This is a genomic window from Leisingera sp. M658, assembly GCF_025144145.1.
In the GTDB taxonomy this organism is placed as follows: domain Bacteria; phylum Pseudomonadota; class Alphaproteobacteria; order Rhodobacterales; family Rhodobacteraceae; genus Leisingera.
In genome coordinates, this window is the sequence record NZ_CP083546.1 from 1,946,792 (window position 1) to 2,857,032 (window position 910,241).

A 910,241-nucleotide genomic window follows, 5' to 3' on the forward strand; every position below is an offset into this window, starting at 1 on the left:
CGGCACCGCGTTGATGATGTCATCAGACAGCGAGGAGACAAAGGGGATCAGCATAATACCCATCACCAGCCCGGCAGTCAGCACCGAAGTGGCACCGGCCATCCACTCGACCCCCAAGAGGCCGCCCTTGCCAAATAAGTCCGCCAGTGCCGGACCAACGGTCAGCAGCGCAAACAGGCCGTAAACGATGGTCGGGATACCGGCGAGGATCTCCAGCAGCGGTTTGGCAAAGGCCCGTACAGTGCCGCTGGCGTATTCCGACAGATAGATGGCTGCAAACAGGCCAACCGGCACCGCCACCAAAAGGGCGATAAAGGAGATATAGAGCGTACCCCACAACAGCGGCAGGATCGACAGCTCACTGTCGCCGCGGAAGTTGGGCGCCCAGGTGGAGCCGAAGAAGAAGTCCGTCCAACTGTGCAGGCCAAAGAAGTTTTTGGTTTCAAACAGCATCGACAGAACGATGCCGATGGTAGTCAGGATCGCCAGCGAGGCGGCAAGGATCAGCAGCGCCAGAATGGCCCGCTCCACCACATTCCGGGCACGGAAGTCCTTGTGGCTGCGGCTGTAGGCCCAAGCGAAACCGCCAAAGGCCAGCAGCGCGACAACCACGGTCATGGCGGTCCGACCGGTGTGCGATAGGTTGCGGTAGGTTTGGGCCGCCGTCAGGACTTCGGGCTGCACGTCCGAGCCAAGGGCCACGCCGACCTCACCCAGCAGGGCACGCACGTTCTGTTCGCCACTGCTGATGTCGCGCGCCTGGCGGGCGGTCAACAGCCCCTGTTCTACTACACTGTCCAGCCCCTCGGCGACGCGGCGCACGTCGCTCATCACCAGGCCCAGGGTGGAGTTTTCCGGAACCGCTTCAGCCGGGATTGTGCCGGAGACACGGGTCTCGATGAACATCGGCTGCGCCAGAAGCCAGATGGCCAGCGCCGTGACGGCCGGGACAAAGGCGGCCATCGCAACATGGTAGCCGTAATATGACGGCAGCGAGTGCAGGTCCCTCACATCACCGTTTGCAGTGGCAATCGCGCGGCGGCGGCCGCCGTAAAAGCCAGCGGCAGACAGTGCGAGCAGGAGGGCAACAAGCCAGAAAGTGGGCATGAAAAGCTCCGGTTTGGCGGTGGCGTATTTGCTGCGGCAGCCCTGCCGCGGAAAGAAAGCGCCGGGGCGGATGGCTCCGCCCCGGCGGGGGTCAATCGCACACAGGGCGTCTTAGGAGTTGCCGCCCATCACGGCCTCGTTGGAAACAGATTCCTGAGTGTCCGCCAGTTCCGGGTCGGCAACCAGACCGTATTCGGCCAGCGGGCCGTCTTCGCCGGCAACTTCGTCAGCCACGAAGAATTCAGCATATTCCTTCAGGCCCGGGATCACGCCGATGTGCGCCTTCTTCACGTAGAAGAACAGCGGGCGGGAGACCGGATATTCGCCGGTTGCGATGCTTTCGGTCGAAGGCACGATGCCGGACATGGTGGCAACTTGCAGCTTGTCGGTGTTGTTCTCATAAAACGCCAGGCCAAAGACGCCGATACCGTCCTTGTTGCTTTCAATGCGGGCCAGGGTCTCGGTGTAGTCGCCGTCAATATCGACCGATTTGCCGTCGGTGCGCAGGGCGATACAGGCTTTCTCGGCTGCTTTCTTCTTGGCTTTGTCACTATCCCCTTCGGCGTGGGCCAGAAGGTGCTCAAACGCGCCGGTGGCTTCGCAGCCGGCCAGGATCACCTTATCCTCAAAGACTTCGCGGGTGCCGTGTTTGGTGCCCGGAACAAAGGCCTGGATGTCGACAGCCGGGAAGTTGGCGTTCACGTCGGCCCAGGTTGTGTTCGGGTTGTCGACCAGTTCGCCGTCGACCATGATCTTGTCGGACAGCGCCAGAAACCAGTCGGTAGGGGTGTACTCAAAAGAATTGGCGTTAATGTCCGAGGCAAAAACGATGCCGTCATAGCCGATACGGACTTCGATGATGCCGGTCACGCCGTTTTCGGCGCAGGCGGCGATTTCCTTGTCCTTGATCTTGCGCGACGCATTGGCGACGTCGATGGTGTTCTCGCCCACGCCTTCGCAGAACCGCTTGAGACCAGCGGAGGAGCCGCCGGATTCCACAACCGGGGTCGGGAAATCGAAGTTTTCGCCAAAGGCTTCTGCCACGATCGAAGCATAGGGCAGAACGGTCGACGAACCGGCAACCTGCACCTGGTCGCGGGCAGCTGCTGCGGTGGCGGATACGGCGGCGATAGCCAGGGTGGAAGCGGTCAGTTTCACAAAGGACATTTGTGTCTCCAAGAGTTTCTAAGTTCGATCACCCCGTCGATGATCTAGGCCCCTCGTAGAAGCCGCTGATGAGCCTTTTGTGACGGCAGTGTAACAGCTGCATGACAAACCGCGTTTCGGCGGCAAAAAATGTGACACGAAAGAAGAAAACCGCCGCCGGGTGTCCGGCGGCGGCTTGGATTCCTTGGCAGTATTTTCAGAAAGACGGCCTACTTGGGCAGGATCACTGTGAAAACAGACCCCTGGCCCAGATCGCTTTCCACCCGCAGCCGTCCACGGTGGCGGTTGATGATGTGTTTTACAATGGCCAGCCCCAGCCCGGTTCCGCCCATCTCACGCGAGCGGTGGCTGTCGGCGCGGTAGAACCGTTCTGTCAGGCGCGGCAGATGAACGGGGTCGATGCCCGGCCCGTTGTCGATCACTTGAACACGGGCTGCAGGCACACGCACCGACGGCTCCCGTTCTGTAAAGCTAAGCTCGACGCGGACCCGGTCGCCTCCGTACTTGACTGCGTTTTCAACCAGGTTGATGAACACCTGCTGCAGCTGATCCGGATCGCCAATGACCGTTGCACTGTCCTGCGGCGCCTTCAACTCCATTGAAACGCCGCGCGCCTCGGCGACCGGAGCGAGGGTTTTCAGCGTCGTAGCCAGATGGGCGGCCAGATCGACGCTCTGCTTGGGGCGCACCCGTTCTTCGCTTTCGACCCGGTTCAGCGACAGGAGGTCCCCGACCAGGCGGTTCATCCGGCTGGCTTCGCCCTCCATAATCGTCAGGAAACGGTCCCGGGCAGCGGAATCATCCTTGGCCGGGCCGCGCAGGGTTTCGATAAAGCCGATCAAAGCCGTCAGCGGCGTGCGCAGCTCATGGCTGACATTGGCCACAAAATCGCGGCGCATCTGGCTGGCTTGCTCACGCTCGGTAATGTCATCAAAACAAACCAGGGCCGCGCCGCCGCCAACAGCGCCAATGCCAGGGACATATCGCAGGGTGACCGTGTAAGCAGTGTCTTGGGCGCCGTCGTTGGACAGGTGCCGCGCGGTTCGCGATTCCTTGTCGTTCAGGCAGGCCTCGATGGCTGTGGCAACGCTGGGCTGGCGCAGGATGGTGGCGAAGTGGCGGCCCCTGATCCCCTGCCCCAGCAGCGCCTCGGCGCCGCTGTTCACAGCGATGAAACGTTCGGTCTGGTCCACCATCACGGCAGGCAGCGGGATCGCCGCCAGAAACCCGTCAATCTGATCGGTCGTCATCTGTACTCCGCGGTTACATACCCAGCCTGTCTAGCGCCGCTGTGTAAAGCTGATGTGGCAGCCGGCCCGATTACAGCGGTTTCAGCTCTGCCCGGAAGCGGCGCATGTTGTCCTGATAGAGCTGCGCACTTTGCGTGAGCTTTTCCGCCAACTCGGCGTCCACTTCACGCACCACCTTGCCCGGGCTTCCCATCACCAGCGAGTTGTCGGGGATTTCCTTGTTCTCGGTTATCAATGCCCCTGCCCCGATCAGGCAATTCCTGCCGATCTTTGCGCCGTTCAGGATGGTGGCGCCCATGCCAACCAGGGTATTTTCACCAATAGTGCAGCCGTGCAGCATCGCCTTGTGGCCGATGGTGCAGTTCCTGCCGATGGTCAGCGGATAGCCTGCATCAATATGCATCACCACGTTTTCCTGCACATTGGTGCCTTCGCAGATGCGTATTTCCTCGTGGTCGGCGCGAATGGTGACGCCGAACCAGACCGAAGCGCCCGCCTCCATCACCACCTTGCCGATCAGGTTGGCATCCGGGGCGACCCAGGTGTCTTCGTGAAGCTGCGGCTGGTTATCCCCGAGTGCATACAAGGTCATGACTGTTCCTCGAACTGGGTTTGCAGAGTGCGGACGTGGTCCTGCAGCCGGGGCTGCTGGATGCGGCGCATCCGCTCGGCCTCGACAATGGTTTTCAGCCGGGCCTCGGTCTCGTCCAGATCATCGTTGACCAGCACGTAATCATAATAGCCCCAGTGGCTGATCTCATCCCAGCTTTTCAACATTCGCTTGGAAATCACATCCTCGCTGTCCTGAGCACGGGTTTCCAGACGGCGGCGCAGCTCGGTGATCGAGGGCGGCAGGATAAAGATCGACAGCGCGTGTTTGCCCAGGTCTGAATTGCGGATCTGGATTTCACCCTGCCAATCGACGTCGAACAGCACGTCCTGACCGGATTCTATGGTGTCTTTCACCGGGCCTGCGGGGGAGCCGTAGAAGTTACCGAACACATGGGCGTGTTCCAGCATGCCGCCTTCGGCCACCTTCTGCCGGAAGTCGTCTTCGGAGGTGAAATAATACTCGCGGCCGTGCTCCTCACCCGGACGCGGGGCGCGGGTGGTGGCGGAGACCGAAAATTTGAGGCCCGGGTCCCAAGCCATCAGACGGCGGGCCAAAGTGGATTTACCGGCGCCCGAAGGCGATGAGAGGATGATCAAAAGGCCGCGGCGGTCCGCCATCTGGGCACTCCTTTTCTTATTCTATGTTCTGCACCTGCTCGCGCATCTGGTCGATCACGGTTTTCAGTTCAAGCCCGACCGCCGTCAAGGCGCTGTGCTGCGCTTTTGAACACAGCGTGTTGGCCTCGCGGTTGAACTCCTGCATCAGGAAGTCGAATTTACGGCCCACCGCGCCGCCCTTGGCCAGAAGATCGCGGGCAGCAGTCACATGGGCGCCAAGACGGTCGAGTTCTTCTGTCACATCCGCCTTGACCGCGATCAGGGCCAGCTCCTGGGCCACGCGGTCCGGATCAGCGCCATCGGCATTGTTCATGACGCGCGCCAGGTTGGTCTTAAGCGTCTCCGCCATTTTCAACTTGCGCTCTTCGGCACGCTCCCCGGCCCGGGCCGTCAGCGCGGCGACCTGCTCCAGCTGACTGTTAAGGATTTGGGCAAGTGCGGCCCCCTCGGCTTCGCGCATTTGCACGAATTCCGCCACAAGGGTTTCCAATTCCTTGCTGAGTGCCTTGACCAGCGGTGCCGGATCATCGTCCCCCGCGGACTGTTCCAGCACCCCCTTGAACGTGAGAACCTCGGCGGCTGAAGCCGGGCGGATCTCTACCCGGTTCTGCTTGGCAATGGATTGTGTCTCAGCCAGCGACTTGATCACCGATTGCAGAACGGCACTGTTGATCCGCATCTGCGCGGTGCCGTCTTCGCTGCGCGAAACACGCAGGGTGAGCGAGACATTGCCCCGTGCCAGGGCTTTAGCCAGGGCCGACCGGACATGATTTTCAAGGCCTTCCAGCCAATCCGGCACCCGCAGCCGCAGATCCAGCCCCTTGGCATTGACCGATCGGAGCTCCCAGCTCCAGCTGTGCTGATCAGAGCTGCCCTGCGCCGAGGCAAAGGCGGTCATGCTGCGGATGGTCATGGGGCAGGCCCTCTTTTCGCTGGTGATTGATCAGCTCTACTGTCTCAAAAGTATAGGGTGCAAGCGCAATCGCATAACCGCGGCGCGCCTATCGCGTTAACCATTGCTTAAAGAAGTAGTCCAAATTTGAATTAGATTGTGTCATCTTAACTTCAGGGTAACCAAGCCGGCCCTAAGAGTTAACGCAGCCATCGGTTGCCGCAACCAAAGGGAAGGCCGGGGTTGAAGGGGATGAAGATATGATTTTTGGCAGCCGCAGCGGAACCGAAGTGCCGACAGGTCAAGACAAGGTTGTTTCCATGAACCGCTTCCGCAAGGGCGGCTCGCAATCGCCGCTGCGCCAAGCGGAAGCCTATTGGACCGCGCTGCGCCGCGGCGATGATGTGCCCAGCCGCTCGCAGATTGATCCGCGCGGGCTGGAGAACATCCTGAGCAATACCTTCATTCTGGAACGGATCGCGCCTGGCATTGCCCGCTTCCGCCTTGCCGGAACGCTGGTGAACGAAATGGCAGGTATGGAAGTGCGCGGCATGCCGGTGACGGCGTTCTTTACCACCGAGGCCCGCAAACAGCTAAGCTCGGCCATGGAGCATATGTTCGAAACCCCCGCCATTATTGAGCTGGAGCTGCAAATCGAGGCGCCGCGCCAGCGCACACCGCGTGACGCCCGCATGCTGCTGCTGCCATTGCGCAGCGACCTGGGCGATATCAGCCGGGTTCTGGGGGTTCTGGTCGCGGATGAAGGGGCGGCCGCCACCTCGCAGCGTTTCTCGATCTCGTCGATCGAAATGCGTGCGGTCGGCAAAGCCCCTGGTGCTGCCGGGTTCAAAGCCAAACCGCGGGATTCAGCCGCAGACGAGGGCCGGGACGCAAACCAGCCTAATCCGGGTTTTGCAGAAACCCAGGCGCGGTTCAAACCTGAACGTTCAATTATGGACGAGGCCAAGGCGCTGCTGGAACGCAGCCGCGCAGGTAAACTTGGGGAACCGGCAGATACAACCGCGAAGGCGGCGGACCCGAACGAAGGTAAGCGCAAGCGGGCTTCGCATCTGCGTTTGATTGTGAGCCGCGACTGACATGCAGGCGCCGGAATACGGCCCCGCCGCTTAAGTATTTTCAATTCAAGTCCAAGGTCATAGCACTTGAAGCGACTGCGCCCCGAGGGAGAACCCTGGGGCGCCTTTTTTGCATGTGCAATGTTTCAAAAGGCCACGCGCCGTAACAGCGCACGGCCTGTCCAGGCCTCAGCCAGCCTGGCGGGTGCTTTGAGAGGCCCGCAGGGCAGACAGTTCCTCGGCCACCAGGAAGGCCAGTTCCAGCGACTGGCTGGCGTTGAGGCGCGGATCGCAGGCGGTGTGGTAGCGGTCGCTCAGATCCTCATCCGTCACCGCGCGGACGCCGCCGGTGCATTCGGTCACGTCCTGGCCGGTCATTTCGAAATGCACGCCGCCCGGAATAGTGCCTTCGGCCTTGTGAACACCGAAGAAGTCGCGCACTTCGCGCAGAACACTGTCGAAGGGACGGGTTTTGTAACCGGTGGAGGATTTGATGGTGTTGCCATGCATCGGGTCGCAGACCCAGGTGACATTGGCGCCCTCTTCCTTGACCGCCTTGACCAAGCGCGGCAGATGTTCACCGGCCTTGCCTGCGCCGAAGCGGGCGATCAGGGTCAGCTTGCCCTCTTCGTTCTCCGGGTTCAGGCGCGAAATCAGCACCTTCAGGTCTTCGGCGGTGGTGGTCGGGCCGCATTTCAGGCCGATCGGGTTCAGCACGCCGCGGCAGAACTCGACATGGGCGCCGTCTGGCTGGCGGGTGCGGTCGCCGATCCAGATCATGTGGCCGGAACCGGCCAGCCATTTGCCGGAGGTTGAATCAAGCCGGGTCAGCGCTTCCTCATATTCCAGCAGCAGCCCTTCGTGGCTGGTGTAGAAATCCACGGTCGAGAATTCGTGGGTGGTGTCGGCGGTTATGCCGGCGGCAGCCATGAAATCAATGGTGTCCTGAATACGGTTTGCGATCTCGCTGTATTTCTGGACTTCCTGCTCATCGGTAAAGCCCAGGGTCCAGGAATGCACCCGGCTCATATCGGCAAACCCGCCGGTAGAGAAAGCGCGCAGCAGGTTCAGCGTTGCAGCGGCCTGGGTATAGGCCTGCAGCATCTTCTGCGGGTTGGGAATGCGCGCGGCAGAGGTAAAGTCCAGCTCGTTGATGATGTCGCCGCGGTAGCTGGGCAGCTCAACGCCATCAATGATTTCGGTCGGCGCGCTGCGCGGCTTGGCAAACTGGCCGGCCATACGGCCCACTTTCACCACCGGCACCTTGGCGCCATAGGTCAGCACCATCGCCATCTGCAGCATCACCATAAAGGTGTCGCGGATCGCATCAGCGCTGAACTGGTCAAAGCTTTCGGCGCAATCGCCGCCCTGCAGCAGAAAGGCTTCGCCGCGCCCTGCAGCACCAATATGCTGTTTAAGGCGGCGCGCTTCGCCGGCAAAGACCAGCGGGGGGAATTTGGAAAGCTGAGCCTCGACAGCATTCAGCGCTGCCGCATCGGTATAGTCCGGCATTTGAACCCGCGGCTTGTTGCGCCAGTCCGTTTTTTGCCATTCGCTCATGACTTTATCTCCGCATCAGAGGTCTTTGGATTGTGTTGGGGGCTCTATACAAAATCCGCACCGGGGTGGCCAGTTTAGAATTGCGCCCACTTGACCCCGGGTCCAAGCTGTGAGCACGGTTTCCCGACCTGCCGCGGAGCGTGCTGCCGCGGCCCGAATTGTTTCTTGAAGGACGCTCGCCATGCAGACGCCACGCAAGCCTGCTGATTCTGGAGTTGACGCCGGCCAGCCAAAGCGGTTCGTTTTTGTGCTTCTCGATAAGTTCACGATGCTTTCCTATGCATCGGCTGTCGAATGCCTGCGGATTGCCAACCGGATGCATGGGAAGGACACCTATGCCTGGACGCTGATCGGTGAGGGCGGTGAAACGGTGACCTGTTCGGCCGGCACCACGTTCAATCTGGACGGCGATCTGAGCGACCTGCACCGCGATGATGTGGTCATGCTGTGCTCTGGTATTGATGTGCAGGACTCCACCACCAAAAAGCTCTTGGCCTGGCTGCGCCGCGAAGCCCGCAAGGGGCTGACCATCGGCGGTCTTTGCACCGCTTCTTACACATTGGCCAAGGCCGGTCTGCTGGACGGTAAGCGGGCAACCATCCACTGGGAAAACGCCGACAGCTTTGCCGAGGAGTTCGACGAGGTTGACCTGACCAAATCGGTCTTTGTGATTGATGGCAACCGGCTGTCCACTGCAGGCGGCACCTCGTCCATCGATCTGATGCTCAAGCTGATTGCCAATGACCATGGCGAGGAGCTGGCCAATGCGGTGGCGGACCAGCTGATCTATTCGTCCATCCGGACCGACCAGGATACCCAGCGGCTGTCGATCCCGACCCGCATCGGGGTGCGCCATCCGAAGCTGTCAATGGTGATCCAGATGATGGAAGCCAATATCGAAGAGCCGATCAGCCCGTCGGTTCTGGCGCAGGACGTCGGCATGTCCACCCGCCAGCTGGAGCGTCTGTTCCGCCGCTACCTGAACCGCTCGCCCAAGCGCTACTACATGGAAATCCGGCTGCAAAAGGCGCGCAACCTGCTGATGCAGACGGATATGAGCGTGATCAACGTGGCACTGGCCTGCGGCTTTGCCTCACCGTCGCATTTCTCCAAGTGCTACCGGGCGCATTACGACACCACCCCTTACCGCGAACGCGGCAGCAAGGCGGCAACGTACAAGGTGTGACCAACGCTGCCAGCCCGCTGGTCAGCGCGATAGCCTGTACACCGCGCCCTCGCTTTCCGAAGCAAACCAGATACTGCCGTCGGGCGCCTCCTGCAGGTCACGGATGCGCCCGGTTTCGCCGCTGCGCAGCTGCTCCGCTTCTATAAGGGGCGTTCCCGAAAGGCGGGAAATGTAGTCGAATTTCAGCGAGCCTACAAAGATATCTCCGCGCCACTGCGGCCACATCCGGCCGGAGTAAATCATCAAACCGGACGGTGCGATGGACGGATCCCAGTACCATTCCGGCTGCTCCATTCCTGGTTTCGCGGTGCCTTCGCCGATTTTGCCCCCCGAATAATGGCGCCCGTAAGAAATCACCGGCCAGCCGTAGTTGGCGCCCTTGCGGACCCGGTTCACCTCATCGCCGCCTTTGGCGCCGTGTTCCGCAACCCACAGGTTGCCCTGCAGATCCAGCGCCATGCCCTGCGGATTGCGGTGTCCGTAGGACCAGATTTCCGGCTGTGCACCTTGCGTGCCAGTGAACGGATTGCCGGCAGGAACCGAGCCGTCACGGTTGATCCGCACCACCGATCCCTGATGCAGCCGCAGATTTTGGGCACTGGGCCGGTCGCCGCGCTCGCCCAGCGAAGTGAACAGGCTGCCATCCCTCGCTTCCACCACGCGGGCGCCGAAATGCCGCCCGCCCAATGCACCCGGTGCAGCTTCGAACAGCACCCGGACGTCTGTCAGGCGGGTGTTGTCCGGGCTAAGCCGCCCAACAGCCAGCGCGGTGCCTGCACCGCGGCCCTGACGCCTGGCAAAGGTCAAGAAAACCTCGCGGCTTTGGGTGAAATCCCTTGGCACCATCACATCCAGCAGGCCGCCCTGCCCTTCGGCGGCCACGGGAGGCACCCCTTTGACATGTTGTTTGCGCCCCGCGCGGACATGAAGCAACTGCCCATCGCGTTCAGTTACCAGCAGGCTGCCGTCCGGCAGAAAATCAATTGCCCAAGGCACATCAAAGCCATCGGCCATCATCGTTACACTAAGATCTCCCTGACTGGACGGAAGCTTTTCTGCATAAGAAGCCGTGAAAACCGTCATCAGCGCGGCGGCTACCGTCAAAAGGCGTGAGTACTCCAGCATTGAGGTCTTTTCCTTCTGTTGATTCCCTTGTAAATCCACGCCCGCGCTGCATCCGGGGATCATATGGAGGTGCAGCATAAACCAAGCGGCCTGGGGAAAACTGTTCCGGTTCAATAGGACTTTTCTTTTGGAACCGGCTTGCCTAGGGTCCGATGTGAACATTTTTGTTCCAACAATGGGAGTTTTCAAATGAAGAAACTGCTGATGGCCACTGCGGCCGCTGCGCTGACGGCTGGCACCGCATATGCCGGCGGCCACGCCAAGGAAGTGAAGCTCGGCATCTTGTTCGGATTCACCGGCCCGATTGAATCGCTGACGCCGGCAATGGCCAGCGGCGCGGAACTGGCGATGGAAGAAGTCACCAAATCCGGCAAACTGCTGGACAGCGCGACCGTCAGCTCTGTTCGTGCTGACAACGGCTGTGTCGACAACGGCCTGGCTGTGGCCAACGCCGAGAAAATCATCTCAGAAGGCGTGAACGGCATTGTCGGCGGCGATTGCTCGGGCGTGACCGGTGCAGTTCTGCAAAACGTGGCCATCCCCAACGGCATGGTGATGATTTCCCCGTCCGCCAGCTCGCCCGGGCTGAGCACAATGGAAGACAACGGCCTGTTCTTCCGCACCACGCCTTCGGACGCGCGCCAGGGTGAGATCATGGCAGACGTGCTGAAAGAGCGCGGCGTCTCGTCGATCGCACTGACCTACACCAACAACGACTACGGCAAAGGTCTTGCGGATTCGATCCAATCCGCCTTCGAAGCCTCCGGCGGCGAAGTCACCATCGTTGCGGCCCACGAAGACGGCAAAGGCGATTATTCGGCTGAAGTCGGCGCGCTGGCCTCGGCTGGCGGCGACGTTCTGGTTGTTGCCGGTTACCTGGACCAAGGCGGTCTGGGCATCATCCAAGGCTCGCTGGACAGCGGCGCGTTTGACATGTTCGGCCTGCCCGACGGCATGATCGGCGATTCCCTGCCGCAAAATGTCGGCCCGGATCTCGATGGGTCTTTCGGCCAGATCGCAGGCTCGGACAGCGAAGGCTCCAAGGTTTTTGCTGAAATGGCCAAGGAAGCAGGCTTTGACGGCACGTCGGCTTATGCGCCGGAATCCTATGATGCTGCTGCGCTGTTCCTGCTGGCAATGCAGGCTGCCAATTCGACCAAACCGGCGGACTACATGGGCAAGATCCTTGATGTTGCCAATGGACCGGGCGAGCCGATCAACCCCGGCGAGCTGGGTAAGGCACTGGAAATCCTCGCCGCTGGCGGTGAGATCGATTATCAGGGCGCAACCGGCGTTGAGCTGATCGGCCCGGGTGAAAGCGCGGGTTCTTACCGCGAAGTCGAAGTCAAAGGCGGCAAAATCGAAACCGTCAAGTTCCGCTGATACGACCCTGAAAAGACACAGAAAATGATCAGCCCGGGTTCCGCCCGGGCTGTTCCAAATTTAAAACGCCGCAAAATCGCGGCAGGGGATGAAATGTCATGATCGTCGTCGAGGACTTGCATAAGCACTTCGGCGGGTTCCATGCGGTTGACGGCGCTTCGCTGGAAATCGCTAAGGGGTCCATAACCGGTTTGATCGGCCCGAACGGGGCCGGCAAGACCACTTTGTTCAATGTAATCGCGGGTGTTTTGCCGCCGACCTTTGGCCGTGTCACCATGGACGGTGAGGATATCACCGGCCTGCCCCCGCATGAGCTGTTCCACAAGGGCCTCTTGCGCACCTTCCAGATCGCGCATGAGTTCTCATCCATGACGTGCCGGGAAAACCTGATGATGGTGCCTGGCGCGCAATCAGGCGAAACCCTGTGGAACACATGGTTCGGCCGCAAGCGGATCGCCGACGAGGAACGCGCTCTGCGGGCCAAGGCGGATGAGGTGCTGGAATTCCTCACCATCAGCCATATCGCAGATCTGAAGGCAGGACAGGTATCCGGCGGCCAGAAGAAGCTGCTGGAGCTGGGCCGCACCATGATGGTGGATGCCAAAATCGTCTTTCTGGATGAGGTCGGCGCCGGCGTGAACCGGACCCTGCTGTATACCATTGCTGATGCGATCAAGCGTCTGAACGAGGAGCGCGGCTATACTTTTGTCGTCATTGAGCACGACATGGAATTCATCGGCCGCCTGTGCGATCCGGTGATCTGCATGGCTGAGGGGAAGAAACTGGCCGAAGGTACCTTGGACGAGATCAAAGCGAATGAGCAGGTGATCGAGGCCTATCTGGGCACTGGCCTGAAGAACAAAGACAAGCTGGAAAACACGTGATGGATTGCTTTGCTGCTTATTGGGGCTCTGCCCCCGCCGCTGCGCGGCTCCCCCGGAGTATTTTCAGAAAGATGAAAGGGGCAGCGAATGTCTGAACCATTTCTAATTGGTGATTGCATGACAGGCGGATACGGCAAGGGGCCGGATATCCTGCATGATTGCACCATCGCCGTGAACCCCGGCGAGATCGCCGTCATTGTTGGCCCGAACGGGGCCGGTAAATCCACCGCGATGAAGGCAGTGTTCGGGATGCTGAACGTGCATTCAGGGACTGTGCGGCTGGGCGGCGAGGATATCACCGCGCTGTCGCCGCAGGACCGGGTGGTCAAGGGCATGGGGTTTGTGCCCCAGACCAGCAACATCTTCACCTCGATGACGGTGGAGGAGAACCTGGAAATGGGTGCCTTTATCCGAACTGATGATTTTTCCGGGACCATTGAGCAAATCTATAGCCTGTTCCCGATCCTGCGCGACAAGCGTAGCCAGCCGGCGGGTGAGCTGTCCGGCGGCCAGCGCCAGCAGGTGGCAGTGGGCCGTGCGCTGATGACCAAACCCAAGGTCTTGATGCTGGACGAACCCACAGCGGGCGTGTCCCCCATCGTGATGGATGAGCTGTTCGACCGGATCATCGAGGTTGCCCGCACCGGGCTGCCGGTCCTGATGGTGGAGCAGAACGCCAAGCAAGCGCTTGAGATCGCGGACAAAGGTTATGTTCTGGTGCAGGGGCGCAATGCCTATTCCGGCACCGGCAAGGAGCTGCTGGCCGATCCCGAAGTGCGCAAGTCGTTCTTGGGGGGGTGAGGTATGAAGATCGCTATACCAATATACCTCGCGCTGTCTTCTGGTGTTTCAGCCGAGCCCTGTTTGCTTAAAGAAGTTTGTACAGCCGAAACTGTATGTGCAAACGAGAGCCTCAGCTTGGAATTTTCGGGACAACCGCCGAACAAAGTTGAAACAAATTTTGGAATTTTTGAAGTCGAGCACGTTTCCGAAGCTGGCCAAGTAATGGACAAGATCGACGTGTCTGGAGCCGAATGGACAATCAAGTCCCCGCAGAAAATGCTTACGGCGCGTACTGAAGACGAACACGCCAGCCAATCCCTGTTTTTAACAACAAACGATGAAAACAGATTTTCGGCAACACTGTGGACCCAGCCCCGGAAATACATCGACTACGTGAATGCAAGACGCGTATTCACCGGACCCTGCGAAAAGGTGTTCTAATGGACCTTCTCAACGCCCTCGTGGCGCTTACCAACTTTGTTTTTGTCCCCGGGCTCGCCTATGGCAGCCAGCTGGCGCTTGGCGCGCTAGGTGTAACGCTGATCTACGGGATCCTGCGGTTCTCGAACTTTGCCCATGGCGACACCATGGCGTTCGGTGCGATGGTGACGATCCTGATCACCTGGCTGTTTCAATCGATGGGGATCAGCTTTGGAGTGCTGCCAACCGCGCTGCTGGCCCTGCCTTTTGGCATCCTGGGGACCATTGGCCTCGCGCTTCTGACCGACCGGACCGTTTACCGGTTCTACCGCGAGCAGAAGGCAAAACCGGTGATCTTTGTCATGGTCTCGCTTGGTGTAATGTTCATGATGAACGGTATCGTTCGCTTCATCATCGGCCCTGGCGACCAGCGGTTTGCCGACGGCGAGCGTTTCATTATCAAGGCGCGCGCCTTCAAGCAGATGACCGGCCTGAACGAAGGCCTGGCGATCAAGACCACCCAAGGCATCACCGTGATCACCGCGATCATCGTTGTGGCGGCGCTGTTTTGGTTCCTGAACAAGACCCGCACCGGAAAATCCATGCGCGCCTATTCGGATAACGAGGATCTGGCGCTGCTGTCAGGTATCAACCCGGAGCGCGTGGTGATGTACACCTGGATGATCGTGGCGGCGCTGGCGACCATAGCAGGTGTGCTTTACGGTCTCGACAAGTCGTTCAAGCCCTTCACCTATTTCCAGCTGCTGCTGCCGATCTTTGCCTCGGCCATTGTTGGCGGCCTCGGCAGCCCGCTGGGCGCCATTGCGGGCGGGTTCATCATTGCCTTTTCCGAGGTGACGATCACCTATGCATGGAAAAAGGCTCTGACCTACGGGCTGCCGGACAGCCTGGCGCCTGACGGGCTGGTTCAGCTCCTCAGCACCGATTACAAATTCGCGGTCTCCTTTGCGATCCTGATTGTTGTCCTCCTGTTCAAGCCCACCGGCCTTTTCAAAGGGAAAGCGGTATGACCGACACTATGAAACATACCCTTCTTTTCGTCTTTGTCGGCGTGATGATCCTGGCTGAAGGCATGACCGACTTCCTGTTCTTCTCCGGCTCCTGGAACTCGGCGCTGGTGATCCTGAACATGGGGCTGATTTCAGCCATTATGGCGATCGGCGTGAACATCCAATGGGGCTTTGCAGGGCTGTTCAACGTCGGCATCATGGGTTTCACCGCGCTTGGCGGGCTGGCTGTGGTGCTGACCTCAACCCCAGTGATCCCTGCGGCCTGGTCCTCGGGCGGGGTCAGCATTTTGATGGCGCTGGTCATGGGCGCCATGACCGTGGTTGCCGGTGTGATGATCAGCAAATTCATGGCCCCCGGCAAACTGCGTGCGTTGGTGCTGGCTGGTATGATGATCGCGGGTTTCTTTGTCTACCGTGCGATCTTTGATCCGGCGGTTGGTGCGGTTGAGGCGATCAACCCGGCACTGCAAGGCAACATTGGCGGCTTGGGCCTGCCGGTGCTGCTGGCCTGGCCTGCGGGCGGACTGCTGGCTGCGGGTGCTGCCTGGCTCATTGGCAAGACCGCATTGGGCCTGCGTTCGGACTATCTGGCGATTGCCACGCTGGGCATCGCCGAGATCATCCTTGCCGTACTGAAGAACGAGGACTGGCTGTCGCGTGGCGTAAAAAACGTCGTCGGCCTGCCCCGTCCGCTGCCTTATGAAGTGGATCTGCAGAACGATCCGGGCTTTGTCGAGAGTGCCGCAGGGTTTGGTCTCGACCCAGTTCTGGCCTCGACCATCTACGTCAAGGCAGGCTATGCGCTGATGTTCACCGCGGTGCTGCTGGCGCTGCTGTGGATGGCGCAGATGGCGTTGAAAAGCCCCTGGGGCCGGATGATGCGCGCAATCCGCGACAACGAGACCGCGGCCGAGGCAATGGGCAAGAATGTGACCCGCCGCCATCTGCAGATCTTTGTGCTGGGCTCCGCGATCTGCGGCATTGCCGGTGCGATGATGACCACACTGGACAGCCAGCTGACACCGGGCACCTACAACCCGCTGCGTTTCACCTTCCTGATCTGGGTAATGGTGATTGTCGGCGGTTCCGGCAACAACTTTGGCGCGGTGCTGGGCGGCATGCTGATCTGGTTCTTCTGGATCAAAGTGGAGCCGATGGGCATTCTGCTGATGGAAGCTGTCACCTCCGGCATGGCCGAAGGCAGCGCTCTTAAGGCGCATCTGGTAGAGAGCGCCTCGCACATGCGGCTGTTCACGATGGGCTTGATACTGCTGCTTGTTCTCAGATTCAGCCCGCGCGGGCTGATTCCTGAAAAATAAAACAAGCGCCGCCCTGGAGGTCCGGGCGGCGCTTTTGGCTTCTTTCTGGTGGTAAATACCCCCGCCGGAGGCATGGGTTCGGCGTCAGCCGAACCCATTCTTACTCTCAGCGCCCTTTGAACAGGCTGCCGAGAATGCCGCGGACAATCCGGCGCCCGGTTGTGCCCTTCAGCTCCTTGATCACCGCTTCAGACATTGCCGAGGTGAAGCTGTCTTTCTTGCGGAAAACCTTTGCAGACGAGCGGCTGACCCTTGAACCGGAATACCGGCGGGCGGCGTTGAATTCCCGCGCCATCGGCTGGTGGGCCTCTTCTGCCGCAGCCTCGGATTCTTCCGCTTCCTCTGCCGCCGCCTCCGCTCGCTGTGCCAGGATTTCATAGGCCGACCGCCGGTCCAGCGGATTGTCGTATTTCCCCGCCATGTCCGAATTTTTCAGCATTTCCTCCCGCTCCTGAACCGTAAGCGGTCCAAGCCGGGTACCTGGCGGGCGGATCAGCGTGCGTTCAACCACGCCCGGCACGCCTTTTTTCTGCAGCATTGAGGTGACGGCTTCGCCGACGCCAACCTCACGGATAGCCTCTCCGGTGGAAAAACGCGGGTTCTCGCGGTAGGTTTCCGCCGCCAGTTTCAGGTTTCTGCGGTCCCTGGCGGTAAAAGCACGCAGCGCGTGCTGGATACGGTTGCCAAGCTGGCCGAGGATATCCTCCGGCACATCAGCCGGATTCTGGGTGACAAAATAGATCCCCACCCCTTTGGACCGGATCAGCCGCGCCACTTGTTCGACCTTGTCGACCAGCGCTTTCGGCGCATCCTCAAACAAGAGATGCGCCTCATCGAAAAAGAACACCAGGCGCGGTTTCTCAGGATCGCCCACCTCGGGCAGCTCTTCGAACAGCTCGCTCAGCAGCCACAGCAAAAAGGTTGAATAGAGCCCCGGCGCCGCCATCAGCTTGTCTGCGGCCAGAATGTTGACCACGCCCTTACCAGCGTCATCGCACCGCATCAGATCGCTGAGCGCCAATGCCGGCTCCCCGAACAGGCCGGCACCGCCCTGATTTTCCAGTACTAGCAGACGCCGCTGGATAGCACCGATTGAAGCCGGGGACACGTTGCCGTAGCGCAGGGACAGCTGCGTCCGGTTTTCTCCGATCCAGACCAACAGCGATTGCAGATCTTTCAAGTCCAGCAGCGGCAAGGCGTCTTCATCTGCCAGCCTGAACGCGATGTTTAAAATGCCTTCCTGCGCTTCGCTCAGCTCCAATAGCCGGGACAGCAGCAGCGGGCCCATTTCCGCAACAGTAGTTCGCACAGGATGGCCCTGTACACCGTACAGGTCCCAGAACGTCACCGGGCAGGCATGATAGCAGTAATCAGCAAACCCGATTTTTTCCGCGCGCGAGGTGAAGGCGTCATGCAGTTTGTGGCTTGGTGATCCAGGCTTTGCCAAGCCGGACAGATCCCCCTTCACATCCGCCAAAATCACCGGCACGCCGGCATTGGAAAACCCTTCAGCCAGGATTTGCAGAGTGACAGTCTTGCCTGTGCCGGTTGCCCCGGCGATCAGCCCATGCCGGTTGGCGTATTTCAGTGCCAGCCCCTGCGGCGTGCCATAACCTTCGCCGCCGCCGCCCAGAAAGATACTGTCTGCCATGCCCGTCCCCTGCCTGTCTTTTTCCCTGTGGATAACAATACAACGTTAACTTTTCAGTGCGATAGTCAATCTTGCCCGCCCCCGCAAATGCGGTTGCCGTGGCGGACATTTCCTCCCTGTCAGACTGGCCGTGCCTTGTGCACGGCCTCCTTTTTTCGACGGGACTGCCTGCAAAACAGGCAAATACCGCGGCGATCCGGACAGCCAGGGTTCCATTCCCCCTAAATTGAAGCCTGCGCGACTTTTTTTGAACTTGCATGTTGACCGATGGCCAGCCCTTTCGTAACGTCCTACGCAATAACTAAGTCGGCCAGTCCGACGGGGAGACACAACACGAAAAAGGGGGCCATCCGGTTCCCTTTTTTGTTCCGGTACAGTGACTTCCGGGCTTGAAACATTTTGCGCGGATTTCCCCGCAGATCATTTGTTATTGGCCTGACACCACCCGGCCGGCGTGGTAAACGCAAAACCAGCGTCTTTAGAAAAATGAGGCATTCATGTTGAAGTCCCTGACCCCGATCACGCTTGCCGCAGTGCTGGCCATGTCCGCCCCGCTGGCGGCACAGGAAACAGCCGCGGAAGAGACTGCGGGGGCGGAATCCGCTGAGCAGACAGAACAAACGGAATCAACCGCAGATCAGCTGCTGGACCTGGGCGAACCGGTCAGCGACGGCCCTCAGGCCGGCGAGCGCTACTCCAAGGAAACCCACGGCGATTGGGATCTGGCCTGCATCAAAACTGACAGCGGCACCGACCCCTGCTCGCTGTTGCAGGTGCTGGCAGGCCCACAAGGCAACCCGATTGCCGAAGTGTCGCTGTTCCGTATCGACCAGCAAGGCGGCCAGGCCGTTGCCGGGGCCACCGTCATCGTGCCGCTGGAAACCCTGCTGCCCGCGGCTCTGACGATCTCGATCGATGGCGCCCCGGCCAAACGCTACAACTATTCGTTTTGCAACCAGCTGGGCTGCGTTGCACAGATCGGCCTGACCCAGGGCGACATCGACGCCTTCCGGAAGGGCAAGGAAGCCGTTCTGTCGCTGCGTCCGGCGCCGGCACCGGATCAAGTGGTGCAGATGAAACTGTCGCTGAGCGGTTTCACTGCCGGCTTTGACGTTGTGGACGTGGTCAAGCAATAAGCCCGCTGGCATTGAAAACTGAAAACGCCGCGCGCCGTCGGGCCGCGGCGTTTTTCTTTGCTTGTTTCAGACCTTGCGCAGGGCCAGCACCGCGTTCAGCCCGCCAAAGGCAAAGGCGTTGGACAGGGCCACATCGACCTTGGCCTCGCGGGCCTCATTCGGCACCACATCCAGCGCGCATTCCGGATCGGGGTCTTCATAACCGATAGTCGGAGCGATCACCCCGTCGCGCAGCGCCATGATGCAGGCCAGCAACTCCACCGCACCGGTGCCGCCGATAAGATGGCCATGCATGGATTTGGTGGAGGAGATCATCAGCCTGTCCGCATGGGGGCCGAAAACATCCGCGACGGCAGCGCATTCAGTCTTGTCATTGGCGGCGGTGCCGGTGCCATGAGCGTTGATATATCCCACCTCAGACGCGTTGATACGGGCATCCTGCAATGCGCCAGAAATGGCACGGGCGGCGCCCTGCTTGCTGGGCATCACGATGTCGGAAGCGTCCGAGGACATGGCAAATCCGATGATTTCGCACAGAATTTCTGCATCGCGTGCCCTGGCGTGCTCATATTCTTCGAACACAAATATGCCTGCGCCCTCGCCCTGCACCATACCATTGCGGTTGGCGCTGAACGGGCGGCAGGCGTCCTTGGACATCACCCGCAGCCCTTCCCAGGCCTTGACTCCGCCAAAGCACAGCATGGATTCAGAGCCGCCGGTGATCATTGCCGGGCTCATACCCGAGCGCACCATCTGAAACGCCTGCGCCATCGCGTGATTGGAGGACGCACAGGCCGTGGACACGGTGAAACTGGGCCCCTTGAGGTTGAACTGCATAGACACATGCCCGGCTGCCGCATTGTTCATCAGCTTAGGCACCACAAAGGGGTGCACCCGGTTCTTGCCGTCCTCATAAACGCTGCGGTAGTTCTCATCCAGCGTTTGCATGCCGCCGCCGGAGTTGCCCAGAACCACGCCGGCCTTGGCGGACAGATCGCCATGGAACTCCAGGCCTGATTGCTCGATCGCCTCTTTGGCCGCAGTCAAGGTGAACTGGGTGAACCGGTCATAGAGGCTCATCTGCTGGCGGTTGAACCGCCCTTCTGCCTCAAATCCGCGGACCTGGCCGCCGATGCGGATTGCCAGGCGGTCCACATCGCGAAACTCCAATTCTCCAATGCCGCAACGGCCTTCGCGCATGGCCTCCAGTGTGGCGGGCACGGAATGTCCCAGGGCATTGATGGTTCCAGCCCCGGTGATGACGACGCGCTTCATTGGCTATCTTACGCTTTTTCCAAAATCAGCTTGTCGATGCCTTCGACGATAGCCGCAACATTGGAAATGTTAAAATCACTGTTTTCGGGTTCATTGGCATTGAAGGGAATCGAAACATCAAACTCCTCTTCAATGGCAAAGATGCTTTCCACCAGGCCCAGGCTGTCGATGCCCAGATCCTCCAACGTGCTGTCGAGGGTCACATCCGACGGCTCAAGAACTGCCTGTTCGGCAATAATTGCAATGACCTTGTCCTGCGTGCTCATGTGGAGATCCCCGACGTTGTGGCTGAGGCAGATGTAGTAATTCGGCCGTTACTTGAAAACAGCCTTTTTTAACAATTCGATGTCACGCATCAAACGCGGCAGGCGGCGTTGTGCTTTATACATCTCAGTGTGGGTCTCCATCTTGACGCTGGGATAGCCCATGATCACCCGGCCCGCAGGCACGTTCGACAGGATCTTGGTGCCGCCGCCAGCGATCACCCCGTCGCCGATGAAAATATTGTCGACTACACCGCATTGGCCGCCCAGCACCACGTTGTTGCCGACATCGACAGAACCGGAAATGCCGGTCTGGCCGCATAGCAGGCAATCATTCCCGACCCGGGTGTTGTGGCCCACATGCACCTGATTGTCGAGCTTGCTGCCATTGCCGATCACCGTGTCGCGGATGGTGCCGTTGTCCAAAGTGCAATTGGAGCCGATTTCCACGTCATCACCAATGGTGACGGCTCCCAAAGAGTGGATGCGGACCCAGGCCTGCGCCCTGGCCTCGCCCTGATCGCCCATGGTCTTGCGGGCGTTTTCAGCACCGGAAACTTCGGGGGTGACATAGGAAAATCCGTCGCCGCCGACGCGTGCGCCAGGCTGGGCACGGAAACGGGCGCCGATGGTTGCCCGGGCGCCGATCGAGACCATTTCGCGCAATTGAGCGTCTTCGCCAATCACAACATCTGTTCCGATATAGCAATGCGGACCGATGACCGAGCGGGCACCGATTTCGGCGCCGGCACCGATGACAGCCAGCGGCCCGACTGACACATCCTCACCCAGCTTGGCCGTAGGGTCGATCACTGCAGAGGGGTGAACACCGGCAGCAAACCCCTGCCCCCGGTCCAGAATCGCGGTTACGCCGGACATGGTCAGGCGCGGACGCGGAGCAAAAATAGCGGCCTTCAGACCAAATGACTGCCAGTCCGCCCCCTCCCACAGCACCGCGGCCTGCGCATTGCCAGCTTTAAGACCCTCGGCATATTTCGGCGCCATGGCCATGGCGATCTGATCTGCCTTTGCATCCTGCGGCTCCGCCGCGCCTGCAATTTGCAGGTCCAGGTCGCCCTGGGCTTCAATTCCCAGGGACTCAGCGATCTGGCGGATAGTGAACATGGCAGGCCCTTTCAGAATAATCCTGTGTGGGCCTGCTATTTACCCTTGAACGCCGGGCAGTACCACCCCTGCCCGTTCCAGTGCCGCCCAGATCTTGGCGTCGCGGCCATAGACATCGCGGCGGAACTCTGCGCGGCCTTTGCTGGACACAACGGCGGTCCGGTAGATGATATGCACCGGCACTTTCTGGTCCAGCGCCACCTTGGTTTCCTTGCCGCTGCTCAGGATGCGGTGGAAGAAATCTTTCGGGTTTTCGCTTTGCTTGGCCAGCAGCGCATAGGCGAATTCAAACGGTTGCGCCAGCCGGATACAGCCATGCGAGAATGCGCGCACTTCGCGGGCAAACAGGCTCTTTTGCGGGGTGTCGTGCAGATAGATGTTGTATTTGTTCGGGAACATGAATTTGACCAGCCCCAGCGCGTTGCGGCTGCTGGGGGGCTGCCGCATGGAGAACGGAAAGTTCCGCGCAGTATACTGTGAAAAATCAGCGGACCCTCGGTTCACCACCCGGCCGCGCCGATCGGTGATTTGGATATGGCCGACCGCATTAGGGTTGCTCTGCAGCTTTGGCAGATACTCCTTGGTGATGATCGAGCGCGGCACATACCAGCTCGGGTTTATCACCATATGCTCCATCTCGTCGGAGAATTCCGGGCTGCGGCGGTCATGCGTGTTCTTGCCGATTACCGAACGGGTTTCAAAGGTCACATCACCATTATCAACGATTTTGGCAGTGAAATCCGTCTGGTTGACCAGAATGTGCCGCTCACCCCGGTCCGGTGTCAGCCAGCGTTCACGCTCCATCGCGATGATTATGGACTTCAAACGGTTGGAGACAGGTTTGTTTACCTCGGCGATTGTGCCAGCGCCAGCCACGCCGTCGGTTTCCAATCCATGATCGGATTGGAAGCTTTGCACAGCTTGCTCCAGCGCGGCGTCATAGCTGCGTGCAGCGCTCCGCTGCAAATACCCCATCGCCATCAGACGGTTCCGCAGGGCAATGACAGCCGGGCCCTGATCACCAGGCTCCAGTTTCTTGGCGTTGACACCCGGCCCCCAGCCGCCCGCCGCAAGGATCTGCTCCAGCCGCAGTTTTTCGCGCATCAAACCGCGGTATTGCGGCGATTCCGGCACCAGGCTGCGCATGTAAGCATAAGGCTGCTGATCCCGGATGCCCTCCAGAAAGCCGGTCCCGTCAACCGTATGTTTCTTGCGCACCATGCCATCGTCGATCCGCGACGGCACCAGCAGGCCAGTCTGCAGGTCAGTCGCATAATCCACCAGTGCCTGGCTCAGCGCGGCCTCGATGGTGCCGATATCACGTGTGGTGCGCACGCCGCGCATTTGCTGCAGCAGCGCGCTGACCTCGGCTGAACGGTCCGGCAGCCCATGGGCATTGGTTTCGTTCAACGCCGCTAACAGGGCGGTTCGGCGCTGGCGCGACGCCTCATCCGTGCCTGTCCAAATCGCCTGATATCCGTTTTCTCGGTAGAATTTGGCCACGGCATCGCTGCCGGAGGCGGCTTCAGCCACTGCTTGGCGGAAAGCCGCCGAAATTTCAGCCTGCGCTGAACTGGAAACAGTCCCCGCGGTCAGGCCGCCCAAGGCCAGGGCAAAAAGCCCTGCTTTAATCCCCGGCAAAAAGTTTCCTGCGGATGCGCGCGTCATAATATCCGGTCCTTGAGCCGATTTTTGCTAATCTTAGCGGTGCCTATCTGAAATTCTGGTAAATGCCAGCCGGTGTTGTCCATTCACATTTGCGAAATGTTAACATTGATGCACCTATGCCGCGTCTAAGAAGCCCTGTTGCAACAGTCGCGGGGAAAAGTTCCATCGCCCTCCCCTTTTGCGCAAGAAATTGCCGAAAAACGGGCTATCCGTTCTAGTGCGGCAAACAAATGTTGGAACCAGATTCAGGCTGTGCCATACATGCCGCACGTTAACTAAGACAGTTGGCGAGCCCGTAACATCGGGCGATTAGGCAGGACTAGAAGCGTACGGGACGGCGCAGTGAAAATGGCGAAAACCACGGGCACGGGGATCTCCCGGCGTTCTCTTTTGGGTGTATTTGCTGCAACCGCAGTGGCAGCAGCCCCGACTTTTTCCAATGCAGCAGGCTTCTTGCGAGGCGGCGGTGATATCCGCCGGATCCGCATGTACTCTGGCCGCACTGGCGAACGGTTGGACATGGTCTACTGGATCGACGGCCAGTACATCAAAGACGCGGTCAGGGAAGTCAATCATTTCATGCGCGATTGGCGGACGGATCAGGTCAAGGACATGGACCTTCGCACAATTGATATCATGGCCGCCTCGCACAATCTGCTGGATGTGAATGAGCCCTTTATGCTGCTGTCCGGCTACCGCAGCCCGAAAACCAATGCAATGCTGCGCAGCCGCTCGCGCGGGGTGGCAAAGAACTCCCTGCATATGCGCGGCCAGGCTGCAGATCTGCGGCTGGCATCGCGGTCAGTGTCGCAAATGGCCAAGGCCGCCGAGGCCTGCCATGCCGGCGGCGTCGGTAAGTACCAGCGTTCGAATTTCGTGCATATGGATTGCGGTGTTGTCCGCACCTGGCGCGGCTGACCGCCATACCTTTGCAAGAATGCAAGCCTGCATAGCCTAGTGCGGGCTTTTTAGGTTTCAGAACACACGCCAGCCCGGAACGCCTCCAGCTTTGGCCATGAAATTGTAAACAGCCGGTTTTTCCCGTTGCAGAGGCTGCAAAGCACGGTTATACCCCGCTTTAACGACGCACCTGTAGCTCAGCTGGATAGAGCGCTGCCCTCCGAAGGCAGAGGCCAGAGGTTCGAATCCTCTCAGGTGCGCCAAATCTCCCTGAAATTCCACCTAGACCCGCCCATCCAGGCTGCCAGCACTTGTTTCGAATAATGTGCTGAAATGTTCATCATCCATGCCTCCTGTGCCTTACTCCTGAAAATCGCTAACTGCGCTGGATAGCTCAGCCGCCGCCGCGTAAAACGCGAGGCTGCGAAGATAGCCTGGCGCTTCTTCGCCAAACGCTTTCAACACCTCTTCAGCCGGTTGCATGAAATCCCCGGCAAGTTCCGGCGGAGCTGAAAGAAACCTGCTGGCCCAAGCTTCATCGTCCAGCTCACCCCCAAAGAGCGTTCGGATTTCTTGAACGATATCTTCAAATATCCCCGGTTCGGGTGTGTTCAGCGCCGCGTTGACCAATCTTCTAAGCTCTGTGCCGCGCTGGCCTTGCAGGGAATAATGCACCGCGGCAACTTGGCGCTTGTTCAGATGCAGCGGCAAATATCCCAGGGCGAGGTGTCCCTTTCCAGGCTTTGAAATCACGTTGAAACCGGCGTTTCGCCCATCAGCCGAAACTGTCACGGAATCTATGGGGAGAGCGCTAATGCCCGTAGCGGCTTCAAGAACCGATAAAAGTTCGGACTTTTCAATGGAGCCAGAGACCCCTGCATTTAGAGAGATGCCCGCGACCAGCACTTCCCGGCCTCTGAAAACCCTTGAGATTATCGCCCGCCCACGGAAATCATACGCCAGGACGTCAGCATACGGGCTGCATTCCGGATTGGCTTCAGGATAATACAATACGCTTTCTCCGGCAGACGGATCCATTTGGGTCAAGCGTTCGACGTCGAATTTGGCGAGTTTAGACATCGCAAAACGCCCAGCAGCGTCAATTGTTATGAGCCCCCCTGGCCCGGCGCCGCCTGATCCTCCGACAAGCAGTTCAGCGCTCATTGTCCCCAAGAACCCTGCCTCCTTACTGTCATGGGGACCTTTAATCGAAAGCGCAGGATAACATGTGTTTTTCTTATTGCTGCCGGCCCCCAGAATCCTTGTGCCTCTGTCTACATCAATCAGATCGCCAGGATAAATCGTATGAAGCTCTCTTGCAGGGAATGCCCCCAACGGCAGGAAGTAGAGCGCCTCCAACGCTCGGAACCGTGCTTGAACCTGTGTCACATCGGGAGAGGAATGCCCAAAACCGGGTAAAAATGCTGCGGCAACCAGACTCACCACCGCTGCATATTTTGTTACACGCATTAGAATACCCTCCGCTGTGCCTATAACCGGCAAGAGAGAAACTATGGCGTTGGCCCAGACTTTCTACCGCCAGTTCAGGATTTCTCAAAAATGCCTGCAGCCGTAGGTTATGTTCCAATTCAGCGGCTTTGCTTCCCCGCACGCTGACAACAGTGCCTCAAGCGCCCTCAGATGCCCCGTTGTTTGCACGGGTAAAATTTCACAGCTTTGGTCCCTACCGCCGAAGTGCCTGGCTAAAGGCCTCCAGCAGGGCTCTTTGCCGCGGCGATTTGCCAAGGCTTGGCGGCCAGGTCAGCCAATAGCCTTCAATTATAGCCAGTTCCGGCGCAGGCGCGCATTCCAATTGCCCCGTTTGCAAGAGATTTGCAGCCAAAGCTTTGGATCCCAAAACAACACCCATTCCCAACCGGGCAGCCCGCAAGGCATGCGCCATGGAATCTACAGACACTGGACCGGCATCAGGTTCCGTTTCGCCCGTCACTCTGGCCCACTCCGCCCAGCCCGGCCGTTCTCCGCGCAATTCTATGACCGGTAGCTGCCGCCACCCGGCCGCTTTTCCAGGTGCTGTCATTGGCTGCAGCACTTCATTTGCCAGCAAGACCCCGTCGCGCCCCTGCCAGCCTCCGCGTCCGTAGCGGATATGCAAAGCCCCGTCGGCCGCCTCGAACTCCAGTCGCTTAGGAACGGTTTCCGTAACCAGGCGCAGGTCCGGGTAAGTCTTTGAAAACAAGCTTAGCCGCGGCAGCAAAAGCATCTCCAGATGCGATGGCAATGCCGCAACCCTCAGCTCCCGGGCACTTTGGCCAAAGAGATTTTCGGTGCCTTGTTCCAGAGCGAGCAGAGTATCATGGATCAGCGGCAGGTAACTTTCGCCATCCACTGTCAGCGTCACACCGCGTGCTGAGCGAATAAACAACTGCCGCCCCAGCCAGGATTCCAGGTTTCGGATCCGCTGGCTGACCGCAGCCTGTGTGGCGCCGAATTCCTCCGCCGCAGCTGTGAAACTGCCAAGCCGACCAGCTGCTTCAAACACCTTCAGCCAGTCGAGCGGCGGCAAGCCCTGTTTGGTCGCTTTCTTAGGCATTAGAAAACCTAACCCTCAAACCCCGATTTCCGTCGTTCTCTTGATGTCTCAGCCTCGGTATTAGCGCAAGGGAGAACCAAGCCAACCGGAGAGATCCCATGCCCCGTTCCGTAACCGCTGACACATCCGGCAGTTTTCTGACTTTGACTTTTGAAGACGGCCAACAGAGCCGTTTTCACGCGATCTGGCTGCGCGACAATGCGCTGGATCCTGAAACCCGCGCACCGGGCAACGGCCAGCGCCTGATCACCATCGGCGACATACCCGCGGACACCAGGATCAGCACCGCATTGGTGGAAGACGGCGCCCTGACAGTGACCTTTGCTCCGGAAGGCAAGACTGTGACCTTCCCCGGAACATGGTTGAACTCACACGCCTATGACATTGACAAAGATACTAAGTTTGGCCGCGTTGCGCCGGGCATTCAGACCTGGAACAGCAGCCAGCCGGCGCCCGCCTTTGACTGGAACGACGTGCAGTCTGACCCCAAGGTCAAGCGCGACTGGCTGGATGCGATTGCCCGTCTCGGTTTTGCCAAGCTGGTGAACGGCCCCGTCAAGGAAGGCGCGCTGATTGACTGTGCAGAGATGTTCGGTTTTGTGCGTGAAACCAACTATGGACGCTTCTTTGAAGTCCGCACCGAGGTGAACCCGACCAACCTTGCTTATACCGGCCTGGGGCTGCAGGCGCATACCGATAACCCCTACCGCGATCCGGTGCCAAGCTTGCAGATCCTGTATTGCCTGGAAAATTCTGCTGAAGGCGGCGACAGCATCGTGGTGGACGGGTTCCGTGCGGCGGAACGGCTGCGCGAAGAAGACCCGGCAGGTTTTGCGCTGCTGGCCGGCTACCCGGCCCGGTTCGAATACAAAGGCTCCGACGGCGTGCATCTGCGCTCGTGCCGCCCGATGATTGAACTCGCGCCTGATGGCGAGATGATCGGCATGCGCTTCAACAACCGGTCGTCGGCGCCTTTTGTGGACGTGCCCTTTGAGAAGATGGAGGCCTATTACGCGGCCTACCGGCGGTTGGGCGAATTCATTGACGATCCGGACATGGGGGTATCCTTTAAGCTGGAGCCGGGAGAGAGCTTTATCGTCGACAACACCCGGGTGATGCATGCACGTCTGGGGTATTCCGGTTCCGGTTCGCGCTGGCTGCAGGGCTGCTACGCTGACAAGGATGGGCTGCTGTCGACCCTCAATGTACTGAACGCACAGATCGAGGGCTAAGTCATGAGCAAGCCGGAGTTCTCTATGCTGACCCAGGACAACATTGTCGCCTTCATCGGCGATATCTTTGACCGCCGCGGCGACGAGGAATACCTAGGCGAGCCGGTCACCATGACCGAGCATATGCTGCAAGGCGCCACCATTGCCGAAGCAAACGGTCAGCCGGAAGAGATTATCGTAGGAGCACTTCTCCACGATATCGGCCATTTCACCAGCGAGTTCGGCACTTTCTCCATGGATGACACCGAAGACCGGTTTCACGAAGAGGCCGGCGCCGAGGTGCTGGAACAGTTCTTCCCTTCTGTGATCACCGACTGCGTGCGGTACCATGTGGCGGCAAAGCGCTACCTCTGCGCCACCAAGCCCGAGTATTTCAAGCGTTTATCAGAGGCTTCCGTGCATTCGTTGAACCTGCAAGGCGGGCCGATGAATGCAGAAGAAGTGACCGAGATGGAGAAGAACCCAAACCTCAAGCAGATCATCGCCGTGCGCTATCTGGATGAGGCTGGTAAACGCGCGGACATGGAAACGCCTGATTACTGGCACTTTGCGCCGATGGTACAGCGAATGGTCGACAAACACATGAATGCTTGAACTTTCGCAAAGTGAAGCTGCCGGGACAAGTTGAAAACTCCCGTTTCCAGCTGCCTCAGTTCTGAAACACAAAACGGCGCCCGTAGGGCGCCGTTTTCGTGGGTCAGTGGCAGCTCGTCAGACAAACAACTCGTGTGCCAATTCCAGCGCGTCGATCAGCGTGTCGACTTCTTCCTTGGTGTTGTAAAGGCCAAAAGAGGCACGGCATGTGGCAGACACGCCCAAATGATCCATCAGCGGTCCGGCGCAATGATGGCCCGCACGCACCGCCACACCTTTTTTGTCGAGGATGGTAGAGACATCATGAGGATGTGCGGCACCCTCCATGGTGAAACTGAAAATCGCAGCTTTACCAACAGCTTGCCCCTGCACATTCACCCAATTCAGACCGGTCAGACGTTGCATTGCATAATCGCGCAGCCCGCCCTCGTGCCTGGCGATATTGTCCATGCCGAGATCCATCATGTATTCCAGCGCTACGCCAAAGCCGATGGTCTGAACGATGCCCGGCGTGCCGGCCTCGAACTTCATTGGAGGATCATTGTAGATGATCTGCTCCTTGGAAACTTCCTTGATCATGTCGCCGCCGCCGATGAACGGACGCATCTCAGCCATGCGTTCAGGCTTGATATATATCGCGCCCGAGCCGGAGGGGCCGTACAGCTTGTGACCGGTAATCGCGTAGAAGTCGCAACCGATGTCCTGCACGTCGACCGGCATGTGGACCGCCCCTTGCGAGCCATCAACCAGTACCGGCACACCCTTGGCATGGGCGCCTTTGGTGATGGCCTTCACGTCCACCACAGTGCCCAGCACGTTTGAGCATTGCGTGACTGCAACCAGTTTGGTCTTGGGGGTGATCGCGTCGATCACCTTTTGCGGATCCAGGCTGCCGTCATCTGCCACGTCGACCCATTTCAGCACCACGCCCTGGCGTTCACGCAGGAAGTGCCAGGGCACGATGTTTGCATGATGTTCCATAACCGACAGGATGATTTCATCCCCCGCTTCAAACCGCGGCATGGCCCAGCCATAGGCGACCAGATTGATGCCCTCGGTGGTGCCTGAATTCAGCACGATGGTGTTTTCATCCCCTGCATTCAGGAAGCGGGAGATAATACCGCGTACGGCTTCGTACTTCTCGGTCGCTAGATTAGAAAGGAAGTGCAAGCCTCGGTGAACGTTGGAATATTCCTCGGAATAGGCACGTGTTACCGCGTCAATCACCACCTGCGGCTTCTGGGCGGACGCACCGTTGTCGAGGTAGGTCAGCGGCTTGCCGTTCACCTCCCGCGCAAGGATCGGAAAGTCGGCACGGATTTTTTCCACGTCATACATTTTCGGGAAGTCCCAGATTGGCTGGGCCGATCAGACCCACGATAAACAGAAGGGCAAACACCAGGATCATGCTGGCCATCATGACAACCCCAAGCGACCGCCAGACAGAGCCGAACTTGTGCGCCGCATTGACGAAGTGCAAGAGGATAAAGAACACCATGATGTTCGCCGCTATATTCAGCAGGGCAGCCAGGGCCGGCATAACCAGCAGCATCGCAACAACAGCCGCGTTAAGGCCTGCTTGCAGCAATTGCAGCCAGGTCACCAGTGCAAGCAGCCCCGCCAGGTTTCCCTGACCGCCCAGCCATCGGCCGGTGGTTGCAAGCATGGCGATAAAGCTGATTTGCAGCAGCAGTATAACCGCAAAATAAGCGCCCGGCGCAAACCGCGGTATCAGAACCTCAGGCGGCAGCGGAAACAGCACTTGCTGTAACGTATAGACGCAAGTGTTCAGCACCACTGACAGCAGAAAGCCTGTCCATAGCGCCTCGCGCGGCCACTCCTGAGCCAGGACTTGATGCGCAGCATCCCGCGGCGATTTCACCGTCAGCAGGGCAAAGGCGGCCAGTGCGTTCATTACTTTGCCCAATACCCTTGGATCATGCCGGACACCCAGAACCACAGAAAGACCGCACACCACAGTGCCCCCACCAGGTTCAAGGCGGGACCAGACCCGATGAAACCGGCGACAAGCCCGTTCAGCAGAATCAGCGGGCTGGCTGCCAGAAAAGCCCAGAACAGCGCCAGCCGGGCGCAGTAGGCCTCGCCCTTTCCGCCTGCCGCGCGGGCAATCCAATGCGCGGCCAGGGCCAGCACGTACAGGACCAGCGGCGCGATGAACACGATGCCCAGCAATGACCCGCCCAGCAGCATATTCAGCTCCTGACCCGACAGATGCGCCTCGCGCGCCAGCCTCGGCATCTGCGCCACAAAGGTCAGCACACAGCCGCTGAGCAGGAAAATCAGCAGCCGGTCTTCGCGCACGCCCATGTCCAGAAGCCGCGCAAACACCTTGCGCGGCCCCTTATAGGTCGCCGGGATATCCGTGGTGACGGACATCAGCGGCGCCGGGCCAGCCAGCCTTCGAGGCGGGAAACGATGTCGGCCGCGATCTCCGCGTCCTCGATCTCTTCCACCGCTTCGGCCAGAAAGGCCAGCGTCATCAGATCGGTCGCCTCGGCATGGGGAACCCCGCGCGAGCGCAGGTAGAACAGGCCTTCCTCGTCGATCGCGCCAGAGGTGGAGCCATGCGAGCAGGCGACGTCATCAGCGTAGATTTCCAGTTCCGGCTTAGCCAGGAACTGGCTGTCGCCGTCCAGCAGCAAGGATTGGGAAATCTGATATCCGTCAGTCTTTTGCGCGCCTTCTTTAACCAGGATCTTGCCCTGAAAAACACCAGTGGCCCCGTTGCGCAGCACCTTCTTGAACACTTGACGGCTTTCGCAGTTCACCGCGTCATGGGTGATGAATACGGTGTCATCGTGGTGAAAGTCGCCATCGCCGACACAAGCGCCCGCAATATGCGCAACCGCATCGTCGCCGGTCAGCTCAATCACCGCCTCGTTGCGGGTCAGCACGCCGTTCACGGTCAGGGTGAACGATTTGAACACAGACTCGGTGCCAAGACGGGTGAACAGATGCGTTGCCGCGCGGCGCTCGTGGTCCCGGCCCTGCGCCCGCACCAGATGCAGCTTGCCGCCATCGGCAATGTCGATCTCCATGCATTTGTTAAAGCGCGAGGCCGCCGGGCCGTTTTCCAGGATCGTTACCTCGGCGCCAGTTTCCACGCGAACCACGTGATGCAGGATCGCGTCGGAACTCTCATCCGAGTGCACATAAGTGAAGTTGATCGGTTTGGAGACCTTGCCGGTCACCCGGATCGCCACGCCATCGGTGGCAAAAGCGGTGTTCAGCGCCGCCAGCGGGCGTTCCACCGGGGTTTGGCCACGTGCTTCAAGAACACCGTACAAATCCTTGGCCCAATGGATATCTTTGCAGCAGATATCCTCGATCCGGTCGATGGTCAAACCTTCCAGCGACAAATCATCCGAGGCTTCAGCGTCAAAAACGCCATCGACAAATACAATGTTCAGCCGCTCAAAAGCGCTGAACATCGGTGTTTCCTCCGCAGCGAAAACTGCGGCATTGAGAACCTCAGCCTTCACCAGAGTTTCGGGACGGGTGTATTTCCAGTACTCATCACGGCGGCTGGGCAGGCCCATAGTCTGGACCCGCGACAGCGCTGCCTGCCGGGCCGCCTTCAGGCAGCCGCTTTCCGGCAGGGTCAGCGCGGACAGCCGCGCCTCGGTTGCGCTTTGCTTTACTTCCGGCAGGGCCATTTACACCTCCTCTGCCAGGATGCCGGCATAGCCGTTGTTCTCAACTTCCAGCGCCAGCTCTGGGCCGCCGGTCTTGACGATACGGCCGCTTGCCAGAATGTGCACCACGTCCGGTTTGATGTGGTCCAGCAGGCGCTGATAGTGGGTGATCACCAGGAAGCCGCGGCCCTCGTCACGCAGCGCGTTCACGCCTTCGGCCACCAGCTTCATCGCGTCGACGTCAAGGCCGGAGTCGGTCTCGTCCAGGATGCAAAGCTTCGGCTCCAGCATCGCCATCTGCAGGATCTCGTTGCGCTTCTTCTCACCGCCGGAGAAGCCGACGTTGACCGGGCGCTTCAGCATGTCGGCGTCGATCTTCAGCGTCTTCGCCTTGGCGCGGATGATTTTCAGGAAGTCGGAGGCCGACAGCTCGTCCTCGCCACGGGCTTTGCGCTGTGCGTTCACCGCGGTGCGCAGGAAGGTCATGTTGCCCACACCAGGGATTTCCACCGGGTACTGGAACGCCAGGAACATGCCGGCTGCAGCGCGTTCTTCCGGCTCCATTTCCAGGATGTCTGCGCCTTCCAGCTCGGCAGAACCGTCGGTGACCTCATAACCGTCGCGGCCGGACAGCACATAAGACAGAGTGGATTTGCCCGAACCATTCGGCCCCATGATGGCGTGTACTTTGCCAGCTTCGACTTTCAGGTCGACGCCTTTCAGGATCTGCTTGTCTTCGTCTTCAAGTTTGACGTGCAGGTTTTTGATTTCGAGCATTTTTTCCTCGTCTCACATGTCTTGCGGGCATACAGCCCGCGATATTCCATGGCCCCAGCTGGAGCCGTTGCATTTTTATCCCAGCACCACTGCGGTGCCACTGGCCGAGACCATCAGCATGGATTGCCCGACCACTTCGTAATCCAGATCCACGCCGACAACGGCATTGGCGCCCTTGTCCCGTGCGCGGTCTTCCAGTTCGGCCAGTGCGGTTTCGCGGGCATCCTGCAGCTTGCTTTCATAAGCGCCGGAGCGGCCGCCGACGATGTCGGTGATCGAGGCAAAGACATCGCGCACCACATTGGCGCCCATGATCGCCTCGCCCACCACGATGCCTTTGTATTCGGCGATCTGATAGCCTTCGACGCTTGGTGTGGTTGTGATGATCATCTTGAAACTCCAGTGTTGATCCGCCGACCCGCTCGAATTGCCCCGGTCACAAGGCCAACCATCATGCCCAACGCGCCAAATCCACCATATCCAACGCAAAACATGATCCAAGCAGCGTCTGCGTCTTTTGGCTCAATCAGTGACATGACGCAGAACCCGCCGGAAACCCCAACTAGAAAAGCAAATAGTGCCCCAGTCTTCAGAATTCCTGCGTTACCTTTGTCAACATTGGCCCAGACACCAGGCGCAACATTCAGTCGTTCCATCTGACTTGCGTCGCCCCCGTTCTGCATAATTTACCCTACCGAGCCTTCCAGCGAGATCGCAACCAGCTGCTGTGCTTCCATGGCAAACTCCATCGGCAGCGCCTGCAAAACGTCCTTGCAGAAGCCGTTGACCACCAGGGCCACTGCCTCTTCCTCGTCCATGCCGCGCTGGCGGCAGTAGAACAGCTGATCGTCGTCCACCTTGGAAGTGGTCGCCTCATGCTCCACGCGCGAGGAGTTGTTCTTGACCTCGATATAGGGAACCGTGTGGGCGCCGCAGTTGCCGCCGATCAACAGCGAGTCGCACTGGGTGTAATTGCGGCTGTCCTTGGCTTTGGGGTGCATCGACACCAGGCCGCGATAGGTGTTTTGCGCCTTACCGGCGCTGATCCCCTTGGACACGATACGCGATTTGGTGTTTTTGCCAAGGTGCACCATCTTGGTGCCGGTATCGGCCTGCTGCATGTTGTTGGCGATGGCGATCGAGTAGAACTCGCCCTGGCTTTCATTGCCGCGCAGGATGCAGGAGGGGTATTTCCAGGTCACGGCGGAGCCGGTTTCCACCTGGGTCCACATCACCTTGGCGCGGTCGCCGCGGCAGTCGGCGCGTTTGGTCACAAAGTTGTAGATGCCGCCCTTGCCGTTTTCATCGCCCGGATACCAGTTCTGGACGGTGGAGTATTTCACCTCGGCGTCTTCTTCGATGATGATTTCCACCACCGCGGCGTGCAGCTGGGCGATATCGCGCGCCGGGGCTGTACAGCCTTCCAAGTAGCTGACATAGCTGCCTTTATCGGCGATGATCAGCGTGCGTTCGAACTGGCCGGTGTTTTCCGCATTGATGCGGAAATAGGTCGACAGTTCCATCGGGCAGCGTACGCCCGGCGGCACATAGACAAACGAGCCGTCCGAGAATACCGCCGAGTTCAGCGTGGCATAGAAGTTGTCAGAAACCGGAACCACGGTGCCGAGGTATTTTTTGACCAGCTCAGGATGCTCGCGGATGGCTTCGGAGATCGAGCAGAAGATGACGCCCGCTTCCTTCAGCTCTTTCTGGAAGGTGGTGCCGACGGACACGGAATCGAACACAGCGTCTACGGCGACCTTGCGGCCCTCGGCGGGCGCATTTTCTGCGCCCTCGACGCCGGCCAGAATCATCTGTTCTTTCAGCGGGATACCAAGCTTTTCATAGGTCGCCAGCAGCTTGGGATCGACCTCATCCAGAGACTTGGGCTTCACTTCCATCGACTTGGGGCGGGCATAATAATACTGATCCTGGAAATCGATTTCCGGATAATCCACCATCGCCCAGTCGGGTTCTTCCTTGGTCAGCCAGCGCTCATAGGCTTCCAGCCGCCAGTTCAGCATCCATTCCGGCTCTTCGTTCTTTTCCGAAATCAGCCGGACAATATCCGTGGTCAGCCCCTTGGGAGCGTATTCCATCTCGATATCGGTTTCCCAACCGTATTTGTAAGCACCGCCAACCTCGCGGACTGCGTCCACGGTTTCCTGGTCAACACCATCCTTGACTTGGGTCTGGTCCAAAGCGGCCATTTGTCTTCTCCTCATTCACGCCGCGTGGGCGCGATGTTTCTTTTCTTTTAACAGCCACGCATCGGCAAAGCGCAGCACGTCTTCTTCTGTTGTTTCCGGCCCCAGCGACACGCGGATTGCGCCTTGCGCCGTTGCCTCGTCATATCCCATTGCGGTCAGCACCGCGCTGGCGCGCACCTTGCCGCTGGAACAGGCGCTGCCCGCGCTGATGGCAAATCCCGCCAGATCCATCTGCATGACCTGGGTTTCGCCCTTCCAGCCCGGCGTCGCAAAACACAGGGTGTTCGGCAGCCGCCTCTGATCCTTCCCGACAAAAATAGTATGGCTTGCGCCAGACACAAGCGTCTTTTCTAGAATATTTCTAAGTTCTGCAACCCTGTCCCAGATACCATTTGCCAGATCTTTTGCCGCGGCTTCAGCTGCGGCGCCGAAACCCGCGATTCCAATGACATTTTCGGTGCCAGAGCGGCGTCCCATTTCCTGTCCGCCGCCCTTGATTTGAGCCGGCAGATCGGTGCCGCGCTTCATCACAACCGCGCCAATGCCCTTGGGGCCGCCCAGTTTATGCGCAGAAATCAGCGCCATTTGCGCGCCCAGCCAGTTGAACGCCACCGGCAATTTACCAAAAGCCTGGGTCGCATCAGTCACCGCCAGCCCGTCCGGAAAGTGCTGAACAATGCCAGTTTCGGAATTGGCCAATTGCACTGTGCAGGATGCTGGATCAGTAACCCTGACCGTCCCGTAGGCACTTACCTCAAGATCTTCCACCGTCCAAGCACGCACTGCATCATGTTCCACCGGGGCGCCATGCAGCCCGCGGCCCGCCAATGCCAGCGATGCGCCTTCCGTGGATCCAGAGGTGAACACGATATCCGCCCCATCAGCACCAAAAGCGGTTGCGACCTGCGCCCGTGCCTTCTCAACCAACGCCTTGGCAGCGCGGCCTTCGGCATGCACCGACGACGGGTTGCCGCAAATGTCCATTGCCTCAATCATTGCCGCCCGCGCCTCGGGGCGCAGGAGGGCGGTGGCATTATGGTCAAGATAAACGCGTGTCATAGAGTCATCTTTTTACGGATCGGTGCCGCCTCATACGCGGCCTTGCAGCATTTCGCAAAGCTTTCCCGCGAAATTTGTGCGGTATCCGTGCAGGGTCCGGAGAGACAAAGAAGGTGAAATCTTAGCACCTCATTCATCCACGACAGCAAACAGACTGGGCACCGCCGGGCATGGCGCCAGATCATTCTTGATCACATCCGACAGACGGGTTTGATGCAGAAACACATAGACATGCGCGCTCAACCCCTCCCACAGGCGGTTGGTCAGCGATTGCGCCCGGCTGCCGGACAGCGCGCCCGAGGCGCCTGCCCCTTTGTGCATCGCATCAACAGTTTCATCCACGGCAGACAGCACATCGACCACCCGGATCTCTGATGGCACCATCGCCAGGCGGTAGCCGCCGCCAGGGCCGCGCACCGACTCGACCAGTCCCGCACGGCGCAGCTTGACAAACAGCTGCTCCAGATACGGCAACGAGATATCCTGCCGCTTGGAGATGTCCCCCAGCGGCACCAATTTGCCCTGCGGCTGCAGCGCGATATCCGCCAGCGCGACCATTGCATAGCGCCCTTTGGTGGAAAGCTTCATATTTTATCCCTCAAAACCAGGGCGCGAGTGTGAAAACATTGACCTTCCCCGCGTCTGTGCGTATCTCAGCCTGACGGTGTATGGCGAGGCCAGCGCCCTTGATTAGAACTGTTCTAAGATGCCCGACGGAACCCGTCAAGTTTTCTGCCGGCAGTCGCGAGAACAAGAGTAGGATTTGAACCACCCATGCCCGAGGTCATCTTTCCTGGACCCGAAGGCCGCCTCGAAGGCCGCTATCACCCGCAAAAAGAAAAAGACGCCCCGATCGCCATCGTACTGCACCCGCATCCGCAGTTCGGCGGAACCATGAACAACAAGGTGGTCTACAACCTCCACTACGCGTTCTACAACATGGGCTTTACGGTTCTGCGGTTCAATTTCCGCGGTGTCGGCCGCAGCCAGGGCGAATACGACCAGGGCGTGGGCGAACTGTCGGATGCGGCCTCGGCGCTGGATTACCTGCAGTCTATGAACACCAATTCCAAGCATTGCTGGGTTGCGGGATTCTCGTTCGGCGCCTGGATCGGCATGCAGCTGCTGATGCGCCGCCCGGAGATTACTGGTTTCATCTCTGTTGCACCGCCGGCCAACATGTATGATTTTTCCTTCCTGGCGCCCTGCCCGTCCTCGGGCCTGATCATCAACGGCACATCCGACCGTGTGGCGCCGCCTGCAGATACCGCCAATTTGGTTGGCAAACTGCATGAGCAGAAGGGGATCACCATCACTCATAACGAGATCGAGGGTGCGGATCACTTCTTCCAGGAACCGCATATGGACACGATGATCGGCGATGTGTCGGATTACGTGAAGCGCCGCCTGACCGAGAACAGCCGCTGATGGGCACGATCGAAACGCTGGCGCAGAAACTGGCGGTCGATACGATCAAGGTACAGGAGGCCAGCGGCGAAGACCGGCTGTATGTGGAGGTGGGCCAAGTGCTTGGCGCCGCCTCCCAATCTTTGGAAGAAGCGTTTCTGACCGAAATGCGCGTGCGCCTGGCCGAGCGCAAGGCGCGGGAGTTCCTAAACCAGAAAGTCAGCGCAATTCAGGCGCAGCTTGACGCAAAGGGCGACGCATGAGTGACCGGCTGGACGCGCAGTTCGCATTCTTGCTGGAAGCAGACAAGCTTCGCCGCATTGACCGCCAAAACCTGATCATTGATTGCAGCCGACGCGAAAACTCGGCGGAACACAGCTGGCATCTGGCGCTTTATGCGCTGGTTATGGCGCCGTTTGCCGCGCCGGACGTGGAGATTTCCCGCGCGATCCGGATGCTGCTGCTGCATGATCTGGTCGAGATTGACGCCGGCGATCACCCGATCACGGATAAAGTCGATTGGAACGCAGTCGCACAGGCAGAGCAAGCCGCCGCCAAACGCCTGTTCGGCCTGCTGCCCGCGGACCAGGGCGCTGAATTCCTGGACCTGTGGCAGGAATTTGAGGCCGCGGCCAGCCCCGATGCGCGCTTTGCCAAACGGGTGGACCATTGCCAGCCGATTTTTCAGACGCTCTATGGCAGCAAACCTCTGGATTGGCATGTCGATGTGGTCCGGCAAAACCTGAACGGCGGGCGCGCAGCCGCGCTGCAGCAGGACTTCCCCGAGGCCTATCACCATGCGCAGGCCCTGCTGGATCACGGCACCGGTTTTGACTGCAGCCACCTGACGGCCCGCCTGCCATTTCTGAATGAAGCGGACAAGCTGAAGCTGATCACCCGCGCGTCCAAGCTGGGCGATGGATCACGCCACGAAAACTCGGCCGAGCACAGCTGGCACATCATGCTGTATGCTTGGGTGCTGGCAGAGCACAGCGCCGGCCCGCTTGAGGTCGACCGGGTGCTGCAAATGCTGCTGCTGCACGATCTGGTCGAAATCGATGCAGGCGATGCGCCGATCCACGGCGTGATTGACCCCGCAGCCCTCGCGGCGCTTGCGGCCAAGGAAGAAGCCGCCGCTGACCGCCTGTTTGGCATGCTGCCCCCGGACCAAGGCCTGCCTATGCGGGCTATTTGGGAGGAATTTGAGACAGCAGAAAGCCCTGACGCCGTGTTTGCAAAAGCCATCGACCGGGTACAGCCGGTTCTGCTTAACCTGCTGAACGGCGGCGGCAGCTGGGTTGATTATAACGTGAGCCTGCCACAGTTGGACGCCCGGGTTGGCGAAAAGGTCAACCGTGGTGCGCCCGGCGTCTGGCGTTATGTGCGGGCCAAGATTGAGCCCTGGTTCCGGGACGCTGGACGCCTGTAGCGGTGAACCGGCGGGGCACCAGACCCCGCCAGCCCTGCCTCACGCGAGAAACGGTTGAAACGGCTGCGTTTCAGCCCCGCTCGCAGTAAGCGTCAGGAATTCACCGGGTTGCAGCTCGTTCCATGCGTCACCTGTGTCCTCAAGCGGTTCTGATACAACCGCCCATCCGTTCAAACTGCGGCTCCAGCGGTAGTAGACCGATGGCGCAATACTGTCAGAGGAGTAGCGCGCCGCATAAAGCGTCTCTCCATCCGACATCGCTGCGGACAGGCGCATATGCGGGGTGCTGCCACGGGCGCGCGACAAAGCCTCCATGCAGCCCACCGCCCGCTCCAGCGCCGCTTTCGGATCTGTGTCCAAGCCTTCGCGCAGGGCCAGAAGAAACAGAACTTCGCTGTCAGTAGCCCCTTTGCGGTGCTCATACAGCTCATCAGGAATGCACATATCGGCATGGCGGCGGAAGGTCTCGAAACCGCCGACCTGCCCGTTGTGCATGAAACTCCACCTGCCGACCGCAAAGGGATGGCAATTGTTGCGGCTGGTAGCGGATCCGGTTGATGCCCGCACATGCGCCAGAAAAAGACCGGATTGAACCTGGCTCACCAGCGCACGCAGATTACAGTCCGACCAGGCCGGGTAGACATCCCGGTAGAGCCCCGGCTCGGTCCGCTGCCCGTACCAGGCAATGCCGAACCCGTCACCATTGGTTGCGGTCTTGCATTCAACCGCCTTCTGGCTTTGTGCAATCAGTGAATGCGCCGGGGTGGAAATGATGTCTTCCAAAAAGACCTTGGTACCGGTGTAGGCAGCCCAGCGGCACATATGTCGCTCCTTGTGATGAAGATCCGATCAGGATTTATTTTCCGATCTAATCGCTATAATTGGAATATTCATCTAAAACAGATTAGATTCTTAATACAGCGTATCTGCGCACAGTCATCTGTTCACTGCCGCGGCGGCCGAAAACAAGGCAAACAGTGACGCATTGGGACTTCCTGCACTGCATTGAATACGGTACCGGAGAAAGGAACACTGCTCCGCCGGAGGCCGGGCAAAACGCGTATACGGAGGCAGAGATGCCGGTTCACTATATCTACCTGATTATTGCGGTTGCAGCGGAAACCATTGGCACAACGGCCCTGCAGGCCAGTCAGCAGTTCAGCAAGCTTGGACCGTCGCTGATCGTTCTGGTCGCCTATGCGTTTTCCTTTTACATGATGGGGCTGACGCTCAAGTTCATGCCAGTGGGGATTGTTTATGCGATCTGGTCGGGTCTTGGCATCCTGCTGATAGCGGTTATTGCCTTCATTGTTTTTGGCCAGAAGCTGGATCTGCCAGCCGTGATCGGCATGGTGCTGATCATGTCCGGCATCATTATCATTCACCTGTTTTCCAAGTCTTCCGCCCACTGATCCGCATTTGCGGCTTCTTTGGACGGATTTCCTCTGGCCTTTGTGCGGGGTTCGGGCTATGCGCGGCCCAACTTCCTTACAAAGGCGAACGTCATGGACTTGCGCAACATTGCGATCATTGCTCACGTTGACCACGGCAAAACCACCCTGGTCGACGAGCTGCTGAAACAATCCGGCGCCTTCCGCGAAAATCAGGCTGTGGCGGAACGCGCCATGGACAGCAACGATCTGGAGCGCGAGCGCGGCATTACCATTTTTGCCAAGCCCACCTCGGTCGAGTGGAACGGCACCCGTATCAACATCGTCGACACCCCCGGCCACGCCGATTTCGGTGGCGAGGTTGAGCGGATCCTGTCGATGGTCGACGGCGTGGTGCTGCTGGTGGACGCCGCCGAAGGCCCGATGCCGCAGACCAAATTCGTGACCTCCAAGGCGCTGGCTCTGGGCCTGCGCCCGATTGTGGTTCTGAACAAAGTCGACAAGCCCGACGCCGAGCCCGACCGTGCCCTCGACGAATGCTTTGACCTGTTTGCATCGCTCGACGCCAACGAAGACCAGCTGGACTTCCCGCATATGTATGCCTCTGGCCGTAACGGCTGGGCTGATGCTGAACTGGACGGTCCCCGCAAGGATCTGCACGCGCTGTTCAATCTGATCGTGAACCACGTGCCCGAGCCGAAACAGATCAAACGCCAAGACGAAGATTTCCGGATGCTGGCCACCACATTGGGCAGCGACCCCTTTGTGGGCCGCCTGCTGACCGGCCGCGTCGAATCCGGCAAACTGAAGGTCGGCGCCACCGTGCAGGCCCTCACCCGCATTGGCCAAAAAATCGAACAGTTCCGCGTCACACGCATCCAGGCGTTCCGCGGCCTGGCACAGCAGGACATCGAGGAAGCCCAGGCAGGCGACATCGTTTCCCTCGCGGGTATGGCCAAGGCAACGGTGGCCGATACCATCTGCGCGCTGGCCGTGGATGACCCGCTGGACGCCCAGCCGATTGACCCGCCGACCATCACCGTGACCTTTGGCATCAACGACAGCCCGCTGGCCGGCCGTGACGGCAAGAAAGTCCAGTCGCGCGTCATCCGCGACCGCCTGATGAAAGAAGCCGAGTCCAACGTCGCCATCAAAATCGCCGACACCCCCGGCGGCGAAGCCTTTGAGGTTTCGGGCCGCGGTGAACTGCAGATGGGTGTTCTGATTGAGAACATGCGCCGCGAAGGGTTCGAGCTGTCGATCTCCCGCCCGCAAGTGATCATGAAGGAAGAAGACGGCAAGCGCATGGAGCCGGTCGAAGAAGCCACCATCGACGTGGATGACGAATATTCCGGCGCGGTGATTGAAAAACTGACCGGTGCCCGCAAAGGCGAGCTGGTCGAGATGAAGCCCGCAGGCGCAGGCAAGACCCGCATCATCGCGCATGTTCCCTCGCGCGGGCTGATCGGCTATCACGGCGAATTCCTGACCGACACCCGCGGCACCGGCGTTTTGAACCGTGTGTTCCACGGCTGGACCCAGCACAAAGGCGCGATCCCGGGCCGCCGCGCCGGTGTTCTGATCTCGATGGAGAACGGCACTTCGGTTGCCTTTGCACTGTGGAACCTGGAAGAGCGCGGCAAGATGATGATCGGCGCCCAGGCCGACGTCTACACCGGCATGATCATCGGTGAGCACTCCCGCGAGAACGATCTGGAAGTGAACCCGCTGAAGGGCAAGAAACTGACCAACGTGCGTGCCTCGGGCACCGATGACGCGGTGCGTCTGACCACCCCGGTGACACTGTCGCTGGAAGAGTCGATTGCCTACATCAACGACGACGAGCTGGTCGAGGTGACGCCGAACTCTGTGCGCCTGCGCAAGCGCTATCTTGACCCGCATGAGCGTAAGCGGATGGCCAAGGCCAACGCCTGATAGACATTAAAAAACGGCGGCAGAAATCTCTGCCGCCGTTTTTCATTCTGCCGAAGTCAGAGCTGTGACGCTGTCGCCCAAAGCCACCCTGCCCGGCTCCACCACTTCGGCATACCAGCCGCCATGGCCGCGCATCGCGTTATAGCCGCCGTGGCCCAGCACCTCTTCCATCCGCGAACAGGGCGGACAGGGGCCGGTAACCTGCAAAACAGCACTGCCTATCTGAAGCTTCGCTTTGCGCAATGCCGCAAGATTGATCCCGGAAATGACCAAGTTCCGGCGCAGCAGTTCCGGCTGCAAATTGTCCAGCCCGGCAAGGGCCGCAATCACCGGCAGATGCTCAGCCTGGATTAATGTAACGGCGCGTTTGCATTCTTTGGCATGATCGCCGCAAAGACCCGCTGCAGTTACATCCGCAGTTTCCACTGTCAGAATTTCTTCCCGCCGCGCAGGGCGCAGGCCGATCCACGCCACCCGGCCCTGGCCAGCATGGCGTTTCAGCATCTCCGCAAAAGCGGTGATCATTATTCGGAGGTTTCCACCACCATCAGTTCGCGCTCGGACGCGCCGCGTGCGTGGCTCAGCGCTTCCTGGTACTCCGCACTGTGATAGCACTCGACTGCGGCGTCGACACTTGGAAATTTGGCGACAACATTGCGCGGGCGCTCTTTGCCCTCCAACTGCACGAAACGTCCGCCTCGGGCGACGAAGGTGCCGCCGTGCTTGGCGATGGCCGGCCCCGCCAGTTCGGCATATTTGCCATAGGCATCAGCGTCGGTGACGGTCACATGTGCAATCCAAAGTGCGGGCATCGGAGCCTCCCAAGGTATGATCTTTCCGGCAGATTAGGCGATTTGCCGGAAAGACCAAGCATTTTTTTGACCAAATGGTCAGCCAGCCAGCACAGCCTCGGCTGCCTTGATCGCCTCGTCAGCGCCGGAGAAATCCTTGCCGCCGCCCTGGGCCATATCCGGACGGCCACCGCCGCCTTTGCCGCCCACAGCCGGAACAGCCGCCTTCAGCACGTCCACGGCTGAAATTTCGCCAGTCAGATCGTCGGTCACGCCCGCGGCCACAGCAACTTTGCCATCCTCCTCGGCAATCAGCAGGATCACACCAGAGCCGATGTTCTGCTTGTGCGCATCAATCAGGCCGCGGAGATCCTTGCCGGACACCCCTTTCAGGGCCTGGGCCAGGAATTTCTTGCCGTTGACGTCCTTGGCATCGGCGCCGTTTCCGGACCCGCCACCCATCGCAACCTGCTGCTTGAGATTCGAAATCTCGTTCTGCAACGCCTTGCGTTCGTCCATCATCGCCTTCAGACGGTCCATAACATCGCCAGGCTGCGCTTTCAGCGCAGTTGCAATCTCGGCCATCCGGCCTGTTTCGCGCTCCAGATGCTCAAACGCTGCGGCCCCCGTCAGCGCCTCTATCCGGCGCACACCAGCCGAAGACGCACTGTCGCCCAGGATTACAAAGGTGCCGATGTCGCCGGTCTGTTTCACATGGGTGCCGCCGCACAATTCGATGGAATATGTGTCGCCATCGTGGCCCTTGCCGGTTTCCGCCCGGCCCATGGAGACCACACGGACTTCATCGCCGTATTTCTCGCCGAACAGCGCCTGCGCGCCCAAGTCCCGCGCATCATCCGGGGTCATGATCCGGGTCGACACGGGCGTGTTTTGACGAATGAAATCATTCACTTCCGCGCCGACCTTCGTCAGCTCCACAGCGCTCATCGCCTTGTTGTGGCTGAAATCAAACCGCAGACGGTCCGCAGCATTCAGCGATCCCTTCTGAGCCACATGTTCACCCAGCGCATTGCGCAGCGCCTCATGCAGCAGATGCGTGGCCGAGTGGTTGGCCCGGATCCGGCTGCGGCGCGCGTGGTCGACTTCCATCGCGGCACCAAGGCCGACAGCAATTTCACCTTCGGTCACTTCGGCAATGTGCAGGAACAGCCCTTCCACCTTTTTGGTGTCGGTGATACGGGCCGCGCCGCCTTCGACGGTCAGCACACCGCTGTCGCCAACCTGGCCGCCGCTTTCACCGTAAAACGGCGTCTGGTTCAGGATGATCTGAACCGTTTCACCCTTGCCCGCCGATTGAACCTGCGCGCCATCTTTGACGATAGCGGCAACCTGGCCCTCGGCTTTTTCGGTCTCATAGCCCAGGAATTCGGTCGGTCCTGCAGCATCGAGAATGTCGAAGTAGACTTTCACATCCGCCGCTTCGCCCAGACCGATGCCACCAGCGCGGGATTTCTCCTTTTGCGCCTTCATCGCCGCATCGAAACCGTCAGTATCAACCTCGATCTCCTTGGCACGCAGCGCGTCCTGCGTCAGATCAAGCGGGAAACCGAATGTGTCGTACAATTTGAACGCAGTTTCACCGGGCAGGACATCGCCCTTGCCCAGATCGCCCGAGGCATCATCCAGCAGCTTCAGGCCGCGGTCCAGCGTCCTGAGGAAACGGGTTTCTTCCTGCTCAAAGGTCTCTTCGATCAGCGCCTGGCCCTGGCCAAGTTCCGGATAGGCCGCGCCCATCTTCTGCACCAGTGCCGGCACCAGTTTGTGCATCACCGGATCGGTGGCGCCCAGCAGCGACGCATGGCGCATCGCGCGGCGCATGATGCGGCGGAGAACATAGCCGCGGCCCTCATTCGACGGCAGCACGCCCTCAGCGATCAGGAAAGAACACGAGCGCAGGTGGTCCGCGATCACTCGGTGGTGCACGTTCTGATCCCCGAACGGATCGGAATTCGTGACATTTGCCGAAGCTTCAATCAGAGACTTGAACAGATCGGTTTCATAGTTGTCATGGGTGCCCTGCAGCAGCGCCGCAATCCGCTCCAACCCCATGCCGGTGTCGATCGACTGCATCTCCAGATCGACCATCGAGCCGTCAGCGAACTTCTCGTTCTGCATGAAAACGAGGTTCCAGATCTCAATAAACCGGTCGCCGTCTTCCTCAGGTGAACCCGGAGGACCGCCCCAGATGTGATCGCCGTGGTCATAGAAGATTTCGGTGCAGGGGCCGCAAGGGCCGGTATCGCCCATCTGCCAAAAGTTGTCGGAGGTTGCGATCCGGATGATCCGGTCCTCGGGCACCCCGATCTTTTTCCAGATTTCAAAGGCTTCATCGTCGGTATGATAGACGGTGGTGTAAAGCCGGTCCTTGGGAACGTCGAGCTCCTTGGTGATCAGCTCCCAGGCAAAGGGGATTGCCTCATGCTTGAAATAGTCGCCAAAGGAAAAGTTTCCGAGCATCTCGAAAAACGTGTGGTGGCGCGCGGTATAACCCACATTGTCGAGGTCATTGTGCTTGCCGCCGGCGCGCACGCACTTCTGCGAGGAGGTTGCGCGTTTGTAGTCGCGGGTCTCAACCCCGGTAAAACAGTTCTTGAACTGCACCATGCCTGAGTTGGTGAACATCAGGGTCGGGTCGTTGCGCGGCACCAGCGGGCTGGAGTCCACCACTTCGTGCCCCTGTTTGGCAAAGTAGTTCAGAAAGGTTGAGCGGATATCGTTGAGCGTCGGCATATGCAGGATCTCTTGCGGGCTTAAATAAGCGGTCCGGGCAGGTTTACCCCCCAGCCGGCGCACTGTCTACAGCGCGAAGCGGCGTCTCCCATGAAAAAGGGCGCAGCTTGCGCCACGCCCTCGCATTTCAAATATTTGATCAGATTACCCGGCGCTTAGGCCTCAAGGATATCGTCTGCGCCGCTTACATCCGGACGGTCGAACTCCAGCCCGTGCGAGGCGCGGATCTTGTCTTCGATGTCAAAGGCAATCGCCGCATTGTCCCGCAGGAAGGTTTTGGCGTTTTCACGCCCCTGCCCGATCCGCTCATCCCCATAGGAGAACCAGGCGCCGGATTTATTGACAACACCCGCTGCCACACCAAGGTCCAGCAATTCCCCCATTTTCGAGATGCCTTCGCCATACATGATGTCGAATTCCACCTGCTTGAACGGCGGCGCCACCTTGTTCTTTACCACTTTGACGCGGGTCGAATTGCCGACCACCTCGTCCCGGTCCTTGATCGCACCGATGCGGCGGATGTCCAGGCGGACGGAGGAGTAGAACTTCAGCGCGTTGCCGCCGGTGGTGGTTTCAGGGGAGCCGAACATAACGCCGATCTTCATGCGGATCTGGTTAATGAAGATCACCATGCATTTGGAGCGGCTGATTGAACCTGTCAGCTTGCGCATCGCCTGGCTCATCAGCCGGGCCTGCACGCCGACGCTGCTGTCACCCATATCGCCCTCAAGCTCGGACTTGGGGGTCAGCGCCGCCACCGAGTCGACGACGACCATGTTCACCGCACCGGAGCGTACCAGCGTATCGGTGATTTCAAGCGCCTGTTCACCGGTATCGGGCTGCGAAATCAGCAGCTCGTCCAGGTCGACGCCCAGCTTGGCCGCATATTGCGGATCCAGCGCGTGTTCCGCGTCTACAAAGGCGCAGACACCGCCCTTTTTCTGCTGTTCTGCAATGCAATGCAGCGTCAGTGTTGTCTTGCCCGAGCTTTCCGGGCCGTAGATTTCGATGATCCGCCCCATCGGCAGACCGCCGATCCCCAGCGCGATGTCCAGGCCCAGCGATCCGGTCGAGCTGGCCTCGATCTCCTGCAAGGCCGTGCCATCGCCAAGCTTCATGATAGAGCCCTTGCCGAACTGCCGCTCAATTTGCGCAAGCGCGCTGTCGAGCGCCTTTTGCTTGTCACCGCTTACTTTATTTTTCATGGTCAAAAGATCCGCCATAGTCCCTTGTCCCTTTCTATGTGTCACACACCGGGGCGTGCGGCAATCACTGCTTTGTTCACCTCTTGTTCCTTATGAGATCAAAAAGAGAACATTGCAACAGAAAACTCTGTGTACACACATCAAACCCGGGGTGTTAAAGAAAGATTGATGGTTAATCCGCAGCAAGAAATTTTACCGGGCAGTTAACGGAATGATGATATTTTTCAAAGAACGGCTGGCGCTACTCTCCGTTCCCAAGACCGGCACCACCGCCTTTCAGGCAGCTTTGCGCAACCGGGCAGATCTGGTGGTCTCCGACCCGCCGGAGCTGAAACATGCGCCGCTGTACCGCTACAACCGGTGGATCCGGCCGATGTTTGAGAAGGTCTGCGGTGCCGAACTGGAAGTCGCCGCAGTGATGCGGGAGCCGGTCAGCTGGCTGGGCAGCTGGTACAGGTACCGGCAGCGGCCGGCGCTGGATGGCAATCCGAATTCGACCAAGGATGTCAGCTTTGACGACTTCCTGCACGCCTATTGCAAAGGCAAACCGCCCGCCTTTGCCAATGTCGGCAGCCAAGCGAAATTCCTGGAGGCACAGCCAAATGGCTGCAAGGTCAGCCATCTGTTCCGCTATGAGGATCAGGACGCGTTGAAGCAGTTCCTGGAGCTTCGCCTGGACGTGGAAATCCGGCTGGAGCGCAAAAATGTCAGCCCTCAGGCAAGTCTGACACTAAGCCCGGAAGCCCAGAACCATGTCCGGCGAAAGCGTGCAGCGGAATTTGAACTTTACGATTCTATTCCAGTCCGTTGACCATAAAAAGCCGCCGGAACCGGCGGCTTTCACAGATCTGATTTTCTCAACCTTAATGCAGTTGCGCATGAACCGTTTCGGTCAACTGGTTGAGCGAGAACGGTTTCGGCAGGAACACCGAATTCGGCACATCCGGGTCAGCCTCGCCAAAGGCTCCTTCGGCATAACCTGAAACAAACACCACGCGGGTATCAGGGCGTTCTTTCAGCGCCTGGCGCACCCAGCTGGGCCCGTCCATGCCGGGCATCACCACATCAGTGACAAAGACATCCACGGTCAGGCCGGGATCTTCCAGCGTGCGCAGTGCGTCCTCGGCAGATTCGGCTTCCAGCACCGTATAGCCCCGCATCCGCAGTGCACGCGACGCAAAGGCCCGCACCGGAGCCTCATCCTCGACCAGCAGCACCACGCCCTCGCCGTGCTGGGCGGCAACAGCTTTCTCCGTGGTCTCGGCAGGTTTTTCAGCGGCAAGCTGGTCGGCCTGCTGTTTGTAGACCGGAAAGAACAGGGTGAACTGGGTGCCGTGTCCCTTGACCGAGTCAACAAAGATGTAGCCGCCGGTCTGCTTGATGATGCCATAGGCCGTGGACAGGCCCAAACCGGTTCCCTCGCCCGTGCGTTTGGTGGTGTAGAAGGGTTCAAACACCTTTTGCAGCTTGTCCGGAGCGATCCCTACACCTTCATCGGACACTTTCACGGTGACCCAATCGCCGGCCGGAACTGTGGCGCGGTTCCGCTCCAGCGGTTTATCCAGCGCGATCACTTCCGTCTCGACCCGGATCTCACCGCCCTGCGGCATCGCATCGCGCGCGTTCACCACCAGATTCATCAGCACTTGTTCCAGCTGCCGCTTATCAGCACGGATCGACTTCATCACCGGATCGTGGCTGAGGGTCAGAGTGACCTTTTCACCCACCAGCCGGTTCAGCAGATGGGTCAGGTCCGACAGCGTGTCCCGCACATCCAGGGTTTCCGGCTGCAGGGTCTGTTTGCGCGAAAACGCCAGCAGCTGGCTGACAAGCGAGGCCGCCCGGTTGGCGTTCTCGTGGATCTGGATCAGATCGCCATAGTCCTGGTCGCCCTGATCATGACGCAGCAACAGCAAATCGCAGTGGCCGGAAATCGCGGTCAGCAGATTGTTGAAGTCATGCGCAACGCCGCCCGCCAGCTGACCGATTGCCTGCATCTTCTGGCTTTGCACAAATTGCGCTTCCAGCGTCTTCAACTCGGTCGCATCATTCAGCACTGCGATCAGCATCGGAGTGCCCTCTTCCACCACCCGGGTGAGAGTCACCTGAACAAAGACTTCCTTGTCAGCGCGCGACAGGCGCAGGAATTCAGACTTGTTCGGTGCCAGCCCGTCGGCGGTATCGCGCAGCCAGTCTGACATCGGGCGGCCTAGCCCTTCCATCAGCTGGCCAAGTTTCAGATTGGCACAGCTTTCAACGCCTAGCAGGCGCAGGGCCATGCGGTTGCTGGTCAGAATTTCACCTGTAGGAGCAACCTTGAGGAACGGCACAGGCAGCGCTTCCAACCCGGCTTGGGCAGAGTCGAAACTGCCTTCGTCCACTTCCATCAGAAACAGTTCGCTGCGCCCCTGGGTGCGGTTCTTCTCGCTGACCAGCACCTGGACCGGGCCGGATTTGGTGCTGAGCGTATTGATCTGCCCGGGCATGACCGGCAGCGCAGGGAACAAACGGTCGGTGGATTTCACCCGTTCGCCGATCAGGCTGCGGGCTGCCTCGTTCATGAACAAAACAGCGCCAGTGCGGCCAACCGTGATCATCGGAACCGGCATCGTTTCCGCACCGCGCCCGTTGCCGCCGCGATCCAGGATATCCTCCACCCGCCACAGAAAGCTGCCGCCGTTCATCTGGTGAACCGCCAGCCGCACATGGCCGCGCCGGGTCACGATATCCTCGCGGGCGGCACCATCGACGCGGGCGCGGCTTTGCAACCGGTACAAAACAGCCGAAGGGTTAGCCAGAATCGACCGCAAAGTTCCTGCCAATGTGTCGCGGCTGCCGTCCTCGAACCGTTTTACAGCGGCCCCGTTGCAGGCATGGACCACTCCATCGCCGTCCGTGACAAAACTTGGCGTTGCATCTTTTTCGATAAAGCCGGTCAGCAGCTCCGCCGCCATCGACCGCGCATTCAGGCGCATCCGGGTTTGAATAACCATCAGCACCGCCACAGCCGCCAGTGTCAGCCCCACCATGACAAAACCGCGGCCCATCCAATCGGGCAGCGGCACCAGCCAGGGGCCTGACAGCAGCATCAGGGCCAGCAGCAGTGTCGCGGCCAGCCGGGCATGCTCGGGGGCGTAAACCCGCAGTTCCGGAACGGAAGTTTCTTGGCGACCGGACATTACGGCTCCATGGACAATGCAAAGTGACGCCATAACGCGGCGGTTTTGGTTAAAACCACGTTAAGAAACACAAAGGTTTCCCGGCGGAGACCCTAACAACCGCCCTTTGCGCGCGTCAACACAGCAACAAAGAAACCATCGGTGCCGTTTTGCACCTGCCAGCTTTGCTGCGCCGCCAGCGACCAGCCCTCGTTCTCTTGCAAAAACCTTTGAACTTGCTCAGAGTTTTCGCCATTCAGCACCGAGCAGGTGGCATAGGCCAGGGTCCCGCCAGGCGCTGTCAGGCCTGCCGCTGTGCGCAAGATATCTGCTTGGACCCGATGCAGGTCCTGCAGGTTTTCAGGCGTCAGCCGCCATTTACCTTCCGGTGCCCGCCGCCAGGACCCGGAACCGGAACAGGGGGCATCGCACAGCACCAGGTCAAACGGCCCGCTGCGCTCAAGGTCCGCCGTCAACAGCTGCTGCACCTGCACACCCGCCCGCGCCGCGCGTTCGGGCAGGTCTTTCATGCGTTTGGGATCGGCATCATGGGCAAACAGCCGGAGGTTCGCCTGCGCGGCCATGGCCAATGTTTTACCGCCGCCGCCGGCGCAGTAATCCAGCACCTTCATGCCATCTTGCAATGGCAACAGCGCGGTTACCGCCTGGCTCGCTGCGTCCTGCAATTCAACAAAACCGTCCTGGTACATTTTTGTGTTGCGCAGCTTGCGGGCGCCTTCGGTCACGTCCAGCGCCGTGGCGGCGGCCGGATGCGGCCGGGTGGCGATACCGTCGGCGTTCAGCGCCTCTTGCGCCTGCGCAAGCGTGCCGCGGGCAATGTTCACCCGCAAATGCACCGGCGCACGGCTGCGCAGAGCCAGCGCTGCGGCCTCTGCCTGATCCCCAAGGCTGCTGCTGAATTCAGGCCACAGCCAATCGGGAATATCCAGTGCCTCTGCCCCTTCCGGCGGGGAAGGCAGCTGACGTTCCGCCTCGGTCAAAGGTGCAGGCCCATACCCTTGTCCGCTAAAGACCTCGTCCGGGTCCTGTTCTGCTTCCCGCAGCGCGCCCAAAACCAGCCCCCGGCCGCTGCGCGCGCCGCCAAGGACTGCGTGCGACCGCTGGCATCGCACCGCTGTAAACACATGGTCACGCACCGCGGCCCGGTCTTTTGATCCGGCAAACCGGCTCCGCCGTCCCCAGGAGGTCAAAGCCTTTTCCGCAGGCTCGCCCTCCAGAATCCGGTCAATAACCTCAATGGCCGCCTGCAGGCGGGCGGCGGGGGTCATGCCCCTGCCTTTTGATTGCACGCGGCCTTCATCAGCTTATCCTGCCCGGTAGTTCGGGGCTTCACGGGTGATCTGCACGTCATGCACATGGCTTTCCTTCAACCCGGCGCCGGTGATGCGGACAAAATTGCAGTTCTTGCGCATCTCATCCACGGTCGCACAGCCGGTATAGCCCATTGCCGCACGCAGACCGCCGACCAATTGGTGAACCACCGGCCCGGCGCCGCCTTTGTAGGGGACCTGGCCTTCGATGCCTTCCGGCACCAGCTTGTCGCTGGCCGCGTCCTTCTGGAAATACCGGTCCGCCGAGCCGCGCGCCATCGCACCCATTGAGCCCATGCCGCGGTAGGATTTGAACGATCGGCCCTGATACAGGATCACCTCACCCGGGGATTCATCCGTGCCCGCGATCATCGAACCAACCATGGCGCAGGAAGCACCCGCCGCAATCGCCTTGGCGAAATCGCCCGAGAATTTAATACCGCCATCCGCGATCACCGGGATATCACCAGCAGCGTTTGCGCAATCCATGATCGCAGTCAGCTGCGGCACGCCGACACCGGCCACCATGCGGGTGGTGCAGATCGAGCCTGGACCAATGCCGACCTTGACTGCATCCGCGCCCGCATCAATCAGCGCGCGGGTGGCTTCAGCGGTGGCAACGTTGCCAGCAATCACCTGCACCGTGCCATACTGGGCCTTGATCCGCTTTACCGCGTCGATCACGCCTGCCGAATGGCCGTGGGCCGTATCCACAACAACGATATCAACACCTGCGTCGATCAGCGCCTCGGAGCGGGCAAAGCCGCTGTCGCCGACCGAGCTGGCGGCGGCAACCCGCAGGCGGCCCAGCTCATCCATGCAAGCGGTCGGATGCAGCACGGCCTGTTCGGTGTCTTTGAGGGTCAGCAGCCCGGTCAGCCTGCCATCCTTGTCGGAGACCAGCAGTTTTTCGATCCGGCGCGCCTTCATCAGCGATTTGGCTTCTTCCAGATCGGCCGGCTCCTGCAGCATCGCCAGATTGTCAGAGGTCATCATCACCGACACCGGCGTGCTGTCATCCGAGGCAAAGCGCATGTCGCGGTTGGTGACGATACCGACCACGCGGCCCGAACCATCCACCACCGGGAAGCCGGTCACCCGGTAGCGTTCCTGCAGCGCCTTGGCATCGGCCAGGGTCTGGTCTGCGGTCAGGGTAATGGGGTTATAAACGATTCCCGAAATAAAGCGTTTGACCCGGCGCACTTCGCGGGCCTGCTCTTCCACGTTCAGGTTCTTGTGGATCACCCCCATGCCGCCGGCCTGGGCCATGGCAATCGCCATGCGGGACTCGGTCACCGTGTCCATGGCCGAGCTTAGAAGCGGGATGTTCAGCGATACCGACTGCGTCACCCGGGTGCGCGTGTCAGCGGTATTGGGCAGCACGCTCGACGCGCCTGGCACCAGTAGAACATCATCAAAGGTGAGAGCCTCACGAATCTGCATTGGTCATCCTCATGCATAACCCCGTTTGGCGGTGACCCTATGGCACAGAACCTACTGGGGGGAAAGAGGCAGCAGGCAAGAATTCCTGCACTGCAGCAATCTCTTTCGGGCGGCTCTGATCTGGGTCAATGCGCGCAGGCCTGCTTGGCGTATCAGAAAACCTGCAGAAATGATGCAGGATATTGCCATGCCCGCCCCATTGGAAAACGTCACTGTTCTGGACTTCACCCATGTTCTGGCCGGTCCTTACTGTTCAATGATCCTGTCGGATCTTGGCGCCGATATCATTAAGGTGGAACGTCCCGGAACAGGCGACGACACCCGCACTTTCCCGCCGTTCAAGGAGGGCGAAAGCGCTTACTTCGCCACCATCAACCACGGCAAGAAAAGCATCGCACTGGATCTGAAGGCGCCCGAGGACCGCGTGGTTTTTGAGCGGCTGCTGGCGCAGGCCGACGTGCTTCTGGAGAACTACCGTCCCGGCGTGATGCAGCGGCTGGGCTACGGCTGGGAGGATCTGCACGCCAGATACCCGCGGCTGATCTATGGTGCCGTGTCGGGTTTTGGCCACTCCGGCCCCGATGCCCTGAAGCCTGCCTATGACATGGTGGTGCAGGCCCGCGGCGGGGTGATGTCAATCACCGGCGAAAAGGACCGCGATCCGGTGCGCGTCGGTGCCTCGATCGGCGATATCGTGGCGGGCATGTTTCTGGGGCACGGTGTCCTGGCGGCCCTTTTGGACGTGCAGAAAACCGGTCTGGGCCGGTTCATCGATGTTGCCATGCTGGACAGTCAATTGGCGCTGCTGGAGCACGCCATCGCCATCACATCGGTTACCGGACAAGCCCCGCAGCCCTCTGGCGCCCGGCACCCGTCGATCACTCCGTTCGAAACTTTTCACGCATCAGACGGGCTGTTTGTTATTGCTGCCGGCAATGACACGCTATTTGCCCGGCTCTGTGACGCGTTGGATTTACCGCTTGCCGAAGACCCGCGTTTTGCCACCAATCCGGCCCGGTGCGAAAATGCACGCCTTCTGAAACGCTTGATCGAGGCGGTGACACTAGGGGACACCAAAGACCACTGGATCGGGGTTCTGACCAGGGCCGGCATTCCCACAGGGCCGATCCAGACAGTGGATCAGGTCCTGAAGGACCCGCAGATCCTGGCCCGCAATATGGTCGTCGAGGTTCTAGGCAAAAACGGTCGATCCGCAAAATTGTCAGCAGGCAATCCGATCAAGATGAGCGGCATGCCGGACCCTGAAACCCGCGCCCCTGCCCCGCAGCTGGATGGCGACCGCGCAGAGATTCTGGCGTGGCTGAAAGAGGTTGAGGCACAAGCCGCCCTCTGACTGACGGCCCGCTAAAAACCGCATCCCAAAGTCACCAAATATGGGAAAATGGCGCCAGCAGACGGGAAAATGCCGCCCATTGCCTTTCGCCTGCCGCAAAAGCCCATATGCTCCGCCTAAATTGCGGAATGAGAAGGCTACAGGCATGACTGACGAACCCCTCGTTGTGTTTACCCCATCCGGCAAACGCGGGCGTTTCCCCGCGGGCACGCCGATCCTTACCGCCGCCCGGCAGCTTGGGGTCGACCTCGACTCGGTCTGCGGCGGCCGCGGGATCTGCTCGAAATGCCAGATCACCCCGTCCTACGGCGAGTTTTCCAAGCATGGTGTGACCGCCGAGGAAGGCGCGCTGAGCGAATGGAACAAGGTTGAACAGCGCTACAAGGACAAGCGCGGCCTGATCGACGGCCGCCGTCTGGGCTGTCAGGCCACCGTGCAGGGCGACATCGTGATCGACGTGCCGCCGGAAAGCCAGGTCCACCGCCAGGTGGTGCGCAAACGCGCCGAAGCCCGCGACATCACCATGAACCCCTCCACCCGCCTGTTCTATGTCGAGGTTGAAGAGCCCGACATGCACAAGCCAACAGGCGACATGGAACGGCTGATCGAGGCGCTGGATGCCCAATGGGACCTCAAGGGCGTCAAGACCGATCTGCATATCCTGCATGCGCTGCAGCCTGCCCTGCGCAAGGGTGGCTGGAAGGTGACAGTGGCCGTGCATCTGGGCGACGCAAGCCACCCGCCGAAAATCATGCATATCTGGCCAGGCTTCTACGAAGGCACTGTGTACGGCCTGGCGGTCGATCTCGGCTCCACCACCATTGCCGCGCATCTGTGCGACCTGAAAACCGGCGAGGTTGTCGCCTCCTCCGGCATCATGAATCCGCAGATCCGCTTTGGCGAAGACCTGATGAGCCGGGTCTCCTATTCGATGATGAACAAAGGCGGTGATCAGGAAATGACCCGCGCGGTGCGCGAAGGCATGAACGCGCTGTTCACTCAGATCGCGTCTGAGGCGGAGATTGACAAAGCACTGATTGTGGACGCGGTCTTTGTCTGCAACCCGGTGATGCACCACCTGTTCTTAGGGATAGACCCGTTTGAGCTGGGTCAGGCGCCGTTTGCGCTGGCAACCTCCAACTCCTTGGCCTTGCGCGCGATGGAACTGGATCTGAATATCCACCCCGCCGCCCGCGTCTATCTGCTGCCCTGCATTGCCGGCCACGTCGGTGCTGACGCCGCCGCGGTAGCGCTGTCCGAGGCACCTGACAAATCCGAAGATCTGGTGCTGGTCGTCGATGTCGGCACCAACGCCGAAATCCTGCTGGGTAACAAGGAAAAGGTCCTGGCCTGCTCCTCCCCCACCGGCCCCGCGTTCGAGGGCGCACAGATCTCCAGCGGCCAGCGCGCTGCTCCCGGTGCCATCGAACGCGTCGAGATCAACCCGGAAACCAAGGAACCGCGGTTCCGGGTGATCGGCTCGGAAATCTGGTCGGATGAGGACGGCTTTGCCGAGGCCATTGCCACTACCGGCATCACCGGCATCTGCGGCTCCGGCATTATCGAGGCGATAGCCGAAATGCGCATGGCCGGGGTGCTGGATCCCTCCGGCCTGATTGGCTCGGCAGAACAGACCGGCACGGCCCGCTGCATTCAGGACGGGCGCACCAACGCGTATATGCTTTGGGACAGCTCTGCCGAGGGCGGCCCGACCATTACGGTCACCAACCCGGACATCCGCGCGATCCAGATGGCCAAAGCGGCGCTTTATTCCGGTGCGCGCCTGCTGATGGACAAATTCGGCGTCGAAAATGTTGACCGGGTGGTTCTGGCCGGTGCTTTTGGCGCGCATATCTCAGCCAAACACGCGATGGTGCTGGGCATGATCCCCGACTGTGTGCTGGACAAGGTGACCTCGGCTGGCAACGCCGCCGGTACCGGTGCCCGCATTGCGCTGTTGAACACAGAAGCGCGCGGCGAGATCGAGGAAACCGTTCGCAATATCGAGAAAATCGAAACCGCCGTGGAGCCGCGCTTCCAGGAGCATTTCGTGAACGCATCAGCCATTCCAAACTCGGCCGAACCGTTCCCGATCCTTGGCACCGTGGTGACCCTGCCGCAGGTGAACTTCAACACCGGCGGCGGTGATGGAGAAGGCGCTGGCGGAGGCCGCCGCCGCCGCCGCCGCGGCTGATCTTTCCGCATAAAAATACGCTGCGGTGCCCTTGACCTCACTGGCGCCGCGGCATAATCCTTTGCTCAACGAGCGGGTATGGTGAAATGGTATCATGCGAGCTTCCCAAGCTTAAGGCGCGGGTTCGATTCCCGCTACCCGCTCCAAATCACCCAACACATTTTTCCTGACTTTCAATGTTATAACGGAATCTGCCCCTGCAATTCCGGTTGACGATACTGCATTAAAAGGGAAAATCCGGGCCACAAAGACTGCTTCCGGAGCGTGAGCCCCAGGTAATCCCGAAGTGTATTTCCACTGCCGTGAGGCGCCGCCCCTGCGCCCATCCGGAAACACATGATTGCCAGCATTCCGCCAGAAGCGGCTGCGAGCGGTCCGGTTATTGGCTGCAAGCGTCAGCACACCCAAGGGCAGGCAAATCAAAGGTTTGCAACGAACGCCCCGCCAGTCTTGACCTTCGCAGACGAAAATTCCCCGTAAAAGACGGACTCCTCGCCCTACCCTTAAATGGTCCCTTAACCAACAGGGGCAGCGGCCCGCAGGTATCGAGTGAATGTTTAATCAGCTTGGCGGGCCGCATCTTCAAACCGGCCTCACTTTAAACCGGCATTACTTTGCCACCTGAATACCGCGAGAGGGGTGCTTTCACTGCCATTATTCGTGCGGCGGCGAAGCGTTGAACACTTCCGCAGACAACCGGCATAGCATGCTTTGGAAGCTCAACCGTCAAAGAAACCGGATCATTTGCAAACGTTCAGAAATTTTACGGACAATAATGAACTGTTCCCGCTATTGTTGACAAAAACAACTGCAAGACACTACATTTTTAACGGTATCTCCCGCGTTGGGTGTTGTTGGTTCTTGGGGTAATTGGAGATGGTTCTGGTTTCGGGCTCTGCCTTTTATGGCAGGGCAATGTGTTTCCTGGAGATGCTAATCTACTGAAAACGGCCCTGTCCGGCACTGCATTGCCAGTGGCCGCACAGCAGTCGTCCGCCTGCCAGTTGTGATATCCGTTTCGCCTATCAGCCACGCCTTGCAGCGGCCGGGATGCTTTGACTGTTAGAGACCGCCAAAAAGGGGATCGCAGGACGGCTGCGGAATGCCTGGGGCGGTCCAGTTAACGCGCCGCTTACGGCAGCGCAGGCCAGCAGGGGGCAAAATGGCGACGATCAGCATCACGTCCGCAGACGCAATTGAAAGCATAGGATCCGGGTTCGGCGGCTTGGTAACCTTCACGGTCACGCTGTCCGAGGTTCCGGCCGACACGGTCACTGTCCAATACCGCACCATCGGAGGCAGTGCGGATGAAAGCATCGACTTCCCGAAAACATCCGGCACCATCACCTTTGCTCCGGGCGAAGATACCCAGACGGTCGAATTCCGTGTCAGGCATGATACCCTCAACGAGACTGACGAGGCCTTTGTTCTGGAGCTTTTCAACCCGGCCGGCGCATCCTTTGCGGGGCGGTCAGCCGTGCTGCGGCAAAGCGCTTTTGTACTGGACGATGACGGCGCGGGTCTGGACCGGGCGGTCTTTGTTTCCTCACCGGTTGTGGTGGAGGGAAATGGCGGCACCCAGAAAGCGGATTTCACCATCCGCCTGTCCGAACCGGCCGCCAGCAGCCTCACGCTGGACTACCGAACCAAGAACGGCAGTGCGATCGCAGGCGAGGATTACCTTGCCAAATCCGGCAGTGTCACCTTCCAGGCCGGGCAGATGGAAAAGACGGTCCGGATCGACCTGACTGGAGACACTGCCTTGGAACCGTCAGAGTTTTTTCATCTGATCGTTGGCCCGGATGCCAGCCTTGGCGGAACTGCATCGGGTCTTTCGGGCACGGCCACGATCCTGGACAACGACGGCGGCAGCGGTTTACCGGTCTTGTCGCTGACCTCAGCCAATGCAGTGGAAAGCATCGGTTCGGGGTTTGGCGGCACGGTTGTTTTCACGCTGATGCTGTCGCGGCCCGCCGAAGATGCGGTCGAGGTGAACTACAGGTCAATGGCGGGCGCTGCTGACGAGGATATCGACTACCCTGGGTTTGACGGCACTGTGACCTTTGCCCCCGGAGAGACGCTGAAAACCATCGAGGTCCGGGTTCACCATGACAGTCTCATAGAAACCGATGAGGATTTCGGCATCCAGCTGTTTGATCCAACCGGAGCCGCATTTGCGGGCGGCGCCAAGGTGCTGCACGCCTCGGCCTTCATTCTGGATGATGACGGCACCAATCTGGACCGGGCGCTGACTGTGTCCTCGCCCATAGTTGTAGAGAACAACAGCGGTACACGTTCGGTACTGTTCGAGGTGCAATTGTCGGATCCTGCGGCAACGCAGCTGGTGTTTGACTACGCAACCCGCGATGGCAGCGCGACTGCAGGGGAAGACTATACGGCTGCGTCGGGCAAATTGCGGTTTGCCCCTGGCCAGACCAAAACGGTAGTTGAAGTTGAGCTGACCGGCGATAAGGCAGTGGAACCAAGCGAGTTCTTTCATCTGTCGGTGTCCCCGGGCAACGGGCTCGGCACGTCGGCCAATGGGCTGACCGGCACCGCAACGATCCTGGACAATGATGGCGGCCGCGGCCAGCCGGTCATTTCGCTGGCCGCGGCCGACGCGGTGGAAAGCATCGGAGCCGGCTTTGGCGGAATCGTGGAGTTTACCGTGACCCTGTCCAAAGCCGCCGCTGACACGGTGACCGTCAACTACCGTTCGCGGGCGGGTTCCGCCGACGAGGCTATTGATTATCCGGGCTTTAATGGCACCTTGGATTTTGCGCCTGGCGAGACGTCCAAAACGGTTGAGGTCCGGGTCCGGCATGACAGCATTTCCGAGACCGATGAAAGTTTTGGCATCGAACTGTTTGATCCCGGCGGCGGTGTTTTCACCGGCAACTCCAAGGTGCTGCGCGCGGACGCCTTTATCCTGGATGACGATGGCGTCAATCTCGACCGGGCACTGATGGTCTCCTCTCCTGTCATTGCCGAGGGCAACGGCGGCGCCCGCACAGCCCTGCTCGAGGTGCAAATCTCGGAACCGTCCGTCAACAGGCTGGTCTATGAGTACAAAACCCGCGACGGCAGTGCTGCCGCAGGTGACGATTACGTGGCGCAAAGCGGCAAGCTGCGATTTGCGCCCGGCCAGACCAAAGCGGTCGTCGAGGTGGAACTGACCGGTGACAGGACAATCGAGCCGTCTGAGTTCTTCAGCCTGGTTGTGGAGCCGGCCGGCAGCCTTGGCAGCACCGTTAAGGGGCTGGTGGGCACGGCGGTTATTCTGGACGATGATGGCGGCGGCAAACGCCCGGTGCTATCGGTTTCGGCAACAGATGCCGTCGAAAGCATCGGGGCTGGTTTCGGCGGTACTGTGGTTTTCACCCTGACCTTGTCCAAACCTTCCTCCCAGGCAGTGACAGTGGATTACAATTCGGCAGCCGGATCAGCGACCGAAGGCGTCGACTACCCGGCATTTGCCGACACACTGATCTTTGCCCCTGGTGAAACCTCAAAGACCGTCGGTGTGCGGGTGCGGCATGATAGCGAAATCGAAAGCGACGAGAGTTTCGGCATTGAACTTTCCGGACTTGAGGACGCGGTTTTCGCAGGTGGCAGCCGGGTGCTGCACAGCGATGCCTTTATCCTCGACGATGATGGCGTAAATCTGGACCGCAGCATTCAGGTAACCGCGACCGAGGCTGAGGAGCCCTCTCAAGGCGGCCGGTTTGCAGTCTTTGAAGTGACCCTGTCCGACCCCTTCAGCAGCACTGAGAAAATCCGCTATACCACCAAGGACAACAAGGCCAAAGCCGGGCAAGATTACGTGGAAACCAAAGGGGCGTTAACCTTTGCGCCCGGCCAGACCAAGGCCGCGGTGAACGTGGAGCTGCTGCCAGATTACCTGGCCGAAGGGGCCGAGGCCTTCTCGCTGGTGCTGAAGCAAGGCAGCTTTCCAGCCGGATTGAACGTGACCAGCAGCATCACCGCCGCCAAGGCCCGGATCCTTGACGATGACATCAGGGGCACAGGCAGAAAGGACGAAATCGACGGAACTGGCGGGCCGGAGGGAATTTTTGGCCGCGGCGGATCCGACAAATTGAATGGCCGCGGCGGCGCTGACTGGCTGGACGGCGGCACAGGCAATGACACGCTGACCGGCGGCAGCGGCGGCGATACGCTGCTGGGCAAATCCGGGAACGACAGGTTGCATGGCGGTAAAGGCGGCGACAGTCTGACCGGGGGCAAAGGCGCTGATCATCTTACCGGCGGCAAGGGAGCGGATGTCTTTGTCTTTTACAGCGGAGATTCCGGTACCGGGCCAAACAAACGCGACACGGTCACCGATTTCAGTCGCAAGCAGGGCGATAAGGCCGATCTCAGCGAAATCGACGGCGACCGCGATGCACCCGGTGTTCAGGACCTGATGTGGATTGGCCGGGATGCGGAATTCTCAGGCGCTGGCGAAGTCAGCTTCGATACCGCCCGGTCGCTTTTGGAAATCAATCTGGACGGGGACCCGGCTGCTGAGATGCGAATTGATTTTGATGGCCTGGACGTATTCGGCGCGCGGGATCTGATATTCTGAGTGCGGCCCCATTGCCACCTGCCAGCGCGTGGTTCCGCAAAACTGTGCTAACCTGACGCGGTCCGCCTGTGCAGTGCGGGCGGACCGTTTTGAGAGGGAACCAGTATGAAACGTCATTGTTTAATTTCGGCACTGTTTTACGCCTTCAGCGCGGGCGGCGGAATTGCCGGCACGACCTGGGACCAGGCAGGCACTGGAACGGGTATCTCGACCAGTTCTGTAACTGAAATTGCCGACGGGCATATGGTGATGCAAATCAGCAGTTCTTATGACAATATGGAAATGGCAGATGCGGGCCATCCGATGAACGGTGCGTCAGGGCCGTGTTTCGGCGCGGTTGAGATCGCGTCCGGCAGCGTTGGCGGTGGCGGCATATGCGTCTTTACCAGCAGTACCGGCGATAAGGTTGTGCTGCATTGGACTGCTGAAGCAATGGATCCGTCCGGCGCCCTGACCGGCAGCTGGAAACTGACTGGCGGTACTGGGCACTGGTCTGATGCCGAGGGCGGCGGCGGCTTCTCGTCATTGACAGACCCGGAAACCGGGAAATTCGTCAATACCATCACCAGCAGCGTTACACTGCCCTGAATTAGCGGCGGGGCTTGACCTGCCCCGCCTAGCACTAACGCCTGTCTCAGGCCTTGGATTTGCGCACAAAGTCCATCAAGGCCCGGGTGGAACCGTCCTTGCCCGCGTCATCTTTCTTCCCTGCCAGCAGCGGCATCAGGGAATCTGCCAGTTCCTTGCCCAGTTCCACGCCCCATTGGTCAAAAGAGTTGATGCCTAGGATCACGCCTTCGGCAAACACCCGGTGTTCATAAAGCGCGATGATCTGGCCCAGCACATAGGGTGTCAGCTGCGGATAGATCAGCGTGGTCGAAGGCCGGTTGCCCGGAAAAACCCGGTGGCGGGCCTGGCGCTGCAGCTCGGCGCCTTCATACCCGGCAGCCCGCATCAGCGCGCAGGCCTCCTCCAGGCTGCGTCCGCGCATCAGCGCTTCGGACTGGGCCAGGCAGTTGACCACCAGCAACCGGTGATGCGGCTCCAGTTCCGGCTCATGCCCCTTGGCTGCAACCAGGAATTCTGCAGGCACGACTGACGTGCCCTGATGCAGCAGCTGATAAAATGCATGCTGCCCGTTGGTGCCAGGCTCGCCCCATACGACAGGCCCTGAGGGATACGGCAAAGGCGCGCCATCCATCGCAACAGACTTGCCGTTTGATTCCATCTCCAGCTGCTGCAGATAGGCCGGCAGGCGCCGCAGCCGTTGGTCGTACGGCAGCACGGCGCGGGTCGGATGGCCGCAGACCTGATTGTGCCAAATGCCAGTCAAAGCCAGCATCACCGGCATGTTCTGTTCCCAGGGGGCCGTGCGGAAATGGTCGTCCATCGCCTTGCCGCCAGCCAGGAATTCACGGAAGCGGTCCGGGCCGACCGCCAGCATCAGGCTCAGCCCGATCGGGCCCCACACCGAATAGCGCCCGCCGACCCAATCCTCAAACCCGAACACATGCTCCCGCGGAATGCCAAAGGCCGCGGTTTCCTCTTCGGATGTCGACAGCGCCAGGAATTGGCGCGCAGCTTCACCGCCGCCGGCCTCGACCCATCGCCGCGCGGTCGCGGCGTTGGTCATGGTTTCGACTGTGGTAAAAGTCTTGGAGGCAACGATCACCAAAGTTGTTTTAGGATCAATCCGTTGCAGGATGTCGTGAATATGCGCGCCGTCGACGTTGGACACAAAATGGCACCGCGGCCCGTTGTGATACGGTGCCAGCGCCAGCGCCGCCATAACCGGCCCAAGGTCAGACCCGCCGATGCCAATGTTCACCACATCGGTAAAGGGGCCGCCGGGGCCTGCCAGTTTGCCCGAGCGCACACGCCGTGCCAAACGCTCCATCCGCCCTAGCGTCGCGCGCAAGGGAGCACGGATATCCTCCCCCTCGACGAACAATTCAGGACCGCCGGGATCCCGCAGCGCTGTATGCAGCACCGCGCGCTGCTCGGTTTCATTGATCTCTTTGCCTTCAAACATGGCATCCCGCCGCCCGGCAACATTCTGCTGGCTGCACAATGCCGTCAGCGCCGCGCGCACTTCGGCGGTGATCTGCGTCTTGGAGTAGTCGAACAAAAGCGCTTCAAACCGTACGCTGAACGCGTCAGCGCGGTTCGGATCTTTTTCAAACAACCCGGAAATACTCTCGCCGCATTCCTGGGAACGCAGCAACTTCAAATCCTTGAACATATCAATCTTTCCTGAATTCAAGGCGCCCAATGCACGGTTACCTCGGACATTACGGCTTGGATTGGCGCGGTTTCCGGCGGCAATGCCAGCGCCTGTTCAAGCGCCCGGCGCTTGGCGTCCCCGAAAATCACCAAATGTTTGGCTATGGCGGCATCCAGCACCCGTGCTGTCAGGCTGATGCGCGCTTCGGGCTGGCTGTCAGGCCGCATGACAACAAGCGCAGGCGCATCCGCCGCCAAAGCATCTTCGATCCCATCAGCGCCAGGAAACAGCGAGGCCGTGTGCATGTCCTCGCCCATGCCCAAAAGCAGGACGGACAGCGGCAATTGCGGCACAACCAGGCTTTCCAATTCCGCCAGCACCTCTTCGGGCTGACGCTCCGGCACATGAAACGGCAGCAATTGCGCCGCAGCCGCCCGGTTTTGAAGCAGCCGTGCGCGGATCATGCCGGCATTGGAACGCGGGCTGTCTGCGGGGACCCAGCGTTCATCCGTGGCCATAACCTGCACCCGGTCCCACTCAATGTCGGCTGCGCACAGATCGTCAAAGATCATCCCCGGCGTGGTACCGCCCGCCACTGCAAAAGAAGCCGCATCATGTGTGAGAAGATGGGTTTTCAGATCGCCTGCAATTTCATTGGCGACTTCGATCGCCAGCATGTCCTGATCAGGGTATTCGTTGAATTTCATGGGTTTATCCCTCTCCATTCACGCCCGTCGCGGCGCATCAGTAAATCGGCATCGCCGGGTCCGGTGCTGCCGCTTTCATAGGGTTTAGGCACATCGCCCCGGGACTTCCAGCCCGCAATCAGCGGATCCGTCCAGGCCCAGGCCGCCTCGACCTCGTCGCCTCTCATAAACAACGTCTGGTTGCCGCGCACAACATCCATGATCAGCCGTTCATAGGCATCCGGCGGATCGCCGCCTTCAGGTCCCAGCGCCTCGGCAAAGCTCATGTCCAGCGGCACATCCACCAGCCGCATTCCGCCCTGCCCCGGTTCCTTGATTGTCACGCTCAAAGTGATGCCTTCGTTGGGTTGCAAGCGGATTTTCAGGTGGTTTGCATGGCGCCCGGCCTCCGCCCCGAAGATCGAATGCGGCGCGTCCTTGAACATCACGTTGATGACCGAAGACCGGTTCACCAGCCGCTTGCCGGTACGCAAGTAGAACGGCGTGCCCGCCCACCGCCAGTTGCTGATATGCGCCTTCAAGGCAACATAGCTTTCGGTGCTGCTGCGTGGATTGCTGACCAGCCCTCGGTACGAAGGATGCGGGTCTGACGGGTCCAGGCGCGCCTGATACTGGCCGCGCACGATGTGATGCGGCTCTACCGGGTCCAGCGCGCGGATCACTTTCAGCTTTTCATCACGCACCGCGTCCGGGTCGAATTTGGCCGGCGGCTCCATCGCGATCAGGCACAAGAGCTGCATCAGGTGGTTCTGCATCATGTCGCGCATCGCGCCGGCGCGCTCATAATACTCCTCGCGCCCCTCGACACCTACGGTCTCGGCCACGGTGATCTGGATGTGATCGACATACTGGCTGTTCCACAGCGGCTCAAACAGCATGTTGCCGAACCGGACCGCCATCAGGTTCTGCACCGTTTCCTTGCCCAGGTAATGGTCGATCCGGTAGATCTGGCCTTCATCGAAATGACCGGCGAGCGTCCGGTTCAGCTCCCGCGCCGTTACCAGGTCATGGCCAAAGGGTTTTTCCACCACGATCCGCGTATCCGCATTGGCCAGCCCATGGCTGTGCAGCCGTTCTGCCAGAGGGCCGAACAGACCCGGCCCCACCGAGAAGTAGAACATGCGGACAGGTACCTCATCGGCCGGCCGCAGCTTCAGGCTCAATTCCTGCCAGCCCTCTTCCCCCAGCGCATCCAGCGCAACATAGCTGATCCGCTCCAGAAACGCCTCCAACGCCCCGCCGCCGCAGGCCTTGGGCCCCGCATGCACACGCAGCGCTTCAGCAACGATTGTGCGGTATTCGGCACTGGATAGGCCAGTACGCGCAGCCCCGATGATCCGCTCAGCGCCTGTCAGCTGGCCTGCGCAATGACGACGGAACAACGCCGGCAGGATCTTACGCTGTGCAAGATCGCCAGTGCCGCCAAAAATCACCAGGTCAAACGGGTCGACCGGTATCACACGCGAAACCATTCTTGTTCTTCCTGTTCAAGCCGGTGCAGGCGCAGCACACCGCCGCTCACATCCCTGTCATGTGCCTGCCCGGCTGCTTTCAATTCCTGCACAGTATAAGGTAGCTTCCCGCGAAAGGAACTGCCCCAAAGGACATCCGCATGAAAGACCTGCAAAAACCCGTCGCGAACCTAGGCAAGTTTCAAGACGCCTTTGTGACGGCCAATGGTCAGCAACGCGCATCGGTGCCGCTCAGCAATCCCGAGACCCTTTGGTTCAACACCGGCACGCTGTGCAATATCGAATGCACAAACTGCTATATTCTGAGTTCCCCCGCAAATGACGCACTGGTCTATCTGACCGAGGACGAAGTGCAAAGTTATCTCAGCCAGATCGGGGAACGCAACTGGCCAATCCGCGAAATCGGATTTACCGGCGGCGAACCGTTCATGAATCCTGAGATGATCCCGATGGCCCGCGCAGCGCTAGAACGCGGGTTCGAGGTTCTGATCCTGACCAATGCCATGCGCCCGATGATGCGCAAGACGGTTAAGGCCGGATTGCTGGCCCTGCGGGAGGCGTTCGGAGACAAGATGACACTGCGCATTTCGGTCGATCATCACTGCGCCGCCCTGCACGACAAGGAGCGCGGCGCCGGCAGTTTTGCCAAAACCATCGAGGGCATGGAATGGCTGCGCGATAGCGGCGTTCGGATGGCCGTGGCCGGCCGCACCTTATGGGGTGAAAGCGAGACAGAATCGCGTGACGGATTTGCCGCCCTGTTTGCCGCGCATGGCTTTGCCATTGATGCGTATAACCCGGGTCAGACGGTTTTGTTTCCTGAAATGGACGAGACCGTCGAGGTGCCTGAAATCACCACTGCCTGCTGGGATATTTTGGGGAAATCCCCGGACAGCGTCATGTGCGCCTCGTCCCGCATGGTCATCAAACGCAAAGGCGCCAAGGCACCCGCTGTGCTGGCCTGCACGCTGCTGCCCTACGCGCCGGAATTCGAGATGGGTGAAACCCTGGCCGAGGCGGAACGCCCGGTGCAGCTGAACCACCCGCACTGCGCCAAGTTCTGCGTTCTGGGAGGCGCCAGCTGCTCGGCCTGACGCCTCCTCTCTTGGGCGGGGCTTAGTAATCCCAGTTGCCCACGGTGAAGTTGCCGGCTGTCAATTCGACATCCGATGTGAATTCCACCAGGACGTTGCTGCCGAAATAGAGCTTGTCCGCGCTGTTATCCATGAACAGCCGGTCTTCCTCTGCGGCCTCCCATTCGTCCCGGTCGAACAGGACGTCTGTATCTCTTGGGATCGCCCGGCTGGATTCCTGGCGATCGAACACAAAAACGTCTTTTGCAGCGGAAAAATCTTCAACAACTGCAACGGTCGAATAGGCATCCAATTCCACAAACAAACGGTCCCTGCCGCCGCCTGTCTTGATGGTGTCGGCTGCGTTCGCAAAGCTGCCGGTCAGGACATAGATATCATCGACCCGCCGCCGGCATTCAGACTTTCCGAATGCATGCCTTCCAGAACAACTGTATCAGCACCCCTGCCGGTGCAAACACATTAAAAAGCCAGCCGGTTCAGTGCAGCTGAAACTCTCCGACCACGTTGCGCCATTCTCCCGGACCAATCATCTTGCGGTGATTGAAACGGACAGAATGCAATGGGCCTTCGATTTCCCGCTGCCAGAATTCGATGAATTCGAACAGCCGCGGATGGTCCGGGGCAAGGTCGTACTCCTGCCACACAAAGGTATTCAGAACGTGGATGTAGTCGGGCATACAATAGGTGAACTCCGCCGTGGTCAGCCCGTAACCCTTCAGCATCAGCTCGGTTTCTGTGGTCTCCATTTACAGCCTCCAAAATTTGCCCCCTCATACTGATGCTAGGCTGCTATTGGTTAATTTCCCCAAAAACAGTGTGTTACCGCTGTGTGAACGGCCTGTTTTCCGCTTTCCTGGCTGTTTGCTTGCGCCCCATATACGGTATCTGATAGGGTGCAAACACAATATATAGAGCCAGAAGAAAGAGCGGGCAGCCAACGTGAGCGATACGCCGGAAACTCCTGAAAACATGGACGAAAACCTGCCGGAACGGCCCGCCTATGACGGCCCGACGGTATCCATTGAATCCGAAATGCGCACGTCCTACCTGGACTATGCCATGTCGGTCATCGTCAGCCGTGCCATCCCGGACCTGCGGGACGGGCTGAAACCGGTTCACCGGCGCATTCTCTATGCAATGCACGAATCCGGCAACACACATGACAAGTCTTACCGCAAATCGGCCCGCCCGGTTGGCGACGTGATGGGTAAGTACCACCCGCACGGTGACAGTGCGATTTATGACGCGCTGGTGCGGATGGCGCAGGACTTCTCAATGTCGCTGCCGCTTCTGGACGGCCAGGGCAACTTTGGCTCGATGGACGGCGATAACCCGGCCGCGATGCGTTACACCGAAGTGCGGATGGACAAACCGGCAGCCTTCCTGCTGTCTGACATCGACAAAGAAACCGTCGATTTCCAGGACAACTATGATGGCAAGGACCGCGAACCGACGGTTCTGCCGGCCCGGTTCCCGAATATGCTGGTCAATGGTGCCGGCGGTATTGCGGTCGGCATGGCCACCAACATCCCGCCGCACAACCTCGGCGAAGTGATTGATGCCACCCTGGCGCTGATCGACGATCCCGACCTGACCAGCGAACAGCTGATCGATTACGTGCCCGGCCCGGACTTTCCGACCGGCGGCGTGATGCTGGGCCGCTCCGGTGCCCGCAAGGCTTATCTTGAAGGCCGCGGCAGTGTGGTTATCCGTGCCAAGACCCGCACCGAGGAAATCAGGAAAGACCGCTATGCGATTGTTGTGGATGAGATTCCCTATCAGGTGAACAAGGCGGCAATGATCGAAAAGATCGCCGAGCAGGTGCGCGACAAAAAGATCGAAGGCGTCGCCCATGTGCAGGACGAATCCGATCGCAACGGCGTGCGTGTGGTGGTTGAGCTTAAGCGCGACGCAACTCCCGAAGTGGTGCTGAACCAGCTGTTCCGTTTCACGCCGATGCAGACCTATTTCGGCTGCAACATGCTGGCGCTGAACGGCGGCCGGCCGGAACAGCTGACGCTGCGCCGGTTCCTGACCTCCTTCATCGACTTCCGCGAAGACGTGGTGGCCCGGCGCACCGCGTATCTGCTGCGCAAGGCCCGTGAACGCAGCCACATCCTGTGCGGCCTGGCGGTTGCGGTCACCAATATCGACGAAATCGTCACCACCATCCGCCAGTCTGCTGATGCGGCGGAAGCGCGCGAAAAGCTGATGACCCGCCGTTGGCCGGCCCAGCCGATCCTGGAATACATCGCGCTGATTGATGATCCGACCCATACCGCCAATGACGACGGCACATATAACCTGTCGGAAACCCAGGCCCGCGCGATCCTTGAGCTGCGCCTGCAGCGCCTGACGCAGATCGGCGTGAAAGAGGTCACCGACGAGCTGGAAGAACTGGCCCGTAAGATCAAGGAATACCTTGAGATCCTGTCGTCGCGCGAGCGCATCATGGGCATCATCGCGGATGAGCTGCGCGAAGTGCGTAACAACTTCGCTGTGCCGCGCCGCACCGAAATCGTCGATTGGTCCGGCGACATGGAAGACGAAGACCTGATTGAGCGCGAGGACATGGTGGTGACCGTGACCTCCGGCGGCTATATCAAGCGTACTCCGCTCGCCGATTTCCGGTCGCAAAAGCGCGGCGGTAAAGGTGTATCGGGTATGCAAACCAAGGAAGAGGATGTGATCACCACCCTCTTTGTAGCCAATACCCATACCCAGCTGTTGTTCTTCACCACCGACGGCATGGTCTACAAGCTGAAGACCTGGCGCCTGCCGCAGTCCGGGCGCACCGGCAAGGGCAAGGCCATCGTCAACATCCTGCCGATCCCGACAGGGGTTTCGATTGCCGCCATCATGCCGGTCGATGTGCCGGATGATGAATGGGAAAACCTCCAGGTGGTCTTTGCCACCAGCGGCGGTGATACCCGCCGCAACCGGCTGTCGGATTTCACCAACGTCCGCCGCAACGGCAAGATCGCGATGAAACTGCCCGAGGACGGGTCCGTCCAGCTGGTGAATGTCCGTATCTGTTCGGAAGACGACGACGTGATGCTGTTCACCGACTCGGGCCGGGCGATCCGCTTCCGCTCTACCGATGTGCGGGTGTTCAACTCGCGCGAATCCACCGGGGTGCGCGGTATCCGCCTCAGCGGTGAGGACCGGGTGGTGTCGATGTCGGTAATCCGGCACTCAAAATACACTCCGGAACAGCGCACCGCCTACCTCAAGATGCGCCGCGCCATGGCCGGTTTGACCGACGATGCCGAGGCCTCGGATGAGGATGCGCCCGAGGATCCGAACTTCTCGACCGAGCTTTATGCGGAAATGTCGGCGGCGGAAAACCTGATCCTGACCATCACCACAGGTGGTTCGGGTAAGCTGTCCTCCTCGCATGACTATCCGGTGCGCGGACGCGGCGGCATGGGTGTGACGGCGATGGACAAGGCGATGCGCGGCGGCGAGATCGTGGCCTCCTTCCCAGTGGAAATGGATGACCAGATCATGCTGGCCACCTCCAAGGGCCAGTCGATCCGGGTGCCTGTGGATGGCATCTCCTTCCGGTCCCGCTCGGCCGGCGGTGTCCGGGTGTTCAACACCGGCAAAGGCGAAGAAGTGGTGTCCGTCGCCTGGATTGCCGAGAACGGTGATGAGGAAGACGGCGGCGGCGAAGAATAACCCCGCCGCTCAGCCTGAATGAAACAGCGCCGCCCCGGATTACCTGGGCGGCGCTTTTGTGTTTAACCGCTGCCTAATCTTTCTGTGACAGACTATCGCTTGAGTTGTTTGCACCAAGGGATCGCCCATGAACCTCTATCAATGCTCCATCGATCTGCATCACGAAGCCAAGGCGCTGAGCTTTGCCAGCGCGGTTGACCAATGGATGAGCTACCTGCAGGAACGCGGCGTGATCCTGGGCTGGCGGCTGCTGCGGCGCAAGCTGAACCTGGCCAGCGACAAATGCCGCGATTTCCTGCTGGAGATTGAGTTTAAGGACATGACCCAGCTGGATCAGGCCTTCAGGGTGCTGGGCGAACATGACGAGGAAGTCGAAAAGCTCTACTCCCATGTCACGGCCCTGATCGCCACGTCAGAGACCGGCCTCTACCGTCCCTTCCCGGATCCCGAGCGGGCGGAGCGCATGGCGCTGATCTGACGGTTTGCGATTCAGATCAGGGTTGGCGCCAGCACAAAGCTGGCAAAAATCAGATAGGCTACGGCTGTATGCATCAGTTATATCTCTGCTCTCATCCCCATGAGCATCCGAGAATACACCTAAAATGCGGCATTTCCGGGGCAGCGGATTTTCCGCTGCCCCGGAAATGCCTTAGCCGTGGTGCAAGGCCGATTCAGAGATCATAAAGCAAGCTGAACTTCTCTTCGAGATAGGCCAGCAGCGGTGTGTGGCTGGGCTCCATGCCGGATGCATGCACGATGGTATCGCGCGGGCTGCGCAACCCGCCGTGCTGTTGCAGGGTTTCTTTCAGCCAGCCGGTCGCACCCGTGGTGTCGCCCTCTGCCAACTGCATATCCAGCCCCGGAACATCCCGGCGCAACGCCTGATACAGGCAGCCGGCATAGACGTTGCCCAAGCTGTAGGTCGGAAAATACCCGAACAGGCCCACCGACCAATGCACGTCCTGCAAACAGCCGTTTGACGGCTTGTCGACAGCATAGCCAAAATCCGCCTCGAACCGGTCATTCCAGGCCGCCTCCAGATCCTTCACCGCCAGATCGCCGCTCATCAGTGCGCGCTCCAGGCCGAACCTCAGCATGATATGAAGGTTATATTGCAGCTCATCCGCTTCCGTCCGGATATAGCCCTTATGCACTGCGTTCACCGTGGCATAGAAGCTGTCCGCATCCGCAATACCGAAATCGCCAAACGCCGCTTTCATCTCTTCGAACAGCCAGCCGGTAAACGCCCGGCTGCGGCCGATCTGGTTTTCATAGATCCGGCTTTGGCTTTCATGCACGCCCATCGACACGCCGCTGCCCAGCGGGGTCAGCAGGTAGTCGCGGCTGATGTTCTGCTCATAGGCGCCGTGGCCGACCTCGTGAATGGTCGAATAAAAGCAGTTGAACGGATCGGCCTCACTGGTCCGGGTGGTGATCCGCACATCCAGCCCCGAGCCGGAGCTGAACGGATGCACTGCCTTATCAACCCGCCCGTGCGCCATGTCATAGCCGAAAGCTTTGGCGAGCTTCCGGGTAAGCTTCATCTGCGCCGCTTCGTCAAATGTGCCTGCCAATCCCTTGGGCGCGGGCTTCTCCAGCACCTTGGCGCGAAGTTCCACCAGGCCAGGACGCATAGCGTCAAAGATCTCCGCGATCCCTGCCCCGGTCATGCCGTGCTCATAATCCTCGACCATGGCGTCATAGACATCGCCGCCCGCGGCCAGCGCCAGACCTTCTTCGCGCTTGAGGGCGACCACTTCCTCCAGCACCGGCACAAATGCGGCAACATCCTCATCCGCCCGCGCTGCGGCCCATTTGCCCTGCGCCTCGGATGTCACCTGGGCGATCTTCTTGGCCAGATCAGCAGGCACTTTGACGGTCCGCTCATAGCTGCGGCGGATTTCACGCAGCTGGGCTTCCCCTGCCTCATTCGGCGCAACTGCCTGCTCCAGCCACTCCGCCACGCGCGGGTCGCTGCGGCGGGCATGCAGAACGGCTTCGATCGCGGCCATTTCCTCGCCCCGCTGCGGCGCGGCCCCGCGGGGCATCATGGTTTCCTGATCCCAGCCCAGACGGCCTGCAATCTGCCCCAACGCCTGGGTTTCGCGCTGGAAGGCCATCAGTTCGTCAAATGCGCTCATAATTCAATGATCCTTGATCGAGGTTGCAATGGGATAGGCAGACAGGAAGCGGGCGCGCAGGATCAGCACCCAGAGGCCGATTGCCACCAGCTGGTGGGTGATCGCGGCGTGCAGCGGTGCGGCATAGATCACAGTAATGATCCCCAGCAGCACCTGCACGGACAGCGCTGCAAAGACGGCGTTGAAAGCAAAACGGGTGCGCGTATGGGCAGAGCCACGCCCGCGCAGCCAGGCCACCACGCCAAAGGCAAACAGCAAATACCCCGCCACCCGGTGAATGAACTGCACCAACCCTGGATTTTCAAAGAAATTCTTCCACACGGGTTCAATCATGAAAGGCTGCGGCGGGATCACCTGCCCGCCCATTAGCGGCCAATCGGTATACGAGCGGCCTGCGTCTATTCCCGCCACCAGTGCGCCCAGCAGGATCTGCAGGAAGGCGAAGTGCATCAGACCGGTGGACAGGCTGAACAGCTTGGCCTCCTTGGCGCGGCGCGCCTGCATCAGCTCGCGCTCCTCGCGGCCCAGCATCAGCACGTACCACGTGATGAAGCCAAGGATCACGAACGCCAGCCCCAGATGCACCGCAAGACGGTAGGAGGCGACCGCCGTCATCCCCTCGCCCTGGGTGACGCCAGAGGCCACCATCCACCAGCCGATGGCGCCTTGAACACCGCCGAGAACACCGGGCAGCGCCAGCCGTCCTGCCCAGCCTGCCGGGATCTTGCGCGCGACCAGAAACCCAAGGAAGCCGAGCGCCCAGACCACGCCGATGAAACGGCCCAGCTGGCGGTGGCCCCATTCCCACCAGTAGATCGATTTGAAATCAGACAGTTCCATCCACTGGTTCTGAATGCGCCACTGGTCGATCTGCTGGTAATTGTCGAATTCGGCCTGCCATTCGGCTTCGGACATCGGCGGGATGGCACCGGTCACCGGGCGCCATTCGGTGATCGACAGGCCCGAGTCCGTGAGGCGCGTCAGCCCGCCAACCACGATCATTGCCACCACCAGGGCAAACAGCACCATCAGCCAGGCGCGGATGCCTTTGCGGGCGCCGCCGCGGCCGCGGTCGATCAGCCCCGGCTGCGCTGCGGGGGCGTCCGTCTTTTCGCCCTCAACCTCTTCGAAAATGCTGCGCTTGCTCATGCTTGCCTCTTTGTCTGTGGTGCCAAGCTAGGGGCGGGTTATCTAAAGGTCCAGAGCGGCCTACTCGCCGCCGCGCTCTTTCCAGCGGACCATCTGGCGCATGATGCCGTGCAGCATCTGCACGTCGGAACGGGTCATCCGCATCCGGGACCACAGGTTGCGCAGGTTGGTCTTCATGCTCTCGGCCTTTTCCGGCGGGAAGAAGAAGCCCGCCTGGTCCAGCCGGTCCTCGTAATGCTCCACCAGTTTCTCGACCTCAACACCGCTTGCCCATTCGCCCTTGCGGCCGAGGTCAGTGGTTTCATGCTCCACATCGGCGGACTGGCGCATCCATTCATAGCCAGTCAGCAGCACGCATTGGCCCAGGTTCAGCGAGGCATAAAGCGGGTTCACCGGCACCGAGATGATGGCGTTGGCCTTGGCAATATCCTCGTTCTCGAGACCCGCACGCTCAGGCCCGAACATCACCGCCACTTTTTCGCCCGCTGCGATCTTCTCAGCCGCGATCTGCATCGCGCGTTCGGGGCTGTAGACGGGTTTGGTCAATCCGCGCTGGCGGGCAGTCGTGGCGAATACATAAGTGCAATCGCCCAGCGCCTCGGGCACGTCGGCACAAAGCTGCGCCTCGTCCAGCAGGCGGCCGGCGCCCGAGGACATCGCCACCGCCTTGGGGTTCGGCCAGCCGTCGCGCGGTGCGACGATGCGCATCCGGTCAAGGCCGAAGTTCCACATTGCCCGCGCCGCGGCGCCGATATTCTCGCCCATCTGCGGGCGGACAAGGACAAAGGCGGGCTGGGGCGTATCGGTGGGCATCGTGTTCTCCGGCAAAATCGGCACTGCTGTACTGCCCGCACGGCGGCGGGGCAAGGTCCGGCGCGGTTTTGGACGGCATTTACCCGGGTTTCACTGCCGCAAATCCTTGCGTCCTGCCGGAAATCGGCTAAATACCTCCAATCGCCTGACACAATGGAGCACCGCTATGGGAAGCCCTGCAGAAGCACCTGAGCAGCCGCAGATCTACCTGATCTCCCCGCCGAGTTTCGAGCTGGGCAAGTTTCCCGGACAATTGGCACGGGTGCTGGACGAGGTTGACGTGGCCTGCGTGCGCTTGGATCTGGCCAGCCGCGACGAGGACACGCTGAGCCGTGCCGGTGACGCGCTGCGCGAGGTCACGATGGAACGCGACGTGGCTTTGGTGATCTCGGATCACCAGATCCTGGCCGAACGGCTGGGGCTGGACGGTGTGCATCTGACGGATGCGTCCAAATCGGTTCGTACCGCGCGCAAAGCGCTGGGGGCGGATGCCATTGTCGGCTGTTTCTGCGGAGCGTCCCAGCATGACGGTATGGTGGCGGGCGAGGCAGGCGTGGACTATGTAAGCTTTGGCCCCGTCGGAACTTCCGGTCTGGGCGACGGCGCCAAGGCCGAGGCCGATCTGTTCCAGTGGTGGTCCCAGATGATCGAAGTTCCGGTCGTGGCCGAGGGCGGCTTGACCGAAGACCTGATACGCAGCATTGCCCCCTGTACGGATTTCTTTGGCATTGGCGATGAAATCTGGCACGCAGAGGATCCGCTTGCCCAGATAAAGACCCTGATGCGGGCAATGGGCTGATCCATCAGCGGGCGTTTACAGAAACACCCGCTCGGCAAACCAGTATCCCCCTATCAGCGCGATTGTGACCGATGCCGGAATTGCCACCCGGCCGCGGTATTTCGGATGCCGTCCGAACCACAGGCGCACGCCGATGTAAGCCGCGGCAATCACCGCTAGCTGACCCAGCTCCACGCCGACGTTAAAACCGATCAGGGCGGGCAGGAACTGGCTGGACGGCAGGCCAAACGCGCCCAATACACTGGCAAAGCCCAGCCCGTGCAGCAGCCCGAAGCCAAAGATCACAAAGGTCCGCCAGCTGTGAAGCTTGCGGGCAAAGATGTTCTCGACCGCGACAAAGACAATCGACAGCGCAATCAGCGGCTCGACAATGGCAGCATTGACGCTGACCACCCCCAGCGCGCCCAGCGCCAGGGTGATTGTATGGGCCACGGTAAAGATACTTACTTGCAGCAGCAGCGGCTTTACCCGCGGGCTGAGAAAGAACAGCCCCAGAACAAACAGGATATGGTCCAGCCCTTTGGGCAGGATATGGGTAAAGCCAACGGGAATGTACTCCACAAAGGCCTCGACCGGCGTCTTGGCCGCACCGCCCTGGAGCGGGATGGACGGAGAAGTTTCTCCGCCCTGCAGGTAGCCAGTATAAGGCTCCTCCACCCCGTTCTGACGCAGCACCACCCCGCCGGACCCGGCAGGCCAGGCAATGCGCAGGCTGTCTGCGCCCGAAGGAATTTCACCAGTCAGTTCAAGAAAGGACGCCCGCGGCAGGCTTGCGTCGCCGGCCTCCGGAATGGAAATGCCAGAGACGCGCAGCTCTACCGGGCCGCCGGCCTGCAGGGAAAAGGTCTCTAGCCACTCCTCGGCAAAGAGCTGAACCATCGGTTCCAATTCCTGAGCCTCCAGCGCGCGCAGCTCGTCATAATCGGCAGCCTGTGCGGTCTCATTTGTGTCGGACAGCCCGTCCAGATTGATCCCGGCAACAAAGGCCTCAACGTTCAGACGCAGTTCCAGCGCAACCTGCCCGTCTTTCACCGTGAAATCGGCAATTACCGGCGTGACTTCATGGGCGCGGGCACTTCCAACGCCTATTGCAACCATACTGAACAGCAGCGCAAATAGGATCCGCAGCCAAGTCACACTGCGCCCGACAGCCAAGGACAATTTCATGCAATACCGCCTGTTCTGCTCAATTCTCTGCGCCGGGCTGACTTTGGGGGCCGCCCCGCTGTTATCCCACGAGTTTTGGATCGAGCCGGAAAAATATCAAGTGAATTCCGGTGCAACAGTGGTGGCCAGGCTGCGCAACGGGCAGGAATTCAACGGTGCCGAGCAACCCTATCTGGATCACCGGATCGCCCGGTTCGAGGTCATTAAAGGCGGATCAGCCGCTCCCTATGAGGGCCGGATGGGCGATATGCCTGCATTCTCAGCGGATAAGACCGACGATGGATTAACCGTGATCATCCACCAGACACAGCCGCAGACGCTGACCTATGACACATGGGAAGGTTTTCAGGCCTTCATTGACCACAAGGGGTTTACCGGCATCCCCGGCCAGCATAACGCACGCCGCCTGCCAGACGCGGGCTTTGCCGAGCAATACACCCGCTATGCCAAGGCTTTGGTGGCCATCGGCAGCGGTGAAGGGTCCGATCTGGACACCGGTATGGAGACCGAGATCATAGCCCTCGCCAATCCCTATACCGATGATCTGGCAGCGGGGTTTCCGGTTCAGGTTCTGTACCAGGGCAACCCGCGCCCGCAGGTGCAGGTCGAGGTCTTTGCTAAAGCCCCGGACGGCAGTGTCGCCATCAGCACCCGGCTGACAGATTCACAGGGGAAATCCGTCATCCCGGTGTTACCGGGGCATACCTATCTGCTGGACGCCGTGGTCCTGCGCCCTGCGCCGGAGGACAAAGATCACGTGTGGGAAAGCCTTTGGGCCGCGCTGACCTTTGCCGTGCCGCTACGCTGAAGCCGCTTGCAGAGGGCGGGTAAAGGCGGCAATAGGTCATTATGACACAAGCCTCTCATTCCCGGATACCTGCCATCCTGTGCATCGGATCGGTTCTGTGGGACATCATCGGCCGTTGCAGAACGGAAATGCAGCGCGGCTCGGACATGCCCGGGCGCATCACCCGGCTGCCCGGCGGTGTGGCCATGAACATCGCCATGACCCTGTCGCGTTTCGGGATGCAGCCCGCACTGCTGACGGCCGTGGGCCGCGACCCCGAAGGCGACGAGCTGATCCATGCCTGCAGCCACTTCGGCCTGATCACCGACCACATCTACCGCTCCGAGGATCTGCCCACCGACCGCTACATGGCTGTCGAGGGCGCCAACGGGCTGATCGCCGCCATTGCCGACGCCCACTCATTGGAGGCTGCAGGCGACAAGATTCTGCGCCCGCTGTCCGACGGCGCACTTGGCACCCCGGAGATCCCCTACACAGGTCAGGTTGCGCTGGATGGAAACCTTACATTGTCGCTGCTGGATGACATCGTCGCCAGCCCGGCCTTTGCCAAGGCAGACCTGCGGGTGGCGCCTGCCTCTCCGGGCAAGGCGGAACGGCTGCGCCCCTTCCTGACCCGCACCCGCGGCACGCTCTATGTGAACCTCGAAGAAGCCGGTATCCTGTGCCAGGCCGAATTCACCGACAGCGAAACAGCGGCACAGGCGATGCTGGACCGCGGCGCCGCGCGGGTGCTGGTCACCGATGGCGGCTCCTCTGCCACGGTGGCCGATGCCCAGGGCGCCATCACCCTTGTCCCGCCCCGTGTCACGGTTGCCCGCGTAACCGGCGCAGGAGATACCTTCATGGCCGCCCATATCGTTGCCGAGGCACGGGGCGAAGACCGCAAGACCGCTTTGGCCTCCGCCCTCAAGGCTGCGGCCACCTATGTTTCAGGAGAACCCCCGCTGTGATCGAGATCCGCACTTCCTCCGAAGTTCAGGCCGCCAAGGCCGCAGGACAGGCCATTGTTGCGCTGGAAAGCACTATCATCACCCACGGCATGCCCTACCCGCAAAACGTCGAAGTGGCCGCCCAGGTGGAGCAGGACATCCGTGATGCCGGCGCCGTGCCCGCCACCATGGCCGTTATAAAGGGCGTGCTGCATGTGGGGCTTGAACCCGATCAATTGCAGGCGCTTGGCCAGGCACAGGGTGTCGCCAAGATCTCCCGCGCCGACATGCCTGCTTGCATCGCTACAGGCGGCACCGGCGCCACCACGGTTGCGGCCACCATGATCGCCGCCCGTCTGGCCGGGATCAGTGTCTTTGCAACCGGCGGTATCGGCGGCGTCCACAAAGGCGCAGAATCCACATTCGATATCTCCGCCGACCTGATGGAACTGGCGCAAACCCCGGTGACGGTCGTGGCTGCAGGCGCCAAAGCCATTCTTGACGTGCCGAAAACGCTGGAAGTGCTGGAAACCCAGGGCGTGCCGGTCATCGCCTATGGCCAGGACAGCTTTCCGGCCTTTTGGTCGGCGCAGTCAGATCTGCAAGCACCGCTGCGCATGGATGATCCGGCGCAGATCGCCCGCGCCCATGCCACACGGCAGGCAATGGGGCTGCCCGGCGGCCAGCTGATCGCCAACCCGATCCCGGCAGACGCCGAAATCGCGGCAGAGGAACTGGCTCCGGTCATCACTCAGGCCCAATCGGAGGCGGATGAACAGGGCATCTCGGGCAAGGATGTCACCCCCTTCCTGCTGCGCCGCATCTTTGAGCTGACCGAAGGCCGTTCGCTTACCGCCAATATCGCATTGGTGCGCAACAACGCCCGGCTGGCGGCAAAGATCGCACAGGAACTGAACAAACTGGCACAATGACTTGATTTTCCGGGCGGATGCCATTGCTCCGCCCGCAATCAGTGCCTAGGTTCCACTCGAAATTTCCGCAAAGAAGCCACATGACCACGCCCTTCGACGAAGAACCTCACCGACGCCGCGGATTGTTTGCCAGCCTGCGCGCCTCCTTCTTTACCGGGATCGTCGTCATTGCGCCGGTGGGTCTGACCATCTGGCTCTTGTGGTCGGTGATGGGCTGGATCGACAGCGTGGTGCTGCCGCTGGTACCGCACACAGTCCGGCCCGAACAGTATATCGGGATCAACCTGCGCGGTGTCGGGCTGATCATCTTTCTGCTGTTCACAATCGTCGTCGGCTGGGTCGCCAAGGGCATCCTGGGCCGGTCGCTGATCAGCTTTGCCGAAAGCCTGGTGGAACGCATGCCGGTGGTCCGCACCGTTTATTCGGGCATCAAGCAGATTTCCGAAACCGTCTTTGCCCAGTCGGAACGCAGTTTTGAAAAGGCCTGCCTTGTCCAATACCCGCGCAAGGGAATCTGGGCGATCGGCTTCATTTCAACCAACGCCAAGGGTGAGATCGCCAAGAAGGTTGAAACCAGCGGCGGCCTGGTCAGTGTCTTTTTGCCGACCACACCAAATCCGACATCCGGTTTCCTGCTGTTCGTCCCCGAAGAAGATGTGATCGCGCTGGACATGTCGGTGGAGGATTCTGCCAAGCTGGTAATCTCGGCAGGCCTTGTCTACCCGAACCCGAAAGATCCTTCAAAACCGCTGGAAAACGGCAAGAAACCCGCGCTGAAAGAAAGCGCCTGACCTAGCTGAACATCGCCGGCAGATCCGTTGAAGAGCGCACGCCGATATTCTCACCGTCCTGTGCCAGGAAGTTCTCCGCCGCATCCCGCCCTGCCTGTTTCAGCCGCGCCAGGATCTGCGGCACCGGAAACAGCTTGGTGGTGACTGACAGCTGCGTCATCAGATCATCATCGGCAATCATGTGCACCCGAACCTGCTTCATCCGCCCAGCCTCAAGCGTGCCATCCTCCAGCAGCCGCTGCACAAAATTGATGGCGCGCAGCTCCCGCAGCAATGACGAGTTAAAGCTGATCTCATTCACCCGATTGCGGATCTGCTGCGGCGTTTTCGGAACCTCCTCGCGCTCCAGCGGATTGATGTTCACAATCACCACATCTCCCGGCAACTCTGCACGGAATAACGGAAACAGCGCCGGATTGCCGGTGAAACCGCCGTCCCAATAGGCCTCCATCCGGCCGGTCTCCGGATCCTCGATTTCCACCGCCTGGAACATGTCCGGCAGGCAGGCCGAGGCAAGAATGGCGTCAGTGCTGATCCCGGCGCCCTCAAAGACCCGGATCTTGCCCGTGCGCACACAGGTCGCGCAGACAAACAGGTCCGGCCCGGTTCCGGCGCAGACATCATCGAAACAGAACTGATCAACAACCTCCTGCAGCGGGTTCTTGTAAAAGGGGCCGTAGTGATAGGGAGAGATCATCTGGCTCATGGTTTCCAGCGGCGAGAATGGCATGGCAGCCTCCAATGCACCGGTCCAGGCCACCGCATCAAACCGGGTCAGCCAATGGGCAAAGCGCATGTCGCCCACCGCCCCCATCTGCGCCCACAAATTGTCCAGCGCCGCCTTGGCGCCGGCCCGTCCGCCCTGAACCATGCCGGACTTGAAGGCCGCGCCATTCAACGCCCCGGCCGAGGTGCCGGTGATCCCGGCCACCTCAACCCCTTCATCCTCCAGCAGCCGGTCCATCACACCCCAGGTAAACGCCCCATGCGCACCGCCGCCCTGCAGGGCCAGATTAATGCGTTTCACCAAAATACACCTGCCTATTTCACCTTTGTGAAAATACTCCGGGGGTGAATTGCCCCCTTGGGGCAAGAGGGGGTCGGCCCCCTCCCGCCGCTTCCACGTAACGCCTACAGTGCCGTCCAGCCGCCATCGACACTCAGTGTCGTGCCGGTAATCTGCGCCGCTGCGTCCGAACACAGGAACACCGTGGTGCCGCCCAGCTGTTCCACAGTGGCGAACTCCCGGCTTGGCTGGCGCTCCAGCATCACCTTCTTGATCACCTCTTCCCGGCCCATGCCGTATTTTTCCATAGTGTCGGGGATCTGCGCCTCCACCAGCGGCGTCAACACATAGCCAGGGCAGATTGCATTACAGGTGATCGGCTCCTCCGCGGTTTCCAGCGCCACCGTCTTGGTCATGCCCACCACCCCATGCTTGGCTGCCACATAGGCCGCCTTAAACGGCGAGGCCGTCAGCCCGTGCGCCGAGGCGATATTGACGATCCGCCCCCAGCCCGCCGCGCGCATTCCGGGCAAGGCGGCGGCCATGGTATGAAAGTTCGAATTCATGTTGATCGCAATGATCGCGTCCCACTTGTCCTGCGGGAAGGTATCGATCGGGGCCACATGCTGGATGCCTGCGTTGTTCACCAGAATATCGCAGGCACCGGCCTTCGCAATCAGCGCCCGGCAATCAGCCCCCTTGGACATATCAGCCTGAATGTACTGTGCCTTGACGCTGAATTCACGGGCGAGCTCAGCTGCCAGCGCGTGATCCTCTTCCCGGTCGGTGAACGAATTCAGCACCACATCGGCCCCGGCCCGCGCCAGTTCGCGTGCAACCCCCAGGCCAATACCTGAATTCGATCCGGTGATAACGGCGGTCTTCCCTTGCAAGGACATCGGCAACTTTCCCTCGGCTGAATGAAACTGACGCCACTGTGCCATGCTGCAGATGCAAAAGAAACGCGTAAGACAGCGGATCGCCCCTTGCAACGCAGGGGCATTTCCCGTCAGAGGCAGTGTGGAAACGTCCGAAAAAAAACGCCCGCACAAGGCGGGCGTTAGTTATTGAGGCAGGTTTCATACAGGCAAGAAACCTATCGAGCAGTGACCTCTTTATAAGCAATTTCCGGCTTTCGTCCAAGCTAAAAGTTTGAAAAGACGAAAAAGCGCACTTAGCGTGCAGAAGCAAGAAAATAAGGGCAGAGCGGGATTGTTGTGAAACTGCGAAAAGAAAATTTCCTGAATCCCGGTGCAGCACTGGCCGGAATCACCTTGGCTTTTGCTGCGAATTTTGCGCAGGCAGAATCAGGTCATGGCATAGCTATGTATGGGGCGCCTGCGCTGCCACCCGATTTTGTGTCTTTACCCTATGCCAACCCCGATGCGCCCAAAGGCGGCAAGGTGGTTTTCGGCAATACCGGCGGCTTTGACTCGCTGAACCCGTTCACCCTTAAGGGGACCGCGCCGTGGCAGCTGAGGTTCTGGGGATACGAGAGCCTGATGGGCCGCTCCTGGGATGAGCCGTTCACGCTTTACGGTCTTTTGGCCGAATCGATTGAGGTCCCCGAGGACCGCTCCTGGGTCGAATTCACCCTCCGTGAGGAAGCGCGATTCTCTGATGGCAGCCCGGTGACGGTGGAAGACGTGCTGTGGTCTTATGAAACCCTGGGCACCAAGGGCCACCCGCGCTATCGCGGTTTCTGGACCAAGGTGGAGCGGATTGAACAGACCGGACCGCGCAGCCTGCGCCTGACCTTCAATGCCAAAGACCGCGAGCTGGCGCTGATCGCCGGAATGCGTCCGATCCTAAAGAAGGCGCAATGGCAGGACAGGGAGTTCGGTGCCGATGACCTGCCCGGCGCCCCGATTGGCACCGGCGCTTATGTGGTCAAGAATTTCGAACCCGGCCGTTTCGTTACCCTGTCCAGAAACCCGGACTATTGGGGCAAAGACTTGCCCTTTCGGCGCGGTACCGGGAACTTTGACGAACTGCGGCTGGATTTCTTTGGCGATGCAACCGTGCTGTTTGAGGCCTTCAAGGCAGGCGAGCTGAGCGCGGTGCGCGAATTCAATGCGGACAAATGGGACAGCGTCTATAACTTCCCGGCCGTGACCCGCGGCGATGTGATCAAAAGCGAAATCCCGCATCAGCGCCCCTCCGGCATGACCGGGCTGGTGATGAACAGCCGCCGCGCCCCGCTGGATGACTGGCGGGTGCGCGAGGCGCTGCTGCTGGCGTTCAATTTCGAATACATCAACGGCACCGTGACCGGCGGCGTGCAACCGCGGATCACCTCTTACTTCTCGGGATCCGGGCTTGGCATGCTGCCCGGCGCAGCTGCCGGCCAGGTCCGCACACTGCTTGCCCCGTTTGCAGACACGCTGTTGCCCGGGACGCTGGAAGGCTACGCGCTGCCGCAAGGCGATGGCAGCAAGCGCAACCGCAGAAATCTGCGCAAGGCGATGAAACTGCTGGCCGATGCAGGATGGAGCGTCACAGACGGCGTGCTGCGCAAGAACAATGGTACGCCATTGGAATTCACCGTTCTGATCCGCCAAGGCGACGGCGAGATGAAGACCATCACTGAAATCTATGCGCGCGCACTGGAGCGGTTGGGCATATCCCTAACGGCGGAAACCGTCGATAATGCCCAGTATGTCGAACGCCAGAGCGCTTATGATTTCGATCTCACCCGTTACCGCCGGGAGTTGTCGCTAAGCCCCGGCAACGAACAGCGCTATTACTGGGGCAGCGAGGGCGTCAGCCAGCCCGGCAGCCGCAACCTGATGGGCATGGACAGCCCGGCTGCCGAAGCGATGATCGATGCCATGCTGACAGCAAAGGACCCTGAGGATTTCACCGCCGCCGTGCGGGCGCTGGACCGGGTTCTGACCGCGGGACGCTATGTCATTCCATTCTGGCGGTTCGATGCGGGGCGGATCGCCCATGTCAAGGAAATGCGGTTCCCGGAATACCTGCCGATCTATGGCGACCGGACCGGATTCATGCCGGATGTCTGGTGGTATCAATCAGACTGAGGCGCTGACCAGCGGCTGCCCATAGACGGGGCAGTTGACTTACGGCTTATAATTCCATATTTCCCGAAATATGGAATTAGACATCACAGATAAGCTCAGCGCCCTTGCACATCCGAACCGTCTGGCCCTGTTCCGCCTGTTGATGCGGCGCTATCCGGACGCTGTTCCAGCGGGCGAGATTGCCTCGGCGCTGGACTTCAAGCCCAACACGGCTTCTGCTTACCTGTCAGTCCTGAAACAGGCCGGGCTGATCAGCCAGCACCGGACCGGAACTTCGCTGATGTACACCGCCGATCTGCCTGGCTTGCGCGGTCTGTTTGATGACCTGCTGACAGGCTGCTGCCAGAACCGGCCCGATATCTGCAGCCCTTTCACGAATGAAGAAAGGGCCATGCCGACGGTTGAGCACCCGTTTAACGTTCTGTTCATCTGTACTGGCAATTCCGCCCGGTCGCTGCTTGCCGAGGCCATTTTAAACCAATCCGGCGAAGGCAAGTTTCGCGCCTATTCGGCTGGCACTCTGCCCTCGTCCGGTCCGCGCCCCGAGGTGGCGTCCCTGCTGTTGGCCAAGGGCTATGACACCAGCGCGCTGCATTCCAAGGATCTGGTCGAATTTTCAGCCCCGGATGCACCAAGCATGGATTTCATCTTCACCGTCTGCGACCACGCCGCCAATGAGGAATGCCCGGCCTGGCCCGGCCAGCCGATGAGCGCCCACTGGGGGATGGCAGATCCGGTCAAGGCGACAGGCACCGACGCCGAACGGCACCTGGCCTTTCAGCAGGCCTACGGGTTGCTGCGCAATCGGATCAAAGCCTTTGCGGCGCTGCCCTTTGAAACGCTCGACCGCCTGTCGCTTCAGCATCAGGTTGACGGCATCGGCCGCGTAAATTCTTCCGACTAACCCAATAGAACGGTCAAAACCCATGAACATTCTTGTCCTCTGCACGGGCAACTCCGCCCGCTCCATCCTGCTGGAGTCAATCTTCAACACCCTGGGCTCTGGCCGCATCCGTGCGTTTTCTGCAGGCTCCAACCCCACCGGCGAGGTGCATCCGCAATCGCTGGTACTGCTGGAGGAACTCGGCCACGATACCGCCGGCGCCCGCTCCAAAAGCTCGGACGAGTTTGCCGTTCAGGGCGCACCGGAAATGGACATGGTGATCACCGTCTGCGCCTCAGCCGCGGGCGAAACATGCCCGATCTGGCCCGGCGCGCCGGTCCGCGCCCATTGGGGCGCCGCAGATCCGGCTGCCGCGGACCAGCCCGAATGGGACACCGCCTTTCGCGCGGCTTATGCCACGCTGGAAAAGCGCGCCAAGGCGCTGCTCGATGTGCCGTTTGAAACCATGAACGCAACCGAGCTGACACAGCAGCTTAAGCGGATCGGAGAAATCCAATGACCGGGCAGAAACTTCTGGCCGAGGGGCTGGGCACAGCCATGCTGCTGGTCGGTGTTGTTGGCTCCGGGATCATGGCTGAAAACCTGGCCGGAGGAAACGTGGCCCTAGCCCTGCTGGCCAATGCTGTTGCCACCGGCTGCATGCTTTATGCGACCATCACTACCCTGGGTCCGATTTCAGGCGCCCACTTCAACCCGGCCGTGACCCTTGCCTTCGCCCTGCGCGGCGAACATGAATGGCGTGCGGTGACACCTTACGTTCTGGTGCAGATCGGAGGCGGAATCCTGGGGGTCTGGGCTTGCCACGCAATGTTTGATCTTGCAGTTTTGCAAAGCTCTGAGACTATGCACCGAACAGGAACAGCGCAGTGGTTTTCCGAAATCCTGGCCACGTTCGGCCTGTTGTTCGTGATTTTCGGCGGGCTGCGGTCGCGTCCCGATACAGTGCCTGCTCTGGTCGGAATCTACATCACCGGAGCCTACTGGTTCACCTCTTCGACCAGCTTTGCCAACCCGGCGGTGACTATTGCCCGCGGCTTCAGCGACACTTTTGCAGGCATCTATCCGGGGCATATCCCGATGTTCATTGTGATGCAGCTGATTGCGGTTGGAATCGGCCATCTGGTGCTGCCCCGGCTGTTCGCACCGGCCTAAGCGCTGGCAAAAAACCGCTTAACACGGCGGCCTTGGGCTGATGCCCCGGGGCCGACGTTACGCGACGGCAGAAAAAATGCTAGCATGAGGGTCCAACAACCATAATCAGTTTGTCAGGGAGGCCCCCCCAATGCCTGTACAGACAGCAGCTGCCAGCTGGATTGACAGGATGCCCCGCATCAAACAGCGCTTTCCGCATCTGAAAGCCAGCAACGCGCCGTCACTTGTCGATGACCGGGACAGATTTGTTGCCTATTTGGCCCGCACCCATCATCTCACGCTGAACGAAGCCAGGGAAGAAGTGGACGACTTCCTGTATATCGAAAGCCTGCTGAGAGAGCTGGACGGGCGGACGCACTAGCAGCGCAGCCGCCTTTTGAAGTCCAGGCCTCAAGCCAGCGACGTCACCCAAAGGATCATTGCGTCTTCGGGGCTGACAGATATGACATTATGCCCCATGGCTGCGTCGTAATAGGCGCTGTCACCGCGGCGCATTTCAATCGGCTCGTAGAATTCCGTGTAAAGCTTGACCACCCCGGTCAGCACATACAGAAACTCCTCGCCGTCATGGCGCACCCAGCCGTCAAACTCATCCAGCGACCGCGCCCGTACCCGCGCCCGGTAGGGCAGCATTTGCTTGCGCGACATACCGTCCGCCAGCAGCTCGTGCTCATATGTTGCGGTGGCATGGGCCGAACCGTCACCGGATTTGGTCACCGTCATCCGCCCGTTCACCTGGCCGCGCTGCGGCTGGGTAAACAGCTGCGGCACCGAGATCTGCAGGCCCACGGCCAGCTTCTTAAGCGCCTCGTAAGTCGGTGACATCTGACCGTTTTCGATCTTGGACAAGGTCGAACGCGCCAAACCGGCCTGATTGGCAGCATGTTCCAATGTCCAGTCCCGCGCCTTGCGCAGTTCGCGCACACGCGCACCCAGGTCCAATGGCTCTGCTGCGTCATCTCCGCCGTTTGCACGGGCGATGGTAATCAGGGACTTCGGGTCACGGCTTGTCATAGCCACTCTATAAGCCGCACCTGCGCAGCTTGCAACGCAGGACGGCGCGGGCTAGCCAATTGCCATGCTGTCCGTTTTTGATCAGGGGCCTTTTGCGCCCTGCCCTTCGCCTTTCAACCTCGCGGCCCATGTGCTGCGCCATGCCCATCGGCTGGCGGCCAAGACCGCACTGTCGGTTCTCGCAGGCGATGCCAGCGAAGACTGGAGCTATGCCCGGCTTGAAGCAGCGGTGCGCGGAACCGGAACAGGGCTGCTTAAAGCGGGATTGCAACCTGGAGATATTGTGCTGATGCGGCTGGGGAACACGGTTGAGTTTCCCATTGCCTATCTCGGCGCCATTGCCGCCGGATTGGTGCCGGTGCCGACCTCAGCCCAGCTTACAGCGCCGGAAACCGCCCGGATGATCGCGGATTTGCAACCGGCAGCAGTCCTGCGCGATCCCGAAGTCCCGTGCGCGAGTCACCCGCTTCAGATCAGCACCGCCGACTTGCTGGAAATGCACCGTCTGCCTCCCTGCAGCTACGCCCTTGGAGACCCGGACCGCCTCGCCTATGTGGTCTACACCTCCGGCACCAGCGGAAATCCGCGCGCCGTGGCCCACGCCCACCGGGCTGTTTGGGCGCGGCAGATGATGGTGGATGGCTGGTACGGGCTGACGCAGGATGACCGGCTGATGCATGCCGGTGCTTTCAACTGGACCTTCACGCTGGGCACCGGCCTGCTGGATCCTTGGGCGGCGGGTGCAACGGCGCTGATCCCGCAGCCCGGAACCCCGCCTCAGAACCTGCCCGCGCTGCTGCGCCGCCACCGCGCGACCCTCTTTGCGGCAGCCCCCGGCGTTTACCGGAAACTCCTGCAGTCCGGACCGCTTGAATTGCCGGATTTGCGGCATGGGCTTTGCGCTGGTGAAAAGCTCTCCCAGCATCTGCGCGCGGCCTGGGAGGCGGCAACAGGCCACAGATTGTTTGAGGCTTTCGGCATGTCGGAATGCTCAACCTTCATTTCGTCTTCGCCGTCCTGCCCCGCACAGGATGGGTCACTCGGGAAGCCGCAACCCGGACGCAGAACCGCCATTCTGGGCAGCGGCGGACCCGTTCCCATGGGGGAAGAAGGCACCATCGCCATCCACCGCTCGGACCCGGGGCTGATGATTGGCTATCTGAATGCGCCTGAAGAAACCGCCGCCCGCTATCAGGGGGATTGGTTCCTGACCGGTGATCAGGGCGCAATGTCGAAGGACGGACAGATCCGCTACCTGGGCCGCGCTGACGACATGATGAATGCGGGCGGCTACCGCGTGTCCCCGATCGAGGTTGAAACCGCTTTGGCGTCGCATCCCGGCATCACTCAGGCCGGCGCCGCAGCGGTAGAGGTGAAGCCTGAGACCTTCATCATCGCCGCCTTCTATACCGGTCCCGAAGAGGTGAACGCCGCAGAGCTGCAAGCCTTTGCATCCCAGCGCCTGGCCCGTTACAAGCAGCCCCGCGCTTATGTGTATCTTGACGCCCTGCCCGCAGGTGCCAATGGGAAGCTGCTGCGCCGCGCCCTGCCCGCCCTGTTCAAAGGATGACCCAAATGACCACTGTCAAACTCGACATCCTGTCGGACCCGATCTGCCCCTGGTGCTATATCGGCAAGACCCATCTGGACAAAGCGCTGGCCGAGGTTCCGGATCATCCCTTTGTCATTGAATGGCATCCGTTCCAGCTGAACCCCGACATGCCGCGCGAAGGCATGGACCGGCGCGACTACCTGGAACGCAAGTTCGGCGGCAAGGAGGGCGCGGTGAAAGCCTATGCGCCAGTGGTGGAGCACGCGGAAAAGGCCGGGCTGACCATCAATTTTGAGGCGATGACGCGCACGCCAAACACGCTGGATGCACACCGGCTGATCCATTGGGCCGGAATTGAAGGCAAGCAGACCGAGGTGGTGGATGCTTTGTTCCAAGCCTACTTTGTGGACGCCAAGGACATCGGCGACCACACAGTTCTGGCCGGCGTCGCACGCGAGGCCGGAATGGATGCAGATGTCGCCGCACGCCTGCTGCAAGGCGACAGCGACATTCAGGCCATCCAGGACCGCGACGCCCATTCCCGCAAGATGGGGGTACGTTCGGTGCCGACCTTCATTGTCGCCAGCCAGCACGCCGTGCCCGGTGCCCAGCCGCCGGAACTGTGGAAGCAGGTGATCGAAGACATTCAGCAGCAGCTGAAAGACGCAGAGGCCGAATAACCTCGCGGCAAATTGCTTAGCATCGCAACAATGCACAGTTTGCTGTGCAGCCGGGCGCTGGCCCGGTATGCGGATTCGTGATAGCGGAACCGGACAGCTCCCGGACCGGCCTTGTTCCCCGGAAACATCTGAAGAGCTGTTAGAGGTTTCAAATGTCACAACCCCAGGTTCACTCTCCGGCCCACGGCATGGCCAAGGCCGAATTCATTGCGCTGATCGCGATGATGTTTGCCACCATTGCGTTTTCCATCGACGCGATGCTGCCCGCCCTGCCCGAAATCGGCCAGGCACTTAGCCCGGATGACATTAACCGCGCCCAGCTGGTGCTGACTTCTTTTGTGCTGGGTATGGGCATCGGCACGTTTTTTACTGGCCCGCTGTCTGATGCCTTTGGCCGCAAGACTGTCATTGCCGGCGGTGTTGCGTTGTACATCGCAGCATCTGCCGTCGCCTGGAAGGCGCAATCGCTGGAGCTGCTGCTGGCCTCCCGCATTGTCATGGGGCTGGGTGCCGCCGGGCCGCGGGTTGTCGGCATTGCCATCGTGCGGGATTTGTACTCGGGCCGGGAAATGGCCCGGATGATGTCGATTGCTATGATGATCTTCACCCTGGTTCCCGCCTTTGCACCGATGCTGGGTGCGGGCATCATTGCCTTTTCCAGCTGGCGCAGCATCTTCCTGGCCTTTGCCATTTTCGCCATCCTCATCGTGATGTGGATGGGCCTGCGCTTGCCGGAAACCCTAGCAGTGGAGAACCGCCGCCCCTTCCGTCTGCCGCTGCTTTTGGGCGCGGTGAAGGAAATGTTCGCCCACCCGGCTGTGCGCCTGTCTATTCTGGTGCAGACCCTTTGCCTGGGCATGCTGTTCACCATGCTGACCATGGTGCAGCAGGTCTATGACGTGATCTTTGACCGCGCTGGCAGCTTCCCCTTCTGGTTTGGATTTGTGGCCTTGATGGCGGGTACTGCCAGTCTGCTGAATGCAGCAATCGTGGTCCGCGTTGGTATGCGCCGGATCGTGACATGGTCCTTGGCCGCCCAGGTCTGCATTTCCGCGATTATGCTGGTGCTCAGCGGTCAGGCGCTGCCGGAAACGCTGCTGTTCGGCCTGTTTGTCGCCTGGCAGACCAGCGTGTTCTTTCTGGCCGGCACCACGCTTGGCAATCTCAACGCGATCGCGATGGAGCCGATGGGCCATATTGCCGGCATGGCGGCCTCGGTCATCGGTGCGATCTCCACCGTTCTGGCCGCCGCGATTGCCGCACCTGTGGGCCTGCTGTTTGACGGCTCGCTGCTGCCGCTGGCTGCAGGGCTGCTGACAATGGCCGGCCTTGCGTTCCTGCTGATGCTGCAAATGGCACGGGCTGAGGCGCAATTGCCCGCAGAATAACTATCTTGTCCGGGTCAACACCTCTGCCTAACCTCTCCAAATACTTGGGGAGGTTTTTTCATGGGTTACGATTATGATCTCGGCAGCCATTCCTGTCAGGTAACGGCAGCTTCTCCAGAGGCGCAGATATGGTTCGACCGCGGCTTGATCTGGACCTATGGCTACAACCACGAGGAAGCCGTCAGGTGTTTCAAGCAGGCGCTAGGGTATGATCCCGGCTGCGCCATGGCCCATTGGGGCGTGGCCTATGCAACCGGCCCGAATTACAATCTGCCCTGGAACTTGCGGGACGGCAAAGGCCGTGCCGAAGATCTGGCACAGGTTTATGACGCCGCCCAATCCGCGCTGGCTTGTTTAGAGGGCTGCACCGAGGCCGAGCGGCAGCTGATCCTTGCCCTTCAGGCCCGCTACCCCCAGCGCGAGGCCGCCGGGGACATGCACGCTTGGGACTACGCTTTCGCAGACGCCATGCGCGCGGCCTTTGCCGCCTGCCCGGATCATCTGGACCTGCGCACGGTCTATGCCGAAAGCCTGCTGAACCTGACCCCTTGGAAAATGTGGGACTTGAAAACCGGCCTGCCTGCCGAAGGGGCCGCGACCTTGGAGGCGCAGGAGGTTCTGGAATGGGCAATGGAGAACGACCCCTGCGCGATGAGGCACCCCGGCCTGCTGCATCTATATGTGCATCTGATGGAGATGTCGCCAACGCCGGAAAAAGCCCTGAAGGCCGCAGATGTTTTGCGCACACTGGTGCCGGACGCAGGCCATCTGGTGCATATGCCGACCCATATCGACGTGCTGTGCGGTGACTACCACAACGTCGTGCATTGGAACCAAAAGGCGATTGAGGCCGACCTGAAATACTACCAGCGCGAGGGCGCCTTCAACATCTACACCGGCTACCGCCAACATAACTACCACTTCGTCATCTTCGGCGCGATGTTCCTGGGCCAGATCGAACCTGCGTTGCAGGCCAATCAGGGTATTCTGGACACGACCCCGCCGGAAATGCTGCTGGTAGAAAGCCCGCCTATCGCGGATTTCTTTGAAAGCTACATGGCAATGCACCCCCACATCCTGGTCCGTTTTGGCCGCTGGGATGAGGCCATGGCACTGCAGCTGCCTGAAGACACAGCGCTCTATTGCACCTTGACCGCCAACACCCATTACGCCCGCGCCATCGCATTTGCCGCAACTGGCCGCGTGTCAGAGGCCGAAGCGGAGGAGCAGCTGTTTCTGACTGCCAAGACGAACGTTCCGGAGAGCCGACTGCTGCACAACAACCGTGTGGTGGATCTGCTTGAAATCGCAACTGAAATGCTGCGCGGTGAGATTGAGTACCGCAAAGGGAACTACGACGCGGCTTTTGCCCATTTGCGCCGCTCAGCTGAATTGGACGATAACCTGCCTTACGATGAGCCCTGGGGCTGGATGCAGCCCAGCCGCCATGCGCTTGGGGCGCTGCTGTTTGAGCAGGGCCGCTCGGGAGAAGCCGAGGCGGTCTACCGTGCGGACCTGGGGTTGGATGGTACTCTGCCGCGCGCCTCGGTCCATCCGAACAATATCTGGAGCCTGAAAGGCCTGCATGATTGCCTGAAGGCCCGCGGCGAAACCGTTGAAATCCGGCACATAAAGCAGAAACTCGATATGGCGCTTGCCCGCGCCGACCAGGCGGTGGCTGCGTCCTGTTTCTGCGCACAGGCAGCAACGACGCCGGACAGCTGCTGCAGCTGAGCAAAATGTCTTCAAAGACATTTGCCAAGGAAATTCGAATTTCCTTGGCTCTGCGTGTCAAGCTTTCGCTTTTGCCTTGGCCTTTTTCTTCTCTGCCACGACTTTCTCTGCCAGGTCGCGGGCAATGGCAAAGGCGCCCTTGATCTTGTCGCTGTCTTTCTTCCAGTCCCGGCGCACAACGATTTTGTTGTCCTTGACCTTGGCCAGCCCATTCTGTCCCTGGATGAACTCCACCAGCCCCTGGGGCGAGGCGAATTTGTCATTGTGGAACTGAATTGTGGCGCCCTTCGGCCCGCCGTCCATCTTGGCAATGCCTGCGCGTTTGCACATTCCCTTGATCCGCACCACCAGCATCAGCGTGTTGACCTCTTTCGGCAGCTTGCCGAAACGGTCGATCAGCTCAGCCGCAAAACCTTCCAGCTCCACCTTGGTCGACAGCGACGACAGTCGGCGGTACAGTCCGAGACGCACATCCAGATCCGGCACGTAATCTTCCGGGATCAGCACCGGAACGCCCAGGTTGATCTGCGGCGCCCATTGCGCATCGGCGTCCGAGAGGCCCTCCATCTCACCCGCCTTGATCTTGGCAATCGCCTCCTCCAGCATCGACTGGTACAGTTCATACCCCACATCGCGCATCTGGCCGGATTGCTCATCGCCCAGCAGGTTGCCGGCACCGCGGAGATCAAGGTCTTGCGAGGCCAGGGTAAAGCCGGCGCCCAATGTGTCGAGCGAGCCCAGCACCCGCAGCCGTTTCTCTGCCGCCGGTGTCAGCCGCTGGCGCGGTTTGGTGGTGAGATAGGCATAGGCACGGGTTTTCGAACGCCCCACCCGGCCCCGGATCTGATAGAGCTGCGACAGGCCGAACATGTCGGCGCGGTGCACCACCATCGTGTTGGCGGTCGGAATGTCGAGGCCCGATTCCACAATCGTTGTTGCCAGCAGGACGTCATATTTACCGTCATAAAACGCGTTCATCCGGTCATCAAGTTCGCCCGCTGCCATCTGCCCATGCGCCACCACATAGGTGAGTTCGGGCAGCTGCGCCTGCAGGAACGCCTCGACATCCGGCAGGTCGGTGATCCGTGGCACCACATAGAAGCTTTGCCCGCCGCGGTAATGCTCGCGCAGCAGCGCCTCGCGGATAGTGACGGTGTCGAACTCGCTGACGTAGGTGCGGATTGCCAGACGGTCCACCGGCGGGGTGCCGATGATCGACAGGTCCCGCACACCGGTCAGCGACAGCTGCAGTGTGCGCGGGATCGGTGTGGCCGTCAGCGTCAGCACATGGATGTCACTGCGCAGCTGTTTCAGCCGTTCCTTGTGGCCCACGCCAAAGTGCTGTTCCTCGTCGATGATCAGCAGCCCGAGATTCTGGAACCTGATGTTCTTGGCCAGCACAGCGTGGGTGCCGACAACGATATCGACGGTCCCCTTGGCCAGCCCTTCACGGGTCTGGCTGGCCTCCTTGGTGCTAACAAAACGCGACAGCTGCCTGACCTGCAAAGGAAACCCGCGAAAACGCTCGGCAAAGGACGCCGCGTGCTGGCGCGCCAGCAGTGTGGTCGGTGCCACCACCGCCACCTGCAGGCCCGTCATCGCTGCGACAAAAGCCGCGCGCATTGCCACCTCGGTCTTGCCAAAGCCCACGTCGCCGCAGATCAGCCGGTCCATCGGCTGGCCTGAGTGCAGATCCTCCATCACGTCCTGGATGGCGCGCAGCTGGTCATCGGTCTCCTGATACGGGAAGCGGGCGGAAAATTCCTCCCAGGCATGCGGCGGCGGGTCCATCACCGGTGCCTTGCGCAGGGCGCGTTCGGCTGCAATGCGGATCAGCTTGTCCGCCATCTCGCGGATGCGTTCTTTGAGCTTGGCCTTCTTGGCTTGCCAAGCGCCGCCGCCCAGCCGGTCCAGCAGGCCTTCGTCATGGCCGTATTTGGACAGCAGTTCGATGTTTTCAACCGGCAGGTACAGTTTGGACGCTTCGGCATATTCCAGCAGAATGCATTCATGCGCGGCACCCGCGGCAGTCACCACTTCCAACCCCTTGTAGCGGCCGATGCCGTGGTCCACATGCACCACCAGATCACCAGGGCTGAGCGACTGGGTTTCGGTCAGGAAGTTCTCGGCCTTGCGGCGTTTCTTCGGTGCCCGGATCAGCCGGTCACCCAGCACATCCTGCTCCGAGATCACCGTCATGTCCGGCGCTTGGAACCCGTGTTCCAGCGCCCAGACCGCCAGATGCAGGCCGCTTTTGCCGATCCGCGTGCCATCCATCACCGGGATGGCTTCTGCAAGGCCTTCATCCTCAATCAGCCCGGTCAGGCGTTCGCGTGCGCCTTCGGAGTAAGAGGCAATAAGAACCGGCCCCTCTTGCATCCGCGCCTTAATATGGGATGCCAAAGCCCCGAAAAGACTGATGCTTTCCTGCTGCCGCTCGGGTGCGAAGTTGCGCCCGATCCGCCCGCCGGCGTCCACGGTGCCGGGACCCGAGGCCTGCGGCAGCGGATGCAGTTGCACCACACGATGCTCTGCCGATGCGGCCTCCCAAGCGGCATCATCCAGATACAGCAAACCCGGCGGCGTGGGTTTATAGACTGTATCAATCCGCCCCTTCTGCGCCATCGCGTGTTTGCGGGTTTCAAACTGGTCCTCGATGGTGTCCCAGCGCGCCAACCGTGCTGGTGTCACCTGATCATCCAGTGTCACCGTTGCCTGCGGCAGGTAGTCGAACAGGGTTTCCAGCTTTTCATGGAAGAACGGCAGCCAATGCTCGATCCCCTGATGCTTGCGCCCTGCACTCACTGCCTCGTACAGCGGATCATCCGTACCGGCGGCGCCGAATTCGATCCGGTAGTTCTGACGGAACCGGGTGATTGCCGCCTCGTCCAGGATCACTTCGGACACCGGCGCCAGCTCCACCACCTCCAGCTTCTCGGTGGTGCGCTGCGAGGCCGGATCGAACCGCCGTGCGCCATCCAGCACATCGCCGAACAGATCCAGCCGCACCGGGCCGCTTTCGCCCGGCGGGAAGATATCGATGATCCCGCCGCGCACCGCATAGTCGCCCGGCTCCATCACCGTCGGGCTTTGGGTGAAGCCCATACGCACCAGGAAGCTGCGCAGCGCGCCTTCGTCAATCCGGTGATCGACACGGGCGGTAAAGGCCGCCTCGCGCAGCACATCGCGCGCAGGCAGCCGCTGGCTGGCGGCATTCAATGTGGTCAGCAGCACAAACTGCTTGGGCATCTGATGCACCAGGGCCGCCAGCGTGGCCATCCGCGCAGCCGAGATATCGGCGTTCGGCGACACCCGGTCATAAGGCAGGCAATCCCAGCCCGGAAAGACAAACACCGGCATCTGCGGCGCAAAAAAGGCAAGTGCCGACCGCATTGCCTCCATCCGCTTGTCGTCACGCGCCACATGCAGAACCGGCGCGCCGGATTTCTGCACTTCCTTCAGGATCAGCCGGGCATCAAACCCTTCGGGCGCGCCGCCCATGGTGATTGCACGCTGTGCCATGCCTTATCCTTTCCGGGTGTCCTCAATCGGTCTCAGCCCGCCTGTTAAAATGCCCCGATGGTCAGGTTTTGATACATGCCCCAGAACGCGGTGACCACAATGGAGATGACCCCGACGACCTGCACATAGAGCCGGCAAAACGCCAATCTTTTGCGCAGCTCCCCGCCCGTGGCACCGTCCTGCGAGATCCGGCGCGCGGTTGAAAAGCTGATCAGCCCGACCACAGCCATTGGAAACACCAGCAGGAATACAGCCTGGGCAATCTCCAGCAGGAATACAAAGCCAAGCACAGCCAGCCCGGACATCACGAAACAGGACAGCGCCACCAGCCAGGGGCCTGAAACCTCGGAGATGTACAGCAGGCGGTTCACATTGACCCGGACCATATCCTCCAGATCGCGTTCCGCCTGGCCGCCATTTCGCTGCGCCCGCTGAACCATGTCATAGGGAACCCCCAGGATCCTATTGCTCGCCGTCGACCAGAGCACCGCCAGCGCAATCCAGTACCACAGGTTGGAGAATGACCGCAGCTCAATCATCTCATAGATAATATGAAGCAGATCCACGCCAGCCCCCCGCTTGTGCCCGCAGATCCTCGGGCTGGAATTTGTCAACCGGCCCTATATCAACCGGGAAGCGCGCACAGGCAAGCCCCGCCTGCTGCACAAGTTTTTTGGCGCGGCGATTGTGCCCCTTGTTCCCGGGGCCGCTTCCATGCCACCCATAGGCAAGCCAAATCGAGAGACCGCCATGAAGCCCACCGTTGCGCCCTTTCCCGCCGCCCGCCTGCGCCGTACCCGTGCCAGCCAGGCCATCCGTGACCTGGTCCGGGAGAACACCCTGACGCCGTCTGATTTCATCTGGCCGGTGTTTGTCCGTGAAGGGGAAGGCATCGAAGAACCGATTGCTTCGATGCCCGGTGTGGTGCGCCGCTCGGTGGACAGGATTGCCGAAGCCGCGGTTGAGGCGCAGGCGCTGGGGATCCCGGCGATCTGCCTTTTTCCCTACACCGATGCCTCGCTCAAGACCGAAGATTGCGCCGAGGCCTGGAACCCCGGAAACCTCACCAACCGCGCAATCCGCGCGATCAAGGATGCGGCGCCGGATATCGCAGTGATGACTGACGTGGCGCTGGACCCCTACAATATCAACGGCCACGACGGTTATGTGGTCGATGGCGAGATCGTCAATGACGCCACCGTCGAGGCGCTGGTCAAAATGACGCTCGCTCAGGCCGATGCCGGCGCCGACATCATCGGACCGTCCGACATGATGGACGGGCGGATCGGCGCGATGCGCAGCGCGCTGGAAAAGGCCGGCCACTACAATGTGGCGATCCTCTCCTATTCGGCCAAATACGCCTCTGGCTACTATGGGCCGTTCCGTGATGCGGTCGGCGCCTCGGGCGCGCTGAAGGGCGACAAGAAAACCTACCAGATGGATCCCGCCAACAGCGACGAAGCGCTGCGGCTGATTGAGCGCGATCTGATGGAGGGCGCCGACATGGTGATGGTCAAACCGGGGATTGCATACCTGGACATCTGCCACCGGGTGAAATCCACCTTTGGAGTGCCGACCTATGCCTATCAGGTCTCAGGCGAATACGCGATGATCCAGGCCGCGGCGCAAAACGGCTGGATCGACGGCGAAACGGTGATGATGGAAAGCCTGATGGCTTTCAAACGGGCGGGCTGCAACGGCATTCTGACCTATTTCGCACCCGCCGCGGCCCGGTTGCTGAACGGCTGACCCCGCCGAACGCGGCGGTTGCGGATCACCTCAGCGGGAAGCCGCCGCTGTCCAGATGGCAACGGATGACAGGCAGCGGTTTTCCGCGTATACATTTGCCCAGAGCCGGAGCATACCGGCCTTGGAGCAAATCATTACAGGCACCTGAGAAATGAGCAGTTTTTCCTCTTCCCGCATGACCCGCCGCGTCTTTGCCCTGACGGCCCTGGCCGGCGCCGGCGTCACCGCCGCATGCGGCAACGGCATAGGCAACAGCAATGGCGCGACCATCGACGCCCGCGTTGATAGCACGCTGAACCAAATGTACAGCCAGTACCCCAACACCCGCACCCTGGCCGATAAGGCAACCGGCATGCTGGTAATGCCGCTGGTCACAGAGGCGGGCTTTGTATTCGGCGGGGCCTATGGGCGCGGCGCCCTGCGGATCAACGGCGTGACCGTCGATTATTACGCCACTTACAAGGGCAATGCGGGTCTGCAGATCGGCGCCCAGCAGTATGCCCACGTGCTGTTCTTCATGACCGAAGGCGCCTTGGCCGGCTTCCGCCGCTCGTCCGGTTGGGCGGCAGGCGCAGATGTGGAATATGTGATCAAGGACGAAGGCAACGCGCTGAGTGCCGACACCAATACGCTGACGTCCCCGGTGCTTGCAGTGGTCTTTGCCCAGGCAGGCCTGCGCGTTGGTGCGACCTTGGAAGGCACCAAATACACCCGTATCATCCCCTAACTGATCCGGGACGCGGCCGTGGCTCACGGCCTTCGCTTCTTTCTGGTTAAAAATACCTCCGCCGGAGGCATGGCCTTTCCCGCTGGAAAGGCCATTTTCCTTACCCTCAGTCCAGTTTGCGCAGCCGTTTGAACAGCGACGAGGTATCCCAGCGCCCGCCGCCCATCTTTTGCACGTCCTTGTAGAACTGATCCACCAGAGCTGTGACCGGCAGGCTGGCGCCGGTTTCATCCGCTGCATCCAGGCAGATACCCAGATCCTTGCGCATCCAATCCACCGCAAAGCCATGCTCGAAATGATCGTCCAGCATGGTCTCGTAACGGTTGGCCATCTGCCAGCTGCCCGCCGCGCCCTGGCTGATCACTTCGACCACCGCGCGCCCGTCCAACCCGGCCTTCTCGGCAAAATGCAGTGCCTCGCTCAAGCCCTGCACCAGACCGGCAATCGCGATCTGGTTGCTCATCTTTGTCAGCTGCCCCGCGCCGGAGCCACCGATCCTGCGGCAGATTTTCGCGTAGGCATCAATCACCGGCTCAACCCGCGCATAGGCGCCTTCATCGCCGCCGCACATTACCGACAGCACCCCGTTTTCCGCCCCTGCCTGACCGCCGGAGATTGGTGCATCCACAAAGAACACGCCTTTCTCTTCAGCCGTGCCATGCAACTCGCGGGTCACGGTTTCCGACACCGTAGTGTGATCAACAAACACCGCGCCTTCGCGCATACCGGCAAAGGCCCCGTCCGCCCCCAGGCAGACCGAGCGCAGATCGTCGTCATTGCCAACACAGGCCATTACAAATTCCGCCCCCGCCGCAGCCGCCCGCGGTGTGGCGCCGAACTGGCCGCCATGCTCGGCGGCCCAGGCCTTTGCCTTGGCTTCGGTCCGGTTGTAGACGGTGACCTCATGGCCCGCAGCCTGCAGGTGCCCGGCCATCGGATAGCCCATGACGCCGAGCCCCAGAAACGCGATTTTTGCCATCTGCTTTTCCCTTGATCTGTCTTCGCTTATGTTGGCGCCAACCCTACCACCGCCGCCGCGGGGCGCAATCTGCCAAGCGGCTGGAAATGACAAAACCCAAGGGAAAACAACCGCTGATGGGACATCTTTTCCGCTGGCTTCTGCGCATAGCTGCCGGCCTGATTCTGCTGAGTGTTCTGGCCGCTGCGCTGGTCTATTACCTGGCTTCGCAGTCACTGCCTGAATACAACAAAGAGCTTTCCCTGCCCGGCCTTTCCTCGCCTGTCGAGATTGTCCGCGACAACGCCAATGTGCCGCATATCTTCGGAAGTTTCGGCGCCAGCGACGAGGATGTCTACTTTGGCCTCGGCTATGCCCATGCCCAGGACCGCCTGTGGCAGATGGCAGTGATGCGGCGCACCGCCAAAGGCCGCCTGTCGGAAATCTTCGGCACCCGAACGGTTGAGACCGACACATATCTGCGGCGTCTGGATATCTACCGTCTGGCGCAGGAGTCTGCGGCCGTGCAGTCGCCCGAGGCGATGACCGCGCTCAAGGCCTATGCCGCCGGCGTCAACGCCCGCCTTCAGGAGATCAATGAAGACGCGCTTGGCCGCGGTGCTCCGGAGATGTTCCTGTTCAACATGCCGGTTGCGCCCTGGCAGCCCGCCGACAGCATCGCAATCATGAAGCTAATGGCGCTGCAGCTGTCCGGCCACATGAAGGAAGAGATCCTGCGCGCCCGGACTTCGCTGGCACTGGATGATGCCGCCAGGATCAAGGACATCCTGCCGGATGCTCCGGGCAAAGGGCTGACTGCCCTGCCTGAATACGCAGCACTGGTTCCCGGTGTCCGGCAATTCGCCACTGCCATGCCCACAGAGGAAGACAGCCTGCTGTCTCCGGTTGCTCCGCGCGGGCTGGCCGGTGCCTCCAACGCCTGGGCCGCCGCCCCCAATCGTTCGGCGGCGGGCGGCACGCTATTGGCCAATGACCCGCACCTGGGCCTCAGCGCACCCGGCGTCTGGTATCTGGCACGGCTTGAACTGGGCACCGGCGGGGTGATCGGCGGCACCATCCCCGGCATCCCGGCGGTAATCACCGGACGCTCAGACGTTCTGGGATGGGGGGTGACCTCGTCTTATCTGGACGACCAGGACTTGTTTATCGAACGCCTCAACCCGGAAAATCCTCAGGAGTATCTGAGCGTTGAAGGGTACAAGGAATTCATCTCCCGCCCGTCGATCATCAAGATCAAGGACCAGGCGCCGGTTACTTTGACCCTGCGCTGGACAGACAACGGCCCGGTGCTGCCCGGTTCGATGTTCAAGCTGGCTGAAATCACGCCGCCCGGTCATGTGGTATCGCTCAGCTGGACTGTGCTCAGCCCCAAAGATACCTCAATGAGTGCTGCCATCGGCCTGATGCGCAGCACCACGGTCCAAGACGCAATCATAGCCGGAGAAGGCTTTGTCGCACCTTCGCAAAACCTGACTCTGGCGGATAAGGACGCAATTGCGCTCAAGACCGTCGGCGCCTTCCCGCTGCGCGACGCCGCACACCAAAGCAAGGGCCGGATGCCAAGCCAGGGCTGGCGCCCGGAGAACCGTTGGCAAGGCCGCGCGCCTTATGCAGAAAATCCTGAGTTCACCAGCCCCGCAGGCGGCATCCTCGGCAATACCAACAACAAGATCCTGGACCGCCCCTTCCCGAACCACGTCTCCTTTGACTGGGGGGATACCCAGCGCATCCACCGCTGGGAAAAACTGATGCAGAACCGCGAAGTGCATACCCGCGACAGCTTTATCGAGGCGCAGCTGGACACGGTCTCCTACACCGCCCGCACCCTTTTGCCGCTGATCGGAGCCGACCTGTGGTTCACCGGCGAAGCCGCCCCCGCCGGCACCCGCGAACGCCAGCGCCAGATTGCCCTGACCCTGCTGTCGGAGTGGAACGGTGAAATGAACGAGCATCTGCCGGAACCGCTGATCTATGCCGCCTGGCTGCGGGCGCTGCAGGCCCGGCTGATCACCGATGAGCTGGGTCCGGTGGCCAAGACCTTCCGCCATGTGGAACCGTTGTTCATTGAACGGGTCTACCGCGATGTGGACGGCGCCGCCGTCTGGTGCGACGTGCGCCAAAGCGCTCCGCAGGAAAGCTGCACCGGCATGGCCCGGCTGGCACTGGATGATGCGCTGATCTGGATCGAAGAACGCTATGGCACCGCGCTGGAATCGCTGCGCTGGGGCGATGCGCATCAAGCCACGCAGGACCACCCGGTGCTGGGCGAAGTGCCGCTGCTGCGTTACTTCGTGAACATCCGCCAATCCACCAGCGGCAGCGGCAACACCCTGCAGCGCGGCAAGAGTTCAGGTAAGGACCCGGATCCGTTCCAGAACACCCATTCTGCCGGCTACCGCGGGGTCTATGATTTTGCCGACCCCGACAGTTCCGTCTTTATCGTATCAACCGGCCAGTCCGGCCATCCGCTGTCGCGCTACTATGACGACATGGCCCAGCTCTGGCGGCGCGGCGAATACATCCCGATGTCATTGGATGAGGATCTGGCCCGCGCCGCAGCTGTCGGCATTACCCGGATCACCCCCCGCCAATAATAACGGGACAAAAAAAAGGGCGCTGCGGCGCCCTTTTTCTTTTACTCTTGACGCAAGGCTTCACAGCCTCTCGTACTTTGCCTTTTGCCGGTCGGTCCACAGCACGGTAATGTCGAAACCGGTTTCGGTCTGTTCTTCGCTTTGAACCAGGTCTTCCTTGAACAGCCAGGCGCGCTGTTTGCCCTCGGCAAACGTGAGATTCAACAGCTCCTCGTGCCGCACGCCCTGCAACTGCTCGGCGATATCTGCCAGCAACCCGTCCAGCCCCTCGCCCGTCAGGGCCGAGATCGCATGAATGCCGTCCTCACGTTCCGCACGCTGACGGCGGGCTTCGGCGTCGTCTTCAGGCAGCTGATCCAGCTTGTTCCAGACTTCGATCCGGGCGCGGTTTTCATCCACCCCCAATGAGGTCAGGATGGCCTCGACGTCTTTGGCCTGCTGTTCGCTTTCATCATGGCTGATGTCGCGCACATGCAGGATCACATCCGCCGCCAGAACCTCTTCCAGCGTCGCCCGGAATGATGCCACCAGTTCGGTCGGCAGATCCGAGATAAAGCCCACGGTGTCGGACAGGATCACCTCCGGCCCATCCGCAATCTGCACCCGGCGCATGGTCGGGTCCAGGGTGGCAAAGAGCATGTCTTTCGCCATCACCTCGGCCCCGGTCAGCCGGTTGAACAGGGTCGACTTGCCGGCGTTGGTATAGCCCACCAGCGCCACAATCGGATAGGGCACCTTGGCCCGCGAGGCGCGGTGCAGGGTCCGGGTCTTCACCACCTTGTCGAGCTGCCGGCGCAGGCGCACCAGCTGATCGTCAATAGCCCGGCGGTCGGCCTCGATCTGGGTTTCGCCGGGTCCGCCGACAAATCCCAATCCGCCGCGCTGGCGCTCCAGGTGGGTCCAGGCCCGCACCAGCCGCGTCCGTTGATAGCTGAGCGCCGCCATCTCGACCTGCAGCACACCTTCGCGGGTGGCGGCCCGGTCCGAGAAGATCTCAAGGATCAGGCCGGTCCGGTCGAGGATCTTGACCTTCCAGGCTTTTTCCAAGTTGCGCTGCTGCACCGGGGACACCGACCCGTCAATCAGGACCAGTTCCACCTCATTTGCTTTCAGGATGCCCGCCAGCTCTTCGATTTTGCCAGAGCCGAACAGCATCCCCGCATGCGCCTTGGGCAGGCGCACAACATTGGAGCCGATCACATCAAGATCGGGAAGGGCCGCTGCGAGCGCAACGGCCTCATCAAGCGCAGGTGCAGCCTGGCGGCGCCTGCTGTCGGATTTGATTTCCGGATGCAGCACCCAGGCACGGGTGCGCGTCCTTTCATGCTCCATCAATTGGAGTCTTCACCCTCATAGAGACTGATCGGCTGGGCCGGCATGATGGTCGAAATCGCGTGTTTGTAGACCAGCTGCGACTGTCCGTCGCGGCGCAGCAGCACGCAGAAATTGTCGAACCAGGTGATCACACCCTGCAGCTTGACCCCGTTGATCAGAAAGATTGTAACCGGAACCTTGGTTTTGCGAACGTGATTCAGGAAGGCATCCTGAAGATTCTGTCTGTCCGAAGCCATTTTTTATTATCTCGCCTTTGTTCTTGCCGCGCGCTGCGGACCAGCACGCACATTAAATTCAGTATGGACGGAGAAAATGTAAGTTTCCACCAGAAAAACACTTTTCACCCTCAAGGGCGGTCAGCTGCGCCAAAGGTTGGGTGACAACAGCGCGATGAAGGCCAGGGTCTCCAGCCGCCCGAGAACCATCGCAATGCACAGGATCAGTTTGGCAGGATCTGTCAGAAGGTTCAGTACAATCGGCGTACTGCTGGCCGTATCAGCCAGCGGGCCGGTTGTTGACAGCGCCGCTACCGCCAGCACCAGCGATTGTTCAAAATCCGTGCCGACTGCGGCAAGCGCAGTGCTGACCACAGCCAGCGACAGGGCGAACAGCATGAAGAACACCCAAGCTACAAACGCTCCGTTCTTCTGCAAGCGCTTGGCGCGATTGCCTTCGCTGCTGACCGAGCTGGGGTGAACCAGCCGCTCCATTTCGCGCAGACCATTCAGGTACAGCGCGTAGACCCGCAACAGCTTGACCCCGCCCGCAGTGGTCGCGACACCGCCGCCGAACACCGCCAGCCCCAGCAGGATCATGCCCGGTGTTTCCAGCCCCGACCAGGCCTGGGCGGCTTCCCAATGCGTACTTTCAAATCCGGTGGTCGACAGGAATGACAGCACCGTAAACAAGGTGCCCCAAAGAGCGTGCAGGGCTTGCGGCAGATCTTCACCGGCATCCACTTCATAGGCGGCCAGCCAGTGGCGCAGGAACAGCAGCAGCGGTACCCCGAAAACGATCAGCAGCCCGGTGCGGAATTCCGGATCCTTGTCCAGCCGCCCCTGCCCCGCGGTGACCGTGTCGCTGGAAAAAGTCAGCCGCGACAGCGCAAAGAACATGAACAGGAACATCACCATCTCGCCCGCCAGGCCGCTGGCGGCATTTTCCACCCCGCCGATGGCCGATATGCCCGAGGTCGCCATCACCGACATCGCATGGCTGAGACCTGCCAAGGCCTGTTCGCCTGTGATCATCAGCAACAGCCATAACACAAGGGTCAGCCCGGCATAAACCGGCGCCAGGGTGCGCGTCACCAGTACCAGCTGGCGGCGCGGGTCCGCCCTCTCCATATGCAGCGGGGCGGCTGTGCCGCCGCCGGGCTCGCCTTTGGCAGTGACCTCAAACCCGCCCAGGGACATCGGCGCCAGCACCGCCGAGGCGGCCACCCACATCAAAAGACCGCCCAGCCAGCCGACAATCGCCCGCCACAGATGCACGCTGGGCGGCAGCCGGCCCGGATCGCCCCAGACATCGGCGCCGGTGGTGGTGATGGCGCTGACCATATCGAAATAGGCATTCAAAAACCGGGTGCTGACCAGCGCATCCTGAACCGGCACCGCCAGGAACAGCGGCAGTACGGTGAACGTCGCCAGCAGTGACAGCAATTGTCCCGGCATCCCGTAGCGCGGCACCCGGTTGCCCATCGACAGGCCGATCAGCACCACCAGTATAAGCCCGGCAACGCCGGCATAGAAAAAACTGCGCGAGGTGTGATGATCGTCCAGCACCAGCGCATGAACGGCCGGCAGCCACATCGCCAGCGAAGCAATGCCCCAGATCAGCAGGAACAGCGGCAGGCGCAGCACGCCAATGGGAGCTTTGACCGGGCGGCGCATCCTAGAAATAGTCGATCGAAACCTGCAGCAGGCGCTCGACCTCAGGCACGTCCGCCGCCATGGCAAACAGCGCGATCACATCGCCCGCCTCGATCCGCATCTGACCGGAGGGGCGCAGCATCTCGCCGTTCTTCAGAACGCCGCCGACCAGAACGCCTTCGGGGAAGTCCGTCTCGCGGATCATCTGGCCGGCAATCGGCGAGGTCGACAAAACCTCAGCCTCGATCATTTCAGCCTCGGCATCACCCAACGAGTAGACCTGCCGCACCCGGCCATAGCGGATGTGGCGCAGGATCGAGCTGACGGTGGTGGAGCGCGGATTGATATAGGCGTCGATGCCCAGATGCGGCAGCAGCGGCACCAGGGTCGGGTCATTGATCAGCGCAATGGCCAGCGGACAGCCCTCGACCTTGGCGCGCACCGCGGCCAGAATGTTGGTCTTGTCGTCATCGGTCACCGCCAGCATCGCATCTGCTTTGTCGATACCCGCCTCGATCATCAGCGCCCGGTCCAGACCGTCGCCGTTCAGCACAATCGTGCGTTCCAGCGTTTCCGCCGCCCGTTCAGCACAAGCACGGTCGCGTTCGATCATCTTGGCCCGGATCCGTGTTGTGCTTGCCTCCAGCGCCTTGGCCACTTCCAGGCCGACGTTGCCGCCGCCGACCACAACCACCCGGTCCTGGCGGGTTTCCTGCTTGCCGAACACTTCGATGGTGCGGGGCACATCATCGGCGTGGCTGAACACATAGCAGCTGTCGCCGACAAACAGCTGGTCGCCCGGTTCCGGCGCAAACAAGCTGCCGTCGCGCCGCACCCCGACCACAATCGCGCGCAACGTCGAAAACAATTCGGTCAGCTGCCGCAACGGCGTATTCACCACCGGGCAATCGGCATCGATCTGGATCCCCAGAAGCTGCGCCTTGCCGCCCATAAAGGTCTCGGTGTCGAACGCTGCCGGCGCCGACAGCCGCTGCATCGCCGCCGCCGCCACCTCGCGCTCGGGGCTGATCACCACGTCGATCGGCAAATGTTCGCGCTGATAAAGGTCGGAATAGATCGCGGTCAAATAGCTTTTGGCCCGCAGGCGGGCAATCTTGCGCTGAACCTTGAAGACCGAATGCGCCACCTGGCAGGTCACCATGTTGACCTCGTCCGAATGGGTGGCCGCGATGATCATGTCGGCATCGCGCGCGCCGGCCCGGTCCAGCACATCCGGATAGGAGGCAAATCCATGGATCCCCTGCACGTCCAGCGTATCGGTTGCCCGCCGCACCAGTTCCGGGTTGCTGTCGACAACCGTCACATCATTGTGCTCGCCGGACAAGTGCCGGGCGATCTGCCAGCCAACCTGGCCCGCGCCGCAGATAATGACCTTCATTTGCGTGTCCCTTGGCGGAATTTCGGGCGGAGTTTCGCCCGACGTGAATGACAGAAGCCGCTTTCACGGTCAATTTAATTGTAACTTGCTCTGATTGCAGCCATTCTTTGCGTATGTGCAAGGATCGAACGATCATGGCGGCCTTGGTCCTGCTGCTTGGCACGGCGGCCTGCGGACCGCTTCCTGTTTACTACAGGCAGGGGGCAGAAGTTTCGCGCCTGCAAAGTGATGAGCTTGGCTGTGCGGCGCAATCGCTGCGGGATGCGCCCGTCGCCAATGAAATCCGCCAGCATCCCCCGGTTTTCCACCCCGGCCGCAAAGTCTGTTCCGGCGGCAGCTGTTACTACCGGCCCGGCTATTGGGTGGACGGCGGCATCTACACGGTGGATGTGAACAAACCCCTGCGCCTGCGGCTGGAGAAATCCTGCATGGCGGCCAAGGGCTACCAGCAGGTCGCGCTGAAACGCTGCACCCGGCGCAACCCGGCCGCAGTAGCCGGACCGCAACTGGCCCCGCTGAGCGAAGCCTCCTGTGCGCAACGCAACAAAGATGGCAGCGTCAGCATCCGCACCGGCGGCTAGGCGCACTCCCTTGCCGAAAATGCGCGGCAGGCTAACTTTGAATTGCGCCACCGGATCAGTTAGGCTGGTGCCGGATTGTTTGTTGATCAGTATTTTTAAGAGAAAGGTACCCGATGCGGATACATTTCCTGTTTGCCGCGCTGCCCCTTGCAGCTGTGACAGCCGCCTGCGAACCAGTGGCCCCGATTGCCCCGCCACCGACGGCGGCCCCAGCGCCGGCACCTGCAACTTACAGCGCGCCGGCAACGCGGCCGGCACCTGCAGCGGCGACCAGGGCCCCGGTGATCCCGGCAGAAGAAGCGCCTGAACCCGCCTATCAAGGCGGCGGCGGAGGTTCCGGCGGCGGCGGTGGTGGAGGAGGCAGTTGGTAATGTCTTTCGTGGCTTTCAGGGGCATTATTCGGGGCATATTCAAGTTATCTGCCCCTCCGGTCTTGGTGTGTGCTGCACTTCTTTCGGGCCAGGCTGCTTTGGCCGCCTACGAAACCCAGGAGAGCGGGACCGCAAGCGAGATCGCCATCGTCATTGGGATCCAGGACTATGACCATGTCTCTGACCTGACCAATACGCGGAACGATGCCGCCGCAGTTGCGGAGATGCTGAAGTCTTTCGGCTATTCGGTGTACGAAGGATATGACCTCGACAAACGCGGGTTCGAAGCCTTGCTGCGCCAGGCGGCTCTGAACATCCGTGAAGGCAGCCAGGTCTTCTTCTATTATGCAGGCCATGGCATTCAGCTGGGGCGGCGCAACTACCTGCTGACCAGCGACGCAGAGCTGAGCGGCATTAATGACCTGCCATTCCAATCTGTTACACTGGACCAGGTCTCTGCCATTCTGGGCGGCAAGGCCAGCAGCCAGATCCTGATGCTGGACTCCTGCCGGGACAACCCGGTTCCCCAGGCCAAACTCAACGCAGAAGTCGGGGCGCAGCTTTATGAGGCCCGTTCAGGGTTTGACGTCTTCAGGCCGCCACTCAATACCCTGGTGGCATTTTCGACCTCGCCAGGGGCAACTGCCCTGGACGGTGATCCAGGCGGCAACAGTCCGTACACAGCCTCTGTCATTCAGCATTTTCCCGCCCGCCCCGATGATGACGCGATGACGGTTCTCGCGGCGATCCGGGGCGACGTCTATGCCTCTACCGGCAATCAGCAGGTGCCTTGGGAAAGTTCAACTCTGATGCAGAAAATTTATCTGCGGCCGCCGGAACGGTCCATGAATGTAGCCGGAACGGAACCCGCCGCCATGCTGTCCAGCCTTGACCAGCTGCCAGCTGAGCTGTCGGTGAAAATCCCGCTGGGCCGGTCCCTGGAACTGGCGTCGGAAATCCAACCTTATATCGGCACGGGGACCACGGTGTCGATTGTTGAAACATCTTCGGCCGGTGTGACCTCGCTGCAGACCGGGACGGGATCCGGCCTTAGCCTCAATTACGCACCGCAACTGACCGAGCTCGCCGCCCGCAAGGATGGCGGTCAGGTGCGCAAAGACCGGATGGTGCTGCGCCTGGCCCAAGGCGAAGCGGTGCGCGACGTCACCCTGAACCTGGAAATGATTGCGCGGCAATGCGACCTGGAGGCCGGGGATCTTCTCGATCTTCAAGGCGTAGGTCTGTACCGTTATCCGAATGAGATCAACCTGGAAGCCGCGGAAACCGCCTGCCGGCAAGCCGCTGAGACGGCGCCGGAAATCGGCCGTTTCCATTACCAGCTGGGCCGTGCCGTTCTGGCTCAGGGCAGCCTGACCGGCGCGTTCTCCAATTTTCAGAAAGCTGCTGATCTGGGGCATGTCCGCGCCTACCACGCTCTGGCAAAGCTCTACACCAGCCCGAACATTGACCGCCAGGCAATCGCCATCCCCCTGGACCCGGAAAAGGCTGCCAGCCTTTGGGAAAAGGGCATCGCTGCGGGCGATCCTTTCGCCATGCATTCCCACGGCAAGCGGCTGTTGCACAGCACCCAGAACCCGCAAGACCGGGAGCGCGGCTTTGACCTGCTGAGCCGGGCAGTGGAGCTGGGGCATACCTATTCGATGAACGAACTGGGGGTCTTCTTTCTCTGGAGCGGCGCTGAACTGGCGCAGCCGGAGCGCGGTTTTTCCTACCTGCAGGCCTCTGCCGGGCGCGGCGATATCTATGGCACCGCCAACCTTGGCTATGTCTACCGCGATGGCGGCGCGGGTCAGGTGGTGGACAAAGAAAAAGCACGCGCGCTGTTTGCCGAGGCCGCACAGCTGGGCCATCCCCATGCCCCGGCTGAAATCGGCCGGATGATCATGGGCGGCGACCTGCCAGGCAGCGACGCAGCCGAAGCGCTGGAATGGTATGACATGGGGCTGTCGCGCGGCGACGCCTGGGGCGGCGCCAACGGTGCGTGGGTAGCCCTTAACAGGCTGCCGGACCGGATCCCCGCCCATGCTGCTGCTGCGCGGGCAGGCAAGGCGATGGCGCTGAATGATCCCGATGCTCGCGCCGCAGCGCGGGAATTGCTGACCGGGATGGCCGAAACAGACGTTGCCGCAGGCACCCAGTACATCCTGCGCCAGCTGGGGGCCGGGATTGCCATCGACGGCCAATTCGGCCCGTCCTCCCGCAAGCAACTGGGCAATTGGGCGCGCCAGGCAGGTTTGCCCGCAACCGTTCCCGGCGATGCCATCAGCCAGCTGCGACTGGCCGCGCAGGTCCATTTTGCGCTGAACCCGATCCGCCAGGACCTGTTCTGACCCTATGATGCAGCACCGCCCGCGCCCGGTGGTGCCGGGCGCAAAGGCGGCCTGATCAGGCCTGTTCTTCCTCAGCCTCCACATGCGCCACCCGGGCGCCTGCCTTGTTGGAGGTCACAACCCCCAGCGACTTCAGCTTGCGGTGCAGCGCAGACCGCTCCATGCCGACAAACGATGCCGTGCGGCTGATGTTGCCGCCAAAGCGATTGATCTGGGTCAGCAGGTATTCGCGCTCAAACGCCTCCCGCGCCTCACGCAGCGGCAATGTCGCCAGCGCGCCGGACAGGACCACCCGGCCCTCCTCCTGCGGCTTGTCTTCTTCGCGCGGCAAATCCTTAGCCTCGATCGGGCCGCTGCCATCACCTAGGATCAGCACCCGCTCCACCAGATTCTTAAGCTGGCGCACATTGCCCGGCCACAGCATGGTTTGCATCAGCGCCACCGCCTCTTCGGTCAGCACCCGCAGCGGCAGCCCCTGGGCTTCGTTGAACTGGGCAATGAAGTGGCCGGCCAGCAGCGGAATATCCTCGCGCCGGTCCGCCAGCGACGGCACCGCAACCGGCACCACATTCAGCCGGTGATACAGCTCTTGCCGGAAACCGCCTGCTTCGATTTCTGCATCCAGGTCCTTGTTGGTGGCGGAAACCACCCGCAGATCGACACGGATTTTGTCCGAACCGCCAACCCGCTGGAACTGCTGATCCACCAGCACACGCAGGATCTTGGATTGGGTGCCCAGCGGCATATCGGCAACTTCATCAAAGAACACCACACCGCCATGCGCCTGCTCCAGCAGGCCGGGTTCCACCCCGCGCTCCGAGGATTCGCGGCCGAACAGAACCTCTTCCATCCGGTCAGGTTCGATGCTGGCACAGTTCACCGTGATGAAGGGCGCGGAGGCCCGGTTTGAATTGGCATGGATATAACGCGCGGCAATCTCCTTGCCGCTGCCGGCCGGTCCGGTCAGCATTACCCTGCCGTTCGACTTGGTCACCTTGTCCAACTGGCTGATCAGCGTCCGGAACGACGCAGAGGTGCCGATCATTTCCGCAGGGCCTGTATCCCTGCGCTTGAGATCTGAATTTTCCCGGCGCAGGCGCGAGGTTTCCATGGCGCGGCGGATCACCACCATCAGCTGGTCGATGTTGAAGGGCTTCTCGATGAAATCATAGGCCCCCTGCTTGATCGCTGCGACAGCAATTTCGATGTTGCCGTGTCCGGAAATGATCACCACCGGAACTTCCGGATTGTCGCGCTTAACCGCCTTCAGGATATCGATACCGTCCATCTGGCTGTCCTTCAGCCAGATATCCAGAATCATCAGCGCCGGTTCGGCGTCTTCCAGACGGGCCATGCATTCGTCGGAATTGGCAGCCTTTCGGGTGGCATAGCCTTCATCCTCCAGAATGTCCGAGACCAGTTCCCGGATGTCGCGCTCGTCATCTACAATCAGAATGTCACTCATGTCAGACCTGCTTTCACTGTGCTCTTGTTTGGCGCCGCTGCCCGGTTTGCGGCGGGCAGACGGATTACCGCCATCGCGCCGTAATGCGCGTGTCCCTCGAATACCGGGGCATCTTCCAGCGTCAGCGTGCCCCCGTGCTCTTCGATGATTTTCTTAACGATCGGCAGCCCCAGCCCGGTGCCCGCATCCCGCGTGGTCACATAAGGCTCAAACAGCCGTGCCCGGTCTTCGGGCAAGCCGATGCCGTTGTCGGCAATACGGACTTCATAGAAATTGCCTGCCTTGACCGCCGCCACCCGGATCTCTGGCACCAGCCCCTGCGGGTTTTCCTTTATCTGCAGGCTTTCAATGGCTTCGCCTGCGTTTTTGATCAGATTGGTCAAGGCCTGGCCAATCATTGTAGCATCCAGATCCGAGGGCATGGCTGTCTCAGACAGCTCCGCCTTGATCCGGACACCGGGCTGGCCCTGCTGCTGCAGGATAACCGCATCCCGCAGCAGTTTGACCAGATCCTCTTCGCGCCGCTCCGGTTCCGGCATGCGGGCGAATTTCGAGAATTCATCGACGATCCTGCGCAGATCATTGGTCTGGCGCACAATCACATCGGTCATGGATTGCAGCTGATCGCTGTTCTCTTCGCCCAGTTTGGGCGCGAATTTGCGTTTGATCCGTTCCGCGCTCAGCTGGATCGGGGTCAGCGGGTTCTTGATCTCATGGGCAATCCGGCGCGCCACATCGCCCCAGGCCGCCATCCGCTGGGCGCTGACAAGGTCGGTCACATCATCAAACGCCACCACATAGCCTTCCAGCCGGCCCTGTTCCGACCGGCGCGGCGACATCCGCACCAGCAGGTTTTCCAGCCGGCCCTGACGCGTGACTTTGATTTCCTCCTGCACCACCTCGGCACTGGTTTCGATCAATTCCACAAACAGCGGCCCGAACTCCGGCACTGCAACGGATAAGGCCAGGGATTGCTGATCCTCCTGCCAGTCCAACAGCCGCTCAGCCGAGCGGTTCACAAATGTGACACGCCCGTCGGCATCCAGCCCGGCAACCCCGGACGTTACCGATGACAGCACCGAATCAAACAGGCGGCGGCGGCGTTCAATCTGGCGGGTATTGTCCAGAAGCCGCCCGTGCTGCACCTTAAGTTCGCGCGTCATCTGATTGAAATACTGACCCAATTGGGAAATTTCATCGCCGCCGTCGTCAATCGGCACCTGCACGTCCAAATTGCCAGAGCCAACCCGTTGCGCCGCTACCGTCAGCCGTCCGACCGGACGCGACAACCGCTCGGCAAACCACATCCCCAACCACATCGCCGCCAGGATCAGAATCACTGCAAAACCGATATAAAGCAGCGCAAATTCAAACAGCACCCTGCCGCGCTCGCTTTCCAGCTGCTGATACAGATGGGCTGTTTCCTGGGTGTCATCCAGAAGGTTCAGAAGCTCGCCGTCCACATCGCGGCTGATGTACAGGAACCGGTCGACAAACGCCTCCAGCCGCACCAGCGCGCGGAATTCACTGTTGCTCCAGTCCTCGATCAGCAGGAAACCGTCCGCACGGGCGGCACCGATCTGGCGGTTGTTCGGCTTCTCAAAATCGAATTCGTAAGACCGCTCGCCGCGCGCCCGGATCAGGCCGGCACTGTCGACAATATAAGCCTCGCGCAGCCCGCGCTGGATTTGCAGCTGGCCTTGCGACAGCACCAGACGAAGCTCTGCGTCATTGATGAAAAAACTACGGGAACGGCTGTTGTCCAGGTAACGCGCCAGTGCCCGGGCATCTTCGGTCAGGTCATTTTTCTGCTGTGTCTGATACGCGTCCGCCGCAGCCAGCGAGCTGCCGATCACCTGCCGCACCCGCTGGGAAAACCAGCCCTCCAGCCCGACATTCACCGTCAGCACAGCAAATACAGCCACGATGACTGTGGGGATCAGCGCCAGAAATCCAAAAGCGCCAATCAATCGCAGATGCAGGCGGGATCCAGCTGATTTAGAGCGCCGCGCCGCAAACAGCCGCACGATCTGCGCCATAACCAGCGCCGCGATGGCAAGGATATACACCAGGTCGGCCAGCAGAATCAGCCGCAGCGATCCGGACGACGCGCCCTGCCCCAACGGACCGATTATAAGGAATGTCGCCAGTGCCAGAACCGGCCCCAGCACCACCAGCCCGATGGTGCCGATATTGCGGGCCCGGCGGGTTCTCCGCCACCGGTCCAAGGCCGCAAAAGGCCCGTATGCTGCCCTCAGATGTGACTTATGCGCCACTGACTGCCCTCATCCTGATGTGCGACTCTTTGCAAGTCACCGCCATATCTCGTGGCCCTGCCTAGGAAATTCACAACAAGGCCACATTTCTGTGGCGATATTACATCAGTTTGCGGCGGCGTGTCACCTCAATATCCAGATCGGTGATCTTCTTTCGCAAAGTATTCCGGTTGATCCCCAGCAATTCGGCGCATTTCGCCTGGTTTCCGCCGGTTGCCGTCAGCGCGATTTCGATCAGCGGCGTCTCTACTTCACGCAGCAGCCGCATATAGAGACCCGGCGGCGGCAGCAAGTCGCCATGCAAATCGAAATAGCGCTGCAGATGGCGGGCCACGGACTCAGATAGCTTTTCATTGGCCAGACCTGCCACCGCAGGCTCCGGCCCGCTCTGCGGCCCCAGCACAGCGGCCGCATCGGACTCGCTGATTTCCTCATTGCGGGCCGTCAGTGCCAGCCGACGGACGGTGTTTTCCAGCTGGCGGACGTTGCCGGGCCAACCGAAATGGCGCAGCGCTTCGCGGGCGCCCTCGCTCAGCTCGCGGTGCGGCGCGCCTTCGTTCTCAGCCCGGATCAGGAAATGCTCGGCCAGCAGCGGAATATCCTCCACCCGTTCCCGCAGCGCCGGCACTTGCAGCGCGGTGCCGCAGATCCGGTAGTAGAGATCCTGGCGCAGCTCCCCGGCCTCCATCGCCGCGGCCAGGTCTTTCTGACTGGACGCGATGAAGCGCGGGGCATGGTCGCCCGGTGTGTCCATCATCCGCACCAGCCGGGCCTGCGCTTCTTCCGGCAGGTCCGCCAATTCATCAACCACCAGCGAGCCGCCCTTGGCCTGGGCCAGCAGCCGCGCCGGGCCTTCCAGGTCGATCAATGCCGCGGCATCAGCGTGGATAAAGGGCAAAGTCCGCCGGTCTGAAAAGTCATGAATAGCCTGCGCAATCAGGGATTTACCCGTGCCGCTTTCGCCAGTGATCAACAACGGCAGTTCCGTGTTCATCACTCTGGCGATCAGCCGGTACAGTGCCTGCATCACCTCGCTGCGGCCAATCAGCGGCAGCTCTTCCGGATGATCTGGCGCTTCGGTCTTTGCGGTGGCAGGCGCCACCCGCTTGGTCGCCAATGCTTTGGCCGTGCGCTTCATCAGCTCGGGCAGGTCAAAAGGTTTCGGCAGATAGTCGTAGGCTTCTGCTTCCTCCGCCTTGATTGCAGTCATGATGGTGTTCTGCGCCGAGATCACGATCACCGGCAGCCCGGGCCGGTCGGCCTGGATTTTGGGCAGCATCTCCAGCCCGTTCCCGTCCGGCATCATCACGTCTGAAATTACGGCATCGCCTTTCCCTTCGGCCACCCAGCGCATCAGCGTGGTCAGCGAAGAGGTCGCATGCACTTTGCAGCCCGCGCGCGTCAGCGCCTGGGTCAGTACGGTGCGGATGGTGCGGTCGTCATCTGCGACCAGAACGGTGCCGTCCATGGATCAGCTCTCCTGCGGTTTTGCGTCACGCGGCACGCGTGACAGCGACAGCCGGAACAGCGTGCGCCCGGGAACCGAGCTTACAGATATCCAGCCATTATGCTCCGAGAGGATCTTGCTCACCAACGCAAGCCCCAGCCCGGTGCCATTCTCCCGGCCCGATACAAACGGGTCGAATATGTCATCCTTGATCTTCTCCGGCAGCCCCGGCCCGTCGTCGCAGATTTCAATTTGCAGCGGCAGAAGCTTGCCTGTTCCATCACTGCGGCGCAGCCGGAAGGAATGCTCATAGAAAGTACGGATGGAAATATTTCCACCCTTATTATCAGCCGCTTCCGAGGCATTCTTAAGAAGGTTCAACACCACCTGCAGCAGCTGATCCGCATCCCCCCAGGCCATCGGCAGCGAGGGATCGTAGTTTTCCGTTATGGTCATGCGGGCACCAAACCCCAGAAGCGCCGACCGCCGCGCCCGGTCCAGCACATCATGCAGGTTCACCGGCTTGAAGGCCGGCCCGGTCAGGTTTCCGAACTGCTCCACCTGATCCAGAAGCTTCACGATCCGGCGGCTTTCGCTGACGATCAGGTCAGTCAGCTCCAAGTCTTCGGAACTCAGGTTCATACTCAATAGCTGGGCTGCGCCAGTGATCCCCGCCAGCGGGTTCTTGATCTCATGTGCCAGCATCTCCGCCATGCCGATGGCCGAGGCAGCGGCGGATTTGGCGGAATGGGTCTGTGTCATCCGCCCGGCAAGTTCGCGCGGGGTGACCATCAGCAGCATCACCCCGTCCTGCCCTTGCAAGGGCGCGATCTGCACCCCGCATTGCAGCGGCGCCCGGCTGCCCGAACCGACATCGATGTCATTCACGAACAGCGGCGTGCCCTGAACACGGGCGCGGGCAAAGGCTTCTTCAATCGGCGCGTCAATGGCCAGCGTGTCCCAAACGGGCTGCCCTGCCAGCGCCTTGCGTGAGGTATTCAGAAATCCCTCAGCCGCCGCATTCACATCGGCAATCCTGTCCCGGGAATCGATCAGGAACGCGGGCACTGGCAGCGAGGCCCAGAGGGCGGCACTGTCCATCATGCGGCGGCCTCCGGCTGTTGCACGCTCAGCGCCTCAGGCAGCAAGGCCAATACGTCCTGCGGGTTTTTCCCGGTCAGCACAGCGCGGCGCATGGCTGGTCCGGATCCAGCCTCATCCATGTACCAGCCCAGATGCTTGCGGGCGACACGCACCCCCAGATCCAGCCCGTAAAACTCCAGCATCGCCTTGTAATGCTCTGAAACCATATGGATCAACGCATCACCTTCCGGCACATCCGGTGCCGGCGCACCCCATAGCTCATGGGCCACCTGAGCAAGCAGCCAGGGCTTGCCTTCGGCGCCGCGCCCGATCATCACGCCGTCAGCACCGGACAATTCCAGCGCCCGGCGTGCGGTTGCAGTGTCCAAAATGTCGCCATTGGCCAGCAGCGGCACGCTGACTGCGTCCTTCACCGTCCGGATCGCCCTCCAATCCGCCGACCCCTTGTAGAACTGGCAGCGGGTGCGGCCATGAATCGTAATCATCTGCACGCCGGCTTCGCAGGCCCGCCGCCCCACATCCGGCGCGTTCAGGCAGTTGTCGTCCCAGCCCAGCCGGGTCTTCAGTGTGACCGGCACATCGACAGCCTCCACCACCGCCTCGATCAGTTTCAGCGCGTGATCCGGCGTTTTCAGCAGGGCTGAGCCTGAATAGCCATTGGTCACCTTCTTGGCCGGGCAGCCCATGTTGATGTCGATGATCCGCGCGCCCTGCCCGGCTACGTGTTTCGCGGCCTCGGAAATCCAGTATTCATCCCGTCCGGCCAGCTGCACTGCAGTATTTTCCACATCTGCGCTCAGCTCCGCCCGTTCGCGCACGCCGGGCTTGGCCTGTACCATCTCCTGGCTTGCCACCATCTCACTCACCATCAGCCCCGCTCCGAAAGAGCGGACCAGATCCCGGAACGGACGGTCGGTGATTCCAGCCATCGGCGCCAATGCAATCGGCGGAGACATGGAGGTGGTTCCAAGCGTGAAGGACAACTGCCTAATCCTTGTGCAACTGAGATGTTTTTATCCGAAGCCTTTGCTATGCAGCAATGAAACTGCGCTTTGCAAGGCACAGCAAATCACCACTTGCCTATTTTTCAGGCACATTCCGTGGGGTGATTGCCTATCCCTGCGCCACCTCATAAACAAATGCCGAACTTATCATGAGGCCCGCATGACCACCGCAGCCCTGATCGTCGCCGCCGGCCGCGGCACCCGTGCAGGCGGCGGCACGCCGAAACAATGGCGTCCGCTGAAAACCCGCCGGGTGATTGACTGGACCCTCGAAGCCTTTGAAAAAGCAGGCGTGGATCTCACGGTGCTTGTGCTGTCGCCCGATGACACCGCCGCTTGGGGCGAATTCTCCGGGCACCCCAGCTTGATCCTGGCCGAGGGTGGTGCCGAACGCGCAACCTCTGTCCTGAACGGGTTGAAGGCCCTGGAGACGCATGGCGTGGAGAAAGTGCTGATCCACGACGCCGCCCGGCCCTGTGTCAGCAGTGATCTGATCCAAAGCATTCTCGATGCCTTGGACGAGATCCCTGCAGCAGCCCCGGCTCTTGCTGTGACCGACGCGCTGTGGACTGGCGCCGAGAACACCGTCACGGGCACTCAGGACCGCAACGGCCTCTACGCCGCTCAAACCCCCCAGGGCTTCCGGTTTCAGAACATACTGGCCGCACATCTGTCCCATCCCGGCGGCGCGGCGGATGACGTTGAGGTTGCGCGCGCCGCAGGTCTTGACGTTGCAATCATTCCGGGCGAGCCGGACAATATCAAAATCACCCGCCCCGCGGATTTCACCAGGGCGGAACGCATTCTGGGAGCTGACATGGATATCAGGCTTGGCAATGGCTACGACGTGCACCGGTTCGGCCCCGGTGACAGCGTGATCCTCTGCGGTGTGGAAATCCCGCATGAGAAAACCCTGCAAGGCCACTCCGACGCCGATGTCGGGATGCACGCCGTCACCGATGCGATCTATGGCGCACTGGCGCGCGGCGACATCGGCCAGCATTTCCCGCCCTCCGATCCGCAGTGGAAGGGTGCTGCCAGCGAGATCTTCCTGCGCCATGCCGCCGATCTGGCGCGCGAGATGGGTTTCACCCTGTCGAACGTCGATTGCACCCTGGTCTGCGAATACCCCAAAGTCGGCCCCCACGCGGCCCGCATGCGTGAAGTCATGGCCCAAATCCTGGGTATCGAGGCTGACAGGGTTTCGATCAAAGCCACAACGTCCGAACGTCTCGGCTTTACCGGGCGCGGTGAGGGCATCGCCGCCATCGCCACCGCTGCGCTGGTGAAGGCATGACCCCAGCGCAAGCAATCGGCACCGTCTGCGGCGTTGGCTACATCCGCCCGGCCCCCGGCACCTGGGGATCGCTGGCCGCCCTGCCCTTGGCTTACGGCTTGCATCAGCTGGGCGGTTTCCCCCTGCTGGCCCTGGCGACCCTTGCCTGCATCCCGGCTGGCATCTGGGCGACCAAGATCATGACCGCCGGCAGCGACAACCACGACCCCTCGGAAATTGTGGTGGATGAGGTCGCAGGCCAGTGGATCGCGCTTTGGGCCATCTCCTATCCGGCCTGGGCGCATGGCATTCCTATCACCGCACTTTGGCCCGGCTGGATCAGCGCGTTCCTGCTGTTCCGCCTGTTCGACATCTGGAAACCGGGCCCCGTCGGCTGGGCAGATCGCCAGGAGGGCCCGTTTGGTGTTATGATGGATGATGTCATCGCCGGCATCATGGCCGCCATCGGCGTTGCCCTGCTGGCCGGCTTCTCGCACGGGGTACTGGGATTATGAGTGTGGATGTGGCAAAGCTGATCACCCAGGCAAAGGCGGCAGGTCTCACCATTGCCACCGCCGAAAGCTGCACCGGCGGCATGATTGCGGCGGCGCTTACGGATATTCCCGGCTCCTCCGCCGTGGTCGATCGCGGCTTTGTCACCTATTCCAACGACGCCAAGATGCAGATGCTGGGCGTAAAGACGGAAACTCTGGACGCCAAAGGGGCGGTCAGCGAGGACGTTGCGGCTGAGATGGCCGCAGGTGCGGTGACACAGGCAGGTGTTTCGCTCGCGGTCTCCGTCACTGGCATCGCCGGTCCCGGCGGATCAGAGTTCAAACCCGAGGGCCGCGTCTGTTTCGGCCTAGCCCGTGCCGGTCATCCTGCGGTCACTGAAACCGTGGACTTCGGCGCCATTGGCCGCGCCAATGTCCGAACCGCCGCCCGCGACCATGCACTGTCTTTGCTGATGCAGGCGGTTTCGTAAACCGGGTGCATTCCGGGCAGCGCCTGCAAAAGCCTGCCCAAAAAACCGGCACTTGCAAAAAAGCCGCCGAATTGTGCGGCTTGCGAACCTCTGCCGCTTTTTTTCGCGCAGGTTTTCCGCTTTCTCCTGACCTCACCGGTTTTTCAAGGGGAAGGAACACTCGGATGAACGGAGCGGATACCGCATGGATCATTGTGGCCACGGCCCTGGTCCTCTTCATGACATTGCCAGGGCTGGCCCTGTTTTATGGCGGCCTGGTACGTGCCCGCAATGTGCTCAGCGTCTTTATGCATTGCTACGCCATTGCCTGTTTGATGAGCGTTCTGTGGCTGGCATTCGGCTACACAATTGCCTTTGGCAGCAGCACCAGCGGCCTGTGGGGCGGGCTGGACAAAATTTTCCTGAACGGTGTCACCGCCGACAGCCTCTCCGGCACATTGCCCGAGGTTCTGTTTTTTGCCTTTCAGATGACATTTGCCATCATCACGCCCGCGCTGATCGTCGGCGCCTATGTGGAGCGGGTGGGCTTTGGCTTCGTCCTCGTATTCTCGGGACTTTGGATGCTTCTGTGCTATGCGCCGGTGGTGCATTGGATCTGGGGCGGCGGTTTCCTGGCCGATGGCGGTATCTTCGGCGTGACCGGCGTCAAGGACTTTGCCGGCGGCATCGTGGTGCATGAAACCGCAGGTATCGCAGCGCTGATCATCGCCTTCTACCTTGGCCCGCGTAAAAACCGCAGCATCCCGCCGCACAACCCCGGCTATGTAATGATTGGCGCTGCAATGCTGTGGGTCGGCTGGTTCGGCTTCAACGGCGGCTCGCAGCTGGCCGCTGACGGCGGGGCCGCAATGGCGCTGACCGTAACCCATCTTTCAGCCGCCACCGCCTCGCTCAGCTGGGCATTGTGGGAAAAGATCAAATACGGCAAGGCGTCGCTGGTAGGCCTGGTCACCGGTACCATTGCCGGGCTTGCCTCAATCACGCCGGCCTCCGGCTTTGTCGGCCCGGTGGAAGCGCTGATCATCGGGGCCGTTGCAGGTGTCCTGTGTCAGGAAATGGTCAATCTGGTACGCAACAAGATGCAGATCGACGACACGCTGGATGTGTTTGCCGTGCATGGCGTCGGCGGTATCTTTGGCACTATCATGATCGCCGTCTTCGGCGCCGGCACCTGGGCCGCACAGCTGGGCGGGCTGGCAATTGTCGGCGCCTTTACCGTGGTTGTGACCATCGTGCTGGTTAAAATCTCCGCTTTCATCACGTCTTTGCGCGTGGATCTTGAAAGCGAGACCAACGGCCTCGATCTTTCAGTTCATGGTGAGCGTGCGTACGACATGAACAGCTGACCCCGGCTATGACGCATGCCGCCACTCACGGCAGACGGTGCAATTTCCGCACCGGGCGGGTCCCTTCGGGGGCCCGTCTTGCGTTCTAAACCAGCGGTTTCAGCAGCCAGGCCTGTTCCAGCGCGTTGCAGCGTTCACCGATGCGGCCGTCAGCGGCACGTTCCTCAATCAGGGTGATCGCATGCCTCTCCCGATACAATGCTTGCACGGTTTCACCCGGCACCGAAAACGGCGGGCCTTCCATCAAGGGCTGATCATAGTCAAATCCGACCAGAAACTGCTGCGCACAGCCAGTGATGCGGTTGAGTTGCACAGCATATGCCTTGCGGTCCTCAGGCTTAACCGCAACCAGCGCCGCCCGGTCGTAAACCGCATCCACTGTGCCCAGATACTCTGCCGTCAGCGCAAAGAAGTCTCCCGCAAAAAGGGTCAGACCGCCCGCCTGGAAACGTATAAGGTCCCCTTGCCGGATCACCTCAGGCTCCAGACCCTGGCGGGCAAAAACCTCCTCAACAGCGCCCTGATTGAACTCAATCCCGGATACCTGCAGCCCTTGGCCGCACAGCCAGTCCAGGTCCAGTGCCTTACCGCAAAGCGGCACAAAAACCGACTGGCCCGCGTGCAAGCCCAGCTTTGGAAAATGCTGCTTCAGCAGGGTGTTGGGCGCGTCTTCGTGAAAGCCGATCCGGTTCTCGCGCCAGCGCGCCTGCCAAAAGTCCTGTTCCATCCCGGCGCAACCCTTCCTGATTGATATTGAGACCAGCCCCGATACAACTTCAAGCCCGCCTCAAGTCAATTCAGAAATGCCGGTCAAAGTTCGTGTCAGTTGTACAGCTCCGCCGCCCGGCGTTCAAAAGCGCGCACAATGCGCTGCATCGCTTCGTTGAAGACCACGCCGATGATGCCCTGCAGCACCGCGTTCTTGAATTCGAAATCAACAAAGAAAGACACATCGCAAGTGCCGTCCTCGCGCGGGGCAAAGGCCCAGTGGGACTTCATGTAGCGAAATGGGCCGTCCAGATATTCGGTATCGATCTTACGCTCACCCGGATACAGCGTCACCCGGCTGCCAAAGCGTTCACGGAACACCTTGAAGGAGATCACCAGATCCGCCTCTAACACCTCGGCCTCGCCGATCGGTGCGCGGCTGCGGATGCGGGCGGCGGAGCACCAAGGCAGGAATTTCGGGTATTGCGCAACGTCGGCAACCAGATTGTACATCTGCTGCGCCGAATAGGGCATCTGGCGGGTTTCCGAGTGTGTGGGCATCGGCCTGCTGATTTTCTGCTACAATTGTGCCGCGTCATGTCCTATGAACGCGCGGGAAATTCAAGGGGGCAGCCATGTCACAGCGTCCATATGTCATTGATGTGATGATCTCGGCCAAGGCCATTGCAGCACGGATCGAAGAGCTTTGTTCAGAAATTCATAGTGAATTCGCAGGCACCGACAAGCTGGTCGTGGTTGGCCTGTTGCGCGGCAGTTTCGTGTTCATCGCCGATCTGGTACGCGAGCTGGACCTGCCGATCGAGGTCGATTTCCTGGAGGCGTCCTCTTACGGCGACGCAATGGAAAGCAGCCGGGAAGTGCGCATTCTCAAAGACTTGCGCGGCGCCATTGAAGGGCGCGACGTGCTGGTCGTTGAAGACATCGTCGACACTGGCCACACGCTGAACCATGTCACCCACCTGCTGCAAAGCCGCAATCCGGCGCGGCTGAAATCCATTGCGCTATTGGACAAACCATCCCGCCGCGAGGTGGATTTCCGCTCGGATTGGGTGGGGTTTGAGATCCCGGACGAATTTGTCGTGGGCTATGGGATCGACTACGCGCAACGCAACCGGAACCTGCCGCATATTGGCAAAGTGCGGTTCACGGACGAGGGCTGATCCGCTTCCGGCCCGCCGCACCCCAAGAGTTTTGCATTCCTGCGGCCTGCAGGTTCATGGCGCCCGCATATGCAGCAAAGCCACAATCCGCAGAAAAACGCACCCGGCCAAGCTGCGCAAAGAAACCGGCGCCGGACCGCCGGTTTCCGCCCGCTTTCGGCGCTTTCCGGCGCAGCGGATTTGCCTTTTCCGTCAGCCTTGATCATCTGTGAGCCCAAAGCAGTGATCACAGGAAACCCGCAATGCAAAAGACCGCGATAGTGGCCGCAATTGCAGCAGCAAACCTCGCCCTTGCCCCCGCCGCGACCCTTGCCGGACCGAAAAAACAGGCGCCGGGCCACAACAACAGTGCCGCCTATCATGCGCCCGGCCAGGTGAAAAAACGCCAGGCAAGGCAAGGCCATATCCAGGGCGGCGACTGGATTTATGTAAAAGACTATGATCGCTGGGGCCTGAAACCGCCGCGCGACGGTCACCGGTACGTGCGTCAGAACGGCAAAATCTATGAGGTCGTGAAAGACACCCTTGCCATTATCGGCGCGGTTGCTGTTGTCGACGCGTTGCTGAAGTAACGCTCAGCCCAGCAGGTTTCTGACCGCCTGCAGGAGAATCCCGGCCCCGGCCGGGATCGCCGCATCCGTGAAATCGTAATCCGGATTGTGCAGCTGCGGCTGATCCGTGCCGGAGCCGAGCCAGAACATCGCCGCTTTCGCCTGTTTGCCGAACTGGCCGAAATCCTCGGACCAGCGCTGGGGCACGTCCTGCATCTGTGCCGGGCACCCCGCCGCTGCGGCAGCCGCACGCAGAACGGCAACCGCCTCGGGATGGTTGGTGCAAGCGTCAAAGACGTCATCAAATTCGATTGAAAATGTCAGCCCTTCCGCGGCGCAGGCCTGTTCCACATGCGCCGTTGCAGCAGCAATCAACTGCTCCATGCGGGCATCGGTGACGGTGCGCAGCGTGGCCCAAACCTCGCCATAGCCAGGCGCAATGCCAAAAGCGGCCTCGCCCAGCCGCGCGTGAGTCAGGGTGACCAGGGCAAACTCCGGCCCCAGTTCAGCGCCGCTGCCCAAATCCGCCAAGCCCGGCAGCAGCTGCGCTATGGCACCGGCGGGTGACACCCCGTCCTGCGGCGCGGCAGCGTGGGAGGTCTTGCCGGCCAGCTTGATCCGCATCCCGCGCGACGCGCAGTTGGCGGCACCGGAACACAAGGCAACCTGCCCCACCGGCAGGCCCGGCAGGTTGTGCAGCGAGAAAGCATAGTCCGGTGCAATCTGAGCGAAAGCCGGGTCGGCAATCATCGCCGCGGCGCCCTTGCCGGTTTCCTCGGCGGGCTGGAACAGCAGCACAACCCGGCCCCGTGCAGGGCGCTGTTCTGCCAGGTCCTCTGCCAGGGCGGCAACCATCGTCATATGGCCGTCATGGCCGCAGAGATGGCCGCGGCCCTGATGGGTGGAACGGTAGGGCTGATCCGAGAGTTCTTCGATCGGCAGGCCGTCAAGCTCGCAGCGGATCAGAACGGTGGGGCCGTCGGAAATGCCGTCAAAAACCGCGGCAACCCCGTGGCCGCCCAGCCCGGTCAGCAGCTGATCCGGTTCAAAATGGCGCAGGTAATCCGCCACCATGGCGGCGGTCTTTTCCTCGGCGCCCGACACTTCGGGGATTTGATGCAGTGCATGGCGTAAGGCGCGGAGCTGCGCCAGACGCTCGGGCGTCATGCAAGCCCCAGCTTTTTGTTGCGTGCTTCGCGCAGGCGGGCAAAATCATCACCGGCATGGTAGGATGAGCGCGTCAGCGGCGTTGCCGAGACCATCAGGAAGCCCTTGCCATAGGCGGCTTTCTCATAAGATTTGAATTCTTCCGGCGTCACGAAACGGTCCACCGCGTGGTGCTTGGGCGTCGGTTGCAGATACTGGCCGATGGTCAGGAAGTCGATGTCTGCAGCGCGCATGTCGTCCATCACCTGTTTCACCGCCTGTGCATCCTCGCCCAGGCCAACCATGATGCCGGATTTGGTGAACATCGACGGGTCCAGTTCCTTGACCCGCTGCAACAGCCGCAGCGAGTGGAAATAGCGGGCACCGGCGCGGACCTCCGGGTACAGGCCCGGCACGGTTTCCAGATTGTGGTTGAACACGTCCGGGCGGGCTTCCACGACTTTTTCCAGCACCGAGGGGTCGCATTTCAGGAAGTCAGGGGTGAGGATTTCGATGGTTGTATTCGGCGAGCGGTGGCGCACCGCCCGGATGGTCTGGGCAAAATGCTCGGCTCCGCCGTCCTCGATATCGTCGCGGTCCACCGAAGTGATGACAACGTGGTTCAGCCCCAGCTTTTGCACCGCATCCGCCACCCGGCCCGGTTCGAACACGTCCAGCGCCTCGGGCGGCTTGCCGGTCGCAATGTTGCAAAAAGAACAGGCCCGGGTGCAGACCTCGCCCATGATCATCATGGTGGCGTGGCCCTGGCTCCAGCATTCGCCGACGTTGGGGCAGCCGGCTTCTTCGCACACCGTGGTCAGCTTGTTGTCGCGCATGATTTTATGCGTTTCCGCATAGCCCTTGCCGCCCGGCGCCTTGACCCGGATCCAGCTTGGCTTTTTGGGCTGAGCGTTGTCGGGACGATGCGCCTTTTCAGGGTGGCGCTGCTCCGGGATCTTTAGGTCTCTCACGTGGGTTTCCCTTCCGGCCTTTGGCGTTCTGCGCAGGTTTAACATAGCTGAATTGGCTTGGCACGGGCATATCGTCAACCCTGCCCTGCAGCCTTATCATGGCTCAAACTTCGCAAATGCGCCGTTTTCCTTTGCCAAAGTGACGCTGGGGAACACATAATTCACGCGAAGCAAGAAGATTTCGCCGCAAATCATTCAGGGAGGGACGCATGGCCAAGGAGCTGGAAAAGTTCAAAGCAGAGCATAAAAAGCTGGCTGCAGGCACCAAGACATACACCACTGCTGAGGGCGACAAGCTCAAGAAACGGGTTGGGATTTCACTGGGCAATGCCTGGGAGGGCGAGGATTATTTCCGCGAAAGCCTGGCCAAAGCGCGCAAGGACGGGGTCGAGTCCAAGAAAATGGCGGACCTGCAGAAGAACAAGAATTTCAAGGACGGGCTGACCACCTGGAACAAGGCGGTGGATATCCATCAGGAAGAGCTGGATGCCATGCTGGGCTTTTGCGGCGACGCCAAGGCGCATCTGGCGAAGCTGGACAAGCTGCTGGCCGAGATCACCAAGGATCTGAAAAAGCGGTCCAAGACGTCAGCCTCGAAAAAAGACATCGAGGCGCTGCAGGGTGTGCTGACCAAGGAAGCTGCCGAAGTGAAGAAAGCGGTGCAGTATGAGGGCAAGCTGAACGCGGCCCAGAAATTCTATGCGGCGAATTTCCAGAAGAACGTGGCCAAGATTCTGAAGGAAAGCGACGACTCTCAGGACAAGAAGCTGGATGCAACCGAGCTGCCGCAGCTGCTGGTGGACCGGAACCTGAAGAAATACACCAACCGGGTCGGGGCGCTGGTAAAGGCAATCAATGCGCATTGCGTATCGGCCATCGAAAAGGCCGGGCAAGACCTGAAAGCAGCAGCGCCGGATCTGAAGGCCGCGGCGGCGAAATACAAAGACCTGAAGAAAATCAACGACCAGTACCAGACGGTGAAAAAGAAGTTTCCCGGCATAATCAACGATTCCAAGGACAAGAAGAAACTGCTGGCCACATTGAAGAAATTCAATGACCTTACCACAGCGGCCGAGCGTAAGCTGCGCGGCACCACAGTGACAATAAAGAAGGCAGCGGCCTGACCGGCAGCACCTCTCCTGATGGCATCAAAACCCGCGCCCGGTGTGCCGCCTTTTGGCTCCCGGATGGCGCATCTGCGGCGTCTTGTCCGGAACCTTCACAACTTGCTCACGGACTTGTTGATACCGGCTTAGAATCGTTTTAAGCCTGCCCGCCGAACGAACACCCACCTTCAGGAGCATTCCGAAATGAAAGCTGGCGTTAAGCTGCCCGACGTGACCTTCCACACCCGCGTCCGTGACGAAGCGGTCGAAGGCCCGAACCCCTTCCGCTGGGAAGACAAAACCACCGCTGATTATTTTGCAGGCAAGCGCGTTGTGCTGTTCTCGCTGCCCGGCGCCTTTACCCCCACCTGCTCGACCTACCAGCTGCCGGGCTTTGAAAACGGCTTTGCCGATTTCCAGGCCGAAGGCATCGACGCGATCTACTGCATGTCGGTGAACGACAGCTTTGTGATGAACAAATGGGCCGAAGCGCAGAACCTGGCAAACGTGGACGTGATCCCGGACGGCTCCGGCGAATTCACCCGCAAGATGGGCATGCTGGTCGCCAAGGACAACCTGGGCTTTGGCAACCGCTCCTGGCGCTATGCCGCTATCATCGACAACGGTGTTGTTGAAGCATGGTTCGAAGAGCCGGGCCTGTCCGACAACCACGGCGATGACCCCTATGGTGTCTCCTCGCCCGAGACCGTGCTGAAGCACCTGAAAGAAGCCAAGGCAGAAGTCGCCGCCTAAGGCGTTGCCAATTCAGGCAGTTTAACGGGTCCGCCAAATGCGGGCCCGTTTTCGTTTGCCGTGCTTGCGCGGTCAGCCGATCAGCTCAGCCTCCTGCGCGCTGGTCTCGCCGTAGTAATCTGCCAAATGCTGCAGGGCGATGCGCAGCACCACCTTGCCCGACCGGGCCGGCCAGCCCAGATTGCGTTCTGCTGTTTCCAGCCCTTCCAGATGGCAGCAACAGCGCAGAGCGATGTCGCTCAGCCCCATCCCCAGCGTCTGCAGCGCCTCTGTCATGCGCTTGCGCGCCGCAGCCCCGGCTTCCTGGCTGCTGCTGCGCAGCGCTTGGCTGCCGTTCGTAAAATACAGCTTCTCCTGCATCAGATGGCCGCTGATCTGGGCCAGCTCGAAATCCTCCCGCAGACGCTTGCCGGCGCTGATCATGCCCGGGGTCAAAAAGGAATTGCCATCTTTGTCCGACAGCCGGGCCAGCATCTCCAGCGGCGTTTCGGATCCGCCGTAGCGTGGCTTGCGGCCATAACTGGATTTGCCGTTGTCTTCGGGTGCCAGAAACGGCGTTTGGGCTTCGGCAAAGCCGCCCTCCAGACGGGCCCGCGCCCGGTTCTCCTGGTCGGCAATAATCCGGTTCAAGGCGCTGCGCCCTGATGGGGTGATGGCATACCGGCTGATCCGGCTCCGGCGGGCACAGGAAATCCAGCCAGTCAAAGCCAAAGCACCGGCCAGCGGGCGCGAAACGGCCACTTTCTGCCCGTCTGACTCGGCGCCTTCGCGCACGACCACCGCCATTTCCATGCCCTCAGCCGCAGCCAGAACCGCACCGCCGCGGCTCAGCAGGGTCAGGACACTGGCGGCCTCCTGCTCGAACCCGGCAGTCAATCCGCGCCCGGCCGGTTTGCCCGGGCTGGTGCCGGACTTGCTGGGTTTTCCGGACTGACCGGAAGATGTTTGGTAACGCCCGGCAAGGTAGGTCAGAACTTCGTCGATCAGCGGATCATCCCGCAGGGTCTCCACCCGCCTGACCTGCCGCAGGATGGTGGAAGGATGACACCCGGCCTTGCGGGCCAATTGCCGGATCGGGCGGCCTGCCTCTGTGTGCTGAAGGTAACGGCATGTCTCAAGCGGCACCCAGCCAGGCAGGGACGCGTGCGGTATGTTTTGCATATATCAAGCCCCGGTCGTCAGCCAGGCCAGCCTGTCAGCCGCAATCAATAGCGTCTGAGGCTTTTCCACGTACGCCTGACTGTAGTTGAACAAATGCGCGGATCAGGCCCCATTGTTTCCAGAGAAAACATAATCATCACAAAACGTACCGTTCGCCGGTAGCCCCCTCGCCGCAACACCACAATAGGTTGTGATATAGCAGATCCGGTACAGAGAATTGAAAGGAGAGGACCATGCAGGACGTATACACCCGGCTTACATTGCTCCGGCGCCCTCGGATTCTGGCAAGGGCTGCCCGGCTGGGGGCGCAGAACTATAGCCGGCAGCGGGATCTGCGCCGGATTCTAGGGTACGGGACCCTGCCCAAGCCGGCCGCGGCCGTAATGCAGCTCCTGGAGCTGGAAAGCGCGCAGGACACCGCACGCAAGGCAGGTGAAGCGGGATATTCGCTGATCCGGCATGTGGATGTGCTGATCGCGCTGGCGGGCGAAGCCGCTTTCCTGCGCAATACTGCGACCCGGCCAAAAACAGAAACGGCGGCCCCGCGGGACCGCCGTTCTGCTGCGGCAGAGGCGGCTGCCCCCTGCCCCTAAGCTGTAGCTGCGCGATTACATGAACGCGTCGGGCATCGAAGCTTTCTTTTCAGCCACATACTCGTCCAGAGCCATTTTGATGGCCGGGTCCAGTGCCGGCTGCTCGTAAGTGGCCAGCAGTTTCTCGACGCGGTTGGTCGCCAGCGCATAGGTGTCGCGCGCGCCTTCTTCTTCCCACTGTTCAAAGGGTTTGTAGTCGAGCAGTTCGGACTTCCAGAAGGCTGATTTGAAGTTCTCCTGGGTGTGGGCGCAGCCCAGATAGTGGCCGCCGGGTCCGACTTCGCGGATGGCGTCCATCGCCTGGGCGTTTTCGTCCACGGACACGCCTTTGGCCAGGCCGTGCAAAACGCCCAGCTGGTCGGCGTCCATCACGAACTTCTCAAAGTCGGCGACCAGGCCGCCTTCGAGCCAGCCGCAGGAGTGCAACTGGAAGTTCACACCCGACAGAAGACCCATGTTGAGCGAGTTCGCTGTCTCATAGGCTGCCTGCGCGTCGGGCAATTTGGAGCCGCAGAAAGAGCCGGCCGAACGGTAGGGCAGGTTCATGCGGCGGGCCAGCTGACCGGCGCCATAGGTGATGTGCGACGCTTCCGGGGTGCCGAAGGTCGGCGCGCCCGAGTTCATGTCGATCGAGGTCACCATGGCGCCGAAGATCACCGGCGCGCCTGCGCGGCACAGCTGGCTGTAGGCGACACCGGCCAGAACCTCGGCCAGAACCTGCGTGAGGGTGCCCGCAACCGACACCGGCGCCATGGCGCCGCCAACGATGAACGGCGAGATAATGCAGGCCTGATTGTTCTTGGCGTAGACTTCCAGCGAGCCCATCATCACATCGTCGAAAGTCATCGGCGAGTTGATGTTGGTGAGCGAGGTCATCACAGTGTTGTTCTGCACGAACTCCTTGCCGAACAGAATGCCGGCCATATCGACCGAGTCCTGCGCCCGGCTGGGTTCGGTAACCGAACCCATGAACGGTTTATCGCTGAGGGTCATATGCGCCATCAGCATGTCCAGGTGGCGCTTGTTCACCGGGATATCGGTGGGCTCGCAGACGGTGCCGCCCGAGTGATGCAGCCATTTGGACATATAGGCGAGCTTCACGAATTTGTTGAAGTCGTCCATGGTCGCGTAGCGGCGTCCACCAGCAGCGTCGCGCACAAACGGCGGGCCGTAGACCGGTGCCAGCACCATGTTGCGGCCGCCAATAACCACGGATTTCTCCGGGTTGCGGGCGTGCTGGGTGAACTCGGACGGAGCTGTTTCGCACAGCTTGCGGGCCAGTCCGCGGGGGATGCGCACGCGCTCACCGTTGACATCTGCACCGGCTTCGCGCCAGCGCTCCAGCGCCGCCGGGTTGTCAACGAAGTTGACGCCGACCTCTTCCAGGATGGTATCCGCGTTGTATTCGATGATCTCCAGCGCTTCCTCGTTCAGGATCTCGAAGTTCGGAATGTTGCGCTCGATGTACTTCGCGGTCTCGATCTTGACGCTGGTGCGTTCGGCGCGGCGGGCGGCGCCGCCGCCACCCCGTGCGCGACGGCGCGGTGCTGCTTCTGTCATGGTTTATCCTCACCACAGGCATTTCATTGCGATGGGTATTATAGCCACCTCACACCACGCCGCCGCAGGATTACGGCCATTCAAGTTGAAAAGCGACATTGGCGGGGCATTTTGCACCGTGGTTGTGAACTTTCGCATACCCTGGCCAGGTTCAGGACCGGTCTGCCGTGAAAATCGCGGCTGCGGGCTGGCGCAGGCTCAAACCCTCTTGCGGAAAAGGCTTTCCTGCCCTATGGCGCGTGCATGACAGAGACATCCCATGACCGCCTTCTCATCATCGACTTTGGCAGCCAGGTCACGCAGCTGATTGCACGCCGCCTGCGCGAGCTGAACGTCTATTGCGAAATCCACCCCTATCAGAATGTCACCATGGAGTTTGTGCGCGAGCTGGCGCCCAAAGCTGTGATCTTCTCGGGCGGGCCGGACAGTGTGACCCGCGAAGGGTCGCCGCGTGCGCCGCAGGAGATTTTCGACTATGGCGTGCCGATCCTGGGCATCTGCTATGGCCAGCAGGTGATGATGCACCAGCTGGGCGGCAAAGTGGAAAGCGGCCACGGCACCGCCGAATTCGGCCGCGCCTTTGTGACCCCCACCGTGGAGACACCGCCGCTGCTGGAAGGCTGGTTTGCCAATGACAGCGACCGCGAGCAGGTCTGGATGTCGCACGGCGACCACGTGAGCAAGATCGCACCGGGGTTTGAAGTCTACGGCACCTCTCCCAACGCGCCTTATGCCATCACCGCCGATGTCAGCCGCAATTTCTATGCGGTGCAGTTCCACCCCGAGGTGCATCACACCCCGAACGGCGCCAAGCTCTATGAAAATTTTGTGCGCCTGGCGGGCTTCAGCGGCGACTGGACCATGGGCGCCTACCGCGAACAGATGATCGAAAAGATCCGCGAACAGGTTGGCGACAAGCAGGTGATCTGCGGATTGTCCGGCGGTGTGGATTCCTCAGTTGCGGCGATCCTGATCCACGAAGCGATCGGCGACCAGCTGACCTGTGTGTTTGTCGACCACGGGCTGCTGCGCAAGAACGAGGCGGAAGAAGTCGTCGCCATGTTCCGCGACAACTACAACATCCAGCTGATCCACGCGGATGAGCAGGAGCTGTTCCTGGGTGAGCTGGACGGCCAAAGCGACCCGGAAACCAAACGCAAGATCATCGGCAAGCTGTTCATCGACGTGTTCCAGAAACACGCCAACACCATCGAAGGCGCCGAGTTCCTGGCACAGGGAACGCTGTACCCGGATGTGATTGAATCGGTGTCCTTCTCGGGCGGCCCGTCAGTCACCATCAAGTCGCACCACAACGTGGGCGGCCTGCCGGAGAAGATGGGGCTGAAACTGGTCGAACCCCTGCGCGAGCTGTTCAAGGACGAAGTCCGCGCATTGGGCCGCGAACTGGGCCTGCCCGCAAGCTTCATCGGCCGCCATCCGTTCCCCGGACCGGGCCTGGCGATCCGCTGCCCCGGTGAGATCACCCGTGAAAAGCTGGAGATCCTGCGCGAGGCCGATGCGGTCTATATCGACCAGATCCGCAAGCACGGTCTATATGACGATATCTGGCAGGCTTTTGTGGCAATCCTGCCGGTCCGCACCGTGGGCGTGATGGGCGACGGTCGCACCTATGATTTTGCCTGCGCCCTGCGCGCGGTGACCTCGGTCGATGGCATGACAGCCGATTACTACCCCTTCAGCCATGAATTCCTGGGCGAAACCGCCACAAGAATCATCAATGAGGTCAAGGGCATCAACCGCTGCACCTATGACATCACCTCGAAGCCGCCCGGCACCATTGAGTGGGAATGATCCGGCGGATCACAAAATTGGCCCAGTGGTTTGCTGCCGCTGGGCTTTTTACATTTTTGGCGGTGCTTTGCTGGACCTTCCTGTGGCCGGACAATGATCCAGCGGAATTGCCCGCAGCGAATGCAATCATCTGCCTGGGCGGCGGCATGTCCGCAGATGGCTCCCTGCACGCACCGACGCAAAAGCGGGTTGAGACCTGCGCCCGGCTTTACCACGCCGGGCGGGCACCGCTGGTGGTGTTCACCGGCGGGCGCGCGATTCCGGGCGGCCCGTCTGCGGGCGCGCAAATGGCGCATCTGGCGCAACAGTTCGGTGTGCCGCCAGACGCCATCCTGATCGAGCCTGAGTCGCAATCGACCCTGCAGAACGCGCTGTATTCCTTGCCGCTGCTGCCCCTATCGGAGAACCTGATCTTGGTGAGCGAGGCCTTTCACCTGCCCCGCTCCTGGGCGTCCTTCCGCTGGGCCGGAGCGCGCCGGCTGCAGCTTGCAGCATCTGAAAATGTGCGCCGGGATCCAGAAACCCGCTGGCCCAGCTTCAGTATTCTCTTGCGGGAAACCGCTGCGGTCTGGTTCAACCTGTTCAGGGCCGCCGCTTGGAGCGCTGCCTCCACCGTGGATTTGCAAAACGATGATTGGCTGCACTGATGACTGACAACGCCAAAGCCGCCCTTTGGATGATCGGCGCCATTGTCTCGTTTTCCGCCATGGCCATTGCGGGCCGCGAGGCCGGGCTGACCCTCGACACGTTCGAAGTCATGACCTACCGCAGCCTGGTCGGGGTGATCATCGTGTTGGCGCTGCTGACGGCGACGGGCAAATGGCATCAGGTCAGCCGGGCGCGGCTGGGCGTTCACGCTGTGCGCAATCTGTTCCATTTCACCGGCCAGAACCTGTGGTTCCTGGCGGTGACGCTGATCCCGCTGGCCCAGGTCTTTGCCTTGGAGTTCACCTCGCCGCTGTGGGTGATCATCCTGTCGCCGCTACTGCTGGGGGAAGTGCTGACCCGGCGCCGGATGCTGGCGGCGGCGATCGGCTTTGCCGGCATCCTGATCGTGGCCCGCCCCAGCCCGGACACCCTGAGCCTGGGGATCGGGGCCGCAGCCAGCTGCGCGATCTTCTTTGCCCTCACCGCGATCCTGACCAAACGGCTGACCCGGCACGAAACAACTGCCTCAATTCTGTTCTGGCTCACCGCCATGCAGCTGGTGATGGGCCTGCTGGCGGCAGGCTGGGACGGCGACATGGCGTTGCCGGACGCCACCACCCTGCCCTGGCTGGTGCTGATCGGCATTGCCGGGTTGACCGCGCATTTCTGCCTGACAACCGCGCTGTCGCTGGCGCCTGCCAGCGTGGTGGTGCCGGTGGATTTTGCCCGCCTGCCCGCCATCGCCATTCTGGGCATGGTGATCTATGGCGAAGCGCTGGATGCCTGGGTGCTGAGCGGTGCCGCTATCATCTGCATTGCAAATTACCTTAATATAGTTGCGAAGCGGTCCCCTGAAACCCTTGGGAATTGATCGAATCCGGCAAGTTGCCGTGCGGTTAATGTTGATTTGCGGAATTCGGCCCGATTACGTTCGCGTAAAGCGGCCCTTACAGGCCGCAATTCAGGGAGGAAAAATGAAACGCTATCTTGCAACGTCGGCGGCATTGGCGCTGGCATCTGGTTCTGCCATGGCAAGCGGTCTTGACCGCACCGGCCAGCCGATCGGCATCATCTTCGAAGAAGGCACCTACGCAGAGTTCTCATTCGCGACCACATCCGTGGATCTGTCGGGTAATGACCGCACATCGCTGAACCCGCTTGGCTCCGCTTCCGGAGATGTCGGCGACCGCTTCAACATGTTCGGCGCAGGCTACAAGCGGGACATCAACGACCAACTGTCCTTTGCCGTGATCTTCGACCAGCCTTGGGGTGTGGATGTGCTCTATCCGGCGGGCGGTTCTGCGCTTCTTGGCGGCACCAAGGCGCAGGCGGATGCAAATGCGGTGACCGCCCTTTTGCGCTACAAGTTCAACGAGCGTTTCAGCGCCCATGGCGGTATCCGGTACCAGGAGATCGACGGCGAAATCAATCTGAACGGTCTTGCCTACAGCGTCATTCCCGGCGGCACCTACAATGTCAAGGTAGACAAAGACGGCGCATTTGGCTGGGTAGCCGGCGTGGCCTATGAGATCCCAGAGATCGCCCTGCGCGCAGCGCTGACCTACAGCTCCGAGATCGAACACGATTTCGACCTGAACGAGAGCTTTGCCGGGAGCCCGGGCCTGAACACAACAACCTCAACCAAGACCAAGACCCCGCAATCGGTAAACCTGGACTTCCAGACCGGTATCGCCGCAGACACGCTGCTGTTTGGCGGCATCCGCTGGGCGGAACACAGCGTGACCGACCTGGTGCCCGGCCGTTTGGGCCGCGACCTGATCGATCTGGACGACTCCTTTACCTACACATTGGGGATTGGCCGCAAGTTCAACGAAAACTGGTCGGGGTCTTTGGCGCTGATCTATGCGGATGTGGACGGGGATGACCTGGTGTCGCCGCTGGCACCGACCCATGGCTATGAGGCGATCCGGCTTGGGGTGCAATACAAGCAAGACAAGATGACGATCTCGGCCGGCATCCGTTACACCCAGCTGGGTGACTCGGTCGCCTCCCCCGGCGGCAACCCTGTTACCAACTTTCAGGATAACGACGCGGTCAGTTTTGGCATGAAAATCGGCTACAACTTTTAAAGCGCCGCAAGACGGAAAATCTGACCCCGCCCGCATACTCCGGGCGGGGTTTTCGTTTGCCGCAAGATCCGGGTCGCCTGGCCGCGCCCGGCGGACTAGATGACCCGCATGAGCCCTCAAAAAACCATATCCCCCCGCGCCTGGGCCGAACTGATACTGCTCGGCGTGATCTGGGGCGGATCGTTTCTGTCGATCCGCATCGCCCTGGACGAAATCCCCGTTGTTACCCTTGTGCTGCATCGCTGCGGCTGGGCGGCGCTGTTCCTGTGGGGCGTGGTGCTGCTGATGCGGCTGCCAGTGCCAAAGGAGCCGCGTATCTGGGGCGCCTTTCTGGTGATGGGCCTTTTGAACAACATCATCCCCTTCGGCCTGATGACCTGGGGACAGCTGTATATTGAGACCGGCCTTACCTCGATCCTGAATGCGGCCACGGCCATTTTCGGCGTCATCGTCGCTGCGCTGGTGTTTGCCGACGAACGGCTGACAGCACGCAAGGCACTGGGAGTGGCGCTCGGGTTTCTCGGCGTGGCCACCGCCATCGGGCTGGAGCAATTTGCCAATTTCGACATCCGAAGCACCGCGCAATTGGCAGTTCTGGCCGGCACCGTGTCTTATGCCTTTGCCAGTGCCTGGGCGCGGCTGAAACTGTCCGGACTGCCGCCGCAGGTGGCGGCTGCCGGTATGCTGACCGGCTCCACCCTCTGCCTGCTGCCGGCAGCCTTGCTGGTTGACGGCCCGGTTTCGCTGAGCCTGGAAACCGGCACCTGGCTATCCATTGCCTATTTTTCGCTGATTGCCACTGCTGGCGCCTATCTGCTGTATTACCGGGTGCTAGCGTTGGCAGGCAGCGGCAACCTGATGCTGGTCACCCTGATCATTCCGCCGGTTGCCATCCTGCTGGGCGCCTGGTGGCTGGGAGAGGAGTTGAAACCGCAGGCCTACGCCGGTTTTGCCCTGCTGGCAGCCGGGCTTATGGTCCTGAACGGCAAACCGGTCCTGCGGCGCAAACGCACACGGAATTGACCAAGCCCCCGCAGGTGATTAGCAAGGCGTGAAACCTTCAGGGACTTGGGATCTCATGCTTTACACTTCTGCGCAGGACTGGCGCGATGCGCCGAACAAACGGGTGCTGTTCTTTGGCATGTCCGGGCTTGGCAAAACCTATGTCAGCAACATCCTGCGCGGCGCCGGCAGCTGGTTCCACTACTCAGTCGATTACCGTATCGGCACCCGCTATATGGGCGAATATATCGCCGACAACGCCAAGGCCGAGGCGATGAAAGTGCCGTTCCTGCGGGACCTTCTGCTGTCGGATTCCATCTTCATCGGCTCCAACATCACGTTTGAGAACCTGACCCCGGTTGCCTCCTATCTGGGCAAACCAGGTGATAAGGCCAAAGGCGGGCTGCCGATTGGCGAATACAAGCGCCGCCAGGAACAGTTCCGGGTCGCCGAAATCCGGGCGCTGCTGGATACGGAATACTTCGCGGGCCGCGCCCAGCAACTTTATGGCTACCCCAATTTCATCTGCGATACTGGCGGGTCGATCTGCGAATGGGTCGATGCCAATGACCCGAACGATCAGGTTCTGTCGGAACTCAGCAAACACACGCTGATGGTCTGGATCAAGGGCAGCGAGGCCCACACGGCAGAACTGGTGCGCCGGTTCGACCGCGCGCCCAAGCCGATGTCCTATCAGCCGGAGTTTCTGGACCGGGTCTGGCAAGAGTATCTTCAGGAAAATGGCGTAGCCGAAGGGGATGTGGACCCTGATACTTTCATCCGCTGGACCTATGCCCAGGCGCTGGCGCACCGCCAGCCGCGCTATCAGGCGATGGCGGACAATTGGGGCGTTACCGTCACCGCCGATCAGATCTCAGCCGTCAAGGATGAGGCGGGTTTCGAGGATTTGATCGCCTCTGCTCTTGAGGCCCGCGGCTAAGCCGCCTATCTGTCGAATTCCGCTATATCGCACAACCTTCCGCAAATCAGGACACTGACATGCCCATCAAGATGCCCGCAGACCTCCCCGCCTATGACGTTCTGACGAACGAAGGCGTGATGGTCATGTCGCCGGACCAGGCGGCGCGTCAGGACATCCGCCCCATCCGCATCGGCCTGCTGAACCTGATGCCCAAGAAGATCCAGACTGAAAACCAGTTTGCCCGGCTGATCGGAGCAACCCCGCTGCAGATCGATCTGAGCCTGATCCGGATGACCGAGCATCAGACCAGGAACACCGCGGCTGAGCATATGGCCGAATTTTACCACTCCTTCCAGGAAGTGAAGCACGAGAAGTTCGACGGCCTGATCATCACCGGCGCCCCGATTGAGCATCTCGACTTCCCCGAGGTGACCTATTGGGAGGAGATGCGCGAGGTGTTCGAATGGACCCAGACCAACGTGCATTCCACCTTTGGCGTCTGCTGGGGCGGCATGGCGATGATCAACCATTTCCACGGCGTGAAGAAACATATGCTGGATCACAAGGCGTTCGGCTGCTTCCGGCACCGGAACCTGGCGCCGGCTTCGCCCTATTTGCGCGGGTTTTCGGATGATTTTGTGATCCCGGTCAGCCGCTGGACCGAGATGAAGCAGACTGAAATCAGCGCGGCACCAGGGCTGAAGACGCTGCTGGGCAGTGACGAAGTCGGCCCCTGCCTGGTTGAGGACAAGGCGCACAACGCGCTCTATATCTTTAACCATTTTGAGTATGACAATGATACGCTGAAGCAGGAATACGACCGCGACGTGGCCAATGGCACCACGATCAACGTGCCGGGCAACTACTATCCGGACGATGATCCCAGCCAGCCGCCGCAAAACCGCTGGCGCAGCCACGCGCATCTTCTTTATGGCAATTGGATCAATGAGATCTACCAGACCACGCCTTATGAAATGGATCAGATCGGCCGCTAAGGTGCTGGTTTACGCAGGCCTTGCACTGGCGGCCGCCGCTGCGCTGACCAACTGGCAGGCGGGCCGCCGCGAGGCGGCGGCTGTCGCAAGCCACCCGCCATTGGGACAAACCCTGGTGGCGGGCAGCCACCGGGTGCATGTGGTAGAGATGGGCCGGCCCAAAGGCAGCGCGCCGGATCTGGTGCTGATCCACGGCTCCAGCGGCAGTACACGCGATATGACCTTCCGGCTGGCACCGGCTTTGGCAGAGGACTTCCGCATCCTGATATTCGACCGGCCCGGACTGGGGTATTCGGACCGCATCAATGGCACCGGGGCCACCATCCGCCAGCAGGCTGCCCTGCTGCGCCAGGCCGCGGCGCAAATGGGGGCGGACAGGCCGATTGTGCTGGGCCAAAGCTATGGCGGCGCGGTTGCGCTGGCCTGGGCGGTGGACCACCCGGACAGTATCTCGGCGCTAGTGACTGTGTCCGGCGTCGCCTATCCTTGGACCACGCCGCTGGACCCGCTGTACCGGGTCACCTCCTCGCGTGCTGGCAGTATGGTGGCGGTGCCCTTGCTGACCGCCTTTGTGCCGGACAATGCTGTGTCCCGATCGCTGCAGGAGGTCTTTGCGCCGCAAGCCGTGCCGGAAGGATATGCGGCCCATTTTGGCCCCGGCCTGTCGCTGCGGCGCACGTCCCTGCGCGCAAATGCCCGGCAACGGGCAAACCTGCTGCAGGAAGTGACCGAACTGTCGCCGCGCTATGGTGAAATCCCGGTTCCGGTGGAAGTTTTGCACGGCACTGCTGACGATCTGGTCAGCCCGGAGCTTCACGCCCAAGGCCTGGCCCGGAATGTGAAAGGCGCGCAGCTGACCCTGCTGGATGGTATCGGCCATATGCCGCAGCATTGTTAGGGGACACTTGATATTGCAGTAACCGGAAGAGGCCGGATGAAGCCGGAAGAACCCGGATGAGGCCATATAAAAAAGGGCTTTCAGGAAGGTTTGAACCTGTAATGGGGCTCGGGGCGTTTGTCCTTCAATACCCGGCAAAATGGCCGATATGGCGCCTGAAGGCAAATCTGGGACACTTCCCGTTGCAAACTCTCAAACACCCCTGAAAGGCCCGTAAAACAGGGTTTTAACGCAGGAGCGGCGGCGGGTAGGCTCCTGAAATCGAGTTCCCGAACTTGGAACTAGCCCTAAAAATTTCGGGACACTTCCAAGAACGGGATTATCGCTTCAAATACTTAGGGTTAAGCGCACAGCGGCGGGAAAACACCTTGCCCGAACTTGGAAACGAATTCTGCTGCTTCTCGCTCAACAGACCCTAAGACAATTTGGGTCACTTCGGAGGCACAGAAAGTGAAGCTAGGGCCTGCTTCATCTCAGCGACGATGCCAGAATACTCGGCAATGAGACCATCCAAATTTGCGACGCGCTTGTCAGTCACATCTTCAAGGTTCGAAGGGTCTGAACCGACATAGCTTCTTTGACCGTCCTGGTAGATCTGCTTTTCGTGCCGGAAGGTTTCTATACTCCTGGAAAACGTTTCGATGACCGACCTAATTCCATCCACGTTCAACTTAGAGCCGGACATCTCCACCTCAATCCGGTTTTGGTTCACGCGTTTTACTTTTACTGTCATTTGAGCCTCTATCTCAGTTGGTTTCTTGGCGTAGATTTCTACGCGCTCAACCTAGATAGGGATTTCCGCCGTCCATTCAATGCAAGCGGCACAACATGTTGATTTCCTGATGTAGATCACACAACATATGGGGCCGCTGGCCGCTAACCCTTGTCGACTGCGCGGCTTCTCCGCGTAACCAGGCGCCGCCGCAGTGCTGCCCGCTCTGCTATGGTATCTGAAAGAATGCGCCGTTTAAGGGCAATGCGAGCGTCCAAAACGCTAAGGCGCTGTTTTTCCTCATCATTTGCAAATTCACGCCATCCCTTGTCTACCTGTGACTGGTATACATCTGCTTTCGGCATTGGCATTTTCCCTTTGTTTTCAAGGAAACCCGTATACCAGTTACTGGTATACGGGGAGAAATGAGGCCCGCGATTGCCTTATACCGGCCGCTCTGGTAGGCATTCTGCAGCCTTAGGTTCCTTTTGACCAGGGCGCCGATTCCCTCAGCATTCCGACGCCCTGCCCCGCCACCATTTTATGGTGCTTTCGCACCATAAGCCGCTTTATGTTCACTCTGGCACCGCCCTTCGACGGCGCCATAAGCGCGGCTATGTTAGCATCGCGGGTGCGGTAGATCGCGAAACTGAACCAACATCATCTGTACCAGTTTCAAAATCCCACCGAAGAACACAAATTCGCCCATCCCGCTGGTCGGTAACCGGGCCAAACTGCCTAACGGCAAACCCCGCCCTGCGGAATGTCCGCAAGAAGATCGGGTTCATCAGTCCCAACATTGTTACGCCTCCTCGCGAGACGACATGACTGCGTGCCGCAGTAATCAATGCCACCAACACGCTATTCCTCATCCGCATCTCCACTGAAGGAGAAACTGCAAGACGGGAAGCCTCCCACACGCTGCTGGAAGCCAGTTCTTCTTGCATAATGTTTGCAGGCAAGTTTGGAATGTTCCCGCGATGCGCATCCAGGATCATGTATGTTGTGCCGCTATGCTCGCTGTCAGTTCGAAGCAACCGCAGGCAGCCCACCAACTTCCCGGCAGCAACGGCAGCAAGATGGACTGAGGCTGGTATGTCGTATTGATCGAACTCGCAACCGAAACTCTCGTGCAAGTTCCACCCCATAGATGAAATGAAGACTTCTCGCCGCAAGCGTAGGCAATCGGTGTACAGGTCCAGCCGGGTTTCAGGGTTAGTCAGGTCGATTAGGTGTGTCACAATCATCATTCAGAGCCGTTATTCATAATTCGTTATGATGATACCCAAGCTACTCACTAAATCATAGGAATGATCCCACTCCACTTCCTTATGGAGTATAGGGACAACGCTGCTCTGAAATTTGAAACGCCGAGCTTACTGCATATCACTTTCTTCCTCTGCGCGATTGCGGAGATCGACACTCTCAACTCGCTAGCAATTTGCTTATCCAACAAGCCCTCCTCGCACATTTCCATAAAGTCGACCTGACCGTCGGACAGGTTATCCACCCCCTCAAGCAGGACAGTCTTGTGCGCTGCCTGGCAAGCATGGTGCAAGGCCGGTGCAGCTCGCCCATCAAGGTCATGATTTACACCACCAAAGATCATTCTGTTGCCTCCAAAGGCTGATACGGAAATGAAGTTACTGTCAGCACCGAATTGCCGAGCCTCTTCAAACAGGGGCGAAGACATTTCCTCTTGAGAAAGAAGCTTCGACGCCGATCTGCCCCCGCACTGCTTTGTGAAGTGAAAGACCGGGTCAACCGCGTGAAACTTGTGATCAAAATATCTCTGATGCCATTCCGCACTGAAACTTGTTTCCGCTGATGTTGGCACCTCGCCGGGGGACAGGATCACAAATCCAAACCCCGAAAAACTTTCTTGCATAAAGTGCATCACTGTGAAAATAATCCCTCTAGAGACGTCATTTTCATAATCAAACGTGAAAAATCATAATATGTCAACAAAAATTCGGATTTCACGATGAGGTCGCCACGCGATGACTTAGTCGCAAAAATTGAGCGCCTCCCGAAGGAAGCGCTCTCGATGGTCATCATTGCTGTCTTGGATCTTGCTAGTCTTGATGAGACTCAAGGTGCTCCGCAAAACGAACCTCAAGCTCGCGAACTAGAGCCGGCAACACCTCATCTGGCAGATCGTTAATAAGCTGCCGCAGAACTGCTTTTGGATTACTCAGCGGATTATCGGTGTCCAGATCCGAGACTGAAGAAAGACCAAGCGCCTCTACCACCTTAACAATCGAGCGTTGGCTAAGCTCAGCGGTAGACCCGCTCGTGAACTTTGAAAGTGTATTTGGCGAGAGCTTAACAGAGTTCGCAACCCTCGTAGGGTTTGTTCCCTGGGCAGCCATCAAGATGCGAATGTTTCGCCGCCGCCGCTCCCAATCCACTTCAGTCATCACCAGTCTCCGTAGTCTGATCATGGTTATCATACTGCAGTATGATTTCCTCAACCTGTATTTTTTTGCAGGTGGTTCCCTAGTGTGATTTTTGGCATAATTTGATGTTGTAAATCATAATCAATTATGATTTACTGTCTCACAACATAACGTGAGGCAAAGATGATCAACGCACCCGAACAGCATATTGTTCCAGTCATCCCCTCCCCAGAGCAGTTTGCAGAGTGGGTGAGTGGGTCATTGGAACGTCTCAAAAAGCGGCCTAGCCACTACCTCTTGGAGGAAGGGGTGCCAGGTTCCAAAAACCGGGTCTCTAACTTCATCAAAAACCCTGAGTTTTTGCGGCTTCACTTAGCCTGTGAATTGCAGCGCCAAATCCTGACTGATGCAGTCCGATACGGCGTGAACCTAGACCCCATTAAAATACAACAACTTAGCTCAATCATCCGTTCTAATTGACCCGGAGCTATATTTTGATGCGCATTTTAATTTTGGCGGGCATTTCAAACCGCCTCTCCAACCTTTTCAGCCAGTCCCGCACGCCTGCTAGCAGCGGCCTGGCTCAACTTCCCGGCAGCCATGGGGATGCGCTGCCGGGGCCTTTTTATTCCCGCTTACCACTCGCCGGAACGGGTCCCAGCCTTGCCTCATTTCTGGCTGGCTGGGGCCAAAGAGCGCGCGAGTTGTGGCCCCGCCCGGCCGATCTGGCCGGTGATGCAATCGGCGCAGCCTGCGTGTTCGCCCTGCCCTTCCTGTTCTTGTTTGGAGCCTTTTTGAAATGAGCATTGAAACCTTGAAATTCCCCCACCCGCCGCATGAACGTGCAAAGGCCCTGATCGAAGCCGCAAAAAATTATGCGGCAGCGCGCGAGGAATATGAGGCCGCAGATCAAAATCTATGGAATGCGGATGGCTTAGCGCCATCAGAAGTAGACCGGATTGGAGATCGCTTCGACGAGGCTTTCGAACGCATGGCCGAACACCAAGAACGGGTGGCGGATCTGGTTGCTGACCTGACCAAAGACGGCTCATTGGCATCGGTCAGTGCGCTGCTGGGGCGGCGGCGGTCCGCCCAGCAGATCGGCTTCTATGACATTGATTCTGCGAGAGAGCTTGCGAAACACCGTAAAGCGCTGCGTGACAGGTGCCGGGAGGAGCGCTTACGGGCCCCTAAACAGACCTGGCGGAACATCGAACGGATCCTAATCCCCGGCTATCTGTTCAATCGGGTAATTCGAGCAGTAACACCTCCTCGGGTGTTGGCTGGTCCAAAAATAGTAAAGCTTCTCGAGCAACGACAGGAACGGCTTGCCGGAACGGAGTTTTCGCAGGGCTATCGAGCTTGGTGGAAAGAGACGCAGCTATGTCTAATGCGGTGGCTGCTTGAAGCGCCAGAAACCGCGCCTGAACCCACAGCAGAAATCCCTTTCCCAAGTCCAGCTTTGCAAGGGATCGCTCGCGATCTGTCGGACCTTCGGAAAGGAATGTTAGCGCAGGCTGATCGTTCTTCAGGAGATCCAAGTGGATCACCGGCCACTGCTGCTCAATCTTCGGCAGCATCTGCTGCCGCGTCTGCAGATCAAATAGATCCAGAAGCTCATTAGCATGGTCGCATGCTTCCCAGAAATAGCGGTCGAGACTGCTGTTGCCCAATGGTTTCTCCATCCTGAGGACCTGCAGGGCGACTGTACTGCCGCAAATCTGGGGCGCAACCCCGCCGGCCATGCTGCACAGAACGGCAGGCCATCCCTTGAAACCCCTGAATTCAATCAAAGTGGAGCATCCCCAATGACCCCTCCAAATTGGCAGAAAATTCAAACCCTTCCGGTTGCTGATATCCAAGTGGAAGAACGCCTGCGCACGGCCTCCCCCACGGCGGTTGCCAGCATTGTTTCGTCCATCCATGAGGTCGGCAGCATCCTGCAGCCGCTGCTGGTGCGCAGGGTCAAAGACGGCTACCGGCTGATGGATGGCCTGCACCGCCTGACCGCCGCCAAGGAAGCCGGGCTGGAAGAAGTGCCGGTCAAGGTCAGCGAATGCACCAACGACCAGGCCATCCGGATTGAGGTTGACGCCAATGTGGCCGGCGCCCCGCTGACACCGTTGGATATGGCCGTGTTTCTGGCCGCGCACAAAGAGCTGTATGAGCGGGAAAACCCCGAAGCCAGACGCGGCAGCGCGGGCGGGCGTACAAAGAACGATGTGCTAACTGACAAAATGTCAGTTAGCAGTTTTGCCGCCAACGCCGCCGAGGTGTTCGACAAGGGCGAACGCCAGATTTTCCGCCTGATCAGTGTCGGCGAAAAGCTGTCCAAGGATGAAATCACCCAACTGCGGGACGCACCGAACAAGGTGCGTTTCAAAGACTTGGAACACATCGCCAAATGCGGCGAACAGACAGACCGCAGCGCCATATGCGCGGCCCTGGGCAGCGGTGAGGCCAAATCCGCCAAAGAGGTGATGGCCCGCAAAAAGGCCCCCGGGGCGGCGGTGCAATCCACCACGGACCAGCAGGCCGCCAAGATCACCGACGCCTGGCTGCGCGGGTCCAAAGCTGCACGGACGCAATTTGCGGAGAAATTCCGCGATGAGCTGCTGGAGCTTCTGCAGGAGGCCGAAGACAGTGACACGCCCGCCTCTGAAGTTGTGATGTTTCAAGCCCGCGACCGGGAGGACGACTGATGGTCAGCGGCATCACACCCGAAAAGGAATGGTGGACGGCAGCGGAAATTGCCGAGGCAAAGCTGCCGGGATTGCCGGGCAGCGTGCGCGGAGTGAACGCTTTTGCAGAGCGCTGGGGCTGGAAAAACAACCCGGCAGCGTTGCAACGCAGGCCGGGGCGCGGTGGCGGGCTGCTGTTTCATTGGTCGGTGCTGCCGTCTGCCGCTCGTGAAAAACTGGCGATGCAGGAAGCCGCCGCGCCAGTAGAGCGCCCTGACCGGACTACCGCCTGGGTGACCTATGAAAAGCTGTCCCAGAAGGCCAAAGACGAGGCTGCGGCACGGCTGGATGCAATCCAGAAAGTTGAGCTGCTGCACGGCAGCGGCACGGCCCATGTTCAAGCCGTGGCAACCATTGCGGCTGAATTCAACGCCAGCCCGCGCACGATCTATAACTGGCTGGCGCTGATTGAGGGCATCCCGGCGGTGGATCAGCTTGCCTACCTGGCACCTCAGCCGCCTAAGAAACGCACCCGGAAAGAAGACCGTGCCAAATTCAAGCCGTTCATGGACTGGCTGAAGAGCGTTTTCCTGCAGTTTGAGGGGCCGACCTTTTCCCAATGCTACAGGAAGGCGAAGCTTAAAGCCGAAAAAGAAGGCTGGCCCTTCCCCATCCAGAAAACCGCCAAGCGGTGGGTAGATGCTGAGGTGCAGCGCACCACCCAGATTTATACTCGTGAAGGCCCGCGCGGGCTGATGCGCTGTTATCCGGCGCAGATCCGCGACCGCTCGTCTCTGACAGCAATGGAAGCTGTGAATGCCGACTGCCACAAGATCGACGTCTTTGTGGAATGGCCCGATGGCACCGTAAACCGCCCCCAAATCATCGCTTTTCAGGACCTTTACTCCAACAAAATCCTGTCCTGGCGGGTGGACCATGACCCTAACAAAGTCATGGTGATGGCGGCTTTTGGCGAGATGATCGACAACTGGCGCATTCCCAAGCGGTGCCTGTTCGACAACGGCCATGAATTCGCAAACAAGTGGATGACAGCGGGGGCGCCGACCCGGTTCCGGTTCAAGATCCGGGAGACCGATCCGGTGGGCGTGCTGCCGCTGCTGGGCATCCAAATGCACTGGGCTACCCCGGCGCACGGACAAGCTAAGCCGATTGAACGGGCCTTCCGGGATATTGCCAGCGACATTGCAAAAGACCCCCGCTTTGCAGGTGCCTATGTCGGCAACCGCCCCACTGCCAAGCCTGAAAACTACGGCAGCCGCGCTGTGAAACTGGCTGAATTTCTTGAAGTTCTGGCCGAAGGCATTGAAGAACACAATGCCCGCCCCGGCCGCCGGTCTGCCAACGCCAACGGAAGGTCCTTTGACGAGACCTTTGCAGACAGCTACGCCACGACCACGCTTCTGAAGGCGACCGAAGAACAGCGCAACCTTTGGCTTATGGGCCAGGACACCGGCAAGCTGCACAAGCACAACGGCAGTCTGAATTTCCACGGCAACGTCTATCACTGCGACTGGATGAGCCAGGAGGCCAACCGCAACATTGTTGTGCGCTTCGATCCTGAAGACCTGCACAGCGGCGTTCATATCTACAGTGCCGAAGGCGCGCACCTGGGCTTTGCCGAATGTCAGCAGAAAATCGGCTTCTTTGATCTTGAGGGTGCGCGCTCGACCGCGAAGCGGAACCGTCAGATCAAAAAGGCTGAAAAGAAACTCGCAGAGCTGCACCGCCCGCATACGCCGGAACAACTCGGGGCTGACCTGAACGGGATCCGCAAAGAAACAACCGCACTGATGGAAGCCAAGGTGGTGAAGCCCGTGTTTCCCAAGACCCCCAGGGTCTCAACCTTCAGGCAGCATTCGGACCCCAGCGCCGAGGCGGCCCAGGACGCCCTCATTCTGCAGATCGGCGCCAAACGGAAGAAACCCGAACCCTCCCCCAAACAGGAGACATTCAAGGTGGCCGCAACACGAGACGAACGGTTTGCCCAGGCGCAGGAAATCGAGCGCAGGCAGCAAAACGGCGCCCCGGTCGGGGAGCGCGAGGCCAGCTGGCTGAAAGGCTACCAGCAGCATTCGGAATACGAGGCGCTGGCAGCGCTGAAACAGGCATTCGGCGGCAATAACGCCGGGTAGATCACAAAAAAACCGCCGCCTGGATGGACCCCATGGCGACGGCATTGATTGACTAGGAGCGAGCATGACACAGACCTTGGAAATCGGCAATAGCGTACAGCCGTTGACCAACGTGGCGACAATGGCTGAGCTGGTAAAAGAGCTGCAGAACCGGACCTTTGGAATGCCGGGTTTGGGGGTGTTTTACGGCTACCCCGGATATGGCAAAACCTTTGGTGCCATCTTCTGCGCCTCTGCCTTTGACGTCATCCATATTTCCATGCAGGGCGATTGGACCAAAAAGACCTTTTTGGAGCGGCTGCTGAACGAGCTGGGCGTGGCGCCCAAGCGGGTGGTGCCCGATATGGTACTGCAGGCCTGCGAAGAACTGGCGCTGGATGGCCGCACGCTGATTGTCGATGAGGCCGACTATGCCTTCCGGCGCGGCGTGATTGAGCTGATCCGGGATTTGCACGATGGGTCGGAAACTCCGGTTGTCATGATCGGCATGGAAGAGTTCCCGCAGAAGCTCCGGAAATACGAACTCATTGACAGTCGGGTTATGTCCTGGGTCGCCGCGCAGCCGGCAACCTTGAAAGACGCGAGCCTTCTGGCAAGCGTTTATGCCGAGGGCGTGGACGTTGCCGAGGATCTTCTGGACGCCATTATGGAACGCAACACAGGCAACGTGCGGCGCATGGTGACCGATCTTGCCCAGGTCAAAGGCGAGGCAAACAAGCTTGGCCAGACCAGCATGACGCTGCAGGACTGGGGCGGCATCGAATTCCGGCGCAAAGACGCGCCCAGCCCGCGCCGGGGGTTGAAATGACCCAAGTCACCGCCCGCGATGCCGCTGAAACCGAGATCCTCGAATTCATCCAAACCCGGTTGCGGTTTACCCGGAAAGAACTGAACGAACACTGCAGCGCCAGCAATTGGAAGCAAGAGAACTTCCTGCGTGAGTTGACCCGCAGGGGCGTTGTCAGCAAATGCGAGAGCGTAGGGAAAAAGCGTTATTACACTGCTTTTGGGGCCGATCAGACTGCGGAGACAGTTGCTGAAGCCACCATGCAATCCCCAGTAAGCACGCTCGGCACCTCCCATCACGAACACAGCTCTGGAGAGGCTGACCGTCAACTAGAACGGTTGTTGAAAAAGATGCAAGACACCCCAAAAACCGAGATGGAATTCCTGCCTGTCAAACCGGAAACTCCGGAAGAGCAGCACATCTGGGACTACATTTCCGGACGCCCCTATTTCAGCAGATCCGATGTTGAAATGGCCTGTGCGTCAGAGATTATCCGCCGCCGGTTTCTGCGCCGCCTTCAAGACGCAGGCATTATGAGGGCGTGGGGAAGCAGCCAAGGGCGGACCCTATTTACGGTCAAAACTGCGGAGGAAGCACGCGAAATAGCCAAAGACAAAAGGGGTTCCTTGGAGGGCATCATCTGGACCGCCATCCGTCATCAAAAGCGCTTTAAGCCCCTGGACCTCTTTGCTGCACTGGCGCCTGCGAGACCGGAAATCACTCTGCAGCTTATCGTCGGTTACTGCCGGATGCTGCGCCTGTCGGGATACATTCGCGTGTCTGCTAGAACACGGAATTTGAATGCCGATACGCCTCTGTTTCTAATAAAAAACACTGGCCCGCTGCCGCCCCAAAAAAAGCGGATGACTGTGATTGTCGATGCCAACGATGACAGGATTATCTATGCACCAGGGGGGCGCCTGTGATGAGTGACCGCCTGATACTTGCCCAGGACGGCTGGGGCGAAGTTCTGCCCGATTGGGTGGAAGTCCTGGTGCGTGAATGCGACCAGTCTTCGCAGAACTCTGTTGCCGGTAAGCTTGGCCTCAGTGCCACAGTTGTCAGCCAGGCCATTCGCAACCGCTATGGCGGCTCGCTTGTCCGCATTGAAGCCGCCGTGCGCGACGTCTTCATGAGTGCCCCGGTCCTTTGCCCTGCCCTGAAAACCGAGATCCCCAGCGCTGCCTGCCTTGCACACCGCCGCCGCGCGGAAAAGTGGACACATTCCAGCCCGTTCCGGGTCCGGATGATACGCGCCTGCCGCGCCTGCTCGAAATTCAACAAGGAATCCGAAGAATGAACATCCGGCATCCGCTCAAGATCCGGATCGGGATTTTCCTGCGCCGCATTGCCGACCGCCTGGACCCGACAGGCGCCTAAACCCCGCGCAAACCCGCGCACCACCCAGCCAGAGGAGACAAGACCATGGCGACTAAACTGACCAAGAAAGACCTGATCCGCATCATTGCGGAAAACCAAGACCGCACCCAGGAAGATGTAAGCGCCACGCTTGAAGCCATTTTGGAACAGATCACCCAAGCGGCCAAGAACGGACAGGAAGTATCGCTGCACGGGTTTGGCAGCTTCACCCGCAAGGACCGCGCCGCCCGGCAGGGCCGCAATCCCAAGACCGGCGAAAGCCTGCAAATCGCGGCCTCCTCTGCCCTGAGCTTCAAAGCCCACAAAGCGGTGAAAGACCTTCTGAACGCCTGACCCGATGCGAAACCCGCCCGGTGCATCCGGGCGCGGTCACCAGGGCGTGGCGGTCCTGGTCTGATGAGCAGCTAAACTGAGAGAAATTTTCATGTCAGAACAGACCACCCAAACGCTCGCCGGAACAGTCTTTGAACCGGCACCAATGCCCGACCCGGTCATTACTGCAAACGGCAACGACTACATGATGGACGCGCGTGGCGACCTCAAACCCGTTGAAACCATCAAGGCCCAGTACAAGCTCGAAGACGAGCTGGTACGGGGGGAATTCGGCTTTGCCTTGGCCCTCTCCCAGCAGGTCGCCCGCTTCAAAGGCCACGGCTATGAAAACCTGGGCAACTTCGACGCTCTGCTGGATCAGAAGTACGGGGTGACAAAAGGCGGAACGAAAGGGAACAAAACCTACGCCACCTATGACGGGCTGTTCCAGATCAAGGTTCGTGTTCAGGATCGGCTTGATTTCGGGCCGGAAATGGCGTCCGCCAAGGCACTGTTTGATGAATGCTTGAACGAATGGTCTGAAGCCACGCGACCGGAGATGCGGGCCATTGTGACCAACGCTTTTGATACGGACAGGGAAGGCCAGATCAACCGGGCCAATGTGTTCATTCTTCTGAACACGGAAAGCGAGGACCCGCGCTGGCTTCGCGGGCAAGAGGCCATCCGGGACGCAATCCGGGTGATCGGCTCGGCCAGCTACCTGCAGTACCGTTTCCGCAAAAGCCACTCCGCCGGCTGGCAGACCGTTACTATCGACCTTGCAAAGGCAGAGGCGCCCGTATGAGCGCTTTACCCTTCTTTGACCCCCGCACCGCAATTGAGGTTTCCGGCGACGACAGCCCGGTTTCCGGCGGCGTGCGGGCGGTCCTGGAACGCGGCTATGCCATGCGGCTGAATTCCGGCCGCCTGGACGGCAAACTGCTGGCTGCCACGCCGCAGGAGCTGGAAGAGATTTCAGAGGCCCTGAGCCTGCCCCTGAGCGTCCTCCAAAACCGCAGCGCAGTGCTGGAGGCCACTTTGGCCCGCCAGTTCGCCGAGTAATCCAATTTGAGGAAAAACTGTATGCCAATTTCTGACGTACACGCACCCCACGAACCCGCGAAATTCGCCGACCTCAGCACCGCACCTGAAGGCAGCACAGTGCATTTGAAAGGCAGCGAATTCCTGTGGAGCGTTGAAATGCCCGTTAATCAGGCCCTTGCCATGGAAGCCGACGGCTTTGATGTGCATTGGCTTATGCCTTCTTCACAGCCTCCCAGCCGTGATCCGCGCACGGAGCGTAAAGCACTTTCAGTTGCATTGAATTACGGGGCTTACATCGCGCTGCCGTTTGCGTGGTGGTGGCCTGCTGAAGCCTTTGGCGCGTTCATGGCGGCGAGCCTGATAGGCCGCCATTTGGAAGCCAGCATCCTGCGCAAAGAGCGCGACGAAGCCCGTGCAGCAATCCGAAACCGGCAGCAGGAACCCTAACATGGCAATGACCGAAGACGAAATTCGCGATGCAGCCCGCCGCAGCTTTCGCGTCTACACGCAGAAACAACGCTGGGCTGGCCGTGTGCTGGGAAACGCGGTGGCGCTGCTGAAACAAGGGGCGGAAGTTTCCCGCATTTCCCCCGAACGCTTTGACGCCATCGTGCGGGAAGAAATGGCCGAAGCGCGGCAACGCATGGAAGCCGATGAAGCTGCAAGCCACCCGGTTGCGACCGTGTTGAGCGAGGCCTCCTGATGACCCGAGCGCTTCAGCAAAAGATCCACGTCGGCTGCCGTGAGCTGGGCCTCGACAGTGACGGCCGCCGCGATCTGCAGCTTGCCGTCACCGGCAAAGCCTCCATGAAAGACATGACCGAGGCCGATTTAAACAGTGTTTTAAAGCGCCTTAAATCGGATGGTTTCAAAGCCAGCAGCGGCGGTAAAAAGCACAAGCTGTCGTCCCGTGCCGACCTGCGCCTGGTGCACGTTCTGTGGCGTGAATTGGGCGCTGCCGGCGCACTGCGCGACCCCAGCCGCAAGGGTCTGAATAAGTTCATCCGCTCCCGGTTTGAAAAGACCTGGCAATCGGTTCCTGCCGACGTGGATATGCTGCGCCAGCATGAGCAGATCGACCAGGTTATTCAGGCCCTGAAAAGCTGGGGACAGCGGGCGGATATCGACTTTGCCTGGGAGGATCATCAGCGATGAAGAAGTTCCGCCACTCTGTGTCCGACAATGCCGTCCTGCGCCATCTGGAACGTGTGGAAGGCGTGAACATAAGTGCAGTGCGCCGCAAGATTGCCCGCATCGCAGATCTTCAGGCCGATCACCCTTTTGCAACAGGCGTTCTTTCCGGCGGGTTTTCGTACAAGATCCAGGACGGCGTTGTAACAACAGTCCTGCCTGCCCCTGGCCGCCGCAATAAGAGCAAGCGCAAAGCGCCAAAGGCCCGGATCAATGGCAAAGGATGAGCTGAGTTTTCCTAAGCCGCCTGCCCAGGTGGAACCTTATATGGAAGCCCTGGGGCTTGAGGACACCTTGCGTTTCCTTGAAGCCTTCGGCGGCGTTGAAACCTACATCGCCACCCATCCGACCGCCCGGTCCAAGGTTGTTGAGCTGATTGGCTACCCTAAGGCCCGGATGCTGGCAGCCATTGAAAACCGCTTGCAGCGCCGTGTTCCCCTGGTCAAGGAATGGCGCGCGGCAGTCTACCACTCTCAGGGCTTGCCAACCGTGCAAATTGCTCTCAAGCTTGGCGTGACCGACGTCAGCGTCCGCCGCTGGCTGCAGAAACCGGGTGTGCGGCGCAAGTCCGACCCGAACCAGCCTTCCCTGTTTCCCGGCGTATAGCGCCAACTGACCCGCACATAGGTGCGGGTGTATTGCCCCTCCCAGACCCGTCAATTTGAACCCCATTGAAATGGGGTTTTAAGGGGCCGGAAATGGGCATCCAATACGGCAAAGTCACTGGGGTAGATTTCAAGGAAGCGCGCTGGATTGGCCGCGAGATTGTACCCAGCCTGGTCCTTCTTCACGACACCGCCAGCCGGATCGAAAAGGGCAACGCCGCCCGCTACCTGCAGAGTAACGACGCCAAGGTGTCGGTCCAGTTTGTGATCGAGCGTGACGGGCACATCGAGCAGCAGGTCCCGGTCAACCGGAAAGCCAGCCACGCCGGAAAATCAGAGTATCATGGCCGCGAATGGTGCAATGGGTTCTCCATCGGCATCGAGCTGGTGAACCCCGGCCGCATGACGCGGGCATCGGAGCAATCCGCCCGCACCTGGTTCGGCCAGAAATTCAGCATTCTGGAATACGGCATTGAAGAAGCCGAAACGCCTCAGCACGGGCACGGCCTGTGGATGCCCTACACCGAGGCTCAAATCACAGCGCTGGTGGGCCTGCTGCAGACGCTGTTTTCGTCCATTCCGTCACTCGAAGACATTACCACGCATTGGTACGTCTCCCCCGGCCGCAAGGTGGACACCAACCCGCTTTTCCCGCTGGAGCATATCCGGTCGCTTATCCTTGGCCGTGCCGATCCGGCCGAGGCGGAACTGGGCGATGCGGAAACTCCCGCCGCCGCAGATGACTTTGTGATCATCAGCACACCCGGCGACACGCTCAATATGCGCCGCTGGCCCAGCTTCAATCCCAACGTGATCGCGCAGATCCCCGATGAAACCCGCGTGCCGGTTATCGCCTCTGTGACCGTCGCCGGGCGCGACTGGCTGAAGGTCTTCTATGGCGGTGCCGAGGGGTGGATTGTCGAAAGCTACGCCGATCCCGTCACCATTTCCAAACCCGGCTTCAAGGGGGCTGAGACATGAAGAACAAGGACAAGATCATCCGGTTTCTGGGCACTGTTGCGCCGACCGTCGCGGCGGCCCTTGGCGGGCCGATGGCCGGTGTGGCTGTTGATGCCCTGGCCACGCAATTCATGGGCCGCCAGGGCGCCTCCTCTGACGAGGTGGAACAGGCCATCTTAGGCGCGTCTGCCGCCGACCTGGCCAAACTGAAACAGGTGGACGCCGAATTTGCTGCCCAGCTTCAGGCCGCCGGCATCGAGCTGGAACGCATCGCCGCCGATGACCGCGCCAGCGCCCGCGCCCGCCAGGTCCAGACCAAGGACCGCACACCCGGCATTCTGGCTGCGGTGGTGATTGTCGGGTTCTTTGCCGTTCTGGCTTATGTGACCCTGAACGGTTTGCCCGTGGACAGCGGCCCAGTCCTGGCGCTGCTGATCGGCTCTCTGGCCACCGGGCTTAGCCAGGTGCTGAACTTCTATTTCGGCTCGTCGGTCGGGTCCAAGAACAAGGACGCGGTGATTGCCGGTATGAAAGGCGGTGCCGCGTGATCCGGGTTCTCGCCCTCACCGCCGCCACCGCCCTGGTACTGGCTGTCCGGCCTGATGCAGCCGCCGCGCAGTGTTTCAACCGCTACGACGAACTGGCTGCCATTCTGTTCGAGCATCACGGCGAAGCCCCGGCGGCTGAAATGCTCGCCAAGAACGGCAACGCCATCCATCTGTTCGTTTCTCCGGAAACCGGCACCTGGACGATATCGGCCACCGCGCCCGGCGGCGCGGCCTGCGTCCTTGGGCACGGCAGTGCGTTTCAGGCGATTGGCGCGGCTGCACCGGAACCGGCGGGGGAGCTGCACTGATGGAGTTCGACCCCACATTCACGTTCTCCAACCTCCTTACAACCGGCTCCTATGCCGTTGCGCTGGGGTGCGTGATCTATACTTGGTTTGCCACCCGCCGTTCAAACGTGGATGCCCGGTTTAAAATCGGCTCCGACCGCATGAATGACTTGGATAAGCGTATCCAAGCCGCAGAGCAAAAGCTCAGCACCATGCCCGAAAAAGACGACATTCATTCGCTTCAGCTCCTGCTGACCGAAATGGGCGGCGAACTGAAGGCAGTGCGGACGTCCATTCGGGCCATTGCGGAAAGCCAGACCCGGCTCGAACACATCTCATCGCGTCACGAAGATTACCTGCGGGAAAAAACATGAGCTACAACGACTTCAACCGCAAGCACCGCCGCCTGGCCATTCTGCGCCACCTGGAGGCCTGCACGGATTACACTTCCAACGCCTCAATCCTGACCGACGTTCTGGACCATGTGGGCGTGACCTCGACCCGGTCCCAAGTCATTACCGAACTGCAGTGGCTGAAGGAAAACGGCTTCATCACCACACAGGAGAACGGTGATTTTGTCGTCGCTACTGCCACCCTATCAGGGGCAGAGATCGCAACCGGTCGCTCCACCCACCCGGAAGTTCAGCGCCCCAGCCCGAAGGCTTAAGCGATGCCCCGCCCCCGTAAAATCAACATGGCCCCGGCTGAAGTGCGCGACTGGCTTAAGGAGGCGCTGAGGGACAGCGGCTGGAGCGGCTATGAGCGGATCACCGAAGATTTGAATGCCAAGCTGCAGGAAGAAGGCATAGAGCTGCAAATTGGCAAGTCAGCAGTTCATGAGTACGGCCAGGAATACCGCGAATTCGTCAAGTACCAGGAACAGGCCAGCCAATGGGCTGAAAGCTGGATGACGGATAACGGCCTGGAAGAAGAAGCCCAGCGGCACAACGTACTGTTTCAGATGCTGACCACGCTGGCGTTCAAGTTCATGCAGCAGGAAATGGGCAAGGAAAACGGCGAGATCGACCCGCGCGAGCTGCATTTCATCGGCAAGATGATGAAAGACGTAATGGCCAGCTCCGGCATCCGGGAAAAGCTGATGGATGATGAGCGCGGCCGCATTGCCCTGAAGGCCAAAGAAGAGGCCGCCGGCGATATGGCGAAAGCCGCAACCCAGCTCGGTATGACGGCTGAAACCGTCGAGGCGATCCGGGAGCAGATCCTGTTCGGGGGCAAGCGATGATTGCGCTTGGCGGTGCCTGCCCGTGAGCACCGAAACCGGACAAATCACCGATGAAGAATGGGAAAAGCTGCGCGCTGACAGTGCGCAGTCCTTTCCTGATATCATCGACACCAGCCAGGGCCTTCCGGCTGTGCTGCTGCCGTACCAGACCAAGCTCCTGCAGACGACGGCCATTTATCAGTTCACGGTCTGCGAGAAATCCCGCCGTATCGGGATGACCTGGGGCGTGGGCGCGGACGCCGTCTTAACCTCCGGCGCGTCTAAGCCAGCGGGCGGTATGGACACGCTCTACATCGGCTTCAATCTGGATATGGCGCGCGAGTTTATCGACACCTGCGCCATGTGGGCCAAGGCCTTCATGCCCGCCGCCACGGCAGTGCAGGATTTCCTGTTCAAGGATCAGAAAGAGGGCGAAGAAGACCGGCACATCAGCGCCTTCCGCATCCGCTTTGCCAGCGGCTTTGAAATCGTCGCGCTGACCAGCAAGCCGCGTTCGCTGCGCGGACGCCAGGGCTATGTGATCTTTGACGAGGCGGCTTTCCACGACGAGCTGGACGAAATGCTGAAGGCGGCAAACGCCCTCCTGATGTGGGGCGGCAAGGTCCTGGTCATTTCCACCCACGACGGGGACAGCAACCCGTTCAATGTTTTGGTGCGTCAGGTCAATTCCGGCGAGCGCGGCGACATTGCCAAGGTGGTGCGCGTCACCTTCAACGAGGCGGTGGACGCCGGGCTATATGAACGGATTGCCCTGGTCACGGGCAAGCCTGACACGCCGGAAGAAAAGCAGAAGTGGATAGACAGCATCCACGCCGTTTATGGCGATGACGCCGACGAAGAGCTGCACTGCATCCCGAAATCCGGTTCCGGCGCCTGGCTGGCCGCACCGCTGATTGAAGCCCGCATGACGGCTGACGCGCCGGTGCTGCGCCTGGAACTGCCGGACAACTACCTGCACCTGACGCCGCAGCACCAGTCCGAATACATGCGGCCGTTCATGCGCGAGTTGGACCGGGTTCTGAGCGGGCTTGACATGACGCCGCACTATGCGGCCGGGTTTGACTTTGCCAGGGTGGCGGATCTTTCGGTCCTGCCGCTTTTGATGCTCGAGCAGAACCTGCGCCGCCGTGAAGCTATGTCGCTGGAAATGCGCAATGTGCCAGGCAATGAGCAAAAGGCGATTGTCGGGGACGTTCTGGACGCTGTCTTATCCCGCCTCCTGGGGGCTGCCTTCGACGCCACCGGCATGGGTTGGACTGTGGCAGAAGACATGGGCCGCCGGTTCGGCCTCCGGGAAAGCGAAGAGACGCCCGGTCTGATCTGGGCAATCAAGTTCAGCCTGGAATGGTACCGGGTGAATATGCCGCCCCTTAAAACCGCCTTTGAAGACGACATGATTTCAATCGGTGCGGATGCGGATCATCTGACCGACCTGCGCGCCGTGAAGGAGATCCGTGGCATCCCCAAGGTGCCCGATGTCCGCGACAAGGAGCTGGCCAAAGGGAAGAAGGGCGTCAAGCGGCGCCACGGCGACTATGCCATCGGCCTGGCACTGGCGCATTTCGCGTCCCGGATGCGGTTCGTTGAGTTCGGCTACCGGTCCGCGGCGGCCCCGCAGAACACCACCGCACCATCCAGAACAGGCGCCGAGCGCCTGGCACGGAACAGAGCGGCAGATAATCCGAAAAACACGTGGAGCGGCCCGCTGGGCGCCCGGATCAAAGGGGGGTTTTGATGGCCCGGACAAAGAAAGAGCGCAAGCGGCTTAAAGCGCATCGTGCGCAGCAGCAGATAAAGGAGTTGCGGAAGGAACGGGTGAAAATGGCCGTGGTGCAGGCCGCAGCCTTCGCCGGTCAGGATCTTTCGACCCCGCGGCCGGGTTTCTTCAATTGGCTGTGGAGCAAACTCCGGGGGCGCGGCTGATGGCAAAATCTCCTGTGCTTGATCCCTATGGCCGTCCGGTTGACCGCAAGGCTCTGACCGAAGAAATCGCCGCCGCTTCTTTCGGCAGCGTGCGGTCCCCTGTGTCCGGATATCCCGGCGACGGGCTGGACCCGGTGCGGCTTGCCAATATCCTACGGGCTGCCGACCAGGGCGACCCGGTTCGCTACCTGGAACTGGCCGAAACCATTGAAGAGCGGGATCTGCATTATTTGGGTGTGGTCGGCACCCGCAAGCGGGCCGTCAGCCAGTTGCCTGCCACCGTGACAACGCGCGGGACAACAGCAGCAGAGAAGAAACACGCTGATGCCTTCCGTGACTGGCTGACCCGTGACGAGCTGCAGGGCGAGCTGTTTGATATTCTGGATGCTGTCGGCAAGGGTTATTCCTTTACCGAAATCATCTGGGAACATGCGGACGGAATGACTGTGCCGCAACGGCTGGAATGGCGGGACCCGCGCTGGTTCCGGTTCCAGCGCAAGGACCTGCGTACCCCGGTGATGCTGAATGAAGGCGGCCAGGAAGAACCCCTGCCCGCCTATAAGTTCATCTTTGCCCCGATCAAGGCCAAGTCCGGCCTCCCGGTGCGCGGCGGCCTGGCCCGGCCCGCTGCCTGGGCCTGGATGTTCAAGGCCTTCACCCAGCGGGACTGGGCGATTTTCACGCAAACCTATGGCCAGCCTATCCGGGTCGGGAAATACGGCCCCGGCACCTCTGAAGAGGAAAAGGACACGCTTTATCACGCGGTGGTCAATATCGCCGGGGATTGCGCCGCCATCATGCCGGACAGCATGATGATGGAATTTATTGAGGCGCAGAACATCAGCGGCTCTGTGGACCTTTACGAGCGGCGCGCCGACTGGCTGGACAAACAGACCTCAAAGGCGGTCCTGGGGCAGACCTCTACCACCGACGCGGTTACTGGCGGGCTTGGCTCCGGCAAAGAGCACCGGCAGGTTCAGGAAGATATTGAAACCGCCGACGCCGGTCTGCTGGCCGGTGTTCTCAACCAGATGCTGGTACGCCCGTTTGTTGATCTGAATTTCGGGCCGCAAAAGCGTTATCCCCAGTTGAAACTTGCCCGTCCTGAAGCCGAAGACCTGAAGGCCTGGACAGATGCAGCAACGCCCTGGGTCGAGGTGGGCCTTCAGGTTTCCGAAAAAGAAGTCCTGGCCAAGCTCGGGCTTTCCGCCCCCAAGAGCGGAGAGCGCATTCTGGGCAAACCGCCGGAAACTCCGCCTCAGCCGGGATTGCAACCGGGCGCAGGCAGCGGGAATACCCCTGAGAGCATTTTTAAAGGGGGGTTTAATACCCGGAACGGGAATTCAGGGGGCGATACCGCCCTGCAGGCCGAACAGCCCTCTACGGGCGATTTTTCGGGGGTGTCGCCAATTCCGGATCTGACCGCCCGCCTGGAGCTGGAGGCAGGCCCGGCGGTGGACGGGATGCTGGATCAGATTGAAGCCATGTTCGGGGCCGCGTCCAGCTTTGAGGAGTTCCGGGAAATCCTGCTGAACGCCTATTCCGATCTGGACGCGTCCGGGCTGACCGTTTCCCTGACCGATGCCATCACGGCGGCGGCGGCTGGCGGGCGGGCTGCTGCAGAGGATGAAGCCGGTGACTGATGCGCTGGCCGCCACTTTCCGCCGGCCATTCAAAGAGCAGGCCGCGGCCTTCCGGCTGCGGCTGGGGGATTTGGTTCCCACGGCGGCCTGGGATGACCTTGCAGGGGCGGCCCACGACCGATCCTTTGCCGTAGCCGGAGCCGCAAAGGCCGACTTGCTGGCAGATCTGGCCGCCGCTGTGGACAGGGCGATTGTGGAAGGCACCGGCTTTGAGGCGTTCAAAGACGATTTCAGGGCCATTGTACTCCGCCGCGGCTGGACCGGCTGGACCGGTGAAAGCAGCGAAAAAGGCCGGAACTGGCGGATGCGGACCATCTACCGCACCAATATGCGCACCAGCTATATGGCCGGACGCTGGGCGCAGCTCCGCGACGGCAATTTCCCCTTTCTTGTCTACCGGCACGGCGGATCTGCAGAACCGCGCCTGCAGCACCTGTCCTGGGACGGGCTTATCCTTCCCTCAAGCCACGGCTTCTGGCTGATTGCCTTCCCGCAGAACGGCTTTGGCTGCAGTTGCAATGTCTTTGGCGCCCGCTCAATTGCCGGGGCGGTCCGGCGCGGCGGCAAGCCCGGTGTAAAGCTCCGGGACGGCTGGGATGCCCCCATGGCCGAAACCGGGGCGCCCGCTGGTATAGATGAAGGCTGGGGCCAGGCGCCCGGCGCGTCTGTTGCCGACCTGGTGCAGGCCATGGCCAAGAAGACGGTAAACTGGCCCTACTCTATTGCCCGTGCGTATCTGGATGATTTCCCGGCAGTCCAGCAGGATGCACTGTCCAGCGCCTACCGCAATCTGCCGTCGCTGATGACCGACCTGCGCCGCTATGCCAAAGCTGTGCAGGAGGGCCGCGCGGTTCAACCGGTCCGGACCATGGGCCGCCTTACCCAGGCGCACCGGCAGCGGGTGAATGACCTGCTGGGCAGCGATCTGGAGAACTATCATTTCACGCTGGACGCACCTGCAGTGCGCCACATCCTTTCGGGACACGGCGCCGCCTCTGAAGCCCTGCGCGGCCAGATCCCGATCAGTGCGGAAACTTACGCGCTTCTGCCCCGCATTCTGAACCAGCCTGACGTCATCGAGGCGGCGGGCGAGACACGGGCCGGATTGCCAGTGGTCCGGTTTTCCCGCCGGATTGGCGGCGTCACATACACAGTGGCCATGGAGATCCGCGGCAAGAAGCGCCGGATGCTGGCAGTTCAATCCATGTGGGGAAGAAGAGCTTCCGATGGGTCCCCGGCCTGAACGCCCGAACACGGTTCCAGGTTATGAGCCTGGCGGCCTGATGCCCCCAACGAAAGCAGGTAGAATATAGCCATGACCGGACTTGTTTACAACACGGACACCCTGGACCCGATGCTGGAAGCGCTTCGGGATGCGCTGGATGACCCATCCGAGGCAATGGCGGACCTGGGCGAATACCTGATCAACTCCACCCAGGACCGGATGCTGAAGGGCGAAAACCCCGACGGCAGCCCTTTTGCCCCCCGCTCCCAAACGACAATCGACCGATACGCCAAACTGGGCCTCTCTTATGGCGCGCCGTTGAATCAATCAGGCGACATGCGGAACAGCCTCTTTTATGAGGCCAGCAAGGACGGGCTGGAATACGGCTCCAATGCCATCCAGGCCGCTGTCATGCAGTTTGGGGCTGCCAAAGGCGCCTTTGGCACCGCTTCAAACGGGTCTTCAATCCCTTGGGGCGGCATCCCTGCCCGCGAGTTCATCGGCCTTTCCGATGAGGACCAGGACAACATGGTGCTTGAGCTGGAAGAGTGGCTGGAAACGGCGGCAAACAGCCGGGGTTGACCTGGCACACCTGCCCCGCCAACCTGTCCCGAACCGCCCCCCGAACACATCCGTCCCATTGACCCGCACATAGGTGCGGGTATTTCGGCGCGCGCCCGCCTGCGACATTCGCTGGCATGGGAAACACGCATCAGACCACCATTTTAGCGCTTCAATCTGAACTCCCCAGCACAGCGGCTGCCGGGGCGCCAGATTGGGTGCATTTACTGCCCACCACGTCCGGCCTGGTGCAAACCAATGACCGCCGGGGGCCGTACAATGTAACCGACGCAGAGAAGATCATCGCCGCCAGCTTTGCCGGGACGGACAAGCTGGTGATTGACGAAAACCATGCCACTGACCTGGCCGCGCCGAAGGGGCTGCCTGCCCCGGCCCGCGGCTGGATCACCGAAATGCAAGCCCGCGAAGACGGTATCTGGGGCCGGGTTGAATGGACCGGCACTGGCCGCGCGCTTCTTGAGGACCGGGCCTTTTCTGGCCTGTCCCCGGTTGTGGGCCTGCCTGCGCCCGGCAGCCGCGAAATCGTGGCGATCCGCCGCGCGTCCCTGGTCAACCAGCCGAACCTGCTTGGGCTGACCGCTCTTAATCAACAGGAGAATGAAACCATGACGTTTCAGGAAACCCTCGCCAAGCTGCTGGGCCTTGCGTCCGATGCCAGCGAGGATGACATCACCAAAGCACTGAAGGCGCTGAAACCCGGCGAAAGCACCGCGCTTCAGTCCCAGATGGGCGAAATCGGCGTTGCTCTGGGCTGTGTTCAGGGGGCTGCCGCCGCCGACATTCTGGCCGCCGCCAAGGGCGCGGGCGCGGATGAAGGCAAGGATGCGCAGATCGTTGCTCTGCAATCCAGCATTTCAGCGTTGGAAGGGACAGTGGCCGTCTTGTCCGAAACGGTCACAACTGCCCAGGCCGCGACCCAAAAAACAGCGTCGGAACTGGTCATTGACCAGGCCATCCGCGAAATGCGTGTCGGGGTGCAGCCGAGCCGCGATGAATACATCGCCATGCATCAGGAAAACCCGGAGCGCACCGAGAAACTGATTGCCGGTCTCCCGAAACTGGATGCCACCGCAACCACCATCCTGCCGCCGGACACCAAAGACGGCGTGGTTTCCTTGCAGGCCGAAGAGGCAAACGTGGCCACTCTGCTGGGTTTGTCCCCGGAAGAGTTTCAAGGTGAAGGGGAGGCAAGCAAATGACCGCCTTGACCGATAACCGCAACACTCCGCAATCCCTGGGCGGCAACCGGGTCGGCAAGGCCGTTGGCGGCGTGCTGATCTTTGCCGGGGCGATTGTCATGCGCAATGCCGCCGGTCTGCTGACCAAAGGCCAAACGGCCAACGGGCTGGTCGCTGTCGGCCGGGCGGATGACCAGGTGGACAACCGTCTGGGCGCTGATGGCGATCTGGATGTGCCGTTCAATGCGGGCCTGTTCCGCTACGCCAATTCAGCCGGTGCTGATGAAATCACCGCCGCCGATATCGGCAGCCTCGCCTTTGTGGCGGATGACCAGACCGTCGCGAAAACAGACGGCGGCGGCACCCGGTCCCGTGCGGGCTTTATCGACAACGTGGACGCCCAGGGCGTCTGGGTCCGCTTCGACGAAGCGCTGACCAACGCAGGTTAAGGAACCCATCATGCTTATTACCACCGCAACGCTGAACGCGCTTCGCAAAGGCTTTAAAGCTCATTTTCAGGGCGGCGTCGGCCAGGAGAAAACGCTTTATCAGCGTATCGCAACCACCGTTCTGTCCACCGCTGGCGAAGAAACCTATGGCTGGCTCGGCGAAATGCCCGAGGTGCGCGAATGGATTGGCGACCGCCACGTCCATGGCCTGAAAGAACACGACTACGCCATCAAGAACAAAGACTTCGAACTGACGATCGGCGTCCAGCGGAACAAGATCAAAGACGACACCATCGGCGTGTACAAACCTGTCTTTGAAGGCTTTGGCCGCAAGGTCGCTGCGCATCCTGACAAGCTGGTGTTTGGCCTGCTGAAAGATGGCGCCAATCAGAAATGCTACGACGGGCAAAGCTTCTTCGACACCGATCACCCGGTTCTGGACGCTGAAGGCAACACCTATACGGTTTCCAACGACGGCGGCGGCGCTGGCACCCCCTGGTATCTGCTTTGCACCAGCGAAGTCATCAAGCCGATCATCTACCAGGAACGCGAAGCCTTTGACTTCGTGGCGCTGGACAACCCCACCGACGCGAATGTCTTCAAGAACAAGGAATTCCTGTACGGGACGGACGGGCGCTGCAATGTGGGCTTTGGCTTCTGGCAGACCGCCTTTGTCTCCCGGCAACCCCTGACGGCTGCCAACTATGAGGCCGCACGGGTCGCGGTGCAGTCCATGAAGGCGGACTACGGCGAGCCGCTGAACCTTTCTCCGGACGTGCTGATGGTTCCGCCCGCGCTGGAAGGCGCCGCCAACCGCCTGATGAAAAATGACCAGATCGACGGCTCGGACAACGAGTGGAAAGGCACCGCTGAGGTGCTGATGGTCTCCCGGCTGGCCTAAGGAGCAAATCCCATGAATGAACGTGAACAACTGTTTGCCCGTGCGAAAGAACTGGGCCTCTCCCCCGCGCCGAACACCGGCGATGACAAGCTGAAGGCCAAGATTGCCGAAGCTGAAGCCGAGGCGCAGGCAAAAGCCAAGGCTGAAGCAGAGGTCAAGGCAAGGGCCGAAGCGGAGGCGAAAGCCAAGGCGAAAGCCAAGGCGAAGGCAGAAGCGGAGGCCAATGCCGCCCCGGCCAGTGAAACCAGTAGTGCTTTGGCCGCCAGTCTTCAGACCCTTTCCGCAAAGGCGGTCCCCCCAGTGATCCAGGATGCGCAGAAGGAAAGCCTGGTTGTCGTCAAAGGCCCGGAACAAGGCCGCTGGCGCATCGGCAAGAAATTCACCCGCGAAGCGGTTGAAATCCCCCTCGCTGACCTGAGCGAGGAAGAACTGGCAGCGCTGGAAGCAGATCCGGAACTGATCGTTTCCTTTCGCTAAGCCACCCGGCAGCGCCTTACCGGCGCTGCCATCCCTTCCCCTTCTCCTGATCATTTGAGGGCACCATGGCCTACACCACTCTGGGCAAGCTGGCGAAACGGTACGGCGACAGCCTGCTGATTGAGCTGACAGACCGCGCAGACGAACCGACCGGCCAGATTGACGACACCGTGGTTGTCGGCGCCATCGAAGGCGCTGATGCGCTGATCGACGGCCATCTGCAGGGCCGCTACGTTCTGCCGCTGGCCGTGACCCCGCCGCTCATCGAGGAGCTGGCGGAAGCCATCGTTATCTACAAGCTGCACACCTACTCGCCCGAAGGCAAAATCAAGGACGAGTACAAGGACGCCAAAGAAACCCTGGACAAGATTTCCAGCGGCAGGATCCGCCTGCCCGTTGCCGGTGTTGAACCCGCCACCCAGCCCGGCAACGGCGTGCGCGTCACCGACCGGGAACGCCCGCTGACCGCCAAGAACCTGAAAGGGTTCATCTGATGCTGGATGCGATTGTCAGCCGCTTGAACGCCCAGGTGCCGGAGCTGTCCAACCGGGCAAAGCCAGTGGCTGACCTGGTCGAAATGATCCGGAGCAACCGCCTGCCGCAGAATGCCACCGCGACGGTCTCCCCCGCGGGCCTGAAAGGCGGCAAAGCCGAGGCGGGCACCGGGGTTTTCACCCAGCCGCTGGGCCGGGGCTATTCCGTGCTTCTGATCGTTCCCAGTCAATCCAAAACGGCCACCAAGGCTGTGGACGAAGTAGACCCGCTGATCATGAGCGTGGCCTCTGCCCTGGCGGGCTGGGCGCCTGAGGCTGGCCCCGGCGTGTTTCAGGTGGACCGCGGCCGCCTGCTGTCCATCACCGGGGGCCGCCTTCTCTATGAGCTGGTCTTTTCCATCAACACCGAACTGAGGGTCACATCATGAGCAAGCCCCCCCTGCCCCAATCCGGCGGCAGCTTTACCCGCCAGCCTGACGGCAAGCTGAAGCAGGTTGAAAAGCCCGCTGCAGATCCAAAGCCGAAGGCTCCGGCCAAACCCGCCCGCAAGGAAAAGGAGGCATAAATGGCCGCCCCGATCTACTGGCGCGACAAGCGCATCCTGTTCAAGCTGGAAAGCACCTACGGCGACGACGCCACCCCGACCGGCGGGGCCAATGCCATCCGAGGCTCTGATGTGACCTTCAAGCCGATGGAGGGCCAGGACCAGGACCGCGACCTGGAACAGCCCGGCATGAGTGCCAACGGCACCATCCCGACGGATATTCACGCCAAGCTGGCCTTGACTGTGGACCTCAGCGCGTCCGGCGTGGCGGGCACGCCCCCGGCCTGGGGGCCGCTGCTGCGTGCCTGCGCCGTTGCCGAAACCATCACCCCCGGCACCTCCGTTGAATACACCCCTATCGTGGACGGCCAGGAATCAGGAACCGTGCATATCAGCATCGGCGGCACCCGCTATGCCATGCTCGGCACCCGCGGCACTGCGGAGTTCATGCTTGATGCCCAAGCTACACCGAAAATCAAGTTCGACCTCACCGGGCTGTTCACGCAGCCCGCCGACACCGCCCCGCCCGCCGTGGATCTGGCGTCCTGGACCGAGCCGCTGCTGGTCAGCCACAACAACACCCCGGTGTTCACCATCGGCGGCACCAGCCTGGTCATGAAGACAGCCAAGCTGGCCCTGGGCAACAAGGTTGAACCGCGTTTCCTGGTCGGCTCCGAGCGGGTGCTGATCACCGATAAATCCGAGCTGTTTGAAACCACCGTGGAAGCCCAGCCGCTGGCCGGTTTCAATCCGTTCCAGATGGCCATGAACATGGTCCAGCCCGCCGTGGTTCTGACCCACGGCACCGAAGCCGGGAAGATCGCCACCCTCAACCTGCCCACCGCTCAGATGCAGCGGCCGGGGCTTTCGCAGTCGCAGGGCATCAAGGAATGGCCCCTGCGCCTGGTGCCCCGCGCCGCCGCCCTGAATAGCCAGTGGTCGCTGACCCTCACCTGATCCCAAAGGAGCAAACCCCAGTGTTCAATATCATCGAGCGCCCCACCTTTACCCGCACCGTGAAAGTCCGTGTTCCCAAAGATAACGGCGTCGACGAGCAGGACTTCAAAGCCACTTTCAACGCTATGGACGACGACGCATTCAACGGTCTCGGCATGATGGATATTGAAGGCACCAAAGAGTTCCTGCGCCAGGCTGTCGTGTCGCTGGATGACCTGACCGGGGCCGATGGCAAGCCCATTCCTTACAGCGAAGAAATCCGCGAGGCCGTTTTCAAGCTGGCTTATGCGCGGGTCGCGCTGATGGGGGCATTTCACAACGGAATGATGGGCGCTCTGCCGGGAAACTGATCTGGGCCGGGCGGGCGTGGGTGCAGGGCAAATTGTTCAGCAGCTCGCCCGCCCGGTGCGAGGAAGACGAAGACGCCGAAACCCTGGGCATTCCGAAAGAGCTGATGGCCGCAGGGCGGCCGGGCCGGACAGATCCGGAGGGCGTCTGGCGGCAAAACACGGTGGCGGTGGAAGCCTTTCTGGACGCCGCAACCCAGTTGAACCGGATCGCCCTGGCAGACGGCCGCAGCCGCATCACCGGATTGAACTACCCCGGCGCCCAGGCCGCCTGGGCATTCAGCGGCACCGAAATGACCCCGGACCTCTTTGCCAAGGTCCAGATGATTGAAAGCGGCGTTCTGGCCGAAAGCAGCGGAAACTGATCATGCCCTTCGTCCTCTCCGGAAAAGTCTTGATGGATGCCTCCCAGGGCATCCAGGAGCTGCAGGAGCTGAAGGGGGCAAAAGACGCTGCCGGGAAATCCGCCAAAGTCCTCAGCTTTGAGGAAGCCAAGGCCGCGCGGGAAATCAAACAGCTCGGCACCGCATCCGGCGCGGCCGCAATCCGAACACAAGCCCTCAGCGCAGCGGAAACTTCTGTTGCCAGAGACGCTGTCACTGTCGGCGCCAGCCACCAGCTTGCAGCGGGTCAGGTCGGCAACCTCACCGCCCAGTTCAACGATATTGGCGTCATGCTGGCTGCGGGCCAGAACCCGCTTCAGCTCGCCATTCAGCAAGGCACCCAAATCACCCAGGTGTTCGGCAACTCCGGGGCGGCGAATGCGGCAAACATGATGCGCCAGGCATTGGTGCGCATGATCAGCCCACTGAACCTGATCACCATCGGCGGCATTGCTGCGGGCGCAGCGATGATCCAGTGGATGACCGGTTCTGCCGAGGCCGCCGAAACTCTGGAAGACCGGATCGAAGCGGCCGGGGACGCCATCGAGGCGTTCAGTGACAAGTCGCAGAAGACCCGTCTCAGCGTTGCTGAAATGGTCGAGGAATTCGGCTCGGCCTCCCCCGAACTGCGCCTGGTGCTGGCAGATATGGCGGCCCTGGCTAAGCTCGACGCGCAAAAGGCAATTGACGCCACCGCCGAGAGTGTCCGCAACCTGGTTCTTGAAACCTCGTTTTTTGATGAACGCAATTCCCGTGGACTGGCCCGTGATTTCCTTGGCCTGAGTTCGATGCTGTCCACGCACCGGGAATTGAGCGACGTCTTTGCCCGCAATCTGGAACTGCTGGACAGCAGCGAAGACCCTGCCAAGCGGCTGGCCGCCGCGCTGGATGTGCGGGAAATGCTGCTGGAGGCTGCTGGCGGTCTGGACGGGCTGAACGCCAGCCAGCGGGAATTCTATGAAGGCCTGGCGGCTGTCATCCGCGATCTGGAAGTCTTCGCCGGTCGCGTCCAGGCGCCCTGGCAGGAGCTTCAGGCCACCGGCAGCGAGCTATGGCAGAACCTGCAGAATTCGGCCAAGGGTTATCTGGACGAGCGTCTGAAGATCGAGACCGCCGCCCGCAACACAATTGCCCAGCTTCAGACCGAAGAGGCTTTGCAGGAGGCCATCGCAACGCATGGCGACGGCAGCTTGCAGGCCGCGGAACTGCGCCTTCAGGCAGAGCGGCGCGCCTATCAGCAGCAGGTTGACGCGCAGGAGATTTCCGAGGAGCTGAAGGACGAGCTGATGGCGGCCTGGGATGCTGCCAACGGGGTGGCCGATGCCGATATGGCGGGCAATATCACCCTGGCCGCGGATGAAGCCCACCGCCTGAAAACCAATCTGCTGGAAGCCCAGGGCAACGAGATCATGGGCCGCATCCGCGCGAACCCGGATTTCAACGACCCGCGCGGCGAAGGCGCAGGCGCCGGAAACCCGGATTACATCTACCGCGACCAGGGCCTGCCGGACGTGGATCTGCCTTCGAACCCGCGGAAAAAGCGGGGCGGCGGTGCCGGTCAGCATGACTCTGAGCGAAAGGCCATTGAACGGCTGATCGCGCGGGAGCGGGAGCGGCTGGATATCCTGAAAGAAACCGACCCGGTTATGCAGGAAATGATCCGGCACCGGGACGTTTTGAAGGACGCCACCGACGCGGAACGCAAGGCGGTTGAAGCCATCATCCGCAAACGGCTGGAAGAAGAAAAGGCACTGGAGCAAACCAAAGAGGCCGGTGAATGGCTGAAGGCAACTGGCCAGGATCTGGGCGATGCGCTGACGTCCAGCGGCGACGCGGCCGCAGACGCCTGGGACCGCGTGAAAGAAGCAATCATCCGCGCGGCCGCTGAGGCCGTGTTCTTTGGCAACGGGCCTCTTGCCGAGCTTTTCAACATCGGCAGCGGCCTGTTTGGCGGCGGTGAAAGCACCGGCAGCGACGGCGGGAATATCATCCTGAATGCCTTGGGTTTCGCAGACGGCACTGTTGGCATGGTTTACGGCGATGGCGGCAACCGGGATGACAAAGTGCGGGCACGGCTGTCTGCTGGTGAAAGCGTCATCACCGCCAAGGCCACCCGCCGCTACCGCCCGATCCTGCAGGCGATGAATGACGGCGTGGAAATCCCCGGTTTTGCAAGCGGAATTGTTCCCGGCGCCGCCGCCAGTGCGCCCCCGTCGGCGGCGGCCGGGCAAACCCGCCCGACCATGACGGTCCGCCTTCTGCCCTCACCGATGTTCGAGGCGGTGGTGGAAGAACGCGCCTCGGAAATCAGCGTGGAAGTGGTCCGGGACTATGACCAAGGCCCCGCCCGCTCGACCGTGAAAGACACTCTTGAAGATCCATACAAGGTTTGATGATGGCACTGGCCTGGCCCCTCCCCCTCAGCGAGTTTTTTGACACATTGCCCATCGCCCGGATCACCTCCCGGCCGGGTGCCGCCAATACCACGTCGGAAACCCATGGCGGCGACGTGATCAAGCACCGGCTCGGCAGCCGCCTGTGGGGCGGGCGCATTGTCCTGGACAAGGACCACCACAGCGCCATTGCCGCCATCGAGGCGCGCCTGTCGCTGCTGGACGAACCCGGCGCATCCTTTCTGCTGTGGGACACCCGCCAGCCGCACCCGGCGGCCGACCCGGAAAAATTCATCCTTGGCGGCTCCGCACCCGTCATCGAGGCGCTGAACCCGAACAACCGCGAGCTGGATATTTCCGGCCTGCCTGCGGGCTACATCCTCAGCCGCGGCGACCTTCTGGGCTTCACCTACGGCGCCAATCCAACCCGCTACGCCTACCACCGCATTGCGACCGGCGCGGTGGCCTCTGGTGCCGGTGTTGCCGCAGACATTGAAGTCACCCCGTTCATCCGGCCGGGCGCTGCCCTTGGCGCCGCCGTCACGCTGGGCAACCCGGTTCTGAAGGCCACCCTCACCACCGCCCAGTACGGCGAGGGCCGTTCGGCTGTGACCGAAGGCGGCTCGTTCAACTGGCTGCAGACGCTGAGGTAACCATGAGCTATTCCGCACAGGCACAGCAGCAGCTCGCAGAACGCCGCGGCACCGACGCCCGCGTCCTTCTGTGGTTTCAGGCCAGGAACCGCACCACCGGCGCCCCGGAAACCCTGGGGTTCTGGACCGGCGATGATCATCAGGAATTCCTGATCGACGGCGAGATCCGCACCTACTACGGCGCGGGTGCCGTGATCGATGTGCCCCCGATCATTGCCGCGCCGGGGTTCCAGGTGCGGCAGTACCGGGTCAAGCTGCCGCCGATGCTGGACGAGGTGAAGCAGCTCCTGCAGCAGTATGACCCCCGCCACGCTGAAGTGCAGATCCATTCCGCTGTCTTCGACCTGGACACCGGCAACCTGATGCCCCCCGTTAAACGCATGTTTAAGGGCGTTTTAAACGAGGCGCCGGAGGAGCTGGGCGGCAAGGGCAGACCCAGTTTTACCCAGCTTGTCCTGGTGTCGCCCGCCCGCAAGCTGACCCAGGGCCTGCCCCTGAAACGCTCAAACTCTGAACTGCAGCGCCGCAACGCAGATGACCGGGGCCGCGAATACAGCGATGTGGCCGGTGAATGGCCCGTGCCATGGGGAACCTGATGCAGAACCGGGCGGAACTCCTGCTGGATTACCTAAGCGGCATCCGGGCTGCCAAGCGCGTGCTGAAGCCGTCGCAATTCGACTGCGCATTCTTTGCGGCAGGCTGGGTGAAGGCCTGCACGGGCGTTGATCCGGCCAGCGCCTGGCGCGGGAAATACCGCAGCCTTGATGAAGGCCGCGCCAAGCTGAAGGGCGCCGGCTACCGGGATCTGGACGACTTGGCCGCGGCCCATTTGGCGGAAATCGACGGCTGGGGCAGTTCCCGGCCGGGCGACATTGCCGCAATCAGCGAGGGCGGCCACACGGCGCTGGGGATCATCGGCGGTCCGCAAATCCATGTTCTGGGCCTCAAAGGGCTGGACTACCTGCACCTTGACCGGGCGGAACGGGTGTTCCGGCCATGAAGCTGCTGTCTTATGCCCTGCTGTTCCTGCTGGCGCTGAGCCAGCCCGCCGAGGCCGCCTCGGTCGGGGCTGTCCTGGTGGCACTTGGCACCGCCTTCAAGGCCTATGTTGCCGCCAATGCAATCGCTGCCTTTGCGCTGCGGACGCTGGTTTCCACCGGCATTTCGCTGCTGCTGAAGAAGTTCCAGCAGCGCAAGCAGCGCCGCCCCGGCATTCAGACCTCGGCGACCACGACCGGCGGGACAGATCCGCAAGGTTCTGTTGTTGGCCGCTTCGCCACGGCAGGCCATCTGGTCTATCAGAACAGCCATGGCGACAACCGCGTTTATCTGACCCATGTGATTGAGCTGGGCGACCTCCCCGGCGCCAGCCTGCGCCGCCTGATCATCGACGGCGAATACTCGGAGATCGGCACCGACTGGGACCCGAACGTCGGCTACCAGATCCTGAACAAAGTTGCGGATGACGGCTGGGGATACGGCTGGATCCGGTTTTATGACGGCAGCCAACTGGCGGCAGATCCGCGCCTGGTCGAACTCTATGGCGAAGACCCCGACCGGCCCTGGACCGAAGACCACATCCTGACCGGCCTTAACTATACGGTTCTGACCTTTTACCGCAGCGACAAGCAATATCCGAACGGCAGGCCGCAGGTCCGCTTTGAGCTGAACGGGCCGGGCTTTTATGATGTGCGCCAGGACAGCACCGCCGGGGGCAGCGGGCCTCAGCGCTGGGATGATCAATCGACCTGGCAGCCCACCGAAAACCTGATGGTCATGGCCTATACCGTCATGCGCGGCATTACCCTGCCCTGCGGTTCTGTCTGGGGCGGCGGCTTTCCGGCCGGGGACATGCCTTACACCGAATGGGCGGCCGCATTGGACGCCTGCGACCTGGGCGTGGGCAGCAACAACCGGCCGCAGTTCCGCGGCGGCATGGAGATCCGCTTTGAAGAACCGCCGGCCGATTTCCTTGAGGAGATCTTTGCCGCCGCAAATGCCGAGATTGTCGAGCTGGGCGGCTATTGGTATCCGCTGGTGGGATCGGTCGATACCTACGCGGCCGACCTGACCGAAGACGATCTGCTGGTCTCTGAAGGCTGGAAGCACGATCCCTTCCCCGGCCTGGAAAAAGCCTTCAACGCCGTCACAATCACCCATCCGTCCCCCAATGCGCTTTGGAACCCGTCCGCGCCGGTCACGCTGACCCGGCCGGAATGGGAAGCGGAAGACGGCGGCGAGCGTGTCTTCGATCTGAAGCTGCCGATGGTGTTCAACACCCCGCAAGCGCGCCAGATCGGCAATGCGCTGCTGAAGGAAAACCGCCGCTTCCGTACCCACCGGCTGCCGCTGCCGCCGGAGTATTCCAACCTGCGGCCTCTGCTGAAGACCCGTTTCACTTCTGGCTGGTACGGCTACAGCGGCAAGACCTTCACCATCACCGAGATGGCCTTTGACCTGCTGAAGCTGAATGTCTCTGTCAGCCTGCGGGAATGGGACCACAGTGATTTTGATCCGGACCTGGCCCTGGAAACCCCGGACCTGCCGCAGGTCACCGCGCCCATCGTCACCCAGGACGCCGGGGTGCCGGGCTTTGGCGTCTCCGGCATTGAGATCAAGGACGCAAACGGCGTTGTCCGCGGCGTGGGCATCCGGGCCGTCTGGACCCCTTCCCTTGCCTTCACAGCCGATGGCGTTTCTTTCCAGGTCCGGGTCAAGGACGGCGACGACGAGCGCTTCAGCGCCAGCACCTCCGATCTGGAGCTGGGCACCTTCCGCCTGGAGCCGATGCAGGGCGGCACCGAATACGAGACCCGCGGCAAGGCCATCTCAAAGACCAGGGACACCAAGTGGACCGCCTGGCTGCCGGTCACCACGCCCGCGTTCAAGCTGCAGCCGGACATGCTGGCCGAGGAGACCTGGCAGGCAATCACCGATGATGCCACTGCCGCCGCCGCCGCGCTGGATGACCAGCTTGTCCTGGACAAGATCGCGCCGCTGGAAGGCGCGGTGCAGCGGGATCTGGTAATCCGCGACGTGCAGAGCTTCCATGCCGCTGAAGCGCTGGGGGTGATTGGCGGCAAGGTGCTGTGGGCGCTGACCAAGCTGTCTGAAATCGACGGGCGGATGGCGGACGCCGGGATCTATCAGGACCCGGACACCGGCACGGTGCGGATCTATGGCGTGGTAGCGGAAGCGGAACGGATCAGCGAGGCGGAAATCCGGCTGTCCGCTGCTGAAGCCTCTATCACACTGTCGGCCACGCAAGCCTGGGTCAATCAGCAGATATCCAATGCGGTACTGGACCCGAGCCAGATCCCCGTCGTGGGCGACCTGCAGGTGCGGGTCAATCAGGTTGAGGCGGATCTGGACGCGGCGGAGGCGGCAATCGCCCTCAAGGCCACGCAAACCGAAGTGGACGGGATGGACGCCCGCCTGAGCTCGGCGGAAGTGGATATCGACGCTGCGCAAGAGGCCATCACCCTGAAGGTGGATCAGGCGGATTTTGACGCCGCCGAAAGCCGCCTGTCCTCGGCAGAGGTGCAGATCAGCACCCTGGACGGCCCGGCGATCACCCAGTCGGTGAGCGACGTGCGGACCCTGCATGATCAGATGGTGCTGCAGGATGTTGCCACCCTGGAGCAATTGCTGCTGGCTTATGAACAGCGCGAAGCCCTGAAAACCCAGATTGCCTATGCCACACAGGATATCCGGGCGCGGGTGGATGATGACCGCAGCGCAACAGCGGCCATCACTGCAAGCCTTGGTGTGGCGATTGAAAACAGCGTGGCGCTGATTGAATCGGAAAAACTGGTACGCGCCAACGGCGATGCGGCACTGGCCAGCAGCATTGATGCTTTGGAGGTCCGTCTGGATGGCGACATCGCTGCCCAGGCCTCCGCTTCCAGCGCGCTGACAACCCGTGTCAGCACCGCAGAAGGTGCGATCACCAGCCACAGTCAAAGCCTGATCAGCCTTGAAGCCCGCCTGGACGTCGCGGAAGGGGGTATTTCCGGCCAGGCCACGGCGCAATCGCAACTGGATGCGCGGGTCACAAGTGCAGAGGGCGTGATCACCAGCCACGGCCAGAGCCTCATCAGCCTGGACAGCCGTCTGGATGATGCCGAGGGCAATGCTGCCGGACAGGCCACAGCCCTCAGCCAGTTGGACACCCGTGTGACTGGTGCCGAAGGGAATGTGTCCAGCCAGGCCACGGCGATCACGCAATTGCAATCCGATGTTGGCGACAACAGCACCAGCATACAGCAGACCATGCAGACTGTGGACGGGGTGATGGGGGAGTACACCCTGCGCATCGACAATAACGGCCATGTGGCGGGCATGGTGGTGCGGTCTGAACTCGACGAGGACGACGCGCCGATTGCGCGGATTGCGTTTCAGGCTGACATGTTCGCAATTGTCTCGCCGGACGGGTCAAACGAAACTGTGCCGTTCACGCTCTACACTCAGGAACGCACGATCAATGGCCGTGTGTATCCGGCGGGTGCCTACATGGAAAATGCCTTCCTTGGGGCGGCATCCATCGGGCGCGCTGAAATCGCGGATGTGATCAAGAGCGACGATTACGCACAGGATGCCAACGGCATTCCGACCGCCGGAATAAAGATCAACTTTGACACCGGGCGGATCAAGGCGGCGGGGGTGGTTCTGTCCCGGCCCATGGTCCTGGCGCAGGGATCGTTCACGGTATCGGGGGCGGTTGGCAATGGCGCCCGCTGGGCCTTTGTGAATACCGGCATCCGGGTCGGCAAACTGGACGTCTGGCAGGCGCAGCGGTTTGCCCTGGCCGCTGCCGCATCGGTCACCACCACCGGCACCGCACCGGGCGGCATGGACCCCAACAACACATTCTGGACGCTCAATACATCGATCCAGCCCGGCGCGCGCTGGAATGGTTTCGGCGGCGCCAACCCCGATCCGGCAGCGTCTTGGAGCAAGGACCCTTCCGCCCTGGTGAACCCGCATTGGGCCAGCGGCAGCGATCAGCGGGTGTTCCTGGCAATCGATCTGGAGGCCCAGGGCGGCGTCTATTTCAACAACCCGAAAATCGAATGGACAGTGTTCCAGGTAACATAAGGAGAGCAGCCCTATGGCATGGCCAAAGGCAGGAACAGTCAGCGTTGTGAACGGCAGCGCAATCGTCACCGGCACCGGCACCAGCTTCTTTGGCAGCGCGCAGGCGGGATGGGGCTTTGTCGGCCCGGACGGGCGGGTTTATGAGGTGCTGGCGGTCAGCAGCGGCACGCTCCTGACAATCACCCCTGTGTACCAGGGCGCAACGGCGGCCGGGCAGATCTATGCGCTGTTCCCCACTATGTCGCTGGCGCATGATGTGGTGGCCAGCGTGCAGGCGCTGACCGGCACGTTTCAAGCCGTTGCGGACGGCCCCGGACAGGGCAAGTTCAGCACCGATGTGGTCAAGCTGGGTGATGAAGACACCGGCCTGGGCTGGCCATCCAGCAATGAGGTGGCGCTGAAAGCCGGGGGCGATTGGCAGCTCCGCCTCAAGGAAGGTGCTGCCAGCGGTGCGGCGGTGCAGTCCAGCGCGACGGATGCCACAGCAGACAAGCTGCTACTGACAAACGCCTTCGGTTGGGGCGATAAGGGCGCTCCGGTTCCGAATGACAACATTGATGACATCGCTACATCCGGATCCTACTTTCTGACCTCCGCGGTGTTGGGAAATTCCACCCTGCCAGCAGGCGAGGCGTTTTCTTCCGGCTCCTGCCTCCTTCAGTTCCAGTACAACGCCGACAACGCGGCGCAAATCCTGATCGCGCATTCCAGCGGCAAGATGTTCACGCGGATCAAGGACGGCGGAACTTGGCTCGATTGGATCAGCCTAATCCCCAAGCGTGGCAGCGGCCCCACTGGCGAGTGGGTGCGCTTCGCTGATGGGACGCAAATCTGCACTAAAGCCATCACTGCGGACAGTGGCGCTGACTCTGTTTGGGACTTCCCGGCAGCTTTCTCTACGACGACAAATCTTACCGTTCATGTCACTGCCCGGTCCTCTGCAAATGCCATCATTGGTGGCGCACGGGCGCCGTCTGCCTTGGCCGTTTCCTGGAACGCGCACGACACTGCGGGCGGGCGAACTGCAACGCCTTGCAGCCTCAGGGCCGAAGGCCGCTGGTATTAAAGGAGATCATCATGAAAGTAACCTGCATCTGTGTGGCCGGTCCTCCCGGCCAATCTGAAACCAGCGCCAGCGTGAGCGGCGATGTGATCACTGTGGACGGCGTGCCCTATGACCTTTCCGCCGTGCCTGACGGCGGCTTTGCCGAACCGGAAGGCGAAAACCATCCGTTCATAGGGCGCATCGAGCGGATCAATGGCGAGCTGCATGTTCAGCTGCGGTGGTTCTTTTTCGAGGCAACTGCAGAGCCGGACCAGCCTGTTGTCCCGCCGACGCTCACCGTCGCCAGCGGCCCGGTGCCTGACCCAATTGTTCGCAAACCCATGACCGGCGAGGCCAAAGCATGACGTTCTCCCTGAAAATCACCACGGCTGAGCAGGTCGCAGCAGTCGCCCGCGCGGCGCTCCTGTCCGATCTGGCCGGAACCCGGTGGCAAATCCAAAACGGCGGCATCACGCTGCCCAGCGGGTTCCACGCCCGCACCGACCGCACAACCCGCGAAGACCTCACTGAGGCGCTGTTTGCTCTGCAACTGGGCATCAAAAGCGAGCCGTTCTCCTGGAAGGCCCCAGATGGCTGGATCAAGCTGACACGTGCGGACCTGGAACAGATCACCGCTGCCGTCGCGGCCCATGTGCAGAGCTGCTTTGATGCGGAGGAAGCTGTGGAGACGCAGATCGCCGCACTCAGCGATGCAGATCTGGCCGGGTTTGCTGTGCGGGCTGCGTTTGATGCCGCCATGGCCGCCCCTGCGGCTGAAACCTGAAACAACCCGCCTCCCGGTAGCGGGAGGCCGGGGGGTGTACCATCACCCCCCAAACTCGGGGCCGAAGCTCTCACACCTTACCCCGCCGACCACACAACACTCTTGGCCGCTCCCTGTCCTCGAGGACCCGGCCTCTTTGGAGTGATTCCACTTGAAGCTGCAAGACCAGCGTTGCGGTGAATGCCGCAGATTGTTATTCAAAATTGAGCCTGGCGCCCTTAGCGGCACGCTCGCCATCAAGTGCCCAAGATGCAAGGCACATAATTCCCTGAGGCCGCAGAGCCCTTCACCAAAGCGCCCGGATCAATCCAATGAGCGCGATGGAAAGGAAGGGCAGAATGCCCACGTCATCCGAGATCAATCTACCCCCGCTGCCGCCCGGAACCCACGGGAAACCGAAAGGGAACCGCTATAAGCGCCAGTTCGGCGTTATTGTCCTGGTGCCGGACGAACCGGCCCAGAAAGCGCTTTTTGAGGAGCTGAAGGCCCAGGGGCGCAAATGCAAGGTGGTGAACACATGAGGCTCAGCATCCACCACAAATCCCCCATCCCAGAAACCTACCGCGCAGCCCGCGTGTCCAGCATGTTCAATGTGGAAGATGATGCAGACTTCCGCTTGGAACTGGACGCCGACCTGGGCGCCCGCCCCTGGCAGGTTGGCTTGATCATCGGGCCGTCCGGCTCCGGCAAGTCGTCCTTGGGCCGCAAGCTGTTCGGCCGGAACGCAGACGCCGCCCCTAAATGGCCCGGTAATGCGGCCGTCATTGATGCAATCTCCCCGGATAGCGAAATGGACCAGGTCACCGCCGCGCTCGCCGCTGTGGGCTTGGGCAGCGTGCCGAGCTGGCTGCGCCCATGGCGGCACCTTTCCAACGGGGAGCAGTTCCGTGCCAATCTGGCCCGCTTGCTGTGCGAGCGCCCCGCCCTGGCCGTCGTGGACGAGTTCACGTCGACCATCGACCGGCAGGTTGCCAGAATCGGGGCGGCTGCCTTCTCCAAAGCCTGGCGGCGGGGCGCCGGCCAATTCGTCGGCATTACCTGCCACGACGATGTGGCCAAGTGGCTGCAGCCGGATTGGGTGATTGATACCCGCAGTGCCGAGCTTAAATGGAGGCGTCTTCGACGGCCGCCAAGCATCGCAATGGACATTCACAAGACCGACGGTTCCTACTGGCCCCTGTTTGAGCCGCATCACTACTTGAAGATGCCCCGAATGGTCGCGGCGGACTATTACACCGGCTTTGTCGGCGGCGAACCCGTTGCGCATGTAGCTTTCAGCCCCCGGCCTGGTTTGGTCGAGGCCCGCGCCTGCCGCCTGGTCATTATGCCGGAATGGCAAGGCGCCGGGCTGGGGCTGCGGTTCCTGAATGAGGTCTGCGCCCTGTGGCGCCGAGGCGTGAACCGTTACGACCGCCCGATGCCCTCACTCTTTCACACGTCACACCCCGGGCTGGCCGCCGCTCTGCGCGCTCAGCCGCTTTGGGCACAGGTTTCCTCTGCCCTCGGCTGCGCCGCCTCAAAGAGCACCGGCAGTCTCAAAGGCCGCCTGGGCGGCCATTTCCGGGCAGTACAAGGATTTCGATATGTCGAAGAATGAACCGTTCCGCGTGGCCGTCATCGGATGTTCCTGGCTGGCGGCCGAGGTGCTGCGCCGTCTTGCAGGTGAAGGCTATGCGCTCGCATTGATTACCGAGCCGGAAGACACTCTGGCAAAGGCGGCGGCCGAGGACCTTGGCATCCCCTGCAAGGTAAAGGCCCGGCGCCTCCCTCTGCTGTCGGCCGACCTGCCCTGGCGGCCCGACTTGGTGGTGTCTGCGCATTCTTTCCGAATTGTACCTGCCTGGTTCATCGAATGGTCGCGGCTCGGCGCCATCGGCTACCACCCATCATTGCTGCCGGAGTACAAAGGGCGCCATGCGATCCGGGATAGCTTGGCCGATGGGCAACGCATAACCGGCGGGTCGGTCTACTGGCTCACACCTCAGACCGACAGCGGACCGGTAGTCACAGCGCATGGACAGCGGCTGCAGGAGGCCGTGCAGGTTCTTCCCGGTGAAACCGCTCTGCAGCTTTGGAAGCGGGCGCTGGCGCCTCTGGGGGCAAAATTGCTTCTGTCCGCTGTCGGGGCCGAATCCTTTGCAGGCCCTTTAACACCCCTTTAAACACCCCTTAAAACCCTCCGCCGCCCTGCGTTTTTTTACGTTTTGGGCGGCGGGTTGCCGGGTATTGCAACGGGAAGTGTCCCGTACTGCAACGGGAAGTGTCCCAAAATTCCGGCGTCAAATCGCGGAACAGGAGCAGAACCGGACTGGCTAAGCGCTGGTTTTGCGCCTAAAAATTAGGGAAATCGCAAAAATGAGTTGCTGCAACGGGAAGTGTCCCGCACTGCAACGCGAAGTGTCCCGCTACAAGCATGTGGCCACAGCAGAAGTGGCCGTAGCCGTGCGCCGGGCCGCCTCGCGCGCACAATTGCGTTAAAACGATTCACATTCCTTGCCTCTTGCCCATATAAAGGGTTGAGGACAGAAGGGTTTTTCACATGCCGCTGCCATTTGACGGGGCCATAAGCCACTATTACCAGACCGGCGCGCCGGAGGAGATCCGCAAGGCCATCAAAGGCGCGGATAAAGACGGGATCCTCAGCCCCAGCTACCCCTACCGGGAGCGGATGAAGCGCAAGGCCTACGAGGCGGAGCTGGAGGCGCTGCAGATCGAACTGGTCAAGCTGCAGTCCTGGGTCAAATCCAGCGGCGCCCGCATTGCCATTGTGTTCGAAGGCCGGGACGCGGCTGGCAAGGGCGGCACCATCAAGCGCTTTCGCGAGAACCTGAACCCGCGCGGTGCGCGGATCGTGGCGCTGTCCAAACCCTCCGAGGCCGAACAAAGCCAGTGGTATTTTCAGCGCTATGTCCAGCACCTGCCGTCGGGCGGCGAAATCGTGTTCTTTGACCGCAGCTGGTACAACCGCGGCGTAGTGGAAAAGGTGTTTGGTTTCTGCACGGACGCGCAGCGCGAGCGCTTCTTCCGCCAGGTTCCGGGGTTTGAACGCGCTCTGGCCGAGGATGGCGTGCATCTGTTCAAGTTCTGGCTGAACGTTGGCCGGGCAGAACAGCTGCGCCGGATTCTGTCGCGCGAGTCCGACCCGTTGAAACAGTGGAAACTCAGCCCGATTGACGTGAAGGGGCTGGAGAAATGGGACGGCTACAGCGCCGCCATTTCCGAAACCTTTGCACGCAGCCACAGTGCCGAGGCCCCCTGGACCATCATCCGATCAGATGACAAGCGGCGGGCGCGGCTGGCGGCGATGCGCAGCGTGCTGCACGCGCTTGACTATGACAGCAAGAACGCCGATGCGATTGGCGAATTGGACACTGGAATTTGCGGAGGCCCGGATATCTGGGATGCCTAAACGCGGTTATCATCATGGCAATCTGCGCCAGGCGCTGGTCGAAGCAGCCCTGCATCTGATTGAGGCCAAGGGCCCGACCGGGTTCACCCTGTCGGAGGCTGCCAAACAGGCCGGCGTGACCCCCGCCGCCGTCTACCGCCACTTCAAAGGGCGCGAGGATCTGATCGCCGAGGCCGGGCGGCAGGGCTATGCGATGTTTGCCGACCTGATGCAGCACGCCTATGACAAATACCAGCCCTCGGCGCTGGCGGCGTTTGAGGCCACGGGGCGCGCCTATCTTGCCTTTGCCCGCAAGCATCCGGGCCATTACATCGCCATGTTCGAAAGCGGCATTTCGGTGAACCGGACGCCGGAACTGGCTGATGCTGCTGCCCGGGCACGGGCGATCCTGGAACGCGCGGCGGCAGACCTCAGCCAGCATATCCCGGAAGACAAACGCCCGCCTGCTTCGATGTTCTCGGCCCATGTGCTGGCAATGAGCCACGGAGTGGTGGAGCTTTATGCACGGAACTCGCCCGGTGCCGCCTCGCCCTTCCCGCCCGAGGACCTGCTGGAAAGCGGTATCGGCATCTACTTGCGCGGACTGGGGCTGATTGCACCGGACGGTTAGAACCGGCTGCTGGGCTGCGGGGCGCGCAACTCGTCACCGACGTTGACAAGATGCACCTCACCGATGCCTTTGATATCTTCGGGGCCAATGTCGGTGACGCGGAACTCCTCGGACAGGGCTTCCTTCATCTCTTCCGGTGCGACGATTTTCATCGGGTTGGCAAAGACTTGCAGGCGCGAGGCCAGGTTCACCGCCGGGCCGAAGACGTCATAGACATATTTCTGAATGCCGACCACCGAACCGACGGCCGAGCCGGTGCCCAGCCCGATCCGCGCCTGCCATTTATGCTGATGGCTTTGGTTGCGCCGGTCCAGATAGCGCAGGAACCGGGTAGCGCAATGGGCCACGGCGGTGGCGTGATCCGGGGTAGGATCCGGCATCCCGGCAACCGCCAGATAAGCATCGCCAATGGTCTTGATCCGCTCGCAGCCGTATTGTTCGACGATGCGGTCAAAGGCGGTAAAGATATCGTTCAGCTCTCCCAAGGTCACCGTCGGATCGGTGCGGGAGGCGAAGTCCGTAAAGTTGACAAAATCCAGCATCACCACCGACACCTTAGGGTAAAGCTGAGGGGTCACCACGCCGAAGGTCTTGAACTCCTCATAGACCGAGCGCGGCATCAGGTTCAGCAGCAACCGCTCCACCCGCTCCTTCTCGCGCTCCAGCTCGCGGGTGTTGCGCTCCACCATGGCGGAATAGCTGTCGATCATGCTTTCCAGCTCGCGGATGCGGGTGATGTTCTGGCATTCCACTACCAACAGCGCCTCGTCCAGATGGTTGGCCTGGGAGATGTTGATGGCAAAGACCAGCGTCCGCCGCTTGCGTTTGATTTTCAGCTCCGCAGAATAGCGCAGCCCCTCATCGCACAGCGGGCCAAGATCCTGTGGCTGCAACCCTTCGATGGCATCCGTAAGGGCCGCATCCGGGCCGGGTGTGCCAAACCACTCGGCAAAGGGTTGATTGTGAAAGACAAACCCCAGATCGGAAGCGCGGACAACCGCGACACCGACGCCAACGGCGCGCAGCAGCTGCTCGTTGATGGCAGCAATGCTCATGCGGCGTCCCGTTGGACGATGACGTTGCGCTTGCTTTCAATTGCGGCAAGAGTGGCCCGCACGTCCGGTTCGGACAGCCCGTGCTGCTCCAGCGCGTCTTTCAGCAGCGCGCCCATTTCATCAAAATCATCATGGGTTATGGCCAGGGCCCGGTGCACCGCCTCCAGCCGCTCATCGCTGAAGGAAGCAGGCCCGCCCAGCAGCGAGGAAATGAACTTGGTCTGATGGTCGATCAGCCGCGCCATATCGACATCGGCGAAGTAGTCGCCGATCTGATCGGACTCAAGCGCCAACTCATAAAAGGTCATCACGACCCGGCTGATGGCGCTGAATCCGCCGTATTTCTCATAGATGGTTTGCGCCATGGCAGCGTTCCCCCAACAGGAAGCGGTCCGCCCATGTTACGGCATTTTTTGAAAAAAGTTAACGGTGCAGGAAATTTGCGCATTCCAAACACAAAAAGGGCCGCTCCAAGAACGGCCCTTTTGCAGTTCTGTTTCTGTGCAAGCTTAACGCTTGGAGAACTGGAAGCTCTTACGGGCTTTGGCCTTACCGTATTTCTTCCGTTCCACAACACGGCTGTCGCGGGTCAGGAAGCCAGCCGCTTTCAGCGCGCCGCGCAGAGCGGGATTATACAGCTGCAGCGCTTTGGAGACGCCGTGCTTGACCGCACCGGCCTGACCGGACAGGCCGCCGCCTTTAACGGTGGCGTAGACGTCGAATTCGCCTTCAACACCGGCAACCTGGAACGGCTGGCGCAGGATCATCTGCAGCACCGGACGGGCGAAGTATTTGTTGATTTCCAAACCGTTCACTTCGACCTTGCCGGAGCCCGGCTTGATCCAGACACGGGCAACAGCGTCTTTACGCTTGCCGGTGGCATAGGCGCGGCCCAGTTCATCGCGAACCGGCTCACGTGTGATGGTTTCTTCGGCCACTGCTTCCACACCGGTTGCAGCTGCGAGCTCTTCAAGAGTGTTGATCTGATCAGACATCTACATTAGCTCCGGGTGTTTTTCTTGTTCATGGATGCAACATCCAGAACTTCGGGGGCCTGTGCTTCATGCGGGTGCTCGGCACCGGCATAGACACGCAGATTGGTCATGATCTGACGGCTCAGACGGTTGCCCGGCAGCATGCGCTTGACCGCTTGGGTCACAACGCGCTCGGGGTGCTTGCCTTCCAGGATTTCCTGTTTGGTGCGCGATTTGATGCCGCCCGGGTGGCCAGTGTGCCAGTAGAAGTGCTCTTCGCGCTTCTTGCCGGTCATCTGCACCTTTTCGGCGTTGATGATGATCACGTTGTCGCCCATATCCATATGCGGAGTGAAGGACGCTTTGTGCTTACCACGCAGGCGCATGGCGACGATGGAAGCAAGACGGCCCAGAACAACGCCCTCGGCGTCGATCAGGATCCACTTCTTCTCGATGTCTGCCGGAGTAGCAGAGAAGGTTTTCATGGCAGGTCAATCCTGTTTGTCGTGACGGCAGATTCCCCGAAAGGAAACGCCTGAATGCGATGGAGGGGGTTTACGGCGATCACAAAGCAACGTCAACAGCGGCAATCAACAATAAACATAGCAAATTCAACATCTTACAAATTAGGTATGATAATACCCCAAAAAATCAAACGCTGATCTGCTCGGGCGGGTTGTCCAGCAGGGCGCGCAGGCGCAGCATCGCCTCCTCGAACCGCTTCAGCGGCACATGCGCGTTGATGGCGATGCGCACCGCATGCGGCGCGCGGCCGTCGCGCAAGGCAAATTCATCTGCCGAGCGGATCTGAACCCCGTTTGATTCTGCGGCGCGGGTGAAAGCGGCAGCGCGCCAGCCCGAGGGCAGCCGCAGCCAGACAAAGGGCACATCCGGATTCCAGGTCAGATCAAACCCGCCAAGCGCATTGACCGCGACCCGGACATAGCGGGCCATTTCCCCGCGCACCGCCGCCACCAGATCAGGCAGCCGCGGATCGCTGAGCAGGATCCGCACCAGGTCTGCCAGCGGCTGCGCCAGGCCGAAATACCCGTGTTCCGCCACCCGCCGCAGGTCCGTGGACCGGCCCTCGGGCGCCAGCGCAAAGCCAACGCGCAGGGCTGGTGTCAGGATCTTGGAGATCGAGGACACATGCCAGGCAAGCTCCGGCGCCAGCGACCGGTAGCTGGGTGCGCGCGACTCGCCCAGCCGGTAGCAGTCATCCTCGACGATCTGCACCCCATGGCGGCGGGCAATGCGGACAATCTCCTTGCGGCGCTCTAGCGGCGTGTGCAGCCCGGTCGGATTATGCACCTCTGGGCTGGTGCACAGCACCGTGGCGCCGGTCTTGCGGACCGCCAGTTCCATTGAATCCGGCCGGATGCCGTGTTCATCCATGGCAACCTCGACCACCTGCGCCCGCAGCAGTTCCGCGGCACGGCGGAACCCGGCGTAGGTCAGATCCTCAACCATGATCACCGGCTGCGGCCCTTCCAGGATCGCTTGCAGAACCACCATCAGCCCGTTCTGGCTGCCATGTGTCAGGACAATATCGTTTTCTGTGACCATGCCGACCGGCGACTGCCCCACCCAGGCCGCCGCCGCCTGGCGCACCGGCAGATAGGCGTCGCGGGTCGGATAATTCAGGAAATTGCGCGCCTCGCCTTCCGCCACCTTGTGCAGCGCCTCGCGCACCGCGGCCACCTGCCCCATATCGGCAATCCGCGGGCTGAACAGGCTGACATGGCCGGGATCGCGCGCTTCCAGCAAATGCAGCTCCCGCGACCATACGTCATCGGGCACCGGCTTTTTCTTTTCGGCTACAAAGGTGCCGCGCCCAACCTCGGCCTCCAGCACGCCTTCATCGGTCAGAATGCTGTAAGCGCGGGCTACGGTGCCGGGTGTAATGCTCAATTGATACGCAAGATCGCGCACTGGCGGCAGCTTTGTACCAATTTTCAAACTGCCCAATTCGACAGCAGACCGGATTGTATCTGCCACCTTTTTATACTTGGGACCTTTTGTCTCACTCAGGCTTTGCGGCCAAATTGTACCCATTACAATCCATCCTTGGACAACACTCTTACCCCTTTGTATCAAAACATCACGACAAATCAACAGGATTGTATCAACACAATACAGGAAGCCTCCCATGGTACAGCACACGCAAATGGCACACTCGAACATGTCCTATCTGATCAGCCGCCCGGGCCTGCCGGTGCTGGCGCAATGGGCCGTCCTCTTTGCTGTTCTGGTGACCAAGTGGAGCCTGCGCCGCCGCACAAGGACCCATCTGAAACACCTGAGCGCAGCACAGCTTAAGGACATCGGGCTGAGCCGCCAGGACGCCCATTATGAAGCCACTCTTCCGTTCTGGCGCCCATGATCCCCTGGGCAATAGAACAACCTGACGGCCGGGGTTCGCCCCGGCCCTTTTTTTTGCCCGTCCTCATGATCCGCAGGATGCAGGTCCTTGCGCGTTACCGGCTATGCAAAAATTAAAGGTTGATCGAATCTCCCCCCCGGCCTAAATGCCCCTCACTTTCGGTACCGATCCCAACCCCGGACCCTTATTCGGGGGGGCGCTAAGGAACCGGCTGGATTGCAATCTACTGGAACGAAGGGGAGTGTCATGAAAGACGCCAACCTCTTCCAACTGGGGATCGGTCTGGAGACAGGCGCCCATGAGGAAGATACCGCCCGCGGTGTAACAGCCGCGAATATCGACTCCGTTGTGGACTCGGACCGCGAAGACCATTTCATCCGCAAGGATGGCAAGGTGTTTGCTGGGACCCATCTGATCATCGAAGTAATGAAAGGCACCGGCCTGGACTGCGAAGCCCGCATCCAGAAAGCGTTTCGCGACTGCGTTGACGTTTGCGGCGCCACCCTGCTGCACATCCACACCCACAAGTTTTCGCCCCAGGGCGTCTCCGGCGTGGCCGTGCTGGCGGAAAGCCATATCTCGGTGCACACATGGCCTGAAATCGGCTATGGCGCCTTTGACGTCTTCATGTGCGGCGATGCCGAGCCGTGGAAAGCCGTCGACGTGCTGAAAGAGGCCTTCAACACTGACATGGTGGAAGTGCGCGAACTGCTGCGCGGAGAGGAACTGATCGCCAAAGAGGTTGCGGCATGAACAGTGCCAGCAAACCGGAGTGGGTGACGGAAAGCCTGCACGCACATTACGCCCAGGCCCTGCGCGTGGACGAAATGCTGTATGACAGCAACACCGAGCATCAGCGCCTGAAAGTGTTCCAGAACGGCCAATTCGGCCGCATCCTGACGCTTGACGACGTGGTGCAGACCACCGAAGGCGACAACTTCATCTACCACGAGATGCTGACCCATGTGCCGATCCTGGCGCATGGTGCCGCAAAACGCGTGCTGATCATCGGCGGCGGCGACGGCGGCATGGCCCGCGAGGCGCTGCGCCACACGTCGGTCGAACATGTCACCATGGTGGAGATCGACGGCGGCGTGGTGGATTTCTCGAAAGAATACCTGCCGATGCTGAGCGACGGCGCGTTTGATGATCCGCGCCTCAATCTGGTGATCAACGACGGTGCGCTCTTTATGAAAGAGAATACCGGAAAGTTCGATGTGATCATCGTCGATTCGACCGACCCGATCGGCCCCGGCGAAGTGCTGTTCACCGACACCTTCTATGGCCACGCGGCCCGTTCGCTGACCGAAGACGGCATCATCGTAACGCAAAACGGCGTGCCGTTCATGCAGGGTGACGAGCTGACCGGCACCCTGCGCGCCTTCCAGGCGCTGTTCGCCGATGCGTCCTGTTATCTGGCGTCAGTGCCGACCTATGCCGGCGGGCCGATGGCGTTCGGCTGGGGCAGCCACTCGGACAGGGCCCGCAACGTGAGCCTTGCGGATCTAGAGGCACGCTTTGCCGCCGCCGGGATCGAGACCGGATATTACAATCCGGAGATCCACAAGGCCGCCTTTGCCTTGCCGAACTACGTGAAGAAGCTGTTCCCCTAAAGAACATCCGGGACAGGGGGCTGCGGCCCCCTTGTTCTTTTCTGGAAAAGCAATTCCGCCCGCAGAGCGGGCATGCGTCGCGCATCCGGTGCTATGGCACTTTTCGGCCGCAAAAGCACCACTGGAGCATTTGCAAGACGGCCCCCGGCCCCTGAACGGTCCCTGCCCCAGCGTTGCGACCCAATTCCGGCCTTGGCCCCGCCGCCGCTTCTTGCTAGGCGCGGCGGAGCAGAAACCAGACGTGGCAGGCCCTATGAAGCGCGATCCCATTCTTGTTGTTGACCGCGACACCGGCGAGACCTTTGAAGAGGCCGTGCTCGGCGAGAAATGGATTCGCTGGGCCTATCAGAACGCCAGTGCCCGGCCCATCGAGAAACTGCTGTTTCGATCGCCCCTTATCAGCCGCCTGATGGGCATCTGGTTCAACTCGCGGTTCTCCAAGAGCAAGATCAAGGCGGTGATAGAAGACCTGTCGATCGACATGACCGAAGCTTCTGCCGACACTGAGAGTTTCTCCTGTTTCAATGAATTCTTTGTCCGCCATCTGAAACCCGAAGTGCGCCCCTTCAGCACCGCCACCAAGGACGTTGTCTCCCCTGCCGATGGCCGGGTGCTGGTGTTCCCGGAATTGGCCGGGGACATATTTGTGCCCGTCAAAGGCCACCCGATGTCCGTCCGCACCATGCTGCCGGGCATCGCCGATCGCTTCATCGGCGGCGCCCTGGCCATCGTGCGGCTGTGCCCGGCGGACTATCACAGATACCACTTTCCTGCCGCTGGCCGGATCAATGGCGCCCAGGACATTGCCGGCGCGCTGCATTCGGTGAACCCGATTGCGCTGGGGGCCGGGCCGGATGTGTTCGGCGAGAACAAACGCAGCTGGACCCTGATCGAGACCGAAACGCTGGGCACCTATTGTTTTGTCGAGGTCGGCGCCTTTGGTGTCGGCAGCATCGTCAACACCCGTACCGCTGGCGACGTGCAGAAGATGGACGAGAAGGGTTATTTCAAATTCGGCGGCTCCACCGTGGTGGTGGTGTTTGAGCCCGGCAAGGTCCGTTTCTCCGACGATCTGGTGGCAAACAGCGCCAAAGGCCGGGAGACGCTGGTGAAAGTCGGTCAGCCCTTTGCCACTGCGGTTAACGCTTAGGCGGGATCGAATATGTCATGCTGGCGCGCGCCACCGGCTCTGCCAGCCCCTCGGAATACATCAGCACATCGGCAACCGCCAAAACCCGGCCCAGCTTCAACAGCCGCGCCTCGGCGATAATATCCGCGCCGGCCACGGGTTTGCGCATGAAATCCAGCGAACAATTGGTGGTGACGGCCAGCGCCTCGCGCCCCAATCGCGACAGGAGCAGCGCATAGATCGCGCAATCGGCCAGCGCAAACATCGACGGGCCCGATACCGTGCCGCCGGGCCGCAAATGCCGCTCGGCTGTCAAAAGCCGCATCCGCAGGCCCTGCTCATCCATAGCGTCGATGGCGAAATCGTCTTTTACCTGCGGAAAAATCTCGTGCAGGTAATCCGTCAGACCTGCGACATCAAATGCCAGCGTCATGCTTTCCCTTTCCCCTATCCCTGCATAGAGTTGCCCCGAGAATTGCGAGGAGGGCAAGATGACAATTCTGGAACGTCACGACACGGGCGGCATTGCCCGGCTGAAGATGAACACGCCGGAAAAACTGAACGCCCTGTCGGACGAGATGCTGGCGGCCCTGCAGGCGCAGATCGACGCCCTGCGCGAAGACAGCAGTATCAAGGTGGTGATCCTGTCCGGCACCGGCAAAGGGTTCTGTGCGGGCCATGACATCAAACAGATGACCGCAGGCCGCGCCGCGGCGGACGGCGGCAAGGCTTACTTTCAAGACCTGTTTGCCCGCTGCACCAGCGTGATGACAGGGCTGCAGTCGCTGCCCCAGGTGGTGATTGCCCAGGTCCATGGTATCGCCACGGCAGCAGGCTGCCAGCTGGTTGCCTCTTGCGATCTGGCGGTGGCGGCAGAGGACACCAAATTCGGCGTCAATGGGGTGAACATCGGGTTGTTCTGCTCCACACCGATGGTGGCCCTGTCCCGCAATATCCCGCGCAAGCAGGCGTTTGAGCTGCTGACCACCGGCGAATTCATCAATGCCGCCCGCGCGGTGGACCTGGGTCTGGCCAACCGCGCCGTACCGCTGGAGGAGCTGGAGGACGAAACCGCCCGGCTGGCGGAAACCATCGCCGCGAAACTCGGCTCTGCTGTGAAAATCGGCAAACAGGCATTTTATGAGCAGCTGCAAATGCCGCTGGATCAGGCCTATGCCTATACCAGCGGAGTGATTGTCGAAAATCTGATGTACCGCGACACCATCGAAGGCATGGCCGCCTTTATCGAAAAACGCGCCCCCGACTGGCAGGAAAGCTGATGCGTCGGGAGGATTTTTCGGGAATTCCGGCCTGACCTCCGGAATTCTCCGAAAATTTTAGGCTTTGTTTACCAATCCGCACATATTGTTTCCTTAAGACGCCAGCCAAACGCCTTTCAATTCGGGCGGAAAGATGGCAAAGATTGGGCACGGTCGCTGATTAGTCACTGACCGGCACAATTTGGGCTGCTGCTGCGGAAGGGTCCCTCCAACCGGTTCTCTCTCACCGGTGACCATTCCCGCAGCGGCGGCCCCAAATTTCCCTCCCTCCCGGTCAGGTCACAATCAGCCAACAAATTCTGTGCGATTTGCGGCGGCTCTGCGGCGCGGGTTCGACCGCCAAGCCTGTTGCGCAACCCCTTCCCCTGCCCTATGTGGCGGGCATGACAGATCATTCGGCACAGACATTGCATATCGTGGGCGGCGGCATGGCCGGGTCCGAGGCTGCCTGGCAGGCGGCGAACATGGGCGTATCCGTGGTGATCCACGAAATGCGCCCCAAGGTTGAGACCTTTGCCCATCAGACCGGCAACCTGGGCGAGATGGTCTGTTCCAACTCCTTCCGCTCGGATGATGACGAACAGAACGCTGTAGGCCTGCTGCATTGGGAAATGCGCGCAGCAGGCGGGTTGATCATGGCCACAGCGGACAAACACCGTCTGCCCGCCGGCGGTGCGCTGGCGGTGGACCGCGATCCCTTTGCCGAAACTGTGACGGCTAAGCTGAAGGCGCATCCGAATGTGTCGGTCTCTTACGAAGAGATCACTGAACTGCCTGTGGACGGCCACTGGATCTTTGCCACCGGCCCGCTGACATCACCGGAACTGGGGCAGGCAATCCAGGCGGAAACCGGCGCCGAGGCACTGGCGTTTTTCGATGCCATCGCGCCGATTGTCTATGCGGAAAGCATCGACATGTCCCAGGCCTGGATGCAGTCGCGCTATGACAAGGGCGAGACCGAGGAAGAACGCACCGCCTACCTCAACTGCCCGATGGACAAGGACCAGTACGAAGCCTTTATCGACGCATTATTGTCAGCTGACAAAACTGAGTTTCACGAGGGCGAGACCGCCGGGTACTTCGACGGCTGCCTGCCGATTGAAGTGATGGCAGATCGCGGCCGCGAGACGCTGCGCTTTGGCCCCATGAAGCCGGTGGGTCTGACCAATCCGCATCAGCCTGACGTCAAGGCCCATGCGGTGGTGCAACTGCGCCGCGACAACGCGCTGGGGACGCTGTTCAACATCGTCGGTTTCCAGACCAAGATGAAATATGGTGCCCAGACAGACGTGTTCAAGATGATCCCCGGGCTGGAGAACGCCAGCTTTGCCCGCCTCGGCGGCATCCACCGCAACACGTTTTTGAACTCACCCACTCTGCTGGATGCGCAGATGCGGCTGAAATCCAAGCCCAACATCCGCTTTGCCGGCCAGATCACCGGCGTCGAGGGCTACGTGGAAAGTGCAGCAATGGGCCTGCTGGCAGGCCGGCTGGCTGCTGCGGAAATCCTTGGTCAGGACCTGCCAGAAGTTCCGCAGGACAGTGCCATGGGCGCGCTGATCCATCACATCACCGGCGGCGCCGAGGCCAAGACGTTTCAGCCGATGAACGTGAACTTCGGCCTGTTCCGTCCGGTTGATGGTCTGAAGGGCGGCCGCCGCGGCCGCAAGGACCGCTACAAGGCCTATACCGACCGCGCCAAGGATGTCTGGCAACAGTGGCTCAGCAACTTTTCCTAGACGGATTGCGGCTGCCGGGCCTAAACTTGCAGCATGAGCGAAAAGTTTCTGGACAAGGCCTACGACCTTGAAACACCGGAAGCGACCCTGGAGCACTACAACCAATGGGCCGCTTCCTACGACGCCGAGATCGCCGAGAACGGTTACGCCACACCGGGCCGTATCGCCGAAGCCTTGGCAAAGTTCCGGCCGGACATGAGTGTGCCTGTTCTCGATTTCGGCTGTGGCACCGGCCTGTCAGGCCTGGCCCTGCGGTTGCAAGGGTTTGACACCGTGGATGGTATGGAACCGTCTGACGAAATGCTCACCCAGGCCCGCAGCAAGGGCGTCTACCGCACATTGACACAGATTGATGTCATGGACAGCAAGCCGATCCCGCAAGGCGCCTACCGCCAGATCACCGGCTGCGGCGTTCTGGGCACTGGCGCAGCCCCGCCAGCGGTATTCGACATGATCCTGCATGCCTTGCCGCGCGGCGGGCTGTTTGCCTTTTCCTACAATGATCACGCGCTGGAAGACCGGGCCTATACCGGCAAACTCAATGAATGGCTGGACTGTTCGGCCGCCCGGCTGTTATTCCGGGAGCACGGCGACCACCTCCCTGGAATCAACTTGAAGTCCACCGTATATGTAATTGAAAAAGCGTGACATTCACCACCCGTTTTGCGCCATCTCCAACCGGACCGCTGCATCTGGGCCACGCCTATTCCGCCATCCTGGCGCATGATATGGCGATAGCGGAAGGCGGCAGCTTTCTGCTGCGTATCGAAGATATCGACCAATCCCGCGCGCGCCCCGAATGGGAGGCGCAGATCTATGAAGACCTCAGCTGGCTAGGACTGTCTTGGCAAGTCCCCGCTATACGTCAATCAGATCGCACCGAACTCTACAAAGGAGCCCTGTCGGCTTTAGCAGAAATGGATGTCCTGTTCCCTTGCTGGTGCAAACGCGCTGACATCGAAACGGCGGCCTCAGCCCCGCAAGAAGGCGTGCCACGCTTCGGCGCTGACGGGCTGGTCTACCCCGGCACATGCCGCTGGCGGAAAACCGCACATGCTGTTTCCAATGACGTTCTTCGCCTGAATATCGAAAAGGCGATGGAGTGCCCTCAGGTTCCGGAACAGCTTAGCTGGCATGAGACAGGCCAAGGGAGAAACGAAATTCGAACCTATCAGACCGCTTGCTTGCCGCAGGATGCAGGCGACGTCATTCTACGCAGGAAAGGGATGGACGCCTCCTATCACCTATCAGTGGTTTTGGACGACACCGATCAAAACGTCACGCACGTCGTGCGCGGCGCTGACTTAGAAGAGGCAACGCCGATCCACGCCTTACTGCAACGCCTGCTGGGCCTTCCCACGCCCATCTACCACCACCATCATCTGATCCGCGACGACCAGGGCAAACGCCTCGCCAAACGCGACGATGCCCGCGCCATCGCCAAATACCGCGCCGAAGGCGCCACCCCGCAGGACATCCGCGAGATGGTGGGCCTGCCGCTTCTTTCTGGCTGAAAATTCTCCCGCCGGAGGCACGGCCCGCCAGGGCCGTAGCCTCGTTCAGCCCATCGGCTTCATCAGCTCAATCTCTTCGCCACCGCGCACCGCAGTGTAAAAACAGGTCCGCCGGTTGGTATGGCAGGCCGCCCCGGTCTGACGCACCAGCGCCAGCAGGCAATCCCGGTCGCAATCCACCCGCAGGTCTATCAGTTCCTGCACGTGGCCCGAGGTTTCCCCCTTCACCCAAAATGCCTGGCGCGACCGCGACCAATAGGTCACGTTCCTGGTCTCCAGCGTGCGGACCACCGCATCGGCATTCATCCAGGCCATCATCAGAACTTCGCCCGAAGCCTCATCCTGCGCAATGCAAGGGATCAGCCCGGCATCATTGTACACCAGGCTGGCGGGATCAAAGGACGCGGCAATAGTCATGGATAAAAACCTTTTGCATCTGCTGTTCGGCTCCCTATGTATGGGGAAGAACCAAGCAGGGAAAGCCCGGGAAAGACATGGCTGGCGAAAGTGATCTGATCAAACTGTACTCCACCCGCATTCTGGCGCTGGCCGCGGATATCCCGCATCTCGACAGGCTTGAATCTCCCAGCGCCACAGTCAAGAAACGCTCGCCGCTTTGCGGTTCTGCCGTGACCGTCGATGTTTCTGTGGAAGACGGGAGAATCGCGGATTTCGGCCAGGACGTAAAGGCTTGCGCGCTGGGACAGGCCTCGGCGGCAGTGGTGGGTGCCCATGTCATCGGCCGCTCGCTGGAAGAGATTGAGACCGCCCGCGACCAGCTGAAGGCGATGCTGACCCAGAACGGCCCGGTGCCGGACGCGCCGTTTGACGGATTGGAAGTTCTGCAGCCTGCGCGCGAGTTTAAGAACCGCCACGCCTCGATCATGCTGGCGCTGGAGGCAACGCTGGAAGCCATGCAGACCGCCGCCAAGGAGCGCTGTGCCTGATGCGGCCTTTTGCGGCCCTGCAAAGGCAGCCCAAATAATCGCAACGCGACCTGCACCTGTGCAAATCATTTCGCTGTGTGATCACTCTCCCCTCAAATAAAAAGACCGCCGCGCATCCGGGCAGGATGGCGGCGGCAGTCATGCTCTGCTGTGCGGGACCCGGGTCGGCCAGGCTGGATATTGAGGCAATCCAAGTGGGGATCGGGACAGGCGGTTGATCCCTCGGGCAGTCCGGGACAGGAAAGGGCCGGCCCGGCACAGCAGATGCAATCAGGAATGGGAAAAGCGGATCAGAACAGCCCTGGAAGATGCAACGCCGCCACCAGCATCACCATCAGCGAGGCCGCGCCGATGGCGTCCTCCAGCAGGGTCGAATGGGCGTTCTGCATGGTGGTTTTGATCTGTGTAATCATGGCTCGGGCCTCCTCCGGTCAGTCTCTTCGCTCTCTGGCAAGTTTGTTGCCCCTTTGTTCTCATTTTCAAGAACGCCTGTAAAGAACTTTTTGAGAACATTTGCGAACGGACTGGAACACTGCCAGAGAACACGCCTTAAAATGCGGGCTAACCCACTGTAATCAAACGGATTGCCTGATCCTGCTTCATCAGCCACAGTAGAACACGCGCAGCCTTGCCGCGGGGGCTGTCCAGTTTGGGATCGGCGGCCAGCAGCGCCCGCGCGTCGCTTTGCGCCACCGCCATCAGCCCGGCCTGGCGTTCCAAATCGGCAATACGGAACCGCGGCAGGCCGGATTGCGCGGTGCCGATCATGTCGCCCGCGCCGCGCATCTGCAGATCGGTTTCCGAAATCCGAAAGCCGTCTTCGGTTTCGCGTAAGACTTCCAGCCGTTTGCGCCCGCCCTCGGTCAGCGGAGGCTGGTACATCAACAGGCAGGTTGACTGTGCACTGCCCCGTCCCACCCGGCCGCGCAGCTGGTGCAGCTGCGCAAGGCCGAAAATCTCGGCCCGCTCAATCACCATGATCGAAGCATTCGGCACGTTCACCCCCACCTCAATCACCGTGGTGGCCACCAGAACCTTGGTTCTGCCCTCCTGAAAGGCAGCCATGGCCGCATCTTTGTCCGCAGGCGGCATCTGGCCATGCACCAGCCCCACAGTGCCCTCACCCAGAATGGCCCGCAGATGCTTGAACCGTTCCTCCGCCGCTGTCAGGTCGCTCAGCTCAGACTCATCGACCAGCGGGCAAACCCAGTAGCACTGGCGTCCCTCACTGATTGCTTTGCGCAGATGATCAACCACTTCCTGCATCCGCTCGGTGCTGATCACGGCGGTCTTGACTGGCTTGCGCCCCGGCGGTTTCTCATCCAGTACCGAAACATCCATGTCGCCATACTGTGCCAGTGCCAATGAACGCGGGATCGGCGTGGCGGTCATCACCAGCACATCCGCGCCCTTGCCTTTTTCCGCAAGCTCCATCCGCTGGCGCACGCCAAAGCGGTGCTGTTCATCGACAATGGCCAGCCGCAAATCCCCGAATTCAACATCTTGCTGGAACACCGCATGGGTACCGACCAGAATGTGAATGTCACCGCGTTTCAGCGCCGCCAGTTTGGCCTTACGATCCGCCCCTTTGTCGCGCCCGGTAAGGATCTCAATCACCACACCTGCGTCCTCGGCCAGCGGTGCAAGCCCTTCCATATGCTGCTGCGCCAGAATACCCGTGGGGGCCATCATCACACCCTGCCCGCCTGCTTCAACAGCGACCAGCAAAGCCATGAAAGCAACCAAGGTTTTGCCGGAACCCACATCGCCCTGCAAAAGCCGGTTCATCCGTTTGTCCGTCGCCATATCCGCCGAAATTTCCGCGATTGCACGAGCCTGCGCATTTGTCGGCCGGTACGGCAATGCCTTCAACACCCGGGATTGCAGCCGCCCGGTGGCCTGGCTTTCAATGCCGCGAATTTTACGTTCGGTCTGGCGGGCCAGCGCCAGGGTCAGCTGATGGGCAAACAACTCGTCATACGCCAGCCGCGCCCGCGCCGGTGCCTGCGGGCCAAGGTCATCGGGGCCCTGCGGGGCATGCGCTGCATACAGCGCATCATGCCAAGCGGGCCAGTTTTCCCGAAGCATCTGCGCCGGGTCGATCCATTCTGCCAGCTCCGGCATCCGCGACAGCGCGCTTTGCGCCGCCTTATACATGGTCTTCTGGGTGACGCCGTGGGTCAGGCTGTAGACCGGTTCATACTCCGGGATCTCATGCGCTTCCTCAACCGGCAGCATGTGGTCCGGGTGCACCATCTGGGCCAGCCCGTCAAACAGCTCCAACTTGCCCGAGACCACCCGGCGCGCGCCCTCCGGCAGCTGAGCCTCCAGATAGCGGCTGCGGCCATGGAAGAACACAAGTTGGAATTCGGTTTCCGCATCCTCCACATGGATCCGGTAGGCACCGCCCCGGTTACGGGCCGGGCGGTGGCTGCCGATGGTCACCTCGACCGTCAGTGTTGCGGGCAGTTCCACCCCGCGGATGGTATCGCGCCGCCGCCGGTCCACCACCGAATAGGGTAGCGAAAACAACAGGTCACGCGGTGTCTCGACCTCTACCTGAGTAAGGGATTGCGCCGTTTTCGGGCCAACCCCTTGCAAGGTTTCGGCTCCGGCAAACAGCGGAAACAGGATTTCGGGACGTCCGCTCATGCCTCTGCAATCAGCTCCAGCCAGCTATCTTCGTCCATTATCCGGATGCCCAGATCAGCCGCCTTCTTGGCCTTGGACCCCGCGCCCGGTCCGGCCACCAGTATGTCGGTCTTTTTGGACACCGAGCCGGACACTTTGGCACCCAAAGCTTCGGCCCGCGCCTTGGCTTCGGCGCGGGTCATCTTTTCCAGCGTGCCGGTGAAGACCACGGTCTTGCCCGCCACCGGGCTGTCTGCTGCCGGTGCATCCGGCGGCACAATGGTCAGCTTGGCCACTAGCCGGTCAAAGGCCGCGCGTTCTTCGGGGTTGGCAAAGGCGTCTGACAGGGACAGGCCCAGCACTGCACCAATCCCATCCACACCGATAAGGTCCGCCCAAGCAGAGGCGGCTTCGGCTGGAACACCGCAAGCGATAATCGCCGCGTCGCGGGCGTCCTTGATGCGGGCACGGCGGCCTTCCTGCGAGGCTGCCAGGCGTTCGGCCTCCTCAGCCTCATCCGCTGCCCGGTGCGCCAGCGCGGCGGGTCGCGCGGCATCAACCGCCTCCGCCATCGCGTGCCAATCCCGGTAATGCAACGCCAGATCGCGGCCGGCAACTTCGCCCGCGTGGCGGATGCCCAGGGCAAAGATCAGTTTGGCCATCGGTATGGTGCGTTTTTCAGAAATCGCAGCAAACAGGTTATCCGCAGATTTTTCGCCCCACCCTTCGCGGTTCTTCAACTGCTGGAGCCCGGATCCATAATTTTCTTGCAAATCAAAGATATCAGCGGGTTCCTTCACCCACCCATCTGCATGAAACTGCTCCACCTGCTTGGCGCCCAGACCCTCAATGTCAAAGGCCGCGCGGGACACAAAATGCTTCAGCTTTTCCACTGCCTGCGCCGGGCAGATTAGGCCGCCGGAACAGCGTCGCACGGCGTCGCCTTCCTCGCGCACAGCCGGGCTGGCGCATTCCGGGCAAGTCTGCGGGAACTGATAGGGTGCGGCATCCGCAGGCCGCTTGGCCAGATCCACATCGGCCACTTTCGGAATCACATCGCCGGCCCGGTAAATTTGCACCCAATCACCGATGCGGATGTCTTTGCCCGCCCGGATCTCCGCGCCCTTAGAGTCGCGGCCCAGGATGTAGTCCTCGTTGTGCAGCGTCGCATTCGACACCACCACGCCGCCAACGGTCACAGGGGTTAGACGGGCAACCGGACTCAGCGCGCCGGTACGGCCGACTTGAATGTCGATGGCCTCCAGCCGGGTCCAAGCGAGTTCTGCCGGAAACTTGTGCGCGATCGCCCAGCGGGGCGTGGTCGAGCGGAAGCCCAGCCGCCCCTGCAGCGCCAGATCATTGACCTTATACACAACGCCATCAATGTCATAGCCAAGCGTTGCGCGCTGTTCTTCGATGCTGCGGTAGTGGCTGATCATCTCTTCAAGAGTTACGCACAACCGGGTCAGCGGGTTTGTTTGAAACCCCAGGGAGTGCAGCCGCGCAATTGCCTCCATCTGCGTTTCTGCCAGGGGTTCACTCAGCTCACCCCAGCTGTAGGCAAAGAACCGCAAAGGCCTGGCCCGGGTGATTTCCGCATCCAGCTGCCGCAGCGACCCTGCGGCGGCGTTGCGCGGATTGGCAAAAATCTTGCCGCCGCGTTCTTCGTGCCGGGCATTCAGCGCCTCGAAATCCGCGTGACTCATGTAGACTTCGCCGCGCACTTCCAGCACCTCCGGCGCGCCGTCCAGCTGCTGGGGAATGTCGGCAATGGTTCCGGCGTTGGCGGTCACATTTTCACCAATGCTGCCATCGCCGCGCGTTGCCGCCTGGATCAGAACGCCCTGTTCATAGCGCAATGACAGCGATAGCCCGTCGATCTTGGGTTCGGCGGTAAAAGACAATCCATCAAAAGGCGTGAGGCCCAGGTATTTGCGGATGCTGCGGTCGAAATCGGCAACGTCCTCATCCTCAAACGCGTTGCCCAGCGACAGCATCCGCACCGAATGGGTGATCTTGCCAAAGCCAGATGCCGCGGGCGCGCCAACAGCATCCAGCTGGGCCGCTGTTTCAGCCAGTTCAGGAAAGGCCTCTGCCAAGGTCCGGTAACGACGTTTCAGCGAATCATACTCGGCATCGCTGATCTCAGGCGCGTCGGCCTGATGATAGGCCAGATCCGCCGCCCGAAGGTTTTCTTCCAGTGCCAGAAATTCAGCCTGCGCGTCTTCAGCCGTCAGGTTTGCCACGTCTTTTTCTGTTTTCTCTGCCACGCGCGGTCCCTCTTCGTTCTTCCCTTTCGTGATAAGGTGCGGCGCCAGCCGCGTCCAGCGCATCCATCAGACCGTCAGCAACAAGCTGCAAAAAGCAAAAAGACCCGCCAACCGGCAGGTCCTTGCAACCGGCGGCACATGGTCATGTGCCGACCGGGTGATCATCCTTTCAGGCGCCGACAGCCAGCCGCTGGCCGCCTGACAGGTGGTCTTCCTGCGGATCACGCAGCACATAACCGCGGCCCCAGACAGTTTCGATGTAATTCTCGCCGCCTGTTGCATTGCTAAGCTTCTTACGCAACTTGCAGATGAAAACATCAATGATCTTCAGTTCCGGCTCATCCATGCCGCCATAAAGATGGTTCAGGAACATCTCCTTGGTCAACGTGGTGCCCTTGCGCAGCGACAGAAGCTCCAGCATCTGGTATTCCTTGCCGGTCAGATGCACCGCCTTGCCATCGGTCTCAACCGTTTTGGCATCCAGGTTGACCGCAATCTTGCCGGTCTTGATAATGGATTGCGAATGCCCCTTGGAACGGCGGATGATCGCATGGATCCGCGCCACCAGTTCCTCACGATGGAAAGGTTTGGTCAGATAGTCATCCGCGCCAAAGCCGAAGCCCTTGATCTTATTGTCGGTATCATCGGCACCGGACAGTATCAGAATCGGCGTTTCGATACGGGACATGCGCAGCTGGCGCAGGACCTCGTGGCCGTTCATATCGGGCAGCCCCAGATCCAGCAGGATCAGGTCGTAGTCGTAAAGTTTAGCCAGATCGATCCCTTCTTCCCCCAAATCCGTCGAGTAGACGTTCAGGTTGGCATGGGTCAGCATCAGTTCGATGCTTTTGGCCGTGGTCGGATCATCCTCAACCAGCAGAATGCGCATATTATTTTCTCCGCCTGTACACTGTTTCCCTCAGGTCGCGTTAACCTTGGTGGAAAAAAGTTAATGCCTCGTTACCATGATGGTTAATTTACAAATGCAACTCAAGGGCGGGCCTGTTTATTTTGCGTCAGAGCTGCGGAATTTCTTGAGACGCGTGGTTTTCAGGGCCTCTTCGCCATGGTCTGCAACCGCTGCAACCCAGCTTCGGAACTCTTCCTCGCTCAGCCCGTAACGTTGCATGGCCTCCTTCTGAGGCAGCAGCCCGTACAGAACACCGCGCACCACCGCAGCCTTGCGCGAGGCAACCCAGCGCCTGGTGGTTGTCGGCGGCAGATCCGCCCGGGTCATGATAGTGCCATCCGGCAGGGTGACGGCGCGCGGCCCGTCAACTTTCTTCAAAAACATCTTTCTTCCCTCGAAGATCTTTTTCGTTGAGGTCTGGCACAAGAATTTCCGATCAGGCTTAACGGCACGTGAACCACGGCCCTTGAGAGTCTGTAGGATTTTCCTATATTCTGCGGCGCCTGCCCCCTTGCCTTCAGGAGCTGCCCCATGGCGCTGGACCACGACTCAAACCTAAACTCGCTCGGCTTTGCCAAACCGCCCTCGGAAACCCGAGTGGTGGTGGCCATGTCAGGCGGCGTCGACAGCTCTGTTGTCGCTGCATACTTGGCCGATCAGGGCTATGACGTGGTCGGCGTGACGCTGCAGCTTTATGACCACGGCGCGGCGCTGGCCAAAAAAGGCGCCTGCTGTGCGGGCATCGATATCCACGACGCGCGGCGCGTGGCCGAGGAGCGCGGCTTCCCGCATTACGTCCTGGATTATGAGAACATTTTTAAGGATGCGGTGATTGACGAGTTCGCAGACAGCTATCTGGCCGGTGCAACCCCGGTACCTTGCATCCGCTGCAACGAGCGGGTGAAGTTCAAGGACCTGCTGGAAACCGCCAAGGATCTGGAGGCCGACTGCATGGCCACCGGCCATTACATCCAGCGTATGATGGGGGCAAACGGGGCAGAGCTGCACAGCGCCGAGGATGCAAACCGCGACCAGAGCTACTTCCTGTTCTCAACGACGCCGGAACAGCTGGATTACCTGCGCTTTCCGCTGGGCCATCTGCCCTCCAAGGACGCAACGCGCAAGATGGCGGCGCAGTACGGCCTGGCGGTAGCGGACAAGCCGGACAGTCAGGACATCTGTTTTGTGCCGGACGGAAACTATGCCGGGGTGATCGAAAAACTGCGCCCCGGTGCTGCGGAGCCGGGCGACATCGTTCATTCCGACGGCCGGGTGCTGGGCCGCCACGACGGGGTGCTGCATTACACCATCGGCCAGCGCCGCGGCCTGGGCATCGGCGGCCTCAGCGAACCGCTGTATGTGGTGAGGCTTGATGTGGACAAGAAACAGGTAGTTGTCGGCGCCAAGGAGCTGCTGGCCACCCGCACCATCCCGGTGCGCGAAATCAACTGGCTGGGCGACACGGCGTTCACCTCGCAGGATGAATGGCATGTGAAGGTCAGAGTCCGCTCCACCCGCCCCCCGCGCGAGGCGATCATCCGTCCTCTGAGCGAAACAACCGCCGAGGTCGAGCTGCTGACCCCGGAGGAAGGCGTCTCTCCCGGCCAGGCCTGCGTGTTCTACGCCAGCGAAGGCTCCCGCATCTTTGGCGGCGGCTGGATCTGGCGCGGCTACTGAGGCGCGCCATTGGGCGGTTGCGCCAGGTCAGGGAAACGCAGGTTTCCAGATCAAAATTGAGTCAACGCTAAGGGCGCATTTGCGCCCGAGCGGTTCCCGGCAAAACTAAATCCGCCGAGTCATCTTGCCAATCCGCACATGTTCTGCGCTGGCCGGGCGGCGCGCTCCGCGCGGGTGCGCAGCGCCCGCGCTACCAAAAGCCGCGCGACGGAGGCATCAGCCTCCGGCACGCTCCTGCCCTATCAGCTGGGTAAACGGTCCAGGACCGCGCGGGCGGCGCGCAGGCCAGGCTCTTCACCGCCCTTGCCAAGACGTTGCATGGTCACGTCCATGGCACCCAATTGCGCGCCAGGATCGGCTGAAACCGCAGCCAGCCGGGCAGCTATATTGTCCGGTGTGCACTCTGGCCCCAGGCATTCCGGCACCACGCGGGTATCGCTCACCAGGTTGACCAACGTCACAGTGTCGATCAGCGCCATGCGTTTCATGATCTGCCAGGTCAGCCATTGGAATTTGTAGGCAATCACCATCGGCGTGGCCGCGGCGGCCAGTTCCAGCGATACCGTGCCAGAGGCGGCCAGTGCCAGATCCGCTGCCGCAAAAGCGGCGCGTTTGTGGGCCTTGGCCGTGGCTGGCTCGAATTTGTTCGGGTCAATCAGGACGGTGCCCGCAGGCCAGCTCTGCAAGGTCTCCTGCACCAGCCCTGCAACCGGCGCGGCGGCAGGAACGACCACCTTATAGTCCGGGTGCGTCTCCAGGAACCGTTTTAAGGCAGCCCCGAAGTCCGGCGCCAGCCGCGATATCTCAGAGCGCCGCGAGCCTGGCAGCGCCAGCACAAAGGGCGCATTTCCCAGACCAAATTGCTGCCTGAACGCAGCAACCTCATCACGCGTGGCCTGCGGCTCGGCGACCACCGGGTGGCCGGCAAAGTCGCAGACCATCCCGGCCTTTTCCATAAGCGGCGGCTCAAACGGCAGCAGCGCCAGCACATGGTCGATGACCTCAGCCATTTTGCCTGCCCGTTTGGGCCGCCAGGCCCAAACCGAGGGCGCCACGTAATGAACTGTGCGGATATTGCTTTGCTCTTTGACCAGCCGCGCCACCCGCAGCGAGAAATCCGGGCTGTCGATAGTGATCAGCACATCCGGCTTGGTTTCCAGAACCGCATCGGCAGTTTCCCGGATCCGGCGTTTCAGATGGCGGTATTTGGGCAGCACCTCGGCCAGCCCCATCACCGACAGCTCATTCATCGGAAACCGTGAGACCAGCCCCTGCTCAGCCATCAGGGCGCCGCCAATGCCGTCGAAACTGACGTCCGGTTCCAGCTGCTTCAAACCCGCCATCAGCGCCCCGCCCAGCCGGTCGCCCGAAGGCTCTCCCGCCAGAATGAACACCCGCAGGCTCATCCCTTGCGCAGCCACAGGAACAAGCCCAGCCGGTCACAGGCCGAAATCACCGCCTCCTGATCCAGTACGATCACGCCGCCTGCTTCCAGTGCAATGCCGGACAATCCGGCCTTAGCCGCGGCTTCCACTGTCCCGGCACCAATGGTGGGGAGGTCAGCACGGCGGTCCTGTGCCGGTTTCGGCGCCTTGAACAGCAAACCGCCCTGCCCGTCCGGGCGGTGCAGCAGCGAGGCCAGCATCCAGTCGGTGCCAAAGATGTTCTCGACCGCAATGGCCTGCTGCTTGCGCACTGCACAGGACTGACCGATATCAGCCGCACACATGGCGGCGACAATTTCAGCGCCCCGTACAGCATCTGCCTTGTCCAGCTCGCCCGGCTGCACCTTGGTCGGCACGCCCTCTGCCATCAGCAGATCCGGCGCTACCTCATGCGCGGCGCGGACAGTGAACCCAGCCTGTTCGAAAATGCCAATGATCGCCCGCAAAGCCCCGTCATCGCCAGCAGCCAGCGCCGCCTGCAGCACCGGAACCAGCGGCATCGTCGCGGCATCGATGGCCGAAGGGTCGATATTGGGACGGCGCACCGCGCCCGCCATGCAGATCTCGGTCACTTCTGCGGCCTTCAAGCGTTCCAGAAAGGATCCCAGCTGTTCAAACCGGAAAGTCACTTCCGCATCCACCGCGTCCGGTTCGGACCCTGCCATCGCACAGATCAGCGGCCGGCCGCCAACACGGGATACAACTTCAGCCGGCAGTTCACCGGTGCCTGCAATCACTGCCAGCATGGTCTCAGCCCCCCGGTGTTAGGAAAGAGCGGTCGCTGCCGCCGGTGATGAAAGCGACGATCCGCTGCACGTATTCGCTGTCGCTCTCGTCCCCCAGCCGCTTGGCGCGCTCCTGAAAGGTGCCTTCGCCCTGGGCCAGCATCTGAAACGCCGCACGCAAAGCGGTGATGTCGCTGCGGGCGACGCCGCGGCGCTTGAGCCCGACCAGGTTCAACCCGTCCAGCTCGCCCCGTTGCGCCTGCACCAACCCGTAGGGGATCACATCATTGGTCACCATGGTGACTGCGCCGATGATGGCGCCGCGGCCAATGCGCACCCATTGATGGATGCCCGACAGGCCGCCGATGATCACGTCATCCTCCAGCACGCAATGGCCTGCCACCGCGGCAGAATTCACCACGATCACCCGGTCGCCGACCTGGGCATCATGGGCGATATGGCAGCCGGCCATGAACAGGCCGTCGTCGCCGATGCGGGTCACGCCGCCGCCGCCGTCGGTGCCGGCATTCACCGTCACATGCTCGCGGATGCGGTTGCGCTTGCCGATCACGGTCTTGCACTTCTCGCCCTTGAACTTCAGGTCCTGCGGGATCTCGCCCAGCACCGAAAAGGAGAAGACAACGGTTTCGTCGCCGATCTCGGTGTCGCCAGTGACCACCACATGGGATTTCAGAACAACCCGGTCCCCCAGCACAACATCAGGTCCAACCAGGCAGAACGGGCCGATCTCGCAGCCCTCGCCGATTTTGGCACCGTCTTCAATAATGGCGCTGGGGTGGATGCTGCTCATATCAGGTGCCCTCTACCTGGCGGTCTACCATCGCAGTGAATTCGGCTTCTGCGGCCACTTCACCGTCCACCGTGGCGCGCCCCAGGAACTTGAAGATCTTGCCGCCCGGTTTACCGCGCAGGGTTTCGACATGCATTTCCAGCACATCGCCGGGCACCACCTTGCGGCGGAATTTGCATTTGTCGATGTTCATGAAATAGATCAGCAGGTCGGTATCGACCATGTCCATGCCAACGCCAAGCATCACGCCTGCGGTCTGCGCCATCGCCTCGACGATGGTGACACCCGGCATGATCGGGGTACCAGGGAAATGGCCCTGGAAATGCGGCTCATTCATGGTGACATTCTTGATGCCGCGCGCCGATTTGTAGCTGTCGATATCAACCACCTTGTCGACCAGCAGGAACGGGTAGCGGTGCGGCAGGATCCGCTGGATCAGTTGAATGTCAGCATTTTGCAGCTCGGTGGTCATGCGTGGTTTCCCATTATCGTCAATTATGCTGCGCCGTCCCTAGCAAGCAGAGGGCACTTGGGCAAGTTCGCACACTCAGCGCTCACTCTCCTCATCTGCTGCGCCATCGCCAAGAACCTCGTCTATCCGGCCGATTGCCAGGCTGGTGATATCAGCGGCATTGGCGCTCAGAAAGACCGAAGCATGATCCAGAATCGCCCCAGCGCCGGACTCCCGCATGATCTGCTGCAGCACCGGCAGTGAGGCGGCGATGAATTCACGCCGGGCTTCCTCGCCCATCTGGTTGATTTCACGCAGCTTCTGGTCCTGGCGGCGCCGGGTTTCCTGCACCTTCTGATCAAAAGCATCCGCCAGGGCACGGAAGGCGTTCGGCGCCATGTCGCTGCGGCGTTCGGTCAGCTCCAGCTCCTCGGCGCGCAGTTCAGCCTCGATGCGGCGGTTTTCCGCGGTCAGCACCGCGCCCTCGGCCTCAATCTCGCGCTCCACCCGCTTGCCAAAGGCGCTTTCGGAAAACAGCCGGTCAGGCTGGATGGTGAGGATGCCGCTTTGCGGCAGCCCCAGCTGGAATTCCGCACCCGCATGGGGGGGGGGTGAAACCGGCTCCTGGGCCAGGGCCGGCACCGTCCCGGGCCCGGACAGCGCTATGGCAAGACCAAGCGCTGCCCAATAACTGGGCGCAGGCCGCCGCACCAGATCAGAACCGCGCCTGCAAAGTCAGGTCGAAACTCTGTTCCTGGTCAAAGTCCTCTTTCTGGAGGGCTTTGGAGAAGTTGAAGCGCAGCGGGCCGATCCCGGTGGTCCACAGCAGGGAAACGCCGACGACGTGGCGGAACGATCTGCTGCCTCCTACCACAGTTGCATTTCCGCCTGCGGGGAGGGATCTGTCCACGTTCTGCGTTCCCCAAAGGCTGCCAACATCATAGAACAGGGCGCCACGCATCCCCAGTTCCTCAGGCAAGCCCAGCGGGAATTCCGCATCAAAGCGGGCTACAGCATAATAGTTGCCGCCCAGGAAGTCATTGTAGTTTCCGTTAGGCGCGCCGCTGGACTGGTCCCGCGGACCGATACCGCCGGGTTCGAATCCGCGCATAACCGATGGGGTCAGAACGAACCGGTCGATCGAGCGGCTGGAACCGCTGCCTTCCCATTGGAACGCACCCGCCTCCAAGGTCGCACGGATCGTGACTTCCTCGTTCAGAATCTGTTTCTGCGCCACAATCTTGGTTGTGGTCTTGAAGTACTCAGAATCTCCGCCCAGGCCGGCATAGTCGGCCCCGATTTCAACCAGGAAGCCCGCAGTCGGATCCAGGCCGGTCAAACGGCTGTCATAGCGGTAGGTGAAACCGATGGCACTGGCCGAACGCTCACCCTGATTGATTTCGTTTTGAATAACCGGGCTCGCCAGGAAGGTGCTTGTGTCGTCATCCTCGCCATCAGTGAACAGCATCTCGTCCGCATCCCACGTATAGCGGACTTGCAGCGAGGTATCCTCACCGGTGCTGAACGTCAGTGCAGGCTGGAAGAAGATCCGTTTGGTGCGGTATTCCGAGAAGCTGGAGTCGGTTTCATTCAGCCCCAGGTCCAAATCGAACCGCAAATCCCGGCCCAAAAGGTAAGGCTCGGTAAAGCCCAGAACATAGGAATCCGATTCCGTCGCCGTGGCGACATTGAAAGACAGCCGCTGCCCGCGGCCCAGGAAGTTGTTCTCGGACAGACCGACGCTGACCCCGAAACCATCCGTGACAGAATATGCACCGCCAAGGTTCAGCGACCCGGTCGGCTGTTCCTCAACGTCAACATCAATAATCACCTGATCAGACGAGCTGCCCTCACGGGTTTCAACATCCGCGTTGGCAAAATAACCAAGCGCCCGGATACGCTCTGCACTGTTGCGGATGGACCGCGGATTGAAGGGGTCGCCTTCCACCGAGCGGAATTGCTGGCGGATCACCCGGTCCAGCGTGGTGGTATTGCCTTCGATATCGATGCGTTCGACAAACACCCGCGGACCGCGGCGCAATACGAACTCAATATCCAGGGTCAGATCCCGCTCATTGCGGGTGACCCGCGGCTCGACCCGCAGAAAATCGATCTCATTGCGGACAGCCTGCCCTTCCATCCGGTCGATTGCATTCTCGACCAATGTCGGGGAATAGACCACACCGGGCTTGATCTTCAGCGTGGAGCTGAACAGGTCGGCATCCGCTTCCGGCATTTCGCTGGTCACAGAGACATTGCCGAACCTGAATTGCTGGCCCTCGGTCACATCGACCACCAGGAAGACCGCATCCCGCTCGCGGGTGACTTCAGCGTTGGAGCTGTTGATCCTGAAATCCACGTAACCGCGAGACAGGTAAAAATCGCGCAGCACCTGCTTGTCGAATTCCAGCCGGTCCTCGATCAACGTGTCCGAGTTGATGAATGCGCGCAGAAATCCAGCCTGTTTGGTCTGCAGGATCCGGCGCAGACGGCGGTCGGAATAAACCCGGTTGCCGGTGAAAGAGACGCGCTCCACCTCGATGGTGTCGCCTTCGGAAATCTCGAACACCAGGTCGACGCGGTTGTTGTTGCGGCGGATAATCCGCGGGGTCACGCGCGAGGCCAGACGGCCTTGAACGCTGTACGCCTCGGCAATTGCGGCGGCGTCGCGCTCGGCCTGCGAGGGGCTGAACACCCGGCGCGGCGCAGATTCGATAATCTGGTCCAGGGAATCATCCTTGAGACGGCGGTTGCCCTCAAAGCTGATCTGATTGATGGTCGGAAATTCGGTGACTTTGATCACCAGCGTGTTGCCGCGCGGCACCAATTCCACTGTTTCAAATACGCCACTGTCAAGGATGCGCTGATAGGCGTCGTTCAACTCGCCTGCACTGACTGTCTGCCCCCGTTCGATCCCGGTGTAGGCAACAACAGTGGACGTCTGGATCCGCTGATTGCCCTCGACCTGAACCGTATTGAAGCGGAAGCTTTGCGCCTCGGCCGGCAGCGGAGACAATGCATAACCCAGCGCAACCGCCAGAGAAATAGCCGAAACTTTACGGTACAAGATGTTGATGCCCGACTTACGCTCACCACAGGACTTGCCTGCGACTTTCCCCCAAACCATTTTTCAAAACCCGATTATTATAGCAGCTTTGGGATGTGCGTACCGGGTTTGAAAGCGCTTGTCAAAACCAACAAAGCGCATTCTGGCAGCAACCGGCGCGGCGGGCTTGCGCGCCGGTTGCAGGAATCACAATGTGGCGAGCCAGGCGCCTGCGGTCAATGCGCCGAGGACGGCAAAACCCGTCAGCGCACGGTCCCAATTCAGCAGGACCAACAGGCCCAGGCCATGGTAAGATTGCGAGAGTGTCTGCATCATTCGTCCCCCAGTTATCGTCCACCAGTCCGCAAAGCACCTATCTGGCACAATCTGCGTATTGATAAAAAGTTAACGGGAGAATGTGGCAGCACTTGGGCGGCAAAATGGCCGCCCGAAGTCATCGTGTCGAGGCAGGCTTCTCAGCAGAACAAATCATTGCCAAGCGCAAACACCATCAGCGACAGCACAATGGCAATGCCAAGCGACATCAGCACCCGCACCGCCCGGTCACTGGGCGGACGGCCTGCCACGGCCTCGTAGGCGTAGAACATCAGATGGCCGCCATCCAGCGCAGGCACCGGGAACAGGTTCAGCAAGCCCACGGCCGTCGACAGCACCGCAATGAAGCGGATGAAGCTCTCGGCCCCCTGGCTGGCCATCGCGCCCGAAGTTTCGGCAATGCCGATCGGCCCGGACAGGTTGCAGGTGCTGATGGCGCCGGTGATCATATGCTTCAGCCCCGACAACGAGGTCTCCACCACAGCCCAAACCTGATAGGTTCCCGCCGCCAAAGAGGCGCCGAAGCCTGCGGATTCTGTTGCCGGTTCAAAGGCCAGGCCGCCAATAATGCCGATCCGCCAGCGGGTGGCAAAACCGCCATCCGGCTGCGGCTCGTCGGTGCGGCGCGGCGCTAGAGCCATTTCGACCTGCTGGCCGTCCCGCCAGACGTCCAGCACCAGCACTTTGCCGTCCGCGGCCTCAACGTGCGTCTTGAGCTGGTCAAAGGACACAACCGGCGCGCCATTCATCGCCAGGATCACGTCTTCCGGCTGCAATCCTGCATCTGCGGCTGCACTGCGCGGCACCACACCGCGCACATAGGGCGGATAAAGATACGGTCCGCTGACGCTGATTTCAGTACCGTCGCGGCGCACTTGATAGTCCAGCGGCTGCTCTTGCGGCAGGGCCTCGCGGAAGGCTTCCCAGGCATCGGGATCGGTATAGCTTGGCACCGCAATTCCGCCTGCTGCAATCAGCTCATCTCCCTGCTGCAGCCCGCTTTCGACCCCCGGCAGCGGCGCCAGCGCGCCAATGGTCAGCGGGTCGCGCATGATGCCTTGGGACATGGCAACTGCGGTAAAGATGATCGCCGACATCACAAAGTTGAACACCGGGCCTGCAGCCACCGTTGCGGTCCGGGCCCACAACGGTGCGCCATGCATGGTGCGGCGCAGGGCTGCCGGATCGTCCGCGGCGGCTTCCATAGCACCGGCATCCTTGCCCGAGGCTGCATCAGCATCACCAAGGAATTTCACATAGCCGCCAAACGGCAGCGCTGCGACCTGCCAGCGGGTGCCGTGTTTGTCCACCCGGCTCCACAGCACCGGGCCAAACCCCAGCGAGAACACCTCCGCGTGGATTCCCGACCAGCGGCCAACAATGTAGTGGCCGTATTCATGCACTGCCACAATCACCGACAAGGCGATGACAAAGCTGGCAATCGTATAAAGAAAACCGCCAAACTGCGGGACAAAAGCAAGTACGTCCAAAGATCTACCCTATGCGTTCTTCTGCGGCGCGTGCCGCCTGTTGCCGGGCGAGATGGTCGACCCGGGTCACGTTATCAAGTGTCATTGCGGCATCAATGAGGTCACGTTCCGCTGACATGCGCTCCAACGCGGTCTCGGTGACGGCCGCCATATCAGTGAACCGGATGCGGCCTGCGATGAAGTCATCCAGCGCCTGTTCCTTGGCGCCGTTGAAGGCTGCGCCCATCATGCCGCCACGGGCCATCACATCATAGGCCAGGTGCAGCGCCGGATAGCGGGCCGGGTCCGGTGCGCGGAAATTCAGTTGGCCGATGCGGGCCAGATCCAGCCGCTCCACCGGCAGTTCCTGGCGTTCCGGCCAATGCAGCGCGTATCCGATGGCGTGGCGCATGTCCGGCGCGCCCAGATGCGCCATCAGCGCACCGTCATTGAAGCCAACCAGCGCATGGACCAGCGATTCGGGATGCACCAGCACCTCGATCTGTTCAGGCCGGACACCGAAGTATTCCCGGGTTTCAATAACTTCCAGCGCTTTATTGAACATGGACGCGCTGTCGATGGTGATCCGCTGACCCATGTCCCAATTGGGATGCGAGGACGCCTGCGCCAGGCTTGCACCTGGCAGGTCCTCCAGCGGCCAGTCCCGGAATGCCCCGCCGGACGCGGTGATGATGATCCGCTCAACTGCACCGATGTCTTCGCCCGCCAGCCCCTGGAACACCGCCGAATGCTCGCTGTCCACCGGCAGCAGCCGGGCGCCGTGCGCCGCCGCTGTCTCCAGCAGCAACCGGCCGGCGCAAACCAGAGATTCCTTGTTGGCCAGCGCCAGTGTGGTGCCGTGTTTCAGCGCCTCCAACCCCGGAGCCAGACCAGCCGCGCCCACAATGGCCGACATGATCCAATCCGCGGGGCGCGCAGCAGCCTCAACCAGCGCCGCCTGCCCTGCTGCGGCCTCGACGCCGGTCCCTTCCAGCGCCGCGCGCAGATCCGGCAGGCGGTTGTCATAAGCAGTCACAGCAACATCAGCCCGCAGCGCAACAGCGTCTTCGGCCAGCCGCGCGATATTGGCGCCGCCGGTCAGCGCCACAACATCATAAGCGTCCGGCGCGCGGCGGATCAGATCAATGGTGTTCTGGCCAATCGAGCCCGTCGCGCCGAAAATCGAGACTTTCCGCATAGTTTTTCCTGTCTGGTTATCCCCAGAGGGCGGTCACGGCCAGGAACATCGCCGCAGCCCCCAGCATCCCGTCGAACCGGTCGAACAGCCCGCCATGGCCGGGAATCAGCCCGCTGGAATCCTTGACGCCCATCTTCCGCTTCAGTGCGCTTTCGGCCACGTCGCCCGCCTGGCTGGCCATCGACAGCAGCACCGACAGCACCACAATGCCATAGCCCAGCCCCATCTGCCCGGCAAAACCCGCGCCCACGACAGCAGCTGCCAGCCAGCCAGCCGCGGTGCCGCTCCAGGTTTTCTTGGGGCTGACACGCGGCCAAAACTTTGGCCCGCCGATCGCCTTGCCGGCAAAGTAGCCCGCGATATCAGTTGCCACCACAATGCCGATCAGCCACAGCATCCAGGCCACACCCATCTGGCCGCGCAGCCAGATAAAGCCGAAACCCGCCAGCAGAACCCACAAGGCAAAGCCGGTGAAATACTGCCGCCGTTCGCTGATCTGGCCGAACCCTGCCGCCACAGGGGCCGCCAAGACCGGCAGCACCCAAAGCACCGGCAGGAACGACGCCAGCAGTACGGCAACGGCAGAGATTGCACCAAGCTGCAGCGCAGTGCCGCTGCGCGCAGGCTGAAGCATCCGCACCAGTTCCCACACCATGCCGCCGCTGCACAGCGCAATCAGCACATCAAACACCAGCCCGCCGGCCCACACGGCATATCCGCCCGCGGCCACCATCACCACAGCAGACAAGGCCCGCGGCAGCAGGTCCGCCCAGCGGCCCTTGGCGGCACTCATGTTTTGACGGCCCCGAACCGGCGGTCGCGGCTGCCATAGCTATTGCAAAGCCTCGCCAGCTCTTCGCCGGAGAAATCCGGCCACAGCGTGTCGATGAACTCATATTCCGCATAGGCCGATTGCCACAGCAGAAAGTTCGAGATCCGCGCCTCGCCGCTGGTGCGGATCACCAGATCCGGATCCGGCAGCACATGGGTGTCCAGATACCGCGGCAGGGTTTCTTCATCGACTTTGGCGGGATCCAGCCGGCCATCCGCCACATCCTGCGCCAGCCGTTTGGTGGCGCGGGCAACCTCATCACGGCCGCCGTAGTTCAACGCGATGGTCAGCTGGGTGCCGTCGTTGCCTTCGGTCTTCTGTTCCAGCTTGTCCATCAGGTCGATCAGCTTGGCATCCAGCCGAACCCGGTCGCCGATAAAGCGCACCCGGACATCTTTTTCGGCCAAAGCGTTCATTTCCTTGGAAATGTAACGCCGGAACAGGCTCATCAGGCCTGCGACCTCGGTCTGGGTGCGTTTCCAGTTCTCGGTCGAAAAGGCAAAGATAGTCAGGTATTTCACGCCCAGACTTGGGCAGCACTCGACAACTTCACGCACCCGGCGCGCGCCGGCATGGTGGCCGAACAGCCGCGGCCGCCCGCGGGCCTGGGCCCAGCGGCCATTGCCGTCCATGATGATAGCCACATGACGCGGGCCGGAACGGACCGCCGGAGACTCTCCGGCGGCGCTCAATTGCGGATTTGCATCTCCTGGCATACTGCCGGTCAGACCTGCATAATTTCGGCTTGCTTGGTCTCAAGCGCCTCATCCACGGCCTTGATCATCTTGTCGGTCAGCTCCTGCACTTCGGCTTCCCAGAACTTCTGATCGTCTTCCGACATGCCGTCGGCCTTGGCCTTCTTGATCTGGTCCATGCCGTCGCGGCGCACGTTGCGGATCGATACCCGGCCATGCTCGGCATATTGCCCGGCAACTTTGGTCAGCTCGCGGCGGCGTTCCTCGTTCAGCTCCGGAATCGGCAGCATGATGATGGTGCCATTAAGCTGCGGGTTGATCCCCAGCCCGGATTCGCGGATTGCCTTTTCGACCTTGCCGACCAGGCCCTTATCCCAGACGTTGATGGTGACCATGCGCGGTTCGGGCACGTTCACGGTGCCGACCTGGTTGATCGGCGTCATCGAGCCATAGGCATCCACCATCACCGGCTCCAGCATCGAGCCAGAGGCCCGGCCGGTGCGCAAGGACGCGAATTCGGTCCGCAGGTTGGCCATGGCACCGTCCATACGGCGCTTCAGGTCGTCGGTATCCAGTTCAAAATCATCAGACATTCTGCTCTCTCCCCTTATCTGAGGCGGTCTTCCCTTGGCTCATAAGCCATTGGAAGGCTGATGTATAGCGATGTCGGCCAGGATTTGCCGCCGCCGGGATTGCATATTGCCCCTTGCCGGTCTCCCCTGTCATCCAGGAAATTTAGTCTGCATTCCGGTGATTTCACGGAATTGCCCTGCCTCGCCAAGGGATCTGCCCCGGCCAGACACAAAAAAACGCGGACTTCAAAGGGCCCGCGTCTTTCCTTAATCTCTGATCAGGGATTAGCCGTGAACCTTGGTATAGGTGCCTTTGCCGGCCAGGATGCCGCGGAAGCCGCCCGGCTCATCCAGCGGGAACACGATCAACGGCAGATTGTTGTCACGCGCCAGCGCAATGGCCGAGGCATCCATCACCTTCAGCCGTTTGGCAAAGACTTCGTCATAGCTGATCTCGTCATAACGGACGGCGTCGGCATGTTCTTTGGGGTCTTTGTCATAGACGCCATCAACCCCGTTCTTGCCCATAAAGATTGCCTCGCAGGCCATTTCATTGGCCCGCAGGGTGGCGGCGGTGTCGGTGGTAAAATACGGGTTGCCGGTGCCCGCCGCAAAGATGCAGACCCGCTTTTTCTCCAGGTGGCGCACAGCGCGGCGGCGGATATAGGGTTCGGCCACCTCATCCATGCGGATCGCCGAGATCACCCGGGTGAAAACCCCCAGTTCTTCCAGCGCCGACTGCATGCCAAGCGCGTTCATCACGGTTGCCAGCATCCCCATGTAATCAGCGGTGGTGCGTTCCATGCCCTGGGCGGACCCGGACAGACCGCGGAAGATATTGCCGCCGCCGATCACCATGCAAATCTCAACGCCCATCTCCTGCACCGATTTCACTTCGCGGGCGATGCGCTGCACGGTCGGCGGATGCAGGCCGAACCCCTGATCGCCCATCAATGCCTCGCCCGAAATTTTCAGCATGACGCGTTTATAGGCGGCGGCCGGATGCAGCTCCGGCTTGTCTTGCGGTTGAGGCATGTTGCGCTCCAGAAGATGTGAGGGTTAGTTTGCGCGCAAAATGAAGCAAATCGCCGCCGGTTTCAATCCGCGCAGCGCGCTTTCCGCACAGTTTTGCGGAACTGGACTTAAGAGACGGAACACGCCTGAATGAACCTGCCTGACATCAACCCGGATCTGCCTGTGCTGATTGCCGGCCCCACCGCTTCGGGAAAGTCCGCGCTGGCGCTGGAGATTGCCGCGCGGCAGGGCGGCATCATCGTCAATGCCGATGCCAGCCAGGTCTATGATTGCTGGCGGGTGATCACCGCCCGCCCTTCGGCTGAGGAAGAAGCGCAAGCGCCTCACGCGCTCTACGGGCACATGCCCTATGATGCGGATTATTCCGCCGGCCATTGGCTGCGCGAGGTGCTGGAGCTGCTGAAAGGGCCCGAACGGATGATCATCACCGGCGGCACTGGCCTTTACTTCACCGCCCTGACCGAAGGCATGGCAGACATTCCTACCACCCCGCCCGAGGTCCGCGCCAAAGGCGACAGCTTGCCCCTTGAGGCGCTGCTGGCAGAGCTGGACCCTAAGACCGCCTCCCGCATTGATCTGCAGAACCGGGCCAGGGTGCAGCGCGCCTGGGAAGTGCTGAAGGCCACCGGCCGCCCGCTGGCCGGCTGGCAGGATGACACCCCCGCCCCGGCGCTGCCGCTGTCCGGCTGCACTGCATTGGTGCTGAACTCAGAGAAATCCTGGCTGGAGGCCCGCATCCGCAAGCGCTTTGGCCAGATGCTGGATCAAGGCGCCATGGCTGAGATCGGCGCGATGCAGGACCGCTATGACCCCGCCCTGCCGTCCTGCAAGGCGATCGGGGTTCCGGAATTGATGGCCTACGGCCAGGGCCGGATTTCGCTGGCCGAGGCAGAAGAACGCGCGGCCATCGCCACCCGGCGGTTTGCCAAGCGTCAGCGCAGCTGGTTCCGCGCCCGCATGAAAGACTGGCAGCAGGTGGCCCTGGCCTGACCGCCGCCGCGCGGACAGCCAGCAGGCACAAACCCTAAAAATTTATACGTTTTCGGTGCCGGCCGGCGAAAACTTGCCAGAATCAGGGATTCATGCCCTGTTGCAGCAGATCGTATTTGTTCCTGCGCTTAAGATACCTGATGCCATTTGATCCGACCCTGTCCGGCGACATTCACGCCGCCCCCTTGTCCAGGCTTGCCCCCGATGGCGCCTGGCAGACCGGGTTGGCGCATACCCGCCGCGAACACCTGCTGATCTGGATCACCCGCGGACAGGGGCGCATCTGTGTCAATGGCGCACAGCGCGGCTTTGGCCCCTACAGCGCCATCTTCCTTCCGGCCGGCACGCTGTGGTCCGCCGAATTCACCCGCCAGTGCCTGGGACAGGTTCTGTCGGTATCCGGCCCGCTGCCGCTGCCGTTTCCGGAAACGCCGGTCCAGAAGCGGTTCGCCAGCCTTCAGGACCAGGCCAGGCTGACCGCCCTGTTCGAAGCCATCAGCCGCGAGCAGAACGCGCAGGAGCTGCTCTGGCACCGCTCCGTTCAGGCCCATTGCGAACTGGCCGCCATTGCCTTGCACCGGCAACCGGAGCCCGCCGGACGGACTGCCCGGCAGACCGCAGCGCAGCGCCTGTGCCAGGCCTACTGCCTCCGCATCGCCGAACTGCCCGGCACCCAGGCCGCCATGGCCGATCACGCGGCCGCACTGAAGGTCACGCCAACCCACCTGACGCGGGTCTGCAAGGCCGAGACCGGCAAGACCGCCGCAGCCCTGCTGACCGAGCGCCAGCTGCACGCCGCGCGCACGCTGCTGATCAGCTCTGAGCTGCCCATCCGCGACATCGCTGCTCATCTGGGGTTTGGCAGCGCCGCCTACTTTACCCGCTTCATCTCCCAGCACGCCGGTCAAACCCCCAGCGCAGTGCGCAAAGCCGCCCGCAAGAAGTCACAATAGTTTGATCCGCTTGCAGATTCTTGCATGTTTTCCAGCAAGTGCGGAATTCACCCCGGTTACTGGGCAGTTTTGAACAGTATTCAGTAGCATACCGTTTCAATTCGGGAAAACGACACCCCGAATGTCGTAATTTTACCTTCAAACGCCGAAACTGTGCATTGACGAAACGGCATATCTCTGCCCGAATACAGCCATGGGGAAACTTTAATCCAAAACGCTAAACAAAAACGCCCGGCACACCGCCGGGCCAAAATCCGTTTCGCAAGACAAATGACCAAACGGGATAACAGGGAGACCTAAATGACCAACGACACAATCAACGGAGCACCGGTACACTGGGCCGCCAAGATGCACGCCGGAGAAGTGCTGGATGGCAAGCTCGACCGCCGCGAGTTCCTGACCCGCGCCACCGCGCTTGGTGTGACCGCAACGGCTGCCTATGGCATGATCGGCATGGCCGCACCGGTACAAGCTGCTGAAGAGAAAAAGCAGGGCGGAACCCTGCGTATCCAGACCGAAGTCCGCCCGCTGAAGGATCCGCGCACATTTGACTGGTCGCAGATGGCCAACAAGACCCGCGGCACCATCGAATATCTGGTTGAATACAATAATGACGGCTCCTTTACCGGCATGCTGCTGGAAAGCTGGGAAGTCAACGAGGACGCAACCGTCTACACGCTGAACGTCCGCAAAGGCGTCAAGTGGAACAACGGCGACGACTTCACCGCCGAAGACGTGGCCCGCAACATTGCAGGCTGGTGCGACAAGTCGCTGGAAGGCAACTCGATGGCCGGCCGTTTTGCGACCCTGATCGACGCGGACTCCGGCCAGGCGATTGAAGGCGGCATCGAAGTGGTCGATAGCCACACCGTGAAGCTGAACCTGCCGAATTCCGACATTTCGCTGATCGCGGGCATGTCGGATTACCCGGCGGCGATTGTTCACGCGTCCTTCCAGACCAATGATTTCCTGTCCAACGTCGGCACCGGCCCTTTCCTGCTGACCGAACTGGAAGTGGGCGTGAAGTCGACCCTGGAGCGCAACGACAACCACACCTGGTGGGGCGAAGCGATTTACGGCAAGCCCGCTTTGGACCGTATCGAATACGTCGATTTCGGCACCGACCCGTCGTCCTGGCTGGCCGCGCTGGAATCCGACGAAGTCGACATGCTTTATGAATCGGTTGGTGAATTCATCGACGTGATGGACGGTCTCGGCTACAAGAAATCCGAAGTTGTCACCATGTCTTCGATTGTGATCCGCACCAACCAGCTGGCAGAAATCGACGGCAAGAAGCCCTATGCTGACAAACGCGTCCGCCAGGCGATCCAGATGGCTGTCGACAACTCCGTCTGTCTTGAACTGGGCTATGGCGGCCGCGGCGAGCCAGCCGAAAACCACCATGTCGGTCCGATCCATCCGGAATATGCCGAACTGCCGCCGCAGAAGGTTGATCCGGCCGGCGCCAAGGCGCTGATGGAAGAAGCCGGCATGATGGATTTCGAGCATGAAATCCTGTCGATTGACGACGACTGGCGCCGGAACACCACCGATGCCGTGGCCGCACAGCTGCGCGACGCAGGCTTCAAGGTCAAGCGGACCGTTTTGCCCGGCTCGACCTTTTGGAACGACTGGGTGAAGTACCCATTCTCCTCGACCAACTGGAACCACCGCCCGCTGGGTGTGCAAATCTGGGCCCTCGCCTATAAGTCCGGCGAAGCCTGGAACGAATTCGGTTGGGAAAACGCTGAATTCGACGCCCTGCTGGAAGAAGCTTTGTCGATCGCCGACGCCGACAAGCGCCGCGAGATCTCTGCCAAGGGCCAGGCGCTGATCCAGGAAGAAGGCGTTACCATCCAGCCTTACTGGCGTTCGTTGTACCGCCACATGCGCGAGGGCGTTGTCGGCGCGGATATGCACGTCGCCTTCGAGCACCATCACTACAAATGGGGCTGGGCTGCATAAGCAAAGCCCTAACAGGCTCCCGGCACCCGCACCGCCCCGGATGGGGCGGTGCTTTCCAGCTAAGATGATAAGAGACCCGCACCTGCAGCCGGGTCCGATCCGCCAGACTGACAGGGGACCCCATGGGACTTTTCATTCTCCGACGTTCAGGCGTGATGCTGCTGACGGCCTTGTGCCTGACGTTCATCGTGTTCTTCCTGACGAACCTTTACCCGAACCTTGAGAAACTCGCCAAGACCCAGGGCAACTTCCGCATGTCGGACGAAGCCGTGGCCAGTTGGCTGGACTCCAACGGCTATGGCGGCTCCATGGTCTCAAAATACGGCCAATGGCTGGGTGTGCTGCCCGGCTGGACCCAAGAAACCGAAGAGGGTTTCAAAGGCCGGTGCATGACTGGCACCGTTTCAGCCGAAGTTGCCGCCGAAGCCTCAACCTTTTGCGGTATTCTGCAGGGTGACTGGGGCTATTCCACCCGTTTTAAAGACGAAGTTTCTTCCATAGTGGCAGTGCGTTTGGGCAATACCGGCCGCCTGATGTTCTGGGTGCTGGTCCTGATGATCCCATCGGCACTGATCATCGGTGTCCTTGCGGGGATGCGCGAAGGATCGGTGACGGACCGAAGCCTGTCGACGGCCTCAATCCTGACGACGGCAACGCCGGAATACGTGTCCGGGGTGATCTTTATCGCTGTCTTCACATCTTCCACCGTCGGTCTGAAATGGTTCAAGGGCACCGCCACCTCGGCGATGGATAATCCGAATTTCGAAAACTTCTTCCTGCCGGTGCTGACCATCGCGCTGTACGGCATGGGCTACATCGCCCGGATGACCCGCGCCTCGATGACCGAGGTGATGACTGCGCAGTATATCCGCACCGCCCGCCTTAAGGGTGTTAGTTTTCACAACATCGTTCTGAAGCACGCGCTGCGAAATGCACTGATTGCGCCTTTCACCGTCATCATGCTGCAGTTCCCCTGGTTGCTGAACGGCGTGGTGATTGTCGAAACCCTGTTCAACTACAAGGGCTTCGGCTGGATCCTGGTGGAAGCCGCAGGCAATAACGACATCGAACTGCTGCTGGCCGTCTCTGTGGTCTCAGTTGTCGTGGTTCTTGTGACACAGCTGATCTCGGACATCGGCTATGTTTACCTGAACCCGCGTATCCGGATCTCTTAAGGAAGGCAGCAGAGAATGGAACCTCTTAGCGCAATTGAAATTGCAGGGCGTATTATCTACCAGCTGTCTCCGGTTTGGATTTCCCTGGTGATCCTCTACGCCTTCTCGATCGGCTTCAAACGGCGGCTTGGCCTTTACGGCAAGCTGTTTGACAGCCCCATCGGCATGATCGGCTTTGGTCTGGTGATGTTCTGGGTGTTCACCGGCGTCTACGGCGCCATGGACATGATCATCACCCACGACCCGCTGGCACAGCTTTCCGGCATGAAGAACAAGGTGCCTGGCACGCCGCTGCGCAGCCCTGAAGAAGGTCAGTATGAATGGTATCTGCTGGGCGGTGACAACCTGGCCCGAGATGTCTTCAGCCGTCTGGTCAAGGGCGCCTGGGAAGTCATCAAAATCGCCCCGATGGCCGCGGTCTTTGCCTTTATGGTGGGGATCACCCTGGGCCTGCCCGCGGGCTATTACGGCGGCCGCCTGGACACGATCCTGTCGTTTGCAGCCAACCTGATCCTGGCCTTCCCGGTGATCCTGCTGTTCTACCTGCTGGTGACCCCGGAAATCGTCGCCACCGGTGTTCCGAACTATATGGCCATCGTGCTGTTTGTGTTCCCGATCATCTTTGTCGGGGTGCTGCTGAACTCGCGCTACTACACCCGGCCCAAGCTGCGTAACTGGCTGCTGCCGGTTGTGCTGGGGACCATCATTTGGTTCTATCTGCAGCTGGTCTCCAATGGCGGTTACCTGATCAAAACACCGGAATACGCGATCTGGGGCCTGCCCCGGGCGATGGATATGTTCGACATTCCCGGCGGTATCCTGGTGGTGTTTGTCTCGGTGGTCTTCGTCAACTCGCCCACAGTGTACCGTATCGTGCGCGGCCTGACGCTGGACATCAAAACCCGCGACTATGTGGCCGCAGCGCAAACCCGCGGCGAAGGGCCCTGGTACATCATGCTGTGGGAGATCCTGCCCAACGCCCGCGGTCCGCTGATCGTCGATTTCTGCCTGCGCATCGGCTATACCACCATTCTGCTGGGCACCCTGGGTTTCTTTGGACTTGGCCTGCCGCCGGAAAGCCCGGACTGGGGATCGACCATCAATGACGGGCGCAAGCTGCTGTCGATCTACCTGCACCCGGCGCTGCCGCCTGCCTTTGCGCTGCTGACGCTGGTTCTTGGTCTGAACCTGCTGGCGGACGGGTTGCGCGAAGAAAGCCTTAAGGACTGATCCGGCTGGGGGACCGGCCCACCCGGTCCCCCGCAGAATTGGAGCCAGATGAAGGGGTCCTTTTCCCCTCCCGCTCCAACAGGGAGAATAAGAATATGAGCAAAATAGAAGAATACGACGGCCCGATCCTTGAGATTGACAAGCTGTCGATCTCCTTCTTCACCCGCCTGCGCGAAATTCCTGCGGTGATGGACTTTTCCGTAGCCGTGCAACCGGGTGAGGCTGTCGGGCTGGTCGGCGAGTCCGGCTGCGGCAAATCCACTGTGGCGCTAGGCGTCATGCAGGACCTGGGCAAGAACGGCCGCGTTGTCGGCGGAACTATCAAGTTCAAGGGCCGCGACCTTGCCGAGATGAGCACCGAAGAGCTGCGCGACATCCGCGGCAACGAGATCGCGATGATCTATCAGGAGCCGATGGCCTCGCTCAATCCGGCGATGAAAATCGGCAAGCAGCTGATGGAAGTGCCGATGATCCACGAGGGCGTCAGCGAGAAGGAAGCCTACAACCGGGCGATGGAAGTGGTGACCGACGTGCGCCTGCCCGACCCGGAGCGGATGCTGAACTCCTTCCCGCACCAGCTGTCGGGCGGCCAGCAGCAGCGGATCGTGATTGCGATGGCGCTGATGTCGAAACCGTCGCTGCTGATCCTGGATGAACCCACCACCGCGCTCGACGTGACGGTTGAGGCCGCTGTGGTTGAGCTGGTGAAGGATCTGGGTAAGAAATACGGCACCTCGATGCTGTTCATCTCACACAACCTCGGCCTGGTGCTGGAAACCTGTGACCGCCTGTGCGTGATGTATTCCGGCGAAGCGGTTGAGCGCGGCTCGATCGCGGATGTGTTTGATGAAATGCAGCATCCCTATACCCAGGCGCTGTTCCGCTCAATCCCGCTGCCGGGCGCCGACAAGAACTCGCGCCCGCTGGTGGCCATTCCCGGCAACTTCCCCCTGCCCCACGAACGCCCCAACGGTTGCAACTTCGGGCCGCGCTGCGACTATTTCGAACAAGGCCGCTGCGATCAGGATATGATTATCCCCATGTCGCCGGTGCATGGCAACGACCGCCATGAAACCCGCTGTCTGAAGTTCCAGGAAATCGACTGGAACGCCCCGATTACCTTGGCTGAGACGAAGGAAAAAACCGCGCCTGGCAAGGTTGTTCTCAAGATGGAAAACCTCAAGAAATACTATGAGGTCGCAGCCAACGCCCTGTTCGGCGGCGGCGAGAAGAAGGTGGTGAAGGCCAACGAAACGCTCAGCTTCGAGGCACGCGAGTCTGAGACATTGGCCATCGTCGGTGAATCCGGCTGCGGCAAATCCACCTTTGCCAAAGTGCTGATGGGCCTGGAAACCGCCACCGAAGGCCAAATCCTGCTGGACAATCAGAACATCGAACAGATCCCGATCGAGGAGCGCGACACCAGGACTGTCTCGGACGTGCAAATGGTTTTCCAGAACCCCTTCGACACGCTGAACCCGTCAATGTCGGTTGGCCGCCAGATCATACGGGCGCTGGAAATCTTCGGCATCGGCAACTCTGAAGCCGAGCGTAAAAAGCGGATGCTGGAGCTTTTGGACCTGGTAAAGCTGCCCCGCGCTTTTGCCGACCGGATGCCGCGGCAACTGTCAGGCGGCCAGAAGCAGCGCGTGGGCATCGCCCGCGCCTTTGCCGGCGGTGCACGTATTGTGGTGGCGGACGAACCCGTCTCGGCGTTGGATGTGTCGGTGCAGGCGGCGGTGACCGACCTCTTGATGGAGATCCAGCGCAAGGAGAAAACCACGCTGCTGTTCATCTCCCACGATTTGTCGATCGTGCGCTACCTCAGCGACCGGGTGATGGTGATGTATCTCGGCCATGTGGTGGAACTGGGCGACACCGATCAGGTGTTCTCGCCGCCCTACCACCCCTACACCGAGGCGCTGTTGTCGGCGGTGCCGATTGCCGACACCTCAATCGTGAAAGAGCACATCGTGCTGGAAGGCGACATCCCTTCGGCGATGAACCCGCCGCCGGGCTGCCCGTTCCAGACCCGTTGCCGCTGGAAGTCCGAAGTTCCAGGGGGCCTGTGCGATAAGGAAGTGCCGCCTGTGCGCCAGTTGGAAGACGGGCATCAGATCAAATGCCACCTCAGCGACGAGGTGCTGGAGCGCATGACACCGGTGATCAAGGTTGCGGCGGAGTAAGACGCGAGAGCCTCAGCAAGTGTCTTCATCCACAGCCTAAAAAAGCCGGGGTCGAATACCCCGGCTTTTTTTAGCTTCTGAGCTCCGCTGATAGAATTCAACCAGTGACTGGTTGATTCAGCTCATACAACAGGACCAGTTTCAAAGCGGCCAGTCAAAGCCGCGTTTTTGTCCCAGCGCTCCCAGTTTTCGATCCACTCCTGCCCGCCCAGTGCCTCAACAAGCGGTTGCAACTGCTTTTCAAAAGGTTTCCATTTGTTCAGGCCCTTAATGTTGATTTTCTCTCGTACTTGTAGAAGCGATGCGGTATTCACAACGCTCTTATTGCCTTCTGGTGCAAGACAGGCATCTTCCCAGCCCAGCCCGCATTGCTGGAGCAAAACCGGGATTTGGTTCTCGGGATCAGTGACAAGCGCCTCATAGGATTGGACCCGCATCTGCGTCCCAAGCTTGGACTGGTAGTCCAAGGCCGAGCGGTACACCTCGCGTGTCATGCAGCCAAGCCAGTCCAACCTGCAAGTGAATGCCATGACCTCCTGGAAGCAAATCGAGAAATTCGATAGCCCTACATCCAGCGGGTGCCGCGACAAGAAAACAAACTTGCAGCCTGGCAGGAGAACCTGAGCCAAGGCCATGTCCCGGCAATTCATGGGCATTTTGTCGATCAATACCGGGCCCTTGTTCTGCCCGTTCAGAGCCAACTGAAAGTACATCTTGCGAAAAACTTCAATCTCCTGCTCCTCTAAGCTGCCGGCCCAGGACCAAACATCTGTGCCTCTTCCGACCTCGGCCGTATACTTGCGAACCTCCCGCAATGTCCGGGACAGTGCCTTGCTTTCGCCAATTGTTTCAACGGCAGAATGCCGTTGCAGGATTGCCTCTGCCAACGTTGTGCCCGATCTCGGCATGCCGCACACAAATATCACTTTGGGACCGACTGGATCGCTCGTTTCCGACAGTGCAGGTTTGAACTGTTGGATTTGACCGTCGATGGCACTTTGCAGTGCTTCGGAATGGAACCGGGCGCCCAGTGATGCCTTCGAGCGTGCAAAACAGTTGAAGGCGACTGAATGCTTGCCGTGACGCTTTTCAATCAGCCCAATGGTGTTGTGGACCAGAGCCTGATCCATCGGTGGCAGAGTTTTTTCCTGCGCAAGTTTCTTGAGGCGCTTGTACTTTTGGCCATTTCGCGAAAACGGCTCCAGGCCGTTCAGAGCCGACAACGCCCGGATCAGATAGGGGTCCAGTTTCAAAGCCGTTTTAAAGTTACCGGCAGCAGCTTCGATGTTGCCCGCGGTTTGCTGCATTGCCGCCAGCTTTGCCCAACCTGCAGCTACATCGGGCCATTGCTTCACCATCACTTGGATCAGCGACAATGCCGTTTGCACGTCGCCTAGCTGGTAATAGCTCATCGCGGTACGATCGAGCGTTTTGATGTCAGGCAACCCCGCCTTGACACGCGGTATCAATACAGAAAGCGCCTGCTTGTAGTGCCCCTCCGCCAGAAAACTGTCAACGCGCTCAAGCCATGGTTCAGGCCGCATCTCCACCTCAGATCCGGGAGGTTTGCGCACATGTTGGTTCATCAGCCGCTCCTTGGTTCTGGCTTCAGCATGAACCTAAGGGAAAGTCGGTAAAGGAGCTGTAAACAACCTGTCAGCTCAGCAGCAGCACCACGATCATCAGCAGGTTCATCGACGCAAACTGCATCAGCCGCGGGGCCTCTTTCCCTTTGGCCGCAGCCAACAGGGCAGCCGTTACCGAAGCGGCCAGGCCAGCCAGCGCCAAGCCGCCGCCGATTGCACCCGCAAGGCCGGTTTCCGGTCCCCAAGAAGATCCGGCCAAAGACATGCCCTTGAGGCCGGTGCCGATCAGAATGCCAACTATGGCACCTGCCAGGCTCAGCACAGCACTGCGCGGCTGCCGGGGCAGACGGCTGGCCAGGACACTGTCGATCATCTGCCGTGTCGGAACCGCGCTCGGCTGCCAGTCAATCCGGTTGATCCGCTCATCAAAGCTGTTGGTATACAAGCTATTCCCTCCAGAACTTGAGGGCAGATTCATAAAAATTTAAGGCAAATGCGTGACGCTATCACGGAGTTAACGGGGCATTAAGGGAACTTACCCACAGGTTAATGAAACGGCGCGTCAGCTGCCCCAGATCTTCTTCACGTAGTTCTGGGTTTCCTTATAGGGCGGCACCCCGCCGTATTTCTTCACCGCGTCCGGACCGGCGTTATAGGCTGCCAGCGCCAGCCGCCAGGACCCGAATTTGCGGAACTGCCGCGCCAGATACCGCGCGCCGCCCTCCAGGTTCTGCTGCGGCACCGCAGGGTTGACCCCCAGCGCCCGTGCAGTGGCGGGCATCAGCTGTGCCAGGCCCAACGCGCCTTTGTGCGATTTGGCGTTCGGGTTCCAATTGCTTTCCTGCTGCACCAGGCGCAGGAACAGATCTTCGGGCACACCGTGCTGGCGCGCCGCGTCCCGCGCCAGCTGCAGATACTGGCCGCGGTACTTGCCGCTATAGGGCAGCGTGCCCGAAGCTGAAGGGATCTGATAGGTCTTGGGCTGCAGCCGGGTTGAGTTCTTGTACTGGGTCGCCGCACGGCCATCCAGCACCCTGGTGTGGGCGGAAAACAAATCCCGCCGGTTCTTGGTGCTTAATACATCGGCGGCGGCAGGTTGCCCTGCCCCGACCATGGCAATCACCAACCCCGCAACGGCTTTGCGCATTTCCGCTGTCCCAACACTGTCCCACTTTGCGCAAATATAACCAATGCAGAAGAAATTTAAAGCAACACCGGCGCAATCCGTCATCATTGCAGCGCAAACTCCTGCAAAATCATCCCCAGAGAGCTGCTTTCCTCACCTTGCACAGGTCTGTACTGTGCCAATCAAGCAGCCCGGACGGATTCGCGCCGGACCGGTGCTGGACAGGACATTCAGGAAAAAAAGGACGGAACCCTATGGCCGGCTCTCTTAATAAAGTCATGCTCATCGGCAATCTGGGCCGCGACCCGGAGGTGCGCAGCTTCCAGAACGGCGGCAAGGTGTGCAACCTGCGCATTGCCACCTCGGAAAACTGGAAGGACCGCAACACCGGTGAACGCCGCGAGCGGACCGAGTGGCACTCTGTGGCCATCTTCAGCGAAGGTCTTGTGCGCGTTGCAGAGCAGTATCTGCGCAAAGGCTCCAAGGTCTATATCGAAGGCCAGCTGCAGACCCGAAAATGGCAGGACCAAAGCGGCCAGGACCGGTATTCGACCGAAATCGTCCTGCAAGGCTTCGGCTCCACCCTGACCATGCTTGACGGCCGCGGTGAAGGCGGCGGCGGCCAAGACGGTGGTGGCGGCGGCGGTTATGGCGGCGGCAGCCAGGGCGGCTACGGCGGCGGTTATGACAGCGGCCAGCAAGGCGGTGGCAGCGGCGGCGGCAGCAATTTCGGCGGCGGCGCGTCCCATAACATCGATGACGACGAAATCCCGTTCTAACGGGCTATGCTCTGGGAATGTGAAGTTTCTCCACTTTAGAAACAAAAGCAAAGGGTTGGCATTTGCCAGCCCTTTCACGTTACGACACCGCTGTTTCGTATTTCCCTTTTCAAGGAGATGTGAACAATCACCGTGACGATCCGCAGTTTGATCTGAGCACTGGATCAACCATTCCCTTGCTTGCCGCACCAGATGGCAAGTCATTGATCGCGCCTACAGTCTACATCCCTGCCTCCGTGGACCTGCAGCGGTTTGATGCCGCGCCTTTGACAGCATCTACTGCAACAAAGGAAACTGATTATGGGGCTGAAACGGACGGACAAGTTCCGCCAGGATGCGGTGCCATTTGCACTGACCTGCGGGCTGCCGCACAGGCAGGTTGCTGATGATACGGGTGTTGGTATGCCGACGCTGAACATTGAGTATATGCAGCACCATTGGTTCTAGCGTGCATCCAGCATGAGATCGGGAAAGCACAGCAGTCGGGGCCCGGCAAGACACAAGGTCACGGACTTGCCGTCCTGCAATGAAACATTGAGGCAGCGGAAACTGTTATAGACTTGGTTTGATGGCGACATGATCAGGGTCCCGCCACCGTCCGGAAACCATCGCCAGCAGCTTTTCTGCGACGCCGCAACCCAGACTTGTCTAATCTTGAAGGTACTGCCCGGCCTGCCGTGGCGGCACTCCACGAGCTTCGTGGTAAGTTTGCCGCGGATGGCCAGACTGGACTGGCAGGTGCCCGGCTTCAGCACGCTGTGCAGCCGTCAAAGGACACTGAAAGTGAGCCCGCCATATTATGGCGGAAACAGGCCCTGAACCTTCTGCCCCTTCTCGGGCTTTGCTGCGCAACACCTTGTCAAACAACGCATAACACCGGATCAGGACATCGGGCGGGTTATGGTCATAAAGAGACTCAACGGAATGGCCGGGACGCCTCACGGTGTCTCGGCACTAATTTTCGTGCGGACAGAAGTGTTGCATCTCCAGGTGAGTAAAGCACGGCTGCACAATCAGGCAGAGACGATTTCCAGGAGAATGTGACAAGCCAGTTTAATCCCTGAAAACCGAACGAATTCAAAATGATACTCTCAACCGCACGGATCCGCTACCGAGACCGCCAACTGTCGGTCTGCCTGGTGCAAGGGCGCAAAATCACTCATGCCGCGCCATATGGGCCCTTCGCCGCCGCCTGCCAAGCCGAACTGCATCGGCGGCCCTGAGCGCCCGCCCTTACCCCGCCAAGGACGGCAGGTAGAGCACAATTCCCGGGAAGGCGACCAGCAGCGCAATTGTCACGGCGTCGGCAATGAAAAACGGGGTCACGCCCTTGAACACATCTTGCACCGACAGGTCATCGCGCACGCCGGCCACCACAAAGCAATTGAGGCCAATCGGCGGGGTAATCAGGCAGAATTCGGCCATTTTCACCACAAGGATGCCGAACCAGATCGCGCACATGGTGCCGCTCATGCCGAATGCGCTGTCTGCGGCCGCCACACTCTCGCCGCCGTTCAGCGCCATCACCGCCGGGTAGACCACCGGCAGCGTCAGCAGCAGCATCCCGATTGCATCCATGAACATGCCCAGAACCGCATAGGCCAGCAGGATGCAGATCAGGATCACCATCGGCGGCATTTCCAGCGCGGTGATCCAGTCCGAAAACGCCCCCGGCAGATCGGCAAAGCCAAGGAAGCGCACATAGATCAGCACCCCCCAGATGATGGTGAAGATCATCACCGTCAGCTTGGCTGTCTCCAGCAGTGCAGACTTCAGCTCGGCCCATTTCATGCCGTTGACCAGCGCCATGCAGAACACCACAAAGGCCCCCAGCGCGCCGCCCTCGGTTGGCGTACCCCAGGCGTCGCCGCCAAAGGGATTGTAGACAAAGCAGATGATGATCACGACGACAAAGATGATCGGCAGCGCGCCGGGCAGCGATTGAAACCGCTGCCGCCAGGTAAAGCCGCGCACCGGCGGGCCGACGTTTTTGAACACCAATGCAATGCCCACGATCAACGCCACATAGACAATTGCGCTGAAGGCACCGGGGATGAAGCCTGCCAGCAGCAGCTTGCCCACATCCTGCTCGACGATAATGGCATAGATCACCAGAATGGCCGAGGGCGGGATAAGCGACGCCAGCGTGCCCGCCGCCGCAACAACCCCTGCCGCAAATTGCTTGTTATAGCCGATTGCCAGCATTTCGGGGATGGCGATGCGGGCAAAGACGGCTGATGTGGCGACGGATGCTCCCGATACCGCGGCAAAGCCCGCGGTGGCAAACACCGTGGAGACCGCCAGCCCGCCCGGCAGCCAGGCGATCCAGCGTTTGGCTGCCTCGAACAAGGCGCTCGTCAGCCCCGCATAATAGGCCAGATAGCCGATCAGGATGAAGGTGGGGATCAGGCTCAGCGCCTGGCTGGAGACCTTGGAGTGCGGCACCTGGCCTGCGATCTTTACCGAGACGGTCAGAGCCTTGCCAAACCGCGCCGGGTCATAGCCGAACTTGGCCCAGAAGATCCAGGTCAGGCCGATAAGGCCCGCAAGACCGGCGGCAAAGGCCACCCGCATCCCCAGCACAACCATCGCCAGCAGGCCGCCCGTGACCCACAGGCCGATTTCAATCGGTTCCATCTGTCTTACCCCTGCCCGCTGCCATTGGTGTCATGGCCTGCCAATTGATCTGCCTCTGCCGCCGCTTGTTCCGCAGCACTTAGCACCAGCGGCACCGCCACGGGCGTTTCCAGCCCCAGTACCAGCGCCCGGCCATAGCCCCAGATCTGCAGTATCAGCCGCAGCCCCAGAACCGCAAAGGCCACCGGCGCCAGCAGTTTCGCAGGCCAGATCGGAATGCCGATGTCGATAGAGCTGTCACGGCTCCACCAGGGGGCGGCAAAATCAAAGGAACGCAGGAAATGCGACCAGCTGCCCCAGACCAGGGCCAGGATCAGCAGCAGGATCAGCAGAACCGAGATCAGCTCAAACAGCCACATGGCCCGGCCCCGCAGGGCACCGACAACAATGTCCATGCGGATGTGGCCGCCGTCGCGCTGCACATAGGCAATGCCCATAAAGGCAATCAGCGGCATGATCTGTTCGATCCAGTCCACATAGCCGGGCAGCGGCGCGTTCATCGCATTGCGTCCGCCAACCGAGACCACCGCCAGGATCATCAGTGAAAACACCGCGATGCCGCTCAAAAGCGCCAGCAGGCGCTCCGCTTTCACTAACCGCTGGTCCAGCCTGCTGATCAGGCTGCCGTCCTCCAGCACTGCTGCGCTGCCTGCCATGCCCGCCCCCGTCTTTTCGTGTCATCAAAGGCAAAAGGGGCCGGACCTGAGCAGCCCGGCCCCTTTTGTGTTACGTCAGGATCAGCTGCCCGAGCGGTGATCGCTGAGGGTCTTTTGCACCAGATCATAAAGCTCCTGCGCCGGAAGGCCCTGGGCGCTCATGTCCTCGATCCATTGGGCGCGGATCGGGTCGGCAGCCACTTTGCGGAACTCGGCCAGCTGGTCGTCGGAGATGGTGACTTTCTCGACGCCCTTTTCGGCCAGCACGCCGTCCCATTTCTCCAGCAGTGCCCCGTAGTTGGCAAGATAGTGGCCGATCGCCTCCTCGACCGAGCTGTCGAGCGCTTCGCGTTCAGCATCGCTGAGGGCGTCATAGGCATCGGTGTTGACCACCACAGGACAGTTCACGGTGCCGGGGTTCAGGTTTGCGGTCCACCAGTCAGCACGGTTAATGGTGCCAAAGGCCAGATGCGCGTGCTGGGCAAAGGCAACCGTGTCCACAACACCGGATTCCATCGCGTTATAGGCTTCGGTGGCTGTTACCGAGGTCGGCACCGCGCCAACAGCCGAGAACGCCTTGCCGATGCCACCGGTGGCGCGCACCCGCATATCCTTGAACTCTGCCAGCTCGTCACGCGGCTCGCCGGTGCCGACGATATTGTACTGCGGCATCGGCGAGGTCATCAGCAGCTTGGCATTCCAGCGCGCCAGATCCGCCTGCACCGCCGGATGCGCGTAGACCGCATTGGCCACGGCCACCTCTTCGTCCAGCGTGTTCACACCCAGAAACGGCAGTTCCAGCACGGTGATCGAGGGGTTCTTGTCACGGTGGTAGCCGGCACAGAACTGCGCCATCTCAAACGCGCCGATGGAGATGCCGTCGAGGTTCTCCTTGTTCTTGCTGAGCCCGCCATAGCTGATGTTCAGTGTAAACTCACCGCCGGTCTTTTCACTGACCAGCTCAGCCAGTTTTTCCACATGTTCGGTGAACGCCCGGCGTTTGCCCCACAGGGACACGTTCCACTCGGTGGCCGCAGCCTCGCCTGCCAATGCAATGCCCGCGGTTGCCGCCACGGCGGCGGTCAGAAATCTGTTCATGATGTAACTCTCCCGAATTGCGCCCCTTTTTAACCCGGCATCGGGCCGGCACGGTGCGCTTGCCTGTCAGGCTAGCGGCACACAGCCCCCCTGCCAAGCCCCCGGCGGGAAAGATGACGTGGCGACTCGCAGCGGGGTGAAATGGCGGTTCCCAGCTCAAGCCGGCACAATATGCCGCAGGTGCAAAGCCGCCGGAAGCTGCGGCAGTACGCCGCTGCCAAGCCGATAACGGGGATAGAAGCCGTAAACGGCCAATGGTGGAATTTACAGAAAAGCCTATGAAAACATGCGGTGGTATGCGTTTGCATGCGCTATCATTTACAAGAACCTCTAAAAGCTTGAAATTCGTTTACAGATAAACTCTTTGATATCGGTGTTTTATTCACAAATTTTCAATCTGCGGTATTATCTAGCCCCAGGAGGAAACGGTTTGACAGCCACGGCACAGCGTTGTCGTTTGTCTTGCCAATAAAATTTCTGGGAGGAAATCGAATGAACGCGTTGCACGCAGACGCTGTCTATCCGCCGTCCGACGAAACCGTTGCCCGGGCGCATGTGACTGCCGCCAAGTATCAAGAGATGTATGACGCCTCGCTAACTGACCCGGACGGGTTCTGGGGCGAACAGGGCAAGCGCATCGACTGGATCAAGCCTTTCACCCAGGTGAAAGATGTGAACTACAGCTTCGGCAACGTCTCGATCAACTGGTACGCCGACGGCACCCTGAACGTTTCTGCCAACTGTATCGACCGCCATCTGGAAACCCGCGGCGACCAGACCGCGATCATCTGGGAACCGGACAGCCCCGAAGAAGCGGCGCAGCATATCTCCTATAAGGAGCTGCACCGCCGCACCTGCCGGATGGCCAACATCCTGGAATCGATGGGCGTGCGCAAAGGCGACCGGGTGGTGATCTACCTGCCGATGATCCCCGAAGCAGCCTATGCGATGCTGGCCTGCGCCCGGATCGGCGCCATTCATTCGATTGTCTTTGCCGGTTTCTCCCCCGACGCACTGGCGGCCCGGATCAATGGCTGCGACGCCAAGGTTGTGATCACCGCCGACGAGGCCCCCCGCGGTGGCCGCAAGACGGCGCTGAAATCCAACGCCGACGCCGCGTTGCTGCACACCAAGGATACGGTGAAATGCCTGGTGGTCAAACGCACCGGAGGCCAGACCACCTGGGTCGATGGGCGCGACTTTGATTACAACGAGATGGCACTGGAAGCAGAGGATTACTGCGCGCCCGCCGAGATGAACGCCGAAGATCCGCTGTTCATCCTCTACACTTCCGGCTCCACCGGCCAGCCCAAGGGCGTTGTGCATACTTCCGGCGGCTACCTGGCCTATGCCGCCATGACCCATGAGATCACATTCGATTACCACGATGGCGACATCTACTGGTGCACCGCGGATGTGGGCTGGGTCACCGGCCACAGCTATATCGTCTATGGGCCGCTCGCGAATGGCGCCACCACGCTGATGTTCGAGGGCGTGCCGACCTACCCCGATGCCTCCCGCTTCTGGCAGGTCTGTGAAAAGCATAAAGTCAACCAGTTCTACACCGCCCCCACCGCCCTGCGGGCACTGATGGGCCAGGGCAACGAATGGGTTGAGAAATGCGATCTGAGCGATCTCAAGGTGCTGGGCACCGTGGGCGAGCCGATCAACCCGGAAGCTTGGAACTGGTACAATGAGGTCGTCGGCAAAGGCAAATGCCCGATCGTCGACACTTGGTGGCAGACTGAGACCGGCGGCCACCTGATGACGCCGCTGCCGGGTGCCCATGCGATGAAGCCAGGTGCCGCGATGAAGCCCTTCTTCGGCATCCAGCCGGTGGTCCTGGACCCGGCCAGCGGTGTCGAGATCACCGGCAACGGCGTTGAGGGCGTGCTGTGCATCAAAGACAGTTGGCCGGGCCAGATGCGCACCGTCTGGGGCGACCATGAACGGTTCGAGAAGACGTATTTCTCGGACTACAAGGGCTATTACTTCACCGGTGACGGCTGCCGCCGTGACGAGGACGGCGACTACTGGATCACCGGCCGCGTCGATGACGTGATCAACGTCTCCGGCCACCGCATGGGCACGGCTGAGGTCGAAAGCGCGCTGGTGGCCCATGCCGCCGTGGCCGAGGCCGCCGTGGTCGGCTATCCGCATGAGATCAAGGGCCAGGGCATCTATTGCTATGTGACCCTGATGAACGACCGCGAACCCTCGGATGAGCTGGTAAAGGAGCTGCGCACCTGGGTGCGGACCGAGATCGGGCCGATTGCCTCGCCGGATGTCATTCAATGGGCACCGGGCCTGCCGAAAACCCGTTCCGGCAAGATCATGCGCCGCATCCTGCGCAAGATTGCCGAGAATGACTTCGGCAGCCTGGGCGACACCTCGACCCTCGCCGATCCGTCGGTGGTCGATGACCTGATCCAAAACCGTGCGAACAAGGGGTGATTGACCTATGAATATGGCAGTATTGACCCGTCCCGCCGTTCTGATCCTGCTGGGCCCTCCGGGGGCCGGCAAGGGCACCCAGGCGCGGATGCTTGAAGAAAAATTCGGCTATGTGCAGCTGTCGACCGGCGACCTGCTGCGCGAAGCCGTTGCCGCGGGCACCCCGGCAGGCCTGGCCGCCAAGGCCGTGATGGAAGCAGGCCAGCTGGTCAGCGACGAGATTGTGATCAACATCCTGCGCGACCGTCTGACAGAACCTGATTGCACCAAGGGCGTTATCCTTGACGGCTTCCCCCGCACCACCGTGCAGGCTGCCGCACTGGACGAGCTGCTGGCGGAAACCCAGCAAAAGATCAACGCCGCGATCAGCCTTGAGGTGGACGACGCCGCCATGGTGACACGGATCTCGGGCCGCTACACCTGCGGCGGCTGCGGCGAGGGCTATCACGACAGCTTCAAGCAGCCCGCCGAGGCCGGGAAATGCGACAAATGCGGCAGCACAGAGATGAAACGCCGCGCCGACGACAACGCGGAAACCGTTGCCAGCCGGCTGGAGGCCTATCACGCGCAGACCGCGCCGCTGATTGACTACTACCGCGGCAAGGACGTGCTGCAGACAACAAATGCCATGGGCGATATCGCGGATATTGCCCGGGACATGGCGGCCATCGTGACCACGGCCACCGGCCAATAACCAAGAAACGGGGCCTGCCTGACCCGGCAGGACCCCGTCCCCGGACATTTGAATACCCGAAGGCACCGCCTTGGCGGACCAGAGGAGGCATGCCTGCACGCCGTGACCACGGCCGCAGGCAAACGGAGAGAGTCTGCCCGGCGCCGCGTGCGCAAAGCAGCTCAGGAGGAAGAAGGAGGAGCCGCTCATGGCGGACCAAACCACAAATGCGGCAAAAACCGCCGAGGCCGATAAAGGCTATTGGGCGGCGAACGTACGCATCATTCTTGTCAGCCTGGTGATCTGGGCTGTTGTTTCATTCGGCTTTGGCATTCTGCTGCGCCCTGCCCTGTCGGGCATCAGCGTCGGCGGCGCCGATCTTGGCTTCTGGTTCGCCCAGCAAGGTTCGATCCTGGTGTTCCTGGGGCTGATCTTTTTCTACGCGTTCCGGATGAACAAGCTGGACCGCGAATACGGCGTGGAGGAAGAATAAGATGGACCAGTTTACCATCAACCTGCTGTTTGTGGGCGCGTCCTTTGCGCTTTACATCGGCATCGCGATCTGGGCCCGCGCGGGCTCCACATCTGAATTCTATGCCGCCGGCCGGGGTGTTCACCCCGTCACCAACGGCATGGCAACCGCGGCTGACTGGATGTCGGCGGCGTCGTTCATCTCGATGGCGGGCCTCATCGCCTTCACCGGCTATGACAACTCCACCTTCCTGATGGGCTGGACCGGCGGCTACGTGCTGCTGGCGCTGCTGCTGGCGCCCTACCTGCGCAAGTTCGGCAAGTTCACCGTGTCCGAGTTCATCGGCGACCGGTTCTACTCCCCGACCGCGCGCGTTGTGGCGGTGATCTGCCTGATCGTCGCCTCGACCACTTACGTGATCGGCCAAATGACCGGCGTCGGCGTCGCCTTTGGCCGCTTCCTGGAGGTCTCCAACACCGCGGGCCTGCTGATCGGCGCTTGTGTGGTCTTCGCCTACGCCGTGTTCGGCGGCATGAAGGGCGTGACCTACACTCAAGTGGCCCAGTACGTCGTGCTGATCATGGCCTACACCATCCCGGCCATCTTCATCTCGCTGCAGCTGACCGGCAACCCGATCCCGGCCCTGGGCCTGTTCGGCGACCACGCCGCAAGCGGCGAGCCGCTGCTGGCCAAGCTGGACGCCATCGTGACCGAACTGGGATTCAACGAGTACACCGCGCATCACGCCGACACCTTCAACATGGTGCTGTTCACCCTGTCGCTGATGATCGGCACTGCGGGTCTGCCCCACGTGATCATGCGCTTCTTCACAGTCCCCAAAGTGGCTGATGCCCGCTGGTCGGCCGGCTGGGCGTTGGTGTTCATCGCGCTTCTGTACCTGACCGCTCCGGCAGTTGGCGCCATGGCCCGTCTGAACATCACCGAGATGATGTGGCCCAATGGCGGCATCGAAGGCGGTGCCGTGACAGTGCAGCAGATCGAAAACGATCCGCAGTACGACTGGATGGCCACCTGGCAGAAAACCGGCCTGCTGGCCTGGGAAGACAAGAACGGCGACGGTGCGATCCAGTACTACAACGACAAATCCGAAGAGCTGCAGGCAACTGCGGCGGCAAACGGCTGGGCCGGCAATGAGCTGACCAAGTTCAACCGCGACATCCTGGTTCTGGCCAACCCGGAAATCGCCAACCTGCCCAGCTGGGTGATCGGCCTGGTTGCTGCCGGCGGTCTTGCCGCTGCGCTGTCAACCGCTGCGGGCCTGCTGCTGGCAATCTCGTCTGCGGTGTCCCACGACCTGATCAAAGGCTCGATCAATCCGAACATCTCGGAAAAGAATGAGCTGCTGTCGGCCCGTATCGCCATGGGTGTGGCCATCGCGGTGGCCACCTATCTGGGCCTCAACCCTCCGGGCTTTGCCGCGCAGACCGTGGCGCTGGCCTTTGGCCTCGCAGCTGCCTCAATCTTCCCGGCGCTGATGATGGGCATCTTCACCAAGGTGAACAACAAAGGCGCCGTGGCCGGCATGCTGGCAGGTCTGGGTGTGACCCTGGTCTACATCTTCCTGCACAAAGGCTGGCTGTTCATCCCGGACACCAACTCCTTCACCGACGCAGACCCGCTGCTGGGCACCATCAAATCCACCTCCTTTGGTGCGGTTGGCGCGATGGTGAACTTTGCAGTCGCCTTCATCGTCTCGAAATCGACCGCGGCCATCCCCGCCGAGATCGAAGAGCTGGTGGAAAGCGTCCGCATCCCCCGCGGTGCCGGAGTTGCGCAGGACCACTGAACCTCCCCTGGGCGGGCTGCCCTGCGGCCCGCCTTTTTCCTCATGGTCCCGTCCGGTTCTTACTGGCGGGGCCATTTTTTTCCTGATTTCATGCAGGTATGCCCATGCCCCTATCTGACGCCGCCCTGCTCCGCTTTCTGACTTCGGTTCACCCTTATGATAGCCTGGAGCCTTCGCTGCTGCAGGATCTGGCCCTCCAGTTCCAACAGATCGAGGCCGCCGCAGGCGATCCCGTCTATGCGCTGAACCAAGAGCTGGAAGGGCTTTATCTGGTCCACACCGGCGAAGTCGAAGTGACGGATGAAAACCGTATTCCCGTCTCGATCCTCGGCCCGCGTAATTCATTCGGCGAGCGCGGGCTGACCCGCAGCGGCCGGGCGGTGACCTCAGCCCAGGCCACCACAGAGACGCTGCTGCTGTTGCTGCCCAAAGCAAAATTCCACGCCCTGATGGCAGATCAGCCGCAAGTCGCCAAATTTTTCGACCGCCGCCGCCCCGGCAGCCGCGAGACCAGCAACCTGGCCACCACCCGCGTCGAGGCCATCATGGCGCGCGAGCCGGTCACCTGCTCCAACGGTATTACCTGCCAAAGTGCGGCACAGCTGATGCGCGACCACTTCATCTCCTCGGTCTGCGTGGCCGACGGGGACAGGCTGCAAGGCATCCTCACCACGCGCGACCTGACCGGCAAGATCCTTGCCGCGGGCAAACCCATCTCCACCCCGGTCTGTAACGCGATGACCCCGGACCCGCTAACGCTGGCGCCCTCGGCGATCGGCTCGGACGTGCTGCATATGATGATGGAGCACGGCATCGGCCATGTCCCGGTGGTTGAGGCCGGAAAGCTGGTCGGGATCGTCACCCAGACCGACCTCACCCGGTTTCAGGCGGTCAGCTCAGGCGAGATGGTCTCAAGCATCGCCCGTGCCGGCAATGCCGAAGACATGGCCAAGGTCACCGCTGAAATCCCGCGGCTTCTGCTGCAACTGGTCGCAGGCGGCAACCGGCACGAGGTGGCGACCCGGCTGATCACCGACATCGCCGACACCGTGACCCGCCGCCTGCTGGCGCTGGCCGAAGACACGCTGGGGCCTCCGCCCGTCCCCTACCTGTGGCTGGCCTGCGGCTCACAGGGGCGGCGCGAGCAGACCGGGGTGTCGGATCAGGACAATTGCCTGATCCTGTCGGACGACATGACACCGGAGGATGAGAGCTATTTTGCGCAGCTCGCCGGATTTGTCTGCAATGGGCTGAACACCTGCGGCTATGTCTACTGCCCCGGCGAAATGATGGCGTCGAATGCGCGCTGGCGTCAGCCCATGCGCGTCTGGCACGACTATTTCCGCGGCTGGATCGCCAAGCCGGTTCCAGAGGCGCAGATGCTGGCCTCGGTGATGTTTGACCTGCGCCCCATCGGCGGCGAGGCTGCACTTTTCGAGGATCTGCAACAGGAGACCCTGAAGGCGGCCGGCGCCAATACGATCTTTACAGCACATATGATTTCGAACTCGCTGAAGCACACGCCGCCGCTGGGCCTGTTGCGCGGGCTGGCCACCATCCGCTCGGGCGAGCACCGAAACACCTTGGATATGAAACACAACGGCGTGGTGCCGGTGGTGGATCTGGGCCGGATCTATGCGCTGCAAGGCCGGCTGGACGCAGTCAACACCCGCGCCCGGCTGGAGGCGGCAGAGGCCGCAGGGGTTCTCAGCCCTTCCGGCGCGCGCGATCTGCTGGACGCTTACGACCTGATCGCCCAGACCCGTCTGGAACACCAGGCGGCACAAATCCGCAGCGGCCAGGCTCCGGACAACTATCTGGCGCCCTCGGATCTTTCGGATTTTGAGCGAAGTCATCTGCGGGACGCCTTTGTTGTGGTAAAGACTATGCAATCGGCAGTTGGGCACGGAAAGGGCATGCTAAGCTGACACCTGCGATTGGCGGAGAGTTCGGAAGCCTCCGCTTCCGGCGGCAAAACCGCCTGCCGGGCAGCGGGACGGGAGTATTTTGGAAAAGATGAAATGGACCGGGCATATCCCGGAGGAGAGCGGATGTTTCTGGAACTGATAGCAGTGATCTTTGCGGGCATTGCCGCGGCGGGCGTGGTGATGCTGCTGGGCAAAACCATGGGCGGGCGGCTGCCGCGCTGGCTGGCGCCGGTGGCGGCAGGGCTGGCAATGATCGCAGCCACCATTGCCTCGGAATACGGGTGGTACCCGCGCACGGCTGCGGCCCTGCCCGAGGGGCTGGTCATCGCGGACACGGTGGAAAACCAAAGCTTTTACCGGCCCTGGACCTATGCCGTGCCTTATGTCGACCGCTTTGCCGCATTGGATACCGCGACGATGAAAACCCATGCGGATCATCCGCAGATCTATCTTGGCGAACTGTACTTCTTTGGCCGCTGGGCTCCGGTCAGCAAACTGCCGGTCTGGCTGGACTGCGGCAGCGGCCGGCGGGCGCTGGCAGCAGGTGATGCGGGTTTTGCCGGCGGTCTTCCTGAAAACCTGGACTGGGTTGGCGGCGGCGGCGATGATCCGATCCTGGCAACTGCCTGCGGAGGGTAACGATGCTGTCACGCCTCAGCCTGCGTTTGCGGATTTTCCTGTTCTTCTGCCTGCTGGCGCTTGGCAGCATTTTTGTCACCGGCGGCGCATTGTGGCTTGGCTACAACCGGGCAGATCAACCTCAGCTGGCGGATGCCTTTGTTTTTTCAGGCCTGCTCAGCACATTCGCCATCCTTGGTCTCAGTGCTGCGGTCTGGCTGTTGTTTGACGAAAACGTCGCCAAGCCGATAGAGCGGCTGGCGGCGGGCATGCGCGCCCGCGCCCATGCCGGCGTGACCAAGGAACTGGACACCCGCGGCGCGCGGTACCTGGGCGATCTGGCAGCCGCCGCCGAGGGGCTGGCCGGGCAGCTGGGGGACTCGGCGCTGTCCGCGGCTGAGGCCATCGCCCGCGAAACCGAGCACCTGGAAGCCGAGAAGTCCCGCCTTGCGGCGCTGCTGACCGACATCCCCATTGCCACCGTCATGGCAAACCCCGCCCATCAGATCGTACTGTATGACGGTCAGGCCGCCGCGGTTCTGGCGCAGGAAGCTCCGCCGCGGCTGAACGCGCCGCTGTCCGATTATCTGAACCTCACCGGGCTGGAGGCCGCCTATGGCCGGCTGGTGCGCAGCGGGCTGGAGGTCAAGGCCGAAGTCAAAAGCGCCAGCGGCACCCAGGTGTTCGATTTGCGGCTGAAACCCTTGGGCGGCGCGCCGGGCTATATCATTCTGTTCGAAGGCAGCCATGCCGGTCTTGCGCCTGAAGACGCGCGGCCGCTGGTCTATGATTTTGCACTGCTGGAAACCGACCACGCCGAGCTGGACAGCCGCAAGCTCAGCAATCTCAGCTATGTTGTATTCGACACCGAAACCACCGGCCTCTTGCCGCACAAGGACGAGATCGTGCAGATCGGCGCCTTGCGCATGGTGCGGGGCCGGATCATCGCCAGCGAGGCTTTTGAGACCCTGGTCGATCCGGGCCGGCCGATCCCGGCGGCCTCGACCAAGGTGCATGGGGTCAGCGACGCCATGGTGCAGGGCGCGCCGGACATTGCCGAAGCTGCCCGTGCCTTTCACCGCTTTGCCTCGGACGCCGTGATCGTGGCTCATAATGCGCCGTTCGACATGGCCTTTCTGCACCGCCATGCCAAACGCACCGGCGTCAGCTGGGATCAGCCGGTTCTGGATACGGTACTGCTCAGCGCGGTGCTGTTCGGCGCCTCGCAGAACCACACGCTGGACGCGCTGTGCGAACGGCTGGACGTCACCATCCCGCCTGCTTTGCGCCACACGGCCATGGGCGATGCCCGCGCCACCGCTGAGGTGTTTTGCAAGATGCTGGCGATGCTTGAGGCCCGTGGTCTCAGCACCTTTGGCGCGGTGCTGGAACAGACCCGCAAACACGGGCGCCTCATTGAAGACATGAACTAGGTAGACAATCGCCCCTATGCGTGGCAGGTCACTGCCCGGAACGGATAAAAGGCGCGCGACATGGCCGAAACCAGCTTTATCCCCGGGCCCGAGACCGCCCGGGACTACCGCGATGCGCTCGGCTGCTTTGGCACCGGGGTGACCGTTGTCACCACCATGACAGCGCGCGGCCCCCTGGCCATTACCGTCAATAGCTTTACCTCCGTGTCGCTGGATCCGCCGCTGTTGCTGTGGTGCCCGGCCAAAGCGTCCCTGCGCCATGATGCTTTTGTTATGGCTGAGAATTTCGCCATTCACGTGATGGCAGAGGATCAACTGGGGCTGGCCAAGCATTTCGCGGCCCACGGCGAAGATTTCAGCGCCGCAGCATGGCAACTCAACGATCAGGGGGCGCCGGCGCTGGACGGGGTGATTGCCCGGTTTGATTGCCGCCGCTTTGCCGCCCATCTGGCGGGTGACCACACCATCATCATAGGCGAAGCGGCCAGCGTCACCACCCGCCCCGGCAAGGGGCTGATCTTCAAACGCGGCCAGTATGGCGGGTTCCTGGAGCAAAGCTGAGCAGCACAGTCTTAGGCCAGCCCCCCTAGCCCCGGGCTTGCCCCAAGGCCTGCACCGCTGCACTGGCGCTGCCCAGAACTGCAATCTCCTCCACCAATCCAGGGGTGCCTGCATCTTCCGCGCCTTGCCCCGCCAGCAGATGCGGCAGCACGGCAGACGCGGACAGATCCATACCCGGTTCCATGCTGAGCGCCCGCTGCGGACAGATCGAAATGCACAGGCCGCATTGAAAACACAAGGATTCCACAAAGCTCAGCGCGCCGCCGTCTTCCGTCAGGCTCAAGGCATCCGACGGGCAAACCCAGACACAGCTGCTGCACTGATTGCACAGGTCTTCATCCAAGCTGACGGAACCGTATGGCGCCTGTTCGGGCAAGGCGACATGGTCCGCACTGGGCGGCAAAAGCGCCGCGGCGCTGGCCCGCGCGGTGTCCCTGCGGCTGCCAACCGCCAATATGTCCGGTGCAACCGAGGGAAACGGGAAAATGCCTGCCGCCAGCCGCATTGCCAGGACTTCAGCCCCGTCAAACAGCAAAATCCGGCCCAGCCCGCCCAGCACCTGCACCAACTCCACCTCCTGCTGCTGATGCAGCCTGCCGGCAGAGCTGGCGCAGGCCTGCACATGAATGACATCGAAACCGCAGGCCAGGGCGTGCAGCAAATCAGTGTGCGTGATCTGCTGCAAGCAGCAGACCGAAACCGGTATCACGTCGCTCTGCCGGGACGCCGTCAGTTCCAGCCCCAGTGGTTCTACTTCGTATAGCAACAGAATTTGGACCCGCCCGGTCTCCAGCTTACGCTGGTGCGCCGCCTGGCATAGGTTCATCAGCGGCAGCTCGCAGCTTCTGCTGGCAACATCCAGCAACGCAGCCCGACCGTGTGCTGCGTACCGAGCGTGGCAGGCAGTGTCGTCTGGCTGAGGGCAAAGGCACAAGTATTGCGGCGGGTATCCGGATTGCTTTTGCCGATCAGGGATATGAACGCACATCTCTCCCATAAGGAGAGACTAACACAATAACAAACACCTCAGAGAGGTATTTTTAAATTGCCGTCGAATTGTTGAATTTTTAACAATATTGCGTGGAAACCAACCAGAAGATCCGCCGGACCCAGGTTCCGGCAAATCTCCAAATTCTAAGCCCTGTCTATTTCAGCGCCGCATCGGTGATGGCATGGGACCAGGCGCCTTCCGGGGTCTTGGTGATTACCGGATCCGAGCCGCCGCCCATCAGTGTTGACACTGTCCGTTCATAATCCGCCGGATCCAGCGCGCCGTTGCTGCCAGCGGTCAGCTTGGCAATCTCGCCCATCATCCGCTTCTGGTGGGTTTCGGTCTGCGCGCCCGAGGCATCGTTGTCCAGAACGATCCCTGCCGCCTCATCCGGATGCTCCTCAGCGTATTTCCAACCCTTCATCGAGGCCCGCACAAAACGTTCCATCTTGCCGGTGAACTCCGCATCGCTCAGGTTTTCTTCCAACACATACAGACCGTCTTCCAGCGTCGCCACGCCCTGATCCTCGTATTTAAACGTGATCAACTCATCGGCGCCGACCCCGGCATCAATGACCTGCCAGTATTCGTTATAGGTCATAGTCGAGATGCAGTCGGCCTGGCGCTGCAGCAGCGGATCAACGTTGAAGCCCTGCTTCAGGACTTCAACACCAGCCTCGCCCTTACCCTCGGTGGAAATGCCCAGCTGGCTCATCCAGCTCATGAAAGGGAACTCATTGCCAAAGAACCACACACCCAGGGTGCGATTGGCCAGATCGGCAGGCGCGGCAATGCCGGTGTCCTTCCAGCAGGTCAGCATCATGCCCGAGGATTTGAATGGCTGCGCAATGTTAACCAGCGGCAGGCCTTTTTCCCGTGCTGCCAGCGCCGCGGGCATCCATTCCACCGTCACATCCGCACCGCCGCCGGCAATCACCTGGGTCGGCGCAATATCCGGCCCGCCGGGCAGGATGGTGACATTCAGGTCCTCTTCTTCATAGAACCCCTTGTCCAGCGCCACGTAGTAGCCAGCGAACTGTGCCTGTGTCACCCATTTCAGCTGCAGCGTCACATCGTCAGCTGCCTGGGCAGCACCTGCCGCCCCCAGCGCCAGTGCCGCTGCTGTCATAATGTGCTTCATTGGTAAGTTCTCCCTATTGGTTTTTGATTTTACATGTTGTTGTTATTTTCTTTTCACTTTCCCGTATGTGCTGTGCCCGCTCAACCTCTTTGTGACGGGTGCCAGAAGGTAAAGCTCTTCTCAATCAGCGCCATCAGCCCGTAAAAGGCCGAGCCTGCGAGTGCAGCCACCACAATCTCGGCCCAGACCATGTCCAGCGCCAGTTGGCCGACACTGGTAGAGATGCGGAAGCCCATGCCGACGGTGGGCGAGCCAAAGAACTCCGCTACAATCGCGCCGATCAGAGCAAGCGTGGTGGAAATCTTCAAGCCATTGAACACAAAGGGCAGAGCCGCCGGCAGCCGCAGCTTGAAAAACGCCTGCCAGTAACTTGCCGCATAGGTCTGCATCAAGTCGCGCTGCATGGCAGAGGTCTCGCGCAGGCCCGCCACCGTATTCACCAGCATTGGAAAGAAAACCATGACCACCACGACAGCAGCCTTGGAGTGCCAGTCAAAGCCGAACCACATCACCAGGATCGGTGCGGTGCCGACAATCGGCAGCGCTGCAATGAAATTCCCCACCGGCAGCAGACCCCGGCGCAGAAAATCGCTGCGGTCCACCAGGATCGCGGTCAGAAACGCCGCGCCGCAGCCGATCACATAACCGCCAAGCGCGCCCTTCAGGATGGTCTGGGCAAAATCCGCCCACAGAATTGGGATGCTGGAGACAAAGCGCACCGCGATTACGGAGGGAGCCGGCAGGATCACCAAAGACACGTCCATCCCGCGTACCAGCAGCTCCCAGACCACCAGAACGGTGATGCCGAAGATCGCGGGCACCAACAGCTGCACAGCACGGGTTTTCGCGGCCGGACTGTTTGCCAGACGGCTGTTCAGCCACCACCCCAAACACCAGACCAGCACGGCTAGAACAACCATCACCATGACAGCACCCCCTTGTTCTTCTGGCCTGAAACATCCCGGGTGAGCCGCGCAGCGGCGAGGGCAGAGCACTCTGTCCATCGCTTGATCATGCGCTTACCCCCATGCGTTTCAGAACCATCCGCTCGATCAGCCCGAGCAATGCCACCAGCGCCGCTGCCAGGATCGCCGCTGCAAACAGCGCCGACCAGATCTGCACGGTCTGACCGTAGTAGCTGCCGGCCAGCAGCCGCGCACCAAGCCCTGCAACCGCGCCGGTCGGCAGCTCTCCCACGATGGCCCCCACCAGCGAGGCGGCAATGCCGATCTTCAGCGAGGCAAACAGATACGGCATCGAGGACGGCAGCCGCAGCTTCCAGAACCCCTGATTTGTATTGGCGTTATAGGTTTTCAAAAGGTCCAGCTGCATCCCATCCGGCGCCCGAAGGCCCTTCACCATGCCGACAACCACCGGGAAGAAGCTGAGGTAGGCCGAGATAACCGCCTTCGGGATAATCCCCTGCACCCCGATGGAATACAGCACCACAATGATCATCGGTGCCAGCGCGATGATAGGGATGGTCTGGCTGACAATCGCCCAGGGCATCACCGACATATCCATAACACGGGAATGCACGATCCCCACCGCCAGCAGAATGCCCAGCCCGGTGCCGATGGCAAAGCCCAGGAGGGTCGCGGAAAGCGTCACCTGCGCATGATAGATCAGGCTGCGTTTCGAGGTGATCTTCTTTTCCACCGTGGTCTGCCACAGCTCCACCGCCACCTGATGCGGGGCGGGCAAGCGCGGGCGCTGCTGCACCCAGGTTTCGCCAACGGCAAATGTGTTTTTCGCTACCAGCCCGATTTCACTCATGTACCGGCGCTCTTTGGCAGTCGCCGGCGTGACCACGGCCCCTGTCCGCTCTGCCTGATCAAGCACACCTTTGATATTCATCGGGACGCATGCCGCGTACCAGAAGGCGATGATGGCAGCGAGCACCGTAAAGACTGCAATAAAGCTCTTCATGCCCCGCCCCCGCACCGCATCAATTTTCTGCACAGAAAATTGACCGGAAAATTCGAATTTTCCGATGCCGCGAATGATGCGCCCGCCAGCGTACAAGCGATGTTCAGGGGCTGCATGTCCGGTGCCGCCGTATTTTGCTGGTTGATATCAGTCATCGCCATGACCCGCCCGCAGCCCTTCGCGCACCCGATGCGCAATTTCGATGAACTCCGGACTGTCTCGGATATCCAGAGGCCGTTCTTTCGGCAGAGTACTGTCGATCACGTCGTGGATACGGCCCGGCCGCGGCGACATCACCACGATCTTGGTCGACAGATACACCGCCTCCGGGATCGAGTGGGTGACAAAGCCGATGGTCTTGTTGGTCCGCGCCCAAAGCTTCAGCAGCTGTTCGTTCAAATGGTCGCGCACGATCTCGTCCAGCGCCCCGAACGGTTCATCCATCAGCAGGATATCAGCATCAAAAGCCAGCGCCCGCGCAATGCTGGCCCGCTGCTGCATCCCGCCCGACAGCTGCCAGGGAAACTTACCGCCAAACCCTGTTAATTCAACAAGCTCCAACACCTGATTAACGCGCTTTTCCTGCTCCGCCCTAGAATACCCCATGATCTCCAGCGGCAGTTTGATGTTCTTGGAGATGGTCCGCCACGGGTAAAGCCCCGCCGCTTGAAACACATAGCCATAGGCGCGGTTGCGGCGCGCCTCGTCCGGTGTCAAGCCATTAACGCTCAGGCTGCCGCCGGTGGGTGTCTCCAGTGCCGCGATGCAGCGCAAAAACGTCGTCTTGCCGCAGCCCGACGGCCCGATAAAGGAGACAAAATCCCCCCTGTTGATCTCCAGGCTGATGTCCTTCAGCGCGTGCACTGGACCGTCGTTTGTCTCAAACGTCAGATCCAGGTTCCGGGCCTCGATCACACATTCTGCGGGGGCTGGATCGGAAGCGGCGGCCTCGGGTCGGATTGCCTGGGTGGTCGGTTCCATATTCATATCTTCGCCTTGATTTCACACAGGAAAACGGGCCGCCGATACCGGCAGCCCGCTCCTGGATTTAAACACCTGTTGCCGGGATGCCGGTGCGTTCCACCGGGCGCGGCGCTGTTAGCTCTTTCCACGTGCTGAGCGCCTTGTTGACCGTTGTGTTCGCCTCCCGCGAGACAAACTTGCCGTGGCCCTCCTGGCACTTGATCTCGCCGTCGTGCACCGCCACATGGCCCCGGGTCAGGGTAAAGCGCGGCAGCCCCTTCACCTCATGTCCTTCAAACACATTGTAGTCGATCGAGGACTGCTGGCTGGCGGCAGAGATTGTCTTGATCTTTGTCGGATCCCAAACCACCAGGTCTGCATCGGCACCAACCAGAACCGCACCCTTTTTCGGATAGCAGTTCAATATCTTGGCGATGTTTGTTGACGTTACCGCAACAAATTCATTCGGGGTGATCCGGCCCGTTTCAACGCCATGGGTCCACAGCATCGGCATCCGGTCCTCCAGCCCGCCGGTGCCGTTCGGGATCTTGGTGAAATCCCCCACACCTGTCCGTTTCTGCTCAGTGGTAAAGGCGCAGTGGTCGGTCGCGACCACCGACAACGAACCAGACTGCAGACCGGCCCACAGGCTGTCCTGATGCTGTTTGTTTCGGAACGGCGGCGACATCACCCGGCGGGCAGCGTGGTCCCAGTCCTTGTTGAAGTATTCGCTCTCATCCAGCGTCAGATGCTGGATCAGCGGCTCGCCCCAAACCCGTTTGCCCTGCATCCGGGCGCGGCGGATGGCCTCGTGGCTGTCCTCGCAGGAAGTATGCACCACATAGAGCGGCACGCCGGCCATATCGGCGATCATAATAGCGCGGTTGGTCGCCTCGCCCTCTACCTGCGGCGGCCGGGAATAGGCATGTGCCTCGGGGCCAGTATTGCCTTCTGCCAGCAGCTTAGCGGACAGTTCTGCCACCACATCGCCGTTTTCGGCATGCACCATGGCAATGCCGCCCAGCTCTGCCAGCCGCTGGAACGAGGAATACAGCTCGTCATCATTCACCATCAGCGCGCCCTTATAGGCCATGAAGTGCTTGAAGGTGTTGATGCCACGCTCCTGGATCACCGTCTTGATGTCGTCAAAGACCTGCTCGCCCCACCAGGTCACCGCCATGTGGAATGAGTAGTCGCAATTGGCGCGGGTCGATTTGTTGTCCCAGCGCTTCAGCGCATCCAGCAGGCTCTCGCCTGGATTGGGCAGCGCAAAATCCACTACCATAGTGGTGCCGCCCGCCAGCCCGGCACGGGTGCCGCTTTCAAAATCATCCGTGCTGTAGGTGCCCATGAAAGGCATCTCCAGATGGGTATGCGGATCAATCCCGCCCGGCATCACATAACAGCCGGTGGCATCCAGCTCCTCGTCGCCTTTCTGGTTCGGGCCGATCTGCGTGATCACCCCGTTTTCAACCAGAACATCCGCCTTATAGGTCAGATCGGCGGTCACGACAGTGCCGTTCTTGATGACTTTACTCATGGCTATAACTCCCTGAATCGGGGCGTTTATTCACGCCTCCCGTTATTTCTTCCGCTGTCTGGTGCAGCTCTTTTCATCTTTTCCGGAAATACTCCGGGGGAAGCGGCCCAACGGGCCGCGGGGGCAGCGCCCCTATTCCACGATTTCCGCCGTCTCGACCACCGCATGGAACAGCACATTGCCGCCGGCCTCCGCCCAGTCCTTGCTGATCTCCTCGGCCTCGTTGTGGCTGAGACCATCAACGCAGGGACACATCACCATCGCGGTCGGTGCAACCCGGTTGATCCAGCAGGCATCGTGGCCCGCGCCGGAAATCAGATCCTGATGCGAATAGCCCAGCCGCTCTGCCGCACTGCGCACGGCAGTGACACAGCCCTCGTCAAAGGTAACGGGATCAAAGCCGCCCACCTTCTCGAACGCGATTTCAACGCCCATTGCCTCTGCAATCTGGGTGCCCTTCTCGTGCAGCTGGTTTTCCATATCGGTGATCACGTCCAGTTCCGGGCTGCGGAAATCGACGGTGAAAACCACCCTGCCCGGGATCACATTGCGCGAGTTCGGATAAACGTCGATATGACCCGCCGCCCCAACCGCATGAGGCGCGTGGCTCCAGGCAATTTCGTCCACGGTTTCCAGGATCCGCGCCATTGCCAGCCCCGCGTTGCGGCGCATCGGCATCGGGGTGGAGCCGGTATGCGCATCCTTGCCAGTCACCGTCACCTGGGTCCAGCTAAGACCCTGGCCGTGGGTCACCACACCGATGTCCTTGCCCTCAGCCTCCAGGATTGGCCCCTGTTCGATATGCAGCTCAAAGAAGGCGTGCATTTTACGCGCGCCCGTCTCTTCCTCGCCGCGCCAGCCGATGCGTTTCAGCTCATCCCCGAATTTCTTGCCCTCGGCATCTTCGCGGCCGTAAGCCCAATCCTGCGTATGGATTCCCGCAAAGACACCCGAAGACAGCATCGCGGGCGCATAGCGGGTGCCTTCCTCATTGGTGAAATTGGTCGCCACGATCGGATGCTTGGTCTTGATGTTCATATCGTTGAGCGAGCGGATCAGCTCCAGCCCGGCCAGCACCCCAAGCACGCCGTCATATTTACCGCCGGTGGGCTGGGTGTCCAGGTGCGAGCCCACATAGACCGGAAGCGCGTCCGGATCGGTGCCTTCCCTGCGGGCAAACATATTGCCCATCTGATCCAGCCCCATGGTGCAGCCGGCGTCTTCGCACCATTTCTGGAACAGGGCGCGGCCCTCGCCATCTTCGTCTGTCAGCGTCTGGCGGTTGTTACCGCCTGCGACGCCCGGGCCGATCTGGGCCATTTCCATCAGGCTGTCCCACAAACGGTCGCCATTGATCTTCAGATTCTGTCCAAGCGACGTCATCTCAGCTTCCTTCCCTGTGCGCCCGTCTTTGCAGGCTTCAATCGGCTTTGCGCCGTTTAGGTGGCTTTGAGTGCTGGCCGGTTCAGAGCGCCGGTTTTCGCGATTCCGGGCAATGATTTGACCAACTGGTCAAACTCACGCTATCACGGGTTCACTATCAGTCAAGAAATTGCCGCACAGCCCTTGAAAAAATCGGCTCTTTTGCCGGAAACAGGTGAAATTCCGCGCTTCAGCTGGCAGAAGGCGGCAGAAACAGACAGGGACGGACATGCCCGCAGACCGCGCGCCAACCCGAATTCAGAAAAAGAATCGCGCCGCCATCCTGGAGGCCGCGCTGGACGTGTTTTCCAGCCACGGATTCCGCGGCTCCACAGTAGACCAGATCGCTAAGGCTGCCGGCCTGTCAAAGCCGAACCTGCTTTACTACTTCCCCTCCAAGGAGGCGATCTTCAACGAACTGATGTCAGGCTTGCTGGATACCTGGCTCGACCCATTGCGGGCATTGGACCCGGAAGGCGAACCATTGGATGAAATCCTCGCCTATGTGCAGCGCAAACTGCAAATGAGCCGGGATTTTCCGCGCGAAAGCCGGCTGTATGCCAATGAGATTGTACAGGGAGCACCCCGGCTGCATGATGTGATCGCCAGCGACCTGAACGGGCTGGTGGAGGAAAAGGCACAGCTTTTGCAAGGCTGGATGGATGGCGGCCGGATCAACCGCGCGCATCCCAAACATTTGCTGTTTTCGATCTGGTCGCTGACCCAGCATTACGCGGATTTCGATGCCCAGGTACGCACATTGATGGGGGATGAAGACCCGTTCGATGCAGCGCCGCAATACCTGGAAACCTTGTACCGGCGGATGCTTACACCGCAAAGCTGACCCCTGACTGCCAAACGTGACAAAGCGCTCCCGCCCCCGCAGTAACCATCAGCCTTGCTGATGGTTACTGAACGGCGTTGGGCCCGGCACCGCGCCTTGCGCGGTGCCGGGCCCAACGGGAGGAGCGCCTCCGGAAGGAGGCCGACGACGGGCGGGAGAACACCCGGAGCCAGCCCTGGCGGCGGATTACTCCGCAGCCGTGGCTGCCGGGTTGTTCGGATGTGTTGTCCAATTGGCGTAATCGTCCGAGACCACTTCGCCGGTGCGCTCGTCAATCTGGCCCGCGGCCACTTCTTCCATGGTGATACAGCCCTCGACCGGGCAGACATTCACACAAAGATTGCAGGCGACGCATTCGTCGTCCTTCACCGTGAACACCCGGTCCTCGCTCATCGCAATCGCCTGATGCGAAGTGTCCTCGCAGGCTGCAAAACAGCGGCCGCAGCTGATGCAATCGTCCTGATTGATCTTGGCCTTGGCCACGAAATTCAGGTCCAGATACTGCCAGTCGGTCACATTTGGAACCGCCATGCCGATGAAATCCTGGGTAGAGGTGTACCCCTTTTCATCCATCCAGGTGGACAGGCCCGAGATCATTTCCTTCACCACATTGAAGCCATAGGTCATCGCGGCGGTGCAGACCTGCACGTTGCCGGCCCCCATCGCCATGAACTCAGCCGCGTCGCGCCAAGTGGTAACGCCGCCAATCGCCGAAATCGGCAGGTTGCGGGTTTGCGCATCGCGGGCAATCTCTGCCACCATATTCAGCGCAATAGGTTTCACCGCCGGGCCGCAATAGCCGCCATGGGTGCCCTTGCCGCCTATTGTCGGTTCCGGCGCCATGCTGTCGAGATCGACCGAGGTGATCGAATTGATGGTATTGATCAGGCTGACCGCATCGGCATTGCCCGCATTTGCCGCCCGCGCCGGCTGGCGGATGTCTGCGATATTCGGGGTCAGCTTTACGATCACCGGTTTGGAGTAGTATTTCTTGCACCACTCGGTGACCATCTGGATGTATTCCGGCACCTGCCCCACAGCTGAGCCCATGCCACGCTCGGCCATGCCATGCGGGCAGCCGAAGTTCAGCTCAATCCCGTCGGCACCGGTGGCCTCCACCAACGGCAGGATGTCTTTCCAGGCCTGTTCTTCGCACGGCACCATGATCGAGACGATGATGGCGCGGTCCGGATAGTCCTTCTTGACCCGGGTGATTTCCTCAAGGTTGGTCTGCAGGGGGCGGTCGGTGATCAGCTCGATGTTGTTCAACCCCAGCAGGCGGCGGTCGGCGCCCCAGATCGCGCCATAACGCGGGCCGTTCACATTGACCACCGGCGGGCCTTCGGCGCCCAGCGTCTTCCAGACCACACCGCCCCAGCCGGCCTCAAAGGCGCGGCGAACGTTGTATTCCTTGTCGGTTGGCGGCGCCGAGGCCAGCCAGAACGGGTTCGGGGATTTAATCCCCAGAAATTCTGTTGTCAGATCAGCCATTTGATCTCTCCTCTTCAGGCTAGCTTGGCGCAATCAACTTGCGCCGCACTGGCTCAGCCCATCAGGCTGGAGTGAATATCCATTGCAGCATCGCGGCCCTCGGCCACGGCAGTCACGGTGAGGTCCTCGCCCCCCGAGGCGCAGTCGCCCCCGGCCCAGACCCCGGCCATCGACGTGCGCCCGGTCTCCGAGACCTTGATCTTGCGGCCCTCAAGCTCCAGCGCGTCAGGCTGGCCTTCGAGTGTCTGGCCAATGGCCTTGAACACCTGATCGGCAACCAGACGCACGGTCTCGCCGGTGCCGGAAACCTTGCCACCGGCAACTGCAGTATACTCCAGTTCGATCTCAGCAGCAGCACCATTGCCAAGCACTGCCTTGGGCATGACATTGAACATCAGTTTCACGCCTTTGGAGGCGGCCAGATCCTGCTCGAACCGGCTGGCTCCCATGTCCTCACGCCCGCGGCGGTAGGCTATTGTGACGTTTTCAGCACCTAGCAGTTTCGATTGCACTGCGGCGTCCACCGCAGTCATGCCGCCGCCGATCACCACCACATTGCGGCCCACCGGCAGCGCAGTCAGGTCCTCCGCCTGGCGCAGCTCAGCAATGAATTCCACCGCGTCGCGCACGCCGTCCTTATCCTCACCGGGCGCACGCAGGGCATTGACCCCGGCCAGACCGATGGAAAGAAACACCGCGTCATAGCCGGACGCCAGCCCGTCCAGCGACAGATCCCCGCCCAGCTTCTTGCCGTAATCCATTGTAATACCGCCAATCTTCAGCAGCCAATCCACTTCACGCGCAGCAAATCCGTTGGTGGATTTATAGGCTGCAATGCCAAATTCATTGAGGCCGCCTGCCTTGGGTTTGGCATCATAAACCACCACGTCATGGCCAAGCATCGCCAGCCGGTGCGCCGCAGAGAGACCCGCCGGACCTGCCCCGACAACAGCGATTTTTTTGCCGGTTGCTTCGGCGCGGGTGAAAGGATGCACCCCCTTCTCCATCAGCGTGTCGGTGGCAAAGCGCTGCAGGCGGCCGATCTCGACCGGTTTGCCTTCGGCGGTTTCGCGTACGCAGACCTCTTCGCAAAGCGTCTCGGTCGGGCAGACCCGGGCGCACATGCCGCCAAGGATGTTCTGCTCCAGAATGGTCTTGGCCGCGCTTTCGGCATGGCCCGCCTGGATTTCCCGGATGAACTGGGGAATGTCGATGCTGGTCGGACAGGCCGTCATGCAAGGCGCGTCATAGCAGAAATAGCAGCGATCCGCCGCTACGGCTGCCTCATGCGCGTCATAGGCTGGGTGCAGGTCCGAGAAATTCTCAGCAATTCCAGCAGCGTCCAAACGCGCTGCCTGAATGCCGGATGCCTGATGGCTGGTCGCCATTGGGTGTCTCCCTGATTATTACATTCTTCTTGCCTATTAGACTGCCACAGTCTGATTTTTTATCAACTGGTAAAATTTTTACTTGGCGAAAAAAAATGCCGCCCCTGCAGGAACGGCATTCAAAGCTTTGATTTCAGGGCAAAAACGCGTTGCCGGCCTAGGCAGTCATTTGCGCAAGATGGCCGGTTTTCATCCAAACCTGTACACCTTCAGCGCCAGCCGTGGCCTCAAAACGGCAACCCGGCGGCAGCCGAAGCCAGTCCCAGCGCGTGAACGCTTCATCGTTTTCGCTAAAGCTGCCATGCACCACAAATACCTCCACGCCGCCAGCGGCATCCAGGCTGATCGCCTGCCCCGGCGCCCAGGTTTGCAAGGTCACCGTTTCAACACTGTCCTGGAACAGTTCTTGCTGCGCCGCATTGCCCGAGATCCGGGTTTTCACTTCGGTTCGGTCGGCTGGATCGAACTGGTGCAGTTTTACCAGGATCACCGCCCCTTCTGCCGCAGCAGGTGTGTGGCTGGTGGTCGGCGGGTTCCGGATGTAGGAGCCTTTGGGGAAATCCCCGTGTTCGTCCTGAAACACACCGTCCAGCACCAAAAATTCCTCGCCGCCGTCATGCACATGCGGTGCAAAGGCAGAGCCCGGTGCAAACCGGACGATGGTGGTGGCGCGGGCCACTTCTTCGCCAATGCGGTCCAGCATCTTGCGCTCGACCCCAGGCGCCGGGCTTGCCACCCAAGGTGTTTCATCGAAATGCACCGCGGCCCGTTTGGTGAAATCGGCGTTGATCCGCATGTCGCTCTCCCCTGGCTCTGCGCCTTGGAATGTGGCGTCCGGCACGGCCCATGGGAAGAGCGCTCACGAAACCGTGTGACGCATCGCGTCAAGCGGGCAGTACTGCCGTAGCTTCGATTTCCACTTTTGCCTCATCCTCGACCAGAGCGGAAACAACCACCATGGTCATGGCCGGAAAGTGATAGCCCATAATTGCGCGGTAGGCTTTTCCGACTTCTGCCTGATGGGCAAGATATTCGGCCTTGTCGGTCACAAACCATGTGAGCCGGGTGATATCCTGCGCGGACCCGCCTGCGGCTTCGACCACCTCCAGAATATTCTGCAGCGCCTGGCTCATCTGGCCGATGAAATCCTGCGCCTCGAACACCTGATCCGCGGTCCAGCCGATCTGGCCGCCGACAAACAGCAGCTTGCCCTCGGCCACCATACCGTTGGCATAACCTTTGGCGGGCTTCCACCCTTCGGGATGCACGCTGATGGCTGGCATGATGAGGCTCCTTTGCTGATGCGGCCTGCCAGCGACCATACCGTTGCCACGGTATTTATTTCAAGCTTAAAACTTATCACGCTGAAGCTCATCACCCGAGGGCCATTGGCCGCACGGGCAGACGCCCGCACAGCCAAGGTCCCATTTACAGCAGCACGCCGTAATCTTCCTGTGCAAACAGTGGGGCTGCCCCTGCATCAGCCTCATCCAGGCCGCCGACCAGGATGGTCACCGACGCCTCGGAAGTGCCGCCCTGCCCATCGGAGATCGTGTAGGTAAAGCTGTCTTCCAGCACCTCACCGTCAGAGAGCGATTGGATGCCGCCGGCAGCGGTCGGATCGTAAAACAGGGTATCCGTTTCCGCATCATAGGACACCACAGCACCGTATTCACTGGTACTGGCAGCAAGAGCAAAGGTCAGAGCATCTGCATCCGGATCGCTGTCATTGGCCAGCAGATCAAGCACTGCAATTTCAGCGACTTCATCTTCAAAACCATAAGGCAGCTCGACGGGGGAGCCATCGCCTTCGAACACAGTGTACTTTACCGAGTCACCACTATGGTTATCCCCCCAGGTGATGATGAACCGCCCGCCCTCAAGCGCCTCAATTTCGTAATAGCTTTGCGTACCCATGGTTTGCTGGTTGACCACGAATTCATCACCTTGCGGTTCGCCTTCCGAACTGAAAACCCGCGCCCAAACACCTGGATTCCTGGCCCATGCACCCGCTGCCGGATCGCCGTCTCCCGGTGCGCCCCAGACAAAAACGAAATTGCTATCATCAAGCCACGCAACTTTTGGAGGGTTGTTGCCGGGCCCGCCGGCCGCATCCTGATGCACCTGGAATTCATCGACCAGAACCTTTCCCTCCTGGTCGATGATTTTTGCAAAATAGGCAGTACTGCCGGAAACATCCGGGTCATAGAACTTCCAAACAACTAGCAACTGCCCGTCCGGCCCTTCCGTTATATCCGGGAAACTGTCCAGCTGGCCCGCGGGCTTCGTGACATCAAATTCAGCAGCAGCGGTGTTGCCGGTTTTGTCGAACAATTGAACCTTGATCGTATCTGAACCTCCGGAACGGTAATAAGGCTCATAGTCTGGCTGAGACCAAGCAACTGCATACCCGCCGCTTTCAAGAGCGATCACCGAAGGAACGCTGGGGGCGCCAATATCAGGTAGATTGTAAACAATCTCGTCCCCGATTTTTCTGCCGTTGTTGTCAAACAAAGCTATGCGGAAATCGGTCTCCTGAGCATAAGCCGTCCAAACTGCGACGAAGCCGCCGCCTTTCAGTGCGGTTATGTCTACATCTTTGACAGCTTCATCAGCGGCGTCATTGACCACCAATTCCTGAGTTACTGCGTTGCCTTCTTTGTCAAAAATACGGATCGGAAACTCACTTTTGGCATCATCGGCGTCGTAATTGCTGCGCCACCCGATCACAATATTGCCATCGCTAAGAACTGTGACTTCGGGATCGACCTGATAACTCTCAGTGAAACTGTTCACTAGGAACGTTTCAGCAATTACACTGCCGTCGGCATCATAGATTTTGGCCCAAATATCCGATCTTTCATCGGTTCCAATGGCCTTATGCGCCTGCCAGACAACAACATAGCCCCCGTCCTTCATCCCGGCCACGGTTGTCCCCCAAGGAAGAATGGCCCCTGCCCCTTGGACAGTCCATTCAGGCGAAGGAGTATAGCCGCCGAAAGGTTTCAGGCCGCCGTTCAGGTAGTCGTCACCTGCGACAGGCACATCATTTTCACCAGTGAGGGCCACGTTTACTGTGGCCTGAGAACGGTTCCCAAAGGCATCTATTACGTAGTAGGTGAAGCTGTCCTCGAAGACATCCCCCTCTTTCAGGCCTTGCAGCAGGTCCTCGGCGTTGTAGGTGACGATGCCGCCGTCGAAGTCCACCCGAAGACCGCCGGCGCTCACGTCATCGACGCGAACGCGGGAGGTACCGGCGAGCGATTCTCCGTCGTTCTCCAGCAGAGTTTCCAGCGATATTGCAAGCGGGCCTTCGCCTTCTGCCGTGATCTGATCATCCTGCAGTTGCAACCCGGCTGGCGCATTCAGATCTAGGAGAAGCCCGTCTTCTTCAAACAAAAGCGCCTCGACCCCAAGAAGCGTGTCAGTCCCCTGGTCCCCCTCGCTGCCCGCGCGCGACGTGATACACGCCTTGCCGCGGCCGCCGTTGTAGCGGCTCAGATCAAGGTCATAGTCCTGAAAGCTGCCGCTCAGCACCACGGTGTCATAACCACGGCCGGCGTTGATATAGTCATCGCCCGCGCCGCTGCTGATCCTGTCATCCCCGTTGCCGGTCTGGATCCGGTCATTGCCACCGCCGGTAGAAATTTCATTACTGCCGTTCCCGGTTTTGATGCTGTCGGCGCCGTCCCCGGTTTCAATTGCATTTTGCCCGTGCCCAACCTTGATCTTGTTGTTGCCGCCAAGTGACGTGATCGTGTTGTTGCCGTCACCAAGCTGGATTGCATCCTTGCCGGCACCAGTCTGAACTGTGTTGTTGCCGTGATCCGCTTTGACCGCATTGTCACCGCCGCCTGCGTCAATCATGTTATCGCCGTCACCGGCCCTGAGATTGTCCTTTCCGGTACCGGTTTCGACAATATTGCTGCCATCGCCCAGTTTGACGCGGTTGTTCCCGTCCCCTGCATGAATACGGTTGTTGCCGTCGCCAGCCTGGATAACATCGTTCAATCCAGCGGTAGTGATCTCGTTATCGCCGCCGCCAGCCTTGATCTGGGCGCTTCCATCCTGCACCTGCAAAACGTTGTTGCCATCGCCAGCCGAGATTTTGTTGGTGCCGCCAAGATCCGTGACAGAGTTGTCTCCATCCCCAAGCCGAATATCATCACGGCCGGATCCTGCCTGCACAGAGTTGCTGCCATCACCCAGCTTTATGCTGTTGTTCCCGCCGCCGGCTTGAACCTGATTGTCGCCGTCGCCGGCCTGGATGGCATCGTTCTGAGCTGCAGTGCTGATCTGGTTGTCACCGCTGCCGGCCTTGATCTGTGCGCTCCCGTCCAGCAGCTGGAAAACGTTATTGCCATCGCCGGCCGTGATTCTGTTCGCGCCCCCGGCAACGGTGATACTGTTGTTGCCTTCGCCGGTTTGGATCCTGTCTTTGCCGGCCCCTGTGGCAATCTGGTTATCCCCGTCGCCCGTGGTGACGGAGTTGTTGCCGGCCCCTGCATCAATAGTGTTGCTGCCATCGCCGGCAAGGATTTTGTCGTCGCCGCTGCCGGCCGAAATCTGCGAATTGCCGTCGCCGGTACTGATGCCGTTGCGACCGTCGCCGGCTGCTATCGCATTGGCGCCATCGCCAACCAGGATGCGGTCGCTTCCAGCACCCGCCGAGATCCGGTTGCTGCCATCCCCAGTGGTGATCCTGTTGCTCCCGTCACCAGCATCTATAGCATTGTCACCGTCCCCGACGATGATCTTGTCAGCATCCTTGCCGGTCTCAATTGAATTGTTGCCGTCGCCGGCCATGATCGTGTTTTTTCCATCCCCGGCGGAAATACGGCTGGTGCCGTCCTCAACAATAATCTTGTCGTGGCCGCTGCCAGCGGTGATCTTGTTAACGCTGTCCGACAGATCGCTTGCAGTAATTTTGTTGTTGCCGCTGCCGGCATTGATCACATTGCTGCCAGCCCCGACAATGGCGTCATTGCCGCTGCCTGTACCGATCCGGTTGCCGCCGTCGCCGGCATTGATCTTGTTCTTGCCGCCGCCTGCGTTGATCTCATTGGCGCCATCTCCAACGAGAATTTGATCGTTGCCATCAGCCGCTTCGATCTCGTTGTTGCCATCTCCGGCAAGGATTTTGTTGTCGCCGGCGCCCGCCAGAATAACGTAATGCTCGTCGTCTACCAGAATCCGGTCGCCCCCGCTGGTGCCGGTAATACTTTTTGCTGTTCATAATTCCACTCTGAAGCTACCCGGCTGTGACGCTATCCGGCCAGCCCTTTCGAGAGTGTTAAGGAAAAGTGTTCAATTCTATACAACCAAGGACTGCAAGCCGGCAATTGAAATGGCAAGTCTATCCAAAGATAGGATCGCCCGTGCTCAGATACTTGTCTTCTTAAAGATCGCTTCGGGAATGTTACGGATAATCAGCATGATCAGCTGCCAAACAGGCCGCACATACACAACATTCCGGCCTTTGGATGCGGCGGCGGTGATGGCTTTTGCCACCTCTTCAGGCTGAGCAGTCAGCTTGGCCGGCAAGTCCATGCCTTCGGTCATTTGCGTGGCGACAAACCCCGGCAGCACGGTGACAACATGAACGCCTTTGCGGGCCAGCCGGTTGCGAAGCCCGGATAGGAATGCGGTAAAGCCGGCCTTGGCCGACCCGTAGACGTAATTGGACGCTCTGCCGCGCTCGCCAGCGACTGAACTGATGCCAACCAGCGTGCCGGTTCCGCGCTGCTCAAAACGGTTGGCGAGGACCGTCAGAATGCTCGCCGGGCCCTCAAAATTACTCCGCAGCACCTGGGCTGCTTGATGGGGCGTCTGTTCGCTTTCCGCCTGATCGCCCATATACCCGACGGCGCAAACGGCTATGCCCGGCAGCTCAGGCAGTGCGTCGGCAAAAACCTCGTGATCTTCCAGCGCCAGCGCATCGAAATCATGCAGGCTCACCGGCACGCCATGGCGCAGTTCAAGATCCGTTTTTTCAGCCCCGAGCGTGTCCGCCCGGCGGGCGGCAAGCTGCACTGGATGCCCTTGTGCGGCAAAGGCATGGGCCACGGCCAGGCCGATGTCCGAACGGGCGCCAAGGATCAGAACTGGGGGTTTTGTCATAGCGAAAGCCTTTGCGATTGTGCGGACTGAAAGGACGGGTGCAGCCCGGAGGATTGCCGCATTCCGGTGAAGCCCGCAGCCCTGGGGTCCGCCGCGCGCAAGGTGTCCGCGCGCATCCGGCTGTCCTTGGCCAGGTAGAACCGGCCGCCATGGGCGATGGTGGTCCGGTCCAGTTCCTCCATCAGCGCCAGGCTGCGGCGATTGACAGGGAAATCCAGCGCCAGCGTGTAGCCTTCCATCGGGAAGGAGAACGGGCTGTCCTGCGGTCCCAGCCGCTTGAGCACCGCCAGAAAAGACCCCTGCCCGGCAGCCGAGATCGCCTGCAGCAGCCTGCGCAGGCCGGGCCGGGCGCTGTCGAGCGGCAGCACACATTGAAACTGGGCAAAGCCCTTGCGCCCGTAAATCCGGTTCCAGCCAAGCAATGCATCAAGCGGGAAAAAGTAGCGGTTCCAGTCGGTAATCAGCAACCCGGCCTTTCGGGCGCCTGCCCAGTAGTAGGCGGAATTGAAGGCCCGGACACTGAAGCGGTTCAACAGAAAGGAGGGAAACACCGGCGGCACCTGCCGGGTCTTTGCACTGGCGATGGCATAGGGGGTGGCCGCCTGTTGCGCGCTCAGGTCCTGCAACTCCGCATGTTCACCCAGCATAACCAGCGAGCGGCCCAGCGTGCTGCCTTCCGACAGGCAATCGATCCACGCCACCGAATAGGTTGCGCTGGCCGACCGCTCGAAGATTTCGATTGCGGCATCCAGATTTGCAGCCGGCTGTGTCTGCTGCCGGATCCAGGCCGACGGCACCGCCCGCAGTCTGATCGCGGCCCTGACAATGATCCCGGTGAGCCCCATGCCGCCAGCAGTCCAGCCGAACAATTCTCTGTTCTCCTGCGCCGAACAACGGCGCAGCATACCGTCCGGCCCCATGACATCCACCCAATCCAGGCAATTGCGGAAACTGCCCTCCTTATGGTGGTTCTTACCATGCACATCCGCCGCGATCGCTCCGCCAAGGGTCACAAACTTGGTGCCGGGCACCACTGCCGGAAACCAGCCGCGCGGCAGGAAGGCCGAGATGATATCGCCCAGCAACACCCCGCTTTCAGCAACCAATTGCCCGGTTCCGGCGTCAAACGAGATCATCCGGTTGAAATGCCGCATGTGCAATGTCGCCGGCAGGCCGATAGCGCTATCGCCATATGCACGGCCATTGCCGCGGGCAATGACCGAGGGGTGACCGGCGATCAGGGTTTGCAGCTCAGCCTCATTGCGGGGGGCCAGAAGCTGTGCCCGTGCCACCGGGTAGTTCCCCCAGCCTGACAGCATTGTCATTCCGTCCCCTTTGCGCCTTGAGTGAAAACGAAATGCCGGTCCAGCTGGTACTTAACCGTATAGCCTACCACCAGCCCAAGGACAGCCCCGGCCTCGCGCGCGGCATCAGTTCCCCAGGTGATCCAAAACAGCGTTTCCGTGATCCAGAACACCGCTGTGGTTGCGATACCCATCAAGGCATACAGCGAAAAGGTACGCCCCTGATGCTTGAGGCCGCTGTGCTGATCAAAGAAGATCCAGCGCTTATCCAGCAAGTATTTAACAACCAGCCCGGCCAAGGTGCCCGCTACCATGGCAGCGGTGAAATGCGCAGCACTTTCACCCAATTGCAGGACCGCGCGCTGGGTGGCGAGGTTGACCGCAGTGGCAACAACCGCAAAGGCTGTGTAGCGGACCAGAAGCTGCTGCAAGGTCATAGCGCGCCGCCCCAGACCGCAACAGCCAGTACAATCAGGCTAAACGGCAAAAACGCCAAGGTAGATTGCATCTGCATCACAGCGCCCGGCAGATACGCGGCCCGCCCCTGAAACAGCGCAATTGCCGAGGTGAACGGGCTGTTCCGATCCCGCCCGAAGACGGGCCAGGAGCTTTCATACAGGATATTGCTGCGCCGCAGAGTGCCATCCAATCCGACGGCAAGCATACCGGGCTGGCCGGTCATAAGCGATGAAACTGTCGTCAAATGAAATCAACCGAAAGATGCTTTTACTTCCGGTCCGATTTGTATCAGCACCATCACTTTTTGGCTAGGTGTCAAACTGCCCGCTGCCTGGCCCGCCTTGTCGGCCAGAACCTGCGGGGAATTTCAAACTGCACCGGATTAACCTATAAAGGCATAAAAACGTTGAGGACGGGCATGACAAATCAATCGAATCCATCCGCCAAGCCAGCCGCTCGCGCACCGGCCAGCGCTGCTCTGCCGCGTGAGACAGCGCTGTTTGCGCTGGCGGCAGGCGTCATCATCCTGGCCTCCAGGCTGCTGGCAGCCGGCCTGCTCGACATTCGCCCCGATCCCATTCACCTGGACGGTTCCTACCAGCATCTCCCGGCGCAGCAGCTGCATGACGGTTTGCTGGATGCCCTGCTCACCCTGCACTCCCAGCCTCCGTTCTGGAATTTCCTGCTGGGGATCGCCGCCAAGGCCTGCGGTGCACAAGACGCCTGCATGATCCAGCTGATCTGGAGCAGCCACCTGGTGCTAAGCGTCCTGACCGCCGTCTGCATGTTTGCGGCGCTGCGACTGCTGGCGCAATCGCGGCGCCTGGCCTGGCTGCTGCCGTTGACCTACATTCTGTCGCCGGCCGTGTTTTATTATGAGAATTTCCTCCTCTATGCCCATTTCACCTCAGCGTTTTTTACGCTGTCCTGCCTCTGTGCCCTGCTGTTTCTGAAATCTCAGAGGACGCTCTATTTCCTGCAATTCTGCGCCTGTCTGGCGGTGCTGTCATTGACCTGGACGCTGTTCCACCCGATCTACATCTTGCTGGTGGCCGGGCTGCTGCTGTTCAAGACCGCAGCGACCCCTGCCCGTTCGGCCATCCTGGTCCTGACATTGGCAGTCACGCTGCTGCCGTCGGTGAAGAACAAGGCGGTGTTCGGCATCTTCAGCTCCGGCAGCTGGCTTGGCCTCAATGCGTCGCAAACCGCGCCTGAGCCGATCGAAGGCTGCTCGTTCAAAACATTTGCCCAAGTCCACGGGCTGATCGGCCAGCATACCGGCACAGCGCTGAATGATCCGCGGATGATCCCCTATTCCAAGACCTGCCTGAAGAAATCTCTCGAGGTCATCGCTGCCAGCCCGGTGCAATATGCCGCCGGCGTCGTGGTGCGGGCTTCCACCAGCCTGTCGCTGTGGCCGAACGAATATTTTTACCCGCCGCTGAACTGGGACCGTTTCCCAAAGATCCCCGACACCAAGCGGGTGCTGACGGCCGAGAACAAGATCATAATCGACCCCAGCATTTCACGTTTCCTGACCCTGGCGCTGAACCTGTTCGCACTGATCGCCCTGGCGGAACTGGCCCGCCGGGATCAGGACCACACACGCCGGGCCTTCTTTCAGGTGATGCTGCTGTCGGTAGTGCTGTTCCTGGGCGTGGCCCATGCGGTGAACGGGCCGGAACAGGAGCGTATGAGATACACGCTGCACCCGTTGTTCTGGGGGCTTTATGCGGTGGTGTTCCAGGAGGCCGCCCGGCGCGCAGGGCGGCTGACCCGCCGCATCCGGGTGAAGACCCTGCCGGAAACCGGCAGCTCATAATAGGCCGGATGGGCCTGCATCAGCTGGCTGGTGCCGCAAGCGGGCAACCGCCTCCGGCACCAGCAGAAATTCACGCGGGACTGCGGTCCCGCCGGGCTTACATGCCCAAAGCTTCCTTATACATTTCCAGAACCGCTTCTTCTTCGTCGATGTCGTTCTGGTCGCGCTTGCGCAGCGCAATGATCTTACGCATGACTTTGGTGTCGTAGCCGCGTGCTTTGGCTTCGGCCATCACCTCTTTCTGCTGTTCGGCGATGGTCTTCTTTTCTTCGTCCAAACGCTCGAACCGTTCGATGAACTGGCGCAGTTCGCCAGCGGTCACACGGTAGTTTTCGCTTTTTTCGTCTTCGGTGATATCCATCTGCGGCTCCGTCGGCACATGCTGTCAATTGCTGTCGGAGCAAGGGGATAGCGCCCCGCCCGCTGCGCCGCAAGCAAGGAAAGCCGCAGGGCCGCTGTAAGCGGCAAAAACCGGCGCCCGTCCCCTCGCGGCTTGCACGCAAAGCCCGGATCGGCTAGGCGCGGCGCAGCGCGAAAACCGCAGGAGCACGCATATGTTCGAACTCATCGTCTGGGCCGGAGCCGCCTTGTCCATCGCCGGTCTGCTGGGCTTGGTCTGGTGCATTGTCCGCGTCGCGCGTGCGCGCCGCCAAAAACTGGACGACGAAGCCCTGCGCGCGGTCGTGCAATCAGTGCTGCCTTACAATCTGGGCGCCTTGCTGCTGTCAGTTCTGGGACTGATGCTGGTTATGACGGGCATTTTCCTGGGCTGAAGCCTGGGCCGCCCTGCCTGACAGACCGCCTAGACCGGCATATTGTCAAACATCTCCTCAACCGCTTCTTCGCACAGTGCGGCTTCCAAGCGGCGGAAGCGGCCCGGCACCGCAGCACCCGTCTTGCGCATGTAATCCAGCAACCGGATAAACTCAGGCCGCATGGCAAGCCGGGCAGTACCGGTCTCTCCAAGAATCCGGGTTTCCAGATTCTCGACGGTGTGCAGCAGGTCTTCTTGTGTCATTGGCAGTCCTCCCTGGATCATGATGGGGTTATGCTGGTATTTCACAACAGCTGCGTGAAAGCCCGCAAAAATTAGGCGCCCGACCGCCTATTTGTGAAATTTTGCCGGCCGGTTGACGGTTTTGCAGGCGTCACGCACGCCTGCCAAGCATACTGCAGCGCAACCTTACCCTGTCTTGACACAGGTCAACCGGCTGCGATGATTTCAACGGCACCATCGGTCTACGCACCGGCATCCTTGAAACACATTCTCTAATCGATATATGATTATCCAAACTCAAGGGAGAGCAACAGATGACCCCCGCCGTCAAGGCCTTCTTCGACGAAGCCACCAACACCGTTTCTTATGTGGTGGTTGAGCCTGAGGGCTCCGCCTGTGCCATTATCGACTCTGTTCTGGACTACGACCAGGCAGCGGGCCGCACCGGCACGGCATCAGCCGATGCCATCATCGCCTGGATCAAAAAAGAAGGCCTCCGGACAGAGTGGATCCTGGAAAGCCATGTGCATGCCGACCATCTGTCTGCCGCGCCCTACCTGCAAGAACAGCTGGGTGGCAAGATCGGCATCGGCGCCCAGATCACCGTGATCCAGGACACCTTTGGCAAAATCTTTAATGAAGGCACCGAATTTCAGCGCGACGGCAGCCAGTTCGACCGCCTGTACCGCGAGGGAGACGCCTTCATGATCGGCCAGATGCGCGGCGAGGTGCTGCACACACCGGGCCACACACCCGCTTGCCTGACCTATGTGATCGGGGATGCGGCCTTTGTCGGCGACACGCTGTTCATGCCGGATTTCGGCACCGCCCGCTGCGACTTTCCCGGCGGGTCTTCCACCGATTTATATAATTCGATCCAAAAGATCCTGGCGCTGCCCAGCAACACCCGTATCTTTGTCGGCCATGATTACAAGGCACCGGGCCGCGATGATTACGCATGGGAAACCACCGTAGGCGAACAAAGGGCGCTGAACGTGCATATCGGCGAAGGGCGCAGCATTGAGGAATTCACCCGAATGCGCGACGCCCGTGATGCGACACTGGGCATGCCGCGTCTGATCCTGCCGTCGCTGCAAGTAAACATGCGCGCAGGCCAGATGCCGGAACCGGATGATCAGGGCGATGTCTTTCTAAAGATCCCGATCAACAAGATCTGACCGAAGCAAGCGGAAGGCGATCATGGAAACGGATTGGATTTTGGGCTTGGCGGGCGGCATGCTGGTCGGGCTTGGCGGTGCCGTCTACCTTTTGGGCAACGGCCGCATCATGGGCGCCAGCGGCATTTTGGGCGGATTGCTGGATGGCAGCGGGCAGAGCACCGCAGGGGAAAGACTCGCCTTCATCACAGGTGTGATTGCCATGCCGTTGCTGATGGGCCTGCTGGCAGGCACACCGGAAACCCAAGTCACCAGCAGCGCCACCGTGCTGATCATTGCGGGATTGCTGGTTGGCCTTGGCACGCGGATGGCCAACGGCTGCACGTCCGGTCACGGGGTGTGCGGTGTTTCCCGGCTGTCCTTGCGTGGCATCGCCGCGGCGGCGGCATTCATGCTGGCAGGTATCCTGACGCTGGCAGTTCTGCGCCAGGTTATGGGAGTGATCTGATGCTTCGGATTCTTCTGGCGCTGATTGCAGGCAGCCTGTTTGGCGCCGGGCTAATGCTGTCAGGCATGACTGACACCGCCAAAGTACAAGGGTGGCTGGATGTTTTTGGCCGCTGGGATCCCACACTGGGCTTTGTTATGGGCGGTGCGCTGCTGCCGATGGCACTGGCCTGGCGGCTGGCAGAGGGACGCCAGCCTGCCGCTGGGGGCAGCTTCCCCGCCCTGCCGCGCGCCGGGCTGGACCGGCGGCTGATCCTTGGATCCATTCTGTTCGGCGCGGGATGGGGCCTGGCGGGGCTCTGCCCCGGTCCTGCAATGGCCTCGCTCAGCTATAACGGCTGGCAGGGCGCGCTGTTCCTGGCGGCAATGGCCTGCGGCATGATAGCCGCTCCCAGGCTCAGCCGGCATCTGGACCGGCGCGCCGCAAACGCGTAAAGACTCGGGATATGGATGCACGCGTTATTACCCCCCGCTATTCGGTCTCGCCGCAGATCTCGGCTGAGGACTTGCCCGCCATTGCCGACGCCGGCTTTAAAACGGTGATCTGCAACAGACCGGACGCGGAAGTCCCGCCCAGCCATCAGGCTGAGGCGATCCGCGCAGCCGCCGAAGCCGCCGGGCTGCGGTTCGAGGTTCTGCCGCTCACCCATCAGACCATGACACCCGAGAATGCAGCCCGCCAGCGGGAGCTGTATGAAGGCTGCGAAGGCCCGGTGCTGGCCTATTGCGCGTCCGGAACCCGCTGTTCGGTGGTCTGGGCGCTCAGCCAGGCCTGCGATATGTGCGCCGATGACATTCTGCTGAAAACCGCAGCCGCCGGCTATCAGCTGGACGGGTTGCGGCCAGCACTGGATTCCCTGGCGGGAAATTAACCCTGTGAAAACTCTGCCTGCGTCGAATGTTGCTGGCAGCAGCCAAACCTTTGGCCGACGCGGGAAACCCGGATCTGACCAATACTGATCACCCCAGGCCGGAACCCAATGCGTCAACCGGACCCGGCGCCTGCACTGATGAATGTGCAGGCTGCTAACCGTTTGGAATGGCTATAAGGGTTTGGCTGCCCGCGGCGCCCCCGGGATAAGCCCCTGGAGTCCGGGGCTGAGTGATGGCGGTTCGCAGCGCAAAGAACTTAATGAATCAGTTACTTCCTGGCAAGGCGCCGTCCAGCCCGGCCAATTGCGAGATTTCTGCCGCGGCATCCCCCGGGTCAAAATCCCCCAAGTCGACCGCGGGAAGATCAGGCAAGTCAGGCAGCCCGCCGTCCAGCCCATCCATGCCCAAAGCGCCATCGTCGCCGAGACCGGGCAAATCCATTGCGCCCATTCCACCCATTGCGTCATCCATGCCGCCCATGCCGCCCATGCCGCCGTCAACACCGCCGTCACCCAGCGCAGGAAACCCCTCGCCGTCCATACCAAGACCGCCGCCCAGACCCGGTGCCGCTTCCAATGCAGGCAGGCCCGTGTCGTCCATCGGGTCCTGCAGGCCCTGCGCGGCAATTCCCATATCGAGTGCCGGAGGTCCGCCGCCCATCATGTCGGCGCCTGCCCCGTCGGAGAACCCCATTCCTTCTGCCCCGGCATCGCCTGCCAGCCTGGCCCCGGACTGATTCAGCCGAACTGCACGCGCGCCGTTCATTTGGCCCAGGCGCCCCTGTGCAATCGACTGGCCGCCAATGGTCAGCAGGTCGGTTTCATACAGAAAGGCGGAATCCAGCGGCAGCGAATCGCCGACTTTGAGGCCGGTAAAATCCCTTAGGGGCACCCGCATCTTGCACAAAACAGCCGACAGCTCCGCCCGGATCGACCCCAGATTGCGGCCCAGAGATGGACCTTGCGCACCGCTTCCCTGACCGTCCTGCAGTTCTTCGGCAGTGGGTTCCGGAAGTATCAGCTTCATCACGCCCTGCATGGCGCCGCAGGCCAGATCCAGGTTCAACTCGATCACCCGGTAATCCTCAGCCTCCATGCCCAGCACCAGGCTGCGCACATTTTCAACCTGTGCGCCAAAGCGGTAACCGGTAAAGATTGCCTGATCCGCTTGGCCATCCAGCATCGCAAACACCTTGCCAAAGGTGCGTTCCAGAAACTCTGCCGTCATGGCTGCATCTGTCGGGGTATAGTGACGCTCGTCCGGTGCTTTGCCCATCACCGTGCCGATGGTCTGCTGCTGGATCAGCGCTGTCACCGTGGCTGCATCCATGCTGGCCGCACCCATTCTGCCATGCGGACAATCCAGCACCACCAGAAGATCCTTATCCGACAGCTGGTCCGCCAGATCCTCGGGAATGCGGTTGGATTGCCGGGCTGCCAAAACTGCCACCGGCAATCCGCACAAGTCCGCAGCTGCCCGCGCCACCGATCGGCGCAGTGCTTTCAGCGTCAAGGAACTGGTAAGCGCCCCAACACCTTCCTTTGTCGCTGCCAGCTTGCGTGCAAGCACACCCTGCTTGCCGCTGCCTGCCTCTGCTGCTTCTGTTTCAGACATAGGCTGTTTAACCTGCCCCTTGCACGTCCCGTTTCCCCGTTTTTACCCGAAAGGAGGTTAACAACTCCTGTACCTCAGGCCAGGTTACGCAGCCTTTTCGCCTGCTGCGGGTAAGGAAACCCGGAACGCACCGCCGCCGTGCCCTGGCAGATAGGAAACATTGCCGCCCAGCCGTTGCATAACTTCCCGGCAGATTGCCAAGCCAAGCCCTGCACCGCCTGCCCGCTCGGGGCTGACACGCGAAAATTTCTCAAAAATCATCTGTTGAAATTCTGCCGGCACGCCACTGCCGTTGTCAGTGAAGTCGATCTGCAGCCACCCGCTGGTTGCGGAGGCGGAAATGGACAGTTCCGGCTCGGCAGCATCGCAATACTTCTGGGCATTGGCGATCAAATTGATAAAGACCTGCGCCAGCCGGTCGAGGTCGGAGGATATGCGCAACCCTTCCGTTGCGGGATTGCGGCAGACCTTGAGCGGACGGTCTGATCCCGCCAGTGCGGCGGCCACCGCGTGGTCCAGCACGTCCGGCAGGGCGCCGGCCGACATGTTCAGGCTCACCTGACCGCTCTCCAGCACGCTGAGGTCCAGAAGATCGTTCAGCAGCCGGGTCAGCCGCAGCGTTTCGTCATGGATGATCCCGGCATAGTGGCGCTGATCCTGCGCGCTCAGCTGCCCGTCATCGCGCAGAATTTCCGAAAACGCCCGGATCGAGGTCATCGGCGTGCGCAGCTCATGGCTGACCTGGCTAAGGAAGGCGTCCTTCTGTTCGGAAATTTGCGTAAGTTTTTCGTTTGTTTCCCGCAACTTGCGGGCAGTCGCTGTTAGCTCTGCCGATTGCGTCTCCAAGCGGCTGGAATACTCCAGCATCTGGGCGGTTTCATCCGCAACTGCCAGCAAATCCGCAACAGAAACCGAGGAGCCGCCGGCGATCTGGCCAATCATCGCATGCGCTGCCGCCGCGCCGATGGAGGCGCTCAGCTCGCGCTCCAGCCGTTCCAGAAAGGCCGGTGTCGGCTCAGGCAGCGGGCCGCGGCCGCCCTGCCGCAGCCGCTCGCGCTGAAAGAACGCTTGTGCTTCTGCAGCACCCAGAATCCGCTGCGACATGATCATCAGATCTTCGCATTGCGCCACAGATCCGGTCCAGCCGCGCGGGCCGGCGGAATGGTCGAAGACATTGACGAATTGCGCGCCCTGCAGCCGCTCCAGCGGGCTGGGGAAGCTCATCAGAGACACCAGGCAGAACGCCAGCGCATTCAGACTCATCGACCACAAAACGGCGTGAACGGTCGGATCCATGGCTTCGATTCCGAACAGCGCCTCGGGACGCAGCCAGCTAAGGCCAAACAAGCCATCACGCAGGATATGCTCGGGCAACAACCCGCCGCCCAGGGCCGGCAGCAGCATGGTATAGAGCCAGATGGCAAACCCCACCGTAAGCCCGGCCAGTGCGCCACTGCGGGTGGCACCGCGCCAGAACAGCCCGCCAACCAGCGCCGGCAGAATTTGCGCCACCCCGGCAAAAGAGATGAGGCCGATGGCGGCCAGCGCCGCAGCGCCGCCGGACAGGTGGTAATAGAAATACCCCAGCGCCATGATCACCGCGATCGACACCCGGCGCGACAGCAGCACTACATCGCGCACATCGCCCGAAACCGAAGCCCGACGGTTCTGCAGCCGCAGCCAGACCGGCATCACGATGTGGTTCGATACCATTGTGGACAGCGCCATGGCGGCCACAATCACCATCGACGTTGCCGAGGAAAACCCGCCGAGAAAAGACAGGACTGCCAACCCCTGCTGCCCCTGCTGCAGCGGCACTGTCAGCACAAACATGTCCGGGTTGGCGCCTGCGGGAAGCAGTTCCAGCCCGACTGCGGCGATGGGGACCACAAACATCGAGATCAGCAGCAGATACAGCGGAAACGCCCATGAGGCGATGCGCAGGTGGCGTTCGTCCTCGTTCTCCACCACCATCACCTGGAACATCCGCGGCAGGCAAACAAAGGCCGCCGCGGCCAGAAAGGTAACGGTGGCCCAACGGCTGCCATCGACGTTCCACTGGCCGATTTGCGAGGCGTCAATTCTTTGCAGCGTCTCTCCCACGCCGCCGGCCACGCCCCAGACCACAAAAACCCCAACCGCCAGCAACGCCGCCAGTTTGACGATGGCCTCAAGCGCCACCGCGGTGACCACCCCGTGGTGACGCTCATTGGCGTTCAGGTTGCGGGTGCCGAACAGAATGGCAAAAACCGCCAGTCCTGCCGCTACCCAGAACACGGTGTAGGTTTCATTGTAGCTGCGCAGCGGATCCGCCTCGGCAAAAATGGCAAAGGACAGCGTGATGGATTGCAACTGCAGCGAAATATAGGGCGTGACGCCAATCACCGCGAGAATGGTCACGCCGGCCGCCAGCAGGTTCGACTTGCCATAGCGCGACGACAACAGGTCCGCGATGGATGTGATCCGCTGGCTGCGCCCGATCCGCACCAGTTTTCGCAGGCCCCACCACCATCCGATCATCACCAGCGAGGGACCAAGGTAGATCGTTACGAACTCCAGGCCTGAGCGCGCGGCATAGCCAACCGCGCCGTAAAAAGTCCAGGCAGTGCAATAGATTGACAGCGACAACGTGTAGATCAGCGGCGAACGCATCCAGGCGGCGCTTTTGCCGCGGGTTGCCATCCGGTCGGCCCAAAAGGCAATGAAAAACAGAAACGCCACATAGGCGAGACAGACAACCGCAAGCACATTCAGCGAGGCCATCAGCGGTCCTCCACCCCGTCCGGAGATCCTGCCCCGTCCGGCCCGCCGCCGGTCCAATGATCCGCCCAACGCTGCACGGCGAGGCTGAAGGCAAAACAGGCACCGATCAGGCCGGTCCAGACGGCGAAAATATAGATGATGGCCGACGACATACTGACACCATCGCGCGCCGCGGGATGGGTGGAGGCTTCGGGCCACAACAGCGGCAGCGCCAGCAGCAATGCGCCCAGAACCGGCAGCAGGCGGGCAATATCCATCAGCCTGCGGCGGCGGTAGGTCTGGCGTTCCGCGCGGGTGCCTGTTTGCTCTTCGGCGCCGCTCCCCTGTGTCATCCCTGTCCGGCCTGGGCGTGCAGGTCGCGCACCGCCGTCAGCACCTCGGCATTGGAGAAGGGCTTGGTCATAAACCGCGTCACCCCCGCCTTTTCCGCCATCTCGCGGTCGCGCATCTGGCCGCGGGCGGTCAGCATCAGCACCGGCAGTGCGCCCATGCCACCCTCGCTTCGCAGCTCGCGCACGATCTCCAGACCGCTTTTGCCCGGCAGCATAAGGTCCAGAATCACCAGATCGGGATTGGCATCGCGGATCACCTCCACCGCGGTGGCACCATCGGTATGCGCATCCACGCTCCAGCCGTCCCGTATCAGCAGAAACCGGATGGCCTCGGTGATATTCGGCTCGTCTTCGATCAGAACAACATGCCTGCCCATCAGCAGAATTTCCTCCCGGCGCCGACTGCCGGCCAGGCCGGTCCGCAGACGCATTCATTTTTGTGCAGATTAGCCCCGCGGCCGTGTCACTGTCAAAACTCTTCCTTCAGAATCGATGGCTCGCGCCGCGCCGGACAGCCCTGGCGCGGGCAGATCCGGCAACTGGCGCCAACCGGCTGCGGATCCCGTGCATCCTTGGCGCCGGGCAGGATCAGCATAACCGCCCTGTACATAGGATCAGCGCCAAAATCCTGCATCTCCTGCGGCCAGGCCACCGCCATACAGTCAAAAGCCGCCGCGTTGCGCCCCTGCTGCAGAACATTGCGCCGCACCGGGATATTCGGGTGCACAAGCGCAGTATACAGCGGCCACAGCGGGCAGGACGCCCCGAAACGCGGCATCGAAAACCCGGTCACAGGCTTGCGGAACAAAAGCGTGCCTGAGGCATCGCAGACCACCAGCCCGGCCTCCTGCCCCAGCACCTCCTCAGGCAGCGCCGCCAAACGGCGCAGCACGGCAGGGAGCCCGCATTTGAAGCGGCGCGCGATCGCCACCGGAGCAACCCCATCCGCCTGGATTTCCTGCTCCAGCGCCTGCAGCGGCATCGCCAAGGCATCCGCCCGGTATTGCGCCAAGGCAGCCTGTGCCAGGCTGCGGGCCGCCGGGCTTGTCAAAGCAGGGGCAGTCTGGACCAGCTGTCCGGGTTCAGCGGAACCATCCTCCAGTGCAGGAAAATGAAACCCGTTTTCCTGAAAGAAGACCTCGGCCTCCTCTTGCGGCATTCCGCGGCGGTCGTCGCTGGTGTCGCCCTCGTCCAGAAAATTCACCAGCGCCCGGCTGCTCTCGGACAGGCGCAGGGAATCTTCGTTAAGGTTCTTGTGAAAGCGGTCGCGCCATTCCGGCTCCAGCTCGCCGGTTTCCGCCAGGATCGACGCGGTGGAGCGGATCGCAGCAGCAGTCGACAGCACCTCATGCACCGAGGCCGCCAGATTGGGATCATGGGTCAGCCGGTCTGACAGGGTTTCCACCGTGCGTTCCAGCGTGGCAATGCGGCGGTGGCCGGCTGCCAGCACCTCGGCCCAGCCGGGAAACCGGCCGGCAAATTCATCGACCCGGTCCAGCTCGGCCACCGGAACCCCGCTGTCCGCCGCCGCCTCCCGCAGGGTAGAAATCAGGGCCGCCTCGGCCCCCTCGCTCAGCATCGACGGCTCCACCCCCAGCACCCCAGCGAGATCAACCAGAAGCTTACCGCCGATTCTGCGCCGGTTATGTTCGATCAGGTTGAGGTAGGAGGCCGAGATCCCCGCCTCCCGCGCCAATTCGGCCTGACGCATTCCCAGGATCAGCCTGCGTTCGCGGATCCGGCTGCCGGTCAGGGTATCGCGTGCCATTATGCGTGGCCTCCCAAAACACTGTCAATTCAACGGCTTTCTGCGTTGCAATATAATACAATTTACAGAACACAACTGAATACTGTTCAGTTATTTACAGAATTTTCAAGCAATAAAAGGGATTTATTGCCTGGCTTTACATAGCGCGCTCATACTGATTTTGCACGAAACGTGCTGGTGCTGCGCAGAAGTGAGGAGCTGCAAGGCACTAATCATATTAGGGAGGAATACATGTCTGAATTTGACGCATCGCGCCGCAGAGTCTTAAAGACCGGCGCAATCGCAGGCGCCGGTATGGCGCTGCCAACGATCTTTACCGCCTCTTCCGCTGCGGCTTTTACCAATGAACCGACCGGCGGCACCGTGACCCTGGGCTTCAATGTGCCCCAGACCGGCCCCTACGCTGATGAAGGCGCTGACGAGCTTCGCGCCTATGAGCTGGCGGTCGAGCATCTGAATGGCGGCGGCGACGGCGGCATGATGAACACCTTCAGCTCCAAGGCGCTGCAAGGGAACGGCATCCTGGGCAAGAAGGTGGAATATGTCACCGGCGACACCCAGACCAAATCCGATGCCGCCCGTGCCTCGGCCAAGTCGATGATCGAAAAAGACGGCGCGGTGATGATCACCGGCGGCTCGTCCTCGGGTGTTGCCATCGCCGTGCAGGGTCTCTGCCAGGAGGCGGGCGTGATCTTCATGGCCGGCCTGACGCATTCCAACGACACAACCGGCAAAGACAAGAAGGCCAACGGTTTCCGTCACTTCTTCAACGGCTATATGTCGGGCGCGGCGCTGGCACCGGTGCTGAAGAACCTCTATGGCACCGACCGCACCGCTTATCACCTGACCGCCGATTACACCTGGGGCTGGACCCAGGAAGAATCGATTGCAGCCGCAACCGAGGCCCTGGGCTGGAACACCGTGAACAAGGTGCGCACGCCGCTGGCCGCGACCGACTTTTCGTCCTACATCGCGCCGGTTCTGAACTCGGGCGCTGATGTGCTGGTGCTGAACCACTATGGCGGCAACATGGTGAACTCGCTGACCAATGCGGTGCAGTTCGGCCTGCGCGACAAGGTGGTGAACGGCAAGAACTTCGAGATCGTCGTGCCGCTCTACTCCCGCCTGATGGCCAAGGGTGCAGGCGCCAACGTGAAGGGCATCCACGGCTCGACCAACTGGCACTGGACGCTGCAGGACGAAGGCTCCAAAGCGTTCGTCAAATCCTTCGGCACCAAATACGGCTTCCCGCCGAGCCAGGCTGCCCATACCACCTACTGCCAGACGCTGCTTTACGCGGATGCGGTTGAGCGTGCGGGCACCTTCAACCCCTGCGGTGTTGCCGAAGCGCTGGAAGGCTTTGAATTCGACGGGCTGGGCAATGGCAAGACCCTGTACCGCGCCGAAGACCACCAGTGTTTCAAAGACGTTCTGGTGGTGCGCGGTAAGGAAAATCCGACCTCGGAATTCGACCTTCTGGAAGTGGTCGAGGTCACCCCGCGTGCACAGGTGGAATACGCACCGGACCACCCGATGTTTGCCGGCGGTCAACTGGGCTCCTGCAACCCGGGCGCCTGAAGCCCGCCACTGGCGCCGGAATTATGCAAAACTTCCGGCCCGGATTCCGTATCGGAATCCGGCTGCGCCGCATCGCGGGTCTTCCGGCATTGCCGGAAGACCCTTCCCTGACCTGACGAACGGTGGGACCCATGGACGCCATTCTCCTGCAAATCCTGAACGGGCTCGACAAAGGCTCGGCCTATGCGCTGATCGCGCTGGGATTGACACTTATCTTCGGCACGCTTGGCGTGGTGAACTTTGCCCATGGGGCCCTGTTCATGATCGGCGCCTTCTGCGCTGTCACCGTGCAACGTTTTCTGAACCTCAGCTTTGAGACCGTCGACGAGACCCAAACCGACTTTCTGGGCAACCCGCTGAAAGTGAAAACCCCCTACGTCGAGGCCTGGTTCGGCCCCGAGTTCGGCGGCTCCATCATCGACTGGGCGGTGCCGCTGGCGATCCTCTTTGCCATCCCGATCATGATCGGCGTCGGCTATGTGATGGAACGCGGTCTGATCAAGCATTTCTACAAGCGACCCCATGCGGACCAGATCCTGGTGACCTTCGGCCTTGCAATCGTGCTGCAGGAAGTCATCAAGTATTTCTACGGCGCCAACCCGATCCAGACCCCGGCCCCGGACGCGCTGAACGGCGTGATGAACCTGGGCGCTGTCATCGGCATGGACATCATCTATCCGGTCTGGCGCGTGGTCTATTTCTTTTTTGCAGTGCTGATCATCGGCGGCATCTTCAGCTTCCTGCAATTCACCACATTCGGCATGGTGGTGCGGGCCGGCATGGCCGACCGCGAGACCGTGGGCCTGCTGGGCATCAACATCGACCGCCGCTTCACCATTATGTTCGGCATCGCTGCCGCTGTCGCAGGGTTGGCCGGTGTGATGTACACGCCAATCAACTCGCCCAACTACCACATGGGCATGGATTTCCTGGTCCTCAGCTTTGTGGTGGTGGTTGTCGGCGGCATGGGATCGCTGCCCGGTGCGGTGCTGGCGGGTTTCCTGCTGGGTGTTCTTGAGAGCTTCGCCTCGATGAACGAGATCAAATCGCTGATCCCCGGCATCGACCAGATCATCATCTATGTGGTCGCAATCATCATTCTGCTGACCCGTCCACGGGGCCTGATGGGCCGCAAAGGCGTGATGGAGGACTAAGACATGTTCGGACTGGATAAAAAAGACACCTCTATGCTGATCATCGTCGCCTGCCTGACGTTGTTCGCCCCCTTCATCCTGAATCCCTTCCCCACCGGCAGCGCCATGGCGCAGTTCAACGCGGGCTATCCGGACCTGATGCAGCGCTTTGTGATCTTTGGGATCTTCGCCATCGGATTTAACATCCTGTTTGGCCTCACCGGCTATTTGTCATTCGGCCATGCCGCTTTCCTTGGCGCCGGCTCCTACTCAGCCGTCTGGATGTTCAAGCTGGTCGGCATGAACGTGATCCCGGCGATCCTGCTGTCGGTCATCGTTGCAGGCCTGTTCGCCTTGCTCATTGGTTTTGTCAGCTTGCGCCGCTCCGGCATATACTTCTCGATCCTGACGCTCGCCTTTGCCCAGATGTCCTTTAACCTTGCCTATTCGGTGCTGACACCGATCACCAATGGCGAGACCGGTCTGCAGCTGACACTGGAAGACCCGCGCATCCTGGGTGTCTCTGCCACCGCGGACGGCTCAATCCCGGTGACCAGCCTGTTCGGCCTGGAGATGCGTTCAACGTTTGAGCTGGCAGTCGGCCCCTGGGCCTTTCAGTTCAACGCGGGCTATTACCTGTGCGCGCTGATCCTGCTGGCGGCCTTCTACCTGTCGATCCGCATCTTCCGCTCGCCCTTTGGCATGATGCTGCGGGCGGTGAAATCGAACCAGCAGCGGATGAACTACACCGGCCTGAACACCCGGCCCTATACCCTGGCGGCCTTTGTGATCTCGGGCATGTATGCCGGTCTGGCTGGCGGCCTGATGGCCTCGATGGACCCCTTGGCAGGCGCTGAGCGGATGCAGTGGACAGCCTCGGGCGAGGTGGTGCTGATGACCATCCTCGGCGGTGCGGGCACGCTGATCGGCCCGGTGCTGGGCGCAGGCTTCATCAAGTACTTCGAGAACATCTTTTCCAAGATCAACGACAACGTGCTGCACAGCTGGTTCAGCTTTATGCCCGACGGGATGGAGGATGCCCTTGTCTTTCTGGTCCACCCCTTCATCGGCAAAGGCTGGCATCTGACCCTGGGTATCCTGTTCATGCTGGTGGTGATCTTCCTGCCCGGCGGCCTGGTTGAGGGCGGCCAGCGGATCAAGGGCTGGCTCAGCCGCCGCAAGGCCAAGGACAGCAATACGTCCGGCAAAACCAACCCCGCGGAATAAGGAGACAACACAATGGGTATCCTTGAAGTCAAAGACGTGGGGAAACGGTTCGGCGGCCTGCAAGCGCTGTCCGAGGTGAACCTCAGCGTGAAGGAAAACTCGGTCCATGCGATCATCGGACCAAACGGCGCGGGCAAATCCACCCTGCTGAACTGCCTGGTGGGCAAGCTGATCCCCGACACCGGATCCGTCATGTTCGACGGCCAGTCGGTGCTGGGGCGCGCGCCTTACGAGATCAACCAGATGGGTATTTCCCGCGTGTTCCAGACGCCTGAAATCTTTGGCGATCTGACGGTGCTGGAAAACATGATGATCCCCTGCTTTGCCAAACGGGACGGCGCGTTTGAGCTGAACGCCCTGTCTTCGGTGCTGAAACAGAAAGACATCCTGCAAAAGGCCGAGCATATGCTGGAAGAGATGAACATGGCGGACAAGCGGCACATGCATGCCGCCGCCATGTCCCGCGGCGACAAGCGGCGGCTGGAGATCGGCATGTGCCTCAGCCAGGAACCCCGGCTGCTGCTGCTGGATGAGCCGACCGCAGGCATGGCGCGGGCCGACACCAACAACACCATCGACCTGTTGAAACAGATCTCGGACCAGCGCGACATCACCATCGCCATCATCGAACACGACATGCATGTGGTGTTCAGCCTCGCCAACCGGATCACCGTCCTGGCCCAGGGCACGCCGCTGGTCGAGGACGACCCGCAAAATATCCGCGGCAACCCCAAGGTGCGCGAAGCGTACCTGGGCGAGTCGGCGTAAGGAGAAACCAACATGAATGTGAAACCCGACTTCTCCAGAAGCGCCAATGCGGCCACCACCGCGCCTGCCTTCCTGTCAGTCTGGGATGTCCACGCCTATTACGGTGAAAGCTACATCGTGCAGGGCATCAGCTTTAACGTCCACGAAGGCGAGATCCTGGCCTTGCTGGGCCGCAATGGTGCTGGCAAAACGTCTACCCTGCGCTCGATTGCCCGCACAGGGTCCCCCTTGGTGACCCGTGGTGAAATCTGGCTGGACCATAAACCGCTGCACAAGATGGAATCCTATGAGGCCGCATCCGTGGGCCTGGGCCTGGTGCCTGAGGACCGCCGCATCATCCCCGGCCTGACGGTTGAGGAAAACCTGCAGCTGGCGCAGATCGCGCCGCCCGTCGGCTGGTCGCTGGAGCGTCTGTACGATCTGTTCCCGCGCCTTGGTGAACGGCGCAAGCAGGAGGGCGTGACCCTCTCGGGCGGCGAGCAGCAGATGCTGGCGATTGCCCGCGCGCTTGCCCGCGACATCAAGGTGCTGCTGCTGGACGAACCCTACGAAGGCCTGGCCCCGGTAATCGTCGACGAGATTGAAAAGACCCTCATCCACATCAAGGAACAGGGCATGACGACAATCATTGTCGAACAGAACGCGGTCCGCGCCCTGGAACTGGCGGACCGTGCGGTGATCCTGGATACCGGCGGCATCGTCTTTGACGGAACCGCCGCAGAGGTTCTGGAAAACGAAGAGCTGCGTGCCGAATACCTGGCGATCTAAAACATCCTTTTGCGTCATGCCGAAACTGGCAGACTGAGGCCACCCCGACCGGGGCTGGCCTCTTTTTCAAGCCTTGCACCTTTTCCAAATCCACCCTGTTTTTCCTCTTGCCAAAAATATCCCGGGGTTTGGGGCAGAGCCCCAATCTACCTTTTAAAACGCTCCCGCAGCTCGGTTTTCAGCACCTTGCCATAGTTGTTCTTGGGCAGCGCTTCGATGCGCAGGTATGCCTTGGGGCGTTTGAACCGGGCGATCCGGCTGCTGCACAGGTCATCCAGCTCTGCATCCTGCGCATCCCCCACAACAAAGGCCACCACTTCCTCGCCCCAATCCGCATGGGGCCGGCCCACGACTGAGACCTCGCGCACTTCAGGGTGCAGCAATAAGACTTCCTCCACCTCGCGCGGATAGACGTTGGAACCGCCGGTGATGATCATGTCCTTGGAGCGGTCCTGCAGCGTCAGATAGCCGTCGGCGTCCAAAACCCCCATGTCGCCGGTCATCAGCCAGCCATTGACCAGTGTCTTGGCGGTGGCCTCCGGATTGTTCCAATACCCAGGCATCACTGCATCGCCGCGCACCATGATCTCTCCGTGGCTGCCAGCGGGCAGGAGTTCTCCCTCCGGCGTGCCGATCCGCACCTCAACCACGCTTTGCGCCCTGCCGACACTGGCCAGCCGCTCGCGCCAGCGCGGATGCGCGCGGTCCTGCACGGCATGACGCGGCAGCGCGGTGATCGCCATCGGGCATTCACCCTGGCCGTAGACCTGCACAAAGACCGGGCCGAAATGCTCCACTGCCTCCACAATGTCGGCGACATACATCGGCCCGCCGGCATAGACCACTGTGCGCAGCCCCTCGCCCTTGCGGCCCAGCCGCTTGGCTTCCGAAGTCATCCTTGTGACCATCGTGGGCGCTGCAAACATATGGACGCGCCCGAAATGCGCTGCCAGATCAAAGATCTCCGCCTCGTCAAATCCGCCCGACACCGGGCAGACATGCGCAGCCCCCGCGAGCACATGCTGAATTGCATAAATCCCCGCCCCATGGCTCATCGGTGCCGCATAAAGCGCCTGATCCCCGGCGCTGACCTGATCCACATCGGCGAAATAGGCGATTGCCATGGTCATCAGCATCCGGTGGGTGATCATCACCCCCTTGGGCCGCCCGGTGGTGCCAGAGGTATAGAACAGCCATGCCAGATCTTCAGGGGCACGGAAAACAGGCTCAGCCACAGGCTGCGCGTACAGGCAAGCGGCATAGTCTGAACCCGTGATGTCCACACAGCGCACAACTGCCTCTGTTCCCTCGACCGCCTCAGTCAGGCCCGGCGAGGTGAACACAAGCCCGGCACCCGAGTTTTGCAGGATATACTCCGCCTCCTTGCCGTGCAGCTTGGCATTGACCGGCACCGCCGCTGCCCCCGCATACCAAATGCCGTAAAGCGCGATCAGGTAGTCCGGGCAATTCTTCATGAAGATGCCAACCCGGTCCCCCGGCTGCACACCCTGCATCTGCAGCCAGCCCGCCACCGACGCCGCGCGGGCGTGAAAGCCTGCGTAGTCCGCAACCTGCTCCTGTCCCAGAAACAACGCAGGCCGCGCCGCCTCTGCCGCTGCCATGCGCTGCAACCACACTGCAATGTTCATCCGCTTTTCCCCTCCGGCTTGCCCGTCGGCGTGCATCGCGGCACGCAAACACCCCCTTCAATTCCGCAGAAAGGCCGGGGTAGAAGCACCATATGAGCGATCTTGCCTTTGACCATGCCCCTGTGGGCCTTGCCGTGCTGGAACGCCGCGTCATCACGCGGTGCAACCTGCAGTTTGCCTCCACCTTTGGCGGAACTCCCGGTGAATATACCGGCATGCCGATTTCAGGGCTGTACCCCAGCCAGGAGGATTTCAACCGTATCGGCACCCTGCTGCAACAGCCTGAGGCGCAAAGCGGCAGTTACAGCGACGAACGCATCATGCGCCGCCGCGCAGGCGCATTGTTCTGGTGCCGGGTGCGCGGCCGTTCAGTGACACCCGAGACGCCGTTTCAGACCGGCATCTGGTCCTTTGCCGATATATCCGAGGACCGCCCGGTGGTCTCGCTTACCCCGCGCGAGCGCGAAGTGGCGATCCTCACCTGCAAAGGGCTGTCGGCCAAAGAAATCGGCCAGCAGCTGGATCTGTCCTACCGCACAGTGGAAAGCCACCGGGCGCATCTGCTGCAAAAATTCGGCGCCCGCAAGCTGCCGGAACTGGTGGCCAAACTGACCGGCATGCCGCTGTAAGACAAAAAACAGTCCGGCAATTGCAAATCAGTTTATCTGCCTCCATGTTACAGCCCGGACCGACGGTGCTTTCCTTGCGGTAATCCTTGCCCTATAAGCGCCCTAATTTCCGGTCCGCCTGCCCTGGCGGGCCTGTCGGAATTGGCTGAGGAAAATATGACAAACAAATCTCACGAAGCTGACGTGGCATTCATCAAGGCGCTGGCGGAATTGCTGCGCGAAAACGATCTGACCGAACTGCAGGTAAAGCGGGACTACGGCGACGACGACAGCCTGAATGTGCGTGTCTCCCGCCAGACCGCCATGGCCGCACCGGTACAGGTTGCGATGCCCGCCGCCGCTGCTCCGGTTGCAGCAGCTGCCCCTGCCGCCGCCCCTGCCCCCGCTGCCGCCAGCGATGACCCGGCCAGCCATCCCGGCGCCGTGGCCTCGCCGATGGTCGGCACTGTCTATCTGCAGGCCGAGCCCGGTTCGCCCGCCTTTATCTCCGTGGGCAAGCAAGTCAACGAAGGCGACACTCTGCTGATCGTCGAAGCCATGAAGACCATGAACCACATTCCGGCGCCGAAATCGGGCACCGTGAAGCGCATTCTGGTTGAAGACGGCGCCGCCGTTGAATTCGGAACCCCCCTGGCCATCATCGAGTAAGGATCTGCAATGTTTGACAAGATCCTGATTGCCAACCGCGGCGAGATTGCCCTGCGCGTGATCCGTGCCTGCCGGGAAATGGGCATCAAATCGGTTGCGGTGCATTCCACCGCAGATGCCGACGCAATGCACGTGCGCATGGCCGATGAATCGGTCTGCATCGGGCCGCCGTCCAGTACCCAAAGCTACCTGTCGATCCCGGCCATCATCTCGGCGGCCGAAATCACCGGCGCCCAGGCGATTCACCCGGGCTATGGCTTCCTGTCGGAAAACGCCAACTTTGTGCAGATCATCGAAGACCACGGGCTGACCTTCATCGGCCCCTCGGCTGCGCATATCCGCATCATGGGCGACAAGATCACCGCCAAGGAAACCGCCCTGAACCTTGGCATTCCGGTTGTTCCGGGATCTGAGGGCGGCGTGCCCGACATCGCCGCGGCAAAAAAAGCCGCCGCAGACATGGGCTATCCGGTGATCATCAAGGCCACCGCCGGCGGCGGCGGCCGCGGCATGAAAGTGGCCTTGAACGAAAAAGAGCTGGCCAACGCCTTCTCGACTGCCCGTTCCGAAGCCAAGGCTGCCTTTGGCAATGACGAAGTTTATATGGAGAAGTACCTCCAGAAGCCGCGTCACATCGAAGTGCAGGTTTTTGGCGACGGCAAAGAGACCGGCATCCATCTGGCGGAACGCGACTGCTCGCTGCAGCGCCGCCACCAGAAGGTGTTCGAGGAGGCCCCCGGCCCCTGCATCACCCCGGAAGAGCGCGCCCGCATCGGCAAGATCTGCGCCGACGCAATTGGCAAGATGGGCTATTCCGGTGCTGGCACCGTGGAATTCCTCTATGAAGACGGCGAGTTCTATTTCATCGAAATGAACACTCGCCTGCAGGTGGAGCACCCGGTGACTGAGGCCATCTTTGGCGTCGATCTGGTGCGTGAGCAGATCAGGGTCGCCGAAGGGCTGCCGATGTCGTTCACTCAGGACGATCTGGAAATCAACGGCCACGCCATCGAGGTGCGGATCAACGCCGAAAAGCTGCCGAACTTTGCCCCCTGCCCGGGCAAGATCACCCAGTACCACGCCCCCGGCGGATTGGGTGTGCGGATGGATTCGGCGCTGTATGACGGCTACTCGATCCCGCCCTATTACGACTCGCTGATCGGCAAGCTGATCGTGCATGGCCGGGACCGGACCGAGGCGCTGGCCCGTCTGAACCGGGCATTGGGCGAGCTGATCATCGACGGCATCGACACCACCGTGCCGCTGTTCCATGCGCTGCTGCAGGAACAGGATATCCACACCGGCGACTACGGCATCCACTGGTTGGAACGCTGGCTGGAAGAAAACCAGCCCGGATAACTTCAGCGGGGCGCACCATTGGCTGCGCCCCGTTTTACATTTGCCTGCCTTTTCCCGTTATACTGGCCAGCACCATGAGCTTAACTGCGGACCTATTGCTGCACGCCTATTCTGCCGGTGTTTTTCCGATGGCCGAACACCGCGACGACCCCGAGATTTTCTGGGTCGATCCCAAGCGGCGTGGCATCCTGCCGCTGGATGGCTTCCGCATCTCCCGCTCGCTGGCCAAACGGATCCGCAATGGCGGCTTTGAGATCACCGTGAACCAGGATTTCGGCGGCGTCGTTGACGGTTGCGCCGACCGGGCGGAAACCTGGATCAACGGGGAAATCCGCGACCGCTACCTGGATCTGCACCTGATGGGCAACGCCCATTCGCTGGAGGTCTGGCAGGACGGTATTCTGGCCGGCGGCACCTATGGCGTCTCTCTGGGCGGCGCCTTTTTCGGCGAAAGCATGTTTTCGCGCCGCCGCGATGCCTCCAAAGTGGCACTGGCCTATCTGACGGACCGGCTGGTGCAGGCGGGCTACAGCCTGTGCGACACGCAATTCCTGACCACGCATCTTGCGTCGCTTGGCGGGATTGAAGTTACCCGCGCGCGTTACCGGGCCCTATTGCGCGAGGCCCTGAAAACGGATGCGGATTTTGCCCGGCCGGCTGTGCCCGCACCTCAGCTGCTGCTGCAGCGCATGACCCAGACATCATAGCGGTTGTGGTCCAGCGCGTTCAGCGCCGGACTGGACGCCACCATCCAGCCCTGGAAATGCGTCGCACCATCGTCGGGGTTCCGCACGGTCAGATAGGCATAGGCATCCCCGGTCGGGTTCTCTGCCGGAAAACGGCAGTCCGACACGGTCACCAGCAGGCCGAACATTTCCGAACTGCCGCCGATAGCCACTTCCGCATCCATGGTATGGCCGTTGACCTTGTCCAGCGCCCTTAGCACCGCAGCACTGCCCTGCGCCGCCGGCTGCTCCTGGCCCCAGGCCGGCAGGGCCAGCGCACAAGCCACGGCCGCCACCGTAAAGCGCATCAGGAATCGCCCTCGCCGCCGCCGGCGACAAATTTGACCAGCAGCGAAATCAGGCTGACCGCGCCCTGGGTGTCCTCGATCTCATCGCCTGCTTCAAAAGCAAAGGGCGAGCCTCCGGGCATGATCTCGACAAAGTTACCGCCCAGCAGCCCTTCGGAGGAGATCACCACCGCGCTGTCATCCGGGATTTCGATGCCCTCGTTGACAGAAAACATGGTATCTGCGCGGAAGGTTTCCGGGTTCAGGCCAACGCCGGTCACGGTACCGATCTTGACGCCGGCCAGCCGCACGTCGGTGCCGACACTGACCCCTTCCAGAGAACGGAAAGACGCGTTCAGGTCATAGGTCGCGCCGCCGCGCGACAGGCCGGCCGCTTGACCGGCATAGACGGCAAAAGCAACAGCAGCAGCCAGCACGACGCCGCCGGCAAAAACTTCGGTAGGATTGTGGGACATGAAATCAGCCTTCTGGCAGATGTTTTATTCGGGCACCCAGGCCTCATAATCGCGGCGTTCCTTGGGTTCGCCGCCTGCACGGATCGAACCCGCCGGCGCATAGGCCATCATGGTGCCGGTCAGGTTTTCCTGATGCGGCTTTTCCCAGGCCTTGTGCTTCAAGGGTTTCTCGCTGGGCAGCTCGTCAAAGGTGCGGTGCAGCCAGCCGTGCCAGTCCGGGCTGACGCGCGAGGCTTCAACCTCGCCGTTGAACATCACCCAGCGCTTGCTGTCATCGGCATTGCGGTAGAACACATTGCCCTGATCATCCTCGCCCACCTTGATGCCCTTGCGGGCGGTGAACATCCGGGTGTTCAGGGTGGCGCCGTTCCACCATGTCACAGCGCTCAGTAGAGTGTTCAGGATTCCCATCGGTGCCTCCGGATTTTTCCATTTCTGATATGGCCCAATTTCCCGCCAAGGTCCAGTGGCTTGCGCCCCTCTGGACGGGTCACGGCGGGAATTGGCAGTTTTGCCTGAGGCGCGTTTCCCGCGCCTGACAGGATCAGCCTGCCGCTGGGGCCAGCGCCGTCACTTCAATCTCAATGCGGAACTTGGGATCGATCAGGTTGCACTCGATCATTGTTGCCGCAGGCGGGTTGGCGCCAAAGACCTCAGCCAGAACCGGCCAGCAGGGTTCGAACTCCGCCGCATCCGGCAGGTAATAGTTCACCCGCACCGCATCGGCAAAGCCAGCGCCCGCCTTCTGCAAGGCACCGCCAATGGTTTCAAGCGCAGATTTGCACTGTGCCACCACATCATCGCCCTGCCCGACGGTGCCGGCCACATGCACGAAGCCGCCAGCCACAACAGTGCGGCAATAGCCGATCTTAGCCTCAAACTCACCGCCTGAAGAAATACGTTTGATCACTGCCCTGCTCCTTCCTCTTGCCCGAAATATCCCGGGGGCGCAGCGGCCTCCCGCTGCGGGGGCAGCGCCCCTATCAAACCCGCCCCCAAAAGCAAACGGCGCGGAAAGGACCGCGCCGTTTGTCTGAATCTCTATGAATTCACCCGGCCGATGCCGGCTCTTTCTCGGCATCCGCATGGATCATCAGCGGCTGCGCATCCGAGGTCACCGCCTCCTCATTGACAACCACCTTGGTCACGCTGTCCATACCCGGCAGATCGAACATGGTATCCAGCAGGATATCCTCCATGATCGACCGCAGCCCGCGGGCACCGGTCTTGCGTTCGATTGCTTTCTTGGCAATCGCACTCAGCGCCTCGTCGGTAAAGTCCAGTTCGGTGTCTTCCAGCTCGAACAGGCGCTGATATTGTTTGACCAGAGCGTTCTTGGGCTGGGTCAGAATGATAACCAGCGCGTCTTCGTCCAGATCTTCCAGCGTTGCCAGCACCGGCAGACGGCCGACAAATTCGGGGATCAGCCCGAATTTCAGCAGATCTTCCGGCTCCAGCTCCTGGAACACTTCGCCGACGCCGCGGTCATCGTTGTCGCGCACATCCGCGCCAAAGCCCATCGCAGACCCTTTGCCGCGGGCCGAGATGATCTTGTCCAGCCCGGCAAAAGCACCGCCGCAGATGAACAGGATATTGGTGGTGTCCACCTGCAGGAATTCCTGCTGCGGATGCTTGCGCCCGCCCTGCGGCGGCACCGAGGCAACGGTGCCTTCCATCAGCTTCAAAAGCGCCTGCTGCACGCCCTCGCCCGATACGTCGCGGGTGATCGAGGGGTTTTCCGACTTGCGGGTGATCTTGTCGACCTCGTCGATATAGACGATGCCGCGCTGCGCGCGCTCGACGTTGTATTCGGACGATTGCAGCAGCTTCAGGATGATATTCTCGACATCCTCGCCCACATAACCGGCCTCAGTCAGCGTGGTGGCGTCCGCCATGGTGAAAGGCACATCCAGGATCCGCGCCAGCGTCTGCGCCAGCAAGGTCTTGCCGCAGCCGGTGGGGCCGATCAGCAGGATGTTCGATTTCGCCAGTTCAATGTCCGACCCGGCCTTTTGGGCGTGGTTCAAACGTTTGTAGTGATTGTGCACCGCAACCGACAGCACCCGCTTGGCGGTGGCCTGGCCGATCACATAGTCATCCAGAACCTGGCAGATGTCCTTGGGCGTCGGCACGCCGTCGGTGGCCTTCAGCCCGGAAGCCTTGGTTTCTTCACGGATGATATCCATGCACAGTTCAACGCATTCATCGCAAATGAATACGGTGGGGCCTGCGATCAGCTTGCGCACTTCATGCTGGCTCTTGCCGCAGAAGCTGCAATAGAGGGTGTTTTTGCTGTCGCCGCCTGAATTCGTCGCCATGGTCTACCTTTCAGTCCGCCCGGTCCGCTGCTCCCGCACTGCGGGGCTACTCAACTTTCTGCCAGCTTAAGCGAGTGCTTAGGCCGCCACAATGTGAAAGTGCGCCCCATTTCAAACACGGGGCACACGGCTGTTCACAACGCCAGGCGTTACGCCTGCTCTTCGTCGCCTTTGGCGCGGTTTTCGACGATCTCATCGATCAGGCCGAACTCTTTGGCTTCTTCCGGCGCCATGAAATTGTCCCGCTCCAGCGCATCGACGATCTTGTCGTATTCCTGGCCGGTGTGCTTGACGTAGATCTCGTTCAGGCGCTTCTTCAGCTTCAGGGTTTCCTCGGCGTGGATCATGATATCGGTCGCCTGGCCCTGGAACCCGCCGGAGGGCTGGTGCACCATCACCCGGGAATTGGGCAGGCTGAACCGCATGCCTTTTTCGCCGGCGGTCAGCAGCAGCGACCCCATCGAGGCCGCCTGGCCGATCACCAGGGTCGAAACCTTGGGCTTGATGTACTGCATGGTGTCATAGATCGACAGGCCGCTCGTCACCACGCCGCCGGGGCTGTTGATGTACATGGAGATTTCCTTGGACGGGTTTTCCGCCTCAAGATGCAGCAGCTGCGCCACGATCAGTGAACTCATGCCGTCATGCACCGGACCATTCAGAAAGATGATCCGCTCCTTCAGCAGGCGGGAAAAAATGTCATAGGCCCGCTCGCCCCGGCTGGTCTGCTCCACCACCATCGGGACCAGGGTATTCATGTATGTTTCTCTGGGATCAATCATTTCGACCTGCCTGCGTTGTTTATGTCCGGCACCATACCCGACAGTGTGTTACCTGAGTCTTAGTATCGCCACTTTTGAGCTGCAAGGGGCGGCGGCCATTTTACGGTGCCGCAAAGCTGCATACCGTGTCGCAATCCGCTGGAACGCTGTCGCTATTCTCGGGCTGCGGCGCCCGGCAGCACCTTAGGAAACAAACTCAAGTCCGAATTCCACCCGGGGGGCCAAATCCCGGGTGCCGTGCTGGGGTTCCGCCATGGCTGATGACAGTTTCGTTCAGAAAGGCGCCGCCGCCAATCTCGCCGTTCCCTTTGAGGGCGAGCCGCAGGATTTTTATTTCCTGCTGCTGCCCAAGGCAACAATGCTGCCGGTGGCCGCCGCCATCGAACCTTTGCGCATTGCCAATCAGGTGACCGGCACCCGGCTGTACCGCTGGTACATCATGACCGAAGACGGCCAGCCGCTGCATTGCTCCAATGGCATGGTGATCACGCCGGACACACCGCTGCAGCCGCTGCCCTCGGATTCGCTGGGCTTTGTCTGCGCCGGCGTGGAGCCGCAAAATACGGCCAGCGAGATCACCCTGAACTGGCTGCGCCGCGAAAGCCGCTTTGGCCGCTCCATCGGCGGCATCTGCACTGGTGCCTTTGCCCTGGCCCAGGCCGGACTGATCAAGAACCACAAATTCACGCTGCACTGGGAAAACCAGCCGGGTTTCCTGGAAAGCTACCCGAACCTGGACCCCTCGCCCAACATCTTTGAAATCTCCGGCCCGCTGATGACCTGCGGCGGCGGCAATGCGGCCACCGACATGATGCTGCACCTGATCGAGGAGCGCCACGGCAAGCAGCTGGCGATCATTGTCGCCGACATGTGCCTGCATGTGCGCTCCGGCGGCCAGGCGGCGCCGCAGAAATCGAATTATGCGGTGGCCATCGGCAGCCGCAACCAGCGTCTGCTGAACGCGCTGCAGCTGATGCAGGAATCGATCGAGGAGCCGCTGTCGATCGGCGAACTTTGCGACCGGCTGGATATTTCCCGCCGCCAGCTGGAGCGGCTGTTCTCGCGCTACCTGAACCAAAGCCCGATGCATGTCTATTTCGACATGCGCCTCAGCCACGCCTTTGCGCTGATGAACGAAACCTCGATGAGCGTTACCGAAATTGCGCTCGCCTCGGGTTTCAATTCGGCCACGCATTTCTCACGCCAGTTCAAGCGCAAGTTCGGCGCCTCCCCGCATTTCTTCCGCAAAGGCTGGAGCTGATACCCGAACTCCGGCGGCCAGTCTTGCCCGGCCACCGGCCTGCGCTGCGGCTTTCTGCACCGCGCGGCTAGATTTCCCGGCTCAGCTATCTGCCGGCGGTCATCTCCCCTGGCCAGGAGTATGCAACCCCGCACCTTCTGGTCCGTTTGTGAGAGTTAGCGCAATACGCCTAAAATTTGCCGAATTCTCCCTATATCTGAAAAACACGCCTGGGGAGATTTAACTTCAGGGCAAAAACTCATAACAGGATTTACGCGGCGGCTCTCCTGCAACCAGGTTGCCGAAAAATTTCCAGGGCAAAGCCGCGCGCTAGGTCATTCAATGAACACAACTTTCGAAATCAGCACCACCGGGCGCAGAACAATGGCGCCACAGCACCATTTTTGGATTTTCGCATGACGCATTCTCCGCACCTTCATCTGCCGCATATACAGGAATTGGACACCGGCAGACTCCGGGCGTTCCGTATCTCTGCCGGTGTGGCGCTGCCGCTTATACTTGCCGTGTCCGCCGGAAATCTGCTGGATCCTATTGTCCGGTTTGACGATTACCCCGCTCTGCTGGCCAGGCCCGATGGGTTCTGGCCGAAGACCCTTCATGAAGGGCGCTGGTTGAATTACCTGTGGCATCTGCGCGGACTTGTAACACCGCCCTGGCTGAACTTCGCCCTGTTCCAGGTGCTGTGGGCGTTGACCGCAGCCGCCATTGCAGCCACGGCAACCAGAGACAATGACCGTACCTGGTTCACCATTGCCCTCACCCTCACCCTGCTGCCGGCCCCGCCTGTCTTTTTGATGGCAGGCTGGTCCAGCACCGTCATTCCGGGCTTTGCATTGCTGGCGCTCTACGGGTTTCTTGCGCTCACCCTGCGCCAAGCCACGCTGCGGCTGCTGCTGCCGCCGTTTACCCTGCTGGCCTTTACCGCCTACACAACTTTTCCGCTCATCCTGTTTGCGATCTGCCTGATCAGCACGCAGCAGCGCTCTATTCGTGACCTTGCGGGGCTGGTGGTTCTGTTCGGGCTCAGCTTTGCAGGTGCGGTGCTGGCGGTCTATGCGTTGAACTGGCAGGTGCATGGGGTGTTCGGCATCCCGCTGGCTCCGGCGCGCAGCCCGGACCCCGCGCTTGACCTGACCGGGTTCTGGTCCCATCTGCCGCAGCTGCGGGCGACGGTTTCAGTTCTCCTGGACAAGCTGAGCTTTCAGTCCGCCCCGGTTCTGCTGTTTCATGCCGGCATGCTGACAGCGGCCACTGCCGTGCTGTTGCGCCGGCAGCCGATGGAGACCCTGTACATCTGGGTTGCCTTATGGGCGGGCATGGCACTGATGACCCTTCAGGTGCTCAAGCTGGGAGTGACCATCCCGGCCCGCGCCTTCCATTTCACCTGGATCATCTATGCTGTGATGATAGTCAGGGCAGCACAGGAGCTGAGCCGCAAGCCTGGTTTGCCGGGCCGGCTGGCGCGCAATGCGGTGCTGCTGGTGGCCGCCAGTTATCTTGTGCAGACTGCCGTGCAATTCGCCCGCTTTCGCGACTGGCAAGTTGAAACCCGCGCAATGGCTGCTGCCATCGCAGTCAGCCCAAAGCCGGTATTTGTCACCGGAGACATTCTGAATTACCCCTCTGCCGCCAAAGCCGGCCTGCACATGTCCAGCAGTCTTGCAAACCGTCTTGAACTGCTGACTGGACGCGCCGTCATCCTTTGCCAGGCGGCACCGCAAACCTGCGCGGATCTGCCCGAAAGCCTGCGCCGGCCTGCCGCAGAACGAACACCGAAGGCCCGTCTTGAAGACATCACGGGTGCAATGGTCCTGGTGTTCCCGCCTCTCCCATAAGGGGCCCGGCTACTGGGCACATGCCCCTTGTGCAGCGAACACTAAAGAGAGGGGCGCCAGCCGCGCCCCTCTCTGCTGCAGCTCTTCAGGGCCGCGTTTACTGCGAATAGGATTGCAAATAGGCGATCACGGCTTCGATATCGCTCTCTTTCTTCAACCCGGCAAAGGACATCTTGGTGCCCTTCATGTATTTCTTCGGCTTGGCCAGAAAGGCCGCCAATTGCGTTTCATCCCACACAAGTCCGTCTTCAGCTGCGGTTTTCATTGCTTTGGAGTAGCGGAACCCTTCCGCATGGCCGGCCGGGGCGCCGATGATACCGTTCAGAACGGGTCCGGTCTTCGGCTTGGCACCGTCCCCGACCTGATGGCAGGCCTTGCACTTCTTAAAGGTCTTCTCGCCTTTGGCGACCAGTTCCGGATCCGGAATCGCAGCCACTTCAACGGGAGCCTCCGCTGGCTGTTGCGCAGCCGCTTCTTGTTCTGCCTCACCTGCGGCGCGCGGTTCGGCGCTGTCCTCATCCGGCGTCACATCCAGCACCATGGCCCGCATGGTGATCTCCACGCTCTCCTTGCAACTTTCCATGCAAGGTTCCGGGTTCCAGAAATGCGCCTCTGCCTCTTGCCGGTCATCCAGAATGAACCCGCCGGCATTCGGCAGCTTAACATCCGTGAAAGTCCCGTCCGAAAGCACAAACTCATCATCGACCAGATCATTGGAGTAAAGGATATAGGCCACGATGGCATAGACCTCATCCGCACTCAGCGACTGCGCATCGCCAAACGGCATCGACCGGTTCACATAGTCCCAGGTGGTCGACAGATACGGCCAGTAGCTGCCCACCGTCTTCAGCGGGTCGTCGTGATCCAGTGTATCCTGCCCGCCTGCCAGCTTGGGCCAGTTGCCGACGCCTTCGGCAAAATCACCATGACAGACGGCGCATTTCTCGGCAAAAACCTCCTCGCCGGTGAACACATCGCCCGATCCTGCGGGCAGGCCGGTGCCGTCGGGGGCAACGTCCAGGTCCCACGCCGCGATTTCCTCCGGCAGCGCCGGGCGGCCCAAGCCGAATTTCTCCGCATAGGCCGGTGCCGCACAGGCCGCCACAACTGCGGTTGCTGCCGCAAGCTTAGGAAACTTCAACATTTTCCGCCTCCCCGTTTGCCTTGACCCACCAGGTCTGAATGGCGTTGTTGTGATAGATCGAATTCAGCCCCCGCACTTCGCGCAACTGCGCCTTGGTGGGCTGCACATAGCCGCTGGAATCCCTGGCCCGGCTCTGCAACAGCATTTCCGACCCATCCCAGTTTGTGTCCAGATAGAACCGCGTCAGCGCCCTGTCGGTGCCGGGTGCAGCCAGCCGTGCCTCTGTCCAGGTCTTGCCGCCATCAACCGACACATCCACTCCGGTGATGGCGCCACGCCCCGACCAGGCCAGACCGGTGATCACCAGCGGTCCCGTGCCATGTTTGATCGGCGCTTGCGGGCTGGGGCTGGTGACAACGGATTTCGCGTCCATCTCCCAGGTCCATTTGCGGCTGACACCATTGGCCAGCGTATCAGTGTATTTTGAGGTCTCCTCGCGGCTTTCAATCGGCTGATCCGTCACCTCGATCCGGCGCAGCCATTTGATCCACATGTTGCCTTCCCAACCCGGCACCACCAGACGCACGGGATAGCCATGCTCCTTGCGCAGCGCTTCGCCATTGGCCTTGAAGGCCACCAGCACGTCGTCCATCGCCTTTTCCAACGGGATTGAGCGCCCGTTCGAGGATGCATCCGCCCCTTCGACATAAACCCATTTTCCTTCGGGGCTGACACCGGCCTCTTTCAGAAGCGTCCGCAGCGACACGCCGGAATACTCCATGTTGTGGATCATGCCATGGGTGAACTGCGCCCCGTTCAGCTGGGCGCCGGCCCACTCCATGCCGGAATTCGCCGCGCATTCGCAGAAATAGACGCGGTTCTCGCGCGGGAACCGCTCCAGATCCTCGTAGGTGAACACCAACGGCGTCTCGACCAGCCCGTTGATCATCAGCCGGTAGTCTTCCTTGCGCAGCTCAATCGCGCCCGAATGATGCCGCTCAAACGCGCAGCCCTGCGGCGTGATGGTCCCGTCCAGCGCGTGGATCGGCGTGAAATTGATCGAACTGATGGTGTCCGCCGTCAGCCACTCCACATTGCGGCGCACCACGTCGCTTTCAAACTGGACCGGCAGGCCATAGGGCGTCGCGTCCACGCCTTCACCCAGGCCGCTGGCCCAATCTTGCACCTCGGTAATCAGCGGATCCGGTGTTGCGGCCCTGGCAGCGCCTGCAGCCACCGCCCCGGCCCCGGCAGCCGCCGCCCCGGTCAGGAACTGGCGGCGCGAGGGCGCCAGGCTCTTGGCGTTATCACTCATCTGTCTTTGCCTCCTCACATAGATAAATTCACGTTCGTGAATTCAACTGCGCAAAATTTTTTACATATCCCTGCCTCAAGCAGGTTTTGTCAGCCCCGCCGGGGCGGGCGCCGTTTAAGCGCCCGCCACCTGCACGGAGGTATTCGGGTTCAGGCTCACGGTGCCGAGCTTGCGGATATGATCCTCGACCACATCCCAGATCATCGGACCCTCGGTGCCTTCATTTACGCTGGCCCAGCCGGCCACCACATAAGACTTTGCCGGATCAATTGCCTCGCCGGTCTTCAGCAAGGTCATCTCGCTGATCCGCTCGCCCTGCGGCTTGGTGATGTCGATCCGGTAGCCCATGCCGCCGATCCGCACCATGTCGCCGCCCTGCTGATAATAGGGGTCGGGGTTGAAGATGTTATCGGCCACATCCTCCAGAATCACCTTGATGAACTCGCCCGTCATCTCGGACCGGTACGCCGCGCCGTATGACATCGAGGTCACATTCCAGATATCCTCGCGGGTGATGTCGTCGCCCGGCACCAGCGACGGCCCCCAGCGCACACCGGGCGACATAGCGATATCCGCCTCCCGCTCGCTCAGCAGCGCGTCGCAGATCAGGTCATCCCAGGTGCCGTTGAAGTTGCCGCGGCGATACAGCAGCGTATCGGTCTTGCCGATCACCTCCTCCAGCTGCGCCTTATAGGGCGCGCGTTCGGCGTCAATCAGCTGCGCCACCATTGGGTCCGGCGCGATCACATCCGAGAACACCGGGATCAGTTTGTGCCGCAGCCCCATCAGCTGGCCGTCCCGCACATCCAGATCAACGCGGGAGACGAATTTGCCGTTCGACCCCGACGCAATGATATGGGTCCTGCCCACCAGCACCGGCTCGGGCAGCGCATCATGGGTGTGGCCCGACAGGATCACGTCGATGCCCTGCACCTTGCCCGCCATCTTCTTGTCGACGTCAAAACCGTTGTGGCTGAGGACCACCACCAGATCGGCACCGGCAGCGCGGACCTCATCCACCATGGCCTGCATGTTCTCGTCGCGGATGCCGAACGAATACTCCGGGAACATCCAGCCCGGGTTGGCAATCGGCATATAGGGGAAGGCCTGGCCGATCACCGCCACCTTGGCACCGCCGCGCTCAAAAAACTTGTAGGGTTTGAACAGCTCGGCCGGCTCGTCCCATTCCGCATCAAAGATGTTCTGGCCAAGGGCGGCAAAGGGCAGCCCCTCGACGATCTCGTTCACCCGCTCGGATCCCAGCGTGAACTCCCAGTGAAAGGTCATCGCATCCGGCTTCAGCGCATTCATCACATTGACCATGTCCTGACCTGCCGTGTGATGGCAGGTATAGGAGCCGTGCCAGGTGTCGCCGCCGTCGAACAACAGCGCATCGGGACGGTCGGCGCGAATCGCGTTGATGATGGTCGCCATCCGGTCCAGCCCGCCAACCCGGCCATAGCCCTGCGCCAGCGAGGCAAAATCGTCATAGGTCAGCGCATAGGCCGAAGGGCTGCCGTCCGCGATGCCATAGGCCTTGCGGAAATCGGCGCCGGTGATATGCGGCACATGCCCCTTGTTGGCGCCAACCCCCAGATTGACCGACGGCTCGCGGAAGTGGATCGGCTTCAATTGCCCATGAATATCGGTCACATGGATCAGGCTGATGTTGCCAAAACTGTCGAACTGCAACAGCTGGTCCTGCGTCAGCGACTGCTGCGCCGCCAGCCGCGCCCAATTGCCAAAGCCTGACGCCCCCACCATGGCCGATGCCGCCATGGAAACCTGCATAAAATCACGGCGCGAGATCATAAGTACCGGTATCCTGTGTGCCGCGCGATATATTCACGCGAATGAATGTTTAAAGTGAAATACGCCCCGCTCCTGGGTTCAGGAACGGGGCGCAAAGATCAGTTGCGGACGGAAGGCGCTTCGACCGACAGCCCGTTGCCGCGCGAGGCGACATACAGCTCCAGCGCGACAAATTCTGCCGAGCCGGGCTTGTAGGTCTCGGCGCGGGTGTCACGGATGCAGCCCTTGAAACGCGCATGCGCCGTGTTCAGCTTGGTGTTTTTCAAGCGGTACACCGGAAAGCCGTTGATCTGGCCCTGGCTCAGATGGTCGGCGCGGATCATGTTGCCATAGTTGTCTTCATGGCAATTGGCGCAGGACAGCTCCAGCTGGCCGGTGCGGGTGTAATACATCTCCTTGCCCTGCTCCCAGGTAGACTGGGCCGGGCCGTCGATGGCCACATTGACCGGCATGCCGCGCGACTGGACGGAAATCAGCGCTTCCATCGCCGCCATCTTGCCGCCGGAGTATTTCCACTTCTCGGCACCCATCTGGTTTTCGCGGCAATCGTTGATCTGCATGTTCAGAGTGCGGACCTCGCCGGCGGCCTCGTTCCACTTGGGATACACCGCGCGCACGCCGGCCATGCTGTCCTCCGCATCATCGTGGCAGGATGCGCAGGACTTGCCTTCGGACCCCTCGGCAGTGTTCCAAGTGTCGATCGCCTGATCGACAAAGATCATCGCCGGGTTTTCAAAGTCGTCCATCTGCAGCGACTGGGTTTCATCCTTGCGGAAGTGCCAGCCGGACATCACCTCATCGATCACATCCGCAATATGCGCGGGTGCGGCGGTCTTGGTGACCATCTCGATCTCTTCGTTGATCACCAGCGTGTCGTCGTCGGGGCCTGCGCTCGCGGCCATCGGCAGCGCCAGCACGGCGGCAATTGCTGTGATTGCCTTCTTGTTCATTCCCTGTCCTCCCTTGGGTGCCTGCCCTGCCCGGTTCACACCGGACAGGACGCGTGCCTGAAGATCCGGAACGGATCAGCCGATGGCGATATTCTTCTTGGTGTCGTAGACGGCGCCGTCGTCGTCATACCAGGTGAAGACAAATTCACCGGCTTCCGGCACGACAGCGTCGAATTCAAAATACGGGTTGGTCGAGATCGCAGGCTCCATCGCCACGTCCAGCACCATCGCACCGTTGAATTCGCAGGTGAAGCGGTTGATGATCGAGCGCGGGATCAGGTTGCCTTCCTTGTCCTTGCGCTGGCCGCTTTCCATTTTGTGGCTGATCAGGGTCTTGATAGTGACCGCCTCACCGGCGGCGGCTGTCTTCGGGACCTTGACGCGGGGTTTAACACCGGATGCCATGTCTTTAATTCTCCTTAAGAAGTCCGTTCAGGGTGCAAGCGGCCTCAGCCGCCACAGCCGCCGATGGTCACTTTGACGGTGGCGCTTGCCTTGGTGAATGTGCCGTCGGCCATCTTAGCAATCGCAACCACATCCTGGGTGCCCGCCAGACGGATCCGGGTCGAGGCCGATTGCGCCGCCGCACCGGGGCCGAAATTGAACGTCGCCACGCCCGGGGTCGGGTTGCCTGTGGCCAGCACCATAATCGCGGTGGCGCCTTCGGCCGCGACGGACACCGGAACGGTGTTGCCGTTTTCAGCGATTTCCGGCGCGGTCAGGGTTACGCCGCCCTCGGCGATATCCGCACCGCCGGTAAAGGCGGCAATCCGGTCATCCGCCGCCGCATTCACACGGAACGGCAGCACGGTTACCATGGCAGCGCCCAGGCCCATCGCCAGGGTCTCACGGCGTGAGAACTCCATCATATCTCTCCTTTGAATTCTCTAAAGGCGGCAGGGCACGCAAGGCCCCGCCCGCGCCTCACTCTTCCTTCAGTGTCGCAAGGAATGCGACCACATCTTCAATCTCCTGCGCCGTCAGGATCGGCGGCAGCGGCTCGGTCCCGGCATCGCCGGTATAGGCATCGCCCGGGCGGATAAAGCCATCGACCTTATAAAAGGCCGGCATCATGGTGCCCTCAAACGTCATCTTGGCGTTGGCCACCAGCCCGCGCAGCTCTTCTGCGGTCCAGCGATCGCCCGCGCCATCCAGCGACGGGCCGATTTCACCGTGGAACGGCACATCCGCCAGCGCGGTCAGCTGGTGGCAGGACACACAGTTGCCCTTGGATTTGGTGCCAACAACCAGCGCGCCATTGACGGCATCGCCGGCAACACCCGTCAGCGACGCGGCCACTTGGCCATCCTCGCCATACTGCACCGCTTTCGGAGCAACCTCCCCGGCCCAAACCGCACTTCCGGCCAGGCTCAGCACCAGTGTCAGAGATGTAAGCTTCATGTATCCTCCCAATGGCTGCCGCATCTGAGTGCGGTTGCTTAGCTGCTGCATACCGTAGGGCACGGCCGCCCTGCTACGCAACAACAAATTCATTATTGTGAATTTTTCCAAATTATGCGCCAGACACCTAGTCGGCAGACCCATTATTGCGCTCGCGAATCCGACGCGCGTGATACCGCTGGAAATCTTCCCCGTTATCAAGCGCATACCGCTTTTCGTTGACCCATGTAAACATGTCCAGCGTGGTGCCGCCGCCAAATGCGCCCGGCATCGTTGCAACCGCCGCTTCGGTGGCTGTGACGTTTTCGCCCACGTCCTCCGGCAGGAACAGAATCGTCGGCGTGAACAAGACGCCCCATTTGCGTGCCATGTCCTTTTCCGCCAGCGCCTCGCCGTCGAAATCAGTGACCTCCACATCCCCGTATAAGTTCAGCTGCACGACAAAAAAGTTCTCTTCAATGTACTGGCTGACCTCAGGACGGGGAAAGACCTCCTCATGCATCTTGGTGCAATAGATGCAGCCGCGCTGCTCAAAGATCAGCGCCAGCCGTTTGCCTTCGCCATTGGCCTCCTCCAGGTCTTCGCGCAGATCTTTGAAAGTGTCCCGCATCCAGGCTGTCTTGTGCAGCCCGTCATCGCCCAGCTCCGCCGCTGACAGGGGCGCGGCCAGCACCACCGCCATTAACACTTTCGCAATACTTCTCAGCATGTTGAACTCCTGACCTCATTTACCCAATCGAACCGAAACCCGGCATCCAGCGGATCATCGCCTCGGCAATCAGCCGCACCCCGCCGGTGGCGATCAGCGCCGCAAACAGCACCAGCATTGCGCCCATCCCCTTCTCCACCCAGCCAAAGGCGGTCCGGTGCCGCGCCACCCAGCCCAGGAACGGCTTGGCAAACAGCGCCGCCACCACAAAGGGCGCCGTCATGCCCAGCCCGTAAACCAGCAGCAGCACCCCGCCCCGCCAGATATCGCCCATACCTGAGGCGATCATCAGGATCGACGCCAGCGCCGGCCCCACACAGGGCGTCCAGCCAAAGCCGAATGCCAGCCCCATCAGATAGGCACCCAGCACGGTCGACGGCTCTGCAGAACTCTCCATCCGTGCCTCGCGGTACAGTAGCGGGATTTTCACCAACCCCAGAAAATGCAGCCCGAACAGCAGCAGCAAAGCCGCCGCGCCATAAGACAGCACCTCCAGATACTGCCCGAACAGCTGCCCTAGCGCCGTCGCCCCCATGCCCATCAGCATGAACACGGTGGTGACACCAGCGGCAAAACAGCAGGCAGATACCAGCAGCCGCCGCTGCGCCCCGGCAGCAATCGCCCCGTTCCCGCGCAGCTCGGCCATCGACAGCCCGCCCATGTAAGACAGGTAAAACGGCACCATCGGCAGAATACAGGGGGTGAAAAAGCTCAGCAATCCTGCGATCAAGGCGCCAAACAGGGATATTTCCAGCATCAAGTCCCCCAGTTGCCCCACAACAACGTTATCCGGGCCCGGCTTGTGTCATTCACATATTCGAATTATGTTGTTTCAATAGCAACCGTCAACAGATGGAATGACACACATGCGCCACCTTCGGCAACTGGCTGCAGCCGCAGCGGCGGTCTGCCTTGCCCTGCCCGCCTGGGCGGCTGAACTGGTGATGGTTGAACAGGCGGGCTGCGAATGGTGTGCCCGCTGGGACGAAGAAATCGCCCCGGTCTATCCGAAAACAGCCGAAGGCAAATTCGCACCCCTGCGCCGGGTCGACCTGCGTGCCCTGCCTGAGGATCTGCAAGTCGCCCGCAGGGTCATGTTCACGCCGACGTTCCTGATTGTTGAGGACGGAGAGGAACAGGCCCGGCTCGAAGGCTATCCCGGCGAAGATTTCTTTTGGCCTTTGCTGGCAGATTTGCTAACCGCCCATACAGGGTTTGTTGAAGATACGCACACTCAGGGCGGCAGCTGACCGACCCGGCGGGGTCAAGCAGAGGAGTGCGGCGTGCATGCGCCGCTCAGGAGATAACAGATGGCATTACCGCAATTTTCTGCCGACATCGAACCGGAAGAAATGGACAAGATGGTGGATAACGCCACCAAAGCCTCCAACTTCCTCAAGGCGATCAGCCACGAAGGCCGGCTGATGATCCTGTGCCACCTGGTCTCGGGCGAGAAATCCGTGACCGAACTGGAAGAGCTGCTGTCGGCCCGCCAGGCCGCCGTTTCGCAGCAATTGTCCCGCCTGCGGCTGGAAGGACTGGTCATTCCCCGCCGCGAGGGCAAAGCCATATTCTACCGCCTGGCCGACGACAAACCCCGCCGCATCCTGGAAGTGGTCTATGACCTTTTCTGCAAAGACGGCAGCTAAGGCCCGATTGAAATCCCCGCATGTTTGATTTCCTGACAGAACACCAGCTGGCCGCCTTTATCGGGCTGCTGGGCGGTGTTCTGCTGGGTCTTGCCGCGCGGCTGGGACGGTTTTGCACCCTGGGTGCAATCGAAGACCTGCTCTATGGCGGCTCCTCCCTGCGGATGCGGATGTGGGGCATTGCTATCGGCGTAGCTGTCACGTCCAGCTTTGCACTGATCGGCCTTGGGCTGGTCGATGCCGGCCAGTCCTTTTACCTGTCGATCCGCTGGATGCCCGCCGCCTCGATCCTAGGCGGGCTGATGTTCGGCTACGGCATGGCCCTCAGCGGCAACTGCGGCTACGGCGCCATCGCCCGTCTGGGCGGCGGCGACCTGCGCAGCTTTGTGATCGTGCTGGTGATGGGGGTCTCCACCTATGTCGTTCTGGTTGGCCCCCTCGCCCCGTTGCGCAACCTGTTTTTCACACAGCAGGACGTCACCACCGAAATCCCGCCGGGACTGGCCCATTACGCCGCCGCCTGGAGCGGTCTGCCGGTTGCCGCGGTCGGTATCGCTGCCGGCCTGCTGATCCTGCTGGCCACGCTTGCCAATGCGGAACTGCGCGCCGACAGGCAAGCACTGTTCTGGTCTGCCGTGGTTGGGCTGGCCGTCACCTCCGGCTGGGTCGGCACGACCTATGTCAACGCCGAAGGGTTCGACGCGCTGCCGGTTGTCTCGCATTCCTTTTCCGCCCCCTTGGGGGAGACGATCCTTTGGACCATGACCGGCAGTCTGCGCCCGCTGTCCTTTGCCGTCGGCTCCATTGCCGGGGTCTGGACCGGCGCCTTCGCCGGTTCGCTGATCAAGGGTCACTTCCGCTGGGAGGCTTGTGACGACCCGCGCGAGCTGCGCCGCCAGATTATCGGCGCCGCCATCATGGGCGCAGGTGCTGTGATCGCCATGGGCTGCACCGTCGGTCAAGGCCTCAGCGCATTCTCCCTTCTGGCGGTCTCGGCGCCCGTCACCATGCTGGCAATCTTTGCAGGTGCCGCAATCGGCCTGCGCCAGCTGATCGAAGGCTTCCGCCCGGCAGAATAAGCCGCTGCCCCCGCCGGGACTGGCGGGCAATTGCAGTCCGCTCCGCCGAATGTGATAGTTCGATTAACCCGCATCAACCTTTATGCAGCTGTTACACACCCGCCCATGATGATCCCGGTCCGTGTTTGGCCCTGCTGGCCGGCCGGCACCGATGGATGAGATTTTGGAGCCCGCCATGGACCGCAAGCAGATCATCGAAGACCCGCAAACCGGCAACAAGGGGGAAGCCTTTGAAGCCTTTGATGATATTCCCGCCAATCCGAACCTGACCCGCACCATCGGCGAAGTAATCGCCAGCCGTTATGGCCGCCGGGACATGCTGAAAGGCCTGCTGGGGGTCTCAGCCTCCACCGCCCTGTTCGGCGCCTCAGCCCTCACCGCGCCGCGCCAGGCTGATGCTGCCGGCACTGCTGCAAGCAGCCGCTATGCCTTTGACGAATTGGCCTGGGGCAACGACGGGACCCACCACGTGGCCAAAGGCTATGACGCAGATATCCTGCTGCGCTGGGGCGACCCGATCACGGCAGATGCGCCGGATTTCGACGTGTTGAACCAGACGGCCCAGGCCCAGTTGCAGCAGTTCGGCTACAACAACGACTATGTCGGCTTTACCCCGCTGAATACCGAAGGCACCCGCGGGCTGCTGTGCGTGAACCACGAATACACCAATGAAGAGGTGATGTTCCCCGCCCTTGGCCGCCAGGACAAAGCAGACTTTGCCGGCATGACACGCGCGCTGGTGGATATCGAAATGGCCGCACACGGCGGCTCGGTGGTCGAGATTACCCGCGGCACGGACGGCAAATGGGCGGTGGTCCGGGATGGCAGCAGGAACCGCCGCATCTCGCCGCTGAACACGGTGATGACCATCGACGGACCCGCTGCGGGCCATGCCCGGATGCAAACCAGCGCGGATCCCAGCGGGGCGCAGGTCATCGGCACATTGAACAATTGCGCCGGCGGCATGACCTCCTGGGGCACCTGGCTGATGGCCGAGGAAAACTTCCACGGCTATTTCTGGACGGACAGGCTGGACGCAGACGGCAAGCCGGACCTGTCGGATCAGCCCGAAGCGGCGCAGATGAAACGTTATGGCGTGCCGGGCCGCTGGTACGCCTGGGGCAAATACCACGACCGCTTCAACATCGACAAGGACCCCAATGAGGCCAACCGTTTCGGCTGGGTTGTTGAGGTCGATCCGCGAAACCCGGAGGCTGCACCGGTGAAGCACACCGCGCTTGGCCGCTTCCGCCATGAAGGCGCTGAAACCACCACCTCCACGGACGGGCATCTTGTGGTCTACATGGGTGATGATGCACGGTTTGACTATCAGTACAAATACGTCTCCAAGGGCGTTGTGTCGGACGACCCGGCGGCCAATTCAAAGCTGCTCAGCGACGGCACGCTGTATGCGGCGCGGTTTGACCCGGACGGCAGTGTTCACTGGCTGCCGCTGGTCCATGGCGAGGGCCCTTTGACGGCTGAAAACGGCTTTGCCAGCCAGGCTGACGTTCTGATCGATGCACGGCTGGCGGCGGATGCGCTGGGGGCCACGCCAATGGACCGCCCCGAGGATGCAGCCCCCCGCGGCGACGGCACTGCCTATATCATGCTGACCAACAACGCCCGCCGGAAGGCAGGCGAGACGGACGCAGCCAATCCGCGGGCAAAGTCGCGCTTCGGTCATATCATCGAAATCAAGGAAGACGGCGGCGACCATGCAGCGACCCGCGGCAGCTGGTCGATCCTGGTGAAATGCGGCGATCCGGGCATTGCCGCCGTCGGGGCCGAATGGAATCCGGAAACCTCTGACAACGGCTGGTTCGCTTCCCCCGACAACTGCGCCTTTGACGCCGAGGGCCGCCTGTGGGTCGCGACCGATCAGGGCAGCAAATGGGGCAAGACCGGCAAATCGGACGGGCTGTACGGGGTTGAGACCGAAGGGAGCCTGCGCGGTCACTCCAAACTGTTCTTCCGCTGCCCGGCGGGCGGCGAGCTGTGCGGCCCCTGTTTTGCACCGGACGGCGAGACACTGTTCCTGGCAGTGCAGCATCCCGGCACCGACGGCACCAAGGCGCTGACGGGGTTTGCGCGCGCATCGACTTTTGAAGACCCGGCTACCCGCTGGCCGGATTTCAACCCTCAAATGCCGCCGCGCCCCTCAGTGGTGGTGGTCACAAAACAGGGCGGCGGCAGAATCGCAGGATGATACCCGCACAGCTGTTATCAAGCGGAGCGCGCCCCAAACGGGGCACGCGCAGGTTTTTGCCCTAACGGGCGGATTGCCGCCTGATGCACGCAATTGTGAGCAACCAGCCCACCCGCGTGATTTAAAAAACCCGGTAAAGCCATTGGAGGGTCCCCATGTTTTTCAAACGCCTGACTGCCGCGCTCATTCTGGCAGCCTCTGCCGCATCCGCCGGAAACATTGCTGCACGCAACGGATGGGCAGTGCATGAGACGTCAAAGCCCTATGAGCAGCTGATCAAGGACGTCAAAGCCGCCGCCAAGGCCGAAGGCATGGGAGTGGTGACCCAGGCAGGCCCCACCAAGGCCGCTGCCGCCCGCGGCATCACCATCCCTGGGAACCGGGTGATCGGGTTGTTCAACAATGATTTCGCGGTGAAAATCCTGGCGCTGTCCACCGCCGCAATGATCGAAGCCCCCGTGCGCATCTATGTCACCGAGGAAGCCAACGGCAGTGCCACCCTCGCCTACAAGCTGCCCTCCCATGTCTTTGCGCCCTACACCGATGAGGGCGGTGCAGCGCTGAAAGCTCTGGCAGGCCAGCTTGATAATCGCTTTGCGCAGATCGCTGAAAAGGCTCGGCAATAGCCCCTTCCGCTTCTTTCTGGTTTAAATACCCGAAAGCGCATGAAATGCGCCGATTTCCGCTGCAACACGCCTCACACTGGCGTGAGAGGGCTTGCACGCGGGCATATCCTCGGCAATCTGACGGCAAATCAACGGATTGGACCGACAAGATGACAGAGATCCTGCGCACAGCTGACGTTCTGGCCCGGCGCCTGTATGAAGCGGGCTGCCGCCACGCCTTTGGCATGCCCGGCGGCGAAGTGCTGACGCTGGTGGATGCGCTGACACGCGCGGGCATCACGTTCCACCTGGCCAAGCATGAAAACTGCGCCGGTTTCATCGGCGAAGGGGTGCATCACGCTGACGGTGCACCGGTCATTCTGGTTGCCACCCTCGGCCCCGGCGCGCTGAACGGAATCAATGTGGTGGCCAATGCGCATCAGGACCGGGTGCCGATGCTGGTGCTGACCGGCTGCGTCGACGCAGCAGACGAGCAGAGTTATACCCATCAGGTGCTTGACCATCGCGCAGTGTTCACCCCGATCACCAAGGCAACGTTCCGTTTAGATGCCGAAGCTGCCGATCTGATCGCAGACAAGGCTGTTGCCATCGCAACCGAGGCTCGAAACGGCCCGGTGCATATTGATGTGCCGATCTCAGTGGCCGATGCGGCGGCCAGAGATCGCGGCCACCGCCGCGCGCCTGCAAGTGCGGCCGTGCCAAGCGGTGAAGCGCTGGCGCAGGCGCACTCCTGGCTGGAAGCGGCAGAACGCCCGCTGGCGGTGATCGGCCTCGATGCGCTGCAGGAAAACGCCGGCCCTGCAATCCGCGCCTTTGTGGAAAAACACCGGATACCGTTCATTACCAGTTACAAGGCCAAGGGGATCATTGCCGAAAACCATCCGCTCTGCCTTGGCGGCGCAGGCCTGTCGCCGCTGGCAGACACACATCTGTTGCCGCTGGTGCAGGAGGCCGATCTGGTCCTCTCCATCGGCTATGACCCGATTGAAATGCGCCCCGGCTGGCGCAATGCCTGGGACGTGAAACGCCAGAACGTGATCGACATCGCGCCGGAGGCCAACACCCATTACATGCACCAGGCCGGGCTGAACTTTCTGACCGCCATTGCGCCGACGCTAGAGGCCCTATCCGATGGCACCGTACCGCGCGAAACCTGGACGAACGGCCGCCCTGCCGCAGTAAAAACAGCCCTGGCCGACGCCTTCCCGCACGACGACGCATGGGGTCCGGCGGGCGTCATTGCAGAATGCCGCGCTACCTTGCCGCCGGAAACCCTTGCCACAGCCGACAGCGGTGCGCACCGGATCCTGCTGAGTCAGATGTGGCCATGCCATGAGCCGCGCGGGCTGATCCAGTCATCGGCGCTGTGCACCATGGGCTGTGCCGTGCCGATGGCAATCGGGCGCAAGCTGGCGCAGCCGGACCACCCCGTGGTCAGCTTCTCAGGCGATGCCGGTTTTCTGATGGTGGCGGGCGAGCTTTCCACCGCGGCGGAACTGGGCCTGGCGCCGATCTTTGTGGTCTTTGCCGATGCCAGCCTTGCGCTGATCGAACTCAAGCAGCGCCAGCGCCAGCTCGCCAACGGCGGGGTAGATTTTGCGGCGCATGACTTCGCTGCGATGGGCCGGGCCTTTGGCGGCAACGGGGTGACAGTAACCAGCCGCGCGGAACTGCGCGCCGCCCTGCAGGACGCGATGCAGGCAGACACATTCACCGTCATCTCGGCTGTGATCGACCGCGGAGGCTATGATGGCCGGATCTGATCTTCTTCCCCACGGCGCCCTCAAAGGGGTCAAGGTTCTGGATCTTTCCCGCATCCTGGCAGGCCCGACCTGTACCCAGCTGCTGGGCGACCTCGGCGCTACGGTGATCAAGGTGGAGAACCCCAAAACCGGCGGCGATGACACCCGCCAATGGGGTCCGCCCTATGTGGCCGATGCGGACGGAAACCGATCCGATCTCTCGGCCTATTTCATGGCCGCCAACCGCAACAAACGCTCGGTTGCCATTGATATCGCTGCAGAAGGCGGACAGCAGGCCATCCGCCGGCTGGCGGCAGAGGCCGATATCCTGATCGAGAATTTCAAACCCGGCGGGCTGGCAAAATACGGGCTGGATTACACCAGCCTCAAGGATGATTTTCCGGGCCTGATCTACTGTTCAATCTCCGGCTACGGCCAGACCGGCCCCAACAGCCACAAACCGGGCTACGACATCATGGCGCAGGGGTTCGGCGGCATCATGTCGCTGACCGGCGAACCTGACGGCCAGCCGATGAAAACCGGTGTTGGCATCGCAGACGTCATGTGCGGCATGTATGCCTGTATCGGCATCCTGTCGGCCCTGCACCACCGCGAAAAAACCGGCGAAGGGCAGCAGATCGACCTCGCCCTGGTCGATGCCCAGATCGCCTGGCTGATCAACGAGGGCACCGCCTATCTGAACACCGCGCAAACCCCCAAGCGCCGCGGCAATGAGCATCCCAGCATCATGCCTTATGGCGTCTATAAAACCTCGGACGGGCATGTGATCCTGGCGGTGGGCAACGACAGTCAGTTCCAACGCTTTATGGAATTCCTGAAACTGGAAGGCCTGGCAGAAGACCCGCGCTTTGCCACCAACCCGGCCCGGCTGCAGAACCGCGACGCGCTGAACGGGGTCCTGATCCCGTCGGTGCAGCGGTTCACCACGGAAGAGGTGCTGGCCGCGATGGAGGCCCGCAAGGTTCCCGCAGGACCGGTGCAGGATCTGCAGACGCTGTTTGCCACCGATCAGGTCGCGGCCCGCAATATGGCCATCAGCATGGACAGCGCGGCAGGCCCGGTCAAACTGCTGGGCAACCCGCTGAATTTTTCCCGCACGCCTGTAACATACCGGCACGCGCCCCCCGTTTGCGGTGAAGGAACAGAGGAGATTCTGGACGCCAGCGACCCCTTTGGGCCAAGCTAAGCACCGCCTTTCGCGGCGGCTTTCCGCCAAGTGTTACACTTTCCGGCAAATCACCGCCAAATCGGCGGTCATTTCGCCGCTCCTTAACCCTTTCGCTTGCAAAAATTTCCCCGGAAATCCTACACATCCGGCGAATTTGACTGTCAGGCACACACAGGCCATCACCAAACCGCGAGCGGGGTTCGCCCGGACCGATCCGATGAACTACTCTTTCATCAGGACACGGAACCCGCGCTTATTTTGAGAAAGATTGGACTCCTATGATGCATGATATTTTCGGCCAAGACAGCAGCCTGACCGATGCAGCGGCGCTGCGGGATTGGAATGCCGTGCAGATGGGCGTTCTGGCACATGCCGCAGTAACCGCCGATCACCTGGGCGCGGTGCTGAAATCGGCGCCGGAGTTTGCCCTGGCCCATGCGATCAAAGGATTGTCCCTATTGATGCTGGGCCGCCGGGAGCTGCTTCCCACAGCGCAGGAAGCCCTGCGCGATGCCAAAGCGCAGTACGAAGGTGCCCTGCCGCGGGAACGCAAATATGTCGATGCGCTGGAAAACTGGCTGGCAGGCCGCCCCAGCCAGGCCATCCGCCGGATGGAAGAGGTGCTGGACATCTTCCCGCAGGACACCTTGGCAATGAAGCTCAGCCACGGCATCCGCTTTATTCTTGGCGATCCTGATGGCATGCGGGCATCCGTTGAACGGGTGATGCCGGCCTATGCGCCCGACCACGCGGGCCGCGGTTATCTGTTGGGCTGCCACTCCTTTGCGCTGGAGGAAACCGGCGAGTTTGAACGCGCGGCCAATGCCGGCCGTCAAGCGCTGTGGATGGCGCCGGATGATGCCTGGGGCCTGCATGCGGTGGCGCATGTGCATGACATGACCGGCAATGCCAAATCAGGGCTGGAGTGGCTGCACGGCCGCGAAGAAGCCTGGGCGCACTGCAACAACTTCCGCTACCACGTCTGGTGGCACAAGGCGCTGATGCATTTGGACCTGGGCCAGATGGACGAAGCCCTTGCGCTGTATGACACCGAGGTGCGCAAGGACAAAACCGACGACTACCGCGACATCTCCAACGCGACGTCATTGCTGGTGCGGCTGGAACTGGAAGGCGTCGATGCCGGCAGCCGCTGGGAAGAGCTGTCGGAGCTTTGCGCCAACCGCACCGAGGACGGCAGCCTGATTTTCGCCGACCTGCATTACCTGCTGGCCCTCACCGGCCACCGCAAGGAAGACGCCCGCAAGCTGGTTCAGCGCATTCATGCCGACGCCAAACAAGGAGGGTCCGAAGCCTGCGCCCGCATGGGTGATCCCGGCTGCGCAGCCGCCGATGGGCTGGAAGCCTTTGGCGACGGCAATTACAAATCCGCCTTCAGCCATCTTGCGTCCGCCCGCGGCAGCATGCAGCTGGCCGGCGGCAGCCACGCGCAACGCGATGTTTTTGAACGCATTACCATAGACGCGGGAATCCGCTCAGGCCAGCTTGACGCGGTCGAGGCAATCCTGGATGACCGCCGTGCCAAGCGCGGCGGCGCCGAGGACAATTACGCGCTTGCCCGCCGCACCCTGATCGCCGAAGGCCGGAACGCTCCCGGTGCTGCAAGCGTTCCTGCCGAATAAGACTTTCAAGGACTAAAAAACACAAATGTCCAGCGTTGCGCCCTTCCCCGGGCCTCAGAACGATCCCGGTGTTGCCAACCGCGCAGCCCCCCCGCCGCAAGCGGCGCAGCCGCGTGTGCGCGACCCGCGGCTCGACTTCTACCGTGGCATTGCCATGTTCATCATCCTGGCCGCCCACATCCCGGGCAACCGCTGGACCGGCTGGATTCCGGCCCGTTTCGGGTTCTCGGACGCAACCGAGATCTTTGTGTTTTGCTCCGGCATGGCCTCGGCCATTGCCTTTGGCGGCTCTTTTGCCAAGCAAGGCTGGTGGCTGGGCACCGCCCGCGTCGCATTCCGCTGCTGGCAGGTGTTCTGGGCGCATATCGGCCTGTTTGTTTTCATTGCCGTCTCCATGGCTGCCATCGACCTCTATGGCGGGTTCGAGAAGAGCTATGTGAACTCTCTGAATCTCGGCCATTTCTTCAAGGATCCGATGACCCAGCTGGTGGGGCTGTTCACCCTCACCTATGTGCCGAATTACTTTGACATCCTGCCGATGTACCTGGTGGTGCTGATGCTGATGCCGCTGATGATGGGTCTGGAAAAGATCGGCCTTTGGGCCGTGGCTGCCGTATCACTGCTGATCTGGCTGACCGCCAACCCCTATATGATCGGTCTGGGTCCCGACGGTGTGTCACTGCCGGCGGAACCCTGGTCGGAACGCGAATGGTTCTTTAACCCGTTCGGCTGGCAGCTGCTGTTTTTCACCGGCTTTGCCTTTATGAAAGGCTGGCTGCCGAAGCCGCCGGTGTCCAAAGTGCTGGTCGTGCTGGCCGCCGCATTCCTGATCCTGTCAGCGCCTTATGGATCGTGGAAAGTCTTCACCTGGGTCAAGGCCGCCAGCCCCGAGCTGGCCGACCTGATCAAGCCAGGCCGCGATGCCATCGGCGAATGGCGCGAAAAAACAGACTTCGGCCTGCTGCGCTATGCCCATTTCCTGGCGCTGGCCTATCTGGGCTGGGTTGCTGCGGGCGAAGGCGGCAAACGGCTGATCGCCTCCGGCAGTTCCGCCGCAGCGCGGATCTGGGCGGTTCTGCTGCAGGTCATCACCAAAGTCGGCCAGCAATCGCTTGCGGTGTTTGTATTCTCAATGGCACTGGCGCGTTTCATCGGCTTTGCGCTTGACCAGACCGACCGCGCGGTTATGACCACGGCATTCGCCAATCTGTTTGGCTTTTTCCTAATCATTGGTTGCGCTTACGGCGCTGCCTGGTTCAAGTCCCAGCCATGGAGAGCCAAGAAATGAGCTCTTTCACCCGCCGTTCCTTTTTGGCCGCCGCACTTGGCAGCACAGCACTTGCCGCATTGCCGTCTGTGGCACGCGAGGCCATGCCCTTTACCCGCAACGTGGTGGTGGCCAAGGCCCGCGCGCTGGCCGCCAAACCCTTTGCCGATCGCCCGATGGTGCCGCAGGATTGGCTGGACCAGTCATATGACGACTATAAATCGCGCTGGTTCCGCACCAAGGACGCGCTGTGGGCGGGGACCGACCGCAGCTATAACGTCGATTTCTTCCTGCCCGGCCTTTATTTTCCGCGCGCCATTCAGGTGAACACGGTGGCGGACGGCATGGCTGAGCGGATCGGCTTTGACCTGTCCCTGTTCGACAAGAACGACAAGGCGCCGGATCTGACGACCGAGGGCGACCTGGGCTATTCCGGCCTGCGCCTGCGCACCGATCTGGATCACCCGGACAAAAAGACAGAATTCTGCGTCTTCCAGGGCGCCAGCTATTTCCGTGCCATCGGCACCGGCAACGCCTATGGGCTGTCGGCCCGCGGCCTGGCACTGAAAACTGCCGATCCCGAGGGTGAGGAATTCCCCGAATTCATCGAATTCTGGCTGGAGGCCCCTGCCCCCGGCCAACGCTCGATGGTGGTGCATGCGCTGATGGATTCGCCGTCCGTCACCGGCGCCTACCGGTTCACCATCACCCCCGGCAGTAGCGCGGTGATGGATGTGGAGGCGACGCTGTTCGCCCGCGAGGAGTTAAGCCACGCAGGCCTTGCGCCGCTCACCTCGATGTTTCTGTTCGACGCCACCAACCGCAACCGTTTCGACGATTTCCGCCCCGCAGTGCATGACAGCGACGGCCTCTTGGTGCTGAACGGCAATGGCGAGACCCTGTGGCGGCCGCTTGCCAATCCGACCCGTCTGCAGGTCTCGTCCTTTGTCGATGAAAACCCGCAGGGCTTTGGCCTGATGCAGCGCCCGCGCAGACTGTCGGAATTCAACGACCTGGAAGCCTTTTATCACAACCGCCCCTGCCTGTGGGTCGAACCCAAGGAAGACTGGGGCAAAGGCGCCGTGACTTTGGTTGAGATCCCGGCGGACAAGGAGATTTACGACAATATCGTCGCCTACTGGCGCCCGCGCGACCCCTATGCCGCCGGGTCCGAGGTGAACCTGAATTACCGTCTCACCTGGGGCGAAGAACCGGTGCTGTCGATGCCGCGGGTGATCGACACCGCCGAGGGTGCGCGGATCTTTGGCGGGCCGGGCCGGATCATGACCATTGATTTCGATGCCCACCCGCTTTTTGACGGCGGGCCGGACACTCTTGACGTCCACATCCACTCTCCCCATGTGGCGACCAGCGAAGGCGTGCTGCAGCACAACCCCGAAACCGGCGGTCTGCGGCTGGCCTTCTATTTTGACCCCGGTGAGCGGGATCACGTTGAACTTCGCGCCCAGCTCAGGAAAGACGGCGATGCCGCTTCCGAGGTCTGGCTTTACAGGTGGACCGCATGACTGCATGTGATCTGATGCCCCCGGAACAGCCCCTGGCGATGCCGGAACAGGATTTCAGCAAGGACTTCCACGATGCAGACGCGCCCGGCGATGCCGCGCCGCGGCAGGTGGCGTTGTGGCGGCTGCTGGCGTTTTCGCCGGCGATGCTGGCGACCGGTGTCTTGACCTGGGTAATGCGGGGCTGGTTCACCGCTGACGGGTTCTCAGTGCTGGAGCTGGTGCTGCTGGCGCTGATCGCCTTCAACTTCTTCTGGATCGCCTTTACCGTCTCGACCGTGCTCCTGGGTCTCTATGGCCTCTCGCGCCGGGAAAAGACCGTGGCCCGCGGCGCGGCGCGCCCGATGAAGGTGGCGCTCTTGATGCCGGTCTATAACGAGGTGCCCTGGTACGTGCTGGGCAACGCCCAGACCATGCTGCAGGAACTTCACGGACGCGGCGGCCAGCACGAATACGCGATGTTCATCCTCTCGGACACCCGCAACGACGCCATCGCCGCACAGGAGCGCGCCAGTGTCGAGGCGCTGCGCGGCATGCTGCCAGAAGGCACTGCGCTGTATTACCGCCGCCGCGCCGACAATGAGGGGCGCAAGGTCGGCAATATCTCTGACTGGGTGCGCCGCTGGGGCGCGGATTACGAGGCGATGCTGGTGCTGGACGCCGACAGCCTGATGACCGGCCGCGCCATTGCCCGGCTGGCCGATGCGCTGGCCCGCGATCCCAGCGCCGGCCTGATCCAAAGCTACCCGCAGCTTATTGGCGCGCAGTCAGTCTTTGGCCGCATGCAGCAGTTCGCCAACGGCGTCTATGGCCTCGCCCTGGCCGAAGGCCTGGCCCGGTGGGCCGGCCACGAGGGCAACTATTGGGGCCACAACGCGATCATCCGCACCCGCGCTTTTGCCGCCTGTGCCGGCTTGCCGCTGCTGCGCTCGCGCTTTGGCGGCGGTGACAAGCTGATCATGAGCCATGATTTTGTCGAGGCGGGCCTGTTGCGCCGCGCGGGCTGGTCTGTGCGTTTTCTGCCCCGCATCCGCGGATCATACGAGGAAACCCCAGCCACCCTGATCGACCACATCCTGCGCGACCGCCGCTGGTGCCAGGGCAACCTGCAACACCTGAACCTGCTGCACGCCAAAGGTTTCCGCGCCATCTCCCGCTTTCACCTGTTTGCCGGCGCGATCGGCTATCTGATGGCACCGGTGTGGTTTGCGCTGCTGGTGCTCTGGGCCGTCATCGGCCGCAGCGACGAGGCGTCTGTGATCAGCTACTTCAGCGAGGCCAACCCGTTCCGCCCCAGCTGGCCGGATATGTCGGAACCCAAACACGTGCTGGTGATCATCCTGATTTACGCGATGCTGCTGGCGCCCAAGATGCTGGCCGCAATGGCGCTGCCGCTGACCGGCAGCCGGTTCTCGGAATACGGCGGGCCGGTGCATTTCGCGCTGTCCTTTGTCTCCGAAGTGCTGCTGGCAATCCTCTATGCGCCGATCCTGATGGTGCAGCAGATGATCGCGGTGTTCCGTACTGCCTTGGGGCTGCAGCGCGGCTGGGAACCGCAGGCCCGCGACGGCGGCAGCTATTCATTGCGCACGCTGATCACCTGCCACGCGCTGGAAACCGTCAGCGGATTGGCGCTCTGGGCCGGGATCCTTAGCGGCACCGTTTCTCTGTGGCTGGCGCCGATTGGGCTCTCGCTGGTGCTGGCAGTGCCGCTGTCAGCCCTGTCCGGGGTGAAGACCGTGAACCGCATCCGCAACTGGATGGCCACGCGCGAGGAATTCACTGAACCTCAGATCACCCGTGCCGCCCGCGTTGCGCGGGCTGACCTGAAGGCCCTGCTGGAAGGCAGCACCGCCCGCAGCACCCCGGCGGAATAAGCCCGCACGTCAGCGGGGAACTCCCGCGACCGCAGGATCCCCGGCTGCGCCGGGACACCCTTGGCGGTTTTGGGCCTAGCGCCGCGCTGACGCGCGGCGCGGTTGCGCAAATACCCGCCGCTATCCTCAAAAATACCGGCCTCGCGGTGGCATGCAACAGCAGCGCGCCCACAGGGCGCGCTGCCTGGCCCAACGCTTTGATGGAAATCTTTGATTTCTGTCAAAGGGGCGGGAGTGCTCCGCTCGTTGCAGCCCCCCCAAGGTCAGCGCACCGCCGGTTCATCCTCGAACCAGTCTGCCATCCAGCCCGCCCAGCCCTTGGGCACCGTATGGCCGCCGTCAAACAACACCAGCTCGATTTCTGCCCCCGGCCCGCAATCCCAGCGGCGGCGCAACAAGTCGCCCTCGCCCCAGGCCTTGGACGGCGCGTGCGACGCGCAGCCATTCGCCTCGCGCCAGACCTCCAGCCCGGCAAAGACATCGCCCTGTTCCCAGCGCCCGCCGCCAAGGATCCGGCCCTCCAAGGGCACTACCTCGTCGCGCCAGCCGTGGGTTTGCAACAGACGCACCGGCCCCTCGCAGGTCTCAGGCTGCGGCCGCCAGAACGCACCGGACACCGGCGCATAAGCTGCAAAGGCCGCCGGATCACTGCAGGCCAGGTAATGCACCATGAAGGCGCCGGCGGAAAAACCTGCCAGTACCGTCTGTGCGGTGGAGGTGCCGAACCGTCCCGAGGCATCCGTCAGCACCGAGGCAAAAAACGCCCCCTCATCCCGGCCTTCGGTGAACGGCCCGAAGCCCCAGGACTGCGGACCGCTGCCGCCGCGCTTGCGCCCTTCCGGGGCAATCACCGCATAGCCGCGCGCTGTCAGCCCTTCGGACAGCGCCCTGTTGCGCATCACCTGCGCGCCGCTGCCGCCGTAGCCATGCAAAAACATCACCACCGGCGGCGGCGTGTTCGCATCAGCGGGCAGCGCGATGTGATAGGCGCCATCCGCAACCTCACACGCGCCGGCCTCTGAACCGCAGCCCGCAACAGCCGCGCCGCTCCACACCGCAGACAGCAGCGCTGCGGCTGCGCCTGTTTTCCAAGCCTGCATCATCCCTCCCATCGGGCCACCGGCAGGTTGGCGGCAATCCAGCCTGGTCCTGCACCGGACCCCAGCATGCCCTCGGGCACGTCAATCACATTGCTGAAACCCGCCTGCGCCAGGGCCAGCGTCAGCCGGGCCGACCGCACGCCGCGCGCACAAATCAGCGCCACAGGCAAAGCCGGGTCCGGCCCCGCCGCGGTTTGCAAGGCTGCGATAAAGTCGTCGCGCCGCATGTCGATCTGATGGCTGCCCACCGGCACCCCCGAGGCGCGCCATTCCTGCGGCGTGCGGATATCCACCAGGGTAATCTCCCCGGCCTGCGCCTGGGCAAAAGCCTCGGCCACGGTCAGCCGCGGGTGATCATGATCCGGGGGCTGCCTGCGCTGCCACCAGATCCCCGCACCAGCCGCCGCTGCAATACCGCCGAGCAGCGCCAGCCGGCGGGACACTCCGCGTTTACCTATGTTTTCCTGCGCCGCCATCCCGCCGATTTCCTTTCAATCCGACCGCCCGCTGACTGCCCGGCCCCGGGCCCTTGCTCCAAGACCTAGCAGGCCATGAGGCCGCAATCACCAGAAACAGGCCAATACCGCCGGTCAAGTTCTTGTTATTGGACGGACACTGCCCAATTATGGCCCTAACGAGCGTAAGATTCCCGTCTCTGGCTGCGTCATTATTACCGCATCCAGGCCGGCGGGGGTGGTTCTGGGCAAGAAAATTGCTTAGCACTGGTCGAAAAACGACGCGCCAACCCGACAGGAGACCTGCACGTGTCCCTATTCCTGATTGCGGCCCTGCCCTTTCTCGGAGCCGTCTTCCCAGCGCTTTTGATCCGCGCGGGACGCAATGCGGCAGCCTCAGCCGCCGGGCTTACCACCCTGCTCGCCTTCATCGGGCTGATGCTGCATATCCCGGCCGTGTTCCGGGGCGAAACCATTCATGCCTCTGCAAGCTGGCTGCCAGCCTTGGGCCTGAATGCCAATTTCTTCCTCGACGGGCTGGGCTTCCTGTTTGCGGCAATGATCCTGGGGATCGGCCTGCTGATCATCCTTTACGCCCGGTTCTACCTGTCGCGCGAAGATCCGATGGGCCAGTTCTACAGCTATCTCCTGTTGTTCCAAGGCGCCATGGTCGGCATCGTTCTATCCGACAACATCCTGCTTTTACTGGTGTTCTGGGAACTGACCTCGCTCAGCTCCTTCCTGCTGATCGGCTATTGGAAACACCTGCCCGAGGGTCGCCAGGGCGCGCGGATGGCGCTGACAGTGACCGGTTCCGGCGGGCTGGCGATGATCGCAGGCATGCTGATCCTGGGCCATATCGCCGGCTCTTATGACCTGAGCGTGATCCTGCAGAACAAGGACGCCATTCAAGCCTCGCCGCTGTATCTGCCTGCACTGATCCTGATCCTGCTGGGCGCCTTCACGAAATCGGCGCAGTTCCCGTTCCACTTCTGGCTGCCGCATGCGATGGCCGCGCCCACGCCCGTCTCGGCCTATCTGCACTCGGCCACCATGGTAAAGGCCGGGCTGTTCCTGATGGCCCGCATGTGGCCCGTCCTCGCCGGTACGCCCGAGTGGTTCTATATCGTTGCCACCACCGGCCTTGTCACCATGCTGCTGGGCGCGGTGATTGCTTTGTTCAAGGACGATCTCAAGGCGCTGCTGGCGTTTTCCACCGTCAGCCACCTGGGGCTGATCACCATGCTTTTGGGGTTCGGCACCAAGATTGCCGCAGTGGCCGCCATCTTTCACATCATCAACCACGCCACCTTCAAGGCCGCACTGTTCATGACCGCGGGCATTGTCGATCACGAGGCAGGCACCCGCGACATCAAACGGCTTGGCGGATTGCGGCATCTAATGCCGGTCACCTTTACCATAGGCATGGTCGCGGCGCTGTCGATGGCCGGCATCCCGCCCCTCAACGGCTTCCTGTCCAAGGAGATGATGCTGGAGGAAGCCGCCCATACCGTCTGGAACGGCTCGCATCTGGTGATCCCAGCGCTGGCCTCCGTGGCGGCGCTGTTCTCAGCCGCTTATTCCTTCCGCTTCATCGCGCATGTCTTCTTTGGCCCCAAGCGTGACGACTACCCCGGCCATCCGCATGACCCCAGCTCCGGCATGTGGGTTGGACCGGCCTTCCTGGTGGTACTTGTGGTGCTGATCGGCTTTGCGTCGGCCAAGATCGCAGGTCCGATGGTCGCCACTGCTGCAAGTGCCGTTATCGGCGGCGAGAAACTGCCCTATTACTCGCTCAAACTGTGGCACGGGCTGACCCCGGCGCTGTATATGTCGCTGTTTGCCGTGCTGGGCGGCGCGGTGCTGCTGGCGCTGCATAGACCGCTGGAGCGGATCTGGAACGCCCTGCCCCGCCCCGAAGCCAAGGTCATTTTCGACGCCCTGATCGACGCCTTTACCCGCCTGGGCCAAGGGGTGACCGAAGGGCTGCACAATGGCAACCTGACCCGCTATGCGGCAGTTATGGTCACCTTTACCGTTGCCATCGCCTATTACGCCTATCAGGGCGGCACCATGGGCGCGGCGACGCGTGAGCTGCAGGAACCGGGCCTGCTGCCCGTGCTCGGCTGGTTTGCCCTTGTGGTGGCGACGCTGTTCATCGTCGCCAAACACCGCAACCGCCTGCTGTCGTTGGTGCTGATTGGCGTTGTGGGGCTGGTGGTGTCAATGTCGTTCAATTACCTTTCGGCGCCTGATCTGGCGCTAACCCAGATCTCGGTCGAGGTGGTGACGATCATCCTGATGCTCCTGGCGCTGAACTTCATGCCCAAGGAAACCCCGGTTGAAACCCCGGCCCTGACCCGCATCCGCGATGGCGCGATATCTGTGGTTGCGGGCTTGGGTGCCGGCGGGCTGATCTATGCGCTTTTGATGCGCGATTTTGCCTTCCCGACGATTTCGGACTTCCACCTCGCCAATTCCTACAAGGGCGGCGGCGGCACCAATGTGGTGAACGTGATCCTGGTCGATTTCCGCGGCTATGACACCTTCGGCGAGATCATCGTGCTGGGCATTGCCGCCATGGTGATTTTTGCCCTGACCGAGGCCGTGCTGAACAGCCGTGTGCGCGCCCATCTTCTGAACCGCAAACCCGACCTGCCGCAGGCCGGCGACGCGCATCCGCTGATGATGGTGGTGGCAACGCGGGTGATGATGCCGCTGGCGCTGATGGTGGCTGCCTATATCTTCTTCCGCGGCCACAACCTGCCGGGCGGCGGCTTTATCGCCGGGCTGATCGCGGCGATTGCGATCATCATGCAATACATGGCCTCCGGCTTTGCCTGGGCGACCGAGCGGCAGCGCTACCCCTATCACGCCATCATCGGCTCCGGCGTGCTGATTGCCGCCGCCACCGGCATGGGCGCCTGGTTCAACGGCATGCCTTTCCTGACCAGCGATTTCGGCTATCTGCACTGGCCGCCGCTGGAGGAATTCGAATGGGCCACCGCCGCCCTGTTCGACCTTGGCGTCTTCCTCGCAGTTGTCGGCGCGGTTCTGCTGGCGCTGGAAAGCCTGTCGCGCTTTGCCTGGCAGCCAGGAATGAGCACCGAGCACGCGATGGACATCAACCCGGCACGCGACGAAGCGGCCAAGACCGGGACGGAGGGATAGATATGGAACTTCTCGTCGCTTCGGCCGTCGGCATTCTGACCGCGGCCGGCATCTACCTGATCCTGCGCCGCCGCAGCTTTCCGGTGATCCTGGGTCTGTCGCTGATCACCTATGCGGTCAACGTTTTCCTGTTCGCCACCGGGCGGCTGGCAACCGCCGCGCCGCCGATCCTCAACAAGTACGAAGAGGTCGCCTATACCGACCCGCTGCCGCAGGCGCTGGTGCTGACTGCCATCGTGATCTCCTTTGGCATGACCGCCGTGGTGGTGATGATTGCACTGGGGGCGTACCTGTCGTCCCGCGATGACAGCACTGCGATGCCGGTTGAAACCGAAGGCGCAGGAGACGACGCATGATCGACCACCTTCTGATTGCGCCGGTGGTGCTGCCTGCCCTTGTGGCGCCGTTCATCATCATGGCGGTGCGCCACCATCTGGACCTGCAGCGGATCTTCTCGCTGGCCAGCGTGGTGCTGCTGGCCGCCGTGTCGCTGACCCTGGCCGCCCAGGCCCTGGACGGCACCGTCAAGGTCTATGAGCTGGGAGACTGGCCCGCGCCCTTTGGCATTGTGCTGGTGCTGGACCGGCTGTCAGCAATGATGATCGTGCTGACCTCGCTCTTGGCCCTGCCGGTCCTGCTCTATGCCATCGGCTCCGGCTGGGACACCCGCGGCGCCAACTTCCACGCGCTGTTCCAGTTCCAGCTGATGGGCATCATGGGCGCCTTCCTGACCGGTGACGCCTTCAACCTGTTTGTCTTCTTCGAGGTGCTGCTGATCGCCTCCTATGGCCTGATGATCCATTCCGGCGGCACCCGGCGGTTTCAGGCAGGCGTGCAATATGTGGTGTTCAACCTCCTCGGCTCCACCCTGTTCCTGTTTGCGCTTGGCACGCTTTATTCTGTCACCGGCACCCTGAACATGGCCGACCTCGCCGTAAAGGTTGCACAGATCCCGGCTGAGGATACCGCCCTGCTGCGCGTTGGTGCTGTGATGCTCTTGCTGGTCTTTGCCATCAAAGCCTCGCTGCTGCCGCTGCATTTCTGGCTGCCCTCGGCCTATGCCAATGCGCCGATGCCGGTTGCGGCGCTGTTTGCCATCATGACCAAAGTCGGCGCCTATTCGATCCTGCGCATCTACACGCTGATCTTCGGCCCCGAGGTTCAGGCCACCGCCGGCCTGACCGAGGCCTGGCTGCTGCCCGCTGCCCTCTTGACCCTCGGCGCCGGCGCCATCGGCGTGCTTGGCTCCAAGAAACTCGGCCGGCTGGCGGCCTTTGGTGCCATCGCCTCGATGGGCACGCTGCTGATCGCCATTTCGCTGTTCACCCAGACCGCCGCCGCAGCGGCGCTCTACTATCTGGTGCATTCCACCCTCGCGGCAGCGCTGCTGTTCCTGGTTGCTGATCTGGTGATGGAGCGCCAAGGCCCGTGGATCCTGCCGCAGCTGCCGATGCCGCAGACCGGGCTGATCTCGGCCCTGTTCTTTGCCGCCGCCATCGCGCTTGCGGGGATGCCGCCGCTGTCCGGCTTCCTTGGTAAACTGCTGGTGCTGGACGCCACCCGCGGCGTTGATCTGGCGCCGTGGATCTGGGCCGTGATCCTGCTGGGGTCCCTGATCACCATCATCGGCATGGCCCGCGCAGGCTCGCTGCTGTTCTGGAAAGGCCACGGCCTGCCGCCTGAAGATGCAGACACCAGCGCCGAACCGCCCGTGGACACCCTGCCCGCCAGACCAGCGCAGCTGCCCTTTGTCGCCTGCTTCGGCCTGCTGGGCGGGCTCATTGCCCTTACCGTATTCGCAGGCCCCGCCACCCGCTATGCCGAGGCGACGGCAGCCCAGCTCTTTACGCCAACTGCCTATATCGAAACCGTGCTGGGGAGGACGGCAGAATGAAACTGATCCGGCGGCTGTTCCCTCACCCCCTGCTCACGCTTCTGCTGACGCTCACCTGGCTGCTGCTGGTCAATGGCTGGTCGCTGAATTCGCTGGTCTTTGGCCTGCTGCTGGGCGTGCTGATCCCGTTTGTGACCCAGCCCTACTGGCCCAACCGGCCCAAGCTGCGCCGCCCGCTGAAGATCGCGGAATACATCCTGGTGGTTCTGCTGGACATCGTACAGGCCAACATCATCGTTGCCCGCATCGTGCTGTTCAAACCCAATGCCGACCGCCGCCCCAACTGGATCACCGTCCCGCTGGACCTGAAAACGCCTGAGGCGATCACCGCCCTCGCAGGCACCATCACCATGACACCCGGCACCCTGTCGGCAGATGTCTCGGACGAGGGCCACGCCCTTCTGGTCCACTGCCTCGATGCCCCCAACCCCGACGCGGTGCGGGACGAAATCAAACAGCGCTACGAGCGCCGGCTGATGGAGATTTTCGAATGATCGAAAGCGCTGCCACCTTCGCCTTTGCCTGCTTTGCCCTGGCAATGCTGATGAATCTCTGGAAAGTCGTCACCGCCCCGGATGTGGCCGACCGCATCCTGGCGCTGGACACCATGTTCATCAACGCCATCGCGCTGATGGTGCTCTATGGCCTGGCGCTGGGGAGCGAGATTTTCTTTGAGGCCGCCATGATCATCGCCATGCTTGGCTTTGTCTCCACCGTGGCCTACGCGCGCTTTATCCTGCGCGGCAATATCATCGAGTGAGGAGGAAAGATGGAAACCCTGTTTGAATTCCTCGTTGCCGCCTTTCTGGTGATCGCCGGGGTCTTCGGTTTTGTCGGCTCTTTCGGGTTGCTGAAGCTCAACGATCCGATGTCGCGCCTGCACGCCCCGACCAAGGCCACTACCCTGGGCGTCGGCGGCGTGCTGCTGGCCTCAATGCTGCATGCCGCCGCGTTTGAGAAATACTTCTCGGTGCATGAACTGATGATCACCCTGTTCCTGTTCCTGACTGCGCCGATCACCGCCAATTTCATTGCCAAGGTGCATATCCACCGGCAAGAGAGCCGCGACACCATGCCCTCGGCGGGCGAGGATGACCATTGGGCCACCCATGACACGCCCGAGGACGAGGAACGCCGCCACCCGACCCACACCCCGCCCGCCGAAGACTGAACGCAGACCACTCAGGAAGGCCTGAACCGTGATGGACACCTCCCGCTTGCCGCTGACCCGCGATCTGGTGCTGGTCGGCGGCGGCCACACCCACGCGCTGGTGCTGCGCAAATGGGGCATGCGGCCGCTGCCCGGCGCCCGGCTCACCGTCATCAACCCCGGCCCCACTGCGCCCTATTCCGGCATGCTGCCGGGATTTGTGGCCGGACATTACGCGCGTGACGAACTGGACATCGACCTGGTGCGCCTCGGCCGTTTTGCAGGCGCCCGTGTGGTTCTGGGGGCCGCCGGGCATATCGATACCGCGGCCCGCCTGGTGCATGTGCCGGGCCGCCCGCCGATTGCCTATGACGTGGCCTCGATTGATGTCGGCATCACCTCTGCCATGCCGGACCTGCCGGGCTTTGCAGACCACGGGATCCCTGCCAAGCCGCTGGGACGTTTCGCCGCCCAATGGGACGCGTTCCGCGACGGTGACACCCCCGCCCATGTCGCCGTGATCGGCGGCGGCGTGGCGGGGGCAGAGCTGATCCTGGCGATGGCCTTTGCCCTCAGATCCCGTGGCCGGCTGGCGCAGGCAACCCTGATCGACAGCGACCAGGCCTTGCGCGCGATTGGCAAAAAGGCCCGCCAGACCCTCCGCCGCGCTCTGGTCGAACAGGGCGTCCGGCTGGAGGAGAACGCGAAAATCGCGCGCATCTGTGACGGCTATATCGTGCTGGAAGACGGGCGCGAGATCCTGTCGGACTTTACCACCGGCGCCGCCGGCGCCCGCCCCTACGGCTGGCTCGCAGACAGCGGCCTGGACCTGCAGGACGGCTTCATCCGGGTCAGTGATACCCTGCAAAGCTCCGCCGCCAACGTTTTTGCCGCCGGCGACTGCGCCCATATGGACTTTGCCCCGCGCCCCAAGGCGGGCGTTTACGCAGTGCGCCAGGCGCCGGTGCTGTACCACAACCTGCGCAGCACCCTGACCGGCGATCCATTGCGCAGGTACCGCCCGCAAAAAGACTACCTGAAACTCATCTCCATGGGCAGTAAGGAAGCCCTGGGCGAACGCTTCAGCACCACCCTGGCCGGCCCCTTGATGTGGTCCTGGAAAGACCGTATCGACCAGGCCTTTATGGAGAAGTTCCGCGACCTGCCCGCAATGGACGCGCCGCCCCTGCCGGCCGAACACACACTGGGCATGGAAGCCGCACTTGGCGACAAGCCCATGTGCGGCGGCTGCGGCGCCAAGGTCGGCCGCGACGCGCTGCTTGGCGCGCTCGCAGGTCTTGAGCCTGCGGGCCGCACAGACATCACCCCGCTGCCCGGCGACGACGCCGCACTTCTGACCACCGGCGGCGCCAGTCAGGTTATCAGCACCGACCATTTGCGCAGCTTCACCAGCGACCCGGTCCTGATGACCCGCATCGCTGCCGTCCATGCGCTTGGCGACATCTGGGCGATGGGGGCAGACCCGCAGGCCGCTACCGCCAACCTGATCCTGCCGCGGATGTCACCCGGCCTGCAGGCCCGGACCCTGCAGGAGATCATGGCTGCCGCCTCGGACGTCATGCAGCAGGCCGGCGCTGCCATAATCGGCGGCCATACCTCGCTGGGGGATGAGCTGACCATCGGGTTCACCGTCACCGGCCTCTGCCCCCGCCCTGCCATAACCCTGGCGGGTGCCAAACCGGGCGACGCGCTGATCCTGACCAAACCCATTGGCTCCGGCGTGCTGATGGCCGCGGAAATGGCCGGTTTGGCCAAGGGGGAATGGGTCGCCGCCGCACTGGTCCAGATGAGCCAGCCGCAGGGCAACGCCGCCCGCATCCTGCAGGACGCCCGCGCAATGACCGACGTGACCGGCTTTGGCCTTATTGGCCATCTGCTTGGTATCTGCGAGGCCTCAGGCGCGGGCGCAGAAATCTTCACCAGTAAGGTTCCCCTGATGCAGGGCGCTGCTGAACTGGCGGACCGCGGCATCCGCTCCTCGCTGTTTCCCGCCAATCAAGCCGCTGTACCGGAGCTGAAAACCACTGGCTGGCAGGACCTGTTGTTCGACCCTCAAACCGCGGGCGGCCTGCTGGCAGCGGTCGCCGCAGATCAGGCTGATGATTTGCTGAACCGGCTGCGCGCTGCCGGATACCCGGCTGCGCGCGCCGGCAAGGTAACGTCAAGCCCCGGCGCCATCACTCTCAGTGCCTAGCGGCGCCCGGCGCACAGGGGCCAGCCCCTCTTGGCCCTTCGGACCAATTCACCCCGGGGTAGTTTCAACCAGAAAGAAGCCCGGTTCCGGTGCTTCACCTTTGTGAAAATACTCCCGTCCCGCTGCCTGGCAGGCGGCTTTGCCGCCGGGAGCGGAGGCACGCTGCGCGCCAGCGCAGCGCCACGCCCAACGGGAGCGGGGCATCGCAGATGCACCGGCGACGGGCGGGAGAACTTCTGTCAGAGACCGGACATGAGCGCAGCCACCTGCGCCGCGGCGGCATCCAGGCCCGCGTCATCCAGCGCCTCTGCGTCGACAGTGGCGGCAACCTCTGCGCCGATTGCCGTGCGGGACTTGCGGTAGGCGGGGTCATAATGCTCGGCCATCAGCGCCTCGGTCAGCCCGGCTTTGTCGCCCTTGGCAATGCTGGTGAACCACCCATCAACAACCGCGCCTGAGCGGTACGCGCGCAAGGGGGCCAGTTTTTTGCGCAGGCCGTCCGCGTCTGACAGGATGTCGTCATAAGCCGCCACCAAATAGCGGCAGCGGGCTGCAACCGGCACCTGCAGGTCAATCCTTGGTGCCTGCTTCATTGCCGCCCAGATCGAAGGCGGAATGATCCGCTGGCCAACTTTGCTCGATTCCGCCTCCACCAGCACCGGGCGGCTGGGGTCCAGCCGCATCAAGGCGCCCGCCAGGGCGGATTCAAACCCCTTCTGCGACGGTTGCGGCGTCGGCATGTCCCCCAGAAGCGAACCGCGGTGATTGGCCAGCCCCTCCAGATCCAGCACCTGAACGCCCAGAGCACCGGCCCGCTTCAGCACCTCGGTCTTGGCCGATCCGGTATAGCCGTCCAGCGCCACCATCCGATGCGGCAATGCAGTCTGATACAGCGCTGTATTCACCAGACGGCGATAGGTCTGATAGCCGCCCTCCACCACCTCGGCGCGCCAGCCGATCTGTTGCAGCATCCAGGTGAAGGACCCCGACCGCTGACCGCCGCGCCAGCAATAGACCAGCGGTTTCCAGCCGCCCTCATGGTGGCTCAGATGCTGCTCGATGTGATTTGCGGCATTGCGAAACACCAGCGCCGCGCCCAGCTTGCGCGCTTTGAACGGGCTGTCCTGCACATAGATGGTGCCGACCTCGGCGCGTTCATCATTGTCCAGCACCGGCAGGCTGATTGCACCCGGCACATGGTCCTCGGCATATTCCGCCGGGCTGCGCACATCGATCACGGTGTCGAACCCGTGGGCATAGAAGTCTTGCAGGGAGGTGAATTTCAGCGCCATGGCTCATGCCTACCCCGCGCCTTCGGCAAGGAAAAGCCGCAAATGCCGCAGTTGCGGCAATAAAACTTGCACGTACTGCGCACAGGGCAGTATGGCAGTCAAGGTGAACAGACCCGCGGGCAGAAGGCCCGAACCAGCAAACCGGCACCAGCAAACCGGCCCTTACAGGCCGGCAAGGACCAGAAGGCCATGAATAGCGACCCTTTGGACATTCACACCCTGCCCGGCCACCTGATCCGGCGGCTGCATCAGATCTCGGTCGCCCAGTTCATGGAACGGATGGCCGAGGAGGGTGCCGACCTTACCCCGGTGCAATTCTCCGCCATGGCCGCGATCCACCGCCATCCCGGCATCGACCAGGCCTCGGTTGCCGGGCTCATCGCCTATGACCGGGCCACCCTGGGCAAGGTGGTGGACCGGCTGGTGGAGAAGGGGCTGGTGGCCCGCGGGATCTCCAAGGCAGACCGGCGGGCGCGCGAGGTCAGCCTGACCGGTGAAGGCGAAGCATTGCTGGAACGGATCCTGCCGGTTGTGCGGGCCGCGCAGCCCGGCATCCTGACGGGCCTTACCGATTCAGAACAGGAGATCTTTGTCGCCCTGCTGCAAAAGGCGGCCATTGCGGCCAATGGCCTGAGCCGCGCGCCGCAGCGCGACCTGCCGTCCCGCCAAGCAGCCGAATAACCTCATCAGATCAGGTGGCCGCGCGGGATATCCCCGTCCTCAAACGGCTCAATCAGCTCCGGCCCGCTGGCCCGGTTGGAATTCACCGCCGGATCCACCCGGTGGAAATCCAGAACGCCCGCCGCCCCCGGCTGCATCAGCCGCGCGGCGCCTGGCCCGTCCTCGCCCAGCCATCTGCCCCAGTCCTGCGGCTCCAGGATCAATGGCATCCGGTGGTGGATGGCCGACAGCGCCTCATTTGCCGCGGTGGTGACAATAGCGCAGGTCTTGACCGGATCCGCCGCGCCCCAGCTCTGCCAGATGGCGGCAAAGGCCAAGGGGGCTGCGTCGCTGCGACGGATGTACCAGGGCAGCCGGGCGCCATCCCCTGCTTTGGTCCATTCATAGAACCCCGTGGCCGGGATCAGACAGCGCCGCTCGCGGCAGGCGGCGGCAAATGCGGGTTTTTGCGCAATGGTTTCCGCGCGGGCATTGATCAGCAGCGGCCCGGCGGTCTCAGCCGTGTACCACTGCGGCAGGAATCCCCAGCGCATAGGCACCAGCTGGCGGTCCCCCTCCCCGGCCTGCACTGCATGCACCGTATTGGTGGGGCAGACATTAAAATCAGGCACATCCGGCAAAGTGTTCGCAGGCTGCGCCGCAAACAGCTGCGCCATTGCATCATTGGGCAGGGTTATGGCAAATCGTCCGCACATGCTGATTTTCTAACCCAGGACTGCCCCCGCGCAAAGTGCCTGCGCACACCCGGGAAGCAGCCGCCCTGACACAACGAGACGGATAGGCCACATGACACTTCAGAACGACCTCCAGGCAGCGTTCGGCTTTCTCAATCAGGGCAAGTTCAAACAGGCGCTGAAACAGTCCAAAGCCGGGATGAAACGGCACAAGACCCATCCGGATTTTCCCAACATCGCGGGCATCTCCCTGTCCGGGCTTGGCAAACACCGCGATGCGGTGCCGCATTTCAAGAAAGCGCTGGCCCTGGCGCCCGGCTTTCATGACGCCCGCAAGAACCTGGCGCAGACGCTTTTGTTCCTGCAGCAGGGCGGGACCGCAATGAAACTGCTGGACCGGGTGCTGGCGGATCTGCCCGCTGATCAGGGCGCGCTGTATCTGAAGGCACAGGCGCAGCTGGTGCAGAATGATCCCGAAGCGGCTATCGCCACGGCAAGCGATGCGCTCGCCCGCGATGGCAAACAACCGCGGATGCTGCGGCTGCGCGCCATGGCCTGGAAGAACCTTGGCGATGAAAAAGCAGCGCTGGAAGACTATCAGGCCACCCTGCGCCTGAACCCCGATGACGTGGACGCGCTGACCAATATCAGCCTGCCGCTGGCCCGGCTGATGCGGCAGGACGAGGCCACAGAAGCCGCGCAAAAGGCCGTTGCCCTGGCGCCCGAGAACCTGGAAGCGCGGCGGCGTCTGGCCAGCCAGCTGATCTCCAACGGCGCGCCTGAAGCCGCGCGCGGGCATTGCCTGGCGATTATGGATCTGGACCCCAAGGACAGCCAGGTGCTGGAAATGCTGGCCCGGCTCAACAGCCGTGAACAGAATGCAGAGCTGCTGCCGGTGGCGCAAAAGGCGCTGAAAGCAGCCGCGCCGCGCTCGCTGGACCGGGCCAACGCCAGCTTTGCCCTGGCGCGGATATCCGACCAAGGCGGCGACAAGGACGCCTTTGCCGCCCACAACGACGAGGCAAACGCCTGTATGGCGGCGCAGAACCCCTATGATTACGAGGACAGCGAACGCCAGTTCAGCCGCCTCATGGCTGCCTTCCCGGAGGCGATCACTCCCGCGGACACCGCCCCCGAAGGCCCGCGCCCGATTTATGTGGTGGGGATGCCGCGCTCCGGCACCACGCTGACGGAAACAGTGATCGGGTTGCACCCCGACGTGTTCCCGCTGGGCGAGCGTGGCGTGCCGGCCTTCCTGCTGCATCCCTATCTGGACAAGGATCAGGACTTCACGGCTGAGGCCGCCCGCAGTTTCGTGGCAGAGGACATCAGCCGCCTGCCCGCGATGCCCAAGGGCACCGCAGCCTATGTCGACAAAATGCCCGACAATTACCGGCTGCTGGGCCATCTGCTGACCGCCTACCCGGATGCACGGTTTGTTCATCTTTGCCGCGACCCGCGCGATGTGGCGCTGTCGATCTGGCGCGGCTATTTCTCCGGCAGCTCGCTCACTTATGCCTATGACCTCAAGGCCATGGCGCACCGGTTCAACCTCTATGGCCGGCTGATGCAGCACTGGCGCGGGGTGATGCCGGGGCGGATTTATGATCTGCGTTATGAAGATTTCGTTGCCGATATCGAGGGTGAAAGCCGCAAGCTGGCAGATTTTTGCGGGCTGAACTGGGTCGAGGATATGGCCCACCCGGAACGGCACGAGGGCCAGGTGCTGACACTGTCGAACACCCAAGTCCGGCAAACGGCCCACACGCGCTCAATCGGCAAGTGGGAGAAATACGCCGATGTACTGGCGCCGTTAATCGACGGGCTCAATCCGGAGATATGGCCTGAAATCAAAGGGTAACAGGGTCTACTTGGTGTAGGTCTTGCGCGCGATTTCCAGCCGCGCATCCATCATCGACATCTCTTTCAGGATCTCCTGCCGGCGGCTGCGGTCGCCGGCCTCGCGCAGCTCCGCCCGCAGGCGCTGCAGCTGGCGCGACAGGCTCACGAACTCCGGCACCCCGCCGCTTTCGCGCACCAGCCGGTTGACCAGCGCGTTTTCCGGATCGCCGCAGTCCGGCAGCGGCTTGCCCGCGCCTTGCAGATTGTCAAAGGCGCCGTCCTTTTCAGCGGCTTCAATGCGGGCGTTGATAAGGTCGATCAGCGGGTGGTCCATGACCCGCATTCTGCCATGCCCCCCAGCCACCCGCCAGCCCGTTTACGAACCGCCGGCAAAGGTTAACAATCTCCGAACATAATGCGGCAGCCTCCCTGCCTGAATGTTTCGCGCGCGAAACATTCAGGCCGCTTCGGACCTATATTTCCCTGTCTATTTCACCCGCGAAATCCGCCCGTCGGTATAGGGCGTATAAGGGCCCTGCGCCGCCAGATATTCTGCCAGCACATCGGCCACATCCGGGCCGAAATCATAGGCGTTCTTGTCGTCGCCCTCGAACATCGCATAACCGTCGCCGCCGTTGCGGACATAGTCATTGGTGACCACAAGGTATCTCTTTGCCGGATCAATCGGCACAAGGTCCCCGCCCTCGGCCACCATCACTTGCCTGATGCGGCCCTCGTTCGGCGCAGCTGAGGCGTCCCAGCTGAATGTAAGGCCTGCGACCTGCGGAAAGCGGCCCTTGACGTCCTCCACCTGGCTGACCCCGTTTTCCAGCGCTTGGATGAGGGTTCCGCCGCTGATCTCAAAGGTCGACAGCGTGTTTTGAAACGGCAGGATGGTCAGCACTTCGCCCATGGTGACGGCGCCTGCATCCAGGCTGGCGCGAATGCCGCCGGAGTTGGCAATGGCAATGGTCACGCCCTGATCCCGCACGTGGTCCAGCATCGCATCAGCCACCAGGTTGCCCATCGGACATTCCTGCACCCGGCACACGTCGCGGCTGCCTTCGACCGGCTCCGCGGTCTCCGCCACCACCTTGTTACGGATCTCATCCAGCGGCTGTGCCAGTTCGGCAATGCGGCCCAGGGTGGCCGAATCCTCGCTGACGGCGGCATCCATGATCAGCGGCTCGCCTTCCGCGCTGACCACAGTGCCGGCATCGTCAAATGTCACATTCAGCTCCCCCAGAAACTTGCCATAGGCATAGGCCTGCACGATCTGCACCCCGTTCACCACGGTCGGGTACGGGCCGGCAGCCTTCTCCGACACATTGGACAGGTAAGTGTTGCTATGGCCGCCGACGATCACATCCACCCCTGTGGTTTCCGCCGCCACCCGCTGATCGACGCCATAACCGGAGTGGCTAAGCACCACGATCTTGGTCACGCCTTCCGCGGTCAGCCTGTCCACCTCCGCCTGCACCGCCGCCACAGGATCGGAGAACTGCACGTGCTTGCCGGGGCTTGCCAGCTCATGCGTATCTTCGGGCGTCAGGCCGATAAGGCCGATCTTTTCGCCGCCGCGCTTGATCACTGTGGATTTTTTCAGCACATCCGCCAGCGCCGGTTCGCCCGAGAAATCCGCATTGGACATCAGAACCGGAAACCCCACCGCATCCATGAACCCGCGCAGCACCTCCGGACCGTCGTCGAACTCATGGTTGCCCACGGTCATCCCGTCATAGCCCAGCTGGTTCATGAACTCCGCCGCGGCTTTGCCTTTGTAATAGGTATAAAACAGTGAGCCCTGGAACTGGTCGCCGCCATCCACCAGAATAGAATTCTCCGCCCGCGCCCGCGCGTCGGCAATCGCTGTCACCAGCCGCGCGGTGCCGCCGAAACACTTGCCTTCGGCCTGGTCCTCCGCGTCGCAGGTGCTGTCGTATTTGTTGATCGGCTCGAACCGCGCGTGGAAGTCGTTGGTGTGCAGGATGGTCAGCTTGTACTCCGCCGCCGCCGCGCCGGCAGTCAGGGCCAGGGCTGCAACCGAAGTGAGAATGCGTGCAATCATGAGGAGCGCTCCTGTTGATCTGTTTTAGACAGAGCCTGCGCCCAAAGCCCGCGCCGGTCAAAGGGGAAAAGCCACGCCGCTGCCTCCCCTCGCGTCAGCTCTGCGCGGCTGCTGCCGTCAATCCCCCTTGATTCCGCTGCAATCGCAGGGCATCAGGCCGTCATGCTGATTTACAAGATTTTCCGGGCGGACGAATGGGCCGCACTGCAGGCGGCGGGCGAAACCACCGGCGCGCCGATTGATGTGGCGGACGGCTATGTCCATTTCTCCACCGCAACCCAGGCGGCGGAAACCGCGGCCAAGCATTTTGCCGGGGCCGAGGGGCTGACCCTCTTGGCCTGCGATGCGGTTGCAATGGGGGCTGATCTCAAGTGGGAAGTGTCCCGAGGCGGCGCCGAATTCCCGCATCTTTACCGCAATCTCCGCATGTCGGACGTGGTCTGGTCCAAGCCGCTGCCGCTGGCGGAGGGCTTGCACCAGTTCCCGGAGGAGATGGCATGAAGCTGACAGAGAAGCTGGCACTGGCTGCAATGCACAAGGTCGATCCGGAAACTGCGCATGGGCTGTCCGTGAAAGCGCTGACCATGGGCCTGGCCCCAGCGCCCGGCCCGGTAACTTCTGCCCGGCTCAAGACCACGCTGGCGGGCATTGAATTGCCGAACCCGGTGGGGCTGGCGGCAGGCTATGACAAAAACGCCGAGGCCCTGGCGCCATTGTCCAAATCCGGATTTGGTTTTATCGAGGTCGGCGCCACCACCCCGCGCGCCCAGCCCGGCAACCCCAAGCCGCGCCTGTTCCGCCTGACCGAAGACAAGGCGGCAATCAACCGCTTCGGCTTCAACAACGAGGGCATGGAGGCAATCGGCGCGCGTCTGGCGCAACGTCCCCGCGAGGCGGTGATCGGGCTGAACCTTGGCGCCAACAAGGACAGCGCGGACCGCGCGGCGGATTTTGCCAAGGTGCTGGCCCATTGCGGCGCACATCTGGACTTTGCGACGGTGAATGTATCGTCTCCCAACACCGAGAAACTGCGCGATCTGCAGGGCAAGGCGGCGTTGTCGGCGCTGCTGGCGGGCGTGATCGACACCCGTAACGGCCTCAGCCGCCGGGTGCCGGTGTTCCTGAAAATTGCCCCGGATCTGGACCGCGAAGGCATTGAGGACATCGCCGCCGTTGCCTTGGAGACCGGCATTGACGCGGTGATCGCCACCAACACCACCCTGTCGCGCGACGGTCTGCGAAGCGCCCACAAGGGCGAGGCCGGCGGTCTGTCCGGCGCACCTCTGTTTGAGAAATCCACCCGCGTTCTGGCGCAGTTGTCGGAACTGCTGGACGGCAAGGTGCCGCTGGTGGGTGTGGGCGGCATCAGCACGGCGGAGCAGGCCTATGCCAAGATCTGCGCTGGGGCGTCAGCGGTGCAGTTCTACACCGCGATGGTCTATGGCGGGTTGTCGCTGGCCGGAGACATCGCCCGCGGGCTGGACGCGCTGCTGGCGCGGGATGGCTTTGACAACGTCGCACAAGCGGTTGGAACCAAACGGAAGGATTGGCTGTGATTACTTATTGGCATTACCCGAAATGCTCAAAATCCCGCGCAGGGCTTGCGCTGATTGAGGAGAGCGGCGCGGATGTGCAGACGCGGGTGTATCTGGAAGATGCGCCCTCGGTTGCGGAGTTGAAGACGGTTCAGACCGCCCTTGGCACCCCGGCGATTGAGATGGTGCGGACCAATGAGAAGGTCTTTAAGGAGCTGGGCCTGACCAAGGACAGCACCGAGGAAGAGCTGCTGGCAGCGATGGCCGCGAACCCGATCCTGATCGAGCGCCCGATTGCGATCAAGGGCGGCAAGGCCGTGATCGGCCGCCCCACCGAGGCGATTGAAACGCTGCTGTAATCGGCTGCGGCGGGCCAATAGGCCCGCCTTGCACATTCAGGCGCCGACCTGCGCCTCCAGCCGCGGATAACGCAGACCCAGTGTGACGCCGCGGGCGATGTTCAGGACTATCAGCGCGGCCCATAGGCCGTGATTGCCAAAGGCTGGAACCAGCAGCAGCAGCGCCGCCACATAGATGGCCACCGATTGCAGCATCGCCCACCGCATGTCGCGGGTCCAGGTGGCCCCGATGTAGATGCCGTCAAACATCCAACTGGCAATTCCCAGAACCGGCATTGCCACGGCCCAGATCAGGAACACCCGCCCGGCTGCGCGCACATCCTCCGAAGTTGACATCAGGTCGATCAGCCAGGGGCCTCCGGCGGCAAAAGCCAGCCCCAGCAGGACTGCACCGCCAACGCCCCATTGAGACGTCACCACGGCAGCCCGGCGCACGCGCGCACGCGCCTTTGCACCAACAGCACCGCCCACCAGCGCCTCAGCCGAGAAGGCAAATCCATCCAGCGCAAAGGCGGTGATCTCGACAAATTGCAGCAGGATCTGATTGGCGGCCAGGTTCACATCGCCGATGCCCGAGCCGATGAACAGGAAAGTGGTGAAGGAGCCGGTCAGCAGCACCGAGCGCACCATGATGTCGCCGTTCACTTGCATCATCCGCTTCAGCCGCGCCGGGTCGAACACCCGCGCCCAGTCGCGCCATTGATCGCCGGCAAAGGCATCGCGGCACAGATACAGCCCCAGTGCCAGACCGGTCCATTCTGCAATCAGCGTGGCGATGGCGACGCCCTCCACACCCCAGCCGAGGCCCAGCACGAACCACAGGTCCAGCGCGATGTTCAGCCCGTTCATCCAGACCTGCAGCAGGAACACGCCGCGGGTGCGCTCCACCGCGATCAGCCAGCCGGTGACCGCATAAAGCGCGATGGTGGCAGGCGCGCCCCAGATGCGGATCTGCAGGTAGTCGCGGGCCAGGCCTTCGACCTCGGCACTGGCGGGGGCCAGCGCAAAGGCACCCCAGAACACGGCTCCTTGGGCAATGATGAAAACGGCACCGGCAGCAAAGGCCAGCAGCAAACCGCGCATCAGAAGGGCGCCGGTTTCACCCCAGTCCCCTGCCCCGCGGGCCTGTGCCGCCAATCCCGTTGTGCCCATGCGCAGGAAACCGAAGATCCAGTAAATCGTCGCCAGGATCACCGCGCCGATACCCACTGCGCCGATGGGGGCGGCCAGGCCCATCTGGCCGACCACGCCGGTGTCCACCGCGCCAAGGATCGGCACGGTGGCATTAGACAGCACAATCGGCAATGCGATCTTCAGCACCCGCTTATGGGTGATGTCTGTGTCCGCGCTGGTCATCACATCAGCCGTCGCCGTTCTGGTCCTGCGGCATCAGGAAATGGCCGGTGGCCTGGGCGAACAGCTTGTCCTTGTGATCCTGCCAGGCCTCAACATGCACCGAAGCATAGCGCCGCCCGGAGCGGTTCACGCGGGCGCGGGCATAGGCGTCGCGCGGCAGGCCCGAGCGCAGGTAGTCGACGGTAAAGTCGATGGTCTTAGGCTGGCGCGGCAGGTTGCCTTTGGCCATCTCAGCCGGGTCCAGATCACCGGATTCGATGCGCTGCCAGAGGTGCGACCAGTTAAGAGTGATCATCGCGGTGATTTCCAGGAAGGCCGCGGTCACCCCGCCGTGGATCGCAGGCAGGAAGGGATTGCCGATCAGCTTGTCGTCGAAATTCAGCTGCGCTGTCAGCTCATCCCCGCGGCGCTCAAAAGTCACGTTCAGGAAGCGGATGTAGGGCACCGAATCCACCAGCGCCGACAGGGCTGCATCGCGGCGCTGCTTGACCACCTGGATCGGTTCAGGACGGGGGCGGCTCAAAACTTCTTCTCCACGGTAAAGGCGCCCGCGGCTGTGGCGACGGGACGGTCCGTGTCTTCGTCCATTGCCACGGCGCGGACAAAGGCGACGCTGCGGGTGATCTGGTGGCAGGTGGCGCGGGTGGTGATCATCTGTCCCGGGGTGGCCGGGCGCATGTAGTCGATGCGCAAGTCAATCGTGGCGGTGCCGCCGGGGGCCGAAGGGTGGCTCATCACTGCGGCGCCGCAGCAGGTGTCCATCAGCGCCGACACCGCGCCGCCGTGAATGACGCCGGTTGCTGGATCGCCGATCAGCTTTTCATCATAGGCCATGCGGATTTCGGCAGTACCGTCGCCGATCTCAGTCAGCTTCATGCCCAATTGCTGGGCATGGGGGATCGCTTCGATGAACTGGCGCGCGAGGTCGGTCTTGTCGGCCATGGGGCTGTCCCTTTGGTTTGTCTGGTCCATCTTTGGCCCCGCCCCGGCGAAAGCGCAAGAGTGCCGCCGCGGAGGTTGCACTGTCCGCTGCAAGTGCATAGGTTCCCGGCAAGGGAGAAGACGGATGACCGACAACAGATTGTCATTCAAAGAAATGTGCGCCGAGTTCGAGGTTACGCCTCGGACGCTGCGCTACTATGAATACATCGAATTGCTGCAGCCGGACCGCGAAGGCCGGTCGCGTTTCTATGGCGCGCGGGAGCGGGCACGGATGAAGCTGATCCTGCGCGGGCGCAAGTTCGGCTTTCAGCTGGAAGAGATCCGCCAGTGGCTCATGATCTATGAAAAAGAGAGCAATGACGCCCAGAACCATGCGTTCATGGATATGGCAGACCGTCAGCTGGCGGAGCTGGAAAAGCAGCGTGAACAGATCAATGAGGCCATTGAAGAGCTGAGCGAGCTGCGCGAAAGCACCCGGGCGCTGCTGAAGTAAGCCGAACACCTGTTTTTGGAATTTGAACCCCGCCCCCCGTGGCGGGGTTTTCCTTTTTCAGATCTGGCAACCGGATTCGCCGGTTTCCAGGTCAGATGCGGTGTCAAAACCCGCCAGCACCCCTTCCGCCAGACTGCAACGTTACGTCATTTTATGTGCGTTTTACGAACTGGTAACAGCTCGCAAAGTGACGCAACGTACAACTTACGTAAACGTAAAGTCAGTCTTGATCGAAAAGCCGGATGCGCCCAGCTTGGTCCTGCACCAAGCCGTAAGAGTAACGATGATGACTGAAACAACCATGACCATCCGGGAGATGTGCGAGGCATATGATGTAACCCCCCGCACGCTCCGGTTCTACGAGGCCAAGGAACTGCTGTTCCCGATCCGCGACGGCCAGAAGCGGCTGTTCACCAAACGCGACCGCGCCCGGCTGAAGCTGATCCTGCGCGGCAAGCGGTTCGGGTTCAGCCTGGAAGAAATCCGCCAGCTGCTGGATCTGTACCATGCCGGTGACCAGCAGGTGACCCAGCTCACCAAGACCTATGAGGTCGGCCGCGAGCGGCTTGCCGATATGGAGCGCCAGCGCGAAGAGCTGACCGAAGCGATTGAGGACCTGAAAGACCAGCTGGCCTGGGGCGAAAAGATGATCGCCTCGATGCGGGCCAAGCAGGAGGCGGCTGAATAGGCCGCCGCCCCGCCCTATACCGCCGGCCTGCCCGGCACCGATCCTAAGCAACAAGACCCCTGAAGAGGACCGCAATGCCTTCTTATACAGCCCCCGCAAAAGACGCCCAGTTTATCCTGCATGACGTATTGAAGGTGTCCGGCAGCGGCATCCCCGGATACAGCGAACTGGAGCCGGATTTTACCGGCGCTGTGCTGGAAGAAGCCGGCAAGATCGCCAGCGCAGTGCTCCACCCGCTGAACGTGGTGGGCGACACTGAGGGCTGCCGGCTGGAAAACGGCGTCGTCTATACGCCCAAGGGCTTCAAAGACGCCTTTGAACAGGTCAAGGAAGGCGGTTGGACCGGGCTGGACATGCCGGAGGAGTTCGGCGGCCAGAACATGCCCTATGTGATGGGCACCGCAGTGGGGGAGTTTTTCTCTTCCGCAAATCAGGCATTCACCATGTATCAGGGCCTGACCCATGGCGCCGCTTCGGCTATTCTGGTGCATGGCACGGACGAACAGAAGGCCACCTATCTGCCCAATATGGTCAGCTGCCAGTGGACCGGCACCATGAACCTGACCGAACCGCATTGCGGCACCGATCTGGGCCTGATGCGCAGCAAGGCGGAACCGCAGGGCGACGGCAGTTTCAAGATCTCGGGGCAGAAGATCTTCATCTCCTCCGGCGATCACGACATGGCGGAAAACGTGGTCCATCTGGTGCTGGCCAAGATCCCCGGCGGCCCCGAGGGCATCAAGGGCGTCAGCCTGTTCATCGTGCCCAAGTTCCTGGTGAAAGAAGACGGCTCGCTGGGGGAGCGTAACGGAGTCTCGGTCGGCAAGATCGAAGAAAAGATGGGCATTCACGGCAATTCGACCTGTGTGATGGATTATGACGGCGCCACCGGCTGGCTTCTGGGCGAAGAGCATAAGGGCATGCGCGCCATGTTCACCATGATGAACGAGGCCCGTCTGGGGGTCGGCATGCAGGGTCTGGCGCAGGCCGAGGCCGCCTATCAGAACGCCGTAGACTACGCCAAGGACCGGCTGCAGGGCCGCGATGTGACCGGCGCCAAGAACCCGGACGGCCCGGCGGACCCGCTGATCGTGCACCCGGATATCCGCCGCTCGCTGATGGATCAGAAAAGCTTTGCCGAGGGCGCGCGCGCGTTCCTGCTGTGGGGTGCCACCCTGATCGACCAGGCGCACCGTGCGGACGACAAGGACGCAGACGGGCTGATCTCGCTGATGACGCCGGTGATCAAGGGCTTCCTGACCGATCAGGGCTATGACATGACCGTGCAGGCGCAGCAGATTTACGGCGGCCACGGCTACATCGAAGAATCAGGCATGTCGCAATACACCCGCGATGCCCGTATCGCGATGATCTACGAGGGTGCCAACGGCGTGCAGGCGCTGGACCTGGTGGGCCGCAAACTGGGCCAGCACGGCGGCAAATACGTCTTGGCGTTCTTTGATCTGGTAAAGACCTTCTGCCAGGAAAACAAAGATGTTTCAGAGGCTTTCACCAAGGACTTCATCAAACCCCTGCAAGCGGCATCCAAAGACCTGCAGGCGGCAGGCATGTATTTCATGCAAAACGGCATGAAGGATCCCAACCACGCGCTGGCGGGTTCTTACGACTTTATGCATCTGTTCGGACAGGTCTGCCTGGGCCTGATGTGGGCAAAGATGGGCAAGGCCGCGCAGGAAGCGCTTGACGCGGGGTCCTCTGACGCGGCGTTCTATGAGACGAAACTCGCAACCGGCCGGTACTATATGGCACGGCGGCTGCCCGCGACCAAACTGCACCTGGCCCGCATCGAAAGCGGTGCAGAAACAGTGATGGCGCTGAACGCAGACGCTTTCTGATGCCTTCCGGGCGCCCCTTCCGGGGCGTCTCCCCGGCTGGTGCTTTGACATGCAAAGGACCACATGATGCCAAAACGTTTCCGCCTGACCCGCCGCTTTCCGGTTGCAATGACCGAGGACGGCTATCGCAAGCTAAAGAAGTTTGCCCAGGAGGCGGGGCTGGATGAAGGCGAAGCGCTGTCATTCCTGTTCGAGAATTTCGACAGCGTGACGGACTTTGAAAACCTGAGCCACCGGCTGCGGCTGTTCAACGCCGAGCTGGAGGCGCGCAAAAGATAAGGCCCGCAAAGCGGCCAAAGGGAGAAAGATGACCGAGACGCGCTCCGCATGGATGACGGATGAGCATCAGATGCTCGCCGGAATGACGGCCCAGTTCATCACCAATGAATGGGCGCCCAAGTTCGAGACCTGGCGCAAGCAGGGCATGATGGACCGGGAGACCTGGAACCAGGCCGGGGACCTCGGCCTGCTCTGCCCCTCAATCCCCGAAGAATACGGCGGCGCCGGCGGCGATTTCGGCCATGAGGCGGTGATCCTGATGGAAGGCAGCCGCGCCAATCTGGCCAGCTGGGGCCAGGGCATCCATTCCGGCATCGTCGGCCACTATATCCTGGCCTATGGCACCGAAGAGCAGAAACAGCGCTGGCTGCCCAGGATGGTCAGCGGCGAACTGGTCGGCGCGCTGGCGATGACCGAACCCTCGACCGGATCAGATGTGCAGGCGATCAAGACCAAGGCGGTACGGGACGGAAATGCCTACCGGCTGTCGGGGCAGAAGACCTTTATCACCAACGGGCAGCACGCCAACCTGATCCTGGTCGCCGCCAAAACCGATCCCACAGCAGGTGCCAAGGGTGTTTCGCTGGTGGCGGTGGAAACCGACGGCGCAGCGGGCTTCAGCCGCGGCCGCAACCTCGACAAGATCGGCTGCCACGCGGCGGATACGTCCGAACTGTTCTTCAGCGATGTGGAGATCCCGCCGGAGAACATTCTGGGCGGTGCCGAGGGCCAGGGCTTTTATCAGATGATGAAGCAACTGCCGCAGGAACGGTTGATCATTGCCTGCGGCGCAGTGGGCGCCATGGAAGGTGCCGTGGACCGCACCATCGCTTATTGCAAGGAGCGCGAAGCCTTTGGCGGTCCGATCCTGCAGTTTCAGAACACCCGCTTCAAACTGGCGGAATGCCTGACCAAAGCCAAAGTGGCGCGCGCTTTTCTGGATGACTGCATTGCCGAGCATCTGGCGGGCAAGCTGACGGTTGAGAAGGCTGCGATGGCGAAATACTGGATCACCGATACCCAGGGCGAAGTGCTGGACGAATGCCTGCAGCTGCATGGCGGCTACGGCTATATGCAGGAATATGCGGTGGGTGAGATGTGGGCAGACGCCCGGGTGCAGCGGATTTATGGCGGCACCAATGAGATCATGAAGGAACTGATTTCAAGGGCGCTGTAGGCGCAGGGGCCGCGGCGGAGCGGCGGGTGGCTGATGATAGGACTTGAGTATTTGGGGAAAGATGAAGGCGAAAGAGTGCCCCTGCCCCCAAGGACAGCGCCAAATGGGCAGGGACGTCTTCAGCTTTCACGGCCATCGGCTCTCCAGCCTGTACCGCAGGTCCAAGATAGCAAACAGGAGGATGCGGCGGGTTAATGCTGCATCATCTTTCCAAAAATACTCCACGGGGGTGCGGGGGTGTGAAACCCCCGCTCCGCCAGCAGACACAGGGAACAGCAGATGACAATAAAACTGCATTGCTTCGGCGAAAGCGGTCATTCCTATAAGGCGGCACTGGCGCTGGAGCTGTCGGGCCTTGCCTGGGAACCGGTCTTTGTCGATTTCTTTAGCGGCGCGCACCGCACCGACGATTACCGCGGCCTGAACGTGATGGCCGAGGCGCCGGTTCTGGTGGACGGCGATGTGACGCTGAGCCAGTCCGGCGTGATCCAGCAGTATATCACCGACAAGACCGGCAAATTCGGCGGCGCGCCAGAAGACAAATACGAAGTGCTGCGCTGGATCCTGTGGGACAATCACAAAATGTCCAGCCAGGCAGGCATGACCCGCTTCCTGATCAACTTCCTGCCGGAAAAACACCGGCCGCCGGAAGTGATCGCTTTCATGCAGGGCCGCCTGAAAGCCGCATACGCCACATTGGAACACCATTTGAAGGGGCGCGAGTGGATTGCGGGAGAGGACCTTAGCAATGCCGACATCAGCTGCTGCAGTTACCTGTATTATCCCGAACCCTTCGGCTTTGACCGGACCGAGTGGCCCAATATCGACGCCTGGCTGACCCGCATCAGCGCGGTTCCAGGCTGGAAACACCCCTATGATTTGATGCCCGGCAACCCGTCGGACCGGGCGTGAGGAGAGCAAAATGACTGATGCATATATCTATGACGCCCTGCGGACCCCGCGCGGCAAGGGCCGCAAAGACGGCTCCTTGCATGAGGTGACCTCGGTCCGCCTGTCGGCCCTGACGCTGAACGCGATCAAGGAGCGCAACAACCTGGAAGGCCACGTGGTCGAGGACGTGATCTGGGGCAATGTCACCCAGGTAATGGAACAGGGCGGCTGCCTGGCGCGCTCGGCTGTTCTCGCCTCGGACTTGGACGAGCGTATTCCCGGCCTGGCGATCAACCGCTTCTGCGCCTCCGGCATGGAAGCCGTGAACCTGGCCGCCAACCAGGTGAAGGGCGGCGCGGGCGATGCCTATATCGCAGGGGGTGTTGAAATGATGGGCCGCGTGGCCATGGGCAGCGACGGCGCAGCAATTGCCGTGGACCCGAGCCTGGCGATGGACACCTATTTTGTGCCGCAGGGCATTTCCGCGGATATCATCGCAACTGAGTATGGCTTTACCCGTGATCAGGCCGATGCACTGGCGATGGAGAGCCAGCGCCGGGCCAAAGCCGCGTGGGACGATAACCGCTTTGCCAAATCGGTGATCACGGTGCGCGACCAGAACGGGCTGGCGATCCTGGATCACGACGAATACATGCGCCCCGGTACCGACATGCAGGCGCTGGGATCACTGAACCCGGCGTTCCAGATGATGGGCGAGCAGATGCCCGGTTTCGACAAAGTGGCGATGATGAAATACCCGCATCTGGAGCGGATCAACCATATCCACCATGCGGGCAACTCATCCGGTATTGTGGACGGCGCCGCGGCCTTGCTGATCGGCAACAAGGAATTCGGTGAGAAGCACGGGCTGAAACCGCGGGCCCGGATCAAGGCGACCGCCAAGATCGGCACTGACCCCACCATCATGCTGACCGGCCCGGTGCCGGTGACCGAGAAGATCCTGGCCGACAACGGCATGAAGATCAGCGATCTGGATCTGTTTGAGGTGAACGAAGCCTTTGCCTCCGTCGTGATGCGCTTCCAGCAGGCGTTTGATGTGGATCCGGAACTGGTCAACGTCAACGGCGGCTCCATCGCCATGGGCCACCCGCTGGGTGCGACCGGCGCGATCATCATCGGCACCCTGCTGGATGAGCTGGAGCGGCAGGACAAGGAAACCGGCCTCGCCACCCTGTGCATCGCATCGGGCATGGGTGCTGCCACCATCATCGAGCGCGTCTGATGCCGAAGCTGGACCTTTCCCAACTGCCCTGGCGCACCGGATCGGGCTATCCCGGTAAGCTGGCGGCCTCGACTGAAGGCCGCAGCGTGCAGCCCTTGGGCGACCCCGGCGGCCTCACCCAATACGGGGTCAACATCGTGCGGCTGGAGCCGGGCGCGGCCTCGTCATTGCGCCATTATCACATGCAGCAGGACGAGTTCCTGATGGTGACCGAGGGCACCTGCACCCTGATCGATGATCAGGGCGCGCATGAGATGCAGCCCGGCGACTGCGCCGCCTTCCCTGCAGGGGACGAGAACGGCCACCATCTGGTGAACCGTTCCGATAAACCCGCGGCGTTTCTGGTGGTGGGCACCCGCACCCCGACAGAGACCGGCTATTACAGCGATTTGGACATGATGGTGAAATTCGCAGGCGGCGAGTTCACATTCACCCGCAAGGACGGCAGCCCCCTGACGGCTGACCAGACCGGAGAAGACACATGAGCGATTTCAAATACAACGTGGACGCAGACGGCGTCGCAATCATTACCTGGGACGCGACCGGCAAGTCCATGAACGTCCTCACCCGCGAGGCCTTTGGCCTGGTGGAGGAATACGTGGACCGCGCCTTGGAAGACGAGGGTGTCAAGGGGATCGTGATCACCAGCGGCAAGAAGGATTTTGCCGGCGGCATGGATCTGAACGTGCTGGCGACCATCCGCGAAGAGTCTGGCGAAAACCCGGCGCAGGGGCTGTTCGATTTCACCATGGGCGGCCATCGGATCCTGCGCAAACTCGAACTTGCCGGCATGGACCCCAAGACCAAGAAGGGCGGCAAGCCGGTGGCCTGCGCCATCAACGGCACCTGTGCCGGCATCGGCACCGAAATTGCGCTGGCCTGCCACCACCGGGTGATGACCAGCAATCCCAAGGCCAAGATCGGCCTGCCGGAAATCATGATCGGCATCTTCCCCGGCGGCGGTGGCACCACGCGGTACTCCCGCATGGTGGGTGCCATGGCGGCAGCGCCTGTGCTGCTGGAAGGCAAGATGCTGGACCCGAAGAAGGCCAAGGGCGCGCAGCTGATCGACGCGGTTGCAGATGATGCGCTGGCCGCAGCCAGGGACTGGGTGCTGAATGCCAAACCTGCCGATCTGGTCAAACCCTGGGATGCCAAGGGTTACAAGATGCCCGGCGGCGCGCCGTATCACCCCGCTGGTTTCATGACCTTTGTTGGCGCCTCGGCGATGATCAACGGCAAGACCCAGGGCGCCTTCCCGGCGGCCCAGGCACTGCTGTCGTCGATCTATGAGGGCGCGCTGGTTGACTTCGACACCGCGCTGAAGATCGAAGCGCGCTGGTTCACCCATGTGCTGATGAACCCGTCGTCCTCGGCGATGATCCGCAGCCTGTTTCTGAACAAGCAGGCACTGGAAAAAGGTGCCGTGCGGCCCAAGGATGTACCGGATCAGTCGGTGAAAAAAATCGGCGTTCTGGGTGCTGGCATGATGGGCGCAGGCATCGCGCTGGTCTCGGCCCAGGCCGGCATGGAAGTGGTTCTGATCGACCGCGACCAGGAGGCTGCCGACAAGGGCAAGGCCTACTCCGCCGCCTATATGGACAAGGGCATCAAACGCGGCAAAGCGACCGAGGAAAAGAAAGAGGCGCTGCTGGCGCAGATCACCGCCACCCCGGATCTGGACGCGCTGAAAGGCTGCGACCTGATCATCGAAGCGGTGTTTGAGGATCCAGGCGTCAAGGCCGAGATGACCCAAAAGGTCGAAGCGATTATCCCCGAAGACTGCATCTTTGCCTCCAACACCTCGACCCTGCCGATCAGCGAGCTGGCCAAGGCATCGAGCCGGGCGGATCAGTTCATCGGCATCCACTTCTTCTCGCCGGTTGAGAAGATGTTCCTGGTGGAGATCATCAAGGGCAAGGAGACCGGCGACCGCGCGGTGGCCAAGGCGCTGGACTACGTGCGCCAGATCCGCAAGACGCCGATTGTGGTCAATGACGCGCGGTTCTTCTACGCCAACCGCTGCATCATCCCTTACATCAACGAAGGGGTGCGGATGATCGCCGAGGGTGTCAGCCCGGTGCTGATCGACAACGCTGCGCGCCAGCTGGGCTTTCCGGTGGGGCCGATCCAGCTGACCGATGAGACCTCAATTGATCTGGGCGCCAAGATTGCCCGCGCCACCAAAGCAGCGATGGGCGACGCCTATCCCGAAAGCCCGTCGGATGATCTGATTTTCTGGATGGAAGAACAGGGCCGCCTGGGCCGCAAGGCCAATGCCGGCTTCTTCGACTACGACGACAAGGGCAAACGGGTTGAGTACTGGAAAGGCCTGCAGGAGAAATACCCGCAGGCGCCCGAACAGCCCGAGCTGATCGAAGTGCAGGAACGGCTGATGTTTGCCCAGGTGCTGGAAGCGGTGCGCGCACTGGAGGAAGGTGTGCTGATGGACATCCGCGAAGGCGACGTGGGCGCGGTTCTGGCCTGGGGCTTTGCCCCTTGGTCCGGCGGCCCCCTCAGCTGGCTGGACATCATTGGCACGCCTTATGCAGCTGAACGCTGTGATCAGCTGACCGCGCAGTACGGCGAACGCTTTGCCTGCCCGGATCTGCTGCGCGACATGGCGAACAAGGGCCAAAGCTTCTATGGCCGTTTCGACCCGGAGAAATCCGCCGCCGCCTGACGGCAACGGAAAACACAAAACGGCCAGGGCATTCCCTGGCCGTTTTCATTGCTCCGAATGGAGTGCCGTCCGCTCAGTTCAGCGGTTGCTGATGCTGGGCTGCAGCCGGGGCTGCACCAGGCGCGTCCCAGCATTCTTCCCCGGCTATCATCGACAAGACCAGGCCGCGCGCCTCATCCGGCGGCAGCACACGGTAAGTGCCTTCTTCGGTAAAGATACGCCCGCACATCAAGTTGACCGGGGCGGCTGTGAAACCCAGCATTCCGGCTTCCAGGTAAATCACCTGATCCTGGGCAAACCGCGGCGTGACCAGCTCCAGCTGCGCGCCGGGATGCATCCGGCGGATACCCCGGTAGCCCTCCAGCGCGGCGGCGGGCACGACGGCAAAGGGGTCGCCCTGAACATCCTCCACCAGATCGCTCTCCAGCAGCACGCCCTGATCCGGCATCAGCCACAGCGGCACCCGGTTCATCAGCGCATCACGCGGCACCAGCAGCGGGCAGCGGGCCGGATCCAGATCGCCGTCGCCCGGAAGGATGGTTTCGCGCTGCAGTTCCACAACTGTTTGCATGCCATGATCAAATGTCAGCACCTTGTCGCCCGGCGTCAGCGCTTCAACCGGGCGCCAGCCCAGGTTCGAGGCCACGTGGGTGCCAGCCAGAAACCCGCCCTGCCCGACGAAAACCAGTGGAAAACCGCTGTTCAATGCCTGTCCCAGCGGGATTTGCGAACGTTTCAGAAGCCAATCCAGCATCCGGTTTCCTTTCCTGCGGCCCAGGCATTCCCAGGCTGGCCTCAACTCTCACGCCTTGGCAAATCCCCGTTGGCCGATCCGCCCCGGGGCCGCAAAAGCGCCTTTCCCGGTCACCTGGATAGAGGGGAATCATTAAAAGAGTATTCAAATTGCGCGATATCCTGCGCGCAGGCTTTTGCCACGGCCCCGGCTGCACGATCATCGTAATAGGCCCGCCAGTCCCGCTGCCGGCCGCTGTCGTTGACCCGCGGCAGGTCCAAGGAAAACCCGAGATGGCTGAACAGAGGCTGGGCGTCGTCGTGAAAATGCTCCAGCCGGATGTAAAGCCGGCACTGCTCTGCCCCGTCCGCGTGGCGCATGTATGAGGCCGCCGGGCTGCCGCGGAACGCGCTGATGATCTCCGGGTGCTGCACAAAGCCGCGGAACTCCAGATCTTGTGCCAGACGGATTGCCGGGTGGCTGAAGCTCTGCCCGCGCAGCCAATGGTAATAGCTCACCGCCCGGTCCCACGGGTTGCGCACCAGGGTAAAGGCAAACAGCGACCGCAGTGCCGGATCCGGCACCAGCCCTTCGATGTCAGCCAGCGTCGAGTGTTTCCACAGCCGCCCGCGTGTCTGCGCGTCCTTCAGACGGCGGCGGCGTTTCAGCGCTTTTGGGGTGTCCCCCAGCATCATGTCATTGGCCATGGCGCGCGCCTCCAACGCCAGGGCCAGCGCTGTTCCGCCGGTCTTGGGGATATGGATAAAGACGTATTTACGGCCCGGAGACAGGATCATGAGCCGACCCTAGGCCATTGATCCGCTGTTGGAAATGCTGATGTGCACGGGTCTGCAGACCGCCCTGCCCCGGTGAACGGCAGACCCAAAGCAACCCCGGCCCATTTCACCTTTGCGCAAATACTCCGGGGTGAATTGGCCCTTAGGGCCAAGAGGGGCAGCGCCCCTGCCCGGCTACCTTGAGCGCACCGCAATGGTGGTGCCAGCGGCAATGATCAGAGTAATCCCCAGCATCTGCCAGATGTTCAGCGCCTGGCCCCAATAGGCCCAGGCAACACCCGGCCCGACGATCATCACCGAATATTCAAACACCGCAACATAAGAGGCCTCGCCCAGTTGATAGGCCTTGGTGATCAGAAACACACCGCCCACCGCTGCGCAGCCCTGCAGCAGGATCAGGTGGGACATCTCCCACAGCGGCCAGATCCAGCCGCGGGTTATAAAACCGTCGGCGCCTGCTGGCACGGATTGCGGCCAGATTTCAAGCCCGGCCAGCAGCAGCGCCCCCAGCACGCCCTGGGCAAGCAGATAGATAAAAAGCATCGCCACAGTGCTTTCGCCCTGACAATAAAGACCAGTGGTCAGCGACCCGAGCGCATAGAACAGCCCGCCCGCAATCGGCACCAGAATCAACCAGTTGAACGACGCCGGATCTGGCTGCAGCACCAGCAGCACTCCGGCAAAGCCAATCAGAGCGGCACCGATCCGGACCCAGCCGATCCGCATCCTCAGGAACAGAACCGAGATAATCACAATGATGATCGGCGAAGTGAACAGCCCCGCCAGCGCCTGTGCGATCGGCATCAGCGCGACTGCGGCAAAGTAGAAAATCATTGCGACTGCCACCAGTACTGCCCGCAACAGCACCGCCCCCATCCGGCGCGGTGCCAGGCCGCCAAGCCCCGCCCGAGCCATCAGCCACAAAAAAGGCAGCGCTACAAAGGTTCGCAACAGATAGAATTGGCCCAGCCCGATCTGTTCGGCCATCAGCGGGACCGCATTGTCGGTAATGCCGATAATCAGCATGGCTGCCAGCATGGCGTGCGCGGCTGCCGTCTGGCTGCCGGTTTCTGCGGAAAGGGTCGCTGTTTGTTTCATACCCTTCCCATTGCCCGCAACTTTCCGCAATATCTGTTCTCTAAACGACACCAAAGTGATTCAGGGGAGGAAACTGATGGGGTGGATGGCGGATGAAACCGGTCTGGAGAAGACCGCCGCGAATTATGTGCCGCTGACACCGCTGTCGCATCTGCAGCGGGCGGCGCAGGTGTTTCCGGAGCATCTGGCGGTAAGCTATGGCAAGCACCGCAAAACTTATGCCGAATACCACGACCGCTGCAGCCGGCTGGCTTCGGGACTGGCCAATCTGGGGGTAAAGCCCGGCGACGTGGTGGCCACCTTGCTGCCGAATATCCCGGCCCAGGCCGAGGCGCATTTCGGCGTGCCCGCCTGCGGGGCGGTCTTGAACACCATCAACACCCGGTTGGACGTGGGTACGGTCTCCTATATTTTTGACCACGGCGAAGCCAAGGCAGTGCTCGTTGATCCGCAGTTCCTGGAACTGGCCGAAGCCGCCGTCGAGGAAATGGAAGGCCCGGCCCCGGTTTTGATCGAAGTGGCAGATGATCAGGCCACCTGGCACGCCACCGGCCGGCATATGGAATACGAGGCGCTGCTGGCGAGCGGCGACCCGGACTTCCAATGGATCATGCCTGGGGATGAATGGGAAAGCCTGGCGCTGAACTATACCTCCGGCACCACCGGGCGGCCCAAGGGTGTGGTTTACCACCACCGAGGCGCCTATCTGATGACCACCGGCACGGTGATCTCATGGCGGATGGTGCTGCATCCCGTCTACCTGACCATCGTGCCGCTGTTTCACTGCAACGGCTGGAATCACACCTGGATGATGCCGGTCGTGGGCGGCACCCTGGTCTGCTGCCGCGATGTCACAGCGCAGAACATCTATAACGCCATCCACTATGAGGGCGTCACTCATTTCGGCGGTGCGCCGATTGTGCTGAACATGCTGGTCAATGCGCTGGACGAAGAGCGCCGCACCTTTGACCACACGGTGGAGGTCTTCACCGCAGGCGCCCCGCCAGCGCCCGCAACCCTGTCCAAGATCGAGGATCTGGGCTTTAACATCACCCATGTTTACGGGCTGACCGAAACCTATGGCCATGTCACCGAATGCTACTGGAAGGCCGCCGAATGGGACGGGCTGGACAAGGCCGGCATTGCCGCCAAGAAATCCCGCCAGGGCGTCGCCATGCCGATGCTGGAGCCGGTGGTGGTGCGCGACAGCGACCACAACGTGCTGCCGATGGACGGCCAGAGCCAGGGCGAGATTGCCTTGCGCGGCAATGTGGTGATGAAGGGGTATCTGAAGAACCCGGAGGCCACGGCAGAGGCGTTCAAGGACGGCTATTTCAACTCCGGCGACCTGGCAGTGCAGCACCCCGACGGCTACATCCAGATCGCCGACCGGGCCAAGGACATCATCATCTCAGGCGGCGAGAACATCTCCTCGGTTGAAGTGGAGGGGGTGCTGATGGCGCATCCGGATGTGCTGCTGGCAGCGGTGGCCGCGATGCCGGACGACAAATGGGGTGAGGTTCCTTGCGCCTTTGTCGAGCTGAAAGCCGGCGCCAAGGAAGACGCGGCAGCACTGATCGCCTTCACCCGCGAGACGCTGGCGGGCTTCAAGGCGCCTAAGAAAGTGGTGTTCCTGGAGCTGCCGAAAACCTCCACCGGCAAGATCCAGAAGTTCGAACTGAGGAAAATCGCCAAGAACCTGTAATTTTTCACGGCGAAACAGCATCCGGGGGCAGCAAAGCAATTTGCTGCCCCTGTTTTATGTGATTATTCTGGCGGCAACGATAAGAACGGGGGCCGGGCTGGCTGCATGACGGCATTGAGGGAATTTGAGCGGCTGGAGGCTGCGGGCTTGTGGCGCGCGGACCGGGAGGCGCAGCGGCGGGATGTAATTATCTCGCTGGGCGATGCGACGCTGACCATCGCAAGCATGAATGACCTGCCGCTGGCCCATTGGTCGCTGGCAGCGGTCGAGCGCGCCAACCCCGGAGCGTTCCCGGCCCTGTTCCACCCCGATGGCGACCCCGGCGAGACGCTGGAGCTGGGTCAGGATGAAACCGCCATGCTGGAGGCAATTGCCCGGGTGCAGAACGCCATCGGCCGTTCCCGTGCGCGGCCCGGGCGGCTGCGGGCTGTCAGTATCCTGGGCACCTTTGCGCTGGTGCTGGCGCTGCTGGTTTTGTGGCTGCCTGGTGCTGTCACCCGGCATGCTGTCAGCGTGGTTCCTGACATTAAGCGCAAGGCCATCGGCCAAGCCTTGCTAGGCCGGATCGAGCGGGTCTCGGGGCCGGCCTGCGCGACGCCGGAAGCCGCTCCGATCCTGCGGGATCTGGCAGCGCGCACCGGGGTGCGGCAGCTGGCGGTGCTTCGCTCAGGCATTCCCGGCAGCCTGCATCTGCCTGGCGGCATCGTGCTGCTGAACCGGTCGTTTGTTGAGGATTTCGAGGATCCGGCAGTTGCGGCCGGCGCCATCCTGGCGGAACGTGCCCGGGCTGAGGCCAGCGACCCGATGTTCGAACTGCTGGAGGCCGGCGGTGTAATGGCCGCCTTCAAACTGCTGACCACGGGCGAGCTGGACCGCGCTGCCCTGGATGCCTATTCCGAGGCCACCCTGGCCAGTCCGCGCCCGGCACTGCCGGATCAGGTGCTGCTGGCCGAGTTCGCCCGCGCAGCGCTGCCCTCATCGCCTTATGCCTACGCGCTGGACATCACCGGCGAGACGGTGCTGGGGCTGATCGAGGCGGACCCGATGGCAGGCCGCGACCAGAAGCCGCTGCTGAATGACCGCGACTGGGTTCAACTGCAGAACATCTGCGGCTAGACGCCCGGTTTGGGGTCCCGGCGCAATACGGGCAGCGCAGTTGTTCATACAGAAACTGGAGCAGCTGCAGCACTAAAGACAAAGCCCGCCCCTGATGCTGTCAGGAACGGGCTGTTATGCGCACACTGGTGCATTCCGCCTTCGGGCCACAGGGGGTGCCAACCGTTTTTGCAGAGGCCGGGACAGGCACTGCCCCGCCCCTGCCCTGATGTTATTTACTGATCCGGGCGCCGGTGAAACCAGCATTGCGGGCCTTAGCCAGGGCTGCGGCGGCTTGGTCATCGGCTTGAAACGGGCCCGCCAGAACCACCTTGTAGGGCTGTCCCTTGCGGCTGACCGCGCCAAGGCGCACCGGCAGACCGGCAGCGGCAAGCCGCTGTGCTGCGGCCTTGGCCTGACCAGCGTCGGCATAGGTTGCGGCGCGAATATACCGCCGCGGTGCGGCCTGCTGCGGCACCGCCGCATCCGGTGCCGAGCGGGAGGACAGACGCAGTCCCGACGGCTGCGCTTCGGCCGGGCTGCGGCGCACATTGCGCGGCAGTGTCAGCGTGGCACGGTCCAATGGCAGCTGCACCAGGCGGCGCGGCACCCCATTGGTCCAGATCTGCGCCATCTGCGCGTCGCCCTCGGGCGTGCGCACGCCGCGCATCGCATTCAGGCGGCCATCCTCACGTTCCACTGTCAGATAGCCGGCCGGGGCCTGGGCAAAACCGGTCACCACTGCCGGACGCACGGTACGCACTGCACGCTGCGGGTTCAGCCGCCCGTCGGTCCAGACCGGGCGATAGCCTTCGGGCACCGTGAAACTGTTGCTGAGGCGGCGGTCCTGGTAGATGTGCGTCTGCACCACACGTGTATTCGGGGTGAGGCGCAGAGAGGACTGCGCGCCGCTGTCCTGCCCGCCGTAGGTCACCGGCGAAACAGTTTGCGGGCCGCAGCGCGCACCGGTGGCATTGGAGTACTGGCGGCTGATATCAGATAGCCCGGCGCAAGCACCGCTGCCTGCAGGCTGCACTGCTGCCGGAGCGGGCGCTGCCGGGGCTGGTGCCGGGGCCGGTGCTGGCTTGGGCGTCACACGCACGACCTTTTTGACTGCCGGTTTCGGCAATGGCGCCGGAGCGGCTGCAGGCCGGGCGCTGGTGGATTGCGGTGTGCGGCGCGGTTTGGCCGTGGTGACAACCCTGGGGGCCGCGGCGCCCGCATTCGATTGTGCCGGCTGCTGGCCCGGGTCAAGGGTGATCAGTTCCGGTGCCGGGGCTGCCTGCTGCGTCCGCGTGGCGCCCGCCAGCTTGGTTGGTGCATAGCCGCAGATCTGCTTGCGCGAGCGGGAAACCCGCGGCACCCAGGTGACATTGCCGTCAATGCCAGCACGGATGTAGACGCAGCCGCGGCTGTCCACATATTGCTTGCCCGTGTAGGAGGCAGGCGGAAATTCGGCGGGCGGGCTGGTTTCACGCAGGGTTTGCGCCTGTATACCTGCTGCCCCGGTTGTCCCCGCGATGATGGCCAGTGCAATAATTCTAGTTATTTTCATTCCTGAGCCCCACAAAATATGGCTGCAGGATGCCTGAATCCGGCCTGTGAGTAAAGATTCTGCGGCAACAATAAGGCCGCAAGGCGGCAATTTTTGCGCAAATTGGAACTTGTTTTCCTGCCGCGGACGGCAGCCGGGCAGTCCGGCCAAGGTGCTGAGGGCTGCCTTGGCCGGTTCCAATCAGATCATTTGGTGCCGAACATCCGGTCGCCGGCATCACCCAGACCGGGCAGAATGTAGCCCTTCTCGTTCAGCTGCCGGTCCAGCGAGGCGGTGACGATCGGCACATCCGGGTGCGCTTCCTTCATCCGCGCAACACCCTCGGGCGAGGCCAGCAGGCACAGGAAGCGGATGTTGTTGGCGCCGGCCTCCTTCAGCAGATCAATGGCCGCGGCAGAGCTGTTGCCGGTGGCCAGCATCGGGTCCACCGCGATCACCAGCCGGTCTTCCAGCGCTTCAGGCGCTTTGAAGTAATATTGCACCGGTTCCAGGGTTTCCTCGTCCCGGTAAAGGCCGACAAATCCGACACGGGCCGAGGGGATCAGCTCCAGCACCCCGTCCAGCATACCGTTGCCCGCGCGCAGGATCGACACCAGCGCCAGTTTCTTGCCGGCCAGGATCGGCGCGTCCATTTCCTCCATCGGGGTTTCGATGTTGGTTGTGGTCAGCTCCATTTCCCGGGTGATTTCATAGGCCAGGAGCTGGGTAATCTCGCGCAGCAGGCGGCGGAAGCCGGCCGTGGATGTGCCCTTGTCCCGCATCAGGGTCAGCTTGTGCTGCACAAGCGGGTGATCAACAACGGTCAGGTGGTCGGTCATGGGGCACTCCTATGGTCTGTTAGCGGCGGTTCTGTTTGCAGCGCTTTTACGGGCCTGGCCGCGGCTGGCAAGCGGGTTTTGACCATAAAGTCAAAGAAAGCTCTTGCCAGGCCCCTGGGCCGGGACGTTCAAATGGGCCGCAATAGAGGCGCCCACGTCGGCGAATTTGACCTGCCCGACTGGGCCGGCGTCAAGCCCTGCGACCAGAACCGGCACCTGTTCGCGGGTGTGGTCACTGCCGGGCCAGCTGGGATCATTGCCGTGATCAGCGGTGAGCACGAGCATGTCATCCGGTCGCAGCTTTGCCAGCAGCCGGCCCAGTTCCGCGTCGAACCACTCCAGCGCGCGGGCATAACCGGCGATGTCGCGGGTGTGGCCGTACATGCTGTCGAACTCAACAAAGTTGGCAAAGGTCAGACTGCCCTCCTCTGCCATCTCCACTGCATCAAGAAGATGCTGCATCAGCTTGGCATCAGAGCCTTTTTCCAATGTATCGATGCCGGACATAGAGAAGATATCACCGATCTTGCCGATGGCATGGACCTTGCCGCCGGCGTCCTGCACCCAGTTGGTCAGCACAGGTGCCGGCGGGGTGATCGCATAGTCGCGGCGATTGGTTGTGCGGATGAACCCGTCCTCTGCCGAGCCAAGGAAAGGCCGCGCAATTACCCGTCCCACCATCATCGCGTGCAGGCGCGGAGCGATGGATTTGCACAAGGCCAGCAGGCGGTCGAGGCCAAATGTTTCTTCGTGCGCCGCAATCTGGAAAACGCTGTCGGCAGAAGTGTAGCAGATCGGCTTGCCGGTCCGCATGTGTTCGGCGCCAAGATCGTTTAGGATCACCGTGCCGGAGGCGTGGCAATTGCCGAGGATGCCATCGGTGCCGGCCTGCTCCGCCACAAAGGCCGTCAGGTCTTCGGGGAAGGACGGCGCTTGATCAGAGAAGTAATGCCAGTCCCAGGGCACCGGCAGGCCCGCAAGTTCCCAATGGCCCGACGGCGTGTCCTTGCCGCGGCTGAGTTCGCGGGCACAGCCCCACAGGCCCTGCGGCTCTGCATTCAGCCCCGCAAACGGCACTGAGGACGCCAGCCGCATCGCTGCGCCTAGGCCAAGGCGCTCCATGTTGGGTACGTGCAGCGGGCCGCTTCTGCCCGCCTCGGCCTCACCTGCAGCACAGGCCTGGACGATATGGGCCAATGTGTTGGCGCCGAGATCCGGCAGATCGCCGTTGAAGAACGTCCCGGCGTCCGGCGCGCCGCCGATACCGGCGGAATCCATCACAATCAGGAAGGCACGGGGCATCAGGAGATCCTTTCGTGAACCAGCGGCGGCAGCGCATCCGGCGCATCGCCGATGGCAATGGCGGCCAGGAGAGAAGCCTCGGCCATATCTGCCGCATCATCGCTGGCCGCGTGAATGCGGGCCAGGATATCCCCTGCCCCGACCTGCTGTCCCAGGCGGGCAATGTCAGAGATGCCAACGCCGGGATGGATTTTGTCGCTCTCCACCATGCGGCCGCCGCCAAGCCTGACAACTGCCAGGCCCAGGGCTTCGCCGTTCATCGCGGAGACATAACCGGCGATTGGCGCTTTCACATCACGCACGACCTCTGCGCCCGGCAGATGATCCTGCCATTTGGCCGCGAAATCCGCAGGGCCGCCCATGGCGGCAATCATACGGGCAAACCGCTCAGCCGCGCGGCCATCGGCAAGGGTTGCGGTGATCTTTGCCGCGCCATCCCCTGCATCGGCAGCCAGCCCGGCATGGGCCAGCAGATCGCCGCCCAGAACCGCGGAAATCCCGGCCAGGGGGCCAGCCGCCTGCCCTGTCAGAACCCGCATCACCTCGGCCACCTCCAGCGCATTGCCCAGGGCAGGCGCCAGCGGCTGGTTCATGTCGGTGATCAGCGCCGAAGTGCGGCAACCGGCGGCATTGGCGGTATCGCAGAGGGATTGCGCCAGCGCACGGGCGTCATCGGCTGTTTTCATAAAGGCGCCGGAACCTATCTTGACGTCCAGCACCAGCGCATCCGGGCTGGCGGCGAGTTTTTTGGACAGGATCGAGGCGGTGATCAGGTCGAGGCTGTCCACCGTCGCGGTCACATCCCGGATCGCATAAAGCCGCTTATCCGCAGGTGCGATCCGCGCAGTGGCGCCGGCAATGGCGCAGCCCATGTCCTGCATCATGTGGCGCAAGTGGTCTTCGCTGACGCTGGTGGAAACACCGGGGATCGCTTCCAGCTTGTCGAGCGTGCCGCCGGTGTGGCCCAAGCCGCGGCCCGAAATCATCGGCACATAGGCGCCGCAAGCTGCCAGCGCAGGCGCCAGAAGCAGCGAGACACAGTCCCCCACCCCGCCGGTGGAGTGTTTGTCCAGAACCGGCCCGTCCAGATCCCACGCCAGCACATCACCGGTGTCGCGCATCGCCAGCGTCAGGGCGCGGCGGCCCTCAACGCTGAGGCCCTGCAGGCAGACCGCCATGGCAAAGGCCCCGGCCTGCGCGTCCGAGACCGCGCCATTGGCCAGCCCTTCGGCAAACCAGCGCAGTGCGTCCTCGCCCGGTGTTTCACCGCGCCGGAGCGTGGCATTGATGGCGCGGGCGTCCATCAGCTGCGCTCCATATGGTCCGCGTCAAAAGCGCCCGGCAGCAGATCGCCGATTGTGGTGTCCTTCTCAGCGCCGTCAGTGGTTGCCAGGGTCACTTTCACCTCGCCTGTGCCAAACTCCTTGAGCTTCTGACGGCAGCCGCCGCAGGGCGGGATCGGAGTGGGGCAGTCGGCAATCACATAGACCTCTGCCAGTTCTTTCTCGCCTGCGGCCACCATCGCAGCAATAGCCCCGGCCTCGGCGCAGGTGCCCTCCGGGTAGGCGACGTTTTCAACATTGCAGCCAACGTAAATCTGGCCGCTGGACGAGCGGATTGCGGCGCCAACCTTGAAATTGGAGTACGGCGCGTGGGCGTTTTCGCGGACGGCGGTTGCGGCGGCTTTGAGGCTCATGGGTGTTTCCCCGGTTTTTGATCATCTGGTCAGAATGCCGCAGCCTAGCTGATATGCCCCGCGGAGCGAAAGCCCTGCTGTGCTGTTCACGTGGTATCCCAGCATGAAGCTGAACAAGCAAAACCAATCCACGTTCAGCAGTTTCACGTCGTTTCAGGGGCCGGCCAGGCGGCGGGCCTTCGTAAAACCAACTAAGATCTTCAGTCAGAATACAGCGGGCGCCAAGGAAGTCTTTGGTTTTCTTGCAGCCCGCAAGACACCCGGCGGCTGGAAAAACCCGCAATCCGCAGATCATCCGCCGTTTGATTATGCCCGCTATCTTCGCCAAGGCTTTGGCAACGAGCATTATACCAGTGACCAGCTCCAGCCTGCGCAGGCAAAATCCGGCAACTATACGCCCCGATTTTATTCCCTTTTCATTTGCCGCCAATGGCGTCCGCAAGGCAGAGTTCATGCAAGAAACCGCCGCTTGCCAGCACGGGCGTTCATTTGCGTCAGTTTGGACTAGGTTTCCGGCAAGAAAAATGGTTTAACACTAAACAATACTGATCTTCAGGAGCGCCAGATGTCCGATTCACAGAACTTGCGCCAAGCCGCGCTCAACTATCACGAGTTTCCGCGGCCCGGTAAGCTGGAGATCCGCGCGACCAAACCGATGGCCAACGGGCGCGATCTGGCACGCGCCTATTCGCCCGGTGTGGCAGAGGCCTGCACCGAGATCAAAGCGGACGCCGCCAATGCGGCGCGCTATACCTCGCGCGGGAATCTGGTGGCGGTTGTGTCGAACGGTTCAGCGGTTCTGGGGCTGGGCAACATCGGCGCGCTGGCCTCGAAACCGGTGATGGAAGGCAAGGCGGTCCTGTTCAAGAACTTCGCGGGCATCGATTGTTTTGACATCGAAGTGAATGAGAGCGATCCGGAAAAGCTGGCGGATATCGTCTGCTCGCTGGAGCCGACGTTCGGCGCCATCAACCTCGAAGACATCAAGGCGCCGGACTGTTTTATCGTCGAGAAGATCTGCCGTGAGCGGATGGGCATTCCGGTGTTTCATGACGACCAGCATGGCACCGCAATTGTTGTGGGGGCGGCTGCCAAGAACGCCCTGCATGTGGCGGGCAAGTCGTTTGATGAGATCAAGATCGTCTCCACCGGCGGCGGCGCGGCGGGGATTGCCTGCCTCAACATGCTGGTGAAGCTAGGGGTGAAGCGCGAGAATATCTGGCTCTGCGACATTCACGGCCTGGTTTATGAAGGCCGCGAGGAGGACATGAACCCGCAGAAGGCGGCCTTTGCCCAGGCGTCGGACCTGCGCGCGCTGGACGAGGTGATGGACGGCGCGGATCTGTTCCTTGGCCTGTCCGGCCCCAATGTGCTGAAGCCCGAAATGGTGGCAAAGATGGCGGACCGACCGATCATCTTTGCGCTGGCGAACCCGACGCCCGAAATCATGCCGGAGGCGGCGCGCCAGGTGGCGCCGGAGGCGATCATTGCCACGGGCCGCAGCGATTTCCCCAATCAGGTCAACAACGTGCTGTGCTTTCCCTTCATCTTCCGCGGCGCGCTGGATGTCGGGGCAACCGAGATCAACGACCAGATGCAGATCGCCTGCGTTGACGGCATTGCCGAACTGGCCCGCGCCACAACCAGCGCTGAAGCCGCGGCTGCCTACAAAGGGGAGCAGCTGAATTTCGGCGCCGACTACCTGATCCCCAAACCGTTTGATCCGCGGCTGGTGGCGGTGGTGTCCTCGGCCGTGGCCAAGGCGGCAATGGACAGCGGCGTGGCGACCCGGCCGATTGAGGACATTGAGTCTTATAAGCAGAAGCTGAACCAGACAGTCTTTAAATCCGCCCTGCTGATGCGTCCGGTATTCGAGGCCGCCCGCGCCGCGGCCCGCCGGATTGTCTTTGCCGAGGGCGAAGACGATCGGGTGCTGCGCGCCGCCCAGGCGATCCTGGAAGAGACAACCGAGACCCCGATCCTGATCGGCCGCCCGGAAGTGATTGAGCGCCGCTGCGAACGGCTGGGGCTGGATGTGCGGCCGGGGCGCGATTTTCAGCTGGTGAACCCGGAAAACGACCCGCGCTATTACGATTACTGGAACAGCTATCACAAAGTGATGCAGCGGCGCGGGGTGACGCCGGATCTTGCCAAGGCGATCATGCGCACCAACACCACCGCAATTGGCGCCATCATGGTGCACAGGGGCGAGGCCGACAGCCTGATCTGCGGCACCTTTGGTGAATACCGCTGGCATATGAACTATGTTGAACAGGTTCTGGGCGGCAACAGTTATGCGCCGCACGGGGCGTTGTCGCTGATGATCCTGGAAGACGGGCCGCTGTTCATTGCCGACACCCATGTGCGGATCGAGCCGACGCCGGAACAGATTGCAGAAACCGTGATCGGCGCCGCCCGCCACGTGCGCCGCTTCGGCCTGGAGCCGAAGATCGCGCTGTGTTCGCAGTCGCAATTCGGCAATATCGCTTGCGACACCGGCAGCCGCCTGCGCGCCGCGCTGGAGATCCTGGACGAAAGCCATCGGGATTTTGCCTATGAGGGCGAGATGAACATCGACAGCGCGCTGGATCCCGAACTGCGCGAACGGATTTTCCCCAATTCGCGGCTGGAGGGCGCGGCCAATGTGCTGATCTTTGCCCATGCCGATGCGGCCTCAGGCGTGCGCAACATCCTGAAAATGCGGGCCGGCGGGCTGGAGGTCGGGCCGATCCTGATGGGCATGGGCAACCGTGCCCATATCGTTTCCCCTTCGATCACCGCGCGCGGGCTTTTGAATATGGCTGCCATTGCCGGCACCCCGGTGGCGCACTACGGTTAATCCTGCGGCTGGGAATTACCGCTGGCCGCCTATCCAGGGAAGCCAACAGCGAGGGACCAGCCATGAGAGGGCATTGCCACTGCGGCGCCGTGCATTGGGAGAGTGAGGCCGAGGCGGCCTGGAGCTGCTATTGCCACTGCGCCGATTGCCGCCGCAATTGCGCGGCACCTGTCACCGCATTTTTCGGACTGCCGCATGCGGCAGTCGCGTGGTCCGGTGCAGAGCCGCAGATCTACAACTCCTCTGACGGTGTCGAGCGGCTGTTCTGCGGCGCCTGCGGCACCCAGATGGCCTATCGCACAGCACGGGATGCGGTGAATATCCACATGTACACGGCGACTTTGGAATGCCCCGGGGAGATGCCGCCCAAGTTCCATGTCTTCCACTCCGACCATGTGAGCTGGCTGGAGCTGAAAGACAGGCTGCCCCGCTACGGCCGGAGCAGCGGCCAAGATCCGCGGTAGCCAGGCCGGGTCGGCGGCCGGACATAGTGTTCCCTGCGCCGCTAGGAGATCGCGGGGATTTCCCAGCGGCTTCTATGCAGGGAACCGGCCTGCGCTTAGCTGGCGTAACCGATGGTTTGCAACGCATCTTTGATTTCGTCCAGCACAGCCGGATCGTCAATTGTGGCAGGCATCTTCCACGGGGTGCCATCCGCAATGTTCACCATGGTACCGCGCAGGATCTTGCCGGAGCGGGTCTTGGGCAGCCGATCCACCACGACCGCCAGTTTGAAGGCGGCAACCGGGCCGATCTTCTCGCGCACCCGTTTGACGACCTCGGCCACCACCTCGCCATGATCGCGGCCGGCGCCGGCGTTCAGGCAGAGGAAGCCAACAGGCATCTGCCCCTTAAGGCTGTCCGCCACGCCGATCACGGCGCATTCGGCGACATCCGGGTGGCCCGCCAGCACTTCCTCCATGCCGCCGGTGGAGAGACGATGCCCCGCCACGTTGATCACATCATCGGTGCGCGCCATGATATAGAGATAGCCGTCCTCGTCCTTCATGCCGGCATCGCCGGTCTCGTAGTAGCCGGGAAAGGTTGTCAGGTAGCTTTTCTTGAACCGCTCTTCGGCGTTCCACAGCGTCGGCAAGGTCCCCGGCGGCAGCGGCAGCTTGACCGCAATTGCGCCCAGCTCGCCCGGTGCCACCGGGTTGCCGGCCTCGTCCAGAATGTCGACCTCATAGCCTGGCATCGGCACCGCAGGCGAGCCAAGCTTGGTCGGCAATTCTTCGATCCCCAGCGGGTTGGCGGCAATCGACCAGCCGGTTTCGGTCTGCCACCAATGGTCCACCACCGGAACCTTCAGCTGATCCTGCGCCCAGGTGATGGTGTCAGGGTCGGCGCGCTCGCCGGCCAGGTAAACCTGCTGCAGGCAGCTGAGGTCATACTTCTTGACGAATTCACCCTTGGGATCCTCGCGTTTCACTGCACGGAACGCAGTCGGCGCGGTGAAGAAGCTTTTGACCTTATGTTCCGAGATCACCCGCCAAAAGGTGCCGGCATCCGGGGTGCCCACCGGCTTGCCCTCAAACACGATGGTGGTGTTGCCGTGAATGAGCGGCCCGTAGCAGATATAGCTGTGGCCCACGACCCAGCCCACATCCGACGCCGCCCAGAACACATCGCCGGGATCGACGTTGTAGATATTCTTCATCGTCCAATTGAGCGCCACCAGTTGGCCCGCGGTGTGGCGGATCACGCCCTTGGGCTGGCCGGTGGTGCCGGAGGTGTAGAGGATATAGGAGGGGTGGTTGCCCTCGACGGGCACGCAGTCGGCGGGTTCCACACCGTATTGGAACCCGTGCCAGTTCACGTCGCGGCCCGGGATCAGATCCGCCACTTCCTGTTCGCGCTGGAAGATCACGCAGAATTCCGGCTTGTGCTCCGACAGGTCGATGGCGCCATCCAGCAGTGGCTTGTAATGCACGGTGCGGCCCGGCTCAATCCCGCAGGAGGCGGCGATGATCGCCTTGGGCTTGGCGTCGTCAATCCGCACGGCAAGTTCATTGGAGGCAAAGCCGCCGAACACCACCGAATGCACAGCGCCAATACGGGCGCAGGCCAGCATCGCCTCCAGCGCTTCAGGGATCATCGGCATGTAGATGATGACCCGGTCGCCTTTTTCGATTCCTTTCGCACGCAGCGCCCCGGCCAGCGTGGCGACCCGGTTGCGCAGCTCGACATAGGAGATTTCGCGCTTGGTATGGGTGACCGGGCTGTCATAGATGATCGCGGTCTGTTCACCGCGGCCCTGTTCCACATGGCGGTCAACAGCGTTGTAGCAGGTGTTCACCTTGGCATCGGAAAACCATTCATAAAGGCCATCGCCCTTTTCAAACAGCGCTTGTTTCGGGGCTTCGTCCCAGCTGATCGCCTGTGCGGCCTCCATCCAAAACCCTTCCGGGTCCCGTTTCCAACCGGCGTAAATGTCCTGATATCCCATGGTGTTCATCTCCTCCTGCTCTTTGCGTAGGCGAGAAAGCGGCAAACGGGCAAGTTTTGCTGCCCCTGCACGCGAGGTTAGTCACAGAATTTACACATTAGAGGCCAGGAAGCAGCCTGACTTTACAAAATTTACACATGGTTTGCGGTTTGCATCCAAACCACTTTGCAAACAGGTCTTTGCCGGAGAGTATTCAGGAAAGCCCCGCCAGAATTGCAAATCTGCAAACTTTTTCGCCAAGTATGGCGCCAGTGATCAGGGAATCACCCGCAGCGGCAAGACCCATGACAAAGAAAAGACATTCTGGCATTTGCCGCGCCGGCTCGCCGTGCACCGCTGATCCTTCCTTCCGCCAAGCATGATTTCGATCCGGCTTTGCCGCTTTCGACTGCGCTTATCGCGTCGCGCTGACAGACATACCTGACAGGTCCTGAACCTTGGTGGAGTTCGCGCAGAATTCCGGCCCTTTTCCGTCCGGTTTTCCTTGCAACTCAGCCCTGCCCTCCTAGGCTGCGACCAGGGAGGCTTGAGCATGACAAAACCGGATCTATGGCGCCTGAGTGCAACGGAACTGACAAAACGGACACGCACCGGAGATCTGAGCGCCGAAGATGCCGTGCAAGCCTCCATTGACCGGATGAATGCGGTGAACCCGGCGCTGAATGCCGTGGTTGAAGACCTGAGCGCCGAGGCACTGGAGCGCGCCCGCGCGCTTGACACGGCACGCGCAGGCGGTGCTGTTCCCGGCCCGCTGCATGGCGTGCCGGTCACCATCAAGATCAACGTGGATCAGAAGGGCCATGCCACCTCCAACGGCGTCCCGGCGCTGAAGGATTTGATAGCGCCTGCAGATGCACCGGTGGTGGAAAATCTGCAAAAGGCCGGGGCGGTGGTGATCGGGCGGACAAATACGCCGGAGTTTTCCTTCCGGGCTGACACCGACAACCCGCTGCATGGCCGCACCTATAACCCTTGGGGGCGGCATATCTCGCCCGGCGGATCCTCTGGCGGCGCAGGGGCTGCGGTGATGGCGGGGATTGGCGCATTGGCGCATGGCAACGACATAGGCGGATCCTTGCGCTTTCCAGCAGCCGCCAACGGCGCGGTAACAGTGAAACCCGGCCTGGGCCGGGTGCCGGCCTGGAACCCCAGCCAATCCGCCGAACGCGGGCTGCTGGCGCAGCTGATGTCAGTGCAAGGGCTGATTGCGCGCTCGGCAGAAGACCTGCATCTGTCGATGCCCTCCTTGATTGCCGCAGACCCGCGCGACCCCTTCCATGTGCCGGTGGCCTGGCGCGGTGAAGCGGTGAGCGGTCCGGTTAAGGTCGCATTCACCAAGAACACCCATGGCTATGACCTGCACCCCGAAGTCGAGGCCGCGCTGGATTTTGCCCACTCGGCGCTGACCGACGCAGGCTATCTGGTTGAGGACGCGGAACCGCCGAATGTGTTCGAGGCCGGGCGCAACGGTTACCGCGCACTGATGGGCGAGGTCTATGCGCTAATGAAGGATGACGTGGACGCGGCAGGCTCCCAGACCGTACGCGATATCTTTGCCGTCTATTTCCAGGAGTTCCCGCCCTTTGCTGGCGATGAGCTGCTGCGAATGATGGCCAAGCGCACCCATTACGCGCGGCAATGGTCCCTGTTCATGGAAGAATACCCGCTGGTTCTGTCGCCGTTCCTGCCGCAGCCCTTTTTCAAGCCGGACCGCGACACCGAAGGTGCCGAAGGCGTGCATGAGGTGCTCGGCTGCGCAGTTTATTCCTATGCGATGAACTTCCTCGGCCTGCCTGCCGCCTCGGTCCCCGCCCGGCTGGCGCAGCTGCCGAACGGGCCGCAGCCCATCAACGTGCAGATCGCCGCCCGCCGCTGGCGTGAGGATCTGGCAGTGGACGCCTGCGCCGCGATTGAAGCCCGTGCAGGCCGCATGTGCCTGCCGCTGTGGGACCAGATACAGGCCGGCGGAAGCGCCTGATTTCACAGTCAGCCGGTGAACGGCAGCATCAGCGGGTCCCAAAGGTTCAAATTGGAGATCACCCCGAAGCAGTCCGGATGGGCGCAATGGCGGGAGTATACATCTTCACGCACCGCCTGTTCACGCCGGTTTTGCCAGTTCATGCCAGTTTTGCGAATGGTCCCGGGGAACGGGTTGAACCGCCCCCGGGGAACTTCCATACCGAGATCACTCACTACAAACAGCGGTCGCCGCGCCGCGTTCAGCGAACCTGGCGTTCTGGCGCAGGTTTCGTGGGCATGACCGGCAGGAAACTAAATAAACAGGAACGTACAAAACACGCCGGTACGGCACTGTGGCATTCTGCCCTTGGGCAATCACCACCCACATCCGCCTGTGGGTAAACCATCGCATATAATCGTTACCGGGATGTTCACAAATCCGTGAACTCTTCGTTAAACGGTTACGTAAACTGCTCGGATATAAGTCTTTCTTCCAGGCCATGACCCGGGTCGAACAGGATTTTATGGCGTATTTGCGGATCGGTGCGGATCTCAACCCAATCAATATCGGCCACAGAATTCGAATCCGCGTCAGCCATCACCGGACGTTTACCGGCCTCCAGCACATCAAAGCGCACCATTGCGTTGCTGGGCAAAAGCGCTCCGCGCCAGCGCCGCGGCCGGAAAGCGGCAATCGCCGTCAGCGCCAGCACATCCGCCCCGATCGGCAGGATCGGCCCATGGGCAGAATAATTATAAGCAGTGGAGCCCGCAGGGGTGGAGACCAAGGCGCCATCGCAGACTAGTTCCTTCATCCGCACGCGCCCGTCCACGGATACTCTGAGCCGCGCCGCCTGCGGTCCTGCCCGCAGCAGAGACACTTCGTTGATGGCCAGCGCCTTATGCACCGCGCCGCGACGGTCCATTGCGGTCATCGACAGCGGATTGATGATTTCCTGCACCGCTTCTTCAAGCCGCTCGATCAGCCCGTCTTCGCGGTACTCATTCATCAGAAAGCCAACGGTGCCGCGGTTCATCCCGTACACCGGCGCCGGGTGATCCACCATCGCAAGCAATGTGCGCAGCATGAAACCGTCGCCGCCCAGAGCCACAACAATACCGGCTTCGGCGGGCGGCACATGCCCGTATCTGTTACGCAGAGTGCCCAGGGCCTGCTGCGCAATATCGGCCTCACTGGCCAGAAAGGCGATTCTCAAACTCATGAAATCTGTTTCCGGTGTTAGGCATCTGGTTCCGAAACAATCACAGCTTTCCGGCAAAGACCATAGTTGCCGTTCTGTCGCAGGGAAATGTCGCTTTACAGGCTTCCTGCGCAAGGAAGTTTCCGATAGGAAATCCCTCAATTCTGATCCTTACTCAACGGAGCCACCATGACTGAAGCGACCCGTGACCCCGGCTTTTTCACCCAACCCCTCTCCGAGCGCGACCCTGAGCTTTATGCGTCGATCACCGCCGAGCTGGGCCGCCAGCGCGACGAGATCGAGCTGATCGCCTCCGAGAACATCGTCTCGGCGGCGGTGATGGAAGCGCAAGGCTCTGTGCTGACCAATAAATACGCCGAAGGCTACCCGGGTCGCCGCTATTACGGCGGCTGCCAGTATGTCGACGTCGCAGAAAACCTGGCCATCGACCGCGCCAAGGAACTGTTCGGCTGCGAATTCGCCAACGTGCAGCCGAACTCCGGCAGCCAGGCGAACCAGGGCGTGTTCCAGGCGCTGATCCAGCCCGGCGACACCATCCTGGGCATGGATCTGGCCTCCGGCGGCCACCTGACCCATGGCGCGCGCCCAAACCAGTCCGGCAAGTGGTTCAACGCGGTGCATTACGGCGTGCGCGAAAGCGACAACCTGATCGACTACGACCAGATCCAGGCGCTGGCCACCGAGCATAGCCCCAAGCTGATCATCGCCGGCGGCTCCGCCATCCCGCGCCAGATCGACTTTGCCAGGTTCCGTGAAATCGCGGACAGCGTCGGCGCCTATTTCATGGTCGACATGGCCCATATCGCAGGCCTGATCGCCGCCGGTGAGCACCCCTCGCCGTTCCCGCATGCGCATGTGGCCACTACCACCACGCATAAAACCCTGCGCGGCCCCCGCGGCGGCATGATCGTGACCAATGACGAAGCGATTGCCAAGAAAGTGAACTCGGCGATCTTCCCCGGCATCCAGGGCGGTCCGCTGATGCATGTGATCGCAGGCAAGGCGGCGGCCTTTGGCGAGGCGCTGAAGCCGGAGTTCAAGACCTACCAAAAGCAGGTGCGCGCCAACGCCGCGGCGCTGGCGGACCAGCTGATCAAAGGCGGCCTGGACATCGTCACCGGCGGCACCGACACCCATGTGATGCTGGTCGACCTGCGCCCCAAAGGTGTGACCGGCAATATCGCCGACAAGGCGCTGGGCCGCGCCCATATCACCACCAACAAGAACGGCATCCCGTTCGACCCGGAAAAGCCCACCGTGACGAGCGGTTTGCGTCTGGGCACCCCCGCAGGCACCACCCGCGGCTTCGGCGAGGGCGAGTTCCGCCAGATCGCCGACCTGATCATCGAGGTGATCGACGGCCTGGCCGCCAACGGTGAAGACGGCAATGCCGATGTGGAAGCCGCGGTGCGCGCCAAGGTCGCAGATCTCTGCGCCAGGTTCCCGCTGTATCCGAACCTGTAAGAGACTGAAGAACATAAAAAACCAAACGCCGCGGCTCAAATACCGCGGCGTTTCTTATTGACGGCACTTCTGTCAGCCACCACTACTCCCCTTTCGCGTATGCAGTATGGGAGAGCCTGTGATGGACAATGGATGGCAGGCCTCTGCTGACGCCTGGATCACACTGATGGGGGTAAGCGGCGACTTCAGCCGGCAACATGTTCTGGATCACCCGATGCTGAACCGTGTGCGTCTCCGGCCAAGCCCGCGCATTCTCGACGTCGGGTGCGGCGAGGGCCGGTTTTGCCGGATGCTCGCGCCCTTCGCAGGAAACGTAACCGGGCTGGATCCGACAGATGCCCTCCTCCGGCATGCGGAAGACCTGTCTGATCAGAGGTTTGTAAAAGGTACTGCAGAAGCTCTGCCATTTGAAGACGCCAGTTTCGACATCGTCGTCAGCTATTTGACACTGATCGACATTCCAGACACGAAACGTGCAATTGCCGAGATGACGCGGGTGCTGGCGCCGGGAGGTCATCTGCTGATTGCCAACCTCAACAGCTGGATCACAGCCTCGCAGTCCAAAGGCGGAGGCTGGACACGTGATCAGGACGGCGCGGCGAATATGTGCATCGACCGCTATTTCGAGGAACACCACCATTGGGGCGAATGGAATGGGATGCGGATAAAGAACTGGCACCGGCCGCAGGCGTTCTACATGCAGGCATTGCTGAACGCAGGGCTGCAGCTGACCCATTTTGACGAACCCATGGCGACGGGCGGCGAGCGGGCGGACAGCTACAACCGGGCTCCCTATCTCTACCTGATGGAGTGGCAAAAGCCGGCTGGCTGAATACGGCGGCACGGCAAACGCCCGCCAATAGATGGCGGGCGCCGGGCCTGTTTCACTTAATGCGGATCAAAGATCCTGTTTCGCGTCCAGCAGCGCGTCTTCCAGCAGCTTTTCGTTGCGGGCATCTTCGATCTTGCGGATGCGGTCTTCACTGGAGCGATGATCGAACCGGTACTTCACCACGTTGATCAAGCTGAGCGTCAGCAAGAGCACGCCCATGCCCCAATAGCCTTTGGTGGCAAGCGGTACTTCGGTGGAAAGCCACAGGGACACCCCCAGCATCGCATAGGCGATGGCCACGCCGGCAACGTTCAGGAGGATAATCAGTTTATTGTCAGTGCTGTCGGTAAACATGTCTTTGCTCCAGTATTCAAAAATTGTTTGAGGTCACCCGGCGGTCCGGGAGGTGCCTGGGCTGTGCCCGGTCAGTCTTTAACTTTCAGCCGGTTCAGCACATCAGCAGCGGTGCTGCGGCTGCGGGGGCCGAAACCGGCGTCTGCCAGATCATCGGCGATGGTGCTGCTGTTCAGCTCTCCGTCGATTTCGCGCAGGATCTCGCCCTGCTCGAACGGGTCATCGCGCTGCAGGACCTGGCTGATCAGCGCCTCGGCCTCTTCGGCCGGGCTGTCACCGCCGGTGTGGCGGCGCAGGCGGCGCTGGATGTCCTGCTCGCGCCGCGTCGCACGGGCAGCTATGGCGCCCTGTTTCAGATCGGTGATGCGGCGGCTGGCGGTTTCCACCGACTGGCGCAGCTGCAGGATACGGGCTTCCAGCCGGTCCAGGGTCTGGCGGCGGACTGTCAGCTCATTCTCCATCTCGGCCACTGCCTGTGCCGCAGTTTGCGCCAGGTCCTCGCGCCCGCCTTCCAGCGCTTCACCGGCCCGGGCCATCAGGTCCCCTACGCGGGTTTGCAGGGTTTCGATCTGGCGCTGTTCGGCGCGCTGACGTTGGATCAGGCTGGCCAGGGTCAGCTTGGCCGCCTTCAGATTTCCTTCGGCCTCGCGGATCTTCTGGGTGATCAGCTCGATCGAATAGGTCTCCCGCAGCTGTTCTTCAGCCCGGGCATTGGCACCGGTGATCAGGGTCTTCAGAGTGGCGAACATCTCTTCCTCCATCTTGAACATCGTTCACAAGGGGAGTGATCGCACAATTTTGAACGCCGTTCAAGAATTATTTTGAACGATGTTCAAAAATTACTGTTTGCCGATTTGATTAAGAACCTGGGCTATCATCGTTTCGATCTGTTCCGGGGGCACCCCCGAGATACGCCGTTCCAGCCCCAAGAGCACAATGCCATGCACAGAGGAGAACAGCGCCCGCACCATCAGGCCGGTTTCCTCTGCGCCCATCCCCGGGAACAATTCCCCCACCGGGCGGGCGATATTGGCAAAGAGCCCCTCCAGCGCGTCCAGATACCAGCCGGGCACCGGCCCCTCTGCGGTCATCTGCAAATCAAACAGCGCCCGCCACAGGTTGGTGTTGCCGATGGCAAAATGCAGGTAGGCGTTGCTCATCAGGATCAGGCGGGCAGTAGGAGGTTCCGCACCGGCATCCGCCACCGATGCCCTGACCGCAGCGCCCAGCCTGCAGAAGGTGCGCCCGTTCACCGCCATGATAATGGCATTCAGATCGTCGAAAGCGTTATAGATTGCCCCCAGCGCACAGCCCGCATCCTGGGCCATGTCACGGGCACGCAGCGCCCCTGCCCCGTCGCGGGCAATGCGGATCTCTGCCGCTTCCACCAGTTTTTCCCGCAGCGCCGCCTTGCGCGCTTCCACCTTGCCTGCCATGGCACCCTGCCCCTTCTTGAACCGCGTTCAAAATACCGCAGGCAACAGCGGCGTAAAGCAGGAAATCAGATCAGGCCGCGCCAGCGCAAGACAACGACCAGCAGAATCAGCACCACCAGAAGGGAAAACGCCACACTGCCCAGTACCCCCAGCCAAAAGCCCTTGCGCCGGTCGGCCAGGTCGATTTTCTGCAAATGCGCCTTCACTTCGCGTGCGGCGCCGCGCAGCGGTTTCTCGTCCACCGTCGGCCGCAACTTGGGGTGCTCCAGCATCGGCAGCGCATCGGCAAGTTTCATGCCCTGCTTGTAGATCCGGCGCGGCAGGCGGCGGCGCGCCCGTTTCAATGCGGCGGCCAGATCGCCGGAGGCCTGTTCGCGCTCCTTCAGCAACGTGCGGATGTCTTCGATATCCTGGTCCAGGCTGGCGGCCATTCCGGCACTCTCCCTCAGCTGCTGTTCACCGCTACCCTAGCCTGCGCCTGCGGCTGTCTCAATGGGGGTGGCAAGCCTTTGCCTGCGCGGGTATCTAGAACTTATGCTGAACACGATCACACATGGCACTGCCACAAACAAAACCCCGCTGCTGATTGCCCATGGCCTTTATGGCTCGGCCCGGAACTGGGGTGTTATTGCCAAACGCCTGTCGGATGAGCGGCTGGTGGTTGCCGTTGATATGCGCAATCACGGCGACAGCCCGCGGACCAAAAGCCACAGCTATCCTGAACTGGCCGAAGACCTGGCCGAAGTGATTGCCGCGCAGGGCGGGCAAATGGATGTGATCGGACATTCAATGGGCGGCAAGGCGGCAATGACGCTGGCACTGAACCACCCTGATACGGTACGCCGCCTGGTAGTGGCGGACATTGCGCCGGTTGCCTATGGCCATACCCAGATCCAATACATTCACGCCATGCGCACAGTGGACCTGGAGACGGTCGAGCGCCGCCCGGAAGCCGCCGCGCAGCTGGCCAAGGCCGGAGTGGAGCCTGCGCTGCAGAGCTTTTTCACCCAATCGCTGGATATTGCGAACAAGCGCTGGAAACTGAACCTGGACACGCTGGCGGATCAGATGCCGGACATCATGTCCTTCCCTGAGACGGATGCCGCCTGGGAGGGGCCTGCGCTGTTCCTGTCCGGGTCTGAATCGGACTATGTGCTGCCCGAACACCGCGACGAGATCCGTGCGCGCTTTCCCCCCGCCCGCTTTGCCAAACTACCCGGTGCGGGCCATTGGCTGCACGCCGAAAAGCCGCGCGAGTTCGAAGCCGCCGCGCGGGTGTTCCTGAGCGCCTAGGCGCCGCGGGCGTAAAGCTGCTTGGCCACCAGCCAGGCAACCGGCACCCCCAGCACAGCCCCAATGGCCGCCGAGGCCAGGATGGCCGGAACATTGGTCATGCCTGCGACCAGAACCACAATGACGCCAATGCCCGCCAGGCTGCTGCCGATCAGCGAGTAAAGAATGGATGCAAGGCGCAACATGGGGTTTCTCCTATAACTGCCGAGTCTGTTTGAGTACTTGCATAGGGAGAGTGAGAATCTGCCGCCTTGATCAGGATCAGATTGCAAGCCAATCAAAAGGGCGGCCCCAATGGGGCGCCGGCGGCTTACTTTGCGGCGAAGCACTGGCCGGGGAGACGCGGGTCAGGCGATGTTCACAAAAACCCGGCCGCCCTCGACCTTTACCGGATAGGTCTTAAGATCAAGATGCACCGGCGCCGACAGCGCCTTGCCGGTGCAGATATCAAACCGGCCGCCATGCAGCGGGCATTCAATGACACAATCAATCACCAGCCCGTCCTCCAGACTCTGCTCTTCATGCGTGCACATCAGATCCGAGGCGAAGAACCCCTTTTCAGTGTTGTAGATCGCGTATGATTTACCTCCGTGCTGCCAGGCGATCAGGTCCTCCTCGTCGATGTCATCGGTGGCGCAGGCGTCTATCCATTGGCTCATGCTGTGGCTCCTGATTGGTGTTTTCCGGCATAACTCACATTGTCCGCTGCGCGACACGTTCCACCGGGCCGCCCCCGGTGATCATATGCGGCGCCTGGCGGATGCTGGCGGCCTTGGTCGGGCGGCCAAGCGAGCGGCGCAGCACCACCGACAGCACCTCAATATTGGTCTTGCAGAAGCCCGGATCCGGCTCTGGCAGCTGATCCTGCACCGCCTCGGCCAGTTTGGGCAGCGCGTGGAACGGCACCTGCGGATACAGATGATGTTCGACGTGGTTGTTCATCTTCATATAGAGGAATTCGGCCAGCCAGTTGCTGCGGAACGAGCGGGTGCTCTCCAGTATCGAAGGTGAATTCTCCTGCAGCTCCACGTGCTGGATCAGGGTGAACAGCAGCATGACGGGAGCACCCAGGATGCGCGGGATCACCAGGAACCAGACCACCCACCAGATACCAAAGAACGGCGCCGCGGCGATCAGCGCATAGATCATCAGCATAATGCGCGCGTTGCGGGTCATCCTGGCGAACTCGCCTTCCGGCGTGACCATCTTCATCGTATCAGTGTAGCGGCCCGCCGCCAGATGCACGAACACCTGCATGTGGAACCGCAACAGCGCAAAGCCGGTGATCTCGGCCAGCCAGCCGCCAAAACCCATCGGTGTATCGAATGGCATCTGGCTGTCCTTGCCCACCCACCAGGTATGGGTGTGGTGGTTGGTGTGGGTGTAGCGGCGGTGCAGCGGCTCCTCCATGTAAAGGAGCGAGGTCACCCACAGCACCGCCTCGTTCAGCCAGCGGCTGCGGAAGGCGGTGCCATGCGCGGTTTCATGGCTGAAGGAATAGGCCGGCACGGTCAGGAAGATGCCATGCAGCAGCATCGCAGGCCAGACCCAGAGTGTGCCGAGCGTTGCCCAGACCAGCGCGCCGGTGGCCGCCAGATAAGCAACCCATTGAGCGATATAGATCAGGCCGGGCCTGTCGCTGCGGGCAGCGATGGATTTCAGCGTTTTCTTGTCGAGCTTCACCCCGGAAGACGCGGCATTTGTGGGGATATAATCAGGCATCTGTAACCTTCCGGATGGCTGAAGTGATGTGTCAGACGGGTGCAGAAAACCTCCGGGCCGTCTGCTGACCACCCGTGGCTTCCGCACCTTCCAGGACTGCCTGCTCAGCTCGCGTAATTGGCGCCTTCGTCGTCGAGGATCGCCTTCAGCTCGGCTAGGTGGCGTTCGGCCTGGCTGGGATAATCCTCCAGCTCCTGCGCGGTCTTCTCGGCGATCTCGTCGCTCAGCACCCGCAGCTTCTGGCCGGTCTGCAGCGCCCGGATATAAGTCTCGGCGGCGCGCTCAAAGTAATAGAGACGGTTGAAAGTATCCGCGACATCGTCGCCGATGATCAGCACCCCGTGGTTGCCCATGATCATGGTCTTGACCTTGGGGTCGGTCAGCATCGACGCGCAGCGCGCGCCCTCGTCGTCAAACGCCAAGCCGCCAAAGCCGTTGTCTATCACATAGCGGTTGTAGAAGGTCGCTGTGTTCTGGTCGATCGGCGGCAGGGTGCTGTCGGCCAGGCAAGCCAGCACTGTGGCGTGGATCGAATGCACATGCATCACGCAGCGCGCATGGGGACACAGGCGATGGATCGAGCCGTGCAGCCCCCAGGCGGTCGGGTCCGGCGCATCGGGGCGCTCCATCGTCTTGGGGTCATTGGCGTCCAGCAGCAACAGGTCCGAGGCCTTGACCCGGGAAAAATGCACCTGGTTCGGGTTCATCAGGAACTGGCTGCCGTCCTCGTTCACCGCCAGGCTGAAGTGGTTGGCCACCGCCTCATGCATGTCCAGCTTGGCCGTCCAGCGGAACGCAGCAGCCATATCGACACGCTCCTGCCAATGGGTGAGGTTCGGGCTGAGATCCGCTTGCTTGTTCATTCTGACGCCTCCGAAACTGTTGATGCACAAGTGGTGCCAGCAGAATTGCCGGCTGACAAATGATTGATTCAGCGCTAATGCATTAATTGAATTAATGCATAGGTCGTACGTCCGTGTCTTCTCCTGTCTCGCCCTCTTCTTCGCTGCCCCCGCTCACCTGGCTGCGCGCATTTGAGGCCAGCGCGCGGCATCTGTCCTTCACCCGCGCCGCAGGCGAGCTGAACCTGACGCAATCGGCGATCAGCCAGCATGTGCGCAGCCTGGAGACTTTTCTGGGCCGCGAGCTGTTCATCCGCAAAACCCGCGCGCTGGAACTTTCCGAAGCCGGCGCCAATTACACGCCCATCGTGCGCGAGGCCTTTGACCTGATTGCAGCCGGAACGCAGGCTTTCACCGGCGGCGATCAGGGGCGGCACCTGGTTTTGCAGTGCAATATGGCCTTTTCGGTGTTCTGGCTGTCACCCCGCCTGCCCCGTCTGTACCAAAAGTTCCCCTGGCTGGTGCTGAACATCGTGACCCCGATCTGGGATCCCGAACGCCATGCCGCCAATGCAGGCACCGAGATCCGCTTTGGCCGCCCTGCCGACATGTCGGCCGCCGCCGTCCGGCTGACGCGGGACCGGTTCTACCCTGTCTGCGCGCCGGGCTATCAGGACGGCAAAGTTGATTTCGAGACCGGGACCCTGTTGGATTGCGGCGGTGTGACAGGCTCTTGGGGGGCGTGGTTCAAATCGCAAGGGCGCATGTTTGAACGCAATCACGAGATCAACCTGGCCTCCACCTACGTGATCGCCATGACGGCGGCGGTGAACGGCGCCGGTATCTCCATGTCGCACGACACGCTGGCCGGCGGGCTGCTGGAAAGCGGCCAATTGGTCAAACCCAGCGGGCATTCAGCGGAATTGCTGGAGAACTATTTCCTGATGCCGCCTCCCAGCCATGCCAGCACCCCGGCGTCGCGGGCGTTTCTGGAGTGGCTGGAGGGTGAACTGCCTCCTGTATAGCACCAACATGAGGCCCGCGCCTGACCTTCTGTAATGGGGGCAAAATCAAGACAAAATATTCATCTCAGTTAAAGGCCCAACCGCCCCAAACGTGCACAGATGGGGATTGTGAGGAACACAAGGAGAACACACGATACAGTGGCCATTCGCTGCGCGTTGTTCGAACTGGTGAAGAGCGGATGGAGTGGATGGCATCTGCACCGAACCGTCGCGCAATGCGGCATAGTGCAGATGTTTTCACCAGCTAGGAATGGAGCTCCGCCTTGGAAGTTACGACAATAGGATTGGATCTTGGAAAGGACGTTTTTCAAGTTCACGGTATCTCCGCTGACGGAACAGTTGTTTTCAATCGTTCGATCCGGCGCAAACAAATGCTCAATTTCTTTGAGGCGTTACAAAACTGTCTTGTTGGGATTGAGGCCTGCGGATCCGCACATCATTGGGCGCGTGAACTAACTGCGATCGGTCATGATGTGCGGCTAATGCCAGCGGTCTATGTGAAGCCGTATGTGAAGCGCGGAAAGACAGACGCCGTCGATGCGGAGGCAATCTGCGAGGCCGTCACACGACCGACCATGCGGTTTGTTGCTGTGAAGTCGAAAGAGCAACAGGCCCTGCTGACCATCCATCGGGTGCGACAGCTTATCGTCCGCCGAAAGACCCGGATGTTGAACGTAATCCGCGGTCTTCTTCGTGAGTTTGGCCATGTGATCGGGAACGGACCGGTTGCTGCGATGCGTTTCATTAAGACATTTCAGACGGACGGCTGCCTAGACATGCCTGATGTGGCCAAGAGCATGCTCAAAACACTCTGCGAACAGGTTGTTGCTCTCGATGAGCGGGTGACCTTTTATGACAAGCTGATTGAGTATCATTCCCGGATCGATGAGCGCGCCAAACGGGTTAGGAAAGTGCCAGGCGTTGGCCCCGTCACCGCTTCGGCCATTGTGGCCACCACCGGTGACGGTCGCCAATTCAAGAACGGACGTGAGTTTGCCGCCTGGCAGGGGCTGACACCCCTTAACAGATCGAGCGGTGGCAAAGAGCGTTTGGGGCGTATCAGCAAGAAAGGTGATCGCTATCTTCGACGATTGCTCGTGATCGGCATGACCTCTCAAGTACAGCGTGCACGTGGATACCCGGAACGTGTGCATCCATGGATCAAGCAGCTTCTTGGACGCAAACCCGTCCGCCTCGCAACGATTGCTATGGCGAACAAGGCGGCCAGGATCATCTGGGCGATCCGCACCAAAGATACGTACTACCGCCAATCAGCGGCATAGAAGGAGCCGAACAAAACCGAATTGCAAGACGAATGCCCCCTCTCGGCAGATTTGCCGTGCAAATCGCCTGCCGGGCAACGGATGGCACGTGCGGTCATCCGAAAACCTGAAATCCCGTGCTTTGTCCTGAACTCACAGGTTCGCGTCGCCGATTGGGAGCAGGTTTGCGGAACCCGTCAAGGCCAGCGGCAAGTATCGACGCCACGATCAAAGGCCGGACACAGGACTGTACTGACCAACCGCGCAATCAACGCATTCTTTCCTTGCAAAGCAGACGCCATCCACACAGGACAATCCGGACTTATGCAACTGCGGAGAATGCGCTTGCAGAAAACGCGAGAACTTCTTTGAACCTGCAACAGCAGCCTTTCTGCAATGCAGCGGGTTTCACCGAACAGGCCATCCAGTTCCGCAGCTTGGCTGCGTCTTCCATAACCTCAACTGGCTGCTGCCAGGCTCAACATTCGAGACGCAAGGTCTTGCAAGAGAATCGCACAATTTCTGGTACTCGAGCCCGAAGTGCAACGTTGCCGTTATTGAGATGCGGCAGACACAGCCAGCACATATAGAAATTAAATCGGCAAAGCGCCAATCGCATCCGCAGCTGCCACAATTTCCCGACTGAAGGAAACAAGAGGCAATTCCTGGAGAAGGCATCAGTTCTTGCCCGCAGCACATTCAGTGATTCCGGCTCGGTGCAGCCCTGAGGGATATCAGGCTTCCCGCCTCTGCTCTTCCCAGCGGCGGCATAACAGCAATCCTAGTGCTTCGTTTTTCTAGCGGCTGTCTCGCAGCCCTGTAGAATGAGACAGTTTTTCACGAACCGTCGACGAGCGCCTGAAAACGCTGTCAACGGTGTCGGCAGCGCGGCAGCCTTTTCTCTGACAAGGAGGAGAGGAATTATGCAGCCAGCAAAAGGCACCTTGGCGTGGATGTATGAAAAGATGGTGACAAGCCGTCGTTTCGAGAACGCCATCGAAAAGATCTATATGGAAGGCAAATCGCCTGTCTTCAACATGGCGGACGGCCCGATCCCGGGTGAGATGCACCTGTCGGACGGTCAGGAGCCCGTTGCCGTGGGGGTCTGCGCCCATCTAGAGGCCGGGGACGTGGTCACGGCCACGCACCGCCCGCATCATCAGGCGATTGCCAAGGGCGTAGACCTGAAGAAGATGGCTGCCGAGATTTTCGGCAAGGCAACCGGCCTGTCCGGCGGCCGCGGCGGCCATATGCATATCTTCGATGCCGAGGTGAACTTCGCCTGTTCCGGCATCATCGCGCAAGGCATGGGACCCGCCGCCGGCGCGGCGCTGTCGCGCCAGATCCAGGGCAAGCCGGGGGTTGCGGTTTCATTCATCGGTGAAGGCGCGGCAAACCAGGGCGCGTTTCACGAAGCGCTGAACCTGGCGGCGGTCTGGAAGCTGCCGATGGTGGTGGTGGTTGAGGATAACGCCTGGGGGATTTCGGTCTCCAAGGAAGCCTCCACCGCGATCAAGCGCAACTCGGACCGGGCGGCGGCGTATGGCATTCCCGGCCATTACATTCCCGGCAACGACCCCCGGAAGATCTACGAGGTGGCAGGCGAAGCCATCGCGCGGGCGCGCCGCGGCGAAGGCCCGACGCTGATCGAGGTCGAAACCTACCGGCTGGCGGGCCACTTCATGGGCGATGCCGAGGGCTACCGCCCCGATGGCGAGAAAGACGGGCTGTTCGCCAAGGACCCGATCCCGGTGATGCGCGCCCGGCTGCTGGCTGGCGGCAGCTTTACGGATGCCGAACTGGACGCGCTAGAAACCGGCGCCCAGGCGGCGGTGGATGAGGCGATCCGCTTTGCCCGTGGCAGCGCCGATCCGAAACCCGAAGACGCGCTGACAGCCGTTTTTGCCTGAAGGCTCTAGGGAGGAAAACACATGGAAAATGAACGGAAACTGACAATTGCACGGGCGATGGCCGAGGCCACTGCGCAGGAAATGCGTGATGACCCGAGCGTGTTCGTGATGGGTGAAGATATCGCTGAACTTGGCGGTGTCTTTGGCAACACCCGCGGCCTGCTGGAGGAATTCGGCAAGGAACGGGTCCGCGATACCCCGATTTCCGAGACCGGGTTCATCGGCGCCGCGGTGGGTGCGGCGCAGGATGGCATGAAGCCGGTGGTTGAGCTGATGTTTGTGGATTTCTTCGGCGTCTGCTTTGACGCGATCTACAACCTTATGGCCAAGAACACCTACTTCTCGGGCGGCAACGTCAACGTGCCGATGGTGCTGATGACCTCCACCGGCGGCGGCTATTCGGATGCGGGGCAGCATTCGCAGTGCCTTTACGGCAGCTTTGCGCATTTGCCCGGCATGAAGGTCGTGAGTCCCTCCAACGCCTATGACGCCAAAGGGCTGATGACGGCGGCAATCCGTGATCCGAACCCGGTGATTTACATGTATCACAAGGGACTGCAGGGCATGGGCTGGCTGGGCACCGAGGCGGGCGCAATTACCCATGTGCCGGAAGAAAGCTATGAAGTTGAGATCGGCAAGGCGGCTATTGCCCGCGAAGGGCGCGATGTGACCATCGTGTCAATTGCCCAGGGCGTGCATCACGGGCTGAAGGCCGCCGATGCGCTGGCCCAGCAAGGCATTAGCGCCGAAGTGGTCGATCTGCGCTCGCTGGTGCCATTGGATCGCGAAACGGTGCGCGCCAGCGTCGCCAAGACCGGGCGGCTGATTGTGGTCGATGAGGATTATCACAGCTACGGCGTCTCGGGTGAGATCATCGCCACGGTCACCGAGAGCAACATGGCAGACCTGAAGGCGCCGCCGCGGCGGATCGCCTATCCGGATGTGCCGATCCCCTTTGCTCGGGTGATGGAACAGCACTGCCTGCCCAATGCGGACAAAATCGCCGCAGCCGCCCGCGACCTTTGCGGGGCGCCGGTTCCGGCCTGAACGCACTCAAAATTCCTAGAAACAATCAGCTGCCCCGCGGTGCCGGGGCGGCGCCAAGAGGAGATTGCCAAGTGGCAAACGATATCATCATTCCATCCGGCTTGTGGGAGGGCGATGACGAATGCGTCATCACCGCCTGGCTGGCAAGTGACGGCGCACAAGTCACCCAGGGCGCGCTGATTGCCGAGATCATGACGGCCAAGGTCCAGTACGAAATCACCGCACCGGTAAGCGGCACCCTGAGCATCGCAAAGCAGCAGGACGAAGTTGCGGCCAAGGGCGACGTGATCGGGGCGGTCTCATGACCGTGCAGGCGGCAAGTCCTGCTGTGGTTCCCCTGCGCGGGGCACGCGGGATGATCGCTGACAAGATGTGCGCCTCGCTGCGCGACGCGGCGCAGCTGACCCACCATGCACGGGCAGACATGACTGCACTGCTGGCGGCCAAGGCGCATCTCAAGGAAGCGGGCACCGCGCTGTCGGTCGAAGACCTGCTGATAGGTGCGGTGGTCCGAACTCTGCGGCGCCATCCGGACATCAACGGCACCGTGCAGGACCGCGCTGTGCATCTGCCGGATGCCATTGATCTGGGGGTTGCCATCGCCCTGCCGGGCAACCTGCTGGCGGCACCCGCGATCTTCGGGGCGGAAAGCCTGGACCTTGAAGGCCTTCGGGCTGCGCGGCGGGATCTGGTGGCCCGCGCAAGGACAAACAAGTTGACAGTGCCGGAGATGACAGGCGGCACATTCACGGTCTCCAACCTCGGCCTCAGCCGGGTGGAGCAGTTCACGCCGATCCTGAATGCGCCGCAGATTGCCATTCTCGGCATCGGACGCACGGTCGAAACCGCGGTGCGCGACGGCGATGCCATCGCCTGGAAGCCTTATGCGGGCCTGTCGCTGACCTTTGACCACAGGGCCATTGACGGCGCCCCAGCGGCGAAGTTCCTGACGGATCTTTGCGAGGCGATCGAAGGTTTCGCGCCATGATCACCCCGCCGTTTTCCACCGCTGCAGACGGGATAGCTCGCGAAGCCACCCTATTGCAGAAGGGTAAGCCTGCGCTGATGCTGTGGCAGGCGGCAGAAACCGCACTGGTGGTTCCGGCTGCCGTAGCACGCAGGGATGGTATGCAACGCTCGATGGCCGAAGCAGCCGAACAGGGCTGGCCGGTCACCGTGCGCGGAAGCGGCGGCGGCATTGTTCCACAAGGACCATCTACCCTGAACCTTGCCATGGTGCTGCCCTGTGCGGCGGGTTTCACGGTGGAGGACGGCTACCGGATGATCTGCGGCGCGGTGACTGAGGCGCTGACCCGATTTGACATCACCGCAGAAACCGGCGCCTGCCCGGGCGCCTTCTGCGATGGCGCCTGGAACGTTCTTGCAGGCGGCCGCAAGCTGGCTGGCACCGCACAGCGCTGGCGCGCCGCGACGCGGGAGAGGGTTGTGCTGGCGCATGCCGCGATTCTCGTCCGGACGCCGCAGCCGGATCTGTGGCCGGTGCTTCGGCAGTTGCAGGCCGCCGCCTTTGCAGCAGAACCGCCCTTACGGACGGGTGCTCATATTGCCCTGGACGCGCTGTTACCCGGCAGCATGGGCCAATCAGCCTTTCCCGGCGCCCTGATCAGAGCCGCGGAGGACCGGCTGACTGCTCTGACGCGCCGCGAAAAACAAGCGGCCTGACCGCATCAACACCACTCACTGGGAGGAGAGTAACCATGACAATCAGATTCCACCGGCGCGGCAAGGAGAAGGGCGGCAGTGCCGCCATGAACCGCCGCATGTTCCTGATGACGACCACACTGGCCGGCGTCACCACCAATGCCATGCTCGGAAGCGCATCCTTTGCGTCATCAGCGGTGCTCGACGAGGCGCAGGGCGCCAGCCTGCTGCGGATGATCCAGGATATCTACCCGCATCCGGATGTGCTGCAGGTTTCACACTACGAGGCGATTGCTGCCACAGTGATGAAGAACGCCGAAGCGGATGCGGCGACCGCCAGTGGGCTGACTGATGGCCTGGCGCGGATCGACGCCAAGGCGCAGGAGCTGTTCGGCACCCCTTACACTGGCATCGAAGACCCGGACGCGCGTGAAGGCCTGCTGCGCCATTTTCAGGACGAGGGCTTCTTTCAGGGGGTCCGCTGGACCGCCTACTTTGGCATCTACGACAACAAGGAGGTCTGGCCGCTATTCGGCTACGAGGGCTCCTCAGTTGAGCACGGCGGCTACATCGACCGTGGGTTCTCCGACATCACCTTTGTTCCCGAGGGGCCGACCCTTGAGGAACGCATGGCCGACGTTCAGGCATAAGGGGAGGCTGACATGACAAAATTCGACCTCAACGACGACAATGTGGTTGTCATCATCGGCTCCGGCGCGGGCGGTGGCACCCTGGCAAACGAACTGGCCCAGAAGGGTGTCAAATCGGTTGTTCTGGAAGCTGGCAAGCGGTTTGACCTGAGCGATATCGAAAACGACGAATGGGCAATGTTCCAGAAAATCTCCTGGCTGGATAAACGCTATTCCGGCGGCGGCTGGCACGGGGCGGTGAACCACCCGACGCTGCCTGCCTGGATCGTCAAAGGCTATGGCGGCTCGACCATCCACTGGGCGGGCGTCGCCCTGCGGTTCAAGGATTTCGAGTTCAAGACCCGCAGCACCTATGGCGAAATCGACGGCGCCAATGTCGAAGACTGGCCGATCGACCTGGCGGAAATGACGCCCTGGTATGAAAAGGCCGAGCTGAAGATGGGCGTCACCGGCAGAACCACCGGCATGCCGCATCTTCCCTGGAACAACGGGTTCCGGGTGCTGGCCGAAGGCTGCCGCCGCACCGGGCGCAGCGATTACCGCTCGGGACCGATGGCGATCAACTCGGTTGAACGTGACGGCCGCCCGGCCTGCCAGCAGATCGGGTTCTGCATGCAGGGCTGCGCCATCGGCGCCAAGTGGTCGACGATGTACACCGAACTGCCCCGCGCCGAGGACACCGGCAACTGCGAGGTGCGCACCGATGCGATGGTGCTGCGGATCGAGCATGACGATGCAGGCAAGGTGAACGCGGTGGTTTATGCAGACAGCGAGGGCAACCAGCACCGCCAGAAGGCGCGTGTTGTCTGCGTCGCGGGCAATTCCATCGAAAGCCCGCGGATGCTGCTGAACTCGGCCTCCGCGATGTTCCCGGACGGCCTTGCCAATTCCTCCGGCCAGGTGGGCAAGAACTACATGAACCACACCACCGGCGGGGTCTACGCGGTGCTGCCGGAGAAGGTGCATATGCACCGCGGCACCTCGGTGGCCGGGATCGTCGGCGATGAGGTCTACCACGACGCTTCGCGCGGGTTCAGCGGCGGTTACTACCTTGAATTCCTATCGCTTGGCCTGCCGTTCATGGCCGCCTTCCTGGAACCGGGAAACACCGGCTGGGGCCGCAGCGTGGCAGGCGCGCTGGAAAACTACGACCGGATGTCAGGAGTCTGGGTGCTGGGCGAGGATCTGGCGCAGGAGCGAAACGCGATCACCCTGCACGGCAGCGAGACCGATCAGTACGGTCTGCCGGTGCCGGTCGTCTCCAAGACCCCGCATAACAACGACTACGAGATGACGGCACATATGTACGAGACCTCGGCGCAGATTTACGAGGCCGTCGGCGCCACTGATGTCTATGAGCTGCCCGCCTATCCGGCGACCCACAACATGGGCACCAACCGGATGCACGCCGATCCCGCCAAGGGCGTCGTCAATGCCTACGGGCAGACGCATGACATCGATAACCTGTTTGTCTCGGATGGCAGCCAGTTCACCTCCTCGGCGGCCTGCAACCCGACGCTGACCATCGTGGCGCTGGCCATCCGCCAGGCGGAATACATCGCACAGGAAATGAACGCGCAGAACATCTGACGCGGCACGTTTTCTCCCTGGCGGCCCATTCTTTCGAGGCGGGCTGCCCCTGCCGCTTCGGGAGTTTCTTATGCCCCCCCGAAGCGGCGACAAAACAGAAGGAAATCGACATGTTCGGAAAACTGAAAAGTATCACCCTTATGACCCTGCTGGGATTGAGCATACCGGCCGCGGCTGTGGCCCAGATGCCCGGCATGCGCGGCACGCAACATATCGGAATTACGGTGCCGGATGTTGACGAGGCGGTGGAATTCCTAGTCGACGTGCTGGGCTGTGAGTCATTCTTTTCGTTCGGTCCGTTCGGCCCGTTCGAGGATGACTGGATGACCAGGAATCTCAATGTCGACGCCAATGCCGTGATCGACATCATCACAATGGTGCGCTGTGGCAACGGCCCTGCACTCGAGGTGTTCAAATACGCTGCTCCGGATCAGAACAAGACCCCGCCGAAGAACAGCGACATCGGCGGCTATCATATCGCGCTCTATGTCGACGATATCAACACGGCGACGCAATACCTGCGCGACAACGGTGTTCAGGTCCTGGAGGCGCCCCACCCGCTGCCCGGAACGGAACTGGAAGGCCTGGAATGGGTGTATTTCCTGTCGCCTTGGGGCATGCAGATGGAAATTGTAAGCCATCCCGACGGCATCGCATTCGACCAAAGGGGCGATAGCCGTCTTTGGGACCCGCGTTCCTGAAAACCAGGAAATCACAACAATCCGGACCTCTGCAATCGACATCAGGGGTCCGGAAGATGGGGGAATTTGATATGACGGAGCCAAGATCTTCCGGGATCGTTCCATTCCGAAAAAGCCTGTTTATCGCCTTACTGTCGCTTGCCGTGCTTTTCTGCGGCCCTCAGGGTGCCCGTGCGCATTTCAGCAACGCTGATCCGCGCATCATCCATATCGCGGCGCAAGGCAATGATCGGGCGATGATCCTGATCCGCATGCCCGCGCCCCTGGCGCTCTTGCCCGATGACTGGCAAGGCAGAGACGAGGTTCGGCTTCCTCCTTTTGCTGCCGAAATGAACGGTGAGCCGGTTCTTGACACCGCTGCCATCGCAAAGTCAGACGAGGCGGTGAAACTGCGGCTGCGCGATGTTGTGACACTATGGGTCTCGGGGCAACGCCAGGAAACCCGGGTCGAGAAGTTCAGGTTCTGGGAAGACAGCGCACGTCCTTCTTTTGGCACCCTCAAGTCCGCGCTATCTGCCTATGAGGCTCCGTTTAGCAAAGACCGCGAGACACCGCTGCCTTACTTCGATCTCACGCTTGATGTTATGATCTCCGTACCCTCCGGCATCCTGGCGCAGGAAATACGCCTGGACTCCCAGCTTGGCCGGAATTTTCGTGTGATGGAGAGTCTCGGAACAGTGACGAAACTGCACCGGGAAACAGGCATCGAAACAAGGGCGACAATGGGCGTGCTGCAAGTGTCCTTTCCAGCCTTGCCGACGACAACCAAGATCCTGCTGGACACCGCCAAGTCGGGGGCCGAGCATATTTATCGCGGGCCCGATCACCTGGCCTTGATCACCCTGATCGCCATCGCGGCACAGCACTGGCGTCAGGCACTTTCCTGGGCCTCAGCCTTCACTGTCGGGCATATGATCACCCTCGTGGCCGGCCTTTACGGTTTTGCACCGTCAGCGTCCTGGTTCGTGCCGGTGGTCGAAACCGCGATCATCTTGTCGATCATCTACGCCTGCGCCGCTGTTTTCCTGCGGCAGGGCCGTGCGTTCGGCTGGGCAAGCCTTCTGATTGTCGGATTGTTTCATGGTTACGGTTTTGCCGCTTCGGCGTCCGAAGCGCTTTTCACGGGCCAGTTTGATCCTCTGGTTCTGATTTCTTTCGCGATAGGGTTGGAGCTATGTCAGTTTGCCATTTACGCAATGGCTCTGCCATTGATTGTGATTGCTGACCGTATCCCGCCCAAAATCCGAATCTCGTGGCGCAAAGCAGTAGTGCTTGGCATAATGGTCTTCGCAATTTCGGCGGCGATCTCGCGCCTGTCCGATACGGCCAGCGCTTTCGCCGTAGCGTGATTTCAGAAGGGTTGAAGACCTGTTCGCACCGGGTTCCTGATCGAAATCAAGGCACGCTGCTTTGCCGGGTTCCTGGGCGCACTTGGTTGATCGGGTGCAGGTCCAAGAAACTATTCCGGACGCTGCAGCCCTTCCGAGGCAATCCAGCGGTTGAGCGTTGCGCGGCTCTTGCCCAGCAGGCGCGCGGCCTTTGTCACGTTCCAGTTGGTGCTGTCCAACGCGTCCCGCAGCGACGCCCGCGTCAGCGCTTTGGAACTTTCCTCCCGCGGCGCCAGCAAGCGTGCCGGAAGGTCGGTCACGTTGATCCGCCTGCCGTTGCCGCAAATCACCGCCTCGCGCAGAACAGCCAGCATTTCCCGCCTGTTGCCTGGCCAATGGTAACCGGTCAGCACATCCAGGGCGTTTTCAGCGATCTCGATGGCAGTATCAAAACTCTCCGCGATGACATTGGCCAGCACCGTCTCGCAATCCCGCTCGGTAACCGGCGGCAGTTCAACAACTGACTGTGCCAGAAGATACAAGAGGTTCCTGGGAATGCCCTCGTCACTCTCAAGCTGCAGCCACGGTTTGCCCGCGGTGAACAGCACCACCGGAGGATGCGCCTTTGAGCCGCTGTCTGCCCGGCTGCTGTCAAGATAGCGTTCGAGGACTGCTTGCGCTTCTGCCGACAGAGTTTCGACATTCTTCAGGATCAATGTCGGAGCTATGTCGCAAACCGGGTAATCGCTGAGGAAGTCCAGGCTTTTCAGTGCCTCTGCGAGATCGGTTTCGGTGCCGCTATGGGCCGCATCTAGGGTGAGCGTCATTGGAGTGTCGAGGTTCTGGTCTTCCAAAAGCGCCCGGGCAAACCGTCCGGCCCCTGTGCCAGCCGCGCCGCAAATCAGCAATGGCACCCGGTGCGCCACCAGTTTGCGGGCCCGCTCCGCCAAGACCGGCAAGCCGCCGCCCTCCGCAATCAGCCGCCCCAGTGTGGCGTCCTTGTCGATCCGCGCAGGAAGGCGCGGCTTATCGGGGTGCAGCACCTTGCGCTTGGGCGGAACCACAGCCGGCCCGCGCAGGCTGATTTTAAGGTTTTTCAAATCGGAAATGTAACGCCCTGCAAGACCCTGGTGTTCGGTCGGCCGTGCGGCATCGCGCCAGAGCGGCAGGTGCGAGATGATGACACCGTCTTCATCGCAGGCCACCAGGGTTTCAAAGATGCGGTTCTGCTCCAAGTCCTGCGACAACACGCGCCCGGTGAGCTTGTCCGCGTGAAAATTGCGAAACAGGCGTGTTTGAAACTGACGGGAGGCTCGCCGCACGACCTGCTCGCACAAGGCGTGTTCCTCGGGACGCCGATGCAGAGATCCCACCAGCGTTATTGTTCCGATCAGGTTGTTCTGGGCATCGGTCAGCGGCGCTGAGCTGCAGCTGAGCTGGTGAAAGCAATCGTAAAAATGCTCGCCTCCGCGTACCGTCAGGACCCGGCCGGACTGCATCGCCATCGCGATCCCATTGGTGCCTGCAACACGCTCATCCCATACCGCCCCTCTGACAAGGCCGCTTCTTTGAAATTCCGCCTCCACCCCCTCGGGCGCATAGGATTCAATTACAATTCCGTCTGCATCAGTGATCAGCAAGCAATACCTAGAGCGGCTGGGCAGCAGAGCGGATTTGTCTACCTCTGCCGCCGCCCCGCCAGCCTGATCCAGAAACCTCTCATTGCGGTGGATGATTTCGTCGGCCTGCAGCCGCAGGATCGGGTTTCTGGTGCTTGACGTCAGGCTGTGCTTGGATTGGCTCCGCTCCCGTGAGGACCGGATCAGCTTGTCCACGGATGTCCTGTCCAAAAAAGCGGACATTTCTTGCACCTCCTGTTCTTCAGCCTTTCCGTTGCTTACCGATTGTCAGGCGAGTTTCGCTGAAATCATGCTCTGTGTCCAACCTGGTCAAACCCGAACGACAGTCAAAGCAAGCCTTCCAGCGCTTCCAAAGCCCGTCCACCGTAAACCACTGACGGCCCGCCGCCCATCTCGACCGCAACAGAGATCGCCTCGACCACCTCTTCCCGGCTGGCCCCATGCTTGAGCGCAGCGCGCAGGTGGAACAGGATGCAATCCTCGCAGCGGATAGCAATGGAGATCGAAAACGCCATCAATTCCTTGGTTTTGCTGCTCAGCGCCGCCTCAGCTGAAGCCGCTTTCACAAGCTGGCTGTAGGGTGACATGACCCCTGGTGCCGCTTTGAACAGCGCTCCTGCGCGCTTGTCGATTGCTGCGGCTTGGTCCTTGTAAGCTGTCGTCAATTTCCGGGTTCTCCGTCAAGTACTATGGGACGGCCGGTTCACGGATCTGCCCGCTGCCGGCTGCGTCTGTCTATTGCTGGGTGGCCGGGGAAAGTATTGCTGCATTCAACGTGCTTAGAAAGCGCTAGGGCCGAACTCTCTTTCGAGACGGAGAAATTGTCTCATCGAGCATGCAAATGAGACAGTTGCAGTCTGCTAGCTGCCTGCCTGCACGGATTTCAAAGGTTTTCGGGCTTTCCTGCCCAATTAGATGCTGCGTGGGTCCTGACCCTAAAACACTCCGGGCCACCACAGAGCGGCGATACGCCGAGAATCCTGTTTGCTGCCGCAGTGTCATTGGACGGAACCCGTCTAACCAAATAGGCAGAGTACTCCAGGATGATCACTATGTGCGGTATTTCCGCCTTTAGAACCGCTGTGCGATGCTCAATCAGTTGCAACGCCACAGACGGATCCGCCCTGCACTGCAGGAAAGACCGCTTTTCCTTCTGCAATGCGGAGGGAGAATCTCTGCGGCACAGCGCATCAGCGTGTTGCGTGCGCGCGCAGCATGATTTTGACAGCTCTGCTGTGGGCTCTCCGCCAGCTTTCGCCGCGTTTTACTCAAACGGCTGCTTCGCTGAATCGGCAAGGGCATTGAGCATTCAGATATTTGGTGTCTCCACGCTCAATGCCCTTGATATCGTCGCGCCAGGATGTTGGCCAAAGGTCCACGGTAGATATTGGCAGCCAGAAGAATACAGGATCCCCCTGTTCATCTGGCCGGAAATATCCCGGAGCGCGAGGCAGAGCCTCGCTGAACATCATGTTCAGAGGCCACCCCGGCCAAGCGGAATAAAATCCTCAGGCGAGAGCGGCCCGCGCGCCCAAGGCCGGAAACGCAAGCGGACAGCGGCCAGCAGCGCTTTGTCATCCGCCGGCGCTGTGAAGCCGGCCTTGCGGGCGGCCTTGCGGAAGTGATCAAACGTCCGGGTTTGCGGCCTCTCGCCGTTTCCGGCGTCTTCAGCCAATCCCTGGCGGGCCAGCCGGGCCCAGTCGAACCGCGGGCCGGGGTCGGCCTTGCGCCCCGGCGCCATGCAGGAATGGCCGATGACCCCGGCCGGAGCGATAGACCAGCGCTGCATGATACCCTGCATCAGATCTTCCAACGCTGCCATCTGCGGCGCGCTGAAGGGGTGATTGCCGCGATTATCCAGTTCGATGCCGATGGAGCGGGAGTTTATATCCGCCTGGCCGCACCACTCCCCTGCCCCGGCATGCCAGGCGCGGCCTGCCTCAGCCACCAGTTGCCAGAGGGTGCCGTCCGCTCCGATCAGGTAGTGGGCGGAAACCTCGGCAACCGGGTCGCAGAGCCGTTTCAGTGCGGCCTGTGCGCTTTTCATCGCGGTGTAATGCAACACAATCAGGGACGGCGTCAGACCGTCCCTGCGCGGCCCTGAATTCGGGCTGGGGTGCCAGATGGCGCCCGGATGATCAGGCCCGCACTGATCCGGCGCCATCAGTTCTGGACGGCCTGCCGGTACGGTGCCGGGTCCCAGCCGCAGGCAAAGCCGTCGCCGTCCGGATCCAGCGCCTTGCGGTCCCGCTGCGGGCCGCCTGCGTCGAGGAAGGCGGTCTGGGCCTGATCAGATGAGGCAAACTCGGCGCAGTTTCGCTTGCTGCGGGCCTGCAGGTTGATGCCCGCACGGCTGTAGAGGCGGGCACCCTTGGGGTTGCTGGTGCTCAGCGCGTAACGCACGATGTTGGGACTGGCAGTATCGGTCCGCTGCGGCACGGCAACCGGCTGCACCTGCTGGTATTGCGCCCGCTGGCGCTCCAGCCGGGCGGCATCGCTTTCGATCGACTGACGGGAGGAGACCGCCTGGAAGTCGTTCTCATCCGAAATACTGGCATTCCCGCCCGGCTGCGGCGCCGGGTTGGAGGGGCTGGCCTGCAGCGGCGCGATCCCGGAATTCGACTGTGAAGCAGCAAGGGCCGCAGCCGTTTCGCGGGCAATATCGGCATCGCTGCCAGCGGCCGGCACAGACGAGGAGAACGTGCCTGCCGCCGCAACCGACCCTGGGCTGCGCGGCGCCGGGCTTACCTGATAGGGTTCGGTCGAGACCCGTGCAGGCGGCACCAGCGGCGCCCCTGTAATTGTGGTGCCCGCTGCGGGCGGCGGTGCAAACGGATCGCCGTCAATGCCGACGTTTGCGGCACTGTCGGGGACCTGAGGGGAACAGGCAGCCATAACCAGAAGGCTGCCTGCAGCGGCGTAAGATGCGAATGCGCGCATGGGGTTACCTGTCAGTTCTGCTCAACTCATTGAGCTGAGCATTACCACCATTGCTGCGGCTTGGCTACAAAGCCGGCAGCATTCTCCAGCGCATAGGCAGTGTTCAGCAGATCGCCCTCATCCCAGGGCTTGCCGATCAGCTGCAGACCCAGCGGCAGGCCTTGGGCATCCAGCCCCGCGGGCACCGCAATCCCTGGCAGGCCTGCCAGGTTCACGGTGACGGTGAAGACGTCGTTCAGGTACATCTGCACCGGATCGGCATCCGTCATCTCACCCAGGCCAAAGGCCGCGGACGGGGTGGCCGGGGTCAGAATCGCATCGACGCCAGCGGCAAAGACGTCCTCGAAATCTTTCTTGATCAGAGTGCGGACGCGGCGGGCGCGGTTGTAATAGGCGTCATAGAAGCCTGCCGACAGCACATAGGTGCCAACCATCACCCGGCGCTGCACCTCGGGACCAAAACCTTCGGCGCGGGTCTTTTCGTACATCTCGGTGATGCCGTCGCCAGCCTCCAGCGCGGCGCGCTGGCCATAGCGGACACCGTCGTAGCGCGCCAGGTTCGAGGACGCTTCTGCCGGGGCAATCACATAATAGGCAGGCAGCGCGTATTTGGTATGCGGCAGCGAGATATCCACGATCTCGGCGCCTGCGGCCTTCAGCATGTCAGCACCATCGGACCACAGCTTTTCAATCTCGCCCGGCATGCCATCCATCCGGTATTCCTTGGGGATACCGATCTTCTTGCCCTTGATGTCGCCGGTCAGCATCGCCTCGAAATCCGGCACTGCCAGTTCGGCGCTGGTCGAATCCTTGGGGTCATAGCCGCACATGGCTTCCAGCATGATCGCCGCGTCGCGCACCGATTTGGTCATCGGCCCGGCCTGATCCAGCGAGGAGGCAAAGGCAACGATGCCCCAGCGCGAGCAGCGGCCATAGGTCGGCTTGATGCCGACAGTGCCGGTAAAGGCGGCAGGCTGGCGGATCGAGCCGCCGGTGTCGGTTCCGGTAGCCGCCAGGCAAAGGTCTGCTGCCACAGCCGAGGCCGAACCGCCGGAGGAGCCGCCGGGCGTCAGCTGGGCCTCGTCATTGCCGCGGCGCCAGGGGCTGACGGCATTGCCGTAAACCGAGGTCTCGTTGGACGATCCCATGGCGAATTCGTCCATGTTCAGCTTGCCCAGCATGACGGAACCGGCATCAGCCAGCTTTTGCGAGACAGTGGATTCGTATTCCGGCTTGAAGCCTTCCAGAATCCCCGAGGCCGCCTGCGACGGCACACCTTTGGTGCAGAACAGATCCTTGATGCCGACCGGCAGGCCGCACATGGAGGGGGCATTCCCCGCCTTGATACGTTCGTCTGCGGCCTTGGCGCGGTCCAGCGCAATCTCCGGGGTCTTGTGCACAAAGGCGTTCAGCGCAACTGCGGCGTCAATCGCCTTGAGGCAGGCTTCGGTCAGCTCAACAGAGGTGGTATCGCCCTTGCGCAGCGCGTCGCGGGCCTCTGCCAGGCCCAGTTTATTCAGATCGCTCATGTCTCTTACTCCACCACTTTGGGCACTGCGAAGAAGCCTTCGCGGGCATCGGGGGCGTTGGCCAGCACCTTGTCCTGCTGGCTGCCATCGGTGACTTCATCCACCCGGCGCTTGAGGCGCTGCGGGGTGACCGAGGTCATCGGCTCGACGCCGTCAACATCCACTTCGTTCAGCTGTTCGATGAAGCCCAGGATCGTGTTGAACTCGTCCGCCAGCGCCGGAAGTGCTGCGTCTTCAACCTTGATCCGGGCCAGTTTGGCCACCTTGGCGGCGGTGCTTTGGTCAATCGACATGGGAACCCTCATCTGGTGTTGGATAGGCATTTACCGCCGCACCGCCCCGCCTGCAAGCCTGCAAGGGTCCTTCGCTGCATCCTGGCCTGACCTGCCTGGCGGGCGGGCAAATTTTCCGCAGGCTTCAATTCCATTTCGCAGCAAGCCTGTTAGGCTTCGGCCAAAAGCCACGGGAGGAGATTTGAGATGAAGATTATTTGGCTGGGACACGGATCGTTCCGCATCGAAACAGGCGGCCAGGTGCTGCTGGTGGACCCTTGGCTCAGCGGCAATCCGGTTTTGCCGGAGGATCAGCATGACGCCGCCATTACAGGCGCCACCCATATCCTGCTGACCCATGTGCATTTCGACCATGTGGTGGATGTGCTGCCGCTGGCAAAACGGCTGGAGGTGCCGGTGATCGGGCAATACGACCTGATGGGGCTGTGGGGCGAGACTGAAGGGGTTGAGACCGTGGGCTTCAACAAAGGCGGCACGGTGGATCTGGGCGGGGTGAAGGTTGCGATGGTGCCCGCCTCGCACAGCTCAACCTTCAACACGCAGGACGGCTTGCGCACTGGCGGATCAGAGGTCGGTTACATGCTGATGGCAGAAGACAAGACAGTGTACCTGTCCGGCGACACTGCGATTATGGCCGACATGGACTGGATGGCGGATTACTACAAACCCGATATCGGTATCCTGTCCGCAGGCGGGCATTTCACCATGGACATGAAACAAACCGCCTATGCCGCCAAGCGCTATTTCCGCTTCAAGACGGTGATCCCCTGCCATTACAAAACCTTCCCAATCCTGGAGCAGGACGCATCGGATCTGATCGAGGGACTGCCAGGGGTCGAGGTCATTGAACCGGAGGTCATGAAAGCAATCGAGCTGTAACCGCTTTGGGTCGCACCGGGGCACTCCCGCCCGTTGCAGGATCCGCAGGGCGGACCCGCGCCCGTTGGGCCGGGCGCCGGGCCTGCGGCCCGGCGCAGTTGCGCTTCACTCAGACGTTTCCAGCCCTGGCGCGGTAAAGGTCTTTCTCGCCTCGGCCGCTTTCTCCCGGCAAATACAGCCGTTGGCGTGGTCGTTGATCAGACCCATCGCCTGCATAAAGGCAAAGGCAGTCGTCGGGCCGACAAATTTCCAGCCGCGTTTTTTCAGCGCCTTGGACAGGGCCACGGAATCGGGACTGGTTGAGGCGGTCTGCGGTTCCGGAAGATCTTCCGGTCTTGGCTCGAAACTCCAGAAAAACGCCGCAAGCGAGCCGGCCTCAGCCACCAGCTCCTGGGCGCGGGCAGCGTTGTTGATCACCGCTTCAATTTTACCCCGGTGGCGGATGATGCCCTTGTCCTGCAGCAGCCGCTCCACGTCCCGTTCGCCGAACTTGGCCATTTCGTTGAAGTCAAAGCCGGCAAAGGCGGCGCGGAAGTTCTCGCGCTTATCCAGAATGGTGCGCCAGCTGAGGCCGGACTGGAAGCTTTCCAGGCAGACCTTCTCAAACAGCCTTATGTCGTCGCCGACCGGATACCCCCATTCCTCGTCGTGGTAACGCAGAAAATCGGGCGCCGAGGCGCTCCAGGCGCAGCGGGGGTGGCCGTCGGCGGCGGTGATGGTGCCGCTCATTCCCCGCCCCGCAGGAAGTCAAGCCGGGGGTCCATCATTGTGGGTGCCACGCCGATGATTTCCGGTTCCACCACGCCGCCGGTCACAAAAGGATCCTGCGCGACGCGGGCGGCCAGTTCCTCTTCGCCTTCGCCCACGGCAAGGATCGCGCCGCCTTCGCCATCGGTCATGGACCCGGCAGCAAGGAACACCCCGTCCTCGAACCCCTGTTGCAGCCAGGCCTTGTGGCCTTCCAAAAACTCGGCAAGGCGATCCTTCTGCGCCGCAAATGAAAGCAAAATAAAATACATGCGTGTCTCCTGTGATGAAGGTTAGGCGGGGTGATCCCCTGGCAGCTGATCGCCGAGCCAATCCAGCATCAGCGCCACTTCTCTATTGATGAATTCCACGTCGCCAAACGCCTGCGCCAGCGTTGCCGCCCCCTGGCTGCGGGCCAGCAGGTGCATGGCCAGGGAGTCCGCCGCTTCGCCGCAGCCCGCCTGCTCAAACTGGCGGCACAGCCAATCGCGGAACAGGGTGAAAATGGCATTGGCCTGTTCCCGGGCGGCGTGGTCCAATTTGCCCAGTTCCGCCACCAGCGTGCCAACCGGGCAGCCGTAGAGGGTGATCTTGGCCTGATTGGCGATCAGGATGCGGATAAAGCAGGCAATCCGCTGCCCAGGGCTGCTGCCCTGGGCCTGCCAATCCTTCAGCATGGTGCAGGTCCTGGCCATGCGGCGCGCGATCACCGCTTCAAGGATCTCGTCCTTGGTCTTGAAATGATAGTAGAAATTTCCGCGCGAGATGCCAACTGCAGCGGCGATATCCGCGAATGACGTCGCCTCGAACCCGCGCTCATAGAACAGCTGATCGGCGGCTTCTGCAATCCGGTCTCTGGTTGTTTCCTGCGTCATCCAAACCTCTAGGACAATTGACCTACATCACAAATAGGACAAGTGACCTAATATTGCAATCACCAAAAGACGGGCGGAAAATTATCGTTATCTGCTTAGCGTTTGCCCGCGAAGAAGTCCTTGAGCAGTGCGCTGGCCTCGCCTTCAGCAATGCCGTCATAGACTTCAGGCGCGTGGTGCGCCTGCGGATGGGAGAACACACATGCGCCATGCGCCACACCGCCGGACTTGGGATCGGAGGCGCCATAGTAAACCCGGCGGATGCGGGCAGCGGCGATGGCGGCGGCACACATCGCGCAGGGCTCCAGCGTCACATATAGATCAAAGCCGGTCAGCCGTTCGCGGCCCAGCGCCGCGCAGGCCGCGCGGATGGTCAGGATCTCGGCATGGGCGGTTGGATCGTTCAGCTCGCGGGTTCGGTTGCCCGCCAGCGCCGCGACCTGTCCGTCCGGCGCGATCAGCACAGCGCCGACTGGCACCTCGCCGCGGTCTGCCGCGGCACGCGCCTGCTCCAGCGCCTTGTCCATATGCGATTTGAATGCCATGCCCCTTCCTGCCCGCGATTGCGCGCTTTCGCAAGGCGGCGGAATGCTCTATGGCACGCACATGAGCAAAGCACCCGCATCCCCCAAGGGCAAACCAAGCCCGAAACCCCAGCCCCGCAAAGCTGCAGCCGCCGCCCCTGCCGACGGCGCCCCTGTCGGCGGCGACCGCATCGCCAAGGTTTTGTCGCGCGCAGGCGTCGCCTCGCGCCGGGAGGCGGAACGGATGATCGCCGAAGGCCGCGTGTCGGTGAACGGCGAAAAGATCGACAGCCCGGCGCTGAACGTGACTGCCGCGGACCGGATCAGCGTCGATGGCAAGCCCCTGCCTGAGGCAGAGGCGCCGCGGATGTGGCTGTATTACAAGCCGATCGGCCTGGTCACCTCGAACAGCGACGAAAAGGGGCGCACGACGATCTTTGACGAGCTGCCCGAAGACATGCCGCGGGTGATGACGGTCGGGCGGCTTGATATCAACTCCGAAGGCCTGCTGCTGCTGACCAACGACGGCGGCATCAAACGCAAGCTGGAGCTGCCCTCGACCGGCTGGCTGCGCCGCTACCGGGTGCGGATCAATGGCCGCCCTAGGGACGAGGATTTTGCCCCGCTGCGCAAGGGTCTGGTGATCGAGGGCGAACGGTTTCAGCCGATGACCGTTGCTTTGGACCGCCAGCAAGGCGCCAATGCCTGGCTGACCGTGGGCCTGCGCGAGGGCAAGAACCGCGAGATCCGCCGCGCGATGGAGGATATCGGTTTCAACGTGAACCGGCTGCTGCGGATTTCATACGGTCCGTTCCAGCTGGGCGAGTTGAAACCCGGTGCAGTCGAGGAGCTGCGCTCGCGCGTCGTGCGCGACCAACTGGGGCTTGCTCCGGAAGAAGAACAGCCCCAAGCCCGCCCGGCCCGATCGCGCGGCGGCAAACCCGCAGGCAAGCCTGGCGGCAAACCGATGGGCAGACCAGCGGGCAAACCGGGTGGAAAGCCGGGTGGAAAGCCAATGGGCAAACCGGGTGGAAAACCCGGACAGAACGTGCAAGGAAAACCGGGCAAACCCTCCGGAAAACCGTCAGCCCCCCGCGGCGGCGGGGACGCTCAGCGCGGGGGCGGAAAGCGTCCGATCGGCAAGAATCCCCGCCGCTGAGCCATTTCCCGCAGACTTCCCCCTAGCAACGCCGCCAGCTATCCCCTAGATTTCCAATCAGTTAATCTTTGCTGGCCGTTCTGGGGGGACCTGCGTGCAGAAACTTGCCTATGCCGCCCTGTTGATCCTGATGCTTGGCCTCAGCACCGGCTGGATTGTAGGGGGCTGATCCCATGGCACAGCGTTACGGCGGCAAATACAGCCCCGATGGAAAACCCGCGCAGCAGCCCGCAAAGCCCGCGCAATCCTTTCGCAATGCGCAAGTAGATCCTGTTGGCATGCGCGCCAACCTGATGTTTGTGCCGCCCGCGATCCTGACGCTTTTGTCCTTGAATGACGGAGCAATAGGGCTGGCGTTGGGGCTGGCAGGCGCAGGCCTGTGGACCGGCGGCGCCTTCCTGCTGCGCGAAGGGCTGAAGGCCGAGGCCGCCTTTGCCGCCCGCAAGGTGGCCCGCAAACCCGCCCTCCCCCGCAAGATCCTGGCCGCCTTGCTGGCAGGCACAGGCGCGGCCCTGGCGGCCTGGAAGGCCGAACCCGGTATTCTGATTGCCGCCATCTATGGCGCCGCAACGGTTGGATTGCATTTTACCGCATTCGGGATCGACCCGCTGCAGGATAAAGGCGCCGAGGGCGTCGACGATTTCCAGCAATCCCGAGTGGCCCGCGCCGTGGACGAGGCCGAAGCGAATCTTACCGCCATGAAAGACGCCGCCCTGCGCGCCCGCGACCGCAAGGTTGAGGCGCGGGTGGAGCAGTTCCAATCTGTCGCCCGCGACCTGTTCCGCACGGTTGAGGAAGACCCGCGCGACCTGACTGCAGCGCGCAAGTATCTGACCGTTTATCTGCAGGGCGCCCGCGATGCGACGGTGAAATTCGCCGATATCTATGCCCGCAGCCAGGACGCCCAGGCCCGCACCGATTATCTGGCGCTGCTGGACGATCTGGAACAGAATTTTGCCGCGCGCACCCGCAAGATGCTGGTCGAGGATCGCGCGGATCTGAGTATTGAAATTGATGTGCTGCGCGACCGTTTGCAGCGTGAAGGGGTCCATCTGGACCAAAACTGATTAGCGAGGAAGCCGTTCATGTCCGAAGCCGTGCAACAGAAAGCCGCCCAAGCCGAGGCCCTGGTCAATGAGGTCACGGCGATCGAACTGCCCGAACCCGCCGCAGAGATCCAGCCGCTGGCGCAGGCCGACGCCCCCACCAGCGAGGCGATCCGGGTGCGGATGGATCAGATCGACATGGGCGACACCAATTCGATCATTCATTTCGGCTCGGCCGCGCAAAGCGAGCTGCAGACGATCAGCCAGGCGATGCTGGCCGATGTGCGCAACAAGGACGTGGGGCCTGCGGGCGATTCCTTACGCAATATCGTGACCGCCATCCGCGGCTTTTCAGTGTCCGAGCTGGATATCCGCCGTAAGCCGACGTTCTGGGAGCGGCTGCTGGGCAAGGCAGCCCCTTTTGCCAAATTCACCGCGCGGTATGAAACCGTGCAGGGGCAGATCGACAAGGTCACCGATGACCTGCTGGGACACGAGCACACCCTGCTGAAAGACATCAAATCTCTCGATATGCTCTACGAGAAAACGCTGAGCTTTTATGACGAGCTGGCGCTGTACATCGCCGCAGGCGAGGCCATGCTGGCCAAGCTCGACGCCGAAGATATCCCCGCCAAGGAAGCCGAAGTGCAGGCAGCACCCGAAGATGATCAGGTGATGAAGGCGCAGGAGCTGCGCGACCTGCGCGCCGCCCGCGACGATCTGGAACGCCGGGTGCATGACCTGAAACTGACCCGTCAGGTCACCATGCAATCGCTGCCCTCGATCCGGCTGGTGCAGGAGAACGACAAATCACTGGTGACCAAGATCAACTCGACCCTGGTGAACACCGTGCCCCTGTGGGAGACCCAGTTGGCCCAGGCGCTGACCATCCAGCGTTCGGCCCAAGCGGCAGCGGCGGTGCGCGATGCCAATGACCTGACCAACGAATTGCTGAAGTCCAACGCCGCCAATCTGCGCCAATCAAACGAGATGATCCGGCAGGAGATGGAGCGCGGCGTCTTTGACATCGAAGCGGTAAAGCAGGCCAACGCCGATCTGATTGGCACCATTCAGGACAGCCTGCGGATTGCTGACGAAGGCAAAGCCAAACGCGCCGCTGCCGAGGCCGATCTGCAGAAGATGGAAGCTGATCTGCGCGATACGCTGGCCTCTGCCAAGTCGCGCCGCGATGGGGTTGGCGATAACGCCGGCACCGCTGTGCCGACCTGAGCGGAGTGGCAGGCGTGCAGGCATTCAGATCCGTTTGGACAAGCGGGGCGGTAGTTGCCGGGCTGACCGCGCTGTCTGCCTGCCTGCCCTTCGACCAAGCAGAATCGCTGGTGCCGCAGGCCCGACCCGCAGTGCCTGAACCTGCGGTCTACAAACCCTCTTCCGACAGCGCCCAGCTGTCTTATTATTATAACGCCCTGCAACGCGACCTGCTGACCCGCGGGCTGCTGCGCACCGATGGCGGCGGCCCGGACACGCCCTATGATGCCGAGGACCTGGCTGAAAGTTTCGAGGCGCTGGCGTTTTATGACGAATACGGCGGATCGGGCATTTCCGGCGGCTTGGGCCGTTGGGCCGGGCCGGTCCGGATCGCTGCCGAATTCGGCCCCTCGGTGCCGGCGGCCCAGCGGGCGGCGGACAAGGACACAGTCACCGCCTATGCGGAACGGCTGGCCAGGATCACCAGGCACCCTGTAACAACAGTGGCCTCCCGGGCCAATTTTCACGTGATCTTTGCCAGCCTTGATGACAGCGCCTTTGTCGCTGAGCGCGTGCGCGAGCTGCTGCCTTCGATCAGCGCCAAAGACCTGTCGCTGCTGGCAGCCCCGCCCCGCAGTTTTTACTGCCTTGTGGTTGCCGGCGGGCCGCAAAGCGATCCACTGTCCTACACCCGCGGCGTGGCGCTGATCCGCGCCGAACACCCTGATCTGGTACGCAAAAGCTGCGTGCATGAGGAAGTCGCGCAAGGGCTCGGTCTCAGGAATGACAGCCCGCGGGCGCGGCCCTCGATCTTTAACGACGACGACGAATTTGCGCTGCTGACCAGCTTTGACGAAAAACTGCTGCAGATGCTGTATGATCCAAGACTGAAAACGGGGATGGGCGCCGGCGAGGCCCGTCCCGTGATCCGCATTCTCGCCCGCGAGGCGATGGGCCAGGAGCTGTAGGCCAGCAAAGAAAGAGGACCTGACAGATGGGTATTTTCGATTTTCTCAAAGGCGAATTCATTGACGTCATCCATTGGGTGGATGACACCCATGACACCATGGTCTGGCGGTTTGAGCGCGAAGGCCATGAGATTAAATACGGCGCCAAGCTGACGGTGCGCGAGGGCCAGGCGGCGGTATTTGTGCATGAGGGCCAGCTGGCGGATGTGTTCACACCCGGTCTTTACATGCTTGAGACCAACAACATGCCGGTGATGACAACGCTGCAACACTGGGACCACGCGTTCCAGTCGCCGTTTAAATCGGAAGTCTATTTTGTCGACACCACCCGGTTCAGCGATCTGAAATGGGGGACCAAGAACCCGATCATCTGCCGCGATCCGGAGTTCGGCCCGGTGCGGCTGCGGGCCTTTGGCAGCTATACCGTGCGCGTCGCTGACCCGGCCCGGTTCCTGACCGAGATCGTCGGCACCGATGGCGAATTCACCATGGACGAGATTTCCTATCAGATCCGCAACATCATCGTGCAGGAGTTCTCCCGCGTGGTCGCCGGCTCCGGTATTCCGGTACTGGACATGGCTGCCAATACCGCGGACCTGGGCAAGCTGGTGGCGGCTGAGATCTCTGGCACAATCGCCGAATACGGCCTGATGATCCCTGAGCTTTACATTGAAAACATCTCGCTGCCGCCCGCGGTGGAAGAGGCGATGGACAAGCGCACCCAGATGGGCGTTTTGGGTGATCTTGGCCGCTACACCCAGTTCTCCGCTGCCGAAGCAATGACCGCTGCAGCGCAAACCCCGAACAGCGGCATGGGTGCTGGCATGGGAATGGGCATGGGGTTCGCGATGGCCCAGCAGATGGGCAACCAGTTCGGCAACGGGGCAGCGGGTCAGCCCGCAGGCCCCTGGGGCGCCCGCCCTGCCCCCGCTGCAGCCGCACCGGCAGCGCCTGCCGCAGCCCCGCAGGCCGCACCTGTTGCCCCGCCCCCGCCGCCGGTCGAGCATGTCTGGCACATTGCAGCGGACGGACAGACCTCCGGCCCCTACTCAAAAGCAAGAATGGGACGGATGGCGCAGGACGGCACGCTGACGCGGGAAAGCCATGTCTGGACCCCGGGCCAGGATGGCTGGAAGCGGGCCGGCGACGTGATGGAACTGGCGCAGCTGTTCACCATCCTGCCGCCGCCTCCCCCGCCACCGCCACCTGCCGGATAACGCCGCGCCGGGGCAGCAACCCCCAAGCGGTTTGCTGCCCGCCCCATCCCCTGACCCCCTACCTGACAGGTTGCCGCACGTGACGATGCCCCCGCCGCCCGCTGAAACCATGCCCGCCGCCGAGGAAGAAACTCATCGCTTCCCTTGTGAACAATGCGGTGCGGACTACTCCTATGACCCGGCCGCGGGCACCCTGACCTGCGGCCACTGCGGGCATTCCGAAAGCATCCGCAGCGGGCCATGGAAAGGGACTGCGCTTCAGGAACTGGACTTTCGCACGGCCGCCGCAGACCGGCTGCCAGAGGCCGAAATCGAAGTGACCCGCGTTTCCACCTGCCCCAATTGCGCAGCACAGGTTGAGTTTGACCCCGACACCCATGCCAAGGAATGCCCGTTCTGCGCCACACCGGTGGTCACTGGAACCGGCGAAAGCAGGCATATCAAACCCAAGGGCGTGCTGCCCTTTGCAATACCCGAGCGCGCCGCGCATAAGGCAATGACCGACTGGCTGGGCGGCCTGTGGTTTGCGCCTAGCGGCCTGAGGGAATACGCCCGCAAGGGGCGGCGGATGCAGGGGATCTATGTGTCCTACTGGACCTATGACGCCCAGACCCGCAGCCGCTATTCCGGTCAGCGCGGCACGGTTTATTACGTGACCGAGACCTACCAGCAGGATGGTGAGACCAGGACCCGGAGGGTGTCCAAGGTGCGCTGGACGCCGGTGTCAGGCCGGGTGCAGCGGTTCTTTGACGATGTGCTGGTACTGGCCTCCAACAGCCTGCCCAAACGCTATACCGAGGCCTTGGAACCCTGGGATCTGTCTCAGCTGGAACCATACCAGCCGCAATACCTGGCGGGTTTCCGGGCCGAGGCTTACACCGTGGATCTGGAAACCGGTTTCGCCGAAGCGGGCCAAAAGATGGACCGGGTGATTGAGCGCGATGTGCGATTTGACATCGGCGGCGACCGCCAGCGGATCGGCAATATTGACACTCAGGTTTCAGAGGTGACCTTTAAACACATCCTGCTGCCGGTCTGGCTGGCGGCCTATAAATACCGCGGCAAGACCTATCGGTTTGTAATCAACGGGCAATCCGGGCGGGTGCAGGGCGAACGGCCCTATTCTGCGGTCAAAATCGCGGCCGCTGCGCTGGCCGCCGCCATCGTGATTGCCGCCATCGCCTATTTCGCCGGGCAGCAGTAAGGCCCGCCGGCCAGCGACAGGAGAGACCTGCATGACACCCGATCTGCCCAGCCTTGATGATCTGTTATTCACCCGCCACAGCTGCCGCGCTGCGCTGCAGGATTTCATGGGCTGGCGCGGCTGAACCGAAGCAAGGACAAGACAGATGCGGGCATTGATACAGCGGGTCAGCGAGGCCTCGGTCACTGTTGAGGGCACGGCCATCGGCGAAATCGGCCCCGGCTTGCTGATCCTGATCTGCGCCATGGAAGGCGACGGCGAGGCGCAGGCGGATCAGCTGGCGGCCAAAATATCCAAGCTCCGGATTTTCAAGGACACGGGCGGCAAGATGAACCGCTCGGTGCTGGATACCGGCGGCAGTGCGCTGGTGGTCAGCCAATTCACCCTGGCCGCCGACACCCGCCGCGGCAACCGTCCGGGGTTTTCCACTGCCGCTGCCCCTGCCGACGGCGAACGGCTGTACGAGTATTTTGCGGAGCAATTGTCCCGGCTAGGTTTGGAAATTGCAAAAGGACAGTTCGGAGCCGACATGAAGGTCCGGCTGCTGAATGACGGCCCGGTGACGGTCTGGATGGACACAGAACAGCTCTGATCCGGCGCCAACAGGCAGCCATCTGGCGTGCCGCAAACCGTTCTTAGGGATTGGCCCGGACGACCCCGCCTGCCGCTGCGGAAAAAGGTCAGGAATTGGTATTTTGCGGTGCGGAAGACGTTTTTGGACCTCAAAGCATCGATTCTTTCCGAATTCAAACCCGGCGGCGTACGCAATCGCGGCAGATTCATAAAAATTCCGTCATTCCGGAGCACAAAAATTTCTTGTCGCATTCCGGATGTTTTTTTGATTTACACGCGACATTACCACTGAAAACGGCACCTTACCTAAAAAAGACGACACCCCCTTATCCGGCCTCGCAAGTGCTCGTTCCCGCCCGCCAAGGGTTTGGCGAATAACGCTTGCGAGGTGGCAGTAAATGCGCAAATCTTGAACCACCAATCAAAAAACGGGTGCTTGCAGCACCGCAATCAATCGGGAGAAATCAATGAACAAGCATATGCAGTATCTGGCCAGTCAGGCCGTGGCAGGCAAACTGACGCGCCGTGACTTCCTGGGCAAGGCCGCCGCACTGGGCTTTACCGCTGTGTCCGCAAACCTGCTGCTGTCCGGCGCAGCCAAAGCCGCCGGCCCGCAAAAAGGCGGCACTTTGCGCCTTGGTTTGCAGGGTGGCTCCACCACCGACAGCCTGGACCCGGCGCTGGTTACCAACACGGTTGGCCTGATGGTCACCCGCCTGTGGGGTGAAACCCTGGTGGAACTGACCGAAGACGGCGGCATCGAAGGCAAACTGGCCGAAAGCTATGAAGCTTCTGCAGATGCACGCACCTGGACCTTCAAACTGCGGTCCGGCGTGACCTATTCCAACGGCCAGAACGTCACCACAGAAGACGTGGTCAAGACCATGGAGCGCCACAGCGGCGAAGACACCAAGTCCGGCGCCTTGGGCATCATGCGCGGCATCAAGGACGTGCGCGCAGACGGCGATACCGTTGTCTTTGAACTCGACAGCCCGAACGCCGACCTCCCCTATCTGCTGGCGGACTATCACCTGATCGTTCAGCCGGGCGGCGGCAATGACGATCCTGCGGCTGCCATCGGCACCGGCCCCTACATCATGAAGTCCGCCGATATGGGCGTGCGTTTTGTGGCCGAGAAGAACCCGAACTACTGGGGTGATCTGGGCAATGCCGAGACCGTTGAAATCATCGTTATCAACGATGACACCGCCCGCGTTGCAGCGCTGCAATCCGGCCAGGTGGATGTGATCGACCGGGTGCCCCCGCGCACCGCAAAACTGGTCGAGCGCGCGCCCAATATCACGGTCCATTCGACCTCGGCGGCCGGTCACTATGTGTTCATCATGCACACCAACACTGCACCGTTCGACAACTACGACCTGCGCATGGCGCTGAAGTACGGGATCAACCGCGAGGAAATGGTCGACAAGATCCTGAACGGCTATGGCACGGTGGGCAATGACAGCCCGATCAATGCGTCTTACCCGATGTACACCGAGCTGGAGCAGCGTCAGTTCGATCCGGACAAAGCGATGTTCCACATGAAGAAATCCGGCCATGACGGCTCGGTGCTGCTGCGCACCTCGGACAATTCGTTCCCCGGTGCACCGGATGCTTCCGCATTGTTCCAGCAATCCTGCCAAAGCGCCGGCATCAAGCTGGACGTCAAGCGTGAGCCGAACGACGGCTACTGGTCGGAAGTCTGGAACAATCAGCCCTTCTGCACCAGCTACTGGGGCGGCCGCCCGACCCAGGACCAGATGTTCACAACCGCCTACCTGTCGACCGCGGACTGGAACGACACCCGTTTCAACAACGAGCAGTTCGACCAGATGCTGGTTGCAGCCCGCGGTGAGCTGGACGTCGCCAAGCGCACCCAGATGTATGCAGACATGTCGACAATCCTGCGCGATCAGGGCGGCCTGATCTGCCCGATGTTCAACGATTTTGTCGAGGCAACCACCGACAAGGTTGACGGTTTCGTCGAAGGTGTCCCGGGCCAGGTTCTGATGAACGGCTATGCTGCCAGCAAGCTGTGGGTCAAAGCTTAAATGTCCCCGATTATAAAACTCCTGGCTCAGCGCATCGCGCTGAGCCTCCTTCTTTTGCTGCTTATCTCAGTGGTGATCTTCGCGGGCACGATCGTGCTGCCTGGCGATGTTGCCCAATCGATCCTGGGGCAATCAGCAACACCGGAGGCTCTTGCCAACCTGCGGGCCGAACTTGGGGTCAATGATCCGCCTGTGGGGCGCTATTTCGCCTGGCTGTTCGGCGCCATGCAGGGTGATCTCGGCACTGCGCTGACCAGTGGCCAAGACATCACCTCTGCACTGGCCGGTCGTTTCTGGAACACTATGTTCCTGGCATTCTGGGCTGCTGTGGTCGCAGTTCCGCTGGCGATTTTCCTGGGCCTGCTTGCCGTTCGGTTCAAAGACCGCTGGCCCGACAAACTGATTTCGGCCGTCACCCTGGCCTCGATCTCGATCCCCGAATTCCTGATCGGCTATGTGCTGATGTACGTGGTCGCAGTGAAACTGCGCTGGTTTCCGTCGGTCGCCATGATCAATGATGGCATGACCCTGTTTGAAAAGCTGAACGCCATCGCCCTGCCGATCACCGTGCTGACGCTGGTGGTTCTGGCGCATATGATGCGGATGACCCGTGCCGCAATCCTGAACGTGATGCAGTCGGCCTATATCGAAACCGCCGAACTGAAGGGCCTCAACGCCTTTCAAGTTATCTACCGCCACGCTTTTCCCAACGCGATTGCGCCGATCGTCAACGTCGTGATGCTGAACCTCGCCTATCTGGTTGTCGGCGTCGTGGTGATCGAGGTGGTGTTTGTCTACCCGGGCATGGGCCAGTATCTGGTGGATCACGTGTCCAAGCGTGACGTGCCTGTTGTGCAGGCCTGCGGCCTTATCTTTGCCGCCGTCTATATCGGCCTCAACATGATTGCCGATATCGTCGCCATCCTGAGCAACCCGCGCCTGAGGCATCCGAAATGAAGAACATCCCCATTTCCGCACTCATCGGGCTGTTCTTCACGGCCCTGTACTTTCTTGGCGCCATCTTTGCGCCGCTGCTGGCCCCCTTTGGCGTTGGCGAAATCGTCGGCGATGTGTGGGAGCCGTCCAGCGCTGAATACCTGCTGGGCACCGACAACATCGGCCGCGACCTTCTCAGCCGGATGATCTATGGCGGCCGCACCACCATCTTCATCGCCACCGCAGCAACCGTCTTGTCGTTCACCCTGGGGTCAATCCTCGGTTTCTTTGCCGCCGTTGCCGGCGGCTGGGTTGATCAGGCGCTGTCGCGCTTTGTCGATCTGGTGATGTCGATCCCGACGCTGATCTTTGCGCTGGTTGTCCTGTCGGTTGCGCCAGTGACCATTCCGATGCTGATCATCGTGATGGGCCTGCTGGACGCCACCCGCGTCTACCGTCTGGCCCGGGCCGTCGCAGTGGATATCGAGGTGATGGACTACGTCGAAGCAGCCCGTCTGCGCGGCGAGAAAACCGCCTGGATCATCTTCCGCGAAATCCTGCCCAACGCGTTGTCCCCTTTGATTGCCGAAATGGGCCTGCGGTTCATCTTTGCGGTTCTGTTTGTCTCCACCCTGTCCTTCCTGGGCCTGGGTGTGCAGCCGCCTGAGGCTGACTGGGGCGGCATCGTGAAGGAGAACAAGGAAGGCATCGTCTACGGCATCCCCGCAGCCCTGATCCCGGCCTTTGCCATCGCCACCCTGGCGATCTCGGTCAACCTTGTGGCTGACTGGGTGCTGAACCGGACAACCTCGCTGAAAGGAGGCCGCGGATGAGCGATACTCTGTTGAAAGTCCGCGACCTGAAGATCGGCGCGACTGTCTATCCGCCCGGGGAACGCCCCCGTGATATCGAGATCGTGCACGGGGTCAGCTTTGACCTCGCGCCCGGCAAGGTGCTGGGGCTGATTGGCGAATCCGGAGCAGGCAAATCCACCATCGGTCTGGCGTCCATGGCCTATGGCCGCGGCGGCGTGAAGATCACCGGCGGCGAGGTCTGGGTCAACGGCCGCGACGTGCTCAAGGGCAGCCACAAGGACATCCGCAAACTGCGCGGCGCCGAGGTGACCTATGTGTCGCAATCGGCAGCAGCTTCCTTCAACCCGGCCAAGAAGATCATGGACCAGGTGGTCGAGGCGGCAGTGGAGCAAAAGAAGTTCTCCCGCAAGGACGCCGAAGCCCGTGCGCGGGTGCTGTTTGCCAAACTGGGCCTGCCGGACCCGGACAATATCGGCGAGCGCTTCCCGCACCAGGTGTCGGGCGGCCAACTGCAGCGCTGCATGACCGCGCTGGCGCTGTGCCCGGAGCCGGATCTGGTGGTGTTCGACGAGCCGACAACGGCACTGGACGTGACCACCCAGATCGACGTGCTGATGGCGATTAAGGAAGCGATCCGCGACACCGGTGTTGCCGCGCTCTACATCACCCACGACCTGGCGGTTGTGGCGCAGGTGAGCGACGACATCATGGTGCTGAAGATGGGCAACACCGTGGAATACGGCAGTGTCGATCAGATCATCAACACCCCGCAGGAGGAGTACACCCAGGCGCTGGTCTCGGTCCGCTCCATCGAGCATGAGGAGAAAGCCCCGACGCCGGACCCTGTGCTGAGCGTGCGCAATATCACCGCGCGCTACAAAGGCACCCAGTTCGACGTGCTGCACAATGTGAATGTTGATCTTTATCCCGGCCAGACGCTGGCGGTTGTGGGCGAATCCGGTTCCGGCAAATCCACCCTGGCCCGCGTCATCACCGGGCTTCTTCCACCGCGCGAGGGTGAGATTGAATTTGCAGGCCGCACTCTTTCAGGCGACCTCAAAGGGCGCAGCCGCGAGGACCTGCGCGAGCTGCAGATGATCTATCAGATGGCGGATGTCGCGATGAACCCGCGCCAGACCGTCGGCACCATCATCGGCCGCCCGCTGGAGTTCTACTTTGGCATCCGCGGCGCGGAAAAGAAGAAGCGGATCATCGAACTGCTCGACGAGATCGAGCTGGGCGAAAAGTTCATGGACCGGTATCCGGCGGAATTGTCAGGCGGCCAGAAGCAGCGTGTCTGCATTGCCCGCTCGCTGGCGGCCAAGCCCAAGTTGATCATCTGCGACGAGGTCACCTCGGCGCTGGACCCGCTGGTGGCGGACGGCATCCTGAAGCTGCTTCTGGACCTGCAGAAGATCGAGGATGTCGCCTATCTGTTCATCACCCACGATCTGGCAACCGTGCGAGCCATCTCGGATAACATCGCGGTGATGTATCAGGGCAAGGTGCAGCGCTACGGCGGCAAGTCCAAAGTGCTGAGCCCGCCATTTGACGATTACACCGACCTGCTGCTGAGTTCCGTCCCCGAGATGAAGCTGGGCTGGCTTGAAGAGGTGATCGCCAACCGCAAAATGGAAAGCGCCGGCAACTGATCCCGTAATCTTTTGCGTCATCTTACGCCCCTGTCCGGTTCCGGGCGGGGGCTTTTTCTTTTCTGCCCCGGTTATTTTATGATAGCTTGACGGAACCGGGGAAATGCGGCGGGTCCAGCCGCAAATAAATGTTCTGTTTCTGAGTGCAGCTGTTTTTGCTTTGCAGGTCAACCTGAAGTCATCGGGCAGTTTTGTTTGACTGCAACAGGCTGGAGGGGCTGCTATGACAGATTGGGCCATTCACGGACAGGAAATCGGCAACTGCAATTGCAATCCGGGGTGCCCGTGCCAGTTCTCACAGCTGCCCACGGACGGCACCTGCGAAGCCATGCTGACCTACCGTATCGACAAGGGGCATTATGGCAGCGTCCAGCTGGACGGGCTTTATGCGGCGGTGATCTATAAGTGGCCCGGTGCCGTGCACGAGGGCAACGGCCAGATGCAGATGATCATCGACGAACGCGCCACCGCGGATCAGCGGGCCGCGCTAGAGGCGATCATGACAGGCGAAGACACCGATGAATTCGCCACCATGTTCTATGTGTTCAGCCTGACAAGCCCGACCAAGCACGAAACGCTGCATGCCGCGATCTCGTTGGACTACGATCGCGAAACCGGCACCGGGTCAGCCAAGGTTGGCGATTACGCCGAAACCAATGTGCAGCCGATCGCCAATATCGTTTCCGGGGATCCGCATTTCATCAGCATCGCGCTGCCGAAAGGCTTCGAATTCACCGAGGCCGCCATGGCCTGCGGTTCGACCGTGACACGCAATGCAGCGATCAGCCTGGACAAGAACAGCGGAACCCACGCCCATATCGCCGAATTGCATCTGACCGGCAGAGGCGTTGAGCGCGCGGCCTGAGACGGCCATGGCACCGGTGCTGCGCATAAAGGGAACAGCGGAACGGTTAGCGCGCCACGATCAGGCAGTGGTGCTGGGCGCCGTGGCCATGATCGTGCTGCTTAGCGTGCTTTACACTGTTTTCGGCGTTGGCATGACCATGACCGCAGTAGAAATGACACGGATGGCCGGACCGATTGGCGCACCGATGCAGATGGACGCGAACAATGCCTGGACGCCTGCCTATGCCGGGCTGACCTTCCTGATGTGGTGGATCATGATGGTCGCCATGATGACCCCCAGTGCCGCGCCTGTGCTGCTGCTTTACACGGCCATCAAAAGAGCCGGCTCCAGACCGCAGCAGGCACCGCTGCTGAGTTTGGCGTTTCTTGGCGGTTATCTGCTGGCTTGGGCCGTTTTTTCAATTATCGCCACCAGCTTGCAATGGTGGCTGGAATCGTGGGGCCTCTCTGATGGTCCCATGATGTCGCTCAGCAGCCGCGCGCTTGGCGGTGCGTTGTTGCTGGCGGCGGGCGCCTATCAGTTTACCCCCTACAAGCACGCCTGCCTATTTCATTGCCGGATGCCGGTACAATTTCTGACCGCGCATAACCGCACAGGTTTGGATGGTGCTGTACTGATGGGCGCCCATCACGGCGTTTTTTGCCTCGGCTGCTGCTGGGCGTTGATGCTGCTGCTGTTTGCCGGCGGCATCATGAACCTCTACTGGATTGCTGGGCTCGCGCTTTATGTGCTGGCGGAAAAGCATGTCCGCAACCCGCGCCTGTTTGCCAGCTCCACTGGCGGGCTCCTACTGCTTGCCGGCGTCTATGTCCTTGCCACCGCATTCTAAGCCCGGCCCGGCCCCTCCCCGGCAAAGCAAGGAAACTTCCCGCTGAAATGCCGGTTTCTGACCATCCTTTCGTTTTTTGAATGGCAATTCAAGAAACCGTCACGATGATACGGCACCAAGGTCTGCGCGAAAAAGGGATTCGGCGAATGGACAACAAACTCCTGCTCATCATTCTGGACGGTGTGCCGTGGCGCAACTTCCGCCGCCTGTTCGGCAACCTTGAAGGCTGGGTCGACAGCGGCGATGCCCGCGTCTGGAAACTGCGCGCTGTACTGCCGTCGATCTCGGCCAGCTGCTATGCCTCGATCCACACCGGTGTGGCGCCCGCCATCCATGGCTGCACCGGCAACGCCAATGTGTTCCGGCTGAAGGAAAAGGACGTATTCTCCCAGGTGCGCGAAACGGGCGGCGTGACGGGGGCTGTGGCGCACAGCTACTGGTCGTCCTTCTTCAACCGGCATCCGTTCGACTACGTGCGCGACATCGAATACGACGAACCCGAAAGCAAGACCATCAACCATGGCCGGTTTCATTCCATGACCGGCTACGGCAAAGATAATCAGATGACCCCGTCGGATGTCGATCTGTTCGGCACCCTGACCAACCTCTGCCTGCGATTTGGCCTGGACTACGGGATGCTGCACACCTGTACCCTGGACAGCATGGGCCACCGGTTCTTCCATGATTGCCAGGAAATGGACCACGCCTGTTTCGTGATGGACGAGATGCTGGCCCCATTCATCACCCGCTGGCGCGATCTGGGCTATGAGGTGATCGTCACCGCCGACCACGGCCAGGACGAGCGCGGCCACCATGGCGGCCGCGGCCCGCTGCAGCAGGAAACAGCACTGTATTACTTTGGTGATGCCGAAGGCCCCGATCATGACGCCGTGATCGACCAGCGCCAGCTGGCGCCGACCATCCTGAAACGTCTGGGCGCACCCGTTGCCGGCACCATGAAGGCAGAACCGTTCCTGAAGTAACGCGAATTCGGCGGTTTTGTGCTAGAATGGTCCTCAGCCGCTGTTTTTTTTCGTCAGGAACGATTGCCATGAAATCTTTTGCTGCTGCGCTGTGCCTGCTGGCGTCCCCGGTACTGGCCAGCGATGCCTGTCACGACCTGTGGTTCACCAGGAACGCAGTTATCGACCGGGCCGGGTATTGTTTCGGCTCGCCGCTGGGCCGGGCGGTGTTCAACAACGGCGATTGCATCGGCAAATCCGTATCCCTGCCGCCGCACGCCGGGCGGATGGTGGCTTTGGTCAAGGAGATGGAGGCGCGGTTCGGCTGCCGGGTGAACAACAAGCAGACCTATCTGGACCTGGACGATCTGTTCCTCAGGCACCAGCTGTGGGACCTGCCTGTGCGGGACGAGTTTGAAAGCGCCTGCCTGGGCTGGCTGGGTCCGGTGACCGGCCTGCGGGCGGGACACCGCCCGGATGCACCGCTGGTCGGTCTGATCGTTGCCGGGGATTATGTCAGCTATTCGCACATCCCGGTTGGCAGCTGGACCTATGTCACAACCTCCGGCCCGGACTGGCAGGCAACCAGCGGCGGTTGGCTGGATACATCGCTGGTTCAGGAGCAATGCCGCGAGGTTGCCGGCTAGGGCGCCTCGTCATCGTAGCTCCAGATCCCCTGCCCCAGCGCTTCGATCGCGACCGAGATCCGCTCAAAACTGTCCCGCGCCCGGCCCACGCTGTGGCGGGCGCGCAGATACCCGTGGATCAGGCCCGGCTCGTTGATCCAATGCGCCTTGCCGCCGGCCTCCTGAACGCGGTCGCTGTAATCACGGGAGTCATCGCGCACCGGGTCGCAATCAGCTGTCACCAGCACTGTCGGCGGCAGACCTGCAAAATCGCTGTCGGCAAGCGGTGTTAACAGCGGGTCATCTTTCGGCGCCGCGCCATCGGTTCGGATATCCATGTAAAACAGCACATCCTCGCGGGTCAGCATCGGCGCTTTGGCGTGTTCGATATAAGACCCCTGGTTCACATCGCCGCCAAAGGCGCCATAGATCAGCACCTGCCCCAGGATTGCCTCTGTCCGGCCCCGGGCATGGGCGGCAACCGCAGCGCACAGGTTCGCACCGGCGCTGTCACCGGTCAGGACAATGCCGGTGCCATAAGCGGCCTCCACCCATTCCAAAGCGGTCCAGGCGTCCTCGAAACTGGCCGGGTGCTTGTGCTCCGGCGCCAGGCGGTAGTCCACGGCCACTACCCGGTAACCGGTCTGGGCGCAGATCTCGGCGCAGACATCGTCATGGCTGTCGAGCCCGCCAACCACAAAACCGCCGCCATGGCAGAACAGCACTGTGCGGGTCGGATCGCCTGCGGTGTAGACCCGGACCGGCACCCCGTTAGCCGAGGTATCCGTGACCGAAACCACATCCGGACGCGGCACCCGGAACTCGCGTGCCATGGAGTCATAAATCAGGCGCTGCTCTTCAATGGACATCTCAACGGCGTCATCAGGGTAGTGCTCCCCGGTCTTCTGGATAAAGTCCCAGGTCTCTTCGTCGATCAGCCGTTCATAATCCATCCGCGAGCCTCCCTGCGTGTCTGTTTTCAGAGCCTAGGCAGAGATTCCCGCAAATGGAATGCCTGAATGAAAAAGCGCCCCTGAGGGCGCCTTTTATCTCACGTTTACAATCAGGTTCAGTCCGCCGCCGGCTCCCAGGGCCGGGTGAAGCTGGCCAGGACACCGGAAATTTCAGGCTCGGCACTGCCATTGGCCGCCACCTGGGCCACCAGACCGCGTTTTTTGTCATCGGTGACACTGACAACCCGCGCGGCCAGACCCGCCTTTTCCAGTGCGCCGTTGTAAACACGGGTGATCGCATGTTTGCGCAGATCCGGCTTGAACACCTTGCCCACGGCGGTTTTCGGCAGCTCGTCCAGCACCGTCATATGCTTGGGGATCGCCGCCCGCTCATGCACGTGGATCTTGCAGTACTCAAGCAGTTCCTCCTCGCTGACCGAGGCGCCGCCCACCAGCTCAACAAAGGCGCAAGGCAGCTCGCCCGAGTGGGCATCCGGCTGGCCGATAGCGCCGGCAAATGCCACCGCTTCATGGCCCAGCAGCGCCTCTTCAATCTCGGCCGGGTCGATGTTGTGGCCGCCCCGGATGATCAGATCTTTGGCACGGCCGGTGATCCACAGGTAGCCATCCCCGTCAATCCGCCCCAAGTCGCCGGTGCGCAGGTATTTGTCCTGATAGTAGAGGTCCACGTTCTTGTCGGTTTCGGTATAGGTATTGCCGGGGAACACGCCGGGGTTCGAGATGCAGATTTCCCCGACTTCATCGACTCCGCATTCCAGCGGGCCGTCGGAGGTCTGCTTGACGATCCGCACATCCGTATAGGGCAGCGGGATCCCAACCGAGCCAACCTTCTTTTCACCGCCCGGAGGGTTGCAGGACACCAGGCAGGTCGCCTCGGTCAGCCCGTAACCTTCGACAATGGTCACACCCGAAGCCGCCTCAAACCGCTTGAACAATTCCATCGGCATCGGGGCCGAGCCGGAAAACGCCGTTTTCACCGAGGAGATATCAGCGTCCACTTCCCGCTGCATCAGCGCCGAAACAGCGGTGGGCACGGTGATGATAAAGGTGATCTTCCAGCGTTCGATCAGCTTCCAGAAGTTGTCGAACACCCCCTCGCCCCGGTAACCTTGCGGTGTCGGGAACACTACATGCGCCCCCGAGGACACCGCCGCCATCATGATCACATGCACTGCAAAAACGTGGAACAGCGGCAGCGGGCACATGATGTTGTCTTCTTCGGTGAACAGCAGTGTGTCCCCCAGCCAGCCGTTATAGATCAGGCCTGAGTATTTATGCTGCGCCACCTTGGGCATTCCCGTGGTGCCGCCGGTGTGGAAATAGCAGGCAACCCGGTCGCCGTCGCTGTCGGCAAAATTCAGCGTGGCGGGATGTTTTGCCATCTCCTTGGAGAAATTCAGGTAATCCGCATGCGCCGCTTTGGCCTGATTATCCAGCTTGGGCCGGATCAGCGGCACGATCCAGGATTTCGGCGGCGTCAGGTAACGGTTCAGGTCCACTTCCAGAACCGTGTTCACCCCAGGCGCATGGCGCACCGCCTCAGCCACCTTCTGAGCCACGTCGGTCTTGGGGAAGGGCCGCAGGGTCACCACCACCTTGGCCTTGGTCTCGCGCAGGATCGAGGCGATCTGCTCTGGCTCCAAGAGCGGGTTGATCGGGTTCACGATCCCCGCCACAGCACCGCCGAGCATGGTCACCAGCGTCTCGTGGCAGTTGGGCAGCACATAGGCGACCACGTCCTGCTCTCCGATCCCCAGCGCGCGGAACATATTTGCCGCCTGGCTCACCTGATCCTTCAGCGTGCTCCAGGTCAGGGTTTCCGCCTTGTCCCGGGGGCCGGAAAAAATCTGATAGCTGACCGCGTTGCTGTTCGGGTACTTGCCCGCGGTTCGTGACAGCAGCCCATACAGCGTGGCCGGCAGATCCCGCGCCTCATACGGCATTTCGTTCTGCAGCGCGTCGCGGTCTGCGACTCCGGAAAATCCCATAAATCTCCTCCCCGTTCCCCCAATGAATGGGGTGTTCTGTTTGCGCCCAGACTATTGCAAACGCGCAATTGCGCAAGCACTGCAACAGGGTCACGCCAAGGCAGTTTGCGGCATGACGTGGCGCCATTTTGCTGCGATTTGCGGTTTTCCAAACAAAAACACCCCGGAACCAGTCCGGGGTGCAGAGTATTCTTCAGGAATTGGCGTTTACTCCGCTGCCAGCCCTTCGGTGAACTGCAGCTTGGCCAGGCGCGCATACAGCCCGCCTTGCGCCACCAGCTCATCATGGGTGCCGGTGGCCACAATCCGGCCCTGATCCATCACCACAATCCGGTCGGCCTTCTTCACCGTTGCCAGACGGTGCGCCACAATCAGTGTGGTGCGGCCTTGGCTCAGCTCGTCCACCGCGGCCTGCACAAGACGCTCGCTTTCGGCATCCAGCGCCGAGGTCGCCTCGTCCAGCAGCAGTACCGGCGCATCGCGCAGAATGGCACGGGCAATGGCAATCCGCTGTTTCTGGCCGCCCGACAGCATCACCCCGCGCTCGCCGACGAAGCTATCATAGCCTTCGGGCAGTTTCGAGATGAAGTCATGCGCGGCGGCGGCTTGGGCTGCAGCTTCGACCTCGGCATCCGAGGCTTCTGGCCGGCCGAACCGGATGTTCTCGCGGGCGGAGGCAGCAAAGATCACCGGATCCTGCGGCACCAGCGCGATGTGACGGCGGAATTCATCCCGCTGCAGCGCTGTCAGCGCTACACCATCCAGTTTCACCGCACCCTGGTTCGGGTCATAAAACCGCTGCAACAACTGAATGATGGTGGTCTTGCCCGCGCCGGACGGTCCGACAAATGCAACAGTCTCGCCCGGCTTTACCGCCAGCGACACCGCGTCCAGCGCCGAGACATCGGGGCGCGACGGATAGCGGAACGACACATTGTCGAACTGGATTTCGCCCTTGACCGGCGCGGGCAGCACCTGCGCCGCAGCCGGATCCAGCACGGTATCCTTGGCGTTCAACAGCTCAACCAACCGCTCGGTTGCGCCGGCAGCGCGCTGCAGCTCGCTCCAGATTTCCGACAGCGCTGCCACCGAGCCAGCCACCAGCACAGCATAGATCACAAACTGGATCAGGGAACCCTCTGACATGACACCTGCGCGCACATCATTGGCGCCCATCCACAGCACGCCGACAACACCAGAGAACACCAGAAAAATCACGATTACTGTCAGATAAGCACGCGTCTGGATCCGACGGCAGGAAACAGTATAGGCGGTCTCGGTCATCTCGCCGAATTTCAGGCGGCTGGCGGCCTCATGGGTAAAGGCCTGCACGGTCTGCACCGCCCCCAGCGCCTCACCCGCATTGCCTGAGGAGGCCGCGATCCAGTCCTGATTTTCCTTGCTGATCGCGCGCAGACGGCGGCCTAGCACCAGAATCGGGACAATAACGGCCGGCACAATCAGCAGCACCATCATCGTCAGCTTGGCCGAGGTCAGCAGCATCAGCACCATGCCGCCCAGGAAAATCAGCAGATTGCGCAACGCGATCGACACCGAGGACCCCAGCACCGACTGGATCAGCGTTGTATCAGTGGTGATCCGGCTCAGCACTTCGCCGGTCATGACCCGTTCATAAAACTCCGGACTCATGCCGATCACCCGGTCGAACACCGCCTTGCGGATATCGGCCACCACCCGTTCCCCCAGCCGGGTCACCAGCGCATAGCGCACACCGGTGCCAGCCGCGAGCAGCGCAGCAATTCCCAGCGCCGCGCCAAAATAGAGGTTCAGCAATTCGGAATCCGAGACCCGGAAATTATCCACCACCCGGCGCACTGCCAAAGGCAGCGTCAGCGACAGCCCTGCGGTCATCACCAGCGCGCAGGTCGCAGCAAGCATCAGCAGACGGTATGGCCGCATATACGGCCACAGCGCCGACAGTACGCCAATTTTACGGGAGCCTTCGCGCTCCTGTTCCGCATTCGGGGCCGCTTGTCTCCGCGCCATACCGGATCCTTCTGCACTTTGGGCTGGCGGGTATGAAACCCCGCGCATTCGCCAAGGTTCATGGCCCTGCAGGCTCCGCGCGTCAAGCGCTGAGCCGTTTCAAAAAGCACATGAAAGCGCGAACGTCCCGCGTCACGGTGTAACAGAATGGCAGCCGGGGGAAGATCTGGAGCGGGTAGCGGGAATCGAACCCGCACCTTAAGCTTGGAAGGCTCTTATGATACCATTTCACCATACCCGCTCAGAGTGTTTGCTGATTTAGGTGAAGCGCCCGGGAAGGTCAACCTCCTTGGTTTCGTTTCTCGACGCGCCGCAGAAAAAATCCATCCAAGACTTGCAGAGTTCCCGGCAAGCCCCCCAAATATAGGAACAATCCTGCCAGCTTCCGCAATTTCAACGATCCGGACCTCCGCCTTGAGAAAGATCACGCGCACCGCCGTTATAACCGCCCATGGCCAGCCTTCCGACCCTGCTCCGGCAGAGGCCGCCCTGGCCGGTCTTGCGGCAGAAGTTGCGACGCATCTGCCGGACTGGGATGTGCGCTCCGCCACCCTCGCCACGCCTGGGCGGCTGGAGCGCGAAATTGCCGAGAACGCCGTGGTCTATCCGTTTTTTATGTCGCAGGGATGGTTCACGGCCAAGGTTCTGCCGGACCGCCTTAAGGGCCGCAGCTACCGCATGGCACCGCCTTTCGGTCTGGATGCCGCCCTTCCCGCCCTCGCGGCCCAGGCCGTCCGCCAGACTGTCACAGACCAAAGCTGGCCGCTGGCAGAAACGCATCTTCTGCTTGCCGCGCACGGCTCTGCCCGCGGCCCCAAAGCGGCAGAGGCCGCAGACCATTTTGCCGCCCACCTGCGCCCCTTGCTGCCTGGCTGCACACTCTCGCCCGGCTATGTGGAACAATCCCCGCGGATTGAAACCGCCGCAACCGCATTATCTGTTCGCTCCATTTGCCTGCCTTTCTTTGCCCAGGCCGGCGATCATGTGAAACAGGACATCCCCCAAGCGCTCGAGGCTGCGGGGTTCAAGGGAATTCTGCTGCCCGTCGCTGGCGCGCTGCCCGGTATTCCAGCCCTGATCGCCGAAGCCATCCGCGCGGTTGCACCCGACCAAAGTGCGGGCAGCTGAGATTTTTCCTAGCCGGAAAGAAAAGCAGTTTTTGGCCCGGACAGAGGCAATACACCTCTTGCACAGGCTGCAAGCATGTGATTAATCACGCCCTACACCACGGCTGGCGAGTTGGCGGAGTGGTTACGCAGCGGATTGCAAATCCGTGTACACCGGTTCGATTCCGGTACTCGCCTCCATTTAAAAACAATCACTTAGATCACTCCTTGCCGTGTTTGAGGCCCCGCGTTTACAGGGGCGTTTACATTTTTGTGTCTTGAGACAGTGATTTTGCCCGATTGAGCTTGCGCAAAACCGCATCGCTTTCGTCCGGGCTAACCTGCGCATAGTGCTCGATAACCTGCGCCGCGTAGCGAACCGACCACCCCATCAGCACCGCAATCTGGCGCAAAGACAGATCGGCATTCAGCAATCTTGTCGCCGCCGTCCCGCGCGTATCAGACAAAGTCTTCTCTCTACCGTCGATCCAAGGGGGGATCTGAGCTTCGCGCCGCCACTTGGTGATCTGGTTCGATGCCCAACGGGCCGTCAAAGGCCTGCCAAGCTCTGACACCAGCAGCACCTCTTGGCCTTCCGGCGTCTCTGCGATCAATTTCTCAAGTGCCGATGTGGCCGGGATATATGCGATCTGGCCGCGCTTACTGGTCCTGAAGCGAAGGCGCTTGCCGTGCGGCGTGTCTTCGAATTGGTCCATTTTAACCTGAACCAGATCGGCCGCTCGCAAGCCGGTTTCGCATCCGGCGGTCAGGATCCTTTGAACCCACTTGGGAGCATGTTTGTTGAACTGGGCGATATCGCCGCTTGTCCAGATGATCTCTGTGCGGTTCGATTGGTAGAGCTTTTTGAGCTTGTGGCAGTGGTGCTCTTTCAGCTTTCCCTCTTCCACCGCCCAATTGAGGACGCGTGTGGCATGGGTGCCTGCCATGTCGTGTTGCTTGGGAGAATGAAGCCACTTCTTGCGCCAATTGTTGACCTCGCCTCGCGAGGCGCGCTCTTCGAACATTGCGACGGGATCTGCCCCAAATTCCTCGCGAAACAGTTCCAGCCACTTGCGGATATCAGCCTTTGAACGCTCAGCCTTGGGCAAGGACGCACTGGACAAAAAATCGTCGACCAAGTGAGTCGTCAGATATTCAGCCGGGCTCACGGGGGTGCCGCATTGTGAAAACGCATGGAAGAAATCGGGTTCTTTGGGGTTTGGGTCCGTCCCTTCCCAAAATTTTGGGCCACCCCGCCAAGCATAGAAATGGTAGCGTACACCGGACACAACCTTGCGCCGGACACGGTGGACGCCCTTGGGAAGGTTACTTCTGGGCACGGCGCGCTCTCCGCTGTGCAACGAGACTCGGTTGGGAAGTAGCTTCGCGTTCTGCCGCGCTGATGCCTTGAACAGCATCCAATCGCGCGCGAATGAGCTTCGGGTCATACCACCCGCGCCGCCCTGGTACCGGAGCGATACCCGTCCTACGGCAGAAGTCATAGAAGGACGCGCTCGGCTCAGTGTAGCCGAAGAGAAGCGCGAGCTCAGGGGTGGGAATCAGCTGAATATGGCTTGGGCTCATTTTTCAGCCCTCTCGTGACGCCGAATTCGTTGGCCAGATCTTCGATCTGCACCCCCTCGGCACGCTTGCGCACGATGGCGAGACGCTGGTTTTGCGTAAGTCGCTTGTGCCGTGGTGCGCGCGGTCGGCCCATGTGAAGTAATCACCCCTATTTCTTGCCAGCATCATACAGGCAGCCCAGTTATGGCACTTCGCCATAATTGATTCAATATTATAATATTGCATCAACTGCCTGTATTCCGTTTGGAGCAGCCGTAGGCTGCGACAGCCAGATACTTGCGCGGACACAGACCGGCGCTACACTGACGGCATTGTTTTTTGTTTTTTGAGGTTCGAAATGGGGCGCGGCGGTTATTCAGGTGGCAGCACAATTATTTACCCAGGGGGGCGTGGCTGGTCTTATGACCCGCTATCTTCGATGCCTGGAACCAAAGGCAAGAAGAGCAAAAAGAAGGCGAAAGCCAAGAAACCCAAAACCAAGCCAACAAGCGAAAACTTTCTCGAGTATTTTTCCCTTTCGTGTGCCTGCTGTAAAATTCTGGGATTGGATTGGCCTGGTATCGGCGACGACGAGCGTCGAGCCCCACTTTTGGACGCAAAGACCAAGGGCTACCACAAGCCTTTTCGTGACAAAGTTGGACGTCAAAGAAAGAAAGCAAATCGGATTCTTTTGTCCTATGCGGCTCAATGTGCAGCCTCGGACAAAAAAGGCGAAGAGCGACCCAATGTCCCAAAATCGATCAGGTTCGCGGCAGAGGTTAAAGGGTTTTCGTCGCGACTTGAGGGAAAAATCAAAGAGCGAAAGAACCCTCCGCATGATCCGGCCGATATCGACAGTTCGACCCAAACCGCGAAGTGAACGCGGTCGCCCGCGTCCACTGCTGCCTTGATCTCTTCCAAGGTCATCGCAACGCCTCCTCAAGGATTGCGAGAGCCCCAAGACAATCGTCGATATAGGGCTGCTCCTCACCCTCCAGATCGTTCAGCTCCAGCCGGTTCAACACCGCGTAAAGCGTGGCGCGCGCCTCGCGGGCTGCGCTTCGCAAGCTGACGGTGTCTTCCAGTCGCGCGGCTCCAAAATCATCGCTTTGAAAATCAGGGATCATTAGATTTCTCCCGCCTTGTGTTTCCAACGCGGGGCGATGTCCTTGAACGGCACGGTGAAAGGCGGCAGCGCGTCAAAGCCATTCGAGCTCTTGGCAACCTTCACCTTGACGCAATCATCCTTGACGCTGAGGATCTCGACACAGAACACGCCGCCCAAACCCGACGGAACAACGATTTCCTTGAGCTCATGCCGATGCTTCCCGCAATACACGCAGGTGCTATAAAGCCCGTCGATGATGTGACCGCCGGTCGTGCGATCACAGTCGCAGGTCCAGAATTTCGGGGGCTGATATTTGTGAGCCATTTGTGGCCTCCTTTTGGGTGCTGCGGTCGGGGTTTGGCTCGTGGCTCGGGGAAACGCTCCCCCGGAGCCTTTCCGGTTTCCTCCCCACTCCGCCGATGGGCTGCGCACCGGCTAATCTGATCTGACCGAATACGCATGTATTCGGCGGAACAGAGTGGGTGGGGGCACAGCCCGACCCACGGCCCAGGAGCGGCCAGTCAATGGGTCAAAGCCGCAACTGGTGCGGCCCGCAGCGCACCCCGCGCGAGGACACGGGTTGCAGGCTTTGACGACGCGCCTGCGCGGCGCTTGCCCATTGACGGGACACGACTGGGATGTTGGGCGGACCAATCAAGTTGAAAGAAGCCTGAAGGAGGTGAGCGGGCTGAAAGCCGGTCGATCCTCCGCACAGCCCGTTTCTCAGAGCGGCCCGTGCGAAGCAGCACGGGTCACAATTTCTCATTTCATCCCCCGAGGCCTGCGCCCCGCCACATGAGGCGGGGCGCAGGTGCTCAAAGCTCAACACCGGGCTTCAAGTTGCCGTCCGGGTCCAGCCACGAACGGGCCTCGGCGCAATCCAAGCAAATGCACGAACAACTGCCCTTCACGATGACCGGTGCCAGAAAAATCACCGGGTTTGACGCGCCGCATTTGCGGCACGTCATCGGGGGTAGGATTGCGGGGCCGCTCATGCTGCGGCCGCTTTCGATTGACCTGCGGCTGCTAGGACAAAATCGGCTGCCTTTTGCGCCTCGGACGCCGCGCGAAAAATCGCCCGTTTGTCTCCTTTGAGCGCTTTCAACCACCCTTCGACATAGGCGGCGCTTTGGTCGAATTCCGGCGCGACACCAATCTGAGCACCAAGGAAACAAGCGCCGATTTCCGCCACCAGCTCTTCAAAGGCATAGGCCTCACGGTTCGCAAATTTCTTGATCCGCTCAAGCCGCTTTTCACTACCTGTCCAGTGGATCACCTCATGGGCCAAGGTCCCATAATAGCCTGCCGCATAGTGAAACGTGGCAATTGGCGGCATGTGGATGTGGTCTTTGGCGGGGCTGTAGTAGGCGCGCGGGTCATCGCTGGTGAGAATCTCTGCCCCCGTCCGGCCGAAAAACGCCTCAAGCTCTAGGTCTTCCGCCGTCCCAAGGTCGCGCGGAGCCTCGGGCCGGACGTAGTACTCCTCCGGCAAACCTTCGATCTGATCCGCATTGAACACGCGGTATGCGCTCGCATAGGGCAGTTCTTCCTCAATGCCCAATTCGTTCTCTCGGGTGAACGTCCCGTATTTGACCACGGTCGAAGAAGTCTCTCCTTTGCGGACCTGACCGCCAAGCTCCTGCGCCTGTTTGTAGGTCATCCAGCGGCTGGACACATGGCCTTGCTTGGCCGCCATGACCCAGAGCATCAGGATATTAATCCCGCGATACTCCTCGCCGTTGTGCCGTGTCGGCAGGGCAATGCCGGACGCACTCCCGGTCCACGGCTTGCGCCATGGCGGTGTGCCCGCCTCGATCTCTGCAATAATGGTGTCGGTGACATGGGCATAAACATCAAACTTCGGTGCCATTTGTGGCCTCCTCGATCAAAGTGACGCGGGTGAGGCTTCACGCCCCCTTCCGCCGATGGGCTGCGCCTCGGCCACCTGATCTGACCGAATACGCATGTATTCGGCGGAACAGAGTGGGAGAGGGCAAAGCCCGACCCACGGCCCTGAACGGGGCTGTCAATCGGCCACATTTGCGAAGAAAATGTCTGCGCCAAAATCAGACGCCAATTTGCCGCGCGAGGAATGGCTCGCCTGCGAGACAGGGGAAATTGGTGGATTATTTTGGGGATGGCCCAAGGTTGACCGCCACGGTCAGGGATGTTGGGCGGACCAAACAAAAGGAATGATGTCTGGATCGGAATGAGCGGGCCAACGGCCCGTTGAGCCCCGGTTCAGTCTATTGGGAGATGTTGCCCGCGCGCTTTAGCGTGGGCTCAAAACAAGACGAACATCAGCTTGGCGTGTCGCAACGATCTGTTGCTGCACTTCTGATCGTCATTCAGCCTTGGCGATGATCCGAGAGACAATCCGTGTACATAGGTTGAATTTGGGCTGTGAACACAGGCCGTTACGCGATACGTTTACAAAAAACCGTTCGAATTCAGGGCAATCTTTTGAAAATCATCGACAACATTTCTGTCCTCTTGGGAGATGAACTGAAAGCAGGTTCCGAAGCCGGTGCGAAAATCCGGGTGGCGGCCAGTTGCTTCTCAATCTTTGCATACGAAGCACTGCGGAATGAATTGGAAAGCGTCAAAGAGCTCGAGTTCATCCTGACAGACCCGACGTTCATTCCGAACGAAGCTCTCGGGCGTTCGAGGAAAGAGAAACGAGAGTTCTTTATCCCGAAACAGCTCAGAGAAACTGCTCTGTACGGCACAGAATTTGAAATTCATCTTCGGAACAAATTGACCCAAAAGGCCATTGCAAAACAGTGCGCGGACTGGATCCGGAGGAAAGCCACCTTTAAATCCAACGCTACTGACGCCCCGATGCAGCAGTTCGCGACCATCGAAGCGCGCAAGGGAAACAAGGTTTTCTCGCCTATCAGTGGGTTTTCAGCCGTCGATTTGGGCTACCAGCCTGGCAACGCTGTTTCGAATTTCACGCATGCCTTCGAGGACGACCTTTCGGCAAAAACTTATCTTTCGTTGTTTGATCAGGTCTGGGCAAACCCCGCAAACGTTCAAGATGTGACGGATCAAGTCCTTCAGCACATTGAGGCCGTTTACCAGGAGAATTCGCCGCAAAGGATTTACTTCCTGATCCTGTACAACATCTTCAGGGAATTCCTTGAGGAGGTCGACGAGGATGTGCTGCCCAATGACCAAACGGGATACTTGGATAGCCTCGTCTGGAACAAGCTGTTCAACTATCAACGAGACGCTGCCACTGGGGTAATTAACAAGCTGGAAACCTATAACGGCTGCATCCTTGCGGACAGCGTCGGCTTGGGAAAGACTTTCACCGCGCTCGCGGTAGTCAAATATTATGAACTACGGAACAAATCTGTCCTGGTTCTCTGCCCCAAAAAGCTTGCTGACAATTGGCGCAACTACAACACGAACCTCAAGACAAACCTCTTTGCAGCCGACCGCTTCAACTATGATGTCCTCTGCCACACCGACCTCTCCAGAACATCGGGCGAGTCTTTGGGCATCCCGCTCGATCGGGTCAATTGGGGCAATTATGATCTAGTCGTCATCGATGAGTCCCACAACTTCCGAAACAACGACGTCTACAAAGATCGGGAAACTCGGTACCAGAAGCTGATGAACAAGGTCATCAGGTCCGGCGTGAAGACAAAAGTTCTGATGCTTTCCGCGACCCCCGTTAACAACAGGTTCACCGACCTACGCAACCAGCTCGCATTGGCATACGAGGGGCATTCGGACACGTTGAGCCGAAACCTGAAGACCAAATCCAGTGTTGAAGAGATTTTCCGGAAGGCTCAAACCGCCTTCAATACTTGGTCAGAGCTACCTCCAGCGGAACGCACGGCACAATCCATTCTCAGAGCGCTGGATCTTGATTTCTTTGAGCTCTTGGACTCGGTGACGATCGCACGTTCTCGCAAGCATATCGAGCAATTCTACGATACGGCCGACATCGGGCAATTCCCCGAGCGTAAAAAGCCCATTTCCCATCACCTCCCGATCACGTTCCGCGAGGATGTCGTGGGGTTCGACGAGATATATGGCGACTTATCCCTGCTAAAAATGGCTGTCTACGCGCCGGTGAACTACATCCAACCGAGCCGCCTTAGGAAATATGAGGAGCTCTACGACACCAAGACAGAAGGCTCCAAAGGCACGCTGCGCCAGGCCGATCGCGAGCGCAGCCTGCAAGCGCTGATGACGACGAACCTTCTGAAGCGCCTTGAAAGTTCTGTAGAGGCATTCCGTCTCACATTGGGTGCGCTCGACCGAAACATTGGCGCTATGCTGGAGGCCATCGACCGGTTCGAGGCGAGTGGCGGCAATGGCAGGATCGAAGATGTCTTCAATGACGTGGACAACTTGGATACCGACGATGATGACCTGTCGGGACTCGGCGAATTCACGATCGGCAAGAAGATCCAAATCGACCTCGCTGATATGGATATCCCGACGTGGAAAGCTGACTTGGGCGGCGACCGCGAGATCATCCATGGCCTATTGACCGAGATGGAAAAGGTTGGCGTCGAAGAGGACGCCAAACTTCAGCACCTGATTGACGTCATCAAGCAGAAGATGGCCGCCCCCATGAACCCAGGCAATCGCAAGGTTCTGATCTTCACCGCTTACGCAGACACCGCTGAATATCTTTATCGCCACGTCGCGCCCGCCCTTAATGGCACGATGGGGTCCGAGACAGGCATCGTCACGGGCTCAGGAAACCCTAAGACGACCTTGAAGCCTCACTACGACTTCCAGTCGGTTCTGACCCTTTTTGCCCCCAAGGCGAAAGAGAAGGCGCTGATCATGCCAGAGGTGCCAGATGAGCTGGACATCTTGATCGGAACTGACTGCATTTCAGAAGGGCAAAACCTTCAGGATTGCGACTACCTGATCAACTACGACATCCACTGGAACCCGGTCAGGATCGTTCAGCGGTTCGGCCGTGTGGATCGCATTGGATCGCCCAACTCTGCTATCCAGCTGGTCAACTACTGGCCCGACATCTCACTCGATGAATACATCAACCTAAAAGAACGCGTCGAAAACCGGATGCATATTGTCGATCTGACTGGCACCGGCGAAGATAACGTGCTGACGGCGAAAAGTAGTGACGTCGCCTACCGCAAGGACCAGTTGCAGCGCTTGCAGGAAGAGGTGATCGAGCTGGAGGATGTCAAAACCGGCGTTTCCATCACTGACCTAGGCCTGAACGACTTCCGCATGGATCTGCTGAACTACACCAAGGAACATGGCGATCTGGCGGGCCAACCCAAAGGCCTCCACGCCATCGTCCTGTCCAACCCCGCGAAAGGCCTGCAGCCCGGCGTGATCTTTGCTCTGCGCAACATCCACCCGGACGTGAACGTCAACCAACAGAACCGTCTGCACCCTTACTATCTGATCTATCTCGACAACGATGCGAACGTCATCGCGGACCACACCGAGGTGAAGCGCCTGCTCGACCTGATCCGCTCCAGCTGCAAGGGTCTGGACAAACCGATCAAGGCGCTCTGCGACGCCTTCAACGCGGAAACCAAAGACGGGCGCGAAATGGGCAAGTATTCCGAGCTGCTTAGTGACGCGATCAAATCCATGATCGAGGTGAAGGAAGAGCGCGACCTCGACAGCCTCTTTTCCGGCGGGCACACCACGGCGCTAACCCACACCATCGCCGGGCTCGATGATTTTGAACTGCTCGCCTTCATCGTCGTGAGGGACGCTGGATGACCGCGCTCTACGACTACCCCAAATCAACGCTCCTGAAACGCGTCGTGCCAAAGACACGGATCTATGACCGGGTTCAGGCCGCCACCGCGCTCAAGGACAAATTCGTCGCGCAGGTGGACCAGATCACATGGCGGGCCAAGCTGGCCCCGGAAACCATCAACCTGCCCGCCACCAAATCCGTGCCGGAAATACAGGTCTTCCGCGTCACGCTGAAAGCCGACGCGGCGCAAGACGATGTCCTCAAGGCCATCGATCGCGCCATCCCCTTTCCGATCCTGTTTGAACTGGAACAGGACGGCCAGATCCAAATCGCCGCCGCCCACAAACGCCCGTCTGAGGCGGACGCGGCAAAATGGGTGCTCTCGGACTATCTGCGCTCGGACTGGTTGCCGATCGATACGCCCCGCAGCCCATTGCCAGTGGCGCTGAACCTTGGCGTGCTTTATGAACAGATCCTGACGGCGCTTATGCCGATTGTGCCGCAAACGGCGGAATCCTTGAGCGCGCGGATGGACCGGACGCACGCGCTAAAAACCAAAGAGCGTGAGATCAGCCAGCTGAAATCCAAGTTGAAACGCGAGACGCAATTCAACATCAAAATGACACTGCACGGTCAGCTGCGTGAGGCGCAGGCAGACTTCGAGCATCTGAAAAAGCCGGAAAAGGCAGAGGGACGAGAATGAGTGACGAGATCGAAAAGCTGAAAATGCACAGCCCTGACCTGACGCAGGACAATATCGCCAAGATCCGCGCGCTCTTCCCCGGCTGCGTGACCGAGGCGGCGGGTGAGGATGGCAAGTTGCGCCTGGCGGTGGATTTTGACCAGCTGCGTCAGGAATTGTCGGACAGCATCGTCGAGGGGCCGCAGGAACGCTATCACCTGAACTGGCCGGGCAAGCGCGAGGCGCTGATCACCGCCAACGCCCCTATCGCCAAAACCCTGCGCCCCGCGCGCAATGAGTCCGTGGATTTCGACACCACCCAGAACCTGTTCATCGAAGGCGACAACCTTGAGGCGCTGAAGCTGCTGCAAGAGACCTATCTGGGTAAGGTTAAGATGATCTACATCGACCCGCCGTATAACACGGGGAAGGACTTCATCTACTCGGATAACTTTTCAGAGGGCTCAGACGCGTTTCTTACAAGGTCCAACCAAGTCGATGAAACCGGAAACCGATTGGTCGCAAACACGCTCTCAAACGGACGGTTTCACTCCGATTGGTTGTCCATGATGTACTCACGTCTGAAATTGGCCAGGAACCTGCTTGCCGATGATGGTGTAATTCTTGCATCGATCGACGATGCAGAAACCGCCAACCTCAAACGACTGCTGGATGAAGTTTTTGGGGAAGACAACTTCATCGATACAATTGCGGTTGAGATGTCGACCACTTCCGGCCCAAAAACGGTTAACGCCCAACAAGGTACAATCGTAAAAAACGTCGAGTTTGTGCATGTTTACAGAAGAACAGCTGAGTTTGACAAAAAACCACACACACCTCTTTTTGATGGCATCGACACCTACGACACGCACTATTCAGTGTGGCTGAACAATGATGGAACTCTGGGAACGCTATCCGAAAAGCTTCTTGCCGACGAAAAAGTAGGCGCCGACATTAAGCGTTTTGATCTGTTGCGCCGGAATGCCTTCAGCATCAACGATATAAACCAACTCTTGGCACTTTCCGAAGCTGCGAAAGAGTTTATCGACTCAAATCTAGAAAGCATCGCTCGTATCGACCGCCCGCCAGTTTCTGCGGGAGGGCAGACCCCGCCCATGGGTCGTTGGGAAAAGTTTGAGGCCGAACATCGTACTTACTATTTGACGACACTCCAAAATGGAACGCTTCAAGCGCTTATGCCGCTATCGCTGAACTTTAGAATGTCCGATGACTACAAACCTCGCTTCGGCAGGACGGTTATCCGTGGTGACCTTTGGAAAGGGTTTCATCAGGACATGGGGAACGTTGCGAAAGAAGGCTCAATGGCCTTTGCCAATGGGAAGAAACCGGTTCGATTGATTAAGCAACTAGTCAGATGGGCTAACAACTCCGATGGTGGCATTGTCATGGATTTTTTTGCAGGTTCGGGCACCACAGGACATGCCGTCATGCAAGCAAATGCAGAGGACGGACAAGCCCGAAAATTTGTGCTGGTTCAACTTGACGAGGAACCAGACCCAAAGTCTGAGGCTGCAAAAGCTGGGTTCAAGACAATCGCGGAAATATCTCGGGAGCGCCTTCGTCGTGCAGGCTCAAAGCTGCTCGAAGGCGAGTGTCACAGCGAATGGAACAAGGACGTAGGCTTTCGCTCGATCAAGATCGACAGCTCAAACATGGCCGATGTGTTCTACACGCCGGATCAGACCTCTCAGGCAGACCTGCTTTCGCGCGTGGACAATATCAAACCCGACCGCACGGCCGAGGACCTGTTGTTCCAAGTCCTGCTCGACTGGGGCGTTGACTTGACCCTGCCCATCCGCCGCGAGACGGTTCAGGGCAAGACCGTCTTCTTCGTCGACGACACCGCCCTGATGGCCTGTTTCGACGATGGCATCTCCGAAGACTTGGTCAAAGAGCTGGCAGGCCACGCCCCAATGCGGATCGTGTTCAAGGACACAGGCTTTGCCGACGACCAGACCAAGATCAACGTGCGCCAGATCTTCAAAGCCATGTCGCCCGAGACCGAAGTGAAGGCGATCTGACCCCATGAAGATCAAGTTCAAGTCGCAACCCTATCAGACAGCGGCGGTCGAGGCCGTGGTCGATTGTTTCGAAGGTCAGCCGAACACGGCGGCCCAAGTCTATCGGATCGATCCCGGTGTCCGCGCGCAAATGCGATCCGACGAAGACGGCTTTCGCAATGCCGATATCGCCATGCCTGCCAGCCAAGTGCTGGAAAACATCCGCAAGGTGCAACAGCTCCAGAACCTGCCCCTGTCCGAGAGCCTGAGCACCTTTGTCGATGACAAGGGCAAGCCCAAGAAGGCCAGCTATAAGGCGGGCGCGGCCATCAACCTCGACATCGAGATGGAGACCGGCACGGGCAAGACCTATTGCTATATCAAGTCCATCTTCGAGATGAACAAGCGCTATGGCTGGTCCAAGTTCATCATCATGGTCCCGTCAATTGCGATCCGCGAAGGCGTGGCCAAGTCGCTGGAGATGACGGCAGAGCATTTCGTCGAAAGCTACGGCAAGAAGGCGCGGTTCTTTATCTACAATTCCAAGCGGTTGCACGAGCTGGAGAGCTTTTCCTCGGACGCGGGCATCAACGTGATGGTGATCAACGTTCAGGCGTTCAACGCGAGCGGCGCTGACAACCGTCGTATCTATGAAGAGCTGGATGATTTCCAGTCGCGCCGCCCCATCGACGTGATTGCCAAGAACCGCCCCATCTTGATCCTCGACGAGCCGCAGAAAATGGAAGGGACGGCGACACAGAATGCCCTGCCCAAGTTCAACCCGCTGTTCATCCTGCGCTATTCCGCGACCCACAAGACGATCCATAACAAGGTGCATCGTCTGGATGCGATCGACGCATTCAGCCAGAAGCTGGTTAAGAAGATCGAAGTGCGCGGCATTCAGGCCAAGGGTCTGACGGGCACGAATGCGTATCTCTATCTGGAAGGCATCCAGATTTCCAAAAGCGATCCCGTTGCGCGGGTGGAGATGGAGGTCAAAACCAACTCGGGCATCAAGCGGGTGCTGCGGAAGGTTGAGAAAGGTCGCAATCTGTTTGATCTGTCCAAGGGGCTCGATCAGTATCGGGACTTTGTTGTTTCGGACATCGACGCACGCGTGGACGAGGTGCATTTCACCAACGGGGTCGTTCTGAAAGCTGGTGAAGCCAGTGGCGACATCACTGAACGTGACATCCGCCGCATTCAAATCCGAGAGACGATCGCGGCCCATCTCGAGCGCGAAAAGCAGCTGTTCGCCAAGGGCATCAAGGTGCTGTCCCTGTTCTTCATCGACGAGGTGGCAAGGTATCGGGACTACGACGCTGAGGACGAAAAAGGCGAATATGCCCGCATCTTCGAAGAGGAATACGAAGCCCTGAAAGCCGAATACCTTGGTGAATTGCCCCTCGAAGATGAGGCCTATCGCAAGCACCTGGATAGCATCGGCGTCGGTGCGACCCACAACGGCTATTTCTCGATCGACAAGAAGGGCAAGCTGGTTGATCCAAAGGTCAAAGCGCGTGGTGAGTTCGCTGGTTTGACGGATGACGTTTCGGCTTATGATCTGATCCTAAAGGACAAGGAACGCCTGCTTTCCTTCGAAGAGCCGACGCGGTTCATCTTCTCCCACTCCGCGTTGCGCGAGGGCTGGGATAACCCCAACGTGTTTGTGATGTGCATGCTCAAGCACAGTGACAACACCATATCGCGTCGCCAGGAAGTTGGCCGGGGTCTGCGCATTTCGGTCAACAAGAACGGCGACCGTATGGATCACGCAGCAACCGTGCATGACGTCAACGTCCTGACCGTGGTGGCTAGCGAAAGCTACAAAGACTTTGTTGGCGGCCTTCAGAAAGAAATCGCCGAAAACCTGTCGGAGCGCCCGCGCCAGGCGAACGCCGAGTACTTCGAAGGCAAGTCGATCACGGTCAACGGCAGTGAAACCACTGTGTCAAAGGACATGGCCAAACGCATCGAGCGGTATCTCGTCAAGAACGACTACATCGATAACAACGATGGCATCACGCAAGCGTATCATGAAGCGCGTGAGGCGGGCACGCTGGCTTCATTGCCCGATGAGCTCCTCGACCAACAGGAACAGATCCTGCAGCTGATCGATACCGTCTTTAACGGAAGCCAGCTCGAGAACATGATGGGCGATGGCCGCAAGCCCAAAGCGATCCCGCGAAACAAGAACTTCGAAAAGAAAGAGTTTCAGGAGCTTTGGCAGCGCATCAACCGGAAGGCAGTCTATCAGGTAGAATTTGACTCCCAGGATCTCATCAAGCGTTGCATCAATGCTTTGGACAGCAATCTGTTTGTCTCGCCTCTGCAATACGTCGTCACCGAAGGCAAACTTTCGGATGAGCTGACTGAGGCCCAACTTCGAACCGGAGCTGCGTTTAGACAATCGAGTATACGCAGTGAGGAAAGTAGCTCTGCCCACTCGCTCGTTTCATATGACGTCATCGGCAAACTTGCTGAAGGAGCGGATTTGACGCGTGGGACGATCGGGAAAATCCTGACCGGAATGAGCGCTGCGAAGTTCTCGACGTTCCAGGCCAACCCTGAACAATTCATCTCTGAGGCCTCACGCATAATCAAAGAGCAGAAGGCCACGACTGTCATCGAGCATCTGACCTATGATGCAACTGCCGACATATACGACACCGATATTTTCCCCGCGACCCAGAGTGGCACTGATCTGACGCAAGCCGTCGGGAAGTTGCGAAACCACATCTATGACTATGCGGTGGTCGACTCTGGGGTCGAACGCAAATTTGTCGAAGACCTGGATACAAGCGATGAAATCGTCGTCTACTCGAAGCTTCCGCAGGGGTTTCTCATCCCCACGCCTGTCGGAGACTACAACCCCGACTGGGCGATAGCTTTCAAAGAGCAATCGGTGCAACACATCTATTTTGTGGCGGAAACAAAGGGTTCCCAGCCGTCTCTCAAGTTCCGCGAGCTGGAGCGAGAGAAAATCAAATGCGCTAGGAAGTTTTTTGAGGAAATTGCGAACAGCGTCCCAAATGACCGGGTTAAGTATGATGTGGTATCAGACTTTTCTGAGCTCATGTCCGCAGTTCGGGGCAACTAGTGATGCTTTGGAGATAACCTTTGGTCGGTGTTGATTTGAACCAAAACTGTTTGTCCCACTTATCCCAGCGGCGCTTCGCTGACCTGATCCATTGCGAGCGCAACGATCTGCAATCGTTGTTGGCCAACCTTCCGAAATTGCACAAGCATAGAATTTAAACGGACGAAAGAATGAATAACCAGCCAAAGCCAGATTCGAAGACATACGATGACCTGATCTCGGACGTCAAAAAAGGCATCATCAAGGTGCCCAAGTTCCAACGGGATTTCGTCTGGGACTTGAAGGCAACCGCCAAGCTTCTGGATTCTATCCTCAAAGGTTATCCCATCGGGACCTTCATCCTTTGGGAAACGGATCAACGCATCAACGATATCAAAAACATTGGTGGCTTTGCCCTGCCTGAGACGCCCGTTGGGCGCAATGTTCAGTACGTCCTTGATGGGCAGCAACGCATTACCTCCCTCTTCGCGGCCTATCTTGGTGCGCAGATCAGAAAACCCACCGAGAAAAAGGTGACCGACTACAAAGACATTGTCGTGAACCTGGAAGAGAACCTCGAGGAGAAGGAGAAGGACATAGTCACCGTGAAAGACGAAGCGGAGGTTTTCATACCCCTGCATGACGTTCTGAACTTTGACTACCAGATGGGCAATGAACTGGAACAGCGTGGTTTTGAGAAAACACAAATCAATCAGATCAGTGCATATTCCAGCGCCTTTAAGACCTATGCCTTCTCAACGGTCACCCTTCGGCAGAACGATATCGAGTCCGCCATTGAGGTGTTTACTCGAATAAATACAGGGGGAAAGGTTCTCACGCTTTTCGAAATTATGTCGGCCAAGACCTACGATGAAGCCGCTGATTTCGACATGCAGGCCCGTTGGGAGAAGTTCCAGAAAAAACTTAATGACAGCAAATACGAGAACATTTCTCCCTCTGTTCTTCTGCAAATCCTGAGCCTTGTCATAAGCGAGTCGAAGGAGTGTAAGCGAAAGACGATCCTGGGCCTGGACAAGGCCGACATCATCGCAAGGTGGGATGATGTCATCTCTGCGATCGAGAAGACCATCGACCACTTCCGGACAGTTTTGCGGATACCTGTTTCCCAAATTTTACCCTATGACACTCTCATCGTGCCTTTTGCCTACTTCTTCTTGAAAACGGGCAAATCACCCAGCGGGCAGCAACGGAAATATCTGGAAGAGCTCTTCTGGCGTTCATCCTTGTCGCTGCGTTATTCGTCAGCAACTGAATCCAAGCTGGCGGCTGATATCAAGAAAGTTGATCTAATCATAGCAGGCCAGCGGCCAGCTTACCCGGAGTTCAAACTTTACATCAATTCAGCTCAAGATCTCCGTGAAACGGACTTCTCGACCGGGAACGCGATCTGCAAGTCGATCCTGTGCATTCTCGCATATCATGAACCGAAAGATTTCGACACAAACGGAAAGGTGCTTCTGGATAACTCCTATCTCAAAATCGCTAGCAGTAAGAACTACCACCATTTCTTTCCGAGAGCATTTGTCCGCAAGCATGGCAGCGATGCAGAGACCCCCTATGCCAACTCGATTGTGAACATCACTTTGGTCAGCGCCGAACTGAACAAGAAGCGGATCGGCGCAAAGGCCCCCTCGGTATATCTAGCAGATTTTGCAGATGAGAACTCAGAATTAAAGCATGCGCTGAGCAGCCATCTCATCGAGTTGGATGATGCCTCAGTTGTGCAAGACGATTTTACTGCATTCCTGAAGCATCGCTCAGAAGTTCTCTATGCCGAGATCTTGAAGCGCATAGAACCATCCGAAGCACCTGCGCAGATCGATCCCATCCATGAGATGATCCTCGAGGGCGAGGGCCAGCTGGTAGAGTTCAAGTCCACCCTGCGATACGACATGCGTACTGGCGAAGTGAACAAGAAGCTCGAGCACGTGGTCGCCAAGACAGTTGCGGCATTCATGAATTCTGACGGTGGAAGCCTCTTAATAGGTGTAGATGACCATGGGAATGCCATTGGCCTCGAACTCGACTGCGGCACACTTTCAAAGAAAGATCGGGACGGCTTTCAACTCCACATTGCTAATATCTTCGACAAGTACCTCGGCAAGGACGTTATGAAGCTCTGGAAGCTCAACTGGCCAACCTATGATGACAAGCAGATTTGTCATGTTGAAGTCACAAGGGCGAACAAACCCGTTTACGTGATTTCAGAAGGTAAGGAGGAGTTCTTCGTTCGCAAAGAAGGATCATCGCAGCCCCTTTCTCGTGCGGAAGAGCATGAATGGAACAAGGGACGCTTCTGAGAAAAGATCGTGAGCCTAGAGCAACGGGGAGCCAGGGCGGGCAACCCGCCCAGGCGCTCAGGTCATTCGGTGACCTGAGCGTCATCACGGCGCGGGAAGGCAACCATCTCGACATCGGGGAACATGCTGTGTTTCACGTTGATCGACGTGATGTTGCCGCTATCGTCGGTGTTGACGAAGAGGACGCCGCAGCGGTCCCAGAAGTTCTTGCCGTCTTTTTCGCCGGATTTGACGTTCAGTTTCAGAGTTTGAGTAGCCATTTTTTGATCCTCACTTTGAGTGTTTCGATGAACATGACCAAAGCTGGCACCAGGGGCTGTCAGCGAGAAACTTGCCTCGCGAGGAATGCGCTGGCGCAGGGGAATTTTCTTGTTGAAGCGGGGCTTGCCCCGCGTCTGCTACGGCTGCCCGCTTATGTTCAGCAGTCGGAAACACGGCACTGAGGATCTGGGTTTGGCACTCAGAATTTAACTGGTCTCGTCAACCTGCTCCAAAAGGGCGCAGGAACTTCAAAGATCGCAGCGGCCATTATTCTCGACATCTTACGCTGCAGCGTAATTTTTCTAGATTTGCGCTTCAGCGTAAATTTCACACTGGTGTGTTGCTTTGTCCTCGAGAGGCGACAGCTGCCCCAGTTTACGCTCGCGCCAGATCCGCTTCCTCGTGCTCGAAGGCTGTCGTCATCTCTTTGATTTCCCTCTCCGGAGCCCCCAGTGCACGGGCGACGTCACGCCAAGAAATGGTCGCTTCGGCCACCTCTGCGATGATGCGATCGGCCTCGGCGCGCTCCAGAAGATAGGATTCATGTTGCGCGCGGTGCAGGGCGATACTGGCATCCGGGTTGTCGTCATCAACGTAGCTCTTGAGCACGCGTGGTTGGTTCGGCACAGGGTTGATGTCGTAGGCCGGTGAGAGGTGCCATCCGCCACGCCCACGCAGAAATCCGTGATTGCGCATATGGTCATCAAGGTTCGTCACGAGAATGGAGAAGGCGACCCGCCGGTATAGCTCTTCGCGGTCTTGGTCAGGCGTCACGCTTTCTGAGGTGATAATATCGGCCAAGTCCAAATAGCTGTAGTTTTCGCCATCCTTGCCGCCCAGCATCGCCATGGCGGAGATGAATGGGATCCTGCCGTCGTCGTTCCGGTCAAACCGATGGGACAAGAAAACCGGCTTATCGCCAGCCATTTCAAGCGTGTGATCCGAGACCGTGATTCCGGCGCGCCTTGCGAGCTCCAGTGCAATGGCTTCCCAGCGTTCCACGCAATAAGTGTCCGTCTCTTTCGGGAACTTGGCGACAGAAAGACGGCCGTGTTGGTCGAGTATGCTGGCCTTCGGGCGAGCACCCCCGAGGGAACTTCCCGGAGCAAACAGCATTTTGAGGTCCTCAGCGGTCTCCTCCCCGCGCAAAACGCGCTGAGACGCATGAAGCAAATCCCCGAGGCTCACGAGCGCAGGCACGCCGATGCCTTCGCGCGCTTGAAAGTCGCCATCAACCTTGAAGCGCAGGGCACTCAAACGGGTCTCGTCATTTACGCCAAGCAGGTAGTCGGTTTCTTGCAGCGTCCTCGGACGTCGCCCCTCGGCCTCTGCCAGGCGCCCCTCAAAGCGCCGCATGACTGTTCTGCCCCAAGTATCAGGGGCAGAATCCCCAAGCGGTGCAAGCATGTCCTGCCCAGCCTCAGGCACGAATTGCCCTGCAACGAGAGGCATGTCCGGCGAAAGCCCGAAGGCATTTTTATCGGCAAGCCAGTCGTCATGATAGGTAAAGGACACCCGCTCTCGGCCGCGCCCCGCTGTGCGGTGGAGCATGCCGACCTGTTTCAACCCTTTCCAGTCGATCCAGACCTCAACCATTTTTCAGTCTCGCACGCTGCGGAAGGTCGTCCAGGGCCATTTGCTCTCCAACCGGGTCATCGATATTCCCCCAACCTTTCAAGAGACCGAGCGCCTGCAGTACTGCCACGTAAGTGCCGATCTTAACGGCTGGGTTTCCGCTTTCGATCTTGGCAATGGTCTGCCGCGTTGTGCCAGCGCGCTGCGCGACAATCTCAGCGGTCAATTTGCGGCGCAGTCGCGCAACACGAATGTTTTCCCCAAGTGTCACGAGCTCTTTACGTGCCGCTCTGGGTATTTTGATCGAAACAGCCATAATGATATCTCCAGGCGACACTAAGCCGATATACGTTACACTGAGAAAACATTAATGTCAATTTTCACCGCTTAACCTGACGATCCAACGCCCCTGCTCGCACCACGACTTATGTTATCTCATCATAACATTGAGAGCATTAAGGTTACCATTACGAAACATGCCCTGGTTACCTAACCGCACTCATCCAACGCGTCTGCTCGAACGAAACGATTGCGTTCCCTTCCCTCGAAAGTCATGCCCGCAGCCCCGCAGCACGAACCTGTTCGGGTGTCACCAGCTTTGACGCGATCAAGTACTCGATCTGGCGGTTCGTGATATGGCGGCACAGGGGGTGGCGCTCGTGGATCCACTCGGCGAGGCTAGCGCGTCCTTTGGCTTCGGCCTCTCGTGCTTTCTCGCGGTCCGCCTTTATCTGGGCAAGCCCCTTCTCCCAGCGTCGCATCTTGAACCAGTTGTCCGAGAAACAGACCTTGCTGCGCGTGTAGCCCTCGCTTTCCTTCGCGTAGGCTTTGACAGCCTGCTTCAGATCATCGGGCTTCACACCGGCCTCCAGGGCCGCAGCGATCAGGCGCAGACTCGTTCGCCGGTCTCGGATCCTGTCTTCGGGATAGGCCGCTAAGATCTTCTCAGCTTCAAGATCTTCAACCTCCGCCGCCGCCTCGCGCTTGCGCGTAGGTGGTTTATGGATGGTTTTAGGATGGTTTGGGGTCCACCGTGAACCCCGTACCCCGTTCACCGTGGACCCCGTACCGGGGTCAGGCTGGACGGGGTTCACAGTGACCCCCGTCTCGATGTCGGGCTCGGCCGTGGGTTCCAACGCGGCTACGCGCTCCAGAACGATGCGGTAAATGACGGTGTAGCCGTTCTTGCATTGCCGTCGCCCTGTCTCGATAAGAATGCCTTCGCGCAGGAAGTCGATGATGGTGCGCTTCACCGTGCTTTCGCTAAGCTCTGTGTGGCGCTGGATCGTTCCCTTTGAGCACCAGATGCCCGAGCCGTCATCGCTCGCCTTGTCGGCCAGGAACATGATGATCTGCTTGCGCGCGGCGCTGCCAAAACGGCGCTCGGCGCATTCATTTGCGATGCGCCAGCTCATGATCTCACCGCCAATTGGGTTGAGGTCAGACCGGAAATGCCGTAGGCATTGGGACGGAAATATTCTTCTATGCCGTTGAGGTGGGTGGCCGCCCCCTCAGCGGTTTTTCTTTGCCTTTTCGCCAGAGCGGGAGCCTGTGAAAAACCGTTTACTTGGGCCTCGCAACCTATTGAAAAGCGACCCTGAACGAAACAAGTCCGTTTACAATTTTTCCATTTAAAAACAATGAAAACTCCCGGATTGCAAATCCGTGTACACCGGTTCGATTCCGGTACTCGCCTCCAATAAAATCAATGACTTGCGTCATCCCACACCTCCTTCACTGCCATTTTGAAACAACCGTTGAAACTTTCACGTTTCGGCCTTGCTTCGTTCCATCTGATTTCTTGCCTCTTGAGCGCGCTTCGCGAGCTCCCTTTGCCGGATCGGCCCACCGTACTTTTTCAGCATCTCGACGCCTGACGGCTGCATGGCAGCCGCCGGCAGGATAAGCACTGGGAAATCCCTGGCAGCTAGGCTTTCAGCCTGAACCGCTGGATTTTTCCGGTGTCGGTCTTTGGCAGTGCCGAGGTAAACACCAATGAACGCGGATACTTGTAAGGCGCGATTTCCGCCTTGACGTAATCCTGCAGCAGCTTGACCATTTCATCCGACGGCGCCAGCTTATCGGCCAGCACCACATGCGCCTGCACAATCTCGCCCCGCTCCTCATCCGGGACCCCGATCACCGCGCATTCCACCACCGCTTCATGCGCAAGCAGGGCCGCCTCTACCTCAGGTCCTGCAATGTTGTACCCGGAGGAGACGATCATGTCATCGTTGCGGGCGGCAAAGTGCAGATACCCGGCGTCATCCCGGACAAAGCTGTCGCCGGTGATGTTCCAGCCGTCTTGCACGTACACAGCCTGCCGGTCATCGGCCAGGTAACGGCACCCTGTGGGTCCCCTGACTGCCAGCCGCCCGATCTCGCCGCGCGGGGCCTCGTTGCCGTTCTTATCCAGCACCCTCACCTGATAGCCGCCCACAGGCTTGCCGGTGCAAGCGGGCCGGTGATCGCTGAACCGGTTGGTGATGAAGATATGCAGCATCTCTGTCGCCCCGATCCCGTCCAGCATCGGCTTGCCGGTTTTCTGCATCCACTCGTCATAAACCGGCGCGGGCAGGGTCTCCCCGGCCGACACTGCCGCCCGCAGCGACGACAGATCCGCCCCCTCCTCCATCGCCCGCAGCATCACGCGGTAAGCAGTCGGCGCGGTGAAGCAAACCGTCGCCTTGTATTTCTCAATGATCTCAATGAGGTTCGGCGGCGAGGCATTTTCCAAGAGCGTCGCCGCAGCACCAAAGCGCAAAGGGAAGATCGCCAGCCCGCCCAGGCCGAATGTGAAAGCCAGCGGCGGCGAGCCGACGAACACATCCTCCGGCTGCACATCCAACACTTCGCGAGCATAGCCGTCAGCGATGATCAGCAGATCACGGTGGAAATGCATGGTTGCCTTGGGGGCGCCGGTGGTGCCCGAGGTGAAGCCCAGCAGGGCCACGTCATCACGCCCCGTTTGCACCGCCTCATAGGTCACGGGTTTTTCCAGTGCCAGCCGGTCCAGTTCAGCATCGTGATTGGACGTGCCGTCAAAGCCGACAACCGTTTTCAGGAATTCTGAATCCTTGGCGCAGGCGACCAACTCGTCCTTCAGCCTTGTGTCGCACAGCGCATGGGACACTTCGGCCTTGTCGACGATCTTGGCCAGCTCCCCCTTGCGCAGCATCGGCATGGTATTGACCACCACCGCGCCCGCCTTTGTCGCCGCCAGCCAGCAGGCCACCATCGCCGGGTTGTTGGCCGAGCGGATCAGCACCCGGTTGCCGGGTTTCACCCCCAGATCCTCGCTCAGCACATGCGCCAGCCGGTTGGTCCAGTCCGCCAGCTCCTTGTAGGTCCGGTAGCGGCCATTGCCGATCAGCGCAGTGCGGTCGCCGAACCCCTTTTCGACCATCGCATCGGTCAGCTCGACCGCGGCATTCAGGTGTTCCGGATAGTCAAACCCCTCCAGCAGAAACTCAGGCCATTGCTCCGCAGGCGGCAGGTTGTCCCGGGCAAAACTGTCTACATGCGCGGTTGGTCCCAACATATCACTCCCCTCCCTGAAAGGCACCCATCGCCTGGCGGGCGATCACCACCCGCTGCACGTCCGAGGCCCCCTCGTAGATCCGCAACGCCCGGATATCGCGGTACAGCTCCTCCACCTTCTGACCCCGGCGCACGCCGTCTCCTCCATGCAGCTGCACTGCCTTGTCGATCACAGATTGCGCCTGATCGGTGGAAAACAGCTTGGCCATCGCCGCCTCCCGCGTGACCCGCGCGGCGCCGGAATCCTTGGCCCAGGCGGCACGGTAAACCAGCAGCGCAGCGGCATCCACATCCAGAGCCATATCGGCAATGTGCCCCTGCACCATTTGCAGATCAAACAGCGGCGCGCCCTGCACCTGGCGCTGTGCCACCCGCGCCAGCGCTTCGTCCAGCGCCCGGCGGGCAAACCCCAGCGCCGCCGCCGCTACGGTGGAACGGAACACGTCCAGCACCGACATCGCAATCTTAAAGCCGGCACCCGGCTGGCCTAGCAATGCCGTTTTCGGAATCCGGCAGCCGGTGAACCGCAAGGTTGCCAGCGGATGCGGCGCGATGGTTTCCAGCCGCTCCGCCACCTCGAACCCAGACAGGCCCGCCGGCACGACAAAGGCACTCAGCCCCTTCGCCCCCGGCGCCTCGCCGGTGCGGGCAAACAGCGTGTAGACATCGGCAATCCCGCCGTTGGAGATCCAGGTCTTTTCACCGTTCAAAACGTAATGATTGCCATCCAGCGTCGCCGTCATGGTGGAATTGGCCACATCCGACCCCGACTGCGGCTCAGTCAGCGCAAAGGCCGATATCGCCTTGCCCGCCCGGGTCAGCGGCAGCCACTCCTGCTGCTGCGCTTCTGTCCCGAACAGCGAAATGGCGCCGGTCCCCAGCCCCTGCATGGCAAAGGCGAAATCCGCCAGCCCGTCATGGCGCGCCAGCGTCTCGCGGATCAGGCACAGGCTGCGCACGTCCAATTTCCCGCCGGCCATCGCACCGGAATGCTGCGTCCAGCCACCCGCACCCAAAGCTGCGACCAGCGCCCGGCAGGCCGCATCCGTGTCCGAATGATCAATACCCGTCAGATGCGCTCCGGCCCAGGCCTCCAGCTCCTCCGCCAGCGCCCGGTGCCGGTCCTCAAAGAACGGCCAATTCAAAAACGACTTGTCCGCCATGGCGCGGCTCTCCCTGTTTCACCTTTGTCCAAATACTCCCGCCGGAGGCTCCCGTACCCTCCTCCTGCACGAGGCCTTCGGCTCAAGCGGCTCAGTCGCCCTCGAACACCGGTTTTTCCCTATTCACAAAAGCATGGAACGCACGCTCAAAATCCGCCGTCTGCATGCAGATCGCCTGCGCCTGCGCTTCAGCCTCAATCGCCTGTTCGATCGACATCGACCATTCCTGTGCCAGCATGGTCTTGGTCATCATGTGGCCAAAGTTTGGACCTGCTGCGATCCGCGCCGCCCAGGCTTGTGCCTCCGCCTCCAGAGCGTCCGGCGCCACCAGCTTGTTGTGAAATCCCCAGGCGTGCCCCTCTTCGGCATTCATCGACCGCCCGGTGTACAGCAGCTCCGCCGCCCGCCCCTGGCCTATAATCCGCGGCAGGATCGCACAGGCGCCCATATCGCAGCCTGCAAGCCCGACACGGGTGAACAGAAATGCAGTTTTGGCCTCCGGCGTGGCAATCCGGATGTCCGAGGCCATGGCGATAATTGCCCCCGCGCCAACGCAAATCCCGTCAATCGCCGCAATCACCGGCTTGCCGCAGGTCACAATTGCTTTGACCAGATCGCCGGTCATCCGGGTGAAGGCCAACAGTTCCTTCATGCTCATCTTCGTCAGCGGCCCGATAATGTCATGCACATCGCCGCCCGAGCAGAAATTGCCGCCGTTGGAGGCAAAAACCACCGTCTTGACGCTGTCGTCATAGTGCAGATCCCGGAACCAGTTACGCAGCTCGGCGTAGCTGTCGAATGTCAGCGGGTTCTTCCGCTCGGGCCGGTCCAGCGAGACCGTGGCGACGCCATCCTCGATCCGGCACAGAAAGTGCTGCGGGTCCGTGTTCACCTTCATGCCTTGCCTCCCTCGTCCAGCCGCCGTGCCACCGCGTCCAGGCTTTCGGCAATTGCTTGCGCCTCATCCGTTGCCAGCCCGTCAAAGGCCGCATTGATCCAACCCTCATGCGCCTCTGCCTGGCGTGAGAACTCAGTCTGGCCCGCCGCCGTCAGCCGCACAAGATTGGCGCGCCGGTCGCCCTCGACCTTCTCGCGCTGCACATGGCCGTCCTCGACCAGACGTTCAACAATGCCGGTCACGTTGCCGTTCGACACTTTCAGAACACCTGACAACTCACTCATTTTCAGCCCTTTTTCATGCTGCATCAGCGCCGCCATCACATCAAACCGCGGCAGCGTGGTTGCGAAGTCCCGCCGCAGGTTTTCGCGCACCTCGCTCTCCACCGCCTTGGTGGCCTTCAGCACCTTCAGCCACAGCCGCAGCCGGTCTTTTGACGTTGTGCTCAAATCTCGCCTCCCGAAACGCTCATCGCGTGCCCGTTGATTGACGAAGCGTCATCTGACGCCAGGAACACTGCCGTTGCCGCCACTTCCGCAGGCGCGATCAGCCGCTGCATCGGGTTGCCGCCAACCACCATCTTAAGCGCCTTCTCCCGCGGAATGTCATGCCGGGCCATCAGCCCTGTGATTGCGCTCTCCGCCATTTCGGTATCAACAAACCCCGGGCAGATCGCATTGCAAGTGATGCCGCGCTTGGCCACGCTCTGCGCAACCGAGCGCACCAGTCCCAGCACCCCGTGTTTCGAGGCCGCATAGGCCGGGATATGCGCCCCGCCCTGCAAGGACGCGGTCGAGGCAATGGCAATCAGCCGCCCGCCCGGTTTCATGCCAGCCCGCAGCGCCGCCCGGAAGGTCAGGAAGGTGCCGGTCATGTTCACCGTCAGGGTGTGCTGCCAGTCTTCCAGCTCAACATCCTCGATCCGCGCGGCGATCCCGGTGCCCGCATTTGCCACAACCACGTCGTAAGCTGTGTCAAACAGCGTTTCGACCTGGGCCTCATCCGTGACGTCAGCAGGTCTGATTTCCAGATCCGTATCCGTCGCTGCCTGCTCCAGCGCGTCGCGCCGCCGCCCCGAAATTGTCACCTGACAATTCTGGGCTGCAAAGGCCTGCGCGATTGCCTTGCCGATGCCAGTGCCGCCGCCTGTTACCAGTACCCTGCGTGTCATGCCCGGATCACCTCCGCGTCACGGTCGGCCAGCCGCCAGGCCTGATCCCGGCCCGCCTGATACGGCAGCGGCCAGTCCCCGTGCCGGTCGCCGATCCGCGCCGCCTCGTGCAGGGTCCAATAGGGATCGGCCAGATGCGGCCGGCCTACACAGACCAGATCGGCCCGCCCCGCCATCAGGATCGAATTGGCATGGTCCGCCTCATAGATATTGCCGACCGCCATGGTGGCAATCCCGGCTTCGTTGCGGATGCGGTCGGAAAACGGCGTCTGGAACATGCGGCCATAGACCGGCTGCGCATCGGTCGAGGTCTGCCCGGCGGAGACATCAATGATATCCGCACCCGCCGCGGTGAACGCCTTGGCGATCTCCACCGCTTCTTCCGGAGTGACGCCATCGCCGCCCACCCAGTCATTTGCGGAGATCCTGACAGACATCGGCTTCGCCTCAGGCCAAACCGCGCGCATCGCCTGGAACACCTCCAGCGGGTAGCGCAGCCGGTTTGCCAGGCTTCCGCCGTACTCATCCGTCCGAATGTTCGATTTTGGCGATATGAACGAGGAAATAAGGTATCCATGCGCCGCATGAAGTTCGATCATGTCAAACCCTGCGCGCTCTGCCATCTGCGCCGATGCAACGAATTCCTCCCGGATTTGATCCATTTCCGCCCGCGTGATCTCCCGCGGTGCCGGGTTGTTTTCCGACCACGGAATGGGCGAGGCCGAAACCGTTTCCCAGTTTCCTTCCGGCAGCGGCGCGTCCATTTCCTCCCACCCTAGCTGGGTGGAGCCCTTGCGCCCAGAATGGCCGATCTGACAGCAGATCTTCGCGCCGGTCTCAGCATGCACAAAATCCGTCAGCCGTCTCCACGCCGCCTCATGCTCCGGCGCATACAGCCCCGGGCAGCCCAGCGAAATCCGGCCCTCAGCCGATACACAGGTCATTTCGGTATAGACCAGCCCGGCGCCGCCCTTGGCGCGCTCGCCGTAATGGATCAGGTGCCAGTCCGCCGGGCAGCCCTCCACTGCCTTGTACTGCGCCATGGGGGAAACCACGATGCGGTTCTGCAGTTCCATCCCGCGCAAGCGGTAGGGGGCAAACATCGGTGGCCGCACCGGCGCATCACCCGGCGCGCCGGCCTTGTCCTGGAACCACTTCTCGGCGCTTTGCAGCCAGTCCGCATCGCGCAGCCGCAGGTTCTCGTGGGAAATCCGCTGCGAACGGGTCAGCAGGGAATAGTTGAACTGCACCGGATCCATGTCCAGATAGCGCTCGACCTCTTCAAACCACTCCAAGGAGTTGCGTGCAGCTGATTGCAGCCGCAGCACATCCAGCCGCCGCTCCTCCTGGTACCGCTCAAAGGCGCGTTCCAGCGTCGGTTCGGTGCTCACCAGCTCAGCCAGTGCAATCGCGCTGTCAAAGGCCAGCCGCGATCCCGACCCGATGGAGAAATGCGCGGTGGCTGAGGCATCCCCCAGCAGAACCACATTCTCGTGGTGCCACTTTTCGCACAGCACCCGCGGGAAGTTGATCCACACCGCCGCCCCGCGCAAATGCGCCGCGTTCGACATCAGCCGCTGCCCGCCCAGATGATCCGCAAAGATCTCCTCGCAGGTGCGGACGGTCTCCTCCTTGCTCATGCCCTCAAAACCCCAGGCCTCCCAGGTCTCAGCTGAACATTCGACAATCACCGTCGCCGTGTCCGCGTCAAACTGGTAGGCGTGGATCCACATCCAGCCGTGTTTGGTCTTCTCAAAAACAAAGGTGAAGGCATCGTCGAATTTCTGATGGGTGCCCAGCCAGATGAACTTGCAGGGCCGCACGTCGATTTCCGGTTTAAAATGCTCCGCGAACTCATTGCGAACGCTGGAGTTCAGCCCGTCGCAGCCGACCACAAGATCATAGTCTGCTTGATATTCCGCAGCGGATTTGGCAAGGGTTTCAAATTGCAGGTCAACGCCCAGTTCGCGCGCCCGGTCCTGCAGCAGCAGCAGCATCTGCCTGCGGCCTATTCCGGCAAACCCATGCCCGCCTGACACCGTGCGGTTGCCGTTATGCACCACCGCGATATCGTCCCAATAGGCAAAGTGTTCACGGATCGCTTCGGCGCTCTGCGGGTCATTGGCGCTGAGATTCTCCAGCGCGTCATCCGACAGCACCACGCCCCAGCCAAAGGTATCATCAGGCTTGTTACGCTCAATCACCGTGACCTGTGCCTCGGGCTGGCGCAGCTTCATCGAGATCGCAAAGTAGAGGCCCGCAGGCCCTCCTCCCAAACAGGCGACTTTCATGATCATCCTTTCCCGCTCAGCGCACATCCTTGCAGATCAGGATAGGCAGGTCCGGGAAAACTTCAAGCATAAAGTTTTAAGCTTGAAGTAAATGGGTGCAAAGCTTTGGCGCAGCCCCTGCCGGGTCAGCTCAACTTTCCCATGAAATCATCAGCCAGCCCCAGGCGCGGCGCCCGTCAAAGTTCCCGCAGGTATTTCATCACTGCCGGGCGCACCGCCTGGTCGCCGCGGTGGCGCGCATCCGCGATGATCTTGCGCAGCTCGCCCAGATCGACCCGCAGCAGCAGTGACTTGACCGGTCCGATAGAGGCCGGGCGCATCGACAGCGTGCGGATGCCCATGGCGGCCAAGCACACGGCCTCAACCGGGCGGCCCGCGTCCTCGCCGCAAAAGCTGAGCGGCGTGCCAGAGATCGCGCAGCGTTCCACGATGCGCTCGATGAAGCTCAGGAAGCTCACATTCAGCGTATCATAGCGTTTACGCACCCGCTCATTCTCGCGGTCGGCGGCAAAGAAGAACTGCTTCAGGTCATTGCCGCCGATCGAGATAAAGGCCACCTCGTCAAAGAACTTCTGCGGCGCATAGGCCAGCGAGGGTGTTTCCAGCATCGCGCCGATCTCCAGCTCAGCCGGCAGCACGTGGCCCAGGATGCGCTCGCGTTCGATGGTCTTGTCCACCTCGGCCTTGGCTGCGCGGTATTCCTCGAACTGGGCGACAAAGGGAAACATGATCGACAGCGGCCGCCCTTCGGCCGAGCGCAGCAGCGCCTGCAACTGCATCCGCATGATGCCGGGCTTGTCCAGCCCCACCCGGATCGCCCGCCAGCCCAGCGCAGGGTTCGGCTCATCCGTCGGTTTCATATAGGGCAGAACCTTGTCGGAACCGATGTCCAAAGTGCGGAAAATCACCGGTTTGCCATGGGCCGCATCCAGCACCCGCTTGTACAAAGCAACCAGCTCCGAACGCTTTGGCATCTGATTGCGCACGAGGAATTGCAATTCCGTGCGAAACAGCCCCACACCTTCAGCACCAGAACTATCCAATGACGGCAGGTCCGCCATCAGCCCGGCATTCATCACCATATTGATGCGCTGGCCGTCGGTGGTGACCGCCGCCTTGCTGCGGATCGACGCATAGCGTTCCTGCGCCTTGGTATGCATCGCGATCTTGTCGCGAAAGGCCCCGACAACCGTGTCATCGGGCCGCAGATGCACCACGCCCTGATCGCCATCCACCATGATGTGGTCGCCGTTCAGCGCCTCGGTGGTGATCCGCTTGGCATTCACCACCAGCGGAATGGCCAGCGCGCGCGCGACAATAGCGGCGTGGGATCCGACCGAGCCTTCCTCCAGCACGATGCCCCGCAGGCCGCGGCCATACTCCAGCAGATCCCCCGGACCTATGTTGCGGGCGATCAGGATGGGGTTGTCCGGCAGCTCGGCACCGGTGTCTGCCCCCTGCCCGGTCAGAATCCGCAGCAGACGGTTTGAGAGATCATCCAGGTCGCTCAGCCGTTCGCGCAAGTAGGCGTCCTGCACCTGGCCCATCCGGGCGCGGGCCTGGGATTGCTCCTTTTCCACCGCGGCTTCGGCGCTCAGGCCACGGGCGATATCCTCTTCCATCCGCCGCATCCAGCCTTTGGAATTGGCAAACATACGGTAGGCTTCAAGAACCTGCAGCTGGTCTTTGTCGCCATTGCGGGAGACTTCCAGCATCTTGTCAACGCCGACCCGCAGTTCCTCGACCGCGCTGTTCATCCGCTCCAGCTCCCGCTGGGGATCATCGGCAATCGGATTGGTCACAATCACCCGCGGCTCATGCAGCCACACATTGCCCTCTGCCGCGCCTTCCTGGGCCGAGGTACCGTGGATCAGAACCGGCTGCTTGTGCAGTGGCGACAGGGCCGCGCCTTCGCCGACAAAGGCGCCCAGCTCGGTCATCTCCGCGATGACCATCGCCACCACTTCCAGCGCATAGACCGCATCGGCTGAAAACTCGCGCCCCTCCTTGGACTGGACCACCAAGACGCCAAGCATCTCGCCCAACCGCTGCACCGGCACCCCGAGGAAGGAGGAAAACCGCTCCTCCCCGGTTTCCGGCATATAGCGGAATCCCTTGGCATTGGGCGCATCCGGCGTGTTCACCACCTTGCCGTATCTTGCCACCCGGCCCACCAGGCCCTCGCCGATGCGCATCCGGGTCTGGTGCACAGATTCGGTGTTCAAGCCTTCGGTTGCACACAGCTCCAGCGTCTCGTCATCGCGGAACAGATAGACCGAACACACCTCGGTCCCCATGCTGTCGGCGATCAGATGAGTGATCTTGTCGAGCCGCGCCTGACCGGCATCGTCACCCGCCATCGCCTCGCGCAGGCGAACCAGAAGCTTCCTGCTTTCGGATTCCGTTGTATCAGCCATTGCCACCCTCTCCCGAGGTCACTTCCCCGCACGCTGCCGCTCTGATTGGTTCACCAGCACAAATACCACTCAAAGCAGTATCCCAGCGTTCTCTCCTCCCCCCACTTGTCCCATCCCAGGGGAAAAAGTCCAAGTGTTTTTGCAGCATTGCCCGCAATCAGAGCAGCCTGACACGGCATTGCGCAAAATACCGCCAGACACAGGCCAGACACAACAAAGGCGCCCGATCGGCGCCTTTGCAATTTACAGAAAATGGTTTTCCGGCCCGCGCCTAGCCGGCTTTTTCCAGCTCAAACGCGTCATGCAGTGCCTGTACGGCCAGCTCCATGTATTTGCGGTCGATCAGCACCGAGATCTTGATTTCCGAGGTTGTGATCACCTTGATGTTGACGCCCTCATCCGACAGCACCTTGAACATCTTGGCGGCCACGCCGGACTGCGAGCGCATACCGATACCAACCACAGAAACCTTGGCCACATCCTTGTCGGCCAAGAGTTCAGCATAGTTCAGCTCGCCCTTTTCCTTGATGGCCAGCAGCGCCTGTTCGGCACGCGCCACCTGGTCAGTCGGGCAGGAGAAGGTCATATCGGTGCGGCCCTCGTCCGAGATATCCTGCACAATCATGTCGACATTCACACCCGCATCGCTGAGGGTAGTGAATATGGTTGCCGCGATGCCGGGGCGGTCGGCCACCGACTGCACGGTCAGCTTGGCCTCGTCACGGGAATAGGCCACACCGGCCACAACATTGGATTCCATGATTTCCTCCTCGGCGCAGACCAGGGTACCGGCCTCGTCAGTTTGTTCCTCAAAGCTCGACAGCACGCGCAGCTTCACCTTATAGCGCATCGCCAGTTCAACCGAGCGGGTCTGCAGCACCTTGGCGCCCAGCGACGCCAGCTCCAGCATTTCCTCAAACGCGATCTTGTCCAGCTTGCGCGCCTTGTCGCAAATCCGCGGGTCGGTGGTATAAACGCCGTCCACGTCGGTATAAATATCACAGCGCTCGGCCTCAAACGCCGCCGCAAAGGCCACCGCGGTGGTGTCCGAACCGCCCCGGCCCAGCGTGGTGATGCGGCCTTCAGGGCTGATGCCCTGGAAACCGGCCACAACCGCCACTTTCATGCCTTCATCAAACTTGGCGCGGATGTTTTCCGGCGGGATCTCTTCGATCCGCGCCTGGCTGTGCGCCGAGGTGGTCAAAAGCGGCACTTGCCAGCCCTGCCAGCTGCGGGCGGGAACATCCATTTCCTGCAACGTCAGCGCCATAAGGCCGGCGGTCACATTCTCGCCCGAAGACACAATCGCATCATATTCACGCGCGTCATACAGCGGCGAGGTCTCATCAACCCAGCCGACCAGTTCGTTGGTCTTGCCGGACATCGCCGACACGATGACGATCACGTCATAGCCCTTGGCCACCTCAACACCGACGCGTTTGGCCGCGCGGCGGATGCGATCCAGGTTGGCGACGGACGTGCCGCCGAATTTCATCACAAGTACGGGCATATGGAGCGGGTCTCCCTGCGCTTGCGGGTTTCAGTCCCGTGCCTCATATGCGAGCGGTCTCTTAAGGGCAATAGCGGGCAGCCCCATCGGGCAAGGAAGCTGCGGTTCAGGCCGCCGTTTCAGCGCGGCAAACCGCCACAAGGTCCGGTTTGCGCAATTTCAGCCAATCCGCGGGGCGCTCAGCTGCGCCAAAAGCGGACAGTCAGCATCGCGTAGACCGCCATCAGCTCCAGCCGCCCGATCAGCATCGCCGCGCTCAGGATCCATTTTGCCGGATCATTGAGGGTGGAGAAATTGCCCGCCGGCCCGATGGTATCGCCCAAACCGGGGCCGATATTGGCCACTGCAGTCGCGGCACCGGACACTGCGGTCACAAAATCCAGGCCGGTCAGCGCCAGCGCCCAGGCGACAACGCCCAGCGTTACAACAAAGAACATGAAGAATGAGATAACCGAACTGAGCACCTCAGCGTCCACCGGACGCCCCTCGTAGCGGGTAAAGAACACCCCATGCGGCGACCGGATGCGCTGGATCTGCGTTCTGACCGAAGCCAGCAAAAGCTGGTAACGAAAGATCTTGACGGAACAGGCGGTCGAACCCGCACAACCGCCAATCAGCCCGGTGAAGAAGAAGATCATCACCAGAAAGCTGCCCCATTGCATGTAGTCCGCACTGGCATAACCGGTGCCGGACATGATCGAGGTGATGTTGAACAGGGCCGAGCGCAGCGCCTGTTCACCGCTGTGCGGATTGGCGTAATACAGAACCCCGGCTGCCACAGCGACCAGAATGCCCAGCGTCATCATGAAGCCGCGGATCTGGCTGTCCCGCAGCATCGGCGTGCCATGGCCGTTGATCAGCTGCACATAACGCACAAACGGCAGCGCCGCGAGGATCATGAAAATCGCCGCCGCATATTCCACCGGTCCCGCAAAGGCCCCGAAAGAGGTGTCGTAATTGGCAAACCCGCCGGTGGCGATGGTGGTCATGGAATGCACCAGCGCATCAAACGGCCCCATGCCCATCACCATGTAGACCAGCATGCAGGCCATGGTCAGCGACACGTAGATCAACGAGATCTGCTTGGCGATCGCCTGCGCGCGGGGCAGGATTTTACCAAAGGTGTCAAAGCTTTCCGATTTAAAGATCTGCATCCCGCCGACCCGCAGCTCGGGCAGGAACACCATCGCCACAACAATGATGCCGATACCGCCCAGCCATTGCAGGATGCCGCGCCACAACAGCAGTCCGCGCGGCAGGTCGTCCAGCCCCGAAATCACTGTTGATCCGGTGGTGGTCAACCCCGACATCGCCTCGAAAAACGCATCAACAAACCGCAGCTCGGTTGCCCCCAGCATCAGCGGAATCGCCCCGAACAGCGGCAGCGCCAGCCACACGGTGGTGGTCAGCAAAAAGGTCTGGCGGATGCTCAGCCCCTCCTTCACGCCATTGGCGCAGCTTAAGGCCAGCAGCCCGCCGACGAGAATGGTGAAGAGCGCACTTTCAAGAAACACATGCCATTCGCCACGGCCATCCAGCAGATCGACCAGCAGCGGGAACAGCATCATGGCTCCCAAAATGACGACCAAAAGGCCGATGACATATCCTACCGGGCGGAGATCCAACATGCGGGGCAGCGTTGGACCTGCGCACGGTAAGTGTCAAGCCTGCGCCGCTATTCCTTGCCCTCGCCGGCTTTTACAGCGTTGCGTGCGGGCATCTTGCGCGGTTTGGACGGCTTGCGCGGGCGTTTGCCTGGCGCCGCACTCTCTGATCGCGCCGGCTTAGCAGCCGGGGGCGCCGTTTCCGGTGCGGGCGCCTGCACAGCAAAGGACTTGGTCACTGCCGCCACTGCGGCGGACTGCGCAGGGTTCTGCTGCTTTTCAGGGCTGCCGCGGCGGGCAGCGGATCCGCGGAACACCGCAGATGGTTCGGAAACCGCTTCAGCGGCCGTTTTCCCTGTTGCGTGTGCCGTTGCCTGATTTGCCTTCGCCGCCACTGGTTCTGCAACTTCCAGCTTGGCAACTGCAGCCTCGGCCGGCACGGATTTACCAACAGCTGCCTTTGCTGCAGCAGCCCGCACGGCCGGTTTTTGGTCCGCGGCCTTGCGCTCTGCCGGTTTTGCGGCAACCGGCTTCTTTTTGGCGGCAGGTTTTTCTGCCGCTTTCCTGGCAGGCGGTTGCGTGGCTTGCACTGCGGGCGCAACTGAAGTGTCTTCTTTCGCAGGCGTTGACGGTTGGGCAGTCTGCGGCAGTGCAGTTTCCGGCCTTGCCCGCGGCGGCACCGCGAAGCCGAGGATTTTCCGCTGCAACTCAAACATGGAATGCGCGGCCCGCATCTGCTCCAGCGGCGCCGTAATCGCCGCTTCGGTCATCTGCCGCCACAGCTTCAGCTGCGTGCCTGCCGTATAACCTGCCCATTCATGCGCCAGGGCTGAGAATGCGCCGTGCTGGTGAAAACTGCTCATCAGATACTCCTTACTTCATGCACTGGTTTTACCCTGCCTGTTGGTGTTGCGGCCGGGCAAAAAAGGAGAGGTGCGGCACCGGAGCAGATCCGGGCCTGCAGCATCGGCAACCGGGTGTAAGATCCCTGCCCCATGCACAACGGCTCCCCTGAACACCTGGAGAATCCTCCAGGCTACAGCCCGGAGTTTACCATGTTTCGCTGCGCGGCAGCATAAAAAATGCGGCAGCGCAGAAATTACGGGAGGTCAGCAGTATGCCTGCCTTCAAATCGGGCACGCCGCCCGGCAGGCTAGCCTTGATGGATCAGGGTCGAGAACAGTTTCGGATCCAGGCTCATCGCTTTGAACAGCGGACCCTGGGTCAGCACACTGACCGCGTCATGGCTGTGCAGGCTTTCCTGATGGCTGGCCACCACCCGGAAATCACCGATTCGCGAATCGCCCTGCAGCGCCTCGCAAAACAAACGCGCCGCATCCTCGACAAAGATCGGGTTGGCAGCGTTCAGCTCGGCAAAGGCCTGTTCATCCTCGCGCTTGACCATCACCTGCGTCTCGGTCGGCACCGCCTGGCGGCACAGTTCGATCAGATCCTCGAACCACAGGCAGCCGCTCTCCGGCACCGACTGCAGCGAAATCCGCGCCACCGAGCGCTGCGAATGCGGCGTCGCCAGCTGGCCGCGCGACTGGCGGGCGTGCTCGGACAGCTCCAAGGAGCACGGGCAGGTCGAGGAATAGACATAGTCCATATGCATGATCTTTTCGCGCACGCCGTCATGGTCCACCAATTCCAGCGCAAAATCGTAATACTGATAGCCGCTGAGGCCGGACCGCAGGCTTTGAACCCGCGCAGGAAAGGAGAACCGCATCTGAATGCGCGCATCGGGGCTGTCCAGATCGCTCAGGTAATCATCCAGCGCCGCGGCCATCACTTCGAAACTGAAGGTGCGCTCGGCGTGTTTATAAAAGGTGCGCATGATCCGGGACATGTTGATGCCCTTCTTGCCGGCGTCCAAGCTGACGGTGCCGGTCACGCTGGTTTCCAGCGTCAGATCGCCGTCATCGCGGGTGTGGAACCGGATCGGCAGGCGGAAATTTGAAATCCCCACATGCTGGATCTGCTCCTGCGCACCGCGGATCAGGCTGGTCGGCCCGTTCTGCAGGTCGGGCAGCGTGGCGCGGTAGGCCTCGTCCGACGTGAAATCTTCGGGGTAGTGCCGCGACAGATCCGGGTAATTGCCCACCTCACGGCCGGGCAGCAGCCGCGCCACAGCAGGGTCCAGCTGGGCGATCTCGGTCTCGGTCACAGTGCCGGCCCAGGCCCGCAGCACATCCAGCGCGGCGGCAGCCGCCTTGCGGTCAGGCGCCTCTGCAGCATCGCAGTTGTGAATGTTCATCGGCGTTACCCCCAGTGATACGGCCCATATAGGGGCCGGCAGGCCACCCTCATATACTGTTAAGCGGCAGTTTTCAAAACGGATCCGCCAAATGCGGCAGAACCGGCGCCTTATCGGACGCCCAGCGCCCCCGCAAGCGCCCGCAATCGCCGTGAGCGCGACTTGTAATGCGCAGTCACCAGCACATAGGGGCGCGGCATCTCCAGCGCCGGGCCGGCCAGCCGGTGCAGCCTGCCCGCGCGGATTTCACCGCTCACCACCTGCTCGGGCAGCAGTGCAATACCCAGTCCCGCCTGCACCAGCGGCACGACTGACGGCACCGACTGCGCAATCACTGCTGCCACAGGGTTTTCGCGGGTAATTCCGTGCAGCTTAATATACTGCCGCCAGCCGGGGACCGAGGAAATCGTCTCTCCCCAGCTCACCTCCACCAGCGGCGCTGTCCGCATATCCGCCCCCGGATCAATGCCAACCGGCACCAGGCGGTCGGTGAACATTTCCTGTGTCCGGTAATCCGGATGTTCGCCGCCATAAGACAGCCGGGCATCAATGCCCTCAGCCTCAAGGTCGATACTGTCATCCTCGATCCGGAGACGTACAGGCACATCCGGACGCACGCCCGAAAAGATCTTCAGCCGTTCCGGCAGCCACAGCTGCCCCAGTGCAGGCGTCGCCGAAATCACCAGCGGACGGTACCCGCGGCCCTCGGTCAGCGCTTGGGTGAAACTGGCGATCTCTGCCAGGGACATAGCGGCTTTCTGGTAATAATCGCGCCCCGCATCGGTCAGCCGCACCTGGTTCGCACGGCGGATGAACAGCTTCAGCCCCAGCCAGTCCTCAAGGTTTTTCACCTGCATCGACACCGCCGCCGAACTCACTCCCAGCTCCGCGCCCGCAGCCGAAAAACTCCCGGTCCGGGCGGCGCATTCAAAAGCGCGAAGAGCATTCAGCGGCGGCAGTTTCATGGCTGCACAGTGCAAGATTTTCTTATGCTCGCCAAGATATTTTATAGTGGTCAGATCCCCGTCCAGCGCGCAGGCTTTGTGTAAGCAAAAGAACCCCAAGGAACATCCCATGCACGATATTCTTGATCTGGAGCGTTATCCGCTCGACCGCCCCGGCAGCCCCGGCTGGCAGGCCATGGTGGACCGCTGCCGCGCAGAACTGGCGCAGGACGGCATGTTCAGCCTGGACGGGCTGATGAAGCCGGAAGTGGCCCAAGGCGCCGCAGATGCGCTGCAGGGCAAGTTTAAGACCGAAAGCTTCCACCACAAGCGCAAACACAACATCTACTTCAAAGACACGGTTGAGGGGCTGGCGCCGGACCATCCGGCGCTCAAAAAAGTTGAGACGTCCAATTTCACCCTCTGCGCCGATCAGTTCCAGGGATCGCCAGTGCTGCGTCTGTATGACTGGCCGCCCTTTGCCGCGTTCATGGCTGCCACCATGGACAAAGAAAACCTCTATACTATGGACGACCCGCTGGCGCGGCTGAACATCATGTCCTATGGGGCCGATCAGGCGTTGAACTGGCATTTCGACCGGTCCGAGTTCACCACCACCATGCTGCTGCAATCCCCGGACGAGGGCGGTGAGTTCATCTACAGTCCCGAACTGCGCAGCGATGACGATCCGAATTATGAGGGCGTCGAGCGGCTGCTGGCGGGCGAAGATCCCAACATGCGCGCCATTACCCTGGCCCCCGGCACCCTCAACATCTTCCGCGGCAAAAACTCGCCCCACCGGGTGGGCACCGTCAAAGGGGCCAAGACGCGCGTAATCGCCGTCTTCACCTTCTACGAACGCCCCGGCGTGCGGTTCACCGACGCGGAAAACATTGGCTTTTACGGCCGTGCGTCGTGACCGAGTTGGCTGTTTTCAAGGACGAGCGCAAACGCGTCTTCCTCAATGCCGAAGGTGCGGACAAACCGCTGAAGTCCCCGCTGCCGCATTCGGTACTGGAACGCGCCCGCGCCTACCGCCTGCAGCGGCTGCGGGACGAGATGGCGCGTCAGGACGTGGCGGGGCTGCTGCTATATGATCCGGTCAACATCCGCTATGCCTTCGACTGTTCCAACATGTCGGTCTGGACCGCCCACAACCCGATCCGCTATGCGCTGATCCTGAACGGCGGCCCCGGCATCATGTTCGAATTCAAGGGCTGCGAGCATCTGAACAATGGCTTGCCCGGCATTGACGAGGTCAGGAACGCCATCGGCTGGATGTTCATGTGCGCCGGTGACAAGGCCGCGGACAGACTGTCCCCCTGGGCGGCGGAGATCGCGGATCTGATCAAGCAATACGGCGGCGGAAACCTGCGGCTGGGCGTCGACCGGATGGAGCCCGAGGGCGTGCATGCGCTGTCGGAACACGGCATTCAGGTGATCGACGGCGGCCAGATTACCGAGACCGCCCGCGCCATCAAATCGGCAGATGAGATCGAGCTGATGCGCTGGACCATCCGCGTCTGCGAGGCCGGCATGGCGCGGATTTACGAACATTCGGTGCCAGGTGTCACCGAACAGGAGCTGTGGGCACATCTGCATTTCGAGAACGCGCGCTCGGGCGGCGAATGGCTGGAAACCAAGCTCCTCACCTGCGGGCCCAACACCAACCCCTGGTACAAGGAATGCTCATCCCGCGAATGCCGCGAGGGAGAGATGATCTCATTCGATACAGACATGATCGGCCCCTATGGATATTGTGCGGATCTCTCCCGCAGCTGGACCTGCGGCTATGTGCCGATGAATGATACTCAGAAACATCTGTACACGGCGGCTCGGGAGCAGATCGATCACAACCTGGCTCTGCTGCAGCCGGGGCTGAGTTTTGCCGAGTTCAACGCCAAGAGCTGGCAGATCCCGGACGCATATCAACCCTACCGCTACTCATTGGCAGCCCATGGCGTCGGCATGGCTGACGAATGGCCGGTGGTGCCGCTGCATGTGGACTTTGACGGCGCCCACGGCGGGCAGTTCGAGGAAAACATGGTGATCTGCATTGAAAGCCTGATCGGCGAGAAGGGATCCGAGTCGGTCAAGCTGGAAACCCAGGTGCTGGTCACCGCAGACCGGCCGGTGCGGCTCGACACGTTTCCCTGGGAGATGTGAAAAAAGCGGGGGCGCTGCCCCCTCTTGAGCCTGCGGCTCAATTCACCCCCGGGATTATGTGTTCGATATTGCCTCAATCCAGCCTCTGTCAGATTGAAAGCGGCCGGCTTACTGGCTGGCCATCCGGTAATCGGGTGGCGGGCGGCCCTGAGGCAGACCCAAAGTCAGTGGTTTTACGGTCGTAAATATCCCGCCACCCGCCGCGCCATATGTCCGGCCAAGATCATGCGGATTGAGTAGAATCGTCTGGAACACGCGGCGGTCAAAACGGTGGCTTGTCCTTACAACGGTACGTTCGATCCATGCCGCGCCGGATGGAGGCGTTGGACAAACGGACTTCAGAGCCGGCCGCTGCCACGCCCATGTTTCGGCACAAGGCGGAACTAATGCTGCCTATCAAAGGCATTGGACCCAAAACCGCAGCCACGTGTCTGGCGAAACTGCCGGAATTGAGCTCTTTAACAAACGGCGAGGCCGCTGCTATCGTTGGGTTGGCGCCATATGCGAAAGAGTCCGGAACGTATCAGGGCCACCGCCATGTCTCGGGTGGTCGCAAGGATGTACAGGCAAGCCTTTGTGTGGCGGCGTTTTCAGCTCTGCGAAGCGACCCGCGGCTTCGGGGCAAGTTTAAGGCGCGTGGAAAACCATCGAAATTCATCCTTACCGCCATCATGTCCAAGCTCATTGCGATCATGAACACCGTTCTTAAAGAAGGGCAGATATCAACTCGCTACGGCGTAGCATCTTAGCAACTCCCGACATTTGCTGCGCCGCGCACCAAGTCACAGTCTGCGGGACGGGGACGAAACCGCTCACGCGGTCTTGGCGTTTGTGGCGGTTGGATCGCGCTGATTTGTACTGTGGATTTGGCGGGTAGGCGTGCCTGTCTGACGATTGGGACCTTCTCAATCTGATGACAGGAGGTTTCGATGTCAGACCAATATGTTCCCAAACTACGCCAGCGGTTTGCCGAAGACGTGCAGATCAAGGGGCTTCAGCCCAAAACACAGACGAAGTATCTGCGTGCGATGCCTGACTTCACGCGGTTTCCGGGGCGCGCGCCTGATAACGCAACGCCGGAGGAATTGCGCGCCTTTCAGCTGGGTATGCTCGGCGAACTGGATGCCGTTATCGGTCTGGATCGTATGTATCCGGTAAGGAACGGCTTTGAGCAGGTGTTCGAGGGGCTCCCAAGCTGTCTTGCGATCTGCCTTGTCCACGAGTTGGGTGATGGCGAACTTGCTGGTCCGGTCTCTCTCGTGACATTCGCGTTGCGAATGCACTGCCGGGCAGTGGATGGGGTATCGCTTGAACCGCTGCCGCTTTGGCTTGTCACCCGCGGCATCCGGCAAGCGCGAGATGCCATGCCGCTGAAGGCACCGATGCAGCGCCGGCCGCGTCAGATGCGGGATCGACGGCTGGAGAGTATAAAGGCAATCATCCAGCGGCAGTAGCGTATGCCGCCGGAATGCGGCGATCATTGCCTCCTCCGCTTCGGAGAGAACGGTTGAACGCGGCTCCTTCGGCCCGGTCCTAAAATCCTCCACCGTCGCATGCTTGCGCCACTTCGCAACGGTCTTGGGATTGATGTCCAGCTCCTTGCTCAGTGCCGCGATCGAAGCTTGTCCCTTTCGGGATCATGCTTCGCATAACCCTGCCGGGCAGCGGATCGCTGTATTGCTGCTCTGACGGCGTGCGTGCCCTCTCGGCAGATTTGCCATGCAAACCGCCTGCCAGGTGACAGTGCGTGGCGCTCCCGTGACGAACTTGTCCCATAGTGCTTCGTTCCATTCCAAAGAACAGATCCCACCATCAAACCATGGGATCAAACACCTAGGGCATGTTGAGCACCATATGGAGGACATTGGCCGACTGGAGTTCATTGTTGGCCCGTCTGGCAAGCGGCTGGAGCAATGCTTACAAGGGGCGCGTTGTTGCTGAAACGCTGGTTCCGGGTGTGACCATGAACGAGGTGGCTGAGCGGCACGATCTGCGTCCCAACCACCTATCGGCGTAGCGGGTGTCTGTAATAAAGGCAAAACTCCTGACCATCCCAATACAAAGCTTTAGCCGGTCGCCGCGGCGACCCCGGAGGGCAAAAAACGGCACCGCCCGCGGGCTTCTGGCGCAGAACATCCTGGGCAAGGGCTGAAAAACCCGCGATGCCTTTGCGCATGTCTGTGACGCCGCAGGCAAGACAACGACGTCGCTAAGCACGTGTCTTAGATCATTAGGAAACAATCAAGCAGGCAAAAGAAACCGGGCGCTTACCATGAAAGTGAACAAATGGGCTCAGTGCCCAATTTCTCCGCTTGCGGCGCATAGGTCGACTCATTGGACGCGAACGACAGCGCCGCAAAAGAGACGGCTGAAATTCAAAGGCTTAGCCCTTTTTGCTGATGACCGGTTCCGTCCCACTGCTATCGCGGTGCTTGCGGCGTTGGCATTAGGCAGCATTGAGCCTATTCCGTTGAAAAACCCGGCATTTCCGCGGCCCTGCGGCCTTCTACAACAAAGCGCGTTCTCCGCTCTTCATGCCGGACGCGGCGTTTGCGGCAGGGGTAGCAGCTTTGCGAGCTTTCTGAGGTTCTGGGCGGTGGCTGCGAGGTGGAATTCGTCGCGCGCGCCGCATGGGCCGCGCAATCGGAGCCGTCCCAAACCGAGGATGCGTTTCAGGTGGGCGAACAGCATCTCGACCTTCTTTCTGAGCTTGCAGGAGATCGCGTATTGCGTGGTTTGGGCGATGGCGCGGGCCACGTCGCGAGAGGGCTCAAAGATCGAGCGCGTCACTTTGCGCTGCGGCTCCTTGGGGCAGCACCGCGGCTTCAGGGCACAGGCCTCACAGTCTGGTTTGCGGGCCCGGTAGCGCAGGGTGCCGTCCTTATTGTCGCCCGATCTGGGTGTCGTGAACGCGCGCCGGTATTGCTTGAGCTCCTTGCCGCCAGGGCAGATGCAGGCGTCGTTCCCGGCATCCTAGGTGAAGCCGGCCCGTTCAAAGGTGCCGTCCTTGCGCCCGGACTTGTCCCCTCTCGGGACATTGCTGCGCAATGCCCTGCCGGGCAGTGGATCACCGGGATATGCGGGGCGATCCTGCGCTGCCGGTCCAGCCAATCGAGCATTTCGCCCGTGCCGTAAGCGGTATCGGCGATCAGGCGTTCAGGTTTCAGGTCGAAGGCATCGCTCACCCGATCCACCATTGTCCGCACGGCACCGGCCCCGGCTTGCCGGATCGAGCGGGTCGCCTCGACATCGAGGATCACGCCATTGCCGGTGTCGATCAGGTCGTTCGTGGAATAGGCAAAATAGGCGGGTCCACCCCGTGCGCCGGTCCATTGCGAGGCCGGATCGGAATGCGAGGTGAACTTCGGCTTTACCGGGCTGGCCGCGCCGAAGGCCGCATCGCCGAGCGTCGCCAGATCCTCCCTGACAGCGCGCGGCGCGTTCTCGGGGTTGATCTTCTCGGGGGCCCAGTCCGCTTGCGGCGACGAGTTCTGCCGGTTGGCATCGGCCTGGATCAGGCTGGCGTCCGCCGCAAAGCGCTGACCACTCGCCAATCCTTCCTTGATGCAGCGCGCGGCCACCGTCTCGAACAGATGCCGCAAGAGATCGCTATCGCGGAACCGGCCGTGCCGGTTCTTTGAGAAGGTCGAATGGCCGGGCACTGGGCCGGTCAGATCGAGGCGGCAGATCCAGCGATAGGCGAGGTTGAGATGCACCTCCTCGCAGAGCCGCCGCTCCGAGCGGATGCCCATCGTGTAACCGGCCAGGAGCATCCGGATCATCAGTTCCGGATCAACCGGCGGCCTGCCGGCCGAACTGTAGAAAGGAGCCAGGTGCCGCCGGATGCCAGACAGGTCGACGAACCGATCTATCGCCCGAAGCATGTGATCCTGCGGGACATGATCCTCGATCGGGAACTCATAGAACAGCGCGCCCTGCGCTTCCTGCCGTGGCCCCATCATTGCCACGCACCTCCGCTTGCCTCGCGGAAAGTGAATCAGCACTCAACACCCAAAACAACCCGGGTTTTTCAACAGAACAGGCCCTCAGCCGCCGTTGCTGCCGCGCCGGGGTGCCGCACTGGCATTGGGCAGCTCGAAGCCGAGGCTGTGTGGAAACTCCCTAGCATGGTAATCTCCAGACGGGCAGCGGGAGTTAATCTGGCAGGTTTTATCGAGGGCGTAGATCGGGATCAGACAACACTGCTTCCGGAACGGCTTGAAAATTGGATCTGCGGTGATCATCTGGTCCGTGTGGTCGATCTCTTCGTCGAGGAACTCGATCTGGCTGCGCTGGGTTTCAGCCGTCACGCTCCTGCACGAACCGGGCGGCCGGGGCATCATCCCGCCGTGCTTCTAAAGCTCTTCATCTATAGCTATCTGAATTACATCCCCTCTAGCCGCCGCCTTGAGCGGGAGGCCGGGCGCAACATCGAAGTGATGTGGCTGACCGGGCGCCTTGTGCCTGACCACAAGACCATCGCCGACTTCCGCCGCGACAACGGCGCCGCCGTTCGCCGGACCTGCGCTCAAATCCTGGAACTGTGCCGCCGTGCTGGTGTCCTCAAAGGGGCCTGCGTCGCCATTGCCGGAAGCAAGTTCTAGGCCGTCAATAACGGGGACCGGAACTTCACAAAGCGCAAGATTGCAAGCCGATTGGCCCATCTTGAGGCTGATGTCGAGCGCTACATCGACGAGATGGTCCGCATTGACCGGCAAGAAGCCGGAGAAGCCAGGGTGGAAAGGCTCGCGCATCTAGGTAAGCGCCATGGGCGGCTCCGGCAGGAAGTTAAACGCCTTAAGGCGATGGAGAAGGCTCTGGCGGATGCGCCAAATGGGCAGATTTCCCTGACCGACCCGGACGCGCGCCATGGCGACCAGCGCGCGTGGCAACGGCCATGTGGGCTACAACGTCCAAAGCGCGGTGATACCGGCACCCATCTGATCGTGGCGCACGAGGTAACCAACCAGGTTTTTGACCGCGATCAGCTGGCTCCCATGGCCAAGGTGGCGAAGACAGCGCTTGGGCAAAAGAAACTGCACGTCGTCGCAGACAACCAAGCCGTCCACTTACAAGATCAACGACGAAGCTGCTCGGGAACAAGGTCGGGACAGCTGATAAAGGCGAGTTTTCACACAGCCTCAGCCCAAAGCCGACATCGCAATTCGCATGCAAGAGTAGTAAAGAACCTTCAGAATACTGCGAAAGCAGGTTGGGGAAATTTGTTTCCGACGTCGGCACATTCCCTGTCTGCAGCTTGGTAGCACCGCTAAAGGGGTGCATACTTCTATGCCTGTTTTAGGGTTAAGGACTGCCATGAAGTGCCGACAAATGGCATTGGGCAATGCAGGCGGCAGCACTGGGCTGAGTTAATGTCGGATAGTCTTTCATCATGATACAAAGAGTTGGTTCCTTTCTTCTGGTTTCACCGGCATCCCTTGGATTCAATCTATTGATACTTTGGGCGTATCTCCACCTTGGGCCAGTCTCAGGCACGGTAGGGTTGCGGAGCTTTGCTGAGCTTTTGACAGGCGTATTGCGTCACGGATCGGTGCTCCATTTGGCTGTCAACGCTTTGATCATCGCCTTGGCGGGATGGCATGTAGAGCCTCGCCTCGGCCATATGGGCACTGTTTTATTAATGCTAGCATGCGCTGTGTTGGGGACAGGGGCGGAACTCGTCATTGTAGGACCCGGCTATGCGGGAGCCTCTGGTGTGGCCTATGGGCTTGGCAGCTGCGCTGCGCTTTCAGTGGCGTCCAAGAAACAGCGCCCTTGGTTTCTGCTTTGGGGCGCGGCACTGCTTGCAGCCGAGTTGCATTTCGCCGATGAAAGCCTCGCAATTTATTCCCACGCTGTTTCTGCCGCCCTGGGAGGGGTATTCTATATGTTCGAAAATCTCTTTGGCACCAAAGCACCCGCGCTGAAACCTATGGTACTCAACCATCTTTCCCGCGTGGTTGAAATCATTGCACAAACGGATGAAGACGACGCGGCAGAAGCCGAGGCCGCAATGCTCAGCCAAGGTGTCAGCAATATGTTCATTCTTAAACAGGGCAGCAGCATTCTTGGTGTGACTGGATATACTCCGGATACCGAAGCCGATGGCGTTGCATGGTTATCCTGGACTTATCTGGACCAGGACTGCGCCGGCCAGGGGCTGGGGCGGCAGATGATGTCAGACCTATTTCAGAAACTTACAGACAGACAGATGCGAAAGCTCTTCATTGAAACCAGTGACTACGCGGAAGACGGTGAACAGATCTATGCAGCCGCGCACCGTATGTATGAGGAGTTTGGTGCGGACCTGGAAGTAACGGTGCCGGATTACCATGAACCGGGAGAAGCCAAGATGATCTATGCGCTGGTCAACCATGATCAGGCCGCCCCACCCGCACCAGAGCTGAAGGTTTCCAATGGGATCCAGTTCACCGGGGCCGAAAAAGCTCCGGAAGGAGACAAGGTAGCTGGTCTAAACTGGCAGGAAACGGGTAAAGGCCTAGAGGGGGCAGAAGCCGTTCTGGCAGATGCTGCCGTCAATGGCGCACGCATGGCTGTGCTGGTGCTGCCGTCAGATCTTTCAACGGCAAATAGTGCAGCTCTTCGATCACAAGGGTTCAAACTTTGCGGCAGTCTGAAAGATTTTTACAGTTTGGGGTTGCAGCAGGATTGGTGGGTATGCTCATTGCACCCGAATGATAAAGACTGCCCCGAATTTCATACAGAGAATTGAATATGCTTGGAAAAGTTAAAACTATCGCATTTATTGGCATTGCCGGTTTTGTTGCCTACTCCATGTTCCTTGCCCCCCAAAGAGAGCAGACAGCGGACCTGGGCCAGGTCTTGGATCGCACCGAGTATGCGCTGATGAACTACGAAGCCTTCTTAGGTGAAAACAATGTTACCACGGCAGGCGATTCGCAGATCAAGGAATTTACTGAGTATCTGACAAACGTCATGAACTCCGAACCTCGGTTCTTTGATCAAACCCTTGGTCTTGAAACCCAGCAGGATGCCAAATTCCTGGGCTTTGCCGATGCAAACGAAAATGGCGTTCAGGACAGTGAAGAGGGTGACGTTTTCACCGTTGAAATCGACGAGGAAAACAAGCGCCTGATCGCCTCGGATGTGAGCGGAAACTCGACCGGCCTGCGGTTCTCCGGGACCGGATTCCTGGCCGGTGCGCTGATCGGCTCGCTGATCAGCCGCCAGCGGTCCGCCGGGGTGACAAAATCAAGCTTCAACAATCGCACAATCACCCCGCGGTCCAGCTACAAGGCACCTTCAAGCGCCCGCTCGGGCGGCCTGCGTGCCGGTAAGTAATCCGGATCGCGAACGCGAACGGCAGGCCTGGATGCGTTTCGGCGTTCGGGCCATTCTTCATTCTACCAAAAGAGGTCGCTATGACGGAGGCTTCCAGCCTGAACCGCTATCAGGATTTACCCCGGAAACAGGGCGCAATTCTTCTGGGTTCGATCCTTGTGGTAGCATTGTGCGGGATCGTCTATGAGCTGATTATTGGAACCGTTTCCAGCTATCTGCTTGGCAACTCAGTTTATCAGTTTTCGCTGACAATAGGGTTCTTCATGTTCGCCATGGGGGTTGGGTCTTATGCTTCACGTTTCATCAATGGGAACCTGATCCAGGCCTTTGTCCAGGTAGAGATTATTCTGGCTCTGGTTGGCGGGCTGTGCAGCATCTCCCTTTTCATGCTCTTTCCGATGGCACCCTGGTTTTATACAGTGGGAATGTTCACCTTCATCTCGGCTATCGGGTTTCTGGTCGGGCTTGAAATTCCTTTGCTGACCCGGGTTCTGTCGGAAGGCTCCACAGTCCGGGAGTCGATTTCAGGCGTACTGTCACTAGACTATCTTGGCGCGCTGTTCGGGTCAGTGATGTTTCCACTGCTGCTGCTGCCCTCCTTGGGACTGATTTCGTCATCTTTTGCAATCGGTCTGACCAATGCAGCAGTTGCCCTTCTGAACGTATTGTGGTTGCGCGACCATTTGGATGCTCCCCGGCGTATGATGGGCTATGTGCTGGCCACAGTGGCCTTGCTGTTCGGTCTGACTCTGTCTGCAGGCTGGATCACAGCTTTTGCCCAGGACCATCTCTATTTCGACCGCATCGTCTGGCGCAAACAATCACAGTATCAGACGCTGGTTGTGACAAACACCTGGAAGACAAACGATGTGCGCCTCTATATTGATGGGCATTTGCAATTTTCAGAGGCCGATGAATACCGCTATCACGAGGCCTTGGTGCATCCGGTGATGTCCTGGGGCAAACCGGCAAAAAACGTTCTGGTCCTGGGGGGGGGAGATGGGCTGGCGATTCGGGAAGTTCTAAAGCACCCAAGTGTTGAGCGCATTGACCTGGTGGATCTCGACCCTGCAATGACGGACTTGGGGAGAGACTTTGCACCGGTGGTCCGCTTGAACAATGGCAGCATGCAGGCCTCGCAGCTGCACGTGTACAATCAGGATGCCTTTCTTTTTGTGAAAGAAACGGACCAGCGGTACGACCGGATCATTATCGACTTCCCAGACCCCCACAACGAAGCTCTGTCCAAGCTCTATTCTGTGGAATTCTACGCTATGGTCGCTGCGATCCTGACCGAAGATGGTACACTTGTGACTCAAAGCAGCTCTCCGTTCTTTTCGCCGCACACCTATTGGACTGTTTCCGAGACCCTCAAAGAGATTTTTCCCGAAGTTGCGAATTACCAAATCCCGATTCCATCGTTTGGCATCTGGGGTTTCAATTTGGCCAGCCGCACTGAAAATCAACCGAAAACCCCCTTCCCTGAGGATCTAAGGTCTTTGAAAACCAAGGACTTCGAGGCAGCCAAGGTCTTCGCGAAGGATTTACTGCCCCAGCGCCCCGTTCAAGTGAATTCAATTTTTAGTCCAGTTATCTATCAGGAATACGCGCTCGACTTGGCGCAATAATGTTCCAACTGTTGAGTTTTGAACACGGATCCCATTTAGGCGCTTCAGACAACAGCTCGTGGCAAATGTATTTTCACCTTGCTTTTGCAAGTGTCATTTTGTGCATCTGTCTAACTTTGTTAAATCCGCTTTCTGCGCAGAGTGGACGTGACCTAGCCCCACTTGAGTGGTCCAAATTGAAAGTTAGTGCATGGTTGGCCTTTGGTCTATCAGGACGATGGCCTCTGGCGCAGGCGGGCGGTAGCCCAGAGCACTGTGGGGCCTTTTGGTGTTGTAGTGTTTTCTCCAGCTTTCGATAATGATCTGGGCCTCGCGTAGCGAATAGAAGATTTCACCATTCAGCAATTCATCTCGCATCCGCCCATTGAAGCTCTCGCAGTATCCGTTCTCCCAGGACGATCCAGGGTCGATGTATGCGGTTTTGGCCCCGACAGCTTTGATCCAGCCTCTGACGGCCTCAGCAATGAACTCAGGGCCATTGTCCGACCGAATGTATGCTGGTACGCCACGTAGGATAAACAGGTCCGTCAGTGCATCGATGACCTCGTTTGCATTCAGCTTTCGCTTCACCCGGATCGCAAGGCATTCCCGGCTGTGTTCGTCCAGGATGTTCAATGTCCTGAACGCCCTGCCATCATCTGTCCGGTGATGCACGAAGCCGTAGGACCAAACGTGATTGCGATACTCCGGCCGCAGCCGGACACATGATCCGTCGTTGAGCCAGAGCCGTCCCCTCCTGGGCTGCTTCATTGGAACCTTCAGCCCCTCCCGCCGCCATAAACGTTCGACACGTTTATCATTCACCCGCTGCCGGCAGGCGGTGTTTACACCGCCGAGAGGGGCCAGCCAGCGTCCCGCAGCAGGGCCGCAACCCGGCGGTAGCCGTATCGGCCGTATTGACGTGTCAGCTCGATCATATCGGCGACCAGGCGTTCCTCATCAGCACGCCCTTGAGGCAATTGCCGCTGTGTGGACCGGTGCTGGCCCAGAACGCGGCAAACGCGACGCTCGGAAACCTTCATTTGGCTGCGCACATGATCAATGCAGGACCGGCGGCGGGAGGGGCTCAGAAGTTTCCCTTTGCGGCCTCGGACAGGATCAATTTGTCCAGTGTCAGGTCCGAAACCGCCCGGCGAAGCCGCTCGTTTTCCTTCTGCAGCCGCTTTAGTTCTTTAAGCTGTTCCGTGCCCATTCCGCCGTAATTCTTCTTCCAGCGATAGTAGGTCTGTTCCGTAACGCCGATCTGACGGATCGCGTCTATGCGGGGCATGCCTTGCCCCATCAAGACTTCAACCTGCCGTAACTTCACGACAATCTCTTCAGGCTTGGGCCTCTTGGTCGCCATCTATGGTCCTCCGTTTCCTAATCATAGGGGCGGACCACTTCTTTGGGGGAGACTCACCTGCAAGATCCCGCGACCAGTGAATTCCCGTTTTGCTCCTTGCTGCGGCATGCACGAAGGTCCGGGTTCTCCCGCTGCAATGCGATAAAAAGAACAGCGCGGATGCGGCATTTTTCGCGCTGCGCGCGCGCAGCGTATTAATCAAATTCACAGTACGGGCTCGATCCGACCCACCGCTGCGCCGCGAACGCAGGTCCGCTCAGGATTGGCGAACGGCAAGAGCCGCCCGCCAAGGTGGTTCAAATGTCGATTTTCTCGGCAATGCTCAGCGCATCTTCGAGTTCGACGCCAAGGTACCCTACTGTGCTGTCTACCTTGGTGTGTCCGAGCAGAAGTTGAACCGTTCTTAGATTTCCGGTTTTGCGGTAAATCTCCGCTGCTTTGGTCCGGCGCAGCGAATGGGTGCCGTACCCGCTGGGTTCCAGCCCAATCGCGGCACCCGCCCCCCTCACAAGCCGGCCATATTGGCGCGTTGAGATATGCGGGCGGTCATGAAACCTGCTGGGAAACATGAAACGGCGGCCGAGCATCTCCGGTGACTTGATCCATGCGGCAATAGTATCCCGCGTGTTTTCAGAGAGTTCAAACTGAACGGGCCGCTTGGTCTTGCTCTGGATCACAGAGACGCGTTCGCGAACGCGATCATCCCTCACCAAGTCGGTGATAGCCAGTTTCACCAGATCGCACCCGCGAAGCTTGCTATCAATTGCCACTTTGAACAGGGCAAGATCGCGCAGGTTGCCCGCCAGTTCGAGCCGCGCGGATCGCCCAGACCCGTTTCGGCAACAGTGGTCGTTTCTGGCCGATGATTCGGCCCTTATTCCAGGCTCTTCGTTTCGGGGTGACAGCGGGAAGTTGGACTCTTGGCATAGTTTGCCCTCCAATCCTTCCGCCAAGCCCAGTCATCGGCAATGCGCTGACACCTGAATCTTAATGGCGGATTGAATGGCCGTTGTCCGATTGGGTGTTCTTTGGGAAAAGCCGCGGAAGCATTGGGCCGGTCTGAGCCCTTAGCAGTCATTCGCCATGCTTAGGATTTTCGCAGAAGCAGCATACATGCAAGACGCCCCTCCCGAGATCCATTCCACCAGTTCCGCCAATCTGCTTGCTGACCGCTGTAGTGGTATTTGCGACAATACAGCTGGAACCTTCGGTTCTGACCCGGAGCACGCACAGGCTGCCTCTACAGGCATCGCCACAACTTTCAGGAAAAACCTGCACAAGCTCCGTGTCCTACCACCCGGGTGGAATTGGCAGTGTATTCCGCTGAAGACGCGGACATGCGCTGACGTTGTTTCAGGTTGTTGAAATCTTTCAGGACTTTGGATTTTGCGTTGATCTGGCCAAATGTTACTCGCGATCAGGTGGAAAATTTGAGGTTTAGATTTCATGAGTCGCAAAATAGTCGTCGGAACAAACAACAACGATCGTTTGCTGCTTGGGGAGGAGAACTATGATATTTCTGCGCTCAACGGCAATAATTCCATTCTGGTTGGCGACGGGGATAACCGGATCGCAGCTGGTGACGGCAACAACCAAGTCGCGATCGGCGACGGCGATAACGACGTTGAGCTAGGGGGCGGCAAGAACCGGGTTACAGCAGGCGACGGCGCGAATTCGGTTTCCACAGGCGAAGGCCATGACACGATTGTGCTCGGCGATGGCGAGAATTTCATCAGAGTCGGCGCTGGCAACAACCGAATAGCCCTCGGGAGCGGCGACAATTTTGTTGAAGCAGGAGAAGGCAACGACAAGATTCAGGTCGGAGAGGGCTTCAATGTGATCCGCGCAGGCGGCGGCCGAAACAACATTACGGCCACTGGCGACACTGACATTCATACAGGCGATCAAGACGACAAGATTAAATTGGGCGAGGGTCACCACTTAGTCTCAGCCGGTGGCGGGAAAAACACAATCCAAACCGGCGACGCCACGGTGGATATCAAAACCGGGGATGGCGACGACAAAATTTCAGTCGGTGACGGAACCGGTACGATCTCAGCCGGGAACGGCAAAAACAAAATTTCGACCGGGGAAGGTTCTTTTCGAATTTCAACCGGTACGGGCAGTGATCAGATAAGGGCCGGCGATGGCGACGCTACGATTTCCGCGGGGGATGGCGACGACAGAATCTATACGGGCGATGGCAGTTTCACCATTACTGCTGAAGCGGGACGCAACCAGGTCCAGACCGGGGACGGCCAATTTAACATTACGTTAGGTAGCGGTTCCGACAAGGTTCAAATCGGTCAAGGTGAAGGGCAGATTCACGCAGGTGACGGTGACAACAGGGTGTCGGCCGGAGATGGCAGCTATGTGGTTCTAACCGGCAGCGGCAGAGACCAGATTACCTTGGGAGATGGGGATTACCACGTTACGTCGTCCGGCGGAAACAACCGGATCAAAGGCGGCTATGGGTATAACACGATTACCACAGGCGGCGGCGCAGACGACATACGGCTTGGAGAAGGTGACGCGGTCATCAATGCCGGAGACGGGAACAACAAGATTTCTGTCCAAGGCGGGTTTGCAGATATCACAGCAGGGGATGGCAACGATGCAATCTCTGTAGGCGATGGCTCCAGCATCATTGCTGCCGGCGCTGGCAAGAACCGCATTACTGCCGGAGACGGGGATTTGACCCTGACTGCCCTGGGCGGGGACGATTATATTCGCATGGGCGACGGGCGCAGCGAGATCTCTGCCGGAGATGGCAACAACCGGGTGACAGTTGGTGATGGGCAGCATCAGGTCACGGCGGGCGACGGTAACAACCGCATCGGCTCCGGTGACGGGTATATGTCCGTCACAGTGGGAGATGGCAACAACCAGATCAAATTGGGGGAAGGGGAAACCAGGATCACCGCCGGGGATGGCAACAACAAAATTTCCTTGGACGAAGGTGTCGGCTATGTCCAAGTGGGCAATGGCAACAACATTATCTCGGCAAGAGATGGCGAGTACTTGATCCAGACCGGCAATGGAAACAACAACGTTCGCCTGAACGAAGGTGTAGGCGCCGATAGCCGCATCACAACCGGTTCCGGCGCCGACAAAATATCAGTTGGGGATGGAGATAACTGGATCGATAGCGGCGGCGGCAACGACAGCATCCGTACCGGGGACGGCAATGCCCAGGTGCTGGCTGGCGCCGGCAACGATACAGTGCGAACCGGTGCTGGCGAAGACTGGGTGATTGGCGGCGCAGGCGATGACCGGCTGGACGGCGGCGCGGGCACCGATTGGGCTGCCTTCCGCGGCTCGGTCCGCGATTACCGCATCGAAGCGCTCAGCCGGTCCACGATCCAGGTGACATCCGCATCAGGTGAAGTGGCTGACATTGGCACCGACCAGCTTCGCAACTTTGAATACCTGTATTTCGAAGGGGACGGCTTCACCTTGGATCTCAGCGACCTGAGCGTCCTGGATACGCTTTACTCGGTGGACCTTCAGGACGACTCTGTCAGTGCCGACATCGAGGGGCCACTGGAAATTTCCCTGGCGGATCTGCTGGAGAATGATGCGTCTCTCGGCACAGGTGACGCGGATTTCTACATTGCGGGCACCAGCGCAGAAGGGCTTTCAATACAGTTTGACGGATCCACGATCACATACAACGATGCAGACGCCTTGCAGCATCTGGCCGAAGGGGAGGTCTTCACTGATAAATTCACCTATGAAGTGGTGGATGAAGAAGGCAATCATGACACCGCAACCGTTACGGTCACGGTGACGGGCGAAAACGATGGGCCAGAGGCGGAAGATGACCGTCTGGATGGCGGCCCGACCGGGCATGATGCCTATGAGGGCGGGGACGAGATTTCGCTGCTGGGAAATGGCCACAATTACATGGCCATGGGCGGTAAGACCGTTGCTCTCAAAGGCGGAGGGTATGCTGCCGCTTGGAGTACCCAAGATGATGGTGACGGCTTTGGGGTTTCTGTCCGGGTCTTTGATGAAAACGGCAACGAAGTAAGATCCCAGTTTCTTGCCCATGTCGTGACCGAACACTACCAAGGCCTGATTAGCCTGGTTGAATTGAAAGGCGGAGGGTTCGCGGTGACTTGGAGGACCGCTGTCGACGGTCCGGATGGCCTTGAGGTGCAAAACCGCATGCGCATCTTCAACGAAGATGGCTCAGCCCGCACAGGTGAAATCGAACTGCTTGAAGCGGATGCCTTTTTGGACAAGTCACTCCAGCATTCCGTCGGGCTGAGCAACGGCAATATCCTTGTGACCCTGGCGGGAAAGACCAATGATAGTGGCGGCTATGATCTAAGCGGGGTGATCTACTCGCCTCAAGGCCAACTGGTCAAAGGGCCCACTCTTTTGGTTGAAGACATCGTCTGGTACGACACCCTAGGTAAGCACGATGTCGCTGCTGATGACAATGGCGGTTTTGTCGTCACCTGGAACGTAAGAGAAAACACGTCATCTCATTCCAAGACCACACTCTATGCCAGCGTTTTTGATGAAAACGGAGAGGCGGCAGTATCTGAAATGGTGGTGGGGTCTCATACGACAAAACCCAATGGCAATGTCACCATGAACACGCCGTCCGTAGCAGTGAATGATGACGGATCCTTTGTCGTGACTTGGTATAAGGGAAGCGAAGGGTTAGGAACGGAGGCCAGCGTCCATGCGCAGGTTTTCAGCGCTGACGGCCGGGAATTGTCTGATGAAATCAAAATCGACGGGCAAGTCATCACCGTAAGTCCGCACCGGATTGCCAGTGGCGATGTAACCTGGCTGGAAGGCGATCAGTTCGTAGCGACCTGGTCGAACGTGGATAGCTCCAGGGTCGGCATCTATGCCCAGATTTTCAATGCCGACGGGACCGAAGCGACAGACCGCTTTCTGGTCAACCAGCAAGAGCACTTCGGCCAGCACGGGAGCCAGGTTACCCTGCTCAGCGACGGCAGGTTTATCGTCAGCTGGTTCAGCAACGCGAGCAGCGGCTTTAAGATTCAGGCCCGGATTTTTGAAGGCACCGGTGAAGAAGTGGAACTCCCCTTTACCAGCGAAGACAGTGCTGCGGTCATCGAAACGTCCGATTTACTGTGGAACGATGAAGATCCAGAGGGAGATGAGTTTCTCTTTACCCTGGACAGTGCTGTCAGCGAAAGCGGTGCCAGCCTGTCCTATGATTCAGACACGGGCCTGATCACCTATGACCCGACTGCTGCTGCTGATATCCAGGCATTGAAACAGGGGGATATTCTCGAGGACACTTTCACCTACACAATCTCTGACGGATCGGGAGGTTTTGATCAGGCCACTGTCACGGTGGTTGTCGGCGGGCTGGACGAAGTTTTCGGTTAACGCATTAACCATCGACCAAACTGGAACCGGTCGAAACCGGGCAGTTTGCCGGAATCGCTGCCGAAAGGCCTGTATTTCTGATTGATCTATTTCCGACCTTTGGGGAACGATCCTCGACCCCAAAGGCCAGAAATTTCAAGAGTGTCCGTCGTCATAAAAAATGGGACTTCAGAGCGGCTTGAGCATTGGAGGCTCTGGTTCGGTTGCGTGATTGATTATGCTGCCTGTTTCTGGTGTTGCAAGCGGCGCTGTCGGATCGTCAACTTCTTGATCTTCTCCCTTTCTCTCAGAATGGCTTTGTCCCTTCCGAAGTAGACGCCGGCGGGTGTGACGTTGCTCAGGCTCTCGTGGTAGCGCTGGTTGTTGCAGTAGTCGACAAAGGTCCCGATTTGGCGTTCGAGAGCACCGGGGAGATAGTAGTTTTCCAGCAGGACCCGGTTTTTCAAGGTCTGATGCCAGCGTTCAATCTTGCCCTCCCTTTTGCGGGTGGAATGGTGCTCCGCGCACATGGGTCATCTTTTGTTTTCCCAACCATTCAGCCAAATCGCCAGAGATGTAGCACGAGCCGCCGCCCATTGGGCTCGAACCAATGGCGCTTTCAATGGGCAGCTCGCTGAGCAGGCGCGGCTTGTGGCGTACGGCCGCCTGGTCGCAGCCCGATGCTGTCAAAGCCAGTTCAATCGTGTCTGTCACATCCTCGGCCCGCATGTTTGTGCAAAGTTTCCCCCTCTCATCGTTTGCTTTGCAAACGACTGCCGGGCAGCGGGACGATGATGTAGCGGCTGTAGTCGTCCAGGATCGTGCTCAGATACTACCAGCCCCAACCGATGATTTTGAAGTAGGTGAAGTCCGTCTGCCACATCTGGTTGATGGCCGTCGTCTTGTCTTTGAACTCGCCGGCAGCCTTGATCACCACATACTCGGGCGCGGTGATCAGATCAGCGGCCTTCAGAATGCGATAAGCGGATGATTCAGAGATCGAGCCATTGGAACGCCATTGGTCCGCGAGACAATGGGCGAGGATACCGCTTCTCATCGGTGTATTTGACCGCCAGCTCGCGTGTCGTCAGCGCTTCATGCTCCAACGCAAACTCGATCAGGTCATCCCGCCTGGCCTGTGGAATACGGTTCCAGACCGGCTTTGGGCGGGGCGAGTGATCTGCAAGGGCATCGAACCCGCCTTCAACGTAGCGGTCATATCCCATTGCCCGGCAGGCGATTTGCAACGCAAATCTGCCAAGAGGGGGCGGTAGAAAGTCGTGCGCGGAATGCCCAGCATGCCGAGGGTCATTCTGGTCGGCAGATGTGATCCCTCAACCGTGCGGATGATCTCCAGTTTCTCGGACGCCGGGTATCTCATTTCTCGAACTCCCCAGCCCCGGTCATGCTTTCTTTCAGCAAACGGTTTTCCAGGGTGAGGTCAGCCACGCAGTCCTTCAAAGCCAACGCCTCGGAGCGCAACTCCTTCACTTCAGATGATGTCGCCTGACGCGCCGTATCGCCAGAAAGCCGCCGTTTCCCGGCTTCCAGGAATTCTTTCGACCAACTGTAATACAGGCTTTCAGAGATGCCCTCGCGGCGGCTCAGCGCCGAAATGCTTTCCTCGCCACGCAGACCTGACAAAACAATGCGGATCTTCTCTTCCGCAGAATAGGTCTGGCGGGTTTTGCGGCGGATGTTTTTGACAAGCTTGTCAGCGCTGTCCTTCGATGTTCCGGGCTTCTTATTCATCTGCGCTCCTTGAAAGCTACGATGAACCAGAACCACTCTGGTGTTCAAATCCTCAAATCTGTCCCAAAGGTGCTGACGGCAGACATCAAGAGTTCGGGAGGTTGTTTTCGCACCTGCAGCGAATGACGGCTCTGTCCCGCGACCTGTGAATTTGGGAAATAAATCTCGCCGCGCTCAGCCTGAATGACTGGTTTTCACTCCGCGTGGCGGCGCGGATTTTTTCGCCTGCGCAGAAAATTCGGTACAGTATGCGCACGCAGCGTAAAATCGAGAGTTCCGGTAAGGGCTCGATTCAAACCACCGCTGCGGCGCGAACGTAGGTCCGGTCAGGATTGGCGAACGGCACGTGCCGCCCTCCAACATGGTTCAAATGTCGATTTGCTCGGCGATGCTCAGCGCATCTTCAAGTTCGACGCCAAGATATCTGACTGTGCTGTCAACCTTGGTATGTCCGAGCAGAAGTTGAACCGCTCTGAGATTTCCGGTTTTGCGTGGTCCTGACCCCAGTAATGTCCATTTGTTCGCTAATGGACATTATCCATCACTAACGACGGTCGTCAGTGCGGGCAGACCGGACGGTTACGTCAAGCGCACCAATGAGATGGGCACATCGGAATGACATCGAACCAGCATCATGCTGGCAGCCAGCGCGCTGACCACGGACCGAAGCATGTACCCGAAAGACCTCAACCGAAAGTCGCGGCAGAAATCAAGACGGGCTACAATAGGCCAGTGAGACTGCTTTGGTGGATCAATTTGCCTGCATAGATCGCTTGACTGGGACGTCCCCGTTACCGAATGAACCTAAGTTTTCCTTGCAGTCAGAAGGTACTTCAGCACCAAGGCATCACGCTTTTGAGCGAGTTTCGCCAGGGACGTGTTTTCGAGCGCGGCGTTTACCCCCGTTTCAAGAGTATCCACGGCATCCGGCGTTATACGCGGTGTGCCAAGATCATCCCACCAGCTTTGGAACGGGCCGCCAAGGTGCTTGCAGAAAGCCCGAATGCCTCCTTCACCGCCGCCCAGATGCAGCATAGCATTCGGCCCCATAGCCGCCCACCGCAAACCGGGGCCATAAGCGACAGCCTTGTCGATATCCTCAACGCTGGCAACGCCTTCCATAGCAAGATGAATGGTCTCTCGCCAGATGGCGGCCTGAAGCACGCCTGGATCCGTTTTGTCGTTGTCCATCAGCTCGACCAGAGGGATCAAGTGAGGAGGATTAAATGGATGCGCCAGAATGAACCGGCCCGGATCTGCAAACCCCGCCTGCATTTCCGATAGCTTCAAGCCAGAGGTCGAACTGCCGATAATTGCGCTATCCTTCAGGCAGGGTTCGATCCATCTGTAGAGATCGTGTTTGATCTCCAACCGCTCCGGCACACTTTCCTGGATAATATCGGCACCTGATACGGCATCAGCGGGATCATCCGTGAAACTGAGTCTCGAATCGTCACCTGCATCCACCCAACCAAGAGCTACGAGGGTTTCAGATGCACTCTGAACCGCACCGGGTTTGCCGGAGGCTTCAACTCCTGAGTAGGATGAAGCCACAATGAGCAAGACAACCAACAAGTATTCTCCTGAGGTCCGCGAGCGTGCGGTGCGCCTGGTGCTGGACAAGTGAGCCATTGAAGGCGCCATTGGTCCGTGCCCAATGGCAAACGGCCAGCACAGTTCCCGCTGGCAGGCAATCATGCCGGTCTCTGCGAAGATCGGCTGTTCGGCGCACAGGCTGAATGAGTGGGTGAAGAAGGCGGAAATCGACAGAGGCAAGCGGGCGGGTGTTCCAACTGATGTCGCCGGCAGTGCGGGTCGTTCGCGCAGCGGTCAAATGATCCGGGGGATCATTTGACCGCCCAAACGAAGGCGCTTGAGCGGGAGAACCGCGAGCTGCGCCAGGTGAACGAGATTCTCCGCAAGGCATCGGCGTTGACCTTGTCACCCGGACCAGTGGCGTTCCTACGGTCAGCTTTGCGATGGCGGAGCTCGGCCGCCGGTTGAAGGGATGGTGTCATTCATCCGCTGCCCGGCAGCGCATGCCAGCATGCGCGAGAGGGGACATGCATCGCGGTGAGCATGGGGTCGAGCCGATCTGCATTCGCCATTGTCCTCGGACCAATGGCGGACAAAAGCTCGCTCCGGGGCAAGCCGCACAAAACCACGGTGCCCGGCAAAAAGGCCCCGTGCCCGCTCTCGCACATGCTGCGCATGTGCTGCCGGGCAGTGGATGGACAAGGTAAACCGGCAATTCCGTGTCCCCGCGCCCAACATGCTCTGGGTCAGCGATTTCACCTATGTTGCCACCTGGAAAGGGTTCGCCTATGTCGCCGCTCGCCATTGGGCTCGAACCAATGGCGCCTTCAATGGCTCGCTTATCGATGCCTATGCCCGCAAGATCGTTGGCCCGCTCTCGGCAGATTTGGCTTTGCCAAATCGCCTGCCGGTCAATGGGTCGTGTCAGCACCTCGGCGCATGCCGGGTTCGTTCTCCCCTCTCGGCAGCATGCTTCGCATGCGCATGCCGGGCAATGGATGCTCTGGAGCAGGCTGTTCACGAGCGGCGGCCGACAAAGGCGATGGGGCTTGTTCATTACTCCGGCCGCCGTTCTCAGCGATGCTGGCATCGCCTGTCACGCAGTGGGTCAGCCAATACCTTTCGATCAAATACACAGAGCGGTTGGGAGAAGCTGGTATCGAACCCTCTGCGGGCAGCGTCGGAGACAGCCATGAGTTCAAGCAGATCCGCGCAGCGGATCAAATGATCCGGGGGATCATTTGAAGGCGCAGAACGCCCTGGCCGAGACGATCAACGGTTTGTTCAAAGCCGAGCTCAGTCACCGCCGCGGCCCTTGGCGCAACTTCGAAGACGTGGAATACGCAACGCTCGAATGGGTGGATTGGTTCAACAACCGCCGCCTGCTTGAACCCATTGGGAACATCCCGCCGGCAGAAGCAGAGGCCCATTTCTACGCCGCTCTGGAAACTGAGGACATTGCCGCGTAACTAACTGAAATCAGTCTCCGGCAAACCCGGTGCGGTTCATGGTCATCATTAGGTCATGTTGACAAATGGCGGAACCAAATGCGGATAGATGTGATATCAACGAAGCCGAGGTAGCTTTCAGCGGTTTTGTCGTATCGCGTGGCGACGCGGCGGGCATTTTTGAGTTTGTTGAAGCACCGTTCAACCATGTTTCTCAGCCTATTTAGCCCACGATCCACGCCGACCCGCATCTTCCGTGTCTTGCGCATTGGGATTTGGGTGAGAATACCGCGCTGGCTCATGGCTTTGCGAATGCGATCAGCGTCATAGCCCCGGTCAGCGAGCAGCCCCCGAGGTTCGGGGAGGTTGTCCGCTATCACAAGATCAAAACCCGGATAGTCCGATGTTTGCCCCGGTGTGATGCCTGTTCTCATTGGTAGCCCATGGGCGTTGACGCGGAGGTGGATCTTGGTCGTGAACCCGCCTCTTGAACGGCCAAAACCTTGTCTCGGAGTCCCCCTTTTGCGCCCGCCGCCTCCCTCTCGGGACATTGCCGGCGTAATGCCCTGCCGGGCAGTGGATGGTGGGCCCGAATAACAGTGCTGTCCACTGCCCGGCAGGCGGCTGTGCCGCCGAGAGGGAGCATTTGCAGTGCGTCTGGGACAGCTCCGCTTTGGTTCAATGCCTCAAGAATATCCTCCCAAAGACCCGCCAGTGTCCAACGCCGGAATTGCCGGTAAACGCTGGACCATTTGCCGGACTCTTCGGGCAAGTCCCGCCAGGGCGATCCGATGCGTGCGATCCAGAATATCCCATCTAAAACAAGGCGATGATTGGTCGGTTTGCGCCCATTTGGAGCGCGGGCAGCAAGAATGAAGTGTTCAAACAGCGACCATTCCTCGTCGCTCATCAGGTCTCGGGGCAAGCGGATCTCCATAGCAGATACCAGCTTGAATCACGGCAGAGCGCCAGTGTGAATCCATTTTGTCAACACGCCCTAGTCTGCAAACATTGTCATCCTTGGCCAGATCACGAATGCGCTTCTCCTGCCGCGCCAGTTGCTCGCGCAAAACAACTCTGGCCGACAGGATTGGCTCTACCGCTGTTTCCAGCATGACATTGCCTTCGGCAAGCTCGCGTACACGGGCTTCGTAATTACCCTTGCTGACAGTGCCGATCTTGAGGCCAAAGTTGCGAAGCAACCCACGAACGGACAGTTCAAGATTAATAATCCCGTGTTTGAGTTCCTTGCGCGAACTCAGCAAAGCCCGCATTTCCTGGGAAGAAACCGACTTGCAATGAACAGCTCGAAACCAGCCCATTTGCAACAACCGTGCAATCCCTTCCGCATCCCTCCGGCCGGTCTTGATCGGCATCGCCTTCAATGCGCCTTTGACCTGACGGGTTTCCATCAGGACAGCCGCGATACCAGCATCGGCTAAACCTATATGCAGCCACTGGGACAACGGCCCGGCTTCGAGGCCAATTCTTGATATGCCGTACTGCAAATTTTGGACAAAACGCACAAGAGCCTCCGGCTCGCTGGCTTCTGTTGCTTCAACTACAATCTTCCCATGTTCGGTGACGACGCAAATTGCGGTATTCGCCAGTGAGACATCCAATCCGATAAATACATTCATGTTATTGCCCTTCTATTCTCCGGAATTGGGGCGCGCGTAAATGCAAGACCCCGCAGACACGCGGTAGCGCATCAAGGGCAATGACACTCTGTCTCAAACCTATCAGACACCTCTGACGCCGGAGAACCATGCAACGCCCCATTACGGTATCTTGGGAGGGTGCGAAGGCGCCTTCGTCATGCTGAAAGCATGCCTCCGGCATGACGGGAAAGTCAGGTGCGGGCCGTGCCTCTGGCCCGGCCAAAAGACATTTTCAAGAATCTCCAACATCACCTGCAATAAGTGCGCTATCCGCCCGCCTCTTGCGCGATACCACCCGCAGCGCTATATGCGCCGCACCGGTCGCAGCCTACCCGGTCAACAAAACAAGGGTACAAACATGAAGACTATCGTTATCTGCTCGGGCGGGCTGGATTCCGTTTCGCTTGCCCATATGGTTGCTGATGAACATCAGCTGACCCGTCTTGTCTCCTTTGATTACGGCCAGCGCCACAAGAAGGAGCTCGACTATGCCGCCGCTGCCGCTGAGCGGCTTGGCGTGCCACATGACATCATCGACATGCGCGGTATCGGCGCAGCCCTTTCCGGCTCTGCCCTAACGGATGATATCGATGTGCCGGACGGCCATTACGAAGAAGAATCCATGAAGGTTACCGTGGTGCCGAACCGCAACGCCATCATGCTGACCATCGCCTATGGCATCGCTGCCGCCAATGGCGATGAGGCCGTGGCCACGGCAGTGCATGGCGGCGATCACTTCATCTATCCGGACTGCCGCCCGGCTTTCACCGAGGCCTTTGATGCGATGCAGCGCGCCGCTTTAGATGGCTATGCCGACGTGCGGCTCTACACGCCGTTTGTGCACCGCTCCAAGGCCGACATTGTCACCGCCGGTGCCAAGCACAATACCCCCTTTGCCGATACCTGGTCCTGCTACAAGGGCGGCGACAAGCACTGCGGGCGCTGCGGCACCTGCGTGGAGCGGCGCGAGGCATTTCATCTGGCGGACATCGCAGATCCGACGGACTACGCCGACCCCGATTTCTGGCAGCAGGCGATTGCCGCCAAGGACGGCGCCTGATGTTCCGGATCACCAAGGAGTTCCATTTCTCCGCCTCGCATCAGCTGACACATCTGCCGTCCGGCCATCAATGCGCCCGGCTGCATGGGCACAACTACGTGGTGGTGGTGGAACTTGCAGCCAAGGAGCTGAACGCGGATGGCTTTGTGCGCGACTATCATGAGCTGAAGCCGCTGAAAGAATACATCGACGGAACCTTTGACCACCGGCACTTGAACGATGTGCTGGAAGGCCATTCAACGGCTGAAAACATGGCCAAGCATTTCTATGACTGGTGCCATGCGCGCTGGCCGGAGGTTGCTGCCGTGAAGGTTTCCGAAACACCCAAAACCTGGGCGGAATACAGGCCGGAGTACCGGCCATGACCCTGCGCATCGCGGAAATTTTCGGCCCCACGATCCAGGGCGAAGGCGCATTGATTGGGGAGCCTACGGTGTTTGTCCGTGCCGGCGGCTGTGATTACCGCTGTTCCTGGTGCGACAGCATGCATGCGGTGGACAGCGCCAACCGCCACGACTGGGCGGTGATGGCGCCAGAGGAAGTCATGGGCGAGGTGCGCCGCCTGTCCGGCGGCAAGCCATTGACGGTGTCGATCTCGGGCGGCAATCCGGCGATCCAGGACTTCGCCCCGGTGATCGCCTACGGCAAGACCGAGGGCTACCGCTTTGCCTGCGAGACCCAAGGCTCTGTCAGCAAGCCGTGGTTTGGTGATCTTGACACTTTGGTGCTCAGCCCCAAGCCGCCGTCCAGCGGTGAAAGGGTGGATTGGAAAGCCTTCGACCTATGTCTTGAAGCCGCCAAGGGCTGCGGCCAGGCAGTAATGAAGATCGTGATCTTTGATGACAAGGATTACGCCTGGGCCAAGGCCGCCGCGGAGCGCCATCCCGAACTGCCATTGTATCTGCAGCCCGGCAATCCGGAAGTTGACCCGGCCCTGCCGGTCGATCTGAACCAAGCCACCGACCGGCTGTTGTGGCTGATTGAAAAAGTAACCGGCGACGGCTGGTTCACCCCCCGCGTCCTGCCCCAGCTGCATGTGCTGGTCTGGGGCAACAAACGCGGCGTCTGAACATAGGAACCCTGACATGTCTGACAGCATCTACAGCAATCTGAAACAGCTGGGCGGCGATACCGTGGTGCCGGCCAGCCCGGAACAGGCGGAACTGGAGCGGGTGCAGAACCCGCAGGCCGACACGGCCTATAACGTGCGCTTCACCGCGCCCGAGTTCACCTCGCTCTGCCCGATGACCGGCCAGCCGGATTTTGCCCATCTGGTGATCGACTACGTACCCGGTGAGTGGCTGGTGGAAAGCAAATCGCTAAAGCTTTTCCTGACCTCCTTCCGCAATCACGGCGCCTTTCACGAGGATTGCACGGTCTCCATCGCCCGCCGGCTGGCGGACTTCCTGCAGCCGCAATGGCTGCGCATCGGCGGCTACTGGTATCCGCGCGGCGGCATTCCGATTGATGTGTTCTGGCAAACCGGCCCGATGCCTGAGGGCGTCTGGATCCCCGACCAAGGCGTGCCCCCCTACCGCGGCCGCGGTTGACACAACCAAAAGCATCTTTGACACAGTTCAGCCCGGCAGCGCAGTTGCCGGGCTTTTGCTATTTAAAACAAGCGATACCCTTTCCCGGCCGCCGGATTACAAGCGGTGGAGAGTTCAGTGTGAATTTCAACAATTTACCGTAAAAGTAGTTAAGATTTTAGTGAACCTGCACTCTGAGGCGGCGTCAGGAGACGATCCGGGCTATCCGGATACATAATTTTTGTGACGGGGGACCTTTATGAACTTTCTGGATTTGGGCAAAACGCTTTCGGGGTATTTGAACGCGCTTTCGCAGGCCGGCCTTCAGGTCGAAATGTTCACGGATTTTGAGAAAGTGCCCGAGGCCGCCGCCGAAACCGGCCGCCGGTTCCAGATGCCGGGATTTGCCATCGAACGGGCTGACCACACCCGGAACTCAGCCTTTTGGCTGTTCCTGAAGGAGGGCGACACCTATGTCGGCGGTGCGGCCTCGATGCTGCAGGACCTGGGCCGCGAAACCCTGGCTGAGTTTCTGCTGCGCACCTCGCGGCATCAGTTTCCAAACGATGCAGGCGGCGGCGTTGAAAGCGTCGCAGAACCGCTGGCGCGGGAGGTCAGCGGCCGCCTGGCCTATATCGGCGAGCTGAACTTTCTGCCCGGCCACCGCGGCAGACGGGCGGAGCGGCTGGAGCCCTTCATGCGGATCTTTCAAATCCTAGCGATCCAGAAATGGGATGTGGACTGGATCTACGCCTTCATCCCCGATCGCCACATGCAAGCCCGGCTGGACCTGGTCTACGGCTTCAGCCGGGCAATTCCGCGGGCGCAGAAGTGGCGCGATCCGGAACCGGAAGTGCGCAGCAGCACCGAATGGTTTGTCGGCGCGTCCCGGCTGGAAATGGAGCACATGCTGCAAAGCGACTTAGCCAAATTTGATGTCCTGTGAGAAATTGGCCACCATCAGCTTGCCGTCCGGCAAATATACCGGGGCCAGAACCCGCCGGTACTGCCGGGTAAAGCGGCGCCCGTTCAGCAGGTTCACGTCGATCGACGGATGGGTGATCACCGGCTCGCCGCGGCTGATCGCCTCGCTGTGCGCCAGTACAAGGTCAGAATTGAGCCTGTCGCTGAACCCGTTCAGGGTGTTCCGCAGCTGCTCGCTGCTTGCCACCTCAAAGCAAATCGAGGCCAGGCTGGCCGGACCTGACTTGATCGGCTGAATGCGGTTCTTCTCCGCATCCGGCGGGCTGAACAAGTCCACCTGATGCTGCAGCTGGTCAAAGCCTTCCAGGCGGCCGCTGTTGGCAAACCACCAGTCCAGGAAGTCCTGCAGCGACACGTCGCAGCCGCGGTACTGGCGGGAGCGGGCAGCCGATTGCAACTGAGCATTGAGAATTTCAAATGCCTTGCGTCCAGCCTCCTCCGCCCGGCGGTCCGGCAGCAGCTCGAGACCAGCAGTGTCCGACGAGAAATAGTGAAACGACACCCCCAGCCCGCGCGCCAGCGCATCCAGCATGCTCCAGCCGATCTCACGCTCGTTCTTCAGCGCGCTGTTGAAAGTGCCATAGGGGATCCCGCATTTCAGCGCCGCCTGCCGGTTGGACAGGTTCATATCCGTCAAAAGCGCGGAGATCTTTTTGTGAATAAGCGCCATATGCGTAAGATCTTTCATATTTAGCGAAACATCTTGCATAAAACAACCGGCACGGCAATGCAGTGCCCGCGTTGATTTCGGCGGCGGCCTGGAAACCCGGCTCATGCCCTGGATGACCCAGCAGCCCGCAGAAAACCATTCCTGGCGGCCGCTGGAAACAGGCGAAGGGGTCAGGGTTGTCGCACCAACCCGAGATCTTGCCAAGGCCGTCCTTCCGGGCGCCATCCCGACCCGCTCCATCCCGCGGCACGGCGCGCCCGGCACCTTCCGGCTGAGTTCCGAGGGCGATGTGCATCAGGCGCAGTCGATCCTTGACATTCTGCCGACCTCCAAAAGCACGCTGGCCATGCTGCGTGACTACGGGTCCCATTTGCCTGCTGTGATCGACCAGCCGTTGAACGGCGGAACTCTGGTTGATGCCTTTCAGCCGGCGGCCGAGGCGCTGCCCCTTTGGGAATCGCGCATCAGCCTGGGCCGGGTGCAAGTTCCGGATGCCCGGCCGGGCTATGCGGAGCTGGAGCTGATCGTAAGCGGCGCCTGGAGAGCACCGGACTTTCAACTTGACGGCTGGAAGTTCCAGGGAAGGAGTTCGCCGGCCGACTGGCAGGGTGACCTGCAGCGATGGCTTCGAGGGTGGCCTGGAGGGAGGCGAAGGGTGCGACGCCGCTGATCTTCGCCGTGGCGATGAGCGAAGCGATGAGGCCCCAGGTGCGGCCGCCTTCGTCGTGACCGGCAAAAAGTGCGTACTTCCTCGTCAGAGCGATCGAGCGGATCAGGTTCTCGCACCACTGCCTGGCAGGCGATTGCGCAGCGATCTGCCGAGAGGGACATTGGAGCCGATCCCGACGCGGCCGTCGCGCAGGAAGGTCTGCAGCCCGCCCCACTGGCGGTGGATGCAGGTCGGCTTCTCTCCGAGGCGGGACTTTGAGGAGATCCGGCGGCGCTGGCTTTGCAGCCATTCTCAGAGACCGGCGGCCAGCGGCGCGGTGCGGTCCTGCCGGGCCGGCAGCCGCTGGCCAGAGCCCCTGCCGCGGATCTCACCTTCGATGCGGTAGAACTCTGCAATCCGGCGCAGCCCCACCTCTCGGACGAAGTCAGGATCGAGCCGGCGCCCGGCACTCCCGCAGCCCGGAATCCGTGCCAGCTGCGCCGCCAGCCAGGCCTCCAGCTCATCAAGCAAAGGCTTTGGTAGGGTTTGGCGCAGTTGAGCGCGATCCTGCGGCGGTAGCCCGCGGGCGTCCTTTTCTACGGCATATAGCTCAGCAATCCGGCGGATCGCCTCTTCGGCAACGGCCAGTCCTTGAGATTGGAAGACGTCAACAAACTTGCGCCAGATATGCGCCATGCAGGCAACTGAACCGCACCGGGTTTGCCGGAGACTGATTTCAGTTAGTTACGCGGCAATGTCCTCAGTTTCCAGAGCGGCGTAGAAATTGGCCTCTGCTTCTGCCGGCGGGATGTTCCCAATGGGTTCAAGCAGGCGGCGGTTGTTGAACCAATCCACCCATTCGAGCGTTGCGTATTCCACGTCTTCGAAGTTGCGCCAAGGGCCGCGGCGGTGAATGAGCTCGGCTTTGAACAAACCGTTGATCGTCTCGGCCAGGGCGTTCTGCGCCTTCAAATGATCCCCCGGATCATTTGATCCGCTGCGCGAACGACCCGCACTGCCGGCGGCATCAGTTGGAACACCCGCCCGCTTGCCGCTGTCGATTTCCGCCTTCTTCACCCACTCATTCAGCCTGTGCGCCGAACAGCCGATCTTCGCAGAGATCGGCATGATTGCCTGCCAGCGGGAACTGTGCTGGCCGTTTGCCATTGGGCTCGAACCAATGGCGCCTTCAATGGCTCACTTGTCCAGCACCAGGTGTTTAGTCCCGGTGTGTGGTGGTCTACTGATCTGTGACCATCACAAGGGTGCATTATGGGGCAAATTCTTCACGGGAGCGCCAAGACCACGCACGCCGTCCGAGCTCTCATACAGCGATCGAAAGCTTCGAACGCGGCGCTGAGCCGGGAACTGGGCATCAACGTCAAGACAGTCGCCAAGTGGCGCAAGCGCGACAGCGTTCAAGACGCCGCGATGGGACCGAAGCAGGCTCATTCCACGGTTCTCAGCATCGAAGAAGAAGCCGTCATCGTCGCCTTTCGACGCCACACGCTATTGCCGCTGGATGACTGCCTCTACGCACTGCAGCCGACCATCCCGCATCTGACCCGCTCGTCGTTGCATCGCTGCCTGCAGCGGCATGGCATCAGCCGTTTGCCTGAGGTTGAAGGTGACAAGCCGAAGAAGAAGTTTAAGCGTTATCCTATTGGGTACTTTCATCTCGACCTCGCGGAAGTTCGCACCGGCGAGGGCAAAACCAGGTTGTTTGTCGCAATAGATCGCACGTCGAAGTTTGCCTATGTCGAACTGCACGAGAAAGCAGGCAAGATGATCTCTGCCCAGTTCTTGCGCAATTTGATCGCGGCGGTGCCTTACAGGGTCCATACGGTTCTCACCGACAACGGCATCCAGTTTACCAATCGCAAGCAGGACACATCGGCGTTCCAGCACATCTTTGACCGCGTCTGCCGCGAGAATGAGATCGACCACCGCCTGACAAAGGTGAACCACCCCTGGACGAACGGCCAGGTCGAGCGCATGAACCGGACAATCAAAGAAGCGACGGTCAAGCGCTACCACTACGACACGCATTCTCAGCTTGAACGCCGTGCTTGCGGGCCTGCCACTCACCATCGCCAAGGAACTTGATCCCGGTGCTGTCCGTTGCCCGGCAGGGCATTGCATAGCAATGTCCCGAGAGGGGACGCAGGTTCAGCGGACCATCGGCGCGGCGATACGGGATCTGGACGGCCAGCGTTCTATGGGCTTACGCGGCCCCACTGGGGCCACGGTCCCATCTCACTCTGCCGGCGGCACAGTGTAGAGAAATCGGGAACGGGCCAGTCCAACCCCGCCAGGTGCAAAAGGCTGGCGACCATCCCGGCGGTCTGCCGGAGTGGCAACTTGAACAGAACCTTGATCGACAGGCAGAACTGGATCGCCGAGTTCGAGAAGACTGGTGGACGCCCCGGTCGCCCTTCATGCGGCGCGAGCCAGGTCATCTCTTTGTCCAACCGGATCAGAAGCGACCCGCGCTTCCTGAGCGCATCGTTGTAGCTGGACCAATTCGTCGTGCGGTAGCGGGCAGGTGCGGGCTTGCTCATCTAACCCGTCTAACCGCATGGATTCGTGATGTGAATCCTTAGCGGTCAGAGTTCTGCAACAATGCCACTCCAACCTAAATTACTAAAGTGCCTCGTCTAGATTGCGGCATTTAACTTTTGATGAATTCGGATCAGCAATGGCTATCCGTCCGCCTCTTAAAATGCGGACGTTGAGCAACAAGGTAAGTTGCAGAGTCGGGCGGCAAACTTGCATCCGCGGCGAAAGTCCGGTTGGTCCCGCCAGCCCCTACAACAGCCCTTTAAACACCCTTTAAAACCCTCTGCCGCCCGACGTTTTTTTACGTTTTGGGCGGCGGATTGCCGGGTATTGCAACGGGAAGTGTCCCGTACTGCAACGCGAAGTGTCCCAAAATTCCGGCGTCAAATCACGGAACCGGCGCAGATCCGGACTGGCTAAACCCCCGTTTCAGGCTTAAAAATCAGGGAAATCGCGAAAATGAGTTGCTGCAACGGGAAGTGTCCCGCACTGCAACGCGAAGTGTCCCGCTGTTAGGAGACACTTGATATTGCAGTAACCGGAAGAGGCCGGACAAAGCCGGAAGAACCCGGATGGAGCCATATAAAAAAGGGCATTCTGGAAGGTCTAAACCTGGAAAGTGGCTTGGGGCGTTTGTCCTTCAATACCCGGAAAAATGGCCCCTACAGCGCGCTCAGCAGATTTTGGGACACTTCCTGTTGCAAACTCTCTCCCCTGCCCCAGACCTTGTAGAATAAGGGAAAACAATCCCTCACAGGGGCGATAATGCCCCTTATGTTAACTTTCGGCCCGCCCTTTTGAGCTGCCGAACTTGGAACTAGGGTGCCGGTCTAGGTTATCGCTTCCCAGAATAAAATTCTCGTCATAAAATCAACAAGGTAAGTGAATTCCACACAAAACGGCAGCTCTCTGAACTTGGAACAGATTTCAGGAGAGCTACGGGACTTTCCTGCCGTTCGCTGCGGGTGCGATAGATTCGACGAAGAATGGCCGTCTCAGGCTCAACGGGCGAAAAGTGTGCATTTGCTGCAGGTGCAACGTAAGACCCGTTACTCTTGATACACGGTTAGGATGTCGCATCACGTAGCACTGATGAGTGCAGCTTGCACTATAGAGCCCCTGCATGCGATGGTCTGTTGCCTTTTAAAAGTTGCCGGGCCTCCGGGTCATATGTTGTCGCACATTCGCCTAAAACGGGTACAGGGTGCTTTCGTCAGGGTTGTCCATTGCCCCTTTTCGCATTATTACCACCACAGAGGTAGACAACACTTTTCAAACGGCTCACTCCAATGAATAACCAGAATTGCTTCCCTGACCTGTGCGAATTTTTAGTGAAGTATCAAAACTCTGACGACGACGAGGCCGTAAAAAGTTGTGTGGTAGACCTTCGAGTGGCTTCCGGTGAAGTTCCACTTGGTGACTACGAGTGCCTGATAGAGTTCACGCGTTTGTTCATCTCGGTAGATCATGAAGGCATGGATGTTGTTTCGGGTTCGCTATACGGCGACCCCAAAAGACCTAACGAAGTCAGTCGATCAAATCAGATCCAGGAAAAGCAAGAAGACAAAGGCCTCATCACTGGGGCTATGGAACTCACGAGAAAAGGCTTTACGGGGAGCGGCAAACTAGAGCGAGCACGCACCCAAGCAACCAACCGGGAGCTTACGCTTAAAGAAGAGGGAACAGACCTCCGTGTAAAGGCGCGGCCTAATCTAAGGTGGGAAGTTCGGGAGCCAAGTGGAGAGCCTTTGGACTCAACATTTCTTGCGGACGACAAACTTTTGGCTTTGACCAAAAAACCAGACGCCAATCGAAGCTATTCTTCTCTTGAACTCAAGGTGAAGCAACGTGACCTTCGCATTAGCCCCGTGCATGGAGACGCGCAAACCGAGAAACGATTTGCTGGCTTGACGACCACAAAAAAGAGGCTGTTAGATATTTTTATCGCCAAATCTCTTAGCAACGCCAGTTACTCAAATCAGCAATATCGGGGAGAAATTCTAATTTCTCGCTGCGAGTACAATCATGAAGAATGATGTGACAATTGAAGAGGTTTGGCCTGAGCAAGAAATATACAGCGCTTTGGAAATGTTGGAGGAAGGTGACCTAACCTTCACTGAGATGGCAGAGTGCCTCGATCTGCAACCTGAATGCGATTTCAAAGATAGCAACTTGACAAACACTGATTTTTCTTATTCCGACCTTCGAGGTTTCAACTTCAAAGGTGCTGATTTGAGAAATGCTTATGGAATGGATGTCCAGGTTGATCAAACGACAAACCTGAATGGTGCCCTTGTCGAGAACTCGATTTTTCAGAACTTAGTGGAAGAGCGCATCTTTTTCGAAGAAAACAATCGAGCTTCTCGGATCTATGAGGCGCTGAAGAAGGGCGACCCCTATGAGGTTTCAAGTTGGGTTTCTTCGCGCGGAGACCGTTTGGTATCGAAGAAGTTTAAGAACATTTCAGAGGAACAGGCCTCACTTCTATGCAAGAAGCTCATAGTAGACGACATTGACTTAACCAAAAGGACGACGTTGTTTTACTACCTCCATCGGTTTACAAATTCGACCTCAGACCTTCATAGGGTCGTTTCTGACTTTGTTGCATTCCATTTGGGGAATCCAGGCGTCATACTTTCCTTCGTCCGAGTTGCGGGCGACGTTCTTTCGAACGATGAGTTTGTTGCAAAGACTATTCTTTCGCTTTGCGATCACCGAGACATCGGCGTAAAGGAAGCTGCTTTCAGTGCGATAACCAAAACACCCTTATTTGCAAAGAATTATCGAAGAATAAGAAGCCTATTTTTTTCTGAAGCCAATACCCAGGTTCGAAAACAAATAATCCTGAAGACTGCGATTAAACTGGGAGCGCAATTCGTCCTCTCAATCAATACCGAAGGTCGCAGCGGTACAATAAGTGGCAGCCATGTGTTAGACTTCCACGAAATGCTGAGAGAAGAAACAACTCTGCAAGTTAGAGCGAGTCAGGGGAAGAGAGTGGCGATTCAAAGCGACCGAGAAATTGTCGAACGACAACAAGAAGTACTAGCTCAAGCTCCAGTGTTTTCTGTGCTTCTGGAGCGGCAAGGCTCAGACTGGATACAAGCTGCACTGAAACGGTCACATTCTCGCAGGTTGCAGAATCAGAGAGATGTCGCATCCAAGGTTCGCCACTCCTTTCGTTCCCATGGCCGCTACAAATAGCTTGCATACATCACCCTCACTGCATGGCTCTCAATCGTTTCAATGACTAGGGATCATAAAGGTGGGGATGTCCACAGCGTGCTGCGCATGCGAAAGCCAGCTTGTTAACTAATGGCTGAAGCGGGCTCTGAGCTACGCGAGCAGCTCTGAGCCCTAGGTTCACACAATAAGCGCGTCTATGTTGACTTTGCTGATGTCGCTCTGCCGATGATTAAACGGAAACGAATAGGATTTTCATGGAACCTTCCGACCACTCTGACGTGGAAGAACTGCACTACTACTGCTCAGCGGCAACCTTCCTTTCGTTAGTAAAGTCGAAAAAGCTATGGTTGACGGACCTGACCTTGTCCAATGACACTCAGGAAGGGAGGTACGCGGTAAAACAGTATCTGGACAGTTTCCTCCGCAAGCGAACAAAAGAAAGCCTCGTAAGGCGAAATGGCGCTCGGCTCGCACTCGACATCGCCCTGAAAGATCGATGTGCACTTGGTATGTGCTTTTCCGAAGACGACGATCTGCTCAGCCAATGGAGAGGCTATGCAGACAACGGCGCTGGGTTGTGCGTGACATTCTCTAGACCAGCGATAGAGGAAATTGTCGAAGGAAACATTGAAGGCCTGCCGGGTTTAAGCCTAGCTCCGGTTTCGTATGACCGGATCGAGAGAATGGATCTACCCTCACAAATCCATAGTGTATTTAAGGAACGGATTGACGGCTACTCAGAGAACGAGACAGGAGGTGGCAGCGTGTCCTGGGGACAATCAAAGGAGCAGAGAAAATCCGAGATTGGCGTGATTTCAAAACTGTATGAGTTTAAGAATCCGGCATTCAAAGAGGAAAGAGAATGGCGCTTGTATTGGGTCGGAGAGCACTCTGATGCTAGCGATTTAGACTACCGGGAAGCGAGCGGAATAATCTCCCCCAAGGTGGAGATCACGTACCCCAGCGCTTGCATCACTAGAGTCAGACTCGGGCCTAGGAACCCTACTCCCTCCAATGTCGTTCAAAGGATGATGAATCACTTTGGCTGCAATGCTCGTGTTCGAACATCGACTGCCAGTTTTACTACCCGGGGCAACTAGGTTCAGACACAGTAGGTTCAACCAATAAGGGCGCTTATGTTCACTCTGGCACCGCCTCCCGGCGGCGCCAGAGGGGCCGTTATGTTAACTTTGCAGCCGCTCTTTTGGCTTGCCGTTTTTGGGTTACGCCGCCCCTTTCAGTTCCTCACGCAACGCAGTAGCAGAACCCGGCGAAAGATAGCGGGCAGCTAGATATTGATTAACTCCTGGATCACACTCCATCCGAAAAGCGCGGTACTGCCGTCCGTCGTCCTCGCAATTGTAGCGGGCCGCCTCCCTGCGGATCTGGTACCCGAACCGCCGTAGCAGAGGCCCTAGCCCTGGCGGCGAAAGCGACATCAACTCGGATGCACCAAGCCCGAAGGCAGCCCTGCACAACCCGGCGACGACGAGTTTTGTCTCGATAGAGGGGTGCGCCTGATCTGCTCGGGTCTCGTCCATAACAAAGCGGGTGCATTCCCATGTCTGGTTCGTTTCCGGGTAGTCATTGAGCAGTCCGCCAGGGATACCAGGGATTTTGCCGTCTCTGGCGTCCTGCAGCATGTAGGTCCAAAACCCGTCACTGCCTGCGCAGGACGCTGCACGGGCGCCGGCGATCACGCGACCGCCCTGCGTAACGATAGAGTAGACTGCACCCGTTCGGTCATATTGATCCTGCTCAAAGTGGCCATCATGGATCAAACCCCAGCCAAGTTCGTCCACCAGCTTAAGTTTGCGCAGGGCCAGAAACCCTGAATAAGCCGATTCAAAGGCGTGGCGGTGTTCGAATGAAAAGACGTGTAACTGCATGGCGCTCTCCTAGTTGCAGCGCCATGTTCAAAGAGCCCATTTTGAATGGAATCCTTGGTCTTTAGATAAGCCCGAATTTTATCACTAGTGATATCAACTGCGCGGTGGAGGTAGCCTCAACTGCCTGCATAGCCCCTCTGCGGCGCTGGCGAACAGTTTCCAGCTTTACCCCGAGCCTTTCGGCAATTTCCTGATCTTTTAACCCCGCACACATCAGGCGAAGAACATCCTGCGCCTGCCGTGATATGGAATAGTGCCGGGTTTGTTCGTGATGCAGTGAGTAGAGGGTGTACAAGGCTGCCTTCGCGAGCCGCCGCTCAGCGTCGGTCCACTTGGGTCCGCTGCTGCTCACTATCGACACTTGCCCGTCAACATGAATTGAAAGGGTGTTTCCCTGTATTAGGCCGTGCCTGGCGGCGTCATCAAAGAACCTCTCGCTTTCTGGATAGCGCACCCTCAGTTCTTCCCAAGTAATAGAACCGGTTCCAGCGACCCCGAATTTTATTGTCGGGTCTAGGTCGAGGTATCTTTGCGCGACGTACCGCTCCTGCCATTCTCTCGAGTAGGTCGACTTTAAAAAAGCAATATTTGCACCGTCGAAGCCAACGCCCAGCGAAAAACCGCACTCAGAAATGTTATCCAGCGACCGTAAATGGACGCCCGCTATATCACTAATCATATTGGATGCACACGCTTAGTATGTAATGTGACACATGATTACCGCAATGCGTGAAGTATCACAAGTGATACTTCACCTCGATAGGCAACCAGATGAACGAAGACGGGATCACCGCCGAAACGCTGCAAAGGATTGTTCATGAAGTGGAGCAAGCAAACAAAGAAAAGCCGGGCGAAGGAACCCGGCTGTTCGAACAAGCAATGGATAGGATTAGATCAGCGCGGGCGCGCACTCTTGATGAGTCGGCTGACTAGCTCGGCATCATTTTCTGAGAGGTCCGCAGCCTTCTCAACCACGGACTGGCTCTCGGATGAAGGGTCATCAGAAAACAACCAAGCCATATCAATGTTTGCAACTTCGCATATTTTCATAAGCTTACCGACTGTCGGATTAAAGCGGCCTGACAGCACCCGGCTTACATACTCAGCTCCGCTATCGCTCTCCAACGAAACCTTATCATAGTCAAGGTTACGGTCATCCAGGGCTTGACGCAGGCGCTTCCTCCACGCCTCGACCCCCTCACTCTTTGAGTCTGAATTATTCTTGCCTGGTTTGCTCATGCGCGAACCTTACACGGAATTATTTGTCCAGCAAACGGAAATAAAAGTCCAGCAAACGGACTTTTAAGTTCACGCATCCAACAAAAAGGGATAAGCCGCCACCTTTTGCGATAACCTTAAGACCCTTTATGGCATGTTGCTGGTCTTTTAGGGTTGTTGCACTGGTCTTTTAAGGCTACCGTTTGATCTAACGGAGGACCCGATGGCACCAGAAACAATAATTCACCACTTGAGCGGACAGCAGTTCGCAGGGCTTCTCCGCAAAGAGCTTGACCAGATGAACCGGGGTTTCACCACGGTTTCTTGCGAAAGCTTTGCCAGGTCTTGCGGCCTCTCTGGGAAGCAAATTCGCAGACTGAAGGACGGACAGGTTCCCAACCCGAATACCCTGACTGTTAGGACGGTTCTGTACACCTTGGGGTATCGGGTAGCGAATGCAGGTGACGACGTCGTCCCACACCTTAAAGAAACAGGTAGTTACGACGAGGAAATGCACGGCCCCAAGCGAGTTCGTCGCAGTTTATCTGCTGATGATCTGCCCCCTCTCTCCGGCAGGAGGGAGGCAGGCCAGTGACCAGCATTCAGAAACAACACCCGTCCAGCCAGTCCCGCACGCCTGCTAGCAGCGGCCTGGCTCAACTTCCCGGCAGCCATGGGGATGCGCTGCCGGGGCCTTTTTATTCCCGCTTACCACTCGCCGGAACGGGTCCCAGCCTAGCCTCATTTCCGGCGGGCTGGGGCCAAGGCTTCCGTGTTGTGTGGCCAAGTCTTTCAGATCTTTCCGACGACTTAATTGGGGGCATCTGCGCCTTCGCCCTGCCCTTCCTGTTCTTGTTTGGAGCCTTTTTGAGATGACCGGCAACGATGTTTTTAAGAAGAAATCAGTTCCAGAACGGATCACTGAACTCCGGGCCGCTGCGGCTGATTATGCAGAGCAGCGCGAACGCCTAGTTATCGCTGCAAGCCGTCACAGGATGGCTCAGGCACGCCGCTGGAAAACGGTCGGCGAACGTGCCGCAGAAGTGGACGCAGCAGTTGAAGCCCTGGCCGAAACACAGCGCAGGGTGGCGGATCTAGTAGCCAGCCTGGCCGGTGACGGCGCCCTGGACGATTTCAACGACTTCCTGGCTAGCAAGCACTGATGCCCGGTGCGCAGATCCTGACGGGCAGTTTCAAACCCCGCCTGCGCGTTGAAACCGCCGGCCATGCCGCAAAGAACGGCAAGCCATCTATTGAAACCCCTGAATTCAATCAAAGTGGAGCATCCCCAATGACCCCTCCAAATTGGCAGAAAATTCAAACCCTTCCGGTTGCCGATATCCAAGTGGAAGAACGCCTGCGCACCGCCTCCCCCACAGCGGTTGCCAGCATTGTTTCGTCCATCCACGAGGTCGGCAGCATCCTGCAACCGCTGCTGGTGCGCAGGATCAAGGACGGCTACCGGCTGATGGACGGGTTGCACCGCCTGACCGCCGCCAAGCAAGCCGGGCTGGAAGAAGTGCCGGTCAAGGTCAGCGAATGCACCAACGACCAGGCCATCCGGATTGAGGTTGACGCCAATGTAGCCGGCGCCCCGCTGACACCGTTGGATATGGCCGTGTTTCTGGCCGCGCACAAAGAGCTGTATGAGCGGGAAAACCCCGAGACAGCGCAAGGCAAAGCTGGCGCGCATGGCCGCTGGGATGCAAACGACAAAATGTCGCTTGCATCATTTAGCGCCAATGCCGCCGAAACATTTGGAAAATCTCAGAAGACAATGCAGCGCCTGATCAGCGTCGGCGAAAAGCTGTCTAAGGACGAAATCGCCCAACTGCGGGACGCACCGAACAAGGTGCAATTCAAAGACCTGGAACACATCGCCAAATGCGGCGAACAGACAGACCGCAGTGCGATCTGCGCGGCTCTGGGCAGCGGTGAAGCGAAATCCGCCAAAGAGGTGCTGGCCCGCAAAAAGGCCCCCGGAGCGGCGGTGCAATCCACCACGGACCAGCAGGCCGCCAAGATCACCGACGCCTGGTTGCGCGGTTCCAAAGCTGCACGGACGCAGTTTGCGGAGAAATTCCGCGATGAGCTGCTGGAGCTTCTGCAGGACGCCGAAGACAGTGACACGCCCGCCTCTGAAGTTGTGATGTTTCAAGCCCACAACCGGGAGGCCGGTTGATGGACAGCGGCATCACACCCGAAAAGGAATGGTGGACGGCAGCGGAGCTTGCCGAGGCCAAGCTGCCGGGATTGCCAGGCAGCGTGCGCGGAGTGAACGCTTTTGCAGAGCGCTGGGGCTGGAAAAACAACCCGGCAGCGTTGCAACGCAGGCCGGGGCGCGGTGGCGGGCTGCTGTTTCATTGGTCGGTGCTGCCGTCTGCTGCCCGTGAAAAACTGGCGATGCAGGAAGCCGCCGCGCCAGTCGAGCGCCCTGACCGGACTACCGCCTGGGTGACCTATGAAAAGCTGTCCCAGAAGGCCAAAGACGAGGCTGCGGCACGGCTGGATGCAATCCAGAAAGTTGAGCTGCTGCATGGCAGCGGAACAACCCACGTTCAGGCTGTGGCAACAATTGCGGCTGAGTTCAACGCCAGCCCGCGCACGATCTATAACTGGCTGGCGCTGGTTGAGGGCATTCCGGCGGTGGATCAGCTTGCCTACCTGGCGCCTCAGCCGCCCAAGAAACGCACGCGGAAAGAAGATCGCGCCCAGTTCAAGCCGTTCATGGACTGGCTGAAAAGCGCCTTCCTGCAATTTGAGGGGCCGACGTTTTCCCAATGCTACAGGAAGGCGAAGCTTAAAGCCGAAAAAGAAGGCTGGCCCTTCCCCATCCAGAAAACCGCCAAGCGGTGGGTGGATGCTGAGGTGCAGCGCACCACCCAGATTTATACCCGTGAAGGCCCACGCGGGCTGATGCGCTGTTATCCGGCGCAGATCCGCGACCGGTCTTCGCTGACGGCGATGGAAGCCGTCAACGCCGACTGCCACAAGATCGACGTCTTTGTCGAATGGCCCGACGGCACCGTAAACCGCCCCCAAATCATCGCGTTTCAGGACCTTTACTCCAACAAGATCCTGTCCTGGCGGGTGGACCATGACCCCAACAAAGTCATGGTGATGGCGGCCTTTGGCGAAATGATCGACAACTGGCGCATTCCCAAGCGGTGCCTGTTCGACAACGGCCATGAGTTCGCAAACAAGTGGATGACGGCGGGCGCACCCACCCGGTTCCGGTTCAAGATCCGGGAGACAGATCCGGTTGGCGTTCTGCCGCTGCTGGGCATTCAAATGCACTGGGCTACCCCGGCGCACGGACAGGCTAAGCCGATTGAACGGGCCTTCCGGGACATTGCCAGCGACATTGCAAAAGACCCCCGCTTTGCGGGTGCCTATGTCGGCAACCGCCCGACCGCAAAACCGGAAAACTACGGCAGCCGCGCTGTGAAACTGGCAGAGTTTCTGGAAGTCCTGGCCGAAGGCATTGAAGAACACAATGCCCGCCCCGGCCGCCGCTCTGCCAACGCAAACGGCAGGTCTTTTGATGAGACGTTTGCAGACAGCTACGCCTCAACCACGCTTCTGAAGGCGACCGAAGAACAGCGCAATCTTTGGCTGATGGGCCAGGACACCGGCAAGCTGCACAAGCACAACGGCAGTCTGAACTTCCACGGCAACGTCTATCACTGCGACTGGATGAGCCAGGAAGCGGGCCGCAACATTGTTGTGCGCTTCGATCCTGAAGACCTGCACAGCGGCGTTCATATCTACAGTGCAGAAGGCGCGCACCTGGGCTTTGCCGAATGTCAGCAGAAAATCGGCTTCTTTGATCTTGAGGGCGCGCGCTCGACCGCGAAGCGGAACCGTCAAATCAAAAAGGCTGAAAAGAAACTCGCAGAGCTGCACCGGCCGCATACCCCGGAACAGCTCGGGGCCGATCTGAACGAAATCCGCAAGGAAACCACTGCGCTGATGGAAGCCAAGGTGGTGAAGCTGGCACCCGCGAAGCCCCCTAGGGTCTCAACCTTCAGGCAGCATTCGGACCCCAGCGCCGAGGCGGCCCAGGACGCCCTCATTCTGCAGATCGGCGACAAGCGGAAGAAACCCGAACCATCCCCCAAACAGGAGGCCTTCAAGGTGGCCGCAACAGCAGACGACCGGTTTACCCAGGCGCAGGAAATCGAGCGCAGGCAGCAAAACGGCGACCCGGTCGGAGAGCGCGAGGCAGGCTGGCTGAAGGGCTACCAAACCCATTCGGAATACGAGGCGCTGGCAGCGCTGAAACAGGCATTCGGCGGCAATAACGCCGGGTAGATCACAAAAAAACCGCCGCCTGGATGGACCCCATGGCGACGGCATTGATTGACTAGGAGCGAGCATGACACAGACCTTGGAAATCGGCAATAGCGTACAGCCGTTGACCAACGTGGCGACAATGGCAGCGCTGGTAACCGAGCTGCAGAACCGGACCTTTGGAATGCCGGGTTTGGGGGTGTTTTACGGCTACCCCGGATATGGCAAAACCTTCGGCGCCATCTTCTGCGCCTCTGCCTTTGACGTCATTCATATTTCCATGCAGGGCGATTGGACCAAAAAGACCTTTTTGGAGCGGCTGCTGAACGAGCTGGGTGTGGCGCCCAAGCGGGTGGTACCCGATATGGTTCTGCAGGCCTGCGAAGAACTGGCGCTGGATGGCCGCACACTGATTGTCGATGAAGCGGACTATGCCTTCCGGCGCGGCGTGATTGAGCTGATCCGGGATTTGCATGACGGCTCGGACACCCCGGTTGTCATGATCGGCATGGAAGAATTCCCGCAGATGCTCCGGAAATATGAACTCATTGACAGCCGGGTCATGTCCTGGGTCGCCGCGCAGCCGGCCACCCTGAAAGACGCGGGCCTGCTGGCAAGCGTTTATGCTGAAGGCATAGACGTTTCTGAGGATCTGCTGGACGCCATTCTGGACCGCAACACCGGCAACGTGCGGCGCATGGTGACCGATCTTGCCCAGGTTAAAGGCGAGGCAAACAAGCTTGGCCAGACCAGCATGACGCTGCAGGACTGGGGCGGCATTGAATTCCGCCGCAAGGACGCCCCCAGCCCGCGCAGGGGGCTGAAATGAGCCAAGCCGCAACCCGCAACGCCGCCGAAAAAGAGATCCTGGAATTCATCCAGACCCGCCTGCGGTTTACCCACCATGACGTTGCCACCTACTGCGAGGCTGGCGATTGGACACGGCAGAATTACCTGCGCGCCTTGCAGCGCCAGGGCGTTGTCACCGAATGCGGCAACGACGGCACCACCAAGTTTTTCACCGTTTGGGGTGTTGATGAAGCCAGGGAAATCATGGCGGCGGCAAACGGGCATGAACTGGACACAGCCTGGTCCCGCAACCGGCTGGACCATCTGCTGGGCAAGATGCGCGAGACCGGCGCGGATATTGAGCTGCCATCGGCCGAGCCGCGCAGCCTGGAAGAACAGCAAATCTGGAAATACATTTCCGAACGGCCTTATTTCACAAACGCGGATGTTGAAACCATCTGCGCATCGGAAACCATCCGGACGCGGTTTCTCAGCCGCCTGAAGCAGACCGGCGTCATGCGGGTCTGGGGCCGCAGCAAGGGCAAGGTGTTTTTCTCGGTGAAGTCGCCGGAAGAGGCCCGCGAAGATGCCAAAGACAAGCGCGGCACCAAAGAGGGCGCCGTCTGGACCGCAATCCGCCACCAGAAACGGTTCAGGCCGGTTGATATCTTTGCCGCGCTGGCACCGGCCCGCCCGGATATCCCCCAGCGGTTCATTGTGGAATACTGCCGGATTTTGCGCCGCGCCGGCTATCTGCGTACCGCCGCCCGAACCCGGAATTTGATGGCGGACACGCCGCTGTTCCTGATGAAGAACACCGGCCCGCTGCCGCCTCAGAAACGCAGCATGACCGTCATCATCGACAGCAACGACGACAAGATTGTCTATGCTCCGGGAGGGCGCCTGTGATGAGCGACCGTCTGATACTTGCCCAGGACGGCTGGGGCGATGTTCTGCCCGATTGGGTGGAGGTCCTGGTGCGCGAATGCGACCAGTCTTCGCAGAATTCCGTTGCCGTTAAGCTTGGCCTCAGCGCCACCGTTGTCAGCCAGGCCATGCGAAACCGCTATGGCGGCTCGCTTGTCCGTATTGAAGCCGCCGTGCGCGACGTCTTCATGAGTGCCCCGGTCCTTTGCCCCGCCCTGAAAACCGAGATCCCCAGTGCTGCCTGCCTGGCCCACCGCCGCCGTGCGGAAAAATGGACCCATTCCAGCCCGTTCCGGGTCCGGATGATACGCGCCTGCCGCGCCTGCCGGAAGTTCAACAAGGAACCCGAAGAATGAAAGCGCGGCTTCCCTTCAAAACCCGGCTTGGGATTTTCCTGCGCCGCATTGCCGACCGCCTGGACCCAACAGGCGCCTGACTTCCCCGCCCTCACTGAAAGCCTGCACTTATGACCGAACCGACACCTGAAACACCCCGCACCAGCCAGTTCAGTCCCGCCCCTATTCCTGATGGCCGGGTTGTCGCCAACGGCAACACTTATATGGCCAACGCCAAAGGCGGACTGGACCCAATTGAGACGGTAAACGCTCAAGATCTGCTGATGGATGAAACCGTCCGCAAGATCGTCAGCTATGCCCTGCCGCTGCAGGGGCAAATCGCCCGTTTCAAAGCTCACACCAACAGCGACATTGTCGCTCTGGAAGAGCTTCTGGCGCAGGAATACGGCGCCAAAATCGGCGGGAAAAAAGGCAATATGACCCTGCTGTCTCATGACGGCCTGTACAAGGTCACAGTGTCAGTTGCTGACAGGATCGACTTTGGCCCCGAACTGCAGATTGCTAAGCAACTGCTGGACGAATGCCTGAATGAATGGGCCGCTGATGCTGGCCCGGAACTCCGCTCCATCGTCACCCGCGCGTTCAACACCGACAAAACTGGCCAGATCAACCGCTCTGAAATCTTCATGCTGCTGCGCCAGGATATCGCCGACGAGCGCTGGCAGCAGGCAATGAAAGCCATCCGCATGGCGATGCGCGTAGTCGGCACGGCATCTTACACCCGCTGCTACCGCCGCATGAGCGTGGATGCCCCCTGGCAGTACATCGCCATCGATCTGGCCAAAGCCTAACCCCTCATATCAGGAACACATCCATGGCAATGACCGAAGACGAAATCCGTGATGCAGCCAGGCGCAGCTTCCGTGTTTACACGCAGAAACAACGCTGGGCTGGCCGTGTGCTGGGAAACGCGGTGGCGCTGCTGAAACAGGGAGCAGAGGTCTCCCGCATTTCCCCGGAACGCTTTGACGCCATCGTGCGGGAAGAAATGGCCGAAGCGCGGCAGCGCATGGAAGCCGACGAAGCTGCAAGCCACCCGGTTGCGGCCGTGTTGAGCGAGGCCTCCTGATGACCCGAGCGCTTCAGCAAAAGATCCACGTCGGCTGCCGTGAGCTGGGCCTGGACAGAGACGGCCGCCGCGATCTGCAGCTCGCCGTCACCGGCAAAGCCTCCATGAAAGACATGACCGAGGCCGATTTAAACAGTGTTTTAAAGCGCCTTAAATCGGATGGTTTCAAGGCCAGCAGCGGCGGCAAAAAACATAAATTGGCGCCCCGCGCCGACCTGCGCCTGATCCATGTTCTGTGGCGAGGCCTGGGAGCAGCCGGCGAACTGCGCGACCCCAGCCGCAAAGGCCTGAACAAGTTCATCCGCGCCCGGTTCGGAAACACCTGGCAGTCGGTTCCCGCTGACGTGGATATGCTGCGCCAGCATGATCAGATCGACCAGGTTATTCAGGCCCTGAAAAGCTGGGGCCAGCGGGCGGATATCGACTTCGCCTGGGAGGATCACCAGCGATGAAGAAACCAGGCCGCCCGCAAGTATCCGACCACGCTGTTCTGCGGTTTCTGGAACGCGTTATGGGCGTGAACGTCAACGCTGTCCGCCGCCGGATCGGCAAGGCCGTGACGCTTGGGGACGAGTTTCCGGACGCCACGGGCATCATTCACGGCGGCCATGTCTACAAGGTCCGCAACGGGGTGGTGACCACTGTAGTACCGATCCGGGGAAAACGAACCAACCCTAAGCCGCCAAAGGGCCGGGTAAATGGCAAAGGATGAGCTGAACTTTCCCAAGCCGCCTGCCCAGGTGGAACCCTATATGGAAGCCCTGGGGCTTGAGGACACCTTGCGTTTCCTTGAAGCCTTTGGCGGAATTGAAACCTATATCGCCACCCATCCGACCGCCCGGTCCAAGGTTGTTGAGCTGATCGGCTACCCGAAAGCCCGGATGCTGGCGGCAATTGAAAACCGCTTGCAGCGCCGTGTTCCCCTGGTCAAGGAATGGCGGGCGGCAGTCTACCACTCTCAGGGCTTGCCAACCGTGCAAATTGCTCTCAAGCTTGGCGTGACCGACGTCAGCGTCCGCCGCTGGCTGCAGAAACCGGGTGTGCGGCGCAAGTCCGACCCGAACCAGCCTTCCCTGTTTCCCGGCGTATAGCGCCAACTGACCCGCACATAGGTGCGGGTGTATTGCCCCTCCCCGACCCGTCAATTTGAACCCCATTGAAATGGGGTTTTAAGGGGCCGGAAATGGGCATCCAATACGGCAAAGTCACTGGGGTAGATTTCAAGGAAGCGCGCTGGATTGGCCGCGAGATTGTACCCAGCCTGGTCATTCTTCACGACACCGCCAGCCGGATCGAAAAGGGCAACGCCGCCCGCTACCTGCAGAATAACGACGCCAAGGTGTCGGTCCAGTTTGTGATCGAGCGTGACGGGCACATCGAGCAGCAGGTCCCGGTCAACCGGAAAGCCAGCCACGCCGGAAAATCAGAGTATCATGGCCGCGAATGGTGCAATGGGTTCTCCATCGGCATCGAGATGGTGAACCCCGGCCGCATGACGCGGGCATCGGAGCAATCCGCCCGCACCTGGTTCGGCCAGAAATTCAGCATTCTGGAATACGGCATTGAAGAAGCCGAAACGCCTCAGCACGGGCACGGCCTGTGGATGCCCTACACCGAGGAACAAATCACAGCGCTGGTGGGCCTGCTGCAGACGCTGTTTTCGTCCATTCCATCACTCGAAGACATTACCACGCATTGGTACGTCTCCCCCGGCCGCAAGGTGGACTCCAACCCGCTTTTCCCGCTGGAACATATCCGGTCGCTTATCCTTGGCCGCACCGATCCGGCCGAGGCGGAACTGGGCGATGCGGAAACCCCCGCCGCCGATGATTTTGTGATCATCAGCACACCCGGCGACACGCTCAATATGCGCCGCTGGCCCAGCTTCAACCCCAACGTGATCGCGCAAATCGCCGATGAAACCCGCGTGCCGGTCATCGCCTCTGTGACCGTCGGCGGGCGCGAATGGCTGAAGATCATTTTTGGCGGCATCGCGGGGTGGATCGTGAAGAGCTACGCAGCCCCCGTCACCTTTTCCCGCCCTGGTTTCCGAGGAGCTGAGACATGAAGAACAAAGCCAAAATCATCCGGTTTCTGGGCGCTGTTGCGCCGACCGTCGCGGCGGCCCTGGGCGGGCCGATGGCCGGGGTGGCTGTTGATGCCCTTGCCACGCAGTTCATGGGCCGCCAGGGCGCCTCCGCCGACGAGGTGGAACAGGCCATCCTGGGCGCGTCTGCCGCTGATCTGGCCAAGCTGAAACAGGTGGACGCCGAATTTGCTGCCCAGCTTCAGGCCGCCGGCATCGAGCTGGAACGCATCGCCGCCGATGACCGCGCCAGCGCCCGCGCCCGCCAGGTCCAGACCAAGGACCGCACACCCGGCATTCTGGCCGCGGTGGTGATTGTCGGGTTCTTCGCCGTTCTGGCCTATGTGACCCTGAACGGCTTGCCCGTAGACAGCGGCCCAGTTCTGGCGCTGCTGATCGGTTCGCTTGCCACCGGGCTTAGCCAGGTGCTGAACTTCTATTTCGGCTCGTCGGTCGGCTCCAAGAACAAGGATGCGGTGATCGCCGGTATGAAAGGCGGTGCCGCGTGATCAGGGTTCTCGCCCTCACCGCCGCCATAGCGCTGGGGCTGTTCGCCCAGCCTACTGCTGCGGCTGCACAGTGCTATGCCCGTTTCGATGAACTGGCCGCTGTTCTGTTCGAGCATCACGGCGAAGCCCCGGCGGCTGAAATGCTCGCCAAGAACGGCAACGCCATCCATCTGTTCGTTTCTCCGGACACCGGCGCCTGGACGATATCGGCCACCGCGCCAGGCGGCGCGGCCTGCGTCCTTGGGCACGGCAATGAGTTTCAGGCCATCGGCCTGGCGGAACCGGAACCGGCGGGGGAGCTTCACTGATGGAGTTCGACCCCACATTCACGTGGTCCAATGTTCTGGCCCTGGTGACATTTTCCGGTTCTTTGGGAACCGCAGTTTACGTCTGGATCAGCGGTCGCCGGACGAACGTTGACGAGCGTTTTAAGCAGGGTTCAGACAGGATGGACCGGCACGAAAACAGGCTGATTTCTGTTGAGCAATCCATCAAGTCGATGCCCACCCGCGAAGACGTTCACAAGATAGAACTCGCCATGGAGCGCATCAACGGAACCATGGGCCGGATGGAAGCGGTCCTGGAAGGAAATCAGCAAATCATGGGCCGCTTGGAAAACGTTGTGACCAGGCATGAAGACCATTTGCTGAACGGGAGCAACTGATGAACTACAACGAAACTCTGCGGGAACATGCCCGCATCGCAATTCTGCGCTTCATTGAGGATGCACCCGGCTACACATCGAATGTGTCGATGCTGGCCAGCCAACTGCCGCGCGTCGGTATCGCCTACACCCGCGACCAAACTGAAACCGAACTCGAATGGCTGCAGGAGCAAGGCCTGGCTCAAATCGAGCGGAACGGCAGTTTTGTAGTGGTCACCGCCACCACACGCGGTGTTGAAATTGCCCAAGGCATCGCCCGCCATCCGAAAATTCAGCGCCCCCGCCCTGGGAGCTGACACATGCCGCCTCCCAAGAAACTTGACCTTGTCCCGCTGGAGATCCGCCAACGGCTTGCCCTTGCGCTGCAGGAGCGGGGCTTTGGTGACATTCACGGCGTCACTGAGGATCTGAATTTCTGGCTGGATGAAAAAGGCCTGGAACTCCGCGTCGGAAAATCGGCGGTCGGGAATTTCTCTCAGCTCCTGAAAACCCAGCGCGATGCCTTCGCGATTGCAGAAACCCTGCTTGCGGACATGGATATTGAAGCCGAAAGCGGAATGCACCGGGCGCTGATGCAGATGATTGCTGCGGCGATGTTCCAGCTCATGCAAGCGGTGGCAGAAAAAGGCGACCAGATTGACGCCAAGAGCCTGGCCAACCTTGCCCGCACGCTGAAGGATCTGATGCACTCGGCCGGTCTGCGGGAGAAAATGCTGGAAGAAGAACGCCAGCGTGTCGCCAAGAAAGCCCGCGAAGAAGCGCAGGCCGAAATGGCCGGCCGCCTGGATGAAGCGGTTTCCGAGGCCGGGCTTTCGCCGGAACGGGCAGAGAATATCCGCAACCGCGTGCTGGGCCTGCGCACATGAAGCCCGAAGCTGATCTGGCCCCGCAGCAACCGATCCTGTCGCGCGATGCGGAAACACTTCCGGACGGGTTGCGCCTGGGTGCGGATCTGCCGGAGGACCTGGACCCGCTCGCCGACGGCATTCTGATGGAGCATCAGAAGACCTGGCTAGAGGATGGTAGCGATCTTAAAATCGCCGAAAAAGGCCGCCGCACCGGCATTACCTTTGCTGAGGCCCTGGACGACACGCTCACCGCCGCCAGCACCAAGGCCGCAGGCGGCGACAACGTGTTCTACATCGGGGACACCAAGGAAAAGGGCCGGGAGTTCATCGGCTATGTTGCGCATTTTGCCAAGGTAGTCGCGGGCGAGCTGGTCGATATTGAAGAACACCTGTTTGAGGACAAGAAAGAGGACGGCACCAGTAAGTTCATCACGGCTTACCGGGTCACCTTTGCCAGCGGCTACCGGGTTGAGGCGCTGTCTTCCAACCCCGCCAACATCCGGGGTTTGCAGGGTATCGTTGTTATTGACGAGGCGGCCTTCCACAAGGATGTGCGCGAAGTCATTGACGCGGTAAGCGCGATGCTGATCTGGGGCGGCAAGGTCCGGATTATCTCCACCCACAACGGCATTCTGAACCCGTTCAATGAGCTGATCCGCGAAGCCAGGGCCGGAAAGACCCCCTACCAGGTTCATCACATCCCGTTCGGCGATGCCGTTGAAAACGGGCTGTACCGCCGCGTCTGCCTGATGCGGGAGAAAGAGTGGAGCCAGGAAGGCCAGGACGCCTGGGAAAAGACAATCCGCACCGCCTACGGGTCCCGCACCGCTGCCATGCGCCAGGAACTGGACGCCATCCCGGCCGAGGCCGAAGGCGCCGCCCTAACCCGCGTCCAGATCGAAGCCTGTACCAAACAGGGCGTGCCTTATCACCACTGGAAACAGCCGGACGAGTTCAAGAACGCTCCGGATGAGGTCCGCAAGAAAACAGCTCTGGACTGGTGCGAAGAACACCTGAAGCCAGTGCTGGAAGGGCTGAACGAAAACGGCAAACATGTGATGGGCGAAGACTTTGCCCGCTCCGGCGACGCCACCGACATTGTCATTCAGGAAATCACCAGCAGCCTGGTCCGGGAAACCAAGCTGCTGGTGGAACTGCGCAACATCCCGTTCGATCAGCAGCGGGACATTCTCTATTACATCTGCGACCGGGTCCCGAATTTCATCAAAGGCGCGCTGGATAAAACCGGCAACGGCGCCTACCTGGCCGAAAAGGCCGCCCAGCGGTACGGCGAGCGGATCATTGAAGTGAGCTTCAGCCGTGAATGGTATTCGCGTGAAATGCCGCCTTACATTGAGGCATTCGTCGACAAGACTATTGTGCTGTGCGCCCACGAAGACGTGGTGCAGGACCACCAGTCCCTTCAGTACGTGAACGGTATCATTAAGGTGCCCGACAATTTCCGGATGAAGGGCACGGACGGGCTGGACCGGCACGGCGACAGCGCCGTGGCCAGCGCCCTGGCCTATTTCGCCAGCCGCCAGGATTATTCCGAAATCGCCTACCGCGGCGCCAATACACAACATGCAGACGGCAGCCTGGACAGCGATGGCGGCCACCCGTTTGGCACGCCCCAGGGCGTTGGCAAAGGGTGGTGGCGCCAGCCCCTGGGCGCAAAATTGAGAGGGGGGATTTGATGGCCCGCACCAAGAAAGAGCGCAAGCGGAGCAAAGCACGCCGCGCGCAACAGAAGGCCAAGCAGTGGAATAACGAGCGCGCAAAATTGGTTCAAGCAACCTTGCCGACCGCATCCGGCCGGGTGCGCGGCACCGGCTGGTTCGGCAATTTCCGGTTTTGGCTCTGGGGAGGCCGCTAATGGGCCGCAAACCAAAAGTTCTGGACCAATACGGACGTCCGGTGAAGCGCGCAGAGCTGACCCAGGAAGTCGCCGCCGCCACAGTTGGCGGCGCGCGTTCGCCGGTCTTTGGATATCCCGCTGATGGCTTGGACCCTGTTGTCCTGGCCAGCATCCTGCGGGCGGCGGATCACGGCGACCCGATCCGCTACATGGGCCTGGCGGAAACCATTGAAGAACGCGACCCGCATTACCTGGCCGTGCTGGGAACCCGCAAGCGGGCTGTCAGCCAGTTGGAAATCACGGTGGAACCCGGTGCCGACACGCCCGACGCAAAGAAGCACGCCGAACTGATCCGGGCCTGGCTGAAGCGGGACGAGCTGACCGAGGAAATCTTCAACATCCTGGATGCCGTGGGCAAAGGCTATTCATTCACGGAAATCATCTGGGACTACTCCGAAAGCCAGTATCAGCCGGAGCGCCTGGAATGGCGCGATCAGCGCTGGTTCCGGTTCGACCGCACAGATCTGCGCACTCCGCTCCTGCTGGATGACAAGGGCCGGGAAGTGCCCTTGTCTCCTTTCAAGTTCATCTTTGCCCCAATGCCGGCAAAGTCCGGTTTGTATCTCCGGTCCGGTCTGGCCCGGATTGCAAGCTGGTCCTGGATGTTCAAGGCCTACACTCAGCGGGACTGGTCAATATTCACCCAGACATTCGGCCAGCCGATCAGAATCGGAAAATACGCGCCTGGCACATCGGACGCCGAGAAAAACACGCTGTTCAGAGCTGTCGCTGATATCGCTGGCGACTGCGCCGCCATCATGCCGGCCAGTATGTCGGTGGATATTGTTGCGGCCCCGAATGTCGGCGCTTCGTCCGACCTTTACGAAAAGCGCGCCGACTGGCTGGACAAGCAAACGTCAAAGGCCGTCCTGGGGCAGACCTCGACCACCGATGCAGTTACCGGCGGGCTTGGGTCCGGCAAAGAGCACCGCGAAGTGCAGGAGGATATTGAACGCGCCGATGGCCGGATGCTGGCAGCGATCCTGAACCGCCAACTGGTGCGCCCTTTCATTGACCTGAACCACGGGCCGCAAAAGGTTTACCCGCGTCTGGTCATCGCACGCCCTGAGGCAGAGGATTTGAAAGCCTGGACCGATGCGACCGTGCCTTGGGTTGCTGCCGGACTGCAGGTTTCTCAGAAAGAGGTTCTGGACAAGCTGGGGCTGTCTGCACCGAAGGCGAAGGACGCGATACTGGGCAAACCGCCGGAAACTCCGCCCCAGCCGGGAATGCAACCGGGCGCAGGCAACGGGAATACCCCTGAGAGCATTTTTAAAGGGGGGTTTTATACCCGGAACGAGAATTCAGGGGGCGATACCGCCCTGCAGTCCGAACAGCCCTCTACGGGCGATTTTTCGGGGGTGTCGCCAATTCCGGATCTGACCGCCCGCCTGGAGCTGGAGGCAGGCCCGGCGGTGGACGGGATGCTGGATCAGATTGAAGCCATGTTCGGGGCCGCGTCCAGCTTTGAGGAGTTCCGGGAAATCCTGCTGAACGCCTATTCCGATCTGGACGCGTCCGGGCTGACCGTTTCCCTGACCGATGCCATCACGGCGGCGGCGGCTGGCGGGCGGGCTGCTGCTGAGGATGAAGCCGGTGACTGATGCGCTGGCCGCCACTTTCCGCCGGCCATTCAAAGAGCAGGCCGCGGCCTTCCGGCTGCGGCTGGGGGATTTGGTTCCCACGGCGGCCTGGGATGACCTTGCAGGGGCGGCCCACGACCGATCCTTTGCCGTAGCCGGGGCCGCAAAGGCCGACTTGCTGGCAGATCTGGCCGCCGCGGTGGATAAGGCGATTGTGGAAGGCACCGGCTTTGAGGCGTTCAAAGATGATTTTCGGGCCATCGTCGCCCGGCGCGGCTGGACCGGCTGGGCTGGTGAAGGCAGCGAAAAAGGCCGCAATTGGCGGATGCGGACCATCTACCGCACCAATATGGGCACCAGCTATATGGCCGGACGCTGGGCGCAGCTCCGCGACGGCAATTTCCCCTATCTTGTCTACCGGCACGGCGGATCTGCTGAACCGCGCCTGCAGCACCTGTCCTGGGACGGGCTTATCCTTCCCTCAAGCCACGGCTTCTGGCTGATTGCCTTCCCGCAGAACGGCTTTGGCTGCAGTTGCAACGTGTTTGGCGCCCGCTCAATTGCCGGGGCGATCCGGCGCGGCGGCAAGCCCGGTGTAAAGCTCCGGGACGGCTGGGATGCCCCCCTGGCAGAAACCGGGGCGCCTGCCGGCATAGATGAAGGCTGGGGCCAGGCACCCGGCGCGTCGGTTGCCGACCTGGTGCAGGCGATGGCCAAGAAGACGGTAAACTGGCCGTACTCCATTGCCCGTGCGTATCTGGATGATTTCCCGGCCGTCCAGCAGGATGCACTGTCCAGCGCCTACCGCAATCTGCCGTCGCTGATGACCGACCTGCGCCGCTATGCCAAAGCTGTGCAGGAGGGCCGCGCGGTTCAACCGGTCCGGACCATGGGCCGCCTCACCCAGGCGCAGCGGCAGCGGGTGAATGACCTGCTGGGCAGCGATCTGGAGAACTATCACTTCACGCTGGACGCGCCTGCAGTGCGTCACATCCTTTCGGGGCACGGCGCCGCCTCTGAAGCCCTGCGCGGCCAGATCCCGATCAGTGCGGAAACTTACGCCTTGCTGCCCCGCATTCTGAATCAGCCTGATGCCATCGAGGCGGCCGGGCAAACACGGGCCGGTTTGCCCGTGGTCCGGTTTTCCCGCCGGATTGGCGGCGTCACATACACAGTGGCCATGGAGATCCGCGGCAAGAAGCGCCGGATGCTGGCAGTTCAATCCATGTGGGGAAGAAGAGCTTCCGATGGGTCCCCGACCTGAACGCCCGAACACGGTTCCAGGTTATGAGCCTGGCGGTCTGATGCCCCCAACGAAAGCAGGTAGAATATAGCCATGAGCGGACTTGTTTACAACACGGACACCCTGGACCCGATGCTGGAAGCGCTCCGGGATGCGCTGGATGACCCCTCCGAGGCGATGGCGGATCTGGGCGAGTATCTGATCAGCTCCACTCAGGACCGGATGCTGAAAGGCGAAAACCCCGACGGCAGCCCCTTTGCGCCCCGGTCCCAGACGACAATCGACCGCTACGCCAAACTGGGCCTTTCTTATGGCGCGCCGTTGAATCAATCCGGAGACATGCGGAACAGCCTCTTTTATGAGGCCAGCAAGGACGGGCTGGAATACGGCTCCAATGCCATCCAGGCCGCTGTCATGCAGTTTGGGGCTGCCACAGGCGCCTTTGGCACCGCTTCAAACGGGTCTTCAATCCCTTGGGGCGGCATCCCTGCCCGCGAGTTCATCGGCCTTTCCGATGAGGACCAGGACAATATGGTGCTTGAGCTGGAAGAGTGGCTGGAAACGGCGGCAAACAGCCGGGGTTGACCTGGCATCCCTGCCCCGCCAACCTGTCCCGAACCGCCCCCCGAACACATCCGTCCCATTGACCCGCACATAGGTGCGGGTATTTCGGCGCGCCCCCGCCTGCGACATTCGCTGGCATGGGAAACACGTATCAGACCACCGCAATTGCGATCCAATCCGAACTCCCCAGCGCCGACGGCGCCGGGGTTCCGGATTGGGTGCATCTTCTGCCCACCAAGTCCGGCCTGGTGCAAACCAACGACAGCCGGGGGCCGTACCATGTAACCGACGCAGAAAAGATCATTGCAGCCAGCTTTGACGGAGTCAGCAAGCTGCCGATCGACGTCAATCATGCGACCGATCTTGCCGCCCCGAAGGGCCTTCCCGCCCCAGCCCGCGGCTGGATCACCAGGATGCAGGCCCGTGAAGACGGCATCTGGGGCCAGGTCGAATGGACCGGCAAGGGCCGTGAACTGCTCGAAGACCGCGCCTTTGCGGGCATTTCCCCGGTTGTCGCCCTGCTGCAACCGGCCGGGCGGGAAATCGTCGCCATCCCGCGGGCGTCCCTCGTCAATCAGCCAAATCTGCGCGGGCTGACCGCGCTTAACCAGGAGAGTGAAACCATGCCGTTCCGGGAAACCGTCGCCAAGCTGCTGGGCCTTGCGGCCGATGCCAGCGAGGAGGACATCACCAAAGCGCTGAAGGCACGGAAGCCCAGCGAGAAAAGCACCGAACTGCAATCCCAGCTTGGCCAGATCGGCATTGCCCTGGGCTGCGCAGAAGATGCGGGCGCTAAAGATATTCTGACTGCCGCCCAAAGCGCCAACGCCGACACCACCGGCAAGGAAGCTCAAATCATCGCCTTGCAGTCCTCATTGAAGGGGTTGTCGGATCAAGTCAGCACCCTGCAGGAAGGCAACAAGAAAACCGCCGCCACCACTTTTGTTGACGGCGCCATTGCCGACATGCGCATGGGCGTAAAGCCGCAGCGCGACACCTTCATCACCATGCACCAGGAAAACCCGGAACGCACCGAGGCGATGATCAATGGCTTTCCCAAGGTGGAAGGCGAGCTGCTGCCGGATACGCCCCCCGGCAGCGGCACCAGCCTGGCGCTGAATGCCACCGAACTGGCGGGCAAAGCCACCGCCTACCAACTGCAGCAGGCCAAGGCCGGTTTTGAAATCAGCATCACCGAAGCGGTGCACGCTGTGCAGGAGGGCAAAGCATGATCCCGACCTTCATCCGCGGCTATGAGGCCGCCGCCGCAATCACCGGCTACCGCATCGTCAAATTTGCCGATCCGGCAAACGGCCAGACCATTGCCCTGGCGGACGGCAGCACCGCGGCGTCCCTGGGCGTTTCAGACAGCATGGGTGCCCTTGCGGGCGGCATGTGCGACGTGCACCGCGCCGGTCTGGTTCCCGTGATCCTGGGCGGTCCCGTAAGTGCCGGTGACCCGCTCACCTCTGATGCCGACGCCGCCGCCGTCCTGGCCGTGGCCACCGCTTCCACCACCCTGCGCATTGTCGGCTTTGCCGATGAACCCGGCATCGCTGGCGACACCATCATGGCCTTCCTGGCCCCTGGCCTGCTGCACGAAGCCTGATTTCCTGAAAGGACCTGACCATGGCGCCTACCCGCCCGTTTCAATCTGACCCGATCCTGACCGCCATTGCGGTCGGCTACAAAAACCCGGAGGCCTCCCGCATCGCCGATGAGGTGATGCCCCGCCATACCGTGCCCGGCGAAAAGTTCAGCTGGACTGAATACCCGGTGGAAGAGGCGTTCAACACGCCCGATGCCCGTGTCAGCCGTAAAGGCCGGGTCAACCAGCTCGAATTCGGCGGCACTCAGCGCACGTCCGAAGTGGAAGACTACGGCCTGGACGCTCCCGTACCGATTTCCGATATTGACGCCGCTGCCGCTGCCCGTGCTGCAGGCGTGTCGAACTTCGACCCCGAAGGCCATGCGGTGGAAATGGTATCCGAGACCATTGAAAACATCCGGGAAGTCCGGGTGGCCCGTACCGTCCATAATGCTGACAACTATGCGGACGGCCGCAAAACCACCCTGGCAGGCAGCGACCAGTTTTCCGACTACGCCAATTCCGACCCGATTGGCATCATCAAAACCGGGCTTGAAAAAACGCTGATCATGCCCGCCAACACGATGGTGATGGGGCGCAAAGTTTGGACGGCACTGTCTTCGCACCCGAAACTCGTCAACGCCGTCAAAGGCAACCTGACCAGCGAAGGCATTGTGACCCGCCAGCAGTTCCTTGAGCTGTTTTCCGGTGAGGGCATCAAGCGGTTGCTGATTGGCGATGCCTATTTCAACGCCGCAAAACCGAACCAGCCCGCCAACCTGCAGCGTGCCTGGGGCAACAATATCTCCCTGCTGCACATCAACAAGATGGCCACGTCTCAGGGCGGCGGCATCACCTGGGGGTTCACCGCCGAGTTCGGCGGCAAGATCGCCGGGCGTATTGAGGACAAGGACATTGGCCTGCAGGGCGGCTACCGCATCCGGCGCGGCGAGCGGGTGAAAGAGGTGATCGTCGCAAAAGACGTCGGCTACTACATCCAGAACGCAGTGGCGGCATAAGGGGGCGGTCATGAGTGAACGCAAAGCCCTATTCACACGCGCCAAGGAGCTGAAGCTGGATCTTCCCGGCAACATCTCGAACGACAACCTGAAAGCAGCCATTGCGGCTGCTGAAGGGCGCGCCGGAGGCACCACTGCACCGCCAAAGGATGATGCAGAAAAGGTCAGCGCCCGTGTTCTCAGCGAGCTGAAATACAACGGCGAAACCTACGCCCCGGATACTGAGAACGACACGGTTGAACTGACCCCGGCAGAGTTCAAGACGCTCGAAGGCCTGAAGGTCGTTCAAGCGCTGGACAGCGAGTAAACCGGCAGCGCTCCTTTGGCGCTGCCATCCCTTCCCCTTCTCCTGATCCTTTGAGGGCACCATGGCCTACACCACTCTGGGCAAGCTGGCGAAACGGTACGGCGACAGCCTGCTGATTGAGCTGACAGACCGCGCAGACGAACCGACCGGCCAGGTTGACGACACCGTGGTTGTCGGCGCCATCGAAGGCGCTGATGCGCTGATCGACGGCCATCTGCAGGGCCGCTACGTTCTGCCGCTGGGTGTGACCCCGCCGCTCATCGAGGAGCTGGCGGAAGCCATCGTTATCTACAAGCTGCACACCTACTCGCCCGAAGGCAAAATCAAGGACGAGTACAAGGACGCCAAAGAGACCCTGGACAAGATTTCCAGCGGCAGGATCCGCCTGCCCGTTGCTGGCGTCGAACCCGCAACCCAGCCCGGCAATGGCGTGCGCGTCACCGACCGCGAACGCCCGCTGACCGCCAAGAACCTGAAAGGGTTCATCTGATGCTGGATGCGATTGTCAGCCGCTTGAACGATCAGGTTCCCGCACTTTCAAACCGGGCAAAGCCTGTTGCTGACCTGGTCGAAATGATCCGGAGCAACCGCCTGCCGCAGAATGCCACCGCGACGGTCTCCCCCGCGGGCCTGAAAGGCGGCAAAGCCGAGGCGGGCACCGGGGTTTTCACCCAGGCGCTGGCCCGTGCCTATTCCGTGCTGCTGATCGCCCCCAGCCAGTCCAAGACCGGCGCCAAAGCGCTGGAAGAGGTGGACCCGCTCATTACCAGCGTTGCCTCTGCCCTGGCGGGCTGGGCGCCGGAGGCTGGCCCCGGCGTGTTTCAGGTGGACCGCGGCCGCCTGCTGTCCATCACCGGGGGCCGCCTCCTTTATGAGCTGGTTTTTTCCATCAACACCGAACTGAGGGTCACATCATGAGTAAGCCTCCCCTGCCCCAATCCGGCGGCAGCTTCATCCGCCAGCCTGACGGCAAGCTGAAGCAGGTTGAAAAGCCCGCTGCAGATCCGAAGCCGAAGGCGCCCGCCCCGGCCAAACCCGCCCGCAAGGAAAAGGAGGCATAAATGGCCGCCCCGATCTACTGGCGCGACAAGCGCATCCTGTTCAAGCTGGAAAGCACCTATGGCGACGACGCCGCCCCGACCGGCGGCGCCAATGCCATCCGAGGCTTTGATGTGACCTTCAAGCCGATGGAGGGCCAGGATCAGGACCGCGACCTGGAACAGCCCGGCATGAGTGCCAACGGCACCATCCCGACGGATATTCACGCCAAGCTGACCTTGACCGTGGACCTCAGCGCGTCCGGCGTGGCGGGCACGCCCCCGGCCTGGGGGCCGCTGCTGCGCGCCTGCGCAGTGGCTGAAACCATCACCGCGGGCACCTCCGTTGTGTACAGCCCCATCGTTGACGGCCAGGAGGCCGGGACCGTGCATATCAGCATCGGCGGCACCCGCTATGTCATGCGCGGCACCCGCGGCACTGCGGAGTTCATGCTTGATGCCCAAGCTACGCCCAAGATCAAGTTCGACCTCACCGGCCTGTTCACGCTCCCCACAGACACTGCCCCTCCTGCGGTGGATCTGGCGTCCTGGACCGAGCCGACAATTGTCAGCCACAACAACACCCCTGAATTCACCATCGGCGGCACCAGCCTGGTCATGAAGACCGCCAAGCTGGCCCTGGGCAACAAGGTTGAACCGCGGTTCCTGGTAGGTGCCGAAGACATTCTGATCACCGACAAATCAGAACTGTTTGAAACCACAGTGAACGCCATGCCGCTGGCCGATTTCAATCCGTTCCAGATGGCAATGAACATGGACCAGCCCGCCGTGGTTCTGACCCACGGCACCGAGGCCGGGAAGATCGCCACCCTCAACCTGCCGACTGCCCAGATGCAGCGGCCGGGCCTGTCGCAGTCCCAGGGCATCAAGGAATGGCCTCTGCGCCTGGTGCCCCGCGCCGCCGCCCTGAACAGCCAGTGGTCGCTGACCCTCACCTGATCCCAAAGGAGCAAACCCCAGTGTTCAATATCATCGAACGGCCCACATTTACCCGCACCGTGAAAGTCCGTGTGCCCAAAGATGACGGCGTAGACGAGCAGGACTTCAAGGCCACTTTCAACGCCATGGACGATGACGCATTCAACGGTCTCGGCATGATGGATATTGAAGGCACCAAAGAGTTCCTGCGCCAGGCTGTCGTGTCGCTGGATGACCTGACCGGGGCCGATGGCAAGCCCATTCCTTACAGCGAGGAAATCCGCGAGGCCGTTTTCAAGCTGGCTTATGCGCGGGTCGCGCTGATGGGGGCATTTCACAACGGAATGATGGGCGCTCTGCCGGGAAACTGATCTGGGCCGGGCGGGCGTGGGTGCAGGGCAAATTGTTCAGCAGCTCGCCTGCCCGGTGCGAGGAAGACGAAGACGCCGAAACCCTGGGCATCCCGAAAGAGCTGATGGCTGCAGGGCGGCCGGGCCGGACAGATCCGGAGGGCGTCTGGCGGCAAAACGCGGAAGCGGTGGAAGCCTTTCTGGACGCCGCAACCCAGTTGAACCGGATCGCCCTGGCAGACGGCCGCAGCCGCATCACCGGATTGAACTACCCCGGCGCCCAGGCCGCCTGGGCATTCAGCGGCACCGAAATGACCCCGGACCTGTTTGCCAAGGTCCAGATGATTGAAAGCGGCGTTCTGGCCGAAAGCAGCGGAAACTGATCATGCCCTTCGTCCTCTCCGGAAAAGTCTTGATGGATGCCTCCCAGGGCATCCAGGAGCTGCAGGAGCTGAAGGGGGCAAAAGACGCTGCCGGGAAATCCGCCAAAGTCCTCAGTTTTGAGGAAGCCAAGGCCGCGCGGGAAATCAAACAGCTCGGCACCGCATCCGGCGCGGCCGCAAGCCGGACGCAAGCCCTCAGCGCTGCCGAGACAGCCGTTGCCAGAGACGCTGTCACTGTCGGCGCCAGCCACCAGCTTGCAGCGGGTCAGGTCGGCAACCTCACCGCCCAGTTCAACGATATTGGTGTCATGCTGGCTGCGGGCCAGAACCCGCTTCAGCTCGCCATTCAGCAAGGCACCCAAATCACCCAGGTGTTCGGCAACTCCGGGGCGGCGAATGCGGCAAACATGATGCGCCAGGCATTGGTGCGCATGATCAGCCCACTGAACCTGATCACCATCGGCGGCATTGCTGCGGGCGCAGCGATGATCCAGTGGATGACCGGTTCTGCCGAGGCCGCCGAAACTCTGGAAGACCGGATCGAAGCGGCCGGGGATGCCATCGAGGCGTTCAGCGACAAGTCGCAAAAGACCCGCCTCAGCGTTGCTGAAATGGTCGAGGAATTCGGCTCAGCCTCCCCCGAACTGCGCCTGGTGCTGGCCGATATGGCAGCCCTGGCTAAGCTCGACGCGCAAAAGGCAATTGATGCGACCGCCGAAAGCGTCCGTAACCTGGTTCTTGAAACCTCGTTTTTTGATGAACGCAATTCCCGTGGACTGGCCCGTGATTTCCTTGGCCTGAGTTCGATGCTGTCCACGCATCGGGAATTGAGCGATGTTTTTGCCCGTAATCTGGAACTGCTGGACAGCAGCGAAGATCCTGCAAAGCGGCTGGCCGCCGCGCTGGATGTGCGGGAAATGCTGCTGGAGGCTGCTGGCGGCCTGGACGGGCTGAACGCCAGCCAGCGGGAATTCTATGAAGGCCTGGCGGCTGTCATCCGCGATCTGGAAGTCTTCGCCGGTCGCGTCCAGGCGCCCTGGCAGGAGCTTCAGGCCACCGGCAGCGAGCTATGGCAGAACCTGCAAAATTCGGCCAAGGGTTATCTGGACGAGCGTCTTAAGATCGAGACCGCCGCCCGCAACACAATTGCCCAGCTTCAGACCGAAGAGGCTTTGCAGGAGGCCATCGCAACGCACGGCGATGGCAGTTTGCAGGCCGCAGAACTGCGTCTTCAGGCAGAGCGGCGCGCTTACCAGCAGCAGGTTGAGGCGCAGGAGATTTCCGAGGAGCTGAAGGCCGAGCTGATGGCGGCCTGGGATGCTGCCAACGGGGTGGCCGATGCCGATATGGCGGGCAATATCACCCTGGCCGCAGATGAAGCCCACCGCCTGAAAACCAATCTGCTGGAAGCCCAGGGCAACGAGATCATGGGCCGCATCCGCGCGAACCCGGATTTCAACGACCCGCGCGGCGAAGGCGCAGGGGCCGGCAACCCGGATTACATTTACCGCGATCAGGGCCTGCCGGACGTGGATCTGCCTTCGAACCCGCGGAAAAAGCGGGGCGGCGGCGCCGGTCAATCCGAGAAAGAACGCAAGGCTGTCGAACGGCTGATTGCGGCTGAAACCCGGCGGCTGGATATCCTGAAAGAAACCGACCCGGTTATGCAGGAAATGATCCGGCACCGGGATGTTCTGAAGGACGCCACCGATGCAGAACGCAAGGCGGTTGAAGCCATCATCCGCAAGCGGCTGGAAGAAGAAAAGGCGCTGGAGCAAACCAAAGAGGCCGGCGAATGGCTGAAGGCTACCGGCCAGGATCTGGGCGATGCGCTGACGTCCAGCGGCGACGCGGCCGCAGACGCCTGGGACCGCGTGAAAGAAGCAATCATCCGCGCCGCCGCTGAAGCCGTGTTCTTTGGCAAGGGGCCTCTTGCCGAGCTTTTCAACATCGGCAGCGGCCTGTTTGGCGGCGGTGAAAGCTCCGGCAGCGACGGCGGGAATATCATCCTGAATGCCTTGGGTTTCGCAGACGGCACTGTTGGCATGGTCCACGGCGATGGCGGCAACCGCGACGACAAAGTGTGGGCACGGCTGTCTGCCGGTGAAAGCGTCATCACCGCCAAGGCCACCCGCCGCTACCGCCCGATCCTGCAGGCGATGAATGACGGCGTGGAAATCCCCGGCTTTGCAAGCGGAATTGTTCCCGGCGCCGCCGCCAGTGCGCCCCCGTCGGCGGCGGCCGGGCAAACCCGCCCGGCCATGACAGTCCGCCTTCTGCCTTCACCGATGTTCGAGGCGGTGGTGGAAGAACGCGCCTCGGAAATCAGCGTGGAAGTGGTCCGGGACTATGACCAAGGCCCCGCCCGCTCGACCGTGAAAGACACTCTTGAAGATCCATACAAGGTTTGATGATGGCACTGGCCTGGCCCCTCCCCCTCAGCGAGTTTTTTGACACATTGCCCATCGCCCGGATCACCTCCCGGCCGGGTGCGGCCAATACCACGTCGGAAACCCACGGCGGCGACGTGATCAAGCACCGGCTCGGCAGCCGCCTGTGGGGCGGGCGCATTGTCCTGGACAAGGACCACCACAGCGCCATTGCCGCCATCGAGGCGCGCCTGTCGCTGCTGGACGAACCCGGCGCATCCTTTCTGCTGTGGGACACCCGCCAGCCGCACCCGGCAGCCGACCCGGAAAAATTCATCCTTGGCAGCTCCGCGCCCATCATCGAAGCGCTGAACCCGAACAACCGCGAGCTGGATATCTCCGGCCTGCCTGCGGGCTACATCCTCAGCCGCGGCGACTTGCTGGGCTTCACCTATGGCGCCAATCCAACCCGCTACGCCTACCACCGCATTGCGACCGGCGCGGTGGCCTCTGGTGCCGGTGTTGCCGCAGACATCGAGGTCACCCCGTTCATCCGGCCGGGCGCCGCCCTTGGCGCCGCCATCACGCTGGGCAACCCGGTTCTGAAGGCCACCCTCACCACCGCCCAGTACGGCGAGGGCCGTTCGGCTGTGACCGAAGGCGGCTCGTTCAACTGGCTGCAGACGCTGAGGTAACCATGAGCTATTCCGCACAAGCACAGCTTCAGCTCGCAGAACGCCGCGGCACCGACGCCCGAGTCCTTCTGTGGTTTCAGGCCAGGAACCGCACCACCGGCGCCCCGGAAACCCTGGGGTTCTGGACCGGCGATGATCATCAGGAATTCCTGATCGACGGCGAGATACGCACCTACTACGGCGCGGGTGCCGTGATCGATGTTCCGCCCATCATTGCCGCGCCTGGCTTTCAGGTGCGGCAGTACCGGGTCAAGCTGCCGCCGATGCTGGACGAGGTGAAACAGCTCCTGCAGCAGTATGATCCCCGCCACGCTGAAGTGCAGATCCATTCCGCTGTCTTCGACCTGGACACCGGCAACCTGATGCCCCCCGTTAAACGCATGTTTAAGGGCGTTTTAAACGAGGCGCCGGAGGAGCTGGGCGGCAAGGGCAGACCCAGTTTCACCCAGCTTGTTCTGGTGTCGCCCGCCCGCAAGCTGACCCAGGGCCTGCCCCTGAAACGTTCAAACGCCGAACTGCAGCGCCGCAACGCCGACGACCGGGGCCGCGAATACAGCGATGTGGCCGGTGAATGGCCGGTGCCATGGGGAACCTGATGCAGAACCGGGCGGAACTCCTGCTGGATTACCTAAGCGGCATCCGGACTGCCAAGCGCGTGCTGAAGCCGTCGCAATTCGACTGCGCGTTCTTTGCGGCAGGCTGGGTGAAAGCCTGCACGGGCGTTGATCCGGCCAGCGCCTGGCGCGGCAAATACCGCAGCCTGGACGAAGGCCGCGCCATGCTGAAGGGCGCCGGCTACCGGGATCTGGACGGCCTGGCCGCGGCCCATTTGGCGGAAATCGACGGCTGGGGCGGTTCCCGGCCGGGCGACATTGCGGCTGTCAGCGAGGGCGGCCACACCGCACTGGGGATCATCGGCGGCCCGCAGATCCATGTTCTGGGCCTCAAAGGGCTGGACTACCTGCACCTTGACCGGGCGGAACGGGTGTTCCGGCCATGAAGCTGCTGTCTTATGCCCTGCTGTTCCTGCTGGTGCTGTGCCAGCCCGCCGAGGCCGCCTCGGTCGGGGCTGTCCTGGTGGCACTTGGCACCGCCTTCAAGGCCTATGTTGCCGCCAATGCAATCGCGGCCTTTGCGCTGCGGACGCTGGTTTCCACCGGCATTTCGCTGCTGCTGAAGAAGTTCCAGCAGCGCAAGCAGCGCCGCCCCGGCATTCAGACCTCGGCGACCACGACCGGCGGGACAGATCCGCAAGGCTCGGTTGTTGGCCGCTTCGCCACGGCAGGCCATCTAGTCTATCAGAACAGCCATGGCGGCAACCGGGTTTATCTGACCCATGTGATTGAACTGGGCGACCTCCCCGGCGCCAGCCTGCGCCGCCTGATCATCGACGGCGAATACTCGGAGATCGGCACCGACTGGGACCCGAACGTCGGCTACCAGATCCTGAACAAAGTCGCGGATGACGGCTGGGGATACGGCTGGATCCGGTTTTATGACGGCAGCCAACTGGCGGCAGATCCGCGCCTGGTGGCGCTGTACGGCGCGGACCCGGACCGGCCCTGGACAAATGACCATATCCTGACCGGCCTTAACTATGCGGTTCTGACCTTCTACCGCAGCGACAAGCAGTATCCGAACGGCAGGCCGCAGGTCCGCTTTGAGCTGAACGGACCGGGCTTTTATGATGTGCGCCAGGACAGCACCGCCGGGGGCAACGGACCCCAGCGCTGGGAGGATCAAACCACCTGGCAGCCCACCGAAAACCTGATGGTCATGGCCTATACCGTCATGCGCGGCATTACCCTGCCCTGCGGTTCTGTCTGGGGCGGCGGCTTTCCGGCCGGGGACATGCCTTACACCGAATGGGCGGCCGCATTGGACGCCTGCGATCTGGGCGTGGGCAGCAACAACCGGCCTCAGTTCCGCGGCGGCATGGAGATCCGCTTTGAAGAACCGCCGGCCGATTTCCTTGAGGAGATCTTTGCCGCCGCAAATGCCGAGATTGTCGAGCTGGGCGGCTATTGGTATCCGCTGGTAGGATCTGTTGACACCTATGCGGCCGACCTGACCGAAGACGATCTGCTGGTTTCAGAAGGCTGGAAGCACGATCCCTTCCCCGGTCTGGAAAAAGCCTTCAACGCCGTCACAATCACCCATCCGTCCCCCAATGCGCTTTGGAACCCGTCCGCGCCGGTCACGCTGACCCGGCCGGAATGGGAAGCGGAAGACGGCGGCGAGCGTGTCTTCGATCTGAAGCTGCCGATGGTGTTCAACACCCCGCAAGCGCGCCAGATCGGCAATGCGCTGCTGAAGGAGAACCGCCGTTTCAGGACACACCGGCTGCCGCTGCCGCCGGAGTATTCCAACCTGCGGCCTCTGCTGAAGACCCGTTTCACTTCTGGCTGGTACGGCTACAGCGGCAAGACCTTCACCATCACCGAGATGGCCTATGACCTGCTGAAGCTGAATGTCTCTGTCAGCCTGCGGGAGTGGGACCACAGCGATTTTGATCCGGACCTGGCCCTGGAAACCCCGGACCTGCCGCAGGTCACCGCGCCCATCGTCACCCAGGACGCCGGGGTGCCGGGCTTTGGCGTCTCCGGCATCGGGATCAAGGACGCAAACGGCATTGTCCGCGGCGTTGGTATCCGCGCCGTCTGGACCCCTTCCCTTGCCTTCACGGCGGACGGCGTTTCTTTCCAGGTCCGGGTCAAGGACGGCGACGACGAGCGCTTCAGCGCCAGCACCGCCGATCTGGAGCTGGGCACCTTCCGCCTGGAACCGATGCAGGGCGGCACCGAATACGAGGCCCGCGCCAAGGCCATCTCAAAGACCAGGGACACCAAGTGGACCGCCTGGCTGCCGGTCACCACGCCCGCGTTCAAGCTGCAGCCGGACATGCTGGCCGAGGAGACCTGGCAGGCAATCACCGATGATGCCACTGCCGCCGCCGCCGCGCTGGATGACCAGCTTGTCCTGGACAAGATCGCGCCGCTGGAAGGCGCGGTGCAGCGTGATCTGGAAATCCGAGATGTGCAGAATTTCCATGCCGCCGAAGCGCTGGGGGTCATCGGGGACAAAGTGCTGTGGGCGCTGACCAGGCTGTCCGAAATAGACGGGCGCATGGCAGACGCCGGGATCTATCAGGACCCGGACACCGGCACGGTGCGGATCTATGGCGTGGTTGCGGAAGCGGAACGGATCAGCGAGGCGGAAATCCGGCTGTCCGCTGCAGAATCCCGCATTTCCCTGACTGCCACAGAGGCCTACGTCAACCAGCAGGTTTCTATTGCGCTGACAGATCCAAGCCAGTTCCCGGTGTTTGAAGGGCTGCAGGTGCGGGTCAATCAGGTTGAGGCGGATCTGGACGCGGCGGAGGCGGCAATCGCTCTGAAGGCCACGCAAACCGAAGTGGACGGGATGGACGCCCGTCTGAGTTCGGCGGAAGTGGATATCGACGCCGCACAAGAGGCCATCACCCTGAAGGTGGATCAGGCGGATTTTGACGCCGCCGAAAGCCGCCTGTCCTCGGCAGAGGTGCAGATCAGCACCCTGGACGGCCCGGCAATCACCCAGACGGTAAGCGACGTGCGGACCCTGCATGATCAGCTAGGCACTCAGGATGTTGCCACCCTGGAGCAATTGCTGCTGGCTTATGAACAGCGCGAAGCCCTGAAAACCCAGATTGCCTATGCCACTCAGGACATCCGGGCGCGGGTGGATGATGACCGCAGCGCAACGGCGGCCATCACGGCATCGCTGGGCGTGGCGATTGAAAACAGCGTGGCGCTGATTGAGTCGGAAAAGCTGGTGCGCGCAGATGCGACCTCTGCCCTGTCTCAGTCCTATGAGCAGTTGAGCGGACGGGTGGAAGGCGCTGAGGGCGACCTCACTCAGGTGAACAAAGTGGACGTGTCCAGCACCTCGGCGCTGGTGCAGTCCCACCTCAACCTGGAGGGCGCCGTCAACGATCCTGATACTGGGCTGGTGGCGGCTCGTGGGGAAATCACTCAGTTGAACACCGTGGATGTGTCCAGCACCTCGGCACTGGTGCAGGCGCACATGGGGCTAGCAAGCGAGTTCGAGGGTAAAAAGACCACCATCGAAACAACCGCCAACACTGTGGATGGCGTGATGGGGGAATACACCCTGCGCATCGACAACAACGGCCATGTGGCCGGCATGGTGGTGCGGTCTGATCTGGATAACGAGGGAGAACCCGCATCCGAGGTCGCGTTTCAGGCAGACAAGTTTGCAATTGTCTCTGCGGATGGCGTGCAGAAGCGCAGCCCCTTTGTGGTCTATACTGAAGACACGGTCGTTGGCGGCATTTTGGTGCCTGCGGGCGTCTACATGCGCAAGGCGGCGATCCGCGAAGGCTCAATCGGAAATGCCCAAATTGCGGGAAGTCTGAGTTCCCCTGATTATGCGGAGGACGCAAACGGGATCCCAACCGAAGGCGTGAAGATCGACTTCAAGAACAACGCGCTGAAAGTGGCCGGCGCAGTGTTTTCCCGGCCCATGGTCCTGGCGCAGGGGTCCTTCACGGCTCCGGGGCAAATCGGCAATGGCGCCCGCTGGGCCTTTGTGAATACCGGCATCCGGGTCGGCAAACTGGACGTCTGGCAGGCGCAGCGGTTTGCCCTGGCCGCTGCCGCTTCGGTCACCACCACCGGCACTGCACCGGGCGGCATGGACCCCAACAACACATTCTGGACCCTCAATACATCGATCCAGCCCGGCGCGCGCTGGAATGGCTTCGGCGGCGCCAACCCCGATCCGGCAGCGTCTTGGAGCAAGGACCCTTCCGCGCTGGTGGATCCGCATTGGGCCAGCGGCAGCGATCAGCGGGTGTTCCTGGCAATCGATCTGGAGGCCCAGGGCGGCGTCTATTTCAACAACCCGAAAATCGAATGGACAGTGTTCCAGGTAACATAAGGAGAGCAGCCCTATGGCATGGCCAAAGGCAGGAACAGTCAGCGTTGTGAACGGCAGCGCAATCGTCACCGGCACCGCCACCGGCTTCTTTGGCAGCGCGCAGGCGGGCTGGGGCTTTGTCGGCCCGGACGGGCGGGTATATGAGGTGCTGGCGGTCAGCAGCGGCACGGTTTTGACAATCACCCCCGCCTACCAGGGCGCCACGGCGGCCGGGCAGATCTATGCGCTGTTCCCCACTATGTCGCTGGCGCATGATGTGGTGGCCAGCGTGCAGGCGCTGACCGGCACGTTTCAAGCCGTTGCGGACGGCCCCGGACAGGGCAAGTTCAGCACCGATGTGGTCAAGCTGGGCGATGAAGACACCGGCCTGGGCTGGCCATCCAGCAATGAGGTGGCGCTGAAAGCCGGGGGCAATTGGCAGCTCCGCCTCAAGGAAGGTGCTGCCAGCGGCGCGGCGGTGCAGTCCAGCGCGACGGATGCCACAGCAGACAAGCTGCTACTGACAAACGCCTTCGGTTGGGGCGACAAGGGCGCCCCGGTCCCGAACGACAACATTGATGACATCGCTACATCCGGATCCTACTTTCTGACCTCCGCGGTGTTGGGAAATTCCACCCTGCCAGCAGGCGAGGCGTTTTCTTCCGGCTCCTGTCTCCTTCAGTTCCAGTACAACGCCGACAATGCGGCGCAAATCCTGATCGCGCATTCCAGCGGTAAGATGTTCACGCGGATCAAGGACGGCGGAGCTTGGCATGACTGGATCAGCCTAATCCCCAAGCGCGGCAGCGGCCCCACTGGCGAGTGGGTGCGCTTCGCTGATGGGACGCAGATCTGCACTAAAGCCATCACTGCGGACAGTGGCGCTGACTCTGTTTGGGACTTCCCGGCAGCTTTCTCTACGACGACAAATCTTACCGTTCATATCACTGCCCGGTCCTCTGCAAATGCCATCATTGGTGGCGCACGGGCGCCGTCTGTTTTGGCTGTGTCCTGGAACGCGCACGACACTGCGGGCGGGCGAACTGCAACGCCTTGCAGCCTCAGGGCCGAAGGCCGCTGGTATTAAAGGAGATCATCATGAAAGTAACCTGCATCTGTGTGGCCGGTCCTCCCGGCCAATCTGAAACCAGCGCCAATGTGAGCGGCGATGTGATCACTGTGGGCGGCGTGTCCTTTGATCTGTCCGATGTCCCCGATGGCGGCTTTGCCGAACCGGAAGGCGAAAACCATCCGTTCATAGGGCGCATCGAGCGGATCGATGGCGAGCTGCATGTTCAGGTGCGGTGGTTCTTTTTCGAGGCAACTGCAGAGCCGGACCAGTCTGTTGTCCCGCCGACGCTCACCGTCGCCAGCGGCCCGGTGCCTGACCCAATTGTTCGCAAACCCCAGACCGGCGAGGTTGCAGCATGACGTTCTCCCTGAAAATCACCACGGCTGAGCAGGTCGCGGCAGCCGCCCGCGCGGCGCTCCTGTCCGATCTGGCCGGAACCCGGTGGCAGATCCAAAACGGCGGCATCACGCTGCCCAGCGGATTCCACGCCCGCACCGACCGCACAACCCGCGAAGACCTCACTGAGGCGCTGTTTGCTCTGCAATTGGGCATCAAGAGCGAGCCGTTCTCCTGGAAGGCCCCCGATGGCTGGATCAAGCTGACGCGCGCCGACCTGGAGCAGATCACCGCTGCCGTCGCGGCCCATGTGCAGAGCTGTTTTGATGCGGAAGAAGCTGTGGAGGCGCAGATCGCCGCACTCAGCGATGCAGATCTGGCCGGGTTTGCTGTGCGGGCCGCATTTGATGCAGCCATGGCCGGCCCCGCTGCTGAAAGCTGAAACAAACCGCCTCCCGGAAACGGGAGGCCCGGGCCGGTTGCAGCCCCTTGCGGACCTTGACCATCCTGCGACCTTTAGTCAGCACGACTTGTCGCGTACCGCCCCAAGCGGTCACACGACAAGCTCTTCTCAATAGTAGCCTCAAGGTCACTACCTGCGCTAACCTTTGACTTCACCCACCGGCTTCATAACCAGATTTTTCAAAAGGAAATCACCTTTTAAAGCACCTCGGCAATCGGCACTCAGGCATTTAACGATATTATATCATTTTCGAGTTATCACATTTACCCCACAGGAGTTCGGCCCAGAAACCCTTGGAGTAAAGCTAATGTTTTTTAAGACAAAGAAGCCAAAAACAACTAAAAAAGACGACATGAATGCGATCATCGCCGGCATGGTCGATCGCACACAGGCGACTATTCAGTTTCACCCAGACGGAACGATCATTACTGCGAACCAGAACTTTCTGAACGCGTTAGGCTACAGCCTAGAAGAGATCCAGGCGCGGCACCATTCGATGTTTGTTTCACCTGATCTAGTCGCCACCGTTGAATACAAATCGTTCTGGTCAGACCTCGCGAATGGCAAGGTTTTCTCGGACCAGTTTCCCCGATTGACTAAATCTGGTGAGACAATCTGGATTCAGGCCACCTATGCCCCAGTTGAAGGTGAAGATGGCAAGGTGGAACGGGTTGTAAAAGTTGCTTCAGACATCACAGAACGCCGCCGCGGCCTTGAAGAAATCGGAGAGGGGCTTCAGGAATTGAGCAAAGGCAACCTGACGCACAGAGTGGCGATTTCTGATCTGCCGGACATTGGAACACTGGGAGAAACCTTCAATCATTCTCTGGAACAGCTTAGCACGTCTATATCGGCGGTGAAGCAAGTGTCATCGGCGGTTGGCCGCACTGCAGATGAGATTTCACAATCTGCCAATGATCTTTCGCAACGAACTGAAAGCCAGGCAGCGACCTTGGAAGAAACAGCTGCAGCAATCGAAGAACTGACTGCGACCGTGAAAGCATCTGCTGAGGGCGCTCGGACGGTCGAAGGCATTGTGGCTGAAGCTAAAACTTCTGCCGTGCAAAGCGGCGAAGTCGTGGGTAGTGCAATTGGCGCTATGGCGAAAATCGAAAGCTCTTCAGAGCAGATTTCGAAGATCATCGGTGTGATTGATGATATTGCCTTCCAGACCAATCTTCTGGCACTGAACGCTGGGGTTGAGGCAGCACGTGCCGGAGAGGCCGGACGCGGCTTTGCCGTCGTTGCTTCTGAAGTTCGGGCGCTTGCACAACGATCAGCTGACGCTGCTGGCGAAATCAAACAGTTGATAGGCGAGAGCAACCAACAAGTGATCACTGGCGTCGACCTTGTTGGGAAATCCGGCGAAGAACTGCAGCAGATTATTAAGAGCGTTGCCACTATCTCCGAACATATTCAGGAAATTGCCACCGGCGCTTCGGAGCAATCAACAGCGTTGCTGGAAATCAATCAGGGCGTATCACAGCTTGACCAGGTAACTCAGCAAAACGCAGCCATGGTGGAGCAAACTTCGGCGGCCAGCCAGATGTTATCGAATGATGCAGGCCAGCTGACTCAAGAAGTGTCCAAGTTCAGAGACGGATCTGAGGGCCGGGAACTGGTTTCTCGGCCTGGAAAGCCGGATCAATCCAACTCCTATCCGGAACCTGCATTCGAGCAGGAAGAGCTTCGTGTGGCCCAAGGATGGGATAACTTTTGAACAACGACAGTTGCAGTGAAGGTATCAAGTAAAACAACGGGCATCATAAAAGATGCCCGTTGTTTTTCCAGGCCGTGTCGGCAAGAGGGGTTCACATGAAGTTCGATAGGGTCGCAATCTGCGCATTGCCGCCACACGGTTCCGCCTGGGCTGCACCTGCTGCGAACGGCGGCAAGGTCCCGCCCAACCCGTAAAACACTCCCTTTAAGCGCCCTTAAAAACCCTCCGCCGCCCGGCGTTTTTTTACACTTTGGGCGGCGGAACTAGGCAGTTTGCAACGGGAAGTGTCCCGTACTGCAATGCGAAGTGTCCCAAAATCGCGGCGTCAAATCGCGGAACCGGCGCAGATCCGGACTGGCTAACCCCCCGTTTCAGGCATAAAAATCAGGGAAATCGCAAAAACGAGTTGCTGCAACGGGAAGTGTCCCGCACTGCAACGCGAAGTGTCCCGCTACAGTCCCGCTACATACACCGCTACAACCGCTACACCCGCTACACACATACGCCGGTTACGTCCCGCTTCACGCGAATGTAAAAAAGTTTCACATCCCCTCTTGAACCCTGCCCACTGGCTTCCGATATGCTATGATGTGAAAGAGATTTACATTCACTGCAACCAGGAGGACCCTGATGACGAGTTTCACCCCTACCGCCCCCCATGCACCCGTGCAGGGCTGGTTTTCCCGCAGCGAAGCTTGGCTGGACAGCAAGGGCAAAGGCGCCTGGATCGCCGCCATGGTCTTGGGCTTCGTGTTCTTCTGGCCAGTGGGCCTGGCCCTTCTCTTCTACATGATCTGGAGCAAACGCATGTTCAGCAAATCCTCCTGCCGCCACCGCAAGTCATGGGCGCGCCACGGGTATTCTGCAATGAAACCCTCGGGCAACAGTGCCTTTGATGCCTACAAGGCAGACACGCTGAACCGCCTGGAGCAGGAGCAGCATGACTTTGACGCCTTCCTGCAGCGCCTGCGCGAAGCCAAGGACAAAGCCGAATTTGACGAATTCATGGATGAGCGCGCGCAAGCCGCCGCCCACAGTGATGATCCGGAAGATGAAGCCGGCAACGGCGGCCCCAAGAGCCACTGATCTGCCCGGCCTGTAAAGGCTCCGGCTGCCCCGCCCCTTGACCGGGCGGGGAAACGGTTCGGCCCATCTCTGCCCCCTCACAGCTCCTGCAGCGCAAAGGACTTCTGCATATGACCGCCCTGCCCGACCCCGACTACCAGGCAGAATTTTATACATCCGTACCCGCCAAACGGCTGATCGCCTGGATCATCGACAGCATTCTGATCTTTGCTATCAGCGCCGCCGCAGTGGTGCTGACGGCCTTTACCGGGCTGCTGATCTGGCCGCTTCTGTATCTGGCTGCCGGGTTTGCCTACCGGACCGTGACCATTGCCAATGGCTCTGCCACCTGGGGCATGCGCTTTGCCGGGATTGAACTGCGCGACGGTTCCGGCCAGCGGCTCGACAGCGGCTTGGCCGCGTTGCACACCGCAGGCTACTCGCTGTCGCTGGCGCTGCCGGTCCTGCAGGTGATCTCGGTCATCCTGATGCTGACCTCCTCGCGCGGCCAAGGCCTGACTGACCACTTCCTCGGCACCGCAATGCTGAACCGCCGGGTGTAACGGACCCTGGCCTGTTCCGGAACACACAGGGGCAAGGCTTTGCTAAGCTGCTTTGCGTCCAACCAGGAGTGCCGGTTTTTTAGGACACATACGCCTGAAAACCTGCTTGACCCCGCACCCAAATCTTCAACATTTCAAGCGATCTCATGCATAAGCATCCAAGCCGCGTTAGATGGGCAGTTTGAACAAACGCATCTTGGAAACCTGGCCGTAAGGCATAGCCCGCAAACCAAACTTCTGGAATCTCTGCAAGGCCTGCAGATAGGGCAGAAATGGAGCGCCGGATGACACAGAAAGAACGGGCACGCCCGGATGCGGGCTTAAGGGTGCAAAGGCGCCGCGGTCTGCGCAAGTGCTCTTGCCGAAGCTTTCAGCGGCGCAACTCCTGACAGATATTGAACAATCGACCCTGTCTGCCCGTCTTCCAACGCAAGAGCCTGTTAAACCATTTTCCACAAGTCCACTTGGCGCACTGGAACCGCGTTGCTATCATCATGGGACAACGTTGCGAACCGTCCCGTCTGTCCTGTGAAACTGCTGAAGAGTTCTGATGCGCCATACCCTTCCTATTGCACCGCAGTTTTATGTGACGGCGCCGCAGCCCTGCCCATATCTGGAGGGCCGGATGGAACGCAAGCTGTTCACCGCGCTGCAGGGTGACGGGGTGGAGCAGCTGAACAACAGCCTTAGCCAACAGGGTTTCAGACGCTCGCAGAACGTGCTTTACCGGCCGTCTTGTTCGGAATGCTCCGCCTGCCTGTCGGCGCGGATTGATGTGGCGGCCTTTACCGCCACCCGCAGCCAGAAACGCACGCTTAAACGCAATGCGCATCTGGAACGGCGTGCAACCTCGCCCTGGGCAACCGAGGACCAGTTTTCGTTGTTCCGCAGCTATCTTGACAGCCGCCATGCCGATGGCGGTATGGCGGATATGGATGTCTTCGAATACGCCGCTATGATCGAGGAAACCCCGGTGCGCAGCCGGGTTGTGGAATATGCCGAGGCCGGCTCCAACAAGCTGACGGCGGTATCGCTGACCGACGTGCTGGAGGATGGGCTCAGCATGGTCTATTCCTTCTACGCCCCGGACCAGCCGCAGAATTCGCTGGGCACGTTTATGATCCTCGACCATATCGCCATCGCGCGCGAGGCCGGGCTGCCGTATGTCTACCTCGGCTACTGGGTGCCCGGCAGCCAGAAGATGAGCTACAAGGCCAAGTTCGCAGGCCTGGAAATTTATCACCGCAGCGAATGGAAAAAGATGTCCGACCCGTCTGAGTTCGAAGCCGCCGGCCATCCGCTGTCCACCGATCCGATTGCCGAACAGGTCGCCAATATTCAGCTGCCCGAACAGCCTATCCATCGAAGCCGCTGATGCAGCATATTCACGCCATTTCACTGGTGGTGCCGGATTACGACGCCGCAATTGCATTTTACTGCGGCCGGCTCGGCTGGCAGCTGGCCGAGGATATCGATCAGGGCCGCAAACGCTGGGTCCGTATCCTGCCGCCGGGCGCCAGCCAGGGCAGTCTGATCCTGGCCCGTGCCGAAGGACCTGAACAGAAGGCCGCCATCGGCAACCAGTTCGGCGGCCGCGTCGGATTGTTCCTGGCCTCAGATGACTTTGCCAGCGACCACGCGGCGATGCAGGCTCAGGGCGTCATATTTGAGGAACAGCCGCGCCATGAACCCTATGGCACCGTTGCGGTCTGGCGCGATCCTTTCGGCAATCGCTGGGACCTGATCCAGTTCGCCTGATACCGGCGCCGCTTCGTTTCATCTTTCAGCAAATACTCCGGGGTGAATGCGCCACAGGCGCTGAGAGGCAGCGCCCCTCCCTGTAAAAGCAAAGGGGCCCGCATGGGGCCCCTTTTCCGTTTTACTACTCCTGTTGCCCTGCTCAGTTCGGAATCAGCGCCGGCACGATGGTCACAATCGCTGGGAAGGCCCACAAGATGCCGATGCCCACCACCTGGATCAGCACAAAGGGCGCCACCCCGCGGTAGATATGGGCCGTTGTCACCTCCTTGGGCGCAACCCCGCGCAGATAGAACAGCGCAAAGCCGAAAGGCGGCGTCAGGAACGAGGTCTGCAGGTTCACCGCCACCATGATGGTCACCCATTTCGGATCAAACGAACCGCCATAGATCACCGGGCCTACAATGGGGATCACGATGTAGATGATCTCCAGGAAATCCAGCACGAAACCCAGGAAGAACAGCACCAGCATCACGATCAAAAAGACCGTCATCTCGTTGTCAAAGCTCTTCAGGAACTGCTGGATATAGTGTTCGCCGCCAAAGGAGATCACCACCAGATTGAGCAGCTGCGAGCCGATCAGGATGGTGAACACCATCGAAGTCACCTTGGCAGTCTCCCGCACAATCGGTGACAGCACGCCGGATTTGAACAGCACCCAGCAGCCGTAAAGCAGCCCGAAGAGCGCAAAAAGATAGGCGCCATAGGCCACAAAGAAGGCAATCCAGCTTTCCAGGGAAACGCCGCCCTGGTTCACCCGCAGGTCAAAATTCATGCCAACCAGGATGCACAGCATGACCGCAAAGGTGGACCAGATGATAATCTTGCCGGAACGGCCCTGATCCTGCAGCTTGCGGTAGGCCGCCAGCATGATGGCACCGCCTGCCCCCAGCGCCGCAGCGGGCGTCGGGTTGGTGATGCCGCCCAGGATCGACCCCAGCACCGCAACAATCAGCACCAGCGGCGGGAACACCACCCGGATCAGATCGTTTCCGGCGCAGCGCGCTGCGGCCTCGCGGCAGCCCCACAACGCCAGCAGCAGCGGCAGTGCAATCCACAGCACAGTGACACCGGCCGAGGTCGTGGGTGCAATTGCCACCAGATCCACCAGCGCAACCAGCAGCACGCCGATGGCGCCCAGGATCAGCGGCTTGGCATCGCGCGACGGCGCCACACCGCGGCCAAAGGCCAGCACCAGCCCCAGCAGGATCATGATCACCGAAATGCCGGTGCCGATCGGCGCGGCGGCGGCGATCTTGGCATCACGGGCGGCGATGATTTCATCCTCGCTCAGCCGTTCTGACAGGGTCACACCGCCAGCAGCCTCGATCGCCTCCTGTTCGGCCACAGCGGCGTCCCAATCCTCCTGCCCGTGCAGGTCGATCATCGCGGCCTTGCACTCGGCACCGACATTGGTGCGCAGGGAGGCTGTCTCGCCCGCGTCCGAGAATGTCGAAACGGTGATGTTCTGGCTGCCGATCACGTTGAAACTGCCCAGCAGGATGGCACCGCCAACCAAGGCCGCCGGAACCGCCAGGAACCAGGTCAGGCCTTCACTGCGGGTGATCACCTCGCCAGTGCCGGGTTCCATCGCCACGGCCGGGGCCTTATGCGGATTCAGCAGCGCATAGCCAAAGGCATAGGTGGCATAAAGCAGCGCCAGCAGGATACCCGGCAGCAGCGCCGCCTGGAACAAGGTGCCGACCGACACCACTGCAGGCTCGCCCAGATAGGTCAGCGCATCGGAACAGCCCGCCTCCATTGCGCGGGTTTCCTGCGCGGTGGAATACAGATCGCCCGCGAGCGTGCCCAGTAGAACAATCACGATGGACGGCGGGATGATCTGGCCCAGGGTGCCCGAGGCCGCAATCACGCCGGTTGCCAGTTCCGGCGAGTAGTTGTTGCGCAGCATGGTGGGCAGCGCCAAGAGCCCCATGGTCACCACGGTGGCGCCGACGATGCCGGTGGAGGCGGCAAGGAACGCGCCCACAACCACAATCGACACCGCCAGACCGCCGGGCAGCGGGCCAAAGACGCGCGCCATGGTGGTCAGGAGATCGTTGGCGATCTTGGAACGTTCCAGGGTGATACCCATCAGAACAAACATCAAAACCGCCAGCAGGGTTTCAATCGAAGCACCGGCCAGAACCCTCTCATTCATCCGGTTAACGATGAAGGAGACATTGCGGTCCAGCGCCACTTCCCAGCCTTGGGTGAACACAGGTTCCGCCAGTGTTGGCAGGTCCGGATATCGGAAGACCGAAACCTTATCCGGCCTGATACCGGAATTCACCAGATCGCGGTAGGCCTGCGACGAGGTGTCGATGGCCTGGTGGATCAGGATACCGGAGCTGTCCAGCGCCGCGATGATCCCAAAGGAGATGATCCCGGCGCCGCCGATGGCGAAGGCCACCGGAAAGCCGGATAGGATGCCCCCGAAGAGGCACATGAATACGATGAGCAGGCCGATTTCGACGCCATCAAGTCCAAATAACATGTTTCTGACGTCCCTTTAGTGCGTGCCTTCGTAGGCTTCTTCACCCTCTCCAAGGCTGTCCTTGTCGAGGTATTTGTTTTCGCTGCCCTGGCCTTCGACAAACTCGAGGTACGAGCGGTAAAAGAAAGCGATGGCGTGCAGGAATACGAGGCCCGCAAACAGCACCAGCAGGATCTTGAACAGGAAATAGGCATTGAACCCGTTGGGGCTGAAGCCGATGGTTTCCACATTCCAGCGCAGGGCGCGGGATTTCATCACCAACCGGTCCAGGCTGTCCGAGGCCGAGGGTTTCGGCACGATCAGGTGGCGCCACAGAAAGAACCAGCCGTACATCCAGGTCAGCACTGCCGTGGGCATCATGAACAAAAGCGAACCGAGCATGTCGACCACCCGCTTGGCGCGGAAACTGATGCCGGAATAGATCAGGTCCACCCGCACGTGGCCGCCCTGCACAAAGGTGTAGGTCACGCAAAGGCAGACCACCAAGGCATTGTAAAGCTTCAGTTCTTCAGCAAACCAGCTGATGTCCTGACTGAACGGAATACCAAAGCCAAAGCTGATGTCGGGCCGGGCAAACACGCGTTGCATGAAGACAATGATGATCTGTTGCAAGACCATCAAAAGGCCGGCCCAGGCAAAAAAGCGGCCCACGGTGTTGGCCAGCCCTTCCAGCCCGCGCACCATGCCCCACATGACATTGCGAAAGTACAGGCCGATAGCGGTCAGCACCAGGAAGGCGGTGAACACGACAAAGAAAAACTCGACCGAGCCGCCATAGTAGACAAAGCGCATGACCGAGGCTTTGTCGGACCAGTCAAGCCACAGCTGCGGATAGGTGACGGCATAGCCGAAATTGTAAAAGGCGCCGGCGATGTTCTGGATCAGCCAGACAAGCCCGCCCCAGATTGCGCCAAAGAAGGTGATGCCACTCTCTTCCTGCATATTTCCCCCGGGAAGATTGCTGCGAAGCTGCCGTTAGCGGGTTGGGCGCGCGGCGTCTGCCGGCCGTCCCGCAGTTTCAGCAACTGCATGTGGATCCCCCGCGCGGCGGCGGAGGATCCGATTGATGCCATTCAGGCAGATTAGCCCAGGACGCGATCGCGCTGAACGCGGTAGGCGCCTTCGGATTTGGTGATCCAGCCCGAGGAGGCCTTCATCGAAGTTTCGACGCTGCTGCGGATTTTTGCAAACAATTCGTCGCCCATGAACTCGTCCAGGGTGTCCTTGGTGGCGGACCCGAAGGCATCCCAGACGCTGTCCGGGAATTCCAGGGTTTTCACGCCGCCGGACTGCAGGCGCTGCAGCGCCGCACCGTTGTTGTTCATGAACTGCGCCAGGCTCCACTGATGGCCGGCGGCGGACGCCATTTCAATGACCTTCTGGTGCGCAGGCGACAGGCCTTCGAACACATCGCGGTTGGTGGCAACCGACAGTGCCGCGCCCGGCTCGTGGAAACCTGCGGTGTAGTAGGTCTTGGTGATTTCCTGGAAGCCGGCCTTCTCGTCCGCCCAGGGGCCGATCCACTCGGTGCCGTCGATCGCGCCGGAGGACAGCGCCTGATAGACTTCGGAACCGGGGATGTTCTGCACGGAGGCGCCCAGTTTGCCCAGCGCCTTGCCGCCCAGGCCCGGCATCCGGAATTTCAGGCCGTTGAAATCTTCGGGGCCTTTGATTTCCTTGTTGTACCAGCCGCCGGCCTGCGGGCCGGTGTTGCCGCCGATGAATGACTTGAGGCCGAAAATCTGGCCCAGCTCATCATGCAGCGCATGGCCTTCGCCATGGTAGTACCAGTTGGTCAGTTCCTGCGGGGTCATGCCAAAAGGCACGGCAGTAAAATAGGCGTAGCCCGGGTGCTGGCCGGTGAAATAATAGTCGGCACCATGGTACATGTCGGCCTGGCCTGCGGTCACGGCGTCGAACACTTCGAACGCGCCGACCAGTTCGCCTGCGGCTTTCACATCAACGGTCAGGTCGCCGCCGGACATGGCGGTGATGGCGTCGGCAACATATTGCGCGGAATCATGCACACCCGCCAGGCCGCGGCCCCAGGTGGTGACCATGGTCAGGGTGCGCTTGCCCTGGGCATAGGCCGGTGCAGCCAGCGTGCCGGCTGCGGCGGCAGTCCCGCCCAGCGCGGAAGTTCTCAAAAAAGAACGGCGATCCATTATTTATTCCTCCCATTTATTCTTCGGATTGCCCGGAAGGTCCCCCCCGGGCGGATCGGTTCGAGTGCGGCCAGCCTAGCGGCGATGAATTTTATGTGAATACCTAGTACTGCGTAGAACGGCACGTTTTTGAGGGCATTCGCTGAAAAGTTCCTGCATTCCCGGCGCGAATCCCCAAGGGGCCACTCCCGCCCTAAGAGCAAATACCTCCTGCCCATGTGATTCCTCTGGGCGGCTGCAAAATGATTCGGTACAAGAATCTGACCAATTCCGGGGACCTGCTGATGCGCCTGTTCCGATACCTGCTGCGCCCCACCTATGCGCAGAAGCTGTCGCTGTTGACGACCCTGCCCCTGATTGTGGCGGGCACTGCGATTGCTGTGCTGGTGGGTTATCAGTCGCGCAGCCTTGCCGAACGTGAAATTCAGGCGCTGGAACTGCAGCTGCTGGAGGCCAAGAAGGCCGAGCTGCGCAACTACGTGACCCAGGCGCGCAATGGCTTTGCCCATATCTACGGTCTGGCCGCCCCCGATGATGCCGAAGCCAAAGAGCGGGTCACCCAGATCCTGAGTGCGATGATCTACGGCAAGGACGGATTCTTTTTTGTCTATGACTACGACGGCACCAATCTGGTCAGTCCGCGGCAGACTGAGTTTATCAACCGCAACTGGACTGGGCTGACCGACAGCGCCGGGGTGCCGGTGGTGGATGAGTTCATCCGCCTGGCCCGGATCGGTGCAGGCTGGCACAGCTTCACCTGGGAGAAGCCCTCAACCGGGGAAGAGGCGCAGATGATCGCCTATGTGCTGGGGCTGCAGGATTGGCAGTGGGCGATCGGCACTGGCGTGTTCATCGACGATGTGCTGGCTTCGGTTGCCGCGTCGCGGGCCGAGGTTGAGGCCCGGGTGCAGCGCACATTCTTCTATATCGGCGGTATCACTCTGGTTTCTTTGGTGCTGGTCTTTGCCTCCGGCATGTTCCTGAACCTGCGCGAACGGCGGCTGGCGGATGCCAAGCTGAAGGAGCTGACCCAGCGGGTGTTCGACGCCCAGGAGGAGGAGCGCGGCCGGGTGGCGCGGGAGCTGCATGACGGTATCAGCCAGCTTTTGGTCGGGGTGCGATATGCGCTGGACAACACCCGGCGGCGGCTGTCCCGTGGTGACAGCGACGGTGCTGCGGCACCGTTGGAGAAAGGCGCCGATAACCTGCTGACTGCGATCACCGAGGTGCGCCGGATCAGCCGCGACCTGCGTCCCGCTGTGCTAGACGACCTGGGGCTGGGCCCAGCGCTGAAGGCGCTGACGGATGATTTTGCCGCCCGCACCGGCATTGAGACAGAGTTTTCCACTGTGGTGTTCCGCAACCGGCTGGATCAGGATGCCAAGATCGCACTGTACCGGATTGCGCAGGAAGCGCTGACCAATATCGAACGCCACGCCGAGGCCAGCAAAGTCAGCATCGACCTGCGCGGCCACACCAAAGGCGCCACTATGCGGATCACCGACAATGGCCGCGGATTGCCGCCGCGCGATGCGCGCAGCGGGCCGGGCATTGGCCTGCGCAATATGCAGGAACGGATTGAGCAGCTTGACGGGGCCTTGCGCATTCTGTCATCACGAGGCACCCAAAGCGGCACGGTGATCGAGGCAAGCCTGCCTCTGAGCCATCTGCTGCCGCCGGGTGAAGAGGGAACGCCCGTGCAATTGCCGTAGACCTGGGGAGGGTGCAGCGGCCTGCGGGGCCTCGTTAGCAATGGAAATCTGCCGTTGGGGGGATGATGGCTGATCCGGTGAAAGTTCTGATCGTGGATGACCACCCGATGGTCGCCGAGGGCATCCAGTCGATCCTGGAAAGCTATGATGACATCGAGGTCGTCGGCTCATTGACTGACGGGCGCGACGCGGTAGAGCAGATGGGCACTTTGGCGCCGGATGTGGTGCTGATGGATCTGAACATGCCCAATCTTGGCGGGCTGAGTGCGACCGAGATCATTCTGGAACAGCACCCCGGCACCCGTATCCTGATCCTGTCGATGCATGACAGCGCCGAATATATCTCCACCGCGCTCAGCCATGGCGCCATGGGATATGTGCTGAAGGATGTGCCCACAGAAGAAATCAAACAGGCCGTTGATGCGGTGATGAAGGGGCAGACCTATCTTTGCACCGGGGCCGCGGGTTCGCTGAAGCCCAAGGGTGGCGACAGCCGCGAGGCGCTCACGGGCCGTGAACAGACAATCCTGCTGGAGCTGGCACAGGGAAAGTCAAACAAAGAAGTCGCCCAAGCGCTTGATATCTCAGTCAGAACCGTTGAGACGCACCGCAAGAACATCAAGCGCAAGCTGGGCATTTCCTCCACCGCCGGCCTGACCCGATACGCGCTGGAGCATGGCGTGCTGCAGGGGACTGGCGCCGGGTTCTGATCCCCTCCCGCAATTTTGCCTTTGTGATGTGCCGCTCCTGCCCTAGCCTCCCGGGCCAGGGAGACGCGCTATGACGATGGACAAACCCCCGATCACACCTGAAACCCAGGCCAAATGGCAGCGGGTGGTGGACCTGGTGGCCGAGCTGACCGATGTGCCCGCCGCATTAATCATGGCGACGGTGGATCTGGACCACCGGGTCAAGGTCTCCAACTCCGCTGACAACAATCCCTATTACCCGGGCCGCAAGTACCACCTGAATGAAAAGCTCTATTGCTTCGGCGTGTTCGAGGCCGATGGCGAACTGGTGGTCGAGGACGCCCAGTGCGACCCCCGCTGGCAGGACAACGAAGACATGGAGCATGCCATGTCCTTCTACATCGGCTATCCGATCAAATGGCCCGATGGCGAGGTTTACGGCACCATCTGCGTGCTGGACACCCGCCGCAACAAACGGGCGCTGATGTTCCGCAAAGGCCTGCAGGAGTTCTGCCGGGTGGTCGAGGGCGATCTGGCGCTGCTGCTGGAAGTCGCCCAGCGCAAACAGGCCCAGGCCGAGCTGCGCGAGACCGTGCGGGCGCGTGAAGACACCATCAAACGCCGCACCACCGCGCTGGAGGATGCCAATACCGCGCTGCGCGTGCTGATCGACAATGTCGAGGCCTCGCGCCACGAGACCGAGCAGCAGATCGTGCAGCAGATCAAGGGGATGGTATTGCCCTATGTGGCCAAGCTGCGGCATCTGGATGCGGACCGAGAGCTGCAAAGCGCCTATTTGCAGATGGTCGAGGATAATCTCAAGAACATCACCTCAAGCCTGTCCTCCAAGCTGGCCGAGACACTGGAGCAGCTGACGCCAGCGGAGACCGAGATCATGCAGTTGATCATGATGGGCCGCACCACCAAGGAGATCGCGGCCACTTTGGGGCGGGAGACCAGCACCATAGACTTTCACCGCAATAACATCCGCCAGAAGCTGGGCCTCAGCCGGCGCGAGAACCTGCGCCAGCATCTGATCGCGCTGAATTCGGCCGAGTAGCCCGGTTACCTAAGGCTGCTGAGCAGCGCCTGCGACGGATCACCTGTTGCGGGCAATCCGCGGCTGGATTGAAAGCCGCTGATGGCGGCACGGCTTTTCGGTCCCAGCACACCGTCGGCGCCGCCGGTATCGAACCCTTTGGCCGTCAGGCGTTTTTGCAGCAGGATGCGGTCGTCCTTGGTCAGCCCGTATTTGTCCGGCGGGAAACTGGCGCGCAGCGGGCCGCCGCCTGCGATGCGGTCAGCCAGATGGCCCACCCCGATCGCATAGGAATCCGAGTTGTTGTAGCGCTTGATCGCATTGAAGTTTCCAGTGACCAGGAACTTCGGCCCGCCCGCCTGCGGCTGCAGGGTGCGGCCCGCAGGGGTGCCCGGCGCCCCGGCCTCGCCGCCCCATTTCTGCCCGCGGGTCCAGCCATTGCGCTGCAGATAGGCAGCGGTGGAGGCCAGCGAGTCACTGGGATCCTCGGACCAGATGTCGCGGCGTCCATCGCCGGTGAAATCAACTGCAAAGGCCTGATAAGATGTCGGGATGAATTGGGTATGCCCCATCGCGCCGGCCCAGCTGCCGGTCATCCGCGCAGGCGTGGTATCGCCGTTCTGCAGGATCTTCAGCGCTGCAATCAGCTGTTTTTCAAAGAACGCCCCGCGCCGCCCGTCATAGGCCAGCGTTGACGTGGCCGAGATCACCGGCACATTGCCGCGGCGCTCACCGTAAAAGCTCTCCAGCCCCCAGATTGCGCAGATGATTTCCGCATCAACGCCGTAAGCGCGCTCCAGCGCCCGCAAGGTGGACTGATGCCGGGCAAAGGCGGCGCGGCCCTTGGACAGGCGCTCGTCCGAAACGGCGATAGAGAGATAATCCTCCAGCGTGCGCTTGAATTCGGTCTGGTTGCGGTCGCGTTTTACAACGCCGGGCAGATAGCCCGCACCGCGGAACGCTGCGCGCAGGGTAGATTGGGAAATGCCGCGCGCTTCTGCCCGGGAGCGGAACGACGCCACCCAGGCGTCATAGCCCGTATTGGGCACGGGGCGAAGGTCCGCCGGCAGGCCGGGGCTGCCGCTGGAGCCGCTGACCGTCGGCACTGTGCTGCTGCAGGCGGTCAGCCCGAAAGCCGCAAGACCAAATCCAAAATGACGCCGTGTGATATCCATGCTGCTGCCCGTTCCGATGTTTGTTTTACAGCCCGGTTGCGCCGGACTTGTTTCCTGACAAGCTGCCAGAATCCGGAGATGGCGCCAAGGCCCGGTTTCCCCCCGCAGCAAAGACCCGCCACAGGCCCCCGGCCGCTTGTTATGGGGCTGCCCCCCATATTTACCCCATATTCTTTCGGGGCACCCCTGACCTCCAACCCTGTCTAGCCTGATTGCATCGCTGCACCAATGCGGCGGCCAGAAAACACCAGGGAGACAGAACCAATGGATGAGCAAAGCAAGAACCTCGATCCGGTGAGGCTGGACGGGCGCAAAGATGATCTGGCACCGGGGCTGTCGCGGCGCAGTTTCTTTGCGGCGGCGGGTGCCGCAGGTGTGGGCACTGCCGCCAGCCTGCTGGGCAGTACCAGCGCCCAGGCGCAATCCACCGATTGGCTGCAGCCCGGCAACAACAACCATGTGATCGACCTGCAGAACGCAGGGTCATTCACCGATGGCGAGGTCAAGATCGATTTCTACGGCCATTGCGCCTTCAAGATCACCTCACCCGGCGGCACCTCGATCCTGTTCGATCCGTGGCGGGATGATCCGTCGGGCGCGTGGGGGCTGTGGTTCAAGCAGAAATTCCCGGAGACACTGGTTGATATCACCATGTCCACCCACACCCATTTCGACCACGACGCCATTGACCGGCCGCAATCAACCATGGTGCTGGACCGGATGGTAGGCACATTCGAGTTCGCCGACATGAAGATCACCGGCTACGCCGACAAACACGCCTGCGTGGCGCCGGGCTGGTATCCGTGGACCGATGCGCTGGCTGAATTCGGGGTTGAGGCCTGCCCGCCCAATAACCCGGGCCATATGGATATGGTGACCTACGTGGTGGAAACCGGCGGCATCCGCACGCTGATCTGGGGCGACAACCGGCCTGACCCGGCAGACGGGTTCTGGGATGCCATTGGCCGGATTGACGTGCTGACCCTGCCAGTGGATGGCTCCGAACACATCCTGTCCTATGCCCAAGCCAATGCACTGGTTGAGCGGATCCAGCCCAAGGTGGTGATCCCAACCCACTACCTGTCCGAGACAACCACCTATACGCTGTCGACCCTGCAGCCAGCCGACACCTGGGTACAGGACCAGAAAAGCTTCAAGATACTGGAGAGTGCATCACTGTCGCTGGCCGCCGCGGATGTTCAGGGCATGGATAAGGAGTTCCTCTATTTCGGGCACAACGCGCTGACGGAGTAATCCTCGGCATTGCTGCAACAATGTTGTGCCCGGCTGGCCGGGTGCCCTCCCCCAGGGCGCCCGGCATCGGTCCTTTGCCTGATCACCTGGATAGAAACCGCCGCTGCGGGAAACCTGCCTGGGCAAGAATCCCCCAGATCATCTGCTCAAGATCCGGCGCGCCGATCTCCAGGCAATTGCGCCGGAAATACCAGGTCATGAACTGCGCATAGCCGCCGGTGCGGGCCAATGCGCGCTCCAGCGCGACGGCAAACTGCCCCGTCCGTGTGACAGTTTCCGCTATGTGGTGAAGATCCGAAGCGCCGTAAAGAATGGCCGGTGTCCGGTGCAGGAACCCTTCGAAGGCTTGCCCGTTCCCGCTCCTGCCGGTGGCGGGACCGCCGCTAATCCTTGAAATTCTGCTGCAGCTGCCCTTGGAAACGCTTGGCGTATTGGAACGGCACCATGTCTGTGCGGAACAGGCGGCTGCCAATCAAGCTCAAACTGCGGATCCCCTTGGGATCAAGGTGTCCTTGCCGCCAAAGGGTCAAGCAGCAATCAATCCCGCAACGCGTCGGCGCGCAGGCCTTCACGTTCGTAATGCCGCGGCAGCACCCGGCCATACAGCTGTTTGGTGCGCTCAACCCCGCCGCACATGCCTTCTTTTTCGACAAAGGAGAAGATACCGACATAGCGCCTGCGCGGACCCTCGACAGGAGCGACCCGGTGCAGTGAATAGCGGCCGCGGAAAATCTGCAGGTCGCCGGGTTGCAGCACCAGTTTGCGCACCAGCGGCGAGCCGCCCGCCAGCACCCGCGCCACGCCGTCATAATTCTCATCCGCGGGGGTGCGCAGCATCGGGGCATATTCGAAATCGCCGCCCGCCTCGCCGTTCTGGATCGCCAGTGTCACCGTGTAATTGTTGGTGTCGAAATGCCAAGGGAAGCCCTGCCCCTCCTCGACCATATTGATGATCACATCGGCCAGCGGATCGTCATAGCGGAAGAACCGGTCCTCTGGCTCCCCCAGGGCGGTGCGGATGAAGGGCATGAAACCGGAAAACTCATAAATGGCCCGCAGCGGGCTGTCCGCACCAAAGTTATCCGCCGGAATAAAGGCGTTGGAGCGGTCATAGAATTGGCGCACCGGGTGGCTCTGCGGCAGCGCGGTGTCGTCCTTGCTGAAATAAGCATTGGTACGGCTGAAGGATTTGTGGCCGTGCCCGGCCACCGCATCGGCCTCAGCTGCCAGTCTGGCAATTCCGTCCTGATGCACAAATCCCGGCAGCACCGCACAGCCATCCGCCCCCAGGTCGCGCTGCAGATCCGCAATCAGCCGCGCATAAGCTTCGGAGCCGGGCCGGTCGATCGGATACCGTCCCAAGTCGATCAGATCAGAAAGTTGAACCATTTTTGCATCCTTCCCTGTGTGCTCTTTTGAGTTGAGCTTGCCCGTGGAAAATCTGCTGATCTTGCAAAAACGGGACACCGGCGTGCCGGTTTTGAACGATTCCGCATCACCGCACCCCTCTGCCTTCGCGGAAATGTCGCTGCACCCCGGGGTTCAAGCAAGAAAATGTCCCCGCGCAGCGCTTTTTTGATACATTTGGCGGTTGACGCCCCTGTCCAGCGCCCATAATGTCGCCCGCAACGCAAAAAGGAGCCTGTGGCCGTGACCACCCTAGTCGTAATCGTAGGAACCAAGCGCATGGGCCGGTAACGGTAAACCATAATCGAACCCATGCGCCTCCGACTTGAAATCGGGGGCTTTTTTTATGCGTAACGGACGATGCCGCCAATTGGAGCAAAAAGCAGATGACACGTGAAATGACCGGCGCAAAGATGGTTGTCCAAGCCCTGAAGGATCAGGGTGTGGATGTAGTCTTCGGATACCCAGGCGGCGCCGTGCTGCCGATCTATGACGAGATCTTTCTGCAAAATGACATCCGCCACGTGCTGGTGCGCCACGAACAGGGCGCGGTGCACGCCGCCGAGGGCTATGCCCGCTCCACCGGCAAACCCGGCGTTGTGCTGGTGACCTCTGGTCCCGGTGCCACCAATGCGGTGACCGGCTTGACGGACGCCCTGCTTGATTCCATCCCGCTGGTGGTTCTCACCGGCCAGGTGCCGACCTTCATGATCGGCTCGGACGCCTTCCAGGAGGCTGATACCGTCGGCATCACCCGCCCTTGCACCAAGCACAACTGGCTGGTCAAGGACACTGATGCGCTGGCCGGCACCCTGCATGAGGCCTTTCATGTCGCTACCTCGGGCCGTCCGGGCCCGGTTCTGGTCGACATTCCCAAGGACGTGCAGTTTGCAAACGGTACCTATAACGGGCCGAAACCAGCCGCCTCCCATTACCAGCCGCAAGTCAAAGGCGACATGGAGGAGATCACCGAACTGGTCGCAGCCCTTGAGACCGCTAAACGCCCGGTGTTCTATACCGGCGGCGGCGTGATCAACTCCGGCAATGCCGCCAGCCAATTGCTGCGCGAGCTGATTGACGGCACCGGCATCCCGGTGACTTCAACCCTGATGGGGCTGGGCGCCTATCCGGCCTCAGGCAAAAACTGGCTGGGGATGCTGGGGATGCACGGGCTGTATGAGGCCAACATGGCGATGCACGGCTGCGACCTGATGATCAACATCGGCGCCCGCTTTGACGACCGCATTACCGGCAAGATCGACGCCTTCAGCCCGAAATCGAAGAAGGCGCATATCGATATCGATCCCTCCTCGATCAACAAGGTGATCCGGGTCGATATCCCGATCGTGGGCGATGTGGCGCATGTTCTGGAAGACATCCTGAAGGTCTGGAAGTCGCGCGGCCGCAAGGTGAACCGCGAGGCGCTGGCCAAATGGCACAAGCAGATCGACGAATGGCGCGCGGTGAACTGCCTGAACTTCAAGAACTCGGACAAGACCATCAAGCCGCAATATGCGCTGCAGCGCCTGGAAGAGCTGACCAAGGGCCATGACCGCTATATCACCACCGAGGTCGGTCAGCACCAGATGTGGGCGGCGCAATACCTGAATTTCGAGGATCCGAACCGCTGGATGACCTCGGGCGGGCTTGGCACCATGGGTTATGGTTTTCCGGCCTCGATCGGTGCCCAGATGGCGCATCCGGACGCGCTGGTGATCAACGTCGCGGGCGAAGCCTCCTGGCTGATGAACATGCAGGAGATGGGCACCGCGATGCAGTTCCGCCTGCCGGTGAAACAGTTCATCCTTAACAATGAACGTCTGGGCATGGTGCGCCAGTGGCAGGAACTGCTGCACGGCGAGCGCTACTCGCACAGCTGGTCGGAATCGCTGCCCGATTTTGTGAAACTCGCCGAGGCTTTCGGCGCCAAAGGTATCTGTGTCAGCGATCCCAAGGACCTGGATGATGCGATCATGGAAATGATTGAATACGACGGGCCGGTGATCTTTGATTGCCTGGTGGAAAAGCACGAGAACTGCTTCCCGATGATCCCGTCAGGCAAGGCGCATAATGAGATGCTGCTGGGCGAGGCCGATACGCAAGGCGTTATCCAGGCCGGCGGCGCAGTGCTGGTGTAACGCGGCAGCGCCGCAAATTTCTTCGAAGAAATTTGCCAGGAAAATTCGAATTTTCCTGGCAGCGACATACGAGAGAAAGGCACGACATGTCTGCCCTGCATATTAAAAAAGGCTCCACCCGCCATTCCGCCTACAACCTGCGCCCGACGTTTTCGGATGTGCAGGAACGGCACACAATTGCGGTTCTAGTGGAAAACGAACCCGGTGTTCTCGCCCGTGTCATCGGGCTGTTCTCGGGCCGCGGTTACAACATTGAAAGCCTGACCGTGGCCGAAGTGGATCATACCGGCCATCTATCGCGCATCACCATCGTCACCACCGGCACCCCGCAGGTGATTGAGCAGATCAAGGCCCAGCTGGGACGGATCGTTTCGGTGCGCGACGTGCATGACCTGACCGTCGAAGGCGTGGCCGTTGAGCGCGAGCTGGCGATCCTCAAGGTCGCCGGTGAAGGCGAAAAACGCGTCGAGGCGCTGCGGCTGGCGGATATCTTCCGCGCCAATGTGGTTGACAGCACGCTGAACAGTTTTGTTTTCGAGATCACCGGCGCGCCGGAAAAAATCGACGCCTTTGCCGATCTGATGCGCCCGCTTGGCCTGTCCGAGATTGCCCGTACCGGGGTCGCTGCGCTGCTGCGTGGAAATTGACCCTGCAGCCGGCCCGCGGACGGGCCGGCAGTATCAGCCCCGGCTTACATGAAGCGGCGCCGCAACGCGCCGCTTTTTCACAGATTGCTGCGGAAAGGGAACAACAGTTCCGTTTTCCGGCCCGGCACCCGCCGCTTCGGCGCCGCGGCCCGCTGCCGCACACAGCCGGTCCGCCAGGCCCGGGCTACCCTGTTCAAGCAATACCGCAAGATTTTCCGCAATCCTGCAATTGCCGCTCAAAGTTAATTCAAACTCAACCCAATCGCCTGGATTCAGTTCATGGAAGTCTTCACTTGCCTTTTTTGTGTAGAAAGCAAGGTCACCCTGATCATCGCACCAAATAACGGCTTTGTTCAGGGATTCATCACTCCATAAAATAACTCCAATCATACCAGTCCTCGCATTGCCGCATTCCAATTCTGGAACAATTGAGGTGACGCCAACATGGTAAAATACGCGCTGGACTATTGCATTTTGTGTCGGCTTGACTAGCCTTGTGACGTGAACTAGCAACAGCAATGACGTCAAACAGGATCAACGCTGCGCAGCCCTCAGCCAATTTCCCGCATAAGGCGTTGTCAGATAGTGCTAAAATACCGCAACCAACTACGCCATCAGAGGCAATGATGACCAGCCATACCCGATCCCCTGCCGACCTGAGGAACATGTTTGGCGCCAATTTGCGTCAATTGTCGCGGCAATATCCGTCGATTTCGGAACTGTCGCGGCAGCTGGGGATCAACCGGACCCAATTCAACCGGTACCTGTCCGGCGAAAGCTTTCCGCGCCCGGATGTGCTGGACCGCATCTGCCAGTTTTTCGAAGTGGATGCCCGCATTCTGCTCGACCCGGTGGAAAAACTGTCAAAAACCGGCCAGGTCATCAACGGCGCCTTTCTCACCGATTTCCTGGGCCGCGGCGTGCTGCAGCTGAGGGAAGAATTCTTCCCGTCCGGATTCTACCGCTTCACCCGCCGCAGTTTCATCAGTGACGACAAATTCGTCATTGGCCTGGTCTATGTCTTCCGCGATGCAGGCGTGACATACATAAAGGGCTTTGAAGCCAAGGAGGCGATGCGCAGCCAGGGCCTGCCCGACAGTCCCGGCGTCCGCGAATTCCGCGGCTACATCAGCGGCCACGAGGACGGTGTCGCCTTTGTCATCGCCCGCCGCAATGCAATGACCTATTCCTTCAACTACCTGGCCCGGGTGGCCTCGCTCGAGAACAACTTCTGGTCCGGTTACGTCGCCCGCACCGTCCGGGAAAACGAAACCGGCGAACGGGTGACGCGGATGGTCTATGAACATCTTGGCCGGGACGCCAAACAGGTGCTGGCCGCTGCCCGCAGCGCAGGGTTCGCCAATGAAGCAGAGCTGCTGCCCTTTCACCAGCGGCTGCTGCACACCGGCCAGCCTTTCTGCTGACCCTATTCAGCAGCAGCCTGGCGGTAGATGTGCCAGGTGGCGTGACCGAGCAGCGGCAGCACCAGAAACAGCCCCAGGAACCACGGCAGCAGCGCGGCAAAGGTTACGGCCGCAATCAGACCGGCCCAGATCATCATCACCAGAAAATTCTGCTGCACATATTGGAAACTCGTGATCATCGCGGTGACAAAATCCACCTCGCGGTCCAACAGCAGCGGCAGTGAAATCACCGTGATCATGTAAAGCAGCAACGCAAACAGCGCGCCGACGGCGGTGCCGACGGCCAGCATGGTAAGCCCGTTAACGGTCAGAAAAACCTCGGCTGAACTGGAGATATTGGTCATTGTTGCATGGCCCATGAACAGGGCGAAAATCATATGGCCAAGGAAAAACCAGAACAGGAACACCACAATGATGATGGCGCAGATAGACGGCAGCTGACGGCGGCTTTGCTGCAAAACCACACCCAGGATCCTGCCAACCGCTATCCCTCTGCCCTGCTCCAGGCGGTGCGAGACCTCATACAGGCCCACCGCTGCAAACGGACCGATCAGCGGAAAGCCGATCGCTGCAAGAACCAGCCAAAAAGTGGTGCCGGTCTGAACCGTGGTCCAGGCCATGGCCCAGCCTGCCAGCACATAAAAGCCCGCAAAAAACAGCCCGTAAACAGGTTTCGCCCGGAAGTCCGCCCAGCCCCGGCGCAGTGCCTCAAACAGCATCTGCGTCGAAATCGGCCGCAGCGGCGGCACCCCAAAGGGCTTTTCGGTGGTCATCGCGGTCTGTCCTCCCATTTGGTGTTTTTGCCAGCCTAGCCGCGATCCCGGTGTTAAAAAATGCCTTCCGGATACATATTATCAATTACCCTGCGGGATCAGCGCTCCGGCCTGGCCTGTCAGGCCCCACCCGGATCCCGTGCAAAGGAAAGACGGGCCTTACGGTCCGCCTTCTGTCCCGGAAAATTCAGTTTGCAGTCAGACAAACATGAAATCATCAGCGGTCAGGACAAGCCCGGCCTCGCCGTCCAGCCGGATGGTTCCGCCATCATGGGTGATCAGACGGTCGCCGCCGTCATCCTCGATAACGAGGCTGCCAAGGCCGCCGCTGTGCCCCCTGATTTGCAGGATATCGGTGCCATCCATGAAGTCCCTGACCAGATCATCGCCGCTGCCTGGTGCAAATACAAATGTGTCGGCGCCGCCGCCGCCCTTCAGCGTGTCATTGCCGCCGCCGCCGTTCAACGTGTCCGCGCCGCCGCCGCCGTTCAGCCTGTCCGCACCGCCGCCGCCGGTCAGCGTGTCACCGCCAGCCAGACCAAACAGCCGGTCATTGCCGCCCTTGCCGGCAAGCAGATTGGCCCCGCCATCCCCCGTCAGCCTGTCGCCCTTCGAGGTGCCGGTCAGGTTTTCGATGCTGGTTTCCTGAAAGAACCCGGCGCCCTCCGCATTCAAATCGCCGCCCGGCGCTCCCGGGTTCTGCCAGGCGCCACCCGAGTCGAGCGAGAACCGCACACCGGTTGCGAAATTCGAGAAATCAACAGTGTCTCTGCCGCCGCCGCCTTTGATGTTCAGTCCGAAACCGGGATCCGTCTCCGAGACTTTCACGACGTCCCTTCCTCCTCCCAGCCGAACCATGCCAGCGCCGCCCGAGCCGATTTCGACCATATCCTTGCCGTCGCCGGTTGAGATCAGCTCAACCCACTCCTTGCCGGTGCGGACACTGTCCTTGCCATCCCCGGTACGGACGATGCCAGCGCCATGTTTGCCAATCACCACGGTGTCGTCGCCGCCCGATGTGCTGACATATTCAACGCCCCCCTTGCGGACCACGACCTTGTCGTCACCTATGCCGGTTCGAACTGTGCCGGCCCAGCCGGTCCCGATGGTGATCACATCTCCCTTAGCCCGATCCGCATCGCTGCTGTCCAGCCCGGTTTGGATGTTGAACACAAAGGCATTGCCAGTGGTGACGATGTTTTCCTCGGCAAACAGAAAGATGGAGAACGTGCTGCCATCCTGATTGTTGCCCAGTTTGACCTCGTGCTTCTCCCCATCCCAGCCATTGATCTGGCGTATGCGGGTCGAGTCCAGTTCCACCACGGAATTGTACCCGACTTCCAGATAATCAATCCGGCGGCCTGCGCCGCTGTCCATATCAGTGATCGTCGTCAGGTTGTCCTCGGCGGCATTTCCAAACCGGACGATCTTGGCCGTCCAGTCCTCGCCGGTAAGATCAAGGTTCGACACAAGGCGGTTATCAGGGTCGCTCTCAAAGACATTGTAGGTGTTCAGAAACCGATTGTCCCAAGGGACGTCAGTTTGGCCTTCGCGCCGGGGGATCAAGGTTTCACCGTCAAAGGTCAGATTCAACTCTACCGTGGCCATGGCAAAGTCCTCCTCGTTAAATAGCTGAAATTGTTAAAACGGGGTTTCACTACCGGAAACAATGCCCGGAACCCCCAAGGTTTAGTGTATCATAAGTTGACAATAAAATGAACGCGCACGGAAAAAGAGCCTCGGGGCAGGCACCCTGAGGCTCTGTCATTCTGCGACCGGCGCGCCGTTTGCAGCGCGACGCTTGGTTAGTCCTCGCCCTGCGCCTCCGAGCGGCTTTTGCCGGCGACATTCATCGCCAGCGTTGCGCCCATAAACCCGTCCAGATCGCCATCCAGAACACCCTTGGTATCCGAGGTCTCGTGGCTGGTGCGCAGGTCCTTCACCATCTGATAGGGCTGCAGCACATAGGACCGGATCTGGTTGCCCCAGCCCGCATCGCCTTTGGCCTCGTGGGCGGCGTTGATCGCCTCGTTGCGGCGGTCCAGCTCCTGCTGATACAGGCGCGATTTCAGCGCCTTCATGGCGATGTCGCGGTTCTGGTGCTGCGATTTTTCCGAAGAGGTCACCACGATGCCGGTTGGGATGTGGGTGATCCGCACCGCCGAGTCTGTGGTGTTCACGTGCTGGCCGCCTGCGCCTGAGGACCGGTAGGTATCGACCCGGATATCAGAAGGGTTCACGTCGATCTCGATATTGTCGTCCACCACCGGATAAACCCAGACCGAGCTGAACGACGTGTGCCGCTTGGCCGCCGAGTCATAAGGCGAGATCCGCACCAGCCGGTGCACGCCGCTCTCGGATTTCAGCCAGCCATAGGCGTTGTGGCCGGAAATCTTGTAGGCGGCGGATTTGATGCCCGCCTCGTCGCCTGCGCTTTCGGATTGCAGCTCGACCTTGTAACCCTTTTTCTCGGCCCAGCGGACATACATCCGCGCCAGCATCGAGGCCCAGTCGCAGCTTTCGGTGCCGCCCGCGCCTGCATTGATTTCCAGGAAGGTGTCATTGGCATCGGCCTCGCCGTCCAGCAGCGCTTCCAGTTCCTTCTCGGCAGCCTTGTCCTTCAGCGCGCTCAGCGCGGCTTCGGCATCCTTGATGACTTCCTCATCCTCTTCCATCTCGCCCAGCTCGATCAGCTCGATATTGTCAGAGAGATCCTGTTTGATGCCCTTGTAAGTATTGATCGCATCCACCAGCGCCTGGCGTTCGCGCATCAGCTTCTGGGCCGCGTCGGGATCGTCCCACAGGTTCGGATCCTCAACCCGCGCGTTGAATTCCTCCAGGCGGAATTCAGCGGTTTCCCAATTCAACCGCTGGGCCAGCAGCTCCAGCGATTTCTCGATATCCGCCACGATGTTCTGGGTTTCCGCGCGCATGGGAGGTCCTTGCAATCTAAGATCAGGCTTGTGTGATAAACCACACTTGCGCCGCGGGCAAGCGGCCAGGCCCTGCCCCGGACCGCCAGCCGCTGCGGAAAAACCAACTAAAATGCCGCGCGTTTTCCAAAGCCGGAAATACGCGGAATTAACGCGGCCTGCTTGACTTTGGGATCTGGAACGCGCGAGCAGCCTGCCCGCTGCGAATTTGAGGAATTGGGACCATGCCCAGCGGGTATCTTGTCCAGCTTGGAGACGGATCGCTTGATCACGGCGATACGATCACGTCCACCTATTCCTCCTTTACCACGGACCAGAACCTGGGCGCCGGCAATTGGAGCTGGACCGGCTCGCACGGCGGCACGCCTTACACCAATGAAGTCGAAAGCGGCGTTTATTATCTCGGCGCTGACGGCAACGTTTATTTTGTGCCGGATCTGGGCCCGCCTGACACCTTCAGCTCGGCCAGCGCTGACAGTCCGCCCGCCTATACAGACACCGACGGCCCGGTCGAGGGCACCAGCGGCGCGGATAACATCGACAGCAGCTACACCGACGGCGATGGCGATCAGGTCGATAATGGCAGCGGCGGCGGCGCCTCGGGCAATCAGGACACGGTTGAGGCCGGCGCAGGCAATGATACCGTCAACGCCGGTGCAGACAACGACATGGTGTTCGGCGGTGACGGCGATGACAGCCTGGAAGGCGGCGCAGGCGATGACACGATCTATGGCGACAGCAGTTCTGAGGCCGGGCTGGCAGATTCCCAGGAAAGCATCGATGACTCCAACGTCACCGACACCAGCAGCGGCTTCACGGTCACGGCCAAGGACCTGTCGGGCACTGCCAATGCGGCCAATATCGACTATTACGATGGTGCATTTGGTGTTGCCGGGGCCATCTCTGACTCCGACAGCGGCGTTGACGCGCAGATTGGATATGACAAAGCATCAGGCATTTCCGAAGAGCTGATCGTCGACTTCGATCAGGATACAACCGACGCCAGCTTCACCTTCAAGCACTTGTTTACTGATGGCAACGGCGAAGAAGGCCATTGGGCGATCTATAAGGACGGCGTCCTGGTCGCCCAGGGGGATTTTACCGAAGATGTGGCCGGGACCGGTACAGGGACCGTCGACATCAACGGTTATGGCGCCTTTGACCAACTGGTCTTGTCGGCCAACCTGCAAACCGATGGCACCGACGGGTCCGACTACACGATCTCGAACATCACATTCACGGTGCCGCCGGAGGACCCCGCTGATGGTGATGACAGTATTTCCGGCGGCGGCGGCGATGATCTGATCTATGGCCAGGGGGGAAGCGACACAATCTCCGGCGGCGCGGGAAATGATACGCTTTACGGCGGCAGCGGCAACGACACGCTTTGGGCGGGAACCGGAGATGACCTTGTCTATGGCGGGGATGGCAACGACCTCTATGACACGGACGAGGGTAACGATACCTTCTATGGCGAAGGCGGGGACGACTGGGTTGCAGTTTGGGCAAATCCTGATGGCGAAACCCTGGTGGGCGGCGAAACCGATGAAACCTCCGGCGACATGCTGGAGCTCTATGGCGACGGCACCGGTATAAACATCACCTTCACGGGTGATGAAGCAGGCTCTTTCTCCGTCGGCGGGGATAGCGTCACTTTCTCGGAGTTCGAACGCTACTACCTGCATTCCGGTGACGATACGCTCAATGCGTCCATCGGAACCTCGGATATCTGGGTCAAAGGGGCCGCAGGCGACAACAGCCTGACCGGCGGCAGCGGCAGCGACACCCTTCTGGGTGAAGGCGGCAGTGATACACTGGAAGGCAACGCCGGAGCCGACTCCATCGACGGTGGTTCCGGTGATGACAGCCTGATCATCGGTGAGGGCGACACAGCCTCGGGCGGTGACGGCGACGATTATTTCACCATAGTCGACACCGGCGACAGCGGCAGCAACAATATGACCGTCACCGGTGGCAACACCGGGCAAACCACCGGCGACACGCTGGATTTCAACGGCCAGCTTGACAAGGGCACGCTGAACATAACCGACAATACCGGCGGCAGCCTGACCGGCACGGCTACACTGCTGGATGGCAGTGTGGTCAGCTTCTCGGGTATCGAGAACATAATCTGCTTCGCAGCCGGAACCAGAATTGCCACCACCGCAGGCCTGCGCGCCATCGAAACGCTGCATCCGTGCGATCAGGTGATCACCCGCGACAATGGTTTGCAACCGGTGCGCTGGATCAGTCAGTCGACGGTGCCTGCAACGGGCAACCTGGCCCCGGTGCGGATTCCGGCCGGGTGTTTCGGCGCTGAACGCGACCTGCTGGTGTCACCACAGCACCGGATGCTATTTTGCGGCGCTGCTTCAACTTTGCTGTTTGACGAAAACGAGGTTCTGGTCCCGGCGCTGCATCTGGTCAACGGCAGCACTGTCCGCCAGGAAACCGGCGGCACTGTCACCTATGTGCATCTCCTGTTCGACCAGCATGAAATCATCTATGCCGAAGGCGCGCCCTCGGAAAGCTTTCATCCCGGCGCCCAAGCGGTCTCAGCCCTGGACGATCCGGTGCGCGAGGAGCTGTTCCGGATCATGCCCGATCTGCGCTGGAGCACAGGAACCTATGGCGCCACCGCGCGCCAGGTTGCAGCACGTCACGAGGCAGCACTTCTGTTTCAATAAAGCCCGCCGGAACTGATGGTGCCAAAAGTCGCCTTGGGGCCCAGCACCGCAGTGCCGCCGCTGGAGGTGGTCACTTTGCGTCCCGATTCCTGCACCTCTTCGATCAACGGCAGGTTCGATCCCATCGCAAAGCCGCCATCATAGGTCAGGCCAAAGATCGGCTCGGCGCCGTCGCGGAAATATTCGGCCACCACATAGGCGCCTGACGCATTATCGGGCAGCCGTGCGCCGGTATAGCGGTCAATCTTGATGAAATGGCCGCCTTCCGGCACGTCGAACGGGCCGCCGCCGAACTTCTCGGTGGCCTTTTTCATGAACTGCTGGAACACCGGGCCGCACATGGTGCCGCCATAGGCGCCGCGGCCCATCGGGCGGGGCTGATCAAAGCCCATGTAGCAGCCGGCCACGATGTTGGAGGTGAAGCCGACAAACCAGACATCGCGGGAATCATTGGTGGTGCCGGTCTTGCCCGCAGTGGGCACCGGCAGGTTGATCACGCTCGACGCGGTGCCCCGGTCCACCACGCCCCGCATCATCGAGGTCAGCTGATAGGCGGTGATCGGGTCCATCACCTGTTCCCGGTCGGTGACAATCCGCGGCGCCTGGCCGGGGGCCAGATCGGGGTCTGCGCATTCGACACAGTCGCGGTCGTCATGCCGGTATATGGTGCGCCCGAATCGGTCCTGCACCCGGTCCACCAATGTCGGCTGCACCCGCTCGCCGCCGTTGGCAAACATCGCATAGGCCGCGACCATCTTGTACAGCGTGGTTTCCTCGGACCCGAGCGAATTGGCCAGGAAGGCGCCCATATTGTCATAAACGCCAAAACGTTCCGCATAGCCCGCGACAACGGGCATCCCAACCTCCTGCGCCAGGCGGATTGTCATCAGGTTCCGGCTCATCTCAATTCCCGTCCGCAGAGGCGTCGGGCCATAGAATTTGTTCGACGAGTTCTTGGGCCGCCACAGACCCTGCGGCGTGTTGATCTCGATCGGGGCGTCCACAACGATGGTTGCCGGGCTGTAGCCGCTGTCGAGTGCTGCCGCATAAACAAACGGCTTGAAGCTGGAGCCGGGCTGGCGCAGCGCCTGGGTCGCGCGGTTGAACACAGAATGCTGGTAGGAGAAACCGCCCTGCATTGCCAGAACCCGGCCGGTGTTCACGTCCATAGCGACAAAGCCGCCCTGCACTTCCGGCACCTGGCGCAGCGACCAGTGGCTGAACGTGCCGTCTTTTTCCTCGGCCCGGACCAGCACCACATCGCCGCGGGTGAAATTGGCGGCAAAGCTGCCTTGCATCCATTTGATGTCAGAGCGTGGCACCGTGCCCGTGCCCTCATTGTCTTCGACACCGACGGTCAGCGATTTATCACCAACCTCCAGCACCACGGCCGGATACCATTTGCCGCCCAATTCAATGTCCCGGGACACGTCGGCACTGGCCAGCGCGGCACGCCAGCCGGCCTCATCCGCAAGCTGCACCTCTTCCAGTGTCACGCCGGTGCCACGCCATTTCCCGCGCGAACGGTCGTACTTTTGCAAACCGCCGCGCATCGCCAGCGCCGCCTCGGCCTGCATTTCGTGGTCGATGGTGGCACGCACGGTAAAGCCGCCGGTGAAAAACTCACCCTCGCCAAAGTCCTGGGTCAGCTGGCGGCGGATTTCATCGGTAAAGTAGTCGCGCGGCGGCAGCGCGGTGCGGAAGCCCTCGAAATCGCCATTCTGCACCGAACGCAGCGGCTGCGCCACCTCGACGCCATAGACATCCCGCGAGATATAACCGTTCTCGCGCATCTCCCGCAGCACGTAGTTGCGGCGCGCCAGCAGCCGTTCCTTTTGCCGTACCGGGTGGTAATCCGACGGCGCCTTGGGCATTGCAGCCAGCGTTGCCGCCTCATGCGGGGCGAGTTCCCCCAGCGTTTTGTTGAAATAGGTCTGCGCCGCCGCCGTCACACCATAAGAGTTCTGGCCCAGGAAGATCTCGTTCAGATACAGCTCCAGGATCCGTTCTTTGTTAAGCGTCTCCTCCAGCCGGGTGGCGAGGATGATCTCCTTGATCTTGCGCTCGGCGCGGCGGTCGCCGGACAGCAGGAAGTTCTTCATCACCTGCTGGGTGATGGTTGAAGCGCCGCGCACATTCGCCCCGCGCGAGCGCACTGCCTCAATTGCTGCCGCAGCAATACCGCGGGCATCATAACCGCCGTGACTGTAAAAATTCTTATCCTCCGCCGAGATAAAGGCCTGTTTCACCAGATCCGGAATGTCCGCCGACGGCGTGAACAGGCGCCGCTCTTTGGCGAATTCGTCGATCATATGGCCTTCGCCGGAATAAATCCGGCTGATGGTCGGCGGCTGATACTGCGCCAGCGAATCGTGGCTTGGCAGATCGCGACCGTAGATCCAGAACACCGCGCCAATGGTCAGCGCCACCATCGCCACCCCAAGGGTGAGGGTGCTGAAGATGGAACCAAAGAAGGAGAGTATGAACCTAAGCACGGGTTTGGCCTTTCTCGCGAGGTGCCGCCTATATAGGTGCGGCAGTCCCCCGGGTCAAAACAGGAAACAGCGGATATATGCCAGAGAGATGGGAGAATTCTAGCACAATTCCCCGCGCTGTGCGGTGTCTTACGCAGCGGGAGCACCCAAGCCGTAGTCACAGAACTGGCATTGCTGCAGGGTCAGCCCGCCTGGGCTGTCCTCCAGCACCGTTAGCGCCGGGGCCTCGGCGGCGGGTCTGAAGCTGCTCCAATCCCAATCGGGGCACGGTGGCGGCGCTTGGTAAAGCACTGATTTTGCGGTGGTAAAGGGAATACCGCCTGCGGTGCCTGAACAGGGCCGGTGCACATGCCCCGCCATCAGATGCAGCACGTTGGGGTGACCGGCAAGCAACGCCAGCAGCGCGTCCCCGTTTCGCAGATTGTCCGGATCCAGCATCGGCAGCCCCAGCATCATCGGCGGGTGATGCATGGCCACGATGGCGGGCCGACCGTTCAGCGCGTCCAGCTCTGCCTTTAGCCAACCCATCCCCTCTGCGCAAAGAACGCCCGCCGCGGCGCCCGGAATCAGCGTATCCAGGCACAGCACAGAAAGATCCCCGAAATCGCACCGGTATTGGACAAAACCAGGCATTGCGGTTTCCGGCAACGGCAGCACCGCACGCAACGCAGCGCGGTCATCATGATTGCCGGTCATTGGCAGAACCCGCATCGGCAAGCCGTCAAGAACCCCCTTCAACGCCTTGTAATTCTGCATCGTTCCGGTTTCCACCAGGTCACCGGTGATCAGACAGGCGGCGGCATCTGAATGGTGCTTGGCAATAAAATCGACGGCAGCCTGCAGCCGCAAACGCGGGTCATGCCCCAGCACCAGCCCTTCAGCCTCGAAATGCGGATCCGACATCCAGATCAGCTTCATCGCAGCCCCCTATTGCCGCACCAGCGTGCGGCGGGCGTCGTCCTGGGCGCGCCAGGTGATCAGCCCGTTCAGAATACCGCGCGCAGCCTTGGCCCGCCAATCCGGATCCACCAGGTTTTGCAAGTCCCGCTTGCTGGACAAAAATCCGATCTCCACCAGAACCGAAGGAATATCAGCCGATTTCAGCACCGAAAACCCGGCCGAGCGCAGCGGCCGGTTGTTGATCGGCCGCCCCTGCCCCCGCAGCCCATCAATCAGCGCCGCCGCCAAGGCATCGCTGCGCGGCTGGGTTTCCTGCCGGGCCAGATCCAGCATCACAGCCGTCACCTTGTCGTCTGCTTCACTCAGGTCGGTGCCCGAAAGCAGATCACCGCGCAGGTGCCGCTCTGCCAGCTTAGCCGAGGCCACATCGGAGGCTTCTTTGGACAGAGTATACACGGTGGATCCATGCGCCCGGCCCTCGGAAATCGTGTCGGCATGCAGCGAGATAAACACATCCGCCCCGGCCTGATGCGCCATGGCGATGCGGCGTTCCAGCGAAACGAAATAGTCGTCGTCGCGGGTCATCTGCACGGTGAACTGGCCGGACCGCAGCAGCGCCTCGCCCAGCTCCCGCGCGAACTGCAGCATCAGGTGTTTTTCAATGACCACTTCGGTCTCCGCCCCTGGGTCGATGCCGCCGTGGCCCGGGTCCAGCATCACCAGGAGCGGTGCATTTTCATCGCGCGCGCCCTTGCCCGGCATGGTTTGCGGCGCAGGCAGATCCCAGCGCGGATCCTGCGGAGCGCCGGCACCGGCGGCAAATTCTTCCGCCGTGGCAGGCGCAAGCGATACTGCCAGCCGGGCGGCGGCGGTCACCTGGTCCAAGGTCATAGCTGCCGTGGAAACCTTCATCGGCTCTGCCAGCTGCAGAACCAAACGCGACCAGCCCGGCACATAGGTACCGAATTGCGCCCCGGTGATCTGCTCGCTCTGCAGCAAGGTCTCCGCCGTCAGCCCGGTCCAGTCGACTTCCTGGAAGTCCAGCACCAGCCTTGGCGGCTCCGCCAGGGTGAACAGCCGGTACGGCACCCCTTGGCTGAGGCCCAGAACCACCTCGGTGCCCCGCCCGGCATCGCGGACCCGGCTGGCGTCAGCATCAATGCGCGCCAGCCCGCTGAAGCCTTGCGCCCAGGCGCCGCCTGCCAGCAGCCAGATCAGCGTGATGAAGGAAAGCAGTCTGCCCATGCCTGAACCCCGGTTCTTGGTTTTCGGCGCAGACTAGGCAATTCCACCGGAATTGAAAATCCGCCTTCTGTGGTCAGCCGCGCGCGGCCATGAATTTCTCCAGCCGCGCCAGTCCTTCTTCGATATCCGCAGTGGAGCGTGCATAGGAGAACCGCAGCGTCGTGGCGCCACGAACAGGGTCAAAATCCAGCCCCGGCGTCACCGCAACGCCTGCCTTATCAAGGATTTCCGCGGCAAAGCTGCGGCTGTCCGCGGTCAGATCCGACACATCGGCATAGACATAAAACGCCCCGTCCGGCGGCGCGATTTTGGTGAAACCGGCCTTGGGCAGCCCGTCCAGCATCAGCTGGCGGTTCTTGGCGTAGACGGCCAGATTTTCGCGCAATTCATCTTCGCAATCCATCGCAGCAAGTGCCGCCACCTGACTGGCGTGCGGCGCGCAGATGAACATGTTCTGGGCAATGCGTTCGACCACCCGCACATGGTCTTCGGGCACCACCATCCAGCCAACCCGCCAGCCGGTCATCGAGAAGAACTTGGAGAAAGAATTGATGACGTAAGCCTCATCCGTCAGCTCCAGCGCGGTGACCGCCTTCGCCTCATACTCCAGCCCGTGATAGATCTCGTCGGAGATAAAACTGGCCCCCTCACCCCGCGCCGCATCGATCAGGGCGCCCATCGCGGAATGGTCCAGCATGGTGCCCGATGGGTTGGCGGGCGAGGCCACCATGAGGCCCGCCAGATCCTGCCCCTTCAAATCCGCGGCCACGGGTTGCAGCCGGTTTTCCGGGGCTGTCTGGATGTCCACCGGCGTCAGCCCCAGCGCCTTGAGGATCTGCCTGTAGGACGGATACCCCGGCGCGCCGATCCCGACCCTGTCGCCGCTGTCAAACAGAGCCGTGAAGCTCAGCAGAAAGGCGCCGGAGGAGCCCGGCGTCACGATCACCCGATCCGGATTCAGATCGACGTTATACCAGTCGCCGTACAGCCGCGCGATGCGCTGGCGCAATTCCGGCAGACCCAAAGCAACAGTATAACCCAAAGCATTGTTTTCCAGCGCATTCCCCAGCGCTTTCAAGGCACCGGAGGGTGCCCCCGTCGATGGCTGGCCCACCTCCATATGGATGATATGGCGGCCTGCTTCCTCGGCCTTGCGGGCGGCCTCCATCACGTCCATCACAATAAACGGATCAACGCTGGATCGGCTTGAGTTTCGCATTCTGATCTCCCATGGTGCGCGCATGAGTTTTGACCGTTTCTTCCGGCTGGCGTCAATCCCGGCTCTTGTGCTTTGCGCGCTGTTACAATTTGCAGCGGCAGCGCAGGCGGCGTCGATCTCGCTGCTGCGCGATCCGGATATCGAGCACGGGCTGAACCGACTGGCAGCACCGGTGCTGCGGGCCGCGGGGCTGAACGCAAACCGGGTCCGGATCCTGCTGGTCAACGATTCCGCCTTCAATGCCTTTGTCTTGGATTCGCGAACGATATTCGTGAATTACGGGCTGATCCTCAAGGTGACCTCCCCCGAGATGCTGCAGGCAGTGATCGCCCATGAAGCCGCCCATATCACCAATGGCCATCTGGCGCGGCGGATGCAGAACCTGCGCTCAGCCAGCAGCGCTGCAGGTCTAGGCGTGGCGCTTGCGGTTCTGGCTGCGGCGGCGGGTGCGGGCGACGCCGCGGGCGGCATTGCCATCGGCACGCAGAATTCCGCGCTGCGCGGGTTTCTATCCCATACCCGCGCCGAAGAAAGCTCGGCCGACCGTTCTGCTGCGGATTACCTCAACCGTGCCGGCATCAGCCCGCAGGGGCTGGTCGATCTGCACCGCGCCTTTGCCGGTCAGGAAGTGTTGAGTGCCGGCAGTCAGGACCCCTACACCCGCTCGCACCCGCTTAGCCGCGACCGTATCCGCGCCGCGCAGGCCTATCTCGCGGCGCATGGCGACAAGGGCCGGGCCAGTGCCGAGGCGCAATACTGGTTCGCCCGGGTGCGCGGCAAGCTGTCGGGGTTTACCCGCGCCCCGAAATGGACCCTGCGCCGGGTGCGCGAGGAACAGTACAAAGACGTGCGCCTGATGCGCGAAGCCGCCGCCTATCACCGGCAGCGAAATCTGAAGAAGGCCCTGAAGGCGGTAAATGGCGCGCTGGCGATCCGTCCCTCCGACCCTTTCTATCATGAATTGAAGGGACAGATCCTGATAGAGAACCGGCAATGGGGCGCCGCATTGGCGGCCTATGGCCAGGCGGTGAAACTGGCCCCCAAGGACCCGCTGATCCTTTCCGGTTACGGGCGTGCGCAGCTGGCCGCGGGCCAGCCGAAAGCGGCGCTGCAATCCATGGAACGCGCCCGCGCCATCGATTTCCGCAACCAGGTGCTGCTGCGTGACATGTCGCTGGCCTATGCCAAGACCGGACAGCGCGGCCTGGCCGCGCTGGTCACCGCCGAACGCTATGCCTTGCAAGGGCGTCTGGATGACGCCGGAATTCATGCCAAACGGGCCGTCGCCCAGCTGCCTGCAGGATCCGCCGCCGCGCGGCGGGCACAGGATGTGCTGACGGCCTATGAACAAGCTCAGAAAAGGAAAAGACGAAAATGAAACCTTTTACCCGCGCCGCCACGGCGGCAGCCACCGCCCTCGCGCTGCTGAGCACCCCGGCGCAGGCGCTGGACCTCAGCAATATGTCTGACGCCGAACGTGAGGCTTTTGGCGAACAGATCCGTGCCTATCTGCTGGAGAACCCCGAGCTGATCCTGGAAGCGGTTGATCTGCTGGAACAGCGCCAGCAGCAGGCCGAGGCTGTCCGCGATGACACGCTGGTCACAGACAATCTGGCAGAGCTGCAGAACGATGGCTATTCCTGGGTCGGCGGCAATCCGGACGGCGACATCACCCTGGTTGAATTCATGGACTACCGCTGCGGCTACTGCCGCCGGGCAGCCCCCGAGGTGGAAAAGCTGGTGAAAGGCGACGGCAATATCCGCCTGGTGATCAAGGAATTCCCGATCCTGGGCGAAGCCTCGGTGCTGTCGTCGCGCTTTGCCGTGGCATCCAAACTGGTGGCGGGGAATGACGCCTATAAGCAAGTGCATGATGCGCTGATTGAATTCGGCAGCGAGCCGAACGAGGTGGCTTTGCGCCGGATCGCGGACGGGCTGTCATTGGATGGCGATGCGATCTTTGCCAAGATGGACAGCGAAGAGGTGACGGCCGAGCTGCGCCAGACCCGCGCGCTGGCACAGAAGATGGCAATCTCCGGCACCCCGACCTTTGTGCTGGGCAATGAGCTGCTGCGCGGCTACCTGCCCGCCGACCAGATGGAGATCATAGTGGCTGAAATCCGCGACCAGCAGAGCTGACGCCTGACGCCGAACCGGCGGAACCGGGGCTCTGCCCGCCGCCATTGGGCTTGAACCAATGGCGCACCAATGGCAGCCCCGGAGTTTTTTTGCAAAGATGAAAAAGCGGGCAGCCTGAAGCAGGCCTGCGGGGTTATTCCGCAGCTTGGGCGGCCATTTCCGTTTCAATTTCCGAGGCCTTTTTCTCGACCTCTTCAACGATGTGGTCGACCATCTGTTCGTTGGACATCTTGTGGCTGGCCTTGCCCGCCAGATAGACCATGCCCGCACCCGCGCCGCCGCCGGTGAAGCCGACATCGGTCATCAGCGCCTCACCCGGGCCGTTCACCACGCAGCCGATGATCGAAAGGCTCATCGGGGTGTGGATATGGGCAAGCCGTTCTTCCAGCGCCTCCACCGTCTTGATCACGTTGAACCCTTGGCGCGCGCAACTGGGACAGGAGATGATATTGACGCCGCGGTGGCGCAGGCCGAGGGATTTGAGGATCTCAAAGCCGACTTTCACTTCCTCCACCGGATCGGCAGAAAGGCTCACGCGCAAAGTGTCGCCGATGCCCATCCACAGGAGCTGGCCCAGGCCGATCGCCGATTTGATGGTGCCGGAGACAAAGCCGCCCGCCTCGGTGATGCCAAGATGGATCGGCGCGTCGGTCGCCTCGGCCAACTGCTGGTATGCGGCGGCTGACATGAAGACATCCGATGCTTTCACCGAGATTTTGAATTCGTGAAAATCATGGTCTTGCAGGATGCGGATATGGTCGAGGCCGGACACTACCATCGCTTCCGGGCAGGGCTCGCCGTATTTATCCAGCAGGTGTTTTTCCAGCGACCCGGCATTCACCCCGATGCGGATTGAGCAATTGTGGTCTTTTGCGGCTTTGATCACCTCGGCCACGCGTTTTTCGTCGCCGATGTTGCCCGGGTTGATGCGCAGACAGGCGGCTCCCGCCTCGGCAGCCTCAATCCCGCGTTTGTAGTGGAAATGGATATCGGCCACGATCGGAACCGGGCTTTCGCGCACAATCTCCTTCAGCGCTTTTGAGGACGCCTCATCCGGGACCGAGACCCGGACCAGGTCAGCGCCTGCCTCAGCCGCGGCCTGGATCTGGGCAACGGTTCCCGCCACATCGGTGGTCAGCGTGTTGGTCATCGTCTGCACCGCAATCGGGGCGTCGCCGCCGACGGGCACATTGCCGACATGGATCTGGCGGCTTTTGCGGCGCTCGATATGGCGCCAGGGGCGGATGTGGTTGATCGACATGAGGAATGCGTCCCGGCTGGATCCTGTTAGCAGCTAGATACGTGCTGAGAGGCGGCGCTGCAATGGCAGCCCGCCTCTTGCGGCGGGATTCGCCGGGCACATTTGCGGCAACAGCTACTCGGCCGACTGGTCCGCCTGCAGCTCGGCTACCAATGTTGCCAGTGCTTCATTGCTGCCATCGGCCAGATCAGCCAGTGCAAACCGGTTGGTGATCGCATCCATCGACAGGTCGATATTCTTGGATACCTGGCCGCGTTCGCCGACCGGGCCGAAATGTTCGCCGTTCACCGCAAAATAGATTGCACTGCTTTCGCCGGTGCGCAGGCGCGGGGCATCTTCGGTCAAAGGCACTTCAAACCGCTGGCCTGCGTCCATGATGGTTTCCAGGATCACGCTGCCATCTGCCGCGGTGACCTGCACCCAGGACGGGCGCACCGCAACCATTTCAACGCCCGGCTTAACCTCGGCCACAACCTGCGGCACCAATTGCAGCGGCCCTCCGCCCTCATAGGGCAGGCTGGCTTCGGCAAAGGCCAGCGAGGGCACTTCGGGCGCCGCAAAGTTGCCCAGCGTGGCCGGATCCAGGGTCGAAATCGGTGCATCGCGCGCCACCAGCACAGGCACATCCAGAGCTTGCGGGCGGTAAAGCCGGTCCAGCGCCTCAGCTGCCGGATCCTGCGCGTCCCCGGCTGCATTCAAAACTGCGCTGTTCAGCGGGTCGAGATCAGCCAGCACCGCAGGGGTTTGATCCACTGGTGCGAACTGCACCTGCTGCACCTCTTTCAAGACAGCCCAGCCGCCATAACCGATGCCGCCGATCAGCGCTGCCAGCACCATCAGCGAGCCGACAGCCCGCGGTTCGATCTGGCTGAGGAAACTGCTGGGGGCGGGAATAAACGGTGTGTTGGGCGAGGCAAAAGCATCGCCGCCCAGCCCGGTGGATGTGACTGCCTGGGCGGCGCCGCCTTTGGTCCGGCTGGAAGCTTCGGCAGACATGCCATGGGCAACAGTAAATCCGCTTTCGGTGCAGAAATCCTGAAAAGCCTCTTCTGCGTCCATATTCAGATAGCGTGCATAGGAACGCACATACCCGGCGATAAAGCCGGGCGTGTCAAAGGCGGAAGGGTCTGAATTCTCGATTGCGGCGATGTAGGACGCCTTGATCCGCAACTCGCGCTGCACATCCAGCAACGACTTACCCATCGTTGCCCGCTCACCGCGCATTATGTCGCCGAGCTTCAACTCGAAATCGTCAAAACCCTTCGGCTCTGCCGTTCCGCCATGCTCTTCTTGCTTGCGCTGGGTGAAGCGCCCGATCATGCCTGCTGTCCCATTTTTGCCTGCCGCAATCTGTTCAGGGCGGTGAAAGAATCACATTTGCGACTCAGATCCGCTCATTGATTAGCAACAGCGTAACACACCGAAGGTAAATTTACACTGATCAGTATGTTACCCGGCAAGTTCGGCACGATTCAGCGCACAATGCGACCACAATGCGTCCATCGCCTGGACCAGCGCGTCGATTTCCTTGGGGCCGTGCACTGGCGACGGGGTAAAGCGCAAACGCTCGGTACCGCGCGGCACAGTCGGGTAATTGATCGGCTGCACGTAGATGCCATAGTCCTCCAGCAGATGGTCGGACAGCACTTTTGTGTGCACCGGGTTGCCGACAATCACCGGCACGATGTGGCTGCCATGATCAATGATCGGCAGGCCAAGACCCTTAAGCCGCAATTTCAGCACCTTGGCCTGGTCCTGATGCTTGTCGCGCAGATCCTGCGCGCCCTTCAGATAGGCAACCGAGGCCGCCGCCCCTGCCGCAACCGACGGCGCAAGCGAGGTGGTGAAGATGAAGCCCGGCGCATAAGAGCGGATCGCGTCGCACATCTTGGCCGAGGCTGCAATATAGCCGCCCATCACGCCGTAGGCCTTGGCAAGCGTGCCGTTGATGATGTCAATGCGGTGGGCCAGACGGTCGCGCTCTGCCACGCCGCCGCCGCGCGGGCCGTACATACCAACCGCGTGGACTTCGTCGATATAAGTGAGCGCGCCGAATTCATCGGCCAGATCGCAAAGGGCGTCAATCGGGCCGAAATCGCCATCCATCGAATAAATCGATTCAAAGGCGATCAGCTTGGGCGCCTTGGGGTCGTCCGCTTCCAGCAGTTCGCGCAGATGCGCCGCGTCATTGTGGCGGAAGATACGCTTGGCGCCGCCATTGCGGCGCACGCCCTCGATCATCGAGGCATGGTTCAGCGCATCGGAATAGATAATCAGCCCCGGGAACAGCTTGGGCAGAGTGCTCAGCGTGGCGTCATTGGCGATGTAAGCCGAGGTGAACAGCAGCGAGGCTTCCTTGCCATGCAGATCCGCCAGTTCGGCCTCCAGCTGCTTGTGATAAACCGTAGTGCCGGAAATGTTGCGGGTGCCGCCGGAGCCTGCGCCGGTCGAATCGATCGCATCATGCATCGCCTCCAGCACAACCGGATGCTGGCCCATGCCCAGATAGTCATTGCCGCACCAGACGGTGATGTCCTGTTCGCCGCCGTCCGGACGGGTCCAGACCGCATGCGGGAAATGGCCCTTCTTGCGCTCGATGTCGATAAAGGTCCGGTAGCGGCCCTCGTCGTGAAGGCTGGCAATCGCTGCATCCAGTTTCGCGGTATAGTCCACCGGCATCTCCATGGCTTCATGCGGCCCCAGGGGCACGCGGGCTGTGTAAAGGGCACGGCCTGTCGGCGATGCGGCCACATTCACGGTCCGGAATGATTACCGCAGGCACCCCTTTTGATCAACTGCATACGCGCCGCCCTAGGTGCGCAACATTGATGCAGGTCAAATAAAACTTAAACAGGGGCTGGGCAAGGACAGCTGCGGCCAACCTGTGGCCGTTTGCGTCGCATATGCCGCGTGTTCAGGCGTCACTATGCGCAGGATCGGAAACCTGCCGCCCTGGAAAAACAAGCGAAACCCCGCCCTTCCCCCACTGGCCCCTGTTCCGGACCGCTGTTAGGGTCCGCGTCAAATTGCCCGCAACCGGACACGCAGGAGAATGAAAGATGGCACTGAATGATGTTCTGGACCGGATCGACGCAGAGCTGGACGCCGCCACCGAACGGCTGATGGACCTGCTGCGGATCCAGTCGATTTCCACCGATCCCGCCTTTAAGGCGGACTGCGACAAGGCCGCCGACTGGCTGGTGGCCGATCTCAACGCCATCGGCATCAAGGCGGAAAAGCGCGAAACGCCGGGCCATCCGATGGTGGTCGGCCATGTGGGCGAGGAAAACACAGACGCGCCGCATGTGCTGTTCTACGGCCACTATGATGTGCAACCGGTCGACCCGCTGAACCTTTGGAACACCCCGCCGTTTGAACCGCAGCTGGAGGAAACCCCGAATGGCACCGTGATCCGCGGCCGCGGATCCTCGGATGACAAGGGCCAGCTGATGACCTTTGTCGAGGCCTGCCGCGCCTGGAAGGCCGTCAATGGCTCCCTGCCCTGCCGCATCACCTTTTTCTTTGAGGGCGAAGAAGAGTCCGGTTCCCCCTCGCTGATCCCCTTCATGGAGGCCAATGCCGAGGAGCTGAAGGCCGACCTCGCGCTGATCTGCGACACATCGATGGTGTCGCGCGGGGTGCCGTCGATCTCCTCGCAGCTGCGCGGCATGCTGAAGGACGAATTCACCATCGTCGGCCCGCGCATCGACCTGCATTCGGGCCACTACGGCGGCCCCGGCCTGAACCCGCTGCGCACACTCTCGGAAATTGTAGCCTCCTTTTATGACAGTGACACCGGGCGCGTGGCCGTCGAGGGTTTCTATGACGGCGCGCATGAGGTGCCCGAGGACCAGCTGCGCCAGTGGCAGAGCTGCGGTTTTGACGAATCCGAATACCTGAGCTCGGTCGGCTACTCGCAGCCGCACGGTGAAAAAGCCTATTCCACCCTGGAACAGCAATGGGCCCGCCCGACGCTCGAGGTGAACGGCCTCTGGGGCGGCTACAACGGGGCCGGCTCCAAAACCGTGATCCCGTCCGAGGCGCACTGCAAGATCACCTGCCGCCTGGTCGGCGACATGGACCCTGACGCGCTGCGCGACAAGATTCGCAAACACGTCGAGGACCGCCTGCCTGCGGACGCATCGGTGCGCTGGGACAACGACCTCGAAGGCTCCCGCGCCGCAGTGATGAACATCACCCGCCCCGAATTTGAGGCCGCCCGCGGCGCCCTGTCGGACGAATGGGAGCGCGAGGCCGTATTCTGCGGTATGGGCGGTTCGATCCCGATTGCCGGCTTCTTCAAGTCGATCCTGGACATGGACGCGATGCTGATCGGCTTTGCCAATGACGACGACGCCATCCACTCGCCGAATGAGAAATACGACCTGCAGAGCTTCCACAAGGGCATCCGCTCCTGGGCCCGTATCTTGGACGCCCTGTCGCGCAAGTAACCCCAGTTTCGGGCGGTGCATTTCGAAGCCCCGCCCGGATACTCCAATCCGGACACCGCGAAGCAAGCCGGACAACGGGAAGCAGGCATGAACTCTATCTTCAAGACGTGCGCAATACTTGCGGCAGTACTGGCACCGCTTCTCCCCGCTCCGCCCGGTGCCGCCCAGTGCCACCGGAGAAAAGGCTCGGCCAGGCCGGTAAGGCGGTTTTCGTTGGCGCTACCGGTTTCCTGGCACGCAAGGCCCGGCAATCGGGAGCAGCCGGCGCCGCAGCCTATTTTTTTAGCGGGAGGCGGGCCAAAGCGGTTCCAAAGTCCACCGATGACCGGCTGGCCCGGCTGTTTTCAGGCACAAACTGCGCGGTTTCCCTGGACCGCCGCCCCGGCCAAGCCAAGGCCTATGTCTTCACAACACCCGAGGACCTGGACGCCTGTCTGCCGCGGCAGTTTCTTCTCGTGGCCGGTCTGCTTCCTTTCGAAGGCGAAACACCAAGCGCCTTGAACCTCAACTTCAATTAGACCAAGGCAACCCTGGCGGACGTCGCATTTTTGCGGATCCTCTCCTACATCGGAAAAACGCCGCACCTTGCCCGGCTGGAACTGCAAACCGCTGCCAACCGGATGTTTGACCTCTGCGACTTCAGCACACGGCTGCAATTGCAGGCGACGCCGCACTCCCGCCCGTCATCAAGCCTCATGCGAGGCCTTCTTCCCGTTGGGTCTGGCGCCGCTTGCGCGGCGCGCGCCGTGCCTTGGCACGGCGCCAGGCCCAAGGCTTCCAGCGGAATCTATGATGCCGCCGGAAAGGCGCGGGAGCGCTCTGTTTCCGTCGGCTCCATGCAGAACGGGTGACACCGTGCAAAATTAGCGCTGCAAGCAACGCTAACGCCACTAGCAGGATGTTCCCTGGGCACGGATTGCGTTTCTACCCTTGTTTTCCTCGCGTCTCCCTATCGGCTTAACCGTTGGTTATCCGAACCATCCGATACTGCATGTGATTTCTGCCGCGACAGCGGACCACGATGGAGACAGCAGATGGCACAAAGCAGATTCAACCGCCCGCCCGGTTTCGAAGGCAACCAGACCGATCCGGAAGAAAGCTACCGCGCCGGCTATCAGCATGGCACCCGCGTGATGCTGCGGTATCTGGAAACCATCCCCAAGGCAGACCTGGAACGCCTCAAGAAATGGGTCGATTTCGAACTCACTGGCTGGCGCCACGACACCGGCGCGGACCCGAACCCTCCGGCCCTTTGATACCCCGGCCCCGACCGCTTGCACCTGATGCGCCAGTTCGCCAATGTGGCGCCATGACGGAAAAGAATATGACCGAAGGCCCGCAGCTGGCCGAGATCCTTACCCTGGAAACCAAGGTCTGGGAGGCGCTTGTCTCTGGCGACCCCGAGGCAGATGGCCGGATGCTGTCGGAGGACTTCCTAGGTGTCTATCCCAGCGGCTTTTCGGGCAAGGCAGGCCATTGCGATCAACTGAAGGACGGGCCGGTAATGGCGCAATTCCGGCTGAGTGATGCGCAGCTGCGCGTCATAACAGAACAGGCTGTACTGCTGTCCTACCGGGCGCGCTACCGTTCCTCAGGCAGCTCATGCTGGCAGGTCATGCTGATCTCCTCGCTTTGGGAAAAAAGCGCGTCAGGCTGGCTCAACACTTTCAGCCAGGACACTCCGGAAACAGCCGCATAACCACGGTACACTTTCGTTCATACCTGAAATTGAGAGAAAGTGGCGCGGTTGACGGGGCTCGAACCCGCGACCCCCGGCGTGACAGGCCGGTACTCTAACCAGCTGAGCTACAACCGCGCATTTGCCTTTCGGCGGCCGTCTCCGGCCAGTGTTCCCCTCCGGGGCGGACCCCGTAATGCCAGGGCGGCAGGCGAAAGTGGCGCGGTTGACGGGGCTCGAACCCGCGACCCCCGGCGTGACAGGCCGGTACTCTAACCAACTGAGCTACAACCGCATTTTCGCCTTTCGGCAGATTGTTTCCAATCCAGTTCCCCTCCGGGACGGATCCTGTTTTACCCCAGGATGAGGTGCAGCGGTGGCGCGGTTGACGGGGCTCGAACCCGCGACCCCCGGCGTGACAGGCCGGTACTCTAACCAACTGAGCTACAACCGCCCGCTGCACGTTCAGCATCGCTGCTGAATGTTGGGCTGTAATATTCCCACCCCTTAGAACCGTCAAGAAGTGTTTTGCCTTTTTCGGGACTTTCCCTCAAAAAAAAATCGCCCTCCCGGCAACCCCTTGAAACAGATGGAAAAAACCCAAAGACTACGCGCCTATCGGCATCTTAGCGCGGTCAATCTGCAAGGTGGGGATGGTGGGTCGTGAGAGGCTCGAACTCCCGACATCTTCGGTGTAAACGAAGCGCTCTACCAACTGAGCTAACGACCCGGTAAGCGGGGATTTAGACAATGCCGCCGGGCAGCGCAAGAGAAAAAACAAAGATTTTTCCACCCTGCCCGCCGGATCACTCCAAAACGGTTTCCATCCCGTTTTCCAGCACATAAACGCACCCCTGCCCGTTCGGGAGCGCCGCCATGCTGTCGCGGGGCAGGCCGCAGATGATACCGCGCATCACCTGCCCCAAAAGCCCATGCGCCACCACCACAGACGGCCCGGTCAGCGACAGCATGAAGTCCAGAATGCGGCCATGAAAGCTGGCATAGCCTTCGCCGCCGGGGGCCTCGCAGAACAGGTCCAGGTTCCGCGGATTGGCGCCATGGATCTGCGGGTAACGCTGCGCGACCTCCTGCAGCGTCATCCCCTGAAACACGCCCGCAAAGGCCTCTGCCAGGCGCGGGTCGGTCACAAATGGCGCCCCTCTCAACGCGATATCCGCCGTCTGCTGGGCACGGCCCAGCGGGGACGCATAGCAGGCCGGATTCTGCTCCAGCACCGGCGCCATCAGACCGGCCTGCCGGCGGGCATGTTCAATTCCCAGCGGTGTCAGCGGCGATTCCAGCTGGCCTTGAATGCGGTGCTCTGCATTCCACTCGGTCTGCCCGTGTCTCAGCAGCCAGATTTTCGGAAATTGCATCACATGCCCCCTGCCCGGTTCTATCGCCAAATTGGTAGCGGCAAGCCGGGGACAACGGAACCCCGCAAACAAGAAAAGGCGCTCAACCGGTACCGGGAGCGCCTTTTGAAAAGAATGGTGGGTGATAAGAGATTTGAACTCCTGACATCTTCGATGTGAACGAAGCGCTCTACCACTGAGCTAATCACCCGTGAGGCAGGCTTTTACCCGTCCGATGCGGCCTCTGCAAGAGGGTCATTGGAAGAATTTCCGGCTTCCCCGGAATTTTCTGCCGCCGCGCTTTTTGCGACCGCAGGCTGGCGCAGTTTGCATACGAACACTTTGCCATTGCTGCGTTCCTGGCTGCGGTTGATGCGCAGTTTCCCGAACGGCTTGAGGTTCAGTTCACGGCCTTCGGCCACGGCCTCGCCCAGCAACGCCAGAACCGCCTCCACCACCGGCTTTGCGTCTCTCTTTTTGACACCAGAGCGTTCGACTGCCAGCTCCACCAGTTCCTTCTTGTTCAGTTCCGGTGCGGCAACAATCGGTGAAGCGGCTGTTACAACCACGGGTTCTGGTGCAGCAGACGCTTCGGATGACGGGTTGGCTTCCGGCGCGTGCCGCTGCATCGGTGCGTTCACATCTTCAGGTTCGCCTGTCTCAGGTTTCACAGCAGCCGTCCTGGCGGTGGATGCCTTCAGCGTGCCTGCCTTGCGGACAGGTGGCTTGCCTTCGCCGGACTTGCGCCCGGATGTACTGCTTTTGCTGGTTGCTCTTGCCATTTGTGCCCCATGATCCTGTTACTTACCCTGCATCGGCTTCTCAGCTGCCCCGCGCTGTTGCGATTGGCAGCCAGGCGTGCGGGCCTGCTCTGTGCAGCCAGCCTAACACAGGCCCCCTCCGGCGTGAACCGGTTAGCAGGCCGGCAGGGCATCGCGCTGAATCATGGTGCGCAGGGTAAAACTGGACCGGGTGTTGCGAATGCCCGGCACCCGCATCAGACGGTCCTCCAGAAATCTGTCGAAATCCGGCAGATCCTCGGCCACCACCCGCAACAGGATATCGCGTGTGCCGGTCATTAAGTAGCACTCCATCACCTGATCGAACTGGCGCACCGCTTTTTCAAAGGCCTGCAGGGCGCCGGTTGACTGGCGCTCCAGCTCCACCGCCACAAAGATCGTGACCGGCAGCCCCATCTTGGTCTGATCCACTCGCGCGGAATAGCCGCTGATCACGCCGCTTTCCTCCAAATTGGCCACCCGGCGCGCGCAGGGCGTTGGCGATAGCCCGACCTTCTCTGACAATTCGGAAATCTTCAGCCGCCCATTGCGCTGAAGCGCGGCCACAATCTTGCGATCAATTGAGTCCATGGAGGTTTCCTCTAAGAAAGGCTTCTTCTACAGAGCATACCACCAAACGCCACCGTTCTGGCAGGTCTTTTTAGTGAAAACCGGCGCCCGCGCCCTAGTATCATCGGGAAAAGTTTTGGAGGAGCAATCCAGATGACAGTGACTGCCGTCGCATCGACCACCCATGAAGAGATCTACCGCGTCGAGGAGGCCTCTGCGGGGCTGCTTGGCTTCATCGCCATCCACTCCACCCGGCTGGGTCCCGCCGCCGGCGGATTGCGGATGCGCCCTTATGCCAGCGAAGAGGAAGCACTGACTGACGTTCAGCGGCTCAGCGAAGGCATGACCTACAAGAACGCCGCAGCAGGACTGACGCTGGGCGGCGGCAAGGCGGTGATCATCGGCGACCCTGCCCGGGACAAATCGCCGGAGCTGCTGCGCGCCTTTGCCCGTGCCATCGAAAGCCTGGACGGCCGCTACATCACTGCCGAAGACATGGGGATGAGCCCTTCCGACATGGGGGTTCTGGCAGAGGAAACCCGGTTTGTGGCAGGTCTTGCCGATGGCGAATATGCTAGCGGCGATCCCTCTCCGATCACCGCCCGCGGTATTTTCAACGCGATTTGCACCACGCGTGCCCACAAACACGGCAGCCGTGATCTGGGCGGCGTTACCGTCGCGGTGCAGGGCCTGGGCCATGTCGGCTGGTATCTTTGCCGGTTTCTGACCGAGGCCGGCGCCAAGCTGATTGTGACCGACATCGACGAGGCCCGTGTAGAACAGGCAATTGCCGAATTCGGCGCCAAAGCAGTGCCGCTGGACGGAATCTACGGTGTTGACGCAGACGTCTTTGCTCCCTGCGCCATCGGCGGCATCTTGAATGCCCGGACGATCCCGCAGCTGAAGGCGGACATCGTCGCAGGCGGCGCCAACAACCAGCTGGCGACCGCCGCTGACGCCGCAGGCCTGCACGCGCGCGGCATCCTTTATGCGCCTGATTTTGTGGCCAATGGCGGCGGCATCATCAACGTTGCAACCGAAATCCAGCGGATCAAGGACCGCAAAGGATTTGTTGCCGAGAAACTCAAAGCGCTGGACGAAACGATGGCTTCGATCCTGATCCAGGCTGAGACAGCAGATGTCAGCCCGGCCGAAATGGCCATTGCCACGGTACAGGCCAAAATGGCCGGTTCCAGCAAGGCGGCCTGACCGCCTTCCCAAGCGATACCGCGGGGCACTCCCGCACCCGCACGGAGCCCGGCCTGCGGCAGGTCTCCATGAGGGTTTTGGGCCCGGCGGCCTGCCCCACCGGGGCAGGCCGCACGCCGCACCCCAGGTGCGGCGCCCCGCCCAACCGCTGCTGAGGCGCATCAGCGCATCCCGCAGCGGGCAGGAGCCCTCCTCCCACGCCTGAGACCTGTCAGGGATAGACACACAGAAACCTGGAACCACGCCCCGGCAAGAAGGGCCGGAACGGAAGATGAAACTGAAAAAGGGCGGCCCCGCGGGACCGCCCTTTCCTTTCTTGCACCAGATCCAGGCCGTGATCAGTGGGCGGTAGCGCCCGCCCCGTCCTCTGAGCCTTTCAGAGCCGCTTTGGCTGCTGCGGCTTCCTCGGCTTCCTGGTCCCATTCGATGGGGTCCGGTTGGGACACCAGCGCGTGTTTCAGAACCTCGGACACATGGGACACGGGGATGATTTTCAGCCCTTCTTTCACATTGTCCGGAATTTCCGGCAGATCCTTTTCATTTTCCTGCGGGATCAGCACCGTCTTGATACCACCGCGCAGGGCTGCCAGCAGCTTCTCCTTGAGGCCGCCAATGGCGCTGGCATTGCCGCGCAGGGTGACTTCGCCCGTCATCGCAATGTCCTTGCGTACCGGAATGCCCGTCAGCACCGAGACAATCGCCGTAACCATCGCCAGGCCCGCACTTGGGCCGTCCTTTGGCGTCGCGCCGTCGGGCACGTGCACATGGATGTCCAGCTTGTCGAACTGCGGCGGCTTGACGCCGATCTGCGGGCTGATCGAGCGCACATAGCTCGACGCCGCCTCGATTGACTCCTTCATCACATCGCCCAGCTTGCCGGTGGTCTTCATCCGGCCCTTGCCCGGCAGCCGCAGCGCCTCGATACTCAGCAGCTCACCCCCGACGGACGTATAGGCGAGGCCAGTGACAACACCAACCTGATCTTCCATCTCAGCCAACCCATAGCGGAACTTCTTCACGCCCAGGAAATCATCCAGATTGTCCGCCGTGACAGTGACGCTGCCGGCCTCTTTCTTGATAATCTTGGTCAGCGATTTGCGCGCCACCTTGGCAATCTCGCGCTCCAGGTTCCGCACGCCTGCCTCGCGTGTGTAGGTCCGGATCATCTCGGTCACCGCGTCTTCGGTCAGCTCAAACTCCTTAGCCTTCAACCCGTGGTTCTTCACCTGCTTGGAAATCAGATGCTGCTTGGCGATCTCGCGCTTTTCGTCCTCGGTGTAGCCCGACAGCGGAATGATCTCCATCCGGTCCAGCAGCGGCCCCGGCATGTTGTAGCTGTTCGAAGTGGTCAGGAACATCACGTTCGAGAGGTCATATTCGACCTCCAGATAGTGATCCATAAAGGTGTTGTTCTGTTCCGGATCCAGCACCTCCAGCATCGCCGAGGCCGGGTCGCCGCGGAAATCCTGGCCCATCTTGTCGATTTCGTCGAGCAGGATCAGCGGGTTGGTGGTTTTCGCCTTCTTCAGCGCCTGGATGATCTTGCCGGGCATCGAGCCGATATAGGTCCGGCGGTGGCCGCGGATCTCGGACTCGTCGCGCACGCCGCCCAGCGAGATGCGGATGAACTCGCGCCCTGTCGCCTTGGCGACGGATTTGCCCAGCGAGGTCTTACCCACGCCCGGAGGGCCGACAAGGCACAGGATCGGCCCCTTCAGCTTGACCGAGCGCTGCTGCACCGCCAGATATTCAACGATCCGCTCCTTGACCTTCTCCAGGCCATAGTGATCCGCATCCAGGATCTCCTGCGCCTTGTTCAGGTCTTTCTTGACGCGGGACTTGTTGCCCCACGGGATCGACAGCATCCAGTCGAGATAGTTGCGCACAACCGTGGCTTCGGCCGACATCGGCGACATGTTCTTGAGCTTCTTCAGCTCGGCATCCGCCTTTTCGCGCGCCTCCTTCGACAGTTTGGTGGCGGCGATTTTTTCTTCCAGCTCGGCGATTTCGCCAGCGCCTTCCTCACCGTCGCCCAGCTCCTTCTGAATGGCCTTCATCTGCTCATTCAGATAATATTCGCGCTGGGTCTTCTCCATCTGGGATTTGACGCGGGTCTTGATCTTCTTCTCGACCTGCAGGACCGACATTTCGCCCTGCATCAGGCCATAGACCTTCTCCAGCCGTTCGCTGATGGACAGTGTTTCCAGCAGTTCCTGCTTGCGGTCGACCTCTATGCCCAGATGACCCGCAACCAGATCGGCCAGTTTGGCCGGCTCAGTGGTTTCACCGACGGCGGACAGGGCCTCCTCGGGGATGTTCTTGCGGACCTTGGCATAGCGCTCGAACTCGTCGCCCACGGTGCGCACCAGCGCCTCGGTGGTGGTGACATCGCCGGGCATTTCCGGCAGTTCCTCGGCCTTGGCCTCGAAGAAATTGTCGTTTTCGAGGAATTCGGTGATCTTTACACGCGCCTGCCCCTCGACCAGCACCTTGACGGTGCCGTCGGGCAGTTTCAGCAGCTGCAGCACATTGGCCAGCACGCCCACGGAATAGATGCTATCGGTTTCGGGATCGTCCTCGGACGGGTCGATCTGGCTGGACAGCAGGATCTGCTTGTCATCCGCCATCACCTCTTCCAAGGCGCGCACCGATTTTTCCCGGCCCACAAACAGCGGCACGATCATGTGGGGGAAGACCACGATGTCGCGCAGCGGCAGGACTGGGTAGGAGGAATTGAGTGGCTCTTGCATACTCGGTCCTTTGATTTGGCAAGACGGCCCGGCCCCGATCCCGGCAGCTTTGGCCCGTCTCCTCAATTGATGTCTTTATCTGGGGGGATGGTTAACACTTTTCAACCGCCCTGCCCCAAGGTTTGCAGCCACCTTGCCCGCACCGCACCCGGACCACAAGGGCGCAAATGGTGAAAGGGTGACCAAAGGCCTAACGGGCCCGCCGCAGCTGTAAGAGCTGCAGGGCACAGGCCGTTTAACAGCACATAGTTGCGCCCGGCCAGCCGTCATCCAGCAGCCATACGGGCGGGTTCCAACTGCTTGGCACAGGGTTCACATCCAGCACCTTGAACAACTGCACGCCGGCGCCTAAACTGCACGGCGAATACCGGAGATTGTATGACCTGAGTCATCCGGGCCCGCGGCATGCCGGCCCACACCAAACGCAAAAACCTTCAGACCTGCAGCCAGCGGGCCGGTTTTGTTTGGCCGCATTTGAATATACCACGCCCGCCAAACGGGCTCTCCGAGAGTTTTAAGACATGAACCGCAGAAAACTTCCCGGCTTTCTGAACACCCCCGTGCGTTCGCAGGTCTCTTCCGGCCTGAGCGAACTGGGTTTCAAACCCTTTTTTCAACACCAGATGGCAGATGCCGCCGACGGCGCCGCTCCGGCCCGCATCACCGCCATTCACCGCAGCCAGTTCGACCTCATCAGCGCTGACGGTCCCCTGACCTGCCCGGCCATTGATGGCGCCGCTGTCGGGGACTGGCTGCTCCTTGACCCAGAAACCGGGCACGGCACCGTCCTGCTGGAACGGGCCTCCTTGTTTAGACGGCGCGCGCCCGGCACCGGCCGCGAAACACAGCTGATTGCCGCCAACATTGACACGCTGTTTATCGTCACCTCCTGCAATCACGACTTCAACATCGCCCGGCTGGAACGCTTTCTGGCGCTGGCAAACGAAGCAAACACCACCCCGGTGATCATTCTGACCAAGGCCGACCTTGCAGATGATCCCGACAGTTACCGGACGCAGGCCCAATCCTTGCAGCCCGGCCTTGTTGCCGAAACCATCGACGCCACCAATCCTGCAGAGGTCAACCGCCTGCGTGCCTGGTGCGGGCTGGGGGAAACGGTGGCATTGGCCGGCTCCTCAGGTGTCGGCAAGTCCACTTTGGCCAACACCCTGGCCGGCGGCGGGCTGATGCAAACCGGCGCCATCCGCGAGGATGACAGCAAAGGCCGCCATACGACCTCGCACCGGCAAATGCTGCGGCTGCCCGGTGCCGGCTGGCTGATCGACACACCCGGCATGCGCGAATTGCAGATATCTGACGCGCAAGACGGTATTGATATGGTGTTTCAGGATCTTACCGATATCGCGGCACACTGCCGTTTCAGGGACTGCCAGCACGAAAGCGAACCGGGCTGCGCCATCCAAGCAGCCGCCAAAGCCGGCCAGCTTGACACCGACCGCATTGCGCGCTGGCAAAAGCTAAGATCCGAGGACGCCTTTAACGCGCAGTCTCCGTCGGAACGCCGCGCCGCCGGCAAAGCGCTTGGCAAGGTGATCAAACAGGCCAAACGCATCAAGCGCAAAAAGTAAGCCCCAAGGCCTAAACCCGCCCCTGGCGCAGCAGCGCCGGGGGTACCGGGGCGCCATTTACAGCGGCTCGATATCACCCTGCGCGCGGGTATCGTGAAAGTCCTTCTGCCAGACTTCAAAACTGCCGGCGGCAATCGCCTCCCGCATACCATGCATGATCTCCTGAAAATAATGCAGGTTGTGCCAGGTCAGCAGCATCCCCGAAATCATCTCGTTCGAGCGGAACACATGGTGCAGGTAAGCCCGCGAATAACTCGAACAGGCCGGGCAGCTGCAATGCTCATCCAAGGGCCGCGGATCGTCCTGATGGCGGGCGTTCTTGATATTCACCACGCCATAGCGGGTAAAGGCCTGTCCGGTGCGGCCCGACCGCGACGGCAGCACGCAGTCCATCATGTCAATGCCGCGCGCCACTGCGCCGACGATATCATCGGGCTTGCCCACGCCCATCAGATAGCGCGGCTTGTCTTGGGGCAGGAAACCGGGGGCGTAATCAAGGCAATCGAACATCGCCTCCTGCCCCTCGCCCACCGCAAGGCCGCCAACAGCATAGCCCTCAAATCCGATTTTCTTCAGCGCCTCAGCGCTTTCTTCGCGCAGGTCCTGTTCCAGCCCGCCCTGCATGATCCCGAACAGCGCATGGCCGGGCCGGTCGCCGAATGCCTCGCGCGACCGCTCGGCCCAGCGCATAGACAGGCGCATTGAGTCCGCAATCCGGTCACGGTCCGCAGGCAGCGCCGGGCATTCGTCAAAACACATCACAATGTCGGACCCCAGCAGCCGCTGGATCTCCATCGAGCGTTCCGGTGTCAGCTCATGCTTGGAGCCGTCGATATGGGATTTGAAGGTCACGCCCTTCTCGGTCAGCTTGCGCAAACCGGCCAGCGACATCACCTGAAACCCGCCCGAGTCCGTCAGAATGGGCCGCTCCCAGTTCATGAACTTGTGCAAGCCGCCCAGCCGGTCGATCCGCTCCGCTGTCGGGCGCAGCATCAGGTGGTATGTATTGCCCAGCAGGATATCGGCCCCGGTCGCGCGCACGCTTTCCGGCATCATCGCCTTGACGGTGGCGGCGGTGCCGACCGGCATGAAAGCAGGCGTGCGGATTTCACCGCGCGGCGTATTGATGACACCTGTGCGCGCCGTGCCGTCGGTTGCCTTCAGTTCAAAGTTGAAAAGCTCTGCCATCTTCTATTCCTGCCGTTACACTCAAACCGGCACACCGGTGATTCCCCTCTAATGCCAAGGAGCCAACTCCATGTCCACAGCCGACGCCGCACCGCAATTGAAACTCGGTTGGGAAGAATGGGTCAGCCTGCCCGACCTTGGTCTGCCCGCATTGCGGGTCAAGGTCGACACCGGCGCCCGCACCTCCTCGCTGCATGCCACCGGCATTGAAACCTTTGGCCCGGCAAGCGCCCCCAAGGTGCGCTTCATGGTGCATCCCATCCCCGGCCAGTACGATCTGGAAATCCCCTGCTCTGCCTTGATCAAGGACCGCCGCGAAGTGACGTCGTCAAACGGCGAAAGCGAAATGCGCTTTGTGATCGAAACCCCGATGGAGATCGCAGGCCAGTCCTGGCCGGTGGAGCTGACGCTGACCGACCGGCGCGGCATGGCGAAACACATGCTGCTGGGCCGCCAGGCGCTGACCGAAAACGTGACAGTGGTGCCGGGCGAACGCCTGTGCCAGCCGGAACTGGATTATTCGGTCTATTCCTCTTCCAGCATCCGCAAATCCGCCCCGAAACGCTCGCTGCGCATCGCCGTGCTCAGCCGCGAGGACAATTATTCCACCCGCCGCCTGGTGGAAGAGGGGGAAAACCGCGGCCACACGGTCGAGGTGATCAATACCACCCGCTGCTACATGGCGCTGAACGCGCTGGCGCCCGAGGTCCATTATGACGGCAAGCGCCTGCCCCGCTATGACGCGGTGATCCCGCGCATCGGCGCCTCGGTCACCCAATACGGCACCGCGCTGCTGCGCCAGTTCGAAACCGTGGGCACCTATTGCGTCAATGGCGCCGAAGGCATCACTGCCAGCCGCGACAAGCTGCACGCGCATCAGATTCTGGCGCGCCACAAGATCGGCATGCCCGCCACCGCCTTTGCTGCCTCGCCCAAGGACACCGGCAGCCTGATCCAGATTGTGGGCGGCGCGCCGCTGATCGTGAAACTGCTCGAAAGCACCCAGGGCAAGGGCGTGGTGCTGGCGGAAACCACAAAGGCCGCTGAAAGCGTGATCACCGCCTTCCGCGGGCTCAAGGCCAACTTTCTGGTGCAGCAGTTTGTCAAGGAAGCCGCAGGCGTGGATATCCGCTGTCTGGTGGTCGGCTCCAAGGTGGTCGCGGCGATGAAACGCTCCGGCGCCGAGGGCGACTTCCGCTCCAACCTGCACTTGGGCGGCAGCGCTGAAATCGTCCGCATCACCAAGGAGGAACGCTCCACCGCGGTCCGCGCCGCCCGTGCCTTTGGCCTCAACGTGGCGGGCGTGGATCTGTTGCGGTCGGAAACCGGCCCCAAGGTGCTGGAGGTGAATTCCTCCCCCGGGCTGGAAGGGATCGAGAAGACCTCCTCCAAAAACATCGCCGCGCTGATCTATGCCGAGATCGAAGACCGGGTCCGCCCGGCCCCGATGCGGCGGCTCAAACCCTCTGCCTCTTGAGGCGCAGTTTATCTTGACCTGCCGGGACGGGCGCAGGATCCTGCCCGCAGGCGTTTGAAACAGAAAGCATATTCATGAACGAAGACCTGATTCTGGACCTTCTCTCCAGCAACCTGCTGTACTTGCTGGGCGCGGTCCTGCTGATCATCGTGGTACTGAAGGGCGTGCGCATCGTGCCGCAGTCCGAGAAATACGTGATCGAACGGTTCGGCCGCCTGCATTCGGTGCTGGGGCCGGGCATTAACTTCATCGTGCCGTTCCTGGATGTGGCCCGCCACAAGATGTCAATCCTGGAGCGCCAGCTGCCCAACGCCACCCAGGACGCGATCACCAAGGACAACGTGCTGGTGCAGATCGACACTTCGGTGTTCTACCGCATCCTGGAGCCGGAAAAGACCGTCTACCGGATCCGCGACGTGGACGGCGCCATTGCCACCACCGTGGCCGGCATCGTGCGCGCCGAGATCGGCAAAATGGACCTGGACGAGGTGCAATCCAACCGCTCGCAGCTGATCGGGCAGATCCAGCATTCAGTCGAAAGCGCGGTAGACGACTGGGGCATCGAAGTCACCCGCGCCGAGATCCTGGACGTGAACTTGGATCAGGCCACCCGCGACGCGATGCTGCAGCAGCTGAATGCCGAACGCGCCCGCCGCGCCCAGGTGACCGAGGCCGAGGGCGCAAAACGCGCCGTCGAGCTGAACGCCGACGCCGAGCTTTATGCCGCCGAACAGACCGCCAAGGCCCGCCGCATCCAGGCCGAAGCCGAGGCCTATGCCACCGAAGTTGTCGCCAAGGCGATCCGCGAAAACGGTATCGAGGCAGCGCAGTACCAGGTCGCCCTGAAACAGGTGGAATCGCTGAACGCGCTCGGCAAGGGCGCGGGCAATCAGACCATCCTGGTCCCCGCCCACGCGCTTGAGGCCTTTGGCAACGCCTTCAACCTGCTGAAAGGGGGCAAATAATGGATATGCCGTTCTGGGACTTGTGGTGGGTCTGGGGCGCCGCGGCGCTGGTGCTGGCCATACTGGAAGTTCTGGTGCCCGGCTTTGTCTTTCTCGGCTTTGCCATCGGCGCCGCGGCCGTCAGCCTGCTGCTGCTGGCAGGCGCCGGTTTCGGCCTGCCGCCGCTATTGCTGATCTTTGCTGTGCTGTCGCTGGCGGCCTGGCTGGTGATGCGCCGCTTTTTTGCCCTGCCCAAGGGCCAGGTGAAGACCTTCAACCACGACATCAACGACTGACAACACCAACTGACAGCAGGCCGGGCTGCGCATCACAGCGGCCCGGCCCATGCGGTACGTGCCACATGCTACGGGCCATACGGCATAGCCCATGCGGCACGGCCCGCGTCAGAACCTGAAACCCACCCCCGCCAGCAGCCCGTGAGTCACCGCATCATGGCGGAAAAAGCTGTCCGTGCCGCGGATGCCGTCCTGATACTCCACCCCCAGCCCGCGGTACATCACATAGATCGAGGCGCGCTCCCAGCGGTCGTAAATCAGCCCGCCCATGGCCGACCAGCTTTGATCGGACCCGGCGCCGAAGCCGCCGATATCGCCCTCCAAGGACAGGCTGAACCGCGGCGACAGCCGCCGCTCCCAGCGCAGCCCCGCAATCGGATCGGTCCATGCGCCGCCGCGCCGCACCGCGCCGCCCGGCAGATAGGCCGTCACATCCACATCCCAGTGGCGCAGCCCGCCAAAGACCTCAAACCGGTCCCGCCCCTGCCCGAAACTATAGGTCACCACTGCCTCAGCCATATTCTGGTCATAGGCAGCAGCCACCGCACCGGCAAAGCTTTCCGCTGTCCGGTCCGAATCCATCACCGCATAGCGCAGCCGGAAACCGAAACGGCTGCTGTGCTGCCCCTCAAATGCCAGCATCCCGCCGGCCTGCAGCTGATCAAACACATCGCCCGCATCAATCGACAGACCGCCGCCTGCCTGCCCCAGCTCTGTTGTCCCCTCCACCGATGGTGCCAGCACAAAGGGCGTCAGCTGCCAGCGCCATGCCCCCTGTGCCCGGGCATCACCGGCCGTCCCGCCTACGGCCAGGCAGCTGCCCGCCAGCACAAGGGCAGCGGAATTCGCGCATCTGCGGGTCGTGGTTTTCCCTGGCATGGCCTCTCTCCGCTCCTGCCCGCACACAGCAGCTCCGTGGCCGGACAGCGGCGCACGGCCCGCATCCTTCGGGCAGCGTTTACAAAATCATCGTGGGGGAGCCACAATTTAGCGCGCTCACCCCATCAAATCAAATTTTCACGAACAGGCGGTTAACAGAACATTCCCGCTGCGGTGTGCGCCGCCTCTGGACGCCGGGCCGTACATTCCCTATATAAATCGTCGGAATATCAGACCGGGATCCCCATGACCAACCCTTCCGAACCGCTTGAAGGCGCACCGCTGATCGCGCCCTCCTCCGTCAGCCACCCGCTGTACGAGGCCGTGACCGACGCCTGCCGCTCTGTCTATGACCCGGAAATACCGGTGAACATCTACGAGCTGGGGCTGATCTACACGATCGACATCAATGACGAGAACGACGTCAGGATCATCATGACGCTGACCGCACCGGGCTGCCCGGTTGCGGGCGAGATGCCGGGCTGGCTTGTCGACGCCATCTCGCCGGTGCCGGGGGTGAAAACGGTTGACGTCGAACTCACCTGGGAGCCGCCCTGGGGCATGGAGATGATGTCCGACGAGGCCCGCCTGGAACTGGGCTTCATGTAAGCCCGCACAGCCTGTGCCCGGATCCGGCCCCTGCATCTGCGGGGGCCTTTTCATTTTCGGGCCCGCGCGTCTAATGTGCGGCAGCCCTAGACCCGGAGCCGCCCCATGCGCCTAGCCCTGCTGTCCGTTGCTTTACTGTCCGCGGCCCTCGTGCTGCTTCCTGCTCCCGGCACTGCGGAACCTCCGGCCCTCAGCTACGGCCCGCGCCCGGCCTATCTGATCAGCCAGCTGCCCGAAGGTGCGCTCAAGGACAGGCTGCAGGCCTGCGCAGGCCAGACCCCGGCGCGCACGGATTTCTCCATCGGCCACCGCGGCGCGCCGCTGATGTTTCCCGAACACACCGCCGAAGGCCACCGCGCCGCTGCCGCCATGGGGGCGGGCATTCTGGAATGCGACGTCACCTTCACCCGCGACCTGGAACTGGTCTGCCGCCATGCGCAGAACGATCTGCACCGGACCACGGACATCCTGACCTCGCCCCTGGCGGACCGCTGCATCCAGCCCTTCTCTCCGCATGCATTCAATTCCCCCGCCAGCGCCGAATGCCGCAGCTCCGATCTGACCCTGGACGAATTCCGCAGCCTGCGCCCGAAAATGGACAGCGCCAATCCCTTTGCAGCCACGCCGCGGGACTATCAGGGCGGCCTTCCCTCGTGGCGCAGCACGCTTTACGGCGGCAATGCCCAAACCCTGACACATGCCGAGTCGATCGGCCTGCTGCAAAGCCTCGGCGCCAAATTCATGCCCGAGCTGAAAGCCCCCGCAGTCCCGATGCCCTTTAACGGCTTCACGCAACAGGATTTCGCGCAGAAACTAATTGATGATTATGAATCCGCCGGCATCGCACCCGCCGACGTCTGGGTGCAAAGCTTCAGCCTGGACGATATCCTCTATTGGATCGAACACGAACCGGAGTTCGGCCGCCAGGCGGTGCTGCTCGACGGCAGCTACCGCCACGAGGGGTTTGATCACACCGATCCGGCAACATTCCCCTATGACTTCGCCACGCTGAAGGCCCAGGGCGTCAATTACCTGGCACCGCCCCTTTGGATGCTGGTGACCGTACAGGACGGCCGCATTATCCCCTCCGCCTATGCCATTGCCGCCAAATCCGCCGGGCTGCGGCTGATCACCTGGACGCTGGAACGCTCCGGCCCGCTGCAGGGCGGCGAATGGTATTTCCAGTCGCTCGCAGGTCTCAGCCGCGGCGACGGCATGTATTATCAGCTGCTGGACGTTTTGGCACAGGACGCAGGTGTCGAAGGCGTTTTTTCTGACTGGCCTGCCACCGTCACCTACTATGCAAATTGTATGGGACTGTGACACCATTGGCCTGTGATCGGCGGCAGCGCAGGTTTCAGGCCGCTCCCCGTTGAAAATCCGCATACAGAGTACATGTTACCTGCCTGCCTGGACGTTTGCGGGGTTGAGCCGCGGCAGCACCAGCCCTAGATAGGGACTAAGTGTAAGGAGAACCCCATGTTCGGCATTCCCGGCAAACAAGCTGTGACCATGACGCCCAAGGCAGCAGCGCAGATCGCCAGGCTGATGGCCAAGGACGGCCATGCCGGCCTGCGTATCGGCGTCAAGAAAGGCGGCTGTGCGGGCATGGAATACACCATGGAATACGTCAACGAGCCCTCTGCCAACGATGAAGTGGTGGAACAGGACGGCGCCCGCATCCTGATCGCGCCTATGGCGCAGATGTTCCTGTTCGGCACCGAAATCGACTATGAGGTGACGCTCTTGGAAAGCGGTTTCAAGTTCAACAACCCCAATGTCGCGGATGCCTGCGGCTGCGGCGAATCGATCAGCTTCAAGGAACTGCCCGGCGCCTGATCCGGTCCAGACGGGACGCAATCAGCGGGCGGGGTCTTCCCCGCCCTTTTTGTGGCCGGTCCCCGGCCAAGCGAATTGCGCCACTCCGCCGCTGGTGTTACCTGTCACGCCCACATAACGAGGATCGGAGGCATCCCCCATGCGGCGGAAACTGGCAGCAGGCAACTGGAAAATGAACGGCACCGGCGACAGCCTGGGTGAATTGGCAGCCCTGGCCGAAAGCCATACCGGCCCGGCTTCGGAGATCCTGATCTGCCCGCCGGCAACCCTGCTGTCGCGCGCGGCTGAAATCGCCAAAGGCAGCGCCGTCGCCATCGGCGGCCAGGACTGCCATGCAAACGCCTCCGGCGCCCACACCGGCGATCTTTCAGCTGGCATGCTGAAAGACGCCGGCGCCTCCGCCGTGATCCTCGGCCATTCCGAGCGCCGCGCCGACCACGGCGAAACTGACGCCCAGATCTGCGCCAAAGCCGAAGCCGCCCTAGCAGAAGGCCTCACTGCGGTGATCTGCATCGGTGAAACCCTGTCCGAGCGCGAAGGCGGCGACACGCTGAAGGTGGTTGGCACTCAGCTTGCAGGTTCCGTCCCGGCCTCTGCCACCGGCAAAAACACCGTTGTGGCATACGAACCGGTCTGGGCCATCGGCACCGGTAAAGTGCCGACGCTGGAGCAAATTTCCGAAGTGCACAACTTCCTGCGCGCCGAACTCACCGCCCGCTTCGGGGCCGGGACCGCAGAGACCATCCGCCTGCTCTACGGCGGCTCGGTCAAGCCATCGAACGCAAGTGAGATCTTTGCTGTCTCCAATGTCGATGGAGCACTTGTAGGCGGCGCCAGCCTCAAGGCCGCGGATTTCTCCCCGATCATCACCGCGCTTGAGGCCGCCTGAGCCAAGAAAATTCGAATTTTCTTGGCAAAATTCTTCGAAGAATTTTGCCGCAGAACGCAAAACGGCGCCCGAACATCCGGGCGCCGTTTTCTTTTCTGCAAAGCCTTACTTGGTTATGATCTCCGGCCCCATCACCGCATTTGGCAAAACAGTGGACAGCCAGGGGATATAGGTGATCATGATCAGGAAAACAAAGAGCACCGCGAGGAACGGCAGCGCCGCCCGCACCACCCCCATCATCGGCATCCCCGCCACGCCCGAGGTCACAAACAGGTTCAGGCCAACCGGAGGGGTAATCATGCCGATCTCCATGTTCACCACCATGATGATGCCCAGATGGATGGGATCAATGCCCAGCTCAATCGCAATCGGGAACACCAGCGGTGCAACGATGACCAGCAGGCCCGAAGGCTCCATGAACTGGCCGCCGATCAGCAGGATCACATTGACCACGATCAGGAACATCACCGGGCCAAAGCCTGCCGACAGCATTGCCGTTGCAATCTGCTGCGGCACCTGCTCATCGGTCAGCACATGTTTCAGGATCAGCGCATTGGCAATCACAAACAGCAGCGTCACGGTCAATTTGCCCGCCTCGAACAGCGTGTGCTTGGTATCGCTGTGCAGGAACGCAGTCAGCAGTGCATAAGGCTTCCGCAACAGCGGCGTCTTTGCCTTGCCCTCACCATTCGACAGCGGTCCCATGTCCTTGTAGACAAAGCTGGCGATAAAGAAGGCATATACCGCCGCCACCGCCGCCGCCTCGGTCGGAGTAAAGATGCCGCCATAGATGCCGCCCAGAATGATCACGATCAGGAACAACCCCCAGCCCGCATCCCGCGCCGACTCAAAGATCTCGCCCCAGCCCTTCCACTCGCCCTTGGGCAGGTTCTTGACCTTGGCCATCACATAGATGGTCACCATCAGCATCAGCCCGGCCATCAGTCCCGGAATGACACCGGCCAGGAACATCCGGCCGACGGAAACCTCAACCGCGGCTGCATAGACCACCATCACAATCGACGGCGGGATCAGGATGCCAAGCGTCCCTGCGTTACAGATCACGCCTGCCGCGAACTCCTTGGAGTAGCCCACCTCGCGCATGCCAGCGATCACAATGGAGCCGATGGCCACCACAGTTGCAGGCGACGACCCCGAAAGCGCTGCAAACAGCATGCATGCAAAGACGCCCGCAATAGCCAGCCCGCCCGGCAGATGGCCGACACAGGCAATCGAAAACCGGATGATCCGCCGCGCCACGCCGCCCGTGGTCATGAAGCTTGACGCCAGAATAAAGAACGGGATCGCCAGCAGGGTGAAATGCCCCTCAAAGGCTTCAAACAACGTGCCCGCGACGCTCGCCAGCGAACTGTCGGAGTAAATCAGCAGGAAAATCGTCGAGCTGAGACCCAGCGACACCGCAATCGGCACCCCGATCAGCAACAGGCCGATCACCATAGCAAAGAGAATTACCACTTCCATCAGTCATGCTCCCCGCGCTGCGCCCGCACGGCGTCCAGCTCATCTTCCACTTCATGGCTGGCGACCAGCCGGTCGACATCACCGCGCGCGATCTGGAACGTCGCCTGAACAAAGCGGAACACCAAAAGCAGCATCGACACCGGCAGCACCACATACGGCACCACTTTCGGCAGTTTCTCGTAGGAATCGCCGTAGTTGATCAGGTCCTCAAGAAACTTGAAGACCGCCACCATCGGCACATCCTGCACCTCGTAAAAACTTTGGCTGCGTGCCTTCATGTCAAACCCGGTCGGGAACCAGCGCCCCGAGGTCGGCGGCAGATCCGCAAACACCGCCCAATAGTCATATGCGCCTTTCAGCAGCAGCAACGAGAACACGATGCAGCAGGCGGCGGCAAACAAGCCCACCGCGCGGCGCGCGCCCGGCGCCAGCATGTTGACGATGGCATCAACGCCCAGATGCGCATGGGCTTTCACCGCATAAGACGCGCCCAAAAGCACCAGCCAGGCAAACAGGAACACGGTCAGCTCCAGTGCCCATAAAATGTTAGAATTAAACACAAACCGCGCGATGACATTGGCAAATGTTATTGCCGTCATCAGCCCCAGCAGGATCGCGATCAGGGTTTCTTCGAGTGCGTTGATAAGCCCGCTCGGGCCGGTTCTGGACCCCGCCATGGCTGCCTCCCAAATTTTGCGGAAAAGGGGTGCAGGCAGCGGATCCCCGCGCCGCCTGCAGTCAGGAGGCCCCGATGCGGGCCTCCCGGATACGGGCCTGACTTACAGGCCTGCGTTGATGGCTTGCGCCGCGTCGATCTTCTCCTGGCCGACGTCGCCTGCGAACTTCTCCCAGACCGGCTTCATCGCTTCGACCCAGGCCGCACGCTGCTCGGGCGTCAGCTCACGCACCACGCCGCCGGCATCGATGATCGCCTGACGGGCTTCACCGTTCACCTTGGTGGATTCAGCGTTGCGGGTCGCGGTCACCTCATTCAGGATGGTCAGGAATTGGTCGCGCACCGCCGGGTCCAGGCTGTCCAGCCAGTCAACGGAGGTCACCACCAGATAGTCCAGCGCGCCGTGGTTGGTCTCGGTCACACCGTCCTGCACCTCAAAAAACTTCTTGCCGTAGATGTTGGACCAGGTGTTTTCCTGCCCGTCCACAACCCCCTGCTGCAGCGCGCCGTAGACTTCCGAGAATGCCATCTTCTGTGGCGAGCCGCCGATAGCTTCCATCTGGGCGACCAGCACGTCCGAGGACTGCACCCGGAACTTCAGCCCATTGGCATCCGTGGGCTCGACCAGCGGTTTGTTCGCCGACATCTGCTTCATGCCGTTGTGCCAATAGGCCAGCCCCTGCAGACCGCGGCGCTGCATGGAATCCAGCATCTCCTGGCCGGTTTCGGACCCCTGGAACGCATCCACCGCGTCGATGTTCTTGAACATGAACGGCAGGTCGAACAGGCGGAACTGCTTGGTGAATTTCTCAAACTTCGACAATGACGGCGCGGCCAGCTGCACGTCGCCCTGCAGCATCGCTTCCAGCACCTTGTTGTCATTGTACAGCGTCGAGTTCGGATAGACCTCGATGCACATGGTGCCGTTCATTTCTTCGTTCACGCGGCTCTCCAGCAGCGACGCGGCAATCCCCTTGGGGTGCTTGTCGGTGTTGGTGACATGGCTGAACTTCACCACGATCTCGCCGTCGTCGCAGGCAGCACTTGCAGCGCCTGCGGTGACGGTCAGTGCCAGTGCGGTGGCGGCAGTGGTCAGGAATTTCATGGTCTTTTCCTCCCAGAAAAATCATCTCTGAATCCGATGTTGCATTCAGCGCATGGCTGAAGCCCGCCCAGAGCATCCCAAGTTGCGAGAATCCGCTCAAGAATTGATTCGGAACTCATAAGCCGTCAGTTTTTTCCGCATTCTGGCAATGGCTTACCGGCAATTCCAAGCGTGTTCAGGCTGCATCCGTCAAAAGCTGTGCGGAATCCCGCACAGGGTGCTTCCGGCTTTGTGCGGAAAACCGCACAAATGTTAGCACTGGACACAGCAAGCCGGGAATCACCTTTTTCCTCTTGCCGAAAATATCCCCGCCGGAGGCACCCCAGCCTGGCCCGGCACGCGCGCTTCGGGGTGTTGCGCCGCGGCCGCCCCCGCCGCACGCACCGCTTGCGCCTCCTTAACTCGGGCTTGCGATAGTCATTCCCGTCGCGACACCGGTGCGGTTTGACAACCCGCACCAACAGGAGACCACAGGGCCCCAAGACCACCTCTTCATCGGGTGCAGGGGCGTCCCGAACGAAGGCTTCAGCGGACATGGGCTTACCCCCGTCCTCCCTCCGCCCCCATGCCCCATTCCGGGGTTACCGGCGGCGCCGCCTCCTTGATACTCCGGCAGCAGTGCCGGACCATACCAATCGCAAGGCCCTGGCCCCAGCGCCCTCAGCGGCGGTAGTCCTCGGGCCGGATGCCATAGCGGGCCAGCTTGTCATAAAACGTCTTGCGCGGCAGCCTCAACGCTTCCGCGGCTGCAGCCGCGCGGCCATTGGCCCGGCCCAGCGCCGCAATCAGCAGCGAGCGCTCGACCTGCGCCATCTGCTCCGCCAGACCCAGCCCTGCTGCTGCGGCGGCCTCTTCCGGCATGCCCAGCACAAACCGCATTGCCGCCGACATCAAGGAGCGCGCATTGCCCGGCCAGTCCTGCGCCATCAGGGCTGCCAGATGGCCCTGCGAAATCTCCGGCACCTCGATCCCCGCCTGCTCTGCCGCCTGCGCCACGTAATGACGGAACAATACCGGAATATCACCGGGGCGTTCGGCCAGTGAGGGGATCCGCACCCGCATCACATCCAGCCGGTAAAACAGGTCCGGACTGAACCCGCCGGCCTGCACCTTATCCGCCAGACCAGCACTGGAGCCTGCAATGATCCGCACCGCGCTGCCCTGTTCCAATTGCGCCAGCAGCGCAAATTGCGCCGCTTCCGGCAGCGCCTGCAGCTCGTCCAGAAACAGCGAGCCGCCCGCCGCCTCCTGGCACAGCTCCGCCACCGTCTCTGCGGCCAGCCCTGCGGCGGGGCGTTTCACAAACGGCCCCTGCCCTGCAGGCGACATCAGGTGAATGACCTCCGCCACTTTGGAAATACCGCTGCCCGGCGCGCCGGTGACCAGCACCTCCGCCCCTGTCGGCGCCACCGCGCGCACCCGCTGGCGCATTTCCATGGCCTGGGGCGAGGTGCCGAACAACAGCCGCGCCGCCGGATCGCCGGTCTCCAGCTGATGCTTCAGCCGCCGGTTTTCCAGCACCAGCGCCCGCGTCTTTAGGGCGCGCTCCAGCACCGGCAGGAAATCGGCTGCGGCGCAGGGTTTTTCCAGGAAATCGAACGCCCCCTGCGACATCGCCTTCACCGCCATCGGAATGTCACCCTCGCCGGTCAGCAGCACCACCGGCAATTCTTCATCCATGCTGCGGGCATAGTCCAGCAGGTGAAACCCGTCCCGCCCCGGCATCCGGATGTCCGACACGATGATGCCGCCGAACACCGGAGCAATGTGATCCTTGGCCGCCACAAACGAGCCGCAGGCGACCACCTCCAGATCGTTCAGCTCCAAGGTCTGCGCCAGCGCCTCGCGCACCGCCGCGTCGTCATCCACCAGCAGCACCTTGCGGGTCATGCCGCGTCTCCCTTTTCAGAACCTTCGCGCCATGGCTCCAGTTCCACTGTGAACACCGCACCGCCGCCGGTATTGGCACCGCGGATGTTACCGCCAAAGCTTTGCACCAACCCGTATGAGATCGACAGCCCCAGCCCCATGCCTTCCGAACTGCCCACCGCCTTAGTGGAATAAAACGGCTCGAACATCTTTTCCGGCTCCTTGATGCCGGGGCCGCTGTCCTGCACCCGCACCTGCAGCCGCGGGCCGCGTTCGACAGAGATTGAGATCACCTTCTCCAATTGCCCTTGCATTGCATCCGCCGCGTTGTTGATCAGGTTCACAAACACCTGCGTCAGCCGCACCTCGCCGCCCCAGGCCGGCACCGGCGCCGCATAGGCCGCCTCATCCCAGCGCAGATCTATATGATCTGCTTTCAGCCGCGGCGCGGTCAGCTCCACTGCCGTTTTGATCACCTGCACCAGATCGACCTGTCCCATCGGCTCGCTTTCATTGCGGGCAAAGGCGCGCAAGTTCTTGATGATCCGCGCCATCCGCACCGCCATGTCGGCGATCCGGCCCAGGTTTTCGCCAGTGCGCTCCGCCTTGCCCCGCTCCAGAAAGGCGGCGCCGTTTTCGGCATATTGCTGGATCGCCATCAGCGGCTGGTTCAATTCATGGCTGATGCCCGCCGACATCTGCCCCAAAGCGGACAGTTTGCCCGCCTGCACCAGATCCTCCTGGGCGCGCTTCAGGGCGGCTTCGGCTTCCTCGCGCTCGCCCACCTCGCGGCGCAGCTGATCATTGGCCAGAGACAAAGCCTTGGTCCGTTTTTCCACCCGGCTTTCCAGCACCGCATTGGCCTCGGCCAGGGTGCGGCGGCGCTCCATCACGATGAACAACATGGCGCCCAGAGCCAGGCACACCGCCGCCAGCGCCGCCGCCTGCAAGGCTGCGATCCGCCGGGCAGGTGCCACATCCACCAGAATTTCGCCTGTCATCCCAATCAGCGGCAAATCCACCGAAAGATGCAGTGCGCGGCCGGGCAAATAGGGGCTGCCCTCAAGGCTCCAGATTTCATGCCCTCCATAGCGGTCCCTGCCAGTGACACGCGGGGTTTCCCCCGCCGCGCCGCGCTGCCAGAACAGCAATTCGGACCGGTTGGAAATGAACACCTCGCCGCTCATGCCGGTAAAGAATACCGCCGGCAGCGAGCCGCGCCAGGTCTGCTCCACGTCATTCACATCCGCTGCAACCACCAGCGCCCCGCGCACACCACCAGGCTGAAACACTGGCGCGGCATAGAAATACGACCGCCGCCCGCCCGGCTGCAATACCGCGTGGCCGGTGCCCATGGCCCCTTGCATGGCGCGGGTGAAATACGCCTGCCCCGAGACATCCGCGCCGGACACCCCTTCGGCCGCCGCCAGCACCCGGCCGTCCGCAGCGGCAAAAAACACATCCAGCGCCGCGGTTTTGTCCGCAACCGCGCGCAGCAGCTCCGCCGCCGCGTCCTGCGCCACGGGCGTGGACAGGTCCGCCAGTGCCGGGTGTTCGGCGGTCAGAACCGCCAGTTCCTGATAGACCTGCAGCTGGGTGCTGACCCGGTCCGACGCCAAGGCCAGATCCGCCGCACTGCGCTCAGCCAGGCTGTCCAGCGCCTGACGGTAGCCATAAGACCAGACCATCAGCGCCAATGCCGCCACGGCCAACAGGAACCCGGCAGGCAGGCTCCAGCGAAGGAATTGCTGTGTTTTCATTGCGGCACGTTATCAAAGCGGCCCTTGCATTGACCAGATGCAACGGCAACAACCGGTATATGAAGACTTTAATCCAATCCCCCACCGATCCGGCCTTTGTACAGGACCCCTACCCGTTCTACGCCGCCGCCCAGGTCCAGGGCCAGCTGCACCATTGGCAGGACTACGGCATGGTTGCCGCCTTTGGCCATTCCGCCGTGCATATGCTGCTGCGCGACCGCCGCTTCGGCCGCGAGATGCCGGAAGAGATGCAGACAGAAGGCCCCGCCCATCTCGCCCCTTTTCTGGCGGTTGAAGCGCACTCATTGCTGGACGCCGAGCCGCCCCGCCACACCCGCCTGCGCCGGCTGGTGCTGCGCGCCTTCACCTCGCGCGAGATCGCGGCGCTGGAACCGGATATCAAGGATCTGTGCCACCAGCTGATCGACGCTTTCCCGGACCAGCCCTTCGACCTGTTGGAGGCCTATTGCACCCAGGTGCCGGTGATCACCATCTGCCGCCTGCTGGGCGTGCCCGAGGACATGGCGCCGCAGTTGCTGGACTGGTCGCACAGGATGGTGGCGATGTATCAGGCGTCGCGCACCGAAGAGACCGAACACGCCGCCGCCAAGGCCTCGCAACAGTTCACGGAGTTTCTGCGCAGCTACATCGATGAGCGCCGCAACGATCCCCGCGACGACCTGATCACCCGGCTGATCGCGGCTGAAGAGGAAGGCGACAAGCTGTCAACGGACGAGCTGATCGGCACCTGCATCCTGTTGCTGAATGCAGGCCACGAGGCCACCGTGCACTCCCTGGGTAACGGTGTGAAAACCATGCTGCAGCAGGGCTGGGACGCGGCGTGGCTGGCGCCCGATGGCCTTGACGGGCTGGTGGAGGAGATCCTGCGCTATGACCCGCCGCTGCATATGTTCACCCGCTACGCCTATGAGGAGGCCGAGGTCTTCGGCCATACCTTCCAGCGCGGCGATCAGGTGGCCTTGCTGCTGGCCGCCGCCAATCGCGACCCGGCGGCACTGGACGACGCGGACCGCTTCGACCCGGCCCGCCCGCCCAAAGTGAACAAAAGCTTTGGCGGCGGCTTGCATTTCTGCGTCGGCGCCCCGCTGGCGCGGCTGGAAATGCAGATTGCCCTGCCGATCCTGTTCGACCGCTGCCCGGATCTGAAACTGGCGGCAGCACCGGAGTACTCGAATACCTACCACTTCCACGGGTTGACCCGGTTGCTGGTTACGGTCTGACTTGGAGCTCTGCCCCAAACGCATGTTTAACATGGGGCTCTGCCCCAAACGCACGCTTAATATGGGGCTCTGCCCCAAACCCCGGGGTGTTTTCGGACCAGAAAGAAGCAGACCATCTTCCCTGCTTCTTTCTGGCCTCCCTGCTTCTTTCTGGTCTTAAATACCCAAGTCCTTAGGGTTGCAGCGGCAGCATTGTTGTGGATTTGATCTCCTCCATCGACAACAGCGCCGTCACATTATGCACCCGCACCTCGGCAATCAGCGCCTGATAGAACACATCATAAGCGCGCGCATTTTGCACCCGGACCTTCAGGATATAGTCGATGTCGCCCGCAAGCCGGTGGGCCTCCTGCACCTCGGGGCGGTCGCGCAGCGCTTGCAGAAATTTGGCCTGCCAGTCCGCCTCATGCTCGGAGGTGCGGATGAGAACAAAGAAACAGGCCTCGAACCCCAGCGCCTCGGCATCCAGCAGCACCGTTTGCTGGCCGATCACACCAGCCTCCTTCAGCTTGCGGATGCGATTCCACACAGGAGTCTTGGAGGAGCCCACCTGACGGGCGATTTCGTCCAGCGACTGGCCAGCGTCGCGCTGCAGTTCAGCCAGAATTTTCCGGTCAGTGGCGTCGATCCGCACCGTCATTCCTGTTTTCTCCTATTGTGAGGACCAATCGGCCCAATGTCTCTTTTCGGTAAAGCCATTGTTCTTATTTCCGCAGGTATATAGCGCAATACCGGGAATATTTCCTATATCTAACCTCAAGTCAAACACACTGGAGAGGCCGCCAAGATGCCTGCACATAATATACCTGCCGCCAACGCCACCGCTTACACCCGCGGCAGCATGGCTTGTATGGTTGCGGGCCAGGTTGTCTTTGCAGGCTCCGGCCCCGGCGATGCGGACCTTTTGACCGTCAAAACCCTGTGCGCGCTGCAGGAGGCGGATGTCATTCTTTATGACCGTCTGGTCAGCGATGAGATCATGGCGCTGGCCGGCCCGCAAGCGGTGCTGGAAAATGTCGGCAAGGAAGGCTTTGGTGCGCAGGTCAGTCAGGACGAGATCAACGCGCGGCTGGTCGCCCATGCCCAGGCCGGTAAAAAGGTACTGCGGCTGAAGGCTGGCGACCCCACCATCTTTGCCCGCCTGGATGAAGAGCTGACTGCATGCGAAGAGGCTGGCATCGTCACGCAGATCATCCCCGGCATCACCGCTGCGTCGGCTGCCGTGGCCGGCATCGGCCAAAGCCTGACGCAGCGCGGGCGCAACACATCCGTGCGCTTCATCACCGGCCACGCGATGACCGGCTTTGCTGATCACGACTGGGCCGCCTTGGCGCGTCCGGGCGAGGTGGCCGCAGTGTACATGGGCAAGAAATCCGCCCGCTTCGTACAGGGCCGCCTGATCATGCACGGTGCGGACCGCGCCACGCCGGTGACCATTGTCGAGAACGCCTCGCGCCCTGAACAGCGGGTGCTGGAAACCAATCTGGACCGTCTGCCTGCCGACCTTGATGCGGCTGGCTTTGACGGCCCTGCCCTCACATTCCTGGGCCTCGCGCCGCGCAAAGCGGCCGCCGCCCTGAACGACCTCAAAACGGAGCTTGCATAATGGCCCGCGCCTTTACCCCCAAAGTCATCACCGCCAACGACTTGCTCGAAGGCGACGTGATCTATTTCACCGCTGACGACAGCTGGACCCGTGACATAGAACAGGCTGAGCTGATCACCGACGAGGCCGTCGCACCGTTGCGCCTGCTGGACGCGGAAAAGCAGAACATCCGCATCGTCGGCGCCTATCTGGCCGATGCCAAGGCTGGGCCGAACGGCCCCGAGCCGACCCACTTCCGCGAGGACTTCCGCCGCACCGGCCCCTCGAACTACTTCCATGGCAAGCAGGAGGCTGAAGCCAATGTATAAGTACAACGAGTTTGACGAAGCCTTCCTGGCGGAACGCAACGCCCAGTTCCGCGCCCAGGTCGAGCGCCGCATCGACGGCTCCCTCACCGAGGACGAATTCAAGCCGCTGCGCCTGATGAACGGCGTCTACCTGCAGCTGCACGCCTATATGCTGCGGGTCGCGGTGCCTTATGGCACCCTGAATTCCGCCCAGATGCGCACCCTGGCGCTGCTGGCGGAAAAGTGGGACAAGGGCTATGGCCATTTCACCACCCGCCAAAACATCCAGTACAACTGGCCGAAACTGCGCGACATTCCGGATATGCTGGACGCGCTGGGTGAGGCTGGTCTGCACGCTATCCAGACCTCGGGCAACACCATCCGCAACACCACCGCCGACCATTTCGCCGGTGCCGCCGCGGATGAGCTGACCGACCCCCGCCCCTATGCCGAGCTGATCCGCCAGTGGTCCACCGACCACCCGGAATTCCAGTTCCTGGGCCGCAAGTTCAAGATCGCCATCACCGGCAGCAGCAACGACCGCGCGGTGATCATGGCGCATGACGTGGGCCTGCAGGTGGTGGAACAGGACGGCAAGACCGGCTTCAGGGTCGTCGTCGGCGGGGGCCTCGGCCGCACCCCGATGATCGGCCAGGTACTGCGCGAATTCCTGCCGCAGGCAGACCTGCTGCCTTATCTGGAGTCGGTTCTGACCGTCTACAACGTGCTGGGACGGCGCGACAACAAGTACAAGGCGCGCATCAAGATCACTGTCTCTGAGAACGGCATCGACACCTACCGCGCGATGACCGAGGAGGCCTTTATGGCGATCCGCGGCCAGTACGACGGCACCGACCAGCAGCAGCTGGAAGAGATCAAGACGCATTTCCAGGCACCTGAGTTCCGCTCCGGTTCCACCGAAACGTTTGACACGGCTTACGCAAACGACCCGGTGTTCCGCGCCTGGGCCGACACCAATCTGGCCGAACACCGCAAGGGCGACCATGCCATCGTGACCATCTCGATCAAGGCGCACGGGGCAACCCCGGGCGACGCGACTGCCGAGCAGATGCGGGTAATGGCGGATCTGGGCGAGCAATACGCCTATAACGAGCTGCGCATCAGCCACCAGCAGAACGTGATTCTGCCGCATGTCCACAAGAACGACCTGCCGGCGATCCACGCCACGCTGAAGGCAAACGGCCTGGCCACTGCCAACATCGGCCTGATCTCGGACATCATCGCCTGCCCCGGCATGGATTACTGCGCGCTGGCAACCGCCCGCTCGATTCCCGTGGCGCAGGAGATTGCAAGCCGCTTTGACGATCTGAAGATGGAACACGATATCGGCCATCTGCAGATCAAGATCTCGGGCTGCATCAACGCCTGCGGCCACCATCATGTTGCCCATATCGGCATCCTGGGCTTGGACCGTGCAGGGGTGGAGAACTACCAGATCACCCTGGGCGGCGACGCGACTGAGACGGCGGCCATCGGCACCCGCACCGGTCCCGGCTTTGCCTATGACGAGATCGTGCCCGCAGTAGAGCGCATTGTTGAGGTCTACATGGCCCAGCGTGAGGGGCCTGAGGAAACCTTCCTTGAGACCTACCGCCGGATCGGCATGGAGCCGTTCAAGGCAGCGCTTTATCCCGAGGCCCAGAAAAAGGTCGCCTGATCTGATGTTCCACACAGCCGGAAACAAGCCCGCCGGGGAGCCTGTCAGCCCCCGGGACCGGGAGCTGGCCGCCAAGGCGGAGGCGCTGAATGCGCGCTTCCGCCACCATTCGGCCACCTCGGTGATGCAGGGCGCATTGAAGGACGCAGGGCATATCGCTCTGGTTTCCTCTTTCGGCGCGGAATCCGTGGTGCTGCTGCACATGGCCGCGATCATCGACCCGATGACGCCGGTTGTGTTCGTGGACACCGAACTGCTGTTCACCGAGACACTGATCTACCAGCAGGAGGTGAGCGAGCGGCTGGGCCTGCGCAATGTGCGCATCATCCGCGCCGACGACATCGCCGAAAAGGACCCCTATGGGGCCCTCAAGTTCAGCGACAAGGATGCTTGCTGCACCCTGCGCAAGACCGTGCCGCTGCAAAAGGCGCTGGCGGGCTATGACGGCTGGATTACGGGCCGCAAGCGGTTCCAGGCCGGCACCCGTGCCGCGCTGGAGTTCTTTGAGGTCGAAGACGGCCCAGGAGGATCAACCGGGCGGCTCAAGATCAACCCGCTGGCCCATTGGGCGCCCGAAGACGTGCGCGCCTATATGGATGAAAACCGCCTGCCCCGCCACCCGCTGGTGGCCAAGGGTTATCCGTCGATCGGCTGCGCGCCCTGCACCAGCCCGGTCAAGGAAGGCGAAGACCCGCGCGCCGGCCGGTGGCGCGGGGAAAACAAGGAAGAATGCGGCATCCACGTGGTGGACGGCCAAATGGTACGCACAGGAGCGTGAGTGAGATGACTGTTATCGTGACCGACACGGGCTTTGCCCGCGACGACTGGACCACCGGCTTTGAGGGCGCAGACGTGCTGGAGCTGGCCTCGGATGCCAATCTGAGCGAGGTGTCGCTGGACGGCGTGGCGCTGGTGCGGGTTGCCTTCCCCAGCTTTGCCGACGGCCGCGGCTTTACCCTGGCCCGCCAGCTGCGGCTGCGGGGCTATCAGGGCCGCCTGCGCGCCTTTGGCCATGTGATTGCCGATCAATACGCCATGGCCCGCCGCTCCGGCTTTGACGAGGTCGAACTGTCCGACGATCTGGCCGCCCGCCAGCCCGAGGACCAGTGGCTGGCCCGCGCCAACTGGAAAGACCACAGCTATCAGGCCCGCCTGCGCGGCAGCACCGCTGCCCGCTAAGCCAGCCCTCCCGAGCCTGGGAAAACCTTTGCCAGACCGGTTCCGTTGCGTCCTGCGCGGGGCCGGTTTCGCAAAACAAGGGGTTTTCCTGACCTGTATCAAAGACTAATCAGAGGTGCCGGCTACTCCCCCGGCAGTGGACCCGATGAATGAGATGACACCCGTGACCGACATTGCAACCAACGCCGCGCCTGAAAAGGCAAAGCCTGCCCTGCCCGATGCCCAGACCGTCACGCAAGTGAAGCACTGGACCGACAAGCTGTTCTCCTTCAAGGTGACCCGCCCGGCCTCGCTGCGGTTCCGCTCGGGCGAATTTGTGATGATCGGCCTGATGAACGATCCCGATCCCAAGACCGGCAAGGTGAAACCCCTGCTGCGCGCCTATTCCATCGCCTCGCCGTCCTGGGACGAGGAAATGGAGTTCTACTCGATCAAGGTCGAGGACGGCCCGCTGACCTCGCGCCTGCAGCACATCCAGCCGGGCGACGAGATCATCCTGCGCCCCAAACCCGTTGGCACCCTGGTGCATGACGCGCTGCTGCCCGGCAAGCGGATCTGGTTCTTTGCCACCGGCACCGGCTTTGCGCCCTTTGCGAGCCTTCTGCGCGAGCCGCAGACCTACGAGGATTACGACGAGGTGATCATCACCCACACCTGCCGCACCGCGGGTGAGCTGACCTATGGCCGTGAATTGATCGAAAGCCTGAAGGAAGACGAGCTGCTGAACGAGGTGATCGGCGAAGGCTTCTGGAAGAAGATCAAATATTACCCGACCACCACCCGCGAAGAGAGCCCGAAGATGGGCCGCATCACCGACCTGATGCGCTCGGGCGAGGCGTTTGCCGAACTTGGCGTGCCGCCACTGAACCCGGAAAGCGACCGCGCGATGATCTGCGGCAACCTGGCCTTCAACCTGGAGCTCAAGGATCTGTTCGAGAATACCTATGGGCTGGAAGAAGGCGCCAATTCGAAACCGGCGCATTTCGTGGTCGAAAAAGCCTTTCTCGACTGATCCCGCACCGGGGGCGCTGCCCGGATTTTGACACTGTTTTGACGGGAGGCTGCCGCCTCCCGTTTATCTTTTGTTGGGGATGATTCTGTATTCCGGTTGCTGAGATCCAGAACGGAGCAGCAAGAAATGCAGAACGAATTGACTTCGGGGCAGCCGCCCGTATTCCAGTCCGTCAGAACAGAGGCAGGCAAAGCCCGCGTCAAGGCAGCGGTTGCAGGGTTCCAGGCCCGTCCCGGCCAGGTGCAGCCGACGGTCCCCGAGCGGATTGCCGGCGTCAAGGCCCGCTATGATGCGCGCGCCATTACCCCAGGCGACATTGACGAGATGTTTGACGCGTTGGTGCAGGCCGGCCATCCGGTGACCTCGCCGATGCTGCTGCTGAATTCCATGGGCAAGCGGTTCCGCAGCCATCTGGCCACTATCACCGGCAGCGCCTACGACGGTGTCAAGCCGCTGGACCTGATTGGTATTGCCCAGCTGCAAATCCAGCGCGCCCGCAAACAAGGCGGCAACAGTGCCGGCTGGGAGACGTTCCTGGCCTTTCTGGCGCCGCAGCCGCAGCCCGGCGGCCAGGCCCCGCTGGACCATATGGCCCGTGTTGCGCAGCAAGCGCAGGCCCGCCCCCATTGATCCGCGGCAGTAAGTTCCGGCCGCAGACGTCCGGCGGCAGGCATGATGCCTGCCGCCGGTTGCGTTTCGTGCCTTACGGCCTGGCCTAGCTTACGGCCTGACTTAGCTTACGACCTGGCTCACTCGCTGCCTGCAGTGCTTTCGGTTTCCGCCGAACCGGATTGGTTCAGCAGTTCCTGTGCGGTGCCGGTTGCACTGTCCAGCGCCTCGGATGCGGCGTCCTGGGCGGCCTCAGCCGCGCCGGTGGCGGTCTCTGCCGTGCCGGTGGCAGCCTCGCCCGCCTGATCCACAGCAGAGCCTGCGGCATCCGCGGCGTCATCCGCAACGCCGGCGGCGGCATCGGTGGCAGCGTCTGTGGTGTCCTGGACGGTATCCGATGCAGCACCCGCCGTGCCCTGGGCTGCATCAACCGCATCCCCTGCCGCTTCTGCCGCCGCTTCTGCGGCTTCGCTTACGGTATCCTGCACCGCATCAACAGCTGCGCCGGCAGCTTCGGCACCGGATTCGATGGCACCCTCAACGGCGTCCGCCGCATCTTCCACCGCCTGCTCAGCCGGCGCCGTGCTGTTCTCGTCTGCCGCTTCCGGCGCTGTGCTGCTCTGTTCTTCTTGCACGGCCGGCGCCTCAGCAGGTGCCGGCTCCTGCGCGTTCTGGCCGTTCAGCAGCACATATCCGCCCACGGCAGCAGCCCCCAGCGCAATCAGGATCAATAACTGTTTCATAATACACTCCTTCCGTTAACCGGCTTGGCCGGTCTGGCCGCGCCATCCGCAGCATCTGCCTGCCAGATGGCGCGCGGCAGCGCAGCACTCAAGGGGGAAGTTTCCTAAGCCCGCATCACGGGCGGCCAGCTGCCGCCGGCCGGTCCCGCAACTGGCGGAACCCCGCCGCATTCCCACCGTTTCAGGATGCTGTCCCGCAGCGCCACGCTGCCGTCCGGCCAGGGTTTGCGCCTGTTTTCAGGGCCATTTGCAATATGCGGCCTTGAAATGCGGCTTTCCTGCCGCCATACCGCCTATAAGCCTTGAATCACATGCGCGGGGGCAGTAGCGTTCCCGCACTTTTTGCAATGACAGAAGGATCGCAGTCATAGCCCGCAGACCTCATAACGCGCCGCCGCAACGCGACACCGGCCCGCGCGTCAACGAAAAAATCCGTGCCTCCGAAATCCGCCTGATTGGCGCCGATGGCGATAACGCAGGGGTTGTGACCCCCGCCAGAGCCATGGAAATGGCCGCCGAGGCCGGATTGGATCTGGTTGAAATCTCGCCCAACGCCAACCCGCCCGTGTGCAAGATCATGGACTTTGGCAAGTTCAAATATGAACAGCAGAAACGCGAGAGCGAAGCCCGCAAGAAGCAAAAGATCATCGAGGTCAAAGAGGTCAAGTTCCGTCCCAACACGGACACTCATGACTATGATGTGAAAATGCGCAACGTCTACAAGTTCCTGGAGAACGGCGACAAGGTGAAAGTCACCCTGCGTTTCCGGGGCCGCGAGATGGCGCACCAGAACCTGGGCCGCGAGCTTTTGGAACGGGTTGCGGAAGATATCAAGGAATTGGGCAAGGTCGAAAACATGCCCAAGATGGAAGGCCGTCAAATGATCATGATGATCGGCCCGCTGCCGAACAAGTAATCCGGTCGCCTTCAAGACAGGTATCCAGCCCCGCAGTGCCGCTGCGGGGCTTTTCTTTTGCCAAAGCCATCGCAGTTAGCGCTGCCTTAACGCCTGCCCGGTAGAAGGGTCTTCATGGTCACTAAGGTGCAGGCATGAAAAGTTTATCCGACGTACAGAACACCGCTTTCATGGCCGTCGGCCCCAGCCGCATCGCCGCGCTGTCGCTGCTGGCCCTGGCCCAGGATCCGAAGGGCGCGGATGGCGGCAGCGCCACAGAGGTTCTGACCTTGTCGGTGCAGCGCATTGCGGCGGCTCATGCGATGCTCAGCAGCGGCCTGGACAGCCTGTTGCAGGAGTGCAGCTACAGTCTGCCCAAGGATCTGGAAGCCAAGCGCCAAGCCTGCCTGGACGTGCTCGGCCCCCTGCACAGCGCCACCTCCCGGCCCGAGGGCGGCCCGCTGGAGAATGTGCGCCGGATCCCGGACCTTGCGGGCCTCTGCCTTTACCGGCTGGAACCAGCTGTCTCCGGCTTTCTCAGCCAGATGGTCCAGACCTTATGCGACGCCCAGAAGAAGCGCGAGGAAGAGCGCGAGCAGAACATGCGCACAACCATCGCCAATGCCGAAGGGGTTGGCCGCAACATCAAGTTCATCTCCTTCAACGCCTCAATCGAGGCGGCGCGGATCGGCGATATGGGCAAGGGGTTTGCGGTTATCGCAACCGAAATCCGCGAATTGTCTGGCAAGACCCAGACCTTGCTGGAGGAAATCTCCGGCTACCTGCGGCACTAGCCGCCGCATTCGGCAGACACCGGCATCCCGGTGCCTGCTTTGTTCAAAACATTAAGCGGCCGCCGCCACGGCGCGTTTGGCCATCACCCCGACCAGATGGGCGCGATAGGCTTTGGAGCCATGCAGGTCCGCCATCATGCCGCCGGCATCCACGCTGAGTCCATCAAGCGCCCCCGGCGAAAAATCCGCATCCAGCGCGGCTTCGGCCTCATTCCAGCGGAATACGCCCTCCTCTGAGGCGCCGGTCACCGCCACCCGTACGCCCGCCGCATATTTCGCCGCAAACACCCCGACCAAGGCAAAGCGCGAGGCTGGCTGCAGGAACTTTTGATAACTGGCCTTCTGCGGCACCGGAAAGCGCACCGCGGTGATGATCTCACCCTCTTCCAAAGCGGTCTCAAACAGCCCGCGAAAATAGCCATCCGCGGTGATCTCGCGCCGGTTGGTCATAATCGTTGCACCGCTGCCCAGCGCCGCCGCCGGATAACAGGCTGCGGGGTCGTTGTTGGCCAATGAGCCGCCGATGGTGCCGCGGTTCCGGACTGCCGGATCGCCGATTTGGCCCGCCAATGCTGCCAATGCCGGATAGGCATCTGCCGCAGCTTCGGCCACCTCCGCATGGGTGGTGGCGCCGCCGATGCTCAGCATCCCGTCACCGCCGCTGATACCCTTCATCCCCTCTATGCCCGTCAGGCTCACCAGTTTCGACGGCATCGCCAGCCGCTGTTTCAGCGTCGGGATCAGCGTCTGCCCGCCGCCCAGCGCCTGCGCGTCCTCATCCGCCAGCGCCGCCACCGCTTCAGCTATGGTCGCGGGTTTTTCGAACTCGAATTCATACATCTTCGTTTCCTTTCTGAAAACCGGCCCTCCGGCTTTCATCTTTCCGAAAATACTCCGGGGGTATGGGGGCAGCGCCCCCATGAACCCTTACCCGTTCATCGCCGCCCAGACCCGGGCGGGCGACAGCGGCATGTCGATATGGGTCACATCCTTGCCTGCCGACTGCAGTGCATCGACCACCGCATTTACCACTGCTGGCGGCGATCCGATGGCCCCGGCCTCGCCGCACCCCTTCACGCCCAATGGATTGTGGGTGCAGGGCGTCTGGCAAGAATGATCAACCTGATAGAACGGCACATCATCGGCGCGCGGCATGGCGTAGTCCATGTAAGACGCCGACAGCAATTGCCCGTCTTCGTCATAGGCGGCGTTTTCCAACAGCGCCTGGCCGATGCCCTGCCCCAGCCCGCCATGGACCTGGCCGTCAACGATCATCGGATTGATGATATTGCCAAAATCATCGGCAGCCGCAAAGCGCTCGATGCTGACCTTTCCGGTGTCGGGATCCACCTCCACCTCGCAGGCATAGGCGCCGGCCGGATAGGTAAAGTTGGCCGGGTCGTAAAACGCGGTCTCCTCCAGTCCCGGCTCCAGCTCCTCCAGCGGGTAGTTATGGGGCACATAAGCGGTCAGGGTCACATCGCCCCAGGCCACCGATTTGTCAGTGCCCGCAACGGTGAACTGGCCGTCCTTCAGCTCAATATCGGCGTCAGACGCCTCCATCAGATGAGCGGCGATCTTCTTGGCCTTATTGATGATCTTCTCGGTTGCCCGCACCATGGCCGAACCGCAGACCGCAATCGAGCGCGACCCGTATGTGCCCATGCCAAACGGCACCCTGCCGGTGTCGCCATGCACGATGTCGATCATGCTTTCATCAATGCCGATCATGTCGGCCACCACCTGCGGAAAGGACGTCTCGTGCCCCTGCCCGTGGCTATGGGCGCCGACAAAAACGCTGATGGTGCCGGTGGCATTGACCCGCACTGTGGCTGCATCATAAAGACCAGCGCGTGCGCCCAGCATGCCCACAATGTTGGAGGGTGCAATGCCGCAAGCCTCAATATAGCAGTTGACGCCAAAGCCGCGCAGTTTGCCCTTGGCTTCGCTCGCCGCACGGCGGGCGGCAAAACCTGCCACATCGGCGACCTCCTCGAGCTTGTCCATGGTCGCCACGTAATCGCCGGTGTCATAGGTCAGCGCCACCGGGGTTTCATAGGGAAACTCGGTGATGAAGTTCTGACGGCGCAAGGCAATCGGGTCGGCGCCAAGCTCGCGCGCGGCCTTGTCGATGACACGCTCCAGCTGATAGGTCGCCTCGGGCCGCCCTGCACCGCGGTAGGCATCCACCGGCACCGTGTTGGTGAACACGGTCTTCACGTTCACCTGTACGATGGGCGTCTTGTAGTTACCCGCCATCAGGGTGCCGTGCAGATAGCTGGGCACCGAGGTGGAGAAGGTCGACAGATACGCCCCCATATTGGCCATTGTATTGGTGCGCAGCGCGGTGAAATTATTGTCCGCGTCCAGCGCCAATTCGATCTTGGACACGTGATCACGGCCATGCGCGTCAGAGATGAACGCTTCGGACCTTGTCGAGGTCCATTTCACCGCCCGCCCGCAGGCCTTGGCGGCATGGGTGCAAAAGGCTTCCTCGGCATAGTGGAAGATCTTGGAGCCAAAGCCGCCGCCCACATCAGGTGCCACCACCCGCACCTTGTGCTCGGGCAGGCCCAGCACAAAGGCGCACATCAGCAGGCGGATCACATGCGGGTTCTGGCTGGTGGTGTGCAGCGTGTAGTCATCGGTGCCGCGGCTGTATTCGCCGATGGCCACACGCGGCTCCATCGGGTTGGCGACCAGACGGTTGTTGACCAGCTCCAGCGTCGTCACATGGGCGGCGCTGTCAAAGGCCGCCTGCACCGCAGTATCGTCATCATTGCCGAACACCCAGTCATAACAGAGGTTTGAGGTCAGATCCTCATGCACCTTGGTGCTGCGGTCCGCCAATGCTCGGGCCATATTCACAACCGCAGGCTTGTCGCTGAGGTCCAGCTCAATGGCCTCTGCCGCGTCGCGGGCCTGCTCGACTGTGTCGGCGACCACTGCGGCGACGATCTCGCCCACGTGGCGGATGGTGCCGTCGGCGATGATCGGGTGGCGCGGCTCCTGCTGCGGGTTGCCGTGGCGGTCGGTTACGCCCCAGCCGCAGGGGATGCCGCCGACCTCGGCGAAATCAGCGCCGGTGAAGATCTTCACCACGCCGGGCATTGCCGCAGCCGTGCTGGTGCCGATCGAATTGATGGTTGCATGGGCCACATCCGCGCGCAGGAAATGCACATGGGCCTGGCCGTGCACGTTGATGTCGTCGGTATAGTTTCCGGCTCCTGTCAGGAACCGCACGTCCTCGCGCCGCTTGGGGCTGGCGCCGATGCCGCTGTCATTGTCCTTGGGCATGTCTGGATCTTCCTCCCTGGAGGGTGCTGCCGTGGCGCACCTCTTGGTAATCACTCCTTGTTCAACTCAGGCCGCTCCCTGTCGGCCTGGGGTCGTCATCTGTCACTCGGCGGCAATCGCCGAAACATCCTGCCCCGAGGCCGCCAGGATCGCCTTGACGATATTGTGGTAGCCGGTGCAGCGGCACAGGTTGCCCTCAAGGTAGTCGCGGATCTCTGCCTCGCTGGGCTTGGGGTTCTCTTTCAAGAGCGCTGCCGCCGACATCACCATGCCCGGCGTGCAAAAGCCGCATTGCAGCCCGTGGTGGTCCTGGAACGCCTGCTGGATCGTGTTCAGCGAGCCGTCGGCATTGGCCTGGCCTTCGATGGTGGCGACCTGCGCCCCCTCGGCCTCCAGCGCCAGCATGGTGCAGGCTTTCACCGCCTGGCCGTCCACATGCACGACGCAGGCGCCGCACTGGCTGGTGTCGCAGCCCACATGGGTGCCGGTGAGGCCCAGCTCCTCGCGCAGGAATGCGGACAGCAGCGTGCGCCCTTCCACATCGCCGCTGGCAGCCTTGCCGTTCACGGTCATTGAGACCTTGGCCATAGTACCCTCCCTTTAGCTTGTTTTTGTCTGGCTGGGGGGAGTTAACCACGGGCGGGGCCATCCGCGAAGTGTTTTCAGGGCGGTAACGGGGGTAAAATTCGCGTCAGACGGGCCTGCCTAGGGTTGTGACCTTGCGTCACAAATCACGTGCCGCAACGCCGCATTCAACCTTCTGCATCGCGGCGCGGCATCGGGCGGGTGGGAATCTCCTTCAGCAACCCGCCGACGCCCATCGCGGCGATATCGGCGGAGGTGACGGGCAGGCCGCAAACCACCCGCTCCAGCACCCAATCGGCGCCATTGAGCGCCGGAGAGCGCGCGCAGCCCGGCAGGCCAATGACAGGCCTGTCCCGAAAGCTGCCCAGAAACAGCAGGTTGCCGGGATCGACCGGCATACCGAACCGGGTGACGCTGCCACCCGCCTTGCGCAAAGCCTCAGGTGCGACATCGTGAGTGTCGGAGGTCGCCGAGCCGGTCAGCACCAGCAACAGCTGTCCCGGTGCCCGGGCGATGGCCTCTGCCAGCGCGTCCTCGCGGTGCGGTACCACAACGCGCGGCGACAGGGGGATGCCCATCCGGTGCAGGCGCCCGGCCATCGCGGCGCGGCCTTTGTCCGGCGGCGTCTCGTCACTCACCTGCGTTTCAATCAGCGTGGCAGAGGAGAACACCGGCGGCAGCACCCGGATCGCATCCCCTGCGCCGTCGCTGGCGCGGCGGATGGCGTCGGCGGCGACGCCATAGGAAATGATCTTGATCGTGGCCAGCATCCCGTCTGCGTCCGCCCGGTGATAATCCGGCACGGTGGCAACGGTGATCATCGGGTCCGCCGCGTTGACGGCCTCCAGCTTGGCCCGGTCCAGCCGCACCAAACCGGAGCGGTCGGCATAGAGGTTCACCCGGCCCGTACCTGCGCCGGAAATGCGCACACCCTGCGCCGAGGGGTCCGGTACCAGCGCATGTCCAAGCGTTGCTGCGGCGGCGTCCTCGTGCAGATCGGCTGGGTCGAGCCGGGCCACGGTTAGGGTTTCATGCCCCGCTGCGGCGAGATCTTGGAGGTCATCTGCAGTCAGCACCGTGCCCTTGGCCACCTTACGGCTGCCCCCCTGCAGCGAATGTGCGAGGATGGCGCCCTTGGCCTGTTGCAGCGGGACGGGTCCGAACCTCATGGCTGTTTGCCGCGCAGCACGGCGGTCATTTCGGCCAGGATGGACACGGCGATTTCCGCCGGGCCGGCGGCGCCGATATCAAGGCCGATAGGGCCGTGGATGCAGTTGATCTGCTTTGCGCTGAAGCCGGCGCCCTGCATCCGCGCCACCCGGGCGGCTTGTGTTTTCTTCGATCCCAACGCGCCGATGTAGAACACATCTGCCTTCAGGGCCGCTTGCAGCGCCGGATCGTCCAGTTTCGGATCATGCGTCAGCAGCACCAGCGCGGTGCGGCTGTCGAGACCGAGCTTTGCCACCGCCTCGTCCGGCCAATCATCCATCAGGGTCTCGCCGGGGAAGCGTTCCGGCGAGGCGAAGGCCGCGCGCGGGTCGATGATCACCACGTCATACCCCGCGATCCGCGCCATCGGCACCAAGGCTTGGGTAATGTGTACGGCCCCGACGCAGACCAGACGCAGCGGCGGGTTGTGAACGGCCACAAAGGTTTCGCCGTCTTCTTCCAGGCCAGAGCGGTCCAGGCGCATCCGGTCGGGGTATCCATCGCGGACCAGGCGGCGGGTGCCGGTGGCGAGGTTCACCTCATAGGCCGCGGGCGTGCGGTTAGCGCGGGCCTCTGCCAGTTCTTGCAGCAGGTCCATGGGCAGCGCAGTGCCGACCGGCTCCACCAGCACCTTGATGGTGCCACCGCAGGCGAGGCCCACGGCAAAGGCGTCCGCATCGCTGACGCCGAATTCCAGCAAACGGTGACGGCCGTCCTGCAGTGCGTCAAGTGCTTCGGCCACCACGGCGCCCTCGACGCAGCCGCCGGAGACGGAGCCTTCGATCTTGCCATCTCCCGAGACCACCAGCTGCGAACCGGCGCGGCGCGGCGCCGAGCCCCAGGTCTGCACCACAGTGGCCAGCGCCGCGCCTGAACCGGAACGGTGCCATTCCAGGGCTGTCTCAGGCGCGTTCTCAAACGGGTTTGTGGTCTGCATGCGGCGTCCTCCCCGCCGGTTTGCCCGGCTTTGAGCCTCAAAGGTCGGGGTTTGCAGCCTTGGTTTCAAGCGGGAAGTTGCGGCGTCCAAACAGAAAACGCCCGCCGGAACGGGCGGGCGCTTGGGGCTTGCTTGGGTGCGGTGGTTATTCCGCCGGCTGCAGTTCAGCCTTTTGCGGCACCAGCCGCTGCGGCAGGGCAAAGGCCAGTGCGATGAATCCAAGGCCCAGAAGGATGCCCAGCAGATCGCCAGGCAGCGCCATCAGCCCTTCGTATTTGGCGCCGGGAACTGCGCCCAATGTCACCTTGCCGCCCGCGAAATTGTCCAAAAGGCCGCTGGCCTTCCACGCCGGATAGGTCGCCATATAGGCCGCCGCGCCCAGCAGGCCCCCTGCGATAAAGAACAGCGCGTCCTTGCGGCCCGAAGCGGCGGCGACAACGCCGGTGCCGGGGCAATAGCCCGACAGCGCCCAGCCGGCACCCAGCATCAGCCCGCCGATGAAAACACCGGTATAGGCCGCCTTGACCGACATATGGCCGGCATCGACCAGCCCCGCCATCTGGCCGCCGAACATCAGCACCGAGCCGGTGCCGATTGCCAGCAGGATGGATTTGGCCAGGTCCAGATTGGTGAGGTTCAGCATCTTGCCGATAAAGCCGGGGTTCGACGCTCCGATCCGGTCCAGCACCGCACCAAAGGCAGCACCGGTCACAATTGCCAATAGAATGGTTGTCATGGCTCAGGCCTCCTTTTTGAACAGCAGTAGCGAGACGGGGATGGCAGCGGCAAAGGCTCCGGCAGCGAAGATATAGCCCGAGAGCGCGGTTTGCATCATGCCGGACATCATGTGCCCCGAGGTACAGCCGCCTGCGAGGCGCGCGCCGTACAGCACGATGAAGCCGCCCAGGAAAGCCGCGGCGTAGCGTTTCATCCGGCAGCCGCCGAAGTTGGCGCGCCAGAGCGCGGGGATTGTCCGCTCAGCCTGCGGGATGCCGCCGCGCAGACTGGCCGAAAGCAACCCGCCCAGCGCCATCGCCAGCACAAAGACAAAGCTGTAGTTCAGCGGGCTGACGACGGCCTTGGCGTATTTGCCGTCCGATTTTGCCAGATAGGCGTTGGTGGAGGTGGTGCCTTCGGCGGTTTCTGTCACCAGTCCGGGGAACACCGCATCTGCGATAATGCCGTCCAGGATCACAAATTGCGTTGAAACCCCGATGGGTTTGACCAGCAGCACCGCCAGAAAGAACACCAGCCCCAGCAAGAGGCCTCCGGCTTTCCAGTTGAGAGTCATGTCAGCTCCTTTCGCACGTTACATTCAGATTTCAGAATGCAACGTGGAAGCGGGGAGCGGATTGATCCAGATCAAGTGACATTCCATTTATGGAATTTGTTAACCGAGCATTGCCATCAGTCTGGCCTTCTCGCCCGCATCGGAGGGGCTGGAAATCACCTGTGCCAGATCCTGCAGCGAGGCGATGGAATGGCCCGCGCGAAAACTGTCGGTATAGGGCAGCATGGCGCGGATACCCTGGGCCTTTGGGGCAAAACCGTCCCAGCGCAACAAGGGGTTCAGCCAGATCAGGCGGCGCGACGACAGCTGCAGGCGCTGCATCTCACGGGCCAAAGCCTCCGGGTCGCCGCGGTCCAGCCCGTCGGTGATCAAAAGCACCACCGCCCCCTGCCCCATCACCCGCCGCGACCAGTCGCGGTTGAAGGCGTGCAGGCAGTCGCCGATCCGGGTGCCGCCCTCCCAGTCCTGCGCCTCTGATCCCGCTGCAGCCAGGGCCGCGTCCACGTCGCGCTGATGCAGATGGCGGGTGATATTCGTCAGCCGGGTGCCGAAAGTGAAGCCATGCACCCGCGCCCAGCCTTGCCCATTTGCATTGGCGGCGGCGTGCAGGAAATGCAGGATGATGCGGCTGTACTGGCTCATCGAGCCGGAGATATCGCAGAGCACCACCAGATTGGGCCAGCGGATGCGGCGCCTGACGCGGGCGATCTGCTGCAATTCGCCGCCCTGGCGGGCTGCATTGCGCAACGTGCGGCGCCAGTCGGGACGTGTCCCTTGCGGCGATGCCATCAGCCGCCGCGACTGGATCGGTGTCACCGGCAGGGTGAGCTGCGCAAGGATGCGTTTGGCGGCGGCGATCTCCGACGTGCTCATCTGTTCGAAATCGAGGGTTCTGAGCCGTTCTTCGGCTGACATGGTGAGGGTGGTGTCCACCTCGACCTCGGTGCCGTCCTCATCATTGTCCGGTGTCTCCGGCTGGTCCCGCATACCGTCCAGCAGCGCCTCTGCCGCGCGTTTTTCCGCCGGTTTTGCGGCGCGGTCCTCCTGCACGCCGCGGATCGCAGGCAGCATGGCGGCCATCATGTGTTCCAGATAGCGCGGGTCGCGCCAGAACAGGCGGAAGACCTGGGCGAAGACCGCCCGTTGCTCGGGCTTGGTCACGAAACAGGCGTGCAAGGCCCAGTAGAAATCCGTGCGGCTGGTGAAGCCCGCGGCGGCCACCGCCCGCACCGCACCCAGCACCCGGCCCGGCCCGGCCGGCAGCCCCGCCTTGCGCAGGGCGCGGGCGAAATGAGTGATGTTGCGGACCAGCTTGGGGTGGTCCGGCAGGGGGAGCGGCGGAGTGTCTGGCACTAGGGCAGCTCATGGGGGCTCTGCCCCCAAACCCCCGGAGTATTTCTGGAAAGATGAACCATCAGGCCGCATCCAGGCTTGCCCGGGCCTGATCCAGGATGCGTTTGGCCTCGGAGCCGTGCAGGCGGGCGATATCATCCTGGTATTTGAGGATTGCGCCCAGGGTGTCGGCGATCACCTCGGGGCTGAGGGCGATGACGTCGAGGGCCAGCAGGCAATTGGCCCAGTCGATTGTTTCCGCAACACCCGGTTTTTTGAACAGGTCTTCGGTGCGCAGGGATTGCACAAAGGCGACGATCTCGCGGCTGAGCTGCTCGCTGGCCTCGGGCGCGCGGGCGTTGAGGATTTCAATCTCGCGGGGGAAATCCGGGTAGTCGACCCAATGATAAAGACAGCGGCGTTTCAGCGCGTCATGCACTTCCCGTGTGCGGTTGGACGTGAGGATGACGATGGGCGGTTCCGGCGCCTGGATGGTGCCAAGCTCGGGGATGGTGACCTGGAAATCGCTGAGCGCCTCCAAGAGGAAAGCCTCAAACGGTTCATCGGTGCGGTCGAGTTCATCGATAAGCAGGACGGGGGCGCCGTTTTCATCCGGGCGCATCGCCTGCAACAGCGGCCGTTCTATGAGGTAGTCAGCCGAGAACAGTTCCGCCTGCAGGGCGGCGCGTTCGGCGCTGCCTGCGGCCTCGGCGGTGCGGATGGCGACCATCTGGGCAGCGAAGTTCCATTCATAGACGGCGCTGGCGGCGTCCAGCCCCTCGTAGCATTGCAGCCGGATCAGGCGGCGGCCCAGTGCGGCGGCAATGGCCTTGGCGATCTCGGTTTTGCCGGTGCCGGCCTCGCCCTCCAGAAACAGCGGGCGGCCCAGTTTCAGCGACAGGAACACCACAGTGGCCAGAGACCTGCCGCAGATATAGCCCTGCTCTGCCAGCATGTGCTGGACCTGACCGATGGATTGCGCCTGCTGCATGTTGTGCCTCCCCTTGCCCTGCCAACAGGCCATGCGGCGCGGCATCGGTCAAGCCGCGTGGTGCGGCGACGCTGCGGCGGCGGGGTTGCCGGGGGCGGTTGAATAACCGGGCCTGCCGGGTAAAACTGCCGCGGGAAGACCCTGCAGACGGCCAGGGCAAGAGGACAGGGACAGGAACGCCAGCCATGCACCGCGTTTTTCGCAAACACGCCGGCCCGAGCGGCCAGGATCAAAGGCGCTAGGGGATGCGGGTTCTGGCCGTCCTTTGCGTGCGCAATGAGGGCGCGTTTCTGCTGGAGTGGCTGGCCCATCACCGGGCTGCGGGCTTTACTGATTTCCTGGTGTTTTCAAACGATTGCCAGGACGGCACCGATCACATGCTGGACCGGTTGCAGGACATGGGGCAGCTGGTCCATGTCCGCAATGAAGGCCCGTATGACAAGGGCGGCATTCAATTCACCGCATTGAAGCAGGCCGACCGGCATCCGCTGATGAAGCAGGCCGATTGGGTGCTGGTGCTGGATATCGACGAGTTTGTCTGCATCAAGACCGGCGATGGAACCGTGGCGGATCTGCTGGCAGCACTGCCTGAGGCCGATGCGGTGACGCTGACCTGGCGGCTGTTCGGCAACGCAGGCGCCGTGCGGTATAAGGATGCGCCGGTGACCGCGCAATTCACCCGTTGCGCGCCGGAGGCCATTCACTGGCCATGGCGGGCGGTGATGTTCAAGACGCTGTACCGCAATGACGGCACCTACCGGAAATGCGGGGTTCACCGGCCCCGCGATATCCACAGCACGGCGCAGCTGGACAGCTTCCGCTGGTATGATTGCGAAGGCCGCGAACTGGGCAAGGCGTTCAAGACAAAACGGCTGTTTTCCAACTACGGCCAGCCCAACGGACGGCTGGCGCAGCTGAATCATTACCCGCTGGGGGCGATGGAGAGCTATGTGCTGAAGGCCGACCGCGGAAGGGTCAACCGGCAGGCGGAGCTGGGCATGGATTACTGGGTTGAGCGCAATTATTGCAGCGCCGAGGATACCTCAATCGTCCGTTACGGCACAGACTGCGCGGGTCTTCAGGCCGGGCTGATGGAGGATCCGGACCTGGCCCGGCTGCACCGCGGGGCTGTGGCCTGGCGCCATGCCCGGTTTGCCGGGCTGATGACACAGGAACCCTATCGGGCGCTGTTTGCGCGGCTGCTGATGACGCCCCCTGCCCGCCCGATAAGCCCGGCAGCCGCCGATCTGCTGCGCAGCTTTGCCATTCCGGACCAAGCCGCTCCGCAGCCCCCGGAGGACAGCAGCTGAGGCACAGCTGCCGGCTCAGGCAAAAGGCCGCCGAAAGAACCGCGCGCCGCCTCATTCAGGCATGGGTTTTTCCAATTTTGGCCTTAATTGTCACCTAAATGTAAATCCAAACAGCAGGCAGGACCCCTTTGGGGCAAAGAGGACAGCAGGCATGCAGGACGGACTTGAAAATCTGGATGAAGACCTTTCCGGGCTGAAGCCGGCCCAGTGGAAGGCCCGGATGGCGGCTTTGGCCGAAGAGCATGGCATGTTCCAGCCGCTTGGCGACAAGCATTTCGCCACATTCATCGACCAGGGCAACACGCTCTTGGTGACGTTTGAAACCATGCAGGGCATTCACAACCTGTCGGATCAGGCGCAGCCGCTGGGGTTTGACCTGGTGAAGAACCTGGGCTGGTCGCATATGTGCGTGGTCTCAGACGGCGATACCTGGTTCCGCGAAGGCCGTATCTATGGCTTTTTCGATCAGCTGATCGACGACGGTTTTTTCGACGAGTTCGACAAAGTGATCTTTTACGGCGCGGGCCCCTGCGGTTATGCGGCGGCGGCCTATTCGGTGGCCTCGCCGGGTGCGGTGGTGGTCGCGGTGCAGCCGCAGGCGACGCTGGACCCGCGGATGACCGAATGGGATGACCGGTTTGCCGATATGCGGCGCCTGTCCTTCACCGACCGCTATGGCTATGCGCCTGACATGCTGGACGCCGCTGATCAGGCCTATGTGATCTATGACCCGCGGGAACAGCTGGACGCCATGCATGCCGCGCTGTTTGCGCGCAAGAACGTGACCCGGCTCAGGGCTGCGCATCTGGGCGATGCGGTGCAGACCCGGCTGATCGAGATGGAGATGCTGTATCACATCCTGTCGCTGGCAGGCAGCCGCAAGCTGACCGGCGGCGCCTTTCACAAGCTGCTGCGCAGCCGCCGCAACAATTCTTTCTTCCTGCGCAATCTGCTGAAAAACCTGGAACGGCAGGACCGCCCGTTCCTGATGGCGCTGTTGTGCCGCAATGTGACCGAGCGGATGCGGGCCCCGAGGTTCCGCCGCCGCCTGCAGGAATTGCAAACCCGCGCCGAAGAAGGCGAGTTCATCTTTCCTGCCAAACCCTGAGCAGCGCCTGCCCCGGGCGCATTCAGCCGCTTCTTTTCTGCCCGCCTCTGTGCTAGGCGGGCGGCATGACCCAGACGCTGACCATCCCCCGCCCCGACGACTGGCACCTGCATCTGCGCGATGGCGCGATGCTGGAGGCCGTGCTGCCTGAAACCGCCCGCCATTTCGGCCGCGCAATCATCATGCCGAACCTGGTGCCGCCGGTGGTAACCGCTGGTCAGGCCGCCGCTTATCGCGACCGCATTCTGGCCGCGCTGCCCAATGGCATGGCGTTTGAGCCCTTGATGACGCTGTACCTGACCGAGGACACCGACCCCGCGGATGTTGCCGCGGCGCACGCCAGCGGGCTGGTCAAGGCGGTAAAGCTGTACCCGGCCGGCGCCACCACCAATTCGGCCTCGGGCGTCAGCGACTTCGACAAGGTGCGCGGCGTGCTGGAAAAGATGGCCGGGATCGGCCTGCCGCTGTGTGTGCATGGCGAAGTCACAGATGCGGACATCGACATTTTCGACCGCGAGGCCGTATTCATCGACCGGGTGCTGGACCCGATCCGCAAATCCACCCCCGGACTGCGCGTGGTGATGGAGCATATCACCACCAAGAACGGTGTGGACTATGTGAAATCCAACGCCGCAGATCTAGGGGCGACGATCACCACGCACCATCTGATCATCAATCGCAACCACATCCTGGTGGGCGGCATCAAGCCGCATTACTATTGCCTGCCGGTCGCCAAGCGCGAAGAGCACCGTCTGGCGTTGCGCGCTGCCGCCACCTCGGGCGATGCGCGGTTCTTTCTGGGCACCGATTCCGCGCCCCATACCGATCCGAACAAGGAAAGCGCCTGCGGCTGCGCCGGCTGTTTCACCGCCACCAACACCATGTCCCTTCTGGCGCATGTGTTTGAAGAGGAAGGCGCGCTGGACAAGCTGGCGGGCTTTGCCTCGGAAAACGGTCCGGCGTTTTACGGCCTGCCAGTGAGCGGCGAGATGCTGAGCTTAAGAAAATCGGACGCGGCTGTGGAATTTCCCGAAAAGATCGAAACCCGTGAGGGACCGGTGACGGTGTTTCAGCCGGGGTTTGATGTTTACTGGAAAGTCGCAAAATGACAGACCCGGCCCGCAAAGCAGGCTGCTGCGCGGGCCGGACCGGGCCATTTGCCAAAAACTGCGACTATAGCGCCATTACAACACCTGTTAACGAAACATGAACAATCTCCAGTCCGCCGCTTGCATTGCGACCGCAATCTAAAGACGCTCTCAGCCGATTTCAAAAGTTTGCCGCACAGGCAGACAGTTCAATGTAATGAGGCTGACAATGACGACATTTTCACTCCGCGGTATCCGGGTCGACTATTCTGGTGACGACATTGCAGCCGCAAGCGCCATTCAGGCCGAAGTGGTAGTGCCATCTGCATCAACCACATTCAGCTATACGATAACCGGCCACCAGGAAGACAATGTCGCTGAAATCAGCCTGACTGGCGGCATCCGGCAGCTGAGAATTGAAGGCAGGATTTACGACCATTCAACGGACGCGCCCGGGTATGAAACACTGATTACCAGCGTCACATGGTCCGGCGGCACCAGCATTGTACTGATTGTCGCTGAAGAGACCGGACCCAACTCGGACACCGATTACATCTTCCATTTGGACGGCCCTGCTTTCCCTGCAATCGGAACTTTGCAAGAGTGGATCAGTGTAAATGACTCTATCACCAGCCTTATGGATCCGACAGGCAGTTTTGCACCGGGCGCGGATATACCATGGTCCACATTCACCCATTCTACCGTCAGTGAAGAAGACACTTATGTCGGCACCTCCGGCAACGACACTTTGACCGGCACCGGAGCTGATGACTATTTCATCAGCTCCGAAGGCAATGACCGTTATAATGGTTCTGGAAGCAAATATGACCAGGTCACCTTCAATAATGACCCCGGCGGTGTCACCGCCAACCTGAAAACCGGTAAGGCAACAGACGGCTGGGGCGACACTGACACTTTGCGCAGCATAGAAATGCTGCGCGGCTCCGCCTTTGATGACGATCTGTCGGGAAATGGCAAACGTAACTTCTTTCGCGGACTGGCAGGCGATGACACGATCAACGGCCGCGGAGGCCGGGACGAGGTCCGTTACGACCGCGACGAACGCTATGGCGGCGAGGACGGCGCAACTGTCAACCTGTCCAAAGGCTTTGCCATTGACGGCTTTGGCGACCGTGACACGCTGAAAAGCATCGAAAACGCGCGCGGCACTGACAGCGGCGACAAGATTACCGGCAGCAGCACCGGCAACCGCATTATGGGACTGGGCGGCAATGACACCCTGTCCGGCAAGGGCGGAAATGACACGATTTTTGGCGGCGGCGGCAAGGACAGGATCAATGGTGACGGCGGCAACGATCTGCTGTCCGGCGAAGGCGGTGCTGACCGGTTCATTTTCAAAGGCACCTTCGGGAACGATACGGTATCTGATTTTTCCACCTCAGGCCGCAAGGAAAAGATCGACCTGTCTGATGTCACAACCATCAAGCATTTCCGCGATCTGAAGAACAACCATCTGTCCGAAAACGATGACGGCGATGCGGTGATCCGCGACAACCGCGGCAATACAATCACCCTGGAAGACATTGCGATTGCCGATCTGTCCGGCAACGATTTCCTGTTCTGAACCCGAACCGCAGGTGCCGGCCTGAAAAGTCAGCGGCGAAAGACACCAAAAAGGCCTGTGCTCCGGCACGGGCCTTTTGTTCACCATTCCAATCAGCCGGTGCTTCACACTTGAAAGACGAGCTGGCAAGTGTAGTTTCAACTTTGATTAAAATAAGTTCTTTTTGAGGTGAACACGTATGACGACCTATACGCTTTCAGGCTTCGGCGTCAGCAAATTTTCTTTGTTCGATCCTGCCGGGGGGGGATGGGTGCAGACCGGCCTGAAACTCAGATTGACGGTTCCGGATGGCGAAGGGTTTACGTTTTCGCCAACCCGGGTTCACGAAGACAAGGTTGATATCGAACCCGGTGATCACGTTTCCGGCCTGACGCGGACCCAAGGCGAGGCCGCTGACGGAACCCACTATGACACGCTGGACACAGGATATTCGCTGTCAGAAATTTCGTGGGACGGCGGCAAGACCGTGGTTCTGACAATACACAGCATGAGTGTTCACCAGGCTGTTTACGCGCTGAGCGGCGACCCGCCGCCGGAGATCGGCAGTTACAGCGACTACGCGGCCTTTGAAGGCTCGATCACGCAGCGGTCCCCTGTCACCACCTCCCTGCAGCCCGGTCAAGTCCTGGAGTGGGCCCTGGGCACGGTGGATGTTTCGCAACACGACAGGCTCATCGGAACCGGCCGGGATGATACGCTGAAGGGCGGTTCCGGGGCTGACACCATCAAAGGCGGCGCGGGCGACGACGTTGTGAAAGGCGGGTCCGGCAGCGACAAGCTGGCCGGAAATTCAGGCGATGACACGTTGTCCGGCCAAAGGGGGGATGACAGGCTGAACGGCGGCAGAAGCAGGGACAGCCTGGATGGCGGCTGGGGAGACGACGCGCTGAAAGGCGGCAAAGGCCGGGATACGCTGGATGGCGGTGCAGGGCACGATACCCTGCATGGCGGCTCCGGGCGGGACACGCTCGATGGCGGCTATGGCGATGATCTTTTGACCGGCGGATCAGGCGACGACACTTTTGTGTTTTTTGACGTGTTTGGCGACGACATCATTACCGACTTTAATGCCTCCAGCAGCGGTGAAAAGATTGACCTGAGCACGGTGTCCAGCATCACGGATATGACTGATCTGCTGGACAACCACATTCGCGAGGACGGCGAAAACGTCGTGATCGAGGACGCACACGGCAACACCATCACGCTGAAAGATGTGCAGCTGGCGGATCTGGACGAAACGGATTTCAATTTTGAATTGCTCGAATGGGAGCCTGTGCTCGTTTCAGCCAAGCAGCCCGCCGGCATCGACACCCCTACCCCCATTGTTGAAAGACTCTGGGCCTGCGAAGACTACCCAGCCCCGCTGGAATGGAACTTGGTCTGATCTGAACAACAGAGGGCAGCGTTGGCCTGCTGCCTTTCACCGGGGGTTCAAACCGGCGGCGTTCCGGTTTATGGACAGCCAAACCGCTGCCGCAAAGGATGCCTGCCGCCATGATCCCCTCGTCCTATCCGTCTCAAGAAGAAATCGCCCGCCTGTCGGCCCGGATGCTGCTGGAAATCGGCGCGGTGAACTTTAACACCGAAACACCTTATACGCTGGCGTCCGGCCTGCCCTCGCCCAGCTATATCGACTGCCGCAAGCTGATCTCCTTTCCGCGGATCCGCTCGACGCTGATGGATTTCATGACCGTGACCGTGATGCGCAATGCCGGGTTTGAGGCGTTTGACAATATCGCCGGCGGTGAGACTGCGGGCATTCCCTTTGCTGCCCTGGTCGCCGAACGCATGGCACTGCCAATGACCTATGTGCGCAAGAAGCCCAAGGGCTATGGCAAGAACGCCCGCATCGAGGGCGCGATGAGCGAAGGTGAACGGGTGCTGCTGGTCGAGGACCTGACCACCGATGGCGGATCGAAACTGTCGTTTGTCGATGCGATCCGCGAGACCGGAGCCAGCTGCGGCCACACCGCAGTGATTTTCTATTACGACATCTTCCCGGAAACCACCAAGACCCTGGGCGATCACGGGGTGGAACTGCACTATCTGTGCACCTGGTGGGATGTGCTGGCCGAAGCCCGCGCGCAAGGAGCGTTCAGCACCGAGACGCTCGATGAGGTGGAAACCTTCCTGAAGGATCCGCGCGCCTGGCAGGACGCGCATAAATCCGCTTAACGCCAGGGAAAGCGTTACGGGGCGGCCTGTGGACAAAGCCGCCTCGAATCATATTCTGCGCCAATAGATATGCAGATATAGAATTCTTCCCAGATCGCGCCACATCATATAGTCTGCATAGGGCAGGCATGCTGGCCTTTCCGGTAAACAGCCCACAGGCCCCGTGCGGATATCCACAAGGGATCCACAGAGATTCCCAGATAGGAGAAACGCCCTTGGCGCCCTATAAGGCGGGCTTAGTGACGAGAGCAGTGATGAACGAAATTACCCCTTTCGACGGCGATATGCCGCCTCCGGCCCCGATGCCGGAGCCTGCCGCACCGCAATCTGCGATGCCAGACAATGAACTGCCGCATTCGGTGGAGGCGGAACAGCAGCTCTTGGGTGCGATCCTGACCAACAACGAGGTCTATGACAAGATCGCGCTGATCATCGACTCGTCGCATTTCTATGATCCGGTGCATGCCCGGATCTATGAAGTGGCCGCAGCGCGGATTTCCAAGAACGCGCTGGCCTCGCCGGTGACGCTGAAGGCGTTTCTGGAAGACCACGAGGGGCTGAAGGAGCTGGGCGGCCCGGCCTATCTGGCCAAGCTTGCCGGCGCGTCGATCTCGGCCTTTGCGGTGCGGGATTACGCACAGATGATCTACGACCTGGCGATCCGGCGCGAGCTGATTGCCCTGGGCCACAGCATTGCAGAAAAGGCGCGCCGCGTTGACGTGGCATCAGAACCTAAAGAGCAGATCGTTGAAGCAGAACAATCGCTGTATCAGCTGGCCGAACAGGGCCAGACCGAAAGCGGTTTCAAGTCGTTCCTGAAAGCCGTCACAGAAGCGGTTAATGTGACCAACGAGGCGTATCAGCGGGGTGGCGGCATGGCCGGCATCTCGACGGGCCTGACGGACCTCGACAAACAACTTGGCGGCCTGCATCCCTCGGACCTTCTGATCCTCGCGGGCCGCCCCTCTATGGGGAAGACGTCGCTGGCGACCAACATCGCCTTTAACGTCGCCAAGGCCTATAAACGCGGGATAAAACCCGACGGTTCGGAGGGCGCGCTGGACGGCGGCGTGGTCGGCTTTTTCAGCCTTGAGATGAGCGCCGAGCAGCTGGCCGGGCGTATTCTGGCGGAAGCGTCTGAGATTTCATCGCACAAGATCCGCCAGGGTGACATGACCGAAGGCGAATTCCGCCGCTTTGTGCAGGCGGCCAAGGACCTGGAAAGCTGCCCGCTGTTCATTGACGACACACCGGCGATCCCGATTTCGCAGCTTGCCGCACGGGCGCGGCGTCTGAAGCGGACGCATGGGCTGGACCTTCTGGTGATCGACTATCTGCAGCTGTGCCGCGGCATGGCCGAAAACCGGGTGAACGAGATTGCCGAAATCTCGATGGGGATGAAGGCGATTGCCAAGGAATTGAACATCCCGGTGATCGCGCTGTCGCAGCTGTCGCGCCAGGTGGAAAACCGCGAAGACAAACGGCCGCAGCTGTCGGACCTGCGGGAATCCGGCTCGATCGAACAGGACGCCGACGTGGTGATGTTTGTGTTCCGCGAGGAATATTACAAAGAACGGGAAAAGCCCGGCGATCACGAGCTGGACAGGATGGAAGAGTGGAAGCAGGCGATGGAGAGCCTGCACGGCAAGGCGGATGTCATTGTCGGCAAACAGCGCCACGGTCCCATCGGCACCGTGACCCTGACATTTGAGGCGCAATTCACCCGCTTTGGCAACCTGGCCAAAGCCTGGCAGCAGGGGCAGGAAGACTACTGATCCCGGCCGGTTTGGGCCGGAGTCCGGTTTACCTATGCCAAGGACACGCCGATCACTTGACCGTCACCCCCTTGGCACCGGCCCCGTCCTGCCCCCCTGGACCGGGCTAATTTGTTCTGCGGCGGCGGAGCTCTGCCGCCATTCCGGTTTTTCCCACTTGACCTGCGGTCTCCCCATGTCATGAACACCGCATGAGCACGGCAAGATTGACAATCAACCTGGATGCGCTGGTCACCAACTGGCGGAATCTGGATGCGCTGACCACCTGCGAAACCGCAGCTGTGGTCAAGGCGAACGGCTATGGCCTGGATGCGGGCCGCGTCGGCAAGGCACTGGCCAAGGCGGGCGCGCGCAATTTCTTTGTGGCGGCAGCGGAAGAAGGCGGCGCGCTGCGGCGCGCACTTGGCCCCGGCCCCGGCATTTCGGTGTTTTCCGGCCATATGGCGGGCGACACCAAGCTGCTGAAGGATTTTCAGCTGACACCGATGCTGAACTCGCTGGACCAGATGCTGCGCCATTTCGAGGCGCTGCCGGGGCATCCGTTCGGGGTGCAGCTGGACAGCGGCATGAACCGGCTGGGAATGGAGCACAGCGAATGGGCCGCAGTGGCCGAGATCGCCCTGGGCCAGAATCCGGTGCTGCTGATGTCGCATCTGGCCTGCGCCGATGAGCCCGGCCACGCGATGAACGCGCAGCAGCTGCAGACCTTCCGCGATATGACCGACGGGCTGGAAATCCCCCGCTCGCTGGCCGCGACCGGCGGCATGCTGCTGGGGCCGGAATACCATTTCGACCTTTGCCGCCCCGGTATCGGGCTTTATGGCGGGCTGCCGTTCACGGACGCACTGCCGGTGGTGCAGCTGGACCTGCCGGTCATTCAGCTGCGCGATCTGAAACCGGGTGAGACTGCCGGTTACGGCAACAGCTGGACCGCCCAGCGTCCCAGCCGCATCGCCACCGTCGCCGCGGGCTATGCCGACGGTTTGCACCGGGCGATGGGCAATGGCGGCATCCAGGTCTTTGCAGGCCGCACCCCCTGCCCCGTGGTAGGCCGGGTCTCGATGGATCTGATCACTGTGGACGTGACCGACCTGGCTGAGGTGCCTGAGGCGCTGTCGATCCTCAATGAGCAGCAAACCGTGGATCGGCTGGCCGATGCGGCCGGCACCATCGGCTATGAGATCCTGACCTCTACCGGTCACCGCTATGCACGGACATATCAGGGATGAACCCGATTGCTTTTCTGGCCCGGCTGGGCCGCGCAGCCCTGGCCGGGCTGGCCGCTGTTGGCCGCGCAGCACTATTTGCGCTGCGGGCCTTCAGCCATATGGTCCGCCCGCCCTATTACCCGCGCGAGCTGCTGAATGCGCTGTTGAACATCGGCTGGCTGTCGCTGCCGGTTGTGGGCCTGACCGCGGTCTTCACCGGCGGCGCGCTGGCGCTGCAGATCTATGCCGGCGGCGCGCGCTTTAATGCCGAGGCGGTGGTGCCGCAAATCGTTGCCATCGGCATGGTGCGCGAGCTGGGCCCGGTGCTGGTCGGGCTGATGATCGCGGCGCGGGTGACCTCGTCGATTGCGGCGGAGATCGCCACCATGAAGGTGACCGAGCAGATCGACGCGCTGGTGACGCTGTCGACCCATCCGATGAAATACCTGGTGGCACCGCGGGTGCTGGCGGCCCTGATCACCGTGCCGGTGCTGGTCGGCGTCGGCGACATCATCGGGATCATGGGCGGCTATGCTGTGGCGGTGCAGAACCTCGGCTTCAATTCCGCGGCCTACCTGAAGAACACCGTAGATTTCCTGGAGCCGCTGGACATTATCTCGTCACTGGTCAAGGGCGCCGCCTTTGGCACCATCGCGGCGATGATGGGCTGCTATTACGGCATGCAATCGGGCCGCGGCGCACAGGGCGTGGGCCGCGCCACCAAAGGGTCCGTTGAATCCGCGGCGGTGCTGATCCTGGCCGCCAATTTTGTCCTGACAGGGGTGTTCTTCTCGCTATGATCCGGGCATGCGGAACACTCGCCTTAGCAGTCGTTCTGGCTGGCTGTGCCCAGCCGGAATACAGAATTGTGCGAGATAGTACTTTTAACTCAAAAGCTCCTGCAGGAGTGAACGACAGCCATCTCCAGTCCGTTGCTTTTGAAAAGCTGCGTGGTTTCACTACTTCTCAAGCCATATCCTTCCTAGTTAAAGATGGATTTAGCGGTACAGGCACAACTTGCACGTACGTAAATGAACACAAGCGCAGCACTGCGGAAATATGGTTTGGCATTATTCCGCCCGGAGAAAAAGTGCTCGATGACCGGTATTCCTCCAAAATCACATATCAAATCGAAGTTCTTAACGATCCCATTCAAAGCCTTGAAGATGTCAGCGCGGATTTTCGGTGGGAAACAGGAAAAGTGCCATGGCATCGCAGCTCCCGCCCCTCGGATTTTGAGGTGATCAATGATTAGAATGGAAAACGTCCGCAAATCCTTTGGCGACAATGCTGTGCTCAACGGCATGAACCTGGAAATCGCCAAGGGCAGCTCGATGGTGATCATCGGCGGGTCCGGCACTGGCAAATCCGTGGCGCTGAAAAGCGTGCTGGGGCTGATCACCCCGGACAGCGGTGAAATCTATGTCGATGGCAGGCCTGCAGGCCAGGGCGACCGCGACAAGTTTCTGGCGCGGTTCGGGATGCTGTTTCAGGGCGGTGCGCTGTTTGACTCGCTGCCGGTCTGGCAGAATGTCGCCTTTCGCCTGCTGCGCGGCGCGTTGAAGCGCCCGGCGGATGAGGCCCGCGAGATCGCCATCGAGAAACTGCGCCGGGTGGGTTTGAAATCAGACGTCGCCGACCGTCTGCCTGCTGAACTGTCGGGCGGCATGCAGAAACGTGTAGGCCTCGCCCGCGCGATTGCCGCCGAGCCGGAGATCATCTTTTTCGACGAGCCGACCACCGGCCTGGACCCGATCATGTCCGGCGTGATCAACGACCTGATCCGCGAGATCGTTGTCGAGATGGGCGCTACCGCGATGACCATCACCCACGACATGACCTCCGTCCGCGCCATCGCCGACAATGTGGCGATGCTGCATGCAGGCGTGATCCAGTGGACCGGACCGGTCAGCGAGATGGACCAGTCGGGTGACCCCTATATGGAGCAGTTCATCCACGGTCGTGCGGAAGGGCCGATTGAGGCGGTGCGGTGATAGGATCGTTACAAGGCTTAATCGCGCTCCTGCTGTTAGCTTCACCCTTTGTGGCTGCAGCGGTTACAATGTGGCTGGGTATGAAGCTGCAACGAGAGTCAGTTCATCAGAAAGCAGGAGTTTGGCTGGCAGTTCTGCCACCGATGACACTGCTGTGGTTCGCTTTGCTGTTCTTCATACTAGCAAGCGGTTCCGATCTAAGGCGATATTTGTCGTGGCACGTTCATTTCGTGACACTTGGCGCGTTTCTTGCTATCGAGTTTTTACTTCTGCGCGCATTCACGAACAGCACGTTTCGCCTGCATGCAGCTAGTGCGGCGGCGCTATGCGGTGTGGCAGGGTTTGCCATTTTTACAACGATCTTTCTCTGAGCTCTCGGTCTTGCAAGACACAAACAGCGCTCACTTTCTTTTTTATCCAAGACCTCCCTCTAACGGCATCCAACACGAGGCCAGTGCCTGTTCGCGGGCGGAAGCGTAGCGCCCGCCCAGGGGGGCGGACGGGCGCTGGCCGGGCCGCACGCGTCCCAGCCGGTGTAAGCCGCCGCTGTTTTCCCCCTTTCAATCACGGCTCAGAAGGCACAAGTCTTGGCGGAACCGCATAAAACGAGCCGCCATGACCCTCCGCCTCCTCACCCTGTCGCTGCTGATCCTTTACCCCGTCGCCTGGTTCGCGCCGCTGATGCGGGCGGGGCTGCTGCCGATCTTCGGCCTCAGCGAAATCTCGGTGCTTACGGGGCTGCAGTCCTTGTGGGGCAGTGATGCGGTGCTGGCGCTGATCGTGACATTTTTTGCGATCTTTGCGCCCTACCTCAAAACCATCGGGCTGGCGCTGGTGCAGTGGGATCTGCTGGACAGCAAGGTGCAGCCGGTCCTGCATGTGCTGGGCAAACTGGCAATGGCTGATGTTTTCCTCATCGCGCTTTACATCACGCTGGCCAAGGGGATCGGCCTTGCGACCATTGAGACCGCCTGGGGGTTGTACCTGTTCACGGCATGCATCCTGGCCTCGCTGGGGCTGGGGATGCTGACTGAACGCACTGCAAAGATTGGCAAAACACCGGACTGAAAGCTTGATCCGGCGCTGAACCGCTCCATTTCGTAGGGCCGAACACCTGTATCGCAGGGGTCCGGCATGCTGCGCCCGGTTGACGGGCGTCCCCCGCAGCCCCGCCGGCCCCGCATCTGTTGCATTGCTGCTGGAGGGGGACCTATGTCCGGCGTTCAATCGATCCTGTTCACTGCCCAGACCGCATTCATGCGGCTGACGTTCCTGCTGATCTGCTTTGGCGCGCTGGCGGCGCTGGCGGCCACCGGGCTGTCGGCCACGGGCATCTGGCCCTGGCTCAGCCTGCAGGCCGGGGTTGGCGCTGATATCTACCCGCAGGCCGGAATGGCGGCGCAGATCACCCTGACGGCGCTGGCGGTGATGCTGGCGTTTTTCCTGCCTGCCAACGGGCGTATCCTGGCGCTGGAAACCTCGCACCGGCGGTTCTCGCTGCAGATGGAGGACGTGCTGCAGGCCTATCAGCTGGCCCATGCCGCCGACCGTGCCGGGATCTTTACCCTGGCATCAGAATTCGACGCGGTGAAGGAGCGGCTTGCCTTTCTGCGGTCGCACCCCGATCTGGCCGGGCTGGAACCGCAGGTGCTGGAGGTGGCGTCGCAGATGAGCCAGGTCAGCCACGAGCTGGCAGAGACCTATTCCGACGCCAAAGTATCCCGGGCCCGGCTGTTTCTGCAGCAGCGCCAGGAGGAACTGGAGACCTTCAAGGCGCGGCTAGAGGATGCCCAGATCGTCATGCATGAGCTGCGCCAGTGGTCCCGCGATGTGGAGATCGAGGAAAGCATCGCCAAATCGCATCTGGGACGGCTGCGCGGCGAACTGTTCGAATTGCTGCCGGAACTGTCGGCGCAACTGCAAAGCCCGCCGGACGGGTCTGATCCGCATCCCGGCAGCGTCGTGCCGATCCAGCCGCCCCGCCGCGCGGACTGACGCGCTGCGCTGCTTGCGGAAGACGCGTCAAAGGGGCGCTGCCCCCGGCCCTTGGGAGCCTCCCCCGGGGTATTTTCAACCAGAAAGTAGCCCGCTTCTTCTGGCCCCCAATATCCCGGAGCGCGAGGCAGAGCCTCGCTTTTGCCGTGACAGCCCGCAGGAACCGCGCGTCAAGGTTCGCGGCCCTTGAACAAAACAGAAACATCTGCCACTGATCCGGCATGGCAAAAACATCTTTCTCCTGCTCGGCCTGCGGCGCGAGCTTCTCCAAATGGTCGGGCCGCTGCGAAGGCTGCGGCGAATGGAACACGATTTCCGAGGACAAGGGGCTGAGCTCCGGCCCCTCGAAAAAGTCACTGGGCGTCAAACGCGGGCGCACCATCCCGTTGAGTGATCTGGCCACACGCGAAACCCCGCCGCCGCGCGCCTGCTGCGGCGTGGGAGAACTGGACCGGGTGCTGGGCGGCGGCCTGGTGGCGGCCTCGGCCATCCTGGTCGGCGGTGATCCGGGCATCGGCAAATCCACCCTTTTGCTGCAAGCGGCGGCGCGGTTTGCCAAGGCCGGTGTCAAGACCATCTATGTCAGCGGCGAGGAAGCCAGCGCGCAGGTGCGGATGCGGGCGCAGCGGCTGGGGCTGACGGATGCGCCCGTGCAGCTGGCTGCCGAGACCAACCTGCGTGATATTCTGACGACGCTGGAAGCGGAGAAGCCGCAACTGGCTATCATTGACTCCATCCAGACCATGTGGTCCGACCATGTGGACAGTGCGCCGGGGTCGGTCAGCCAGGTGCGGGCTGCGGCGCACGAGCTGACCACCTTTGCCAAACGCAACGGAGTGTCGATCATCATGGTCGGCCATGTCACCAAGGACGGCCAGATCGCCGGCCCCCGCGTGGTTGAGCATATGGTCGACACGGTGCTCTATTTCGAGGGGGAGCGCGGCCATCAGTTCCGCATCCTGCGGGCGGTCAAGAACCGCTTTGGCCCGGCGGATGAGATCGGCGTGTTTGAGATGACCGGCGGCGGGCTGGCTGAGGTCATCAACCCCTCGGCCCTGTTTCTGTCCGAACGCGGCGAGCCGTCGCCCGGCTCAGTGGTGTTTGCCGGCATCGAGGGCACCCGGCCCGTTCTGGTCGAGATGCAGGCACTGATTGCGCCCTCGCCCCATTCGCAGCCGCGCCGCGCTGTTGTCGGTTGGGATTCATCGCGGCTGGCGATGATACTGGCCGTCCTCGAAGCGCGCTGCGGCATCCCGTTTGCAGGATTGGATGTCTATCTGAACGTGGCGGGCGGCATGAAGATCTCGGAACCTGCGGCGGACCTTGCGGTGGCCGCAGCGCTGCTGAGCGCACGGGAAGACGTGGCTTTACCCGCCGATACCGTGGTTTTCGGAGAAATTTCGCTATCCGGAGCCCTGCGTCCGGCTCCGCAGACCGAAAACCGGTTGAAAGAGGCGCAAAAACTTGGTTTCACGGCGGCGATTGCCCCTGGCGGCAGTAAAACTGTGTCCGTGAACGGTCTGAACTTGCGAAAGTCCAGCGATCTGGCCGGTTTTGTTGGCGAATTCTTCGGGGCCGGCTAAGGTCGCAAAAAATTTATCGCAGGCAAACGGGCGAGGGACATGGAAGGTTTCACAATCATCGACGGGGTCGTGGCCCTGGTCATCGTCGTATCGGCGTTGCTGGCCTATTCACGTGGCTTCGTGCGCGAAGCGATGGCCATCGCAGGCTGGATCGCCGCAGGCGTGCTCGCCTTTATCTTTGCGCCGCAGGTGGAACCGCTGATGGCGGAAATTCCGGTGATCGGCGAATTCATTGCCGACAGCTGCGAATTGTCGATCATCGCGGCCTTTGCCGCGGTGTTTGCATTGGCGCTGATCGTGGTCTCCTTCTTTACGCCGCTGTTTTCCACCCTGGTGCAGCGCTCGGCGCTTGGCGGGCTGGACCAGGGCGCGGGTTTCTTCTTTGGGGTGTTGCGCGGCATTCTTTTGGTGGCGATTGCCTTCTTCCTCTACAATGTGGTGATGACCGGGCAGAGCTTCACAATTGTTGACGAAAGCCGCTCGGCCGACGTGTTTGAGCGTTTGATCGGCAAGATTGAGGACCGCAACCCGGAGCAGGCATTGGGCTGGGTCACCGAGCAGTATGAAGCGCTGATCGGGTCCTGCGGTCAGTAATACCTAAGGATTACCACCTTAAGACAGACACGCGGGCGCCCCTTGGGCGCCCGTTTTGCTTTGATTTCAAAGCGTTCACACAGTTATCCACAAGCATCCGGGTTGGATGGTTAACGAGATAAATGGTGGTTAACGTCCTGTTAACCAAAAGGAATCACGTGCAGAGCGAGCAAAACCCGGGTCATCAAACTTGCGGTAAATCTTAACAAATCCTCAGCCTGCCCCGTCAAACAGTTAACAATCCCCCTGAAAAGGCGGCTTTTGTCCCGGAAAAATCGCGCCATCCCGAAATGGGACGCACGCCCGCCCCAATTTGGTCCCAATTCCGGGGCCTGATGGCTTCAACGGCAAAACGCCGGGCTAAGACGCTCAGAAGGGACGACACAATGCAGCTGGACCACACCACAGATTTTGCCGACTATCAGCCGGTTGATGTTCTGCTGCTGACCAATCCCCTGCCGCACACGCTGTCTGCGGCCCCTGCCAAGAGGCGCAACCGTATCCGCAGCGGCGGCTTTCTGCCCGCAACGCTGGTGGAGACTGAAGAAGGCTTTAGGCAGGCCCGCGACGTGAAGCCCGGCGACATGGTGTTCACCTTTGACGGCGGTGCTCAGGAAGTGAAAGCGGTCCGCCACGCAGTGCCGCGCCTGACCACATGCATGCATGTCCCGGCCGGCGCCCTGGGCAATGACACCGACCTGATGCTGCCCTCGGACCAGAAAGTGGCGCTGGAAATGGACACTGCCGAGCGCCTGTTCGGCCTGCCGGTGGTGGTCACCAAGCTGATTGCGCTGACCGGCTACAAAGGCATCACCGCAGTTGCGCCCGAGCGTCTGGGCCGCATCCATTTCGAGTTTGCAGAAGAAGAGCTGGTCTGGGCCGAAAGCGGCATGCTGCTGCCCGCAGGCGATGTTGCCGAAGAGTCCGCCTTTCACCAGCTGTCGCTTTCCGAGACCCGCAAGGTGCTGGCCAGCGACGAAGGCCGCGCTCTTGCCGAGACCGGCATGGGCAGCGAGGACGCCCGCCTGCCGTCGCCGCTGGACAACCTGCTGGACCGTATTCTGGCAGCCTGATCACCGGGGCCAAGCCCCCCAAGACATTCCCTCCCCCCTCGGGCCCGCCTTTGTGCGGGCCTTTTCTTTGCAGGATGCGGCCACCGGGCTGGAAGAACAGCATCCTGACCGCATCCCGCAATCAGCCGGCCATCGGCCGCATACCGCACAAAACCGGGAAAATGTTTCGCGCAGCAGCGTCATTTCGAAAAAAATTGCCCGGTATTTGGATGTGTGCCAGCATTAGCGCAGGCGCCGAGACGCATGACAGAACAAATGGCGCCCGTTTTCAGGGAGGATTTGACGATGAATTTGCGGCCTGACCCCACATTCCATGCCACCCCCAGGCTAGCCATGGAAGCCCCGGCCGAGACGCTGGCTTTTACCCTTATGCTCAGCCCCGATGGTTCGCAGCCTGACGGGCTAGCGGTTGTCGATGTGGATCCCAAATCGGACAGCTACGGCGACATCGTGCATCAGCTGATCATGCCCAACAAGGGCGACGAATTTCATCATTTCGGCTGGAACGCCTGTTCTTCTGCGCTGTCGCCGCTGACCGGGCACGCGTTTCTGGAGCGGCGGTATCTGATCATTCCCGGCATCCGCTCCAGCCGCATCTATGTGATCGACGTGAAGGAGCCGCGAGAGGCGAAGATCCACAAGATCATCGAACCCGAAGAGCTGTTTGCCAAAACCGGCTATTCCCGCCCGCACACCATTCATTGCGGGCCTGAGGGCATCTATGTCTCGACCCTGGGCGGCGGCGGCAAAGACGGCACCGACGGGCCGCCGGGCATTTTCATCATGGATTGCGAGACCTTCGACATTCTGGGCCGTTATGAAATGGACCGCGGCGCGCAGGACAAGCATTATGATTTCTGGTGGAACCTGCCGCGCGACTACATGGTAAGTTCCGAATGGGGCCTGCCACCGCAATTTGAAAACGGCATCGTGGCCGAGGATCTGCTGAGCAACAAATACGGCCATTCGATCCATTTCTGGAACCTGCGCGAGCGCAAGAACGTGCAGACCATTGATCTGGGCGAAAACCACCAGATGGCGCTGGAAATCCGGCCTGCGCATGATCCGTCCAAAGATTACGGCTTTTGCGGCGTGGTGGTGGATACCACTAACCTGCAAGGCGCGATTTTCACCTGGTGGCAAAAGGATGACGGCACGTTTGAGGCCAAGAAAACCATCACCATCGACCCGCGCCCCGAAAAACCCGAAAACCTGCCGCCGCTGCTGCAGGGGTTTGAGGCAGTGCCGCCATTGGTTACCGATATCGACCTGAGCCTGGACGACAAATACCTGTATGTGGCCTGCTGGGGGTTGGGGGAAATGCATCAGTATGATGTATCTGACCCGATGAATCCCAAGCTGGCCGGCAAGGTTGAACTGGGCGGTATTGCCCGCGGCGCCAAGCACCCGAACGGCAAGGATTTTGCCTATGGCCCGCAGATGGTTGAGATCAGCCGCGACGGCAAGCGGGTATATTGGACCAACTCGCTTTATTCCACCTGGGACGACCAGTTCTATCCTGATGACGAAGGCGGCCAGATGGTAATGGCCAACGTGGGCGACGGCGGCGGGCTGGAGCTGGACAAGGATTTCTATATCGACTTCCCCAAAGGCTACCGCAGTCATCAGATCCGGCTGGAGGGGGGCGACTGCTCTACCGACAGTTTCTGCTATCCTTCCGTCTGACGGGTGGCGGAAATTTCAACGGCGGCGGCCCTTTGGTGGGCCGTCGTTGCCTCGGGGCTTTATCACGGGGTGAACCCTGGCATGGGATGGCCGCTGGCGGTCTCCTCGGCGCTGATGGAGCGCCGCAAAACCAGTCTGTTCAAAGCCCTGCTGGCCCTGGCCTTTGGCCATTTGCTGGCGATGACTGCGATCCTGCTGCCGTTTTCGGCGCTGCTGTGGCTGACGGAATGGCATGTTGAAATCCGCATCGGTGCGGCCTGTTTGGTGATTGCGCTGGGGGGGTATCTGCTGATCAACCGCCGCCACCCCCGCTTTTTGGCGCGGGTGCCGCCGTCGCGGCTGGCGCTGTGGTCGTTTCTGGCAGCGATGGCGCATGGTGCGGGGCTAATGCTGGTGCCGGTCTATCTGGGCCTTTGCGGCCCGGATGAGGGCGCAGGCCACGCCGCCGCTTATACGCTGATGGGCCGCAATGCTGGTATCGCCGTCACCGTGGCCCTGGCCCATACGTTTGCCATGACCGCAGCCGGCGGCGCGCTGGCGCTTGGCGTCTATCACTGGCTGGGCCTTAAATTCCTGTCCAAGGGCTGGTTTAACCTGGATCTGGTCTGGGCACTGAGCCTTGTGCTGGTAGGGGTTGTTTCATTGCTGACGCTTCATTGATGCGTCAGCCGAGACCATCCTGCCCCGCCCCGTTGCCGCGGTGCGGCATCGGATTTGTGATCCTTTGATGACAGCCGCGGCGAAAGGCACTATGTGAGGGCCGGAACAGGAAACGGATTCGGAGCCACACCGCCTTGCCGCTGCTGCAGACGCTGCCCGCCTGCCCTTGTGGATCTGACCTGACGCGCATGGCGCCGGGCTTTGGAGACGCAATCGGCGCCTTGGCTCCGGCCGGTTTGCCGGTATGGCCGCTTGGCGCGGCTTGGTCAGCCGGATTGGCGCAAGCGACGCAAAATGCGCTAGACTGCCATCCGAGCCGCTTCCTTCAGCAACCGAACAGCAAAGCCTAAGTGGGATTGGAGCCAGCCAATGTGCGGGATTTTGGGGATCGCAAGCCGGGACACGGATGTCTTTGCGGAGATATATGACGGGCTGCTGATGCTGCAGCACCGCGGCCAGGACGCCTCGGGGATTGTGACCTACACCGGCGAGTTCTTTCGCGAGCGCAAGGAGAACGGCCTGGTCAAGGATGTGTTCGGCCCGCAAGATGCCGACACCCTGACCGGCAAGACCGGCATCGGCCATGTCCGCTATCCCACCGCGGGCTCGCTGAGTGCGGCCGAAGCACAGCCGTTCTTTGTGAACGCGCCTTATGGTATCTATCTGGTTCACAACGGCAATATCACCAATACTGCCGAACAGCGCGAGAAGGTGACCGGCAAATACAGCCGCCATCTGCGCACCACCTCAGATTCCGAAATCATGCTGAACGTGCTGGCCGACAAGGTGGCTGACGCGATCAAGGTCAACGGCAATGCCGAGCCGGTCCGCAACATCTTTGCCGGTGTGAAGATGACCATGGAGCGGATCCAGGGCGCCTATTCGGTGCTGTGCATGATCGCCGGCGTCGGCATGCTGGCGTTCCGCGACCCCAATGGCATCCGCCCGCTGTCCGTCGGCAGACGCCCGGCACAAAGCGGCGGCGAGGATTTCTGCTTTGCCTCTGAAGACGTGGCCTTCGGCATCAACGGCTTTGAAAAGATCCGCGACGTAAAGCCGGGCGAGGCCATTCTTGTTGATCTCGACGGCAACATGCACAGCTTCCAGGCGGTCGAGGGCAAGCTGACACCCTGCATCTTTGAATATGTCTATCTGGCGCGGCCTGATTCGATGATGGACGGTGTTTCCGTCTACAAGACCCAGCTGCGCATGGGCCAGGCGCTGGCCAAGCAGATCCAGGACGCGGGACTGGAAATCGACAGCATCATCCCGGTACCTGATTCGGCGCGCCCCGTGGCACTGGAAGTCGCCAACTCCACCGGCATCCGCTACCGCGAAGGGCTGGTGAAGAACCGTTATGTGGGCCGGACCTTTATCATGCCGGGCCAAGCGGAACGCCAGAAATCGGTGCGCCGCAAGCTGAACGCAATCCCGCTGGAGTTCAAGGGCCGCAACGTGCTGCTGATCGACGATTCCATTGTGCGCGGCAACACGATTAAAAAGATTGTGCAAATGTGCCGCGATGCGGGCGCCAAGAAAGTCTATATCGCCTCTGCCTCACCGCCGGTGAAATACCCGAACGTCTATGGCATCGACATGCCGACCAAGCACGAGCTGATTGCAAACGGCCTCAGCATCGACGAAATCCGCGAAGAGTTGGGCGCCGATGCGCTGTTTTATCAGAGGCTCGAAGACCTGATCTGGGCGGCGCAGGAAGGCAACCCGGACATCCAGGGCTTTGACTGCTCCTGCTTTGACGGCAATTATGTTACCGGGGTGACGGCTGAATACCTGGATGCACTGGAAGGCAGCAGCCGGGTCAGCGCCAAGATCCAGGACATGCCGGCCCCCGGCGCCTCCTGGAATGCCTCGAAACTGGCCGCCGGCTAAGGCTGGCGTCCCCGCGGTCCATGGGGGTTTGAACTTCCAGCCGCATCCGCGTATGAGGGCCGCCAACAGTGCATGGGGAGGCGCTGGCCGTGACGGCCCGCGCCTTTTCCTATGCTTCCAGATGAAAGGCCGCCTTTTGGACGCGCATCTTGCCCGCATGCTGAACTCTCCGCGCCAGTGCCGCTGCTGCGGCGCAACCTTTGCGCAATTGCTGAGCCTCAGCTGCGACCGGCCCGATATCTGTTCCGAGGACATGGAGGTGGAGGACAACTCTGCTGTGCTGGCCACCCGCGGCGACATCCTGACGGATGATTTCTGCCGCCTCGGCGAATTGCGTTTTATCCGCGCAGTGCTGGCAGTGCCATTGGCAAACAGCCGCGGCGAAGAGTTCATCCTGGGCACCTGGGCCAGCCTCAGCCGCGATGATTTCGACGCCTATCTCGACCTGTTTGAGATGCGCGAGACGGAAAAGCTGGGCGACCGCCCGGCCTGGCTGGCCAATGCAATCCCGCCCGACATGCCGGTGCCTGCGGGCTGCATGCTGGAGATGCGCCCCGGCGGTGAGTATCCTGAGCTGAGGGTCACCGAACAGAACCATCCGCTCTATCCGCTGCAAAAGGACGGTGCCGACCTGGAGGAGCTGCTGGAGCTGCTCTATGCCTATGGGCACGACCTGCCGTCGCTGGTGTATGACGCCTGAGCGGGCATTGCGGCACCGGGTCTCGCGGTCCCGTTGCAGCCGTCCGCGGCTTCCCGCCGATGCGGATGCCGCCGCGCCGGATGCGGCTTGATACGCAGCCTGCCGCAGCCCAGATACGTCCGGATTAATGAGGAACGGACGGTATGTCGAACACAGAGACTGAGGTCGGCACCTCTGCCAAAGTGGCAGGGCTTGCGACTCAGACCAATGCAATGAACCGCAGCAACCTGAGCCTGCTGGGGCTGTTCGGTCCAGAGGACAGTATGACTGCACTGATCCGGCTGCCGTCGGGCCGCACCCGCAAGGTGTCGCGCGGCAGCCGCCTGTCATCGGGCCAGGTGGTGGCAATAGACGCCAAGGGGCTGATCCTGAATTCCAAGGGCGAAAGCAAGCGACTTGCCATGCCTGGCGGCTAAAGCACCCCGGTTCCGCAGCACAAATTTCTTCGAAGAAATTTGCCAAGAATTTTCCAAAATTCTTGGCCCGGGCCGCCGCCCCTTGACCTGCCCGTGCGCGCGGCCCACAAGACGTGCCATGACAGATAAAATCGCTCTCATCACCGGCGCGTCGCGCGGCCTTGGCAACGCCCTGGCCGAAGCGCTTGCGCCCACCCATCACATTGTTGCCGTGGCCCGGACCACCGGCGCGCTGGAAGAGCTGGATGACCGCATCAAGGCCGCAGGCGGCTCTGCCACCCTGGCGCCGATGGACATCACCGTGCCCGAGGCGATGGCAACGCTCTGCCGTGGCATCCACGACCGCTGGGGCAAGCTGGACTTGTGGCTGCACACCGCGATCCACGCAACCGCGCTTTGCCCGGCGCCTTCTGTGGCCGCCAAGGACTGGACCAAGGCCGTGGCCATCAACGCCACTGCGACCTCGGTGCTGATCCCCTATGTCGCGCCGCTCTTGGGCCAATCGGGCCGCGCCGTGTTCTTTGATGACGCACGCGCGGGCGAGAAGTTTTATGGCACCTACGGCGCCACCAAGGCGGCGCAGATGGCGCTGGCCCGCAGCTGGCAGGCGGAAACCGGGCGCACCGGCCCGCAGGTGCGGATCCTGGAGCCGCAGCCGATGGCCACTGCCCTGCGCGCCCGTTTCCACCCGGGCGAGAACCGCGATGCACTGAGCCCGATCCAGGATGAGGCCGCGCGCCTGCTGCCGCAGATCCTGGCAGACTGACGCTGATTGTCAGCCCGCGCCGCGCGCCAGCGCGGCGCCCGGCCCAACGCCCGGGACGGCATCTTTGATGCAGGCCCAGGGGGCGGGAGCGCACCTGGCCGGCCTGTTGCCTCCCTGCCCCGCTTTGCGGCTGATCCCGCTTCACTCCGCGAAAACCTTGCCCCGTTCCGGCACAGGTCCTATTCAATCGAAAACCCGGTTGAACACGGCAGGCAGACCCCATGCGCATTCTGATCACCAATGACGACGGCATCAGCGCCGAAGGGCTGAAGGTCCTGGACGCCATCGCCCATGAGGTCGCAGGCCCGGACGGCGAAGTCTGGACCGTGGCCCCTGCGTTTGAACAATCCGGCGTCGGCCATTGCATCAGCTACACCCGGCCCACCATGCTCAGCCAGCTGGGCGAGCGCCGCTTTGCCGCCGAAGGCTCGCCTGCCGACTGCGTGCTGGCGGGCATTCATGTGGTGATGCAAGGCGAGAAACCCGATCTGGTGCTGTCCGGTGTGAACCGCGGCAACAACTCGGCTGAAAACGCGCTCTATTCCGGCACACTCGGCGGCGCCATGGAAGCCGCGCTGCAGGGCATCCCGGCGATGGCGCTGTCGCAGTATTACGGCCCTGCCAACCGCGAGACGAACAATCCGTTTGAGGCCGCCGCCGTGCATGGGGCCGGGCTGGTCAATAAGATCCTGGCCGCCCAGCCGCAGGACGGGCAGGATTACCGGCTGTTTTACAATATCAACTTCCCGCCGGTCCCGGCCGCAGAGGTGAAGGGTGCCCGTGTGGCCACCCAAGGGTTCCGCCGCGGCAGCCATTTTTCCGCGGAAGAACAGCTGTCGCCCACCGGACGCCGCTATCTGTGGATCCGCGGCGGCAACCAGCAGGTCGAGACCGCCGCCGGTTCGGACGCTGCGGTCAACCTCGACGGCTATATCTCTGTCACTCCGATGCGTGCCGACCTGACCGCGCGCGATGCACTGGATGCGCTGAAGGCAATTGAATGAGCGGCCCCGATCCCGAAACCAAGATGCAATTCCTGTTCTCTGTGCGCTCGCGCGGGGTGACGGAGCAGCGGGTGCTGGAAGCCATCGAAGCGATCGACCGCGGTATGTTTGTGCGCGGCATCTTCTCGGAACGCGCCTATGAGGACGTGCCGCTGCCGATTGCCTGCGGCCAGACCATCTCGCAGCCTTCTATCGTGGGCATGATGACCCAGGCGCTGCAGATCTCCCCGCGCGACACGGTGCTGGAGGTCGGCACCGGCTCCGGCTATCAGGCGGCGATCCTGTCAAAGCTGGCACGCCGGGTCTATACCATCGACCGCCACGCAAGGCTGGTGCGCGAGGCGCGGGCCGTGTTCGAGCAGCTGCAGCTTGCCAATGTGACCTCGCTGGTCGGCGACGGCAGCCACGGCCTGAGCGAACAGGCGCCGTTTGACCGGATCATCGTGACCGCCGCCGCCGAGGATCCGCCAAGCCCCCTGCTGGCGCAGCTCAAGACCGGCGGCATCATGGTTCTGCCGGTGGGGCAATCCGACCATGTGCAGACCCTGATCCGGGTGCGCAAAACCGAAGACGGGCTGGACTATGACGAACTGCGCCCGGTCCGTTTTGTGCCGCTGCTTGAGGGATTGGGCAAGGACACGTAAACTACCGGCGGATTTCAGCCGCCCCCCGGACGGCATGGGCTATAGTGATTGACGCGAGCGAACCCCCGCGAAAAAGGGGAAGCGTGTTTTGAGGAGAGCAAAATGACCCGGACCACCCCCACCCGGACCGCATTCCGCGGCCTGCCCCGTGCAAGGCTGCTGGCCGCATTGCCGCTGGCCGGGATGCTGACCGGGGTGCTGGCCGCCTGCCAGGGCCCCCTGGATTATGACCTGCGCGGCCAGTTGGGCGCCTTTAACACGGCAGGCGCGGCGCAGACTGCAACCGCGAACCGGCCTTCGCCGGATACCCGCGGCCTGATCTCCTACCCCTCTTATCAGGTGGCGGTGGCGCAGCGCGGCGATACGGTTTCGGACGTCGCTGCCCGCATCGGCCTGCCGCCCGCGGAAGTGGCCCGGTTCAACGGCATGGAAACCGGCGACAAGATGCGCCAGGGCGAAGTGCTGGCGCTGCCGCGCCGCGCGCCGGACAGCCTGCCTGGCAACGCCACTGCAGGGTCCGTCGATATTGCTACGCTGGCGGGCCAGGCCATTGACACCGCACCGCTGACCTCGCCCAACCCCGGTTCCGTCACCCCTACTGCAATCCAGCCGGTGCCCAAGCCGCAGCCGCCCAAGGTGCAGGCCGGCCCCGAGCCGGTGCGTCACAAGGTGAAACGCGGCGAGACCGCCTATACCATCTCAAGGCTCTATCAGGTGCCGGTGAAATCGCTGGCGGAATGGAACGGCCTGGGCAGCGATTTTGCGGTGCGCGAAGGCCAGTTCCTGTTGATCCCCTTGAAAGAAGAGCCCGCACCCCGGCCGGCCCCGGCCGCTGCTGCCGTGGCAGTCACCGAACCGGGGGCCGGTTCTGAAACGCCGGTGCCGCCAAGCGCCAGCCAGCCGCTGCCGGAAGAAAAAGTCGAGCCCGCCGCCGTCAAACCTGCGGCGGAAACCCTGCCCAAGCCGGAGCTGCCCAAACCCACCCGCGCCAGCAGTGCTGCCATGGCCTATCCGGTGCAGGGCAAGATCGTCAAAACCTACTCCAAGGGCCGGAATGACGGTATCGACATCGCTGCCGCTGCCGGTGCGCCGGTGAATGCCGCTGAGGCCGGCACTGTTGCTGCGATCACCAAGGATTCCAATAATGTGCCGATTGTGGTGATCCGCCACAGCCAGAAACTGCTGACGGTCTATCAGAACGTTGGCAATATCACCGTGAAGAAGGGCGAAAGCGTGGTTCGCGGCCAGCGCATCGCCTCGCTGCGCGGCGGCGACGATGCCTATGTGCATTTCGAAGTGCGCGACGGATTTGAAAGCATAGACCCGCTGAGATACTTGAACTGACGGCGGTAAGGATCTGCAAACAAACAAAAGCCCGGCACAATCGCCGGGCTTTTCTGGTTTCAGGCATTGCGAAGTCGTTGCGGCCTATCGCAGCGCCACCCCGTGCCGCCCGGCCAGATCGGTGAAGAACTGCCAGGCCACCCGGCCCGACCGCGCGCCGCGGGTCGCCTGCCATTCAATGGCCTCGGCACGCAACACGTCTGTGTCCGCCGTGACGCCGTAAGCCGCACAATAGCCCTCGATCATCGCCAGATACTCGTCCTGATCGCAAGGATGGAAGCCCAGCCACAGGCCGAAGCGGTCGGACAGAGAAACCTTCTCCTCAACCGCTTCCGACGGGTTGATGGCACTGGACCGTTCGTTTTCGATCATGTCCCGCGGCATCAGGTGGCGCCGGTTCGAGGTGGCGTAGAACACCACATTCTCGGGCCGCCCTTCGATACCGCCGTCCAGCACCGCCTTGAGGCTTTTGTAGTGCTGGTCGTCATGGCTGAATGACAGGTCGTCGCAAAACAGGATAAACCGGTTCTCCGAGCCGCGCAGATGGTTCAGCAGGCGCGCTACCGAGGGCAGATCCTCGCGCTGCAGCTCCACCAGTTTCAGCCCTGGATGATCCGCCGCCAGGGCGCCATGCACGGCCTTCACCAGGCTGGATTTCCCCATCCCCCGCGCGCCCCACAACAGCGCGTTGTTGGCGGCGGCCCCTTGGGCAAACCGGCGGGTGTTCTCCAGCAGCGTATCGCGGGAGCGGTTGATGCCGACCAGCAGATCCAGATCAACCCGGCTCACCTGTTCCACCGCTTCCAGCCGTTCTGGCCCCACATGCCAGACAAAGGCGCTGGCGGCGTTGAAATCGGGTGCCTCCAAAGGTGCGGGCGACATCCGCTCCAGCGCCTCGGCAATGCGGGTCAATGCGATCTGGTCCATGGGTGCCTCCGTCCGTCAGTTGCCGCATTTCAAAGCACGTTCAAGGCGGACCGGCAAGAGGCGAGAGACAGGCAGCGTGTCTGCAAGGGCAACAGGCCTAGGCCCTGCTTTTTCTGCGTGCGGCCATTCTGCGCCCGTCCCGAATGTTCATGCCCATCATCGTGAGGTTCAGCGCACCCGCCAATAGTTCAATGCCCTGCACAACGATGAATGCACCGTCAAAGTTTCCCGCACTTGCCCTTGCCTCCAGAAAGAAGGCCGCCGGCAGGAGAACCAGCAATCCATTTGCGGCAATAAAGGGCATGCGCTTCATCTTTGCACGGGCCGGGGCATCTTTGCGGCGGCGCCCGATCGCCATGCCTGAGCCCCCGGCAATGGCCATCGCCGGTATCAGGGCGAACATCCCCAAGAGGATTCTGGATTTGACCAGGGCAATGGTTTCCGGTGTTCCCAAAACCTCGCTGAGCACTGTGGACGTCCAGAACGTCAGAATGATCAGGAAGGCGGTTACACCTGCGGCTGCGTGGACTTTCTGTTTCATGGCAATCTGATCCCGGATCATTCAGGTGACACAGTGATTGGCGACAGCCAATTTTTTGAACAGATGCGGCTTGGCGATTGCGCTTTCCGGGTACTGTGCAATGCGGCGTTGGAATTCCGGGTGCATGAATGCCGCACGAAAGCTTTGCACGTCCTGCCAGACAGCATAGTTCACATAGGTCGCGCTGCCGGCGATCCCCTTGTGCATCTGTGTCGAAATGTACCCGGGCTGCGCCTTCATGAAATCAGCGTCATGCGCCCAAGCATCCAACAAGGCCTGCTCATCAGATGGGTCTATTGTGAACAGGTTCATCAGGACAACCGGGCCTTCTTCGGCGTCCATCTGTTCGAAAAGCGTGACGGCGCTGTCGAGTTCTGCAAGTTCAGGCATGTGGGTTCCTTTCACCAATATAGCATGCTATGTATCATTGCATAGCATGCTATTCAAGTGCAGATCTGGCACATGAAATTCGAAAAAGAAAACTCCGCCGGTTATCTGGTGAATCACACCGCCCGCCTGTTTGCCGCCGGCTTGCAGGAGCGTATCACTCCGCTTGGCATTACCATTGGGCAATTCCCCATTCTGCTGGAACTTTGGGTCAAGGACGGGGTGACCCAGCGCGAGCTGCTGCAGAAGCTGGCGCTGGAACAGGCGACCCTTGCCAACACACTGAACCGAATGGAAAGAGACGGGCTGATTGTCAGGAAGAAACACCCGTCAGACGCGCGGTCACAGCAAATCTGGCTGACCGCAAAAGGACAGGCCACACGGGAAAGCGCATATCAGGCTGCCAACGACCAGAACGAGCAATCCCTAGCTCCCCTATCAATCGAGGAGAGGAAACAGTTCATGGGGTTGATGCGCCGGATAATCAGCGCTGGAAACTGCGGATGACTGCCTACGCAGCGGCCGCCAAAGCCAGAGACCCGGCACCACAACTATCAATCAATGGTATGCAACCCAAGAAAGGCGCGCCCTCGCGGACGCGCCTTTCTGCTTCAAACCGTCTTTGGCCTACTTGTCCTTGCCGTCTTCAGCTTCGAATTCAGCCATCATCGGATCGTCGGGATGGGCGTCCATCTCGTCCTCATCGTCATAATACCCCTCGGCGCGCAGCTTGGCTTCACGCTTGGCCTCGACCCGGCGGACCAGGAGAATTGAGATCTCGTACAGCCCGTAAACCACCACAAACAGGATCACTTGGGTGATCACATCCGGCGGGGTCACCAGCGCGGCCAGCACCAGAATCGCCACCACCGCGTATTTGCGGACCGAGCCCAGGCCATCGGCGCTCACCAGCCCGGCCTTGCCCATCAGCGTCAGCAGAACCGGCAGCTGGAAGCACAGGCCAAAGGCCACGATGAATTTGATGGTCAGGTTCAGATACTCCTGCGCCGAGCCTTGGAACACCACGCTAAGGCCCTGGTTCACTTCCTCACCGGTGACAGCCTCGCCGCCGGTTCCGAATTGCTGGAATCCAAGGAAGAAGTCATAGGCCAGCGGTGTCACCACATAAAAGGCAAAACTGGCCCCCAGAATGAACATGAACGGCGAGGCGAGCATAAAGGGCAGGAACGCGCCCTTTTCATTCTTGTAGAGCCCGGGCGCCACAAACCGCCACATCTGGAATCCGATATAGGGAAACGCCAGGATAAAGCCGCCCAGGAAGGAAATCTTGATCGCGACAAAGAAACCCTCCTGCGGGCTGATGAAGATCAGCGCGCAGTCCTGGCCGCCTTCAGCCAGCACCTGGCACAAAGGCGCAGTGAGGAAGTTGAACACCGGCGTTGCCACGGTGAAACAGATCACCATGCCGACGATGAAAGCCGCAACCGAATGGATCAGCCGGTTGCGCAGCTCGGCCAGATGCTCGATCAGCGGCGCGGTTGAGTCGTCGATCTCATCCGTGTTGCTCATGATTTGGCCTCTTCTTCCGTTTTCGGTGCCGCAGGCTTCAGCGCCGCCTCGGCCTCTTCGGCCTTGGCCAGCGCCGCTTCCGCCTCGCGCGCCTTGCGCTCAGCTGCGGCACGCGCTGTGGACGCCTGGATCTTCTTGGCATCTTCCGCGCGCTCAGCGGCCAGCTTGCCGGTCTCGCTTTCGGGGTCGAATTTGGTCGGGTCGATCGATTTAGCCATTTCCTGCGCTGCCTGTTTCACCCCGTCCATGGCAGAGCCCATGGGGTTCGATGCAGCCTTCAGGCCCTTGGCCATATCGTTGACCCCGGCCTCATCCGCCGCGTCATGCATCGCCCGGCTGAATTCGCGCGCCATCCCCTTGGCCTTGCCCACGAACCGTCCCACATTTCGGAACAGCACCGGCAGGTCCTTGGGGCCGACCACGATCAGCGCGACCACGCCAATGACCAGCAGTTCGGTCCACCCAAGATCAAACATAGACGGTTATGCCTTGTCTTTTTCGGTCTCGGGCGTGACGTCTTTCGCTTCGGCGGCGGTATCTTCTTCCAGCTCCTTGCTGCCTTCGCTGATGCCCTTCTTGAACGAGGTGATGCCTTTGCCGACTTCGCCCATCAGCGAGGAAATCTTGCCGCGCCCGAACAGGACCAGAACCACGACAGCGATAAGCAGAATACCAGGCAGGCCGATGTTGTTGAGCATGAGAGTCTCTCCTTCTTGTTCCGGCGCCGATCAGCGGCGCCGGTGGAATTGTTCGCTACGGGTTTAGCGCGGGCTGCGCGTTGAGCGAAAGCAACTCTGCGCACGCAAGGCACCCGTAAACCTCGGATTCTGCGTTTTTTGCAGGCAGCCCGCATTCAACTGACAGGTATATGTCAGTTGTGGCCCGGTAAATCCAGCCCATCACAAACACCAAAGGAGAAACGTGATGAGCAAACATGTCGCCGAAATCGTGACTTTCAAACTGGCCGACGGCGTGAGTCCCGAGAAATTTGTCTCTCTCAGTCAGGCCAGCGAGGCTTTTGTACGGTCCCAGCCCGGCTTTCTGCACCGGCAGCTAAGCTGCGGCGAAGATGGGCACTGGACCGATTATGTCATCTGGAAGGACATGGAAACAGCGCATAGGGTGGCCGCCGAATTCCACAAGCAGGACTTCTGCGCCGATCTGATGAAGGCCATCGCGCCGGATAGCGCAAAAATGCGCCATGAAGAAGTGCTGTGGGATATGGCCGCCTGATCTGGCCCAAGCCGCGCCCGGCACCTGCGCCGGGCGCGGCCCTTGACCTCTCCCCCTTTCCCGCGCCAAGGGTGGTTCCCATGCGCCGCACCGACCGCCTTTTCGAAATCATCCAGATCCTGCGCGACGGGAAACTGCACCTTGCCCGGGACATTGCCGAACGGCTGGAGGTCTCGACCCGCACCATCTACCGCGATATGGACACGCTGACGGCCTCCGGCGTGCCGGTCGAGGGCGAACGCGGCGTCGGCTATATGGTGCGCGAGCAGATCAGCCTGCCGCCGCTGACGCTGACGCCGGAAGAATTGGAGGCGCTGAATCTCGGCATGGCAATCGTGGCCGAGGCCGCCGACCCGGACCTCAAATCCGCAGCCCAGTCACTGGCGGCCAAGGTGGATGCAGTGCTGCCGGAACAGACCATCGCCGAAGCCGACGCCTGGAAATTCGCGGTCTACCCCTTCTCGGACGCAGCACGCGCCCTTGCCCATATGCCGGCCCTGCGCGCCGCCATCAAAGCCCGCCAGAAACTGCAGCTCAGCTATCGCCGCATCGACGGCACTCTGACAGGCCGCAGGATCCGCCCTCTGCACATGGAATACTGGGGCCGGGTCTGGACCCTCACCGCCTGGTGCGAGACCCGCGGGGATTTCCGGGTGTTCCGGGTCGACCTGATCGAAGACGCCTCCGCCCTGCCCGAACTTTTCGTCGACGAACCCGGCAAACGCCTGCAGGACTACGACCCATACGGCTCCTGAGCCCCGGCATTCACCTTTGCAAAAATACTCCGGGGGAGGCCCGCAGGGCCGGGGGCAGCGCCCCCTATCCCAGCTCGAAACTGGTGACACCGTAGATCAGATCCGTTTCCAGCTGCGGCGCTGTACCGCGGTACATCCGGGCGGTCTCAAAAACCGGCGCCAGTCCCAGGGAGCGCGCCAGATCCACCGCTGCAGCATGGGGTTCCGGCACATCCAGAAATACCTCCTGCCCTTCCGGCAGTTCATGCAGCAGCCGCGCCAGCACCGCTTCTGCCGCCGGACGCGACGTGGCAACAAGCGGCCCGATCTTGCAGCCGCTGGCGCAGGGCCGCAGGGTGCCGAAAGCGGCAAGGCCGCCATGCTGATGCGCGGCGCAGGAAACATGCCCCTCAGCCCCCAGCCAATGCTGCCAGAACCCCCGGCGCGGCGCTGGGAAGACGCGGGCATCCAGTGCCTCCAGCTCTGCCCCCGGTTCTGTCAGCGGTGTCACCTCATATTCCTGCGAAACCGCCAGCCCGCCGGACAGCACCCCGCCAAAGCGGATATTGCGGTAAGCCAGTTCAAAGCCGGAGCGGCAGTAGTTCTCCTGCTGGTCCACCACGCCGTCCAGGCCAACAACCCGGCTCCCGGCGTGTTCCAGCGCCTTTTGCCACAAGGCATAGCCATACCCCTGCCCGCGATGCTGTGATGCAACAATGTAGAAACCGAGGAACGCAAACGCCTGCCCGTAGTTCACCACCGAGACGCAAGCAATTATCTGCCCGTCCAGGAAACCGCCCCAGAACCCTTCGGAATCAACCGCGCCGAAACAGGCCGCGTCCTGATGGCCGGGGTTCCAGCCTTCACGCGCGGCCCAGTCAACGGCGATCTGGATTTCCGCGCCGCTCAATGCCCTGATCCGATAGCTATCCTGCAACTGCACCTCCTGTCTAATTGGAGACAAAAATGCCCTTCAATTATCAGGCAGGAAAGACAAAACAGCGGTTGCGGCGCACCGTCAGCCACATCACCCGGCCTTTTTCCGGCAAGAACACATTGGGCACCGTGGCTCGCAGGATCGAGCCGTCGAACTCCATCCGGAACTCCACCAGGCTTTCACTGCCCAGGAACCGCGCCCGTTCCACCACCGCGCGCGCAGGCACCCCGTCGCTGGGGGTCGGCAGCGGCCCCTTGCCCGCCCGGTCAAAATCAATCCGCAGATGCTGCGGGCGGAACACGATCTCGACCGCGGTTCCATCCGGCACGCCGGGGGCCAGAAACTGGCCGAATGCGGTCTCGGCCAATGCCCCGCGCACTTCGGCCTTCAGCACATTCACATCGCTGAAGAACGCAACCGCGGCCTTGTCCACAGGGTGGGTATAGACGTTGTAGGGCGCGCCTTGCTGCACAATTTTCCCGCCGCGCATCAGCGCGATCTCGTCGGCCATGCGCATCGCCTCTTCCGGTTCATGGGTGACCAGCAGGACCGCGGTGTCTTCCTCTTTCAGCAGGCTCAGCGTCTCATCCCGGATGCCGTCGCGCAGACGGTTATCAAGCCCCGAGAACGGCTCATCCATCAGCATGATCCGTGGCCGCGGCGCAATCGCGCGGGCCAAAGCAACCCGCTGCTGTTCGCCACCCGACAGCTGGTGCGGATAGCCGTCAATGAAACGTTTCAGCGCCACCCGGTTCAAGAGTTCCTCAACCCGGGCGCGTTTCTCATCCTTGCTGCCCTTCAGGCCGAAACCGACATTGTCAGCGACGCTCAGGTGCGGGAACAGGGCGAAATCCTGGAACATCAGCCCGATTTCGCGCCGCTCCGGCGGCACCCGGAACACCGTGTCGCAGATCAGCCTGCCATCCACGTAAATCTCGCCGCTGTCCTGCATCTCCACCCCGGCGATCATCCGCAGCGTGGTGGATTTTCCGCAGCCCGAAGGCCCCAGCAGGCAGGTCACCTGCCCCGCCTGGATCTGCAGCGAAACGTCATCCACCACCGCGCGCCCCTCAAAGAAGCGCTTGATGCGGCGGATCTCCAGACGCGGCGGCGTTTGCGTGCTGATCAGGTCGGCGGGGGCAGTGTTCATGAGGCCTCGGGGCTGTTTTCCGCGCGAAACGCTGGGGTCACGCCGGGATAGCAACCCTGCCGCAAGGCCGCAAGCCGCTCTAGCAGCAGCCCTGCGCGGCACCGTCCTGTTCCAGCCCATTGAAAGGCGAATTGCCACCACAGCCCGCAAAAATCCCGTAGTGGGTATCAAACGAGCCGATGAAGTCGAAATGCGCCGCCAGACGGCTGCCCTGCAGCATCATCCAGGTATTGCCGCAGACAGGAAACACCTTGCCCGCCTCGATCACATGATGATCATCCAGCGCAAAGACATGCGGCGCGTGTTCGATGGTGCCTTTGTAGATCACCGCCTGGCCGTAATCCTCGCAGGCCGGTTCAAGTGCTGCCAGTTTGAATAACCGGTAGGTGGCCGAAAGGAACTTCAGCGGCTGAACACGTGTCTCCAGCGCCGGGTTCTCGATCGTCAGCAGCCGCGAGGTCACCATGCGCGGGTCCTTGAAACCTGATGCTTTGGCGATCGACAGAAAGTCGTTCCAATAAAGCGCGCCGGACAGGCACTCGCCGTACAGCACCTCATCCTCGGCCATCGTCTGCGGCACCCGGCGGTCGGCATAGACGTCCGAAAAATACATCTCGCCACCCTCTTTCAGCAGATGATGCGCGCCGCGCAGCACCGCGCCCTTGTCGGTGGCCAGGTTGATCACGCAGTTGGAGACGATGATATCAAACGAGCCCGGCTCCAGACCCAGTTCCTCCAGCTGTTCAATGTAGCCGTGGTGAAATTCGACGTTGGACTTGGCATAACCAAAGGCTTCGGCGTGATAATCCTGATGGCGGCGGGCGACGTCCAGCTGCGCCGGGGTCATATCGACGCCCACTACCTTGCCGCTCTCTCCGACAAGCGCCGACAAGGCATAGACATCGCGGCCCGCGCCGCAGCCCAGATCGAGGATCCGCGCGCCCTCCAGCGCTTCCGGCGCGATCAGCCCGCAGCCGTAGTAGCGGGTCAGCACCTCGTCATGGATCTTGGACAGCACCGCCTTCACATGGTCCGGCATGTCATCCGGCGTACAGCAAGCGTTGGTCTGCAGATCTTCGCTGCCCTGCAGCACCTCGCCGTAATAGGTCTGCACGTTTTCATGTTTCATCGCGACGCCTTTCCTGTGGTTCCGGACCACTGGGATAGCGGCGTGCAAGATAGGCGGCAATCCGGGCAGCGGGCGGCCTGACGCAACTGTGATGGAGCGTGGGCAGCGGGGCCGGCGCTGCCCGGCCTATCGACCGGGCGGAAGAAGAAGATTCAGCTTTCCGGCAGCAGCTCAAACGCGGCTCCGGCCCGTACTTTGCCGTTCACCATCAGCTCAATCCTGTGCGGGCCGGGCACCAGCTTAAAGGTGGTGGCATCGCCCTTCAGCTTATGCTTTTTGCCCAGCTCCAGCCTGCCGCCGGCGATCCTGGCCTGCTTCAGCTTGAAAACCTTGGCCGAGGTCTTTCCGCCAGGGCGCTGGAAATGCAGGATATAATCCACCAGAACCGGCGCGCCAGCCGCGCCTTCCAGCCGGCAGGTGAAATCCAAGGCCGCGCCGATACGCACCTTGTCCGGCACCTCAATCAGCGCTTCCAATGCCAGATCCGGGTCATAGCCCAGCATCGCCATCGCCCGCGGATGGCCCGCCTTGACCAGCCCGCGCAAGGCATGGGAGGTCATCCAGTCCAGTTCCTTGCGGTCCTGAATCCCTACGCCGTGCCAGCCCTGCAGCCGGTCCATCACCAGATCCGGATCTTTCTTGGCAATGTCGTTCAGATGGTTGGCGACTGACCGCGTGACATAGCGGGTGCTGTCGCCGTGCAGCTGGTCCAGCAGCGGCAGCGGGTCCGCCAGGTTCAGCCCAACTGCCTCGCCCCAGGGCAGGCGCGGCCGGGTGCCCTCGCTGACGAGGCGCCGTACATGATAGCTGGAATGGGTGGACCATTCCCCCAAACGCGCCAAAACCGCATCCGGCCAGCGGTTGAGAAACGGGCGGATCGCCCATTCCATGGAAAACCGCTGGGTGATCTCCTCCAGCAGGTCCAGCGACAGCCCGGGATGCGCCCCGGCACCTTTGGCCGCCACATACTCCCCCAGGGGCGCAAAGATGAAATCGCCGAAATCATCGTCGGTCTTGCCGGGGTCCAATGGCGGCGGCAGTGCTTTCAACAGGATCGGTGCAGCCTCGGGCAAAGCCTGTGGCAGATGATCCGCAAGCACTTGCGCAATCAGAACGATCCGCTGCTTCAGCTCCAGCTCCGGCAGTTTTGCCATCACCTGGGCTTCAAACGCCTCAGCATCAAATCCAGCCTCAGCCGCTGAAAAAAGGCCCGCCAGATAGCGGACCTTGTCGCGGTTGAACAGCTGGTCCTTCAGGGAAAAACCGCTGGCCATTTCTGCGTTCCTTACATCGTGGTGTTGGTAGCGCCGCCATCCAGAAGGATGTTCTGCCCGACCATGAAACCTGCGTGCTGCGAGCACATGAAGGCGCAGGTGGCGCCGAACTCAGCCCGGGTGCCATAGCGGCCCGCCGGAATTGTGGCGCAGCGTTGCACCTTGGCTTCTTCCGGTGTGATCCCCTGTGCCTGCGCCGCACCGCCATCCAGCGACACAGCGCGGTCCGTGGCATGGATGCCCGGCTGCAGATTGTTCATGATAACGCCCTGACCGGCCACTTGCCGCGCAGTGCCTGCAACATAGCCGGTAAGGCCCGCCCGCGCCGCGTTCGACAGACCCAGCACCGGGATTGGCGATTTGACCGAGACCGAGGTGATATTGACCACCCGGCCCCAGCCGCGGTCGATCATACCGGGCACCAGCGCCTTGATCAGCGCGATCGGGGTCAGCATGTTGGCGTCCAGCGCGCTGATAAAGTCCTCGCGGTCCCAGTCGGTCCACATGCCCGGTGGAGGGCCGCCCGCGTTGGTCACCAGAATGTCCACGCCGTCAGCCGCATCCAGCACCTTCTGCTGGCCCTCCAGCGTGGTCACATCCGCTGCGACGGTGACCACATCCACACCGTACTGATCGCGGACCGCCTGCGCTGACACCTCCAGCGCGTCGGCACCGCGGGCGTTCATTACCAGGTTCACACCGGCCTCTGCCAGCGCCTCGGCACAGCCCAGCCCCAGCCCTTTGCTGCTGGCACAGACCAGCGCGCGCTTGCCCGAAATACCCAGATCCATCGTCGTTCTCCCTCGGGAATCTTGTCCGTTTCGCGGAGCTTGCACCGCCTGCGCCCGGATGGCCAGCCCCGCGGCCGGCCGGACCGCAATCAGCCGGCAGCGTGAAACTGCCGGAAAATCCCCCCTTCTCACCCCCATTCTGCCACAATTTCACGGCAAATCTATTGGACGGCCCGGCCTGCGGGCCCACATATTGGAAGCGAACACCGGCCGAACATGGGACAGATTTTGACCGCCAGCCTCTCCTCCGTCCAGGCCTACCCGGCCGAGCGTTTCCGCGTCGAATACGGCGCCAACATGGGCGATCCCCTGGGCGTGCTCGAGGACCTAGTGCTGGACGACATCTACCTGCTGAACAACCCGGTGCCGCCGCAGCGGCTGGGCATCGCCACCCATCACGATGGCAGTTTCCGCATCGCCGGCGACACCGCCCTGGGCACCCCGGGTGCGGCGCTACATCTGGACTGCCTGCTGACACTGATGCCCGACAGCGGCCCCAACACCGAGATCCTGGTAATGGTCGAAGTGGACGGTGACGGGCTGATTGCCGGTATCTTTCTGGTGCCGCTGGCCCCTTTGCAGGCGCATATGCCCTACACGCTGGTCAAGGCCGGGCGCAAATCGGCCCGGCGCAAGCTGGCGCAATCCGCCTGCGTCTCCTTTACCCGCGGCACCCGCATCACGCTGGCCACCGGCGCACAGCGCCTGATCGAAGACATGCGCGCAGGCGACCGTGTCCTGACCCGGGACGACGGTATTCAGGAGGTGCGCTGGGTTGGCCAGTCCACCCTGCGCGCGGTTGGGGATCTGGCCCCGATCCTGATCCGCCAAGGCGCCTTGAACAACGCCAACGACCTGATTGTCAGCCCCGCCCACCGGCTAATGGTCTATCAGCGCAGCGACGAAATCGGCGCCGGCGCGCCGGAGGTCCTGGTCCGCGCCCGCGACCTGGTGAATGGCGGCACCGTGGTGGTGCTGGACGGCGGCTTTGCCGACTATTTCCAGATTCTGTTCGACCGTCATCACATCATCTATGCCGAGGGAATTGCGGCTGAGAGCACCTTTCTTGACCCGGTGACAAGCCCGGCTTTGCCGGACGATTTCTGGACCTTGCGCCCCGGCACCCTGCCTGCGCAGCACAAGCGCGGCGCCCATGGCCTGGACGTGAGCCGGTCACTGCTGGACCGCCCCGATGCAGTGGGACTGCTGAAGCGGGCCTCGCTGCGCTAGTTTTCTGCTTCCACGTGTTCGCCGGGCAACATAATCCCGGATTGGACTGCGCGGACAAACGCGCCACAACCTAAATGCGAATTTATCGTTCATTAAGGACTGTAAAGATAGAATGCGATGGACGCATAGCGGGCTGTGAGCACACCGATGAAGACGATTTCCCCTTTTCAGAAATGGCGCTTATTCTTCAGGAACAGCCACCTCTCGCTGATCCATGCACTGGTCATTGGCCTATCGCTGATGATGACCATCGGCGCCTGGCTCTACGCCGAAACGCAGACGCAAAACCGTGTCGAAAATGCCTTTAATGCAGCCCGCGATCAGGCCGTCGGCTTGATTGCAGCCCGCATGGAGAAATACGAAGAAGCCCTATGGGCCGGTGTATCAGCCATCCAATCCAATGATGGCGACATGAGCTATGAGCAGTGGAAAATATTCGCGCATTCCTTGCGGGTTGACGAAAGGTATCCGGGGATCAACGGGATCGGCGTCATTCACCATGTAGCCCCGTCCCAATTTGACAGCTACCTGCGGACCCGGCGGACGGAACGGCCGGGTTTTTCAGTCTATCCTGCGCATGACAACAGCATTCACTTGCCGATCTCGTTCATTGAGCCGGAGAATCTGAATGCAGCGGCCGTGGGACTGGACGTTGCCCACGAACTTAACCGGCGGGATGCCGCATTGGCCAGCCGCTCAAGTGGCGAAGCCAGGATTACCGGCCCCATTGTTCTTGTTCAGGACGAAAGCAGCACGCCGGGTTTCCTGTTTTACGCCCCCTTTTATTCCGGAGGAGACGCTGACAGCCAATCAGAGCGCGAGCAGCGCTTTGACGGCATGGTCTACGCGCCGTTCGTGGTGCGGAAACTGATGGCCGGCCTGCTGTCCAAAGAGCTGAGGAATGTGCGGTTCAGTATCAGCGACCAAGGAGAGCGGATCTATAATGAACATGACCCGGCAGATCCCCGGTTTGATCCCGCTCCCAAGTTTGCAGAGAAGGTGCTGCTGGAAATATACGGCCGAAAATGGACCATTGATATCCGCACCAATCTTGGGTTCCGCCAGGCAAACTCCTATTCTCAGCCGACTATTATACTGATTGCCGGCCTGGTGATCGAAGCCTTGGTCATTTCGCTTTTGTTTTTCATGAGCCGGTCAAACCAGCGTGCCCAGGCTTATGCGGAAAGGATTACAGCCAATCTGCAGCAGGAAACCGCGAAGCTGGCCAAGGCCAATGCGGAACTGGAACAGTTTGTCTACATCACCTCCCATGACTTAAAGACGCCGGTGCGCGGCATTAGCACGCTTACCGAGATGATCCAGGAAGATCTGGAAGACTATTTTCAATCTGCAAATGCAGACCCCGAGGTTGCTGCCAACCTGGCGCGGATCACTGAACGCGTGGGCCGGATGAACGATCTGACCCAAGGTGTGATGGAATTTTCGCGTATTGGAAAACATGAGGAAGCTGAACAGACACTCAACCTTGGCGAGGTGATTGAAACACTGAAGTCGGATTTCAGCCTTTCCGATGACCAGCTTGAGCGGGTGGGAGACGTCGAAACCATTGCCACGGATACCTTCAACTTCCGCCGTGTCCTGGAAAACCTTGTTGGCAATGCGGTCAAGTACCATCCCGCGCCGGACACCGCGAAGATATCCGTCAGCATTGTGGACGCAGCCGACCGGTATGACATATCCGTAAGGGACGATGGTGACGGTATTGCGCCGGAATTCCATACTAAAATTTTCGAAGTCTTTCAAACTCTGCGGCGGCCGAACCAGCCTGAGAGCACTGGCATTGGCTTGGCTATTGTGAAAAAAACGGTCGAACAGCATGGGTTTGGGGTTGAGTTGAAATCCGAGGTTGGACACGGCGCTGATTTCAGGTTTAGCTGGCCGAACAAAGGGGCTGCACACTCCTCCGCAAACCAAGAGAAAGCCGCCTGACGTGGAGAGCACGAAATGAATATCCTTTTGGTCGAGGACAATGACCTGGATGCGCTTATTCTGGAGCGCAATCTGAAGAAACTCTCCCCTGCTGCACAAATTGTCCGGGCATGCGATGGGCTGGAAGCGCTGGAAATCCTGACCACCGACAAGCTGCAGGACGTTCCACACCCTTTTTTCATTCTGCTGGACATCAACATGCCGCGCATGAACGGGCACGAATTCCTGGACGCCATGAGGGCAAAGGAAGATATTTCCAGCAACATCGTCTTCATGTTCACGACGTCCGAAAATCCGAAAGACATATCCCGGGCCTACGCCCGGAACGTGAGCGGCTACATTGTGAAGCCGATCTCTTCAGCCGGCACGCGGAAGGTATTGGGCGCGTTGCAGGATATGTGGGATATCTGCACACCTCCGATCTACTGCAGCGCCTAATCCGCACACACCGGCCCCAGGGCAAAACGGCTGAACATCTGAAGCGGTTGCCCGGTCTTTAGGCCAATCCTTGCCGTCACTGCCTCCAGTGGCTGTTGATACTGCCACAGCGAGCTGGCGCGCGCGCGGCATATCCTTAATGACCCAGGATGCGGACGCACAGTAGTGCCGCCCCTGAGATGCGCGGGATTGCGTTGGTGCAGCAAACCGTGCCGGCAAGCCCCGGCCCGGGAAACCTGCAGCAGGCTTTTGCGCGATTGCCGCCCCGTCTACCGCAGGATGCGCGCCAAAAGCTCAGCCTTGCGAAAGGGTTTGGACAGAAAATCGTTCATCCCCACGGCCATGCAAGCCTCCACGTCGCTAGGCTGCGCATTGGCTGTCAGCGCAATGATCGGGCATTCCGGCAGCGCGGCATCCTGCTCATACTGCCGGATTTTCCGGGTGGCCTCAAGCCCGCCCAGAACCGGCATCGACAGATCCATCAGGATCAGGTCGCAGCCAGCAGAGATATATGCCTCAAAGGCGAGCTGCCCGTTGGCCGCAAACAGCAGGTCTGCACCAGTAGGTTTCAACATCTTCCTGACGACCAGCTGGTTGGTCTTGTTGTCCTCGGCGACAAGGATCCTCATCCCCTTCAACGCCTCTGCCGGCAGCTCTGACGGGGTGTTTACCGCCTGAATATTCAACGCCAGTCTTTGATCCTGGACGCAGGAAACGCCGTCTTCTGGGCTGGCGGCGCCATCCTCTGCATCCGCCTGCCTTAAATCCAGATGGACCGTAAAGACCGCCCCCTGCCCCGGCACCGATGCCACGTCGATCCTGCCGCCCATCCGCTCAACCAGCGCACGGGTGATTGCCAATCCCAGGCCGGTGCCCTCTACCACCCTTGTGGTCTGGCGGTTGACCTGTTCGAACGCAGAAAAAATCTGTTCAATCTGCGACTGGTCGATCCCCGGGCCGGTGTCGCTTACAGAGATGCGCAGCGGATGTTTCGCAGCGCCAGGGTCATAGGAAACGCTGGCAGTCACCTGGCCGGTGCCGGTGAATTTGATCGCATTACCCAGCAGGTTCATCAGGATTTGCCGGATCTTGCTGGCGTCCCCGATAAATGCCCGCGGGACGTCAGCGGGATAATCGGTGCGAAGATCGAGCCCCTTATAGGCCGCCTTTGCCCACAGCAGGGTCCCCACATCCTGGACAAGGTCCAACAGGGAAAAGGGAGCATCCCGCAATGAGATTTTGTCCGCCTGAATTTTGGAAAAATCCAGAACATCGTTGATCACGCTCAGCAAGGCGGTGGCCGAATTGAAAATCGTGTCCGCGAACAAAGCCTGCTGGTCATCAAGTGCTGTTTCTTTCAGCAATTCACACATCCCGAGTATGCCGTTCATCGGGGTTCTGATTTCGTGGCTCATGTTGGCCAGAAACCGCTCTTTTGCCTGGCTTGCCTCCTCCGCCTTGTCGAGGGCCAGCCGGGTGAGCTCCAACGCCTCGTCCCGCTCACGCTCAGACGTGATATCAGTGGAGGAGCCGACGAGGTAGACCAGCCTGCCGTCATCATTGAAGACAGGCCGCAGCGTCGTGCTGAGGTATTTTGTTTTCTGAACAGCCGGAAGGACGATGTCGTAGGTGGCTTCCCTGCCTGCGGCTATGACGTCAAGGTGGTGGTTCAAGGCGCGGCGGCCAGTCGCCCCGCCATAAAGCTCAAGCGCGGTTTTGCCGGCGAAATCGTCAAATCCGAGCTTGGTGAATTCCTGCGCCTTTGTATTCATCGCCACATAGCGCGGCAGGCCGTCGCCCCCCACTTTCAGGACGATCACTGCAATTTCAACTGAGTCCAAAACTTCAAAATGATCGGAAAATTCATCTTGTTGCACGAGTTGTTCCTGCAGTGGCAAAGTTTTCAAATCCGGTTGCCCGCATTCATTCAAATAGACTTACAAGATATTCGTTAGCGAAACATAGGCAATCCGGAATTTGGATCTGTTCGTTGCCCCGTGACAGTCGGCAGCTTGCCCGGCGGCGGCCCCTGTTTTCCTTGCCACGCTTGCGGATTCTGGATACAGCCACCCCCATGTTGGACACCGCTTCGAACCACCCCGAACTGCCGCCCGAAATTGCCCGCCGCCGGACCTTTGCGATCATTTCGCACCCGGACGCCGGCAAGACCACGCTGACTGAAAAGTTCCTGCTGTACGGCGGTGCGATTCAGATGGCCGGGCAGGTGCGCGCCAAGGGTGAGGCGCGGCGCACGCGCTCGGACTTCATGCAGATGGAAAAGGACCGCGGAATCTCGGTCTCCGCCTCGGCAATGTCATTTGATTTCAGCGGCTTCCGCTTTAACCTGGTGGATACGCCCGGCCACTCGGACTTTTCCGAGGACACCTACCGCACGCTGACTGCGGTGGATGCGGCAGTGATGGTGATCGACGGCGCCAAAGGCGTGGAAAGCCAGACCCAAAAGCTGTTTGAAGTCTGCCGTCTGCGCGACCTTCCGATCCTGACTTTCTGTAACAAGATGGACCGCGAAAGCCGGGACACCTTTGAGATCATTGATGAGATCCAGCAGAACCTGGCGATTGACGTGACACCTGCCAGCTGGCCGATTGGCGTGGGCCGCGAATTTATCGGCTGTTATGACATGCTGCGCGACCGGCTGGAGCTGATGGACCGCGCCGACCGCAACAAGGTTGCAGAAAGCATTGAGATTAACGGCTTGGACGACCCAAGGCTGGCTGAACATGTGCCGGAACACCTGCTGGAACAGCTGTTGGAAGAGGTCGAGATGGCCCGCGAGCTGTTGCCCGCGCTGGACCCTCAATCGGTGCTGGAGGGGCATATGACCCCGATCTGGTTCGGCTCGGCGATCAACTCCTTCGGGGTGAAGGAGCTGATGGACGGTATCGGCGCCTATGGCCCCGAACCGCAGCCGCAATCCGCCCAGCCCCGCCAGGTGGCGCCGGAAGAGAAAAAGGTCGCGGGTTTCGTTTTCAAGGTGCAGGCCAATATGGACCCCAAGCACCGCGACCGGGTGGCCTTTGTCCGCATGGCGTCGGGTCATTTCAAACGCGGAATGAAACTGACCCATGTGCGCACCAAAAAACCGATGGCGATTTCCAACCCGGTGCTGTTCCTGGCCTCAGACCGCGAATTGGCGGAAGAAGCCTGGGCCGGCGATATCATCGGCATTCCGAACCACGGCCAGCTGCGTATCGGCGATACGCTGACCGAGGGCGAGGCGATCAGGGTGACCGGCATCCCATCGTTTGCACCGGAACTGCTGCAAGGTGTGCGGGCGGGCGATCCGATGAAGGCCAAGCATCTGGAAAAGGCACTGATGCAGTTTGCCGAAGAAGGGGCTGCCAAAGTATTCAAGCCCTCGATCGGCTCCGGCTTCATCGTTGGCGTTGTCGGCCAGTTGCAGTTCGAGGTTCTCGCCTCACGGATTGAGATGGAATACGGCCTGCCGGTGCGGTTTGAGGCCAGCCAGTTCACCTCGGCCCGCTGGGTCAACGGGGAGCGGGCAGCAGTGGACAAGTTCACCAACGCCAACAAGCAGCATATCGCCCATGATCACGACGGCGATGTCGTCTACCTTACGCGGCTGCAATGGGACATTGACCGGGTGGTGCGCGACTATCCGGACTTGAAACTGACCGCGACCAAGGAAATGATGGTCTGACAGAAACGCAGTATTTAGAAAAACAGCGCATTGAAACCCGTCATGGACCTGGATCAACAGAACTACCCTGGCGGTTTTTTTGCGCTGATGCGGCGGCTGGAGACGCGCGAGGCGCCTTTCGACGATCCGCTGTCGGTGCTGCCGCCCCCGGACGTTGATCTGAATGCACTTAAGGCAGCGTTGGTCTCCTGCGCACCTGACATGGACAGCATGCCGGAAAACCGCAGGCATGCGTTGCGCAAGCAGGCGATTTTACGCGCTGAGTTTGCTGGCCAGCCTGAAATTTGGGCGCTTCATGCAGTTTGCATTGCCATTCTGCGCAGGCGCGCCGCTCCGCCGCAGGCGCGGCAGTTGTTTCTGCGGATCTGGTCGGAACAGGGCGACGCGCTGGCCCGCGAACTGCCAGTGCGCTGGATGATATCGGCAGCGGCTACATTTGCCGATCATGGGGAAACCATAGACCAACGCTTGGGCGGACAGGGGCTGATGCTGCTGTTCGACCTGATCAAGCTTCACGACAGTGAGCGCCGTCAGAGCGGGCAGAAAAACAGCGTTGGCTTTCCCCGGACCCGCGGCGGTTCAAAGCCGGACGATCTGGGCTTTGGCTTGGAGCCCTATTCACTGCCAAGCGGGGATTTGGACAAGAACATGCTGGCCCGGCTGTGGCGCTATGCCGAGAATGACGCGGTTCTCCGGCCTTTGGGAACACGCATGCTGCAGATGGTCATGAATGATCCGCGCAGCATCTTCGCCCGGATCCAACGCTATAAGGACAGGCCCGCCTCTGATGAGCGGTGAGCAGATCAAATGGGGTGTCGTCAGCACCATCAAGGCAGACGCAGGCGATATCCTGACCTTTGCGGCCCATCACCTTGAGGCCGGGGCGCACAGACTGTTTCTGTATCTGGACGCCCCCTGCCCGGACGCTTTTCCGCATCTGAAAGCACACCCCAAGATCCGGGTCACCGAATGCAACGAGACCTACTGGCGGCGGATGGGCCGACGGCCGGTCAAGCACCAGGTACGGCAATCGGCAAACGCCAGCCGCGCCTACCAGCGTCAGGCCGGGGATGTGGACTGGCTGTTGCACTGCGACGTGGACGAATTCCTGTGGTCTGCAGGGTCTGTTGCCGCCCGGCTGGCGGCGCTGCCGTCTGACACCCGCTGTGCCCGGGTGCGCCCGGTTGAGGCCCTGGCGGGCGGCGGCGGCACGGCATTCAAAGGATATCTCCCGGTCGCTGACCAGGACACCCGCGCTGCGCGGCTGTACCCGCAGTTCGGCAAACATCTTAAGGGCGGTTTTCTAAGCCATGTCCAAGGCAAACTGTTTACCCGCACCGGCATCGACGGCCTGGAGATTCGGATTCACAATATTTTGCTGGACGGCGGCATGAATCCCGGCCAGGCCGAACTGGACGGCTTGGATCTGTGCCATTTTCATGCCGCGGACTGGCAAAGCTGGATCAGCCACTACCGGTACCGGCTGCAAAAAGGCTCTTACCGGGCCGGGCTTGCCCCTTCCCGGTCACGGGAGACCGGGGGAATCACCGCGCACGAGCTGCTCAGCACGATTGAAACGGATCACGGAGAGGCCGGCCTGCGCATCTTTTTTGACGAAGTTTGCGCCGACAGCCCTGACCTGCGGAACCGCCTGCAGGCTGAGGGGCTGCTAAAGATCCGAAATCTGGATTTGGACACAAAACGGCGGAAACACTTTCCCGAATTCGGCTGAATTGTCTCTCTGTTGCAAATGGGCGGGACAAAGGCACAGCAAAATCCGGCAATAATTGACGATCGCGCGGGATTTTGCTATGCCGCGACACGAGCCGGCAGCTGCCATCCCGCATGACCTTTGCGGAGCCGGCTGCAACACACACGCGCGGGCCAGGTCAGTGTCCGCAATGACGGATGCATATGACAAAATTCTCCGATCTGAACCTTAATCCCAAGGTCCTCAAAGCTGTTGAGGAAGCTGGATATGAAACCCCCACTCCAATCCAGGCCGGGGCGATTCCATCCGCACTGGAGGGACGCGACGTTCTGGGAATCGCCCAGACCGGCACCGGTAAGACTGCGTCTTTCACGCTGCCGATGATCACCCTTCTGGCGCGCGGCCGCGCCCGCGCCCGGATGCCGCGCAGCCTGGTGCTGTGCCCCACCCGCGAGCTAGCGGCCCAGGTGGCGGAAAACTTCGACACCTATGCCAAGCATGTAAAGCTCACCAAGGCGCTGCTGATCGGCGGGGTTTCATTCAAGGAACAGGACGCGCTGATCGACAAAGGCGTCGATGTCCTGATCGCTACCCCCGGCCGCCTGCTGGACCATTTTGAGCGCGGCAAGCTGCTGCTCACCGGTGTGCAGATCATGGTGGTGGACGAGGCCGACCGGATGCTCGACATGGGCTTTATCCCGGATATCGAGCGGATCTTCTCGCTGACGCCGTTCACCCGCCAGACGCTGTTCTTTTCGGCCACCATGGCGCCAGAGATCGAGCGGATCACCAACACATTCCTGTCAGGCCCCGCCCGGATCGAAGTGGCCCGCCAGGCCACTGCGTCGGAAACCATCGAACAGGCCGTCGTGCAGTTCAAAGCGTCCCGCCGCGACCGCGAAGCAACGGAAAAACGCCGGGTACTGCGCGCGCTGATTGATGGCGAGGGTGACAAGCTCACCAATGGCATCATCTTCTGCAACCGCAAAACGGATGTGGATATCGTAGCCAAATCGCTCAAGAAATACGGTTATGACGCAGCGCCGATCCATGGCGATCTGGATCAAAGCCAGCGGACCAAAACTTTGGACGGCTTCCGCGAAGGGGCCTTGCGCATCCTGGTGGCTTCGGATGTGGCCGCGCGCGGCCTTGATGTGCCCAGCGTCAGCCATGTGTTCAATTTCGATGTGCCCGGCCATGCCGAGGATTACGTCCACCGGATCGGCCGCACAGGGCGCGCCGGCCGCGAGGGCAAGGCCATCACCATCTGTATTCCGCGCGATGACAAGGCGTTGGATGCGGTGGAAAAGCTGCTTCAGAAAGAGATCCCGCGTCTGGACAACCCGGTGAAGCCGGAACCCAAGGCGGAAAAACCCGCGCGCGCTGCCAAGCCGGAAGCGGACACCCGCGCGGCCAAGCCGGAAGCGGAAGCCCGCGAGCCCCGCAAAGAGGCGTCCCGCAGCCCCCGCAAGGACGAAACGCCTGCGCAAAAGCCCGAACGCTCTTCGGGCCGCGGTAAATACGGTAAACGCGACGACAAATCCGTGGTCGGCATGGGCGACCATCTGCCCAGCTTCATCGCTCTCAGCTTTGCGGAACGCCGGGCCGGCTGACCGTCACTGCCAGGCATTTTTTTTGCAGGCCGCTCCTCCCCGGGGCGGCCTTTTTTTCATTGCGGCTGCAGAAGGGCGACCCACCATGCAGCTGCCGCATGGCGACCTTTGCACTTGCAGCATAACGGGTCTTCGATCTTGGGTGGCGTCAACCTGTGCAAACAGGCGTATTGCATCCGCAACACTGTAACGCGCCATTGAAATTGGGCCTCGCCATGAACACCACCGACACCAACACCCTGACCATTGCACAATTCCAGGCCATTGAAGCCCGCGCCCATGAGCTGCGCGCCGAGGCTTTTGCCAATGTGATGCGCCGCCTGTTCCGCGCTATGTTCAGCGCCCCGCGCAAGGTAGTTTCCTGCCCCAGCTGCGCCCGTCCGCTGCACGGCTGAGACGTCTCGCGGCTCTGCCGGTCCAGCACCCGAATTGACAACGCCGCGTGCCTAAAAAGGCCGCGGCGTTGTTGTTTCTTACACTGTTGTTCTGCGGCAGCGCCGCGGACCCGCCAGGGTACGCGGCGCCTGGCCCAACGGGGCCTGCTGCATTTTCAATGCGGCTTGGGCCGGGCGGGAGAACCGCCCTGCCCTCGCAGGTTCAGCGCATGCGGCTGACGACCACCGTCACCTCGGGTTTTTTGCCGATCTCGCTATGGGCGCTTTGGCGGGCAATGCGGCGCAGCTCCTGTTCCAGCTTGTCCTCATCGCGCAGCGTCTTGGCACCGGCGCGCATCAGGAACTGGTTCAGATCCGCTTCCATAATCTCGACCAGGGCGGCGTTGGAACTGCCGGTCTCAGACAAGCCCTTGACGTCGCACCAGGGCTCGCCCAGCGGCTCGTCCTGCTCGTCCAGCAGCACAGTCACCACCACATGGCCGTTCAGCGCCATGCGGATACGGTCGCGGACAACACCGTCCATCGCACCGTATTTGACAGATCCGTCCAGATAGGTGCGGCCGGTATCGACATAGCCGGCACTCTTGGGCGCGTCGCCGCTGAGGTCCATCATCATACCGTTGACCACAACCGCGCTGGCAATGCCCTTTGCCTCGCCCAGACGAGCGTGCTGGCGCAGATGGCGGTGCTCGCCGTGCATCGGCACCAGCATTCTGGGTTTCAGCAAGGTATGCATGGTTTCCAGATCCGGACCGTTGGCATGGCCGGACACATGGTAAAGGCCGGAACTGTCATCAACCACATCCACACCCATTTCAGAGAACTGGTTGATAATGCGGATCACGCCCTTTTCATTGCCCGGGATGGTCTTGGAGGAGAACAGGAAAGTGTCGCCCTCCTTCAGCTCCAGCCCGCGGTATTTGCCGCGCGCCAGCTGTGCAGAGGCCGCGCGGCGCTCGCCCTGGCTGCCGGTGGTGATCAGCATCAGATTGTCGCGCGGCACATTACTTGCGTCTTCAGGGCTGATCACCTTGGGGAAGTCCGTCAGAACACCGGTTTCCGTCGCAGCCTCGATCATCCGGCGCATCGCCCGGCCCAGCAGCACAATCGACCGCCCGGCCCGCACCCCGGCCTCGGCCAGGGTTTTCACCCGGGCCACGTTGGAGGCGAATGTGGTGGCGGCAACCATGCCCTTGGCTTCGGAAATCAACCGGGTGATCTCATCCGGCAGCTCTGATTCCGAACGGCCCGGATGGGTCGAGAACACATTGGTGGAATCGCAGACCAGCGCCTGGATGCCGTCCTTGGCGATCTCTGCCCACATCTCCGGATCGAAGGGTTCCCCGACCAGCGGATTGGAATCCAGCTTGAAGTCGCCGGTATGCACCACCCGGCCTGCCGGGCTGTCGATCACCAACCCGCCGCTTTCGGGGATTGAGTGGCTCATCGGGGCAACACCGATGGTGAAGGGACCAAGCTTGGTCACTTCGGGCCAGGCTTCAACCGTGTGCACGTTGGCCGGATCGTGACCCGCTTCCTCCATCTTGCGGCGCGCCAGGTTGGCGGTGAAGGCACGGGCGTAGACCGGCACATTCAGGCTGGAATACATATGCGCGATGGCGCCGATGTGGTCCTCGTGCCCGTGGGTGACGAAAATCCCTTCCAGCCGGTCTACCCGCTCTTTCAGCCAGGTCATGTCCGGCATGATCAGGTCGACGCCGGGGGTGGTGTCCATATCGGGGAAGGTCACGCCCAGGTCGACCAGGATCAGGCGTTCTTTGTTCTTTGGCCCGTAGCCGTAGACATAGGCATTCATGCCAATTTCACCCGCCCCGCCGAGGGGCAGATAGATCAATCTTTCACTGCTCATGCGTCAGTACCATTATCCTTGTTGTATTTATGAATGATCTGCAGCCCATGCATGGTGAGGTCATCCTCAAATGCGTCGAACAGATCAGCGGATTGCTGGAACAAAGGCGCCAGCCCGCCTGTCGAGATTACTTTCATCGCCACGCCGCGCTCGGTCTTGATCCGGGTGCAGATCTCGCGGACGAGGCCGACATAGCCCCAGAACACGCCGGACTGCATACAGGCGACGGTGTTGGTTCCGATGACATTTTCAGGTTTGGTGATGTCCACATGCGGCAAGGCGGCGGCAGCCTGGTGCAGGGCCTCAAGGCTCAGGTTCACGCCGGGCGCAATCACCCCGCCGACATAGGCGCCATCCTCGGCCACCACATCAAATGTTGTGGCGGTGCCAAAATCCACCACAATCAGATTGCCGCCATAAAGGTCAAAGCCGGATACCGTGTTGACCAGCCGGTCGGGGCCGACGGCGGTGCCTTCGTCCACCCGCACCGCGACGGGCAGCAGGCAACCAGGCTTGCCCACCACCAGGGGGCGCGTGCTGAAATAGCGGTCCGCCAAAACCCGCAGGTTGAACACCACCCGCGGCACGGTCGAGGAAATGATCATGTCGGTGATATCCGCCTCGATCCCCTGCAGCCGCATCAGTGTGTTGAGCCAGACATAGTATTGGTCGGCAGTGCGCTGCCAGTCGGTGGCGGTGCGCCACATGCCAACGAACTTCTCGCCGTCGTAGATTGAGAAGACGGTATTGGTATTGCCGCAGTCAACTGCCAGAAGCATTGCTGCCCTTTCCTAGAAATAGATGTCGGCCGCGGGAATGCTGACGCGGCCCTTGGCAGTGTTTAGGACAAGGTTGCCGTTGGCGTCCACTGTTTCAAAAGTGCCTTCGGTCTCGGAACTAGCGGTGCGGGCGGTGATCACCTCGCCCAGCTTGGCGGCGCGCGCCAGCCATGCGGTGCGAATCGGTTCAAAACCATAGGTGCTGAATTGTTGCTCATAGCGTGCAAAGGCGCCGGCCACTGCTTCCAGAAACTCCTCCGGCGAGACCTGAACGCCGGTTTCCGACAACAGCGACACTGGCCAGACCGCGCCGGGTTCCAGCCATTCCTTCATCGGGGTTTCAACCAGATTGACACCGATGCCGACAAACAGGTGGGTGACCCCCTGCCCGTTGCCAGCACTTTCCAGCAGGATCCCCGCCAGCTTGCCGCCTTTTAGCAGCACATCGTTGGGCCACTTCAGCGACAGGCCTTCAGTGCGGCCTGTCACGGCGACACAGGCGTCATAGACCGCCAGCGCCGCGACAAAGCTGCGCAGCGCTGCCTGATCCGGCGCGCCTTGGGGCCGCATCACCAGCGTGGCGGCGAAATTGCCCTTGGGGTCCTTCCAGTCGCGCCCGCGGCGGCCGCGCCCCTGGGTCTGGCGCAGCGCCAGGATCCATTCGGGGCCTGCCAGCTCACCGGCGATGCGGGCGGCCTCGTTCAGGGTGCTGTCGACCTCGGCAAGCACCCGTTTTCCATATTCAGCTGGCCAGCTCATCTGCATTCCTTAGAAAGTGCGAAAGGCCCGGTCACGCGACCGGGCCTTTTCAGCCTGCCTGAAAAGCAGATCAATTTACAAGGGTTGCCGCGGCAGCTGCCGCCGCGCCGTCAATGCCGAACTGGTAGACCACGCCCACCAGCATCAGCGCAGCAGAGGCCATCAGCGCCACGCCCAGAACCGGCGATCCCTTCGCTTCGACATCGTCATCGCCCGTGCCGAAGTACATGTAGAAGACGATGCGGATGTAGTAGAACGCACCGATCACCGAAGCCACGGCAGAGGCAATGACCAGCCCGATCAGCCCAGCATCAACACCCGCCTGCCAGACGCCCAGTTTGGCAAAGAAACCCAGCATTGGCGGCACCCCGGCCAGCGAGAACATCAGGATCAGCACCGCCAGCGCCTTGCCCGGCTCACGCGCGGCGAACTGATTCAGCGCCATGATATCGGTCACGGGCTTTCCGTCTTTCTCCAGCATCAGGATAAAGGAGAAGGTGCCGATGTTCATGGTGACGTAGATCGCCAGATAAACCAGCATCGCAGTGACGCCCTGTTCGGTGCCCGCTGCCAGACCGATCATCGCATAGCCCATATGGGCAATCGACGAAAAGGCCATCAGGCGTTTGATATCGCGCTGGCCGATGGCGGCAATGGCGCCGAGGAACATCGATAGCACCGACAGCACCACGATGATCTGCTGCCAGTCGGAGATTGCTCCGCCAAAGGCATCATGCAGGACGCGGGCAAACAGGCCCATCGCCGCAACCTTGGGCGCGGTGGCAAAGAAGGCCGTGACCGGAGTCGGCGCGCCCTCGTAGACGTCCGGGGTCCACATGTGGAAAGGCACCGCCGAGACCTTGAAGGCAAGCCCCGAGATCATGAAAACGAGGCCGAACAGCATGCCGATGGACATATGGCCCTGCTCTGCCACCTGGATGATGCCCGCGAACTGGGTGGTGCCGGCAAAGCCGTAGACCAGCGAGGCACCGTACAGCAGCAGCCCCGAGGACAGCGCACCCAGCACGAAGTACTTGAGGCCCGCCTCGGTCGACTTCACACTGTCGCGGCGCATTGCAGCGACGACATACAGCGACAGCGACTGCAGCTCCAGCCCCATGTAAAGGGACATCAGGTCGCCGGCTGAGACCATCATCATCATGCCAACAGCGCTGAGCGCCACCAGGATCGGGTATTCAAACCGCAGCATGCCGCGGCGCGCCATATAGTCCTGGCCGATCAGCAGCACTGCCGCCGCGCCCAAGAGCAGCGCCACTTTGGCAAAGCGGGCAAAGCCGTCGTTGATGAACATGCCGTTGAAGGCCGTCTGGGTGGTCGCCGGGCTGGCCGCGATCCAGAAAGCTACCGCCGCCAACAGCGCCGCGGTTGCCCAGACCAGCGGCACTGCCAGCTTGTCCTTGCCGGTGTAGACCGCGCCCAAGAGCGCGCCCATCGCGTAAAGCGCCAGAACGATCTCTGGCAGGATTACAGTAAGATCAGCTTGGATCATCTGCCTGATGCTCCCTTAATGCGAAGCAATCTGGGTGGCTGCCGAAGTGTCGGCAGCCGCCAGAGACTGGTTGAAGTTTGCAATCAGCGCCTCGGTCGAGGGGGCGATGACATCGGTGACCAGGGACGGGTAGACACCCAGAAGCAGGGTCATCACCACCAGCGGCGCAAAAACGAAACGCTCGCGTGCGGTCATGTCGCGGATGCCGGCCAGGCTGCCCTTGATCATGTCGCCAAAGACCACCCGGCGGTAGAGCCACAGCGCATATCCGGCCGAGAAGATCACCCCGGTTGCGGCCACTGCCGTCACCCAGGTGTTTTTCTGGAAGGCGCCCATCAGGGTCAGGAATTCACCGACAAAACCAGAGGTGCCCGGCAGGCCGACGTTGCCCATGGTGAAGAACATAAACACCAAAGCGTATGCCGGCATCCTGATCACCAAGCCGCCGTAGGCGCCGATGTCGCGGGTATGCATGCGGTCATAGATCACGCCGACACAAAGGAAGAGCGCGGCAGAGATGAAGCCGTGGCTCAGCATCTGAAAGATGGCGCCGTCGATGCCTTGCTGGTTAGCGGCAAAGATGCCCATGGTCACAAATCCCATGTGCGCGACTGACGAATAGGCGATCAGCTTTTTCATGTCCTCCTGCACCAGTGCCACCAGCGAGGTGTAGACAACTGCAATGGCTGACATCCACAGGACCACATCGGTCATCACATCCGCACCGACCGGGAACATCGGCAGGCTGAAGCGCAGGAAACCATAGCCGCCCATTTTCAGCAAGATCGCCGCCAGCACCACGGACCCTGCGGTCGGCGCCTGCACGTGCGCATCCGGCAGCCAGGTATGCACCGGCCACATCGGCATCTTCACCGCAAAGGAGGCAAAAAACGCCAGGAACATAAGCGTCTGGGCGCCGCCCACGACGTGAATGCCCAGCACATCAAAGGACGCAGCCGAGAAGCTGTGGGTCAGCAGGGTTTCGATATCGGTGGTGCCGGCGTCCACATACATGAACACCATCGCCACCAGCATCAGCACCGAGCCGAAGAAGGTGTAGAGGAAGAACTTGAAAGAGGCGTAGATCCGTTCCTTGCCGCCCCAGATGCCGATGATCAGGAACATCGGGATAAGGCCCGCCTCGAAGAACAGGTAGAACAGCACCAGGTCCAGCGCCATGAAGACGCCCAGCATCAGGGTCTCCAAGAGCAGGAAGGCGATCATGTATTCCTTCACACGGGTCGTGACCGACCAGCTGGCCAGAATGGTCAGCGGCATGATGAAGGTGGTCAGCATCACAAACAGCACCGAGATGCCGTCGACGCCCATCTTGTACTTCAGCCCCAGGATCCAGGCCCGGTCTTCCACAAACTGAAAGCCTGTGTTGGCGGGGTCGAACTCAAAATAGATGCCAAGGCTCACCAGGAAGGTGATCGTGGTGGCAAAGAGCGCAACAAACTTGGCATTGCGCTGTGCCGCCTTATCCTCGCCGCGCAGGAACAGGGCCAGAATGCCTGCAGCCAGCGCCGGGATGAAGGTGACAATAGAAAGGAGATTGTCCATCAGTGCGTTCCTCCGCCGATCGACATCCAGGTAACCAGGGCTGCGATGCCCAGCACCATCCAGAAGGCATAAGTGAAGATGTAACCGGACTGCGCCCGGCCCGCGAGGCGGGTAAAGAAGGGAACAACCCCCATTGCCAGACCGTTCAGGAAGCCGTCGATGGTGCCCCCGTCGCCGCGTTTCCACAGGAAGCGGCCAATGGCCAGCGCCGGTTTGACGAAGATCACGTTGTATATCTCGTCAAAGTACCATTTGTTCAACAGGAACAGGTAGAGCGGGCGTTGCTGAGCGGCCAGACGTGCCGGCAGCGACGGGTTCCAGATGTAGAACCACAGCGCCAGCACCAGACCTGCAACCATCGCCATGAACGGGGACAGCTTCACCCATTTCGGGGCCGCGTGGGCGTCCTCCAGGATGTGGTTGTCTTTGCCGATGTAGATACCGCCCTCACCCGGCTTGCCGGCAAACACATAGTGGTGCGCGCCTTCGGCTGCGGCTTCACCGTGCGCAGCCTCTTCGCCGTGGCCGTCAGAGTCACCATGCGCAGCGTCCTCGCCGTGGCCGGCGTCTTCGCCATGTACCGCGGCTGCGGCTTCCGCAACCGGAATGCCATAGAATTTGCCAACCTGATCAGCGTGGCCGAAAAAGCTACTGTACCAGATCATACCTGCAGTAACCGACCCCACCGCCAGCACGCCCAGCGGCACCAGCATGGTCCAGGGGCTTTCGTGCGCGTGATCGTGGGTGTGTTTGTCGCCGCGTGCCTCGCCATAGAAAGTCATGAACATCAGGCGCCAGGAATAGAAAGAGGTCATGAAGGCCGCGATCACCAGCGCCCAGAAACCGAACATCGATCCACCCGCATAAGCGCTTTCGATAATCGCATCCTTGGAGACAAAGCCGGCAAAGCCGATCCAGCCGCTAAGCGGGATACCAACACCGGTGATGGCAAGCGTGCCGATCATCATTGCGCGGAAGGTCCACGGGATCTTTTTGCGCAGGTTGCCATAATGGCGCATGTCCTGCTCGTGATGCATCGCGTGGATCACCGAACCGGCGCCCAGGAACAGCATCGCCTTGAAGAAGGCGTGGGTGAACAGGTGGAACATGGCAGCGGAATACATGCCGACGCCAGCGGCCACGAACATATAGCCCAGCTGCGAACAGGTCGAATAGGCGATCACGCGCTTGATGTCGTTCTGCACCAGCCCGACGGTTGCCGCAAAGAATGCCGTGGCTGCGCCCATCACGGTGATGAATGCAGTGGCTTCAGGCGCAAATTCCATCAGCGGCGACATCCGGCAGACCAGGAACACACCCGCGGTCACCATGGTTGCCGCGTGGATCAGCGCCGACACCGGGGTCGGGCCTTCCATCGCGTCCGGCAGCCAGGTGTGCAGGATCAGCTGCGCCGACTTGCCCATCGCGCCGACAAACAGCAGGAAAGCAATCAGGTTGGCAGCATTCCACTCGCTCCACAGGAACGACACTTGGGTTTCCGCCAGCGCCGGAGCGGCGGTAAAGACATCTGCAAGGTTGATGCTGTCGGTCAGGAAGAACAGCCCGAAGATCCCCAGCGCAAAACCGAAGTCACCGACGCGGTTGACGATAAACGCCTTCATCGCTGCCGCGTTGGCGGTGGGCTTGCGGTAGTAAAAGCCGATCAGCAAGTAGGAGGCGACGCCGACGCCTTCCCAGCCAAAAAACATCTGCACCAGATTGTCCGAGGTCACCAGCATCAGCATCGCAAAGGTGAAGAACGACAGATAGGCAAAGAAGCGCGGCTTGTAGCTTTCGCCCTCTTTCCACTGCGGGTCATGCGACATGTAGCCGAAGCTGTACAGATGCACGAGCGACGACACTGTGGTGATCACGATCAGCATGATCGCGGTCAGCCGGTCCAGCCGGATCGCCCAGGAGGTCGACAGCGAGCCGCTTTCGATCCAGCGGAAGATTTCGATGTTGTCGGTCACCCCGTCAAACGACAGGAAGGTGACCCAGCTGAGCAGCGCCGCCAGGAAAAGCAGCGATGTGGCCGTGACAGTGGCGGCTTTCTCGCCGATGAATTTCCAGCCGAAGCCGCAGATAAGGGCGCCCGCCAGCGGGGCAAAGAGAAGGATGGTTTCCATAAGTTCTTCAGCCCTTCATCACGTTGACGTCTTCGACGGCAATGGTGCCGCGGTTACGGAAGAAGCAGACCAGGATCGCCAGGCCTATGGCGGCCTCGGCGGCGGCCACGGTCAGCACAAACAGGGTAAAGACCTGCCCCACCAGATCGCCCAGGAAGCTGGAGAAAGCGACCAGATTGATGTTCACCGCCAGCAGCATCAGTTCGATGCTCATCAACAGGATGATCACGTTCTTGCGGTTCAGGAAGAGCCCGAAGATGCCGATGACGAACAGCGTCGCCGCGACGGTCAGATAATGTTCAAGTCCGATCATGTGCTCAAAGCCCCTGCCCCGGTTTCACGTCCTTAAGCTCCATTGCTACGGCCGGGTCGCGCATCATCTGGGCAACCACGTCCTGGCGCTTGACGTCGGTGCGGTGGCGCAGGGTCAGCACGATCGCGCCGATCATTGCCACCAGCAGGATCAGGCCAGACAATTGGAACAGAAGGAAATATTGATCATAGATGATGAGGCCCAGGGCCTCGGTGTTGTGGCGGTCGGCGGGCACTGGATTGGCTAGCAGCTCAGGCGCCTTATGCGCGGTTTCCCAGACGCCAAAGGCCATCACGAACTGCATCAGGATTACCAGGCCGATCAGCAGAGCCAGCGGCAGGTACCGCGCCATCTCCGCCTTCAGCGCGGCAAAGTCCACGTCCAGCATCATCACCACAAACAGGAACAGCACCGCAACAGCCCCCACATAGACGATGATCAGCAGCATGGCGACAAATTCCGCCCCCAGGAGCACAAACAGCCCGGCCGAAGAGATAAAGGCCAGGATCAGCCACAGCACCGAATGCACCGGCTGGCGGCTGATCACAGTGAACAGCCCGCCAGTGATGGCGCTGACGGCGAAGAGGTAGAAGGCAAAAACGCTCATGTCTCATCGTCCTTGTTGTCGTCCAGAACCGTCTGCGCCAGATCCAGCGCCCGGTTCATGGCCGGAATGCCGGCAAACACCGACATCTGTCCGATCGTTTCTACGATCTCTTGTTTCTTTGCCCCTGCCGCAAGAGCGTGGCGCACAGTCTGGCGCACCGCTGAATCTGCCTGCGCGCCCTGCATGGTGAGCCCGGCCAGCGTCAGCAGCAGCCGGGTCTTGGCATCCAGCCCGTCCTTGTTGACGGTGTTGCCGAACATCATTTCCATGACCTCTTTGGGCATGGTGGGCCACAGCGCCTCGAACTCCTTGAAAGCCTCGGAAGGCGAGAAATTCTCCAGCGCCGGATTGAAGGCCTTGGCCATCTCCTGCGCCTGGGTCTGCATCTGTTCCATCATGGCCTCAAACGGGTTGGGCGGCTGTTTGGTCATGTCCTGTCCTCCGTCCAAGAATTTTCAAAAATTCTTGGCAAAAGTTTTTGAAAACTTTTGCGCTGCTCTCTCATCGATACGGCGCATCGATTTCGAGGTTGCGGGCAATCTCGGCTTCCCAGCGTTCGCCGTTCGCCAGAAGTTTATCCTTGTCGTAGAACAGCTCCTCGCGGGTTTCTGTCGCGAATTCAAAGTTCGGGCCTTCGACAATGGCATCCACCGGGCAGGCTTCCTGGCAGAAACCGCAGTAAATGCATTTGGTCATGTCGATGTCATACCGCGTGGTGCGGCGGCTGCCATCCTCGCGCGGTTCCGCGTCGATGGTGATCGCTTGCGCCGGGCAGACCGCCTCGCACAGCTTGCAGGCAATGCAGCGTTCCTCACCGTTGGGATAGCGGCGCAGCGCGTGCTCACCGCGGAACCGCGGCGACAACGGACCCTTCTCGTGCGGGTAGTTCAGGGTGGCCTTGGGGGCAAAGAAATACTTCATCCCCAGTTTGAAGCCGACCCAGAAATCCTGCAGCAGGAAGTATTTGGCGGCGCGGGTATAGTCGATTTGGGTCATCTTTTAGATCCTTGCCACTGCCAACATACGTTTGTTCCACTCAGACAGCTCATCTGGAATTCCAAGCTGGTCTAAACCGGTGTCGAATGGGGTAGAACCGAGATGGTCACCAACGATGTCATCAAGAGCCTGCTCGGCAGAGTGGTAATAACCCAAGATTTCACCCTCGATTCTGACATCAAACCCACCGGCTGGCCGACCGACTATTTCGATCACGCCTTCCCGTGTCTCGTAGGAGTAAATGCTGACAGTAGGTTTCAACTCACCCTCCCACGGTCCAGCGGGCGAAGATGCCCCAGAACCAGTCGAATTTTGCAGCAAAGGACACGAAGACCACCCAGGCCAGCGAGAACGGCAGGAACACTTTCCAGCCCAGCCGCATCAGCTGGTCGTAGCGGTAGCGCGGGGTGATCGCCTTGACCATTGCGAAGAGGAAGAAGAAGAACGCCATCTTGGCGACCATCCACAGGACGCCGTCCGGCAAGCCTGGGATCGGCGACAGCCAGCCGCCGAAGAACAAGAGCGAGGTCAGCGCGCACATCAGGAAGATGGCGATGTATTCCCCGGCCATGAACAGCAGGAAGGGCGTGGCCGAGTATTCCACCTGATAGCCCGCGACCAGTTCCGATTCCGCTTCCGGCAGGTCGAACGGCGGGCGGTTGGTTTCTGCAAGCGCCGAGATAAAGAACAGAAACACCATCGGGAAATGCGGGATCCAATACCAGTTCAGAAGGCCCAGATCACCATCCTGCGCGCGCACGATATCGCCAAAGTTCATGCTTCCGGTGGAGATGATGATGCCGATGATGATCAGGCCCAGCGATACCTCGTAGGATATCATCTGTGCGGCAGAGCGCAGGCTGCCCAGGAACGGGTACTTCGAGTTCGACGCCCAGCCGCCCATGATCACGCCGTAAACCTCAAGACTGGAGACCGCGAAGACATAAAGAATGGCCACGTTGATGTCTGACAGCACCCAGCCGTCGTTGAACGGGATCACCGCCCAGGCGATCATCGCCAGCACAAATGACGTCAGCGGAGCCAGGATAAAGACCGGACGGTCGGCACCGGCCGGGATCACCACTTCCTTGACCACATATTTCAGCGCGTCGGCCACCGATTGAAGCAGGCCGAAGACGCCCACCACGTTCGGCCCCCGGCGCATCTGCACTGCGGCCCAGATCTTGCGGTCCCCGTAGACAAGGAACAGGAGCGAGATCATCACAAAGGCAACAACTGCAAGCACTTGCGCCAGGATCAGAACAGCGATGCCGCCTGGAGTGTTAAAGAAATCAGCCATAGGTCCTCACACCGTCGGTATTCCGTTTGCCGCGCAATCCGCAACCACGACTTCAGCGTCAATGGTGCGCAACCCGCGCGGCAGAGAGGGCGAAATCAGATAGACCGCATCAGCGGTCCGGCTGCCCCCTGCCTGTTTCATTGTTGTGCGCACATGGCGCGCAAACCCGTAATCCCGGATCAGCGCGTATTGCGCGGCGGCACATTCCGCATAGTTGTCGAGGTCTTCCTGCACGGTCGCACCGCGCATGGAGACGTGAAATTGGACCAGATCGCCCTCCAGCAGGCTGGTTTCCACCCCTTCATAGATCGGGGCGGGCCGCTCGCCTTCGCTGCCGGGCGCCATTGCGCAGGCGGCCAGCAGGAAGGGCGTTATGAGGGCAAAGCGGATCATTCAGCAGCCAGTTTCCCGGTTTCGCGGGCTTTCACACCCGCCGACAGTTCCGCCATCAGCTGCGAGGCGCGGGCAATCGGGTTGGTCAGGTAGAAGTCCTTGATCGCGGGCAGGAAGTCCGCCTTGCCAAGCTTGTCCAGCTCCAGCGCGTCGCCTGTTTTCTCAGCCACTTCGTCAATCCTGGCCAGATGCGGCACCTCAGCCACCAGCGCTTGGCGCAGCTGCGCCAGCGAGTCATAGCCCAGCTTGGCGTCAACTTCGGCGCTGAGGGCGCGCAGGATGGCCCAGTTTTCCTTGGCTTCACCCGGTGCGAACGCGGCACGCATCGCGAGCTGCGGACGGCCTTCGGTGTTTACGAACAACCCGTTTTCTTCGGTATAGGCAGCGCCCGGCAGGATCACGTCAGCGCGATGTGCGCCGCGGTCGCCATGGGAGCCCTGATAGATCACAAAGGCACCCCCGCTTTCAGAACTGTCGGTTTCGACCTCATCCGCGCCTAAGTTATAGATCACTTCGGCGCCGTCGATGGCTGCTTCCATGCCGCCTTCGGTGACGGCCCCCACATCCATTGCCCCCACACGGGACGCAGCGGTGTGAAGGATCAGCAGCTTGCCGTTGGTGCGTTCGGCCGCATGCATGGCGTGAGCCAGAACGGCAAGCCCGTCCGCTTCACGCAAAGCGCCGGCACCCACGACAATTACCGAAGGTTTTTCCAAGATGTCAGTGAATTCGTGCTTTTCCAGACCGGCAAGCGCGTCGCGCCCTGCCCCCATCTGGAACACGTCATAGGTCAGATCCGCCGGCTGGCCGATATTGCCGATCTTCGCACCATTCAGCCAGGCCTTGCGGATGCGTGCATTCAGCACCGGGGCTTCATCACGCGGGTTTGTGCCGACCAACAGAATGTATTCGGCGCTGTCGATATCTTCGATGGCCGCGGTGCCGGCATAACCCGCCCGGTTGCCAATGGGCAGGCGGGCGTTGTCGGTACGGCACTCAACCTTGCCGCCCAGACCTTCGACCAGCTGTTTCAGGGCAAAGGCGGCCTCAACCGGGGCCAGATCGCCGATCAGACCGGCAACTTTCTTGCCCTTCATGGCATTGGCTGCAGCAGTCAGCGCCTCGCCCCATGTGGCAGGCTTCAGCTTGCCATCGACACGCACATAAGGGCGGTCGAGACGCTGGCGGCGCAAGCCATCCCAGACAAAGCGGGTCTTGTCGCTGATCCATTCCTCGTTCACGCCGTCATGGTTGCGCGGCAGGATGCGCATCACTTCGCGGCCTTTGGTGTCAACGCGGATGTTCGATCCCAACGCGTCCATCACGTCGATGGTTTCGGTCTTGGTCAGTTCCCACGGACGGGCGGTGAAGGCATAAGGCTTCGACGTCAGCGCGCCGACCGGGCAAAGGTCGATGATATTGCCCTGCAGGTTCGATTGCAGCGTCTGGTTCAGGTAGGAAGTGATCTCTGCATCCTCGCCGCGCCCGGTCTGGCCCATCTGGGTAATGCCGGCCACTTCGGATGTAAAACGCACGCAGCGGGTGCAGCTGATGCAGCGGGTCATAGCGGTACCGACCAGCGGGCCAAGGTCCAGATCATCCACCGCGCGCTTGGCTTCCTTGAAGCGGCTGGCAGAGATGCCATAGGCCATCGCCTGGTCCTGCAGATCGCATTCGCCGCCCTGATCGCAGATCGGGCAGTCCAGCGGATGGTTGATCAGCATGAATTCCATCACGCCTTCGCGGGCTTTCTTGACCATCGGCGAGTTGGTTTTCACCTGCGGCGCCTGTCCTTCCGGCCCGGGGCGCAGATCGCGCACCTGCATCGCGCAGGACGCGGCCGGCTTCGGCGGGCCGCCGACAACTTCAACAAGGCACATGCGGCAGTTGCCCGCAATCGACAGGCGCTCGTGGTAGCAGAAGCGCGGGATCTCGACACCGGCCTCCTCACAAGCCTGGATCAGGGTCATCGCCCCTTCCACCTCGATCTCGGTTCCGTCAATGTTGATCTTGCGGAGGTCAGACATGGTCTATTTCGCCCTCAGTAACACGCCGATCGCGCTGTTCTTTTCGATTTCCGCGCGGCCATAGGCGCAGAAGGTTTCCGGTTGTTCGTAAAAGACGCCGTTTTGCGCCAGCAGGCGCTCGCCCTTAGCACGCATACGGGCCTTTTCAGCATCCGAGTCGATATAGGCCCGGATTTCCGTGTCCGTGTACCCCAGCTCATTCGCCCGCGCTTTGAGCCTGCGCAACTCGCCCAGACCCTTGAAGTAGCGCGGCGCAAGGCGGTCGCAGTGGTCCGAGACCTCCTTGGCCATGGCCACCGCAAACAGGGGGTCTTCGATTTCGGCGACATCGCGCAGCGACGGTTTGGCCAGTGCCGAAACCGGCAGGGCAACAAAGGCAGACAGGGCAACAGCAATCAGGGCACGCATGGCAAAGAACTCCTTCAGTTTGAAGCTCCCACTGCTCAATCGCGCGGCGCTGCTATTCAATAGCAGCCGGTCCGGGCGGCCCTGATATGCCGGAAATCCGCTCACGGTGTGCAGGTTCCCTGGAATACGGCCTTGCCGTCGGTCAGTGTCAGCTGCGTATCCTGATCGGCAGGGTCCACTACCCAATCGATTTTGGAGGAGCCATAGTTCACAACGCAATAGGTGGTCCCGGCGTGGGCCGCAGCCGCGCGCGCACCTGTGACAGAGCGGTCGGCGCCCTTGATTTCGATGGAGAAATCGGCGCGGTTCACCTTCTTGTCCAAAGGCTTGGCCTTGGCCTTGAAGGGGATGCCGTCATAAAGCTCGCGGTTCTTGTTGGTGGTTGAGGAACCGCAGGCCGTGACCAGCGCCGCAACTGCCAAACAGGCCACCGGCAGGGCCATCCGGTATGTCGTTAGAATGCTCAAAATACTGCCACCAAAGTCAAAATTGCCAGGCCGCCCATACAGGACCAGCCAATCACGTAGAAAATCGAGCGCAGCCCGCCATGCGGTTTGCCGCTGCCGCGCAGATGGATAAGGATCATGATCACCCGCGCCACCAGCACCAATGAGGCCAGCAGGTTCACCCAGAACGGCGCCGCACCCGCCAGTATCGCGGCCAAAGTCACCGCAAGGAAGGCCGGCAGGGTTTCGCAGCCATTCAAATAGGCCCGGTTCAGACGGTAAGCCTTTTCGGCATAGTCCTCCTGCGGCGTGGCGCCAGGCGCAAGGCCTGCCTTCTGCTTGGCCAGCGCCGAAAACGGCGACAGCGCCAGGATGATCAAGGTAAAGATCACCAGCGCGGCCAGAGCGTGGGAATATGCGTCGAAGGATTCCATTGGTTACTCCGCCGCCATCGCGCCCATGCGGCCCGATTTCTGAGCCTTGATACGGTCTTCGATTTCCTCGCGGAAGTTCTTGATCAGACCCTGGATCGGCCAGGCCGCCGCGTCGCCAAGGGCGCAGATGGTGTGGCCTTCGACCTGTTTGGTCACGTCCCACAGCATGTCGATCTCTTCCAGCTCGGCCTCGCCGCGTACCAGGCGGTCCATCACGCGCATCATCCAGCCGGTGCCCTCGCGGCACGGGGTGCACTGGCCGCAAGATTCGTGCTTGTAGAACTTGGCCAGGCGCCAGATTGCCTTGATAATGTCCGTCTGCTTGTCCATCACAATGACTGCCGCGGTGCCAAGGCCCGAGCCCAGCTCGCCGCGCAGGTAGTCGAAGTCCATGATCGCGTCGCGCATGTTCTCGCCGCGCACGCAAGGCACCGATGAGCCGCCGGGGATCACCGCCAGCAGATTGTCCCAGCCGCCGCGGATGCCGCCGCAGTGCTTTTCGATCAGTTCCTCGAAACCAATCGACATCGCCTCTTCAACCACACAGGGGTTTTTCACATGACCGGAGATCGCAAACAGCTTGGTGCCTGCGTTGTTCTGGCGCCCGAAGCCTGCGAACCAATCGGCACCGCGGCGCAGGATAGTCGGCACAACGGCAATGGATTCCACGTTGTTCACCGTGGTCGGACAGCCGTAAAGGCCCGCACCCGCCGGGAACGGCGGCTTCATCCGGGGCATGCCCTTCTTGCCTTCAAGGCTTTCAATCAGGGCGGTTTCCTCGCCGCAGATATAGGCCCCTGCCCCGTGGTGCAGGAAAACGTCAAAGTCCCAGCCAGAGCCGGCCGCGTTCCTGCCCAAGAGGCCCTGATCATAGCATTCGTCGATCGCGGCCTGCAGCGCCTCGCGCTCGCGGATGTATTCGCCGCGCAGGTAGATGTAGCAGGTATGCGCGTTCATCGCGAAGGACGCGATCAGTGCGCCCTCGATCAGCGTGTGCGGATCATGGCGCATAATCTCGCGGTCTTTGCACGTGCCAGGCTCGGATTCATCCGCGTTGATCACCAGAAAGGCCGGCCGGCCATCGCTTTCCTTGGGCATGAAGGACCATTTCAGGCCGGTCGGGAAACCCGCGCCGCCGCGGCCGCGCAGGCCGCTGTCTTTCATGGTCTGAATAATCCAGTCGCGGCCCTTCTCAACGATGCCGGCGGTGCCATCCCAATGGCCGCGCGCCTTGGCACCCGCAAGGTTACGTTCGTGCATCCCGTAAAGGTTGGTAAAGATCCGGTCCTGATCCTTCAGCATGTGTGCCTACCTTTGGTTTTCTTGTTCATTGGCCCGGCGCATGCGCCAGAGTTGAAATATGTTGACCAGGGCATAGATCATGCCTGCCAGCGCGGCGAAATCGAACAGCAAGGCATAACGCCCCGGCAGCCCCAGCATGGGGCCGATGAACAGCGACACGGCGATCCACAGCAAAATGGTTCCGGCAATCACCAATGCGATATGCCGGCCCTTCGCTGCGATGGCTTGGTCCTGTTCCTTGCTCATCTGTTCCCTATCGCCAAGGCACCGCCCCCTCGGGCCGATCCCGATTAGTCTTCTTTGTCGTCGTAGATGTGCTCTTCTTTGGCACGTCTGGCGAATTCAGTCTCGTCGCCCACCTGCAGCCGCTTGGCCTGCTCGATCCAGCCGTCCCGCTCGATCCGGCCCTTGAACTTGAGCCGTGCATCAACCCAGGCAACCTCGGCCTCGGTCCAGTCAGCAATCTGGTCGAAATGGAAGAACCCCAGCTCATTCAGGGTCTGCTCCAGCTTGGGGCCAACCCCTTTGAGCAGTTTCAGATCATCCGCCAGGCCGCCGCGGGCTTCCTTCAGGATTTCCGGCTGGGCTTCCTCGGGCTGGCTGTCCGCCCCAGGTTTTACCGCCGCGCCTTCCGGAGAGGAAGGCTCAGCCGCGTCCGATTTTTTGGGAGCCGCCTTGGCAGCTTCTTCTGCCTGTTTCGCGGCAGGTTTGGGCGCTTCCGGTGCTTTGGGCGGCGCATCTGCCGCGGCCCGGCCGGCAACAACGCCGTCCTTGCCGACCCAAGGGGTCAGCAGCGGCACTTCATCCCCCTGGATACGCTTGACACCGTCCTTGATGTCCATCGCCAGCTGCGCACTTGCATTGTACTGGGTCTTGCCGCTGTCAAAGTCAGTCAGCGAGGTGAGGCCCGATTTCGGCTCAGCTGCGTACCGCCCGTTCTGAGGGCCCGGCGTCACCATCTTGCCTGCGGCCAGATCGTCCAACAGCCGGGTAAAGCTCTCGACGGTAAGGTCCTCGTAATAGTCCTTGCCGATCTGGGCCATCGGCGCATTGGTGCAGGCGCCAAGGCATTCGACCTCTTCCCAGGAAAACTTGCCGTCCGCCGACAGGGTGTGCGGCTTTGCAGCTATTTTTTCCTTGCAGACCGCAACCAGGTCTTCGGCCCCGCAAATCATGCAGGACGTAGTGCCGCAGATCTGGATATTGGCAACAGACCCTGTGGGTTGCATCTGGAACATGAAGTAGAAAGAGGTGACTTCCAGCACCCGGATATAAGCCATGCCCAGCATATCGGCGATGGCCTCAATAGCGGGCTTGGTGACCCAGCCTTCCTGCTCCTGCGCGCGCCACAAGAGCGGAATAACCGCCGAGGCCTGGCGGCCCTCGGGGAATTTGGTGATCTGCGCCTCAGCCCAGGCCTGGTTGGCCGGGGTGAAGGCAAAGCTGTCGGGTTGTTCTGAATGCAGACGGCGAAGCATTAGATTTCTTCCAAGTTCTCTAGTGACTTGAGGCTTGGAGCGCCCCCAATTGTCAGGTTACGCATTCGTGCACCGCGAGCGATTTTTTGGAAACGATCCCATTCGTCTATGGATTCAAAAGCGATTTCCAGACGAAAGCCATCCTCACCGAACCGATGCAACTCAAACTCTTCACCGGTTTCTCGATCTCGAAATCTCTTTGTCACCGGTCAATCTCCCCGAACACGACGTCCATAGTGCCGATGATGGCGGCGACGTCCGCCAGCTGGTGGCCGCCGGCCACGTGGTCCATCGCCTGCAGGTGCAAGAAGCCCGGCGCGCGGATCTTGGAGCGGTAGGGTTTGTTGGACCCGTCCGCCACCAGATAGACGCCGAACTCGCCCTTGGGTGCCTCGACAGCGGCGTAAACCTCGCCTGCGGGGACGTGAAAGCCTTCGGTGTAAAGCTTGAAGTGGTGGATCAGGCTTTCCATCGAGGTCTTCATATCGCCGCGCTTGGGCGGGGACAGCTTGCCGCGGGCTATTACGTCGCCGGTGGCTTCGCGCAGTTTGACAATTGCCTGGCGGATGATCGAGGTCGATTGGCGCATCTCTTCCATCCGGCACAGGTAGCGGTCGTAGCAGTCGCCGTTCTTGCCGACGGGGATCTGGAACTCAAACTCGTCATAGCATTCATAGGGCTGCGCGCGGCGCAGGTCCCAAGCAAGGCCGGAGCCGCGCACCATAACGCCGGAGAAGCCGTATTGCTGGATCTCTTCCTCGGTCACCACGCCAATGTCGCAGTTGCGCTGCTTGAAGATGCGGTTTTCGGTCAAAAGGCCGTCGATGTCGTCCAGAACTTTGGGGAATTCCAGCGCCCAGAGGTCGATATCGTCCAGCAGATCGTCCGGAATGTCCTGATGCACGCCGCCAGGGCGGAAATAGGCCGCGTGCAAGCGCGCACCGCAGGCGCGCTCGTAGAACACCATCAGTTTCTCGCGTTCTTCAAAGCCCCACAGCGGCGGGGTCAGCGCGCCAACATCCATTGCCTGCGTGGTGACGTTCAGAAGGTGGTTCAGAACCCGGCCGATTTCCGAATAGAGCACCCGGATCAGCTGGCCGCGGCGGGGAACCTCGACACCGGTCAGTTTTTCGATGGCCAGGCACCAGGCATGTTCCTGGTTCATCGGCGCAACGTAATCAAGGCGGTCGAAATACGGCAGGTTCTGAAGGTAGGTGCGGCTTTCCATCAGCTTTTCGGTGCCGCGATGCAGCAGGCCGATATGCGGATCGCAGCGCTCGACAATCTCGCCGTCGAGTTCCAGCACCAGACGCAAAACTCCGTGTGCAGCAGGGTGCTGCGGGCCGAAGTTGATGTTGAAGTTGCGGATCTTCTGCTCGCCGCTCAGCGCATCCACGCTACCGTCGTCAAATTTGGAGCCGTCCATCATTTCGCCCCCCTATTTATTTTGGGCTGCGAAACTACACAAAATGTGTAGTCAGAGGTTTTTTTAAAAAAGGGAATAGCCGCGCTCAGCATCATTGCACAGCCCGTCAGCAAGTTTCCCATTTCGGCCAGAGGTTCAAACCACATCAGTTTGCGCCCTCCTTCTTCTCGTCACCCGGCAAGATGTATTCAGCACCTTCCCACGGGGACATGAAATCAAACTGGCGGTACTCCTGCACCAGCTTCACCGGCTCATAGACCACGCGCTTTTGCGCCTCGTCATAGCGTACTTCGGTATAGCCGGTGGTCGGGAAATCCTTGCGCAGCGGGTAGCCGCGGAAGCCATAGTCGGTCAGGATCCGGCGCAGGTCCGGGTGGCCGGAGAACAGGATGCCGAACATGTCGTAGACTTCCCGCTCGAACCAGTTGGCCGAAGGGTGCACATCGACGATCGAGGGCACCATTTCATCTTCGCGCACCGCAGCGCGCAGGCGGATACGCTGATTCCGGTACATCGACAGGAAGTGATAGACCACGTCGAACCGCTTGCCCCGTTCCGGGTAGTCCACCGCGGTGATATCCACCAGCGAGGAGAACTTGCAGTTCTGATCCGACTTCAGGAACTCCACCAGGCCGGCGATATTCGAGGGCGTCACGTCAATGTTCAGCTCACCAAAGGACACGTCCCAGGCGACAACGCAATCGGGGCGTTTGGCTTCGATCTGCGCGCCGAGTTCATTCAAGGCTTCAGTCATCTGCTCTCTCCCGCCTTAGCGAACAAGGGTGCCGGTGCGGCGGATCTTGCGCTGCAGCTGCATCAGGCCATACAGCAGCGCCTCAGCCGTCGGCGGGCAGCCCGGTACATAGACATCAACCGGCACAACCCGGTCACAGCCGCGCACCACGGAATAGCTGTAGTGATAATAGCCGCCGCCATTGGCGCAGGATCCCATCGAGATCACGTAACGCGGCTCTGGCATCTGATCGTAGACCTTGCGCAGGGCCGGCGCCATCTTGTTGGTGAGGGTGCCCGCAACGATCATCACGTCCGACTGGCGCGGCGAGGCGCGCGGTGCGATGCCAAAACGCTCGGCATCATAGCGCGGCATCGAGGTGTGCATCATTTCCACAGCACAGCAGGCCAGACCGAAGGTCATCCAGTGCAGCGAGCCGGTGCGCGCCCAATTGATGATGTCTTCTGCCGAGGTGAGCAGGAAACCCTTGTCCTGCAACTCAGCGTTCAGGGCCTGGGTGACAACTTCCTTGTCCACACCCGCGGTGTTGGCTCCGGTCATCACTGCCATTCCAGCGCCCCTTTCTTCCATTCATAGGCAAAGCCGATGGTCAGCACGCCCAGGAACACCATCATCGACCAGAAACCAGTGTCGCTGATGTCCTTGAAACCGACGGCCCAGGGAAACAGGAATGCGATTTCCAGGTCAAAAATGATGAAGAGAATCGACACCAGATAGAACCGGACGTCGAATTTCATACGGGCATCATCAAAGGCATTGAAGCCGCACTCATAGGCGCTGACCTTTTCCGGGTCCGGGTTGCGGACTGCCAGCACAACGGCTGCTAGGATAAGGACAATGCCCAACCCTGCCGCAACGGCCAGGAAAACCAGGATCGGCAGGTATTCCCTCAACATCTCTTCCAAGAGCAGCTCCTTTTCCCGGCGGTTTCCCGCGCGACGTCAATTGGCGTGTTGATTTGCCTCGTGCATACCCCCCCGCCCCCACAGCGTCAACTAAAGCAAGGTTAATCTACAAGGGTTTGTGACAGGAAAAAGCACAGCCGCAACATGCACGTAATTCCTTAGTTATTTCATAAGGAAAGCGGCCGCAGGGGAAACCGCGGCCGCCATCAAAACATGACTCATTTTTACCGGTATTTCAGCCTTGCCAGACAGGTTTGCGCTTTTCAAAGAATGCGCTGATGCCCTCGTGCGCCTCGTCGCCTTCCCAGCGCGCCACCAGCGCCTTGATTGTATGGTCAATCACAGCGTCATCAAGTTGCGGTCCCAAGTCGCGGGCCAGCTTTTTGGCGGCGGCGACGGCGCCGGGTGCGCAGTTCAGATAGGGTGCGACCTCCGCCTCGACTGCCTCCGCCAGCTGATCTGCGGGCACGGCTTTGGCCAGCAGCCCCAGCTCAACCGCCTCTGCCGCGCCGAACAGGCGGGCCGACATGAAGACACGCCGTGCTTTGGCTTCGCCCATACGGGCAATGACATAAGGGCCGATGGTGGCGGGAATCAGTCCCAGCCTGGTCTCGGTCAGCCCCATCTTCAGATGGTCCGCGCCGATGGCAACGTCACAGACCGAGGCCATTCCAACACCGCCGCCAAAGGCATTGCCTTGCACCGCGCCGATCACCGGCTTAGCCAGGGTGTTAAGAGCCATCAGCATCTCTGCCAGCACCCGCGCCTCACGGCCACGGGTTCCGGCGTCCGCATCCATCTGATCCCGCATCCAGCCCAGATCGCCGCCGGCGCAAAAACTCTTGCCTGCGCCGGTCAGCACCACGACACGAGCGGTCTCGTCTTCGTTCAGCCGCCGGGCCGCCAGAATCAATTCCTGCAGCATCTGACCGGACATGGCGTTGTGTTTGTCAGGGCGGTTCAGGGTAAGGGTGCAGACGCCACGGGCGTCAGTGTCCAGGGTGATTGTCTCAAACATCTTGCTTCTCCGCTGAATTCTATTGCAGGCCGCGCATCGAACGGGCCAGTGCCGCAGCCTTATCCAGCACATTACCGTCCAGCCCCGTGTCATAGCCCAACCCGGTCAGGCGCTTGTGCACCGCTTCCGTCGCCACGTTGCCCGCAGCCCCCGGTGCGTAAGGACAGCCGCCCAAACCGCCCACGGCAGCATCAAACACCCGCAGGCCCTGCGTTAGCGAGGCCTCGATATTGTCCAGTGCCCGGCCCGCGGTGTCGTGGTAGTGCCCCGCAAGCCTGGCCGCAGGAACCCGTGCGGTGACGGCGCTCAGCATCGCGGTGATCGCCTCCGGAGTACCCTGCCCGATGGTGTCGCCCAGCGAGATCTCATAGCAACCGAGGGCGTACAACCGTTCGGCCACCTCCGCTACTTTCTCCGGCGCTGTTGCCCCGTCATAAGGACAGTCGGTCACGCAGGACACATAGCCCCGCACCGGCAGCCTGTTCTCCTTGGCAGCCTCCAAGATGGGCAGAAAACGTGTGATGCTCTCCTCGATTGTGGCGTTGATATTGGCCTTGGAGAACCCTTCAGAGGCGGAGGCAAAGACCGCGATTTCATCCGCCTTGGCAGCTACAGCATCCTCGTAACCGCGCATATTGGGCGTCAGTGCTGCATACCGCACGCCGGGCGCGCGGGTGATGCCCGCCAGCACCTGGGCGCTGCCCGCCATCTGCGGCACCCATTTGGGCGACACAAAGCTCGCCACCTCAATCCGCGTAAATCCGGCGCGGCTCAGGCAGTTTGTCAACGCGACTTTCTCCGCCACGGGGATTTCACGCTTTTCATTCTGCAGCCCGTCGCGCGGACCGACTTCGAAAATTTCGACACGCTCAGCCATCGCCGGGCCTCCTGCTTCTTGCTGGTCTTAAATACCCAATTCCGGACAGCTGCCGCAGGCGCACGGTCAGCCGCCTTCCTCCTCCAGCCGCACCAGCGCCGCGCCAGCCTCGACCTGGTCGCCAGCGGCGGCAAGCACCTCAGCCACCACACCGTCGCGCGCGGCCAGCAGCGAATGCTCCATCTTCATCGCTTCCAGAATAGCCAGCCTGTCGCCCTCTGCCACCGGCTGGCCGGCTTTGGCAAATACAGCTTTGACCAGCCCCGGCATCGGCGCCTCAACCACATTGCTGTCGCCGCCTGCAGCCGCATCACGATCCAGCGGATCCACAACGGCAAATTCCAGGCCATAAGCGTCAAACACCGTGATCAGCGGGCCGGCCTGCGAGGTTACAGGCATCCGGCGCCCGTCAATGCGCCAATGGCCCTGGCTGCGCTCGGCCAGCACGGTTTCACCATTCACCGACCACAGCTGCCGGTCCGGCCCGTCCACCTGCACGTCAGCTGTGAACTCCTCCTCCAAATGGCTGAGCGTAACAGCGCGGTGCAGCGGCGCCCAAAGCGTGAAACCGGTCTCCGGCGCGGCGTCCACCAGGCCAAGTGCCACCATACCGGCGGCCGCTTTGTGGCGCAGCTCAGTCTTTGGCGCAGCCACCAATGCCTCCAGATCGCGGGCGATCAGGCCGGTGTCCACGTCGCCCCGCGCAAACCCTTCGTGCGCTGCCAGCGCGCCGAGGAAAGCAAGGTTGGTGACGGTGCCGCCCACCTGGGTTTCTTCCAGCGCACGGGCCAAACGGGACAGCGCCACCTTACGGGTGGAGCCATGCACGATCACCTTGGCAATCATCGGGTCATACCAGGGGCTGATGGCGTCGCCTGCCCGCACGCCGCTGTCGGCGCGGCATTCGGCCGGGAAAGACAAATGGGTCAGCGTGCCGGTGGCCGGAAGAAAGCCCTTAGGCACGTCTTCCGCATAAAGCCGCGCTTCAAACGCGTGTCCGGTGATCGTCAGATCTTCCTGCCGGGCAGGCAGGCGCTCACCTGAGGCGACCCGCAACTGCCACTCCACCAGATCGACACCGGTGATCAGTTCGGTCACCGGATGCTCCACCTGCAGGCGGGTGTTCATTTCCATGAACCAGAAGCCGTCGGTGCGCAGCCCGTCCGAGCCATCGACGATGAATTCGACGGTGCCTGCCCCCCTGTAACCGATCGCCTCAGCCGCGCGCACGCCGGCCCGCCCCATTGCTTGGCGCATCTCAGCCGTCATGCCCGGTGCGGGGGCCTCCTCGATCACTTTCTGGTGGCGGCGCTGCAGCGAACAGTCGCGTTCAAACAGGTGCACCGCATGGGTGCCATCGCCAAAGACCTGCACCTCGATATGACGCGGCTGCTGAATGTATTTCTCGATCAGCACATCCGGATTTCCGAAGGCCGTGGTGGCCTCACCCTGGGCGCTGTTCAGGGCATCAGCGAACTCCGCCGGCTTCTCGACCAGCCGCATCCCCTTGCCGCCGCCGCCGGCCACGGCTTTGATCAGCACCGGATACCCGATCTTGCCCGCTTCTTCCTGCAGGAAGCCCGCATCCTGATTGGCACCGTGATAGCCCGGCACCACCGGCACGCCGGCCTCTTCCATCAGCACCTTGGCGGCGTCTTTGAGGCCCATCTTTCGGATCGCGTCTGCGGACGGGCCGATGAAGGTGAGGCCCGCGGCCTCCACCGCCTCAACAAAGTCCGGGTTTTCCGACAGGAAGCCATAACCGGGGTGGATCGCCTGGGCGCCGGTCGCCTTGGCCACGCGGATAATTTCCGCACCGCGCAGATAGCTGTCCGCAGGCGCCGGGCCGCCGATATGCACGGCCTCATCCGCCAGCGACACATGTTTGGCGGCCGCATCGGCGTCTGAATAGACGGCCACTGTCCGCACTCCCATGGCGCGGGCACTTTCCATCACGCGGCAGGCAATCTCTCCGCGGTTGGCAATCAAAATCTTGTCAAACATGGGAGGTCCTCACATCCGGAACACGCCGAAGCGTGTGTCTTCAATCGGGGCATTCAGCGCGGCACTGAGCGACAGCGCCAGCACATCGCGGCTTTTGCGCGGGTCGATGATACCGTCGTCCCAGAGACGTGCAGAGGCATAAAGCGGGTGACTCTGCTCCTCGAACATCTCAATGGTGGGGCGTTTGAAGTCGGCTTCTTCCTCCGTGCTCCAGCTGCCGCCCTGGCGTTCGATGGCATCGCGCTTGACCGTTGCCAGCACGCCTGCCGCCTGCTCGCCGCCCATCACAGAGATGCGGGAGTTGGGCCAGGACCACAGGAACCGCGGCTGGTAAGCCCGGCCCGACATGCCGTAATTGCCCGCTCCAAAGGAGCCGCCGACCAGCATCGTTACCTTCGGCACATTGGTTGTGGCAACTGCCGTCACCATTTTGGCGCCGTGGCGGGCGATGCCCTCGTTCTCATATTTGCGGCCGACCATGAAACCGGTGATATTCTGCAGGAAAACCAGCGGGATCTTGCGCTGGCTGCACAGTTCCACAAAATGCGCGCCCTTCTGGGCGGCTTCCGAGAACAGCACACCGTTGTTGGCGATGATGCCTACAGGGCATCCTTTGACATGGGCAAAACCAGTGACAAGAGTTTCGCCGAAACGCGGTTTGAATTCGTCAAAGCGGGAACCATCGACCAGCCGCGCAATCACCTCGCGGATGTCGTAAGGCGTGCGCAGGTCACCTGGCACCACGCCGAGGATTTCCTCGGGGTCATAGGCGGGCTCCTCGGGGCTGGCCCAATTCACCGTCAACGGCTTGGTGATGTTCAAGGACTGCACCGCGCGCCGCGCCAGCGCCAGCGCGTGGGCATCGTCTTCGGCCAGGTAATCGGCCACGCCGGACAGGCGGGTGTGCACATCGCCACCGCCCAGATCTTCGGCGCTTACGACCTCGCCCGTCGCGGCCTTCACCAGCGGCGGGCCTGCGAGGAAAATGGTGCCCTGCTCCTTCACGATGATGGTGACGTCGGACATGGCCGGAACATAAGCGCCGCCTGCGGTGCAGGAGCCCATGACCACCGCAATCTGCGCAATGCCCTTGGCCGACATCCGTGCCTGATTGTAGAAGATACGCCCGAAGTGGTCGCGGTCGGGGAAGACCTCATCCTGTTGCGGCAGGTTGGCACCGCCGCTGTCCACCAGATAGATGCAGGGGAGACGGTTTTCCTCGGCAATCTCCTGCGCCCGCAGGTGTTTCTTCACCGTCATCGGGAAATAGGTGCCGCCCTTCACTGTGGCGTCATTGCAGACCACCATGACCTCTTGCCCGTGAACGCGGCCGATACCCGCCACAACCCCAGCACCGGGGGCGGCCCCGTCATACATGGCATGGGCCGCAGTGGCGCCGATCTCCAGAAACGGAGAGCCGGGGTCGAGCAGATTCGCCACGCGGCGGCGCGGCAGCATCTTGCCGCGGCCTTCGTGGCGGGCACGGGATTTCTCGCCGCCACCCATGCGCGCGGCCTCTGCCGCCTCGCTGATCTGCCCGAGCGCGTCCAGATGCGCCTCGCGGTTCTGTTTGAAGCCGTCCGAGGAGGGCATCGCCTTGGATGTGAGTTTCATTGCTCGTTGTCCTCCGGTTTAAGGGGATCAGCCCACCGGGCTAACCTGCGAGCCTCGACCCATCGAAGCCCCGCCTCTTTCACATGGCATCTGGTGAAGTTGCCGTCATACTCTTCCCGCGGCTTACAATCGCTTGTACCTGTAAGCTCACGAAGTCTGGATAACCTGTTTTGGTAGTTTGAGACTTCTAAGTCACTCTCGGTAGTTATCACATTCGGTAGCTCTGCAAGTAATTCGCCTACCCTCATGTTCAGGTGCCCAACAAAATCATTCCTGCAAGAAAGCCGCGTCTTAAAGGAGGGCGGATAGTAGCAGTGCTTAACTCCCCACTCAAAGCACTTGGTATCCATGTGCATTTGAGTGATTATGTGCCCTTTCGACAAAGCAGCACATCCGTCAAGCCAGGCAAGCGCATCAATGTAATGGGGGGGCACGCTCTGCGCACCCGCTGTTGATGCAAAGCACAATGTGGCCGTAATTACGCTGACTATCTTCACTCAGTTACCTCGCCCGCAGCCCGCGCCTTCAATTCCTTGCGGATCACCTTACCGGTCACCGTCATCGGCAGCTCCTGTAAAAATTCGACTTCGCGCGGATAGGAGTACTGCGCGAGTCGGCCCTTTACGTAATCCTGCAGTTCCTGCGCCGAAGCTTCCGCCCCCGGCTTCAGCACCACATAGGCTTTGACGATCTCAGTGCGCAGGCTGTCGGGCTTGCCGACCACGCCAACCGTCGCCACTGCCGGGTGGGTCATCAAGCAATCCTCGATCTCTGCCGGACCGATGCGGTAGCCGCCGGAGGTAATCACGTCATCCTCGCGGCCTACAAAGCGAAGATAATCCCTTTCCCAGATGCCTCGGTCGCCAGTCACCAGCCAGTCGCCGCGGAACTTGGCCGCGGTCTCCTCAGGCCGGTTCCAATATTCCAGCAGCATCGAGGCCGAGCCGCGGCGGATGGCGACGTCGCCCTCATCTTGCGTGGGATTGCCCGCCTCGTCGATCACCGTCAGCTCATGCCCCGGCACCGGTTTGCCAATGCAGCCCGGACGCGGGTCAAAATCCGCTGCGCAGGAGGAGGCAACCATGTTGCACTCGGTCTGGCCATAGAATTCATTAATCGTTATGCTCAGGTCCCGCCGGCCCCAGGCGAGCATCTCGGCGCCCAGGGGCTCTCCGCCGCTGGCAACCGAGCGCAAGGCCCGAAGCCCCTGCCCGGCTGCCTTGAGCATCCTGAGCGCGGTTGGAGGGAAGAAAATGTTGCGGACACCGGCCTGTTCGATCAGCGCTGCGCAGGCCTCGGGGGTGAACTTGTCCAGCCGTGCTGCCACCACCGGCACGCCCAGCGCCAAGCCCGGCATCAGAACGTCGAACAATCCGCCAATCCAGGCCCAGTCGGCAGGCGTCCACAGGCAGTCGCCCGGCTGGCCCAAGTGGTCATGGCTGATCGAAACGCCCGGCAGATGGCCGGTCAGCACCCGGTGGCCGTGCAGCGCGCCCTTGGGGCTGCCGGTGGTGCCGGAGGTGTATATCAGCACCGCGGGGGTTTCAGGTGCGGTATCGGCAAAAGCTACCGGCGGGCCGTCTATTCCGGCGGTGTCTGCCATCACCGCTTCGGCCAGATCGCCGAGCAGATCCGCGCCTTCCTGGTCTGTAAAGACAAAGCGCACACCAGCATCGCCAGCGCGGGAGGCCAGCGCGTTGCGTTTGAACAGCTTGAACAGCGGCACCGAGATGCCGCCCGCCTTCCAGATGGCCAGATGCGCTGCAGCACACCATGGCGACTGGCTCAGCAGCACGCCGACGCGGTCGCCCGGCTGGATGCGGGTCAGCAGGTAGCGAGCCAGGCCATCCACCATCCCTGACAGCGCGCCATAAGAAAAGCTGCGGCGCGCAGGGCCGGTCATATCGATCAGCGCCACAGCCTCAGCAGGATGCGACAGGCATTGGGCGGCCATGTTCAGCCGCTCCGGCAGGTTCCAGCTGCCATCGGCGCGCAGGCCAGGAATGTTACAAAAATCATGCATATTTAGACATTCCAGAAACGCATAGCTGATATGCATTTTTTCCCTGCGTTTTCAAAGGCAAAGAAAGTGTCTCTTTGATTCAGATCAGGGTTTTCACCCGCTTCCGGGTGCACCACGGCGGAGTAATCACAAGAAAAGGGACGCACCCCATGAAACGCATGGTTTCCGCTTTGGCATTGACCTCTGCCCTGGCCGCACTGGCCGACCCCGCGCTGGCCCAACAGCATGGCGACTGGACCGTTGGCGTCGGCATCGCCAACGTGAACCCGAAATCCGGCAACGGCACCCTTGCCGGTATGGCCGCTGATATCGACGACGGCACCGCGCTGTCGCTGACGGTTGAATACTTCTTCCGTGACAACTGGGGTGTCGAACTGCTGGCCGCTTCGCCGTTCGAGCATGATGTCACTTTGGCCGGCGCCGGCTATGCCGCCTCTGCCAAGCAGCTGCCGCCGACCATCTCGGTCAACTACCATTTCCCGACCCAGGGCAAGATCAAGCCGTTTGTCGGCCTGGGCCTGAACTACACCACTTTCTTTGAAGAAAGCTCGCCGCTTGGTGTGATCGAAATGGACGATAGTTTCGGCGTGGCGCTCAATGCCGGCGCGGACTGGCAGATCTCCGACCGCGGTGCGGTACGTTTCAATGTCCGCTACATCGACATCGAAAGCGACGTTACCCTGAACGGGGCCGCGATCGGCACCGCCGAGATCGACCCGGTTGTCCTGAACATTGCTTACGTGCACCGCTTCTGATCCTTTGCATCCCTATGCTGGCGGGCCAATGCGCGTCCGCCAGCGTCTGTTTCCGGCTTGCTATTCGCCGAGCCAGGCATCTTCCAGATAGAGCGCCTGCTCTCCGGTCAGCCGCATCAGGCAGCTGAGCGAGGCCGGGCCGCCGCCAGTGCCGCCGCCCCATTGCGACCTTTCGAATTCACAGGTGGCGTCGCGATAGCTGATCCAGGCCCGCTGCATGCTGCGGAGCGGTGGCGCTGTCTTTGGTGCGGCAGAACCAAGCTCCTCCATTTCGGCATCCAATTCTACCGCCTTGGCCCGCAAAGACTTGTAGGCGCGGTTCAGCCGCTGATCCCAGTAGCTTCGCTCGCCATCCAGGCATCCCATCATACCAACGGTGGTAGAGCCATCCGGCGCCGCCCCCATGCAGTGCTGTGCCGAGGTGCCCACGCAGCTGCGCTTTGTGTCCTGATTGACCGCTCCCGCGACGCAAGCATCCGTCGCACCAGAGGAGAATTGAACCTCCTGTGCCATGACGGACGTGCCTGCCATCAGCAGAGCAAACGGCAGAGCCGTTTTCATCACATGGTTCCCATCAGCTCGCGGCCGATCAGCATCCGGCGGATCTCAGAGGTGCCGGCACCGATCTCCATCAGCTTGGCATCGCGGAAAATACGGCCAACCGGGTTGTCGGACAGGTAACCGGCACCGCCAAAGGCCTGCACCGCCTGATGCGCCTGGGTCATCGCCACTTCGGACGCGTAAAGGCAGCAGGCCGCGGCGTCCTGACGTGTCACCGTGCCCTTGTCGCAGGACTTGGCCACCTCATAAACATAAGCCCGCGCCGAGTTCATCGCGGTGTACATATCGGCGATCTTGGCCTGCATCAGCTGGAAGTTCCCGATTGGCTGGCCGAACTGCTTGCGCTCGGCCATATAGGGCATCATTTCATCCATGCAGGAGGCCATGATACCGGTGCCGATACCGGCCAGCACCACACGCTCGTAGTCGAGGCCGGACATCAGCACACGCACGCCCTTACCCTCGTCGCCCAGGATGTTTTCAAACGGGACTTCGACGTCCTCGAACACCAGTTCCGCCGTGTTGGAGCCGCGCATGCCCAGTTTGTCGAAATGCTTGGAGGTGGAAAAGCCCTTCATCTCTTTTTCGATCAGGAAGGCCGTCATGCCTTTGGAACCGGCGTCAGGATCGGTTTTGGCATAGACCACCAGGGTGTCGGCATCCGGACCGTTGGTGATCCAGTATTTGTTGCCGTTCAGGCGGAAGTGATCGTTGCGCTTTTCCGCCCGCAGCGACATTGAAACGACGTCGGATCCCGCACCTGCTTCGGACATCGCCAGCGCGCCGACATGCTCACCCGAGATCAGCCGCGGCAGATACTTGGCCTTTTGCTCGGCGTTGCCGTTCAGCTTGATCTGATTGACGCAGAGATTGGAATGCGCGCCATAAGACAGCGAGACAGAGGCGCTGGCGCGGGCGATTTCCTCGACTGCAACGGTATGGGCCAGATAAGACATGCCGGCACCGCCGAACTCCTCCGGCACGGTGATCCCCAAAAGGCCAAGCTCGCCCATCTCTTTCCACAGCTCCGCAGGAAACGCGTTACTCTGGTCGATCTCCTGCGCCATCGGCCTGACACGGTCCTGCGCCCAGCGGTGAATTACGTCGCGCAGGGCATTCACGTCATCGCCAAGATCAAAAGTCATGCTTGCATTGAACATCCCGCGGGACCTCCCGGTTAGAGCCGATTATATGAACAGTTGTTCAATTCAATAGACGAGGCCTCGATTCGGGTCAATCATGTTCCGTGCCGGCGCCGCAAACAGCACCGGGCGGCCCCGCCAGGGACCGCCCGCAAATAGCCGCTTTGGATTGGATCAGCGGACCACGTAAACCACTGTGCGGTCGTCCGCCTCAACCAGCACAGGCAGGCCGTTCAGGTAGACATAGCGGTAATTGGTGTCCGGCACCTCGGTCAGCTGGACCTCTTCCGGGATCATGACACCTGTCACCACCTCACCCTGCACGTAAACCGGCTCGGTGGCGTTGCTGCGCACATAGGTCACCACCTTCTCGTCTGGCACCGCAGCCTCACCCGCGAGTGAGCCCGCAATGGCCCCTGCGACAATGCCTGCCGGGCCTGCAATCAGGCCGCCGGTGATGGCGCCGCCGACAGCACCCAGCGCAGCATCGTCTTCGCCGGTTTCAGTGCTGGTGTACGTGACGGTGTTGAATTTGACCGGGTTGTCCTTGGCAACAACCGGCACATACTTGTCGGCCAGAGTGGTGGTCAGGTATTCGCCGTAAGCCCAGCCGTCCGCGCCATCATATGCAACCTTGCACCAATTGCTTTCCTCAAGGCAGCCCTCAAGATCAACCGTGCCATCGGCAGAGATGACGCCAATGATCTCGTGCTGCGGCCCCGGGCCTGCGCGCAGGTTCAGGTCGGTCACAGCCTGCACTTGGGCGCAGGCCCAGACCGGTGCGGCCAGCAGGGCCAGAGCGGACGCGGTCAGGGCAGGAGCGGTCAGGGTGCGGTTGGACATGAACATTGTGTTCTCCTCGATATCATTTCTGTCTGAGGGCGCGTTTTTGCGCCGTTGTGCTGAGACAACGTCCGCTTGTTCAAAAAGGTTCCCCGGATCGTTTTGCCGATTGCGCGCGTTGGTTTAGCAGTAACCGGACAGACCGGCACAAATCAGATTGCGAGGATAAAAACTGATGAAACGATTGAACCGCGCCGCGGCAGCCCTGACCTGCCTGCTGAGCCTGCCCGCCGCAGCGGAGGAAGTCGGGGAGATCGGCGTCGACTGGGTGGGAAACGACATCATCATCGAGGCCATCGCCGACCCCAAGGTCAGCGGCGTAACCTGCCACATCGCTTATTTCGAACGGGGGCTGCTGGACCGCCTGTCCAACGGAAACTGGTTCGAGGATCCGTCCAACGCCTCAATCGCCTGCCGCCAGACCGGGCCGATCACCGTGGGTGACATCGACCGCGGCCGCGATGGCGAGGACGTGTTCCGCGCGTCCCGCTCCATCATCCTGAAATCGCTGCGGGTGAAGCGCATCTTCGACGAGGGCAACCAGACGCTGATCTATGCTGCCCACGCGGCAGAGCTGACCGATGGCTCGGCCAAGGTCTCGATCTCGACGGTGCCGCTCTATCAGGCCGACTGATAGACGGCAGAGACCTCGGCGCGGATAATGCGGGCGATTTGGGCGCAGTCTTCCAGACTGAATGTCAGCGGCACCCGCATGTCGATGATGCCGGCCAAAACCCGGTCACTCTGAGGCAGCCGCGGGGTGTCTGCATAGCGCCAGCTGTCATAGCGGGAGGTGAAGGCCACTGGTTCGGGCGTGCCGAACCACTTCAGTTCCACGCCGCGGGCAGCGCAGCGCCGCACCGCCTCCTGCACGGCCTCCTCGGACCAGTCCATCAGCAGGAACTGGATCGAAGAGCCGACATAGACCTCCTGCGTGGGGCGCCCGACCACGGTCAGGCCCGGCGTGCCGCGCAGGCCGTTCTCAACCGCGCGGTAGCGGTCATTCCAGCGCTGCACCTGGGTTTCCAGGTCACTCAGCTGCGGCCGCAGGATGGCGGCACGCAGGTTGTCCATCCGGCCCGAAATGTTGGGGGTCTCGTATTTCACCCGTTCGAACACTTCCGGTCCCGGCGCCGCCAGGTGGCGGCCATAAAGCATATAGGATCCTGACAGCATGATGGCACGGGCGGCGATCTCTTCATCATCTGTGATGAGCAGCCCGCCTTCGCCCGAGTTCACATGTTTGTAAGTCTGGCAGGAATAGCACCCCACTGCCCCGTGCTTGCCCGAGAGCACACCATTCCAGGACGCCCCCATGGTGTGGGCGCAGTCTTCAATCACGGTGATGCCGGCGGCGTTGCAGACCTCCATCAGACGGTCCATGTCGCACAGATGGCCGCGCATATGCGACAGCATCAGCACCCTGGCCTGATCCGCCTTTGCGGCCAGATCGTCGAGATCAATGGTCAGGTCTTCGGTGACTTCAACAAACACCGGCTCTGCCCCGACCGAAGCGATGGAACCCGGCACCGGTGCGAGTGTAAAGGCATTGGTCAGGACCTTATCGCCGGGCTTCACTCCGACCGCCCGCAGGGAGGTGGCCAGCGCATAACCGCCCGAAGCCACCGCCAGGCAGTATTTCGCGCCCATCTGTGCCGCGAATTCCTGTTCCAGCAGCGCAGTTTCCCCTGCCTCGCCCTCTGCCACGTTGTACCGGTGCAGCCGCCCGCTGCGCAGCACCGCAAGTGCTGCCTCGATGGCGTCTTCGGGGATGGGTTCCTGCTGGGTGAAAGACCCGGAAAAAATCTCGCTCATGCGGCGTTTGTGAGCCGCCGCCCGGCAGGGGTCAAGAGGGAAGCCATTTGGCCGAGTTTCCCGAAACTAAGTTGCGGGATCACGCAATCAACTGCTCCGCGATCTCCGGCAGGTCTTCGAACCGGTGCAGCAGCGCTTCAGGTTTGAGCGCTGCCATATCATCGCCCGACGGGCCGAAGGTCACCAGAACCGAGGGCACGCCCGCATTGGCAGATGTATTGCGGTCAGTGTCGCTGTCACCCACCAGCAAGGTGCGGGCCGGGTCACCGCCTGCCCGGCGCGCGGCTTCAAACAGCGGCTCAGGGTCAGGTTTGCGCACCGGCAGCGTATCTGCCCCCACCAGCGACCTAAACGCATCGCGCACGCCCAGGCTGCGCAGCAACTGTTCCGCCAGCCCCTCCGGCTTGTTGGTGCAGATACCGACGCCGAAGCCTGCGGTTTCCAGCGCCTCGACCGCCTCCATTGCACCGGGATAAAGCACCGTATGGTGATCAATCGCATCGCGATAGACGTCCAGAAACACCGGATAGAACTCTTCCACTACCGCCGGATCATACTGATCCACCCGCTTCAGCCCATGCGTCAGCATCATCCGGGCACCGCGCAGCGATACCGCCGCATCCTGCGGATAGCTCAGCACATCGCCCAGCCCCATCTGCCGGAAACAGGTATTGGCCGCCGCCAGCAGATCGCCGGAAGTATCCGCCAGCGTGCCGTCCAGATCGAAGATAACTGTTCGCATATCCTGCCCCTTCGGCGCATTTCCGCTGCCGCATGTTGCAGCCCGCAATCTTGTTTGATGGCGCTATCTCTTGCGCCCCGCCCCTTAGCGGATAAAACGGGAGTGATAAAAAGACAAAGAGAAAAGCGATTATGAGCATTGCCCTTGTCATCCTGGCGGCCGGAAAAGGCACCCGGATGAACTCCGACCTTCCGAAAGTGCTGCACCCGATCGCACAGGCGCCAATGCTGGAGCATGCGATGGCCGCTGGCCGCACGCTGGCGCCCGAGCGCACCATTATCGTGGCAGGGCACGGAGCGGATCAAGTCCGCAAGGCAGTGGCTGGTATCGACGAAGAGGCCGACGTTGTCCTGCAGGAAGAACAGCTTGGAACCGCCCATGCGGTGGACCAGGCCCGCACCGCGCTGACAGGGTTCGAGGGCGATGTGGTTGTGCTTTATGGCGACACGCCCTTTGTCAGCGCTGAGACGCTGGAACGCATGGTCGAAGCCCGCCAGCGTGCCGATCTGGTTGTGCTGGGGTTCGAGGCCGCCGATCCGGGCCGCTATGGCCGCCTGGTGATGGACGGCGACAGCCTGGAGCGGATTGTCGAGTTCAAGGATGCAAGTGAAACAGAGCGCGCTATCAGCTTCTGCAATTCCGGTCTGATGGCAGGCAAGGCCAGCGCGTTGTTCGACCTGATCGCCAAGGTCGGCAATGAAAACGCCTCGGGCGAATATTACCTGACTGACCTGGTGGAGCTGGCCCGCCGCGAAGACCTGAAAGTCACCGCCGTGTCCTGTGACGAGGCGGAGACGCTGGGCGTCAACTCCCGCACAGAACTGGCGCAGGCGGATGCGCTGTTTCAGGCGCGGGCACGGGCAGACCTGATGGAACTGGGCGTTACCCTGATGGCCCCGGAAACCGTTTACCTCGCCTTTGATACATTCATCGGGCGGGACACGGTGATTGAGCCCAACGTGGTCTTCGGCCCCGGCGTGACGGTGGAGAGCGGTGCGCTGATCCGGGCGTTTTCGCATCTGGAGGGCTGCCATGTCAGCCGCGGCGCCAAGGTTGGTCCCTATGCCCGCTTGCGCCCCGGCGCGGAACTGGCCGAGGACACTCACGTTGGCAACTTTGTCGAGATCAAGAACGCGGAAATCGCTGCAGGCGCCAAGGTCAATCACCTGAGCTATATCGGCGATGCTTCGGTCGGCAAGGAAACCAACATTGGCGCGGGCACAATTACCTGCAACTATGACGGGGTGATGAAGCACCGCACCGAGATCGGCGCGCGCGCCTTTATCGGGTCGAACACCATGCTGGTGGCGCCGGTTCGGGTCGGCAACGAGGCGATGACCGCCACCGGTGCTGTGATCACAAAGAATGTCGAAGACGGCGACCTGGCCCTTGCCCGCGCCGAACAGACCAACAAGCCGGGCCGGGCACGCAAGCTGATGGATATCCTGCGCGCCAAGAAAGCCCGCCTGCAGAAGGAAGCCAAGTGATGTGCGGAATTGTCGGCGTACTGGGCAATCACGAGGCCGCCCCGATCCTGGTCGAGGCGCTGAAGCGGCTTGAATACCGCGGCTATGACAGTGCCGGTATTGCCACCGTGAACAGGGGCGAGCTGCGGCGCCGCCGCGCGGTGGGCAAGCTGGTGAACCTCAGCGACCTATTGGTGCACGAGCCGCTGGCCGGCAAATCCGGCATCGGCCACACCCGCTGGGCCACCCATGGCGCGCCTTCTGTCAGCAATGCCCACCCGCACCGCGCGGGCGCCGTCGCAGTCGTGCACAATGGCATCATCGAGAACTACAAGGAGCTGCGGGCTGAGCTGCTGAACTGCGGAATGGAGTTCCGGACAGAGACCGACACCGAAACCGTCGCCCTGATGACGGAACGCCATTTGCAGGAAGGGCTGGCGCCGGTGGATGCCGCTTTCAAGACGCTGGACCAGCTGCAAGGCGCGTTTGCGCTCGCCTTTCTGTTTGATGGCGAGGAAGACCTGATCATTGCCGCCCGCAAGGGCTCGCCGCTGGCCATCGGTCATGGTGATGGCGAGATGTTCGTGGGCTCCGACGCCATCGCCCTGGCGCCGCTCACCGACCGGATCACCTATCTGGAGGAAGGCGACCGCGCCGTCGTCACCCGCGCAGGCGCAGAAATCCGCAATGCAGACGGCGCCTTGGTGAACCGGGCGACCAAGACCATCCAGATCGATTCTGCCCAGGTGGACAAAGCCGGCCACAAGCATTTCATGGCCAAGGAAATCGCCGAGCAGCCGCATGTGATTGCCGAGGCAATCCGCCACTATCTGCCGGTTGAGGAAGACGCCGTGCGCCTGCCCGGCGAAGTGGACTTCTCGCAGGTCGAACGGCTGACGATGGTGGCCTGCGGCACCGCCTATTACGCCTGTGTGACCGCCAAATACTGGTTTGAGCAGATCGCCCGGCTGCCGGTCGAAGTCGATATTGCGTCCGAGTTCCGCTACCGCGAACCGCCGATCCCCGGCAAGACGCTGGCGCTGTTTGTCTCCCAATCGGGCGAGACCGCCGACACTCTGGCCGCGCTGCGCTATTGCCAGGAAAAGGCCGACAAGATCCTGTCAGTGGTAAACGTGCCCGAAAGTTCCATCGCGCGGGAAAGCGATCTGGCACTGCCGATCTATGCCGGGCCGGAAATCGGCGTCGCCTCGACCAAGGCGTTTACCTGTCAGCTGACAGTGCTGCTGGCGCTGGCGCTGAAAGCCGCCTGCGACCGCGGCCATCTTTCGACTGACGAAATGGCAGACTACGCCACCGCGATCCGCGGCCTGCCTAATGTGATGTCCTCCGCGCTGGAGCAGAACGAGGCGATCCGCCAAGCCGCGCAGAAGGTCAGCGAAGCCCGCGACGTCTTGTTCCTGGGCCGCGGCCTAATGTTTCCGCTGGCGCTGGAAGGCGCGCTGAAGCTGAAGGAAATCAGCTACATCCACGCCGAAGCTTATGCCTCGGGCGAACTGAAGCACGGCCCCATTGCACTGATCGACAAACACATGCCGGTGGTGGTGCTGTCCCCCAAGGATTCGCTGTTCGACAAATCGGTCTCCAACATGCAGGAGGTGCTGGCGCGCAAGGGCAAGGTTCTGATGATCTCCGATCAGGACGGCATAGACGAGGCCGGAGACGATGTTTGGTGCGCGATCCGGATGCCACGCGTCAAAGAAGCGCTGTCGCCGATCCTCTATGCGATCCCGGCACAGTTGCTGGCCTATCACACCGCGGTCGCCAAGGGCACCGATGTGGACCAGCCGCGAAACCTCGCGAAATCCGTTACCGTGGAGTAGCAGCCGGTGGCCAAGCAATTCAACCGGATCAATGAGGGTCACGCGCGTTTCATCGCTGCGCAGCATATCTTCTTTTCCGGGACCGCTGCGGCGGAAGGCCGGGTAAACATCTCTCCCAAGGGCATGGACAGCCTGCGGGTGATGGACCCGAACCGGATCGTTTGGCGCAATCTCACCGGCAGCGGCAACGAGACTGCGGGGCATTTGCGCCAGATGAACCGGATGACGCTGATGTGGTGCAGCTTCGCGGCGCGGCCTCTGATACTGCGGGCTTATGGCTCGGCCCGCACCCTGCATCCCCGCGACCCGGAATTTGCGGAGCTCAACGCGCTGTTCCCAGCCAACCCAGGCCCGCGCCAGATCTATGACATGAACGTGGAAATGATGCAGACGTCCTGCGGCTACGCGGTGCCGTTCCTCGATTACGCCGGCGAACGGGACACATTGGACAGGGTGACCGAACCGTTGGGCCAAGACGGGCTGCATACATTCTGGGCAGAGCGCAACCTGACCACAATCGACGGGCAGCCGTCCAACATTTTCGGAGATATTGATGACGCTGGATGACGCTCTTGCCAGTTTGAAAGCGCAGGCAGAACCCGGCCGCGCCGCGCAGATGGCCGCCTATCACAAGCAAACCCGCGAAATACTGGGCGTGCCCAATCCGGCCACCAATGACCTGACCAAGACTTGGCGGCAAGCGCTCCCGCTCGAAGAACGGGTCAACCTGGCACGCGCACTGTGGGAGTCGGATATCTTCGAAGCCCGCATCGCCGCCGCCAAACTGCTGACCCAGGCGCGGATCAAGGAAGACGCAGCCGCATGGGACTTGATGCAATCCTGGGTGCCGGATTTTGACAGCTGGGCCATCGCAGATCACGCCTGCTCGGCCATTTCAAAACGCCTGCAAACCGCACCGGAACGGCTGGACACTGTGGAAGCCTGGACGCAGTCGGATCACATGTGGTCCCGCCGCGCGGCACTTGTCGCCACCCTGCCCTGGGCCAAGATGAACAATTTGAAGCCTGCTGACCAAGAACGGCGCGAACGTATTCTGGGCTGGGCGGCGGCTTATGTGCCGGACCGCAACTGGTTCATGCAAAAAGCCGTGGCCTGGTGGCTGCGCGACCTCAGCAAACATGACGCGGAGCGCACCCGCGCGTTTCTGGCCGAACATGGGACAGCCATGAAAGCCTTCGCCCGCAAGGAAGCGGCGAAATACCTGAAAGACAGCTAGCCCCCGCCCTATTCACGACCGGCCCGCCCGGCGCCAGCCGGGCAGCGCACGCCCCCGCCCCAAGAGGGCGGGCGCTTCCCCGCTCTCAAGCAGGATCAACCCGCGGGCAGCACCTGGACTTCGGCCAATTCAGTCAGCGGCAGCTGCAGTGCGCGCATGGCGCCGATCGACAGACGGCTGCCGCCGGACTCGGCCCCCGGGGCGGGCTTCAGCGTCAGCACCACCTGGGTGTTGCGGCTGGTGCGCACCAATGCCTGCTGTTCAGCAGCCACCAGCGGTGTTTCCATCCACAGTCCCGGCAGGGACGGATCGCCCAGCGAGGCCACCGTGGTTGCAGAGCCGCGGAACGACGGTGCATCGGACAAGGCGGGGCCCGCCTCGGCCACATCAACACCGGGGGCCGGCTGCAGCACCGGGTCTTGCGGCTCAGCTGCCGCCGGAGCCCCCTGGCCGCCAAGGATGGAAGAATTCAGCTGGATCCCGTTACAGGCAGCCAGCAGGGAAATCGAAGCAAGGGAAATGACTGTCATACGCATGAGGCGACCCTAGCTTTGCGCGAAACTCTTTGCCAGCGGTAAAAGCCGCCCCCCTCTTGCCGCGGGCGGTGCCCCGCTTTACCTAGGAGGCATGACAGCTCCGCTTATTGATCCCTTCGCCCGCGCAATCACTTATCTGCGTGTCTCGGTCACCGACCGCTGCGACTTCCGCTGCGTCTATTGCATGTCCGAGAATATGACCTTTTTGCCCAAGAAGGATCTGCTGACGCTGGAGGAGCTGGACCGGCTGTGTTCCACCTTCATCCGGCTCGGCGTTGAGAAGCTCAGGATCACCGGCGGTGAGCCGCTGGTCCGGCGCGGCATCATGACTTTCTTCCAGTCGATGAGCCGCCATCTGGACACCGGCGCCCTGAAGGAGCTGACGCTGACCACCAATGGCTCGCAGCTGTCGAAATACGCCGATGACCTTTATGCCGCCGGGGTGCGCCGGGTGAATATCTCGCTCGACACGCTGGACGAACAGAAATTCGCCGATGTCACCCGCTGGGGCCGCCTGCCGCAGGTGCTGAAAGGGATTGATGCCGCGCAGAAGGCAGGCCTCAAGGTCAAGCTCAACGCCGTGGCGCTGAAAGGCTTCAACGAAGAAGAACTGCCCGCGATCACCGCATGGTGCGCCGAACGCGGCCTCGACCTAACATGGATTGAGGTCATGCCGATGGGCGAGGACATCGGCGCCATGGAGCGCATCGGCCAGTATTGGTCGCTGAAAGACGTGCGTGCGGAATACGAAAACCACTATACCGTCACCGATCTGGCTGAGCGCACCGGCGGTCCGGCGCGATATGTGCGGCTGGAGGAAACCGGCCAGAAGATCGGCTTCATCACCCCGCTGTCCCATAACTTCTGCGAAAGCTGCAACCGGGTGCGGGTGACCTGCACCGGTGAAATTTACACCTGCCTGGGCCAAGAGGGCAAAGCTGACCTGCGCGCGCCCCTGCGCGCAAACGAGGAAGGCACCGGCGTCTTGGAGGCCGCGATCCGCGCCGCCATCGGCGACAAGCCCCGCGGCCATGACTTTGACTATTCCCGGCAGGAGGCCGGCGGCCAGATGTCCCGCCACATGAGCCACACCGGCGGCTGATCATGTCCAGTGACTCGCCCGCGCGGCCAACGCTGCTTTACTCCCTTTATTGCGGCGCCAGCGCGCTGATAGCACCCTTTGCCTGGCGCAAGGTGGCAGGCAAGCTGCGTGATTACGGCCTGCCGGAGGCGCGCGTGCGCGAACGCCTTGGCCACGCCTCCCTGCCCCGCCCCGCCGGGCAGCTGATCTGGTTCCACGCCGCCTCGGTCGGCGAGAGCCTGTCGGTGCTCACGCTCATCAAGCGGATGGGAGAACAGGCGCCGGACGCGGAATTTCTGATCACTTCCGGCACGCCAACGTCTGCCGAGCTGATTGCCAAACGGATGCCGCCGCGCTGCCGTCATCAGTTCCCGCCGCTGGACACAACCTCGGCGGTGGACCGGTTTCTGGCGCACTGGCGCCCCGATCTGGGGGTGTTTGTCGAAAGCGAACTGTGGCCGCAAATGCTGGTGCGGGCGCGCAAGGGCGGCTGCCCGCTGGTGCTGCTGAATGCGCGGCTGTCGGACCGGTCTGTGGAAGGCTGGAAGAAACGCCCGGAAACGGCGCGCTACATCCTGGGGCAATTCGATCTGCTGGTGACGCAAAATGCAAAAACCGCATCAAACCTGCAGGCGATGGGCGCCAACCCCAAGCGCGTCCGCCCCGGCAGCAACCTCAAGGCCGTCTCAGCGCCGCTGCCGGTCGACCGGGACAGCCTTGAAAAGCTGCGTAGAAACATCGGTGAACGCCCGGTCTGGATCGCGTCCTCGACCCACGAGGGCGAGGAAGAGACCGTGCTGGAGGCACATAAGGCGCTGCTGAAGAAGCACCCGGACCTCTGCCTGCTGCTTGCTCCCCGCCACCCCGAGCGCGGCGATGCGGCAGAAGCTCTGGTGAAGGGCGCAGGCCTGTCCTGCGCACGGCGCAGCAAGGGCGTCATGCCCGGGACTGCCACCCAGGTCTATCTGGCGGACACTCTGGGCGAGGTTGGCACCTGGTATGCCCTCAGCCCGCTGGTTTTCCTGGGCGGCTCCCTGCGTGAAATCGGCGGCCACAACCCGTTTGAGCCGATGCAGGCGGGCGCCACTGTGATCACCGGCACCGGACATTACAATTTCGCCGAAACCTATGCCGAACTGACCGCGCTTGGCGCCGCGGCTGAGGTGCGGTCCGCGGCAGAGTTGACCGATCAGGTTGCCACCTGGCTGGAACAGCCGCAGACCTTCCAGGCTGCCTGTGATGCCGCCCGGCAATTCATCTCCCGCCAGTCGGATCAATTGGACAAGACGGTGGACGCCCTGCTGGCGGTTCTGCCCCGCGATGGAGGCCATGATGGCAAAAACTGACGCCAATACGGTTGAGGTCATCGCGCCGAATTTCAAGCGCCGCCTGTCCGGCGTCACCTCTACCATCGTGCGGCTGGTGCCGCTTCAGCGCCAGCAAATCGCCATTGCCACCGCCGGCAGCGGCCTGCCCGGCGGCATGCCGCATCTGTCGGTGCTGCAGCTCTTGTTCATGAAACGCAACGGCCCGGCCGGCGCCCGCGTTTGGCACGCCCGGCGCAATGTCGAAATGCTCGGCGGGCTGGCGTTGAAATACCTGCTGGGCAAGCGGCTGAAACTGTTGTTCACCTCCGCTTCCCAGCGTCATCACTCCGGTTACACCAAGTGGCTGATTTCCAACATGGACCGGGTGATCGCAACTTCCGCCAAAGGAGCCGCCTATCTGCAGAACCCGGTGCAGGTGGTGCATCACGGGATCAATACCGAAGAATTTTCCCCGCCCGCTGACAAAGCCGCGTTGCGGCGTGAACTGTGCCTGCCTCAGGATGCAATCCTGATCGGTTGCTACGGCCGCATCCGGGCGCAGAAAGGCACGGACGTCTTTGTCGATGCCATGCTGGAGGTGATGAAAGCGCATCCCCAAGCGGTAGGCCTGGTCATGGGCCGCGCCACCGAAAAGCATGTGGCGTTTGAGAAGGAGCTGCGCGCCAAGGTAGAGGCCGCAGGTCTGTCCGGCCGCCTGCTGTTCCCGCCTGAGGTGCCGGTCTGGGAAGTTTCCCGCTGGTATCAGGCGCTGGATCTCTATGTGGCACCGCAACGCTGGGAGGGGTTTGGCCTGACCCCTTTGGAAGCCATGTCTTGCGGGGTGCCTGCAGTTGCCACCCGCGTTGGCGCCTTTGAAGAGCTGATCGCACCGGGTGAAACCGGCCTTCTGATCGACGCAGGCGAGACCCGGCAGATGGTGGAGGCGATCAATAAGGTGTTGTCCACCGAAGGACGGCTGGACGCCTGGTCAGAGGCGGCACGCAGGCACGCAATTACTAATTTCGCGCTGGAAAAGGAGGCCGGTACGCTGGTCGCGATCTACCGCGAGATGCTGGAGCATTAGCTTCTTCCTTTAACCCAAAGTATCTACCATCTGAGCTCACTCAATTCGCTGTCGCAACGATGGCAAAGCCGCCAAAGAGCCCAAGGACAAAGCCGCTGCGCGCGCGGAGGATCGAGGACATGCGCATTCGGGGCATAGGCGACAAGGCCCAGAAGGCCCATGTCCGAGCGATCAAGGATTTCGCCGCGTTCCTCGGGCGGTCGCCGGATACGGCCACGCCGGAGGACCTGCGCGCCTATCAACTGCACATGACGGGCACCGGGACACCCCCTCGGCCTTCAACGCGCGCATCATCGCGCTGCGGTTCTTCTTCGGCATGACCTGCAGGCGCGAGGAGATGAAGCGCTACCTGCAGTTCCGAACACAGCCGCGGAATTTGCCCGTGGTCTTCAGCGTCGAGGAGGTCTCGGGCATTCTTTTGGCTGCGCTGGGGCCGGGCCCGATGTGCCGGGCGGCACTCAGCATTTCCTAGGGCGCAGGGCTCAGGGCCGCCGAGGTTTGCAATCTCAAGATCGGCGACATCGACAGCGACCGGATGCTGATCCATGTCGAGCAGGGAAAGGACCGTAAAGTGATGCTGTCACCAGGATTGCTGAGCCTATTGCGAGACTATCGGCACGAAGCCAGACAGGAAGGCTGGCTGTTTCCCGGCAAGCCGAAGATCACCCCCCTCTCGCCGCGGCGGCTGAACCGGGCCTTCACGTTGGCGAAGACCATGGCTGAGGTCAGAAGCCCGCGACCCTGCATACCCTGCGGCGCAGCTTTGCCACGCATCTGCTAGAGGCCGATACGGACGTGCGGGTCATCCAAGTCCTGCTGGGCCACGCCAAGCTGACCTCTGCGGCGCAATACACGCATGTCGCCACCGAGACGATCCGCGACACGGTCAGCCCCTACGTGATGCTGGCAAAGCTGCAGGATCAGGCGGCTAACCTAAGTCTGGAGTGATAGACCCGGGCGTTGTCCCGCCCGAAACTGGAAATCGCTGACATCTTTCGCACCCATGGTCCCGCGTGGCAGCGGGCCAATGCGGGGCATGTAAGCCTGACCCAGCTCAAGGTGATGTCGGCAATTGAGACCTGCCTGACCGAAGCGCTCGGCGGGCATGTGGCCGGGTGCGCCAAATGCGGCCATCACCACATCGCCTGCAATTCCTGCAAGACACCGTTGCGCGGCAGGCGCATGCAAAACATGCTGCCGAGAGCGGGGCACTGCCCGAAGTGCCAGCGGCCGGCGGCGCGCGACTGGATGGAAGTCCGCGCTGAAGACCTGTTGCCCGTGGAGTATTTCCACGTGGTCTTCACCCTGCCAGCCGAGATTGCCCGGATTGCTTTCTGGAACGAGAAGGCGGTGTATGGGCTGCGGTTCAAGGCGTCGGCACAAACCGTGATGACCATAGCGGCAGACCCCAAACGGATGCGCGCGCGGGTGGGCAGAACCAGCGTGCTGCATACCTGGGGATCGGCGCTGACCCATCACTCCCACATCCACATGGTCGCGCCCCCTCTCGGCAGATTGCTGCGCAATCGCCTGCTGGGCAATGGGATGGCGGCCTGTCGCTGGACGGCGCGAGATGGGCTGCCTGCAAGCCCGTGGCCTTCCTGCACGTGCGGGGCCAGTCGCGCCTGTTCCGGTAGCTGTTTCTGGAGGGGCTGGTAGCGCTTCACCGCGCCGGGGAGCTGGCCTTCTTCGGCGACCTGGAACCGCTGGCGCAGGCCGGCACCTTCGCAGAGTGGCTGGACCCTTTACGCAAGGTCGAATGGGTCGTGTGTGGATGTCCCTGGTTTTGCAAGAAGTATCCAAAGGCTTGGGGTCGATCATTTGCGGTCGTGTGTCAGGCCTCAGATATGCGGCTTTTCTCACGCCGCGGGCCGGTATGGTTTGTTCGCGGACCGGGTCCAAGCCGTCTGCGCGGGCTCCTGGCGCCCCACCCATTGCCGGCTTTCCGATCGCGATTGCCGCCGGCTTCCATATCATTCAATGCACTTCTTGCGGAGGGCCGCGCCAGAACTGAGCGCTAAACCCTTTTCGTCATGCTATCGCTGGCATGTATTCTTCTCCCTTCGTCAGCATGGCCCAAATCTGACGCGCCATCTTGTTAGCCAGAGCGATAGCGGCAACCATTTCAGGTTTACGGTCCAATTTGTCCTGTAGCCATGGCGTGGCCCCGCGTTTGAAGCGCACAACACGTGCGACACAGCTCATCGCCCCGATAATCAGCAATCGCCGGATGTCACGCTGACCCATCTTTGACGTCTTTCCCAAGACCTGCTTGCCGCCGGAAGAGTATTGCCGCGGGATGAGACCCAGCCAAGCTGCAAAATCCCGGCCGCTTTTGAACGTCCCCATCGGTGGCGCCAAGGCCTCGATCGCCATTGCTCCAATCGGTCCGATGCCCGGCATGGACCGCAAAATGCGCGCATCGCGGCTCGCCGAGCCGATCTCTTTGATCTTCGTCATCACATCATCAATCTGCGCCGTGAGCGCTGCGATGCGGTCAATATGCATTCGGACCATATCCCGGGCAAGGTCAGGCAGTTCCGAACTTGGGGCTTAAATGCGCTCCGCCAATCTGGGCAGATTCGTGATGCCCTGTCCAACGATATACCGGACTCAGCGAGATGGCCTCTCAAGGCGTTGATCGCCCCGATGCGCTGCCCAATCAGCTGCTCGCGGGAGCGAAACAGCATTGTGTGAGCCTGGGTCTCAACCGATTTGACGGGAACGAAACGCATACTCGGTCGCTGAGCCGCCTCGACAATCGCTTCCGCATCCGCGGCATCATTCTTCTGCCGCTTCACGAAGGGTTTCACGTCGCTCGGGGCGATCAGCCGAACCTCATGGCCCAATTTGGTTATCTCGCGTGCCCAGTAATGCGAGGTCGCACATGCCTCAATGGCAAGGAGTCCATACATCTTTGAAACTGCGGGCGTGATAGTTTCCTTTGGAAAATCGCTGCGCCATCCGCAGCAGCCCCCGTGAACCTGAAAAACGTTCTTTGCCAGGTCAACGCCGATAATGGTAACTTCGTTCATGGGGGTTTGTCCGTCGCGGGTGAATGCAACATCACCAATTTGGCACAATGCGATGCCGTCTGAGGAGGGGACATCCACTCCATCATCCACGGCGAAAGCGCTTCGGAGGGCCCGAGGCGGTGCTGGCCTATCTTAGCCGGCACACCCACCGGGTGGCGGTCTCGAACCTTCGCCTTCCGCCGGAAGGACTACCGCATCAAGCACGGCGACCGGAAGAAGGTCATGCAGCTCGAAACCGGCGAGTTCATCCGCCGGTTCCTGACCCGCGTCCTGTCCGATGGGTTCCACCGCATCCGGCACTACGGACTGCTGGCCAGCGCGGCTTGCAAGGCCAACATCGCACGCATCCGTGACTTGCTTGGCCGCACGCCGATTGACCAAGCCCCCCGGAAACCCGTTGAGACCGTCCCGCTCTCGCACCGAGCCGGTCCCTTTGTGCCAATGACCAAAAGCGCTTATCAGGCGCGGGTGAAGGCCTATGCAGATGGGTCGCCAACTACGTTTCGGCTGTTCGCATCGCCCTTGGCGATCATCCAGGCCGCGCAGGTCAACGACTGGCCATCACAATTGCAATGGGCTTCAGCAAGCTATCCCTATCGTGCCGGCATCCGCGCCTCTGCTGTATCGGTGCTGGCAGCGAGGTCCGGATACCTTGCCAAGGTCAGCGGCGGTGAAACATGCGCGCAGTGATCAGACAGGCCGAGCACAACGAAGCCGTTCAGAGCACAGCTTTCATCACCGCCGGAAGCTTCGCAAACGAAAAGCCTCGAACAGACCTTGGCTCTTTGCTTTGAGAAGCTTCGTTACCACTGCGTCGGTGCCAGGGCCGGTGCCAGGTATGCGATCCCAAGGTTTGATGGTGTGATCCATTTGTTGAAACGAAAGGAAGCACTATGGGACAAGTTCGTCATGGCAGCGCCACGGTGACGCATGTGGTCCGAGCAGCAATACAGCGATCGCAAGCTTCGACCGCGGAGTTGAGCCGCGAGCTGGGCCCTTGCCTCGGCAAGTGAGTTGTACCGCAGGCTCATGAGGGGGCAAACAGCCCCCTCCCCGCATTATGCTTAAGCTGCCGGCATCCGCTGCTCGACAATCTCCGCCCACCAGCTGCAGCCGGCAGGGATCGCGTCATCGTTGAAGTTGTACTCTGGATGATGCACCATCGCAGTATCGCCGTTGCCCATCAGAATATAAGCGCCCGGGCGCTCTTCCAGCATGAAAGCGAAATCCTCGCCGCCCATCACCAGCGGCGCGTCTTCGCAGGAACCGGAAACACTGGCGGCCACCTTGGCGGCGAACTCAGTCTGCGCATCGTGATTCGCCATCACGGGGTATCCGCGATGATAGGTGACACCCGCGGTACCGCCAAAGGTCGCGGCGATGCCGGTGCAGATCTCGTTGATCCGCTTCTCCGCCAGATCGCGCATCTCCCCCGACATGGTGCGCACGGTGCCCTTGATCTGCACCTTCTGCGGGATCACGTTGAACGCTTTGGAGGACGTCTCAAACGAGGTCACAGAGACCACGATCTGATGCACCGGGTCGGCATTGCGCGAGGCAATGGTCTGCAGCGCCAGCACGGCCTGGGCTGCCAGAACGGTGGTATCCACGGTTTCATGCGGTTTGGCAGCATGGCCGCCGCGGCCCTCGAAAGTGATGTCGAACTGATCGGTGGCGGCGAAGAAGGATCCGGGGCGGATAGCGAAGGAGCCCAGCGGCTGGCCCGGCCAGTTGTGCAGGCCATAGACTTCCTGAATGCCCCAGCGGTCCATCAGCCCGTCATCGCACATCACCTTGGCGCCGCCGCCGCCTTCCTCAGCCGGTTGGAAGATCACCACCACGGTGCCATCAAAATTCCGTGTTTCGGACAGGTACTTGGCCGCGCCCAGAAGCATCGCGGTGTGGCCGTCATGGCCGCAGGCATGCATTGCGCCGGGGGTCTTGGAGGCATAATCCAGCCCGGTCTGCTCATGGATCGGCAGCGCATCCATATCGGCGCGCAACGCGATGACCTTGCCCAATGTATCCGCCTTACCCTTAATCACGCCCACCACGCCGGTGCGGCCGATGCCGGTCACCACTTCGTCGCAGCCGAACGCCTGCAGCTTTTCCGCCACCAGCGCGCTGGTACGGTGGGTTTCGAACAGGATTTCCGGGTTTTCGTGGATGTCACGGCGCCAGGCGGTGATTTCATCCTGCAGTTCGGCAAAGCGGTTCTTGACCGGCATTTCTCGCTCCTTTGGTTGTCTTTTCCCCGCAGCCTCAGGCCGCAGGCATTCTTCGTTCCACCAGCTCGGCAAACCAGCTGCATCCCAAGGGAATCGCTTCGTCGTCAAAGACATAGGCCGGGTGGTGGCACATCTGAGTGTCGCCGTTGCCGAGGAAGATATAGGCGCCGGGGCGCTGCTCCAGCATATAAGAGAAATCCTCGGATGGCATAATCGGCGGGGTCTCGGCATCGACCTTGGCAGAGACCGCCTGCGCCGCCTCCACTGCATGGGCGGTGCCGTTTTCATCATTGATGGTAACGGGATAGCCAGGAACCCATTCGACCTCGGCCTTGGCGCCAAAGGCCACTGCCGTGCTTTCGGCAACCCGGCGCACCCAATCCCCGGCCTGGGTGCGGTACTCCGGATCCAGGGTTCGGACGGTGCCTTGCAACTTGGCGGTATGGGCAATCACGTTTGACGCCGTGCTGTCGGTCTCAAACGTGCCGACGGTCAGCACCACGCGCTTTACCGGGTCGACGTTGCGCGAGACGATCGAATGCAGCGAGACCACGATCTGAGAGGCCACAAGCGTCGTATCAATCGCCTCATGCGGGGCGGCGGCGTGGCCGCCCTTGCCGGTGACGGTGATGATGAACTCATCCGAAGACGCCATCAGCGGACCGGGGCGGATGGCAAATTCACCCACCGGAAGGCCCGGCATATTGTGCAGGCCATAGACCTCCTGGATACCCCAGCGGTCCATCAGCCCGTCGTCGCACATTGCCTTGCCGCCTGCGCCGCCTTCTTCTGCAGGCTGGAAGATCAGCACTGCTTTGCCGTCAAAATTCCGTGTCTCTGCAAGATACTTAGCCGCCCCCAGCAGGATCGACGTGTGGCCGTCATGGCCGCAGGCATGCATCACGCCAGGTGTCTTCGAGGCGTAGCCCACTCCCGAGGCCTCAGGGATTGGCAGCGCGTCCATATCAGCGCGCAGGCCGATAGCGCGACCGGAGGTATTGGTCCTGCCCTCGATCACCGCCACCACCCCGGTCTTGCCCACGCCAGTGGTGATATCGGTGACGCCGAACTCCTTAAGCCGCTCCACCACAAAGGCGGCGGTCTCGTGCACCTCGTACATCAGTTCGGGGTTCTCGTGCAGGTGATGGCGCCAAGCGGTGATCTCCTGGTGCATCTCGGCAAAGCGGTTCTTGGCCGGCATTTTCCCCTCCCTTTTTTGTTTCAGGTTCCGTTGCGGCAGACTGTCCGCGAAAAAACTTAGCTTCGCAAGTATGCGGTCCCGCCGGGACGTGGCGGAACACGCCAGTGCCGGGGTGGCAAGCATGCACAATCTGTACCCCCCTCGTATACCTTCCGCACAAACCTGAACACAAAACGCCCGGTTTCAAGGCAGAGGAAAGTAACCGCTCAGCTTCTCCACCAGCTTGCGCATGAAGTCGTGACCCGCATTGAACTGGGCGACTGTGATAAACTCGTTGGGCTGATGCGCCTGCGCGATGTCGCCGGGGCCGCAGATCACCGCGGAATAACCCGCCTGCTGAAACTGGCCCGCTTCAGTGCCGTAGCTGACCACATGGGAGCCGTTGTCGCCGGTCACCCGGCGCGCCAGCGCCTCTGCCTCGCCGTTTTGTTCCGGAACCAGTCCGGGCACGTCGAAATGCTTGGAAACATCAATGCGGGCGTCCGGGTGGATGGCCTGCATCTCCGCCTCGACCTCGCGCACTTTGGCAATATAGGCGGCTTCCCAATCACCGGCGCTCTCCCCCGGCACCACCCGGAAATCCATCATGAAACGGCAGTCCTTGGCAGTGATGTTGTGGGCCGTGCCGCCCTCAATCATGCCGACGTGGCAGGTAGTCCAGGGCGGGGTGAACATCGCCTGCACCTGGCCCGGTTCCCTGGCCATGTTCGCGGCGTTTTGCTGATTGGCCCAGTCGATCAGCCGGGCGCCCTGCATAATGGCGCTGACGCCGGTGTGCATCAGCGACGAATGCACCTCAAAACCCACCAAATGAGTGTCATAACCTGTGCCGCCCTTGTGGCCGGTCACCGCCTTCATCATCGACGGTTCGCCGACAATCACCGCTGAACCTTTGGGCAACACGGACTGCATGGCCTCGATCATTGGCGGCGCGCCGGTACAGCCGATTTCCTCGTCAAAACTCAGCGCCAGTTGCAGCGGGCGCTTCACGCCTTGGGTCTGCGCCTCCACCAGCGCCCAGATCGCCAGCGCGTCATAGCCCTTCATATCACAGGTGCCGCGGCCGAAGTATTTGCCGTCCTTCTCCACCACTTCGAACGGATCGGTGTCCCAGGGCTGGCCGTCCACAGGCACCACATCGGTATGGCCCGAGAGCACCACGGCGCCCTCCTCCCAAGGACCAACATGGGCAAAGACGGCGGCCTTGTGCGATTGCTGGGGGTCCACCCAACGGTGGCTTTCAATACCGTGCGAGGACAGATATTCCTGCACCCAATCCACCAGCGGCAGGTTGGTGTCCCGGCTCACGGTCGGGAAGGAGACCAGCGCTTGCATGATCTCCAAAGGCGTCAATCTGGCAGCCATGTCTTCAGTATCCGCTGTCGGTGGTCAGCACGAAATGGCCGGGCTCCAGCTCCAGGTACTCCGACGGTTCCGGCTCATAGCCCACTTCGTGGATCGGCGAGGGGATCGGTTTGAAGTTCAGCTCTTTCTCCGATTTGCGCTGGCGCGGGTCGGCGATCGGCACAGCTTTCATCAGCGCCTGGGTATAGGCGTGCAGCGGATTCTCAAACACCCGCTCGCGCGGGCCGATTTCAACGATGCGGCCCAGATACATTACCCCGACCTGATGCGAGACGCGCTCCACCACCGCCATGTCGTGGCTGATGAACAGGAAGGACAGGCCCAGTTCCGCCTGCAGCTCCATCATCAGGTTCAGCACCTGCGCCTGCACCGACACATCCAACGCCGAGACCGCCTCGTCCGCGACGATCAGCTTGGGGTTCAGCGCCAGCGCCCGGGCGATGGCGATCCGCTGGCGCTGGCCGCCGGACATCTCGTGCGGGTAGCGGCGCATGAAACTGCGTGGCAAGTGGACACGGTCGAACAGGCTGGCTACCCGGTCGTGCAGTTCGGAACCGGAGGCGAGGCCATAGTTCCGGATCGGTTCCGCCACCTGGTCGATCAACTGCATCTGCGGGTTCAGCGAGGCAAAGGGATCCTGAAAGATCATCTGCATGTCCTGGCGCGCCTTGTGCATCTGGGAGGCGTTGAAACCCAGCACATCGCGGCCCTCAAACTCCACTTTGCCTGAATCCGGCTCCACCAGCCGCAGAATCGACCGCCCGGCCGAAGACTTACCGCAGCCGGACTCGCCGACCAGCGACAGGGTCTGGCCCTTGAACACCTTGAAAGAGACATCTTCTACTGCGTGCACATTAGAAATCGTGCGGCGAAACAGGCCGCCTTTGACCGGGAAACGGGTTGTCAGGTTCTGCACCTCCAGCAGCACCTCGTCCGTGCCCTTGATCGGTTCGATCTTCTGGCCTTCGACCCCCAGCAGCTTCATCGGCTCGGGGTATTTCTTGCCGCGCATCTCGCCGAGTTTTGGAACTGCGGCCAGCAGCGCCTTGGTGTAGTCGTGCTTGGGGTTCTCAAAGATCTCCTGAACCGTGCCTTCCTCAACCTTGTTGCCGCGGAACATGACAACGACGCGGTCGGCCATCTGGGCGACCACCGCCATGTCGTGGGTGATGAACATCACCGCCGTTCCGGTTTCGCGTTTCAGGCGATCCATCAGCGCCAGGATTTCGGCCTGGATAGTCACATCCAGCGCGGTTGTGGGTTCGTCGGCGATCAAAAGCCGCGGTTCGCAGGCCATCGCCATGGCAATCACCACGCGCTGACGCATGCCGCCGGACAGTTCGTGCGGGTATTGCTTCAGCCGCCGCTCCGGTTCGGGAATGCGAACCTGGCGCAACAGTTCCAGCGCGCGTTCCTCGGCCTGGGATTTGGACATGTTCTTGTGGATGCGCAGCCCCTCGGTCAGCTGGCGGCCCACTGTGAACACCGGGTTCAGCGCGGTCATCGGCTCCTGGAAGATCATGCCGATCTCGTTGCCTCGGATCTGCTTCATCATCTCCTGTTCGGTGCTGGCCAGATTTGTCTCGCCGCCTTCACGCCGGTTGAACAACAGCTCGCCGCCCGCGATCTCGCCACCGCCGAACTCCACCAGCCGCATCAGCGACAGCGAAGAGACCGACTTGCCCGACCCGGATTCGCCCACGATACAAACGGTTTCGCCCGGGCTGACATCAAAGGAGACATCTTCAACACCGATGACAGGGCCGTCCTTGGTCTGAAACTCCACACGCAGATTTTTTATGGACGCAATGGTGTTGTCCAGCATGACGGCTCCCCTGCCAGTAAATTTCCAAGGCGCCCGGTGATCGGGGCCTCAGCTTCCAGAGTAAACTCTACTTTGCACAAAAATGCTCATGCAAATAATGCATAGGGTGATCGAAATTGGAATTTGCAATTTCCAGTGAACTGGTCTTCGATACCCCTAGTGGCTGCCTGCAATGCACCCCGCGCCGGCCTGCCCGGCAAAATGTTAAGACTGCTTAGTTTCTTCGTTTTTTGGCTGCCTGCAGGCGCAAATGCTACAGTTCCGCAGCGATGCGGCAATCATCCGGGCCAAAGAGTCCGGCCAACAAATAAGACACGAAACGTGTCCGACAAGGAGAGTGTGATGAAACTCAAATCCCTATTGATGGGGGCTGTTGCCACGGCCTCCCTCGCGCCTGCGGCCTTTGCCGAGCGCGGGTCAGACGGCCAGGTCAACATCATCTATTGGCAGGCGCCGTCGATCCTGAACCCGTATCTGTCAAGCGGCACCAAGGACATCCAGTCTTCGTCGCTGGTGATTGAACCGCTGGCGCGCTACGACCCGCAGGGCAACATGATCCCCTATCTGGCGGTGGAAATTCCGACTGTGGACAATGGCGGCGTCAGCGAGGATCTGACATCTGTCACCTGGAAAATCGCGCCCGGCATGAAGTGGTCCGATGGCAGCGGTGTCACCGCGCATGACGTCAAGTTCACCGCAGACTACTGTATGCATCCTGAGGGCGGCTGCGCCCAGCTGACCAAATACGAAGGTGTCACCAATGTCGAAGCGCTGGATGATCTGACCGTCAAGGTCACTTTCGACAAGCCGACCCCCTTCCCTTACGGCCCGTTTGTGGGCGGCGAAGGCCCGATCCTGCAAAAGGCGCAGTTTGAAAACTGCACCGGTGCAAGGGCGCCGGAATGCACCGATGCCAACTTTGGCCCGATCGGCACCGGCCCGTTTGTGGTGGATGAGTTCAAGCCGAACGACGTGATCACCATGTCGGCTAACCAAAACTACCGCGACCCGGCCAAGCCGGCGTTCGCCAAGGTACTGTTCAAAGGCGGCGGCGATGCAACTGCTGCGGGGCGTGCCGTAATGGAAACCGGCGAGTTCGATTACGCCTGGAACCTGCAGCTGGCGCCGGAAGTGATCGCGCAGATGGAAGCGGGCGGCAAGGGCACACCGGTTGCAGGCTTCGGCTCGCTGGTGGAACGCATCATGCTGAACCAGACCGACCCGTCATCGAGCCTGCCCGAGGGCGAGCGCGCCACTGTCAAGCATCCGCACCCGTTCCTGAAGGACCCGGCTGTCTACAAGGCGATGTCAATGGCCATCGACCGTCCGCTGCTGGTGGAAATCGGCTATGGCAAGGCGGGCGCAGTCAGCTGCAACTGGGTGCCCGCACCTGCAGCCTTTGCCTCCGACACATTTGACTGCTCCACCCAGGACATCGAAGGCGCCAAGGCGATGCTGGAGGAAGCCGGCTACAAGGACACCAATGGCGACGGCGTGCGGGAAACCCCTGACGGCAAGCCGATGAAAATCCTGTATCAGACCTCGACCAACGCGGTGCGTCAGGACTTCCAGGCGCTGATCAAGGAATGGTGGAGCCAGATCGGCATCGAATCCGAGCTGCGCAACATCAACGCTTCGGTGTTCTTCGGCGGCGATCCGGGTTCGCCCGACACTTTCCAGAAGTTCTATGCCGACGTCGAAATGTATGCCAACAACTTTGACGGCACCGACCCGCAGGCCTACCTGGGCAACGGCCTGTGCGATCAGGCTCCGCGTCCGGACACGCAGTGGCAGGGCCAGAACATCTCGCGCTTCTGCAACGAGGAGTTCGACCAGCTGCACGCCGAGCTGAGCAAGACAGCCGGTCTGGAAGCGCGTGCCGAGATCGGCCGCCGCCTGAACGACATCATGGTTGAAAACGGCGGCATGATCCCGCTGGTGCACCGCGGCCGCCTGTCGGCGCATTCCAATACCCTGGGCGGTGTGAACCTGAACGTCTGGGACAGCGAGCTGTGGAACGCAGCTGACTGGTACCGCATCAAGTAAGCCCGGCTTGCTTTTCCGGGGCCCCGGCACATGCCGGGGCCTCTTGCCATCCGGAAGGGCAGCGCCGCGGCCCCCCGGCATGGCCTGGACGCGGGGCCTCTCCCCGCCTGTTCCGAATTCAATATAAGTTGCAAAGGCGCTTAGCAGATGCTGACCTTTACAATCCGGCGGCTGATCCTGGCAGTTCCCACACTGCTGTTCATCAGCCTCGTGATCTTCCTGCTCCTGGAGCTCGCCCCCGGCGATCCCATGGCGCAGGTTCCCCTGACCGTCCCCGCTGAAGTCAAAGAAAAGATGCGCCTGGCCCTGGGCCTGGGCGAGCCAATGCATATCCGGTTCTGGAAATGGCTGGTGCAGTTCTTTTGGATCGAGCCGCAGGTGCTGATCGACAACATCTTCGGCACTGGCCTGGCTGACGGCAAGCTCAGGGTAATTTCCTGGCAGACCCGTTCGCCGGTGATGGACATCGTGGTGCAGCGGATGCCGCAGACCCTGTGGGTGGTCGGCACCGCCTATGTCGTCGCCATCCTGATCGCGCTGCCGATCGGCATCTATTCCGCCTACCGCCAGTATAGCTGGTTCGACCAGCTGGGCACATTCGTGTCGATGGTGGGTTTCTCCGTGCCGCCGTTCTTCTCCGGTGTGCTGGTGATCGTGATCTTCTCGGTGCAGCTGGGCTGGTTCCCGTCGATCTATGACACCACCCATGTGGTCGACAGCTGGGACAGCTTTGTCTACCAGCTGAAGCAGATGATCATGCCGGTGATGGTGCTGGCGCTGCAGATCACTGCCCAGCTGAGCCGCTTTATGCGCGCGTCGATGCTGGACAACCTGAACCAGGATTATGTGCGTACCGCACGGGCCAAGGGCCTGAGTGAATATGTCGTGGTGATGGTGCATGTGCTGCGCAATTCGATGATCCCGGTGGTCACCGTGATCGCGCTGGGTATCCCGGCGATCTTTGGCGGCGCCATCATCACCGAGCAGGTGTTCAAGGTGAACGGCATCGGCCAGCTGCTGATCGGCGCCATTCAGGCCAACGACCTGCCCATGGTGCAGACGCTGACCTTTATCTTTGCGGTGCTGATCGTGCTGTTCAATCTGATCGCCGACGTGCTGTACGGCATTCTTGATCCGAGGATCCGCTATGACTGAGTTGAGCAATCCTGTCCCTTCGAAACCGCCGCGCAGCCAATGGCTGGACGTTTGGGACCAGTTCAAATCCCACCGTGGTGCGCTGATGGGCGGGGCCTTGTTCCTGTTCATCATCCTGGCGGTCTATCTCGGCCCCTACCTGTGGGACATTGAGGCCACCAAGATCGACATCCGCGCCCGCAACCAAGGCCCGACCTGGGCACATCCCTTTGGCACCGATCAGCTGGGCCGCGACATGCTGGCCCGGATGATGGCGGGTGGCGCGACCTCGGTTTCCGTCGGTCTGACCGCGATGCTGCTGGCGCTGTTCCTTGGGTCCTTCATCGGGGTGATGGCCGGCTTCTTCAAGAAACTGGACGGACCGCTGATGCGCCTTACCGACCTGTTCCTGGCGCTGCCGCTGCTGCCGCTTCTGCTGGTTATGATGCTGCTGTTCCGCGAGCCGCTGAACGCGGCGTTCGGGCCGGAACAAGGGATCTTCATCCTGATCGTCGTCTCCATCGGGGTGACCAGCTGGATGCCAACCGCGCGGATCGTGCGCGGCGACGTGCTGGCCCTGAAGGAGCGTGAGTTTGTGATGGCCGCCCGCTCCATTGGCACCACCAACAGCGGGCTGATCACCCGGCATATCCTGCCCAACGTATTGTCGCCGATCATGGTCTCGGCCACCTTAGGGATTGCCACTGCGATCATCACCGAGTCGTCGCTGTCCTTCCTCGGACTCGGCTTCCCGCCGGATTTTCCGACCTGGGGGCGGCTGCTGTTTGATGCCACCGACTATCTGCAGCAGCACCCTGAACGGGTGTTCTGGCCCGGCATGGCGATCTCTTTGACGGTGCTGAGCGTGAACTACCTCGGCGACGGGTTGCGCGACGCGCTGGACCCGCGGATCCGCGGGCGCTGAGGCGCAACACACGCATACATTCAAATAAAAACATACCTTCTGGCCGCTTTCCCCAAAGCGGCCAGTTTGTTTTGCTGGCGGCGGTTTCTTGAAATCCGATTTTCCCCCAAGCCGCATAAATTGGGAAAAGCGTCCCGGTCTGACACCGCGAGCACGCCCAGCACCGCTTGCCTATGCAGTGGATACCCGCCATTTCGGGAAAACGTTCCGAATCCGCAGCAGGAGAGCGCAATGTTCGAAACATTCGGCTTTGAAGACACCACAGCACGGGAGATTTCCGTCCTGTTCGCGTTGGCCATCGGCGTGCTGTTCGGCGCGCTGGCGCAGCTGACCCGTTTCTGCTTCCGCCGGGCCTTGGCTGGCGATGACCGGCGGCAGGCGGCAGGTATCTGGGCAATGGCTTTGGCGGTTGCGGTCCTTGGCACGCAAGCCGCCGTGGCGCAGGGCTGGATCAGCTTTGCGGACCACCGGTTGTTAACCGGAGATCTGCCGCTGCTGGCAATCGCCGCAGGCGGGCTGATGTTCGGAGGCGGCATGATCCTGACCCGCGGATGCGCGTCGCGGCTGGTAGTTCTGGCAGGCAGCGGCAATTTGCGGGCACTGCTGGTGATCGCAGTCTTTGCCGTTACGGCGCATGCCACGCTCAAGGGCGTTCTGGCGCCGCTTCGAACCGCGCTTGGTTCGGTGACGCTGCCCTTGGGGGAGCAGGTTTCGCTGGCCGCCCTGCCCGGCGGCCCGCTGTTGTGGAGCGCGATGATCGCCACTGCCGCGCTGGCGGTTGCGCTGCGTTCGGGAAATCGCTTGCTGACACTGGGCGGCGGCGCCTTGATCGGCTTGCTGGTGCCCCTGGCTTGGGTTGGCACCGGCTTTGTGCTGTTTGACGAATTCGACCCGATCGCAATGGAGAGCCTGTCGTTCACCTCTCCGGCTGCGGACACATTGTTCTTTGTGATCGCCTCCAGCTCCATTCCTGCCGGCTTTGGGCCGGGTCTGATCGGCGGTGTGCTGCTGGGCGCCCTGGCGGCGGCGCTGCTGAGCGGCAGCTTCCAATGGCAAAGCTTTGAAAGCCCGCGCCAAACAGGCCGCTATCTGACCGGCGCCGTGCTGATGGGAACCGGCGGAGTATTGGCAGGCGGTTGCACGGTGGGTGCGGGGCTGGCCGGCATCCCCACGCTCAGCATAGCCGCTGTGCTGGCGCTGGCCTTTATCGCGCTTGGCGGCATCGGCATGAATGCCCTGCTTAATGCAGCTTCTTCCGAATCCGCTGGATCCCCAGCCACACCAAACCAACAACCGGCAGAGTGACCGCCGCAATCAGCAGCTTCTTGTTCAGTCCGTAGCGTTCGGCAAGCGGCAGGAAGAAATCGGACACCAGCGAGACCGCGTAATAGCTGACCGCCACCACTGACAGTCCCTCGACCGTGTGCTGCAAACGCAGCGCGAGATCGGCGCGGCGGTCCATACTGGCAAGCAGCGCCTGATTCTGCGCCGAGCGTTCCACATCCACCCGGGTCCGCAGCAGCTCCCCTGCCCGGCGCGCACGGTTGGCCAGCGTCTCCAGCCGTTTCTCTGCCGATTTCACCGTGCGCATGGCCGGCTCAAACCGCCGCAGCATGAATTCAGCCAGCGTCTGAAAACCCTCGTGGCGGCCTTCGCGCAGCAGGCTGACGCGCTGATTGACCAAAGCCTCATAAGCCCCCGTTGCACCAAAGCGGAAGGCAGAGCGGGCGGCCATTGCCTCCAGTTCTGCGGACACTGTCAGCAGCTGTGACAGTGTCTGTTCGGCAGGCACGGTACCGCTGGTCATCTCCACCATCATCTCGCTGAGATGCGTATCCAGCGCACTGATGGTTGGTGTCAGGCCGCGGGCGCGGGAAAAGCCCAGCATCGCCATTGCCCGGTAGGTCTCGATCTCGCACAGCCGCTGCACAATCCGGCCGATGCGCTGGCTTCCGGTTCCCGCGCCCGGCAGCACGGCAAACCGCATGTGCCCGGCGGGATCAATGCGAAAGTCCCCAGCCACCACGGCGCTGTCATCCAGCACCGGCGACACCGCCAGGCTTTCCGGCACAAACCAGTCGTGCAGGGTTGCCTTCAGCCTGGCCGGAGCGGCGCGCGGCACCACCCGGATCAGTGCTGAGGTAATCCGCTGCCCCGGCGCCTGTGCCAGCCAGTCTTCGGGGAAGACATCAAAGTCCGCCGGATCAAAGGCCCGCGTGCTGACGCCGTCCCGGTAAACCGTGTAGCTGACGAATTCCGTATGCTGCTCCCATTTGACCATGTGGCGCCCGATCTGCGCCGTGTGATGCGTCGCCCCCGGCTGAGGATGCGCTGCGCCATGGCGGTCCAGAAGGTCCGTCAGATGCTGGACGTCCTGCTGCCTGTCGCGATGCTCGGCTTCCTGCGGCTGTTTTACCGCCAGGTAAACCACTGTGCAGGGGCTGGACATGGCCGGGAAGGGCCGTGCGTGCAGCTCATTGGTGAGCTGATAACGTAAAGGGTGGTCCTGGATCAGGGGCATTGGGGTCTCCCGGGCAATGCCGCGGACCATAAAGCCTGAGGAAATGTATGTAAAGAACGCTGTTATTTCAATATGTTATCTGAATGCCGTGGTATGCAGAAGCCATCACAGGGGGCTCTGCCCCCGGCCTGCGGCCTCCCCCGGAGTATTTTGGACCAGAAAGAAGCAGCTCAGAAAAAAGGCGCCCCGTTTGGAGCGCCTTTTACAGGTTATCTGTTCTCTTAGCTGATCATGGTCAGCAAATTATCCAGGCTTGCTTTTGCGTCGCCATAGAACATGCGGGTGTTTTCCTTGAAGAACAGCGGGTTTTCGATGCCGGAGTAGCCGGTGCCCTGGCCGCGTTTGGAGACAAAGACCTGTTTCGCCTTCCAGCACTCCAGCACCGGCATGCCGGCGATCGGCGAATTGGGATCCTCCTGCGCCGCCGGGTTGACGATGTCGTTGGAGCCGATGACGATGGCTACATCAGTCTCGGGGAAGTCCTCGTTGATCTCGTCCATTTCCAGAACGATGTCGTAAGGAACTTTCGCTTCGGCCAAGAGCACGTTCATGTGGCCCGGAAGGCGGCCTGCGACCGGGTGGATCGCAAAACGGACGGTCTTGCCTTTGGCGCGCAGACGGCGGGTCAGTTCAGCCACGTTCTGCTGCGCCTGCGCCACGGCCATGCCGTAGCCAGGAATGATCACCACAGAGTCGGCCTCGTCCAGCGCTGCCGCCACGCCGTCGGCGTCGATGGCGATCTGCTCGCCGTCGATCTCCATCGCCGGGCCCGCGGTGCCGCCGAAGCCGCCCAGGATCACACTGACAAACGAGCGGTTCATCGCCTTGCACATGATGTAGCTGAGGATCGCACCCGAAGAGCCCACCAGCGCGCCGACCACGATCAAGAGGTCATTGCCCAGCGAGAAGCCGATCGCCGCCGCCGCCCAGCCCGAGTAGCTGTTCAGCATCGAGACCACCACCGGCATGTCGGCGCCGCCGATGCCCATGATCAGGTGATAGCCGATGAACAGCGCCGCCAGGGTCATCAGGAACAGCGGGAAGAAGCCGCCCGTGTTGAAGTACCAGATCAGGCTGAGGAAGGAGATGCCTGCGGCGCCGGCGTTCAGCATATGGCCACCCGGCAGTTTGGTGGCCGCCGAGGTGAGCTTGCCCGCCAGCTTGCCAAAGGCGACAACCGAGCCGGTGAAGGTGATCGCGCCGATGAAGATGCCGAGGAACAGCTCAACCCGCAAAAAGGCGATCTCGGCCGGGGTTTTCTTGGCAATCAGCTTGGCAAAAGTTCCCAAGTCATCGGTGCTGGTGGCTGCTGCCACATTGCCGATCTCGAAGTGGGCGATAAAGCCGACAAACACCGCGGCCAGGCCGACCAGCGAGTGCATCGCCGCAACCAGCTGCGGCATCTCGGTCATCTGGACCTTCTTGGCGACATAGGTGCCGATGAGGCCGCCGCCGGCAATCAGCAGCAGCGACAGCAGCCACAGGCCGGAACCGGGGCCGATAATTGTGGCAAAAACTGCCAACCCCATGCCGGCAATGCCGTACCAGACCGCGCGTTTGGCGCTTTCCTGGTTGGAGAGGCCGCCCAAGGACAGGATGAAGAGAACAGCCGCAACAACATAGGCGGCGGTGGTGAAACCGTATTCCATAAGTCCGGCCTCTCCTTAAGATTTCTGGAACATGGCAAGCATGCGCCGGGTGACGAGGAAGCCGCCGAAGATGTTGATCCCGGCCATGAAGACCGAAAGCGCCGCCAGCAGGATCACCAGCCAGCTGCCGGATCCGATCTGCATCAGGGCACCGAGGATAATGATCGAGGAGATCGCGTTGGTCACCGCCATCAGCGGCGTGTGCAGGGAATGCGCAACGCCCCAGATCACCTGGAAACCCACGAAACAGGCCAGCGCAAAGACGATGAAATGCTGCATGAAGCTGACCGGCGCAAAGAGGCCGACCAGCAGCAAGAGCGCGCCGCCGCCTGCCAGCAGCGACACCTGGCTTTTGGTCTGCGCCTTGAAGGCCGCAACCTCCTGCGCGCGTTTTTCTTCCGGCGTCAGCTCCGGCACAACTTCCTTGGGCTTGGCCGCAATTGCCTGCACCTTCGGCGGTGGCGGCGGGAAGGTGATCTCGCCCGCAAAGGCCACGGTGGCGCCGCGGATCACGTCGTCCTCCATGTCGTGATTGACCTGGCCGTCCTTTTCCGGTGTCAGATCTGTCATCATATGGCGGATGTTGGTGGCATAGAGCGTCGAGGCCTGCGCCGCCATCCGGGAGGGGAAATCGGTGTAGCCGATGATGGTGACGCCATTGTCCGTCACGATCTTCTCGTCTGCCACCGTCAGCTTGCAGTTGCCGCCCTTTTCCGCCGCCAGATCGACAATAACCGAGCCGGGCTTCATCGCCGCGACCATATCCTCGGTCCACAGCTCCGGCGCTTCGCGGTTGGGGATCAGCGCGGTGGTGATGACGATGTCCACCTCCGGCGCCAGCTCGCGGAACTTGGCCAGCTGTGCTTCGCGGAATTCCGGCGAGGAGACTGAGGCGTAGCCGCCGGTGGCAGCGCCGTCCTGCTGGGCTTCCTCGAAATCGAGATAGACAAATTCGGCGCCCATGCTCTCGACCTGCTCGGCGACTTCCGGGCGCACGTCAAAGGCCAGGGTGATTGCGCCAAGCGAAGTTGAGGTGCCGATGGCTGCCAGACCGGCAACGCCAGCGCCGACCACCAGAACCTTGGCCGGGGGCACCTTGCCCGCCGCCGTAATCTGGCCGGTAAAGAAGCGGCCGAAGTTGTTGCCCGCTTCAATGACCGCGCGGTAGCCCGCGATATTCGCCATTGACGACAGCGCATCCATCTTCTGCGCGCGGGAGATCCGCGGCACCATTTCCATGGCGATCACATTGGCGCCCTTGGATTTGGCCAGCTCCATGCCCTCTTCGTTCCCAGCCGGGTTGAAGAAGGAGATCAGCGTCTTGCCCTTGGTCAGGCGCTTCAGCTCGGTTGCATCCGGCTGGCGCACCTTGGCGACGATATCGGATGCTTTCCACAGCGCCGCCGGTGTCTTGATGATCTCAACGCCCGCCGCCTCATAGACTGCGTCGGAAAAACCTGCAGCCGCACCGGCCCCGGCTTCGATCGCGCAATCGTAACCGAGTTTCTGCAGCTGCTTGGCAGAGTCCGGCGTCATACCGACCCGGTTCTCGCCCGCAAATGTTTCTTTTGGTGTCCCTATTTTCACCTTATGGGTCCCCCTCGTCTTGCCCGTGCCAGCAATGTCTAGGTACGGATCACAATGATTTTCTTTACTATGCGCAAGATTATTGCGCAAGGATTTTGCTGCATTGCCGCAAAGTCATGCTGCAATGCCGCGTTCCGATCAGATCCAGCGGCGCACCTTTTTCTCATAGCGGGCCCAGTCCGCCCGGAAGGTCCGGCGCAACCTGTCTTCTTCGGGAATGACAAACCGCTTTTCCAGCACCCACAGGAAAATGGGGATCAGCGGCAGCGTCAGCACTGCGTCAAACCACAACACAAGGCCCGCGAGGATCAGAACATCGCCCAGATAGATCGGGTTGCGGCTGCGGCTGAAAATCCCCGATTGCACCAGCCGGCTGGGCGTCTGGTGCGGAATGACTGTGGTTTTTTGCCGCCGCATCTCGGTGATGGCGAGCAAGGCCAGTAAAAGGCCGCCGCCCAGCAGAATACCACCCAGGAACCCGGCCCATGCCCCCCCGAAAGAAAGCCCGAATGCGGCATGAGCCGACTGCAGCCAGGCCGTCAGGACGAAGCCTGCCAGCCAGACGGGTGGCACATCCAGCCACCGCATCACGCCCTGCTCTTTTGCAGAATATGTCCTGAATTCATATGCATTTCGGGCAATCTTTCCTTATCCGGCTTGCTCGTCCAGACCAGTTCGGGCGGGACTATCAGAAAAGGACAAATTGCCCCCGATGCCGCAGAAACGACGAATCTGTTCCGGCTTGCGGCATGATCCTGCATAGTTTCGCCCGAAAGCCTACGTATATTTATGTGTACTGAAGCGGAGGGGCTTATTCCCATTCCATTTCCTCGAACACCCGGCCTGCATTTTTGGTAGCCAGCTCCTCGAATGTGTCCAACCTCTTCCATTGCTCCTGATCCACATAGTAGGCGCTGGCGAGGTCTCCGCCGTCCTCGATATGGGCGCCGACCTTGGCCCGCAGGTCCATCAGATAATCGAGGGTATAGCGGCGAAGCTGCGGCAAATTGGTCGGGTGGCCATGGCCCGGGATGACATAGGCGGGGTTGAGCGGTTCCAGCTTGTCCTGCCAGGTCTCAACCCAGCATTTGGTGCAGGTGTGCGGAAAGACCGGCAGCATCCGTTCGTGAAAGGCGATGTCGCCGGCGATCATCAGGTTCCACGCGGGAATCCAAACCTGGATGTCACCGGGATCATGCGCCGGGCCCAGGTGCAGAATTTGCATCTCCACCCCGCCAAGCGTGAGGCTATAGCGGTCCTCGAAAGCCAGATTGGCATGTTCAACACGGGTTTCCCCTGCCCGGTCCTTGTTGTAGCCGCGCATGCGCTGCAGGATCATGTCGCTGTTTTCCCGCGTTTCCGCAATTGCCTCGGCATGGGCCAGCACATCCACGCCCTGATCGCGCCAGTAACCATTGCCCAGCATGGCATGGCCCTGGCCGTTTTCATTGATCACCAGCACCACGGGCTGATCGGTCACATGCTTGATTTCCTGATGCAGCGCCTTGGCCAGCGCGTCCGAGGCGCCGGCATTCACCACCACCACGCCTTCGCCGGTCACGATGAAGGACAGGTTGTTGTTGTGGCCTGCATTCTCATAGGTCGGCGGGGCCGTGGCGCCGATGGCGGAGAACACATGCGGGATGACCTCCACCGGTTTGGAGTAGAGTTCGGACTGGGGGTATTGGTCGGCGATGTCTTCGCTTGCCTGCGCGGCAAAGGGCATCAGCAGGGCTGCGCAGGCAGCGGCGGCAAAGGCTTTCATTGGTATCTCCCTGAACGTTTTCCGCAACATTCACACATGTGAATATAACTGTAAACGCCAGACCCATGCGGCGTGACGGCACGGCGGGCTTGCCAGAGCGTTCTGCCCGGATAGGCTGTGCCGCAAAACAGGGAGGCCGGACGTTCATGACATTGACTGGCAAACACGCACTGGTGACCGGCGGCGGTACCGGGATCGGGCTGGCCATTGCCCAAGGGCTGGCAGCGCAAGGGGCCCAAGTCACCATCACCGGACGGCGGCAGGAGGTTCTGGAGGAAGCCGCAACGGAGAACCTGCATCCGCTGGCCATGGATGTGCGCAGCGAGGAGGACGTGGCAGCCAGGATTGCCGCCGCGGTTGAGGCGCGCGGCCCTATACAGATCTGCGTGGCCAATACCGGCGTTGCCGAGGGGGCGGCGCTGCACAAGACCACGATGGAGTTCTGGCGCAACATGATGGCGACCAACCTTGACGGTGCCTTTTTGACCATCCGCGAGTGTTTTCAGTCGATGCGGCAGACCGATTGGGGCCGGGTCATCACGGTGTCATCTATCGCCGGGTTGCGGGGACTGAAAGGCGCCGCCTGCTACACCGCCAGCAAACACGGGATGATCGGCCTCACCCGCGCGCTAAGCGAGGATTATCTGGGCACGCCCTTCACCTTCAACGCGCTATGCCCTGGATACGTGGACACGCCGATTGTCGAGCGCAACATCACATCAATCGCCCAGCGCGCCGGGATGAGCGCGGTGGAAGCGCTGGACGTGATGGTCAACGCCAACCGCCACAAGCGGTTGATCGAACCCGGCGAAGTCGCCGCCGCGGCGCTTTGGTTGTGCGGACCGGGGTCGGGATCCATCAATGGCCAGTGCATCGAGATTTCAGGAGGGCAGACCTGATGGACCGCAAGGAATTCAACAAATTCTGCGCCACCTTCCCCGCCGCTGAACATGTGGTCCAATGGGGGAATTCCGACGTCTGGAAAGCAGGCGGCAAGCTGTTTGCGGTCTGCGGCTGGGCCGATGGCAAGGATGCCTTCACCTTCAAGGCCGGCGACATCGCCTATGAGGTGCTGCAGGAACGTCCCGGCGTCCGTCCGGCACCCTATTTGGCATCACGCGGAATGAAGTGGTTACAGCATTTTGAAGCCCCCGGCCTGTCAGATGCAGAGCTGCAGGAACAGATCACCCTGTCCTACCAGATGGTCACAGCAGGATTGTCCAAACGCAAACGGGCTGAGTTCGGCATTCCCGATCCCCAGCCTGCCGCGGGTCAGGGCTGACGCAGGCAACCGGCCTCTGGACAGAAAGGAATGGATACGATAGCAAAACGCAAAGCTTTAAGCTTGAAATACCCACCTGACGCGAGGCCCCGATGACCGATTTTGCAGCGACCAAGGCGATGTTCGACTTGCCGGAAGGCATGATCTATCTGGATGGCAACTCGCTGGGTCCCCTGCCCCGCGCTGCCAAAGACCGTGTTGGCACGATGATGCAGGACGAATGGGGGCAGATGCTGATCACCGGCTGGAACAAGGCCGGCTGGATGGACAAACCCAAGGCGCTGGGAGACCGCATCGGGCGGCTGATCGGGGCGGAGCCGGGCCATGTGGTGATGGGCGACACGCTGTCGATCAAGGTCTATCAGGCCGTTGCCTCGGCACTGGAGCTGAACCCGGGCCGCAAGGTGGTGCTGTCGGATAACGGCAACTTCCCGACTGACCTCTATATGGCGGGCGGGCTGCTGAAATCGCTGGGACCCGACTATGAGCTGCGGGTGGTCGACCCGGAAGCAGTAGAGGAAAACATCACCGAAGAGATTGCGGTGCTGATGATCACCGAGGTTGATTACCGCACCGGCCGCAAGCACGACATGAAGGCGCTGACCGAAAAAGCCCATGCCAACGGCGTGCTGACGGTCTGGGATCTGGCCCACTCAGCCGGTGCTGTTCCCGTGGATCTGGCGGGTTGCCACGCCGATTTTGCGGTTGGCTGCAGCTACAAATACCTTAATGGCGGCCCCGGCGCGCCGGCCTTCATCTATGTCTCCCCGCGCCATGCAGAGACCGCCCGCCCGGCGCTGTCCGGCTGGCTGGGGCACGAAGCGCCTTTTGCCTTTGACCTCGATTACCGGCCCGGCAGCGGCATCGACCGGATGCGCGTCGGCACTCCGCCGATCCTGCAACTGACCGCGCTGGAGGCGGCAATGGATATCTGGGACATGGCGGACATGGAAACCGTGCGCGCCAAATCCATCGCGCTGTGCGATCTGTTCATCGCTGAGGTGGAAAAAACCTGCCCGCAGCTGGAACTGGCCTCGCCGCGTGATCCCGCCTTCCGCGGAAGCCAGGTGTCGTTCAAATTCACTTACGGCTATGCCGCCATGCAGGCGCTGATCGGCCGCGGCGTGATCGGCGATTTCCGCGCACCCGATATCATGCGCTTTGGCTTCACCCCGCTGTACATCGACGAAGGCGACGTGCGCGCCGCGGCCCAGATCATTGCCGATGTCATGAACAACGCCCTGTGGGACCGTGCCGAATACAAAGTGCGCAACGCGGTCACCTGATGCGAACCGCCCGCTCATACCATCTGCCGCTCTGCCGCCCGGCGGGCTGGGTCGCGCTGTGGCGACGGCTGGCCCAATGCGGCACCCTGAACCGGAGAAACCCTTCCTTTCCCTGAACCGTGATACACTTAGGAAAAGGAAAGACTCCGATGACAAAACCCTATGATCCCGCCGACGATGGTGCGCAGATGTCCTTTGACGGGCGTATGTCCTACGGTGACTACCTGTCGCTGGACATGCTGCTGAACGCGCAGAAAACATGGACCAATACCCATGACGAGATGCTGTTCATCATTCAGCACCAGACCTCGGAACTGTGGATGCGGCTGGCCATTCACGAACTGACCGCCGCCCGCGAACGGCTGCTGGGCGACAAGGCGCATCAGGCCTTCAAGATGCTGGCCCGTGTGGCGCGCATTTTTGAGCAGCTGAACTCTGCCTGGGACGTGCTGCGTACCATGACACCCTCGGACTACACCGCGTTCCGGGACGAGCTGGGCCAAAGCTCCGGCTTCCAGTCGCACCAGTACCGGCAGATCGAATTTATGCTGGGCAACCGCAACAAGGCGATGCTGCGCCCCCATTCGCATCGCCCGGACATCCTGGCGCTGCTGGAGGCAGAGCTGGCGCAGCCGTCGCTCTATGACGTGGCGCTGAAGGCGCTGGCGCGCAGCTTCCCGCTACCGGACGAAGTGCTGAACCGGGATCTGGCCGGGGCGTATGTGCCGCATGACGCCGTACAGGCTGCCTGGACCGAGGTCTACCGCGACACCGAAACACATTGGGAGCTGTATGAACTGGCCGAGAAGCTGGTGGATTTCGAGGATTATTTCCGCCGCTGGCGCTTCAACCATGTAACCACGGTGGAGCGCGTCATCGGTTTCAAGCGCGGCACCGGCGGCACCGGCGGCGTCAGCTATCTGAAACGGATGCTGGAAGTGGAATTGTTCCCGGAACTCTGGCACCTGCGCACCGAGCTTTGATGCGCGCGCGGGCCGGTGCATCCGGCCCGCCCGTCAGCGCGGCGCCAGCCCGGCCCCGAACAGCGCCGCCAGCTGGCGCACACCGGACTGATAGGCGGAATAATCATCGGCGGTATGCTTGATCCCCTTCAACGAGGCGCAGACCGTCCGGGCAATTTCAGCAGGGTCTCCGGTCAGCACTGCCCGCCCGGCCCTGGCTTCCGCCTCCAGCCATTCTGCGTACATCGCGCGCAGCGCGGCCTCGCCCTGGTCGATGACCTCTCCGGCAACGTTCTTGCTGGCCTCGAACAGCTCCATCCCATGCGGTGAGGCCATCATCGACTCAATCGCTTCACCGCCCTGGGCTTCAAACGCCGCCAGCAGGCGCTTGGCCAGGGTTCCTTTGGAGGCCAGCCCGGCCCGGACATTTTCCGCAGCATTGCCGTAATACCCAGCCACAAGCGCCCGGAAAATCGCCTCTTTGTTCTTGAAATGCAAGTACAGCGCCGGCCGCGACATGCCCGCACTCTTGGCAATGTCATCCATCGAAGTCTTGCGGAACCCATAGGTAGAGAACGCCGCCCATGCGGCGCCCAGGATTACCTGCTGTTTTGGATCAATGCCTGCCATGTTCATGTTTTTGCTTCTGACATTCTCTTTGAAAAATGTCAATTGACGACCTGACGAAATAAGTACACTTTGTCAGAGAACAGCAAGGGAGCCTCCGCCATGCCAACAGACCTGCGCATCAACGGAAAGACACATCAAGTGGACCTGCCGGATAACGTGCCCCTCCTGTGGGTTCTGCGCGATGAGGTTGGCCTCACCGGCACCAAATTCGGTTGCGGCGTCGCCGCCTGCGGCGCCTGCACCGTGCATATTGATGGCGCGGCGGTGCGCTCCTGCCAGGTAGCGCTGTCCGACGTTTGGGGTGAAGTGACAACGATCGAGGGCCTTGGTACGCCCGAAGCAATGGCGGCAATCCAGCAGGCCTGGGTTAAGCATCAGGTAGCGCAATGCGGCTATTGCCAGTCCGGCCAGATCATGCAGGCCGCCAGCCTTTTGGCGGAAAACCCGGCCCCATCAGACGCCGAGATTGACGAGGCGATGCAGGGCAACCTCTGCCGCTGCGGCACCTATCCGCGTATCCGGGCCGCGATCCATTCCGCCGCAAAACAGATGCAGGAGGCGTAATCCCATGGCCAGCATCGCAAAAATCGCCCGTCGGACTTTCCTCATCGGCTCTGCCGCTATCGTCGGAGGCGTTGCCTTTGGCGCCTATTACGTCAGCCGCCCTGCCCCTAACCCGCTGCAACCGGGCGACGGCGAAGCTGCACTGAACCCGTTTGTGCTGATTGATCAGAACGGCATCACCCTATTTGCCCCGCGCGCCGAAATGGGCCAGGGGGTGAAAACCAGCTGGGCGGCGCTGATCGCGGAAGAGCTGGATGTGGAGCTGGATCAGGTGCGGGTGCTGCACGGGCCTGCCGCCAAAGCCTATTACAACTCGGCCTTCATGGCGGATGCGCTGCCGGGCAAGGGTTATGATACCAGCAACTTCAAACATTCAATCGGCGAGGCCCTGGGGCATCTCGGCAAGGTGCTGAACCTGCATGGCACCGGCGGCTCCACCTCGATGAAGGACGGCTTCACGCGGATGCGTCAGGCCGGCGCAACAGCCCGCGAGACGCTGAAACAGGCGGCAGCGGACCGGCTGGGCCTCAGCCGCAGCCAGTTCTCCACCGCCAAGGGGGCGGTGATTGCACCGGATGGCACGCAGATCCTCTACAGCGATCTGGCCATGGAGGCCGCCAAGCTGGACCCAGTGGAGGCCGATCTGCGCCCGCGCAGCGACTGGCGGCTGGTCGGCAAATCCCAGCCCCGGATCGACATGGCGGAAAAATCCACCGGCACCGCCGAATTCGGCATCGACGTGCGGCTGCCGGGGATGAAGTTTGCCGCATTGCGCATGAACCCGCGCCAGGGCGGCGGCATGGCAGGCTTTGACGCCGCAGCGGCCATGTCCTTGCCCGGTGTGGAAAAGGTGATCAGCATGGGCACCGGCGTCGCAGTGGTGGCCAGCAATACATGGCTCGCCATGCAGGCGGTGGATGCCATCGAGGTAGACTGGGAAGACGCCCCCTATCCGCCGGAAACCGATCAGATCTTCGCCCGCATCGCCGCGGCCTTTGACGACGCTCCGAACTCGGTGCTGCGCGATGACGGCGATGCGGATCAGCTGCCCGCAGGCGCAACTGAACTGACGGCAGACTACCAGGTGCCCTACCTGGCCCATGCCACAATGGAGCCGATGAATGCCACCGCCCTGCTGGAGGATGGCAGGCTGACCGTCTGGTGCGGCAACCAGATGCCCACGTTCACCCAGTCGAAATGTGCGGCAGAGGCCGGGCTGGACGCCGAACAGGTGGACATCCGCACCACCTATCTGGGCGGCGGATTCGGGCGACGGGTCGAGTTCGACTATGCAGTGTTCGCCACCCGCATCGCCAAGGACATGCCCGGCGTGCCGGTGCAGCTGACGTGGAGCCGCGAAGAGGACATGCGGCACGACATGTACCGCCCCGGCGCCATGGCCCGGATGCGCGGCGCGGTAAAGGATGGCACGGCGGTGCTGATGGATGGCAAAGTTGCAGCGGCCTCGCCCGTCGAACAGGCGATGAAACGGCTGGCGGATTTCACGCCCGCAGGCCCGGACAAGGTGCATGTCGAGGGGTTCTTCAACTCCCCATACGCGATCCCGAATTACCGTATGGCCGGGCATGTTTCGGACGTGCAGATCCCGGTTGGCTTCTGGCGCTCGGTCGGCAACAGCTTCAACGCCTTTTTCGTCGAAAGCTTCATGGATGAGATGGCCCATGCGGCTGGGACCGACCCGCTGGAATTCCGCCTGGACCTTGCCCGCCGCGAATGGGCGCCTGCCGCCGGCGTGCTGGAGGCGGTCAGGGAGATGTCCGGCTGGACCGGCAAAACACCCGATGGCGTGGGACGCGGCGTTGCCCTGTGCTACAGCTTCGGCACGCCGGTGGCCGAGGTGATCGAGGTGGCGGAGGAAGACGGCAGCATCCGCATCGCCAAGGCCTGGATTGCCTGCGACATGGGCCAGGTGATCGACCCGGAAATCGTCAAGGCCCAAATGTTCGGCGGCATGGCATACGGGCTGTCGGCGGCCTGCTTTGGCGAGATCACCTTTGCCGATGGCGCCGCCGAACAGGGCAACTTCCCGGACTATGACGCCCTGCGCATGCACACGATGCCCAAGACCGAAGTGAAGGTGCTGGAAACCCAGGCCCATATGGGCGGCGCCGGCGAGCCCGGCACCCCGCCAGCGGCGCCGGCGCTGGCCAACGCGCTGTTCGACCTCACCGGCAAACGCGCGCGTCGCCTGCCTCTGATGCACGCGTTTGATCTGCTGGTCTGAAACGGTTTGCGGCCTGCCGCGCGGGGCGGGCCGCAGGCTCTTCGCCTAGTCCAGGATCTTGACCATCCGGTAGTTGTGAATTTTCACGCCGCCACGCTCAAATTCGCACCGCTTATCCAAGGCAAATCCCGCCCGTTCGAAAAAGCCGCGCGCCGCTTCGCTCGCCTCGGCATACAACAGCCCGATCCCCTGACGCAGCGCAGCCTCTTCCAATTTGCCGTAGAGCATCGCCGCAACGCCCTGCCCCGCCGCACGGGGGTGGCAGAACAGCATGTCGATATGGCCGTCTGCTTCAAGATCAATGAAAGCCACCGGCACATCTGCGTCATCCGCCGCCACCCAGACTGCCCGGCCATCAGACAGTTTCCGCAGGAAAGCTTCACTTGACGGCGCCTCCGGGCACCATGCGCGGATTTGCGCAGGCGAATAAAACCGGCTGGCAATTCCATGAACAGCGGATGCAAAAACATCCGCCAGCGCCGCTGCATCACCTGCTCTGAATTGCCTGATTCTGCAGGAAACTGGCCTGCCAGCGGTCTCAAGCCGCATATTAATTGCCATATTCGAACCTTTTACGCTGACCGCTGCAAACCAGCCTGCGCCCTGCCAGCCGCCCAGGCCCTGACCGCATCGCCGAACGCCTCGAACAGCGGGCGCGACACCGGATCGCTGGCCGCATCCCATTCCGGGTGCCACTGCACAGACATCGTAAACCCGGCTGCGTCCTTGATATAGACTGCTTCGGGTGTGCCATCGGGCGCCTGCCCGTCAATCACCACGCGGGTGCCCGGGCGTTTGATCCCCTGCCCGTGCAGCGTGTTGGTCATGACTTCTTCGGCCCCGAACAAGCGGTGGAACACTCCGCCGGAGCTGAATTTCACCGTGTGGCGCAGGGCAAATTTCTCTTCCAGCGTGCCATCCGGCGGCATCCGGTGGTTCATCCGCCCCGGCAGATCGCGGATTTCCGGGTGCAGCGTGCCGCCCATCGCAACATTGACCTCCTGAAAGCCGCGGCAGATGCCCAGAAACGGCTGGCCGCGGTCAACACAGGCGCGGATCAGCGGCAAAGTGATCGCATCACGCGCCCGGTCAAAGGCACCATGCGCTTCGGTCTCGGCCTCGCCGTATTCATGCGGGTGCACATTCGGGCGGCCGCCTGTCAGCAAGAAGCCGTCAAAACTCTCCAGCAACTCCTCAACCGTCACAAAACGGGGGTCCGAAGGGATCATCAGCGGCATGCAACCCGCCACTTCGGCGATCGCCTCGGAATTCATGGTTCCGCCCGCGTGAACAGGGTACTGATCGTTGATCAGGTAGGAATTTCCGATGATGCCAACTTTGGGTCGCGCCATATTCCGCTCTTCTTGTGCTGTATAAAGAAGAACCTATCCCCCTGCGGGCGCCACATCAACGGGGAGCACGGCGCAACAGGCTGTTCAGCCGCGCACAACGCTGCGGAATGTCCCTGCGAAGTCAGATCTCGCCCTGCAAACCCGCCGCCTCGATACCGGCCATGGCCGCGACGGCATCATTGTCCGAGCTGTCGCCGGTAACGCCAACCGCGCCGATCACAGTACCGTCCGTGCCGCGCACCAGCACCCCGCCCGGCACCGGCACCACCTGGCCGCCGTAAACGCCGTTCACCGCCGCCATGAAATAGGCCTGCGCCTCTGCCCGGGCCATCTGGGCGCTGCCGGCCATGCCCAGCATGACCGAGCCATAGGCCTTGCCATGGGCAATGGGGAACCGGCCCGGCGCGGCGCCGTCCTCGCGCTCGAACGCCTGCACATGGCCGCCCGCATCCAGCACCACCACCGACAGCGGCTTCAGCCCCATCTCAAGCCCTTTGCCCAAGGCCGCACGGATGATTGCGCGCGCCTGATCCAGTGAAATGTCAGCCATGGGTGTCTTTCCTTCCGTTCGCGTGACGTCACGGAACAGAAAAGGAGGCCAAAAGGCCCCCTTTGACTACCCCTCATTGAAGGGAAACTGTTTCATCCGGTCAGTTTGCCGCGGTCAGCTAGCAGCTTCCTGCGCCTTCAGCTCCAGCCGCCGGGCGTGCAGAACAGGCTCGGTATAGCCGGAAGGCTGCACCCGGCCCTTGAACACCAGATCGCAGGCCGCCTGGAAGGCGATGGTGTCGAACCCAGGCGCCATCGCGCGATAGGTGTTGTCGCCGCGGTTCTGCTCATCCACCACTTTGGCCATCTTGCGGAGGGAGCCCATCACCTCGTCTTCAGTGACAACACCATGATGCAGCCAATTGGTGATATGCTGGGCGGAAATCCGGCAGGTGGCACGGTCCTCCATCAGGCCGACGTCGTTGATGTCGGGCACCTTGGAGCATCCCACCCCCTGATCGACCCAGCGCACCACGTAGCCCAGGATGCCCTGCGCATTGTTTTCCACCTCACGCGCGATCTGGCGCGGTGTCCATTTGCGGTAAGTCGCCAGCGGGATTTCCAGGATGCCATCAACATGGGCGCGGCGGCCGCCGGCCATAAGCCGCTCCTGCACTGCGAACACATCCACCTTGTGGTAATGCAACGCATGCAGGGTCGCGGCGGTCGGGCTTGGCACCCAGGCACAGTTGGCGCCGGATTTCGGGTGTTCGATCTTCTGTTCCAGCATTGCCGCCATCATGTCGGGCATCGCCCACATGCCCTTGCCGATCTGCGCCTTGCCGCTCAGCCCGCACTCCAGGCCGATATCCACATTCAGGTTCTCATAGGCGCCGATCCAGCCCTTGCGTTTGATGAAATCTTTGCGCGAAAACGGCCCCGCCTCCATCGAGGTGTGGATCTCATCCCCAGTGCGGTCGAGGAAGCCGGTGTTGATAAACGCCACCCGGTGCTTGGCCGCACGGATGCATTCCTTGAGGTTCACCGAGGTGCGGCGCTCTTCGTCCATGATGCCGATCTTCACGGTGTGGCGCGGCAAGCCCAGAATATCCTCGACCTTGCCGAAGATCCGGTCAGTGAATGCCACTTCCTCCGGCCCGTGCATCTTGGGCTTTACCACATAGACCGAGCCATGGGCCGAGTTGCCGCCCTCGCGCTTCAGGTCGTGCTTGGCGATCATCACGGTGATCAGCGCATCCAGCAGCCCCTCGTAAGCCTCCTTGCCGTCCTGATCCAGCACCGCCGGGTTGGTCATCAGATGGCCGACATTGCGCACCCACAGCACCGCCCGGCCCTTTACGGACATCGCAGAGCCGTCCGGCGCAGTGAAACCGAAATCCGGGTTCAGACGGCGGATAATACTCTTGCCGCCCTTGTCCAGCTTCGCTTCCAGATCGCCCCGCATCAAGCCCAGCCAATTGGAGTAGGCCTGCACTTTATCCTCGGCATCAACGCAGGCGACCGAGTCCTCACAGTCCATGATCGCCGACATCGCGCTTTCCAGCCGCACATCCGCCAACCCGGCCTGATCCCGCGCGCCAATCGCATGGGCGCGGTCAAAGACCAGCTCAACATGCAGCCCGTTGTTGCGCAGCAGCACGGATTCAGGCGCCTTGGGGTTGCCGCGGTAGCCTGCAAACTTCTCCGGCTGCGCCAGCGGCAGGTCGTCAATCAGCAGCTGGCCGTCCTGCACATAATAGCGGCGCACATCGGCGTGGCTGGTGCCTGCAATCGGAAACGCCTCATCCAGGAACACCCGCGCCCGCGCCACAACCCGCGCACCGCGGCCCTTGTCATAGCCGCCCTTGGGCGCCGGGGTGCCCATCGCATCGGTACCATAAAACCCGTCATACAGGCTGCCCCAGCGAGCGTTGGCTGCATTCAGCGCATACCGTGCGTTGGTGATCGGCACCACCAGCTGCGGCCCCGGCACCGATGCAATCTCGGGATCCACATTCTGCGTTTCAATCTCAAAATCCCCGCCCTCGGGCAGCAGATAGCCGATCTCATTCAGGAACGTCTTATACCCTTCGTGGTCATGAGGCTTGTCCCGGTTGGCAATATGCCAGGCATCGATCTTGGCCTGCATCTCTTCCCGCCTGGCCAGCAGCGCGCGGTTTTCCGGGCCAAACCCGTTCACCAGCTCCGCCAGTCCCGCCCAGAACGCCTCGGCCTCGACCCCGGTGCCCGGCAGCGCCTGCTTTTCGATGAATTCCGCCAGCTCTGGCGCGACCTGAATTCCCTGCTTTTCGACCCGGCTCATGACTTGCTCCTTTGGGCGGTACACCACTGTATGCTGTCTCTTAATTAGGGGAGAAGTTTCCGATCGGCAACAAAACAGCCTACCTCTGAAACCGAACTCAATTTCTTGATTATCAAGAAAGTGCTGCGGATTTTTCCAGTTCGCCCTTCAGGCCCCCCAATCCGCTTGCAGTCACCTGCCTATCCTCTACACCTTAAAAGGACGCAGTGCCGAGGAGAGCGAGAATGGCCAAAGACACGCCCCAAACCTTCTACCTGAAAGATTACACCTCTTTTGGATACGACGTTGAAAGCGTTCACCTGACCTTCCGCCTGTCGCCGGAAACCACCCGGGTTCTCAGCAAAATCCGCTTTGCGCCCAAGCCAGACGCGGCGGACAAGACGTTCTTCCTGCACGGCGAGGAGCTGAAATTGATCTCCGCCAAAATCGATGGCCAGGAAGTGACGCCGGAACTGGTAGATGGCGGTCTGAAATGCGATGTGCCCAGCGCTCCCTTCACTTGGGAGGCTGAGGTGGAAATCAACCCGGCCGGCAATACCGCGCTGGAAGGGCTTTATATGTCGGGCGGCATGTATTGCACCCAGTGCGAGGCCCAGGGCTTCCGCAAGATTACCTATTACCCCGACCGCCCCGATGTGATGTCCACCTTCACCGTCCGGATTGAGGGCGATGAGCCGGTGATGCTTTCGAACGGCAACCCCATGGGCGCGGGCGAAGGCTGGGCTGAATGGCACGATCCCTGGCCGAAACCGGCCTATCTGTTTGCGCTGGTTGCGGGCGATCTGGTCAACCACCCCGGCCAATTCACCACCAAATCCGGCAAAGAGGTAGAGCTGAACATCTGGGTCCGTCCCGGCCCTGATGAGGGCAAGTGCGCCTTTGGCATGGAAGCACTGAAAAAGTCGATGACATGGGACGAGAACGTCTATGGGCTTGAGTACGACCTGGAGCTGTTCAACATCGTCGCCGTGGACGATTTCAACATGGGTGCGATGGAGAACAAAGGGTTGAACATTTTCAACTCCTCCTGCGTCCTGGCATCGCCGGAAACCTCCACAGATGCAAATTTCGAACGTATTGAGGCAATTATCGCGCATGAGTATTTTCACAATTGGACCGGGAACCGCATCACCTGCCGCGACTGGTTCCAACTGTGCCTGAAGGAAGGCCTGACCGTTTTCCGTGACGCTCAATTCACTTCCGACATGCGCTCTGAACCGGTCAAACGGATCGAGGATGTGATTACCCTGCGCGCCCGCCAATTCCCCGAGGATGGCGGCCCCCTTGCCCATCCGCCGCGCCCCGAGGAGTTCCAGGAGATCAACAACTTCTACACTGCCACCGTTTACGAGAAAGGCGCCGAGGTGATCGGCATGCTCAAGCGGCTGGTAGGGGATGAGAACTACTACAAGGCGCTGAAACTCTATTTTGAGCGCCACGACGGCCAGGCCTGCACCATCGAGGACTGGCTGCAGGTGTTCGAGGACGCCACCGGCCGCGACTTGCAGCAATTCAAACTGTGGTACAGTCTGGCAGGCACCCCGCGGGTGAAAGTGTCCGAGGATTACGCCGACGGCACCTATACCCTAACGTTTGAGCAATCGACGCCGCCGACGCCGGGCCAGCCGGACAAGGCACCGCGGGTGATCCCGATGGCGGTTGGCCTGTTGTCGCCCAATGGCGACGAGCTGCACGGCACTGAGATGCTGGAGCTGACGGAAGCCAAGCAAAGCTTCACCTTTGACGGCCTCGCCGCCAAACCGGTGCCCTCGATCCTGCGCGAGTTTTCCGCCCCGGTAATCCTGGAGCGTGAGAGCACCAATGCCGAACGCGCTTTCCTGCTGGCCCATGACACCGACCCGTTCAACCGCTGGGAGGCAGGCAACGCGCTGGCCAAGGAGGTCCGTTTGGCGATGGTGCTGGACGGTGCCGCGCCCGATGGCGCCTATCTGGATGCGCTGGAAAAACTGGTGCGCGATGACGATCAGGACCCGGCCTTCCGCGCCCTGGTACTGTCGCCGCCCAGCCAGGCCGACATCGCCCAGACCCTGTTTGAGCGCGGCTATACCCCCGATCCGCAGAAAATCCATGACGCGGCTGAGACCTTTACCCAAACTCTGGCGCAGCAGCTGGAAACCAGCCTGCCCCGGCTTTATGCCGCCACCACGGTCGAAGGCCCTTATGCGCCGGACGCCGATAGCGCCGGGAAACGTGCCCTGAACGGCCGTATCCTGTCGCTGCTCACCCGTCTGGACGGCGGCGAACAGGCCGCGCGCCAATACGCAGCTGCGGACAACATGACCCAGCAATACACCGCCCTCGCCGCGCTGATGAAGGCTGAAAAGGGCGATGCCCAATCTCAGGCCTTCTTTGATCAGTGGCAGGACGACCGGCTGGTGATGGACAAGTGGTTCGCGCTGCAGATCGCCTGCGCGGCACCACAGAAAACCGCAGCCACCGCAGCCGCCCTGACCAATCATGCACTGTTCGACATGAAGAACCCCAACCGTTTCCGCGCCGTCTTTGGCGCATTGGCGGGCAACCACGCGGGCTTCCATCACGCCAGCGGCGAGGCTTATGCCCTGCTGGCAGAGAACCTGATTGCATTGGACAAACTGAACCCGCAGACCACTGCCCGCATGTGCGCCGCCTTCCAGACCTGGAAACGCTATGACGCCGGCCGCCAGTCGCTGATCCGCGCCCGGATGAGCCGCATTGCCGGCGCGCCGGGTCTCAGCCGGGACACCAATGAGATGATCACCCGGATCCTGGATGCCTGAAACACCGGAAACACGCTCTCCGGCGGCGGATTACAGCTTCTCCCGCCGGGGCCGATCTCCCGCCGCAATGCTGGCAACGGGCGGCTGGGTGGCGGCGCTGCTGGTGTTATGGCTCTTGCTGGATGCGGCCGTTTGGCTGGTGATCCTGCTGGCCCTGCCGGTTTTTCCTGCGCTGCTGGACCTGATCCGCAACCCCCTGTCTGGCCTCATGTTTTCTGGAAACCAATTGGAATGGTTCACCGGAGGCCTGACCGGCAAGGCCGAGCTTGGAGAGATCGACCGCGTGCGTTTTGACACCCGGTGGGATTTCTCAGTCCGCGCCACACTGGTCCTGCGCAACGGCAAACGCATCCGCCTGCCGCAAGAGGCCACCCCGCCGCACGCCGAAGCGGACGCCGAATTCCAGGCCCGCGGCATCAGGACCGAACGCCATCATTTCACTGCGTTTTGACGGCGCTGGTCTTGAACTTGCGCATCAGCTGCCATCGCCGCTGCCGCCACCCGCGATTGTTCCCATTGAGGCGTTAACTTCCCCAGTGCCGCCATCTTTGCGCCCCAATGCCTGACGACATTGGGAGCAACGATAAGCTGCCACTCATCAGGAAGCGCAAATGCTCACAACCTCTCGACAGGCACGGGATTTTCTGTCCCGCATTTCAGGTCTGGTTTCCGACCGCTCCAAGCCTGCCGCCACTCCTGTTCCTGTTCCTGTTTCGTCCCCGGCTCCGGCAGAGGAAATGCTGAACCGCCGCCTGGAAGACAGCCTGTCGATCCCGGTCAGCCGCGAAAAGGGCGATCCGGATTGCATCCAGGCCCAGGACCGCGGCCAGTTTCTGGCCCGTCAAGAGCGCTGGGAGGAGCTGTCCCGGCAAATCGGTGAAGCGGATCAATCCCGCGCCGCCGCCCGTTGCGGGCTGCCGCTGGCCGACCTCATCGCTTATGGTGCCCGGGCTGATGTTGTAAACGCAACCGAACATGCACTGACGGAAAACCAGGATGCCTGCAGCCGCACATTGATCCGCGGCCTGATGGCGTTTGAAGCATTGCGGGCCGAGAACCGCCACGACCCCTATTTGACAGCGCTGGTCGCCCTTGCCCATATCGACATCGGCTGGGCCTGGCGCGGGACCGATGGGCAAACTGCAGCCCCGCAGGCGAACCAGCGCCGTTGCGCCGCCCATTTCGACCGCGCCGCGGCCTTGCTGGACCCAATTGCAAACGATTGCCAGGACAGCCCGTTCCTGAAGGCCGCACACTGCGCGCTGTTTGCCGGCCGCAATGCCGGGACGCTTCGGGTGGCGGATGAATTCGCCGCGCTGATCGATCTCGCTCCCGGCAACCACCGCCACATGCGCACACTCGGCACCCATATGCTGCCGCGCCGGTCCGGCTCCTATGCGGCACTCGAACTGGAGGCCCGCCGCACCGCCGCGCGCACGGCTGAAACCTGGGGGGCCGGCGGCTACGCCTGGGTCTATTTCGACGCCATTGCCATCGACGATCAGGCCTGCGCCCGTGTTGACTCCCGGCTCTTCCTCGACGGGCTGAAGGATATCGTCAATGCCAACCCCTCACAGGAGATGATCAACCTGCTGGCCGCCTATTGCACGGTTTCCCTGCGCAAGGGTCTGGGCCAGACTCTGCAAGCCGACCTGCCGCGGCTGAAGATTGCCGAGGCTGCAAACTGGCTGATCCGCGATCACCTGACGGAACTGCATCCGCTGGTCTGGGCGCATGCGGCCGAAGGCTTTGACAACAGTGCCCGCATCCGCTCTGTCAGCCGCTTTGCCGCCCGTGGCCATGCCGGTGCGCTTGCTGCCATCGCCGGGCAATTCCGCGAAGAGATCGAAGGCGGGCAACACATCGCCTTTACCGGCCGGGGCCTGCAAGTCAGCCCGGCGTAACTGGCCGGCATCACGGAAAAGGCGGGGCCATGGCCCCCTTTGCTAAGTTTTCTTGAAGGCATCCATCAGCGCCGCGCCCAGCGCGCCTGTGCCCTGCCCCTTGGCCGGGCTGCCCTTGGGGCTGGCAGAGGTTTTGCCTTTTGCGCCGACAGGCGTGCCACCCCGTCGCGGTCCCGCGCCCTTGGACGGACCGCGCGCGTTGCGGTCCTCCTTGGCCGAAGCACCGCCATCCTTGCGCATGGTCAGTCCAATCCGCTTGCGCGGCACATCGACCTCGGTGACCGTCACCTTGACCACCTGACCGGTCTTCACAACCTCATGCGGGTCCTTCACAAAGCGGTCCGCCAGCTGGCTGACATGCACCAGCCCGTCCTGATGCACGCCAATGTCAACAAAGGCGCCAAAGGCTGCCACATTTGTCACTGTGCCTTCCAGCACCATGCCCGGTTTCAGGTCGGTGATCTGCTCCACCCCGTCTTTGAAGGACGCCGTCACAAAAGAAGGACGCGGGTCGCGGCCCGGCTTCTCCAGCTCCTGCAAAATGTCCCGCACGGTGGGCAGACCAAATCTGTCGCTGACGAAATCCTCTGCCCGCAGCCCTTTCAAGGCGTTCTCATCACCCATGATCTGGCGGATATCGCGCCCGCAGGCCGCAACCACCTTGCGCGCCACATCATAGGCCTCAGGGTGGACCGAGGACGCATCCAGCGGTTCCTTGCCATCGCGGATGCGCAAGAAGCCCGCACATTGCTCAAACGCCTTGGGGCCGAGCCGCGCCACCTTCAGCAACTCCTTGCGGGACATGAACGCCCCATTCACATCGCGGTGCGCCACAATCGCCTCCGCCAAGCCGGGGCCAAGACCCGAAACATGCGCCAGCAGCGGCGCCGAGGCCATGTTGAGATCCACCCCGACCCCGTTCACCACATCCTCGATCACCGCCTCCAGCGATTTCGAAAGTTTGTGCTGGTCAACATCGTGCTGATACTGGCCCACGCCAATACTTTTGGGTTCGATCTTCACCAGCTCCGCCAGCGGATCCTGCAGGCGCCGCGCGATCGACACCGCGCCGCGCAAACTCACATCCAGATCCGGAAATTCCCGCGCTGCCAGTTCCGAGGCCGAATAAACCGAGGCCCCCGCCTCACTGACCACCACCTTGGTCGGCGCCTTTACCTTCGCGGGCAGATGGTTCAGCACCTCCGCCACCATCCGCTCGGTCTCACGGCTTGCGGTGCCGTTGCCGATGGCGATCAGCTCGACGCCATGCTCGGCGATCAGCTTGACGATGGACACTTGCGCGCCGCGCAGATCATTCTTCGGCTGAAACGGGTACAACGTTTCGGTGGCCACCAGTTTGCCCGTAGCATCAACCACCGCCGCCTTGACGCCGGTGCGGATGCCCGGGTCCAGCCCGAGGGTCGGCCGCGCACCGGCTGGCGCTGCAAACAGCAAATCCTTCAGGTTGCGCGCAAACACCTGAATGGCATCCTCCTGCGCCCGCCCCCGCAGATCGCCCATCAGTTCCAGCATCATCGACAGCGACAGCTTCACCCGCCAGGTCCAGCCCGCCACCTTGCGCAGCCAGATATCCCCCGGACCGTTGCCGCCCGCGCCCAGCTCCGCTGCGACCATGGCCTCGGCCCTGGCCGCGCCTTCCTCCGGCTCCGGCCCCACATCCAGCGTCAGCACACCTTCATTTGAGCCGCGCAGCATCGCCAGTGCCCGGTGTGACGGAACATCCGCCCAGCGCTCGGTGTGGGCAAAGTAGTCCGAAAACTTGGCGCCTTCCTGTTCCTTGCCTTCGATCACCTTGGCAGTCAGCACCGCCTCCCGCTGCAGGAACTCCCGCAACCGCCCCAGCAGATGCGCCTTTTCCGTCAGACGCTCTGTCAGAATGTCCCGCGCCCCGTTCAGCGCATCCTTCACCGTTGCCACCATCTCGGTCACATACCCGCCGGCCAGCTGTTCCGGGTCAGCATTCCGGTCCGCCAGAATAGCATCGGCCAGCGGCTCCAGCCCGTTTTCGCGCGCAATCATTGCCTTGGTGCGCCGCTTGGGCTTGTAGGGCAGATAGATATCCTCCAGCTGCGCCTTGGTCTCTGCCTTCGCGATCGAGGCCGCCAGGCCTTCAGTCAGCTTGTCCTGCCCCTTGATCGAGTCGAAGATCGCCGCCCGCCGCTTTTCCAGCTCGCGCAGATATTCCAGCCGTTCCGCCAAGGTGCGCAGCTGGGTATCATCCAGCCCGCCCGTCGCCTCTTTCCGGTAGCGCGCGACAAAGGGCACCGTTGCGCCCTCGTCCAGCAGCGAAACCGCGGCGTTCACCTGTTTCGATGCGGCGCCGATTTCTGCGGCGATAGTCTGGCTGATGCGGGCGGATGTGTCCAATGCGGCCTCCTGAAATTCTGCTCGGGCATCTTTCTTAGCCGCGCTGGCGGGCACCGCCAAGCGATTGTTTCGCCTCCGGCGGAGGGCCGCGCCCAAACCTGAGAGGCTTCGAATGCGCCCTCCCCTTTGCCAGAGGCAAACCTGCGGTTTGACGGGAGGGGCGGGCGCGGCCCGGTCTTTTAGCCCGCGCCAAGTGCCCATTGCCCTCTTGCTCCTTGCCCCGCACAAGCCTAGAACCCTTGCCAACATTGGACATTCGGATACGGCGGAAAACCATGCTCGACCTGACATATGAACTCCCCAAGCCCAAGGTGATCGCGGGCGCCAAGCATGACTGGGAACTGGTCATCGGCATGGAGGTGCACGCCCAGGTCAGCTCCAATTCCAAGCTGTTCTCCGGCGCCTCCACCAAGTTCGGCGCTGAGCCAAACTCCAACGTGGCCTTTGTGGACGCGGCGATGCCCGGCATGCTGCCGGTGATCAACGAATACTGCATTGAACAGGCGGTGCGCACCGGCCTGGGCCTGAAGGCCGGCATCAACCTGTGGTCGGCCTTTGACCGCAAGAATTACTTCTACCCCGACCTGCCGCAGGGCTACCAGATTTCCCAGCTCTACCACCCCATTGTGGGCGAGGGCGAAGTGCTGGTGGAACTGGGCGACGGCACCGCGCGCAACGTGCGGGTCGAGCGCATCCATATGGAACAGGACGCGGGCAAGTCGATCCACGACATGGACCCCAACATGTCCTTTGTCGACCTGAACCGGACCGGTGTCTGCCTGATGGAGATCGTCTCCCGCCCCGACATCCGCGGCCCCGAAGAAGCCGCCGCCTATATCGCCAAGCTGCGCCAGATCATGCAGTATCTGGGCACCTGTGACGGCAACATGCAGAACGGCAACCTGCGCGCCGACGTCAACGTATCGGTCTGCCTGCCGGGCCAGTATGAGAAATACCAGGAAACCCAGGATTTCGATCATCTCGGCACCCGCTGCGAGATCAAGAACATGAACTCCATGCGCTTCATCCAGCAGGCCATCGAAGTCGAGGCGCGCCGCCAGATCGCCATCATCGAGGCAGGCGGCAAAATCGACCAGGAAACCCGGCTCTATGATCCGGACAAGGGCGAAACCCGCTCTATGCGGTCCAAGGAAGAAGCGCATGACTACCGCTATTTCCCCGACCCCGACCTGCTGCCGCTGGAAATCGAACAAGCCTGGGTCGATGACATCGCCGCCAATCTGCCGGAACTGCCGGACGAGAAGAAGGCACGCTTTATCAAAGACTTCAGCCTATCGGATTATGACGCGTCGGTACTAACCGCCGAGGTCGAGGCCGCGGCCTACTTTGAAGAAACCGCCAATGGCCGCAACGGCAAGCTGGCGGCCAACTGGGTGATCAACGAATTGTTCGGCCGCCTCAAGAAAGAAGATCACGCCATCAGCGATTCGCCGGTTTCTCCGGCGCAGCTCGGCGGTATCATCGATCTGATTTCCTCGGACGCCATCTCCGGCAAGATCGCCAAGGACCTGTTCGAGATCGTCTACACGACAGGCGGCGACCCGGCGCAGATCGTTGAAGAGCGCGGCATGAAGCAGGTGACCGACACCGGCGCGATTGAAACCGCCCTGGACGAAATCATCGCCGCCAACCCCGCGCAGGTGGAAAAGGCCAAGGTGAACCCGAAACTGGCGGGTTGGTTTGTCGGCCAGGTGATGAAAGCCACTGGCGGCAAAGCCAACCCGGCTGCCGTGAACAAGCTGGTGGCACAGAAACTGGGCGGCTGATCCGTTCCGGACGCAGTTTTTAAATGGGGCGCCGCTGGCGCCCCTTTATTTTTGCCCCGAAGAGGTCTTAACAGAACCCACTGGGCGGCTTCACGACCTTCCGCTAGCACATCAAAGATTGCGTGCCGGCAGGCCGCCCCGCGTCATCAAGCCAATTACCTGTCTTGGCCCGCTCCAAATTGCTTGTTACAAGCCCTCAAGCAGGAAGAGTAAAGCAAATGCAAGCCTACGAATACAAAGTTGTCCCCGCCCCGGCCAAGGGCACCAAGGCGAAAGGGGTCAAGACCCCGGAGGCACGCTTTGCCAATTCGATCGAGAATCTGCTGAATGAAATGGCGGCCGGCGGCTGGGAATTCCAGCGCGCCGAACTGCTGCCAAGCGAGGAGCGGTCGGGCCTCACCGGCTCCACCACCAACTGGCGCAATGTGATGGTGTTCCGCCGGGCGCTGGCCGCGGAACAGCCGGCAGAATCACCCGCACCAGGCCGCAAGGAACCCGCTGCCCCCTCAGTCGAGTTCCGCCATTCCGAGCCGCACACACCACCGCTCACCGCGGCGGCCGGCGATCCGGAAGCGCCGCCGGAGGCAACCCAGGTGCCCGGTCCCGGCGCCGCCAGGATGCAGTCTGATGACGGTGTCGAGGAACTCAGCCCGGTTGCAGGCATGACTGCCGCGCTGAAGAAACGCGCCGAACAGAAAGGCGACGGGGAGAACTGATCCTCCCGCGCCCTGGTGCCTAGACCCCGATATCCAGCGCCAGCGCGTGAATGCGCGGCACGATACCTCCCAGCGCCTTATGCACCGCGCGGTGCTGCGCCACCCGGTTCATCCCCTCAAACGCGCCGGCGCGGATCATCACCGCAAAATGGCTCTCGCCCGAGCCATCGTCGCCGGCATGGCCTGCATGTTTATGGCTTTCGTTCACCACCTCCAGCGCGCTGGGGGCAAAGGCCGCCTGCAGCGCTGCTTCCATCTCTTTCTTCACGTTCATTTTCCGCTCATCCCCATAATTTTTTCGGCGCGCCCCCTTCTATCTGGCGCACCTTAGACTAAACTGCTGCCTCCGAGTCGAACAGATGCGTCTAGAAGGTGCGCCCCCATGAGCAAGTCCGATCCCTTTGGCTTTGATATGTCCATCCGCTCAGCCAAAAAGAAGAATCCGCGCGGACGCCGGGCCGCCACCGGCGCGTCCGAAACCTCCGTCCGCCAGTGCGACAAGGACGGTTGCGAAGAAGCCGGCAAGTTCCGCGCGCCCAAAGCGCCGGATGTGCTGGATGATTTCTACTGGTTCTGCCAGGAGCACGTGCGCGAATACAACAATGGCTGGAACTTCTTTGAAGGCACCACCGAGGCCGAGCTGAACGCGCAGCAGTCCAAGGACAAGGTCTGGGAGCGCGAGACCAAGCCGATAGGCGACCCCGAGGCCCGCGCCTGGGCCCGTCTCGGCATCGAGGACCCGCATCAGGTGCTTGGTGTCAACGCAACGCAGAACCCCGGCCGGGCTGCCAAGGCGGGCCGCCGCCTGCCGCCCACCGAGCGCCGCGCGATCGAGATCCTGGAAGCCAAGGACGACTGGACCAAGGCCGATATCCGCAAGTCCTATAAGAAGCTGATCAAGGTGCTGCACCCCGACATCAACGGCGGCGACCGCAGCCAGGAAGAGCAGCTGCAAGAAGTCATGTGGGCCTGGGACCAGATCAAGGACAGCAAAAGCTTTAAATAGGCAGCCGGAAAACGGATGCGCAAAGAGCGGCCTGGGGCCGCTCTTTTTTTGCCGAAGGCGGCCCCAAGCCGCGGCATGGCAGGCGCCAAGGGTCAGGCAGCTATCCTTTGGGTCAGGCGGCCGCGCTTTTGCGGCCGCCGCAGCGGGGTTTCTATCCTTCTGCAGGCAGGCGGAGCGGGCATTTCCTGCGTAAATTGATTTCACCAAATCCGCTTATGCCAGCAGCCTCAGCGGCACCCGCCCCAACAGGAGACAGCCAATGCACCGCCTCACACTCACCGCCCGGTTGACCGAAGGTTCCAGCCATCAGCAGATCGCCGAATTCATCAGCCGGAACCGCCCGGCCTTCCGCGATGCCGGCGCCACCGGCATGATGATCCGCAGCGGTGAACAGGTGCATTTCATCCTGGAAGGACCACAAGCCGCCTTGCAGAACACCGTCGGCCAAGCCAAATCCAGCCCGCTGTTCGCATCTGCCGGCGTCACCAGCACGATGCCAGCCAGCTGCCGCGCTTTCGACAAAATCTGCCTGGCCTATGCGAGGCCAGAAAACCTCGGCGACGGGATGCGGCGCGAAATCACCCTGCTGACCGGGCTGGAGTTCACCCCGCAGGCCCTGGCCGCCTGACGCCCTGCACCGGCCGGCCCGCGGCCCCTGTCACGGGAAACCGCCTCAGGCCAGGCTGCTATGGGCGGTCTTTCGCCGAAACGTTAAGATAGACTCTTTATTTCTTTGACGTGTGCTGCCACGACCGGCTACCCAAAGATGTGCCGGCCGCAGCCTACCCCCCAAAGCTCAGCAAGAGCCGGCAAAACGCGCCCCCCGCTGCCCGGCTGGGGGCGCTGTGCGTCAGATGGGGCACTGCCCGCCCGCCCTTTGCCCCAGTCCAGATCCGGAACAATCGCAGTCTCAGCTGGTTTCTGGCGTTACTTTCCCTTGCCCTTGCCCGCCAGATCAGGCACCAATCCCGCGAATTGACCCCTGACAGCAGGGATGAGGGATAAGGATCGACTGCGATGACCGACGGCTTTGTGGATATGGATGCGAAACCGACCGAAACAGTTTCGGTGCGCGATGTGTTCGGGATCGACACCGACATGACCGTCAAGGGCTTTGCCGAGACCTCGGACCGGGTGCCGGCAGTGGACCCCACCTACAAGTTTGATCCGGAAACCACGCTGGCGATCCTGGCAGGTTTCAGCCACAACCGCCGCGTGATGATCCAGGGCTACCACGGCACCGGTAAATCGACCCACATCGAACAGGTCGCGGCGCGCCTGAACTGGCCCTCTGTTCGGGTGAACCTCGACAGCCACATCTCCCGGATCGACCTCATTGGCAAGGACGCGATCAAGCTGCGCGACGGCAAACAGGTGACCGAATTCCACGAAGGCATCCTGCCCTGGGCGCTGCGCAACCCGGTTGCGATTGTGTTCGACGAATATGACGCGGGCCGCGCCGACGTGATGTTTGTGATCCAGCGGGTGCTGGAGCATGACGGCAAGCTGACCCTTTTGGACCAGAACGAGATCATCACTCCGAACCCGTTCTTCCGCCTGTTTGCCACCGCCAACACCGTTGGCCTGGGCGACACCACCGGGCTTTATCACGGCACCCAGCAGATCAACCAGGCCCAGATGGACCGCTGGTCGCTGGTCTCGACCCTGAACTACCTGAGCCATGATGCCGAAGCTGCAATCATCCTGTCCAAGGCGCCGCATTACAACACCGCCGAAGGCCGCAAGACCATCAGCCAGATGGTCACCGTTGCCGACCTCACCCGCACCGCCTTCATGAACGGCGATCTGTCGACCGTGATGTCGCCGCGGACCGTGATCAACTGGGCCCAGAACGTCGAGATCTTCCGCAACGTAGGCTATGCCTTCCGGCTGTCGTTCCTGAACAAATGCGACGAGCTGGAGCGCCAGACCGTGGCCGAGTTCTACCAGCGCTGCTTTGACGAAGAGCTGCCGGAAAGCGCCGCGAGCGTGAGCCTGGGGTGACGCCATTTTTCGTCACAGCAGCCATTTGGGTCGCGCTTGACGCAATCTGGTTGTTTGACAAAACTGGTTGGAAGAAGACTGCTCCGTCAGCTATGACGGGCAGTCACCACAGTCATTTGATACGGCTGCGTTGGGAATGCGCCCTTTTGTTCCTGACGGTGTCGATCTGGAGTGCGTTCAATGGCTAAGAAGCCCAACGACAACCCCGCCGATCCGTTCAAGAAGGCCCTGGCCGAAGCAACCAAGGTTATGGCCAACGACCCGGAACTGTCGGTCAGCTACACGGTGGACCCTTCGGGGCTGTCGGGCGATTCCATGCGGCTGCCGCAGGTCTCGCGCCGGATGAGCCGCGAGGAAGTGCTGCTGGCCCGCGGCACTGCCGATGCGCTGGCGCTGCGGCACAAATTCCACGACGATGCCACCCACGCCAAATATACCCCGCAGGGCGAAATGGCCCGCGATCTCTATGAGGCGATGGAAACCGCCCGCTGCGAGGCGATGGGCGCACGCCACATGCCCGGCACCGCCTCCAACATCGACGTGAAGATCCGCAATGAGTCGATCCGCCGCGGCTATGACCAGATGAAATCCTCCTCCGAGGCGCCGCTGGCCGCCTCGGCCGGCTATCTGATCCGCCATCTGGCCACTGGCCGCCCGCTGCCCGAAGGCGCCTCCAACATCATGGAGCTGTGGCGCGGCTTCATCGAATCCCAGGCCGGCGGCACGCTGGAAAACCTGGACGAGACGATTGCCGACCAGGCAGCATTCGCCAAACTGGCGCGGCAGGTGATTTCCGACCTCGGCTATGGCGACCAGCTTGGCGATGACCCGGATGAGCTGGACGACGACGCCAACGACGAGGCCGAGGATAACGCCGAAGAGCAGGACGATCCGGACAGCAGCGGCCAGGACGATAGCGAGGACGAGCAGGCCGACGCCAGCCCCGAGCAATCCCAGGAACAGCAGCAGGACGAGAGCCAGGCCCAGGTCTCAATGGACGAGATGGCGGATGATGAATTCGCCGAGGACACCGAAATGCCCGACGGCGAAGCGCCGCTGGAGCCGCCCGCCCCGCCGCCTGCGTCTGAGGCCGATCCGGACTACAAGGTGTTTCAGGACGCCAATGATGAGGAAATTGCCGCCGAAGATCTGGCGGAGCCTGCCGAACTGGAGCGCCTGCGCGCCTATCTCGACCAGCAGCTGGAGCCGCTGAAGGGCGCGGTGTCCCGCCTTGCCAACAAGCTGCAGCGCCGTCTGCAGGCCCAGCAGAACCGGTCATGGGAGTTTGACCTGGAAGAGGGCACACTGGATGCCGGCCGCCTGGCCCGTGTTGTCGCCAACCCGACCACGCCGCTCAGCTTCAAGCGCGAAAAAGATACTGAGTTCCGCGATACAGTGGTGACGCTGCTGCTGGACAACTCCGGCTCGATGCGCGGGCGTCCGATTTCAATCGCGGCAATCTGCGCCGATGTGCTGGCGCGCACGCTTGAACGCTGCAACGTTAAGGTCGAAGTCCTTGGCTTCACTACCCGCGCCTGGAAAGGCGGGCTGGCGCGCGAGGGCTGGCTGAACGAGGGCCGCCCGCAGCAGCCCGGGCGCCTTAACGATCTGCGCCACATCATCTACAAGGGCGCGGATGCGCCGATGCGCCGGACCCGCACCAATCTGGGGCTGATGATGAAAGAGGGCCTGCTGAAGGAAAACATCGACGGCGAGGCGCTGGAATGGGCGCACCGGCGGATGACGGCCCGGCAGGAAGCCCGCAAGATCCTGATGGTGATCTCCGACGGCGCGCCGGTGGATGATTCGACGCTGTCGGTGAACCCGGCGAACTATCTGGAAAAACACCTGCGCGACGTGATCGCCATGGTGGAGAAACGCAAACAGGTGGAGCTGCTGGCGATCGGCATCGGCCATGATGTGACCCGCTATTACGAACGCGCAGTCACGATCACCGATGTGGAACAGCTGGCCGGCGCGATGACCGAGCAGCTGGCCGCCCTGTTCGACAGCGACCCGCGCGCCCGCGCCCGGGTGATGGGCATCAAACGCGCCGGCTGACCTGCACCGCAACGGCAGGGGCGCCCTCCCGCCCCTTTGGCCTGCATCAAGATGCCGTCAAAAGTTTTGGGCCAAGCACCGGATGCCCAGGCATCCGGTGCTTGGCCCAACGGGGTGAAGGGCATTCCAAAATGCCCTGAGACCGGGCGGGAGCCCTCCGCTTGCCCTGTGCCGCAAGGTCTGCAGCAAACCCATGCTGTCAGGCTTGCCAGCAGCAAGGCGATTTGGGACAAGAAGGGGCGCGCCGCTGCTGCGCCTTTTCATTTGCGCTGCCAGGGCCATCCGCCCCAATCCGCCCCGCCTTTCAGCAGGAGAGATACCCATGTTCCAGACATTCGATGTGACCGCCCGCCCGGAACAGGGTCCGCCCCGGCTGGCGGCCCTGCGCAAGGAGCTGGCAGCCGAAGATCTGGATGGTTTCCTGGTGCCCCGTGCCGACGCCCATCAGGGCGAATATGTTGCGCCCCGCGATGACCGGCTTGCCTGGCTCACCGGTTTTACCGGCTCGGCTGGTTTCTGTGCAGCCCTCACAAACATTGCCGGTGTCTTCATTGACGGCCGTTACCGCACCCAGGTGAAGCGCCAGGTCGCCGCGGATTTCACCCCGGTGCCCTGGCCCGAAGTGCAGCTGGCCGGCTGGCTGAAGGCGCAGCTTCCCGAAGGCGGCAAGATCGGGTTTGACCCCTGGCTGCATGCCGCGGGCCAGATCACCGCGCTGACCCAGGACCTGAAGGGCAGCGGCATCACCCTGGCGCAATGCGAAAACCTGGTGGACCGGATCTGGCAGGACCAGCCCGCACCGCCGATGCAGCCTGTGGCCGCGCACCCTCTTGATTACGCAGGCGAAAGCGCTGCTGAGAAATGCACCCGTCTCGCCAAGGACCTGCACGGTGCAGGCCAGGCGGCGGCGGTGATCACCCTGCCCGACAGCATCATGTGGCTGCTGAACATCCGCGGCGCCGATGTGGCCCGCAACCCGGTGGCGCATGGCTTTGCCATCCTGCACAGCGACGCGCGGGTGGATCTGTTCATGGCCGTGGACAAGCTGGCAGGACTGCAGGATCATTTTGACAGCGCCGTCACCCTGCACCCGCCCGAAGCGTTCCTCAAAGCCGCAGCGGCGCTCAACGGCTCCGTCGCCGCAGACGCCGGCACCGTGCCGCAGATCGTGGCGGACGCCTTAGGCAGCCGGATGGTGCCCGCAGGCGATCCCTGCGCCCTGCCCAAAGCGCGCAAAAACGCAGCCGAGATTGCAGGCAGCGCCGCCGCCCATCTGCGCGATGGCGCGGCAATTGTTGAAATGCTGGCCTGGCTCGACGCGCAGCCCCCTGGCACCATCACCGAAATTGACGCGGTGACGAAACTGGAGGCCCTGCGCCGCGAAGACCAAGCTCTGCGCGACATCAGTTTCGAGACCATTGCAGGCACCGGAGAGAACGGCGCGGTGATGCACTACCGGGTGACCGAGGAAACCGACACGCGGCTGGAGGACGGGCATCTATTGGTGCTGGACAGCGGCGGCCAGTATCTCGACGGCACCACCGACATCACCCGCACCATCGCCATCGGCACCCCCGGAGCCGAGGAACGCGACGCCTATACCCGCGTGTTGCAGGGCATGATCGCCATGTCCCGCCTGCGCTGGCCTAAAGGGCTGGCAGGCCGCGATATCGAATGCATCGGCCGGATGCCGCTGTGGCTGGCAGGCCAGGATTTCAACCACGGCCTTGGCCATGGCGTCGGCGCCTACCTCAGCGTGCACGAAGGCCCGCAGCGGCTGGCCCGCACCAGCCACGTGCCGCTGGAACCCGGCATGATCCTGTCAAACGAGCCGGGGTATTACCGCGAAGGCGCCTTTGGCATCCGGATCGAGAACCTTCTGGTGGTTGAACAGGCCCCGGCCCTTGACACCAGCGACGCCGAGCGCGAGATGCTGTGCTGGCGCACGCTCACCTTTGCCCCCATTGACCGGCGGCTGGTGAACACAGCGATGCTGTCAGCCGCCGAGAAAGACTGGCTCGACAGCTATCACCAAGAGGTTTCGGCAAAGACCGGACCGCTGCTCAACCCCGCCGCAAAGGCGTGGCTTGATGCCGCAACCGCCCCCTTGTGACACTGAGGTGTTACATAGGCTGCTACATAGACTGAACCAACGACGACACGCACGAAGAGAATGGAAAAACACGCATGACCACTATCCGTATCCGCAAGGCCGAAGGCACCTGGACCGTCCGCTCCGGCGGCGCTGTACTGGGAGAAAGCTCTAATGCTTTGGAGCTGACAGAGGGCGATATGGATCCGGTCATCTATTTCCCGCGCGAAGACATCGCCATGGCCTTCCTGGACCGCACCAGCAAGACCGCCCAGTGCCAGCACAAGGGCGAGGCCAGCTATTTTTCGATCGCCAACAAGTCGTCTGTCACCGAAAACGCGGCGTGGAGCTATGAAGACCCAGAGGAAGCGGCGGCTGAAATCAAGGGCTGCCTGGCATTCGTGCTGAGCGATTCTGTCAAGGTTGAACAAGTCTAAGCCGGTTATCCGGGTTGCGGGGCCGTTTCACTGAACGCGCCGCACCCGGGCCGCAGGAGCAGAACGCCCCCTAAAAAATCCCCCACCGGTGCCCTGGCGCCGGTGTTTTACGTTTGCGGGGAACCCGTTCCCGCGGCCAGATGCCCGTTGCAGCAACAGCCGGCCCGGTTTCGCAACAGGAGCCGGAGCCGCTGGGGCAGCTATTGTGCTGCAAACACCGAGGTTCAGGCCAAAACGGCGCGGCTGAGGTTCAGCCTGGCTTCCTCCAGCGCCTCACCTGCGCCAAGAATGTCCGTTTCGCGGGCGCATTGGATCGCATAGTTGATCACTGCTTCCAGCGCTGCCCGTTCGTTTGCCCGTTCGTCTGCCTTGTTGTTCGCACCAGCCTCTTGCGAGCCGATTTCGAAATTGCGCATGATTCCCTACCGTTTGAGTAAGCTAAGCAATAATCCGCTTACAGTGTTGGTTCAGGCGCCATTGCAGGGCAATGGGGTTTTTAACTTTACCTTTACGTGTCACCGATATCGCACAGATTTGGGGACGGAATCTGTGTTTTTCCCCGTAACAGACGAGGGATGCACCGGTCGGGATGCGGTGATCAGAGACACAACAGCCCGGTCCCGCTTATCTGTGCTCCTCCGCTGCGGTTGCAGCCAAGGCACGGTTGTAGGCCTTTAACGCATCTACATGGTACAGCGCGCCGATGATTTCCTCCGTCCCGCCCTCCTCCATCATCACTGGAAGAAAGGCCGCTTCCGCCCGGTCGAACACCGGCATAGCAGCCTCCAGAGACGCGGAGGCGCGGATGCACAGCCCTTCCTCAACCAGCGCCTGGCAGTCCTCCAGCGGCGCACAGCGGCCGTCGCCCATCGGACGCATCACCGCACCGGCGCGGATCAGTGCCAGCAAATAGGCCTGCGGTCCGGCGGCGCAATGAATATTGCGCTTTTCAAGCTGGGTCAGGAAGAAAGAGCGGTCCACCAGCCGCGAGGCCAGTGCGGTGGACATCGACACCGACACCATCACCGCCAGGCCGATCTGCCAGTCGCCGGTCAGCTCAAACACAATCAAGGTGGTTGAAATCGGCGCCCCCAGCACTGCAGCGGCAACAGCGCCCATGCCGGCAAAGGCATAAAGGGTGTGGGTGCCTGACACATCCGGCAGCACCGCAGTTGCGATCAAGCCAAAGGCCAGGCCGGTCAGCGCGCCGATCATCAGCGACGGCGAAAACACCCCGCCGCCCATACGTCCGCCCATGGTGATCGCCACGGCGGCGGTTTTGACTGCGGTGAAAATCACCGCCTGCCCCAGCAGCAGCCCGCCGGTCAGCGCCAGCACGGTGGTTTCATAACCGACACCGATGATATGCGGATACCAGACAGCAATCACCCCCAGCATCGCGCCGGAGACCGCAGGCCGCAGCCAGCGCGGCAGATGCAGCCGCTCTTGCACAGTGTTGCCCACTTTGTCGGCAAAGAAGATCGCCCTCATCAGCGCCACCGCCACCAGGCCGCAAATCAGGCCCAGGATCAGAAAGGCCGGCAGCTCCACATAGAACTGCAGCGCACCGGGGGTGTTCAGGGTGAATTCGGTGACATCGCCGTACTCCAGCCGGTTGATCACTGTTCCGGCAACCGAGGCCACCACGATCGGCGCAAAGGCGTTGACCGAGAAATGCCGCAGCACCACCTCCATCGCAAACAGCGCACCAGCAATCGGCGCGTTGAAACTGGCAGAGACGCCCGCCGCCACAGCGCAACCGAGCAAATCGCGCCCGGTAATGCCATCAGCGTTGATCCGGTTGCTGACCCAGGTGGAGATCACCCCCGCCATATGCACCACCGGCCCTTCCCGGCCCGTGGATCCGCCAGTGGACAGCGTAATGAAAGACGCCAGCGCCGAGGCCAGCCCCTCTTTGTGCTCGACCCTGCCGTCATGCAGTGCGGCGCCTTCGATCACATCCGCAACCGAGCGCACCCGCCCGTCCGGCGTAAAACGGTCCAGGATCAGGCCGACCACCAGCCCGCCGCCGGCGGCAATGGCGACCAGCGCATACCAGGGAAGCTCTTGCGCATGGGAATGCAGATAATCAAGATCCGGCGCGCCATAGACCCAGGCCTGCAATGCCGAGATCCCCTTGCGGAAGAATAGCGCGGCAAAACCGGCAGCGACGCCGATCAGCAGGGCGATCAGCCAGAACTGGAACTGGCTGGGGCCGCGATGGCGCAGCACCCGCCAGATGTCTTTCAGGCCAGCCAGCCATTGCACAGAAATTGAGGAAAGCGATGAACGGATTTCTTCTACCATAACCTGTCAGCGGGTCTTTTCTTATTTAATAGCCTACAACTGTCATAAGCCAGTTAAAGAACCCTCACCCGCAACAGTTTTCCGGCCGCAGTAATCCGGCTGGTCACCCGGCCAGCAATGCACGGGCGGCAGCGCGGGCTTCTTCGGTGATAGTATCACCCGACACCATACGGGCAAGCTCATCCACCCGCGCAGTATCGGCCAGCGGCACCACCTGCGACAGGGTCATGCCGTCCACCACCTGTTTGCGCACCTGCCAGTGATGGCCGCCAAGCGCTGCCACTTGCGGCGAATGGGTCACCACCAGCACCTGGCCGCTGGCCGCCAGACTGCGCAGGCGGCGGCCCACGGCATCCGCAGTCGCACCGCCGACACCGCGGTCAATTTCATCGAAAATCAAGGTCTTGCTGACATCCTCGCCGCGCAGGCAGACCTTCAATGCCAGCAAAAACCGGCTGAGTTCCCCGCCCGAGGCGATCTTGTTCAAGGCCCCTGCCGGGGCGCCCGGATTGGTGGCAACGGTAAAGGCCACCGCGTCAATGCCCTCGGGCCCCGGTGCGCAGCTGGAAATGCGGGTTTCAAACACCGCCCGTTCCATCTTGAGCGGCGCCAGTTCCGCCATCACCGCCTGATCCAGCGCCGCAGCGCTTTCCCGGCGGGCGGCACTCAGTTGTTCTGCGGCTTGGGTATAGGCCGCCTCGGCGGCCTTCAATGCGGCCTCCTGATCGGCCAAGTCCTGATCGCCGGCATCCAGTGCCGCCAGCTTGCTGCGCAGGGTTTCGGCATAGCCGGCCAGCTCATCCGCCTGCACATCATGCTTGCGCGCCAGGCCGCGAATGGCAAAAAGCCGTTCTTCGCAGTCCTCCAGCTCACCCGGATTGAATTCCAGATAGCCCAGCACCCGCTCAACCCCGTCCTGGGCATCGCCCAGCTCGATCATCGCGCGGCTAAGGGCCGCCAGCGGTTCCTCCAGCCCGGTATCGCTTTCCTGGCTGGCAACACCCTCAAGCCAGCGCTGTGCTTCACCCAAGGCCCCCTCGGCACCGTCGCTCAGCAGGGAATGGGCGCGGGTGATGTCACCGCGGATGCGCTCTGCCGCCTGCATCTGACGGCGGCGGGTGTCCAATGCATCGTCTTCGCCCGGTTGCGGGTCCAGCTTGTCCAGCTCGCCCACCGCATGGCGCAGGAACTCCTCCTCGGCCCGCACCGCATCTAATGCCGCCCGCGTGGCCCCGACGGTCTTGCGCGCCTTGGCCGCGCCGGTCCAGGCCGCCCGCACCGCGGCCAGCAGCCCCTGCACATTGGCATATTGATCCAGCAGCGCCATATGCCCGCGCGGATTCAGCAGCCCCCGGTCGTCATGCTGGCCGTGCAGCTCCACCAGGGTTTCAGACAGCGCCCGCAGCACCTCGCCCGAGCAGCGCCGGTCGTTGACCCAAGCGGTCTTGCGCCCCTCCGCCGTGTTCACCCGGCGCAGGATCAGCGTTTCGCCGCCGGGCAGGCCGGCCTCTTCCAGAATGGCATGCGCCGGGTGGCCCTTGGCCAGGTCGAACTCGGCCAGAACCTCGCCCTGCGCGGCGCCCTGGCGCACCAGCTCGGCCCGGCCCCGCCAGCCCAGCACAAACCCCAGACTGTCCAGAAGAATGGATTTGCCGGCGCCGGTCTCGCCGGTCAGCACATTGAGACCGGGCTGAAAGTTCAGCTCCAGATGATCAATGATCAGGATATCCCGGATATCAAGCGCGCGCAGCATAGCCCCGCCTCCGTGCAGCAGCAGCCGTTACAACCACTGCCCTTTGACCGTCTGACGGTAGATCTGGCTCAGCCAGTTATTGCCGCGGTCCCGCATTTTAAGCCCGTTTGCAGTCAGCAGCTTATAGCTGCTGTCATACCATTCGGTGGACTGGAAGTTATGGCCCAGAATGGCACCCGCAGTCTGCGCCTCGTCGGTCAGGCCCAGCGACAAATACCCCTCAACCAGCCGGTGCAGCGCTTCGGCTGTGTGGCTGGTGGTCTGGAAATCCTCGACCACCACCCGGAACCGGTTGATGGCCGACGTGTAATGGCCCCGGCGCAGATAATAGCGGCCGATCTCCATTTCCTTGCCCGCCAGATGGTCAAAGGCCAGGTCGAATTTCAGGATCGCCGAGGTGGCATATTCGCTGTCGGGATAGACCTCGATCACCGTGCGCAGCGCCTGCAGCGCCTGGAAAGTCAGGCCCTGGTCGCGGCCGACTTCGTCGATCTGGTCATAATAGCTGAGGGCAAGCAGATACTGGGCATAAGCCGCATCTTCATCCGCCGGGTAGAAATCGATGAACCGCTGCGCGGCTGCGCGGCTGTTCTCGTAATCCTTGGTGCTGTGATAGGCAAAGGCCTGCATGATCACCGCCTGCTTGGCCCATTCAGAATAGGGGTACAGGCGTTCGATCTCGGAAAAGTAATAGGCCGCGTCCTTGGGCTGTTTCTGGGCCAGCTCAAACTCGCCGCGCCCATAGATCTGCTCGGGCGTGAAGGCTTCCAGCGACTCGCCTTTCTTGACCGCGCCGCCGTCTCCGCCGCAGCCCGCAAGGGCCGCCATCAGAAGGACCGCGCCGAGGGTTTTGGCTCCCGCCCTGATGCCGTTCATAGTGCCTAACCTCACCGTCTTTAACTTACGGGTGTCCGCCCCGGTTATGCCGTCTCTAGCACATTCAAATGGCGTGCAAAACGCCTTTCGCCACTTCCGCGTTCACATGGCAGAGAAAGCGGGCAATGGTCAAGTCCGCCCTGCTGTTCCTGCTCCCTTCTGCCGCCCTCAGCACAGGAAAAGACCCGGGACACTCACGCCCCGGGCCAGTCTGCCGCTCGTTCCTGGTTTTTTGCCTTATGCCACGCGCCGCTGTTCGGCCGGGATTTCCGACCAGATCAGACCCTGCCCCGGCAGCCGCGCGGTCATCGCTGCATCGCAGGCGACGGCCCGGACCGCGCCCGGCTCCGCAAACAGGGCACGCAGCAATGTGTTGGTCAGCGCATGCCCCGCGCGCTCGCCAACATACCGCCCCAAGATCGGCCCCCCAGCCAGTGCCAGATCCCCAAGGGCATCCAGCATCTTGTGGCGCACAGGCTCATCCGAATGACGCAGGCCTGCGCCGCTCTCAACCCGTTCTCCGTCAAACACAACGGCGTTTTCGCCCGGCACACCGCCCAGGGCGAGACCATTGGCCTGCATCGCTTCCACGTCTGCCTGACGGCAGAAGGTGCGGCTGTCGCACAGCTCGCGTGCAAAGCTGCCGTTGCGCATATCCAGAACCTTGCTCTGACGGCCGATGGCGGCCTCGGCAAAGTCGATATGGAATTCAATGCTCAGCCGGTCGCTGGGCAGCAGAGTGGCACGGGCGCCGTCCTTCTCCACCGTCACCGGCTTCAGTACTTCATATGCCATGATCGGCACGCCCAGCCGGCGTACGCCGTATTGCATGATGCCGCGCACAAACGGTGCCGAGGAGCCGTCAACGATCGGCACTTCCGGCCCGTCGATTTCGATCAGCGCGTTGTGCACGCCGCAACCGGCCAATGCGGCCATGATGTGTTCCACGGTGGAAACGCTGACGCCGGAGGTGTTGATCAGCCGGGTGCACAGCGGGCTGCGCTCAACCAGGTCCCAGAGCGCCGGAACCAGGGTGTTGCCCAATGCAATGTCGGTGCGCTTGAAGACGATGCCATGCCCTGCCGGAGCCGGGATCAGGACCATGCGTGCAGGCTGGCCGGAATGCAGGCCGGGCCCTTCAAATGCTACCGATGCTTTGAGCGTATTCTGCACGTTGCGCCTCGTTCCACTGTTTCCGGCCTCATGGGACCGTGTTGCGAACGAGAGTTAAGGTTTTGCAAAAAAACCTACAACTCAATCTTTGTAACGGATTGAAACATGGCTGTAACAGATAAGCAAAACACCGCTCAAAATCGCGCAATTGGCTGAAATGCAAAAATAAAAAGCCGCCCGAAGGCGGCTTTTGCAATCTGTTTTGTGATCCGTCAGTTTGCTTGGCGGCGCAGGAATGCGGGGATTTCGATGCGTTCCTGGTCCGGGTCATGCTGCTGCGCCTGCACCGGTTGCTGCTGGGCTGCGGCGGCCGGAGCCTGCATGGCCGGCTGCTGGCGTGCGGCCTGCGGCGGCTGTTTGCCTGCCGGAGCGTCGGCTGTGCCGGTCATCCGGTGGATCAGGGAATTCAGCCCAAAGCGGCGCTGCCCGTCGGGCTGCTGCTGTGCATTCTGCTGCTGTTGCTGCTGCGGTGCCGGTGCGGCCGGGGCCGCCGCCGCACGCGGCTGCTGGACCCGCTGCGCTGCCGCCTGCAGACGCTCCAGCGCTTGCGGCGACGGGGTGCCCGGAGCCGGTGCCCGCGGCGCCACAAAAGCATCGGGCTGCGGCTCGGCTGCTGTTGCCTGCGGACGGAATTCCGGAACCTGCGGCTGATAGGCCGGCGGCGGCAGGCCGTCGTTGTCCACCAGTTCCGGCTCTTCAAAAATGTCTTCAGCCTGCTCCTGCGCGGCGGCCTGCTGCGCGTTCATCTCTTCGAACAGCGAAGGCTCTTCCAACTGCGGGGCAGCTTCGGGTTGAACAGGCTCCGGGGCTGCGGCTGCAACTGCGGGCTGGGCAACCGGGGTTTCCAGCTCCAACGGCGCCGGACGGGTGTCTTCGACACTGACAGTCTGGCGCAGCGGTGCCGACATCGGACGGCGCGGCACCGGCATTTCGGTGTTCACATCCACCGCGTCGATACCGGTGGCAACAACGGAGACCCGCATCTTGCCTTCCATGCCGGTGTCCAGGGTCGAGCCGACAATGATGTTGGCATCCGGATCCACTTCCTCGCGGATACGGTTGGCGGCCTCGTCCAGTTCAAACAGGGTCAAATCGTGCGAGCCGGTGATGTTGATCAGCACGCCGCGCGCGCCGCGCAGGCTGATTTCGTCCAGCAGCGGGTTGGCAATCGCCTTTTCGGCAGCCTGGACCGCGCGGTCCTCGCCCTCGCCCTCGCCGGTGCCCATCATCGCCTTGCCCATCTCGTCCATCACCGCGCGGACGTCGGCAAAGTCAAGGTTGATCAGGCCCGGGCGCACCATCAGGTCAGTCACGCCTTTGACACCCTGATACAGCACATCATCCGCCATCGAGAACGCCTCGGTGAAAGTGGTCTTCTCGTTGGCCAGGCGGAACAAGTTCTGGTTCGGAATGATGATCAGCGTATCGACAACCTTCTGCAGGCTTTCGACACCTGCCTCAGCCTGGCGCATCCGCTTAAGGCCTTCGAACTGGAACGGCTTGGTGACAACGCCGACGGTCAGAACGCCCAGTTCCCGCGCAGCCTGCGCAATGATCGGCGCCGCACCGGTGCCGGTGCCGCCGCCCATGCCGGCAGTGATAAAGCACATATGCGCGCCGGCCAGATGGTCGACGATCTGCTCAATGCTTTCCTCAGCCGCAGCCGAGCCCACCTGCGGACGGGCGCCTGCGCCCAGTCCTTCGGTCACCTTCACACCCAGCTGGATGCGGCTCTTGGCCGAGGCCTGCTGCAGCGCCTGCGCGTCGGTGTTGGCCACGACGAATTCAACGCCGTCCAATTCCTTGGCAATCATGTTGTTGACGGCGTTGCCGCCGGCCCCGCCGACACCAAATACCGTGATCTTCGGCTTTAACTCTTCTTGCCCGGGCATCGAAAGATTCAACGTCATGCTCATACCGCCTGTGTTACCCGCCCTTCCCGCAAAGGGCTTTTTCCTGTGCTATTCACCATAATCCTACCGCGCAGAGGGAGTTTCGTCATCCCAAAAAGCACAATGTGCCACAAAATACGGCCTCATTCTGAGGTCTAAACCGCGGTATTTCGCCGTCCCTAGCAGATATGGGGGATCCAGCACAAGCCACACACAACACAGCTGCAGCCTCCGCAAAATCACTTCTGCAGAAGACATCTTTCCTGATACGTGGCTGGCCACTGCCCGGCCTGCTGAATCGCCGCGTTTGCCGCGGACGTTAAGAACAACCTAACGGGTCCTGCCGGCGCTGTCACGCCCTGTTTGACCCGTCTGGCAGAATTGAAAAGCGGCTTACCAGTTGTCCCGGAACCAGCGCACAGCACGGCCCAAAGTGCCCGCCGGATGACGGCTGGCGGGCATCTCGAAGTCCCACCATTCGTCCTGCGGATGGGCCGCAAACAGGCACAGCCCCACGGCTGAGGCAAAGCCCGGCCCGGTCGCCGATTGCGGCAGGCCGTGAACGCGCAAGGGCCGCCCCAGACGCACCTGCTGGCCCAGGATACGGCTGGCCAGCCCGTCCAGCCCCATGATCTGGCTGGAGCCGCCGGTCAGCACGATCTGCTGGCTGGGGAGATATTCGAAACCCGCCGCATCCAGCCGTGCCCGCACCTCTTCCAGGATTTCTTCGACGCGGGGCCGCATGATGCCGATCAGCTCGGCGCGGCTGACAGTGCGCCGGTCATGTTCCCAATCGCCGGTGTCACCGCCGATATCGATCATGTCGCGGTCGTCGGCTCCGGTGGCATGCACCCCGCCGCAAAAGGTCTTGATCCGCTCCGCGTTGGTCAGCGGCACCCCCAGCCCCATCGAAATGTCGCTGGTGATGTGATCGCCACCCAGACGCACCGCGTCGGCGTAGATCATATGCTTCTTCATAAAGACCGAGATCGAAGTGGAACCGCCGCCCATGTCGATACAGGCAGCACCCAGCTCCTGCTCGTCCTCGACCAGTGCCGAAAACCCCGAGGCATAGGCCGACGACGCAATCCCCGCCAGTTCCAGATCGCAGCGCTGGATGCAGCGCACCAGGTTTTGCACCGCGATGGCATCCACCGTCAGCATATGCATGTCGACCGCCAGCGTCTGCCCCATCTGACCGCGCGGATCCCCCAGGCCGGACCGGTTATCCAGCGCAAAGTTCACCGGCTGCGCATGTATCACCTCGCGGCCCGCGCCGTATTCCGGCACCTCGCAGGAGGCCAGCACCTGTGCCACCTCATGCTCCGAGACCACCTGCCCCTCAAGATCCAGCTTGGCATCCAGCCCGTATGAGCGCGGATTGGCGCCCGAGAAACAGGCGATCACGTGATCGACCCGCACCTCTGCCATCTTCTGTGCGGCCTGCACTGCGGTGCGGATGGCGCGTTCGGTTTCCTGCATGGCGTTGATTTCGCCGAACTGCACCCCGCGCGACCGCGTGGTTGCCGCCCCGATCACCCGGAACCCCGACTGCCCGGCCAAGGCGCCGATGGATCCGTCCTCGCTCAGCCGTCCGCTGCCGTCGAACCGCAGCACCAGGCAAGCGATTTTAGAGCTGCCCACGTCCAGAATGGCCACCACGCCGCGCTGCATCGCCTGGCGCCGCATCTGCCGCATCGCCCGCTGCGATTGATAGAGATCTGTCATGCTACTGCCCGCCCCCATTCAGCTGCCGGATCCGCCACCAGTTTTCCACTGAGTTTTCGGTCATACGCACGGTCGGGCGCCCAGCCAGGCGCATATCCACCGCTGCCACATCGCGTTCCAGCAAATCCTGCACTTCACTTACCGCCAGCACCCGCTCCAGCGCCCGCACCGGCTGCTCGGCCGGCAGCATGATCCGCTGCTTGCGGTCCAGCACCACGTCCCAGCGCCGCTCGCCCACCCGGACCAGCCCGCGCAGCCGCGGCCCCAGCGGCTTGGCCGCTGCAAACAGCCGCAGCGCCTGTGCCGCGTGTTGCCCGGCCCCCTTGCCCGCGATCAGCGGCAGGTCCGGGTGCAGGTTGCGGCGGCCCAGCTCGGCCACGTGAATGCCATTCTCATCCAGCAGCGCCAGCCCCTCGCGGCTGCGCCAGATCAGCGCCGGCGTGCGTTCCTCGACGTCCACCTGCAGGATGCCGCCGGGGCGGATCCGCACGCTTGCAGTCTTGACCGGGTCCAGCCCGGTGATCACATCGCGGATCTGCTCCAGATCCAGATCAAAGGAGCTGACGGGAAAATCCGCCGGCACCACCACGCGGATGTCCTGCGCCACGCTTAAGCCCGCCCCGTCCACCGCCATCACATTGACCATGAACTCGGGCCGCTCCTCGATTGCGGCGCGGGCATCGCTGACCAGCCCCTGCAGCGCGGCCCGGCGGCTCTCATCCGCCAGATAGGCGCTGCCGGCTGCAAAAATCAGGCAGAACGGCACCCCGACGCGCAGGCCGAACCGGATACCCGGCGTCAGCATCCAGCGTTGCAGCCGGTACTTCAGCCGCGACGGCGCCGGATCCGCCCGTCCCTCGCCGCCGCCGCCACTGCGGCGCAAGCGCCCCTTCAGCGGTTGCATGAGGCATCCTCCACCATCCAGGCGCAGAGTTCGCCGAAAGTCATGCCCAGATGTGCGGCCTGCTCTGGCACCAGCGAGGTCGGTGTCATACCGGGCTGGGTGTTGGTCTCCAACAGGATCAGCCCGCCGGCGCCGCGCGCCTCGTCCCAGCGGAAATCTGTGCGGCTCACACCGCGGCAGCCCAGCACCTCATGCGCCTTCAGCGCATATTCCAGGCACAGGTCATGGATTTCCCGCGGCAGATCCGCGGGCAGTACATGGCGTGATCCGCCCGGCTTGTATTTGGCGTCGTAATCATACCAGCCGTCGGTCAGGATATCGGTCACGGTCAGCGCCTTGTCCCCAACCACGGTGGTGGTCAGCTCGCGCCCCGGCGCGTAGGTTTCAACCATCACTTCGGCAGGCATCTGCTCCGACAGCTGCGGCGGGCCGTTGGCGGCTTCATGCACGATATAGATGCCGACGCTTGAGCCTTCATTATTGGGTTTCACCACATAGGGCGGCGCCATCACATGGCCCGCCATCACGTCGGCCTTTGCAAACAGCCCGCTTTCGACAACCGGCAGCCCGGCGGCGCGGTACACTTCCTTGGAGCGCTGCTTGTCCATTGCCAGCGCCGAGGCCAGCACCCCGGAATGGGTATAGGGCAGCCCCAGCCACTCCAGCACGCCCTGCACGCAGCCGTCCTCGCCCCAGCGCCCGTGCAACGCGTTGAACACCACATCCGGTTTGATATCCGCCAGACGCGCGTGCAGGTCCCGGCCTGCATCAATCTCAATAACCTCGAACCCCTCACCGCGCAAAGCAACCGTGCATTCACGGCCGCTGGACAGCGATACGTCGCGTTCGGCTGACGGGCCACCCATCAGCACCGCGACTTTCGGGAGTGTCCTGCTCGACTTACTCACCACGAAGCGCCTCAATACATGCGGGGCTTTGCGCCCCTGTTTCTTGGAGCCTGGAACAGGCCCGCATTATGTCTTTGCGCCGGTTAGATCCGGCTGATTTTTTGCGGGGCAGCCTGCCCCGGATTCTGCTGGGCATCCGCCCTGTATTCTGCCGGGCATCCGCCCCGGACTCTGCTGGGCATCCACCCTGTGCATCGGCATAGAATTGCCGCCTCTTCGGCACCCTACCGCCCAAAATCTTACCGGGGCGTTAATGATGCTTTTACCACGTTTATCAATTGCCGCTGCCCGCGCCCCTCCGGAGCTTTATGGTCACCTCTAGCTGCGGCAAGCGAAGCCTTTGTCAGCACTCGGGTTTTCCAGTTATTCGGACAGCTGTTCGGGAAGCGGATCACCAATCCGCATGATTTCCCACTCTAGCGTGATGCCGGAATCTTCGTAAACCTTTTTCCGCACATCTTCGCCCAGACCTTCCAAATCTGCGGCAGTTGCGCCACCCGTGTTGATAAGGAAGTTGGAATGTTTCCCGCTCATCTGCGCACCGCCGCGCCTTGCACCGCGCATGCCGGCGTTGTCGATCACCTTCCAGGCCTTCAGGTCATGCACGTCATCGGCGCGGCCCGTGGATGAAAACCCCGCCGGATTGCGGAAGGTAGAGCCGGCCGAACGGTCACGGGTCGGCTGGCTCTCATCGCGCTTTTGCAACTGTGCCTCCATCCGGGCATGCAAGTCCTCTGGATCGCCCTTGGGACCGCGCAAGGTGGCATGGACCAGCACCGCGCCCTCTGGGAAAGCGGTCTGGCGGTACTGGAAATCCAGCTCCTGCGCGGTAATCTCGCGGATCTCGCCCTCGCGGGTCACGATGGTGGCCGACACAAACACATCCGCAGTATAGCTGCCGTAACAGCCCGCGTTCATCCGCACCGCGCCGCCGATCGAACCGGGGATGGTGCGCAGGAAGGTCAGGTCAACACCTGCATCCGCCGCACGTTTTGCGACATGGGCATCCAGCGCCGCCGCACCGGCGGTGACGGTATCCCCGTCAACCGAAATCCCGTTAAAGCCGCGGCCCAGCCGGATCACCACCGCGCGCATGCCGCCATCGCGCACAATCAGGTTAGACCCCACCCCTATCGGGAACACCGGCACAGCCGGGTCCAGCCGGCGCAGGAATTCTGCCAAATCGTCTATATCCGCAGGCTGGAATAGATGGTCCGCCGGGCCGCCCACCCGCAGCCAGGTCAGCTCCGCCAGCGGTTTCTGCCAGGAAAGGCGCCCGCGAACCGCCGGAAGGATGATTTCAGTTTGCTCCGCCATCGTTTTTGCCGCCCCAGCTTCCAGCCAATAAACGCGCACAGTCCGTATACAAGATGGCCATCGAAATAAAGGGTGAACGCGGCGCCATGGTCATGATTTTCGTGAAACCGGTCCCAAGACAGCCAGATCAGCATAAGCCCCCAGAGCAACACCAAAGCTTGCGCCAGCCGGTACCACTTGAACCGGGCTAGATAATAGAAGCCAATCAGCCAAACGGCCCCAAAGGCCATCCAAATTGCAATTACAGCGGTCACTACCAACCTCCACGTCCGGCAACACGCACACCGGAGCAACAGCAGGAAACAAAAACAATCTTCCGTAGGTAGCACTTGCTGTGAAAACAATCCGTAAACGCGCGGTGATTTCCTGCCCGGTCAGCGGCTCAGCCTGCGCTTTACCCACCGCCCCAGATAGATCACCGGCCAGCGCAGTACCGACATGCCTGCCAGCAGCACCGCCAGCCCCCACCAGGGGCCGTTTTCATAGGTGACATAGCCAAGCAACGGAATGCCCAGTGCAATCAGCACATAGGCGCGCCGCCAGTGATTGTCGCGGCTGGGGATCATCGCCAGGATATTGGCGGTCAGCGCCCAGACGGCGGCAAGCGTCAGGGACAGCGTCATGCCGCGCGTCCCTGGAGGGCATCTTCTTCTGGCCGGAAGTATCCCGGGGGACGCCGCCGCAGGCGGCGGGGGGCAGCGCACCCTGCTGCCCTTGCTGCTCTCATTGCTCCAGCCGTTCCGGCAGGCCGTTGGCCCAGGTGCTGATCGTACCCGCCCCCAGGCAGACAACCATATCACCGGGACGCGCCTGTTCGCGCACCAGGCGCTCCAGATCTTCTTCGCTGAGGATGGCGCGGGCGTGGCGGTGGCCGTGGCGGATCAGCCCGGCAACCAGATCATCGCGGCCGGCGCCCTCGATCGGGTCTTCGCCTGCTGCGAACACTTCGGCAATCGCCACCACATCCGCCTCGTTGAAACAGGCGCAGAAATCGTCGAACAGGTTCGACAGGCGCGAATAGCGGTGCGGCTGATGCACTGCGATCACCCGGCCCTCGCTGGCCTGGCGCGCCGCCTTCAGCACCGCGGCGATCTCCACCGGGTGATGGCCGTAGTCGTCGATGATGGTGACGCCATTCACCTCGCCCACCTTGGTGAAACGCCGGTTCACGCCGCCAAAGGCCGCCAGCGCCTCACGGATTTCGGAACTGTTCATACCCAGATGCCGCGCGACCGCCACGGCGGACAGCGCGTTGGAGACATTGTGATCCCCCGGCATCGGCAGGGTGCAGCCCTCGATCACCCGGTCTTCGGCCTGCAGATGCACGTCAAAATGCGCCACACCGCCCTTGTAGGTCAGGTTCTCGGCCCGCACATCGGCCTGGGCGTTGAAACCATAGGTCACAACCCGGCGGTCGGAAATCCGCCCGATCAGCGCCTGCACCTCGGGATGGTCAGTGCAGCAAACGGCGATACCGTAGAACGGAATGTTTGACACAAACTCCAGGAAACCGTCGCGCAACGTGTCAAAGTCGCCCCAATGCTCCATATGCTCGGGGTCGATATTGGTCACCACGGCGATGGTCGCAGGCAGCCGGTTGAACGAGCCGTCGCTCTCGTCGGCCTCGACCACCATCCATTCGCCCTGCCCCATCCGCGCGTTGGAGCCATAGGCGTGAATGATGCCGCCGTTGACGATGGTCGGGTCAAAGCCGCCGGCCACCATCAGCTCTGCCATCATGGTGGTGGTGGTGGTCTTGCCATGAGTGCCGGCAATGGCGATGTTGGATTTGAGCCGCATCAGCTCCGCCAGCATATCGGCGCGGCGCACCACCGGCAGGCCGCGAAGACGGGCCTCGTCCAGCTCCGGATTGCCCGGTTTGATGGCGGAAGAGATCACCACAACCGCGGCGTTCTCCAGGTTTTCCGCCTTCTGGCCCACAAAAATACGCGCGCCCAGCTCTTCCAGCCGGCCGGTGATCTTGGAAGTTTTCAGGTCCGACCCCTGCACCATATAGCCGAGGTTCAGCAGCACCTCGGCGATGCCCGACATGCCGATGCCGCCGATCCCCACAAAATGGATCGGGCCGACGTCTCCGGGCAGTTTGGTTGCAGGGTTCATGACAGTTATCCTTCTTCGGCCAGCTGCTCAACCAGTGCCGCCAATCGTTCGGTGGCATCGGGAACCCCGGCGCTCAGTGCGGCTGCCGACATTTGCGTGGCAGCCTGCGGGTTACTCAGAATTGCGCCCATATGCTCTGCCAGCACCGGGATATCAAGAGCGCTTTCCGGGATCACCACCGTGGCATTGGCGTCAACCAGCCCACGGGCATTGGCGCTTTGGTGGTCGCCCGCCGCAGCGGCAAAGGGGATCAGGACCGAGGGCCGCCCGATAATCGAAATATCGGCCACCGACGAGGCGCCCGAGCGCGAGATCACCAGCTGCGCTTCCGACATCCGCGCAGGCACGTCGGTAAAGAAGGTCTGCACATCGGCGTTGATGCCGTGTTCGGCATAGAACGTATTGACCCGGTCCAAATCCTCCGCCCGCGCCTGATGCGACACCCGCAGATAGCGGCGGATTTGATCCGGCAGCGCAGCCACAGCCCCGGGCACCACGTCGGACAGGATCCGCGCGCCCTGGCTGCCGCCCATCACCAAGAGCGACATCGGATAGTCGCCCGGCGGGATATAGGCAGCCCCTGCCCGTTCCATTACCGCGCTGCGCACCGGGTTGCCCACATGCTCATGCGCGACACCTTCGGGCAGCGCGGTCGGCCAGGTGCCGCAGGCCACCCCTGCGACCCGCTTGGCAAACAACTGGTTGACCCGGCCCAGCACACCGTTCTGTTCATGGATCATCCGCGGCAGCTTCAGCAGCGTTGCCGCCCCCAGCGCCGGGATCGACGGGTAGCCGCCAAAACCGATGACGGCATCGGGGCGTTCGCGGCGCATCTGCATCATCATCGACAGAACGCCGCCTGCAATTTTCGGACCCGCCAGCGCCTTGCCCAGCAGCCCGCCGCGGGCAAAGGTGGCCGAGGACACTTGCGAAATCTCAACCGCGCTTGGAAACGACGCGGTATAGCGCGCGCCCCGCGCGTCAGTCGACAGTTTCACCCGCCAGCCGCGCGCCAGCATCATCTCGGCCAGCGCCTGTGCCGGAAACATATGGCCGCCGGTTCCGCCAGCGGCCATCAAAAGCAGTTTTTGTGCCATCCCAGGGGGTCTCTTTCACATCTCTCAGCGGCCGCGGCCGTTCAGGTAATCCGCAATCCCGCCCTGCGGACGCGTGCGGGTAAAGGCCAAGAGCATACCCACCGCAATCCCGGTGGCAATCAGCGAGGATCCGCCATAGCTGACAAACGGCAAAGTCATGCCTTTCGCAGGCAAGAGCCGCACCGCAACACCCATGTTGATCATCGCCTGCACGCCGAACATGCAGACCAGACCGGTGCCTGCGAGACGGATGAAAATATCGCGCTCCCGCATCAGCCGGAACAGCGAACGCACCACGATCGAGGCGTAAAGCACAATCAGAACCGCGACCAGCACCAGCCCGTATTCCTCGGCCGCGACGGCAACGATGAAATCGGTATGGGCATCGGGCAGCGACCATTTCACCTGCCCCTCACCAACGCCAACCCCAAACAGCCCGCCCTCGCGGATCGCATTGGTGGCATAGCCCAGCTGGGTGGTCGGATCGACATCGGGGTTCAGGAAGCCGTCGATGCGGCGGGCAAAGTGTTCGGAGCTGTTGTAGGCAAAGACGCCCCCCATCACCACCACGGCGGCCATGCAAACCAGCAGCAGCATCGGCGCCCCAGCCACAAAATACATCACCCCCCAGCCGAACAGGATCAGGCTGGCCTGGCCGAAATCCGGCTGCAAAACCAGCATCATAACGACCATCATGCACAGCGCAAAGGACATCAGCGTGCCGGGTGGCCCGTTGATCTGCTGGCTGGCGGCAATCATCCAGGCCGCAACCACAATAAAGCCGGGCTTCAGGAACTCCGACGGCTGCAGGGAGGCAAATCCCAGCGAGTACCAGCGCACCGCACCCTTGCCGAAATCGGTGCCGAAAATCGGCAAAAACGCCAAGGCGACAAAGGCCAGGGCAAAGCCCAGCACCGCCAGCCGCCGCACCAGCGTCGGCGACATCACGGATGTCACCAGCATCGCCGTCAGCGCCGTCAGGCCAAAAACCGCCTGCCGCTGCACATAGTGGAAATTGCCGAACCCGTTGCGCTCCGCCAGCGGCACCGAGGCCGCCAGCCCCAAGAGCAGCCCGATCACGAACAGCATCAGGATGCAGGACATTGTCCATTTATCCAGCGTCCGCCACCATTTCGGAAGAATCGGCTCACCTGCCTGCACGGGAACCGCGCCATAGACCATCTCAGTCATGGGAATACCGCCACTATATGCCTCGTTCCGCCCCATTTTTCGGGGTCTCACAGAAACTGTAACGAAACGTGAGCCGCGGCGCCAGAAAAAGAACACAGTTCGGCGGAAAACCACCGCACCGTCGACCGCCCATCTTGACAGGCAGGAAGCTGCCAGCGGATGCCGGCACTCCGCGGGAACCCGCCGTCTGAACAATACAGTTGCTAGGCAGAAAGCCTTTCAAGAACCGGAAAATCACGGCATTGCTCGCGAACATAGACCCAGGCACACACTGTCTTGGTCTGCTATTAAACGGGGGGCTGGCATCTTCACCGGTGTACCGTCAGCCAAGAGGGCTGCGCTCCGGCCAAAGGTTCTGTCAGCTCGTGCCCGCAGTCGGCGGCTGGAATACACTACCCCGCCGCCTTGGCTGCCTGCAGGAAACACCGCGGCGCATCCTCATTGATCCGTTAGTGCGTGTCCCCGTGCTGTGCATGAGTTCATGCCCGGCGCAGCAAAAGCTGACTTATCTTAGACCGGCTGCGGGTGCCCGATCCGGTGAACTGGCAGTCTGAGCCCATGCACGAAACCGCTTTGTGGCCGCATGATCGCGGTTACAGCATTCAGCCTTCACGCCGCTCAGCAATCGCTGTTCCCGCTGCCCAGCCCGAAGACCACGCCCATTGAAAATTATAGCCGCCAAGCCAGCCGGTGACATCGACAGCCTCGCCGATGACATAAAGTCCGGGTAAGTTCTTCGCTTCCATTGTGCGCGAGGACAGCGCCTCCGTGGAAATTCCTCCTGCCGTCACCTCTGCCTTCGCATAGCCCTCGGTGCCAGTGGGGTGGAATGTCAGCTGCGACAGGTAACCGGCGGCGCGCTCAAGGTCTGCATCGGAACTGTTGCCCAATTCCTTTCCCAATCCGATACGCGCTGACAACACCTCGGCCAGGCGGTTCGGAAGATGCTCGCTCAATGCCGATCTCAGCCTTGAGCGGGGCGCCCGCCGCCGGGCCTCGCGCAGCACCTCCAGGGCATTGTCGACCAGCGTCAGGACAACCGGTTCACCGGGGGTCCAATAGGAGGACACCTGCAAGATAGCTGGCCCCGACAGCCCCCGGTGAGTAAACAGCCCCGCTTCGGTGAAACTGGCCGTTCCGACCCGCGCTGTGACCGGGCTGGAAACGCCGGAAATGTCCCGGAACGCCTGTGAGTCCGGACCCAGCGTCAACGGCACGAGCGCGGGTCTCGGCGGCACCACCGTCAGGCCGAAGCGTTGCGCGATCTGGTAGGCGATGCCAGTAGCCCCCATCTTCGGAATCGAGGGGCCGCCGGTGGCGATGACCAGTTTCGCTGCTGTCGCTCCGGCAACGCGGAAAAGCCCGTCGCCATGGCCGATCTCGCCGATCTGCGTCGAAAGACGGATATCAACGCCGCCACGGGCACACTCGTCAAGGAGCATCGCTACAATCTGCCGTGCGGAGCCGTCGCAGAAGAGCTGCCCCAAGGTCTTCTCGTGCCAGGCGATGCCGTAGCGTTCGACCAGCGCGAGGAAATCCCACTGGGTATACCGTGCGAGAGCGGACTTGGAGAAATGCGGATTCCCGGACAGAAAGCATTCCGGCCCGGTCCACATATTGGTGAAGTTGCACCGGCCTCCACCCGAAATCAGTATCTTCTTCCCTGCCTTGTCTGCATGATCCAGCAGGAGCACACGCGCACCTGCCTGCCCGGCAATCGCGGCTGCCATCAGGCCGGCAGCACCGGCACCAAGCACAATTACGTCATATTTCATGCACGTCCTCTACGTCTCTCAGACAGAGGAGAAAAGGGACAATCGCACCATGCGCCTCGCTCCAGACACAACGGAGAAGCAGGAAATCAGCTTCCTCGACCGTGTCAGCTCTCAGGCATTCGAAAACGGACAGATTAATCATCCTTCCACGCCCGCCCGTTCTTGCGGATTGGAATGGCCGGGATGGCGTCACGCTCAAGGATGGCCGCGTGACAACGGCGTGTGGCCTTGGCCAGTTCTGACTTGCCCGGAATCCGTGCCAGCTGCGCGGCCAGCCGGACCTCCAGTACATCGAGCAAAGGCTTTGACGTAAGTGGCGCCAGGAGGGCACCGGACTTTCAGCTTGGCGGCCGGAAGTTCCAGGGGAGGATTTCGCCGGCCTGTTGGCAGAGTGACCTGCAGCCCGTCCCATGGGCGTGGATGCAGGCCGGCTTCTCTCCGAGACGGGACTTTGAGGAGATCCGGCGGCGCTGGCTTTGCAACCATTCTCAGAATCCGGCGGCCAGCGGCGCGGTGCGGGCCTGCCGGGCACCAGCTTGATCCTGACAGCGCCCGAAACGATCCGGATCACCTCACCTGATACAACAAGGTCCGGTTCCGGCGGCACCTCTGGCACATCGCAGACCATCAGCGGGGCGAAAAAGGTTCTCAACCTTTGCCGTTGGCAATATCAACCTCCCATGCTCCGCCAGCCGGCGCTAGGCCGACGGCTGGTTTGGGAAGAACTCCATACCGCGCCGCCACAGCATTCACGCCGTGCCCGGCTCAAGCGTATCCGCCATCGCCGCCCGCGGCTGAAGCCACCTTGACACTGCGCGCGGCGCCATCCATATAATTATCATGATAACATAAGTGGAGAAACACCATGACCGCCCCCTTCCAACTGATCGCCAGGATCACTCCGAAACCGGAACACATGCAGGATGTGCGCCAAAGCCTGCTGGATATTCTGGAACCGACCCGCGCCGAACCCGGCTGCCTGAAGTTCCTGCTGGCCGAAGGCCGCGATGGCGATTGCTTCTTTCTCGACGAAGAATGGGCCAGCGACGACGCCCTGGCGGCGCATTATGCAGCGGACTACATCACGCCGGTCTTCGCCAAATACGAGGCCTGGCTTGCAGCACCGGTGGAAATCCACAAGATGACCCCGCTGGCCTGAGCCTCATGTTCTTCCTAAAGGATATGCCGTCGCAGCAGATGGTCGGCACCTACGCCAAGGCATACGGCGCCGACCCGGACCATATCACCAGCGCGCTTATGATGATGCGCCGCGCCAGCCTGCTGATCCGCAGCCTCGACGCCTATTTTGCCCTCCACGGGCTGTCCCAATTGCGGTTCCTAGTGCTGATCGTGATCGACCGCGAACCGGACCGCACCTCGCTGACCCCGAATGAGATCGCCCAGCGGATCGACGTGTCAAAACCGGTGATGACCCGCACCCTGCAATCGTTGCAGAAAGACGGGCTGATAACCCTTTCGAACAACCCATCCGACGGGCGCTCCAAAGAAGCCGCGCTGACACCCGACGGCCATCAGCGGCTGCAAGACACTCTTCCCGGCTATTTCAAACTCTTGTCAGAGGAGATCACCAAGCCGTCCACCGCCAACAGCTGACCCTCACGGATTTTCCGCTTCGGAGCCGCCTTCGCTTGAGCTTGAACGGCCGGGGGTGACGGGCGGGGTCAAGAGAAATCGCGGAGGCTCCGCCGCAGGCGGATACCGCTATTTCTCTTGGGCGCGTGCGGCAGCTCTGGCAGGCAAAGATCAGGTGAAGGCGGGTTTGAGGCGGGTTTTCCGCTTGGGTGAGACCTGAAGCCCCTTTTACCCCAGCCGCGCCTTCACTTCGGCGATGAAATCCTCACCGCGCTGTTCGAAATTGTCATACTGATCGAAACTCGCGGCGGCCGGCGCCAGCAGCACGGTGTCACCCTCCTGCGAGTCCTGAATGGCCCGCTCCACTGCCGCCGCCATGGTGGTGCAAACTTCGGCCTGCACATCCAGCTGCAGCGCAAATCCCGCCGCCTCGCGCCCGATCACATAGGCTTTCACCACATTGCCAGCCCGCCCTTTCAAGGCCTCCAGCCCGCCATCCTTCTCCAACCCGCCGCAGATCCAGCGGATGTTACTGAACGCACTCAGCGCCTTTGCCGCGCTGTCCACATTGGTGGCCTTGCTGTCATTCACATAACGCACGCCGCCAGCCTCAGCGATGGTCTGGCTGCGGTGCGGCAGGCCGGGGAAGGTGGCCATTGCGTCGCCGATCAGCCGCGGCGCCAGCCCCAAGGTACGCGCCGCCGCATAGGCCGCGCAGGCGTTCTGGTGGTTGTGTGCCCCCGGCAGCCCGGTCATGGCGCGCAGATCAATCGAGGCCGCCTGCCGCCCCTTGCGGTATTCCGACAGGAACCCCTTGCGGGCAAAGACCTGCCAGCCAGGCCCGGTCAGCTTGCGCGCGGCGGACACCCGGATCACCCGGTCATCGCCTGCCCCTTCCGACAGCTGGCCCGCCAGAAACAGCCCCTCATCCTCGTCAATGCCAATCACCGCGCGGTCCGGCCCGCCCTCGGCAAACAGCCGCCGCTTGGCGGCGAAGTAACCGCCCATACCGCCATGCCTGTCCAGATGATCCGGGCTGAGGTTGGTGAACACCGCCACATCCGGTGTCAGTGCGCGCGCCAGCTCGGTCTGATAGCTCGACAGCTCCAGCACCACCACACCGCCATTTCCGGGCGCGTCGATATCCAGAACGCCGCGGCCTATATTGCCCGCCAGCTGGCTCTCGCGGCCCGCCTGCTGCAGGATGTGATGCAGCAGCGCCACCGTGGTTGATTTGCCGTTCGACCCCGTCACCGCCACCACCCGCGGCGGCTGATCATGCATTTGCCATTCGGCATCCGCAAAGGAGCGGAAGAACAGCCCGATATCATTGTCCACCGGCACGCCAGCCTCCATCGCCGCCCGGATCACCGGATTGGGCTTGGGGTAAAGATGCGGAATACCGGGCGAGGTGATCAGCGCCGCAACCCCGTCAAAGGCACCGGCCTTATGCAGGTCGCGGCAGGTCAGGCCTTCCGCCTCCGCCGCCTCCCGCGCTGCCGGGTTGTCGTCCCAGCAGACAGGCTCCGCCCCGCCTGCCCGCAGGGCACGCGCCGTCGCCAGCCCCGAACGGCCCAGCCCCAGCACCGCCACCTTGGCACCCTCATATCCTTTGACCGGGATCATCGCCTGCCCTCATCTTGATGAATTTGCTTCTGCGGAACATTGCACAGGTGCAAGCCGGGCTTCAAGCGCTGCCCCGGCACAGGCCGCGGGCATGGGCCGCAGGCCCGTGCCACGCCCAACAATTGGCAGGCAGGCATAGCCTGCCGAAATTGGCGGGAGCATCCCCCCGTTGCGCATCCACCGTACGCTGCCCACACCGCTTGTTCACCGCGCCGCGCTATTCTCCAGCCGTTGCAACACCAAGAACAGGACACCGGCCCCCTCAGTCCACCTCTTCATCGGGTGCAGGGCGGGTCCGCATAGGCCGCCAGACGGACGTGGCCCCTGACACGGGCCATCCGATGCTCCGCCCCCCTTGGCGGCGCCGCCTTCCTATAAAAGAAAAACCGCGCGAAGACCTGAAGCCCCGCGCGGTTCATATAGAGGAAGACTATGACCCCACCCGCCGCAAACCCCGGCGCGGCGGGCAAATCCGCGTGCCTCAGCGCACTTTCAGCGTCGCCAGTCCGATCATCGCCAGGATCAGCGAGATGATCCAGAAGCGGATCACGATCTGCGGTTCCGCCCAGCCCTTCTTTTCATAGTGGTGATGGATCGGCGCCATCAGGAACACCCGGCGCCCGGTGCGCTTGAAGTACAGAACCTGAATGATCACCGACATCGCCTCAACCACAAACAGCCCGCCGACGATGGCCAGCACCAGCTCGTGCTTGGTGGCAACCGCAATGGCCCCCAGCGCGCCGCCCAGGGCCAGCGAGCCGGTATCGCCCATGAACACCGCCGCCGGCGGCGCGTTGTACCACAGAAACCCCAGGCCTGCGCCGAACAGCGCCGCGCTGAAAATCAGGATCTCACCGGTGCCGGGCACGTAATGCACGTCCAGATATTCGGTAAAGTCGACCCGCCCCACCGCATAGGCAATGACACCCAGGGTGCCCGCAGCAATCATCACCGGCATGATCGCAAGGCCATCCAGCCCGTCGGTCAGGTTCACCGCATTGGCAGCGCCGACAATAACGCAGATCGAAAACGGCACATAGAACAGGCCAAGATTGATCAGCGTGTCCTTGAACACCGGCAGCGCCAGCTGGTTCTGCAGCGCTTCCGGGTGGAATCGCGCGGCCAGAACCGAACACAGCGCCGCAATCGCAATCCCCAAGGCCAGCCGCAGCTTGCCCGAAACACCTGCTGTGGTCTGTTTTGACACTTTGGCATAATCATCAGCAAAGCCGATCAGCGCAAAGGCCAGCGTCACCAGCAGCACCATCCAGACAAAGGGATTATCCAGCCGCGCCCACAACAGCGTCGAGGACAGCAGCGCGCCGACAATCAGCAGCCCGCCCATTGTGGGTGTGCCCGCCTTGGAAAAATGCCCCTCCGGCCCGTCATCGCGGATCGGCTGGCCCTTGCCCTGCTTGCGGCGCAGCACATTGATCAGCGGCTTGCCGAACAGAAAGCCAAAGATCAGCGCAGTCATAAAGGCGCCGCCTGCGCGGAAGGTGATATAGCGGAAGAGGTTGAAAACATCCCCCCCGTCCGACAAAGCGGTCAGCCAATAGAGCATCTGGGCCCTTCCCTCGTTCTTTTATGCGTTTTCTTGTGTGGGGGTGGATTGGCCCATTTCGCGGATGCCGTCAACGATCTTGGCCAGCCCCATGCTGTTGGAGCCTTTTGCCAGCACGATGTCGCCGCCTTTGATGGCGGTTTTCAGATCTGGCACCGCCTCGGAACTGGTACCGTACCAGCCGCCGCGTTTTGCTTCCGGCAGCGCCGCATAAAGCGACTTCATCAACGGCCCGACGCAATGGATTTTCTCAATACCCGCAACGGCCTGCAGCGCGGCAAGACCGGCATGCAGGTCCTTTTCCTGCACCCCCAGCTCTCCCATATCGCCAAGATAGGCAATCCGCCGCCCCGCGCCGGGTGTCGCCGCCAGCACTGCCAGCGCCGCCGCCATTGAGGTCGGATTGGCGTTATAGCTGTCGTCCAGCAGGGTAACCTCGCCGCTGTCCAGCCGGATGGTTTCCCGCACGCCGCGGCCCTTGACCGGCGACCACAGGGCGAGGCTTTCAACAGCTTTCACCACATCCGCACCCAGCGCATCGACACAGGCCAGCGCGCCCAAAGCGTTCATCGCAAAATGCGCGCCAAGGGATTGGATGTGCATCTCAACCTCGCCGCCCCCTGCCGTGGCGCGGGCAACAAGCCCGTCGCCTTTGTTGTCAGCTGACAACAATTGGTAATCCCCGGCACTTTCGCCGAACCAGCGGGCAGTGATGCCTAGATCTTCCGCCACATCCCGCAGCACATGGGCCTCGGCAATATCCGCGTTCAGTACCGAAACACCGCCCGGCTCCAGCCCCTGAATGATCGCGGCCTTCTCACCGGCAATGCCCTCGACGTCCTCAAACGCCTCCAGATGCACCGCGGCCACCGTTGTGACCATCGCCACATGCGGGCGGGCCTGTTTGGCCAACGGCGCAATCTCACCCGGATGGTTCATGCCGATTTCGATCACCGCAAATTCAGTCTCGCGCGGCATCCGCGCCAGCGTCAGCGGCACGCCCCAATGGTTGTTGTAGCTGGCCACTGCCGCATGTGTACGGCCCTGATCGGACAGCATCCGCGCCAGCATTTCCTTGGTCGAGGTTTTGCCGACCGAACCGGTCACCGCAACGACCTTGGCCCCGGTGCGGGCACGGGACGCCCGGCCAAGGGCCTCAAGCCCCGCCTGCACGTCGTCCACGATCAGCAGCGGCGCATCGGCGGCAACCCCTTCGGGAATGCGGGAGACCAGCGCAGCGCCCGCTCCCTTCGCCAAAGCCTGGGCCACGAAATCATGACCGTCGCGCGCGGCCTTCAGGGCCACGAACATATCACCCGGCTCAATGGTGCGGGTGTCGATCGACAGGCCGGTGACAGCCCAATTCCCCTGCGCCTGCCCGCCGGTGGCTGCAGCGGCCTCGGTTGCGGTCCAAAGCGTCATGCCAGCCTCCCGTCCAGTGCGGCTGCAGCAATGCTGGCCTGCTCCACATCGTCAAACGGCAGAACCTGATCGCCCACGGTCTGGCCGGTCTCATGCCCCTTGCCGCAGACAATCAGCGCATCGCCCGCCTGCAGCATGTCGGCGCCGCGCAGGATCGCCTCGGCGCGGTCGCCGACCTCGATGCAATCGGGCGCACCGCCCTTGACCGCAGCACGGATCACCGCCGGATCCTCGCTGCGCGGGTTGTCATCCGTCACAATCACCACATCGGCGTTCTGATGCGCTGCCTGCCCCATCAAAGGCCGCTTGCTGGTGTCGCGGTCGCCGCCTGCGCCAACAATGGCAATCAGTCGCCCCAGCACATGCGGTCGCAGGGCCTTGATGGCGCTGGCAACGGCGGCAGGCGTATGGGCGTAGTCAACAAATACGGCTGAGCCATTGTCACGCGACGCCGCCAGCTGCATCCGCCCCCGTACCGTGGTCAGATGCGGCAAGGTTTCAAACACCCGCTCCGGATCCTCGCCGCCGGCAATCACCAGCCCGCAGGCCAACAGAACGTTTTCCGCCTGAAAACCGCCGATCAGGTTCAGCCGTACCTGATACGGCTTGTCATGCCAGGAGAACCGCACATCCTGGCCGGTGCCGTCATAGCGCAGCCCCATCAGGTTCAGATCGCCAAGCCCGCGTCCCACGCTGATCACCTCCTGCCCGCGGGCAGCGGCCACCGCGCGCATCTCAGCGCCGCGGGGGTCGTTCAGGTTGATAACGGCGACGCCTTCGTCCGGCAGCACCCGGCGGAACAGGCCCGCCTTGGCGTTGAAATAGGCCTCAAATGTCTCGTGATAGTCCAGATGGTCCTGGGTGAAATTGGTGAACCCCGCCGCCGCCAGCTGCACCCCGTCCAGACGGCGCTGGTCCAGCCCGTGCGAGGACGCCTCCATCGCCGCATGGGTCACCCCTGCGGCGGCAGCCTCAGCCAGGGCGCGGTGCAGGGTGATCGGCTCCGGCGTGGTATGGGCCAGCGGATAGCTCCAGGCGCCCTCAATTCCGGTGGTGCCCATATTGACCGCCTCATGGCCCAGCTCAGCCCAGATCTGGCGCACAAAACTCGCCACCGATGTCTTGCCATTGGTGCCGGTCACCGCGACCACCGTCTGCGGCTGGCCGCCGGACCACAGCGCGGCGGCATAGGCCAGCGTCTGGCGCGGATCCTCGACCACCACAAGTGCTGCGTGGCTTTCGTCCAGCAGTTTGGCGGCGATGCCCGCGCCCGCTGCATCAGTCAGAATGGCGGTGGCGCCCTTATCCAGCGCGGCGGGGATGAATTTGGCGCCATGCACTTGGCTGCCCGGAAGGGCTGCAAACAGGAACCCCTCGCGCACGTCGCGGCTGTCTACCGCCAGGCCGCGGATCTGCGGGTCGGCGCCGCCGCGGGCGGTCAGCCCCAATTGGCTTAGCGGCTGGTCTGGTCTGCTGCTGCTCATGGCGGCCCTCTGCCCTGGTTCAGTTCGAGGTGAGGGTTATACCAGTCACCTCTGCGGGTTCAACTTGCGGACGCAAGCCCAACAGCGGCGCGACCCGCCCGATCATCTCAGCCGCCACCGGGGTGGCGGTCCAGCCTGCGGTGCGGCGCTCCTCGCCATGGGCAATGATAGAGGGTTCGTCCAGCGTCACGATTAGCACGTATTTCGGGTCATGTGCCGGGAAAATAGAGGCAAAAGTGGCAATTACCTTATCCTCGTAATAGCCGCCCTGCGGCTTGGGCTTATCAGCCGTGCCGGTCTTGCCGCCCACTTGATAGCCCTCGACCTCGGCAAACGACGCGGTGCCTTCGCTGACCACCTTGCGCAACATCTTGCGCGCGGCGGCGGCGGTGCTTTCGCTCAGCACCCGTTCCCCAAGCTGCGGTGCCGCCTGTTTCAGAATCGTCGGCGCCACATAACGCCCGCCATTGGCAATCGCCGCATAACCCGCCGCCAGATGCATCGGCGTGGTGGAAATGCCGTGGCCGTAGGAAATGGTCATCGCCGACAGTTCGGACCAGTTGGCGGGCAGCAGCGGCTTGCCGCCCTTGGCTTCGGAAATCTCAAACGGGGTCGGCTCCAGCATGCCCAGCGTATCAAGGAAGCTTTTCTGCCGCTCCACTCCGATTTGCTGCGCCAGCCGCGCGGTGCCGATGTTGGAGGATTTGACGATGATCTTGGTCACCGACATCTCATTGCCGTAGTTGCGGAAATCACGGATCGCAAAGCGGCCCCAGCGCAACGGGCCGCGGGTGTCGATCACGGTGTCAGCACCCACCAGCCCCAGCTCCATCGCTTGCGCTGCGGTGAAGATTTTGAAGGTGGAGCCAAGCTCGTACACCCCCTGCACCGCGCGGTTGAACAGCGGGCTGACCGAAGGGTCAAAACCGGAGGCCGGCGGGCGCGGCCGGTCATTGGGATCAAAATCCGGGAAGGACACAACCGAGATCACCTCGCCCGTGTGCGCATCCATCAGGATCGAAGTGGCGCCCTTGGCGTTCATCAGCTTCATGCCGCCATAAAGCACCTGCTCGGCTGCCGCCTGCACGGTGAGGTCCAGCGACAATTGCAGCGGCTTGCCCGCATTGGCCGGGTTGCGCAGGTAGGTGTCGAACTGGCGTTCAACACCCGCAACACCGATCACCTCGGCGGCGTTCACGCCCTCCTTGCCGAATCCGGCACCGCCCAGCACATGGGCAGCCAGACTGCCATTGGGATACAGACGCATCTCGCGCGGGCCGAACAACAGGCCGGGATCGCCGATGTCATGCACTGCCTGAAGCTGCTCGGGGCTGATTTTCTTCTTTACCCACAGGAACTTGCGCTTGCCCGTAAAATCCCGGATCAAACGGTCGAGTTCAAGGTCCGGGAAGATCTGCACCAACTGCTCTGCCGCGCCGATGGGATCAATCATCTGCGGCGGCTGGGCATACAGCGAATGGGTTTCAAAATTGGTCGCCAGCAGGCTGCCGTTGCGGTCAACAATGTCTGCCCGCTGCGCGGCGATGACGCTGCCGGCAACACTGGCGACGGGCTCGGACGGCTCCGACACCGCCGTCATGCCCATGCGCGCCGTGATGGCGCCAAAGGCACAGACAAAAAACAGCCCCAGCACCAACAGCCGCCCCTCGGCGCGCTGACGGGACTGCACCTGCATTTCCTGATGCCGCAGGCTGATGTTTTCCTCTTCGATCACATCCGGGTTTTCGCCGGTTGCGCGGGCATGAAGAACCCGCGCCAGCGGGCGGAGCGGAGTGCGGATCATGGCTGGCTCCTCCGGTTCAGGCCCGACACCTCAACTCCTTCGGTGATCACCAGCTCTTCGGGTTCGGGATATGACACCTCATCCACCCGGCCGAACTGATCCGGGCGCAGCGGCAACAGGCCCAGGCTGTCGAAATTGATATCCGCCAGCTCGCGCAGCCGCTGCGGGCGGTTGAGGTAAGCCCATTCAGCGCGCAACACGCTAAGCCGCACCTGCGCCGCGCCGATCTGGCCCTGTAGAGCGCGGGTATCCTTCAGCACCTGCTGGGTGGCGTAGTTTTCGCGGTAGGCCCAGAAGGCCAGGCCAAAGACGGCCAGGCAGGTTGCGGCATACAGCAGGGTCTTCATTTGCGCGCCTCTTTCAGCTGCGGCATTCCAAGGTCTTTGGCCGAGATCGGTCCGGGGTCTGCAGCCGTGCGGCGTCCGACCCGCAGGCGGGCAGAACGGGAACGCGGGTTTTCCGCCAGTTCCTGATCGTCGGGGCCGACCGCCTTGCGGGTGACCAGTTCGAACTGGTTGGGCGTGTCTTCCTGCTCCGGCGCATAGCGGTTAGCGCGGCCGGTCTTGCCTGCGCGGTGCTGAAAGAAGCGTTTGACCATCCGGTCCTCGACCGAGTGGAAGGTCACGACTGCCAGCAAGCCGCCGGGTTTCAGCGCGCGCTCGGCCGCCAGCATCCCCTCGAACAGCTCGTCATATTCGGCGTTCACCGCGATGCGCAGGCCCTGAAAGCTGCGGGTCGCCGGGTGCGACTGGTTGGGCTTGGGGCGCGGCAGGCAGGATTCAATGATCTTTGCGAGGCGCAGGGTGCTGGTGATCGGTTCAATCGTGCGTTCGCGGACAATCGCTTTGGCGATGCGGCGGCTGGCGCGCTCTTCGCCATAGTGGAACAGGATGTCAGCGATCTGCGCCTCATCCAGCTCGGCGATCAGATCGGCAGCTGAAGGCCCCGACTGCGACATCCGCATGTCCAGCGGCCCGTCCCGCATAAAGGAAAAGCCGCGTTCGGCCAGGTCCAGCTGCATCGAGGAGACACCAAGGTCCAGAACCACGCCATCAAGGTCTTGCGCGTATTCATCCATGCGGGAGAACACACCCTGCTGCAGGATCAGGCGGTCACCGTAATCCGCGGCCCAGGGTTTGGCCATTTCAAACGCCAGCGGGTCGCGGTCGACGCCGGTGACTTCGTCCGCGCCGGCCTCAAGCAGCCCGCGGGTATAGCCGCCCGCACCGAATGTGCCATCCAGCCAACGGCCCGTGACCGGGTCCACGGCCTGCAGCAGCGGGCGCAGAAGGACGGGGATGTGGGGACCATTGGCAGCGTTTTGGTCCTGGGTCATAAGTCAAACGCCTCCGGCGCCATCTAGGAATTCCAGGGGATCGAAATCCTCGGGCAGGTCTTCCATCAGTTTCTCGGCTTCCGCCATTTCGACCTCTTCATAGGTCCCGGGGTTCCAGATCTGGAAGGTATCGCCGGACGCAATAAAGAAAGCCTCGCCATCCAGGCCGATCTTCTGGCGCAGCTTGGCAGGCAGCACAAGGCGGCCGGTCTCATCCACGTTGGTCGGCAAGGATTGGCCGTTGAACATGCGTTCCAGGATCTTGCGCGGTTTGGAGCCGCGCGGCAGGGCGGCGATCTTGGCGTCCACCTCGTCGATGGCTTCCATTGTATAGCATTCCAGGAACGGGCGGCGGTGATTGCCGTAAACGATGACCAGTTCGGGGCTGTCGCCGGATTTCCAGTTGGGGTCGGCGGCCTCCAGTACACGGCGGAAAGAGGCCGGAATTGACACCCGCCCCTTGCTGTCCACCTTGTGGTGGCTTTCGCCTCTGAACCTGCGGCCCAACTTACCGTTCCTTTTCCGCGCGTCCCTCGCGTAATTCCGATCCCCAGAATGAAAAGGGGCGGGTTGATCTGCTGCCACTGATCAACCCGCCGCCTTGGCCCGCTATGCGGGATGTCCGACTGCGCACGCCACCTGGGGGGATGTCTGCTCGCTCGCGCGCCGGATCTCTTGGTTCGATGAAAGCGAAGGCCTGTATGAAACCTGCTCTTTTAGTTTGGCTTGGGGTCGTTTGGCGCCCCGTCCCTCGTCTCATTCGATGTAATAGGGATACTATGGGAAATGATGGTCCTGCAACTGTTTTCTGCCGGAAATCATCGAACGGCTGCCAACAGCAACAGAGATTCGCAAGAGATTCGTGGTGATATTGAGGTAAAATCGCGAACTTGTTGTGCATCACTCAATCGCAAACACCAAATATAGAGGCGAGTTGCACCTGCAATTTTTTTCCCATAGTTTCCCGCGATTCGACATGAAGACTCACTTCAGCTGCGGATATTCCCCTTACGTTCGCATCTCTCCGCAAAGGAAGCGGCGGAATACTCCGGCATCAACGCCTCAAAACCGCGTGATTCGCATCTTCAAGAGAGGCGTGTGGCAATTCGGGCCATGATTTCCCATGACGCCCATGAATTCCCGCAAGTCCCGTGAATTCCCAAGCGTCCCATGCAATCCCGCCGGCCCCATCCTGTCCCATGCGGGGCCAGCTGTCCCGCAGGTTCCCGTACCGGGCGGGAAACCCCATCCGCACCCAAAACAAAGCGAGCAAACAGCAAAAGGCCCGCCAATCAGGCGGGCCATCCAGGACAGTATATATAGAGAGTGCGGGGAACCCGCCGGGAGTCAGGCCATGCCGCCGCCGATCAGACCCTCGGCAATCCGCGCATAGGCCTGCGCCATTGGCCCCTCGCCCGCCGCGATGGGTGTACCGCTGTCGCCGGCCAGCCGGGTTTCCAGGTCAATCGGCAGCGCGCCCAGCAGCGGCAGGCCAAGCGCCTCCGCCTCAGCCGCGACACCGCCATGACCAAAGATGTGATGCTCACCGCCGCAATCGGGGCAAGTGAAAAATGACATATTCTCGATCAGACCCAGCACAGGGGTTTTCAGCGTCTTGAACATATCCATTGCCTTGCGTGCATCCAGCAGTGCCACATCCTGCGGAGTGGAAACCACGATGGCGCCGGTCAGCTCTGTCTTGGTGCAAAGCGTCAGCTGCACGTCGCCGGTGCCGGGCGGCAGATCGACGATCAGCACGTCCAGCTCACCCCAGTTCACCTGCCCCAGCATCTGCTGCAGCGCGCCCATCAGCATCGGGCCGCGCCAAACCACGGCCTTGCCCTCCTCCAGCATAAAGCCGATCGACATCAGGGTGACGCCATGGGCGTGCAGCGGTTCGATGATCTTGCCGTCGGGGCTGGCAGGGCGGCCCTTGGCGCCCATCATCCGCGGCTGGGAGGGGCCGTAGATATCCGCATCCAGCAACCCGACCTTGCGGCCCTGCCTGGCCAGCGCCACAGCGAGGTTCGACGACACGGTGGATTTCCCCACCCCGCCCTTGCCGGACCCAACCGCCAGAATGCGTTTTACGCCTGCGGGTTTCAGCGGCCCGGCCTGCGGTTTCGGATGGCCGCCGACCTTGAGGCTGGGCGCGGGCTGCTGCGCGGCATGGGCGGTGAGCGCGGCAGAGACGGTTTCAACCCCGTCCAGCGACAGCACCGCGGCCTCGGCAGCCTTGCGCAAAGGCTCCATCAGTTTGGCGATCTCGGGGCTGGGCGCCTCGATCACAAAGCTCACCTTGCTGCCGTCGATACGCAGGGCGCGCAGCATATCGCGCGATACCAGCGTGCCGCCGTCCGGCAAGGCCAGCCGCTCCAGTATTTCGCGAATCTGATCCTGAGTGACCGCCATGACTGCTCTCCTGCGTGTTGTCCGGCCCTATATATGTGTCCGCCATACGCCTTGGAACCCGTGTTGCGTGATTGCCGCGGCCCCGGCTGCGGGGCCAAGGGCTGCATCCGTCAACAGACCGTGCCGCCAGCCATGCGCAAATTGCAGCCCCGCGCCCGAGAATTATACAGCTGCGCAACGGCACGCTGAAATTAGTGATCCCTTACAAAGGCATACCCTGGGTCACCCATGCAAATGCTGCATAGCAGCATTGACGACGCACGGGATTGCGACTCCGCACAAGATCCCTAAATTACCCCTCAAGCGGCGCCGGGATGGTGCCAGACGGATACGACGATACGGTCAGACGAAGGAACAGAACGATGGCAGCAGCACAACAGATCTCCGCGGTGAACATTGCATCCCCGGTTGGCTTCCTGGACGCGCTGATGGTGAAATTTGTTCGCTACCGGCTGTACCGCAAAACCGTCAATGAGCTGTCCGCGCTGACGGCCCGCGATCTGGCGGATCTGGGTCTGAACCGGTCTGAGATCCAGCGTGTTGCCTATCAGGCCGCTTACGAGAACAACTAATAGAGATCAGGCCTTTTCTCCTCCTCCCTTGAAGGGCCTGGCTTTGGCGGCGGCATCCTCCTCCTCCCTGATGCCGCCGCACCTTATACCGGTTAACAGCCGGATTTGAATCACCGGGATCTCCTCCTCCCTGAATTCCGGTGTTTGACAGAACGGCGGCACCCCTCCTCCTCCCTGGGTGCCGCCGTTTCTTGTTTTCCGCATAGCAATACCGCCCCCCCTCCGAAGACAGACAGCTGCAGCCAAGCTCTTACGGCCTAGCCGTTTCGCGCAAACCTCAAAGGATGGGGTGGCGCAGGCGCGGCGGGCAGCTTTGCTGTCCGCCGCGCCTGCGCCCGGGTCGGATCGCTGCGCGATCAGACCCGCCGGTCAAACCGGCGTAATGGGAGCCGTCAGAACGGCACGTCGTCGGTAGCGGAAACAAACCGGGCAACAACTTTCTTGGTGCCGGCCTTCTCGAAGTCCACTTCCAGCTTGTCCCCCTCGATACCGGTAATCGAGCCGTAGCCGAATTTCTGGTGGAACACGCGTTCGCCCAGAGTGAAGCTGGACGTAGCGGTGAGGTCGATCACCTGATGCTTGCTCTCCTTGGGCTGCGACATCCCGCGCTCGCCTGCCCGCGCTTGCATCCGCTTCCAGCCGGGGGAGTTGTAGCCATCGGCCTGGGCCATTTTCTCTTCGATAGTGGAGCGCACCTGCCCCCCGCCCATGGACCCGCCCATAGTACCACCCGGTGCTGCCGCACCATAGCCGCCGCCGTAAAGGCCCGGCGGGGTCAGCACCTCGACATGTTCCTCTGGCAGCTCGTCAATGAAGCGCGAGGGCAGCTGCGATTGCCATTGACCGAACACCCGGCGGTTGCCGGCAAAGGAGATGGTGCAGATCTGCTCAGCCCGTGTGATGCCGACATAGGCCAGCCTGCGTTCTTCCTCGAGCCCCTTCTGGCCGCTTTCATCCATTGAGCGCTGCGAGGGGAACAGGCCGTCCTCCCAGCCCGGCAGGAAGACGGCGGGGAACTCCAGGCCCTTGGCGGCGTGCAGGGTCATGATCGACACCTTTTCGTCGGCATCCTGCTTATCATTGTCCATCACCAGGCTGACGTGTTCGAGGAAGCCCTGCAGGTTCTCGAAGTTTTCCAGCGCCTTCACCAGTTCCTTGAGGTTTTCCAGACGGCCGGGCGAATCCGGGTTCTTGTCGTTCTGCCACATGGCGGTGTAGCCGCTCTCATCCAGGATGATTTCAGCCAGCTCCATATGGGTGATGTCGGCGTCGCCGGCCATGCGGCCCCAGCGGATGATACCCTCAACCAGCTGGCGCAGGGCGCCGCCGCCTTTGCCCTTGATATGACCGCCTTCAACCGCCAGCCGCGCCCCTTCGACCAAGGATACACCGTTTTCACGGGCAAGCCCCTGAATGGTCTGCTGCGCCTTGTCGCCCAGGCCGCGTTTCGGCGTATTGACGATGCGTTCAAACGCGAGGTCGTCGTCGGGTGAGACCACGACGCGGAAATAAGCCATCGCATCGCGGATTTCGAGCCGTTCGTAGAAACGCGGGCCGCCGATGACGCGGTATGGCAGGCCGATGGTCAGAAACCGGTCCTCGAACGCGCGCATCTGGTGCGAGGCGCGCACGAGAATGGCCATGCTGTTGAGGCCGATGGGCGACTGGCCGCGGGTGCCGCGCTGCATTGCCTCGATTTCTTCACCGATCCAGCGGGCTTCTTCCTCGCCGTCCCAATGGCCGATCAGGCGGAGTTTTTCGCCGTCGCCGGCAGCCGTCCACAGCTCTTTGCCCAGGCGGCCCTGATTGCCGCGGATCACGTTTGAGGCGGCAGCAAGGATATGCCCAGTGGAGCGGTAGTTCTGTTCCAGCCGCACCACCATGGCGCCAGGAAAATCCTTTTCAAACCGCAGGATATTACCGACCTCGGCGCCGCGCCAGCCATAGATCGACTGGTCATCGTCACCAACGCAGCAGACGTTCTTGTGCCTGCCCGCCAGCAGCCGCAGCCACAGGTACTGGGCGACGTTGGTATCCTGGTATTCGTCCACCATGATGTAGCGGAACCAGCGCTGGTACTGCTCCAGCACGTCCGGATGGTTCTGAAAAATCGTCACCATGTGCAGCAGCAGGTCGCCGAAATCGACCGCGTTCAGCTCGCGCAGGCGGGTCTGGTACTGGGCATAAAATTCGGTGCCGCGGTTGTTATAGGCGCTGGCGTCGCCGGCCGGCACTTTATCCGGTGTCAGCGCCCGGTTTTTCCAGTCGTCGATGATGTTTGCCAGCATCCGCGCGGGCCAGCGCTTGTCGTCGATGCCTTCCGCCTTGATCAGCTGTTTCAAAAGCCGGATCTGGTCGTCGGTATCCAGAATAGTGAAGTTCGACTTCAGGCCTGCCAGTTCGGCATGGCGGCGCAGCAGTTTCACGCAGACCGAATGGAAGGTGCCAAGCCAGGGCATGCCTTCGACCGCCTGACCCAGCATGCCGCTCACCCGTTCCTTCATCTCGCGCGCGGCCTTGTTGGTGAAGGTCACCGACAGGATTTCGTTCGGGCGCACCCGGCCGGTGCTGAGAAGATGCACAATCCGCGTCGTCAGCGCCTTGGTTTTGCCAGTGCCGGCCCCCGCCAGCATCAGCACGGGGCCATCCAGGCACTCCACCGCCTCGCGCTGCGCCGGGTTAAGGCTGTCCAGATAGGGCATCGGCCGCGCCTGCATGGCACGGGCCGACAATGATGCGCCCTCAAAGGCGTCCATTTCGTCAAAACTGCTCATGCGGGTGATCCTAGCCTGATTCAGCCGCGGCGGAAAGAGGACGTTCACACTCTGTTCACGGGTAAATTGCGGCCCCGGCCAGACCCGTTTTCAATCCCCGCCCAAGGATGCCGCCGCAGAAAAATTCTTTAACGCTTACGGCTGATTAACGGTACCGCAATCAATCCCGCCTACCCTCGCAGAGGCGCACAGCCGCATTAATACAAACTACTTTTGGCACCGGAATATGAAAAATAAATTGAGATCCAGCCTTGCTGAAAAGATCCGCAGCATGTCGCTGATCCTTGTCCTGATCGCGGCGGCGGCGGCTTCGGCATGGGCCGTTATTGCAGTGCCCGCCCCCATCGTGGACCGGATGATCGAAAACGATTTACGCAAGCAATCAGGACATTGGCAGCGCCGGGTTGTTCTGCATATGACCAATGTCGAGGAAGCCTTTGAAAAGGGGCAGATTCTGCCTGGCGACGCCCGCAACCTGTCATTGCTTCCCGAGGAGACCGATGTGTTCCGGTTCCGGCTGCTGACCAGCGAGGGGGAGATTTTCTGGTCCACCCGCAGCGATGAAATCGGCGAGTATGAGTCCAATGCCTTTTTCAGCACCCAGGTGGCCCGCGGCGAGGTCTATTACATGCATGACCCGCTGCCCGCGTATGAGGTCGACGGGTTTCCGCTGCAGTCCAGCGGTTTTGACAGCAGCATCACGCGGGAAGTTGCACAGATTTATGTGCCTTTGATGCACAATGGCCATTTTGATGGCGCCATCGACTTTTACACCGACATCACCGACCTGCGGCAGACCTTCATCCGCCGCGCCCAGCTGTCGCTGATCGTGCTGACCTCGGTTGCACTGCTGGCGATGACCATTGCGGTCTATGTGGTGTTCAAGACCAACCGGGTCAGCATGAACCAGCTGCGCCAGCGCAATGAAACCGAGCGCAGCATTCTGGATGAGCAGCTGCGGCTGGCGCGCGAGGTGCAGCTGCTGGGAGAGCTGAACGAATGGCTGCAATCCAGCCGCTCCCTGGATGAGCTGTTTGATATGGTCGCCCGCTTCATGACCCATATCCTGCCGACCGCCGAGGGCAGCGTCTATGTCTACTCCAATTCGCGCGACGTGCTGGACGGCTGTGCCAGCTGGAACGGCGGCAGCCACAGGGAGCACATCCACCCCGAGGAATGCTGGGGCCTGCGCCGGGGCCGGACCTATGAATTCGGCTCCTCGGAGATTGATTTCGTCTGCGAGCATGCCGAGCCGCACGATGGCCGCAGCTATTACTGCTTCCCGATCCTGGCCCATGGCGAAACTGTCGGCCTGATGCATCTGCAGGCAATCAAGGACGAGTGCCCGGAGTTCATCAGCAGCAAGAAATTGGCCCAGATGTGCGCCGAGCAGATCTCGATGGCGATTGCCAATGTGCGGATGCGCGACCAGCTGCACGACCAGTCGGTGCGCGATCCGCTCACCGGGCTGTTCAACCGCCGCCATATGACGGAGACCTTGCGCAAAAGCATCAATGCCAGCCAAAGCAGCGGAAAGCGGCTGAGCATTGTGTCGATCGACGTGGATCACTTCAAGAAATTCAACGACAACCACGGCCATGACGCCGGCGATATGGTGCTGCGTGCGGTGGGATCGGTGCTGGAACAGGCCTGCGACGGCGACGAGGTGGCCTGCCGCCCGGGCGGCGAGGAGTTCACCCTGATCCTGCCCGGCCTGAGCCAGGAAGATGTGATGACCAAGGCCGAACTGCTGCGCCAAGGCGTGGAGGACGTGGTGGTGCGCTATGGCGAAAAGGCGCTGCCGCGGATCACCATATCGCTGGGAGTGGCGCATTATCCGGCCCATGGCACCATGCCGCAGGACCTGCTGCGCGCCTCGGATGACGCGCTGTATGACGCCAAGGCAAAGGGACGCAATCAGGTCTGTGTTGCCGCAAGCGCAGCGCCGGCGCCCCGCAATCCAGCTGCCCGCGCTGATACCGGCAGCGCGCAGGACAACGCCAAGGGCGCGGCTGCATAGGACGTGGCCCGGCACCATCGGGCGGCGGCGCTTTTCCTTGCGGAATCCGCACCGCCGCGTACCAATGCCCGCATGGATCTGCATCAGCGATACCCCGGCCTCGACGACCTGAAGCGCCGCGCCAAGCGGCGGCTGCCCCGGTTTGTCTGGGACTACCTGGACAGCGGCACCGGGGCTGAGGCGGCGCGGGCCCGGAACCGGACGGGCCTGGACCGCGTGGGATTTTTGCCCTCGGTGCTGCATGGGCCGATGGAGCCGGGCCTTTCCACCCCGTTTCTGGGCAGCGCCTATGCACTGCCTTTCGGGATTGCCCCGGTGGGCATGTCCGGTCTGATCTGGCCCGATGCCGAGGGCATCCTGGCCCGCAGCGCCGCTGCCGCCGGTATTCCCTATTGCCTTTCCACGGTTGCCAGCCAATCGCCCGAGGATCTGGCGCCGCATCTGGCCGGGGACGGCTGGTTCCAGCTGTACCCGCCCAAGGACGAAGCGATCCGAAGCGATCTGCTGGCGCGGGCGCGGGATGCCGGGTTCAAGACCCTGGTTCTGACGGTGGATGTGCCCGCCGCCTCGCGCCGCGAACGGCAGACCCGCTCCGGCCTGACCCAGCCGCCGAAACTGACACCGCGGCTGATGGCGCAGATTGCACAGCGTCCGGCCTGGGCGCTGGGAATGGCGCGCAGGCGTCTTGAAGGGCGGGGCATGCCGCGGATGCGCACGCTGGACAAATACATCTCCGCGCCGCAGGCCAACCTGCCGCCGACCGCCCATATCGGCTACTTGCTGCGCACCTCGCCGGACTGGGATTATGTGCATTGGCTGCGCCGCAACTGGGACGGGCCCTTTGTCATCAAGGGCGTGCTGCGCGCCGAAGATGCTGTGCGCCTGCAGGAGGCAGGCGCCGATGCGGTCTGGATTTCCAACCACGGCGGCCGCCAGTTCGACGGCTGCCCTGCTGCCATTGATCTGCTGCCGGAAATCCGCGCCGCGGTGGAGCTGCCATTGATCTTTGACAGCGGTATCGAAGGCGGGCTGGATATCCTGCGGGCGCTGGCACTGGGGGCGGATTTTGTCATGCTGGGCCGCGCCTTCCATTATGCGCTGGCCGCGCTTGGCACTGTGGGACCGGACCACCTGATTGATATGCTGGCCAAGGACATGCAGGCAAATATGAGCCAGCTTGGCCTGCCCGGTCTTGGTGAAATCCGCAACCTCCAGCAGCGTGAACTGGACTGATTGCACGCAGATTTGGCGCAATTCGGGCAAAATCCGGGGAATTGCGCCGAAATGACGCAGCACCCGCTCCCTTTCACCCGCTGCGGTGCAGAAAAATAGTTACAAAATCATGCTGCAAGTGCAGAATTCCGGCAGAATCTGCAACTGTTAGCGCCATGCCTCCAAACCCCCGATTGGCCAGTGCGGCCGGCAAGCAGCAGACGAGGAATGACAAAACAGGCCGCTTGAGAGCGCAATCATGCCGGAAATACCCAGAACTACGGTTGTGCGGATTGATAGTATCCGCCTAACACTGCACCAACTTGCACGGACCCCGAGGGTGAAATGACCGACTTCAAAAAGATCCTGATTGCCAACCGTGGTGAGATCGCCATCCGCGTGATGCGCGCCGCCAACGAAATGGGCAAACGCACCGTCGCCGTCTATGCCGAGGAAGACAAGCTCGGCCTGCACCGGTTCAAGGCGGATGAAGCCTACCGGATCGGCGAGGGCATGGGCCCGGTGGCCGCCTATCTGTCGATCGACGAGATCATCCGCGTTGCCAAGGAATGCGGCGCCGATGCGATCCACCCCGGATACGGCTTGCTGTCGGAAAACCCGGACTTTGTCGACGCCTGTGCGCGCAACGGCATCACCTTCATCGGCCCCAAGGCGGAAACCATGCGCGCGCTGGGTGACAAGGCCAGTGCCCGCCGTGTCGCGGTTGAGGCCGGCGTGCCGGTCATTCCGGCCACCGAGGTGCTGGGCAACGACATGGACGCGATCCGCAAGGAAGCGGCTGAGGTCGGATATCCCTTGATGCTGAAAGCTTCCTGGGGCGGCGGCGGCCGCGGCATGCGGCCGATCCACAGCGAGGATGAGCTGGAAGAGAAAGTGCTGGAAGGCCGCCGCGAGGCGGAAGCCGCATTCGGCAACGGCGAGGGTTATCTGGAAAAGATGATCATTCGCGCCCGCCACGTCGAGGTGCAGATCCTGGGCGACAAGCATGGTGAGATCTATCACCTGTTTGAGCGCGACTGTTCGGTGCAACGCCGTAACCAGAAAGTGGTTGAGCGCGCCCCTGCCCCCTATCTGACCGATGAGCAACGCACCGAGATCTGCGATCTGGGCCGCAAGATCTGCCAGCATGTGAACTATGAATGCGCCGGCACCGTCGAATTCCTGATGGATATGAACGACGGCAAGTTCTACTTCATCGAGGTAAACCCGCGGGTGCAGGTGGAACACACCGTCACCGAAGAGGTCACCGGCATCGACATCGTGCAGGCGCAGATCCTGATCGCCGAAGGCAAAACCCTGGCCGAGGCCACCGGCAAAGCCAGCCAGGATGATATCCGCCTGAACGGCCACGCGCTGCAGACCCGGGTGACCACCGAGGATCCGCTGAACAACTTCATCCCCGACTATGGCCGCATCACCGCCTACCGGTCCGCGACCGGCATGGGCATCCGCCTGGATGGCGGCACCGCCTATGCGGGCGGCGTGATCACCCGCTATTATGACTCGCTCTTGACCAAGGTCACCGCCTCGGCGCAGACCCCGGAAAAGGCGATTGCCCGCATGGACCGCGCGCTGCGCGAATTCCGGGTGCGCGGTGTGTCGACCAATATCGCCTTTGTCGAGAACCTGCTGAAGCACCCGACCTTCCTCGACAACACTTATACCACCAAGTTCATCGACGAGACGCCGGAGCTGTTCCAGTTCAAGCGCCGCCGCGACCGCGGCACCAAGGTGCTGACGTATATTGCCGACATCTCGGTGAACGGCCACCCGGAGACCGAAGGCCGCGCCGCCCCCGCTGCCGACCTGAAAGAGCCGCGCGCACCGCATGCGGAGCCGGGCAACCAGCCCTATGGCACCCGCAACCTGCTGGAGCAGAAGGGCGCCCAGGCCGTTGCCGACTGGATGAAGGCACAGCGCCAGCTGCTGCTGACCGACACCACCATGCGCGACGGGCATCAGTCGCTGCTGGCAACCCGGATGCGCTCGATCGATATGATCAAGGTGGCGCCGGCCTATGCGCAGAACCTCAGCCAGCTGTTCTCGGTTGAATGCTGGGGCGGCGCGACGTTTGATGTGGCTTACCGCTTCCTGCAGGAATGCCCCTGGCAGCGCCTGCGCGATCTGCGCGAGCGGATGCCGAACGTGATGACCCAGATGCTGCTGCGCGCCTCCAACGGCGTCGGCTACACCAACTATCCGGACAATGTGGTGCAGGAATTCGTGCGCCAGGCTGCAAAGACCGGCGTCGATGTGTTCCGCGTCTTCGACAGCTTGAACTGGGTTGAAAACATGCGCGTCGCCATGGATGCGGTGGTCGAGAGCGGCAAGGTCTGCGAAGGCACCATCTGCTATACCGGCGATATCCTGGACCCGAACCGCGCCAAATACGACCTGAAGTATTATGTCGGCATGGCCAAGGAACTGGAAGCCGCAGGCGCCCATGTTCTGGGCCTGAAAGACATGGCAGGCCTGCTGAAACCCGCCGCGGCCCGCCAGCTGGTCAAGGCGCTGAAGGAAGAGGTCGGCCTGCCGGTCCACTTCCACACCCATGACACCTCGGGCATTGCCGGCGCCACTATTCTGGCTGCTGCCGATGCGGGAGTTGATGCAGTGGACGCGGCAATGGACGCGTTTTCCGGCGGCACCTCGCAGCCCTGCCTCGGCTCCATCGTCGAAGGCCTGCGCAACACCGACCGCGATACCGGGCTGGACATCGCCAAGATCCGCGAAATCTCGGGTTACTGGGAGCAGGTGCGGGCGCAGTATGCGGCCTTTGAATCGGGCCTCGCGGCGCCGGCCTCGGAAGTGTACCTGCATGAGATGCCGGGCGGCCAGTTCACCAACCTCAAGGCGCAGGCACGCAGCTTGGGTCTGGAGGAAAAATGGGCTGATGTGGCGCAGACCTATGCTGACGTGAACCAGATGTTCGGCGATATCGTCAAGGTGACGCCGTCGTCCAAGGTGGTTGGCGACATGGCGCTGATGATGGTCAGCCAGGGCCTGACCCGCGATGAGGTTGAAAACCCGGAGACAGACGTGGCTTTCCCCGACTCGGTTGTCGATATGATGCGCGGCAACCTGGGCCAGCCTCCGGGCGGCTTCCCTGCGGGCATCGTCTCCAAGGTGCTGAAAGGCGACGCGCCGAATGTGGAGCGCCCCGGCGCACATCTGGACGCGGTGGACCTAGAAGCGGTCCGCGCCGAACTGTCGAAAGAGCTGGAAGGCTTCACCGTCGATGACGAGGATCTGAACGGCTACCTGATGTATCCGAAGGTGTTCCTGGACTACATGGGCCGCCACCGCCAGTACGGTCCGGTGCGCAGCCTGCCGACCCGCACGTTCTTTTACGGCATGGAACCAGGCGAAGAGATCACCGCCGAGATCGATCCGGGCAAGACCCTGGAGATCCGCCTGCAGGCGATTTCCGAAACCGACGTGAAGGGCGAAGTGAAGGTCTTCTTTGAACTGAACGGCCAGCCCCGGGTGATCCGGGTGCCGAACCGTCTGGTCAAAGCCTCGACCGAACAGCGCGCCAAGGCCGAAGTCGGTAATGCCAACCACGTCGGCGCGCCAATGCCGGGGGTTGTCGCATCGGTCGCGGTGCAGGTCGGCCAGCAGGTCCACGAGGGCGACATGCTGCTGACGATTGAGGCGATGAAGATGGAAACCGGCATCCACGCCGAACGCGACGCGGTGGTCAAGGCCGTGCACGTCCAGGCCGGCACCCAGATCGACGCCAAGGACCTTTTGGTCGAGCTGGAGTAAACTTCTCAGCTGGCATAAAGAAACAAGGGGCGCCCTGCCGGTTGGAGGGGCGCCCTTTTTCTATTGCGCGCCAATGCGGAATTACGCGGAAATTCCGGCCAGTTTTCCGGCCAGCTTTCCGGCCCGGAAAACCGGGGCGGTCCGCAACTGTGGTCACCCGAAAATCCTCGCAGGATTTTTAGCCGTTTCCCGCGCCGGAAAACGGTTTGCCTCAATGTCAGGCGCTGAATGCTTCAGGGTCCGGCAAGGTCACGGTTTCAACCTGCACTGGCTTTATCCCGTCAATCTGGCCGGCCCAGCTGTCCGCTTGCGGTGTGCTGTGGTGCTGTACGCCATGCGCAAGCAAACCCAAGGCAATTGCCGCACCCAGGCCAGTGATCCGCAGGCAGTCCTTCCAAAGCATGATCCAATCCCTCCTGAAAAGTTCCGCTTGTTTGTGAGTGAAACGCACAGCCTGGCCGCTTCCGTCGCGGCGGGTGCATATTTTTTTCAACTGCCGCCGGTTTTCCTCTTGCAGCGCGGACGGCGACGCCCTAAATCACCGCTCACCGGATGGCAGCGCGGGCGTAGCTCAGGGGTAGAGCATAACCTTGCCAAGGTTAGGGTCGGGCGTTCGAATCGCCTCGCCCGCTCCATCGGAAAACGAACAGGCCGTCCCTCGGGGCGGCCTTTCGCTTTTAAGGATTTGCGCGTACCCTGCCCCGAGCAGAAATCCTTGTGCGGAATCACCTTTGCGCATAGGAACAGAGCAAGAACACGAACACACAGGCAGGCAGAATGCTGACATCGGTAGAACTATGCGCAGGCGCGGGCGGCCAGGCCTTGGGGCTGGAAGCGGCCGGCTTTGACCACACGGCGCTGGTTGAGATCGACAAGCATTGCTGCGCCACCCTGCGCCACAACCGCCCCGCCTGGAATGTGCTGGAAGAGGACGTGCGCAAATTCAAGGATGTGGCGGGCGGCTATAAAGGTATCGATCTGCTGGCAGGCGGTTTGCCCTGCCCGCCGTTTTCAGTTGCGGGCAAGCAGCTGGGCGAAAAGGACGAGCGCAACCTGTTTGACGACGCGATCGAGATTGTCGATGCCACCCGCCCCCGCGCGGTGATGATCGAAAATGTGCGCGGCTTTCTGGATGCGGTGTTCCATGACTACCGCGAAAAGCTGAAGAAGCAGCTGTCGAAACTGGGGTATGTGACCGACTGGCGGCTGCTGAATGCCTCGGATTACGGCGTGCCGCAGCTGCGGCCGCGGGTGGCGATTGTTGCCCTGCGAAAAGAGTTTTCAAGCCAGTTCAACTGGCCTGAGCCGCTGCCGCACAACCCGCCGACGGTGGGTGCGACCCTTGTTGACCTGATGAAGGAACGCGGCTGGCGCGGTGCCGAGGATTGGGCCGCCAAAGCGGATGAGATTGCGCCCACCATTGTCGGCGGCTCCAAGAAACACGGCGGGCCGGATCTGGGTCCGACACGCGCGCGGCGCGCTTGGGCTGCCTTGGGGGTTGAAGGGCGCACCATCGCCTATGAGGCGCCGGACCCGTTCCACAACGACATGCCGCGCCTCACGGTGCGGATGGTGGCGCGTATTCAGGGTTTCCCGGACGCGTGGCATTTCACTGGCGCCAAAACCAATGCCTACCGCCAGGTCGGCAACGCCTTTCCGCCGCCGGTGGCCGAAGCTGTTGCGCGGGAGCTGAGGGCGGCGATTGCCAAGCCGAAGCTGCATGCTGTGCGGGCCTAAAGCCTCCCCGTCATTCCAGAGCCAAGGGCAGCGCCCGGCCCTGGGCGGGTGCGAAGCGCCTTCCCGTGGGGAGGGTCGGGCGCTGCCCGGCCTATCGTCCGGGCGGAACGCGAAATGAAACAAAAACTTCCCGACAGTCTTGTTCTTCCCGGCCATCCGGATTTCGCTGTCCTTTGCGAATTGGCGGAGGAGATCACCACCCGCGCCGGCGGCCATTTGGCGCTGGAACACGACGTGCCGCAGATGCTGCGCCAGTGCATTGACGATGTGATCATGACGCCCAAGACCGGGCGGCGCGCCTATGAAGAGCTGGAGAAGACCGAGAAGACCTATATCGGCACAAGGGTCGAGATTGAGCTGCGGGCGCTGCTGCGCTTGCGCAAGGGGCGGTTGGATACCGAGATCCTGGGCCGGGATGTGGACATCAAACACACCATGGGCAGCAATTGGATGATCCCGACCGAGGCGCTGGATTGCGCCTGCCTGCTGGTCGCGGCGGATGAGGTGCGGGCGCGCTGCTATCTGGGGCTGATCATCGCCCGGCGTGAATACCTGACAGCTGGTCAGAACAAAGACGCCAAGCGCAGCATTTCGGCGGAAGGCTTCCGCCATATCCTGTGGCTGCTGAAGGATCAGCCTTACCCCGCCAATTTCTGGCGCACCGCCGATGAAGCCGCGGTAGACAGGATCTTTACGGGCGCAACGGGCAATGAACGGATGGCGCAGCTGTTCCGGCTGATCCAAGGGCGCCCGATTCCGCGCGACGTGGTGGAGGCGGTGGCGCAGCAGAAGGACTTCATGCGCCGGATCCGGGCTGATGGCGGCCACGGCACCCGCGATATTCTGGCCCGCGAGCAGATCGTGCTGCTGGAGGGTCAGAAAGATGCCCAGCTGATCAAGGCGCTGGAGCTGCCGCCCTGCCCGGCCAGTGCTTTTGTTTCCTGCCGGATTGAAAGCAGCTACCATGCCCGGATGGTGGAACAATCCAGGCATCACGTGGAATGGCCGACACCCTGACACCCGAGCGGCGCAGTGCCAATATGGCAAAGATCCGCGCCAAGCACACCAAGCCGGAGATGCTGGTGCGGCGGATGGTGCACGGGCTTGGCTTTCGCTACCGGCTGCACCGCAAGGACCTGCCCGGCAAACCCGATCTGGTGTTCGGCCCGCGCCGCAAAGTGATCTTTGTGCATGGCTGTTTCTGGCATTTGCACAGCTGCCGCGACGGGCGCATTCCCGCCAGCCGCCGCGACTATTGGGAACCCAAACTGCTGCGCAACACGCTGCGCGACGCGGAGCAACTGGCCGCGCTGCAGGCCGCGGGCTGGCAGGTGCTGACCGTCTGGGAATGCGAAACCAAGGATCAGGATGCCTTGCGGATCCGGCTCAGGGCATTTCTGGAAAATGAAGAATAACGCTTATCCACAGATACCTGCGCAACTCTTCAAATTTCCTCTTGCGGCCCGTTTGGGAACGCCCTAAACACCGGCTCATCGAATGGCAGCGCGGGCGTAGCTCAGGGGTAGAGCATAACCTTGCCAAGGTTAGGGTCGGGCGTTCGAATCGCCTCGCCCGCTCCATTCGACAGCCGAAAAGGCCGCCCTCCGGGGCGGCCTTTCGCGTTTTACAGCCCCTCGGCCTGCAGCACTTTCTTTACCGTTCCGTCATTTTCCGCTTGCAGCAACCTCGCGGATTTCCTATTCACCGCTTCACCGAATGGCAGCGCGGGCGTAGCTCAGGGGTAGAGCATAACCTTGCCAAGGTTAGGGTCGGGCGTTCGAATCGCCTCGCCCGCTCCATTTGGAACCGAACAGGCCGTCCCTTGGGGCGGCCTTTCGCTTTTCTGCCATTTGCCGCTTTAATTTGATCAAATTCCTTTGACGCGACTCGTGAAACGCGCCAATTCTATCGGCAATAGGCCCCATGGGACGTTCATGGGTGTTTCGCGCAAGGAGTTTGGCCATGGCCCCTGTCATCTATCCCACCACCAATTTCACCGCGACCGAGCAGCTGTGCCTGGAGCGCGGCGAAGGTATTTATGTCTACGACACGGACGGCAACAAATATATCGAAGGGCTGGCGGGCCTGTGGTGCACCTCGCTGGGCTACAGCAACACCGAAGTGGTGGATGCGATCACCGAACAGCTGCACAAGCTGCCGTTTTCGCACACTTTCGGCGGCAAGACCCATGCGCCGATCATGCAGCTGGCCGAGAAGTTGCGCGCGATGGTGCCGGTGGAGGATGCTTATATCTTCTTTGGCAACTCCGGGTCGGACGCCAACGACACCCACGTGAAGATGCTGCGCTATTACTTCAACGCCATCGGCAAGCCGGAAAAGCGCAAGATCATCACCCGCGAGCGCGGCTATCACGGGGTGACGGTGGCGGCCGGCGCGCTGACCTCCCTGCCCGCCAACCTGGCGCATTTCGATGCACCACTGGAGGCGCTGTCGATCCTGCGCTCGGATTCGCCGCATTATTATACCGGCCGTCAAGGCAATGAGACTGAAGAACAGTTCGTTGACCGGATCATCGGCAATCTGGAACAGCAGATCCTGGCGGAAGGCCCCGACACCATCGCCGCGATGATTGTGGAGCCGATCACCGGCGCGTCGGGCGTAATCGTGCCGCCGGAAGGGTATTACGAGAAGCTGCAGGCGCTGCTGCGCAAACATGGCATTCTGGTTTGGGCGGATGAGGTGATCTGCGGCTTCGGGCGCACCGGTGCTGACTTTGGCTGCACCACCATGGGCATCAAGCCGGACCTGATGACCTTTGCCAAACAGCTCAGCTCAGCCTACTTCCCAATCTCGGCCTCGGTCATCCCCGGCTGGATGTATAAGGCGATGATTGATCAGACCAACGAGGTGGGCGTGTTCGGCCACGGCTACACCTACTCCGGCCACCCGGCGGCCTGTGCGGCGGCGCTGAAGACGCTGGAGATCTATGAGCGCGACAACCTGTTTGAACACGCCGCCGACGTCGGCGCCTATATGCAGGCGCAGCTGCGCGAGATTTTCACCGATCATCCGCTGGTCGGCGAGGTGCGCGGCAAGGGGTTGATTGCCGCGCTGGAGCTGGTGTCGAACAAGACCACAGGCGCCAGTTTTGACAAGGGCGCGGCCGGTGCCGCCGCGCAGAAGGCCTGCGAGGAAAACGGGCTGATCATCCGGGCAGTTGCTGGCAATGCGGTGGCGCTGTGCCCGCCGATCATCATCACCAAGACGGAAGTGGACGACATGCTGGCCCGGATGAAGACCGCCATCGACACAGCCTATGACCAGCTGAAGGACAAAGGGCTGATCACCGCCTGAGCCAATAATAAACGCCCCGGCTGCCGGGGCGTTTTCTGTTTCAGAACACCTTGTAAGTCATCGTCGTCAGCGAGCGTTCGATCCCGTCGATCTGCAGCAGCTGGTCGTTGATGTATTTACCGACATCCTCGCCCGAAGGGATGTACAGCTTCATCATGAGGTCGAAATTGCCGCTGGTGGAGTAAAGTTCGGAGTGGATTTCCCGCAGGGCAATCTCCTCGGCCACCTTGTAGGTGGTGCCGGGTTTGCAGCGGATCTGGACAAAGACGCAGGTGGACATGGGCGGCCCTTTTGGATGGTCAGGAATTTGCGCCCAAGCTCGCATGCGGTGCAACCGGGCGCAATAGGCCGGGATTGCTGCAACAGGTTGGCCCCGACCACAATGCCGCACTTGAGCCAGCCGCCCTGCCCGCCCTATAAGCGCCCAGGCAGACTTAAAGTTCTTGCAGCATGACGAAGGATAAGCCGCTGATGCGTACCGCCAAAGTGACCCGCAAAACCGCGGAAACCGATATCTCGGTCGAGATCAACCTCGACGGCAGCGGGGTTTACGACAACCAGACCGGGGTCGGCTTTTTCGACCACATGCTGGACCAGCTGGCGCGGCATTCGCTGATTGACATGACCATCCGCGCCAAGGGCGATTACCACATCGACGACCACCACACGGTGGAAGACACCGGCATCGCGCTGGGTCAGGCGCTGGTGCAGGCGCTGGGGGACAAGAAGGGCATCCGCCGTTACGGCGAATGCCACCTGCCGATGGATGACGCCCAGGTGCGCTGCGCGCTGGACCTGTCGGCACGCCCGTTCCTGATCTGGAACGTGGAGCTGCCGACCCAGAAGATCGGCGCCTTTGACACCGAACTGGTACGGGAGTTCTTTCAGGCGCTCAGCACCCATGGCGGCATCACCCTGCACATTGACCAGCTGCACGGGTTCAACAGCCACCACATCGCCGAGGCGGCGTTCAAGGCTGTCGCCCGTGCGCTGCGGCTGGCGGTAGAGACCGACCCGCGCAAGGCGGATGCGATTCCCTCGACCAAGGGCGCGTTGTAAATGCTGACTGCCATCATTGATTACGAGTCTGGTAATCTGCACTCTGCCGAAAAGGCGTTCCAGCGCATGGCGCGGGAGCTGGATGCGGGCGAGGTTGTGGTGACCTCTGATGCCGATGTTGTGGCGCGGGCGGACCGGTTGGTGCTGCCCGGCGACGGCGCCTTTCCGGCTTGCGCGGCAGAGCTGCGCGGCCACAAGGGCATTTATGACGCCATGGTCGAGGCGGTGGAGCAGAAGGGCCGCCCGTTCCTGGGCATCTGCGTCGGCATGCAGCTGATGGCCACCACCGGGCATGAATACACAGAAACGCCAGGCCTTGGCTGGGTCGGCGGCGATGTGGTGAAGATCACGCCGGCGGATGCGGCGCTGAAGGTGCCGCATATGGGCTGGAACGATCTGGTGATCGATCATGCGCATCCGGTGTTTGACGGCATCCAGAGCGGTGACCATGTGTATTTTGTGCATTCCTACCACTTCCGCGTTGACAATCCGGCGGAACGGCTGGCGCATGTGGATTATGCCGGCGACGTGACGGCCGTCATTGGCCGGGACACGATGCTTGGCATGCAGTTCCATCCGGAGAAAAGCCAGGCGACGGGGTTGCGGATGATCGGCAACTTCCTGACCTGGAAACCGTAAGGGGACGGCGCTGCGCGCCGTTGCCTCCGGCGGGAGTATTTGGGCAAAGGTGAAGCTTGGGGCGTTCAGGCCGCAACGGTGCGTAGCGACACCGGAGCAACGCCGTAAGCCTTGCGGAAGGCGCGGGTGAAGCCTTCGGGGGAGCCATAGGCATAGCGGCGCGCCACCGCCTCGACCCGGTCGCCCCGGATGAGGTCCTGATGCGCCAGGATCAGCCGCCAGCGGCGCAGATAGCCCATCGGGGTTTCGCCAACTTCTGCCGAAAACAACTCGGCAAAGCGGGACAGCGACAGGCCCGCTTCCTGCGCCAGATCGGCGTTGGCCCAAAGCCTGCCGGGGTGGTCATGCATTGCCACAATCGCCCGGCTGAGACGCGGGTCCGCAAGGCCGGCCAGCAGCCCCGGCTCCGTCGCACCTTTCTGGATCTGGTTGCGCAACAAGCGCACCATCAGCACTTCGCCCAGCCGGTTGACCACCGATTGCGCGCCGCAATGCCGGCCCTCTGCCTCGTCCCGCATCAGACGCACCAGCCCCTGTGCTTCGGCATTGCTGCCGATGCCGTAGTCCACCACCGATGGCAGGGCCGCCAGGAAAGGGTTGCTGTTGCCCGACCAATCCACCCGCGCCGCCCACATGATCGCACCGGGGTCCGGATCCGCCAGCGGACCGCGCGTGCGATAGAGGATCCGCACCGGCTGCCCCGCCGCATCTGCCAGTGCAATCAGATTGGCCTCGCCAGGCCCGGCGGCCTGCACGGCGAGCTGAAAGCGGTCCATCAGGGTGGTAAGGCGGTCCATATTCCGGTGTTCCAGTCAGATTTTTCGGATTTATGAGATGGTAACCTGCGCGATACACTTGATCAACCACCACTCGCACCACTACTCACGAAGGACCAATGCCATGCTGATCCCCCGCCAGAAGACCCCGGAGCTGACCCTGCCGACGCTGGACCACGGCCCGTTCGACCTGTCTGCGGAGGCCTCCGAACGCGGCACCGTGATCTGCTTTTACCGCGGCCTGCATTGCCCGATCTGCGCCACTTATCTGAAGGAGTTCGAAAAGAAGGTCTCAGCCTTCGCTGAGCGCGGTGTCAATTGCATTGCCATCAGCTCGGACGGTGAGGAGCGCACCCGCGCGATGGCCGACAAGATCGAGGCTAAGGATCTGCGGTTCGGTTACGATCTGCCGCTGTCCGTGGCCAAGGACTGGGGGCTGTATATCTCCACCTCGCGCGGCAAGACCTCGATCGGGATCGAAGAACCGGCGCTGTTCTCGGAACCCGGCCTGTTCCTGGTGACGCCGGAACAGACACTGTATTATGGCGCGGTGCAGACCATGCCGTTTGTGCGGCCGCATTTCGCAGAACTGGTGGCGGCGCTGGATTTTGCGATCCCCAACAACTACCCGGCGCGCGGCGAATACACTGGTGAGGTGTAACGCCAGCACCAGCCCGTAAAATCGGCTGCGTCCGGTAATGGACAAAGGGTCCGCTTCCATGCATACGGGGCGGACCTTTTTTCGCGCTTCAGGTCCCCCATTGCACATCCGTTTCGAGAAATACGACCACACTGAAGGCAAGCACCGCTATTGCCAGCTGAGCCTGACTCCGACGCTGTTCGGCGACTGGTGTGTTGAGCGTATCTCGGGACCGCTGAATGCGCCGGGCGGGGTGCAGAAGCGGACCTATTTTGCCGCCCAAGGTGAGGCGATGGCGATTTTCGAACGCTTCCGGGACCGGCAGATGAAGCGCGGTTATGCGCCGATCCCGGTGCAGCTGGGGCTGCTGTAAAGACAGCCCGTCAGCGGCTTACTTGATCCGGGTCCAGCGCTGTTTTGAGCAGATCAGCCCGCCCGCCACACAGCCGCGCAGGGCAAGGCTGTCCCCGGACATGTCCATCTTGCCGATGTAGATCTTATCATTGGAGGGCCGCCAGACTTTGCCCTCGTAAGAGCCATCGCCGTTCGGCACCATGTCGATCACCAGCGTCTTGCCGATATTCGGGGATTTGTATTCGCCCTCACTGTTGAAGGTGCGGGCAATCTTGCCGCAGACGGCAGCGCCGCATTTATCCATCTGGATATGCGCATAAGAGCCGTCATCCGCTTGCGTCTTCCAGACGCCCAGAACCGGGTCCGCCGCAGCAGCACCCGCCAGCCCCAATGCAACGGCCAAGCCGGCCAGTAGATGTTTCATTCCATGTCCTCCCTGTTTTTCAAGCAGCCTGTCCCTGATGCGCCGCTTCTGGCAAGGTTGACTTCGGGTCGCGTTGCAATTCAGGCCGGGCTTGTGCAAAACACCGCCAGCTTGATTTCACGAAGGACCGCCCGGATGATCCTCTACCCCGCGATTGACCTCAAAGACGGCCAGGCCGTGCGCCTGCTGCATGGCGAGATGGACAAGACCACCGTGTTCAACGACAACCCCGCCGCCCAGGCGCTGGAGTTTGTCGCGGCGGGTTGCGAATGGCTGCATCTGGTGGACCTTAATGGCGCCTTTGCCGGTGAGCCGGTGAATGCCGCCCCGGTGGAGGAGATCCTGAAACAGACCAAAGTGCCCGCACAGCTGGGCGGCGGCATCCGCGATATGGCCACCATTGCGCGCTGGATCGACAAGGGCCTGGCGCGGGTCATTCTGGGCACCGTGGCGGTTGAGAACCCGGAGCTGGTGCGCGAGGCGGCGCGGGAGTTCCCGGGCAAGGTTGCGGTTGGCATTGACGCCCGCAATGGCCGCGTTGCCACCAAAGGCTGGGCCGAGGAGACCGACGTGATGGTCACCGATCTGGCCAAATCGTTCGAGGACGCTGGAGTGGCCGCGATCATCTACACCGATATTCTGCGCGACGGCGCAATGAAGGGGCCGAATGTGGAGGCCACCACTGATCTGGCAAATGCGGTCAGCATTCCGGTGATTGCCTCGGGCGGCGTGTCCTCGCTGGACGATCTCAGGGCGCTGAAATCCTGCGGTGCGCCGCTGAACGGTGCCATTTCGGGCCGCGCACTGTATGATGGGGCGATTGATCTGAAAGAGGCGCTGGCGGTTCTGAAAGCCTGACGCGCCAACAGAACCGGGAGGCCAAATGCGCCTGATCCGCCGCATCCTTGCCATTCTGGCGCTGGGACCCATTGCCCTGTGGCTGCTATGCATTGCCTTTGTAATGCTGCTGGGGTTCGGTTTTGGCTGCGAAATCAACGAAGGGTTTGCCAACCCTTGCGTGGTGCTGGGCCGCGACCTGAGCGAGACCGCCTATTCCATGGGCATCCTTGCCGCATGGGGGCCGCTTATCTTCGGCCCGGTCTCAATGGGGGCCGGGTTTCTATGGGCGATTGCTGTTGCGATTGACCGCCACCGGTCCCGCCCGCGCCAATAAGGCACGGGACGGCCGGTCCGGCTCCTTGGCTTACTGCGCAGCGGCAGCCGTCAGCTTGCCCAGGGCGCCCTGCATCTTGGTGACGAACCCGGCATCCGCAGGGATATCGAGGGTGGAGAGCATCTCTGCCGGGTCCTCATAGGTCAGCCAGACCTGGCCGTCCGCATCCTCATAGGCCAGAACCTTGAGCGGCAGATAGAGCCCCGCGCGCGGGTCCGCCTGCATTGCCGGGGTGCCCAGCTTGGGGTTGCCGAAGATCAACAGCTGCGCGGCCCCCAGCTCCAGCTCTGCCTTCTGCGCGCCTGCAGCGTGGTCGACGCGGGCAAAAACGGTGGCGCCTGCGCCCTCAACCGCGGCCTGCAGCGCATCCATGGTCTCAGCCACGGGTTTCTGGCTGGGTAATTTCATCAGTTCGGCGGCGGCGGGCAATGCGGACATAAGGGCGATGGCTCCGGCAAGGATAAGAGATTTTGTCATAACGGCTGCTCCGAAACTGTGCTGTGATGGGATGAAAACAAGGCAACAGGCCCTGGCTGGCAATTCACGTCTTCGGCATCGGCAGTTCTTTGCTGCCAGTCTGCGGCCGCACAAGCCGCAACGTGTGATTGCAGCACCAGTCAATTTGAAGCACTAACTCAAAAGCAGCCCGGAGAATTGGTTTCTTCGACCGGATGGCCGGCACGGTAGTGCCGAGAAATTACTTAAAACCAATTTGAAAGAAAGCTTATTCCATGGATGCCGAAAACTTCACGGTGGTCGCACACTTCACGGTTGCTACCCTTCCTCTCCTGATCGGTTTCATTCTTGCAATGCGCGACATAGTCCTTAGGGCGCCCAGCAATGCCACGTTCCCACCGTTTGCAAACCGCTGGACCGGATACTGCGGCGCTTGGATTGTTGTGCTTTTGATCGCCTATTGCTGCGCTTGGATCACCTTTACATATGGCGGCTGTTCAGGAGGTATCAAACACAGCGCCGCGCGCTGCTACCACATTCCCAATGCGGCGGGACAATACGCGTCATTCATAATGTTTTTTGGCTTCATCTACCTGGTCTCGACCCTGATGCCAGCTTTCGTCATTCTTACCGCGACAGAAGCGGCTTACAGGCTGCGTAAAAAACGGGTAACCGGTCCCTGAAACCGCCGCCCTCCCGGACCAAAACGCGCATCCACCGCCATATCTGTTGCGATTCCAGCGTCCATTGCGTACCCACGGGCCAAGCAGTCCGAAAGGCCCGATCCATGCTGAAGACCCGTATCATTCCCTGTCTCGACGTCGCCGACGGGCGCGTGGTCAAGGGTGTCAATTTTGTCGGCCTGCGCGATGCGGGCGACCCGGTGGAATCGGCCAAGGCCTATGATGCGGCCGGCGCGGATGAGATCTGCTTTCTCGATATTCACGCCACCCATGAGAACCGCGGCACCATGTTCGATGTGGTGCGCCGCACCGCCGAGCAGTGCTTTGTGCCGCTGACCGTGGGCGGCGGGGTGCGGACCAAGGATGATGTGCGTGCGCTCTTGCTGGCCGGGGCTGACAAGGTCTCGTTCAACTCGGCTGCCGTGGCCAACCCGGATGTGATTGCCGAGGCCGCGGATCAATTCGGCAGCCAATGCATCGTCTGCGCCATCGACGCCAAGACGGTGGAGCCTGGCCGCTGGGAGATCTTCACCCATGGCGGGCGCAAGGAAACCGGCATCGACGCGGTAGAGTTCGCGCGCACGGTTGTGGCAAAGGGCGCCGGGGAGATCCTGCTGACCTCAATGGACCGGGACGGCACCAAATCGGGTTTTAACCTGCCGCTGACCCGGGCAATTTCCGATGCGGTGGACGTGCCGGTGATTGCCTCGGGCGGCGTCGGCAACCTGGACCACCTGGTGGAAGGCGTGACCAAGGGCGGTGCCTCAGCGGTGCTGGCGGCCTCGATCTTCCATTTCGGGGAATACACCATCCAGGAAGCCAAGAACCACATGGCTGCCGCCGGCATCCCGATGCGGCTGAACTGAGGGGGCATGTGATGAGCCTGCTGCACGATCTCGAAACCACAATCCTGTCCCGCAAAGGCTCAGATCCGGAGGCCAGCTGGACCGCCAGGCTGCTCGCCAAAGGTCCGGAGAAATGCGCCGAGAAATTCGGCGAGGAAGCCATTGAGGCCATCATCGAAGCGGTGAAGGGCGACAGCGGCAAGCTCGCCTCGGAAGGCGCCGATGTGCTCTATCATTTCCTGGTGATGCTAGCCGCGCGTGACGTGGCGCTGGACGATGTGCTGCAGGTGCTGGCGGAACGCCAGGGCCTGAGCGGTATCACCGAGAAGGCCAGCCGCCCCAAGGGCTGATCCCGGACTCGGACGGCCCCTTTTGGAGGCGGGTCAAGGGAGGCGCAGCCTCCGCGCGGCAGCGCGGCTTGCCCTTGACGCGCGAAAGAAAAGTACAATCAGAAAGGCCCTGAAGGGCACACCTGCACCTTAAGGGCTTTTCAGCCCTTTCTTCTTGCGCCGCGCAGCGGCGCTACGCCCAACCGTGGAGGCCGTCCAAAGGACGGCCGGAACGGGCGGGAGCGCCTCCGCCCCGCCGCCGCCTCAAAGCTTCGAGGATATGATTCCGGTGGCGAAACCGCCGAAACGCAACTCTCCGAACAGGCGCTGGTATTCGATCTTGGGACAGCGGTTCTGGATCACCGTGACACCGCGTGCTTCGGCCTTTGCGGCGGCTTCGGCATGCTCCACCCCGATCTGCATCCAGATGGTCTGAAGGTCAGGAAACGCCTCCAGCGCCTCGTCCGCAATGGGCGGCACCGCCTCTGAGCGGCGGAAGATATCGACCATGTCCACCGGGGCGTCTATATCAGAAAGGCTGGCCCGCACTGTTTCGCCAAACAGCATCTTGCCTGCATGGCCGGGATTCACCGGAATCACCCGGTATCCCTTGAGACCCAGATAGCGCGCCACGTAATAACTGGGGCGCACCGGGTTCATCGACACGCCGACCACCGCCACAGTTTTGGTCCGCTGCAGGATCGTCTTCAGATGCTCGTCGCTGTATTCTGTCATGCCGCGCACACTAGCTGCGGCGCCCGCTCTCGCAAAGGCGGATTCGCTGCCGGGTGAACAAAAAAGCGCCCGGACGAACCGGGCGCTAGGTATGGAACGAGGGACAGTGAAAAAGATCTGCGGTGGTTCCACTCCGCAGTCCCTATTGAATATGGGCCACAGTCTGAAAAATAAAAGAGCACCTCTCGCAATCGTGAGGTGACAGGTTATTTCCTTAGAACCGCGGGCCAATGCGCGCGGCCATCCGCAATCATCTGCACCGTGTCCGCCTGCCACAGATGGTGGACCCCGCGGTTGTTCAGAAGAAACAATTCGCCGTCCACAATGGCCCAGATCTGCGGATCTCCGTCATGCAATCGCCCCTGCGACATCGCATAGGCGCAGTAGCCGCCAAAGGCTGGCGCATAGGCCCGCGGGTTGGCCTCGAACTGTGCCTGATTGCGGGCTGATGCAAACCGCCACACAACGCCTTTCCACATCACCGCATGGCCGCGCCGTCCGGGTTCTGCCGTGCCACGTTCGAAAAACGCAACCGCATCATACCCCCCGATAGCAACGCCCGCGCGGGAGGAGAAAACAGCAGCATCTGCCCGCACCATATCCGGCAGGGACACAAACATCACCGCAATGGCCATCAGGACCAGACGCAAGGCCACATTGCACTCCATTCACTTCTTGCAACAGACTTTCGACTCTGCCGCACCGCCCTGCTCTTGCAAAGACAGCATACGCAGATGTGATCAGCCCGTGACAGCCGGCGCTGCGGCCCTACCGGGCGATAGAGGCGTAAAGCGCAATGGCCGCTGCGTTGGAAACATTGAGCGAGCCAAAACCGCCCGCGGCGTCAATCTTGACCAGCCCGTCGACCGTTTCCTTGGTTTTCTGGCGCAGACCTGGCCCTTCGGCGCCCAGAACCAGTGCCACCGGCAGGTGCTTTTTGCCTTCCAGTGCGGTCTCGATGGTGTTCTCCGCCTCGCCGTCCAGGCCCAGCACGACAAAGCCCATGTTTTGCAGCTCGGTGATGGTGTCGGACAGGTTGCGCATCCGCAGATAGGGCTGGCGTTCCAGCGCGCCGCTGGCGGTCTTGGCCAGCGCCCCGGTTTCCGGTGCGGAATGGTGGCGGGTGCCGATTACCGCACTGGCGCCCAGCACCTCGGCCGAGCGCAGGATAGCGCCGACGTTATGCGGATCCGTCACCCGGTCCAGCAGCAGCACCCGCGGCGCCTCGCGGCCGATGCAGTTGTCGGCCAGCCCGCCCCAGTTCAAGGGCTTCACTTCCAGAGCGGCGCCCTGATGCACCGATTGCGCATCGATCGGAGGGTTGAACTTGCGCGGGTCGATCACCTCGGCCTCGACGCCCGAGGCTGCGATGGCGTCCGCCAGTTTCACTTCGGCGTTCATGGTCACCATCAGGCGCAGTTTTTCGCGCTGAGGGTTCATCAGCGCATCGCGCACCGCATGCAGCCCGAACAGCCATACGGTTTCTGCCGAGGCGGCCTTTTTGGACTGTTCTTTTGCGACGACCCATTTGGGCTTCTTGGTCATTTTGCTCTCCGGCAGAAAGAATTTTCAAGGCGTGCTGAAAACTTGCGTTTTTCCGGTTGACGCCCCTTTGGCCTGCTTGTAATCACGCCTCCACATCAGGTGCAACATGCAACTGACAGTGGGCGACAGGCCGCAAGGTGTGGCAGGGGACTGTAACTCCCTCGCGGAGACGCACGCCTGGTTCGATTCCAGGGTCGCCCACCATCCCGCACTTATGGGATGAAAATTCCGCTAACACCTTGAAAGGAAAGGTGGTTTTCGCGGTTCGATAACCCTCTTTTCTGCTATACCGAAGTGGCTCTGCAAAGGCCAGTTTCAGCACGGTTCGCCGAAGCAGTAAATCACCTTTTTCGTATATTTTCCAAGGACTTGCCAGAAAGGTTAACGCTGGTTCGATAAATTCCTCGAACCTGCCCTCCGGCGGCACGGTTTGATCGGCCTGTTCACGCAATTTGATGGCCTCACGCTCCAGCTTTTCCATCCGTTTTTCATAGGCTGAGATCACCGTTGGGCTGGACGCATCCATGATCCTATCCAGCGTGGCTTCGATCTGTTTCTCGGTGTCCTTGATCTGGGCTTCCAGCGTTTTCTGCGCGCTCTGGGCCTCCGTGAGACGCATGTTCCACATATCGGTGAACATCGCCTTGGCAATCGCAAAAAGCTGCTGTGCAGGCTCTAAAGAGCGAAGCAGCGCTTCTGCCCCTTCCTCAATCCTGGCACGCGGGATCGACCTGCGCCTGGAGTCGCAATTCGGGGTGCCGCAGAGGTAATAGGGATAGTGCTTCGTCCGGCCTTTCGACCAGCAAGAAGTCATCGGCTCGCCGCAATCATCACACAGCACAAATCCCCGCAACGGGAAATCTTCATTGATGTCCTTGCGTGCCGGAGCATAAAGCTGGCTGTTCAGAACCTTCTGAATGCGCTCATGCGTGGCAAAGGAAATTAGCGGCTCGTGATGCCCCTTGCGGAGCGCGACATCCCATTCCTTGTATTCAATGTAGCCCGCATAGATGGGCTTCATGAGGATGTCTTTGACCTTGGAGGGATGGACATAGCCGCTGGCACCGCTTTTTGGGAAATCCGGCTTGGTTTCCAGGAAGCGCTTCACCTCCGCCCGCGATGCAAACCGTCCATGGGCATAGCCTTCCAACGCTTCGGCCAGGATTGAGGCCACAGGCTCATCCCGCACCAAATTCTTGCCATGCAGCTTGTCCTTGGCGTAACGGTAACCCATCGGCGGCGGGAAAACCCAATAGCCCTTCTCGAGACGGGCTTTCATCTTCTGAGACACCTGACGGCTGTTCTGTTCACGCTCCAACTGGCCTTGCGCCGCAAACATGGTCTCAACAAAGCGGCCTTCAGGCGTGTTTTCGAACCGGAAGTTCAGGCACTCGATGGTTGCGCCCCGTGCATCGAACTGTTCGCGCAAATCCCAGTGGAACCGCGTATCACGGGCGAAACGCTTAAGGTCATCAAAGATGACAACGTAAGTTTCGTTCTTCTGCGAGTTGAGATAGGCCAGCAGCGCCCGCATGGCGGGACGGTGCATGAAATTGCCGCCGCCCGTAAAATCATCGGTGAAAACCATCTCAACCGCATAGCCGCGCTCATCAGCATGCTGGCGGCAGCGGTGTTCCTGGCTTTCCAGGCCATGGCCTTCGGTCTTTTGCTTTTTGTCCGAGACCCGGCAGTAGATCAAAGCCTTCTGCACAGGGTTGTCTCGGGGCATTGCAATATCGTGTTTCATGACTCCTGTCCTTTCTCACACCCGCCCGTTATCCGGCCTCTGGCGCGCTGTTTGTATCCTCGTCTTTCTGATTGCGCGTGCAGTTTACCGCATCAGGCGCGTTCTTGTCGCCTTCATCCTGGGAAGTTTGAAGTTGTCCACAGGCAGGCTCCAGCGGACGCACGGCAAACCCTGCATCCACAAATCCCACCATGCAGTACCAGATCGACTCCAGCACCTGTTGTTTCTGCTCATCCGTCAGGCCGGAGCCATCCAGCATATGCTGGTATGCCTCGACATCGACAAAGACATTGCGTTTGCCTTCATTGGCAGAGATCGCCTCGTTGAAGGCATTGGTGATGGTGTTTTCGCTGTTTCCGTCCATCGAAATTCCCTTTCAGCGTTTCATCAGGCCGCAGCAGACGGTTCACGCAAGTTTGCGCGGCCAAGACGTGTTTTGATCTGGTGCTTGTCTGTTGGCGCATCTCACCCCAGTGAGGATTGCGCTCTGGCTTTTTACATCGGCGGATCAGACCCCGATGTGAGCCTCATGGCGTTTACCCAGCGCTCAGCGCGGGAGTTACGCCTTTTGTATATTTTCATAATAACATCCATGAGTTGCATTGTGCAAATTTATCTCTCGTCGCCGCCGCGCTCAGAGCGTGCTTGCCGCTGGAACGCCTTTCGGCCATCGGCAGATTTGCAGCGAAGGCGGGTGCGCAGCTTCTCGATCATGTCGCAATGCTTCGTGCGTGCCAGCGCGTGGGAGGCAGCGCGGATGTCGTCCATCTCGAAGCGCAGTTCCGGTGCAGGTTCCTTCGGTTCATCCCGCGCCAGCTTGTCGAGGTGGGCGTTGGTGAGGGTTCCTGCAGTCTGGATCGTGCCATGCGTACTGCGCCGATCTTGCGGGCGGGCGCTATCACCCGCCGCGCGGTTAAAGATCTTCCTGCCCATCCTAGCGCTCCCGGTCCCGATCACGGCCACGCGTGCGGCGGCTTTCCCGCCCGTCTCGGGGCTGGCCTTCGCGCTGGTGTTCACGCAGGCGGCTCACCGCGTCGTAGGAGTGTTCCGCCAGCCGCGACAGGCGCAGCAGGTCGTTCGCCGCAAAACTGTCCGTATCGCGGTACTGGCCATCCTCACCCCGGTAGGAACGGCGGAACTGCACGTTATGACTGGTCTTGCCGTCGCGGGTATTTTCCCAGACGGAAACTTTGATGTTCCCATCGCGCAGGGTTTCGGCAGGGCGGTTCTTCTGATCATCGCTCATGGCGTTCTCCTTGGTGGCTGGATCAGGTTTTGGGTTTGAAGCCTGCGACGTAGCGCAGAGGGCGTCCGCCTGCGTATTGCGGCAGATGGGACAGACTGGAGGGCGTGGGCTCCTCGATGATCTTCCGGCGGCGCGTGCCCCAGAAAGTTTTGATGGCAACAGAGCCCATGTCCCGCTCCTCGTTCGGATTGGGGAAGTAGCGGCCAGCAAAACGGCGCTGGCGGAAATAAGGCAGCTTTTGCGCAATGAACGGGCGCAGATGATAGCCGCGCGCCTGCACCAGCATTTTCCCGGTATCCAGCCGCAGCAGCTCTTCCGGCTCCATCAGAGCCTTGCGCAATTTGGTGCGGTGCATCGCCTCATAATCGAGCTGGCGCAGCCTGTAGGCCGCCTCAAAAGGATCGGCCCCTTCCAGCAGTACCTTGCGCTTGAGCTCCAGCGCGGCGCTTTGGCCGCGAATTTGCGTCAGCGGATCATCAACGGTGACGGTCTGGTAGCCAAGCGCCTCACTGCGGGCGCGCGCGGTCTCATAGTCCCGGATACCGCCGCCGAGATCGAGCAGGAGCGCGGCATTGGCCTCGATTGTGGCCTTTCCGGTTGGCCCCAGGTTGCGGAAAATCTGCCCGTCATCCTGATAGAAAACCCAGGGGGTAAGCCCTGCGCCGCGCCCGATGGCAAAGAAATCAGCCAGCTCGCCAAAGCGCCCCAGTCTGGCGGCCTCATCGATCAGCAGATTCACAGGCGGGGCATCAGGCCGACGCTGCTTGATCGTCCGCACGGAGGAGAAGAACTGCCGTACCAGCGGAGCCAGCGGCTCCAGAACCTCTTCCGGGAGGATCAGGGAAACGATGACAGGCCCGGCGCTTGGATCGGCAATCACCTCCAGCGGAAAATCCGCCGCCACATCATCCACGAAGGTGGCCTGAATGGCGGGGTCGGTCATGAAAGCCAGCGCGTTGCTCACCCCGGCCATAATGGACTCGAAGGTCTTGGGAGAGGCCTCATACATCTCGGCCATTTCGGCAAAGGTCGCGATCAGATCAAGCGTGCCGTGATCTTTGGCAAGCTCTGCCCAGCCGCACCATGCGCTGAAATCGGCACGCAGCATCGAGCAAACCTCAAAGAGCCGTAGAAGCGAGGTGCCGCAATTCAAACCCACATCGTGGCGGGTGACGGCATCGCCAAACCGCCGCCCGGCTTGATCGAAGAAACGGCTGTCTCCGCCGCTATCTGGCAGGATCGCCTGCCAGAAGCGCTGGGAGTCCGGCACCAGCGTGGATGAACCGGATCTAAGGTGCGACAGCAAGGACGTGCGAAGCTGCGGGAACCCCGTCACCTCGTATGGGTCGAGCGTATAAAGCGGGATGCGGGCAAGAGCGCAGTGGGGCTCGATCACGCGGGTAATCTCGCCGTTTTTAACATCCAGCAACACGAACACGCTACGGCTGCCCAGGATCATCGGAATTGCCGTCTGCGATGTTTTCCCGCTGCCTGCACCGCCAGTCACTTTGACTCCGGCGCGGTTGCTGTGGAACAGCGGGCGGCCATGAGTGAGGCCGAATTCAACGCCCTGGGGGCACAAAAGCCCGGCCTGACGTACTTCTTCGAAGGTCGCAAAGCGGGCTGCCCCGTACGGATCGAGAACACGGACTGCCATGAGTATTCCTCCAGAGGTTAGAAAATGCGCCGCAACAGGAGATGCGGCGCATTTCGTCGTTTGAGGTGGTTAGAAGCCCAGTACCGCCAGCGGCGATCCGGTGCGCAGCATGCCAATCACACCGCTCAACAGAATGGCGGTCAGCACGATCTTGAAGAATTTGTAGCCAATGCCTGCGCCGAGCGCGTAGCTCACCAGGGTGGCGAGATAGGCGAGCTCATAGGGCAGACGGTCGGCAAAATAGCCGAAGACGGTCTCGAAATACCCGTCAATGGCATTGACCATGATGAAGAGCGTCAGTCCGGCGGAAATCATTCCGGCCAGATGTTCAACATCCTTGTTGCGCTCAGGAGGAGCATTCATTTGGGGTCCTTTCTGGTCATAAGGCAAAGCTGTCCCGCGCACCGAAAGCACTGCTTTCGGCGGAGGGTGGTCTTCGCTGGTTCTGGTTGATCGCCGCTTTTGCAGCGTGGTTGGGGCTTGGCGGAGGAAGGCTTGCGTCATCCGCCTCGCTTCACCAACATGAGCACAACCGCGCAAAACGCAAATTCGCCAGGGAAGAACAGGGTTCGAAAATTCCACGTAAGGCATTGCCAAAATGAGGAAAAAGCAGCTTTCTAAAGAGAAAAAGGCGAAGCCGAAGCCCCGCCCCAAGAACCGCTACATGCGCAATGCCAAGCTGTCTGAGTACAAATTCCTGAAGATTCTGCGCGGCTTTGCGGATGATGTTCCGGCAAAGAACTTGGCCGAAACCAGCGGGATATCTGAGAAAACCATCCGCGCAACATATAGAGTGCTACGCCGCAAACTTTTTGAAGGTGTAGTTATGCATCGGCATGGGTTTGGAAATGCTGGTTTCTACCTCCTGCGCAACGGGAGGGTAGAAGACAAGGGGAAACGGTTTTTGCAGGGAGTGGTAGAAAGCGAAATCTTTACCAGGCATATCGAGCGGCATGCGCCGCGATTGAGCGATGCTGGTGAGCTGCAAAACCTCATGTTTGAGGTCTCGACGAGAGTGTTTTGCAACATATCCATGCGAGATGGGGCGCTCATTGATTATCCGCCGGATGTTCGCAATGCACTTGAACAAATCCGAGACATCGGAAAATGGATCAGAGCGAATATAAACCAGGATGGTTTTTTGCAGCAATATGGGCATGTCATCGAACGATTTAAAAAGCTGTCGGAGGATATGAAACTCCTTTTGGAGAAGGAAGAACTGCTTTCAATGCGCAGCCGGTCTCGTGCCCATCACTATCCCTCTGAGCTTCTTTATAGAGATTTGCGCCGCTTTCTCCTCAAACACCCCATTAACCAATCTTAACGCCAAATTAACCTAATACCTTTATGATATTGCTATGAATTCTGGCAACGGCGATGAGGATGTACGGCAGGCTGAGCGGGACAAACGGCGCGCTCAGGACATGGACGATTTCAACAATGAAATGGCCGGGCGCGATGTTGGCCGCATGGGACGCTTCCTCCCCAGTGGCGAGCGCGATCCCAAGAAAGTCGCCAAGCAGCGTGAAGAACGCGCCGCCATGCTCACCAATCTCCAGATCCTCATGCAGAATGACCCGGAATACGCCGCGCTCTACCGCGAGACGGAAGAAAAGCTGCGTGATGCGCAATCCCGTTTGGATACCGCCCTGGATAAAGTGCAGCAACTCAAAGCAGGCACCGAGGAAGCCATGCTGGACATCATGAACCGCGCCGCCCGCCTGCCGGATGGCCGCGCCGTGTTTCAGGATCAGGATGGCAATGTCCGCTACGAGGACGGCACAGCCGTGGATACCGACCTGGCGGAAAGCATCGTCTGGCGCGGTGACGAGCCAAAGTTGGCAGAGCTGGAAGCAGCGGCAAACCGCATGACCGATCTATTGGAACTGGAAAACAGTATCCACGCGGGACAAGCCGAGATTGGTGATATGCAGGAACGCATGGCCGATCAGCGCGATCCAACCGCCAAAGACGGCATGACGGGCTTCCAGAACCGCGCAGGGGAACTTGTTGCACGCGCTGAGGAACGTGTCGAGTATTTCACAAGGGATCAATCGCTTAGCTCCAATCAAGAAGCTGTTGCCCGTCCAACATTGAATGTTGCTGCCCCCGAAATCTAGAAATCAGAACTTACCGCATTCTTTCTCCACCACTGCAAACAGGATGATTTGCGGGTGGTAGTCGGGGAACTTCTCCATGGCCTCACGGATTGCGCCATTGCGTGCAGGTTTCGCTGATGGGTCTGCGAAGTACCAGTCATCAATGCACTCTGCGAGTTGCGCCTTGTCATCCATCTGTGAGGCAACGACTGCCAACATACCTATGGATGTCTGGAACATGCTGTCCTGCGCGCTTTGCTCCCATTGCAGCACATCGGCGCTGGTGAACCCGTTCGCAGCAGAAAGCTGTGGACAGAGTGCAAGCGCGGTCAGAATTCCTTTTGCAAACAATCTCTTGCGAGCGATCATAATTGAAGGATTTTGACCAACACAGATTTACGGGATTCAATGAATTTGGTATTAAGGGAGAGCCCGGCAATACGGGCAGAAACAGCCGAAAAACGCCACTCAGCGCCGAATATCAGGCCATGCTCAAAAAGGTTCCTTTTTGAGCAGCCAGCCATGTCCGAACCCCGCACTATCGCTTATCTGCGCGTGTCCACGCGCGAACAATCCACGGACCGTCAAGCCTACGGCCTGCGCGATTTGTGCGACGAGTTTCATATTGAGTATCTATCCGCTGGCGCGCGCCACCGTCCGGTGTTTGAAGCCACGATTGCCCGCCTCAATCCCGGTGATACGTTCCTGGTCTGGGATCTGGATCGCGCTTTCCGCTCGACAATTGATGCGCTGATCACGGCGGATCAGCTGCGGGCGCGCGGCATTCACCTGCGTATTGCCCAGATGAGCTTTGATACCGCGACCGAGGAAGGCGAGCTGTTCTACACGCTCATCGCCGCTTTCGCGCGGTTTGAGCGGCGCATCCTTGCCCGCCGCACGCGTGAAGGATTGGCGGCGGCCAAAGCCAACGGCAAACGCCTGGGCAGGCCGCGCAAGCTGGATAAGGAAACCGTGCATCTGGCGCATAAGGACATCGCGGAGAACGGCTATCCCTGCCGCTATGTCGCGCATCTGCTGGGCGTATCACGTATCACCCTGCAACGCGCCATCCGGCGTGAGGGGCTGGCATGAACGAATTCACATCAAACGAAAGGAAAACCCAATGTTACAATCATCTTACGACGTGACGCCCGAGGAACTATTCCGCCCTGTTTTGGCCGAACTATGTACTCACTCCTGTCTCAGAAAACTCTGCATTGACTTAGCTCGTCGGGGCGATCAGGGTTTTCAACTCTTCTCGCTCAAAATGTTCAAACTTTTCCCTCGCCTGATCGACATACATTCTGAATTGACGTTCACGCATCCCGCGGACAGTATTCTCATCAAACTTTACAGGAATACCTAACAAGGAATGTCGCTTATTGGAAGCATTATCGCAGAACACCCCTCTAATGGTTGAGCCTAGCGTATCATGTCTGAAAAACTGATAATGGCAAATGCCATAGGAACTGCGACTCTCAACGCGATAGTTGAAGTAGATGTTGTTCTTGAAAAAGGAAGCGTCTACAGTCGAAAAATCCGGCAATCTACCTCCCTTCACATCATAAATCACTGGAGTTAAGGTGACATTTGGCCCCGTGAAGTTTATTGTCAAAAAAGCGATGCTGTGAACTTGCTCCATATCGCCGTCGGCACCTGCGTTAAACGCAACAGTCATCCATTGACCCTTCTTGTCGACAACACTGGGAGAAACGACATTCAGCTTGATTTTTTCGTCCTCTTCATGGTTCAGGGTAAACCCTTTATGGTTCGCGTCAGATGGGTCCAGCTTCCCATTCCAGCTATGCTGCTTTAAAATATCAAAGTAGTCACAGAATAGCTCAACAATGCCCTCATCTGTAGACTTGAAGAGTTTCGTTTTTTCGCGGCTTTGGGTGGGAAGCCATCCAAAATAAACCGCTTGTTTCTTGCCTCCCTCTAACCCTTTTAAAATTGTGAAGTTCATGGGGGTCACTCCGTCCCTCAAAACAAATACCCGATGCTTTCCTTGAGTATAATTTGAAACAGAAATATCCGTAAATCTACTTGAATACAACTCTCGGATACTCACCAAATCTTCCCATGAGTTCGTGTCTCTACGACGAAGCCATTTTTGATAGCAGACTTTCAATGAACGTCGGTCCGCTTTGTCAAGAGACCTCAATGCAACTGAAGTGTTCTGAACAGTGGTCGCTTTTTCAACATCCTTGTAGAATACCTTCTCAGACTCGGGCGCATGTCCGACAAAACTTCTCTCCAGGTTGCTTAAGAGAAGGTCGTCCACTTTGCTTTGCTGGTCTTGAAGAATACTGAATATCCTGAAGATTGGTGGAATACCTGCTATTAACACTCCGAGCAGCAAGAAAATCGCCCAATACTCAGAACTATTCAAGTGCCCAAAGTCTGGATGCTCACTGGCTAGAATTGGGATCGCTGCAATCACCACGCCTAAAGCGAAGCAGAAAATGGTTGCAAATAAGTTACCCCTCATGATATACTCCCATTTTTTTGAGGTGAATTATGTCCAATACTAAATCGAACAAATCCCCCAGGAGCGGAATCCATGCCACTTCATCGGGCTTTATTATAACTGTGACCGCAATTTTTGGGATACACGCTTATGGTATCTTGAGTCTACAGAAAACCAATACCGGTGATTGCAATCATGTGAAGATTTCTGACGGCCAGTGGAGCTCCGATGTCGAGAGCCGCCATCTAAGGCGTTGAAAAAAAATACTCTAGCGGCACTCCAACATAAGGGATGTGCTTCCGGTTCATGCGCCTGAGCATTCCCTACACATTTCTTAGCCTACTTGATGCGAGGCATCTCTAATCTGCGGGAGTGGAACGCTGTAAAGCGTCGCGTGTCATTTGGCTCTTGAAAGTAGAGCTGCGGGCGGTCAAACTTTTGGGTTTTCCCTCTAGTTATTGACGGCATGGATTCAATTTTACCGCTTATTGGTAGAAGTTCAAAGCCTAAGATCGCGTTTTTTACAATTCTGTATATCGATTCAGGTTGCAGTTCTGAATGTTTCCAACAGGCAATTGTGGGGAGGCGTCAATTTGTTGTAGAGACTTATAGATCAGAGCCTTGTGAAAAGGGTTGTAACACCCCGATAGAGATGCCAGCCAGGAAGTGCGACCCTTTAAATCAGGGGTTGCGAAAATCATGAACACGTCATGAAATTCATTGCTCGCGCCGAGGTCATGTTGAAAAGCTCAATGCCGGCAAGAAGGTAACGCAGGAAGCGCTTCCTGAATGTCCGCCTGGTGTGGCTGAGCAGATTACAATCCACAGTCAGGCGCCCCGAAAAGCAAAAGGGGACAAAGTGCGGAAGGCCGTTGAAGCCAAACCTAGCATCGCCGTTCCGTTCGTCACTGTACCGCAGGATATCCGTCGCTACCGCTCGAACTTGCGCGAGAGCAGAATAGTAGCGCTTGATCATGTTGTGGCGCATCAAACCCGGCTAAACGCCTTAAATCACGACTAAGAGCCATCGCGAGATGTGTGCTTTGCGAGGCATAGCACTGTAGGCGAGATGTGTGCTTTGCTGGGCATAGCACGGTAGGCAAGATGTTGGTGGTAGTACCACCACCTCTTGGCAAGGGAGCCCGCTGCGCGCTCCCGTTGCATCCCTCCGGCGGCTGGCTCATCCAGGGTATGCGAACCCATTCCAGAGCCAGGAGAACGTGTGGCCGTTCAATCACCACCATTTCATGGAGACCAGGAAGGGAGCATTTCATTGCTGCCCTTGCCTTGGAACCATCCCATCGATCAAAGGGCTATCGCGCCCCTTGAAACCACTCGCAGGACTTGGAGACGTGCCGCTCCACCTGCACCGAACCATGCACAAACGACTGGCCGTTCGATCACCAATCAGGGGAGCGTTCCTGCTACCCCCGATACCCCCATGACGATTTGATCGAGACCAAGGGGCGTTCCTGCCCCTGTGGAACCCTGACCAACCCTGCGCAGGTTGGATGCTCATAGAAACATAACCCGCCGTTTAGTGCACAGGTAGAAGGAGCAACCTTTTCGCCGCTCAGAAGGCGGCGGGAAAGCGGCTGTGCGGATCTCTCTCCGCATGCCAGCTCCCAATGTGGCCGATGGGATGAGGACTGACATTACCCCCCGGCTGAACAGCACCGCTCTCAGGAGAGCCGCATCGCAAAAATACATGTTAAACGATGATCTTTACACTTTGTTAACTAAAAACAATCAGTCTTATTATCAATTCAGTGTACTAAGATACACGTAAAAAAATCGCAGAGGCTTATCAGGTAAAACCGTCACGGGCATCCACGGGTGGGAAATCGTGGAGATGGCATATGCCCAGTATCTTTGACAAAGCTGAAAATTACTCTTGGGACAATATCCAACCACTATCCAAGGGGCGACTGCAAAATTTGCAGAATTGCTTGCAATCAAAAAGCATTGAAATCATAGACCTCAGGCCCATTGCCGAACAAGCAAAGAAGACCCTGCCTCCAATAAACGAAAAGTTAGTGGAGGGGATAGTTCGACAAATTGAGAATCGTGAAGAAGTTCCTGTGGATCGAAGTGTCGGTGAACATCATCTCAAAATAATCAGAAGTACTAACAAACCGAAAGCATGAATACTTAACAGAGTTCCCCGGCAACCACCGGGGAATTCTCTTTTGGGTAGAGGTTCCGACTGACTCACAGCGACATTGAATTACTACCGCGTGATTGTCGGGAGTAGGCAGCGGACTTCTCGAAAGATTCACTAATCTACCTACGTTCCTAAAACCCCAACAGATACGCCATGCGACCGGCCTTAAGTTCCTCGATACACCCGCATATTGGATCGCCTATCGATTATAATTTTTAAAATCCGCAGCAAAAATGTAAGATGAACTTTCAACGCTTATGCGAAGTAGGGACGCGATGATCAGAACAATAGAGTCCCTCCGTCTATTGCGGATAGGAGCTCATCCTCCGTTACATTATCTAGAACAAGGCGTTCATCGTTGAACGAAATTGCGGTTTTGTAAGTTCCGTCAGCCCGGTCTTCAGAGAAGTCCAGTTTCGAAATCTGTTCAATACTCCACAACCTCAAATCAAGAAGGTCCAACCCGACCTTAAAGTCGGTTAGGCGGTCTTCCTGACCATCTGAGGTGAAAATGAAATGATCGGCCCCTTCACCGCCGGTCACAATATCCAGGCCGGTTCCGTCGATAATTCTATCAGAACCGTGCCCTCCATGGAGAATGTCACTCCCCCTACCACCGTAGATAGTATCCTCACCATCACCTCCTGTAAGGCGATCGCTTCCTTTGCCGCCCGCAATTAGGTCGCGCCCAAGTCCACCGTCGACGATATCAGCACCTTTCCCACCAGAAACTGTATCATCCCATCCGCCGCCAAAAATGGTGTCTCTCCCTCTTCCTCCATATATCTCATCTCGGCCGTTTTCTCCATCCAACCAATCCCCACCAGTGGATCCAAATATGGTGTCGTGCCAGGTGCCTCCAAAAACCGTGTCGGCACCACCGCCGCCGACAATTTTGTCTCGGCCGGAATTTCCATAGAGGTGGTCATTACCTTGCCCACCATTGAGGTAGTCACGACCTGTACCGCCACTAATCGTGTCACTGCCTTCTTCTCCATAAAGCCTGTCACTAGCAGAATTTCCAAAAAAGGTGTCATCACCAGACTGTCCTCGGATCACGTCCCGATTGGCACTTCCATCAATGTAGTCGTCGCCATCTCCAATTCTGGTGAAATCTATGAAGGTCAATGCCCAAGGCTCTTGGTCTACTTTAACCACTCCATCGCCAGATGTTGTACTTTCTCCAAAAGTCAGCACCGGTTCAGCTCGATGGTCAGCTCCACCCTTTGCGCCGTCGGAAAGCATTGTGGATTTAACAAAGTAGGAATCGTCACCTACTATCTCCGAGAAGTCTAATTTTGTTCCTGTTCGCTCCTCACCACTTCGATTTGAAACGATAAATTTAAAATCATAACCGTCTCCAAAACCATGGGCGTCGATTTCACCTTCCACTGACCAATCCAGTACAGGTGTCATGCCGACAAGGTTTTCTCTCAGTAAGGAATACGTTTCACCGGCAATCGTAAGGTTCTCTTGCTCTAAATCTGTCAGGGTGATGCTTTGTGTCGTATCAAAGGTCAAAGGCCAAATCTGAGAAACGTCAATCCCATGTGTTAACTGCTCATAGAACATTTCAACCATCATAGCGGCGTGCTCTAGACCACGTGCGTTTTCCCCGTAATGATTGGAGTTCCATTCAGTTACATGATAGGAAAGCTGTTCGAGAGAGTCGGACCTGCTCAGAAGGTCTTCAAATCGTTTGTATTGCGCAAACATAAAGCTGTTTGCTTCATCAACAGAAGACAGTCCTTTACTTACATAATAGTGATGTAAAACACCGCCCACAAGGTCCGCAGAGCCAGGAACACTATTAATCTGCGATGTAATATCTACCACTTGATCGTATGCGCTCCCCTGGCCATCGACGTTCACTGTAATCCAACCATTAGGGACAATCCCATCGTAGTGTTCATCAATGTAAGCCTCGGAAAAGACACCATACATGTCCTTTTCTGGATCGATATGAACAATCGTATCTTCTCTCGGAGAGTAGACCTCCGAGGCAGACGAAGTTCCTTGCACAATAATTTCTGGCGTTACAATGCCTTTTTGGCTGAAGAATTCGTCGATGATGGGAAGCAACTTCGCAACCAAAAATCCATACTCAGAGGCAGTCATCTCGCCCGAGCCCCAAAATTCGTTACCCAATTCTATTGCGGAGATTCTAACTCCATTTTCATGAGACTCTTGAATTAGGTCTTCAAGGAAGGAGTTGAGATCACTTAAATATCCAGGGTCAAGTTCGCGCCTATTCCCGTAGCTTCCCTCAAGCATAGCCTTTGGCGCGCTCTGTGAAAAGCCAGTCCTTGTAGGAATGACAATGGAAACTGACAAGCCAGAATTTCCTGCCTGCTCAAACATCTGGTTCATTGGAAGTAAATCCTGAACGCGATCAGTTGACGAAATGTCGGCATTTGGGTTTGCCATGTCAAAATAATATTCTGTGGCGCCGCCCCCGGGAAATCGAAGGTTAGTCACCCCAAGCTCCTCAACCAGAGAGGGCAAGCTTGATGCAGGGTCGCCATACTCTTCATCATAGATAGTCACTAAATTTACGCCGAAGTGAGCTTCGCTAACAGTTTCATAGTCAGCTCCTTTTGCGTCACCTTTTACTGTATAAGTAGACATTGCAAACCACCATAGAAAGAGTTTCCACTTTATCAAACGTTCTCATTTCGTTCGGGTGACGAGGTGACTGAAAAGTGGCGTGACTGTGGCGGAAAAATACTATTTTATAAGAGAAGTGTTCAAATCTCTCCCTTTCCCCATCAGCTTTCTTACCGGTATCGACCAAGAGTGGGTTGATGCATTAGGTTCAAGGGCCGCCAATATAGCACCGATAGAGCCAAACTCGCGGTGTACCAAGCGCGCGCACCCAAGCATGATCGGGTTACCTCCTGGCGCGTCGAACCGCTGAAGCGAAGTCGAGTTGACACATTCCGGATTTGACGAGCCTCTTGCCTAACAGCCTCTCAATGCCTTGAAATAGCGCAACTATTACTTCGAAATTGATCGTCACCATTCGGACAGCCTGGAAACCCAAAGATGTAGGTTTGATGAGTTTTGAGCCTAAGCCCACCGTCATCATTTACTCATAATCCAGGCGGAAAATTCATTTATAACGCCATCCCTATGCCCGGCGGATGAGACGCGATTTTGTATAAATTTGGATATGCACAACTTCAGAATAGACTTGCCAAAAAGTCACCGTGATACTTTCGCGAAAGAAGGGTGAATTCTTGAAATTGACACATTTAAAATGACTTAAACTATTCCATTAACCTTTGACGCCCGCAACTGTGCGGCGGAGCCTGTGGTAACGTTGGTGCCTGATTAGGATTTTATTTACCCTTATTTAATACAATCTAGGTGTACGAAGTATTTCGAAGCGATTAGTCAAAATTTAGATCAACGACTTTGGCCCCTTGGTTAAATCAACATTATGCGCACAAGAAGACATGCGAAATTCACTATGACACTCAACGCCTTTGATGCTCATTTGCCCCCTGACGCCCTGCATCACGTTACCGCAAACTGGAAAATACTATGTGCCTATCAAACATATATAGACTAGCCAACAGAGTTGCCTGCTGTTGCACATCGGACTGCGCCCTCTGTGCCAAATTAGTTGAGCCAGTCATTCCAGACCTCACACCGCCCCGAGAAAGAGGCGCGGAATTTTATTCTCTCAAGGACGAGTGCTTTGAGGAGACGCTTAAGGAGCTTCTTGAAAATTTGGGCAACGGGTCTTGGGAAAGAGTTACCAACGTCATCAAGCAGGCAGGGCACGAACTGACGGAGAGCGACTTAAAATGGATGTCCTTGGACGACGAAGGGCGGGAGACGCCAGACTAGTATCTACTCACAGGACGGCACTCTTTTTCCCGAGCAAGATTCCGTAAGTGTTGCTGCTAAGTCCGCGCCCTTCACACACTTCGTTCACGTGGCACCCTTCACCTTCAAAAGGATCAAGATGCACTGTCACAGTGCTCCTACGTGACCCGACAGGCGCGGCCTATCGGGTTCCGGCAAGTACAGTTGCGCTGCCCTGATTGCGCCCTGATTGGCACCTCATATTTGAGTTTTGCAAATCCAGATTCCTGCGCAGAACTGTCGTTGCGACTGATCCGGGCTGCACTTGCAGCGAATGTCCGAGGGTTTCGAATTCGTTTCCACTGTGCAGTTGCCACGAGTTCAATCTGTTGGGAAGCTGCCATTGCGGGATGGGCGAACCCGTAGGTTTTGCCCAATATAATAACGCGTGCCCTGGCACGCTTAGAACCTGTTCTTTCAGCTTGCATCAAATCCGGTGACGCTTGGCGGCTGTGGGTCAATCATCTTGCCGCCGCTTTGGCGGTCTCCCGAGAAGATGTTGACCCATCACCGGAAGGTTTGATCGAGACGCCCCAAGCCGCGCATGCGCGGCTTTTTTAGTGGGACGCTCGCCGCTGGGCAGAGGTTCAAGCGCGGGGTCTAAGGGACGGCTTCGCCTTCAATCTTAAGAAAGCGAGGACGTTATGACTCTCCTGTTTGCCCAGCCCTACGACATCTCCGCCACTGGCTTCTATTTCCAGGACTTGGCGGGTTACGATGCCAAGGCCGCAGCCCTGCGGAACGACTACGGCCAGAAGGTCGAGGAGTTTGAAATCCAGTTCATTGACGGTGAGGCCATTGATTGCGCATTGGCCGCCGCCATCGGCATCAACCAAACGAACCTGCCGCAATATTTCGAGCTGGTGGAGGAACTGGACGATCACGATAAACAGGTGATCATCATTGCCGTGGGTGAGTGCGGGTATGAGTTCGATCCAGACCCGCGCCGTTTTGACGTGGATATCTATGCCGCGACTACCACGCGCGAGCTGGCAGAAATGTTCGTGGATGAAGGACTGTACGGCGATATCCCCGAACACCTGCAATTCTACATCGATTATGACGCCATCGCCCGTGATTTGGCTGTGGACTACACAGAAACCGAGATCGCAGGCGCAACGCTGATTTACCGCTGCGCGTAAGGGGGCATCTGCAAGCCCCCGACATTGCCAATCAGAAAGCATTCGGGGGTTTGGAGGTGTGCCCTTGCACCGAACTTTAAACCCAACCACTTGAAAGGATTATCCTATGGAACTGCAACATATTGAACTTGAGAACTTGAAACCCGCCGCAATCAACGTGCGTAAAACAGGCGCAAAAGACGTGTCTGACTTATTGCCGAGCATCAAAGCGCTTGGCCTGCTGCAACCGCTTCTCGTGCGCCGGAACTGCGAAGGCTACGAGATCGTTGCCGGACAACGGCGTTTCCATGCCTTGCAGGAACTTGAGGCCACAGGCGAAAAGCCTGATCCAGTGCCCTGTATCATTATGCGCGAGGGAGACGATGCCAAAGCCATTGAAGCATCTTTGGCCGAAAACGTAGCCCGTCTGCCGATGGAAGAGATTGACCAGTACAGAGCTTTTGCCGCCTTGGTAAAACAGGGCAAATGCATTGAAGATATTGCCAGTGAATTCGGCATCACGGAACGGTTGGTGCGCCAGCGCCTTGCCATTGCCAACCTCCTGCCGCCGATCCTGACAGCCTACCGCAGACAGGACATCACGGCTACCACTGTGCGGCTCTTGACCATGGCGACGAAGAAGCAGCAAAAGGCATGGCTTGCGCTGTACAAGGACAAAAACGATCATGCGCCACTGGGCTATCAGCTCAAAAGCTGGCTGTTTGGCGGGGCGCAAATTCTGGTGAGCAACGCGCTGTTTGATCCGGCAACCTGCAAAGGCGGCATCGTGACCGATCTGTTCGGAGACGAAAGTTATTTTGATGACTCTGAACAATTCTGGGCACTGCAAAACGCCGCCATTGCCCAAGCCCGGCAAGCTTATCTGGACGATGGATGGGAGGATGTGATCCTGCTGGATATCGGGGAATATTTTCCGGCTTATGACTACGTGGATACGCCGAAGGAGCGCGGCGGGAAGGTCTATGTGCGCATTTCCGAAAGCGGAGAAGTCACGTTCTACGAGGGGCAATTGTCCCGCAAAGAGATCAAGCGGCGTGAAAAGGCTGCGTCCGGCGAAACGGAGCAGACAATCCAGCGTCCCGAGATTACCAAGGCTATGCAAAATTACCTGTCGCTGCATCGTCATGCCGCTGTCCGTGCCGAGCTTCTGCAACATCCGGCCATCGCGCTACGGCTGGCTGTTGCTCAAATCATTGCAGGTTCGGAATTGTGGTCTGTGCAGGCTGATCCGCAAAAGGCAAACTCTGACAGAATTGCCGAAAGCCTTGCTGCCAATGCCGGACAGGAGCGTATCAGCAATGAGCGCAAAGAAATCCTGAAACTGCTCGATATTGAAGCCCATTCCAGTGAAACGCTGGTTCCGCGCAAGAATGACTGGCACATCTGCCGCGATCTTCCTGCGATCTTGGCCAAGCTGCTGAGCTTGAGCGATGAGCAGGTAATGCGGGTGCTTGCCTTCTCGGTCGCGGAATGCCTGCCATGTGGTTCGGCCTTGGTGGAGACGCTGGGCAAGCTGTTATCTGTGGATATGGCCAGTTTCATGCAGGCGGATGAGGTGTTTTTCGATCTGCTGAAAGACAAAGAGGCCGTTAACGCCATGGTCAGTGAAGTTGCTGGCAAAAGCACCGTAGAAGCCAATATTACAGCCACAGCCAAGGTGCAGAAGAAAATCATCTCAGATTGCCTCAATGGCACCCGCAAACCCAAGACAGCGAACTGGCAACCGCGATACATGGACTTTCCGATGCGCAGCTATACCAAGCGCGGCGGCATTGCAGCGATTGAGCAGTGGGAAGCTACCAAGAGGCATTTTTCCTAACCCAAGCTGGGCGGTTTCAACACCGCCCCAACAAAATTTCGCCTGATGGCAAGCCATCAGGCGATTTTCTTTTCCAAAACATTCCAGCTATGGGTTTGGCGCCCTCGCATTCAGCTCCGCCTGCAATGTTTCCAGTGTTGCCAGAGCATTCCGGCGTTCCGGTGTGTTTGGGGCGCTGGCGGCCATTGCAATGAAGGTTTTGCGCAACAGGCCGCGCAGTTCGTTATCGCTGAGCTTTGCGGCTTCAAATCGTGTGGTGAGTTTCATTCTCTTCTCCTTTGGATCAAGGAGGCCCCGACCATCAGGGCCTTTCGGCCCGTTCCCCATCATCCCCGGCTCATAAAGGCCTGATGGTGGGCAGCTGTGCATGATTGGAAGGACGGGGAGAGAAATCACCTGTGCGATTTACCGCACGCATTACTAGCTTCGATATGGCAAGCGCTTGCTTTAAAACCCTTTATCTGCTTTGACCGGGCAAAACTGAAAAACGCGAGGAACACATGGGAATTGATCTGACTGGAATGAGCCCGGCGGAGCTGGACGCGCTGGCCAAAGCTATTGAAGCCCGCAAGGTGGAAGCGGAAAAAGAGGCCAGGCAAAACGCCTATGCCGAAATGTTGGCCGCCGCTGAAAAACATGGCGTATCCTTCAAGGACGTGATTGCCCTGCATGGCGGCAAGGGTCGTAAATCTGGCGCAAAAGCTGCCGCCAAATACGCCAATCCTGATGATGCGTCCCAAACCTGGAGCGGACGCGGGCGTAAACCTGCATGGGTTCACGCCGCTCTGGAAGCCGGGAAATCTCTTGACGATCTGGCGATTTAATACGGGATAAAATCGTCGTCTTCCGGCTTTTTGCGGGTCGCATCGTTGAAGTCAAAGCACTTCCGCAATGCGTCCTGCTCATCTTTCCGGAAGACGACATACGCCCATTCGATAGTAAGGCGCAGCATGTCTTCCGGCGTATGGCCGGGGCGTGCGGCGGCGTTATGAAGGGCGGTCTCAGAGCGCAACGGCAACGCGGTTCGCTGCGCTACCGCAAGGCAGCAGTGAGCCCTTTGCGGACCTTGTCGCTCGACTCAGATGCTGCCAGCGCCCAAGGCAGCTTAGGAAGCCGAAGCGGTTTGGGCGCTGAAACTCTAGGCCATGGAAGTAGACATTTGTAACCCTTCTCGACGCCAGTGTGGAAACGGCTTAAGCGGCCATTCGCCGCATTTGTGATTGGCTGCAATCAAAAGTGCTTGCCGGTAACTCATAGAGTGTGTTGTGGTCTTCTGCGGCGGTCGCAACTATCGAGGCATGTGCAACTTAAGGCTGCTCTTCAATACGAAAACGCCAGCATGATAGAGGCCCAACCTATAAACCACATAAATAAAGAGGGGCGCTAAGACGGTGATCAACAGAAACGATATTTACGACAAGAATTTGAACTTTCTAATCGGCTCTGGCGCATCGGTAGGCCTTTTGCCCACTCTTGAATTGAAGATACGGAAAAGTGGAAGTTCATCATCGCACACGTTGGAAACACTTGCTACACAATTTGAAAGCGACAAGGATATAATGTGCCTTATTTTCTCCTATTACGTGGAGAATGTTATCGCGCCCGCTGCTAAATTCGACATCTCCTCACTTAGCAATTCGCAGAAAGATGTTCTTAGAAATTACATTAGGTTCTTAGAAGCAATATTGACTTTACTGAACAAAAAAGGGGGCGCGCCGCGCGCCAACATCTTCACCACGAATTATGATGGATTGATTGCTCATTGCGCCGAACACATGATTCGAAGCGGAAAATATGACTTCATCCTGAACGACGGAAGTGTTGGCTTTGTAAAGAAAACGCTCCAAGCTAGAGCTTTCAATAGATACACAAAGGACCAAGGCACTTTCGATAGGCACGAAATTAGCGTCCCTCAAATTAACTTGTTGCAGCCTCATGGGTCAGTGTACTGGTATAAGGATGGGGAAAATATTGAAGTTTCCTATGACCTTAAGAGATCTTCAGCGCGAGCGGATAACGTACCGTCATGGATGGATACAGACTTTGAAACGCTGCTAGGCGACGGATCTAAGGACGATAGTGACATAAACCCAATTGACTTCGTGGTGGATGAAGAAGTCCGTGACGACTTTTGGAGAAACTATCAAGCGCTGCCAGTCGTGAATCCTACAAAATGGAAGTTTCATGAAACAGTGTTTGAGGAGCACTATTATCAATCCCTAAGGGCTTTGAGTTATGAGCTGGAAAGGCCTAATTCTGTATTCATAGTCTTCGGATTTTCCTTCGCTGATGAGCATATATTAAATTTGGTTAAGCGATCATTGTCGAACCCAACCTTGAAGGTCTTTGTTTGCTGTTACTCTGATGGATTGAAGGCCACCTTGGAGGAGAAGTTTAGAGGATTTGATAATGTGGAATTCATTCGAACAGATGGCGCGCTGGATTTTGACACCTTCAATAGTGAGGTCTTCGTGGCGAGCGCTCCAGATGTGACCGGGGCGAGTTGATGATACAGATCGGGCAGGTTACTGCAGTAGTTGGCGTTGAAATAACTATCAGAGCAAATGATTGCTCGAACTTAGAGACACACTTCTATCTTGGGAAGTCCTTTAAGGGAGTCTCGATACGTGAATTCATAGCAATTGATCACGGGTTTAGAGAGATCATATGCATTGTCGAAGGTGAATTTCTAGACGAGAGGATTACAGAGGGCGACGGCCCAAACTTGCAATTCGTTCGCAAGCTCAAAGCAAGACCAATCGGCTTCTTTGAAGACGAAAAATTCCATGACGGCATTAAGTTTCTGCCTAAAATTGGAGACTCCGCCAAGTTGTTGCCTGAGCAACAAGTCGAGCGAATATTCGAGCGTGGTTCAGCTGGTGGATATGTGATCGGAAGGTTGATGAAAGAGGACATCGCTATTTCTCTGCCTTGGCAACGGATCTTCAACAGCCACCTGGGAATTTTCGGAAACACAGGGAGCGGAAAATCGAACACCTTAACGAAGCTCTACACCGTTTTGTTTGACAACAAGTTGGATGGCATAGGTGCTTCGAGTAAGTTTATCTTCCTTGACTTTAATGGTGAATATACCGGCGCCCAACTTGTTGGTGCTGATCAAAAGAAGGTCCTTCGCCTTAAAACCAGGACGGATGATGGAGACAGGTTTGCGCTCAAAGAAGAACACTTTTGGGATGCTGAGACTTTGGGGATATTGTTTCAGGCCACGTCTAACACCCAAAAGCCTTTCTTGCGACGAGTGGTGACGGAGAGAAAAAAGTATGCCGCCAATGCATACAGTTTAATTTCATATGTGCAGTCAATCTTTCGCCGGGTCTTAACATCTGAAAGCCCGAGTGCGGAAGCCTTGGAGCTTCTCAAATCTCTTTCGCGACACCTCTCGTTGGATGCCGGGCTAGTCGATTCGGTTCATAAAGTTGGCTATCACCGCAATCAAACGTCCTTTTACTACGACGATGCAGGCATACGAAGGTTTTTTGGAGTAGACAATCAAACCTATGCAGATCACTTTGAAGCAGCGGTTGGAGCGATAAATTTTCAAATTCCCAATGGATTTCGCGAGCTTCAGATTCGATCTGAACTTAAATTGATCTCCGATCTCTTGTATGGATCAGTCCAATACGAACACATACAACCCTTAATGCGTCGAATCGAGGCTCTAATGGGTGACTTCGAAAAGGTTATCTCCGTCCTTGAAGACGGAGAGGAAGCGAAGACAATTACCGTCATTTCATTGAGGGAGTGCAACCAAGAGATAAAGAAGATCCTGCCGATCTTGATAGCTAAAAACTACTACGAGCTACACAAGTCGCTAGTTTCCTCACCGCCGGAAACAACTATGCATCTAATTATAGATGAAGCTCACAACATCTTGTCACAGCAATCAAATAGAGAGGCTGAAAGTTGGAAAGATTACCGGTTGGAGCTCTTCGAGGAGATTATCAAGGAAGGTCGTAAATTTGGAGTTTTTATGACTTTGGCGAGCCAACGCCCTGCGGACATTTCGCCAACAATTGTGTCTCAGTTGCATAACTATTTCATACATCGCCTTGTAAACGACCGCGACTTAGCACTCCTTGAAAACACCATCGCGACACTCGATAGCGTTTCACGCAGTCAGATCCCAAGCTTACCCCAAGGCGCGTGTGTCGTAACTGGAACGACTTTCGACATCCCCATGTTAATGCAAATTGACAAGCTACCTAAAGACAAAGAGCCTGATAGCAGCGACGTGAATTTGGAGGAGCTTTGGGGATAGTGCACTCCACGACGAATGTTCTTCGACGACTCGACCGAAATCATAGGGAAAGTTATATTGCAGATTCTTCTCAACGTTAAGTAGCAACCCGCATGCTGCCAAGCGAGGTTTTTGACTTGCGGCGAAGAGTGTTTTGGGGCTCGAAGCAAACGGAACGCAAAGTCCACCCATGGTCAGCTTCGAGGTTAGTGCCCGAAGGTTTCAACGGAACTTCTTTGCCTAAAGCAGTCGCAATGTATCTACCAGGCTGCGACCGCAGCGAATGTCTGAAAGGTCCCGGAGCGTGTGTATTCGACGTTGCAGATTTGCTGCAGCCCGCATGAATGACCGCATTCTTCTCTGCTATGCAGCGAGTGACATTCGGCGGTGCAGCGTTGAATAGCTAAGCCAAGTTTCTTGATTTTCGCCCCCGATCAGACAAGAAATTGCACATCTCATCGAGTTTGGTAGCCGGGTTTCTTTCAGGTTAAGCAATATCGTATGTCTCATGACATTCTCCTTTTTCTAGTTGGGTGAGTAATCGTCATCGCGGCTTCGGGAGCGGTCACGGCCTCGCTCGCGGTCAGCTTCAAGGGAGCGCCCGCGTTGCGGCTCTGGCCGGGCTTCCGGCACTTTGCGCAGCTTCATGGCCAACGCGACATCGCGGTTCAGCTCTTGCAGCTTGGCCTGCTGTTTTTCCCGCGCCAGTTTCACTTGCCGCTGCAATGTGCGCCGTTCGGCCAGTTGCTTGCGGATGATGTCTTGCTTCTCTGAACGGTCGCGACCCAGCGCGCGGGCAATATCGGTTTCGTTCTCGTTGCGGATTTTGCGGTTCTTGCCCGTGATCCAGCCCCAGAGCCCGCGAATACCCGTTGGCGTTCTGGCCGCCCGCGCTTTTTCTTCTGTCAGCCAGCGATCCTGCTGCTTGCGCTTTAAATCATCGCGGATTTTGCGCTGGCGCTGCACCATCTGGTCGCGCTGGAATGTGGCCGCGAGGTTGGCTTTCTCGGCCTTGGCGCGTTCCTCCTTCGCCCAGGCCTTGAGCTTGGGCGTGAGCTGCGCCGCCACCTGCGCCTTGGCCATATCTACCGGCAGCAGTTCTTTCGGATCACCGAGGCGAGTTTTCAGCTCTTTCGTCTTCGCCCCCGTCATACGGCTCAGCGAATAAACCTCACCGCGCCAATCCACGGCCACAAAGCCGCGCTTGTTACCACGGGCAAGCCAATAGCCATTTTCCCGCAGCGCCGCTTCGAAGGCCTTGCGGTCATCCGATCCGCTCCAGCACTCCCGGATCAGGGATTTGACCTCTCTAGGGTCTTGTTTGGTGCGTTTAGCTTGTTGCCATTCTTCCAGCGTGAAGGATAGAGGGTCACGGTTTTTCTTGTCCTTGAACCCGTCCGGCATGCGCCAGCCATGTTCCAGATACAGCTCCCGTGACACTTCATTCAGCCGGGTTTTGTAATAGGGAAGCTCAATCGCTTTCATCCGCTGCTCGTCGATCCGCGACCAAACCGCATGGGCATGCCTGCGGCCTTCCTTTTCATGGAAGACAATGGCGCGCGGCTGGTCTTCCAGACCGAGGCGGGATTCGGCGCGGGCAATGGCCGCCTCGAACGCCTCGACAGGCACATCTTCATGTTCCGGCGGATTGAGGCTGAGGGAGAACAAATGCTTTTGGCAGCGCGTACCGCGCGCCACCGCTTCACATTCTTGCATGGCGCCCGTCAGATCATCGGCGGCAAAGCCGCGCAGATCGAACAGCTCCACATGGTCATTGTCGCGGTCATTCAGCAGATGCCGCGCCAGCTCCTTGCCATGTGCCCGTTGGTTGCCTTTAAGGATCATGCGCCGCCCCCATTCAGGCCAAGCGCTTCAATCAACGCTGCCCGCATCGCCGCAATGTCAGCACAGGCTTCGCGCAGCTCGGATTCGATTTCGGGATGCACAGGCAGCGTGCCCGTGTTTACGGCGCGGGCGAGCTGATTGAGGTTGCTGGACAGGTGAGATTGCCCCAAAGCCGCCAGAACACGCCCCAGAACCTCATGATCGGCAACAGGATTGGTATTCCTGCGCCGCACCTTCTGGAGGTCTTGGGAGAACAAAACGGCCTTGATATACGCACCCAAAGGCACGCCGTTCGCCGCTTCTTCAAGCTGCGCGCGCTCCTCAAACGTCAACCGCAGCGAAAACGGCGCTTCGCGTTTCTTCGGCGCTTTGGCGGGACTTTCCCCTATCTCATTGAAATTATGGCGCGAATTCGTCATCGTCGCACCTCAGATCGTTACGATCAAAAGATGCGAGATGGCGCTCCCAGTCCTGAAGGATATCGAACAATTGGTTCGATTCTTCTCCAGTTAGGTCCACCATCTTCTCTTCTATTCAGACCGGACAATGGTGGCCCAGCTGCAGGCCGGGCGGTCTGCGCGCCGCCGCAGTGCTGTCCGGAGCCGCAAAAACCCGCTTGAGCTTCGCGGGCTTTCCGTTTGTTTTGAAATGGGAATGCGCCAGTCAGGCGGTTTCAGCAACGGCCTGTTCCGCCCAGGCAACCAGAGCGTCCAGATCCGGCCCTGCCTCCACGGCCATACCGTCGGCAAAGGCCTGGAACGGCTCCACGTTCATCTTGTTGACGCCGGAAATCACCGGAATACCAAGGGCCAGCGCCTCGCCGATGACAGACCGCATGCCGCGTCCGTCGGCCTCGTGCTTGCCGAATTTATTGACGATCATCAGTTGCGGCGCCGGGTCCGATTGCAACGTGGCAGAGACCAGCCCAACCGCCTGCTCCAGCGCTTCGGGGTTGAGGCGGCAACCGCGGGCACCTGCACCCAGGGATTGCGAAATGCGGATGGTTTCGCCGCCGGGCAAAACCCGCACATCCATGTCGCACAGTTCCTTGTCGTAGCATTCAACATTGGTCTGCGCGATGCCTGCCAGGCGGATGCCCTTGGCCTGCAATTTCTCAGCCAGCTCACTCAGCAGGCGGTCGGTGGCACCGCGTTCTTGGGTCATCACATAGGCCAGGTGCATCGGTCGTTCTCTCCAGTCTCGTCTCAGTTCATAGGTGGTGATGCGGCGGGCGGGGTCAACCCCTACCACGGCAACGGGTGATAGCCGATGACCGGGGCGTGCAGGATCAGCAGGGCCAGGAATACCGCGCCCGCCAGCCCGGCTTCAGCCGCAGAGGGGCGCAGGCGGGCCAGATTCAGCCGCGCGGTGTTGCGGCTGAGGCGGGTCCATTCGCCCTGCCCCATCCGGCGCTGTGTGCGCCGGTCGATGATCACCATGCCAGCCCAGGCAAAGCCCGCAAACAAGCCAAACAGGATCACATGCGCCAGATCGCCATTGGCCAGCAGATGCGCCCCGGCCCAGAGCGCCATGGCCGCAAGCAAAGGGTGGCGGCTGACACCCAGAATGCCGGGATTCGCGGGATCAAAGGCCCGCAGGCCCAGCCCGCCAAAGCTGAACGGGTTTTGCCGCATCATGCCCGCAACGGTCAGCAGGCAGGCCAGCGGCATCAGCAGAAGCGGCGTCCAGCGGAAGATGTCCCAATAGGGCAGCACGCCGACATAAGGCGCCCGTGCCGCCGCCACGATCAGCCAGGCCAGAATTGCCAGCGACAGCAGGCTGTAGGCGATGATGTAGCCGCGCAGGCCCAGGCGGCCCACCAGCCAGGGCCGTACCGGCGGGCGTACGGGGATCGCATGGCTGGCCAGAAACAGCATCAGCGCGGCGGTGAATTCAAGCCAGCCCATCGGGGTCTCTCCTGCCTTAGATCAGTCTTGTTTGCAGCTATACGCGGGCGGGCAGTGCAGAACGTTGCCCCAGATCAAAAAAGGGCGCCGCTGGGGCGCCCTTCTCATTTCGCGGCAGAGGCTTACAACCCCAGCGCCTTGCGCCTCTCCTCGGCAAAACCCTGCACCATGCGGTCGGCGATCAAGGCAAGGATCGCCATCGCAGCCCCGGCGGATATGCCAAGCCCCACATCCGCCTGCCCCAGCGCCAGATAGATCGACTGGCCCAGACCGGTCGTGCCGATCAGCGCCGCAATCACCAGCATTGCAAAGGCATAAAGGATGGTCTGATTGAGCCCCAGCAGGATCGACGGCGCGGCATAAGGCGCGCGGATATCCTTGAGCATCTGCCATTTGGTCGCGCCGGAGGCTGTTGCCGCTTCGATCATCTCCTCCGGTGTCGAGACCAGCCCGTGCCGGGTGTAGCGGATCATTGGCACGATGGCATAGGCAATGATCGCCAGGAAGGCCGAGAATTCGCCGATCTGAAACACCATCAGCACCGGGATCAGGAACACAAACAGCGGGATCGTCTGCAGCATGTCGCAGATGGGCCGCACCAGCCGCCAGACACCGGGTGACACCGCCGATACAAGGCCGATCGCGCCGCCCATCACCGCGCAGGCAAAGACCGCAGCGCCCGACAGATACAGCGACAGCAACGCCCGCTCCCACAGGCCGGAGACCAGAATGGTGCCCAGCAGGACAACTGTCATGATCGCCAGCCCGCGCCCGCCTGCAACCCAGGCCAGCGCGCCTGCGCCAATCAGCACAAAGGGCCAGGGCAGTTGCGAAATACCTGTCTCCAGCATGCCGGCGGCAATCAGCAGCATCACGCCCAGCGCCATCTGCCCGCGCAACGCAAAGACCACGCCGGCAGCGGCGCCCACTGCAAACAGCACCGCACTCATCATCGGGGTCCAGGAGAAACCCCAGGTGAAGGGCAGCACCGCCTGGTCCAGCCCGATCCGCAACGGCAGCAGCACGTAGAACAGCACGTTGTTCTTGAACGCTGTCAGCGCATCGGCATTGGCGGTGGTAAAGGACGAAAGCCCCCTGTCGACACTGTCCGCCACCGGGTTGAACAGCGTATAGGCGCCGGGCTGCTGAATATGGCCCCAAAACACGGCGCTGGCTGCTGCACCAACGGCCAGAATGCCCCAGGCAATGCGCGGATCGTGTTTGCCGCGCCGCTCTTCGGTCAGGGTGCCGCTCATCCGGTCGATCAGGATGGCAAAGACCACAATCACCGAACCGGCCAGCAGGCTTTGCCCGAACTGCGCCTTGCGCATGGTCAAAAGGACTTCCCAGCCGATATCGTCAAAGCCGCCGATTACCGCGGCGATAATCACCATCGACAGCGCCGCCATCAGGCATTGGTTGACACCGACCATGATTTGCTGCCCGGCCGAGGGGATCTCGCATTGAAACAGCTGCTGCAGCCGGGTGCCGCCGGCCATGATGGCGGCTTCCTTGATCTCCGGCTCGACCCGCTCCAGCCCTAAGAGCACATTGCGCGCCATCGGCGGCGCGGCATAGATGGCGGAGGCGATCAGGCCGACCACCGGGCCAAAGCCGAACAGCACCAGCAAGGGGGTGAGATAGGCAAATGTCGGCACCGTCTGCATGATGTCCAACAGCGCCTGCACCGGTTTGCGGACGCGCGGGTATTCATTGGCAAGAATGCCAATGCCGCCGCCGATGATCAGCGCCAGCGGTACTGAAACAGCAACCAGCGCCAGCGTGTTCATGCTTTCGGGCCAGTACCCCGACGCCAGCACAAACCCGAGACCCACAAGGGCCATCAGCGCCATCCGCATGCCGCCCAAGGTCCAGGCCAGCGCCGTGGTGGCGCAGATGACCAGTGGCCAGGGCGTGCTGCTCAGCACATAATTCGCCGCTTCCATCGGATAGAACATCAGCGCCGAAAAACCACGCGCAGTGGGTTTGATCAGCGCCAGCAGCCACTCCATCGCGGCGCCAACCCAATCGGTTGTTGGCAGCACCCAGGCGGCAGGGAATTTGACCAGCCATGGCAGGCTGCTTTCCAGCAGAAGGCACAGGGCACCCGCCGCCGCCGCGATCAGCGCCGCCACGGATCCTTTTGTCAGCACCGCCATTACCCCTGCTCCACCTGCAGCGCCGCCGCCAGGTCTGCCGGGTTCACGACGCCCACCACGTTGCCCTCTGGCGAGCGCACCGGCACCGGCTCGTACAGCTCCATGCAGCGCGCCAGGGCCGCGTCCAGCGTCATATCCTGGCGCAGGCCGGGATCATCGGCGCCATACGCCAGCCCCGCGCCGGCCTCCATAACCGAGGCCACACGGGCGTGCCGGCCCTTGGCCACATCCTTGGAGAACTCACGCACGTAATCATCCGCCGGGCGCAGAACGATATCTGCGGGCGTGCCGATCTGCACAATCCTGCCATCCCGCATGATGGCGATACGATCGGCCAGCTTCAGCGCTTCGTTGATGTCGTGGGTGATGAAAACGATAGTGGTTTTCAGCTTGGCCTGAATTTCCAGGAATTCATCCTGCAGCTGGCGCCGGATCAGCGGGTCAAGCGCCGAGAACGGCTCATCCAGGAACCAGACCGAGCAATCCGCCACCAATGAGCGGGCAATGCCGACGCGCTGGCGCTGGCCGCCGGACAGTTCGCGCGGATAGTGGTTTTCACGGCCGCGCAGGCCGACCAGTTCGATCACCTCTTCCGCTTTGGCCTGCCGTTGCTTTTTCTTCACCCCCTGCACCCGCAAGGGATAAGCAACATTCTCGGCCACTGTCATATGCGGAAACAGGCCAAAGTGCTGGAACACCATGCCCAGCTTCTTGCGTCGCAGTTCGATCAGCCGTTTGGGACTGGCTTCGACGATGTTTTCGCCGTCGATGCGGATTTCTCCGCCGGTTGCGTGCAGCAGATGCGAGATGCAGCGGATCAGAGTCGACTTGCCGGACCCCGACAGCCCCATGATCACAAACAGCTCGCCCTCCTTGACTTGGAAGGACACATTCTGCACCGCCGGGATCAGCCCCTTGCGGCGCAGCTCTCCGGCAGCGTCATGCGGCGAGTGATGGTTTGCCAGCACCTCTTTCAAGGCGCTGCCTGCGTCATTGCCAAACACCTGCCAGACATTCTGGCAGGTGATGGCCGGCGTGTTCGCGCCAGTTTCAGAGCCACTCACTGGGCGCGGCTCACTTGATGGCGGCGTCGACAACCGGGCGCCATTTGCCCTCGTTTTCGGCCATCCAGGCAGCGACAACTTCCTCGACCTTGCCGCCGTCCACATCGACCGCGCCCATCATCGGTTGCTGGTCTTCGACGGCCAGAGTGTAGTTCGACAGGATCTCATAGGCGGCGGGCCAGGTTTCTTCAGCCCCCGACCAGGCGGCCTTGAAGATGCGCGAGGGCGAGAAGTCGCAGTCGTTCACCGCATTCGGGTTCGGACCCCAGGCCGGATCAGAGAAACAGGCCTCCTCACCCGCAGGCAGGTCGACGAATTTCACGTCATAAGCCGACATCGCCCAATGCGGCTGCCAGAAGGTGACCAGCAGCGGTGTCTTGCGCTCGGTCGCGGCGCGCAGTTCGACAATCAATGCGGCTTCGGAGCCCGCAGGCACGGCCTTGAACGGCAGGTCCAGCCCGGTCATGCGGTCGGCGCCCGGCGTGCCCCAGTCGGCGGGGTAATCCACCAGGCGGCCATTAGGCAGGGTTTCCGCGGTGGCGAACTGCATCGCGCAGTCCTTCAGCGCTTCCCAGGCCGGCAGGCCGGGGCACAGCTCGGCCACATGGGCCGGATAGGCGATGCCTTCGCGCGCGTTCAGCTCCAGATCGCCAAGTTCAACAACAGTGCCCTCTTCGATCTTTTTGGCGTATTCATCCGAGACGTTCGAGGACCAGATTTCCAGCGTCGCGTGAATGTCGCCGTCTGCGATGGCCTGGAACTGGTTCATCATCCCGGCCGAGACAAATTCCACCTCATAGCCCGCGGCCTTCAGCATCCCGGCGGCGATATGGGTGGTCACATGCTGGCCAGTCCACTCATTGACCGCCAGCTTGATCGGTTTGCTGGTATCACCCAGATCGGCGGCCGAAGCAAAGCCCGCAGAAACCGTCATTGTTGCGGCGCCCAGCGCCAGCGCATATCCTTTGAAGTTCATTGTTCTACTCCCTGTCAGTGTTCTTGCGCCGCCGATTGTCCGGCTTGGCGCGTCCTTTTTGGAACCCGGCGGTTCATGGCGTCTGCCTGGCCTTGCGGCTGGTCTTGTCCTTGTCAGCAAGCACCCATGGTCCAAGTGTGGCCGGGGATAATGCAAGTATTGGAACATATTACGACTGTTTGTCGAGTGATTGCGGCATAAACTGTGAAAAATTTTGATTGACGATTCAAGTTTCTGTGCAATGGGACAAGTTCCGGAATCACCCTGCCCCGTGCGGCAAACGCCCGCACCCGGCATAGCGCGGCCCGGAGCCTGGCTTCAAGACCTGCCCCGCACACAAAAACAGCGCCCCCGCCTGAGGCGGGAGCGCCGAAATCGAAACCCGGACCCTGCGGGTCAGGACCGGCCTTTGCCAGTGGCTTCCTCGATAACGGGCATCCATTTGGCCCGGTTCACTGCAAGCCAGCCACGGGCGGCGCCCTGCGGAGTTTCCCCCCGGACATCCACCAGGCCGATCAGCGGCTGCTGGTCCCAGATGCTCAGCTGATAGTTCTTCAGGATCTCATGGGCGGCCGGCCAGCGGTCCTTCAGGCCCGGCCAGCTCGCCTTCATCACGCCGCCGCGGGCAAAATCGCAATCGCCGGTGGCCTTGGGGTTCGGCCCCCAGGAGGGATCGGTGTAACAGGCCGGTTCCGGCTTGGGCAGGCGCACAAACTGCAGCGCGTAGGAAGACATCGCCCAATGCGGCGCCCAGAAGGTGGAGATCACCGGGCGTTTTTCCTTGTAGGCTTTCTGAAACTCCTCGATCATCGCCGCCTCGGATTCAGCCGCAACCACGTCAAACGGCAGATCCAGCGCCCGGATCCGGTCCGCCCCGGGCGAGCCCCATGAGGCCGGGTAAGCCAGGTAAATGCCGCGCTTGCCCTTGCCGTCCTTGGAGAAGATGCCCGCACAATCGCGCAGGGCTTCCCAGTTGGGCAGGCCCGGGCACATCTGCGCCACATAAGGCGGGAACACCACGCCGTTGCGGGCATCCAGGCCCAAGTCGCCCAGCTCCTCCACACGGCCTTCATCGCGGGCCGCAAAGTAATCCGCCGGGGTGCTGCTGGTCCAGATTTCCACCATTGCATGCACGTCGCCGCTGGCGATGTCGTCATACATGGTGCCCTGATCGGCTTCGACGTATTCGACGGAATAGCCCGCTTCCTCCAGCATGCCGCCGGCGATATAGGTCGACAGATGCTGGCCGGTCCAGTTGTTCAGGGACAGCCGGATCGGTGTTCCGCTATCCCCCATGTCAGCGGCTTCGGCGGCCCCCGAAACCGCCAGCGCCGCCAAAGCGGCGGCAAACGCTTTGAATTTCATTGGCGTCACTCCCGTACTGCCAGTATTTCCACGTTCCGCGCCCCCGGGCACGGCTCTGGTTCCGGCATAGCAGGCGGGAGTTGACAAAGATTAACGCACCGCTGGAAGCGGCGGTCTTATGGCAGGGAAAAAATCTAAAACTTGCCTCAAGTGCGGACTGCGCACGCCAGCCGCCCTGACCGGTCAGCCGGTCTTGCGCGCCACCAGCAGGACCGGATCATAGGTCAGCGGCAGTTTGCCGCCACAGCCGAAACGCTGCCGGTAAGCACCTTCAAAGTCCTGCAGCCGCCTGCGGCTCCAGCTTTGCTGGGCGTGGCCGTTGACACCGGTCCGGCGCAGGTGCTTCAGCAGCTCCAGCGCGGTATCGAATTCCAGCACGGCAGGGCACTGTTTGATGGCCAGAATCTCCAGATCTTGCGGCAGCACGGACGGCCACTCCCCGGCATCCAGATAACTGGGCGCCGCGGCGGATGACCCCAGCGCCGCCAGCTCGCGGAACTGGCCCCGGCCAAAGCCGGACAGCGCCAGCCAGCCGCCGGGTTTCAGCCGCGCCGCCAGCCGGGCGGTCAAGGCCGGCAGATCCGGGATCCACTGCACGGTCGAGGCTGAGGCGATCAGGTCCAGCTGCTGCGGCAGCGGCAGGGTCTCAACCGGGCCGGCCTCAAACCGGGACTGCGCCGGGGCTGCGCTGCCCAATGCCTGCAGCACCTGCGCCGCCTCCGGCACCAGGTCATTCAGCAACAGGCTGCCGGCCGTGAACCGCTGCAGCAGGTGCCGGGTCAGATGACCGGTGCCGCAGCCGAATTCCAATACCGCCCCAAACCGGCGGGGCGCGCCCTGCGCTTGCAGCAGCCCTGCAAGCTGCGCCGCAATATCCGCCTGCACAGAGGCGGTGCAGTGATAGCTGTTCAGCCCGCGGCGGAAGCTTTGTCGCACGCGGGTCTGATCCAGCTGAGGCGGCAGCGTATCTTTCACTGGAACAGCTCCTCCCAGTGCGAGAAGCGGCCAAAGGGGGCGTGCGGCGCGTCGATCTGTGTCACGTTCTGCCCCGCCCAGGCGCGTGCCAGATTGGCGGGCGGAAAGATCTTGTCGCCGGAGCTGATCCAGACCTTGTCAAAGCGCATTTGCGGCGCGTCGCCGCGCTGCTCTACCGCCAGCAGCTCAGCCCGGCGCGCCGGCACATCCAGCGCTTCGGCTTCTTGCGGGGCACCGAATACACGGGTCAGAAAGCCTTGGTAGCTTTCCAGGCTCAGCGTTTCCATTGTTCTGCGGAAGACCGCAGGCGGAATACCGGCGCCGCGGTTCACCGGCTGCAGGCTGCCGTTCACTGCCGCCTTGCGCTGGAACGGGTCGGGACGCTCCTGCTGCCAATGGGCATAAGCCGCCACGCCAAAGGACCAGGCCAAGACGCTGACCCGGCTGTAACCGGACAGATCCGGCAGCTCTGCGTTCAGATCGGTATAGTCGCCGGCAAACAGGATGTCCTGCGGACCGTCCAGATGCCAGAACACCTCCGGCCCCACAGCCCAGCCGCCGAAAACCACGATGGCCTCGGCTGCATTGTTCTGTTTGAGCCAGCGGAACTCCATTGCTCAGAGCTCCCGCGCCAGCCGCAGCATGCCTGCGGTGATCTGGCTCAGCTGATCCGGGGACGTGATGAAGGGTGGCATGGTATAGATGTTCTTGCCGAAGGGGCGCAGGAACACGCCCATATCATGGGCACGGGCGTGCGCCTCATCTGCGGAGACGGGTTGTTTCATCTCGATGACGCCAATGGCGCCCAGAACCCGCACATCCGCCACATTGGGCAGCTCGCGCGCCGGTGCCAGTTCAGACTGCAGCTGCTCTGCAATCCCCGAGACAGTTCCGCGCCAGTCCTGCCCGGTCAGCAGATCCAGCGAGGCCTTGGCCGCAGCGCAGGCCAGCGGATTGGCCATATAGGTCGGCCCATGCATGAAGATGCCCGGGTTTCCGCCACCCACACCCTCGGCGACGCGGTCGTTCGTCATGGTGCAGGCAAAGGAGATATGGCCGCCGGTCAGCCCCTTGCCGAGACAGATGATATCCGGCTGAGCGGTGCAGAAACCGGTGGCAAACAGCGCGCCGGTGCGGCCGAAACCAGTGGCGATCTCGTCGAAAATCAGCAGGATACCCAGCTCATCGCACAGCGCACGCGCCTGGTTCAGGTATTCCGGGTGGTAGAAATACATGCCGCCAGTGCCCTGCACCACGGGTTCCAGGATAAAGGCGGCGACCTTCCGCACGTTGGCTTCCAGCAAGGCCCGCAACTCGCCCAGACCGTTCTGCGCCGGGTCATCGATCCACTCCTCATGAATGCGGATCGGCGGGCGGGAGACGAAATGCTGCACGCTCAGTGCGCCCTGGAACAGGTGGTGCATGCCGGTGTCCGGGTCGCAGACGCTCATCGCCTTCCAGGTATCGCCGTGATAGCCAGAGCGGATGGTGGCAAACTCCTTGCGCTCTGGCTGGCCGATGGCGTGCTGGTACTGCACCGCCATCTTCATCGCTACCTCGACCGAGACCGAACCGCTGTCGCAATAGAAGATCCGCGTCAGACTTTCGGGGGTGATCTCCAGCAGCTTGCGGCCCAGGTCGATGGCCGGATCGTGGGTCAGCCCGCCGAACATCACATGCGGCAGGGTGTCGAGCTGGGCGTGAATGGCCGATGTGATCGCCGGGTTCCTGTGGCCGTGCATCATGCACCACCAGGACGACATCGCGTCGATCAGCCGGGTGCCGTCGTCGAGCGTGATGTGGACGCCCTCGCTTTCCTTGACCACAAAGGTCGGGCCGGGTTTGGCGACATTGGTGTAAGGGTGCCAGAGGTGCTGCTGGTCGAACTCCAGCTGGGTGAGGCCGGATGTACTCATGCCAATGCCTCCCTGATCAGATCCACGTTGATGCTTTCGGCAAAGGTTTCTTTGAGCGCCGTTCTGGTCCGGTCGATAGACCGGGCCGCGCCCGACCCTCCCCCCGGGAGGGCGCTTCGCACCCGCCCAGGCTCGGGCGCGTCCCTCAGATCTTCAATGATGGGGAGCCGCCCCAAATGCGCCACTTTGCCGAATTGGCAAATGGTTTCCACCACCTCCGGCTCGGCGTCACCTATGAAGGCCACGCCCACCACCTCACAGCCTGCATCGCGCAGGGCCTTCAGCGACAGGAGGGTGTGGTTGATCGTGCCCAGCTGCGTCCGCGCGCACAGGATCACCGGCGCGCCCCAGCGGGCAAACAGGTCGAGATACAGCACCTTGCGGTTCAAGGGCACCATCAGCCCGCCGGCCCCCTCGGCCACCAGCACGCCGTCGGCTTCGGGCAAGTCCAGCGTATCCGGGTCGATCTTCACGCCCTCGGCCTCCGCCGACAGATGCGGCGAGGCAGGCAGTTGCAGCAGATACCCCTCGGGCAGCGCCGGGCGGCCTGACAGGCGTGCGACGGTCTGGCTGTCGGTCTCCTCCTCCAGCCCGGATTGCACCGGCTTCCAATAGGTCGCACCCAGCGCCTGCACCAGGCCAGCCGAAAAAATGGTCTTGCCGATGCCGGTATCGGTTCCCGTGACGATCAGCGCGCTCATGGCCTTGTCTCCATTTCCCGGGCGAGGTTTTCGAACATTCGGGTGATGATCTGTGCCCCCGTGTTCAACGTGATCGACAGCCGCAGCCGCGAGGTGCCGCGGGGCACCGTTGGCGGGCGGATGCCGCGAATGTCATAGCCCTGCGCCTGCATGGCAGAGGCCAGCGCCATGGTGCGTTTGTCGTCACCGATCACCACCGGCAGGATCTGGCTGTGATAGCCCTCCAGACCGCAGATGCGTTTGGCCTCTGCTTGCGCATGGGTGATCCCCTGCCACGCCTGTTCGCGGCGGCCCGTGTTCTGTTGCAGCTCAGCCAGGGCCGCCCGTACCAGTGCGGCGTTCAACGGTGAGGGCGCGGTGGCAAAGATGAACCCGCGCGCCTTGTTGATCAGTGTCTCGATCAGCACCCGCTGACCGCAGATGAGCGCACCAGAGGCCCCCAACGCCTTGCCGCAGGTGTGCAGGGATAAGACATTTGGCCGGTGCGCAATGCCGTGTGCCAGCCCGCGGCCCAGATCGCCGAACACGCCTGTGGAATGCGCCTCATCCACCACCAGCACCGCGCCGTCCGCATCACACAGCGCCATTAGCGCATCCAGCGGCGCCAGGTCGCCGTCCATTGAATAGACCGCCTCAACCGCGATCCAGACCTGTCCGGTGCCACCTGTCGAGCGCCAGTCCGCCAGCACCCGCGAAGCGTCTTCCACGTCGCCATGGGCAAAACTGCGGGTCTCTGCCCGACCCAGCCGCATCCCGTCATGGGTGCTGGCATGGATCAGCGCATCATAGAGCACCAAATCGCCCTGCTGCGGCAGGGTCGAGAAGATCGCCTGATTGGCGGTGAAGCCGCCGCCCATGAACAGCGCTGCCTCGGCGCCGATAAACGCCGCGGCCTCTGCCTCCAGCAACTGATGTTCTGCGTCATTGCCGCGCAGCAGGCGCGAACCGCCTGCCCCGACCGGCACGCCGCGCGCCAGCGCATCGGTGGCAGCGGCGCGCAGCACATCGCTGCCCGCCAGCCCAAGATAGTCGTTAGAGGCAAAATCATGCCCGTCCCGCGGCATCAGCTGCCGGTAGCGCCCGCGATTGCGCAGCGCTTCCAGCGATGTCTCATGCCTCGGGAAGGCGCCCGCCATCAGCGGCTGCCGTCACATCCCGCCGCCATGGCGGTGATGCCCAGACGGTCGAACAGCTGCTGGTCCTTGTCCTCTTCCGGGTTGTCGGCGGTCAGCAGCGTGTCACCCACAAAGATCGAGTTGGCCCCGGCGAAGAAGCACATTGCCTGCATCTCGTCCGACATATCGGTGCGGCCTGCGGACAGGCGCACGTGGGATTTCGGCATCAGGATGCGGGCCAGTGCGACGGAGCGGACAAATTCGATCGGGTCCAGCTTTTCGACATTGGCCAGCGGCGTGTCGGCAATCGGGATCAGCATGTTCACCGGCACCGAGTCGGGATGCACCTCCAGCGTTGCCAGCGCCAGCATCATGTCGATACGGTCGAGCTGCTGCTCGCCCATGCCGACAATACCGCCGGAGCACACTTTGATGCCCGCCTCGCGCACCCGGTTCAGGGTGTCGATCCGGTCGGCAAAGGTGCGGGTGGTGATGATCTCGGAGTAATACCGCTCGGAGGTGTCGATATTGTGGTTGTAATAATCCAGCCCCGCATCGCGCAGGCGAAACACCTGGTCTTCCTCCAGCATGCCGAGGGTCATGCAGGTCTCCATGCCGAGATCCTTGACGCCCTGCACCATGGCTTCCAGTGCGGCCATGTCGCGGTCCTTAGGCGAGCGCCAGGCGGCCCCCATGCAATAGCGCGTCGCGCCGCCTTCCTTGGCTTTCCTGGCCTCGGCGATCACCCGCTGCACTTCGATCAGCTTGGAGGCTGACAGCTGCGCGCCGTTACGCGCCGACTGCGAGCAATAGGCGCAATCCTCGGCGCAGCCGCCGGTCTTGATGCTGAGAAGCTTGGATTTCTGCACCTGATTGGGGTCGAAATACTGCCGGTGCACCGTGTGCGCCTGAAACAGCAAGTCCATGAAAGGCTTGTTGTAAATCGCTTCCGCTTCTTCGCGGGTCCAGTCGGTGCGGATGGGTGCAGCGTCCAGCATGCTGTCTCCTGTTCTCGTATACCAGTTGGCCATACGCGGATGGCGTTGCGGGTTTTTATAGATAATTTCACCACCCCCGATCAAGCATCAAAGCTGCGCTGCAGCGATTTGACCCGCTTTTGCGTCCTTAACGCCAGTATCAAACTGATATTAATGCCAAAAAATAATCTACAAAGATTTCGGTTGACGCGCGCCCTGTGCCTCCCCTACCCCTAAAGCCACGCAGGGGAGTCCCGCCCAAGGGACTGAGAGGCGTCATGGTGCGGGGCAACCCGGACCGGCGGCGCGACCCTTTGAACCTGACCCAGTTGATACTGGCGTAGGAAGCAAGGACGCGCCTTTTGTCCCCGTGTCCCCGCGGGGACAGCCGTTTGAAACAGGCGCATTCCGGTAAAGCAGGCCTCTTTGCCTGCCGGTTTCCCAGCCAAAACTCATCTGGTGTCTTTTCTAAGTTTTCGGCTTTGAGGAGCACCAAAATGAACGTCCCCAACCCCAAGATCACCACAGGCGCCCTGCCCGCGTCGCGCAAGATCTATGTCGCAGGCGAAGTCCACAAGGACATCCGCGTGCCGATGCGCGAAATCGCCACCCACCCCACCGCAGGCGAAGCACCGCTGCCAGTCTATGACAGCTCCGGCCCCTACACCGACCCGGATGTTCTGACCGACATCCGCCAGGGCCTGCCGCAGCTGCGCCGCCAGTGGATAGAGGCGCGCGGCGACGTCGAAGAATACACCGGCCGCGATGTGACCCCCGCCGACAACGGCTTTGTCGCGGGCGACCGGCTGACGCCTGAATTCCCGGTGAAACCCGCCCCACTGCGGGCCAAGGACGGCAAGGCGGTGACTCAGCTGGCCTATGCCCGCGCCGGGATCATAACGCCCGAGATGGAATTTATCGCCATCCGCGAAAACCAGCTGCGCGAATTGTCCCCCTGCCACCGCGATGGCAACGACTTTGGCGCCAATATCCCCGATTACGTGACGCCGGAGTTTGTCCGCGATGAGATCGCCGCCGGCCGCGCCATCATCCCCGCGAACATCAACCACCCCGAGATCGAGCCGATGATCATCGGGCGCAATTTCCTGGTCAAGATCAACGCCAATATGGGCACCTCTGCCGTCACCTCCTCGATGGAGGAAGAGGTCGACAAACTGGTCTGGTCGATCCGCTGGGGCGCCGACACGGTGATGGACCTGTCGACGGGACGCAACATCCACAACACCCGCGAATGGATCGTGCGCAACTCGCCGGTTCCGATCGGCACTGTGCCGATCTATCAGGCGCTGGAGAAGGTGAACGGCATCGCCGAAGACCTGACCTGGGAAGTGTTCCGCGACACCCTGATTGAGCAGGCAGAGCAAGGCGTGGATTACTTCACCATCCATGCGGGCGTGCGCCTGCACATGGTGCCGATGACCGTTGAGCGGGTGACAGGGATTGTGTCGCGCGGCGGCTCGATCATGGCCAAGTGGTGCCTGCATCACCACAAGGAGTCGTTCCTGTACGAGCATTTCGAGGAAATCTGCGACATCTGCCGCCAGTATGATGTGAGCTTCTCGCTGGGCGACGGCTTGCGCCCCGGCTCCATCGCCGATGCCAATGACGCCGCACAGTTTGCCGAGCTGGAGACCCTGGGCGAGCTGACCAAGATCGCCTGGGCCAAGGATTGCCAGGTGATGATCGAAGGCCCGGGCCATGTCGCCATGCACAAGATCAAGGAGAACATGGACAAGCAGCTGGAGTGCTGCCACGAGGCACCGTTCTACACGCTTGGGCCGCTGACCACCGATATCGCGCCGGGCTATGACCACATCACATCCGGCATCGGCGCGGCGATGATCGGCTGGTTCGGCTGCGCGATGCTGTGCTACGTAACGCCAAAGGAACACCTGGGTCTGCCCGACCGCGACGACGTCAAGGTGGGCGTGATCACCTATAAGATCGCCGCCCATGCGGCTGACCTCGCCAAGGGTCTGCCGGGTGCGCAGCGCCGCGATGATGCGCTGTCACGCGCGCGGTTCGAATTCCGCTGGGAAGATCAGTTCAACCTGTCGCTGGACCCGGACACCGCGCGCGAGTTCCACGACCAGACCTTGCCCAAGCAGGCGCATAAGGTGGCGCATTTCTGCTCCATGTGCGGGCCGAAGTTCTGCTCGATGCGGATCAGCCACGACATCCGCGCCGAGGCGCAGAAGGAAGGCATGGAGGCGATGGCCGCCAAGTTCCGCGAAGGCGGCGAGCTGTATGTGCCCGCGCCCGAGAAGGTGGAACCTGCGGAATGATCACCATCGCAGGCGCAGGCCTTGCCGGCCTCGCCTGCGCCTATGAGCTGGCGCAGCGCGGAGCCAAGGTCACGGTCTACGAACGGGGAAAGACCCCCGGAGACAGCAGCGTCGCACGCTTTGCGGGCGGCATGCTGGCACCCTGGTGCGAACGCGAAAGCGCCGAGGAGCAAGTGGTAACTCTTGGCAGCCGCGCCTTCGGCTGGTGGGCCAGGGTCACACCGGTGCACAGGCGCGGCACGCTGGTGGTGGCGCCGGCCCGCGACCGGGCAGAGCTTACCCGTTTTGCCCGCCGCACCACAGGCCACCGGGGGGTGGACAGGGCCGAGATCACGGGACTGGAACCCGCGCTGGAGGGGCGGTTTTCGCAAGGGCTGTTCTTTGAGGGGGAGGCGCATCTGGATCCGCGCCGCGCCTTACGGGACCTCAGCGCCAAGGTACAGGCGATGGGGGTGGACATCCGCTATGGCACGCCTGCCCCTGCCACTACCCCTGCCGGTGTCACGCTGGATTGCACCGGCATGGCGGCATCCCTGCCCAGCCTGCGCCCTGTGCGCGGCGAGATGGCGATCCTGCATTGCCCGGAGGTGCAGATCGACCGTACCCTGCGGTTGCTGCACCCGCGGATGCCGCTGTATCTGGTGCCCCGCGGGGACGGGCATTTCATGATCGGCGGCACCATGATCGAAAGCTCCTCGGACCGGGCCATCACCCTGCGCTCGCTGAGCGAGTTGCTGAGTGCCGCCTTTACCCTGCACCCCGCATTCGCCGAGGCCAGCGTAGTGGAAACCGGCGCAGGGCTGCGCCCGGCCTATCCCGACAACCTGCCGCGGCTGATCGAACAGGACGGCACGCTCTACCTCAACGGGCTTTACCGCCACGGCTTTCTGCTGGCGCCCGCGATGGCGCAGCAAGCCGCGGACCAACTGCTACCGGAGACCACAGATGAAAATCATCGTGAACGCCAGACCGCATGACGTATCCGCAACCGACCTCCAGTCTGCGCTGCATGAGCTGGGCTTTGCCTGCTCCTCGGTTGCGACCGCGCTGAACGGCCGGTTTGTGGCCCGCAGCAACCGGGAGGACGTACAGCTGACTGAGGGCGACCACCTGGAAGTCCTGGCACCGATGCAAGGAGGCTGAAATGGAATTCTACGGAACAGATATCACCTCGCGGCTGCTGCTGGGCACCGCGCAATATCCCTCACCCGCCGTGCTGGCAGAGGCAGTGAAATCCAGCGGCACCGGGATCATCACCGTCAGCTTGCGCCGTGAAACTGCTGATGGCTCGGGCGCCGGCTTTTGGGAGACATTGCGCGAAACCGGCTGCCGGATCCTGCCCAATACTGCCGGCTGCCATTCGGTGCAGGAGGCGGTGACCACGGCGCATATGGCGCGGGAGTTGTTCGGCACCCCATGGATCAAGCTGGAAGTGATCGGCCATTCCGACACACTGCAGCCGGATGTGTTCGGGCTGGTCGAGGCGGCGCGGATCCTGAGCGATGAGGGCTTTCAGGTCTTTCCCTACACCACCGATGATCTGGTGGTGGGCGAGCGGCTGCTGGCGGCGGGCTGCGAGGTTCTGATGCCCTGGGGGGCGCCGATCGGGTCCGGCCAGGGATTGCGCAACCCGGATGCCTTGCGGGCGATGCGGGCGCATTTCCCCCGCGTGCCGCTGATTGTGGACGCCGGCATCGGGCGGCCCTCGGATGCCGCACAGGCGATGGAGTTGGGCATGGATGCTGTGCTGCTGAATACTGCCGTGGCCAAGGCCGGCGACCCGGCAGCGATGGCCGCGGCCATGGCACTGGCAATTGAGGCCGGGCGCGCGGGCTATGAGGCCGACCCGATGGAGCGGCGCGACATGGCGGTGCCCTCAACCCCTGTACTTGGCTTGGCGGAGTTTGCCTGATGGAACGTTTCTACCTGATCACGGGCCACGTCGGCCGGCTGGAACTGCTGGTGCCCCAAGGGGCCAAGCTGGTGCAACTGCGCATCAAGGACGCGCCTGAGACTGAGGTACGGCGCCAGATTGCCCGGGCGCGGGATTTCTGCGCAGTGCATGACGCGCAGCTGGTGGTGAATGACTATTGGCAGGCGGCGCTGGATCTGAACTGCAACTTTGTGCACCTCGGCCAGGAGGACATGGACACGGCGGATTTCGCTGCGCTGCGCCGCAAGGGCGTCCGCTTTGGCCTGTCCACCCATGACGAAAGCGAGCTGGAGCGCGCGCTGTCGTTCGGGCCGGAATATGTGGCGCTGGGGCCGGTCTATCCGACGCTGCTGAAGAAGATGAAATGGGACCCGCAGGGGTTGGAGCGGGTGACGCGCTGGAAACAGATGGCCGGGGATACGCCGCTGGTCGCGATTGGCGGGCTGACGCCCGAGCGGCTGCCCGGGGTGTTTGCTGCCGGTGCGGACAGCGCTGCGGTGGTGACCGACATCCAACTGGCTGATGACCCCGAAGCGCGCACCCGCGAATGGGTGGCGGCCTGCCGGGTCAAGGAGGCAGCATGAGCCGCTATGCCCGCCAGACGGTCCTGCCGGAGGTCGGTGCTGAGGGGCAGGAACGGCTGGCCCGGTCGCATGTTCTGGTTGCGGGTGCCGGCGGTCTCGGCTGTCCGGTGCTGCAGTATCTCGGCGGCGCAGGTGTGGGGTGCATCACCGTGATGGACAGCGACAGGGTGGAAGAAAGCAACCTGCACCGGCAGGTTCTTTATACTATGGGCGACCTTGGCCAGCCCAAGGCAGTGGCCGCCCGGCGGCACTTGCTGGCGGCCAATCCGTCTCTGCACGTGACAGCGCGGGTTGAAAACCTGGATGCGGCCAATGCTGCCGCGATGGTGGCTGCGGCTGATCTGGTGGTGGATGCGGCGGATAGTTTTGCGGTGTCCTATATCCTGTCGGATGCATGCCGGGCGCAGGGCAAGATGCTGATCTCGGCCTCGGCGCTGGGGCAATCGGGCTATGCCGGGGGATTTTGCGGCGGCGGGCCGTCGTTGCGGGCCGTATTCCCGGACCTGCCCGCGCAGGCGGCGACCTGCGCAACTGCAGGCGTGATGGGGCCGGCCGTCGGCATGATCGGCGCCTTGCAGGCGCAGCTGGTCCTGAAGTCCCTGCTCGATCACCAGCCGTCCCCGCGGGGACAGGTGTTTGTTTTCCGGCTCCAGGACCTGCAGGTCAGCAGCTTCCGCTTTGATGAGGCGGAAGAACCGGAGGACGCCCTGCCCTTTGTCGCGGCCTCGAATATCACTGCGGCGGATACGGTGATCGAACTGCGCGATGCCGCCGAGGCGCCCGGATTGCCCGCGTTCCAGGCCCGCCGGATTGCCCGCGCCGATCTGCTGGCGGCAGAGCTGCCGCGCAAAGGGCGGATTGTGCTCTGCTGCCGCACCGGCCTGCGGGCTTGGGGTGCCGCCTCGGATCTGAAGGCTGCGGGCTATGGCGACCTCGCCCTGCTGGCGGCCGGAGACCCCGCATGACCGCGATCCTGGCGATTGGCGGAACCGACAGCAGCGGCGGCGCCGGCCTCACCCGCGATACGGCCATGGCTGCAGAGTTCGGGGTGACGGTGCGCCCGGTGGTGACGGCTGTGACAGTGCAGACCGATGCCGCGGTCCTGGCCATTCACCCCAGCACGCCGCAAGCCGTTGCAGACCAGGCGCAGGCAGCCTTAGCCGCATTGCCTGCACCCGCGGCAGCCAAGATCGGAATGCTGGGGTCTGCCGCAGCAGCCAGCGCAGTTGACGCGGCCCTGCCCCGGGAGATGCCTATCGTGTTGGATCCCGTTCTGAAAGCAAGTTCCGGCGGCAGGCTGATGGCGGCGGACGGCTTTGGCGCATTGCTGCAGCGGGCGGCCTTAGTCACCCCGAACCTGGCAGAGCTGGAAGTGCTTTCCGGCTCAACCGGCAGCATCGAGGCGCAGTCGGCGCATCTGCTGGCACAGGGGGTGCGGGCGGTGCTGGTCAAGGGCGGCCATGGCACCGGCGCTGAAAGCATTGATGTGCTGTTTACCGCCGGTGGCGCGGCAACGTCTTTTGCCGCGGCGCGGCTGCCGGGTTCCAAACGCGGCACGGGATGCAGCCTGGCCACCGCAATCGCCTGCTGCCTGACCAGGGGAGAGACCCTGCCGGAGGCTTGCCGCTTGGGCAAAGCCGCTGTCCGCCGCTGGCTTGGCCGCTGAAGCCTGGAAGGTCGCTGAGAGACGGTTTTGCGGCCGGTTCGGAACGGAGCCGCCGGGCATGTTTTTTTAGTCTGGAAAGCGTGCCTTAACTGCCAGCACCGGAAACCTGCCGCATGACCGACATCACCGCCCTTACCGCCGAGGACATGGCCGCCAGGCTGCGAAGCCGCAGCCTGAGTGCCCGCGAGGTTCTGGCCGCGCATAAGGCGCAGACCGAGGCGCGTAACAGCACCGTCAACGCCTTTGTCACCCGGGACTGGGACGCGGCAGAGGCGCGGGCCGCAGAACTGGACGCGATGGCGGCATCGGGCGCATTTGCCGGACCGCTGCACGGCCTGCCGGTTGCCATCAAGGACTGCTTTGAAACCAAGGGCTTGCGCACCACCTGGGGGTCTAGGAGCTTTGAAAAACATGTGCCGGATTATGATGCCCTGCACGTGGCCCGCCTGCGCGCAGCGGGCGCAGTGATCACCGGCAAAAGCAACACGCCTGAGTTCACTTTTTCCGGCCAGACCAGCAATCTGGTGGCCGGCACCACCCGCAACCCGCTGAACCCGGAAAAGACAGTGGCCGGCAGCTCTGGCGGCGCGGCGGCGGCGCTGGCGGCAAACATGGTGGCGCTGGCCGATGGCTCGGATCTGGGCGGCAGCACCCGCACGCCCGCCGCCTGGTGCGGTGTCGTGGGCTACCGGCCAACCCCGGGCCTAATTCCCTATGCCCCGAATCCGGCGCCGTTTGACGGGCTGTCAGTACCCGGCCCGATGGCGCGGAGCGTGCGCGATCTGGTGCTGATGCTGGAAGCCATGCAGGGCAATACACCCCGCCAGCCGCTGGGCTTCTGGCAGGACCTGCCGCGGCTTGCCGGCCTGGAAGAGGCGCCGCCCCGCAGCGCAGGCAGGGTTGCCCTGTCGCTGTCCCCTTTTGGCGCCTGCGTTGACGCGTCGGTGCAGGCAGCGATTGCCCCGGCGGAGGCACTGTGCCAGCGCCTCGGCTGGCAGGTGGCGGCGGACGCCCCCGGTCTGGCGCCGCTATTGGCGCATGGCGGAATTGTCCGCGGCCAATGCGCGCTGCAGATCCAAACGCAGCTGCAGCCGGACATGGCCCTGGCAGGCGAAAGTTTCCGCACCGCCTGCGCCCAGGCCGAAGGACGCAGCCTGGCGGAGCTGGCCGCCTACCAGAAGACCCGCGCCGCGGTTTGGGCGGATGTCAGCAGCTTTTTCGAGCGCTACGACTTTGCCCTCTGGCCCACGGCCACGGGGATGCCCTTCTCTGCCGGCCTGCGTGACAGCGAACTGACCGAGGACTGGCGCACCGTAACGCTTACCCCGCCGCTGGAGCTGCCTTCCATTTCGATCCCCTTTGGCACCTCGTCGGACGGAATGCCTGCCGGGCTGCATATCACCGGCCCCAAGGGCGCAGATGCGCGGCTGCTGCAGTTCGCCCGCAGTATCGAGCGTGCGGGCCGGACCTGAGCCACTGGCAATAAATGCAGAAGGGCAAGCCGTTTCATCGCAATCGCGTTAAATTTCACGCTGCCTTGCAGAGGGAACAGCGACCGTTCACACATGCCGCAGAGAAATAGAAATGAGCGGTACCCGAAGTCTAAGACAGCCTCCTGGCCATCGTGCTCGCAAGAGACTTCCTCTCGGAGGGTCAAGCCGGATTTAAACACTCCCAAACCGCAGCCAAGTGCCTGGGCGATATCACCGGTGATCTTACGGTCGCTTCCGGTGCTGGGGCCTTGCTGGCTAGCGAGATACGCAAGTCATGATCTGGCCCTTCCGTAAGACGCCCGAAATTGAACAGCGCAGCCTGCAAACAGGCCTGACGCCGCAACACATCGGCATGCGCCGCCGCAACCTTGTTTCGGATGGCTCAGCGGCTCTGTCAGCCACAGTTCAGGTAAACACCAGCCTTCTTAACTGAAGGTGCTGCTCCGAGTGCCTAAGACGAATTTTGTCGGTCTTTGGTCGAAGCCAGCATAGGTCAAGTTCAATGGCCCTAAGAGCAATCTACAACGTCACACCTAAGTCTTTGAAAAGATGGTGCCCCCACACGGACTCGAACCGCGGACCTACTGATTACAAATCAGTTGCTCTACCAGCTGAGCTATAGGGGCACTCACAATCACAGGCGTCCAGATCCGGAGCCGGCGCGCGACCATGAAGCCAGCGTGTCCGATGGAAAAGATCTCCCCGCCGGGCCTGCTGGGCGACTGGTACTAAAGTACAGAATGACCGTCAAGCCGGTTTGAAACTCAAATCGCGAATCTGCGAAAACCTCCCGCCAGGCTGCACAGAACCAAACGCAGCAGCCCTCCGATAGGAACGCCGTCAGCCGGGGCTGGCCGCCGCGGCAGGTGCGGCAGCCCCCGTAACGTAATCCCGGCGCAAAGACAGCGCAAACCGCAGGTTTGACCTCCCTGCTGCTGCGCATTACTTCTGAAGGCAATAAACCCGGAAAAACAGGTCGGATCATGCAGGTCATCATTCACTGCGGGGCGCATGCCACTGAGGAAGATCTGCTGCTGAAGGCGCTGCTGAAAAATGCAGGCGCTTTGTCGGAACAGGGCACCGCGGTGCCAGGGCCCGGCCGCTACCGGTCCTTGCTGAAAGACTGCCTGGCGGCGATGAAGAACGGCAGCGCCGCCAAGGACGCGCCGGAGGTGCTGTGGGACGCGATCCTGGATGACCGCCAGGCGGACCGGGTGATTCTCTCCAATCCGCATTTCTTCGGCTCGCCGCGGCACGCGCTGCAGGACGGACGCCTGTATCCGGAGGCCGGGCACCGGCTGCAGGCGCTGCAGGCGCTGTTTCCCTATGATCAGCCGGAAATCTTCATGGCGCTGCGCAACCCGGCGACATTCCTGCCCGCGATGTTTGCAAAGTCCAGCCGGTCCATCGTGCAGAACGCATTGCAGGGCGGCGACCCGCTGCAGCTGCGCTGGTCCGGACTGCTGGCGCAGATGCGGGATATGGCGCCTGGCATGCCGGTCACCGTCTGGTGCTATGAGGATCTGCCGCTGATCTGGGGCCAGGTGCTGCGGGACCTGGGCGGGATGGAGATCAATGCGCCGGTCAAAGGCGGGATGGACCTGCTGGCCACCCTGATGCAGCCTGCCGGCATGGAGCGGCTGCGCGCCTATCTTGCAGAAAACCCGGATCTTACGGAAATCCACAAACGCCGTGTCTACGCCGCCTTTCTGGACAAGTTTGCGATGGAAGACGCGCTGGAGGAGGAGCTGGACCTTCCCGGCTGGACCAGCGTGCTGGTGGAGGAGATGAGCGAGCGGTACGAAGAAGATCTCTATCTCATCCAGCGGATGCCCGGCGTCACCCTGATTGCGCCCTGATTGCTGCCAGGCGGGCTGCCCGGCCTAGCCCGGCCTGCCTCTGCGAGGCGGAACGCGCAAAGCAGCATTGGATTGCGTTGCCGCCGCCGGGGGCCCTGAGGAGCAGGGCCCCGCGCCAGGCTCACTGCTGGGGTTGGCCGTTGCGTCCAAAAACCAATTCTTCAGTGCTCAGGTCATCATAGGTAACCTCGACCGCAATCTGCTGGATGGAACCAAGAGGATAGCTGCGGTAGGGCATCCCGTCTTCATCCTTGATCATATTCGGAAAGCCTTCCTCCAGGTGGCAGTCCGGCAGCGGCCAGATTTCCGGCGGGTTGCCGTTCACCCCCAGCTTGACCTGCGCCAGCCCGCAGCGCCAGGACCACAGGTGGGTCACATAGAGCAGATCCTGGCCATTGAACTCGCGCACATGGATCCAGTTGGCCTGGGTCGCGGCCAGAATCGGCTTCACTTCCAGCGCAGTCGTAAAACGCCCGGTCGCCTGCTGCGGCTCAGCGGCCGGTGCCGTTTGGGCTGATGCTGTTTGCACCGCCTCCAAAGCAGCCGCAGCTTCCGGAACACCAGGCTGTGCCCCGGGCAGCACTGTTGCCGCAAGAAGGGCCAGGATCACGTGATTCATCTTTGTCTCTCCCCGGTTTGCGCCTCTGGCGGCACAGACCGTCTGAAATTGTCTGCAGGCTGGTTGCGCGGCGCCTTGCAGGCTTGTAGCTAATCAATCAGGCAGTCCTATCCGCCCGGAAGAGACGGAACACGGGGAAAACCATGGCAAATGCCCCCTTCAATGTGATGATCGTCGGCCAGGCCGGCCGGCTGCAGTATGAGGCGCTGCTGTTTGCCGCTTCTCTGCGCCACTGTTCGCCCGGTTTTTCCGGACGGCTGTTTGTGGCTATGCCGCAGCAAGGGCCGCTGTGGGAGAAGGACCCCGGCATTCGCAATCAGGAGGTTCTGCAGGCGCTGGCGGACCTTGGCGCAGAAATCCTGCCGTTCGAGAGCAAGCTGTTTGGCGCCGCCTACCCTTACGGCAACAAGATCGAAGCATTGCAGGCGATGCCAAAGGGCGAGCCGTTTGTGTTTTTTGACACCGACACGCTGATCACCGGCGAGCTGGCGGATGTGCCGTTTGATTTCAGCCGTCCTTCGGCGTCGTTGCGGGTTGAAGGCACTTGGCCGAAACCGACACTGTACGGACCAGGCTACAGCGGCATCTGGCAATCGCTCTACAGCCGCTTCGGCCTCGACTTCCTGTCCAGTCTCGACCTCGGCCAGCCGGATGAATACTGGAAACGCTATCTCTATTTCAACGCAGGTTTCTTTTACGGCGCCTGCCCGCGCGCCTTTGGCAAGCGGTTCCTGGTCTACGCGCAATCGGTTCGCAACGATCCGCCGCTTGAGCTGGTTGGCCAGGTGCTGGAGCCCTGGCTGGACCAGATCGTTCTGCCGCTGGTGATCCACTCCTTCGGCGGCGGGCGCAATGCGCTGCCTGCCGGTTATCTGGATGGGCAGACCAGCTGCCATTACCGGCTGTTTCCGCTGCTTTATGCGCGGGAAAGCGACCGGGTGGTGGAGTTGCTGCAGGAGATCACTGCTCCGAACCGGCTCAAGAAAGTGCTGAAAGGCTACGAGCCGATCAAGCGGATGGTCTATCAGGGGCGCGGTGAAAAGGTGCGGGCGCTGTTTGACCGTGCAAACCTGCCGCGCCGCGAACAGGCAATCCGCAACCGGATCAAATCCGAAGGCTTCTGGATGCGCTGACCACGGCTTTCGGGTCTTGGAGAACGCCGGGCTCCCGCCCGCTCACGGGCCTCTGGCAGAGGCCCTTCGCAGTTGGGTCCGGCGCCGCGCTGCGCGCGGCGCGCGCCATGCGCAGCATGGCGCCCCGCCCAACGGGCGCAGGCACCGCCAGGGGCCGCGGCGGGCGGGAGCCTTTTGCTGCGGCATTCCCGCAATTGCCTTCCCAGCGCAGCCATGCTGATGTGTGCCCGGAATAATAGAGCTTTCAGGGAGACCCATTCATGACCGACGCTCCGACATACGGTTTTGACACCTTGCAGATCCATGCCGGCGCCAAGCCGGACCCGGCCACCGGCGCGCGGCAGACGCCGATCTACCAAAGCACCGCCTATGTGTTCCGCGATGCCGAACACGCCGCCGCGCTGTTCAATCTGCAGGAAGTCGGTTTCATCTATTCGCGCCTGACCAACCCCACTGTCGCGGTGCTGCAGGAACGTCTGGCAACACTGGAAGGCGGCGTTGGTGCGGTCTGCTGTTCGTCGGGCCACGCAGCGCAGATCATGGCGCTGTTCCCGTTGATGGCACCGGGCTGCAACGTGGTCGCCTCGACCCGGCTTTACGGCGGTACCATCACTCAGTTCAGCCAGACCATCAAACGCTTTGGCTGGTCGGCCAAATTCGTCGACACCGACGATCTGGACGCTGTGAACGCGGCGATCGACGAAAACACCCGCGCGGTATTCTGCGAATCCATCGCCAACCCCGGCGGCTATGTGACCGACATCCGCGCCCTGGCGGATATCACCGATGGCGCAGGCATCCCGCTGATTGTCGACAACACCTCAGCCACGCCTTACCTGTGCAAGCCGATTGACCACGGCGCGACGCTGGTGGTGCACTCCACCACCAAATACCTGACTGGCAACGGCACCGTAACCGGCGGCTGCGTCGTTGACAGCGGCAACTTCGATTGGTCCGCCAACGATAAGTTCCCGTCTCTGTCCGCCCCCGAGGACGCCTATCACGGCCTCAAGTTCCACGAGACCTTCGGCCCGCTCGCCTATACCTTCCACAGCATTGCCATCGGCCTGCGCGACCTTGGCATGACGATGAACCCGCAAGGGGCGCATTACACGCTGATGGGGGTTGAGACGCTGTCCCTGCGGATGCAGAAACACTGCGAGAATGCCGAGAAAATCGCCGCCTGGCTCGAGAACGACAGCCGCGTTGACTACGTGACCTATGCAGGCCTGCCCTCCTCTCCCTATTACGAGCGTGCCCAGGCCTGCTATCCCAAGGGCACCGGCGGCTTGTTCACCTTCGCCGTCAAGGGCGGCTATGAGGCCTGTATCAAACTGGTGGATGCGCTGGAGATCTTCAGCCATGTGGCCAACCTCGGCGACACCCGCTCGCTGATCATCCATTCGGCTTCGACCACCCACCGGCAGCTGTCACCCGAGCAGCAGGAAGCTGCAGGCGCCGGCCCGAACGTGGTGCGTATCTCCATCGGGATCGAGGATGCAGACGATCTGATCCGTGATCTGGACCAGGCGCTGGCCAAAGCCTGCGGCTGAGCAGGCCAACCGCCATTCAACAGAAAGGCCGGGCGCCCTGCCCGGCCTTTCCTTTTTACGCGATTTACTCGCTGCCGGGCACGGTCATATCGAAAACGACCGAGACGTTATGACTGAAGGTCAGCTCGCCGGCCTCAATCGGCATCGCGTCGCTGCGGGCCATTTCCATCGCCATCATCGGACGTCCGCCACCGCTGCCGTGTTCATTGATCGAGCGTACCGGCCCCAGCTCCATGCCCGCCGCGTCTGCCAGCTGCTGCGCCTTGCGGATTGCATCCTTGACGGCTTCACCGCGGATTTGATCGGTGACCGCAGACGGATCTGCCACCCCGAAACTCAGCCCCTGGAACTGATTGGCGCCAGCCGTCAGCACCGCATCCAGAACCGGGCCAAGCCGGTCCAGGTCGCGCACCCGCACCATCAGGGTGTTCGAGGCCTGAAAGCCGGTGATCTCACGCCGGCCGCCGCTGTCATAAGACCGGTCCTGCGACCAGACCGGATGCATTGAGATCTGCCGGGTCTGCATGTCCTCGGCGGCAATACCGCCGTCCTTCAGCCGCCCAATCACCGCGCCCATTGCGTCAGATACGGCGGCCATTGCGGCGGCGGTTTCTTCGGCCTCCTCGGTGACACCCAGCGTGATTGTCGCCAGTTCCGGCGCCAACTGCAGCGTGCTTTCGCCGTTCACGGTGATTTGGCGCAACGCCGCGGTCCCGCTTGCCGCCAGGGTCCCGGCGCTCATCGACAGCATCAGCGCGGCTGCCAGAATTTTCTTTGCCTTCATACGGAAAAGCTCCTTTTGCAATGCCTTCTAGATGGGGATGGCAAACTGCCGCCTGCAAGTCCTGGCAGACGTCTTTTCCTTTAACTCGGCAGGTTCCTGCTTTAAGGTCCGCGTCAAAACACCGGGCCCGTCAGGCGGCCCCGGGCAGTATGGATTTTGATGGTTTGACCCAAGGCATGAAACCGGCTTTTGCTCTTTCACTTTCCGCTGACGGCATTGCGCTGCTATTTCGCGCTGAAGACGGCTGGCGCAGTGTGGCCAGCACGCCGTTCAACACTGAAGACCTGCCTGCGGCACTGGCTGCAATGCGCGCGGATGCGCTGCAGCTGGCGCCCGGCGGCATCTTCTGCAAGCTGATCCTGCCCGACGATCAGATCCGCTATTTGACCGCCGAGACCGGTGATCTGCCTGCCGAGGCGCGGATTGAAGCGGCCCGGCAGGCGTTGGAAGGGGCCACGCCTTATCCGGTGGATGAGCTGGCCTTTGATATCGCCATCGAGGGCAGCCGGACCCATGTTGCGGCGGTGGCGCTGGAAACCCTGGACGAGGCCGAGACCTTTGCAGTCGAACACGGGTTCGGCCCGGTCAGTTTTGTTGCGGCGCCGGAAAACAACGGTTTTCCGGGAGAGCCGTTCTTTGGCACCACCCGGGCAATCCGCGGCACCGAGGTTGAGCCGGACGATACAGTGGTAAAGGTGATCGGGCCTGCAGCACTGCCAGTCCTCCTGACCGAAGACAACGCGGATGACCCAGCCGCCTTAGCACTGGCGGAAGACAGTGCAATACCGGCAGCAATTGCCGCTATTACGGAACCCTTGGCAGATCCAGCAGGACCGGCGGTTCTTGCTGAGGCAGAAGATATGGCTGCCGCCGCCAAACAAGCACCTGAGCGGGACAGCGCGCCGCTGGCTGCCCCCAAGGACACTCCGGTGCCGCCGTCTGCCAAGACAGCCGGGGCCGAGGAGCCTGCAAGCCTGCCACCGCTTGTTTCGCCGCCTTCTGGCGCTTCTGGCGCGCCGCTGCCAGGTGTTTCAGGCCCTCTCAGCCAAGAGGACAAGGCAGCCTCTGTTGAAAGCGTATCCGCGCCGTCCGCACAAGCCTCCGCTCCGCTGGCCACCGGGCGCCAAGTGCCAAAAGCTCCAGCAGCCGTGAAGCCGGCCGGCGCAGCAATTCCGGTCCGGAAACCTGACACCGCGGACACTCCGGCGGCCCATTTGCCAATACCGCCTGCTCCGTTGCCAACTGGTGCGGCTTCTCCTTTGCCAATTCCGCCAGCGCCGGCAGCATTGCGGGACAGCACCCCGGCAGCCGCCGCGCCCGCGGCGCCACAGTCCCCGGCCCCCGAAAAGGCCGCCAAAGGCAAGCCGCGCTACCTTGGGGTAATCCTGACAGCTGTGCTGCTGCTGTTCATGGCAACAGTTGCGGTCTGGGCAATATTTGGCGAAGGCGGATTTTTTGCCGCAGCCCCGGATCAGGATCCCGGCCTGGCACCCGCCCCTGCGGTCAGCTCCGAAGACGGGCAGCCGGAGGAAGGTCTCCCCCAGCCGGCGCGCGCGCCTGCGGCAGGCAGCCCCGGTTCAGAAACCGCCCCTGCCGCCATCGCTCCGCAGGTGAGCGTCCTGGCGGACCAGCCCGATCCCGGGCTGCAGGAGACCGGCGCAACGCCGGCAGAGGGTAAATCGCAGGAAAACACCACCCTGGCTGAGGCCGGCGGCACAGGCGTGCTCCCTTCGGTCGAGGATGAAGCCGCCGCTGATGGTGTGAAGCTGCCCGAAGAAGGCACCGGCACCGCCTTTTTGGACCCTTCCGCCCTGCAGCCTGGCGGTGCTGAGGACACCCAACCGGCCCCGGCGCCGGCTGGGTCTCTGACTGCAGAGCCGCTGGATGACTTGGCCCAGGCCGCGCGCTATGCCGCAACCGGGGTCTGGCCGGTTGCCCCCGGCCTGGGAGGCATCCCCGCCGCGCCCCGCCTGGACGAGCTTTACACGGCGTCCGTTGACCGCACTGAGATTGCCGCCGACGCGGTGGCCCTGCCGCAGCCGGAAACTTTTGCCGGGGATGACGAACCCGGCGCCGTTGCCTCTCCTGCCGCAGCAGGGTCTGCGTTTGATCTGGACGCGCGCGGGCTGGTCAAGGCCAGCCCCGAAGGCACGCTTAATCCCGATGGCATCACCGTCTACCTTGGCCGTCCGAAGAAAGTGCCGCCGCCCGCGCCGGATCGCAGCGACCCCGCCGCCGAAGCGCTGGCCGAAGAAGTGGCCCGCAATCAGGTCTTGTCGCGCAAACGCCCCAAGGCGCGGCCTGCAGATCTGGAGGAACAGGTGGAACGCGCACAGCTTGGCGGTCTCAGCCGGACAGAACTGGCCGGCATGCGCCCGCGCCAGCGCCCCGCCAGCCTGAAGCCCGCCGGGGAAGAGCAGCTGCCGGTCACAGCCCAAGCCATCGCCGCCTCGGCTGTTCCGCGTGCCAGACCCGCCAATTTCGCCAATCTGGTCGACCGCGCCCGGCGCAATCCGCAGAACCAGGTGCAGACCGCCGCTGCCGTGCCCGCCGCTGCAGCCGCGGCGGCACCCCGCATCCCGACAGCCGCATCGGTTGCCCGCCGCGCCACCGTCAGCAACGCCATCAATCTGCGCAAGCTGAACCTGATCGGAGTTTATGGCACCGCCTCGGACCGCCGCGCATTGGTCCGGCTGCCCTCGGGCAGATACAAAAAGGTGCAGGTCGGCGACCGTATCGACGGCGGCCGGGTGATTGCCATTGGTGAAAGCCGGCTGCAGTACCAGAAAGGCGGCCGCAACCGCACCCTGGAAATGCCCAAGGGATAGGATCAAGCCCTTCCCTTCCCGCAATCAACTCATAAAACTGCAGTTCCGGCGAATGGGCCTGTTGCAGGTCGTCTTGCCGCCGCACGCAAAAAGGCCGGACCCGCATGGCAGGACCGGCCTTTTCCGTTTCTCAGGTTGTTTATTCCGCGGCCTGGATCTCGCCGTTTTCGATCTGCTCGCGCTCGATCGATTCAAACAGCGCCTTGAAGTTGCCCTCGCCAAAGCCGTCATCGCCCTTGCGCTGGATGAATTCAAAGAAGATCGGCCCGATCACGGTTTTTGAGAAGATCTGCAGCAGGATCCGGGTTTCGCCGCCGTCAATCACGCCTTCTCCGTCGATCAGGATACCGTGTTTCTTCATCCGCTCCAGCGGTTCGTCATGGCCCTGCACCCGCTCTTTGGACATCTCATAATAGGCGTCGTTCGGGCCAGGCATGAACTTCAAGCCCTTTTCCGCGATTGCATCGGTGCTGGCATAAATGTCGTCCGAGCCGACCGCGATATGCTGGATGCCTTCGCCGTTGTATTTTTTCAAATATGAAACGATCTGACCTGTTTCGCCGCGGTCCTCGTTGATCGGGATCCGGATGCGGCCGCAGGGCGAGGTCAGCGCGCGGCTGAGAAGGCCGGTGAACTTGCCCTGGATGTCAAAGAAACGGATCTCCTTGAAGCTGAACAGCTCCTCGTAGAACTTGAACCACTTGTCCATGTTGCCCTTGTAGACGTTGTGAGTCAGGTGATCGAGATAGAAGAACCCGTCGCCGCGCGGCTTGGACTGTTTCAGCCAGGTGAATTCCGCATTGTAGGGCGAGGTGTCGTGATACTGGTCGATGAAGTAGATCAGAGAGCCGCCAATCCCCTTGATCGCAGGCACGTCCATCACTTTGCCCGGCCCGTCATAGGCCTCGGCGCCTTTGGACACCGCGTGTCCGAACGCCTTTTGCGCATCCGCAACCCGCCAGCCCATCGCCGGGGCGCAGGGCCCGTGCTCCTCTACGAATTTCGCGGCAAAGCTTTCGGGGTCGGCGTTCAGGATATAGGTGACGTCGCCCTGCTGCCACAGCTCCACCAGCGGCTGGTCCTTGCGGTGGCCGGTCAGCTCATAGCCCATACGGGTGAACAGCGCCCGCAGCTCGTCCGGGTCGGGGCTGGCAAATTCAACAAATTCAAAACCATCGGTGCCAGCCGGGTTTTCCGGGGTGATTTCGGATTTCGGGGCGTTATGCGGGAACGGACCCATTGCGTGTCTCCTTCGGATCATGCGGGAAGCCAGGTGAATTCTTGCATCAAGAATACCGCATATCCGGCGCAGGTTTTCCGCGTTGTTTCGCACCGGAAACTTGAAGTACGCGTATCATTCGCGCCATGGTGGCCAAAAATGGAAAAAACACGCATGCTGGACCCAACAGATACCAAGCTGCTTGCAGCGCTTCAGAAAAATGCCCATCTCACCGCGCAGGAATTGGGCGAGATGCTCAACCTTTCCCCCAGCCAGGCCGGGCGGCGGCGGCAGCGGCTGGAGGCAGAAGGGTATATCCAAGGGTATTCGGCCCGGCTTGACCCCGCCAGGCTGGGGCTGTCGGTGCAGGGGTTTGTGCAGGTTCATCTGGGCAGTCACGGCCCCGAACAATCCAAGGGGTTCGCCCGGCTGGTGGCCAGCCAGCCGGAAATCACCTCGGCCTGGACGATGACCGGAGAGGCCGATTACCTTCTGCGCGTCTATTGCGCCGATCTGGAGGCGCTGAACACGCTCATCCACGGCATCCTGCTGCCCCATCCCGCTGTTTCCAGGGTCCAGAGCCAGATCGTAATGGCACAATTAAAACGCGATGCGCCACTGCCGACTTAACCATCCGGGAAGGAATTGGCGGTAAAGATGCACTAACGAATTCTGTAACCGAAAGTGGAACGTGCTGTGTCTATTGTTGACCGCCGAATTGAAACGCGTCCGACCAGCGGCGAAGCGCCGTTTGGCCTCAATGAGGTGTTCTTTTCCAGGACCAACGACCGCGGTATAATCCAAGCCGGTAACTATGTGTTCCGCCGGGTTGGCGCCTACACTTGGGACGAGCTGATCGGCGCCCCGCACAAGGTGATCCGCCATCCGGACATGCCCAAGGGGGTGTTCTCACTGTTCTGGGACACCATCCAGCGCGGCGAATTCATGGGTGCCTACGTCAAGAACAAGTCCAAGGACGGGCTGTATTATTGGGTATTTGCCGTGGTGGTGCCCTGCCAGGACGGCTATCTTTCCGCCCGCATCAAGCCAAGCAGCGCCTTGTTTGCCGAGGTGCGCAATCTCTATGCGACAATGCTCAAGCGGGAGACCGAAGAGGACGTCACCCCGGAGGACAGCGCGCAATATCTGCTCGATTGGCTGAACGGCCAGGGCTACGAGAACTACCACCAGTTTGCCGCTCACGCGCTGAGCCAGGAACTGATCTCGCGCGATAAGGGCCTGAACCAGCCGCCCCACGCCCGGATCCAAGAGCTGACGGGCATGCTGCGCAACGCTGAAACCCTGGTGGAAGAAACCGAAGGGCTGATCACAGATTTCGACGCAATGCACACGATCCCGCATAACCTGCGGGTGCTGGCGTCGCGGATTGAACCTTCGGGCGGCCCGGTCACGGTGCTGTCGCAGAACTACGGGTCCATGTCACGCGAGATGTCGGATTGGTTCGGCGCCCATGTGATGGGCGAGAACAGCAATTTCGCCAAAATCAAGGCTTCGGTGAACAGCAGCCTGTTTGTCGAGGGCATGGCGCGTATTCTGGTCGAATGCGACAATCAGCTGCAAAAGGAACGCCGCGACCTGGGTGAGGCCGATATGGAAACCGAACGCGGGATCCTGGGCGACCTGGTAAAAGACCAGGTCAAGCGTTCGCAGGACGGCATGAAAGAGGTGGATGAAGAAGCCGCGCGCATCACCAGCGCCTGCCAGATCATGCACCGGCATTTTCTTGGTCTCAGCTCCACCCGGGTGCTGCTTAAGATCGAAAGTGCACGGCTGACCGATTCCGGCGAAACACTGGCTGATATCATTGATCAGCTGGGCGGCTTCCAGGAACGGATTTCGCGGCGGCTGGACCGGATCGGCAAGCTGAGTGAAGAGATTCGCCTGCTCGAACAATAGCGGTCCCGGAGAATAGCAAACCCGCACAAAAATCCGTCAATGACTGCTGCTGGCAGGCACCGGATTGCCGTAACAGACCACCGCGGCCGGCAAAGCCATTGCCAAGGCACCGGCAGGCGCGCGATACCTGAAATATGGAAGAGTTTTTTTACCAAGCAACCATTTATCTGGGCGCCGCAGTCATTGCGGTGCCTCTGGCTGCGCGCCTTGGGCTTGGCTCGGTTCTGGGGTACCTGGCCGCGGGCATTGCCATCGGCCCGATCTTTGGCCTGACCGGCACCGAAACCGAGGATTTGCGCCACTTCGCCGAGTTCGGCGTGGTGATGATGCTGTTTCTGATCGGGCTGGAGCTGGAACCGCGCGCCCTCTGGGCCATGCGGGATAAGCTGATCGGCTTAGGCGGCATGCAGGTCACGGCCTCAACCGCTGTTCTGATGGGCGCAGCCATGGCCGCGGGCGAACCCTGGCATGTCAGCCTGGCGGTCGGGCTGGCGCTGTCGCTGTCTTCCACGGCGATTGTTCTGCAGACGCTGTCGGAAAAGGGGCTGATGCGCACCGGCGGCGGCCGTTCTGCGTTTTCGGTGCTGCTGACCCAGGATATCGCGGTGATCCCGATCCTCGCTTTCCTGCCGCTGCTGGGCAGCTATGCGATCCCCCAGTTTGCCTCCGATGGCTCCATCATCCGGGATGGCGCAGACGGCCATGGCGGCGGTCACGGGTCGCTGTCGCTGGTGGATGGTTTGCCCGGCTGGGCGGTGGCGCTGGTCACCCTGGCCGCCATCGCCTTTATCATCCTGGCGGGTATTTACCTGACGCGGCCGCTGTTCCGGTTCATTCACGCCTCCAACCTGCGTGAAATGTACACAGCCCTGGCGCTGATGATTGTGGTTAGCATCTCCTTCCTGATGACACTGGTCGGCCTGTCCCCGGCGCTTGGCGCTTTTCTGGCCGGGGTGGTGCTGGCCAACTCCGAATTCCGGCACGAGATGGAAAGCGACCTTAACCCCTTCAAGGGGCTGCTTTTGGGGCTGTTCTTCATCACCGTCGGCGCCGGCATCAACTATCGCCAGTTTCTGGCCGACCCTGGCGATCTGATCGGTCTGGCGCTCTTGGTGATCTTTGCCAAGGGGGCGGTGCTGTTTGCCGTCGGCCGTGCCTTTGGCCTGCGCCGCCGCCGCTTGTGGCTGTTCACCCTCAGCCTGGCCCAGGCCGGCGAGTTCGGCTTTGTGCTGCTGGCTTTTTCCACCCAGCTGAACGTGATTCCGGCGGCGCTTTCAGAAAAGCTTTTGCTGGTGATTGCCTTGTCGATGCTGATCACCCCGCTGTTGTTCATCGCTTATGACCTTTTGTCAAAACGCATGGGTGACGCCCGGCAGGAGCATGAACCCGACGAGATTGACGAGGAAGGGCCGGTGATCATCGCGGGCATCGGCCGTTTCGGCCAGATCGTCAACCGGCTGGTGCAGGCCAGCGGTTTCAAAACCGTGGTGCTGGACCATGATATGGAGGCGGTGCAGCTGATGCGCCGTTTCGGGGTCAAAAGCTTCCTTGGCGACCCGACCCGGCCGGAACTGCTGAAAGCCGCCGGCATTGCCAAGGCCAAGGTTTTTGTGGTGGCGCTGGATGACCCGGAAGGCGTGGTCAAGATGGTGACCTATGTGCGCCGGGCCTATCCGGAGCTGCACATCATCGCCCGCGCCAAGGACCGCAACCATGTTTATGAGCTGTACAAAGCCGGCGCTGATGACATCGTGCGCGAGATGTTCGACAGCTCGGTGCGTGCAGGCCGCTATGTGCTGGAGAACGTCGGCCTAAGCGAATATGAGGCCGCGCAGGCGGCGCAGACCTTTTATGCGCATGACCGTGCCAACCTGCGCGACCTTGCCCAGCACTGGATCCCTGGCGTGCCCGCCAGCCAGAACCCGGCCTATATAGACCGCGCCCGGGAGCTGGAGAAAGCCATCGAAAGCGCAATTTTTGAGATGGCCGAACGCAAACGAAAAAAGTCCACCAAAGCCGCCGAATGACCAAAGGCCCGGGGTGAATCCGGGCCTTGCGGAAAAGATCTGGACGGGGCTGTTCAGCCGTCCGTCACCCCCGCCTCGGCAAAGGTCGCCATGCCGCTGTGGCAGGCGACGGCGCCTTTCAGCACTTGGATCGCCAGCGCCGCGCCGGAGGCCTCGCCCAGACGCAGGCCCAGCGACAACAGCGGCTGCTTGCCCAGCTTCGCCAGCAGCGCCGGATGCGCCCCCTCGGCGCTTTGATGGCCGGCCACTGCGTGGTCCAGCGCACCGTCTGCGGTTTGCATCAGGCAGGCCGCTGCAGCGCAGCAGATAAATCCGTCCAGGATCACCGGGATATGCAGCACGCGCGCGGCAGCAATGGCGCCCGCCATGGCAGCAATTTCGCGTCCGCCCAGGCAGGCCAGCGCATCCAGCCCATCGTTGACCCTGCCCTGATGCAGTGCAACGCCTTCGGCCACCACGCGGATTTTATTCGCAAGCCCCGCCTCATCCACACCGGTGCCGCGCCCGGTCCAATCCGCCGCCTCGCCGCCGAACAGCGCACAGGCCAGGGCGGCGGCAGGGGTGGTATTGCCGATGCCCATTTCGCCGACCACCAGCAGGTCAGCGCTTGGGTCCACCGCCTCCCAGCCGGTTTGCAGCGCAGCCAGCAGGTCAATCTGGTTCATCGCGGGCCCTTGGGTAAAATCGGCGGTCGGGCGCTCCAGCTCCAGCGCATGCACGTCCATGCGGGCGCCGGCCAGCCTGGCCAGCTGGTTGATGGCCGCGCCGCCGTGTTCGAAGTTGATCACCATCTGGGCGGTGACTTCCGGCGGAAAGGCCGAGACGCCCTGTGCCGTCACGCCGTGGTTACCGGCAAAGACGATCACCTGCGGTGCGGTGATTTCCGGCCTATCGCTGCCGCGCCAGCCGCCGTACCAGATGGCCAGCTCCTCCAACCGGCCCAAGGCACCGGGCGGCTTGGTCAGCTGGGTGTTGCGCGCAGCCGCACCGTCCAATGCGGCCTGGTCCTGCGCGGGCGCACTGGCCAGTGCGGCGCGAAAATCATCAAGAGAGGAAAGCTGTGGCAGCATGTGAAAGCCTCGTTGCATCTGGGCGCGGGACGCGGATAAAGCGGATGGCAATCTGTTTAACGGCTGACGGCAGTGCCGCAAGCCCCGCAATAGGCCCGTAAATGCGAAAAAACGACATCCAGGCAAATGACATCCTGCTGGCGCTGGTTCTGCTGACCCGGCTGCCCTTGCCCCATCTGCCTGCGACGGCTTTTCAGCGGCAGGCCAAGGCGGTCTGGGCGTTTCCGCTGGCCGGGCTTGCCGTCAGCCTGCCGGCGGCGTTGGTTGCATCTTTTGCATTGCACATGAACCTGCCCGCCGCGGTCGCCGCGGGACTGGCGCTGGCGGTTCAGGTGATGCTGTCAGGCGCCATGCATGAGGACGGGCTGGCCGATACTGCCGACGGGCTGTGGGGCGGGTTCACCCGGGACCGGCGGCTGGAGATTATGAAGGACAGCCGCATCGGCGCCTATGGCGTGATTGCCCTGATCCTTGGGTTCGGCCTGCGCTGGAGCGCCCTGGCGGCGCTGATCGCCGCAGCAGGCGCCTGGCCGCTGCTGGCCTTGGCAATGCTGAGCCGGGCAGTAATGCCGGCGCTGATGCTGGCACTGCCAAACGCGCGCGCCGCCGGACTGTCGCAAACCGTGGGCCGTCCCCGCGCCCTGCCCTGTTTTCTGGCAGCCCTGCTGGCCATTGTCCTGTCGCTGCCGCTGATTGGCGCTGCGGCGTGGCCTGCGGCCTTGGCCATGGGTGCGTCTGCCCTGGGTTTGGGGGCGCTGGCCAAGGCCAGGATCGGCGGCCAGACCGGGGACATTCTGGGGGCAGCCCAGCAAATCGCCGAGATTGCCGGCCTGCTCACGCTTCTCGCACTCTGCAGCTGAGCCGGACCGTCGCATGAAAAAGGCCGCGCCCACGAGGGGCACGGCCTTTCAATGACTGACTATTGCAGATGCTTATGCTGCAACGCGGGAGGTCAGAACCTCATCCACCTGCTTGGCGGCCGCAATCTCGTCGTTGCCGGATACTGCTGCAACTTCGCGGGTCAGGCGCTCAAGGGCTGCCTCATACAACTGGCGCTCGGAGTAGCTTTGTTCGCGCTGGTCGTCGGTGCGATGCAGGTCGCGCACCACTTCGGCGATCGAGATCAGGTCGCCGGAGTTGATCTTTTGCTCATATTCCTGGGCGCGGCGCGACCACATGGCGCGTTTGACCTTGGCCTTGCCCTTCAGCGTTTTCATCGCTTGGGCAATCACGTCCGGCGAGCTGAGCGAGCGCATCCCCACCTCGGTTGCCTTGTTGGTCGGCACCCGCAGGGTCATCTTGTCTTTTTCAAAGGTGATCACGAAAAGCTCCAGCGCAAAGCCGGCCACTTCCTGCTCCTCGATCGAGATGATCTGGCCCACGCCATGCGCCGGGTAGACAACATACTCATTAGGGCGGAATTCGAGCTTCTTCGATTTGGTCATACAGGTTATTCCTTACTCATAGCCGGGCGGCTCCGGCATTTTAGCGAACAAAATGCCCGGCCCCGGTCAGTTTGATTTGACCAGCCCCCAGGACATTTTATCCGCAGAAATACCGCCCAATCTGCGCACCACTGCTGGCGTGCGCCAGGGGCGGACTCCGATTGTTTATGTCTTTTGCCCTTTAAGCATACCACAAAAAAGGGCCGCCCGAAAGGCGGCCTGCAGATCAGGGTCCGTTAAAACCCCATGCGATGCGGCGGTTTCCCGCAAATTTGCGGCATCGCCCCTATCAGGCAGAGAATCAGCCGCCTTCGCCGGGCGCTTCGGAGAAATACTTCTCCATCTTGCCCTCTTCGCCGTCGCGTTCCTCGTAGCCCGGCATCGGGTCTTTCTTGGAGACGATGACCGGCCACAGTTCAGAGTATTTGCGGTTGAACTCGACCCATTTGTCCATGTCCGGCTCGGTATCCGGGCGGATTGCATCTGCTGGGCATTCCGGTTCGCAAACGCCGCAATCGATGCATTCGTCGGGGTGGATCACCAAGGTGTTCTCGCCCTCGTAAAAGCAATCCACCGGGCATACCTCGACACAGTCGGTGTATTTGCAGGCGATGCAGTTTTCCGTCACGACATAGGTCATAATACCGAGTCCCGTTTTCCGTTTGCGCCTAGCTAATCCAGACCGGCGACGGCTTCAAGCCGTCAAAGGGTATCCTGCTTGCGAGTAAGATCAAGCGCTCTGCGGGCTTTTTTGTCCGGCCGGCCTTTTCCTTCGAACCTGGGATTGGCCGGAATTTTTTCCTGCTTTTCCGTCATATCGAAGTACAGTGCCTGGGCTTCGGGCGCGGGGCCGCGGCGTTCGCCGATGGCCTCGACCCGCACCACGCGGATCACTTTGGCCTGGGCAAAGGTCAGAACGTCACCCGGGGTGACGTTCTGAGCCGGTTTCAAGGTCTTGGTGCCGTTGAGACGCACATGGCCCGCGCTGACCTGTTTTGCAGCCAGGCTGCGGGTTTTGAAAAACCGCGCATGCCATAGCCACTTGTCGATGCGGATCTTGGGCGCGCCCTCGGTCATGGCAGGATCAGTCGCCCTGTTTCAGCCCCATCAGCGCGGCGGCAAAGGGGTTGTCGGGGTCGATCTGCTTTTCCTTCCTGGCAGGGCGCGCGGAATAGGTCTTGGCGCCCTGATCCTGACGCGGACCGCCCTTGCGGCCCGGTTTGCCGCGCGGGCCGCCTTCGCGGTCGCCGCCTTTGGCGCCGCGCGGTTTGCCCTTGCCTGCCGGCTTGCCGTCGCCCTGCGGACGGCGGTTCTGCTGGCGCTGGCCGCCCTGGCGTCCGCCCCGGTTGCCGCCCCAGGTGAAAGTGAAGAAGACTTCCATTTCCGGTTCGGCAGCAGCATCCGCTTCAGCAGCCGCTTCGGGCTTGGCTTCTGCACTATCTTCCGCAGGTGCCGTGTCTTGTGCAGGTGCCGTGTCTTCAGCAGGTGAGGCCTCGGCCTCAGCGGCGGGAGCTTCGGCAGCGGCGTCTTCAGCGGGTGCTGCATCCGCAGCTTCAACAGCCGGCTCTTCCGTTGCAGGTGCCGCGTCACCAGCTGCTTCAGCAGGCTTGGCTTCTGCATCTTCAGCAGGTTTCGCTTCCGCTTCCGCCGCAACCGGCTTCACCTTCTGGCGCTCGCCCTTTTCGGCCTTGTAACCCAGACCCTGCATCAGGTCGGCGAACTGCTCCAGCGTCATGCCGGTGATCGACAGCATGTCAGCCTTGGCTTCAAAGCCGCCGCGGCTGTCTTCGCCGCGCAGCATGTCGGCCAGGCGTTCCAGCATGTCGATGCGGATCATCCGTTCACCCGCCGCGCGGTAGCCGGACATGGTGTCATAGCCGTCGGGCGCGTCCTTGGCGGAGGGCACCGTGACCAGACCGGGAGGCGGCGATTCGGGGAAATCCTGCAGACCGTTGGCCAGCGACCACAGCACCAGCCGCAGACGGGTCGGCGCGGGCTTCAGCAAGAGCGGCATGAAAATGGTGAACTGGCCGAAACGGATGCCATGCTTGCGCAGCGCGCCGCGGGCGTCCTGGTCCAGGTCCTTCACCTCTTGCGCGATGCTTGCACGCGGCAGCACGCCAAGGTTTTCGACCATGCGGAACGCAAAACCACGGGCCAAGCCGGTCAGCTCTTCGTCCTTTTGCAAGGCCAGCAGCGGCTCAAACAGCGCGTTGATCTTGCGGGTGATGAAATGCAGCAGGCGGCGTTCCACCTTCTGGGCGACATCCGGTCCGGCGGACTCGTCCACAAAGACCTCGATCTGCGGGGTCAGCGCGTCGGCGCCGGCAACCAGTTTGCCCACCGCATGTTCGCCCCACATCAGGCCGCCCTGTTCGGTGTAATCGATCTCGGTATCGGGCGCGTTATAGAACCGGTCCGCACGCAGATGGAATTGCGGCGCCAGCGCCTGCAGCGAGGCCGCCTTCAAGGCCTTGGCCTCGGCACCCTGCGCGCTTTTGTCCGGGCTGAACCGGAACCCCTCGAGACGGCCGACGAATTCGCCTTCAACCGTCACTTCACCCTTGTCATTCACTTCGGCCAAAAGGGCCTCCTTCTGTTTGAGCCGGCGCAGCAGCACAGACGTGCGCCGGTCCACAAATCTTTGCGTCAAGCGCTCGTGCAGAGCATCTGACAACCTGTCTTCTACAGCGCGCGTCTCTCCGCGCCAATGGCTTTCGTCACGCAGCCAGCCATTCCTTTGCGCGACATAAGTCCACGTGCGGATAAATGCCAGCCGCTTGGACAATGTGTCGATGTTGCCGTCGGTGCGGTCAATTCGCTTTATCTGGCGGGCCATCCAGTCGTCCGGCACCACGCCGCCGCCCTGCAGATGTTCAAAAATCACCCCCAGAAGCGAGGCATGTTCGGCGTGGGAGATGCCGCGGAAATCGGGAATCCGGCAGATATCCCACAACAGTTTCACCGATTGCGCGTTGGTGGTGCGCGAGATCACGGCGGATTCGCGCGACAGCATTTTCAGCGCGCCCAGGTCATCCGCCTCGCGCGCTTTGATCAGGTTTTCGTCCGAAGGGCTTGATTCGAGCGAGTGGATCAGCGCCTCAACCGTGCCGAACTGCAGATCCGCAGACCGCCAGTTCAGCTTTTTCAGCGGCGTGAACTGGTGGTTCATGATCGCAGACGCCGTGCCCTCGTCCAGGGGCCGCGCATCGCCGGTCACACCAAAGGTGCCATGGCTCATCCCGCGGCCTGCACGGCCGGCGATCTGCGCCAGCTCATTCGGGGCCAGCTCGCGCATCCGGCGGCCGTCGAATTTGCGGGTCGAAGAAAACGCCACATGGTCGATATCCAGGTTCAGCCCCATGCCGATGGCATCAGTGGCGACCAGGTAATCCACCTCGCCGTTCTGATACAGCTCCACCTGGGCATTGCGTGTGCGGGGGCTAAGCGCCCCCATCACCACCGCCGCGCCGCCCTTCTGGCGGCGGATCAGCTCGGCAATCGCATAGACATTATCAACCGAAAACCCGACAATTGCAGTGCGCGGCGGCATCCGGCTTATCTTTTTCGAACCTGCATAGACAAGATCCGACAGCCGCTCGCGGCGGTGGAACTCCACCCCGGGCACCAGCGCCGAAATCGGCCCCCGCATGGTGTCGGCGCCCAGGAAAAGTGTCTCCAGCGTGCCGCGGGCGCGCAGCAGGCGGTTGGTAAAGACATGGCCGCGCTCGGGATCGGCACAAAGCTGAATCTCGTCGATCGCCAGGAAGTCGCAGCCCATGCCCTCGGGCATCGCCTCCACCGTGCAGATCCAGTATTTCGCGCGCGGCGGCACGATGCGTTCCTCGCCGGTGACCAGCGCCACCACCGACGGCCCGCGCGCCGCCACCACCTTGTCATAGACCTCGCGCGCCAGAAGCCGCAGCGGAAAGCCCATGACGCCGGTGCGGTAGCCCAGCATCCGTTCAATGGCGTAATGGGTTTTGCCGGTATTGGTCGGGCCCAGAACGGCCACGATCCGCGATGCGCTTGCCATTGCTTCAGCCCCCGCCCCGATGGGGCTTACAGTTCCCGGCCCTCGGCCAAGGGCGCCAATCGTTCGAGGGCGCTGCTTACGTCCTCGTGGTGCGGATGTATAGCCTTGGCCCGCTGATAGGCCTGATAGGCGCGTTCAGGATTGCGGAATTGCTCGAACAGGGCGCCCAGCGCGTAGATCGCGTTGTAATCCATCGGGTTCAGCGCCAGCGCGCGTTCCAGATCCGCCACCGAAGGCCCGTAAAGCCCCAGCGCGAAATAGACGCGGGCCCGTTCGTACCAGCCGCGGGCAAATTCCGGCGCATGATCGGTCAGCGCGGTCAGATGTTCCGCTGCCTGCTGCAAATCGCCGCGCTCCAGCGCGTCGGTGCCGCGCCGCAGCAGCAGATCCATCGCAGGCGAGCCGCTTTTGGCCCAAAGCGCCTGCAGCTCGCGGTCGATGGCCGCAGCCTCGGAGAGTTCCGACACGGCCAGATCCTGCAGCAGCGCATCGGCGGAATGCTGCTGTGCCGCGCCGGCCCCAGGCAAGGAATACGTGACTGTGACTGCCGTTGCCGCCACGATAGCTTTGAGCTTTGGGAGATTTGCCAGCATGATGCCCCCAGTGTAATCCAGCGCGCGGCAAATTCCAGTATTGGATGCAAATGCTTCACAGATTTGTGCTATGAAGCGCGCAAAACAGATTGAGGACGGACATGAGCGATACCCTGGCACAAGCGGCAGAGACCCTGAACAGCAAACTGGACGCAGGCGAATTTGACGCCTCCGCAAAATTCGAGATTGAGGGGCTGGGCTCCATCGTGCTTGACGGCGCAGGCGCCCGCGTCAGCGACGAAGACACCGATGTCACCATGAAAGCCGACGCCGACACGTTCCAGTCGATCCTTGAGGGTGACCTTAACCCCACCGCTGCCTTCATGTCCGGCAAGCTGACCATCGATGGTGACATGGGCACCGCGATGAAGCTGGCCTCGGCCCTGTCCTGATGGACGGCGCCCCGGTGGAGCCGCAGTCCGCCCCCCTGTTTGCGGATATCGCGCAGGGGCCTGCGGGCGGTGCGGCCCATTGGGTGCACACCTCGGACGGCCTGCGTATCCGCGCGGGCCACTGGCGACCGGAAGGAGCGGCAAAGGGCACGGTCCTGCTGTTCCCCGGCCGTACTGAATACATCGAAAAATACGGGCTGGCCGCGGCGGAATTTGCGGATCGCGGATTTGCTACCCTCACCGTGGACTGGCGCGGTCAGGGGCTGGCGGACCGGACCCTGGCTGAGCGCCGCCTGGGCCATGTCGAAGACTTCAGCGATTTCCAGAAGGACGTGCAGGCGCTGACTGGGCTGGCCGAGCAGCTGGATCTGCCGAAACCCTGGTTTCTGGTCGGCCACTCCATGGGCGGCGCCATCGGATTGCGCGCGCTGATGCAGGGGCTGAAGGTCAACGCCTGCTGTTTTACCGGCCCGATGTGGGGCATCCAGATCCCACCGCTGCTGCGCCCCTTGGCCAGTTTTCTAAGCGGCGTTGCGCCGTTTTTGCGGCTGGACAAATTGCTGCTGCCGACCACGGCGCTGGAACAATATGTGCAGATCACGCCGTTCGAGGGCAACACTCTGACCACTGATCCGGACATGTACCGGATGATGCATGCCCAACTGGCTGCACAGCCCGATCTGGCGCTTGGCGGCCCCACCGTCCAATGGCTGCGCGTCAGCCTGCAGGACTGCGCCTGGCTGGCCGGGCAGCCCTCGCCTGCCCTGCCCTGCATCACCTTTGCTGGCTCGGAGGAGCAGATCGTCGACACCAAGGCCATCCACGACCGGATGGCGCGCTGGCCAGACGGCGAGCTGGACCTGATCAAGGGTGCCCAGCACGAGGTACTGATGGAAACCCCGGAAATCCGCGCGCATGTGTTTTCCAGCATGTGCCGCCTGTTTGAACAGTACCGCGGCTGATCGCCCGGCGTTGCGCCGTGCCTTTACCCGCCCCTTACCAGCTTTCGTTAAACTCCCGGTGATCTGCAGATGATCAACGCCCGCCTGCTTGTGATCCCGCAAGCCGCCGCTTAGATGTTGGGTCAACGAATTCCTCATGACAGGAGCCCCCATGTTCCAGCTTCCCTTCCCCGTTCACGACGCAAACGCCTCAGCCGGTTCCGGCGGTCTTGGCAATCTGCCGGAATGGGACCTCAGCGATCTTTACACGTCTGAAGACGCCCCCGAACTGGCCCGCGATCTGGGCTGGCTGGAGCAGGAATGCGCCGCTTTTGCTGCCGATTACGAGGGCAAGCTGGCCGGTCTGGACGCCGCCGGCCTGCTGGAATGTGTTGAGCGCAACGAGAAAATCAACAATATCGCCGGCCGCATCATGTCCTTTGCCGGCCTGCGCTATTACCAGCTGACCACCGATGCCGACCGCGCTGCCTTTTTGTCGGACTGCCAGGAAAAGGTGACGGTGGCCACCACGCCGCTGGTGTTCTTCACGCTGGAGCTGAACCGTATTGAAGACGGCGTGATGCAGGCGCATCTGGCCGCCAATGCGGAGCTTGCCCGCTATGCCAGCGTGTTCCGCCGCATCCGGGCGATGAAGCCCTACCAGCTGTCGGACGAGCTGGAACGCTTCATGCATGACCTCGGCATTGTCGGCGATGCCTGGGAGAAGCTGTTTGATGAGACCATCGCCGGTTTGCAATTCACCGTCGATGGCGAAGAGCTGACCATTGAGGGCACCCTGAACCTGCTGACCGACCCGGACCGTGCCAAACGCGAGGCGGCGGCGCGGGAGCTGGCCGCCGTCTTTGCCGAAAACGTCAAGACCTTTGCCCGTGTCCACAACACCCAAGCCAAGGAAAAGGAAATCATCGACCGCTGGCGCGGCATGCCCAGCGCCCAGACCGGCCGCCACCTGTCAAATGATGTGGAGCCTGAGGTGGTTGAGGCCCTGCGCGCGGCTGTGGTTGCCGCCTATCCCAAGCTGAGCCACCGCTATTATGAGCTGAAGCGCAAATGGCTAGGTCTGGACGTGATGCAGGTCTGGGACCGCAACGCGCCGCTGCCGCTGGAAGACCCCCGCACCATCAGCTGGGAGCAGGCGGAAAAGACGGTGATGGACGCCTATAATGCATTCGATCCGCGCATGGGTGAAATCGCCGCGCCGTTCTTCTCGGACGGCTGGATCGACGCGGGCGTGAAGCCCGGCAAGGCGCCGGGCGCCTTTGCCCACCCCACCGTCACCAATGTGCACCCCTATGTGATGCTGAACTACCTGGGCAAACCGCGCGACGTGATGACCCTGGCGCATGAGCTGGGCCACGGCGTGCACCAGGTGCTGGCGGCGGAACAGGGCGAGATGCTGTCCTCCACCCCGCTGACGCTGGCGGAAACCGCAAGCGTGTTTGGCGAAATGCTGACTTTCCGCAAGATGCTGGACGGGGCCGAGACCAAGGAGCAGCGCAAGGTGCTGCTGGCAGGCAAGGTCGAGGACATGATCAACACGGTTGTGCGCCAAATCGCGTTCTATGACTTTGAATGCAAACTGCACGCCGCCCGCGCCGAGGGCGAGCTGACGCCGGATGACATCAACGCCATCTGGATGTCGGTGCAGGCGGAATCACTGGGCGACGCCTATGAATACATGGACGGCTACGAGACGTTTTGGGCCTATATCCCGCATTTCGTGCACTCGCCGTTCTATGTCTACGCCTATGCCTTTGGCGACGGGCTGGTGAACGCGCTTTACTCGGTCTACGCGAGCGGCGCCGAAGGGTTCGAGGACAAGTATTTCGAGATGCTCAAGGCAGGCGGCTCCAAACACCATAAGGAGCTGCTGGCGCCCTTCGGCCTGGATGCCACAGATCCCGAATTCTGGGACAAGGGCCTGTCGATGATCTCCGGCTTCATTGACGAACTGGAAGCTATGGAGGGGTGATGCGCCTCAGCCTGCGACCGGTGCCGCGAAACGAATTTGATCTGGTCTCCCATATTCAGGTGGAGCCGGATCAGGTGCGATACTCCGGCACTGTGGCGCAGGCGTTTGAAGAAAATGAGGACGGCGTGGATTTTCACGCCATCCTTGACGGCTCCCAAGTGGTCGGGTTCTTCAAGATCGACCGGCTGTATCACGAAACCTACAGCTTTGCCGGGCCGGATGAGCTGGGTCTGCGCGCCTTCATGATTGATCGCGCTGAGCAAGGCAAAGGCTATGCCACGGCTGCCGTTGCCGCGCTGGGACCCTATCTGGCCGCGCAGTATCCGGCGCGGCGTGCGGTGGTGCTGACCGTCAATATGCAGAATTTCGGCGCCATCCGCTGTTACCGCAAGGGCGGTTTTGCAGACACCGGCGGCATCTATCCCCACGGCATCGCAGGCCCGCAGCACATTCTGCGAATGGGGTTCGGATAGATCCTAAGCGGTACACCAGCCCCACTCCCTTTTGCGTGCAATTGAACACCACCTAGGGGGAATTTTTAGAATACAGATTCAATGTGTGGTAAACTAAGCCGGTTAACCAGTATGGGAGTTGTTACCATGGCACCGCTTTCAAAGCTCACTGCGCTCGTAATTGCTGCGGCCCTGACCGCCACCAGTGCTATAGCTGCCGGCCCGGACCGCAAGAAACCCGTCAGCGGTCAAACCATTGCCGAATTATATTCTGGAAAAACCTGGACCTGGACCAAGGGAGGCTCCTACTGGGGACCGGACGGCAGCTTTCAGGCTGTTTGGGAAGACAGCGTTGGCCTCGGAAAGTGGTATGCGACGTCCAAGGGCAACCTTTGCTATGAAGCGACCTGGTATAATCAAAAGGGGGATCCCGGCGGACAGCATAACGAATGCTTCCGGCATGTTGCCGACAGCGAAGGGCAATTGTGGAAATACAGCGAAAAGGACAAATCCTGGTACAAGCCGAAAAAAGAATTCGCAGAACGCATCAAGCCTGGCAACAAGATTGCCTCTCAAGTCCGCAAGCTGCGCCGAAAATACGGCATCTGATCGCTGCGCGCCCTACTTCAACTGGCTGTCCTTCGAGCCGCGCCGGTTGAAGCCCCCGCGCGCCTGATGCGCGCCGTCGCGCTCCTGCTGGCAGTCAATGCACAGCTTCACGCCAGGAATGGCGACACGGCGTTTCTCGGGGATCACCTCCTCGCATTCCGCGCAATGGGTCAGGCTTTCGCCCACCGGACGCCGCACCGCTTTCAGCCGCGCCAGCTCATCATTGATCGACGCTTCAATCTGCTCATTCACCGCGCCGTCCTGCGCCCAGCCGCCTGCCATGGTCCTTCCTCCTGTGCCAGAGGGGCTGAATGTAAGGCCGCGCAGGCGCTCTGCCTAGGGCTGCCTGAAAGCAATTCCCGAGCAAATCTATCAACTATTTGATTTCATTGCATTTTCTGTTGACCTGCAGCGCAGGCACGGCTAAACAGAATACAGAAATTGCACGCAAGCCAGAATCACCAGGCCGCAAGCAGCCAGCACTCCAGCCATCCCCCGGGACAGCCAGACCGCAAGCAACGCCAGCAACCAGAGTGATTTCAGCCAGCCACGCGCATGTCTGCCAGCCAGCGTTTCTACCAGCCTCCCATTCAGCCGCGCACCCAGCATTTTGCCAGGCCCGTGCTAGACAGGTTTTACAGCCAGCTTCCGCCAGCTTTTCAGGTCAGTCTTTCTGACCCAATGTTTCGCGCGCGAAACATTCCGGCAGGACTGCTGCCGTAAAGCCAGCATCATTGTCAGTTGACAAAAAAAGGCGGCGCCAAGCACCGCCTTTACAGTCTGCTGCCGGGCGCTGGGATCAGGCGCCGGTCAGCATTCCTTTTTCGCTCGCCAGATCGCGCATCTTTTTCTGCAGCTTTTCAAACGCCCGCACTTCAATCTGACGGATCCGCTCGCGGCTGACCTTGTACTGCGTGCTCAGCTCCTCCAGGGTCACCGCCTGATCCATCAGGCGGCGCTGGGTCAGAATGTCCTTCTCGCGGTCGTTAAGCACATCCAGTGCCGCAGTCAGCAACTCCCGGCGCGCCTCCAGCTCATCTCGGGCCTCGTAATCGCCGGCCTGGTCGGCATCTTCGTCTTCCAGCCAATCCTGCCATTGCATCGTGCCTTCGCCTTCGGAACCGACGGTGGCATTAAGCGACGCATCACCGCCCGACATGCGGCGGTTCATCGAGATCACCTCGTCCTCGGTCACGCCAAGGTCGGTTGCGATCCGCTTGACATTCTCGGGCCGCAGATCGCCATCTTCCAGCGCACCGATGCGGGCCTTGGCCTTGCGCAGGTTGAAGAACAGTTTTTTCTGCGCCGAAGTGGTTCCCAGTTTGACCATAGACCAGGACCGCAGGACATATTCCTGGATCGACGCGCGGATCCACCACATCGCATAAGTCGCCAGCCGGAAACCTTTTTCCGGATCGAATTTCTTAACCGCCTGCATCAGGCCTACATTCGCCTCGGAGATCACTTCGGCCTGCGGCAGGCCATAGCCGCGGTAGCCCATGGCAATCTTGGCCGCGAGCCGCAGATGGGAGGTTACCATCTTGTGCGCGGACTTTGCGTCCTGCTCCTCGACCCAGCGCTTGGCCAGCATGTATTCCTCTTCCGGCTCCAGCAGTGGAAACTTGCGGATTTCCTGGAGATACCGGTTCAGACCGCCTTCGGGCGTCGGGGCAGGCAGGTTTGCATAATTCGCCATATAAAGTGTCCCTCCCAAAATGTATAAGGACTTAACATTAGCGCATATGTGTTAGCGCCAAATCCTTTTCAAGGACCGCTTAAGGAATTGTTGTATGTTAACCCGCCGGAATGCGTCTGTGAATTGCATCACAGGCGTGAACACGCTTATTTGCCGGCAATTTACTGGCGCAACGCCGCCAGCAATTCCGCCATATCCTGCGGCAGCGGCGCCTCAAACCTGAGCGGTGCGCCCGTCACCGGGTGATTGAATCCCAAGACAGCGGCGTGAAGCGCCTGGCGCGGAAACTGCTGGACGGCCGCATGCGCGGCTTCGCTCAAGGCCTTGGCCGCCAGTTTGCGGCGCCCGCCATAGGTGGGATCCCCCACCAGCCCGTGACCGGCGTGGGCCATATGCACCCGGATCTGATGGGTGCGTCCGGTTTCCAGCCAGCATTCAACCAGCGCCGCGCAGGCCGGGTTGCCGAAACCCTCGCAGATGCGGGCCCGGGTCACCGCATGGCGGCCGCCCTGGAACAGCACCGCCTGGCGCTGCCGGTCAGTTTTGTGGCGGGCCAGCTGGGTGGTGAGCTTGAGGATATTGCCCGGCTCGAAGCTGGCCCCTTTGACGCCGCGCAGCCGCGGGTCGTTGCCATCCGGCACGCCATAGCAGACCGCCTGATAATAGCGCTCCACCGTGTGTTTTTCGAATTGCACGGCCAGCCCCTGGTGGGCGGCGTCGGATTTGGCCACAACCAGCAGGCCGCTGGTCTCCTTGTCGATCCGGTGCACGATGCCAGGGCGCTTGACGCCGCCTACGCCCGACAGGTTGCCGCCGAAATGATGCAGCAGCGCATTGACCAAAGTGCCTGAGGGGGAGCCCGGCGCCGGATGCACCACCATGCCGGAGGGCTTATTGATGACGATCAGGTCATCGTCCTCAAAGACAATCTCCAGCGGGATGTCCTCGGGGCCGATATGGCTGTCTTCTGCCTCCTCCACGGTGATCGCGATCTGCGCGCCGGCCTCAACCTTGGCCTTGGCGTCCTGCACCACGGCGCCGTCCACCGTCAGCGCGCCCTCTTCGATCAGACGGGCCAGACGGGTGCGCGACAAAGACGCCTCCTCTGGCACATCGCGCGAAACCGCTTTATCAAGCCGCTTAGGCGGGTTTTCCGCGATGACAAATTCAATCCGGCGGCTGCCCATGACTGATCCTTCCGAGACCGAAATCCAAACGGAGCCGCCGCAGATCCGGTTCCTGCGGCGGCTGGTGACCACGCTGACCGTGGTGATGATTGGCGGGCTTGTAGTGATAATCTCGCTGCTTGTCATCCGCTTGCAGGCAGGCGATGCGCCGCTGCCCGCAGAAATCGCCCTGCCCGACGGGATAAAGGCCGAGGCTGTCACACTGGGACGCGGCTGGATAGCTGTGGTCAGCCAGGACAACCGCATCCTGATTTTCGACCGCGAGTCCGGTGCGCTGCGCCAGGAAGTGCGGATCAAGGACTAACCCCGCGGGGTCAGGACCTGAGCAAAACCTTGTTGGAATCGATTGCCGCGGCAATCTGGGCGTATTGCGCCTGCCGCTCCTGCGCGGATTCCGCGCTGCGCAGCAGGACCGTGCCTGCGTCTTCGAATATGCGCACGGCTTCCCGGTTCACTGCAGCCTGCGCGGACGGTCTGACAGGCGTCAGCGGCCGGGTGGTGCGTTCAGCCGGGTTTGCGGAACTGGTGACACTGACCCTGCTGCGCCCCGGATCGCTGTTCTGGCGGGCCAGCCGCTTGAGCCGGGCCGAGGTGTCTTGCAGCACATCGCGCACCTCGTCGTAATCAGTGCCCGCCGGAATACCATCTGCAGCCGCTTCCAGCCGTTCAGAGAGGCAATCGACCTGAAGCGCCGAATCACCGGTGGCGCGGCAAAAGGCCTTGGCGGCCGACAGGGTGCCCAGCAGCTCGGTCAGAAAGGCAGCCGAACCGAATTCTCCGGCCGGAACCACGACTGTATAGGTCAGGGGTCCGGCGCCCTGTGCCAGTGCAGGTGCTGCGGCCAGACCCAGGCAGGAAACCCCTGCGGTCAAGCTCTTGGCGGCTGTCTTAAACATATCGTTACCCTCGCATATCCCCGAAAAACCACGCATAGCGGTGCGGCAGCTGCGCGGCATCTCGCCGGAACATCGCCGCTGCAGCGCCGCCGTGTTGCCTGGCGCCCGGGCCTTCATTAACCTTAAGATGTTCCAAAGCATAAGGTTGTTTTATCATGTACACCAGTATCTTGCGGGCAGCGGCATTGATTATCCCCCTGTCTTTTGCCGCACAGCCCGTATTTGCCCAGACCGCGGACGCCGCATTGAACGAAGCCAAGCGGCGCGTGGCCTGCGGTGCCGGTGTTCCGGTCTCCGCCACCTATCTGGCAAACGGCACGCTGCAGGTGACCTGCCAGGCACAGGGCGCCGAGGCCGTGGCCCAGGCCGCCGCAAGCGGCCTGCCGGAAACCGGACTGTCCGCCGGAGCCGCCGCCGGAGCGGTTGCAGGGGTGCTGTTCCTGGTTCTGATCGCCGATGACGATAATGGCACATCCACCACAACAACGACCACGACCACCAGCACAACCGATTGAGGCCAGGTCCCTTTTGTCCGTTCTGCTTGAGCACATCCATTGCCTGCTCCAGCAGAACGGCATGCACCGGCCGGCACAGCGCCACTGCTTTAGCCTGCCCCGCGTGCAGAAGATCAAAGGACCGCGCAAAATTGCGCGGCCAAAAGGCTAATCCCCCAAAAAAGCACCACAACCGCAGTCCCGGCTGTTGGCGCCCGACGGGAGGCGTGAACAAGCCGGCCGTTCAGCGGCCAGGGAAACCTGGGCTGGTGGCGGGAACCCGCAATAGAATGATGAGACTGCAAAAGCCGTGCCCGTCAGAAACGCCGGGCTGCTGCCGCAACTGATATTTCTCAAGGTGTTTGATTGAGTGGTACCACCTCCCCGGCTCGAACGGGGGACCTCCTGATCCACAATCAGGCGCTCTAACCTACTGAGCTAAGGCGGCACTGTGGGGTCATTTATAGCACGTCCTGGAGGCGTGCAAGAGGTTTTTTTGCCTTTCCGCTGCAGAAACCCGCCCCTTCTGATTGCCCGGCTCAACGGTCCGGACCCGCCATGACAGGCGGCTGAAAATTATCCGCAACCGTTTGCAATCATGCGCAATTTTACGCTGCACTTAGGGCGCTTTGCCGTCCGAAACCGGAAAAGACAACCGCCAGGTTTGCTCCACCAGATCCTGGCCATAGCTGTGCACCGGATGGCTGTCCGTCAGCTGCCAGCCGAAAGCCCGGTAAAGCGCGCAAGCGGTCTGGTGGCTTTCATGGGTTTTCAGCATCATGCCCCGGTACCCGGCTGCACGGGCAAACTCCATGCATTCCCGCAGCAGCCGCTTGCCCAGCCCCTTGCCGCGCGCCGCAGGCGTCAGCAGGAACAGCCGCAGCTGCGCTGTGTCGGCATCCTTTTTCATGCAAAACACCGATCCCAGCCGCTCGCCGCCGCTTTCCGCCAACCAGCCGCGTTCGCACGCCGGATCGTGGTCTGCGCAGAAACTGTGCAGAATATCGGCGACCAGCGGTCCGAAAGTTTCATCAAACCCGGCCTCGCGGGCGTAAAGATCCTGGTGGCGGGCCGCCAGCCAGTGCATGTCGGAAGGAGCGAATCGGCGCAGGGTCACATCCATCATGCAAACAGCATAGCGCAAAGCCGGCTTGCGTTTCAGCCTGCCCCGGGCTAGCACCAGCTGCAATCCGCTGACCGGCATTGGAGTGTGCAATGAGTATCAACACCGAACGCGATATTGAGGCAAACATGCAAATCGGTCCGACCGATCAGGGTATGGTGCGGATTTTCATTGATACCGGCAGCGTTGAAATCCCGATGGACTTTGACCCGGAAGAAGCCGAGGAGATTGCCGAAGAGATCCGCGCCGCTGCACAAGCCGCGCGCAGCGTCAAGTAACGCAGTCTTTCCGGCACTCCGCACCCGCCCTTCCGCGCTGCGCCCGATTGCCGGGCAAAGCGGCGCAACAAGCGCCGGCAGCGTGCCGCAGGCTCGCTGCCGGGCCCAAGGCCGCCAAGGGGTTCCGGCGCAGCCGGGGCACCTGCGGGCGCGGGAGCAGCCGCTAGCGCTCAATCCTGCTGCTCTTGATCTCCTGCCCCATCTCCTGCCCCGCCCAGCAGCTGCCCGTCCCGGCCCGGGCGCGGGTCACGCAGGGCCTGCAGGCGGCGGGCGGAATCCATCGCGAACTTCTGGATCAGTTTTTTGCGGCGCGCTGGCGGCAGTTTGCCCTCCGGCGCCATGCGGATGATTTCGGCATCATACGGGTCTCCAATAATCAGCCCGGTGCCGTCCGGCAGCAGTTCGGTTGGAAACGCCAGGTCCACCGCCCAGAAAAAGCGGTCGCACCACTCCAAATAACCCTCCCACTTGCTGTCGGACTGGAAATCAGCGCGGCTGGACTTACACTCGACCACCCACAGCTCCCCCTTGGCGCCCAGCGCCATCACATCGACGCGCAAGCCGCGGGCCGGCACAAACTCCTCCAGCGGCGCATAGCCCAGCGAGCGCAGATAGCGCGACACCCCGCGTGCAAGTTTCTGTCCAGGCTGCAGATCATTCATCATACAGGCGAATGTGAACAATCAGGGAACAAGTTGCAATCCTGCGGTTTTATCCGGAAACAACCCGCCAGCACTGCGTTCCCCTTGTAACAGCGGGCCGGGCAGACTACTTACGGCATTGGCGGGTTCTGCCCTTCTTGTGACAGGCAGCATTCCAGTGGCCTTAAGCAATTCCACGGGAGCTGGCTCTGTTCGGACCCTGGTCCGTTTACCTGGCGCCCACCTGTACAAACAGGTCCCCGGGAATCAAAGCCGCACGGTTGATTGGTGGTCCCGCCGCATTTCCCCTTACCGCCAAAGAAAAACCGCGCCTTCCGGATGGAAAGCGCGGGCGGATTGCGTTTTGCAATGCTTCAGCGGCGGCTGCGCAGCTGACGCTCACGCTGGGACGGCTCGTCAGCCGGTACACGCACCGGCTGGAATTCATTAACCACCGGAGTGCCGCGGCGGGGCCCGCCATCCTTTTCGGCCATGGCCATCACCGCCCAGGCAAACTGCACACCGGCAAAGACGATGCCATGCATGAACCACAACAGGAACACCGCCAAGAGGCCCGCGTCAGATGTGAAAACCAGCCCCCAAAGGTTCATCACGTTGAACCAAAGCAGCATCGCCACAAATACGGCAGCAATGCAGAAGCCGATCACGACGTTGCGGATATACATCTTCACCAGTTCAGGCATCTGAGTCCTCCAGATATGCAATAGGAGGTTATCAGTCTTTGCAGCGCCGTCCAGCGCTTCCGGAAAAATGAGCGGAATATGCCGCACCCTTTGCGATTGGCAATCTCCCAAAGAAAAAGGCGCACCCTGCAGCGCGCCCTTTCTCCATCGAAGTCCGGAATTACCGCCTTAGAAGGCTTCCGGTTTTGCTTCGCGTGCCATGTGGTCCAGCACCGCGTTGACGAATTTCGGCTCTTTGCCCTCGGGAAAGAAAGCGCGGGCGATGTCGACAAACTCGTTGATCACCACTTTGGGCGGGGTGTCGGATTGCGTCAGCTCGGACCCCGCGGCGCGAAACAGCGCGCGCAAGGTGGGATCGATCCGGGCAATCGGCCATTTCGCCACCAGGGCGCGGTCGGTCATCTGGTCGATCTGCGCCTGGTGGTTCACGGCTTCGCGTATCAGCTTTCGGAAGATTTTGTTATCCCCCTCCGCCATCTCGTCACCCTCATAGACAGCGCCAAAGCGGTGGTCCTCAAACTCGACGATCACCTTGTCAAAGGTGAGGCCGCTGTGTTCCATCTGGAACAGCGCCTGCACAGCGTAAAGCCGCGCTGCCGATCTCATCTGATTCTTGCCATTGCCCTTGGGGCGGCTGTCCTGGGTGCTCATACGCTGGTGGATCCGTTGTCTGTACCGGCGACCTGGTACGCCCCTGTGGGCGCCTTGAAACCGATGCCTTTGGTCTGGGCGCCCCACTTACGCGTGAGTGCGATCAGATGCAAGGCCGCAGCTGCCGCACCGCCGCCTTTGTTCTGATCGGCCGTATCAGCCCGCACTTCGGCCTGTTTGCGGTTCTCCACCGTCAGGATGCCGTTGCCGATGCACAGGCCCTGCAGCCCCATCAGCTGGATCGCGCGGCTGCTGTCATTGCAGACGGTGTCATAATGGGTGGTCTCGCCGCGGATCACGCAGCCCAGCGCCACGTAGCCGTCGAAATTCGAGGTCCGGTCGGCGATTGCAATCGCTGTCGGCACTTCCAATGCGCCGGGCACTTCGACGATCTCGAAAGTTCCGCCTGCGGCTTCGATCTCGGCTGCGGCGCCGGTGACCAGATTGTCGGCGATATCCTTGTAATAAGGCGCGACAACAATCAGCATCTTCACCGGCTTGTCGAACTCGGCGCGCGGCAGGGTGTAGTGGGTTTCATGTCCAGCCATATCAATCGTCCTTCAGAATGGGGCGGCTGCCGGTGATGGACAGCCCATAGGCATCCAGCCCGACATATTTGGTCGAGGGCGAATCGGTCAGCAGAACCAATTCGTTCAGCCCCAGGCTTGACAGGATCTGCGCGCCGATGCCGGTCTGTTTGATGGTCACGGTCCGCGCGCCGTCTTCCTCATTGGCATAAAGCGCGTTGCGGGGCTGGCGGAACAGGGTCACCACACCGCGGCCCTCTTCGGCGATGATCTCCATCGCGCGGGGCAGCTGGCGGGCTGATTTCGGGCCAAGACCCAGGATGTCCGTTGCCTCATGCAGCGCATGGGTGCGCACCAGCACCGGCTCCGGCGTGGTAATGTCGCCCTTGATCATCACCACATGCTCAATGCCGTGGGTCTGATCGGTAAACAGCCGCATCTCCCACTCGCCGCCGATTTCCGAGGTCACGGTCTCGCGCGAGGTTTCCGTCACCAGATTGTCGTTGCGGGCGCGGTAGGTGATCAGGTCGGAAATGGTGCCGATCTTCAACCCGTGCGTCGCGGCGTATTCCACCAGATCGGGCAGACGTGCCATGGTGCCGTCTTCCTTCATGATCTCGCAGATCACCGACGACGGGTATTGACCTGCCAGCCGGGCCACGTCGCAGCCGGCCTCGGTATGGCCTGCACGCACCAGCACCCCGCCCCGGCGCGCGCGCAGCGGAAAGACATGGCCGGGGGTGGCGATGTCGGCGGCGGTGTTATCGGGATCAATGGCAGTGGCCACGGTCAGCGCCCGGTCGGCGGCAGAGATGCCGGTGGACACGCCTTCGCGCGCCTCGATCGAAACTGTGAAAGCAGTCTCATGGCGCGACGAATTGTGCAGCGCCATCATCGGGAGGCCCAGTTCCTCGATTCGATCGGCAGGCAGGGTCAGGCAGATCAGCCCTCGGCCGTGGGTGGCCATGAAGTTGATCGCCGCCGCATCGGCAGCTTGCGCCGGGATCACCAGGTCGCCTTCGTTTTCGCGGTCCTCGTGATCGACCAGGATGAACATACGGCCTTGGCGGGCCTCCTCAATGATGTCTTCAATCGGGCTGATGGCATTGCGCAATTGCGCCTCAACCGGCCCCGGTGTTTCAAAGCTCATGTAGCAGCCTTTCGATGCGCAAAGGCAGCACGCCTGGCGCTGCGGGTTCTTTCCCTGCCAGATAGCCCACAGACGGGGCAAATGCCAGTCCCGCAAACGGCACCGAGGGGTCTGGACGCGGCCTGTGCACCTGTGCACAAATGATTTTGGATCCAATCCATAGGTCCGGGGTTACATCGGGAAGGGAGAGACAGATGCGCGCATCCCGCATTATCCAGGCGGTTGAGGCTCATGCCGAGGGCGAACCGGGCCGGGTGATCACCGGCGGCATGCCGCTGCTGAAGGGCCGTTCGGTGTTCGAAAAGATGCAGGACATGGCGGCCAATCATGATGATATCCGCCTGCAAATGCTGCGTGAGCCGCGCGGTAATCCGGGTCTTTGCGGCAATGCGATTGTGCCGCCCTGCCATCCGGAAGCGGACGCCGGGTTCATCATTTTCGAGCAAACCGAATACCCGCCGATGTCCGGCTCCAACACCATCTGCGTGGTGACGGTGCTGCTGGAAACCGGCGTGGTGGCGATGGTGGAACCGGTGACCGAGCTGGTGCTGGAGGCCCCCGCCGGGCTGATCCGGGTGCGGGCCGAATGCCGGGATGGCAAGGTGACGCGGGTGGAGTTTGAGAATGTGCCGGCCTTTGCGGTGCATCTGGACGCGCCGGTTGAGGTTGCAGGTCTTGGCACTGTCACCGTGGATGTGGCCTGGGGCGGGATGTTCTTTGTGCTGGCCGAGGCCGGGAGGCTGGGGATTTCCCTCGATGCAGACAATGGAGCAGAGATCGTGCGGGTGTCGGAAGCGATCCGCCATGCCACTGCCGAGCAGCTGCCCGTAGCGCATCCTGAAAATCCGGAAATCACAGGGCCTACGATCACCAACCTGTGGGGCGCTCCGGTGGCAGATGGCACCCACGGCCGCGGCGCCATCACGATTTCAACAGGCCCGTTCGACCCGAAGCGCCCGCAAGACGCCAGCGGCATCCTGGACCGGTCGCCCTGCGGCACCGGCACCTGCGCCAAGATGGCGGTGCTGCATGCGCGCGGACAGCTGGAGATCGGGCAGGACTATGTGAACGCAGGACCACTGGGCACCACGTTCACCGGGCGTATCACAGCAGAGACGCAGGTCGGGCCATACCAGGCCATCATCCCCACCCTGTCCGGCCAGGGTTGGATCTACGGGCTGAGCCATTACACGCTGGATCCCAGCGACCCGTTCCCTTTGGGCTATACCGTTGGCGACATGTGGTGACGCGCGCCGCCCCGGCGGCGCGCCACGCCCAACGCTTTGGGGAGCACTTCAGTGCTGCTCAAGGGGGCGGGAGCGTTTGTATGTGGCGGGATGAGGGGCGCTGCCCCTCGGCCTTACGGCCTCACCCCGGAGTATTTTTGGAACGATGAAGAGGCTGCGCCGTTTTAGCCGGCTTCCTGCAGACGCGCGACGTAGCGGGCCAGGGTGTCGATTTCCAGGTTGATGCGGTCCCCGGTTTTCACATCGCCCCAGGTAGTGACCTCCTTGGTGTGCGGGATGAAGTTGATACCGAAATCGCAGCCGTCCACGTCATTCACCGTCAGTGAAGCGCCGTTCAGGGCCACCGATCCTTTGGAGGCAATGAAGCGGGCCAGGTCCTGCGGCGCGCGCAGGGTGACGCGGGTGCTGTCGCCCTCGTCTTCCATCTTCACCACTTCGGCAACACCGTCCACATGGCCGGACACGATATGGCCGCCCAGCTCGTCGCCCACTTTCAAAGCGCGCTCCAGATTTACCCGCTTGCCCGTGGTCCAGCTGTCCAGGTTGGTCTTGGAGACGGTCTCGGCCGAGACTTGCACGTCATACCAGTCTTCCCCCAGCGCGATCACTGTCAGGCAGACCCCGTCAGAGGCAATAGAAGCGCCGATATCAATGGCCGCCGTGTCATAAGAGGTGCGGATGCGGGCGCGCAAATCGCCTTGCTGCTCCAGTTCGGTGATGGTGCCAACGTCCGTGATAATGCCTGTAAACATGGGTCCGCTCCCCGCAGATGATGTGCCGATGCTGCCGCAGAGGTAGCCAAGCTGCGCGCGCTCCACAAGCCCCGGCTTGCCTTACCGCCCCTCGCGGCCATAGTTTCGCCCCAGTCAATTGTTAATCAATCCTTGAGACTGCCACCGTATTTATGACACCGGGATGTCACGCCACCTGATGAAACACCGCAGCTTTCTGTTCCTGCAAGGCCCGCACGGGCCGTTTTTCGCCGCCCTTGGACGATTGCTGCGGGCTGCGGGCTGTGATGTGGCCCGGGTGGGGTTCAATGCGGGCGATCAGGCCTTCTGGCGCAGCAAAGACAGCTATTTGCCCTTCACCGGCAGCCTTGAAGATTGGCCGGAAGTGCTGGCCGGGCTGCTGGAAAGCCGCAGCATCACCGATATTGTGCTGTATGGCGACACCCGCCCTATTCACGCCAGCGCGATCAAAGCCGCGCAGCAACGCGGTATCACCGTGCATGTATTCGAGGAAGGCTATCTGCGCCCCTATTGGGTAACTTACGAGCGCGGCGGCGCCAATGGCCATTCGCGGCTGATGGAGATGGATGTTCCGCAAATGCAGCAGGCGCTGGCGCTGTCCGACATGGAGGCGCCGCTGCCCCCCGCACACTGGGGCGATATGCGCCAGCATGTGTTTTATGGCGCGCTGTACCATTGGTTCGTGATGTTCCGGAATGGCAAGTACCGCAGTTTCCGGCCGCACCGGTCATTGACGGTGACCAAGGAATTCCGGCTGTATCTCAAGCGGTTGCTGCTGATGCCGGTCCAGGCGCTGGAGCGCCGGCTGGCAGAGCGGCGGATCCGCAATGGCGGGTTTCCCTATCATCTGGCGCTTTTGCAACTGGAGCATGACAGTTCCTTTCAGATGCACTCGCCGTTCTCCAGCATGGGCGAGTTTCTGGAAGAAGTGATCCGCGGCTTTGCCGAAGGCGCCCCGCGCCACCATCATCTGGTGATCAAGGCGCATCCGTTGGAGGACGGCCGGGCCCAAGTGCGCCGCAGCCTGCGCCGGCTGGCGCGCGAGCACGGCATCGAAGACAGGGTGCATTATGTGCGCGGCGGCAAGCTGGCACAGCTGCTGAACGAGGCGCGCACCGCGGTGACCGTCAATTCCACCGCCGGCCAGCAGGTGCTGTGGCGCGGCATTCCGCTGCGGGTGTTCGGGCGCGCGGTTTACGGCAAGCCGGAGTTTGTGTCCGAGCAGCCCCTGGCGGAGTTTTTTGCCGCCGCCAGCCGCCCGGACAGCCGCGCCTACAAGGATTACCGTCGGTTCCTGCTGGAAACCTCGCAGGTGCCCGGCGGCTACTATTCCCGCGAGGGGCGGCGCCAGCTGCTGCGCCAAGTGGCAGACATGATGCTGGCGGACGAGGACCCCTATGACGCGCTGCGCCTGGGCACAGCGGCACCGCGGCAACAGTTGCGTCTGGTGACCTGATACAGCTGCGCCCAAAGACTGGATTTTTCCCTGCTGGCAGGTTAGGTTGCCCCTAAAACTTGAGGCAAACAATAATTGGTCGAGGAGACCGAGCAGTGAAATCCGTTCCCCTTCGCTGGGCGCGTCCGGTGGCGATGCTGGCAGCATTGGCCCTTGCGGCCTCCTGCGGGCTGCCCAAGGTCGGCCCCAACAAGCGCCAGATCTTTGCCGGTTCCGTGCAGCGGGAAGGCGATGCCTTCATCGTCTCCGTCAACGACCGCGTCGCCCGCGCCACCGCCGTGGTGCCGGCGCTTGGCTTTTCCTCCGGCTTTACGTCTGCCGGCCGGCTGACCTCGGACACTATCCGTCCTGGCGACGTGCTGGGCCTGACGGTCTGGGAAAACGTGGATGACGGGCTGCTGGCCGCCGAAGCCACCAATTCCACGGTGCTGGAAGAGGTGCAGGTCGACAGCGCCGGCTATATCTTTGTGCCCTACGCGGGCCGCCTGCGCGCCTCTGGCAATACGCCGGACCAGCTGCGCGAGACCATCACCAAAAAGCTTGAAGACCAGACCCCCGACCCGCAGGTGCAGGTGCGCCGTTTGGCCGGTGACGGCGCCACCGTCAGCCTGACGGGCGCCGTGGGCGGCCAGGGTGTCTATCCGATTGAACGCCCCACCCGCACCCTGTCGTCCATGCTGGCCCAGGCCGGCGGCGTGACGATCCAGCCGGAAATTGCCCAGGTCACCGTGATCCGCGGCCAGGAAAAGGGCAAGATCTGGTTCCAGGACCTGTTCGACCATCCGGAGCTGGATGTGGCCCTGCGCGGCGGCGACCGTATTCTGGTTGAGGAGGACACACGTTCTTTCACCGCATTGGGGGCGACCTCGGCCCAGGCGCGGGTGCCTTTTGAAAGCCAGGACCTGTCGGCGCTGGAAGCCATTGCCCAGGTTGGCGGGCTGATTTCCACCGCCTCTGATCCGACCGGTGTCTTTGTGCTGCGCAATGAGCCGGCCGAGATTGCCAATCAGGTGCTGGGCCGCGATGATCTGATCGGCGCGCAGCGTTTGGTTTATGTGCTGAACCTGACTCAGCCGAACGGGCTGTTTGTCGCCCGCGATTTCGTGATCCGCGACGATGACACGCTTTATGTCACCGAAGCGCCGTACACCCAATGGACCAAGACCATTTCGCTGCTGGTGACACCAGTGGGGTCGCTGTCAAGCGTTTCCAGCGCCGTAGGCGGTTAAACCGCCATGCATCAAGGCGCTGGCCAGCACAAAGCCGGGAGCATTGCATCCCGGCTTTTTGTTTACAATGGCGGTTTTCTGACCCAGCGCCGGGTGCGGCGGATCCTGCAGCTTTGCGGCTACCGCATCCAGCTGGGATTGCCGCAGGCCGAAGATCTGGTTGGCATCTGGGGCGCCTCGCCCACAGCGCACCGGGGCCTTGCAGTCGCCGAACAGCGCGGCTGCGGATTGTTGCGGGTCGAGGATGCCTTTCTGCGCTCGCTTCACCCCGGCCGCGCAGGCGAACCGCCCATGGGGCTGTTGCTGGACCGGTCAGGCATGCATTTCGATGCGGCGCAGCCCTCGGAGCTGGAACAGCTGCTGGCCAGCCATCCGCTGGATGATGCACATCTGATGCGCCGGGCACGGGATGCGATTACCCGGCTCAAGAACGCGCATCTCAGCAAATACAACGCCTTTGATCCTGCGGCGGCGGTGCCGGACCCGGGTTATGTGCTGGTTGCGGACCAGGCACGCAACGATGCCTCGGTCACTGCATCGCGCGGCGACCGGGCGCGGTTTCTGGAAATGCTCGCCTTTGCCCAGGAGGAGCACCCGGGCGCGCGGGTGCTGATCAAGACACATCCAGAAACATTGCGCGGCTACCGGGCGGGATATTATGATGCGCAGGACGCTCAGGGGCGGGTTGCGCTGTTCACGGGAAGCGTGTCGCCCTGGGCGCTGCTGGAAGGGGCCGTGGGCGTCTATACGGTATCGTCGCAACTGGGGTTCGAGGCGATCCTGGCAGGTCACAAGCCGAGGGTCTTCGGCCAGCCGTTTTACGCGGGTTGGGGGCTGAGCATTGACGACGCCCCGCCCCCCCGCAGGCAGCGGCGGCTGACACGGGCGCAGCTGTTTGCCGCAGCGATGATCCTCTACCCAAAGTGGTACGACCCGTTCCGGGATGAGTTGTGCGGGCTGGAGACAGTTCTGGATAACCTGGAGGCACGGGTGCGGGCCTGGCGGGACGACCATCCCGGCTGGGCGGCTTCTGGTATGCGGATGTGGAAACGCAAGCCGCTGCAGAAGTTCTTTGGCGCCGGGACGCGGGTGCTGTTCACCGAAGACCCGGCCAAGGCACAAGCCAGCGGACGCAAACGGATGGTCTGGGCCGGCAAGGCGGATGCGGCGCATGACGGTGCTGTGCGGGTGGAGGACGGCTTTCTGCGCTCCCGCGGGCTGGGGGCGGAACTGGTGCCACCGCTGTCGCTGGTGGCTGACCGTCAAGGGATCTACTATGACCCGCGCCAGCCCTCGGATCTGGATGGGCTGATTGCCCGCAGGGTTGAGATGACCCAGGCCGAGGCGTTACGGGCCGAGCATCTGGTGCGGTCTCTGATCCTGGACGGGGTGTCGAAATACAATCTTGGCGGCACCGCCCCTGCCCTGCCCCAAGGCCGCCGGATCCTGGTGCCGGGCCAGGTGGAGGATGACGCCTCAATCCTGTGCGGAGCCGGAGCGGTGAAGACTAACCTGGATCTGCTGCGCGCGGTGCGGCAGGCCAACCCGGACGCGGTGATTGTCTACAAGCCGCATCCGGATGTGGAGGCAGGCCTGCGCAAAGGCCGGGTTGCAGCAGAGGGGCTGGCGGATGCGGTTGCCTCCCATGCGGACCCCATGGCCCTGCTGGCTGAAGTGCAAGAGGTCTGGACGATAACCTCCCTTCTGGGGTTCGAAGCGCTGCTGCGCGGGGTGCCGGTAACCACGCTGGGAACACCGTTTTATGCAGGCTGGGGGCTGACTGCCGATCTGGCTCCGGCGCCAGCCTGGCGGCAAGCCCGTGTCACGCTTCTGGGCCTCGCCCATGCGGCGCTGATCGACTACCCGCGCTACTTCGACCCGGTGACCGCACAGCCCTGTCCGGTGGAGGTTGCAGTGATGCGTCTGCGCCAAGGGCATCTGCCGCATCCGGGGTTAAGCAACCGGCTGTTGTCCAAGCTGCAGGGGCTGTTTACCACCTACGCCCATCTCTGGCGTTGATCGGCGGCCAGCTGATCGGGAACCCTCCCGCGCCCGCAGGACATCCTGGCTGACGCCAGCCCGCCCTTGGCGGCCTTGGGCGTGGCCCGGCGCGCAGCGCCGGGCCACGCCCAACGGAAGCGGAGCATGTTTCATGCTCCAGTGACGGGCGGGAGAGCCTGCTCTGCACGGAAAAGGATGATCAGCGCAGCGCGCGGGTCCAGCGGTGCAGGATGTCTTTGCCGAGGGGACGGGTTTCAACCAGCTCAAACCGCGGCGCTTCCTCCAGCCGGCCGATGCCAAGCGCACCGATCGACGGCAGACCCTCGGCCCCGATCCCCAGACCCGCAGTGAAGCCGATCAGCTCATCCACCAGATCAAATGCCAAAAGCGATGCCGCCAGCGCGCTGCCGCCTTCGCAGAACACCCGTGTCAGACCCGCCTGCCCCAGCTGCTGGAGCACATCCGCCGCGTCCAGCTGTACCCCGTGCGACGCACAGGGGATCAGATTGGCACCCAGCCCTTCCCAGGCCTGAATGCGTTCATGATCAGCGCCGTGGCCATGGCAAAGCCAGACCGGCACGTCCTTGGCGGTGCGGGCCAGCTGACCCATCAGCGGCAAGTCCAGATGGCGCGAGATCACCACCCGCACAGGCTGGTGCTCCACCCCCAGATCGCGCACGGTCAGCGAGGGATCATCAGCCCGCGCAGTCCCGCCGCCGACCATCACCGCGTCATGGCGCGCGCGCATCGCGTGCACGGCGCGACGGGCCTCCGGTCCGGTGATCCATTTGCTTTGGCCCGATCCGGTGGCGATGCGCCCGTCGAAACTGGCGGCCAGCTTCAGGGTCACCAGCGGGCGGCCCTGCTCAGTCTTCAGGAAGAAACCCGCGTGATCCCGCGCTGCCTGTGCCCCCCATATTCCGGTGGCCACATCGATGCCCGCATTGCGCAGCATCTGAAATCCGTGCCCCGACACCCGCGGATCGCTGTCCTCAATCGCGGCAACAACCCGCGCCACACCGGCGTCAATCAGCGCCTGCGCACAGGGCGGCGTTTCGCCGTGATGGGCGCAAGGTTCCAGCGTCACATAAGCCGTGGCACCGCGTGCGGCCCCGCCGGCCTGCGCCAGTGCTTCAGTTTCTGCATGGGGGCGGCCGCCCGGCCTGGTCCAGCCGCGGCCCACCACGCGGCCGCCCTGCACGATAACACAGCCCACTGCCGGGTTCGGCCAGCAGTTGCCCTGCCCGCGCCGTCCCAGGGACAGCGCCAGCGCCATGAAACGGTGATCAGCGTCCATTATTCTTCCGGTGCAACTGGCGGGCGCAGCTCGTGAACAAAATCCTCGAAATCATCCGCCGCCTGGAAATTCTTGTAAACGCTGGCAAAGCGCACGTATGCCACGGTGTCGATCCGGGCCAGCGCTTCCATCACGATCTCGCCGATTTTCTTCGAGCCGATATCGGTCTCGCCCATGCTTTCCAGCCGCCGCACGATGCCCGAGATCATCTGATCAATCCGCTCCGGCTCAATCGGGCGTTTTTGCATCGAGATGCGGATCGAGCGTTCCAGCTTGTCGCGGTCGAAATCCTCGCGCTTGCCGCTAGTTTTGATCACCACAAGATCGCGCAGCTGCACCCGTTCGTAGGTGGTGAAACGGCCGCCGCAGGCCGGGCAGAACCGGCGCCGCCGGATCGAAACATGATCTTCGGCGGGGCGTGAATCCTTGACCTGAGTGTCGATATTTCCGCAAAATGGGCAGCGCATCCGCCTGCTCCCTCAATCCTGTCAGCCTATTGTTTGTGCCGGTGTTTGCCCGGTTATCCACAACTATAGGCTACCCTCCAGAATTTGGGTAGTGGTGATTTATGGCCGCTAGATAAAGAGGTTCAGGCCAGATGCACGGCCACATGCCGCTGGTGCGGACGATCGCGATGTTCAAACAGGTAAATCCCCTGCCAGGTGCCCAGCACCAGTGCACCGCGGCTGACAGGGACCGACAGGCTGACTGGCATCATCGCCGCTTTGATATGGGCGGGCATGTCGTCCGGCCCCTCATAGGTGTGGCGCAGATAGGCCATTGCGGGATCGGAGGAAGGCGGCACCAGGCGCGAAAAGAAGGCCCGAAGGTCGGTCTGCACCTCGGGGTCGGCATTTTCCTGGATCAGCAAAGAACAGGAGGTATGGCGGACAAACAGGGTCAGCAGCCCATCCTGCAGGCCGGACCCGGAAACCCAGGCCTGCACGTCGCGGGTGAACTCATAAAGGCCCTGCCCGCGCGTCGGAATGGTGAACTCATACTGCATAAATCATTTGTGGCGGAACCCGGTTCGGCTGGCAACCGCCACGGCCGGCGAAGGCGGACGCTAAGGCAACCAGCGGTCCCGGCCGGGCAGCCGGTCATAACAATAGGTTTGTGCAGCCGTCACATGCAGATTGTCACCTGCCTCGCGCACATTCAGCGACAGGCTGGAGGACCGGTCAGGAACACCAGGCGGCAGGCCAAAGGCGAATTGCACCGCTTTGCGCCCCGGCCGGTTGACCGAAGGCCCGACCCCGCGCCAGACATAGATGCGCTGGTTCACCGGCGCCCGCAGCTGGCGGATCGCAAAATCACCGATACCGCACCAATAATCCTGCGCGCCAGTCCCGACCCGGGCCACCACTTCCCAGACGCCTTCGGACACTGGCAGCACCTCATGGCGGTTGATTGCCCGCCAGGCAGCGCTTGCTTCAGGCAATAGGAGAAGCGCCCCGGCCAGACCGGCAATGGCTGCAATGCGTTTGGTCATCTAATTCTCCTTGTTTCAACAGCCGCCAGATATCAAGCAGGCCCTGGCTCAGGGACGCCCCGGCAGCCTGTCGCAATAACCAAAAGCCCGCTGCACACTCATGCTTTGGCCGGCCTTCAGGCTATTGATATTGCCACGGCTTGCCCCCGGCGCCAAACCCGCATTCAGGGTGAATTGAACCGCTGATACGCGGTTTGTTGTCTCGCTTGCCCCCAACCCGCGGGTGATAAACAGATCCGCCTTCCACGGCGCTCCTAGGTTCCGCTGGGCATGATCTGCTGCAGCACACCAGAAGAATGCACCGGCTGAGATTTTCGGCACCACCTCAAAGACATCTTGCGATACTGCATTGATATGAGCCGCCCTGCGGTCATTCCAGGCCGCGGCCGGCTCTGGCAGAAAAAACGGCAGAGCGGTGGCGAGAGACAGGACAGATATCCAGATTTTCATGTCGGACCCCTTTCAGTTATTGTGCGCCGCCCGGCAACCAGGCAGATACCGAAAAGTGTAAGGAGAATTGAAACACAAGCGACTCACACTGCTGTGCGGTCACTGTGTCAAGTCACGCCCCGGCTCTTTCACACCGTTCTCAAGGCCATCGACATTTGAGAAAACTCCGCTTTGTCAGCCCCTTAACTACAGCACGGCAGGGACAAGCATGAGCTGCGATTCCACCTGAAACGTTACTTCGGCGCAAACGCGACGGGGGTTCTATCCGGGCAGCAGCTCACGCTCGATGACACTGTATTGCGAAGGATGCTGCAGAAGAACTGGCATTCCATTGCTACACGCGGATTGCGCAGCTACCGGAGCGACCGGCATCAGTAGACAGCCAATTGTCATCATACAACGTCACATCCGCGCAAGTTCAAATGCTTCGAATCCATTACAACGCCGGCTCATTCACGCAATAGCCGTATCCCTGCTGCACCGACATGCTTTCCCCGGTACGAAAACCCAGCGACAGCCAGCCTGTTTTGGGTTCGACACCGCTCCGTTTCGGGTAGAGCGTGAACTGCACCGACGACCGGCGCCCTGTGGTGACGCTGACATCCCGGCCCCGCACCACGTAAAACCGGTCCATCCAGCCAGCGCCCAGCTCGCGGCGGGCGTATTCGGCAGCTGCGCACCAGTAATCCCAGGTCCCGCCGGAGCCGCGCGGCACCACCTCATAGACCGTGTCATTGACCGGCAGCACCCGCACGCCGCGGTTGGTAATGAAGGCATCCGCAGCTGCGGGACTGGAAGAAAGACAAGCCAGGATGGCAGCGCAAAGGAGGTGTTTCATTCGGAAATATCCCTGTGTTCGCTTCAACATAGGGATTTGCCGCAGCGGCTCCAATAGACCGGCAGCACCTTTGCAACCACCTCTCGCAGATGTGTGAACGCCCGGCTTAGGCGCGGGGCGGGAAGGGAATGATCTCCGCACTGTCCCGCTGATGGCTCAGCACGCCTTCCAGAATGGCCAGCGCTGCAGCATTCGGGAGGGTGCCAGTGTCCGGGTGGAACTTTTCGCGCGCCTGCCGGCGCAGCATATCCTTGGTCTCAGCACCATCCATTTGCTTAAGCGCATCCCCCTGATCCGCCAAAGCCTCGACCATGAACTGGTTGGCAGTCACCAGATCATTCAACGACTGAAGCTTTGCAGTCAGCGCCAGCAGTGCCGTGTTCATATTGGTATGTGCAGACATTTTCTCCCCCCCGGAAGGCCAATGGGCAACAGCATCGACTTTAAAGGCCGATGCCGCGCCGGGCAATGACAGGGTTAGCAAATGGTTAACGTCTGAGGTCCAGCTCCGGCAGCACCAGAAACCCGCTGTAGCGCACCAGCAAGCCGATGCGCGGCAGGCTGGCAGAGATGTCAAATCCCAAGTGCCCCTCCGGCGTTTCAAATTCGGTAGCGGCGCTTTGCGGGCAAAGAGCTTGGGGCAGCGGCAGGCCGAACAGCCGGGCCCTCTCCACCGAGACCACCATTGCGCCTTGCTGAGCCGAGACGGCCAGGTCCAGTTCGACCAGGCCGAAGCGTTCCACTGCTCTGCCTGTTTGCGGATCATACCGCAAATGCGAGCGGGTCAGGAATTTTCCGAAACTGCGCCGCCAGATATGGCCCTTGCCCTGCGGGGCGACATCCAGCCGGAACCGGGTTTCGGCCATTGGCGGCGGAAAGCCCGCAAGCGCCGCCAGCAGCCGCGCCCAGCGGCTGCCGCCCTCAACCTTGACCATGCCGTGGCTGCGTTGCGGCGGCTGCGCATGGAACCGCAGCAGGGCCGGCGGCACCTCCAGGTCTTGTGCCGCGATGATGTCGCCAAAGGCATCCCTCATGGCTCAAAGCCTCCGTCGGCAAACCGGGCGCGAACCTCAGGGCCAGGGATCAGGCACGTATCAAAGCGGCCGAACAGCCGGTACCGGTTGCGGGCGATACTGAAGTACAGCGCATCCTTCAGCCGCCCCGGCAGGAACCGGCAGACAGACAAGGCCGGCCAGGGCCGGGGCAGCGCCCGCATTGCGGCGGCAAAGGCATCCAGCCGCTGATAGGTGCGGCCATCCACTATCACCAGATTGGTCTCGAAATTATCCGTCGGCAGGCCATGCTGGCGGTAGAGCTGCTGCCCCAGCGGCGACTGCGCGGTGGCAAAGGAGAACCGCCCGGCCCGGTCATGGCGCAGCATGAAGCGGAAAAAGCCCGAGCACAGCACGCATTCGCCGTCGAAGACGATGAGGTCTGTGTTCACCTCCTTCTTTCTCATTCAATTCATGCCCCGATCTTGGTCAGCGTTCGGGGAAAATGTTGGTGTCAGGCCCAAACACCACATCATCGCCGGAAGCATACAAAAAACATCGTCTGCGATTACCATCATTTTCTTCACATTTGTTAAGCGCAACCTGTTCGGCCTCGCGCATGGTCAAGCGCCCCGACGCATAAGCCCAAGCTCCGTTCCGGCTGAGCGCCAGCGCCTTATTCCGTCTGGCCGCAGAATAGCGGGACACCACGTCCCTGCCCCGCAAATCAGCAACAAACGGAATAGTCTCAGGACTTACGGTCTCGGCATAGACCAAGGAAGGACTTGCCTGCCAATCCGGTGTGTTCTGCCCCTTTGCAATGGCCATGCCGCAAGCCTGACCCGCCGCGTGCTCGCACTTTTGCAATACAGCACGGGTTATTGTCGACGACAGCTTGTTGCCGCTGCAGCGGGACGCCCAATGCCCATTCGGCGACACGGCCACCATATAGGTCTGCTTGCAGCGGACCCGTTCATAATCCCTTTGAATACTGGCGCTGGCGACATCCGATAGGAAGGGGATCTGAAAGAAATCGGGAACGTCTGCCCGCGCGGAATGAGCACTGGCCACCAGCGCAACTAATACGAATCTAAACAACATCTTCTGAATTCCCCAAACTAATCTGTTGGGCAGATTACAGGTCAATCAGGCAAGAAAAAGGCGCCCCGCGGGGCGCCCTCTAAATTACTGATCCAGGAAGCTGCGCAGCTTGCGGCTGCGGCTGGGATGCTTCAGTTTCCTGAGCGCCTTTGCCTCGATCTGACGGATCCGTTCGCGGGTCACGCTGAACTGCTGGCCGACTTCTTCCAGCGTGTGGTCGGTGTTCATGCCGATGCCGAACCGCATCCTCAGAACCCGTTCTTCACGCGGCGTCAGCGAGGCCAGAACCCGGGTGGTGGTTTCCTTGAGGTTTTCCTGAATGGCGCTGTCCAAGGGCAGCACGGCATTCTTGTCCTCGATGAAATCACCCAGCTGCGAATCTTCCTCATCCCCGATCGGGGTTTCAAGGCTGATCGGCTCCTTGGCGATCTTCATCACCTTGCGGACCTTCTCAAGCGGCATCTGCAGCTTTTCAGCCAGCTCTTCCGGGGTCGGCTCGCGGCCGATCTCATGCAGCATCTGGCGGCCGGTGCGGACCAGCTTGTTGATGGTCTCGATCATGTGGACCGGGATCCGGATGGTCCGCGCCTGATCCGCGATCGAGCGGGTGATGGCCTGACGGATCCACCAGGTCGCATAGGTCGAGAATTTGTAGCCGCGGCGGTATTCGAACTTGTCCACCGCTTTCATCAAGCCAATGTTGCCTTCCTGGATCAAATCCAGGAACTGCAGGCCCCGGTTGGTGTATTTCTTGGCGATCGAGATCACCAGGCGCAGGTTGGCCTCGACCATTTCCTTCTTGGCCTGGCGGGCTTCTTTTTCGCCCTTTTGAACCTGCTGCACAATGCGGCGGAATTCCGAGATATCCAGACCGACATACTGGCCGACCTGGGCCATGTCGGCGCGCAGTTCTTCGACCTTGTCGGTCGAGCGTTCGATGAACATCTGCCAGCCGCGGCCGGGCTTGCCGCCCATGTCGGCCAGCCAGTTCGGGTCCAGCTCGCGGCCGCGGTAAGCATCAATGAACTCGCGGCGGTTGATGCGGGCCTGGTCGGCCAGCTTGACCATCGCGCTGTCAATCTGCATCACCCGGCGGTTGATGCCGTAAAGCTGGTCAATCAGCGCCTCGATCCGGTTGTTGTGCAGATGCAGCCCGTTCACCAGTTCGACGATTTCCGAACGCAGCGCCTGATAGGTCGCCTCGTCCTGCGTGCTGAAGGAGCCGTCCTCGTTCAGGGTCGCCGAGATCCGGCTGTCCTGCATTTCGGACAGCTGCGCAAAGTCGGTCGAGATCCGCTCCAGCGTGACCAGAACACGGTCCTTGAGCGCGGCCTCCATCGCGGCCAGCGACATGTTGGCCTGTTCGTCCTCGTCATCGTCGTCATCGCTGGCAATCGGGTTGCCGTCGGCGTCCAGCTCGGGGCCTTCGTCTTTGACCGGCTTGGCCGCGGCCACAGCAGATGTATCGACAACCGGCGCTTCCTCCTCGCCGTCTTCGTCCAACTGGTTGCCAAAGGTGGCCTCCAGGTCGATGACGTCGCGCAGCAGGATGTCCTCGGACAGCAGTTCGTCGTGCCAGATGGTGATCGCCTGGAAGGTCAGCGGGCTTTCGCACAGCCCCAGGATCATCGTATTGCGGCCGGCTTCGATCCGCTTGGCGATGGCAATCTCGCCTTCGCGGCTCAGCAGCTCAACCGAGCCCATCTCGCGCAGGTACATGCGCACCGGATCATCGGTGCGGTCCAGCTTTTCAGCCTGGGCGCCGGCCAGCGCAACCTCGCGCGGGCCTTCGGTGGTCACAAGGTCGGTGGTGCCCTTGTTCTCTTCTTCTTCGGCCTCTTCGTCCTCGATGATGTTGATGCCCATTTCACTGAGCATCGACATCACGTCTTCGATCTGTTCCGAACTGACCTGATCCGGCGGCAGAACCTGATTGAGCTGATCGTAGGTGATGTAGCCTTTCTCGCGGGCTTCCGCGATCATCTTCTTGACCTGAGTCTGGCTCATGTCGAGTGAGATTTCGGCATCCTGATCGTCAGGTTTGCGGTCGTCGGTGTCTTTGGCGGCCATTCATTGCTCCTACTCAGGGGCTGCGGGGCGATTCGGGTCGCGCGAATCATTAGCGCGATTCTCTGATTCGTCACCCCGTTTACCCAATTTTCCTGTGCTCTTCCTTAGCAAAACGCAGAATCAGGCAATCTGTGTCATTTACCGGAAAAGCCGATCCGATCCAAAAGGGCGCCGAATGCGTCGCGCTCATCCCGGCTGAGCCGCGCGCCGTTCTCGCCCACATCATACTGCGCCTGGTCCTCATTCTCGCTGCGCACTGCCTTGTTTTTGGCCTCGGCTGCCTGCCGCAACCGCCAGGTCAGCGCCTCATCGGCAAGACCGTCCAGATCCTCTTCGGCTTCTGCCAGTTCCGCGTCCAGCCCGCGCCGCGCCTCAAGTTTTGCCAGCTCCTCGGCCAGGGTCATGCTGGCCAGTTCGGTGTCGCCGGGTTTGCGCAGGCAGGGGGTGATTGCGACATGGCGAAGCCCAAAGAGGTTTTCAAGGGCATGAGGCCCCAAAGACCAGTCGATTTCCTCGCGCAGACGCTCCGGCGCGCCGATGCCAAAGCGCAGCACCATATCCCGCAGCACCGCCAGATCCGGGTCGGCGCATTGCAGGCGCTCCAGGCTGGTTTCAAATTCGGGGATCACAGCCGGGGTGGTGATTGCCGTGGCCAGGATCACCGCTTCGCGCATGGCGGCAAAAAATTCGTCTTCGGCACCTGCCACCAGCGAGGCACGGGTGGTTGCGCGCGGCTGCGGGATCGGGCCAAAGCCTTTGCCGGGTTTCCACGGCGGACGGCTGCCGTCGCGAAAGCCGCCGCTGCGGGATCCGCGCTGCTGGAAACCGCCCTCGCCGCCGCTGCGGTTACTGCGGAACAGCTGCCAGCGCATCTCCTTAACGTCTTCGCCGTAATGCTTGCGGATCGACGGGTCGCGGATCAGCTTGATCTTCTCGCGCAAGGATTTGTCCAGCGACGCCTTGCGTTCGGGACTGTCGAAGACTTTGCCCTCGGTCTCGCGCTGCCACAGCAGCTTAACCATCGGCATCGCCTGATCCAGCACCGCCTGCACCGCCTCAGGGCCCTTGCTGCGGATCAGATCGTCGGGGTCCTTGCCCTCGGGCATGATGGCAAAGCGCAGGGACTTTCCGGCCTCCAGCAGCGGCAGCGCCAGATCGATCAGCCGCATGGCGGCGCGGATGCCAGCGGTGTCGCCGTCCAGCGCGATGATCGGCTCGTCCGACATCCGCCACAGCATCTGCAGCTGGTTTTCGGTGATCGCAGTGCCCAGCGGCGCCACGCAGGACTGAAACCCGCCCTCGGCCAGCGCAATCACATCCATATAGCCTTCGGCCACAACCAGCGTGGAACCCCGCCCCGAGGCCGCCCGCGCAGGTCCGTGATTGTACAGGCTGCGGCCTTTGTCGAACAGCTCAGTCTCGGGCGAGTTCAGGTATTTGGCGTTGTCATTCGGGTCCATTGCCCGGCCGCCAAAGGCAATGGCGCGGCCGCGCGCATCGCGGATCGGGAACATAATCCGGTTACGGAACGTGTCATAAGGCTTGCCGCCCTTGTTCGAGGGTTTGGCCAGCCCGGCGCCGATGATCAGGTCTTCGGGCACGTTTTTGCCGCGCAGCCCGTCCCACAAGGCTTGCCAGCCATCAGGGGCAAAGCCGATTTCCCAGCGGTCCAGCGCCGGCGGCGTCAGCCCGCGGCGCTGCAGGTAGGCACGGGCGTCATGGGCAGCGCTGGTTTTCAGCTGCAAGCGGAAGAACTGCACCGCCTGCTCCATCACTTCGGCCAGCAGCGTCCGGCGGTCCTGTTTTTCCTGCGCGCGCGGGTCGCGCTTGGGCATTTCCATGCCAGCCTCTTGCGCCAGGATCTCCACCGCCTCCATGAAACCGACGTTCTCGGTCTCCTGGATGAACTTCAGCGCGTCGCCTTTGGCATGGCAGCCAAAGCAGTAATAGAACCCCTTGCGGTCCTCGACATGGAAAGACGCGGTTTTCTCGTGGTGAAAGGGGCACGGGCTCCAAAAGTCACCCTTGCCCGGCTGCGACTTGCGCTGATCCCACATGACCTTGCGCCCGACAACATCAGAGATACTGATTCGGGTGCGCAATTCATCCAGAAAGCCGGGCGGCAGGGACATATCAGTTCGACTTCAGCTGTTTCTGCATCGCCTGGATCTGATCCCAGTTCTGCAGGCACTGTTCCTCGAAGGCCGCACCAAGATCAACGTCGCGCAGATCGCGCCGTTTCATCGCATAGACATGGTTCGTCAGCTGCGGGATCGCCTTGGAATAGGTCTCAGGCCAGTCCGGTTCGCTGTCCAGTACCGCCTGCTCCACCTCTTCCTGTTTCACCCGGTCCAGCCGCGCCTGCTGCACCGCGGCCATGACCTGGCCCTGGTACTTGCAGCTTTGTTCTTTAGTTTCAGAAGCATAGGCCGGAGCCGCCAATAAGGCGGCTGCAAGGGCAATGCGGATCATAGATGCGCTCCGGGAATCAGTTGGTGATCCCCAAAGGTTACCCCCGCGCCGCGACAGCTTCCATCGCTGTTTTCAAATCATGCACAAGCGTTTTCGCCATCGAGCGGAACACCATGATCTGAAACGCCTGCGGGCCGGTGCGGGTCACAGACGCCATCATGTGCTTCAGCTCGGCCCGCACGGTATGGCCGCGCTTGAACACCTGGTTCCGCAGATCCACCGGCACCAGCCGCGCCAGCACGTCCTCAGCGCCAGCACCCTCTAGCCGCACCACGGCCCAGGCGTCGCTCTGATCTGTCAGCGCGGCGTGCCCCGCCAGCTTGGCATCCGGCGCAGGCCCTATCAGCAATGCCATGTCCCGCCCGAACCAGACAGCGCGGCTGCCGGCCTTGCCCGTCGACCGGTTCGGCGCCGGAAAGGCCATGCCATGGGCAGCCTCCAGCGCCTTGCTCAGCGCCTCCTGCTGGCCCTTGAACGGGGCCACGGTCCACATCGAACCCGGGTGTTCCTCGGTCAGGCTCATGCCGCCGATACTTGCCGGAACCAGCCCCTCGCAGGGGCTTTTTGCTATCAGTTCAGCCACGGGCACGCCCTCCTTCGGGGTCAAAGAACACAGGCGGCACAACCTCGCACAGGGTATCAACGCCGCGCATATGGTCGACCAGACGCACGGTTTCGCCGATCCGGTCGGGGCCTTCTTTCAGAAAGGCCAGGCCGATCGGATGCCCCAGCGTTGGCGAATAGCCTGCCGAGGTCACATAGCCCTGATCGTAGATCCGCTCGACCGGGTCGCCCGGTGTGAACAGATGCGCGCCGGCGGTGATCTCCTTGGCTGCACCAACAGGTTTCAGCCCCACCATACGCATCCGGTCCTCGGCCATCAGCCCCTCACGGGTGGACATCGGCTTGCCCAGGAAGTCCTTCTTCCTGGACATCATCCCCTGCAGGCCCAAATCAAAGGCGGTCACTGTGCCGTTGATCTCGGCATGGGTGATCAGGCCCTTCTCGATCCGCAGCACGTTCAGCGCTTCCATCCCATAGGCACTACCGCCCAGGGCCTCGGCCCGCTTCAGCAGCTCACGGAACAGCGCCTCGCCATAACGCGCGGGCACGGCCACCTCATAGGCGTGTTCGCCCGAGAAGGAGATCCGGAACAGCCGCCCCTTGACGCCCAGCACGGTCGCTTCACCGCAGCCCATGAAGGGCCAGGTTTCGCCGTTCACGTCTTCGTCCAAGAGGCCATCCAGCAGCTCCTGCGACTTCGGCCCGGCCACGGCAAACTGCGCCCATTGCTCGGTCACCGAGGTAAAGCGCACATCCCAATCGGGGTGCAACACTTGGCTGACAAACTCCATATGCGCCATCACCTGCCCTGCCGCAGCGGTGGTGGTGGTCATGACATAATGGTTCTCGCCCAGCCGCGCGGTGGTGCCGTCGTCCATGACAAAGCCATCTTCGCGCAGCATCAGCCCATAGCGGACCTTGCCCACCTTCAGCGTGCTGAAGGTGTTGGTATAAAGATGATCCAGGAACTTGCCCGCATCGGCGCCCTGAATGTCGATCTTGCCCAGGGTGGAGACATCGCAGATGCCCACCGCATTGCGCACGCACGTCACTTCACGGTCGCAGGACTGGCGCCAATTGGTCTCCCCCGGTTTCGGGTAATAGGCGGCCCGGTACCACAGGCCGACCTCCAGCTGATGCGCACCGCGGGTGTCGCTTTCAGCGTGCGAGGTCAGGAAGCGCTGCGGCTTGAAACCTTCATCCGTGGCCCCCGCCCCGATGGCGCCAATCGCCACCGGCACAAATGGCGGGCGGAAGGTTGTGGTGCCGGTCTCGGGGATCGTCCGCCCCGTGGCATCCGCCAGCACCGCCAGCGCAGCAACGTTTGAGTTCTTGCCCTGATCCGTCGCCATGCCTTGGGTGGTGTAGCGCTTCATATGCTCGACAGAGCGGAAGTTCTCGACCGCTGCCTGCTTCACATCCTTGACCGTTACGTCATTCTGAAAGTCGAGCCAGGCGCGGCCCTTGCCGGGTACAGCCCAGAGTGCCGCAATACGGTAGGGATCATCCTCCGCATCCGGCAGATCGGCGGCAGCGGGGTTCAGGCCCAGCGCTTCCAGCACCTTGCCCGCGGCTTCAGCCCCTTCGCGCAGCGCGCCTGCGGTGGAAAATGTGCCGTTGCAAGCCCCCGCAGTGACCATGCCCGGCACGGCCCCCTCGGCAGGCACAAAGCCCAGCACATCGCGCTTCCACACCGGGCGGCTGTTCAGATGGCAGGTCAGATGCACCGAGGGGTTCCAGCCGCCGGACATCGCCAGGCAATCGGTCTGGATCTTCTCCTCACCCTTGACCGAGCGCACAGTGATGCTGTCCACCCGATGCCGTCCGGCGGAACCGCAAACCTGCGCGCCCTTGATCACCTGATAAGGGCCGCTGTCCGGCGCTTCGTGGCGGCTGTCGATCACCGCTGCAATGTGCACGCCAGCCTCTGCCAAATCGCGCGCTGTCCGGTGCGCCTGATCGTTGTTGGCAAAGACGGTGACCCGCTCCCCCGGCGCCACGCCCCAACGGTTCAGATAGGCGCGCACAGCGCCCGCCATCATGATGCCAGGCCGGTCGTTGTTACGGAACGCGACCGGACGCTCGATCGCACCTGCCGCCAGCACCGCGTGTTTGGCCGCGATCCGCCAAAAGCATTCGCGCGGCAGATGGCTGCCCTTCAGCGAATGCCGCCGCGGCAAGTGATGCGAGACCCGCTCCAGCGCGCCATAAGTGCCCTGATCATAGGCACCAGTGACAGCGGTGCGGGTCATCAGCCGCACGTTGTCCATCGCCTCAAGCTCAGCCAGCACGTCCGCGGCCCATTCATGGCCCGGCTTGCCGCTGACGTCTTCGCGTTCCGCCAAAAGACGCCCGCCTATGCGGCTGTCTTCCTCAGCCAGGATCACATCCGCCCCGGCCCGGCCTGCGGTCAACGCCGCCATCAGCCCGGCAGGACCGGACCCGATCACCAGCACATCGCAAAAGGCAAAGGCTTTCTCGTAGCGGTCCTGATCCGCCTCGCCCGACAGCGCACCAAGCCCCGCCGCATTGCGGATCATCGGCTCATAGAGCTTTTCCCAGAACGCCGCCGGCCACATGAAGGTCTTGTAATAGAACCCCGCAGTAAAGAACGGCGCCGCCAGGTCATTGACCGCCATCACGTCGCGCTCAACCGAGGGCCAGCAATTCTGGCTGCGCGCCTCCAGCCCCTCATAGATCTCCTGCTGGGTAGCACGGACGTTCGGATCCTGCTGGCCGCCGGCGCCGGTAGTCACCAGCGCATTCGGCTCCTCGCTGCCCGCAGTCAGCACCCCGCGCGGGCGGTGGTATTTGAACGATCGCGCCATCAGATGCACATCATTGGCCAGCAGCGCCGCGGCCAGCGTGTCCCCTTCCAGCCCCATCATGTGACGGCCATTAAAAGAGAACGTAATCGGCTTCGCACCCTGGTTCAGCCCTTTTCCGGGAAGCCTCATGTCTTACCTCCCAGCCCGGCCTCGGACGTCAGCTGCACCGCCAGAATCTCATGGGTCGACGTATTGCGAGTGACCTTCAGCCAGGAATTGCAGCCCATCTCGTGATACCACAGCTCATCCAGCGGCCCCGCCGGGTTTTCGCGCAGGTTCACATAGGCGTGCCAGGCATCCAGACCGGCGCCCTCAGCCGGGCGCTCCAGCGCGGCCCCTTTATAATAGAATTCGCGGCGGTCCCTTTCGCCGCAGAGCGGACAGGCAATCCTCATGACCAGCGCCCTTTCATCTTTCTGAAAAAACTCCCGCCGGAGGCAAACCCGGCGCATTCAAAACGCTTAGTGCAAGTTATGCTGCGCACCGGTCCCCTCCTCATCCATCAGGCCGTGGCCGCTGCGAAAACGGTCCAGCTTCAGTTTGGTTGCTGCCCCATGCGGGCGGTCTGTGGCGATCAGATGGGCATAGACATGGCCCGACGCCGGCGTCGCCTTAAAGCCGCCGTAGCACCAGCCGCAATTCAGATAGAGGCCGTCAACCGGCGAATGATCGATAATGGGCGAGCCATCCGGGGTCATGTCCATAATACCGCCCCAGCTGCGCAAGAGCCGCGCCTTGCTGACCGCCGGCACCATCGCCACAAAGCTTTCCATCGTGTGCTCCACCATCGGCAGGTTTCCCCGCGCCGCGTATGAGCTGTAGAAATCCAGGTAGCTGCCAAACACCAGCCCGCCCTTGTCCGACTGGCTGATATACAGATGCCCTTCGGCAAAGGTGATCACATGATCCACCATGGGTTTCAGCCCTTCGGAAACAAAGGCCTGCAGCACGTGGCTTTCAATCGGCAGGGTCAGCCCCGCCATCGCCGCCACCTGGCCCGACCGACCGGCGGCGGCCAGCGCCACCTTCTTGGCCCGGATCGGTCCGCGGGCGGTCTGCACGCCCACAACCTTGCCGTTCTCCACGTCGATGCCGGTCACTTCGCAGTTCTGGATCAGATCCACCCCGCGCATATCGGCGCCGCGCGCATAGCCCCAGGCCACCGCGTCATGGCGCGCAGTACCCGCCCGGCGCTGCATCAGCCCGCCCATGATCGGGAAGCGGTTGCTGTCAAAATTCAGGAACGGCGCCATCTGACGCACCTGTTCGCGGCTCAGGATCTCAGCATCGTCACCCTGGTTGATGATCGCGTTGCCCCGCCGCACCGCTGCATCGCGCTGACCGTCATTGTGGTACAGGTTGAGGATGCCGCGCTGCGACATCATCGCGTTGTAATTCAGGTCCTGCTCCATCCCCTCCCACAGTTTCAGCGAGTGGGAATAAAACTCGGAATTACCCGGCAGATAGTAGTTCGCCCGCACGATGGTGGTGTTGCGCCCCACATTGCCGCTGCCAAGATAACCCTTTTCCAGCACTGCAACATTGGTAATGCCGTGTTCTTTGGCCAGGTAGTAGGCGGTCGCCAGACCGTGGCCGCCGCCGCCGATGATCACCACGTCATATTCGGACTTGGGCGCGGGGTCGCGCCAGTGCGGCGTCCAGCCCTTGTTTCCGGTGAGCCCCTCTTTGAGCACACGCCATCCCGAAAACCGCATGTCGTCCCTCCCCGTCAAATCACTTCCGATGCCCGGAAAAAAGGTGACCCGGACCCTGGCGGCATTGCTACCCGCTTTCGCCTGCTGCTCCTAGCCCCAAGGATCAATTTGCGGCAGTTCAGCCCGGCTTTGCTGCAAAACACACGAACTGATCACATGTGTCTAGTAGTAATTGCGACAGGTCGTGACGTATTCCGGTTCACTTGCAAAAAAAAACGGGGCGCAGAGTTTTCCCTCCGCCCCGGCCATAATCCAATTACCCGCTGCCTGGTCAGAGACCCTTGGCGTGATAGCTTTTGGCGACCTTGTCGATCGACACCAGATAGGCGGCAGTCCGAAGGTCGGTGACATCGTCCCGGCTGTGCCAGACCTCACGCATCGACTGGTAGGCCACCCGCATGGTGTCATCAAGGCCCGAGCGCACCAGTTCCAGCTCACCCGCGCCCTTAAGGTACTTGTCCTTGAAATTCGGCGACATCGACCAGGTGCTCCCCATCACGTCGTCCAGGCGCTGCAGCTCGTCGATCACCAACTGGTGGCGCGCCTCTTCCTGGCGGCGCTGCATGCGTCCGAAACGGATGTGGGAAAGGTTCTTCACCCACTCGAAGTAAGACACCGTCACACCGCCCGCATTGGCATACATGTCGGGAATGATCACGGTGCCCTTCTTGCGCAGAATGTCATCCGCACCGGCAGTCACCGGACCGTTTGCAGCCTCGATGATCAGCGGCGCCTTCACGCGTTCGGCGTTGGACAGGTTGATCACCCCCTCCAGCGCGGCCGGGATCAGGATGTCACAGTCTTCCTCCAGCAGCAGCGCGCCGTCTTCCACATACTGGGCATCCGGGTAGCCAACCACGCCACCATGCTTGACGATCCAATTGCGCACCGCCTCGACATCCAGGCCATCGGGGTTCGACAATCCGCCGTCCCGTTCGATGATGCCGGTGATCCGCGAACCATCTTCCTCGGACAGAAATTTGGCCGCGTGATACCCCACGTTGCCAAGCCCCTGAACAATGATCCGTTTGCCATCCAGCTTGCCGCTCAGGCCAGCTGCCGCCTTGTCTTCCTCGTAACGGAAGAATTCCTGCAGCGCATATTGCACGCCGCGGCCCGTGGCCTCGACCCGGCCGGAGATGCCGCCGGCATTCAGCGGCTTACCGGTGACGCAGGCCTTTGCGTTGATGTCGGTGGTATTCATGCGTGCATACTGGTCTGCAATCCAGGCCATCTCGCGCTCGCCGGTGCCCATGTCGGGTGCAGGCACGTTCTGCGAGGGATGGATCAGGTCGCGCTTGGCCAGCTCATAGGCAAAGCGGCGGGTGATCAGTTCCAGCTCGTGTTCCTCATACTCGCGCGGATCAATGCAAAGCCCGCCTTTGGAACCGCCGAACGGCGCCTCCACCAGAGCGCATTTATAGGTCATCAGCGCCGCCAGCGCTTCGACCTCGTCCTGGTTGACACCGGTGGCATAACGAATGCCGCCCTTCACGGGCTCCATATGTTCGGAATGGACCGAGCGGTAGCCGGTGAATGTGTGCATGGCGCCGCGCAGGCGCACCCCGAACCGCACCGTATAGGTCGCATTGCAGACCCGGATCTTTTCTTCCAGCCCCGGCGGCAGATCCATCAGGGACACGGCCCGGTTAAACATCAGGTCCACGCTCTCGCGGAAGCTCGGCTCTGTGCGGCTGCTCATCTAAAATCTTCTCCGTGCTCAAACATCGACTCGATGCCGATGATGCCTTCACTCTATGCAGAGAAGATTAAGGAGTGCGACCTTTTTGACCATTCCCTGCCAAAAAGATTCGCATTTTTGCCAAAAGTTCACGATTCGCTGTTTGCCCAGAACCATTGTTCTGCAGACCGCGACAGCCCCGCAGGATACCCGGCAATTGAAACCCCAAATCACTACAATCACATGTTTTTCGGCGCAAACCCGCCCCAATTCCGCCACGTTCGGCAGCCATTAATTATGTGTAAATTCCGCGTCTAGAGCCGGGCTGATCTGTTCAAGAACCGGCGGGGGGGTGTTTAAATGCATAGACGTCACAAGGGTCCCACAGCGCTGAGCAGCCCGCTCATGCAGCGCTGTCTGGCCGGTGCTCAAACCTACCTGCGGGAAGAAGATGGTGTTCTGGCCAAACCGATGATCGGTACTTTCCTGGCTATGGTTGCGGTGGGCGGAATTGGCGTGGACCTGATGCGGATGGAACGCGACCGCACCATGCTGCAATACACGCTTGACCGGGCGGCACTGGCAGCGGCGGACCTGGATCAAGAGAAGTTACCTGATGCAGTCGTGCTGGACTATCTGTCGAAATCCGGTCTTCAGGAGTACTATCAAGCGCCCTGGTGGGAAGCCGGCTTGGGTTTCAAGAAAGTGCAGGCCACGATCGACACAACCTTTCCCACCCACATGCTGGGTTTCGCAGGTGTCGACGAAATGCCGCTCTATGCCACCTCCCGAGCTGAAGAGAGCATCGACGGTCTGGAAATCTCGCTGGTGCTGGACGTGTCCGGGTCAATGACCCGCAATAGCCGTCTGACCAACCTGCAAGCGGCAGCAAAGGATTTTATCGACACCATGGTGGCCAACACCACCGATGGAAAAATGTCGATCTCAATCGTGCCCTACGCCACGCAAGTGTCAGTCCCGGAAGACCTGATCGGCAAATACGCTTTGGACGAGTTGCACGACGATTCGTATTGCGTGAACTTTGATGGCTCGGATTTCAACACAACCAGCCTGTCCACCACCGCACCGCTGGAGCAAACGATGCATTTCTCGCCCTGGTCCAGCAATGACCGGCGCGATAACGGGGATTTGGTTCAATCCCCCGTCTGCGTTGCCGCTTCGGATAGCTCCCGGGCGATCCTTCCCTTTCAGAAGGATGCCACAGCTCTTAAAGCCTTCATCGATGGTCTTTGGGGTGGCGGCAACACCTCCATCGACATTGGGATGAAATGGGGCACGACCCTGCTGGACCCTTCAGCCCGGCCCGCGATAAACGCCCTGACCGCTGGTCCGGATGCGTCTGTTCCAAGTGACTTCTCAACCCGCCCCTCGGAATACACAGACTCGGATACCGTCAAAGTGATCGTGCTGATGACCGACGGCCAGAACACCTCGCAGTACTATGTCGAAAGCGACCATCGCGAGGGCGACTCCTACGTCTGGTATACGGAAACGAGTCCCGGCAGTGGTGTTTACTCAACACTCAGGCCATCGACCGGCAGCTATTTCTGGCATAATGGCGGCGGCTGGCAGGACCATCCTTTCGGTGCCGGGAACGACACAGTCTGCACCAACTCTTATAATGGCTACTGTTATGGTTATACAACCGAAAGCGGCACGCCGGTCCGGCTCTCTTATACCGATTTGTTCGCGCAGACGCCGCTCAAATATCTGTACAAGTACATCTACGCCGACTGGATGGGCACGTCTTCCGCCCGCAGCGAGTGGTATTACGGCGTTTACGACTCCTACGGGAACTCTACCAAGAACGCCCGCACCCGCAGCATCTGCGAGGCGGCTAAGGATCAGGGCATAATCGTCTACACCATCGGCTTCGAGGCGCCCAGCAACGGGGTGGCGGTGCTGCAGGACTGCGCCAGCTCCGACTCCCACTATTTCGACGTGCAAGGTCTGGAGATCGCCGATGCCTTTTCCTCCATCGCAACCTCAATCCGCCAACTGAGGCTGACCCAATGATCCGCTGCATCACACAAAAACTGCGCCGTTTCAGGGCACATGACGATGGCAACGCTTCTGTTGAGTTCGCCATCGTCATCCCCGCCTTCCTACTGGCACTGATGTCGACCGTGGAGCTGGGGCTGATCAATCTGCGCCACTCGCAGCTGGAACGCGCCCTGGACCTAACTGTACGCGATATTCGCTTGAACACCGGCGCCAACAAGGATCACGCGCAAATCCGCGACGAAATCTGCGAACTTTCCGGGTTCATAGACGACTGCGCGTCATCTCTGAAGCTTGAAATGGTGCGAGCCGACCCGTTCAATTGGACAGGGATTGATCCAGATCCGGATTGCATCAACCGGATCGAAGAAGTGAACCCAGACGTAACCTTCGAACACGGGCAATCCAATGAGCTGATGCTGATCCGTGCCTGCATGAAGTTTAAGCCCATCCTGCCAACCTGGGGATTGGGACAAAGCCTATCCAAGGATGATGACGGCCGGATCAGCCTGACCGCCGCATCCGCATTTGTTCAGGAACCGAGGTGAGCCATGCTGACTGCCCTGATACCGAAATTTTCCGGCCAAGCCCTGCCCCGCTATCTGCACATCTTCCGGTGCAGAACCGAGGGTAGCGTATCAGTCGAATTCGCACTCTATGCCCCCCTGTTATTGGCCCTGTTTGCCTCCATCTACACGTTCTTTGACGCCTTCCGCCGCGACAGTGTCAATCTCAAAGCTGCTTACACCATCTCAGACCTGATCTCGCGCGAAACAACGGCGATCAACGACGACTATATCGACAGCATGTACGAAATGGCGCAACTCCTGATCCGGCAGGATTCGCAGCTTGGCCTTCGGGTATCAGTGGTGCGCTGGGACGAAGATGACGCCAAATACTATGTAGATTGGTCCGAAGTCCGCGGCACGTCCGATATCACATGGACTGACACCACCATCAACACTGTCGCCGGCAAACTTCCGGACATGCCGGATCAGGAACGGGTCATTCTGGTGGAGACCTTCAACGAGATGGAGCCTGCCTTCAATGTCGGCCTGCCGACGCTAAACCTGGACAATTTCATCTTCACCCGCCCGCGTTTTGCCCCGCTTGTCGTCTTCGAAGGCAGCGCCACCGGTTCCGGCAGCCACAATGATGGCGGTGAAAGTACCGACTGAGCCAGAAGCGCGGCCTTATTGGCCGCGCTGCGCCATCATCGCCGCCAGGATTTCCGACATCGCCTTGCCTTGCGATCCAGGCGTTACCCCGCCAATGCCGATCCGGCGGCCCGACCGCCACCACAGCCCGGGCATCCAGATCCTGGAGCCTTGCGCACCGGTCCGGATCAAAAAACCGTTGGACGGCTTAAAGGCAAAAAAGCCGCGGTCGATGGCTTTGATATCTTCAACCCTGGCAATCAGCTGGCCATTTGAACAGCGCAGTTCCTCCGCCGTCAGCTCAATCCGGTGCACGGTTGCCTGCCACATCCGCACGGCCAGCCACAGTGCCGCTGCGCCAACCGCTAGCAGAAACACCAGCCAAGCCGGAGACGGCGGCGCCGCGAAGGCGACATAAAGCAGCAGGCAGCCGGTCAATCCCAGCATCACCGCGCCCATGATCCGCCGTCCGCCGGAGGCTTCTATTGTGGCCAGGACCTCGTTGTTCATCCGCTGCTCCCCTTGCTGCTGCGCCGGGCATAAACCGGATTTGCCAAAGAAAACAGCCCCCGCCGGGGCAGGGGCTGGATGCGGCCGTGCAAGCGGGGAAACTTACTCCGCAGCAACGCGGCGCACGACCACCTCATAGCCCGGCTCTTCCGGTTCGTCGTCAATCAATTCCTGCGGGAAACCCGGCGCGGTGATGGATAGGCCGGTGGCCTCTTCCAGACGCTCGATCATCCGGTCGGACTGCGCCCGCTCGCCATAACGGCGCTGGCCGTCCTTCATCATCTCGATCATCAGCGGCGACAGCTCCAGCGGCACATTGCTGCGGTCCGCCAGGGTCTGGAACAGGCCGATGTCCTTCATCACCAGATCCATGGTGAAGTTCACATCGCGTGATCCGGACAGGATCAGCTGGCTTTCGGTTTCATGCGCAAATGAGGTGCCCGACGACATCGAAATCGCCTCAAACGTCATGCCCAGATCCATGCCGCAGGCCTTCATCACTGTCAGCGCCTCGCAGACCGCCAGCATGTTGATATTGGCCAGATAGTTGGTCATCACTTTCAGAACCGACGAATTGCCGACCTCGCCCACATGCAGAATG

General features: G+C 61.1%; 867 protein-coding genes, 15 tRNA genes, 1 other RNA gene, 19 pseudogenes and 1 riboswitch (2 of these 903 running past the window's edge). Of the genes and pseudogenes, 471 read left to right on the plus strand and 431 right to left on the minus strand.

Annotated elements, in window-relative coordinates; genetic code table 11:
* From pstC to K3724_RS09750, 6 genes are all read right to left on the minus strand, one after another.
* Positions 1-1,107, minus strand: partial view of a phosphate ABC transporter permease subunit PstC gene (pstC, locus tag K3724_RS09725; RefSeq protein ID WP_259992209.1) — the 5' portion only. Its footprint begins 366 nt before the window's first position; 1,107 of the gene's 1,473 nt are visible here — the first part of the coding sequence; it begins with the start codon at positions 1,105-1,107; its stop codon lies off the left edge, out of view.
* 111 nt (positions 1,108-1,218) lie between these two features.
* Positions 1,219-2,274, minus strand: coding sequence for a substrate-binding domain-containing protein (locus K3724_RS09730; RefSeq protein WP_259992212.1), 1,056 nt, complete (start codon positions 2,272-2,274; stop codon positions 1,219-1,221).
* Between the two features lie 209 nt (positions 2,275-2,483).
* The gene (locus K3724_RS09735; RefSeq protein ID WP_259992214.1) at positions 2,484-3,524 is read right to left on the minus strand and encodes an ATP-binding protein; all 1,041 of its coding nucleotides are present in this window, start codon (positions 3,522-3,524) and stop codon (positions 2,484-2,486) included.
* 70 nt (positions 3,525-3,594) lie between these two features.
* Positions 3,595-4,116: a gamma carbonic anhydrase family protein gene (locus K3724_RS09740; RefSeq protein ID WP_259992216.1), complete on the minus strand. Its 522-nt coding sequence runs from the start codon at positions 4,114-4,116 to the stop codon at positions 3,595-3,597.
* Positions 4,113-4,754, minus strand: coding sequence for a guanylate kinase (gmk, locus tag K3724_RS09745; protein ID WP_259992218.1), 642 nt, complete (start codon positions 4,752-4,754; stop codon positions 4,113-4,115). Before gmk ends, K3724_RS09740 begins: the two co-directional genes overlap by 4 nt.
* Before the next feature lie 16 nt (positions 4,755-4,770).
* Positions 4,771-5,667 (minus strand): YicC/YloC family endoribonuclease, encoded by an 897-nt coding sequence (locus K3724_RS09750; RefSeq protein ID WP_259992220.1) that lies wholly within the window; start codon positions 5,665-5,667, stop codon positions 4,771-4,773.
* A 239-nt stretch (positions 5,668-5,906) separates the two neighbouring features.
* Between K3724_RS09750 and K3724_RS09755 the strand changes: the two genes are divergently transcribed.
* Positions 5,907-6,743, plus strand: a complete 837-nt coding sequence (locus K3724_RS09755; RefSeq protein ID WP_259992222.1) for a PAS domain-containing protein — start codon at positions 5,907-5,909, stop codon at positions 6,741-6,743.
* A gap of 168 nt (positions 6,744-6,911) precedes the next feature.
* Here the strand turns inward: K3724_RS09755 and K3724_RS09760 are convergent, their stop codons facing one another.
* The gene (locus K3724_RS09760; RefSeq protein WP_259992224.1) at positions 6,912-8,282 is read right to left on the minus strand and encodes a class II 3-deoxy-7-phosphoheptulonate synthase; all 1,371 of its coding nucleotides are present in this window, start codon (positions 8,280-8,282) and stop codon (positions 6,912-6,914) included.
* Between the two features lie 181 nt (positions 8,283-8,463).
* On the opposite strand from K3724_RS09760, the gene K3724_RS09765 reads away from it, so the two are divergent.
* Complete coding sequence (locus K3724_RS09765; protein WP_259992226.1) at positions 8,464-9,468, plus strand: GlxA family transcriptional regulator; 1,005 nt, start codon at positions 8,464-8,466, stop codon at positions 9,466-9,468.
* Between the two features lie 21 nt (positions 9,469-9,489).
* Here K3724_RS09765 and K3724_RS09770 read toward each other — a convergent pair whose 3' ends face one another.
* Positions 9,490-10,551 (minus strand): PQQ-dependent sugar dehydrogenase, encoded by a 1,062-nt coding sequence (locus K3724_RS09770; RefSeq protein WP_409201418.1) that lies wholly within the window; start codon positions 10,549-10,551, stop codon positions 9,490-9,492.
* 231 nt (positions 10,552-10,782) lie between these two features.
* Between K3724_RS09770 and K3724_RS09775 the strand changes: the two genes are divergently transcribed.
* From K3724_RS09775 to K3724_RS09800, 6 genes are all read left to right on the plus strand, one after another.
* Entirely contained in the window at positions 10,783-11,976 is a 1,194-nt protein-coding gene (locus K3724_RS09775; RefSeq protein WP_129370861.1) for an ABC transporter substrate-binding protein, read from the plus strand.
* Between the two features lie 98 nt (positions 11,977-12,074).
* Complete coding sequence (locus K3724_RS09780) at positions 12,075-12,860, plus strand: ABC transporter ATP-binding protein (protein WP_129370860.1); 786 nt, start codon at positions 12,075-12,077, stop codon at positions 12,858-12,860.
* An 87-nt stretch (positions 12,861-12,947) separates the two neighbouring features.
* A complete protein-coding gene (locus K3724_RS09785; RefSeq protein WP_259992233.1) occupies positions 12,948-13,661 on the plus strand; it encodes an ABC transporter ATP-binding protein in 714 nt (237 codons plus the stop codon).
* A 3-nt stretch (positions 13,662-13,664) separates the two neighbouring features.
* Positions 13,665-14,084, plus strand: a complete 420-nt coding sequence (locus K3724_RS09790) for a hypothetical protein (RefSeq protein WP_259992235.1) — start codon at positions 13,665-13,667, stop codon at positions 14,082-14,084.
* Entirely contained in the window at positions 14,084-15,094 is a 1,011-nt protein-coding gene (locus tag K3724_RS09795) for a branched-chain amino acid ABC transporter permease (protein ID WP_259992237.1), read from the plus strand. Before K3724_RS09790 ends, K3724_RS09795 begins: the two co-directional genes overlap by 1 nt.
* Positions 15,091-16,413: a branched-chain amino acid ABC transporter permease gene (locus K3724_RS09800; protein WP_259992239.1), complete on the plus strand. Its 1,323-nt coding sequence runs from the start codon at positions 15,091-15,093 to the stop codon at positions 16,411-16,413. The genes K3724_RS09795 and K3724_RS09800 overlap by 4 nt, the downstream gene beginning before the upstream one ends.
* Before the next feature lie 106 nt (positions 16,414-16,519).
* On the opposite strand, the gene K3724_RS09805 is transcribed toward K3724_RS09800, so the two are convergent.
* The gene (locus K3724_RS09805) at positions 16,520-18,064 is read right to left on the minus strand and encodes a DUF853 domain-containing protein (RefSeq protein WP_259992241.1); all 1,545 of its coding nucleotides are present in this window, start codon (positions 18,062-18,064) and stop codon (positions 16,520-16,522) included.
* 497 nt (positions 18,065-18,561) lie between these two features.
* Between K3724_RS09805 and K3724_RS09810 the strand changes: the two genes are divergently transcribed.
* On the plus strand, positions 18,562-19,200 hold the full coding sequence (locus K3724_RS09810) for an invasion associated locus B family protein (RefSeq protein ID WP_259992243.1): 639 nt from the start codon (positions 18,562-18,564) through the stop codon (positions 19,198-19,200).
* Positions 19,201-19,266: 66 nt separating this feature from the next.
* On the opposite strand, the gene K3724_RS09815 is transcribed toward K3724_RS09810, so the two are convergent.
* From K3724_RS09815 to K3724_RS09830, 4 genes are read right to left on the minus strand one after another with little or no spacing between them, the layout of a single operon-like run.
* A complete protein-coding gene (locus K3724_RS09815) occupies positions 19,267-20,475 on the minus strand; it encodes a beta-ketoacyl synthase (RefSeq protein WP_259992245.1) in 1,209 nt (402 codons plus the stop codon).
* Between the two features lie 8 nt (positions 20,476-20,483).
* Entirely contained in the window at positions 20,484-20,741 is a 258-nt protein-coding gene (locus tag K3724_RS09820; RefSeq protein ID WP_129370852.1) for an acyl carrier protein, read from the minus strand.
* A 48-nt stretch (positions 20,742-20,789) separates the two neighbouring features.
* Positions 20,790-21,863 carry a UDP-3-O-(3-hydroxymyristoyl)glucosamine N-acyltransferase gene (lpxD, locus tag K3724_RS09825; protein WP_259992247.1) on the minus strand — a complete coding sequence of 358 codons (1,074 nt, stop codon included), beginning with the start codon at positions 21,861-21,863 and terminating at the stop codon, positions 20,790-20,792.
* A gap of 39 nt (positions 21,864-21,902) precedes the next feature.
* Complete coding sequence (locus K3724_RS09830) at positions 21,903-23,531, minus strand: murein L,D-transpeptidase (RefSeq protein ID WP_259992250.1); 1,629 nt, start codon at positions 23,529-23,531, stop codon at positions 21,903-21,905.
* Between the two features lie 348 nt (positions 23,532-23,879).
* Here K3724_RS09830 and K3724_RS09835 point away from each other — a divergent pair, with 348 nt between their 5' ends.
* Together K3724_RS09835 and K3724_RS09840 are read left to right on the plus strand one after the other, a co-directional pair.
* Positions 23,880-24,449: a DUF882 domain-containing protein gene (locus tag K3724_RS09835; protein WP_129370849.1), complete on the plus strand. Its 570-nt coding sequence runs from the start codon at positions 23,880-23,882 to the stop codon at positions 24,447-24,449.
* Between the two features lie 168 nt (positions 24,450-24,617).
* Positions 24,618-24,694, plus strand: a tRNA-Arg gene (locus tag K3724_RS09840).
* 97 nt (positions 24,695-24,791) lie between these two features.
* On the opposite strand, the gene K3724_RS09845 is transcribed toward K3724_RS09840, so the two are convergent.
* Both K3724_RS09845 and K3724_RS09850 read right to left on the minus strand, forming a co-directional pair.
* On the minus strand, positions 24,792-25,901 hold the full coding sequence (locus K3724_RS09845; RefSeq protein WP_259992252.1) for a hypothetical protein: 1,110 nt from the start codon (positions 25,899-25,901) through the stop codon (positions 24,792-24,794).
* Between the two features lie 214 nt (positions 25,902-26,115).
* Positions 26,116-26,985, minus strand: a complete 870-nt coding sequence (locus K3724_RS09850) for a LysR family transcriptional regulator (RefSeq protein ID WP_259992254.1) — start codon at positions 26,983-26,985, stop codon at positions 26,116-26,118.
* A gap of 98 nt (positions 26,986-27,083) precedes the next feature.
* Between K3724_RS09850 and K3724_RS09855 the strand changes: the two genes are divergently transcribed.
* Positions 27,084-28,217, plus strand: a complete 1,134-nt coding sequence (locus tag K3724_RS09855) for a gamma-butyrobetaine dioxygenase (RefSeq protein WP_259992256.1) — start codon at positions 27,084-27,086, stop codon at positions 28,215-28,217.
* A 3-nt stretch (positions 28,218-28,220) separates the two neighbouring features.
* On the plus strand, positions 28,221-28,811 hold the full coding sequence (locus tag K3724_RS09860) for an HD domain-containing protein (protein WP_259992258.1): 591 nt from the start codon (positions 28,221-28,223) through the stop codon (positions 28,809-28,811).
* 117 nt (positions 28,812-28,928) lie between these two features.
* Here K3724_RS09860 and K3724_RS09865 read toward each other — a convergent pair whose 3' ends face one another.
* The 10 genes from K3724_RS09865 to K3724_RS09910 all read right to left on the minus strand — a co-directional run bounded on the left by K3724_RS09865 (position 28,929) and on the right by K3724_RS09910 (position 37,101).
* Positions 28,929-30,149: a cysteine desulfurase gene (locus K3724_RS09865; RefSeq protein WP_259992260.1), complete on the minus strand. Its 1,221-nt coding sequence runs from the start codon at positions 30,147-30,149 to the stop codon at positions 28,929-28,931.
* Positions 30,142-30,726 carry a YIP1 family protein gene (locus K3724_RS09870; RefSeq protein WP_259992262.1) on the minus strand — a complete coding sequence of 195 codons (585 nt, stop codon included), beginning with the start codon at positions 30,724-30,726 and terminating at the stop codon, positions 30,142-30,144. Before K3724_RS09870 ends, K3724_RS09865 begins: the two co-directional genes overlap by 8 nt.
* A complete protein-coding gene (locus tag K3724_RS09875) occupies positions 30,726-31,208 on the minus strand; it encodes a YIP1 family protein (protein ID WP_259992264.1) in 483 nt (160 codons plus the stop codon). The genes K3724_RS09870 and K3724_RS09875 overlap by 1 nt, the downstream gene beginning before the upstream one ends.
* Complete coding sequence (locus K3724_RS09880) at positions 31,208-32,488, minus strand: SufD family Fe-S cluster assembly protein (protein ID WP_259992266.1); 1,281 nt, start codon at positions 32,486-32,488, stop codon at positions 31,208-31,210. The genes K3724_RS09875 and K3724_RS09880 overlap by 1 nt, the downstream gene beginning before the upstream one ends.
* Complete coding sequence (gene sufC / locus K3724_RS09885) at positions 32,489-33,244, minus strand: Fe-S cluster assembly ATPase SufC (RefSeq protein ID WP_259992268.1); 756 nt, start codon at positions 33,242-33,244, stop codon at positions 32,489-32,491.
* A gap of 75 nt (positions 33,245-33,319) precedes the next feature.
* Entirely contained in the window at positions 33,320-33,634 is a 315-nt protein-coding gene (locus tag K3724_RS09890) for a heavy metal-binding domain-containing protein (protein ID WP_259992270.1), read from the minus strand.
* The gene (locus K3724_RS09895; RefSeq protein ID WP_259992272.1) at positions 33,631-33,900 is read right to left on the minus strand and encodes a hypothetical protein; all 270 of its coding nucleotides are present in this window, start codon (positions 33,898-33,900) and stop codon (positions 33,631-33,633) included. Before K3724_RS09895 ends, K3724_RS09890 begins: the two co-directional genes overlap by 4 nt.
* Before the next feature lie 30 nt (positions 33,901-33,930).
* Positions 33,931-35,454, minus strand: a complete 1,524-nt coding sequence (gene sufB, locus K3724_RS09900) for a Fe-S cluster assembly protein SufB (protein WP_259992274.1) — start codon at positions 35,452-35,454, stop codon at positions 33,931-33,933.
* 15 nt (positions 35,455-35,469) lie between these two features.
* Positions 35,470-36,513 carry a cysteine desulfurase family protein gene (locus tag K3724_RS09905; RefSeq protein WP_259992277.1) on the minus strand — a complete coding sequence of 348 codons (1,044 nt, stop codon included), beginning with the start codon at positions 36,511-36,513 and terminating at the stop codon, positions 35,470-35,472.
* Positions 36,514-36,642: 129 nt separating this feature from the next.
* Entirely contained in the window at positions 36,643-37,101 is a 459-nt protein-coding gene (locus tag K3724_RS09910) for an Rrf2 family transcriptional regulator (RefSeq protein WP_129370835.1), read from the minus strand.
* A gap of 186 nt (positions 37,102-37,287) precedes the next feature.
* On the opposite strand from K3724_RS09910, the gene K3724_RS09915 reads away from it, so the two are divergent.
* Genes K3724_RS09915 through K3724_RS09925 form a run of 3 tightly spaced genes read left to right on the plus strand, consistent with a single transcriptional unit; the run spans position 37,288 to position 39,349 of the window.
* Positions 37,288-37,941 (plus strand): alpha/beta hydrolase, encoded by a 654-nt coding sequence (locus K3724_RS09915; protein WP_134829836.1) that lies wholly within the window; start codon positions 37,288-37,290, stop codon positions 37,939-37,941.
* Entirely contained in the window at positions 37,941-38,183 is a 243-nt protein-coding gene (locus K3724_RS09920; protein ID WP_259992280.1) for a hypothetical protein, read from the plus strand. Before K3724_RS09915 ends, K3724_RS09920 begins: the two co-directional genes overlap by 1 nt.
* Entirely contained in the window at positions 38,180-39,349 is a 1,170-nt protein-coding gene (locus K3724_RS09925) for an HD family hydrolase (protein WP_259992282.1), read from the plus strand. The genes K3724_RS09920 and K3724_RS09925 overlap by 4 nt, the downstream gene beginning before the upstream one ends.
* Positions 39,350-39,388: 39 nt before the next feature.
* Here the strand turns inward: K3724_RS09925 and K3724_RS09930 are convergent, their stop codons facing one another.
* Entirely contained in the window at positions 39,389-40,171 is a 783-nt protein-coding gene (locus K3724_RS09930) for a class II glutamine amidotransferase (RefSeq protein WP_259992284.1), read from the minus strand.
* Positions 40,172-40,425: 254 nt separating this feature from the next.
* On the opposite strand from K3724_RS09930, the gene K3724_RS09935 reads away from it, so the two are divergent.
* Both K3724_RS09935 and typA read left to right on the plus strand, forming a co-directional pair.
* The gene (locus K3724_RS09935; RefSeq protein WP_129370830.1) at positions 40,426-40,761 is read left to right on the plus strand and encodes a multidrug efflux SMR transporter; all 336 of its coding nucleotides are present in this window, start codon (positions 40,426-40,428) and stop codon (positions 40,759-40,761) included.
* Positions 40,762-40,854: 93 nt separating this feature from the next.
* Entirely contained in the window at positions 40,855-42,675 is a 1,821-nt protein-coding gene (gene typA, locus K3724_RS09940) for a translational GTPase TypA (RefSeq protein ID WP_259992286.1), read from the plus strand.
* Positions 42,676-42,717: 42 nt separating this feature from the next.
* On the opposite strand, the gene K3724_RS09945 is transcribed toward typA, so the two are convergent.
* The 4 genes from K3724_RS09945 to recA all read right to left on the minus strand — a co-directional run bounded on the left by K3724_RS09945 (position 42,718) and on the right by recA (position 47,440).
* Entirely contained in the window at positions 42,718-43,200 is a 483-nt protein-coding gene (locus tag K3724_RS09945; RefSeq protein WP_259992288.1) for an MOSC domain-containing protein, read from the minus strand.
* Positions 43,200-43,487, minus strand: a complete 288-nt coding sequence (locus tag K3724_RS09950; RefSeq protein WP_259992290.1) for a DUF1330 domain-containing protein — start codon at positions 43,485-43,487, stop codon at positions 43,200-43,202. Before K3724_RS09950 ends, K3724_RS09945 begins: the two co-directional genes overlap by 1 nt.
* A gap of 78 nt (positions 43,488-43,565) precedes the next feature.
* Complete coding sequence (gene alaS / locus K3724_RS09955) at positions 43,566-46,217, minus strand: alanine--tRNA ligase (RefSeq protein WP_259992292.1); 2,652 nt, start codon at positions 46,215-46,217, stop codon at positions 43,566-43,568.
* Between the two features lie 155 nt (positions 46,218-46,372).
* Positions 46,373-47,440, minus strand: coding sequence for a recombinase RecA (gene recA, locus K3724_RS09960; RefSeq protein ID WP_259992294.1), 1,068 nt, complete (start codon positions 47,438-47,440; stop codon positions 46,373-46,375).
* A 193-nt stretch (positions 47,441-47,633) separates the two neighbouring features.
* On the opposite strand from recA, the gene K3724_RS09965 reads away from it, so the two are divergent.
* Complete coding sequence (locus K3724_RS09965; protein WP_259992296.1) at positions 47,634-48,233, plus strand: gamma-glutamyl kinase; 600 nt, start codon at positions 47,634-47,636, stop codon at positions 48,231-48,233.
* Between the two features lie 52 nt (positions 48,234-48,285).
* Here K3724_RS09965 and K3724_RS09970 read toward each other — a convergent pair whose 3' ends face one another.
* The 3 genes from K3724_RS09970 to guaB all read right to left on the minus strand — a co-directional run bounded on the left by K3724_RS09970 (position 48,286) and on the right by guaB (position 53,354).
* Positions 48,286-50,601, minus strand: coding sequence for an ATP-binding protein (locus K3724_RS09970; RefSeq protein WP_259992298.1), 2,316 nt, complete (start codon positions 50,599-50,601; stop codon positions 48,286-48,288).
* 92 nt (positions 50,602-50,693) lie between these two features.
* Entirely contained in the window at positions 50,694-51,869 is a 1,176-nt protein-coding gene (locus K3724_RS09975) for an RsmB/NOP family class I SAM-dependent RNA methyltransferase (RefSeq protein ID WP_259992299.1), read from the minus strand.
* Positions 51,870-51,905: 36 nt separating this feature from the next.
* Positions 51,906-53,354, minus strand: coding sequence for an IMP dehydrogenase (gene guaB / locus K3724_RS09980; protein WP_259992301.1), 1,449 nt, complete (start codon positions 53,352-53,354; stop codon positions 51,906-51,908).
* 187 nt (positions 53,355-53,541) lie between these two features.
* On the opposite strand from guaB, the gene K3724_RS09985 reads away from it, so the two are divergent.
* From K3724_RS09985 to K3724_RS10005, 5 genes are all read left to right on the plus strand, one after another.
* Complete coding sequence (locus tag K3724_RS09985; protein ID WP_259992303.1) at positions 53,542-54,708, plus strand: CaiB/BaiF CoA-transferase family protein; 1,167 nt, start codon at positions 53,542-53,544, stop codon at positions 54,706-54,708.
* Between the two features lie 145 nt (positions 54,709-54,853).
* Positions 54,854-56,902, plus strand: a complete 2,049-nt coding sequence (locus K3724_RS09990) for an ASKHA domain-containing protein (RefSeq protein ID WP_259992305.1) — start codon at positions 54,854-54,856, stop codon at positions 56,900-56,902.
* Positions 56,903-56,974: 72 nt separating this feature from the next.
* Positions 56,975-57,048 (plus strand) — tRNA-Gly (locus K3724_RS09995).
* A gap of 1,016 nt (positions 57,049-58,064) precedes the next feature.
* The gene (locus K3724_RS10000; protein WP_259992307.1) at positions 58,065-61,487 is read left to right on the plus strand and encodes a Calx-beta domain-containing protein; all 3,423 of its coding nucleotides are present in this window, start codon (positions 58,065-58,067) and stop codon (positions 61,485-61,487) included.
* Positions 61,488-61,592: 105 nt separating this feature from the next.
* On the plus strand, positions 61,593-62,075 hold the full coding sequence (locus K3724_RS10005) for a hypothetical protein (RefSeq protein WP_259992309.1): 483 nt from the start codon (positions 61,593-61,595) through the stop codon (positions 62,073-62,075).
* 46 nt (positions 62,076-62,121) lie between these two features.
* Here K3724_RS10005 and pgi read toward each other — a convergent pair whose 3' ends face one another.
* From pgi to zwf, 3 genes are read right to left on the minus strand one after another with little or no spacing between them, the layout of a single operon-like run.
* Positions 62,122-63,729, minus strand: a complete 1,608-nt coding sequence (gene pgi / locus K3724_RS10010; protein WP_259992312.1) for a glucose-6-phosphate isomerase — start codon at positions 63,727-63,729, stop codon at positions 62,122-62,124.
* A gap of 17 nt (positions 63,730-63,746) precedes the next feature.
* Complete coding sequence (gene pgl / locus K3724_RS10015; protein WP_259992315.1) at positions 63,747-64,418, minus strand: 6-phosphogluconolactonase; 672 nt, start codon at positions 64,416-64,418, stop codon at positions 63,747-63,749.
* Complete coding sequence (gene zwf, locus K3724_RS10020; RefSeq protein ID WP_259992317.1) at positions 64,415-65,890, minus strand: glucose-6-phosphate dehydrogenase; 1,476 nt, start codon at positions 65,888-65,890, stop codon at positions 64,415-64,417. Before zwf ends, pgl begins: the two co-directional genes overlap by 4 nt.
* Before the next feature lie 140 nt (positions 65,891-66,030).
* On the opposite strand from zwf, the gene K3724_RS10025 reads away from it, so the two are divergent.
* Positions 66,031-66,984 carry a radical SAM protein gene (locus K3724_RS10025; RefSeq protein WP_259992319.1) on the plus strand — a complete coding sequence of 318 codons (954 nt, stop codon included), beginning with the start codon at positions 66,031-66,033 and terminating at the stop codon, positions 66,982-66,984.
* A 22-nt stretch (positions 66,985-67,006) separates the two neighbouring features.
* On the opposite strand, the gene K3724_RS10030 is transcribed toward K3724_RS10025, so the two are convergent.
* Positions 67,007-67,282, minus strand: a complete 276-nt coding sequence (locus K3724_RS10030) for a hypothetical protein (RefSeq protein WP_259992321.1) — start codon at positions 67,280-67,282, stop codon at positions 67,007-67,009.
* A 178-nt stretch (positions 67,283-67,460) separates the two neighbouring features.
* Entirely contained in the window at positions 67,461-67,730 is a 270-nt protein-coding gene (locus K3724_RS10035; protein WP_027258878.1) for an usg protein, read from the minus strand.
* 193 nt (positions 67,731-67,923) lie between these two features.
* Here K3724_RS10035 and gyrA point away from each other — a divergent pair, with 193 nt between their 5' ends.
* Together gyrA and K3724_RS10045 are read left to right on the plus strand one after the other, a co-directional pair.
* Positions 67,924-70,665, plus strand: coding sequence for a DNA gyrase subunit A (gene gyrA, locus K3724_RS10040; RefSeq protein WP_409201407.1), 2,742 nt, complete (start codon positions 67,924-67,926; stop codon positions 70,663-70,665).
* Between the two features lie 127 nt (positions 70,666-70,792).
* Positions 70,793-71,143, plus strand: a complete 351-nt coding sequence (locus K3724_RS10045) for a DUF6614 family protein (RefSeq protein WP_259992323.1) — start codon at positions 70,793-70,795, stop codon at positions 71,141-71,143.
* Between the two features lie 193 nt (positions 71,144-71,336).
* Here K3724_RS10045 and K3724_RS10050 read toward each other — a convergent pair whose 3' ends face one another.
* Genes K3724_RS10050 through K3724_RS10060 form a run of 3 tightly spaced genes read right to left on the minus strand, consistent with a single transcriptional unit; the run spans position 71,337 to position 74,768 of the window.
* Entirely contained in the window at positions 71,337-72,806 is a 1,470-nt protein-coding gene (locus tag K3724_RS10050; RefSeq protein ID WP_259992325.1) for a carboxypeptidase M32, read from the minus strand.
* Positions 72,807-72,809: 3 nt separating this feature from the next.
* Entirely contained in the window at positions 72,810-73,955 is a 1,146-nt protein-coding gene (ctaA, locus tag K3724_RS10055) for a heme A synthase (protein WP_259992327.1), read from the minus strand.
* 60 nt (positions 73,956-74,015) lie between these two features.
* A complete protein-coding gene (locus K3724_RS10060; RefSeq protein ID WP_259992329.1) occupies positions 74,016-74,768 on the minus strand; it encodes an RNA methyltransferase in 753 nt (250 codons plus the stop codon).
* A gap of 166 nt (positions 74,769-74,934) precedes the next feature.
* On the opposite strand from K3724_RS10060, the gene K3724_RS10065 reads away from it, so the two are divergent.
* Positions 74,935-75,567 carry a thiamine phosphate synthase gene (locus tag K3724_RS10065; protein WP_259992330.1) on the plus strand — a complete coding sequence of 211 codons (633 nt, stop codon included), beginning with the start codon at positions 74,935-74,937 and terminating at the stop codon, positions 75,565-75,567.
* Between the two features lie 15 nt (positions 75,568-75,582).
* On the opposite strand, the gene K3724_RS10070 is transcribed toward K3724_RS10065, so the two are convergent.
* A complete protein-coding gene (locus K3724_RS10070) occupies positions 75,583-76,734 on the minus strand; it encodes a HupE/UreJ family protein (RefSeq protein ID WP_259992332.1) in 1,152 nt (383 codons plus the stop codon).
* Between K3724_RS10070 and K3724_RS10075 the strand changes: the two genes are divergently transcribed.
* From K3724_RS10075 to K3724_RS10090, 4 genes are all read left to right on the plus strand, one after another.
* Positions 76,733-77,542 (plus strand): DUF4198 domain-containing protein, encoded by an 810-nt coding sequence (locus K3724_RS10075; protein ID WP_259992334.1) that lies wholly within the window; start codon positions 76,733-76,735, stop codon positions 77,540-77,542. The genes K3724_RS10070 and K3724_RS10075 overlap by 2 nt on opposite strands.
* Before the next feature lie 41 nt (positions 77,543-77,583).
* The gene (locus tag K3724_RS10080) at positions 77,584-78,492 is read left to right on the plus strand and encodes a PfkB family carbohydrate kinase (RefSeq protein WP_259992336.1); all 909 of its coding nucleotides are present in this window, start codon (positions 77,584-77,586) and stop codon (positions 78,490-78,492) included.
* Positions 78,489-79,403 carry a pseudouridine-5'-phosphate glycosidase gene (locus K3724_RS10085; RefSeq protein ID WP_259992338.1) on the plus strand — a complete coding sequence of 305 codons (915 nt, stop codon included), beginning with the start codon at positions 78,489-78,491 and terminating at the stop codon, positions 79,401-79,403. The genes K3724_RS10080 and K3724_RS10085 overlap by 4 nt, the downstream gene beginning before the upstream one ends.
* 80 nt (positions 79,404-79,483) lie before the next feature.
* A complete protein-coding gene (locus tag K3724_RS10090; protein WP_259992340.1) occupies positions 79,484-80,194 on the plus strand; it encodes a DUF502 domain-containing protein in 711 nt (236 codons plus the stop codon).
* Between the two features lies 1 nt (position 80,195).
* On the opposite strand, the gene K3724_RS10095 is transcribed toward K3724_RS10090, so the two are convergent.
* Entirely contained in the window at positions 80,196-81,224 is a 1,029-nt protein-coding gene (locus K3724_RS10095) for a patatin-like phospholipase family protein (RefSeq protein ID WP_259992343.1), read from the minus strand.
* A 101-nt stretch (positions 81,225-81,325) separates the two neighbouring features.
* Positions 81,326-82,099: a 3-hydroxybutyrate dehydrogenase gene (locus tag K3724_RS10100; RefSeq protein WP_259992345.1), complete on the minus strand. Its 774-nt coding sequence runs from the start codon at positions 82,097-82,099 to the stop codon at positions 81,326-81,328.
* A gap of 324 nt (positions 82,100-82,423) precedes the next feature.
* Between K3724_RS10100 and K3724_RS10105 the strand changes: the two genes are divergently transcribed.
* From K3724_RS10105 to K3724_RS10125, 5 genes are all read left to right on the plus strand, one after another.
* Positions 82,424-84,241 carry an extracellular solute-binding protein gene (locus K3724_RS10105; protein ID WP_409201419.1) on the plus strand — a complete coding sequence of 606 codons (1,818 nt, stop codon included), beginning with the start codon at positions 82,424-82,426 and terminating at the stop codon, positions 84,239-84,241.
* A gap of 70 nt (positions 84,242-84,311) precedes the next feature.
* Entirely contained in the window at positions 84,312-85,145 is an 834-nt protein-coding gene (locus K3724_RS10110; protein ID WP_259992349.1) for a helix-turn-helix domain-containing protein, read from the plus strand.
* Positions 85,146-85,167: 22 nt separating this feature from the next.
* Entirely contained in the window at positions 85,168-85,644 is a 477-nt protein-coding gene (locus K3724_RS10115; protein WP_259992351.1) for an arsenate reductase ArsC, read from the plus strand.
* A complete protein-coding gene (locus K3724_RS10120; protein WP_259992353.1) occupies positions 85,641-86,297 on the plus strand; it encodes an MIP/aquaporin family protein in 657 nt (218 codons plus the stop codon). Before K3724_RS10115 ends, K3724_RS10120 begins: the two co-directional genes overlap by 4 nt.
* Before the next feature lie 130 nt (positions 86,298-86,427).
* Positions 86,428-86,658, plus strand: coding sequence for a hypothetical protein (locus K3724_RS10125; protein ID WP_259992355.1), 231 nt, complete (start codon positions 86,428-86,430; stop codon positions 86,656-86,658).
* A 29-nt stretch (positions 86,659-86,687) separates the two neighbouring features.
* Here the strand turns inward: K3724_RS10125 and K3724_RS10130 are convergent, their stop codons facing one another.
* Positions 86,688-87,311, minus strand: a complete 624-nt coding sequence (locus K3724_RS10130; protein ID WP_259992357.1) for a helix-turn-helix domain-containing protein — start codon at positions 87,309-87,311, stop codon at positions 86,688-86,690.
* A 64-nt stretch (positions 87,312-87,375) separates the two neighbouring features.
* Here K3724_RS10130 and K3724_RS10135 point away from each other — a divergent pair, with 64 nt between their 5' ends.
* The 4 genes from K3724_RS10135 (at position 87,376) to K3724_RS10150 (ending at position 92,665) form a co-directional block, all read left to right on the plus strand.
* Entirely contained in the window at positions 87,376-88,881 is a 1,506-nt protein-coding gene (locus K3724_RS10135; protein ID WP_259992358.1) for a class I adenylate-forming enzyme family protein, read from the plus strand.
* Positions 88,878-89,543: a DsbA family oxidoreductase gene (locus K3724_RS10140; protein WP_259992360.1), complete on the plus strand. Its 666-nt coding sequence runs from the start codon at positions 88,878-88,880 to the stop codon at positions 89,541-89,543. The genes K3724_RS10135 and K3724_RS10140 overlap by 4 nt, the downstream gene beginning before the upstream one ends.
* A 152-nt stretch (positions 89,544-89,695) precedes the next feature.
* Complete coding sequence (locus tag K3724_RS10145; RefSeq protein WP_259992362.1) at positions 89,696-90,931, plus strand: multidrug effflux MFS transporter; 1,236 nt, start codon at positions 89,696-89,698, stop codon at positions 90,929-90,931.
* 60 nt (positions 90,932-90,991) lie between these two features.
* Positions 90,992-92,665, plus strand: a complete 1,674-nt coding sequence (locus K3724_RS10150; protein ID WP_259992364.1) for a tetratricopeptide repeat protein — start codon at positions 90,992-90,994, stop codon at positions 92,663-92,665.
* A gap of 57 nt (positions 92,666-92,722) precedes the next feature.
* On the opposite strand, the gene mfd is transcribed toward K3724_RS10150, so the two are convergent.
* The gene (mfd, locus tag K3724_RS10155) at positions 92,723-96,187 is read right to left on the minus strand and encodes a transcription-repair coupling factor (RefSeq protein ID WP_259992366.1); all 3,465 of its coding nucleotides are present in this window, start codon (positions 96,185-96,187) and stop codon (positions 92,723-92,725) included.
* Positions 96,188-96,231: 44 nt separating this feature from the next.
* Positions 96,232-96,753, minus strand: a complete 522-nt coding sequence (locus K3724_RS10160; RefSeq protein ID WP_259992368.1) for a component of SufBCD complex — start codon at positions 96,751-96,753, stop codon at positions 96,232-96,234.
* Between the two features lie 184 nt (positions 96,754-96,937).
* On the opposite strand from K3724_RS10160, the gene hemB reads away from it, so the two are divergent.
* Positions 96,938-97,936 carry a porphobilinogen synthase gene (hemB, locus tag K3724_RS10165; protein ID WP_259992370.1) on the plus strand — a complete coding sequence of 333 codons (999 nt, stop codon included), beginning with the start codon at positions 96,938-96,940 and terminating at the stop codon, positions 97,934-97,936.
* Positions 97,937-98,087: 151 nt separating this feature from the next.
* Complete coding sequence (locus K3724_RS10170) at positions 98,088-98,663, plus strand: YSC84-related protein (RefSeq protein ID WP_259992372.1); 576 nt, start codon at positions 98,088-98,090, stop codon at positions 98,661-98,663.
* Positions 98,664-98,769: 106 nt separating this feature from the next.
* On the opposite strand, the gene K3724_RS10175 is transcribed toward K3724_RS10170, so the two are convergent.
* Positions 98,770-99,642: an NAD(P)-dependent oxidoreductase gene (locus K3724_RS10175; RefSeq protein ID WP_259992374.1), complete on the minus strand. Its 873-nt coding sequence runs from the start codon at positions 99,640-99,642 to the stop codon at positions 98,770-98,772.
* Positions 99,643-99,758: 116 nt separating this feature from the next.
* Between K3724_RS10175 and K3724_RS10180 the strand changes: the two genes are divergently transcribed.
* Entirely contained in the window at positions 99,759-102,236 is a 2,478-nt protein-coding gene (locus tag K3724_RS10180) for a penicillin acylase family protein (protein ID WP_259992376.1), read from the plus strand.
* A 60-nt stretch (positions 102,237-102,296) separates the two neighbouring features.
* On the opposite strand, the gene hflX is transcribed toward K3724_RS10180, so the two are convergent.
* The 4 genes from hflX to trkA form a co-directional block, all read right to left on the minus strand.
* Positions 102,297-103,568, minus strand: a complete 1,272-nt coding sequence (hflX, locus tag K3724_RS10185; RefSeq protein WP_259992378.1) for a GTPase HflX — start codon at positions 103,566-103,568, stop codon at positions 102,297-102,299.
* Positions 103,568-103,807: an RNA chaperone Hfq gene (hfq, locus tag K3724_RS10190; protein WP_005611588.1), complete on the minus strand. Its 240-nt coding sequence runs from the start codon at positions 103,805-103,807 to the stop codon at positions 103,568-103,570. Before hfq ends, hflX begins: the two co-directional genes overlap by 1 nt.
* A 120-nt stretch (positions 103,808-103,927) precedes the next feature.
* Positions 103,928-105,463 carry a TrkH family potassium uptake protein gene (locus K3724_RS10195; RefSeq protein ID WP_259992380.1) on the minus strand — a complete coding sequence of 512 codons (1,536 nt, stop codon included), beginning with the start codon at positions 105,461-105,463 and terminating at the stop codon, positions 103,928-103,930.
* A gap of 1 nt (position 105,464) precedes the next feature.
* The gene (trkA, locus tag K3724_RS10200; protein WP_259992382.1) at positions 105,465-106,841 is read right to left on the minus strand and encodes a Trk system potassium transporter TrkA; all 1,377 of its coding nucleotides are present in this window, start codon (positions 106,839-106,841) and stop codon (positions 105,465-105,467) included.
* Between the two features lie 134 nt (positions 106,842-106,975).
* On the opposite strand from trkA, the gene K3724_RS10205 reads away from it, so the two are divergent.
* Both K3724_RS10205 and K3724_RS10210 read left to right on the plus strand, forming a co-directional pair.
* On the plus strand, positions 106,976-107,422 hold the full coding sequence (locus K3724_RS10205; protein ID WP_259992384.1) for a hypothetical protein: 447 nt from the start codon (positions 106,976-106,978) through the stop codon (positions 107,420-107,422).
* A gap of 436 nt (positions 107,423-107,858) precedes the next feature.
* Positions 107,859-110,144: a caspase family protein gene (locus tag K3724_RS10210; protein WP_259992386.1), complete on the plus strand. Its 2,286-nt coding sequence runs from the start codon at positions 107,859-107,861 to the stop codon at positions 110,142-110,144.
* A gap of 55 nt (positions 110,145-110,199) precedes the next feature.
* On the opposite strand, the gene K3724_RS10215 is transcribed toward K3724_RS10210, so the two are convergent.
* The 5 genes from K3724_RS10215 to dusB all read right to left on the minus strand — a co-directional run bounded on the left by K3724_RS10215 (position 110,200) and on the right by dusB (position 117,419).
* The gene (locus tag K3724_RS10215; RefSeq protein WP_027258843.1) at positions 110,200-111,609 is read right to left on the minus strand and encodes a sigma-54 dependent transcriptional regulator; all 1,410 of its coding nucleotides are present in this window, start codon (positions 111,607-111,609) and stop codon (positions 110,200-110,202) included.
* The gene (locus K3724_RS10220) at positions 111,606-113,885 is read right to left on the minus strand and encodes a PAS domain-containing sensor histidine kinase (protein WP_259992389.1); all 2,280 of its coding nucleotides are present in this window, start codon (positions 113,883-113,885) and stop codon (positions 111,606-111,608) included. The genes K3724_RS10215 and K3724_RS10220 overlap by 4 nt, the downstream gene beginning before the upstream one ends.
* Before the next feature lie 100 nt (positions 113,886-113,985).
* A complete protein-coding gene (locus K3724_RS10225; RefSeq protein ID WP_259992390.1) occupies positions 113,986-115,353 on the minus strand; it encodes a sigma-54 dependent transcriptional regulator in 1,368 nt (455 codons plus the stop codon).
* 3 nt (positions 115,354-115,356) lie between these two features.
* On the minus strand, positions 115,357-116,436 hold the full coding sequence (locus tag K3724_RS10230) for a nitrogen regulation protein NR(II) (RefSeq protein WP_259992391.1): 1,080 nt from the start codon (positions 116,434-116,436) through the stop codon (positions 115,357-115,359).
* Complete coding sequence (gene dusB / locus K3724_RS10235; protein ID WP_259992392.1) at positions 116,433-117,419, minus strand: tRNA dihydrouridine synthase DusB; 987 nt, start codon at positions 117,417-117,419, stop codon at positions 116,433-116,435. The genes K3724_RS10230 and dusB overlap by 4 nt, the downstream gene beginning before the upstream one ends.
* A 181-nt stretch (positions 117,420-117,600) precedes the next feature.
* On the opposite strand from dusB, the gene K3724_RS10240 reads away from it, so the two are divergent.
* The 4 genes from K3724_RS10240 to K3724_RS10255 all read left to right on the plus strand — a co-directional run bounded on the left by K3724_RS10240 (position 117,601) and on the right by K3724_RS10255 (position 121,047).
* Positions 117,601-118,737, plus strand: coding sequence for a bifunctional 2-C-methyl-D-erythritol 4-phosphate cytidylyltransferase/2-C-methyl-D-erythritol 2,4-cyclodiphosphate synthase (locus tag K3724_RS10240; protein WP_259992393.1), 1,137 nt, complete (start codon positions 117,601-117,603; stop codon positions 118,735-118,737).
* The gene (locus K3724_RS10245) at positions 118,734-119,231 is read left to right on the plus strand and encodes a phosphatidylglycerophosphatase A (RefSeq protein WP_259992395.1); all 498 of its coding nucleotides are present in this window, start codon (positions 118,734-118,736) and stop codon (positions 119,229-119,231) included. Before K3724_RS10240 ends, K3724_RS10245 begins: the two co-directional genes overlap by 4 nt.
* Positions 119,228-119,701 carry a CinA family protein gene (locus tag K3724_RS10250; RefSeq protein ID WP_409201408.1) on the plus strand — a complete coding sequence of 158 codons (474 nt, stop codon included), beginning with the start codon at positions 119,228-119,230 and terminating at the stop codon, positions 119,699-119,701. Before K3724_RS10245 ends, K3724_RS10250 begins: the two co-directional genes overlap by 4 nt.
* Before the next feature lie 164 nt (positions 119,702-119,865).
* Positions 119,866-121,047, plus strand: coding sequence for an ammonium transporter (locus K3724_RS10255; protein ID WP_259992397.1), 1,182 nt, complete (start codon positions 119,866-119,868; stop codon positions 121,045-121,047).
* Positions 121,048-121,132: 85 nt separating this feature from the next.
* Here the strand turns inward: K3724_RS10255 and K3724_RS10260 are convergent, their stop codons facing one another.
* Together K3724_RS10260 and K3724_RS10265 are read right to left on the minus strand one after the other, a co-directional pair.
* Positions 121,133-121,774 (minus strand): thiopurine S-methyltransferase, encoded by a 642-nt coding sequence (locus tag K3724_RS10260; RefSeq protein WP_259992399.1) that lies wholly within the window; start codon positions 121,772-121,774, stop codon positions 121,133-121,135.
* A gap of 95 nt (positions 121,775-121,869) precedes the next feature.
* Positions 121,870-122,316 carry a type II toxin-antitoxin system RatA family toxin gene (locus K3724_RS10265; RefSeq protein ID WP_259992401.1) on the minus strand — a complete coding sequence of 149 codons (447 nt, stop codon included), beginning with the start codon at positions 122,314-122,316 and terminating at the stop codon, positions 121,870-121,872.
* A gap of 74 nt (positions 122,317-122,390) precedes the next feature.
* On the opposite strand from K3724_RS10265, the gene hpt reads away from it, so the two are divergent.
* Together hpt and K3724_RS10275 are read left to right on the plus strand one after the other, a co-directional pair.
* Positions 122,391-122,936, plus strand: coding sequence for a hypoxanthine phosphoribosyltransferase (gene hpt, locus K3724_RS10270; protein ID WP_259992403.1), 546 nt, complete (start codon positions 122,391-122,393; stop codon positions 122,934-122,936).
* A 242-nt stretch (positions 122,937-123,178) separates the two neighbouring features.
* Positions 123,179-123,508, plus strand: a complete 330-nt coding sequence (locus tag K3724_RS10275) for a hypothetical protein (RefSeq protein ID WP_259992405.1) — start codon at positions 123,179-123,181, stop codon at positions 123,506-123,508.
* Between the two features lie 3 nt (positions 123,509-123,511).
* Here the strand turns inward: K3724_RS10275 and K3724_RS10280 are convergent, their stop codons facing one another.
* Both K3724_RS10280 and lipA read right to left on the minus strand, forming a co-directional pair.
* The gene (locus K3724_RS10280; protein ID WP_259992408.1) at positions 123,512-124,654 is read right to left on the minus strand and encodes an amidohydrolase; all 1,143 of its coding nucleotides are present in this window, start codon (positions 124,652-124,654) and stop codon (positions 123,512-123,514) included.
* Positions 124,651-125,604 (minus strand): lipoyl synthase, encoded by a 954-nt coding sequence (gene lipA, locus K3724_RS10285; protein ID WP_259992410.1) that lies wholly within the window; start codon positions 125,602-125,604, stop codon positions 124,651-124,653. The genes K3724_RS10280 and lipA overlap by 4 nt, the downstream gene beginning before the upstream one ends.
* Positions 125,605-125,813: 209 nt before the next feature.
* Between lipA and K3724_RS10290 the strand changes: the two genes are divergently transcribed.
* Positions 125,814-126,728 carry a hypothetical protein gene (locus K3724_RS10290; RefSeq protein WP_259992412.1) on the plus strand — a complete coding sequence of 305 codons (915 nt, stop codon included), beginning with the start codon at positions 125,814-125,816 and terminating at the stop codon, positions 126,726-126,728.
* Positions 126,729-126,914: 186 nt separating this feature from the next.
* A complete protein-coding gene (locus K3724_RS10295) occupies positions 126,915-127,463 on the plus strand; it encodes a peroxiredoxin (protein WP_259992413.1) in 549 nt (182 codons plus the stop codon).
* A gap of 72 nt (positions 127,464-127,535) precedes the next feature.
* On the opposite strand, the gene K3724_RS10300 is transcribed toward K3724_RS10295, so the two are convergent.
* Complete coding sequence (locus tag K3724_RS10300; protein ID WP_259992416.1) at positions 127,536-128,624, minus strand: helix-turn-helix domain-containing protein; 1,089 nt, start codon at positions 128,622-128,624, stop codon at positions 127,536-127,538.
* A gap of 233 nt (positions 128,625-128,857) precedes the next feature.
* Here K3724_RS10300 and K3724_RS10305 point away from each other — a divergent pair, with 233 nt between their 5' ends.
* Complete coding sequence (locus K3724_RS10305; RefSeq protein WP_259992418.1) at positions 128,858-129,217, plus strand: DUF6477 family protein; 360 nt, start codon at positions 128,858-128,860, stop codon at positions 129,215-129,217.
* A gap of 15 nt (positions 129,218-129,232) precedes the next feature.
* Here the strand turns inward: K3724_RS10305 and K3724_RS10310 are convergent, their stop codons facing one another.
* Complete coding sequence (locus K3724_RS10310) at positions 129,233-130,777, minus strand: trimethylamine methyltransferase family protein (RefSeq protein ID WP_259992420.1); 1,545 nt, start codon at positions 130,775-130,777, stop codon at positions 129,233-129,235.
* Positions 130,778-131,020: 243 nt separating this feature from the next.
* On the opposite strand from K3724_RS10310, the gene guaA reads away from it, so the two are divergent.
* The 8 genes from guaA (at position 131,021) to K3724_RS10350 (ending at position 139,144) form a co-directional block, all read left to right on the plus strand.
* Positions 131,021-132,589, plus strand: a complete 1,569-nt coding sequence (guaA, locus tag K3724_RS10315; RefSeq protein WP_259992422.1) for a glutamine-hydrolyzing GMP synthase — start codon at positions 131,021-131,023, stop codon at positions 132,587-132,589.
* Positions 132,586-133,236 (plus strand): YdcF family protein, encoded by a 651-nt coding sequence (locus K3724_RS10320; RefSeq protein ID WP_259992424.1) that lies wholly within the window; start codon positions 132,586-132,588, stop codon positions 133,234-133,236. The genes guaA and K3724_RS10320 overlap by 4 nt, the downstream gene beginning before the upstream one ends.
* A complete protein-coding gene (locus K3724_RS10325; protein WP_259992425.1) occupies positions 133,236-134,108 on the plus strand; it encodes a DMT family transporter in 873 nt (290 codons plus the stop codon). The genes K3724_RS10320 and K3724_RS10325 overlap by 1 nt, the downstream gene beginning before the upstream one ends.
* Positions 134,109-134,211: 103 nt before the next feature.
* Positions 134,212-135,327: an outer membrane protein transport protein gene (locus K3724_RS10330; protein ID WP_259992426.1), complete on the plus strand. Its 1,116-nt coding sequence runs from the start codon at positions 134,212-134,214 to the stop codon at positions 135,325-135,327.
* A gap of 108 nt (positions 135,328-135,435) precedes the next feature.
* Complete coding sequence (locus K3724_RS10335; protein WP_259992427.1) at positions 135,436-136,350, plus strand: DMT family transporter; 915 nt, start codon at positions 135,436-135,438, stop codon at positions 136,348-136,350.
* Positions 136,351-136,405: 55 nt separating this feature from the next.
* Positions 136,406-137,269 carry an ATPase gene (locus K3724_RS10340; protein ID WP_259992428.1) on the plus strand — a complete coding sequence of 288 codons (864 nt, stop codon included), beginning with the start codon at positions 136,406-136,408 and terminating at the stop codon, positions 137,267-137,269.
* 59 nt (positions 137,270-137,328) lie between these two features.
* The gene (metA, locus tag K3724_RS10345) at positions 137,329-138,246 is read left to right on the plus strand and encodes a homoserine O-succinyltransferase (RefSeq protein WP_259992429.1); all 918 of its coding nucleotides are present in this window, start codon (positions 137,329-137,331) and stop codon (positions 138,244-138,246) included.
* On the plus strand, positions 138,221-139,144 hold the full coding sequence (locus K3724_RS10350; RefSeq protein WP_259992430.1) for an alpha/beta fold hydrolase: 924 nt from the start codon (positions 138,221-138,223) through the stop codon (positions 139,142-139,144). The genes metA and K3724_RS10350 overlap by 26 nt, the downstream gene beginning before the upstream one ends.
* 430 nt (positions 139,145-139,574) lie before the next feature.
* On the opposite strand, the gene K3724_RS10355 is transcribed toward K3724_RS10350, so the two are convergent.
* From K3724_RS10355 to K3724_RS10365, 4 genes are all read right to left on the minus strand, one after another.
* Positions 139,575-139,877: a hypothetical protein gene (locus K3724_RS10355; protein WP_259992431.1), complete on the minus strand. Its 303-nt coding sequence runs from the start codon at positions 139,875-139,877 to the stop codon at positions 139,575-139,577.
* Positions 139,878-140,470: 593 nt separating this feature from the next.
* Complete coding sequence (locus K3724_RS23980; protein WP_409201409.1) at positions 140,471-141,106, minus strand: acyl-homoserine-lactone synthase; 636 nt, start codon at positions 141,104-141,106, stop codon at positions 140,471-140,473.
* Positions 141,107-141,153: 47 nt separating this feature from the next.
* Entirely contained in the window at positions 141,154-141,744 is a 591-nt protein-coding gene (locus tag K3724_RS10360; protein ID WP_259992432.1) for an autoinducer binding domain-containing protein, read from the minus strand.
* A gap of 187 nt (positions 141,745-141,931) precedes the next feature.
* On the minus strand, positions 141,932-142,276 hold the full coding sequence (locus K3724_RS10365; RefSeq protein ID WP_259992433.1) for a helix-turn-helix transcriptional regulator: 345 nt from the start codon (positions 142,274-142,276) through the stop codon (positions 141,932-141,934).
* Positions 142,277-142,438: 162 nt separating this feature from the next.
* Here K3724_RS10365 and K3724_RS10370 point away from each other — a divergent pair, with 162 nt between their 5' ends.
* The 52 genes from K3724_RS10370 (at position 142,439) to K3724_RS10620 (ending at position 180,540) form a co-directional block, all read left to right on the plus strand.
* The gene (locus tag K3724_RS10370; protein ID WP_259992434.1) at positions 142,439-142,735 is read left to right on the plus strand and encodes a hypothetical protein; all 297 of its coding nucleotides are present in this window, start codon (positions 142,439-142,441) and stop codon (positions 142,733-142,735) included.
* Between the two features lie 17 nt (positions 142,736-142,752).
* Positions 142,753-143,058 (plus strand): hypothetical protein, encoded by a 306-nt coding sequence (locus tag K3724_RS10375; protein ID WP_259992435.1) that lies wholly within the window; start codon positions 142,753-142,755, stop codon positions 143,056-143,058.
* Entirely contained in the window at positions 143,055-143,879 is an 825-nt protein-coding gene (locus K3724_RS10380; protein ID WP_259992436.1) for a hypothetical protein, read from the plus strand. Before K3724_RS10375 ends, K3724_RS10380 begins: the two co-directional genes overlap by 4 nt.
* 184 nt (positions 143,880-144,063) lie before the next feature.
* On the plus strand, positions 144,064-144,957 hold the full coding sequence (locus K3724_RS10385; protein ID WP_259992438.1) for a ParB/RepB/Spo0J family partition protein: 894 nt from the start codon (positions 144,064-144,066) through the stop codon (positions 144,955-144,957).
* On the plus strand, positions 144,957-147,089 hold the full coding sequence (locus K3724_RS10390) for a transposase domain-containing protein (protein WP_259992439.1): 2,133 nt from the start codon (positions 144,957-144,959) through the stop codon (positions 147,087-147,089). The genes K3724_RS10385 and K3724_RS10390 overlap by 1 nt, the downstream gene beginning before the upstream one ends.
* 64 nt (positions 147,090-147,153) lie before the next feature.
* Positions 147,154-147,897 carry an AAA family ATPase gene (locus tag K3724_RS10395; RefSeq protein ID WP_259992440.1) on the plus strand — a complete coding sequence of 248 codons (744 nt, stop codon included), beginning with the start codon at positions 147,154-147,156 and terminating at the stop codon, positions 147,895-147,897.
* Positions 147,894-148,802, plus strand: a complete 909-nt coding sequence (locus tag K3724_RS10400) for a hypothetical protein (RefSeq protein WP_259992441.1) — start codon at positions 147,894-147,896, stop codon at positions 148,800-148,802. The genes K3724_RS10395 and K3724_RS10400 overlap by 4 nt, the downstream gene beginning before the upstream one ends.
* A complete protein-coding gene (locus tag K3724_RS10405) occupies positions 148,802-149,176 on the plus strand; it encodes a hypothetical protein (protein ID WP_259992442.1) in 375 nt (124 codons plus the stop codon). Before K3724_RS10400 ends, K3724_RS10405 begins: the two co-directional genes overlap by 1 nt.
* 125 nt (positions 149,177-149,301) lie before the next feature.
* Positions 149,302-149,589 (plus strand): HU family DNA-binding protein, encoded by a 288-nt coding sequence (locus K3724_RS10410; RefSeq protein WP_259992443.1) that lies wholly within the window; start codon positions 149,302-149,304, stop codon positions 149,587-149,589.
* 4 nt (positions 149,590-149,593) lie between these two features.
* Positions 149,594-149,666: hammerhead ribozyme type II (locus K3724_RS10415), an RNA gene on the plus strand.
* 14 nt (positions 149,667-149,680) lie between these two features.
* A complete protein-coding gene (locus tag K3724_RS10420) occupies positions 149,681-150,373 on the plus strand; it encodes a DUF3164 family protein (RefSeq protein WP_259992444.1) in 693 nt (230 codons plus the stop codon).
* A complete protein-coding gene (locus K3724_RS10425) occupies positions 150,370-150,630 on the plus strand; it encodes a hypothetical protein (protein WP_259992445.1) in 261 nt (86 codons plus the stop codon). Before K3724_RS10420 ends, K3724_RS10425 begins: the two co-directional genes overlap by 4 nt.
* Positions 150,631-150,735: 105 nt before the next feature.
* A complete protein-coding gene (locus K3724_RS10430) occupies positions 150,736-151,059 on the plus strand; it encodes a hypothetical protein (protein ID WP_259992446.1) in 324 nt (107 codons plus the stop codon).
* Between the two features lies 1 nt (position 151,060).
* Entirely contained in the window at positions 151,061-151,315 is a 255-nt protein-coding gene (locus tag K3724_RS10435) for a hypothetical protein (RefSeq protein WP_259992447.1), read from the plus strand.
* The gene (locus K3724_RS10440; RefSeq protein WP_259992448.1) at positions 151,315-151,767 is read left to right on the plus strand and encodes a gp16 family protein; all 453 of its coding nucleotides are present in this window, start codon (positions 151,315-151,317) and stop codon (positions 151,765-151,767) included. Before K3724_RS10435 ends, K3724_RS10440 begins: the two co-directional genes overlap by 1 nt.
* On the plus strand, positions 151,764-152,030 hold the full coding sequence (locus K3724_RS10445) for a hypothetical protein (protein WP_134829643.1): 267 nt from the start codon (positions 151,764-151,766) through the stop codon (positions 152,028-152,030). Before K3724_RS10440 ends, K3724_RS10445 begins: the two co-directional genes overlap by 4 nt.
* Positions 152,017-152,409 (plus strand): helix-turn-helix domain-containing protein, encoded by a 393-nt coding sequence (locus K3724_RS10450; protein WP_259992449.1) that lies wholly within the window; start codon positions 152,017-152,019, stop codon positions 152,407-152,409. The genes K3724_RS10445 and K3724_RS10450 overlap by 14 nt, the downstream gene beginning before the upstream one ends.
* Positions 152,410-152,501: 92 nt before the next feature.
* A complete protein-coding gene (locus K3724_RS10455; RefSeq protein WP_259992451.1) occupies positions 152,502-153,389 on the plus strand; it encodes an N-acetylmuramoyl-L-alanine amidase in 888 nt (295 codons plus the stop codon).
* Positions 153,386-153,916: a hypothetical protein gene (locus K3724_RS10460; protein WP_259992453.1), complete on the plus strand. Its 531-nt coding sequence runs from the start codon at positions 153,386-153,388 to the stop codon at positions 153,914-153,916. The genes K3724_RS10455 and K3724_RS10460 overlap by 4 nt, the downstream gene beginning before the upstream one ends.
* A complete protein-coding gene (locus K3724_RS10465) occupies positions 153,913-154,224 on the plus strand; it encodes a hypothetical protein (RefSeq protein WP_259992454.1) in 312 nt (103 codons plus the stop codon). Before K3724_RS10460 ends, K3724_RS10465 begins: the two co-directional genes overlap by 4 nt.
* Positions 154,224-154,577 (plus strand): DUF2730 domain-containing protein, encoded by a 354-nt coding sequence (locus K3724_RS10470; protein WP_259992456.1) that lies wholly within the window; start codon positions 154,224-154,226, stop codon positions 154,575-154,577. The genes K3724_RS10465 and K3724_RS10470 overlap by 1 nt, the downstream gene beginning before the upstream one ends.
* Positions 154,574-154,870, plus strand: coding sequence for a hypothetical protein (locus K3724_RS10475; protein ID WP_024090495.1), 297 nt, complete (start codon positions 154,574-154,576; stop codon positions 154,868-154,870). Before K3724_RS10470 ends, K3724_RS10475 begins: the two co-directional genes overlap by 4 nt.
* A 3-nt stretch (positions 154,871-154,873) precedes the next feature.
* Complete coding sequence (locus K3724_RS10480) at positions 154,874-155,446, plus strand: DUF3486 family protein (RefSeq protein WP_259992458.1); 573 nt, start codon at positions 154,874-154,876, stop codon at positions 155,444-155,446.
* A 22-nt stretch (positions 155,447-155,468) separates the two neighbouring features.
* Positions 155,469-157,181, plus strand: coding sequence for a terminase large subunit domain-containing protein (locus K3724_RS10485; protein ID WP_259992459.1), 1,713 nt, complete (start codon positions 155,469-155,471; stop codon positions 157,179-157,181).
* Positions 157,181-157,369: a hypothetical protein gene (locus tag K3724_RS10490; protein WP_259992460.1), complete on the plus strand. Its 189-nt coding sequence runs from the start codon at positions 157,181-157,183 to the stop codon at positions 157,367-157,369. Before K3724_RS10485 ends, K3724_RS10490 begins: the two co-directional genes overlap by 1 nt.
* The gene (locus K3724_RS10495) at positions 157,369-159,012 is read left to right on the plus strand and encodes a DUF935 domain-containing protein (RefSeq protein ID WP_259992461.1); all 1,644 of its coding nucleotides are present in this window, start codon (positions 157,369-157,371) and stop codon (positions 159,010-159,012) included. Before K3724_RS10490 ends, K3724_RS10495 begins: the two co-directional genes overlap by 1 nt.
* Positions 158,996-160,255, plus strand: a complete 1,260-nt coding sequence (locus tag K3724_RS10500) for a phage minor head protein (protein WP_409201410.1) — start codon at positions 158,996-158,998, stop codon at positions 160,253-160,255. Before K3724_RS10495 ends, K3724_RS10500 begins: the two co-directional genes overlap by 17 nt.
* Positions 160,256-160,327: 72 nt before the next feature.
* The gene (locus K3724_RS10505; protein WP_259992463.1) at positions 160,328-160,819 is read left to right on the plus strand and encodes a phage virion morphogenesis protein; all 492 of its coding nucleotides are present in this window, start codon (positions 160,328-160,330) and stop codon (positions 160,817-160,819) included.
* A 116-nt stretch (positions 160,820-160,935) separates the two neighbouring features.
* A complete protein-coding gene (locus tag K3724_RS10510; protein ID WP_259992464.1) occupies positions 160,936-162,018 on the plus strand; it encodes a phage protease in 1,083 nt (360 codons plus the stop codon).
* Positions 162,015-162,446: a hypothetical protein gene (locus K3724_RS10515; protein ID WP_259992465.1), complete on the plus strand. Its 432-nt coding sequence runs from the start codon at positions 162,015-162,017 to the stop codon at positions 162,444-162,446. The genes K3724_RS10510 and K3724_RS10515 overlap by 4 nt, the downstream gene beginning before the upstream one ends.
* 10 nt (positions 162,447-162,456) lie before the next feature.
* Positions 162,457-163,347, plus strand: coding sequence for a Mu-like prophage major head subunit gpT family protein (locus K3724_RS10520; RefSeq protein WP_259992466.1), 891 nt, complete (start codon positions 162,457-162,459; stop codon positions 163,345-163,347).
* 12 nt (positions 163,348-163,359) lie between these two features.
* Positions 163,360-163,824: a hypothetical protein gene (locus K3724_RS10525; RefSeq protein WP_259992467.1), complete on the plus strand. Its 465-nt coding sequence runs from the start codon at positions 163,360-163,362 to the stop codon at positions 163,822-163,824.
* 65 nt (positions 163,825-163,889) lie between these two features.
* Positions 163,890-164,318 (plus strand): gp436 family protein, encoded by a 429-nt coding sequence (locus tag K3724_RS10530; protein ID WP_259992468.1) that lies wholly within the window; start codon positions 163,890-163,892, stop codon positions 164,316-164,318.
* Entirely contained in the window at positions 164,318-164,746 is a 429-nt protein-coding gene (locus tag K3724_RS10535; protein ID WP_259992469.1) for a hypothetical protein, read from the plus strand. Before K3724_RS10530 ends, K3724_RS10535 begins: the two co-directional genes overlap by 1 nt.
* Entirely contained in the window at positions 164,743-164,883 is a 141-nt protein-coding gene (locus K3724_RS10540; protein ID WP_024090508.1) for a hypothetical protein, read from the plus strand. Before K3724_RS10535 ends, K3724_RS10540 begins: the two co-directional genes overlap by 4 nt.
* Positions 164,884-165,819 carry a phage tail tube protein gene (locus K3724_RS10545; RefSeq protein ID WP_259992470.1) on the plus strand — a complete coding sequence of 312 codons (936 nt, stop codon included), beginning with the start codon at positions 164,884-164,886 and terminating at the stop codon, positions 165,817-165,819.
* A 20-nt stretch (positions 165,820-165,839) separates the two neighbouring features.
* On the plus strand, positions 165,840-166,169 hold the full coding sequence (locus K3724_RS10550; protein WP_259992471.1) for a hypothetical protein: 330 nt from the start codon (positions 165,840-165,842) through the stop codon (positions 166,167-166,169).
* A 20-nt stretch (positions 166,170-166,189) separates the two neighbouring features.
* Positions 166,190-166,531 (plus strand): DUF1799 domain-containing protein, encoded by a 342-nt coding sequence (locus K3724_RS10555; RefSeq protein ID WP_259992473.1) that lies wholly within the window; start codon positions 166,190-166,192, stop codon positions 166,529-166,531.
* A 32-nt stretch (positions 166,532-166,563) separates the two neighbouring features.
* Complete coding sequence (locus K3724_RS10560; protein ID WP_259992475.1) at positions 166,564-168,942, plus strand: phage tail length tape measure family protein; 2,379 nt, start codon at positions 166,564-166,566, stop codon at positions 168,940-168,942.
* The gene (locus tag K3724_RS10565) at positions 168,942-169,595 is read left to right on the plus strand and encodes a hypothetical protein (protein ID WP_259992477.1); all 654 of its coding nucleotides are present in this window, start codon (positions 168,942-168,944) and stop codon (positions 169,593-169,595) included. Before K3724_RS10560 ends, K3724_RS10565 begins: the two co-directional genes overlap by 1 nt.
* A gap of 2 nt (positions 169,596-169,597) precedes the next feature.
* Positions 169,598-170,191: a hypothetical protein gene (locus K3724_RS10570; RefSeq protein WP_259992479.1), complete on the plus strand. Its 594-nt coding sequence runs from the start codon at positions 169,598-169,600 to the stop codon at positions 170,189-170,191.
* Positions 170,167-170,595: a DUF6950 family protein gene (locus K3724_RS10575; RefSeq protein WP_259992481.1), complete on the plus strand. Its 429-nt coding sequence runs from the start codon at positions 170,167-170,169 to the stop codon at positions 170,593-170,595. Before K3724_RS10570 ends, K3724_RS10575 begins: the two co-directional genes overlap by 25 nt.
* The gene (locus tag K3724_RS10580) at positions 170,592-174,692 is read left to right on the plus strand and encodes a DUF1983 domain-containing protein (protein WP_259992483.1); all 4,101 of its coding nucleotides are present in this window, start codon (positions 170,592-170,594) and stop codon (positions 174,690-174,692) included. The genes K3724_RS10575 and K3724_RS10580 overlap by 4 nt, the downstream gene beginning before the upstream one ends.
* 13 nt (positions 174,693-174,705) lie before the next feature.
* Complete coding sequence (locus K3724_RS10585) at positions 174,706-175,758, plus strand: pyocin knob domain-containing protein (RefSeq protein WP_259992484.1); 1,053 nt, start codon at positions 174,706-174,708, stop codon at positions 175,756-175,758.
* Positions 175,759-175,769: 11 nt separating this feature from the next.
* The gene (locus tag K3724_RS10590) at positions 175,770-176,102 is read left to right on the plus strand and encodes a hypothetical protein (protein ID WP_259992485.1); all 333 of its coding nucleotides are present in this window, start codon (positions 175,770-175,772) and stop codon (positions 176,100-176,102) included.
* Complete coding sequence (locus K3724_RS10595) at positions 176,099-176,521, plus strand: DUF4376 domain-containing protein (protein WP_259992486.1); 423 nt, start codon at positions 176,099-176,101, stop codon at positions 176,519-176,521. Before K3724_RS10590 ends, K3724_RS10595 begins: the two co-directional genes overlap by 4 nt.
* Before the next feature lie 190 nt (positions 176,522-176,711).
* Entirely contained in the window at positions 176,712-176,936 is a 225-nt protein-coding gene (locus K3724_RS23985) for a hypothetical protein (protein ID WP_409201420.1), read from the plus strand.
* The gene (locus K3724_RS10600) at positions 176,842-177,042 is read left to right on the plus strand and encodes a hypothetical protein (protein ID WP_409201411.1); all 201 of its coding nucleotides are present in this window, start codon (positions 176,842-176,844) and stop codon (positions 177,040-177,042) included. The genes K3724_RS23985 and K3724_RS10600 overlap by 95 nt, the downstream gene beginning before the upstream one ends.
* On the plus strand, positions 177,039-178,118 hold the full coding sequence (locus tag K3724_RS10605; protein WP_259992488.1) for an ABC transporter ATP-binding protein: 1,080 nt from the start codon (positions 177,039-177,041) through the stop codon (positions 178,116-178,118). Before K3724_RS10600 ends, K3724_RS10605 begins: the two co-directional genes overlap by 4 nt.
* Positions 178,105-178,683, plus strand: a complete 579-nt coding sequence (locus tag K3724_RS10610; RefSeq protein ID WP_259992489.1) for a formyltransferase family protein — start codon at positions 178,105-178,107, stop codon at positions 178,681-178,683. The genes K3724_RS10605 and K3724_RS10610 overlap by 14 nt, the downstream gene beginning before the upstream one ends.
* A gap of 377 nt (positions 178,684-179,060) precedes the next feature.
* Complete coding sequence (gene ppk2, locus K3724_RS10615; RefSeq protein ID WP_259992490.1) at positions 179,061-179,930, plus strand: polyphosphate kinase 2; 870 nt, start codon at positions 179,061-179,063, stop codon at positions 179,928-179,930.
* On the plus strand, positions 179,923-180,540 hold the full coding sequence (locus K3724_RS10620; protein ID WP_027258814.1) for a TetR/AcrR family transcriptional regulator: 618 nt from the start codon (positions 179,923-179,925) through the stop codon (positions 180,538-180,540). The genes ppk2 and K3724_RS10620 overlap by 8 nt, the downstream gene beginning before the upstream one ends.
* On the opposite strand, the gene K3724_RS10625 is transcribed toward K3724_RS10620, so the two are convergent.
* The 5 genes from K3724_RS10625 to K3724_RS10645 all read right to left on the minus strand — a co-directional run bounded on the left by K3724_RS10625 (position 180,537) and on the right by K3724_RS10645 (position 184,624).
* Positions 180,537-181,595, minus strand: a complete 1,059-nt coding sequence (locus K3724_RS10625) for an adenylate/guanylate cyclase domain-containing protein (RefSeq protein WP_259992491.1) — start codon at positions 181,593-181,595, stop codon at positions 180,537-180,539. The two genes, K3724_RS10620 and K3724_RS10625, sit on opposite strands and share 4 nt — an antisense overlap.
* Positions 181,592-181,960, minus strand: coding sequence for a group 1 truncated hemoglobin (locus K3724_RS10630; protein ID WP_259992492.1), 369 nt, complete (start codon positions 181,958-181,960; stop codon positions 181,592-181,594). The genes K3724_RS10625 and K3724_RS10630 overlap by 4 nt, the downstream gene beginning before the upstream one ends.
* 144 nt (positions 181,961-182,104) lie before the next feature.
* Positions 182,105-182,590: a 30S ribosomal protein S9 gene (gene rpsI / locus K3724_RS10635; protein ID WP_129370747.1), complete on the minus strand. Its 486-nt coding sequence runs from the start codon at positions 182,588-182,590 to the stop codon at positions 182,105-182,107.
* 5 nt (positions 182,591-182,595) lie between these two features.
* Positions 182,596-183,054 carry a 50S ribosomal protein L13 gene (rplM, locus tag K3724_RS10640; RefSeq protein ID WP_129370746.1) on the minus strand — a complete coding sequence of 153 codons (459 nt, stop codon included), beginning with the start codon at positions 183,052-183,054 and terminating at the stop codon, positions 182,596-182,598.
* Between the two features lie 166 nt (positions 183,055-183,220).
* Positions 183,221-184,624: a PLP-dependent aminotransferase family protein gene (locus tag K3724_RS10645; RefSeq protein ID WP_259992496.1), complete on the minus strand. Its 1,404-nt coding sequence runs from the start codon at positions 184,622-184,624 to the stop codon at positions 183,221-183,223.
* A 94-nt stretch (positions 184,625-184,718) separates the two neighbouring features.
* Here K3724_RS10645 and K3724_RS10650 point away from each other — a divergent pair, with 94 nt between their 5' ends.
* From K3724_RS10650 to asd, 4 genes are all read left to right on the plus strand, one after another.
* On the plus strand, positions 184,719-184,952 hold the full coding sequence (locus K3724_RS10650) for a DUF1127 domain-containing protein (protein ID WP_027258807.1): 234 nt from the start codon (positions 184,719-184,721) through the stop codon (positions 184,950-184,952).
* 246 nt (positions 184,953-185,198) lie between these two features.
* Positions 185,199-185,705, plus strand: a complete 507-nt coding sequence (speD, locus tag K3724_RS10655) for an adenosylmethionine decarboxylase (RefSeq protein WP_129370740.1) — start codon at positions 185,199-185,201, stop codon at positions 185,703-185,705.
* On the plus strand, positions 185,702-186,565 hold the full coding sequence (gene speE, locus K3724_RS10660) for a polyamine aminopropyltransferase (RefSeq protein ID WP_259992497.1): 864 nt from the start codon (positions 185,702-185,704) through the stop codon (positions 186,563-186,565). Before speD ends, speE begins: the two co-directional genes overlap by 4 nt.
* Before the next feature lie 253 nt (positions 186,566-186,818).
* On the plus strand, positions 186,819-187,715 hold the full coding sequence (gene asd, locus K3724_RS10665; RefSeq protein WP_259992498.1) for an archaetidylserine decarboxylase: 897 nt from the start codon (positions 186,819-186,821) through the stop codon (positions 187,713-187,715).
* On the opposite strand, the gene K3724_RS10670 is transcribed toward asd, so the two are convergent.
* Positions 187,705-188,127 (minus strand): PaaI family thioesterase, encoded by a 423-nt coding sequence (locus K3724_RS10670; protein ID WP_129370735.1) that lies wholly within the window; start codon positions 188,125-188,127, stop codon positions 187,705-187,707. The genes asd and K3724_RS10670 overlap by 11 nt on opposite strands.
* A 58-nt stretch (positions 188,128-188,185) precedes the next feature.
* Between K3724_RS10670 and K3724_RS10675 the strand changes: the two genes are divergently transcribed.
* The 4 genes from K3724_RS10675 to gluQRS all read left to right on the plus strand — a co-directional run bounded on the left by K3724_RS10675 (position 188,186) and on the right by gluQRS (position 192,227).
* Positions 188,186-188,974, plus strand: a complete 789-nt coding sequence (locus K3724_RS10675; RefSeq protein WP_259992499.1) for an enoyl-CoA hydratase — start codon at positions 188,186-188,188, stop codon at positions 188,972-188,974.
* Positions 188,975-189,357: 383 nt separating this feature from the next.
* A complete protein-coding gene (trmFO, locus tag K3724_RS10680) occupies positions 189,358-190,713 on the plus strand; it encodes a methylenetetrahydrofolate--tRNA-(uracil(54)-C(5))-methyltransferase (FADH(2)-oxidizing) TrmFO (RefSeq protein ID WP_259992500.1) in 1,356 nt (451 codons plus the stop codon).
* Positions 190,714-190,746: 33 nt separating this feature from the next.
* Positions 190,747-191,361 (plus strand): class I SAM-dependent methyltransferase, encoded by a 615-nt coding sequence (locus K3724_RS10685; RefSeq protein WP_259992502.1) that lies wholly within the window; start codon positions 190,747-190,749, stop codon positions 191,359-191,361.
* Positions 191,358-192,227, plus strand: coding sequence for a tRNA glutamyl-Q(34) synthetase GluQRS (gluQRS, locus tag K3724_RS10690; protein ID WP_259992503.1), 870 nt, complete (start codon positions 191,358-191,360; stop codon positions 192,225-192,227). The genes K3724_RS10685 and gluQRS overlap by 4 nt, the downstream gene beginning before the upstream one ends.
* 45 nt (positions 192,228-192,272) lie before the next feature.
* Here the strand turns inward: gluQRS and hisI are convergent, their stop codons facing one another.
* The gene (gene hisI, locus K3724_RS10695; RefSeq protein ID WP_259992506.1) at positions 192,273-192,644 is read right to left on the minus strand and encodes a phosphoribosyl-AMP cyclohydrolase; all 372 of its coding nucleotides are present in this window, start codon (positions 192,642-192,644) and stop codon (positions 192,273-192,275) included.
* A gap of 77 nt (positions 192,645-192,721) precedes the next feature.
* Between hisI and K3724_RS10700 the strand changes: the two genes are divergently transcribed.
* Positions 192,722-193,174: an iron-sulfur cluster assembly scaffold protein gene (locus tag K3724_RS10700; RefSeq protein ID WP_259992507.1), complete on the plus strand. Its 453-nt coding sequence runs from the start codon at positions 192,722-192,724 to the stop codon at positions 193,172-193,174.
* 290 nt (positions 193,175-193,464) lie between these two features.
* Here the strand turns inward: K3724_RS10700 and K3724_RS10705 are convergent, their stop codons facing one another.
* The 5 genes from K3724_RS10705 to K3724_RS10725 all read right to left on the minus strand — a co-directional run bounded on the left by K3724_RS10705 (position 193,465) and on the right by K3724_RS10725 (position 199,369).
* A complete protein-coding gene (locus tag K3724_RS10705) occupies positions 193,465-193,587 on the minus strand; it encodes a hypothetical protein (protein ID WP_259992508.1) in 123 nt (40 codons plus the stop codon).
* 148 nt (positions 193,588-193,735) lie between these two features.
* Positions 193,736-195,826, minus strand: coding sequence for an ATP-dependent DNA helicase RecG (gene recG / locus K3724_RS10710; RefSeq protein WP_259992509.1), 2,091 nt, complete (start codon positions 195,824-195,826; stop codon positions 193,736-193,738).
* Positions 195,823-198,075: an NAD-dependent DNA ligase LigA gene (gene ligA / locus K3724_RS10715; RefSeq protein WP_259992510.1), complete on the minus strand. Its 2,253-nt coding sequence runs from the start codon at positions 198,073-198,075 to the stop codon at positions 195,823-195,825. Before ligA ends, recG begins: the two co-directional genes overlap by 4 nt.
* 169 nt (positions 198,076-198,244) lie before the next feature.
* Entirely contained in the window at positions 198,245-198,964 is a 720-nt protein-coding gene (gene ctrA, locus K3724_RS10720) for a response regulator transcription factor CtrA (RefSeq protein ID WP_259992512.1), read from the minus strand.
* 117 nt (positions 198,965-199,081) lie between these two features.
* Positions 199,082-199,369 carry a DUF1153 domain-containing protein gene (locus K3724_RS10725; protein WP_259992513.1) on the minus strand — a complete coding sequence of 96 codons (288 nt, stop codon included), beginning with the start codon at positions 199,367-199,369 and terminating at the stop codon, positions 199,082-199,084.
* Positions 199,370-199,516: 147 nt separating this feature from the next.
* On the opposite strand from K3724_RS10725, the gene mnmA reads away from it, so the two are divergent.
* Positions 199,517-200,662 (plus strand): tRNA 2-thiouridine(34) synthase MnmA, encoded by a 1,146-nt coding sequence (gene mnmA, locus K3724_RS10730; protein ID WP_259992515.1) that lies wholly within the window; start codon positions 199,517-199,519, stop codon positions 200,660-200,662.
* 242 nt (positions 200,663-200,904) lie between these two features.
* On the opposite strand, the gene lpxB is transcribed toward mnmA, so the two are convergent.
* The 13 genes from lpxB to pyrH form a co-directional block, all read right to left on the minus strand.
* Entirely contained in the window at positions 200,905-202,068 is a 1,164-nt protein-coding gene (gene lpxB, locus K3724_RS10735; RefSeq protein ID WP_259992517.1) for a lipid-A-disaccharide synthase, read from the minus strand.
* Entirely contained in the window at positions 202,065-202,853 is a 789-nt protein-coding gene (locus K3724_RS10740) for an LpxI family protein (RefSeq protein WP_259992518.1), read from the minus strand. The genes lpxB and K3724_RS10740 overlap by 4 nt, the downstream gene beginning before the upstream one ends.
* A 4-nt stretch (positions 202,854-202,857) precedes the next feature.
* The gene (gene lpxA, locus K3724_RS10745; protein ID WP_259992519.1) at positions 202,858-203,643 is read right to left on the minus strand and encodes an acyl-ACP--UDP-N-acetylglucosamine O-acyltransferase; all 786 of its coding nucleotides are present in this window, start codon (positions 203,641-203,643) and stop codon (positions 202,858-202,860) included.
* A gap of 1 nt (position 203,644) precedes the next feature.
* Positions 203,645-204,115, minus strand: a complete 471-nt coding sequence (gene fabZ / locus K3724_RS10750) for a 3-hydroxyacyl-ACP dehydratase FabZ (protein ID WP_259992520.1) — start codon at positions 204,113-204,115, stop codon at positions 203,645-203,647.
* 75 nt (positions 204,116-204,190) lie between these two features.
* Positions 204,191-204,736, minus strand: coding sequence for an OmpH family outer membrane protein (locus tag K3724_RS10755; RefSeq protein ID WP_259992521.1), 546 nt, complete (start codon positions 204,734-204,736; stop codon positions 204,191-204,193).
* Between the two features lie 73 nt (positions 204,737-204,809).
* On the minus strand, positions 204,810-207,221 hold the full coding sequence (bamA, locus tag K3724_RS10760; RefSeq protein WP_259992522.1) for an outer membrane protein assembly factor BamA: 2,412 nt from the start codon (positions 207,219-207,221) through the stop codon (positions 204,810-204,812).
* Positions 207,222-207,347: 126 nt separating this feature from the next.
* Positions 207,348-207,476, minus strand: coding sequence for a hypothetical protein (locus tag K3724_RS10765; RefSeq protein ID WP_259992731.1), 129 nt, complete (start codon positions 207,474-207,476; stop codon positions 207,348-207,350).
* Between the two features lie 140 nt (positions 207,477-207,616).
* On the minus strand, positions 207,617-208,966 hold the full coding sequence (gene rseP, locus K3724_RS10770) for an RIP metalloprotease RseP (protein WP_259992523.1): 1,350 nt from the start codon (positions 208,964-208,966) through the stop codon (positions 207,617-207,619).
* A 4-nt stretch (positions 208,967-208,970) separates the two neighbouring features.
* Entirely contained in the window at positions 208,971-210,143 is a 1,173-nt protein-coding gene (gene dxr, locus K3724_RS10775; RefSeq protein ID WP_259992525.1) for a 1-deoxy-D-xylulose-5-phosphate reductoisomerase, read from the minus strand.
* Between the two features lie 16 nt (positions 210,144-210,159).
* Positions 210,160-210,936 (minus strand): phosphatidate cytidylyltransferase, encoded by a 777-nt coding sequence (locus K3724_RS10780; protein ID WP_259992526.1) that lies wholly within the window; start codon positions 210,934-210,936, stop codon positions 210,160-210,162.
* Positions 210,933-211,691: an isoprenyl transferase gene (locus K3724_RS10785; protein ID WP_129370700.1), complete on the minus strand. Its 759-nt coding sequence runs from the start codon at positions 211,689-211,691 to the stop codon at positions 210,933-210,935. Before K3724_RS10785 ends, K3724_RS10780 begins: the two co-directional genes overlap by 4 nt.
* Positions 211,692-211,699: 8 nt before the next feature.
* The gene (gene frr, locus K3724_RS10790) at positions 211,700-212,263 is read right to left on the minus strand and encodes a ribosome recycling factor (RefSeq protein ID WP_129370698.1); all 564 of its coding nucleotides are present in this window, start codon (positions 212,261-212,263) and stop codon (positions 211,700-211,702) included.
* A gap of 264 nt (positions 212,264-212,527) precedes the next feature.
* Positions 212,528-213,277 carry a UMP kinase gene (gene pyrH / locus K3724_RS10795; RefSeq protein ID WP_129370696.1) on the minus strand — a complete coding sequence of 250 codons (750 nt, stop codon included), beginning with the start codon at positions 213,275-213,277 and terminating at the stop codon, positions 212,528-212,530.
* Positions 213,278-213,406: 129 nt separating this feature from the next.
* On the opposite strand from pyrH, the gene miaA reads away from it, so the two are divergent.
* From miaA to K3724_RS10825, 6 genes are all read left to right on the plus strand, one after another.
* Positions 213,407-214,267, plus strand: coding sequence for a tRNA (adenosine(37)-N6)-dimethylallyltransferase MiaA (miaA, locus tag K3724_RS10800; RefSeq protein WP_259992527.1), 861 nt, complete (start codon positions 213,407-213,409; stop codon positions 214,265-214,267).
* A 140-nt stretch (positions 214,268-214,407) separates the two neighbouring features.
* The gene (locus K3724_RS10805) at positions 214,408-215,220 is read left to right on the plus strand and encodes an AraC family transcriptional regulator (protein WP_259992528.1); all 813 of its coding nucleotides are present in this window, start codon (positions 214,408-214,410) and stop codon (positions 215,218-215,220) included.
* Between the two features lie 300 nt (positions 215,221-215,520).
* Entirely contained in the window at positions 215,521-217,185 is a 1,665-nt protein-coding gene (locus K3724_RS10810; RefSeq protein ID WP_259984654.1) for an ABC transporter substrate-binding protein, read from the plus strand.
* 122 nt (positions 217,186-217,307) lie between these two features.
* On the plus strand, positions 217,308-218,360 hold the full coding sequence (locus K3724_RS10815) for an ABC transporter permease (RefSeq protein WP_259984658.1): 1,053 nt from the start codon (positions 217,308-217,310) through the stop codon (positions 218,358-218,360).
* Positions 218,361-218,375: 15 nt separating this feature from the next.
* A complete protein-coding gene (locus tag K3724_RS10820) occupies positions 218,376-219,590 on the plus strand; it encodes an ABC transporter permease (protein WP_259984660.1) in 1,215 nt (404 codons plus the stop codon).
* A gap of 95 nt (positions 219,591-219,685) precedes the next feature.
* Entirely contained in the window at positions 219,686-221,776 is a 2,091-nt protein-coding gene (locus K3724_RS10825) for an ABC transporter ATP-binding protein (protein ID WP_259984662.1), read from the plus strand.
* Positions 221,777-221,898: 122 nt separating this feature from the next.
* Here K3724_RS10825 and K3724_RS10830 read toward each other — a convergent pair whose 3' ends face one another.
* The 3 genes from K3724_RS10830 to K3724_RS10840 form a co-directional block, all read right to left on the minus strand.
* Entirely contained in the window at positions 221,899-223,362 is a 1,464-nt protein-coding gene (locus tag K3724_RS10830) for a tetratricopeptide repeat-containing sulfotransferase family protein (protein WP_259984664.1), read from the minus strand.
* Positions 223,363-223,432: 70 nt separating this feature from the next.
* Positions 223,433-223,807 carry a hypothetical protein gene (locus K3724_RS10835; RefSeq protein ID WP_259984665.1) on the minus strand — a complete coding sequence of 125 codons (375 nt, stop codon included), beginning with the start codon at positions 223,805-223,807 and terminating at the stop codon, positions 223,433-223,435.
* 117 nt (positions 223,808-223,924) lie between these two features.
* The gene (locus K3724_RS10840) at positions 223,925-224,509 is read right to left on the minus strand and encodes a lytic transglycosylase domain-containing protein (RefSeq protein ID WP_259984667.1); all 585 of its coding nucleotides are present in this window, start codon (positions 224,507-224,509) and stop codon (positions 223,925-223,927) included.
* Positions 224,510-224,552: 43 nt separating this feature from the next.
* On the opposite strand from K3724_RS10840, the gene K3724_RS10845 reads away from it, so the two are divergent.
* The 4 genes and pseudogenes from K3724_RS10845 to K3724_RS23990 all read left to right on the plus strand — a co-directional run bounded on the left by K3724_RS10845 (position 224,553) and on the right by K3724_RS23990 (position 226,086).
* On the plus strand, positions 224,553-224,759 hold the full coding sequence (locus K3724_RS10845; protein WP_259984669.1) for a hypothetical protein: 207 nt from the start codon (positions 224,553-224,555) through the stop codon (positions 224,757-224,759).
* Positions 224,743-225,267 carry a single-stranded DNA-binding protein gene (gene ssb, locus K3724_RS10850; protein WP_259984671.1) on the plus strand — a complete coding sequence of 175 codons (525 nt, stop codon included), beginning with the start codon at positions 224,743-224,745 and terminating at the stop codon, positions 225,265-225,267. The genes K3724_RS10845 and ssb overlap by 17 nt, the downstream gene beginning before the upstream one ends.
* 300 nt (positions 225,268-225,567) lie before the next feature.
* Positions 225,568-225,684, plus strand: a pseudogene (locus K3724_RS10855) (IS3 family transposase); the annotation flags it as partial.
* Positions 225,685-225,843: 159 nt separating this feature from the next.
* Positions 225,844-226,086, plus strand: a complete 243-nt coding sequence (locus tag K3724_RS23990) for a transposase (RefSeq protein ID WP_409201375.1) — start codon at positions 225,844-225,846, stop codon at positions 226,084-226,086.
* 414 nt (positions 226,087-226,500) lie between these two features.
* On the opposite strand, the gene K3724_RS10860 is transcribed toward K3724_RS23990, so the two are convergent.
* The 3 genes from K3724_RS10860 to K3724_RS10870 all read right to left on the minus strand — a co-directional run bounded on the left by K3724_RS10860 (position 226,501) and on the right by K3724_RS10870 (position 229,658).
* The gene (locus K3724_RS10860) at positions 226,501-227,904 is read right to left on the minus strand and encodes a TRAP transporter large permease (protein ID WP_259984672.1); all 1,404 of its coding nucleotides are present in this window, start codon (positions 227,902-227,904) and stop codon (positions 226,501-226,503) included.
* Between the two features lie 5 nt (positions 227,905-227,909).
* Complete coding sequence (locus K3724_RS10865; protein WP_129370679.1) at positions 227,910-228,560, minus strand: TRAP transporter small permease subunit; 651 nt, start codon at positions 228,558-228,560, stop codon at positions 227,910-227,912.
* A gap of 81 nt (positions 228,561-228,641) precedes the next feature.
* Positions 228,642-229,658 (minus strand): C4-dicarboxylate TRAP transporter substrate-binding protein, encoded by a 1,017-nt coding sequence (locus K3724_RS10870; protein ID WP_259984675.1) that lies wholly within the window; start codon positions 229,656-229,658, stop codon positions 228,642-228,644.
* Positions 229,659-230,150: 492 nt separating this feature from the next.
* On the opposite strand from K3724_RS10870, the gene acs reads away from it, so the two are divergent.
* The 8 genes from acs (at position 230,151) to K3724_RS10910 (ending at position 239,604) form a co-directional block, all read left to right on the plus strand.
* A complete protein-coding gene (acs, locus tag K3724_RS10875; protein WP_259984677.1) occupies positions 230,151-232,112 on the plus strand; it encodes an acetate--CoA ligase in 1,962 nt (653 codons plus the stop codon).
* Positions 232,113-232,119: 7 nt separating this feature from the next.
* On the plus strand, positions 232,120-232,806 hold the full coding sequence (locus K3724_RS10880; RefSeq protein ID WP_259984679.1) for an adenylate kinase: 687 nt from the start codon (positions 232,120-232,122) through the stop codon (positions 232,804-232,806).
* Between the two features lie 187 nt (positions 232,807-232,993).
* On the plus strand, positions 232,994-233,278 hold the full coding sequence (locus tag K3724_RS10885) for a DUF4212 domain-containing protein (protein WP_129370675.1): 285 nt from the start codon (positions 232,994-232,996) through the stop codon (positions 233,276-233,278).
* A gap of 1 nt (position 233,279) precedes the next feature.
* The gene (locus K3724_RS10890; protein ID WP_259984683.1) at positions 233,280-235,064 is read left to right on the plus strand and encodes a sodium:solute symporter family protein; all 1,785 of its coding nucleotides are present in this window, start codon (positions 233,280-233,282) and stop codon (positions 235,062-235,064) included.
* Positions 235,065-235,168: 104 nt separating this feature from the next.
* Positions 235,169-236,992 carry a putative nucleotidyltransferase substrate binding domain-containing protein gene (locus K3724_RS10895; protein WP_259992617.1) on the plus strand — a complete coding sequence of 608 codons (1,824 nt, stop codon included), beginning with the start codon at positions 235,169-235,171 and terminating at the stop codon, positions 236,990-236,992.
* 123 nt (positions 236,993-237,115) lie between these two features.
* Complete coding sequence (locus K3724_RS10900; RefSeq protein ID WP_259984684.1) at positions 237,116-237,631, plus strand: hypothetical protein; 516 nt, start codon at positions 237,116-237,118, stop codon at positions 237,629-237,631.
* Between the two features lie 2 nt (positions 237,632-237,633).
* Positions 237,634-239,043 carry a 3'-5' exonuclease gene (locus K3724_RS10905; RefSeq protein WP_259984686.1) on the plus strand — a complete coding sequence of 470 codons (1,410 nt, stop codon included), beginning with the start codon at positions 237,634-237,636 and terminating at the stop codon, positions 239,041-239,043.
* A 60-nt stretch (positions 239,044-239,103) separates the two neighbouring features.
* The gene (locus tag K3724_RS10910; protein WP_259984688.1) at positions 239,104-239,604 is read left to right on the plus strand and encodes a flavin reductase family protein; all 501 of its coding nucleotides are present in this window, start codon (positions 239,104-239,106) and stop codon (positions 239,602-239,604) included.
* Positions 239,605-239,629: 25 nt separating this feature from the next.
* Here the strand turns inward: K3724_RS10910 and K3724_RS10915 are convergent, their stop codons facing one another.
* The 8 genes from K3724_RS10915 to K3724_RS10950 form a co-directional block, all read right to left on the minus strand.
* A complete protein-coding gene (locus tag K3724_RS10915; RefSeq protein WP_259984689.1) occupies positions 239,630-240,430 on the minus strand; it encodes an ATP-binding protein in 801 nt (266 codons plus the stop codon).
* Positions 240,431-240,749: 319 nt separating this feature from the next.
* Positions 240,750-241,736 carry an ABC transporter substrate-binding protein gene (locus K3724_RS10920; protein WP_259984691.1) on the minus strand — a complete coding sequence of 329 codons (987 nt, stop codon included), beginning with the start codon at positions 241,734-241,736 and terminating at the stop codon, positions 240,750-240,752.
* An 80-nt stretch (positions 241,737-241,816) separates the two neighbouring features.
* On the minus strand, positions 241,817-242,662 hold the full coding sequence (locus tag K3724_RS10925) for an ABC transporter permease (RefSeq protein ID WP_259984693.1): 846 nt from the start codon (positions 242,660-242,662) through the stop codon (positions 241,817-241,819).
* Positions 242,663-242,747: 85 nt separating this feature from the next.
* Positions 242,748-243,665 carry an ABC transporter permease gene (locus tag K3724_RS10930; RefSeq protein ID WP_259984695.1) on the minus strand — a complete coding sequence of 306 codons (918 nt, stop codon included), beginning with the start codon at positions 243,663-243,665 and terminating at the stop codon, positions 242,748-242,750.
* Positions 243,662-243,826: a hypothetical protein gene (locus K3724_RS10935; RefSeq protein ID WP_259984696.1), complete on the minus strand. Its 165-nt coding sequence runs from the start codon at positions 243,824-243,826 to the stop codon at positions 243,662-243,664. Before K3724_RS10935 ends, K3724_RS10930 begins: the two co-directional genes overlap by 4 nt.
* Positions 243,813-244,652: an ABC transporter ATP-binding protein gene (locus tag K3724_RS10940; protein ID WP_259984698.1), complete on the minus strand. Its 840-nt coding sequence runs from the start codon at positions 244,650-244,652 to the stop codon at positions 243,813-243,815. Before K3724_RS10940 ends, K3724_RS10935 begins: the two co-directional genes overlap by 14 nt.
* A 61-nt stretch (positions 244,653-244,713) precedes the next feature.
* Positions 244,714-246,168 carry a dihydropyrimidinase gene (gene hydA / locus K3724_RS10945; RefSeq protein WP_259984701.1) on the minus strand — a complete coding sequence of 485 codons (1,455 nt, stop codon included), beginning with the start codon at positions 246,166-246,168 and terminating at the stop codon, positions 244,714-244,716.
* A 132-nt stretch (positions 246,169-246,300) separates the two neighbouring features.
* The gene (locus K3724_RS10950; RefSeq protein ID WP_259984704.1) at positions 246,301-247,551 is read right to left on the minus strand and encodes a Zn-dependent hydrolase; all 1,251 of its coding nucleotides are present in this window, start codon (positions 247,549-247,551) and stop codon (positions 246,301-246,303) included.
* Between the two features lie 268 nt (positions 247,552-247,819).
* Here K3724_RS10950 and K3724_RS10955 point away from each other — a divergent pair, with 268 nt between their 5' ends.
* On the plus strand, positions 247,820-248,434 hold the full coding sequence (locus K3724_RS10955) for a TetR family transcriptional regulator C-terminal domain-containing protein (protein WP_259984706.1): 615 nt from the start codon (positions 247,820-247,822) through the stop codon (positions 248,432-248,434).
* 186 nt (positions 248,435-248,620) lie between these two features.
* Here K3724_RS10955 and preA read toward each other — a convergent pair whose 3' ends face one another.
* From preA to K3724_RS11010, 10 genes and pseudogenes are all read right to left on the minus strand, one after another.
* A complete protein-coding gene (gene preA, locus K3724_RS10960) occupies positions 248,621-249,925 on the minus strand; it encodes an NAD-dependent dihydropyrimidine dehydrogenase subunit PreA (protein ID WP_259984708.1) in 1,305 nt (434 codons plus the stop codon).
* A gap of 53 nt (positions 249,926-249,978) precedes the next feature.
* Positions 249,979-251,313, minus strand: a complete 1,335-nt coding sequence (locus K3724_RS10965; protein WP_259984710.1) for an NAD(P)-dependent oxidoreductase — start codon at positions 251,311-251,313, stop codon at positions 249,979-249,981.
* Positions 251,314-251,470: 157 nt separating this feature from the next.
* Positions 251,471-252,109, minus strand: coding sequence for a cupin domain-containing protein (locus K3724_RS10970; protein ID WP_259984712.1), 639 nt, complete (start codon positions 252,107-252,109; stop codon positions 251,471-251,473).
* Positions 252,110-252,197: 88 nt separating this feature from the next.
* Positions 252,198-252,596, minus strand: a complete 399-nt coding sequence (locus K3724_RS10975; protein WP_259984714.1) for a RidA family protein — start codon at positions 252,594-252,596, stop codon at positions 252,198-252,200.
* Positions 252,597-252,741: 145 nt separating this feature from the next.
* A complete protein-coding gene (locus tag K3724_RS10980) occupies positions 252,742-255,180 on the minus strand; it encodes an Ig-like domain-containing protein (protein ID WP_259984716.1) in 2,439 nt (812 codons plus the stop codon).
* A gap of 93 nt (positions 255,181-255,273) precedes the next feature.
* Positions 255,274-256,533, minus strand: a pseudogene (locus K3724_RS23995) (calcium-binding protein); the annotation flags it as partial.
* Positions 256,534-256,695: 162 nt separating this feature from the next.
* Positions 256,696-257,433, minus strand: coding sequence for an SDR family oxidoreductase (locus tag K3724_RS10995; protein ID WP_259984722.1), 738 nt, complete (start codon positions 257,431-257,433; stop codon positions 256,696-256,698).
* Complete coding sequence (locus tag K3724_RS11000) at positions 257,430-258,758, minus strand: FAD-binding oxidoreductase (protein ID WP_259984723.1); 1,329 nt, start codon at positions 258,756-258,758, stop codon at positions 257,430-257,432. The genes K3724_RS10995 and K3724_RS11000 overlap by 4 nt, the downstream gene beginning before the upstream one ends.
* Positions 258,755-259,174 carry a GtrA family protein gene (locus K3724_RS11005; RefSeq protein WP_259984724.1) on the minus strand — a complete coding sequence of 140 codons (420 nt, stop codon included), beginning with the start codon at positions 259,172-259,174 and terminating at the stop codon, positions 258,755-258,757. The genes K3724_RS11000 and K3724_RS11005 overlap by 4 nt, the downstream gene beginning before the upstream one ends.
* Positions 259,171-259,419, minus strand: a complete 249-nt coding sequence (locus K3724_RS11010) for a hypothetical protein (protein ID WP_259984726.1) — start codon at positions 259,417-259,419, stop codon at positions 259,171-259,173. Before K3724_RS11010 ends, K3724_RS11005 begins: the two co-directional genes overlap by 4 nt.
* Positions 259,420-259,440: 21 nt before the next feature.
* Here K3724_RS11010 and K3724_RS11015 point away from each other — a divergent pair, with 21 nt between their 5' ends.
* Entirely contained in the window at positions 259,441-261,018 is a 1,578-nt protein-coding gene (locus K3724_RS11015; protein WP_259984728.1) for a hypothetical protein, read from the plus strand.
* A 97-nt stretch (positions 261,019-261,115) separates the two neighbouring features.
* Here K3724_RS11015 and K3724_RS11020 read toward each other — a convergent pair whose 3' ends face one another.
* Positions 261,116-261,379, minus strand: coding sequence for a DUF2312 domain-containing protein (locus K3724_RS11020; RefSeq protein ID WP_024089791.1), 264 nt, complete (start codon positions 261,377-261,379; stop codon positions 261,116-261,118).
* A gap of 193 nt (positions 261,380-261,572) precedes the next feature.
* Here K3724_RS11020 and K3724_RS11025 point away from each other — a divergent pair, with 193 nt between their 5' ends.
* The gene (locus K3724_RS11025) at positions 261,573-261,791 is read left to right on the plus strand and encodes a hypothetical protein (protein WP_024089790.1); all 219 of its coding nucleotides are present in this window, start codon (positions 261,573-261,575) and stop codon (positions 261,789-261,791) included.
* 29 nt (positions 261,792-261,820) lie between these two features.
* Here the strand turns inward: K3724_RS11025 and K3724_RS11030 are convergent, their stop codons facing one another.
* The gene (locus K3724_RS11030; protein ID WP_259984732.1) at positions 261,821-262,036 is read right to left on the minus strand and encodes a hypothetical protein; all 216 of its coding nucleotides are present in this window, start codon (positions 262,034-262,036) and stop codon (positions 261,821-261,823) included.
* A gap of 293 nt (positions 262,037-262,329) precedes the next feature.
* Here K3724_RS11030 and K3724_RS11035 point away from each other — a divergent pair, with 293 nt between their 5' ends.
* The 4 genes from K3724_RS11035 to K3724_RS11050 are packed head-to-tail and all read left to right on the plus strand — an operon-like array spanning position 262,330 to position 264,512.
* Positions 262,330-263,193, plus strand: coding sequence for an MBL fold metallo-hydrolase (locus K3724_RS11035; protein WP_259984734.1), 864 nt, complete (start codon positions 262,330-262,332; stop codon positions 263,191-263,193).
* A 22-nt stretch (positions 263,194-263,215) separates the two neighbouring features.
* Positions 263,216-263,641, plus strand: a complete 426-nt coding sequence (locus tag K3724_RS11040) for a YeeE/YedE family protein (RefSeq protein ID WP_259984736.1) — start codon at positions 263,216-263,218, stop codon at positions 263,639-263,641.
* A complete protein-coding gene (locus K3724_RS11045; RefSeq protein WP_259984738.1) occupies positions 263,641-264,075 on the plus strand; it encodes a DUF6691 family protein in 435 nt (144 codons plus the stop codon). The genes K3724_RS11040 and K3724_RS11045 overlap by 1 nt, the downstream gene beginning before the upstream one ends.
* Before the next feature lie 11 nt (positions 264,076-264,086).
* Complete coding sequence (locus K3724_RS11050; RefSeq protein ID WP_259984740.1) at positions 264,087-264,512, plus strand: TIGR01244 family sulfur transferase; 426 nt, start codon at positions 264,087-264,089, stop codon at positions 264,510-264,512.
* 265 nt (positions 264,513-264,777) lie between these two features.
* Here K3724_RS11050 and K3724_RS11055 read toward each other — a convergent pair whose 3' ends face one another.
* From K3724_RS11055 to K3724_RS11075, 5 genes are all read right to left on the minus strand, one after another.
* The gene (locus tag K3724_RS11055) at positions 264,778-266,127 is read right to left on the minus strand and encodes a FliM/FliN family flagellar motor C-terminal domain-containing protein (RefSeq protein WP_259984742.1); all 1,350 of its coding nucleotides are present in this window, start codon (positions 266,125-266,127) and stop codon (positions 264,778-264,780) included.
* 84 nt (positions 266,128-266,211) lie between these two features.
* Positions 266,212-268,890: an ATP-binding protein gene (locus tag K3724_RS11060; RefSeq protein ID WP_259984744.1), complete on the minus strand. Its 2,679-nt coding sequence runs from the start codon at positions 268,888-268,890 to the stop codon at positions 266,212-266,214.
* Positions 268,890-269,222 (minus strand): hypothetical protein, encoded by a 333-nt coding sequence (locus tag K3724_RS11065; protein WP_259984746.1) that lies wholly within the window; start codon positions 269,220-269,222, stop codon positions 268,890-268,892. Before K3724_RS11065 ends, K3724_RS11060 begins: the two co-directional genes overlap by 1 nt.
* Entirely contained in the window at positions 269,219-269,599 is a 381-nt protein-coding gene (locus K3724_RS11070; protein ID WP_259992618.1) for a response regulator transcription factor, read from the minus strand. Before K3724_RS11070 ends, K3724_RS11065 begins: the two co-directional genes overlap by 4 nt.
* Positions 269,600-269,691: 92 nt before the next feature.
* Complete coding sequence (locus K3724_RS11075; RefSeq protein WP_259984749.1) at positions 269,692-270,990, minus strand: short-chain fatty acyl-CoA regulator family protein; 1,299 nt, start codon at positions 270,988-270,990, stop codon at positions 269,692-269,694.
* 231 nt (positions 270,991-271,221) lie between these two features.
* Between K3724_RS11075 and K3724_RS11080 the strand changes: the two genes are divergently transcribed.
* The 5 genes from K3724_RS11080 to K3724_RS11100 all read left to right on the plus strand — a co-directional run bounded on the left by K3724_RS11080 (position 271,222) and on the right by K3724_RS11100 (position 276,464).
* Complete coding sequence (locus tag K3724_RS11080; RefSeq protein WP_259984750.1) at positions 271,222-272,568, plus strand: substrate-binding protein; 1,347 nt, start codon at positions 271,222-271,224, stop codon at positions 272,566-272,568.
* Between the two features lie 131 nt (positions 272,569-272,699).
* Positions 272,700-273,722: a branched-chain amino acid ABC transporter permease gene (locus tag K3724_RS11085; protein WP_129370641.1), complete on the plus strand. Its 1,023-nt coding sequence runs from the start codon at positions 272,700-272,702 to the stop codon at positions 273,720-273,722.
* Positions 273,723-273,725: 3 nt separating this feature from the next.
* Positions 273,726-274,928, plus strand: a complete 1,203-nt coding sequence (locus K3724_RS11090) for a branched-chain amino acid ABC transporter permease (RefSeq protein ID WP_259984753.1) — start codon at positions 273,726-273,728, stop codon at positions 274,926-274,928.
* A 12-nt stretch (positions 274,929-274,940) separates the two neighbouring features.
* On the plus strand, positions 274,941-275,696 hold the full coding sequence (locus K3724_RS11095; protein WP_259984755.1) for an ABC transporter ATP-binding protein: 756 nt from the start codon (positions 274,941-274,943) through the stop codon (positions 275,694-275,696).
* Between the two features lie 12 nt (positions 275,697-275,708).
* Positions 275,709-276,464 (plus strand): ABC transporter ATP-binding protein, encoded by a 756-nt coding sequence (locus K3724_RS11100; RefSeq protein ID WP_259984757.1) that lies wholly within the window; start codon positions 275,709-275,711, stop codon positions 276,462-276,464.
* A 146-nt stretch (positions 276,465-276,610) separates the two neighbouring features.
* On the opposite strand, the gene K3724_RS11105 is transcribed toward K3724_RS11100, so the two are convergent.
* Positions 276,611-278,113 carry a class I adenylate-forming enzyme family protein gene (locus K3724_RS11105; RefSeq protein ID WP_259984759.1) on the minus strand — a complete coding sequence of 501 codons (1,503 nt, stop codon included), beginning with the start codon at positions 278,111-278,113 and terminating at the stop codon, positions 276,611-276,613.
* Positions 278,114-278,205: 92 nt separating this feature from the next.
* On the opposite strand from K3724_RS11105, the gene K3724_RS11110 reads away from it, so the two are divergent.
* The 4 genes from K3724_RS11110 to aat all read left to right on the plus strand — a co-directional run bounded on the left by K3724_RS11110 (position 278,206) and on the right by aat (position 281,456).
* Positions 278,206-278,742, plus strand: coding sequence for a PAS and helix-turn-helix domain-containing protein (locus K3724_RS11110; RefSeq protein WP_259984761.1), 537 nt, complete (start codon positions 278,206-278,208; stop codon positions 278,740-278,742).
* 156 nt (positions 278,743-278,898) lie between these two features.
* Entirely contained in the window at positions 278,899-279,390 is a 492-nt protein-coding gene (gene accB / locus K3724_RS11115) for an acetyl-CoA carboxylase biotin carboxyl carrier protein (RefSeq protein WP_259984763.1), read from the plus strand.
* Positions 279,391-279,399: 9 nt separating this feature from the next.
* Entirely contained in the window at positions 279,400-280,749 is a 1,350-nt protein-coding gene (gene accC / locus K3724_RS11120) for an acetyl-CoA carboxylase biotin carboxylase subunit (RefSeq protein WP_259984766.1), read from the plus strand.
* Between the two features lie 74 nt (positions 280,750-280,823).
* Positions 280,824-281,456, plus strand: a complete 633-nt coding sequence (gene aat / locus K3724_RS11125) for a leucyl/phenylalanyl-tRNA--protein transferase (RefSeq protein ID WP_259984767.1) — start codon at positions 280,824-280,826, stop codon at positions 281,454-281,456.
* Here the strand turns inward: aat and K3724_RS11130 are convergent.
* The 6 genes from K3724_RS11130 to K3724_RS11155 form a co-directional block, all read right to left on the minus strand.
* On the minus strand, positions 281,420-281,782 hold the full coding sequence (locus tag K3724_RS11130) for a DUF2155 domain-containing protein (RefSeq protein WP_259984769.1): 363 nt from the start codon (positions 281,780-281,782) through the stop codon (positions 281,420-281,422). The genes aat and K3724_RS11130 overlap by 37 nt on opposite strands.
* Positions 281,782-282,237: an outer membrane lipid asymmetry maintenance protein MlaD gene (mlaD, locus tag K3724_RS11135; protein WP_129370628.1), complete on the minus strand. Its 456-nt coding sequence runs from the start codon at positions 282,235-282,237 to the stop codon at positions 281,782-281,784. Before mlaD ends, K3724_RS11130 begins: the two co-directional genes overlap by 1 nt.
* Before the next feature lie 24 nt (positions 282,238-282,261).
* Complete coding sequence (locus K3724_RS11140) at positions 282,262-282,648, minus strand: NADH:ubiquinone oxidoreductase subunit NDUFA12 (protein ID WP_129370627.1); 387 nt, start codon at positions 282,646-282,648, stop codon at positions 282,262-282,264.
* 133 nt (positions 282,649-282,781) lie between these two features.
* Complete coding sequence (locus tag K3724_RS11145) at positions 282,782-283,147, minus strand: RidA family protein (protein ID WP_259984772.1); 366 nt, start codon at positions 283,145-283,147, stop codon at positions 282,782-282,784.
* A gap of 139 nt (positions 283,148-283,286) precedes the next feature.
* Positions 283,287-284,555, minus strand: a complete 1,269-nt coding sequence (clpX, locus tag K3724_RS11150; RefSeq protein ID WP_129370625.1) for an ATP-dependent Clp protease ATP-binding subunit ClpX — start codon at positions 284,553-284,555, stop codon at positions 283,287-283,289.
* A 149-nt stretch (positions 284,556-284,704) separates the two neighbouring features.
* Positions 284,705-285,337, minus strand: coding sequence for an ATP-dependent Clp protease proteolytic subunit (locus K3724_RS11155; RefSeq protein ID WP_129370624.1), 633 nt, complete (start codon positions 285,335-285,337; stop codon positions 284,705-284,707).
* A 253-nt stretch (positions 285,338-285,590) separates the two neighbouring features.
* Here K3724_RS11155 and K3724_RS11160 point away from each other — a divergent pair, with 253 nt between their 5' ends.
* Complete coding sequence (locus K3724_RS11160) at positions 285,591-286,598, plus strand: GlxA family transcriptional regulator (protein ID WP_129370623.1); 1,008 nt, start codon at positions 285,591-285,593, stop codon at positions 286,596-286,598.
* Positions 286,599-286,993: 395 nt separating this feature from the next.
* Positions 286,994-288,433, plus strand: a complete 1,440-nt coding sequence (locus tag K3724_RS11165; protein ID WP_259984777.1) for a hypothetical protein — start codon at positions 286,994-286,996, stop codon at positions 288,431-288,433.
* A 97-nt stretch (positions 288,434-288,530) separates the two neighbouring features.
* Here the strand turns inward: K3724_RS11165 and K3724_RS11170 are convergent, their stop codons facing one another.
* The 9 genes from K3724_RS11170 to K3724_RS11210 all read right to left on the minus strand — a co-directional run bounded on the left by K3724_RS11170 (position 288,531) and on the right by K3724_RS11210 (position 296,461).
* Entirely contained in the window at positions 288,531-289,577 is a 1,047-nt protein-coding gene (locus K3724_RS11170; protein ID WP_259984779.1) for a c-type cytochrome, read from the minus strand.
* Positions 289,561-290,832, minus strand: coding sequence for a sulfite dehydrogenase (gene soxC, locus K3724_RS11175; protein WP_259984781.1), 1,272 nt, complete (start codon positions 290,830-290,832; stop codon positions 289,561-289,563). Before soxC ends, K3724_RS11170 begins: the two co-directional genes overlap by 17 nt.
* Positions 290,833-290,946: 114 nt before the next feature.
* Positions 290,947-292,644, minus strand: coding sequence for a thiosulfohydrolase SoxB (soxB, locus tag K3724_RS11180; RefSeq protein WP_259984783.1), 1,698 nt, complete (start codon positions 292,642-292,644; stop codon positions 290,947-290,949).
* A gap of 98 nt (positions 292,645-292,742) precedes the next feature.
* Entirely contained in the window at positions 292,743-293,594 is an 852-nt protein-coding gene (gene soxA / locus K3724_RS11185) for a sulfur oxidation c-type cytochrome SoxA (RefSeq protein WP_259984785.1), read from the minus strand.
* A 75-nt stretch (positions 293,595-293,669) separates the two neighbouring features.
* Complete coding sequence (gene soxZ / locus K3724_RS11190; protein ID WP_259984786.1) at positions 293,670-293,999, minus strand: thiosulfate oxidation carrier complex protein SoxZ; 330 nt, start codon at positions 293,997-293,999, stop codon at positions 293,670-293,672.
* Between the two features lie 44 nt (positions 294,000-294,043).
* Positions 294,044-294,460, minus strand: coding sequence for a thiosulfate oxidation carrier protein SoxY (soxY, locus tag K3724_RS11195; RefSeq protein WP_259992620.1), 417 nt, complete (start codon positions 294,458-294,460; stop codon positions 294,044-294,046).
* A 58-nt stretch (positions 294,461-294,518) separates the two neighbouring features.
* Entirely contained in the window at positions 294,519-294,995 is a 477-nt protein-coding gene (gene soxX / locus K3724_RS11200) for a sulfur oxidation c-type cytochrome SoxX (RefSeq protein ID WP_259984788.1), read from the minus strand.
* 127 nt (positions 294,996-295,122) lie between these two features.
* Positions 295,123-295,704, minus strand: coding sequence for a thioredoxin family protein (locus tag K3724_RS11205; RefSeq protein ID WP_259984790.1), 582 nt, complete (start codon positions 295,702-295,704; stop codon positions 295,123-295,125).
* A 19-nt stretch (positions 295,705-295,723) separates the two neighbouring features.
* A complete protein-coding gene (locus K3724_RS11210; RefSeq protein ID WP_259984792.1) occupies positions 295,724-296,461 on the minus strand; it encodes a cytochrome c biogenesis CcdA family protein in 738 nt (245 codons plus the stop codon).
* Between the two features lie 109 nt (positions 296,462-296,570).
* On the opposite strand from K3724_RS11210, the gene K3724_RS11215 reads away from it, so the two are divergent.
* From K3724_RS11215 to mdoH, 11 genes are all read left to right on the plus strand, one after another.
* A complete protein-coding gene (locus tag K3724_RS11215; RefSeq protein WP_259984794.1) occupies positions 296,571-296,954 on the plus strand; it encodes a hypothetical protein in 384 nt (127 codons plus the stop codon).
* A 60-nt stretch (positions 296,955-297,014) separates the two neighbouring features.
* On the plus strand, positions 297,015-297,353 hold the full coding sequence (locus K3724_RS11220; RefSeq protein WP_259984796.1) for a helix-turn-helix transcriptional regulator: 339 nt from the start codon (positions 297,015-297,017) through the stop codon (positions 297,351-297,353).
* A gap of 20 nt (positions 297,354-297,373) precedes the next feature.
* Entirely contained in the window at positions 297,374-298,432 is a 1,059-nt protein-coding gene (locus tag K3724_RS11225; protein ID WP_259984798.1) for a YeeE/YedE family protein, read from the plus strand.
* Between the two features lie 175 nt (positions 298,433-298,607).
* The gene (locus tag K3724_RS11230) at positions 298,608-300,641 is read left to right on the plus strand and encodes a PhoX family phosphatase (RefSeq protein ID WP_259984800.1); all 2,034 of its coding nucleotides are present in this window, start codon (positions 298,608-298,610) and stop codon (positions 300,639-300,641) included.
* Positions 300,642-300,796: 155 nt separating this feature from the next.
* On the plus strand, positions 300,797-301,267 hold the full coding sequence (locus K3724_RS11235) for a DUF302 domain-containing protein (RefSeq protein WP_259984802.1): 471 nt from the start codon (positions 300,797-300,799) through the stop codon (positions 301,265-301,267).
* A gap of 149 nt (positions 301,268-301,416) precedes the next feature.
* On the plus strand, positions 301,417-303,030 hold the full coding sequence (locus K3724_RS11240) for a thiamine pyrophosphate-binding protein (protein WP_259984804.1): 1,614 nt from the start codon (positions 301,417-301,419) through the stop codon (positions 303,028-303,030).
* Entirely contained in the window at positions 303,014-304,216 is a 1,203-nt protein-coding gene (locus K3724_RS11245; protein ID WP_409201376.1) for a CaiB/BaiF CoA transferase family protein, read from the plus strand. Before K3724_RS11240 ends, K3724_RS11245 begins: the two co-directional genes overlap by 17 nt.
* A 260-nt stretch (positions 304,217-304,476) precedes the next feature.
* A complete protein-coding gene (locus K3724_RS11250) occupies positions 304,477-305,838 on the plus strand; it encodes a tetratricopeptide repeat protein (RefSeq protein WP_259984805.1) in 1,362 nt (453 codons plus the stop codon).
* Between the two features lie 25 nt (positions 305,839-305,863).
* Positions 305,864-307,126 (plus strand): OpgC family protein, encoded by a 1,263-nt coding sequence (locus K3724_RS11255; RefSeq protein ID WP_259984807.1) that lies wholly within the window; start codon positions 305,864-305,866, stop codon positions 307,124-307,126.
* Positions 307,123-308,631, plus strand: coding sequence for a glucan biosynthesis protein (locus tag K3724_RS11260; RefSeq protein WP_259984808.1), 1,509 nt, complete (start codon positions 307,123-307,125; stop codon positions 308,629-308,631). Before K3724_RS11255 ends, K3724_RS11260 begins: the two co-directional genes overlap by 4 nt.
* Positions 308,628-310,505 carry a glucans biosynthesis glucosyltransferase MdoH gene (gene mdoH / locus K3724_RS11265; protein WP_259984810.1) on the plus strand — a complete coding sequence of 626 codons (1,878 nt, stop codon included), beginning with the start codon at positions 308,628-308,630 and terminating at the stop codon, positions 310,503-310,505. Before K3724_RS11260 ends, mdoH begins: the two co-directional genes overlap by 4 nt.
* Before the next feature lie 263 nt (positions 310,506-310,768).
* On the opposite strand, the gene K3724_RS11270 is transcribed toward mdoH, so the two are convergent.
* Positions 310,769-311,617 (minus strand): alpha/beta hydrolase family esterase, encoded by an 849-nt coding sequence (locus K3724_RS11270; RefSeq protein WP_409201377.1) that lies wholly within the window; start codon positions 311,615-311,617, stop codon positions 310,769-310,771.
* A complete protein-coding gene (locus tag K3724_RS11275) occupies positions 311,605-312,081 on the minus strand; it encodes a rhodanese-like domain-containing protein (protein ID WP_259984812.1) in 477 nt (158 codons plus the stop codon). Before K3724_RS11275 ends, K3724_RS11270 begins: the two co-directional genes overlap by 13 nt.
* A 288-nt stretch (positions 312,082-312,369) precedes the next feature.
* Here K3724_RS11275 and K3724_RS11280 point away from each other — a divergent pair, with 288 nt between their 5' ends.
* From K3724_RS11280 to selD, 7 genes are read left to right on the plus strand one after another with little or no spacing between them, the layout of a single operon-like run.
* Positions 312,370-315,231, plus strand: coding sequence for a monovalent cation/H+ antiporter subunit A (locus tag K3724_RS11280; protein ID WP_259984814.1), 2,862 nt, complete (start codon positions 312,370-312,372; stop codon positions 315,229-315,231).
* A gap of 2 nt (positions 315,232-315,233) precedes the next feature.
* Entirely contained in the window at positions 315,234-315,587 is a 354-nt protein-coding gene (locus K3724_RS11285) for a Na+/H+ antiporter subunit C (protein WP_259984816.1), read from the plus strand.
* Positions 315,587-317,125, plus strand: a complete 1,539-nt coding sequence (locus K3724_RS11290; RefSeq protein ID WP_259992625.1) for a monovalent cation/H+ antiporter subunit D — start codon at positions 315,587-315,589, stop codon at positions 317,123-317,125. Before K3724_RS11285 ends, K3724_RS11290 begins: the two co-directional genes overlap by 1 nt.
* Complete coding sequence (locus K3724_RS11295; RefSeq protein ID WP_259984818.1) at positions 317,122-317,619, plus strand: Na+/H+ antiporter subunit E; 498 nt, start codon at positions 317,122-317,124, stop codon at positions 317,617-317,619. Before K3724_RS11290 ends, K3724_RS11295 begins: the two co-directional genes overlap by 4 nt.
* Complete coding sequence (locus K3724_RS11300) at positions 317,616-317,885, plus strand: K+/H+ antiporter subunit F (RefSeq protein ID WP_259984820.1); 270 nt, start codon at positions 317,616-317,618, stop codon at positions 317,883-317,885. Before K3724_RS11295 ends, K3724_RS11300 begins: the two co-directional genes overlap by 4 nt.
* Positions 317,886-317,894: 9 nt before the next feature.
* The gene (locus K3724_RS11305; protein WP_259984822.1) at positions 317,895-318,296 is read left to right on the plus strand and encodes a Na+/H+ antiporter subunit G; all 402 of its coding nucleotides are present in this window, start codon (positions 317,895-317,897) and stop codon (positions 318,294-318,296) included.
* A 31-nt stretch (positions 318,297-318,327) separates the two neighbouring features.
* A complete protein-coding gene (gene selD / locus K3724_RS11310; RefSeq protein WP_259984824.1) occupies positions 318,328-320,490 on the plus strand; it encodes a selenide, water dikinase SelD in 2,163 nt (720 codons plus the stop codon).
* 239 nt (positions 320,491-320,729) lie between these two features.
* Here the strand turns inward: selD and mnmH are convergent, their stop codons facing one another.
* Complete coding sequence (mnmH, locus tag K3724_RS11315) at positions 320,730-321,782, minus strand: tRNA 2-selenouridine(34) synthase MnmH (RefSeq protein WP_259984826.1); 1,053 nt, start codon at positions 321,780-321,782, stop codon at positions 320,730-320,732.
* 189 nt (positions 321,783-321,971) lie between these two features.
* Here mnmH and K3724_RS11320 point away from each other — a divergent pair, with 189 nt between their 5' ends.
* The gene (locus K3724_RS11320; protein ID WP_259984828.1) at positions 321,972-322,463 is read left to right on the plus strand and encodes a MarR family winged helix-turn-helix transcriptional regulator; all 492 of its coding nucleotides are present in this window, start codon (positions 321,972-321,974) and stop codon (positions 322,461-322,463) included.
* 5 nt (positions 322,464-322,468) lie between these two features.
* On the opposite strand, the gene K3724_RS11325 is transcribed toward K3724_RS11320, so the two are convergent.
* Positions 322,469-323,158, minus strand: coding sequence for an SOS response-associated peptidase (locus K3724_RS11325; protein ID WP_259984830.1), 690 nt, complete (start codon positions 323,156-323,158; stop codon positions 322,469-322,471).
* Between the two features lie 91 nt (positions 323,159-323,249).
* Here K3724_RS11325 and K3724_RS11330 point away from each other — a divergent pair, with 91 nt between their 5' ends.
* Positions 323,250-324,998, plus strand: a complete 1,749-nt coding sequence (locus K3724_RS11330) for a tetratricopeptide repeat-containing sulfotransferase family protein (RefSeq protein WP_259984832.1) — start codon at positions 323,250-323,252, stop codon at positions 324,996-324,998.
* A 6-nt stretch (positions 324,999-325,004) separates the two neighbouring features.
* Here K3724_RS11330 and K3724_RS11335 read toward each other — a convergent pair whose 3' ends face one another.
* Positions 325,005-325,313, minus strand: a complete 309-nt coding sequence (locus K3724_RS11335; RefSeq protein ID WP_259984834.1) for a DUF1992 domain-containing protein — start codon at positions 325,311-325,313, stop codon at positions 325,005-325,007.
* Between the two features lie 153 nt (positions 325,314-325,466).
* Positions 325,467-327,047: a bifunctional UDP-sugar hydrolase/5'-nucleotidase gene (locus K3724_RS11340; RefSeq protein WP_259984836.1), complete on the minus strand. Its 1,581-nt coding sequence runs from the start codon at positions 327,045-327,047 to the stop codon at positions 325,467-325,469.
* 162 nt (positions 327,048-327,209) lie between these two features.
* Between K3724_RS11340 and K3724_RS11345 the strand changes: the two genes are divergently transcribed.
* From K3724_RS11345 to arsC, 3 genes are read left to right on the plus strand one after another with little or no spacing between them, the layout of a single operon-like run.
* Positions 327,210-327,548, plus strand: coding sequence for a DUF952 domain-containing protein (locus K3724_RS11345; RefSeq protein WP_259984838.1), 339 nt, complete (start codon positions 327,210-327,212; stop codon positions 327,546-327,548).
* A complete protein-coding gene (locus K3724_RS11350; protein ID WP_259984840.1) occupies positions 327,545-328,603 on the plus strand; it encodes a quinone-dependent dihydroorotate dehydrogenase in 1,059 nt (352 codons plus the stop codon). The genes K3724_RS11345 and K3724_RS11350 overlap by 4 nt, the downstream gene beginning before the upstream one ends.
* Positions 328,600-328,941, plus strand: coding sequence for an arsenate reductase (glutaredoxin) (gene arsC / locus K3724_RS11355; RefSeq protein WP_259992626.1), 342 nt, complete (start codon positions 328,600-328,602; stop codon positions 328,939-328,941). The genes K3724_RS11350 and arsC overlap by 4 nt, the downstream gene beginning before the upstream one ends.
* Before the next feature lie 36 nt (positions 328,942-328,977).
* Here the strand turns inward: arsC and K3724_RS11360 are convergent, their stop codons facing one another.
* Genes K3724_RS11360 through K3724_RS11370 form a run of 3 tightly spaced genes read right to left on the minus strand, consistent with a single transcriptional unit; the run spans position 328,978 to position 331,239 of the window.
* Positions 328,978-330,297 carry an MATE family efflux transporter gene (locus K3724_RS11360; protein WP_259984842.1) on the minus strand — a complete coding sequence of 440 codons (1,320 nt, stop codon included), beginning with the start codon at positions 330,295-330,297 and terminating at the stop codon, positions 328,978-328,980.
* Between the two features lie 4 nt (positions 330,298-330,301).
* The gene (locus K3724_RS11365) at positions 330,302-330,820 is read right to left on the minus strand and encodes a PaaI family thioesterase (protein WP_259984844.1); all 519 of its coding nucleotides are present in this window, start codon (positions 330,818-330,820) and stop codon (positions 330,302-330,304) included.
* Positions 330,817-331,239, minus strand: coding sequence for a PaaI family thioesterase (locus K3724_RS11370; RefSeq protein ID WP_259984846.1), 423 nt, complete (start codon positions 331,237-331,239; stop codon positions 330,817-330,819). Before K3724_RS11370 ends, K3724_RS11365 begins: the two co-directional genes overlap by 4 nt.
* A 124-nt stretch (positions 331,240-331,363) precedes the next feature.
* Here K3724_RS11370 and K3724_RS11375 point away from each other — a divergent pair, with 124 nt between their 5' ends.
* From K3724_RS11375 to K3724_RS11415, 9 genes are all read left to right on the plus strand, one after another.
* Positions 331,364-331,732: a MerR family DNA-binding transcriptional regulator gene (locus K3724_RS11375; RefSeq protein WP_259984848.1), complete on the plus strand. Its 369-nt coding sequence runs from the start codon at positions 331,364-331,366 to the stop codon at positions 331,730-331,732.
* A 286-nt stretch (positions 331,733-332,018) separates the two neighbouring features.
* The gene (locus tag K3724_RS11380; RefSeq protein WP_259992627.1) at positions 332,019-332,420 is read left to right on the plus strand and encodes a MerR family DNA-binding transcriptional regulator; all 402 of its coding nucleotides are present in this window, start codon (positions 332,019-332,021) and stop codon (positions 332,418-332,420) included.
* A 74-nt stretch (positions 332,421-332,494) separates the two neighbouring features.
* Positions 332,495-334,276, plus strand: a complete 1,782-nt coding sequence (locus K3724_RS11385) for an acyl-CoA dehydrogenase C-terminal domain-containing protein (RefSeq protein ID WP_259984849.1) — start codon at positions 332,495-332,497, stop codon at positions 334,274-334,276.
* Positions 334,277-334,342: 66 nt separating this feature from the next.
* Positions 334,343-334,555 carry a hypothetical protein gene (locus K3724_RS11390; RefSeq protein WP_134829705.1) on the plus strand — a complete coding sequence of 71 codons (213 nt, stop codon included), beginning with the start codon at positions 334,343-334,345 and terminating at the stop codon, positions 334,553-334,555.
* A 28-nt stretch (positions 334,556-334,583) separates the two neighbouring features.
* Entirely contained in the window at positions 334,584-335,732 is a 1,149-nt protein-coding gene (locus K3724_RS11395) for an acyl-CoA dehydrogenase family protein (protein ID WP_259984851.1), read from the plus strand.
* Positions 335,733-336,011: 279 nt separating this feature from the next.
* A complete protein-coding gene (locus K3724_RS11400) occupies positions 336,012-336,644 on the plus strand; it encodes a glutathione S-transferase family protein (RefSeq protein WP_259984853.1) in 633 nt (210 codons plus the stop codon).
* 10 nt (positions 336,645-336,654) lie between these two features.
* Complete coding sequence (locus K3724_RS11405) at positions 336,655-337,866, plus strand: acetyl-CoA C-acetyltransferase (protein ID WP_259984855.1); 1,212 nt, start codon at positions 336,655-336,657, stop codon at positions 337,864-337,866.
* The gene (locus K3724_RS11410; protein ID WP_259984857.1) at positions 337,866-338,351 is read left to right on the plus strand and encodes a cupin domain-containing protein; all 486 of its coding nucleotides are present in this window, start codon (positions 337,866-337,868) and stop codon (positions 338,349-338,351) included. Before K3724_RS11405 ends, K3724_RS11410 begins: the two co-directional genes overlap by 1 nt.
* Complete coding sequence (locus K3724_RS11415) at positions 338,348-340,549, plus strand: 3-hydroxyacyl-CoA dehydrogenase NAD-binding domain-containing protein (RefSeq protein ID WP_259984859.1); 2,202 nt, start codon at positions 338,348-338,350, stop codon at positions 340,547-340,549. Before K3724_RS11410 ends, K3724_RS11415 begins: the two co-directional genes overlap by 4 nt.
* Positions 340,550-340,622: 73 nt before the next feature.
* Here K3724_RS11415 and K3724_RS11420 read toward each other — a convergent pair whose 3' ends face one another.
* The 3 genes from K3724_RS11420 to K3724_RS11430 all read right to left on the minus strand — a co-directional run bounded on the left by K3724_RS11420 (position 340,623) and on the right by K3724_RS11430 (position 343,177).
* A complete protein-coding gene (locus K3724_RS11420) occupies positions 340,623-341,303 on the minus strand; it encodes a Hint domain-containing protein (RefSeq protein ID WP_259984861.1) in 681 nt (226 codons plus the stop codon).
* Between the two features lie 110 nt (positions 341,304-341,413).
* Positions 341,414-342,079 carry a sulfotransferase family protein gene (locus K3724_RS11425; RefSeq protein ID WP_259984863.1) on the minus strand — a complete coding sequence of 222 codons (666 nt, stop codon included), beginning with the start codon at positions 342,077-342,079 and terminating at the stop codon, positions 341,414-341,416.
* Positions 342,080-342,253: 174 nt separating this feature from the next.
* The gene (locus K3724_RS11430) at positions 342,254-343,177 is read right to left on the minus strand and encodes a DMT family transporter (RefSeq protein ID WP_259984865.1); all 924 of its coding nucleotides are present in this window, start codon (positions 343,175-343,177) and stop codon (positions 342,254-342,256) included.
* A 76-nt stretch (positions 343,178-343,253) separates the two neighbouring features.
* Here K3724_RS11430 and K3724_RS11435 point away from each other — a divergent pair, with 76 nt between their 5' ends.
* Together K3724_RS11435 and K3724_RS11440 are read left to right on the plus strand one after the other, a co-directional pair.
* Positions 343,254-344,882, plus strand: coding sequence for an AMP-binding protein (locus tag K3724_RS11435; protein ID WP_259984866.1), 1,629 nt, complete (start codon positions 343,254-343,256; stop codon positions 344,880-344,882).
* Positions 344,883-344,987: 105 nt separating this feature from the next.
* Complete coding sequence (locus K3724_RS11440) at positions 344,988-345,998, plus strand: hypothetical protein (RefSeq protein ID WP_134829695.1); 1,011 nt, start codon at positions 344,988-344,990, stop codon at positions 345,996-345,998.
* A 211-nt stretch (positions 345,999-346,209) separates the two neighbouring features.
* Here the strand turns inward: K3724_RS11440 and K3724_RS11445 are convergent, their stop codons facing one another.
* From K3724_RS11445 to K3724_RS11465, 5 genes are all read right to left on the minus strand, one after another.
* Positions 346,210-347,532, minus strand: a complete 1,323-nt coding sequence (locus tag K3724_RS11445; RefSeq protein WP_259984869.1) for an SPOR domain-containing protein — start codon at positions 347,530-347,532, stop codon at positions 346,210-346,212.
* A gap of 185 nt (positions 347,533-347,717) precedes the next feature.
* Entirely contained in the window at positions 347,718-348,350 is a 633-nt protein-coding gene (gene upp / locus K3724_RS11450; protein WP_027259330.1) for a uracil phosphoribosyltransferase, read from the minus strand.
* A gap of 90 nt (positions 348,351-348,440) precedes the next feature.
* A complete protein-coding gene (locus tag K3724_RS11455; protein WP_259984874.1) occupies positions 348,441-349,652 on the minus strand; it encodes a phosphopentomutase in 1,212 nt (403 codons plus the stop codon).
* Positions 349,652-350,956: a thymidine phosphorylase gene (locus K3724_RS11460; RefSeq protein ID WP_259984876.1), complete on the minus strand. Its 1,305-nt coding sequence runs from the start codon at positions 350,954-350,956 to the stop codon at positions 349,652-349,654. Before K3724_RS11460 ends, K3724_RS11455 begins: the two co-directional genes overlap by 1 nt.
* Positions 350,956-351,348, minus strand: a complete 393-nt coding sequence (locus K3724_RS11465; RefSeq protein WP_259984878.1) for a cytidine deaminase — start codon at positions 351,346-351,348, stop codon at positions 350,956-350,958. The genes K3724_RS11460 and K3724_RS11465 overlap by 1 nt, the downstream gene beginning before the upstream one ends.
* A 103-nt stretch (positions 351,349-351,451) precedes the next feature.
* Here K3724_RS11465 and K3724_RS11470 point away from each other — a divergent pair, with 103 nt between their 5' ends.
* The 3 genes from K3724_RS11470 to K3724_RS11480 all read left to right on the plus strand — a co-directional run bounded on the left by K3724_RS11470 (position 351,452) and on the right by K3724_RS11480 (position 354,651).
* Complete coding sequence (locus K3724_RS11470; RefSeq protein ID WP_259984880.1) at positions 351,452-351,856, plus strand: hypothetical protein; 405 nt, start codon at positions 351,452-351,454, stop codon at positions 351,854-351,856.
* Positions 351,857-351,913: 57 nt separating this feature from the next.
* Positions 351,914-354,187 carry an NADP-dependent malic enzyme gene (locus K3724_RS11475; RefSeq protein WP_259984882.1) on the plus strand — a complete coding sequence of 758 codons (2,274 nt, stop codon included), beginning with the start codon at positions 351,914-351,916 and terminating at the stop codon, positions 354,185-354,187.
* A gap of 62 nt (positions 354,188-354,249) precedes the next feature.
* Complete coding sequence (locus tag K3724_RS11480) at positions 354,250-354,651, plus strand: GFA family protein (protein WP_259984884.1); 402 nt, start codon at positions 354,250-354,252, stop codon at positions 354,649-354,651.
* 95 nt (positions 354,652-354,746) lie between these two features.
* Here K3724_RS11480 and prpE read toward each other — a convergent pair whose 3' ends face one another.
* Positions 354,747-356,636 (minus strand): propionate-CoA ligase PrpE, encoded by a 1,890-nt coding sequence (gene prpE / locus K3724_RS11485; RefSeq protein ID WP_259984886.1) that lies wholly within the window; start codon positions 356,634-356,636, stop codon positions 354,747-354,749.
* Here prpE and K3724_RS11490 point away from each other — a divergent pair.
* A complete protein-coding gene (locus tag K3724_RS11490; RefSeq protein WP_259984888.1) occupies positions 356,635-356,976 on the plus strand; it encodes a hypothetical protein in 342 nt (113 codons plus the stop codon). The genes prpE and K3724_RS11490 overlap by 2 nt on opposite strands.
* Positions 356,977-357,168: 192 nt before the next feature.
* Complete coding sequence (locus tag K3724_RS11495) at positions 357,169-358,614, plus strand: amidase family protein (protein WP_259984890.1); 1,446 nt, start codon at positions 357,169-357,171, stop codon at positions 358,612-358,614.
* 8 nt (positions 358,615-358,622) lie between these two features.
* On the opposite strand, the gene K3724_RS11500 is transcribed toward K3724_RS11495, so the two are convergent.
* Together K3724_RS11500 and K3724_RS11505 are read right to left on the minus strand one after the other, a co-directional pair.
* Positions 358,623-358,757: a hypothetical protein gene (locus tag K3724_RS11500; protein ID WP_259984892.1), complete on the minus strand. Its 135-nt coding sequence runs from the start codon at positions 358,755-358,757 to the stop codon at positions 358,623-358,625.
* A gap of 299 nt (positions 358,758-359,056) precedes the next feature.
* Positions 359,057-359,818 carry an NAD kinase gene (locus K3724_RS11505; protein WP_259984894.1) on the minus strand — a complete coding sequence of 254 codons (762 nt, stop codon included), beginning with the start codon at positions 359,816-359,818 and terminating at the stop codon, positions 359,057-359,059.
* Positions 359,819-359,986: 168 nt separating this feature from the next.
* On the opposite strand from K3724_RS11505, the gene glyA reads away from it, so the two are divergent.
* Positions 359,987-361,282 carry a serine hydroxymethyltransferase gene (gene glyA / locus K3724_RS11510; RefSeq protein ID WP_259984896.1) on the plus strand — a complete coding sequence of 432 codons (1,296 nt, stop codon included), beginning with the start codon at positions 359,987-359,989 and terminating at the stop codon, positions 361,280-361,282.
* A 121-nt stretch (positions 361,283-361,403) separates the two neighbouring features.
* Positions 361,404-362,114 carry a class I SAM-dependent methyltransferase gene (locus K3724_RS11515; protein ID WP_259984898.1) on the plus strand — a complete coding sequence of 237 codons (711 nt, stop codon included), beginning with the start codon at positions 361,404-361,406 and terminating at the stop codon, positions 362,112-362,114.
* A 66-nt stretch (positions 362,115-362,180) separates the two neighbouring features.
* On the opposite strand, the gene K3724_RS11520 is transcribed toward K3724_RS11515, so the two are convergent.
* The 4 genes from K3724_RS11520 to K3724_RS11535 form a co-directional block, all read right to left on the minus strand.
* Positions 362,181-362,468, minus strand: coding sequence for a hypothetical protein (locus K3724_RS11520; protein ID WP_129370559.1), 288 nt, complete (start codon positions 362,466-362,468; stop codon positions 362,181-362,183).
* A gap of 71 nt (positions 362,469-362,539) precedes the next feature.
* Positions 362,540-363,217, minus strand: coding sequence for a PspA/IM30 family protein (locus tag K3724_RS11525; protein WP_259984901.1), 678 nt, complete (start codon positions 363,215-363,217; stop codon positions 362,540-362,542).
* A gap of 90 nt (positions 363,218-363,307) precedes the next feature.
* Entirely contained in the window at positions 363,308-363,904 is a 597-nt protein-coding gene (locus tag K3724_RS11530) for a TetR/AcrR family transcriptional regulator (protein ID WP_259984903.1), read from the minus strand.
* A 65-nt stretch (positions 363,905-363,969) separates the two neighbouring features.
* Positions 363,970-364,335: a hypothetical protein gene (locus tag K3724_RS11535; RefSeq protein ID WP_259984906.1), complete on the minus strand. Its 366-nt coding sequence runs from the start codon at positions 364,333-364,335 to the stop codon at positions 363,970-363,972.
* 103 nt (positions 364,336-364,438) lie between these two features.
* Here K3724_RS11535 and K3724_RS11540 point away from each other — a divergent pair, with 103 nt between their 5' ends.
* Positions 364,439-365,197, plus strand: coding sequence for an alpha/beta fold hydrolase (locus K3724_RS11540; protein ID WP_259984908.1), 759 nt, complete (start codon positions 364,439-364,441; stop codon positions 365,195-365,197).
* Here the strand turns inward: K3724_RS11540 and K3724_RS11545 are convergent.
* The 4 genes from K3724_RS11545 to K3724_RS11560 all read right to left on the minus strand — a co-directional run bounded on the left by K3724_RS11545 (position 365,194) and on the right by K3724_RS11560 (position 367,782).
* Positions 365,194-365,382 carry a hypothetical protein gene (locus tag K3724_RS11545; protein WP_259984910.1) on the minus strand — a complete coding sequence of 63 codons (189 nt, stop codon included), beginning with the start codon at positions 365,380-365,382 and terminating at the stop codon, positions 365,194-365,196. The two genes, K3724_RS11540 and K3724_RS11545, sit on opposite strands and share 4 nt — an antisense overlap.
* A gap of 162 nt (positions 365,383-365,544) precedes the next feature.
* Entirely contained in the window at positions 365,545-365,856 is a 312-nt protein-coding gene (locus K3724_RS11550; protein ID WP_259984912.1) for a non-heme iron oxygenase ferredoxin subunit, read from the minus strand.
* A 34-nt stretch (positions 365,857-365,890) separates the two neighbouring features.
* On the minus strand, positions 365,891-366,919 hold the full coding sequence (locus tag K3724_RS11555; protein WP_259984914.1) for a fatty acid desaturase: 1,029 nt from the start codon (positions 366,917-366,919) through the stop codon (positions 365,891-365,893).
* A 104-nt stretch (positions 366,920-367,023) separates the two neighbouring features.
* Complete coding sequence (locus K3724_RS11560) at positions 367,024-367,782, minus strand: class II aldolase and adducin N-terminal domain-containing protein (RefSeq protein ID WP_259984915.1); 759 nt, start codon at positions 367,780-367,782, stop codon at positions 367,024-367,026.
* Positions 367,783-367,895: 113 nt separating this feature from the next.
* Here K3724_RS11560 and K3724_RS11565 point away from each other — a divergent pair, with 113 nt between their 5' ends.
* The 11 genes from K3724_RS11565 to K3724_RS11615 all read left to right on the plus strand — a co-directional run bounded on the left by K3724_RS11565 (position 367,896) and on the right by K3724_RS11615 (position 378,957).
* Complete coding sequence (locus K3724_RS11565) at positions 367,896-368,786, plus strand: LysR family transcriptional regulator (protein WP_259984917.1); 891 nt, start codon at positions 367,896-367,898, stop codon at positions 368,784-368,786.
* Between the two features lie 263 nt (positions 368,787-369,049).
* Complete coding sequence (locus K3724_RS11570; RefSeq protein WP_259984918.1) at positions 369,050-370,069, plus strand: IS110 family transposase; 1,020 nt, start codon at positions 369,050-369,052, stop codon at positions 370,067-370,069.
* A gap of 902 nt (positions 370,070-370,971) precedes the next feature.
* Positions 370,972-371,958: a thiamine pyrophosphate-dependent dehydrogenase E1 component subunit alpha gene (locus K3724_RS11575; RefSeq protein ID WP_259984920.1), complete on the plus strand. Its 987-nt coding sequence runs from the start codon at positions 370,972-370,974 to the stop codon at positions 371,956-371,958.
* 21 nt (positions 371,959-371,979) lie between these two features.
* A complete protein-coding gene (locus K3724_RS11580; protein ID WP_259984922.1) occupies positions 371,980-373,005 on the plus strand; it encodes an alpha-ketoacid dehydrogenase subunit beta in 1,026 nt (341 codons plus the stop codon).
* A 71-nt stretch (positions 373,006-373,076) separates the two neighbouring features.
* The gene (locus K3724_RS11585; protein ID WP_102916034.1) at positions 373,077-373,310 is read left to right on the plus strand and encodes a biotin/lipoyl-containing protein; all 234 of its coding nucleotides are present in this window, start codon (positions 373,077-373,079) and stop codon (positions 373,308-373,310) included.
* 50 nt (positions 373,311-373,360) lie between these two features.
* Positions 373,361-373,993, plus strand: a complete 633-nt coding sequence (locus K3724_RS11590; RefSeq protein WP_259984927.1) for a 2-oxo acid dehydrogenase subunit E2 — start codon at positions 373,361-373,363, stop codon at positions 373,991-373,993.
* Complete coding sequence (locus tag K3724_RS11595) at positions 373,990-374,688, plus strand: lipoyl protein ligase domain-containing protein (protein WP_259984929.1); 699 nt, start codon at positions 373,990-373,992, stop codon at positions 374,686-374,688. Before K3724_RS11590 ends, K3724_RS11595 begins: the two co-directional genes overlap by 4 nt.
* 35 nt (positions 374,689-374,723) lie before the next feature.
* Positions 374,724-375,317 carry a hypothetical protein gene (locus tag K3724_RS11600; RefSeq protein ID WP_259984930.1) on the plus strand — a complete coding sequence of 198 codons (594 nt, stop codon included), beginning with the start codon at positions 374,724-374,726 and terminating at the stop codon, positions 375,315-375,317.
* A 12-nt stretch (positions 375,318-375,329) separates the two neighbouring features.
* Positions 375,330-376,907, plus strand: coding sequence for a GMC family oxidoreductase (locus tag K3724_RS11605; RefSeq protein ID WP_259984932.1), 1,578 nt, complete (start codon positions 375,330-375,332; stop codon positions 376,905-376,907).
* A gap of 110 nt (positions 376,908-377,017) precedes the next feature.
* Positions 377,018-377,608, plus strand: coding sequence for a VOC family protein (locus K3724_RS11610; RefSeq protein ID WP_259984934.1), 591 nt, complete (start codon positions 377,018-377,020; stop codon positions 377,606-377,608).
* 56 nt (positions 377,609-377,664) lie between these two features.
* Positions 377,665-378,957 (plus strand): HupE/UreJ family protein, encoded by a 1,293-nt coding sequence (locus K3724_RS11615; RefSeq protein ID WP_259984936.1) that lies wholly within the window; start codon positions 377,665-377,667, stop codon positions 378,955-378,957.
* Between the two features lie 110 nt (positions 378,958-379,067).
* Here K3724_RS11615 and K3724_RS11620 read toward each other — a convergent pair whose 3' ends face one another.
* The 6 genes from K3724_RS11620 to gatC form a co-directional block, all read right to left on the minus strand.
* A complete protein-coding gene (locus K3724_RS11620) occupies positions 379,068-380,798 on the minus strand; it encodes a sigma-54-dependent Fis family transcriptional regulator (RefSeq protein ID WP_259984938.1) in 1,731 nt (576 codons plus the stop codon).
* 104 nt (positions 380,799-380,902) lie between these two features.
* Positions 380,903-381,241 (minus strand): carboxymuconolactone decarboxylase family protein, encoded by a 339-nt coding sequence (locus K3724_RS11625; protein WP_259984940.1) that lies wholly within the window; start codon positions 381,239-381,241, stop codon positions 380,903-380,905.
* Positions 381,242-382,050: 809 nt separating this feature from the next.
* Positions 382,051-382,740, minus strand: coding sequence for an N-acetylmuramoyl-L-alanine amidase (locus K3724_RS11630; RefSeq protein ID WP_259984943.1), 690 nt, complete (start codon positions 382,738-382,740; stop codon positions 382,051-382,053).
* The gene (locus tag K3724_RS11635; RefSeq protein WP_259984945.1) at positions 382,740-383,516 is read right to left on the minus strand and encodes a hypothetical protein; all 777 of its coding nucleotides are present in this window, start codon (positions 383,514-383,516) and stop codon (positions 382,740-382,742) included. The genes K3724_RS11630 and K3724_RS11635 overlap by 1 nt, the downstream gene beginning before the upstream one ends.
* A gap of 41 nt (positions 383,517-383,557) precedes the next feature.
* On the minus strand, positions 383,558-385,045 hold the full coding sequence (gatA, locus tag K3724_RS11640; RefSeq protein WP_259984947.1) for an Asp-tRNA(Asn)/Glu-tRNA(Gln) amidotransferase subunit GatA: 1,488 nt from the start codon (positions 385,043-385,045) through the stop codon (positions 383,558-383,560).
* A gap of 5 nt (positions 385,046-385,050) precedes the next feature.
* Positions 385,051-385,338, minus strand: coding sequence for an Asp-tRNA(Asn)/Glu-tRNA(Gln) amidotransferase subunit GatC (gatC, locus tag K3724_RS11645; RefSeq protein WP_259984949.1), 288 nt, complete (start codon positions 385,336-385,338; stop codon positions 385,051-385,053).
* Positions 385,339-385,524: 186 nt separating this feature from the next.
* Here gatC and K3724_RS11650 point away from each other — a divergent pair, with 186 nt between their 5' ends.
* Positions 385,525-386,217, plus strand: coding sequence for a metal-dependent hydrolase (locus K3724_RS11650; RefSeq protein ID WP_259984952.1), 693 nt, complete (start codon positions 385,525-385,527; stop codon positions 386,215-386,217).
* A gap of 105 nt (positions 386,218-386,322) precedes the next feature.
* Here the strand turns inward: K3724_RS11650 and K3724_RS11655 are convergent, their stop codons facing one another.
* From K3724_RS11655 to K3724_RS11670, 4 genes are all read right to left on the minus strand, one after another.
* On the minus strand, positions 386,323-386,946 hold the full coding sequence (locus K3724_RS11655; protein ID WP_259984954.1) for a DNA-3-methyladenine glycosylase I: 624 nt from the start codon (positions 386,944-386,946) through the stop codon (positions 386,323-386,325).
* Positions 386,943-387,236: a YciI family protein gene (locus K3724_RS11660; protein WP_259984956.1), complete on the minus strand. Its 294-nt coding sequence runs from the start codon at positions 387,234-387,236 to the stop codon at positions 386,943-386,945. Before K3724_RS11660 ends, K3724_RS11655 begins: the two co-directional genes overlap by 4 nt.
* 21 nt (positions 387,237-387,257) lie before the next feature.
* The gene (locus tag K3724_RS11665) at positions 387,258-387,839 is read right to left on the minus strand and encodes a TetR/AcrR family transcriptional regulator (protein ID WP_259984958.1); all 582 of its coding nucleotides are present in this window, start codon (positions 387,837-387,839) and stop codon (positions 387,258-387,260) included.
* A 95-nt stretch (positions 387,840-387,934) separates the two neighbouring features.
* Positions 387,935-388,384 carry a nucleoside deaminase gene (locus K3724_RS11670; protein ID WP_259984960.1) on the minus strand — a complete coding sequence of 150 codons (450 nt, stop codon included), beginning with the start codon at positions 388,382-388,384 and terminating at the stop codon, positions 387,935-387,937.
* Between the two features lie 61 nt (positions 388,385-388,445).
* Between K3724_RS11670 and K3724_RS11675 the strand changes: the two genes are divergently transcribed.
* The 16 genes from K3724_RS11675 (at position 388,446) to K3724_RS11750 (ending at position 404,499) form a co-directional block, all read left to right on the plus strand.
* Complete coding sequence (locus K3724_RS11675; protein ID WP_259984962.1) at positions 388,446-389,522, plus strand: pseudouridine synthase; 1,077 nt, start codon at positions 388,446-388,448, stop codon at positions 389,520-389,522.
* Positions 389,523-389,695: 173 nt separating this feature from the next.
* Positions 389,696-390,589: a 5-bromo-4-chloroindolyl phosphate hydrolysis family protein gene (locus tag K3724_RS11680; RefSeq protein ID WP_259984964.1), complete on the plus strand. Its 894-nt coding sequence runs from the start codon at positions 389,696-389,698 to the stop codon at positions 390,587-390,589.
* A gap of 18 nt (positions 390,590-390,607) precedes the next feature.
* Positions 390,608-391,798, plus strand: coding sequence for a toxic anion resistance protein (locus tag K3724_RS11685; RefSeq protein ID WP_259984967.1), 1,191 nt, complete (start codon positions 390,608-390,610; stop codon positions 391,796-391,798).
* Positions 391,799-391,812: 14 nt separating this feature from the next.
* On the plus strand, positions 391,813-392,745 hold the full coding sequence (locus tag K3724_RS11690) for a DUF2927 domain-containing protein (protein ID WP_409201378.1): 933 nt from the start codon (positions 391,813-391,815) through the stop codon (positions 392,743-392,745).
* A 26-nt stretch (positions 392,746-392,771) separates the two neighbouring features.
* Entirely contained in the window at positions 392,772-393,962 is a 1,191-nt protein-coding gene (locus K3724_RS11695; protein WP_259984969.1) for an SPFH domain-containing protein, read from the plus strand.
* Positions 393,963-394,047: 85 nt separating this feature from the next.
* Entirely contained in the window at positions 394,048-395,166 is a 1,119-nt protein-coding gene (locus K3724_RS11700) for a TFIIB-type zinc finger domain-containing protein (RefSeq protein WP_259984971.1), read from the plus strand.
* A gap of 145 nt (positions 395,167-395,311) precedes the next feature.
* Positions 395,312-395,758 (plus strand): D-aminoacyl-tRNA deacylase, encoded by a 447-nt coding sequence (dtd, locus tag K3724_RS11705; protein ID WP_259984974.1) that lies wholly within the window; start codon positions 395,312-395,314, stop codon positions 395,756-395,758.
* 50 nt (positions 395,759-395,808) lie between these two features.
* Positions 395,809-396,117, plus strand: a complete 309-nt coding sequence (locus tag K3724_RS11710; RefSeq protein WP_259984976.1) for a hypothetical protein — start codon at positions 395,809-395,811, stop codon at positions 396,115-396,117.
* A gap of 89 nt (positions 396,118-396,206) precedes the next feature.
* Positions 396,207-397,790 (plus strand): ABC transporter substrate-binding protein, encoded by a 1,584-nt coding sequence (locus K3724_RS11715; protein WP_259984979.1) that lies wholly within the window; start codon positions 396,207-396,209, stop codon positions 397,788-397,790.
* Positions 397,791-398,747 carry an ABC transporter permease gene (locus K3724_RS11720; protein WP_259984981.1) on the plus strand — a complete coding sequence of 319 codons (957 nt, stop codon included), beginning with the start codon at positions 397,791-397,793 and terminating at the stop codon, positions 398,745-398,747.
* Positions 398,744-399,559, plus strand: a complete 816-nt coding sequence (locus K3724_RS11725; protein ID WP_259984983.1) for an ABC transporter permease — start codon at positions 398,744-398,746, stop codon at positions 399,557-399,559. Before K3724_RS11720 ends, K3724_RS11725 begins: the two co-directional genes overlap by 4 nt.
* The gene (locus tag K3724_RS11730) at positions 399,556-401,193 is read left to right on the plus strand and encodes an ABC transporter ATP-binding protein (RefSeq protein ID WP_259984984.1); all 1,638 of its coding nucleotides are present in this window, start codon (positions 399,556-399,558) and stop codon (positions 401,191-401,193) included. The genes K3724_RS11725 and K3724_RS11730 overlap by 4 nt, the downstream gene beginning before the upstream one ends.
* Before the next feature lie 223 nt (positions 401,194-401,416).
* Positions 401,417-402,058: a DUF1326 domain-containing protein gene (locus K3724_RS11735; protein WP_259984986.1), complete on the plus strand. Its 642-nt coding sequence runs from the start codon at positions 401,417-401,419 to the stop codon at positions 402,056-402,058.
* A 7-nt stretch (positions 402,059-402,065) separates the two neighbouring features.
* Positions 402,066-402,890, plus strand: a complete 825-nt coding sequence (locus K3724_RS11740) for a DUF2182 domain-containing protein (RefSeq protein ID WP_259984988.1) — start codon at positions 402,066-402,068, stop codon at positions 402,888-402,890.
* Positions 402,891-403,036: 146 nt separating this feature from the next.
* Complete coding sequence (locus K3724_RS11745) at positions 403,037-403,873, plus strand: alkaline phosphatase family protein (protein WP_259984991.1); 837 nt, start codon at positions 403,037-403,039, stop codon at positions 403,871-403,873.
* Between the two features lie 68 nt (positions 403,874-403,941).
* Complete coding sequence (locus K3724_RS11750; protein WP_259984994.1) at positions 403,942-404,499, plus strand: DUF4453 domain-containing protein; 558 nt, start codon at positions 403,942-403,944, stop codon at positions 404,497-404,499.
* On the opposite strand, the gene K3724_RS11755 is transcribed toward K3724_RS11750, so the two are convergent.
* From K3724_RS11755 to K3724_RS11770, 4 genes are all read right to left on the minus strand, one after another.
* Positions 404,496-405,431 (minus strand): alpha/beta hydrolase, encoded by a 936-nt coding sequence (locus K3724_RS11755; protein WP_259984996.1) that lies wholly within the window; start codon positions 405,429-405,431, stop codon positions 404,496-404,498. The two genes, K3724_RS11750 and K3724_RS11755, sit on opposite strands and share 4 nt — an antisense overlap.
* A 116-nt stretch (positions 405,432-405,547) precedes the next feature.
* Positions 405,548-407,440: an acyl-CoA synthetase gene (locus tag K3724_RS11760; protein WP_259984998.1), complete on the minus strand. Its 1,893-nt coding sequence runs from the start codon at positions 407,438-407,440 to the stop codon at positions 405,548-405,550.
* A gap of 207 nt (positions 407,441-407,647) precedes the next feature.
* Complete coding sequence (locus K3724_RS11765) at positions 407,648-409,447, minus strand: ABC transporter transmembrane domain-containing protein (RefSeq protein WP_259984999.1); 1,800 nt, start codon at positions 409,445-409,447, stop codon at positions 407,648-407,650.
* Between the two features lie 167 nt (positions 409,448-409,614).
* Positions 409,615-409,688, minus strand: a tRNA-Gly gene (locus K3724_RS11770).
* 173 nt (positions 409,689-409,861) lie between these two features.
* Between K3724_RS11770 and K3724_RS11775 the strand changes: the two genes are divergently transcribed.
* The gene (locus tag K3724_RS11775) at positions 409,862-410,575 is read left to right on the plus strand and encodes a CbiX/SirB N-terminal domain-containing protein (protein ID WP_259985001.1); all 714 of its coding nucleotides are present in this window, start codon (positions 409,862-409,864) and stop codon (positions 410,573-410,575) included.
* 105 nt (positions 410,576-410,680) lie between these two features.
* Positions 410,681-410,754, plus strand: a tRNA-Cys gene (locus K3724_RS11780).
* A gap of 62 nt (positions 410,755-410,816) precedes the next feature.
* Here the strand turns inward: K3724_RS11780 and K3724_RS11785 are convergent.
* Complete coding sequence (locus tag K3724_RS11785; protein WP_259985002.1) at positions 410,817-412,001, minus strand: site-specific integrase; 1,185 nt, start codon at positions 411,999-412,001, stop codon at positions 410,817-410,819.
* Between the two features lie 473 nt (positions 412,002-412,474).
* On the opposite strand from K3724_RS11785, the gene K3724_RS11790 reads away from it, so the two are divergent.
* Complete coding sequence (locus K3724_RS11790) at positions 412,475-412,996, plus strand: hypothetical protein (protein WP_259985004.1); 522 nt, start codon at positions 412,475-412,477, stop codon at positions 412,994-412,996.
* A gap of 43 nt (positions 412,997-413,039) precedes the next feature.
* Here K3724_RS11790 and K3724_RS11795 read toward each other — a convergent pair whose 3' ends face one another.
* The 3 genes from K3724_RS11795 to K3724_RS11805 all read right to left on the minus strand — a co-directional run bounded on the left by K3724_RS11795 (position 413,040) and on the right by K3724_RS11805 (position 415,094).
* Positions 413,040-413,243 carry a hypothetical protein gene (locus tag K3724_RS11795; RefSeq protein WP_259985006.1) on the minus strand — a complete coding sequence of 68 codons (204 nt, stop codon included), beginning with the start codon at positions 413,241-413,243 and terminating at the stop codon, positions 413,040-413,042.
* The gene (locus K3724_RS11800; RefSeq protein ID WP_259985008.1) at positions 413,243-413,548 is read right to left on the minus strand and encodes a hypothetical protein; all 306 of its coding nucleotides are present in this window, start codon (positions 413,546-413,548) and stop codon (positions 413,243-413,245) included. Before K3724_RS11800 ends, K3724_RS11795 begins: the two co-directional genes overlap by 1 nt.
* A 667-nt stretch (positions 413,549-414,215) precedes the next feature.
* Entirely contained in the window at positions 414,216-415,094 is an 879-nt protein-coding gene (locus K3724_RS11805; protein ID WP_259985010.1) for an ArdC family protein, read from the minus strand.
* A gap of 593 nt (positions 415,095-415,687) precedes the next feature.
* On the opposite strand from K3724_RS11805, the gene K3724_RS11810 reads away from it, so the two are divergent.
* The 5 genes from K3724_RS11810 to K3724_RS11830 all read left to right on the plus strand — a co-directional run bounded on the left by K3724_RS11810 (position 415,688) and on the right by K3724_RS11830 (position 427,043).
* Positions 415,688-418,960: a helicase-related protein gene (locus K3724_RS11810; protein ID WP_259985012.1), complete on the plus strand. Its 3,273-nt coding sequence runs from the start codon at positions 415,688-415,690 to the stop codon at positions 418,958-418,960.
* Positions 418,957-419,643: a DUF4391 domain-containing protein gene (locus K3724_RS11815; RefSeq protein ID WP_259985014.1), complete on the plus strand. Its 687-nt coding sequence runs from the start codon at positions 418,957-418,959 to the stop codon at positions 419,641-419,643. Before K3724_RS11810 ends, K3724_RS11815 begins: the two co-directional genes overlap by 4 nt.
* Positions 419,640-421,664, plus strand: a complete 2,025-nt coding sequence (locus tag K3724_RS11820; protein ID WP_259985016.1) for a site-specific DNA-methyltransferase — start codon at positions 419,640-419,642, stop codon at positions 421,662-421,664. Before K3724_RS11815 ends, K3724_RS11820 begins: the two co-directional genes overlap by 4 nt.
* Before the next feature lie 4 nt (positions 421,665-421,668).
* A complete protein-coding gene (locus K3724_RS11825; RefSeq protein WP_259985018.1) occupies positions 421,669-424,743 on the plus strand; it encodes a type III restriction-modification system endonuclease in 3,075 nt (1,024 codons plus the stop codon).
* A gap of 170 nt (positions 424,744-424,913) precedes the next feature.
* Positions 424,914-427,043: a DUF262 domain-containing protein gene (locus tag K3724_RS11830; RefSeq protein WP_259985020.1), complete on the plus strand. Its 2,130-nt coding sequence runs from the start codon at positions 424,914-424,916 to the stop codon at positions 427,041-427,043.
* A gap of 62 nt (positions 427,044-427,105) precedes the next feature.
* On the opposite strand, the gene K3724_RS11835 is transcribed toward K3724_RS11830, so the two are convergent.
* The 16 genes from K3724_RS11835 to K3724_RS11910 all read right to left on the minus strand — a co-directional run bounded on the left by K3724_RS11835 (position 427,106) and on the right by K3724_RS11910 (position 446,695).
* The gene (locus tag K3724_RS11835) at positions 427,106-427,303 is read right to left on the minus strand and encodes a hypothetical protein (RefSeq protein ID WP_259985022.1); all 198 of its coding nucleotides are present in this window, start codon (positions 427,301-427,303) and stop codon (positions 427,106-427,108) included.
* A 376-nt stretch (positions 427,304-427,679) separates the two neighbouring features.
* Positions 427,680-428,900 carry a type II toxin-antitoxin system HipA family toxin gene (locus K3724_RS11840; protein WP_259985024.1) on the minus strand — a complete coding sequence of 407 codons (1,221 nt, stop codon included), beginning with the start codon at positions 428,898-428,900 and terminating at the stop codon, positions 427,680-427,682.
* Positions 428,893-429,195, minus strand: a complete 303-nt coding sequence (locus K3724_RS11845) for a helix-turn-helix domain-containing protein (RefSeq protein WP_259985026.1) — start codon at positions 429,193-429,195, stop codon at positions 428,893-428,895. Before K3724_RS11845 ends, K3724_RS11840 begins: the two co-directional genes overlap by 8 nt.
* Before the next feature lie 235 nt (positions 429,196-429,430).
* Positions 429,431-430,294, minus strand: a complete 864-nt coding sequence (locus K3724_RS11850) for a hypothetical protein (RefSeq protein WP_259985028.1) — start codon at positions 430,292-430,294, stop codon at positions 429,431-429,433.
* A gap of 512 nt (positions 430,295-430,806) precedes the next feature.
* A complete protein-coding gene (locus K3724_RS11855; RefSeq protein WP_259985030.1) occupies positions 430,807-432,420 on the minus strand; it encodes an AMP-binding protein in 1,614 nt (537 codons plus the stop codon).
* Position 432,421: 1 nt separating this feature from the next.
* Positions 432,422-433,582, minus strand: a complete 1,161-nt coding sequence (locus K3724_RS11860) for an acyl-CoA dehydrogenase family protein (protein WP_259985032.1) — start codon at positions 433,580-433,582, stop codon at positions 432,422-432,424.
* 91 nt (positions 433,583-433,673) lie between these two features.
* Positions 433,674-434,480: an enoyl-CoA hydratase family protein gene (locus K3724_RS11865; RefSeq protein WP_259985034.1), complete on the minus strand. Its 807-nt coding sequence runs from the start codon at positions 434,478-434,480 to the stop codon at positions 433,674-433,676.
* A complete protein-coding gene (locus K3724_RS11870; RefSeq protein WP_259985037.1) occupies positions 434,477-434,929 on the minus strand; it encodes a MarR family winged helix-turn-helix transcriptional regulator in 453 nt (150 codons plus the stop codon). Before K3724_RS11870 ends, K3724_RS11865 begins: the two co-directional genes overlap by 4 nt.
* Positions 434,926-435,651, minus strand: a complete 726-nt coding sequence (locus K3724_RS11875) for an SDR family NAD(P)-dependent oxidoreductase (RefSeq protein WP_259985039.1) — start codon at positions 435,649-435,651, stop codon at positions 434,926-434,928. Before K3724_RS11875 ends, K3724_RS11870 begins: the two co-directional genes overlap by 4 nt.
* The gene (locus K3724_RS11880; RefSeq protein WP_259985041.1) at positions 435,648-437,942 is read right to left on the minus strand and encodes a bifunctional salicylyl-CoA 5-hydroxylase/oxidoreductase; all 2,295 of its coding nucleotides are present in this window, start codon (positions 437,940-437,942) and stop codon (positions 435,648-435,650) included. Before K3724_RS11880 ends, K3724_RS11875 begins: the two co-directional genes overlap by 4 nt.
* 176 nt (positions 437,943-438,118) lie before the next feature.
* Positions 438,119-440,359: a phosphoenolpyruvate--protein phosphotransferase gene (gene ptsP, locus K3724_RS11885; RefSeq protein ID WP_259985043.1), complete on the minus strand. Its 2,241-nt coding sequence runs from the start codon at positions 440,357-440,359 to the stop codon at positions 438,119-438,121.
* A 271-nt stretch (positions 440,360-440,630) separates the two neighbouring features.
* A complete protein-coding gene (locus tag K3724_RS11890; protein WP_129370346.1) occupies positions 440,631-441,869 on the minus strand; it encodes an aspartate kinase in 1,239 nt (412 codons plus the stop codon).
* Positions 441,870-442,048: 179 nt separating this feature from the next.
* Positions 442,049-443,497 carry a TrkH family potassium uptake protein gene (locus K3724_RS11895; protein WP_259985047.1) on the minus strand — a complete coding sequence of 483 codons (1,449 nt, stop codon included), beginning with the start codon at positions 443,495-443,497 and terminating at the stop codon, positions 442,049-442,051.
* A gap of 47 nt (positions 443,498-443,544) precedes the next feature.
* Positions 443,545-444,336, minus strand: coding sequence for a hypothetical protein (locus tag K3724_RS23850; RefSeq protein WP_311200174.1), 792 nt, complete (start codon positions 444,334-444,336; stop codon positions 443,545-443,547).
* Positions 444,337-444,626: 290 nt separating this feature from the next.
* Positions 444,627-445,730 carry a GTP cyclohydrolase FolE2 gene (folE2, locus tag K3724_RS11905; RefSeq protein ID WP_259985050.1) on the minus strand — a complete coding sequence of 368 codons (1,104 nt, stop codon included), beginning with the start codon at positions 445,728-445,730 and terminating at the stop codon, positions 444,627-444,629.
* Between the two features lie 110 nt (positions 445,731-445,840).
* On the minus strand, positions 445,841-446,695 hold the full coding sequence (locus tag K3724_RS11910) for a LysR family transcriptional regulator (RefSeq protein ID WP_259985052.1): 855 nt from the start codon (positions 446,693-446,695) through the stop codon (positions 445,841-445,843).
* A gap of 109 nt (positions 446,696-446,804) precedes the next feature.
* On the opposite strand from K3724_RS11910, the gene K3724_RS11915 reads away from it, so the two are divergent.
* The 4 genes and pseudogenes from K3724_RS11915 to K3724_RS11930 all read left to right on the plus strand — a co-directional run.
* Entirely contained in the window at positions 446,805-447,593 is a 789-nt protein-coding gene (locus tag K3724_RS11915) for a 2OG-Fe(II) oxygenase (RefSeq protein ID WP_259985054.1), read from the plus strand.
* A complete protein-coding gene (locus tag K3724_RS11920; protein WP_259985056.1) occupies positions 447,590-448,840 on the plus strand; it encodes a Xaa-Pro peptidase family protein in 1,251 nt (416 codons plus the stop codon). Before K3724_RS11915 ends, K3724_RS11920 begins: the two co-directional genes overlap by 4 nt.
* 386 nt (positions 448,841-449,226) lie before the next feature.
* Positions 449,227-449,589: a transposase gene (locus tag K3724_RS11925; RefSeq protein WP_259985059.1), complete on the plus strand. Its 363-nt coding sequence runs from the start codon at positions 449,227-449,229 to the stop codon at positions 449,587-449,589.
* A gap of 180 nt (positions 449,590-449,769) precedes the next feature.
* Positions 449,770-449,889 (plus strand): annotated as a pseudogene (locus K3724_RS11930) (integrase); the annotation flags it as partial.
* 57 nt (positions 449,890-449,946) lie between these two features.
* Here the strand turns inward: K3724_RS11930 and K3724_RS11935 are convergent.
* Positions 449,947-450,465: pseudogene (locus tag K3724_RS11935) on the minus strand (IS481 family transposase); the annotation flags it as partial.
* A gap of 260 nt (positions 450,466-450,725) precedes the next feature.
* On the opposite strand from K3724_RS11935, the gene K3724_RS11940 reads away from it, so the two are divergent.
* Positions 450,726-450,857 carry a transposase gene (locus K3724_RS11940; RefSeq protein WP_259985061.1) on the plus strand — a complete coding sequence of 44 codons (132 nt, stop codon included), beginning with the start codon at positions 450,726-450,728 and terminating at the stop codon, positions 450,855-450,857.
* On the opposite strand, the gene tnpB is transcribed toward K3724_RS11940, so the two are convergent.
* From tnpB to K3724_RS11950, 3 genes and pseudogenes are all read right to left on the minus strand, one after another.
* Entirely contained in the window at positions 450,846-451,016 is a 171-nt protein-coding gene (gene tnpB, locus K3724_RS24000) for an IS66 family insertion sequence element accessory protein TnpB (RefSeq protein WP_409201379.1), read from the minus strand. The genes K3724_RS11940 and tnpB overlap by 12 nt on opposite strands.
* A gap of 356 nt (positions 451,017-451,372) precedes the next feature.
* Positions 451,373-452,802 (minus strand): annotated as a pseudogene (locus tag K3724_RS11945) (IS1182 family transposase).
* An 84-nt stretch (positions 452,803-452,886) separates the two neighbouring features.
* Positions 452,887-453,150, minus strand: a complete 264-nt coding sequence (locus K3724_RS11950) for a hypothetical protein (RefSeq protein WP_259992724.1) — start codon at positions 453,148-453,150, stop codon at positions 452,887-452,889.
* On the opposite strand from K3724_RS11950, the pseudogene K3724_RS11955 reads away from it, so the two are divergent.
* The 4 genes and pseudogenes from K3724_RS11955 to K3724_RS11970 form a co-directional block, all read left to right on the plus strand.
* Positions 453,043-453,894 (plus strand): annotated as a pseudogene (locus tag K3724_RS11955) (transposase); the annotation flags it as partial. The gene K3724_RS11950 and the pseudogene K3724_RS11955 sit on opposite strands and share 108 nt — an antisense overlap.
* A 470-nt stretch (positions 453,895-454,364) precedes the next feature.
* Positions 454,365-455,573 (plus strand): rhomboid family intramembrane serine protease, encoded by a 1,209-nt coding sequence (locus K3724_RS11960; protein WP_259985064.1) that lies wholly within the window; start codon positions 454,365-454,367, stop codon positions 455,571-455,573.
* 2 nt (positions 455,574-455,575) lie between these two features.
* The gene (locus K3724_RS11965; protein ID WP_259985067.1) at positions 455,576-456,163 is read left to right on the plus strand and encodes a hypothetical protein; all 588 of its coding nucleotides are present in this window, start codon (positions 455,576-455,578) and stop codon (positions 456,161-456,163) included.
* Between the two features lie 80 nt (positions 456,164-456,243).
* Entirely contained in the window at positions 456,244-457,791 is a 1,548-nt protein-coding gene (locus K3724_RS11970) for a polyamine aminopropyltransferase (protein WP_259985069.1), read from the plus strand.
* 183 nt (positions 457,792-457,974) lie between these two features.
* Here K3724_RS11970 and K3724_RS11975 read toward each other — a convergent pair.
* Both K3724_RS11975 and K3724_RS11980 read right to left on the minus strand, forming a co-directional pair.
* Positions 457,975-459,136, minus strand: a pseudogene (locus K3724_RS11975) (IS3 family transposase).
* Positions 459,137-459,432: 296 nt separating this feature from the next.
* Positions 459,433-460,063: pseudogene (locus K3724_RS11980) on the minus strand (tyrosine-type recombinase/integrase).
* Positions 460,064-460,582: 519 nt separating this feature from the next.
* On the opposite strand from K3724_RS11980, the gene K3724_RS11985 reads away from it, so the two are divergent.
* Positions 460,583-464,515: an Ig-like domain-containing protein gene (locus tag K3724_RS11985; RefSeq protein ID WP_259985071.1), complete on the plus strand. Its 3,933-nt coding sequence runs from the start codon at positions 460,583-460,585 to the stop codon at positions 464,513-464,515.
* 215 nt (positions 464,516-464,730) lie between these two features.
* Here the strand turns inward: K3724_RS11985 and K3724_RS11990 are convergent.
* The 3 genes and pseudogenes from K3724_RS11990 to K3724_RS12000 all read right to left on the minus strand — a co-directional run bounded on the left by K3724_RS11990 (position 464,731) and on the right by K3724_RS12000 (position 468,022).
* Positions 464,731-466,246, minus strand: a pseudogene (locus tag K3724_RS11990) (DDE-type integrase/transposase/recombinase).
* 366 nt (positions 466,247-466,612) lie between these two features.
* Positions 466,613-466,738, minus strand: a pseudogene (locus K3724_RS11995) (integrase); the annotation flags it as partial.
* A 312-nt stretch (positions 466,739-467,050) separates the two neighbouring features.
* Positions 467,051-468,022 (minus strand): 3-hydroxyacyl-CoA dehydrogenase family protein, encoded by a 972-nt coding sequence (locus tag K3724_RS12000; RefSeq protein WP_409201380.1) that lies wholly within the window; start codon positions 468,020-468,022, stop codon positions 467,051-467,053.
* Positions 468,023-468,785: 763 nt separating this feature from the next.
* Here K3724_RS12000 and K3724_RS24005 point away from each other — a divergent pair.
* Positions 468,786-469,251 (plus strand): annotated as a pseudogene (locus K3724_RS24005) (integrase core domain-containing protein); the annotation flags it as partial.
* A 53-nt stretch (positions 469,252-469,304) separates the two neighbouring features.
* Here K3724_RS24005 and K3724_RS12010 read toward each other — a convergent pair.
* Positions 469,305-470,167 (minus strand): IS5 family transposase gene (locus K3724_RS12010; RefSeq protein ID WP_259985075.1). Its coding sequence is split into 2 segments (ribosomal slippage): positions 469,305-469,744 and positions 469,744-470,167, totalling 864 coding nucleotides; the frame shifts between segments, so codons are not numbered across the junction.
* Positions 470,112-470,870 carry a transposase gene (locus tag K3724_RS12015; protein ID WP_259985077.1) on the minus strand — a complete coding sequence of 253 codons (759 nt, stop codon included), beginning with the start codon at positions 470,868-470,870 and terminating at the stop codon, positions 470,112-470,114. The genes K3724_RS12010 and K3724_RS12015 overlap by 56 nt, the downstream gene beginning before the upstream one ends.
* 379 nt (positions 470,871-471,249) lie before the next feature.
* On the opposite strand from K3724_RS12015, the gene queC reads away from it, so the two are divergent.
* From queC to K3724_RS12040, 5 genes are all read left to right on the plus strand, one after another.
* A complete protein-coding gene (gene queC, locus K3724_RS12020; RefSeq protein WP_259985080.1) occupies positions 471,250-471,951 on the plus strand; it encodes a 7-cyano-7-deazaguanine synthase QueC in 702 nt (233 codons plus the stop codon).
* Positions 471,951-472,316 (plus strand): 6-carboxytetrahydropterin synthase QueD, encoded by a 366-nt coding sequence (gene queD, locus K3724_RS12025; RefSeq protein WP_259985081.1) that lies wholly within the window; start codon positions 471,951-471,953, stop codon positions 472,314-472,316. Before queC ends, queD begins: the two co-directional genes overlap by 1 nt.
* Complete coding sequence (queE, locus tag K3724_RS12030) at positions 472,313-473,020, plus strand: 7-carboxy-7-deazaguanine synthase QueE (RefSeq protein ID WP_259985083.1); 708 nt, start codon at positions 472,313-472,315, stop codon at positions 473,018-473,020. Before queD ends, queE begins: the two co-directional genes overlap by 4 nt.
* Positions 473,021-473,036: 16 nt before the next feature.
* The gene (gene queF / locus K3724_RS12035; RefSeq protein ID WP_259985085.1) at positions 473,037-473,501 is read left to right on the plus strand and encodes a preQ(1) synthase; all 465 of its coding nucleotides are present in this window, start codon (positions 473,037-473,039) and stop codon (positions 473,499-473,501) included.
* Positions 473,502-473,739: 238 nt separating this feature from the next.
* Positions 473,740-474,426 carry a hypothetical protein gene (locus K3724_RS12040; protein WP_259985087.1) on the plus strand — a complete coding sequence of 229 codons (687 nt, stop codon included), beginning with the start codon at positions 473,740-473,742 and terminating at the stop codon, positions 474,424-474,426.
* Here the strand turns inward: K3724_RS12040 and K3724_RS12045 are convergent.
* Positions 474,403-475,152 carry a helix-turn-helix transcriptional regulator gene (locus K3724_RS12045; RefSeq protein ID WP_259985088.1) on the minus strand — a complete coding sequence of 250 codons (750 nt, stop codon included), beginning with the start codon at positions 475,150-475,152 and terminating at the stop codon, positions 474,403-474,405. The two genes, K3724_RS12040 and K3724_RS12045, sit on opposite strands and share 24 nt — an antisense overlap.
* Positions 475,153-475,237: 85 nt before the next feature.
* Here K3724_RS12045 and K3724_RS12050 point away from each other — a divergent pair, with 85 nt between their 5' ends.
* Positions 475,238-475,804 (plus strand): GPW/gp25 family protein, encoded by a 567-nt coding sequence (locus tag K3724_RS12050; RefSeq protein WP_259985090.1) that lies wholly within the window; start codon positions 475,238-475,240, stop codon positions 475,802-475,804.
* Between the two features lie 102 nt (positions 475,805-475,906).
* Here K3724_RS12050 and K3724_RS24010 read toward each other — a convergent pair whose 3' ends face one another.
* The 3 genes and pseudogenes from K3724_RS24010 to K3724_RS12060 form a co-directional block, all read right to left on the minus strand.
* Complete coding sequence (locus tag K3724_RS24010; RefSeq protein WP_409201421.1) at positions 475,907-476,089, minus strand: hypothetical protein; 183 nt, start codon at positions 476,087-476,089, stop codon at positions 475,907-475,909.
* A 6-nt stretch (positions 476,090-476,095) separates the two neighbouring features.
* Positions 476,096-476,479 carry a transposase gene (locus K3724_RS12055; RefSeq protein ID WP_259985092.1) on the minus strand — a complete coding sequence of 128 codons (384 nt, stop codon included), beginning with the start codon at positions 476,477-476,479 and terminating at the stop codon, positions 476,096-476,098.
* Between the two features lie 48 nt (positions 476,480-476,527).
* A pseudogene (locus tag K3724_RS12060) lies at positions 476,528-476,743 on the minus strand (integrase core domain-containing protein); the annotation flags it as partial.
* 312 nt (positions 476,744-477,055) lie between these two features.
* Here K3724_RS12060 and K3724_RS12065 point away from each other — a divergent pair.
* Positions 477,056-477,847 (plus strand): annotated as a pseudogene (locus K3724_RS12065) (IS481 family transposase); the annotation flags it as partial.
* Here K3724_RS12065 and K3724_RS12070 read toward each other — a convergent pair.
* A pseudogene (locus K3724_RS12070) lies at positions 477,822-478,344 on the minus strand (transposase); the annotation flags it as partial. The pseudogenes K3724_RS12065 and K3724_RS12070 overlap by 26 nt on opposite strands.
* 1,287 nt (positions 478,345-479,631) lie before the next feature.
* Between K3724_RS12070 and K3724_RS12075 the strand changes: the two are divergent.
* From K3724_RS12075 to K3724_RS12085, 3 genes are all read left to right on the plus strand, one after another.
* Entirely contained in the window at positions 479,632-480,378 is a 747-nt protein-coding gene (locus tag K3724_RS12075) for a hypothetical protein (RefSeq protein WP_259985094.1), read from the plus strand.
* Entirely contained in the window at positions 480,368-481,546 is a 1,179-nt protein-coding gene (locus K3724_RS12080) for a pentapeptide repeat-containing protein (protein ID WP_259985096.1), read from the plus strand. The genes K3724_RS12075 and K3724_RS12080 overlap by 11 nt, the downstream gene beginning before the upstream one ends.
* A 236-nt stretch (positions 481,547-481,782) precedes the next feature.
* Positions 481,783-482,628, plus strand: a complete 846-nt coding sequence (locus tag K3724_RS12085; RefSeq protein ID WP_259985098.1) for a DUF2971 domain-containing protein — start codon at positions 481,783-481,785, stop codon at positions 482,626-482,628.
* A gap of 123 nt (positions 482,629-482,751) precedes the next feature.
* On the opposite strand, the gene K3724_RS12090 is transcribed toward K3724_RS12085, so the two are convergent.
* The 3 genes from K3724_RS12090 to K3724_RS12100 form a co-directional block, all read right to left on the minus strand.
* Positions 482,752-483,417 (minus strand): acyl-homoserine-lactone synthase, encoded by a 666-nt coding sequence (locus K3724_RS12090; protein WP_259985100.1) that lies wholly within the window; start codon positions 483,415-483,417, stop codon positions 482,752-482,754.
* A gap of 61 nt (positions 483,418-483,478) precedes the next feature.
* Positions 483,479-484,096 carry an autoinducer binding domain-containing protein gene (locus K3724_RS12095; RefSeq protein WP_259985103.1) on the minus strand — a complete coding sequence of 206 codons (618 nt, stop codon included), beginning with the start codon at positions 484,094-484,096 and terminating at the stop codon, positions 483,479-483,481.
* Between the two features lie 215 nt (positions 484,097-484,311).
* Positions 484,312-484,656: a helix-turn-helix domain-containing protein gene (locus tag K3724_RS12100; RefSeq protein ID WP_129370535.1), complete on the minus strand. Its 345-nt coding sequence runs from the start codon at positions 484,654-484,656 to the stop codon at positions 484,312-484,314.
* Positions 484,657-485,507: 851 nt separating this feature from the next.
* Between K3724_RS12100 and K3724_RS12105 the strand changes: the two genes are divergently transcribed.
* From K3724_RS12105 to K3724_RS12325, 45 genes are all read left to right on the plus strand, one after another.
* On the plus strand, positions 485,508-485,798 hold the full coding sequence (locus tag K3724_RS12105) for a hypothetical protein (RefSeq protein ID WP_259985107.1): 291 nt from the start codon (positions 485,508-485,510) through the stop codon (positions 485,796-485,798).
* 128 nt (positions 485,799-485,926) lie between these two features.
* Positions 485,927-486,817, plus strand: coding sequence for a ParB/RepB/Spo0J family partition protein (locus K3724_RS12110; RefSeq protein ID WP_259985109.1), 891 nt, complete (start codon positions 485,927-485,929; stop codon positions 486,815-486,817).
* Positions 486,817-488,949, plus strand: coding sequence for a transposase domain-containing protein (locus K3724_RS12115; protein ID WP_259985111.1), 2,133 nt, complete (start codon positions 486,817-486,819; stop codon positions 488,947-488,949). The genes K3724_RS12110 and K3724_RS12115 overlap by 1 nt, the downstream gene beginning before the upstream one ends.
* Before the next feature lie 64 nt (positions 488,950-489,013).
* Positions 489,014-489,757, plus strand: a complete 744-nt coding sequence (locus K3724_RS12120) for an AAA family ATPase (protein ID WP_259985113.1) — start codon at positions 489,014-489,016, stop codon at positions 489,755-489,757.
* The gene (locus K3724_RS12125; protein WP_259985115.1) at positions 489,754-490,626 is read left to right on the plus strand and encodes a hypothetical protein; all 873 of its coding nucleotides are present in this window, start codon (positions 489,754-489,756) and stop codon (positions 490,624-490,626) included. Before K3724_RS12120 ends, K3724_RS12125 begins: the two co-directional genes overlap by 4 nt.
* On the plus strand, positions 490,626-491,000 hold the full coding sequence (locus K3724_RS12130; protein WP_259985117.1) for a hypothetical protein: 375 nt from the start codon (positions 490,626-490,628) through the stop codon (positions 490,998-491,000). Before K3724_RS12125 ends, K3724_RS12130 begins: the two co-directional genes overlap by 1 nt.
* Before the next feature lie 110 nt (positions 491,001-491,110).
* Positions 491,111-491,791 (plus strand): DUF3164 family protein, encoded by a 681-nt coding sequence (locus K3724_RS12135; protein ID WP_259985119.1) that lies wholly within the window; start codon positions 491,111-491,113, stop codon positions 491,789-491,791.
* 23 nt (positions 491,792-491,814) lie between these two features.
* On the plus strand, positions 491,815-492,069 hold the full coding sequence (locus K3724_RS12140) for a hypothetical protein (RefSeq protein ID WP_259985121.1): 255 nt from the start codon (positions 491,815-491,817) through the stop codon (positions 492,067-492,069).
* On the plus strand, positions 492,069-492,521 hold the full coding sequence (locus tag K3724_RS12145) for a gp16 family protein (RefSeq protein WP_259985122.1): 453 nt from the start codon (positions 492,069-492,071) through the stop codon (positions 492,519-492,521). The genes K3724_RS12140 and K3724_RS12145 overlap by 1 nt, the downstream gene beginning before the upstream one ends.
* Positions 492,518-492,781 (plus strand): hypothetical protein, encoded by a 264-nt coding sequence (locus K3724_RS12150; RefSeq protein WP_259985124.1) that lies wholly within the window; start codon positions 492,518-492,520, stop codon positions 492,779-492,781. Before K3724_RS12145 ends, K3724_RS12150 begins: the two co-directional genes overlap by 4 nt.
* Positions 492,768-493,160 carry a helix-turn-helix domain-containing protein gene (locus K3724_RS12155; RefSeq protein ID WP_259985126.1) on the plus strand — a complete coding sequence of 131 codons (393 nt, stop codon included), beginning with the start codon at positions 492,768-492,770 and terminating at the stop codon, positions 493,158-493,160. The genes K3724_RS12150 and K3724_RS12155 overlap by 14 nt, the downstream gene beginning before the upstream one ends.
* A 92-nt stretch (positions 493,161-493,252) precedes the next feature.
* Positions 493,253-494,137, plus strand: coding sequence for an N-acetylmuramoyl-L-alanine amidase (locus K3724_RS12160; RefSeq protein WP_259985128.1), 885 nt, complete (start codon positions 493,253-493,255; stop codon positions 494,135-494,137).
* Positions 494,134-494,664: a hypothetical protein gene (locus K3724_RS12165; protein ID WP_259985130.1), complete on the plus strand. Its 531-nt coding sequence runs from the start codon at positions 494,134-494,136 to the stop codon at positions 494,662-494,664. The genes K3724_RS12160 and K3724_RS12165 overlap by 4 nt, the downstream gene beginning before the upstream one ends.
* A complete protein-coding gene (locus tag K3724_RS12170) occupies positions 494,661-494,972 on the plus strand; it encodes a hypothetical protein (protein ID WP_259985132.1) in 312 nt (103 codons plus the stop codon). The genes K3724_RS12165 and K3724_RS12170 overlap by 4 nt, the downstream gene beginning before the upstream one ends.
* Complete coding sequence (locus K3724_RS12175; protein WP_259985134.1) at positions 494,972-495,328, plus strand: DUF2730 domain-containing protein; 357 nt, start codon at positions 494,972-494,974, stop codon at positions 495,326-495,328. The genes K3724_RS12170 and K3724_RS12175 overlap by 1 nt, the downstream gene beginning before the upstream one ends.
* On the plus strand, positions 495,328-495,624 hold the full coding sequence (locus K3724_RS12180) for a hypothetical protein (protein ID WP_134829637.1): 297 nt from the start codon (positions 495,328-495,330) through the stop codon (positions 495,622-495,624). The genes K3724_RS12175 and K3724_RS12180 overlap by 1 nt, the downstream gene beginning before the upstream one ends.
* Positions 495,625-495,627: 3 nt before the next feature.
* Positions 495,628-496,194 carry a DUF3486 family protein gene (locus K3724_RS12185; protein WP_259985137.1) on the plus strand — a complete coding sequence of 189 codons (567 nt, stop codon included), beginning with the start codon at positions 495,628-495,630 and terminating at the stop codon, positions 496,192-496,194.
* Positions 496,191-497,873, plus strand: a complete 1,683-nt coding sequence (locus K3724_RS12190) for a hypothetical protein (protein WP_259985140.1) — start codon at positions 496,191-496,193, stop codon at positions 497,871-497,873. Before K3724_RS12185 ends, K3724_RS12190 begins: the two co-directional genes overlap by 4 nt.
* On the plus strand, positions 497,873-498,052 hold the full coding sequence (locus K3724_RS12195; protein WP_259985142.1) for a hypothetical protein: 180 nt from the start codon (positions 497,873-497,875) through the stop codon (positions 498,050-498,052). The genes K3724_RS12190 and K3724_RS12195 overlap by 1 nt, the downstream gene beginning before the upstream one ends.
* Positions 498,052-499,698 carry a DUF935 domain-containing protein gene (locus K3724_RS12200; RefSeq protein ID WP_259985144.1) on the plus strand — a complete coding sequence of 549 codons (1,647 nt, stop codon included), beginning with the start codon at positions 498,052-498,054 and terminating at the stop codon, positions 499,696-499,698. Before K3724_RS12195 ends, K3724_RS12200 begins: the two co-directional genes overlap by 1 nt.
* A complete protein-coding gene (locus tag K3724_RS12205) occupies positions 499,682-500,941 on the plus strand; it encodes a phage minor head protein (RefSeq protein WP_409201381.1) in 1,260 nt (419 codons plus the stop codon). Before K3724_RS12200 ends, K3724_RS12205 begins: the two co-directional genes overlap by 17 nt.
* 72 nt (positions 500,942-501,013) lie before the next feature.
* On the plus strand, positions 501,014-501,505 hold the full coding sequence (locus K3724_RS12210; RefSeq protein WP_259985149.1) for a phage virion morphogenesis protein: 492 nt from the start codon (positions 501,014-501,016) through the stop codon (positions 501,503-501,505).
* 116 nt (positions 501,506-501,621) lie between these two features.
* Positions 501,622-502,716 carry a phage protease gene (locus tag K3724_RS12215; protein WP_259985151.1) on the plus strand — a complete coding sequence of 365 codons (1,095 nt, stop codon included), beginning with the start codon at positions 501,622-501,624 and terminating at the stop codon, positions 502,714-502,716.
* Complete coding sequence (locus K3724_RS12220; protein WP_259985153.1) at positions 502,713-503,093, plus strand: capsid cement protein; 381 nt, start codon at positions 502,713-502,715, stop codon at positions 503,091-503,093. The genes K3724_RS12215 and K3724_RS12220 overlap by 4 nt, the downstream gene beginning before the upstream one ends.
* Positions 503,094-503,113: 20 nt before the next feature.
* A complete protein-coding gene (locus K3724_RS12225; RefSeq protein WP_259985155.1) occupies positions 503,114-504,091 on the plus strand; it encodes a capsid protein in 978 nt (325 codons plus the stop codon).
* A gap of 10 nt (positions 504,092-504,101) precedes the next feature.
* Complete coding sequence (locus K3724_RS12230) at positions 504,102-504,398, plus strand: hypothetical protein (protein ID WP_259985156.1); 297 nt, start codon at positions 504,102-504,104, stop codon at positions 504,396-504,398.
* 61 nt (positions 504,399-504,459) lie between these two features.
* Complete coding sequence (locus tag K3724_RS12235) at positions 504,460-504,888, plus strand: gp436 family protein (RefSeq protein ID WP_259985158.1); 429 nt, start codon at positions 504,460-504,462, stop codon at positions 504,886-504,888.
* Entirely contained in the window at positions 504,888-505,316 is a 429-nt protein-coding gene (locus K3724_RS12240) for a hypothetical protein (protein ID WP_259985160.1), read from the plus strand. Before K3724_RS12235 ends, K3724_RS12240 begins: the two co-directional genes overlap by 1 nt.
* Complete coding sequence (locus tag K3724_RS12245; RefSeq protein WP_259985162.1) at positions 505,313-505,459, plus strand: hypothetical protein; 147 nt, start codon at positions 505,313-505,315, stop codon at positions 505,457-505,459. Before K3724_RS12240 ends, K3724_RS12245 begins: the two co-directional genes overlap by 4 nt.
* On the plus strand, positions 505,460-506,395 hold the full coding sequence (locus K3724_RS12250; RefSeq protein ID WP_259985164.1) for a phage tail tube protein: 936 nt from the start codon (positions 505,460-505,462) through the stop codon (positions 506,393-506,395). It begins immediately after the preceding gene.
* A gap of 20 nt (positions 506,396-506,415) precedes the next feature.
* Entirely contained in the window at positions 506,416-506,745 is a 330-nt protein-coding gene (locus K3724_RS12255) for a hypothetical protein (RefSeq protein ID WP_259985166.1), read from the plus strand.
* Between the two features lie 20 nt (positions 506,746-506,765).
* Positions 506,766-507,107: a DUF1799 domain-containing protein gene (locus K3724_RS12260; protein WP_259985168.1), complete on the plus strand. Its 342-nt coding sequence runs from the start codon at positions 506,766-506,768 to the stop codon at positions 507,105-507,107.
* 32 nt (positions 507,108-507,139) lie between these two features.
* A complete protein-coding gene (locus K3724_RS12265; protein ID WP_259985170.1) occupies positions 507,140-509,518 on the plus strand; it encodes a phage tail length tape measure family protein in 2,379 nt (792 codons plus the stop codon).
* Positions 509,518-510,171 carry a hypothetical protein gene (locus K3724_RS12270; protein ID WP_259985172.1) on the plus strand — a complete coding sequence of 218 codons (654 nt, stop codon included), beginning with the start codon at positions 509,518-509,520 and terminating at the stop codon, positions 510,169-510,171. The genes K3724_RS12265 and K3724_RS12270 overlap by 1 nt, the downstream gene beginning before the upstream one ends.
* A gap of 2 nt (positions 510,172-510,173) precedes the next feature.
* Complete coding sequence (locus K3724_RS12275) at positions 510,174-510,767, plus strand: hypothetical protein (protein ID WP_259985173.1); 594 nt, start codon at positions 510,174-510,176, stop codon at positions 510,765-510,767.
* Positions 510,755-511,171: a DUF6950 family protein gene (locus K3724_RS12280; RefSeq protein ID WP_259985174.1), complete on the plus strand. Its 417-nt coding sequence runs from the start codon at positions 510,755-510,757 to the stop codon at positions 511,169-511,171. The genes K3724_RS12275 and K3724_RS12280 overlap by 13 nt, the downstream gene beginning before the upstream one ends.
* Entirely contained in the window at positions 511,168-515,112 is a 3,945-nt protein-coding gene (locus K3724_RS12285) for a DUF1983 domain-containing protein (RefSeq protein ID WP_259985175.1), read from the plus strand. The genes K3724_RS12280 and K3724_RS12285 overlap by 4 nt, the downstream gene beginning before the upstream one ends.
* A gap of 13 nt (positions 515,113-515,125) precedes the next feature.
* Positions 515,126-516,178, plus strand: a complete 1,053-nt coding sequence (locus K3724_RS12290; protein WP_259985177.1) for a pyocin knob domain-containing protein — start codon at positions 515,126-515,128, stop codon at positions 516,176-516,178.
* A gap of 11 nt (positions 516,179-516,189) precedes the next feature.
* Positions 516,190-516,522, plus strand: coding sequence for a hypothetical protein (locus K3724_RS12295; protein ID WP_259985179.1), 333 nt, complete (start codon positions 516,190-516,192; stop codon positions 516,520-516,522).
* Positions 516,519-516,941, plus strand: a complete 423-nt coding sequence (locus K3724_RS12300) for a DUF4376 domain-containing protein (RefSeq protein WP_259985181.1) — start codon at positions 516,519-516,521, stop codon at positions 516,939-516,941. The genes K3724_RS12295 and K3724_RS12300 overlap by 4 nt, the downstream gene beginning before the upstream one ends.
* Positions 516,942-517,269: 328 nt before the next feature.
* A complete protein-coding gene (locus K3724_RS12305) occupies positions 517,270-518,682 on the plus strand; it encodes a methyl-accepting chemotaxis protein (RefSeq protein WP_409201382.1) in 1,413 nt (470 codons plus the stop codon).
* 630 nt (positions 518,683-519,312) lie between these two features.
* A complete protein-coding gene (locus K3724_RS12310) occupies positions 519,313-519,768 on the plus strand; it encodes a DUF2852 domain-containing protein (protein ID WP_259985184.1) in 456 nt (151 codons plus the stop codon).
* Positions 519,769-519,878: 110 nt separating this feature from the next.
* Positions 519,879-520,310: an RDD family protein gene (locus K3724_RS12315; RefSeq protein WP_134829617.1), complete on the plus strand. Its 432-nt coding sequence runs from the start codon at positions 519,879-519,881 to the stop codon at positions 520,308-520,310.
* Between the two features lie 550 nt (positions 520,311-520,860).
* A complete protein-coding gene (locus K3724_RS12320; RefSeq protein ID WP_259985187.1) occupies positions 520,861-521,685 on the plus strand; it encodes an arginyltransferase in 825 nt (274 codons plus the stop codon).
* Complete coding sequence (locus tag K3724_RS12325) at positions 521,685-522,068, plus strand: VOC family protein (RefSeq protein WP_259985189.1); 384 nt, start codon at positions 521,685-521,687, stop codon at positions 522,066-522,068. Before K3724_RS12320 ends, K3724_RS12325 begins: the two co-directional genes overlap by 1 nt.
* 142 nt (positions 522,069-522,210) lie before the next feature.
* Here K3724_RS12325 and K3724_RS12330 read toward each other — a convergent pair whose 3' ends face one another.
* From K3724_RS12330 to K3724_RS12340, 3 genes are all read right to left on the minus strand, one after another.
* On the minus strand, positions 522,211-524,565 hold the full coding sequence (locus K3724_RS12330) for a TRAP transporter large permease subunit (protein ID WP_259985190.1): 2,355 nt from the start codon (positions 524,563-524,565) through the stop codon (positions 522,211-522,213).
* Positions 524,566-524,580: 15 nt separating this feature from the next.
* Complete coding sequence (locus tag K3724_RS12335) at positions 524,581-525,507, minus strand: TRAP transporter small permease subunit (RefSeq protein ID WP_259985192.1); 927 nt, start codon at positions 525,505-525,507, stop codon at positions 524,581-524,583.
* A 140-nt stretch (positions 525,508-525,647) separates the two neighbouring features.
* Positions 525,648-526,730: a TRAP transporter substrate-binding protein gene (locus K3724_RS12340; RefSeq protein WP_259985194.1), complete on the minus strand. Its 1,083-nt coding sequence runs from the start codon at positions 526,728-526,730 to the stop codon at positions 525,648-525,650.
* A gap of 284 nt (positions 526,731-527,014) precedes the next feature.
* On the opposite strand from K3724_RS12340, the gene K3724_RS12345 reads away from it, so the two are divergent.
* The 3 genes from K3724_RS12345 (at position 527,015) to K3724_RS12355 (ending at position 530,191) form a co-directional block, all read left to right on the plus strand.
* A complete protein-coding gene (locus K3724_RS12345) occupies positions 527,015-528,442 on the plus strand; it encodes a cache domain-containing protein (protein WP_259992630.1) in 1,428 nt (475 codons plus the stop codon).
* A gap of 65 nt (positions 528,443-528,507) precedes the next feature.
* Positions 528,508-529,152, plus strand: a complete 645-nt coding sequence (locus tag K3724_RS12350) for a response regulator transcription factor (protein WP_129370486.1) — start codon at positions 528,508-528,510, stop codon at positions 529,150-529,152.
* A gap of 70 nt (positions 529,153-529,222) precedes the next feature.
* Complete coding sequence (locus K3724_RS12355; protein WP_259985196.1) at positions 529,223-530,191, plus strand: LuxR C-terminal-related transcriptional regulator; 969 nt, start codon at positions 529,223-529,225, stop codon at positions 530,189-530,191.
* A 5-nt stretch (positions 530,192-530,196) separates the two neighbouring features.
* Here K3724_RS12355 and K3724_RS12360 read toward each other — a convergent pair whose 3' ends face one another.
* Entirely contained in the window at positions 530,197-531,345 is a 1,149-nt protein-coding gene (locus K3724_RS12360; RefSeq protein ID WP_259985198.1) for a lytic murein transglycosylase, read from the minus strand.
* A gap of 264 nt (positions 531,346-531,609) precedes the next feature.
* On the opposite strand from K3724_RS12360, the gene K3724_RS12365 reads away from it, so the two are divergent.
* The gene (locus tag K3724_RS12365) at positions 531,610-532,599 is read left to right on the plus strand and encodes an MBL fold metallo-hydrolase (RefSeq protein WP_259985200.1); all 990 of its coding nucleotides are present in this window, start codon (positions 531,610-531,612) and stop codon (positions 532,597-532,599) included.
* A gap of 82 nt (positions 532,600-532,681) precedes the next feature.
* Here the strand turns inward: K3724_RS12365 and K3724_RS12370 are convergent, their stop codons facing one another.
* Positions 532,682-532,828 (minus strand): hypothetical protein, encoded by a 147-nt coding sequence (locus K3724_RS12370; RefSeq protein WP_259985223.1) that lies wholly within the window; start codon positions 532,826-532,828, stop codon positions 532,682-532,684.
* A gap of 308 nt (positions 532,829-533,136) precedes the next feature.
* Positions 533,137-533,988 carry a hypothetical protein gene (locus tag K3724_RS12375; RefSeq protein WP_259985225.1) on the minus strand — a complete coding sequence of 284 codons (852 nt, stop codon included), beginning with the start codon at positions 533,986-533,988 and terminating at the stop codon, positions 533,137-533,139.
* Positions 533,989-534,392: 404 nt separating this feature from the next.
* On the opposite strand from K3724_RS12375, the gene K3724_RS12380 reads away from it, so the two are divergent.
* Together K3724_RS12380 and ilvN are read left to right on the plus strand one after the other, a co-directional pair.
* Positions 534,393-536,144 carry an acetolactate synthase 3 large subunit gene (locus tag K3724_RS12380; RefSeq protein ID WP_259985228.1) on the plus strand — a complete coding sequence of 584 codons (1,752 nt, stop codon included), beginning with the start codon at positions 534,393-534,395 and terminating at the stop codon, positions 536,142-536,144.
* Between the two features lie 86 nt (positions 536,145-536,230).
* On the plus strand, positions 536,231-536,791 hold the full coding sequence (ilvN, locus tag K3724_RS12385; protein WP_259985238.1) for an acetolactate synthase small subunit: 561 nt from the start codon (positions 536,231-536,233) through the stop codon (positions 536,789-536,791).
* A gap of 33 nt (positions 536,792-536,824) precedes the next feature.
* On the opposite strand, the gene K3724_RS12390 is transcribed toward ilvN, so the two are convergent.
* Positions 536,825-537,181 (minus strand): cold shock domain-containing protein, encoded by a 357-nt coding sequence (locus tag K3724_RS12390; protein WP_259985240.1) that lies wholly within the window; start codon positions 537,179-537,181, stop codon positions 536,825-536,827.
* 275 nt (positions 537,182-537,456) lie between these two features.
* Between K3724_RS12390 and K3724_RS12395 the strand changes: the two genes are divergently transcribed.
* On the plus strand, positions 537,457-538,215 hold the full coding sequence (locus K3724_RS12395) for a helix-turn-helix domain-containing protein (RefSeq protein ID WP_259985242.1): 759 nt from the start codon (positions 537,457-537,459) through the stop codon (positions 538,213-538,215).
* 2 nt (positions 538,216-538,217) lie between these two features.
* Here the strand turns inward: K3724_RS12395 and K3724_RS12400 are convergent, their stop codons facing one another.
* The 3 genes from K3724_RS12400 to prfB all read right to left on the minus strand — a co-directional run bounded on the left by K3724_RS12400 (position 538,218) and on the right by prfB (position 541,921).
* Entirely contained in the window at positions 538,218-538,988 is a 771-nt protein-coding gene (locus K3724_RS12400) for a DUF2189 domain-containing protein (RefSeq protein WP_259985244.1), read from the minus strand.
* Between the two features lie 198 nt (positions 538,989-539,186).
* On the minus strand, positions 539,187-540,596 hold the full coding sequence (locus K3724_RS12405) for a hypothetical protein (RefSeq protein WP_259985246.1): 1,410 nt from the start codon (positions 540,594-540,596) through the stop codon (positions 539,187-539,189).
* Between the two features lie 197 nt (positions 540,597-540,793).
* Positions 540,794-541,921 (minus strand): peptide chain release factor 2, encoded by a 1,128-nt coding sequence (gene prfB, locus K3724_RS12410; RefSeq protein ID WP_129370475.1) that lies wholly within the window; start codon positions 541,919-541,921, stop codon positions 540,794-540,796.
* 224 nt (positions 541,922-542,145) lie between these two features.
* Here prfB and K3724_RS23855 point away from each other — a divergent pair, with 224 nt between their 5' ends.
* Positions 542,146-544,608 carry a Hint domain-containing protein gene (locus tag K3724_RS23855; RefSeq protein WP_311200176.1) on the plus strand — a complete coding sequence of 821 codons (2,463 nt, stop codon included), beginning with the start codon at positions 542,146-542,148 and terminating at the stop codon, positions 544,606-544,608.
* On the opposite strand, the gene K3724_RS12430 is transcribed toward K3724_RS23855, so the two are convergent.
* From K3724_RS12430 to K3724_RS12445, 4 genes are all read right to left on the minus strand, one after another.
* Positions 544,602-547,103 carry a penicillin-binding protein 1A gene (locus tag K3724_RS12430; protein WP_259985250.1) on the minus strand — a complete coding sequence of 834 codons (2,502 nt, stop codon included), beginning with the start codon at positions 547,101-547,103 and terminating at the stop codon, positions 544,602-544,604. The genes K3724_RS23855 and K3724_RS12430 overlap by 7 nt on opposite strands.
* Before the next feature lie 129 nt (positions 547,104-547,232).
* A complete protein-coding gene (locus tag K3724_RS12435; RefSeq protein ID WP_259985251.1) occupies positions 547,233-548,021 on the minus strand; it encodes a phosphodiesterase in 789 nt (262 codons plus the stop codon).
* A 9-nt stretch (positions 548,022-548,030) separates the two neighbouring features.
* Entirely contained in the window at positions 548,031-549,248 is a 1,218-nt protein-coding gene (locus tag K3724_RS12440) for an N-acetylmuramoyl-L-alanine amidase (protein WP_259985252.1), read from the minus strand.
* A 73-nt stretch (positions 549,249-549,321) separates the two neighbouring features.
* A complete protein-coding gene (locus K3724_RS12445) occupies positions 549,322-550,467 on the minus strand; it encodes a pyridoxal phosphate-dependent aminotransferase (RefSeq protein WP_259985261.1) in 1,146 nt (381 codons plus the stop codon).
* Between the two features lie 22 nt (positions 550,468-550,489).
* On the opposite strand from K3724_RS12445, the gene K3724_RS12450 reads away from it, so the two are divergent.
* Positions 550,490-551,845: a M48 family metalloprotease gene (locus K3724_RS12450; protein ID WP_259985271.1), complete on the plus strand. Its 1,356-nt coding sequence runs from the start codon at positions 550,490-550,492 to the stop codon at positions 551,843-551,845.
* A complete protein-coding gene (locus tag K3724_RS12455; protein ID WP_259985273.1) occupies positions 551,842-552,606 on the plus strand; it encodes a DsbA family protein in 765 nt (254 codons plus the stop codon). Before K3724_RS12450 ends, K3724_RS12455 begins: the two co-directional genes overlap by 4 nt.
* A gap of 133 nt (positions 552,607-552,739) precedes the next feature.
* Here the strand turns inward: K3724_RS12455 and ispG are convergent, their stop codons facing one another.
* The 3 genes from ispG to hemA all read right to left on the minus strand — a co-directional run bounded on the left by ispG (position 552,740) and on the right by hemA (position 556,540).
* Positions 552,740-553,867, minus strand: a complete 1,128-nt coding sequence (gene ispG, locus K3724_RS12460; RefSeq protein WP_259985280.1) for a flavodoxin-dependent (E)-4-hydroxy-3-methylbut-2-enyl-diphosphate synthase — start codon at positions 553,865-553,867, stop codon at positions 552,740-552,742.
* 114 nt (positions 553,868-553,981) lie between these two features.
* Complete coding sequence (locus K3724_RS12465; RefSeq protein WP_259985282.1) at positions 553,982-555,187, minus strand: helix-turn-helix domain-containing protein; 1,206 nt, start codon at positions 555,185-555,187, stop codon at positions 553,982-553,984.
* A gap of 129 nt (positions 555,188-555,316) precedes the next feature.
* Positions 555,317-556,540 (minus strand): 5-aminolevulinate synthase, encoded by a 1,224-nt coding sequence (hemA, locus tag K3724_RS12470; RefSeq protein ID WP_311200225.1) that lies wholly within the window; start codon positions 556,538-556,540, stop codon positions 555,317-555,319.
* Positions 556,541-556,926: 386 nt separating this feature from the next.
* On the opposite strand from hemA, the gene K3724_RS12475 reads away from it, so the two are divergent.
* The 3 genes from K3724_RS12475 to K3724_RS12485 all read left to right on the plus strand — a co-directional run bounded on the left by K3724_RS12475 (position 556,927) and on the right by K3724_RS12485 (position 560,017).
* On the plus strand, positions 556,927-558,318 hold the full coding sequence (locus tag K3724_RS12475; RefSeq protein WP_259985284.1) for a dipeptidase: 1,392 nt from the start codon (positions 556,927-556,929) through the stop codon (positions 558,316-558,318).
* A 1,034-nt stretch (positions 558,319-559,352) separates the two neighbouring features.
* Positions 559,353-559,574, plus strand: a complete 222-nt coding sequence (locus tag K3724_RS12480) for a hypothetical protein (protein WP_129371299.1) — start codon at positions 559,353-559,355, stop codon at positions 559,572-559,574.
* Positions 559,575-559,627: 53 nt separating this feature from the next.
* On the plus strand, positions 559,628-560,017 hold the full coding sequence (locus K3724_RS12485; RefSeq protein ID WP_259985288.1) for a nuclear transport factor 2 family protein: 390 nt from the start codon (positions 559,628-559,630) through the stop codon (positions 560,015-560,017).
* A gap of 40 nt (positions 560,018-560,057) precedes the next feature.
* Here the strand turns inward: K3724_RS12485 and K3724_RS12490 are convergent.
* The 8 genes from K3724_RS12490 to K3724_RS12525 all read right to left on the minus strand — a co-directional run bounded on the left by K3724_RS12490 (position 560,058) and on the right by K3724_RS12525 (position 562,721).
* Positions 560,058-560,134 (minus strand) — tRNA-Asp (locus K3724_RS12490).
* 80 nt (positions 560,135-560,214) lie between these two features.
* Positions 560,215-560,291, minus strand: a tRNA-Asp gene (locus K3724_RS12495).
* Between the two features lie 82 nt (positions 560,292-560,373).
* Positions 560,374-560,450, minus strand: a tRNA-Asp gene (locus K3724_RS12500).
* A gap of 200 nt (positions 560,451-560,650) precedes the next feature.
* Positions 560,651-560,726: transfer RNA gene (locus K3724_RS12505), tRNA-Val, on the minus strand.
* A gap of 76 nt (positions 560,727-560,802) precedes the next feature.
* Positions 560,803-561,372, minus strand: a complete 570-nt coding sequence (locus K3724_RS12510) for a histidine phosphatase family protein (protein ID WP_259985290.1) — start codon at positions 561,370-561,372, stop codon at positions 560,803-560,805.
* Positions 561,373-561,487: 115 nt separating this feature from the next.
* Positions 561,488-561,562: transfer RNA gene (locus K3724_RS12515), tRNA-Val, on the minus strand.
* 13 nt (positions 561,563-561,575) lie between these two features.
* Positions 561,576-562,133 (minus strand): HU family DNA-binding protein, encoded by a 558-nt coding sequence (locus K3724_RS12520; protein ID WP_259985292.1) that lies wholly within the window; start codon positions 562,131-562,133, stop codon positions 561,576-561,578.
* A 132-nt stretch (positions 562,134-562,265) separates the two neighbouring features.
* On the minus strand, positions 562,266-562,721 hold the full coding sequence (locus K3724_RS12525; protein ID WP_259985294.1) for an Lrp/AsnC family transcriptional regulator: 456 nt from the start codon (positions 562,719-562,721) through the stop codon (positions 562,266-562,268).
* Positions 562,722-562,853: 132 nt separating this feature from the next.
* Between K3724_RS12525 and K3724_RS12530 the strand changes: the two genes are divergently transcribed.
* Complete coding sequence (locus K3724_RS12530) at positions 562,854-563,909, plus strand: Glu/Leu/Phe/Val dehydrogenase (RefSeq protein ID WP_259985296.1); 1,056 nt, start codon at positions 562,854-562,856, stop codon at positions 563,907-563,909.
* Positions 563,910-564,247: 338 nt separating this feature from the next.
* Here the strand turns inward: K3724_RS12530 and lon are convergent, their stop codons facing one another.
* Positions 564,248-566,659 (minus strand): endopeptidase La, encoded by a 2,412-nt coding sequence (gene lon / locus K3724_RS12535; protein WP_259985298.1) that lies wholly within the window; start codon positions 566,657-566,659, stop codon positions 564,248-564,250.
* Positions 566,660-567,180: 521 nt separating this feature from the next.
* On the opposite strand from lon, the gene rsgA reads away from it, so the two are divergent.
* Entirely contained in the window at positions 567,181-568,248 is a 1,068-nt protein-coding gene (gene rsgA / locus K3724_RS12540) for a ribosome small subunit-dependent GTPase A (protein WP_259985306.1), read from the plus strand.
* 57 nt (positions 568,249-568,305) lie between these two features.
* On the opposite strand, the gene tgt is transcribed toward rsgA, so the two are convergent.
* Positions 568,306-569,436, minus strand: a complete 1,131-nt coding sequence (gene tgt, locus K3724_RS12545; RefSeq protein ID WP_259985314.1) for a tRNA guanosine(34) transglycosylase Tgt — start codon at positions 569,434-569,436, stop codon at positions 568,306-568,308.
* A 70-nt stretch (positions 569,437-569,506) separates the two neighbouring features.
* Here tgt and rimK point away from each other — a divergent pair, with 70 nt between their 5' ends.
* The 3 genes from rimK to K3724_RS12560 all read left to right on the plus strand — a co-directional run bounded on the left by rimK (position 569,507) and on the right by K3724_RS12560 (position 572,153).
* A complete protein-coding gene (gene rimK / locus K3724_RS12550) occupies positions 569,507-570,913 on the plus strand; it encodes a 30S ribosomal protein S6--L-glutamate ligase (RefSeq protein ID WP_259985320.1) in 1,407 nt (468 codons plus the stop codon).
* A 74-nt stretch (positions 570,914-570,987) separates the two neighbouring features.
* On the plus strand, positions 570,988-571,878 hold the full coding sequence (locus K3724_RS12555) for an SPFH domain-containing protein (RefSeq protein ID WP_259985322.1): 891 nt from the start codon (positions 570,988-570,990) through the stop codon (positions 571,876-571,878).
* Positions 571,878-572,153: an NfeD family protein gene (locus tag K3724_RS12560; protein WP_259985323.1), complete on the plus strand. Its 276-nt coding sequence runs from the start codon at positions 571,878-571,880 to the stop codon at positions 572,151-572,153. Before K3724_RS12555 ends, K3724_RS12560 begins: the two co-directional genes overlap by 1 nt.
* A 108-nt stretch (positions 572,154-572,261) precedes the next feature.
* Here the strand turns inward: K3724_RS12560 and K3724_RS12565 are convergent, their stop codons facing one another.
* Positions 572,262-573,032, minus strand: a complete 771-nt coding sequence (locus K3724_RS12565; protein WP_259985325.1) for a hypothetical protein — start codon at positions 573,030-573,032, stop codon at positions 572,262-572,264.
* A 246-nt stretch (positions 573,033-573,278) separates the two neighbouring features.
* On the opposite strand from K3724_RS12565, the gene K3724_RS12570 reads away from it, so the two are divergent.
* From K3724_RS12570 to tpiA, 4 genes are all read left to right on the plus strand, one after another.
* Positions 573,279-573,641 carry an SUF system Fe-S cluster assembly protein gene (locus K3724_RS12570; protein WP_129371311.1) on the plus strand — a complete coding sequence of 121 codons (363 nt, stop codon included), beginning with the start codon at positions 573,279-573,281 and terminating at the stop codon, positions 573,639-573,641.
* Between the two features lie 105 nt (positions 573,642-573,746).
* The gene (locus tag K3724_RS12575; protein WP_259985334.1) at positions 573,747-574,964 is read left to right on the plus strand and encodes a glycerophosphodiester phosphodiesterase family protein; all 1,218 of its coding nucleotides are present in this window, start codon (positions 573,747-573,749) and stop codon (positions 574,962-574,964) included.
* A 156-nt stretch (positions 574,965-575,120) separates the two neighbouring features.
* Positions 575,121-575,480, plus strand: a complete 360-nt coding sequence (locus K3724_RS12580) for an iron-sulfur cluster assembly accessory protein (RefSeq protein WP_129371313.1) — start codon at positions 575,121-575,123, stop codon at positions 575,478-575,480.
* 139 nt (positions 575,481-575,619) lie between these two features.
* Positions 575,620-576,369 (plus strand): triose-phosphate isomerase, encoded by a 750-nt coding sequence (gene tpiA / locus K3724_RS12585; protein ID WP_259985336.1) that lies wholly within the window; start codon positions 575,620-575,622, stop codon positions 576,367-576,369.
* Positions 576,370-576,474: 105 nt separating this feature from the next.
* Here the strand turns inward: tpiA and K3724_RS12590 are convergent, their stop codons facing one another.
* The 5 genes from K3724_RS12590 to K3724_RS12610 all read right to left on the minus strand — a co-directional run bounded on the left by K3724_RS12590 (position 576,475) and on the right by K3724_RS12610 (position 583,261).
* Positions 576,475-577,851: a TRAP transporter large permease gene (locus K3724_RS12590; protein ID WP_259985338.1), complete on the minus strand. Its 1,377-nt coding sequence runs from the start codon at positions 577,849-577,851 to the stop codon at positions 576,475-576,477.
* A complete protein-coding gene (locus K3724_RS12595) occupies positions 577,851-578,528 on the minus strand; it encodes a TRAP transporter small permease (protein WP_259985340.1) in 678 nt (225 codons plus the stop codon). The genes K3724_RS12590 and K3724_RS12595 overlap by 1 nt, the downstream gene beginning before the upstream one ends.
* A gap of 102 nt (positions 578,529-578,630) precedes the next feature.
* Positions 578,631-579,632: a DctP family TRAP transporter solute-binding subunit gene (locus tag K3724_RS12600; protein ID WP_259985348.1), complete on the minus strand. Its 1,002-nt coding sequence runs from the start codon at positions 579,630-579,632 to the stop codon at positions 578,631-578,633.
* Positions 579,633-580,292: 660 nt separating this feature from the next.
* Entirely contained in the window at positions 580,293-581,522 is a 1,230-nt protein-coding gene (locus tag K3724_RS12605; RefSeq protein WP_259985350.1) for a sigma-54 dependent transcriptional regulator, read from the minus strand.
* On the minus strand, positions 581,519-583,261 hold the full coding sequence (locus tag K3724_RS12610) for an ATP-binding protein (RefSeq protein ID WP_259985360.1): 1,743 nt from the start codon (positions 583,259-583,261) through the stop codon (positions 581,519-581,521). The genes K3724_RS12605 and K3724_RS12610 overlap by 4 nt, the downstream gene beginning before the upstream one ends.
* Positions 583,262-583,320: 59 nt before the next feature.
* Here K3724_RS12610 and K3724_RS12615 point away from each other — a divergent pair, with 59 nt between their 5' ends.
* Complete coding sequence (locus tag K3724_RS12615; RefSeq protein ID WP_259985362.1) at positions 583,321-584,502, plus strand: cytochrome P450; 1,182 nt, start codon at positions 583,321-583,323, stop codon at positions 584,500-584,502.
* 172 nt (positions 584,503-584,674) lie between these two features.
* Here the strand turns inward: K3724_RS12615 and K3724_RS12620 are convergent, their stop codons facing one another.
* Positions 584,675-585,142 carry an Lrp/AsnC family transcriptional regulator gene (locus K3724_RS12620; RefSeq protein WP_027258505.1) on the minus strand — a complete coding sequence of 156 codons (468 nt, stop codon included), beginning with the start codon at positions 585,140-585,142 and terminating at the stop codon, positions 584,675-584,677.
* A gap of 210 nt (positions 585,143-585,352) precedes the next feature.
* On the opposite strand from K3724_RS12620, the gene cobA reads away from it, so the two are divergent.
* The 7 genes from cobA (at position 585,353) to K3724_RS12655 (ending at position 590,894) form a co-directional block, all read left to right on the plus strand.
* Positions 585,353-586,108, plus strand: a complete 756-nt coding sequence (gene cobA / locus K3724_RS12625; protein WP_259992634.1) for a uroporphyrinogen-III C-methyltransferase — start codon at positions 585,353-585,355, stop codon at positions 586,106-586,108.
* Entirely contained in the window at positions 586,108-586,416 is a 309-nt protein-coding gene (locus K3724_RS12630; protein ID WP_259985367.1) for a DUF2849 domain-containing protein, read from the plus strand. The genes cobA and K3724_RS12630 overlap by 1 nt, the downstream gene beginning before the upstream one ends.
* Positions 586,409-588,073, plus strand: coding sequence for a nitrite/sulfite reductase (locus K3724_RS12635; protein ID WP_259985369.1), 1,665 nt, complete (start codon positions 586,409-586,411; stop codon positions 588,071-588,073). Before K3724_RS12630 ends, K3724_RS12635 begins: the two co-directional genes overlap by 8 nt.
* 4 nt (positions 588,074-588,077) lie before the next feature.
* On the plus strand, positions 588,078-588,851 hold the full coding sequence (locus tag K3724_RS12640) for a phosphoadenylyl-sulfate reductase (protein ID WP_259985377.1): 774 nt from the start codon (positions 588,078-588,080) through the stop codon (positions 588,849-588,851).
* 5 nt (positions 588,852-588,856) lie between these two features.
* Positions 588,857-589,252, plus strand: a complete 396-nt coding sequence (locus K3724_RS12645; protein ID WP_259985379.1) for a DUF934 domain-containing protein — start codon at positions 588,857-588,859, stop codon at positions 589,250-589,252.
* Positions 589,253-589,397: 145 nt separating this feature from the next.
* Positions 589,398-590,264: a ferredoxin--NADP reductase gene (locus K3724_RS12650; RefSeq protein ID WP_259985381.1), complete on the plus strand. Its 867-nt coding sequence runs from the start codon at positions 589,398-589,400 to the stop codon at positions 590,262-590,264.
* A 126-nt stretch (positions 590,265-590,390) separates the two neighbouring features.
* Positions 590,391-590,894 carry a hypothetical protein gene (locus K3724_RS12655; protein ID WP_259985383.1) on the plus strand — a complete coding sequence of 168 codons (504 nt, stop codon included), beginning with the start codon at positions 590,391-590,393 and terminating at the stop codon, positions 590,892-590,894.
* Between the two features lie 119 nt (positions 590,895-591,013).
* On the opposite strand, the gene K3724_RS12660 is transcribed toward K3724_RS12655, so the two are convergent.
* Positions 591,014-591,616, minus strand: a complete 603-nt coding sequence (locus tag K3724_RS12660) for a hypothetical protein (RefSeq protein WP_259985385.1) — start codon at positions 591,614-591,616, stop codon at positions 591,014-591,016.
* Positions 591,617-591,983: 367 nt separating this feature from the next.
* On the opposite strand from K3724_RS12660, the gene infC reads away from it, so the two are divergent.
* Together infC and K3724_RS23860 are read left to right on the plus strand one after the other, a co-directional pair.
* Positions 591,984-592,532, plus strand: coding sequence for a translation initiation factor IF-3 (gene infC, locus K3724_RS12665; RefSeq protein ID WP_027258497.1), 549 nt, complete (start codon positions 591,984-591,986; stop codon positions 592,530-592,532).
* A 134-nt stretch (positions 592,533-592,666) separates the two neighbouring features.
* Positions 592,667-593,305, plus strand: coding sequence for a methyl-accepting chemotaxis protein (locus K3724_RS23860; RefSeq protein ID WP_311199981.1), 639 nt, complete (start codon positions 592,667-592,669; stop codon positions 593,303-593,305).
* 51 nt (positions 593,306-593,356) lie between these two features.
* Here the strand turns inward: K3724_RS23860 and K3724_RS12675 are convergent, their stop codons facing one another.
* The 9 genes from K3724_RS12675 to K3724_RS12715 all read right to left on the minus strand — a co-directional run bounded on the left by K3724_RS12675 (position 593,357) and on the right by K3724_RS12715 (position 602,947).
* Positions 593,357-594,145, minus strand: a complete 789-nt coding sequence (locus K3724_RS12675) for a xanthine dehydrogenase family protein subunit M (protein ID WP_259985390.1) — start codon at positions 594,143-594,145, stop codon at positions 593,357-593,359.
* A gap of 87 nt (positions 594,146-594,232) precedes the next feature.
* Entirely contained in the window at positions 594,233-596,602 is a 2,370-nt protein-coding gene (locus K3724_RS12680; RefSeq protein WP_259985391.1) for a xanthine dehydrogenase family protein molybdopterin-binding subunit, read from the minus strand.
* 102 nt (positions 596,603-596,704) lie between these two features.
* Positions 596,705-597,190 (minus strand): (2Fe-2S)-binding protein, encoded by a 486-nt coding sequence (locus K3724_RS12685; protein ID WP_259985393.1) that lies wholly within the window; start codon positions 597,188-597,190, stop codon positions 596,705-596,707.
* 164 nt (positions 597,191-597,354) lie between these two features.
* Complete coding sequence (locus K3724_RS12690) at positions 597,355-598,356, minus strand: molybdopterin-binding protein (protein WP_259985395.1); 1,002 nt, start codon at positions 598,354-598,356, stop codon at positions 597,355-597,357.
* A complete protein-coding gene (locus tag K3724_RS12695; protein ID WP_259985397.1) occupies positions 598,353-599,333 on the minus strand; it encodes an XdhC family protein in 981 nt (326 codons plus the stop codon). Before K3724_RS12695 ends, K3724_RS12690 begins: the two co-directional genes overlap by 4 nt.
* A 145-nt stretch (positions 599,334-599,478) precedes the next feature.
* Positions 599,479-600,069, minus strand: coding sequence for a YeeE/YedE family protein (locus K3724_RS12700; protein ID WP_259985399.1), 591 nt, complete (start codon positions 600,067-600,069; stop codon positions 599,479-599,481).
* A 3-nt stretch (positions 600,070-600,072) separates the two neighbouring features.
* Complete coding sequence (locus tag K3724_RS12705) at positions 600,073-600,624, minus strand: YeeE/YedE family protein (protein WP_259985401.1); 552 nt, start codon at positions 600,622-600,624, stop codon at positions 600,073-600,075.
* A 99-nt stretch (positions 600,625-600,723) separates the two neighbouring features.
* Complete coding sequence (locus K3724_RS12710) at positions 600,724-601,977, minus strand: VWA domain-containing protein (protein WP_259985403.1); 1,254 nt, start codon at positions 601,975-601,977, stop codon at positions 600,724-600,726.
* Positions 601,978-602,038: 61 nt separating this feature from the next.
* On the minus strand, positions 602,039-602,947 hold the full coding sequence (locus K3724_RS12715) for a MoxR family ATPase (protein WP_259985405.1): 909 nt from the start codon (positions 602,945-602,947) through the stop codon (positions 602,039-602,041).
* Positions 602,948-603,192: 245 nt separating this feature from the next.
* Between K3724_RS12715 and K3724_RS12720 the strand changes: the two genes are divergently transcribed.
* From K3724_RS12720 to K3724_RS12845, 26 genes are all read left to right on the plus strand, one after another.
* Positions 603,193-604,257, plus strand: coding sequence for a glycosyltransferase family 2 protein (locus K3724_RS12720; protein WP_259985407.1), 1,065 nt, complete (start codon positions 603,193-603,195; stop codon positions 604,255-604,257).
* A gap of 151 nt (positions 604,258-604,408) precedes the next feature.
* A complete protein-coding gene (locus K3724_RS12725; protein ID WP_259985409.1) occupies positions 604,409-605,365 on the plus strand; it encodes a phosphoadenosine phosphosulfate reductase in 957 nt (318 codons plus the stop codon).
* 65 nt (positions 605,366-605,430) lie between these two features.
* A complete protein-coding gene (gene pyrC / locus K3724_RS12730) occupies positions 605,431-606,474 on the plus strand; it encodes a dihydroorotase (RefSeq protein ID WP_259985411.1) in 1,044 nt (347 codons plus the stop codon).
* Positions 606,475-606,682: 208 nt separating this feature from the next.
* On the plus strand, positions 606,683-608,038 hold the full coding sequence (locus K3724_RS12735; protein ID WP_259985413.1) for a calcium-binding protein: 1,356 nt from the start codon (positions 606,683-606,685) through the stop codon (positions 608,036-608,038).
* 178 nt (positions 608,039-608,216) lie between these two features.
* A complete protein-coding gene (locus K3724_RS12740; protein ID WP_259985415.1) occupies positions 608,217-609,422 on the plus strand; it encodes a calcium-binding protein in 1,206 nt (401 codons plus the stop codon).
* A 110-nt stretch (positions 609,423-609,532) separates the two neighbouring features.
* A complete protein-coding gene (locus K3724_RS12745; RefSeq protein ID WP_129371342.1) occupies positions 609,533-610,213 on the plus strand; it encodes an orotate phosphoribosyltransferase in 681 nt (226 codons plus the stop codon).
* Between the two features lie 254 nt (positions 610,214-610,467).
* Positions 610,468-611,988 (plus strand): replicative DNA helicase, encoded by a 1,521-nt coding sequence (locus K3724_RS12750; protein WP_259985419.1) that lies wholly within the window; start codon positions 610,468-610,470, stop codon positions 611,986-611,988.
* A gap of 191 nt (positions 611,989-612,179) precedes the next feature.
* Complete coding sequence (gene alr, locus K3724_RS12755; protein ID WP_259985421.1) at positions 612,180-613,217, plus strand: alanine racemase; 1,038 nt, start codon at positions 612,180-612,182, stop codon at positions 613,215-613,217.
* On the plus strand, positions 613,214-613,996 hold the full coding sequence (locus K3724_RS12760) for an ABC transporter permease (protein ID WP_259985423.1): 783 nt from the start codon (positions 613,214-613,216) through the stop codon (positions 613,994-613,996). The genes alr and K3724_RS12760 overlap by 4 nt, the downstream gene beginning before the upstream one ends.
* Positions 613,997-614,103: 107 nt before the next feature.
* Positions 614,104-614,451 (plus strand): hypothetical protein, encoded by a 348-nt coding sequence (locus tag K3724_RS12765; protein WP_259985425.1) that lies wholly within the window; start codon positions 614,104-614,106, stop codon positions 614,449-614,451.
* Positions 614,444-615,190, plus strand: coding sequence for an ABC transporter ATP-binding protein (locus tag K3724_RS12770; RefSeq protein ID WP_259985434.1), 747 nt, complete (start codon positions 614,444-614,446; stop codon positions 615,188-615,190). The genes K3724_RS12765 and K3724_RS12770 overlap by 8 nt, the downstream gene beginning before the upstream one ends.
* A gap of 80 nt (positions 615,191-615,270) precedes the next feature.
* Positions 615,271-615,561 carry a hypothetical protein gene (locus K3724_RS12775; RefSeq protein WP_123618793.1) on the plus strand — a complete coding sequence of 97 codons (291 nt, stop codon included), beginning with the start codon at positions 615,271-615,273 and terminating at the stop codon, positions 615,559-615,561.
* A gap of 244 nt (positions 615,562-615,805) precedes the next feature.
* Positions 615,806-616,258 carry a paraquat-inducible protein A gene (locus K3724_RS12780; RefSeq protein WP_259985444.1) on the plus strand — a complete coding sequence of 151 codons (453 nt, stop codon included), beginning with the start codon at positions 615,806-615,808 and terminating at the stop codon, positions 616,256-616,258.
* Between the two features lie 144 nt (positions 616,259-616,402).
* Positions 616,403-617,185: a DNA repair protein gene (locus tag K3724_RS12785; protein WP_259985445.1), complete on the plus strand. Its 783-nt coding sequence runs from the start codon at positions 616,403-616,405 to the stop codon at positions 617,183-617,185.
* A 221-nt stretch (positions 617,186-617,406) separates the two neighbouring features.
* Entirely contained in the window at positions 617,407-618,768 is a 1,362-nt protein-coding gene (gene radA, locus K3724_RS12790; RefSeq protein WP_129371349.1) for a DNA repair protein RadA, read from the plus strand.
* Between the two features lie 39 nt (positions 618,769-618,807).
* Entirely contained in the window at positions 618,808-619,362 is a 555-nt protein-coding gene (locus K3724_RS12795) for a CvpA family protein (RefSeq protein WP_259985456.1), read from the plus strand.
* 386 nt (positions 619,363-619,748) lie between these two features.
* Complete coding sequence (locus K3724_RS12800) at positions 619,749-620,435, plus strand: Hint domain-containing protein (RefSeq protein WP_259985458.1); 687 nt, start codon at positions 619,749-619,751, stop codon at positions 620,433-620,435.
* A 285-nt stretch (positions 620,436-620,720) separates the two neighbouring features.
* Positions 620,721-622,121, plus strand: a complete 1,401-nt coding sequence (locus K3724_RS12805) for a selenium-binding family protein (RefSeq protein WP_259985460.1) — start codon at positions 620,721-620,723, stop codon at positions 622,119-622,121.
* An 81-nt stretch (positions 622,122-622,202) separates the two neighbouring features.
* The gene (locus K3724_RS12810; RefSeq protein WP_409201383.1) at positions 622,203-622,781 is read left to right on the plus strand and encodes a hypothetical protein; all 579 of its coding nucleotides are present in this window, start codon (positions 622,203-622,205) and stop codon (positions 622,779-622,781) included.
* 369 nt (positions 622,782-623,150) lie between these two features.
* Complete coding sequence (gene purF, locus K3724_RS12815; protein WP_259985471.1) at positions 623,151-624,671, plus strand: amidophosphoribosyltransferase; 1,521 nt, start codon at positions 623,151-623,153, stop codon at positions 624,669-624,671.
* A gap of 157 nt (positions 624,672-624,828) precedes the next feature.
* Positions 624,829-625,371, plus strand: a complete 543-nt coding sequence (locus K3724_RS12820) for a DUF2199 domain-containing protein (protein ID WP_259992637.1) — start codon at positions 624,829-624,831, stop codon at positions 625,369-625,371.
* Between the two features lie 143 nt (positions 625,372-625,514).
* On the plus strand, positions 625,515-625,787 hold the full coding sequence (locus K3724_RS12825; protein ID WP_259985473.1) for a hypothetical protein: 273 nt from the start codon (positions 625,515-625,517) through the stop codon (positions 625,785-625,787).
* Positions 625,788-625,905: 118 nt separating this feature from the next.
* Positions 625,906-626,553: an SDR family oxidoreductase gene (locus K3724_RS12830; protein WP_259985475.1), complete on the plus strand. Its 648-nt coding sequence runs from the start codon at positions 625,906-625,908 to the stop codon at positions 626,551-626,553.
* A 221-nt stretch (positions 626,554-626,774) separates the two neighbouring features.
* Entirely contained in the window at positions 626,775-627,557 is a 783-nt protein-coding gene (surE, locus tag K3724_RS12835) for a 5'/3'-nucleotidase SurE (protein WP_259985477.1), read from the plus strand.
* Positions 627,554-628,201 carry a protein-L-isoaspartate(D-aspartate) O-methyltransferase gene (locus tag K3724_RS12840; RefSeq protein ID WP_259985494.1) on the plus strand — a complete coding sequence of 216 codons (648 nt, stop codon included), beginning with the start codon at positions 627,554-627,556 and terminating at the stop codon, positions 628,199-628,201. Before surE ends, K3724_RS12840 begins: the two co-directional genes overlap by 4 nt.
* 102 nt (positions 628,202-628,303) lie before the next feature.
* Positions 628,304-629,545, plus strand: coding sequence for a peptidoglycan DD-metalloendopeptidase family protein (locus K3724_RS12845; RefSeq protein WP_259985496.1), 1,242 nt, complete (start codon positions 628,304-628,306; stop codon positions 629,543-629,545).
* Between the two features lie 84 nt (positions 629,546-629,629).
* Here the strand turns inward: K3724_RS12845 and K3724_RS12850 are convergent, their stop codons facing one another.
* From K3724_RS12850 to K3724_RS12860, 3 genes are all read right to left on the minus strand, one after another.
* The gene (locus tag K3724_RS12850; protein ID WP_259985498.1) at positions 629,630-630,472 is read right to left on the minus strand and encodes an ATP-binding protein; all 843 of its coding nucleotides are present in this window, start codon (positions 630,470-630,472) and stop codon (positions 629,630-629,632) included.
* A gap of 97 nt (positions 630,473-630,569) precedes the next feature.
* Positions 630,570-631,013: a hypothetical protein gene (locus K3724_RS12855; RefSeq protein ID WP_259985500.1), complete on the minus strand. Its 444-nt coding sequence runs from the start codon at positions 631,011-631,013 to the stop codon at positions 630,570-630,572.
* A gap of 21 nt (positions 631,014-631,034) precedes the next feature.
* Positions 631,035-631,403, minus strand: coding sequence for an antibiotic biosynthesis monooxygenase (locus K3724_RS12860; protein ID WP_259985502.1), 369 nt, complete (start codon positions 631,401-631,403; stop codon positions 631,035-631,037).
* 72 nt (positions 631,404-631,475) lie between these two features.
* Here K3724_RS12860 and K3724_RS12865 point away from each other — a divergent pair, with 72 nt between their 5' ends.
* Complete coding sequence (locus tag K3724_RS12865; protein WP_259985503.1) at positions 631,476-631,907, plus strand: MarR family winged helix-turn-helix transcriptional regulator; 432 nt, start codon at positions 631,476-631,478, stop codon at positions 631,905-631,907.
* Positions 631,908-632,027: 120 nt separating this feature from the next.
* On the opposite strand, the gene tatC is transcribed toward K3724_RS12865, so the two are convergent.
* Genes tatC through K3724_RS12880 form a run of 3 tightly spaced genes read right to left on the minus strand, consistent with a single transcriptional unit; the run spans position 632,028 to position 633,628 of the window.
* Positions 632,028-632,930 (minus strand): twin-arginine translocase subunit TatC, encoded by a 903-nt coding sequence (gene tatC, locus K3724_RS12870; RefSeq protein ID WP_259985518.1) that lies wholly within the window; start codon positions 632,928-632,930, stop codon positions 632,028-632,030.
* The gene (tatB, locus tag K3724_RS12875; protein ID WP_134829554.1) at positions 632,927-633,406 is read right to left on the minus strand and encodes a Sec-independent protein translocase protein TatB; all 480 of its coding nucleotides are present in this window, start codon (positions 633,404-633,406) and stop codon (positions 632,927-632,929) included. The genes tatC and tatB overlap by 4 nt, the downstream gene beginning before the upstream one ends.
* 6 nt (positions 633,407-633,412) lie before the next feature.
* The gene (locus K3724_RS12880; protein WP_129371366.1) at positions 633,413-633,628 is read right to left on the minus strand and encodes a twin-arginine translocase TatA/TatE family subunit; all 216 of its coding nucleotides are present in this window, start codon (positions 633,626-633,628) and stop codon (positions 633,413-633,415) included.
* Positions 633,629-633,854: 226 nt separating this feature from the next.
* Between K3724_RS12880 and K3724_RS12885 the strand changes: the two genes are divergently transcribed.
* Both K3724_RS12885 and K3724_RS12890 read left to right on the plus strand, forming a co-directional pair.
* A complete protein-coding gene (locus K3724_RS12885) occupies positions 633,855-634,163 on the plus strand; it encodes a hypothetical protein (protein WP_259985537.1) in 309 nt (102 codons plus the stop codon).
* Positions 634,164-634,243: 80 nt separating this feature from the next.
* Positions 634,244-634,918: a YafY family protein gene (locus K3724_RS12890; RefSeq protein WP_259985539.1), complete on the plus strand. Its 675-nt coding sequence runs from the start codon at positions 634,244-634,246 to the stop codon at positions 634,916-634,918.
* A 64-nt stretch (positions 634,919-634,982) separates the two neighbouring features.
* Here the strand turns inward: K3724_RS12890 and K3724_RS12895 are convergent, their stop codons facing one another.
* From K3724_RS12895 to K3724_RS12915, 5 genes are all read right to left on the minus strand, one after another.
* Positions 634,983-635,834, minus strand: coding sequence for a GNAT family N-acetyltransferase (locus K3724_RS12895; protein WP_259985547.1), 852 nt, complete (start codon positions 635,832-635,834; stop codon positions 634,983-634,985).
* A 43-nt stretch (positions 635,835-635,877) separates the two neighbouring features.
* A complete protein-coding gene (locus K3724_RS12900) occupies positions 635,878-636,984 on the minus strand; it encodes an ABC transporter ATP-binding protein (RefSeq protein WP_259985549.1) in 1,107 nt (368 codons plus the stop codon).
* A gap of 79 nt (positions 636,985-637,063) precedes the next feature.
* Positions 637,064-638,113 (minus strand): methyltransferase domain-containing protein, encoded by a 1,050-nt coding sequence (locus K3724_RS12905; RefSeq protein ID WP_259985551.1) that lies wholly within the window; start codon positions 638,111-638,113, stop codon positions 637,064-637,066.
* Between the two features lie 152 nt (positions 638,114-638,265).
* The gene (locus K3724_RS12910) at positions 638,266-639,387 is read right to left on the minus strand and encodes a hypothetical protein (RefSeq protein WP_259985552.1); all 1,122 of its coding nucleotides are present in this window, start codon (positions 639,385-639,387) and stop codon (positions 638,266-638,268) included.
* 11 nt (positions 639,388-639,398) lie between these two features.
* Positions 639,399-640,178: an SDR family oxidoreductase gene (locus K3724_RS12915; protein WP_259985554.1), complete on the minus strand. Its 780-nt coding sequence runs from the start codon at positions 640,176-640,178 to the stop codon at positions 639,399-639,401.
* A 216-nt stretch (positions 640,179-640,394) separates the two neighbouring features.
* On the opposite strand from K3724_RS12915, the gene K3724_RS12920 reads away from it, so the two are divergent.
* The 3 genes from K3724_RS12920 to K3724_RS12930 all read left to right on the plus strand — a co-directional run bounded on the left by K3724_RS12920 (position 640,395) and on the right by K3724_RS12930 (position 643,796).
* Positions 640,395-641,408 (plus strand): Hint domain-containing protein, encoded by a 1,014-nt coding sequence (locus K3724_RS12920; protein ID WP_259985556.1) that lies wholly within the window; start codon positions 640,395-640,397, stop codon positions 641,406-641,408.
* A 147-nt stretch (positions 641,409-641,555) separates the two neighbouring features.
* Entirely contained in the window at positions 641,556-643,358 is a 1,803-nt protein-coding gene (locus K3724_RS12925) for a CHASE domain-containing protein (RefSeq protein WP_259985564.1), read from the plus strand.
* A gap of 27 nt (positions 643,359-643,385) precedes the next feature.
* Complete coding sequence (locus K3724_RS12930) at positions 643,386-643,796, plus strand: response regulator (protein WP_259985566.1); 411 nt, start codon at positions 643,386-643,388, stop codon at positions 643,794-643,796.
* A 269-nt stretch (positions 643,797-644,065) separates the two neighbouring features.
* On the opposite strand, the gene K3724_RS12935 is transcribed toward K3724_RS12930, so the two are convergent.
* Positions 644,066-645,673 carry an ATP-binding protein gene (locus K3724_RS12935; protein WP_259985577.1) on the minus strand — a complete coding sequence of 536 codons (1,608 nt, stop codon included), beginning with the start codon at positions 645,671-645,673 and terminating at the stop codon, positions 644,066-644,068.
* A gap of 197 nt (positions 645,674-645,870) precedes the next feature.
* On the opposite strand from K3724_RS12935, the gene K3724_RS12940 reads away from it, so the two are divergent.
* The 5 genes from K3724_RS12940 (at position 645,871) to K3724_RS12960 (ending at position 651,197) form a co-directional block, all read left to right on the plus strand.
* On the plus strand, positions 645,871-647,478 hold the full coding sequence (locus K3724_RS12940) for a peptide chain release factor 3 (RefSeq protein WP_259985587.1): 1,608 nt from the start codon (positions 645,871-645,873) through the stop codon (positions 647,476-647,478).
* A gap of 42 nt (positions 647,479-647,520) precedes the next feature.
* On the plus strand, positions 647,521-648,276 hold the full coding sequence (locus tag K3724_RS12945) for a hypothetical protein (RefSeq protein WP_259985589.1): 756 nt from the start codon (positions 647,521-647,523) through the stop codon (positions 648,274-648,276).
* Positions 648,266-649,210 carry a glycosyltransferase family 2 protein gene (locus tag K3724_RS12950; protein WP_259985591.1) on the plus strand — a complete coding sequence of 315 codons (945 nt, stop codon included), beginning with the start codon at positions 648,266-648,268 and terminating at the stop codon, positions 649,208-649,210. Before K3724_RS12945 ends, K3724_RS12950 begins: the two co-directional genes overlap by 11 nt.
* Positions 649,211-649,392: 182 nt before the next feature.
* Positions 649,393-650,802 (plus strand): DEAD/DEAH box helicase, encoded by a 1,410-nt coding sequence (locus K3724_RS12955; protein ID WP_259985593.1) that lies wholly within the window; start codon positions 649,393-649,395, stop codon positions 650,800-650,802.
* A 215-nt stretch (positions 650,803-651,017) separates the two neighbouring features.
* On the plus strand, positions 651,018-651,197 hold the full coding sequence (locus K3724_RS12960; protein WP_129371381.1) for an RSP_7527 family protein: 180 nt from the start codon (positions 651,018-651,020) through the stop codon (positions 651,195-651,197).
* 202 nt (positions 651,198-651,399) lie between these two features.
* Here the strand turns inward: K3724_RS12960 and K3724_RS12965 are convergent, their stop codons facing one another.
* The 30 genes from K3724_RS12965 to K3724_RS13110 all read right to left on the minus strand — a co-directional run bounded on the left by K3724_RS12965 (position 651,400) and on the right by K3724_RS13110 (position 680,132).
* Positions 651,400-653,067 (minus strand): ribonuclease J, encoded by a 1,668-nt coding sequence (locus tag K3724_RS12965; protein ID WP_259985596.1) that lies wholly within the window; start codon positions 653,065-653,067, stop codon positions 651,400-651,402.
* Positions 653,064-653,846, minus strand: a complete 783-nt coding sequence (locus tag K3724_RS12970; protein WP_259985598.1) for a type III pantothenate kinase — start codon at positions 653,844-653,846, stop codon at positions 653,064-653,066. The genes K3724_RS12965 and K3724_RS12970 overlap by 4 nt, the downstream gene beginning before the upstream one ends.
* Before the next feature lie 12 nt (positions 653,847-653,858).
* Complete coding sequence (locus K3724_RS12975) at positions 653,859-654,605, minus strand: biotin--[acetyl-CoA-carboxylase] ligase (protein WP_259985607.1); 747 nt, start codon at positions 654,603-654,605, stop codon at positions 653,859-653,861.
* Between the two features lie 70 nt (positions 654,606-654,675).
* A complete protein-coding gene (nuoN, locus tag K3724_RS12980; protein WP_259985614.1) occupies positions 654,676-656,115 on the minus strand; it encodes an NADH-quinone oxidoreductase subunit NuoN in 1,440 nt (479 codons plus the stop codon).
* 15 nt (positions 656,116-656,130) lie between these two features.
* A complete protein-coding gene (locus tag K3724_RS12985) occupies positions 656,131-657,678 on the minus strand; it encodes an NADH-quinone oxidoreductase subunit M (protein ID WP_259985623.1) in 1,548 nt (515 codons plus the stop codon).
* The gene (nuoL, locus tag K3724_RS12990; RefSeq protein WP_259985633.1) at positions 657,678-659,807 is read right to left on the minus strand and encodes an NADH-quinone oxidoreductase subunit L; all 2,130 of its coding nucleotides are present in this window, start codon (positions 659,805-659,807) and stop codon (positions 657,678-657,680) included. The genes K3724_RS12985 and nuoL overlap by 1 nt, the downstream gene beginning before the upstream one ends.
* Positions 659,808-659,814: 7 nt before the next feature.
* Positions 659,815-660,120 carry an NADH-quinone oxidoreductase subunit NuoK gene (gene nuoK, locus K3724_RS12995; protein ID WP_008553673.1) on the minus strand — a complete coding sequence of 102 codons (306 nt, stop codon included), beginning with the start codon at positions 660,118-660,120 and terminating at the stop codon, positions 659,815-659,817.
* Between the two features lie 4 nt (positions 660,121-660,124).
* On the minus strand, positions 660,125-660,727 hold the full coding sequence (locus K3724_RS13000) for an NADH-quinone oxidoreductase subunit J (RefSeq protein WP_129371388.1): 603 nt from the start codon (positions 660,725-660,727) through the stop codon (positions 660,125-660,127).
* Entirely contained in the window at positions 660,724-661,158 is a 435-nt protein-coding gene (locus K3724_RS13005) for a carboxymuconolactone decarboxylase family protein (RefSeq protein ID WP_259985635.1), read from the minus strand. The genes K3724_RS13000 and K3724_RS13005 overlap by 4 nt, the downstream gene beginning before the upstream one ends.
* 70 nt (positions 661,159-661,228) lie before the next feature.
* Entirely contained in the window at positions 661,229-661,723 is a 495-nt protein-coding gene (nuoI, locus tag K3724_RS13010; protein ID WP_129371390.1) for an NADH-quinone oxidoreductase subunit NuoI, read from the minus strand.
* A 3-nt stretch (positions 661,724-661,726) separates the two neighbouring features.
* Positions 661,727-661,984 carry a hypothetical protein gene (locus tag K3724_RS13015; protein WP_259985637.1) on the minus strand — a complete coding sequence of 86 codons (258 nt, stop codon included), beginning with the start codon at positions 661,982-661,984 and terminating at the stop codon, positions 661,727-661,729.
* Between the two features lies 1 nt (position 661,985).
* A complete protein-coding gene (gene nuoH, locus K3724_RS13020; RefSeq protein WP_129371392.1) occupies positions 661,986-663,023 on the minus strand; it encodes an NADH-quinone oxidoreductase subunit NuoH in 1,038 nt (345 codons plus the stop codon).
* 6 nt (positions 663,024-663,029) lie between these two features.
* A complete protein-coding gene (locus K3724_RS13025; protein ID WP_027258424.1) occupies positions 663,030-663,416 on the minus strand; it encodes a hypothetical protein in 387 nt (128 codons plus the stop codon).
* Positions 663,413-665,443 (minus strand): NADH-quinone oxidoreductase subunit NuoG, encoded by a 2,031-nt coding sequence (gene nuoG / locus K3724_RS13030; protein WP_259985640.1) that lies wholly within the window; start codon positions 665,441-665,443, stop codon positions 663,413-663,415. The genes K3724_RS13025 and nuoG overlap by 4 nt, the downstream gene beginning before the upstream one ends.
* Before the next feature lie 3 nt (positions 665,444-665,446).
* On the minus strand, positions 665,447-665,851 hold the full coding sequence (locus tag K3724_RS13035; protein WP_134829540.1) for a DUF5333 domain-containing protein: 405 nt from the start codon (positions 665,849-665,851) through the stop codon (positions 665,447-665,449).
* 101 nt (positions 665,852-665,952) lie between these two features.
* Positions 665,953-666,318, minus strand: a complete 366-nt coding sequence (locus tag K3724_RS13040; RefSeq protein WP_259985642.1) for a hypothetical protein — start codon at positions 666,316-666,318, stop codon at positions 665,953-665,955.
* The gene (locus tag K3724_RS13045) at positions 666,315-666,731 is read right to left on the minus strand and encodes an MAPEG family protein (RefSeq protein ID WP_259985644.1); all 417 of its coding nucleotides are present in this window, start codon (positions 666,729-666,731) and stop codon (positions 666,315-666,317) included. Before K3724_RS13045 ends, K3724_RS13040 begins: the two co-directional genes overlap by 4 nt.
* Positions 666,732-666,734: 3 nt before the next feature.
* Entirely contained in the window at positions 666,735-668,033 is a 1,299-nt protein-coding gene (nuoF, locus tag K3724_RS13050) for an NADH-quinone oxidoreductase subunit NuoF (RefSeq protein ID WP_259985646.1), read from the minus strand.
* A gap of 6 nt (positions 668,034-668,039) precedes the next feature.
* Positions 668,040-668,279: a DUF5337 domain-containing protein gene (locus K3724_RS13055; RefSeq protein WP_129371398.1), complete on the minus strand. Its 240-nt coding sequence runs from the start codon at positions 668,277-668,279 to the stop codon at positions 668,040-668,042.
* 44 nt (positions 668,280-668,323) lie between these two features.
* Positions 668,324-669,511 (minus strand): NADH-quinone oxidoreductase subunit E, encoded by a 1,188-nt coding sequence (locus K3724_RS13060; RefSeq protein ID WP_259985648.1) that lies wholly within the window; start codon positions 669,509-669,511, stop codon positions 668,324-668,326.
* Positions 669,511-669,717 (minus strand): hypothetical protein, encoded by a 207-nt coding sequence (locus K3724_RS13065; RefSeq protein WP_259985650.1) that lies wholly within the window; start codon positions 669,715-669,717, stop codon positions 669,511-669,513. The genes K3724_RS13060 and K3724_RS13065 overlap by 1 nt, the downstream gene beginning before the upstream one ends.
* Entirely contained in the window at positions 669,714-670,937 is a 1,224-nt protein-coding gene (locus K3724_RS13070; protein WP_205879963.1) for an NADH-quinone oxidoreductase subunit D, read from the minus strand. The genes K3724_RS13065 and K3724_RS13070 overlap by 4 nt, the downstream gene beginning before the upstream one ends.
* A 145-nt stretch (positions 670,938-671,082) precedes the next feature.
* Positions 671,083-671,691 (minus strand): NADH-quinone oxidoreductase subunit C, encoded by a 609-nt coding sequence (locus K3724_RS13075; protein WP_259985652.1) that lies wholly within the window; start codon positions 671,689-671,691, stop codon positions 671,083-671,085.
* A gap of 15 nt (positions 671,692-671,706) precedes the next feature.
* On the minus strand, positions 671,707-672,240 hold the full coding sequence (locus K3724_RS13080) for an NADH-quinone oxidoreductase subunit B family protein (protein WP_027258414.1): 534 nt from the start codon (positions 672,238-672,240) through the stop codon (positions 671,707-671,709).
* A complete protein-coding gene (locus K3724_RS13085; RefSeq protein ID WP_024090668.1) occupies positions 672,231-672,596 on the minus strand; it encodes an NADH-quinone oxidoreductase subunit A in 366 nt (121 codons plus the stop codon). Before K3724_RS13085 ends, K3724_RS13080 begins: the two co-directional genes overlap by 10 nt.
* A 235-nt stretch (positions 672,597-672,831) precedes the next feature.
* A complete protein-coding gene (locus K3724_RS13090) occupies positions 672,832-673,614 on the minus strand; it encodes a crotonase/enoyl-CoA hydratase family protein (RefSeq protein ID WP_259985658.1) in 783 nt (260 codons plus the stop codon).
* Positions 673,615-673,633: 19 nt separating this feature from the next.
* A complete protein-coding gene (locus K3724_RS13095) occupies positions 673,634-674,491 on the minus strand; it encodes a hydroxymethylglutaryl-CoA lyase (protein WP_259985660.1) in 858 nt (285 codons plus the stop codon).
* A 66-nt stretch (positions 674,492-674,557) separates the two neighbouring features.
* Positions 674,558-676,495, minus strand: coding sequence for an acetyl/propionyl/methylcrotonyl-CoA carboxylase subunit alpha (locus tag K3724_RS13100; RefSeq protein WP_259985662.1), 1,938 nt, complete (start codon positions 676,493-676,495; stop codon positions 674,558-674,560).
* A gap of 9 nt (positions 676,496-676,504) precedes the next feature.
* The gene (locus K3724_RS13105) at positions 676,505-678,109 is read right to left on the minus strand and encodes a carboxyl transferase domain-containing protein (RefSeq protein WP_259985664.1); all 1,605 of its coding nucleotides are present in this window, start codon (positions 678,107-678,109) and stop codon (positions 676,505-676,507) included.
* A 493-nt stretch (positions 678,110-678,602) separates the two neighbouring features.
* Positions 678,603-680,132, minus strand: a complete 1,530-nt coding sequence (locus K3724_RS13110; protein ID WP_259985666.1) for an AMP-binding protein — start codon at positions 680,130-680,132, stop codon at positions 678,603-678,605.
* Positions 680,133-680,281: 149 nt separating this feature from the next.
* Between K3724_RS13110 and K3724_RS13115 the strand changes: the two genes are divergently transcribed.
* Positions 680,282-680,887 (plus strand): OmpW family protein, encoded by a 606-nt coding sequence (locus K3724_RS13115; RefSeq protein ID WP_259985668.1) that lies wholly within the window; start codon positions 680,282-680,284, stop codon positions 680,885-680,887.
* Between the two features lie 60 nt (positions 680,888-680,947).
* On the opposite strand, the gene K3724_RS13120 is transcribed toward K3724_RS13115, so the two are convergent.
* From K3724_RS13120 to K3724_RS13130, 3 genes are all read right to left on the minus strand, one after another.
* Positions 680,948-681,448: a lysozyme inhibitor LprI family protein gene (locus K3724_RS13120; protein WP_259985670.1), complete on the minus strand. Its 501-nt coding sequence runs from the start codon at positions 681,446-681,448 to the stop codon at positions 680,948-680,950.
* Entirely contained in the window at positions 681,448-682,608 is a 1,161-nt protein-coding gene (locus K3724_RS13125) for an isovaleryl-CoA dehydrogenase (protein ID WP_259985672.1), read from the minus strand. Before K3724_RS13125 ends, K3724_RS13120 begins: the two co-directional genes overlap by 1 nt.
* Positions 682,609-682,764: 156 nt before the next feature.
* Positions 682,765-683,439, minus strand: coding sequence for a DUF1236 domain-containing protein (locus tag K3724_RS13130; RefSeq protein ID WP_259985674.1), 675 nt, complete (start codon positions 683,437-683,439; stop codon positions 682,765-682,767).
* A gap of 169 nt (positions 683,440-683,608) precedes the next feature.
* Here K3724_RS13130 and K3724_RS13135 point away from each other — a divergent pair, with 169 nt between their 5' ends.
* Positions 683,609-684,067, plus strand: coding sequence for a CreA family protein (locus tag K3724_RS13135; RefSeq protein WP_259985676.1), 459 nt, complete (start codon positions 683,609-683,611; stop codon positions 684,065-684,067).
* Here K3724_RS13135 and K3724_RS13140 read toward each other — a convergent pair.
* Both K3724_RS13140 and K3724_RS13145 read right to left on the minus strand, forming a co-directional pair.
* Complete coding sequence (locus K3724_RS13140) at positions 684,055-685,248, minus strand: DegT/DnrJ/EryC1/StrS aminotransferase family protein (protein ID WP_259985685.1); 1,194 nt, start codon at positions 685,246-685,248, stop codon at positions 684,055-684,057. The two genes, K3724_RS13135 and K3724_RS13140, sit on opposite strands and share 13 nt — an antisense overlap.
* Before the next feature lie 79 nt (positions 685,249-685,327).
* Positions 685,328-685,990 (minus strand): HAD-IA family hydrolase, encoded by a 663-nt coding sequence (locus K3724_RS13145; protein ID WP_259985690.1) that lies wholly within the window; start codon positions 685,988-685,990, stop codon positions 685,328-685,330.
* A gap of 131 nt (positions 685,991-686,121) precedes the next feature.
* Here K3724_RS13145 and glmU point away from each other — a divergent pair, with 131 nt between their 5' ends.
* From glmU to K3724_RS13165, 4 genes are read left to right on the plus strand one after another with little or no spacing between them, the layout of a single operon-like run.
* Positions 686,122-687,477: a bifunctional UDP-N-acetylglucosamine diphosphorylase/glucosamine-1-phosphate N-acetyltransferase GlmU gene (gene glmU, locus K3724_RS13150; protein ID WP_259985691.1), complete on the plus strand. Its 1,356-nt coding sequence runs from the start codon at positions 686,122-686,124 to the stop codon at positions 687,475-687,477.
* Entirely contained in the window at positions 687,477-689,297 is a 1,821-nt protein-coding gene (glmS, locus tag K3724_RS13155) for a glutamine--fructose-6-phosphate transaminase (isomerizing) (protein ID WP_259985692.1), read from the plus strand. The genes glmU and glmS overlap by 1 nt, the downstream gene beginning before the upstream one ends.
* Before the next feature lie 6 nt (positions 689,298-689,303).
* Positions 689,304-689,864: a pyridoxamine 5'-phosphate oxidase family protein gene (locus tag K3724_RS13160; RefSeq protein WP_259985693.1), complete on the plus strand. Its 561-nt coding sequence runs from the start codon at positions 689,304-689,306 to the stop codon at positions 689,862-689,864.
* Complete coding sequence (locus tag K3724_RS13165; RefSeq protein WP_259985694.1) at positions 689,851-690,534, plus strand: DNA alkylation repair protein; 684 nt, start codon at positions 689,851-689,853, stop codon at positions 690,532-690,534. The genes K3724_RS13160 and K3724_RS13165 overlap by 14 nt, the downstream gene beginning before the upstream one ends.
* A 95-nt stretch (positions 690,535-690,629) precedes the next feature.
* Here K3724_RS13165 and K3724_RS13170 read toward each other — a convergent pair whose 3' ends face one another.
* Complete coding sequence (locus K3724_RS13170; RefSeq protein WP_259985695.1) at positions 690,630-691,070, minus strand: hypothetical protein; 441 nt, start codon at positions 691,068-691,070, stop codon at positions 690,630-690,632.
* 91 nt (positions 691,071-691,161) lie between these two features.
* On the opposite strand from K3724_RS13170, the gene moaA reads away from it, so the two are divergent.
* The 5 genes and pseudogenes from moaA to K3724_RS13195 all read left to right on the plus strand — a co-directional run.
* A complete protein-coding gene (gene moaA / locus K3724_RS13175) occupies positions 691,162-692,172 on the plus strand; it encodes a GTP 3',8-cyclase MoaA (RefSeq protein WP_259985696.1) in 1,011 nt (336 codons plus the stop codon).
* A 2-nt stretch (positions 692,173-692,174) separates the two neighbouring features.
* Entirely contained in the window at positions 692,175-693,497 is a 1,323-nt protein-coding gene (locus K3724_RS13180) for a 3-deoxy-D-manno-octulosonic acid transferase (protein ID WP_259985697.1), read from the plus strand.
* Positions 693,484-694,542: a glycosyltransferase family 4 protein gene (locus K3724_RS13185; RefSeq protein ID WP_259992639.1), complete on the plus strand. Its 1,059-nt coding sequence runs from the start codon at positions 693,484-693,486 to the stop codon at positions 694,540-694,542. The genes K3724_RS13180 and K3724_RS13185 overlap by 14 nt, the downstream gene beginning before the upstream one ends.
* A gap of 59 nt (positions 694,543-694,601) precedes the next feature.
* Positions 694,602-695,490 (plus strand): annotated as a pseudogene (locus K3724_RS13190) (tyrosine-type recombinase/integrase).
* A 12-nt stretch (positions 695,491-695,502) separates the two neighbouring features.
* Positions 695,503-696,329: pseudogene (locus tag K3724_RS13195) on the plus strand (transposase zinc-binding domain-containing protein); the annotation flags it as partial.
* A gap of 244 nt (positions 696,330-696,573) precedes the next feature.
* Here the strand turns inward: K3724_RS13195 and K3724_RS13200 are convergent.
* Positions 696,574-697,577, minus strand: a pseudogene (locus tag K3724_RS13200) (IS110 family transposase).
* A 101-nt stretch (positions 697,578-697,678) separates the two neighbouring features.
* On the opposite strand from K3724_RS13200, the pseudogene K3724_RS13205 reads away from it, so the two are divergent.
* Positions 697,679-697,967 (plus strand): annotated as a pseudogene (locus K3724_RS13205) (transposase); the annotation flags it as partial.
* Between the two features lie 674 nt (positions 697,968-698,641).
* Here the strand turns inward: K3724_RS13205 and K3724_RS13210 are convergent.
* The 4 genes from K3724_RS13210 to K3724_RS13225 form a co-directional block, all read right to left on the minus strand.
* On the minus strand, positions 698,642-699,805 hold the full coding sequence (locus K3724_RS13210) for a M20 aminoacylase family protein (protein WP_259985698.1): 1,164 nt from the start codon (positions 699,803-699,805) through the stop codon (positions 698,642-698,644).
* A 34-nt stretch (positions 699,806-699,839) separates the two neighbouring features.
* Positions 699,840-701,006 (minus strand): M20 aminoacylase family protein, encoded by a 1,167-nt coding sequence (locus tag K3724_RS13215; RefSeq protein ID WP_259985699.1) that lies wholly within the window; start codon positions 701,004-701,006, stop codon positions 699,840-699,842.
* 183 nt (positions 701,007-701,189) lie between these two features.
* Entirely contained in the window at positions 701,190-702,371 is a 1,182-nt protein-coding gene (gene argE, locus K3724_RS13220; RefSeq protein WP_259985700.1) for an acetylornithine deacetylase, read from the minus strand.
* A 4-nt stretch (positions 702,372-702,375) separates the two neighbouring features.
* Complete coding sequence (locus K3724_RS13225; protein WP_259985701.1) at positions 702,376-704,196, minus strand: ABC transporter ATP-binding protein; 1,821 nt, start codon at positions 704,194-704,196, stop codon at positions 702,376-702,378.
* 342 nt (positions 704,197-704,538) lie between these two features.
* Here K3724_RS13225 and K3724_RS13230 point away from each other — a divergent pair, with 342 nt between their 5' ends.
* From K3724_RS13230 to K3724_RS13245, 4 genes are all read left to right on the plus strand, one after another.
* A complete protein-coding gene (locus tag K3724_RS13230; protein ID WP_259985702.1) occupies positions 704,539-706,242 on the plus strand; it encodes a peptide ABC transporter substrate-binding protein in 1,704 nt (567 codons plus the stop codon).
* 147 nt (positions 706,243-706,389) lie between these two features.
* Positions 706,390-707,397 (plus strand): ABC transporter permease, encoded by a 1,008-nt coding sequence (locus tag K3724_RS13235; protein WP_129371429.1) that lies wholly within the window; start codon positions 706,390-706,392, stop codon positions 707,395-707,397.
* Positions 707,390-708,301 carry an ABC transporter permease gene (locus K3724_RS13240; RefSeq protein ID WP_259985703.1) on the plus strand — a complete coding sequence of 304 codons (912 nt, stop codon included), beginning with the start codon at positions 707,390-707,392 and terminating at the stop codon, positions 708,299-708,301. Before K3724_RS13235 ends, K3724_RS13240 begins: the two co-directional genes overlap by 8 nt.
* Before the next feature lie 231 nt (positions 708,302-708,532).
* Positions 708,533-709,606 (plus strand): YeeE/YedE family protein, encoded by a 1,074-nt coding sequence (locus tag K3724_RS13245; RefSeq protein WP_259985704.1) that lies wholly within the window; start codon positions 708,533-708,535, stop codon positions 709,604-709,606.
* On the opposite strand, the gene K3724_RS13250 is transcribed toward K3724_RS13245, so the two are convergent.
* The 5 genes from K3724_RS13250 to K3724_RS13270 form a co-directional block, all read right to left on the minus strand.
* Positions 709,542-710,822: a DUF3422 family protein gene (locus tag K3724_RS13250; RefSeq protein WP_259985705.1), complete on the minus strand. Its 1,281-nt coding sequence runs from the start codon at positions 710,820-710,822 to the stop codon at positions 709,542-709,544. The two genes, K3724_RS13245 and K3724_RS13250, sit on opposite strands and share 65 nt — an antisense overlap.
* Positions 710,823-711,043: 221 nt before the next feature.
* The gene (locus tag K3724_RS13255; RefSeq protein ID WP_259985706.1) at positions 711,044-712,471 is read right to left on the minus strand and encodes an NAD(P)(+) transhydrogenase (Re/Si-specific) subunit beta; all 1,428 of its coding nucleotides are present in this window, start codon (positions 712,469-712,471) and stop codon (positions 711,044-711,046) included.
* Between the two features lie 15 nt (positions 712,472-712,486).
* A complete protein-coding gene (locus K3724_RS13260; RefSeq protein WP_259985712.1) occupies positions 712,487-714,058 on the minus strand; it encodes a Re/Si-specific NAD(P)(+) transhydrogenase subunit alpha in 1,572 nt (523 codons plus the stop codon).
* A gap of 138 nt (positions 714,059-714,196) precedes the next feature.
* Complete coding sequence (locus K3724_RS13265) at positions 714,197-714,646, minus strand: isoprenylcysteine carboxylmethyltransferase family protein (RefSeq protein WP_259985714.1); 450 nt, start codon at positions 714,644-714,646, stop codon at positions 714,197-714,199.
* Between the two features lie 223 nt (positions 714,647-714,869).
* Positions 714,870-715,823, minus strand: coding sequence for an MBL fold metallo-hydrolase (locus K3724_RS13270; RefSeq protein WP_259985716.1), 954 nt, complete (start codon positions 715,821-715,823; stop codon positions 714,870-714,872).
* A 146-nt stretch (positions 715,824-715,969) separates the two neighbouring features.
* Here K3724_RS13270 and K3724_RS13275 point away from each other — a divergent pair, with 146 nt between their 5' ends.
* The 4 genes from K3724_RS13275 to kynA all read left to right on the plus strand — a co-directional run bounded on the left by K3724_RS13275 (position 715,970) and on the right by kynA (position 719,374).
* Positions 715,970-716,722 (plus strand): SDR family NAD(P)-dependent oxidoreductase, encoded by a 753-nt coding sequence (locus tag K3724_RS13275; RefSeq protein ID WP_259985718.1) that lies wholly within the window; start codon positions 715,970-715,972, stop codon positions 716,720-716,722.
* Positions 716,722-717,105, plus strand: a complete 384-nt coding sequence (locus K3724_RS13280) for an MmcQ/YjbR family DNA-binding protein (RefSeq protein WP_259985720.1) — start codon at positions 716,722-716,724, stop codon at positions 717,103-717,105. Before K3724_RS13275 ends, K3724_RS13280 begins: the two co-directional genes overlap by 1 nt.
* A 92-nt stretch (positions 717,106-717,197) precedes the next feature.
* Positions 717,198-718,391, plus strand: a complete 1,194-nt coding sequence (gene kynU, locus K3724_RS13285) for a kynureninase (protein WP_259985722.1) — start codon at positions 717,198-717,200, stop codon at positions 718,389-718,391.
* Positions 718,392-718,540: 149 nt separating this feature from the next.
* Positions 718,541-719,374: a tryptophan 2,3-dioxygenase gene (gene kynA, locus K3724_RS13290; RefSeq protein WP_259985732.1), complete on the plus strand. Its 834-nt coding sequence runs from the start codon at positions 718,541-718,543 to the stop codon at positions 719,372-719,374.
* Between the two features lie 33 nt (positions 719,375-719,407).
* Here kynA and K3724_RS13295 read toward each other — a convergent pair whose 3' ends face one another.
* Positions 719,408-719,989: a TetR/AcrR family transcriptional regulator gene (locus K3724_RS13295; protein WP_259985734.1), complete on the minus strand. Its 582-nt coding sequence runs from the start codon at positions 719,987-719,989 to the stop codon at positions 719,408-719,410.
* A 93-nt stretch (positions 719,990-720,082) separates the two neighbouring features.
* Here K3724_RS13295 and K3724_RS13300 point away from each other — a divergent pair, with 93 nt between their 5' ends.
* Positions 720,083-720,547: a (2Fe-2S)-binding protein gene (locus K3724_RS13300; protein WP_259985736.1), complete on the plus strand. Its 465-nt coding sequence runs from the start codon at positions 720,083-720,085 to the stop codon at positions 720,545-720,547.
* 4 nt (positions 720,548-720,551) lie between these two features.
* Positions 720,552-722,792 carry a xanthine dehydrogenase family protein molybdopterin-binding subunit gene (locus K3724_RS13305; RefSeq protein WP_259985745.1) on the plus strand — a complete coding sequence of 747 codons (2,241 nt, stop codon included), beginning with the start codon at positions 720,552-720,554 and terminating at the stop codon, positions 722,790-722,792.
* Positions 722,793-722,837: 45 nt separating this feature from the next.
* On the opposite strand, the gene K3724_RS13310 is transcribed toward K3724_RS13305, so the two are convergent.
* From K3724_RS13310 to K3724_RS13325, 4 genes are all read right to left on the minus strand, one after another.
* The gene (locus tag K3724_RS13310; RefSeq protein WP_311200179.1) at positions 722,838-723,476 is read right to left on the minus strand and encodes a GNAT family N-acetyltransferase; all 639 of its coding nucleotides are present in this window, start codon (positions 723,474-723,476) and stop codon (positions 722,838-722,840) included.
* Positions 723,365-724,144, minus strand: coding sequence for a gamma-glutamyl-gamma-aminobutyrate hydrolase family protein (locus K3724_RS13315; protein WP_259985747.1), 780 nt, complete (start codon positions 724,142-724,144; stop codon positions 723,365-723,367). Before K3724_RS13315 ends, K3724_RS13310 begins: the two co-directional genes overlap by 112 nt.
* A 121-nt stretch (positions 724,145-724,265) precedes the next feature.
* Positions 724,266-724,694, minus strand: coding sequence for a heme-binding protein (locus K3724_RS13320; protein ID WP_259985749.1), 429 nt, complete (start codon positions 724,692-724,694; stop codon positions 724,266-724,268).
* A 114-nt stretch (positions 724,695-724,808) separates the two neighbouring features.
* A complete protein-coding gene (locus K3724_RS13325) occupies positions 724,809-726,956 on the minus strand; it encodes a malate synthase G (RefSeq protein WP_259985751.1) in 2,148 nt (715 codons plus the stop codon).
* A 224-nt stretch (positions 726,957-727,180) separates the two neighbouring features.
* Between K3724_RS13325 and pepN the strand changes: the two genes are divergently transcribed.
* The 3 genes from pepN (at position 727,181) to K3724_RS13340 (ending at position 731,640) form a co-directional block, all read left to right on the plus strand.
* Complete coding sequence (gene pepN / locus K3724_RS13330) at positions 727,181-729,736, plus strand: aminopeptidase N (RefSeq protein ID WP_259985762.1); 2,556 nt, start codon at positions 727,181-727,183, stop codon at positions 729,734-729,736.
* Positions 729,729-730,187, plus strand: coding sequence for a hypothetical protein (locus K3724_RS13335; RefSeq protein WP_259985764.1), 459 nt, complete (start codon positions 729,729-729,731; stop codon positions 730,185-730,187). Before pepN ends, K3724_RS13335 begins: the two co-directional genes overlap by 8 nt.
* A gap of 160 nt (positions 730,188-730,347) precedes the next feature.
* Entirely contained in the window at positions 730,348-731,640 is a 1,293-nt protein-coding gene (locus K3724_RS13340) for a hypothetical protein (protein WP_259985766.1), read from the plus strand.
* 42 nt (positions 731,641-731,682) lie between these two features.
* Here K3724_RS13340 and K3724_RS13345 read toward each other — a convergent pair whose 3' ends face one another.
* Complete coding sequence (locus K3724_RS13345; protein ID WP_259985769.1) at positions 731,683-734,028, minus strand: Tex family protein; 2,346 nt, start codon at positions 734,026-734,028, stop codon at positions 731,683-731,685.
* A gap of 275 nt (positions 734,029-734,303) precedes the next feature.
* Between K3724_RS13345 and gatB the strand changes: the two genes are divergently transcribed.
* Positions 734,304-735,815, plus strand: coding sequence for an Asp-tRNA(Asn)/Glu-tRNA(Gln) amidotransferase subunit GatB (gene gatB, locus K3724_RS13350; protein ID WP_259985771.1), 1,512 nt, complete (start codon positions 734,304-734,306; stop codon positions 735,813-735,815).
* Between the two features lie 218 nt (positions 735,816-736,033).
* Positions 736,034-736,531 carry a DUF4177 domain-containing protein gene (locus tag K3724_RS13355; protein ID WP_259985773.1) on the plus strand — a complete coding sequence of 166 codons (498 nt, stop codon included), beginning with the start codon at positions 736,034-736,036 and terminating at the stop codon, positions 736,529-736,531.
* A gap of 19 nt (positions 736,532-736,550) precedes the next feature.
* On the opposite strand, the gene K3724_RS13360 is transcribed toward K3724_RS13355, so the two are convergent.
* Entirely contained in the window at positions 736,551-736,805 is a 255-nt protein-coding gene (locus K3724_RS13360) for a BolA family transcriptional regulator (protein ID WP_129371454.1), read from the minus strand.
* Positions 736,806-736,913: 108 nt separating this feature from the next.
* On the opposite strand from K3724_RS13360, the gene K3724_RS13365 reads away from it, so the two are divergent.
* The 6 genes from K3724_RS13365 to K3724_RS13390 all read left to right on the plus strand — a co-directional run bounded on the left by K3724_RS13365 (position 736,914) and on the right by K3724_RS13390 (position 744,131).
* On the plus strand, positions 736,914-737,537 hold the full coding sequence (locus K3724_RS13365) for a J domain-containing protein (RefSeq protein ID WP_259985775.1): 624 nt from the start codon (positions 736,914-736,916) through the stop codon (positions 737,535-737,537).
* 259 nt (positions 737,538-737,796) lie between these two features.
* Positions 737,797-738,165 (plus strand): hypothetical protein, encoded by a 369-nt coding sequence (locus tag K3724_RS13370; protein WP_259985777.1) that lies wholly within the window; start codon positions 737,797-737,799, stop codon positions 738,163-738,165.
* A 389-nt stretch (positions 738,166-738,554) separates the two neighbouring features.
* Positions 738,555-739,541, plus strand: a complete 987-nt coding sequence (gene cobS / locus K3724_RS13375; protein WP_129371456.1) for a cobaltochelatase subunit CobS — start codon at positions 738,555-738,557, stop codon at positions 739,539-739,541.
* A gap of 180 nt (positions 739,542-739,721) precedes the next feature.
* Positions 739,722-741,602 carry a cobaltochelatase subunit CobT gene (gene cobT, locus K3724_RS13380; RefSeq protein ID WP_259985795.1) on the plus strand — a complete coding sequence of 627 codons (1,881 nt, stop codon included), beginning with the start codon at positions 739,722-739,724 and terminating at the stop codon, positions 741,600-741,602.
* Between the two features lie 322 nt (positions 741,603-741,924).
* Entirely contained in the window at positions 741,925-743,715 is a 1,791-nt protein-coding gene (locus K3724_RS13385; RefSeq protein ID WP_259985797.1) for an aminopeptidase P family protein, read from the plus strand.
* 74 nt (positions 743,716-743,789) lie between these two features.
* Entirely contained in the window at positions 743,790-744,131 is a 342-nt protein-coding gene (locus K3724_RS13390) for a DUF427 domain-containing protein (RefSeq protein WP_259985799.1), read from the plus strand.
* A 224-nt stretch (positions 744,132-744,355) separates the two neighbouring features.
* Here the strand turns inward: K3724_RS13390 and K3724_RS13395 are convergent, their stop codons facing one another.
* The 17 genes from K3724_RS13395 to K3724_RS13475 all read right to left on the minus strand — a co-directional run bounded on the left by K3724_RS13395 (position 744,356) and on the right by K3724_RS13475 (position 763,472).
* Complete coding sequence (locus K3724_RS13395; RefSeq protein ID WP_259985801.1) at positions 744,356-744,547, minus strand: hypothetical protein; 192 nt, start codon at positions 744,545-744,547, stop codon at positions 744,356-744,358.
* 208 nt (positions 744,548-744,755) lie between these two features.
* Positions 744,756-746,438, minus strand: coding sequence for a chloride channel protein (locus tag K3724_RS13400; protein WP_259985803.1), 1,683 nt, complete (start codon positions 746,436-746,438; stop codon positions 744,756-744,758).
* A 103-nt stretch (positions 746,439-746,541) separates the two neighbouring features.
* Positions 746,542-748,191: a DNA repair protein RecN gene (gene recN / locus K3724_RS13405; RefSeq protein ID WP_259985804.1), complete on the minus strand. Its 1,650-nt coding sequence runs from the start codon at positions 748,189-748,191 to the stop codon at positions 746,542-746,544.
* A 27-nt stretch (positions 748,192-748,218) separates the two neighbouring features.
* On the minus strand, positions 748,219-749,067 hold the full coding sequence (locus tag K3724_RS13410; RefSeq protein ID WP_129371463.1) for an outer membrane protein assembly factor BamD: 849 nt from the start codon (positions 749,065-749,067) through the stop codon (positions 748,219-748,221).
* Positions 749,068-749,304: 237 nt separating this feature from the next.
* Positions 749,305-750,240, minus strand: a complete 936-nt coding sequence (lpxC, locus tag K3724_RS13415; protein WP_259985807.1) for a UDP-3-O-acyl-N-acetylglucosamine deacetylase — start codon at positions 750,238-750,240, stop codon at positions 749,305-749,307.
* Between the two features lie 212 nt (positions 750,241-750,452).
* The gene (gene ftsZ / locus K3724_RS13420) at positions 750,453-752,150 is read right to left on the minus strand and encodes a cell division protein FtsZ (protein WP_259985809.1); all 1,698 of its coding nucleotides are present in this window, start codon (positions 752,148-752,150) and stop codon (positions 750,453-750,455) included.
* 375 nt (positions 752,151-752,525) lie between these two features.
* The gene (gene ftsA / locus K3724_RS13425; protein WP_259985811.1) at positions 752,526-753,860 is read right to left on the minus strand and encodes a cell division protein FtsA; all 1,335 of its coding nucleotides are present in this window, start codon (positions 753,858-753,860) and stop codon (positions 752,526-752,528) included.
* Between the two features lies 1 nt (position 753,861).
* A complete protein-coding gene (locus K3724_RS13430; RefSeq protein WP_259985813.1) occupies positions 753,862-754,764 on the minus strand; it encodes a cell division protein FtsQ/DivIB in 903 nt (300 codons plus the stop codon).
* Entirely contained in the window at positions 754,752-755,672 is a 921-nt protein-coding gene (locus K3724_RS13435) for a D-alanine--D-alanine ligase (protein ID WP_259985815.1), read from the minus strand. Before K3724_RS13435 ends, K3724_RS13430 begins: the two co-directional genes overlap by 13 nt.
* Before the next feature lie 363 nt (positions 755,673-756,035).
* Positions 756,036-756,989, minus strand: coding sequence for a UDP-N-acetylmuramate dehydrogenase (murB, locus tag K3724_RS13440; RefSeq protein ID WP_259985817.1), 954 nt, complete (start codon positions 756,987-756,989; stop codon positions 756,036-756,038).
* Positions 756,914-757,243 (minus strand): hypothetical protein, encoded by a 330-nt coding sequence (locus K3724_RS13445; protein WP_259985819.1) that lies wholly within the window; start codon positions 757,241-757,243, stop codon positions 756,914-756,916. The genes murB and K3724_RS13445 overlap by 76 nt, the downstream gene beginning before the upstream one ends.
* Positions 757,244-757,363: 120 nt before the next feature.
* Complete coding sequence (locus K3724_RS13450; protein WP_259985821.1) at positions 757,364-757,612, minus strand: DUF2484 family protein; 249 nt, start codon at positions 757,610-757,612, stop codon at positions 757,364-757,366.
* 100 nt (positions 757,613-757,712) lie between these two features.
* Positions 757,713-759,110, minus strand: coding sequence for a UDP-N-acetylmuramate--L-alanine ligase (gene murC, locus K3724_RS13455; protein ID WP_259985823.1), 1,398 nt, complete (start codon positions 759,108-759,110; stop codon positions 757,713-757,715).
* 5 nt (positions 759,111-759,115) lie between these two features.
* The gene (locus K3724_RS13460; RefSeq protein WP_259985825.1) at positions 759,116-760,207 is read right to left on the minus strand and encodes a UDP-N-acetylglucosamine--N-acetylmuramyl-(pentapeptide) pyrophosphoryl-undecaprenol N-acetylglucosamine transferase; all 1,092 of its coding nucleotides are present in this window, start codon (positions 760,205-760,207) and stop codon (positions 759,116-759,118) included.
* Positions 760,208-760,231: 24 nt separating this feature from the next.
* On the minus strand, positions 760,232-761,398 hold the full coding sequence (gene ftsW / locus K3724_RS13465) for a putative lipid II flippase FtsW (RefSeq protein WP_129371473.1): 1,167 nt from the start codon (positions 761,396-761,398) through the stop codon (positions 760,232-760,234).
* A gap of 602 nt (positions 761,399-762,000) precedes the next feature.
* Complete coding sequence (locus tag K3724_RS13470) at positions 762,001-763,173, minus strand: NAD(P)/FAD-dependent oxidoreductase (RefSeq protein ID WP_259985835.1); 1,173 nt, start codon at positions 763,171-763,173, stop codon at positions 762,001-762,003.
* A 134-nt stretch (positions 763,174-763,307) separates the two neighbouring features.
* Entirely contained in the window at positions 763,308-763,472 is a 165-nt protein-coding gene (locus K3724_RS13475) for a hypothetical protein (protein WP_259985837.1), read from the minus strand.
* Between the two features lie 566 nt (positions 763,473-764,038).
* Here K3724_RS13475 and K3724_RS13480 point away from each other — a divergent pair.
* Both K3724_RS13480 and K3724_RS13485 read left to right on the plus strand, forming a co-directional pair.
* A complete protein-coding gene (locus K3724_RS13480; protein ID WP_259985839.1) occupies positions 764,039-764,332 on the plus strand; it encodes a putative quinol monooxygenase in 294 nt (97 codons plus the stop codon).
* A 5-nt stretch (positions 764,333-764,337) separates the two neighbouring features.
* Positions 764,338-764,787, plus strand: coding sequence for a MarR family winged helix-turn-helix transcriptional regulator (locus tag K3724_RS13485; protein ID WP_259985841.1), 450 nt, complete (start codon positions 764,338-764,340; stop codon positions 764,785-764,787).
* 207 nt (positions 764,788-764,994) lie between these two features.
* On the opposite strand, the gene murD is transcribed toward K3724_RS13485, so the two are convergent.
* The 9 genes from murD to K3724_RS13530 all read right to left on the minus strand — a co-directional run bounded on the left by murD (position 764,995) and on the right by K3724_RS13530 (position 776,414).
* Positions 764,995-766,392, minus strand: a complete 1,398-nt coding sequence (murD, locus tag K3724_RS13490; RefSeq protein ID WP_259985861.1) for a UDP-N-acetylmuramoyl-L-alanine--D-glutamate ligase — start codon at positions 766,390-766,392, stop codon at positions 764,995-764,997.
* A gap of 481 nt (positions 766,393-766,873) precedes the next feature.
* Complete coding sequence (gene mraY / locus K3724_RS13495; protein ID WP_259985870.1) at positions 766,874-767,956, minus strand: phospho-N-acetylmuramoyl-pentapeptide-transferase; 1,083 nt, start codon at positions 767,954-767,956, stop codon at positions 766,874-766,876.
* Between the two features lie 21 nt (positions 767,957-767,977).
* Positions 767,978-769,378, minus strand: a complete 1,401-nt coding sequence (murF, locus tag K3724_RS13500; RefSeq protein ID WP_259985879.1) for a UDP-N-acetylmuramoyl-tripeptide--D-alanyl-D-alanine ligase — start codon at positions 769,376-769,378, stop codon at positions 767,978-767,980.
* A complete protein-coding gene (locus K3724_RS13505) occupies positions 769,375-770,862 on the minus strand; it encodes a UDP-N-acetylmuramoyl-L-alanyl-D-glutamate--2,6-diaminopimelate ligase (protein WP_259985887.1) in 1,488 nt (495 codons plus the stop codon). The genes murF and K3724_RS13505 overlap by 4 nt, the downstream gene beginning before the upstream one ends.
* 19 nt (positions 770,863-770,881) lie before the next feature.
* Positions 770,882-772,666 carry a penicillin-binding protein 2 gene (locus tag K3724_RS13510; protein ID WP_259985889.1) on the minus strand — a complete coding sequence of 595 codons (1,785 nt, stop codon included), beginning with the start codon at positions 772,664-772,666 and terminating at the stop codon, positions 770,882-770,884.
* Entirely contained in the window at positions 772,663-773,013 is a 351-nt protein-coding gene (locus K3724_RS13515; protein WP_259985891.1) for a cell division protein FtsL, read from the minus strand. Before K3724_RS13515 ends, K3724_RS13510 begins: the two co-directional genes overlap by 4 nt.
* Complete coding sequence (gene rsmH / locus K3724_RS13520; RefSeq protein ID WP_259985898.1) at positions 773,010-774,002, minus strand: 16S rRNA (cytosine(1402)-N(4))-methyltransferase RsmH; 993 nt, start codon at positions 774,000-774,002, stop codon at positions 773,010-773,012. The genes K3724_RS13515 and rsmH overlap by 4 nt, the downstream gene beginning before the upstream one ends.
* 3 nt (positions 774,003-774,005) lie before the next feature.
* Complete coding sequence (mraZ, locus tag K3724_RS13525; protein WP_259985900.1) at positions 774,006-774,509, minus strand: division/cell wall cluster transcriptional repressor MraZ; 504 nt, start codon at positions 774,507-774,509, stop codon at positions 774,006-774,008.
* 840 nt (positions 774,510-775,349) lie between these two features.
* A complete protein-coding gene (locus tag K3724_RS13530) occupies positions 775,350-776,414 on the minus strand; it encodes an Mrp/NBP35 family ATP-binding protein (RefSeq protein ID WP_259985901.1) in 1,065 nt (354 codons plus the stop codon).
* 362 nt (positions 776,415-776,776) lie between these two features.
* On the opposite strand from K3724_RS13530, the gene K3724_RS13535 reads away from it, so the two are divergent.
* Positions 776,777-776,986, plus strand: a complete 210-nt coding sequence (locus K3724_RS13535) for a DUF1127 domain-containing protein (RefSeq protein ID WP_129371489.1) — start codon at positions 776,777-776,779, stop codon at positions 776,984-776,986.
* Positions 776,987-776,992: 6 nt separating this feature from the next.
* Here the strand turns inward: K3724_RS13535 and K3724_RS13540 are convergent, their stop codons facing one another.
* Positions 776,993-777,190, minus strand: coding sequence for a hypothetical protein (locus K3724_RS13540; protein ID WP_259985904.1), 198 nt, complete (start codon positions 777,188-777,190; stop codon positions 776,993-776,995).
* Positions 777,191-777,378: 188 nt separating this feature from the next.
* Positions 777,379-779,760 (minus strand): ATP-dependent helicase, encoded by a 2,382-nt coding sequence (locus tag K3724_RS13545; protein ID WP_259985906.1) that lies wholly within the window; start codon positions 779,758-779,760, stop codon positions 777,379-777,381.
* Positions 779,761-779,986: 226 nt separating this feature from the next.
* Between K3724_RS13545 and K3724_RS13550 the strand changes: the two genes are divergently transcribed.
* From K3724_RS13550 to K3724_RS13560, 3 genes are all read left to right on the plus strand, one after another.
* The gene (locus K3724_RS13550) at positions 779,987-781,780 is read left to right on the plus strand and encodes a diguanylate cyclase (protein WP_259985916.1); all 1,794 of its coding nucleotides are present in this window, start codon (positions 779,987-779,989) and stop codon (positions 781,778-781,780) included.
* A gap of 72 nt (positions 781,781-781,852) precedes the next feature.
* Positions 781,853-783,013 carry an alpha-hydroxy acid oxidase gene (locus K3724_RS13555; RefSeq protein ID WP_259985918.1) on the plus strand — a complete coding sequence of 387 codons (1,161 nt, stop codon included), beginning with the start codon at positions 781,853-781,855 and terminating at the stop codon, positions 783,011-783,013.
* 324 nt (positions 783,014-783,337) lie between these two features.
* On the plus strand, positions 783,338-786,781 hold the full coding sequence (locus K3724_RS13560) for a pyruvate carboxylase (protein ID WP_259985929.1): 3,444 nt from the start codon (positions 783,338-783,340) through the stop codon (positions 786,779-786,781).
* Between the two features lie 217 nt (positions 786,782-786,998).
* On the opposite strand, the gene K3724_RS13565 is transcribed toward K3724_RS13560, so the two are convergent.
* A complete protein-coding gene (locus tag K3724_RS13565) occupies positions 786,999-787,184 on the minus strand; it encodes a hypothetical protein (RefSeq protein WP_259985931.1) in 186 nt (61 codons plus the stop codon).
* A 157-nt stretch (positions 787,185-787,341) separates the two neighbouring features.
* Here K3724_RS13565 and K3724_RS13570 point away from each other — a divergent pair.
* From K3724_RS13570 to K3724_RS13600, 7 genes are all read left to right on the plus strand, one after another.
* Positions 787,342-787,416: transfer RNA gene (locus K3724_RS13570), tRNA-Gly, on the plus strand.
* 142 nt (positions 787,417-787,558) lie between these two features.
* Positions 787,559-788,518, plus strand: a complete 960-nt coding sequence (locus tag K3724_RS13575) for a DNA cytosine methyltransferase (RefSeq protein ID WP_259985933.1) — start codon at positions 787,559-787,561, stop codon at positions 788,516-788,518.
* Between the two features lie 114 nt (positions 788,519-788,632).
* Positions 788,633-789,535, plus strand: coding sequence for a NaeI family type II restriction endonuclease (locus K3724_RS13580; RefSeq protein WP_259985935.1), 903 nt, complete (start codon positions 788,633-788,635; stop codon positions 789,533-789,535).
* Complete coding sequence (locus K3724_RS13585; protein ID WP_259985943.1) at positions 789,520-789,933, plus strand: very short patch repair endonuclease; 414 nt, start codon at positions 789,520-789,522, stop codon at positions 789,931-789,933. Before K3724_RS13580 ends, K3724_RS13585 begins: the two co-directional genes overlap by 16 nt.
* A gap of 90 nt (positions 789,934-790,023) precedes the next feature.
* Positions 790,024-790,098, plus strand: a tRNA-Gly gene (locus K3724_RS13590).
* Between the two features lie 144 nt (positions 790,099-790,242).
* Positions 790,243-790,317, plus strand: a tRNA-Gly gene (locus K3724_RS13595).
* Positions 790,318-790,480: 163 nt separating this feature from the next.
* Entirely contained in the window at positions 790,481-791,833 is a 1,353-nt protein-coding gene (locus tag K3724_RS13600; protein ID WP_259985944.1) for an aminotransferase, read from the plus strand.
* Positions 791,834-791,873: 40 nt separating this feature from the next.
* Here the strand turns inward: K3724_RS13600 and K3724_RS13605 are convergent, their stop codons facing one another.
* Positions 791,874-792,113, minus strand: coding sequence for an Lrp/AsnC family transcriptional regulator (locus tag K3724_RS13605; RefSeq protein WP_259985946.1), 240 nt, complete (start codon positions 792,111-792,113; stop codon positions 791,874-791,876).
* Between the two features lie 191 nt (positions 792,114-792,304).
* Between K3724_RS13605 and hisB the strand changes: the two genes are divergently transcribed.
* Complete coding sequence (gene hisB, locus K3724_RS13610) at positions 792,305-792,892, plus strand: imidazoleglycerol-phosphate dehydratase HisB (RefSeq protein WP_259992641.1); 588 nt, start codon at positions 792,305-792,307, stop codon at positions 792,890-792,892.
* On the plus strand, positions 792,893-793,531 hold the full coding sequence (gene hisH, locus K3724_RS13615) for an imidazole glycerol phosphate synthase subunit HisH (protein ID WP_259985948.1): 639 nt from the start codon (positions 792,893-792,895) through the stop codon (positions 793,529-793,531). It abuts the gene before it with no gap.
* A gap of 65 nt (positions 793,532-793,596) precedes the next feature.
* Here hisH and K3724_RS13620 read toward each other — a convergent pair whose 3' ends face one another.
* Positions 793,597-794,328: an AraC family transcriptional regulator gene (locus tag K3724_RS13620; RefSeq protein WP_259985951.1), complete on the minus strand. Its 732-nt coding sequence runs from the start codon at positions 794,326-794,328 to the stop codon at positions 793,597-793,599.
* Between the two features lie 103 nt (positions 794,329-794,431).
* Between K3724_RS13620 and K3724_RS13625 the strand changes: the two genes are divergently transcribed.
* Both K3724_RS13625 and K3724_RS13630 read left to right on the plus strand, forming a co-directional pair.
* A complete protein-coding gene (locus tag K3724_RS13625) occupies positions 794,432-794,968 on the plus strand; it encodes a peroxiredoxin-like family protein (protein WP_259985953.1) in 537 nt (178 codons plus the stop codon).
* 100 nt (positions 794,969-795,068) lie between these two features.
* A complete protein-coding gene (locus K3724_RS13630; protein ID WP_259985955.1) occupies positions 795,069-795,320 on the plus strand; it encodes a WGR domain-containing protein in 252 nt (83 codons plus the stop codon).
* An 18-nt stretch (positions 795,321-795,338) separates the two neighbouring features.
* Here the strand turns inward: K3724_RS13630 and K3724_RS13635 are convergent, their stop codons facing one another.
* Positions 795,339-795,725: a DUF2147 domain-containing protein gene (locus tag K3724_RS13635; RefSeq protein WP_259985957.1), complete on the minus strand. Its 387-nt coding sequence runs from the start codon at positions 795,723-795,725 to the stop codon at positions 795,339-795,341.
* Positions 795,726-795,860: 135 nt separating this feature from the next.
* Between K3724_RS13635 and hisA the strand changes: the two genes are divergently transcribed.
* Both hisA and K3724_RS13645 read left to right on the plus strand, forming a co-directional pair.
* Complete coding sequence (gene hisA / locus K3724_RS13640; protein ID WP_259985959.1) at positions 795,861-796,583, plus strand: 1-(5-phosphoribosyl)-5-[(5-phosphoribosylamino)methylideneamino]imidazole-4-carboxamide isomerase; 723 nt, start codon at positions 795,861-795,863, stop codon at positions 796,581-796,583.
* Positions 796,584-796,608: 25 nt separating this feature from the next.
* Complete coding sequence (locus tag K3724_RS13645) at positions 796,609-796,899, plus strand: hypothetical protein (protein ID WP_259985961.1); 291 nt, start codon at positions 796,609-796,611, stop codon at positions 796,897-796,899.
* A 30-nt stretch (positions 796,900-796,929) separates the two neighbouring features.
* Here K3724_RS13645 and K3724_RS13650 read toward each other — a convergent pair whose 3' ends face one another.
* Complete coding sequence (locus tag K3724_RS13650) at positions 796,930-797,376, minus strand: DUF302 domain-containing protein (RefSeq protein WP_259985963.1); 447 nt, start codon at positions 797,374-797,376, stop codon at positions 796,930-796,932.
* A 254-nt stretch (positions 797,377-797,630) separates the two neighbouring features.
* Between K3724_RS13650 and K3724_RS13655 the strand changes: the two genes are divergently transcribed.
* The 3 genes from K3724_RS13655 (at position 797,631) to K3724_RS13665 (ending at position 799,233) form a co-directional block, all read left to right on the plus strand.
* Positions 797,631-798,038, plus strand: a complete 408-nt coding sequence (locus K3724_RS13655; RefSeq protein ID WP_259985965.1) for a hypothetical protein — start codon at positions 797,631-797,633, stop codon at positions 798,036-798,038.
* A gap of 104 nt (positions 798,039-798,142) precedes the next feature.
* Entirely contained in the window at positions 798,143-798,904 is a 762-nt protein-coding gene (gene hisF / locus K3724_RS13660) for an imidazole glycerol phosphate synthase subunit HisF (RefSeq protein ID WP_259985975.1), read from the plus strand.
* Between the two features lie 11 nt (positions 798,905-798,915).
* Positions 798,916-799,233 carry a phosphoribosyl-ATP diphosphatase gene (locus K3724_RS13665; protein ID WP_259985977.1) on the plus strand — a complete coding sequence of 106 codons (318 nt, stop codon included), beginning with the start codon at positions 798,916-798,918 and terminating at the stop codon, positions 799,231-799,233.
* A gap of 243 nt (positions 799,234-799,476) precedes the next feature.
* On the opposite strand, the gene K3724_RS13670 is transcribed toward K3724_RS13665, so the two are convergent.
* From K3724_RS13670 to rlmB, 3 genes are all read right to left on the minus strand, one after another.
* A complete protein-coding gene (locus K3724_RS13670) occupies positions 799,477-799,947 on the minus strand; it encodes a CoA-binding protein (protein WP_259985979.1) in 471 nt (156 codons plus the stop codon).
* A 206-nt stretch (positions 799,948-800,153) separates the two neighbouring features.
* A complete protein-coding gene (locus K3724_RS13675; RefSeq protein ID WP_259985981.1) occupies positions 800,154-800,615 on the minus strand; it encodes a YHS domain-containing (seleno)protein in 462 nt (153 codons plus the stop codon).
* 100 nt (positions 800,616-800,715) lie between these two features.
* A complete protein-coding gene (rlmB, locus tag K3724_RS13680; RefSeq protein WP_259985984.1) occupies positions 800,716-801,492 on the minus strand; it encodes a 23S rRNA (guanosine(2251)-2'-O)-methyltransferase RlmB in 777 nt (258 codons plus the stop codon).
* A 120-nt stretch (positions 801,493-801,612) separates the two neighbouring features.
* Here rlmB and K3724_RS13685 point away from each other — a divergent pair.
* Positions 801,613-801,696, plus strand: a tRNA-Tyr gene (locus K3724_RS13685).
* A 559-nt stretch (positions 801,697-802,255) separates the two neighbouring features.
* Here K3724_RS13685 and K3724_RS13690 read toward each other — a convergent pair.
* The 6 genes and pseudogenes from K3724_RS13690 to K3724_RS13715 form a co-directional block, all read right to left on the minus strand.
* Positions 802,256-803,239, minus strand: a pseudogene (locus K3724_RS13690) (recombinase family protein); the annotation flags it as partial.
* Between the two features lie 28 nt (positions 803,240-803,267).
* Positions 803,268-803,603, minus strand: a complete 336-nt coding sequence (locus tag K3724_RS13695) for a hypothetical protein (RefSeq protein WP_259985986.1) — start codon at positions 803,601-803,603, stop codon at positions 803,268-803,270.
* Between the two features lie 248 nt (positions 803,604-803,851).
* Entirely contained in the window at positions 803,852-804,172 is a 321-nt protein-coding gene (locus K3724_RS13700) for a hypothetical protein (protein WP_259985988.1), read from the minus strand.
* Between the two features lies 1 nt (position 804,173).
* Positions 804,174-804,485: a hypothetical protein gene (locus tag K3724_RS13705; RefSeq protein ID WP_259985990.1), complete on the minus strand. Its 312-nt coding sequence runs from the start codon at positions 804,483-804,485 to the stop codon at positions 804,174-804,176.
* Positions 804,486-804,507: 22 nt separating this feature from the next.
* Positions 804,508-806,142 carry a type IV secretory system conjugative DNA transfer family protein gene (locus K3724_RS13710; protein WP_259985999.1) on the minus strand — a complete coding sequence of 545 codons (1,635 nt, stop codon included), beginning with the start codon at positions 806,140-806,142 and terminating at the stop codon, positions 804,508-804,510.
* 69 nt (positions 806,143-806,211) lie between these two features.
* A complete protein-coding gene (locus K3724_RS13715) occupies positions 806,212-806,646 on the minus strand; it encodes a hypothetical protein (protein ID WP_259986001.1) in 435 nt (144 codons plus the stop codon).
* Positions 806,647-806,740: 94 nt separating this feature from the next.
* Between K3724_RS13715 and K3724_RS13720 the strand changes: the two genes are divergently transcribed.
* Together K3724_RS13720 and K3724_RS13725 are read left to right on the plus strand one after the other, a co-directional pair.
* Positions 806,741-807,466, plus strand: coding sequence for a hypothetical protein (locus K3724_RS13720; RefSeq protein WP_259986003.1), 726 nt, complete (start codon positions 806,741-806,743; stop codon positions 807,464-807,466).
* Between the two features lie 100 nt (positions 807,467-807,566).
* Positions 807,567-808,262, plus strand: a complete 696-nt coding sequence (locus K3724_RS13725; RefSeq protein ID WP_259986005.1) for a hypothetical protein — start codon at positions 807,567-807,569, stop codon at positions 808,260-808,262.
* Positions 808,263-808,265: 3 nt separating this feature from the next.
* Here the strand turns inward: K3724_RS13725 and K3724_RS13730 are convergent, their stop codons facing one another.
* Positions 808,266-808,610: a hypothetical protein gene (locus tag K3724_RS13730; protein WP_259986007.1), complete on the minus strand. Its 345-nt coding sequence runs from the start codon at positions 808,608-808,610 to the stop codon at positions 808,266-808,268.
* A gap of 2 nt (positions 808,611-808,612) precedes the next feature.
* On the opposite strand from K3724_RS13730, the gene K3724_RS13735 reads away from it, so the two are divergent.
* Together K3724_RS13735 and K3724_RS13740 are read left to right on the plus strand one after the other, a co-directional pair.
* The gene (locus K3724_RS13735) at positions 808,613-808,753 is read left to right on the plus strand and encodes a hypothetical protein (RefSeq protein WP_259986009.1); all 141 of its coding nucleotides are present in this window, start codon (positions 808,613-808,615) and stop codon (positions 808,751-808,753) included.
* Positions 808,754-808,763: 10 nt separating this feature from the next.
* A complete protein-coding gene (locus tag K3724_RS13740; RefSeq protein WP_259986011.1) occupies positions 808,764-809,333 on the plus strand; it encodes a recombinase family protein in 570 nt (189 codons plus the stop codon).
* A 130-nt stretch (positions 809,334-809,463) separates the two neighbouring features.
* Here K3724_RS13740 and K3724_RS13745 read toward each other — a convergent pair whose 3' ends face one another.
* Positions 809,464-810,732, minus strand: a complete 1,269-nt coding sequence (locus K3724_RS13745; RefSeq protein WP_259986013.1) for a hypothetical protein — start codon at positions 810,730-810,732, stop codon at positions 809,464-809,466.
* Positions 810,733-812,570: 1,838 nt separating this feature from the next.
* Between K3724_RS13745 and K3724_RS13750 the strand changes: the two genes are divergently transcribed.
* Positions 812,571-812,858 (plus strand): hypothetical protein, encoded by a 288-nt coding sequence (locus K3724_RS13750; RefSeq protein ID WP_259986015.1) that lies wholly within the window; start codon positions 812,571-812,573, stop codon positions 812,856-812,858.
* Between the two features lie 296 nt (positions 812,859-813,154).
* On the opposite strand, the gene K3724_RS13755 is transcribed toward K3724_RS13750, so the two are convergent.
* Positions 813,155-815,503, minus strand: coding sequence for a calcium-binding protein (locus K3724_RS13755; protein WP_259986017.1), 2,349 nt, complete (start codon positions 815,501-815,503; stop codon positions 813,155-813,157).
* A gap of 1,889 nt (positions 815,504-817,392) precedes the next feature.
* Between K3724_RS13755 and K3724_RS13760 the strand changes: the two genes are divergently transcribed.
* Together K3724_RS13760 and K3724_RS13765 are read left to right on the plus strand one after the other, a co-directional pair.
* On the plus strand, positions 817,393-817,890 hold the full coding sequence (locus K3724_RS13760; protein WP_259986019.1) for an antirestriction protein ArdA: 498 nt from the start codon (positions 817,393-817,395) through the stop codon (positions 817,888-817,890).
* A gap of 106 nt (positions 817,891-817,996) precedes the next feature.
* On the plus strand, positions 817,997-819,709 hold the full coding sequence (locus K3724_RS13765; protein ID WP_259986021.1) for a ParB/RepB/Spo0J family partition protein: 1,713 nt from the start codon (positions 817,997-817,999) through the stop codon (positions 819,707-819,709).
* 87 nt (positions 819,710-819,796) lie between these two features.
* On the opposite strand, the gene K3724_RS13770 is transcribed toward K3724_RS13765, so the two are convergent.
* Positions 819,797-819,976 carry a hypothetical protein gene (locus K3724_RS13770; RefSeq protein ID WP_259986023.1) on the minus strand — a complete coding sequence of 60 codons (180 nt, stop codon included), beginning with the start codon at positions 819,974-819,976 and terminating at the stop codon, positions 819,797-819,799.
* A 233-nt stretch (positions 819,977-820,209) separates the two neighbouring features.
* Here K3724_RS13770 and K3724_RS13775 point away from each other — a divergent pair, with 233 nt between their 5' ends.
* Positions 820,210-820,533 carry an H-NS histone family protein gene (locus K3724_RS13775; protein ID WP_259986025.1) on the plus strand — a complete coding sequence of 108 codons (324 nt, stop codon included), beginning with the start codon at positions 820,210-820,212 and terminating at the stop codon, positions 820,531-820,533.
* Here the strand turns inward: K3724_RS13775 and K3724_RS13780 are convergent.
* Positions 820,530-820,721 carry a hypothetical protein gene (locus K3724_RS13780; RefSeq protein WP_259986028.1) on the minus strand — a complete coding sequence of 64 codons (192 nt, stop codon included), beginning with the start codon at positions 820,719-820,721 and terminating at the stop codon, positions 820,530-820,532. The genes K3724_RS13775 and K3724_RS13780 overlap by 4 nt on opposite strands.
* Positions 820,722-821,100: 379 nt before the next feature.
* On the opposite strand from K3724_RS13780, the gene K3724_RS13785 reads away from it, so the two are divergent.
* Both K3724_RS13785 and K3724_RS13790 read left to right on the plus strand, forming a co-directional pair.
* The gene (locus K3724_RS13785; RefSeq protein ID WP_259986038.1) at positions 821,101-822,216 is read left to right on the plus strand and encodes an SIR2 family protein; all 1,116 of its coding nucleotides are present in this window, start codon (positions 821,101-821,103) and stop codon (positions 822,214-822,216) included.
* On the plus strand, positions 822,216-823,988 hold the full coding sequence (locus tag K3724_RS13790; RefSeq protein WP_259986048.1) for an ATP-binding protein: 1,773 nt from the start codon (positions 822,216-822,218) through the stop codon (positions 823,986-823,988). The genes K3724_RS13785 and K3724_RS13790 overlap by 1 nt, the downstream gene beginning before the upstream one ends.
* 504 nt (positions 823,989-824,492) lie before the next feature.
* Here the strand turns inward: K3724_RS13790 and K3724_RS13795 are convergent.
* The 14 genes from K3724_RS13795 to bioB all read right to left on the minus strand — a co-directional run bounded on the left by K3724_RS13795 (position 824,493) and on the right by bioB (position 838,988).
* Positions 824,493-825,734 (minus strand): relaxase/mobilization nuclease domain-containing protein, encoded by a 1,242-nt coding sequence (locus tag K3724_RS13795; RefSeq protein ID WP_259986058.1) that lies wholly within the window; start codon positions 825,732-825,734, stop codon positions 824,493-824,495.
* 74 nt (positions 825,735-825,808) lie between these two features.
* Positions 825,809-826,231: a hypothetical protein gene (locus K3724_RS13800; protein WP_259986060.1), complete on the minus strand. Its 423-nt coding sequence runs from the start codon at positions 826,229-826,231 to the stop codon at positions 825,809-825,811.
* 244 nt (positions 826,232-826,475) lie between these two features.
* Positions 826,476-826,994 (minus strand): DUF2478 domain-containing protein, encoded by a 519-nt coding sequence (locus tag K3724_RS13805; RefSeq protein WP_259992642.1) that lies wholly within the window; start codon positions 826,992-826,994, stop codon positions 826,476-826,478.
* A gap of 62 nt (positions 826,995-827,056) precedes the next feature.
* Positions 827,057-827,719 carry an NnrU family protein gene (locus K3724_RS13810; protein WP_259986062.1) on the minus strand — a complete coding sequence of 221 codons (663 nt, stop codon included), beginning with the start codon at positions 827,717-827,719 and terminating at the stop codon, positions 827,057-827,059.
* A 122-nt stretch (positions 827,720-827,841) separates the two neighbouring features.
* Positions 827,842-829,878: a proline/glycine betaine ABC transporter permease gene (locus K3724_RS13815; protein WP_259986064.1), complete on the minus strand. Its 2,037-nt coding sequence runs from the start codon at positions 829,876-829,878 to the stop codon at positions 827,842-827,844.
* A complete protein-coding gene (locus K3724_RS13820) occupies positions 829,878-830,942 on the minus strand; it encodes a glycine betaine/L-proline ABC transporter ATP-binding protein (RefSeq protein ID WP_259986066.1) in 1,065 nt (354 codons plus the stop codon). Before K3724_RS13820 ends, K3724_RS13815 begins: the two co-directional genes overlap by 1 nt.
* 10 nt (positions 830,943-830,952) lie before the next feature.
* A complete protein-coding gene (locus tag K3724_RS13825; RefSeq protein WP_259986068.1) occupies positions 830,953-831,918 on the minus strand; it encodes an ABC transporter substrate-binding protein in 966 nt (321 codons plus the stop codon).
* A gap of 396 nt (positions 831,919-832,314) precedes the next feature.
* Positions 832,315-833,283 (minus strand): ABC transporter substrate-binding protein, encoded by a 969-nt coding sequence (locus K3724_RS13830; protein WP_259986070.1) that lies wholly within the window; start codon positions 833,281-833,283, stop codon positions 832,315-832,317.
* Positions 833,284-833,466: 183 nt separating this feature from the next.
* On the minus strand, positions 833,467-834,258 hold the full coding sequence (gene bioC, locus K3724_RS13835) for a malonyl-ACP O-methyltransferase BioC (RefSeq protein WP_259986072.1): 792 nt from the start codon (positions 834,256-834,258) through the stop codon (positions 833,467-833,469).
* The gene (locus tag K3724_RS13840) at positions 834,255-834,872 is read right to left on the minus strand and encodes a pimeloyl-ACP methyl esterase BioG family protein (protein WP_259986074.1); all 618 of its coding nucleotides are present in this window, start codon (positions 834,870-834,872) and stop codon (positions 834,255-834,257) included. The genes bioC and K3724_RS13840 overlap by 4 nt, the downstream gene beginning before the upstream one ends.
* Positions 834,873-834,875: 3 nt before the next feature.
* On the minus strand, positions 834,876-836,174 hold the full coding sequence (gene bioA, locus K3724_RS13845; protein WP_259986076.1) for an adenosylmethionine--8-amino-7-oxononanoate transaminase: 1,299 nt from the start codon (positions 836,172-836,174) through the stop codon (positions 834,876-834,878).
* Positions 836,171-836,875: a dethiobiotin synthase gene (gene bioD, locus K3724_RS13850; protein ID WP_259986078.1), complete on the minus strand. Its 705-nt coding sequence runs from the start codon at positions 836,873-836,875 to the stop codon at positions 836,171-836,173. Before bioD ends, bioA begins: the two co-directional genes overlap by 4 nt.
* Entirely contained in the window at positions 836,872-838,011 is a 1,140-nt protein-coding gene (locus K3724_RS13855; protein WP_259986081.1) for an 8-amino-7-oxononanoate synthase, read from the minus strand. Before K3724_RS13855 ends, bioD begins: the two co-directional genes overlap by 4 nt.
* On the minus strand, positions 838,011-838,988 hold the full coding sequence (gene bioB / locus K3724_RS13860; protein ID WP_259986083.1) for a biotin synthase BioB: 978 nt from the start codon (positions 838,986-838,988) through the stop codon (positions 838,011-838,013). The genes K3724_RS13855 and bioB overlap by 1 nt, the downstream gene beginning before the upstream one ends.
* Before the next feature lie 214 nt (positions 838,989-839,202).
* Positions 839,203-839,331: riboswitch (TPP riboswitch) on the plus strand.
* A gap of 133 nt (positions 839,332-839,464) precedes the next feature.
* On the opposite strand from bioB, the gene thiC reads away from it, so the two are divergent.
* The 8 genes from thiC to K3724_RS13900 all read left to right on the plus strand — a co-directional run bounded on the left by thiC (position 839,465) and on the right by K3724_RS13900 (position 846,928).
* Complete coding sequence (thiC, locus tag K3724_RS13865; RefSeq protein WP_259986085.1) at positions 839,465-841,273, plus strand: phosphomethylpyrimidine synthase ThiC; 1,809 nt, start codon at positions 839,465-839,467, stop codon at positions 841,271-841,273.
* Complete coding sequence (locus tag K3724_RS13870; protein WP_259986087.1) at positions 841,270-842,250, plus strand: FAD-dependent oxidoreductase; 981 nt, start codon at positions 841,270-841,272, stop codon at positions 842,248-842,250. The genes thiC and K3724_RS13870 overlap by 4 nt, the downstream gene beginning before the upstream one ends.
* Positions 842,219-842,416, plus strand: a complete 198-nt coding sequence (gene thiS, locus K3724_RS13875) for a sulfur carrier protein ThiS (RefSeq protein WP_259986089.1) — start codon at positions 842,219-842,221, stop codon at positions 842,414-842,416. The genes K3724_RS13870 and thiS overlap by 32 nt, the downstream gene beginning before the upstream one ends.
* Before the next feature lies 1 nt (position 842,417).
* Entirely contained in the window at positions 842,418-843,185 is a 768-nt protein-coding gene (locus K3724_RS13880) for a thiazole synthase (RefSeq protein WP_259986091.1), read from the plus strand.
* Positions 843,185-843,790, plus strand: coding sequence for a thiamine phosphate synthase (locus tag K3724_RS13885; protein ID WP_259986092.1), 606 nt, complete (start codon positions 843,185-843,187; stop codon positions 843,788-843,790). The genes K3724_RS13880 and K3724_RS13885 overlap by 1 nt, the downstream gene beginning before the upstream one ends.
* Complete coding sequence (locus K3724_RS13890; RefSeq protein WP_259986100.1) at positions 843,787-844,755, plus strand: ThiF family adenylyltransferase; 969 nt, start codon at positions 843,787-843,789, stop codon at positions 844,753-844,755. Before K3724_RS13885 ends, K3724_RS13890 begins: the two co-directional genes overlap by 4 nt.
* Entirely contained in the window at positions 844,752-845,456 is a 705-nt protein-coding gene (locus K3724_RS13895; protein ID WP_259986102.1) for a PfkB family carbohydrate kinase, read from the plus strand. The genes K3724_RS13890 and K3724_RS13895 overlap by 4 nt, the downstream gene beginning before the upstream one ends.
* A 113-nt stretch (positions 845,457-845,569) precedes the next feature.
* A complete protein-coding gene (locus tag K3724_RS13900) occupies positions 845,570-846,928 on the plus strand; it encodes an amidase (RefSeq protein WP_259986105.1) in 1,359 nt (452 codons plus the stop codon).
* Positions 846,929-847,499: 571 nt separating this feature from the next.
* Here the strand turns inward: K3724_RS13900 and K3724_RS13905 are convergent.
* A tRNA-Thr gene (locus K3724_RS13905) sits at positions 847,500-847,575 on the minus strand.
* A 357-nt stretch (positions 847,576-847,932) separates the two neighbouring features.
* Between K3724_RS13905 and K3724_RS13910 the strand changes: the two genes are divergently transcribed.
* Positions 847,933-848,808: a hypothetical protein gene (locus K3724_RS13910; protein WP_259986107.1), complete on the plus strand. Its 876-nt coding sequence runs from the start codon at positions 847,933-847,935 to the stop codon at positions 848,806-848,808.
* Between the two features lie 121 nt (positions 848,809-848,929).
* On the opposite strand, the gene K3724_RS13915 is transcribed toward K3724_RS13910, so the two are convergent.
* On the minus strand, positions 848,930-849,427 hold the full coding sequence (locus K3724_RS13915; protein ID WP_259986109.1) for a hypothetical protein: 498 nt from the start codon (positions 849,425-849,427) through the stop codon (positions 848,930-848,932).
* A gap of 143 nt (positions 849,428-849,570) precedes the next feature.
* On the opposite strand from K3724_RS13915, the gene K3724_RS13920 reads away from it, so the two are divergent.
* Together K3724_RS13920 and K3724_RS13925 are read left to right on the plus strand one after the other, a co-directional pair.
* Positions 849,571-850,560, plus strand: a complete 990-nt coding sequence (locus K3724_RS13920) for a hypothetical protein (protein WP_259986110.1) — start codon at positions 849,571-849,573, stop codon at positions 850,558-850,560.
* Positions 850,561-850,820: 260 nt separating this feature from the next.
* Positions 850,821-852,113 (plus strand): O-acetylhomoserine aminocarboxypropyltransferase/cysteine synthase family protein, encoded by a 1,293-nt coding sequence (locus K3724_RS13925; RefSeq protein ID WP_259986112.1) that lies wholly within the window; start codon positions 850,821-850,823, stop codon positions 852,111-852,113.
* A gap of 64 nt (positions 852,114-852,177) precedes the next feature.
* On the opposite strand, the gene K3724_RS13930 is transcribed toward K3724_RS13925, so the two are convergent.
* Positions 852,178-852,897 carry an SIMPL domain-containing protein gene (locus K3724_RS13930; protein ID WP_259986114.1) on the minus strand — a complete coding sequence of 240 codons (720 nt, stop codon included), beginning with the start codon at positions 852,895-852,897 and terminating at the stop codon, positions 852,178-852,180.
* A 176-nt stretch (positions 852,898-853,073) separates the two neighbouring features.
* Between K3724_RS13930 and K3724_RS13935 the strand changes: the two genes are divergently transcribed.
* Positions 853,074-855,725, plus strand: a complete 2,652-nt coding sequence (locus tag K3724_RS13935; RefSeq protein ID WP_259986116.1) for a hypothetical protein — start codon at positions 853,074-853,076, stop codon at positions 855,723-855,725.
* 139 nt (positions 855,726-855,864) lie between these two features.
* Here the strand turns inward: K3724_RS13935 and hppD are convergent, their stop codons facing one another.
* Positions 855,865-856,965, minus strand: coding sequence for a 4-hydroxyphenylpyruvate dioxygenase (hppD, locus tag K3724_RS13940; protein ID WP_259986118.1), 1,101 nt, complete (start codon positions 856,963-856,965; stop codon positions 855,865-855,867).
* A 153-nt stretch (positions 856,966-857,118) separates the two neighbouring features.
* On the opposite strand from hppD, the gene K3724_RS13945 reads away from it, so the two are divergent.
* The 3 genes from K3724_RS13945 to K3724_RS13955 all read left to right on the plus strand — a co-directional run bounded on the left by K3724_RS13945 (position 857,119) and on the right by K3724_RS13955 (position 860,888).
* Positions 857,119-857,574: an Lrp/AsnC family transcriptional regulator gene (locus tag K3724_RS13945; protein WP_027259655.1), complete on the plus strand. Its 456-nt coding sequence runs from the start codon at positions 857,119-857,121 to the stop codon at positions 857,572-857,574.
* A 66-nt stretch (positions 857,575-857,640) separates the two neighbouring features.
* Positions 857,641-858,861, plus strand: coding sequence for a PAS domain-containing protein (locus K3724_RS13950; protein WP_259986124.1), 1,221 nt, complete (start codon positions 857,641-857,643; stop codon positions 858,859-858,861).
* A gap of 134 nt (positions 858,862-858,995) precedes the next feature.
* Positions 858,996-860,888, plus strand: coding sequence for a cation:proton antiporter (locus K3724_RS13955; RefSeq protein ID WP_259986132.1), 1,893 nt, complete (start codon positions 858,996-858,998; stop codon positions 860,886-860,888).
* 53 nt (positions 860,889-860,941) lie between these two features.
* On the opposite strand, the gene cobT (K3724_RS13960) is transcribed toward K3724_RS13955, so the two are convergent.
* On the minus strand, positions 860,942-861,958 hold the full coding sequence (gene cobT, locus K3724_RS13960) for a nicotinate-nucleotide--dimethylbenzimidazole phosphoribosyltransferase (protein WP_259986134.1): 1,017 nt from the start codon (positions 861,956-861,958) through the stop codon (positions 860,942-860,944).
* Between the two features lie 101 nt (positions 861,959-862,059).
* Between cobT (K3724_RS13960) and cobS (K3724_RS13965) the strand changes: the two genes are divergently transcribed.
* Positions 862,060-862,818, plus strand: coding sequence for an adenosylcobinamide-GDP ribazoletransferase (cobS, locus tag K3724_RS13965; RefSeq protein ID WP_259986137.1), 759 nt, complete (start codon positions 862,060-862,062; stop codon positions 862,816-862,818).
* A 72-nt stretch (positions 862,819-862,890) separates the two neighbouring features.
* On the opposite strand, the gene K3724_RS13970 is transcribed toward cobS (K3724_RS13965), so the two are convergent.
* The 5 genes from K3724_RS13970 to K3724_RS13990 all read right to left on the minus strand — a co-directional run bounded on the left by K3724_RS13970 (position 862,891) and on the right by K3724_RS13990 (position 868,032).
* Entirely contained in the window at positions 862,891-863,403 is a 513-nt protein-coding gene (locus K3724_RS13970) for a CarD family transcriptional regulator (protein ID WP_024090807.1), read from the minus strand.
* Between the two features lie 301 nt (positions 863,404-863,704).
* Entirely contained in the window at positions 863,705-864,043 is a 339-nt protein-coding gene (gene fdxA, locus K3724_RS13975; protein ID WP_024090808.1) for a ferredoxin FdxA, read from the minus strand.
* A 62-nt stretch (positions 864,044-864,105) separates the two neighbouring features.
* Entirely contained in the window at positions 864,106-864,480 is a 375-nt protein-coding gene (locus K3724_RS13980) for an RNA-binding S4 domain-containing protein (protein ID WP_259986142.1), read from the minus strand.
* A gap of 7 nt (positions 864,481-864,487) precedes the next feature.
* On the minus strand, positions 864,488-867,439 hold the full coding sequence (locus K3724_RS13985; protein WP_259986144.1) for a helicase-related protein: 2,952 nt from the start codon (positions 867,437-867,439) through the stop codon (positions 864,488-864,490).
* Positions 867,440-867,465: 26 nt separating this feature from the next.
* Entirely contained in the window at positions 867,466-868,032 is a 567-nt protein-coding gene (locus K3724_RS13990) for a tetratricopeptide repeat protein (protein WP_259986145.1), read from the minus strand.
* Positions 868,033-868,133: 101 nt separating this feature from the next.
* On the opposite strand from K3724_RS13990, the gene K3724_RS13995 reads away from it, so the two are divergent.
* The 5 genes from K3724_RS13995 (at position 868,134) to K3724_RS14015 (ending at position 872,419) form a co-directional block, all read left to right on the plus strand.
* Complete coding sequence (locus K3724_RS13995; protein ID WP_259986146.1) at positions 868,134-868,424, plus strand: SCP2 sterol-binding domain-containing protein; 291 nt, start codon at positions 868,134-868,136, stop codon at positions 868,422-868,424.
* Positions 868,424-869,386, plus strand: coding sequence for an alpha/beta fold hydrolase (locus K3724_RS14000; RefSeq protein ID WP_259986147.1), 963 nt, complete (start codon positions 868,424-868,426; stop codon positions 869,384-869,386). The genes K3724_RS13995 and K3724_RS14000 overlap by 1 nt, the downstream gene beginning before the upstream one ends.
* A gap of 151 nt (positions 869,387-869,537) precedes the next feature.
* Positions 869,538-871,358, plus strand: a complete 1,821-nt coding sequence (locus K3724_RS14005; RefSeq protein WP_259986149.1) for a M3 family oligoendopeptidase — start codon at positions 869,538-869,540, stop codon at positions 871,356-871,358.
* Positions 871,358-871,831, plus strand: a complete 474-nt coding sequence (locus K3724_RS14010) for a GNAT family N-acetyltransferase (protein ID WP_259986151.1) — start codon at positions 871,358-871,360, stop codon at positions 871,829-871,831. Before K3724_RS14005 ends, K3724_RS14010 begins: the two co-directional genes overlap by 1 nt.
* Positions 871,832-871,942: 111 nt before the next feature.
* Positions 871,943-872,419, plus strand: a complete 477-nt coding sequence (locus K3724_RS14015) for a DUF995 domain-containing protein (protein ID WP_259986153.1) — start codon at positions 871,943-871,945, stop codon at positions 872,417-872,419.
* Positions 872,420-872,431: 12 nt separating this feature from the next.
* Here the strand turns inward: K3724_RS14015 and K3724_RS14020 are convergent, their stop codons facing one another.
* From K3724_RS14020 to K3724_RS14030, 3 genes are all read right to left on the minus strand, one after another.
* Entirely contained in the window at positions 872,432-872,701 is a 270-nt protein-coding gene (locus K3724_RS14020) for a DksA/TraR family C4-type zinc finger protein (protein WP_027259667.1), read from the minus strand.
* A gap of 517 nt (positions 872,702-873,218) precedes the next feature.
* Positions 873,219-874,115, minus strand: a complete 897-nt coding sequence (rpoH, locus tag K3724_RS14025; RefSeq protein ID WP_259986155.1) for an RNA polymerase sigma factor RpoH — start codon at positions 874,113-874,115, stop codon at positions 873,219-873,221.
* A gap of 161 nt (positions 874,116-874,276) precedes the next feature.
* Positions 874,277-875,302 (minus strand): RluA family pseudouridine synthase, encoded by a 1,026-nt coding sequence (locus K3724_RS14030; protein ID WP_259986157.1) that lies wholly within the window; start codon positions 875,300-875,302, stop codon positions 874,277-874,279.
* On the opposite strand from K3724_RS14030, the gene K3724_RS14035 reads away from it, so the two are divergent.
* Positions 875,301-875,606 carry a DUF6476 family protein gene (locus K3724_RS14035; protein ID WP_259986158.1) on the plus strand — a complete coding sequence of 102 codons (306 nt, stop codon included), beginning with the start codon at positions 875,301-875,303 and terminating at the stop codon, positions 875,604-875,606. The two genes, K3724_RS14030 and K3724_RS14035, sit on opposite strands and share 2 nt — an antisense overlap.
* Before the next feature lie 10 nt (positions 875,607-875,616).
* On the opposite strand, the gene K3724_RS14040 is transcribed toward K3724_RS14035, so the two are convergent.
* The gene (locus K3724_RS14040; protein ID WP_129371557.1) at positions 875,617-876,198 is read right to left on the minus strand and encodes a hypothetical protein; all 582 of its coding nucleotides are present in this window, start codon (positions 876,196-876,198) and stop codon (positions 875,617-875,619) included.
* 155 nt (positions 876,199-876,353) lie between these two features.
* On the opposite strand from K3724_RS14040, the gene K3724_RS14045 reads away from it, so the two are divergent.
* Positions 876,354-876,713, plus strand: coding sequence for a hypothetical protein (locus tag K3724_RS14045; RefSeq protein WP_259986161.1), 360 nt, complete (start codon positions 876,354-876,356; stop codon positions 876,711-876,713).
* A 350-nt stretch (positions 876,714-877,063) separates the two neighbouring features.
* Here the strand turns inward: K3724_RS14045 and K3724_RS14050 are convergent.
* Both K3724_RS14050 and K3724_RS14055 read right to left on the minus strand, forming a co-directional pair.
* Positions 877,064-877,140, minus strand: a tRNA-His gene (locus K3724_RS14050).
* Between the two features lie 171 nt (positions 877,141-877,311).
* Positions 877,312-877,818 carry a GNAT family N-acetyltransferase gene (locus K3724_RS14055; RefSeq protein ID WP_259986163.1) on the minus strand — a complete coding sequence of 169 codons (507 nt, stop codon included), beginning with the start codon at positions 877,816-877,818 and terminating at the stop codon, positions 877,312-877,314.
* An 89-nt stretch (positions 877,819-877,907) separates the two neighbouring features.
* Between K3724_RS14055 and K3724_RS14060 the strand changes: the two genes are divergently transcribed.
* Entirely contained in the window at positions 877,908-878,093 is a 186-nt protein-coding gene (locus K3724_RS14060) for a DUF6324 family protein (protein ID WP_044008416.1), read from the plus strand.
* Between the two features lie 170 nt (positions 878,094-878,263).
* Here the strand turns inward: K3724_RS14060 and K3724_RS14065 are convergent, their stop codons facing one another.
* The 5 genes from K3724_RS14065 to ribB form a co-directional block, all read right to left on the minus strand.
* The gene (locus K3724_RS14065; RefSeq protein WP_259986165.1) at positions 878,264-878,758 is read right to left on the minus strand and encodes an MmcB family DNA repair protein; all 495 of its coding nucleotides are present in this window, start codon (positions 878,756-878,758) and stop codon (positions 878,264-878,266) included.
* 350 nt (positions 878,759-879,108) lie between these two features.
* Complete coding sequence (locus tag K3724_RS14070; RefSeq protein WP_259986166.1) at positions 879,109-879,438, minus strand: hypothetical protein; 330 nt, start codon at positions 879,436-879,438, stop codon at positions 879,109-879,111.
* 168 nt (positions 879,439-879,606) lie between these two features.
* Complete coding sequence (nusB, locus tag K3724_RS14075; RefSeq protein WP_259986167.1) at positions 879,607-880,089, minus strand: transcription antitermination factor NusB; 483 nt, start codon at positions 880,087-880,089, stop codon at positions 879,607-879,609.
* A complete protein-coding gene (locus tag K3724_RS14080; RefSeq protein ID WP_129371563.1) occupies positions 880,086-880,637 on the minus strand; it encodes a 6,7-dimethyl-8-ribityllumazine synthase in 552 nt (183 codons plus the stop codon). Before K3724_RS14080 ends, nusB begins: the two co-directional genes overlap by 4 nt.
* Before the next feature lies 1 nt (position 880,638).
* Positions 880,639-881,766 carry a 3,4-dihydroxy-2-butanone-4-phosphate synthase gene (gene ribB / locus K3724_RS14085; RefSeq protein WP_259986168.1) on the minus strand — a complete coding sequence of 376 codons (1,128 nt, stop codon included), beginning with the start codon at positions 881,764-881,766 and terminating at the stop codon, positions 880,639-880,641.
* Between the two features lie 194 nt (positions 881,767-881,960).
* Between ribB and K3724_RS14090 the strand changes: the two genes are divergently transcribed.
* Complete coding sequence (locus tag K3724_RS14090) at positions 881,961-883,013, plus strand: proline racemase family protein (RefSeq protein ID WP_259986170.1); 1,053 nt, start codon at positions 881,961-881,963, stop codon at positions 883,011-883,013.
* Between the two features lie 164 nt (positions 883,014-883,177).
* On the opposite strand, the gene K3724_RS14095 is transcribed toward K3724_RS14090, so the two are convergent.
* On the minus strand, positions 883,178-883,765 hold the full coding sequence (locus K3724_RS14095; protein ID WP_259986172.1) for a riboflavin synthase: 588 nt from the start codon (positions 883,763-883,765) through the stop codon (positions 883,178-883,180).
* 163 nt (positions 883,766-883,928) lie between these two features.
* Between K3724_RS14095 and K3724_RS14100 the strand changes: the two genes are divergently transcribed.
* The 3 genes from K3724_RS14100 to K3724_RS14110 all read left to right on the plus strand — a co-directional run bounded on the left by K3724_RS14100 (position 883,929) and on the right by K3724_RS14110 (position 888,469).
* Positions 883,929-885,221, plus strand: a complete 1,293-nt coding sequence (locus K3724_RS14100) for a capsule biosynthesis protein (protein WP_259986174.1) — start codon at positions 883,929-883,931, stop codon at positions 885,219-885,221.
* Positions 885,222-885,316: 95 nt separating this feature from the next.
* Entirely contained in the window at positions 885,317-886,450 is a 1,134-nt protein-coding gene (locus K3724_RS14105; protein WP_259986183.1) for a polysaccharide biosynthesis/export family protein, read from the plus strand.
* Positions 886,451-886,456: 6 nt separating this feature from the next.
* A complete protein-coding gene (locus K3724_RS14110) occupies positions 886,457-888,469 on the plus strand; it encodes a capsular polysaccharide biosynthesis protein (RefSeq protein WP_259986185.1) in 2,013 nt (670 codons plus the stop codon).
* A 181-nt stretch (positions 888,470-888,650) separates the two neighbouring features.
* On the opposite strand, the gene ribD is transcribed toward K3724_RS14110, so the two are convergent.
* The 17 genes from ribD to K3724_RS14195 all read right to left on the minus strand — a co-directional run bounded on the left by ribD (position 888,651) and on the right by K3724_RS14195 (position 905,972).
* Positions 888,651-889,727, minus strand: a complete 1,077-nt coding sequence (gene ribD / locus K3724_RS14115) for a bifunctional diaminohydroxyphosphoribosylaminopyrimidine deaminase/5-amino-6-(5-phosphoribosylamino)uracil reductase RibD (protein WP_259992643.1) — start codon at positions 889,725-889,727, stop codon at positions 888,651-888,653.
* 20 nt (positions 889,728-889,747) lie between these two features.
* On the minus strand, positions 889,748-890,215 hold the full coding sequence (gene nrdR / locus K3724_RS14120) for a transcriptional regulator NrdR (protein ID WP_027259687.1): 468 nt from the start codon (positions 890,213-890,215) through the stop codon (positions 889,748-889,750).
* Between the two features lie 122 nt (positions 890,216-890,337).
* Complete coding sequence (locus K3724_RS14125; protein ID WP_259986200.1) at positions 890,338-890,754, minus strand: secondary thiamine-phosphate synthase enzyme YjbQ; 417 nt, start codon at positions 890,752-890,754, stop codon at positions 890,338-890,340.
* Between the two features lie 60 nt (positions 890,755-890,814).
* Complete coding sequence (locus K3724_RS14130; RefSeq protein ID WP_259986202.1) at positions 890,815-891,240, minus strand: hypothetical protein; 426 nt, start codon at positions 891,238-891,240, stop codon at positions 890,815-890,817.
* An 886-nt stretch (positions 891,241-892,126) separates the two neighbouring features.
* Complete coding sequence (locus tag K3724_RS14135) at positions 892,127-892,528, minus strand: hypothetical protein (protein ID WP_259986204.1); 402 nt, start codon at positions 892,526-892,528, stop codon at positions 892,127-892,129.
* 106 nt (positions 892,529-892,634) lie between these two features.
* Positions 892,635-892,931, minus strand: a complete 297-nt coding sequence (locus K3724_RS14140; protein WP_259986206.1) for a hypothetical protein — start codon at positions 892,929-892,931, stop codon at positions 892,635-892,637.
* A gap of 85 nt (positions 892,932-893,016) precedes the next feature.
* The gene (locus K3724_RS14145) at positions 893,017-893,562 is read right to left on the minus strand and encodes a DUF4166 domain-containing protein (protein WP_259986208.1); all 546 of its coding nucleotides are present in this window, start codon (positions 893,560-893,562) and stop codon (positions 893,017-893,019) included.
* Positions 893,559-893,987: a thiol-disulfide oxidoreductase DCC family protein gene (locus tag K3724_RS14150; RefSeq protein ID WP_259986210.1), complete on the minus strand. Its 429-nt coding sequence runs from the start codon at positions 893,985-893,987 to the stop codon at positions 893,559-893,561. The genes K3724_RS14145 and K3724_RS14150 overlap by 4 nt, the downstream gene beginning before the upstream one ends.
* Positions 893,988-894,009: 22 nt before the next feature.
* Positions 894,010-894,621 (minus strand): hypothetical protein, encoded by a 612-nt coding sequence (locus K3724_RS14155; RefSeq protein WP_259986211.1) that lies wholly within the window; start codon positions 894,619-894,621, stop codon positions 894,010-894,012.
* Between the two features lie 84 nt (positions 894,622-894,705).
* The gene (gene rpoD, locus K3724_RS14160) at positions 894,706-896,691 is read right to left on the minus strand and encodes an RNA polymerase sigma factor RpoD (RefSeq protein ID WP_129371578.1); all 1,986 of its coding nucleotides are present in this window, start codon (positions 896,689-896,691) and stop codon (positions 894,706-894,708) included.
* 134 nt (positions 896,692-896,825) lie between these two features.
* Entirely contained in the window at positions 896,826-898,823 is a 1,998-nt protein-coding gene (gene dnaG / locus K3724_RS14165) for a DNA primase (protein ID WP_259986214.1), read from the minus strand.
* Between the two features lies 1 nt (position 898,824).
* Positions 898,825-899,163, minus strand: a complete 339-nt coding sequence (locus K3724_RS14170) for a hypothetical protein (protein WP_129371580.1) — start codon at positions 899,161-899,163, stop codon at positions 898,825-898,827.
* 37 nt (positions 899,164-899,200) lie between these two features.
* Positions 899,201-899,746, minus strand: coding sequence for a sarcosine oxidase subunit gamma (locus K3724_RS14175; protein ID WP_259986226.1), 546 nt, complete (start codon positions 899,744-899,746; stop codon positions 899,201-899,203).
* Positions 899,739-902,684 carry a sarcosine oxidase subunit alpha family protein gene (locus K3724_RS14180; RefSeq protein WP_259986227.1) on the minus strand — a complete coding sequence of 982 codons (2,946 nt, stop codon included), beginning with the start codon at positions 902,682-902,684 and terminating at the stop codon, positions 899,739-899,741. The genes K3724_RS14175 and K3724_RS14180 overlap by 8 nt, the downstream gene beginning before the upstream one ends.
* Positions 902,681-902,950, minus strand: coding sequence for a sarcosine oxidase subunit delta (locus K3724_RS14185; protein ID WP_259986229.1), 270 nt, complete (start codon positions 902,948-902,950; stop codon positions 902,681-902,683). Before K3724_RS14185 ends, K3724_RS14180 begins: the two co-directional genes overlap by 4 nt.
* 66 nt (positions 902,951-903,016) lie before the next feature.
* The gene (locus tag K3724_RS14190) at positions 903,017-904,270 is read right to left on the minus strand and encodes a sarcosine oxidase subunit beta family protein (RefSeq protein WP_259986230.1); all 1,254 of its coding nucleotides are present in this window, start codon (positions 904,268-904,270) and stop codon (positions 903,017-903,019) included.
* Positions 904,271-904,541: 271 nt separating this feature from the next.
* Positions 904,542-905,972 carry a Glu/Leu/Phe/Val dehydrogenase gene (locus K3724_RS14195; RefSeq protein ID WP_259986231.1) on the minus strand — a complete coding sequence of 477 codons (1,431 nt, stop codon included), beginning with the start codon at positions 905,970-905,972 and terminating at the stop codon, positions 904,542-904,544.
* 384 nt (positions 905,973-906,356) lie between these two features.
* Between K3724_RS14195 and K3724_RS14200 the strand changes: the two genes are divergently transcribed.
* Genes K3724_RS14200 through K3724_RS14210 form a run of 3 tightly spaced genes read left to right on the plus strand, consistent with a single transcriptional unit; the run spans position 906,357 to position 909,151 of the window.
* A complete protein-coding gene (locus K3724_RS14200; RefSeq protein WP_259986233.1) occupies positions 906,357-907,988 on the plus strand; it encodes a pilus assembly protein TadG-related protein in 1,632 nt (543 codons plus the stop codon).
* Positions 907,985-908,521, plus strand: coding sequence for a TadE/TadG family type IV pilus assembly protein (locus K3724_RS14205; RefSeq protein WP_129371587.1), 537 nt, complete (start codon positions 907,985-907,987; stop codon positions 908,519-908,521). Before K3724_RS14200 ends, K3724_RS14205 begins: the two co-directional genes overlap by 4 nt.
* Positions 908,522-908,524: 3 nt before the next feature.
* Positions 908,525-909,151: a pilus assembly protein gene (locus tag K3724_RS14210; protein WP_259986236.1), complete on the plus strand. Its 627-nt coding sequence runs from the start codon at positions 908,525-908,527 to the stop codon at positions 909,149-909,151.
* A gap of 15 nt (positions 909,152-909,166) precedes the next feature.
* Here K3724_RS14210 and K3724_RS14215 read toward each other — a convergent pair whose 3' ends face one another.
* Together K3724_RS14215 and K3724_RS14220 are read right to left on the minus strand one after the other, a co-directional pair.
* Positions 909,167-909,640, minus strand: a complete 474-nt coding sequence (locus K3724_RS14215; RefSeq protein WP_259986238.1) for a hypothetical protein — start codon at positions 909,638-909,640, stop codon at positions 909,167-909,169.
* Between the two features lie 102 nt (positions 909,641-909,742).
* On the minus strand, positions 909,743-910,241 hold the 3' portion of the coding sequence (locus K3724_RS14220; protein ID WP_259992644.1) for an NAD(P)-dependent oxidoreductase. The gene runs 458 nt beyond the window's last position; the window shows 499 of its 957 coding nt (coding positions 459-957); its start codon lies beyond the right edge, outside the window; it ends in the stop codon at positions 909,743-909,745.

What these genes read in the sequence shown, in the direction of transcription:
- K3724_RS09730 (WP_259992212.1), bottom strand. Translation starts at nt 2,274, where the DNA reads ATGTCCTTTGTGAAACTGACCGCTTCCACCCTGGCTATCGCCGCCGTA.
- K3724_RS09735 (WP_259992214.1), bottom strand. Translation starts at nt 3,524, where the DNA reads ATGACGACCGATCAGATTGACGGGTTTCTGGCGGCGATCCCGCTGCCT.
- K3724_RS09740 (WP_259992216.1), bottom strand. Translation starts at nt 4,116, where the DNA reads ATGACCTTGTATGCACTCGGGGATAACCAGCCGCAGCTTCACGAAGAC.
- gmk (WP_259992218.1), bottom strand. Translation starts at nt 4,754, where the DNA reads ATGGCGGACCGCCGCGGCCTTTTGATCATCCTCTCATCGCCTTCGGGC.
- K3724_RS09750 (WP_259992220.1), bottom strand. Translation starts at nt 5,667, where the DNA reads ATGACCATCCGCAGCATGACCGCCTTTGCCTCGGCGCAGGGCAGCTCT.
- K3724_RS09755 (WP_259992222.1), top strand. Translation starts at nt 5,907, where the DNA reads ATGATTTTTGGCAGCCGCAGCGGAACCGAAGTGCCGACAGGTCAAGAC.
- K3724_RS09760 (WP_259992224.1), bottom strand. Translation starts at nt 8,282, where the DNA reads ATGAGCGAATGGCAAAAAACGGACTGGCGCAACAAGCCGCGGGTTCAA.
- K3724_RS09765 (WP_259992226.1), top strand. Translation starts at nt 8,464, where the DNA reads ATGCAGACGCCACGCAAGCCTGCTGATTCTGGAGTTGACGCCGGCCAG.
- K3724_RS09770 (WP_409201418.1), bottom strand. Translation starts at nt 10,551, where the DNA reads ATGACGGTTTTCACGGCTTCTTATGCAGAAAAGCTTCCGTCCAGTCAG.
- K3724_RS09775 (WP_129370861.1), top strand. Translation starts at nt 10,783, where the DNA reads ATGAAGAAACTGCTGATGGCCACTGCGGCCGCTGCGCTGACGGCTGGC.
- K3724_RS09780 (WP_129370860.1), top strand. Translation starts at nt 12,075, where the DNA reads ATGATCGTCGTCGAGGACTTGCATAAGCACTTCGGCGGGTTCCATGCG.
- K3724_RS09785 (WP_259992233.1), top strand. Translation starts at nt 12,948, where the DNA reads ATGTCTGAACCATTTCTAATTGGTGATTGCATGACAGGCGGATACGGC.
- K3724_RS09790 (WP_259992235.1), top strand. Translation starts at nt 13,665, where the DNA reads ATGAAGATCGCTATACCAATATACCTCGCGCTGTCTTCTGGTGTTTCA.
- K3724_RS09795 (WP_259992237.1), top strand. Translation starts at nt 14,084, where the DNA reads ATGGACCTTCTCAACGCCCTCGTGGCGCTTACCAACTTTGTTTTTGTC.
- K3724_RS09800 (WP_259992239.1), top strand. Translation starts at nt 15,091, where the DNA reads ATGACCGACACTATGAAACATACCCTTCTTTTCGTCTTTGTCGGCGTG.
- K3724_RS09805 (WP_259992241.1), bottom strand. Translation starts at nt 18,064, where the DNA reads ATGGCAGACAGTATCTTTCTGGGCGGCGGCGGCGAAGGTTATGGCACG.
- K3724_RS09810 (WP_259992243.1), top strand. Translation starts at nt 18,562, where the DNA reads ATGTTGAAGTCCCTGACCCCGATCACGCTTGCCGCAGTGCTGGCCATG.
- K3724_RS09815 (WP_259992245.1), bottom strand. Translation starts at nt 20,475, where the DNA reads ATGAAGCGCGTCGTCATCACCGGGGCTGGAACCATCAATGCCCTGGGA.
- K3724_RS09820 (WP_129370852.1), bottom strand. Translation starts at nt 20,741, where the DNA reads ATGAGCACGCAGGACAAGGTCATTGCAATTATTGCCGAACAGGCAGTT.
- lpxD (WP_259992247.1), bottom strand. Translation starts at nt 21,863, where the DNA reads ATGTTCACTATCCGCCAGATCGCTGAGTCCCTGGGAATTGAAGCCCAG.
- K3724_RS09830 (WP_259992250.1), bottom strand. Translation starts at nt 23,531, where the DNA reads ATGACGCGCGCATCCGCAGGAAACTTTTTGCCGGGGATTAAAGCAGGG.
- K3724_RS09835 (WP_129370849.1), top strand. Translation starts at nt 23,880, where the DNA reads ATGGCGAAAACCACGGGCACGGGGATCTCCCGGCGTTCTCTTTTGGGT.
- K3724_RS09845 (WP_259992252.1), bottom strand. Translation starts at nt 25,901, where the DNA reads ATGCGTGTAACAAAATATGCAGCGGTGGTGAGTCTGGTTGCCGCAGCA.
- K3724_RS09850 (WP_259992254.1), bottom strand. Translation starts at nt 26,985, where the DNA reads ATGCCTAAGAAAGCGACCAAACAGGGCTTGCCGCCGCTCGACTGGCTG.
- K3724_RS09855 (WP_259992256.1), top strand. Translation starts at nt 27,084, where the DNA reads ATGCCCCGTTCCGTAACCGCTGACACATCCGGCAGTTTTCTGACTTTG.
- K3724_RS09860 (WP_259992258.1), top strand. Translation starts at nt 28,221, where the DNA reads ATGAGCAAGCCGGAGTTCTCTATGCTGACCCAGGACAACATTGTCGCC.
- K3724_RS09865 (WP_259992260.1), bottom strand. Translation starts at nt 30,149, where the DNA reads ATGTATGACGTGGAAAAAATCCGTGCCGACTTTCCGATCCTTGCGCGG.
- K3724_RS09870 (WP_259992262.1), bottom strand. Translation starts at nt 30,726, where the DNA reads ATGAACGCACTGGCCGCCTTTGCCCTGCTGACGGTGAAATCGCCGCGG.
- K3724_RS09875 (WP_259992264.1), bottom strand. Translation starts at nt 31,208, where the DNA reads ATGTCCGTCACCACGGATATCCCGGCGACCTATAAGGGGCCGCGCAAG.
- K3724_RS09880 (WP_259992266.1), bottom strand. Translation starts at nt 32,488, where the DNA reads ATGGCCCTGCCGGAAGTAAAGCAAAGCGCAACCGAGGCGCGGCTGTCC.
- sufC (WP_259992268.1), bottom strand. Translation starts at nt 33,244, where the DNA reads ATGCTCGAAATCAAAAACCTGCACGTCAAACTTGAAGACGAAGACAAG.
- K3724_RS09890 (WP_259992270.1), bottom strand. Translation starts at nt 33,634, where the DNA reads ATGATCATCACAACCACACCAAGCGTCGAAGGCTATCAGATCGCCGAA.
- K3724_RS09895 (WP_259992272.1), bottom strand. Translation starts at nt 33,900, where the DNA reads ATGGAACGACTGAATGTTGCGCCTGGTGTCTGGGCCAATGTTGACAAA.
- sufB (WP_259992274.1), bottom strand. Translation starts at nt 35,454, where the DNA reads ATGGCCGCTTTGGACCAGACCCAAGTCAAGGATGGTGTTGACCAGGAA.
- K3724_RS09905 (WP_259992277.1), bottom strand. Translation starts at nt 36,513, where the DNA reads ATGACACGCGTTTATCTTGACCATAATGCCACCGCCCTCCTGCGCCCC.
- K3724_RS09910 (WP_129370835.1), bottom strand. Translation starts at nt 37,101, where the DNA reads ATGAAGCTTTCCACCAAAGGGCGCTATGCAATGGTCGCGCTGGCGGAT.
- K3724_RS09915 (WP_134829836.1), top strand. Translation starts at nt 37,288, where the DNA reads ATGCCCGAGGTCATCTTTCCTGGACCCGAAGGCCGCCTCGAAGGCCGC.
- K3724_RS09920 (WP_259992280.1), top strand. Translation starts at nt 37,941, where the DNA reads ATGGGCACGATCGAAACGCTGGCGCAGAAACTGGCGGTCGATACGATC.
- K3724_RS09925 (WP_259992282.1), top strand. Translation starts at nt 38,180, where the DNA reads ATGAGTGACCGGCTGGACGCGCAGTTCGCATTCTTGCTGGAAGCAGAC.
- K3724_RS09930 (WP_259992284.1), bottom strand. Translation starts at nt 40,171, where the DNA reads ATGTGCCGCTGGGCTGCCTACACCGGTACCAAGGTCTTTTTGGAAGAC.
- K3724_RS09935 (WP_129370830.1), top strand. Translation starts at nt 40,426, where the DNA reads ATGCCGGTTCACTATATCTACCTGATTATTGCGGTTGCAGCGGAAACC.
- typA (WP_259992286.1), top strand. Translation starts at nt 40,855, where the DNA reads ATGGACTTGCGCAACATTGCGATCATTGCTCACGTTGACCACGGCAAA.
- K3724_RS09945 (WP_259992288.1), bottom strand. Translation starts at nt 43,200, where the DNA reads ATGATCACCGCTTTTGCGGAGATGCTGAAACGCCATGCTGGCCAGGGC.
- K3724_RS09950 (WP_259992290.1), bottom strand. Translation starts at nt 43,487, where the DNA reads ATGCCCGCACTTTGGATTGCACATGTGACCGTCACCGACGCTGATGCC.
- alaS (WP_259992292.1), bottom strand. Translation starts at nt 46,217, where the DNA reads ATGCCGACGCTCAACGATATCCGCTCAACCTTTCTGAACTACTTTGCC.
- recA (WP_259992294.1), bottom strand. Translation starts at nt 47,440, where the DNA reads ATGGCGGATCTTTTGACCATGAAAAATAAAGTAAGCGGTGACAAGCAA.
- K3724_RS09965 (WP_259992296.1), top strand. Translation starts at nt 47,634, where the DNA reads ATGATGATATTTTTCAAAGAACGGCTGGCGCTACTCTCCGTTCCCAAG.
- K3724_RS09970 (WP_259992298.1), bottom strand. Translation starts at nt 50,601, where the DNA reads ATGTCCGGTCGCCAAGAAACTTCCGTTCCGGAACTGCGGGTTTACGCC.
- K3724_RS09975 (WP_259992299.1), bottom strand. Translation starts at nt 51,869, where the DNA reads ATGACCCCCGCCGCCCGCCTGCAGGCGGCCATTGAGGTTATTGACCGG.
- guaB (WP_259992301.1), bottom strand. Translation starts at nt 53,354, where the DNA reads ATGCAGATTCGTGAGGCTCTCACCTTTGATGATGTTCTACTGGTGCCA.
- K3724_RS09985 (WP_259992303.1), top strand. Translation starts at nt 53,542, where the DNA reads ATGCCCGCCCCATTGGAAAACGTCACTGTTCTGGACTTCACCCATGTT.
- K3724_RS09990 (WP_259992305.1), top strand. Translation starts at nt 54,854, where the DNA reads ATGACTGACGAACCCCTCGTTGTGTTTACCCCATCCGGCAAACGCGGG.
- K3724_RS10000 (WP_259992307.1), top strand. Translation starts at nt 58,065, where the DNA reads ATGGCGACGATCAGCATCACGTCCGCAGACGCAATTGAAAGCATAGGA.
- K3724_RS10005 (WP_259992309.1), top strand. Translation starts at nt 61,593, where the DNA reads ATGAAACGTCATTGTTTAATTTCGGCACTGTTTTACGCCTTCAGCGCG.
- pgi (WP_259992312.1), bottom strand. Translation starts at nt 63,729, where the DNA reads ATGTTCAAGGATTTGAAGTTGCTGCGTTCCCAGGAATGCGGCGAGAGT.
- pgl (WP_259992315.1), bottom strand. Translation starts at nt 64,418, where the DNA reads ATGAAATTCAACGAATACCCTGATCAGGACATGCTGGCGATCGAAGTC.
- zwf (WP_259992317.1), bottom strand. Translation starts at nt 65,890, where the DNA reads ATGGTTTCGCGTGTGATACCGGTCGACCCGTTTGACCTGGTGATTTTT.
- K3724_RS10025 (WP_259992319.1), top strand. Translation starts at nt 66,031, where the DNA reads ATGAAAGACCTGCAAAAACCCGTCGCGAACCTAGGCAAGTTTCAAGAC.
- K3724_RS10035 (WP_027258878.1), bottom strand. Translation starts at nt 67,730, where the DNA reads ATGGAGACCACAGAAACCGAGCTGATGCTGAAGGGTTACGGGCTGACC.
- K3724_RS10045 (WP_259992323.1), top strand. Translation starts at nt 70,793, where the DNA reads ATGAACCTCTATCAATGCTCCATCGATCTGCATCACGAAGCCAAGGCG.
- K3724_RS10050 (WP_259992325.1), bottom strand. Translation starts at nt 72,806, where the DNA reads ATGAGCGCATTTGACGAACTGATGGCCTTCCAGCGCGAAACCCAGGCG.
- ctaA (WP_259992327.1), bottom strand. Translation starts at nt 73,955, where the DNA reads ATGAGCAAGCGCAGCATTTTCGAAGAGGTTGAGGGCGAAAAGACGGAC.
- K3724_RS10060 (WP_259992329.1), bottom strand. Translation starts at nt 74,768, where the DNA reads ATGCCCACCGATACGCCCCAGCCCGCCTTTGTCCTTGTCCGCCCGCAG.
- K3724_RS10065 (WP_259992330.1), top strand. Translation starts at nt 74,935, where the DNA reads ATGGGAAGCCCTGCAGAAGCACCTGAGCAGCCGCAGATCTACCTGATC.
- K3724_RS10075 (WP_259992334.1), top strand. Translation starts at nt 76,733, where the DNA reads ATGCAATACCGCCTGTTCTGCTCAATTCTCTGCGCCGGGCTGACTTTG.
- K3724_RS10070 (WP_259992332.1), bottom strand. Translation starts at nt 76,734, where the DNA reads ATGAAATTGTCCTTGGCTGTCGGGCGCAGTGTGACTTGGCTGCGGATC.
- K3724_RS10080 (WP_259992336.1), top strand. Translation starts at nt 77,584, where the DNA reads ATGACACAAGCCTCTCATTCCCGGATACCTGCCATCCTGTGCATCGGA.
- K3724_RS10090 (WP_259992340.1), top strand. Translation starts at nt 79,484, where the DNA reads ATGACCACGCCCTTCGACGAAGAACCTCACCGACGCCGCGGATTGTTT.
- K3724_RS10100 (WP_259992345.1), bottom strand. Translation starts at nt 82,099, where the DNA reads ATGTCCTTGCAAGGGAAGACCGCCGTTATCACCGGATCGAATTCAGGT.
- K3724_RS10110 (WP_259992349.1), top strand. Translation starts at nt 84,312, where the DNA reads ATGGAATTAGACATCACAGATAAGCTCAGCGCCCTTGCACATCCGAAC.
- K3724_RS10115 (WP_259992351.1), top strand. Translation starts at nt 85,168, where the DNA reads ATGAACATTCTTGTCCTCTGCACGGGCAACTCCGCCCGCTCCATCCTG.
- K3724_RS10120 (WP_259992353.1), top strand. Translation starts at nt 85,641, where the DNA reads ATGACCGGGCAGAAACTTCTGGCCGAGGGGCTGGGCACAGCCATGCTG.
- K3724_RS10125 (WP_259992355.1), top strand. Translation starts at nt 86,428, where the DNA reads ATGCCTGTACAGACAGCAGCTGCCAGCTGGATTGACAGGATGCCCCGC.
- K3724_RS10130 (WP_259992357.1), bottom strand. Translation starts at nt 87,311, where the DNA reads ATGACAAGCCGTGACCCGAAGTCCCTGATTACCATCGCCCGTGCAAAC.
- K3724_RS10135 (WP_259992358.1), top strand. Translation starts at nt 87,376, where the DNA reads ATGCTGTCCGTTTTTGATCAGGGGCCTTTTGCGCCCTGCCCTTCGCCT.
- K3724_RS10140 (WP_259992360.1), top strand. Translation starts at nt 88,878, where the DNA reads ATGACCCAAATGACCACTGTCAAACTCGACATCCTGTCGGACCCGATC.
- K3724_RS10145 (WP_259992362.1), top strand. Translation starts at nt 89,696, where the DNA reads ATGTCACAACCCCAGGTTCACTCTCCGGCCCACGGCATGGCCAAGGCC.
- K3724_RS10150 (WP_259992364.1), top strand. Translation starts at nt 90,992, where the DNA reads ATGGGTTACGATTATGATCTCGGCAGCCATTCCTGTCAGGTAACGGCA.
- mfd (WP_259992366.1), bottom strand. Translation starts at nt 96,187, where the DNA reads ATGGCACAGCGTGCAATCACCATGGGCGGCGCGCCCGAAGGGTTTGAT.
- hemB (WP_259992370.1), top strand. Translation starts at nt 96,938, where the DNA reads ATGAAGCCCACCGTTGCGCCCTTTCCCGCCGCCCGCCTGCGCCGTACC.
- K3724_RS10170 (WP_259992372.1), top strand. Translation starts at nt 98,088, where the DNA reads ATGAGCAGTTTTTCCTCTTCCCGCATGACCCGCCGCGTCTTTGCCCTG.
- K3724_RS10175 (WP_259992374.1), bottom strand. Translation starts at nt 99,642, where the DNA reads ATGGCAAAAATCGCGTTTCTGGGGCTCGGCGTCATGGGCTATCCGATG.
- K3724_RS10180 (WP_259992376.1), top strand. Translation starts at nt 99,759, where the DNA reads ATGGGACATCTTTTCCGCTGGCTTCTGCGCATAGCTGCCGGCCTGATT.
- hflX (WP_259992378.1), bottom strand. Translation starts at nt 103,568, where the DNA reads ATGGAGCATGAAAGGACGCGCACCCGTGCCTGGGTGCTGCATCCGGAA.
- hfq (WP_005611588.1), bottom strand. Translation starts at nt 103,807, where the DNA reads ATGGCTTCGGACAGACAGAATCTTCAGGATGCCTTCCTGAATCACGTT.
- K3724_RS10195 (WP_259992380.1), bottom strand. Translation starts at nt 105,463, where the DNA reads ATGCGCCGCCCGGTCAAAGCTCCCATTGGCGTGCTGCGCCTGCCGCTG.
- trkA (WP_259992382.1), bottom strand. Translation starts at nt 106,841, where the DNA reads ATGAAGGTCATTATCTGCGGCGCGGGCCAGGTTGGCTGGCAGATCGCC.
- K3724_RS10205 (WP_259992384.1), top strand. Translation starts at nt 106,976, where the DNA reads ATGGCGGCCTTGGTCCTGCTGCTTGGCACGGCGGCCTGCGGACCGCTT.
- K3724_RS10215 (WP_027258843.1), bottom strand. Translation starts at nt 111,609, where the DNA reads ATGAGTGACATTCTGATTGTAGATGACGAGCGCGACATCCGGGAACTG.
- K3724_RS10225 (WP_259992390.1), bottom strand. Translation starts at nt 115,353, where the DNA reads ATGGACGGCACCGTTCTGGTCGCAGATGACGACCGCACCATCCGCACC.
- K3724_RS10230 (WP_259992391.1), bottom strand. Translation starts at nt 116,436, where the DNA reads ATGATGGACAGTGCCGCCCTCTGGGCCTCGCTGCCAGTGCCCGCGTTC.
- K3724_RS10240 (WP_259992393.1), top strand. Translation starts at nt 117,601, where the DNA reads ATGACCACCGCAGCCCTGATCGTCGCCGCCGGCCGCGGCACCCGTGCA.
- K3724_RS10245 (WP_259992395.1), top strand. Translation starts at nt 118,734, where the DNA reads ATGACCCCAGCGCAAGCAATCGGCACCGTCTGCGGCGTTGGCTACATC.
- K3724_RS10250 (WP_409201408.1), top strand. Translation starts at nt 119,228, where the DNA reads ATGAGTGTGGATGTGGCAAAGCTGATCACCCAGGCAAAGGCGGCAGGT.
- K3724_RS10255 (WP_259992397.1), top strand. Translation starts at nt 119,866, where the DNA reads ATGAACGGAGCGGATACCGCATGGATCATTGTGGCCACGGCCCTGGTC.
- K3724_RS10260 (WP_259992399.1), bottom strand. Translation starts at nt 121,774, where the DNA reads ATGGAACAGGACTTTTGGCAGGCGCGCTGGCGCGAGAACCGGATCGGC.
- K3724_RS10265 (WP_259992401.1), bottom strand. Translation starts at nt 122,316, where the DNA reads ATGCCCACACACTCGGAAACCCGCCAGATGCCCTATTCGGCGCAGCAG.
- hpt (WP_259992403.1), top strand. Translation starts at nt 122,391, where the DNA reads ATGTCACAGCGTCCATATGTCATTGATGTGATGATCTCGGCCAAGGCC.
- K3724_RS10275 (WP_259992405.1), top strand. Translation starts at nt 123,179, where the DNA reads ATGCAAAAGACCGCGATAGTGGCCGCAATTGCAGCAGCAAACCTCGCC.
- K3724_RS10280 (WP_259992408.1), bottom strand. Translation starts at nt 124,654, where the DNA reads ATGACGCCCGAGCGTCTGGCGCAGCTCCGCGCCTTACGCCATGCACTG.
- K3724_RS10290 (WP_259992412.1), top strand. Translation starts at nt 125,814, where the DNA reads ATGGCCAAGGAGCTGGAAAAGTTCAAAGCAGAGCATAAAAAGCTGGCT.
- K3724_RS10295 (WP_259992413.1), top strand. Translation starts at nt 126,915, where the DNA reads ATGAAAGCTGGCGTTAAGCTGCCCGACGTGACCTTCCACACCCGCGTC.
- K3724_RS10300 (WP_259992416.1), bottom strand. Translation starts at nt 128,624, where the DNA reads ATGCAAAACATACCGCACGCGTCCCTGCCTGGCTGGGTGCCGCTTGAG.
- K3724_RS10305 (WP_259992418.1), top strand. Translation starts at nt 128,858, where the DNA reads ATGCAGGACGTATACACCCGGCTTACATTGCTCCGGCGCCCTCGGATT.
- K3724_RS10310 (WP_259992420.1), bottom strand. Translation starts at nt 130,777, where the DNA reads ATGACAGAAGCAGCACCGCGCCGTCGCGCACGGGGTGGCGGCGGCGCC.
- guaA (WP_259992422.1), top strand. Translation starts at nt 131,021, where the DNA reads ATGACAGAGACATCCCATGACCGCCTTCTCATCATCGACTTTGGCAGC.
- K3724_RS10320 (WP_259992424.1), top strand. Translation starts at nt 132,586, where the DNA reads ATGATCCGGCGGATCACAAAATTGGCCCAGTGGTTTGCTGCCGCTGGG.
- K3724_RS10325 (WP_259992425.1), top strand. Translation starts at nt 133,236, where the DNA reads ATGACTGACAACGCCAAAGCCGCCCTTTGGATGATCGGCGCCATTGTC.
- K3724_RS10330 (WP_259992426.1), top strand. Translation starts at nt 134,212, where the DNA reads ATGAAACGCTATCTTGCAACGTCGGCGGCATTGGCGCTGGCATCTGGT.
- K3724_RS10335 (WP_259992427.1), top strand. Translation starts at nt 135,436, where the DNA reads ATGAGCCCTCAAAAAACCATATCCCCCCGCGCCTGGGCCGAACTGATA.
- K3724_RS10340 (WP_259992428.1), top strand. Translation starts at nt 136,406, where the DNA reads ATGCTTTACACTTCTGCGCAGGACTGGCGCGATGCGCCGAACAAACGG.
- metA (WP_259992429.1), top strand. Translation starts at nt 137,329, where the DNA reads ATGCCCATCAAGATGCCCGCAGACCTCCCCGCCTATGACGTTCTGACG.
- K3724_RS10350 (WP_259992430.1), top strand. Translation starts at nt 138,221, where the DNA reads ATGAAATGGATCAGATCGGCCGCTAAGGTGCTGGTTTACGCAGGCCTT.
- K3724_RS10355 (WP_259992431.1), bottom strand. Translation starts at nt 139,877, where the DNA reads ATGACAGTAAAAGTAAAACGCGTGAACCAAAACCGGATTGAGGTGGAG.
- K3724_RS23980 (WP_409201409.1), bottom strand. Translation starts at nt 141,106, where the DNA reads ATGATGATTGTGACACACCTAATCGACCTGACTAACCCTGAAACCCGG.
- K3724_RS10360 (WP_259992432.1), bottom strand. Translation starts at nt 141,744, where the DNA reads ATGCAAGAAAGTTTTTCGGGGTTTGGATTTGTGATCCTGTCCCCCGGC.
- K3724_RS10365 (WP_259992433.1), bottom strand. Translation starts at nt 142,276, where the DNA reads ATGACTGAAGTGGATTGGGAGCGGCGGCGGCGAAACATTCGCATCTTG.
- K3724_RS10370 (WP_259992434.1), top strand. Translation starts at nt 142,439, where the DNA reads ATGATCAACGCACCCGAACAGCATATTGTTCCAGTCATCCCCTCCCCA.
- K3724_RS10375 (WP_259992435.1), top strand. Translation starts at nt 142,753, where the DNA reads ATGCGCATTTTAATTTTGGCGGGCATTTCAAACCGCCTCTCCAACCTT.
- K3724_RS10380 (WP_259992436.1), top strand. Translation starts at nt 143,055, where the DNA reads ATGAGCATTGAAACCTTGAAATTCCCCCACCCGCCGCATGAACGTGCA.
- K3724_RS10385 (WP_259992438.1), top strand. Translation starts at nt 144,064, where the DNA reads ATGACCCCTCCAAATTGGCAGAAAATTCAAACCCTTCCGGTTGCTGAT.
- K3724_RS10390 (WP_259992439.1), top strand. Translation starts at nt 144,957, where the DNA reads ATGGTCAGCGGCATCACACCCGAAAAGGAATGGTGGACGGCAGCGGAA.
- K3724_RS10395 (WP_259992440.1), top strand. Translation starts at nt 147,154, where the DNA reads ATGACACAGACCTTGGAAATCGGCAATAGCGTACAGCCGTTGACCAAC.
- K3724_RS10400 (WP_259992441.1), top strand. Translation starts at nt 147,894, where the DNA reads ATGACCCAAGTCACCGCCCGCGATGCCGCTGAAACCGAGATCCTCGAA.
- K3724_RS10405 (WP_259992442.1), top strand. Translation starts at nt 148,802, where the DNA reads ATGAGTGACCGCCTGATACTTGCCCAGGACGGCTGGGGCGAAGTTCTG.
- K3724_RS10410 (WP_259992443.1), top strand. Translation starts at nt 149,302, where the DNA reads ATGGCGACTAAACTGACCAAGAAAGACCTGATCCGCATCATTGCGGAA.
- K3724_RS10420 (WP_259992444.1), top strand. Translation starts at nt 149,681, where the DNA reads ATGTCAGAACAGACCACCCAAACGCTCGCCGGAACAGTCTTTGAACCG.
- K3724_RS10425 (WP_259992445.1), top strand. Translation starts at nt 150,370, where the DNA reads ATGAGCGCTTTACCCTTCTTTGACCCCCGCACCGCAATTGAGGTTTCC.
- K3724_RS10435 (WP_259992447.1), top strand. Translation starts at nt 151,061, where the DNA reads ATGGCAATGACCGAAGACGAAATTCGCGATGCAGCCCGCCGCAGCTTT.
- K3724_RS10440 (WP_259992448.1), top strand. Translation starts at nt 151,315, where the DNA reads ATGACCCGAGCGCTTCAGCAAAAGATCCACGTCGGCTGCCGTGAGCTG.
- K3724_RS10445 (WP_134829643.1), top strand. Translation starts at nt 151,764, where the DNA reads ATGAAGAAGTTCCGCCACTCTGTGTCCGACAATGCCGTCCTGCGCCAT.
- K3724_RS10450 (WP_259992449.1), top strand. Translation starts at nt 152,017, where the DNA reads ATGGCAAAGGATGAGCTGAGTTTTCCTAAGCCGCCTGCCCAGGTGGAA.
- K3724_RS10455 (WP_259992451.1), top strand. Translation starts at nt 152,502, where the DNA reads ATGGGCATCCAATACGGCAAAGTCACTGGGGTAGATTTCAAGGAAGCG.
- K3724_RS10460 (WP_259992453.1), top strand. Translation starts at nt 153,386, where the DNA reads ATGAAGAACAAGGACAAGATCATCCGGTTTCTGGGCACTGTTGCGCCG.
- K3724_RS10470 (WP_259992456.1), top strand. Translation starts at nt 154,224, where the DNA reads ATGGAGTTCGACCCCACATTCACGTTCTCCAACCTCCTTACAACCGGC.
- K3724_RS10475 (WP_024090495.1), top strand. Translation starts at nt 154,574, where the DNA reads ATGAGCTACAACGACTTCAACCGCAAGCACCGCCGCCTGGCCATTCTG.
- K3724_RS10480 (WP_259992458.1), top strand. Translation starts at nt 154,874, where the DNA reads ATGCCCCGCCCCCGTAAAATCAACATGGCCCCGGCTGAAGTGCGCGAC.
- K3724_RS10490 (WP_259992460.1), top strand. Translation starts at nt 157,181, where the DNA reads ATGGCCCGGACAAAGAAAGAGCGCAAGCGGCTTAAAGCGCATCGTGCG.
- K3724_RS10495 (WP_259992461.1), top strand. Translation starts at nt 157,369, where the DNA reads ATGGCAAAATCTCCTGTGCTTGATCCCTATGGCCGTCCGGTTGACCGC.
- K3724_RS10500 (WP_409201410.1), top strand. Translation starts at nt 158,996, where the DNA reads ATGAAGCCGGTGACTGATGCGCTGGCCGCCACTTTCCGCCGGCCATTC.
- K3724_RS10505 (WP_259992463.1), top strand. Translation starts at nt 160,328, where the DNA reads ATGACCGGACTTGTTTACAACACGGACACCCTGGACCCGATGCTGGAA.
- K3724_RS10510 (WP_259992464.1), top strand. Translation starts at nt 160,936, where the DNA reads ATGGGAAACACGCATCAGACCACCATTTTAGCGCTTCAATCTGAACTC.
- K3724_RS10515 (WP_259992465.1), top strand. Translation starts at nt 162,015, where the DNA reads ATGACCGCCTTGACCGATAACCGCAACACTCCGCAATCCCTGGGCGGC.
- K3724_RS10520 (WP_259992466.1), top strand. Translation starts at nt 162,457, where the DNA reads ATGCTTATTACCACCGCAACGCTGAACGCGCTTCGCAAAGGCTTTAAA.
- K3724_RS10525 (WP_259992467.1), top strand. Translation starts at nt 163,360, where the DNA reads ATGAATGAACGTGAACAACTGTTTGCCCGTGCGAAAGAACTGGGCCTC.
- K3724_RS10530 (WP_259992468.1), top strand. Translation starts at nt 163,890, where the DNA reads ATGGCCTACACCACTCTGGGCAAGCTGGCGAAACGGTACGGCGACAGC.
- K3724_RS10535 (WP_259992469.1), top strand. Translation starts at nt 164,318, where the DNA reads ATGCTGGATGCGATTGTCAGCCGCTTGAACGCCCAGGTGCCGGAGCTG.
- K3724_RS10540 (WP_024090508.1), top strand. Translation starts at nt 164,743, where the DNA reads ATGAGCAAGCCCCCCCTGCCCCAATCCGGCGGCAGCTTTACCCGCCAG.
- K3724_RS10545 (WP_259992470.1), top strand. Translation starts at nt 164,884, where the DNA reads ATGGCCGCCCCGATCTACTGGCGCGACAAGCGCATCCTGTTCAAGCTG.
- K3724_RS10560 (WP_259992475.1), top strand. Translation starts at nt 166,564, where the DNA reads ATGGATGCCTCCCAGGGCATCCAGGAGCTGCAGGAGCTGAAGGGGGCA.
- K3724_RS10565 (WP_259992477.1), top strand. Translation starts at nt 168,942, where the DNA reads ATGATGGCACTGGCCTGGCCCCTCCCCCTCAGCGAGTTTTTTGACACA.
- K3724_RS10570 (WP_259992479.1), top strand. Translation starts at nt 169,598, where the DNA reads ATGAGCTATTCCGCACAGGCACAGCAGCAGCTCGCAGAACGCCGCGGC.
- K3724_RS10575 (WP_259992481.1), top strand. Translation starts at nt 170,167, where the DNA reads ATGGCCCGTGCCATGGGGAACCTGATGCAGAACCGGGCGGAACTCCTG.
- K3724_RS10580 (WP_259992483.1), top strand. Translation starts at nt 170,592, where the DNA reads ATGAAGCTGCTGTCTTATGCCCTGCTGTTCCTGCTGGCGCTGAGCCAG.
- K3724_RS10585 (WP_259992484.1), top strand. Translation starts at nt 174,706, where the DNA reads ATGGCATGGCCAAAGGCAGGAACAGTCAGCGTTGTGAACGGCAGCGCA.
- K3724_RS10590 (WP_259992485.1), top strand. Translation starts at nt 175,770, where the DNA reads ATGAAAGTAACCTGCATCTGTGTGGCCGGTCCTCCCGGCCAATCTGAA.
- K3724_RS10595 (WP_259992486.1), top strand. Translation starts at nt 176,099, where the DNA reads ATGACGTTCTCCCTGAAAATCACCACGGCTGAGCAGGTCGCAGCAGTC.
- K3724_RS10600 (WP_409201411.1), top strand. Translation starts at nt 176,842, where the DNA reads ATGGAAAGGAAGGGCAGAATGCCCACGTCATCCGAGATCAATCTACCC.
- K3724_RS10605 (WP_259992488.1), top strand. Translation starts at nt 177,039, where the DNA reads ATGAGGCTCAGCATCCACCACAAATCCCCCATCCCAGAAACCTACCGC.
- K3724_RS10610 (WP_259992489.1), top strand. Translation starts at nt 178,105, where the DNA reads ATGTCGAAGAATGAACCGTTCCGCGTGGCCGTCATCGGATGTTCCTGG.
- ppk2 (WP_259992490.1), top strand. Translation starts at nt 179,061, where the DNA reads ATGCCGCTGCCATTTGACGGGGCCATAAGCCACTATTACCAGACCGGC.
- K3724_RS10620 (WP_027258814.1), top strand. Translation starts at nt 179,923, where the DNA reads ATGCCTAAACGCGGTTATCATCATGGCAATCTGCGCCAGGCGCTGGTC.
- K3724_RS10625 (WP_259992491.1), bottom strand. Translation starts at nt 181,595, where the DNA reads ATGAGCATTGCTGCCATCAACGAGCAGCTGCTGCGCGCCGTTGGCGTC.
- K3724_RS10630 (WP_259992492.1), bottom strand. Translation starts at nt 181,960, where the DNA reads ATGGCGCAAACCATCTATGAGAAATACGGCGGATTCAGCGCCATCAGC.
- rpsI (WP_129370747.1), bottom strand. Translation starts at nt 182,590, where the DNA reads ATGTCTGATCAGATCAACACTCTTGAAGAGCTCGCAGCTGCAACCGGT.
- rplM (WP_129370746.1), bottom strand. Translation starts at nt 183,054, where the DNA reads ATGAAAACCTTCTCTGCTACTCCGGCAGACATCGAGAAGAAGTGGATC.
- K3724_RS10645 (WP_259992496.1), bottom strand. Translation starts at nt 184,624, where the DNA reads ATGGGTACAATTTGGCCGCAAAGCCTGAGTGAGACAAAAGGTCCCAAG.
- K3724_RS10650 (WP_027258807.1), top strand. Translation starts at nt 184,719, where the DNA reads ATGGTACAGCACACGCAAATGGCACACTCGAACATGTCCTATCTGATC.
- speD (WP_129370740.1), top strand. Translation starts at nt 185,199, where the DNA reads ATGAAAGACGCCAACCTCTTCCAACTGGGGATCGGTCTGGAGACAGGC.
- speE (WP_259992497.1), top strand. Translation starts at nt 185,702, where the DNA reads ATGAACAGTGCCAGCAAACCGGAGTGGGTGACGGAAAGCCTGCACGCA.
- asd (WP_259992498.1), top strand. Translation starts at nt 186,819, where the DNA reads ATGAAGCGCGATCCCATTCTTGTTGTTGACCGCGACACCGGCGAGACC.
- K3724_RS10670 (WP_129370735.1), bottom strand. Translation starts at nt 188,127, where the DNA reads ATGACGCTGGCATTTGATGTCGCAGGTCTGACGGATTACCTGCACGAG.
- K3724_RS10675 (WP_259992499.1), top strand. Translation starts at nt 188,186, where the DNA reads ATGACAATTCTGGAACGTCACGACACGGGCGGCATTGCCCGGCTGAAG.
- trmFO (WP_259992500.1), top strand. Translation starts at nt 189,358, where the DNA reads ATGACAGATCATTCGGCACAGACATTGCATATCGTGGGCGGCGGCATG.
- K3724_RS10685 (WP_259992502.1), top strand. Translation starts at nt 190,747, where the DNA reads ATGAGCGAAAAGTTTCTGGACAAGGCCTACGACCTTGAAACACCGGAA.
- hisI (WP_259992506.1), bottom strand. Translation starts at nt 192,644, where the DNA reads ATGACTATTGCCGCGTCCTTTGATCCCGCCAGCCTGGTGTACAATGAT.
- K3724_RS10700 (WP_259992507.1), top strand. Translation starts at nt 192,722, where the DNA reads ATGGCTGGCGAAAGTGATCTGATCAAACTGTACTCCACCCGCATTCTG.
- K3724_RS10705 (WP_259992508.1), bottom strand. Translation starts at nt 193,587, where the DNA reads ATGATTACACAGATCAAAACCACCATGCAGAACGCCCATTCGACCCTG.
- recG (WP_259992509.1), bottom strand. Translation starts at nt 195,826, where the DNA reads ATGAGCGGACGTCCCGAAATCCTGTTTCCGCTGTTTGCCGGAGCCGAA.
- ctrA (WP_259992512.1), bottom strand. Translation starts at nt 198,964, where the DNA reads ATGCGCATTCTGCTGGTTGAGGATGATCCGACCACGGCCAAAAGCATC.
- K3724_RS10725 (WP_259992513.1), bottom strand. Translation starts at nt 199,369, where the DNA reads ATGTTTTTGAAGAAAGTTGACGGGCCGCGCGCCGTCACCCTGCCGGAT.
- mnmA (WP_259992515.1), top strand. Translation starts at nt 199,517, where the DNA reads ATGGCGCTGGACCACGACTCAAACCTAAACTCGCTCGGCTTTGCCAAA.
- lpxB (WP_259992517.1), bottom strand. Translation starts at nt 202,068, where the DNA reads ATGAGCCTGCGGGTGTTCATTCTGGCGGGAGAGCCTTCGGGCGACCGG.
- K3724_RS10740 (WP_259992518.1), bottom strand. Translation starts at nt 202,853, where the DNA reads ATGCTGGCAGTGATTGCAGGCACCGGTGAACTGCCGGCTGAAGTTGTA.
- lpxA (WP_259992519.1), bottom strand. Translation starts at nt 203,643, where the DNA reads ATGAGCAGCATCCACCCCAGCGCCATTATTGAAGACGGTGCCAAAATC.
- fabZ (WP_259992520.1), bottom strand. Translation starts at nt 204,115, where the DNA reads ATGACCACCGAGCTGCAAAATGCTGACATTCAACTGATCCAGCGGATC.
- bamA (WP_259992522.1), bottom strand. Translation starts at nt 207,221, where the DNA reads ATGGTTTGGGGGAAAGTCGCAGGCAAGTCCTGTGGTGAGCGTAAGTCG.
- K3724_RS10765 (WP_259992731.1), bottom strand. Translation starts at nt 207,476, where the DNA reads ATGATGCAGACACTCTCGCAATCTTACCATGGCCTGGGCCTGTTGGTC.
- dxr (WP_259992525.1), bottom strand. Translation starts at nt 210,143, where the DNA reads ATGCGGAAAGTCTCGATTTTCGGCGCGACGGGCTCGATTGGCCAGAAC.
- K3724_RS10780 (WP_259992526.1), bottom strand. Translation starts at nt 210,936, where the DNA reads ATGAGTGCCGCCAAGGGCCGCTGGGCGGACCTGCTGCCGCGGGCCTTG.
- K3724_RS10785 (WP_129370700.1), bottom strand. Translation starts at nt 211,691, where the DNA reads ATGCCAGGAGATGCAAATCCGCAATTGAGCGCCGCCGGAGAGTCTCCG.
- frr (WP_129370698.1), bottom strand. Translation starts at nt 212,263, where the DNA reads ATGTCTGATGATTTTGAACTGGATACCGACGACCTGAAGCGCCGTATG.
- pyrH (WP_129370696.1), bottom strand. Translation starts at nt 213,277, where the DNA reads ATGCCTCAACCGCAAGACAAGCCGGAGCTGCATCCGGCCGCCGCCTAT.
- miaA (WP_259992527.1), top strand. Translation starts at nt 213,407, where the DNA reads ATGAACCTGCCTGACATCAACCCGGATCTGCCTGTGCTGATTGCCGGC.
- K3724_RS10805 (WP_259992528.1), top strand. Translation starts at nt 214,408, where the DNA reads ATGCCATTTGATCCGACCCTGTCCGGCGACATTCACGCCGCCCCCTTG.
- K3724_RS10810 (WP_259984654.1), top strand. Translation starts at nt 215,521, where the DNA reads ATGACCAACGACACAATCAACGGAGCACCGGTACACTGGGCCGCCAAG.
- K3724_RS10815 (WP_259984658.1), top strand. Translation starts at nt 217,308, where the DNA reads ATGGGACTTTTCATTCTCCGACGTTCAGGCGTGATGCTGCTGACGGCC.
- K3724_RS10820 (WP_259984660.1), top strand. Translation starts at nt 218,376, where the DNA reads ATGGAACCTCTTAGCGCAATTGAAATTGCAGGGCGTATTATCTACCAG.
- K3724_RS10825 (WP_259984662.1), top strand. Translation starts at nt 219,686, where the DNA reads ATGAGCAAAATAGAAGAATACGACGGCCCGATCCTTGAGATTGACAAG.
- K3724_RS10830 (WP_259984664.1), bottom strand. Translation starts at nt 223,362, where the DNA reads ATGAACCAACATGTGCGCAAACCTCCCGGATCTGAGGTGGAGATGCGG.
- K3724_RS10840 (WP_259984667.1), bottom strand. Translation starts at nt 224,509, where the DNA reads ATGCGCAAAGCCGTTGCGGGGTTGGTGATTGCCATGGTCGGGGCAGGG.
- K3724_RS10845 (WP_259984669.1), top strand. Translation starts at nt 224,553, where the DNA reads ATGCAGAAGAAATTTAAAGCAACACCGGCGCAATCCGTCATCATTGCA.
- ssb (WP_259984671.1), top strand. Translation starts at nt 224,743, where the DNA reads ATGGCCGGCTCTCTTAATAAAGTCATGCTCATCGGCAATCTGGGCCGC.
- K3724_RS23990 (WP_409201375.1), top strand. Translation starts at nt 225,844, where the DNA reads ATGATCAGGGTCCCGCCACCGTCCGGAAACCATCGCCAGCAGCTTTTC.
- K3724_RS10860 (WP_259984672.1), bottom strand. Translation starts at nt 227,904, where the DNA reads ATGGAACCGATTGAAATCGGCCTGTGGGTCACGGGCGGCCTGCTGGCG.
- K3724_RS10865 (WP_129370679.1), bottom strand. Translation starts at nt 228,560, where the DNA reads ATGGCAGGCAGCGCAGCAGTGCTGGAGGACGGCAGCCTGATCAGCAGG.
- K3724_RS10870 (WP_259984675.1), bottom strand. Translation starts at nt 229,658, where the DNA reads ATGAACAGATTTCTGACCGCCGCCGTGGCGGCAACCGCGGGCATTGCA.
- acs (WP_259984677.1), top strand. Translation starts at nt 230,151, where the DNA reads ATGAACGCGTTGCACGCAGACGCTGTCTATCCGCCGTCCGACGAAACC.
- K3724_RS10880 (WP_259984679.1), top strand. Translation starts at nt 232,120, where the DNA reads ATGAATATGGCAGTATTGACCCGTCCCGCCGTTCTGATCCTGCTGGGC.
- K3724_RS10885 (WP_129370675.1), top strand. Translation starts at nt 232,994, where the DNA reads ATGGCGGACCAAACCACAAATGCGGCAAAAACCGCCGAGGCCGATAAA.
- K3724_RS10890 (WP_259984683.1), top strand. Translation starts at nt 233,280, where the DNA reads ATGGACCAGTTTACCATCAACCTGCTGTTTGTGGGCGCGTCCTTTGCG.
- K3724_RS10895 (WP_259992617.1), top strand. Translation starts at nt 235,169, where the DNA reads ATGCCCCTATCTGACGCCGCCCTGCTCCGCTTTCTGACTTCGGTTCAC.
- K3724_RS10900 (WP_259984684.1), top strand. Translation starts at nt 237,116, where the DNA reads ATGTTTCTGGAACTGATAGCAGTGATCTTTGCGGGCATTGCCGCGGCG.
- K3724_RS10905 (WP_259984686.1), top strand. Translation starts at nt 237,634, where the DNA reads ATGCTGTCACGCCTCAGCCTGCGTTTGCGGATTTTCCTGTTCTTCTGC.
- K3724_RS10910 (WP_259984688.1), top strand. Translation starts at nt 239,104, where the DNA reads ATGGCCGAAACCAGCTTTATCCCCGGGCCCGAGACCGCCCGGGACTAC.
- K3724_RS10915 (WP_259984689.1), bottom strand. Translation starts at nt 240,430, where the DNA reads ATGAACCTATGCCAGGCGGCGCACCAGCGTAAGCTGGAGACCGGGCGG.
- K3724_RS10920 (WP_259984691.1), bottom strand. Translation starts at nt 241,736, where the DNA reads ATGAAGCACATTATGACAGCAGCGGCACTGGCGCTGGGGGCGGCAGGT.
- K3724_RS10925 (WP_259984693.1), bottom strand. Translation starts at nt 242,662, where the DNA reads ATGGTGATGGTTGTTCTAGCCGTGCTGGTCTGGTGTTTGGGGTGGTGG.
- K3724_RS10930 (WP_259984695.1), bottom strand. Translation starts at nt 243,665, where the DNA reads ATGAAGAGCTTTATTGCAGTCTTTACGGTGCTCGCTGCCATCATCGCC.
- K3724_RS10935 (WP_259984696.1), bottom strand. Translation starts at nt 243,826, where the DNA reads ATGGCGATGACTGATATCAACCAGCAAAATACGGCGGCACCGGACATG.
- K3724_RS10940 (WP_259984698.1), bottom strand. Translation starts at nt 244,652, where the DNA reads ATGAATATGGAACCGACCACCCAGGCAATCCGACCCGAGGCCGCCGCT.
- hydA (WP_259984701.1), bottom strand. Translation starts at nt 246,168, where the DNA reads ATGAGTAAAGTCATCAAGAACGGCACTGTCGTGACCGCCGATCTGACC.
- K3724_RS10950 (WP_259984704.1), bottom strand. Translation starts at nt 247,551, where the DNA reads ATGACGTCGCTTGGACAGAATCTGAAGATCAATGGCGACCGTTTGTGG.
- K3724_RS10955 (WP_259984706.1), top strand. Translation starts at nt 247,820, where the DNA reads ATGCCCGCAGACCGCGCGCCAACCCGAATTCAGAAAAAGAATCGCGCC.
- preA (WP_259984708.1), bottom strand. Translation starts at nt 249,925, where the DNA reads ATGGCTGATCTGACAACAGAATTTCTGGGGATTAAATCCCCGAACCCG.
- K3724_RS10965 (WP_259984710.1), bottom strand. Translation starts at nt 251,313, where the DNA reads ATGGCGACCAGCCATCAGGCATCCGGCATTCAGGCAGCGCGTTTGGAC.
- K3724_RS10970 (WP_259984712.1), bottom strand. Translation starts at nt 252,109, where the DNA reads ATGCGGATCAACGCCGATTTCACCAAACGGGCCGCGGTGCATTTCGAT.
- K3724_RS10975 (WP_259984714.1), bottom strand. Translation starts at nt 252,596, where the DNA reads ATGCCAGCCATCAGCGTGCATCCCGAAGGGTGGAAGCCCGCCAAAGGT.
- K3724_RS10980 (WP_259984716.1), bottom strand. Translation starts at nt 255,180, where the DNA reads ATGATTGACGCAGGCGGCGGTGACAATGCGGTCAAAGCGGATCACGGC.
- K3724_RS10995 (WP_259984722.1), bottom strand. Translation starts at nt 257,433, where the DNA reads ATGACAAAACCCCCAGTTCTGATCCTTGGCGCCCGTTCGGACATCGGC.
- K3724_RS11000 (WP_259984723.1), bottom strand. Translation starts at nt 258,758, where the DNA reads ATGACAATGCTGTCAGGCTGGGGGAACTACCCGGTGGCACGGGCACAG.
- K3724_RS11005 (WP_259984724.1), bottom strand. Translation starts at nt 259,174, where the DNA reads ATGACCTTGCAGCAGCTTCTGGTCCGCTACACAGCCTTTGCGGTTGTT.
- K3724_RS11010 (WP_259984726.1), bottom strand. Translation starts at nt 259,419, where the DNA reads ATGACCGGCCAGCCCGGTATGCTTGCCGTCGGATTGGATGGCACTCTG.
- K3724_RS11015 (WP_259984728.1), top strand. Translation starts at nt 259,441, where the DNA reads ATGAAATCAACCGAAAGATGCTTTTACTTCCGGTCCGATTTGTATCAG.
- K3724_RS11020 (WP_024089791.1), bottom strand. Translation starts at nt 261,379, where the DNA reads ATGGATATCACCGAAGACGAAAAAAGCGAAAACTACCGTGTGACCGCT.
- K3724_RS11025 (WP_024089790.1), top strand. Translation starts at nt 261,573, where the DNA reads ATGTTCGAACTCATCGTCTGGGCCGGAGCCGCCTTGTCCATCGCCGGT.
- K3724_RS11030 (WP_259984732.1), bottom strand. Translation starts at nt 262,036, where the DNA reads ATGACACAAGAAGACCTGCTGCACACCGTCGAGAATCTGGAAACCCGG.
- K3724_RS11035 (WP_259984734.1), top strand. Translation starts at nt 262,330, where the DNA reads ATGACCCCCGCCGTCAAGGCCTTCTTCGACGAAGCCACCAACACCGTT.
- K3724_RS11040 (WP_259984736.1), top strand. Translation starts at nt 263,216, where the DNA reads ATGGAAACGGATTGGATTTTGGGCTTGGCGGGCGGCATGCTGGTCGGG.
- K3724_RS11045 (WP_259984738.1), top strand. Translation starts at nt 263,641, where the DNA reads ATGCTTCGGATTCTTCTGGCGCTGATTGCAGGCAGCCTGTTTGGCGCC.
- K3724_RS11050 (WP_259984740.1), top strand. Translation starts at nt 264,087, where the DNA reads ATGGATGCACGCGTTATTACCCCCCGCTATTCGGTCTCGCCGCAGATC.
- K3724_RS11055 (WP_259984742.1), bottom strand. Translation starts at nt 266,127, where the DNA reads ATGTCTGAAACAGAAGCAGCAGAGGCAGGCAGCGGCAAGCAGGGTGTG.
- K3724_RS11060 (WP_259984744.1), bottom strand. Translation starts at nt 268,890, where the DNA reads ATGGCCTCGCTGAATGTGCTTGCGGTTGTCTGTCTCGCCTATGTGGCG.
- K3724_RS11065 (WP_259984746.1), bottom strand. Translation starts at nt 269,222, where the DNA reads ATGACACAGGGGAGCGGCGCCGAAGAGCAAACAGGCACCCGCGCGGAA.
- K3724_RS11070 (WP_259992618.1), bottom strand. Translation starts at nt 269,599, where the DNA reads ATGGGCAGGCATGTTGTTCTGATCGAAGACGAGCCGAATATCACCGAG.
- K3724_RS11075 (WP_259984749.1), bottom strand. Translation starts at nt 270,990, where the DNA reads ATGGCACGCGATACCCTGACCGGCAGCCGGATCCGCGAACGCAGGCTG.
- K3724_RS11080 (WP_259984750.1), top strand. Translation starts at nt 271,222, where the DNA reads ATGTCTGAATTTGACGCATCGCGCCGCAGAGTCTTAAAGACCGGCGCA.
- K3724_RS11085 (WP_129370641.1), top strand. Translation starts at nt 272,700, where the DNA reads ATGGACGCCATTCTCCTGCAAATCCTGAACGGGCTCGACAAAGGCTCG.
- K3724_RS11090 (WP_259984753.1), top strand. Translation starts at nt 273,726, where the DNA reads ATGTTCGGACTGGATAAAAAAGACACCTCTATGCTGATCATCGTCGCC.
- K3724_RS11095 (WP_259984755.1), top strand. Translation starts at nt 274,941, where the DNA reads ATGGGTATCCTTGAAGTCAAAGACGTGGGGAAACGGTTCGGCGGCCTG.
- K3724_RS11100 (WP_259984757.1), top strand. Translation starts at nt 275,709, where the DNA reads ATGAATGTGAAACCCGACTTCTCCAGAAGCGCCAATGCGGCCACCACC.
- K3724_RS11105 (WP_259984759.1), bottom strand. Translation starts at nt 278,113, where the DNA reads ATGAACATTGCAGTGTGGTTGCAGCGCATGGCAGCGGCAGAGGCGGCG.
- K3724_RS11110 (WP_259984761.1), top strand. Translation starts at nt 278,206, where the DNA reads ATGAGCGATCTTGCCTTTGACCATGCCCCTGTGGGCCTTGCCGTGCTG.
- accB (WP_259984763.1), top strand. Translation starts at nt 278,899, where the DNA reads ATGACAAACAAATCTCACGAAGCTGACGTGGCATTCATCAAGGCGCTG.
- accC (WP_259984766.1), top strand. Translation starts at nt 279,400, where the DNA reads ATGTTTGACAAGATCCTGATTGCCAACCGCGGCGAGATTGCCCTGCGC.
- aat (WP_259984767.1), top strand. Translation starts at nt 280,824, where the DNA reads ATGAGCTTAACTGCGGACCTATTGCTGCACGCCTATTCTGCCGGTGTT.
- K3724_RS11130 (WP_259984769.1), bottom strand. Translation starts at nt 281,782, where the DNA reads ATGCGCTTTACGGTGGCGGCCGTGGCTTGTGCGCTGGCCCTGCCGGCC.
- mlaD (WP_129370628.1), bottom strand. Translation starts at nt 282,237, where the DNA reads ATGTCCCACAATCCTACCGAAGTTTTTGCCGGCGGCGTCGTGCTGGCT.
- K3724_RS11140 (WP_129370627.1), bottom strand. Translation starts at nt 282,648, where the DNA reads ATGGGAATCCTGAACACTCTACTGAGCGCTGTGACATGGTGGAACGGC.
- clpX (WP_129370625.1), bottom strand. Translation starts at nt 284,555, where the DNA reads ATGGCGACGAATTCAGGCGGCGACAGCAAAAACACCCTCTATTGCAGC.
- K3724_RS11155 (WP_129370624.1), bottom strand. Translation starts at nt 285,337, where the DNA reads ATGATTGATCCCAGAGAAACATACATGAATACCCTGGTCCCGATGGTG.
- K3724_RS11160 (WP_129370623.1), top strand. Translation starts at nt 285,591, where the DNA reads ATGGCTGATGACAGTTTCGTTCAGAAAGGCGCCGCCGCCAATCTCGCC.
- K3724_RS11165 (WP_259984777.1), top strand. Translation starts at nt 286,994, where the DNA reads ATGACGCATTCTCCGCACCTTCATCTGCCGCATATACAGGAATTGGAC.
- K3724_RS11170 (WP_259984779.1), bottom strand. Translation starts at nt 289,577, where the DNA reads ATGTTGAAGTTTCCTAAGCTTGCGGCAGCAACCGCAGTTGTGGCGGCC.
- soxC (WP_259984781.1), bottom strand. Translation starts at nt 290,832, where the DNA reads ATGAGTGATAACGCCAAGAGCCTGGCGCCCTCGCGCCGCCAGTTCCTG.
- soxB (WP_259984783.1), bottom strand. Translation starts at nt 292,644, where the DNA reads ATGATCTCGCGCCGTGATTTTATGCAGGTTTCCATGGCGGCATCGGCC.
- soxA (WP_259984785.1), bottom strand. Translation starts at nt 293,594, where the DNA reads ATGAACAAGAAGGCAATCACAGCAATTGCCGCCGTGCTGGCGCTGCCG.
- soxZ (WP_259984786.1), bottom strand. Translation starts at nt 293,999, where the DNA reads ATGGCATCCGGTGTTAAACCCCGCGTCAAGGTCCCGAAGACAGCCGCC.
- soxY (WP_259992620.1), bottom strand. Translation starts at nt 294,460, where the DNA reads ATGGAGTTCTCACGCCGTGAGACCCTGGCGATGGGCCTGGGCGCTGCC.
- soxX (WP_259984788.1), bottom strand. Translation starts at nt 294,995, where the DNA reads ATGAAGCTTACATCTCTGACACTGGTGCTGAGCCTGGCCGGAAGTGCG.
- K3724_RS11205 (WP_259984790.1), bottom strand. Translation starts at nt 295,704, where the DNA reads ATGCTGAGAAGTATTGCGAAAGTGTTAATGGCGGTGGTGCTGGCCGCG.
- K3724_RS11210 (WP_259984792.1), bottom strand. Translation starts at nt 296,461, where the DNA reads ATGCTGGAAATATCCCTGTTTGGCGCCTTGATCGCAGGATTGCTGAGC.
- K3724_RS11215 (WP_259984794.1), top strand. Translation starts at nt 296,571, where the DNA reads ATGCGCCACCTTCGGCAACTGGCTGCAGCCGCAGCGGCGGTCTGCCTT.
- K3724_RS11220 (WP_259984796.1), top strand. Translation starts at nt 297,015, where the DNA reads ATGGCATTACCGCAATTTTCTGCCGACATCGAACCGGAAGAAATGGAC.
- K3724_RS11225 (WP_259984798.1), top strand. Translation starts at nt 297,374, where the DNA reads ATGTTTGATTTCCTGACAGAACACCAGCTGGCCGCCTTTATCGGGCTG.
- K3724_RS11230 (WP_259984800.1), top strand. Translation starts at nt 298,608, where the DNA reads ATGGACCGCAAGCAGATCATCGAAGACCCGCAAACCGGCAACAAGGGG.
- K3724_RS11235 (WP_259984802.1), top strand. Translation starts at nt 300,797, where the DNA reads ATGTTTTTCAAACGCCTGACTGCCGCGCTCATTCTGGCAGCCTCTGCC.
- K3724_RS11240 (WP_259984804.1), top strand. Translation starts at nt 301,417, where the DNA reads ATGACAGAGATCCTGCGCACAGCTGACGTTCTGGCCCGGCGCCTGTAT.
- K3724_RS11245 (WP_409201376.1), top strand. Translation starts at nt 303,014, where the DNA reads ATGATGGCCGGATCTGATCTTCTTCCCCACGGCGCCCTCAAAGGGGTC.
- K3724_RS11250 (WP_259984805.1), top strand. Translation starts at nt 304,477, where the DNA reads ATGATGCATGATATTTTCGGCCAAGACAGCAGCCTGACCGATGCAGCG.
- K3724_RS11255 (WP_259984807.1), top strand. Translation starts at nt 305,864, where the DNA reads ATGTCCAGCGTTGCGCCCTTCCCCGGGCCTCAGAACGATCCCGGTGTT.
- K3724_RS11260 (WP_259984808.1), top strand. Translation starts at nt 307,123, where the DNA reads ATGAGCTCTTTCACCCGCCGTTCCTTTTTGGCCGCCGCACTTGGCAGC.
- mdoH (WP_259984810.1), top strand. Translation starts at nt 308,628, where the DNA reads ATGACTGCATGTGATCTGATGCCCCCGGAACAGCCCCTGGCGATGCCG.
- K3724_RS11270 (WP_409201377.1), bottom strand. Translation starts at nt 311,617, where the DNA reads ATGGGAGGGATGATGCAGGCTTGGAAAACAGGCGCAGCCGCAGCGCTG.
- K3724_RS11275 (WP_259984812.1), bottom strand. Translation starts at nt 312,081, where the DNA reads ATGGCGGCGCAGGAAAACATAGGTAAACGCGGAGTGTCCCGCCGGCTG.
- K3724_RS11285 (WP_259984816.1), top strand. Translation starts at nt 315,234, where the DNA reads ATGGAACTTCTCGTCGCTTCGGCCGTCGGCATTCTGACCGCGGCCGGC.
- K3724_RS11295 (WP_259984818.1), top strand. Translation starts at nt 317,122, where the DNA reads ATGAAACTGATCCGGCGGCTGTTCCCTCACCCCCTGCTCACGCTTCTG.
- K3724_RS11300 (WP_259984820.1), top strand. Translation starts at nt 317,616, where the DNA reads ATGATCGAAAGCGCTGCCACCTTCGCCTTTGCCTGCTTTGCCCTGGCA.
- K3724_RS11305 (WP_259984822.1), top strand. Translation starts at nt 317,895, where the DNA reads ATGGAAACCCTGTTTGAATTCCTCGTTGCCGCCTTTCTGGTGATCGCC.
- selD (WP_259984824.1), top strand. Translation starts at nt 318,328, where the DNA reads ATGGACACCTCCCGCTTGCCGCTGACCCGCGATCTGGTGCTGGTCGGC.
- mnmH (WP_259984826.1), bottom strand. Translation starts at nt 321,782, where the DNA reads ATGGCGCTGAAATTCACCTCCCTGCAAGACTTCTATGCCCACGGGTTC.
- K3724_RS11320 (WP_259984828.1), top strand. Translation starts at nt 321,972, where the DNA reads ATGAATAGCGACCCTTTGGACATTCACACCCTGCCCGGCCACCTGATC.
- K3724_RS11325 (WP_259984830.1), bottom strand. Translation starts at nt 323,158, where the DNA reads ATGTGCGGACGATTTGCCATAACCCTGCCCAATGATGCAATGGCGCAG.
- K3724_RS11330 (WP_259984832.1), top strand. Translation starts at nt 323,250, where the DNA reads ATGACACTTCAGAACGACCTCCAGGCAGCGTTCGGCTTTCTCAATCAG.
- K3724_RS11335 (WP_259984834.1), bottom strand. Translation starts at nt 325,313, where the DNA reads ATGGACCACCCGCTGATCGACCTTATCAACGCCCGCATTGAAGCCGCT.
- K3724_RS11340 (WP_259984836.1), bottom strand. Translation starts at nt 327,047, where the DNA reads ATGATTGCACGCATTCTCACTTCGGTTGCAGCCCTGGCCCTGACTGCC.
- K3724_RS11345 (WP_259984838.1), top strand. Translation starts at nt 327,210, where the DNA reads ATGCTGATTTACAAGATTTTCCGGGCGGACGAATGGGCCGCACTGCAG.
- K3724_RS11350 (WP_259984840.1), top strand. Translation starts at nt 327,545, where the DNA reads ATGAAGCTGACAGAGAAGCTGGCACTGGCTGCAATGCACAAGGTCGAT.
- K3724_RS11360 (WP_259984842.1), bottom strand. Translation starts at nt 330,297, where the DNA reads ATGACCAGCGCGGACACAGACATCACCCATAAGCGGGTGCTGAAGATC.
- K3724_RS11370 (WP_259984846.1), bottom strand. Translation starts at nt 331,239, where the DNA reads ATGGCCGACAAGACCGACCTCGCGCGCCAGTTCATCGAAGCGATCCCC.
- K3724_RS11375 (WP_259984848.1), top strand. Translation starts at nt 331,364, where the DNA reads ATGACCGACAACAGATTGTCATTCAAAGAAATGTGCGCCGAGTTCGAG.
- K3724_RS11380 (WP_259992627.1), top strand. Translation starts at nt 332,019, where the DNA reads ATGACTGAAACAACCATGACCATCCGGGAGATGTGCGAGGCATATGAT.
- K3724_RS11385 (WP_259984849.1), top strand. Translation starts at nt 332,495, where the DNA reads ATGCCTTCTTATACAGCCCCCGCAAAAGACGCCCAGTTTATCCTGCAT.
- K3724_RS11390 (WP_134829705.1), top strand. Translation starts at nt 334,343, where the DNA reads ATGCCAAAACGTTTCCGCCTGACCCGCCGCTTTCCGGTTGCAATGACC.
- K3724_RS11395 (WP_259984851.1), top strand. Translation starts at nt 334,584, where the DNA reads ATGACCGAGACGCGCTCCGCATGGATGACGGATGAGCATCAGATGCTC.
- K3724_RS11400 (WP_259984853.1), top strand. Translation starts at nt 336,012, where the DNA reads ATGACAATAAAACTGCATTGCTTCGGCGAAAGCGGTCATTCCTATAAG.
- K3724_RS11405 (WP_259984855.1), top strand. Translation starts at nt 336,655, where the DNA reads ATGACTGATGCATATATCTATGACGCCCTGCGGACCCCGCGCGGCAAG.
- K3724_RS11410 (WP_259984857.1), top strand. Translation starts at nt 337,866, where the DNA reads ATGCCGAAGCTGGACCTTTCCCAACTGCCCTGGCGCACCGGATCGGGC.
- K3724_RS11415 (WP_259984859.1), top strand. Translation starts at nt 338,348, where the DNA reads ATGAGCGATTTCAAATACAACGTGGACGCAGACGGCGTCGCAATCATT.
- K3724_RS11420 (WP_259984861.1), bottom strand. Translation starts at nt 341,303, where the DNA reads ATGCTGGATTGGCTTCTGAAACGTTCGCAAATCCCGCTGGGACAGGCA.
- K3724_RS11425 (WP_259984863.1), bottom strand. Translation starts at nt 342,079, where the DNA reads ATGATCCTGTCTCCGGGCCGTAAATACGTCTTTATCCATATCCCCAAG.
- K3724_RS11430 (WP_259984865.1), bottom strand. Translation starts at nt 343,177, where the DNA reads ATGAAACAAACAGCGACCCTTTCCGCAGAAACCGGCAGCCAGACGGCA.
- K3724_RS11435 (WP_259984866.1), top strand. Translation starts at nt 343,254, where the DNA reads ATGGGGTGGATGGCGGATGAAACCGGTCTGGAGAAGACCGCCGCGAAT.
- K3724_RS11440 (WP_134829695.1), top strand. Translation starts at nt 344,988, where the DNA reads ATGACGGCATTGAGGGAATTTGAGCGGCTGGAGGCTGCGGGCTTGTGG.
- K3724_RS11445 (WP_259984869.1), bottom strand. Translation starts at nt 347,532, where the DNA reads ATGAAAATAACTAGAATTATTGCACTGGCCATCATCGCGGGGACAACC.
- upp (WP_027259330.1), bottom strand. Translation starts at nt 348,350, where the DNA reads ATGACCGACCACCTGACCGTTGTTGATCACCCGCTTGTGCAGCACAAG.
- K3724_RS11455 (WP_259984874.1), bottom strand. Translation starts at nt 349,652, where the DNA reads ATGCCCCGTGCCTTCCTGATTGTGATGGATTCCGCCGGTATCGGCGGC.
- K3724_RS11460 (WP_259984876.1), bottom strand. Translation starts at nt 350,956, where the DNA reads ATGGACGCCCGCGCCATCAATGCCACGCTCCGGCGCGGTGAAACACCG.
- K3724_RS11465 (WP_259984878.1), bottom strand. Translation starts at nt 351,348, where the DNA reads ATGAGCCTCAAAGCCGCCGCAACCGCCGTCCGCGAAAACGCCCACGCG.
- K3724_RS11470 (WP_259984880.1), top strand. Translation starts at nt 351,452, where the DNA reads ATGAAGCTGAACAAGCAAAACCAATCCACGTTCAGCAGTTTCACGTCG.
- K3724_RS11475 (WP_259984882.1), top strand. Translation starts at nt 351,914, where the DNA reads ATGTCCGATTCACAGAACTTGCGCCAAGCCGCGCTCAACTATCACGAG.
- K3724_RS11480 (WP_259984884.1), top strand. Translation starts at nt 354,250, where the DNA reads ATGAGAGGGCATTGCCACTGCGGCGCCGTGCATTGGGAGAGTGAGGCC.
- K3724_RS11490 (WP_259984888.1), top strand. Translation starts at nt 356,635, where the DNA reads ATGGTGTTCATCTCCTCCTGCTCTTTGCGTAGGCGAGAAAGCGGCAAA.
- prpE (WP_259984886.1), bottom strand. Translation starts at nt 356,636, where the DNA reads ATGGGATATCAGGACATTTACGCCGGTTGGAAACGGGACCCGGAAGGG.
- K3724_RS11495 (WP_259984890.1), top strand. Translation starts at nt 357,169, where the DNA reads ATGACAAAACCGGATCTATGGCGCCTGAGTGCAACGGAACTGACAAAA.
- K3724_RS11500 (WP_259984892.1), bottom strand. Translation starts at nt 358,757, where the DNA reads ATGAACTGGCAAAACCGGCGTGAACAGGCGGTGCGTGAAGATGTATAC.
- K3724_RS11505 (WP_259984894.1), bottom strand. Translation starts at nt 359,818, where the DNA reads ATGAGTTTGAGAATCGCCTTTCTGGCCAGTGAGGCCGATATTGCGCAG.
- glyA (WP_259984896.1), top strand. Translation starts at nt 359,987, where the DNA reads ATGACTGAAGCGACCCGTGACCCCGGCTTTTTCACCCAACCCCTCTCC.
- K3724_RS11515 (WP_259984898.1), top strand. Translation starts at nt 361,404, where the DNA reads ATGGACAATGGATGGCAGGCCTCTGCTGACGCCTGGATCACACTGATG.
- K3724_RS11520 (WP_129370559.1), bottom strand. Translation starts at nt 362,468, where the DNA reads ATGTTTACCGACAGCACTGACAATAAACTGATTATCCTCCTGAACGTT.
- K3724_RS11525 (WP_259984901.1), bottom strand. Translation starts at nt 363,217, where the DNA reads ATGTTCGCCACTCTGAAGACCCTGATCACCGGTGCCAATGCCCGGGCT.
- K3724_RS11530 (WP_259984903.1), bottom strand. Translation starts at nt 363,904, where the DNA reads ATGGCAGGCAAGGTGGAAGCGCGCAAGGCGGCGCTGCGGGAAAAACTG.
- K3724_RS11535 (WP_259984906.1), bottom strand. Translation starts at nt 364,335, where the DNA reads ATGGCCGCCAGCCTGGACCAGGATATCGAAGACATCCGCACGTTGCTG.
- K3724_RS11540 (WP_259984908.1), top strand. Translation starts at nt 364,439, where the DNA reads ATGCTGAACACGATCACACATGGCACTGCCACAAACAAAACCCCGCTG.
- K3724_RS11545 (WP_259984910.1), bottom strand. Translation starts at nt 365,382, where the DNA reads ATGTTGCGCCTTGCATCCATTCTTTACTCGCTGATCGGCAGCAGCCTG.
- K3724_RS11550 (WP_259984912.1), bottom strand. Translation starts at nt 365,856, where the DNA reads ATGAGCCAATGGATAGACGCCTGCGCCACCGATGACATCGACGAGGAG.
- K3724_RS11555 (WP_259984914.1), bottom strand. Translation starts at nt 366,919, where the DNA reads ATGCCTGATTATATCCCCACAAATGCCGCGTCTTCCGGGGTGAAGCTC.
- K3724_RS11560 (WP_259984915.1), bottom strand. Translation starts at nt 367,782, where the DNA reads ATGAACAAGCAAGCGGATCTCAGCCCGAACCTCACCCATTGGCAGGAG.
- K3724_RS11575 (WP_259984920.1), top strand. Translation starts at nt 370,972, where the DNA reads ATGCAGCCAGCAAAAGGCACCTTGGCGTGGATGTATGAAAAGATGGTG.
- K3724_RS11580 (WP_259984922.1), top strand. Translation starts at nt 371,980, where the DNA reads ATGGAAAATGAACGGAAACTGACAATTGCACGGGCGATGGCCGAGGCC.
- K3724_RS11590 (WP_259984927.1), top strand. Translation starts at nt 373,361, where the DNA reads ATGATCGCTGACAAGATGTGCGCCTCGCTGCGCGACGCGGCGCAGCTG.
- K3724_RS11595 (WP_259984929.1), top strand. Translation starts at nt 373,990, where the DNA reads ATGATCACCCCGCCGTTTTCCACCGCTGCAGACGGGATAGCTCGCGAA.
- K3724_RS11600 (WP_259984930.1), top strand. Translation starts at nt 374,724, where the DNA reads ATGACAATCAGATTCCACCGGCGCGGCAAGGAGAAGGGCGGCAGTGCC.
- K3724_RS11605 (WP_259984932.1), top strand. Translation starts at nt 375,330, where the DNA reads ATGACAAAATTCGACCTCAACGACGACAATGTGGTTGTCATCATCGGC.
- K3724_RS11610 (WP_259984934.1), top strand. Translation starts at nt 377,018, where the DNA reads ATGTTCGGAAAACTGAAAAGTATCACCCTTATGACCCTGCTGGGATTG.
- K3724_RS11615 (WP_259984936.1), top strand. Translation starts at nt 377,665, where the DNA reads ATGGGGGAATTTGATATGACGGAGCCAAGATCTTCCGGGATCGTTCCA.
- K3724_RS11620 (WP_259984938.1), bottom strand. Translation starts at nt 380,798, where the DNA reads ATGTCCGCTTTTTTGGACAGGACATCCGTGGACAAGCTGATCCGGTCC.
- K3724_RS11630 (WP_259984943.1), bottom strand. Translation starts at nt 382,740, where the DNA reads ATGGCGCCGGATCAGTGCGGGCCTGATCATCCGGGCGCCATCTGGCAC.
- K3724_RS11635 (WP_259984945.1), bottom strand. Translation starts at nt 383,516, where the DNA reads ATGCGCGCATTCGCATCTTACGCCGCTGCAGGCAGCCTTCTGGTTATG.
- gatA (WP_259984947.1), bottom strand. Translation starts at nt 385,045, where the DNA reads ATGAGCGATCTGAATAAACTGGGCCTGGCAGAGGCCCGCGACGCGCTG.
- gatC (WP_259984949.1), bottom strand. Translation starts at nt 385,338, where the DNA reads ATGTCGATTGACCAAAGCACCGCCGCCAAGGTGGCCAAACTGGCCCGG.
- K3724_RS11650 (WP_259984952.1), top strand. Translation starts at nt 385,525, where the DNA reads ATGAAGATTATTTGGCTGGGACACGGATCGTTCCGCATCGAAACAGGC.
- K3724_RS11655 (WP_259984954.1), bottom strand. Translation starts at nt 386,946, where the DNA reads ATGAGCGGCACCATCACCGCCGCCGACGGCCACCCCCGCTGCGCCTGG.
- K3724_RS11660 (WP_259984956.1), bottom strand. Translation starts at nt 387,236, where the DNA reads ATGTATTTTATTTTGCTTTCATTTGCGGCGCAGAAGGATCGCCTTGCC.
- K3724_RS11665 (WP_259984958.1), bottom strand. Translation starts at nt 387,839, where the DNA reads ATGACGCAGGAAACAACCAGAGACCGGATTGCAGAAGCCGCCGATCAG.
- K3724_RS11670 (WP_259984960.1), bottom strand. Translation starts at nt 388,384, where the DNA reads ATGGCATTCAAATCGCATATGGACAAGGCGCTGGAGCAGGCGCGTGCC.
- K3724_RS11675 (WP_259984962.1), top strand. Translation starts at nt 388,446, where the DNA reads ATGAGCAAAGCACCCGCATCCCCCAAGGGCAAACCAAGCCCGAAACCC.
- K3724_RS11680 (WP_259984964.1), top strand. Translation starts at nt 389,696, where the DNA reads ATGGCACAGCGTTACGGCGGCAAATACAGCCCCGATGGAAAACCCGCG.
- K3724_RS11685 (WP_259984967.1), top strand. Translation starts at nt 390,608, where the DNA reads ATGTCCGAAGCCGTGCAACAGAAAGCCGCCCAAGCCGAGGCCCTGGTC.
- K3724_RS11695 (WP_259984969.1), top strand. Translation starts at nt 392,772, where the DNA reads ATGGGTATTTTCGATTTTCTCAAAGGCGAATTCATTGACGTCATCCAT.
- K3724_RS11700 (WP_259984971.1), top strand. Translation starts at nt 394,048, where the DNA reads ATGCCCCCGCCGCCCGCTGAAACCATGCCCGCCGCCGAGGAAGAAACT.
- dtd (WP_259984974.1), top strand. Translation starts at nt 395,312, where the DNA reads ATGCGGGCATTGATACAGCGGGTCAGCGAGGCCTCGGTCACTGTTGAG.
- K3724_RS11715 (WP_259984979.1), top strand. Translation starts at nt 396,207, where the DNA reads ATGAACAAGCATATGCAGTATCTGGCCAGTCAGGCCGTGGCAGGCAAA.
- K3724_RS11720 (WP_259984981.1), top strand. Translation starts at nt 397,791, where the DNA reads ATGTCCCCGATTATAAAACTCCTGGCTCAGCGCATCGCGCTGAGCCTC.
- K3724_RS11725 (WP_259984983.1), top strand. Translation starts at nt 398,744, where the DNA reads ATGAAGAACATCCCCATTTCCGCACTCATCGGGCTGTTCTTCACGGCC.
- K3724_RS11730 (WP_259984984.1), top strand. Translation starts at nt 399,556, where the DNA reads ATGAGCGATACTCTGTTGAAAGTCCGCGACCTGAAGATCGGCGCGACT.
- K3724_RS11735 (WP_259984986.1), top strand. Translation starts at nt 401,417, where the DNA reads ATGACAGATTGGGCCATTCACGGACAGGAAATCGGCAACTGCAATTGC.
- K3724_RS11740 (WP_259984988.1), top strand. Translation starts at nt 402,066, where the DNA reads ATGGCACCGGTGCTGCGCATAAAGGGAACAGCGGAACGGTTAGCGCGC.
- K3724_RS11745 (WP_259984991.1), top strand. Translation starts at nt 403,037, where the DNA reads ATGGACAACAAACTCCTGCTCATCATTCTGGACGGTGTGCCGTGGCGC.
- K3724_RS11750 (WP_259984994.1), top strand. Translation starts at nt 403,942, where the DNA reads ATGAAATCTTTTGCTGCTGCGCTGTGCCTGCTGGCGTCCCCGGTACTG.
- K3724_RS11755 (WP_259984996.1), bottom strand. Translation starts at nt 405,431, where the DNA reads ATGGATTATGAACGGCTGATCGACGAAGAGACCTGGGACTTTATCCAG.
- K3724_RS11760 (WP_259984998.1), bottom strand. Translation starts at nt 407,440, where the DNA reads ATGGGATTTTCCGGAGTCGCAGACCGCGACGCGCTGCAGAACGAAATG.
- K3724_RS11765 (WP_259984999.1), bottom strand. Translation starts at nt 409,447, where the DNA reads ATGGCGCGGAGACAAGCGGCCCCGAATGCGGAACAGGAGCGCGAAGGC.
- K3724_RS11785 (WP_259985002.1), bottom strand. Translation starts at nt 412,001, where the DNA reads ATGACCCGAAGCTCATTCGCGCGCGATTGGATGCTGTTCAAGGCATCA.
- K3724_RS11790 (WP_259985004.1), top strand. Translation starts at nt 412,475, where the DNA reads ATGGGGCGCGGCGGTTATTCAGGTGGCAGCACAATTATTTACCCAGGG.
- K3724_RS11795 (WP_259985006.1), bottom strand. Translation starts at nt 413,243, where the DNA reads ATGATCCCTGATTTTCAAAGCGATGATTTTGGAGCCGCGCGACTGGAA.
- K3724_RS11800 (WP_259985008.1), bottom strand. Translation starts at nt 413,548, where the DNA reads ATGGCTCACAAATATCAGCCCCCGAAATTCTGGACCTGCGACTGTGAT.
- K3724_RS11805 (WP_259985010.1), bottom strand. Translation starts at nt 415,094, where the DNA reads ATGGCACCGAAGTTTGATGTTTATGCCCATGTCACCGACACCATTATT.
- K3724_RS11815 (WP_259985014.1), top strand. Translation starts at nt 418,957, where the DNA reads ATGACCGCGCTCTACGACTACCCCAAATCAACGCTCCTGAAACGCGTC.
- K3724_RS11820 (WP_259985016.1), top strand. Translation starts at nt 419,640, where the DNA reads ATGAGTGACGAGATCGAAAAGCTGAAAATGCACAGCCCTGACCTGACG.
- K3724_RS11825 (WP_259985018.1), top strand. Translation starts at nt 421,669, where the DNA reads ATGAAGATCAAGTTCAAGTCGCAACCCTATCAGACAGCGGCGGTCGAG.
- K3724_RS11830 (WP_259985020.1), top strand. Translation starts at nt 424,914, where the DNA reads ATGAATAACCAGCCAAAGCCAGATTCGAAGACATACGATGACCTGATC.
- K3724_RS11835 (WP_259985022.1), bottom strand. Translation starts at nt 427,303, where the DNA reads ATGGCTACTCAAACTCTGAAACTGAACGTCAAATCCGGCGAAAAAGAC.
- K3724_RS11840 (WP_259985024.1), bottom strand. Translation starts at nt 428,900, where the DNA reads ATGGTTGAGGTCTGGATCGACTGGAAAGGGTTGAAACAGGTCGGCATG.
- K3724_RS11845 (WP_259985026.1), bottom strand. Translation starts at nt 429,195, where the DNA reads ATGGCTGTTTCGATCAAAATACCCAGAGCGGCACGTAAAGAGCTCGTG.
- K3724_RS11850 (WP_259985028.1), bottom strand. Translation starts at nt 430,294, where the DNA reads ATGAGCTGGCGCATCGCAAATGAATGCGCCGAGCGCCGTTTTGGCAGC.
- K3724_RS11855 (WP_259985030.1), bottom strand. Translation starts at nt 432,420, where the DNA reads ATGTTGGGACCAACCGCGCATGTAGACAGTTTTGCCCGGGACAACCTG.
- K3724_RS11860 (WP_259985032.1), bottom strand. Translation starts at nt 433,582, where the DNA reads ATGGCGGACAAGTCGTTTTTGAATTGGCCGTTCTTTGAGGACCGGCAC.
- K3724_RS11865 (WP_259985034.1), bottom strand. Translation starts at nt 434,480, where the DNA reads ATGAAGGTGAACACGGACCCGCAGCACTTTCTGTGCCGGATCGAGGAT.
- K3724_RS11875 (WP_259985039.1), bottom strand. Translation starts at nt 435,651, where the DNA reads ATGACACGCAGGGTACTGGTAACAGGCGGCGGCACTGGCATCGGCAAG.
- K3724_RS11880 (WP_259985041.1), bottom strand. Translation starts at nt 437,942, where the DNA reads ATGAAAGTCGCCTGTTTGGGAGGAGGGCCTGCGGGCCTCTACTTTGCG.
- ptsP (WP_259985043.1), bottom strand. Translation starts at nt 440,359, where the DNA reads ATGGCTGATACAACGGAATCCGAAAGCAGGAAGCTTCTGGTTCGCCTG.
- K3724_RS11890 (WP_129370346.1), bottom strand. Translation starts at nt 441,869, where the DNA reads ATGCCCGTACTTGTGATGAAATTCGGCGGCACGTCCGTCGCCAACCTG.
- K3724_RS11895 (WP_259985047.1), bottom strand. Translation starts at nt 443,497, where the DNA reads ATGTTGGATCTCCGCCCGGTAGGATATGTCATCGGCCTTTTGGTCGTC.
- K3724_RS23850 (WP_311200174.1), bottom strand. Translation starts at nt 444,336, where the DNA reads ATGAGCAGTTTTCACCAGCACGGCGCATTCTCAGCCCTGGCGCATGAA.
- folE2 (WP_259985050.1), bottom strand. Translation starts at nt 445,730, where the DNA reads ATGAACATTCACAACTGCGATGCTGCAGAGGCGCCTGACCGCAAGGCG.
- K3724_RS11910 (WP_259985052.1), bottom strand. Translation starts at nt 446,695, where the DNA reads ATGAAACTGCCGCCGCTGAATGCTCTTCGCGCTTTTGAATGCGCCGCC.
- K3724_RS11915 (WP_259985054.1), top strand. Translation starts at nt 446,805, where the DNA reads ATGCACGATATTCTTGATCTGGAGCGTTATCCGCTCGACCGCCCCGGC.
- K3724_RS11925 (WP_259985059.1), top strand. Translation starts at nt 449,227, where the DNA reads ATGCTGCCTATCAAAGGCATTGGACCCAAAACCGCAGCCACGTGTCTG.
- tnpB (WP_409201379.1), bottom strand. Translation starts at nt 451,016, where the DNA reads ATGCGCAAAGGCATCGCGGGTTTTTCAGCCCTTGCCCAGGATGTTCTG.
- K3724_RS11965 (WP_259985067.1), top strand. Translation starts at nt 455,576, where the DNA reads ATGCTTGGAAAAGTTAAAACTATCGCATTTATTGGCATTGCCGGTTTT.
- K3724_RS11970 (WP_259985069.1), top strand. Translation starts at nt 456,244, where the DNA reads ATGACGGAGGCTTCCAGCCTGAACCGCTATCAGGATTTACCCCGGAAA.
- K3724_RS11985 (WP_259985071.1), top strand. Translation starts at nt 460,583, where the DNA reads ATGAGTCGCAAAATAGTCGTCGGAACAAACAACAACGATCGTTTGCTG.
- K3724_RS12015 (WP_259985077.1), bottom strand. Translation starts at nt 470,870, where the DNA reads ATGAATGTATTTATCGGATTGGATGTCTCACTGGCGAATACCGCAATT.
- queC (WP_259985080.1), top strand. Translation starts at nt 471,250, where the DNA reads ATGAAGACTATCGTTATCTGCTCGGGCGGGCTGGATTCCGTTTCGCTT.
- queD (WP_259985081.1), top strand. Translation starts at nt 471,951, where the DNA reads ATGTTCCGGATCACCAAGGAGTTCCATTTCTCCGCCTCGCATCAGCTG.
- queE (WP_259985083.1), top strand. Translation starts at nt 472,313, where the DNA reads ATGACCCTGCGCATCGCGGAAATTTTCGGCCCCACGATCCAGGGCGAA.
- queF (WP_259985085.1), top strand. Translation starts at nt 473,037, where the DNA reads ATGTCTGACAGCATCTACAGCAATCTGAAACAGCTGGGCGGCGATACC.
- K3724_RS12040 (WP_259985087.1), top strand. Translation starts at nt 473,740, where the DNA reads ATGAACTTTCTGGATTTGGGCAAAACGCTTTCGGGGTATTTGAACGCG.
- K3724_RS12045 (WP_259985088.1), bottom strand. Translation starts at nt 475,152, where the DNA reads ATGAAAGATCTTACGCATATGGCGCTTATTCACAAAAAGATCTCCGCG.
- K3724_RS12050 (WP_259985090.1), top strand. Translation starts at nt 475,238, where the DNA reads ATGCCCTGGATGACCCAGCAGCCCGCAGAAAACCATTCCTGGCGGCCG.
- K3724_RS12055 (WP_259985092.1), bottom strand. Translation starts at nt 476,479, where the DNA reads ATGGCGCATATCTGGCGCAAGTTTGTTGACGTCTTCCAATCTCAAGGA.
- K3724_RS12075 (WP_259985094.1), top strand. Translation starts at nt 479,632, where the DNA reads ATGAATAACCAGAATTGCTTCCCTGACCTGTGCGAATTTTTAGTGAAG.
- K3724_RS12080 (WP_259985096.1), top strand. Translation starts at nt 480,368, where the DNA reads ATGAAGAATGATGTGACAATTGAAGAGGTTTGGCCTGAGCAAGAAATA.
- K3724_RS12085 (WP_259985098.1), top strand. Translation starts at nt 481,783, where the DNA reads ATGGAACCTTCCGACCACTCTGACGTGGAAGAACTGCACTACTACTGC.
- K3724_RS12090 (WP_259985100.1), bottom strand. Translation starts at nt 483,417, where the DNA reads ATGCAGTTACACGTCTTTTCATTCGAACACCGCCACGCCTTTGAATCG.
- K3724_RS12095 (WP_259985103.1), bottom strand. Translation starts at nt 484,096, where the DNA reads ATGATTAGTGATATAGCGGGCGTCCATTTACGGTCGCTGGATAACATT.
- K3724_RS12100 (WP_129370535.1), bottom strand. Translation starts at nt 484,656, where the DNA reads ATGAGCAAACCAGGCAAGAATAATTCAGACTCAAAGAGTGAGGGGGTC.
- K3724_RS12105 (WP_259985107.1), top strand. Translation starts at nt 485,508, where the DNA reads ATGACCGGCAACGATGTTTTTAAGAAGAAATCAGTTCCAGAACGGATC.
- K3724_RS12110 (WP_259985109.1), top strand. Translation starts at nt 485,927, where the DNA reads ATGACCCCTCCAAATTGGCAGAAAATTCAAACCCTTCCGGTTGCCGAT.
- K3724_RS12115 (WP_259985111.1), top strand. Translation starts at nt 486,817, where the DNA reads ATGGACAGCGGCATCACACCCGAAAAGGAATGGTGGACGGCAGCGGAG.
- K3724_RS12120 (WP_259985113.1), top strand. Translation starts at nt 489,014, where the DNA reads ATGACACAGACCTTGGAAATCGGCAATAGCGTACAGCCGTTGACCAAC.
- K3724_RS12125 (WP_259985115.1), top strand. Translation starts at nt 489,754, where the DNA reads ATGAGCCAAGCCGCAACCCGCAACGCCGCCGAAAAAGAGATCCTGGAA.
- K3724_RS12130 (WP_259985117.1), top strand. Translation starts at nt 490,626, where the DNA reads ATGAGCGACCGTCTGATACTTGCCCAGGACGGCTGGGGCGATGTTCTG.
- K3724_RS12135 (WP_259985119.1), top strand. Translation starts at nt 491,111, where the DNA reads ATGACCGAACCGACACCTGAAACACCCCGCACCAGCCAGTTCAGTCCC.
- K3724_RS12140 (WP_259985121.1), top strand. Translation starts at nt 491,815, where the DNA reads ATGGCAATGACCGAAGACGAAATCCGTGATGCAGCCAGGCGCAGCTTC.
- K3724_RS12145 (WP_259985122.1), top strand. Translation starts at nt 492,069, where the DNA reads ATGACCCGAGCGCTTCAGCAAAAGATCCACGTCGGCTGCCGTGAGCTG.
- K3724_RS12150 (WP_259985124.1), top strand. Translation starts at nt 492,518, where the DNA reads ATGAAGAAACCAGGCCGCCCGCAAGTATCCGACCACGCTGTTCTGCGG.
- K3724_RS12155 (WP_259985126.1), top strand. Translation starts at nt 492,768, where the DNA reads ATGGCAAAGGATGAGCTGAACTTTCCCAAGCCGCCTGCCCAGGTGGAA.
- K3724_RS12160 (WP_259985128.1), top strand. Translation starts at nt 493,253, where the DNA reads ATGGGCATCCAATACGGCAAAGTCACTGGGGTAGATTTCAAGGAAGCG.
- K3724_RS12165 (WP_259985130.1), top strand. Translation starts at nt 494,134, where the DNA reads ATGAAGAACAAAGCCAAAATCATCCGGTTTCTGGGCGCTGTTGCGCCG.
- K3724_RS12175 (WP_259985134.1), top strand. Translation starts at nt 494,972, where the DNA reads ATGGAGTTCGACCCCACATTCACGTGGTCCAATGTTCTGGCCCTGGTG.
- K3724_RS12180 (WP_134829637.1), top strand. Translation starts at nt 495,328, where the DNA reads ATGAACTACAACGAAACTCTGCGGGAACATGCCCGCATCGCAATTCTG.
- K3724_RS12185 (WP_259985137.1), top strand. Translation starts at nt 495,628, where the DNA reads ATGCCGCCTCCCAAGAAACTTGACCTTGTCCCGCTGGAGATCCGCCAA.
- K3724_RS12190 (WP_259985140.1), top strand. Translation starts at nt 496,191, where the DNA reads ATGAAGCCCGAAGCTGATCTGGCCCCGCAGCAACCGATCCTGTCGCGC.
- K3724_RS12195 (WP_259985142.1), top strand. Translation starts at nt 497,873, where the DNA reads ATGGCCCGCACCAAGAAAGAGCGCAAGCGGAGCAAAGCACGCCGCGCG.
- K3724_RS12200 (WP_259985144.1), top strand. Translation starts at nt 498,052, where the DNA reads ATGGGCCGCAAACCAAAAGTTCTGGACCAATACGGACGTCCGGTGAAG.
- K3724_RS12205 (WP_409201381.1), top strand. Translation starts at nt 499,682, where the DNA reads ATGAAGCCGGTGACTGATGCGCTGGCCGCCACTTTCCGCCGGCCATTC.
- K3724_RS12210 (WP_259985149.1), top strand. Translation starts at nt 501,014, where the DNA reads ATGAGCGGACTTGTTTACAACACGGACACCCTGGACCCGATGCTGGAA.
- K3724_RS12215 (WP_259985151.1), top strand. Translation starts at nt 501,622, where the DNA reads ATGGGAAACACGTATCAGACCACCGCAATTGCGATCCAATCCGAACTC.
- K3724_RS12220 (WP_259985153.1), top strand. Translation starts at nt 502,713, where the DNA reads ATGATCCCGACCTTCATCCGCGGCTATGAGGCCGCCGCCGCAATCACC.
- K3724_RS12225 (WP_259985155.1), top strand. Translation starts at nt 503,114, where the DNA reads ATGGCGCCTACCCGCCCGTTTCAATCTGACCCGATCCTGACCGCCATT.
- K3724_RS12230 (WP_259985156.1), top strand. Translation starts at nt 504,102, where the DNA reads ATGAGTGAACGCAAAGCCCTATTCACACGCGCCAAGGAGCTGAAGCTG.
- K3724_RS12235 (WP_259985158.1), top strand. Translation starts at nt 504,460, where the DNA reads ATGGCCTACACCACTCTGGGCAAGCTGGCGAAACGGTACGGCGACAGC.
- K3724_RS12240 (WP_259985160.1), top strand. Translation starts at nt 504,888, where the DNA reads ATGCTGGATGCGATTGTCAGCCGCTTGAACGATCAGGTTCCCGCACTT.
- K3724_RS12245 (WP_259985162.1), top strand. Translation starts at nt 505,313, where the DNA reads ATGAGTAAGCCTCCCCTGCCCCAATCCGGCGGCAGCTTCATCCGCCAG.
- K3724_RS12250 (WP_259985164.1), top strand. Translation starts at nt 505,460, where the DNA reads ATGGCCGCCCCGATCTACTGGCGCGACAAGCGCATCCTGTTCAAGCTG.
- K3724_RS12265 (WP_259985170.1), top strand. Translation starts at nt 507,140, where the DNA reads ATGGATGCCTCCCAGGGCATCCAGGAGCTGCAGGAGCTGAAGGGGGCA.
- K3724_RS12270 (WP_259985172.1), top strand. Translation starts at nt 509,518, where the DNA reads ATGATGGCACTGGCCTGGCCCCTCCCCCTCAGCGAGTTTTTTGACACA.
- K3724_RS12275 (WP_259985173.1), top strand. Translation starts at nt 510,174, where the DNA reads ATGAGCTATTCCGCACAAGCACAGCTTCAGCTCGCAGAACGCCGCGGC.
- K3724_RS12280 (WP_259985174.1), top strand. Translation starts at nt 510,755, where the DNA reads ATGGGGAACCTGATGCAGAACCGGGCGGAACTCCTGCTGGATTACCTA.
- K3724_RS12285 (WP_259985175.1), top strand. Translation starts at nt 511,168, where the DNA reads ATGAAGCTGCTGTCTTATGCCCTGCTGTTCCTGCTGGTGCTGTGCCAG.
- K3724_RS12290 (WP_259985177.1), top strand. Translation starts at nt 515,126, where the DNA reads ATGGCATGGCCAAAGGCAGGAACAGTCAGCGTTGTGAACGGCAGCGCA.
- K3724_RS12295 (WP_259985179.1), top strand. Translation starts at nt 516,190, where the DNA reads ATGAAAGTAACCTGCATCTGTGTGGCCGGTCCTCCCGGCCAATCTGAA.
- K3724_RS12300 (WP_259985181.1), top strand. Translation starts at nt 516,519, where the DNA reads ATGACGTTCTCCCTGAAAATCACCACGGCTGAGCAGGTCGCGGCAGCC.
- K3724_RS12305 (WP_409201382.1), top strand. Translation starts at nt 517,270, where the DNA reads ATGTTTTTTAAGACAAAGAAGCCAAAAACAACTAAAAAAGACGACATG.
- K3724_RS12310 (WP_259985184.1), top strand. Translation starts at nt 519,313, where the DNA reads ATGACGAGTTTCACCCCTACCGCCCCCCATGCACCCGTGCAGGGCTGG.
- K3724_RS12315 (WP_134829617.1), top strand. Translation starts at nt 519,879, where the DNA reads ATGACCGCCCTGCCCGACCCCGACTACCAGGCAGAATTTTATACATCC.
- K3724_RS12320 (WP_259985187.1), top strand. Translation starts at nt 520,861, where the DNA reads ATGCGCCATACCCTTCCTATTGCACCGCAGTTTTATGTGACGGCGCCG.
- K3724_RS12325 (WP_259985189.1), top strand. Translation starts at nt 521,685, where the DNA reads ATGCAGCATATTCACGCCATTTCACTGGTGGTGCCGGATTACGACGCC.
- K3724_RS12330 (WP_259985190.1), bottom strand. Translation starts at nt 524,565, where the DNA reads ATGTTATTTGGACTTGATGGCGTCGAAATCGGCCTGCTCATCGTATTC.
- K3724_RS12335 (WP_259985192.1), bottom strand. Translation starts at nt 525,507, where the DNA reads ATGCAGGAAGAGAGTGGCATCACCTTCTTTGGCGCAATCTGGGGCGGG.
- K3724_RS12340 (WP_259985194.1), bottom strand. Translation starts at nt 526,730, where the DNA reads ATGGATCGCCGTTCTTTTTTGAGAACTTCCGCGCTGGGCGGGACTGCC.
- K3724_RS12345 (WP_259992630.1), top strand. Translation starts at nt 527,015, where the DNA reads ATGCGCCTGTTCCGATACCTGCTGCGCCCCACCTATGCGCAGAAGCTG.
- K3724_RS12350 (WP_129370486.1), top strand. Translation starts at nt 528,508, where the DNA reads ATGGCTGATCCGGTGAAAGTTCTGATCGTGGATGACCACCCGATGGTC.
- K3724_RS12355 (WP_259985196.1), top strand. Translation starts at nt 529,223, where the DNA reads ATGACGATGGACAAACCCCCGATCACACCTGAAACCCAGGCCAAATGG.
- K3724_RS12360 (WP_259985198.1), bottom strand. Translation starts at nt 531,345, where the DNA reads ATGGATATCACACGGCGTCATTTTGGATTTGGTCTTGCGGCTTTCGGG.
- K3724_RS12365 (WP_259985200.1), top strand. Translation starts at nt 531,610, where the DNA reads ATGGATGAGCAAAGCAAGAACCTCGATCCGGTGAGGCTGGACGGGCGC.
- K3724_RS12375 (WP_259985225.1), bottom strand. Translation starts at nt 533,988, where the DNA reads ATGGTTCAACTTTCTGATCTGATCGACTTGGGACGGTATCCGATCGAC.
- K3724_RS12380 (WP_259985228.1), top strand. Translation starts at nt 534,393, where the DNA reads ATGACACGTGAAATGACCGGCGCAAAGATGGTTGTCCAAGCCCTGAAG.
- ilvN (WP_259985238.1), top strand. Translation starts at nt 536,231, where the DNA reads ATGTCTGCCCTGCATATTAAAAAAGGCTCCACCCGCCATTCCGCCTAC.
- K3724_RS12390 (WP_259985240.1), bottom strand. Translation starts at nt 537,181, where the DNA reads ATGATTGGAGTTATTTTATGGAGTGATGAATCCCTGAACAAAGCCGTT.
- K3724_RS12395 (WP_259985242.1), top strand. Translation starts at nt 537,457, where the DNA reads ATGTTTGGCGCCAATTTGCGTCAATTGTCGCGGCAATATCCGTCGATT.
- K3724_RS12400 (WP_259985244.1), bottom strand. Translation starts at nt 538,988, where the DNA reads ATGACCACCGAAAAGCCCTTTGGGGTGCCGCCGCTGCGGCCGATTTCG.
- K3724_RS12405 (WP_259985246.1), bottom strand. Translation starts at nt 540,596, where the DNA reads ATGGCCACGGTAGAGTTGAATCTGACCTTTGACGGTGAAACCTTGATC.
- prfB (WP_129370475.1), bottom strand. Translation starts at nt 541,921, where the DNA reads ATGCGCGCGGAAACCCAGAACATCGTGGCGGATATCGAGAAATCGCTG.
- K3724_RS23855 (WP_311200176.1), top strand. Translation starts at nt 542,146, where the DNA reads ATGCCCAGCGGGTATCTTGTCCAGCTTGGAGACGGATCGCTTGATCAC.
- K3724_RS12435 (WP_259985251.1), bottom strand. Translation starts at nt 548,021, where the DNA reads ATGAAGCTGATCTGGATGTCGGATCCGCATTTCGAGGCTGAAGGGCTG.
- K3724_RS12440 (WP_259985252.1), bottom strand. Translation starts at nt 549,248, where the DNA reads ATGGGCAGACTGCTTTCCTTCATCACGCTGATCTGGCTGCTGGCAGGC.
- K3724_RS12445 (WP_259985261.1), bottom strand. Translation starts at nt 550,467, where the DNA reads ATGCGAAACTCAAGCCGATCCAGCGTTGATCCGTTTATTGTGATGGAC.
- K3724_RS12450 (WP_259985271.1), top strand. Translation starts at nt 550,490, where the DNA reads ATGAGTTTTGACCGTTTCTTCCGGCTGGCGTCAATCCCGGCTCTTGTG.
- K3724_RS12455 (WP_259985273.1), top strand. Translation starts at nt 551,842, where the DNA reads ATGAAACCTTTTACCCGCGCCGCCACGGCGGCAGCCACCGCCCTCGCG.
- ispG (WP_259985280.1), bottom strand. Translation starts at nt 553,867, where the DNA reads ATGTCGATCAACCACATCCGCCCCTGGCGCCATATCGAGCGCCGCAAA.
- K3724_RS12465 (WP_259985282.1), bottom strand. Translation starts at nt 555,187, where the DNA reads ATGATCGGGCGCTTCACCCAGCGCAAGCAAGAAGAGCATGGCGGAACG.
- K3724_RS12475 (WP_259985284.1), top strand. Translation starts at nt 556,927, where the DNA reads ATGGCACTGAATGATGTTCTGGACCGGATCGACGCAGAGCTGGACGCC.
- K3724_RS12480 (WP_129371299.1), top strand. Translation starts at nt 559,353, where the DNA reads ATGGCACAAAGCAGATTCAACCGCCCGCCCGGTTTCGAAGGCAACCAG.
- K3724_RS12485 (WP_259985288.1), top strand. Translation starts at nt 559,628, where the DNA reads ATGACGGAAAAGAATATGACCGAAGGCCCGCAGCTGGCCGAGATCCTT.
- K3724_RS12510 (WP_259985290.1), bottom strand. Translation starts at nt 561,372, where the DNA reads ATGCAATTTCCGAAAATCTGGCTGCTGAGACACGGGCAGACCGAGTGG.
- K3724_RS12520 (WP_259985292.1), bottom strand. Translation starts at nt 562,133, where the DNA reads ATGGCAAGAGCAACCAGCAAAAGCAGTACATCCGGGCGCAAGTCCGGC.
- K3724_RS12525 (WP_259985294.1), bottom strand. Translation starts at nt 562,721, where the DNA reads ATGGACTCAATTGATCGCAAGATTGTGGCCGCGCTTCAGCGCAATGGG.
- K3724_RS12530 (WP_259985296.1), top strand. Translation starts at nt 562,854, where the DNA reads ATGACAGTGACTGCCGTCGCATCGACCACCCATGAAGAGATCTACCGC.
- lon (WP_259985298.1), bottom strand. Translation starts at nt 566,659, where the DNA reads ATGCAAGAGCCACTCAATTCCTCCTACCCAGTCCTGCCGCTGCGCGAC.
- rsgA (WP_259985306.1), top strand. Translation starts at nt 567,181, where the DNA reads ATGAACCGCAGAAAACTTCCCGGCTTTCTGAACACCCCCGTGCGTTCG.
- tgt (WP_259985314.1), bottom strand. Translation starts at nt 569,436, where the DNA reads ATGGCAGAGCTTTTCAACTTTGAACTGAAGGCAACCGACGGCACGGCG.
- rimK (WP_259985320.1), top strand. Translation starts at nt 569,507, where the DNA reads ATGTCCACAGCCGACGCCGCACCGCAATTGAAACTCGGTTGGGAAGAA.
- K3724_RS12555 (WP_259985322.1), top strand. Translation starts at nt 570,988, where the DNA reads ATGAACGAAGACCTGATTCTGGACCTTCTCTCCAGCAACCTGCTGTAC.
- K3724_RS12560 (WP_259985323.1), top strand. Translation starts at nt 571,878, where the DNA reads ATGGATATGCCGTTCTGGGACTTGTGGTGGGTCTGGGGCGCCGCGGCG.
- K3724_RS12565 (WP_259985325.1), bottom strand. Translation starts at nt 573,032, where the DNA reads ATGCCAGGGAAAACCACGACCCGCAGATGCGCGAATTCCGCTGCCCTT.
- K3724_RS12570 (WP_129371311.1), top strand. Translation starts at nt 573,279, where the DNA reads ATGACCAACCCTTCCGAACCGCTTGAAGGCGCACCGCTGATCGCGCCC.
- K3724_RS12575 (WP_259985334.1), top strand. Translation starts at nt 573,747, where the DNA reads ATGCGCCTAGCCCTGCTGTCCGTTGCTTTACTGTCCGCGGCCCTCGTG.
- K3724_RS12580 (WP_129371313.1), top strand. Translation starts at nt 575,121, where the DNA reads ATGTTCGGCATTCCCGGCAAACAAGCTGTGACCATGACGCCCAAGGCA.
- tpiA (WP_259985336.1), top strand. Translation starts at nt 575,620, where the DNA reads ATGCGGCGGAAACTGGCAGCAGGCAACTGGAAAATGAACGGCACCGGC.
- K3724_RS12590 (WP_259985338.1), bottom strand. Translation starts at nt 577,851, where the DNA reads ATGGAAGTGGTAATTCTCTTTGCTATGGTGATCGGCCTGTTGCTGATC.
- K3724_RS12595 (WP_259985340.1), bottom strand. Translation starts at nt 578,528, where the DNA reads ATGGCGGGGTCCAGAACCGGCCCGAGCGGGCTTATCAACGCACTCGAA.
- K3724_RS12600 (WP_259985348.1), bottom strand. Translation starts at nt 579,632, where the DNA reads ATGAAATTCCTGACCACTGCCGCCACCGCACTGGCACTGACCGTCACC.
- K3724_RS12605 (WP_259985350.1), bottom strand. Translation starts at nt 581,522, where the DNA reads ATGACCCGCAAGGTGCTGCTGGTGGATGACGACGCGGCGGTGCGCGAG.
- K3724_RS12610 (WP_259985360.1), bottom strand. Translation starts at nt 583,261, where the DNA reads ATGAAAACACAGCAATTCCTTCGCTGGAGCCTGCCTGCCGGGTTCCTG.
- K3724_RS12615 (WP_259985362.1), top strand. Translation starts at nt 583,321, where the DNA reads ATGAAGACTTTAATCCAATCCCCCACCGATCCGGCCTTTGTACAGGAC.
- K3724_RS12620 (WP_027258505.1), bottom strand. Translation starts at nt 585,142, where the DNA reads ATGACGGTGCGGATCGACGCCACTGACCGGAAAATTCTGGCTGAACTG.
- cobA (WP_259992634.1), top strand. Translation starts at nt 585,353, where the DNA reads ATGGTTGCGGGCCAGGTTGTCTTTGCAGGCTCCGGCCCCGGCGATGCG.
- K3724_RS12630 (WP_259985367.1), top strand. Translation starts at nt 586,108, where the DNA reads ATGGCCCGCGCCTTTACCCCCAAAGTCATCACCGCCAACGACTTGCTC.
- K3724_RS12635 (WP_259985369.1), top strand. Translation starts at nt 586,409, where the DNA reads ATGTATAAGTACAACGAGTTTGACGAAGCCTTCCTGGCGGAACGCAAC.
- K3724_RS12640 (WP_259985377.1), top strand. Translation starts at nt 588,078, where the DNA reads ATGTTCCACACAGCCGGAAACAAGCCCGCCGGGGAGCCTGTCAGCCCC.
- K3724_RS12645 (WP_259985379.1), top strand. Translation starts at nt 588,857, where the DNA reads ATGACTGTTATCGTGACCGACACGGGCTTTGCCCGCGACGACTGGACC.
- K3724_RS12650 (WP_259985381.1), top strand. Translation starts at nt 589,398, where the DNA reads ATGAATGAGATGACACCCGTGACCGACATTGCAACCAACGCCGCGCCT.
- K3724_RS12655 (WP_259985383.1), top strand. Translation starts at nt 590,391, where the DNA reads ATGCAGAACGAATTGACTTCGGGGCAGCCGCCCGTATTCCAGTCCGTC.
- K3724_RS12660 (WP_259985385.1), bottom strand. Translation starts at nt 591,616, where the DNA reads ATGAAACAGTTATTGATCCTGATTGCGCTGGGGGCTGCTGCCGTGGGC.
- K3724_RS23860 (WP_311199981.1), top strand. Translation starts at nt 592,667, where the DNA reads ATGAAAAGTTTATCCGACGTACAGAACACCGCTTTCATGGCCGTCGGC.
- K3724_RS12675 (WP_259985390.1), bottom strand. Translation starts at nt 594,145, where the DNA reads ATGTATGAATTCGAGTTCGAAAAACCCGCGACCATAGCTGAAGCGGTG.
- K3724_RS12680 (WP_259985391.1), bottom strand. Translation starts at nt 596,602, where the DNA reads ATGCCCAAGGACAATGACAGCGGCATCGGCGCCAGCCCCAAGCGGCGC.
- K3724_RS12685 (WP_259985393.1), bottom strand. Translation starts at nt 597,190, where the DNA reads ATGGCCAAGGTCTCAATGACCGTGAACGGCAAGGCTGCCAGCGGCGAT.
- K3724_RS12690 (WP_259985395.1), bottom strand. Translation starts at nt 598,356, where the DNA reads ATGAGGTTCGGACCCGTCCCGCTGCAACAGGCCAAGGGCGCCATCCTC.
- K3724_RS12695 (WP_259985397.1), bottom strand. Translation starts at nt 599,333, where the DNA reads ATGCAGACCACAAACCCGTTTGAGAACGCGCCTGAGACAGCCCTGGAA.
- K3724_RS12700 (WP_259985399.1), bottom strand. Translation starts at nt 600,069, where the DNA reads ATGACAACCATTCTATTGGCAATTGTGACCGGTGCTGCCTTTGGTGCG.
- K3724_RS12705 (WP_259985401.1), bottom strand. Translation starts at nt 600,624, where the DNA reads ATGACTCTCAACTGGAAAGCCGGAGGCCTCTTGCTGGGGCTGGTGTTC.
- K3724_RS12715 (WP_259985405.1), bottom strand. Translation starts at nt 602,947, where the DNA reads ATGCAGCAGGCGCAATCCATCGGTCAGGTCCAGCACATGCTGGCAGAG.
- K3724_RS12720 (WP_259985407.1), top strand. Translation starts at nt 603,193, where the DNA reads ATGCGGGTTCTGGCCGTCCTTTGCGTGCGCAATGAGGGCGCGTTTCTG.
- K3724_RS12725 (WP_259985409.1), top strand. Translation starts at nt 604,409, where the DNA reads ATGCAGGACGGACTTGAAAATCTGGATGAAGACCTTTCCGGGCTGAAG.
- pyrC (WP_259985411.1), top strand. Translation starts at nt 605,431, where the DNA reads ATGACCCAGACGCTGACCATCCCCCGCCCCGACGACTGGCACCTGCAT.
- K3724_RS12735 (WP_259985413.1), top strand. Translation starts at nt 606,683, where the DNA reads ATGACGACATTTTCACTCCGCGGTATCCGGGTCGACTATTCTGGTGAC.
- K3724_RS12740 (WP_259985415.1), top strand. Translation starts at nt 608,217, where the DNA reads ATGACGACCTATACGCTTTCAGGCTTCGGCGTCAGCAAATTTTCTTTG.
- K3724_RS12745 (WP_129371342.1), top strand. Translation starts at nt 609,533, where the DNA reads ATGATCCCCTCGTCCTATCCGTCTCAAGAAGAAATCGCCCGCCTGTCG.
- K3724_RS12750 (WP_259985419.1), top strand. Translation starts at nt 610,468, where the DNA reads ATGAACGAAATTACCCCTTTCGACGGCGATATGCCGCCTCCGGCCCCG.
- alr (WP_259985421.1), top strand. Translation starts at nt 612,180, where the DNA reads ATGAGCACGGCAAGATTGACAATCAACCTGGATGCGCTGGTCACCAAC.
- K3724_RS12760 (WP_259985423.1), top strand. Translation starts at nt 613,214, where the DNA reads ATGAACCCGATTGCTTTTCTGGCCCGGCTGGGCCGCGCAGCCCTGGCC.
- K3724_RS12770 (WP_259985434.1), top strand. Translation starts at nt 614,444, where the DNA reads ATGATTAGAATGGAAAACGTCCGCAAATCCTTTGGCGACAATGCTGTG.
- K3724_RS12775 (WP_123618793.1), top strand. Translation starts at nt 615,271, where the DNA reads ATGAAGCTGCAACGAGAGTCAGTTCATCAGAAAGCAGGAGTTTGGCTG.
- K3724_RS12780 (WP_259985444.1), top strand. Translation starts at nt 615,806, where the DNA reads ATGACCCTCCGCCTCCTCACCCTGTCGCTGCTGATCCTTTACCCCGTC.
- K3724_RS12785 (WP_259985445.1), top strand. Translation starts at nt 616,403, where the DNA reads ATGTCCGGCGTTCAATCGATCCTGTTCACTGCCCAGACCGCATTCATG.
- radA (WP_129371349.1), top strand. Translation starts at nt 617,407, where the DNA reads ATGGCAAAAACATCTTTCTCCTGCTCGGCCTGCGGCGCGAGCTTCTCC.
- K3724_RS12795 (WP_259985456.1), top strand. Translation starts at nt 618,808, where the DNA reads ATGGAAGGTTTCACAATCATCGACGGGGTCGTGGCCCTGGTCATCGTC.
- K3724_RS12800 (WP_259985458.1), top strand. Translation starts at nt 619,749, where the DNA reads ATGCAGCTGGACCACACCACAGATTTTGCCGACTATCAGCCGGTTGAT.
- K3724_RS12805 (WP_259985460.1), top strand. Translation starts at nt 620,721, where the DNA reads ATGAATTTGCGGCCTGACCCCACATTCCATGCCACCCCCAGGCTAGCC.
- K3724_RS12810 (WP_409201383.1), top strand. Translation starts at nt 622,203, where the DNA reads ATGGGATGGCCGCTGGCGGTCTCCTCGGCGCTGATGGAGCGCCGCAAA.
- purF (WP_259985471.1), top strand. Translation starts at nt 623,151, where the DNA reads ATGTGCGGGATTTTGGGGATCGCAAGCCGGGACACGGATGTCTTTGCG.
- K3724_RS12820 (WP_259992637.1), top strand. Translation starts at nt 624,829, where the DNA reads ATGCTGAACTCTCCGCGCCAGTGCCGCTGCTGCGGCGCAACCTTTGCG.
- K3724_RS12825 (WP_259985473.1), top strand. Translation starts at nt 625,515, where the DNA reads ATGTCGAACACAGAGACTGAGGTCGGCACCTCTGCCAAAGTGGCAGGG.
- K3724_RS12830 (WP_259985475.1), top strand. Translation starts at nt 625,906, where the DNA reads ATGACAGATAAAATCGCTCTCATCACCGGCGCGTCGCGCGGCCTTGGC.
- surE (WP_259985477.1), top strand. Translation starts at nt 626,775, where the DNA reads ATGCGCATTCTGATCACCAATGACGACGGCATCAGCGCCGAAGGGCTG.
- K3724_RS12840 (WP_259985494.1), top strand. Translation starts at nt 627,554, where the DNA reads ATGAGCGGCCCCGATCCCGAAACCAAGATGCAATTCCTGTTCTCTGTG.
- K3724_RS12845 (WP_259985496.1), top strand. Translation starts at nt 628,304, where the DNA reads ATGACCCGGACCACCCCCACCCGGACCGCATTCCGCGGCCTGCCCCGT.
- K3724_RS12850 (WP_259985498.1), bottom strand. Translation starts at nt 630,472, where the DNA reads ATGGACCAGATCGCATTGACCCGCATTGCCGAGGCGCTGGAGCGGATG.
- K3724_RS12855 (WP_259985500.1), bottom strand. Translation starts at nt 631,013, where the DNA reads ATGAAACAGAAAGTCCACGCAGCCGCAGGTGTAACCGCCTTCCTGATC.
- K3724_RS12860 (WP_259985502.1), bottom strand. Translation starts at nt 631,403, where the DNA reads ATGCCTGAACTTGCAGAACTCGACAGCGCCGTCACGCTTTTCGAACAG.
- K3724_RS12865 (WP_259985503.1), top strand. Translation starts at nt 631,476, where the DNA reads ATGAAATTCGAAAAAGAAAACTCCGCCGGTTATCTGGTGAATCACACC.
- tatC (WP_259985518.1), bottom strand. Translation starts at nt 632,930, where the DNA reads ATGAGCAACACGGATGAGATCGACGACTCAACCGCGCCGCTGATCGAG.
- tatB (WP_134829554.1), bottom strand. Translation starts at nt 633,406, where the DNA reads ATGTTTGATCTTGGGTGGACCGAACTGCTGGTCATTGGCGTGGTCGCG.
- K3724_RS12880 (WP_129371366.1), bottom strand. Translation starts at nt 633,628, where the DNA reads ATGCTCAACAACATCGGCCTGCCTGGTATTCTGCTTATCGCTGTCGTG.
- K3724_RS12885 (WP_259985537.1), top strand. Translation starts at nt 633,855, where the DNA reads ATGAGCAAACATGTCGCCGAAATCGTGACTTTCAAACTGGCCGACGGC.
- K3724_RS12890 (WP_259985539.1), top strand. Translation starts at nt 634,244, where the DNA reads ATGCGCCGCACCGACCGCCTTTTCGAAATCATCCAGATCCTGCGCGAC.
- K3724_RS12900 (WP_259985549.1), bottom strand. Translation starts at nt 636,984, where the DNA reads ATGAACACTGCCCCCGCCGACCTGATCAGCACGCAAACGCCGCCGCGT.
- K3724_RS12905 (WP_259985551.1), bottom strand. Translation starts at nt 638,113, where the DNA reads ATGAAACATGAAAACGTGCAGACCTATTACGGCGAGGTGCTGCAGGGC.
- K3724_RS12910 (WP_259985552.1), bottom strand. Translation starts at nt 639,387, where the DNA reads ATGGCCAGCGGTTTTTCCCTGAAGGACCAGCTGTTCAACCGCGACAAG.
- K3724_RS12915 (WP_259985554.1), bottom strand. Translation starts at nt 640,178, where the DNA reads ATGGATCTGGGTATTTCGGGCAAGCGCGCGCTGGTCTGTGCCAGCAGC.
- K3724_RS12920 (WP_259985556.1), top strand. Translation starts at nt 640,395, where the DNA reads ATGGGACAGATTTTGACCGCCAGCCTCTCCTCCGTCCAGGCCTACCCG.
- K3724_RS12925 (WP_259985564.1), top strand. Translation starts at nt 641,556, where the DNA reads ATGAAGACGATTTCCCCTTTTCAGAAATGGCGCTTATTCTTCAGGAAC.
- K3724_RS12940 (WP_259985587.1), top strand. Translation starts at nt 645,871, where the DNA reads ATGTTGGACACCGCTTCGAACCACCCCGAACTGCCGCCCGAAATTGCC.
- K3724_RS12945 (WP_259985589.1), top strand. Translation starts at nt 647,521, where the DNA reads ATGGACCTGGATCAACAGAACTACCCTGGCGGTTTTTTTGCGCTGATG.
- K3724_RS12950 (WP_259985591.1), top strand. Translation starts at nt 648,266, where the DNA reads ATGAGCGGTGAGCAGATCAAATGGGGTGTCGTCAGCACCATCAAGGCA.
- K3724_RS12955 (WP_259985593.1), top strand. Translation starts at nt 649,393, where the DNA reads ATGACAAAATTCTCCGATCTGAACCTTAATCCCAAGGTCCTCAAAGCT.
- K3724_RS12960 (WP_129371381.1), top strand. Translation starts at nt 651,018, where the DNA reads ATGAACACCACCGACACCAACACCCTGACCATTGCACAATTCCAGGCC.
- K3724_RS12965 (WP_259985596.1), bottom strand. Translation starts at nt 653,067, where the DNA reads ATGAGCAGTGAAAGATTGATCTATCTGCCCCTCGGCGGGGCGGGTGAA.
- K3724_RS12970 (WP_259985598.1), bottom strand. Translation starts at nt 653,846, where the DNA reads ATGCTTCTGGCAGTTGACTGCGGCAATACCAATACCGTCTTCTCAATC.
- K3724_RS12975 (WP_259985607.1), bottom strand. Translation starts at nt 654,605, where the DNA reads ATGAGCTGGCCAGCTGAATATGGAAAACGGGTGCTTGCCGAGGTCGAC.
- nuoN (WP_259985614.1), bottom strand. Translation starts at nt 656,115, where the DNA reads ATGATCCAAGCTGATCTTACTGTAATCCTGCCAGAGATCGTTCTGGCG.
- K3724_RS12985 (WP_259985623.1), bottom strand. Translation starts at nt 657,678, where the DNA reads ATGGACAATCTCCTTTCTATTGTCACCTTCATCCCGGCGCTGGCTGCA.
- nuoL (WP_259985633.1), bottom strand. Translation starts at nt 659,807, where the DNA reads ATGGAAACCATCCTTCTCTTTGCCCCGCTGGCGGGCGCCCTTATCTGC.
- nuoK (WP_008553673.1), bottom strand. Translation starts at nt 660,120, where the DNA reads ATGATCGGACTTGAACATTATCTGACCGTCGCGGCGACGCTGTTCGTC.
- K3724_RS13000 (WP_129371388.1), bottom strand. Translation starts at nt 660,727, where the DNA reads ATGAGCGTTTTTGCCTTCTACCTCTTCGCCGTCAGCGCCATCACTGGC.
- K3724_RS13005 (WP_259985635.1), bottom strand. Translation starts at nt 661,158, where the DNA reads ATGACCAAACAGCCGCCCAACCCGTTTGAGGCCATGATGGAACAGATG.
- nuoI (WP_129371390.1), bottom strand. Translation starts at nt 661,723, where the DNA reads ATGACCCAAATCGACTATACCCGCGCCGCCAAATACTTCCTGCTGCAG.
- nuoH (WP_129371392.1), bottom strand. Translation starts at nt 663,023, where the DNA reads ATGGCTGATTTCTTTAACACTCCAGGCGGCATCGCTGTTCTGATCCTG.
- K3724_RS13025 (WP_027258424.1), bottom strand. Translation starts at nt 663,416, where the DNA reads ATGATCCGCTTTGCCCTCATAACGCCCTTCCTGCTGGCCGCCTGCGCA.
- nuoG (WP_259985640.1), bottom strand. Translation starts at nt 665,443, where the DNA reads ATGTCTGACCTCCGCAAGATCAACATTGACGGAACCGAGATCGAGGTG.
- K3724_RS13035 (WP_134829540.1), bottom strand. Translation starts at nt 665,851, where the DNA reads ATGCGTGCCCTGATTGCTGTTGCCCTGTCTGCCTTTGTTGCCCTGCCG.
- K3724_RS13045 (WP_259985644.1), bottom strand. Translation starts at nt 666,731, where the DNA reads ATGGAATCCTTCGACGCATATTCCCACGCTCTGGCCGCGCTGGTGATC.
- nuoF (WP_259985646.1), bottom strand. Translation starts at nt 668,033, where the DNA reads ATGCTGAAGGATCAGGACCGGATCTTTACCAACCTTTACGGGATGCAC.
- K3724_RS13055 (WP_129371398.1), bottom strand. Translation starts at nt 668,279, where the DNA reads ATGAGCAAGGAACAGGACCAAGCCATCGCAGCGAAGGGCCGGCATATC.
- K3724_RS13060 (WP_259985648.1), bottom strand. Translation starts at nt 669,511, where the DNA reads ATGCTTCGCCGTCTGCATTCAGAACAACCCGACAGCTTTGCCTTCACC.
- K3724_RS13070 (WP_205879963.1), bottom strand. Translation starts at nt 670,937, where the DNA reads ATGGACGGCTCCAAATTTGACGACGGTAGCGTGGATGCGCTGAGCGGC.
- K3724_RS13075 (WP_259985652.1), bottom strand. Translation starts at nt 671,691, where the DNA reads ATGACTGAAGCCTTGAATGAACTCGGCGCGCAGATCGAAGCCAAACGC.
- K3724_RS13080 (WP_027258414.1), bottom strand. Translation starts at nt 672,240, where the DNA reads ATGGCAGTGATGACCGGAGCCAACACCGCGGGTGTGGACAAGGAAGTT.
- K3724_RS13090 (WP_259985658.1), bottom strand. Translation starts at nt 673,614, where the DNA reads ATGTTTGAGACAATCACCCTGGACACTGACGCCCGTGGCGTCTGCACC.
- K3724_RS13095 (WP_259985660.1), bottom strand. Translation starts at nt 674,491, where the DNA reads ATGGCTGAGCGTGTCGAAATTTTCGAAGTCGGTCCGCGCGACGGGCTG.
- K3724_RS13100 (WP_259985662.1), bottom strand. Translation starts at nt 676,495, where the DNA reads ATGTTTGACAAGATTTTGATTGCCAACCGCGGAGAGATTGCCTGCCGC.
- K3724_RS13105 (WP_259985664.1), bottom strand. Translation starts at nt 678,109, where the DNA reads ATGAAACTCACATCCAAGGCGATGCCCTCCTCGGACGGCTTCAAACAG.
- K3724_RS13110 (WP_259985666.1), bottom strand. Translation starts at nt 680,132, where the DNA reads ATGCATGATTTTTGTAACATTCCTGGCCTGCGCGCCGATGGCAGCTGG.
- K3724_RS13115 (WP_259985668.1), top strand. Translation starts at nt 680,282, where the DNA reads ATGAAACGCATGGTTTCCGCTTTGGCATTGACCTCTGCCCTGGCCGCA.
- K3724_RS13120 (WP_259985670.1), bottom strand. Translation starts at nt 681,448, where the DNA reads ATGAAAACGGCTCTGCCGTTTGCTCTGCTGATGGCAGGCACGTCCGTC.
- K3724_RS13125 (WP_259985672.1), bottom strand. Translation starts at nt 682,608, where the DNA reads ATGTTCAATGCAAGCATGACTTTTGATCTTGGCGATGACGTGAATGCC.
- K3724_RS13130 (WP_259985674.1), bottom strand. Translation starts at nt 683,439, where the DNA reads ATGTTCATGTCCAACCGCACCCTGACCGCTCCTGCCCTGACCGCGTCC.
- K3724_RS13135 (WP_259985676.1), top strand. Translation starts at nt 683,609, where the DNA reads ATGAAACGATTGAACCGCGCCGCGGCAGCCCTGACCTGCCTGCTGAGC.
- K3724_RS13140 (WP_259985685.1), bottom strand. Translation starts at nt 685,248, where the DNA reads ATGAGCGAGATTTTTTCCGGGTCTTTCACCCAGCAGGAACCCATCCCC.
- K3724_RS13145 (WP_259985690.1), bottom strand. Translation starts at nt 685,990, where the DNA reads ATGCGAACAGTTATCTTCGATCTGGACGGCACGCTGGCGGATACTTCC.
- glmU (WP_259985691.1), top strand. Translation starts at nt 686,122, where the DNA reads ATGAGCATTGCCCTTGTCATCCTGGCGGCCGGAAAAGGCACCCGGATG.
- glmS (WP_259985692.1), top strand. Translation starts at nt 687,477, where the DNA reads ATGTGCGGAATTGTCGGCGTACTGGGCAATCACGAGGCCGCCCCGATC.
- K3724_RS13165 (WP_259985694.1), top strand. Translation starts at nt 689,851, where the DNA reads ATGACGCTGGATGACGCTCTTGCCAGTTTGAAAGCGCAGGCAGAACCC.
- K3724_RS13170 (WP_259985695.1), bottom strand. Translation starts at nt 691,070, where the DNA reads ATGCGTATGACAGTCATTTCCCTTGCTTCGATTTCCCTGCTGGCTGCC.
- moaA (WP_259985696.1), top strand. Translation starts at nt 691,162, where the DNA reads ATGACAGCTCCGCTTATTGATCCCTTCGCCCGCGCAATCACTTATCTG.
- K3724_RS13180 (WP_259985697.1), top strand. Translation starts at nt 692,175, where the DNA reads ATGTCCAGTGACTCGCCCGCGCGGCCAACGCTGCTTTACTCCCTTTAT.
- K3724_RS13185 (WP_259992639.1), top strand. Translation starts at nt 693,484, where the DNA reads ATGGCAAAAACTGACGCCAATACGGTTGAGGTCATCGCGCCGAATTTC.
- K3724_RS13210 (WP_259985698.1), bottom strand. Translation starts at nt 699,805, where the DNA reads ATGCCGGTCAAGAACCGCTTTGCCGAACTGCAGGATGAAATCACCGCC.
- K3724_RS13215 (WP_259985699.1), bottom strand. Translation starts at nt 701,006, where the DNA reads ATGCCGGCCAAGAACCGCTTTGCCGAGATGCACCAGGAGATCACCGCT.
- argE (WP_259985700.1), bottom strand. Translation starts at nt 702,371, where the DNA reads ATGGCTGCCAGATTGACGCCTTTGGAGATCATGCAAGCGCTGGTCTCC.
- K3724_RS13225 (WP_259985701.1), bottom strand. Translation starts at nt 704,196, where the DNA reads ATGCTGGACAACACCATTGCGTCCATAAAAAATCTGCGTGTGGAGTTT.
- K3724_RS13230 (WP_259985702.1), top strand. Translation starts at nt 704,539, where the DNA reads ATGAAACTCAAATCCCTATTGATGGGGGCTGTTGCCACGGCCTCCCTC.
- K3724_RS13235 (WP_129371429.1), top strand. Translation starts at nt 706,390, where the DNA reads ATGCTGACCTTTACAATCCGGCGGCTGATCCTGGCAGTTCCCACACTG.
- K3724_RS13240 (WP_259985703.1), top strand. Translation starts at nt 707,390, where the DNA reads ATGACTGAGTTGAGCAATCCTGTCCCTTCGAAACCGCCGCGCAGCCAA.
- K3724_RS13245 (WP_259985704.1), top strand. Translation starts at nt 708,533, where the DNA reads ATGTTCGAAACATTCGGCTTTGAAGACACCACAGCACGGGAGATTTCC.
- K3724_RS13250 (WP_259985705.1), bottom strand. Translation starts at nt 710,822, where the DNA reads ATGCCCCTGATCCAGGACCACCCTTTACGTTATCAGCTCACCAATGAG.
- K3724_RS13255 (WP_259985706.1), bottom strand. Translation starts at nt 712,471, where the DNA reads ATGGAATACGGTTTCACCACCGCCGCCTATGTTGTTGCGGCTGTTCTC.
- K3724_RS13265 (WP_259985714.1), bottom strand. Translation starts at nt 714,646, where the DNA reads ATGCGGTGGCTGGATGTGCCACCCGTCTGGCTGGCAGGCTTCGTCCTG.
- K3724_RS13270 (WP_259985716.1), bottom strand. Translation starts at nt 715,823, where the DNA reads ATGAAAGCCTTTGCCGCCGCTGCCTGCGCAGCCCTGCTGATGCCCTTT.
- K3724_RS13275 (WP_259985718.1), top strand. Translation starts at nt 715,970, where the DNA reads ATGACATTGACTGGCAAACACGCACTGGTGACCGGCGGCGGTACCGGG.
- K3724_RS13280 (WP_259985720.1), top strand. Translation starts at nt 716,722, where the DNA reads ATGGACCGCAAGGAATTCAACAAATTCTGCGCCACCTTCCCCGCCGCT.
- kynU (WP_259985722.1), top strand. Translation starts at nt 717,198, where the DNA reads ATGACCGATTTTGCAGCGACCAAGGCGATGTTCGACTTGCCGGAAGGC.
- kynA (WP_259985732.1), top strand. Translation starts at nt 718,541, where the DNA reads ATGACAAAACCCTATGATCCCGCCGACGATGGTGCGCAGATGTCCTTT.
- K3724_RS13295 (WP_259985734.1), bottom strand. Translation starts at nt 719,989, where the DNA reads ATGAACATGGCAGGCATTGATCCAAAACAGCAGGTAATCCTGGGCGCC.
- K3724_RS13300 (WP_259985736.1), top strand. Translation starts at nt 720,083, where the DNA reads ATGCCAACAGACCTGCGCATCAACGGAAAGACACATCAAGTGGACCTG.
- K3724_RS13305 (WP_259985745.1), top strand. Translation starts at nt 720,552, where the DNA reads ATGGCCAGCATCGCAAAAATCGCCCGTCGGACTTTCCTCATCGGCTCT.
- K3724_RS13310 (WP_311200179.1), bottom strand. Translation starts at nt 723,476, where the DNA reads ATGGGATGCGGCCAGCGATCCGGTGTCGCGCCCGCTGTTCGAGGCGTT.
- K3724_RS13315 (WP_259985747.1), bottom strand. Translation starts at nt 724,144, where the DNA reads ATGGCGCGACCCAAAGTTGGCATCATCGGAAATTCCTACCTGATCAAC.
- K3724_RS13320 (WP_259985749.1), bottom strand. Translation starts at nt 724,694, where the DNA reads ATGGCTGACATTTCACTGGATCAGGCGCGCGCAATCATCCGTGCGGCC.
- K3724_RS13325 (WP_259985751.1), bottom strand. Translation starts at nt 726,956, where the DNA reads ATGAGCCGGGTCGAAAAGCAGGGAATTCAGGTCGCGCCAGAGCTGGCG.
- pepN (WP_259985762.1), top strand. Translation starts at nt 727,181, where the DNA reads ATGGCCAAAGACACGCCCCAAACCTTCTACCTGAAAGATTACACCTCT.
- K3724_RS13335 (WP_259985764.1), top strand. Translation starts at nt 729,729, where the DNA reads ATGCCTGAAACACCGGAAACACGCTCTCCGGCGGCGGATTACAGCTTC.
- K3724_RS13340 (WP_259985766.1), top strand. Translation starts at nt 730,348, where the DNA reads ATGCTCACAACCTCTCGACAGGCACGGGATTTTCTGTCCCGCATTTCA.
- gatB (WP_259985771.1), top strand. Translation starts at nt 734,304, where the DNA reads ATGCTCGACCTGACATATGAACTCCCCAAGCCCAAGGTGATCGCGGGC.
- K3724_RS13355 (WP_259985773.1), top strand. Translation starts at nt 736,034, where the DNA reads ATGCAAGCCTACGAATACAAAGTTGTCCCCGCCCCGGCCAAGGGCACC.
- K3724_RS13360 (WP_129371454.1), bottom strand. Translation starts at nt 736,805, where the DNA reads ATGAACGTGAAGAAAGAGATGGAAGCAGCGCTGCAGGCGGCCTTTGCC.
- K3724_RS13365 (WP_259985775.1), top strand. Translation starts at nt 736,914, where the DNA reads ATGAGCAAGTCCGATCCCTTTGGCTTTGATATGTCCATCCGCTCAGCC.
- K3724_RS13370 (WP_259985777.1), top strand. Translation starts at nt 737,797, where the DNA reads ATGCACCGCCTCACACTCACCGCCCGGTTGACCGAAGGTTCCAGCCAT.
- cobS (WP_129371456.1), top strand. Translation starts at nt 738,555, where the DNA reads ATGACCGACGGCTTTGTGGATATGGATGCGAAACCGACCGAAACAGTT.
- cobT (WP_259985795.1), top strand. Translation starts at nt 739,722, where the DNA reads ATGGCTAAGAAGCCCAACGACAACCCCGCCGATCCGTTCAAGAAGGCC.
- K3724_RS13385 (WP_259985797.1), top strand. Translation starts at nt 741,925, where the DNA reads ATGTTCCAGACATTCGATGTGACCGCCCGCCCGGAACAGGGTCCGCCC.
- K3724_RS13390 (WP_259985799.1), top strand. Translation starts at nt 743,790, where the DNA reads ATGACCACTATCCGTATCCGCAAGGCCGAAGGCACCTGGACCGTCCGC.
- K3724_RS13395 (WP_259985801.1), bottom strand. Translation starts at nt 744,547, where the DNA reads ATGCGCAATTTCGAAATCGGCTCGCAAGAGGCTGGTGCGAACAACAAG.
- K3724_RS13400 (WP_259985803.1), bottom strand. Translation starts at nt 746,438, where the DNA reads ATGGTAGAAGAAATCCGTTCATCGCTTTCCTCAATTTCTGTGCAATGG.
- recN (WP_259985804.1), bottom strand. Translation starts at nt 748,191, where the DNA reads ATGCTGCGCGCGCTTGATATCCGGGATATCCTGATCATTGATCATCTG.
- K3724_RS13410 (WP_129371463.1), bottom strand. Translation starts at nt 749,067, where the DNA reads ATGAACGGCATCAGGGCGGGAGCCAAAACCCTCGGCGCGGTCCTTCTG.
- ftsZ (WP_259985809.1), bottom strand. Translation starts at nt 752,150, where the DNA reads ATGACGTTGAATCTTTCGATGCCCGGGCAAGAAGAGTTAAAGCCGAAG.
- ftsA (WP_259985811.1), bottom strand. Translation starts at nt 753,860, where the DNA reads ATGACAGATCTCTATCAATCGCAGCGGGCGATGCGGCAGATGCGGCGC.
- K3724_RS13430 (WP_259985813.1), bottom strand. Translation starts at nt 754,764, where the DNA reads ATGCAACCGCTGAAGGGGCGCTTGCGCCGCAGTGGCGGCGGCGGCGAG.
- murB (WP_259985817.1), bottom strand. Translation starts at nt 756,989, where the DNA reads ATGGCGGAGCAAACTGAAATCATCCTTCCGGCGGTTCGCGGGCGCCTT.
- K3724_RS13450 (WP_259985821.1), bottom strand. Translation starts at nt 757,612, where the DNA reads ATGACGCTGTCCCTGACGCTTGCCGCCGTCTGGGCGCTGACCGCCAAT.
- murC (WP_259985823.1), bottom strand. Translation starts at nt 759,110, where the DNA reads ATGAACCCTGCAACCAAACTGCCCGGAGACGTCGGCCCGATCCATTTT.
- K3724_RS13460 (WP_259985825.1), bottom strand. Translation starts at nt 760,207, where the DNA reads ATGGCACAAAAACTGCTTTTGATGGCCGCTGGCGGAACCGGCGGCCAT.
- ftsW (WP_129371473.1), bottom strand. Translation starts at nt 761,398, where the DNA reads ATGACTGAGATGGTCTATGGCGCGGTTCCCGTGCAGGCAGGTGAGCCG.
- K3724_RS13470 (WP_259985835.1), bottom strand. Translation starts at nt 763,173, where the DNA reads ATGAAATATGACGTAATTGTGCTTGGTGCCGGTGCTGCCGGCCTGATG.
- K3724_RS13480 (WP_259985839.1), top strand. Translation starts at nt 764,039, where the DNA reads ATGACCGCCCCCTTCCAACTGATCGCCAGGATCACTCCGAAACCGGAA.
- K3724_RS13485 (WP_259985841.1), top strand. Translation starts at nt 764,338, where the DNA reads ATGTTCTTCCTAAAGGATATGCCGTCGCAGCAGATGGTCGGCACCTAC.
- murD (WP_259985861.1), bottom strand. Translation starts at nt 766,392, where the DNA reads ATGATCCCGGTCAAAGGATATGAGGGTGCCAAGGTGGCGGTGCTGGGG.
- mraY (WP_259985870.1), bottom strand. Translation starts at nt 767,956, where the DNA reads ATGCTCTATTGGCTGACCGCTTTGTCGGACGGGGGGGATGTTTTCAAC.
- murF (WP_259985879.1), bottom strand. Translation starts at nt 769,378, where the DNA reads ATGACGCTTTGGACCGCAACCGAGGCCGCTGCAGCCACCGGCGGGCAG.
- K3724_RS13505 (WP_259985887.1), bottom strand. Translation starts at nt 770,862, where the DNA reads ATGAGCAGCAGCAGACCAGACCAGCCGCTAAGCCAATTGGGGCTGACC.
- K3724_RS13510 (WP_259985889.1), bottom strand. Translation starts at nt 772,666, where the DNA reads ATGATCCGCACTCCGCTCCGCCCGCTGGCGCGGGTTCTTCATGCCCGC.
- K3724_RS13515 (WP_259985891.1), bottom strand. Translation starts at nt 773,013, where the DNA reads ATGAAGACCCTGCTGTATGCCGCAACCTGCCTGGCCGTCTTTGGCCTG.
- rsmH (WP_259985898.1), bottom strand. Translation starts at nt 774,002, where the DNA reads ATGACCCAGGACCAAAACGCTGCCAATGGTCCCCACATCCCCGTCCTT.
- K3724_RS13530 (WP_259985901.1), bottom strand. Translation starts at nt 776,414, where the DNA reads ATGGCGGTCACTCAGGATCAGATTCGCGAAATACTGGAGCGGCTGGCC.
- K3724_RS13535 (WP_129371489.1), top strand. Translation starts at nt 776,777, where the DNA reads ATGGCAGCAGCACAACAGATCTCCGCGGTGAACATTGCATCCCCGGTT.
- K3724_RS13540 (WP_259985904.1), bottom strand. Translation starts at nt 777,190, where the DNA reads ATGCGGAAAACAAGAAACGGCGGCACCCAGGGAGGAGGAGGGGTGCCG.
- K3724_RS13545 (WP_259985906.1), bottom strand. Translation starts at nt 779,760, where the DNA reads ATGAGCAGTTTTGACGAAATGGACGCCTTTGAGGGCGCATCATTGTCG.
- K3724_RS13550 (WP_259985916.1), top strand. Translation starts at nt 779,987, where the DNA reads ATGAAAAATAAATTGAGATCCAGCCTTGCTGAAAAGATCCGCAGCATG.
- K3724_RS13555 (WP_259985918.1), top strand. Translation starts at nt 781,853, where the DNA reads ATGGATCTGCATCAGCGATACCCCGGCCTCGACGACCTGAAGCGCCGC.
- K3724_RS13560 (WP_259985929.1), top strand. Translation starts at nt 783,338, where the DNA reads ATGACCGACTTCAAAAAGATCCTGATTGCCAACCGTGGTGAGATCGCC.
- K3724_RS13565 (WP_259985931.1), bottom strand. Translation starts at nt 787,184, where the DNA reads ATGCTTTGGAAGGACTGCCTGCGGATCACTGGCCTGGGTGCGGCAATT.
- K3724_RS13575 (WP_259985933.1), top strand. Translation starts at nt 787,559, where the DNA reads ATGCTGACATCGGTAGAACTATGCGCAGGCGCGGGCGGCCAGGCCTTG.
- K3724_RS13580 (WP_259985935.1), top strand. Translation starts at nt 788,633, where the DNA reads ATGAAACAAAAACTTCCCGACAGTCTTGTTCTTCCCGGCCATCCGGAT.
- K3724_RS13585 (WP_259985943.1), top strand. Translation starts at nt 789,520, where the DNA reads ATGGCCGACACCCTGACACCCGAGCGGCGCAGTGCCAATATGGCAAAG.
- K3724_RS13600 (WP_259985944.1), top strand. Translation starts at nt 790,481, where the DNA reads ATGGCCCCTGTCATCTATCCCACCACCAATTTCACCGCGACCGAGCAG.
- K3724_RS13605 (WP_259985946.1), bottom strand. Translation starts at nt 792,113, where the DNA reads ATGTCCACCTGCGTCTTTGTCCAGATCCGCTGCAAACCCGGCACCACC.
- hisB (WP_259992641.1), top strand. Translation starts at nt 792,305, where the DNA reads ATGCGTACCGCCAAAGTGACCCGCAAAACCGCGGAAACCGATATCTCG.
- hisH (WP_259985948.1), top strand. Translation starts at nt 792,893, where the DNA reads ATGCTGACTGCCATCATTGATTACGAGTCTGGTAATCTGCACTCTGCC.
- K3724_RS13620 (WP_259985951.1), bottom strand. Translation starts at nt 794,328, where the DNA reads ATGGACCGCCTTACCACCCTGATGGACCGCTTTCAGCTCGCCGTGCAG.
- K3724_RS13625 (WP_259985953.1), top strand. Translation starts at nt 794,432, where the DNA reads ATGCTGATCCCCCGCCAGAAGACCCCGGAGCTGACCCTGCCGACGCTG.
- K3724_RS13635 (WP_259985957.1), bottom strand. Translation starts at nt 795,725, where the DNA reads ATGAAACATCTACTGGCCGGCTTGGCCGTTGCATTGGGGCTGGCGGGT.
- hisA (WP_259985959.1), top strand. Translation starts at nt 795,861, where the DNA reads ATGATCCTCTACCCCGCGATTGACCTCAAAGACGGCCAGGCCGTGCGC.
- K3724_RS13645 (WP_259985961.1), top strand. Translation starts at nt 796,609, where the DNA reads ATGCGCCTGATCCGCCGCATCCTTGCCATTCTGGCGCTGGGACCCATT.
- K3724_RS13650 (WP_259985963.1), bottom strand. Translation starts at nt 797,376, where the DNA reads ATGACAAAATCTCTTATCCTTGCCGGAGCCATCGCCCTTATGTCCGCA.
- K3724_RS13655 (WP_259985965.1), top strand. Translation starts at nt 797,631, where the DNA reads ATGGATGCCGAAAACTTCACGGTGGTCGCACACTTCACGGTTGCTACC.
- hisF (WP_259985975.1), top strand. Translation starts at nt 798,143, where the DNA reads ATGCTGAAGACCCGTATCATTCCCTGTCTCGACGTCGCCGACGGGCGC.
- K3724_RS13665 (WP_259985977.1), top strand. Translation starts at nt 798,916, where the DNA reads ATGAGCCTGCTGCACGATCTCGAAACCACAATCCTGTCCCGCAAAGGC.
- K3724_RS13670 (WP_259985979.1), bottom strand. Translation starts at nt 799,947, where the DNA reads ATGACAGAATACAGCGACGAGCATCTGAAGACGATCCTGCAGCGGACC.
- K3724_RS13675 (WP_259985981.1), bottom strand. Translation starts at nt 800,615, where the DNA reads ATGGAGTGCAATGTGGCCTTGCGTCTGGTCCTGATGGCCATTGCGGTG.
- rlmB (WP_259985984.1), bottom strand. Translation starts at nt 801,492, where the DNA reads ATGACCAAGAAGCCCAAATGGGTCGTCGCAAAAGAACAGTCCAAAAAG.
- K3724_RS13695 (WP_259985986.1), bottom strand. Translation starts at nt 803,603, where the DNA reads ATGGACGGAAACAGCGAAAACACCATCACCAATGCCTTCAACGAGGCG.
- K3724_RS13700 (WP_259985988.1), bottom strand. Translation starts at nt 804,172, where the DNA reads ATGGGCAGGAAGATCTTTAACCGCGCGGCGGGTGATAGCGCCCGCCCG.
- K3724_RS13705 (WP_259985990.1), bottom strand. Translation starts at nt 804,485, where the DNA reads ATGAGCGATGATCAGAAGAACCGCCCTGCCGAAACCCTGCGCGATGGG.
- K3724_RS13710 (WP_259985999.1), bottom strand. Translation starts at nt 806,142, where the DNA reads ATGGCAGTCCGTGTTCTCGATCCGTACGGGGCAGCCCGCTTTGCGACC.
- K3724_RS13715 (WP_259986001.1), bottom strand. Translation starts at nt 806,646, where the DNA reads ATGACGCAAGCCTTCCTCCGCCAAGCCCCAACCACGCTGCAAAAGCGG.
- K3724_RS13720 (WP_259986003.1), top strand. Translation starts at nt 806,741, where the DNA reads ATGAGGAAAAAGCAGCTTTCTAAAGAGAAAAAGGCGAAGCCGAAGCCC.
- K3724_RS13725 (WP_259986005.1), top strand. Translation starts at nt 807,567, where the DNA reads ATGGACGATTTCAACAATGAAATGGCCGGGCGCGATGTTGGCCGCATG.
- K3724_RS13730 (WP_259986007.1), bottom strand. Translation starts at nt 808,610, where the DNA reads ATGATCGCTCGCAAGAGATTGTTTGCAAAAGGAATTCTGACCGCGCTT.
- K3724_RS13740 (WP_259986011.1), top strand. Translation starts at nt 808,764, where the DNA reads ATGTCCGAACCCCGCACTATCGCTTATCTGCGCGTGTCCACGCGCGAA.
- K3724_RS13745 (WP_259986013.1), bottom strand. Translation starts at nt 810,732, where the DNA reads ATGAGGGGTAACTTATTTGCAACCATTTTCTGCTTCGCTTTAGGCGTG.
- K3724_RS13750 (WP_259986015.1), top strand. Translation starts at nt 812,571, where the DNA reads ATGCCCAGTATCTTTGACAAAGCTGAAAATTACTCTTGGGACAATATC.
- K3724_RS13755 (WP_259986017.1), bottom strand. Translation starts at nt 815,503, where the DNA reads ATGTCTACTTATACAGTAAAAGGTGACGCAAAAGGAGCTGACTATGAA.
- K3724_RS13760 (WP_259986019.1), top strand. Translation starts at nt 817,393, where the DNA reads ATGACTCTCCTGTTTGCCCAGCCCTACGACATCTCCGCCACTGGCTTC.
- K3724_RS13765 (WP_259986021.1), top strand. Translation starts at nt 817,997, where the DNA reads ATGGAACTGCAACATATTGAACTTGAGAACTTGAAACCCGCCGCAATC.
- K3724_RS13770 (WP_259986023.1), bottom strand. Translation starts at nt 819,976, where the DNA reads ATGAAACTCACCACACGATTTGAAGCCGCAAAGCTCAGCGATAACGAA.
- K3724_RS13775 (WP_259986025.1), top strand. Translation starts at nt 820,210, where the DNA reads ATGGGAATTGATCTGACTGGAATGAGCCCGGCGGAGCTGGACGCGCTG.
- K3724_RS13790 (WP_259986048.1), top strand. Translation starts at nt 822,216, where the DNA reads ATGATACAGATCGGGCAGGTTACTGCAGTAGTTGGCGTTGAAATAACT.
- K3724_RS13800 (WP_259986060.1), bottom strand. Translation starts at nt 826,231, where the DNA reads ATGACGAATTCGCGCCATAATTTCAATGAGATAGGGGAAAGTCCCGCC.
- K3724_RS13805 (WP_259992642.1), bottom strand. Translation starts at nt 826,994, where the DNA reads ATGCACCTGGCCTATGTGATGACCCAAGAACGCGGTGCCACCGACCGC.
- K3724_RS13810 (WP_259986062.1), bottom strand. Translation starts at nt 827,719, where the DNA reads ATGGGCTGGCTTGAATTCACCGCCGCGCTGATGCTGTTTCTGGCCAGC.
- K3724_RS13815 (WP_259986064.1), bottom strand. Translation starts at nt 829,878, where the DNA reads ATGGCGGTGCTGACAAAAGGATCCGTGGCGGCGCTGATCGCGGCGGCG.
- K3724_RS13825 (WP_259986068.1), bottom strand. Translation starts at nt 831,918, where the DNA reads ATGAACTTCAAAGGATATGCGCTGGCGCTGGGCGCCGCAACAATGACG.
- K3724_RS13830 (WP_259986070.1), bottom strand. Translation starts at nt 833,283, where the DNA reads ATGAAATTCAAAGCGTTTGCCGCCGCTTTGGCGGCGCTGGCGGTTTCG.
- K3724_RS13840 (WP_259986074.1), bottom strand. Translation starts at nt 834,872, where the DNA reads ATGGAGTTCCGCTGGCTCAAACAGAACAATGCAGCCGAGGCCATCGTG.
- bioA (WP_259986076.1), bottom strand. Translation starts at nt 836,174, where the DNA reads ATGAGTACATCCGGCCTCACCCAGCTGGAGTTCGACCAGCAGCACCTC.
- bioD (WP_259986078.1), bottom strand. Translation starts at nt 836,875, where the DNA reads ATGAGCGCGCTGATCGTCACGGGAACCGATACCGGCATCGGCAAGACC.
- K3724_RS13855 (WP_259986081.1), bottom strand. Translation starts at nt 838,011, where the DNA reads ATGGCGGGCGCCTTCCCGAGGCATGAGACATCGCTGGAAGCGCTGCGC.
- bioB (WP_259986083.1), bottom strand. Translation starts at nt 838,988, where the DNA reads ATGCTGGACGCTGCACCCATCCGCACCGACTGGACCCGCGAAGAAGCG.
- thiC (WP_259986085.1), top strand. Translation starts at nt 839,465, where the DNA reads ATGAACGTCCCCAACCCCAAGATCACCACAGGCGCCCTGCCCGCGTCG.
- K3724_RS13870 (WP_259986087.1), top strand. Translation starts at nt 841,270, where the DNA reads ATGATCACCATCGCAGGCGCAGGCCTTGCCGGCCTCGCCTGCGCCTAT.
- thiS (WP_259986089.1), top strand. Translation starts at nt 842,219, where the DNA reads ATGAAAATCATCGTGAACGCCAGACCGCATGACGTATCCGCAACCGAC.
- K3724_RS13880 (WP_259986091.1), top strand. Translation starts at nt 842,418, where the DNA reads ATGGAATTCTACGGAACAGATATCACCTCGCGGCTGCTGCTGGGCACC.
- K3724_RS13885 (WP_259986092.1), top strand. Translation starts at nt 843,185, where the DNA reads ATGGAACGTTTCTACCTGATCACGGGCCACGTCGGCCGGCTGGAACTG.
- K3724_RS13890 (WP_259986100.1), top strand. Translation starts at nt 843,787, where the DNA reads ATGAGCCGCTATGCCCGCCAGACGGTCCTGCCGGAGGTCGGTGCTGAG.
- K3724_RS13895 (WP_259986102.1), top strand. Translation starts at nt 844,752, where the DNA reads ATGACCGCGATCCTGGCGATTGGCGGAACCGACAGCAGCGGCGGCGCC.
- K3724_RS13900 (WP_259986105.1), top strand. Translation starts at nt 845,570, where the DNA reads ATGACCGACATCACCGCCCTTACCGCCGAGGACATGGCCGCCAGGCTG.
- K3724_RS13910 (WP_259986107.1), top strand. Translation starts at nt 847,933, where the DNA reads ATGCAGGTCATCATTCACTGCGGGGCGCATGCCACTGAGGAAGATCTG.
- K3724_RS13915 (WP_259986109.1), bottom strand. Translation starts at nt 849,427, where the DNA reads ATGAATCACGTGATCCTGGCCCTTCTTGCGGCAACAGTGCTGCCCGGG.
- K3724_RS13920 (WP_259986110.1), top strand. Translation starts at nt 849,571, where the DNA reads ATGGCAAATGCCCCCTTCAATGTGATGATCGTCGGCCAGGCCGGCCGG.
- K3724_RS13925 (WP_259986112.1), top strand. Translation starts at nt 850,821, where the DNA reads ATGACCGACGCTCCGACATACGGTTTTGACACCTTGCAGATCCATGCC.
- K3724_RS13930 (WP_259986114.1), bottom strand. Translation starts at nt 852,897, where the DNA reads ATGAAGGCAAAGAAAATTCTGGCAGCCGCGCTGATGCTGTCGATGAGC.
- K3724_RS13935 (WP_259986116.1), top strand. Translation starts at nt 853,074, where the DNA reads ATGAAACCGGCTTTTGCTCTTTCACTTTCCGCTGACGGCATTGCGCTG.
- hppD (WP_259986118.1), bottom strand. Translation starts at nt 856,965, where the DNA reads ATGGGTCCGTTCCCGCATAACGCCCCGAAATCCGAAATCACCCCGGAA.
- K3724_RS13945 (WP_027259655.1), top strand. Translation starts at nt 857,119, where the DNA reads ATGCTGGACCCAACAGATACCAAGCTGCTTGCAGCGCTTCAGAAAAAT.
- K3724_RS13955 (WP_259986132.1), top strand. Translation starts at nt 858,996, where the DNA reads ATGGAAGAGTTTTTTTACCAAGCAACCATTTATCTGGGCGCCGCAGTC.
- cobT (WP_259986134.1), bottom strand. Translation starts at nt 861,958, where the DNA reads ATGCTGCCACAGCTTTCCTCTCTTGATGATTTTCGCGCCGCACTGGCC.
- cobS (WP_259986137.1), top strand. Translation starts at nt 862,060, where the DNA reads ATGCGAAAAAACGACATCCAGGCAAATGACATCCTGCTGGCGCTGGTT.
- K3724_RS13970 (WP_024090807.1), bottom strand. Translation starts at nt 863,403, where the DNA reads ATGACCAAATCGAAGAAGCTCGAATTCCGCCCTAATGAGTATGTTGTC.
- fdxA (WP_024090808.1), bottom strand. Translation starts at nt 864,043, where the DNA reads ATGACCTATGTCGTGACGGAAAACTGCATCGCCTGCAAATACACCGAC.
- K3724_RS13980 (WP_259986142.1), bottom strand. Translation starts at nt 864,480, where the DNA reads ATGACCGAGGGCGCGCCCAAGATCCGCATCGACAAGTGGCTATGGCAT.
- K3724_RS13985 (WP_259986144.1), bottom strand. Translation starts at nt 867,439, where the DNA reads ATGGCAAGCGCATCGCGGATCGTGGCCGTTCTGGGCCCGACCAATACC.
- K3724_RS13990 (WP_259986145.1), bottom strand. Translation starts at nt 868,032, where the DNA reads ATGCTGGCAAATCTCCCAAAGCTCAAAGCTATCGTGGCGGCAACGGCA.
- K3724_RS13995 (WP_259986146.1), top strand. Translation starts at nt 868,134, where the DNA reads ATGAGCGATACCCTGGCACAAGCGGCAGAGACCCTGAACAGCAAACTG.
- K3724_RS14000 (WP_259986147.1), top strand. Translation starts at nt 868,424, where the DNA reads ATGGACGGCGCCCCGGTGGAGCCGCAGTCCGCCCCCCTGTTTGCGGAT.
- K3724_RS14005 (WP_259986149.1), top strand. Translation starts at nt 869,538, where the DNA reads ATGTTCCAGCTTCCCTTCCCCGTTCACGACGCAAACGCCTCAGCCGGT.
- K3724_RS14010 (WP_259986151.1), top strand. Translation starts at nt 871,358, where the DNA reads ATGCGCCTCAGCCTGCGACCGGTGCCGCGAAACGAATTTGATCTGGTC.
- K3724_RS14015 (WP_259986153.1), top strand. Translation starts at nt 871,943, where the DNA reads ATGGGAGTTGTTACCATGGCACCGCTTTCAAAGCTCACTGCGCTCGTA.
- K3724_RS14020 (WP_027259667.1), bottom strand. Translation starts at nt 872,701, where the DNA reads ATGGCAGGCGGCTGGGCGCAGGACGGCGCGGTGAATGAGCAGATTGAA.
- rpoH (WP_259986155.1), bottom strand. Translation starts at nt 874,115, where the DNA reads ATGGCGAATTATGCAAACCTGCCTGCCCCGACGCCCGAAGGCGGTCTG.
- K3724_RS14035 (WP_259986158.1), top strand. Translation starts at nt 875,301, where the DNA reads ATGACTGATCCTTCCGAGACCGAAATCCAAACGGAGCCGCCGCAGATC.
- K3724_RS14030 (WP_259986157.1), bottom strand. Translation starts at nt 875,302, where the DNA reads ATGGGCAGCCGCCGGATTGAATTTGTCATCGCGGAAAACCCGCCTAAG.
- K3724_RS14040 (WP_129371557.1), bottom strand. Translation starts at nt 876,198, where the DNA reads ATGTTTAAGACAGCCGCCAAGAGCTTGACCGCAGGGGTTTCCTGCCTG.
- K3724_RS14045 (WP_259986161.1), top strand. Translation starts at nt 876,354, where the DNA reads ATGTACACCAGTATCTTGCGGGCAGCGGCATTGATTATCCCCCTGTCT.
- K3724_RS14055 (WP_259986163.1), bottom strand. Translation starts at nt 877,818, where the DNA reads ATGATGGATGTGACCCTGCGCCGATTCGCTCCTTCCGACATGCACTGG.
- K3724_RS14060 (WP_044008416.1), top strand. Translation starts at nt 877,908, where the DNA reads ATGAGTATCAACACCGAACGCGATATTGAGGCAAACATGCAAATCGGT.
- K3724_RS14065 (WP_259986165.1), bottom strand. Translation starts at nt 878,758, where the DNA reads ATGATGAATGATCTGCAGCCTGGACAGAAACTTGCACGCGGGGTGTCG.
- K3724_RS14070 (WP_259986166.1), bottom strand. Translation starts at nt 879,438, where the DNA reads ATGCCTGAACTGGTGAAGATGTATATCCGCAACGTCGTGATCGGCTTC.
- nusB (WP_259986167.1), bottom strand. Translation starts at nt 880,089, where the DNA reads ATGAGCACCCAGGACAGCCGCCCCAAGGGCAATGGCAAGAATCAGATG.
- K3724_RS14080 (WP_129371563.1), bottom strand. Translation starts at nt 880,637, where the DNA reads ATGGCTGGACATGAAACCCACTACACCCTGCCGCGCGCCGAGTTCGAC.
- ribB (WP_259986168.1), bottom strand. Translation starts at nt 881,766, where the DNA reads ATGAGCTTTGAAACACCGGGGCCGGTTGAGGCGCAATTGCGCAATGCC.
- K3724_RS14090 (WP_259986170.1), top strand. Translation starts at nt 881,961, where the DNA reads ATGCGCGCATCCCGCATTATCCAGGCGGTTGAGGCTCATGCCGAGGGC.
- K3724_RS14095 (WP_259986172.1), bottom strand. Translation starts at nt 883,765, where the DNA reads ATGTTTACAGGCATTATCACGGACGTTGGCACCATCACCGAACTGGAG.
- K3724_RS14100 (WP_259986174.1), top strand. Translation starts at nt 883,929, where the DNA reads ATGTCACGCCACCTGATGAAACACCGCAGCTTTCTGTTCCTGCAAGGC.
- K3724_RS14110 (WP_259986185.1), top strand. Translation starts at nt 886,457, where the DNA reads ATGCATCAAGGCGCTGGCCAGCACAAAGCCGGGAGCATTGCATCCCGG.
- ribD (WP_259992643.1), bottom strand. Translation starts at nt 889,727, where the DNA reads ATGGCGCTGGCGCTGTCCCTGGGACGGCGCGGGCAGGGCAACTGCTGG.
- nrdR (WP_027259687.1), bottom strand. Translation starts at nt 890,215, where the DNA reads ATGCGCTGCCCATTTTGCGGAAATATCGACACTCAGGTCAAGGATTCA.
- K3724_RS14125 (WP_259986200.1), bottom strand. Translation starts at nt 890,754, where the DNA reads ATGCAGTATGAGTTCACCATTCCGACGCGCGGGCAGGGCCTTTATGAG.
- K3724_RS14130 (WP_259986202.1), bottom strand. Translation starts at nt 891,240, where the DNA reads ATGACCAAACGCATTGCAGCCATTGCCGGTCTGGCCGGGGCGCTTCTC.
- K3724_RS14135 (WP_259986204.1), bottom strand. Translation starts at nt 892,528, where the DNA reads ATGAAACACCTCCTTTGCGCTGCCATCCTGGCTTGTCTTTCTTCCAGT.
- K3724_RS14140 (WP_259986206.1), bottom strand. Translation starts at nt 892,931, where the DNA reads ATGTCTGCACATACCAATATGAACACGGCACTGCTGGCGCTGACTGCA.
- K3724_RS14145 (WP_259986208.1), bottom strand. Translation starts at nt 893,562, where the DNA reads ATGAGGGATGCCTTTGGCGACATCATCGCGGCACAAGACCTGGAGGTG.
- K3724_RS14150 (WP_259986210.1), bottom strand. Translation starts at nt 893,987, where the DNA reads ATGAGAAAGAAGGAGGTGAACACAGACCTCATCGTCTTCGACGGCGAA.
- K3724_RS14155 (WP_259986211.1), bottom strand. Translation starts at nt 894,621, where the DNA reads ATGTTGTTTAGATTCGTATTAGTTGCGCTGGTGGCCAGTGCTCATTCC.
- rpoD (WP_129371578.1), bottom strand. Translation starts at nt 896,691, where the DNA reads ATGGCCGCCAAAGACACCGACGACCGCAAACCTGACGATCAGGATGCC.
- dnaG (WP_259986214.1), bottom strand. Translation starts at nt 898,823, where the DNA reads ATGTCCCTGCCGCCCGGCTTTCTGGATGAATTGCGCACCCGAATCAGT.
- K3724_RS14170 (WP_129371580.1), bottom strand. Translation starts at nt 899,163, where the DNA reads ATGATCCGCATTGCCCTTGCAGCCGCCTTATTGGCGGCTCCGGCCTAT.
- K3724_RS14180 (WP_259986227.1), bottom strand. Translation starts at nt 902,684, where the DNA reads ATGAGGCTTCCCGGAAAAGGGCTGAACCAGGGTGCGAAGCCGATTACG.
- K3724_RS14185 (WP_259986229.1), bottom strand. Translation starts at nt 902,950, where the DNA reads ATGAGGATTGCCTGTCCGCTCTGCGGCGAAAGGGACCGCCGCGAATTC.
- K3724_RS14190 (WP_259986230.1), bottom strand. Translation starts at nt 904,270, where the DNA reads ATGCGGTTTTCGGGATGGCGTGTGCTCAAAGAGGGGCTCACCGGAAAC.
- K3724_RS14195 (WP_259986231.1), bottom strand. Translation starts at nt 905,972, where the DNA reads ATGAGCAGCCGCACAGAGCCGAGCTTCCGCGAGAGCGTGGACCTGATG.
- K3724_RS14200 (WP_259986233.1), top strand. Translation starts at nt 906,357, where the DNA reads ATGCAGCGCTGTCTGGCCGGTGCTCAAACCTACCTGCGGGAAGAAGAT.
- K3724_RS14205 (WP_129371587.1), top strand. Translation starts at nt 907,985, where the DNA reads ATGATCCGCTGCATCACACAAAAACTGCGCCGTTTCAGGGCACATGAC.
- K3724_RS14210 (WP_259986236.1), top strand. Translation starts at nt 908,525, where the DNA reads ATGCTGACTGCCCTGATACCGAAATTTTCCGGCCAAGCCCTGCCCCGC.
- K3724_RS14215 (WP_259986238.1), bottom strand. Translation starts at nt 909,640, where the DNA reads ATGAACAACGAGGTCCTGGCCACAATAGAAGCCTCCGGCGGACGGCGG.